This is a genomic window from Ignavibacteriales bacterium, from assembly GCA_016700155.1.
GTDB lineage: Bacteria > Bacteroidota > Ignavibacteria > Ignavibacteriales > Ignavibacteriaceae.
In genome coordinates, this window is record CP065001.1 from 1,557,128 (window position 1) to 2,479,873 (window position 922,746).

Below are 922,746 nucleotides of genomic sequence, written 5' to 3' on the forward strand. Positions count from 1 at the left end.
ACTTTTGAAAAAAGCATCCGAGACATATATGAAAGGTATTCTCGGCTATTGCAACGAAGAAGTTGTTTCAACAGATTTTATACACGATGAGCGTTCATCAATTTATGACTCATTAGCAACTATGCAGAATAATTTTAAAGATGAAAAAAGATTCTTTAAGATTGTTTCCTGGTATGATAACGAATGGGGTTATAGCTGCCGTTGTGTTGATCTGTTAATGAAGATTGCAAAATAATTTTTGTGTTTGATTCATCTGTCAGTCTGAGCTTGTCGAAGACTGACAGAATTCATTTCAAATTCTATCATCCCTGAGAAGCAAATAATTAAATTCAAACAGATGATGGGTGTAAATGAATCAACATCAAATAAACAACCAACCTGCGAAAAATTCTTTCTCACTTCGAAATACTAATGCAAAGAATTACAGGTAAATGAATAGAAAATCTTAAGGGTGAAAAAATGAATAAACTGTCTATCGACAAAGTTGAACTGAAAAATAAAAGAGTTCTTGTTCGTGTTGATTTTAATGTTCCGTTAGATGAAAACCTGAATATTACAGATGATATTAGAATAACTTCATCACTGCCTACAATAAGAAAGATAATTTCGGAAGGCGGCAAAACTATTTTGATGAGCCACCTTGGACGCCCAAAAGGAAAAGTCAATCCGAAATACAGTCTTAATCCCGCAGCTGTTAGGCTGGGAGAACTGCTCGGGCAGAGTGTTATTTTAGCACCTGATTGTATAGGTGATGAAGTTTCTAAAATTGTTGACGCTATGAAACCGGGTGATGTTGTTCTTCTGGAAAATCTTCGTTACCACGAAGAAGAAGAAAAGAACGATACCGAGTTTGCAAAAAAACTTGCGTCACTTGGTGATGTTTATATAAACGATGCTTTCGGAAGTGCACACAGAGCACACGCATCTACAGAAGGTGTAACAAAGTATATTAAAGTTTGTGCCGCAGGTTATTTAATGCAGAAAGAACTTGAATATCTCGGAAGCGCAGTTACAGAACCTGCCAGACCATATTGCGCAATTCTCGGCGGCGCAAAAATTTCCGGCAAGATCGATGTGATAATGAATCTTCTAAATAAAGTTGACACACTTATCATCGGCGGGGGAATGGCATTTACATTCTTCAAAGCACAGGGAAAAGAAATCGGCAAATCACTTCTTGAAGAAGAAAAGCTTGATCTTGCAAAAGAACTTCTTGAAAAAGTTAAAGGAACAAAATTAAAATTTTTACTTCCTGTTGATGTTGTTGTTGCAGAAGAATTTAAAAATGATTCACCATCAATGACCGTTAAAACAGAAAATATTCCTTCTGCTAAAATGGGATTGGATATAGGACCCGAATCAGTTAAATTGTTCCGCGAAGAGTTGATGAAGGCAAAGACAGTTGTTTGGAACGGACCTATGGGTGTTTTTGAAATGGATAACTTTGCAAAAGGCACATTTGAAATTGCCAACACGCTTGCTGAAGCAACAACAAAAGGTGTGGTAACAATAATAGGCGGCGGAGATTCTGCTGCCGCAATAAGTAAAGCAGGATTAGATGATAAAGTATCTCACGTATCAACCGGCGGCGGAGCTTCTCTTGAATTTCTCGAGGGAAAAGTTCTTCCCGGTGTTGATGCTTTGAGTGAAGCATAATTAATATTTAGTAAAGGAATTTTTGTGAGCAATTATTACAGACCGGGTTTCGGAGGATTCAGTTTTTTCCCGCCCGTGATCAAGAACCTACTTATTATAAACGGCGTTGTTTTTTTTCTTCAGCTTCTGATGGATAACCTGACAATTGGCGGTGTGCCTGCCTGGTACACATTAAATAAATGGTTTGCCCTCAATCCTATTTCTGGAGTTGACAATAATGGCTTACCCTTCAACTTTCAGGTATGGCAACTAATAACATATCAATTTATGCATGGAGGTTTCAGTCATATCTTTTTTAATATGTTCGGACTTTGGATGTTCGGAATGGAAATTGAAAATATTTTCGGTTCACGAAAGTTCCTTTACTTTTATTTGCTGTGCGGAGTTGTAGCTGGTTTATTCCAACTTTTCCTGACACCACTATTAGGTGGAGGCTCAGCTTATACTATTGGCGCTTCAGGCGCAGTTTACGGGGTTCTTCTTGCATTCGCTATGTTATTCCCTGACAGATATATCTTCCTTTATTTCTTCATTCCGATCAAAGCAAAATATCTTATCGGGTTTTTAATAATAATGGAATTTATGCTTGTGGATAGTGCTAACAGCAGTGTTGCACATCTTGCACATCTCGGAGGTGCATTTGCTGCGTTTGTTTATTTAATGCTTGATAAAAATCTTAATCTTGAATTCAAAAATTTATTTAAACGATCTTCATACCGGACAAACAAATCATTTAACCCGTTTGGAAACTCTTCTTCAACTTTCAGAAATAAAAAGCAGGATGTTCAGGAAGCGAACTATTACGACATAAAGGATGAAGAAGATAAAATTGATCAGCAGGAAATTGATGCTATTCTTGATAAGATAAGTCAATCCGGATATCAAAAACTTACTGAAAGGGAAAAACGGATTCTCTTCCAGGCAAGTAAAAAGATGAAATGAAAATCATTAAAAATCTTTCCGCTGTATTTTTTTTAATAATCATTTCTACGCTAATCGGCTGTGATAAAAAACAGCCGATTCCTGAAGAAAAATTCCTTGAAGTTTATTCTGATCTCACTATTGCTCAGGATACGTCTGCAACAAAAAACAAACATCAGCGTGATTCAGTACAGCAAATGGTTTTTAGCAGGTACAACATTACTGTTGATGACTATGAAAAAACAACAGAATACTATTCAGCAAATCCTGAAAAGTGGGAGACATTTTTTAACAGGGTTATCGATTCGCTTGAGGCAAGGAAAAAACGGGCGGCAAAGTAGTCCTGTGTTTTGCGAGTGCAATTCTTAAAAGAGGGTAATCAACCTTATCTCCAAGAACTTTTTTCAGAGATTTTAATTCAGTCACGCCGTTTTTAATTTCACTTAGTATTTCATCATAAAGATTTGCCGGGTACAGATGACGAATATCTGTTTCAGGTTTGTATTCAAGAATAGTTTCAATCTGCATCGATATGACCGGCTCTGCGAGCTTTCTCAATGAAGCTATAGCATTGAGATCATATCCCTTCAACAAAAGCTGGTAGGTTTCATTTATACTTTCAGGTATCTGCTTCTTATTCTCTGAAACACTTACTTCAATCTTTCCTTCAAGAAAATCATTAACAGTTTCAAGAATATCATTGCCAAGTTTGTTGAACATCCTGTTATTAAAACCCGGGATATTCAAAAGCTGATCTTCATTTACGGGTTTGGTTTCTGCTATTGTTCTCAGTATTTGGTCAGAGCAAATCAGGTATGGTGTCTGCACAAATTTTTTAGCCGCGGCGTTTCTTACCTCACGTAACCTGTTGAATAACACAAGATCTTTTTCATAGTCAGTTGTTTTTAAGTTTGAAGTGGATGTCTGTTCACCTTCAAAATTTAATTTGAAATCCTTAAGTACCAGTTCAAATTTTTTATATAGTGAGTGCTCAAGTTTATGTGACGCAAGAAGTGTGCTTATTACGTTTTCGATATCTGATTTTGAATAGAATGCACATACTCCGAATGTTGTAAAACCGCGATACTTTTCTCTTTTCCCTGAACCTGTAAGAATACGGATCAATGAATGCCTGTTTATCGATCCGTTACTTTCGGATAATGTTCTTAAAATTATTTCTGAAAGATATTCTTCTGTTGAAGATGAAACTTTTTCTGTGGTTAAACAGCGGTCGCACTTTCCGCATTTGTAGTCAGTTACATCTTCACCAAAATATTTTAAGATCACTTTGAACCTGCATTCATTTGTAAAAACAAGTTCAAGCATCTTGTCTAATTTTGATTGAAGCCGTAAATAGTTTTCGTTGATCCTCCGGTAATCCAGTTTAAGTCGTTCCGCTTCGACTCTTGGTGATGTAAGAATAATATTGTCGCCTGTTATACTTCGTTTGTATTCGATCATTCCAAGATTATCGAGAATTGTAAATTGTTCATCAAGCGAACGTGCATCAATATCATAAGCTGCTGACATTTTGGACAGTGAAAAACCGATACTTCCTGAAAAAAGATTTGCGCCGTATTCTCGGACAAGTTTTATCAAAAGATCTTTTACAGAATCACTCGCCGGAGAATTTTTTATAAACTCTCTCAACACGGTTTTATCAACAAGAACCCTGATAGATTCTTTCGATTCAAGTTCAGAAAGTTTTTTGAGATAACCACCGCCTTCAAGTATCTTTAACGCCGAATGTAAAAGTCCGCGATTGATTTCCCGTTTTGCCGTTGCAGAAATGAAATCAACATTCAGAGGAATTGGTGAATCAGAAATATTACCGACTGCAATTCTGCCGTAATCACACACAGCATCATAAACAGAGTGCAGCAATTTCTTGTCCGGGTTGGATGCAGAGATAAAGTAGTTTTGAATTTTAATATCATCATCATTATGAAGAAGGAAAGCATAAGACTCTTCACCATCTCTTCCAGCTCTTCCGATTTCCTGGTAATAATTTTCAATCGAACCGGGAGTGTTTAAATGAATTATCAACCTGATATCGCTTTTGTCAATACCCATTCCAAACGCATTGGTGGCTGCTATAACAGGATACTTGCCATTAATAAAATCTTCCTGAACCCGTCTACGTTCTTCTGCCGGAAGACCGGCGTGATAATACACACAAGGGATTTTATGTAGTACAAGATATTCGGTTATCTCCTCGGTTTTTTTACGCGATGAAGTATAGATAATTGCGGGAGTACCAAAACGTTTTAGCAGTTCAACGCATTTTTGTTTTTTACGGTTTGACAGAAGCACGTTGACGGAGATATTTTTTCTCTCAAATCCTTTAACAATTATTTCAGGTTCTTTAAGACCGAGCTGCAATTTTATATCCTCAACAACTTCCGGTGTTGCTGTTGCGGTAAAAGCCGAGACTTTTTTTATTTCAAGGTATTCGATAAAGTTCTTTATGTTGGAATAACTTGGACGGAAGTTATGTCCCCATTCACTTATACAATGAGCTTCATCAACAAATAGAAAAGTCGGGTTAAGTTTTTTTAGTCTTTCAGCAAACGAACTTGTTTCAAGTTTTTCCGGTGCAAGGTAGAGTAATTTAATTTCTCCATACTGAATTGCCTGCAGTACATCTTCAACTTCACTGAATGACATAGTACTGTTAATGAACGCGGCGATTCTCTGGTTTTTATTTAACGAATCAACCTGGTCTTTCATCAATGCAATCAGAGGTGAAATGACAATTGAAAAATTATCCGATATAAGAGACGGTACCTGGTAACAAATAGATTTGCCTGCACCTGTCGGTAACACCGCAACAATATTTTTGCGGGAAAGAATGGACGTAATTATTTCTTCCTGTCCTGGGCGAAAAGATTTGTATCCGAAATATTTTTCTAAAGCTTCGTATTTAGTCATTAAAAAAAATGAATTTATATCTGATGAAAGATATGAATAAGTGCTGTAAAGTGCTTTTGGATTGCAATCATGTAATTTTTATTGTCACTGAATTCCGATTGAGGTAACTTCTATATTAGAAACGACGGATAAATATTTGTCCTTATCTAAATTAACGTAGTTCACTATGGTATGATAATTGTCAATTGTGTTAATTATTCAATAATAAAATGTTAACTAAAACAGGTAGACCAATGAAAAAACTTTTCCTTTTTGTTTCCATACTTTTGATTACAGCTCAGAGTAATTCGCAGGTCAGATATACAGACCAGCTGCTGGATAATACAATTTACAGTAATGCGCCGGATGAGGTTCGTAACAGGAAACCGTTTATACGTGAGTGGATGTTTTTTGAGGAACGTGCTTATCCAAATGGTTTCATTCCCGCTGATGCTTACAAAAATTCTCTGGATCAAAAAAGATTAATGGAGAATGATAACAGTAATTCGACGATGGCTGTGACCTGGGTTAGTCTTGGTCCAACGCCCGGTTCATATCCCGGTTATGGAAGTATTTCCTCACGCATTGTTACCGGTGCTTATCATCCAACCGATCCGAATATAATATATATCGGTCCGGCAAACGGCGGTGTTTGGAAAACAACTGATGGCGGAACAAACTGGCAGCCGTTAGGCGACAATGAAGTTTCAATGTCGATGGGTGCAATTGCAATTGATCCGGTTAATCCGAATATAGTTTATGCTGGAACAGGCGAGGCAACTTACAGCGGCGCCTCTTATTACGGAAGAGGTTTATTAAAATCGACTAATGCGGGCACTTCCTGGATAAATATAACATCGGGACTACCTTCATCATCATATTTTTCAAGATTAGTTCTAAGACCAGGCAATCCATCAGAATTGCTTGCTGCGCTTGGTTCAAGCGGACTTTACAGAAGCACAAATGCGGGAGTTACATGGACACAATTATCAGGCGGACGATGCGACGATGTTGTGTTCACTCCAAATGGAGATACTGCTTTTGCTGTCGGATCCGGAACAGGGATTGTGAGATCTATAAATGGTGGAGCATCGTTTTCAGCTTTTGGAAGTTCAGGATTACCATCAGGTACAAGGACACATTTTGATTTGTGTGCCTCATCTTCATCAGTAATGTATGCTGCGGTTTATACTTCAAGCACATTCACAGCACATAAATCCACTAACTCAGGATTGAACTGGACTCAAGTTTCAGCGAGTTACAATTTTGACGGCGGACAGGCGTGGTATGATATGTATCTTCGTGTAAATCCTGTTAACCCAAACCAGGTTTTTATAGGAACGATTGATATTCATCGTTCGACTGACGGAGGATCGTCATTCACAAATATTACTAACGGTTATTCAGGTGGTAATGTTCATGTTGATCAGCACTTCATGTTTTTTCATCCATCAAATTCAAACACTATCATAGCAACGAATGACGGTGGTATTTACAGAAGTACAAATTCGGGAACTTCATTTGTTAATCTGAATCAGAACCTTACGCTTACACAGTTTTATCGGATAACGGCAAGTCCGTTCACACCATCAAGAATACTTGGCGGAACCCAGGACAACGGAACACAGCAGACATTCTCCACAATTAACTGGGCTGCTGCGTTTGGCGGTGATGGCGGTGAAGTTGCTTTCAATCCGTTTGACGCAAACTTTATCATTGGCGAAACACAAAACGGCGGTTTACGCAGAACTACGAACGGTGGTACAAGCTGGGTTTCCGGAACCAGCGGAATAACAACATCCGAGAGTGTTGCGTGGGTTGCACCTATTGTAGCTCATCCAACAACATCAGGAACATTCTATACGGCGCGTCAAAGAGTTTACCGCTCAACAAATAACGGCGGAAGCTGGACTGCTGTTTCCGGTAATGTGAACGGATCAAGCGCGGTAAGAGAAATGCACATTTCAAATTCAGATCCGAATATACTCTGCGCTTCTTCTTCATCACAGGTTTTCAGATCGACTGACGGCGGTGCAACATTTGTGAACGTATCAACCGGTCTGCCAAGCAAAACAGTTAGCTCGGTTTATATTCATCCCGACAGCGCAAATGTTATGCTTGTAACATTCCTTGGATTCGGCGGTGCTAAAGTTTATAAGACAACTAACGGCGGAACAAGTTGGTTCAGTGTTGCGGGTAATTTACCTGATACACCAATCAGCGATGTTTTTATTTATACTGAAGATGCCGGAAACCCTTCAACATATTTTGTGGCAACCGACATCGGTGTTTTTGTAACAAGGAATGAAGGACAAACCTGGGTTGATCTTGATGACCAGTTACCCAATACAGTTATCAAACATCTTGATTATTCACCTTCAACACATACTTTGAGAGCCGGTACACACGGTCGCGGTGTGTATGAAGCTTACATAGACTTTTATCTTCCGGTTGAACTTGCTTCATTCACAGTAATTGCCGGCGAAGATAAAGTCGTGTTAAACTGGTCAACATCAACAGAAAAAAATAATAAAGGTTTTGAAATCCAGAGAAAATTTAAAAACCAGGATTGGAAAACTATCGGTAATGTTGATGGAAACGGAACAACAACTTCGCCTGTCAGTTATTCATTCACTGATAATTTTCTTTTCACTAATTATGAAGGAAAAGTTTTATATCGTTTAAAGCAAATTGATTTTGACGGCAGCTATGAATTCTCATCAACGGTATTTGCAGATGTTAATTTTGGTGAAAAGGGATTTGTGCTGTATCAGAATTATCCGAACCCGTTCAACCCTGTAACCAACATACGTTATTCAATCCCGAATGAGAGTAAGGTAAGTCTGAAAATATTTAATGCAATTGGTCAGGTTGTGGATGAACTTGTTAACGGTATACAGGATAAAGGTTACAAACAAATTACCTGGAACGCGGAGAACTTTTCGTCCGGAATTTATTTTATTTCACTCGAGGTAGTTGACGGAACTACCCAGCAGCAGTACCACGAGATGAGGAAGGTTACGTTGATGAAGTGAGAAGGAGTAAGAAGTAAGAAGACAGAAGCAAGAATTGAGGCGATCAGAAATGGTCGCCTTTTTTATTGAAGATGCGTGATTGTTTGATTGACTGAATGGATGAATGTGGATGATTTCGTCCCTTAAAATTCATAAATCTTAAATCGTTAATCTTCAATCAACATTCAAAGTCAATTTCCAATCAGCCATTCAGTCATTCATTCAACTCTTCGCTTCTCCCATTCCCAGTTCCGCCGATTCTTTCCTCACCTCATTCAACATTAAACATTTAGCATTTGAAATTAGCTTCGCGTTGCTTTAAGTTGCTATTGTTTTTATGCGCCCATTCTCAAATTCCCGGGGCAGTGCTTTTTGGCAGGTGTACAGGTTTGGCTTGTATGTGGAAAGTGGATCGGGAGGAAAATTATATCTCATTAGGTATTCTAACTATTTTTTAAGAAATATGGTTACTAAAATTGTTAGTTAAATCTTTCAATTAAATGTCTCTATTGTTCGAGAAAACATTAATTCAAAGTTAAATAAATGATAGTCCCGAACTCATTTGAAAAAATATTAGACATTTCAATTTATTTGTCAAAACTGACAAGAAAAGTGAGTTGCTCAAGAAAAGCAAGTGAATGTTCCATTTTTTTTCAAAAAAATATACTTAGTGCATATACCGTTTTTACAATTTATAATCCAAAACCTGTTATTAGTCTTCCTGCACTCTCTGTGGGCGCTGTATTTCAAGATTTTCCATCAGCATTTGTGATAGTTCGTTCTATGTTCGAATCGTATATAAATATGTGCTATCTGTTATTTGATTCTGTCTCAGAAGAAGAAATTGAACATCGTTTGGATTTGTGGGAAAAACATGGATTAGTAGAACAGAATATTTTATTAAAATATCGTAATGTTCATAAAGAGAAAATAAATGAGAATCTTAGTGACATTGAGGAAATAAGAAGTAAAATTTTGAAGAGTAAACATTTTATAAATTTATCTGATTCTGATAAACAGTCAATAAGTTATTCTGACAAATGGACAAGATTAAATAAAATGCAGCTAGCAGAAAAAGCTGAGATTAGTTTATCATTGTCACAATTCATTTATAAGTTTCTCTCAAATTATACACACTCAGAAGCTTTTTCATTGATGCAAATAAAAAGTGTCTCATCATTTGATGAATCTGTTCAGCTTTCAACGCTGCCAAAATTATTTGCTGAAATGATACTGGCCTTGACGCTATGTAAGTTTACGAAGCTAAATTTATTCGACAAGAAAATTCTAACTAAAGACAAAGAGATTATTAGGATAATTAGGTACTGGAGTATAACAAGTAAGAAGGAATTTGAAGATTTCGTTTCTGTAAAATAATAATTATAAAATCATTAAATCAAAAAAATAGGAGTTAATATGAATAGCCCTTTTTTAGTACAATTTAAGAAACAGAGGTCAAATGAAATTCTATTAAACTCAATAGAACTGAAATACGATTCTCAATTGAATTATAATATCTTAGAATCAAAAAATGATATCGAATTGCTGACAATGACCAAGACTTCAGTTGTCAAGAGTGAACAACCTGACGAGGATTCTGAAACATTAAGCAAAGATAAGTTGAATAGATTATACTCTCAAACAAAAATAATAACTGAGGTTAAAACTGAAAAGTCCGAAAATCTTGTAGAAGATTTAAGCTCTTCTCAATTAAACAAATTATATCTTCAGACAAAGACTATAACAAGAGTCAAATCAGAACAACCAGACGAAATAGAGGATAGTTTATTTCAGTTATTATTATCAACACAAACATTCACTAAAGCTATTGGCGAAGGTTCTGACGAAGATTAGTATGGATACTAAATTCATATTAATAGTATCCAATAAAAGAGATGTTACTACTGACCTTGTGGTTAAACGTCTTAGTCAATTAAATATTCCATTCAGAAGATTTAATACAGAAGAATTTCCTCAAAAAGTTAATTGTACATTAAACCTAACTAATTCTGAAACTGACATTCTAATATCTAATAACGACTGGGAAATGACTTACAATGATATAGCTAGTATTTGGTACAGAAGGCCAAAAATTTCCGATTTTACCAATACTAATTTGACACAAGATGAATTCAATTTTGCATTAAGAGAATCAAATTCCTTTCTTTTAAATTTATGGGCAATATTAAGGGACAAGACTTGGATTAACAATCCATTTGATTTATATATAGTTGAAAGAAAAGCATATCAATTAAAAGTAGCTGTTGCCGCTGGATTCACAATCCCAAACACTATAGTAACAAATGATTATACTGTCCTATTGAAGTTCATTGAAAATCATGCTGGAAGCATTGTTGCAAAACCAATTAGTCACGGCGGATTTGGTGACAACAACGAGTTTGCAATCTATACCAATGATTTGGGAAGTACTGAATATTCCCTCAATGAAGAATCTGTGAATTGTAGTCCTTTTATTGTCCAAGAAAAAATTACAGATAAAATTGATGTCAGAGTAACGATTTTTGGTTCTAAAGTATTTGCCCATAAAATACTTGTGAAGAATCAATCACTCGTAATTGATTGGCGTGTCTTACAACCTGACCAGCTATCTTACGAATTGATAGAAGTTCCTTGTGCATTGCAAAAATCTATAACACAATTTATGCAATTAACTAATTTAAAATATGGAGCTATGGATTTTGTAATAGATAAAAATAATAATTGGTTTTTTATTGAAATAAATCCAAATGGTCAATTTGCTTGGTTGGAAATAGCTAATGGTGATAAATTAATAGATTCATTAATAGATTTACTATGGACAAACAAAAATGAATTACGAAATCTTTGAAAAATGGTGGGAGTATTTTCTAGTAATATTCTGGGCTTTTTCACGCCCTTCAAATAAAAAATTGATGAAGTACGAACAGGTAACAAAGGAAGATTTGAAGATTAAATATGGTCCCAGAATTTCTGATGTATTAAACACAGATGATTTGGAAAAGATTAAAACTTTAACCGAATTTATTGACAATAAATATTTAGAAGAAGATGAAAGGAAAAAGACTATTGAAAACAAAGCTCATTCTTTAATTGGACAAACAAGTTTGGCAGTGTCATTCCTCTTAGCTGCTATTTCATTTGGTAGTACTCAAAATGATAATTTACCATTGTACTTTAAAATAATAGTTTGGTTATTATTTTTTCTAATCATTCTTAATTTCGTAACCGCTGGACTACACGCAAGGAATGTAGTCACTGCTTTGGAAGGTTTCGCGCATCATTCAATAGAAAATTTTTTCTACCCAGACAATAGTAAATATAATCTTCTCTTTGAAAAATTTTTTATGAGTGAGTATAACTTTTATCTTAATAATGTTAAAACAACATATTTACGGTTTTCACATTGGTATTTCAAATTTAGTTTTATAATTACGGTTATAGTTGCGCTTATATTGCCTCCATCAATAATGTTTGTCTATAATCAAGATTTAGAATTTGAATCACCAACTAAAACAAGTAATATAAAAGTGGAAAATTATTATTGGAATAAAAGTAAAACTAATGATTCTATTAGCATCAAAGAAGATTCAATAAAGCAAAAGTTAAGTGATGATACGTTATTAAATAAAAAAGCAGCTATTTGTGAATAAGGCAGAATTAAAAACAAAAATAGTGGAATCATTAAAAGGCGAAAAGGAGATAAATAGAATTATCATTTTCGGTTCTTTTAATAAAAGCGATTCACCTAATGATATTGATATTGCTGTCGTTCAGAACAGTAAGGAAAATTATCTTACTCTTGCTTTGAAGTACAGGAAATTGATAAGAAGTGTTTCCAGAGAAATTGCTGTTGACATATTCCCGGTAGTAGAAAAAAACGATAATAGTTTTTTTGCTTCTGAAGTTGCCTCAGGCGAAGTTATTTATGTTAGAGGAAATTGCTAACAACTATGAACAGTGATGAACTCCGCGAAAAAGTTTACCAGGGCGTTAAGCTTGCAATTGACAAGCTGATTGAAGAACGCGCCAAAGAAGACGGTTACCTGGTCATATCAAGAGACGATAAGATTATAAGAGTCCCGGCTAAAGAATTATTGAATGAGAGAGAAAAAGAAAATTCTAATCCTAAATAAGTCTTCTTAATCTTTAACCATTCTTTCATTCACCCATTCATCCAATCAACCACCCATTCAGCATTTCAACATAATCTTTTCAATTTCGTATTCACTTTATTCGTAAATTTGTACAACAATTACGGGATGTTATGGCAATTATAGAAACCAACAGTCTCTCAAAAACTTTTACCTCTACTTTTGGTAAAAAAACTGTTAACGCTTTAAATGAGTTCACACTCGCAATAGAACCGGGAACAATATTCGGTCTGCTTGGACCTAACGGCGCAGGTAAAACCACTCTTGTTAAAATTCTGCTCGGTATAACTTTCCCTACTTCAGGAACGGCGGCAATGTTCGGAAGTCCCTTAAATAATTACCAGATTAAAAAGAAAATCGGTTACCTGCCGGAGAATCATAAGTATCCTCCATACTTAACCGGCGGTGAAGTGCTGAACTTCTTCGGTAAGTTAAGCGGACTTGATGGAATTCATCTTTCAAAAAAAATAGATGAACTGCTTGAAATTATGCAGCTCGGCAAATGGAAAAAGATAAAAGTAAAAACGTATTCAAAAGGAATGATGCAGAGACTCGGTCTTGCTCAGGCAATGTTGAATGATCCCGATTTGATTTTCCTTGATGAACCGACAGACGGTGTTGATCCGATTGGAAGGAAAGAGATACGAGATATTCTCATCGACTTGAAGAATAAAAACAAAACGATATTTCTTAACAGTCACTTGTTATCAGAAGTTGAGTTGATCACTGACAGGGTCGGTATTCTTAACAAAGGAAAACTGCTTAAAGAAGGAACAGTAAAAGAACTAACTGAAAAGAAAGAAGAGTATAAACTTGAACTGGCTTCATCTATTGCGGATGAAAACCCGTTTGCAAGATTTAGTCTCGCAAAAATCACAGATGTAAGTTATACAGTTAGAGTTAACAGTGATGAAGAGTTGAATCATTTAATCGACCAGTTAAGAAATTCAAACCTGATGATAAAAGAAATCGTAAAACAAAAAACCACACTTGAAGATATGTTCATCTCGCTCATTAAGGAAGCTGACAAAGGAGTAAAATCATGAAAAACACCTGGCTTATTACATGGTTTACACTCCGCGAGGCAATGGCAAGAAAAGTTTTTATTTTCTTTGCTATAATTTCATTGCTGGTCATACTCGGATCAATTTTAATTTTCAGTGTTATCGATACCGAATCTCTCATAGGCGGGTTTGCAGTTGAAGGACAGGAACTTCAGCTTGCACAGATTGTAACCGCGCTTGAGTTAATTATAATATCTCCGTTAGCAGGACTTTGTCTGCTCCTCGCAATATTTTCAAGCGCCAGTTTCATTCCTAATATGCTGGAGAAGGGTAATATTGATCTGCTGCTTTCAAAACCTGTTTCGCGCACACAGTTGTTATGGGGCAAGTATTTCGGAGGAATTATTGTCGTCTTACTTAATATCGCGTTTCTGATTTTGGGAGTCTGGTTAACTATTTCTTTTAAATTAGGTTACTGGGACATTTCATTTCTCTCTGTAATATTTGTGGTTACATTCACATTTGCGGTACTTTATTCGATAATAGTATTATTTGGTGTTCTTACAAAAAGTTCAATATTCGGTATGATGGCGGCTTATTTCATATTCATCATTTTAAGTCCGTTGATGAATTTTGCGAACACACAATTAAAAGTTTTTGTTGAAAGTGAAACGATTCGCGGAATAATCAAAGTGATTTATTACATAGTTCCTAAAACTTCTGAGTTGATGGGACAGATAACGCTGAATCTCGCATCCGGAAAAGGAATAACTGACTTTCAACCTGTTTTAACATCGTTTTTATTTTTAATTTTAGTTATGGGAATTTCAAATTTTATTTTTGTGAAGAAAGATTTTTAATGTGATTAAGAAGATCGGTTTATTTTCGGCAGTTGCTCTGGTTCTGGTTTGGGGCTGCGGGGGAGAGGAAAAGAGAGATGCACTTACAGCAAAGCAGTGGCAGATAATATCTTACCTTCCGGTTGACACCGAGTTTCTTCTCTATATGAATCTTGATGAACTTCGCAGAACTGAATTTTGGGAACAATACTTTAAAACGTCAATCCAGAAAGCGCCAGGTAATAACTGGCTTAGTGAATTTGAAGTTCAAACAGGCATCGGAATAAAAAAGGGTATTGCCGGTATTTATGTAGCAACAACGTGGGATGATAACAACGTTTTTGTTGTTCAGTTCAGCGGGAATATTCAACCCGTTAAAGAGTATTTTAATAACGCCGGATATTTCAAGCCGGGTCAGGTTAATGATAAAAAATTCTATGAACTTAAATCGGGTTCCCAGTCAAAGTTTTATTTCGTGGATGATTCAACTCTTGTTGTCATGAATAGTTCTGCATACCTGATGTCACTGCTGGAACAGAAACGTCAGTCACTAAGAGAGAATACCAAATTTGTACGGCTGATACAGAACATTCAGAACAAACGTCACTATTTTCTTGTAACTGATAAGGGATCGTTTGCCGCAGCTTTGTTCGGACCGATTCTCGGACACAACAAAGATCTTCCGGTAAAGGAAATAATCGGTTCTATTACTTCAATCCATTTATCCGCTGAGTTTGATGACGGCGTATCAATTGAGTCTGTATGGGAATTCAATAACTCAAAGAACGCTTACCTTCTTGCAACAGCAATTAAAAGTGCAATCGCGGTCGGTATATTTGCGCAGAAAGATGTAACACTCGGAAAAATTGTTGAGGATATGACTATAAGCAGGTACGATACAAAAATAAAATTTACACTTGAACTTGAAAAAGATAAGCTGAATGAGATCAGGCATTCAACATTGAATAATAAATTGGATCTAAATTAATAAGGATAAAATATGCAGGGAGAAAATCTGAAACTTGAAGACCTGTTGGAAAAAACTAAATCTACCGATGGACAGGAAAGAATAAATAATATAGCTATTATCGGTGCGGGAGTTATGGGTCAGGGAATAGCCCAGACAATAGCCGCCGCCGGAATTGAAGTACTTCTCATTGAAAGAGATGTCAATCATCTTGAAAAAGCTAAGAGTTCACTAATTGAATATATCGACCGTGAAATAAAACGATGGGCTCTCACAACTTCGGAAAAGAAAGCGATACTGAGCAGGATTAACTGGTCTACCAACTATGATAAACTTGGCGAATGCGATCTTATAATTGAAGCTGTTGATGAAGACTTTGAACTGAAAAAAAATATTTTTCAGCATCTCGATAAACTTGTAAAAGACGATGTGATATTTGTATCGAACACATCAACATTAAGTCTTACAAAAATTGCTGAAGCTACCGGAAGACCGTCAAAGGTGATCGGGATGCACTTCTTAAACCCGGTACCAAAAATTCCGATGGTTGAACTTGTAAAGTGTCTTCACACTTCCAATGACACTGTTGAAGCTGTTAAAGTTTTTGCAGCGAGAATCGGTAAAACTCCTGTTGAAGTTTATGAATACCCGGGATTTGTTACTACAAGAGCAATTGTTCCATTGCTTAATGAAGCAATGCATATTCTGCTTGAAGGTGTGGCAACTGCAAAGGACATTGATACCGCGATGAAACTTGGTTACAATTTCCAGTATGGTCCGCTTGAAATGGCTGATATGATGGGACTCGATGAAGTTCTCGCCTGGATGGAAACTTTGTGGAAGACTTTAGGTGAGCCTCGTTACCGCGCCTGCCCGATTCTGCGTAAACTTGTAAGGGAAAGAAAACTCGGTAAAAAAACCGGCGAAGGTTTTTACAAATACAGTGAGAGCGGATTTATAATAGACACTAAGTGATGATAGAGTAAAATAAATTAAAGTTTATGATGCCTTGTCACACTGAGCCTGTCGAAGTGTGACGACATCTAGTACGTCAGTCTTCGATGCCCGGATGATACGGGAGAATGGCAAAAAGTGTTTGAGAAAAGTAGAAATCAATTAAGAAAAATATAGTTAGTATTCATTTATAGAAAAGAAAGATCATGAAAGTTTTAGTTCTAAATTGCGGAAGCTCTTCAATTAAGTACCAGTTCTTTGATACTGATAAAAAGGTTGCACTTGCCAAAGGTCTTGTTGAACGTATCGGAATGACCGGTGCTGTTCTAAGTCATACCAGATATGATGGCGACCAGATAAAAGTAGTTGGTGAAATCCTTGATCATGCAATCGCTATCGAATATGTTCTTGCGGTTATGTTAAGTAAAAATCACGGTGTGATTGATAACAAAGAAGATATTGAAGCGGTTGGTCACAGGGTTGTTCATGGCGGAGAAACATTCTCCGGTTCGGTTTATATAACTGACGAAGTTATTCAAGTGCTGCAGGATAATATTGAACTTGCACCTTTGCACAATCCGCCAAATATAAAAGGTATCCAGGCTGTTAAAAGAATAATGCCGGATACACCACAGTGCGGAGTATTTGATACAGCTTTCCACACAAAGATGCCTCCTAAAGCTTACCTTTATGGAATTCCTTATGAGCTTTACAAAAAATATAAAATCAGAAGATATGGATTTCACGGAACCTCCCATCTTTATGTAAGTAAACGCGCCGCTGAAATGATGGGGAAAGATTTAAGTGAATTAAAAATTATTACCGCACATCTCGGGAATGGCTGCAGTATGGCTGCTGTGGACAGGGGTGTTTCCGTTGATACAACAATGGGATTCACACCGCTCGAAGGTTTGTTAATGGGAACAAGAAGTGGTGACATTGATCCGTCAGTAATACTTTACATTATGGGTAAAGAAGGTTTGTCAATGAGTGAAGCAAACACACTTCTCAATAAACACAGCGGACTGATAGGCATAAGCGGTGAAAGCAGTGACATGCGCGAAATTCAGGCGGCGATAAAGGATGATCACAAACGCGCCAAATACGCTTTTGATATTTTCGTTTACAAAATCAAAAAATATGTCGGGGCTTATGCTGCTGCAATGGGCGGACTTGATGCGCTGGTATTCACAGGCGGCATCGGTGAAAATTCAGCAGAAGTAAGAAGTGAAGTTTGTAAGGATATGAAATTCATCGGGATTGAAATTGATGAAAATAAAAATGCCGCGAAGGAAGAACTTCTTTCAACAGCATCCTCCCCGACAAAAGTTTTCAGAATACCGACTAATGAAGAATTAGTTATTGCACTGGATACAAGTGCAATTGTAGCTGAGATGAAGGAGACAGCAAAATAAATTTTGATTTCTTCTTCATTTAATTAATAATCCGGATGAGCCTGGATAATTTTATTCAGGCTGATTTCTTTCTCATTCACATAAATTTTTTGAGGTGAGTTTATGGAACTGGGGTTGAAAGATAAAGTTGCCCTTGTTACAGCATCCAGTAAAGGCATAGGCAGAGCAGTAGCAGAAGGATTAATTGAAGAGGGTTGTAAAGTAGCCATCTGTTCACGAAGCAAGGATGATCTTGAAAGTGCTTCGTCAGAAATCAAACGCAAAACTAACTATGAACCGTTCTGGTGTGTTTGTGATCTCAGCAAACCAAAAGATATTGAATCCACTTTCACCACTGTCCACCAGCATTACGGGAAGATAGATATACTAGTTAACAATTGCGGCGGACCCGTCACCGGTTTCCTTAAAGAGCTTGATGAACAAAACTGGCTCGAAGCGTTTGACCAGGTTCTGATGAGTACAATAAGATTTTCAAAATTAGTTCTTCCTGAAATGATCTCACACGAATGGGGGAGAATAATCAACATCACTTCAATATCAGTTAAGCAGCCGATAGAAAACCTGATGCTTTCAAACACATACAGAAGCGGAATAATCGGTTTTACAAAATCACTCAGCAATGAATCAGCGAAGTATGGGATAACTGTCAACAGTGTGGCGCCGGGACATACATTAACGAGAAGAGCTTATGAGCTTGCTGTGAGTAAAGCAAAACTGACAGGAATGTCACACGAAGAAGTGCTTGCAGATATGGCAAAACAAATTCCCATGAACCGCCTGGCGGCACCTGAAGAGATTGCATCACTAGTAACTTTTCTTGCATCAACTAAAGCAGGATACATAACCGGCACCACGATTCATGTTGACGGCGGATTTGTTAAATCAGTGATGTAAAATTATCAGGGCTTTTGAATATCGAGTATCGAACAAGGAATTTCGAATGATGAAGTTTTAAAAGATAAATTTGTCAATGACACTTTTTCCTCATAGAAAGAGGACAGCAAAATGAAACAGCAAATTGAAATAGTAGTACCACCAGATAAGATTGGTAATCGTGATTACCAAAAATTGACAGCATCTCAAAAATTAAAAATCCCGCCTGAAGAAATAACTGCGGTTGTTCCAATTAAACGATCAATTGACGCACGCAGAAAAGAGCCTGTTTATCGTATACTCGTTGATGTCTATGTAAATGAAGAATCCGCAAAGTCCGAACTGAAATTCGATTATAAGAATGTTGAAAAAAGTAAAAGCGTAATTATTGTTGGCAGCGGTCCAGCAGGATTGTTTGCCGCATTAAAATTAATTGAGCTTGGAATTAAACCTGTTATTATCGAACGCGGCAAAGATGTTCAAAGCAGAAGGCGTGATCTTCGAGCGATACAACAGGAAAGTTTAGTCAATCCTGATTCTAACTATTGTTTTGGTGAAGGCGGTGCGGGCACTTACAGCGACGGCAAACTTTATACTCGTTCAAACAAACGCGGTGATGTAAACAGGATACTGGATATTTTTATTAATCATGGTGCCGATACTGATATTCGCGTTGACGCTCATCCTCATATCGGTTCAAACAAACTCCCAAAGATCGTTCAGAGTATTCGTGAGACAATTATTAATCATGGAGGAGAAATTGATTTTAATGAACGAGTAACCGACTTTATCGTAAATGATTCAGAAATGAAGGGTGTTGTTACAAACACGGGAAAAGAATTTGTTGGTGAAGCGGTTATACTTGCAACGGGACATTCGGCTAAAGACATTTTTTATCTGCTCCACAAACACAATATTTTTATCGAACCCAAACCATTCGCAATGGGAGTCCGCATTGAACATCCTCAAAAACTTATTGATGAAATTCAGTTTCACTCACCAGTGAGGAACGAAAACCTTCCAGCCGCTTCATATACATTAAAATGTGAAGTTGGGGAAAGGGGAGTGTTTTCATTTTGTATGTGTCCCGGCGGAATAATCGTTCCATCAGCAACAGCGAATGATGAAGTTGTTGTTAACGGAATGTCGTTATCAAGAAGAGATTCTCCATTTGCCAATTCAGGTTTTGTAGTTGAAGTAACAGAAAATGAATGGAAGAATTATGAATCAGAGTTTCCATTTTCAGGATTAAAACTTCAGATGGAACTTGAACAGAAAGCGTTCTTACTTGCTGAAAAATCCCAGCGGGCACCGGCACAGAGGGTTACTGATTTTGTAAAAGGAAAAATATCTTCAACACTACCTGACTCATCATACATCCCCGGTTTAACTACGGCATCACTTCACAAAGAGCTTCCGGATTTTATTTCATCAAGATTAAAAACTGCACTAAATATTTTTAATAAGAAGATGAAAGGATATTATACCGAAGAAGCAATCCTTGTTGGTGTTGAATCAAGGACAAGTTCACCAATCAGAATTCCAAGAGACAGAGAAACACTGATGCACACAAATGTAAGCGGACTTTTTCCTTGCGGAGAAGGTGCCGGCTACGCAGGCGGAATCGTATCAGCAGCTATTGATGGTGAGAATAGTGCAGAAGCAGTGAGAAAATTATTAACCAAAAAATTATGAACTTATTCCTTGGACGCTTTTCATTACTTTACTATCACAAACTTCTTAATATCACTGAATACAGGGATGTTGTTATCACTCTTTACCATCAACTGATATATATACACCCCGCTTGATAAATCACTGATCCCGGATACCTGATTCCGGATACCGGATGAATTGAACTCTACTTCATAATAACCTCCTGCCTGGTATTGATTTACTAAAACTGCTATTTGTTCTCCCTTTATGTCATATACATAGAGTTTTACATAACCCGATTCTTTTAACCTGTAACCAATGGTTGTTGATGGGTTAAACGGATTCGGATAGTTCTGATAAAGACGGTAGTCACTAATTGTAATTGGGTCATCATTCACTGATGTGATCTTTACTGCAATCTCTTCACTCACTTTTGATTCGTTTCCTTGATTATCAACTGCTATTAGTTTGTAATAATAAGTTTCAACATCAGGTGGTGTTAGATGTGAATATGCCGTATCTGTTAAACTTAAAACAAGTGTTGTGCTGTCTGCTGTAAATTCTGCAACTGTATCCCTGAAAAGTTTATACTCACTGAAATCTGCTTCTGTGTTCCTGTTCCATTTTACTGTTATCATTGCTGAATCATAAACTGCAATTAAATTCCTTGGTGGTCTTGGGGCTAAATCCTGGTAGTTATAAACTTCTCCATACAATCCTCCATATAGACCGATGTCTATCCTGCTGCTGTCTTTGTCTTTCATATTTGGGTCACCCGCGTCTATCAATGGAGAATATTTCTGCAAATGGAAATCCAGCTCGCCTTGTGTTGTGTCATCATTCACTATCATCGGGTCAACTGATAGGTTTGTACTGTCAGGTGTAAAGTTAGAATAATTTATTGTGTTGGTGTTCCATACATTATTGTATTGAATTAACGGATTGGGTTCTGTTGAATATTTTGCAATACCTGTGTTTGTTCCTGTTACAACATTGTGCTTTGCTACATTGGGTGCAGGTCCTATTACTATTCCTGTCCCGAGGTTTCCGGTTACATAATTATTCTGAAGATCAATGTATGGCACTCCGTTAATACGTATTCCTTCTACTCCACTTTCTGCATATATAAGATTATTGTAAACCTTTGCTGAGTCAGATACGTATAAACTTATTCCCCATTGACCGTGTCTCATTACAATTGTATTGTTTGCAATTATAGGTCTTGCACCTCCCAGTTGATCAATCCCTCGAATCCCAATTTCGTTTGTTTCTATATAGTTTGAATCAATGAGGGGAGTATAGGAATAATTAGAAGCACTTATTGATATACCAATTCCTTCGGGATAATTATGATAAATGTTATTGCAACGTACGATAGCATTTGAACTTGTAACATATATCCCAATTCTGTTACCTGTTGAAATATTTTTATAAACGATCCCATTTGTCCCAGCGGTTATTCCACTTATTCCATTTATTACTCTATTTTGAATGATCGAACAATTTCCCAATCCATAAATCGAACGTCCCATATCAGAATTTTGATAAACGATTACATAGAATCCTTGAAATAAACAACTATCGGCAACTTGAACTGCACGAAAAGATGAAGTAGTAACTAATTCTCTCGTATCAATTACACAACTATCCATCCCGGCACCAATAAGAGATAAGCCGGGAATCATAATTACCTGCTCTTTATAAACGCCGTTTGCCACATAAATAGTATCACCAACTTCAGCAATGTTAATTGCATTCTGTATGCTGTCAGCGGCAGTTTCCCAGCTTGTGTAGGGCGGTGTGCTGCTGCCGGTTTTGCTTACGTAGCGTGTAGTAGCGTGGCTAATGTATAATGTACAATTTACAATGTACAATGATAGAAGAAGAAGAAACATTTTTGGTTTCATAAAGTTACCCGTCAGTTTATAACCACTGGTTGTAACTTAATCTTTTATAAATTGATTTGCGAGAGTAGAATAAAAAAGGCGATTCAAATCGAACCGCCTTCATTCTTAACTCATAATTCTTAATTCTAAACTACTTCAAGTACATCATCTTAATTATCTGGGTGAATGTTCTTTCGGATGCTACCGATTCAGCCTGAAGTTTAGCGTAATATACTCCCGATGAAAATTGATCAGCATTCCATACAACTTCCGAACGTCCTGAGGTTTTTACCCCGTCAAATAATTCAGTAACAACTTCACCAAGTACATTAAGTATCTGAAGTTTTATCCTGCTTTCTTCAGGAAGATTAAATCTTATTGAAGTCGAAGGATTGAACGGATTCGGATAATTCTGCTCAAGAGTGTAATCCATCTTTTTCAGATCAAGATTTACAAACAGTTCTGAAGAGTAAGAGAAAGTTCCGTCAAAATCTATCTGCTTAAGTCTGTAACCGACTGATCCTTTAAAATCATTATCACCGAAATCATCTACATATTCATACGAAGAGCCGTCAGTTGTGGTTCCGTTTCCTTCAACATAACCTATCTTAGCCCAGTTGTTATTAAGGAACCGTTCTATTTCAAATCCACGGTTGTTTGTTTCACTTGCCGTTCTCCACTTTAATACAACTGAACTTTGCACAGCATTAGCGGTAAAAGAAGTCAGTTCAACAGGTACTGATGTTATTATTTCTGATGCCTGGTTGCTATAGCCGGAGTTGTCAGTTGAGTTGTATGCAAATACTCTATAAGTATATTGAACCGTATCATTCACACCCGCATTTGTGTAAGTAGTAACATTTGCACCGACTGAATCAATCAACACAAAACTTGTGGAAGATGTTTTCCTTTCAATCTTGAATCCAAGTTCGTTATTTGAATTATCATTCCATGTCAACTGAATACTGTTTGGAGGAACGGGAGTGGTCTGTAAGTTTGAAGGTGCAACTATTGCTGCAGTCGGCATGAATTTATATATACGGTCGTTACTTCCTGAAAAGGCACAAACGTAGAGTTCATTATTTTGATCCACACCAAATGAAACAGGGGATGCGGAGGCAGTCAACAGCAAAGTATTAACTGCGGGATTTATTCCATCATACTCAATTGACCATACTTTTCTTGAACCATAATCTGCGTAAATATATTTACCGTAAAGTCCGGGCACATTTGGACCACGATAAACAAATCCGCCTGTTACTGAATAACCTTCACTTCTTGGATAAACCCAAATGGGTGAAGTATAAATTTCATTACATCCGGCTGTGTTGTACGGAGCGTTGCCTTCATAACAGCGCCAGCCATAATTTTTACCGAGTTCGATCACATCTATTTCTTCATAAGCATTCTGACCTACATCACCGGTCCATAACCACCCGGTTTCCGAATCAAAACTGAATCGCCATGGGTTACGCATTCCTACTGCATAGATCTCTTCTTTAAATCCCTGAGTATTACCAGCGAAAGGATTGGTAGGTGGTATTGCATAGTTCAAAACACCCTGAGTTGAATTAACATCTATTCTTAAAATCTTTCCAAGCCATGCAGCTTTGTTCTGACCATAATTATCAGGATCACCGCCGCTTCCGCCGTCACCCATCGCGATGTATAAGTATCCATCAGGTCCGAATGAGGTTTGTCCGCCGTTGTGATTTGAATACGGCTGCGAAATTGTCATAAGATTTAATTCTGTGTTCTTATCTGCAGAATCAGGATTTGATGTTACCTGGAATCTTGAAACTTTTGTGTTTCGGGGACTTGAAGTCGTATAGTTTACATAGAAGTAACCGTTATTTTCATAGTCAGGATGAAACGCAAGACCAAGTAATCCCATTTCGCCGCCTGATGAAACACGGTCTGTTATATCAAGAAACACTTTTGTAGTTGTCGCATTAGGGTTGTTCTGAAAAACCCGGATAACACCCGCTTGTTCAACAATAAAAATGCGGTCTGTACCATCACCTGCGTTTTGAAAATCAACAGCATTGGTGAAAGTAAGATTTGGGAATGCGTCCTGTAACTGGTACTGGGCAGGTGTTTGAATATAAAAAGAAAAAAGAATTACGAATGATAGGAGTAGTTTACTTTTTATCCTTTCCAAGCTTACCTCTGGTTTGTTTTTGTTTATGTTTTTTTGTTTCAATCTTTTTGTAATCTTTTAATAGCTCAAGAAATTTATCCACGTCATACCCGGCATTTATGGAAATTGGTTTCAAAACTGTGAAGTCTGCTTTAGGCGGCTTCGTTGTTTTGCTGGTCCCTGATAAAGTGGATTTAGATTTTTTCTTGCTTGCTGTGGTAGCCGGTTTTACGATTTTTTTGTCAGATTTTTTCTGAACTGAAAAAATACCGGTGAGAATTGTCAGCCATTGTACGAACGATTCAAATCTTTCTTTATTAAAGTACCTGATACCGTCGTATTCATTAACTAACAGCAAGTTAAAGATTACATCATTTGAAAACAAATCAGAAATAAATGTAACAAGAGGTTGTTGGTTAGTTGATTTTTTAGTTGAAATGGGTTTTAATTTTTTGCTCTTAACAATATTTGATTGATCCCCATTTAGTTTTTCTAACGAACTTATAAAACGAGGATCAAGAAAAACTTTTATTAACTGAATTCGTGAACTTACGGCTTCATTATCATCTCCGGTTGAATTGAATAACGATTCCAAAAATTTATTCAGCAATATTTTTTCAAAAAGGACTCTGCCGTACGCAGAGTCAGATATAGTTTTTATCATTAATTGTTTCAGCAGGCAATAAAGTATCATGAACAATTGATTGTTTTTGCTGCCTGTTAAAAATTCTTTTTCATCGGAATCTTTTTTCGTAATTGCTTTGAGATAGGTAGAAACCTTGCCAGTCTCATTTTTAAAATTATTATATAATTTCCCTGGTTCTTCAAGAGTAGTTTCTTTGGAAAACTCACTTACTAATTTTTCAAACTCGACAGGGATTGCAGAAACATCTTCCGACTTACTCTTTTTTATTTTTTTTGTTGGAGAAGGCGAAAAAGTTTTGTCTGATAATTCTTTGAACGAATCGCTGTTTATATAATTATTCAGCGCGTTGTGGATTGGTTCGTTCTCAAGTTCCTTAATAAGTCTGTCTATTGATTCAACGCCTTTATTACTAATTCTTCTGTATAACTCTTCAAATTTTCCATCCGCATCATAAACTTCGCTGAAGTCAAGGAAGATTTTATATTGGTAACCTCGAAGATTTGTGTGGAAACCGTGATCTGAAATTTCTCTTCCAGAAAAAAGATATTGAAGATTAGTCTTGTGTTCGCGGCAGATATAATAAAACTTAGAGGAAGACTTAAATCCAAGTGCTGACGCAACCCGCACAAAACCATTCTGGTATTCAGTTGATTCACTATAAGCTTTCGCTACAGAAAAATTAATTGTTCCCTTACATTCATTATATGAATTGTTGTAGAGAACAAGTGCAACTTCACTTCCAGCTCTGTTTGTATATGCGTATACATTTTCGTTTATGTTGCCGTGACTATCTATGAAATCATAGAGCTGGAAAAATCCTGCCTGGCTGAACAAATATCTTTTCTTTAACAGAGGAAATATTTCCTGCTGATGCTGCCATATCAAATGCTGGTCTGGAATTTCATTGTAGTAAGCCCGCTTATATTCCATTCCATATTTTTCAGAGAAACCTTCAACTTGTCCGTGACCGAACATCGGAAGTCCGGGAAGAGTGATCATCATCAAAGAAACACCGAAATATTTATCGCCTTTACCGAACTGGTTAACCGCTGTTTCTTCATCGGGGTTGCTCATAAAGTTGACGTATCTTTTAAGAATTTCAGGATTGAAATCCAATGTGTTTTTTACAAGCAGCCGGTACTTTTCATTTTCCTCCTTCATCATCATGTGCATGAACGCGCTGTTGTAAACGCGGTGCATACCAAGTGTTCTTACAAAATAACTTTCCATTAACCAGAATGCTTCGGCAAGCAGAAGAGTGTTAGGCATTTCAGCATTTATCCGGTCAACAACCTCACGCCAGAATTCAACCGGAAAAAAATCATCGAATGATCCTCTTGTCATTGAAAAATCCGAACGCGAAGGAATAGCTCCGCCTGAGCCGGGTTGCGGATACCACAAACGCTGATAATGTTTTTTTGCGAGAGTCATAGCTGCGTCAAATCTTATGATGGGAGTTTTCCTCGCGACATGCATTATCGTCTGTATGAGTGATTCTCTTACTTCAGGATTCAATAAGTTAAGCTGAGCTGTGTCATTCCACGGCATGTTTGTTCCGTCGTTACCGTGATAAATATATTTTGCGCTGCCTGTATATGAATCAACTCTCTGGAAGACTACAGCAGCATCTGCTCTTGAATAATATTTATCTTCAATCCTTACCTGCACACGCTCATCTTCTGAAAGATTCGGACCAGTGAATGAGTACGATGGATAGGGCTTATCATCACGTTGTATAAAATAGTCTGGTTTTTCGACAACCCATTTTGAATAAATGCCAGTGTGATTCGGAACCATATCGCTTGCCATTCTGATTCCGCGTAACATTGCGCGGTGTTTCAGATTATTAAACGCATCTTCTCCGCCAAGTTCAGAAGCTATCACATAATCAAATAAGGAATATGCTGATGATGTTGCATCTGTATTACCGGTAAGCTGTTTAATTTTTTTTGAAGCTGAACTTCTTTCCCAAATTCCGATTAACCAGAGGCATGTGAAATTCCATTTTGCAAGATCATCGAGTTCTTCATCAGGAACCTGATCTAATGTTGAAATATTTCTGTGGTATTTTTTTGAAAGCTGGTCAAGCCAGACGAACGTGTTCTTTGCCAGCATTACTACCTGCGGCATCCATTGGGTGTCTTCCGTAAACTTTTCGATCTCGCTGTAATAAAAAAGATGTTCGTCAGATGTAAGTGTTTGCCCTGATTCCAATTTCGTTTTCAGTTCTTCAAAATATTTTGAATCGAATTCATAAACCGGCACTGGCGGCGTTGCTTTTTCCCCGCCTCCGTGCTGCACAAAGATCTTGTAGTCTTCTTTTATTAAATCACTGCTTTTTAAAATTATGTCGATGAGATTTTCCGGAATGTACAACCCCCATTTTTCTTTAATGAATATCAATTGCTGTTCAATATCAAACGGGTTTGTAATAATTGGTCTTTTCAGAAAGTTAAATAAGGATAAATTATCCGAACCAACTGGCTTTTCGCTGTCAAAAAAAACTTCGGTCTGCTCGATGACTTTTTTATAGCTTGTTGAGTCCGCTAATATTTTATCAGAATAAAATTCACTTAACCTGTTTGTCGCAGGATTAATATTTTCAAGATGCAGGAGAATTATTTCTTCAATAATTATTTCTCTGTTCGGTTTGCCGGATGTTTGTCCTTCAAGATATTCTTCGGCTGTAACATCATTCTTAAATACAGTGACAGGTGGGAACTCTTCGATAAATTTTAAAAGTGTGCTATTAACTTCATCTTCAGATAAACCGTCACTTAGAAAATTTAATGCTTTTGAAAATACTCCCGGGTTTTGATCTTCTTCATATTTCCTGATAACAAGATGAAATAGTTCATGCAGCAATCCAAGCGCGTTTATATTTCCCGGTGTTACAAGATAATCAACATCGCCTTCCGATCTTCTTACAGCATTTATTTTTTCAGAAACTTCTCTTGCAAGAGGGAAGTTTGAAATAATAAGATTACCTATTAATGAGAATAAGGAATCTTCAAACTGGTATTTAACTCTGGAATTTTTGCTGACGTGAAAATCGTATGTAGTCATTTTAATGGAGTTATTTGGTTAACAAAATTTTGTGCAAAAACTATCAACACAACTCTGATTAAAATAATGATTAATGGTTTTAAATGAAGCGTTTGCTGATTAACTATATTAATTATTCAACCGGATGAAATGCAACGCTTGAACCCACCCAGGTTTTATTTTTGTTGAAGTCGACTCCCATCATTTTGCCTTTGCTCATCCGGATGAGATTGTTGACGAGCAAAGGCTCATCTTTCCAGAGGAACATCATTCTTATTTCAACTTTGGAATATCCGTCGGGAGTTTTTATAAGCGGTGCGTATTCAATTTTTTTCTGAAGAATATAGTTAGATCTGTCCGTGATTGAATCAAGAAGTTCTTTTGTAACATCAACTTCAACTCCTGAACCCGCGAATGAAAAGAGAGGTTTAAGAACATAATTTTTCAGATCAGCAGGATATTCATTCAATTCATTCAGGAAAAAACACGAAGGTGAATATTTATTTTTTAAGAGTGGAAGAGAAAATTTACTTATCCTGAAAAACCAGTTAGGATGTCCAGCCCAGCTAATATCAAGGTCATTCTTAAAGTCAAAGTTGTATTTAATCTCTTTGCGGATCAGTTCATCAAAAATAACGCGGTTGTAAATTCTCTTTATCTGAATTTCGTGTCCATCGTTATTGTAAAAAAGTTTATTGCCCTTTTTTGTGATCTTAGTTATACAAACAGGTTTTATACCGACATACTTTTCAGTCGCGGCAAAATCAATTCTTGTTTTTTGCTTTTCAGGTTCTATTTCAAGAAGAATAACATTCTCAGGATTGTTGCCGTCGAGTATAACTTCTTCAAGAAAGTTCACATAAGAATTAAAATCGTACCCGCTGAAATAGCTTGTGAAGTCTTCGGGAATATTAAAATGATTTCTAATTATATCTGCAAAGTAAGCCTGGAAACAATACAGTGATGGAAATCCCTGCAATTCAATTAATTGTGGAATGAAACCGCCTTTTCCATCTTCACAAATTGCAAAGTCAATCTGAAGGAAGAGCGGATGTTCATCTTCATTCGGAACAAACAGGGAAGCAGGTACTGCGTCATTTGATCTTTTAATGAATTCAGGAGTTTTAATCTGATTGATTATTTCAGCACAGGCATTTTGTAATTCCGCAGAAAATTCTTTTGAAAGGAATAAAGGTGTTTCAGAAACCCTGAAATCAGTCGGATATTGTAAACCGGAATCAAGAGCCTTTAAAAAATTATTGTAAGCCGTTTCATTAAAGTTTGAATTGAATTCTTCCCTGAGCTTAGGAATCATGAAATCTCTTTCAGATAAGTTGTGGTATTAAATGTTTACTGAAGTAAGTTCTTCAATTGCGTTCCTCAGAAAATTTGGAAGAACAGTTTTGCGAGTCAATTTTATTTTGTCAGGCTGTTCGAGTAAGTCGATCATTTCAAAATACTTTGCTTCACCATATAATTTTACAACATGATCTTTTCGTTCCTGCTGTTTTAAATGATAGATCATACTATCAGGATCAGCTTCAGGGTGAAACTGAGTTCCGGCAATTTCATTTGATATTCTTACACTCATAATCGCGCGTTCATGTTTTTCTTCTTCGGGAGCTATTTCGGTGGCGATGATTTTTGCACCAAGTTCATCAAATACTTTTTTATCTGGTTGAACAACCTGGAACTGCCTGAAATCAGCGCTGTAAAACGGGTTTGACAGATCTTTTAAAAGAATATCATTTGAACCGTCATCTGTTCTGTTAACCGGAAGAACACCGAATGATTTTATTTTGCGTTCAGTGACTTCAGCAAATTTGAAATGTCTCGCCATCATCTGGAATGAATGGCAAATAAAGAAAATATATTTTTTTTGATCGTTGTTTTGATTGTGATTCCAGATTTCATCCAGCAGATTAAAATATTTTCTTTCCCAATCAGTTCCTTCACCTTCAAAGGGACTTCCGGGTCCTCCCGAAGAAATATAAATGTCATAATCTAACGAGGGAATTTCCGACTTATATCTTGTTTCATAAATATCATAACTCACTGACGGACCATCATTTCTCTTATCCTGATCTGAAACAATTTCCTTAATACAACGCATACCTTCATTTACTTCATTGTTATAAAGATCAATGATCGAAACTTTTATTTTATTCTGATTCATCACTTCCTATTTTTCTTATTTGTTAATCAAGACCGATATGAGTTTCTTCTATTATATAGTCCACGACATTTTTAGCATCATAAGATTGTTCCCACACATCAAGCTGCCTGTCGGCTCCGGTACCCATTTCAAATATTTTATAGATTTTTTTGACTTCCTCTCTTGAATTGAGTTCATCAAGAACATCATCAACGAATTCGAGTAATTCATCTGTCAGCAACCTGAAATCAACTTCCTGCTTTTTACCGAAGTCAATCAATTTACTCTGAATACCATAACGCGCAGCACGCCATTTATTTTCGGCAATAAGAGCACGGCGATAAAGTCTGAATCCTAAATTCTGTTTTATCAGTTTATGAAGTTTCGCAACAACAGCCTGAATCAAAGCTGTGATAGCAATGGTTTCATCAACACGCATTGGTATGTCGCAAATCCTGAATTCGAGTGTTTCAAAAACGGGATGCGCGCGTATATCCCACCATATTTTTTTAGCGTTATCTATGCAATTCGTTTTGATTAATAAATTTACGTAGTTGTCGTACTCAGCAAGGCTGCCGAAGTAATCAGGAATTCCTGTTCTGGGGAATCTATCAAATACTTTACTTCTGTAAGATTTAAATCCTGTGTTCCTTCCTAACCAGAATGGTGAGTTAGTTGACAACGCAAAAATATGAGGAAGAAAATATCTCGCAGCGTTCATAATGTGAATTGCAGTTTCTCTGTCATCAACACCAACATGTACATGAAGACCGAAAATTAAATTAGCACGTGCAACCTGCTGCATATCACTAACGATTGCTTTGTATCTCGGATTGGAAGTTATCTTCTGATCTTTCCAGTGTGAAAAAGGATGAGTCCCGGCAGCGGCTATTCGCAATCCGTTTCGTTTGGCAAGTCCAGCAAGATCTTTTCTGAGTTTGGTAACCTGTCTTCTTGCATCATGAATATCTGAACAAACATCTGTTCCCATCTCAACAACTGACTGATGCATTTCAGGTTTTACATTTTCAGCAAGAATTAATTTACCATCATCAAGTATTTGCTGGATATGTGATTTTAGCTCCCGAGTTACGGGGTCAATTATCTGGAATTCTTCTTCCACACCGAGAGTGAACAAGCCAGGCTCTGTCATATTTTAATTATTAGTTTTAGTTATCACAACGGTTTATTATTTGCGAACGATGTAATGAAATCTCCCCACGTTAAATTGTTCTGACCGGCTTTATGAGATTTCGCTCGGCGGATAGCCATATTAGCTGCGGCTTCAACTATCCATTCAAAATTTTCTTCACCGACTGAATGAACATCAGCATCGGGTGCCGGGTTGCAGAAATCTATTGCATAAGGGATACCGTCCCGCATTGCAAATTCCACAGTGTTAAAATCATAACCAAGCGCGTTATTCAATGCAAGAACACCTTCTTTAACTTTTTCAAGAATTTTGTTTTCGACAGGTTTACCACCACGCACATAACGGAGATGATGCGGTTGTTTCGGATCATACTGCATTATGTGAACATCGCGTCTGTCGAGACAATAACATCTGAAATATTCTTTAAAGATCACTTCTTCCTGAAGCATCATTACAAGCTGACCTGTTTCATTGTATGCTTTAAAAAATTCTTCGGCGTTGTTCAGCTTATAAACATTTTTCCATCCGCCGCCTGCAAATGGTTTGAAGTAGGCAGGAAAGCCGACGTAATTGAAGATTGATTCCCAATCCAAAGGATAAGCCAAATTTCTGAATGAGTTGGAATTAGTATCGGGTGGATGAACATTCGACGGAAGTAATACAGTTTTAGGAACAGCTACTCCAATTTTTGTTGCAAGTGCATTATTAAAAAACTTTTCATCCGCGCTCCACCAGAATGGATTATTGATAACTGCAGTTCCGCTTATTGCTGCGTTCTTTAAGAAGCCTCTGTAAAACGGAACGTCTTGTGAGATTCGGTCAATAATAACATCATAACCTGATGGTTCGCCCTGCACAACTTTGTCAAGTTTAACGAATTCAGCAGTTATACCTGATTCTTTTTTTGAATTTACTCTTTCAACAAATGCCGGAGGAAAAGTGTTTTCCTGTCCGAACAGTATCCCGATTTTTTTCATCTGACTCCCGAATGAATAATATATTTTAAAATTTTTAGTTAGAAGATGACCGGTTCAGTTAATCATTTATCTGGCTGAGATAATATGGGAACATTTCGCGCCACCAGTTCCAGTCGTGACCTGTTCCTGATCGTACATCAAGCCAGTGTTTAATATTCTTTTCATTTAAAATTTTTGAAAGAATAATATTTTCATCAAGGCACATATCCCATTCACCGGTACCAAGTACAATTCCCATTTCCCTGTACCTGCTTAAATACCAGAGGTCGTTAAGTCCTGAAAGATAGTCCGGCGGATTATTAAAGTAACAGTTGTCATCATAATAACCCATAACAAATTGTTTTATGTTATAGGCGCCACCCATACATAACAGGTAACCGACTTTGTCAGGGTATCTGAACGCCATATTAGCAGCATGGTAAGCACCGAAACTGCATCCCGCTAAAGTCACTTTTCTCATACCTGAATCATACTTTGCAAATTCGATGACATCGTTGAGTATAAGCTGCTGGTAACCAATATGAGTTTTAACTCTGTCAGCAGGATGTATGGAATAGTTATACCAGCTTTCGGAATCTATTCCATCAGGACAATAAATTTTTATTCTTCCTGAATTAATTAATTCAGATGCGGATTCAACAAGTTTAAAATCTTTACACTGATAATATCTTCCTCTTGAAGTAGGAAAGAGTATAACAGGGAATCCTGAATGACCAAAAACCAACATTTCAAACTCCCTGCTCAAGTAATGGGAGTGCCACTTATGGTATTCTTCTTTCAAAACAAATCCGGAATTATCATTGAATAAAAGGAATCTTGACGAATGATCTGATTTTGTTATTCATCAATTTGAGGAGCAAATATATAAAATTATAATCTCTTTTCAAGTTTGGTAAATTGATATTATACACTTATTAGAGTATTTTGGAATCCGATTTTTGATACGGATATGCAACAAACTCCTTTAATGTCTCAGTACTATAAGATCAAACAATCTTACCCGGATACTATTTTATTATTCAGGGTCGGGGATTTTTTCGAAACTTTTGAAGAAGATGCTAAAACTGCATCCAAAGTACTTGGGATAACACTAACCAAACGAGCAAACGGCGCCGCTGAACATGTTGCACTTGCCGGATTTCCACACCACGCTATTGATACTTATTTACCAAAACTTGTAAGAGCCGGTTACCGTGTTGCAGTCTGCGAGCAGATGGAAAACCCAAAGTTTGCTAAAGGAATTGTTAAAAGAGACGTTGTAGAAGTTGTAACTCCCGGTGTAACTTTATCAGATAAGCTACTCGATCATAAAAAGAATAATTATCTCTTTGCGGTTTGTATAAAAGAAGAAATTGCTGGAATATCATTTTGTGATATTTCCACCGGAGAATTTTTTTGTTATGAAATTCATTCATCACGATTAAATCAACAGATCGAATCAATACTTCCCGCCGAAATTTTAGTTCAGAAAAAAGAACAGGAAAATATTTTAAAGATTCTGAATTCAATAAACCTTAATGCAAGAATTTCAAAACTTGATGACTGGATTTTCAATTTTGAATACGCTAACGAATTGTTCAGAATGCAATTTAAAACGCAGACGCTTAAAGGATTTGGAATTGAAAATCTTCAAACAGGAATTATTGCCGGCGGAGCTATTCTAAATTACCTGCAGGAAACACAGAAAGTAAACCTGTCACATCTGAACAAAGTTGCGTTGTATAATCCTTCCGATTATATGATACTTGATCAGTCAACAAAACGTAACCTGGAAATAACTTACTCGATGCAAGAAGGCAGCAGGGAAGGATCGCTAGTCTCAATCCTTGATAAAACAAAAACTGCAATGGGGGGAAGACAATTTAAGAAATGGATTTCATCACCATTAAAAAAACTTGAAGCAGTTTTAGTGCGGCAGAAAAAAGTTGAAGCATTCGTTGGTGACCGGAAGACGCGCAAATCATTAGTTGAACAGTTGAGTGAAATCGGTGACCTTGAAAGACTGATTTCAAAAGTGTGTACAGGCAGAGCAAACCCGAGAGATATTTCGGCATTAAAAAGTTCGCTTCAAAAAATTCCTGTCATTTCAGGAATATTAATAAGCAGTGAAAAGGATGAATTCGGATTAGTTTCAGAAAAATTAATCCTTCTTGATAAACTTGTTCAAAAAATTCAAACAGCACTTGTTGATACTCCTCCTGCAAGTTTAACTGAAGGCGGTATTATTCGAAATGGTTTCAGTCCTGAACTAGATGATCTGAGAAATATTTCAGTCCATGGTAAAGACTGGATCGCTAATCTTCAAAAATCAGAAAGAGAAAAATCAGGGATCTCTTCTCTCAAAGTAAATTTTAATAAAGTGTTTGGTTATTACATCGAGATAAGCAACGCGAATAAAGATAAAATACCTGCTGACTATATCCGCAAACAGACGCTTGTAAATTCGGAAAGATATATCACTCCCGAACTAAAAGATTATGAAGATAAAATACTTAACGCTGAAGAAAAGATTTATGAACTCGAATCTCAGTTGTTCAATGAATTAAGATTATTTATTGCTGACGAAGCAGAATCAATTCAAACCAATGCGAGAATAATTGCTGAACTTGACTGTTTCATTTCTCTTGCTGAATGTGCCGAAGAATACAATTACTGCAAACCGGAAATGAGCAATGATGATCAGCTTGAAATTGTTGAAGGAAGACACCCTGTTATTGAACGGCTGCTGTCGCTGGGAGAAAAGTTTACTCCAAATAGTTGCAAGCTTGATAATTCACAAAACCAGATAATCATTCTTACAGGACCAAATATGGCTGGCAAATCTGTTTATCTTCGCCAGATAGGACTGATTGTTCTGCTCGCTCAAATTGGTTCATACGTTCCGGCTAAGTCTGCAAAGATTGGAATGATCGATAGAATATTCACGCGTGTTGGTGCAAGTGATAATATCACTGCGGGTGAAAGTACGTTTCTTGTTGAGATGCAGGAAGCGGCAAACATACTCAACAATGCAACGTCAAAAAGTTTAATACTTCTTGATGAAATCGGAAGAGGTACAAGTACATTTGACGGGATTTCGATTGCGTGGGCTATTACGGAATTTATTCATGAAAACCCTGATGTGTCGGCAAAAACTTTATTTGCTACTCACTATCATGAATTAAATGAAATGGCTGAGTTATTTCCGCGGATAAAAAATTATAAAGTTGAAGTCCGTGAATATGATGATAAAGTTATCTTTCTTCATAAAGTCAATCCCGGTAGTGCCGATCACAGCTATGGAATACAGGTTGCACAAATGGCTGGTCTTCCACTTTTTGTTACAAACCGTGCGAAGGAAGTACTTGAGAATCTTGAGAGCAAAGAACTCACTCCCTATGAAGTGAAAAAGGAAAAATTAAAAAAGATGCAAAGCGCAAGCGATAACCAGATAAGTTTGTTTGAAATTAAAGATGATAAACTAAGAACTGAAATTGGTGATCTTGAAATTGATAGTCTTACCCCGATTCAGGCGCTTAACAAACTGAATGAACTGAAGAAGAAAGTAAAAGAAGATGTTGAGTCGAGATAAAATATTTATCATTTCTGCATTGGTAGTTTTTATCATAGCCGGATGTGCGAAAGAATATTCACCTGAAATTCAGAAGTATATTAATGAAGTAGAAAAATCGCGTGTTGAAAAGAATGAGTATATGAAAAACGATCCTTCATCGCCTTTCAATTTTAAAGGAAAGATTGAATTTCATCCTCTCAAATACTTTGATATAAATCCGGAGTTTGTATTTGAAAGTAAATTAACTGAATATGATCCAAGGGATACAGTAATTATTCTCGGGACAAAAGGCGAAGAAAGAAAACTTTTGCGTTATGGCTATTTCACTTTTAAATATTCCGGAAAAGAATTTAAGCTGAATGTATATGAAGGCACTTCTAAAACAGGTGAAACATATCATATGATCCAGTTCACGGATAAAACAACAGGAGAGGACACATACGGTGTAGGACGTTATATTGATTTTGAATTATCATCTGATAAAAATATTGTTTATACAATTGATTTTAATCTTGCTTACAATCCTTATTGTGCGTACAGCAAAGATTACTCTTGTGCTATCCCAACTAAAGAAGACCATTTAGATCTGGCAATAGAAGCCGGCGAAAAAAACTATCACTAAAATTTAGGCGGAGAATATTGTGGTTATCGTTCTTGAAAAAAATGTGACTGATGTTCAAATAGAAAATATAATTAAACGATTGGAAGACTTTGGATTCGCTGTTCATCGTTCAACCGGGCATGAACAGATTGTGCTTGGCGCAATCGGTGTGCAGCCGAATTTTGATATCCGCAAAGTAAAAATACTTGAAGGTGTTGACACAGTTTTCAGAATAAGTGAACCTTTCAAGCTCGCAAGCAGAAGTTATCAGAAAGAAAATACACAGATAAAAATTAAAGATGTTCTGATCGGCGGTGAAGAAATTGTTGTAATGGCGGGACCCTGTTCTGTTGAAAATGAAAAACAGATTTTTACAATTGCTGAAATGGTTGCAAAGTCAGGCGCAAAGATTTTGAGAGGCGGAGCATTTAAACCAAGAACTTCGCCGTATTCATTCCAGGGATTGGGAGAAGAAGGATTAAAGTATTTAAGAAAAGCCGGGGATACTTTTAATCTGCTTGTAATAACCGAAGTGATGGAAACGACGCAAATACCGCTGGTTGAACAATACACTGATATTTTCCAGGTCGGCTCAAGAAATATGCAGAACTTTTCTTTACTTCGTGAACTTGGTAAAACGTCAAAACCGATTATGCTGAAAAGGGGAATGTCAGCAACCATTGATGATTGGCTTGGTTCAGCAGAATATATTTTATCAATGGGTAATAAAGAAGTGATGTTGTGCGAAAGAGGCATAAGAACGTTTGAAACATACACACGGAATACTTTTGATATTTCAGCAATTCCTGTTGTGCATAAAAAAAGTCATTTGCCGGTGATCGCTGACCCATCACACGCAACGGGAATACGTGATAAAGTAATACCAATGGCTCGCGCCGCAGTTGCTGCAGGCACTGACGGGATTATGGTTGAAGTGCATCACGATCCGGATAAAGCTCTGAGTGATGGTCCGCAGGCACTGTTACCTGACCAGTTTGATTCAATGATGAAGCAGATAAAATTAATTGCTGAAGTGATTGGAAGAAAGGTTTGATCACGTCAAACGTCAGATGTGAAATGTCAGACGATCGTTATTTAATCAATAACATTTTCTTACTCGATGTGAAATTTCCGGCGGTAAGTTTGTAGATGTAAAACCCGCTTGCAAGGGATGATGCATCAAATACCACTTCATAACTGCCTGCATCTTTAAATTCATCAACTAATTTTGAAACCTCATTACCGAGTATATCATAAACTTTCAACGTTACCCGATGTAGAGACAAGACTTGCCTCGTCTCTACGGATGGAATTGAGTATTTAATTTTTGTTGCAGGGTTAAATGGATTAGGATAATTCTGTTCAAGTGAAAATGTATTTGGAATACTTTGCACTTCAGCATCAAGCACCTCGCTGTAGGAATATGAACCATCTATATCTATCTGCTTTAACCTGTATGAATATTTCCCGGGGTTAACATTTGTATCCACAAATCTATAATTCTTTTGTGAATTGGAATTACCATAACCACTAACAAATCCAACTTTAACAAAATTGTGGACTGCGGACTGCGAGCTAAAGACTTGCCTCTCTATATCAAACCCATAATTATTTGTTTCCGTTTCAGTTGTCCAGTTAAGAATGATATCGTTGTCTTCAACTGTGGCTGTGAATAATGACAGTTCAACAGGAAGAGGTGATGAAGAAGGCGACTCAAAATTTCCTTGTGAGGTTCTTTCGGTTGTAAACCAGGGCGAATTACTATCAAGAGAATATATAACGCATTGATTAGGAGATTGTTCTTTCCATATCAATCCTGCTTCACCTGAAAAATTATTTATACCGCTAATAGTTATTTCAGCGACCTTTGTCCCGGGTTCAGTATAACTGATCTGTGCTGACATTAATTCAAAATCTTCTTCGTTTAGAAAAAACGGGGGCAAAACATTTAAAACAATTACATTTGAATTTACTATTGATATCTCCGAAGTATAGTATTGAAATACTTCGCTGTTGTTAACGGATATGAGAGGATTTAAAAAATCATTATGGTTAAACGAAAGTGAGAAATCACTTGCCCCAAGATAAAAATCAGATTGAACATCAATCTTAATAAAGATGTCGAAAATGAAATCGCTCCCGTTGGAATGCTGATTTTTAACTGAGACAGTATATGATTGAGAGTAGGAAGTGCTTCCCATCAGTACAATCATAAAAATAATTGCAAAACTTTTTTTCAAATTTCTCCCCTGGTTCTTTATTTATTTCAATTCACACCTGAAAACTTATTTTTATTTTTCCACGCAAGTATTTTATCAGCGTTATCAACTATGCCGTCCATATTTAAATCAGCATTATGATAGCCGGATGTGTTATAAAAATTCCAGATGTTGTTAACGTCGTGTGCGTTTACCTGTTCATCGGCATTTATATCACCTGCTGCAGAGCCCCATATTCCTGGACTTAATTCGATCAAAGCATTATTGTTAAGAGTATTATTACTCGTTGAAGTAAAATCAAAAATCTCATTTCCCTGTGACGTCAGATGTATTGCAGATGAGCTTATTAACTTTAAATGAGTTCTGTGTTTTATTTGAATGAAATAATTTCCCTCATTCACATAATAAAATCTTAATTGGGTGTTTCCGAAAATATCTGTTACCATTCCGTCAGAATTAATCAAACAGACTTTTGAATAGGATGTTGTATCAGCTCCGGTAATGCTTATTAAAGTGCAAAGCAGCCAGTCAACCGTGCTTTCGGGAATGCTGTCAACATACTCTTCGCCGGCATAGAAGTAGGGCAGAACATTATAGGGTTGTGTCAGCGGAAGTAGTTCATTCATTGCAAGTGTGTTTGATAATCCGTTACCGTTGTAAGCGCCTTCAAGAAATAGTTTGATGTTAACACTCACACTATACGAACTTAGAAGTGATGAATCATTCACTGCTGAATTGATATTAAGTTTTCCATAACCATAAATACTTCCCGAAGTACTTCCTGTGAACTCATCTTTTAAAGCATTGTTCCTGATTGCAGAGTACATCTCGGCAATAGAAAGATTGGGATAGACATTTAATATCAATGCAGCACAACCAGCTGCAACAGGCGCCGACATACTTGTTCCTTCCATCACATAATAATTTATATCGCCACCCGGAGTACCATCATTATCTATCCAATATGGATTAACGGCTGTCAATACATCCCTGTCACGAATTGAAATCAACGCACTGCCAGGAGCAACAATATCAGGTTTTTGTAATCCATCAATCCTTGGACCCCTGCTTGAGAAATCAGTTACTTCATTTAATGTTTGATTGAATGAATAAATATTTGAGTTTGATGCAGTCCAATTTTCACGTGAGACATAAGCCCCGACACAAAATGCATAGTCCGCTGTTGACGGAGATACGATTGTATAATTTGGATCAGGGTTATGAAAAGTTACTGTCCCGTTTTTATAATGTTCGTAGATATGAAATTTCTGGACAGAAGATGAATGATTTACAACTCGTAAATAATATGTCCCGTTTCCTTCAGGCAAAGTTGAAAGTGTTTGTGAAATAGATGATTCAGTTCCTCTTATGCTTTCGGTTGTCGGGAATGAATATGAATTTGTCAATTCATTAAAGTTTGAGTCATAATACTTTAATGCAAGATTATTTCTTACGCCATATCCGTCAAACCAAACAAGATTAAAATTTAAATAAGTTGAGTTTGCGGTAACACCACTTACATTAACTCGAATAAAATCTGATGAATCATTTGCACTTACAGTTCCTGAAAAATGTCTTGCAGAATTTCCAAAATTACCTGAAGCAAGAAATACAGCAGTTCCATTTGAATAACACCAGTCAACTTTCTGATCCTGTGTTGATGAACCATCATGAAATGTATCCCAGTTTCCATAGCTCATCGAAATAATTTTTGCGTTGTAGGTGTTAACGGCTGCATCCATCGCCATTACAATCGATGTTGTACTTGCTGCACCGGAAAAGTCATTGCCGATTTTTAGAAATATAAGATCAGCACCAGGAGCAGTTCCGGAATATTTCCCTCCGCCATTTCCGGTATTATTTTGTGAAAGTGAACCGTTTCCGATTAGCAATCCTGTGACATGTGTTCCGTGACCGGTAATTCTGTTTTCAACATCATCATCAAGAGTCGGATATGATGAGTAATCTTTCTTAGTAATGTTTGACGGCAGGTCTTCATTCAAAGGTTCGGTGTCGAGTCCCGAATCAAGTACAGCAACTTTGACACCTTTGCCTTTATATCCGTTCTGAAACAAGATATCAGCGCCGGTTTTTCTTGTAACTTCATTTCCAGCCGGGTATGATTGAGAATCAGCGAAATCAATTTTCTCCAGAAAAGGTAAGGACAGTATATCATTAATTTTTTCAGGTGAAAGTTGTGCAATAAAAAATCCGAATGGATGATTTGTGAATGGGGGAGTCCAGGTTTCAATCATTGGAATCAAACCTGCTGAGTTGTATTCACTTATCTCCGAAGAATTGGGGAAAGATCTCTGATATACGATTACATTTATTTTCTCTGCCTGCAATAATTTGTTTAGTGATGCCGATTTAATTTTTTCACTTACTGCTTTTACCAGATCGCCGCTTAGTAATTTATGGGAGTGGGGAGGTTGGATTTCAACTATATCTTTACGCTTTATAGAGAAACCATTCTGCGAATAAAGATTAATTGAAAGTAAAGAGATTAATAATAAAACAAATATAAATTTCACTCGTACAGCTCCCCTGCTAAACTATGCTGATAAGGAATAATTTATAAAATAGATATAATACAATATTCCGACTCATTGCAAATCATGACATTCTTATGATACATTCCGGGCACCGACACAACTACTGACAATACATTCATAACATAAAAAACGATGCACGCCGATTAATTATCGTAAGATTAAGGGCAAAGTTGAGAGAATATTTTAGTCAACTTTGAAAACAGCAAAAAATACCTTTATCATGTCTCCAAATAATTTTAATTTAGAATACATCATTAATAATTTAATAGCCTGAAATTGATCAACAAGATTTACACGTCCGGATTACTCATGTTAGTAATCACTGCTTACAGCCTCGCTCAGCAAACTTCAGAAGCAGAAACAAAAAAAACTTTCTATCCAAATGGTATCACCAAAACTGAAGGCACATACATAAACGGTAAATTGAATGGTACTTATTTTGAATATTACCCAAACGGCAAACTGTGGAAAGAATGGCAATTTGTCGATGGAGTTGAAGAAGGTATTTCCAACTGGTTTTTTCAGGATGGTGTGTTAAGTATTACCTGGAACTACAGGAACGGCGTTAAGCAGGGCGTTTCCAAATGGTATTATGAATCCGGTGAATTGTGGTCGGAACAAAATTATCTCGATGGGAAACTTGAAGGTATAACAACTACCTATTATAAAACCGGCGAACTGCAGGGCGAATGGAATTATATTAACGGGTTTCTTAATGATATTTCTCGTACTTACTATAAGTCAGGCAAAGTTGAAGTTGAAAGACGATACCGCGACAACATTCAGCAGGGGATTACGCGGATATTTCATGACAGTAATCTGAACAATGTTGCGCTTGAGGCGATGTTCATCAATGATAAACTTGAGGGCGAAGTAAAAATATTTGATATGGCGGGAAGTGTCCGCGTAAAGGATGATTATAAAAATGGCGAGCTTCTTAACAGGATTCGCTATGATTACCAGGGCAAGTTTGAATCCGAAGAAAAAAATGTTCTGGAATATTTTGAAAACGGATCACTGAAAAAGGAAATGTTCCTTGAAAATGGTATACGTGAGAACTCCACGAAAGTATATTATGAAAGCGGCTATCTGAAAGAAGAATGGAATTTTAAAGCGGACACACTGGATGGCAAGTCATATTTATTTTATGAAAACGGTATTGTTCAATCAGAATTAGAATACATAAAAGGTGAACAAAAAGGTATTACCAAAAACTATTATGAAAATGGAATTCTGAAATCTGAAATTATGTACAGTGAAAATACCAGGAACGGAATTGCGATCACATATTATGATAATGGAAAACTTCAGTCATCCGGGTATTACAATAATGATGTATTGACAAATGAGTTTAAAGAGTATCACGAAAACGGACTTCTCAAGACTCTAGGGACTTATATCAATGGTAAGCTAAATGGTAAAAAACTAACTTATTATAAGAACAGTTTCCTTAAACAGGAAGAGGAGTACATTAACGGTGAACTGAACGGCTGGCTCAGAAGCTATTATGAAAACAGGAAAACTGAACGCGAAGAACTTTATCAGAACGGGAACCTGGTTATTAAAAGAGAATACGGAATTGATGGAATTCTTGTAAGGTCAAATGGAAATTAAGGAGTCAAAATGAAAAACATAAAAATGGTAATTACACTTTTAATTTTAACTGCATCAGTAAACATGGCGCAGGACGGACTCATCCGTTCCTACTACACAAACAAAATGTTAAAGCAGATTGAGAATTTTAAGAATGGAAAACTTGAAGGTACGAACAAGTACTACACAAATGCCGGAACATTGAAGGAAGTAATTAACTACAAGCAGGGGATTAAAGATGGAACTGCACTTTATTATTCAAATGATGGTGTGATTAAAGAAATCATCACCTTCCGTGATAATAAATACAATGGCGAGTTTAGAACCTTTTATGAAAACGGAATCCTGAAAGAAACCGGCACATATAGTAATGGTGTAATTGATGGTGAATACAAATCCTTTTATGAATCAGGTGAGTTATTTGCTTCTGCGGATTTCAGTACCGGTAAACGTGTCGGGGTTTCAAAAGAATATTATAAGAACGGAATTCTGAAAACAGAAGCCGAATTCAAAAATGGAATTCAGACAGGAACAACCAAATGGTATTATGAAAGCGGCAAGATCAAAAGCGTTAACGAATATGACGATGGGCAGCTGCACGGAATGACGACAGAATATTATGAAAGTGGTTCAGTAGAAGCAGAAAGGAATTACGCTTTTGGGAAACAGAATGGAACAGCTAAGGTTTATTTTGAAGATGGCAAGATAAAGTTTGAAGAGAATTATAAATCAGGTGCTAAAGAAGGCATTACAAAATCTTATTATAAAAGCGGCTCAGTGTGGACTGAACAAAACTTTAAAAAAGATAAACTCGAAGGTGAAACAAAAATTTATCGCGAAGATAAAACTCTCTGGTACATCGAAAAATATTCAGACGGTGTTCTGAAAGCATCAACTGAATACGCTAAAGATGGATCAGTAGCGGGTGAAACAAAATATTAATCCGATAAAAAAAATAGAATGAATAAATTCTTATGAGTTCAAAAAAGAATAACCGAAAACAAAATTCAATTCCCGTAGCGCTGATCCAGATTGCATTATCAAAAAATCCTGACTCAAATCTGAAAAAAGCAATTGACTGGATTATTAAATCAGCCAAGACAGGCGCAAAAGTTATCTGCCTTCCCGAATTATACCGTTCACAATATTTTTGTCAGAAAGAAGACATCAAATATTTTGACCTGGCTGAGACGATTCCCGGACCCTCAACTGTGGAGATTGGAAAGATTGCCAAAAAATTAAAAGTCGTCGTCATCGTCCCGATATTTGAAAAAAGAGCAGCAGGACTTTATCACAACAGTTTGGTCATCATTAATTCTGATGGAAATGTTACGGGGCTTTACAGAAAAATGCATATCCCGGATGATCCTGCTTTTTATGAAAAATTTTATTTCACACCCGGCGATCTTGGGTATAAAAGTTTCAAAACTGAATATGGTAATGTTGGGACATTGATCTGCTGGGATCAGTGGTATCCTGAAGGCGCGAGATTGACAGCACTGCAGGGTTCAGATATTATTTTTTATCCAACAGCAATTGGCTGGCATCCTCACGAAAAAGCTGAACATGGAAAAGCCCAGTTCGAATCGTGGCAAACCATCCAGCGTTCACATGCTATCGCTAACGGAGTATTTGTAGCCGCAGTTAACAGGGTCGGGCTTGAAAAAGAAAATCCATCATCACCGGGACTAGAATTCTGGGGCTCATCATTTATCGCCGATCCACAAGGCATTATCATTGCACAGGCATCCGCTGACAAAGAAGAAATTGTTTTTGCCGATATTGATTTAAACAGGATTGAATACATCCGAAGGAACTGGCCTTTTTTACGTGACAGAAGGATAGAAACTTACGGACAAATTAAGGAAAGATTTATAGATCAAAAAAAATCCTGATTCCATAAGATGAAATCAGGATTTAGTATTAATTACAAAATAAATTTATTCAGGCTTTACCTTTGCTTCTTCAAGAAGCACAGCGTAAGAATAACCTGAACCAAAATCTTTATTCACAGTAACTTTTCCTTCAGCAACAACAACCTGACCTACTTCTACCTCATCATTACTCGTTACCATCAGATCAAAATTACCCTGAGCACCGGTTCCATCCTGAAGGTGAATCCAGTTGCGGTTCATTATCTGTGAATTTACTTTTACAACAACACCTTTAACTTTAACAATTTTTCCAGAGAGTGATTCTTTTTCCGAAAATATTTTTTCAATTGTGTAACCGTCAGCAAGCGGCTCAACTTTTATATTTTCTTTCGTCGCAGATCCCACAACTGAATGCACATTTGATAATTGTTCTTTGTTTACCTGAGGTATACGGGATATATCTTCGACAAACAAAACTGATTCAAAAGTTTTATTGAGTGTTTCGCTTTTAAAATCTTTCATCTCCATACTTTTTGTAAAGTAAAGTGTTTCTCCTTCTTTCACTTCCATCTGAGGTACGGCTATCCAGAATTTCTGTCCATTCTCTTCAACATTCAGATAAGTATAGTTGGAAGCATCTAATTTTTCCGTGACAGTAACTGCTCTTGTTCCTGGTTTAGTGTTCTGGTTTATGTTTTCCGTCTGTTCTTTATTCTCGCATCCTGTTATCAGAAATAGTACTATTGCAAAATAAAATAGCTTTTTCATCCTTTTCCTTAATTGTTATTTATTCCCGGTAAATATACAGAATAGAAATAATATTCTTCATCCTGAAATTCAGATTCATTCAAGATATATTTTTTATGCACTAGCGTAGAATCATTTCTAACTGTTTTTTTTGTTCCATTGAATGAAGAAGATTCTTAATTTGAATATCAAAATTATCAGACAATTATAGAATTATACCGGCAGTAATATGAAATCTTTATACATCTTCTTTTTAGTAATGCTTCTTACGAACATGATATTCCCGCAGGATCTTCCTCATAAAATGAGTGAAACTGAAGAATACCTGATGCGGACTTATCAGCATCCTATTCCTGAAACGGACTGGATAACACCTCCTGTCAAACCTGTAAGAACTATGGCTGAATGGGAAGAGTTAAGCGGAGTTATTGTTACATGGACTTCTTACCAGAGTATATTAAGACAAATAGTAGATTATGCACAGGAAGAATGCATCGTCTATATAGTTTGCACTGATTCAAATTCTGTCCGCAGTTATTTGACAAGCGGAGGAGTTCCGCTAAGTAATCTGAAATTTATTTTAGCTTCATATAATTCAATATGGGTAAGGGACTATGGTCCGTGGTGTGTTTACTCGGATGATGCAGACAGCATGTACATTGTAGACTGGATTTACAATCGTCCCCGTCCCCAGGATGACTTGATTCCATCAGTGTTTGCTGCGAATAAAAATTATCCTTTGTACCAGATGACTGTCGCGCCAAATGATGTGGTTGCTACTGGCGGAAATTTTATGACAGACGGACTTGGTACAGCGTTTTCTTCAAATTTAATTTTGAACGAGAACCCAACAAAATCCGAAGCACAGATTGATACGATTTTCAAAAAGTATATGGGAATTGATGAGTATATAAAAATGCCGACTCTTCCTTATGACGGGATTCATCACATAGACATGCATATGAAACTACTTGATGAAGAAACATTGCTTGTAGGACAATATCCTAACGGTGTATCAGACGGACCGCAGATAGAAGCCAACCTGCAGTACATCATGAATAATTTTCAGACGAAATACGGGCGACCATTTAAGGTTATTAGAATTCCCATGCCTCCGGATGCATCTGGATCGTATCCGAGTTCGGGTGGCGATTACAGAACTTATACAAATTCGGTTATCCTGAATAAGACTGTTATTGTTCCGACATACGCACCGCAATATGACACAACTGCACTTAGAATTTACAGAGAGGCTATGCCAGGCTACAATATCGTTGGGATAAACTGCAACCAGATTATAACCGCATTGGGAGCTATTCATTGTATAACCAAGGAGATTGGTGTTGAAGAGCCAATATTTATTTCACATCCTAAAATTCTGACAACCCAAAATTCAGTAAATGGTTATGAAGTAAAAGCAATAATTAAAACAAGGACAGGAGTTTCGACAGCAACATTATTCTGGTCGGTCGATACATTAGCAGGATTTAATTCAGTACCGATGACGAATACAATCGGTGATACATTCACTGCTGATATTCCATTTCAAAATCTCAGCACAAAAGTTTTTTATTACATTTCTGCGACGTCTAATTCGGGAAGAGTAATTAGTAAACCGATGACATCGCCATCAGGTGCTTACCGGTTTATTGTTGATTCTGTTGTTCCTGTTGAACTGATCAGTTTAAATGCAACTGTGGAAATGAAACAGGTGATTTTAAAGTGGAGCACTTCCACCGAAACAAATAATTATGGATTTGAAATACAAAGATCATCTGCTGATCAGCCAGAATGGAAACAAATTGGTTTTGTAGAAGGAAATGGTACATCTGTTCAGCCGCATTCTTATACTTTCACTGACAAAAATTTAGTCCGCGGAAAATATTCTTATCGTTTGAAACAGATTGATACTGATGGAAGTTTTGAATTTTCTGATGTAGTCACTGCTGATGTAACTACCGTAGGTAATTATTCTATTGAACAAAACTATCCTAATCCATTTAACCCGGAAACAACAATAAGATTTACAGTACCCGCCGATGGTATTGTTATGATAAAAGTCTTTGATATATTCGGTCAGGAAATTAAAACACTTATCAATGATCAACGTTCTGCCGGCGAATACTACTGCACGTGGAATGGTACTGATGAAAACGGAAATTCTGTTGCAAGCGGATGTTATGTTTATCGTATTGAAGCAGGGGATTTTAGTCATTCGCTGAAAATGCTGTTGATGAAATAAAATCAAAAACATTTATAAATAACATTTGTTTATTAGGAGGATTAATGCCTGTAAAACCATCTGAAAAAGAAGATGAATATTTTTATCGTCTTGAGTTTGAGGAAAGAAGAAAAAAAGAAGAAGAAAAAATTGCCCGTCAAAAAGAAGAGGAAAAAATAAAGTTAAAGGAACTGCATTATATGCATTGTCCAAAATGCGGTCAGCAGCTCATTGAAATTAATTATAAAAACATCGCAGTTGATAAGTGTTCCGGATGTGAAGGTATCTGGCTTGATGCCGGGGAGCTTGAATTAATTTCCAGGATGGAAAAAGGCACACTGGATAAATGGTTCAGCGTATTTAAAAAATAATATTTCCGCTTATTGTTCGGTTTGCAAAAATTCCATTGTCAGTGGGATTTTTGATTTTAAAATAATCCGGACAATAATAAATTGATCTTTTTTCCGGCAACACCTAAAGCAAATCAGATTTTATACGATTATATGAGTGTCGCAATTGATTTAATGGCAGCGATATATGTGCTAATGGTACTATGGTAAGTGACGGGAATTAAGATAGATTTATTTGATAGAGAAAGCGGATTACAAGCGGACTTTGAACGGTAATTCAGTCTTTCAACTGTAATGATTATCACACAGACAAAAGCGGCTTGATATCAAAACAGGGCTAATCAGGGTATACTTTTCTTCCCGTTAAACTATAATCAAGTTTTTATGGCTCTTAAACTGATTCGCATATAAAGGAATTAAATACGGGAAAAATTATGAAAACCTCTTCTTTCAGTACTTCGATATCTCGAAAAATTTCAATGACTGTGGCTATTGGAATTTTCTCCTTACTCAGCATCGCTCTTGTTATATTCTTAATCTATTCTGAAAACTCAAAACAAAATTCAGCTAATGAAACAATTCACGAATTGAACAAGTCAATGAAAGAATCGATTGTCTTCTCAATGTCGCAGGGTGTAACAGAAGTTGAACCGTTTATTGAACGGATGAAAACAATAGAAAATATTAAGGATCTGAGAATAATTCCGAGCGGCTTAATAAATGAAGATGATGCAAAAAAGATGGATAGTGAAGAACAAAAAGTTCTTTCATCTAAAGAGGAGATAAACATTGAGGAAGACTTTAATAACGTCCCTGTTTTCAGATCTGTAAGCCCAATTCTTGCTGAAGAAACGTGTCTTGATTGTCACGACGGAAAAGCCGGCGATGTTTATGCTGTAATGAGCATACGGTATTCAATGGAAGAAACTCACGCGGCAATATCAAATGAAAGACTGAGCGGAATTATATTTATTCTTTTCCTTGTATTTTTTGTATGGGCTTTTATTGTCTTCCTGGTTAAGAAAAATATTCTTAATGATCTGTTCAAGTTTATAAAAGCGACAAAGGAATTCTCAAAAGGAAATCTTAATGTTGAAATCGACTGCGTAAGAAAAGATGAATTCGGGGAAATGGCAGACTCATTAAAACATCTGCAGCAAAATCTTACATCACAGGCTGATACACTCCAGGAATTTGCTAAAGGTAATTTTGATGCGGATGTAACCGTGCTTTCATCAGAAGATAAACTTGGTCACTCAGTTGAACAAATCAAACATTCACTGAATAATTTATCTAAAGATGCAAAGTCTCTTTCAGTTGCCGCAGAAGAAGGTAACCTGTCTGAACGCGCAAATGAATCGGTACACGCAGGTATATTCCGCAAGATCATTCACGGCTTCAATAAAACCTTTGACTATTTAACTGAGCCTATCAAAGAAGGTTCTGCCGTTCTTGCTCATTATTCACAAGGGGATTTAAGTCTGAGAATGAATGGTGAATATAAAGGTGAACATCAACATCTGAAAAATGATATTAACAGGCTTGGCGAATCTTTATCAGAACTTATTAACCAGGTCGCCCAGGCAGTGCAGGCAACTGCGAGCGCGGCAAACCAGATCAGCTCAAGTTCCGAGGAGATGGCGGCAGGAGCGCAGCAGCAATCATCTCAAGCCGCTGAAGTAGCAAGTGCGATAGAAGAGATGACAAAAACAATTTATGAAACTACAAAAAATACAGTCAGTGCTTCCGATGCAAGTAAACATGCCGGACAGGTTGCTGATGAAGGCGGTGAAATTGTAAAACTTACAATCGACGGTATGAATAAAATAGCGGATGTGGTTAGAAAGAGCGCGGTAACAGTACAGGCATTAGGAAAAAACAGTGACCAGATCGGTGAGATAATCCAGGTGATTGATGATATAGCTGATCAGACAAATCTCCTGGCATTAAATGCAGCGATAGAAGCTGCCCGCGCCGGTGAACAGGGCAGAGGTTTTGCAGTTGTCGCTGATGAGGTCCGCAAACTTGCAGAGAGAACAACCAAAGCGACGAAAGAAATTGCTTCAATGATTAAAAATATTCAGCAGGATACTTTCGATGCTGTCGATTCAATGCAAAAGGGTACGGATGAAGTGGAATCAGGCAAAGCCCTTGCAGAAAAAGCCGGCTCATCACTCGAACAGATTATTAACGGCGCCGGAAAGGTTGTCGACATCGTTACACAGGTTGCAGCAGCAAGTGAGGAACAATCAAGTGCCGCTGAACAAATCAGTAAAAACATTGAATCGATTAATCACGTTACTCAGGAAAGCGCACAGGGGATACAACAAATAGCAAGTGCGGAAGAAGATTTGAACAGACTTACAAATACACTTGAAGATTTAATCTCACGATTTAAATTAAGTGAAGCAGGCGGTCATGCAGTCAGGTAAAATGGGAGGCTTGTTACAATCTGATAAACTATATAGTAGTTTGATACAGTTGATTGCAATAAATAATACGGGTCAATATTTTACACGAGGCAAATGTTCTAAGTGGAATAATAACTATAACTAAACAATTCTGAATTATCTCCGATAATCACAGCAGATAAACTTGAAATAAGTTCAAAAAAAACATACATGGCACGAAAGTTTATTTGAACTTTATACTATAATAAATGCGGAGCTCTTTTTAATGAAATACTTTTCCTTCCTTATAATTTTTTTAGCGCTTACCATAATTGGATGTAATGATAATTCAGATTCTTTAACCGGTTCCGATCAAAATCAGCCCGGCTCACTCTTAAAATTACCCGGCTCACATGAATTTTCAATTAGCCGGTTAATTAATGGTGACCTCGGGGGAGAACTATTAATTGACACCAGTTATGCAGGCGGACCTTTTGATACAGTCAAAATTCATTCACATATCGTTTTCCCTCCAAATTCATTTGATGGTGAAGTTAATATTTCTATGACGATTGAGGGCACTCAGGCAGTCCTGGTCTTTGAACCTTCAATGATGTTTGATAGTTCAGCTACTCTTAACGTTAGATTTGACGGACTGGATTTGACGGGAGTCAATCCATCGACGATAAATTTTGTTTATCTTAATGATGACGGAACAACAAATCGTGTTAACAGGAAAGATCTGAAAGTCGTTTATGGTCTTGGCAGGATACAATTGGTTGATGGAAACATTCCTCATTTTACACGATTAGGTTTTACGAGGTAAAAATATTTTTAAACACGGAAGAAAGTATTAAATAAAAATTTTCTGAATTAAACACGAATAAAAAATATTGTTAGCAGTCAAGTAATTCGTATGATTTACATGTAACAATTGCATTTATCTCTCTGACTTTGAAAAGTAATATGCGAATTGGATAAGTATTACTTTCCATCCCTCATGGCATTTCCTTTGTGCAAAATTGTGTCTAAACCATAATATTTTAAATGAGGGAGAGACTCATCATGAAAAATTTCTTATTCATTGCACTTTTTTTATCGTTGATTATCGGGGGGTGCGAAGATAAACCCGAATTATCAACTAAACCCGACGGCTCAAATAAAGCTGAATGGATCAAATTACCTGCAAAAGTTAACAGCACACTCGAAAAAGTTTTTTATGTGGAAAAATCTATTAATGGGCAGACAGGTGGAGAAATACTTTTGGACGCAAGCTATGCTGGCGGACCTTTAGGAACTGTGTATGTCTACTCAAAAATAATTTTCCCTCCAAATTCTTTTAATGGTACTGTAAACTTTACAATGACAGTAAGCGATGATGAAGCAGTATTAATTTTTGAACCTTCAATGGTTTTTAATCTGCCTGCAATTCTCGATGTAAGGTTTGAAGGTCTTGATTTAACCGGGATTGATCCTGCTGCCGTTAGTTTTTATTATAAAAATGATGACGGAAGTGTTGAGTATGTTGACCGTAACACACTTACAGTCGATGTTCGCAAAGGGAAACTGCACCTTGATGATGCTATAATTCCTCACTTTACAAGACTGGGATTTACAAGGTAAATCAAACACAAAACCATTCTATAAACCCGCTTTTATAAGCGGGTATTTTAATAAAAATCAAACTTGCTTGCCTCAAATTCACAGACTAAATTTGATTTGTAAATAATAAGTTAAACTGAAAAATATTCTGAAGTTTAACAGTTAATGTTCACTTTACATTTAGTCTTATGAAAAAATACAATTACCTGCTATCGTTCTTATTAATAATTTTTGGCTGTTCACCTAAAAGTGATCTGTTGAAAAATGAAATTGAATTTTCACCCGGCGGAAAAATAGTATCTGTTTATACTACCGCCGACAGCACTGAACTGAGATTGACCAAAACAAATACTCTCTCTTTCAGTCACGCTCTTCAGCCAATCGAATCTGAAATATCTGTTTTTGTTAATCCCTCAAAGCAATACCAGGAGTTTATCGGAATAGGCGGCGCGATTACCGATGCATCAGCAGAGGTATTCTTTAAACTTTCAAGTGAAAAGCAGAAGGAATTACTAAATGCGTATTACAACAGGGAAGAAGGAATCGGTTACACACTAGCGCGTACAAATATTCACTCATGTGATTTTAGTTCAGGCAGTTATACTTACGTATCCGATGAAAGTAAAGAACTAAATACTTTCAGTGTTGATCACGATAAACAGTTTAGAATCCCGTTGATAAAACAGGCATTGAAAACTTCAGGCGGATTACTTTTATATGCAAGTCCATGGAGCCCGCCCGCTTTTATGAAGGACTCAAAAAATATGCTTAAGGGAGGAAAACTTCTTCCTGAATATTATCAGTCGTGGGCAGATTATTTTACGAAGTTTATCAAAGCTTATGAGCAGGAAGGAATTTCTGTTTGGGGTATTACAATTCAAAACGAACCAATGGCTACGCAAACATGGGAGTCATGCATTTTCACAGCTGAAGAGGAAAGAGATTTTCTCAAAAATTATCTCGGTCCAACGATGGAGAAGGAAGGTCTAGCAGACAAAAAAATAATTGTCTGGGATCACAACCGTGACCTTGTTACTCACAGAGCAGATGTGATTTTTTCAGATCCGGAAGCTTCAAAGTATGCATGGGGTTTGGGCTTCCATTGGTATGAGACATGGGCTGGCGGACAGCCGATGTATGATAACATCACAAATGTACACGAATCATATCCGGATAAACATTTGATATTCACTGAAGGTTGCGCTGACAGCTATCAGCCTGATCAATATCAGAGGTGGAGAAATGGAGAACGATATGGTCAGCAAATGATCAATGATTTTAACTGCGGGACTGTTGGCTGGACTGACTGGAATATTCTGCTTGATGAAAAAGGCGGACCAAACCATGTTGGTAATTTTTGTTTTGCCCCTATTCACGCTGATACACAAACGGGAGAATTAATTTACACTCCATCATATTTCTATATCGGACATTTTTCAAAATTCATTAAACCCGGTGCAAGAAGAATCAGCACCGCCAGCAGCAGAAGTCACTTGTTAAGTACCTCATTCATTAATACAGATGGCAGTGTTGCTACCGTCGTAATGAATCAAAGTGATTTGAAAATAAAATACAAATTGTATGTTGGGTCAAAAGCGGTTGAAATAGAGATACTGCCTCACGCAATTCAGACATTGCTTTACTAGAGTTTATAAGACTCATATCCGAATTAAAGGCTCAACTCGTTTGAGCCTTTTTCATTTACTCAAACCATTTCATTTTAACACTGAAGAAAATTGGTTTCAGCCAAAGGGCTAGATGCTATTATTTTCTTTCAACCAGTGATAACCGGAAATGGATTTGAAGAACTTTTCTCTTTTCATTGCTTCTGAGCGAGTTGAGAATTCTTCGAAGTAGATTAACTCCCAGGGCTTAAATTTTTTAGTATAGGTTGAAAGTCCGGAGTTATGATCACTTAATCTTTTTTCAAGGTTCGAAGTGTGACCAAAGTAATGTTTATTATTGACTTTTGATTTGAGAATATAGACTAAAAAATTATTCATAAAATGGAAAAGCCTCCGTTAGTGGAAGCTTTTGCGGAGAGGGAGGGATTCGAACCCTCGGTAAAGGTATACCCCCTACGACGGTTTAGCAAACCGTTGGTTTCAGCCACTCACCCACCTCTCCGGGTTTTTATGCTGAAATTTTTGCAGTGCAAAGATAGTACAATTCTCCAAAACTTAAAAAAGTTTTTGAGAATGTCAGAAGAACAACTTATAAGTCAGCCGAAAATTTCTTGAAGCTTCCGGTAATATCACTTTTACGCGTGATAAATGGTTCCTGTATTCCTTGTTGAAAATATTTTCTGCAACGAATGAAAAATTATTAATAACAGGACCAGCGACAAGAGAATATTGTGCAAACCCACCGACAATTCCATAACCTGATGTTGGCTCTTCATAGATATCTGTTCTGTTCTGCTTTGCTGTCAGTTCACAATTAATTCCTATCCCAAAATTTTCAGAAGTATACCTTAATTCCAGGTTGGTTTTAAATGGAGGTATCTGGGGAAGGGGAGATGAACTGCTTTTTATTTCACCATATGTATATGACGACGAAATATGAAATGAAATATTTTCTACAATTTTTATGTCACTTGAGAATTCAATTCCCCTGAAACCAGCCGATACTCCTTCTGTTTGATAAATAGGTAGTAATGTTTGAAAATTAATTTTACCTGAATTTCTTGGAATGATATAATAGTCCAGTTCATTCGCAAAAAAAGTTAGTGATGATGAAATCCATTCATCGCGGTAAGAAAAATATAACTCGGTGCCGATTCCCCGTTCATCCCTAAGATCGGGGTTTCCGGTCTCGTAAGAATAAGCTGCGAGATGAGGACCTGCAGAGTACAACTCTTCAATTGTAGGAACGCGGGACGATCTGCTTAAATTCAATCCTGTCAAAAAATTTTCAGCGATCTTATGTGATACCGATGCAGAGAGTGAATATGTAAAGAAATCTCTTTGCTTAACTTGTCTTCCGTTAATTGATATGCCGGTGGCTGAAGGTTTCAACTGATCGTACGAAAACCTTATTGCAGTTTCAAAATTAAAATTCATTACTGAAAATTGTTGAAAGCTAAATAAGGATGTTTTAAGTGAGGTTGTAGCAGGAGTAAAAACGAAACCACCGACTTTAAAATCTCTGAATTCGAATGACAATCCCGTTAAACCTTTCTCTGCGAACAAAAGTTTTTTGTTATGAAGTTCAAGCTGACTTCTATAATTAAAAATTGTAAATTCTGCACCAATCAGATCAGCTCTTTCATATTCTGTTTGTTTAAAATAATCTCTGGCAAAATCAAATCTTAAATTTGAAAAGTGTTCCGTATCGATTTTTATTTTTGATTTAAAGTTGATCTGTCTCTTAAAAATTTCAATGTCTACACCATTTGGGTGAGCACCGACAAATCCTCCGGGAATTCCGTATTCAGAGGAATATTCCCTGATTGAAATTCCATTATTCCCCCAATCATTTATAAAACCCAAGCCAACACTATAATTTTGTGTAAAGATGTTTGAGTTTTTAAGTTTGGCTATCGGTGTAGTTATATCATCTGTTTTTCTTTTAGTGAACTCACCACGTAAAACGAAATTATTAATTGGAATTGAGACTACTCCTGAACCAAGAAAACCTTTATTTACAGTTTCTCCATAAATTCCCAGCAGTCCTGTGATAGATGCTGGAATATTGTCTGGTATTTCTCCCCGTATAATATTTACAACTCCGCCAATTGTTGTTGAGTTTTGCGTAAGAACTTTTGGACCTCTTACAACTTCAATTCTTTCAATCGTGAATGGCTCTATTGCAACAGCATGATCAGGCGAGGTGGATGATAAATCCGTTGATTGAATTCCATCTTCTGTAATTTGAATTCTGTCATTACCCAGTCCTCTTATTACAGGACGTGCCGGCGCTGGTCCCATACTTCTTATTGCCAGACCCGTTTCATTTTTTAAAGTGGAAGCAAGAGTAAGGCTTATTTCCCTTTCAAGCTCTTTTCCTTTTAAAACATTTATGAACTCATTCATATCATCAAATTGATAATCTTCGTGTGTGCCTGTGATGACCACCGTTGAGGTTTCAAGAGCAATCGGACTTAAGTGAACTATTATACCTTTAATAATTTCTTTGTCAACCAGAACTTTTAAATATGAAGTTTTATATCCTATGTAACTTATCTCTAAAGTATAGTTGCCATACGGAAGATTTGGAATGGTGAAAAGACCATTTTTGTCTGTTATATCTGCGTGAGTGGTTGAAGCAACATTCACCAAAGCTTTATCAAGCGGCTGATCATTTGATATATCAAGTACTATTCCCTGAATCTCTCCCACAGTCATCTGCTGAGGCAAGATTATGAACTGTACCGATAAAATTATTGCTGCAATCACAAAATGATTGCAGCGTATTCTCTTTATTACTTTCATTTATGGAATCACTGTTATAGTGATAGGGAAAGAATCAAACTCAGAACTACCACCAACAATCAGACTAAATGTGATTGTGCATGTGCCTGCAGCTTTTCCTTTTATCTGAATTACCCAAGGTTCATCAGTTTGAGTGATTACTTCAGCAATACTACTATCACTTAAAACAGATTGCAAATGATGCAGCGGGTACTCAGGCTGAAAATAATGTCCCAGTGCATCAAAATATTCAATTAAAATGTGATCAGTTGTTGAATCTTTTTGGACTTCAATTGCACCAGTTGAATTTGTATCTGACGCCGTTGCAATGAGGGTTCCATTTTCCTCATAAGTTAGACGTAAACCAATGGGTTCGCCGTGGGCAGTTGTATCAACATCGATAAGCACAGGAATGTATGGAGTTCTAACGTCAACATGTCCAGCATGCAGAACCTGTAATTCAATTGAAGTGGATCCGGTTTGCTTTCCTTTAAGATGAAAAGCCCAGTCACCAGGACTATCCTGAACAATCGCCAATTTACTTGTATCGGAAATTGTCCATCCAAATTGATGATCAGCATCTGAGGGGGGATTAAAAATATTTCGTTGTGCATCTAAGAATTTTACTGTCAAGTGATCAGAAAGCGCATTTAAAGGTGCTTTAAAAGTTGTATCAACCGTTTGACTATTCCATGAACTTTGAATAACACCTTGCCAAACCACTAAGATTGGTTTTTGAGTGGCATCTCGTATTAGCCAACCCTCTGGTTCAAAGTGTTCTGTAGGCGGAATTACCGGGTCACTTTCGTTGCAGCCATTAAATAGAACAATTGAAAGCAGTACCAGTGATATAAACTGAATAAAATATTTGGTTTTATTAAACATAATTATCTCCATTTAAAATGTTAAGACAGGAATTTTCCTGACAATTCTAATTATAAGAAGAGGATATAATTATGAAAGTGGTGGAGCTCTAAGCGAATGCTGATCTGATAGTACAGAAAAAATCTGACCCGGTTGTTTCCTGAAATGCGAAAGTCCTATAGAAGGAAAAGGCTTAATTATTTCAGAAGAAGTTTCAAATTTTAATAAAGTTAGAGAAGCATAATTGGCGTATATAGAACAGGATTGATTCTGAGTATAAAGAAATATATGAGAAGAGGCTGTGGGAACTTTAGTTTCTGAATATTTATTTTCAGCCAGTAAATCAATGTGATGATGATGTACTGTGTTCAATCCAATCAGAAATGTATAGCATAGCAGGATTAGGAATGAAACTCTTCGTTTAATATGATTTTTGAAATCTAACTTCATGTCGAATGCAAAATTAAGCAATTGAAATTTTAATACAAGTATAAGATTTAATGACCATTGATTAAATCAGATACTTACAAGATGATAAATACCCTAAATATTTTTTTTGTAAAGTAATATGGTTGAAGCCTAGTTTGGTAATAAATACTCCATTTAATAACTTTGATTTCAAATTTTGAAAACATAGGAGATTAAATGCCCCGGTTTGAATCTGTAGATTATTTTAATACTGAATCACTTTTGGTCGATGAAGAAAAGATGATTAGGGATGCAGTTCGTGATTTTGTTTCATCCGAAGTATTACCAATAATAGAATCATATAATCGGGAATCTAAATTTCCTCAGCACCTCGTTCCTTTAATGGGTGAATTAGGCTTGTTTGGAATTACACTGCCTCAGGAATATGGTTGTGCCGGATTGAACAATGTGTGTTACGGACTTGTGATGCAGGAATTAGAGCGTGGTGATAGTGGGCTCAGGAGTTTTGCGTCAGTTCAAAATTCACTGGTTATGTATCCCATACATGCATTTGGAAGTGATGAACATAAGAAAAAATGGCTGCCATTACTAGCAACCGGTAACAAAATAGGTTGTTTTGGATTAACTGAACCGGATTTCGGATCAAATCCTGGAGGGATGAAAACTAAAGCTGAGAAAACTGCAGATGGGTTTGTTATTAATGGTGCCAAGATGTGGATCACAAATGGAACTATTGCAGATGTTGCAGTAGTTTGGGCAAAACTGGATGGAACAGTAAGAGGTTTCCTTGTAGAGAAGGGAACCAAAGGTTTTACCGCCCCTGAAATGAAGGGGAAACATTCTTTAAGGGCATCAGTAACCTCAGAATTAGTTTTTGATAATGTTGAAGTGCCGTTTGAAAATCTTCTTCCAAATACCAGCGGATTAAAAAACGCGTTGATGTGTCTTAACCAGGCACGATATGGGATTGCCTGGGGTGTGGTTGGTGCAATGATTGCCTGTTATTCAACAGCATTAGATTATGCCAAATCAAGAATTCAATTCTCAAAGCCGATTGCAGGTTATCAGATAACGCAGCAGAAACTTGTTTATATCTTAACAGAAATTACTAAAGCCCAATTGTTGAATTTGCAGCTTGGCAGATTGAAAGATTCAGGAGCACTTAAGCATACACAGGTCTCAATGGCAAAATTAAACAATTGTGAAAAAGCTCTTGAGATTGCAAGAATTGCCAGAGAAATTCTTGGAGCAAACGGTATCCTTGATGAATATCCGGTTATGCGGCATTCCGCAAATCTTGAATCAGTCAAAACATATGAAGGCACTCATGAAATGCACACACTAATTATTGGTGAAGATATAACTGGCTATCCTGCTTTTGAATAAAGATTTACAGCGTTTAATAAATTGAATTAATATGAATAAAGATAAAAAATATTTTGAAGGTCTTACATTTGACGACATTCTTTTAGTACCAGGAAAATCCTCCGTATTGCCAAGAGAAGTTGATACGACCACTTTCCTAACAAATGAAATCAAGCTTAATATTCCTTTGGTTTCTGCAGCAATGGATACAGTCACCGAGTCTGAGTTAGCGGTAGCAATTGCGAGAGAAGGTGGAATGGGCATTCTTCACAAGAACATGAGCATACAGGAGCAGTGTGAGGAAGTGGATAAAGTTAAGAGATCAGAAAGTGGAATGATCAGAAATCCTGTAACCCTGAAACCTGGTCAAACGATTGGTGATGCATTAGATGTGATGAAAAAATATCGGGTGTCTGGAATACCGGTGATAAATGATAGTGGAAAGCTGGTTGGTATTCTGACCAATAGAGATCTTAGATTCGAACCTAATAAAAGTCTCTTGGTGAAAGACCTGATGACTAAGGAAAATTTAATAACTGCACCACTTGGGACCAACCTTGAAAAAGCAGAAACTATTCTTCAAAAGTATAAAATAGAAAAACTGCCCGTAGTTGATAAACAAGGAATGCTCAAAGGATTGATTACTTTCAAAGATATTCTGAAGAAAAAGAAACACCCATTAGCGTGTAAAGATCATCATGGCAGACTTCGAGTTGGAGCAGCAGTGGGAGTTACATATGACACGATTGATAGAATAGCTGCGCTTGTAAAAGCAGGTGTTGATGCGGTTGTAATTGACACTGCTCACGGACATTCCGTGGGTGTTATGCGAATGATTAAAGAAATCAGGAAAAAATTTAAATATGAGCAACTAATTGCTGGTAATATTGCTACTTATGAAGCGGCAGTTGACTTGATAAATTGCAAACTTGATGCACTTAAAGTTGGAATTGGACCAGGTTCTATATGTACAACTCGCGTTATTGCCGGGGTTGGTGTTCCTCAAATTACTGCCATTTCGGATGTATTCAGAGCTGCGAATAAAACCGGAATCCCGGTTATTGCAGACGGAGGGATCAAACAGACCGGAGATGTAGCAAAAGCTATTGCTGCCGGAGCAGATTCTGTAATGATCGGCGGATTATTCGCCGGAGTGGAAGAGAGTCCCGGAGAAAAAATACTTTTCGAAGGAAGAAGTTTTAAATTGTACCGCGGTATGGGGTCATTATCTGCAATGAAAAAAGGAAGTAAAGACAGATATTTTCAGGATGCTGAAGATGATATCGCTAAACTTGTACCGGAGGGTGTTGAGGGAAGAGTACCATTTAAAGGACCTTTAGCGGATACAACTTATCAATTGATCGGTGGATTAAGAGCCGCGATGGGATACTGCGGTGTTAAAAATATTAATCAGCTTAAAACAAAATCCAAGTTTATTAAAATCACTCTAGCTGGTTTAAAAGAAAGTCATCCGCATGATGTGATCATAACAAAGGAAGCCCCAAATTATCATTCTTAAAATTGTGTCTTCTGATTTATTACGTAATTCATTTTTCGGGAATCCCTGATGTTCAAAGTTCTGGTCATAGCTTATTACTTTCCACCAATGGGGCTAAGCGGAGTTCAACGCACACTTAAATTTACCAAGTACCTGAAAAAATATAACTGGGAACCTACTGTAATTACGGCTTCAGATACGGGTTACTTTGCCCATGATAATTCACTACTTAAGGAAGCTGATGAAGCTGGTATCCGTATATTGCGTACAAAAGGAAATGATCCGAACTCGCGATTGGCTAAATTCGGAACTATAAAACCACCGCATGAAATCATCCGAAAGTTATTTAGTAGAATCAGTCAGACTATCTACATCCCTGATAATAAAATTTCATGGTCACGACAGGCATTTAAGTTATGCTCCGAATTATTAGAAAAAGAAAAATTTGATTTGATATTTGTCACCGGTCCGCCATTCTCCGCTTTCACAATGGCTGCTAAATTGAAGAAAAAATTTAACATCCCTCTATTTGTTGATTATCGTGACTTATGGTTTGACAGCTATCATGCTTTTTATCCAACCCCGTATCATAAATATCTAAATAAGAAATACGAATACCAGGCGCTTAAAGCTGCTGACAGAATAAGTGTGACAAACAGAAAGATAAAAGAAAAATTAATTAACACTTATAAATTTTTAACCTTCGAAGATATTGTCATAATCTCACATGGTTTTGATCCTGAAGATTTTGAAAAAATAAAAGCCGATCCTAAACCGAATAGAAAAATGATCCTTACCTATTCAGGAATATTCTATTCTCACATAACGCCAAAATATTTTTTACTAGCATTCAAGCAGCTTACAAAAGAACTGCCACATATAGCATCAGAAATAGAATTACACTTTGTTGGGCATCTTAACAAAACTAATCAGGCGCTTATAAAAAAATTAAATCTTGAAGAGTTTGTTAAAGACTTTGGGTACTTAAATCACAATGAAGCAGTAAAAAAGATACTTTCAAGTGATGTTTTATGGATGATGCTGGGGCGATGGAAAAACAGCGATCATATTCTTCCCGGGAAACTTTTCGAATATATAGGCGCACGTAAACCATTTATTGTTTCAGTTCCTGATGGAGCTGCAAGAAGCGCCTCTGAGAGTTATGGCGCTGCGTTTATTACTGAACCTGATGATGTTGAAAAAATAAAAAACACCATTGCTGAAGTTTACCATCTTTACACAATCGACAAACTTCCCTTGCCGGATGATGAATACATCTCTAAACATCGGCGGGATTACCTCACCGAGCAACTTGCTAAACAATTCCAGGGAATTGTAAAAACCGGGATAGTATGAACGTATTACTTATTGGGTCCGGCGGTCGTGAACATGCATTAGCAATAAAAATCTGTGAGAGCAAATCACTTACAAAATTAATTTGCTCACCCGGGAATCCTGGGATTTCCAAACTTGCAGAAATCCCTTTATTAAATATCTCCAACTCATCAGAAGTAATAAATTTTTGTAATGCAAACAAAATAGATCTGGTTGTAATAGGATCTGAAAAGCCGTTAGCAGATGGATTGGCAAACGTCTTAAGGCAAAATAAAATTAATGTATTTGGTCCTGATGCTGAAGCTGCAGCAATCGAATCTGAAAAATCTTTTGCCAAAAATCTGATGATCAAGTATAAAATTCCTACAGCATCTTTCGCTGAGTTTGACAATAGTCAGATTAATGAAGCAAAATCTCATTTAAAGAAATTGAGTTATCCATTAGTTATCAAGGCGGATGGGCTTGCAGCAGGCAAGGGAGTAATAATTTGTCACAATCAACGTCAGGCGATTGAAGCGGTTAATGAAATGCTTGTCAATAAATCATTTGGAGAAGCAGGCAATAAAATTATCATTGAAGAATTTATGGATGGCGAGGAAGCTTCAATCTTTGCTATAACTGATGGGAAAGATTTTGTATGTCTGCCGGCAGCACAGGATCATAAAAGAATTGGTGATAATGATACCGGAAAAAACACCGGCGGGATGGGTGCATATGCACCTGCGCCGTTGATCACAGATGAATTACAAACATCGATTGAAAAATTAATTATCGAACCGACCATAAATGCTTTAATGGATGAAGGCAAACCGTTTGTCGGTTGTTTGTACGCCGGATTGATGATTACTCCGGATGGACCGAAGGTAGTTGAATTCAACTGCAGGTTTGGTGATCCTGAAACACAGGCTGTACTACCGCTTTTACAGGGAGACTTTTTAGAACTACTTTACACTGCAGGTTGCGGTAGAATTAATACGCAGAGTATCAGTTATAATGGTGGTTCATCTGTTTGTGTTGTACTTGCTTCAGGGGGTTATCCGGATGAATATAAATCAGGTTTTGAAATATCAGGATTAGGTGCACTTCCTGAAAATATTATTGCTTATCACGCAGGTACAAAATTAAGCGAAGGAAAAATTGTCACTGCCGGGGGCAGAGTATTAGGAATAACTTCGGTGATTTCAAATAATGATTTAATGTCTGCGAAACAACTTGCTTATAATGCCATCTCACAGATTAACTTCGAAGGAATGTACTTTAGAAAAGATATTTCGGATAAAGCAATCAATCGGTAGGGAACTTTTATTTAAAAACTAACTTTCAATTTCTAAGTGATAAAAACTCAGAGTCATACTTTGTAAGATGACCTGAAATCGCAAGGAGTATCAGGTTCTCAACAATTTTTATAATTCCAACCCTTGAACCCCCGGCAGTTCCGAAACACCCGCAGTCAATATTTAATCCACGCAGCAAACTAATGGCTATCATAATAATAAAAAGCACAAGCAGTGTACTTATTATCATTGAGTTTTCTTTTACCGATACTCCGAAAATCAGCAGCAATCCTGCGGCTAGTTCAATCCATGGTAAAGTGATAGCAATAAAATTTATAGTAAAGTCCGGAAGCAATTTATAGTTGACTATTGAATTTGCGAACCCTGAAGGTTCCAATGCTTTTTCCAAACCGGCATAGATAAAAACGAAACCTGTTATCAATCGTAGGACAAGTAACAAATATTTATTTGAAAAAAGTTTCTGCATGACTACATCTCTTCATAAGGAATAGATGAAGGATACTTTGCCGCTTCCCACTCTTCCCATCCGCCGACAAATAAATAGATCTTTTTATAACCCATTTCAAAAAGTACATCTCCAAGCATATCACTCATATCACAATCTTTACCATTGCAGTAAATCACAAAAGGTTTTGTTTCAATAATATTTTTTAACTCACCTTTATATCCTTCAAACTGGTAGAATGGAATATTTATAGAATTGGGAATATGATTTCTCAAAAAATCTTCCCGGTTCCTGGCATCTATAAATGGCATTCCTTGATTAAAGAATTTATATGCCTGTTTGATGCTTATGGCTAAAGGCTTATCAAATCCTTTATCCTCAATTGGAAATTGTTTTTTGACCGTGCGCTTATCATTTGTGGAATCAATCTTTAAACCTTCAGTCTTCACAACAATAGTGTCGATGTGTGCTTTTAGTGAATCTATACTCTTATAAGAATCAGGTTCACCAATTTCTAGTGAATCAGCCCAGGTTCGTTCGGTCTCACTTCGGATTAATCCAATACCATCCGGATTAAAGTAGTTAAATACAAATCCGGTGAGACTGCTGAAAATGATTATTTGTAAAATTATTTTTTTCTGCATACGGTTAAAAAAGTTGCCGCTAAAATGATAAAACGAAAATGCAATTGCAATGATAATCTGTATTGAGTTTTATTGCACTCGAAGTATTGTAAGAAATATAACCCGACCAATAGATTTTATTAAATCCATTGTCTATGTTTGCATAGCCGACAATCCACAGGGAAACCAAATGTCTTTAAATGGTGTTTTGAAAATATTCCTGCTAACAGTATTAACGCTTACATTTTCATTTCTGCCAGCATCACCTAAAAATTATTCTGATGAAAATAAATTTATCAGTATTGACAAATCATTATTAAAATCCGGCGATATTATTTTCAGGAGAGGATTAAGTTTTGTCAGTAATATGATCCTGATGGCTGACAGCAAATCACCATACTCACACACCGGACTAATTGTTTGTGAGGGAGAAAAAATATTTGTTATTCACACCACACCGGATGAATCTGATGATGGAATCGACATCGTAAAATATGACTTACTGGAAGATTTTTTAAGGCTGGACAGAGCTTCGTCGACTTCTGTTTACAGGTTGTCCGATTCAATGCAATCTGTTTATTCAGTGAAATCTGTTGAGGCAGCAAAAAAATTCTTTAATGAAAAAATATTATTCGATGCGGCGCTGGATTTATCAACGTCAGATAAATTATACTGCACTGAACTGGTATGGAAAGCATATCTTGCTTCGGGGCTTGATCTGATCGATTCTAAATTTGAATATCTTAAAATACCACTGAGCAAAGGTTCATACATTTTACCGGGAACGTTAATCAATAGTCCATATTTAAAACAAATAATATCAAACACCCAATACAAGGAGTAACAATGAAACATCTTCACAAGTTCAGTTTTATAGCGGCACTTATTATTTTTTTATTTGCAGGATGTGGCGGATCATCAGGACCGGATGATGTGGTAAATGATTTTTTCAGATCAATTGAATCGGGTGACACAGACAAAGCAGCTGGAATGATGTCATCTCAATTAGTATCTATGATGGGAAAAGAAAAATTGGCAACTGCACTTGAAGAGCAAACCAAGGAAATGAAGGAGAAGGGCGGAATAAGTGATATAAAAATTACCGATAAGGAAGAGAAGGAAGAGTCGGTTACGATGAACGTAACCATAACTTACGGAGATGGTTCAACCAAAAGTGAAAAAACGAAATTAGTGCTTGAAGACGGTGAATGGAAGATAGGTATAGCAAAATAGTTTTGAGCTTAAATCAACACTAAATAAAAAGTCCAGCTATGCTGGACTTTTTATGTACCGAAGGCCGGACTCGAACCGGCACCTGGTGTAAGCCAGACTGGATTTTGAGTCCAGCGCGTCTACCAATTCCGCCACTTCGGCATTTTTAGAATTAAAAAATCTAATCCTAATCTTATCAACTTAATACTAGATAGCCTCCAGGTTCCACCACTCAGTATACAAAATAACCCAAGAGTTTTAGTTATTTTTTGCGATGCAAAGTTATACTTAATTCATTTTATTATCAAGAAACTTTCCTTTAGTTATCAAATAAAAATTACAATTACATCTTAACTTTGATTAGCAACTGTCATTTCTATATTTTTGTAGTCAAAATTGAATAACAAAAAAGAGAACACAAATTGAACGACAAATCAGAAACTCTAAATGAAAGATCAAAAAATTTTATTTACGAAATTATTGATGAAGATATAAAAACCGATAAATGGGGAGGAAGAATTCATACAAGGTTTCCCCCCGAACCTAACGGCTATCTTCATATTGGTCACGCAAAATCTATATGCCTGAACTACGGCATTGCAAGAGATTATAGAGGCAAATTTAACCTGCGCTTCGATGATACTAACCCAACCAAGGAAGAACAGGAATATGTTGATTCGATTATTGAAGATGTTAAATGGCTCGGCGGAGATTTTGAAGACCGAATATTTTTTGCATCCGATTATTTTGATAAAATGTATGACCTTGCAGTTGAACTTATTAAGAAGGGTAAAGCTTATGTAGATGATTCAGACTCTGAAACAATGAGAGGACTAAGAGGAACCGTTACTGAAGCAGGAAAAGAGAGTCCGAACAGAAACAGATCTGTTGAGGATAACCTTAACCTGTTTGAAAAAATGAAAAACGGAGAATTTAAAAACGGTGAAAAAGTTCTTCGTGCAAAGATTGATATGACCTCTCCGAATATGCTTCTTCGTGATCCTGTTATGTATAGAATTATTCACTCAAGCCATCATCGTACCGGTGATAAGTGGTGCATCTATCCAACTTATGACTGGGCGCACGGACTTGAAGATTCATTCGAGGGCATTACACATTCAATCTGTACACTTGAATTTGAAGTTCATCGTCCGCTTTATGATTGGTTCCTTAACGAACTTGGAGTTTATCATCCGCAGCAGATGGAATTTGCCAGGCTAAATCTTAGTTATACTGTAATGAGTAAAAGAAAATTACTTGAACTTGTTCAGCAGGGATTAGTTGATGGATGGGATGATCCGAGAATGCCGACAATCTCTGCATACAGAAGAAGAGGTTATACACCGGAAGCAATTCAAAACTTTGCAGAAATAATCGGTGTTGCCAAACGTGATGCACTAACTGATATTGCATTGCTGGAATATTCTATCAGAGAAGACCTGAATAAAAAAGCTCAGCGATTAATGGCGGTATTGAAACCGTTAAAAGTTGTGATCACAAATTACGCTGATAATATGATTGAGGAACTCGATGCTGTAAATAATCCTGAAGATGAAAGTATGGGGCAAAGAAAAATTCCTTTTGCAAAAGAATTGTATATCGAACAAAGTGATTTTATGGAAAATCCTCCTAAAGGTTATCACCGATTAATTCCTGGAGGAGAAGTACGATTACGCTATGCTTATATAATCAAATGTGAAGAAGTAATTAAGAATGAATCAGGTGAAGTTATTGAACTCAGGTGCACATATGATCCTGAAACCAAAAGCGGTAATTCGACCAGCACAAAAAAAGTGAAGGGCACTATCCATTGGGTCTCTGTCAATCACGCTGTAAGTTCTGAAGTAAGACTTTACGACAGGCTTCTTACGGTTGAAGATCCTTCCGCTGAAAAAGAAAAAGACTATAAGGAATTAATTAATCCTGATTCACTTGAAATTATAAGCGACGCAAAGATTGAACCATTTGTCCGCAATGCCGAACCCGGCGCAAGATTTCAGTTCGAGAGACAGGGATATTTCTGTGTTGATTCAAAGTATACAACGAGTGACAAACTGGTATTTAACAGGACAGTAACTCTTAAGGATACGTGGACAAAAGTTTCGGGAAGAAAATAATTTTCTTATTAACTGATAATTTTTATGGCAAAGTTGAAAACAAAAAAATACTACTCTGTTATCACCGGTGATATAGTCAAATCCTCAAAACTTCCGGTTGATAAACACAAGATGCTGATAAAGGTTCTGCGCAATTGTTCAGCAGAACTACCCGTTGTTTTTCCAGGTGTTCTTAAATATGAGCCTGAATTATTCAGGGGTGATAGCTGGCAGCTATTAATCCAGAAACCTGAAACAGCTTTGTCAGTTGCATTATTTTACAGAGCTTACCTTAAAGCAAAAATGCAGATCGACAGTATAGATGCAAGAATGGCAATCTCATTTGGTACTGTAGATATAGCAGCTTCCGTGTCAGGTACCGGTGAGGCATACAAAATTTCTGGTAAAGCCCTCGACAAAAAAGGCAGGCGCAAAATGAAATTTGTATCGGGCGCAATTTCAAATCCGGAACAGATTGATTTGATAGTTCAGAACACTGATTTCATTTCTTCCCGCTGGACAAGCCGGCAAAGCAAGATTATTCTTCTGGCTATTCAGAATAAAAATCAAAAAGATATAGCCAGGAAACTGAGGATTACACAGCAGGCAGTCTCTCAGCATTTAGATTCGGCAGGGTGGACGGTAGTTTTAGAAAATATTTTATACTATGTAAAGTCTATTGCTGCATATAACAGGCTTCTGAAAACAAAATAAAGCTATACAAGTGTTAAAGCTTGTATTATACTTATACAAGCTTAAAAGCTTGTATTTATAATTTACAAGAAATCAGGCATTTAATTATGAATAGTATTTTGTTACAGGTATTACTGCCTTTAACTTCAGCGCATTTGCTCGGGGATTTTATATTCCAGAGCGATAATGATGTAAAGAATAAAAAGAGATACAGTATATTCATAAAACATATCCTGATACTTACACTGCTTAGTTATCTGCTAACGGGTATGTGGAATGATTATATAATACCGCTGTCAATTCTGGTCTCTCACACAATCATTGATTTGCTGAAAAAACAAATTAAAAAAGATACGTTTATCCTTTTCGCAGCAGACCAGTTTGCACACCTGCTGGTAATAATGATATTAGTGTTTTATATGCAACCGGCTTTTGAAAGCGGTGATGCACAAAGTTATTGGTATAATATTTTTGGTAACGGATACTTAGTCACATTGACTATTGCTTCAGCGCTGATAATGACTACGAAGGTCAGCAGTATTATTGTCACTTATACTATCAAGCCGGTTCAGTTTAAATTATTTCAGAGTGATTCGTCAGAAATCCAGATAAATACGGGACGTTTAGTCGGTCAGCTTGAACGAACGATTATACTGTTGTTGTTTATTGCAGATATGCCTGCAGTGATTGGATTTTTAATTACCGCAAAATCTATTTTGAGATATGGCGAGATTAAAAACGAAAAAGATAAATCTATGGTTGAATATATTTTAATCGGAACGCTGATAAGTTTTGCCCTTGGAATTGCAATCGGCTACTCCACAACTGAATTTATAAAACTTATAAACTGAATCAATTCCTCAATGCTGTAATAATCGCATCTATTCTTTTCAAAACTTCATCCTTACCAAGAATAAAAAGCAGATCAAACATTCCCGGACCCGTACTTTGTCCTGAGACTGCCAATCTTAGCGGGTGAATTAACTTGCCTTTACCTACATTCAATTCATTTGCAACAGATGTTAAGGCATTTTCATAATCCTCTTTTGAAGGATTTGTAAGCAGACTAAATGCATCTTTTATTTTTAAAAGATGTGAGGGGGTGTCTTCTTTCCAGTTTTTTTCAATAGACTTTTGTTCATAAGTATCGGGAGAGTTATAGAAGTACGCACAACTTGTAATAAATTCTTTGACAAAACTCACTCTTTCTTTCATCGACTGAATAACAAGCAGTAAATACTCATCTGTAAATTTATACGAATCAAATTCAGGCTTTAAAAATTCTGCTTTGAGTAATTCAAGAATATCCTTGTCATCCATCTTACGCAGATGTTCAGCGTTCAGCCAGTTTAGTTTCTGGATATCAAAAACAGCTCCAGACTTATTAACTCTTTCAAGAGAGAATGAATTGATGAGTTCATCCATTATATAAAATTCTTTGTCATCGCCTGCATTCCATCCAAGCAGTGCAACAAAGTTGATTAGCGCATCTTTCAGATATCCTTTATCCCTGTAATCCTCAACAGCAACATCGCCCTGGCGTTTGCTTAATTTTGATTTATCCGGATTGAGAAGCAAAGGAAGATGAGCAAACACAGGTCGTTCCCATCTGAATGCATCGTACAACAAAACATGTTTTGGTGTTGATGATAACCATTCTTCGCCGCGAATCACGTGAGTTATTTTCATTAAGTGATCATCGACAACATTTGCAAGATGATAAGTAGGGAAGCCGTCACTTTTAATCAATACCTGATCATCTACATTATTACTTTCAAATTCAACGTGCTCTCTTATCACATCATCAAATTTTATTGTTATTCCAGATTCTACATTTAATCTTATCACATATGGAATATTTTCTGATAACTTTTTCTCCACTTCACTTTGAGAAAGATGAAGACAATGTTTATCATATTTTGCCTGCGGAAGTTTTTGTTTTTCCTGTTCTTCCCTTAAAGATTGAAGTCTTTCCGGAGTACAAAAACAGTAATACGCCTTTCTGGTTTTGATGAGCTCATCAGCATGAGATTTATAGATTTCCAATCTTTGTGATTGCTGGTAAGGACCGAATTTCCCATCTAATTCAGGACCTTCATCATAATCAAGCCCTGCCCATTTCAATGCAGAAATAAGATTTTCAACGGCACCTTCTACAAACCTGTTCCTGTCAGTATCTTCGATACGAAGTACAAAAGTCCCATTATTTTTTTTTGCAAATAAAAAATTATATAGCGCTGTTCTTAGTCCGCCAACATGAAGATATCCTGTCGGACTTGGAGCAAATCGAACACGCGGTGAATTGTTGATCATGTGTTTTCTTTAGATGTGATGTTAAACAAGAAAATTCTGAAATGATTTCATTTAGCTTAAGCGGAAGAACTTCAATCACACTTTAACTTTTGATTCAGTATAGAATTTTACTTTCTCAATAAATTCCTGGCTGTCAATTGGTTTGGGAATATAATCCGTTGCGCCTGCATCAAGACATTTTTCACGGTCACCTTTCATTGCAAATGCTGTTAAAGCTATGATCGGAGTGTCTTTGTATCCCGGTAAAAGCCTGATTTTTTCAGTAGCTTCAAATCCATTCATCACAGGCATCTGCATATCCATTAAGATGAGATTATACTTATGAACCTTAGCTTCTTCCAGTGCTTCAAGTCCATTCTCAACAACTACTATTGAATCAAAATTATTTTTCTTTAATAACCGGGTTACAATTATCTGTGAATGTTTATAATCTTCAACCAGTAAAATCTTTACCGCATCTTTTTTAGCAACTACTTCTTCAGGGGTTGAAGGTTCGTCGTACCTGTTTATCATTGCATTGATGGTCTCGGCGAGGTCTTCGATATTTGAACTGCTTTTTTCGAGAAGCTCTTCAAACATTCCATCAATTTTCTTCAGGTCTTCTTTATAATTTTCTTTCCCGGTATAGATGATAACAGGAAGTTTTTTGAACTCAGGTTTTGTTTTGATGAGCTTAATAAGTTCAAATCCATTTAGCTCAGGCATATCAAGATCGATGATTGCAAGATCCAGGTTTTTTCCTTCAATCAGCGACTCAACTTTTGATGAATGAGATTCAGCAACCGCATTGAACCCGGCTTGTTCAACAGCTTCACGTATCAGGTTTAGTGTTGGTATATCATCATCAACTATCAGGATATTTGAATCCTTTTTCAACTTGTAACTTGTGAGTACTTCAACCAGATATTGATATTGAATCGGTTTTACAAAGTATTCAACAGCACCCATTAAAAATGCTTTTTGCTGTTCAGCTTCAACAGAACAGATTATTACGGGTGTGTGTTTTGCATTTTTCTTTTCGCGGATTTCCTTTAATAGTTCAAGACCATTAGCATCCGGGAGTACTACATCTAAAAGTATAGCAAGGAAACTTTCACGCTCAATAATTTTTAACGCCTGCTCAGCAGAGTTTACAATGGTGGGTTCATAACCCCACTTGTTGAGATAGTTACTTAATAATTTGGAAGTTGCGTAATCATCCTCAACAACAAGAACACTATTTTTCTTTCCTGGTTTTGGCAGCGCGCTGATCTGGCTTTCAATTGCTGTCATTGATTCAGTCGAGATACTGAAATTATATGTAGAACCTTTTCCGACTGAACTGCTTATATCAATAGTACCGTTAAGGTATTCTATATACTTTTTGGTAAGAGCAAGTCCGAGACCTGTGGTTCCTGCAATTTTATTAGTGCCAAGTTCAAATGGAACAAATGGTTTGAAAATATCTTTCAATTTGGCAGAAGGAATTCCGGCACTTGTATCTGAAATTCTGAAATTAAGTCTGTCAGCAGAAGGCATTGAAACGGAAATTGTAATTTTTCCGCTGTCCATTTGACGCAACGAAACCGCAATGACATTATTAATTACATATCTAAGTTTCTGAGTGTCAAATTTTACCTGCTTATTTACATTCTCTTCCACATCAACCATAAAGTCGATTTTGGATTTATCTATCTTTTCAGAAATTAGTTTTAGTATTTCTTCAACAAAATTTTTAGGATTTACAGAAGCTGCAGTATCCTTTGTACTTCCGCTTTCCAGTTTTGCTAGATCAACAAGGTCATTGATCAGCGACAATAAGTTGTAGGCATTTTCCTTCAAAGTTATTACATACTCGGATTGCGAGGGAGTAAGACTTTCCTCATTCAGAAGTGAGGCAAATCCCATTATGCTGTTTGTGGGGGTACGTAATTCATGCGCAATGTTCGTAACGATTTCTGACATTTGGGTGGAAGTGTTTAGCTTATCTCCCATCCAAAGGCTTAGAAGATGGCTGACTGATTCTCCAATAACCAAAAAGTTTTCATGATCAGCTTTTGAAAAGGGTGATTTCTGAGCGATCTTCAGTAAAATTTTTTGTCCGTTGGGTAAAGTGATAAACAAACAACTTTCATAAAGCACAAAATCCGACGTCTGAAGTTCACAATCAGGTTGGGAATTTAAAGTGATTGCAGATGGCTGGGTCTTTAATGAGGTGCATACTTTACATTTGTGTACGGAATTTTTTGTATATGCTTTTTTAGCAGAAGCTGATTTTCCCAGTACCACAAGATTGTCATCATTAACTTTAAATAAGACAACGGCGCTTAACTCATATTCGGACACCAGGAAATCACTTAAAATTTCCGGGAAATCGTAAGATGCTTTTAGAGCTGTTTTAATCAGCTTATTGTATGAACTTAAATTTTCGATTTTTGAACTTTGCATGTATTCCCATTCATTGCTGTAAAATCAGGTACAATCGCAAAATAACCCGCACCAAATATAAATATTTAGCTTTCAAAAGAAAAATAAACGCATTGCAGATAAAATCACTTGAGGTTATTATATAATTAAATTGTGCTTCTACGCTGCAGCAAAATCAAACTAATAAAACATAATTAATTAAATCGAAAGGCGATGATGACTGATAATAACCAAAACCAGGTGTCGTTTATTTCCAGGAGTCTTGGGATAATTGAAAAAGTTGGTAATGCACTGCCTCATCCCGGAACTCTGTTTGCTTTATTTGCGGTTGGTGTAATTATTATATCCGGTATTACAAGTATGTTCAATCTGGAAGTGACTCACCCCGGAACCGGGGAGATAATCCGTCCGGTTAGTTTGTTGTCTGTTGACGGGCTTCACAGAATTGTTACTTCAATGGTAAATAATTTTACGAGCTTTGCACCATTAGGGACTGTACTTGTTGCTATGCTGGGTATCGGTATTGCGGAGGGGAGTGGTTTAATAGGAACAGTATTAAGACTTCTTGTAATAAAAGCCCCTAAAAAACTTTTGACATTTGTGATTGTATTTGCCGGTGTTCTATCTAACACCGCCAGCGAGGTAGGTTATGTTCTTTTAGTTCCCTTAGCGGCTACAATTTTTCTGGCAGTTGGAAGACATCCTATTGCCGGTTTAGCGGCAGCATTCGCAGGAGTATCCGGCGGATATAGTGCAAACTTACTGCTTGGTACTGTTGATCCTTTATTAGCTGGTCTTTCAGAAGAAGCAGCAAGAATTATTGATCCCTCCTATGTAGTAAATCCTGCAGCGAATTTTTATTTCATGTTTGTCTCAACATTTTTTATTGCGATTGCAGGGACCTGGGTAACAGAAAAGTTAGTTATTCCGAGACTTGGAGATTATAAAGGAAAGTCATCTCACGAAGAAATAAAAGCAGTAACATCCGACGAGAAGCGAGGATTAAAATATGCACTTTTCTCAGTTGTCATTTTTATAATCATTCTTGCCATCGGGTTGATTCCGGAAAATGGATTTCTAAGAGAAACGGGAACAGGAAGTATACTACATTCACCTTTCCTTGAAGGAATAGTTGCATTTATTTTTTTGGGTGCGGCGTTATTCGGTATTATGTATGGAATTGGTGCCCGGACTTTGAAGAGTGATTCTGATGTGATGAAAGGCATGGGAAAATCAATCGAGACTTTAGGTGTTTATATAGTTCTTGTTTTTTTTGCAGCCCAGTTTGTTGCGTTCTTCAATTGGACGAACCTTGGTATTATCATTGCAGTTGAAGGCGCATCAATATTAAAGGCAATCGGACTTGGTGAAATTCCTTTAATGGTTGGATTTATTTTGCTTACTGCTTTTATAAATCTCTTTATGGGTAGTGCTTCTGCAAAGTGGGCGATAATGGCTCCAGTCTTTATCCCGATGTTCATGCTGCTTGGATATACTCCTGAGTTCACACAAACTGCTTATCGTATCGGTGATTCAGTCTCCAATATTGTATCTCCGATGATGACTTACTTTGCATTGATAGTCGCATTCGTTCAGAAGTATGATGATAAAGCAGGAATAGGAACGGTGATTGCCACAATGCTGCCATACACGGTTATCTTTTTTATACTCTGGTCAGTTCTGTTTTCGCTCTGGATATTCTTTGGGCTGCCTGTTGGTCCGGGTGCTGAATTGTATCTTGTTGAATGAACTAATTATATTGGACTTTGAAAATCAGTTCAACTTAAAACTCAGCAATGAAAAAACGTAAAGTTATAATTATTGGCGGAGGATTTGGCGGGATAAGTGCGGCTAAACTTTTTAATGATGAAAGATTTGACGTACTAATTATCGATAAGACGAATCACCACCTATTTCAACCGTTGTTATACCAGGTTGCAAGTGCGGCATTGTCTCCTGGTGATATCGCATTCCCGATCCGTGAGATCTTCCGTAATTACAAAAATATCCAGGTAATCATGGATGAAGTAATTTCAATCGATAAAGAAAGTAAACTGGTTATTTCTGCTGCGGGCAGATATGAGTATGACTATCTCATCATAGCGACCGGGTCAAGACACTCCTATTTTGGAAAAAACGAATGGGAACAATTTGCCCCCGGATTAAAAACTCTTAAAGACGGACTGCTGCTGAGAGAAAATATTCTTAACTCTTTTGAAGAAGCTGAAAAACTTGGTAACTCAAATGAAGCAAAGAAGTATCTAACTTTCGTAATTGTCGGCGGGGGACCAACAGGAGTTGAAATGGCTGGCGCAATTGCAGAGATAGCCAAAAAAACTTTGCTTAAAGATTTCAGGCGAATTGACCCTTCCGCAACAAGAATAATTTTACTCGAAGGTTTACCTAAAATACTTTCTGCTTATCCTGATAGTCTTTCAAAACATGCTGTTGATGTATTGAACTCACTTGGCGTTGAAGTGCGATTAAATACATTTATGACCGATGTTAATCCGGATGGTGTAAGGGTTGGCGAAGAAACTATTGAAACCGTCAATATAATTTGGGCTGCAGGAAATGAGATCTCACCATTAATAAAATCATTGAATATCGACACTGATAAAGCAGGCAGAGCAAAAGTGAATGCTGACCTATCAATACCCGGTAACCCTGAAGTTTTTGTAATTGGAGATGCGGCATTAGTAATGCAGGATGAAAAACAACTGCCGGGAACAGCACCAGTAGCAATGCAGGAAGGAAGATATGTTGCTCACACAATTATTTCCGGGAAGGATTTTGAAGATCGTGTACATTTCAGGTATTTGGATAAAGGTGATATGGCAACTATAGGTAGAGCACAGGCAGTTGCAAATATCAGGGGGCTAAAACTCACGGGATTTTTTGCGTGGCTTGCGTGGTGCTTCATACATATTTTTTATTTGATAGGATTCAGAAACCGATTCCGTGTTATGGCTGAATGGATATGGTCATATATCACTTTTAAGAGAGGAATACGATTGATAGTTGGTAAAAGGGGTGACGGTTAAAAATTCAGATCAAGCTGCAGACTAAACCTGTTATCAACATTTCCATCTATTTCTGAATTTCCCGAACTTAATTTTTTTTCATTCGGTTTGTATGTTTCTGAATATTTAAATGAAATCGTAAAAATTTTAAATGGTTTGATTCTTCCAACTAAATACCAGCGCAGACCCTCACCAAATAATGCGGGGTTGTACATAACTCCTGTCAGATCATTTTCATATTCATAAAGTGCAGAGTTGAATGAATCAGTCTTAAAAAATATTATCCGGGCTGAAATATCAGCAAGACCGGTGAATGAATATTTTAAATCTTCGAAGAAAAGAAAACCTGATTCACCCTGACTTCCTTTTATTAAAAAAGTATTATACTCGAAACGTGTTCTCAGTCTGAATTTTTTTGTTGCTGTATAGATTACTTCCATCCTGTAATTTTGCTTCAACTGTTCGCCTACATTTCTGTTTTGTCCATCATTGATTGAAATATCTTTCTTCTCATACTTGTACCTGGCTTTACCTTCAACAGATCTGGATAGTGAAGATGTTAAATCAGCAAGTATTTCATTCCCTCCGGAAGGTAAGGGTGTATTGAACAGAGAGTAGGGGAATTTGAACTGGTCATAATAAAAATTCAATATTCCTATTGGTGACTTCCACCTGAAACCATTATAAATGGCAAATTCATTTTGGATTGTACCACTGCGTTCAGCAAGAGCAAAGCCGTGAAGAGAAAAATAATTACGCGGATAATTTCTTATCGAAGTTATAAAAATAAAATCCCTTGTAAACGCAAATTGAAAATTGTTTATCGTGGCAACAGAGATGGAATTATATGCTGCTTCGCCTGAAACATTGAGGTTGCCAAAATACAGATCATAACTAACTGAATAGTAATCGAATTTATTACCTGATATATCGTACACATTGTCCGGTAAAAAAACTGAACTGTATGATGATCGATAATAGAGAGCTGAAATATTATTCCTTGAATCCAAGTTATACCTGAGAATTGAACCGTAACTTGTTTCCGTCAAAGTTTTTCTTCTGTTGATTTCGCCTTCCGTTCTGTGTAGACCATCAACTGGAGTTGATGTTATAAATCCATCTTCAATATTTGCGTCAAGTTTATTCTTAGAGAAAAACGGAACAAAAGTAAAATCATTCCAATTAATTTTAGCAGCAGTCCCCCGGAAAAAATTATTTTCAGTCGCACTGGTATATGCTTTTATGATTTTCGGAATTTTTTTTATAGGATAAACAGCATCGCTTCCTTTAGAAAGACCATACGGACTCCATAGAACTAATCCCTGACCATTCTCAAGAAGAAAATCACCGGCAATAAAATTTTCTATTGGTCCAATTTCATTAATTGTCAAATGATATGAATCAAATTCATCAATAGGTTTTTCGCCGGCATCTTTTTCAGTCAGCACTCCGATTTGATATTTACCTTTCCCGTTTAAAAGGATTCGGTTATAAATTTTATACTTTGATCCTTCAAAACCTCCATCGGAAAATCCTTTTCTGTTCTGGAGATCTGTAGTCACTCTGTTCCGCATTTTTATACCTGGAACAATAGCAAAACTATCCCACGCACCATCTTCATCAAATGACAACTCAGATGTATTGATGGTTAATGTTACAAATGGCAGAATCTTTCCGACAATTTCGTTCGAAAGATTTTCTACAGAAAAAAGTTCCTGCACTGAATAAAACACACCGTACTTTTTCCGATGATTCACAATTAATTCTGCACGGACATAGTCAATGTATGGTATTCGCTGAAGTTGAGAAATATCCGCTTTATTGATATCAACAGGATTTAAAATCAGATCTTCTAACACATCGTAAATTCCTGACTCTTCATCCGTATCCTGGGTTTCCTGAAGCAGATCATCTAAAACATCTTCTGTATTATATTCAGCTGTATCTGATTGTGAATTAAGAAATGGCGACACGATCGTAAAGCAAATGACGATTAAGAATAATGACATTGATATTCTTAGTTTGGATGGAATCATTTTTAATTCAATAACAATCTTGTAAGTGTTTAATCAATCCCAAGATTTTTTCTTACCATTTGAGTTCGTGTACCTTCTCTACCAAAACTGATAATAATTCCTGCCTGATGAGTGAACCCTAAATCCTGGTGTGTAAAGAATGCATAGTCAAGACTGAACATTGAATAATTTATTCCTACTCCGGCACTGTATCTAGATGGTTCATTTGAAAATCCCGATCTTAATATCAGATACTCAATTATTTCATACTCAAGTCCGAATTGCAACGATGGATTATACTTCAGGTCTTTTTCCACTGAGATATTTGCAGTAACGAAATTTGTTATATCATAGCTTAAGCCGGAGCGCAGTATAACAGGTATCTGATCTTTCTCATTCCCAATGCTTGCACGGTTAATATTATCAAAGGAAAATCCAAGCCTTATTTGCTCGTTCAGATAAACCAATCCACCGGCATTAATAAATATTGCTGCATCATTCCCATAATTCTGAATCGAAGTTGTTTGATAGTTCAGAGAAAGCCCTGCAAAAAATTTATTTTCAAAATTATAAGCATACCCTAATATTATTTTAGTTTCGCGATATAGATCGAATCCATATGTCATTCCTCCCAACGCGAATGATCCAATATCAGATGGTTCGTGATACGCAACATATCCATTTGCTAATTCACTTAATCCAAATGGCGCAGGTGAGTAGTAAACTCCTGCTTCACGCCAGTTCATTTGTGCAAGACCTGCAGGATTATTGAACAACGCAAAAACATCATTGCTGTTTGCAACATCAGAATTAGCCAGAGAAATTTGTCTTGCACCTGGCAGAAATTGTGCAAAAGTTGTATCCGCTGTTGAAAGCAGTAATACTATGAAAATGAATTTATACATTGAACTGAGTTGACTAACTTTTATTGTGGGATAATATCTAAATTCATATATTAAATCAACAAATATTCTGAAAGAATAAAATAAAATGAAACTTGTAATCACCCTTTTTCTGCTAGCTTCTTCTTTAATTTATTCACAGGAATTGAACTGTAAAGTCCTGATCAATTTTGAAAGCCTGCCGACTGCCAATAAGGAATTACTCGTCAATTTTGGAAACCAGCTTGAAGACTATATAAACAAAACAAGATTCACAACCGATGCGTGGGAAGGTGATAAAATTGAATGTACATTTAACATTTTTATTACGTCTGCCTCGAGTGATGTAAGTTATTCAGCACAAATTGTTGTAGTGAGTCAGCGCCCGGTTTATAATTCAACTAAAAACTCTGCAATGCTTATAATAAATGATAACAGCTGGTCATTTACTTATGAAAAAAATCAGCAGATTTATCCTGACCAGGCTTCATTTGATCCGCTTAGAAGTCTGCTCGATTTTTATGCATACATCATCATTGGTTACGATCTTGATTCTTATGGTAAACTTGGCGGATCCCAATTGTTTTCAAAAGCATTTGATATAGTAAATTTAGCTGCCACAAATCGTTCCGCTACAGGATGGGAAAAAAGCAGCAGTTCATACAGCAGGTGGGGATTGGTTGAAGATATGATGAATGAAAAATATCGCCCGTTCCGTGAAGCATTCTTTGAGTATCATTACAATGGAATAGATTTATTCACTCAAAACAAAAAAGCGGCACAGGATAAAATAGTTCATCTAATAAATGTACTCGAATCAATGCGAAATAAAGTTGATTTGAATAGCGTTCTTATAAGGACTTTCTTCGATGCTAAGAACGGTGAGATAATTGACTATTTAAAGGATTACCCGGATCAAAATATTTTTAAAGTATTAAAGAAAATTGATCCGCCTCACATGTCAAAGTACGATGAAGCAATAAAATAAAATTGTTCCGATTGTACTAAGAAACGGAGATTTCATAAATCCTGTACTTTTTATAAATCTCGCCCTGCATAGTTTCAGCACCGCGGTTCATCATATCATTGTCTTCAAGTATCCAGCTTGCTTCACCAAGATCAATCCCAACATCGTGTGCGCGGTTTACAATTTCCCAATAGAATGGAGCATCCAATCCCTTCTTTTGAAATTCAGGTATTACCCCGAGAATAATAATTCTGCACCATTTTAATTTTCTTTTTTGAGTGAACAGTTTTATAAAATTAAACGGAAATAATCTTCCGTTCATCTGCTTAAATATCTGGTTATAATCCGGCAAAACTAAAGCAAATCCTACAACCTGTTCTTTTATTTCACCGAACAGAACAAGTGAAGGTTCAACTAATGATTTCAGATCTTTGGCAGCAGCATCAAGTTCAGCATCAGTCATTGGAACAAATCCCCAGTTGGGCTGCCAGGCTTTGTTATATACGTATTTCACTTTGTTCAATTCATTATTAAAATCTTTCATGTTTATCTGGGAGATTTTTAAGCCTGATCGTTGTTTTGCTATTTCTGCAACTCTTCTGAGTTTATCCACTGAAAGAACTTTTTTATTCTCAAGCTTATATGCATAAAGATCTTTTCCCTTCTTAAAACCGTAATTATCACAAAGTTCCAGATAATATTTTGGATTGTATGTCATAAGAATTCTGGGTGAATCCTCAAAACCTTCAATCAACATTCCATACTCATCATTGCTTGATGGATTTGCAGGTCCTCGCATCACATCACAACCATTTTTGATGAGCCAGTTTTTAGCAGCATCGAATAAAACGTTGGCAACTTCCTGATCATTCACGCATTCAAAGAATCCGAAGAATCCTACTTTATCATTATGATGTTGATTATGAAGATCATTTTTGATTGCGGCAATCCTTCCTACTAGTTCACCATTTTTTTCAGCCAGAAAATATTCTGCATCAGCGTGCTGAAAGAACGCATTTTCTTCTTTACTTAAAATTTTTTTTCTGTCCATTATCAACGGTGGAACCCAGTAAGGATCATTTTTATAAAACTTCCACTGGATTTTAATGAACTGCATTAATTCATTCTTGGTAGAAACTGTTTTAATTGATATTGAACTCATGTCAACCTCTATAAATAAAAAAAGCATACCATCATTCGAGGTATGCTTAAATATACTTTAAAAAATTTCAACTCAGATTAATCCTATTTTCTTTCCTGTTTCTGTAAAGATATCTATGATCTTATCAAGATGTTCGTCTTCGTGAGTGGCCATATAGCTCGTTCTCATCATTTGTCTTCCCTGAGGTACGCCCGGTGAAATGAATACATTCACGAATACACCAGCGTCGTAAAGCATTCTCCACATCTTGAAAGCTAGTAGATCATCGCCAACGATTACGGGAACAATTGCAGTACGACCTTCAATCACGTTAAAGCCTGCGGCTTTTAAACCTGTGCGCATTTTATTTGCATTTCTAATCAGCTTATCTACACGTTCTGGTTCTTTTTCAAGAATATCAAGAGCTGCAAGTGCAGCGGCAACTGAAGCAGGTGTAGGTGATGCGCTGAATATCAGTGCGAGCGAATTATGTTTTATAAAGTTTATAACTCTTTCAGGACCAGCAACAAATCCGCCAAGTGATGCAAAAGTTTTGCTGAATGTTCCCATGGTCATATCGATTTCATTTTCAAGATTAAACTCACTTGCGGTTCCTCTTCCGCCTTTTCCAATAACTCCGACAGAGTGTGCATCATCAATGAGAATTCTGCACCCATATTTTTTCGCAATTTCATTTAACCGGGTAAGATCAACAATTTCTCCGCCTGTACTGAAGACACCATCGCTCACAATTAATTTCCCGGCTTCTTCAGGAAGCTTTTTAACCACGCGCTCAAGATCATCCATATCATTATGTTTGTAACGGACAAAATCAGCAGTGGCGCCTTTTGCCATTAAATTTCCGGCAACAAGGCATGCATGGTTATCTTTATCAGAAACAATATATTCACCGCGCTGAACGAGTGTAGGTATGATTCCCTGACCCGTCTGATAACCGGTACTAAAAAGTAATACTGATTCCGTATTAAAAAATTTGGCAAGTCTTGCTTCAAGTTCATTGTGTAAATCAAGCGTTCCGGTTAAGTAACGTGATCCTGAACATCCGGTTCCATATTTTTCTACTGCTTTTACTGCTGCTTCTTTTACTAAAGGGTGAGCTGTTAGTCCCAAATAATTGTTAGAACCAGCCATAATTATTTTTCTACCTTCGATCTGTACTACCGGTCCTTCATTTTCCTGAATAGCTCTGAAATATGGATAAAAGCCCGCTGCTTTGACTTCATCTGCACGTGTGAAGTCCTGACACTTCTTAAAAAGATCCAAAAATCCTCCGGGATGTAAAAATGAGTCTACAATTTAGTAAAGTAAATTTCTTAAATTTCGCGCCAAAATCTATCATTAAATAGTTTCAAAATCAATTAAAGTGAAGCATAAATGAGTTCAAAGAAAATTGCTGTAGTAACAGGGGGAACAGGGTTTGTTGGCAGCCATCTGGTTGATAAACTTTTAAAAGAAAATTTTCATGTGAGATGCCTGGTTCGCAAGACAAGCAGTCTGAAATGGATTGAAGGCAAGGGGGTTGAAATTATAGAATGTGCACTAACTGACAAAGCCGGGCTTAAAAGTTCTTTCCAGGATGCAGAATATATTTACCACATTGCTGGTGTGGTTAAGTCAAAAACACCACAAGGTTATTTTGATGGTAATGTTGAAACAACAAAAGCTATGCTCGAAGTAGCTCTTGAATACAAAGATAGCATAAAACGATTTTTAATAGTTAGCAGTCAAACTGCAACGGGACCTTCACTTGATGGTAAACCTGTTACTGAAGAAACAATTTGTGCACCGATCACGACTTATGGTAAAAGCAAGCTCGCGGAGGAAGAGTTAGCAAAATCATTTTTTGATAAACTACCGATTACAATTACACGCGCACCCGCAGTTTACGGCGAACGAGACACAGAGATATTTATTTTCTTCAATACTTTTTCGAAAGGATTGATGACAACAATCGGCTTCGATAAGAAAGTGATTAGCCTGATTCACGTAATTGATCTTGTTGATGGAATATATTTGGCATCAGTATCAGAGAAAGCAAAAAAACAAATCTACTTTATAAGTTCGGAAAAATATTATACGTGGGACGATGTAGGTGAAGTATGCAACAAAGTATTTAATAAGAGACCAATTAAAGTGAAAGTTCCTCACTTTATAGTTTATTTCATTGCGGCGATTGCGCAGTTTTTTGCAATGTTCAGTTCAAAGCCCGCGACATTAAATCTTGAAAAAGCAAGAGACATTACGAGGAAAGCCTGGATTTGCGATACATCAAAAGCAAAACGCGACTTTGGATTTAAACAAAACCTATCGCTGAAAGATGGAATTTACAGAACTGTGAATTGGTATAAAGAAATGAAGTGGCTTTGATCAGTTGTTCTGTGCGCCTTCTTCAATCCATTTTTTCAAACCATTGACCTGGTTTTGTGTGAATGGTTTATAAGGTGAATTTAGTGGCGGCATAGGCGTAATACCAGCTCGACCTTCAACTGTCCAAACGATAACACTGTTATCAGGAGTGAAAGGAACAACAACTCTTCCATCAGCAGTGGTTCCTGCCCAGGTTGTTAAACTTAATCCGCCTGCTTTGGTATTATCATCATGACAGCTAACACACTTAATCTCGAACACGGGCTGTAAATGCTGACTGAAACTAACAAGTGAGTCGGGGATGATACGATTATCTATATCATTATCTGTGATCGAATCCTCACAACCGCCTGACAGCAGTGAAACTATAAAAGTAATTACGATGAATAAAAATTTTTTCATAAGCTGACTTAAAAATAGAATTTTGATATTATTCTCACAATCCAAAATTCAGGTAGAAATTGATTTAGAATAATTTGTTCTCTAACTTTGCAACGGAGATGAAAAATAATGGGGCTATAGCTCAGCTGGGAGAGCGCTTGAATGGCATTCAAGAGGTCAGCGGTTCGATCCCGCTTAGCTCCACATTTAATTTATTCGTAACAATCCTTTCAGATTAAATCTTTTCTATACTTCCCAACATTTTTTATTTTAATACTAATGAATTTATTTCCAGTAAACAGTTATTATAAAAAAATACTGCGGGTTGCATTGCCGGCAATTGCTGGATTATCCACCCAGATGGTAGTCTCTCTTGTTGATACTGCAATGGTTGGAAGGCTTGATGAAGCTACATACGCTTTAGCTGCGATGGGTTTGGGTGTTTTAGCGACCTGGGCTTTGATAAGTTTCTTCTCTAGTCTTGCGACAGGCACTCACGTTATCGTAGCAAGAAAATTCGGCGCTTCAGATTTTACAGGTTGTGGAGTAACACTCAACGCATCGGTGTATATCAGTCTTATTATCGGTGTGGTTGTTGCAATAATAGGATTATTTGCAGATACACCCATTGCTCATTTTTTTGCAGCTGATGATGTAGTTGGATTCTACGCAAGTGAATATATTTTTTACAGATTTTTGGGTATTCCTTTCTTTCTCATTTCAGTGTCATTCAGGGGATTTTTCTTCGGGATAAGCAAAACAAAAATATTCATGTTTTCAGGCGTTATCACAAACCTTTTGAATATCATTTTCAACGTGATGTTTATATACGGAAATTTTGGTATGCCAAGAATGGGACTTGCCGGTGCGGGTCTTGGCTCAACCCTTGCAACTTTGTTTGATGTATTATTTTACCTTGTTATAATTTTACTTCCATCATACCGGCTAAAGTTTAAGAATTTTAAAAATCTGAAACCGGATTTTCAGATTATAAAAAGGATATATGAAATATCACTACCTGTTGCCTTTCAAAATGTATTTATATTGGTTGGATTTTTAATTTTCGTAGCAATCACTGGTCTTATTGGTACTGAACAACAAGCGGCTACACAAGCAGTTATAAGTACTTTATTTATGTCCTTCCTTCCATGTTTCGGTTTTGGTATTGCGGTACAAACTCTTGTCGGAAATAATCTCGGTTCAGGTAAATTCCAATTAGCAAAAATCTATGGATTTGAAACAGCAAAAGTCGCCACGTACTACACAATAATTCTTGGTTTAATTTTTATTTTAATACCGCACCTGGTTTTATTGATCATTACAACCGATCCTATAATTATTGAGACTGCCAAACCGGCTTTACGGATTGCAGGATTTGCACAGATTTTTTATGCTGTTGGAGTTGTACTCGCTAACGGTTTGCAAGCTGCTGGTAAAACAATGTTTGTAATGAAAGCAGAAGTTATAGCAAATCTCCTGATCTTTGTTCCGCTTGCATATTTATTTGGTGTGGTACTAAAGTTGGGTTTAATATGGGCATGGGCAGCATTACCGATTTATATTATTATTTATTCGACTGCTATTCTATTAAAATTTAGAAGCAGCAAATGGTATAGTTAATTTATTTTTTTAGTGAAAAGAATCCTGAGACTGCAACGGTAAGAAACAAAACAAATGTGATAATGAAAGAAAATCGTAGTCCGGCAAACCCCGCAATAATACCAGCAGCAATGGGTCCAATAATATTCCCGAGAATCTGAAAACTTGTAGCGACTCCGAGTATTCCTCCTTTTCGTTCCTTTGAAGTGTATGAATCAATGGCTGTAAAAAGTAATGGCTGAATTGCCCCGAACCCGAATCCTAATAATATGTATATGGGAATTAACTGGTATGCACTAGAGACCACAGTATGCAACAAATACATTGCCGCAGTAAGGGAAGATGCTATCAAAAGATTTTTTTTAATTCCGCCTCTTTCGACTTTTCTTCCCCAGTAAGCAGCTGATACAGTTGAAAAGATTCCAATGATGCTATAAAGCATTCCAGTAATCGTAGGGAGCAGTGCAATGTCTTTTTCAATTGTTTCAATGAATAAAACAAACAGTGGGCGAACAAAAGCAAATCCCATTGTAGCTAACATAATTAATAGTGAGGGAACCAATATTTCTTTCTTTGTGATTACATATTTCCAGTTCTGAAAAAGTGTATAAGATTCGGTTACTTTCTCTTCACGATTTTCTTTAATAAAAATTACTATTGCAATTCCGGTGACTAAGAACAATCCTGATACAACGAAGAATACATTTCTGAATCCTAAAAAATCAGATATTACTCCACCGATTATTGGTCCTACAACAGAACCAGCTGCAGAGGCTGATTGTAATATCCCGAGTGAATATCCCATTTTATCACCAGGCGTACTTGCGGCGATCAATGCCATGGCAGCAGGGAGAAATCCGCTTAACAATCCCTGGATCATTCTCGCGATAAATAATTGTGTGACATCCTGTGAAAAACCGATAAGAAATTGTGCTATTGCAAGTCCGATAATCGCCCGGAGAATCATTATTTTTCTACCATATTTGTCGCCTAATACGCCCCATACAGGGACTAAAAAAAAGGAAACAAGAAATGGACCTGAGAAAACTAGCCCGCTCCAGAAGGTGGTCTCGTTTAGTTTTGTTATTCCCAATTCACGGACAAAAAGGGGCAGAAAAGGGACAATTGAACTCATGCCAACCATAGTTATAAATTGACATACCCATACCGTATATAGTGTTTTTTTCCACAGTTCCATAAAGCAGGTACAAAAATAATAATTTCAATTAATTATAATCTTCTTCTGTATTTTGGAGTAAATTAAGGATATGAAAAAAATCTTGACATTTCTGTCGAAGTAGTCTATATTAAAGCCATGAAATTGACGCTACTTAAGACTTTTGTTCTATTTGCATTCATTTCCACTGCTTTTGCAGGTGCATTTCTAGACTTTTTCCATGCAAGGAGTGAAAGTGAAGATGTAAAACTTGAATGGAAAACCGGCGAAGAAGTTAATCTTCAGAATTTTATAGTAGAAAGACGGACACCGCAAAGTTCATTCATTCAGTTGGCAACAATCCAGCCGCAGGGTAGTAATAAACTTTATTCTTATATAGACGAAAACGCATACAAAACCACTGACCTTATTTTTATTTACAGATTAAAGATTGTTGACAATAATAACCAGTCCACATATTCATCAGAAGTTTCAGTTTCCCATAATATTTCCGGAGTGAAGCGTACCTGGGGCAGTATAAAAGCAATGTTCCGATAGTTCCGTTTTCCGGCTATCCTAAATTTTTTCCTCTTTGTTGTAATTCAATTATTATTTTTGTCTTATCTTCGTATCATAAAAAATATTCACTACTAATTTAAGTCTGAGTCTGATGACCATTAAGGTATCTTTCATCTTCCTGATAACTTTTATTATTCTTGCTGGTTGTTCGGGTACAGAACGGTTCACAAGTAAAGACAAAGATGTGAACGAAAAGAACGGTGACATTTCTAAAAGCGATCCTTACCATTCCACAATCCTTAATGCTGTAAGGGTACTTCTTTATGACTCTCAATCCGAACTGACTTACATTGTTCAAACTACTGTCACTCTATCCGATTCAAAAAATAAAATTGCGGTTGTAAAAAAAGGCAATGTTATACTTTTCACAAAAGATGATGATCAAATAAAGCTAAAAATAAATGGGCAATCATTTGAAAATGATTACTTCGAAATACAACCAGAAGATTCGACCGAATTAATTAATTTCAATTCAAAAAATTACCGCGGCAAATTGAGATTCTTAAATAGTGATGACGGGATTAAAATAATAAATGTTATCAATATTGAAGATTATTTGAAAGGAGTCCTGCCATCTGAAATGCCATTGGGAAAAGGTGATATTAACCTTGAAGCTTTAAAAGCATTTTCCATTTGTGCTCGTTCTTATACATTGTTAAAACTCGAGAAAGCTTCAAATGTTTTTGATCTATATGTTGATGTGCGTGATCAGGTTTATGGCGGTGCTGATACTGAAAAACAACTTTCAAACAGAGCGGTTGAGGAGACAAGAGGGACAGTTCTTTTTTATGACAATAAACTTGCTACAACATTTTATCATTCAACCTGTGGGGGAAAGACAGAAAACTCAGTAAATGTATTCACGAAAGGTGAACTTCCTTATCTATCAGGAGTAGGTGATGGGGAACCATCCTACTGCAGCATTTCACCAAGATTTAAATGGAAGGAAGTTATAAGTCGTAGTGAACTGATAAAAAGATTTAAAAATGCCAGCGTGATTTCTGGAGAGAATTTTGAACTCGAAAATATAGAAATCAAATCAAGATTTGAATCAGGCAGGGTAAGTGAATTATCAATCACCCTGGTTGAGAATGAGGAAGATCAAAAAACAATTTCACTATACGGCAATAATATCAGGTCTGTGATAAGAACGGCCGACAACAAAAGCATTTTATTCAGCAATTGGTTTGATGTATCTATAGATGGAAATGATGTTGTATTCAGTGGCAGAGGATATGGTCACGGCGTAGGCATGTGTCAATACGGTGCTATAAATATGTCACATCAGGGTAAAGACTTCAGAGAAATTATTAATCATTATTTCCCCGGAACAGTTATAGAGAAGTATGAAGAATAAAATTGACTTGCCAATATATCTTGCGTCAAAATCTCCCAGAAGAAGAAAACTTCTTAAGCAAATAAATATTCCTTACAGGATTATTGATGTTCAGACCGATGAGAAATTTTCAGATAAAGAAACTCCATTGCAAAATGCAAAACGGATTGCTAATGAGAAATCAATCGCAGCCATTTCAAAAAATGTAAAAGGGATTGTAATAACTGCCGACACCATTGTCGTATTAGACAACAAAAAAATTGCAAAACCAACATCAAAAAAAAACGCAGTGCAAATGCTTAAAATGCTAAGCGGACTTACTCATATTGTTTATACAGGTTACTGCATAGCAAATACAATAACCGGGAAAAGAATACTGGGCGCTGAGAAAACTTATGTAACATTCAGAGAGCTTAGTGATAAAGAAATCAAAACGTATGTCGATTCAGGAAGTCCAATGGATAAAGCCGGTGCTTACGGAATTCAGGATGACTACGGTGCGGTATTTGTAAGCCGGATAAAAGGATGCTACTACAATGTTGTCGGGTTACCGCTATCAAAAATATTTCAGGGGATTGAAAAGGTGAAATAGGTGCTGAAAAAAATAAAACAAAAAATTTTAATTTCGATTGCCGTTGCAGGATTAATATATCTTGCGTTTACAATTTATGCAGATTATCAGCAGGTGGCAGAGGCGTTCAAACTTTTTAACTGGTTATTATTTCCGGTACTTCTTCTGTTATCACTTGCAAATTATTTTTGTAGATTCTTTAAGTGGGATTACTACCTTAGTGTTCTATCAATTAAAATGAAAAAAATAGATTCACTTTCTATTTTTATGTCTGGTTTAATAATGAGTGTTACACCGGGTAAGATGGGGGAGCTATTAAAAGCATATCTGGTTAAAGAAGTCAATGGCACGCCAATTAGCAAAACTGCACCAATAGTTTTTGTAGAAAGGATAACAGATTTTGTCTCCTTACTATTTATTGCACTGGCTGGAGCATACATCTATGACTATGGTCGTGAAATAGTTCTAGCCGTAACAGTATTTTTTATTGTAGTGTTAGTTGTACTAAGTAATAAAGGAATTGCTCTTCCCCTTATTGGAATTGCTGAGAAAATAAAATTCATCAGGAAGCGTATTGAGAATATTCATACCGCATATGAAAGCTCTTATCTTATGTTAAAACCACTTCCTCTTGTTTATATGACACTACTTAGTTTGTGTTCGTGGGCATTTGAATGTTTAGGATATTTTGTAGTTCTGAAAAATTTTAACATAAATACAGATATGATGTGGGCATCATTTAGTTATTGTTTCGGAACTATAGTTGGTGCAATTTCTCTATTGCCAGGTGGTCTTGGTGTAACTGAAGGTTCACTCACATTTATGCTTGTTCAACACGGCGCTTCAACAGATGTAGCAGTAGCATCTACATTTATTATCCGGGTTGTTACACTTTGGTTTGCTGTGTTTGTAGGCGTTATCAGCGTTTCTTTCTATCAAAAAAGATTCGGAAAAATAAAATTAGAAATAGATTCTTTGCGGAGTACAGAGTAACAAGAGAAATTTTAGTTGTGATAAGCAAATAAATGGCGAAAAAAGCCCTAAAATCAGCTATTTTCTTGATTTTCGTAAGGGCTCTGCGTATATTCGCTTAGTAAAATTTTACTATCTAAAAGGAGTTGTTATGGCACAGGATAATAATTTAAAGAAAGGGTTGTTGATAGGATTTTTAGCCGGCGGAGCGATTGGAGCTATTTTAGCTTTATTGTATGCACCTAAGAGTGGAAAAGAACTCCGTAATGATATCAGGGCAAAAACTGATGATTATCTTGATGACGCAGAAAGATTTATTGCCGAAGCAAAAGTCAAAGCAAGCGAACTCATCAACGAAGGTAAAAGAAAATCTGAAAAATTAATTGTCGATGCTAAAACTAAATCCGGTGAATTACTAAAAGATGCCGAAAAAATTTTTAGTGATGCAAAGACTAAAGCCAGTTCAACAATTCATCATGGCAAAGAAATAATTGAAGATGAAGGAACTCGTCTGAAATCAGCGGTTAAAGCAGGTTTGGATGCATATAAAGAATCTAAAAATTCCTGATAATAAAACTGGAATAAATTAATGACAGTGGAAACATTCTTTTTAATTGTACTTCTTGTTTCAGCATCAGCTTTATGTCTGTCATTAATTTATTATATCAGTAAGATCACAAAGTCTGTACAAAAGATACAGTCCGATGTATCAGGACTGTCAGATCAAATTACTCCATTAATCATATCCACAACTGAGTTGAGTAAAAAATTAAGTGAGTTATCAGATCAGACTAAAGAACAACTAAAATCCGCAAAAGATATTATAGGTCATCTTAAAGAGCGTGTTGATACAATCCTATCATTTGAAGAAAAGATTCGTTCAGGTATTGAGGAACCTGTGATGGGGTTCCTCAAAAATATTTCTGCGATCGCTAAAGGCTTCAACACTTTCTGGAATACCTACAGGAGACAATAACAATCAATCATTTCTATCTCACCTTTGTATATTAGGAGGAACTCAATTGAAGGAATATGGAGCAGACTCAGTAAGGAATATTGCACTTATCGGTCATGGAGGGAGCGGTAAGACATCACTTTCCGAAATTTTACTCTACACAGCAGGCGAAATCAACAGAATAGGCAGCATAGCAGAAGGCAACACAGTTTCTGATTACAGCCCTAACGAAATTGAAAAACAAATATCAATCTCTACCGCGTTAATGCACCTTGAGTGGAATAATACCAAGATAAACATACTCGATACTCCTGGTTACACTGATTTTATCGGTGATGTGAAATCTGCAATGAGAGTTTGTGATACTGCAGTTATGGTACTTAAATCGGCAGAAGGTGTTGAAGTAGGATCTGAGAATACCGGTAAATTTGTAAATGAATATGGTTTACCTTCCGCGATAATAATAAACAAAGTTGATAATGAACATTCGAGATTCAAAGAGACTGAGCAACAGGCTAAAGAACGATTATCATCCGGCGCGATTATCGTAACATTTCCGGCAAATGAAGGTATTAACTTCAATACAATAATTGATGTTGTTAGGATGAAAGCTTTTCAATTTGATACTGTTGGATCTAAAAAAGTTACTGAATTAGAAATACCTGCAGATGTAAAATCTGATGCTGAAGCCTACAGGACGGAACTGGTAGAAAAAGTTGCAGAAACTACTGAAGAATTAATGAATAAATATTTCGAAGAAGGTACGCTAAGTAATGAGGATCTTGAAACCGGACTCAAACTAGCTCTGATGAAAAGAAATCTCACCCCGGTCTTTGCGGTTTCTGCAACTAAAGGTATCGGGATGAATAACTTTCTTGATTTCGTTTCCAAATATTTTCCGTCACCTTTAGATCGAGGCGGAGAAGAGTCTTCGATTCGTGATTCCGATAAAAAAGTTCTTGTTAAACCTGAAATAAACGGAGAACCCGTTCTGTTTGTGTTTAAAACTATTTCTGAGCAGCACGTCGGTGAACTATCACTCTTTAAAGTTTTTTCCGGCAAAGTTGCTACAGGTTTGGATATGGTAAATCAAACGAACGGTAAAACAGAGAGATTGAGCCAGTTGTCCATTCTAAATGGACACAACAGGAAAGAGGCTCCGCAACTGGTTGCCGGTGATCTTGGTGCTGTTGTAAAGTTAAAGGATACGCATACAAACAACACTTTGAGTTCAAAAAATTTATCTGTTGTGATAAAGCCTATAGATTTTCCGGATCCGGTTATAAGAGGAGCAATTCAGCCTAAAGCAAAAGGTGATGAAGATAAGATTGCGTCCGGACTTCATACTCTACATGAAGAAGATCCATCTTTCAATGTAGCGTTCGATCCTGAACTATCACAAACAATTATTTCAGGTCAGGGAGAACTTCAGCTTGGTTTAGCAATCAAAAGACTGAAAGAAAGATATGGTGTTGAGGTCGACCTCGTTGAACCAAGAGTACCTTATAGAGAGACAATAAAAGGTCGTGCTGAAGACATCGAATATAAGCATAAAAAACAATCAGGCGGTCGAGGTCAGTATGGTCATGTTCATTTTAAGATGGAACCACTGCCGAGGGGTAAAGGATTTGAATTTGTTGATGCGATAGTCGGAGGTGTTGTTCCGGGAAGATTTATTCCCGCAGTTGAAAAGGGTATTATCGACACAATGCAGAAAGGTGTGCTATCAGGCAACCAGGTTGTTGATGTTAAAGTAACTCTGTTCGATGGAACTTATCACAACGTTGACTCTGATGAAATGTCGTTTAAGCTTGCTGCATCTCAGGGTTTCAAAAAAGGTTTTCTTGAATGTAAACCATGTCTGCTGGAACCGATTTATGAAATTGAAGTTACAGTGCCTGAAGAATATATGGGCGATGTAATGGGAGATATTTCAAGTCGCCGCGGAAAAATATTAGGGATGGATAGTGACGGTCATTTTCAGATTATCAAAGCCAATGTTCCGCTGGCTGAACTTTATAAGTATTCTTCTCAGCTTCGCAGCTTGACTCAGGGACGCGGTGCTCATAAAAGAAAATTCGCTTATTATGAAGAAGTACCGAAAGAAGTTGAACAAAAGATCACTGAGGAATACAAAAAATCAAGAGAAGAAGGACATTGATTATCAGGCGGGTTATACCCGCCTTTTTTATGAGGCAAAATGGAAAAACTCTGGTCACCCTGGCGCTCTCAATATATTGATTCATTTAGTTCGGCAGAAAAAACAGAAGGCTGTATCTTTTGTGAAATGAAGGATAAGGAAGTCGCATCTGTTGAAAATCTTCTGGTACGGAAAAATAAACTTACTTTTACAGTTCTCAATCTTTATCCTTACAACAACGGGCATCTAATGGTTGTACCCATTCGTCATTTAGATTCAATGATAGAACTAAACGATGATGAGAACTTAGAAATTATGAATGAACTTCAACTTGCACAAAAAGCTTTGAAGGAAATATATAGTCCGGACGGCTTTAATTTAGGCGCGAACCTAGGACGTGTAAGCGGTGCGGGAATAGCGGATCATATTCACTTTCATATTGTTCCAAGATGGAGTGGAGATACTAATTTTATGCCCGTGCTTGGTGAGGTCAAAGTCATCTCACAGGACCTTCTGGTAACCAAAAATAAATTGCTTGAAGCTTACAAAAAGCTAACAACGAGATAACTCTAAATCATCAAACCAAAACATTACCTTGATGTTCAATTCTTTTAGTATTAGAATTGTTACAACTATTTATTATAAGCTTATGAATGTAGTACAAAAATTTATTGCTATTGCCATTGTGTTATATTTTTGGGGATGTTCTGCTTCTGTTAATGAAACGGTGAAGGAAAAAGAAGTAGTAAAATCCAGCGAAGTGAAATCTGAAATTGAGTTTCGCAATCCGGAAACCGAAGAGAGATTACATATCAAAGAGAATCAAATAAAAAGTATTGATAAGCTTGAATTTCAGTTTGATGCAGATGGCAATACTGGGTCGCCGTTAAAACTTGCTACATTAACGTATGATGAGAATGGTTTTTTATCAGAGACAATAAATTATAATTCTGATGGCAGTGAAGAAAATCTTTTTGCCTATGAATATGATAGTTCAGGTACAAGACTTTCTTCAAAAAGATATGATCTTCAAAACCGTTTGCAAAAAATATTTTTATATGAATATGATAAGAGGGGATTGAAAGTAAGAGTCAACAGAACAAATGTTTCAGGGCAGATAGAAAAATATTACAAGTATGAGTATGATAAGACAGGAAAGTTATTAAAGGAATCCTGGTTTAATTCAGATGGCAGCAAAGAGTTCGAAATAGAGTATAGTTATAATTCATCCGGACAGAAGATTGAGGCGAATAGTTTTTCGTTTATTGGCGGTGATGATTATAGATATCAATTAAGGTATGATGTAAAAGGTAATCTTGTTGAAGAAATCAAGCAGGATGATAATGGTGAAAAAATTTCTGTTATACAGTATATCTATAAATATTATGACTGATTAAACTGCGGCAAATTTAATTGCATCCTCGTCCCATTTAACTGCGCGATTTATTGCGTCTATAATCTCATCAGGTCCCGAAATAAAGTCCCACATATCTAAATGTTTTTTATCCATAAACTTTTCTTTTACGGTTCCTTCTAACAGACTCTTAAGCGGGTCATAGAACTTTTTTTCATTGAGGATGATAATCGGTTTTAAATACATACCCAGTCGCTTCAAACTAATTGTTTCAAATAATTCCTCCAAAGTACCTGAGCCGCCGGGTAAAACCAGAACTGCGTCCGAGAGTTGAAGCATCCGGGATTTTCGCTCAGCCATTGTCTCAACAATTATAAGTTCTTTCAATCCTTTGTGTGCCCATTCCAGGTCAATCATAAACTGAGGAATAATTCCTGTTACGTGCCCGCCTTTTGAGATTGCGCCATTTGCAACGTAACCCATCGATCCTTTTGCACCGCCGCCGTAAATGAGTTTTAACCCGGCTGATGCAATCACTTCTCCGCACCGATATGCAGTATTAAGGAACTGGATATCTATCCTGCTGCTTGAGGCACAAAATACACAAACAGATTTTGTCATTATCAATCTCTCTGGTTTAAATCAACTTGAAAGTATTTTTAAAATTGAAATTGAGCGGGTTATTTCATGAACTTTTTTATCAATGCTTCATTTACAATGGGAGGTACAAATTCACTCACATCACTTTGCAGCCCAGCCAGGTTTCTGACTATCGATGAATTTAGATAAGTATATTTTTCATGTGGCATTAAAAAAATAGTAGCAATGTCGCTCGCGAGTTTCCTGTTCATTAAAGCCATCTGAAATTCATATTCGAAGTCGCTCACAGCTCTTAAACCACGAATTATTCCTGTGGCTCCAACCTGGTGTGCATGATCGACAACAAGGCCATCGAATGAATCGACAGAAATATTGTTGTATTCTTTAAGGCTTTCTTTAAGCATACTTACTCGCTCTTCGACGCTGAAAAGGGGAGTCTTAGTGGGGTTTATAGCGACAGTCACTACAACGGAATCGAACAAATCACGGGCACGTTGTATAATGTCAATGTGACCGAATGTGACCGGGTCAAATGTTCCTGGATAAATTACCTTTTTCATAGAACAAAACTATAAAAAAAACGGGCAAAAAAAATCATTTGCCCGATAATTAGTTTGTCAACGTGCGGCTATACCTGTTGCATAACTACCTGTATCCAGTACCCTGACTATCTCATGTGTTTGTGTATCATAAATACAAAGCAGTGCGGCGCGAGTTTGTCCAGAATTTTGGTACCTTGATTTGAAATCATCAGTACTGTTTGAACAGGTGACGTATAAATATCTGTCATCGCCCGAAAGGTCTGCACCATAAAGATGGTGGAACAAAGGACTTTCAAATTCATTTGTAATTGTCCAGGAGGTTCCCGATTTCGTAATTTCTGTTATGTAAGGATCATGATGAGAAACAACAAAAATTTTATTACCATCAGATGAGATTGCAGCCTGCATCGGATGTTCCTTTATATCGAATTCCTTTACCACAGTATTGGTCTGAGTTTCGATAATCAACATCTTACTGGATTTGCGGCAATTAACGTACAAGTACTGATTATCAGGCGAGAGGTAAATGTGCATGGGTTCGTGAACCAATGCTGAGCCGGATGAAAGTACAATGTCACTGATAGGATCACCGGTTACAGTATTCATAATTGAAATTCTGTCTTTGGTCATATTCGCTACATAAAGGGTTGATCCATCATTGCTAAGTGCAATCGCGTGAGGTAATCCAAACACTGGCAAAACAATATCAGCTTCCCTTGTCATAGTTTGTGTGTCAACTACATAAATAATGTTATAGTCGCCCGGTGCCGTTGATGATTTTGAAACATAAGCTTTTTTTCCGTCAGGGCTTATATTTATCATTCCCGGAGCTTCAAGTCCTTCAACAAATCCTGACATCTCATGAGTATTTAAATCGTATTTAATAAATCTTCCGGTTGTGATCAAAGTTACATATACATAACCGTTCTTTATCTGAATATTGTGAGGCTGATCATTTACACTTTTCAAAAAATCGACATCAATAATTCCTGAAACTGCTTTATGGTCAGGATCAACTATGTACACCTCATCACTGCCCTGTGCACATAAATAAATTTTCTTATCACTGTGAGTGTATGGAATTTCTCCTGAGTTACTTTTCGCGCCTCTGTTAATCCAATCTTTAATAACATCTATTTGTGATTGAGGTATTTTAGATTTTCCATAAGGCATAGAAAGAGAATGATCTTGAACATCTCCAATTATAAGTCGGTATAACAAACTCTTATCAGCATTGAAAGGAATTACCGGTCCACCACCATAAGGGGTTTCGCCATGATAAGTTTTTGAAAATTTATGGTGATGAGAGCTGTCGCTTGTAGGTCTTCCGAAAGAACCATGAACCAATCCATTCCAGTTTTCAAGTGATAGAGCATGTTGCGGTTCACTACCTCCGTGACATTCTGATTCGGTACAGTTAACTGCAAATATTTCAGCTACTGCATAAGATTCAAAACCGTTATTCGATTCATTAACAGGGTGTGAGGGTTGGACCGAATCTTGAGTACAAGAGGTTAAAAATACTCCGGTCAATAAGACAATTACAGCATTAGTAAATCTCATTTGTATAAGTCCTATTTGAGTAAATTCATTTTAATCGATTTAAGATCTGAACCGGATTTTAAATTTGCGATGTAAAGTCCGCTTGGAAGATCAACAGCATCAAAATTAAATTCATAACTGCCGGCAGATAATTGCTCATTGACAATTTCTTTTACCTTTTCGCCAAGTACGTTGTAAATAGATAGATTTGTAAAGTCATCGTTAAGCAGTGTAAACGCGATCTTTGTCGAAGGATTGAACGGGTTCGGGTAATTCTGCTTTAGTGAAAAATTATTGACTGAATAAAAAACTACTTCAATACTTTGTGAAAAATGTTTTGTCCCATCGTAATCAATTTGAGTTAGTCTGTAAAATGATTTTGCTTCAATCGGCGATCTATCTGAAAAAGTATAAGTATTTTTTTCTGAACTTGTTCCGGCTCCTTCAACAAAACCTATTTTAACCCAATTAACATTGTCATTACTTCGTTCAATGTTGAATCCCTGATTATTTAATTCAGAAGCTGTTGCCCATGTTAGATTTATCTCGTTAAGTGCAACAGATGCTGAAAAAGATTCAAGTTCAACCGGAGTAGTACCATCCAATAAAAAGTCAAAGACCCACAAACCGGTCTGCATATCAGATATTAAAATATTTCCCGATGGCAGATATGGATAACAACCCCACGCACCGGCATAAACTCCATTCGAACCCGGATACGTATCATAATTTCCTGCCAACTGCGGAGATAAAGGATTTGAAATATCAAGAACTACATATCCATGTTTGTAATAAGAAATATGTGCAAAGTTTCCTTTGACAAATAGATTATGAACAGGGTCATCAATCTGCGGAGTTGGATTTGTCATCTGCCACTGATTTACAACAAGATCCCATGAAGTTCTGTCGGAAACATCCCAGACAGTCACATCCCTTGTATCAAACTCCTCACAGCCGATAAAATAATTTTTATCTTCGGTCATCCAGCCGCTATGTGAATAAATTCCCGGAAGCATCGAACTTTGTGATATCATTACAGGATTACTTTTATTACTTACATTAATGAAAGCATATCTTTGCGAACTTCCTGCACAAACTACAACTGTATCCTCCCAGGCATAAACATCATGAACATAACCACTTCCGCCGTAATACCCGACCTGAACAGGTGCGGTGGGATTGGATAGATCAATAATATGCATACCACCTGAATTGGTACCGATTACATAAGCATAGCCATCGTCAATAAAAATGTTGTGCGCACTTGTGAAAGTTGTGCTGAAAGTATGAACGAGTGTTGCTGTTACGGGTAACTGTGAAAGGTCTATTACCTGCATTCCGGTTCCTGAACTGGTTCCTTCGGTTACAACGTAAGCATAGTGCGAGTGAGTTTTTATATCACGCCAGAGTGAATTAGGTCCGGGAATAAATGCAACTTCAACCGGGTTTTGAGGATTTACCAGACTGATTATTGATGTACCGCTTTGTACACCCAATAATGCGTATTCATTTCCTGAAGGATCAACATAACCCCAGATGTCATTGTAACCTACTGATGGATACTGGTTACGCTGACCAACTAAATCCACATTCATTTGTGCGAAATTAATTGTTGTTGAAACGCAAATAATGAACAGAATAAACCTATACATAATACCTCACTATAAATTTAAATTATTTTATTTGAGTCTTTTTAACGGTCTGTAGAAAGGAACAAGATTCATTAAGCACAATATATAAACCTGGTAACAAGTTGTCACCAGAAAAATCTATCCTCAGAACTATGAACAATATTCTCATGCTTGAACCAACATAAATTAAATGATATGTAGTGATGTTCCTAATAAATTTTTATTAACATAGGATACTATTTGAGCAGCAGCAATTTATGTGATCGTATTTTTCCACTATTGCTGACAACCACTATATATCCACCTGATGCCAGTTCCTTACCTAACCAATCCCTGCCTGACCATTTATAGCTTTGCTTTCCTTTGCTTAAGTAAGATTGATTCAAAGTTAAAATTTTTTCGCCTAACAGATTGTATACATTGATAATAGTGTATCCAGCTTTCGGAATAATGACATCTATATTGGTTTGATCATTAAACGGATTTGGGAATGAAGAAATTGTTATTTCAAAATCAACAGGATTTTGCGGGTCGTCATTTATATCTGATACTAATGAATTTCTGTAAAAATATAAACCACCTTTTACATTTCCAACAAATAAATCGGGGTCAGTGTCATTGTCGATGTCACATAAAACAGGTGCTGTCTCTGAGCCAAAGTTCTGAACAATAAATTCGTTTGTGACCAATGACCAGTTTGGTGCCGAATTGCTGCCATCATTTCTGTAATGAATAATCTGACCGGATCGATCGCCTGTAAATAAATCAAAATCATTATCGTTATCATAATCTGCAATAAAAGGTGTGCTATTGTCGCCTACATCTATCCCACCAAAAAAATCACTAACGAGTTCAAATGAATAGTTTGATTGACTTCCGACATTCCGATAATAATTTATTTGTCCGTTAAACCTGCCAAGAACAAGGTCAAGGTCTCCGTCAAGATCAAAATCGATCAATACTGGTCGGGCATAAACGCCTGCATCTATGTTTATACCGGAGTTATTCTGGATTAACGATTCAAACACAAACTGAGCTGATGCTGCTGAACCTGTATTTCTGAAAAGCGATAAGGTGCCATCAAAATTTCCGACAACCAGATCAGCGTCACCGTCATCATCTATGTCCCCAAAAGTTGGCGCTAATGATAGTTCACCTGTTATACCGAAGTATGCTGAATCAACCAGCAAATACTCAGGCGCAGATACGGAACCGTTATTAACAAAATAATAGATTGAACCATCAGGGTTATTTGCTGTTCCAATAAACAGGTCTTTATCTCCGTCATCATCAATATCATAAAAAACAGGAACACTCTGGTTCCCGGTGTCGAGTGTTTTTAAAAAGTTATTTGTCAAACGTATGAACAGAGGATTTGTAACAGTCCCGGCATTCTCATAAAAAATTAATGACTGGGGGACTGTAGGATCATAAAGTACTGATACGAACATATCAAGATCATCGTCTGCGTCAATATCTACAAATCTTGGCATGTTAAAACCACTTGTAAAAACACTATCTGCATTTGGTGGATATCTATAAAGTTCTACCTGAAGATTCGGAGTTTCCGGTGTACCTGTATTATGCAGGAAATAAACACTCGGACTGAAGAAATCGCCCCAGAATAAATCGAGATCACCATCATCGTCTATGTCAGCAAAATCTAATGAGCTTGCACCGTGTAAATTATCATTTCCGTCAGTTGAAATAATTAAGATGTTCTGCCAAAAGTCAGTGATGAACTCAAATATGAAATTTGTCGGAGAACCAACATTTTCATAATAAGTAAGCTTACCAGCAGAAGTGCCTGTTATAAAATCATAGTCATTGTCGTTATCAACATCGGCAAACAAAGGGTTGCAGCCGAATTCACTAAACATAAATTCATCATCATTATCTTTTAGAGTATCGATTTCAAGTTCATAAAAAGGAGAAGATACATTCCCTGTGTTCCTGTAAAAGTCAATATAGTTGGTCGCTCCACCCGTAAACAGATCGGCATCACCGTCATTGTCTATGTCAACTAAATAAAACCATCCATTAAAATGCGCACCTGGTATTATGTCAGTCGTAAACTCAAAGAGCGGATTAAATTTACTACCATTATTTTTATACCAGCCTGAAGTTCCGTCGCTATCCATAAAAATTATGTCATAGTCATCATCATTATCAATATCAATAAAGAAAAATTCAGGATTATTAATTCCGCCTGAGAATGTATTAGATATTATTCCGTTTGAATCTGAAAATGGGATTGATGTAATCTCCCTGTTAAACGGCTGCGGGAAAATCTGTAAGAAGGGAAAAACCACAAACAGAATAAAAAATTTTATTTTGTACTTTTTATCTGGTACAGACAAGCGTCACCAATGATTTTAAATGGTTCAATATTAAAATGTAAAAAATCTTCTTCTTGAGTCTGGATAGAACGTTCTATTATAAGCAGTCCCTCATCAGTAAGGTAGTTATTATTTAATATTGCTTCAACAACTTTATAAATATCATCTTTGAAAAACGGGGGATCAGCAAGAATCAAATCATATTTCACTGTAACCAGTTTATTTACAAAACTTAAAACTTCCATGTTATAAACAGAACATCTGTCTTTAATCGAAAGCGACGAAATGTTTTCTTCAAGATTTGAATAGATGAACCTGTCTCTTTCAACAAAATGCACTTCACTTGCGCCTCGGCTGATACATTCAATACCAAGTGAACCTGAACCGGCATATAAATCAAGCGCCCTGATATTCGTAAAATCAAGCCTGTTAGAAAGTAGGTTGAATAGAGTCTCACGTACCCTGTCGGTTGTCGGTCTGATTTTATCAGATTGCGGGACTTTTATAAATCTCCCCTTGAATTCACCGGAGATAATTCGCATTCGCATAGGTAAAGAATTTAAGTATTGTGATCAGGCTGTTCTGTAAGCTATTCCAGCCGCAGAAGCAAAAGAGTTATATCTCTCACGCTGATAAATTAACCCCGGGGAATTATTTTCAATGTGAAAGTTTGTAAACGGGTTTATCTTGTTAAGAATTAATTTTGTTGATTCCGAAAGAGAGTTAACAAACCCATCTGTTATATCATCACCAAAGATGTACACAGAACTGATGTCCGATGGTTTTAGTCTAAGCAGATTATTATTACTGATTTCTTCATTTATCAGTCTTGCTGCATCACTTATAGATTCAAAAGGTAAATAACGGAAAGCGATGATATTGCCTTTGTGCGTAAACAACATTGACAGGTTAGAGTTTGATATATATATACTCAAAACAAGTTCGTTGTTCTCATCTTTCGTGATTGAAGATAACGTTCGCTCGCTTGCGAAATGTATGTTATCTACATACTTCAGATTTAATTTATTGAGTGAACAAAATGAATTTATAATCCCGATATATTTTCTATCTATTGCTGCAACGAGCGCTGTGTTCAGATCACAAAATGTATTTGATGGTATTTCAATAAAATTAACCGACAGTTCATCAATGTTTAAAAAGGGATAAGCGACTGAAAGCTGCCACTTTAAATCATCAGACAATTCTGAATGAAGCAATGAATTATCCACCGGCACTTGTAAAAGATAAAATAAATCAAGCGGCAGGCTGAAAGAAACTGTTTTGCTTTTTAAGGGTTTTCTGATCAGGATTTCGTTGAAAGCGCCCTGTAGTAGGGCGCTCAACTTTGTAGTTTTTTCTTTTGAAAAGTTTAATGGTTCAGAATAGTACGCTTCATCAAAATTTGAAACGTAGTAACGGTTATCAGAAAAACTTAATTCAACAAGTTGAAGTCTGACTGAAGAAACTGATATACCGATACGGTTTTCAAATCCATTCATCCTGTTATTCTAATCCCAGGAAGCAGTATTTTTTAAAGCTGGATTTTTTGTATCCCCAACTGTTCCATAACCATCAGGATCTTCAATATAATATGTTGAACCAATTACGATTGAGGAATCAACCCTTAATAATTTTCCGCGCTGGTTTACTACCGTATCAACATTAGTGGTTGTATCTAACTGAACGATATACATTCTTCCTGATTTTGGAGTATGGGTTATACTGTCGATATTAAAATCAACCTTACCGAAATTTAAATTGATTAATGTTTTGAACGGATCGGATGACCTTACAAAAAATGAATCCGCACCAACACGCACTGTATCAACAGCTTTTCTAACACTATCAACCATCGGGTCGTATTTAACAAAAGCAACAAGGCTGTCAAGTTTATCTGTAAATGTGCCGTATTTTTTCTGCCACAGGATCTGTGCTTCAATAAGATTTTTCATTCTTAATCTTGATTCAGTCCTGTTATATTTTTCTGATTGTACGATTTCTTTTGGATCAAGGATTGCAATTTTAACTAATAAAAAAATCAGTATAACTATTACTGCATACAAACCCGCATGAATATACCACGGTTCGGACTTAGTAGTCATCTTTCCTCCGGAACTATGAAAAGTGTTTTAGTGATCAATGAAAATGAACTTTTTAATTTTATTAAACTTAGAATTACCGATTCCTTTTACATCAAGGAGTTCATTTATGTTCCTGAACTTTCCTCGTTTTTCCCTTAATTCAATGATATTAGCAGCTGTTTTTTCACCAATGCCGGGAAGTGTTTTTAACTCTTCAATACCAGCTTTATTAATATCTATACTTCTCTCTGCGGGAAGTAATTTTGGCTCAGTTTTTTCAAAATTTCTTGTGTTAAAATCCAAAACTTCTTGCTTATAGTCAACATCATTATTAGCAATTTCTTGTCCTGTTTGTGATGTATCTACATTTGTGTAATGTTTAAATAAACTGTCCTGAAGACTGTAATCAAACTTCCTGTCCGATTTAACATCCTTTGCATTAATCACATACTTGATAAAAACTCCGGTTGTTAAAACAACAATGATAAACACAATTACCCGAAGTTCAGTTAAAGTTACATTCAGCTTTACAGAAAGCTTTTTTAACATAGTTAGTTATTATTGTGACTGACAGGGAAGTATTAGCTGAAGCAGTCTGATGAGACTGCTTCACATTTTTAAATTATCCTAAAACCCGAACCGTTTGAAGAAACTTTTATCATCCCCCTCGGAAGCAAGTTTGAAGTTGGGTGATGATGCAAGTTGTTTGAGTAATTCTTTTTCTTTTGAATTAATTTTTTTCGGTACACTTATATTAATTCTAACTATTTCATCACCCATACCTGACTGGTTTAGATGTTTAATCCCTTTATCCCTCATCTTAAGCAATTTACCAGGTTGCGTTCCTGAATCGATCTTCAGCCGGGCTTTACCGGTGAGTGTTGGGACATCGACTTCGGCACCTAAAACAGCATCAGGATAGGTAATGAACAAATCATAAATAATATCATCACCTTCACGGACGAAATATTCATGCGGGATTTCCTGGAACACTACAATGATATCCCCCGGATTGCCTCCGCGTTTTCCAACATTGCCTTCGCCGCGCATCGTCATATAACTGCCTTCGTGTACACCACCGGGAACATCTATCTTAATTGTTACTTCATCTTGTATTCGTCCGTCACCCATACATTTTTTGCAAGGTGTATCAACCACTGTTCCTTCACCACCGCAGTTATTGCAAGTAGTGATGTTAACAAACTGACCAAAGACTGATCTTGAAACCTGTTTAACTTCACCTGATCCCTGGCAGGTCGGACATGTTTTTGTTGAAGTTCCAGCTTCTGCACCGCTGCCGCGACACTGTTCGCAGCGGATCATTTTTTTGATCTTTATTTTCTTTGATACACCTGAAGCAATTTCTTCCATGGTTAGTTTAAGTGTAACTCTTAAATCTGAACCGGGAGTGCCTGTGCTTCTTCTTCTGCCTCTTGATCTGCTTTGACCACCGGTAAAGAAGTCATCAAATATTGATGAACCGCCGAATATATCAGAGAAGTGAGAGAAAATATCGTTGACATTAGAAAATCCCTGTGATCCGAATCCACCTTTAACACCATCGTGTCCGAATCTGTCATAGTTTGCTTTCTTCTCATCATCGTTCAATACTTCGTAAGCTTCAGCAGCTTCTTTAAATTTTTCTTCGGCTGTTTTGTCATCGGGATTCCTGTCCGGATGATACTGCATAGCAAGCTTGCGATATGCTTTTTTTAATTCCTCCTTGGAAGCATTCTTGTCAACACCTAACACTTCGTAGTAATCTCTTTTAGCCATGTTGCTTATTCACCTTCAGTCTTATTTTCTGTGTTGCCGGGAGTTTCCGCTGCTTCTGTTTCATTAACATCTTCGCTGACAATTACCTTACTATGCCTGATAACCTTATCCTTATACATATATCCTTTTTCTATTTCATCCAGTACTGTGTGAGGTTCAGCACCTTCTTCTCGTCTTTGAAGTATGGCTTCATGAAGATGTACGTCAAATGGTTTACCAACAGCATCAATTTTTTGAACACCCTGCTCATTGAGAATTTTTATTAGTTTATCATAAACTAATTTAATTCCTGCCTTAAGAGGTTCAATTTCTTTTGTGGTATCGAAATGCTGAATAGATCTTTCAAAATCATCGACAACTGTAAGCATGTTTGTTATAAAAGATTCACCGTCATACTTAATTAAATTGAGCTGATTCGTTTCCGTTCGTCGTTTAAAATTTTCAAACTCAGCGGCTTTTCTTAAAAGCCGGTCTTTATAATCATTTATTTCAGCTTCAAGTTTTTTTACTACTTCATTAGCTATTGAATTATTTTCTTCTCCGGCACTATCTGTTTCTATTTTTTTTTGAGTGTCATTCATTGCTGTATTTTCATCGTTAATCTGTTCATTTTTATTATTGTCATTCTTCATTAATTATTGTCTCCTTTATTTTGAATTTGTGTTAGTCAATAATTCTGATAACATTTTTGCAACGTAGTCGACTATTGCAACAACTTTTGGGTACTCCATTCTTTTGGGACCTATAATGCCTAATGTTCCGGATGTACCTCCAAGCGAGTACTCTTTACTGACGAAGCTGTACTCGTTTAATTTTCTATCCTCGTTTTCACTACCGATTGATATGAATACCTGATCCTGAATCATCTCACCGGATTTTTCTAATATGTGGATGATGATATCTTTGTCTTCAATAAGTTCTATTATGCTTTGAAACTTTCCGGGATCTTCAAACTCCGGCTGCTTAATTACATTTTTTGCACCTGTTAATACAAGCCTGTCGTTCTGTTTAAAATCACGGAAAATTTTATCAACAGAATCAACGAACAATCTTATAATCGATTTATGATCATCAATAACGTCCCTGAAGCGATCGCCAAATGTATTTCGGATTTCTGCAAATGTTAATCCGGATAGTCTTTCATTCAAGAGATTTTGAACTTCATTTATTTGTGATGGTTTAATTTCCGACAAAAGTTCAAGCGTTATTGTTTTAACCAAACCGGATTTGATACTGATAACAACCAATACCTTGATTGAGGATAAACTTACCAATTGGATTTTTTCAAGAACTCCTGTATCAAGCCGTGGATATGTAACACAGGCAATCTGGTTTGTAATCTTGCTCAATATATTCGAGGTCAGATTTAAGATTTCGTCAGTGTCTTTTTGTGAAATCTCCAATTCTCTATTGATCAGTTCTACCTCTGCAGTGTCTGGCATTCTTATGTCCATCAGGGTGTCAACATAAAACCTGTAACCTTTATCAGTCGGAATTCTTCCTGCAGATGTATGAGGATGATTTATATATCCGGATTCTTCAAGATCAGACATAATATTCCTTACCGTAGCAGGGGAGAAGCCCAGATCATATTTTTTAACAATATTTCGCGAGCCAACGGGTGCTGCAGTCAATATAAACTGGTGCACAATTGATCGTAAAATACTTTTTTCCCTATCGTTCAATTCATTCATCATTGTTCGGTATAATCAATAAAATTCGGTGCAAATATATCAAATATTCCTGAAAATTTAACCGTACATATTAACACAGAACTGCATTCAGTTGATTCAGGAAAATTAGATGAGATTTATTAAGATGAGTTTCGTTTACATTAAAATAAAAAAGGCGGTCAAACAGACCGCCTTAAATCACATAATAAAGAGTTGAATTACTTCAACAGAACCATTTTCCTTGTTTCTCTGAATGATTTTTGATTACCGTTTCCGGAAGCTTCAATTGAGTAGAAATAAACACCTGAAGCAAGATTCTTACCATTGGTATTGAATTCTACATTATAAGTACCGGCAGCTTTTGAACCTTTGAACAACTCACTGATAACTTCACCGTTAATATTGTAAACGGTTATTTTAACTTTGCTGTCGAATGGAACGCTGTAATTAATCCTTGTTGAAGGATTGAATGGGTTTGGATAATTCTGTTCAAGTACATACTCAGTTGGAGTATTGAAGTTAAGGTCATCAATATCAACTGTTCCGCCAAGTTTACCTATAGATAAGTAGAGGAGTGAAACAGTGAATTGTGGGTTGTGGATACCAAAACTTCTGTCTTCTTCAACACATAGATAATTAAACAAAGCGGCTGCTTCATCTAAAGTCCAGGTCGAATCTATTGGGTCAGGAGTTGTGGAACCATAAGGTGGAAGCAACATAGCTACTTGTTCTAACAATCCGTGAATTTCATGTTGTAAACCTTCAGCAACACCATTTCTGTCAAGATCTGCGTTTCCGTTGATGTAGAATTTCTTTTCACCAAATTCTTCACCGAAACTTCCGTGACAGGGTTCGCAAGCTGAAACGTTATCATGTCCATCAGGTGTAGTCATACTAAATGAGTGTCCGCCGCTTAATGGAACGTTTCCACCAGGTGAATGTTCACCTTCAGCCATATGACAAGATACACACGCATTTTCAACACCACTCATGTGCGGTGAAGTTGGGAGAGTTTCGCCCCAGGTATAAGCATTTGTACCAGCTATAATATCTGCTTGTCCACTATGATGAGGACCAAATCTGGTCAGATTTGATAAAAATCCTTCAACGTAAGGAATTGAATTAACTCTGCTTTTATGGCAATTAGCACATAGAGAACCAGCGCCACCATCAAACTCAAACCCATTGTTCAATGTTGCAGTAACTTTTCTTAACTGACTTGGGTTTGTTGCATCATGTGGATCATGACAGGTTGCACATGTAATAGGAATATTAACCTGAACACTCTGTGGTTTTCCTTTTACATAATCAACAAATCCCTGACCATTATGGCAAGGTGTACATGAATATCTGCTTGAACCAGAATATAAGTGTGTTCCTGCTGCGTGTACTGAAACATCCCACTGTATTGGTGCAATGTGATGATTTCCATCTTCGTGGCAATATGAACAAACTGCTGATGCAATTGTAACATCTATCTTTGCATCATCCATCTGGCTGTAGTGATTTCCGCCTGGTCCGTGGCAGCTTTCACACTGAACGTTTGCTCTCTTCATTGCTTCAGGATACTGAGCAATAAGCATTTCATAATTTCCTGTCTGAAGTGTACTTGGGAATACAAACGGGAAATCATCAAAGCCATCATTAACTGCGTTAGCATCATATCCTGTTGCATGACATTTTAAGCAGGAAGCACCAAAATGGCTGCTTGATATACCATCAACACCTTTTTGTGTTGAAATAGCATGCTGAGTTCCAACCCATTTGTCATACACATAATCGAAGTTAAGATTGTTGTGACAGGTTTTGCAGGAAGCGAGTCCGCCTTCAACTCCAAGATAGAGAGCTGAGTTTAAAACAATAGTATCACCCTTTGTTCCCGAGAAGAATGTCACTTTATAAGTTCCTAACAGATCAACAATAAAAGATACAATCTGGTTTGATGTATCAATGTCCTTAACAACAAATGCTGCAGTTGAGCCGGCAGGTTTTTCAAGAAATGACCAAACCGGTGTTTGAAAAGCTGCAGTAGATTTTGCTTTTAAGTAAACCTTTGTTTCTTTTCCAACATTTACAAGACCATTGTAAGCACGATCATAGTAATGCTCAATCGAATCCACGGTGACATCGTAAGGAGAGACTCCGTACGTTGATACAGTTACAGTTTGAGCAAATGCAAAACTGCTGATCATCGTCATCATGATTATACTTAGTACTACTTTTTTCATAGGTATTATCCCTAAAAAAAATGATAAATAAATTAGTTTCGGTTTTATTTTTCAAAAAGCGTTCCGCATTCTGAACAAGTTGAGATACGCTTTTTTAAGTTAAATCGGCTCAAATATTGGGATTTATAAATATAGTTTCTTTGCTGTGAGAATAAACATTTTTAATGTTCCCAGAAGTGAGAGACTTTATTTTAGCCAATTGTTGAAAAAATGAACGATAAAAAACTGGTAAATCTTAATTAATTGTACTAAAAAAAATTGTCAATGGAAAGTATCCTTTCAAAATTCTATCTCTCACAAGAATGATAAATTTTTTAATACTCACAATAATTCAATATTTTAAAAAGTAATTTTTATTGAGGAGTTGTTTTGGAGAATACTTATAAATCATCAGGCGTTGATATAGAAGCCGGTGATGAAACTGTAAAGCGAATTAAATCACATGCTAAATCTACGTTTAATAAAAATGTAATCTCAGATATAGGTTTGTTCGGGGCATTCTATCAACCTGATTTTCAGAACTTTAAGGAACCGGTGCTTGTATCAAGTGTTGACGGTGTTGGTACAAAATTAAAAATTGCTTTTGGAATGAATATTCACAATACTGTCGGGCAGGATCTTGTTAACCATTGTGTGAATGATATTGCCGTGTGTGGTGCCAGGCCTTTATTCTTTCTCGATTATCTGGCGTTCGGAAAACTGAATCCTGATAAAGCGGAAAAAATAATTGAGGGATTTTCCAAAGCGTGTAAAGCAAATAACTGTGCGCTCATCGGCGGTGAAACTGCTGAGATGCCCGGATTGTATGATGAAAATGAATATGATATGTCAGGCACAATAGTAGGGATTGTTGACAAGCATGAAATTATTGACGGAAAAAAAATCAGGAAAGGAGATATACTGATTGGTTTTCAATCAACAGGTCTTCATACAAATGGATATTCATTTGCAAGAAAAGTTCTTCTTAAAAAATATTCTCTCAAAGATATGGTTGATGGACTTAATAAATCATTAGGGGAAGAACTTTTATCTGTGCATAAATCATATTTGAAATTAATTTCAGTATTGAAAACTAAAACTGAAGTAAAAGGATTTTCACACATCACAGGTGGTGGAATTGTTGGTAATACAACGAGGATAATTCCAGATGGACTTGGTTTAAAGATTAATTGGAATAGTTGGGAACAGCCTGCAATTTTCAAACTTATTCAAAAGACTGGTAATGTCTCTGATGAAGAAATGCAGAAAGCATTTAATCTTGGAATCGGTTTGATTGCGATTATATCTGAAAGCGAAAAAAATATTGTAACAAAACTAGCGGAAGAATTGAACGAACAGTGTCACATATTAGGTGAAGTAATTTAATGAGATGCTTTTCGGCGAAAATATTTTTTCTTGCAGCAATCGTTTTTGCGTTGGCTCAAAATGGTTGCGGTGATGGAATAACTCCTGAACCGGATAGTGTCGCAGGATTCAGCGGGAAGGTTTCATTCATAGGAACCTGGCCAGACAGTATTACAAGGACTCATATTGTGATGTTCAAAGATCCGTTGTTAGCCGCCTCAGATTTTAGTGCAATTAATCTTCGATATATAAGTCTTGAAATTCCTTACGGCATCACGGAGTATAATTTTAGTTCGCTTGATTCGGCTTATGTTCCGGCTGCCGGGGAACTATTAGCCGGTGAATATTCTTATCTTGCAGTTGCTATGTCAAAATCAACTTCATTATCTTTAAACCGGATTGATTGGTTTGTAGCAGGAGTTTATTATGCCAACAGCGATACAACAACTCCTGGTCTGTTAGTAGTTCCGGAAAATACACTGGTTAGAAATATTAATATTAAGTGCGATTTTAATAATCCTCCTCCGCAGCCGCCGGGTGGTATGTAATTAATCAGTTGTCATCAGATGAATATCAAAATATTTTTTTTAGCAGCAGTTTTTTGCCCGTTACTGTTTGCACAAACATACAGCATTCGAGGTAAGGTTACTGATTCACTTCAGGTTCCTGTACCTGGTGTGAATGTTATTCTTACCGGATCAACGATTGGTGCTGCAACAGGTACTGATGGTAATTTTGAAATATCAAATCTTCAGCCGGGAGTTTACTCACTTACATTTTCAGCAATTGGTTATGAAAAAACTACGATTGATAATATTACGATTACAACAAACAGTCCTGTAGTTAATGTGCAACTCACATCAAAAATATTTGAGACAGATCAGGTTGTAGTTTCAGCTAACAAACATGAACAAAATCTATCTGATCTTTCTGTTAGTGCCGAGATATTTTCCGCTGAGAACCTTTCGCGGAAAAATATATACAATCTGGAAAATGCTATGCGATACATTCCCGGTGTAAGTATGGTACAGGATCAGATCAGCATAAGAGGATCAAGCGGTTACAGCCGCGGTGCAGGCTCACGTGTTTTACTCGCGATAGATGGAATTCCTTTTTATACAGGTGATACAGGAGAAACAATCTGGGAGGTGATTCCAACCACAGCCATTAAAAGAATTGAAGTTATAAAAGGTGCATCAAGTTCTTTGTATGGATCGGGTGCAATTGGCGGTGTAGTTAATATTATTACTAACGAGCCAACCGAAATATCTTCAACATATATTAAGACTTTCATTGGCGCTTATGATAAACCACACTATGATGAGTGGGATTGGTCTGGTGAGTACCGGACATTTAACGGCATTACATTATCTCACTCCAACACTTATAACAACTTTGGCTTTAATTTATCTTTAACGCGGCTTGAAGATCTCAGTTATAAACAGAGCGGGTATTCAAAAAAATATACAGGATTTTTGAAAACTAATTATTCGCTTTCAGAAAATTCATCTTTAGATCTTCTTATAAATTTATTCAGAAAAAAAAGCGGCAATTTTGTTTACTGGAAAAATGCAATGAACGCTTTGGTTCCTCCTGATGCTGATCAGGGGCAGGTTGTTCAGACAGAAAGGGATTTATTCGCTCTGACATATACCAACCTGATTGAAGAAGATTTATCTTTAACACTGAGATCAAGTTACTACAGAACATATTGGGAAGATGGAGCAATTCCATTAAATCAATCACGAACAAATTTGTTCAGAGGTGAAGTACAGGTTAATTATAGCTTTTCTGATGATCTGATTCTTGTGTCCGGCATTGAAGCATCAGGCAGTAGAGTAACATCAACATTATTTGGTAATCCAACATCATTCAGTGCCGGCGGTTATTACCAGGCAGAATACAAATTCGGATTCCCGTTATCGATGACAGCCGGTATCAGGTATGATTATTCAAAACTGGATACGATAGATGGTTCATCTGCTTTCTCACCTAAAATTGGATTTAACTATAAAGTATCTCCGGAGTTTGTTATTCGTGCAAACATAGGTACGGGATTCAGAGCACCGACACTTGCTGAATCATTCACATCTACCACAGCGAGTGGAATAACTGTCAGACCAAATCCGAATTTAAAATCTGAATCGAACCTTTCCTTTGAAGGAGGCGTAAGTTTCAAACCTTTGGAAATTGTATCGATGGATGTTTCTCTGTTCTCAACTGAATATTATGATTTTATCGAAGCCAGTTTAAAAGCAGATAATCTTGGAAACAGCTTTATTATTTTTGACAACGTTACAAGAGCACGCATACAAGGATTTGAAGTTGGAACAGATATCGGAATCATTCCGGGTTTATTGACAGGAAATATAAATTATTGTTATCTGTGGGCGAGAGACATTGAAAAAAATAAAGCGCTGAAATACAGACCGCGCCATATCCTATCATCAGGGATTGAAGCTAGCTACAAAAAAATTCTGTTGGGATTTGATTTCAGATATTGGAGTCGGGTAGAAGAAATTGACAACGAACTTATTGATCTTGGTCTGGTTCCGGATGGCAGGAAAAGAGTGGAAGTAATTCTTCTTGATGCACGAGCCGGATATATGCTGGATATATTTAATCAGCAGATCAGACTTTTTTTAAATGCTAATAATATTTTAAATTATAACTACGTCGAACTGATTGGTAATCTCCAGCCGATCAGGCATTTATCACTAAGTGCTGAATTAACATTTTGACAAGTAGTTGTATGTCAGAAAATCTAATAATCAAAAATAAACAGTAGCAAGAGGGGCCAAATGTTTATAGATACACACGCACACCTGTTCTATTCCAATTTCGATGGTGAAGTAGATTCTGTCATTCGGAGAGCGAAAGAAAATCTGATTGACTATATACTTGTTCCGGCAACAGATTTAGCAACATCAAAGTCTACTATCGAGTTAACAAAAAATTATGATATGGTTTATGGCGCCGTTGGTGTTCATCCGCACGATACAAAGGACTGGGATGACAGTATCTTAAACGAAATTGAAGCGCTTGCTGCGAATAATAAAATCGTAGCCATCGGTGAAATAGGACTTGATTATTACTATGATTATTCACCAAGAGAAAAACAGATACATGCCTTCAGATCTCAGATAGAACTTGCTTTGAAAATGAATCTTCCGGTGATCATTCATAACAGGGACTCTGATGAAGATATGATGAAGATTGTGACCGAATATTGTAAAGATGGTTTAAAAGCTCAGTTCCATTGTTTCAATGGAACGATGGAACATGTTCACGATTTATTAAGGATGAAATATTTTATTTCATTCACAGGAAATATTACTTTTGCCAAAGCAGAGGAGCTAAAGAAAATTGCTTCAACTGTTTCACTGAATAATCTGTTGCTTGAAACTGATTCACCATTTATGACACCGGTTCCGCATCGGGGTAAACGTAACGAACCTGCATACGTCAATCTTGTTGCAGAAGCGTTGGCGGAAGCACACAACACTACTGTAGATGATATTGCAAGGATAACTTCTTTAAATGCGTTCAGACTTTTCGGTATTGGTGCATTGCCGCAAACCAGTTTTACATATCAATTAGGTGACTCACTTTACATTAATGTTACCAACAGATGTGATTCAGATTGTAAATTCTGTCACAGGAAATCCGATCCGTTCATCGACGGTTATAATTTGAAAATGACAAAAGCAGAAGAACCGCCGGCACAGCATTATATCGAAGAGATAGGCGATCCAACACGATATAAAGAAATTGTTTTTTGTGGTTATGGCGAGCCGACAATCCGTTGGGATGTTGTTAAAGATGTTGCGAAGTGTGTCAAAGCAAACGGTGGTAACACCAGGCTTAACACAAATGGTCACGGCAGCTACATCAACAAAAGAGACATTACACCTGAATTTTCCGGAGTGATTGATGTTGTTTCTATTTCATTAAATTCGTTCGAACCAAGACAGTACGCAGATCTTATGCGGGTCGAAACCCGGATGTTCAATGAAATGGTTACATTCGCGAAGAATGTTAAACGCTATGCAGGAAAGGTTGTTATGTCCGTCGTATCTCTTGATGAAGTTGAAATTGAAAAAGCACGAAAAATTGTAGAAGAAAAAATTGGTGCTGAGTTCAGAGTGAGAGAGTATTTTTAAAAATATATTTATCACTGACAGAAAAAGCGAACAAGAAAAGTTAAAGAAGTTGAATTATGCTGAAAATAAAATCTCAATTAATTCTTTTGCTGCTTGTTTTCATTTCTTGTGAACTATTTCCGCAAAAACTTTCCATCAAATCGTCTCTGGACTCATTATTCAAAGATGAACTTTTTGAGTCGACTATTGCTGCAGTGGATATTTATAATCTTACCGAGAAGAAAGTAATTTACCAGCGGAACAATAAACTACTGCTAAATCCTGCTTCGAACATGAAACTGCTTACATCGGTCGCGGGAATTTTATTCCTTGGGCATGATTATGAGTTTCAAACCTCTTTGTATTATACAGGCAAAATTGAGAATGATACTTTGTTCGGTGATCTGTATGTAGTCGGTGGATGTGATCCTGATTTTAAACTGATCGATCTTCAGCAATTTGTTAAAGCTGTAAAATCCTCAGCAATAAAATTCATTACCGGTAAACTATATGGTGATGTTTCATTTAAAGATGATGTTTATTGGGGAAACGGCTGGATGTGGGATGATGCCCCATTTTCCGATGCGCCTTATCTCTCCGCCTTAAATATTAACGATAATATTGTATCTGTTTCTGTGCAGCCGTCAGAGCCGGGACAGGTTGCCTATGCAACAGTTTACCCTTCAACAGCTTATGTTAGCGTTATCAATGAATGCAAAACTTCATCATCAGCCGGCTTAAATAATTTTTATGTAACACGGGATTATAAAAATCTTTCCAATGTAATTTATATCGGTGGAAATATCACCGACAGAAGCGACCATGACAGCAGTTCAACGCATTTTAATCTGACAGTCGTTAATCCGGAGAAATATTTTTTAACCTTGTTCAGAGAAGAGCTTGCAAGAAACGGGATAGTAATAGAAGATGAACCTGAATTATTTTTTCTGCCGTATGATGCAGTTCACCTTGCAACTGTAAGCCGACCATTTGAAGAGGTTCTTGTAAACCTTAATAAAAGCAGTGACAATCTTAGCGCTGAAATGGTTTTATATGCAATGGGCAATAAATATCATGGTAAACCGGGGCATGCATCAAACGGTTTAAAGATGCTGAACAGTTTAATATTGATGTCCGGCATGAAACCTCTTCAATATTCGATAGCCGATGGTTCAGGGGTTTCAAGATATAATCTCGTTTCATCTGAACTGCTCCTGGCAATATTGAAATACCTTTACCAGGAAAACGCCTCCGCGTTTAATTATCTTTATAACTCGTTGCCTATCGGCGGAGTGGATGGCACTCTGTCAAAAAGAATGATTGGTACAACCGCGGAAAAAAATATACGAGCAAAAACGGGAACATTAAAAGGTGTAAGTTCATTATCCGGTTATGCGTGGGCTAAGAACGGGACCCTGCTTGCGTTTTCAATCATCATACATAACTTCACACGACCGGTTGATGACATCAGGAAACTGCAGGATGAAATTTGCAGAATGATGACAAGTTACGATCTAAATTAATTTTGAAGAGGATAAACAATTGAAATCATACAAGGAATTTATTATCACAGCCGAGCCTTTTATCCCTGAAATAATTTCGGGTATTTTATGGGAACTTGATATTGACGGAGTCAGCGAAGAAGTAAATTGTTTGCGTGTATTTTCGAATGACCAAGGACCCAGCCAGGAAGAGCTTTCATCAAAACTTAAAACTCTTGTTGATCAGAAAATGCTTTTCAGTTTTCTTGTCGAAGAAAATATTCTTGAGAATAAAAACTGGAATGCTGAATGGGAAAAAACTATAAACGTGATTAAGGTGACTGACCGGATTGTTATCAAGCCAACTTTCAGGCAATATGAAAAGAGCAAAGACGAAATTGTAATTGCAATCGATCCGAAAATGTCATTTGGAACAGGTGAGCATCAAACTACAAAACTTATGCTGATGCTCATTGAGAAATACACTTCAAAAAATAATTCTGTGCTTGATGTCGGGTCTGGTACTGCCGTTTTATCAATAGCCGCTTTGAAACTCGGTGCTGCTTCTGCAGTTGCTGTTGATATTGATGAATGGTGTCTCGGGAACGCAAAAGAAAATGCTGTTCTGAATGAAGTGGAAAATGAAATTGAGATATTGCTTGGTGACATTGATGTCGTTGGTGAACGTGAATTCGATCTCGTACTTGCCAATATTCAAAAAAATATATTGATGAATATCTCGGGCGAACTCAAAAGCAAAACAAAAAGTGATGGGGTTCTGATTCTTTCAGGATTACTTTCAATCGATGAACCAGATATTATTAATCATTACAAGCAGACCGGCTTTGAATCAATAGAAATCTTAAAAATGGATGAGTGGATTGCTATTGTTCTGAAGCCGGTAGATTAATTTTTTTCGGTCTAACGCATCTTTATTTTTATTGTGCCTGATGTGATATACTCATCATATTCATCATACACGTAAACATTATATTTACCGGAGCGATAAAAAATAATTTCCTTCCAGAACCATGTCCAATCCGGTTCAACATCCTGGTATATAGTATTGTCATAAGACTCATCGCTGTTTGAATCGACTTCAAAGATTTTAAAATATACTCCGTACACATCGACATCCTCACCCATGCGTACAAGCATTTTTAAAGATCCGCCATCTTCTGTGATTGTAAATGTACTGCTTGAATTGATTGCATATCCGTCTTCATCAACATCTTCACAGAAGTAAAGTGATTGTGCGTTGACAGATGACAATGTAAACAGAGTTAAAATCAAAACAAGTGAAAACTTTGATTTCATAAAATGATCCTTTTGTTAGTTATAGATAAGTGATTATCCAAACAGATGCCAAAGCAAGCTTTTGTAAATTGTTATGATAATTAACCGGTGTCGCAAATGAGCGACTTGTTGAACTATCAATAATTAGCAGGGGAGAGACAAATTACTTTTTATAAATAATCTTTCCGTTAAAGATTGTCATCACAACCGATACATCTTTTATTTTTTGCGGAGGTATAGAAAATATATCTTCATCCAGAATTATGAGATCGGCAAGTTTACCCTCTTCAATTGAACCGATATACTTTTCCTGGAAACCCGCGTAAGCACTGTTGATCGTATAGCATCTTATTGCCTCCTCAACAGAGATTTTTTCTTCCGGTATCCATCCTTCCGGATTCAGGTTATCAGATGTACTTCTTGTTACCGCGGCATAAATACCGAGAAGGGGATTAAGAGGTGCCACAGGCCAGTCTGTACCGAAACTAACGCACGCAGAATCGTCCAGTAAACTTTTTATTTTATAAGATGAAGTGATCCTATCGCCTAATCTTTTATGAGCCCAGTTTCCATCATCAAGCAAATGAACAGGCTGCATTGATGCAAGTACACCTATATTTTGAAAACGTCCGAGATCTTCTGTTCTTAGATGTTGTGCATGTTCAATACGGAATCTTCGGTCCCAATATGGATTTTCGTTTTTTATTTTTTCATACATATCAAGCAAAAATGAATTTGCCTTATCTCCGATTGCATGGACACAGACCTGGAGATGATTTATATCAGCATCGGTAGCCCATTTTTCAAGCCTGCCATCCAGTACAATATCATTCGCTAAACCAAAATTGTTGTCTGAATTTTCATATTCATCAAACAACCAAGCTGTGCTTGAACCGAGAGAACCATCAGAATATGCTTTTAGTGAACCCAAAGAAAAAATATTATCCTGTTTGATTGATGTCTTAAGTTTTATCAAATCTCTGTAATTAGTAATTGGAAGTCTGCAGTACATCCTGCATGTAAGTAAACCATTATCGTGTGCGTTTACCAGTGTAGAGAGATCGTTAAACTCCGTAATATCCTGCACTGTCGTAACACCTAAGCGTTTAGCTTCATTCAATGCTGCTGTGAGGGCTTCCTGTTTTTCTTTCTCAGAATGCTCGGGAATAATAGAAAAGATCAAATCCATTGCATTGTCTTTTAATATACCTGTAGGTTCGCCTGTAACCGGGTCGCGTTCAATTAATCCGCCAATCGGATCTTTTGTTTCCTTAGTTATACCAGCTTGCTTCAACGCATACGAATTTGCCAATCCCATATGACCATCTAATCTGCTTACGAATACGGGTGTTGATTCTGAAATGTCATCTATCAATTCTTTTGTCGGTAAGATTTTTTCATCCCATGTTTCGTGATCCCATCTTCCTCCGGTTATCCATCTATCGGGATGTAATTCGATATAACTTCTAAGAATTTCTTTAAACTGCTGTTTAGATTTTGCAGGACGAAGATCAATTCCGCTTATATAAAATCCACCGCTAAGGAAATGCGTGTGATTATCAATAAAACCAGGCAGCATCAGCTTACCACCAAGGTCAATTACTTCAGGAATAATTCCCGTGCGGGTAAGAACTTCTTCAGTTGTACCAACTAAAATTATTTTATCGTTCTCGATGAGCACAGCTTCAGCGAGAGGTTGTTTTTCATTTACTGTATATATTTTGCCGTTGATGAATGCTTTAAATGTCTGAGCGGTGCTGAAAGTTTGCATAATTGTCCAGCTTAATATGAAGAGTGTAACAATATAATTTTTCATTTTGTTTTTTGATTGCAAAATAAATAAGTAAAAGAAATGCTTCCACTTTAAAAATAAAAACCCGGTAATAAAATAACCGGGCTTAATTAATGGTCAGTTGTGCCTACCTTAGCAACAGCATTTTCCGAACTTGTTTAACTGATACGGAATTGTTGTTTGAAGTTGCTTCGAATGAATAAAAATAAACTCCACTTGTAAGTTCATTTCCGGCATCAAAAATTATTTTATGATGACCGCTCTCAACAAATCCATCAACGAGTACAGCAACCTGTTCGCCTATTGAGTTAAATACTTTCAATACCACTCTGCTGTCATTCGACAGGTTGTAACTGATAGTTGTTGAAGGATTAAAAGGATTTGGAAAATTCTGCATAAGTGTAAAATCGGGAACAATTATATCAACATTAATTATTTCCGAAAATTTGAACGTACCGTCAAAGTCCACCTGCTTTAGTTTATAGGAATAATTTCCCGCAGCTAAGTTTTCATCATTAAAAGAATATGAGTTTTGTTCTGATGTTGTTCCATTACCGGTTATAAAGCTAATTGATTCCCAATCAGAGTTTAGGTGTGAATCATTCTTTAACCGTAAAATTTCAAATCCACGATTGTTTACTTCAGAGCTGGTTTGCCATTTTAGTAGTACCCCATTATTTGCTGGTTGTGCTGTAAATGAACTTAACTCAACCGGAACCGGAGGTATAATTCTTACTGGAAACTTTGGACCAAAATTCCATCTATCAAGGGTAGAAGGAATACTGTCGTTGTTCACACTTTGTCCGACCGAATAAATGGTATCCCAGGAAACCGAATTTGAAGCTGTAAAATTAAAGCTCCAGCTTACTGTGTCATTCGAAAAATGTCTCGGATCAGTATGAGTGATTTCACTGTCAATTTCCTGTGTGCCCGCATCAGTCACAGAAATGTTACTGAACCTGGCTGCAACATTAAATCCGCCTGTTATTGCAGGTCCGCCTGTCATCTTAATCCTGTATAGTGCTGTTTGATTCTGTTCGAGTGTGTCAGGACCTTCCACCCAGACATTCACGGTTGGGTCTGAACTCAGGTTATGGCATAAACAACCTTCACCATTTAATTGTGTCAATCCAACGATTCCTGTTAAGAGATCAGTCCCTGCATAAATAATTACAGTTGCGAAAGCAACGATAAGAAGTAAAGTGTATTTCATTTTTATTCCCACAGTTTGTTAATAATTCAGCCGGCACAATACCGGCTGATCTGATGAAAAAGATTGAAATGATTATTTAAGGATTGTCATTTTTTTAGTTTGTGTATAAAATTTGCCTGATGCATCTACAGCTTCAATACTGTAAAGATAGTTACCGCTAGCAAGACCATCAGCATTGAAAGTTAAATTGTGTTTCCCGGCTGAGTAATTACCTTGGGCTAAAACATTTAATTTTTCACCTAGCAGATTGAAAATCTTTAACTGCACCTGTGCTTCAACAGGCAGTGAAAATTCAATTGTGGTTGATGGATTGAAAGGATTCGGATGATTCTGTGCAAGTTCAAAGAGTGTTGGAAGAAGAATTTCAACTTCAGCTGTTTGTGAATATTCATACGAACCATCATAGTCTATTTGTTTTAATCTGTAATAGTATTTCCCGGTTGTAGTTTCTTCGTTACGGAATTCATAAATGTGAACTTCAGATGATGTTCCAAAGCCTGGTACGAATCCAACATTGCTGAAAGTAATATTATCTGTACTTCTTTCAATCTCGAAGCCTCTGTTATTTATTTCTGAAGCAGTAGTCCAGTTAAGTATTACATCTTTATCCGAAACAGATGCAGAAAATGAAACCAGTTCGACAGGTGTAAATGTAGGTGATGTCAATTTGTAAAAACCATTTCCTTGTGCCGAAAATACGGTCATAGAATCAACTATGTAAACCTGGTAATTTGAAGATGAAATTGGAACCTGCTGCCAATTTGAACCGCCATTTTTAGTTCTCCATGTATTCCCGCAAGAGTAGCACCCGGCATAAACTTCTTCACCATCAATAGGATTAACGTGTACTCCCCACATATTAATTCCGTTGAACGTTGATTGAAGTGTCCACGTAGCACCATAATCGGTTGATTTTAATAAACCGCCGCCGCCGCTCCATCTGGTAGCCCAGGCAGTTCCGGGACTTCTGTAGTCAACCGCGATGGTTGGAATTTCTCCGCTTGTATTGTGAACCTGGCCCCAGGTTTGACCGTAGTCTGTGCTTCTGAAAATTCCTGTACCATTGTCACCAACAAGGATGATGCTCGTATCTTGAAAAACTTCGATATCACATGGTGTTGCACATCCAACCGCAGATGTAAGGGTAGTCCACGTGCTGCCAAAATCGGTTGACCGCATAAAGCTGCTGTTGCTCATTGTGTAAATTGTATCCGGATGTGAGGGATCGGGTGTCATCGGAATTCCAAAGAAGGAGAATGTCAAACCGTCTGCCGTTATGACCCAACTGGCTCCTGCGTCTGTTGATTTAAGAATTTTGTCCCCGCTTCCTTCAATTGCGACTAACAGTGTACCCAAATTATCATCATCAAGTATTATTGATTTTACGTCTGAAGCACCCGGAATATTGATTCCATATTGTGTAAAACTTTCTCCTCGGTTGGTGCTTTTATAAATTTTATTGTCGAATCCGTAATAGACATTATTTGAATTGTCTCTTTCAACATCGATTGGTCCTCCAAGACTTCCACCAGATTGCTTCAATACCCAGTTGTATTGCGCAAGTGATACAAATGAAAACGCAAGAACAAATAGAACAGTGGCACACAGATTCTTCATCGGTTAACCTCTTTTTATTTGGATTTAGTTTAGTTAAGAATTGTATTGCATACAAAATAAGTATTAATCTTTTTAATCCAAAGATTTTCAAGCTAAATAGTTGGTATGATAAAATGTTTCTGCAACAGAAATCAGGAACTGCAATCCGGATAAAATCCGGATTGCATAAAAAATTATTTTAACAACACCATCTTCTTAATTGAAGAGTACGCAGTTCCATTATTGCCAAGAGCATTCATTTGATAGTAATATACCCCTGAAGCCATATTGCCTGCTTCAAAGTTTAAGGTATGATTGCCTGCAGTAAAATCGTTCTCGGTAATTTCTGAAATTTTTTCTCCAAGTGAATTAAAAAGAATTATTTTAACTTTTGCATCAACAGGAAGTGAAAAATTAATTGCAGTTGAAGGATTGAAGGGGTTAGGAAAATTTTGTGTTAACTCATATGAAGCAGGTATGGGAGCTTCAATTTCAATTGTGTTATAAATCTTATAAGTGCCGTCAAGGTCTATCTGCTTTAATCTGAAATAAGTTTTACTTGTTATCATCTTATTGATGACATAGGAATAATTTTTACTCTCCGTGGTTGTACCATTTCCAGATACAAATCCTGATCTGAAAAAATTGATGTTATCATTACTCTGCTCTACTTCAAATCCATGATTATTTGTTTCACTTGATGTAGACCACTCAAGGACAATTTTATTATCTCTTATACTTCCACTAAATGAAGTTAATTCAACAGGAACAAAAGTTGGTGACCAAAGTTTATAAAAACCACCTGATTGAGCGGCAAAAATTGTCATCGTATCAATAATGGCAACCGAATAATTACTTGCAGGTAAAGTAGTTTGCTGCCATGTATTTCCCCAGTCACGTGTTATATATACATTACTGCCGGACCAGGTGCCTGTTATAACAAAGTCAGAGTTTTCAGGATGAATATGAACACCCCAGGTACTTGTACCGCTATACGCAACAGTAACCCACGTTTCACCATAATCTGTTGATCTGATTATTCCGCCACCACCGGAAAATTTTGTTGCCCAGGCAGTTCCGGGATTTCTAAAATCAACTGCAATAGTAGGTATTTCACCGGATGTCGAATATTTTAATCCCCAGGTCTGACCATAATCAGTACTCTTAAAAATTCCATGTCCAAGATCACCAACCAGAATAATACTTGTGTCAGGAAAAACAATTACATCACAAGGCGCCTGGCTGGTTCCGACACTGCTTGTTATTGTCGACCAAGTGCTTCCAAAATCTGTAGATCTGTCGAAGTTATTTCCGTTCATCAGGTATAGAGTATCGGGATGAGTAGGATCCTGATCAGAAGGAATTCCATAAAATGAAAAAGATAAATTATCAGCAGTTGTTACCCAGGTAGCTCCGTTATCTGTTGATTTAACCATTTTATAATTGCTACCCTTATAAACTGCTACAACCATTTCATTCGGTCTTTCAGGATGAAGGTGTAAACATTTGATTGCAGAAGCTTGAGAAATACTTGAGCCATATTGTGTGAAAGTTTCGCCCCTGTCGGTGCTTCTGAAGATAGCACTTGATGAGCCATAATACACAATGTTTTTATTCAAAGGATCAATTAGTATCGGATTGCCTCTACCACCGCCGGACATCTTTAATTGCCAGGTATATTGTGCAGATACCTGAAATGAAACAAGTAAAACCAGGCATAACACCGCTGAAATTTTCCTCATCAGTCAACCTCTATTTATTTGGATTTAGTTTAGTTATGAATTGAAGTGCAATCAAAATAAGTATTAATATTAATAATACAAAGATTTTTTTTGCGGGATGAATTTAGGTATTTGATTATTAACGCTTCATCTGGTTTAAGGAATAAAACAAATACAATTTATTTTTTCCCCAGCTAAAGTATTTCTTGGAATTCAGCACTATAAATAGTTAAGTTTGACATTAAATTTTCTATATCAAAAAATCTGAAGTGTATGAATCTTGATATACTTGTTTTCGCTGCTCATCCTGATGATGCAGAATTATCTATGGGGGGAACAATCGCAAAATTTACCAAACACGGTTTTAAAGTCGGCATAATTGATATTACGCGCGGGGAAATGGGCACAAGAGGCACACCGGAAATACGTCAGAAGGAAGCGTTTCAGTCAGCTATTGTACTTAAGACTTCTGTCAGAGAAAATCTTTCAATTCCTGATGGACATATTGAACAGAATAAAGAAAACCTGAGTAAGATTGTGATGGAGCTGCGAAGGTATAAACCAAAAATAATTTTCGCTCCTTATTTCGATGACCGTCATCCTGATCATATTGATGCGAGCAAACTGGTCAAGCAGGCTATGTTCACATCCGGTCTTATGAAGTTTAAAACTTTTGACAAAGAAGTACCGCAGGAAGCTTACCGACCTAAAAAACTTTTTTACTATATGCAGACATACACTTTTGAGCCTTCTTTTATCATTGACGTAAGTGAAACCTTTAGTGATAAAATGAAAGCGATTGGATGTTATTCAACTCAGTTTCATAATCCGAGAAGTACAGAACCGGAAACATTTATTAGCAGACCGGAATTTCTGCATTATATCGAAGCACGAGCCGGGTTTTATGGTTTTCAGATTGGAAAAAGTTTTGGTGAACCATTTTTCTCAGAAGAAAAAATTGAATTGGAATTGAGTTCAATCCTTAACTGATACAGGGTTATTAGATTGATTTGCTTTTTAATCTTAGTGAATTTGTAACAACGCTAACTGAGCTTAAAGCCATTGCGGCGGCTGCAAACATCGGATTCAAAAATCCCAAAGCGGCGACAGGTATTCCTATCACATTATAAACAAAAGCCCAGAATAAATTCTGCTTTATCGTACTGATAGTCTTTTTAGAAAGATTAATTGATTTTAACAGTGCGTTAAGATTTCCGCTCATTAAAATCACATCTGCAGAGTCAATCGCTATTTCTGTACCTGTCCCAATAGCTATACCAACATTGGCTTGTGCAAGTGCAGGAGAGTCATTGATCCCATCTCCGACCATTGCAACAATTTTATTCTCCTTCTGTAATTCTGAGACTACATTTGCTTTTTGATCAGGGAGAACTTCCGCATAGACTTTTTTTATTCCGGTTTCATTCGCAATTAATTGTGCAGTTGCCTCTTTATCCCCTGAGAGCAGAAAGGTTTCAATCCCATAACCGGAAATTTTTTGAATGACTTCTTTACTTTCCTTTTTGATTGTATCTGATACAACAAAGTATCCATTTAATTCTGCGTCGATTGAAATATAAACTGCTGTTCCGGATTCGTTGTCTGTTTTACCATTCAATGCAGTTCCATTTTCATTTAAGAATTTTTTTGTTCCGATGAGTACTTCTTTATTATCGATGCGAGCTTTTATTCCTGATCCGGTTATTGATCTGAATTCATCAACAATAAATTCATTCACTTTTTTATTTTCAGCATATTCAACTATTGCTTTTGCAATTGGGTGCTCAGAGCGTCTTTCCGCAGATGAAGCAAGTGCAAGTAATTTATCTTTATCGAACTGATTGAGCGTTACAAACTCTGTCACCTCCGGTTTTCCATAAGTCAGAGTCCCGGTTTTATCAAAAACTATCGTGTTTATTTTTCCAAGTGTTTCGAGTGATTGTGCTTTCTTAAATAAAATACCGTTTGATGCTCCTAACCCTGAACCTACTATAATTGCGGTTGGTGTAGCAAGTCCAAGAGCGCAGGGGCATGCAATTACCAGCACAGCAATAAAATTTAACATTGAATTCGTAAAGGAATTTCCTGCGACAAAAAACCAATAAGAAAAAGTTAAGATAGAAATTGTAATGACGATGGGTACAAATATCGATGCGATTTTGTCAGCAAGACTTTGAATTTCAGCTTTTGACCCCTGGGCCTCCTGAACAAGTTTTATTATTCCCGCTATCAAAGTTCTTTCACCGACTGCTGAAGCTTTTAATTCAAAACTTCCATTTAAATTTATAGTTCCACCTATAACTTTATCATTTGTTGATTTATCAACAGGAATGCTTTCACCTGTAAACATCGATTCGTCAACTGAAGATCGCCCGGAGATAATCAGACCATCCACAGGAATTTTTTGCCCCGGTTTAACAAGTACGATATCATCAACTTTAACCTGATCAAGAGCAACTTCTATAAATTTGTCATTCCTTTTTATTATTGCTGTACCCGGATTTAATTTCATCAATTTCTTTATCGCCGAAGAAGTTTTATCCTTCGCCCTGGCTTCCAGGTATCTCCCTAATAAAATAAGGGTAACTATTGTTACAGCAGTATCAAAGTAGAGGTGAGTAGATGCATCTTTTATTCCGAATAATTCAGGGACAAAAATTGCGACTGAACTATATAAGTACGCAGTCCCTGTACCAATTGCTACAAGGGTGTTCATATCGGACGAGAAATGTTTAATAATTTTGAAAGCAAGTACAAAAAATCTTTTACCCGGACCGAACATAATTATCGTCGAAAGAAAAAACAGTATATAACTGGTTTGCATTTCGGTGAGGGGATTAAAATGGCGGAACCATGAAAACATACTTAGCATACTGATTATCATTACCGGAATTGCTAATGATACACTAACGATTAAGTCGCGTTTAAGGTTTTTTAAATAAATATTTTGAGGTTGTTCATCCGGCTCAATATTGTCAACCTCAGCAATGATAAGTTTATAGCCTGCATCCTCAACGGCTGATCTGATCTTTTCAATACTGCCGGGAATATCGGCTATTGTAAACGTTGCTTTTTCAGTTGCCAGATTTACGTTTACGTTTTCAATCCCTTCAATTTTCTTTATAGATTTTTCAACCCTTGACACGCAACTCGCGCAAGTCATTCCTTCAACAGGAAAACTAAACGTTTTGCTAACTTCATTTTTCATTTTTGAATCGAACCAGAAACTTTATATCCAGAATCTTCAATTGCGTCAATAACTATTTGCAGATCGTTCTCGGTCTCTATTTGCACAAGAGCTTTCCCAGGTTGTACATCTTCAACTGTTACCTTGTCTAAGTTATTCAGTGATTTTTTCACTGCCATAACACAGTGTCCGCAGGACATTCCCTCAATATTTATTTCGTAGTTCATTATAAACTTCCCTTTTTGTTTGATGATAACTTATGTAATCCTTTGGCAAATACTTTATAGAATTTCAGAATTCATTTATAACAAATGAAGATTTGAAGAAATTTAAGGTAAGATTAAGAAGTACTAAATTTTATCGAGTGGTTTTCTTGAATTTTCAGTCAATGACTTAAACTGACTGGCAGTTAACCCGGTAACTTTTTTAAACTGTCCTGAAAGATGTGCAACACTGCTGTAGTCAAGCTTGTATGCGATTTCACTGAGAGTAAGTTCTCCATACTTTAATAATTCTTTTGCCCGTTCAATTTTTTGATTGATGAGGTATTGTTCAATCGTGATGTTTTCAATTGAAGAAAAAAGATTACTCAAATAGTGATAATCATAATTGAGTGTTTCTGAAATGTAATCCGAAAAACGTTTGTACTTTTTTATTGCTTCATCATCTCTGTGTATAAATTTGATTGCTTCAATTTTTATTTTTTCGATCATTGTCGCTCTTCTGTCTTCAATTAACTCAAAGCCGTTTTCTTCAAGCATCTTTTTTATAGCCGATAGACCTTCCAGATCAATTTCTTTATCAATAACTACTTCGCCAAGTGATATATCCTTCACCGGGATGTTCATTTTGTAAAGTTCATCGGCTATCACTTTTATGCACCGGTTGCATACCATGTTTTTAACAATGAGTTTAGTTGACATTAGTTTTGTCCAATCATTAAATCTTCTGGTTAAACATAATCTGAATTATTAAAATCCGCAAAGCATTACTGTTTCAACTTTTCTTGTATAGATTTAATAGTTTCCTTGATTCTAATTTCAGCTTGCTTTAATTTCTGCAAGCATTTTAATGAATAAATGTTTTCTGTCCCTTCAAAAATTTACTAAATAACGCGGAGTTTCAGGATGTCAGATAAATCATTATCCGGTGAAGTTTTTTACCCATCAAATCATGTGATAAAGTATGCAAACGCAAAATGTGAAAAACTTTTCGAACAGGCTGCTGAGAATTATGTAGACTTCTGGGAAAAAGAAGCGAAGAATCTTCACTGGCATAAGAAGTGGACTCAGGTACTTGATGATTCAAAGAAACCTTTTTATAAATGGTTTGTCGGCGCAAAAACAAATATCGCTTACAACTGTCTTGATGTTCACGTTAAAACCGCAAGGCGAAATAAACTTGCTCTGATATGGGAAGGGGAGAATGGGGATTTCAAAGCATTCTCTTACTTCGCATTGCATCGGGATACATGCAAATTTGCAAACATACTTAAGAGTCTTGGTGTTAAGAGAGGTGATCGTGTTACTTTATACATGGGAAGAATTCCCGAATTAATGATAGGTATGTTAGCCTGTGCAAGAATTGGAGCGATTCACTCAGTTGTGTATGGCGGATTCTCCGTCGAAGCATTACATGAGAGGTTGGAAGATAGTCAGTCAAAAGTATTAATTGTAAGTGATGGTGCATGGCAGCGAGGTAAAATAGTAGAGCTTAAGAAAATTGCTGATGAAGCTTTGCAAAGAGCCGCGACTGTTGAAAGTGTTCTTGTTGTAAAACGAACAGGACATCAGATAAATATGGAATCAGGAAGAGATCTCTGGTATCATGAACTAATGAATCTTCCAATCGCAAATAATGCTGATTGTCTTGAAATAGTTGATGCGGAAGACCCGTTATTCCTTTTATACACATCGGGAACAACCGGTAAACCGAAAGCTATACTGCATACGCACGGCGGATATATGGTTGGAACTTATACGACACTAAAATATGTTTTTGATATTCATGAAGAAGACAGGTACTGGTGTGCCGCCGATCCGGGATGGATCACCGGACATAGTTATATCGTATATGGACCACTATTAAATGGCGCAACTTCATTTATGTATGAAGGTGCCCCGACATATCCATATCCGCATCGATGGTGGCAAATGATTGAGCGATACGGAATCAACATACTTTACACGGCACCTACAGCAATAAGAGGTTTAATGCGTTTTGGGGATGCATGGCCTAACAGGTACAATCTTTCTTCATTAAGATTATTAGGAAGTGTTGGTGAACCGATAAATCCGGAAGCATGGAAGTGGTATCACAAAGTAATCGGAAAAGAGAAGTGCCCGATAATGGATACGTGGTGGCAAACAGAAACCGGAGCGTTTATGATTACACCAATGCCATGCACTCCGTTAAAACCGGGATCGGGAACTAAACCATTTCCCGGAATTGTTGCCGATGTTGTTGATGAAAATGGAATTTCAGTTAAACCGAATGAAGAAGGATATTTAGTAATTAAAACTCCCTGGCCGTCAATGTTAAGAACAATATGGAATGATCCTGATAGATATGTAAATCAATACTGGAGTAAGTATCCCGGTATGTATATGACAGGTGATTCTGCCAGGAGAGATGAGGACGGATATTTCTGGATTATTGGCAGAGTTGATGATGTAATTAAAGTTTCAGGTTACAGGTTGGGAACTGCCGAAATAGAAAGTGCGTTAGTTAGTCATCAGGCTGTTGCAGAAGCTGCTGCAATAGGTTTACCTCACGAAGTTAAAGGTAATGCAATTTACGCTTTCGTAATTCTCCGGTCGGGTTATGAAAAAAGTGATAAACTGCTTGAGGAATTGCGCCTGCATGTAGGTCACGAAGTTGGACCAATTGCTAAACCCGAACATGTAGAGGTTGTTGATCAACTTCCAAAGACACGAAGCGGAAAGATTATGAGAAGAGTTCTAAAAGCCAGAGCATTAGGACAGGATCCAGGTAATCTAAGTACTCTTGAAGAATGATTTATCAGAAAGTTACTTCGGATTAAATTCATTTTCTCCCGTTAGTACTTCTCAAATTCCGTTAATCATTTTTTAATATGGTTAACTTTGTTTGGTTTTATATAACCCGATATATTTCATAAGTAAAATTTTTAATCATCAGGAATTTTTTCTACAAATCATGGAAACCAAAAACGCTGACCTTTCCGCACTTAAAATTGACAGATCAAATAATGATAAACCATCATCCGGCAAAAAGAATATACTTTTTGTTTTAGGATTTGTAATACTTCTTGTAGTTGTCTACTTCATATTGTCTTCTACCATATTCAGTAGTTCTGTTGATGTGAAAACAACAACTGCTGTATTACAAAAACCGGGACAGGTTACTGCTTCGCTTACTGCAAGCGGATATGTTGTTGCCCAGAGAGAAGCAGCAATTGCTTCGAAAGGAACAGGCAGACTAATTTACCTCGGAGTTGTTGAAGGTGACAAAGTAAAAAAAGATCAGGTAATAGGACGGCTTGAAAGTACAGACATTGCCGCACAGCTTGATGAGGCAAAAGCAAACCTTCTTCTTTACCAGGCCGATCTTACCAACAGTGAAAATACTTTTAAACGGGAAAAAGAATTATTTGAGAAGGGCTTGAGTTCTCAGCAGGTTTTCGATCAGGCAGAATCAAATTTAAACAGGTTGTTGGCATCAATTGAAATTGCTAAAGCAAGAATCAAACAATATGAAGTCGCTCTTGAAAACACATTAATCAGAGCACCGTTTGATGGTACTGTGCTTACAAAAAATGCTGAAGTAGGTGAGATAGTTGCACCGTTCGGCGGAAGTACAACATCTAAAACTGCGGTTGTAACTATAGCGGATATGCATTCACTTCTTGTTGAAGCAGATGTTTCCGAATCAAACATAGAGAGAATAAAAGTTGACCAGGATTGCGAAATAATTCTCGATGCTTATCCTGAAAAAAGTTATGCAGCGTATGTTTATAAAATTGTTCCAACTGCAGATCGTTCCAAAGCTACAGTTCTTGTTAAGGTTGGATTTAAAAAATATGATGACAGGGTTCTGCCGGAAATGAGTGCAAAGGTGTCCTTCTTCACACAGCAGATAGACTCAACATACATTAATCAAAAGCCGATTCTTGTTGTGCCTGCATCTGCGGTTAGAAAAACCGGGACAAAAATTTTTGTATATAAAATTGTTGAAGGAAAAGCGAAAGAACTGGAAGTGACACTCGGTCAGGAACTTGGTTCATATCATGAAATATTAAGCGGATTAGGTCAGGGTGATAAAATCATTATTGACCTGACTGAATCAATACAAAACGGTGTAGAAGTAAAAGTTGAATAACAGATTTTAATTTTCTTAAAGGAGAATAAATGGCTTCAATTATCAGTGTTCAGAATGTATCCAAATCTTACTGGAGAGATAGTCTTGAAATTCCGGTATTAAATAATATTTCAATTGAAGTGGAAGAAGGGGAGTTTATGGCATTGATGGGACCATCCGGTTCCGGCAAAACAACTTTATTGAACCTGATTGCAGGTATAGACAGACCGAGCAGCGGAAATGTTGTAATAGCATCAACTGATATTTCAAAGCTCGGTGAATCAGCACTTGCAAAATGGAGAGCAAACAATGTCGGTTTCATATTTCAGTTTTATAATCTGATCCCGGTTTTAAGTGCATTTGAAAATGTTGAACTTCCATTGCTGCTTACTAAACTTGATAAAAGCCAGAGGAGAAAACAGGTTGAGACAGCACTAACTCTTGTCGGACTTGGAGATAGAATGCATCATTCACCTAAGCAGCTTTCGGGTGGACAGGAACAGAGAGTCGCTATAGCAAGAGCGATTGTGACTGACCCGGTTATTTTGGTTGCAGATGAGCCTACAGGAGATCTTGACAGAAATTCTGCTGAAGAAATTTTAACATTGCTTGAAAGATTAAATAAAGAGTTCAAAAAAACTATTCTTATGGTTACTCACGATCCTCACGCGGCGGAACGTGCAAGAATAGTTCGTAACCTTGAAAAAGGCGACCTGGTAGGAGCATAAAATGAAAATATTAAAACTCATTTTTAAAAATGCTTTAAGGCATAAACTAAGAACCACTCTTACAATTGTCGGTATCATGATCGCTGTAATTGCTTTCGGCGTTTTACGGACAGTTGTAACTGTGTGGGATTCAAGTGTTGACGCAGCGGCAGCCAACCGCTTGATAACAAGGCAGGCTGTTTCATTTATCTTTCCATTACCGTATGCATACAAAGAAAAAATAAAATCAGTTGACGGTGTTAAGACAGTCAGCTTTGCTAACTGGTTTCAGGGTGTTTACAAAGACAGGAATAATTTCTTTGCAAGACTCGCTGTTGATGCGGAAACAATTTTTGATGTGATGCAGGAATTTGTAATCACTGATGAGGAACTTGCAAACTTTAAAAAGGAAAGAAACGCTTGCGTGATTGGTCAGGATATAGCCACACAATACAATATTAAAGTTGGCGATCAAATGGTTTTGGATGGTGATATTTATCCCGGCAGATGGGAATTTGTTGTCAGAGGTATCTACAAACCAAAAAATAAAAATACCGACGACACACAAATGCTATTTCACTGGGACTATGTTGATGAACGAATCAGACAAGATGCACCTTCACGCGCGGGTAATGTAGGCTGGTATATTGTTTTGATCGAAGATCAGAACAGAGCTGCTGAAATTTCTGAAAACATTGATGTGCTTTTCAAAAACTCAACTGCGGAAACCAAAACTGAAACTGAAAAAGCATTCACACAAGGATTTGTCTCGGCTTCCGGTGCTATTATCACAGCGATGAATTTTATTTCATTTGTAATTATCGGAATAATAATGCTTGTACTTGCAAACACAATGATAATGTCAGCGAGGGAACGCACGAGAGAGTATGCTGTATTTAAAACATTAGGATTCTCGGGAGTTCATCTTACCGGATTAATTCTTGGTGAATCAATGGTAATTTCTTTGCTGGGAGGTGGAATTGGAATTCTATTTACATATCCAATAGTAAAGCTAATAGAAATGGCGATACCAAAAGGATTTTTCCCGTTCTTCTATATTGAACCAATAACTACAATACTGGCTCTTACTGCCGCGATAATCATTGGAATACTTGCATCTGTTTTCCCGATCCAAAGAGCTTTAAGTACAAAAATTGTAGATGGATTCAGATTTGTAGGTTGACATTATAATTTCTAAATGAAGCAACGATTATAAAAAGGTTTTAAAATGAAAATTCCATTTAAATATACTTTCCGAAGTTTTAAAGCAAGAAAACTTACTGCTGTTATTACCGTTTCGGGTGTTGCTCTTGTTGTGTTTGTATTCGCCGCAGTACTGATGATGGCTTACGGTGTCAAAAAAACTTTGGCTTCTACAGGTTCACCTGATAACCTGAAAATACTAAGACAATCATCACAAGGTGAAATAAGCAGCATCATTGACGGCGACACACAAAATATTATTCGCGCGCTTCCGCATATAGCAAAAGGAAGTGATGGCAACCAATTAGTTTCTGCGGAACCTGTTGTCATAATTAACCTTGAAATAAAAGGCGGAGGAATGAGCAATGTTACTGTTCGCGGAGTATCGCAACAGGTTTATCAGTTAAGACCACAAGTAAAAATCCTTGAAGGAAGATTATTCAATCCTTCACTGAGAGAATTAATTGTCGGCAAAGCTATCGACAAAAAATTTGAAGGCGCACAGATTGGAAGCAAAGTAAAATTTGCGGGCGATGAATGGGAAGTAGTCGGTTTATTTGAAGCAGAAGACAGCGGCTTTGAATCCGAAATGTGGGGAGATGCCCAGCAATTGTTAAGCGCATTTAACAGGGAGTCAAGTGTATCAACACTAACTTTAAAACTTGATGATATGTCAAACTTTGAATCATTCAAACGTGCGTTTGAAACTGACAAACGATTAAAAGAATTTGAGATAAAAACCGAGCAGAGATACTTTGAGGAGCAATCAGAATTTCTTGCAGGATTTATACAAGTACTCGGAATATTTATCACTGTAATATTCAGTTTTGGTGCAACGATTGGCGCTGCAATTACTATGTACTCTGCTGTTGCAAACAGAACAATAGAGATTGGTACTTTACGTTCATTAGGCTTCAGCAGGAGAAGTATTCTTACAGCTTTCCTATTTGAAGCACTGGTAATTTCAATTATCGGTGGACTTGTCGGATTAGGACTTGCTTCATTCCTCCAATTCTTTTCAATCTCAACATTGAACTGGAATTCATTTGCTGAACTTGCGTTTTCATTTTCACTTTCACCATGGATAATTTTTTACTCAATGATATTTGCAATTGTGATGGGAATACTCGGCGGATTCTTTCCATCAGTAAGAGCAGCAAGATTAAACATTGTAAAAGCCCTAAGAGCAGGTTAAAGTACTCCGTGTTTCTCCTTGCCCTCTCAGTGGTTCTCCGTGAAATGTTTTCCGGTTATTACTGAGAGGGCACATGCTTAATACATTTCCCTATATCCTCAATTGATATTCTCATCTTTTTTAATCAGTTTATTACTGAAAAAATAAAGATGAATATGACGGGGATAATTTTTGATATAAAACGTTTTGCCATTCACGATGGTCCGGGAATAAGAACAACTGTTTTTTTCAAAGGCTGCCCGCTACGATGCTGGTGGTGCCAAAACCCTGAAAGCCTCAATAACTCGCCTGCTATTTCTTATTCAAATAACACCGGGTTAACTTCATCCGATTTTTGTCTGGAGGAATCAGAAAAAGTGATTCGTAAAATTTCAGTTGATGATTTATTGATTGAGATTACGAAGGACAGAATTTTTTATGATGAATCCGGTGGAGGGGTTTCCTTCAGCGGTGGAGAACCATTGATGCAGGTTGAATTCTTAAAATCAATTCTTGACAAATGCAGATATCAGGGCATTCATACTACAGTTGATACATCGGGTTACGCACCAACTGAATCTTTTGAGGAGATACTTCCGCTTGTTGATTTATTCCTTTTTGATTTGAAAATAATTGATGATCATTTACATCAAAAATATACTGATGCATCAAATTTTTTAATATTAAAAAATCTGAAATTTCTTCTTGAAAGAGGGAGTAAGGTTATAATAAGAATACCGCTGATACCCGGGATAACAGACACCAAAAAAAATATTGAAGACATATTCTCATTGCTTAAAACTTTTGATTCTATTAGCAGGATAGATCTTCTTCCTTACAATGAAATTGCAGAGATAAAATATAAAAGACTTGGAAGAACAAGGAAACTTGATTCATTAAAATCTCAGTCAGATGAAAAACTGGAAGAAATAAAATCACAATTGGAAATGTTAAACCTTGAAGTAACTATAAGGGGATAGTATGAACGAACGCATAAAAAAATTAAGAGAAGAAACATTAAGTATCCATCCATCAATATCACTTGAGCGCGCAACACTCTTAACTGAATTTTATCAAAGCGGAATTGCTGATAGAGTTTCCATCCCTGTTGCTCGTGCGTTGGCTTTCAAACATATCCTTGAAAACAAAAAATTGTACTTGAATGATGGTGAATTAATTGTCGGTGAAAGAGGACCGTCGCCTCATCAAACACCGACTTACCCGGAGATTTGCACTCACCAGGTTAAAGATTTTGAAATTCTGAATTCGAGAGAAAAAATATCTTTTAGTGTTGATGAAGAGACAAAACAATTTCAGAACGATGAAATAATTCCATTCTGGTCGGGACGAAGTCTTCGCGATAGAATATTTTCTGAAATGGATAAAGAGTGGATCGATGCTTATGAAGCAGGAATCTTTACAGAGTTTATGGAACAACGCGCTCCTGGTCACACTGTTCTCGATGACAAGATTTATAGAAAAGGTATGAACGATTTCATTGACGATATAGAAAAAGGCATTTCTTCAATTGATTTTATGAATGATAAAGAATCATTGAGTAAAAGAGAAGAACTGAAGGCAATGAAAATCGCTTCACTTGCTCTCATTAATTATGCAAAAAGATATTCTGAACTTTTAACTGAAACAGCACTCAAGGAAAAAGATAAATCAAGGAAGGATGAATTAGAAACACTTGCAGGTATCTGCAGCCGTGTGCCGCAGACTGCTCCGAAAACATTTTGGGAAGCGTTGCAGTATTATTGGTTCGTTCACATAGGAGTTATTACTGAACTGAATACATGGGATTCATTCAATCCCGGAAGACTTGACCAGCATCTTTATCCTTTTTACAAAAGGGATATTGAATCAGGACTTTTGACAAAAGAAAAAGCAAAGGAACTTCTGCAAAGTTTCTGGATAAAATTTCACAATCAGCCTGCGCCGCCAAAAGTAGGTGTGACAGCAGAAGAGAGTAACACATATACTGATTTTTGTCTTATCAATCTCGGCGGCGTGAATGATAAAGGTGAAGATGCGGTTAATGAACTAACGTATTTAATTCTTGATGTGATTGAAGAAATGAGATTACTTCAACCGAGTTCAATGGTGCAGGTAAGCAAGAAGAATCCTGATCAGTACATAAAAAGATTTTTGAAGATAGTAAAAACCGGATTTGGGCAGCCGTCCATTTTTAACACTGATGCAATCGTACAGGAAATGCTCAGGCAGGGAAAGTCAATCATTGATGCAAGGAACGGCGGAGCCAGCGGCTGTGTTGAAACAGGCGCGTTCGGGAAAGAGAGTTATATACTTACAGGATATTTTAACATTCCTAAAGTCCTTGAAATTACTCTTAACAATGGAGTTGATCCGCGCACAAATAAAAAAATAGGATTGAATACAGGTGATGTCACATCATTTAAAACTTATGAAGAACTGTTCGATGCATTCTCTGAACAGATGAAATATTTTATTGATATAAAAATCAAAGGTAATCTGATAATCGAAAAATTATGGGCGGATTATTTACCTGCACCTTTTCTTTCAATACTTGTTGATGATTGTATTTCCAATGGTAAAGACTATAACAACGGCGGCGCACGTTACAATAGTTCATACATCCAGGGCGTTGGAATGGGAACCATTACTGATTGTCTTTCATCAATAAAGAAAAATGTTTTTGACGATAAAAAGTTTTCAATGACTGAAATGCTGAATGCATTAAAAAATAAATTTAATGGTAATGAACAAATCAGAAAAGTCGTTTGGGATGAAACTCCTAAGTATGGCAACGATGAAGATTATGCAGATGATATTCTGAAAGAAGTTTTTGAATTATATTTTTCTTCAATTGATGGAAGACCGAACTACAAGGGCGGACATTTCAGAATAAATCTGCTTCCAACAACCTGTCATGTTTATTTCGGTAGTGTAATCGGCGCAACACCTGATGGTAGGCTTGCAAAGAAACCTTTGTCGGAAGGAATATCACCTGTACAAGGCGCGGACAGGAAAGGACCAACGGCAGTATTAAAATCAGCCGCTAAGATTGACCATCTAAGAACCGGGGGAACATTGCTCAATCAAAAATTTACTCCTCAATTAATGGAAGATGAAAGAGGAATTGAAAATATCCTTCACCTTATTCGTGCTTATTTTAAAATGGACGGTCATCACATTCAGTTTAATGTAGTTGATGCAGATACATTGCGTAAGGCGCAGAAGGAACCGGAAAATTATCGTGACCTTATTGTACGTGTCGCGGGTTACAGTGATTATTTCGTTAATCTTGGAGTTGAACTGCAGGAAGAAATAATCAGAAGAACTGAACATCACGAGTTTTAAGTATTTTATTTTTCTTTTAAATTAAAACACACAAATCAAATCTTTAATCATCGAAGGTCTTGAATGAAACTGGGACGAAATGTTCTGTTGTGGTGTTCACAAAACGAATGGATGAAAAAGAATATTCCGCAGTATGCATTTGTCAAACGCGCATTGAAAAGATTTATGCCGGGCGAAAGACTGGAAGACGCACTAAATGAATCTTTAAGATTTAAGGATCTGCAAATCGGGACTGTACTAACACATCTCGGTGAAAATATTAATTCGTTAACCGAAGCGGCTTCCGTCACAAATCATTATCTGAGCGTTCTTAAAAAAATTGATGAATGGAATACCCCGGCAGAGATTAGCTTGAAATTAACACAGATAGGTTTTGATTTATCTCCTGACGAAACGAAAAAGAATTTTAAACTGCTGGCAGAAAAGTCGATCGGAAAAAATAATTTTCTCTGGATTGATATGGAACAGAGCAGTTATGTCGAACGGACTTTAGACTTTTATCAAAGTGTAAAAACTGTGTATGCAAACACGGGAGTTTGTCTTCAGGCATATCTGTTAAGAACAAAAAATGATATTGAAAAGTTAGCTGATATTTCCCCAAATATTCGCCTTGTAAAAGGAGCATATAAAGAACCTTTTGATGTTGCATTCAAAGAAAAACAAAAAACCGATGAAAACTATTTTGAACTTTCAAAGACATTACTTGAATTAGTTAAGAAAAAAAACTGTCGTGTTGCATTCGGTACACACGATATGAACATCATTTCTAAAATAGAAGCATTTGGCAGATCAATAGGAATTGACAGAAAGCAGATTGAATTTCAAATGCTTTACGGGATAAGAACCACTGATCAGGTAAGACTTGCAACTAAAGGTTATAACGTAAAAGTGTTAATAAGTTATGGCTCAGCCTGGTATCCGTGGTATGTGCGGCGGCTCGCTGAACGTCCAGCAAATGTGATGTTCGTTTTAAAAAATATTTTCAAATGATAAGGGATTTATGATAAAAGGAATTTATCCACCTCTCGCGACTCCGTTTATTAACGGTGAAGTTGCTTATGATAAACTTCAGTTCAATATCTCAAAATATAATTCTACAGGTTTGAGCGGTTACGTCGTATTTGGTTCGAACGGCGAAAGTGTTTTCCTTTCTGATGAAGAGAAAATAAAAATTGTTTCAACAGTAAAAGCATCAGCTTCAAATGATAAAAAAATAATTGCAGGTACAGGTTCTGAATCGATAAGAGAAACAATTAGACTAACAAATGCCGCTGCCGATGAAGGTGCAGACTATGCGTTGGTGCTTACTCCATCATACTACAAAAGCAGTATGGATCATCAGGCAATGATCGATTATTTCAATTCAGTTGCCGATTCAATAAAAATCCCGCTGATAATTTATAATGTGCCGAAGTTTACAGGAATCTGCATTGAGCCAAGAACCGTTTCGCAGCTTGCACTTCATTCAAATATAGCAGGACTTAAAAATAGTTATGAAGACATTGCTCATACTGCCGAGATAATAAAAAATACTCCCGAAGATTTTACAACACTGATTGGGACGGCATCTGTACTTTATCCCGGACTGGCGCTCGGATGTAAAGGAGGAATACTCGCACTCGCAAACATTGCCGTTGATGAATGTATTTCAATTTATAAAAATTATATAAATGGAAATTATAATGAAGCAAAAAATATTCAACTCAGAATTTTGGAATTGAACAAAGCTGTAACAGCACGATTCGGAGTGGCGGGATTAAAAGCTGCTCTGGATATGCTGGGTTACTTTGGAGGTGAGCCAATGAAACCACTACGCAGATTGAATGAAGTTCAATTCAAAGAATTAAAAGAAATTTTGATTAGAGCAGAACTATTGTTGTAAGTGTGTCGCCAATTTTAAAATGGATCGGTCATTGACCGATCACTAAAAAATTCAAAACGGTGTTAATCTGTCAGATCAGTGTTATCAGTGTTCTATTTCACCACCTGGAAAACCGAGTCTAACACAGTCCCATCAACCCATTTTATTATTGCAACAACTTTATCTTTATTAACTTGAGGCTTTGCCGGAGCGCCGCCGCAGATTTCATCAACTTCTTTTTTGATTTGCTTTATATCTTTTATCGGAAGTGATGAAGCTTTAACAGCTTTCAATAAATCTTTTCTCAAAGGATTAATTGCAATGCCGCGTTCGGTGATAATAACATCAATTAATTCTCCCGGACCGCAAAGTGTCGTGACTTCATCAACAATGACAGGAATACGATCTCTGAAAGAAGGTATCGCAAGTATTGTACATTTTGAATAAAGACAATTCTGCCAACCGCCGATACCGTGGAGTAAATAACCATCAGAGTGCGTAACAACATTTGCATTAAACTTTACATCGACTTCTGTCGCACCAAGCACCGCAGTATCCACTATCGATGCAAAATTTCCTTTGCCATGAAAATTATAACTTGTAAAAGGTGAAGTGTTAACGTGATTCGTATTCTCCCGCATACTTCTTACGCCTTCAAGGTCGAAAGTTTGTCCGTCAAGAATGTAATCGGTCAATCCTTCTTCAAGCATTTCAACAAGGTACTTTGTACTACCGCCGCGCATAAATCGTGCTTTTACACCTTTAGCTTTCATTTTTTCTTTTAAGAAAAGTACGAATGCAAGATTGGTTCCGCCAGCGCCGGCTTGTAGGGAAAATCCTTCTTTCATAATTCCTGCTGCTTCGATAAAGTCGGCGACATATTCAGCGATAAGTAAACGATCAGGTGATTTGGTTACTTCTGTTGTACCGGAGACAATTTTTGACGGATCACCGAGTGATTCAACTTCAACAACAAAGTCAACGTTGTTGCCCTGTATCTGCCATGGAACACAAGGGAAGGGCACAAGATTATCTGTCACGATAATTGTTCTGTGAGCATATTCTGAATCGCCTAATCCGAATCCTATAAGTCCGCATGCAGATTTACCGCGGTCACCAGTTGCGTTACCGAATGGATCGGCTGTTGGCGCAAGTAAAACCGCTATATCAACATGAACCTCACCATCCTGTAGCGACTGGTATCTTCCGCCGTGTGAACGAAGAACACCAACACCATTCATCTTTCCTTCGGATGTGAATTTACCGAGCGGTCCGTTCATACTTCCTTCGATGTGATGAATAGTTCCGTCTTCAAGATATTTTATTAAGTGTGAATGAACAGGAAAACTTGCGGAAGGGAACCAGCGAATATTTTTTATTCCCATTTCTTTAACCGCATCAAATAACATATTTGTAACTGCATCACCATTACGTAAGTGATGATGAGTTGAAATCGTCATTCCGTCTTTCAGCCCGGCTTTTTTTAAGGCTGTCTTTAAATCCTTAACAACTTTATTTCCATCGGAAGGATAATCCATACACGAACGGATTTGTCCGCCGTGGCGGATCGCCTTCACTCCTGTTGGTTTGTATTTGTTTACACCTTTAAATGGAATTTGTTGTTGTCCGTTTACTTCGTCGGGGACTAATCTTCCTGCTGCGTTTTTTATTAGTTTCATTTTAGTTCCTTTAATCTTAAAAATTGTACACTGATTATTATGATAGTTATGATTTATTATGATCTTAAAAAATCAGAATAAATCAGTCAGATCAGCGTACTATTTTTCTTTTCTCCAATTTTTATCTAACAAACTATTTGTGATTGCTAATTCAATAATTCTAATCGCACGCTTAACCACGGGCGGGTCAATCATCTTGCTTCCAAGTGCAACAACACCCAAACCTTTTTTTTCAGCTTCTTCAAATGCCAGAACAATCTTTTTTGCTTTTTCAATTTCATCTTTGGTAGGAGCGAATGCTTCGTGAACAACTTTTATTTGTCTTGGATGAATACAGCCTTTGCCTTCAAAGCCAAGTGACTTTGCTTCAATAACACTTTGACGAAGTGCATCCATATCGGAAACATCAGAGAAGACTGTATCGATAGCTTGTATGCCGGCGGCTTTAGCGGCGTTCACAAGCATCTGCCTTGCAAAAAGACTTTCACGTCCTTCGTTAGTTCTTTGTGTTCCGATGTCGGCTGTGTAATCTTCAAGTCCTATTGCAAGCGCGCAATTATTTTTTGATGCAGAAGCAATCTCAAAAGCTTTAATAACACCAAGCGCACTTTCAATAATCGGCATGAAGTAAATATCATTTGTCACTTTGTATTGCTTCTTCAGTTTCTCAACTTCTTTTTCAAGTTGATGAATTTGTTCAGCAGATTCACACTTTGGAACAAGTATAACATTAACATTGTTAGGAATGATGTACTTTAAGTCATCCAATCCTTTTGGCAGCTGATTAATACGAACCATTCTTTCGGCGCCATAAAAATCTACAGAACGTAAAGCATTACGCACTAATAGTTGTGCGGCATCTTTTTCAATCGGGGCAACGCTGTCTTCAAGGTCTAAGATTATTCCATCGGGTGAATGAAGTCCTGCATTTACAAAAAACTTAGGTTCATCTCCCGGAAGGTAAAGTCTGCTTCTTCTTAGCTGATCTTTTTTTGTTGAATATTTATTTTGTTCAAGCAATGGAAACAGGTATTCCTTTTTATTATCAGGGAATAATCTTTTAACAGCGAGTTCAAACCGGGCAGCGAGTACGAATGGTAGTGCGCCGTTATCTTCAAGCAGAATCTTTGCATCTTTTATTCCAAAGAATTTTGACATATCAAGAATCATTTGACGAGTTGATTCTCCATACATAGACTCTACTTTACTTTTCAGGTCGATTTTTATCCCGCCTGAATTTTTCAGTTCAATTTCGAAATAGCAATCGGAGCGGACTGAATCGCCTCGTTTGCCTGCGGAGGATTTTTTATTTGCATTCATAATTCGTTGTAATGTCCTATAATTGAAATAATTTCAATCTGATTATTTTTAATTCTATACACAAGGCGATCTTTTTTATTTATTCGGCGAGACCAGCAAGGAGGTATTTTATGTTTTAAATGTTCAGGTTTTCCCAAACCCTTGAATGGAGTGGCTTTTATATCTTCGATTAATAAAATGACTTTATCAAAATACTGATTTGTGAGTAAGCCCGATTTAACCTTTTTAAGTTTTGTAATTTGCTTAAGTGATTCCGGTGACCAGATAACTTCTAAACTTTTTGTCAAAACTATCTACCCATTACATCTTTAATACTTAGTTTTTTCCCTTTACCTTCATCGAGTTCCCTTAGACCTTTTTTTATACTCTTTACCCACTTAGGATTGCTAAGTATATATAAGTTCTCAATTATGTTGTCATAGTCTTCTTTCGAAATAAGGACAGTATCTTTTCTACCTTTAGTACCGACAATCAGATAAGGTTCGCTGTTTTCATGAACCTTATCGATAATCTTATTCAGTTTATTTCGAGCTTCTGTATAAATAATTGCTTGCATTGTACTACCTATAAAATGTCATTATACTGTCACAAAAATAATCTTAACGGATTTCTAAAACAAGTGGTCATAAGCCATTTTAACAATTCAGCTATTAAGCAGTTACACAATCATCTTCTTCATAAATTCTTTTGCTGTCATCAGCTCAGCACTGAAAATTGCTTCCTTAATTTCTTTTCTTCTGCCAGTTACTAAGAGCTGAGAGGATAATGCTTCAAATTTATTATCAAGATCTTCCATTGTCATTGGTTCTCTTGGGTCGCCTTTTGGATATTCAAGGTATTCTGAAAATTCTCTTCCGTCCTTTGTTTTTACAACAACTTTACTCGGCTGTTTGGCTGGGAACATTTTTTCAAATTCAATTGATGGTTCACCCTTTATTCTGTCAATCACTTCCCAGATTCTCGGGTCTTTTAATTTTTCATCCGAGAATGATTGCGTCGTAACTTTATGATCTACCAATGCAGCGGCAATACAGTAGGGAAGTGAATGGTCCGCCGTTTCTCTTGACTCCGGTCTGTACTTGTGTGGATCAAAAAGTATATCATAAGCCTGGGCTAAAGTAGTTAGTGTTACGGACTCAATCTGATCATAACTGATATTATTTTTTGTTACAACTTTTAATGTTGCAGAAAGATGTGTGTGTGTTAATGCTTCAGTAGGAAAAGCTTTCATACTGCATTCTAAAATTTTGTATGAATCGCCAAGTCCGCCGATGAGTTTATCAAGATTCCACTTCCATTCTGAAACTCCATCACGACCTTTCATACTGAGTGGATCGACTTTTTGTTCTTTAACGTTGTAACCAAGGAAGCAATCCATAAAACCTTCTTTGCCTTCAAACACTGCTTCAGTTCCTGAATATCCTTTCTGAGCCATCAGCGCGGCAAATACTCCGGCTTGAGTTGCCATCGGGTCAACTGTATTTTTCATCATTGTAAGTTTACCAGCAGTAGGGCAGCCGATCGTATGATTGTGACTTCCGCTAATACCAATTGCGTTTACCATCTGATCAACAGTTAGTCCGAGAATTTTTCCTGCGACAACAGGTGAAACAAACTGGGTTAATGTTGCGTGATGCCATTTACGTTCACGTATTCCCGGAACTGCAAACTCACAAAGTCTCTGTTCAAATTCATACGCAAGCACTACTGCAGTTATAACTTCTTCCATAGATGCACCAACCATTTCAGCAGTTGATAATGCTGCAGGAATTATATCAGATGGATGTGATGGATCTTCTTTCCAGTAAATGTCATTGAAGTCTAATGCGCGTATCATTAACGCATTAACTAACGCTGAGTTAACTGCAGGGATTTTATCGCCAAACCCTATAACAGTTGACTCAGGTTTGCCGCCCATTTCTTTGTAAAGGTCTCTCAGAATTTTTACATCTTTAGTGTGATATCCACCAAACGCACATCCGAATGAGTCGTAAAGGTATCTTTTAACTTCGTGTATAACTTCTTTTGGCAGATCTTTGTACTGAAGGTTAACTGCAAATTCTGATATTGTTCTTGAGATTGATTTGTTCATATTGTTTTCCTTTTATTTTTAAGGCGTCATTGCGAATGCAGTGAAGCAATCTGATTAAAATATAGTTTGCGTCGTTCGAAGACTCACTCGCAAAGACAACTTTTATAAATTTTTCCTCACCCATTCTTCAAGTCCACCGGTGACAATTAATTCCTGCGCTGCTTCACCAACTGGATCAATTGAATAAGTTTTATTATCAAATGTTAAAGTAGAATTTTCAAAATCTATTTTAACATTCTTACCTGATTTAACAGTCAGTTTATCTTTTCCGTAAATAGATTTTAAATCATTTACAAGCTGCGGACATTCAATTAAAAGATAACCGTTGTTAAGTGCGTTGCGCTTGTAAGTTTCATTAAACGTTCCTGCAACTACTAATTGAATACCTTTATACTTCAATGCTGTTGCTGCCTGTTCTCGTGATGAACCTGTGCCGAAGTTAAACCCTCCGACAAGAACATCACCGGCTTTTGCAATCTTTACAAATTCCGGATCATAATTTTCCATTACAACTTCTGCCTGCTGCTGAGCTGTCATATCGTCATTGTAAGTGTATTTGCCGGGATAAATTCCATCTGTGTTAAGATTATCCTGATGACAGAAAATTAATTCACCTTCAATGACTGGTTTAAATCCTTCAATAATTTTTACCGAAGACTTAGCTCCTGATTTTTTTTCATTAATTTTTATTGAACCGGAAAGCTGCAGTGTTTGTGAATCATCCCAATCAAAACTAATTTTTCCTGAAACTGCTGATGAAGCTACAACTGCTGGTGATGCAAGATATGCCTGTGCATTTGGTGATCCCATTCTTCCTTTGAAGTTTCTATTCGTTGCTGAAATTCCCACTTCACCATCTTCCAATAATCCGGTGCCAAGACCGATGCAAGGTCCACATCCTGGTGGTAAGGCAATTGCTCCTGCTTCAAGTAATGAATTCCAGTAACCAAGTTTTTCAGCTTCTTTCTGTACTTCGCTTGAAGCTGCAGCAATATAGAATTTTACTCCTTCAGCAACTTTCTTCCCTTTAATGACTGATGCTGCTTCTTTAATATCATCGAGTCTGCTGTTCACACATGAAACTAAATATGCTTTTTGAATTTTTACATCTTTGGATTTCAATTGTGATACTGCGTTCATAGTTTTAACAGTATTTGGACCCGATACATAAGGCTCAACAGTTGATAAATCAATTTCTAATTCCTTTGCATAGAATGCGTTGTTATCGGCTTTGAGAATATTTTTTTTGAGTTCATTAATTCTTTCCTGATTCATCCTTGGTTGTTTACCGTTCCCATCTGAATCAGAAAAAACTCCTTCAAGTCCTCGCTTTGAAATATAGTCAGCACGTTTTTCAAGCCAGTTAATTGTTGTTTCATCAATAGGGAAGACACCTGCAAGCGCACCCCATTCTGTAGTCATGTTGGCGATTGCAAGTCTTTCATCAACAGATAAGTGAGCGACACCATCACCAACAAATTCAATTGCATGGTTTAAAACTTCATCATGATTGAAGAAGCCGCATAAGGCTATGATAACATCTTTGCCTGTAACACCTGTTCTTAGTTTTCCTTTCAACTCAACTTTAGCGATTGGCGGAACCTGCCACCACGTTCTTCCAGTTGCCCATATAGCTGCTGCATCTGTACGAACAATCGGAGTTCCTAAACAACCAAGTCCGCCGTACATATTTGAATGCGAATCAGACGCAACAACCATTGTTCCGGGCCACGCGTAACCTTCTTCGCACATAATCTGATGACCGATGCCACGACCTGCGGGATAAAAATCAACTCCCATTGATTTCGCAAACTTTTCAATCTTTTGATACTTCTCTAAATTTTTTTCAGTTTTATCCTGAACGTTGTGGTCAAGAGTGTTAACCACTTGCCGCGGATTAAATAGTTTTGTCGCACCAATCGATTTAAATTTCGGAATAACGGCGCCGGTGTTATCGTGCGTCATCACGTAAGCAGGTTTAATTGAAAGGTAATCGCCTGCATGAACAATGTTGTCAGGGTTTAATCCTACTGCAAATTTTTGCGCTATTTTTTCGATGAGTGTTTGATTCATTTGATTTCCTTTTGAATATTGTCATTGCGAACCCGACTCACGTTGATTAGCAAAAGGTCGGGAGAAGCAATCTATTTAAAGATTAAATCCCAACTGTATAAATCTTTCCATTCTGGATTGAAATTATTTATTAATTCTATTTTCTTTTTTCTCGAACCTGCTTTCAATTGTTTTTCTCTTTTAATCGCATCTGATGGATTATTAAATATTTCATAATAAACAAGTTTGTCAACATTATATCTTTTGGTAAATCCATCAATCAATTTTGATTTATGTTCCCAAATTCTTCTGTTAAGACTATTAGTCATACCAGCATAGAGGACAGTATTATTTTTATTGGTCAATATGTACAAGTAATAACTTTTCATTATGTAATATTGATTGCTTCGCTCGAAGACTCGCTCGCAATGACAATAAGAATTTCACGCTTTAAACGGATCAAAGCTTACAAAGTCTGCATGATGTACAATTATAGCTTCAACGTTTCGTTTTGCTAAGTCTCCTTCTTTTGCATGATATGCAATGATGTGCTGCACTTCATATGGTAATCCAAATCTGTCTGCAATGCTAACGCCACTGAACGGGTGACGAAGCAGATGTCCGGCTTTACTTGTTACAAGTTTACCGTCAACTTTATCGTACTCAATCAACTTACCGATGTCGATAAGGATTGCGCCGGCAATTAATAAATCCATATCTATTTTTATTTCTTCACCAAAATTTGATTTCATTCTTTTTGCAATATCAACTGAAAGCTGCACTGCTGTACGTTTATGATTCATAAAAGTAATTTTACAATCCTTGATGAGCAGTGAGAATGGAATTACTTCTAGATCCTCTGGTGAAAGAACAGAATTTTCAATTGCGTAAACCCAGCAGTTTAAAACTTTATCTCTGAGTTCTTTATTTTCAATCCAGTTTATTTCAGGCCAGATCTTTAAAACTTTATCTTTCATTTATTTCTCTTCCTATAGTTTAAGTTGATTGTTTAATTGCTCTATTGTTTGATTGTTAAAATCTGTATAACAGCTAAACAATTAATTCTTTTCGATTTTTCAGAATAGTATATGCTTTTAACCCTAATAAAATTGCAAGTGTGAAAAGCAAAATGGAAATAATTGATAACGTATAATTTGAGACTATAAAATTTGTATAGATCAGCATACCAAGTGCTGTTAAAGTAACAGCGAACATAAATATCATCGGTATAAGTACGAATGAAAATCCCTTCTTAAGATTTGCAACCCAAACAGTCAGAGCAAGCAAAGCCAATGCAGCAAGTAATTGATTTGCACTTCCGAACACAGGCCAGATTGACATTGTTTGTCCACTAAATGTTAATACCGCGCCAAATACAACAGTTATTCCGGTTGAGATATATCTGTTAGTAATCAATGAAGTATTCTTATCCTGCGTTTCAAAAAATTCCTGGAACATAAATCGCGCTAACCTAGTTGCAGTATCAAGCGATGTTAATGCAAATACTGATACTGCAAGTGCAGTAAAAGTTTGAGCAGTTGATAGTGAAATATTCAAGACAGGAATTGAATTAATAAATCTTCCTACTCCTAATGAAAATGCGGCAACAGGTCCTTTTGATGTAAGAATATCTATGAACTCTTTATTGACCATCGAAGCAACGGCAACAAGTGATAATACTGCAAGCAATCCTTCAATCAACATTCCGCCGTAGCCTACGATTCTTCCATCTGTTTCTTTGTTAAGTTGTTTTGCCGTTGTTCCACTTCCTACAATCGAGTGAAAGCCACTTATGGCACCACACGCAACAGTAACAAACAGTGCGGGGAAGAGATACCCGACTTTATCTAATGAAAAAGTATTAAATGCAGGAATTGAAATTTGTGGTGAAGCGAAAAAAACTCCGACCAATCCGCCTAACATTAATGCATAAAGGAAAAAAGAATTCAGATAATCCCTTGGCTGAAGCAATATCCAAACAGGTACAGTCGATGCAACGAAAATGTAAGCGAATAAAATTAATTGCCAGGTTAAACCGGAAAGCTGTAAAGGAAATAAATCTCCTGCGGGTATTGATAAGAACAATAGAATTACACCAACAACCGTCGCAATCCATAGCGGGACTTTTAACCTGTAAATTGTAATACCGAATAAAACTGCGAGGAACATAAAAAGTATTGATGATGTTCCTGCACTTGGAATGTGTGTGAATGTATCAGCAACGATGATGGTAAAAACAGCAATAACAAGAATCAAAGTTGCCCAGGCAAATATGAGGAAAAGTTTTTTTCCGCTGATGCCGATATAAGACTGAATAATAAATCCGATTGATTTGCTTTGATGACGAATTGAAGCAACGATACTTGCATAATCATGTACACCGCCAATAAAAATTGAACCAAGCACAACCCACAAGTAAACAGGTATCCATCCAAAACCCGCAGCGATGACCGGACCGACAATTGGACCGGCACCTGCAATAGAAGCAAAGTGATGACCAAGAAGAACAGGAGCTTTTGCAGGGCAGTAATCAACTCCATCATACATCGTGTGTGACGGAGTTTCTTTATTATTGTTTACCTCAAGCCGTTTGGTTAAAAATCCACCGTACAACTTGTAAGCAACAACAAACAATACTAACGCTATTAGAACGAGTTCAATTCCGTTCATGATTGGCTTTCTTAGTGAAACTTCGTGAACTTAGTGCCTTAGTGGCGAATCTTAACCACTAAGACGCTAAGAACACTAAGAAACACTTAGAGGTTTTTGATTATTTCATCTGTCATTTGCTGTGTTGTGCAAGCGCCTTTACTGAAAACATCCGGACCACCGCGAAGTTTCATCATATCATATGTTTTAACTTTTCCTTCTTCAACAACCGTAGCAATAGCTTTTCTAATTTTATCTGCTTTAGCAGTTTCGCCGATATGATCCAGCATCATGCATGCACTCATTATCATAGCGATCGGATTGACAATTGAAGGATCCAGTTCCTGGTATTTCGGTGCGCTTCCGTGTGTTGGTTCAAACACAGCTACTTCATCACCTATGTTTGCGCTGCATGCAAACCCTAAACCACCGATCAACCCTGCGAATCCGTCCGAGATAATATCACCAAACATATTCTCAGCAACTACAACTCCGTAGTCTTCCGGATTTTTTGTAAGCCACATCATTTGTGCGTCGATATTTGTATCCCAGAGAGAAATGCCCGGAAATTCTTTTGCTATTTCCTTTCCAATCTTCAGCATCATTCCTGATGTTTCTCTAAGTACATTTGGCTTTTCACAAACGGTTACATTTTTATAACCATATTTTTTTGCATAGTCGAATGCTGCTCTGATTATCCTTGTGGCTGCGTGTTTGGTAATGATTCTTGTTGATATTGCAAGCTCTTCATTTGGAACATCTTTAAACGCTTTCCATTTGGAATGCGATTCAAAAGCCGCACGAACATTTGCCGGCGGATTTGTCCATTCAATACCTGCATAAAGTCCTTCCGTATTCTGTCTGAAAATCACTGAATTAACCAATGGTTCATCATAACCGCCTTTTCCATCTTTACGAATAAAATTAAGCGGATTACCTTTGAACGAAATACACGGACGAATACATATATCAAGATTGAATATCTGTCTCATTGAAACAATTGGTGAAAAGTAAGTGAAACCCTTTCCTTTAAGTGATGGATCAAGTTCCTTTTCGGCGGCGTCTTTGGGTTTTGATGTGATCGCACCGAACAAACCAAGCTTGTGCTCTTTTAATAAATCGATTGTTCTTTGAGGTAAAGCATTACCTTCGCTGCACCAGAAATCCCAGCCAATATCGCCGTGGATATAATCGGCTTCAAATCCTGCTGCTTCTAAAACTCTTATTGATTCGGGGAGTACTGTTTTACCAATGCCGTCGCCCGGCATTGAAACGATGGTTCTTTTCATGATATGCCTTAAAAATGAGTAAAAATTTTCGATAGAAAATTATAGAATATAAATTATGCAAGCAAGATTAAGGCTTATTTGCGGTAATATTTCGAATGTTCAGGTTTACAAAAAAAATTGTAAATTGAAATCAAAATAAAAACTTAAAAAAATCTGTAACGGACAATATTAAGTGAAAAAAAGGGAGAACATCTCATCCGAAACCGGGCTTATAGGATACCAAAAATCCCTGTCAGATTTATTACACAAAACAACTTTACCGGAAGAGGTCAGAACCAAACTCAATAAACTAATTACTGAAGTTGAAGAATTACAGATTCTGCTTGACGCATCGCTTGATATTATCTTCAGGCTTTCGCAAACAGGAAAATTGATTTACATAAGCCCATCAGTTAAGGATACTCTCGGGTATACAGAAAGCGAAGTACTGGGAAAATCATTCACTGAATTTGTTCCCAAAGAAAAAATTGAAGAATGTTTTAACGCGCTGAAAAAACTTTTTACTGAAAAAGATAAAATTATTTTTTCACTGCCGGTATTAAGTAAATCAGGGGTTGAGATACCGGTTGAAATAACGGGAAGAATAGTAAACATTAACGGTGTTGAAGTGGGTCAGGGTACAATCCGTGATATTACAACAAGGCTAAAGTCCGCAAATGAATTAGCGACTACCGAAAATACTTTCAAAGCCATCTGGGAACAATCACACGACGGAATGCTGCTAACTGATGAACTTGGTATTGTAAAGATGTGCAATAAAGCTTACTCGGAAATGTTTGGTAAAACTCCGGATGAAATAATCAGCAAACCGTTTTATGTTCTTTATGAAAAGACATTCAGTGATTACATAAAAGAAAAGTATATCGAAGAATTCAAAACTGATTCCATACGAAAAAAATATGAACGCAATGTAAAAGCCTGGAATGGAATGGGCCTTCAATACGAAGTGTCAAATTCCTTTATCATTGATTCAGAAGGAAGAAAAAATCTTTTAAGCCTTTTCAGAGATGTAACTGAGCGAAATTCAAATGCAGCATTGCTGATCAAGAAAGACCTTTTGCTTCAGGGTATTGCAGAAGCAACAAAAAGCCTGATAACAAATCCCAGCGAGGAAGAAGGATTTAAAACCGCGCTGCGAATTCTTGGACTCGCCGCTGAAGCCGACAGAGTATACATATACAAACATCAACTGGATGAAGAAACGGAGGAAATGTTCGTAAGTATACTTTATGAATGGACATCTGAATATTCCGAAGCGCAGATACTTAACCCGGCAATGAAGAAACTTTCCTATTCGAGATTTGCTTCATTAAAATTTTATGAAAATTTTTCTGCGGGAAGAACATTAAAGTTCCAGATAAAAAATCTGCCGAGGCAGGAACAGATGGTGTTTATTGATAACAATATCAAATCTCTGATTCTTGTTCCGATAATGATCGACGAAACTTACTGGGGGTTTATAGGCTTTGATGATTGCCAGGTGGACAGGCTGTGGAGCGTTAGCGAGGAATCGCTGCTGGTTACAATGGCGGCAACTATGGGCGCAGTCATTAAACGAAATACCATGCAGTCTGAACTGGTTGACAAAAATAAGGAACTCGACAGTGCTGTTATCGAAGCGGAAACTGCAGTCCGTTTGAAAAGTGAGTTCCTTGCATTAATGAGTCATGAGATCCGCACTCCTATGAACGGTGTTATTGGTATGACGGGATTACTGCTTGATACAAAACTGACCGAAGAACAAAAAGAATATGTTGAAACAATTCAGCTTAGCGGCGATCAGCTTCTTGTGATCATAAACGATATTCTTGATTTCTCAAAAATTGAATCAGGCAAACTTGAACTTGAAAATCAGCCGTTTGATTTGCGTGATTGTATTGAGGATTCACTCGATCTGCTTTCATCAAAAGCTGCGGAGAAGGGACTTGATCTCTCATACCTGATTGAAGATGAAACTCCTTCAACAATTAAAGGTGATGTTACACGATTGCGCCAGGTGTTTACCAATCTTATCAGCAATGCAATTAAGTTTACGGAGAAGGGTGGCGTTTTTATTTCGGCATCTGCCACACGCTTGCAGGATTCCGGATATGAATTAATCTTTTCTGTGAAAGATACCGGGATTGGCATTCCAAAAGATAAAATTGACAGGTTGTTTAAATCATTCAGCCAGGTTGATTCATCAACGACAAGACAGTTCGGAGGAACAGGATTAGGACTTGCAATCAGTAAACGACTTGCAGAAATGATGGACGGAACAATGTGGGTTGAAAGCATAGAAGGCGAAGGTTCGACTTTCATATTTACGATAGTTGCTGAATCGGTTTCTTCACAATCAAAAATTTATTTGAGAGGAAGTACAAACCAGTTAAAGGGTAAAAAAATTCTTGTTGTTGATGACAATGAAACAAACAGGAAAATACTTACAGCTCAGACTGAACAATGGGGAATGAAATGTACAACTGTTCAATCACCGTCAAAAGCAATTGAAGTACTTAAAGGTGATTCTTTGTATGATGCCGCTATACTTGATTTTCAACTGCCGGAAATGGATGGAATAGAATTAACAGCAGAGATAAGAAAAATAAAAAACAGGAAGAATCTCCCGATTATTATTTTAACATCCATCGGCAAAAGAAATGTTGTTTCCGACTATGAGTATCTTAATCTCACAGCATTTCTTAGCAAACCTATAAAACACGCCCAGCTTTTTGATACTCTTCTGGATGCGGTGTCAAAAAAGGAAACAGCCTTTTTTTCAAAAACCGATCTCAAAAAAGTTGTTGACGTATCTGATCTGACAAAACTCAAAATTCTTCTTGCTGATGATAATGTGGTTAACCAGAAAGTCGGACTAAGGATTCTTGAAAAACTGGGATTTGATGCTGATGTTGTGGTTAACGGAAAAGAAGCGGTTGATGCCGCGTGTAGAAACAAGTACGATATTGTTTTTATGGACATTCAGATGCCTGAAATGAACGGCTTTGAAGCAACGAAAATGATCAGAACAAAACTCGGTGAAAACCAGCCGCCGGTTATTATCGCCATGACGGCAAACACATTGGATGACGAAAAAAATATTTTGCATAATTCAGGTATGAACGACTTTATTGGCAAACCTATCAGGACAGATGAACTTCAGAAATGCCTGATTAGGTGGGGAGATGAAATTGCCGCAGAGAAGATAAAAAATAAAGTTTCCGTTAGTAACAGGATAATTGATGAACAAAAACTTATTTACCTGCTTGATATTCAGACAAAGGATGATATGAAGTTCTTTGTCGAGCTTCTTACAAGTTATCTGCACGATCTTCCAGTACTTGTTCATGAAATAAAAATGGCAATAGCCGGCAGTGATTCAAAAAAACTTCAGTTCTTTTCTCATAAGCTTAAAGGAAGCAGTATGACTCTTGGTATAGAAATATTTGCTTCACTCGGTGAAAAAATTGAAAAGCTTGCGAAGGAAAATATTTTTAATGACGATACTCACAAATCATCGGAAGAATTATTTTCACTTCATCAGCAGATTTTTGCGGAACTATCTGAATTAAAACTGAAGTACCAGGAAAAAATAAATCAATAAGAAAGTATGCCTTTAACGAAGAAGCGGGGTATATATAACCGGAGTTTAACAGTCACAACAAAAGAATTTGCTCTGTTTAAAAAAAAGCTGATAACCCTCAGCCAGCCTGCTGCACTTAAAAAAATAAATTCTAAAATAATTTGTCAGAACCTGTTTGATGTAATTCCATTTCTTCCTGACTCTTTCGTCGATCTGCTTTTCATTGATCCGCCATATAATCTTTCAAAAACTTTTAACGGTAATACATTTAAAGAAATTTCCGCCACGCAATATGAAGAATGGATTGAAAGCTGGCTTTCACCATTGATAAGAATATTGAAGCCGGATGCCTCGGTCTATATTTGCTGCGACTGGAAATCATCGCCGTCAGTTTTTAAAGTAGCTTCAAAGTATCTGAAAGTGAGGAACAGGATTACATGGGAAAGAGAAAAAGGAAGAGGCGCAAAAGCAAACTGGAAAAACTGTTCCGAAGATATATGGTACTTTACAGCATCGGATAAATTCACATTTAATACTGATGCCGTAAAAGTAAAACGAAAAGTTCTTGCTCCATACAAAACGGAATCAGGTAAACCTAAAGACTGGGTAAAAGAAACCGATGGTGAGTTCAGAATTACACATCCGTCAAATCTGTGGACAGATATAACAGTGCCTTTCTGGTCAATGCCTGAAAACACAGTCCATCCGACACAAAAACCGGAGAAGTTATTAGCCAAGATTATTCTTGCAAGTTCAAACAAGGGTGATTTTATTTTTGATCCTTTTCTGGGTTCAGGAACAGCGGCTGTTACCGCAAAAAAACTTGGCAGAAAGTTTTCAGGGATAGAACTTGATGAAACTTTTGCATGCATATCACAAAAGAGAATTGAACTGGCTGAAAAGGATAAATCCATACAGGGTTATGAAGAGGGAGTTTTCTGGGAACGAAATAGTGTGAAGAAGAAATAATAGATTTTCAAAGTAGTATCTTAAATCTGAGATTTTTAACCGCAGAGAGCACAAAGCAGAATTCAATCCACCTTATTTTTTGCAAAGAGCGCAGAGAAAAAATGAATCAATCTTAAAATTATTTGTTCAATAAAAAAAAATTCTTCATTTTAGCAGCCCGAAAAAAAAGTTTGCCGGTTAACAGGTCGAATCTGAACCCCGTCAGGTCCGGAAGGAAGCAGCGGTAAGAGGAAAGCTTGTGTAGCCGGCTTTTTATTTTAAAAACTCTCTGCAGGAATTAAAAACTTTAAAACACCTTTCCCTGCAATCACACTGTTCGGGAATGATATTTTAGCTATTGTACCCTTTTCAAACGCGATAGATGCATTCGCATTTGAGATTAATCTTGATGTGTGCTGTGAAAGATCGGGCTGATGACCAATCATTGCAACGTTTATAAGGTTTAATGAGTTGGCAAGTATGACAACTTCTGACGTGCTGCCTCCGCTGATCAGATTATTATCAAGCATAATATCTTTTTTATAATTAAATACATCCGAGATGATACGTGCTGTCTCAACAGCTCTTACCAGTGGTGATGCAACTATCACATCAAACTGATCAATTAAACTTTGCCAGCCCTGCGCGGCGAGTTTCATTTGTTCAATACCGGCGTGAGTAAGTTTGCGGTCAAAATCTTTTCCGCTTTCAGAAATTGCCTCGGCATCGCCGTGCCTTATCAGATATAAATTCATGTCAGTTATTGTAGTTTATGGTTATGATATCAATATGTTTATGAAAATCGAAAAGATCTTTGTTTAATTCTCTGCCTGCTTCGCTGTTCATCATTTTATCCATCTCCTGCTTGTCTTTAAAAGTTACTTCACAGCAGGCATCATACTTCTGCTCAAGTAGTAGGTTGCTTTCAACTTTTCCCGATTTTATTTCATTGCCTGTAATTCGGGAAAGGTGTTTCAATATAAATTCATCGAAGTGTTTACGTACCTGTTCATCACCGCTTTTTTTAAGAAGGAAAAGTTGTTTGTACATCAGCAATCTATTGTAAATGAATTAATGACTTTTTCATACATGGTTTTATGCCTGTCGTATCCCTGCTTGGCAGCTTCAAAAATTATCAGGAATTTTTTGTTGCAGAATGAATATTCAAAATACTGCAGAAAGGTTGCCCCGTTATCTTTTCTATCAGAGTATCTCAAATTATACTCGCCTGCCTGTGTATTCTTCAAAGGCAGTAAAGAATAATTTTCGCTTGAGTCTTTTATTGCTAAAGGCGCTATGCAAAGTAGTGAAGAGGTCTGTTTATTTTTAAAAGAAGAACCAAACAATGCAGTCTTAACATTTTTTACGATTGTATATGAAGAATCTTCTACCCAGCCGGGAGTAAAAGTGATGTTGTAGTTTTTTATATCCGCATCAATAATCTTAAAGGCAGTATCATCACCCTCCAAAGTTGATTTTACAGCGGACTCATAATCACTAAAAATTTTATTGTCATAAGGGTAAGAAAGTAATTTGACTTCATTCCTTACAAAGCCGGAAAAAATATCCGAACCGCTTATATATTTTCTAAAATCTGTATCGAAAAGAAATACATCGCCTTTACCATCAAAGGATGAATATTTACTGCTTGATATAGAGGTTTTAATGCGATCATCATTTAGTTCTGTAACGGTCTGAGTGTATTCATTTTCTGGAGTTCTTAACCGTGTGTATGTCCTGAAAATTAAATTCACATTTGCTGAATCGACTTCATAAAGCGTCAGCCTGTTCAATTCAAAAATATCTTTTGATAAAAATGATTCAACAATTTTTATAAATGTTTTTTCATCAGATTTAAAAGTTGAAAGCTCAAGATAACCGTTCAGTGAACGATCGATTATCATCGCGTTCAACTGAGTATCAAATACGCCGAATACATTGTAAACTGGATTAGGGTACTCAAGAAGAATGGAATAGTTAAAACTGCCGTACCTGGATTCGGTACTATCCAAAATAAGTTTATTGAATTTTTTGTTTACGGGAAGATTAAGATTTATGAATCCTGAAAGCAGGTTATTAGCAACTGAATCACCCGAAATTGCTTTCATAACCATACTTCGTAATGATGATGAATTGACTATGATTTCATCTGTATCATTCAACTGATTACAACTGACTGCGAAAAGAAGAACTATGATTGAAACAGTTAACTTGTTCATCAATAATTTTTGTTAAGAAGTTGAACAAAATATAATAATTATTTTTGTTTTATTTCAGCAGCGTTTATATTTCACCGGAACAAAACTTAACCATTATATAAACTGATAACCTTTAACAATAAGTTTGTGAACAAAAAATTAGTATTGCTGTTTTTTATTATTGTACTTGCCTCAAACTTATTCTCCCAAACTATCCAGGTTCAGCCGGTCGCACTATCCGGAATAAATTTTCCTGTAAAAATTGTTGATCTGCCGGACACTTTATCGACTGTAAATCTTTTAATTGCAAATTCCGGAAATCAATTACAGTACAATTTGTCTGTATCACAAAATCGAATTGATACTCTAATTGCACTGCAGGAAAGTGGAAGTTACAGCCTATCTGTTAAGGAGTATCAAAAAATACATACTGACATTCAGGTTATACCTGGTATTCTAAGTATACTTCCACCAATTATCTCAATTCTCCTTGCGCTGATTTTCCGTCAGGTTGTAATATCACTTATCATAGGTATTTTTTCGGGTTCACTGCTTGTAAACAGTTATGATCCGTTCACAGGATTTTTAAGACTTGTGGATCATTACATAATAAATTCTTTAAGTGAAGTATCACATATTCAAATAGTTGTTTTCACTCTTCTCTTCGGAGGTGTGATAGGTCTTATTTCACGAAGCGGGGGAACGAGGGGAATAGCAAATGTTGTCACTCGTCTTGCAAAAACCCGAAGAAGCGGAATGCTGGCTACATGGTTAAGCGGTATATTAATTTTCTTTGATGACTACGCTAATACTCTGGTGGTTGGAAATTTAATGCGTCCTGTTACCGACAAGCTAAAAATATCACGTGAAAAATTATCATTTATTGTTGACGCAACTGCCGCTCCTGTAGCAAGTATTTTTATCGTTAGTTCGTGGATAGGATATGAAATAGGATTAATTCAGGATGGATTAACTTCGATAGGTTCGGCGGAAAATGCTTATACAGTTTTTATTCAGACATTGCCTTACAGATTCTATCCCATAGTGATGCTGTTGTTTGTATTTATTTCGGCATATATGCAGAGAGATTTCGGTCCAATGCTGAAAGCTGAAAGGAGATCTTTGATGGATGAAAACTTAAAGAATGAGGATTCAAAACAATCAAAAGATCTGACTGAGAGTTCAGTGATGTTCGGTAATGAAGATAAAGCAAAATGGTATAACGGAATTGTTCCGATTCTTGTGATCATTGTTGGAACAATATTAGGGCTTTATTTTACCGGTATAGCTTCCCTGGAAGAGCAGGGAATACGTGATTATGGTTTAAGGGAAATAATAGGCAGTTCGGATTCATACAAGTCATTGTTGTGGTCCGGATTTGGTGCCTGTGTCATCGTGGCTTTAATGATTCTGGCTCAAAGGATAATGAGTCTTACTGAAGTTGTTGATGCTTGGTTCCTGGGAATACGATCGATGCTTCTTGCAGTAATAATTCTAACACTTGCATGGTCAATTGGTGCTATAACCCAGGAGATAAAAACTGCGGATTATATTATCAGCATTATAAGTGATTCAGTAAATCCGAGAATGCTGCCCGTACTTGTTTTTCTTGTTTGTGCGTTAACGAGTTTTGCGACAGGAACAAGCTGGGGTACTATGGCTATAATGATGCCCATCGTGATCCCGCTTGCTGACACTTCATCTTCGTTAAATAACTATGGGTTGGAAGATCAGACAATTATCCTTCATGGGGTAATAAGTTCTGTTCTGGCAGGCACTGTATTTGGCGATCACTGCTCACCTATTTCAGATACGACAATTCTCAGTTCAATGGCATCTTCATGTGACCACATTGAGCATGTAAGAACGCAGCTTCCTTATGCAATTTTAATCGGAATATTAGGAATGTTAATTGGAGATATTCCAACAGCTTATGGAGTATCACCTTATGTATCTCTTGCCGTTATGGTTGTTGCAGTGGTTGGGATTTTATTTGTATTTGGTAAAACTGTAAATCCGGAAAAAAGAACTCATTGATCCGGTTCTTGATTCTTCTCAGTATTAAAATAATCTGTCAGCAGTCCCATTTTCTTAGCACCGAGAACTTCTACTAATTTTTCTCGGGGAGCATTTTTGACTCCTTCAACACTTCCAAACTCTTTCAATAATAAATTGACAGTTGATGCTCCAAATCCTTTAATATCCATCAACTCGGATTTGATTGTTCGTTCGCTTCTTTTTTTTCTATGAAAAGTAATTGCAAATCTGTGTGCTTCATCCCTAACCTGCTGAAGCAGTTTTAATCCTGATGAAGTTTTAGGAATTGATTCCGGTTCGGATTTCCCTGGAAAGAAAACTTCTTCGAGTCGCTTTGCGAGCCCGATTATCTGGTATTCAGAAATAGCCAATGAATTTAGAATATCAACTGCACTTGACAACTGACCTTTTCCTCCATCAACCATGATAAGATCAGGCAATGGTTCATTTTCTGACAAGAGTCTTGTATATCTTCGCATTATAACTTCGCGCATACTTGAAAAATCATCCGGACCTTCAACTGATTTAATAATAAATTTCCGATACAGATTCTTTTTTGGTTTTCCATCAACAAAAACCACCATACTTGCAACTGTATCTGTACCCTGCAAATTTGAAATATCAAAACATTCTATTTTCCTTGGGAGATTTTTTAATCTTAAATCACGTTGTAAAGCTGAAAGGCTGTAAGGTACGTTGCCCTGGTTTTTCATTTTCTGTAATTGTACTTCTCTTAACTGATATAATGCATTCTCCTTACACATTTTTAATAATGATTTTAACTGCCCGCGCTGAGGATAATGTAATTTTATTTTTTTACCGGATATTTTTGAAAGCCACAATGTTAATTCGTCTGCATCCGGCGGTTCAATCTCCAGAACAATTTCTCTCGGAACTTCAGTATGATCGTTGTAATAATATTTCAAAGCAGCGGAATAAATCTCGGCAGGTTCTTCGCTTTCAGTAATGCTCATACGCAGTTGTTTTTTCCCGACTAATTTTCCATTGCGAATGTTAAACACAGAGCAGGAGGAATCTTTACCTTCGTACGCTGCTGCAATAATATCACGATCTTCGAAATCATCACTTACGATTTTTTGTTTTGATGAAATAACCTGCAGCTGACTAATTCTATCCCTCAGTTCCGCTGCTTTTTCAAATTCAAGTTCAACGGAAGCCTGCTGCATTTTTTCATCTAAGGATTTGATCAAATCGTCTGTTCTTCCTCTCAATACTTTTGTTACTTCTGATACCATCTCACCATACTCAGATTCGGATACAAATCCCTCACACGGACCATCACATTTTTTTATATGATAGTCTAAGCAGACTTTAAACTTCTTCTTATCAATTGATTCCTGAGTAATATTCAGTTTACAACTACGAACTTTAAATATCTGGTTGATAGTCCTTAATGATGTCTTCATGCTTTTTACATCGGTATATGGACCAAAAAATTTTGATCCGTCTCTTACAACACGCCGTGTAGGAAAAATTCTCGGATATGGTTCGTTGGTTATTCTTATGTAAGGGAATGATTTATCATCCTTCAGGTTTACGTTGTATCGAGGTTTATATTCCTTAATAAGATTATTTTCAAGAACTAATGCCTCAACTTCATCATCAGTTACGATCAACTCTACATCACTAATTTTTTCTACCAGTGCAGCGGTTTTAGGCGAGTCTGTTTGTTTGTTAAAATAACTTTTGACTCTCTTCTTAAGATTTTTTGCTTTGCCCACATAAATCACTTTGCCTCGTTCATTCAGGAACTGGTAAACACCGGGATTATCCGGCAGGTTTGCAAGTTTTGATTCTAATTCAGAGTTCATAAAAAGTGTGATTCATTTGTGAGTTTATCTTTGTCAGAAAAATAAATACAAATCAATCTAAATGAAATGGGAACACTTCGAAATGAAATAAACAATTAAAACAACAACCCGATGGAATCTAGTGATAAAATCTTTTTTAAAAAATTCAGAACTCCTCGCTAAGTTGGCAGCACCTGGTTCTTTGCTATAACTACAATTCCGCTTTCCGTCACTGTGAATTTTTTCTTATCACCTTCCAGGTCAAAACCGATTTCATATCCTTCCGGTACCACCACATTTTTATCAATGATCGCACGGCGTATTCTTGCATGTCTTCCAACTCTAACGTTATTCATAATAATTGAATCAGTTACATAACTGAAAGAATTAACGCGGACATTTGGTCCGAGTAAAGATCTTTCTACCAAACCACCTGATACAATTGAACCATCACATATCAGCGAATTAAGAGTACGTCCGACGCGCTCGCCTTCGTGTGATACTGTTTTTGCAGGAGGGAATTGATACTGGTAAGTCCGCATTGGCCAGCTTAGATCATAAAAGTTAAACTCAGGTATAACACTTATTAAGTCCATACTTGCGTCAAAATAACTTTCAATCGTTCCAATATCTTTCCAGTAGGGTTTTGATTTTTTGTTCTCATCATCAAACTTGTAAGCAAAGATGTTCATATTTTCTTTAACCATATATGGAATCACATCCTGACCAAAATCATTGCTCTTAACTTTTTTAGAATCCATATCAAACAAAACATCTTTAAGCAATGCGGCGTTGAATACATAAATTCCCATATTCACAAAAGAGTAACCGGGTTTATCAGGAATTTCAGGCGGGTCGGATGGTTTCTCAATGAATGACTTGACAGAATAATTATCATCAACACCGACAATTCCAAATCTGCTTGCTTCATCTTTAGGAACTTCGATACAAGCTATGGACAGATCAGCACGCTTATCAACGTGTGATTGAAGCAATTTAAGATAGTCCATTTTATAAATGTGGTCGCCGCCTAAAATCAAAACCCACTTTGCTTTTTTGTCGGAAGAAAAAAGATTTATGTTCTGATAAATAGCGTTTGCAGTTCCCATATACCAGTCATTATTAAGCTTCCTTTGCGGCGGAACTGAATAAATAAATTCACCCAGTTCAGGATTGAAAATACTCCACGCTTCGAATAAATGTTGATTAAGTGAATCGGATTTATATTGTGTAAGGACATATACGCGTCTTAAGCCTGAGTTGAGGCAGTTGGAAAGTGCAAAATCGATTATCCTGTATTTACCGCCGAATGGTACGCTTGGTTTGCTTCTGTATGCTGTAAGCGGAAAGAGTCTTTCACCTTGTCCCCCTGCGAGTAACATAGTAACAGTATCTCTTAGTATGGATGATCCGGGAAATGTCATGTGTTCCTCCAAAATTCTAATCGAATATATCTAAATATGATTTGATTGGCAATTGAAGAAATGGTTAAATTGTGTTCGGTATTGATCTTATTATTCAATATAGTTTATACATCTAAACAATTGCTTGGAATGAAAATAAATTCTGTAATAACGTTTATTATTGTCGCAGCTTTTTTCTTTATTGGATTAGAAATAAGCATTTCACCTATACGAACCAGTATTACAACTGTCAGTCATCAGGCTGAAGTGTTAAAAGAAACTATTTCTCATGCTCCTGCAATCAGGCTAAACTATTCTTACATCACTGATAACCAGTATAAAGTTGATATACTTCACTATGATTTAAATATTGATCTGTATCCCGAAGAAAAAATATTGAAAGCTGATGTTGTATTAACCGGAAGATATCTTGACAGGCATCTTGACCAGATTGACTTGAATTTTTATGACAACATGAAAATTACTTCAGTTCTATTTAATGATGTTGAACGCGAGTATAAACAAAAAGGTACAACACTTAGCATTTCTCCCGGAGTTTCGTTAAGTGATACCTTTAAAATTAAAATTGTATATGAAGGCACTCCGAAAAGAAAAGGTCTGTCCGCTTTTGTATTTGGAGAGATAAATGATAGATCAGTTGTTTATAATTTGAATGAACCTGATTATGCATCAACCTGGTTCCCGTGTAATGATTATCCTTCTGACAAAGCGCTGCTTGATATAAAGATTACGAACAATTCTGATAAGACTTCGATTTCAAATGGTAAACTCATGGGCATTAAACAAAAAGGGAATAGAAAATCATATCATTGGGCGACTGCTTATCCGATTTCAACATACCTGATTTCCATTTACTCTGCGGAGTATGAAACATTTTCACAAAAATATATTTCGCTTGATCTTAAAGACACAATGAGCATAGATTATTTTGTCTTTCCGGGACATCTTGAAAATGCAAAGAAAGATTTTGACGAACATCCTGATATGATGAAATTTTTTGCTTCAACTTTTGGTGAATATCCGTTTATAAAAGAAAAATATGGCGTGGCAGAATTTTTATGGCAATACGGCGCAATGGAACATCAGACAATAACTGGTGTTGGTTCTAATTTTGTAAGCGGTAATAAATATTTCACTGACCTGTATGTTCACGAACTAGCGCATCACTGGTGGGGAAATGCGGTAGGTCCCGCAACGTGGAAAGATATCTGGCTTAATGAAGGATTTGCAACCTACTGCGAAGCACTGTACGCTGAATATAGGCAGGGTAAAGAAGCACTTCAATCGGTTATGGTGAGTAAATTCGATGAAAATTTTGAAGGCAGGTTGTATGATCCGGGCGAGGATCTTTTCTCAAACACAGTTTATGAAAAAGGTGCGTGGGTCCTTCATATGCTGAGAGGGGAAATCGGGGATACCATATTTTTTAATTTGTTAAGAACATATTTTGATAGGTATAAATATTCCAATGCATCAACTGAAGATTTTGTAAAACTTTGTGAGGAATTATCCGGAAAAGACCTGACGAAATTTTTTGATCAATGGGTTTATACGGGTGAGGATATTATCAACCTTAGTTATACCTGGCATACTGAAAAATCAAATGGTGGGTATAAAACAATCATTGAATTTGAACAGACTCAAAAACAATACGAGACTTATTATTTTTCAATCGACATTTTGTTAATCAAAGCTGATAAGAATTTATTAAAGACATTTTACATTGATACCAAATCAGGTTCGATTGAATTTATTAGTGATTTTAATCCTGATGAAGTTGTTCCTGATCCATACAACAAACTGCTTGCAAATACGTACGATAAAAACTTAAATGAAATTTCCGATTAAAATTGAAATACTGAGTGAATAAATCATATTTTTTTATTTCTGATATTCATCTTGGACTTGAAGACAGGGAAAAAGAAAAATCAAAAGAAAAAATCCTTGTTGATTTCCTGCATTACGCCGCACAAAATTGTGATGAACTTTTTATTGTCGGCGATTTATTTGATTACTGGTTCGAATATAAAAGAGTGTACCAAAAAGGATATTTCAGAACACTAACTGCGCTACAGGATTTTACTCTTGCCGGTAAAAAGCTTCACTACTTTATCGGTAATCATGATTTTATGCACAGGAATTTTTTTCAGGATGAGATCGGTGCGATAATGTATCACAACGCAGAGAAATTCATTCTCAACGATAAAAAATTTTTTATCGGTCACGGAGATGGACTAGTTGATAATGATACAGGATACAACATCCTTAAAAAAATATTCAGGAATAAAACACTGCAGAAGCTTTACTCATTCATACATCCTGATTTAGGAGTTGGTCTCGCCAGCAGAACCAGTAAAACCAGCCGTGAATACACCACCAAGAAGGACTACGGCGAAGCAGATGGATTATTCAATTCAGCGAAGAAAAAAATAGATGAGGGATTTGACTTTGTTTTATTTGGTCACCTTCATCAGCGGTGTTATATCGATTATAAAAAAGGTTTATACGTTAATCTTGGTTCATGGCTTACCCAGCCATGTTATGGTAAATTTGACGGTAAAGAATTCGAAATTCCGGAACTAAAATAAAATGGCTAAATACAATTACTCAGATGAGGAAATGAAAAAATATTTCAACGATTCCGCTCACAGAAATAAAAAGAAAAAATCCCGCGGCTGGAAAAAAAGCTATACTATTTTTCTTCTGATCATCGTCGTATTATTTGCCGCTTTCGGATTCTATATTGTCAGCGGGCTTCCTTCACTTGAACAACTTGAGAATCCTAAACCTCAACTTGCAAGCAAAGTATTTACTTCTGATGGTGAATTGTTAGGACAGTTTTTTATTGAGAACAGGATTGAAACTGATCTTGATAGTATTCCTCAACATCTTATCGATGCTCTTATAGCTACAGAGGATCGTGATTTCTATGATCACTGGGGTGTTGATATGAGCCGGTTCATTAAAGCAATGATAAAAAATGTTTTTACTTTTTCACGTGAAGGCGCTAGTACAATCACTCAACAGCTTGCAAAAAATTTATACCAGTTGAAAGCCTCAAGAGAAAATTCATTTGAAACGGGTGTAAGAAAAATAAGAGAGTGGCTTACTGCAATTCAGATTGAAAAAACTTATACCAAGGATGAAATACTTGAATTGTATCTCAATGTTTCTTACTTCGGGAGAAGCGCTTACGGAGTTGAATCCGCAGCAAGAGTATATTTTAATAAGAATGGATCGGAACTGACCCTGCCTGAATCAGCTTTATTTATAGCTCTGCTAAAATCTCCGGAAAATTATGACCCTGTAAGAAAAACTCAGAATGCACTGAACAGGCGCAACCTTGTTATGAGGAATATGGTTGATGTGGATAAACTAAAAGATTCTGAATACCAGGCACTTCGAAGTCAGCCGATAAAACTTGCATCCGAAAGAGTGATAGGAATGAAATCCGAAGCACCGCATTTTTTGGAATATGTGCGACAGCAAATGACATCAATGTCCGACAGGTATAAGTATGATCTTTACAGGGATGGATTAAATATATACACAACCATTGATATGCGAATGCAGAAAATCGCAAATCGTGTAGCTGCAGAGCATTTAAAAGAGTACCAGGAAATCTTTGATAAAAACTGGAAATGGGAACGCAACAAGGCAACCTTATCAAGTCTTCTTGATAAAGCAATAAAAAATTCTCCTGAATACCTGAACGCGGACGGCAAAGAGGAAAAGGCAAGTGTTTATAATAAACTGAAGTATGATCCTGATTTTATTAATGAAGTGAAAAAAACTGAAAGCACTATACAGGTGGGCTTTGTTGTTATTGATCCTGCAACCGGTCAGATTAAAGCTATGGTTGGAGGTGAAAACCAGGACTTTGGAAGGGGATTAAATCATGTTACCGGAATCAGAAGACAGCCGGGTTCATCATTTAAACCGTTTGTATATACAACCGCAATAGACAATGGATATTCGCCCGCGCTATCACTGCTAAATGAAAAGTTCGAATATAATGAATGGTCACCGAATAATGCTGATAATGAGTACGGCGGTTATATGACGCTTCGTAACGCGCTTGCCCGTTCAGTAAATGTTATTGCAGGCAGAATGACAATAAGTGAAATTGCTCCTCCATCACAAGTTGTAAAATTTGCAAAACTAATGGGAATAAATTCTCCGCTGCAAAGTTATCCATCAATAGCGCTTGGTACTTCCGAGGTTACACCGCTTGAACTTACTTCTGCATTCGGTACTTTTGCTAACGGCGGAGTACATGTTGAACCGATCTCCATCACAAGAATTGAAGACAGGAACGGAATTTCTATTGCACAATTCACACCACAATCAACAGAAGCAATATCACCGCAAACCGCATCTATCATAGTTGATATGATGCAGGATGTTGTAAATTATGGGACCGGCGGCGGTGTTCGTCGTTATTTCCAATTTCCAGCAGCAGGTAAAACAGGAACAACACAAAATTTTTCAGATGCATGGTTTGTTGGGTACACTCCGGATCTTGTTGGTGGCGTTTGGGTTGGATTTGATGATCACCGTGTGAAGTTCACAAACTGGTACGGACAGGGTGCAAAAGCTTCGCTTCCTATCTGGGCAAAATTTATGGAAGCCGCTTATAAGGAACTTAAACTTCCTCTGACTTATTTTGAACTCGCAGACGGAGTTTCTTCAGTTGAATTTTGCAGTGAGAGTATTGAGCTCGGTGAAACAAGACTTGCTGGACCTAACTGTCCCTCAAAGATTACTGATCTGGTGATCGATTCGAAAATGCCGCTTGAGTGTGAATTACATTCAGGTGGAAGCAGAATCAGAAGGGAAGACCAGCGCGGCGATACCGGCTGGTAAAATTATTCACGACTTTTTTGTTGAAACATTATTTCGTCATTAGTAAGTAAGAAGTTTAAGTATTAACTTTCAATCGTAAATTTTGTTCTGAAATTTTCTGTGAAAAATTCTTATAAGAATTTAAACTCTATTTGTTTTGCCCGGATGGTGGAATTGGTAGACACGCTAGGTTCAGGGTCTAGTGAGGGTTCCCTCATGCAGGTTCGAGTCCTGTTCCGGGCACAAAACAAAATATCTCCTCATCGTTTTTATCACATCTCCTGCTGCCAAAATTTCATATTGATTAATAATTTATAATCAACACCTAAAATTTGTTGAAATATATTTTATTGTTATACTTGTAATGCATTTTTCAGATCGATAATAGGGGAAATTCCTGATCTTACAATTCAAACAAACACATCGCAATGCAGTCAATTCATTTGAGTATAAATTGAACTTTTGTATTGGAGTTCAAATACAAACTATATCACAATCATTAAACTTAAGGGAGATAAAATGTCATATTCCAGGTTCTTATTGTCCAACATTTTATTAATTACTTTTTCAATGCTTGCACTCACAGGATGTGGTTCTGAAAGTGTGAACAGTTCAGGCATACTCGGTAAATTGCCTTCACTTGCAAACAATGGCGTTTCAAAAATGACTGAACTGAATGAAGATCTTAAAAGCTCACAGGAAAGTATGAATGCAAGTGGTTATGCTGATACAAAAAAAGAAATGGATGAACTTGAAAATTCTTGTGAAGCTGATATGAAAGCTTTTATTACTGAAAAAGGAAATTTTGAAGTTCCCTGTTTTGAAGAAGGCGACAATGGTAAATTTACTTTAAAAAATGTGGTTGTAACCGGCGCAACCTTGAACAAAAAAAGTGCACGATTAGGTATGCTTCTTAAATATGAATCAAAAGCTGATTACCCGCGTGAGACCTATTTTGCTCACGGTTATTTTATCGATAGTAAAGATCAGGTAATTGGGGAAAAGGTTGTTTTTGCTTCAAACAGAGGTGAAGTTAAAACCGGTCAGATAGTTGAGATGAACGGATACTATGATGGACTGGAAAATCTTGGTGATGCTGTAATGTTGAAATTAATTTTTGGAAACCCGTACGAAAAAAAATAATGATTTAATTCATGTTACTTATAAAGCCGGAAATTATCCGGCTTTATTATTTCAGTCTGACCTGATAATCTTTAAGTACTGTATTGCCTGAACCTTTAATGATTTCATTTCCGAATTCAATGCTGCTTAAATACTGATCTGTGCTTATGTAGCTATTCATAACAAGATAATCCATGAAAGACTTAATGTTTGTGGAATCAAGATCGGATTGATTTACTTTTAAAAAAGCATGATAATCCCACGTACCATTGTTGCCTGAATAAAAATCATAATCCTGATTTCCTATATTTAATCTTTCAACGAACGAACCCGCCGGCTGTTGACCAATATATTTTAACCAGATCATTATTTCACTCTTAATATTATTTTGAGTTGGTGATTCAGAATCGGTAATCCATATATCATAAGCCAGGTTTCCTTCACCAAAAATGTCAGTTGAACATTGAGAAGCAGAGACAACACATTCTGTAATTTCCTGAATTTTTTTTGGAAGACTTTCTGTGGTAGAACTTCCTCCAAACGGTTTCAGTCCGAAAATGATTTCCGGATAGGCTTTTACATTGTTAGTTACATCCGGCCAGGACCATTGCCACTGAAAGATTGTGGAGGTGTCATTTTTTATAACTCTGATACATTGCTGGTAATTTGTAATACTGCCTTTTCCCCAGACGTTATTCTGTAACATCATTTTATTTATCGTGATTTCAGCGTTGTCTGAACAACTTACACTATCAATTGATAATTGCGGAGGAACTATTGGCTGGCTGGGACTATCCTTACTGCATCCGGCATAAAGCGCGGATAAAAAAATGAACAGTAATAAATTTTTTATTGAAATGAATTTCATACTAATATCATCTTATTCGATTTATATTTACCTATAATTTTAATTTCTATCTGCAAACTAAGAAAAAAATGAAAGGGTAGTACATGGCGTCAAAAATTTTTGATAAAGCAAAAGAGCAGGCTGAAGCACTGAAAAATAAAATATCAGATATCGGAAGTGAGTTTTGGGACAGTGAAAAAATTTCCATCATCCAGGAATTTAAAGAAAGTGGAACTGACAAAATTAAAGATGTGGTAAAAGATTTAAATCAGTCTTCTGAAATTTTCAAGAGAGGTGGATTTAAACTTACTGAAGTTGAAGTGACACTGGGATTGCCTCCGGAAATTGTAGTGCTTTTCGATGCGCTGGAAAAAGTAAGTGACGAGGAAAAAGAAATCCTCGTAAAAGAATTGGAAGGACGAAGGATGATACTCCTTGTGCTAAGCAGTTTGTTTAAAGCCAGAAGTTTTTTTGAAGTAATCAAGTTTGGTGAATACAAACTTCAGCAGGTGAAAATATCTCTGGGACTTACGCCCGGGATATCTATTATTTTTTCATAGTCAGGCGACTGATGAAACTTTAAATGGTACATCGTTTAATTCAATGGAAGGATTTTTCTCCTTAAAATAATTTAATGACCATTCACTCGTAAATAATATCACTGTTCTTTCATCCGAATCCGATGCAAATGCAGCACCTGCAGGCAGCAATATATTTTTTTGTGCTTCGTCATTTATTTCAGGGGAGAGCCATCTCAACACCTTCCAGTTAGTCTGTTCAAGCCTTGATTCAGCCCCGTATTCACCCTCTAATCTGTATTGAACAACCTCAAACTGAAGCGGTCCTACTGCACCGAGCAATGGAACTTTCTGGTAAGAATTTTTTAAATAGAATGCTTGGATAACTCCTTCCTGCAGTAACTGTTCCAGTCCATCTCTGAATTTTTTATAGTTAGATGGATTTGGATTCTGCATAAACACAAAATACTCAGGTGCAAATTTTGGTATCTCATCATAAACAATTGCCGGATCTTCTGTTATTGTATCACCGATTCCAAAATTTGAATTGCCAACAAATCCAACTATATCACCGGCGTATGCTTCATCTACGGTTTCCCGTTCCTGTCCGAAAAGTTTTTGTGAATTTGATAGTCTTATTTTTTTACCGCTTGCCGTATGTGTTGCCTGCATGTCCCGTGAAAACTTCCCTGAACAAATCCTTAAAAACGCAATCCTGTCCCTGTGCTTGGGATCCATATTTGCCTGTATCTTAAAAATAAATCCTGAAAATGTTTCGTGATCAGGTTGAATTATGCCGCTGGAACTGGTTCTTGGTACAGGTGGTTGTGCATATTCGAGAAAACTATCCAGCAGCAACTGAACACCAAAATTATTTTTTGCACTACCGAAAAACACAGGAGTCAGTTTTCCCTGCAACACTTCTTCGGGATGGAATTCTTCTCCTGCTGAATCAAGTATATCAATCTCCTCAACAAATTTTTTATAATCATCATCACTCATTCTATCCCTGATCAGTGTATCATTAACCGTATGAATTGAAACCGGTGCTTTATATGCACCGCCGGTTGTTCTCTCAAAAAGGTGTACATCTTTTTTTAACCTGTCGAACACTCCCATAAAATTAATTCCGGTACCAATTGGAAAGTTCATTACAAAAGCGCCTATCTTAAGTACACTCTCAAGCTCATCGATAAGTTCAAGCGGATCGCGGCTTGGTCGGTCAAGTTTGTTCATAAATGTGAAAATGGGTATCTGTCTTTTACTGCATACTTCAAACAACTTTCTTGTCTGGGATTCAATTCCTTTTGCAGCATCAATCACCATCACAACAGCATCAACTGCGGTTAGTACACGGTAAGTATCTTCAGAAAAATCTTCGTGTCCCGGTGTATCGAGTAGATTAATTTTAAATCCTCTATAGTCAAACTGAAGTACAGTTGAACTGATTGATATTCCTCTTTTCTTTTCAAGTTCCATCCAGTCAGATGTCGCTGATCTTTGGTTTTTTCTTGCCGTAACTGATCCGGCTAACTGCAGTGCGCCTCCGTACAGCAAAAATTTTTCAGTAAGTGTGGTCTTACCTGCATCGGGATGAGAAATAATCGCAAATGTTCTTCGTTTATTAATTTCTTTAATATTACTCATTAATTTCTTTCAGTTGAAAAATGTCTATTATCAGGTAAAGATTGAAGGGATGATCTAATGGAAGAAAGTTCTTACCGAAGCAAATCTGAACTGCGCTAATCCGATTTTATTTTGTATTACAATTTTCAAGTGTTTTTATAACTAAACCAGTATGAATTTTTTGTCGCTGCAAAAATAGTTAATTTAACAACCCAAACAAAGCTTGTATCATTGAGTAAAATGGTTTTATCCACCACAAAAGAATTTAGCATTGAAGCTGCCTATGACTCAGCCTTGAAATTTGCCGGGGATCACTATGAAAACTTTCCCGTAATCTCATTTTTTGTTCCGAAGAAACTAAGAAAACATGTCGCAATAATTTATTGGTTCGCCCGCACAGCAGATGACATTTCAGACGAAGGGATTCTTAGTGATGAGGAAAGAATTTCCGGACTGGATAAATTCAAGGAAGAATTTTCTAAGTCATTAAGCGGTGATTTTGAAACTGAATATCATGCAGCACTTGCAAATACAGTTGACACAATGAAATTGAATCCCGACAATTTCTATAACCTAATATCTGCTTTCCGGCAGGATGTAACAAAGAAGCGATATAATTCATTTGATGAAATATTGGATTACTGCAGGCGCTCAGCGAATCCTGTTGGCAGACTGATTCTCGAATTATATAATATCCGGAATGAAGAAGCATTTTTGTATTCCGATAAGATTTGTGCAGCTCTCCAGCTTGCTAATTTTTATCAAGATATTAGCATCGACCGGCAAAAAGGAAGACTATATCTTTCCCTGGATGAACTAAGTGAATATTCAGTCAATGAAAATATGTTTGAGTTCAAAGAAAATAGTCTTAACTTAAAGCAACTTTTAAAGCACAATGTTGATCGTACTGAAAACATGCTTTATGAAGGGAAAGAATTATTAAAGTTTCTTAAAGGCAGACTTAAGTATGAAATTAGCTGGACAATTTTAGGCGGTCTTGAAACTTTAAATAAAATAAAAAAGATCGATTATAATGTGCTTAACATCAGACCGGTTTTATCAAAAGCAGATTTTCTGAAATTATTAATTAAGTCATTTTATTTTTAATGATGGATTCAGCAAAAAATATTGCAAAGGAAAGTAAAAGCAGTTTCTATTATGCTTTCAACCTGTTGCCCGAAGAAAAAAGAGATGCAATGAATACCGTCTATGCTTTTTGCCGGAAGACCGATGATATAATTGATGAAGGTTTTGAATCAACCGATTTTAAATTTGAAAAGTTAAGACGATGGCGAATAGAATTTGAAAAAGCGTTTAACGGTAATTCCGAATATCCGCTGCTGAATAAACTCGGCAGAACAATTTCAAGATTCAACATACCGCTTGATCCGTTCTTTGAATTAATAAAAGGAATGGAAATGGATCTTCAGAACAACAGGTATAAAAGTTTTGATGACCTTCAGCTTTATTGCTACCGTGTTGCTTCAACAGTAGGATTAATGTGTATTGAAATTTTTGGTTATAAACATCCAAGCACAAAAGATTTTGCAGTAAACCTTGGCATTGCACTTCAGCTTACAAATATTTTAAGAGATGTAAAAAAAGACGCTGAGAAAGGCAGAATATATTTGCCGCAAGAAGATCTTCATAAATTCGGATACACAGAAAATGACTTGATGAATCTCACATACAATCCTGAGTTTACAAACCTGATGAAGTACGAAGCAGAAAGGGCTAAGCAGTATTTTGAACTCGCTACATCTAATCTGAATCTTGATGATAAAAAAACGATGTTCGCCGCAAGGGCAATGCAGCATATTTATTTTAAGATGCTTGAAAAAATTGTTGCAGCTGAATATGATGTGTTCAACAAAAACATAAAAGTTTCCAAGTTTGAAAAGGTCGGTATAGCAGTTGGTGTTTGGGCGAAATACCGACTTGTATACTAATGAAAAAATGTATTGTTATCGGCGGTGGATTCGCCGGACTTTCCGCAGCTTCCTTCCTGTGTTCCAAAGGATTTAAAGTAAAACTGATTGAAGCATCCCCTAAACTCGGAGGACGTGCTTATTCGTTTAACGATAAAGCTACCGGAGATGTAGTCGATAACGGGCAGCATATAATGATGGGCTGTTATTCTGAAACTCTATCTTTCCTGAATTTAATTAATGCTGAAAAGAACTTTGAATTTCAAAAAAATCTGAAAATTAATTTTGTTACTGAAAATGCTGATATAATCGAATTAAAAGTACCGGCAATCCCTTATCCAATTAATTTAATGATTGGACTTCTGCGCTATAGAGCAATTCCCTTAAAAGACCGATTAGGAATAATTAACTTTTTTATCTCACTGTTTTTCACAAACACAAATTCCTTAAATAATAAATCGGTACTGCAGTGGTTAAGGGGAAAAAAACAGACTGAAAAAACGATACAATCATTGTGGGCTATCATTGCTATCGGTGCACTTAATACAAATCTGGAAAAAGCTTCTGCCAGTATGTTCGCGAATATTTTAAAACAGATTTTCTTAAAAGGAAATTTTAATTCTACAATAATTCTTCCTGCAACGGGATTAAGTGAATCATACGTAAAATCTGCTTCCGATTATATCTTGTCGAATGGGGGAGAGATTAAAACATCTGAGCAGGTTGATACAATTGAAGTAGTAAATGAAAAGGCACATGTTATAAAAACTTCATCCGGAATTGAAAAAGATTTTGATTTTGTCTTATTTGCGGTACCTCACTTTGCACTAAATAAAATTACCGGCGCAGATGAACTGACAATGATTGAATTTGAATACTCACCAATACTGACTTTCCATGTATGGTTAGAAAATAATAATCTTGAAAAAACGTTCTATGGTCTGATAGGATCGGAATTACATTGGGTATTTAACAAAGTTACTCATCTTACAATCGTGATCAGCGATGCCGGTCATCTTATAAAAAAAGAAGATGACGCGTTAATTCAAATTGTGAAAAGAGAACTGAAAAAATATTTGAACATTCATGAAAGTGATGTTAAAAATATCCGGATCATTAAAGAAAAAAGAGCAACATTTGTTCCTTCAAATAAAATTGAAAATGGGAGACCTTCAGCAAAAACAAAATTAAAGAATGTTTTCCTTGCCGGTGATTGGACAAACACAAATCTTCCATCAACAATTGAAAGCGCCGTACTCAGCGCAAGGCTTGCCGTCGATGAGATATTATTGCAGTAAAAATAATAAACTTCAAAAATCTTCTTCACTAATCAGGTAACAAAGGATTGCCATAGCCGAGACGCCAAGTTCAAATTCGCGAGGATGCACTTCTTCAAATACATCACTTGGTGAGTGATGAATATCCATATATCTCTGGTCATCCGGTATATATCCGATCAATGCTTTTGTTTTTTTGAGTCTGGAAATATCAGCACCACTGCCGCCTTTTCGTATCCAGTCTATTGATGATAACTCGAGAAGGGGAAGCCACTTTTGCATATTGGAAATCGCTTCTTCATTATTTTCTATTGTGAAACCAACCGGTGTGTATGCGCCGCGGTCTGATTCGATTGCCGCTATATGATTTATGTTTAATGAATCAGTATAACGCGCATATTCAATTGATCCTCTTGATCCATTCTCTTCATTTATGAACAAGACACATCGCAATGTTTTGCTTAGATTTATCTTATTCCGTTTTAAAAGATCAATAACCTCTATCGATTGTATACATCCGGCTGCATCATCGTGTGCGCCGTCCCCAACATCCCAGCTATCAACGTGACCGCTTACAAGAATAAACTCATCAGGATTCTTAGTGCCTCTCACATCACCAATGACGTTATACGATAATTTGTCAGGTAATATTCTGCAATCAAGTTTTAACTGAACTTTAAGATTTACTTCGGCTTTAATTAACGAACTCAAAAAATCCGCATCAACCTGACCAATTGCGGCTGCGGGTATTTTAGTGATTGTATCTCTGTATGCAACTACACCTGTGTGTGGTACATTATCATATTTAGTTGTAACTGATCTGATCAGAACTGCGATTGCACCGTATTGGGCTGCTTCAATAGCACCATAAACTCTTTGATTGATCGCTCCTCCGTAACCGGCGAATGTATTCAACTGACCCTGATCTAACTCCCTGTTGAAAAAAACAATTTTCCCATAAACATCTGCGGCACTTTTCTCAAGTTCCTCGAAGTTTCTTAGTTCTATCACTTCGGCTGTAATACCTTCAGGAGGTGTCGCAACACTTCCCCCGAGGGTAAGTATGTTCAATGAAAAACCGTTATTGATTTTTGAATTAACAATGATAGCTTCCTCAGTTGTTCCTCTTTCCCAGTGTGGCACCATTACAGGCTGAAGCCACACTGTATCGAATCCGATTTCTTTCATTTTCATCTCTGCCCATTGAATAGCTTGCAATGATTGTGTCGAACCACTCAGGCGGGGACCGATCTTACAGAATTCCTCAAGCCATTTGTAACCGCGTCTTTCAATTAATGCTGAACGAACTAATTGTTCACAAATTGATTTATGTTTTTGAATTAATACAGAATCCGTCTGGGCGATATTCATATAAGATTCATGAACATCTTTCACTCTGAAACCTGATGTCAGAAGTGTGATCATTAAAATTGTAAATATGTGGAGTGATTTCATTTAATGGGCTCTCATTTTTTTTGATTCCAAATTAATTCCAAATCCAATCAAGTAAAAATGTTGAATAAACCTACACAAAAAAATATTTGTTGTTGAATTAGTCAATATATGTAGGTAGATTCATATGCAGATAATTGAGAAAAGTATTTTTCTATTGCGATGTACATTATAGCTCATCATAGAACCTTCGATAAAGAATTGACCTGCAAATTACAGTTCAGTAAAATAATCATAAATAAATATGTTAAACTTATAACTAAGGGGTTAGTGTATGGATAATGCAAAACTTTCACTCGATGGAAAAGAGTACAATCTGCCGGTTGTTGTTGGTTCGGAAGGAGAAGTCGGTGTTGATATTTCTCAGTTGAGAAATCAGTCAGGTGCGATTACATTGGACAGCGGCTATGCTAATACAGGCTCATGCCAGAGTTCAATCACTTTTATAGATGGTGAAAAAGGAATACTTCAGTACCGTGGTTACCCGATTGAAGAACTTGCTGCAAAATCAAAATTTGTAGAAGTGTCATATCTCCTCATCTATGGTCACCTGCCAACGCAAGCGGAACTTTCCAAATTTCAATATGATCTTACTCATCATAGTCTTATTCACGAAGACATGAAAAAATTCTTTGAAGGATTTCCGCCTACAGCCCATCCAATGGGAATCCTATCTTCAATGGTAAGTACACTATCAGCATTTTACCCTGATAGTGATTTCAAGACTGATGTGGAAATTAATATCGTAAGACTTTTGGCAAAGCTGAAAACGATTGCGGCATTTTCTTATAAAAAATCTGTTGGTCAGCCTTATGTTTATCCAAGAAACGATTTAAGCTACGCAGCGGATTTTCTTCATATGATGTATGCTGTTCCTTCTGAGTCATACCAGGTTCCAAAAGTTCTTGAAGAGGCACTTGACCTGCTATTAATTTTACATGCAGATCATGAACAGAATTGCAGTACATCAACTGTTAGAATGGTAGGAAGTTCGGAAGCTAATTTGTTTGCCTCAATCTCTGCAGGTATTTGCGCTTTATGGGGACCATTACATGGCGGCGCAAACCAGGAAGTATTAAACATGCTTCAACTCATTCAAAATGACGGCGGCGATTATAAAAAGTATGTGAACAAAGCTAAGGACAAAGCTTCCGGTTTCAAATTAATGGGTTTCGGTCACCGTGTTTATAAAAACTTCGATCCGCGTGCAAAAATACTTAAAGCCTCTGCTGACAGGGTTCTAAGTGAGCTTGGTGTAAAAGATCCGCTTCTAGATATCGCAAAAAATCTTGAAGAGATTGCTCTCAAAGATGAATTCTTCATTGAACGGAAACTCTATCCCAATGTTGATTTCTATAGCGGAATAATCTACAGAGCTATGGGTATTCCTACGAATATGTTCACTGTGATGTTTGCGTTGGGTCGTTTGCCCGGATGGATTGCTCAGTGGAAAGAAATGAGAGAAACACCCGGCGTAAGAATAAACAGACCAAGACAAATATTTACCGGTTCTGTTAAAAGAGAATATACAACGATAAATAAAAGATAAAATTTGATAAATAAATTATAATTTAAGCGTGCGTTTATGCACGCTTTTTTTTTAATATGAATGCAAAAGAAATAATCAAAATATTAGAACTTGAAAAACATCCCGAAGGCGGATACTTCAGGGAAGTTTACCGTTCACGGGATGAAATTGATTTCAATAAACCCGGACAATCATTTGAGGGTAAAAGAAACATTTCTACTTCAATTTATTTTTTGCTTGAAGGGAATGATATTTCAAAGCTGCACAGAATTAAATCAGATGAGTTGTGGCATCACTATTCAGGAAGTTCAGTACGATTATTTTTAATTGATCTTAACGGAAATATCTCACAAAAAATTTTAGGGAAAAACATTCAAGAAGGAGAATTGTTTCAGTTGACGATAGATGCGGGGTTATGGTTCTGTGCAGAGCCTATAAATAAGGATTCTTATACGTTGGTCGGTTGTACAGTAGCTCCCGGTTTTGACTTCAAGGATTTTGAACTTGGAAGCAGAGAACATCTCTTAAAAATTTATCCAATGCACAGGGAATTGATTGAAAGATTCACCTGAAAATTGTCCATCAAAAAATAGTTGATAAAAATTTACCTTAACTCATGTCAAACTTTCATTTAAGTTGCACCTGTAAATATTGTTTAATACAAGATTTCAGGTTGAATATCATACTTAAATTATCTAATTTTTTCACCCGAAAAACAAATTATAGGAGAGCTATCGGATATTTTCTACAATATTTAATTAATGTAAAATAGCTTTCAGGAACTCTTATTATCTACAACCGAAAAAATCTTGTTCGCGAGAGTATCCGCATCACTATACTTTGTGCGGTGGTGTTTTTTGCTGCCATAAATGTCGGCTTCAAATCATACAGCTCATCACAAGTTAACAAATCTCTCTGGATAGATGCCTGGTTCAATTACACAAGGCAGCTCAATAGTCTCAGTCTGTCGCAGTCCGGATTAGATTTAGCTCAAACTCAATCCAACGAAGGATTTCAATCCCCAAAATCGAATTCAGTTTTCTTTTCACCCCCCGATTCAATCATAAATGAAAAAGATGGACTGAAAGAAGTCCTGACGGATTCTATGAAAATTGTGGATTCCATTCTGTCAGCAGCGGATACCGTAAAAGTTGACTCAATGGCTCTTGATTCAACCGCGAGGTTAGAGCAGTTCCGGTATCAAAGAAATGATGACCCTGTTGTTGGATTAAAAAAGAAAAGAGGTAATTCATTTTTTGCTGAACCTTCTGACAATATGAAGGTAAGGTCAATAAAGATAGATTCAACCGGACAATTTGTAGAGATAACAGAAAAAATAGGCGGACAGCAAACTAAAGTATTATTAAGAATGCCGATTGAAGAATATATTGAACTCAGGCTTGCGCTAAAGGAACGTGAAAGCTGGGAGACTCTTGGTTACGCTTATGAACTTAAATCAAATGTAAAAGGTCTTGGTGACCTAATAAAAGATATAACCGATTTTGAAATTCCGCTTCCAAGTGTTGGATTGCTGAGCATTTTCGGTACACCAAAAATAAGTTTGAAAATCGGCGGTGCGGTTGATATTCACGGTGCCTGGCGAAGCGAGACAACAGAAGGTGTTACAGCTTCAAGACTCGGTAATACACGAAATGAACCTGACTTTAAACAGCAGGTTCAGATAAATGTAAACGGAACGATAGGTGATAAACTTAATATTACCGCTGACTGGAATACCGAACGTACGTTCGAATACGAAAACCAGTTAAAGCTAAAATACACCGGTTATGAAGATGAAATCATTCAAAGTATTGAAGCAGGAAACGTATCATTACAAACATCTCCGTTAGTCGGCGGAAGTGAGGCTTTGTTTGGTATTAAAGCTAATTTTAAAATGGGTCCGTTAAGTCTTACCACAATTGCATCTCAGAAAAAAGGTGAAGTAAAAGAAGTTTCAGTTTCGGGTGGTTCTACTTCAGCGGAGTTTAACATCAAGGTAACAGAATATTCCAAGAACAATTATTTTGTTGATGGTATTTATGCCGATACATCCAACGGCAGAAATTATTTTAACAGGTATTACGGTAATGCAACACCGGATATTGATCCATCTGTTAGAATAGTTGATATAGAAGTTTGGAAGTCAATTACCACGAGTGTTATTGATAAAACAAAAGAACGTAATGGTAATGCTTACATAACATTAGCTCCGATGTCTGCTCAGAGTACTACGCAGTATCCTGACACACTTCGCGATGATTTTGTTAATCCGATACCGGGCCTTGAAGAATCTGCCAGATTTCTTCTGTTGACAAGAGACATCGATTACAAGCTGCATGAAGAAACAGGCTATATAACTTTTCTAACCCAGATACAGGAACAGGATGTAATAGCAGTTGCTTACCGTACTCCGACTGAACGTTATGGTGAGTTTATTGCAACCGCCACAACCGATTCACAACGCTTAGTACTAAAACTAGTCAAACCTAAAAGTCTGCTTCCGCAATACACACAGGCATGGCAGTTACAATTAAAAAACATTTATCCTTTGAATGCAAGAAACCTAAAGAGGGACGGTTTTAAGTTTGATATTAAATATGAACAGGAAGGCTCCGAGCCGGTTAACAGTATAAATTCCGTTCCTTTATTAACGGCTTTTGGATTAGATTTAATTAATTCTAGTGGTCAAGCCAACAGGGATGATGAGTTTGACTGGAGACCCGATATAACAATTATTCCTGTTACAGGCGAGATTATATTCCCCGTACTTCAACCCTTTGGATTGAACATGCCTGGATCCTTGGATACTTCATACAGGTTTCAGGATATTTATGAAGTACAACCAAGTATTGCCAGACAAAATAAAACTAAAGATAAATGGGTCTTAGTAGGTAAAAGTTCTGGTGATGCAACATCAGTATATCAGCTTGGTTTTAATATTGTTGAAAACTCGGTTCGTGTCAGACTAAATGGAAGAGAACTTTCTCCCGGCATTGATTACTCAGTTGATTATAACACAGGACAGTTAACTTTAAGAAACAGTGAAGCCACTTTACCAAATGCTGATCTGAAAATCACATACGAACAAAATGATTTGTTCCAGCTCGCTTCAAAAACACTGCTTGGTGCGCGCGGCATTTTTGATTTTTCTAAAAAAACAAAACTTGGTTTTTCTGTTCTTAACTTGAATCAACAAACATTAAGTGATAAAGTAAGGATTGGCGAAGAACCGCTGAGTAATACAATTTACGGTGTCGATTTTGAAACTGCTGCCGACTTACCATTTGTTACAAAAGGTCTTGATAATATTATTTCTACGAGGGAAATGTCGGCATTCACCATTAAAGGTGAATATGCTTATATGAACCCTGATCCAAATACAAAGAAGAGCACAATTGCATCCGATCAGGGGAAAAGCATTGCATACATAGACGACTTTGAAGGAGCTAAAAGAATCATTCCGGTTGGCGTTGCTTATACTTCATGGAGAGATATAAGTCCTCCATTGGGGATAAACATGTTTAATGGTTTTAGCCCGCTGGAAATGATGGACTACAAAGCAAAAAGTTTCTGGTTTACCGAGACTCCATCAAATGTAGTTGTATCCGATCTTTACGGAGATAGAAAAAAAGTTGCAACAACAGATCAGCAGATAACTGTAATGGACTATGTGTTTGTTCCCGATACACCCGGTACTTACAATTATTCCAACACAATATCACAGAAAACTGATTCTACCTGGGGTGGAATAATGAAACCCCTTTCATCAACCGCAACAAATTTGATTGAAGAAAATATTGAGTTCATAGAGTTCTGGCTTCAGATAAATGCGGCACCGCAAAACACACAAATGTATATCGATCTTGGAAGAATAAGTGAAGACGTTATCCCAAATAATAAACTGAACTATGAGGATCTTGACCAGAACGGTGCTATTACAACTGAAGCCGAAGATACCGGTTTAGATACGTTATTGGATGACAGGGAAAGGGCGCTTTACGGAAGTACAAAAGGTGATCCAAGCGGTGATAATTTTGAATTCAGAGGAAGCAGCCAGGTAACGGATATCTTTGATTACTTTAACATAAACGGTACACAGGGCAATGCTGTTCTGACTGACCTTGGAAGAATCCCAGATACAGAAGATCTTAACCGTAACTCAACACTTGATGTAGTGAACAGTTATTTCAGGTATGCAATTCCACTTGATACCGTTGCAGCTAACAATCCATATATCGTCGGCGGCGGTGAAAAACTGAATGGACAGCCAAGCTGGTATCTTTACAGAATCCCTCTTAAAGATACATCGTCCCTATTTGGTAATCCTGATCTTTCAACTGTTGAAACTATAAGATTATTTTTCAATGGAATTAATACTCCGGTACACATCAGGATGACAGAATTTAATCTTGTTGGTAGTCAATGGCAGAAACTTATTAAAGAGGATAGTGTTCTTGCTGTCTCAGTCATCAACAGAGAAGATAATCCGCAGTATACAAGTCCTCCCGGAGTTTTTCCTGAACGCGACAGAAGTAAACCGGATGAAGAAGTTTATGGAAACGAGCAGTCATTAAATCTTATCATTACAGATCTTGAACAAAATGATAAACGTGAAGCAGTAAAATATTTATTCCGTCCGCTTGATCTGTTCAACTATACTGAAATGAAACTCTTCATTCACGGCGATGTTAATGGTAATTCAATAGCTGATACCACAATGGCAGGGAATTACCGTGCAGAAGTTTATTTCAGGTTTGGCGGAGATACTAATAACTATTATGAATACAGGCAGCCTGTAAAACCTGACTGGAACGAGATTAGTATTCTATTCAGTGAATTGACTACAATTAAACAAGCCCGTGATTCTGCAAATGTGGTCACAAGTATTCCTGTTGAAGGGCAACCGGGACATTTTTACAGAATACTTGGAAATCCCACATTGACTTCTATTAAATACCTTACAGTAGGAATTAAAAATGTAAGTGATTCAACTGATCCTACTCCTATTTCCGGTGAAGTCTGGGTAAATGAATTAAGAGTGATAGGAGCCGATGATACGCCTGGATATGCCTATAGTGTTTCCACGTCGTTTAAACTTGCTGATCTGATGACTGTGAGTTTGAATATGAGTCACACCGATCCCTATTTTCATAAACTAGCGGACAGGTTTGGTTCGAGGGTTGAATCGAGGAATTGGAGTGTCAATACTGATCTGAACGTTTTAAAATTACTTCCGGTTAACCTGCCTGAAAGTAATTTGAGAATAAATTATTCGCATACTGAATCTGTAGGTAAACCGCTTTATATCCCTGGAACCGATATTAAAGTTGACGCTGCGGCAGATCAGCTTAGAAAAAATCAATCAGATACTTCAAGATCAAGTACAAAAACTCCTGAGAATCTTGTTTCAGAAACACAAACGATTAATATTCAGGATACATGGTCGGCCTCAAATATTAAATTGAAAATACCTTCGACGCACTGGCTGGTACGTGATACGTGGAATGCTATCACACTTGGTTTCAATTACAATAAATCATTCAGCAGAAATCCTACAACTGAATCAAGTAAAAACTGGGTATGGAATGCGACAGTCAATTATGGTTTAAATTTAAGCCCGACATACAATTTTCTACCGGTTGATATTCCAGTACTCGGAACTCCTTTTGCGTTATTAACTGACTACAGTGGACTTAAAATTTATTACTTGCCCCAAAGTTTTAATTTATCAGTCACCGCAAAACGAAACAGGAACACTAACACTACAAGAGCGACGAATATCGGCGGATCACAGACAACTGTTTCAAGAGACTTCACTACATCAAGGACTTTCAACTTTGTATGGAAGATGACAGAAGGCGGATTTTTAAACCTCACGACTAATTATAACCTTACAGTCAATTCTACTTTGGCTTACCTTGAAACAGATGCGCAGGGACAGCAGCGGGGTGAAGGTGATATATGGAAAGATATTTTCACAAGAGTATTCTTCGGTCAGGATAATCAATATCAGCAGAGCATTGAATTCCGAACGGCACCAAAGCTTCCAACGCTGTGGGACCTAAATAAATATTTCTCAGTCACAGCGGGATACTCAGCCGGTTATCAATGGAGTTTTGATACAAGGCAGCAGGATCTCGGAAGAAGTGCAGGCTTTACCAACCGCTCAAATGTTGGGTTAACATTACGTCTTAAATCATTAAGTGCACCGCTGTTTGCTGAACCTAAAGAAGATTTAAATAAAGTTCCACCGCCAAAAAATCAGACGCAAACTCAAACACAAACTCCGAACAGAAGAGGACGTGACCGGGATATTGGGCAGAACCAGTTGCAGACGGAATTAAAAAATCCTGACTCATTAATTGTTAAAGATAGTTTGCTTATACCTTCTGATTCATTAGCTGTTCAGGATTCACTTGAAATTGATAGGACTCCTAAAGTTTCTCCTATTACTAATGCTTTGAATTTTCTTAAAACTTTTGCGAGAGTTGTTCTGTTTGATTACGAAACTATTTCAATCAACTTTACAAATGATAATAGTTTGTCAAAGTCAGGCATTTATGGAAAAGGTACAGGATTCTCAAACTTCTGGGGAATTACTTACAATGAAGATAATGGTCCGACACGCGGCTTTATGATTGGCTTGAGTAACGATGTGGGAAGACGTGCCGCAAACGCAAATCTCAACGATGCATTCCAGCAAAAAAATAATCTTGACTTCAGGACCTCCAGACCACTTTGGGAAGGAGCAAAAATAGATCTTACCTGGAAAGTCGGATGGTCAATGAATAAGTCAACTACATTAACTTCAGATGAAAACGGGGATGTAAGAGTTAATTTCATTACAGCTTCTGGAACTCTAAACAGATCATTCCTTTCGTTGCCGCCATCATTGTTTTTAAGTGTGTTCAATAGCGGTATTAAACGAGTGCAGGAACTTTATGATCCTACAGCACCAAATACTACTGAAAATTTGTCAAACGCTTTCATACAAGGTTTCGAGAGTCTTCCTCTGCTTTCTAAACTCGGATTTTTAAGCGATGTAACAAAGTATATTCCACGACCCAACTGGAGAATTACCTGGGATGGACTTGAAAAAGTTTTCATCTTTAAATCCATTGCAAAACGTGTTTCACTTGATCACGCTTATCAATCAAGTTATACTGAAGGCTGGAAGATAAATCCCGAGGGAGTTCAGGAAGTTCAGTCACAAAAAATTGAATATGGATTTACTCCGCTTGTTGGACTGAATATTACATTCGGTGAATTGTGGGGCGGTAACCTGACAAGCAATATTAAATACTCAGCCCGTACAAATTATGATCTTGGTATAACCACAAAGAATATTACAGAAACATTTTCACGCGATATTGGTATTACAGCCGGATATTCAAAACAGGGATTTGAACTTCCATTGTTCGGAGTGGCGCTTAAGAATGATATTGAATTCAGCTTATCATATACGAGCACAAAAAATTCAACCGTAAGGTATGAAATGGGTCAGAATTTTAGTGAAGAGGGAACTCCGACTGATGGTACTATCAGGACGACCATTGAACCAAGAATCAAGTATACTATCAGTTCAAAAGTAACAATTTCAATTTTCTATAAACGATCCTCTGTTGAGCCTGAAGGTGCGGCAAGAATTCCGCCCACAACAACAAATGAAGCGGGACTCGATGTTCATATTGCGATAAATAATTAATAAGTAAAATTGTATTATTTGAAGGATTAAAGAAAAGTACTGACGATGATAAAACAAAAAAAAATATTATGGGTCGATGATGAAATTGAATTGCTTCGTTCGCATATCATCTTCCTTGCTGAAAAAGGATTTGGTGTAGATACAGTAACGAATGGCGAGGATGCAGTATCGCATGTCAAAGAAAATAATTACGACCTGATCTTCCTTGATGAGATGATGGCTGGTATGGGTGGTCTTGAGACGCTTGGGAAAATTAAAGATCTTAACCCTAATATTCCGGTCGTTATGATAACCAAAAGTGAAGAAGAATCCCTGATGGATGAAGCTATCGGTGGAAAGATAAATGACTATCTTACAAAACCTGTTAACCCGAGCCAGGTACTACTTGTATGCAAAAAAATTCTTGAAGGCAAAAAAATCTCCGGTCAGTATGCGGCTAAAGATTATCTGCAGGACTTTAATGAAATATCCCGCGCGTTACTCGACAATCTTTCTTATGAAGAATGGATAGACATCTACATAAAAATGGTCAACTGGGATGTTGAACTTGATACACATTCCGAAATTGATTTACGTCAAACGCTTAATGATCAAAAACGTGAAGCAAATAAAGAATTCTCACGCTTCGTTGAAAAAAATTATATGCAGTGGCTTACATCAAAAGATCGGGATGTTTCACCTATGCTGACAAATGAAATAACAGAAAAATATGTGATGAAGCATCTGAAAAATTCAGATAGTCCTGTATTTTATTTTGTGATTGATTGTCTGCGTCTTGACCAGTGGTTAATAATGGAAAAACACCTGGTCGAACAATTCAGAATAGAAAAAGATTTTTATTTTTCAATACTTCCTACTGCAACACCATACGCACGGAATACTTTATTCAGCGGTCTTTATCCTTCAGAGATTGAAAAAATGTATCCGCAATACTGGCATAACGGCGACGAAGATGAAAAAAGTATGAACAGATATGAAAAGGAATTACTGCAGTTACTGCTCGACAGGAAAAGAGTAAAGCTTAAAAATGAATTGAAGTATATTAAGATCATTGATCCTGAAGTAGGAAGGAATTTTGAACAGAATATTCTATCTTATCAGAATACTCATCTCACAGCGGTGGTAGTTAATTTTCTTGATATGATCGCGCATGGTCGTTCTGATTCAGACTTGCTAAAAGAAATTGCACCTGATGAACCGGCATACCGTTCATTAACTAACAGCTGGTTTACACATTCATCACTTCTTTCAACTTTTAAAACACTGGCAAAACTAAATAATGTTAAAATAGTAATCACAACAGATCACGGCAGTATTCGTTCACTCAGAGGCGCAAAGGTACTGGGTGACAGGGAAGCCTCGCCAAATCTGCGTTTCAAATACGGTAGAAATCTTAAAGTTGATGAGAAGCATGCTGTATTTGTAAAGAATGCATCTGACTATATGCTTCCCAAAAGAGGTGTGACAATAAATTATATTATCGCTAAAGAAGATTACTACTTCGTGTACCCGACAGACTATCATAAATATCTTACTTATTACAAAGATACATTTCAGCATGGCGGAATATCTCTTGAAGAAATGATACTACCGGTTATCACTATGGAACCGAAATAGTGAATCTGCCTTTAAAAAAAATAATCACTGCTGAATCTGAAACAATTCAACTTGCAAAAGAATTTGCAGGAATAATTCAGCAAGGTGATGTAATTGTACTTAACGGAAATCTTGGAACCGGAAAAACTTTTTTCATAAAACATGTTCTGATGACTTTTGGAATTAATAATGTAAACAGTCCGACTTTTGCTATAGTGAATGAATACCGTAACTCAAAAACATTTTTTCACTTTGATTTCTATCGTATCGAGAAGAGAGAAGAACTTCTGGATATCGGTTATTACGATTACCTGAATGACAGTGAATCACTTACTTTTATTGAGTGGGGTAATCTGTTCAATGAATTACTTCCAGCAAAGAAGTATGAGATAAATATCGAAATGAGTGAAAACGGACAGAGAGAATTTACGATTGTGAAATATGAATAACGCTAAACCAATATTGGCAATTGAAACCTCTGGCAAAATTTGCGGTGCATGTTTGTACTTCAATGAAGAAAAATATTTTGAACAGAAAATTACCCTTAAACATTCGCACAGTGACAAAATATTTGAAGTCGTTGAATCAGTTTTAAGAACAGGGAATACAGAGTTAAATGAAATTGATGCAATTGCAGTTTCAGCGGGACCAGGCTCATTCACAGGTTTGCGTATAGGGATGTCTGCAGCAAAAGGAATAGCATTAGGTTCTGGTCTGCCTTTAATTCCGGTTCCGACATTTGAATCACTTGCATTCCAGATTGCAGCTATTCTTCCTGAAAACACAGAATTTGCTGTTGCAAACAAAGTTAATTCTGAGGAATTATATTTTGCCCGTTTTCAAGTTAGTTTGAATAGTTATATATTTGTACACGATTTGAGTGTAATAAAAAAAGAAGAACTTCCAGAACTGACAAACAACATTTTGATTTTTGGTGATGCCGGGAAAAAAGATATTTCTGTGCCGTCGCCTGAAGCAACAGCAAAATGGTCAGTAAAATTCGGAAAAGATCTTCTTACATACGATTACGATTTTTTAGAACCTAATTACATTAAAAATTTTATTGTTAAAGGAAAGTAATATGATAAGGAAAATGTTTTTATCGATTTTACTATTCACTTCTTTTGTATTTCCGCAGATTGTCGGACCAAGAGTTTCAGTTCAACTAATAGAACATAATTTTGGTGATATCGTACAGGGACAGATCGGTTCACACAGTTTTAAAATTTCAAATGTAGGCGGAGATATACTAAAAATTTTAGAAGTTAGACCAACCTGCGGATGTACCGCCGCTCAACCCGATAAAAAAGAATTAACTCCTGGTGAAAGCACTTCAATAAAAGTTGAATTTAATTCAGCCGGAAGATTAGGTGTGCAGGAAAAGTATGTTCTTGTTAAAACAAATGACGAACAAAATCAGGAGATAAGACTTAAGCTAAAAGCTAATGTTATTAAAGATGGGCAGGTCGAGAAAAGTCTCACAATGCTGCCAGCAATTAAATTTTATGATACTCAGTTTGATTTTGGAAAAGTTGAAGAAGGAAAAAAAGTTCAGCATACATTTTCATTTTCTAATCTTGGACAGGGAAAATTGGAAATTAAAGATATTGTAACATCCTGTGGTTGTACCGCTGCATTGGTAAGTGATAAAGTTCTTGAACCCGGACAGAACGGTACTTTAAAAGTTGAACTTGATACCAGCAAACGCTCAGGTAAAATGAGCAGAACGGTCACTGTAAAAACTAACGACCCTAAAGAACCGAATAAAGTTTTAACAATTTTTGCTGAAGTACAGAAAGTGAATCAATAATGCCCTGGTTTAAACGTTCCAAATCCAATATTTCTCCTGATACTCAGAAAAAAGAATTGCCTGACGGACTGTGGGAGAAATGTCCGAGCTGTAATGAAATCATTCATAAAAAACAGCTTGAAATAAACTTGTGGACTTGTATCAAATGCGGCTATCATTTTCGGATTGGAAGTGCTGAGTATATCCAGATAATGATAGACCAGGGAACCTTTAAAGAGATGGATAAAAAGATGAGATCCGCTGATCCCCTTGAATTTGAGGATACAAAAAAATATTCTACAAGAATTCCTGAGACCATAAAAAAAACCGGATTATTTGATGCAGCAAGAACCGGTATTGGAAAACTAAATGGAACCGAAGTAGCGTTTGGATGCATGGACTTTCAATTCATCGGCGGAAGTATGGGTTCTGTAGTTGGTGAAAAAATTGCTAGGCTGACGGACAAGGCGATTAAAAACAAATGTCCGCTTATTATCATTTCTGCCAGCGGTGGTGCGCGTATGATGGAAGGTGCTTTTTCATTAATGCAAATGGCAAAAACAAGTTCACGTTTAGCAAAACTTGCTGATGAAAAAATCCCGTATATATCAGTTATGACTGATCCTACTACCGGCGGTACGACCGCAAGTTATGCAATGCTTGGTGATGTTCACATTGCTGAACCTCAGGCTTTGATCGGGTTTGCAGGTCCCAGAGTTATTAAGCAGACAATCGGAAAAGATTTACCAAAAGGTTTTCAGCGGTCGGAATTTTTACTTGAGCAGGGATTTGTAGATATCGTTGTTCCGCGAAAGGAATTAAAGAGTACGGTATTTAATGTTCTTACTATGATGAGTTGAGGTAGTCATTAAGATCGTTTCAAGTGTTGAAGAGATTCAAAGCATCTGTTCAAAGAAAAAAAAGGATGGGGTAAGAATCGGTTTTGTTCCAACCATGGGCTTTCTTCACAAAGGTCACCTGTCATTAGTAAAAAGAGCAAAAGAACTAACTGATTTTACCGTTGTTTCTATTTTCGTTAACCCGACTCAGTTCTCGCCAAACGAAGACCTCAACAAATATCCGCGTGATATTGATAATGACAAACGACTATTAGAAAATGAAAATGTGGACCTGGTTTTCATTCCGGAAGCGAGTGAAATTTATCCGGAAAATTTTCAGACTTATACCGAAGTATCAAAAATCACCAGACAACTTGAAGGTGAATTCCGTCCGACTCATTTTAAGGGAGTAACGACAATAGTCAATATTCTATTTAACATCATTCAACCCGATGTTGCTTTCTTTGGACAAAAAGATGCGCAGCAATCTGCAGTGATTAAAAGAATGGTGACAGATTTAAAACTTCCGATTCAAATTGAAGTTTGTCCTATCGTTCGTGAATCGGATGGTCTGGCGATGAGTTCAAGGAATGTATATTTATCAGAATCTGAACGGCTGGACGCATTAGTACTCTCGCGTTCATTGACATTTGGAACTAATCTCATAAATAGCGGAGAGAGAGATAGTCAAAAAATAATTGACGGAATGACTACACTTGTAAATTTAGTTTCAACGTCAAAACTTGAATACATAAAAATCGTCAACGAAAAATCATTTGAGTTAGCAGAAGTGTTAATCAAAGGTCAGAGTTATTTTTTACTAATCGCGTGCTGGATTGGAAAAACAAGGTTGATAGATAATACTATTATTTCGGTTAGTTGATATTTGGTTCTCTGTTTAACTGGTAAATTCTGTTGGCACCGTGAAGCACAAGATACGGTTCAAATGTATATGGGTGTTTGATATGATTAAGCAGTGCTTCGGCGTTTCCGCCGGTAACATATAAATTTATTTCGCCGGCTTTTAAATCTTCCCTAATGTACCTGATTATTTTTTCAAGTAACCCAATCGTTGAATTTATAACACCGCTTATAATTGCTGTGTCAGTGGATTTCCCGATTAATTCACTTAATGCACCGGCAGTTCGAAGTGGTAATGCAGCAGTCTTTGTATGTAAAGATTCAAACATCAGAGAAATTCCGGGAGAAATTGTTCCTCCTATAAATGCATCAGGTCCTTTTAGAATATTTATAGTCGTTGCTGTGCCGCAATCCATTGTTATTATAAAATCCGAAAGTGAAATCGGTACTTTGTCGGACTGAATTGACAAAGCCCCTTTTACAGAACATAACCTGTCATTTCCAAGTGTTAATGGAGTATCGTAGTCGATTTTCAGACCTGTAGGTTTATCAGCTGAGATGATGAATGGTGCTATTCCTTTTTCATTACATAATTCTGCTATCAATTTAGTTTTGATATTTGAAACACTGCTTATGCAAACGGCTTCAACATTTTCTTGAAGAGAGATATTTTTAATTTCAGTTTCACCTGAAAAAATATCTGTACTCATTAATTTGGTATCCTCAAAAAGACCGGATTTAATTCTGGTATTGCCGATATCAAAAACTAAAATCATCCCAGGCTCACATCACCGAAATGAATTTTTTCAATTTTGTTTTTTACTTTCAAAAGAAGAAATCCGTTTTCATCAATATCCTCAAATATTCCATACCTTGTTGCGTCGCCCTCTGTTATTGAAATTTTTTCACCGATCATATCACATCTTGATTTCCAGTCCTTCAAAATGATTTCGGATTTTTCAGGAATCAGATCAATAAACTCTTCAAAATTATTCAGGATTTCCGCAAGGAATTTTTCTCTTTCAATATTTTGCCCGGTTTCAGTTTTTATTGATGTGGGTTCAATATTAAAACTGCCCTGGAACAAAGTCTGGTTTACATTTACTCCAATTCCGACAACTAATCTTTCAATTTTATTTCCCTGTGAAGTAGATTCAAGTAAAATACCTGCGACTTTTTTCTTATTAATTAGAACATCATTCGGCCATTTTAATTCAGTTTTAAGCTGGTATAAATTTTCTATTGAAACAGCTACAGCAAGTGCAGCAGAAAAATTTATCAGATTAATATTATGGCTAATCAGATCTTCATTAGAAAATAAAACTGAAAAGGTAAGATTTAATCCTTTTGCGCTGTACCAGACCCGGTCTTTACGCCCTTTTCCTTTTACCTGTTTTTCCGCCAGTGCAACTGTGCCATCAATATTTTGTTTTTTATTCTTTACGAGCAAAAGAGAATTTGTTGAATCTAATTCTTCAGCGTAAATAAAATTTCTGCCAATGATTTCGGTGTTGAGTTTTATATCAAAGGATTCAAGTTCAAACAATTTTTCACCTTTTTATTTTAAAAATAGGATAAATAATTCAAAGTGTCAGTTTGTTTGTCAGAAATTTAATTCGTCTGACAATAAGTCTGAATAAATGTCAATCAATTATCATTGGCATTTACCGGGTTTTCACTTATCTCATTATAATATAATAAGTTACGACTCTGATTAATCTGATGGCACAATGGTTGAAATATTTCGGATGAATTGATGTAAAACAAAAAATAAAAAAATAGGAGTTGATAAAATGACACTGATAAAATTTGAACCGTTAAGGGAACTTGAAAACTTTAACAACAGGATCCAAAGATTTTTTGGTGAATTTCCAATGAGCAGTGAGTTCAGTCATTCATTCAATCCAAGGGTTGATATCTCCGAAGATGAAAATAATATTTTTATTAATGCTGAGGTACCCGGAGTTAAAAAGGATGACATTAAGATTTCACTTCAGGATAATATTCTTACTATCAGCGGAGAGAAAAAGAGTGAGACCAAAGAATCAAAGGACAAAAATTATTATAGGAATGAAAGAATATTCGGATCGTTCACAAGAAGCTTTACTTTACCCGAAGAAATAAATCCTGATAAAGTGGATGCAAAATTTTCTGATGGTATTCTCAATGTAACAATTGAAAAAGCTGCGCCAAAAGAAATAAGCCAGCGTTTTATAGATATTAAGTAAGTCGTTTTGTTCAGATGGAGCGGCAGTAAACCTGCCGCTATAATTTTTTAGAAATCAAAAGGAGAAAATTAGAATGGGAAAGATAATAGGCATAGACCTTGGAACTACTAACTCTTGCGTTTCGGTGATGGAAGGAAACGATCCGGTTGTTATACCTAATTCAGAAGGCGGCAGAACTACACCTTCTGTTGTAGCATTTACAAAATCAGGAGAACGTTTAGTAGGTCAGCCCGCAAAACGACAGGCGATAACAAATCCAAAGAACACGCTCTTTTCAATAAAAAGATTTATGGGACGACTTGTAAATGAAGTTCAGGATGAAAAAACAAAAGTCCCCTATGAAATAATACCCGGAGACGGAAGCTCTGCTCGCGTTAAAGTAAGTGACCGTGTTTACTCTCCACCTGAAATAAGTGCAATGATACTTCAGAAGATGAAAAAAACCGCGGAAGAATATCTCGGTCAGGAAGTAACAGAAGCAGTGATTACTGTCCCGGCATATTTCAACGATTCACAGCGACAGGCAACAAAAGATGCAGGTGAGATCGCGGGATTAAAAGTAAGAAGAATAATTAATGAACCTACTGCAGCAGCTCTTGCTTACGGACTGGATAAAAAAAATCATGATCACGTTGTAGCTGTATACGATCTTGGTGGTGGAACATTTGATATATCAGTTCTGTCGCTTGGAGATGGAGTATTTGAAGTTAAGTCAACTAATGGAGATACTCATCTCGGTGGAGATGATTTTGATCAGCGACTGATTGATTATCTCGCAGATGAATTTAAGAAACAGGAAGGAATTGATTTAAGAAATGATCCAATGGCTCTGCAGAGATTAAAAGAAGCCGCAGAAAAAGCTAAGATAGAATTATCTTCATCATCTACTACAGATGTTAATCTTCCTTTTATTACTGCAACACAGGATGGACCTAAACATCTCAATCTTAATATCTCGCGCTCAAAATTTGAACAGCTAATTGATGATCTTGTTCAGAGGACTAAGATTCCTTGTGAGCAGGCAATTAAGGATGCAGGTATTTCCGCTTCACAGATCGATGAAGTTATTCTTGTCGGTGGTTCAACCAGGATCCCGATGGTACAGGAACTTGTAAAAAAACTTTTTGGAAAAGAACCTCATAAAGGCGTTAATCCTGATGAAGTTGTATCTATAGGCGCTGCAATTCAAGGCGGTGTTCTAACCGGTGAAGTTAAAGATGTATTATTGCTTGATGTTACTCCTTTATCACTCGGTATAGAAACGCTTGGCGGTGTTATGACAAGATTGATCGAATCAAACACTACTATACCTACAAAGAAAAGTGAAACCTTTTCAACAGCTTCAGATAGTCAGCCTTCAGTTGAAATACATGTACTGCAGGGTGAAAGACCAATGGCACATGACAACAGAAGCCTTGGAAAATTTCATCTTGATGGTATTCCGCCTGCACCTAGAGGCATACCTCAGATTGAAGTTACATTCGATATAGATGCGAACGGTATTATGCATGTGTCAGCTAAAGATAAAGCTACGAATAAGGAACAAAGTATAAGGATAACTTCTTCAAGCGGCTTATCTCAGAATGAAATAGAAAAAATGAAACGCGATGCGACTGAACATGCTGCTGAAGATAAAAAGAAAAAAGAGTCTGTTGATACAAAGAATAATGCCGACAGCCTTGTATTTCAGATTAAAAAACAGATGGAAGAACTCAAGGATAAAATACCGGCAGACGTGAAATCAAGACTTGAATCTGAAGTTAAAAAAGTTGAAGATGCTATAAGCACAAACAATACAGATCAGATTAAAACGGCTACTGACTCACTGAATAAAGTCTGGAGTGAAGTAGCTTCGCAGCTTTATCAGCAAGCCGGGGCAGGTCAGCCTGGTGCCGGTCAGCAAACTTCTGGACAGGCATCTGACCCACAGCAGAAAGCTGACGATAAAAATGAGGTACAGGACGCTTCCTACGAAGTTGTAGACGACGATAAAAAAGATAAATAGATTATCCGAGGATCTCACTTATGTGATGATCCTCAATTAAAAATTTTATTAAATAAATTACAGGAGTAAAAGATGACTGCAAACAAAGAACTAATTGCTGTTAATGAAACGGGATCAATGAACTGGGAAAATATATTGGAGAATGAAAGAAGTATTGCACCACTGGTGGATATCTATGAAACAAATGATGATTTTATACTTGTAGCAAATATGCCCGGTGTAAACAGGGAAAATGTTAAAGTGAAACTTGAAGAAGAATCACTTGTTATATTCGGTAAGATGAATAACTATGATGATGCTGCAAAACGGAAATATCTTTTAAATGAAAATGAAATAGCAAATTACTACCGCAGGTTCAGGATTAGCAATAGTATTGATGAAACAAGGATCAGTGCAAAGTTTGAAAACGGACAGCTATCACTAGTAATGCCCAAGCACGAAAGAATAAAACCACGCGCAATTTCAATTTCATAATTTGAACATCTCTTCCAAGCCCGTCTATGACGGGCTTTTTTGATATACCCTCCGATGCATCTTTGTTCAACTTCATGATAATTTATTCCAACAGATAAAAGTTTTTTGAATAAGTGAATTTTCTTAAATTGCCGCGTGTAAAGCTATAATTAACGGCAAACTAAATTGATTTTTATTCGCAGGTTTGATGACCATTAAATCCAAGAAAAACCGCATAATCTTTATTGACCTTATGCGGGCATTTGCGGTATTAATGATGGTTCAGGGTCACACCGTTGATGTTCTGCTTTCAAATGATTTCAGAAATATGGACTCTCCTTTTTTTCTCTCCTGGTTTTTTATGCGTGGAATGACGGCACCTATTTTTTTATTCACATCAGGTACTGTATTCACTTATTTATTCCGGCTCGTTAATGAACCATTTCTTAATAATCCAAGAACAAAAAAAGGATTTAAAAGAGTTTTACTTTTAATCGTGCTCGGGTACTTGCTGAGATATCCAACGCCGACACTTGTAGTATTTAACAATGTAACACCACTGCAATGGCAGATATTTTTTGCGGTTGATGTTCTCCAATTGATTGGATTTGGATTGTTCTTCATACTTATCCTCATGTTCCTTTCAGAAAAACTAAAACTTAATGACTATATAACATTTGCACTTGGGGCACTTTTCTTTTTTGTGCTCTATCCGATCTTTGATAAAATGAACTGGAGTGAAATTCTTCCCGCACCATTAGCAGGATATTTTTATAAAGGAACAGGGTCAAACTTTCCATTATTTCCATGGGCGGGTTACGTGATCTGCGGTGCGATATTGGGTTCATTCCTTGCAAAAAATCCTGATGTATTCCGTTCGACTAATTTTAGTTTCGGTTTGATCATTGCCGGGATAATTATTTTGTCGGTTGCTCTAATCGGGGATAGGATTGAAACAGCTTCCTTAGGTAAAAGTTATTTATGGACGACAAGCCCAAACCTTGTTATTTTACGACTGGCGATTGTACTTTTTCTGAATGGTATCGTATCATTAATTGCTTCCAGAGTTGATAAGATCCCAAGGATAATTATTCTGCTGGGAAGAAATACATTGCTGATTTATATAGTTCATCTTATGATACTTTATGGAAGTGCGTGGAACCCGGGAATCATTCTATTGTTCAATAAGAGTTTCGGAGTGTTAAACACTATTGGCTCTGCGCTGCTTATGCTTAGCACGATGACTTTGATGGTAATTATTCTTCACAGATTAAAAATTAAAAACAAACAATTGGTAACCTGATAAAAAAGAAATTGAGTTATGAGAAAACCAGGGACTGTTGATCCTTCAGTTAATGATGAAGAAAAAAAGTTTGAACAATCTTTACGTCCGATAAAGATTTCAGATTTTATGGGGCAGGCAAAAATAACTGACAATCTAAAAGTCTTTATCAGTGCCGCATCAAAAAGGGGAGAAGCACTTGACCACGTGCTGCTTACAGGTCCGCCGGGACTTGGTAAAACAACACTTGCTCACATCATTGCAAATGAAATGGGAGTAAAATTAAAAATTACTTCAGGTCCGGTGCTTGAAAAGCCCGGTGATCTTGCCGGCTTACTTACTACTCTGGAAGAAAAAGCTGTTCTGTTTATAGATGAAATTCACAGGCTTAGTCCTGTTGTTGAAGAATATCTTTATTCAGCAATGGAAGACTACAAACTTGATATTATGATCGACAGCGGTCCGAATGCAAGATCAGTTCAAATAAGTCTACCGAAATACACATTGATTGGTGCGACAACCAGAGCCGGTATGTTGACTTCTCCGTTACGAGATCGCTTTGGAATAAGATTCAGGCTCGATTATTACGACTCTTCAATACTTGATAAAATTATTGCGCGCTCTGCTTCAATACTCAATATCAAAATATTGGATGATGCCTGCCTGGAAATAGGAAAAAGATCCCGAGGCACACCGAGGATAGCCAACAGGTTATTGAGAAGGACAAGAGATTTCGCTGACTTTGAGAATAAAAATAAAATCGACATTGAAGTTGCCAGAAAAGCATTAAGTGCATTAGAGGTTGATGAATACGGTCTTGATGAAATGGATAAAGAAATAATCCTGGCTATTATCGAAAAATATAAAGGCGGTCCGGTTGGACTTGGGACACTTGCTGTCGCAGTTAATGAAGACCCCGGCACAATTGAAGAAGTTTATGAACCGTTCCTTATTCAACAAGGATTTATTCAGCGAACTCCGCGCGGACGTGAAGCAACCGAACTTGCTTATAAGAGATTTGGAAAATTAAAACAAGGAAACAAAACTGATTCGTTATTTGATCAGTAAAAAAAATCAAACGGTAAAATGAATAAAAGTATATACTGCAATCTTTTTTTTGTGTTATTTATTTTCCTCGCTGTTGAAGCGAGCGCGCAACAAAATCTTTTTGTTCCAAGAAATGTAGAGAAAGCATTTGTTAATGGAACAAGATCATATGACGGTAACCCGGGAAAAAATTATTGGCAGAATTCATCTGTCTATAATATTAAAGCTGATGTAGATCCATTCAAAAAATTATTGACCGGTACTCAAACAATAATGTACAGGAATGATAGTCCCGATACATTAAAGTCACTCGTCATTCGTCTGTACCAGAACATCAATAAAAAATCTTCCGCAAGGGATTTTAATTTATGGCGGGATTTTACCAATGATGGAATGACAGTAACAAGGTTAGTCATTAATCATAACCAATATACTCTTGAAGATAGAAAAGCTGTTTCTGTCAGCGGTACTAATATGATTATTAAACTTGATCAGCCAATCAGCCCGTCTTCCGAAAATGTGATTGAAGTTGATTGGAATTTTGAACTGCCTTCCGGTCCTTCCATAAGATTTGGAAATTATGATTCTACATCATACTTCATTGCATACTGGTATCCGCAGATTGCCGTTTATGATGATCTTGATGGCTGGGACATGAATGAGTATACAGGGACTACCGAGTTTTACAATGACTTTGCTGACTTTACAATTGAATTTACCCTTCCAAATAATTTCTTTTTATGGTCAACAGGAATTCTTCAGAATCCTGAAAAAATATATTCACAAAAAATTCTTGATAGATACAGGCAATCGTTTTACACAGATGAAATTATAAATGTTGTAACTAAGGAAGAAGCCGGAAAGTATAATCTGTTAAAAAATGATGAAGCAAAAAATAAGTGGATAATCAAGGCTGAGAGCGTTCCGGATTTCGCATTTGGTTTTAGTGATCACTATCTGTGGGATGCTTCAAGTGTTGTGGTGGATTCGCTTTCAGGTAAACGTGTTCAGGTTAATTCTGTTTATAAAGAAACATCAAAAGATTTCTATGATGTATGCGGCATAATGAAAAAAGTATTAATACATTTTTCTTTTTCTTTGCCTGGTGTCGCGTATCCTTATCCTGCTTCTACAATATTTAATGGTGCGGGTGGGATGGAATTTCCCATGATAGTTAATAATGGTTCAGAGGATTCGTACAACAGGGCAGCGAGTCTTGCCGCGCATGAAATTGCTCATACATATTTCCCTTTTTATATGGGAATTAATGAAAGAAAATATGCATGGATGGATGAAGGTTATGCTGTCCTTTTTACAAATGACTTTCAGGAAAATGTATTGGTAGGATATACCGAGAGACCGGGCGTTGTAAAAAGTTATGAACGCGCCGCAGGTAATGAATCAGAACTTCCGCTTATAACACCTTCGACGCAAATGCGGAATAGTACTTATCGGATCGCTGCATACAACAAACCTGCAACTGCTTATAATTTACTTAGTCACTTGTTGGGCAAAGAACTTTATTTAAAGACACTAAAAGAATTTATAAGGCGCTGGAACGGAAAACATCCCTCGCCTTATGATTTTTTCAATACGTTTAATAATGTGACCGGCAGTGATCTGTCATGGTTTTGGAAGCCATGGTTTTTTGAACACGGTTATCCTGATTTATCAATCAAAGATTTTAAAGTTCTGGGAAATGAAGTTTTCGTCAATGTGAAGAAAACCGGAAATTACCCCGTGCCTGTTGTGTTAACCTGCTACAATTCAATCGGCGAAAAATATACAAACCGGGTCGAAGCTTCAGTATGGAAAGATGGTAATGTTGAGTTTGAAATAAAAGTAATGATTTCAGGTTATCCTCAACGGATTGAGATCGGTGACGATACAATCCCTGATGTAAACCGTACTGACAATATTCTGTTTCCCGGTAAGGAATAAATGTCTAAGTTCATTTTGTAAATTTAATTCACTTAAAAGTTTTATATGAGAATCTTAAAATATCTGTTGTACCTTGCACCTGTTTTAATCTTTATGGCAATTGCTTCGGTAAGGGAAATTAATGAAGGCAGGTTAGGCAGCAGAACAAATCCAATTAAAATATACTTCACCCCATCTGTCGATTCAAAACGGATAACAACTAACGCAAAAGAACTCGTAGACTTCCTTGAAAAAGAAACGGGTTACTATTTTACCACGGCTGTTCCCGCAAGTTTCATTGCTGTTGTCGAAGCATTCGGAACTAAAAAGGCTGACATAGCAGGTATAAATACTTTTTCATATTTAATGGCTAACTATAAATACCAGGCTGAAGCACGTTTAAGAATCGTACGCGACAACAATGAAACAACATATAAAGGGCAGTTCATCACAAGGGTAGATTCAGGGATAGATAGTCTTGCTGATCTCGATAATAAATCTTTTGCATATGTTGATCCTTCTTCAACATCAGGATTCATACTTCCAAAAGCACTTCTGGATAAAAAAAATATAAAGCCCAGTGAAACAGTATTCGCGATGCGGCATGATAATGTTGTGACTATGGTCTATCAAAAGCAGGTGAGTGCGGGTGCGACATATTATGCGCCGCCGGATCCTGAAACAGGTGAAATACTTGATGCCCGGATGCGTGTTCTGAAACAATTTCCCGATGTTGAGCAGAAAATAAAAATAATCGGATTTACTGAAGATATTCCAAACGATCCGTGGGTTTTTCGCAAGGATATGGATGAAGAAATGAAACAGAAAATTGTTGATGCACTTTTAAAATATGTTTCTACGCCTGAAGGTGAAGCTTCTCTGTATGAAATTTATGATGTGCGTGGATTGATACCCACAAAAGATTCAGATTATGATCCGCTAAGAAAAATGTTGAAGGATCAAAACATAACTTTTGAAAAACTGGTTAAGAAATGATATTAAGAATTCAGAATCTTCATAAAATTTACAAGAACGGAACGCACGCTTTAAAAGGAATTTCTTTTGACGTTCAGGAAGGTGAGTTCCTTGTAATTATTGGTCTCAGTGGTTCCGGCAAATCAACATTGCTTCGGTGCATTAATCATCTGATTGAACCTACCTCGGGAAAGATTGAATTTCTTGGTAAAGATATTACTCACATTAAAGGCGAAGAACTTAGACGAGTCAAGTCGCAGATCGGTATGGTATTTCAGCAGTTCAATCTGATTAAAAGAAGATCTGTCCTGACAAACGTTATAACCGGTAAACTTGGTTCATTAAAAACTTTTGATACTTTACTTGAAAAATATCCTGACTCTGTTTACGAGGAAGCACAAAAATGTTTGGAGACGGTTGGCATTCCCGAAAAAGCAGGTATTCGGGCTGACAGTCTTAGCGGAGGTCAGCAGCAGCGTGTGGCAATTGCGCGTAGTCTTATGCAGAATCCAAAATTGCTGCTCGCAGATGAACCGGTCGCATCGCTTGATCCGGCAACATCCAACTCTGTAATGCAGTACTTCGAGAAGATCAATAAGGAACTTGGGACTACGGTACTCTGCAATCTTCATTTCCTAAGTCTGGTGAGAAGATACGCCACAAGAGTGATAGCGTTAAAGGGAGGTGAAATAATTTATCAAGGATTACCTGGTGAAATAGATGAAGCCTGGTTCAAAACTATTTATGGCGATGAAGCTGAAGAGGTGGAGATAAGATGAAACAGCCGATACCGGATATTTATCCGCATAAAATAATTGAGAGAAATAAACAGAAAGAACAGAACATCGGTTTTATTAAGGCAATTCTTCTGGACATCTTTTTCGTTTTCTATTCTATCATCGTACTTCAGAGAGCGGTTTATTATAAATTTATTCTTGAACTCAGAGAACTGCCATTTTCATGGATGGAAGTACTTTCAATATTCGGAATAAGTATTATAATCGGAGTTATGTGGGCTTATACAAAGACTTCACTTTCCTGTAAAATATTTGGTGTAGCGAAGGACAATAAGGCAACAAAATGGACGGTAGAATTATTCGGCTGGTTTCTTTTCAACCTGACATTTGTAGCAGGCTGGATTGTAACAAAATTATCTATAGTTGATTTGTTTTCGAGTGAGGGTGTACAGGGAGCAGAACGAATATTTGGTGCGTTATTTCAACCGGAGATGGGAATTTTTGATGATGCATTATTCGCTACAATAGAAACCATTTACATTGCATTATTAGCAACTCTTATTTCAATACCACCGACTCTATTATTAAGCTTCTTTACTGCGCGTAATTTAATGAAAGACAGTCGTGTAAGCTTTTTTATTTACTACATTTTAAGGATTCTTCTAAACTTTATAAGATCAATTGAACCACTCATCTGGGCAATCATTTTTTCCGTGTGGGTAGGTATCGGACCTTATGCAGGAATGATAGCATTATTGGTACATACAATTGCTTCTAATGCTAAACTCTATTCAGAAGCAATTGAAAATATTGAAGAGGGTCCGGTTGAAGCAATATCTGCAACGGGAGCAAACAAGGTGCAGGTAGTCTGGTACGCTGTTGTTCCTCAGATTGTTTTACCATTTCTGTCCTTTACAATTTACAGGTGGGATATAAATGTCAGGATGGCAACTATAATCGGACTAGTTGGCGGCGGCGGAATTGGAACGATGTTAATGCAATACCAGGGGCTTGGAAAATGGCATGAGGTAGGTTTAATTGTACTTATGATTGCTTTTGTTGTTTGGGTGATGGATTATATAAGTGCAAGAATCAGAGAAGCTATTTATTAAATTTTATTGTTTCTGTTTTGTCCTTTTCATTAAGTTATCTTTAGAGATATTCTTAACAATTTCTTAATATTGACCACTCTTTGCTGTTTATCCTTATAGATATATTTATCCTATAAATTTTTTTATTTTCAATAAATAAACGAGGGTAAAATGAAATTCCAGCTAACCAAAACTTTTCTGATGAGTTTGTTCTTTATTCTTCTTCTCACCGTAGTAGGTTGCGGCGATAAAAAAGAAAATACTCCGCCAGAAGATTCAACAAATATGACGAATAACTCACAGGCAACAGATAATATGACTTCTACCGAGACAGCCGACGCTACTGTTGTTAAAGTTGATGACAGAATTAAACATTATGAAAAAACATCAGGAGTTTCCGGGAATCTGAGCAGTATTGGTTCTGATACAATGAACAATCTTCTCACACTCTGGCTTGAAGGATTTAAAAAATATTATCCAAATGTAAACATTCAGGTTGAAGGTAAGGGTTCAAGCACAGCGCCACCAGCACTCATCAGTGGTACAGCTCAGCTGGGTCCAATGTCACGCGATATGAAACAGGAGGAGATTGATGCATTCGAAAAGAAATTCGGGTATAAACCAACAGAGTTTCGTGTATCAATAGATGCACTTGCTGTCTATGTAAATAAAGATAATCCACTTTCAGGTTTATCACTTACACAAGTTGACGCAATATTCTCTAAAACCAGGAGAGGTGGAAGTAAATCCGAGATTACAAAATGGGGTGAAGTTGGATTAACCGGAGACTGGACAAACAGAGGAATGAGTCTTTACGGAAGAAACTCAGCATCAGGTACTTATGGGTACTTTAAAGAACATGCGCTCTTTAAAGGTGACTTTAAGGACGTTGTGAAAGAGCAGCCGGGTTCTGCGTCAGTTGTTCAGGGTATTACGGAAGACAGATACGGCATTGGGTACAGTGGAATCGGTTACCGCACATCAGGTGTTAATCCTTTGCCGCTCTCCAAGAAGGATGGCGAAAAATTATACGAACCTGTTTATGAAAACTGCTTAAATGGAAATTACCCGTTAAGCAGATTCTTGAATATTTATATTAACAGCGCACCGAATAAACAACTTGATCCGCTGTTAAGAGAATTCATAAAATTTATTTACAGTTATGAAGGTCAGGAAGTCGTAGTTAAAGACGGATATTTGCCTTTAACTTACGAACTAGTCGAACAGGAACAAAAAAAATTACAGTAAAAGCACTGACCCATAATTATTAAAGAGGGAAACTCTGGAAGAAAAAAATAAAAAGGACTATAAACGGGACAGTAACGTTCATAAACGTGCCCTGTTTTATGACAAATTTTCCAGGACAATAATTTATACAGGAGGAATTGCAACTATACTTGCTGTAGTTGTAATTCTTCTTTTTGTTTTTATTGAAGCCTATCCACTATGGCTAGGGACGGATTCAGAAAAATCAACTGAACTAAAAGTTGATGTCAGTAAACATCCGTTACTGGTTGGTGTCGATGAATACAAAGAAATTTTATATACTGTTACAGATTCGGGTAGTGTGGATTTCATTTCATTGCAAAACAAGGAATTACTCAGAACTGAATCTCTTTCATTAGAAAATGGCGAAAAGATTTTAAGTGTCTCCAAAACATTAGCAAAGAATTATCTGGCTGCCGGAACATCCAAAGGCAATGCAATAATCTTCAGAGTAATTTTCAATATATCATTCGACGATAATCAAAATCGAAAGATCATTCCTGAAGTAAAAATAATTTCAAAATTAAATATTGATAGCACGGGACTCCCGGTTAATAAAATTATTTACAGGGTAAGCGGTGAAAATGAATTTTCAATTGCGGCGCTCATAAACAACAGTAAACTGTTCCAGTTTAGCTCCGAAAGCAGTGCTTCATTAATAAGCACTGAAGAAGAAAAAATTTATAGAAACGATTTAAGTAGTCAGGTAAAAGGGAAAATATCCGCAATAGAAATGGATGACTATTGTGAGAAGTTAATGGTTGGTACAGAGTCCGGTCAACTTTATTATATTTCTTTAAGAGACAAATTCTCACCGCAATTAGTACAAACATTAAACGTTACTCCGTCAGGTAAAAGTTCTGTAACATCACTCAATTTTATTATCGGTGATCAGTCCCTGATTGTTGGCGATGCTGATGGCAATCTTACATCGTGGATGCGTATTAATGATGCTTCGACAGAGTACGGCTGGAAGCTTGTAAATCCTCATAAGTTTAAATCTCACGAAGGTACTATAACTGATATTAAATCCTCAGCAAGGAATAAAAATTTTATAACTGGTTCATCGGATGGAAAGGTGTATCTGCAGCATCTTACAAGTGAACAAACACTTGTTGAACTGCAGGGTAATGAAAAGCCGGTAAGTGATTTAGCATTCGCACCCAAAGGTGATGGGGTAGCAGTCTTATACGAAGACGGAAGTATCGCAGTTTTTGAAATCGAAAGTCCTCACCCGGAAATAACATTACAAACATTGTTCGGCAAGGTGTGGTATGAAGGATATACTGAGCCAGAGTATGTCTGGCAATCCACAGGCGGTACGGATGATTTTGAACCAAAGTTCAGTTTGATACCATTAATTCTCGGAACACTTAAGGGAACTGTTTATGCACTTCTTATTGCAGTTCCGCTTGCATTGTTTGGTGCTTTATATACATCACAGTTTACACATCCGGTAATAAAAAATATTGTTAAACCGACAGTGGAAATTATGGCAGCACTTCCTTCTGTTGTTATAGGCTTTTTAGCAGGTTTATGGCTTGCGCCATTGCTTGAACGAATTTTACCAGGTGTTATGTTAATGTTTATCATCATACCTTTAACAATTGCGTTTGGTGTATTCATCTGGAATAGAGTTCCTAAGCTTTTCAAATTTATTCCAAAGACCGGTTATGAAATTTTATTAATTCTGCCTTTGATTGTAATCGGAGCTAAGATTGCAATTGAATTGGGTCCGACATTCGAATCAATATTTTTTGGGGGAGACTATCGTACCTGGCTTTCTGAATATCTTAATGAACAATACGATCAGCGAAACAGTATTGTTGTCGGCTTCGCAATGGGATTTGCAGTAATACCCATAATCTTTACTATTTGTGAAGATGCATTATCTACGGTGCCGCAAAGTCTAACCTCTGCTTCATTGGCGCTTGGCGCTACCAGGTGGCAGACAGCTTTAAGAATTGTATTGCCTTCTGCAAGTCCGGGAATTTTTTCCGCAGTCATGATCGGATTCGGAAGAGCGATAGGTGAAACTATGATTGTGCTTATGGCAACCGGCAATACTCCGATTCTTGACTTCAGTCCTTTTAATGGTATGCGAACACTTTCAGCCAATATTGCAGTTGAGATACCAGAGGCGCCTTATCAGGGAACATTGTACCGGGTATTGTTCTTAGCAGCAACTTTGCTTTTTGTAATGACGTTTATAATTAATACGATTGCTGAAATAGTCAGACAGCGTTTACGAAAAAAATATTCTGAATTATAATTATCTGAATCATAAATGAAAAAATACTTTCAATCCGGAGATATCTTTATTTGGTTAGCAGGAATGGGACTGGGAATAAGCCTGATTATGATTTCGGGACTTCTGGTTTTAATTCTGTCTAACGGTAAAGATTTTTTCTGGCCTTCTGAAATTATTCAGATTAAACGAACGGATGGAAGAATTCAAGCCGGCGAAATTATAACAAGAGAGCCGGTTCCTATTCTTAATCTTCCTGATTCTTTAAAGAATAAAAACCTTCAACGAATTCAATTGAAAGTAGGGAACAGGGATTTATATGGCTTTGATTTTACATGGATTGATGAAAGAGAAATAAACCAACAGTCATCACCGGAATACATCTCCACTATCGAAAGATTAGAGTTTGGTAATTTTTATGGCTACATAAAACAGATACTTGTTGAAGGTGAAATTAAAGTCAGCGGCGAACAAAACGTTCATCAAAATATTGAGCGTTATCTTGAATACGTTTCAGATGTAAGATCTGAAATAGCTGATATTGAAAAATCCGATATAGGCGGGATTAATTCAAAAATTGAAAACCTTCGTCTTGATATAAAGAAAATTCTGTACTATGAAAAAGATCCTACTAAATCAAAAGCGCAGATTGAAAATATTAATTCGGAAATTGAATATCTTAACCGTGAATATCTTCATCAAAGAGATATAGTCGACTCCCTCAACCTGGTCGCCACCCGTTATTCCGTTTACATTGAAGATGCATCAGGCTCGAGTAAAACTATTCCGATGAAAGATATTGTAAGAGTATATTATCCGAATGAGATGGCATTTACATCTAAAATCGGGTTTGCCTTTTCGAAGATTTCAGAATTTCTTTTCGATGAACCAAGAGAATCGAATACAGAAGGTGGAGTTTTCCCCGCTATATTTGGTACTGTGATGATGGTAATCCTGATGAGTTTAGCGGTCGTACCGTTTGGTGTACTTGCTGCATTGTATCTCAGGGAATATGCAAAACAAGGTGCTATGGTAAGACTTGTAAGGATCGCGGTAAATAATCTTGCCGGAGTTCCCTCGATTGTATTCGGTGTATTCGGGCTCGGTTTTTTCATCTACTTTGTAGGCGGTACAATTGATCAATTATTTTTTCCCGAAAGATTGCCTTCACCTACGTGGGGAACCGGCGGTATTCTTTGGGCTTCGCTTACACTTGCTCTGCTCACAATGCCAGTCGTAATTGTTGCTACAGAGGAAGCACTTGCATCAATTCCTCGCGGAGTAAGAGAAGCAGCTCTTGCACTAGGCGCAACTAAATGGCAGGTTGTACGGCGTGTGATTCTGCCTGCAGCAACACCGGGAATACTGACAGGTTTGATTTTATCAATGGCAAGGGCAGCAGGTGAAGTTGCACCGCTAATGATAACAGGTGTAGTTAAGCTGGCTCCTTCTCTGCCGTTTGATTCTTATTTTCCCTTCTTTCATTTAGATAGAAAATTTATGCATCTTGGTTTCCACATTTATGATGTCGGGTTTCAATCGCCTAATGTTGAAGCGGCAATGCCAATGGTTTATACAACCACATTATTATTAATACTGATTGTTATCCTGCTGAATATATCGGCGATGATCATCAGAGCTAATCTGAGGAAGAAATATAAAACCTCAACTTTTTAATTTTGAATTCCGGATATGAAGAAAGACAGCACTTTAATGACAGCACTACCAACTGACAAAAAGCATGACCATCATGATAAAATAAAGATAAGGGTTAGGGATCTCGATTTTTATTACGGTGAATCATTGGCGCTTAAGAAAATATCCATGGATATTCCATCAAACCAGGTTACTGCACTTATTGGTCCATCTGGATGCGGCAAATCAACTTTTTTAAGATCACTAAACCGGATGAATGATCTTGTTGATGGTGTTAGAATTCACGGTGAAATTTCGTTAGACGGAAAAGATATTTACAAGTCTGCAGTGGATGTTGTTGATCTGAGAAAAAAAGTCGGAATGATATTTCAAAAATCAAATCCTTTTCCAAAATCTGTTTATGAAAATGTTGCATTCGGATTGAGGATTGGCGGCATAAGTGACAAATCAAAAAAACAAATGGATGAAATTGTTGAGAGAAGTCTTAAACAGGCTGCAATATGGGATGAAGTGAAAGACAGACTAAATGAATCTGCGCTTGGACTCTCCGGCGGTCAACAGCAAAGACTTTGTATTGCCCGGGCGCTGGCAATTGAACCCGAGATTATTCTTATGGATGAGCCGGCAAGTGCGCTTGACCCGATATCAACAGCAAAAATAGAAGAGCTTATTCACGACCTGAAAAAAGAATATACCATTGTTATCGTTACTCATAATCTTCAACAGGCAGCACGTGTAAGTAATTACACAGCGTTTTTTTATTTAGGGGAATTAATCGAATTCGATAAAACGACTAAAATATTTACCAATCCTTCAAAACGTCAGACGGAGGATTATGTTACAGGAAGATTTGGTTAATCTTTTTAAATAATTATATTTTTGAAGATAAAATTTCAACCGGGAAAATAATGGAAAGACAATTTGAACATCAGATAGAAAAATTAAGAACACGTGTTATTAAAATGTGCAGTCTTGTTGATGAGCAGGTCGAATTTGCTATCAGATCAATTGAAGAGGAGAATACTGAGCTTTCGACACTTGTAATTCAGCGTGACAATAAAGTAGATAAATTTGATTTGAAAATTGACAAAATATGTCAAAAGATAATTGCTCTTAATCAGCCCGTTGCAATGGATCTCAGGATGATTATGTCGTCACTTACAATAAACACAAATCTTGAAAGAATAGGTGACATTGCAGTTAACATCTCCGAAAGTTTTTTAATACTTAAAAAGAAACCTTCCTTCCTTGCTGAAAGTCGTTTTTATGAGATGGCAAAAGTTGTTAAGACAATGATACGTAATGCGATTGATTCATTTATTGACAGTGATGCGAAGCTTGCTCAAAAGGTAATTGAGACTGATAACATTCTTGATAATTATAACATCGAGAACCATAAAATACTTATTGATATAATGAAGAGGAGCCCTGATAATATTGAACAGGCAGTTGCGTTATTAGTGATATGCAGGCAGATGGAACGCCTTGGTGATCATGCAACTAATATTGCTGAAGATGTTTTCTTTATTGTTGAAGCTCAGATGATAAAACATAAATATGAAAAGTATATTTTCAGCGAAGAGCACGATGATGAGGACGATGAAGAGTCGGTTTCGAAATCACCGAATGAATAACTAATCGTACAGAAGTCTTTCAATTCCTTTTTTTATTAATGCAGCACTCGAGTCCCCGGTTGCTTTCTCAGTAAGCTGGTTAAGTTTGCCGGTAAACAGCATTCCCCAACTCGCGTTAACAATCAGTCCGGGGAGCTTTGGATTTACAGGAAGAATTTTACCCTTCAGTCCGCTCTGAAAAGAATCCCTTACTACCTCTTCTTCTTTTTTAAGTAATGATTTGAAAAGTGCGGTTTCATTTTCAAACTCCGAATCCTTTACAAGGAACAGTAAGGTTTCATAAATCATAGGGAATTTCAGCGGTACGTTTTCTTTACTGAGAAGATAACTTGAAAGTGAATCCTCAATCCTGGAATCAACAGAAGAAAAAATATTTTTTACATCCTCAATCAAAAGACTTACTTCATATTCGAGTGATGCGTAGTAAAGTTCATCCTTAGATTCAAAGTAGTGATAGATTGAAGCTTTACCGATTCTTAGATCACGGGCAATTTCATTAAGAGTGGTTTTATGTAAGCCATGCCGGGCGAATCTTTTTTCCGCCGCTTTTATTATCTGGATTTTTTTTTCTTTCGCCAATTCAGTTCAACAGGTTAAAAGAAATTTTTATTTGATGAAAAATAACAATTTAGATTTAATTATTTGTTGACCTATCAGTAAAAGGATTTATCATCAGAGACAGAATCAACACAAGTGAACATCCGATAACATTGTACCATAGAAAAGATATATCAGTAAAATAATAACAGCATATAACCGCGACTTCTGCAATGATTGCAGAAATAAAAGCAGACGTGCCTGATACTTTTTTAAAATAGAATGCAAGCAAAAAAATTCCGAGTATGGTACCATAAAATAACGAACCAAGGATATTAACCGCCTCTATCAGTGAGCCGAGATGATTCGCAAACTCAGCAAACAGAATTGCGAGCAGTCCCCACATCACCGTGAATGTTTTGGTGGCAATAAGGTAGTGGCGTTCGGAGGCTTCTTTCCGGACCATCCTTTTGTACACATCAATAACTGATGTAGATGCCAGAGCATTAATTTCAGAAGAAGTCGAAGACATTGAGGCAGATAAAATCGCTGCAAGCACAAGACCGACAAGACCCACAGGCAGAAATTGTAAAACAAAAGTAAGAAAGATGTAGTTCGTATCATTTGGGTTTGAATCAGGATCATTAAGTGCAACTAATGAACTTACTCGTTGTCGTATTTTTATAGTCTCATCTGTACTTAATTTTAAATCGTGTTCTGCTGATTCAATTTTACTTTCGTCACCGGAATTGAGCGCACTTATAAGTGTATGTAATTTTTCTTTTTTTTCTGCGCTTATATCTTCAAACTGCTTTTCAAGTTCAGAGTATTCGAAGGCATATTTTCCGCTTTTTAGTTTTTCAGTTTCAACAGGATTAAAAAATAAAGGGGGAGTGTTGAATTGATAAAACATAAATAACATTGCACCGATAAACAGTATAATAAACTGCATTGGAATTTTTACAATTCCGTTCACAAGTAAACCAAGTCTGCTTTGTTTAACAGATTCACCGGTTAAATATCTTTGCACCTGTGATTGATCGGTTCCGAAATATGATAACTGAAGGAACAAACCGCCAAGTAAACCAGACCAGAAACTGTAGCGATTGTCAAGGTCAAATGAGAAATCTATACTTTCAAGTTTTCCCATTTTACCCGCAGCCCTTATTGAATCCATAACTGAAACATCCGTCGGCAAAAGCAGAAGAATAACTGCAAACGCTGTGAACATACCGACAGTTATCACTATCATCTGGTGAAACTGAGTCCAGCCGACAGCCTTAGCCCCGCCGGTGGTAGTGTAAATGATCACCAATAATCCGACAATTAAATTTGTTAAATATAAATCCCACCCAAGCAGTACAGACAGAATAAGTGAAGGAGCATAGATTGTAAGACCTGCTGCAAGTCCTCGCTGAATAAGAAACAGAAAGGCTGCGAGTGCTCTTGTTTTTATATCAAACTTTGTTTCAAGATATTCATACGCAGTAAATACTTTTAGTTTATGATAGATCGGGACTGCTGTAACCGAAAGTATAATCATAGCTATCGGAAGCCCGAGATAGAATTGAACGAACCGCATCCCATCTACATACGCTTGTCCGGGAGTTGATAGAAATGTAATCGCGCTTGCCTGTGTTGCCATGATTGAAATAGTAATCGTGTACCATTTCATATCATTATTTGAAAGGAGATAACTTTTTATGTTTTTACTTCCGCGCCCTTTGTAGACTCCATAAATAACAATAAGGATAATTGTCCCGCAGAGTATAATCCAGTCAAGAGTTCTCATTCAAAAACTTTTGTGAATATATAAAACAAAACAATAAGGAATACCAGGTTGCCGCCTACGAGCAGATACCAGCCATTCCAGGAATCGAATAAAGGAGGTTTGTCGTTTTCTTTTTCCGCCATCGTTTGTTTTAATTATTTAATGAATGTCTTTCAACCCCTGCTGACAATAGATTCACAAAGAACTTGTAAGCACCGGTAACTCCGGCTGGCAGCTGCCGCCACCATGAAATACCTGTGTAGATAAATACCCCCGTACCATACTTTGTATAAAGAAGTCCGCCGCTAGCTGGCTCTTCAAGACCGTCTGTAAAAGAAACTACACTTTCAAAATGTTTATCCCAATCCTTTGCAAAATAAAGTCCACGCTCCTGTACCCATCCATCAAAATCTTCTTCAGTAATTCTGTTGGGATAATTTAATAGTCTGTGTTCGGGGTCCGGAAAAGAAAATTTACTGTTTTCATCTGTCACACGAATACGTGATAAACTTAAAGGATATGGTGAAAAATTATCTGTTACCAGTCCTCTGTCTATGGTGTACTGAACAATTAATGTTCCGCCTGCTTTTACATAATCAAGTAATTTATCTTTTTGCTTTCCTAACCTTTGTCTTGTGTTATAAGCACGGATTCCCGTTATTATAACATCATAATCAGTTAATCCGCCGTTATCAAGTTGTTCATCAGTCAGAATATCAACAACATACCCAAGCTGGCTGAGATATGCCGGTACATCATCTCCTGAACCCATAATGTATCCTATTCGATCGACTACTCTCGGCATATCAAGTTTTATAAGTTTTGTTTCCGCTTTAGATAAAACAATTGCAGGCTTTATATGCTGATAAGATATTTCCGTCAATGAATAATCTGAATTACCTTTATCAGATTCTACAAATGCTTTTAGCATTTCCGTCGAATTATTTTTTGAAGGAGTAACCTGGATATTAAAAAATACTTCATCATATTTTTTATTAATGCTGAAGTTAAATTCAGAAGGGGATATAGTCCATCCATCCGGAATTGTAAATTTTAATTTGCCATTGATCGAATCAACGTTGCTGCGGAGTGATAAATTAATTTTCCTGTTTTGATTATCACCAAATACATATACATCCTCATCAAATTTTATTGTTGCTGAAGGAAGAATTTCAACAGGTCTGTACTTTTCACCCTCAACAGGATCGGTTTTCCTGTAAAGAACAGGAACATCCAGCTTTATTTCCGAGCCATTATAGATGAGCGCAAATTCGCAACTCAACGCCGGAGGATTTTCCGGTTCGGCTAATAATAGCTGATCGTCAATCCTGAATAAACCTTTCTCAGGGCTTTTCACGAGCCAGTATGGTTGAGAATATTTCATCTGTGAGGGTAATACAAAATCTGTTTCGAAAGTGATGAATTTGTTATTTTCCAATTTTGAATTCACTTCAACAATTTTATTAACAGGTTTGATAATGATACTTTTTAATTCAAGAGGAATTTCTGAACGGTTAACGATTCCCGCACTCACTTCAATTTTTGATCCGGGAGAATATGAATAGTCTTTTGCGATTGCTTCGATCCATAATCCTGCACAATAGCTTATCAGATTTTGAACATCACGTAGTTTGCTTTCTGTAAGATTATTTTTTTCAAGTTTATTCAGTTCATCATAAATCTTAAAAAGAACAGGAAGACTTTTTGATGGATTGGTGGGCTGGTATTCGTTGATGGCTTGATTTATTAATTCACTGACTTTACTGCTATTCTTAATCCTGTTCCATGAAAGATCAATTCCTTCAAACATATCTGAATCAGCAGATTCACCTCCAAGACTCAAAAAGTGATTCAGGTTTTCACCTCGTCTTCCTGTAGCACCGAATCCCTGACTTTTGTGCATGCTTCTGCTGAGTGCCGCAATTTCTGTGTATGACATTCCGAGCAGATTGTTGTATGTACCAAGGTCAAGTTTTATAAGTTTAGTTAAATCAGTTTTATTTGCTTCCAGTAAAGGAAGCCATCCATTCCAGAAAATTCTTTTTGCCTGCCATACATCAACATATTTTAATTGTTCGGGAAATTCATTTTTATCACCGGCTTTCGTAAATGCTTCAAGTGCGAGTATTGCTGACGCTGTATGCTGCCCGTGTCCACCTTCACCAGTGGTTGGAAATCTGGTTATGATTACATCAGGCTGGAATTTTCTGATTATAAAAACTACATCCGAGAGAAGCAGATTTTTATCCCAGATACTAAAAGTTTCTTCGGCTGATTTTGAATAACCAAAATCAATCGCTCTTGTAAAAAACTGTTCGGCACCGTCAATCTTCCGTGCTTCCATTAGTTCCTGTGTACGAATCACTCCCAGGTATTCAGCCTGTTCACTTCCAATAAGGTTCTGTCCGCCGTCACCACGTGTAAGTGCAAGGTATCCTGTTCTTAACATCATTTCTGAATTCATATATGAAAGCACCGCAGTATTTTCATCATCGGGATGTGCGGCAACATAAAGAACACTTCCTAGAACTTTTAGTCGTTTAAGTTCCTGAAAAATTTCGGATGAGTTTTTATTTAGTGATGGTTGAGCTGCGGCAAAGGCAGTAATGAGCGTAGCCATAATTATTGAAGCGGTTTTATTTTTTAGCATAAGTATTTTTGATTGATTAGGAATGATGGATATCTATTTCTATCCACTTACACTATCAATTTAATATCAGAATTAGAATGATTACAAGATAAAAATAAATTCATTAAATAGAGCGATTTATTTATATTTGCTCATCAAAAATTTACCTTCAAAATGAATTTAGATATTAATGGAATCATCATCGGCGATAAAAAACCTTTTGTTCTTATTGCTGGTCCGTGTGTCGTTGAATCAGAAGAACTGACAATCGGGATAGCAAAAACAGTAAAAGAAATCACCGCACGGTTAAACATACCTTACATTTTCAAAGCAAGTTACAGGAAAGCAAACAGGACAAGCGCAGCATCATTCACTGGTATTGGTGATGATAATGCTCTAAACATCTTATCGCGTATAAAAAGAGAATTGAATTTACCTGTATTGACAGATGTTCATTCACCTGAAGAAGCGAAAACCGCAGCAGACTTTGTTGATATTCTTCAGATACCTGCTTTCTTGTGCAGACAGACGGAGTTGCTGGTTGCCGCAGGATCGACCGGAAAAGTTGTTAACATAAAAAAAGGACAGTTTCTCGCTCCCGAAGATATGAGTCACGCAGCAGCTAAAGTAGAATCAACAGGAAATAAAAAAATGTTATTAACTGAACGAGGAACTACTTTTGGTTATCATAATTTGGTTGTTGATATGCGTTCTTTAGTAATAATGAAAGAGCTTGGTTATCCTGTTGTGATGGACGCTACACATTCAGTTCAATTGCCTTCAAAAGATAATACCAGCGGCGGACAACCGAAATTCATTAAGCCTTTAGCAAGAGCCGCTGCAGCAGTCGGTATTGACGCATTATTTCTTGAGGTTCATCCTGATCCATCAAAAGCGTTAAGTGATGCTTCGAGCCAGTTAAAACTAAGTGAACTTGAAGACTTGTTGAAGGAGATATCTTTAATAGACCGTGCGGTAAAAAATTATTAGTGGAATAATGAATGGAGATACAGGCGATTTAATTTTCCCAAGATCACTGAAGCGTGAAGAAACTGATTTAATAAATTTTGTTTTACCGGAATACAAACCCGGTTATTCTAAATACAGGGAATTAATTAATAATTATTCAGTTCTTGGAAAATCTTCAGTTAAAAGAAATGGATTAGTTCTTGGTCTGGCAGATAAAAAACCTGATGAAGATTTTTTTAGAATGCCTTTGTTCGCCTGTGGAAATGTTTCAGTATCAAATGTATCGAAGGATATTTTCATTTACCAGATGATGGATGAGTTCATTGAATTTGAAATTAATGATTCAGTAGTCAATCAAGCAGTTGAAGTCCGCTGGACATATTCAGAATGGGTACCCGGAAAAAATTCACCTGAAGACGGAACAAATGTGAGGGAAATAAAAATCCAGGATGCGGATTACATACTTGCTTTAGCAAGAGAGACGAAGAGAATCTGGCTATACGAAAAAGATACAGGTGTTAACTATTTGATTCCTGTGACAAATTATTTCAATGAGTTGATGAGGTATAAAAATATCCGCGATCCTAAAATTGCATTACAGCCAAACACATTGTTTAAGGAGATGGGGACTTATTCCGACGAAGATCTAATTTCCGCATTAATTATATACAACAAATATTTACACCGGTTCCCGTTGAAAGAAAGAATTCATTTAGTTCAGAATACAGAAATTAAAAAACAAAAATTCGGGTTCTTCAGGAGAAACAAAAATTGACACACGATGAAATAATAAATAAAGGTAAAGAAGTAATCAGGATAGAGGCTACGGCAGTTCAGGAACTTGCTTCCAGTATTAACGGAAATTTTGTTCAGGCTGTTGAAGTTATGTTCAATTGTAAAGGCAGAATTGTTTTAACAGGTATGGGTAAGTCAGGATTGATTGCACGGAAGATCGTTGCAACACTAAACTCGACAGGCACTGCCGCAATTTATCTTCACCCTACAGATGCGCTTCACGGCGATCTCGGAATGGTTCGTAAAGAGGATGTCGTAATATTAATTTCCAGCAGCGGAACTACTGAAGAGATTCTGAATTTATTGCCTATGCTGAAAAGGTTAAAAGTTAAACTTATTGCTATGACCGGCAAAGAAGATGCTAAGCTTGCGAACGAGTGTGATATATTCTTAAATATCGGAGTAAAGGAAGAAGCCTGTCCGCACGATCTTGCACCAACTGCCTCGACTACTGCAACACTCGCAATGGGAGATGCACTATCGGTAGCACTTCTTGAAATGAGGAATTTCACTGCGGAAGATTTTGCATACTTACACCCGGGCGGCAGCCTCGGTAAACGATTATCATTACAGATCAGGGAGATAATGATAACCGGCGATAAAATACCAAAGGTTAATGAGCAAACTTCAATCAAAGATGTTATCCTTGAAATAACTTCAAAACGGCTTGGAACAACATGCGTAATAAATAATGCAGGTAAATTAATTGGAGTGATAACTGACGGAGATCTTCGCAGACTTCTTGAAAGAACACTTGATATTAAACAGTTAAAAGCAAAAGATATTATGACTAAAAATCCTAAAGTCATGAAGTCAGAATATCTTGCATCATTCGCCCTTCAGCAGATGGAGAATTTCAAGATCACATCACTGATTATAATCGATGATGACAATTCTCCTGAAGGTATTGTCCATTTGCATGATTTGATTAATCTCGGACTTCGAAACAGATGAGAATGGTGTCGGTGATTATTCTGTCGCTATTTATTTCTGCCTGTTCAGGTGAAAGAGTAAAGCCTGTAATCGATCCCAATCTTGTTGTGGAAGAACTTCCAACACAGGAAAGCTGGAATTCAAAAGTTGTTTTTACAGACTCCGGGCAAACAAAAGCAATTCTTCACACAGGACATTTAAGAGTTTTCAGTAAATCAATGGAGACTTTGCTTGATGATGGGGTGAAGGTAGATTTTTATAACCAGATGGAAAAAATTTCAACTGTGCTTACATCAAAGCGCGGCAGAGTAGATGATGCAACCAGAGATCTATATGCTATTGATAGTGTTGTTGCAGTGAGTGACAGCGGTGTCACAGTTTCAACTGAAGAACTAATGTGGCGGAATAAAGATCGTAAAATAGTTTCAGATAAATTTGTAACAATAATTTCTCCAAAAGAAAAAATTCAGGGATATGGTTTTGAATCAGATCAAAGCCTGCAGAACTACGTTATTTATAACATAACTTACGTTACAAGTATTGATTCTACTTCACAAAAAAGCGGACAGAAATAATTGAGAAAGATCTACATAAATATTTACGCTTTCATTTTTATATTCTTCACCACGGTGTCGATGAATATTTTTGCACAGGAAGATCTTATAACTGTAGTTGGTGACAGCCTGGTTGGAAAAATTGTTAATGGTGAATCAGTTCGTGAAGTCTATGGCAATGTTATACTAAAACAGGGAAAGGTCACCGTTACTTGTAACCAGGCAATTCAGTTCATAGCAAGGAATGATGCTGAACTCATCGGTAATGTTATTGCTGTACAGGAAAATACAACGATCAAAACTGAACGGGGATTTTATTACGGTAATGAAAAAAGTACAATAAGTGAAACAGGTGTATCACTTGATGACGGAAAAGTTATTCTTAAAGCTGTAGTAGGTGAGTACTTTTTTAATGAAGACCGTGCATTCTTTCACAAAGATGTTGTTCTGTACGATACTGCAACCACTCTTACTGCTGACTCATTGACCTATTTTAAAAGTGAAGACAGGACAGTTGCAACCGGTAACGTTAGAATCATTGACGCAAGTAATATTATTGATTCAGACACTCTTGAGCATTTCAGGAATACAAGAATTACTTTTGCAAGCCACAGGGTAAAGATCAGCAATAATGAAAATAATATCGTCATTTACGGCGATCATTTGGAAGATTATGCGGAGAAAAATTTTACACTGATCGATAAGAATCCATTGCTGATACAGGTTGATACAACATATAATCCGACAGACTCAGTAAATAGTTTTACTCTTGATACCCTGGTTATTCAATCGCTCGTTATGGAAGCTTACCGCGATATTACAAATCTTTTTTACGCAAAAGATAGCGTTAAGATCGTAAGAGGAGATTTTGCTTCAACAAACGATCTTACAATTTACTACAGGGATATTGATAAGATTATAACAAGTAAACACCCGCGGAGTTTAAAACAACCCGTACTGTGGCAGGCAAATTCTCAACTAACCGGGGATTCAGTGACTATTTATTTAAGAGAAAAGCAGATAAGCCTGATGGATGTTGACCGGAATGCATTCATACTTTCACAGCATGATATTTATCGTGACAGGTTTGACCAGACATCAGGCGACAGGGTATCAATTCACTTTAAAGAAAAGACAATCGACTATACTGAAATATTCGGGAGTGTGTACAGCATTTATTATCTTTATGAAAACAATGAACCAAACGGATTAACCAAATCAACATCAAGAAACGCAATAATAAAGTTTGAGGATAAAACTGTTAGTGAAGTTCGATTATACGGCTCACCATCAAGTGAGTATTACCCTGAAGGTCAGGTTGCAGGAAAAGAATTATCATTTACACTTCCTAAATATGTTTTTTATCCGGACAGACCAGTTAAGGAAAAATTAATTCCTGAATGGATTTATGAAAATCAGGGAAAGATAAAACTTCTAAACCAAATCGGTATTCAATAAATGAATTCAACAAAATTAAGAAGCGAAGATTTAGTAAAGATTTATAAAAAAAGAACAGTGGTTAATAAAGCTTCTGTCGAAGTTTCAAAAGGTGAGATTGTCGGACTGCTTGGACCAAACGGTGCGGGCAAAACAACTACATTTTATATGATAACCGGAATGATACGTCCCGAAAAAGGAAAAGTATTTTTAGATGAAACGGAGATCACTTCAGTTCCAATGTATAAGAGAGCAAGAATGGGAATTGGTTATCTTCCGCAGGAGGCCTCAATCTTCAGAAGATTAACGGTTGAGGAAAACCTTTATGCTGTTTTGGAAATGACAAAACTAAATGCAAAGGAAAGAAAAGAAAAATGTGAAAAATTACTGGAAGAGCTTTCGATTGCACACATACGCAAGAGTAAAGGCTTCCAGTTAAGCGGCGGCGAAAGAAGACGAACAGAAATTGCGCGTTCATTGGCGACCGATCCGAGTTTTATTTTACTTGACGAACCATTCGCAGGTGTTGATCCTATCGCTGTAGAAGATATCATGACTATCGTGGCAAACCTTAAGAACAGGGGAATAGGAGTATTAATAACTGATCACAATGTTCATGAAACTCTGAGTATTGTTGATAAAGGTTATATACTGATAAACGGAGTAATATTTAAACAGGGCAAAGCAATTGAACTTGCTGAAGATGAGGAAGTCCGAAAATTATATCTTGGCGAAAAATTCAAATTGGATAGATACTCCTGAAATAATTTACTTCAGTTTTAAAGTCACTATAAAAGGCAGATGGTCTGATGCAGAAGTAAAGTGTTCGTAAGTTCTGGCACGAATCCCGCCTGATGATTTACAAATATCTTTAATTGAAAATGAAATTAGTATGTGATCGATCTGCTGTCTTATTCCTTCGAACTCATATGTCCATCTTGTATTTAATAATGACTGATCAAAAAAATCTTTATGACCGGTTTGAATCAGATCATCATAAATATCATCAATTCCTCTCAGCCGTAATAATGTTGGTTGTCCCCTGTAATCATTCAAATCACCTGTGACGATGATATTTTTTCCGTCACGCAGATCATCAAGATAATGTCTTCTTACAATTGACGCTTGTGAAATTCTTTGCTGATCTTCAGCATATCCACCTCGTTCAGAAGCAAGATGAAGCACATATAAAATGAAGTCTTTATTAAATGCTGTGAATGTCACTCGCATACCCTTACTTACACCGGTGTGTGTTTCTGTTTCAGGGTCATCGGTTTCTGGAAGATAATATTCTCTGCCGGGTATTTGCTGCAGTACTTCTGAAAGAGGAAAACGTGAGATAACTGCTACATGCTGATTCGTTGTGTTATCTGAAGAAATGCAGACTGCTTTGTGCGGATAGTTCATCCCAAGTGAATTTAGTTCCGTTCTTAATAATTCAACGTCCGCTTCCTCGCCGACTTCAGTAAGTGCAAGTACATCGGCTCTCAACTGTACAAGTACCTGGGCAACTAATTCAGTTGATTCCAAAAATTTTTGATCACGAAAGCCCGGTTGTGACCATTGCTGTTTTTGTGCATCACTTGCCTGGTTGATGTTTAACGGCAATCCGTACCTTACATGTATTTTATCTTTGTTCAGGAATTCACAATTAAATGTCGCGATCACTATACTGTCGTTTTGAGCTAAGACAAAAGATCGATCGCTAATAATCGTAATGAACAAAACCATAAATAAAAGTGTGCGCCTTTGCATAAAGCCTCCTTAAAGAAATGAGATTTGACTGACAGCAGAAGATACAATTTTGAAAAGTTATTTACTTCAACATAATAGTTGAACAAAAAAATATTAAAGTCCTGAACATTTATTGCAAAAAGAAAGATTAAGTATTATTTTTACGACGCAAAAATATGGGCTCATAGCTCAGTTGGTTAGAGCATCTGACTCATAATCAGAGGGTCGGTGGTTCAAGTCCATCTGGGCCCACTTAAAAGGCTTCAAAACAAATTGTTTTGGAGCTTTTTTGTTTTAAATACTTTACCGAATAATGAATTAAATCTGGACTATTCAAAATAAAACCCTTAATTATGTATAGTAAAAGTGCAGGAATTTGCTTGCGAAATTAATAATAAAGTCTGAGGGGTTATGACTAACAAATTAAAAATTTATCCGATCCTGAAATCCGCTATCATCTTTCAAATAATTTTTTCATCATTTCTCTTTGCTCAGATCGAGAGTGTAATTCAGAGGTATAGAGATGATCAAAAAGGCAGTATTAATAACAGGCGTCAGGGCACTCTTGATGGTAACCTTGTAAGAACTTTATTTTATACTAATGGTGAAGTTGGTAAATGGTCATTTCATCCATCAGGTGAATGGCCTATTGGGTCTGGACATTCATACCTTTCCGGAGTAGCAGTATTAATCGCTGCAGAAGTTATGGCTCCCGGGAATAGTCAAACTATCCATCCGTTAGAAACATCTTATAGAGAGTGGATGGATCCAAATCCACCGATAGGTATTGAAAAATGGGGGTTGGAACCAGTAGAAGGTTATGCAAAAATAGGTTCTACATTTCCTGCTTTAACCCTCGTACCTTCAAGTTGGCCTGATGAATGGCCAGATGCTTTAGGTTTGTCTGATGATTGGGATGGACATTGGTATGGATATTTTGGCAAAGATGTTTTTAATGCTGATCTTGAATCATTCTTTGTGGTGGATGATTCAAAGGACAAGGAATGGTCACGATCACCTTATAATTACTACCCAATAGCTTCAGATACAGATAGAGCAGGGTTAGGATTACGAGTAGAAGTAAGATCATTCCAGTGGAATGCTGAACTTCTTGAAGATATTATTTTCTGGAACTATGATGTCATAAATATTTCTGATTACGATTATGAAAAAACATGTTTTGGAATTTTTACGGATAGCAATATAGGTGGTTTCGAGGATACAGGCGACGACTGCGCATCAGTCGATAGTACGCTTGCTCTTGCATACTACTTTGACTATGACGGGTTAGGCAGTCCCGGAAACTGGGTAACCGGATATATGGGGTACGCTTATCTTCAGAGTCCGGGTAATGTCTTAAACGGAATTGATGATGATGGAGACGGGATGATTGATGAGAGAATTGATGATGGTATTGATAACGATGCTGATTGGCGACCTTTTGATGATTTGAATCTTAATGGTGTTTGGGATCCACAGGAAAATGAACCACTCAATGATGATTTGGGAGTCGATGGTATTGGACCTGAAAATCAAAACTATAACGGTCCTGATTTGGGAGAAGGTGATGGTCTTCCGACCAATGGTGAACCTAACTTTGATCTTAAAGACAATCACGAATCGGATCAGATTGGGTTAACAGCCGCATCAATTTACAGGCTTGGTGAAGGGGGGACGGGAGGCGGTTGGCCAAAGGATGATGAACCAATGTGGTTGAAGATGAGCAGTGGAACATTCGATTCAACACTTCAAAATGGAAATATGGCTATTGTCTTATCTTCTGGAACATTTCCATTTAAGAAATGGACGAGACAAAGATACTCTATGGCATTAATGTTTGGAAATGATCCGGATGATTTAATTTTTAATAAAAAAGTTGCGCAGGCATTCTATAACAATAATTATGTTATGCCGGATTCAATTACTTCGGTAGATGATGAGAAGTTATCTTTGCCAACAAATAATTTTATTCTTTATCAAAACTATCCAAACCCGTTTAATCCTATAACCGAAATCAGTTTCTATTTACCTGTCGATGGAATGATTAAACTTACTATCTATGATGTTCTTGGCAGAGAAGTAAAAATATATTCTAATGAATTCTACCGACAAGGTGAACATAAAATTCAATTTGACGGAAGTGAGTTAAGCAGTGGTATATATTTTTATAAACTAAGCTCTGATGATTTTAGTCAGACAAAAAAATTCATCCTTCTGAAATAAGAGACATGACTTTGGCAGCCAATATCAAAGTAATAATTTAAAATTATCAATAAAATAATTTTGAATTCTGCAAAGCTTAATCTGAAGTGACTTTACCATAATTGAAGATGGTATAATTATAGTACCCTATCTTTACTTTTAAGAATCAGGATTTACTAATGCACAAATTCATAGTTAAAATTTTATTTGTTTTCATATCAGTGTTTATCAGTGGCTGCAGCAAAGAGGATGCTCCAACAAATACGCCTCCACCAAACACGGTAACAAAAAGTCCAAAGAGGGGGCTTGCTTATAACCTGACACATCCGCTGGATCTCGATACGTTGAAGAACGGAATTTCCTGGTGGTATAATTGGTATCATTCATCCACAGCTCCGGCTAACTATTATGCAGATTACAAGATGGAATTCATTCCAATGTTATGGGGCGGAAACACAAGCAGTGGTGATATGATTCAGGTTAAAAATTATATTATGAACCACCCGGAAATACAATACCTGCTTGTAATGAATGAACCAAACCTCACTGATCAGGCAAACAGAACACCCCAACAGGCGGCTGCAGACTGGTTAAAGTATGAACAGGTTATCAGTGAACTTGCGGCTCAGCAACGAACAGTTTATCTCGTCGGACCTGCAATGACATGGGGAACAATGTCCGGATTTTCCGATCCTGTAGTTTGGCTTGATGCTTTTTATGAAGCTTATAAATCAGCTAACGGCGGAAGACTTCCTAAAATAGATTACCTTGCTTTTCACTGGTATGATTACGGACTTGAAGCACAACTGAACAGGTTACAGAAGTATGGAAAGAAAATCTGGATTACCGAAATGGCTAATTGGAATGCACAAATAAACTCATATCAAAAGCAAGCTGAGCAGATGCAGCAGATGGTTGCATTATGTGAAAGCAGGGAAGATGTGTTTCGTTATGCCTGGTTTATCGGAAGAGGAAATTTTCCTGACAATAAATTTACTTACTTGTTTAATGCAGCTCCTGGGGATTTGAATGAACTCGGAAAGCTTTATTTGAGTTTGCCTTATTCGCAGTGAAAGAAGTTTTTTTATAAGAATATCAACTAACAGATTATTTCTTTCTGAACACGATAAACGTCATATCATCTTGTTGTCTGTTACCTGCCGTCCACTCAACTGCGGTTGATGAAAAATAAGTTATGATTTCTTCCGGAGTGCTTTTCCCTGAAGTTTCCAAAAGCTTATTTAGATTTTCATATCCAAACATTTCATTTTTATCATTGAATAATTCCGGCAGACCATCGCTCATAAGCATAACTGTATCCCCAGATTCAAGTTTTATTTTGGTTTTACTGTAAGTGTAATCAGTGACACCAAGCGGCAATCCTTTCAGCGAAATAGTTTCAACAGTTCCCGATGATGAACGATATATAAGTGCAGGAGGCATTCCGGCACCGGCGAGTTCAATTTCATCTTTACGGAATTTAACGAGTGCCATTGCCATAAACATGTTAGGGAGATTCATCTTCTTAAGTGCAAAACTTAATTTGTTGAGTATACCGGCAATATCATCTTCGCGTGACAAAAGATTGAAAAGACTTTTTGTAGCAGTTACCATAGTTCCAGCCTGGGCGCCGTGTCCGGTTGCGTCGCCAATTGCTATTGTAATTTCACCATGTGTGTTTTCACAAAAGTCATAATAGTCTCCTCCCACTTCCGTAGCGGTAATCATTGCTGCCGCAATTTCAATTTGAGGATGCGCAGGCAGTTTTGCAGGAAGCATCGATAATTGTAAACGTCTCGCATCTTCGAGTTCTTTTTTCTTCTGTTCAAATTCAATTTGAAGAAGCTTTGCTTTTGCATCGGCGGATTCCATTTCAGTTTCGTGCAGCTGCTTTAGTGTTTTGTGTGCTTTGTGTTTAAGCCTGTACCTGTTAAATAATAATAATGATATAACAACAACTGCGAGGAATCCGGCAAATAAGGCTGAGTTGTAAAGTGTCTGGAGTTCTTTATCACGCTGAAGAATTTCTATTTGTCTTTTCTGATTTTCACTTTCATATTTTGTCTCAAGCTCAGCGATGGTTTCCTGGCTTTCGGTGTTGAACATTGAATCATGTGCGGCTTTGTATAATTTATGTTCAGCTAATGCTTCTTTGAACATGCCGTTGTTTTCATAAATCGAAGCAAGAATGCTGTGTGCTTCACGAATAGTTGACCAGCTGTTACTTTCAAGTGCAAGTTCAAGTCCGCGTTTACCGTCATTTAAAGCGGATACATAGTTATTTAGTTTGTTATAAATCTCCGCGCGTACAAGCAAAGAACTTGCAAGACCGTTTTTATCACCAACTTTTTCACGGCTGTCAATTGCCCTGGTAATATAAGCAAGACCTTGTGAATAATTTCCAAGCTGTTCATATATAGATGCAATGTTATTCAAGGCGATTGATGTTGAAGATTCATTATCAATTTTTTCCCATATCTCAAGTGCCTGCTGATAATAATTTAAAGCGGAATTCAGATCTTTCTGAAGTTCTTTTACAGCACCAATACTATTTAGTGTCGATGCTAAACCTCCTTTGTTACCAAGTTCATTCCAGTATTTTAATGCCTGCTCATAATATTCAAGTGATTTATCAAATTGCTCAAGCTTCTGATAGATGATTCCAATGTTGTGAATCGACCCTGCAATACCGCGGGTATCATTTCGCATCTGGTTATGCTTAAGCGCAAGGTGATAAAATTTCAGAGCCTCATCGTAATTGCCAATTATGGCATGCAGGATGCCAAGATAAGTGTAAGTGCTTACAAGTTCATTTTCATTATTATTCAGTTTAAGGATTTCGAGTGCACGGTTATGGTATTTTAATGCTTCATCATTGTTGCTAAGTCTTCTGTGAATTGAACCCAGCTCATTCATAACCTTTGCATTAAATACAGGTTCATCATCCAATAGATCGGTCACCAGAAGTTTAGATAGAACATTTATTCCTTCATTATAATTTTCTTCATTCCTCAGAATCCTTGCTTCAAGAAGAGATTTGTAGATCTGACCTTTTTCAACATTAAATATTCTTAGCTGATTTGAAATAAAATTAATATAACTCTTAACTGAGTCAGGATTATTCAAAAGAGCATGTGCCCAGCCTTTATAAAATAAAAACTTCAGTTCAGATTCTTTGTCATTTAATTCTTTTGCCAGTTGAATACCCTGGTCAGAATACTCAAAAGAATTTTTTACCTGACGTGAAAGAGCAGCATCGGTAATTTCATCAAGCAGTTTCAGCTTTATTTCACCGTCAGCGTTATCAAGAAGTTGTATAAGGCTATCAACCTTTTGAGCAGGAACCAACCCAGCATGTAGTATTACAAGTAGAAAAAATAAAAAATGTTTCATCGTTCAATCTAAAATTTGATTAACACACTATTTCTTAAAGAGAGATAATAATCTCCATTACTTTCCAAAAATTTTCCGTGAGTTATGACTTATGAGCGATGCAAAATTAGCCCGATGCACAATAAGTAACAAACTATCTTTAGCCTTAATTGATGAATAACAACTATGCAATGATGGGCGGCTAATATGCTTGAACCTATCTAAAAAATAAATTGAAACTGACAATGCATTTATCTAAGTTTGAATCAGAAAAATCAATTTAAAAAGGGCTGTTATGAAACAATTTCTTTTTCTCTCATTCGTAATCTTTTTTACTTCAATTCTTTATGCACAATCCAATCGTGCCGGCAAATTTGGAATTGGCTATTCAGGTAATCTCAGTTCTTCAACTAATGCGATTACAACAACTATCTGGGCTGATAACAGTATTGCGATTGAACCACAGTTTGGTTTAAACAGAGTTGAACTTAAAAACAGTAGTGCCACAATGTACCGGTTGGGACTGGGTATGCTTTATAACCTGAGCGAATCCGAAATATTACCTTACTTAGGATTTCGAATAACTGCCGCTGTTGCTTCAGGCGAGAATGCTTCCTACACCGATATGATTTATTCATTGGTATTTGGTGGAGAATATTTTATTAGTGATCATTTCAGCGCAGGTGCTGAAGTAAGATTAAACTATGCAAATACTGACGAAGGATTCTCTCCATTATTTAATATTGAACAAGCAAGCATTATTACTACAGAACAAGTCCTAAACTTAAAATTATATTTTTAGGTGAATTGATGAAGAAGATATTTTTTCTAATTCCATTCCTGCTAGTGGTTTCTTGCTCAGATAGCTCATTTGATCCGACATTACTTTCAGATGGGTTTAAAGGAATTACACATACAGGACCTGAAAGCCCTCAGCCACTCGGAGGTATGTATGATCCAAGTGACTGGTGCACTGGCAAATCGAATGGTTTTAATAAAGAAAAGACCGATATCGTTGTTCCTAATTCATTTGCATTTTATCCATGTTATCCCAACCCCATTTCAATAAATGGAAAGACAACGTTACAGTTTAGTCTTCCTCAGGATTCATTTGTTAATCTATACATAATTGATAAATACAATCACATATTATATACCCTACTTTATACAAATATTTCCGCTGGAGTGCATAGCGTAATGTTTGATTCTCAGGGATATCAAAAAGGTATTTATCGCTTTATTATTGAAACCGAACAGAACACCTGCAAAGGTGATTTGTGGATTAAGTAAATCTTTAAGTAAGCATTGAAAAATTTTCTGTGCTCACGTAATTGATCAATTTAGAGAAGTCAGGCTGTCACGAACCAATTCTTGACAGTTTGCAATGCTTCGCACTTAACCATTCATCATTACAATCGTTCGTTCATTCAACTTTATACTGAAATCAAAATAAAATATTGTAGCAAAAATCATTTCCATTTATTTTAGTCCCCGAAAATAATTTTTATTTAAAAATCAGATTGATTATGAAACTTCTATTTACTCTTTTCATTTCTCTTCTATGCTCTGTTTCAATTCTAAGTCAGACAAAAATCTCCGGCACAATTAAAGATAAAAGTAACCAGCCTTTACCCGGGGCAAACATTTTTATAAAAGATTCATACGATGGCGTATCTTCATCTGTTGACGGAACATTTACGTTCACAAGTGAAGAAGAAGGTGAAGCTATACTTGTAGCAAGTTTTGTCGGTTATAAAACATTTGAACAAAAACTTTTACTTGACGGTAAACCTCAAACAGTGGATATAGTTTTAGAAGAAGAAACAACTGAGTTAGGCGCAGTAACAGTTTCTGCCGGTTCATTTGAAGCTAGTGATGAAAAGAAAGCGGTGATACTTCGTCCGCTCGATATTGTTACAACCGGTGCTGATGCGGATATTTATTCAACTCTTGAAACATTGCCAGGCGCACAGCAGATTGGTGAATCGGAAGGTTTGTTTGTACGCGGCGGCTCAGCAGCAGAATCAAAAACAATTGTTGATGAGATGATTGTTCAGAAACCATTTTATACAGGCGTGCCTGATGTACCTTCACGCGGTAGATTTTCACCGTTCTTGTTTAAAGGAACAATTTTCAGTACAGGCGGATATTCCGCACAGTACGGACAGGCTCTTTCATCAGTTCTTATTTTAAAGACGCAGGATATGCCCACGCAGACAGTAAGTTCGATTAACCTGATGGCATTAGGATTTGGTGGTTCACACACTCAGGTCTGGGATAATTCTTCATTATCTGCAGAAGCTGGCTATTATAATCTCGATCCTTATTTTCAGATTCAGAAGCAAAGAGTCGATTGGGTAAAAGCCCCTGAAAGTTTTGAAGGCTCAATGAACTTCCGTTATAAAACTTCAGAGACTGGAATGTTGAAAGCATTCACATCCTATTCTTATGGTGATCTGTCACTTAATGTTGAAAATCTAGATCAACCTGACTTAAGAGATTTTTTCAGAATGAAAGGCGGAAATTATTTTCTGAATACAAACTATCGCGAAATATTTGATCAGGACTGGGTGTTCTTCAGCGGTTATTCATTCAGTTATGATTTTGATGATATGGACATTGCTCCAAACAGAATCAAATTAAGAGAAACTTTAAATACCGGTAAAGTAACCATAACGAGAAATGTTTCTTCAAATTTATTTTTAACAGGCGGTGGTGAAGTTCAGAATATAATTTATCAAGATGTGTTCAATGAACTTGAAGGAAAACTTAATGAAGTTTACCTGGCGGGATTTCTTGAATCAGACATCATCATCACAAATGATATAGCCTTAAGGCTTGGTGTAAGGGGTGAAAGAAGTAAACTGCTTGATAAGATTAATGTTGCACCAAGAATTTCTCTTGCGTACAGGCTCGGAACATTCGATCAACTCAATTTTGCTTACGGACAATTTTATCAGACTCCTGCAAAAGATTTTTTAATGTGGACAAGAGATTTTGATTTTGAAAAAGCAACGCATTATATAGTGAACTATCAGTACATCGGCACTGGAAGAACATTCCGTATAGAAGCTTATTATAAAGATTACTCACAACTTGCTAAAGGGAATGTATTCACTCATCCGTATTTTAATCTTCCTGATGTTGAATTCAATAATGGTGGAAAAGGTTATGCTAAAGGAATAGATATATTCTGGAAGGATAATGAAACATTCAGATATGGATACTATTGGTTATCGTATACGTACCTTGATACTAAACGTGAATACCTTAACTATCCGACACTTGCCGCGCCGCCATTTTCTACACCTCACACGTTCTCAGCAGTGTTTAAATACTGGCTGAATGATATAACAACAAATGTCGGTATCACATATTCATTCGCCACAGGAAGACCATACTTCAATCCGAATAATCCTGTATTCCTTGGTGACAAAGCAAAAAATTATCACAACCTGAGTTTAAATTTTAGTTATATCACGAGTATCTTTAATAACTTTACAGTAGTGTTTTTTTCAATTGATAATGTTATTGGTTATAACAATGTTTACGGGTACAGGTATTCAAGTGACGGAACAAAGAAGAGTCCCGTGCTTGCGCCTGCACTTAGAACAGCATTTATAGGAATGTTTATTTCGCTCGGACAAACAAATCCATTTTAAATTAAGGAGATTCAAATGAAATTATTTTTATGTGTTCTGTTTTCGTTCTTAGTTATAAGCAACACACTGGCAGATGACAAATATGAAAAAGCGATGAAAAAAAATCTGTCAAAGATGGACACAACAAATTCTGCGGAAGGATTTGTAGAGATCGCAAACGGGTTTGAACGTATAGCACTTGCCGAAAAAGATAAATGGCTTCCGTACTACTATGTTTCTTTCTGTTATACACTTGCCAGCTATTCCGAGAAAGTAAATGCTGCTAAAGATGTTTTTCTTGATAAAGCATTTTCATTTTTAAAAATATCAGATTCACTTCAGGCGGATAACTCAGAAGTTTACACATTGTTCGGTATGATTGCGCAGGCAAGAATGCAGGTCGATCCGATGAACAGGTGGATGAAGTACGGTGCTGAAGCTGATAAAAATTTTACGAAAGCAGTTAAGCTTGATACACTTAATCCACGTCCGGAATATTTGATCGGCACAGGATTGTTTTATACACCTGAACAATTCGGCGGAGGACCTGTAACAGCAAAACCTGTTCTGGAAAAATCATTGGATAAGTTTAACAAGTTTGTACCTGCAAGTGACATCGCTCCTAACTGGGGAAGGAAAAATCTCGAGGGTATGCTTGAGCAGATTAACAAAAAAGGTTGATTGATATTTATTCTCAGTCAGTCACGGTTTGGACCGTGACTGGCAATAATATAATCCGCAGAATATATCTGTTTTTAGTCCTAATCATTAATAGACTTGATTAAAAAATACAGGAATTACCATTAAGCAAGGTGCGGGTTTATCAAATAGTATTGCTGGAGTAAATTTAGTTTCACTTATTAATCGAACTGCTTCTTCATCACATCCAAAACCAATACCTTTTACCACATTGACATCGATTACATTACCTAAAGAATCAATTTTTGCTTGAACTAAAACTTTTCCCCGTATATTGTTCTTAACTGCTAATATAGGATACACCAAGCGAGATTGTATAGAATCTATTCCACCGATAGGATAAGGCATTACATCGTAAACAGGCAGCAAACATGTTGGTCCTTCATCGTAGTATGAATCTGTTTGACTAAATATTGTTATTGAAAAAAGCAGAATGAAGAATGAAGTTTTCATATAATTAAAATTCTTTAATCTTAAATTTTATTTGAATTAACATTTCTACTTTTGAAGGTTTCCCTTTCTTTAATGCAGGCATAAAAACTGCAGTTTTAATAAGATGTATTGCTTCTTCATCACAGCCATAGCCAATGCCTTTTATTATTCTTGCATCGTTCACTATACCCTGTGAATCTATTTTTGCCAGCACATAAACATTACCTTCAATCTTATTTTGAATTGCCATTGAGGGATAAACAAGACGAGAATAAATCGAGTCTAAACCTCCAACAGGATAAGCGAGTGTGTCATATTCACCGCCGCATCTGATCGCTTCATCATAAAGTGAATCTGTTTGACAGAAGGAATAAGCAGACAGAAGTATTATAAAAAGAAATATTTTCATCATTGTAAATTTATGTCTTATACAAATGAGATGGAATGATGTTCCCCAGGCACTTATTATTTTTTACCTGTTCATCATCCAGGAACACAAAAATTTTTAATCATCGGTTAGTTCCTTATTCCCAATCTTCCTGTTCAACTTTAATTATAATTTTTTATAATTAAAGAAAACGCGTTATCTTTAATTAAGATTTTTTATAATTAAAGAAAAAATGTGAAAACAGATGAAAATCGAAGAATTCAAATCCGGCAAGTTTTTATCACAGAAGCATTATAAAAGTTTCTCTCCATCAAGAATAAATCAGGTATGGACGTGGAATGACGCAAAGATCAATACTCTTCTGGCTGAAGCAAACCGCAAACTCGGTTCACTTGATGCGTTCTCAAAACATGTTCCTGATATAGATATATTCATCGAAATGCACATTGCAAAGGAAGCTACCAAATCCAGCAGGATAGAAGGAACACAAACAGAGATTGAAGAAGCGATAAAAAGCAGTTCAGATATTTCGCCTGAAAGAAAAAACGATTGGCAGGAAGTTCATAACTATATTGAAGCGAGTAACAAATCAATCGCGAAGTTAAAGAAACTCCCGGTATCAACACGACTTTTAAAAGATGCGCATAAAATCCTGATGAAAGGTGTGAGAGTGGAACATAAAAATCCGGGAGAGTTCAGGGAGAGTCAGAACTGGATTGGCGGCGCTACTATAAACGATGCGGTATTTGTTCCGCCGGTTCATACAGAAATAAATGAATTGATGAGCGACCTGGAAAAGTTTCTTCACAATGATTCTATTGACGTACCGGTATTGATACGCGCAGGAATAACACATTACCAGTTTGAAACTATTCACCCGTTCCTTGATGGAAACGGAAGAATAGGACGATTGCTGATCACACTGTACTTAGTCAGTTCTGGATTGATGAGTAAACCTTCATTGTACCTATCCGACTATTTTGAAAAACACAGGATGTTGTACTATGATAATCTTAACAAAGCAAGGCGGGCAAATGATCTTGCTCAGTGGTTAAAGTTTTTTCTTGCAGGAATAATTGAGACAAGTGAAAAGGGGATAAGCACTTTCCAAAAAATACTAAAGCTTAAAGAAACTATAGAAGATAAAAAACTTGTTAAGCTCGGAAAGAAAATTGAAACAGGTAAAAGCCTGATGAGATATCTTTATAAAAAACCTATTGTCAATGCGACCATAGTTCAGGAAGAGATGGAGATATCATTACCAACTGCTAATTCCATCATCGCTGATTTTATTAAACTTGGAATATTAGCTGAACGAACCGGTTGGAAACGGAACAGAGAGTTTGAGTTTAGCGAGTATCTCAATTTATTTAAGTGATAAGAGTTCTGTCACTGAATGGGAATCTGTCTGATACTGTCATTCCGAACTTGTTTCGGAATCTTGGATAATGATTTAGCGTAAAAAGAAGATGCTGAAATAAATTCAGCATGACAATTTCATAGTTCTGGGACAGACTCATCGGCAATGACAGCCTCGTCATTACACATTCTCAACGGGATTGATCCCGTTGAGATTAAAAAGAATGAAATATTACTTTGTTAAAAGCATCTTCTTTGTTGAAGTAAAATTTCCTGCCTTCAAACTATAAAAATAAACTCCGCTTGTAAGTGAATATTTTGACATATCAAGTTCAACTTCATACACGCCTGCTTCAAGATCTTTTTCTATGAGAGTAGCAATTTCTTTTCCGAGTATGTCGTAAATCTTAAGTGTTACAAAACCGTTTTGCGGAATTGAATAACTGAATCGTGTTGAAGGATTAAACGGATTAGGATAGTTCTGTGTCAGGTCAAACTTATCAGGTTTAACTCCGCCGTTCACATAAACTTCATTTGAATATTCATAACTTCCATCAAAATCAACCTGCTTTAAACGATAGATGTATGAATTGTAACCGGTAACATAATCTGTATAAGTGTAACTGTTGCTGCCTGCTGTTGTTCCTTTTCCATCTATAAAAGAAATTGATTCCCAATTGTTGATTTCATTTGTTCTTCTTTCAATATAAAACCCTCTGTTGTTTAATTCACTCGCTGTTGTCCAGTTGAGTACAATAAAATTACCATAAGATTGCGCAGTGAATGAACTAAGCTCAACCGGAAGCGGTGGAATTGAAGTAAGCGTTGCACTTTTTATTACGATGTTATTATTCGGGTCAAATGACACTGATGAAGGCTGTCTGTTAAAGTTCCACCAGAAAATCTGGTTGTTGGAATCATTCATAACTTTTATGATTGTATCTGAACCTGTAGTGAATGTGATTTTTATTTCAATCGGCATTTTGAAAAACACTGTGTTAGTCTGAGTTTGTTTTGCAACAAATCCAACCTGCCAGTTACCTGAACCCTGATCACTTATCCAGTAATTGTTTGCATAAACAGGATGATTAGGATTGTAAATCCATTGATCCATAAACCATGTAAGGTCTTCACCATAAGCTGTACTCATATGCGCGTAGAACTCCGGTATTACTGCGCTCTTATATTTTAATGACGGATCATTAGCATAAGCCATCAATCCCTGGAAATATTTTGTATCACCCATTACATATCTTAAAAGATGATGAATGCATGCGCCCTTCATATATGTTATTGCATAGTTGAACAAATTATTTGTTGACGGAGTGTTTATCGCCCAGTCAGGATTTGAGATAGCCCAGCCGGGATTACTATTCATATAAGTTGAAGCATCACTTAGTATTTCGCTTTTGTAAGAAGAATATCCTGATGTATGTTCCAGCCATAGAGCTTCTGTGTAAGTAGCAAACCCTTCATTCAGCCAGATGTCCGCCCACGTTGCACAGGTTATCATATCACCAAACCATTGATGAGCAAACTCGTGAGCGATCAAACTCTCACTCCAGCAGTTTGGACATAAACTCGTTAGTGTCTGGTTTTCCATTCCGCCCCATGAGAACTGATTATTCAAAGTTGCAAAACCGTTTTTCTCAAAAGGATGTTCACCGAAAATTGTTGAATAAAAACTAGTCATCGGAATGATCATCGATTTCATACTATTAAGATTTGTAGTGTTCTCACCCTGGTTCCAGTAAAACCTGATAGGTATACTATCGGATGGATTAGACAATTTATGCCAGTAAACTATATCAAGATTATAATTTACTTTTCCGCTCATCACAACAAGATAAGTAGGAACAGGATCAGCGCTTATCCAATTATAATAAATTGTATCGGCAGTTTTGATTGAGTCAGCGAGTCTTCCGTTTGAACCGAGCTTTACTGTAGCCGGAACTTTTGCTGTGAGATCAAGAGTTGCTTTATCAGAAGGTTTATCCCAGCAGGGAAACCATTTGCGTGCGCCTTCGGGTTCACAGTCTGTGAATACCATTCCGTTGCTTACATTAAATGCGTTATCGGCTACATTATTGTGACGGTAATAAACTTTAACATCAGCAGTTTCACCAACATTGTAAACACGGTTTAAGTTAACTGTCAGTATGTTTGATGTATGAGTGAATGAAACTCCGGCAAGACTAACGGAATCAACTGCTAATGAAGTATTTGTCGCATTAAGCTTTATTTGATTTAATGTCGAATCAACTCTGAATGTAACAACGACACTTGCAGTAAAGTTCTTCGGGTAAGGTGAAATAAAATTGTTATATAAATTCAAATCTAATTTGTAGTTAAGAACATCAAATGAGTGAGGCAGATCTGCGAAAAGAGCTTCAGCGTTTTCAAGATTAGCTGTGTTCATCTTTTTGTGTGAACAATATTCAGAACCATTTTCAGTTTGTGAGAGAATCAAAGAGGGAAATAAGAGAGAGAAAATCAAAATCATTAAAGCGTATTTCATAACTCACCTTTTATAAATAAAAATTTTGCTGGCATAATTTAGTGTGATTATTTGCCAATTGGAAATGAATTTTTTAAAGATTAAAAGATGGAAGGATTAAAACATTGAATGTCTGAATGGTTGAATGACGTTTGGTTGGAGACGGAGACTTGATGCTGGTTTCTGCGTACCTGATACCGGATACGAGATACCTGATGCCTGCTACCAGATTTTTAGAATGTCATATCAAATCCCCTTCATTGCTTTTTTGGTTGCGGGGTTGAGATATCTCTTAAACTGCAGCTTGAGATTTATCCTTACTAGACGAAAACTGTGGTTTGTTCGAAATGATAAACATGCTTTTTTCATTCAGTCATTCAACCAATCATCCTACCTACATTCATTCATTCAACCAATCATCCCTTCCCTCCGCCTTAAAATACTTGGCATTTAAAATTTAATAATTGAAATTAGTTTGGTATTGCACTAAGTTGCTATTAACTATTTAAGGGTTAGTTGTGACGGGTACAGGGTTATTAAATAGTTCACTGATGAGAGACTTGCTAAGTCGATCTGACCTGACAATGCAATCATATACCAATATTTCCAACTCCGTAAAAATTAAATCATGCGCGAAAATCAATTTCAAGACTGAGAATATATTTTTAATGACAACTAAACCGTTACAAAAATGGTAAACACGCGTTTTGAATTGTTTGAAACGGAATCGAAATAAATGGAACATAGATCCACCAAAGGCGAACAAGTATGCAACAGCATACATATCTGTTTTCTTTAATCAACTAATTCACTCGGGCTAATTGAAGTTAGCAAGCAAAATGAAAATATTAATTTTATTATTAGTATCGATTACATTGACATCTTGTTGTATGAATTGTGTCCTTTATAATGATAATACTGTAACTACAGAAGTTGAGAATAATATTTTCTTATTCGAATTTTCTCATAATTATTTTTGTCCCGATGAGAAATTGCAACCATTAGCATTAAATGAAATTTATGTGTTTATGAAACAACACGGTTATAAAACTTTTGAAGTTATCGATAGTTATGATAACGAATATGTTGGAGGGATCTATTATTATAAAGTTAAGTTCAATCGATAATTCTTCAATATTTTACTTTTTTTAAAACTTGCTAACCCGTGTCTCAACCTGAATGCCAGGTCAGGTTAGCGTTTTTAGATTTTTATAGTTTTAGTTTTTGTTTGGCATTTTGTTTTAAGTGTTCTTAATTAATTAAAGTTTTTACAGACTGTGCTTGATGAAAAAGAAAACTAAGCACAGTTTGTTAATCATTTGGCTTTTGTGTTTTAGATCGGCTTCCTTGTTACTGGCGGCGGGTTAGGCACAACGCCGTTATACCTAATTAAAAATATAATAGGTTAAATATGAAAATATTATTAAAAATTTGTGTTATTACTTTTAGTCTAGTAATGCTAATACTTTTTTCATCATGTATGAATTTGAATCAAAATAAAGAGGTTGCTGAAAAAGCCATTCAAAAATTTCATGAAAATTTTAATAATCAAAGTTTTAATGAAATATATAATAATTCGGACAAAGAATTTAAGTCAAAGACCTCAATAGAAGAATTTAATAAATTCATTAGTGTTGTTTATTCTAAACTTGGTCCACATATAAGTTCTGAGTCTAAGATGGTAAGTGTTACAACGGGTAATATGGATACTTATATTAGGGTTAATCAAATTACTAAATTCAAAAAAGGTAGTGGTGAAGAATTGTTCATCTTTAGCATGCATGATAAAAAACTATTACTTTTTAATTATAATATAAATTCAAAAGACTTAATTATTAATTAGGTATAACCCGCAACTGCTAATGATCTCATTGTTGTAGTTGAGGAGAAGGGGTAAGTCCAAAACGTTTAGCTTGTTCCCACCATTGTCGGGCAAGTGTGCAGGTACTTTAGTTGTCTTTCTTTTCATGGAGTGATGGCTCTGCCAGATTTTTTGTTCGTATTGTTTAAGACCTTCCTCAACAAACTCAATACCCTTAGTCATAACATTGTAGAAGATAACAGCAATCTTTTCCAGCGAGTGATATTCCTCTCGCAGCAGATTTAATAGCGTCTGGAGAACCGCTGCGGAATTCAGACTGAGTATTTAGTAAAATGGTAATAACTATTCTGGCATTACTCTTATATCATGCTTAAATTAAAACAGAAATCAGATTCATTTATTGAAAAAGGAAATTATAATGTATATAGGATTGTGGGCATTTTTAAGTATATGTGTGGTTGCCGGAATTCTTATGGTGATAGTGGTACTCTTCCTGAATCATAAAAAATCAATGAAACAAATGGAATTGGAAGAATTAAGACTAAGAACATCAACCAAGAAATCTGAGTGAGATGATTCATAACGGCTTTACCCTTAGCCGACGACCATAACTATATTATCTTCTAGAACGATAGCCTGGTTAATCAAAAGCAAAACATGCTTAGCTTTTTACACAAACATTTTATGCTGCAAACTTCTTCAGCAAGATGGGGCAGAATAATATTAAGGCTTCTTTCAACTCAGCACATATCTTTAGTTTTACATTAGTCATATGGATCACTATCCCACAAGGATAAAAGCTTAATTAGTTGCAGTACCTTTCTTCTCCTTGTCAATTTCATTGTTAACAGATGAAAGAAATTTGGCGAAAGCAAATTGTCGCTCGTTGCTATCAGCCTCAGGCCACTCACTGTTTACTGCAATTACCAGCTGCCTTGAAGGATCCACATGGATTCTCTGTCCATAGATCCCCAATGCATCAAAACTATAGCCGTTAAAAATCCACCATCCGTATCCATAACCTCCGCCAGGCCATATCGGCACTTGTATTTTGGTTGCGGTTTCTAACCAGTCATTTGGTAGAATTGATGTTTCGTCAATGCGTCCGCCTTCAAGAACAAACTGTCCGAACCTGGCGAAATCACGGAGCGTCATTTGGAGGCAGCATCCTGCCAATTCCTGACCGGTTCGATCGAGCCTCCAGGTTGCATTCTTCTCCATACCGTAAGGAATCCAGATCTTGGAAGAAAGGTAGTTGGATAATGTTTGATGAGTAGCCGAGCTTACAACTACACCCAGCAGATGAGTTTCACCTGTACTGTACAAAAATTTCTTGCCGGGTTCTGCATCGGCAGGCAGACGTCGCATGTAATTAACTGTTGCATTTAAACCCGGCTCAATCGGATCTGTAGAAAATCTTGCAATGTCACCATTCGGATCAGTATAGTCCTCACTCCATCGAATACCTGTAGTCATCGTGAGGAGATGGCGGATCTTCACACTATCATAAGCACTCCCTTTTAAATCAGGGATGTATTCAGTAACGTAGTCATTAACACTTTTAATGTCGCCATCCCTGATGGCAGCTCCCACAAGTGTGCTTGTCACAGACTTTGCAACAGAAAGTGAAGACCATAGGTTCGATTCACTGTGTCCACGAGCGTAGCGTTCCAACCGGATTTTTCCATCCTGTAGAATAAGTAAGCCGGCTACATTCTGTTCTCTCATAAAATTTTTAAGCTCATTTTCTTTTTCTCCGCCTGGGTTAAATACGGCAAATGGTAATCCCTGCGAAAGTTTGTGTACTTTGTTTCCATTCGGCACTTCACGCTCTTCATGTTTCCAATTGGATGAGTTATTCGACAGTGTATCCGGTTTAGTGTTCTCCTGTGCAAGAGAAAATGAAGTCGAGATAAGTATAATTACTGGTACAAAAATTCTTAGGAAGAACGAGGGAACTTGTTTATGCATGATTTGACAACTCCTTTTTAGTTATATAAACTAACATTAAACTATACTCAAGCCATATTTGTGTGAAATGACTTCCTACATTTTATTTTTTTTGAAACTACAATTTTTTTAGCATAATCTAAAATATTTATATAGCTTATAACTGATAAAGAATGAATATGTGAGAGTTAAATAATTTACCAGTAAAAAAACATTCATGATATAATTGTATCACGTGTGTATTATTTCCATGGTATAATTGCAGAAAAAATTTTTAACAAAAAGAGTTTTGCACTTAATGCTCAAATCTCCTTTCGTAATAGCACAACTTACTGCGAATGCAATTTCAATTATTGGACTTCTTTTCTTTGGTTGGAATATTGGAGACATACTCCTCATATTTTGGGTTGAAGCTGTAATCATTTGCTTTTTTACTCTGCTGATGATGGGTGTAGTTGAACGATGGAAGTTTATTTTTAAGGGTCCTTTCGTTGTATTTATATTTGCATACGTTTTGCTTGTTCTGTTAGCATTCGTTGAAGGAGTATCAACTGAAATTACTAAAGAATTGACAGGTACTTATCCTAAACGTGACTATCTTGAAATGACAATCGGACTGTTGCCTGCGATAGCCTCATTCCTTATAAGTCACGGTATAGCTTTCGTATTGGATTTTATGGGTAAGCAACATTATAAGTCTATTGATTCCTCTGACATAGCGGCAAGGTTTTTAAGGGAATTAATTCCGCTCGGTTCAGCAGCAATCACTTCGGTATTTATAATCGCGGTTTTTGGAAACTATGTGTACCTGTTTGTTATTGCACTTCTAGTAAAGATTGCTTTCGATATGCTGGTGCAGTTAGAGGACAAATTAAGGCGTGGTCGGGGTTAAAAATAGTTGGTAAATTAAAAACAAGTATCATAGTTCTTTGTCCCGAATCTGAAAGACCTGAATACGCTGGCAATTTGTGTTTGTTAAGTTGATAGATGAGTCAGTAAAAGGAAAATCAATACAACAAATAGTTTTTTAAATTAGCGAAGAAGGAAAAAAGTATGAGTCACCTAAAAATCATTATCAGCATACTCTTAATAACATTTATTAATCCTGGTTTTGCACAGAATGAAGTTCCTGTACCACAAAAACTTGAATGGGAAGGATTCCGGAACGTGATTGCACAAACAGGAAATCTATTTATCAGCGGTCAACCGGATGAAAACGCATTCCGAAAACTTAAGGATGAGGGAGTAACAACAATAATTAATCTGCGTACCGAACAGGAAATGGCTAACAGGGATTATGTTCCTTTTGATGAAAAACAATTGCTGGATGAGTTAGGATTAAAGTATGTACATATTCCTTTGGGCGGGAATGACACACCTTATAACCGCGAGGCACTAACAAAGTTCACAGAAGAATATGAAAAAGCAGATGGAAAAGTTTTATTGCATTGTACAGTCGCATGGAGAGCCAGTCATATGTGGGCTGCATACCTGATAGAGTATAAAAAATACTCACCGGCAAAAGCAATTGAGTATGCGAAGATGATCAACTTTGGTGAGTTACCGCTTGAAGGATTACTTGGCAGGAAATTAATTTTAGAATAATGACCATGCTTTTGCTGTCTGTATGAATCCAACCTTGTTTGAAAATAAAGTCAGGCTGCACCTTTAAAGTAATCGAAATTAGTTGTTATTTGTAGTGTGGTTTTGGATTGTTTACCAGCCAGTTAAAACAGGTTTCGCCAGAAGATAAAAATTTGTCTTCATAGTAAAAAATCGGAGGGAGAAAAAAATGATTACTGTTAAATCTGTTAAAGAATGTGTCCAAAAGATTAATAGCAGGGATACGTTCATATTTCTGATGATGGTTTTTGCGGGCGATCTTTTCTACTTTATAATTCATACATATAATGTTTTGGGCCCAAGAAATCCGTTGTTCCATATCGGCACGGATGGTGGTTATCCTGAATTCTATCAGTACGTGAAATTTTTCTGGATATCAATTCTGCTCATTTATATTGCTAAGAAAAAAAAATCATACGGATATTTTTCCTGGGCACTTCTGTTCCTGTATTTTATGCTGGATGACTCACTGCAATTTCATGAAAGCGGCGGAAGATTTTTCGAAATGAATTTTCAGTTTACCCCGCCTTTGGGAATGGAATTAAGAAATTTTGGTGAACTTGTTGAAACCGCCATTGCAGGACTAATAATTTTTGTCCCGCTATTCATTGCTTATAAAAAGGGAAAAGACAATTTCAGAAAAGTTTCACATGACATTATAGTACTGATCGGGCTTTTATTATTTTGCGGAATGGTGATCGATGAATTAAACGAGATGCTCGTCTCTTCAATTCGCGCATTTAATTATGTGCTTGTTATGCTTGAAGACGGCGGTGAGATGTTATCTACTTCACTGATAACCTGGTATGTTTTCTGGGTTGCAACAAGGGATCCAAAAGATGAGATATTTTTGTTTGAATGCATTCGTAATTCATCAAAGAAAAAAAATAGCGCTTAATAGATGCATAATACAAAAGAATCTTCACTGAAAGATAAATTGCAGTTTATCTTCGATCGGAATTCTGTCATTTTTCTAGTGATGCTTCTTTTGGCGGATGTATTTTATTTCGGGATACATGTAGCTGCCGGCTACGGTCAGCAAAAATCAATTTATCACCTAGCTTCTGATGGTGGATTGGCAGAATTTTATAAATATCTCAAGTATATCTGGATTAGTCTCTTAATCATTTACATTTCTGTAAAAAAAAGATCATTCAGTTACGTTACTCTGTCATTTATTTTTCTTTACATGTTCCTGGATGATGCACTGATGCTGCATGAACATGGAGGAAACCTTTTAAACTCTACTTTTACGTTTATTCCTCCGTATGAAATCGGGCACAGGGATTTCGGGGAATTAATTTTTCTTGCACTGATGTTATTAATGATTCTCATCCCGGTCTATCTCACTTACAGAAAAGGCTCCCCGTATTTTAGAAAATTTTGTGCTGATATATTTATTCTGCTTGCGTTAATGCTGGCGGGAGTATTTTGTATGGATTCACTCAGTAAGTTTTTCGAAAAGGGTGATGGTATTTTAACTTTGATCTTCACTTCTGCAAGAGATGGCGGTGATATGGTTTTTTCAAGTGTGATCAACGCTTATCTTTATGCAAGAGCAACTTCAAAGGATCAAAATTATTTTTTAGTTGACTTCATACCATTAATATTCAGGAGAAGAATCTTTAAAGACGAGGGTTAAAATAATTTCTGTAGAATAATCATGAATTAAAATTGTTAATTGTAGTTAGGGGGTAGAAAAATGAAAAAATATTTAGCAGCATATCTGTTCTTTTCACTGTCTTGCATAAGTTTTGCGCAGCATTTCGATCTTCAGTTTTTGCCTGATAATAACACTCAGCTAGGAATTAAATTTCAGAGACCCTTCTATAAAGTGGACTATGGTAACTTCTCATTCATGATGAATAATTTTAATCTATATGCTAACATACCGGTTAGCAACAGACTAAACCTTTATGTAAACATTCCAGTCACTCAATTAAAAAGTGAATTCAATATTCCTGTACCCGGATATAATACTGATTCGGAAAGAATTGGAACAGGTAATATTTATTTTGGCATTCAAGCAAATTTTAGATTTGAGAATGAAAGAAAACTGATCATGACATTCGGAACTTACCTGTCCTCAAGCGATGAATTAATGTTTGGGGCATTACCCCCTAATTTTTATGAAATTGCATTCTTCGTACCCTATTCACTAAATCTCAATTATAATTTTGCCTATCATCAAATCAGTGAATCAGGATTTGGCTATGCTGTGGAATACGGAAATAATATTTTCATTCCCTATGAGGGATGGAAATCTGAGTTAGATGTTTATATGAACTACGGAATTAATCTGCACTATACTTTAGACAAATTAACAACAGCGGTTGAATTGATAGGTACAGGATTTTTGGCAACCGAAGAACGATGGTATCGTAATAAATTTTTTAATATGCTGAATTTCGGTTTTCAATGGAGGGAAGGTTTGTGGACGCCAGAAGTATTTTATAAAATACATTTAAAAAAAAGTATTAGAGAGTTAATAGATGGAGTACTCAGCATAGGAATTAGAATACAATTTGATACTCCTGAATACAATAGTAACTAAATAAAGGGTAGAGGTATGAATAAATTATTTTTCTTAAGTCTTTTAGTCGGTTTAAGTTCGGGATTTTTAAATTCTCAGACTTACAACCTTCAAACAATTCCTACTAACAAAACACTGGCAGGTCTGGTTTTTGAAAAACCTTTTTACGGAATGGAGTTGGAGCCATCCATTTTATCAGGCAGTTATAAATTGAACTTCAGCGTACCTGTTAGTGATAAGATTAATGTTATTGCCATTCTTCCATTCAGTGCAATTAGTTATGAATTCGGCTCCGGGATTTATGCAGCAGAATATAGCGAAAGCGGACTTGGGAATGTATTTCTTGGAATTCAAACAAAACCGGTTATGCCTGACGTGGCAAACTCTTTTATTACAGCAGGAATTTATCTCCCTACAGCTGAAAAGAAAATTGCATTCACCGGACTGATGAGCAATTATTATGATTTGCAGGCTTACATTCCTGATGCAATCGGAATTTACGGCAACTATGCTTATCACAGGATTGAGGAACACGGACCTTCATATGGAATTGAGTTCGGTCCGAACCTCATATTAGGTGTAGGTGATTACAACTCCGAGACAGATTTTTTTGTTCATTATGGTGGCGTTGCGGGTTATAGCTTTAACAGAGTAGGAATTAATTTTGAATTGTTGGGAGTACTGCTTCTCACCAGTGATCCTGAAAATTTTGGAGACAGGTTTGTTCATATGGTTAACCTTGGTGCTCATTGGAAAGGGGAAGTCTTCATACCAAAAATCTTTTATAAAATTTACCTTAGAGAGGAACTGAAGAAAAGCGTTGACGGGATACTTGGTATTGGTATTTCAGTCTTATTTGATTAAATATTAAAGTAAAACTGCCGGAGGAATTATTATGTCCGCATATATGATTGTTGAAGTTGATGTTAAAGATCATGTTCGTTACGAGGATTATAAAAAATTGACACCCGCATCGTTGTTAGCTTATGGAGGCAAATTTATCGCCAGGGGCGGTAATGCAGAATTGATTGAAGGGAATGATAAGCCAAAGAGAATCGTTATCCTTCAATTCGAAAATTCTGAAAGAGCTAAAGCATGGTGGAATTCGCCTGAGTATGCTGATGCAAAAAAACTTCGTCATGCTACTGCAGAAACAAGAATGATATTAGTTGAAGGTGTTTAAGACTATTAAATTTCTGCGTCTTGACATTTCTATCCATTATGTGTTAAATATCCATTAACTAAAATTAGAAATTTGGATAAACAAGATTTTTATATTGCTTTACTAAAGCCGGTTGCAATATTCTGTTTAGCTGTAATACTTTTTACGATAAAATTATCTGCACAGCAGCAGGGATTGCCGGTAATTAAAAACTATCTCCCAAAAGATTATAAAGCCCATAATCAGAATTGGGCGATTGTAAAAGATAACAGGGGAGTAATGTACTTCGGCAATTCTGTCGGTGTTTTAGAATTTGATGGTCAGCGCTGGAATCTGATAAAGGTTCCGAACGGTATTGTAAGATCACTTGCGGTAACAGAAAATGGAATTGTTGCTGCGGGTTCAGCAGATGATTTTGGATATCTTGAAAGAAAAAATAACGGCAGTTATCAATACAAATCTTTACTCAAATATTCCGGGCAATCAGATCCAATTGGTCACGTATGGCATACAATTTATCTTGATAAGGATCTTTATTTCATAACAAGAACTCATCTCTATAAGTTTAAGGAATTTGAAAAGAACATTGACAAACCTGTGGTTGAAGTTATTGAAGGTGATTACAGGTTCCGTTCAGCATTCAAGTATAATGGAAAAATTTATCTCCTTGATATCAAAGACGGTTTATTGATTTATGACGGTAAACAGTTCCAGAAAATTCAAGGCAGCGAAATATTTACTAATAATACGATTTATTCAATGCTGCCTTATGATGATTCAGGCAATGAGATTTTTATAGCAACGAAAAGCGGCGCACTGTTTATTTATGATGGTCATAGTTTCAAAGAGTTTAAAACTGAAGTTGACGGACTTCTGCAGACAAAAAATGTTTATTTGCCGGGAGCTAAACTTCCGGATGGAAATTTTGTAATCAATACGTCGCAGGGCGGATTAGTTATCATAGACAGAAACGGCAAGCTGGTAAGCCTAATTGATATGAAAACAGGAATTGCGGATGACGGCGTTCTGAGTGTTCTCTATTCAGACAACAAGTTGTGGCTTGCATTACAGAATGGTATTTCGGTTATCGATTTGCCCTCACCGGTTAGTTACTTTAACCAGGATATTGGATTGAAAGGGTCGGTAAGTGATGTAAAGATTTTTAATAACAATGTTTATGCAGCAACAACAGCCGGCATTTATAAGTTTAATCTAAATGCAGGTGGCGGCGAACCCGATGAGTTCAGCAGAGTATCAAATTTAAAACAGGAAGGCTGGGCTATCATAACTTATAAAAATAATGTTATGACGGCAGTTACTGATGGAGTTTTCCTGGATGCAAATGGAACCGTGAAAAAGTTAAATAGCAAATGGACGGGATGTTATTATATCTATAATTCAAAAATATTTCCAAACAGAATTTACGCGGGACTTGAAAGCGGGTTAGCTGTTCTTGAAGAAATGCCTGATGGCAACTGGATTGACAGGGGAAAGATAAACGGTATTGAAACAGCAATCCGGTACATCATAGAAGATCAATCCGGGAACTTATGGCTTGGAACTCCTTATAATGGTGTTTATAAAATATCGGAACTTGAAAAAGAATTTTCACCTGACCCTGTTATCAAACATTTTATCGGCGGAAACATTCCGCCTAATGAAGAGATAAAAATATTTCCCAATAAAAAAGGATTACTCTTTACCACTAAAAAAGAGGTGCTGAACTTTAATAACTCCACTCAACAATTTGAGAAGGAAAAGGATTACGGGTTCAATGAACACTTCGGAAATATTGAAATACTTTTCATACTGCAGGATAAAGATGAAAACTTCTGGATATCTGCGGTTAGAAATTCATCTGAACTTTTGATAACAAAAGCGACATTAAACAAAGATGGCAGTTACCAATGGAATGATCTATCATTCCTTAAAAGTGTAATTGATTTTTCAAACAGCAATGCGGTGTTCAGTATTTTTAAAGATGAAGATAAAGGCACGGTATGGTTCTGCGGCGCAGATGGCATTGTTTGTTTCAACAGCCGCTTTAGTAATTTCATTTCTGACGATGATAAATTATTCCCGCCGATGATAAGAAGAGTTACAATTGATAATGATTCTCTTCTCTTTGCCGGTGATGATATTACAAGAACACAACTTGGAATTACAGAACTTACTGAATTACGTTACGGATACAGTTCACTAAGGTTTGAATTTTCATCAATGAAATATGATGACAAACTCGGTGCTTACCAGTACATGCTCGAAGGGTTTGATGCTGATTGGTCGGGTTGGATAAGTGAAACCAGAAAGGATTATACAAACCTGCCTGCAGGAAAATATGTTTTCAAAGTTCGTTCCAAGGATATTAATAACAACATAAGTGAAGCTTCTTTATTCAGCTTTACAGTACTAGCACCGTGGTATTTATCCTGGTACGCATATGTCTTTTATGTTTTTATTATCGGCATAATGATTTATTCCTTTGTTAGGATCAGACTTCAATATCTTACTCAAAGAAATATTAAACTGGAAACAATAATATCTGACAGGACGAAACAAATTCAGGAACAGGCAGAAAAACTTAAGGAACTTGATGAAGTTAAATCCAGGTTCTTTACAAATATTTCTCACGAGTTCAGAACGCCGCTCACATTAATATTAGGACAAATAGAAAGTTCTTTAAAAACATTAAGCGACAATAAGATCATCAACAAGCTTCAAATGAGTTTCAGAAATGCAAAACGTCTTGAAAGACTAATCAACCAGCTTCTTGAAATATCGAAGCTTGAATCCGGGAAGAACCATTTAAGAGCTGCAAAAAGAGATTTTGTGAAATTTGTCCACAGTACATTCTTTTCATTTGAATCCTATGCTGAACAAAAAAATATTTCACTTCGTTACTCGTCCGGTATTGATAAACTTGATATGTACTTCGATCTTGAAAAGATGGAAAAGGTATTCAACAATCTTTTTAATAATGCGATAAAATTCACTGATGAAGGCGGTGTAATTGATCTGAATATTTTATTAAGCGAAAGAACTGATTCAGAAAATCAGCTTTTGAAAATTTCAATCAAGGATACCGGGCTAGGGATTCCAAAAGAAAAACTACTGCACATATTTGACAGGTTTTACCAAGTTGAAGGTATAACAAGAAGTGATGCTGAAGGCAGCGGAATTGGATTAACCCTTAGCAAAGAATTAATTGAACTGCACTCCGGTACAGTTTCAGTTTCAAGTGAAGAAGGAAACGGAACTGAATTTATTGTGCATCTTCCAACAGGTATTTCACATCTCAACCAGAATGAAATTGTTGAGATTAAAGATGAACCTGATTATGAACCCGAAACAAAAATTAATGAAGAGCCGGTACGTGAAAAATCTGATACTGAAATCGATTCGATTGCCGGACGAAAGGATATTATCCTGATAGTCGAGGATAATTCAGATATTCGTTCATACATTAAAGATCATCTTGAAGAAAACTATACCATTGTTGAAGCAGAAAACGGAAAAGCAGGTTTTGAAACAGCAAGGAAAATTATTCCTGATCTCATCATCACCGATGTGATAATGCCTTTAATGAACGGTTATGAACTTTCATCCCAGCTAAGGAATGATGCATTGACTTATCACATACCAATAATTATTCTGACCGCAAAAGCAAAACAGGAAGAAAAAATTTATGGTCTAGAAACAGGTGTTGATGATTATTTAACAAAACCATTTAGCTCACAGGAATTGTTAGTGAGAGTTAAAAATCTGATTCAGATCCGGAAGAGATTGAGAGAAAAATTTTCACAATCTGCTTATAAGATAACTGAAATTGATCCTTCGAAATCACTTGATCACCAGTTCATTGAAAAAGTTAAATCCTGTATTCTTCAAAATATTTCTGATCCCGAATATTCGATTGAGAGATTAGCCGGGGATTCTGCTATCAGTGTTTCTCAGTTAAACAGAAAATTAAACGCGCTTATTGGTCAGCCAGCAGGGCAGTATATGAGAAACATCAGGCTTGAAAAAGCTGCCGTAATGTTAAAGAATAAAGAGGCGGCGGTTAAGGAAATAGCATATCAGGTTGGATTTACAGAACAGTCTAATTTTGCCAAAAGCTTCAAAAAACATTTCGGCTATTCGCCTTCCGATTTTATTAATCAATAAAAACCACCATTTATTTTAATTTTGCGCATTTTTTACAACTCCCTGCGCAAAATGGATAACAACTTTCTTTGAATATGAATTTATTTTTGTAGCGAGAAAATTATTTGTTCTCCAAATAAAGGTTAAGATCGAACGATGAATCTTTTTACAACAAGCTATTTCCTCTTCAGAAAAATTCCGGCAAATCAATTAATTCCCAAAATAAATAAACACAAGGAGTAACTACGATGAAGTTAAGCTTAACGATTCTTTTTGCAATGATTGTGAGTGCTAATCTTCTTTTTGCACAGGTTCCCGATCCAGAATACCAATGGCTTCACCCAAAACCGATCGGCACATCTATGGGTGTATTAAAGGTATGGGATCAAAATAATTTTTATGCATTCGGATCCGGAGGTACTTTTGTAAAAACAACAAATGGCGGACAGACTTTTCAATTAGATCCATTTGCAGGAGCGCCAAATCCAAGTCCATACAGCACTACAAATGATATTTATGGCGGACATTTTGTAGATATGGATAATTTTTATCTTTGCGGTGTTTGGGGAATAAGAAGGACTGCTGATGGCGGACAAACATTCAGTGATGTCGGAACCGGATATTTTACATCTTCAACACTTCGTGCCGTACAATTTGTGGATGCGAGCAATGGTTTTGTAGTAGGAACTTCAAGCACTAAACTTGCTAAAACAACAGATGGCGGAAATACATGGACAGTTGACCCGCTTTTACCGGCTACAACATATTATGCTTTACATGCATTTAGCACAACCAATATTGTTGTCGGTAGTAATACGAGTTCCAGTGCTAACATCAGAGTGACAACAGATGGCGGTACTTCCTGGAACGCAGCTGCAGCAGGTACTTCAACAATTTTTTCATTAGCATTTTTGGACAATCAGATTGGATTTGCAGGAAGCTCATCAGGTCGTGGTTACAAAACAACAGATGGCGGGCTTAGCTGGACACAAATGACTTCGATGAATGCACCGACGACTTCAACTTTCTATGATATTTTTATAAAAGGAACTGATGTTTACTTTGTTGAAGATGACTCACTTTTATTTGTAACATCTGATAGCGGTGCTACGTTTAGTACAGTTCGTTTCCTTCCATTAGGTAAGACAAATCAAATAATGAGAGCAGGTGATTATAACGGTTCAACAATCGCAGTTGTTGGAGATAACGGCTATTCATTTATTTCAACAGACAATGGTACTACCTGGAATACACAAAGTGAAGTTACTGTAAGTGGATTTGTTCAGGGACTGTATTCTCATCCATCAGGAAAAATTATTGGTATCGGTTCAAGCAGTCCTAATCAGGTTGTTGTCTCTGATAATTATGGTGCAACCTGGACTCCTGTAGCACTTTCAGTTTCTGCAGCAGATTTACGATCAATAAAGATGTTTGACGTAAACAATGGATATGCTGTCGGAAGCGGCGGAAGAATATGGAAGACCACTAACGGCGGATATAATTGGGATCTTTACGCAACAACAACTGTTCAGGCATTCAATGATGTCGATTTTTATAATCAGCAATATGGAATGGTAGCTGGTAATGGCGGTCAATGCTGGAAGACAACCGATGGAGGTACATCGTGGGTAAGTATCGGCGCTTTCGGTACATTAGGTCAGCAAACCATAGCAATGATTGATAGTGTAACTGCAATGATAGGCGGTAGTACAACAATTAATAAAACAACCGATGGTGGTGCATCATGGACACCAATTGTACCAGGAGTACCGATTGGCCCTCTATCAAGGATCAGAATGATGAATGCAACAGACGGATTTTTAATTGGAGCATCAGGCACAAGCCAAACCGGTTACGTTTTTAAAACAACTGATGCAGGCGCTACCTGGATTAATAAAAACTTTCCGTTTACAGGCACCATGCTCTACAATATAGTTTTCAGAAGTGATTCAGATTACGTCGTTACAGGATATTCAGGCGGGGTTTTTCATACAAGGAATGACGGACAAAGCTGGACTCAATTAAATATAGGTCTTTTGAATGTTGTACAAAGTCAGGTGATTGGAATATCACTTGCAAGTCAGGATACAATAATCGTTGGCGGAGCCGGTGCATCGATTGTAAAAATTCACCTTGAACCAATATTACCCGTTGAACTTTCATCATTCACTTCAACAGTTTCAGGTAATGATGTTACGTTGAGCTGGTCAACAGCAAGTGAATTAAACAACAGCGGATTTGAAGTTGAAAGAAAACAGGAATCATCTTATAGCTGGGAATCATTAGGATTTATACAGGGAAGAGGAACAACTACTGAACAATCCACATATAGTTTCACTGATAAGAATCTTGCAAGTGGTATTTATAACTACAGGATAAAGCAGATAGACTATGATGGAACTGTAAGTTACTTTTCATTAAGTGAAACTATTGAAATAGGAATGCCAGCGGTATTTGAACTTGCTCAGAATTATCCCAACCCGTTTAATCCAAGTACATTCATCTCTTATTCTATTCCTGTTAAATCAAATGTAACCTTAAAAATATTTGATGTTCTTGGAAATGAAATCAAGACGCTGGTTAATGAATCCAAAGATGCCGGAAACTATACAATTAATTTTAATGCATCTGATTTATCAAGCGGAGTTTATTTCTATACTATCAATGCAGCGAACTATACTCAAACAAAAAAGATGACATTGATTAAATAAGAGTTGTTCAAATTTGTCGCAAACGATTAGGCAACCCCTGCCTAAAAACATACCCCGGTTACCCAAAGCCGGGGTATACTTAAATAAGTTTATTTGTAAAATGATTAGTCACGGAGTGAGTTATGTTTAAAAGATTCCTAAATACAGTTTACCTTTTTTCACTTATTTTTTTACAGGGAATAAATCTTACCGCGCAGGATTATCAGGACTGGAAATTTGTACATCCGACACCTCAGGCAAACAATTTAAGAGCAGTTCAAATGATTGATGCTGATAACTGGGTATCCGCAGGTGCTAACGGAACATTTATGCGTACTTCCGATGCGGGTAATCACTGGTATTTCCACCATCAGGCAGGAAGATACTCAAATGCCGCACTAGCTATCGGTCAGAATTATGATCTTTGGTTCTTTAATTCTTTAAATGGTTTTGTTGTTGGTGACAGAGGCTATATTGGTAAAACTATCGACGGCGGAGCAACCTTTGATTCAGTTGGATTAGGAATAATCCCTACAACTCAACGATGTAACGGGATCTGGTTTGCTAATCAGGATACAGGTTACATCGCAGCAGGTGCTGCAAGCGGTTCAGCCGGAACTATTGCAAGAACTACAGACGGCGGTATTACGTGGACAAGTTCATATACAGCGTCAACATCTTTCCTTGCAATTTCGGGAACAAGTACATCCGTTGTTTATGCAGTGGGTGCTTCAGGAACAATTTATAAAAGTACAGACGCAGGACAAACCTGGAATCCACTTCCTTCAACAGTTTCATCATTCATGTATGCTATAGAATTTTTAGATGATAACAACGGTCTGATTGCAGGTTCAGCCGGAGGTATATTCAGAACAACAGATGCCGGAACGACATGGAATCCGCTCGTATCGCCTCAGGTTGACTGGGCATATTTCCAGATAGAGATAGTATCAGCAACAGAAATTTATCTTGCTGGTGATCCGACTTATTTATACAAGTCAACAGATTTTGGAACTACCTGGACTCAGGTAACTGTAACACCTGTAAGCGGACCAGCAATCACGTTTGTATGGTATTCGATGGATAAAATCGGAAACCGAATTGTACTTAGCGGTGATTATGGTGTAGTTGCAAAATCCGATGATAATGGTGCTAACTGGTCAGCAAATCATTTTTCACATACAACTCAGTTGTTATATGATCTTGAAAAAATTCCCGGCACAAATACACTTGCGGCGGTCGGCAGACAGTTTTCAACAGGCACAAAACAATTATTTATTTCTAATGATGGCGGTGTTAACTGGTCAGCTCATGATCTTGGAGTTAATTTTAATGCAAGCTCGATATCAATGGTTAATTCACAGATTGGTTACATATCAGGTACCAACACAACTGTATTAAAAACTACTGATGGATGTGTCACCTGGAATCAAGTCACTGCACCAACTGCAGGAACGTATGATCTTTATTCGATGGAGTTTGTAAATCCGGATACCGGGTGGGTCTTTGTTAATTTTTCAAATGTGACCGGCGGAAATATTTTTAAGACAACCGATGGCGGAATGACCTGGAATCAGCAGACAAACGGATTGACCAATTCAATTTATTTTTCTGATATGGTGAATGAGAATATCGGTTTTCATTGCATCAACTCCACAAACAGACCTATATTCAAAACAACAAACGGCGGTACAACCTGGGATCCAATCACTACTCCGCTTACCGGAAGTATCAGGTCAGTAAAAGCACTCGATGAAAATAATGTTTATATAGTTGCAAATTCAGGTACGACCAGAATGGCTCGAACAACTGATGGCGGTACTACCTGGATACCAATTACACTTCCTATAACAGTAGATATAACCAGCATGGATTTTGTTGATACAGATACAGGTTATGTATGCGGCAACACAACAACTGTCATCGGCAGAACAACCGATAAAGGTGTTTCATGGTCATTCGAGAATGTTCATCTGCCTACACTTCTAAAAGTATTTGTACTGCCCGGTGATACTGCATTCGCATTTGGAACTTACGGTTCAATTTTAAAATATGATCCGTATGGAATTCTACCTGTTGAACTTGCTTCATTCACAGCAAGTGTTGCTGACGGTGGTGTTAAGTTAAACTGGTCAATATCATCAGAAGTTAATAATAGCGGATTTGTAATCGAGCGAAAAAGAACTGATACAGATAACTGGCTTAACATAGCTTTTGTTGAAGGGCGCGGTACATCGACAGAATTTAAAGTGTATGAATTCTATGATCAGAAAATTACATCAGGACAATATAACTACCGCATCAAGCAGGTTGATTATGATGGTTCATTTAGTTACTACAATTTAAGCGAGACTGTAACATTCGGTATTCCGGAAAAATTTGAGCTGTCACAGAACTATCCAAATCCGTTTAATCCTGCTACAACAATAAGCTATTCAATTCCTGTTAAAGCAGACGTGACAATAAAAGTCTTTGATATACTTGGCAATGAAGTGCATACGCTGGTGAATGAATCAAAAGATGCAGGTAATTATTCAATTAACTTTAATGCGTCTGATTTATCGAGCGGTGTTTATTTTTATAATATCAAAGCAGGGAAGTTCAACGAAACAAAAAAGATGGCACTTATTAAATAAACTAAACTAACTTACCTTCGGGGCAGTACTAAACTACTGCTCCATTCTAAATCTATATAAATAAAAAGGCTTTCCGGATAAGGAAAGCCTTTTGTTTTCAAATATGATCAAAAAATTATTTTAGATTATTCCTGATCTCAGAGGGAAATCGCTTTATCAGTTTTTTATCAATATTTTTTTGACCGACAATTCTTATGACAGAGAATTTTCCATTACTAATCGTTACCGTTTGTTGATTTTGGAAATTTAGTAATGTACCTCCGAACGTACCTTCGATCAATCCTCCCACACCGCTATAAGTAGTGATGTTCAGGTTAACTGAAGTTCCGGGGAAAGATGAACCAGCGATATAATAATTACTGTTGTGCTGGAAGTACATGATAATATCAGTTGGCGTACCGGTTCCTGTTCCGGTAAATGTTGCCCAGAACGCAACTGTATCTGTACCAAAAACATTTACCATCCAGATATAAGTAAGATTTTCACTGGGCAAATGGTATCCATAGACCTGGAATGTATCAGCAGCAAATACGAAAGTTCTGTTGTTTAAACCACCGCCATTAACTGTGAATTCATTATCACCAACCTGAACAGTATCACACACCTGAATTGTTCCAAGATCGGAACTGTCTCCCGACGCAGCCGGAGTGTTTACATTTACAGTTGTATACCTGCCATCAAAAGTATAAACAGAAAGCACTCCACTTTTACCTGGCGCTGTTGCCAACCTGAATTTTCCGTTCGCATCAGTGAATTGTGAGTTGTAGCCGTTATCCCAGCTCAAAACTACTTGTCCAAATAAAGGAGTGCCTGCGCATGCAATCATTCCAAAAACATAAGTAGGGCACGGAACTGTTAATGTCCCAACATTATGTGTGGTTCCTTCTGCCAATGGTGGAACTGCAACAGGATTACTTGATAATCCAAAATTATTTCCCGGCAGTACTTGTACATCGAACGCTGTGTTTGCAGGAACTCTTCTTTCAAAAACTCCATCAGCACCCGTAGTTGCACTTGCCTGACCAATCTTAACTCTAATTCCGGGAACGGGTCTGTTATTGCAGTCAAGCACTAAACCCCGTACTGTAGCAGTACCTTCGGGTACATCGCAATTCCAATCTGAAAAATGTCCAACCATACCAACATACTTATCACCTTGTTTGGTTGCTGTTCCTTCTTCTTTCCAGAGTCCGGTTGATTTATCATAATGCCACAATGGTATAGTAGCTGGAGCAGTTCCTTCCATTGACGGAGGAATATCAACTGTAATCTCAGACTGCATACCTGATTTGATCTGGAGATCAGCGCCTGCATCACTTTTCATTTCTACTTTTATTATTCCGTATGAATATAAAGTAGCGCTTTGATTGTTAGCAGTAGTAGCCTGCATATCACCGCCTGGAATTAGATTCGAAAAACTTTCTGAAGTCGGGTCGAGATACGCAACACTTACATTTACATTCCCCGTGTAATCGGATCCGTTAGCATTAGCAATCGTTCCGCCTGTAAGTTTAACTCCGCTGCCATTGGAAAGCATTGCATCACCACCGGATGTAGCGTCAACAGTTTGTGTTACACCAGCGGTAACAAGATAGACTCTTACATCGCTTCTGCCGTTTTCTTTTACTGCATCTGCAACTGAGCCATCAAAGAATCCATCCTTTGAAACATTTACAACGAAACGGTCGAGTGTTGTAGTAATATTTGCAAAAAGAAACGCGCCGCTTGCATCTGTTGTCTTGTCGGTTTGTCCCGGCATAGATACAACCGCACCTGCCACCGGCTGATTAGTTTCATTTAATACAACACCTGCAATAGTTGTTGACTTTGATGTTCCTCCCGGAGGTGGTTCTGTTCCTCCGTCATCACTGCAACTGACAAATGAAAGAGCAACACAGAATAAAAAGAGACTTAGAAACAGGTATAATTTATTACGCATTACTAACTCCGTTAATGTTGATAATATTTATTTAAACTTTTGGAGTTTAAGAGTTAAAGTCATGGAAATATTCTTTCACTCCTCTCAGGAATTTAGAAATAAGATTTAAGCAAACACTGAAAACTGAGGATTCAATTTAATACAGAAATGAAAAGTAAACTTATTACTAGTGTTTTAGAAATTTAATAAAGCTACTGTTTATATTAATTTAGAAGTTGATGATTGTCAATAGGTTAGTAAATCTATTTCAAGAATACTGTTAAAAAAAGCAGCCTGTATTTTCTTCTTGATTCAAGAAAAAAAATACCAGGCTGCTTTTAAACTTTACCCAATGAACTTAGTTAACTCAGTACTGTACTGTATATGTTTGTGAACCATCAGCAGTTGAGGTGTAAATGGTGATTTTAACTGTGTGTGTTCCGGGTGATGAAGTCCTGTACTGAACTAGATAACTGTTTGTCAGTGTACCTGATACAGGGAGATCTCTCAGATTTAAACCTGCGGCACTTGTAGGAATATATTTAATAGTTCCGCTTGTGCAGGTTGAAAGATCCCATGGTCTTTCGTTGTACTGATTCCAGTATGTGTAATTGTAAATGTTGGTATCACCGCTGAAAACAGTATGAACAGTAGCTCTTCCGCCGAGTTTTGAACAACCTACATTGTTTGTCCATTCTATTCCATCAGATTGTGTTGGTTCATCCGTAAACAGAATCATGACACGCTGAGAACCGCTTCTCCAAGTATATGCACTATCTGCAAAAAGTGCAGCCATTACACCATTCTCGTCACCGGCATAGCCGAATCCTAATGCACGGGTGGTAAGTGCTGCGCTATCAGGTCCTGAGAATCCTTCTGTTCTGTAAGTTCCTGTATAGCGGTTGAGATAATTACTGAGAGTTTGTGCGGATGTAAAATTAATTCCGCCATTAATTGTTCCTGAAACAGAAAATCCTACAACAGAAAATTTAACATCAAGACCACTGGTCTGAAGGTAATTGGCAAATTCGATAATGCTCGCTGCAACGGAGTCGGCTTCCTGATCCATACTTCCTGAATTATCTACCAGGAAAACTACATCTGCGGCAAGTACGTTACCGCTTCCTACTTTTGTAACTGATAATCCCTTTACAACGCCATCTTCCTGTACGAAAATATTAGAACCCTGCGGGTTACTTGCATTGTAGCTGAATTGAATAGGTTGATTTGTGGTTGGATCAAGTAATCCCTGAAGATTAATTTTCATTACGCTACCGCTTGGTGAAAAGGTTGCGGTGGGCATTGCATTATTTTGCGTAGGAGTTGGAACTGTAACACCGGATGGATCAGCAGGTATATTTGTTGTATCTCCCGGAGGTGTCTCTGTTGAATCACAGGCTATGAAAACGGACATGATGAACAGAATGAGGATGTAGAGTTTGCGATTATTCATGTAAGTCTCCCTTATGGTTGTTAAGATTTGCTGTACAAATTTAATTAATAGATTTATAAGAGTACACGGATTGAGAGACATGAATAAAAAAATATTTTCAATAGTTAACCATCAGCAATAATCAGTATTCGTTAATGAAATAATTTTAAACGACCTTCAAAATACATTTCGAAAAGAGTCAAGCTGATTGATTCATCAGTAGAGCTTGCTCTGCTGGTTATCGTAAGTCTTCGTTAGTTTGCCTCATTGACAATTGCTTATCTTAACAAACATGAATTTTATTGGATGTGCTGAATAATTTTTATAAATTATTTTCAACTCTAAGAAATATCCTAACATCTCTAAATCACTTAACAATAAAAATGGAGCAACCATGATAAAATTGCGTTCTCTTCTTTTTGTGTTCGTTTTTACGGTACTCTCTTGTTCTTCATTCCTGTTTGCGCAGCCCTCTTCACTGCCATATTATATTCAAGGTTATCAGCATGAATCAGGATTATTTAACGGCAGTAATGATGGTACCGATATCGCACAGCTTGCGTTTTCCACAATAGTGGATCTTAATAACGTTCCATGGATATCACTTCATTTCGCAGAAGCAAACCTCGGCGCAAAAAGTTATATGATAATCACTTCTCAATTCGATGGTAAATGGCAAAGGCTTGACGCAGTATCATTAAGGCAGTGGAACTACTACAGTGCATACTTTAATCGCGGCGCTGTTGAGATAAAACTCTTTGTACATCCATCAGATGAAAAAATTTATTTTAATATTGATGAAGTATCGGTTGGTGAATGGGCAAATGATACCGACAGTCAATGCGGTCCGACAGATGATCGTGTAGCTTCAAATCAACTTGCCACCGGAAGATTGTTAAGTATCGGCTGTACAGCGTGGATTATTCCGAACGGACATTTTATTTCCGCAGGACATTGCCTTGATGGAAGCGGCGCAACTGTTGTGCAATTCCAGGTTCCGCTTTCATTACCCGGCGGTACATTACAGCATCCCGGTCCCGAAGATCAATACTCTGTTGATGTATCTACAAAAGTATTTACCAATGGCGGTATAGGAAATGACTGGGGTACATTTGAAGTATTTCCTAATTCGGTTACCGGTTTAATGCCCAAGCAGGCACAGAATGCTTTCTGGCCGTTAGTGCAGGATCTTACTCCTCCGAATATAAGAATCACCGGTTATGGTGTTGATGACGGTACCGCAAACCAGACACAACAAACTCATGTTGGACCTAATGCAAGTTCGAGCGGAAATACAATGCGTTATGTTACCGATACTGAAGGAGGCAACTCCGGAAGTCCCGTGATTGATGATGCAACCGGTAATGCAGTTGGTGTTCATACGCATGGCGGCTGTACAACCTCAGGGACAGGTAACAATAATGGTACAAGTTTATTTCATGCTGCTTTCTGGACGGCAGTTGAACAGGGTGCCGGTGGTTGTCCGGTTGAACCTCCTACGACTCCTTCACCCGCGAATAATGCTACAGATGTTTCAATCAATATTCCTCAACTAACCTGGACAAATGGAGCAGGTGCAGTTACAAACCAATTATACTTCGGAACAAATCCTGCGGCACTTACACTTGTTCAAAGCGGAACACTTGCTACAAGCTGGAATGTTACAGGACTTCCGCTTGATTACATGACTACTTACTATTGGAGAGTTGTTGAAGTAGGTGATAGCTGTAATACGAACGGACCAACCTGGTCATTCTCAACAGTTCAGGATCCAAATCTTGTAACACTTTTCTTTGATAATTTTGAAGCAAGCACTGACACTGTACCGGTAAACTTCACCGTTACAAATGATGGAGGTACATTGGTATGGAGAGTGTTCGGAAGTCCTTATCCAAATGCTTATACAATGCCTGCAAGTTCTTCAGGAAAAGTTTTCTCTGCAGATTCTGATGAAGGCGGAAGCGGAACAGGTCCAACAACACTCTTATCAACAGCTACTTTGACGAATCCAATAAACTGCGGGATCTATCAGACAGTAACTCTGGAATTTGATTCAGACTGGAACGCTATTGATGCCGCTGATTCGTGTTATGTACAGGTTTCCAATAACGGTACTACATGGGTAAATTATCTTACCTATGGTGGTGTTGATGTAAGGAATACACATGTCATGCTTGATATTTCTGCTACAGCAGCTTTACAATCAACCGTGTGGGTTAGATTCAAATCAGTACAGCCTGGCTGGGATTGGTGGTGGACTATTGATAATGTGAGTATCATCGGAACTAATGCTGTACCGGTTGAGCTTGCTTCATTTACAGCTTCTGCAAATGATACCAGGGTTGTACTCGATTGGCTTACCGCAACTGAAACTAATAACCTGGGATTTGAAGTTCAGAGAAAATCCGGCGATGAATTTGTTGCTTTAGGTTTTGTTGATGGAAACGGCACAACCACGGAAGCAAAAAACTATTCATTCACAGATTCAAAAGTACCTGCCGGAAAACAAGTCTATCGATTGAAACAGATAGACTTTGACGGAGCGTATGAATATTCAAATGAAGTTGAAGTTGATGTAGCCGTACCAAAAGCATATTCACTTGAACAGAATTATCCAAATCCATTCAACCCTTCAACTATAATAAAATATAGTCTTCCGGTTGATGCAAAAATCACACTGAAAGTATTTGATGTAATAGGACAGGAAGTAATGACATTGCTGAACAGTTCAATTGCATCAGGCACACACGAAGTAACCTTCGATGCAAGTAATCTGAACAGCGGAGTTTATTTCTACACGATAGATGCAAAAGGAGTTGATGGAAATAACTTCACGTCAACAAAGAAGATGTTGATTGTTAAATGACAAAATCATTTGACAAGAAGACCCTTTGTGGATGCCGATAGAGTAGGGAATATCTCCTAAATCTAATTAAGCCGATCAGAAATGGTCGGCTTTTTTTATAATGAACAAAAAATTATTTAGTCATCTTTAACGGCTTATCAGTTAGTGTTATTCAATTTTCATTATTATAGATTTATTAAAGAATAATACTTGATTATATCTCAATCAACTTGAACTTGTACTGAGAAAAATTATATTAAATTAATGACCGCGAAATAAAACTATCACAAACCGGTTTATATCATGAAAAAAATAAATCTTAAAGACCTTGAAAAGAAAATCAAGATCAGACAATTGACAATAGATGATTTCAAATCTCTTGTTGAACTTCAAAAAGTTTGCTTCCCGGGTATGCACACCTGGAAGAAAGAGCAGATTGAAAGTCAGCTTGAAATATTCCCTGAAGGTCAAATATGTATCGAGATTAATAAAAAACTAGTTGCTTCATCCAGCAGTCTTATTATTGATTTTGACTTATACAGTGAAAGTGATAACTGGCAGACTTTAAGTGATTTTGGTTATATATCCAATCACGATCCGGATGCAGAAACTTTATACGGTATCGAAATAATGGTACATCCTGATTTTCGTTCTATGAAACTCGCTAGACGGTTGTATGAAGCAAGAAAAGAGATAACGAAAAAATATAACCTGAAGAATATTGTCATTGGCGGAAGAATACCAAACTACAGTAAGCATAAAAATAAAATGTCGGCAAGACAGTATGTTGAGAAGGTTATCAATAAAGATATCTTTGATCCGGTACTGACTTCACAACTTGCTAACGGTTTCGTTCTTAAAAGAATTGTTCCGGCGTATCTGACAGGCGACCAGGAATCAGACGGCTTCGCAACACTGCTTGAGTGGTCGAACATTGATTACGTTCCGCCAATAGGTAAAAAAATTGTGACGTCAAAGAAAGTAAGAATCTGCGCTGTTCAATACATGATGAGAGAGATAGATAAATTCGCTGACTTTGCCAAACAGTGTGAATATTTCACTGATGTCGCTTCCGGATATAAAAGTGATTTTGTACTGTTTCCAGAAATCTTCACGTTGCAGTTACTTTCATTTCTGCCTAATGAAAGACCTGGCATTGCAGTCAGGAGTCTTGCCGAGTTTACACCACAATACTTAGAGTTGTTCAACAACCTTTCAATAAAATATAATGTGAATATTATCGGCGGTTCACACTTCACAAAAGAAGATGATGATCTTTTTAACATAGCTTATCTGTTCAGAAGAGACGGAACAATCGAAAAGCAATATAAAATACACATTACACCAAACGAAAGAAGATGGTGGGGAATAAAACCCGGAAATAAAATTGAAGTATTTGAAACTGACCGGGGCAAGATAAACATACAAATCTGTTATGATGTTGAATTTCCAGAGTTGAGCCGCATTGCCGTGTCTAAAGGTGCTGAAATAATTTTTGTTCCATTCTGTACAGATGAACGTTACGGATACCTGAGAGTAAGACAGTGTGTTCAGGCACGCTGTATTGAGAACGGAGTTTACTCAGTTATGGCGGGGAATGTCGGTAACCTTCCGTTCGTGGAAAATATGGATATTCAATACGCACAGTCTGGTATTTACACACCGTCAGATTTTATGTTTTCACGAGATGCTATTGCAGCAGAGTGTACACCCAATGTTGAAACTGTTGTTATACATGATGTTGATCTTGAATTACTTAAGCGTCATCGCTCAGAAGGCAGTACGTTAAACTGGTTTGACAGACGACAGGATTTGTACGAAGTGATTCTTAAAAAATAATGTGCTACATTATCTTCAGTCAATTTTTCAGATTAAAATATTTTCATGAGGGACTAACTGAAAGATATTCTTAACATTGATCCCGCTGTACAATCAAAATTACTTGAATCACTGTTTGTGATTGTAATAATAATTTTGATTCAACAGGTAATTAAGCGGTTTATTATTTCAAAGCTTGGTGATATCAGGGTCCGTTACCAGTGGCAGAAGATCACATTATACTTTTCAGTATTTCTTATAATCGTTTTTTTAATAAACACCTGGTTAAACGTATTCGGTTCATTCGCTACATTCTTAGGTCTTATATCCGCCGGAATAGCAATAGCTCTTAAGGATCCATTAGTTAATATTGTTGCCTGGCTTTTTATATTGATAAGGCAGCCATTTAAAGTGGGAGACAGAATTCAAATTGCTGAGACAGCCGGGGATGTAATTGATATCAGGATTTTCCAGTTTTCAATAAATGAAATCGGTAATTGGGTTGATGCTGACCAGCACACCGGAAGAATAATTCATATACCGAACGGAATAGTTTTTACACAACCACAGGCGAATTACACTGCGGGGTTTCAATATATCTGGAATGAGATACCAGTCTTACTAACATTTGAAAGTGATTGGAAAAAAGCAAAAGAGATTCTTACTAAAATATTACATGAGCACAGTATCTTATTAAGTGCCGAAGCAGAAAAACAGGTTAAAGAAGCAGCTAAAAAGTTTATGATATTTTACACGAAACTTTCTCCGGTGGTTTACACTTCCGTAAAAGACAGCGGAGTATTGCTAACACTAAGATTCATGTGTGATCCAAGGGAACGAAGAACTATTGAAGAAAAAATGTGGGAAGATATTCTTAAAGAGTTTGCAAAGCATTCTGATATTGATTTTGCTTATCCAACTCAACGATTTTATAACAATGTTACTGAAGGTAAATCACACACAAAACCCGAACAAAAATAGACTGAATATTAATGCACGAAAATTTTACAGCTACTGAAAAACTATTCAGAGATCTTGTTGAACTTCACATAGTTGAACCTCACAAGACTACATTGGAGCAACTCAAAAAATATATAGCCGGTTTCTCGGTTGAGATGGGATCGTTATTAAAAAAGTACAGTGAAGTCACTACTCCCGAAGCATCCGTTGATTTAAATAAAATAGTCACAGCTCATGAGAAAATCGGAAATCTGATTTCATCCATTCCGCAGGATGAAAAAGCAATATCAATAGAACAATGGTATCCTGTTTTTTTCAGAGAAGTATCTGAAATAATTTCTGCTTCACAGTTGATTGTGTCGGATTATCAGGATGAGGATCGTTTTAAGTTGTTGGATGGTGAAGGCTTCTTACTGAAGATACGTAAAAGATTAAAAAATGTTTTGTATAAGATTTCAAACCTTGACAGGAAGATATTTAATCTGCTTCTTAAACTTTTTAGAAAGCCATTAAAACCTGACAGACCCTGGCAGCATATCATATTATTCAGGAATCTTCGAAAATATTTTTTGTATTGTGAATATTCTTTTAGTCTTATAGAGTTAAAACGAAATTATTTTAAGCTGAGAAGCAGCCTCGTTAAACAAATGTGGCAGGTATATGAAGGGAATGAAAAAGTATTTTTCAATGAAACTTCCACTCACCTTAATGAGAATGTTGAACAGCAAAAGAAAAATTTATTTGTTCTCAACGATAGCTTACAAACTCAGATTAAAGAATATGAATCAAGCTTATCCGAATTCATAGATAGTTCAATCAAAAAACTTTTTGAAGAATATAAACTAAGGTACTTGCAGTCCGGTACAATTGAATTTCCTTCAAGAAGAATCAGCGATAAATCCATAAGTAAAAAAACAAAACAATTATCCCGGTCATTTGCCCGTGTAAATGATGGGTGGGCGAATAATTTCACAGCATTACTTGATGATTGGCAGCTCAATAATGAAATCTATGTTATTAGGTATAAGATAGTTTTACAACAGCAAAAATTAAAAGCGGCAATAACATCGAGATTTGAATCTACAATCTTACCGGTATTTGAGACTCTAATTACTAACATCCTGGATCTGAAAAAAAGTGCAGAAAGTTTTAATACAGTTAATGATTTTCAGAAAAACTTCCCGGAGCTTAAAAACAAAATCAAATCTGAGTTTGCCGGCAAAAATGTTGTGCATACAATTGAAAAACTTTATGAATCTGATCTGACCGGTATAGTTTCCGGCTTTGATGGTTTTATCGCCGACAGTGTTGATTCAATTGGAGATACCAGGATTCTCGTTAGGACAGACGACTACACTGATGAGATTAAAGATTCTGAGATGAATAAGTTTTCCCCGAAAGAAATTCTGGAATACACAGCGGAGCCTCAGTACTTTACTTCTTCTGCTAAACTAAAAACTGAGATAAGCACTTCAATTGAAAAAGTTCAGTTAGAATTATCTGAGATTGATCATATTCCTGACTTTGCATTGGATTCTGCATTAATAAAACTACAATCGGAAAATGATATTGAACAGGCTTTATCAACGGCATCCGAAGGATTTTCCAGGACTATAAAAAAAATCCAGGAAATAAAAGAACGATTAAAAACTCAGAATATTTCTGTACTTGGTAACCTGGATAAATCAGTAAATTCGTTTTTAGCTGAGTTGCTAAATCTTACTGTAACTGAAAAAATATTTAATATCAGGATAACTCTCGCAAAAGCTAAGGCTATTCAGAAATCAACTGCTTTAAAAGAGAAGGTTGTTCACAGTGTAAATGAGGCGTTTCCTAAAGTACTAAACGCAGTCAAAAATTCATTTAATTTTCTGTCCACTCATTATAAAAGAATAATTAATGTTTTTGGACTTGCCCCTTCCGCAAAAGTAATAGCAACCGAAGTATCTGACTATCTTGCAGAAACCCAGTTAGCGATCAACAGGCTGCCATTTGTTTATCAGAAATTATTTGAGAACCGCGCGCTCGAGGATGAGAGATTTTTTATCGGACGCGAACATGAAATATCCCGATTAAATAAAGCATATAAATATTGGGCTGAAGGCAAGTTTGCACCTAGCATAATCATTGGTGAAAAAGGCTGTGGTGCAACATCACTCATAAATATCTTTATGAAGGATATTTCTCCGGAAGTAAATATCTACAGATTCTCAATTACCGAACCTGTCAGAGATTTAAAGGATATGCTGCGGTATTTTTCAAAAGTTCTGGATAATGCTTCATTTGAATCAGCAGATGATTTAATTACATACCTTAACTCAACTTCTAAAAAAAATATTCTGATCGTTGAAAATCTTCAAAAGCTTTTTTTGAGAAAAGTAAACGGATTCAGGGTATTAAAAATATTTTTTGAGATAATTTCCAAAACAAATAAAAACACATTCTGGATATCGACTTGTACACTGTACGGGTGGATATATATAGATAAGACTATCCATGCTCCTGATTACTTTGGTCATGTTATACACCTTGATAAACTCAATGAAGAACAGATAATTAACCTGGTTACAAAACGACATCGTGTAAGCGGATACGACATAGAATACGAAGCCGATGAAAACATTTTAAAATCAAAGAGTTTCAGAAAGCTTACTGATAATGAAAAACAACCTTACCTGCTGAATAAATATTTTTCAGGACTGAATAAATTTGCGCAGAGTAATACAAGTCTTGCCCTTATATACTGGCTTCGCTCAGCCAGGAATGCAGACAGCGATCTGATTAAAATCGGACCTCCGCCGGAGCTTGATTACTCTTTCCTGAATACTCTTTCAACAGATAAAGTATTTGCTCTTTATGCTATGTTAATCCATGACGGTTTGAAAATTGAAGATCACTCCGTCATATTCGACATGCCGGTTGCTTCATCAAATTTATTATTTATCCTTATGCATGATGATGGCATTATTGTAAAGCACAATGAGTTATATACTATCAACCCATTACTTTATCGTCATGTTGTCGGACTTTTGAAATCTAAAAATATTATACATTGATTTATGCAAAGATTTTACCTTACAATCCATCTCTTGTTATTAGTAATGCTCACATCTTTAAGTGATGTAAACGCACAGCCCGATTCGACCAAACAACAACAAACATCAGATACAGTACGGGTCGTTGATACGGTTTTTATACATTCAACGCAAGATACTTCCGGAAAGAATATCGTTGGAGATCTTGATTTGTCCCCGCCGTCAATTGATGAGATTGTGTCTTTCGAGAAAATATTATGGGCTGTAATATTTTTCTTTGCCGGACTTTACCTTATCAAATTAATAACAAAGCTGCTTGATATTTTTGCAGAACGCAGTACAGGGCACAGAATAACTATAAAAGGATTTATCCCTGTTATTCGAATTCTTTCATGGGCATTTGTACTTTATTTAATCATACATGGAATATTCAAACCGCCTGCAGAAACCATACTTGCTATCTTGGCATCGCTTGGTATTGCTGTGGGTTTTGCATCGCAGGATATTTTCAAAAATATTTTCGGCGGTATAATGATCATCTTTGACCGACCTTTCCAGGTTGGAGATAAAATTGAAATCGATGGTCACTATGGTGAAGTTATAAAGATCGGTTTACGTTCAACACGTATTGTTACGTCTGATGATTCCGTTGTTACAATTCCAAACGGAGACCTGATGAATAAATCAGTTTCAAATTCAAACTCCGGTGAACCAAACTGCCAGGTAGTCGCTGAAATATTTTTGCCGATTAGCATCGATACTACCGTGGTGAGGCAAATTGCTTTAGAGGCAGCGCAGGTTTCAAAATATATTTACCTGAACAAACCTATAACCGTCCTGTTCTTCAATGAAATGAACGAACAAAAACCATATTATAAGATGAGAGTTAAAGCTTATGTTATGGATATCAGGTATGAATTTAGTTTTAAAAGCGATATGACTGAGATTGTTCTTCGTGAACTTATCCGCAACAAAATTATTGCACCTGAATAGACAATTAGTTTTTACGCTGAGTTCCTGCTCGCATTAATATTTCCATATAACGATCTGCGTACTACTGTTTTATAGTGCCCATCAGCACCCTCATTGGAAGAATTTTTTTCAAGAGCGTATTGTTGTATTACCAGCAACGGGATGACAATTTTTTCTCTCATCTCAATTGATTTCTTACTTGCCGGTTCTTCTTCCATCAGATTTTCAGAATTACTTATCAGAAGTATCATCTTCTTTGTGAGCTCATACTCGTCATAGAGTATTTTCCAGAACCCGCCGAATTCCTTATCGTGTTTGTAATAAGCAGTCAATGAAAAATTTGTTTTTGTCAATGACATCATACTGTTAAGGATTAATGCTTTAAAGAATTTAACATCCTTAAATAATTTTTTTAACTGAGCGGTTTTACCTTCTTTAACCAATGATTCCAAAGCCGTTCCGATTCCAAAAAAGCCCGGGACGTTTTGTTTTAACTGGCTCCACGCACCGACAAAAGGAATAGCACGGAGGTCTGATAAGTTTAATTTACTGTTCTTACTTCTTTTAACAGGTCTGCTGCCAATTCTTGTTTCACCGTAATAGGGAAGCGTACTTTTTCTTTCCAGGTAAGGAATAAACTTTTCATGATTAATTAATGAAAAATATTTTTTGTAGGATATATCAGAAAGCCTGTCGAGAAGTGATCTCATCTCATCCGGGATTTTTCTATTCTCCTGTTCGTAACTGTTCCTGATACCTGCCGCAATTAATTGTTCACACTGATGTTTAAAATGTTTTTTTGTTCCAAACTTGCTTGAAATTGTTTGTCCCTGGATAGTAAGATGAATTCCTGTATCTGAAATCCTGTCGCTGCTTGAAGCATAGAACCTGTGTGTTTTTCCACCGCCGCGTGAAGGCGGACCGCCTCTTCCATCAAAAAAAATAACTTTGATTCCATGCTCATTACATACTTCACTTATCTCTTCTTTTGTTTTGAAGATCATCCAGTTTGCTTTTAGATAGCCTCCGTCTTTTGTTCCATCAGAATACCCAAGCATGACAGTCTGAACATTACCGCGTTCTTTTATATGCCTGCGATATTCAGGAATGCTAAACAAACTGCGCATGATGCTGCCGGAATTTTCCATTCCTTCCATGGTTTCAAAAAGAGGAACTATATCCATCTTAACTTTATTGCCGTTGTTGTTCCACCTTAACAAGGCAAAAACAAAAAGCACAGAATACATGTCTTCCGAATTACTAATAATGTACCTGTGGCAACCATATTCACCATTTCTCGTTTGAATAAGATTTATCCGTTGTATGGATTTAATCATCTCACTATGAATACTGTCTTCAAATTGAACTGCATTAAGTTTTACACTCTGAGCAGAAAGTAGCCATTTCTGTAATTGTCTGTCATCAACTTCATCAATGCTTTTTTTAATCAGCTTTTTACTGCGAAGAATATTTTCGATGATCTGTTTTTGCACAAGATGATTCTGCCTAATATCAATCGATGCGAAATGAGTTTTGAATACTTTTACTTTGTCAATAAGTCTATCAATGTCATCAAGATAAAGCGAGTTATAATCCTTTAAGACGATGTCCTTAATCTGCAACAATGGTTGAATGATTTCCCCGTAAGTTAAAATTCTGTTATCGTTAAACATCGATTCATATAAAGCGAGTTTTAAATCAGCTATTAGCACAGATGTTTTTTTGAAAGTAATTTTCTTTTCAAGTTTTTTTATGTCATTGTAATAACACTTCATCAACGCAACGCGTAAATGATCAGCGACTTGTATTGTTGTTTGAGAAGTGACAAACGGATTTCCATCACGGTCTCCGCCAGCCCATAACCCAAGCTCAATCAGCTTTGTGTTTTCAGAATCACTTGGAAATATTTTCTTGAGACTATTCACAAGTTCACCCACACCGTCATAATAAATATTCCGAAGAAAATAAATCAGGCTCATCGCTTCTTCTTCAGGAGTGGGTTTCTTTCTGTTTATGAGAGAAGTTAAACTTAACTGTTTCAGTAGTGTATCAACTTTGTTGACAGATTGTTTTATGATACTTTTTCTCAACCGGTTGATGATATCCAGAACCGGATCAGAATAAAACTGAGTAGGATGCGCAGTGAATACTAATCTTATGTTATAACTTTTTAACTTCTCTTCGATTTTATTTTGTTCCGGTTTGCCCTTTGACATTTGAAGATAATCTTCAACTGACGGTTCACCTTCAACAAGCTTGATTTGACCGAAAGCAGCATCTTCAATACTGTCAAAAAGAACAATCTGCCTTTCGATATACTGAATGACTTTCAGAAGATAGCCAATCTTTTTTTCTTCAGTATCCGCAATTGTGTAAGTTTTGAAAAATTTATCAATGATCTCTTCAGGACGTTTGCCTGCTTTCAAGCCCTTCGTACAGGTCTCCTGCAGTACCGGAATTAAAGTTCCGATGGATGTTATTTCAGGCAAAGAAAGATTCAGGAAAAGACTATTATAAAGTATAAACTGCTTTTGTACTTCTTTTTCAAAAACTTCGACTTGTGAATTGCTGTTCATTGACTCCTTGATTTATGAAATAAATTCTTTAAAAATTAAGTGACAAGATTGATTTCAAATATTTAAAGAAATCTATTTATGTAATTAGAGTTCCTTGAGTCCCTTCGCATCTACAAACAAAACATCCCCGATAGAACTATAGCCATCAAAAAAATCCGCTCCTTCATGTTTTATCAATGCCTCTTCAAATCCGAGTATTGTTAATCCCGCATCAGCGGAATGAGTGTTAACCAAAGTTTTAAAATCCGTATCACCGTTTAACTCAATGACCTTAATATTTTTTTCGAATATAGGTAATCGTCCTTTTAATACAAGCTCGTCGAGTCTTCTTTTTTCCTCTTCAAGTTCTCCTTTAGCGCACACACTGAAAACTTTTATGAAAGCTTTTTCCCAATCAGGGTGACCCAGCAGAATGTAACTCAGCAGTATCATCAGGTTAGCGTTTTCAATATCCTGGTCTCTTAGCCAGATGTGAATACCGCTGCTGTAATTAATAGTTCGCTGAGAAGTCCCCATTATACAAACATCAAAATCACCAGCCTGAATCAGTGCTAAGTTATCGATTATCTTTTCAAGAGTTTCAACTGAATGCTTATCATACTCAAATATTATCATATTGTTTTCCATCCCGGAAGGACTTGGCAACTGCACAATCTGTGCGATAGCGGATGTGAAGGATGGTGAGATAATAGTATCGATATAAATATTTCCTTTAACACTTCTCGTTCTATTAATTAATTCTGATAAAACTTTTTTTGATTCTGTGTTATTTGATTTTGAATAGTAACCTTCGATAAGATGAATATAAGTTCCGAATCCAAACCTGTAAGAAATCCAGCTTAATAAAATCAGTGCTTTATCCCTCTCGAATGAATCCCTTGATACACACACAGCCGATGGTCTCCAGTTTTTATTTTGATCAGCCTTTTTTGTTTTTTGAAGGTACACAAAAACGTTCCTGCTCAACTGGAATATTGCATTCTGGAATATTGTTACAAGACCGCCGCGATCTTTGTGATAGCTATTAACATACAAATAAAGAATGACCATACTTAATATTGAAAATAGGGCATAAGGCGTGCTTATCTCAAACATAAGTATTACACATATCAAAAATCCGAGCAGAGACAAATACCAACGTGACCGGAATTTTGGTCTGTATGAAGGATCAGCACCAAAATGATAAAGAAATGAAATAAGACAGAGAGAACCATACGTAACCATGAAGAACATTGTTATGATTGTAGCTACTACATCCACATCACCGAGCATAACAAATATCAATGCAATTACCGACACAACGATGGAAGCATTCCTTGGTTCGTTTACACTTCCAACGCCTTTGGCAAGAAACCCGTTTGCGAATGGCAGCGGAAAACTTTTATCAATACCAAGTGCCTGTAATGTTCGCGGTGCGACAAGGAATGAGCCAATCGCAGATGAGATTGTTGATGCCGCCAATCCTAATGGAACAAGAACAGCACCGAACAAAGTGATTTTGGACATAACAAGTTGATCACCGAGTAATTCTTCCGGACTTGCTGATATTGCAAGCTTATGAATGATGAAGATATAAATAACAAAACCGGAAATTGTCGCCGCAACCGTTCCTAACGGAATCGACTTGCCGGGATTTTTAAGATCTCCGCTTAGTCCAACGCCGGCAGTCATTCCGGTGAATGCCGGAAATATTATTGCAAACACAACAAAGAATTTATCAGGATCGCCGAATGCGTTTTTGAAAACGCCGACGGAATCAGATCCACCAATAGGACTTCCCATAAAAAAACTGACAAGGGAAATGAAGAGGATTCCCACTACAATATATAAAGCCTTTACACCTATATTCGCGCCTTTGAAGATTATAACAAGTGACAGTGCTATCATTACAGGAATACTGATTGCCTGTCGCGGTAATTCAAAACTGTAAGAATACTTCACCCACTCAAAAAGAAATGTAAATGCTTCCGTAAATGCTATGATATAAAAAGCTACGCTGATAGCCTGTGAAAGAAATAATGCTATTCCAATAGTAGCGCCGATGTTAAGACCGAATGAACGGGAGATTATAAAATATTCTCCGCCGCCTTCAACTTTCTGATTTGTAGCAATCTCTGAAATTGCAAGAGCGGTTGGAATTGTTACCAGGTGCCCGATAATAATTATGAGAAGAACACCAAAAAATCCGAGTGTTCCAACTGCATACCCGAACCGGAGAAAAAGTATTGCGCCAAGTATAGTTGAGATTGCTGTAAAGAAGACAGGCGCAGTACCAAAACGGCTTGCATCAGTCCCGGTTTTTGCAGGCATAGATCACTCCATTAGTTAATAACTGATAGCAGATTTTCACATGCAATATTAAATAATTCTTTCAGGATTTAATAGGGGAATGGATTTGAAAAGAAAAAAAGATTTTATCCTAAATATAGCGGGTGTAATCCTTTAGGCTACTAAGCTTTCTTAAAAGCAAGTTAGCTGAAATAAAGTAATTTAGAATTAAGAGAAAGATCAACGAGACGAAATAAAAATCAGGAAATATTCCGTCCCTTAAAATATTTTACATCTGTTAATTTAATCCGGTATCGAGTATTGAAATATTCCCCAGGTTACCTACGTTTCGGATTTTATATTCGCTCATCTTGTTTATTTTCATCAGACGATTGACAGTTGTCTTATAGTTACTGTCGAATAGTTTAAAATTCACGTTTGGAGCTGAACACTCAACTTCGCATTCAGTTCGGAACAGCAACAATCCCTGCATAAAATTAAAAACTATATCATTCACTGAACGAAGGGTAGTATTAATAATATCCAGTTGAGTACTGTTAATCAGGTTCTGCCGTATTTCAGTAATGTCCCTGACTATCAATAGATAATAGTTATCGCCTTTCCCGGAACCCGGGATATAAGCAACAGATATTCTGCAAAAACAAACCTGATGATTTTTCTTATTAATAAATAGATCAACCATACAATTTATTTTTTGCTCTAAAGCATTCAGGATTTTTTTTACAGACTCTACTTTATTTTCTTTAGAGAGAAATGTTTTGAATCCATGCCCTATAATTTCTGTATTATTTAAGCCGGTAATTTTTTTAATTCCTTTATTGATATAAAGTACAGAATGCCGTTTGCTCTCAGCATCAAGTATCAAAATTCCTTCACTTATATACTTCTGTGCTTTCAATAAAATCCGCGAATAAGCAGTATTTGAGCGCATAAAAATTTGCCTTAAAAATATTTTTAAATGAATTTAACCAAACCACAATGATAATTAACGAAAAGAGATAAATAGTGCAAGTGGGCATCGATACTAAACAAAGCTAGTAAAATTCTTGCTAACCACTGGTGAGTTGAACAAAATTTGTTAGAAATTAAATCAATACGGTCAAATTACAATAGGTTGAAAAATTCTTTGTGATCTATTTCCCAAAAGGGAAGTGAATATACTTCCCTTTTTAGGGAGCTGTTTTTTACTAACCGACAAATGTAGTAGCAAAATGTACAACTGAATTTTCAGAATTAAGAGAAACAATTGTACAAAATGCTTTTACAGTCTGATACTGGCTGAACAACTGTGCCTGCTGACTGCTCAGGTAAGCAGTAAAGTTAACCGGAGTATCAAACACAGTAGCAACATCCGGTGAACTTAACGGAATGAAATCATAAGGAAACATTCCGCTGTTCAGTGGAGATGTAAGTACCAGAACTGCAGCTAATCGCAGGTTAGGTTCAGTCGCCGGATTTATACCTGAATCGGCAGTGATTGCATCCAATGTAACACGCAGGCGTGTCGAATTGACATCAATGACCGGTGAAACCAAACTGAATCCAAATCCCGGAACTAATGACGCGCTATTATTTACATCAGTTGAACTGATATGAGTATAGTTTGTCCGGAAGATAAAATTTGCGGCAGACATATATTGTGGTTTCGCAGACAGCCATAATGATTTTATCATTGGATTGAATGCAATAGCCTGTGCAAATTTAATACATAACCTGAATTTAGCTCTGGCAGCAAGTGCAATTTGACTGTTAGAAACCTTAACATTTGCTGGCTTTGAGGAAACATAATTCTTTCCATTCTTTGAACGGAAAACGATATCACCAACAGCTCCGGTGACACGCCCGAGAACAGTTTTATTTAAAGTACCCATTTTAATAATTCCTTATAATCTAATTTGAAAATAGTTTTAAGTATAGAAAGCCGATTGATTGACAATAGCGGAGGACTTTTATTACGGTTATTGGAAAAAAGAAAATCAAAACGCAGCACTTTCAATGCGCGAAATATATTTTGGATCAAAACCTGAACGTTGTAGTACCTGAGTAGTAGGATAGTAGTACCTGTATAATACCTGTAAACACTGACATCAGGGAAAAAATTTCTTTTCCATCTGAAAAATTTTCTGACAATATTTTCTATTCTTGAATTCATCATTGTTTTTTTACAAATTTCATTCAGTGATTAATTCACCACGGGCTGAAAATTCTGCGAAAAAAAAATCTGATCAGCTTTTCGTAAAAAACCTCAACTGGAGTGAATTAATATTTATACGAATCTTTTTTTTAGGAGATGACAGGTATGAATATTCCCCCGGACGAATGTAACCCGAAGATCATGGATGTTCTTCGGGGTAGTCAAGGAAAAATGAAAGAGTGGTTAAGTCATGCTAATAGGTTTATACAGGTCTATTATGCAAATATAAAGATTAAGCCAAGCGCTGAAGATATCGTAGGGGATTTAATTGTAAAGATCTATCAAAAAAACAGGAGGTGGAATTATGAAAAAATAGATATAAACAGCTTTATGTATAATGCTATCAGGAGTCATGTATGCGCTGAAGCAAAAAAAGTTAAAAAACTTGTGACGACTGATGAGTATGACAGCGAAGAATTTATTTTCAAAAACAAATATGAAAATGAATATCACATATCTCTTCGGGAAATAGAATTTTTGCAGGACATCAAAGAAAAAATGGAGATAGTCCTTGGTCAGATAAAAGGCGATGAAGACTGCGAAATTATATTTTATTGCCTTTTAGAAGGGCTGAAACCCAGGCATATCGCAGATGACCTTGGGATAAGCGTGAGGGAAGTCAGTAACATAATGAGGAGAATAAAATACAAAGTGCAAAGAGCACTGGAACAGAAAACGGATTAACGGAGGATATATGAGCAATGAAGAGCTCATTACATTGCTCAGCATCTATCTTAACCCGGAATTCGAAGATGAAGAAAGCATCAATGAAAATTTGAAGAGTGCCGGAATAGATGCTGAACAATTTCAAAAGGATATGATGGAAAAACTTGAAAAATTGGAAGCAGGAAATAAATTAAAAGATGGGAAACAATTTAAGGAGGATTTCTATAGACAATTAAACGAAAGTGAACTATCAAATGCAGAATTAGAAGAAATCGCATTTGGATTCAGGGATAAAAAGGGGAATTTGACGGGTGGTGAAGAGAAAGAATTGGAAGAAGATAAAAAGAAATTGGCACTGCTGAAAAAAATCAATCGCAGTGGTGAAAACAACAACAAGTAACCTTATCAAAGATGACATCTTTTCCTGAAGATGTCATCTTTTTTAATAAAGACAAAAATGAATGCAATAGCAAAAGCAAACGCAAAACTCCTTTTAAATAAATACTGTATAACAAAACCCGATGAACTAGACCTTGAAGGTATCGCAAACGCGGAACACCTGATCGTTGAAGAAACAGACCTGCAAACTCACCTTGGCAGGATATTATATGGCGAGAATTACGGCATAATAAAAATTAAAAGTACTCTTAAAGAAAAAGGACAAAAACGATTTATACTTGCCCATGAAATGGGACATTACTTTAATGAAGGAATTGATCCTGTCACCGGAAAGCAACGGAAAAGAAATGAAGGATTAAAAAATTGTTCGGACAGAGACATTTACACACCTCAATTGAATAAAGACGCTGAAACAAACGCGAACATATTTGCATCCGAGTTGCTAATGCCGCATCAATGGTTTATAAGCTTCACGCAAAAAAGAAAATTCGGCGCAGAACTGCTTAACGATATTGCGGAGTACTTTGGGACATCATTATCTGCCGGTGCTCTGAAATATGCGGAGCTTGGTTCTGTACCGACAGCAATAATAATGAGTACATCAGGAGTAGTAAAGTGGAGCCGTGTAAATGAAGACTTTCCATTACGCTTTATACCAAACGGATATAAAGTGAATGACAGTTCTGCGGCTTATGACTATTACAAAACAAAGATTATAACAAATGAAACAGATAATGTATCAGCTATGGCATGGTTTGCGGAAGACTTTAATATTAATTATCACCGCGACTTGTTATTGAATGAGTACAATATAATAATGAGCAGTTATGATTCAGTTCTGACAATGTTGTGGGTTTAAATATAAAATTATCGCTATGAAATATATGCTCTTGGAAATTAACCGACTTTATTTAGAATTTACTACAGAAATCGTAAAAGATAGAAAAAAATTTTATGGGACTCGGTTAATCCGCTTGTCAATCGGCAAAAAAGAAAACCAAAATTAAATGTCGGTTAAGTAAGGCAGAAGGAAGTGAGTATTAACAATCTATATTCAATTATTCATACAAAACTGGAAGATTTGAAAGATTAATAGTAATAATTGAATTTGATACAGATCAAAGCAGTCAGTGAATGTCTGTTAATGTAAATGCAATGAAGCATCAGGAGTGAATTTATTATTCACTCCCGGATTTAAAAATTCATTTACGTTCGTAATTGAATAAGATACAGATAAGTGTATTACTCAAATCGATCACCTTATTTCTAATAAAACAGTAAAAAATATATTATAGCGACAGGCAATAAAAGCCATATCAAACCTACAGCAAAATCTTTCCAAAATGATTTTTTATCCTCTTCCTGTTGTGTGGACATATAACTCCTCATGATTATCGGGTGAACATCACCTGAATTTGATTAATAAATAATGTATAGAATCACCAGGAAAAGCTAAATGGCGGACTTCTGGAAAGATTATTTTCTTTTTTGTAGGCGAGAAGATCCGCCCCAACATCAGAGAAGAAAATTACTTTAAGTGTAATGTTGTTTAGTTCACTAACCTCTATGACAATATAACTGAAAAACTCAATGAACTTGAGTTTAAGTTTTTCATTTACAATTAGTGTAAGATTAGGAACTGATGAAAAATCACAGTATGTAGAATTGTTTACATCAATGTTATAATTAAACCAATTGAATTGCCATCCTGAAACAGGTCCAGGGTTTTGGAAGATCAAACAGACCTGTAAAAAGAGGAACAAAGAAACAAAATATTTTTGACGACCGATCAAACGCCAATCAATGTAGCTGTAAGATTGAACTGGTTCAGCCTTTGACATTTATACACCTTAAACTTTTTGACAACATTAGAATCTATCCCAAAATGCTCTTTAATTTGGTTCAATTTTTTTTCTTTCCTTGATGTATAGAAAAGACCCAATAACTCATTTTCATTTATGCAGTTTTCTTAATACACTATGTTTTCTGCCATAGAAAAAATAAATGATTATTCCGATTGCTAACCAGACAACCAATCTTAGCCAGTTTTCTGCCGGAAGTGAAAACATTAATACCAGACAAGTAATAATTCCAAGAATGGGTATAACAGGGAACCATGGAGCTTTAAAAGGTCGCTCAGCGTTTGGATGAGTCTTTCTCATAATTAATACTGCTGAACAAACCACAACAAAAGCGAAGAGAGTACCGATATTCACTAACTCAGCAAGTATTCTTAAAGGAAGAAGTCCCGCTAATGTGGCAACAAAAATACCTGTAAGTATTGTTGACTTCCATGGTGTTCTGAATTTGTCATGTATTGCACCAAAAATATTTGAAGGAAGCAAACCATCACGGGACATCGCCAGAAAAATTCTGGGTTGACTAAGCATCATAACAAGTAAGACAGATGTGATACCTGCAATTGCCCCCAAAGAAATTATAAATTGTGCCCATTCAAGTCCTACCTGATAGAAGGCGTTGGAAACAGGAGCATCAATATTTATTTTATCATATGGTACCATTCCCGTTATTACTGTTGCCACAAGTATGTAAAGGATTGTACACAACACTAAAGAAGTGATGATTCCAATCGGAACATCTCGTTGAGGATTTTTTGCTTCTTCGGCGTGTGTCGATATTGAATCAAACCCTATATAAGCAAAGAAAATCATGGCTGCACCTGCCAGTACACCGACAGGAGCTCCTCCGGCACCAGTTTCACCCCATATTGTGTGACCAAAAAAACTTAATCCGGTATAACCATAAGGTGCAAATGGTTCCCAGTTTGCTGAATTTATATACATGGCACCAACCGCAATTACTAGTATTACAACTGCTAATTTGATTATTACCATAGTTGAATTGAAACCCGCACTCTCTTTAATTCCCTTTACAAGAATTATCGTAATAATAAAAGTGATTACTATAGCCGGAAAATCAACCACTGAACCCGTAGAAAAAAAAGTACCCGTCGATGTGTTAAAATCAAAAGGTGATTTTGCAAGATTAGGCGGGACCTTCAATCCAAATATTCCGATAAAATCCTGAAAGTAATGTGACCACCCATGTGCGACAGTGGCAGATGCAACAGCATACTCGAGTATTAAATCCCATCCGATGATCCATGCTAAAAATTCGCCCAGTGTAGCATAAGCATAAGTGTATGCAGAACCTGCGACAGGCACCATTGAGGCAAATTCAGCGTAGCAAAGTGCAGCAAAAATACATGCCAACCCGGCAACTGAAAATGAAAGTATTACCGCTGAGCCTGCCTTGTCATGTGCTGCAACACCTGTTAGGACAAAAATCCCGGTTCCAATTATTGCACCTACTCCCAAGCTGGTTAACGCCACAGGTCCCAGAATCCGTCTTAACCGGTTTTCACCATGAACTTCTGCTAGTAGCATATGAAGCGGTTTTTTAAGAAAGAGTTTTTTCATAGACAACCTTCATTGATTAATAAATATATTTTGCTGGAAACGTTTTTTTCATAAATACTATTTTGAAAACATTTTCTTATTTAAATAAATGAGGAATTAAAGTGATATATATACCGGTAATGATGGCTGTTGTAATAACACCTGAGATATTAGCACCGATTGCCTGTGCAAGAATTACCGCATCCGGGTTTTCTTCACACACAATTTTTTGTGCAACCTTTGCAGTGGTTGGCACACAACTTACTCCGGCAATACCGATAACAGGATTATATTTCTTTCCAGTAAAGAAGTATAAAACGTAACCGCCTAATATTCCTCCTATTCCTGAAAGCAGCAGAGCAATAATTCCAAGAATCAATAGCAATAAAATTTGCGGGTTGAGAATTAAGTGCGCTTCACATAACACACCAAGCATAAGTCCAAGAAAAAAAGTTGAACCATAAAGCAGTGGTCCGCCTATAAAATCTATCAAATGTTTTAATCCCGATTCTCTGACAGCAACTCCTATGAATAAAGAAAAGAACAATGGTGCTGCAACAGGAAAGAGTAAACAAAGTATGACACATGCCGCAACTGCAAAAGTTATCTTCTGTTGTGGTTTTATATTTTTAGCCAAATCTTTTTTTGCAGGTTTTATTCCGCGTAATTTTTTAGGCACTAAAAATTTAACAAGGTATGGATAACCGCCGTAAGTAAGCCCCAGGTATAAGTATGCCACAACAGTTATAGGCACAAACAGATTTTTGGATAATGCCAGAGATGTGAACAGTACCATCGGACCATCAGCGCCGCCTACCATAGCGATTGAAGCTGAATCATTAATGCTAAAGCCGAATGTAGTTGCAATCGGAATTGTCAGGAATGTACCTAACTCACCAAACAATGCAAGCAGCATGCTTGTGTAAGGTCGTGCAATCAGGAACCCAACATCAAGTAGTACACCAATACCCATAAAAACAAGGCACGCAATCAAACCATTACTGAAAGTAAAGGTGTAAATGGGTTGTAGAAAGTTTATCTGCAAAATATCCATTAATGCGGATGGATCAGTTACCATAGGATCCAGAAACAAATTACCTTCTGTGTTGTTTGGAAGGATAAGGGTAGCAGCATTAACGGCTGACATTCCAAGTCCCATTGGTATCATTAGTAAGGGTTCAAGCACACCTTTTTTACCCAAATAAATGAGAAGTACTCCAAGTAAAATTAAACCACACCGGCCAATAATTATTACGGGGTTTGAGTTAATTAAAGTTGAGACGCCCTGAAAAAGATTAATAAATTCTTTTAAGTCCATATTATTTTCTATAGATGAGTTTTTATCTCGGGTGTTGTCTTATTCCGTAAATTTTGGAACTCCAAGGTGAGTAAGTTTTTACGGTTTTCTTAATAGTAAGCTGAAGTTTTTCAAGTTCTTTTATTTCCTCCATATATAAATACAACGCCAGACCAATAGCTGCATAAATTTCATCTTCAATTGCCGGGTTTCCGGCTTCTTTTTGAAGGGAATTTATTTCATGTGTACTCGTTCTTTTTATATCATCAGAATTGAATGTAAAAAGACTTTTAAATGATTTGATATTTACAAGATGAAAAATCATTCTGACAAGGAATGCAACAAAAAATGAAATTGCTGCCGTGGCTATGAACATCAGTAATAATTTTGTTACCATAATTTTTGATTGTTATTTATTGAAGAATAATCCGGTCATCAGGATTGCAAATTTTGCAGTCAAATAGAGTCCAAGAAAAAACAAAAAAAGTTTTAAAAGAACACGGACATATAACTTTATTCTCATCGCGTATAAGCCGCTTTTGAAAGTAGATTTTATTATCTCCTTCATATTACCTCCTGACCAACCGATCTCAGCGTTATTATTAATTAACAACTATATCTCTTTTGCATTATTTGAGATGTTTTAATACGTCTGCTGCCTGTTTATTTTCAGGTTCAACACTTAGAACTTTTTCCCAATATTGTTTTGAAAGACCATTATCGTTTTGAAGATAGTAGAAGTAACCCATATAGGAATATGCTTCAGAGAGTTCTTTCTTAAATTTTATTGAATCAGGTTCTGCCATAGAAATAAACTTTTCATAGTCCGGTTTTGCCAAACCATTTGTTGTTTCAGGATCAAGATTTGTTTTTACCCTGGCTTTCCAGAAAAATCCTATCGCCAGTTCAGGTGCTTTCTCATTAAGATTGCTTAAAGCGTTTTCAGATGAGATATAATTACTATAAACAGGTGCGCTTTTCGCCTCTTGCAGCCATTCATCTTTAATTGAATTGAAATTATTTTTTTGTTGCTGGCTGAATGAGCCTTGGATACTTTTTATAAATTCGTTTGTCGAAGCATCATCACCAGGTGATTGCTGGTATTTTATTATGGATGATCTGAGTGAAGCTTTTAATTCCGGTGTTAACGGAATTCTTTCTGAGATTTTTTGAACTAACCCTGCGAGGAGGTTTTCAGAAACAAAGTAATATGCTTTACCCAGATCAAAATATTCCTGCGCCGTAAGGTTCTTTTTGTTTTTTAATGCTAATGTAACTCCTTCCCAATTTTTATTCTTAAACTGAAGCACAGAAATTTTTCCATAAACATCATTTCTTGAAGAGTCAGTTTTTATGATCTTATATAAATATTCAATTGCGAGGGAATCATTACCGGCTTTTGAAAGTAACTCTGAATAATTTTCATAATCAGATGTAAGGTATTCTACCGAATCTGCATCGAATAATTTTTCAAAGTAGATTTTACTTGATTGTAAATCATCCATTTTAAAATATGAATAGGCGAGTATTCTTGTCGTTGATGTTAATTCGCTGCCTTCAAATTCTAATGGCTTCAATAATTCTACTGTTCTTGTGTAGTCTTTATTCAGGTACAACAGAGCAGCATATCTTTTAATCTTTTCAGGTGTCCAGGTGGAGACTTCAAGATACTTTAGATAATATTCGGCAGCCTTAGAGTAAAATTTTAATTCTGCATAAAGCTCAGCAAGCACACGATATTCTACGGCATATGTACTGTCATTTTGAATAGCCTGATTCAAAAGTAATATGGCTTCTTCAAAATTTTTTATCAGAATATAAACCTGAGCTTTTAGTGTCAATACTTCGGAATTATTCCGGTCAACATCTAAAGCATTCTCATATTTTTTTATTGCTTCAGTACCGTTGTTTGCCGCGAAATACAATTTACCCAATGCAATAAGTGCATCGATGTTTTTAACATCGGCTTTTATTGCCTGGTCCAGATATTCTTTGGCTTTTTCAAAATTGTAGCTGTTACTTTTGCCCGAATACGCTTCAGCAAGCGTTACAAAAACTGTTGACTTTAATTTGCCTTCTGAATCAATGGCTTTTTCAAAGTCTGAAACAGTTTCCGATAAATTATTTTTTACAACATTAACTTTATACCTGCCTGCATAGTTCAAGGGAAAGTCTTTATTCGCTTCTACTCCTTTATTGAAACAGATAAGAGCAGAATCGATATTATTTTGAACAAAATAAATCTGCCCTAAATAAAAAAATGATTCAGTTGACTGTCTATCATTTTTTAACGATGACAATAGAATTTTAGCTTCTTCATATCGTTCATTTTTAATCATCCTGATACCCGTAGATATATCCTGCGGATAAAGATGAGCAATGAATATTCCAACGAAGATAAAAATTGCGGCAAGTCTAATATAATTTTTCATAATTATTCCCTTTTTCTCTATAGTTCTTCATCTTCAACTAATTCAACTAAACGCACGGGCATTGTAGCGGGAACAAGTCCTTGTTTAAGTATAATCCTTTGACCGCGTTCACTTGCTACAAATGCGGTAAACCCGGTAGCGAGTCCTGTATATGCTTCACGGCTAAGCAGATAAACTTCCCTTATAAGCGGATATATTTTTTGAGCTATGTATGCCTGGTACGGCTTAAATGTTTCAGATGAATCAGTTTCCGATACTTCAACCACTTTTATCTCCTTTAGAAAATTCAAGTGTGAAGAATCGTCTTTATCACTAATCCAGTTTACACCAATTAATCCGATACAATTCTTGTTATTAGCGACATAGTTTATAACCGAAGAATTTGAATTAAGTGCAAAACAGTTTTTTGATAAATTATGAATCCCGAGTTTATTATTGAGGTAGGATATTATTCCAGAACCGTTATTATCAAAAACAACTCTGAAGTTTTCAAATCCATCAGCTTGTTGCCCGGTCAACAAACTTTTTAGTTGGATTAGAGAGATCGTACTATCATTTTGATTTTTGTTAGAAATAACTGCCACAGCATCGTATGCTATTTTAGTAATCTTTGGTACAATTTCCCATTTCCTGAATTCTTCAAGTTCTTCGTTACTAAATGAACGCGATGTTACGATTAGCCTTACACTATCATTCATAAGTTCATTAAAAGCTCCGGCTTCAGTATCATAGATCACTTTTACTTTCGCGTATGTATAAATGCTGTTAAAAGTTGCAACCTGTGTATCAAGCAGGGGATGGAATGCTTCATCGGAAACAATAGTAAGTTCGCCGGTTGTAGGTGTATCTGACGGAGAATCAGAGTTGTTACATCCGGCAACATTCATAAGTATTGATAAAAACAAAAGAAAGGAACTATTCCTGATCTTCATCATTACTTTCCTCTTTTCTTTTAATAAAGAACCTGTACAATCTGAAAACACCATAAAGAAATAGTAATGCAGCGAGCCCATATTTTTGATATCCGGCTAAGAAACTGATATTAGTATTTAGAATAAGCACAGTTCCGATACAGATATAAACAAGAGCCATCGCAAAACCGGGCATACCTGAATAATAACTCATTTGTGCATTTCCCATTTTACTTCAGTAATTACACATCACATTTTTTATTGAAGTTTAAATATGATGGGTATTGATACCTGAACTTTCACTGGTTTACCTCTCTGCCTGCCTGGTTTAAATTTTGTTTGCCGAACTGCATCAAGTGCAGCTTCGTCACAGCCCGCACCAATACCTTTTATAATTTGCGCCCCGGTTACATCACCTGATTCATTTACAAACGCAAGGACGTAAACCTTACCTTCTACGCCCGCTCTTTTTGCTATTTCAGGATATTGAATTAATGATTGAATGGCTGCAATACCCCCAATCGGTTCCGGCATTTCTTCAACCGCAACAAAATAAACAGGGGCTTCCTCCTTCTTTTCTTCAACGACTTTTTCTTCAACCTCGATAAGGCTGTAATCAACACCTTGCGGGTTACCTTCTTCAGTACGCAATCCGGGATCTACCTGTTTAAGTTCATCAACAGTCGGGACGTACTCATCAGTAACCTGCTCATCGGGTTTTACTACGGGTGGAGTAAATTTAATTGTAGATTTTAATGGAGGCGGTGCTTCAATATTTTGTATTTCCTTTTGTTCACCTATAGAGGGGGGTTGTTCCAGTGTTGTTATCTGAACAATTTTTCTTTTTGTGGTCGATGTATCTTCCGGATTCACAATCCTGTAAATCGTAGGTCCGGTTGTCACAAGCAGTACTATAAAAATAGCAATCCACATTGCAACAGTAACGTAATATTTATATGCTTTCCGAAGACTGTATGAGCCATAATCTTTGTTTTTATTGGCAAAGATCAGGTCGTTGATGTCAATTTTTACTGTGGTTTCTCTGTTCATGTTTATCACCATCACTTGTAATTTTTAATCAGTTCAAGATCTTCCGGGGTAATGTCGACAAGCGCATATCTTTTTATATCACTTATATTCATCTCATCCAGAATATCGACGACATTCTTATAATTAGCGTCATCTGTTGGTTTAATAAGAACTACCATATCTTTTATCAAAGAATTTTCCTGCAGTAAAACTTTTCGTATTCCGTCTGCCGAGAAATCCGTTTCAGTTATTGGATCAAGTGGTTCGTTTGGCAAACCACGATACCAGTAAACTTTATTTTCTGCACCAATCAGAATATTCACGGCTTTGGAAGCCTTTAATGAATTTTCATCTTCCTCAGCTACTTGTTCTTTGGGTTTTACAGGAAGATTAATCTCCATTGTTTGCGGCTTGCTGAAAGTTGTTGTAAGCATGAAAAATGTCACAAGTAAAAAACCAAGATCAACCATAGGAGTAAGGTCAATCCTTGTGGACATTTTTTTCCTTCCCTTTTTCTTTCCTTTTTTACCGCTTTGTTTTTGTTCTAATTCAGCCATAATCAAATCCCTTTCAATTTATTTGGATCTGCTTCCAGGTCGGTTATAAGATTAAACTTGTTTACATTTTTGTCCTGAAGAGTATTCATAACCTTTTTAACAACGAGCCATGGTGCGTCTTGATCTCCCTTGATTGTTATCCTCACATTCGGGTTTGATAATCTTCCCTGCATTACCCATGTACCTAATTCATTATTAGAAGAATCGATTGGTATTCCGGGCTGGGAATATGCTTTTCGTTCAACTTCTTCGAGTGCCAGATAACTTTTTAATTGCGATAGCGGAACACCAATACTACCCGTAAGGACAAATGCTTTTGCTTCTTCTTCAGTAAATTGAAGTTCGGGGTACCGGTCACTTATCTTAGCCAGCAATCTTTCACGCGCAAAATTCTTGTTATCAATATTAAAGAACACTTTTCCATCCTTAGTAACTGTCACATTAAGAATGTCTGTATCAGGGAGTTTAATCTCAGATATTGATGACGGTGTATCAACAATGACAGATTCATCAGATTTAAACTGTGTTGTAAGCATAAAAAATGTTAACAACAGGAAAGCAACATCGCACATTGCCGTCATGTCAATGAGCGTGCTTTTCCTTGGTATTTTTACTTTAGGCATAGTCATTCACCTTAATTAAAATGTTGTTTTGTTATTTATGCTTCGATGTAAAGTTCTGAACAATGGCAACTCCTGCTTCGTCGATACTATAAGTCATCTTGTCTATTTTGGTTGTAAAGTAATTATAAAAGATGATTGCGAGTGCTGATGAACCAATTCCAAATGCTGTATTTATTAGTGCTTCGGAAATTCCTGTAGCAAGTGCAACGGCATCCGGTGCGCCTGCTGTTGCAAGGGCTGCAAATGCACGGATCATACCGAGCACCGTCCCTAATAATCCCATGAGTGTTGCTAATGGTGCAATAGTAGCAAGTATAACCAGGTTCTGTTCGAGTATAGGAAGCTCAAGTGAAGTTGCTTCTTCAATCTCCTGCTTAATTGCAACTATCTTTTGATCTTTATTAGTGGATGAGTCGCCACTGACGGATTGATATTTTAGCAATCCTGTTTTAATCACATTTGCAACAGAGCCTTTTTGTTTATCACATTCATCGATTGCTGAATTAAGATCTCCTGACCCAAGTTTTTGATACACACGGATTATAAATGATGATATTGTTCCCTTACCTTTTGCTCTGCCTATAGTTATCCATCTTTCTATAGAAAAAGTAATAACCATCATCAGGATTGACATCAACACAGGTACAATAATACCGCCTTTATAAATTATACCGAGATAGTTACCAGGCTTTGGAAGATTGTTGATGTTATTGCCCTGAAAATTTTCAGGGTTACCCATTACAAAAAAGTACAGCACAAAAGCAACAGCGATAAGCACGGGAATTACAATACCGGCAAAACCGGCAAATACATCTTTGAATTCTTTAGTTTTCATTTTCATCTCCTTTAATAAATTGATTTTAGTTATGTGCTATACCGTAATAACCGGCGACTAAACATTAAATAGCATGAGCATCCATTAACAGTGGATGAAAGACTATGTTTTAATAGCACTAAAATTATTTTGTGTTCAATGCTTTTATTACTTCAGCGGTTGAACTAAACTTTTTACGACTTAATTGTTAAATAGTTCCTGTCAGGATACAGAAGGGGGGCTTCTTAGACCTGTGTGACTTGAAATGAATTGAAGGAATCTTGATTTCTCAAAATCTTTTGTGACCTGTTGCTCGAATGAAATATTAGAAAGATTAGCAGTATTGTTTAAGATAAATTCTGTCTGAAAGAAGAATACGTTCCTGCAAATTTTAGCTGCTGCGTGACCGTCATACTCACGTAGGTTATTCTCTACATTTGCAGGGGAAAGGATTTCGCAAGAGATCGTTGTAATTTCAGTAACGGAATCAAACAACGATTCTTCATCCTGTACTTTATGGAATGAAAGGGAAAAGAAAACCTGGAGGGATATTATATAAATGTAAAAGAGTAGTCTGAATCTTAAAACATTATTTCTGAGACTCATTAACATCAGTGGTCAAACCCGGTACATACAATTATTATCATTTACTTTTCAATCTCCACAACAAAAATATGACAGGTTTATCATATTTCAAAATTAGAGTGCACCTAAAATTTTTGCCGGAATATTTTTTATAACAATACACGTCCAGGTTCAGGTTATTTATTCAGTTTATTTTTTGTTCTCCCGGGAAAAGTGTATGCCGGATTTTCACAATGTGATCGATTAACAAAATATTCATATAAAAGAATTCTCTTTCTTTCCTTCCATAGTTATCGTCAGACAATATATTATACGATATTTAATTTAAGTTTTGCACTCAATAAATCATTTCCGTAATTTTTAACCGCTATGATGAACATATTCGGGCTACGCATATTCACGGTTATAGGAACTATTTTCTAATCATTAAATTCGTTCAGGTGTCAGTCAGTATTATATAACGCAATTGTTTTTTTTATGTTAATCAACTTCATTTAGTCAGGTGAAATTTAAAAGAGGAAAAAACTCTTCCCGGTAATTATAGAAAACACAAAATGATAGAACTGAATCTTATCCAGCTTAAAAAGTCAATCAACAAATCTTATCTTAAGATAAAACCTGTAAGAGATGACTTTAACAAATTTAAAAATGAACTTCAAAAACTACTTTCACTTATAAACGACAGAGAATCGGAAGAGCACAACAAAAACTTTGTCCGTGATTTTCTTCTAAATACGTTTTATGCCCGGAAGTATGTAAACACAAAAGGCAGAACAGACCTTACAATACACATCGATAAAACAGGTTCAAGTTTTGCCGGTGTTTTAATCGAAGTGAAAAGCCCTGTTAATAAAACGGATATGATTTCCGAAAGTAACCTTAATTGCAAAGCTATGCACGAGGTAATTCTTTATTACCTTAGAGAACGAATTGAACACAAGAACGATGAAATAAAATCTGTCATAATCACAAACGTTAATAAGTGGTTTATATTCAAAGCAGACCAGTTTGAAAAATATTTTTACAAGAGCAGTCTTAAAGATGAATATCTGAAATGGCGTGACGATAAAAAAGTAACAAAGCTCAATGACCATTTTTACAATGAAATTGTGAGTGACTATTTAGTAAAAACCGATGTGCAAATAGAATGTGTGTATTTCGATCTAAGAAATTATAAATCACGTCTTATAAAAGCAGGCAAAGAGAATGAAAAAGAACTTATCCCGCTTTTCAAAAAATTCTCTCCGCAGGAAATTCTAAAAGAATCATTTGCCAATGACAGCAATACTTTAAACAAACAATTCTACATTGAGTTACTTCACATAATCGGGCTTGAAGAATTTAAAGAGGGAAGCAAAAAGAAAATAGGCAGGAAGAAAGAAAAAGAAAGAGACAACGGCTCCTTAATTGAAAATACAATAAGGATGCTTGAGTCAAAAAATATTGATGATCTTAGTTTATACGGTGATTCAAAAGAAATACAGCTTTTTAATATCGCGCTCGAATTAAATATCATCTGGATAAACCGCATATTGTTCTTAAAGCTGCTTGAAGCTCAGCTTGTAAACTACCACAACGGCAATACAGCGTACAAATTTTTAGACCCGAAAATTATCAATCAGTATGATGACCTGTATGAACTTTTTCACGAAGTTCTTGCCATAAAACCCGGCGACAGGAATAAAGATTTAATCCCTGCTTTCAACAACCTGCCATACTTAAACAGTTCTTTGTTTGATCAGGGTGATCTTGAAAAGAAAACAATTGACATATCTAATCTTAAAGACAGGTATAAACTTCGTTATCATCCAAATACAGTGTTTAATAAAGAAGTAATTGCAGGCGGAGAACTTCACACACTTCAATACCTGCTTCGTTTCCTTGATGCTTATGATTTTGCTTCAGAAGGCGGTGAGGAAATCCGCGAGGAACGAAAGACGATTATAAACGCTTCGGTACTCGGACTGATTTTTGAAAAGATAAATGGTTATAAAGAAGGTTCATTCTATACACCCGGTTTTATAACAATGTATATGGCTCGCGAAACTTTAAGGCGTGCTGTTACTCAAAAGTTTAACGAGACAAAAAACACTGCCTATAAAGATTATGATGAACTGAAAAGAAATATGGATGTTTCCTTTGAAGGAAGGAAAGAAGCAAACAAAATTATAAACAGCATAAAAATTTGTGATCCCGCAGTTGGTTCAGGACATTTTCTTGTTTCCTGTTTAAATGAAATTATTGCAATTAAAGCCGATCTTAAAATCCTGAGTTACATTGACGGCAGGCAGGTGCAGAATTATAACATCGAAATTGAAAACGATGAGTTGATAATCACCAATGAAGAAACCGATGAACTTTTTGATTATCACTTGAACCCTTCAGGTAAGGAAATAACATCATTGCAGGACTTACAGGAAACTCTTTTTCACGAAAAAGAAACTATTATTGAAAACTGCCTGTTTGGTGTTGATATAAATCCCAACTCGGTGAATATATGCAGACTACGCTTGTGGATTGAACTGCTTAAAAACTCGTATTACAAAAATGACAATAGTTCATCAACATTAAATGGAAAAGGAAAGAGGTTAAGTTTAATTACTCTACCTAACATTGATATAAACATAAAACAAGGTAACTCGCTTATAAGCAGGTTTAAGATTGATGAGGATATATTCACTCCCGCTGATAAAAGCGTACTTGAAGTTTACAAACTTAGCGTAGCGTTATACAAAAACACGCAGGATAAGAGCGAAAGACGCGAACTTAAGGACACAATTGAAAAGACAAAAGAAAGATTCAGAGGAATTGCTGTTGACCCATTAATTAAAGAACGCGAACAAATGGACAAACTTACTGCCCAATTGCATAAGCTGAATGTTGATAACCCGCTTTTCAAACACGAAGATTCAAAAGAAAAAGAAGTTGAGCTTGAAAAGAAAAAAAATAATTTGAACGAAAAAATAACAAGACTCTCAAAAGAAATAGAAACAAAAGCAGAAGAATTCAGGAAAATATATTCTGATGCGTTTGAATGGAGATTTGAATTTCCCGAAGTGCTTGACGGTGAGGGGAATTATAAAGGGTTTGATGTTGTGATTGGAAACCCGCCGTATATTTTTGGTGGTAATGAGGGAATATCTACTACTGAGAAAAAATATTTTAAGGAAATTTATTATAGTGGTCAGGGAAAAGTAAATTTATTTACCTTATTTGTTGAAAGATCGGCAAGCATTCTTTTCACAAAAGGTAAGGTATGTCTAATAATTCCAAACACATTTTTAAGAGTGACATCATACCATCATACCCGAAAGTTTTTGTTGGATAACTATAAGTTTCAACAAGTAACTGACTTTGGGGTTAATGTTTTTGATGATGCAATCACTACTGCAATAGTAATATTGTTTAGTAATGAAAAACCAGAAGGAAATGAAAGAACAGAAATACGATTTGAGATGATTAAGACGAATGATATCAGTCAAGATGAATTTATTAGTAGGAATTATGTAATTGCTTTAAGTATGGATGATAAGAATGAGGAGATTTTTAAGAAATTAAGTATTCATTCTATACAACTTGGGAGCATTGCTAAAGAATTAATCTTTGGCGTGGTTATAACAAAAAATCAAAGAGAAATAGTGAGTGACAAGAAAATAAAAGGTTGGAAACCATTTCTTGAAGGGCGTGACATCGGCAGCTATTATATAAAACCTATAAATAAATATTTGAACTATAATCAGGAACTATTACACAGAGCCAGAACAAAGGAAATATTTGAAGCATCAGAGAAGTTATTGATTCAACGAATTACAGGTGGGCACAAACCGTTGAAAGCAGCATACGATAGTAAAAAAACTTATAACAAAGAATCAATTAATAATTTAATATTAAAACAGGATTGCGAGTATAATATTAAATACATATTAGCTTTACTTAATTCAAAACTGATAAACTGGTTTTATGTAAATAGGTTTACTAACGAATCAAAGTTGACAGTTAATCTATCCAAAGAATATCTCTCTCAAATTCCAATTAAAGAAGCAAGCAAAAAGTTACAGGGAGTATTCGTTGAACTTGTTGACACTATCCTAACTGCTAAGACCAAAAATTATACTTCAGACACCACTGCATTAGAAAAAGAAATAGATGAAATGGTTTACCAGCTATACGGCATAACAGAAGAAGAAATAAGGATAATAGAGGGTACATTTAATCACTAATCATTTGGGACTAAGTGTTATAAGATTTAGGAATGAATTGTATCCATAAAGTTTGAAAGTTTACCTTGTAGCCTGAAAAATCACTTCGCTAATAATTCAGAACTTACATTACCGCCCTTTAACTTGTTGTCACCGTTTATTAAACAAAAATTATAAGCCAATAATTTAATTGACAAACAAATCTCATTATTTTATTTTCAACTACAATTAGTCAGCAAATAGTCCCGGAAGTACTTTATAAGAGCATAAGCTGGTACATCATAACCTGAATAGTTAATTATATAAACAGGAGTTGATATGAGTTCAGATCTCCAAAATAAATTTCTTGAGCAATTCTCAAAACATACCAGGGAAGAGTTACAAAAAACTATCAACAGGGAAAAGTTAAGAAACGAAGTTGAAAATGATTTGCTTACCAATCCTAAGTACAGGGAATTACATGAGACCTACAACGCGTTAAGCATAAAAAATTTTATAAGCAGTTACAAATACTCCCGGGCATACTGGCTGGAGTTTTCAGATCACTTTGCGTATGCGGAAGAAAGAAAAATATTGAAGTACTCCGAACTTGCTTACGAAAAGCTCTGGGAGATACAGCAGAAAAAACTATTTGATATGCAGTGCCTGTGGCGTGCTGAATCAATTCAGATACCCGGAGTAGAATCGACCCACGATTTTATGTACTGGGAAAAAGCAATAACGCGGTGTTCTTTTGTCCCGGCTATAAATGAGAATGAGTTCGATTTATATCGTGAATATTTATTATCCGATAGTTACCAGGATGATGTTTCTTTAAGTGATGACTGGCAGGATTATGACATTTTCAAAAAGCAATACCTGGATTCACAGGAAGGTATATCAAAACCTGAATGGTATTTTTATTATGACTCAAGGATGGGAACAGGTTCACTTCTTAGTCTGCCTGATGTGCGCGGAGATAAAGAAGATTTTTACAGGAACTTATTTTTTGAAAATGATAAAATTGAAAATCCTGAAAAGTATGTAATAAGGGAGCCGGAGGATAAAAGACCGCCATTTAAATATTATGAAAAAGAAATACTGGAAGAATTCATTAACCAGTATGAAACGGCAAAAGTAAAAGAGAGTTACCGGCTTGCTAAGGAAATGAAACATTTAGAGGTTGATTTGGATGATGATATTTTAAATGCACTGGAGATACTTTCAGAAACGAAGGATGTAAGTTTTGTTTCAGTTCCAAACTGGAGGGATTCAATAATCCTGACTGCAAAAGAAGTTGAAAAAGAAAATACTTATAATGCCTTGAGCGGTGCATATAAAAATTATCTTAAACGATTAGAATCCGGTATACCATTTCCAGAATCTTCCGGTAACAGTATTGAATTTACAGTGCAGTTAATAAAAATATTTAAAGACCAGATAATCAAAGGAAGAATACTAAACGGCGAACCTGGCGATTTTGATTTTTAGTTTATGCGATTTTTCTTGCTGTTTATCAGGACTCCAATGCCTTATTGATTACCTCACGCAGTTCATTTATTGTATAAGGTTTGCTTAGATAATGTGTAAATCCTTTAGATAAGAATTCAAGCCTGTCTGATTCAGTGGCGTATGCAGTAATGGCAATAATAGGAACGTTTTTTAGTCCAAGTTCGTTTCTGATTTTATTCGCTAATTCTACTCCATCCATATCTATTCCAAGATTGATATCAATCAATAATAAGTCATAGTTATAACTACTTAATTTTTCCAGCGCTAATTTTCCAGTACTTACAATTTCGAGATTGTGTTTGTCTCTGGTTAAAACCAATCTTACAAACTCCTGTGAGATGTGATCATCCTCCACATATAAGATTCTTACGCTTGATTTATCCCGGGTTCCTTTGATAATTAAGTTCCCTGACTGACCAGAACTTGTCTCTTTAATGTTATCCATAATTTTGAGTATTGGTAATTTTATACTGAATGTGGAGCCTTTACCTGGTTCACTTTGCAGGTTTATCTCTCCACCGATTAATTCGGTGTATTTTTTTGTAATTGTCAATCCAAGCCCGGTGCCTTCAAACGATCTGTTAATACCTTCGCTAACCTGTCTGAATTCTTCCCAGATAAGATTCTGTTTTTCTTTTGGAATCCCGACACCTGTATCACTTATTTTTATCCATATCGATTCATCGGGGCTTTTCTCATCAGGTTCAACCAGTATTTTTATTCGTCCATTCTCTGTATACTTTATAGCGTTACTTAACAGGTTAATCAGAATTTCTCTTAATAGTTTTTCATCGCTTAAAAATTTTCTGTTATCAAGGTTAAATACAATGTCTATTGAATTACCTTTCTGGTCGGCTGTCGACTGAAAAAGTGTTTTCAGTTGAACTATCAGTTCATACAAATTAAAATTAGTCGCTTCGGTTTTTATTTTATCAAATTCCAGTTTAGTTACGTCGAGAATTTTATTTAAAGTTTCAGTCAATCTTTTTGATGAAGATAAAATCAGGTTAGCCATTTCTTTTTGTTCGCGGTCTGTCAGTATTTCAGAAAGCATTTCAGAATAACCAAGTATACCGACAAATGGTGTACGTAACTCGTGGCTCATATTCGCATAGAAGTATGATTTAATCCTGTTCATTTCTTCCGCTTTTTCTTTTGCGAGTATCAGTTCTTCCGTCAGTTGTTTTCTCTCTGTGATATCCTCTTTGACTGCAATAAAGTTTGTAATCACTCCATTCTTATTAATCAGTGGTGATATCGTTGCTGATTCCCAGAAAAGTTCACCGTTTTTCTTTTTGTTCAGGAACTCTCCCTGCCACACTTTGCCTGAAAGTATCGTATCCCATAATTCTTTGTAGTTAGTCCCGCTTTGTTCTCCTGAGTTAAGTATTCTTGGATTCTTACCAAGAACCTCTTCCGACGTGTAGCCTGTACTTTTTGTAAAGTTGGGGTTTATATAATCTATATCTCCTTTTAGGTCCGTCATCACAATTGTAACAGGACTTTGCTCAACCGCACTTGATAGTTTTTTTAACTCCATCTCAGAAAATTTTTTCTCAGTCACGTCTTCTGAAATTGATAGTATTCCTTTTCTTCCATCAGGCAGTATTATTGTAGTTTCATTCAGATGAACAATGATTATTGTTCCGTCCTTCCTGGTGGTCTCAACATCATGATCAAGTATAGATCCACTAAGAAGTTGTTGAATGTTTTGTTCGATCAATCCATACTTATCCGGTGTTGAAAGAAGTCTGATATTGTTTCCGATTAATTCACTTTTTTCATACCCGGTTATTTTGCAAAACGCATCATTCACACTTATAATAATACCTTTTTCATCCTCAAGTAATACACCAACCGGTGATGAATCGAATAAGCTCTTGTATCTTTCTTCACTTTGCTGCAATGCTATTTCTGCATTTTTTCTGTCGTTGATATCACGTCCAACTCCGATAATTGATTTTACTTTACCGTATTTATCCAGTATCCCATTATCATTCCATGCAATCCATCTCCATCCTTTTGTAGTCATTGCTCTTTGTTCAACATAACAGGTATAAGGCGGCAGGTATAATTTTTTCATTGCATTTTGGGTAACTTCTCTGTCATCCTCATGCACTAATGGAATAAATGATTTACCGATTAATTCTTCGGGTCTCTTACCGAAAAGGACACAGTAGCTTGGACTGACAAATTCAAATAATCCCTGATTGTCTACTTCAACTACCAGATCACTTTGATTCTCAATAAGTGTTCTGTATTTTTCTTCACTTTCTGCAAGCCTTGTTTCCCTTATCCTCTCATCGGTTTTATCACTAAAAACTACTACTACTCCCGCAATACTTCCGTCATCATTTATTATTGTTGAACCACTTTCAGATATAGGTTTTTTCGTTCCGTCTTTACAATGTAATATCGTTCTGTCTGCAAATCCTGCAACCTGACCAATCTGCAAAATTCGTTCACCAGGATTTTCTATTATTTCTCCTGTGTCCTCATTAAAAATTCTAAAAACGTCTTTTAATATTTTATCTCTGGCATCTTCCTCTTTCCAGCCTGTAAGATCTTCCGCCACACGGTTCATATTCAGAATTTTCCGGTCAATGTCTGTAATTATAACACCGTCACCAATGCTGTAGAGTGTTGTTCTGAATAATCTTTCATTATCTTTAATCTGTTTTATGAATTTCTGATTTTCTTCATGATCCAATAATATTTTCCCGATTACTACAGTGACGATAGGGTATACTCCAATGACTGAGACTGTGATTAACTGATATGCGTTCAGTATGCTTTTTGAAGGTAAGAGTAGTATGAATAAAAGCATAAATGCGTGAACAATTAATCCAAAAATATATATCCTCAAAATTGGATATTTTTTTGCTGCAAGTGATTTCTTCCTGTTGTAAAAGAAAATTCCAATAAGAAATGAGCTTAGTATTACAAATGATCCCATCATCATTCCGCCGCCGCCAAGTGATAATCTGTAAACTAATGCAATTATTGAGGCGAGAATTCCTGGTAGTGGTCCAAAGAATAGCGCACACAAACTTATTATTATTGATCTGCCGTCAAAAATAATTCCTTCAGAAAATACATAAGGATTCATCATTCCAATAATAGCAGTTATTCCGAATAACAATCCCTGTAATACTTTTCCCTTTAGTTCTTCTCTGTTGAATCTGAGGTTAATAAATCCGGAAAGTGCGCTTAGTGCAATTAAAGTAGATAGGTTGTATAATAAATCAATTACAATCATCAGTCAGAAAATATCTCTCCAATTTTTACGTGTGATTGTTCCCCAATCGATTAAAAGGTAATAATACCTGTATTAAAATCCAAAATACTTCAAAATTTATTTTGTAATCAGAATTGAGACAGTAAAGTTATTTTATGTTTATCCCTCGCTGACTAAAATAATCCTCCTGGTACTAAAAAACCCGGCTCTCTACAAACCGGGTCTTTAATTTTCCCCATTCTCCCAATATCTTCGACTAAGTGAGTATGATTAGTGTTAGTGAATCTTTAATCGTAAGCTATTATCGAAAAATTATAGATTTTATTGAGTGTAGGAAAACCCGGACACGGGAATGATCCGGGTTTAGTAGATAACTCTAACTAATTAATAATAGTCAGGACTAAACTATCGAAAAAAAATAAAAATTATTGAGCGTCTTTCCTTCAATTGCATTAATCAAAAATGCTGAAAAGAAATGGAGCAAAAAGAGATATGCTTTAAAAAATGGATGCCCCGAATGCCGGGCAGAAGCATCCAGGGCGGGGGTTTTCCAGGTAACTTTTTTTGATCGCTGCAGTCAATCAGTTACCGGGCGTAACTTAAATCAATTAATTATTTAAATCAATTCAGTATTAAATTTTCATTTTATAAATAACATCTTTATTAAATATGAATAACCGGCGGTGCCGTCAGGGAGGCTGTCTGCATTCATTTTACATATATAGATTCCGCTTGTTAATTCAGATGCGTTAAAAATTACAGTATGTTCACCTCCAGATTTTATTCCATTCACTGGTGTAACAACTTCATTTCAGAGCACATCATAAATTTTAACTGAACCAGACGGAAGAGTACTTATACTTGTATGAAAATACTATAGAGAGAAAAATAAATGGAAGTGTAATTTAGATACTCAATAATCACCCTCGATTGGTTCCAGCATCATAACTGCCGGTGGAAATGTACGGTAAACTTCAGCGTTATGAGCGAACAGCTTTTCTGCGTCAAAAGGAAAATTTTCAGGTGTTCTTAGAAAGTAAAACTGGTAGTGATTCAGCCTGTGGTTATCTTTAAACAACGAAAGTCCATCAGGTTTTTTAAGCTGATCACAAAGTACTTTGAATTCCTGAATAAAACTGCGGTCTTTTCCGTGCCTGACCTGGTTATGAGTAAATCTTATCGAATACCAATTCATATCATCCCCTTAATAATTGATAATCGAAATTTATTTCAAAAACTTTAATTTTTTACAGGATGGAAAACAATCTGACAAGTCCGTACAGGATTAAAACTATCAGCGTGATTTTAAGTATAAAGTAGAATAATATTTTTTCGGATTTCATATTTCTGATTTTTAACAGGAAGATAAAAGAAAGTTTGAGAAAAGTATAACCAATAAAATTGTGTTTTTATTTGAATCGTATCACTTACTTGTCTAAAACATCTCTTATTTTTTGAATCGTTAAGGGTGCACTGCCCTCGAAATGATTGTTCACATTGGCATAAATATCAATTTCAAGACTAAGTAGTAACTGTATCATTTTTACTATCTTCAAAATCTCATCATCACGCGGCTCAACAATTTTGCTCCAGTCACCTCCGGTTTTCTCTTCTATCCCGGAACGGTCAGGACCATGCAGCCTGAATATAACTGTGTTTTTTAAATGAGTCTGAAATGCCTGGAAAGTTTCCCAAACAGGCGGCATATAATAGCCGTGCAGAAAAACCATAGAGATATTATTCCTGTTAAGAAATTCAAAAAAGTTTTTATTGAGATAATTAGGATTACGTATTTCAATCGCATACATATAATTTCTATCTGTATCCTCCAGAAACTTTTCAAACCTGTCCATAAACTCGTGCTGACTGTTCATCTTTTCCTTATTGAGATATTCAAACTGGAACATTAACGGACCAAGTTTATTTTTCATCGGAGATAGTGTATTCAAGAATTGACTGAATAAATCCGGATTGAGGAAATGCGGATTTGATTTTAGCGGTTCAGTTTTATTCTTCTTGTAAAAATGTGTTAATGTTATGCTGTTCGGCACTTTAATCGAAAATTTAAAATCATCCGGCACGGAGGCGGCATAACTTTCAACATCTTTTTCTTTTGGTAAAGAAATCTTATCAGCACTATTTAAAGACCAGAACCACTGGTCTATTTCAACACTGTTAAAATGTTTTGCGTACTCTTCAAGAAAATTAAATTTATCCTGTTCAGGATATACAAGACCTTTCCATGAATCATACTTCCAACTGCAGGTACCGATATATAATTTTGAGGAAAGTTTTTTGCTCATATTCTGTGTACTCACATAAGTTTACGCAAACTGTTTTAACCATCTTATTTTTGATTGCATTCCAGCCAGCCCCTGTAATCCGCCAGAATGAATAGCTATAATAGTTGAACCCTTCTGAAAATAATTTTTGGATATAAGGTCATAAATACCAAATAAAAGTTTCCCTGTATAGATGGGGTCTAATTGAATATTATGCTGTTCATAGAAGCGTTCAATAAAATTTATGAGAGATGAATTAAATTTTGCATAACCGCCAAAATGATAGTCGAGATTTATTTCCCAGTTATTTAACAATTTATTCTTCAGAAAGGATTTTACATTGCGATTAAGAAACTCTGCACCTTTAAGAACTGAGATGCCGAGAATTCTTGTATCCGGCACACTCCCTGAAATAATACCAGAAATAGTACCCGCTGTACCGCAGGCACAACAAACATAGTTATAAGGTATTTCTACATCCGACATTATTTCTTCACAGCCTTTTACAGCAAGTTCATTTGAACCGCCTTCGGGGATAAGATAAAACTCACCATACAATTTTTGAAGTTCACTAATAATATTTTCTGAATATTTATTCCTGTATGATGAACGATCCAGGTAATGAAACAACATTCCGCATTCTTTAGCGAATGATAATGTGGGATTCAGTGGCAGATGTTCTTCACCGCGAATAACTCCGATTGTCTTAAAGCCTAATTCTTTTCCGGCAGCGGCAAGCGCGTGTATATGATTTGAGTAAGCTCCTCCAAATGAGAGCAACGTTCCGATATTTTTATTAAGTGCTTCGATGAGATTATATTTTAATTTAAACCACTTGTTGCCCGATATATATGGATGGATTAAGTCAATTCTTTTAATGAAAAGATTTACACCAAACCTGTCAGGAATATCATCTTCAATTCTTTGTAGAGGAGTCTGGTTTAGTTTTATGTTATTGAGAAAGTCATTCATCATTCATTGAAGTTCATTTTCTGTTTTGAAAATAATATTCTGATTTGACAAAAAAAATCCGCGACAACTGCCGCGGATTTATATCATTAATATTTTTTTAACTGTGGATTAGTTTTTCAATCTTATCCATTTAAATACTTCAGACCATTTGGGTTTTTTACCTGTGAGCAGAATACCAACACGATATATTTTACCGGCAAATGGAAAGATGAGGATAAGTGTTGCAATATTAACTACAAATGAAATGATTATTTGAACCATTGGAACATCAATAAGGATCATTCTTGTCGGCATAACCATCAATGATGCAAAAGGAAACATCGAAGCAATTTCCCCAACCGAATTTTGCGGGTTGGATTGTAAACCTATCGCAATGAAGAATGGAATCATTATCAGCATAAGCAATGGCCACATACCGGATTGTGCATCCTGTGGATTATCAAATATTGCACCCACAGTAGCAAACAAAGCTACGAATGTAACTAACGCAATCGCATAATTAAGCAGGAAGTAAAGCAGAAAAACAACATCCATTTGAGGCATGAACTCGGTAGGAATTAAAAACCAGCTTGTTGATATCAATAGCAAAATGGGCGTTAACCAAATTGCCATCTGAATAACTTCAACTATTACAGTTCCGAGAATTTTTCCAGCCATAAGTTCTGTGCTGCTTGCTGATGATAAAATAACTTCAACAATTTTATTGCTTTTTTCTTCAACCACTGAACTCATTGTCATCGTTCCCGAAAAGATGAGAGCCATATAAAGAAGAAAAGAAAAAAGGAATGAAGCTATCCTGTTTCCAAATCCTTCTGCTTCGACCTTTTCATCTTTTGTAACACGAAATCCTTTTATGTCAACATCCTTTCTTGCAAAAGAGATCTGATCCTGGGTAAGTTTCTGATCAGAAAAATAAATTTCAACCAGCGCTTTATTAATCGCCGGTCTTAGTTTATTGAACAGGGTATTGTTGTTGGGATTAGTTGAATAATACTCAGCTTCTTTTGAGTTAAGAGCTTTCTCCGAAATAAAAATTATCCCTGTAAGTTTCTCATTCAGGAGGTCCTGTTTTGAATTATCCAATTCTGATTTGAAGGTTTTGTTATCAGTTAATTTATAACTCACGGAGATCATTCCGGAATTCACATCTTCAAGTAAGTTTATCTCATCCTGCAATTTCTGATTTAGTATTTCCGAATCAGAATAGATTGCAAGAGTTGATTTACTTTCACTGTCAAATGATTGAATAAAATACTGGATTGAAAAAATACCAATCATAAATAATGGAACCAGAAGTGTCATAAGAATGAAAGACTTGTTGAAAAGTTTCATCTTTAGTTCACGTTTTATAATGGCAGCAGTTCTGTTATTCAACATTTGAAACCTCCTTTCCCGCAAGTGAAATAAATATTTCGTGAAGTGAAATTTCATCAACGTTGAATTTTTTCACTGTAATATTATTTGATACAAGAAGTTTTAAAAGTTCCTGATCGGTATTTTCATTTTTCAGTCTTATACCTGTGGTATTACCAAAGTCTTCAATGTGTTCAATTAAAGGATGACTTTTGAGAAATGAAATATCGCCGCTGTAGTCCAGGCTGATATTTCTGCTGGCAAATTTTTGTTTAATATCAGTCAGCTTTCCGTTCAGAATTATTTTCCCTTTGTCTATCATTGCCACTGAGTCGCACATCTTTTCGGCAAATTCCATAAGATGGGTTGAAAAGATTATTACTTTTCCTTTTTGTTTCATCTCAAGTATTATCTGCTTCAACAGATTTGTATTGATAGGATCGAGCCCGGAAAACGGTTCATCGAAGATTAAAAATTCCGGATCGTGAAGTATAGTACCAATGAACTGTACTTTCTGCTGATTACCTTTTGAGAGGTCCTCAACTTTTGAAAGTTTTCTGTTCGCGAGATCGAATCTTTCCAAGTAATCAATTGCCGATTTTGTAACAGCTTTTCCTTTTTTGCCTTTTAGTTCTGCAAGAAAGAGCAGCATATCGATCACTTTCATCTTTTTGTAAAGACCGCGTTCTTCCGGCAGATAACCAACCGAGTCTTTAAAACTTTGTTCAATTTTATTTCCTTTGAAAAGAACATCTCCTGAATCAGGCATATAAATTTTCATCATCATCCTGATTGTAGTGGTTTTACCGGCACCATTCCGTCCGATCAGACCAAACACCGAACCTTCGGGAACGTTGAAAGAAACATCATCAACGGCAGTTATGCCGTCAAATGTTTTAACAAGATTTCGTACTTCTAAAGCATGCATTGATTTAATTATTAGTTTGTGATAAGCAAAAATAAAAAGGTGAAGTGAATTCTGCCCGACCGTTTATCATTTCTTTATGCAGTATATAAAAAAAAGGGCTGTCTAAACAGCCCTAATATAAATTAAATAGCCTGATTTTTATAAGGTTCAACTTTATTTATTACTTCATCATTATAAAAAGTTAGTTCGCGTAATAAGTCTCCGTTCGATTTGAAGAACTTCCAGATACCCTGTCTTTTTCCGCTGCCGAAGAATCCGGTTTCCTTTATGTTTCCGTTTGGATAATACCATGTCCATTCGCCTTCAACAACATCATTCATAAAATTACCCTGGCATTCAATTGAACCATCAGGATAAAAATATTTCCACAAGCCCTCGTTCTTGTTGTTCTTAATCTTGCCGTATAATTCGACATTCTTATTGGGAAAGTGAACAACAAATTCGCCCTCTTTTATTCCTTTAATGACATCGTACTCAATCAGCTTTTGATTAAGAGTATCTATTAATCTTCCGGTGTAAGGCTCCTTTGCACCTGTCTGAAAAATTAATCCGTTTTTTATTTCGATGTTAATCTCACCAACAGAACTTTTGGAAGTCGAAGCTAAAAGAATAGGAAGAAGTGAAAAGAAAATGATATGGTACAGCAAACTGCCGGGACTCTTGATAGATAGTCGGCTCATAAATTACCCTCAATTTTAGTTTTAGCATAGCTTCCCCCGAAACGGGGGAGGACTATTAATGCAGCAATCGAAATGCCGTCATAAATAATCCTTTATTCACACTTTCAGGAAAACTTCGTCTCTCTTTATGAGAATACAGCATCAACTATGATTTTTTTGATACACAGAAATTTTCCTGTTTGAAGATGGGATTTAAAAATGAATTCATCAAGAGCATTGATTATTACTCTTGATGAATTATTAAGTTGAACGGTTTTAGAAAACTAACCCATAAAGAAGCTTAAAAGAATACCTGCAGCTACCGCGCTGCCAATTACGCCTGCAACATTTGGAGCCATTGCATGCATAAGCAGATGATTGGTTTTATCATATTCTAGTCCTATTACTTGCGAAACTCTTGCGCTGTCGGGAACTGCCGAAACTCCGGCATTTCCAATAAGGGGATTAATCTTGTTTCCTTCTTTTAAAAAGAGGTTCATAACTTTGGCGAACACGATACCACCGGTTGTTGCAATCATAAATGAAACCGCACCAAGTATAAAAATTCCTATCGAATTCGCTGTCAGAAATGTAGTCGCCTGTGTTGATGCGCCTACAGTCAATCCAATCAGGATTGTAACGATATCTATCAACGCACCCTTTGCAGTGTCAGCCAGTCTTTTTGTTACACCGCTTTCTTTAAGAATATTTCCGAAGAATAACATCCCTAAGAGAGGCATTGCACTTGGAACAATTAAAGTTGTGAGTAATAATCCAAGTATAGGGAAAAGGATTTTTTCAGTTTTAGAAACTGAACGGGGAGGTTTCATTCTTATTCTTCGTTCTTTATCATTTGTTAACAACCGCATTATAGGAGGTTGAATAACAGGAACCAAAGCCATGTAAGAGTAAGCTGAAATTGCAATTGCTCCAACAAGTTCCGGCGCTAACTTTGATGAAAGAAAAATTGCGGTAGGACCATCGGCGCCGCCAATAATACCAATTGCAGCAGCTTGTTCTGGAAGAAATCCGAGATACAATGCTATCATATACGCGCCAAAAATACCAAGTTGTGCGGCAGCGCCTAACAACAACAACTTAGGATTTGAGAGCAACGCAGAAAAATCTGTCATTGCACCTATACCCAGAAAAATTAATGGCGGGTAAATTCCCTTTAAAACCCCGAAGTATAAATAACTCATTACACTGCCGGGTTCATATATTCCTATCTGCAAATTAGCGCCTTGAAGGAACGGAATATTTCCAACCAATATTCCAAAACCAATTGGTACAAGTAGTAATGGTTCATATTCTTTTGCTATTGCCAGATAGATGAATGACAATCCAACAGCTAACATCACAATATGCCCAATAGTAAAATGCGGAAAGGCGGTGTACTTAAAAAATTGATCGAAACCGTGAGCCATAAAATCGAATAGTTGTCCCATGATCAAGCTCCGATTTCAATTAGAATATCGCCTTCAAGAACTGAATCACCTTGTCTGACTTTTATTGATTTTATAACACCATCTTTATCAGCGTTGATATTGTTTTCCATCTTCATCGCTTCAAGCGTGATAAGTTTTGTGCCGACTTTTATTGCGTCACCTTCACGTACATGAACACCGAGTATAACCCCAGGTAGTGGTGATTTTACAAATCCCGCGCCTTTAGGAGCCGCAGGAGAACTCGTCTTTTGTTGTGAAGGTACGGATTCACTTGATGGAACCGCAACTGATCTGACAAGCTTAGGAGTTTTAGTTTGAGCGATAACTTTATCGACTTCAACTTTGTAAGTAGCTCCGTTAACTTCAATTTCGGCAATGTTATCTTCAACATTGATAATGTTAACGTCATATTTATTGCCCTGTATCGTAAATTTAAAATTTTTCATTTCTTTTATCCTCGTTTATCTGGGATGCTGTCTTAGTCCGTAAATTTTTGAACTCCACGGAGAATATGTTCTTGACACTTTATTAATTGTTAGTACCGTGTCTTCTTTGTCATGAATCTCAGCATAGTAAAGATGAATAGCCATTGCTATTGCAGCATTCACTTCGCCTGAAATTTCCTGTTCATCTTTTATTTCTTCTGATTTTCCTTCCCGGCGTAACAGTCTTTTCAGGTTTAACTGCATTACTTTTGACAGGTTAAAGAACACCGCATAAAGTAATAACAGTGCCATAAAGACAACTACATATCCGATCACTGTCATTCCAATTCCTAAAGGATCAATCTCCCTGAACAAATCAGAATTTTTATGGACAGTCGCTGCAGAAGAGTCAGTAACAATTTGAAGTAATAATCCTAGCAACATTTCTATACCTTTCTATAATGGAAGATTGGAATGTTTTTTAGGAGGATTAATATCTTTTTTGGTAGCCAATGATTGCAATGCACGAATCACTCTGAACCTTGTATTTCTTGGCTCAATCACATCATCAATGTAACCGTATTTGGCAGCAACATAAGGAGTCGCGAATTTTTTACGGTAATCTTCTTCTCTGTCTTTTACGAATTTGATTCTTTCTTCAGGATCAGGGATTAACTGTAATTCTTTTTGATGAAGAACTTCAATTGCACCTTTAGGTCCCATTACTGCAATCTCAGCACCGGGCCAGGCATAGTTAATATCGCCACGAAGATGTTTCGAACTCATAACATCATAAGCGCCGCCGTAGGCTTTACGAAGTATTACTGTTACTTTCGGAACTGTTGCTTCACCATAAGCGAATAATAATTTTGCACCGTGAATTATTATACCGTTGTATTCTTGCGCAGTACCTGGTAAGAATCCCGGTACATCAACAAAAGTTACAATCGGAATATTGAATGCATCACAGAACCTTACAAAGCGTGCAGCTTTTCTTGATGAATTAATATCAAGCACACCAGCAAGATAGTTAGGTTGATTAGCAACAATACCAACTGACATTCCATTAAACCGCGCAAAACCAGTAATGATATTAGGTGCATAGTGTCTTTGTATTTCTAAAAATTCATTGTAGTCAACAACAGCGTGAATTACATCTTTAACATCATAAGGTTTGTTTGTTGCTTCCGGAATCACTGTGTTTAATGAATCATCGAGTCTGTCAATAGGATCATCGCAGGGAATCAATGGCGGGTCTTCCAGATTATTCTGAGGAAGATAACTCAGGAGTTTTCTTATTAAAGAAATTCCTTCTTCTTCACTATCTGCAACAAAGTGTGTTACGCCTGATTTTGCGCCGTGAACCATTGCACCGCCAAGTTCTTCTTCATTAACAGTTTCACCTGTTACAGTCTTAACAACCTTTGGTCCGGTGACAAACATATAACTTGATTTGTTTGACATGATTATAAAATCAGTCAGGGCAGGGGAGTAAACCGCACCGCCTGCACAAGGTCCGAACACCGCTGATATTTGCGGAACAACTCCTGATGCAAGAATATTTCTTTGAAATATATCAGCGTAACCGCCAAGACTTTTTACACCTTCCTGGATACGAGCACCGCCGCTGTCATTGATACCAATAACCGGTGCGCCGACTTTCATTGCCTTATCCATTACCTTACAAATTTTTTGCGCATACATTTCTGATAATGAACCGCCGAAAACAGTAAAGTCCTGTGAGAAAACATAAACTAATCTGCCGTCTATTGTTCCGTAACCGGTAACAACTCCATCTGAGAGATAGGTTTCTTTGTCCAATCCGAAATCTATACTGCGGTGACAAACAAACATATCGAACTCTTCAAAACTTCCTTCATCAAGAAGAAGTTCTAATCGTTCTCTTGCAGTTAGTTTTCCTTTTTTATGTTGAGACTCGATGCGCTTTTCACCGCCGCCAAGTTTAGCCTGCTGACGAAGCGCCATCAACTCTTTTATTTTTTCTTCCATTGCCATTTTATTTACCTGTATTTTTTAATTAGCTCAAAATTTTATTCTGGTTTTTCGCAGAGTTCAGTTAAAACTCCGTATGTTGATTTCGGATGCAGAAAAGCGATGTTCAAACCTTCGGCACCCTTTCTTCCTTTTTCATCTATCAGAAGAATATTTTTTGTTTTCACTTCATCGAGTGAATTTTGTAAACCTTTAACTGCAAATGCAAGATGATGAATGCCTTCGCCTTTTTTTTCTATGAACTTTCCAATTGGTCCATCGGGTGATGTTGATTCCAGGAGTTCAATTTTAGTTTGACCAACCATGAAAAATGCTGTCTTAACTTTTTGATCAGCTACCTCTTCAACAGCATAACATTTAAGACCGAGAACTTCTTCGTAATATTTTTTTGCTTCATCAATATTTTTAACAGCGATACCGATATGTTCTATGTGTGATATATTCATTGATAATCCATTTCACTTAAATTATACATTGTAAATTGTCCGCCGCGGCGGATTATAAATTATACAACAACGTGTTCCTTGTATTCGCCGAATACACTTCGCATTGTATTGCAGATTTCACCTACACTTGCATATACTTTAACTGCTTCAAGAATGTAAGGCATTAAATTAGCGTCACCTTGAGCAGCATTTTTCAGTTCCGCTAATTTTGATTTTACATCTTCATTGTTGCGTTGTGCTTTTATCGAATTAAGGAATTTTATTTGTTCTTCCTGAACCTTCATATCAATTCTTAACAAGTCTTTATGATTTTCTTCTTTAACCTGGAACTTGTTTACACCGACCACTATTTTTTCGTTTGCCTCAAGCTGTTTTTCAAATTTGTATGCAGCGTTTTGAATTTCTGATTGAACATAACCTGCTTCTATAGCTTCGATTACTCCGCCCATCGCGTCGATTTTGTTTATGTAGTTCTCGGCTTCCTGTTCAATCCTGTCGGTCATTTCTTCGACATAATATGAACCGGCAAGCGGATCGATTGTATTCGCGACACCACTTTCATAACCAACTATCTGTTGAGTTCTCAATGCTATCATTACAGCTTGTTCAGTTGGTAATGCAAGTGCTTCATCTCTTGAATTTGTATGAAGACTTTGTGTCCCCCCAAGTACTGCAGCAAGTGTCTGAATCGTAACACGTACAATATTATTATCAACCTGCTGTGCTGTTAATGTTGAACCTGCAGTTTGAGTGTGGAATCTTAACATCATTGATCGAGGATCTTTTGCACCGAACCTGTTCTTCATAATTTTTGCCCAGAGTCGTCTTGCCGCCCTGTACTTTGCTACTTCTTCCAGAAGGTCATTATGTGCATTAAAGAAAAATGAAAGACGTTTTGCAAACTCATCTATATTTAATCCGGCTTTGATAGCTGTTTCAACGTAAGCTATACCATCAGCTAAAGTAAATCCGACTTCCTGAGCCGCAGTAGAACCTGCTTCACGAATATGATAACCTGAAATTGAAATTGTATTCCACTTTGGAGCTTCTTTTGAACAGTACTCAAAAATATTTGTGATCAATCTCATTGATGGCTTTGGGGGATAGATATATGTTCCTCTTGCGACATATTCTTTCAGAATATCGTTCTGTATCGTTCCGCTTATTTTATCTTTTGAAACTCCCTGTTTCTCCGCAACAGCTATATATAAAGATAGAAGGACGGATGCAGGTGCATTGATAGTCATTGAGGTTGATACTTTATCCAATGGAATTTTATCAAATAAAATTTCCATATCGGCAAGAGTATCAATTGCGACTCCAACTTTTCCTACTTCACCATAAGCGATTGGATCATCACTGTCATAACCTATTTGAGTGGGCAGATCAAATGCTACTGATAGTCCAGATTGTCCTTGTTCCAATAAATAACGGTAACGTTCATTTGATTCACGGGCAGTACCAAAGCCTGCATATTGTCTCATTGTCCAGAGTTTACCGCGATACATTGTTGGTTGAATACCGCGTGTAAATGGGTATTCGCCGGGGAAACCAATTTTATCAATGAACTGTTCTGTGGTAGATTCCTGTAGAATGTAAAGAGGTTCAACTTTTGAAAATGAAACTGTAGTAAATTCTTTTTGTCTCTCAGGTGCTTTTTGAATTGATCTTAGATAGACCTGTTCATTCCAGTTCCTGAATCTGTCATTAATTGATTTATTATTTTCTGATGAGTTCAATTTTTTCTCCTTGGAAGTGACGTCTGTTAGTACTTGCGAATAAATTTAGTAAAATATTATTCAAATAAATTATTGTTAAATGAAAATAAATAACGATTGGTTTCTGAAATGTTTTACGAAAAAAATCTTTTTTAATTATTCTGCTGACTAAGGGAAGGTTTATTCTGTGTGTTCTGAATTCCGGGTAACAAACATTTGATATCATTTATCGACTATCTTCATTTTGCACTAAAAAAATGACTCTGTTAGTTACTTTAATTAGTTGAATGAATCATTAGTCATTTTTTGGCAAATAAAAATTAAAGCAATTCATTTAGTCAAAGTGAATGCCAGAAACAACTATTTATGATGTTTGGTTTATAACATTTAGACAAATAAAAATTAATAACGAATAATAAACTCAACGCAATATTGGGAACTACGTTAAAATCTTTTCTCAGAGTTGAGAAGGAACGAACGAGGAACAGCATTTAGGAAATCATTAAGTTCGACAGGATTTACTTAAAGTAATTATTGAAAACAACGCATCAAATCTAAAAGAATTACAATGCTTTTTCTTGCAAAAAGAAAATCGATTATCTATATTTACACGCTAAAATTGAAAGATTCCTGCCGGGGTGGCGGAATTGGTAGACGCACAGGACTTAAAATCCTGTGGGAATTTATTCCCGTGCCGGTTCGAGTCCGGCCCTCGGTACAGGTCTTTAACCAATGTACAATTGAAGTTTTTAATTGTACATTTTTAATTGAAATGGGCTCTTAGCTCAGTTGGTTAGAGCGTCTGCTTGACGTGCAGAAGGTCAAAGGTTCGAATCCTTTAGAGCCCACACTTGTCGTAGACGTCTCCGACTTTTTAATAGAGAAACATGGATAAAATAATAATTACATTTCCAGACGGAAAAAGTTCTGAGTTTAATAAGGGAACAACCGGTTATCAGATAGCACAATCTATCTCACAGCGCCTTGCTGATGAGGCTTTGGCTGTTGAGGTAAATGGATTTGTTAAAGATTTGAATTGTTCAATTAATCAGAATTCAGTTGTTAAGTTTCTTACTTTCGATGATGAAAAAGGTAAGGAAGTTTACTGGCATTCCACTTCTCATTTAATGGCTCATGCAGTTCAATCGATTTACCCGGAAGCAAAATTCGGAGTAGGCCCTGCGATTGATTCCGGATTCTATTATGATATTGATATCAACTCAGCGTTAACAGAAGATGATCTACGTAAGATCGAAGACAGAATGAATGAAATTTCAAAACAGGATCATTCATTTGACCGTAAAGAATTATCCAAATCTGATGCGATTAATTTCTTTCAGAAAAAAGGTGATAACTATAAATTAGAAATTTTATCTGAACTCGATGAAAATTCTGAAGTGATCAGTATCTATAATGAAGGTGACTTCACTGATCTTTGTACCGGTCCTCATCTTCCTTCAGCAGGAAAAATAAAGTATGTAAAACTGCTGAACATATCCGGCTCATATTGGCGTGGAGATGAACACAATAAACAGTTACAAAGGATTTACGGAATTTCTTTCCCCAAAAAGAAAATGCTTGATGATCATCTTTTATTTTTAGAAGAAGCTAAAAAAAGAGATCATAGAAAACTTGGTAAGCAACTTGATCTTTTCAGTATTCATGAAGAAGCTGGCGCAGGTTTAATCTACTGGCATCCCAAAGGTGCAAGAATAAGATTAGAGATTGAAAACTTCTGGCGCGAAGCACATCTTCAAAATGGCTATGAACTACTTTATTCCCCGCATATGGGTAAAAGCTGGTTGTGGGAAACAAGCGGTCATCTTGGATTTTATAAAGACAGTATGTACTCAGGTATGAAGGTAGATGAACAGGACTATTTCATCAAACCTATGAATTGTCCTTTTCATATTATGATTTATAAATCCCAGCTAAGATCCTATCGCGATCTTCCATTACGCTGGGCTGAACTTGGTACGGTTTACAGGTATGAAAAAAGCGGAGTTCTTCATGGACTCTTGCGGGTTAGAGGTTTTACCCAGGATGATGCACACATTTTCTGTACTCATGAACAGATTGAATCAGAGATTGTTGAAGTTGTACGATTCGCGATGATGGTTTGGAAAACATTCGGTTTTAGTCAATTAAAGTTTTATGTATCAACAAAACCTGAAAAAGCTGTAGGTGATGATTCACTTTGGCAGAAAGCAACCGCATCACTAAAAAGTGCTCTGGATAAAGAAGGGTTGCCTTACGAAGTTGATGAAGGCGGCGGCGCATTCTATGGACCAAAGATAGATATTAAAATTAAAGATGCGTTGGGTCGTGAATGGCAGATGAGTACAGTTCAGTTTGATTTTAATATGTCAGAAAGATTCGGCATCACTTACATTGGTGAAGATGGAAAAGAACACAGACCGTTTATGGTTCATCGTGCTTTGTTAGGTTCAATTGAAAGATTTTTTGGAGTTTTGATTGAACATTTCGGCGGGGCGTTCCCTGCATGGTTAGCACCGGTTCAGGCAGCAGTTATTCCGGTTTCACAAAATTTTATTAATTTTGCCGAGCAGGTTCGCCAAGAATTGCACAGAAATAATATCAGGGTCGAACTTGACAGGCGAAACGAAAAGATTGGATACAAGATCAGGGATTGGGAAACAAATAAAGTCCCTTACATGTTAGTTGTCGGTGAGAAGGAACAAAATTCAAATTCAGTTTCGGTTCGTCAGCATAAGAAGGGAGACATCGGTTCTCTTTCAATTGCTGATTTTGTAAAACAACTTACAGAAGAAATTAAAAATAAAATTTAAATAACATCAGAGAGGTTTTTTATCGCTCAAAAAGATAGTATAAGAGTTAATGAGGAAATCAAGGCGTCTAAAGTACGCTTGATAGATATTGATGGAACTCAACTGGGCATTTTTACTGTAAGAGATGCTTTAAGATTAGCTGGAGAAAGGGGACAGGATCTTGTTGAGATAGCACCGCAGGCGGAGCCTCCGGTTTGTAAAATAATTGATCATGGAAAATTCAAATACGAACAGCAGAAGCGAGAAAAAATACAACGTAAGAATCAGATAGTTTCGGTTCTAAAAGAAATCCGGTTACACCCAAACACTGATGTTCATGATTTTGATTTCAAAGCCAAACACGCAATTAATTTTCTTGAAGAAGGAAATAAGGTTAAAGTTGTTGTTATGTTTAAAGGCAGAGAGATGGCTTATACGGAACAAGGCACAGATTTATTAAACAGGTTTATTGAACGTACGGAAGAATATGCAAGAGTTGAATCACCTGCAAAGCTTGAAGGAAGAAATATGAGTGTTATACTTGTTCCTGCAGCAAAACAAAAAAGTAAAAAAAATAATTAGTAGGATAGAACAATGCCAAAAATGAAAAGCAACAGAGGTGCCGCCAAAACTTTCAGGAAAACCAAATCCGGTAAGTTGAAGAGACAGAATGCTTACAAAAGCCATATTCTTACTTCAAAAAGCACCAAGAGAAAAAGAAATCTTCGTAAAGCTTCCCTTGTTTCCAAGTCGGAAGAAAAAAGAGTTAATATAATGCTTCAATAATGTCAGAGGATAAGTAAAATGCCAAGATCTAAAAATAAAGTAGCTTCGCACAGAAGACGAAAAAAAATATTAAAACTTGCTAAAGGTTACTGGGGAGCGCGTAGTAAAGTTTATACGGTTGCAAAAAATCATGTTGAAAAAGGTTTGGTGCATGCCTACAGGGATAGAAAACTTAAAAAGAGAGTTTTCCGTCAATTGTGGATTACCAGGATCAATGCTGCAGCAAGATTGAATGGAACCACATATTCACGTTTGATACACGCTCTTGATGTTAAAGGTATCTCACTAAACAGAAAGATACTTGCAAGTCTTGCGGTTGAAAACCCTGCTGCATTCACTGAAGTAGTTAAGTTTTCAGCTAACTAATTTTCTTACCCTCAGACATTTCTTAAATAAAAATATCTGAGGGTATTATTTTAAACTTTCGGAACTGATATGATTGATGAACAGATTAGAACAGTTCAATCCTCCTTCAATAAAGACATCGAGGAAGTCAAAGACACAGCTCAACTCGAGCAGCTTCGAATAAAATATCTCGGTAGAAACGGTGCGTTAACTGAGCTCTTCGAGAAATTAAAAGAAGTACCCGCCGATAAAAAACCTTTAATTGGAAAAACATTAAATGTTCTCAGGAATGAAGCTACTGCCAGGTTCAACGAACTAAAAGAAAAACTTGAATCGCAGGTAACATCCGCAGAAAAAAAACCTGATCTGACACTTCCATATTCTGGACAGATTATTGGAAGCAAACATATTCTAACTCAAACTCTCGATGAGATGAAAGAAATATTCAAAGGGTTGGGTTTCTCTGTTCACATCGGTCCTGAGATAGAATCTGATTGGAATAATTTCGGTGCATTAAATTTTCCTGAAGATCATCCGGCGAGAGATATGCAGGATACTTTTTTCGTATCGGAAGATTTTCTGCTAAGAACGCATACATCACCAGTACAAATAAGAGTGATGCAGACGCACAAACCGCCTGTAAGAGCCATAATGCCCGGACGTGTTTATCGCAATGAAGCAGTTAGTGCAAGAAGTTACTGTATGTTCCATCAGCTGGAAGGACTTTACGTAGACACTGATGTCACATTCGCTGAACTAAAGGGAACGCTCGTTTCATTTGCAAAACAGTTTTATGGGAACGATTTAAAATACAGGTTCCGTCCAAGCTTTTTTCCTTTTACAGAACCAAGTGCTGAAATGGATATTACTTGTTTTATGTGTAATGGAAGCGGATGCAGAATATGCAAATACTCAGGCTGGTTAGAAATTCTTGGTTGCGGAATGGTTGATCCGAATGTTTTTGAAAATGTTGGATATGATCCTGAAAATTATACCGGATATGCTTTCGGTATGGGTATTGAGAGGACTGCGATTTTAAAATATGGAATTCCTGATATCAGAATCTTTTTCGAAAACGATATCAGGTTTCTGAAACAGTTTTGATGCGGAGAATATAAATTGAAAATATCACTTAACTGGTTAAAGGAATACGTTGATCTCAGCGGACTATCAACTATTGAAATAGTCCACACACTTACAATGATAGGGCTGGAAGTAGAAGACTTTGTTGATCAGAATGAATTATATAAAGGGTTTATTGTAGGTCAGGTAAAAGAAAAACAAAAACATCCAAACGCAGATAAGTTATCCCTGTGTATTGTCAATGACGGCAATAATGATTTTCAGGTAGTATGCGGCGCACCCAACGTTGCGACCGGACAAAAAATAATCTTTGCACCTATCGGCACAGAAATTCCAAACGGCAAATTTAAAATCACTAAAGCCAAGATTAGAGGAACAGAATCATTCGGAATGATTTGCTCTGATGCTGAATTGAATCTGAGTGACGATCATTCAGGCATTCGCGTTCTTGACGAAAATATTATTCCAGGAACTTCACTGATTGATGCTTTAATGCTTAACGATGTTCTGATGGAGATTGGAATAACTCCTAACAGACCGGATGCGTTGTCACACATCGGCATAGCAAGGGACCTGTCAGCATTCTTCAATAAAGAACTTAAGTATCCTGACGTCAACATCTCCAAAAATATTACTGATAAATTCGGTGATACTTCAATACAAATCTTAGACTCACTCAATTGTCCGAGATATTCAGCAAAAATAGTCACTGATATTACTGTTGGTGATTCACCTCAATGGCTTAAGGACAGGATAACCAAAATAGGTTTGCGACCAATTAATAATATCGTCGATGCAACAAATTACGTGATGTATGAATACGGTCAGCCATTACATGCATTTGACCTCGATTTATTAAAGGGCAAAAGCATTGTGGTTAAACAGGCAGAGGGTAGTTCTTTCACAACATTAGACGGTAAGAAAAGAGAACTTAATTCATCTATGTTAATGATCTGTGATAGCGAAAGAGAAGTTGCTATTGCCGGTGTAATGGGTGGTGAGAATTCAGAAATTAATTCATCGACAAAAAATATTCTGATTGAAAGTGCATATTTTAATCCATCAAGTGTTCGTAAAACCGGCAAGTCATTAGGCTTAAGTACAGATGCATCTTTCAGGTTTGAAAGAGGAACAGATCCTGAGAAAACAGTTATCGTTGCTGAAAGAGCCGCGCAAATAATTTCAAATATAGCTGGCGGAAAAATTGCTGACTGTGTTATAGATATTCATCCTAAACCATATCAAGCAAAACAAATAAAATTGCGTTTTGAAAGAATCAAACGCTTACTCGGTTTTGATATACCTAAAGAAAAAGTTTTGAAAATTATTTCCGGACTTGAGTTTCCTATCATTGAACCACAAAACGATTATGTAAAAATCAGTGTTCCCGGATTTCGTCCCGATGTTGAGAGAGAAGTGGATGTTATTGAAGAGATTGCAAGGATAAATGGTTACGATAATATTCCTCCAGTGCATAAGATATCAATCAGTCTGGGTGACAGAGAAAATGAAGCGCAATTAACAGATGAATTAAGAAACATTTGTACATCACTTGGGTTATTCGAGATAATTAATAATCCTATGCAAATAGAAAGTAGTTCTTCTATAACCGGCTCAGGCATAAAAATTATGAATCCCTTGAGTCTTGACATGGAATATTTAAGGACAAGCTTAATTCCCGGTGCTTTAAGTACAATAGCACTAAATATTAATCGTGGCGAAAAGAATTTAAACTTTTTTGAAATCGGAAACGTGTTTAACAGGTCTAATGAAAATGAACTTGCCGCATTTTCTGATTTTTCTGAAGATACGCGACTCCTGTTAGCAATCACAGGATTAGAAAGATTGAAGACCTGGCATTCAACAGAAAAGTATTACGATCTCTATTCACTTAAAGGATTAGTCGAGAGTATAACTGCCAAAATTTCGCTTGACAATGTTTTAATAGATTCATATTATGTTAACGGTAATACAATTTTCGATTATTACTTTGAAAAAAAACTGATAGATAAGTCAGTTGGAATGGGCGGGAAAATATCCCGGCAAGTTCTTAAAAAGTTTGATATTCAACAGGATGTTTTTTGTTTCGAGTTTAGTCTTGATGAACTGAGTAATATAAAACCAGCGTTAAGGACTTACTCTGAACCTGTAAAATATCCTAAAGTAATGCGAGACTTTGCATTCATTTTTGATACTACAATAGAGTATTCAGAAATAAAAAGTTTTATCAAAAAGAACAGTACTGAAATACTTAAACAAGTTGAGTTATTTGATGTATTTGAAAGTGAAAGTTTAGGTAATGCTAAAAAAAGTTTGGCATTTACTCTTGAATATCAATCAGATTCAAAAACACTGACTGAAGAAGAAGTGGAGAAAGATTTCAGTTCGTTAATAAACCTGATTACAAAAAAATTCAATGCAAAACTAAGAGGGAGATAATTGGCAGATCTTTCCAAATATGAAGTTCTTCTTAATGATCTGAACACTATTCAGACTCAGGTCTCTGTTCTTAAAAATAAATTTAAGGACACCTCATTAAGAAATACGGAACTTGAAAATTTGATCATTGAATTAAAGCGCGACAAAACTGATCTTACTGAAAAAATTCAGTATCTGGAAGAAGAAATAAAAAACTTCCAGAAAGAAACCAAAGAAAGCCCGGCACTTACATCAAATTTAGAGGAGAGAGAGGCCCTAAAACAAAAAATACAAAACTTGATTTCAAGGATAGATTATCACCTTTCTGCCGAACGGCAGATTTAAGTTCTTAAAATTATTGATTGTTTGATGGAAAAGACATAATGAGTGATAAAAAGAAGCTGAAAATAAAAATATTTGACAAAGAATATTCCCTGCTTGTTGAAAATGAAGAGATCGCAAAAGAGTTAGCCATATATGTTAACCGGGTGATGGAAGAGACCAAAGAGGAACTTCCTGATCAGCCCGCACAAACTATAGCCATTATTGCCTGTTTAAATATTGCATACGATCTGTTTATTGAAAAAAATAAAAACCGTGAATTTATGATTCAAGCTACTGATAAAATGAAAAAGATTAAGCTTCTTCTCAGTGAACCCAGTATGTCAGACCCATCTTAATTTAATTACCGCACTGTCAGTCCTTTATAATTGAAAAACTAACTTTCAAACTATGGGAGTTTGACTTATGACGTGTATTGCAGGCCCCATCTGACGGCTTGCCGGCAGAATGCGAAAGCATCAGCGGAAGCAAAAAACGTTCTAGCAGGTTCCCACACTGATATAATAGGGTTTTTCTCTATTAAATCGGCGACTGACAGATGCGGATAATATCTAATTCCACACGGAGGAAATATGGATCCATTACTACTAATACCTATGGTTCTTGTACTCGTGGTATTATTCTTCTATCTCGGATGGATGTTCAATTCAAGAGTTGGAAAAAAAAGTATTGTTTCTGCTGAAGAACGTGCAAAACATATTTTAGATGATGCACAGAAAGAAGCCACAAACCTTAAAAGAGAAAAGTTACTTGAAGTAAAAGATGAGTGGTATAAGAGAAAAGTTGAATTTGATAGTGAAATAAATCAGAAGAAACAGAAGTTCTCACATCTTGAAAAACAACTTACAACACGTGAAGAAAATATCGAAAAAAAATTCGACCTGGTTATCAAAAAGGAAAAAGAAAACAGGCAGTTTGAAAAAGAATTATTAGAACAAAAAAAGACTATTGAAATAAAATCTGGCGAGATTCAAAAGATTGAATCAGAACAGAATCTTAAACTTGAAAAAATTTCCGGTTTAACTTCTGATGAAGCTAAAAAAATGCTGCTTGAAAATATGGTTAACCAGGCAAAGACTGATGCTTCACAAACCATAAAAGAAATTCATGATCAGGCAAAAGCTGAAGCAAAACGTGATGCTCAAAAAATAATCGTTCAGGCTATTCAGCGAACTGCTGCCGACCATTCAATTGAAACAACCGTTTCAGTCGTTCAAATCCAAAATGACGATATGAAGGGCAGGATAATAGGCAAAGAGGGAAGGAACATTCGTGCCTTTGAGGCTGCCACCGGTGTTGATGTTATCGTAGATGACACACCTGAAGCAGTTATCCTTTCTTCATTCGATCAGTTCAGAAGAGAAGTTGCAAGAGTCTCACTTGAACGGTTAATAACAGATGGCAGAATCCATCCAGCCAGAATTGAAGAAGTTGTCGAGAAAGTCAGGCAGGAACTAGAAGAAGAAATGATTCGGGAAGGTGAAAACACTATTCTTCAACTTGGATTGCACAATATGCATCCTGAATTAATAAAACACATAGGGCGAATGAAATACAGATCAAGTTATGGTCAAAACCTTTTACAACATAGTGTTGAGGTTGCTTACCTGACAGGAATTATGGCAGCAGAGGTTGGACTTGATACCAACCTAGCTAAGCGTTCCGGTTTACTACATGATGTTGGTAAAACAGTTGACAAAAGTGTTGAAGGTCCGCATGCACTTCTTGGTTATGAATTAACCAAAAAATTTAAAGAACATCCTATAGTTGTAAATGCAGTTGGTTCACATCACGAAGATATTGAAATGGAACATCCAATCGCACCACTGGTTCAGGCAGCGGATGCAATTAGTGGTGCAAGACCCGGAGCAAGGCGGGAACCACTTGAAGGATATGTTAAGCGACTCGAAAACCTTGAAACATTAGCAAAGTCCTTTGAGGGTGTTGCAAAGACTTATGCTATACAGGCTGGAAGAGAAATTCGTGTTGTGGTGGAACAGGATAAAATCGACGATACAGTTGCCGATAAATTATCACGGGACATTGCTGGAAAAATTGAAGAGGAAATGGAATATCCCGGTCAGATAAAAGTTACAGTTATCAGGGAAGTGAGAAAAATCAGTTACGCAAAATAGGTCTGAATATTTTTTTATAAATGAGTAAAAAAAAATTATCGATCGGAATTACAGGAAATATCGGATCCGGTAAATCTACATTTGCCGGATTTGTTAAAGAACGGAATTTTCCTGTTATAAATGCAGATGACCTTGCCAAGAAAATTTTAAATGAAGACAAACAGATTCAACAAAAGGTTACGCGGACTTTTGGTGAAAAATGTTTTACAAAAGGATCTTTAAATAAGTCCTATCTTGCAGAAATAGTTTTTTCAAATGAGTCTAATGTTCAGAAACTTAACTCTATCATACATCCCGAAGTTATAAAACAATCCAAAGTATTAGTCACTGAATCCTTTAAAGAGCATTCCTTAGTTTTCACCGAAGCGGCACTCATTTATGAAGCTGATATGGAAGAACAGTTCGATTACATTGTATTGATAACAGCACCCATAGAAGTCAGGATGCAACGGGCGACAACTTCCGGGAAATTATCAGGTGAGAGTTTTCTTTTAAGAGATGCAAACCAGATACCTGAAGATGAAAAAAAGAAACGGGCTGATTTTGTTTTTGAAAACAGTGGTTCAAAAAAAGATTTGGAGAAAAAAACTGATTTATTAGTGATGATTCTTTCTTCTCTCTGAATTCCAGCCGGTGATATTCAACTCTTTGATTGATTTAGTAGTACCGTTCACATAAATTTGGAACGACATTTACAGGAGTTTTTGTGACGTTCATTAACAATCTTATCGTTTCTGTTGTTCAGTTGCTGCCCAAATCTGTAGTGGGGTTCTTTTCTAAAAAATATATTGCCGGTGTCACACTTGAAAAAGCTGTTGAGACTGTAGTATCCTTCAATAAAAAAAATATATATGCAACCCTCGATGTACTTGGCGAATCAATTAAAAATAAAGATGAAGCAATCCAATCTAAAAAAGAAGCATTAGAAGTACTTGATGCTATTGTTAAAAATAATCTGATGGCAAATCTGTCCATTAAACCAACACAAATGGGATTAAGTATAGATGAACAGTTTGCATATGAACAGATTGAAGAATTAGTTGAGAAAGCAAAACAGATTAATAACTTTGTGCGCATCGATATGGAAGATTCACCGTATACTGACGCTACCTTTCGTGTATTTAAAAAGTTACGTGAAAAGTATGATAATGTTGGGGTGGTTGTACAGTCATATTTAAAGCGGACTTATGATGATGTTGTGGACCTGAATAAGATCAAAACTAATTATCGTCTGTGTAAAGGAATTTATATTGAGCCCGAATCAATTGCATTTAAAGACAGACAAAAGGTCCGGGATAATTATCTGAAAGTTCTTGAACAAATGTTCAGAGACGGAAACTATGTCGGCATTGCAACTCACGATGATTACCTGATTCAAGGCGCTTACAGATTGATAAAAGAATTAAATATCCCAAAAGATAAATTTGAATTTCAAATGCTTCTTGGTGTTAAAGAAGATTTACGCGATAAAATAAATGCAGACGGCTACAAGATAAGAATCTATGTTCCTTTCGGTGAAAAGTGGTATGCATATTCCGTTAGAAGACTAAAAGAAAATCCGCAGATTGCCGGATATATATTCAAAAATATTTTTTCATTTAGAAGATGATTGTACTTGGAATAGAAAGTTCCTGCGATGAAACTTCAGTTGCAATTATTAAGGATGATCAGCTTAAGGCGAATTTAATTTCATCTCAGGATTTTCATTCATTGTACGGAGGCGTGGTTCCCGAACTGTCAAGCAGGGCTCATCTCCAGATGATTATTCCTTTAGTTAAACAGGCATTGCAGAAATCGGAAATAAAATTAAATGATGTCGATCTCTTTTCAGCAACAGCGGGACCCGGACTTGTCGGTGCTTTATTAGTTGGATTAACATTCGCTAAAGGTCTTGCCTTTTCGCTCAGAAAAGAATTTGTACCGGTAAACCATATCGAAGGACATATCTATTCCGGATTCTTAATGGAAAGCAAACCCGAGTTTCCAATATTAACACTGGTTGTTTCCGGCGGTCACACACTTCTTTTACTTGTTGAATCACACACAAAAATCTATAAACTTGGCAGCACCGTTGATGACGCTGTTGGTGAAGCATTCGATAAAGTTTCGAAGATGTTAGGATTCGGTTATCCCGGCGGCCCAAAAATTCAATCCGCCGCTAAAAATGGTGTGAACGATGAGATAAATTATCCAATTGCCGAATTAAAAAATGAATTCGATTTTTCATTCAGTGGTTTAAAAACTTCCGTACTCAGGTACATTGAAAAACATTATAAGAAAGATGAAATTATACCTGAACAAGAACTTGCAATGATTTCATACTCTTTCCAGGAAGCTGCAGTTGGAGCCTTAATTGCTAAAACGCAAAGAGCGTTAAAAAAGTTTAACGTGAATACACTTTCAGTTGTTGGCGGAGTTGCCGCAAATCAGTTATTAAGAAAAAAGTTTGCTGGGTTGGCAGAGTCTTATTCTAAAAAACTTGTTATTCCGGATTTAATTTATTGCGGCGATAATGCAGCGATGATCGCTTACAGGGCGCAAAAGGTTTTTGAAAATGGACAAAGATTTAACCTGAATGTAAGCCCTTATCCATCGTTACCAGTAAATGCGTTTTCTGTTTTTACAGGTTGATTTTATTTATGAATCAAATCGATAAAAAGAATGAATCTGAAAATTTGAATGAAGAAGAAATTCAACAACTGGAAAAACTCAGAAACGAGACTGATAAACTTGATAGAAAAATAGTTAAACTGATCGGCAAAAGATTTTACTATTCAATGCTGATAGGCAGGATTAAAAAGCGAAAAAGTTTGCCGGCATACTCACCTGATCGTGAAAAAAAAATACTACTGAATATTACTGAAGCAAATGAAGGTCCGCTTGACAATGAAACAGTTGCCCGAATTTATGAACGCCTGATTGATGAATCACGGGCATTCCAGCAAAAAATAATAAATCATAAAAGAGAATTGAAAGAACAACAACCAATATCAAAAATTTCCTGGAGCAAAATCCTTGGAAGAAAAGAACTGATAATCATTGCTTCAGTTTTTATCGTTCTGTTGATGATCTTTTATTATATACTATTCACAAAAAATTCATTTGACAAACAGGCGCCGTACAGATTTGAGATATCAATAGGAGAGTCATTCACATCAGTTTCTGAAAGATTGTATAAGGAAGAAATTATTCCAAGCAGGTTTAATTTCAGAATGGCGGCATTTATTTATGGTGCCGAGACAAAGATAAGATCAGGGAGGTATTCAATCCCGAACGATCTCAGCTATCTGGATCTGATTGATCTTTTCACAAAGGGTGATGCAGATTTTATAAAAACTGTAAAAATCTTTAATGGGGTTTCAGCAAAGTGGATCGCCGGAACTTTAATGCGTGAAGTGAAAGTTGATTCAGCCGCTTTTCTTTCTTTGGTGAATGACAGAAGTTTGATAGACTCGATGGGATATAAAACGAATTCACTTGACGGCTACCTGATGCCGGGAAGGTATTTACTTTTTGAAAATAGTTCTGCAGACGAGATCCTCGATACACTGTTACTAAATATGAATCTTTTTTTTAATGATTCGGTAAATCAGCAGATTCAAAAACAGGGCAGAACAAAACACGAAATTATCACCTTAGCATCTATCGTTGAAGGCGAGACGAATAAGATAGAGGAGATGCCATTGATCGCTGGTGTTTATTCAAATCGGCTCAGGATAGGAATGAAACTTCAGGCAGATCCAACCGTTCAATATCTTCAGCCAAACGGATGGAAAAGACTTTTGTACAAAGATCTGAGAATTAATTCTCCGTACAATACTTACATGTATGGAGGGCTGCCGCCGGGACCGATTAACAATCCCGGAAAAGAGGCATTGCTGGCTGCTGTTTATCCGGCAGAACATAATTATCTTTACTTTGTAGCTGATGGTACCGGAGGTCATAAATTTGCAAAATCATTTTCAGAACATTTAAAGAATGTAAACGCCTACAGGACATGGTTAAAAAATCAAAAGTGATTACTAAAAATATCTTCTTACTATTGACGGGAATAATTTTTTCATCCTGTGCGAATCAGTTGCCACCCGGCGGCGGTGAAGTAGATAAGATTCCACCTGAAATAATTCAACTATATCCGGAAGATGGTACAACTAATTATTCTGAAAATTATTTTGAGCTTGAATTTTCCGAGTATGTTGATAAAAGAACGGTTAAGGAAGCAATATTTATTTCTCCTGCAATTGATGGAGAATTAGAACTTAGCTGGACCGGAAAGAGTGTTGAGATCACATTTCCCTCTGAGCTTAGAAAGAATACAACTTACGTAGTCACAATAGGAACTGATGTTGTTGATCATAACAACAGGAACAGGATGGCTCAATCTTTTAGTTTTACTTTTTCAACGGGTGATAAGATTGACAGACGAATGATTACAGGTCGCGTTTATGATGAGAAGCCTGATGGAGTAATGATGTTTGCATATAAACTTGATACTGCCATTATTGATCCAACTGTGCTTAAACCGGATTATCTTTCACAATGCGGCAATGATGGAAGTTACAGACTATTAGGATTAAGTGCAGGAACCTATCGTGTGTTTGCAGTCAAAGATGAATTTCGCGATCTGATTTATAATATTGAGCAGGATAAAATTGGGGTGCCGTCACGGGATGTTGTTTTAAATGAAGATGATTCACTTTTCACCGGACTTAATTTTTTCCTGACTGTTAAGGATACAACGCCCCCGAGATTATTGACCGCTGCTATGACTGATAAGCATCATATACTTTTATCTGTCAGTGAGGAATTTGATTCATCAACAATCCTTTTGAATAACTTTACAATTTTAGATTCGTCCGCTGATAAAATTATTAAACCAAAATTTATTTACAGACAAACTAAAAAATTGACTGAATTAGTGCTGGTTTTAGGTGATAGTATTCCGGTTGAGAATGAATGTTTTGTTAATGCCGCAATGTTAAAAGATATTTCGGGAAATTATTTTAAGAATGATGTAATTCAAGTTACAGTAAATGATAAACCGGATACTTCAAAACCGGGAATCGTAAAGACAAATCCTGTGAATAGTTCAGCATCAGTAGATTATGCCGGTTCTGATTTTTCATTTTTCTTTTCAGACGCTTTTGATTCAAACCAGGTAAAACAGGGAATTAATTTTAGTGATACACTCGGACGAAAAGTGGATTACCGGATAAAATTCCCGGATGATGCATCATTGATGTTGATACCTTTAAATGATCTTGAAGTTCAGAAAGACTATCAGATAAAAATTGATTTGAGCAAAGTTGTTGACATTGCCGGCAACAAATTCGACACTACTTATGTATTTAAATTTAAAACAATAAGCGGGTTGGAATTTACTGGTGCTTCAGGCACGGTGATTAAAGAAAGTGAAAGCGATCAAATGCTCCTGATCCTTGAAAATCTTGGTGATAAAAAATTTACTTATAAGCAGCAGTTATCTGACGGGAATAAATTTAATTTTGAAAGAGTTGAGGCGGGAAAATATTTATTATGGGCTCACAGTTTAAGTGATTCAACTAATTTTAATTATGGACAGCCCTATCCATTCATACCATCAGATAATTTTTATTTCTATCCGGATACCTTGACATTACGACCACGCTGGTCACTGCTGGATATTATTTTCAACTCAACAAAAAAGCAGTGAGGTTATCACTGCTTTCCATTCTTTATTTCTTTTTTAGTTTGTAATTAATCTCATTTAGTATTACAACTGATTCAGCCCTGATATCATTGTAAATCAAATCAGTTTTATTTTGCAGATCAGAAGCTGCTGACTGATCTTTTAATGCTGAACAATTAATAACTACATTAAGCATTGCACCCTGCGCAGCGCTTTTTAGCAGCGATACCGCCACTCCCGCATCTGAAAGTGAATTCTGATTTCCCTTTTGCGCAACAACCTGGACTGACGGAATAACATTTTTGCAAACCTTAATAACTTCAGCGGGCACATTTGCGGCACCCATTGTAGCTTCTTCAATTTTTGCATCACGTTCTGATTTTTGTGCATCTGTTTCTTTAGGCATTTTGAATGCTGCCATCACTTTATTGAAAGCTGCATTATCCTCTTCAGCCAATTGAAGAAATTTTTCTTTGAAGTTTTCAAGCTGAAATTTTACATCCTTCAGTTCTTCTTCAACTTCAATGTATTTCTTTTTCCCGATTGAAAGATTGCAAACCATGATTCCCAGACTGCATGCAAGCGCACCACTGAAGGCAGCAACATTTCCACCGCCAGGAGTGGGGGAGTCGGATGCAACTTCATCAAGATAGTTTTGTAAAGATTTATTCAAATCCATTCTTCACCTTTTTTGTTTTCATTCCTGAATTAAATAGTCAATTATTTTTTTGTTTTTATCGAAAGAGTTAAGAGAACTGAGTCCAAGTTTTTCAATAGCAGTGTCAACAAGAATATTTTCGTTGTTTTCTTTCTCACCGCAATAAAATTTTCCGGCTTGAATTATTGCTTCCAGAGGAACAAGACCGACAATTTCACTGCCGTCAACTTCTGCACCAAGCCTTTTAGCCTCTTTTTTAACTTCTTCAAAAGCTGTATGGATTGCAGTGATGTTGTAGTTCGTCAAGTTCATTGATACCTGTGTTATATTATATTTATCGAGCGATACACCCATACCTTTAACCTGTTTAAGTCTGCCGGGAATTTTTATTGTTTTGCCATCCACTTTAATCACGTTTCCTTGCTCATCCTTTTTTGTTGTTCCGGATTCACGCAATGTTTCCGCAATTTCTTTAGCAATACTAATATCGGTTGATTTAATATTCACGTTATAAGCAACAAGAAAGAATCTTGCGCCTGTAACTATCGCTCCAAGTTTAGGATTGAAAACAGATTCACCAAAATCGGGTTTCCATTCAACTTCTTTTAATTTCAATTCAAGTCCTTCGTATTCACCTTTGCGGATATTGGAGAGATTGGTACGTTCCGGTTTTCTTGCCGAGGATTCATAAAGGTATACAGGTACATTCAAATCTTTTGCGATTTGTTCACCAAAAGCTTCGGATATTTTTTTGCATTCATCCATTCTGACATTTTTTACCGGGACAAAAGGAACAACATCAATTGCTCCTAATCGCGGATGTTCACCTGAATGATTTCTCATGTCAATACTTGATGCAGCAGCTTTGCAGGATTCAACCGCAGCATTAAGAATTCCGGTTTCATCGCCTGCCATAGTTACGACCACGCGGTTATAATCGGCATCCGGCTCAAGATTTAAAAGTTTAACATTTTTTACAGAATTAATTGCATTCGAAATTTTATTAAAAGTTTCCTGGTTTCTTCCTTCACTGAAATTTGGAACACACTCTATTATCTTCATGAATTTCCTCCGGTTGAGTCAAAAATTATTCGTCCGTTTTTTATAGTCATGATATTAAGATTTTTTCCGACATTGTAAACAATATCTGAATATTCATCTGTATCAAAAATTGAAAGGTCAGCTTTTTTATTTATCTCAATACTCCCGCGATCATCACTTAGGTTCAAGGCACGGGCAGCATTAATAGTTACGGCTGAAATTGTTTCTTCAATAGTCATCTTCATATTTAATGCAGCAAGGCTCATAATAAGTGACAAATCATTTATATGCGATGACCCTGGATTATAATCTGTCGCTAAAGCAACGATTGCATTGTTGTCAATTAATTTTCGTGCCGGCGCGTATTGATATTTCAGAAAAAGTGAAACTCCGGGAAGCAGAACGGCAGTTGTGTCAGTCGATGCGAGATAAGGGATATCTTCATCCCTAATTGCTTCAAGATGATCAACACTGATTGCGCCGGCATCAACGGCTGTTTTCAATCCTCCGATAGTATTGAATTGTTCCGTGTGAAGTTTTAATGACAGCCCAAATGATCTTGCCGCGTCAAAAATTATTTTTATTTCATTAGAAGAAAATGCTGTTGATTCACAAAACCCGTCGCAGAATTTTGCGAGTTTATTTTTGGAAATGTGAGGCAGCATTTGATCTATAATTAAATTTATATAGCCCAAGTGATCATTTTTATATTCAAGAGGGAATGTATGCGCACCTAAAAATGTTGGAACAATATCAATTGGAAAAACTTCATCAAGATATTTTATTAAATGAAGCAGCTTGATTTCATTTTCAAAATCTAATCCATATCCGCTCTTAATTTCCAGAGTCGTAATTCCGCGGGAAATGTAGTACGATATTCTTGGCGAAACTATTTTTACAAGTTGTTCAAACGAAGAATTACGGACTGCATTAACTGTCGTAATTATTCCACCGCCAGCTTTTGAAATCTCTTCGTAAGTCGCTCCATTTAATTTCATACGGAATTCATTGGCTCTGCTGCCTGCAAATGCTGTGTGAGTGTGACAATCAACTAAACCGGGCAGGATCACTTTGTCTTTCACATCAATAATTTTATCGAACTTTGTTGATTTCAGATTGGAGGAAGAAATCAAATCCTTGATAACATCATCCTCTACAATGATTGAATGATCTGTCAATAGAGAAATATCATTCAGTTCCTTACCTCTTTTTACATTTCTTCCGCTTGTATTTACAGTGACAATCTGGGCAGGATTTTGAAGAAGGGTGATCATAATAATTATTGAAAGATGTTTACTTCGTCGCTGATTACTCTTGATTCAGAATATCCCATCTGGTTAAGCTTAAACTGAAGATTATTAGCATCGGAGATTTTTATGTAATCTCCTACTTTTACTTTATAGAATGGAGGTTCAAACGAAACATATACTTGTTTCTGGTTAGTAATAAAATATATCTCAGATTTTATCTGGTTTGCTTCCTCCAGGTCATCCGTAGCTAGCACTTCAACTCTATAGCCTCTTGTTTTTGTGACCGATACTGAATCTGTTTCAATCTTTTCATCCTGTTCATAACTGTACCAAATATCCTGATGCTTGCCTTCAGGCGTTGAAGTAGAAACAAATCCTGAATCAATTTTAATTACTGCTCTATATTTTGAAATATCAAATGTCGCATCAATATAGCCTGAGAGTTCAGATTTATTCATTTCCACAGTCAATGCGTTTGAAGTATCCTTACTTTCCGATTCCATTGAATCTCTTTTCTCTGTATATCTGGATCCAGTCGCTGAACTGCACCCGGCGAGCGGAAGTATCAAGTATGAGAAAAGTAAAAATATTATTAGTCGGTTTATCATCAGAAAAAATTGTAATTCTATCCGCAATATAAAACTATTTGCTCTTTACTGAAAGAATTCGAACTCATTGAACCTGAGAACTAAAGATAAAGTAACATATAAAGTTTTTTTTAGAAAAGACTGAATTTTTTCGTAAATTAACACACTCAATAATTATTTGTTGTAAAATGGCCGCAAAAAAATTTAAAATCCTTTTCGTTACCTCAGAAGTCGTTCCTTTTGTCAAAACAGGTGGTTTAGCAGATGTCTCAGCAGCTTTACCTCAAATGCTTGCAGAGTTAGGACACGAGGTTCGCATCGTTGTTCCAAAATACGGTGCAGTTGATGATCGTAAATTCAAAATTCATGAAGTTGTCAGGTTAAAAGACCTTCAGATAAAAATTGGTGACAAAGATGTTGTATTCTCTTTGAAGTCCTGTTTCCTGCCGGGTCAAAAAGTTAGAGTGCAAATTTATTTTCTTGACAACCAGGAATATTTTGGCAGCAGAAACAGTCTCTACATTGATCCAATGAAGGGAACTGATTATCCTGATAATGATGAAAGATTCATACTTCTGAGCAGGGCTGTCTTTGAATTAATTTCAAAACTTGGCTGGATACCGGATATCATTCATTGCAATGACTGGCAGTGCGGATTAATTCCTGCATATCTTAAAAATCTGTACAATGAAGAGCCTCAGTTTGAATCTTTCAAAACTGTATTCACAGTGCATAATCTTGAATACCAGGGAGAATTTCCAAAATCATCATTCAAGAAAACCGGACTGCCTGAATCACTCAATTCTGAAAAGGGAATTGAACTGAATGGAAAAATAAATTTCATGAAAAGCGGGTTGCTTTACGCTGATGTGATTAATACGGTAAGCGAAACTTATGCGAATGAAATCCGTACGGATGACGAACTCGGTGGAAAATTAAAAGGTGTACTTGCAAAAAGAAAAAATGATCTTTACGGAATAATCAATGGAATTGATACACACGTTTGGAATCCAGAAAAAGATAAACACCTTGTAAAAAAATACACTTCAAAAAATCTTGAAAACAAGATTGAGAATAAAAAACATCTGGCAGAGAAGTTTGGATTTAATTACGATGAGAATACTCCTATAATCGGGTTAATATCAAGATTGTTTGACATCAAAGGATTTGACCTGGTTAGCAAGGCATTTCCTGAACTAATGAAAATGGATGTTCAGATTGTTCTGCTGGGAACAGGTGATAAGAAGTACCATACTTTTTTTGAAAAGATGGCGCAAAAGTTTTCTAAAAAATTCGCTTGTTATCTTGGGTTTGATGATGAACTTGCTCACCTTATTGAAGGCGGCGCGGATTTATTCCTTATGCCTTCCAAGCACGAACCGTGCGGTTTGAACCAGATGTACTCGCTTGTTTACGGAACTGTACCTCTTGTACGTCATACTGGCGGTTTGGCAGACACAGTAATTAAGTTTAACGAAAAATCAGGCGATGGAAATGGTTTCGTATTTTCTGCCTACGATGTTACTTCTCTTATGAAAGAAATTAAGAGAGCTGTAAAAACATTTGGTGATAAAAAGTCATGGCAGAAGATTATGAAAAATGGAATGAAGTCTGACTTTAGCTGGAGTTCATCAGCCAAGAAATATCTTGAATTGTATAAGACAACTTTGAATAATAATTAATGTCCGGATTAGCAGTATTTCTTGACAGGGACGGAACTCTGAATGAAGATCCGGGCTATCTTGGAGACCCATCTTCGGTAGTATTATATCCGGGGACCGGAGAGGCACTTTCACTTCTTAAAGAGAAAACAAATGCAAAGTTGATTGTTATATCGAACCAGTCAGGAATTGCGCGTGGTTTAATCACACACGATGATGTTAAAAAAGTCAATGAAAAGATTAACGAACTGCTAAGCAAAGACAATGTGAAGATTGATACATTTTATTACTGTCCGTACCATCCCGATTTTAATTCTGAAGACGAATGCAGATGCAGAAAACCTTCACCTCAATTAGTAATGAAAGCTGCCGAAGAAAATGATGTAGATATGCAAAAATCATATTTTGTTGGTGATGCAGTAAGTGATATTGAATGTGGGTGGAATTCTGGAATCAAGACAATTTTGGTAAAAACAGGGTACGGATTGGACAGCCTTTCTATATTGCAAAAACAAAATAAATTTCCCAGTTTTGTTGCCGAAAATATTTCGGATGCGTGTAAAATAATAATTAATGATTTTTCCGGAGATTGAGTGAACCGACAAATTGTAGCAGTACTTCTATCCATACTTTCAGTCATTTCTTTTACTTCATGCAGTGATTCTCCGTCTTCAATCGGTAGTGACTTGTTATCAGGTGATGGAATAATTGTAAGTAACTTAAATTCATTCACTGATTCTTTACAGCAATCTTCTTCATTTTACCGTGATAAAATTTCTCTTGGTAATTCTTCAAGATTATTCCTTGGTAAGAAAAATAATTTTGAAGCTTCAATTCTTCTGAAATTCTTTTATGTACTTCCTGACTCATTGATTGCAACAATAAACAATGATAGTCTTTCAGTGATTCAGGCAAAACTTAGATTGTCAAAAGGTTATGTTTACAGCAAGGATGATGAATCTCTCCCTATAGATTTTACCGTACATAAAGTGAATAGTTCGTGGACTGCAAACTTCACCGAAGACAGTCTTCAACTGCTAAACTATGATATGACGGATTTGAGTAGTGACAGATCATTTTCAGACACGCTGTACTCCTTTATACTGAACAGTTCGGAAGCGATGAGCTGGCTGGAGGAATCCGCCGATACAAGTCTTCCGATAAGCAATGGTATTTATATTCTACCTTCACAATCTTCCCAAAAGATTGTTGGATTTGAAGCTTTCTCAGAAGGACTTACAAATTTTGCAACGCTTGAGACAGTTTTTCAAAGACTGGATGGATTAACAGACACTCTATATGCAACGTTAATAGCCGACGTATCTATACTAAAAGAGACTACTCCAATCCCTGCAAGCACTAATATTATTTTACAGGCGGGACTTGGTTATATGTCTGAACTGTCATTTGATTTAAGTTCGATTCCTAAAAATGCTGTAATAAATTATGCGGAACTTCAGGTGACAAAAGATACACTATCATCGGTGCTTGGGGATGAATTTACAAATAGCCTGCTTGCGTTTTTTGTAGTTGATAGTGCGACCAATGAATTGGATAGCACTACATCTGCTGCTTTATTTTCAGACGATACATCGTTCAGTGGAAATATAACTACCTATGCGCAAAGGTGGCAGTCAGGTGAATCGAACCAGGGACTTTTACTAATTCCTTCCGGGTTAGTTGAAGGTCTGGAATTATTTGTTCTGCGTGGAAGTACTGATGCTGATATTTCAAAACGACCAAGATTAAAAATCACTTATACTACTATTAAACAATAATGATAAAAAAAATATTTAGCTGCTCGATAGTCTTCTTTACTCTGATGTCAACTTTGACAATTGCTCAAAGCAGTTCACCTTATTCAAGATTTGGTATTGGTGATATAATGCATTCATATTCATCGAGAAGTCTCGGTATGGGTGAGCTTGGAACAGCGTCAACCGATGGTGAATTTATATCATCAATTAATCCTGCAGGCTGGTACAAAATGGGTAGGACAAGGATTGAACTTAGCTTAAAATACTTCGGTACAATCGTTTCTGATGACAACAATAAAAACTATTATGGTTCGATGGAATTTAACGGTTTAACTTTTGCATTTCCTGTGAGCAGTGAATATGGAATGAGTGTTGCCGGGGGGATGATTCCATACAGTAATGTTGGATATAAAACGCAGCAAACAGTCAGCAGCAATTTAACTACCGGCGACTATAATCTTGAATTTGAAGGAAGCGGCGGGCTTACTAAAATCTTTTTGGGTTCATCATATAAGCTGCCTTTTGATGCTGTACTTGGTGCATCACTGGATTATTATTTTGGTAATCTAAATTATAGATCAAGAATTGATTTCTTAAACTCAAGTAATTATGACACTGAGTTCAACAGGAAATATAATCCATCAGGATACGGTTCAACTATTGGAATTATTTCACCGGACTTCTCAGGCTTTCTAAAAAGCGAAGAGATTAGTGATTTCAGATTAGGTTTATCACTGGGACTTTTTAGTGAAATGGATGTAGATACAAGTCTGTTTTCATCTTCACCTCTTCAAAATGATACTTTATCTATAAATAAAGTAAAAATGAAAATTCCATTACAAACTGCTATTGGATTAAGTTTTGTGATGTCTAAAAATTATCACGTGTATGTAGACTATCTTATGCAGTCGTGGAGTAATTTTGAATTCGACAGTAAAAAATCTGAACAACTTCAAAACTCCTTTATATTAAGTGCCGGTATGGAATACAAGCCATTGAAAGAGCTTGGCGCAACCTTTTGGGAACAAATAATCTGGCGATGCGGTTTAAGTTATGAGAAGACTCCTTACTTTGTTAATTCAACTTCAATTAATCAGTATGCGGTCTCAGCAGGACTTTCATTTCCAATGAGTTCTGCTAATACGATAGATCTGGGATTTCAGTATGCAATGCGAGGAACTACAGACTCGAACCTGCTTAAAGAAAATTTATTCAGATTTAATTTAGGCATAAGTTTTGGAGAACTCTGGTTTGTAAGACCAGAAAATAAGTAAAACAACTTTGAGGATACTAAATTGAAAACGTTACAAAAAATCGGTTTAAGTTTATTCATAACTTTTATGATAACTCAAACCGCTTACAGCAAAGGTTTGGTAACAGCACCTGAACCATGTGATTCATTAAAGATGATTGAGCTTTACAGCTTATTCTCAGAGTATCACAAAAACAAAGATTATAAAAGTGCACTGCCTTATGGATGGCAGGTTTTGGCTTGTGATCAGAAAAAATTTGCTAAATGGATTTATTATAAAATGGAAGACTGTTTATGGTGGATGCATGATTCTTCTGATTTGACCGATGTTGAAAAAACCGCACTTGCTGATTCAATGCCTGGATTCTATGATATGGCATATAATAATTACCCCGAATCAAAACCATTTTTCCAACCTCACAAAGCTTATGTTTTTGAGACATGGTTGAATAAGCCAGCAGAAGAAGCTATCAAAGAATATGAACTAGCTGCACAGTTGGATCCTGAGATGGCTGAGTATTATTATAACCGGTTAGTGCTTCTGTATGTGGCTAATATCGCAGAAACAAATGACTATGAACTCAAAGCTGCTGAACTGTATATGTCAATGAACGAAATGTTTCCGAACAGGGGATATGATGATAAGGCTGCCGAACTGCTAGGTGATTTAGGTAAGATAGCCGATATCTATAAAAAATCATGGGAAGCTGATCCTGAAAATGCTGAAAAGGCCTGGAAGTATGCATCAGTTTTAATCAAAGGTAATATGTGGACTGATGCAATTGTTCCTCTTGAATTTCTTGTAGGAAAATCGCCGGAAGTTGTGAACTACTGGGCTCAGCTTGCTACAGCTTATCAGAAAACGGATGATCTTAATAAAGCCGAAGCTACTTTCAAAAAACTTATTCAACTTGAGCCTGATAAAAAGGAACATTACCTGAATCTCGGTATAGTTTATAAAGATAAAGGACAGCTTTCTGCTGCCAGAACTCAGTACCAAAAAGCAAGTGATGTCGGAAATGGCTGGGCACTTCCTATTTATTATGAAGGAAATCTATATGAGCAATCTGCGAGAAGCTGCGAATTTGATTTCGATGCTAAACTGGTTTTCCTGTTAGCTGTTGAGACATATAGAAAAGCAAAGAATATGGATGCATCAATGACACAGGCACAAGAAAGAATAAATGCTTTGTCAGTTGCGGTTCCAACTCAGGAAGATTATTTCTTCAGAGGATTTAAGAAAGGTGATGTGATCCCAATCAATGGAAAGTGTTCAACCTGGGTCGGCAGAAGTGTAACCGTTCCATAAGACGACAATCGAATATTATTATTGAAAAGGTTTCATGCTTCTCATGAAACCTTTTCTTTTTGAAATCAATATTCTTAACTTTCAAATCATTTTTAACATTTTACTGAATTTTTATGAACACCTTTCTAAAAGAAGATAAAGAAATCTACCAGGTTGTCACATCTGAGTTCAAACGTCAAACAGAAAAATTAGAATTAATTGCATCAGAAAATTTTGTAAGCCCTGCGGTACTTGAAGCTGCTGGTTCCGTTCTTACAAATAAGTATGCTGAAGGTTACCCCGGAAAAAGGTATTACGGTGGTTGTGAATTTGTAGATATGGCTGAAGATATTGCCCGCGATAGACTAAAAAAATTATTTAATGCGGAGTATGTAAATGTTCAGCCACACAGTGGTTCACAGGCGAATATGGCTGTCCTGATGACCTTGCTCAAGCCGGGAGATAGTTTTTTAGGATTAAGTCTTGCACACGGTGGTCATTTGACACATGGGTCTCCCGTTAATTTTTCAGGACAACTTTACAAAGCAATCGGTTATACTTTAAATCCTGATTCTCATCTGCTTGACTATAATGTGATTGAAGATATTGCGAAAAAAGAAAAACCAAAGTTGATTATCACCGGTGCGAGTGCCTATTCGCGTGATTGGGATTATGCAAAGTTTCGCCAAATAGCTGATTCGATAGGAGCCTATCTGATGTGTGATATGGCTCATCCGGCGGGATTAATTGCTAAAAGATTTTTATCAAACCCGCTTCCTTACTGTGATGTTGTTACTTCAACTACTCATAAGACTCTCCGTGGACCAAGAGGCGGTGTTATTCTTATTGGCAAGGATCAGGAAAACAGGATGGGAATAAAAACTCCGAAAGGTGACAGGTTAAAATTAATGTCAGAATTAATTGACAGTATGGTAATGCCTGGAATTCAAGGTGGACCTTTAATGCATGTTATAATGGCAAAGGCTGTTGCTTTTGGTGAAGCACTTCAGGATAGTTTTAAAACCTATGGTCAGCAGGTAATAAACAATGCAAGAACATTAGCTGATTCACTCGTCGGGTTTGGATTCAAAGTAATTTCAGGTGGAACGGACAATCATTTGATGTTAATTGATCTTAATAATAAAAATGTAACAGGCAAACAAGCCGAGATTGCATTAGAGAAAGCAGGCATCACAGTTAATAAAAATATGATACCGTTTGACCAACGAAGCCCATTTGTAACAAGTGGTATACGTATCGGAACGCCTGCTGCAACATCACGAGGGATGAAGGAAAGCGAAATGAAAAAAATTGCGGAGCTTATTAATTCTGCCGTTTCAGCATTTGAAGATGAGGATGCATTGAGTAAAATAAAATCGGATGTTAAAGTTTTGTGTTCGGGCTTTCCACTTTATTCTCAACTTAATCAGAAGAATTAAAATTGTCTGACCAGGATTTTACAGAAGAATTTATAGGCGAAGAGGAAGAGCGGGAAGCTGAAATGACCTTCCTCGATCATCTTGAAGAATTAAGATGGCGACTTATTTATGCCTTAATCGGACTGGTTGCAGCAACTGCTTTTTGCTGGATCTTTATCGATTATCTTATTGAATTTATCCTGCTTAAACCCGCCAAAGATGCCGGTGCAACGCTGCAAAACCTTAGACCTTTCGGGCAGCTTTTCATGTATTTTCAGGTGTCAATTGTAGCGGGAATAATCCTCAGTTTGCCTAATATCTTTTACCAGGTATGGAAATTTATTGCACCTGCATTAAAGAAAAGAGAACGAAAATATATTTTTCTCATCGTACTTTACTCGACTGTCTGCTTTCTGGCAGGGATTGTATTTGCATATTACATTATGCTTCCGCTTACTTTGAAGTTTGCTTCGCAGTTTGGATCTTCCGAAATAAGCAATGCGTTCGCAATAGATGAATACCTTTCAATTATTATAAGCGTTATGCTTGCAGCAGGACTGATATTCGAACTCCCAATGGTTTCATTTTTTCTTTCGAAACTTGGAATACTTACACCGGCATTCATGAAAAAATACAGACGTCATTCAATTGTCATCATAATGATCTTAGCGGCATTCTTAACACCGGGCGCGGATCCGGTTTCACAATTAATTCTCGCAGCACCTCTACTTGTTCTGTATGAAATAAGCATTTTCATTTCAAAATTATCTGTACGAAAAACTTGATAAAAAAAGATCTCACTGAAATCAGTAAGCCGATAAAAACTGAACTTGAAAATTTTAACGAGCTTTTCAAGAAGTCGATGAAGTCAAAGGTTGGTCTGGTTGACCTGGTAGCAAATTATATTATGCGCCAGAAAGGGAAAAAGATTCGTCCCTTACTCGTTATGCTTTCAGCAAAAGCAACCGGCGAAGTTAATGACAGATCTTACCGCGGCGCTGTACTGGTTGAATTGCTTCATACTGCTACTCTTGTACATGATGATGTAGTTGATAACGCAGATAAACGAAGGGGATTCTGGTCAATCAATGCGATATTTAAAAATAAAGTTGCAGTGTTGATGGGGGATTATCTGCTCTCACGAGGATTGCTGATCGCCGTTGATGGTAAGGATTATGATTTTCTCGGTGTTATTACTAACACAGTTAAGCGAATGTCTGAAGGGGAACTCCTGCAAATACAAAAGACACGTAAATTGGATATTGATGAAGAAACTTATTTTAAAGTTATTTCAGACAAAACTGCCTCTCTGTTAGAAACGTGCTGTCAGATAGGTGCTATGAGTTGTACAACAAATCCTGAACTGCAGGAAGCGATGAGAATTTATGGTGAATCACTTGGAATTGCATTCCAGATTCGGGATGATATACTTGACTATGAAGGTACTGCCAGTTTAATTGGCAAACCTGTTGGCGGTGACATAAAAGAAAAAAAAATTACTCTGCCCCTGATTTATTCACTTAAACAAGTGGATAAGGGTACGGCAAACGGTATCAAACGTTTGTTGAAGAACGGAAATAAAAAGGGAAACGTTACCGAAGTAATTAATTTCGTAAAGCAGAACAACGGGATTGACTATGCCCTTAAATCGGCAATACAGTATTCACAAAGAGCTAAAGATGCTTTAAAAATATTTCCTGACTCAGCAAGTAAATACGCGCTTGAATCTCTCATTGATTTTGTAATAGAAAGAAAAAACTAAAACTTATTCCTTGCTTCTCGATTTATTCAATTCATCTTTAAAGTTAAAACCTTTAATCGGTTCACGCAGTGTCAGAACCGGACAGGGAGCTTTTCTGACAACCTTTTCCGCTGTGCTGCCAAATAGTATGTGTTCAACACCAGTATGACCATGAGTTGAAATAATTATAAGGTCAACGTCTTCTTCCTTTGCAGTATCTATTATTTCATAAAAAGGTTTACCTGTTTTAACCAATGTTTTTTTCACAAGGTCTTTTGGAATTTCTGTCTCTGCTAATTTTTCAAGTTCCTCCACAGCCCTTTTATCCATTTCAAGACCTGTTGTAGGGATTGCAATTTGTCCCATACTGAAGTCAGGTGGATAAATTATTGGCTCAACAACGTAAACAAGAATGATACCTGCGTTAAACTGCTTTGCAAAGTTTACAGCATAGCGTAATGAACTTTTTGAGTAATCAGAAAAATCGATCGGGACCAGAATTTTTTTATAATTAAGTGCCATGATCCTTCTCCATATTAATTAACAATTTACTATGAAGCGCAATATGATCTTCATTTAGTTTTCTTAATCGCATTGTAAGCAGGTGATTGATACCCTTTAGAATTTTTATTCCTTTTTTAGGATGAGTGTCAATGAATTCATCTAGATCAGGTTTGAATATTACAGCAACACTTAAATCCGTTTTTGCAATAGCAGATGCGGAACGTTTTTCGCCGTCGATAAGCGCGAGCTCGCCAAAGAAATCATTCTTGGAAAATGTGGCAAGTGAAATAAGTTTGCTTTCAACATTTCTCTGAATTATAACCTCACCTTCAATAACAATATACAAACCAATACCCGGGTCACCCTGATAAAATACATATTCACCAGCCAAGTAGGTTCTTTCATGAACAAAACCTGCTAATGATGCTAATTCTTTTTTTGTAAATTCAGAAAAGACTGGTATGGATTTTAAAGCTTCGAGCAAATCATTTTTTTTAGATGGACTATTAAAAAAGTTTGACCAGAAACTGCTATGAATTATTTCGCCTTTTTCTTCCATAGTTTACCTTAATTAAAAATTCCAAGTTCGGCAACGCGCCATAGTTTTTGACAGGGAAACCGGTTTTCATACAGCGCCCGACCGATTATTACTGAATCCACACCGGATGAAATCAATGTTTGTACATCTGAAAGCTCGTCTTTATTTCTGATTCCGCCCGAGTGTGTAATTCTAACGCCTGTGATATCTGCGACCTTTTTTGTAAGTGCTAAATTGGGACCTTCCATCATTCCGTTCTTAACAACATCAGTAACTATAAATCTTTCTACACCAATTGATTTCATCTCAGTAGCAAAACTATAGCAGTTGATTCCAGTCTTTGTTTTTCTTCCTCTTGTCACCAGTTCACCATCAATCACATCTAACGCTACAACTATTTTTGATGGTCCGTAAAATTCAAAGAGGTTAACAAATTCATTTCTGTTTTCAATTGCCATAGTGCTCACTACGAGCCGGGCAATTCCTTTATCGATTATCATTTTTGCATCATCAAATGTTCTTATTCCGCCTGCAAATTCTACAGGAATAATTACAGAAGAACAGATTTCGCCGACGACATCAAAATTTTGTTTGGAATTATCAATGGCTGCATCAAAATCAACAACATGAAGCATCTTAGCGTTTTCAGCCCGCCATATTCTTGCCATCTCGACCGGATCATTGCCATATTCCGTGCAATTTAGTTCGGGTATTCCCTGAACAACTCTTACTGTTTTTCCGCCTCGAATATCAATTGATGGTATGACAAGAAGAAATTTATTCTTCATTCGGTGCCTTATGAATTGAATGATTGAATTTTTCTGTATTAAAATAAATAATAGCTGTTCAAAAGAAAACACTTTTAATGTAGTTCCTGTACGCCGGCATTCAAGTGAATTTCTTGACTTTTCTGACTATAATACTGATATTTGAAACCGATGCGCAAAGATTTTGTATTACTGAAAGACGATACAGAAAGAATAAGTGTATCCACTTTTGGTAATTCTAATCAAAGCGGTAGTCCCTGTATAATACTTGTTCACGGATTTAAGGGATTTAAGGACTGGGGATTCTTCCCTTATACTGCTGAATATTTTTCTAAGCAGGGATTTTTTGTTCTTACATTTAATTTCAGTCATAATGGAATTGGTTCTAATGAAACTGAATTTACCGAACTGGATTTGTTCGCTAAGAATACTTTTTCCAGGGAAGTATCGGAACTTGAATTCATCATTCAATCTTTACTTTCAGGTAAATCAGGACTTCCCCAAAAAACTAATATCATTTTGATAGGACATAGCAGAGGCGGAGCAATTGCTGCTCTTACTGCCGGTAAGTTTAATGAAGTCTCTTGTTTAGTTCTCTGGGCTTCAGTGTGTAAGTTAGACAGGTACACAAACCGTCAGAAAACCGAGTGGAAAAAAGATGGAAAGATTGACGTTCTGAATACCCGAACTAAACAAATTTTGTCATTGAATGTTTCACTCCTTGAAGATATTGAAAAGAATTCATCAGGATCTTTGAATATTCAAAATTCAGTCGCTTCCTTTCACAAGCCATTACTTATAGTTCATGGCGATCAGGATGTGACAGTTCCGGTTAAAGAAGCTTATCAGTTATTTGACTGGGCTGATAAATCCAGCACTAGCATATGCATTATTGAAGGAACGGGACATACGTTTCATGTTCAACATCCTTTTGAAGGACTGAACGATAAATTTGAACGAGTACTTGAAAAGACTAACAATTTTATAAAGAAAAATCTTAATTGAGGTAAATATGATTATCAGTGAAAATCTTAAAAGTTTAAAATCTATAAACACAGTAAGCAGAATTTTCTCATCTTCACTTTTTGGAGTGTTGTCGTTTGCGTTACTTACCGCAGTAGCAGCACAGATCGCCATACCTGTAAAACCTGTTCCATTTACTTTACAAACAATGATTGTTTTATTATCCGGAGCTGTTCTCGGTGCCAAAAAAGGATTCTACAGCCAGGTAATATATTTAACATTGGGAGCAATCGGTCTTCCGGTTTTTGCCCAAACACCTGACGCAACATTTGGTATAGCAAGATTAATAGGTCCAACCGGTGGTTATCTTTTAGCGTTTCCATTAGCTGCTTTTCTGATTGGTTACTTAATTCAAAAAAATAAATCTTATACCACAGTTGTGGCATCAATGTTCTTTGGTGAACTGTTGATCATAACTATCGGTGTTTTTCATCTCAACTTATTTTACGTTCACAACTTTAAGGTAGCTGTACAAACCGGTGCTGCAATATTCTCTGTGTGGATGGTTATAAAAGTTTTTGTTGCCGCAGCAATCTTTTCAAGATTTAACAGAAAATAAAATTATAGCTACTGCTTCTTTTTAAGTTCAACTTCTCTCAAACAATTTGCGGGATTTATGGGTCTGAAGAACGGCATTTTTATTATCATTTTTATTTCTGCATCAGTATTCTTTATAAAGAATAGTTTAAACCTCATAAAATATCTAAAGGTTGGTAAAAAGCAGGATAACCGGTTTGATAATATTCCGGCACGACTTAAAAAAGTCTGGACTATTGCTTTTGCACAGTCAAAACTTCTGAGAGATCCTGTTGCAGGTACTCTGCATCTATTAATCTTCTGGGGTTTCGTACTTTTTTTATTCGCAGTTATTGAAGCAATTATTCAGGGTTTTTACTCATCTTTCAGTTTATCCTTTTTAGGGCCTTTTTATTCAGTGATAACTATTATCCAGGATTTCTTTGGTGTACTTGTAATTATTGCCGTGTTAGCCTCTCTCTATAGACGCTTCATAAAAAAAGTACCAAGGTTGATGGTTGACAAATCAGGACAGATTGATGCGGCTTTTATCCTTCTGATGATAATGTTTGTCTGCATTACGATGTTTGGACAGAATATTTCACTCGTCGCCAATAACAATTTTGTACTTCATGACTTTGAAATAAGACCCATATCAGCATTGCTAAGCCCTGTATTTTTCTCTGGGGCAAACAGCTCATCTAATATTTGGTATGAGATATTTTGGTGGGCTCATATTCTGATCGTGTTTGGATTTTTAAATTTTCTACCTTTTTCAAAACACCTGCATGTACTCACATCAATTCCGAACACTTTTTTCTCAAATAAAGATGAAATACGCAATACACTAAAACCTCTGAACCTTGAGGATGAGAATGTAGAAGTTTACGGAGCCTCAGATATTGAACATTTTTCATGGAAACAATTATTAGATGGGTACTCATGCACTGAATGTGGAAGATGTACTGCTTCTTGTCCTGCGGCAACGGTAGGCAAATCCTTATCGCCGAGAAAAATCATTGTTGATATACGTCACAGAACAATGGACAAAGCACCATTAATCGTCAACAATATTACTGAGAGTGAAGTGTTTGAAAAGCCACTTGTACACAATTATATCAGTGACACCGAACTTTGGCAGTGCACTACTTGTATGGCTTGTGTTCAGGAGTGCCCGGTAATGATTGAGCATGTTGATTCAATTGTTGATATGAGAAGAAATCTGGTGTTAACCGAATCGGAATTTCCGGCAAATCTGAATTCAGTTTTTAAAAGTATTGAAACAAATTATACTCCATGGGCTTTTAATCAGAGTGATCGTGCTAATTGGTCGGAAGGAATGAATATTAAAACTCTGGCAGATGATTCAGGCGGCGAAGTATTATTCTGGGTCGGTTGCGCTGGATCATTTGATGCACGTTACAAAAAAGTGACTGTTGCATTCGCTAGTCTTATGCAGAAAGCAGGTATAGATTTTAGAATACTCGGCAATGAAGAAAAATGCAATGGCGATACTGCAAGACGTCTTGGTAATGAATATCTTGCCCAGACAATGATGCAGGAAAATATCACAACACTGAACGGATATGGAGTAAAAAATATAGTGACTGCATGTCCACACTGTTTTCATTCTCTGAAAAACGAATACAAGCAATTTGGCGGTGATTTCAATGTAACTCATCACTCCGAATTTATAACATCACTGATCAGTGAAGGTAAATTAGAACTGAAAACAGAAAATGAAAAACAGAAAATAACTTATCACGATTCATGCTATTTAGGAAGATATAATAACGTTTATGAGCAGCCGCGAAAAGCTTTATCATCAATAAAGCACAATGATGTGGTTGAGATGAACCGGAATAAAAGCAAAGGCTTTTGCTGTGGTGCCGGCGGCGGTAGAATGTTTCTTGAGGATGAAGATGGCGGAAGAATCAATATTGAAAGAACACAGGAAGCTTTATCGACAAATGCCGATACAATAGCTTCTGCATGCCCGTTCTGTATGACTATGTTGACTGACGGGGTTAAACATTTTGAAAAAAATGAGGAGGTTAGTGTAAAAGATATTGCGGAGATAGTCCTTGAAAATTGCAAATAAATTTAAAATTCATTTGATTTTTAGAGATTTTTAGCGCTATTTTCTGTCAGTATTATTAAAACCAAATCCGAAAGTTCCATTTTTAGTATTATTAAACAATTTCATTAATCAAATTAGGAGGCTTAAATGACCAGATTAGAAGACTTAATGCAGGCAGTTAGAAATCTTGAAGGGGATTTTGAGAAGTTTTACATAAAAGGACAAGCTGCGGCTGGTACAAGGTTACGTAAAGGATTGAGTGAATTAAGAAAACTTGCACAGGATGTTAGAAAAGAAGTCCAGGATTTAAAAGCTCAGAGAAAAGCTGAAAAAACCAAATAATTAAAATCTTAATTATTTTATAAGGAGGGCTGGGTTATTTATTAATCCAGCCATTTTTTTTATGAGCCGTTACCTAATAATTCTCTCAATAGCATTTTTCTTTGCTCAACAGGGTGAAGTAAAAGTTAATCTTTCTTCTGCTAATGAAGTCAATCGATATCAAGAGGATGACAGTACAAGATCTGTTAGTCTTTCATTTGTAGGTGATTTGATGTGTCACTCGGTTCAATATAATTATGCCAGAGTAAATAAAGACAGTTTTGATTTCAGTCCTTCTTACAGATATATAAAACAGTATCTCTCCCAAAGTGATGTGACAATAGGCAATTTAGAAACAGTCACTGCCGGAAAAAAAGCTGGCTACTCGGGTTATCCTTTTTTTAATTCCCCTGATGAATACATCTCAGCCTTAAAGGATGCAGGATTTGATTATTTAGTTACTGCAAACAATCACTCATTGGATAAAGGTGAAGCCGGTATCTTAAAAACTATTGAAAATATAAATCGAAATGGATTAGATTATAACGGTACTTTCATATCAGAGCAGGATAGAGATTCATCCCGCATTATAAGCCGGAATGGAATTAATCTTGGTTACCTTTCTTATACTTATGGAACAAATGGAGTCAAAATTCCCAAAGGGAAAAAATATCTTATCAATCTTATCGATACGATTTTGATAAAGGAAGATATAGAGAAATTAAAATCAGAAAATGTTGATGCTGTAATTGTTCATTTTCATTTTGGTGAAGAATACAAAAGAGAACCAAATAAGTTTCAAAAAGATATTGTTGCAAAAACAATTGAATACGGTGCTGATTTTATTATTGGCGGACATCCGCACGTGCTTCAACCGGTGGATTTTGTTAAAAGTAATTCGTCAGGTATTGATACAGTATTCGTTGCCTATTCATTGGGTAATTTTATTTCCAATCAACGTTGGCGTTACTCTGACGCAGGTGCGATTCTAAATCTTGAATTGTCAAAAAATGAAAATGGGAATATCAGGATTGAGAAAATTAATTATCTCCCGACCTGGGTATTCAAAGGAAACACGGGATCAAAGAATGAGTATATCATACTTCCATCTGAAAGTTACAATGATACTTCATTGACATTCCTTAAAAATTCTGATCGTAAATTAATGGAAGAAGCATTTTTTGATTCGCAGGAGATACTTACAAAATATTCACATATTGATTTAAAGCATATAAATTCAAAAACAAATTTAATGGGCAAAAACAATGGCTATTAAAAGGTTTATCCTTCGTTTCATACAGGTATTCGCATTAACGTTTTTTGTGAATGCAGTTATAGTTTATGTTTACTCGATTATTGTGCACGGAGAAGGAAGTTTTGCTTTCGATACGACAATTCTATTCTCCCTTACATTCGGATTAGTATTTGCAATTATGGAATTGCTAAACCGAAAATAGAAATGCTGACAGAACCCAGTCCTAATCAAAATAAAAAAGATCTGTCAGTTTCAATGCTGGCGGCAAATTTGTACAGCATCCCGATTGTTCTTCTTGTTTCTGCATTCACTGTAACTCCATTTTTACTTATCTGGGGGATGAAACCATTCAGAACCGGTTTTAATGAGTTTTCAAATCTGTTTGTTTTTATTCCCGCTGTATTGATTGGTGTTGTGCTTCATGAGATCATTCATGCAGTTTCGTGGAAATATCTTGGAAGAAAATCATGGGACACCATTAAAATAGGCTTCCAGTGGGAGACAATTACTCCTTATGCACATTGTTCAGAACCAGTAAATGTGAAGGTCTATCGTGCAGGAACAATTGCACCAGTAATCATTCTGGGATTCATTCCAGTTTTAATTGCTACTATTTCCGGGAATGGATGGTTAATGACATTCGGATTTCTTTTTACAGTTGCTGCAGGCGGTGACTTTTTAATTTTATGGTTAATAAGAAAGGTAAATAGTGATTACTTAATTGAAGATCATCCCGAACGAGCGGGATGTTATGTGCTGGAAAAAATATCTGGTGATAATTCTGAAATTATAGATAAAATAAATCAATAATAGTTTTTGATAATACTTCTTATGCTCTCCTCTGAGCTAATAAATTTTGGTAAAGCACAATTACGTATTCTGCACCAGTCAAAAATGGTATCAATTTGTTTTTGTGTCGGTACTGCGTCTTCAGGAAGCCAGCGCCATTTGTAGCCTGGGAATTTTTTATGATCAACATCCCAGGTTAACAATTTTATCCATCCCTGTTTCTTTAAGAATTTCATCGGATCAAAATGTAATCCCTTCTTTTGAACTTCTTTAATATTAATGTGGTAGTAATATTCTGAAAGTTTTTTCGAAAGTTCTAAATGTTCTGCCACTTTGCAGGGGATAAGTTTCCCATCGGGAGATAGCCAACCGTTATTTGTGTTTAATGTGTGATCAGGAATAGAAGAACTAACCATGGACTCCTTTTAAATGTTGAATAATGACACCAATATATATACACTGAGCTGTTACATTAACAGGAGTTTTAATTCATCAAAGCCCTCCTTTGAAATAATTCCATTAAAACTTTTATTCTTATATTTAATATATAAAATTCTGATTTATAATTGAACAGGAGATTAGTTCATTGAGTCATCAACTAACATTAATTCCGGGCGATGGTATCGGACCTGAGATTACAAAAGCAACAACAAAGGTAATAGAACACTCAGGAGTAAAAATAGATTGGGAAGTGATGGAAGCAGGTATGAGTGCATTGGAAAAATACCGCGACCCCTTACCAGCAGAAGTAATAGAATCAATAAGCAGAAACAAAGTTGCACTAAAAGGACCCTTAACGACACCAGTCGGTAAAGGATTCAGAAGTGTTAATGTTGCTTTGAGAAAAGAGTTTGAACTTTATGTTAATCAGCGTCCTGCAAAAACTTATAAAGGAATCAAAACTTTATACTTCGATCACATCGATTTAATGATTTTCAGAGAGAACCTTGAAGAATTTTATTCCGGTATTGAGCATTATATAGACAGTAGCCGTTCGGCAGCGGAGACAATTGGTATTATTACTCGTCGTGGTTCTGAAAGGATTTTACGATATGCCTTTAACTACGCAAAGCAGCATGGCAGAAAGAAAATTACAGTCGTTCATAAAGCAAATATTTTAAAATATACTGGAGGACTATTCCTTGATGTAGCCGAACAGATGGCACCTGAATATCCTGAAGTAATTTTCGACACAAAAATTGTTGACAATATGGCTATGCAAATGGTGATGAATCCATATCAATTTGATGTAATCGTTACAACTAATTTATTTGGTGATATTCTATCCGACCTCGCCTCAGGACTTGTAGGCGGACTGGGATTGGCACCCGGCGCAAACATAGGTGATGGCATTGCACTATTCGAAGCGGTGCACGGTTCGGCACCTGATATTGCAGGTCAAAATATTGCAAACCCCGCCGCACTAATGCTGGCAAGTGTAATGATGCTTGAATATATCGGTGAAATAAAACCCGCAAAGAGGATTGAAAAAGCAATCGCTTCGGTTATTGAAAAAGGAATGGAAGTAACAAAAGATATTAATCCTAAAAATTTTGTTGGAACTGATAAATTTGCTGATGCGGTGATTTCGGAACTGGATAAGTTAAGTGAATAAAAAAACACCTCTTGTTCTTATCTTCTTAACAGTTTTTATTGACCTGCTTGGATTCGGAATTTTAATTCCAATCTTACCGACCTTCGCGACAAAAGAATTAAAAGTTGATGAAACGGCAATAGGAATAGTCATCGCGATTTATTCGCTGACCCAGTTTTTCTTTAATCCTGTTTTCGGAAAACTTTCCGATAAATACGGAAGGCGACCAATCATTGTAATTTCATTATTACTTAACGCAGTTGGTTATATAGTCTTTTCATTTACTCATACTTATCTGATGTTAATAATATCGCGTATCATAGCCGGGGTTGGAGGAAGCAGTATAGGTGTTGCCCAGGCATATATTGCAGATGTTACAACCAGAGAAGAACGATCAAAAGGAATGGGCTTGATTGGAGCTGCGTTTGGATTGGGCTTCGTTTTTGGACCGCTCATTGGCGGAATGCTTTCAGAATATGGATATTCCGTTACTGGTTTTGTTTCTGCCGGATTTTCTTTCCTGGCATTTTTGCTTACACTCTTTTATTTACCTGAATCAAATCTGAACAGAAATAATGTAGCACCGTCTAAAAGAACATTATTCAATGTCGAAGCTGCAAAAAAAATATTTTCAAAACCGGATTTATCAATCATCATTATTTTGTTTTTTATTCTGACTTTTTCTGTAGCAAACATTTATGGTACATTCGCATTATTAGGATTCAAAGTATACCATTTTACAGATTTACAAAACGGATATATGTACGGAATAGTCGGATTATCGTCAGCAATTGTACAGGGAGGTTTGCTAAATTTTGTTTCGAAATATATTAATCAGAAAAGAATGATTACTATTGGTTCATTTTTAATGATGGCGGGACTTGCACTTCTTCCTTATGGCGGGTCGTTAGCCGGGCTTGCTGTTGTTGTGGTAATACTTTCTCTTGGAACAGGTTCATTACAACCGACATTACTAAGTTTGATATCTGAAGTAACCTCTGAGAGTGAACAGGGAATTACCCTTGGATTGAATCAGTCATTCTCTGCTCTTGCCCGTGTTCTTGGTCCCCTATGGGGCGGCTTCGCATTTGAATTTATTGGATATCCTTTTCCGTTTTTAACAGGTGCAGCTTTTACCTTTTTAATTTTTCTGATTAGTATATTTTATTTACCGAAAATACTTCGATCAAATGATAATCAAAATAATGAGACTTGATGTTTAAAGTTGGAAATATAGAATTAAAGGATGCACTGCTTTTAGCCCCAATGGAAGATGTTACAGATGTTTCCTTCAGACTAATTTGTAAACGACTCGGTGCCGATGTTGTCTACACTGAATTTGTAAATTCAGAAGGTCTCGTTCGAGAATCTGAAAAGACACACAAGAAACTTGAAATAGTAGAAGAGGAAAGTCCAGTTGGAATTCAGATATACGGTTCATCGATTTCCTCAATGGTTGGAGCTGCAAAAATTGCTGAAGAAAAAAATCCGGATATAATTGATATCAACGCCGGATGCTGGGTTAAAAATGTTGTGGGATGTGGAGCGGGTGCTGGTTTACTAAAAGATCCGGAGTATCTCCAGCGTTTAGTCAAAGAAGTTGTGAACTCTGTTTCTAAACCGGTTACAGTTAAAACGAGAATTGGATGGGATGCGAATACTATTCAGGTTATTGACATTGCCAAGCGATTGGAAGATGTTGGTGTAAAAGCATTAACAATTCATTGCAGAACAAGAGCACAAGGACATAATGGTGATGCTGATTGGAGTTGGATTCCAAAAATCAAACAGGTTGTAAACATACCTGTCGCGCTAAATGGCGGAGTGCTGTCCGCCGAGGATGTAAAAAAAGCTTTTAATGAAACCGGCGCTGATGCAGTGATGATTGCTCGTGGTGCAATCGGTAATCCCTGGATTTTTGCCGAAGCTAAATCGACAATTCAACATGGAAAAAGTGATCTTGTTATCGATCATAATAAAAAGATTGAAACTGCTATTGAACATTTAAAATTAGCCATAAATATAAAAGGCGAGCGAAGAGCAGTGCTGGAGCACAGAAAGTTTTATACCGGGTATCTTAAGAGTTTATACAATGCATCCAAAGTACGTATGCAATTGATGTCAGTTAATGAATTTAATCCGGTTGTTGATATTTTAAATTTATACAAAAATGAACTGGACCAACATTATTCAAATGAGCCGATTAAGCTTAGTCTGACTCAATGATATTCAACCTATCCAAAATCCAGAATTGAAAAAAACCTCCAGAATTATTTCAACAATTTTTGTCCCTCCGTCATTTACAATATTATGGTTTACATGGTATGGTTTGTTCAATGAAATGAATCCGGAAAAACAATCCGCCACGATTGTGGTCGCAATTATTTTCGGGTTTATACTGCACATCCTTTCTTTTATTTACTTCAGAAAAAAAGGAATGATTGCCGACATCGATGCAAGTGTAAAAGAAGAAAGAACGCAGCCCTATCTTGTTTCTATCCTTTTTTATTTAGCGGGATTTTTAGTGCTGAGTTATTATGACGTGGATATTATTTCCCGTGCATTCTGGTTTTGTTATATTACAAATACAATTTTAATAACCATAATTAATAAACACTGGAAGATAAGTGCGCACGCAATGGGCTCTGCCGGACCTTTGGCTGCCCTATTTTTTGTAATAGGCTTTAATGCGCTATACTTTATTCCTGTAATTATTTTTATTGGATATTCAAGAATATTGCTCAAGTGTCACAACTTTCCGCAGGTTGCTGCAGGTGTGTTGACTGGTTTTATTTCAACATATATACAGATGTGGATTTTTATTTTACTATCCTGAAAGGTCTTAAATGATAAAGTTTGCACAGCAGGGCAGTGTCGGGATAGTTTCTCTTAATCGCCCGGAGAAACGCAACGCTCTGCATCCCACAATGGTTAAACAATTAATGACAAGATTGTCTGAGCTTGAGAACGAAGTTTCTGTAAAAGTTGTTGTGATCACCGGTGAAGGATCAAGTTTCTGTGCAGGGGCAGACCTTGAATATCTTGGTAATCTCAGAAAATATTCTTTGATAGAAAATGAAAATGACTCTTCGCTACTTGCTGATTTTTTTCAACAGATTTATTTTTTCCCAAAACCCACGATTGCTTGTGTAAATGGTCCTGCAATCGCTGGCGGATGCGGATTGGCAACAGTCTGCGATTTTATTTTTGCTCATCCAGTTAATTCAAAATTTGGTTTCAGTGAAGTTAAGATTGGATTCATCCCGGCAATAGTTTCGATATTTCTCATTAAAAAAATTGGAGAGGGTAAAGCTACTGAAATGCTTTTAAGCGGAGATGTATATGATGGGACAAAAGCTTTTAATATCGGATTAGTCAGTTATCTATCTGAAGAAACTTTAAATGATTCAATAGAATTTGGTTTGAAATTATCCGCTAATTCATCACAAAGTATGTATGAGACTAAAAAGATGATTAAGTCAATCTCGAATATGAATGTTAGGGAGGCTGTTGACTATTGTAAGAGATTAAATGTTATCAGCCGGAACACAAATGAATTTAAAAAAGGAATCGAAAAATATTTTGAAAAAAATCAGAGGGAGAAATGAAGGAAGAATTAAAAAAATATATCCGAAGTATAAAGGATTTCCCCAAACAGGGAATAATGTTCAGGGATATCACAACATTACTCAAAGATCCGGCTGCATTGAAACTTACTACCGGTTTACTGTTCGAGATGACAAAAAATCTTGGTATAACTAAAGTAGCGGCTATTGAATCAAGGGGATTTATTTTTGGTGCACTGCTGGCAGAGAAATTAAATGCGGGTTTTGTACCGCTGAGAAAACCAGGAAAACTTCCTTCCCAAAAAATTAGTGAATCATATCAATTGGAATATGGTAACGATTCTATTGAAATGCATGTTGACGCAATTAATGAAAATGATAAAGTTCTCATTCATGATGATTTGTTAGCTACTGGTGGAACTGCCGCGGCAGCCTGCAGCTTAGTTGAAAAAGCTGGTGGTAAAATTATGCAGGTGTCGTTTGTTATTGAGCTTTCATTTCTGAACGGAAGGAAAAAACTGGGAAAGTATGATGTTGTCTCTTTGATCGATTATGCAGATGAGAATTAATTCTCTGATTTCCAATTTAAGGGTGATATAACAACTACAAATTCACCCTTAATCACTTTAGTATTCAGAGTGTTCAAAATTTCTTTGGGATTACCGCGCCAGGTTTCCTCAAACTTTTTTGTAAGTTCACGGCAAACAACTATAAATCTTTCCGGCATATACTCATTTAGTTCATTTAACAATTTTTCAATTCTATAGGTAGATTCATACAGCACGATAGTTCTATCTTCTTCTGCCAGTTTGGACAATAATTTTTGTCTGCCTTTTTTCTGTGGAAGGAAGCCTTCAAATATAAATGAATCTGTTGGCAAGCCGCTGATACTCAATGCTGATATCAATGCTGAAGGTCCTGGAACGGATACTACTTTTACTCCAATTCTAATGAGTGCTGAAATAAGTCTTACTCCCGGATCTGAAATTCCTGGTGTTCCCGCGTCGGATACTAACGCTACAGATGTAACAGTGGTAATCCTTTCAATGAGTTTTGGAATTTTATGTTGTTCGTTAAATGCATTTAGTGAGATAAGTTCTTTTGCAATCCCGAAATGGTTTAGCAGATTCCTTGTAACACGAGTGTCTTCACAGATAATAAAGTCAGACGATTTAAGAGTCTCAATAGCTCTCAATGTTATATCGCCAAGATTACCAATAGGTGTACTGACTATAAAAAGTGTTGATTCCAAATTCATTTAAAATGATTACGGCTCCTTTATGGAGCCGAATCATGCAAGTAGTTTAACAAATTAATTTTTAGTTCGATAAAAAATTAAAACTTTTCTAACCAAATTCAAACCTTCGTCCAACTCATCAGTCGTAATATTTAATGGTGGTCTGAATCTGATAGATTTTTCTCCACATCCCAAAATAATCAGATTGTTCTTGATGCACTCATTCCTAAACTCATCTCTTACCTTTGAAGTTGGCAAATCAAAAGAACACATCAAACCAAGTCCTCGGACATTGGTGATTAATTCAGGGAATTCAGTCTGAAGTTTGAACAGTCCATTTAACAAATGCTCACCGCTTCTTGCTGCATTATCAATCAGGTTATCTTCCTCAATAATTCTGAGTATATGCTTTGAGCGAACCATATCTGTAAGATCTGAACCCCATGTGGAGTTTATTCTGCTTGATTTACGGAAACAGTGTCCCTTTACATCGTTGATTCTATCGGATACCAGTATTCCGCAAACCTGAGCTTTCTTACCAAAGGCAACAATGTCAGGTTTAACATAGTATTCGTGAGCCCAGAATTTACCGGTCAGACCAAAGCCACATTGTACCTCATCAAAGATCAGGAGTATTTCATTTTCATCTGAAATTTCTCTGAGTTTAACAAAGAACTCTTTTCTGAAAAAATTATCTCCGCCTTCACCCTGAATTGGTTCGATGATTATTGCGGCAACGTCATCGGGGTATTTGTCAATTGCTTTCTGGATTTCTTCAATCGCCTGATTTTCTATACTGATAATCTCCGGGAGATTTTCTTCAACGGGGAATTTAATCTTTGGATTAATAATCCTGGGCCAATCAAACTTAGGAAAGTATTTTATCTTGACCGGATCTGTATTGGTTAAAGAAAGGGTATAGCCGCTTCTTCCATGAAATGCCTGTCTGAAGTGAATGATCTTATGACCTTTTTCTTCAGTATGACCCTTAGCAAAATTTTTCTGTACTTTCCAATCGAATGCTACTTTTAGTGCATTCTCAACAGCAAGAGCACCACCGGATATAAAAAACAAGTACTTCATATAATCTGGTTTTGCCACTCTTGCAAAAGTCTCTACAAATTCAGCCATCGCAACAGTATATATATCAGAGTTTGACGGTTTATTAATTGTGCTTTCAAGAAGTTCCTTTTTTACAGAATCTGAATGCAGCTTTGGATGATTTAAACCCAAAGGAGACGAAGCAAAAAAAGTAAAAAAATCAAAATATGTTTTACCGGTTTTTTCATCAACAAGATGAACTCCCTTACTGTTTTTCATATCGAGTACAAAATCAAAACCATCAGCAAGCATATGCTTTCGAATTGTCTCATGTACGTTTTCTGGTTTTATGTGCGAAGGATTTTCCAAAACGTCTTCTCCGGATTTTGAGAACATGGTATTCATATCTATACCTCAAATATTTAATTAGAAAAAAAGATAAATAAGAAAAGAGAAGAGGATTGAACTTAAAAGACGTTTTCGAAGCGGGAGACAAAGTAGCTTCTTAGTGAAAAAGAATAGTTCTGGTGCGATATGTTGGTTTTATTTAAAATCATAAAATCTTACGTGCCAATTTACTTTATAATCGAAATTAATTCAACTGAATTAAACTCTTTTATTACTAAAAGGTTGATTCTTTAGTTTTAATATGTTACACTTACTATAACAATTAAAATATTTATGTCTGCATCAACTAAACTTTCAACAGCGGTTAAAGCAATATGTTTCCTTGCTGAATCAGCTCCTGAACCAAAAACAAGTTTTGAAATCTCGGATTACACAGGAATAAATGCTTCAAAACTTCGAAAAATCCTTTCTATGCTGGTTAAAAGCGAAATTGTTGAAAGCACTTATGGTTTAAAGGGAGGTTTTATTCTCAAAAAATCTCCGGATAAAATTCACCTTCAGGAAATTTATTGCGCCATTGAAGATAGAAAAGCATTTCATCTAAACGTTGCGGAAAACAATCCAAACCATTTTACGGATTTGCTTAACGGCTTTTTCCTAAATCTGTTCTCAGATATTCAAATTGATATTGAAAACAAAATGAAAACAATAAACATAAATCAGATTATCCAGTCACTCAAATAGTATTAGAAGGAGAAATATGGAGTTCTTAAAACAATTAGGTATTCAGGAGAAAAACTTTGGCTCCTGTACAGGTACAGAATGGGGAAAATCAACTGATCAGGGAGAATTAAAAATTTATTCCCCAGCTACTGGTGAGTTTATCGCATCTGTTTACCAGGCATCAGATAATGATTATGAAAATATTATAAAAAAGGCTCAGGAAGCATTTCTCGTCTGGAGAAAAATGCCCGCACCTAAAAGAGGTGAACTCGTCAGGCAAATTGGTTTGAAACTTCGGGAATATAAACCTTTACTCGGTCAATTAGTTTCCTTTGAAATGGGGAAATCACTTCAGGAAGGTTTAGGTGAAGTTCAAGAAATGATTGATATCTGTGATTTTGCAGTTGGTCAATCCAGACAATTATATGGCTTTACTATGCACTCAGAAAGACCAAATCACAGAATGTATGATCAATATCACCCGTTAGGAATTGTGGTTACAATTTCCGCTTTTAACTTCCCGGTTGCAGTCTGGTCCTGGAACGGAATGATAGCTGCTGTATGCGGCGACGTTAATGTTTGGAAGCCCTCATCTAAAGTTCCTCTTTCTGCAATTGCATGTCAGAATATTATCAAAGATGTATTGATTGAAAATAAAATTCCTGAAGGTGTGTTTTCTTTGGTGATTGGTAAAGGTTCCACCATTGGTGAAACAATGCTGAATGATAAAAGAGTTCCACTTATTTCGGTCACCGGGTCAACAAAAGTCGGGCGACATGCCGGTGAATTAATTGCCAGAAGATTTGGTAGAGCAATATTGGAACTTGGCGGAAATAATGGAATAATCATTACACCCGATGCCGATTTAAAAATGGCTATGCCTGCGATAGTGTTCGGAGCAGTTGGTACATGCGGACAAAGATGTACTTCAACAAGGAGGTTGATTATTCATGAATCTATCTTTGATAAAGTAAAAGAAATTTTACTCAGTGCATATAAAGGCCTGAGAATAGGGAATCCACTCGATGAAAAAAATCATGTAGGTCCGCTTATCGATAAAAACGCGGTAAAAGATTTTACAAATGCCTTGGACAGAGTAAAGAAAGAAGGCGGCAAAATTTTGTACGGCGGGGATGTACTTTCAGGTAAAGGATATGAATCAGGCTGTTATGTTGTACCGGCATTGGTTGAAGCAGAAAATCATTACGAGATAGTTCAGGAAGAAACATTTGCTCCAATCCTTTATCTAATCAAATACAAGAATAATGTTGATCATGCAATTGAACTTCACAATGGTGTTGTTCAGGGATTGTCATCTTCAATTTTTACGACGAATATGAGAGAAGCCGAAAAATTTCTTTCTGCATGGGGATCGGATTGCGGAATTGCAAATGTAAATATCGGCACGTCAGGTGCGGAAATTGGCGGTGCATTCGGCGGCGAAAAGGAAACAGGCGGCGGAAGAGAATCAGGTTCTGACGTATGGAAAGTTTATATGAGAAGACAAACTAATACAATTAATTATGGTACTGATCTTCCGTTAGCTCAGGGGATTAAATTCGAGATCTAGATATCTGAATTCACTTAGTAATGTAAAATGGATGAAGTAATTCATCCATTTTTTTTACCCGCTAGGGATGCTGTAATTATTCTTTTGTATGGCTTTGACTAAAATTTCCTCTTTAGTACTTGTACGCTCCTGTATTTTCTTTTGAATCTGTTCAATTTAGTCAGGCAGACCTCTGGTATGAATATTGTTTTTCCAGTTCAATAGAGAGGTAATTATGGAACGATTAAGACTTGAAACATTTTTTAGTTCAGATCAGGATGCGGAATTAAATCAGTACAAAATACTTGGCGGGATAAAAATTATTCAACAGGAATTTAACAGTAAGAAATTATATCCTGCATTATCAGAATTAATAAAACTTAACAGTCAGCTTACCGAAATAATAAACGGCAGTTCAAATCTGAAAATCTCATTCCCCAAAAGAATCAAAGACTTTGACTTTAGGAATAAAAAAATAGTCTATGAAAAATCTGGAATGTATGAAAGCGTGGATTATTTATTTGACCTGATAGGATGGGCTTTACCTCTTATTCAGAATGTGATTGAAGAGGGTGTTGTGTTATACGAATTTGTTGAGAAAAATCTTGAACTCGGCGAAATAGGAATTGTCCCTATTTACAAAGAGGAAGGATATTTTGTTATCAGGGACAACATAAACAAATGTTTAAAAGTTTTTAAGTTCGAGTGTTCATTGTTTACTTCAGATAAAGTACCGTATCGCGCACTTAAAACCGAACACGTACGTGATTTCAGTTTTGGTGAAATACTTTTTGCTCCTGCCTCTCTTAAACTTGAATTAGTCAGGTATTATCCTGAGATGCCGAACCCGGCAATTTATTTATGTGACACTGAACTTGATTTTCCTTTTTCGGAAACTATTTTTCCGATTGCTAAAAGAAAACTGATGACCACTCTGGCTTCGTGATTATTAACCAATTGTGAGCAAGATCAAATCGGTTAGGATTGTCGCTCCTTCTTTAAGCAGAAAATCATTTTGATCACTTACGTTTTCCAAAACCTCACCCTTCTGAAGAAGCTTCAAACCTAATCTGCTTCTTCGTTCATTTTCTCTCTCAAATCTTTTTTGTTCCTCAGCTTCTTTTTCTTTTTTTCTTACTGATTCATTTAAAGAAACTTCTTGTCTGTTCCTCGATTCACTGTACTCTTCAATTTCTTCATATAAGGCATCAAAGGAATTACTTTTTTTGATACGGGATTCATGTTTTTCCAGTAACTCGGGTATTATAGAACTAAGATCATTGTACCGATCATACTGAGCGGGTGATATTTGATCCCACGGCAATGCGCTTGGCTCAGAGCTTTCACCATATTCATTAGGGTCAAATGCTGATGGAAATTTGATATCCGGAATGACACCAAGATGTTGTGTGCTGCCGCCATTAATTCTATAGTACTTTGCAATAGTAATTTTTAGTTGTCCTGAAGGAGTCTGAGATTTAGGCATGACTTTATTCAGATCAATCAGATTCTGAACAGTACCTTTACCAAAAGTTTGTTCGCCTATAATAATTCCGCGACCATAATCCTGGATTGCACCTGCAAATATTTCTGAAGCAGATGCACTGAACCTGTTAACCATAACCGCTAAAGGACCATCATAGTAAAGTGATTTATCTTCGTCGGGCATAACTTCAATTTCACCAAAAGATTTTTTTACCTGGACTACCGGACCATCTTTAATAAACAGTCCGGTAAGATTTATAGCTTCTTCCAGTGATCCGCCTCCATCATTTCTTAAGTCTATAACAATACCGTCGACCTTTTCATTCTTGAGTGAATCAATAAGTAATTTTACATCTCGGGTTGTGCTTTTATAATCCTTTTCTCCTCTCGCCATAGCCTCGAAATCACTATAGAATGCCGGCACGTTTATCACACCTATCTTAAATGGTTTACCATCATTTGTAACATCAATAATTTCTTTCTTTGCAGCTTGCTCTTCCAGTTTAACTTTATCTCTTACAAGTTTTATTTCTTTTATCGCTGCATTAGTCCCGCCATCGGCAGGGATGATCTGTAATCTTACCACGGTTTCTTTCGGGCCTCGAATGAGTTTTACGACGTCTGTTATTTTCCATCCGACAACATCAACCATTTCACCGTCATCACCCTGGGCTACTCCGATTATTTTATCATCACGATGCAGAAGATTACTCTTATATGCAGGACCGCCAGGGATTATTTCGTGGACTTTGGTATAATCATCTTCAGTTTGAAGCTGTGCTCCAATACCTTCGAGGGACAAACTCATACTTATTTTAAAATTATCCGATGTTGACGGAGAAAGATAATTTGTATGCGGATCCATTACTTCAGTGTAGGAGTTCATAAACAACTGGAATACATCTTCAGCATCATATTGGTAAATTGCTTTACGGTAATTATCATAACGCTTTGTCAGTCTGTCTTTGATTTTATCCCACTCAGTCCCTTCAAGTTTTAATGTAAGCGCATCATTCTTAATTCTTCTTCTCCAGATTTCATTTGCTTCATCCGATGTTGAGGGCCATTCAGCATTTTCTCTCTTCAATTGATAAGTTTCATCAACTGTGAAATCAAATTCTTTTTCAAGGATAGTGTTTATAAAAGTGATTCGTTCATCAACTCTTTCACGGTAAACGTTAAAAATTTCATATGCTGGTTCGATAAATCCTTCTTTTAGAAAATCATCATAGTTTAATCTGTCTTTTTCAAATTTTGCGACGTCAGATTTAATGAAGTATGATCTGCTGAAGTCAAGCGCTTTTAAATACCTGTCAAATATTACAGATGATATAGAGTCATTCAACCTTGTCTTTTTGTTAAAGTGATATCTTGACAGCAGCATATTTATTTGTAAACTCTGACTGCTTAAATGCTCATTTGGCGCAACAACTGTGAGGGAATCCGGCAATTCATTTTTTATCTGTTCAGATTCGGTGTTCTTAGCGAGATATATATTTGCAGCAGCTATCAATACGATTATCAAAATTATTTTTTTCATATGTCCTTTAATAAATGATTTCATAAATGAACTTGCCTCTGTTCTTTATACTAAGAAGGCAGTTATTAAAAACTGCCTTCAAAATAACAATACAACAGGGAATAATTAAATACTATTCTATATACCTTATTTAAATGTATCCTGTGAATTAATAATTTTTACGTCCTTTACATTCATCCGGAATTTAGCAACGATCTCATCTTCTTCCAGAAGTTCCTTTGGCAAACCTGATTTTACAATATTTGAATAACTCATCAGTGAATCAGAATTATTCAGCAGACTGTTTGAAAGGGCTTCTGCTTCACTTTTATCCGTGACGATAGTTATATACATATTTTCAGTCTGCCAGTATTTTTTTATAACGTTGTTCACATCATCAAGAGTAAGTTCACTTAACAATGTTTGTAACTCATTTATATAATCTTCTCTGCCGTAGAATTTGGAATCCATTAAATACCCAAGCTGCTGAGATGGTGTCTGGACATAAAGCTTAATGTAACTCATCAGGAATTTTCTTGTCGATTCAAAATCTTCCTGTGACATTCCGTTTTTTACAAGTTTATCCAGCTCCCACATCGCCATTCTGATTGCATAATGAGCGTGTCCCAGTTTCAGGTCCTTTAGCTCATCATACTGAACCTGTAATTGCTTTGCTATCTGTACAGGTCTTATCCAGATTGAAAAATAATTTGATGACCTTGGTACACCAGCAGGAGGAAGCATATTTGAACCGCCGTTTTCATACCATTCAATGTAACTGTAATCACCATAATTCATAGACCGCTGCTCACGTAACTGCTGGTACAATCTTCCGTAGGACTTACGGTGTTCACCCAGATATGAATTTGCAACCATCAGTGCTGCAAAATCATCAGATGATCTGTTTATAGTCAGAGGAAATCCTCCATATATGGCTGATCCAAAAGCATTATCTTTCGAAATAATTTCTACACGAACACCATCTGGCATTGGTACTGTAGCAACTTCACTTACTGACGGCTTGGTATCAGGCAAAGCCTTCATATCACTCATTAATTTATTAACGAATTCAGAAGAATAATTTCCGGCAATACCTATAGTAAGATTATTGCTTGTGAAATATGTTTTGTAATGAGTCTTTACGTCATTGAGTGTTATGGATTTTACTGATTCAGATTTACCTTGTACCATATGCTGGTATTTTGTTCCGCGGAAAAGAAAATCCTCAAGAGCTTTTTTGCTGTACTCTTCATCCGATGATGCCCGAATTACCTGGTCAACATAATTCTGCTGGTTAGTTTTAACCCTATTGAAATCGGATTCCTGAAATGAAGGAGCCGTAACCAATCCAATCATAACAGGATAAAATTTCTCTAACCAATCATTATGAATTTCAAATGTGAAAATGGAAACCTCTTTATCAACACTGGCACCGTACCGGGAAGCCATAGGATAATTCATTTCCTGTATTGAACTGTAACTTAGTTCACCTGTACCGCCCTGTAAAATTGTATTTACCACAGTTGATGTCAAACCTTCTTTACCCGAAGGATCTGATACAGATCCGTTTAAGAACATAAATTTAATAACAACTTTATTTGATGAAGGTTGTTTTAATTCTACTAATTTCTGAGCTGTCATTGTAGCAATCATAAGCAGACTTATTAATAATGTTTTTATCATTTTACACCGCCTTCAGCATCTGCTGATATTGTTGCAATAGTTAGTCCTGAATTTTGAAAATATTTTTTTGCAACATCAATTATGTCTTCAACTTTAACTTTATCATACATGGCGTAAAGTTTATTTATTGACTCCGGATTATTTGTAAGTGCAGCATAACTTGCTAACGAACGGGCAATAGCGTCAGGACTGTCAATACCCATTGCAAACCTGTATTTGAGGTTTGATTTTGTATCCGCTAAAATCCCAGCTTCAACACCCGAGTTCTTTACTTGTTCAAGAGCTTTAACAATCTCATCCTTTACATACTGCAGATCTTCTTTTTTAATTAATGAAGCCTGGATGGTAATTAATCCTGGATCTCTTGTATCAGAAGCTCCGCCACCAATGAAGCGTACCTTCTGTTCCTGAAGCACTAATTTTTTATAAAGGTCAGAAGTTTGTGAAAATAAAATGCTTGTTAGAATATCAAGAGCAGGCATGTCTATTTCAACATCACTGAAAGCAGGACCTTTATAATTCAACGTAAGCAACGGAGGGATTCCTCCATTTTGTAGATGTGTAAATCTCGTCCCTGTTTGCGGTGGTTCCGGTTTAACTGATGAAACGAAATTTCCTTTTTCCCAGTCACCAAAATATTTATTCGCAAGTGAATTCACTCTTTCAGGAGTCACATCGCCGACAACAATAATTGTTGAATATTCAGGTCTGTAAAATCTTTTGAAGAATTCCCTTGAATACTCATATTGATTTGGCATATCAATAATATCTTTTAGAAAACCCATCGTAGTATGCTTGTATGTGTGCTGATCGAAGGCAGTGTTATAAATATTCTCATTGAGTTGAACATAGGGACTAGCGTTGTTCTTTGTGTATTCGCCTTTTACTGCGCCAGCCTCAGTTTTGAAATCGTGTATAGGATAGTTCAGGTTTTTAAATCTATCCGATTCCAATTCAAACATTAATTCAAGTTGTCCTGCATCACCGGTCATATGATAAACTGTCCTGTCAAATGAAGTGTTGGCATTGGCTCCGGCTCCAATTGATTTAAGTACATCGTTGTATTCATCTTTAGAGTACTTATCTGTCCCCCTGAACATCATATGTTCAAAGAAATGTGCGAACCCTGTTACACCTTCTTCAACTTCATCCCTGGAACCTACGCGTACTACAATATAAAAGGCAGCTAAACCCGGACTGTCAAATTTTACAGTTACAACATTTAACCCGTTAGGGAGTGTGTGTTGTTCGATAGGGTAGGGAAGTATTTTATCACCTGACGGCACAGCGTATACCGTAATACCGGTGAGAAATAATACTACTAATAATATGATTTTCCTCAATGTGCATCTCCTCCGATTTAATAGTTAGTTCATTAAAATATTTCAACAAATGAAATTCAATTATTTTATAAGTGGTGAGAAAATTATTTTTTTAACAAATAGTTCCAATCACAATATGATAAACGGCTTGATTTAGTCAGTGTCAATTTAAAGTCATTTCAACTGGCTGGCGAGTTCCAGAATTTCTTCGGCATGTGTGGTTACATCAACTTCCCTGAGTATCTTACTTATTTTTCCTTCTTTATCGATGATGAATGTAATCCTGCTGGCTAAGCCAATATTATTCAAAACGCCGTATGCTTCTGCTACTTTTTTATCTTCATCAGAAAGTAAAGGAAAGTTTAAATCATGATCATCAATAAATTCTATAATTGAATTTTGTGAGTCGACTGATATCCCGAAAACTTTAATGTTATTTGCTTCATACTTTGAGTAATTATCACGAATTCCGCAAGCCTGCTTTGTACAGCCCGCAGTATTGGCTTTCGGATAAAAGTAAATCACAACAGGAGCCTTTCCTTTCCAATCGGCAAGGCTATGATTATTCCCGTATGCATCCGGTAAAATAAAATCAGGGGCTTCCATTCCTTCCGTCAGGTTTTCTGCAGTTCCTCCGCATCCATTTGCGAGAACAATTATAAAAACAAATATCGTTGAGTATAATAACTTCATATTTCTTCCTGGTAAAATTCTACTTATCATTTAAAACAGTCCGATTAAAAATATAGTTCACGTTTGCAAGCATCTTTTTGTTATTAAAGATTGATTCAACTTCATCTTTTTGTAAGTACTTCATTGCTTCTGACGAATTTAGAATTTCCTCTTTCAAATTTTTATTCTGATTATTCCATACATCCATAGCACAAGTTTGAACAATCCTGTAAGCATCCTCCCTTGTAAGGCCTTTGTTGACAAGTTTCAACAAAATAGTTTGGGAGAAAACAAGACCTCTCGTAAGATTAAGATTCTTGATCATATTTTCCGGATAGATAATAAGGTTCTTAATAAGTTTGTTTGCTAGGTCAAGCATATAATCAAGCGCGATGCAGGAGTCGGGGACAATAATTCTTTCAACTGATGAATGAGAAATATCCCTTTCATGCCAAAGTGCGACATTCTCAAAAGCCGCCTGAGCATTGCTGCGTAAGACTCTAGCCAATCCGGTTATACGTTCACTTACAATCGGATTTCTTTTGTGAGGCATTGCCGACGATCCTTTTTGACCTTTGCTAAAATATTCTTCTGCTTCAAGTACTTCTGTTCTTTGCAGATGTCTTATTTCTATCGAGATTTTTTCTAAAGTGGCTCCAATCAATGCTAAGACGGATAAAAATTCAGCATGCCTGTCACGCTGAATAACCTGTGTTGAAACAGGAGCAGGAGATAGTCCCATTTTTTCACAGACATATTTTTCCACTTCCGGTGATAAATGTTCGAAAGTTCCAACCGCACCTGAGATTTGTCCCACGCTGATTGATTTAACGGCTGCTTCAAGCCGAGTTATATTTCTTTTTGTTTCTTCAAACCATAACGCAAATTTTAATCCCATTGATGTTGGTTCTGCATGTATGCCGTGTGATCTTCCAACACAAACAGAATCTTTGTGTTCAATCGCACGGTTTTTCAGGATTTCCTTCAATTCAAATAATCTTTTCAACAGCAGTTCACCAGCAGTTTTCATCTGGTAGGATAAAGTCGTATCAAGAATATCGGATGAGGTCATTCCATAATGAATATGTCGTGATTCAGGTCCAACATATTCAGCCACATTTGTAAGAAAAGCGATGACATCATGTTTAGTAGTTTCTTCAATTTCCAGTATTCGTTTAACATCAAAGCTGGCTTTGCTTTTAATGATTTCAAGATCTTCAACAGGGACATCACCAGCCACAGAACGTGCTTCTGTAGCCAGTATTTCGATTTGAAGCCACGTATTAAATTTAAATTCGTCCAACCAGATTTTTCCCATTTCAGGGAGCGTATAGCGATCTATCATTAGTTTTTCTCCAGGCGCATTTTTTTAGTTAGTTCATCATCATCTCTTAAAACCTTAAGAGAAATTGTTTGTCCCGTTCGGAATTCCTGAAAGACTCCGATGAGAGTCTGTTCATTATTAATTTTATACTCTTCAACCTGTGTAATTATGTCGCCGACTTTTATTCCAGCTTCACCAGCAGGAGAATTTTTAGCAACCTGAGTTACAATTACACCTCGTGTGGTTTTAAGATTATAATAGTTTGCAATACCTTCATCAATTGATTGGATACGTAACCCTATATCAAAGTCACGATCAATTTTTCCTTTTTCCTTTAACTCGGTAATGATCCTCTTTACTTTGTTTATTGGGATAGCGAACCCAAGTCCAATGCTTCCCTGGCTGCCGGCAGTATAAATTAAAGTATTCATCCCGATAACTTCACCGATACTATTCACAAGCGGACCGCCGCTGTTACCGCCATTAATTGAAGCATCAGTCTGTAGCATATTCAGGTAATACCTATTGTTTAAAGGTTCAAGGTTCATACCCGTAGCACTGATTACGCCGACGGTTACAGTTGGTTTATCATTTAATTCAAACAGTCCAAATGGATTCCCGAGTGCTATAACCCATTCACCGATAATTATATCTTCAGAATTACCGAGAACAACGTAAGGCAGATTTTCTTCTTCAATTTTTAAAAGACAAACATCTGATACAGGATCAGTTCCGACAATTTTTGCGGTGTAATGATTTCCATTTGTCATTGTAACAGTAACCTCACTTGCATTACCAGCCACATGATCATTTGTCAATATATAGCCATCAGGTGAAATGATATATCCTGAACCGAGTCCTTTGACTTTCTGATTACTATTACCTCTATTGCCAAAAAACTGTCTGAAAAATGGATCATCGAAGAATGAACCGAAAGGATCTCTATACTGACGAATCTCAATAACATTTATACCAACCACAGCCGGACTTACTTTTTGAACTGTTTCCGTGATAATGTTTTTTCTGGAATTCGTGATGTCATTATTTGCCAGATTCTTATAAGCAGTTAGCGAATAGCCGTCTGAATTATTTTCATAGAAGTGAGGCTTACTATTTTTATTTGCGAGAAAGTATATGCCGCCTGATATTAAAATCGTGATTAGAATAGCTGCTGATAGTTTAATTCTCCTGGACATTATCATTCCTTTTCTGAAATATTTTTTTTTCTTTGAGAAGCTCTTTTAACGGATCAATATGCTTTATAAAAATCACCAATAGAATTCCGGTTGCGAAAAGCATAAGCTCAGATTCCGAGCCTGGCTTAGGGAAAGCATATTTAACTGCAATATTAGCAGATGAATATGTTATCATCAATGATAATATTGTTGCAGCAATGTTTGAAAGAAGAATATCCCTCTTATAAATAAAAGTGATCACCCACAAAAGCAGCCAGGCTGCCAGAACAAATGGAAACATTATTGCGGCTCCTCCTGCTGCAGTGGCAAGTCCGCGTCCGCCCTTAAAATTTATCCAGGGATTATAACAATGACTGAATACCGCGAATACTAAAGCCAGAGCAGCAAATCCGAATGCATCAGGATATAGCAGCTTAATAAAAAATACACTTGCAATTCCTTTAACTGCATCAATGATAAGCACCATTATTCCTGTAACTTTTGAGTTTGTTACTTCATAGGAATTCATAGCCCCAACGTTGCCGGATCCGGTATTAGTTATATCAATACCTTTTGTTCTTTTTAATAAAAGGTATGCTGTTGGAAAAGAACCAAAAAGATAACCTGAAACAGCCGAAATAAGATATTCCATCAGATCTTTTGAAATTTGATTTTGTGATGATCAAAAATACAAAAAATATTTTTTTTTATTTCCGGATATGAAATTTATTGCAAGAGTATTAACAGTCTGTTATATTTGACACGTAAAAATTGTTAAATGCGGGAATAGCTCAGTTGGTAGAGCGCAACCTTGCCAAGGTTGATGTCGCGGGTTCGAGTCCCGTTTCCCGCTCACTCAAATCCACGAAAGTGGATTAATTTTTTTCATATCAGTATTTAAGGCGCTGTAGCCAAGTGGTTAAGGCGAAGGTCTGCAAAACCTTTATTCGTCGGTTCGACTCCGACCGGCGCCTCAAAATCCTTCCAAAAAATTTCCAGTCATAAAATGTATACAGTATATGTATTAAAAAGTTTAAAGGATCAAAAGCGATATATCGGTATGACATCTGAATTAACCAGAAGAATAGATGAGCATAATTTTGGAAAAGTTAAGTCAACAAGAAATAGAAGACAATTCATTCTATTTTATACTGAAGAGTTTAATACGAAAGAAGAAGCTACTGCGAGAGAAAAATTTTTCAAGACAGGAAAAGGGAGGGAATTTCTAAATTCGATAAAGAATTAATTTCTTGTGGTTAAGACGAAGTCTGCAACCCGCCTCAGGCGGGTGACTCCGACCGGTGCCTCAAGTCTTTCTTATTAACTGGAAAAATCGGATCCATAACAATTCTTTGGAAGAGATTATTCTCAGGACAAACTGAAAGAGAATTTACTTCCTATAATGTAGATGAAATAAAACTCTCCACAGCTTCATCTTTGGACTTAAACATATCCATAAGTTTCACTGTGCCGGTCTTAGTAAGAAGGTCTAATGCAAGTCCGGCTGGTTCAACCAATTTGATTTTTCCTCCGAGAGAAATCATTTTTTTACCTGTGACTACAAGCGTTCCCAGAAAAGTGGAATCAATAAATTCACATTGACTTAGATCAACTACCATCTTCCTGCACTTTTTTATCATATCCTCTTCAAGAATGTTTTGAAATTCTTTTGCCTCTTTAATCGTAGCTCTTGTCAGATTAACTACTTCTATAATTATGTCACTTCGGTATTCTTTTGAAAAATCGTCGTACATTTTCGTCCCTTTTTGTGAGGTGAAGGATATATAATTTTTGGTAGAGTAAATTTCTTATTTTTTTCGGGAAATCAAAAATATTTTAGCCGATAAAAAAATAAATATTAGGTGTTTTTGTATAATACTTTTACTTTTACAACACAGAAATATTTTTTTTACCAATCTCCATAGTACGATCAATGCAAAAACAAAAAATTATTTCAATTTTCTTTGCTTTATCATTACTTATACATCCTTCGTGCGGGGATGAACCATTGGAAAAAAGGTACGACCCCAAAACCAGGCAGGCAGATCTGAAACAAATGAAACTTGACGGGGAAATAACAAACGAACAGTTTGTTGAATTAGGAATCTTTTTTGCCCATGCCTCCTTCAACAAAATAAATCTTACCGGAAAAACATATAAAGACCTTATCAAAGAAGCACACGATTTTAAAATGACACAAAAAGAAGAAAGGGTAGAATTAACCGGTCCTGAAAAAGAAAAGTATGATCAATTAAAAAGGCTGCAAAATGTAGTAAGCCTTGAGCTACTTGGAAAAGAAAACACCCGTGATGCCTTGGGCAAAGCGGTTGATTTAAAATTGAAATGGAAAAATCACAGTGAATGTGATATCATCCGGATTTCCGGTACAATAGGCTTCATTGATATTTATGGAAAAGTATTTTCTGAATTAAAGGTTGATTTCAAAGACTCATTATTTGTTGGTTCGGAAAAAGAATGGGTTGTTCAAAAAAGTCTCTTTAAAGAATCCGACTACTTATACTCAAAAACAATTGAGTACATTAAAATTAATTGGACGCCTGAAAAATTCATCTTTTCAGATAAGACTGTATTTTCACTTAATCCTGAACCAGTCAAAAAGAAATAATTATTTTCTTGCCCCGTGAATAAAACCGCGGTAAGGAAGTGAATGTTGAATTGTTATGAACGCATCTTTATCAACAGCTTCTATCTCACTGATTAATTTCTTTTGATACTTCCTGGCTGCAATAACCATTATGATCGAAACACCACCTGAGCCGCCTTCAGCGGGTAGTATTGTAACACCTTGCTTCAATTGACGAAGTTTATCTGCAATAAGATCTGTTGCGTGGCGGGAAATGACGTTCATCTGAATAAACCCTAAACCAATTTTTTGTTCAATACTTATCCCGATGATATTTCCCAAACCGAATCCGGCAGCATAACCAAACAGATTATAAACGTTGTCTAAGTGCTGCATAATAAATCTTATAGCAAAAACCCAGATCAGTACTTCAAAGAATCCGGCAAAACCGGCATAATATTTTCGTCCCTGTACAACAAGTATTGTTCTGAAAGTTCCAATAGATACATCACAAACACGCATTGCCATAATCAGCAATGCGCCAAGATAAATTTCCAACATACATTCCTATAAAATTTTTATCGTTACATCAAATTTATAAATAAAAATTATTTGTTATATCTTTGTCTATCATATTAACAGAAAGAAAATGTACGAAGCAGAAAGATTTGAACTTGTAAATAAATTAGAACAAAGAGGAATCACCGATAAGTTAGTTTTGAAAGCGATTAACCAAACAGAACGCCACAAGTTTGTTCCTGCAGGAATAATTTATAGTTCATATAAAGATGTTGCATTGCCAATTGGATTCGGGCAAACCATATCACAGCCATATACAGTCGCATACATGACCCAGGCTTTGAATTTAAAATCCGGTTCGAAAGTTTTGGAGATCGGAACCGGTTCAGGTTACCAGGCAGCTATTTTAGAAAATATGGGAATGCAGGTTTTCAGTATTGAAAGGAACACAGACCTGTATCTTAGGACAAGGAAATTTTTTGATAAGATGGGAATAAGGGTTCACACAAAACTCGGAGACGGAACAATCGGCTGGGATGAGTTTGCACCTTATGAGGGAATAATTGTTACAGCCGGTTCACCTTCAATTCCTTCATCCTTAAAAAAACAATTAGCGATTGGCGGAAGATTAGTGATACCAGTCGGGGATAAAGCATCACAGCATCTTACAATAGTTACAAAACTTACGGATGATGAATTTGATATTGATGAAATTCCTGAATTCAAATTTGTACCTTTAATCGGACGTGAAGGATGGGCAAATTCGTATTAGTAATTGTCGGACCAACAGGTTCAGGCAAAACAAGTCTTAGTCTTACACTTTCAAAGAAGATAAATTCCGAAATTATTTCGGCTGACAGCAGGCAGTTCTACAAATATCTTGATATTGGAACTGCCAAACCTTCCAAAGCTGAGATGGAAACTGTAAAACATCATTTAATCGATTTCCTAAACCCTGATGAAGATTATAATGTCAGCAAGTTTGAGAATGATGCGAATGAAATAATCCAATCAATTCATCAACAGAATAAAGTCCCGGTTGTTGTTGGTGGTTCAGGCTTGTATATAAAAGCATTAGTCGATGGAATTTTTGATACGGCAGATAGAGATGATGAATTGAGAATTAACCTGAAAAGACTTAAAGATGAAAATGGAAATGTATTCATTTATGAGATGCTTAAGAAAAAAGATCCCGAAGCAGCGGCAACAATGTTACCTCAAAACTGGAAGAGGGTAATAAGAGCTTTGGAAGTTATTGAGTTAACTGGTAAATCTATTCTGCATCATCATTCTGAACAATCAAAAAAAAGTGAGCTTAACTTTATTCAAATCGGGTTGAATTGGGAACGGGAAACACTTTATAAAAATATCGAATCAAGAGTTGACAGAATGATATCAAGCGGACTCATTAAAGAAACTGAAAACATTCTTTCAATGGGTTATTCCGGGAATCTCAATTCACTGAACACTGTCGGGTATAAAGAAATAATTTCTTTTCTTAAAAATGAAATTACATTGGACAAAGCAATCGAACTGATAAAACGTAACACACGTCGTTATGCAAAACGGCAAATGACCTGGTTCAAAGCAGATAAACGTATTAACTGGTACGACATAACATCGGTCGATGAAATTTATTCCTTATCTGAAAAAATCTTATCTTTGCACCGTTCAGAATTGGAAAACATTAGTTAAAACTGACCAATCATTTTTGTTAAACAGGGAATTTTAATGAAAGAAAAAATCCGAATTGCTTCCGGACAGGGATTCTGGGGTGATCTTATTGACGCACCTTATCAGCAGGTTACAAGGGGAGAAATAGATTACCTTGTGATGGATTATCTTGCCGAAGTAACAATGTCGATACTTCAAAAACAAAAAAACAAAAATCCTGAACTTGGATATGCAAGAGATATTCCTGAATTGATGAAACGAATTCTTCCGATATGTGTTTCTAAAAAAATAAAAGTGATTACAAATGGCGGCGGCGTAAATCCAAGAGCTTGTGCTGATGCAATACTTTCAGTTGCTAAAGAACTTCAGATAAAAAATCTGAAAGTTGGAATTGTGCTCGGTGATAACATTAAAGATGATCTTGATAAAATAATTTCAACCGGTGCTGAACTAAATAATATGGAAAACGGTGAGTCAATAAAGACGATCAAAGATAAAATACTAAGCGCTAATGTTTACTTTGGCGCATTGCCAATTGTTGAAGCACTGAAACAAGGCGCTGATATTGTTATTACGGGAAGAACAACAGACACAGGTTTAACATTAGCACCAATGATTTATGAATTCGGCTGGGATGAAAATAATTTCAATCTGATGTCTGCCGGAACAGTAGCCGGACATATACTAGAATGTGGTGCTCAATCATCCGGCGGCAATTTTTTAGGTGATTGGGAATCAATTGACAATTTGTGGGATGTCGGATTTCCTATCGCAGAAGCATTTGCAAATGGTGATGTTATAATTACAAAACACGAAGGTACCGGCGGACTTGTTTCCTTTGAAACGGTTGCTGAACAATTATTATATGAAATAGGTGACCCGACAAAATATATTACTCCCGATTGCGTTGCTGATTTTACATCTATTAAACTTGAAGACCTCGGGAAAAACAGGGTTCGTGTTTATGATGTAAGTGGTTTTCCTGCAACTGAGTTTTATAAAGTATCGTGTTCTTATTCAAGTGGGTACTCGGCAACAGGATCGTTAACATATTCCTGGCCTAAAGCGATTACAAAAGCAAAAGCCGCGGATAAAATTTTACGTGAAAGACTTGAACATCTTAAAATAAAATTTGAAGAAGTAAGAACTGAATTCATTGGTTATGATGCTTGTCACGGACCTTTATCCGAAAAGATTGATGAAGATAAACTGAATGAAGTGATGATGAGAATAGCAGTTCGCTCAGATGATTATTATTCAGTGGAAAGATTCGGGAAAGAGATTGCTCCATTAATTCTTACCGGTCCACCGAGTGTAACTGGATTTGCAGGGGGAAGACCAAAACCAAGTGAAGTAGTTGCGTACTGGCCAGCTTTGATTCCCAAAAAACTTGTCAAACCTGAAGTAAAAATTGTGGAGTTATAATTATGAAAATTAAATTATCTCAAATATCTCACGGAAGAAGCGGTGACAAAGGCGATGCAGCAAATGTTGGAATAATCGCTTACGATGATAAAGGATATGAAATCATTAAAAAACATCTAACAGAAGAAAAAGTTAAAAAACATTTTGAAGGAATATGCCTCGGTAAAGTTGAGCGATTTGAACTTCCAAATCTCAGAGCATTAAATTTTCTTCTTCATAATACTCTGGGTGGAGGTGGAACAGTCTCACTAAAATTTGACGCACAGGGAAAAACACTTGCTGCGGCTTTGTTGAGAATGGAGATAGAGGTTGAATGACTGAATGAATTTATAATAACAATATTTTGACATAAATCTACAGGATATAAATGTACACAGATGAAATAAAACTACTAAACACATATAAACAACGCATCGAGAATCTACGAGGTTATCTTTGACGTCGTTAATAAAGACTTAAAGATAAAAGACCTTCACAACCAGACCGAAAGCCCGAACTTCTGGAATGACCAGATGGCGGCTCAAAAAGTTTTGCAGGAAATAAAAAACCTTCAGCAGTGGGTAACTCTTTGGGAAGATTTAAACAAAAAGGCACGTGATGTTGAAGACCTTATTCAACTTGCTGAATCAGAAGAAGACGGATCATTCTCTGCCGACATTGCAGTGGAATTAGAATCACTTAAGAATGACATTGAACGCGCAGAGCTAAAAAATATGCTCAGCGGCAAGGATGATGATAAGAATTGTATACTTACAATTCATTCCGGTGCCGGCGGAACTGAAGCACAGGATTGGGCAGAAATGCTGATGCGCATGTATCTCCGTTATGGTGAACAAAACGGATTCAATATGAAGTTAGTTGATGTGCTTGATGGTGATGGTGCAGGAATTAAAAGCGCCACAATAGAAGTTGAAGGTGAATTCGCTTACGGGTATTTGAAAGCTGAAAACGGGGTTCATCGTTTAGTCCGCATCTCACCGTTCGATTCAAATAAAAGAAGACATACATCTTTCGCTTCGGTGTTTGTAATCCCTGAAATTGATGACACAATTGAGATCGATATAAATCCCGCTGATCTAAGAGTTGATACTTACCGTTCCGGTGGTAAAGGTGGACAGAATGTTAACAAAGTTGAAACGGCAGTTAGAATAACTCACATTCCATCAGGAGTTGTTGCTGCGTGTCAAAGTGAAAGATCACAAGGACAGAACAGGGTTAATGCAATGAAGATGCTTCGATCAAAACTTTACCAGATTGAACTTGAAAAGCAGGAAGCCGAACTTGATGAAGTTGAAAAAAGCAAAATGAAAATCGAGTGGGGAAGCCAGATTCGTTCGTATGTTTTTCATCCTTACAATATGGTTAAAGATCACAGAACTGATGAAGAGACATCTGATGTTCAAAGAGTTATGGATGGCGACATTGACAGATTTATCAAAGCATTTCTTTTAAAGTTCAGCAAAAATTAATGATCGCGAAGAAAAAGAACTATTCAAAAAAGAAAAAAGATTTTTTTGATAAAGTGTATGATGTGGTTGCAAAAATCCCTTTCGGAAAAGTAACTACATACGGAGCCATCGCAGAAGCCTGCGGCATAAGGTCATCAGCAAGAACTGTCGGCTGGGCTTTGAATGGGGCTAAGGAATCAGGATTGCCCTGTCACCGCGTAGTAAACAGGGTAGGAGCATTAACAGGTAAGTTTCATTTTGGTGACATACACATTATGGAAGACTTACTAAAATCCGAAGGTGTTGAGTTTGATGAGAACGATCGTGTTGTTCTGACTAAACACCTTTGGATTCCAAAATCAATCAAGTCAAAATCAAAAAACAAAAAGTGAACTTATATTTTCTGTGCCGGGGCTTCTATTCTTCTTACTTTAATTGATGAAACACCTGCTTCAAGATCTATATAAATTTTATTCTTTGCTTCTTCAAATCCGTTTGTTCTGTAGATATCAGAATTTGTTTTATAGAAACCCTCAAAATTCTTTGAGGATAAAACAGCGTCAGATGTAATTTCACAACCCGAACTATCAGGAATTTCAATTTCAATACTTGAAGCACCTGCATCAATCCTTAGTCTCGTTTCCTCCGTTTTGTCACCAAGTCTTACAAGCAAAGAAGCCGCACCCATATCAATAGTTATGTTTTCTGTTTTGTATGGGGTCAGATCAAGATCCATTTTTGCAGCGCCAATGTCGAAATGAACATCCCAGACAGGATTTGTATTTAAGGATATGTCAACCTTGTTTTTATGTTTTCCTTTACCAAGCGAAAACTTTGTGAATTTCATATCAAGGTCAAGTACAGCATTGTGTGCATCAACACTGTTGGAGAAAGAATAGTTGTTCTTTATTCCTTCAGTAACAACTGCGATAAGGCTGTCGGTAGTATTCTTCATTATGAAACTTCCGGCACCTGCGTCAAAGTTCAACGTAGAATATTGAATGGTTGAATCAAAAGGCTGGTAATACGTTGTTACATCATACTCAATGTCATCACCGTCAATTACAAATTCAATGTCATCGTTTACAAGATTAGTGGCAGCCCGGACTGAAGTAAATAAAACAACAGCTAAAAAAATTGCTGAGCAGCCTACAATAATATTTTTTACAAATTGGTGTTTGGTCATAAATGAAATTCCCCAAAGAACTATTACCAGCGGCCAGAATTTCCATACATTTGACCAGTACAAGTTCATCACACCAAAATTATTTAACAGGACAAGGACGCCTATCGAGATGAAAAGCAGTCCCCAAAAAATGTGTTTTGTTTTCATTTTACACCTGTACGTTTAATTCTTTTTTGAGTTTAACAACAAAGCCGTTCCTATACCTATTAGCAGGATGGGCCAAAAATCACCGAAACTTATTCTTGGTAAAAAATTATCTGCAAGAAATATTACGCCGAATACAATTAGAATAATGCCAAGCGTCATTGATCGTTTATTCTTTTTTTCTTCCTGCTCAGCAAAGTAATTATCTATTAAATTACTTTTAGGAATATTGCTGTTCTGTGAATTTGAATCCGCACTAACCATATTAGGTATAAAAATCTGTTGAGGCACAAGTACCCACAAAATCAGGTAAGCAATAATTCCTGTTCCGCCCATAAAGAGTGTAACAAGAAAAATTATCCTGATGATTGTCGAATCAATCTCGAAGTATTCACCAATACCACCGGCAACACCTCCAAGCATTTTATCTTTGTACGATCTATATAATTTTTTTTCCATATCAGACTCCCGCTTTAAACTTTTTAGAATCCGTGCGAATTATAGTTAAAAAGAAAACCAATGTTCATTTAATTTTACTAATGGTAATTTTTTGCGAAATACGGATGAATGCTATTTTCGACGGTTGCGGAAAAATGCCTCTTTCGGCAATATTATTTAGTTTTATCGTATGTGGTTTTGTTTTTATTTTAGTGTGTGAAAAAAAATGTGACTAATTCTTTCGATCATATTTAAATGAAAATAGCTGTCTGCCAGATAAATACTGTTATTGGTGATATTGAGCTTAACAAAAAGAAGATTCTGAATTATTATAAAAAAGCACAATCGGACGGCGCCGATCTAGCAATCTTTCCTGAACTATCACTCATTGGTTATCCACCATTAGATCTTGTTGAAAAAAAAGAATTCCGTTATGCGGCAAATGAAGCTGCAGAAGAAATTGCATCAGTAACTGATTCAGTAGGGCTTCTGTTCGGATCAATAACTGAGGATGATGATATGATAGGAACGGATATTCACAACTCAGCAATACTTTGTTATGATGGAAAGATCCGGTTTGTTCAGCATAAAACCTTAATACCTAATTATGATGTATTTGATGAAATGAGATATTTCGATCCGGCTAAAGAAGTTTTTGTCCATGAATTTAAAGGAGAGAGGTTAGGGATTTCTATCTGCGAAGATATCTGGAACGATGCTGACTACTGGCACAAACGAAGATACAACACAGATCCTGTTAAAAAGCTTATTCAAAGTGGCGCAACAATTTTGATAAATATTTCTGCAAGCCCTTATGCATATGGAAAACGGGAAAGCCGTAAAAAGATGCTATCAACCCTAACCGGCAATGACAAACTTCCATTGGTATATACTTGTTGTGTGGGCGCTCAGACTGATTTAGTTTTTGACGGCGCGAGTATGTGCTTTAATGATAAAGGTGAACTTACTTCATTAGGCAATAGTTATGATGAGGATTATTTCATATTCGATACAAAGAATAAATATGAAGTTATCGGCAAATCAGAAAAAAGTTTTGAAGAAGAAACATTGTCTGCACTCATTTATGGATTGAAAGATTACTGCTCAAAATTAAATTTTAAGAAAGTCCTTGTTGGAATAAGCGGCGGAATTGACTCAGCACTTGTTACATACATTGCTGTTGAAGCATTAGGACCGGAAAATGTTTTTGTGATGATGATGCCTTCAAAATATTCAAGTGAAGGAAGTGTGAAAGATTCAGAGAAACTTATTGCCAATCTTGGAATCTCATCATCCAATGTTTCTATTCAACCAGTTGTTGACAGAGTGTTTGAATCAATAAAAGAAGTAACAGGTGAAATTGATAATACAGTTGCAGGTGAAAATGTTCAGGCAAGAGTCCGCGGTCTTTACCTTATGACTGTTTCAAACAAAATGAACTCGTTGTTACTCACTACAGGAAATAAATCTGAAATGGCGGTAGGTTATTGTACTTTGTATGGTGATATGTGCGGTGGGCTCGCCGTTATTGCTGACGTTTACAAAACCGATGTTTACAGGATAAGTGAATACATAAATCGTGACAAAGAAATTATCCCAAAAGAAATATTAATTAAAGCTCCGTCTGCTGAATTGAAGTTTAATCAAACAGACCAGGATACTTTGCCGCCTTATCCCTTGCTTGATAAAATTTTAAAAATGTATCTTGAAGAGAACAAAGAGCAGGCAGAGATAATCGGAATTATTAAGGATGAAGCATTAGTTAAGAAAGTTTTGAGAATGGTAGATATAAACGAGTTCAAAAGAAAGCAGGCAGCTCCTGCATTAAGAGTTTCAACCAAAGCTTTCGGGTATGGAAGACGCTACCCGATTGTCCAGGGATGGAGAAAATAACTTTAAACACTTAGTGTCTCTAAGGAACACTTAGAAAAAATTCATTTAATAAATAGAAAAGTACTATGAAAAGATTTCTCATTACATCGATTGTATTTTTATTAACAATCACTTCTTATGCACAATTCGGCAGTAACCAGGAATTGGTTACGATAAAAACTTTTTCATCATTCGATAAAGTTTATGCCGGTAGCGAATTTAAGATCGCAGTTAGAGTACATGTCGATTCAACATGGCATATCAACTCAAACAAACCTTATGAAGAATATCTTATCCCAACCGAATTGATTATTGATTCCACAATAAACTCTTTTACAGTGAGTAAGATAGTTTATCCAAAAGCACATGATTTCAAACTTAGTTTTTCTGAAACTCCGCTCTCTGTCTGGGAAGGCGAAGTTTACATTGGAGCATTGCTTCAGACACCAAAAGATATTCAACCAGGTAAATACAATTTAATTGTGTCGCTTGATTACCAGGCTTGTAATGATATAACCTGTCTTGCGCCGACATCTGTTTTAGATACTTTAGAAATAGAAGTTGCGGATAAACAGGCAGTAGTTAATGAAATCCATCAGGATGTATTTAAAAATGTTGATCTTAGCTATAGCGGCTCAGGTACCTCTGAAATTAAGAAAGATGATCCGATAACTAAGGCGCTAGAAGAGAGCGGATTGATCATTGGGCTGCTGTTAGTATTTATAGGCGGACTTGCACTTAATCTCACACCTTGTGTATATCCGCTTATACCAATTACAATAGGTTACTTTGGCGGACAAAGTGAAGGAAGCACCGGTCGTTTAGCAATGATGGGTGTTTTATTTGTACTCGGAATGGCGGTGACTTATTCTGTTATTGGTGTTGTTACATCACTAACTGGTGCGGTGTTCGGTGCGCTGCTGCAAAATACATTTGTAATTCTTTTTATCGTCGCAATATTTCTCGTGTTATCACTAAGCATGTTCGGAGTATATGAATTTAAATTACCAAACTCTTTAGTCGCAAAAGCAGGCGGTGCAAAGGGTGGAATGTACGGCGCTTTCTTTATGGGATTAACAATGGGTATTGTTGCCGCACCTTGTATTGGTCCTTTTGTACTTGGACTCGTCACTTATGTTGCCGCAAAAGCAGATCCATACTTTGGATTTTTAATGTTCTTCGTTCTCGCACTTGGATTAGGTTTTCCGTATCTCATACTTGCAATCTTTTCAGGAAAGATTAAAAAACTTCCTCGCGCGGGTGAATGGATGGATGCAGTAAAACATGTGTTTGGTTTTATCCTGATCGGAATGGCGTTATACTTTTTACTTCCGCTGTTGCCAAAAAGTATTTCGGGTTATGTTCTGCCGGTATTTGGAATTATTACGGCGATATATCTTTTATTCTTTGACAAACTTGCAAACAGGGTTTTAGGATTCAGAATATTTAAGATCGTGTTTTCAATTATCATCATTGCACTTTCTGTCTATTCATTAATTCCTTCTGATACAAAATCCGTTGAATGGGTGCATTATACCGAAGGCGCTATACCTCAGAATATTGAAAACAGGGGAGTGATAATTGATTTTTATGCTGACTGGTGTATCCCCTGCAAAGAATTAGATGCCTTAACTTTTTCAGATCAAAGAGTTATTGATGAATCAAAAAACTTCCACACATTCAAGGCTGATATGACTAAATCACTTTCGCCGGAAGTGGAAGCATTAAGGGAGAAATATAAAATTCTTGGTGTGCCCACTGTTCTTATCATCGATTCAAAAGGAAATGAAATTCACAGGATAACAGGCTTCGTTAATGCTGATGAATTTTATAACATGATTTCAAAAGTGAATTGATACGGATTCACTGACCTCAGAAACATTTCATATTTTAATCAGGAATAGGATGAAAATCCTATTCTTGATTATAAAAATCATTTTTCACAATTGAGAATAAATAGCCACCTGTTTAAAAGTTGCTATTTATAAATGTCAAATTCTTACTAAAATCTTCGTTAATCACACACACATCTATTCAATAAAAGTATTCCTCGTGGCACGGTTTATGGAATTGCAGGCAAAACAATCATTTAAAGGTTTTTAAATTTAATTATGGTGAACGAAAAGAAAATCCAGATTAAACAGGTGACTGATGTTACCGTTAAGTTTGCCGGAGACTCCGGCGACGGAATGCAATTAACTGGTTCACAATTTACAGATACTACCGCATCATTAGGAAATGACCTTAGTACATTACCGGATTTCCCCGCAGAAATACGCGCGCCCGCCGGTTCATTAGCAGGTGTGAGCGGTTTTCAATTACACTTCAGCAGCAGTGATATTTCAACTCCCGGTGATTCACCGGATGTTCTTATTGCTATGAATCCCGCTGCGTTAAAAGTAAACATTAAAGAATTAAAACCGAACGCACTTATCATTGTTAATACAAGTGCATTCGACGCAAAAAATTTAAAGCTCGCTAAATACGATTCCAATCCATTAGAAGATGATTCACTACAGGGCTACAATGTAATACCTGTTGAGTTAACCAAGTTGACAATGGAAGCATTAAAGGGAACTGATCTTTCAATAAAAGAAAAAGAAAGATGTAAAAACTTTTTTGCTCTTGGATTGATGTACTGGTTATACAACCGACCTGTTGCAAATACAATAACCTGGCTTGAAACAAAATTCAAAAACAAACCAAAGTTTCTCGAAGCTAATAAAAATGTTTTGATGGCTGGTTACTATTATGGAGAAATGACGGAACTCTTCACAACAAAGTATGAAGTACTTCCGGCAAAACTGCCTAAAGGAAAATACAGAAACGTCTCCGGCAATGAAGCAGTAGCAATTGGTTTGATAACTGCATCACTTAGATCAGGACTTCCTTTATTTCTTGGTTCATATCCCATTACCCCTGCATCAGAAATATTACAGGAACTAAGCAAGTACAGAAATTTTGGAGTAAGAACTTTTCAGGCAGAAGATGAGATAAGCGGAGTTGCTTCAGCAATAGGAGCTTCATTCGCGGGTAACCTTGCTGCAACAAACACAAGTGGTCCCGGACTCTCGCTTAAAACTGAAGCACTTGGTCTTGCAGTGATAGCTGAGCTTCCGCTTGTTGTTGTTAATGTGCAAAGAGGCGGACCCAGTACAGGACTGCCAACAAAAACCGAACAGGCTGATCTACTTCAAGCGTTTTTTGGAAGACATGGTGAAGCTCCATTATGTATTCTTGCAGCTTCAAGTCCGGCTGATTGTTACTGGTCTGCAATTGAAGCATCACGAATTGCATTAAAATATATGACACCTGTTATACTTCTAACAGACGGTTACCTTGCTTTCGGATCAGAGCCATTAAGAATAAAACCATTTGATGAACTGCCGGAAATTCCTGTTCGGTTCAAAGTTAATCCGGATGATTTCCATCCGTATTCAAGAGATGAAAATCTTGTTCGCCCATGGGCTATACCGGGAACTCCAGGATTAGAACACCGAATTGGCGGATTAGAAAAGAAACACATTTACGGTAACATAAGTTATGAACCTGATAACCACGAGCTAATGATAAACCTTCGTCAGCAAAAAATTGAAAAGATAGCTGATGATATTCCGGATCTTGTAGTTGAAGGTGATCAATCAGGTGAATTACTTATACTCGGATGGGGAAGTACCTATGGTGCTATTCGCGAAGCAGTAACAAGAGTTAAAGAAAATGGTTACAATGTTTCGCAGGCACATCTTAAATACCTAAACCCGATGCCGAAAAATCTTGGTTCGGTTCTAAAGAATTTCAAAAAAGTTCTTATACCTGAATTGAACCTTGGTCAGTTAGCATTACTTATCAGGAACAAATTCCTGCTTGATGTACTTCAGTTTAATAAAGTACAGGGACAGCCATTTAAAGTTTCTGAAATAGAAAACAAACTCGTTGAAATCCTCGGAGGAAAGAATGGAAAATAATAACGTTAATACGATAAATGTACCGGAAGTAAAATACACTCCAAAAGATTTCGCGTCTGATGTTGATGTTAAATGGTGCCCGGGCTGCGGTGACTATTCCATACTTGCTCAGGTTCAAAGAACTTCTCCTGATTTTGGAGTTAAAAAAGAAAATATGGTTTGGATATCCGGTATCGGATGCTCAAGCCGGTTTCCATATTACATGAACACTTATGGTTTCCATACAATTCACGGAAGAGCTGCTGCAATTGCAACCGGAGTTAAACTCGCAAATCCTGAATTACAGGTTTGGGTTGCAACCGGTGACGGTGATATGCTTAGTATCGGCGGTAATCATTTTATCCACGCTTGCAGAAAAAATATTAATCTTAAGATCGTGATGTTCAACAACAAGATTTACGGATTGACAAAAGGACAGTACTCACCAACATCCGAAAAAGGAAAAGTTACAAAGTCATCACCTTACGGAACAGTTGACTATCCTTTTAATGCAATTAAACTTGCTACAGGTTCAGGTGCTACCTTCGTTGCCCGCACAATGGACAGAGATCCCAAACATTTGCAGGAGATGTTATCAAGAGCGGCTAAACATAACGGTCTTGCATTCATCGAGATTTACCAGAACTGCCCGATATTTAATGACGGCGCGTACCTGCCACTAACTGAAAAAGAAACTAAACCGGATAATGTTGTTGTACTTGAACACGGCAAACCGTTGGTCTTTGGTGCGAATAAAAATAAAGGAATTAAACTCGACGGATTAAATCCTGTTATCATTGATCTTGAAGACGGAAAAAATTCTATCAATGATTGTTTTGTTCACGATGAGCTTGATGATAATCCGACAAGAGTATTTTTGTTAGCGCGATTTACAGACATTCCCGGTTTCCCGACGCCAATAGGAGTATTCAGACAATTCCACAAAACTCCTTATGATATTGACCTGATGAATCAGATTGATTTCCTTACCGAGAAAAAAGGAAAGGGAAGTTACGAAAAACTGATGTTCACAGAGAACACCTGGGAAGTTGCATAAGAATTAATTTGATTTGGAGAGAGGATTACAGGCTTGAGAGATCAAGCCTGTTTTATTTTAAATAAATTAGTTCCCCAATTCATATTTCAATCCCATTCTTAAGTACAAAGATGAAACAGAATTCCCGCCTCCCGGCTCGATTGAACCAGCAAGTTGTAATCTGCTTTCGAGATTCAAACGAAGTCGTTCTAAAATCCTTATCCAGTAGCCAATACCAATATTTAAGGAAATCAATTTATCAGAGTGGTCATGTTGAACAATAACACCAGGACCGAATAATAGGTCAACACCAGTCTTTTCATAATTAACATTCAGCATCAGGAGTATTGGAAAATCAGTCACAGAATATTTACTTTCAACAGGATAGTTAATAAGATCAGTCTTCCAGAAATTCAATTCAGGTTGAAGACTGACAAATTCTGATAATGGAAGTTGAATAGAAAATCCAAACAGGAAGTTAGAACTCAAGTCCGGGTCAACAGAAATATTAAACCGATAGCCGGTATTAAAGCCAATAAAAAATTTATTATTAGTGTTTACATTTGATAAAGATTTAGTACTAGCGTTACTCTGGCTTAAAACTAATGGTTGATCGATACAAATGACCAGGAGAAACAGTATCGCTATTGATATTTTACACTTCATTTCTGCTGAACACTTTGTTTTATTCTTCTTCCATAGTTACACTTATCTCAACATCACTAACATCCAGATTTGCTTCAGGTATAAAATTATTATCACGCTCTATGTGAATTACGTGATGTAAATCTGAATTAGAGATTTCATTGGCGATTGTATATACTAGCGAGCCCAAAAAGCCGCCAAACTGACCAGCAGCACTTTGCGCACCCCCATTATAGTATGAGCATGGAACAAGAATAATATTTTCATCATCCTTTGTTCTGTAATCAGCATAAATATTTCCAAGGTAATTAACTATACCGGGTTTGATTGTGATAATGATCTTTCCAAAATCATATCCTTTGTCTGCTATATCGCGATCTTCGTAAAAATCCAGCAATGTAACTTCATATACTCCGGGATTAATGCAGTAAGCAAATGGTTCATTAGGTTGTAATCTTAATTCATAGTACAATTCTGTCCGTATATCAGTCAGTCCGATCCATAGTTTGTGATTAATCAGATCCTCATTTAAATCCTTTTTCCAGAATTCAGGAATTTCTCCTTGTAGTACATTTCCGAATTTATCAACTAATCCATAAATAGTATCTACGGGCACAACAGAAGTATCACTATCTCCCATTTGCATGTTCACGGGAACAAAAACAGCATTAGTCGAATCAAACGAAATCAGCGAACCCAATACTTTCTTAGGATGTTTTTCCATCTTAAGATATAGTTGAGAATATTTTTGAATCGCGACTTTATAATAATTTCCTTCAATTGTCGTTTTACACGAACTGTCTTCAGAAAATTTGGTTAGTTCAGATGAAGAACACCCAACGAGCGTTAGAGAAACTGCTAAGATCATGATCAGGTAAAAGAGTTTTGTATACATTGTTCACCCCAAATATTAAAACCAAATGTTTGTATTTATCCTGAATCCAAAATCATTCGGCAGCATTTTGGATCCGGCAAGTGCTATAAAAAACGGACCTCCGTCAATTGATAAATTATTTTTGAACTTGAACCCCACAAATGGTTCAATTGCGGGACCAATAAAAAATGTATTCGTTTCTTTGTATCCGTAAGTGATGCTTTCATTACCCAGCATAAGCAGAAATGATACACCAATAAATGCACCTTCAGAATTATTTGAATAAAAATGCTGAAGGATTAATGGAAACCATCCGCCAATAGCAAAACCTTCATATCCATCATCCAGGTTTTCAATGCTAAAATAATTGAGACCGGCGCCGTACTTTAAAATAAATCGGTCTTCAGGTAAACATCTGGCTTTTGCATAGTACAAATGTACACCGCCCCGAATTTTATCGCCTTTAATAAAAGTGAATCCAAATGATGAAAGTGTAATCTTTTGCGGTATGTTTTTGATTACAACAACTTCACTTGTCATTTCACTCTCCGGTACTTTAATAATTTCAGGTTTTGGCTCAGTCGTATTATCTTCATTTAATTCTATTTGTTCGACAGGCATGTCTTTCTGTGTTACGAGCGTGTCTGACGATCCTGCTTCTTCATTAATAACTTTTGGTTCTTGCGGTGTTTTTTTCTTTTCAGGATCGACAGCAATAATCCTTGTAGTGGAATTTTCACTATTAAAATATTTAGCAAGGCAATCAGTGAGCGTCAAATCGATAAGTTCTTCAGTTTTTTTTCGATAAGTTGAATCAACATACTTTGACGCTACTCTTATAACACCTGCTGTATCAGTAGAATATTTTTCGATAAACCTTATCGAGTATTTTACTATATGCCGCTTTTCGAACTTGAACTGGTCAACATATACTTTGATATTCCTGCCTGGAACAACTGAGGAATCATATTCCATCGAAAGATTGAAGTAGTCTTCGATATATAAACTGAGACTCTGATCTAAACTATAATCTGAATTCCATTCATCACTCGAAATAATAAATGAAGATGTCTTTCTGTTGTCCTCCACAGAAAATGTAACCGCTTCTTCTGTTGAAAAAACTTCGATTGGTTCGCCGGACTGATGAACAATTTTTTGTGATGAGGTACATCCGGTTAAAAATAGGATGATAGAAATGAAGCCGAAGAACAAATATCCCTTATACATATACTACCCACCCCTAATGTTATTTTATTGCTGAACAAAAATAATTTCTTGTATCAAAAAATCATAACGTATTTACCAACATTTTAGATTTGACAATAGTTAACCCCTTATGTAATTTGTTCGCCGGAATGAAAATCAAAAACAATTTTTCAAACAACTTCCAGCAAACTCCAAAATAAAAGAGAGAATATGGGAAAGACTATTTTAGATCTGACTGATGTAACAGTCCGTTTTGCGGGTGATTCCGGCGATGGAATGCAATTGACCGGTTCACAATTCACAAACACTACAGCACTTGTTGGTAATGATTTAAGCACTCTGCCTGATTATCCCGCAGAGATACGCGCTCCTGCCGGTACAACTTATGGTGTAAGCGGATTCCAGTTGAAGTTCAGCAGCAGCGATGTTCACACTCCCGGCGATTCTCCTGATGTTCTTGTTGCGATGAATCCGGCTGCGCTGAAAATTAATCTGAGTGACTTAAAACCTAATGCGATGATAATCGTAAACATCAACGCATTCGATACAAGGAATCTTAAACTCGCTAACTACGACAGTAATCCACTTGAAGATGGATCATTACAGGGTTTTACAGTTGTTCAGGTTCCTTTGAGTCAGCAGACATCAAAAGCATTAGAAGGAATAGGATTAACAAATAAAGAAATTTCACGCTCAAAAAATTTCTTTGCACTTGGAATGATGTACTGGTTATACAGCCGCCCTATTGAACCGACTATTGAATGGATAAAATCAAAGTTTAAAGATTCTGCTTTATTAGCAGAAGCAAATGAAAAAGCTTTAATGGCTGGCTATTACTTTGGAGAAAACACTGAACTGTTCACAACTCGTTACCAGGTTTATCCTGCAAAACTTCCTAAAGGAACTTACAGAAATGTTTCAGGTAACGAAGCGATAGCATTAGGTTTTATAACCGCATCTGTTAAATCAGGATTACCATTATTTCTCGGTTCATATCCAATCACACCGGCGTCTGATATTCTTCATGAACTAAGCCGACATAAAAATTTTGGAGTAAGAACATTCCAGGCTGAAGATGAAATTTCAGCAATTACAGCTTGTCTCGGTGCAGCATTTTCCGGAGCGCTTGCTATTACTACAACAAGCGGTCCCGGTGTTGCACTCAAATCCGAAGCAATGGGATTAGGTGTAATGACTGAATTGCCAATTGTAATTATCGATATTCAAAGAGGCGGACCGAGTACCGGACTTCCAACAAAAACAGAACAGTCTGATCTGCTTCAGGCAATGTACGGAAGAAATGGCGAAGCTCCGGTTGTTGTGCTTGCTGCATCCACACCCGCAGATTGTTTTTATATGGCTTATGAAGCATCACGCATTGCAACCAAGTATATGGTTCCTGTAATGCTTTTGTCAGATGGATACATCGCAAATGGTTCTGAACCATGGAAAATTCCTGAACCAGATTCCATTCCTGAAATTGAAGTTAAGTTCCAAACAACCAAGGAAGGATTTCAACCTTATAACAGGAATGAAAATCTTGTAAGACCATGGGCTATTCCGGGAACGCCCGGATTGGAACATCGTATCGGCGGATTGGAAAAATCCAACATAACAGGTAACGTAAATTATGATCCATTGAATCATGAATTTATGGTTCAGCTTCGCGCACAAAAAGTTGATAATATAAAGCATGATATTCCGCTTCTGGAAGTTTTAGGTGATGAAGATGCAGACATAGCAATTGTTGGTTGGGGTGGAACCTGCGGAGCAATTACAGAAGCTGTAAGACGTTTACGAGTGAAGGGAAATAAAGTTGCGCAGATTCATTTTAAATATCTGAATCCTTTTCCTTCAAACACAAAAGAAGTTTTAGGCAGATTTAAGAAAATACTTTGTCCGGAATTAAATATGGGACAGCTATCAAAAATACTGAGGAGTCAGTTTGATGTTGATTTAGTTGAGTACAATAAAATACAGGGACTTCCTTTTAAATCATCAGAGATAGAATTAAAATTTGAATCAATGACAGGAGGTAACGGTAATGGCAGATGAAACAATAAACACCGAAGTAAAATATTCAGCAAAAGATTTTTCATCATCACAGGATGTAAGATGGTGTCCCGGATGCGGTGATTATTCCATACTTGCGCAAATGCAAAGAGTATCACCCGACCTCGGAATTAAAAAGGAAAACTTTGTATGGATTTCCGGAATAGGCTGCTCATCAAGATTTCCTTATTACATGGACACATACGGATTTCATGGAATTCATGGACGCGCTCCCGCAATTGCAACAGGCGTAAAAGTTAACAGACCTGATCTGTCAGTTTGGGTTGCTACCGGTGATGGTGACTTACTAAGTATCGGCGGAAATCATTTTATTCATGCCTGCAGGAGAAATGTTGGAATAAAGATCATGTTATTCAACAACAGGATTTACGGATTAACAAAAGGTCAATACTCACCAACATCAGAAAAAGGAAAGAAGACAAAGAGCACACCATTCGGCAGTGTTGATTTTCCGTTCAATCCTGTTTCATTAGCAATTGGAGCTGGTGCAACACTTATCGCAAGAACTTTTGACCGCGATCCGAAACACATGCAGGCAATGATGAAGCGTGCTGCAGATCATAACGGAACTGCTTTCATAGAAATATTTCAGAACTGTAATATCTTCAACGATGGTGCATTTGAACTTTATACTGAAAAAGAAAGCCGCCCTGAAAATGTAGTTGTGCTTGAACATGATAAACCACTTCTGTTTGGAAAGAATAATGAATTCGGAATAAAGCTTGAAGGATTTACTCCAACGGTCATCAACATAACTGAGAACGGTAATTCAGTTAATGATGTATGGGTGCACAATGAATTTGAGAAAACAAATTCACGCGCAAACATTCTTTCACAGTTTACAGAAATGGAAGGATTGCCTGTTCCGATTGGAGTTTTCAGACAGGAAACTAAAACTACTTATGAAGAAGATTTCCAAAACCAGATAAATGGTGTTAAGAAGAGCAGAGGAGAAGGTGATTTGAGGAAACTGCTTTTCACCGGCAATGTCTGGGAAGTTAATGGCAATGGTTCATAGACCCGTTCAACTCATTGCAGTGACAACTAAATTTCATATTTTGCAATTCAAATTAGTGATTGTGCAGAAAATTGATTCTCGTCATATTGTATAGAAATGCAATCAAAGTGTGACGGAAATTAAAAACATCTGAAAGACGATCTGCATAATTCAATTCGATTAATTCTGAAATCTCAATGCCAAACTTTAACAAGTTAAAAGAAATATTAGAGAGTCATAATTCGTTTCTGCTTACGACTCACGTTAATCCCGATGCCGATGCAATAGGTTCCGAGATTGCTTTGTATGAAATTCTGAAAAAGTTAGGGAAAGAAGTTTTTATTGTTAATCACAGTGAAACACCGTACAACCTTAAGTTTCTTGACAAAGAAAATGTAATAGAAAAGTACGATGATGAAAAGCATGAACATCTTTTCCATGAAGTTGAAGTACTGATTGGGCTGGATTTTAACCGGGCGGAAAGAATGGTAAGTGTAGCAAATCATTTTCGTGCATCGATAAAAATTAAAGTCTGCATTGATCATCACCAGGATCCCGAAGATTTTGTTGATCATCTTTTTGTTAACTCTGATTATTCAGCCACCGGACAGATTATTTATGATCTTATAAAAAAGACCAGCATTGTTAAAATGAATTATGACATTGCATACCCAATTTATGCGGCCATAATGACAGACACCGGTTCATTTCGTTTTGAAAGAACAACACCGGAAATTCATCTTATTGCTTCCGAACTTTTAACTCTCGGTGTTAATCCGGGTGAAGTGTTTGATAATATATATGATCAAAGTCACTTCGGAAAAATAAAACTTCTTGGTAAAGCTTTGAATTCATTAACACTTTTCGGGAAAGAGAATAAAATTGGTTATATGGCTTTGACACGCGAGATGATTAATGAGACAGGTGCACTTGAGTCAGACACGGACGGGTTTGTTAATTTTTCGTTATCAGTTGATAGTGTTGTACTTGGAATGTTATTCATCGAACTTAAAGAGGGATTTAAAGTCAGTTTCAGATCAAAGGGCACAATTCCGGTAAACAAGTTAGCAGGTGAATTCGGTGGCGGCGGTCATATTAATGCGGCGGGCGCAAGATTTTTTAATAAAAACCTTTCTGATCTTCAACCAATTATTTTAGCGAAGGCTGAAGAATATCTTAATAAATAATCCGAGGGAGTAATGTTCAAACTCAAACTTTTAGCAGGGGACAAAAAAGTTATTTACAAACCACTTTCACTTAGCATCAGATTTCTAATCGATGAAAAAAAATTAAAAGAAAGTTTTGCCCAGGTAGAAAAAATATTAATCCTCAGAATATCTGAAATTCAAAAAAAGAATTTTCTGAGAGAAGGTACCAGCGAAATAAGGGCTTACAAAAAAGACGGCAGACCTGATGAAGTCCTTCTTCATAAAATTAAAGTTGATGATAAGTTTAGTGCCGATTATTTCCGTAATTATTTTGCAGGACTTATTCCGTCACTTGAAAAGGAAGAGTTAAAATTTCTTCACATCTTCATTCCAAAGTATGATGTATTTAAAAATTATTTTGAAACAGAAGAATATTTTTATCAGTCTGTTATTGAAGGAATATTCTTTGGTAATTATACTTTTGACAAATATTTATCCGATAAAAAATCGCTTAAAGATCTTACTGTTCATATCTACGCTGATGATGCAAAAAAACTTAAATCAGCATTAAGTACTTCTGCAAATTTAATGAAAGCGGTTTCAATTACACGTGATCTTCAGAACGAACCGGCAAATGTTATAACACCACAGAGCCTTGCTGCTCAAGTACAAAAACTTTTCTCAGGCAGCAGTGTGAAAGTAAATGTGTTTGATGAAAAAGAAATCGCCAAAAGAAAAATGGGAGGATTACTTGCAGTTGGTTCAGGCAGTGCTAATCCGCCGAGATTTATTGTTATGCGCTACAACGGAATAACTGCCGGCGGAAAAAATAAAACCCGGAACATAGCTGTTGTTGGTAAAGGCGTTACATTCGATTCAGGTGGCATATCAATTAAACCCGCTAATAATATGGGTGAAATGAAGGCTGATATGTCCGGCGCTGCTGTAACGATCGGAATACTTTTAGCCGCTTCAAAAGCAAAGTTACCTGTTAATTTAACAGGAATAATTCCCGCAGCGGAAAATATGTTGTCGGGAAATTCAATGCGACCGGGTGATATTGTTAAAACATCTTCCGGTAAAACAATAGAAGTTGATAACACTGATGCTGAAGGAAGAATGATTTTATCTGATGCACTTCATTTTGCATCAAAGGAAAAACCCGATGTAATAATTGATCTTGCAACATTAACAGGGGCTTGTGTAGTTGCGCTTGGAGAATTTGTTGCCGGTGTGTTTACAAAAAATGATAAACTCGCTGATGATCTTTATAAAGCAGGTATGAAAACTTATGACCGTGTATGGCGATTACCTCTCTGGGATGATTACAACTCATTAAACAAAAGTGATGTTGCAGATGTAAAAAATGATGGCGGAAGGTGGGGAGGCGCTATAAGTGCAGCAAAGTTCTTAGAGAATTTTGTCGATAAGAAATTAGTCTGGGCGCATCTTGACATTGCAGGACCTGCATTTCCAAACAGCATAAATAATTATTCAAAAAAACTTATGACGGGTTTTGGTGTCCGGTTATTGTTTGAGTATTTAAGTTCTGTAAGTTCGAAAAAGTAAAAAAACTTTATTCAGTTTTTTTCATTTTCTGTGCGGGATTTATCCCGCACAATATCATATAAGACAAAATGCGAACCGATTCATCGGTTTTATTTATTGGCAAGCTTTCCATCTTTCATTTCAAAAACTTTATCAGCCAGATTTACTAATGATGAATTGTGAGTAACTATCACAAATGTCTTTGAAAACATATCTCGTAAGTCCAAAAATATTTGATGTACAGCTTCGCTGTTTGCAGAATCTAAATTTCCTGTTGGTTCATCAGCGAAAATTATTGATGGATCGTTTGCAAGTGCTCTGGCAACTGCAATTCTCTGTTGTTCACCGCCGGATAATTCAGCGGGTTTATGGTTGAATCGTTCTGATAATCCGACTGAGTTTAATAATTCTTTAGCATGTTCGGAAGCTTTGTTTAAGGATTTGCCATTTATCATTTGCGGAATTGCAACATTTTCGATTGCAGTAAACTCCGGTAGTAAGTGATGAAATTGAAAAACAAAACCAACATGTGAGTTCCTGAATTTAGCGAGTTTATCATCGGAAAGTTCAAAAATATTCTTATCATCATAAACTACAGAGCCGCTGTCAGGTCTGTCCAATCCGCCTAAAAGGTGAAGCAATGTACTTTTCCCTGCACCGGACGCACCAACTATCACTGAGATTTTTTTCCTTTCAACTTCAAGTGAAATTGATTTTAAAACTTCAAGTGAAAGTTTTTTATTTGTCTTGTAACTCTTAACTAATTTTTCAGCTTTTAATAAAATATCATTCATATAGATTTAATTTTATTCCCACTTGATTGATTCGATCATATTTAATTTTGCTGCACGTTTTGCCGGATAAAGTGAAGCAAAAAAAGATAATAACATTGCTGCGCCGGTAACAAAAAAGAAATCCGCAAATCTTAATTCAACAGGTAGTGAATCGATCTTGTATTGTGTCGGATCGAGAGGGTAGATGTTATAATTTATTTGAAGGAACAGAACGAAGTATCCAATAACAACTCCAGCAAGTGTACCGAGAATGCCAACGAGAATTCCTTCATACATAAATATTTTTATGATAGATTTTTCATTTACTCCCATTGATCGAAGAATTCCGATGTCTCGTTTCTTTTCGATTACCGACATTGAAAGTGAACCGAGTATATTAAAAGTCGCCACAGCTATTATCAGTGAAAGAATTATGTAAGCAGCCCATCGTTCAATCTGCATAACTGAATACAGATCTTTATGAAGATCGTACCAGGTGCTGATCAAATACTTATCCGGAGTGAATTGATTTTGCAACTCTTTTTTTACTTCAGATGATTTTTCAAGATTACTTAGTCTCAACTCATAACCCTGAATATTATTTTTATAGCCTAACAATCTTTGTCCTGATTTTAATGAACAATAAACATTCGTCAGATCATAATCATTATTGTTTGAATTAAATATTCCACGGATCACAAACCTGTGCATCTGCGGCATAGAGAATTGTATAATTGACTTTTCAATTCCGACCGGTGAAACAAAAGTTAGAGTATCACCGACAAGTGCCTGCAGTTTATCAGCAAGCCGGATTCCGATAACAATTCCATCTGTGCCTTCATCAGTTTCCAGAACATAATCTCCGAAGATTATACTTTTTTCAATTCCATAAATTGATTTGCTCGCGGATTCTTCAATTCCTTTAAGCGTGACAATCTGAGTTAGTCCAGCCCTGTAAACAAGCACTTTCCCGTTTACGAATGGAGTGAAACCAGTGATATCAGAATTGTCTTCAAATAAATTTTCAGTACTGTTTTTTATGGATGAATCAGACGTTAGTGTTTCAATTCTTATATGCGGATCGAAATTAATGAGGAATGATTGAACGAGACTTCCAAAGCCATTGAATACACTAAGAACAACAATGAGCGCTGCAACACCAATTGTTATTCCTGCAACAGAAAGCATAGAGATTATTGTAATAAAATTAATTTTATGTTTTGAAACTAAGTACCGCTTTGCTATGAATGATTCAAGGTTCATCAACTAAACCTAATTGAGTTTACAGGTTGGATTTTAGTTGCAACATAACTTGGAAGAATGCAAGCCGCTAAAGATAGGGCAAGTGTAATTCCTGAAACGAGAAGAAAAATATCAGGAGATAAATAAATCGGTACCGAAGACATAAAATAAACTGATGATGGAATTGTAATGATATTGTATTTCAACTGAAGGGAAAGAAAAACGTAGGAAAGAATATTTCCAGCTATGATTCCAATTGATGCAAGAAATAAACCCTGCAGTAAAAAGACTGAAATAATTTGTTTCTTAGTCGAGCCCATTGATTTCAGAACTCCGACAGCACTGGTTTTTTCAAGGACTATCATTAGCAGTGTTCCGATTATATTAAATACAGCGACAAGCGTTATCAACCCGAGTATAATTGGTATTGGTTCTTTCTGAAGATCAATCCAAGTAAAAATGTTTCTATGTATCTGAAAAATCGATCTGACTGAATGCGGGTATCTTAAATCATTAGCGAGATAAGAAGTCAGGCTGTCTATTTTAGTAACATCATTAACTTTGATATCATAGCCATTTACATTGTCTCCAAGATTAAATAAATCCTGCGCAGAAGACAGGTTTACATAAGCGTACAAATCATCGTATTCAGCCATTCCGCTTTCAAATATTGATGCAACCTTATAACGTTTTATGTTTGGAAGATTTTCTGCTGAAGGAAGTTCATCATTTTTTAAAGCAAAAATATTTACATAATCACCGGGGGAAATTAAAAGTTTAGTTGCCAGTCTTTTTCCGATGATGATTGATGAATCATTAAGTGAATTCAGGTCTTTTTCGCCTTCAACAACATTTAACTTTGATGAACTTGTATTTTGAAACTCGATTCCTTTAATATTAACACCGTCTTTAGTATGCTTACTTCCGACTATTGCAAGCTTTAATACATAAGGAATGACTTCTTCGGAATAAGGTTCTATCTTTTCCTTTAAAACATTTCTCATTTTTTTATAGTCAGGGAGGATATTACTATACGAAGAGATTTTTATGTGTGATTCAAAATCAGTTATTTTTTTTGTTATGGTTTGTTCAAATCCATTTAGAATACTTAACGCGATTATTAAAGCGGCAACACCTAAGGTAATTCCAAAGACTGAAATAGTAGAAATGAGTGAAATGAAACGTGATTCACGACCTGACGAAATATATTTTTTTGCTACAAATAAGGGTAATGACATTTTATGTAAAACCTTTGCAACCTATCATCTCTAATCAAAAGTAAGATAAAATTCATGAACAACTTATTAAAAATAAACGATAAATAATTGTTTTTTAGAACAACAACCTATATATTTACGGCTCGATTTACAGCAATTATGACTGTAAGCAGAAGTTTTTTTAAGATTTCGGGGCGTAGCGTAGCCCGGTTCATCGCGCCTGCTTTGGGAGCAGGAGGTCGCAGGTTCGAATCCTGCCGCCCCGACTACAAGTTCTTTTTTTACTGAAACAAAAGCCCAATTTGCACTAACCGCGCCCGTAGCTCAATCGGATAGAGCAACAGCCTTCTAAGCTGTAGGTTAGTGGTTCGATTCCACTCGGGCGTACTTTAAATTTCAAATTTCAAGTGACAAATAACAATTTTTAAAATGCTGATCGGAATTTGAATCCTGGAATTTGAGATATATGGTGAGCATAGCTCAGTTGGTTAGAGCACCAGGTTGTGGCCCTGGGGGTCGTGGGTTCAAGTCCCATTGCTCACCCCATTAAAATCACAAAGAATAAATACCAATTCACAACCTATGGAATTTGTTTTTTGAAAATTGTTTTTTCTTATACTGGCCCCATCGTCTAATGGTTAGGACCTCGCCCTTTCACGGCGGTAATAGGGGTTCGAATCCCCTTGGGGTCACCAGTTCAATCCCGCTTCGTGCGGGATTTTTTATTGCTATTTGTTAATTGACTTAATTAAATGTCTTAGCTAAGTTGCAAAAAAAAAAGGAAGGGCAATGAAATATAAATGGTTAGTTTTATTTCTTTTTTTTCTTTCATCTGAATATTTATTTCCACAATCGAATTTTAATATTCAAGCCTACCAGCAATTCGTAAACAGTCATCAAAACCTGGAAACACAGCAGCTGCTTCAGATGCATCCTGCAGGTATGTTCAACGATAATATCGGAGTAAACTTTAGCAGTGCACTTTATTTCGATACGATTGACATTAAATATAGCCTGACCGATTATGAAAAAAGTCTTATACAGAATCATGGTTTTATGGTAAGTGAAAGACTATCTCAAAATTCTTTCGGTCAGATACTCTTAGATATTCATCACAATGATCTTCCTGTATTTGTTTCAACTGATGCGATGCTTTATGCATTTCATGTTTCTTACGATAGAATACTCAGAGATGTAGAACTCGGTTTATTGATTGAAAAAGTAACCGCACTGATAAATACATTAAGATCGTCAATGCCCCAACTTGCTGCCCAGTACAATACTCAGCCTGAGCTGAATCAGATGCTGAGAGATGTAGATATTTATCTTACTGTAGCAGCAAAATTAATTGGACAAGCAACCTCACCTTTTTATGCAGACAATTCGGCAAGGATAAATGAACTTTTTAATAAGGTAATGGCTGCTGAAGGTTTTAGCGTAGATACGATTTTTACATCAACGTGCAGGTCACATGATTGGAGTCAATTTAAACCTAGAGGTCATTATGATTCTGATATGCATCCTCAGTTGAGAAAATATTTTAGAACAATGATGTGGCTAGGCAGAATGGAAATCTATCTGATCGCTCCGCCATTAGGCGATCCATTTTGTCAGCCTCAAACTTTTGAAGATATTCAGAGGCAAATTATAGATGCAGTTTTAATAAGCGAGTTATTTGATGTTGCAAATGCGATTCCTGCATATACTGAAATCGAAAATGTGATAAGATTCTTTGTTGGTGATCAGGATAACGTTACACTCGACAATCTTTTTTACTTAAAAAGTGCTGTAAATATTTCATCATGTTCTCAATTGCTTGATTCCGTAACACTTGGTTTATTTCAGGATTCTTTATCACAGCAGAGTTTTGCATACCAAAAGATTGTAAGCCAGATATTAGCAGGTACATGGTCAGCAAATGATAGCATTGTTCCGGCATCGGCATTTTTGTTATTCGGGCAAAGATATGTAGATGATTCTTATGTTACCGGAAGTGTAGTTTATGATCGAATAAAATATAACGGACAAAATGTTTGCAGACTTTTTCCATCAACACTCGATCCCATGTTTGCCCTTGGTAATAACGCTGCTGCGCAACTCCTGACACCTGAATTAAATGCATACCATTACTCAACGAACCTTGCCACACTTCGTTATCTTTTTGATTTATATTTACCCGAGTATTGGAACGCCACATTTTACCGTCAGTGGTTAAATGCTATCAGAACGTTAAATCCCCCTGACGATAGAAATAACCTGCCATCATTTATGCAGACAGCAGCTTTCTGGCAGCAGAAACTGAACACTCAGCTTGCATCGTGGACTGAACTGCGACATGATAATTTATTATATGCAAAGCAGTCTTATACCGGTGTACCCGTTTGTTCATATCCTTATAGTTACGTTGAGCCATTCCCGGAACTTTATAATGTTCTGATTGATATTGGAACATCTGGTCACACCTATTTTCAAACACTCAACATTGATCCGCAGATACAGACTGGAATAATTCAATACTTTTCAGATCTAATATCAATAAGCGACACTCTAAAACAGATAAGTATTAAGGAACTAAACGATACACCTTTAACAAATGAGGAAATTATTTTTCTAAAGGACATGCTTTTTGAATCGCAAACCTACACAGGTGTTGAGTATGACGGCTGGTATCCGAAACTTTTATATCAGGATCAGGCTTATCAGTATGAAGGGCTGCTCGGAAGAGATAATATTGTTGCGGACATTCATACAACACCATCTGATTGCGAAATGAATATGATCGGATGGGTAAAACACGTTGGTACGGGTCCGGTTGATATGGGAGTATTCATAGCACAATTACCGGGCGGTGAGGACTGCGCCTTCGTTGGTCCGATGCTTAGCTATCGTGATTATACTACTACAAATTTTTTACGATTAACAGACGAAGAATGGAAAAACCAATACTTGTTCTCTTCACTAAGGCCTGACTGGGTTAACATCTATCTTGCTGACTCGACAGGCAATTCCAGGGGACCAGGTCAAGTACTAATAACTGATGTTGATGAAAATGATCAGCCAATCATACCAAATGATCATATTTTAATTTCAAACTATCCTAACCCATTCAATCCAAGTACGATTATTGCGTTTACAATTCCAGCATCACTAACAAATTCAAATGTTAAACTTGATTTGTTCGACGTTCAGGGACAATTAGTGAAAACATTAATCTCCGGCAGATTAGCTTCAGGAAATTATATTGTGCGATGGGAAGGGGAGAATGCATCAGGTTCTCAGGTCAGTACGGGTGTTTATATTTATAATCTGACTGTTGGAGAAAGAATAGTATCCGGGAAAATGATGTTATTAAAATAATTGTTATTGCTCTTTTATATTTAAGGCGGTTCAGATTGAACCGCCTTTTTTATTTCATGCATGAGTTTTGAATAATTTTTATTTTGCAGAAAAAAATTGTGAGATATGGCAAATCATAAAAATAACTTCAACATACAACTGAATTTAAATGTCAGAGGATTATATCAATCAGCTACATTGGCGATCAATGAAAAATCCACGAGACTTAAGGAACAGGGTAAGCAGGTTTACAAATTAGGATTAGGGCAATCACCTTTTCCCGTACCTCGTCCAGTTATTGATGAGTTAAAGGTCAATGCATTTCAAAAAGATTATCTGCCTGTAAAAGGACTTTTCGCGTTAAGAGAGGCAGTGGCGAACTATCATAGCAAAAGACATGGAGTTGGTTATTCAGCGGATGATGTTTTAATCGGACCCGGATCAAAGGAATTAATGTTCATGCTTCAATATGTTTATTATGGTGATTTGCTTATTCCAACTCCAAGCTGGGTTTCTTATGCACCTCAGGCAAAGATAATCGGGAGAAATGTTGACTGGCTTGAGACTAAAAAGGAAAATGAATGGAGGTTAACCCCTGAGGAACTTGATGCTCATTGTAAAGATGATCCTACAAAACCAAGAATTGTAATTCTGAACTATCCTTCTAATCCTGTCGGAGGAACTTATACAACAGATGAACTAAAAAAAATTGCTCAAGTAGCACGTAAGTATAAACTTGTTCTGTTATCAGATGAAATTTATGGCGAACTTCATTATAAAGGTAAACATATTTCAATCGGCAGGTTTTATCCCGAAGGAACTATCATCAGCGGTGGACTAAGTAAATGGTGCGGTGCAGGCGGATGGAGGCTGGGTACATTTGTATTTCCTTCTTCTCTTAGATGGCTGCTTGATTCGATGGCTGTTATGGCAAGTGAAACATTCACAGCTACAAGTGCGCCAATTCAATATGCCGCAGTAAGAGCATTCCAGGGCGGAGACACTATTGAAAAATATTTGTGGAATGCAAGATCACTTCTTGAAAAACTTGGTAATCATTGTGCAAAAAAACTAAGATCAAAAAATATTTTTGTTCCAAAACCATCGGGTGGATTTTATCTGTTTCCTGATTTTTCCGATCACTCAGAAAAATTTAAAAGGAGCGGAATAACATCAAGTATAAATTTATGTGACAAACTACTTGATGAAACCGGTGTTGCTATACTGCCAGGTGCAAGTTTTGGCAGACCAAAAGAAGAACTTACGGCAAGACTTTCATTTGTTGATTTTGATGGAGCGAGAGCGCTTGGTGCTGTTGAGCATCTTAAAAACGGGGAAGAGATTGATGAAGAATTCCTTGAAACATATTGTGCCCCAACTCTAAAAGCAATTGAACTGATCTGTGATTGGATTCCCAATTAACATTTTATTGAATTGAATAAAGGTTCATACTTGGAAAAATATATTATAGTATCTATAGGTGCTGCAGCAGGAGGAACATTCAGGTATTGGATGACTTCATTTATCCACAAGTTATTTCCATCAACATTTCCATATGGAACACTAACTGTAAACATTTTGGGAAGCTTTCTGTTAGGTGTTATTATTTTTTATTTTGATGATAAGAATTTAATCTCGCCATCACTTAAGCTGCTCTTGACCGTCGGATTTTGCGGTGGGTTCACAACGTTTTCAACTTTTTCAATTGAAACAATTAATCTGCTGCGCGATTCCGAAATATCACTCGCGCTCTTAAATATTTCTGCAAATATTTTGTTTTGTTTACTAGGTGTGTACCTGGCATATATTATTTCAAAAATATTCTGAGGTGAATATGCAAATTTCAGGAGACGCTAAACTCTTACGGATTTTTATTGGTGAAAGTGATAAACTGGACAACATTCCACTTTACGAAAAAATAGTTTTGGAAGCCCGTAATAACGGATTAGCCGGCGCAACAGTATTAAAAGGAATAATGAGCTTTGGCGGGAATAGCAGAATTCATACAACCAAAATTCTGCGGCTCAGCGAAGATCTGCCGATGGTAGTAGAAATTGTTGACGAACAGAAGAAGATAGAAAATTTTCTTCCCCTCGTTGATTCACTGTTTGAAAAGGCAAACTGCGGCGGAATGGTAACAATTGAAAAGGCTGAGATAATTATCTACAAGGCAGGAAATATTTTAGAAAAGTAGTAAGTTTGCAGTCAGAGAAATAACATTATAGACTATACAATTATTCTGGGGCAAAAATGAAAATTATCGCTGTAATTATAATATCAGTTTTAACCAACCAGTTTTTACCTGCTCAATCCAAATTCGATATTTTCAAATTGGATATTCCTTATAACATTCTAAATAATAAGAACCAGTATGATCAAATGGGTGTTTCTTTTGATTATTATTCTGATATAGACCCCTCCTTAATTGCGTACTACTTGAATTACTTGAACAGACGATATTTGAATTCAATAACAAATCCTGATTCTAACGGATATAATTTGTTGCAGTCAAAAACAAGGCAACTTATTATTCGACGGAACGACTGGGTTCAGCAGGAATTGAATGATGCATGGGAAAATATTCCAACAGTAATACTCGCATTTAAAGTACGATCTTTTCTTGACTACAGTGCTGTTGATGAAACACAACCTTTAGCATTGGAAAACAAAAAGGATTTCATCGGTAAGAACTATATAGATTTCTGCATACTCAAGTATTTTTCTTCAGATCCGTCGTTGAAATACAGCGAAGACATTGTATATGGTGTTTTGATTCCGGAGGCTGTTAAAAAAATACAGGACAATTTCTATCTCAAGTTTAAGGATATAAGTAATTTGTCCAGGTCTGAAAGGTTTGCGATTGCTGATTCTGTACATTCTTATTTTTTATTTTTTGATAAAGGTTATGGCAATGATCTATATCCCAAAATGAATATAAGAGCATATGAATTTCTTAATAGTTTGTTTGAAGAAGAATTTAACCAATCATTTTCAGTTGGTTTTGTATACGGGCAATCGGAATTTGCTCAAACAACTACTCATTCATTTAATTTCACAGAGCAATTGTCGGATTTGGTTTCAGTTAATTTCAGTGGAGATTTTGAAAACAAATTTATGTATTCAAAATATATTGGTCTTTTACTGAAACTTAAAATCAGAGAGAAAATAAGACCTTATTCATACGTTAGTATTGGTTTTAGTAAGTATTTAGATAATAAGGTTCTAAGTGCAACGTCTTCGGTTCCTGAAAGTGCTGCTCAGTATTATGTGATTCGACCAGATACCGGGATTTATGGGTATAGAATTGATTCATATTATGAATTTAGAAAATTATCTGATCCATCAATCACAACATATTCGTTTCAGTTAAACATACCCGTGTTTTATGCTTTCCGGAAATTATTTCTTGAAGCAGGGCTGGATTACACTTACTTCAATAGTAAGTTTAAATATTCACTCTCAAGGAAGGATGAATTTTTTATTCCCAATGTACTCGATCCATCTTACCTGGTAAATTACACGCATACTTATGAGTATGAGACGACACGTCATATTTTTTATCCAACCATCAGCATTAATTATGAACCATGGGATTATATAACGATCAGATCTAAATTCCGGACAAAGATTGATAAATTGAACTTTGAAATATTCTTACATCTTTAGTCAACAACCCGGAGTTACATCATGGGCGGTAAGGTTGCTTTGATTTTGAAGTGAAGATTGCATCATCTTATCCTTAACACACTCATAACATTCTCTTAACATTCCGTTAACATTGCTCCATTAAGTTGCATCCGTCGAAGTAAATAACCTTTTATTAATGTCGGAGAGAGAGATGAATAAATTCATCAACTATTTAATGAAGTTTCAGAAGGGCATCACTCGTTTGAATGGTCTTTTAAACATATCGCCAATTCTGCTTTTACTAACACTCCTGATAACTCATTCAGTTTATGCACAGGAAACAGGTACAATCTCAGGAACTATTGTCGATAAACAAAATGGTGAACCGCTTATCGGGGCAAATATTCTTTTGGAAGGCACATCAATTGGTGCCGCAACTGATATAAACGGAATTTACAGGATAACCAATGTACCCGTTGGTTCATACAATCTAATTGCTTCAATGATCGGATATACTAAAATGACTGTTACAAATGTTGATGTGACAGGAAAGGAAAATCTTAAGCTCGATCTTATTCTTGTATCCGAGGCAATAGAAACGGAAGCTGTTATTGTCACCGCCAAGATGATATTAAATAATGAGGCTAGCCTGTTAAAAGACAGACAAAAATCAACGAGTATCAGTGACGCTATAAGTTCCGAGCAACTCTCAATGACTGGCGCAAGCGATGCAGGTGATGCAATGAAAAAAGTCGTTGGGTCAACTGTCGTAGACGGAAAATATGTTTATGTACGTGGTCTGGGTGACAGGTACAGTAATACCCAGCTAAATGGAACCGAATTACCAAGCACTGATCCAAATAAAAAAGCGTTTCAGCTTGATTTAATTCCCACAAATTTACTTGAGAATATCATAACTATAAAAACTTTTACGCCGGATAAACCGGGAAATTTCAGCGGAGGAATAGTAGATATTGGGACAAAATCATTTCCGGAGAATTTTACATTAAAAGTTTCAGCTTCTTCATCCTATAATAATCAGACATCGCTTAGCTCAAACTTTTTAACTTATGAAACAGGCGGTAGTGACTGGCTTGGTTATGATGATGGAACGAGATCTATTCCATCTCTCCTGACTAATGAAAATGTTGTTATTCCCGTCAGACAGCAGGCAAGATTTAATACCGATCAGGCAATACTTCTGGATTCATATTCAAAATCGTTTAATTCAAATATGAATGTAAAATCAAGTACGGCTCCAGTTAATCAAAGCTATTCTTTCTCAATGGGTGATCAGATAAAAATTAATGAAGAATCATCCTTCGGATATTTAGGCAGTCTCACATATGGAAGAAGCTATTCGTTTTATGAAAATGGAGTTGTAGGCAGATATTCGGTTTCATCACTTGATGCAGATATTTTAAATCCGCAGTTATTAGTCAATGATACTAAAGGTACTTCGGAAGCAAACTTAGGAGGCTTAGCGAGTTTTAGTTATAATTTCAACCCGACACAACAAATTGGCGGAAACGTTTTTTATTCAAGAAGCGGTATCTCTGTTGCTCGTTCTCAGGCAGGTGAATGGCCCCAGGAATTCGGCACCGGACCTAACTCACCGGTTTTTAATAATAAAGTTTTAAACTGGACTGAAAGGGATATTATCTCGTATCAAGTTCGTGGTCAACACTTTTTAAGTCCTCTGCTTGGTTCAACTGTTGATTGGAGTTTATCTTTTTCGGAAACTAATCAGGATGAACCTGACTTCAGGTTACTGTCATACAGTGTCGGACAAACAGCTAATGGACCAAACTACATTATATCCGGTTCAGGCTTTGATAATCCTTCAAGATACTTCAGAGCACTGGAAGATAACACACAAAACTATGTCGTAAATATTTCAATTCCATTCAGTCAGTGGGATGGATTGAACGGTAAGTTTAAAGTCGGAGGATTTTATCAGAACAGTGAGAGAACATTTACCGAAAGAATTTTTTCCTACTCAGTAGATAACCAAATATTTAACCAGGTGGGCGGTAATCTGGATATTTTCTTCAGCGATCAATACACAGGAATTACTAGCGTTGATACAATTGGTACAACTCTTCGGTACAATTTCGGAAATGTTATTACTGATAATTCAAAAACAAAAAATAACTATAACGGAACGCTTGAGGTAAATGCTTTTTATGGAATGGTTGAACTTCCGTTATCGCAGAGCCTGAGATTCGTAGGCGGTATACGGTATGAGAGTACTGACTTATCGTTAATAAGTAAGGATACAACTCAGACTAAAGGTGAAGTTGTTGAAGATGATTTATTGCCTTCAATAAATTTTATATACTCATTGACGGATAATATGAATGTACGCGCATCTGCTACCCAGACATTGGCCCGCCCCAACTTCAGAGAAATTGCACCCTACTCAAGTAAAGAATTTATTAATGACGTTGAACTTGCAGGTAATCCAACTCTTAAAAGAACGCTTATTACAAATTATGACCTTCGCTGGGAATGGTTTACTAACCCGGGTGAAGTAGTTGCGGTAAGTGGATTTTACAAACACCTTGAAAATCCAATTGAGTTAAGCTATCAACAATATTCAGCAGTCTCAAACCCTGTTGTTCAATACCAGAATGTTGAAAAAGCAACCGTAGCCGGCGTAGAGTTAGAATTCAGATTGGGACTGGGTCAGCTATCTGATTTTCTGTCTAACTTTTATATAGGTACCAACCTCTCTCTTATCTATTCTAACATTGATATTGCACAGAGTGAAATGGATCAGCGGCTTGCAATTGATTCATCCTCAAGTTCAACAAGAGAACTGCAGGGTCAGTCACCTTATGTCTTCAATGTAGATTTAAGTTATTCAAACAACACAACAGGTACTAATGCAGGATTATACCTTAACACTTTTGGAGAAAGGTTAGCTAAGGTTTCTGCAAATGTAAATCCAGATGTTTATGAGCAGCCAGCACCACAGCTCAATTTTACACTAAGTCAAATTGTATATCAAAACCTGACATTAAAGTTTGGTGTAATGAACTTGTTAAATGCTTCATATAAAGAAGTAGCCAGATTCAAAGATCAGGATTATACGTTCCAGGAATACAAAAGAGGAATTACATATTCGCTTGGAGTCAGCTATTCACTTTAAGAATATCAGGCGGATATGAGAACATTAATATCAATAAATCTAATAAGGAGAAAATAGTACGATGAAAAAACTACTGCTCACGATTATGTTTCTTATACTGCCATGGATCATTTCAGCACAAGTAAACATCACAGCGGACATCACGAGCAACACAACGTGGAGTTCAGAGAACATATATATGTTAGATGGGCTTATCTTTGTAGATTCATCAGCAACACTGACCATAGAAGCAGGTACAGTAATAAAAGCAAAGCTTCAGTCAAACATCACCACGGGCGATGGAGCCAGTGCACTGGTAGTAAGACGCGGCGGAAAAATAATAGCCAACGGAAATCTGAATCAGCCGATAATATTCACAAGCGAATTAGATGATGTAAACAATCCAAATGATCTTACAGCAGATGATAATCAGTTGTGGGGCGGTGTAATCCTTTTAGGCAGAGCAACAACAAACCAGCCTACAACAGAAAACCAGATAGAAGGTATACCTACAACCGAGAATGCAAGGTTCGGAGGAAATGATGATAGCGATAACTCAGGCGTACTTAGATTTGTATCAATACGTCACGGAGGATTTTCAATAAGCGGCGTACCCGGAGATGAAATCAACGGACTAACAATGGGTGCAGTAGGTTCAGGCACAACAATAGAATTTGTAGAAGTATTTGCAAACTTTGATGACGGATATGAATGGTTCGGAGGCACAGTAAACACAAGATACCTTGTAAGCGCATTCTGCGGAGACGATGCATTTGACTGGGATATGGGATTCAGAGGTAAAGGACAATACTGGTTTGCAATACAGAAAAGCACAGAAGCCGGAAGAGGCGGAGAACTTGACGGCGGAGATGATTGTGAAACCTGTCAGCCATACGGAATACCAATGCTTTCAAACATTACCTGGATAGGTTCAGGTGCAGGTTCATCGGGAGTAGGCGGTGATGGTAATGACAGAGCATTATACTTCAGAGACAATTCAGGCGGAAAGTTATGGAACTCAATCATAACAGACTTTGTAGCAAGTTCAGGAGCTTTGGATATTGAAGACCTTGCATCAGGAGAAGACAGCCGTGCAAGACTTGATGCAGGTGAATTAGTTATACAGAACAATTACTGGTGGGGCTTCAGCAATGGTAATACACTTGCAAGCGTAGCACCGCAGAGTTATGTACAGACACATCTTACAGCAAACACAAATACTATTGCTGATCCGCAGTTAAGAGGAATCAGCAGAACTAACAATGCAGGATTGGATCCAAGACCACAGAATGGTGCACCTACCACAACTGGTGCTATTAATCCTCCTGACCCCTGGTTCCAGGTAGTACCTTTTTATGGCGCATTTGATCCTGCAAATGGAATTTGGACTGAAGGCTGGACATCTGTTTCTCAATTAGGATTTACACCTACAACAAATTTTGTTTCCGGTGTTGAAGAAGACCAACTTTCATCAGTTCCATCAGATTATAGCTTGTCACAAAACTTTCCGAATCCATTTAATCCTTCGACCAAAATCCAATTTTCTATCCCGAATTCATCTGAGATAAAATTATCGGTGTACAATATTCTCGGACAGGAAGTTGCAGTATTGGTGAATGGTTTTAGAAATGCAGGAACCTATGAAGTAAATTGGGAAGCTTCTGATATGCCAAGTGGAGTTTACATTTATGCAATTCAAAGTGGTAATATTTTTATTACAAAAAAAATGACATTACTAAAATAAAATTTGTTCTCTCTCTCAATCCTTCGACTAAGGGCGATCTGCATAGACGCCCTTTTTTATTAACGATAAATTAATATCTCAATAACACTCTGTTAATCTTTAAGAAGCAGTTCAGTTATATATTTCGTCACAAAAGTAAATAACACAATCGATGGAGGCTAATATGAACAACAAGTATGAGGAAATCATTGACCCTGAAGAGTTTCTCTATTGGGTTAGATTAAGCGGTGAAAAGAAATCGAGTGCTGATAATGATGAGAATCAAAACCTTTTAAAAATAATTAGAAATGATTCAAACTTAGAGTGGCGCCAAGAGTATGAATTGATTTATAAATCTCACAAACTTGAAATCTATTGAGGTCAAATTGAAAACTGGTGATATGATCAAATATGCGTTTCCAAATCCTACAATTGCTGGAAAGGAATTCATAATTGGTAAAATAATTTCTATTTCATTGGAAAAGGTTTCAGTCTTATGCTTAGACAAAAGTAAAATGGATATATCATTTAAAAATTTTCATCAAATTGAATCCATAGAATCGGATGAAATTGGAAATGTCTAAAACTTAATTCCCATAATTATTGTTTTAATTGGGCAGCGATTATAAGTTCCGCCAATTCTCTAAACGCTCCATTGCCACCTTTATTTATGCAAACATAGTCGACTAATTTTTTAATCTCCTCCATTGCATCTGCTGGAGAAGCAGAAAAACCAACACTTTTAATTATTTCGATATCATTTACATCGTCACCTATAAAAGCGATTTCTTCACCTGTTAGCTGATGGGTAAACAAAATTTCATTCAGTATTTTCTTTTTATCCTTCACTCCTAAATGAAGTTCCGTTATTTTTAATTTTGCTGCTCTTGTTTCAACAGATCCGGATAATTCTCCAGTTATAATTCCGGTTTCTATGCTCAGGAGATTCCTTAATCGTTCTACACCCATTCCATCCCTGATAGAAAACCTTTTTAACTCTTCACCCTTAGCCGAATAATAAACCCCGGTGTCGGTTAAAACACCGTCATTGTCAGTCAAAACAAATTTAATTTTTTTTAATTTTCTATTTAGAATGTCAATATCCAATTGTCTCTCCTCAAATTCGGTTGTGTCAATAAAGCAATTTTATGATTAAATAGTTATTGTTAGATATACAATGAATGCTTAAATTCACGGCACTTTCAACAATCAATTTACAACGAAAATGAAAATCATCAAACCAAAACGATTGCGAAAAGGGGATACCATTGGAATAATTGCACCTGCTTCCAGCCCGGACGACCTTAGCAAACTTGAACAAAGTATCAGGTATTTTGAGAGCCTTGGTTATAAGATTGAAACAGGTGAAAACGTAGCCAGTTCAAGAGGTTATCTGGCTGGAAAAGATGAAGAAAGATTATCTGATTTTCATGCCATGTTCAAATCAAAAAAGATTAGTGCAATCTTTTGTGCAAGGGGTGGTTATGGTTCCGGAAGATTGTTGGATAAAATTGATTACAGATTAGTTAGAAATAATCCTAAAATATTTGTTGGGTACAGTGATATAACTCAACTTCAGTCAGCCCTGCTTACAAAATGCGGATTACTTACTTTTGCCGGACCGATGCCGGTAATAGATTTTGGTGGTCAAATAAGTACGTTCACTGAAGAACGTTTCTGGGAAATGCTTACTACCAATAAAAAAATCGGAAAGCTGCTTCAACCGGAAAACGAAAAACTATTTCCAATAATTAAAGGAGATGTAAAAGCTCGTTTGTATGGTGGTAATTTATCAAACATAGTTAGCCTGATCGGGACTGATTATCTTCCTTTTATTAAGGATAAAATCTTGTTCCTCGAAGAAACTGGCGAACTGCCATATCGTGTTGACAGAATGTTTAATCATCTGCGTCTTGCAAAAATGCTTTCAACATCAAGAGCAGTACTACTGGGAGCATTTGTGGATTGCCACGAACACGATTATTCAAAGCGCTCACTTACATTAGGAGAAGTTATACAGGATTATTTCAGCAATTCGAAAAATACCGTGATGTATAACTTGAAGCATGGACATTTGAAGGACAATCTAACTTTACCCATCGGCGGACTGATTAAAATTCATTCAGCAAGGGGATATATAGAGATAACTGAAGGTTTATTACGTTAACTTAATAAATAATTTAAGTTATTGTGATTTACTTAGTTTTACATCTCGTCGGAATGTAAGTATGCAAAATAGTTCTCAGGGTAATTCTTAATAGCTTCTTTAGCTATACTAATCTCGGGGAAAATACCAAAAACAGTTGAACCGCTGCCACTCATTGATGAATACAATGCACCTCTTTCAAGTAAGGAACTTTTTATTTTTGCGATCTGAGGGTATTGTTGAAAGACAATTTCTTCAAAATCGTTTTGAAGTTTAGAAATGTTTAATTGATGCTCCACTTCAAATATTTTAGTAAAAGCCTGCGTTGGCTTTGGACTAATATTCTGGTATGCCCATTTGGTGGATATATGAATTCCTGGGTTAATGACTACAATGGGGTATAGAATTTTTAAATTGACCGGACTTAACACTTCGCCACGTGATGTTCCATAGCTGGGAACTGGATTGAGAAAGTAAGGCACATCAGACCCAAGATTTAATGCAATTATTTTTAACTCTTCTTTTGATAATCTTAAATCAAATAATTCATTGAGCATTAATAACGTCGTTGCTGCATTAGAACTTCCACCACCTAATCCAGCGCCTATAGGAATATTTTTCTCCAAACTTATATGACAATTCAATGGTAGATTTACATACGATGCAAGTTCATTTTTTGCTTTGACAATCAAATTGTCCTTGGTCTCAAGTATGTTCAGGTTGCATCTAAAAAGAGTAGTATTGTTAAGTTCTATTATTAATTTATCCGATAAACTAATTGGATAAAAAATCGTTTCAATATTATGATAACCATCTGATCTTTTCTTGGTTACATAGAGTCCTAAATTTATCTTTGCCGGGCAATGTCTTTCAAGTGTTTGCATCAATCATCTTTCTTAGGTATTTGGTGAAAAGCGGGCTTGAACCACAACAGCTGCCAACCAAGCAAGGATTTTTGGGTAAATATCTTTTTGTTATTTCAGAATATTCAATTGCTGATGGTGTAATTCTTGAGTTATTCTTTTTTTTCGAATCAAAAACAATTAAGTATGCTCCCCATAAAGTTGATTTACAGATTATTGGATAGACTAGACTAAATGTCTTGGAATCAATGCAATTGTAAGATATAGCTAGTGGAGAATAGTCATTTAATACCTCGAGTGCCTTGAAAAAATTTTCTCCTGAAAGTAAGGTTAGATCCGGAAGAACATATAAGCTCACAACGAAAGGTATTTGATTAACACTGCAGTACTTTGCAATAATTTCGATTTCATCAAGATGACTTTGTGTTTCGTTTAATATAAAGTGAACACCACAATTCCATAAATTTGTAATATGATAATGGTGATTTAGTTCAAGTTTTTTTTTGCTAAGAGTTCTATTTCGTTGATAACAATCTTCTGCCGGAGGATTAGAACCAGCAATGAGTACATTTCTATTTTCTGAAGCCTCTTTGGCTAAATCGACTGCCGTTCTAATATAATTCTCTTTTTTACTTATACCTGATTTCTCCAAGGTCGATGGATTAGTTCTGAAAGTATTAGTTGTGATGATATCAGCCCCGGCTTTAATATATGCTTTGTGAATTTTTAATACTTCCGGAGAGGATATAATATTTGCTCTTGTGCTCCATAGTAAATCTTTTTTTGCAAATTTTCGAGATTCAAGCAGACTACCCATAGCACCATCTAGAAGAAGTGGTCTTCTCTTTTTTTTTGCATCCCGAAAGATATTTTCTAATTGCATTGTATTTTCTTTAACTATGCATAGAATAATATTTATCAATCTCAGCTTCTATTCTAACCAGATCTATCATTTTAATACATTCGAGATCATAAGGACATTGTTTTTTCCAGCAGGGTGAACAAGATAATTCTTCTTGAAATAGTTTTATCCCCCGGTCATACAAGTCAATTTCTGTCCAGCAGCTTAACCCAAACCATGCTATGACAAATTTCTTTAACGCAATTGCCAGGTGCATTCCAAATGAATCTCCAGTTATCACAATGTCGGGAATAGCTTCGTAACAAGCTCCTTTTCTGACTCCACCTGTAGTTGGAGTGTTGATTATTCTGCCTTCAAAGTGCGAATAAATTTCATTGTTTCGGATTGTGTCTTCTGGTCCGCCAAGCAAAACAATTTTGTAAATATTTTTCTTCAATAATTTATGAATAAGATTTACATGCTGTTCAACAGTCATTTTTTTATTTGGAAATAATTCTGAACAACCTGTATTAAATCCGATAACTTTATCAGGAGATGTTATTCCAACTGAAGATTTATAGTCTTCAATAAACTTAATCTCATCATCCGAAAATTTAAACACATAGTCATTTCTTGAATATTCAACTTCAAAAGTTTCTGCCAGGTATTCCTGCCCAGTTTTTTGATTCACTTTAAACTTCAGATGATTATTCATTCCAAGTTCAAAATTATAGGCTGCTCCATCATTTACAGGAATTATTTTTCCATCTTCATTTAGTCCAAATCCCAGCTTGTGAACTGCATTAACAGTATTTAAAAGCGCACAGGAACGCTGCGATTTATCAACGTTCATCACATAATCGTATTTGATGTGAGACAGGATTGAAATGGATTCGGCATCATAAACAAAAACCTGGTCAATGAATTCGTTGTACTTCAGGAGCGGTGCAGCATTCTTAAGGGTTACCCAATGGATTGTTGAAACCGGAAATTTCCTTTTCAGGGAAACAAGTTGTGCCGTTGTCATCAGAACATCACCCATTGCATCCAGATTAATAATCAGAATTTTGGTCCCAACAGGTAGATTATCTTTGCATCCATCTTTCCAGCAATCGTGATCGGGATAACATGGTTTATAACCGTTAAATCTTTTACAGGATGGAATCTCGTTTAGCATATAATTATTTTTGATTGAATTAAGTTTAATTTTATGTTAGAAATATAACAAACAATTTTTTAAGGTTAACCTGTAATTATCAATGACGATTTTTCAATTTAGTTTTGGCGATGGTTATGCAGGAAGTTCTAAAGTAGCATTGGTTAGTTCAAGATTATTGATGAATACCGGTCACATTGTGCATCTGTTCGTCTCTGAAAATTCTCTAACCGAAAAAAGAGCTACAGAAGACAACCTCATTGTCCATTCAATTAATTCCAATCAAAAATTAAATGAAATCTTAAAAAAGATATTACCGGTTTTTTCGGCTGAACATCCCGCTGTTGTAATCTCTCATCATTCATTAGACAGAAAAATTGGTATTGAATTAAAACGTCAGTTCAAAAAATCATTTATAAATATCGGGTACAGGCATAACATTAGTAAGACTGTTCCTATCATAGGTCCATTTATTTATAACAGGTATTATGACTATCTCATAGCCTGCAGTCAGGGTGTTGCCGATAGTCTTACTTCATCAGGAATTAAAGAAAATAAAGTGAAAGTCATTAGAAATTCCATCACTTTACCTGAGAACCTTTCTGCAATTTCAGGAGAGAAAATTCGTGAAAGTCTTAGTCTGAAAGATAAAATCGTTCTTGGAATGTCAACATGGTTTCATAAAGAACGGAAGGGATTTGATATTTTATTCGAAGCTATAAAAGAACTTGATGATAAATTTATCTTGTTATTAATCGGGATACCTGAAAGTGATAAAAGTAAAGTTATTGATTTCGCTTCCTCATTTAATATTCCAAAAGAAAAATTAATAATGCCGGGCTATGTTGAAAATGTGTGGGAGTATTATAACGCCATGGATATTTTTCTTTTAACTTCGCGTTCGGAAGGATTTTCGTTAGCACTGCTTGAAGCAGGTGCAGCAAGGCTTCCGATAATTGCTTCAAATATTCCCGGTAATAATGAGTTTATAGTTGATAAACGGAACGGGGTTTTATTCGATATCAACAAACCCGATCAGTTAAAGGATGCAATATTAAAACTTTCCGAGGATAAATTTTTAGCAGGAGAGTTTGCTGCAAAAGCTTACAATGACGTGATGGAAAATTATTTACTAAAAAATTATTCCGACGCTTTACTGAATTTTCTCGCTGCGGTAACTCATAAATAGACTATCGTACTTTTAATTTACCATTACTGATTAATTCTACCTTTTCAAGAACTTTACTTACATCCAGTTCCTTCATACACTCGTGATTATACGGACATTCAAGTTTGTTACAAATAATACAAAACAGATCTTCTTTAATCACAAAAGTAGAATTATCGGAATATGGTCCGTGGTTTTTAGGATTTGTCGGACCGAAAATTCCCAATGTTGGTTTACCCAGTGCAGCGGATATATGCATTGGTCCTGAATCATTTGCCAAAATGATGTCACATTCATTTATCAATGATGCCATTTTATTAAGGTCGGTTTCAGGTGCTCTAACAGCCTGCGAGCCCAATGAGTTAATTATCTTCTCAGTATCAACTTCATCACCCGGACCCCAGAGGATAAGAAATTTGCATTTATATTTTTTATCTAAAGTTTTACAGATTTCTATCCACTTTTCTGCATCACATCTTTTGGATGCCCAGCCTCCGGCAGGAATAATTCCAATTACATTTTCTACATCCGAGAATGTTTCCTGAAAAAATGTTTTACCAAATTCTTTATCAGAAGGGGAAAGATAAAATGAAACTTTTTTAGAAATTACGGGAATATCAAGCGGTTTCAGGACTTCAAGATTATGTTCAGCCGAATGATAATCACCTCTGCCGGAAGTTGCAAGAATATTGTAAGCATATTTGCGTCCACGGTAAGCAAAACCAACTCTGTATTTAGCGCCGGATAGAAAAGTAATTTGCGCACTGCGTGGGTTAGACCATAGATCAATAACCATATCATATTTTTTTTTGCGAAGACGAAGAGCGACTTTTAGCGGGAATTCAGTTTTACCCATTGTCAGAACTTCATTAACAAGAGGATGATTTATCAATGAATCTTTTGCGAAAGTTTCTGTGAGGTAATCTATCTTCACATATTTAAAATGATTATGAAGATTTTCAAGAGTAATAGTTGATAAGATTATATCGCCAATACCACGCGGTTTAATACAAAGGATTTTTTTTATGTTCGACTTATCAATCTTCATTTCAATTTAACTCCCCCAATTATTTATCTTGTCTGTTTCCACAAACTGTAGCAATATCCTTGTCCTGAGCTTGTTTCGGAATCTTGAAATGAGTTTTTGCTAACAAGTAGAACCTGAAACAAGTTCAGGTTGACAAAAAAAGACTTATGCAAAATCATCCACCAGCAGCGGATTGTAAATTCTAAATTGTACATTACTTAGTGTGCATCGAGCCAGTTGTCACCAACTCCCGTCTCAACAAGAATAGGAACATTCATTGGAAGTGCTTTCTCCATCAGTTCTTTTATTAAAGGCTGAACATCATCTATCTCATCTTTCGGTGCATCGAACAACAATTCATCATGCACCTGCAATACCATTTTTGTTTTGAACTTTTTCTTCTCCAAAGCAGCGTGAATTTTTATCATCGCGAGTTTTATCATATCAGCAGCAGTGCCCTGTATAGGCATATTGATAGCGACACGCTCTTCAAACTGACGAAGAACTCTATTGTTGCTGTTAATGTTTTTCAGGAATCTTCTTCGTCCGATGATCGTTTCAGCATAACCTTTATCTCGTGCGTTCCGTACCGAATCATCCATAAAATTTTTAACACGTTTGAAAGTGCCAAAGTAAGTATCGATGATTTCTTTTGCGTGAGTTTGAGAAACACCAAGGCGTGTCTTCAAACCGAATGAACCGATGCCGTATAAAATTCCGAAGTTAACTTCCTTCGCTTTGCGTCTCATATCCGCAGTTACATCTTTCGGATCAACCTGGAAAACAAGTGCCGCGGTGCTTCGGTGAATGTCTTCGCCTTTCTTAAATGCTTTTGTCAATCCTTCATCACCGCAGATGCTCGCCATTATACGCAACTCAATCTGACTATAATCTGCGCTGATGATCAAATGATCTTTATCTCTTGGGACAAAGGCTTTTCTTATTTCTTTACCACGTTCGGTTCTTATCGGAATATTCTGAAGATTAGGATTAACACTTGACAATCTTCCCGTTGAAGCAACTGTCTGGTTAAAGTTTGTATGTATTCTTCCTGTTGATGGATGAATAAGTCCGGCAAGTGCATCAGTATAAGTTGATTTTAATTTCTGTACCTGTCTGAACTCAAGTATGTGTTCAACTATATCGTGTTCACCTCTTAAGTTTTCAAGTGAACGGGCATCAGTTGAAAATCCTGTTTTTGTTTTTTTACCTTTTGCTAATCCCAATTTACCGAAAAGAATTTTCTGTAATTGCTGTGGTGAATTTATATTAAACTCCTCACCGGCGGATTTAAATATTTGTTTTGAAAAACTGTCGAGTAGTTTTTCAAGGTCCTTACTTAGAGTTGTTAAAGTTTTTTTGTCAACTTTAATTCCTTCGCGCTCCATATCTTCAAGAACAGGAGCGAGAGGGAACTCAACTTCATAAGCGACTTTCTGTAAATTTTCTTTTTCAATTTCTTTACTAAGTACTTCATAAAGCTGATATGTAACATCCGCATCCTCACTCGCGTAAGTAGATAATTGATTAACATCAACTTCAAATATTTTTGAAGGATCTTTCTTTGCACCGATAAGATCGCTTAGCGGGATTGGTTTATAGTTAAGATACTTCTGTGAGAGATCATCCATACCATGTTTCTGATCAGGGTCAATAAGATAACTTGCGAGCATAGTATCGAAATAAAAATTCTCAACCATTATACCTGCACTACGCATTACTGATATATCAAACTTACCGTTCTGACAAACTTTTTTGATTTTCTTATTTTCAAAAACAGGTTTGAAGATTTTTACAAAGTCTGTAAGAGGCAGTCTGTCCTGAACTTCTTTGGAAAACAAGTCACCCTTTTTCGAAACAGGATTGACCGCAACAAAATACCCTTCACCAGCTTTCGTTGAAAAAGATGCACCGGCAAGATTAAGCGTAAGCGGGTCGAGTCCATCGGTTTCAGTATCAAAGACAAACAGATCAGTTTTATTAAGATCAGCCGCTAAATTCTTTGCGTCTTTTACTGTAGTTATAAGCTTATAGTTTGAACTTTTACTGTCGTGAACAACAACGGGTTTTTCCTCAACGATTTTTTCCTGGATAATTGAAACTGGCTTTTCTTCCGGTGCAGATGAATCAACACTGTAAAACTTCATTAACCGTGTATATAGAGTTTTGAATTCCAGATCAAGAAGCACCTGTTTTAATTTATCAATGTCCGGCTGTTTGAATTTTGCTTTATCAAAATCGATATCCATCGGAACAGAACAATGTATTCTCGCAAGTTGTTTGGATAGAAAAGCATTTTCTTTGTTCGCGATTAATTTAGTACGTGTTCCTTCCTTAGTAACTTTATCGATATTCGCATAAAGATTTTCAATCGAACCAAATTCCTGTATAAGCGGCACTGCAGTTTTTTCACCAATACCTTTCACACCAGGAATATCATCTGATGTATCACCAATGAGAGCAAGGTAATCGATCATCTGCTCAGGCTCAAAGCCAAGATCAGTTTTTATTTTTTCACGATCATACAACACAGGTTCATCTGAAGACCTGCCAGGACGAATTACTTTTACTTTATCGGTTACAAGTTGGAAGTAATCTTTATCAGGTGTTATTGCAAAAGATTCAAGTCCGAGTTTCTCAGCTTTCTTTACGGCAGTACCAACAATGTCATCAGCTTCATAACCGGGTTGAATGAGAACCGGGATGTTCAACACTTCGACAAATTCCCTGATCTTCCCGATTTGTGGAATCATATCTTCCGGCATAGCCTGTCGTGATGATTTATAATGTTCGTATTGTTCGTGCCGAAAAGTTTTTTCCTTTGAATCGAATGCAACTGCTATGTAATCAGGTTTATGATCTTCAAGAATTTTCAAAAGCGCATTCATAAATCCGAATATTGCGGAAACCGGTTCACCTTTAGAGTTAGTCAGCGGACGGTTAATAAATGCGAAGTATGATTTGTAGGCTATTGCAAGCGCATCAACTATGACAAATGTTTTAGACATATATTTTTATTTAATACTTAGTGAACCTAAGTGTTCTAAGTGTCTAAGTGGTAAAAAAAACACCACTAAGACACTAAGTTCACTAAGAAACACTAAGAGAAGTTGTTGGAATTAAATTCATTTATTGATTTCAATTTAATTAAGATTTACTTGAACTAAAAACATTATTGCATATTGAATCATATAACTTTAGTTTCGGTTCAACTAAACGAAAAACTATGGAACATAACTGGCTTTCAATTCTTCCGCCTGTACTGGCGATTGCACTTGCAATAAAAACGCGCCAGGTATTTTTATCATTGTTCGTGGGAATTCTAACAGGCTGGATAATATTATCTGAAGGAAATGTTTTTAACGGAACTGCTCTTGCTATTCAATCACTCATCGATGTATTCAAAGATGAAAGCAACACGAAAGTTGTTATCTTTTGTGCACTGGTTGGTTCATTGATAACTATCACTCATTCCAATGGCGGAGTTCAGGGCTTTATCGATTTCATTCACAGGAAAAACTTGATCAGGTCAAGAAGAAGCGCTTCGTTGTTAGCATTTACTGTCGGATGTTTTGTATTTATTGAATCAAGCATATCGTGTTTAGTTACAGGCGCTGTATCTCACCCAATATTTGAAAAGTACAAAATCTCACGTGAAAAGCTTGCTTACTTTTGTGATGTAACTTCATCACCCATTTGTATTTTAATTCCGCTCAATGCCTGGGGTGCATATGTGGTAAGTCTTCTTGAAAAAGAAAATGTCGGTGATTCAGTAACTGTTTTCCTGAATACAATTCCACTTAACTTTTATGCAATTGTAAGTGTATTGTTCGCCGCATTTATCGCTTTCACTTATCGTGATTTCGGACCTATGAAAAAAGCTGAACATAGATCACAGCACGAAGGAAAGACTATTGCTGACGGAGCTGTTCCGCTTGTATCAGAAGATGTTGTATCAGTTAAAGCAAAAAAAGGAATTCGGCATAAAGCATTTAATATGGTAGCTCCCATTGTTGTAATGATAATTATGATGCCAGTAAGCCTTCTTATTACAGGTGATGGTGATATTACTGCGGGTTCAGGATCAACTTCTGTGTTATGGTCGGTGATGGCTGCAATATTTGTCGCTGGTATTCTATCAATGGTTCAGAAAATATTTTCATTGCAGGAAATTATGGACTTAACTCTAAAAGGAATGGCAGGTTTGATCCCGCTCGCAATACTTATGACACTTGCATTTTCGATTGGCAGCACTTGCAGAACTTTAGGAACAGGGGAGTATGTTGCATCAGTTGTGAATATGTTCCTGCATAAATCAATGCTTGCGCCATTGTTGTTCGCGGCATCTGCATTTATTTCTTTTTCAACCGGCACGAGCTGGGGAACTTTTGCAATAATGATTCCCATTGCGGTGCCATCAGCGCAGTATATGGGATTTGACGTTTCACTCGCGGTCGCTGCAGTATTAAGTGGTAGTGTTTTTGGCGATCATTCATCACCAATATCTGATACAACAATTGTATCATCAATGGCAAGTGCATGTGACCATATTGATCATGTAAAAACTCAATTGCCGTATGCGATTTTTGCTGCATCCATTGCATTAATGTTATTTTTTCTTGCGGGAATTATACTCTGAATATAATACCGGATTTTAATCTTGCAATTGTTTCGGTATCAGGTGACATTTATGTAACTAAAGGGTATTCATATGAAGAGAATAATATTTATTTCAGCGGTGTTATTCGCGTTATCAATCAATTGTTCAGATACTGAAGACAGCAAACAGACAAGCGAAGCAGTAATAACAGCAGTTGATACGCGGGAGTGTTCCTGCTGCGGAGGATTTTTTATAGTTATTGATAATTCTACTTACAGGTTCTATTCAGCACCAGCCGGAAGCAATGTTGATCTGTCAAATCCGGTTTTCCCTATCAATGTACTTGTTGAATGGAGAAAATCTGCAAACCAATGTCTTGGCGATGAGATTGAAGTCTTTAAATTATCAATGCGATAATGTTCTTAAATAATAAATAAATAAAAAAAATAATTTATATAAATACTATAACTACTTTGTAATTAATCATGAAAATATCTATTCAAAGAATATACGATAAGAATAGTACGCCAGACGGAAAAAGAATACTTGTTGACCGATTATGGCCTCGGGGTATAAAAAAGGAAAATGCCAAGATTGATTTGTGGGCAAAAGAACTTGCACCGTCAAATGAATTGCGAAAGTGGTACAAACATGATGCTGAGAACTGGCTGGAGTTCAAAGAAAAATACTTTTCAGAACTTAGAAGTAAGCGGGAAAGTATAAATGAGCTGATAAAATTTATTGGAAGTGCAAACACCGTATTCCTGTATTCATCTAAGGAATTAGTTCATAACAACGCGGCTGCAATAAAAGAATACCTCGAATCAAAAAAATAAAAATTGAATTACTTTGATGCCTGCTAAGCAATAGTTTACTGCTAACAAATAATAATATCGTTGTAGTTTATCCTTCCAAAACTTAAGTTGACCAATAAATATTTTGGGGCTATATGGGCGACGAAAAAGAATTAATTGTTCGTGTTTCAGGTAATGTTTCTTCCTGCCTGTATATTTCCTCCATGATAATAAACTCATAAAATATGGGGCATTCTATGAAATTAATCTCAATAATTTTCGCAATCCTTTTCTTTACAATCACATCATTTTCCCAGGAAGAAATACAAAAAGGAACTTATAATGTAGCAGGTTCTTTATCATTCTCATCCTCATCCCAGGATTACTCTGATGGCAAGCAGACCGAACTTAGCATAACTCCTCAAATCGGATATTTCTTTATAAATAATTTTGCGCTTGGAATTAACCTTCAGTATCAGAAGAATGACACGGATGCATACAGCATTACGACCTGGGGAATAGGACCAATGACAAGATTTTATATTGGAAAAAATATTATTCACCCTTTCATAGAACTTTCCTTTTTATACGGGGAGACAATGCCAGACGAAACTGATGCGATGATAATTTCACGGAAAATCGGTGTAGTGTTTGGTCTGGATTACTTTATAACCAATAGTGTGGCGTTGGAGTCTGCTTTAAGTTATACATTTGACAGTATGCTATTAACGGGCGTCTACCGATCATATTACTCGGATGATGAGATAATGAAACGTACTATAAAGTTCGCAATTGGACTGAACATTTTTTTATAAGATTAATTCAGTTAACTATAAAGTGATAGAAAGATCATAGGAATATTGAAATGAAAAAATCTGTCTTCAAACAATTTATATACATAATAATTTTGTTGATCATTATTAGTTCGACAGCACAGAGTCAAGAGGAAATGGAAGTTGAATTCGGCGAATTTACTTTAAGTGATTTCTCAAAAACTACTTTTGAAGCTGATCCAAATATCCCTGCCGTTGTACTATTTGAAAAAGGTCATATCTATTTCAATGAAAAGCTGGAACTAATTATCTCTGAACACCGGAGAATTAAAATATTATCAACCGAAGGCTATAAGTATGCGACGGTACGAATACCCTTTAGAGAAGGCAGAAGAAAAGAGACACTAATAGAAGTTGAAGGTGTAACTGCCTACATAGATCAAAATGGAAAAGTTGTAACTGTAGAATTAGATTCCGATGATATTTTTCCTGTGGAGTATTCCAAAGATTTTTCATATAGCGGATTTACTTTTCCGGCTATACAGCCCGGTTGTATTATCGAGTACTTCTACAAAAAAAGAACGCCTTCCATCTATAATTTTCCAACTAGATGGATCTTTCAGAAAGAAATTCCAGTGTTATGGAGTGAGTACCAGACGGATGTTCCCAGCATATACAGGTTTGCTGTATTCGAACAGCAGATTCATCCTTTCTTTATTAATGAAACAAATGATTTTAATAAATCATATACAATAACGGAATCGAATGATATAGCTCTAACGCTAAACGGTTTTACAAAAAGATATGTTATGAAAGATCTTCCGGCAGTCAATCAAGAGTTTTACATGAAGTCACCCGGAGATGCATATTCAAAAGTTATATACCAATTAGCCGCATATGATCCTCCTTTTTCCTCAATACAAAAAGTAACACAAAGTTGGAAAGAACTTGGCAAAGAACTGATGGAACTAGAAAGTTTTGGCGAACGGCTTGAATGTCCTGATGAGCTAGCTGAAATCGTAAAAAAGATCAGGTCAGAATCCAGTGGAGAGCAGGAAATAATGCTTAAAATTTATGACTATGTTAACGAAAATTTTACCTGGAACAATCACTACAGCATTTACGCCAGTGACCTGCAAAAAATATTTGAAACTAAGAAAGGCGATACAGGCGATCTTAATTTTGTACTTGCTGCTATGCTGAAGAAAGCCGGTATTGAATTTTATCCTGTAATATTAGCGACACGCGATAAAGGCACAATATATACAGATTATCCTATAATTGATCAGTTCAATACTGTTGTTGTTTATGTTAAAACTGTCGCTGGTGAATATCTTCTTGATGCTACTGATCAATTAAGACCTCATTATCTCTTACCTGAAAATGAACTAACTGATCTGGCTTTATTGATTCTCCCCAATGACGTGGAATGGATACGAATAGTTCCGACCGGTCAGGCTATCACCATTAAACTGGCAAGCTTCGAGATTAATGTTAACGGAAGCATTAATGGAATTTTCAGAATTACAAATGAGGAATACTCGGCTCTTGATTCAAGAAAAAAAATATTAGAGTTAAATTCTACTGAAGAATATTTAAAGAGCCTGGTTCAATCATCTGCTTCAGGTGTTGAATTAATAGATGTTAAAGTTACCAATAAAGATACAATCGACAAAGCTATTGTATTTGACGGAAGATTTTATTCGACTACGTATTCACAGGTATCCGACAAAGTGATTTATTTTAGTCCATACACTCTGGGAAAAGTGAAACAAAATCCCTTTACAGAAGATATCAGAAAATTTGACATTGATTTTATGTATCGAAGACAGAATCACTTTAAAGTTAATATTTCCATTCCACAGGGGTTCAAATTTTCTGACTATCCTCAAAACATCACTATAAATACAGCAGATAACGGAGCGGTTTATACAAGGGAAACAATAGTGCAGGATAATCAGATGACTTTCTCATCGAGTTTTATTATTAACAAAACATCTTTCCCGGTTGAAGAATATTCCGAACTAAAAAAATTTTATAGTGAAGTAAATGCACTTGAAGCTGAACTGATTACGGTAATGAAAGCAGAATAGATTTTTTAATAATGGTTGAGATCAAATTTCTGTTCCATATTACTGAATATGTCCCGAGAATAATTTGATATTGACATTAAGTGGTTTCATTTATAAGTTACTTAAAGTAATGATTGGGTATAACTTTGTACAAAATCAGGGTAATATTTTACGGTTTATTTCTGATTGTCCACATTGCTTGTAATGAGCAAATCCTTCAGGAAAAAATTGAAACACCATCCAATAATCCTAGGTGTAATCTAAAAACGGTATTTGTAGATAGTTTGAATATCATCCCGTATGATGATTCGACAATAGTAACATTTTGTAAAGAAGGGCAGAAATTTCCCGTCGGATTCTATATCGAACAATTAAATCAATATGAAAATATTTATTATATCAATACAATCAGTACAGGACTTCTCCCGGGTCAATGGAGAGAACTATGTACTGAAGACAGCATCGAAGCAAAACAATGGATTGATCTTTCAACAGAACTGACCTTATACAATTTTAACGAAACTGAAAAGTATTTTGAAGAATGGGGAGTTAACAATAAAAGCGAATATGTACTTTACTTCCGTGTTCATAAATGCTCATACATTGACCTGAGTTTAAATGATAAGTTTAATAAAACCGATACACTCGGGTATTTTAATCGACGTCCCCTTGATGAATATTCATTTAAGGAGCTTATTGAATATTTATGGTTTAATTATAATCATCAATTAGGGAACGATAAAATATTGTACACTGAATTTCAGAATTCGGGAGAAAAGTTTATATACAGATTGTACGTAACCCAATACATTGAAGGTGATTTTGGTATGTGTCCCGTTATTCAAATTTACTGTGAAGAATTTAAAATCGATAAAATTTCCGGTTTAATTTTACAAAAATCTAATTTGATCAGAAAATTATTAAGTGTTATTGCCGACTGAAGAAGTATAATCATGAAAACTATAATACCATATTTTGTTTGCTTCTTTTTAGTTTCCTGCAGTGAAAATAAGAATCCCGTTGAACCTGAAAATTATTTTTATTACGGGTGTTCACCGTCAGGAATTTATATCGATTTTGTTGATACCTGCAGTTATGGATTTGTAGTTCCATTCCTTCAGCAATTTGATTCGGTACAAATCAGTTACACGCAGCTAGGAAGTGATTTTGTTATATATGCTGATTCAGGTAGTTACAAATCCTGGTCGGATTATTTCAAGAACGATCAAACAATCCAGTATCTTTTTAACCACTTAACAAATAGTGATTCATTGATAATGCAATTTGTTTTGTCAGGTGAAAAATCTATTGAAGAAGAGAGGCAAAGATTTGAATCAATTGAACACTTTGAAATTCTGAGTATCAAGGAACATGATAAGTATGTCAGTTTAGATGTTCCGGAGAAATCATACGCAGCCTGGGCTGAATTCTTCAATACATTTGATTTTATTGAAACATCGCAGGTTGTAATGATCTGTCTGGACTAACAATATTATTATTTCACCTCTCTTCAGTTAAACACTTTCAAGTATTTTGTCCGGGTAAGTTCTTTCTTACCGGATGAAAAGTGCATGCACATTTTACTTGATTTAAACAGTCTTCCATCGGGTAATTCAATTATTTCATTTTTTATCAGGAAACCTTACGGCACGCAATTTATAATTAATGTTTGATATATTATTTCATATACTTAATTTTGAACAGCACAAAAGCATTTATAAATAGATGCTTATTCATATATAAAAATTAGTGGGAAATATGAACTTATCATTCTGCAAATCAATCTTATCAAACCCCGACTAAAGAACCGCTGTAAATATTGCCCTTGCAGGTTCCCTTGGCATTTCACTTACTAACGAAATCAATTTTTTGTTCTGTATTGTAATTAACAGGAGATGATATGAACAAAACCAGGATCTATCTATTTATTGTTTCGATTTTCTTACTCAATACTTTTTCTCAGGCTCAATGGATCTCAATCGATAATAAAACATCCGTATTTACAAATCCAGCCGTAACTTTATTAAGCGATGATGCATCCGGAACAGTTATTAAGATTGACATTCCGGGCTATTTACTTCAGCAATTTAATGCTAACGGAAAAACATACTCTTCAATCAGTATAGATGATGATGAAGGTATTACTTCAGAAAAAGGTTTGCCTGAAATTCCACATATAGCTAAAGTACTTGCAATACCTGACAGAGGAATAGTAAGTGTCGAAGTTCTGGAACTTGGTGAGAAGCATATTTATAAAAACGTTGACATCGCCCCTTCAAGAGAAAGCTGGAAAGAAGGAGATCCCGAAACCGATTACATCGAGAATAGTAAATTTTATTCATCGGGTGAGTTGTACCCGGAAGTTCTGGCAAGTGTTGAAGAACCATCCGTATTCAGAGATTTCCGTATAGCAAGGGTTTCAGTTTTTCCTATAAGATATTCACCTGCAAAAAAAGAAATTGAATCTTACTCTTCAATAACAGTAAGAGTAAAATACAGCGCCGGTTTAGGTGTAAATGAGAAGACAACTCCTAAGAGAAAGATTGCTCCAACATTTGATAAAGTTTACAGGAGTTTCATTTTTAATTATGATGAAGTGTTAAATGCACGCTACGGCGGGCGTCTTGAAGGACACAACATTATGATGTGCATCATGCCTGATATTTTTGTTAACACATTTCAAACTTATGCCGACTGGAAACAAAAAACCGGAACTGAAATTGTAATAACAAAATTCAGTGATATTGGCGCGACAGGAAATACACCGGAAGTAGTTAAAAACTACATACTAAATGTCTATACGACCTGGGTAGATGCGCCGACCCATATTCTACTTGTTGGTGATGCTGGCAGTCCGCAGAATATTGCGCCGTACCAGACATGGCATTCACCTTATGATGGTTATACGTTTCCGAATGAAGATTATTTTGTTGAACTGGAAGGAAATGATTTCTTCCCTGAAATGATGATCGGAAGATTTACTAACCAGGAAGATTACAGGCTGCAGGTAATAATTAGTAAACTGCTTAGGTATGAAAGTGAACCTGAAAGAGTTGACAATGCCTGGTACAAAAAAGGGATAGTCTGTTCAAATGATGCTTATCAATCTCAGGCAGATGTTAAAAGATTTACGGCTCAACTTATGCGCGAAAACGGGGGATTCACATCTGTTGATACAATGATGAGTAAAAATCCATGTCTATATGATCTTGATGATGTTATAGCAGCAATAAACCAGGGGAGAGGTTTCCTAAATTATCGCGGTGAGGGATGGTACAGCGGATGGTGGGCTTCCTGTACACCTTTCCAAACGGAAAATGTGAACAGCCTTAACAATGGAAGAAAACTAACGTTCGTAACAAGCATTGGCTGTGGTGTTGCGGGATTTCATTCTAGTAATAATTCATTTGGTGAAGCCTGGCTTGAACAGGGAACACCAACAGCACCAAGAGGCGGTGTGACTTTCATCGGACCTACCTCAAACACACATACTACTTACAACAATAAAATTGATAAAGGTATTTACACCGGAATGTTCGTGGAAGGTATGGATAGTCCCGGTGAAGCACTACTGCGTGGTAAACTTTATATGTTCAATGTTTACGGAAACAACGTTGCAGTAGAACATCATTATAAAATATACTGCATACTTGGTGATCCGAGTCTTCACGTATGGAAAGACATCCCTAAGCCAGTAACAGTTTCCAAACCAGATTCAGTTTTTATCGGATTTAATCAGGTACAAATATCCGTTGTAGATTCAGTGAGCGGATTGCCTGTTGATAGTGCCAGGATATGTATTTCCGGTAATGGTGTTTATGTAATAGGATTGACTGATATAAATGGTGTTGCACTTCTTGATGTTACTCCGGCCACAATTGATACATTAAACGTCACTGTTTGCGGCGGAAATGTTATACCGGTTGTGAGTACAATTATTGTTACAATTGGTTCAGAAAATATCACTCCCAACGGTGCACCTGTTTTAACAGATCTTAATGGCAACCAGGATGGATTAATTAATCCTAATGAAACGGGTGTGTTGAATTATACGCTGAAAAATTTCGGAACAATAATTTCAAATAATGTTCAGGCAACTCTTACAATTCCTGATACAATAACAACAGTGCAAATTCTAACAAGCGATCCTGTTCTATTCGGGAATATTCAGCCCAGCGACTCAAGTGCCGGCAGTCCATTTCAATTTTTTGTTCAGCCTGATTGCCCGATTGGAACAACAATACCTTTTCATTTACATGTAGAAAGCATGACATCCACATGGGATTATTTCTACAATGTTAAAGTTCATGGCTGTAAACTCGATTTCACCGAACTTTTGATCGATGATGAAGGAAACATTTTGCGAAACTTCAGAATTGATCCGGGCGAAACAGTCAAACTGAAATTAAACATATCAAACACAGGAGACGACATTGCACCGGATGTGATTGCTAAAATCTCAACATCTGATCAGTATATAACTATCACAGATTCAACAGGAACATTTGGTACGATCCTGAAAGACAGTACTGTGGTCAACGAATCAGATTATTTTGTAATCTCGGCTTCTGAGCAATGCCCGGTTCAGTATAACGCTGAATTGTTTGTAACCATTGAAACACAAAATGGATTTTATCCATACACTGTAGAAAGATCATTTATGCTACCTGTGGCAATGCCATCAGCATTCGATGTTACCGGACCTGACGCCTACGGTTATTATGCTTATTCGAGTTCTGATGCGCTCTGGACTCAGGCTCCGCAATACAACTGGTTTGAGATTGATGGAACAGGAACTCAAATACCTAAACCCAGCGGAGTTAATGATTTTACACAGACAGTCACTTTGCCGTTTACGTTCAGATATTATGGCAATGATTATACACAGGTAAGAATAAGCAGTGATGGATGGATTGCATTCGGCAGCGGTACACAGACTGCATTCGCAAATACAGTTCTTCCGAACAACGATGCTATAAATAACATGGTTGCAGGGTTCTGGGATGATCTTTTCAGGAACGAAACAATCGCAACAGCAAAACTTCTTTACTATTACGATGCAGCAAACAACAGGTTTATTGCCGAATGGAGTAAGGTACCTCACTTCAACGCTGAAGATGAACTTGAAACATTCCAGATTATTCTTCTTGACCCGGCTTATTATCCTACACCAACCGGCGATGGTGAAATAATCGTTCAGTATAAAGATGTTGAAGAACCGAGCAGCATAACGGTTGGTATTGAGAACAATACTCAGGATGTGGGACTTCTTTACCTGTTCGATGAAACTTATGATGTAACTGCTAACGAGCTTGTAAGTGAATTTGCAATCAAGTTCACTACCAGGACTCCTGTTGTTACAGATGTTAAAGATGAAGAAGATATTGCGTCAGTAATTCCTGATGATTATTCACTTGAACAGAATTATCCTAACCCGTTCAACCCTGAGACGAAGATAAGATATGCAATTCCGGAACCCGGATTTGTAACTGTAAAAATATATCGTGTAGACGGTGAACTTGTAAAAACTCTGTCTGAGAATTATAAATCCGCAGGCAGATATGAGATCACCTGGGATGGAACAAATAACTTCAGTCAGAAAGTAAGTTCGGGAGTTTATTTCTACAGACTTCAGGCAAATGATTTTTCGCAAGTAAAGAAAATGATTTTGTTGAAGTGATATAATCTTGCTTTATAATGAAAAGTACTTGTCAACCTGAACTTGTTTCAGGTTCCAACAAAAGCATTTTTAGGAATAGATTCCGAAACAAGTTCGGAATGACAAAATGAAATCGATCCCTTTATACATTTTGTCAATTGGAGAATTTATGATAGCCGGAAAATTAAAATATACAGCCCTTGTCCTCATATTGCTGTCCTCTGCTGTTTATGCTAATGGTCCGGCTTTTAATTTTTATTCGCTGTTTGATGATTCCTCAGCAATAGATACAATTGAAAACTTTGATGATGGTTCAGTTCAACTAACATCTTATGCTGATCAGGATATTCAACCATCTCAATGGTCATTAAGTACTTCCAATACTTATAATAATTCACCTTACTCATTACGACTTTACGGCAACACCTGGAAGTTTGAATCAATAGAACCAAGACAAATTGATTCCGGTGATGTTTGGAAAGTTCATGCTTACATAGAATCCACCGCAGAAATACAGGGCTTCGGTATTACTGATTCAGTTAACACATTACTTTATTCTTTTTCGGGCACGGAAGAAGTTGATCCTGATGAATGGATAACAGTTTACCAGGGTGCATTTTCAAACTATGCCTGGAATACATATCCGCTTCCAGTTGGTGATGATTGGTTAGCAAAGTTCGGTTACGTCCCTGAGATAAAAGGAATTGTCTTCATCAACGATAAAGACCAGACAAGCTTAGGCACAGTTTACTTTGATGAGATCATAGATATTACTAATTCACTTCCGACCGCTCCTTCAGTCAGCATTTCGTTTACACTGGGCAAACTATTTAAGAACACTGAAGGATTGTTAAGTGTGACAGTACAGTTCACAAGTGAAGTCACTGATCCTGACAGCGGAGAATTTTCTTTCTTATGGAATTTTGGAGATGATTCTTTAAGCACGGAACAAAATCCCGTTCACACATTTATTGTTGAAGATGATCACGAATACACAGTTCATCTTGAAGTAACTGATGACACTGACCTGAGAGGATATGATTCCTGTAAAGTTAGTGTTGATGCTGGTGAAACATCATTCCCGATAACAATGAATTTTGTCGGCGATATTATGCTTGCGAGAGGTATTGATTCATATATAAGTACGTACGGTGTTGAGGCTGTATTCAATCCTATCAAACCATTTCTTGGTGATTCATCCGATATCACTGTTGCAAATCTTGAATGTCCGCTTACAAATACCGGAACACCTCATCCAACCAAACCGATTGTCTTTAGTGGGTCGCCGCAGAACGCTGTCGGACTTTCTTATGCAGGTATTGATGTAGTTACTCTTGCAAATAATCATATCATCGATTATGGATTAGCAGGGCTTCAGCAAACACAAACTGTTTTACGAAACAACAATCTTTTATTTTCCGGAGCCGGCGCAAATTCACACGAAGCAATGCTTCCGGTATTCATTTCAAAGTCTGGCGTTAATATTGCGTTCATTGCATCGAGTGACAGGCATGGTCAGTACAACAACTATCAACCATATCTGAACGCTGCGTATAACAAACCGGGTTTTGCTGATCTTAACAGGCTGACAATTGTACAACAAATTAATTCTGTAAGGAATACATCTGACCTTGTTGTATTCCAGATGCACTCAGGGAGCGAGTATTCAATTTCACCGATGGATAATCTTGAAGAAGATTTCTCATCGTCACTTCGTTCACCAACAGAAAGCGATATTGATATAAGAAGATTCGCCATCGACAGCGGCGCTGATGTTGTTATCTGTCATCATCCTCACATTCTTCATGGTTTTGAAGTTTATAAGAAGAAATTGATCGCTCACTCACTCGGCAATTTTGTTTTTGATCTTGATTACACTGAGACATATCCGACTGCCATCGTTAATTCAAAAATTGATGAAACCGGTTTTTACAATTTTACAGTCACTCCCGTTTATATAGATGATTACATTCCCAAAAGAGCAGAAGGAGAGTTTGGTCTTTATCTTCTTGATGATATAGCCAACAGGTCAAGAGATCTGAATGGATTGTTAAGGATTGACAGGCAGAATACTATCGCTGAGATTATCCTTGATTCAGCACTTATCACTCCGAAGCAAAAAATAATGCAGGAAGAAATTTCTCTTCACCAAAATGGAAGTGAAAATATTTCTGATCCGCTTCCCATAAACAGACCGGGAAGTATTTCATCTGTTAAATCAATATCACCATCAGGCACCTGGAAATACAGGCTTGGACGCGAACTGGTTTGGTTTGGTAATGCCGAAGATGAAGGCTGCACAATGTGGTATTTCGATCATAACGATGAATGGTTTGATACGACACAATTTTATTCTGGTAAAAGGTCAATCGTTCAAAAAAGAAACAGCGGACTGCAATCGCTTAATACAAATTTTGAAAAGAGACTAAGATTTTATTCGCAAGGTTCTAAGTATTCATTGCATGCAAATATTAAGACGGATAATTCATCAAATGCCGGAGTTGTTGTTCAGTTATTTGATGTTCGATCCGGTTCAACTTCGCTTGCTGAATATAATCTTGGTGATGAAGTTGATTCAACAACAGACTGGAATTTTTATCACAATGAATTTTCACTTCCGGCGAATGCATCATTTATAAATCTTCGTTTAAGAAGTGAATCACCATCTACCGGAACAGGTTATTCATGGTTTGATAATATCGGTGTGATCGAGTGGACTGATTGGATCGACTACGGTACAATAGCTTCAATTCCTCATCCGAATGACTATTACTGGATTCAAATTAAAACTACAGAAGATTATACATCAGCAGAATTAGAATACAGCCAGACAGTTTATGAGGATTTTGTTACAGAAGTTAAAGATGAAATAATTTCTTTACCGACTCGATTTGTACTTCACCAGAATTATCCAAATCCCTTTAATCCAACTACAACAATTCAGTATGAAGTTCCTGTGAACGCAAACATTACATTAAAGATATACAACATTCTTGGTGAAGAAGTAAAAATACTTGTGAATGAATTACAATCATCCGGAAGTAAAACAATTTTGTGGAATGGTAAAGATAACTTTAACAGGGAATGCAGTTCAGGTGTTTATTTCTTCAGACTTCAGTCAGATACTTTTTCATCGACAAAAAAAATGATTTTGATTCGTTAAAAAAAGTGTTGAAAAGATTATTAATCATATTGATTCTATGTGTTGGTGTTCCGCAAGCACAATTCAAATTAAATGTCCAGTCTGTAACTTATGAGACTGATTTTACAAGCAGATATAATTCTTCAGTGACAAGTTCTATTGACAATGTTAGACAATCCCACTCCGCACACAATATCGGGTTACAGGTGATTGTCGGATCTTTATCATCTGCACTTTTCTTTTTTCCTCCGGCACTCCTCACATTCCATACCGCATGGAACAACAATGGTAGTTTAAGTGCAGCATTTGGTGTGCTATCATTTGCATCGTTTATATTTGGCAACGGAGTCGGGGTGTACCTCATTTCAAATGTTGAGAACAAAAAAATCCGTTTCTGGAAAGTTGTTGAGTATTCTTTTATTGGTGCTGCTGCCGGAGCCATAATAATTACTATTGCATCTACAGAGTATCAAACCATTCCTGATGAATATGGAATTGCCGCTGCACTCTGTCCGCTATTCAGTTCAATCGTTTACACGACATTCATTGCAGACTGGCCAAAGGCATCCGTTAATTATCCCATAAACAATGCAGTACACTCGCACAAAGATTTAGTTAATCATTCAAAAGTTTTTGATTTAGAATTGATGAGATACGAGTTTTAATTTATGCATGTTTTTTACCTGCTTTTATCATTGGTCATTGTAGCTATAATCCTTGCGGTCATTGAGTTCTCCCGTCATCAAAAAAGAATTTACTCCATACCTATACGCATTCATGTAAACGGCACCCGCGGAAAATCATCTGTGACAAGGTTAATCGGCTCAGCGATGAATGAAGCGGGAATAAAAACACTTACAAAAGTTACAGGTACATATCCAAGATTAATTCTTGAAAACGGAACAGAGACTTCCATTTACCGCAAAGCAAGCGCAAACATTATTGAGCAGCTTGCAATAGTAAAGTTTGCTGCTGAACGGAAAGTAGATGCGCTGCTTATTGAATGTATGGCACTCGAACCTCAATACCAGACAATAACTGAAACTAAGATGATCCACGCTACGATTGGTGTTATCACAAATGTGCGTCTTGACCATGTTGATGTTATGGGTTATACACTTGCAGAAATTGCGTCCGTACTTGGAAGAACAATTCCAAAGAATCAGCATTTTTTTACTGCTGAAAATCATATCAAAGATATAATGCAAAAACTTGCTGATGATAAAAAAGCTGTAATGCATTTATCTGACCCGGCAATGGTAACTGATGAAGAGATGAACGGATTCAGTTATATAGAACATAAAGAAAATGTGGCGCTTGTTCTTGAAGTGTGTTCGCATCTTGGAATTGACAGACAAACCGCATTTAAAGGTATGTACAAAGCAATACCGGATGAAGGCGCTTTGAACAGGTTCAGAGTAAATGTGTTTGAAAAGAATATGACGCTCTTTAATGCTTTTGCTGCTAATGATCCGCAGTCATCGTTAATGATCTGGGATAAATTAAAAAATGAAAATCATCTTCAGGGCACAAAAATTATTTTATTAAACACACGTCACGACAGGATGGACCGCGCAAAACAATTAGCTGAAATGGTAGGAACAGAAATAAAAGATGAATCCGATTATCTGATGCTTATCGGACAGTCAACAGATGTTGTTGAAAGTATGGCATCCGGCTACGGATATGAAAAAAAGAAAATTGTAAACGTAGGATGGACAGAACCATCTTCAGTATTTGAAAAAATATTATCGCTTACAAAAAATAATTCGACAATAGTTTCAATTGGCAATATCGGTGGTATGGGCGGAAAAGTTGTAGAGTATTTTGAAAACAGGAGTAACGGTAATGGTTGAACTTGCAATTACGTTAGGATTAATTTTCAGTTTACTTTCTTATGAAGTGTTTGGTTTAGCGGCAGGAGGAATTGTTGTCCCCGGTTACCTCGCACTTCAACTGTCAGAACCGGAACGGCTTGCGGGAATATTGATAGTAAGCCTTGTAACATATCTCATTATAAAAGTACTCGGCAATTATACTTTCCTTTATGGAAGAAGACAAATGGTGATGTGTTTACTTATCGGATGTCTTCTTGCAAATTTTTCAAGACATTTTTTGCTGATTGATGTAACCTCAAGCACAATACAATTGCAGGCTGTGGGATGGGTTATTCCCGGGCTTATTGCCCACTGGTTCGGCAAGCAGGGAATATACAGGACACTTTGTGTGTTGTTCATTACTTCTGTGTTGGTGAGACTCATTGTAATAATTTTATTTAACGGGGAGTTATTTCCGGCGTGATTAAGGAATAAATATTTTATGTACCAGTTCAGTGCTAAATCAAAAAGAGTATTAGGAGTTATAACATTACTTTCTCTTGTAGGCTTTCTTGCAGTTGAAAATGGAAAAGTTGATGCTAAACGAAAATGGTATGATCAGAAACTCGAAGCATCAAAACTTGCAAAGAGATGTTCGGATCATCTTAAAGAAGTAAGACTGCAAAAAGGAGTATTCATTGATCCGATTAATGATCCTAACGAAACTGCTTTGATAGGTCAGGATATTACCCAGATAACAACTGACAGGGGATATATCGAATCAAAGCTGACATCACTAAATCCGAATTTTGCTGCTGTAATAGTTGAGATGTTTAAAGAAGCTGAGCTAAAACAAAATGATGCTGTTGCAATTGCGTTTACAGGCTCAATTCCCGGGTTGAACATAGCCGTGCTTTCAGCAGTTCAAACATTAAAACTAAAACCAATAATTATTACATCTGTTGGCTCATCAAACTGGGGAGCTAACGATCCATACTTTACCTGGCTTGATATGGAAAAAAGTTTATATGATGCCGGCATAATTAATTTCAGATCAGTTGCGGCATCTATCGGTGGAGGTTTAGATAGGGGAAGAGGGTTAAGTCCTGACGGAAGAAAATTTATTGAAGAAGCAATAACCCGGAGCAATGTAACTTTTATCAACGAAGAGTTTCTTGATAAAAGTATAAACAAGAGAATGGAAATTTATAATGATCAGAAAAAAAATAATCCTGTAAAAGCATTTATAAACGTCGGCGGAGGTATTGCAAGTCTTGGTTCAACTGAAAATGCTCAGTTCATTTCAACTGGATTGAACGAGTCGCTATCAATAAAAAACTTTCCGTCAAAAGGTGTGATTATAAAAATGGCTGAGCAGAACGTTCCCATAATTCATTTGATGAATGTCACATCACTTGCTGAAAGATACGGGCTTCCGGTAAGTCCTAAACCTTTACCAGAACCGGGACAGGGCGAAGTTTTTGTTAAACGTCAATATGATCTTACGCTGACATACGCTGTGACTGCGGTTATGTCCGTTATTATAATTGTTGTATTTGTAATGGAAAGAAAACGTCACAAACTCGGTACCGAAGAAGTTGTTAAACAGATTCATCCACGACAGGATGATAATCCAAACTTATAATTTTAAATAAGAGGTTCTGATGAAAATATTTAAACTGAATAAAATCCTGGTACTCTTTCTGGTATTCAGTTTTATTTCTGTTCATGCAGAAAGTAAAGTCTTAAAACCTGTTAACGCAAAATCGAAAACAGTGATTTTAATTTCGGGTAAAGCAAGAGATTATTATTCTGTTGGGATAAGGAATGCAAGTCTTATCGAAGTAAAAGGTCCGGGAAAATTAAAAATCATTTCACGCCCTCAATTCAAACAGAATTATAGTTCAACTATTTCTTATAAAATATTTTATAGAATTGATGGCGGTGATAGAAAATCAGTTCAGTTTGATGATGTTCAGAAATCAACTAAAGCTAAATATAAAGTTGATACTTTAAGCACACCTGGTGACGAAGGAGAGATAACAATAAACCTCGGAAGCGGTGAACATAACATAAAAGTGTGGATTGAAAATGATAATCCAAAAGTCGATGCTCGTTATATCTTCACGCCTAAAGAAGAAAAAGAACTTACCTGGATTTCAATAAATCCCCTTGAACCAAACGAACCGGTTAATCTTCTTGCCGATGAAGAAGAAGTTAAATACTACAGGTTCAGTGAAGCGAATCCTTTGAAAATAAAAATCACAGGACCAACAAAGTTAAGATTACTAAGCAGGATTGAAAATCATTACACAATGAAGGGGCGGATCAATTATCGCATAGAAGTTAAAGAGGACAAAAAAGTCAAACACACTTACCAGTTGAACAGCATAAGATCTGAAACAACCTGTTACAAAAAAGACGGATCAAAAATTCCAGGCAAAGCGAAAGAGATCGTATTTAACGTTCCTAAAGGAACACACTATTATCAAATAACTCCTCTGGACAAAGATAAAAGCACAGTGCTTGGAAGAGTGTTGTTCCCTAAAAAAGATATTAAGCTTGGAGAGAAGTAAGACAGCATGAATCATTTGAATCTTCATCAGTTAATTAATTTGCTAAAATCAGACAACCTGTCATTTCGAAGGAGCCTGCCTTTCCGTTTGGTTGGTCATCGAATAAGAAATCTTAGTGGTTGTCTTTTGAGATTTCTACCTTCGGTCGAAATGACAATTTTGGTTTATATGATGTTTATCGTTGGCTTAATTCCTGAGTCTCTATATGCTCAAAATAAATCCTCATCAAACTACGGCGATTGGTCAATTGATTTGACTGTAACATCAGCTTATGATAACAACATCTTAAAATATTCTGACAAGTACATCGAACGTTTTAAGAACAGGGAAGATGCAGGAAGGTTTCATATCAACAGGTATGATGATCTGTTAATGAACTATGATGTAAGGGTAGCATGTTCGAACTGGTTCATAAAAAATCTTAGGACAATTTTTTCTGCGTCCGCGGATCACAAGGCGTATTCATATAACTCATCAAAGTCGTGGTCGTCTTTTGATTTTGGAATTCAACAGTACGTTACGAGCAGTACAAGTTTGATGTTTTCATACTCTTACCTTCCTGAATTTTATGTTGCTCATTTCCGCGATGATGACTGGATAAATCTATATGGTTATACTCCTGAAACATTTCAGCCGTATACTTTTTCCAAAGATGAATATGCGCTATGGCTCCAGCAAAACATCGTTACATCAACAAGAGTGAGATTGTATTTCAGTTATATGAAATACTTTTACAACGAGCACTTTACCGAATACGATAGCCAAAATATGATGTATGGAATAAGGTTGTTTCAGGATATTTCAAAAATAGTTACTGCAGATGCTGGTTATCGATATATAACTTCTGATGCAAAAGGATATGACGAAGACTTTGAAACAAAAACTAATTCTGATGATGTTGATGCAACTTATCATGAACATATCTTTTTTGCAGGGATTGATGTAAATCTTCCAAAACTAATGAATAAGAATAATTCAGTTAGTCTTTCGGGACAGTTTTCCAAAAGATTATACAAAACAGAAAATATTGGAGAACTTGATCCGCTGCACGCGGGGAGATTTGACGTTAACTACAGGATAAATTTTAATTATGATATTAAGCTGTTAAATAATTTTTCCGCAGGATTATTTTATGCATGGATGTACCGTGACACTGATACATCATTCCAGCCAAATGAAGAATATGTTTCTGATGAAAAAGATTATGATCAATCGCAGTTTGGTTTAATTCTTAAATATGGATTTCAATTTTGAAAAAGAAATTTAAAGGACATCAAATGAAAAAAATATATGCTATTACTCTTATCCTCTTAACTATGTTTATAATCAGTTGTGGCGAACCAAATGCACCTGAATCTCTGACAGGTGATGATGGCGGGTATAAAATCATCAGCAAGTATATGACGGCAGGTTACGCACAGGATGTTGTAATGAAAGACACATTGCTTTTCATCGCACAGGGTGAAGGCGGCTTACTGATAGTCAGTATCGCTGATCCGAATAATCCAAAACTTATTTCGTCAAAGATAACTGATATACGAGGCTATTCAGCAAAGATAGATATCAAAGATTCAGTGATCTACCTTGCTGCAGGAAATTTTGGAGTTTCAGTTGTAGATGTTGGCGATGCTTACAATCCTGAAGTAACAAATTATAATCTGCCGATGAAGCCGGCAAAAAGTTTTTATATAATGGGTGATTTTCTTTTTACTTGCGTAAGCGAGCTTGGCTATAATATATCTGATATAAGTTTTCCGACTCAACCGGATGTTAGAGCAACCAATATTACTCCCGGTTACTGCCAGGCTGTTGTAACCTCCAAAGACACAAGTTATTTACTTGCAGCTTGCGGTGAAATGGGTTTTGCGATGGTTGACATTTCGGACTTTCAATTGGGCTTTGGTACCTACCAGGTTTGCGGATGGAAAGATACACCGGGATATGCTGTAGATATAGTTCGACATCCTGATTTACCCATTGCATATATTGCCTGCGGTACAGGAGGACTATCCATAGTTGATTTTTCTGACACTGCAGATGTAAAATTATTAAGTAACTTTTCATCGGGCGGATATGCAAAGGAAGTTATGTATGAAAACAATAAGATTTATCTGACTACAGAAACAAGAGGTATGCAAATCTTTGACGTAACGAACCCTTCATCACCAGTTCGAATCGGCACGATTCCAACAAAATACTCTATGGGTGTTTGTGCTGATAACAACTATATCTACATCGCTGATGAAATTGAAGGTCTGCTGGTTATTAAAAAGCCTTAGAGTTGTTTCAACTTCTTGTGAATTATTATTATTCTGGTGTAATGGATGTTCTTATCCTAAAATAAAAGAGATTCTAATTTATCAACAATTAAATCATACAGTCGGTTATGAAATTATTCTGACCATCACTGATAAAAGTGATGGAATGAATAACAGTCATGGATTTCAGATCAAATTAGATGAACTTATGCTTGGTGCTATGTTATATTTTTAAAAATCATCCTTATTGATATTGATGTTTACAACCAATAAGTTTAATTCAAATTCTAAATCACAGTTAAATTTCCAAATAAGGTAATATGTCCTGAAGAACAGTTAACAGGAGAATTCACAGACATTCTATTGAAATAATTCCAGTTAAATATCGATTAACTTTTAATGTTATTAGAGAGGTACTTATGACATCTGCTTTAAAACAATTTTCGTTATTCATGTTCTTTTCAATTTTCCTCTTATTTCAAAACACCACTTTATCCCAACAAATCGAATTCGCAAAAACCGAACTTATCAGGCAGGGGAATAAATCACTTTTTGTTACGCATCCTGAAAAATATAATTCGTTAACTGAAATTCCTGTTGTCAATTCAAAGAATAATACCAGATCGGGTGCTGATAGATTTGTACTTGGCGGAAATGTAATTTGGACAGCACAGGATGCTTTAGCTATCGCTAACGCAGCGGAGCTGAATGCTGATGGTTCAATGCCGTTTAATGCGTGGGGATTGAACAACATGCGTTTATCACGATATAACAGCAGCAATAATATTCCTGTTTGGGAAGTTCCCACAGTTCCAAATGATCCCGGCATCGATGTTTCAGATGATGGTGAAGTTATAGCGGTTACCAAAGGAACCGAGTTTTTAATTTTAGACAGTTTAAATGGAAATGTAAAATACCAGATGATAATGCCCGACACTCTTTGGGCAAGTCATGTTAGTGTTTCAAGAAGCGGCGAACATTTAGTTTTCCTGGCGGATGCAAGCGGTAACGGAACCACTGCAATAGCCTATGCAATTTCATTAGCCGGAAGTTCGCCGGCTATTATTTGGTCGAAAGAAATTTCCCGTTCAGTTATCAGTAACTGGGCTGGTGCTAATTTTTCTGCCGATGGAAATACTGTGGTAATTAATGGCAGGAATCATCAGTATGTTTATAATGTTTCTGACGGTTCATTAATATGGGATCATTTTATTGATAACACCGAATCACCTGCTGTTATAAGCGGAGACGGCAGCATTATTGTCACTGCTGATAACAGCGGCTTCATTCAAACATGGATTAAAAACCAGTCCGGCACTGAGTATAATTTATTATGGCAGTACAAGATTCCTCTTGTTTCAAGTTTTACCAATTGGGCTTCATCGGTTGATATTTCGGCTGACGGGAGTACGATTGTAGCTGGCACATTAATTTTCCTCTCTTCGGGTTATGATGGTTCTGTAATTGCTTTTGATACCTACGGAGGCGGAATTCCGAAATGGACATACCTGGGCGCGGCGGATCTTGTTGATGATATCGCGTTATCTGATGATGGAAAAGTAGCTGCAGCTGTAACATGGGGAGATTTAAGTCATATCAAACCTGATCTTCTTGTATTTGACGTTGAGACAGGTGATCTGACATTCGAGATAGTATCTCCCGGATCATTTTTCACAGTTGATATCTCGCATGACGGCAAAAAGATTATTGCAGGAGGCAAGGGAGTTCATGCGCGTGAATTTGGCAACGGCGGACGCCTTTATTATTCAGAGATCAATCTCGGCGGAGGTAATGTAAGCGGAACAGTTGATCTTGCCGGTACCAGTGATGATAGTGGTGTTCTCCTCAAAGTTTCGGGTAACCCGAGAGCTGCAGTCAGTGATCAGAACGGAAATTTTTTGATCACAAATATTCCTGCAGGAACTTATACCATAACCGCGGAAAAACCAGGGTACAACTATGGAAGTGCTGCGTCAGTCAACATCGTCAATGACTCAACAACAACCGGGGTTAATTTTTCTTTGGCTCAGTTCAATGTTAATCCTCCGACTTTAAGCGCATCAACAAATTTACAAGGTGCGGTAGTGCTTAGCTGGACTACACTTACCCAGAGCCTTGAGAAACAAATTGAAATTGCCAAAGCAGTTGGTGATCCATTCCCGGTTGAATCGGTAAATAAAATTACTAATGCAAAAAATAGTTCAGGTAATTTTTCTAATAAGGATTTTCCCATCAGTCATGAAACGCTTCTTGCGGACAGCATAACTATTTACCGGAGTTTGGTTCAGGGAGGACCTTATTCCAAAATTTCTTCCGTAAGTACTTCAAATAATAATTACAGCGATTCATCCGTTTTTCCGCTTCGGGATTATTACTATGTAATAAATGTGACCAACGAAACCGGTCAAAGTATTTATTCCAACGAAGTGTTAGGAAGATTAAGTGATTCATTACTCACATTTGATTTTGATGCACCTTTAGGATCTGTTCCTGTTATCGATGGAGTTATTTCTCCCGGTGAGTGGACAGATGCATTCAAGATTGATGTGTCGGATGTGCTTGGTTATTCAGGTGGATCACCAAAACCACAAGGTTCAGTCTTTATGTACTTTAAGTATAATGATCAGAATGATATGCTTTACATCGCCGGGGAAGACTTCTTAAATAATGAACTTGATGACAGTGAGGGCTTTGGGCTGTACTTTGATGACAATAACAATGATGCATTCGAACCAAACGGTGCACTACCACTTTTGCAGGAAGGAAATTTCTGGGCTTACTGGCACGCAGGAGGTTCGGATTTAAGATTCAGAAAGATTTTTACCGGCGGCGGAGTTGGTGATATAATAACCCTTACCGAAGGTGATGTTGAATTCACAATAACAAATGGACACCTTCAAGGTGAAGTTGCAATTCCAATGGGATTTTTTGAAGGCTATCAGTTGCAAATTTTTGCGCCTGATAAAACCCCGGGACTTGGAGCATTCCTTATCGAACGAAATGCAGGTGCGGCAATCTTTAATGGATGGTGGCCTCAAACAATGAACAGTGTTTTTAATCCTTTATACTTTGGAAATGTTGGTGTCGATGTTTCATTGCTTGCACCGCCACAAGCTCCTGATAGTATTACAGTTACAATTCAAGGTGAAAATTTATTGGTTACGTGGGCGGATCCTGTACTCGGACTAAATAATGATCCGTTAACTGGGGTTCCGACAATAGACATTTATCGAAACGGAAAATTCTTTAAAACTATTGCAGGTGGAACTGAAATGCTGCTCGATGACAGTGTCGATTGTCAATTATGGTACGAGTATAAAATGATCGCATATATAATTTTAGGTGATGATACTTTATTCAGTCCTGTAAGCAGGACTGTTGGTGGATTTGCCTGTGAGGAACCGGCACTCACTCCTGTAAAGTACGACGATGGATCCTGGGAAGCTTTTTATGTTGTCGATTTCACTTACGATGAAAATAAATTTGCTTTAAAAGTAACTCCGACTTTTTATCCTGCTAAAATTATCAGACTGGAAACCCTGGTAAATAATGCGGGGGCATTTGATTTTACATTGAACAAAGACGAATCAGGTTTACCCGGGGATATAATTGCGGGTCCGTATCGTGTTTCATCAGGTATTGCCGGTGCGGCTAATTCGATTTTGCTTACACTTCCGGGAATTGATCCACCAACTATTGAAGCCGGTGAAATTTGGGTTCTTATCAACTATCTTGAAACAAATCCCGGTGACCCCGGTATCGGGACTGATGCATCTTCTCCAAATTCCGGAAGAGGTATGTACTATCTTTCATCAAGCGGATGGCAAAGCTTCACAGGTGGTAATCTGATGGTCACTACATATATTGCACAACCTCCAACCGGGATCAACGAAAATGCAAATAAACTTTTAACATTCGGACTATCACAAAATTATCCGAATCCGTTTAACCCATCATCTTTAATAAAATTCCAGATGCCTGAAACAGAGTTTGTTAACCTGGAAATTTTTAATGTGCTTGGAGAAAAGATTAACACTCTGGTAAATGATAGCAGGGAAGCAGGAGAATATTCAGTGATCTGGGATGGAACAAATTACGGCGGCATTCCTGTTTCAAGTGGTGTATACTTTTATAAAATCACTGCAGGCAAATTCACTGCTGTTAGAAAAATGATTTTGATAAAATAAAGATTTGGTGTGAGCTAAAATCAAGGCGATTCATCTGAATCGCCTTTTTATTTTTTGAATCAACTCAACTTAAACACAATGGGCAGTACAACTTTTGCTTTAACAATTTTTCCTTTGACTTTTGCAGGAGTGAATTTGGTTAGCTCAACTGCTTTAATAGCAGCTTCATCTAAACCATTCCCGGCACCTTTAAGCACTTCTGATTTAACCACAGTCCCTGTTTCATCTATAAAAACCTGAAGGATGACTTTTCCTTCAAAGCCTTCCTGTTTTGCTTTTTCAGGGTACACAATTTTCTTAGACAATTCTCCCATACCTCCGACCGGAAATGGTGTCTCATCAAATTGTGTCTGGTAGTCTTCCTTATTTATCTGTGCCGCTGCAAAATTATTTTGATTACTGAATTTCCATCTTAGTTGAGATTTTACTTTTTTGCCGTCAACTTTTGCCGGATCAAATTTCCACGTTGATGCCACCTGCAAAACGATATCATCAAATTGTTTACCCGGACTTTCAACGATCTCTAATTTTTTCAGAGCACCCTGCTCATCAATCATTAGTTTATAATCAAGTTTAACCTGTTCTTTTTCAAGATTAGTCTTATTGATTTCTTCATTGATTCGAGCTATCAGTTTTTCCTCATCACTCTCAGTTATTTGAGGATGAGTGTCCACATTATCCGGTGTAAGATAGACCTTATCGTAGTTTGGTATAACTTCAACCTGAGGTTCAGCTTTACATCCTGCCAATAGAAATAGTATACACAACAATCCAATTAATTTTTTCATTTTGTCCTCACGAATTTGGTTTTACAATAATTTCATTTGAGTAAGTCGCTCTCACTTCAGCAGATGGAAGTGCATTATAAAGCGCTTTAATGATCTCCTGTTGTTCCCGACTTGAATTGACAACAGTTTTCAATTCTGTCTTGTATAAATTCATCGTATTAAAAAGATAGATACTTAAAATTATCAGTACTGTTGAGATGCCAACTGTCATATATCTACCAATAGTTGACGCGCGCTGATTCCTTGTAAGTACAGAATCTTTCATTATCGTTGAGACGAGAATTTTTTCTTCAAGTCTTTGCGGAAATTCTTCTTCCTGATTAAACTGATTTTGTTTCAACAGTGATAATTGTCTAAGATAGACCCGTGCTTCAGAGTTCAAAGCAAGCTCAGCAAAGAGTGATTCCTCCTCTTCACGTTTTAATTCGCCGTCAAGAAATTCTTCAATCTTAAACTGTATTAAATCTTTTTCCATGACATAACCTAGTTGATTAGTTTTGAAATTCGCTTTATTAGCTTCTGCCTTGCTTTGTGCAGTCGGCTTTTTACAAGTTCTTCATCAATACCAAGTATAGACGATATTTCATTATATGAAAATCCGCCGTACTCCTTTAGAAGATATACTTCTTTCTGTTCAGCAGGCATGCTATCAAGTTGAATATTAATTATTTGCCTGAGATCTTTCTTTTCAAGTGAGTCATGTAATGATTCACCTGAATCCAGGTTTAACTCATCAATATCATCTACGCCGTACTGGTCAACGTGAATTTTCTTTGTTCGGTATACCTGGTAAACTTCATTCCTTGCTGTTTTGAACAACCAGAATTCAGCACTTTGCAGATCATTTATATATTCGAGAGATTCAAAGAACTTTAAGAAGGTATTCTGCGTAATATCCTCCGCAAGCATCCTGTCAGATGTCATCTTAAGTACAAAATTGAAAATCTTTCGTTTTGTATGGTTGAATATTTCTGTAAACGTATCTCTTTTATTTTTCAATTTATTTCCGCATCTCAAAAGTATAGATGATCGTAACCTGAAAATGTTCCCGGTTCAAAAAAATATTTTAATGAAAATGACTAATAGCTTTCTGTTAAACAGATTTTTTATAAATTTGCGCTGAATTTTTCTATATCAAAAATAATTTATTCAATTCAAATATTTTCTAAACAGATTGAAAGTTATAGTTCAAAAATACGGCGGAAGTTCGGTAGCTGATACCCAAAAAATTATTAAGATAGCTGAAAAAATTTCTTCCAGGATAAAAACGGGGTATAAATTAGTTGTCGTTGTCTCTGCAATGGGAAAAACAACAGATAATCTTATTAAACTGGCAAAAGAAATAACAGAAAACCTTGTGCCCCGTGAACTGGATATGTTACTGACTACTGGTGAACAGGTCTCTGCTGCTTTGCTTGCTATCGCATTGCACGATAAAGGAATTCCGGCTAAATCGCTGAACGCATTCCAAATCGGGATAATGACAACGAATAATTTTAATGAAGCAAGAATAAAGAATTTAAGAGTTGAAAAACTTCAATCAGTACTCGAGGAAAATGATGCAGTGATCGTAACCGGTTTCCAGGGTATTACTGATGAGGGAGAAATAACAACATTAGGACGAGGTGGATCCGACACTTCTGCAGTCGCACTTGCTGCAGCTTTAAACGCTACCTGCGAAATTTATAGTGATGTACCGGGAATATTTACGACTGATCCAAGACTCCATCCCGCAGCTAAGAAATTAAAAAAAGTTACTTATGATGAAATGCTTGAGATGGCAAGCCTTGGTGCAAAAGTGCTGCACAGCAGGTCAGTGGAAATAGCAAAAAAATTCGGAATAACTTTGTACTGTGCTTCAACATTTTCAGATGAGGAGGGAAGTTACGTGACTGAGACGAACATTGAACAACCATTGGTTAGCGGATTAAGTGTGATGGACAATCAAACACAGGTGGTTATAAGTAATTTGCCGGAAGATTACACCCTTGTTCAAAAAATCTTTGAGCATGTTGCTAATGAAGAATTAAATGTGGATATGATATCCATTATCGGTAACCCGGCATTAAATATTTCTTTTACAATCATTGAAGATAAAAGAAGTCACATTGAGGAAGCATTAAATCATTTGCTTAAAGATTTTGGCGACCTCAACATTTATTATCAAAGCGGCTATACGAAAATTTCAATTGTTGGTATTGGAATGCGCTCAAGCAGCGGAGTTGCCGCAAGTTTCTTTAAAGCATTAAGCAATATTCCCGTAAAACTTGTTACAACTTCAGAGATAAAAATATCCTGTCTCATCGATGAATCGTTTAAACAGGATGCAGTTAAATCGTTGACATCACATTTTAATTTATAAAAGATGATATCTCCAATTGAATTAAGACATAAACTTCATAAGAATCCTGAGATTGCTTACCAGGAGTTTAAAACAACAGAGTTGATCTCTGAATCAATAAAAAATTCTGATCCCAAAAACCAATTAAAGATTCATCGACCATTCCCAACCGGTCTTTTAGTTGAGTATACAGTAAACACGGATCCATACATACTTTTCCGTGCTGATATTGATGCACTTCCAATTAAAGAAGAAACCGAATATCCATTTAAATCCGGCAATGACTTTATGCACGCGTGCGGACACGATGTGCACACATCAATTTTATATTCTTTAATTCAGGAAGTTCTCAAAAATCCGACAAAGCAGAATCTTCTTTTTCTTTTTCAGCCCGCCGAAGAGAGCGGTGGGGGAGCGATGAAGTTTTATGAAACGGGGATATTCGGACAATTCGAAATAAAAAATGCGTTCGCACTTCACATTACGGATGAATATGCTGAAGGAACTATTGCATCAACATCCGGGGTTTTGTTTGCTTCAGCATTAGAGATCGATATTGATTTTAGAGGTATCAGTGCTCATGTTGCTTTTCCCGGCGAAGGGAAAAATGCATTTACCGCTTTAAGATATTTTATGGATGAAGCAGATAAACTTTATTCAAAAATAAATGACCCATTCATTTTCGGTGTCGGGAAAATTTATTCCGGTTTTGTAAGAAATATCGCTCCGGGTAATGCAAGGATTGAAGGTTCCATCAGATCACTTAGTGAAGAAAAAGCTTTAGAGTTTTGTGATGAATTAATAAATCTACTTGAACTGATGAAGAATAAAACCGGCGTTAACTATAAACTCAGTAAAGGCGCACACTACCCTGAAGTAATTGTTGACGACAAATTATTTAAATCACTTTCAAATAAACTGGCAGCAAATTATCAGTTCATCGACTGTGGATATAAAATGACCGGAGAAGATTTTGGATTCTTTTCCAAAAAATTCCCTTCATTTATGTTCTGGCTTGGTACTTCAAAAGGTGAGAGATACGGTTTACACAATCCAAAATTTTTACCTGCTGACGATACAATAGAAACAGGGAAAAATATCTTCGCGGAAATCCTGCAGCTTTCAATGTGATCTGCGCTTCTCACTGTGAGTTAAAGTCTCATTTTTAGATGTGTTTAACCCCATTTTTTAGCTCAAATACAAAAAAAGTAAAGCTTTACAAAGGCACAATAGTTGGACAAACCTATACGTGACTCCAATACTACCGTTGCCGAGGTGTGAAGCAGAATCTTTTCCAGTTTGGAATTTGCTTCCGCCTCCAACGGTTTTTTAATTACTACTCCTGATTGGAATCGATGAACTCACATCCTTTAGGAATTTCAGGCTTAACATTTACAACTTGCTCTCTTAACAGTGCAACTTTACCCGCTTCCATTCCTTTTTTCTTAACGACGTATTTTTTCTGAGTGAACGAAACCTGAACTATCCCTGATGTTTTTGCCTTACTGTGAAATGCCGCAATCGATGCCGCTCTTTTTATCACATCCTTCGGCATATTCTCTTTAGAAGTATCTGATTTTAAAACTACATGTGAGCCGGGTACACTGCGGGCGTGAAACCAGTAATCATTTTGTTTGGCGAATTTTAATGTAAGCAAATCGTTGTTTTTACTGTCGCGTCCGACATATACAAAATACTTTTGATCAATAACATATCTCTTGAATTTTGTTCTTATATCATCTTTGTCGTCAGTCTGTGTGTTTGATTTTATTTTTAGTTCACTCATAATTTCATTAATCCTTTCAGAGCTTATACCAGATTCAATTTCACTTGAGAGTTTATTAATTCTGAAAAACTCCTTTTGTGTTTTTTCAAATAGTTCTAAAGATTTTTCTCTATTGAGTTTTTCACTTCTGGCTTTTTCAAAATATGAATCAATATTTTTCTTAGGACTTTTTGACTGATCCAGTTTGATGGTCACGGTCTTGTTTTCGCTGTAAAAATCATTCAATGTGATTTCAGTCATTCCCTCTTTGATTTGATTAATATTAACTAATAACAAATCTGCCAGTTGTTTATACTCTTCTTCATTACTTTTTCTGTCCAGCACAGATTTTAGTTTGTTTAATTTTTGCGAATACCGGATAGCAAGAGCATCAATATGCTTTTTAACTATCCTTTCATGAGATAACAATTTTTCGAGTTTATATTTTTCTGGAAGATAAAACTTAAATGCCTCGTTAACTGAATTGTAAAAAGTCTTCTCATCTGAATCAAATTGTTTAAAACTTTCAAATGTTAATTTGATATTTCCTGAATTCGAATCACTCACAACAACTATCCTGTCATTCTCCATTCCTCGAATAGTATTTTGAATAGCATTCAAATCAAATTCTTTTCCGGAAGTAAGTTTGCTCTCCAATAATATTTCCTTACTGATGAATGGAAACTGCTTGCGGAAATTCTCCTGCGAAATATTTTTTTCAACTTCACTGAAATCAGGCTGATTAAATCCTCTGATAAAATTATAAGTTGATAATTCATCCTGAAATTCAGGAAAGAACTCGCTTTCTGTTTTCTTAAAGGAATCATTTTCTGTTTTAGAAATGAATATCAGGTTTGTAAGTTTGCCTCTGACAATAAAGTACATAGCAGCCGAATCAAACTCAAACCTGATTATTCTGTCAGTCGAGCACATCATAACCGAATTCAGTTTTGTATCAATTAATTGTGGAAACAGGTCTATAGTATTTTTTTTTGCTCTTCTGAAATCATTCTTAAGTAAAATAAAAGGAAGTGTTGGGTTGACACAGAACTCGACAAATGCAGTCTGATTCTGGTTTCTGAATTCTATAACTACTCTATCTTTTTCCTGAGTAAATATTGAAACAGGTTTGGCACCCGATAACAGTTCATCGAGTTCAATAGCAAGTCTGTTAAGAACGAAATAATTTTTAATCATGATATTTTGCCGGGAAAATCTATTTCCATCCAGGACAAACATAAGGAAAAATTTTAACTGTAAAATTACAATAAACTAACAGCTAACTTTTAATTGTGTCTCTATTTAACCTTTGATATATTTGGCGAGCATTAACAAAATTACAGGAGATAAATTGAGCATCTCGACCGGCACTTCAAAACTAAAAGACGGATTCAAGCCTTCATTCTGGGTTGCAAACGGAATGGAGTTATTTGAGCGGTTAGCGTATTATGGACAGGCTGCAATCCTAAGTGTTTTTCTACGTGACCATCTAAAATTCGATATTGAAGATGCTGGCTTACTGCAGTCAATCTTCGGTGGACTGATCTATTTTTTACCGATTTTTGCCGGTGCGCTTGCTGACAAATTTGGTTTTAAGAAGGCTTTCACATTTGCATTTTTTATTCTTGCAATTGGATACTTTCTAATCGGTTCAACGGGGATGGAGGCATTTTCAGGATGGTATTCTGAAGATCATTTATTTTTAATACTTTCACTAATATTTATTTTCACTGCTATTGGAGGTTCTTTTATTAAACCTAGTGTATTGGGAACGATTGCTGTAGCCTCTTCATCTGAGAATAAATCTTTTGGGTATGCTATCTATTACTGGATAGTCAATATCGGTGCTGCAATAGGACCTATTTTAGCTTTGATAGTTAGAGATTCTGTGGGGATTCAATTTGTCTATTTAGTTTCTTCATTTAGCTGTGCCTTGATGCTTCTGGTAACACTATTTTTTTTCAAAGAACCGGAACAGAAAAAAGTTGAAGATCAGTTAGCATTAAAAACGGTTGCAAAAAATATGTGGACAGTTCTAAATAACTTCAAATTTATAGTTTTTCTGCTGATCTTTTCATTGTATTGGGTCGTATTTTGGGAGTATTTTATTGTTGTACCGTATTATGTAAGAGATTATATCGCACAGGATGCACCATTTGAGATTATTACTGCAACTGGTGCATTTACAATTGTTGTTTTTCAAATACCTATTAATCTGTTGACCAAACGAATACCAACTTTCACTTCCATAATAATATCTTTTATTCTTGCTGCTACCAGCTGGCTAATGCTATTCTTTGTTGCACCATTAGTACAAAACATGTTTGTGAATATTACATCTGAAGGTTCGACTCTGTTTCAAATTGGTTTAGGTATTCCATTAGCTATGTCGGCGATTTTTATTTTTTCAGTTGGTGAACAAACACAAGCTCCGAAGTTTTATGAATACCTTGCTGATCTGGCTCCCAAAGGACAGGCAGCACTTTTTCAGGGTTTTGCATTTTTGCCAATCGCAATTGCATTTTTTATAGTTGGTCCATTTGGTGGATGGATATATAAGGTTTTCGCCGTAGAGCAGACTAAACCTGAAATGGTATTTTTAGTAATTGGTTTAGTCGGTATTCTAGCAACAATATTAATGATTATTTATAATGGTATAAATAATAAAAAATAAGACCTTATTTTATTACATCATTTTTACAATTGACCTGCTATTTTTCTTAATCAGTGTTAAATTGTAACTACAAAATTCAGATTATATTGGCTCCCGGAACAAACGGATGAAAAAACTTTTAGCAAGACCTTTCATTAGAAAATCCTTATACATCTTAGGCTCATTAATAATTTTATTTCTCATCGCTGATAACCTGCTTATTCCTTGGTACGTTAATAAAGCTGAAACAAAAGTTCCAAATGTTGTGGGAATGGAAGAATCTCAGGCAATGCAAATGCTCGAGGATTATCAACTGGAACCTGTAGTAAGCGAGTCGATCTTTGATGAAAGATTTCCAAAAGGCTCAATCATTTTACAAAAGCCAGAAGGCGGAAAAATTGTAAAAGAGGGAAGACGTGTTTATTTATTTGTCAGCGGTGGTGAGCCCACAGTTTATGTGCCCAGGCTGCGCGGCAAATCAATCCGTGATGCGCGGTTGTCACTTGAGAGAGTGGGACTGAAACTCGGCAGCATAGAGGAATTGCCTTCAACGAATCCAAAGAACATGATATTTGATCAGCAGTATGCTGAGGGTACACCTTTAAAGAAAGGTGAATCAGTTAATGTAACTATTAGTTCGGGTGAATCGGATGAAGGAATAACTGTTCCCGACCTTATTGGTAAATCACTTGCTGAAGCACAAAGAATTCTTGCCGATAGTACTTTACGTGTCGGTAAGATTAATTATCAGCGATCATTTTCTCTTCTGCCGAATACAATATTAGATCAGTACCCGAGCAAAGGAAACAAAGTAAAGTCAGGCGATGCAATCGATCTGTTTGTTACCAAAGCAGCGGAGGCTCCAATAGATAATGAAATAAGGGAGGAATAAAAATGGGAATTCTCGCTCCTTCAATTTTATCCGCGGATTTTTCAAACCTTGCACAGCAAATCCGTTTAGTTGAATTAGGCGGCGCTGACTGGATTCACTGCGATGTAATGGATGGTCATTTTGTTCCTAATCTTACTTTTGGACCGATTGTGGTTGAAGCTGTAAAAAGAATAACAAAACTACCCGTCGACGTTCATCTGATGATAAAAAATCCTGATAACCTAATTCCAGATTTTATAAACGCGGGAGCGGATAATATTCTCGTGCACACTGAAGAAGTAGTTCATTTAAACAGAACTATAGCAAGGATAAAAGAACTTGGTGCAAAAGCGGGAGTAGTTATAAATCCATCTACTCCTGTAAGTGAATTAAATGATATAGCAGAGTATGTTGATCTGGTTTTATTGATGTCGGTCAATCCGGGTTTTGGGGGACAGTCTTTTATCAGCAATTCAATCAGAAGAATAAAAGAGATAGCGTCCCTGAGAGAAAAGTTTAATTCTAAGTTTTTAATCGAGATAGATGGCGGGATAAGTAAATCAAATATTAAAAAAGTTTATGAAGCAGGCTGCGACGTATTCGTTGTTGGTTCAGCTATATTCCACGCAGATAATATAACTGCGGAAACAACTGAATTAAAAAATCTGCTCAGATAAAAAAAGTTTACATTGGAAACTTAAAGGTGACGAAGGTCACCTTTTTATTTCAGTTAATAATAATTTAACAAGATATTTTCGTTGATAGCACAAGTAATAAATCTTAGTAGAAGAAATACTTATGAATCACTAAAAAAAAGATTCGTTGAACTGCAGAACCTTCCGTCTGCACCATTATATGGGTTAGAAGTATTCAGCGGCAATTATGATTCAGAAAAGTTAATCGTAGAATTGAAGAAAATTTCTTTTAATTTTTTAACTGATGCCAAAACCGGAAACAAATTAATTGTTGTTAACTCATTAACTGAACTGACAGTGCTGCAAAAGGAGTCCGGCAATGTAGCACTGAAAAGTATTTCCGAATCCATAAGCAATTTTCTAAACTTTGAAAACAATCATTATACAATCGGTACAAGGGAAACAACATATTCAGAACCACTGATTATGGGCATAGTGAATGTTACTCCGGATTCGTTCTCTGATGGCGGAAAATATTATAATCAAGATTCAGCATTACATCATGCACTAAAACTGATTGATGACGGGGCAGATATTATCGACATTGGTGGTGAATCAACCAGACCTGGTTCAGAGCAGGTATCTGAAGAAGAAGAAAAGAGACGTATCATTCCGGTTATAAAAAGTATCTTAAATGAAAGACCCGGCACCCTTATTTCAGTTGATACAACTAAAAGCAAGGTGGCAAAATCTGCTTTGGATGAAGGCGCTGTTTTAATTAATGATATTAGCGGACTGACATTTGATTATAAAATTGCCGAACTTGCAGCAGAATACAATGCTGCACTTGTGATAATGCATATTCAGGGAGAACCCAAAACGATGCAGGTGAATCCTGAATATCAGGACGTTGTTGGAGATATATATCAGCATATTTTTATTCAAGCCGCAAAAGCAGCAGTGGCAGGTGTTAAAAATATTATTGTTGATACCGGAATTGGTTTTGGGAAAACAGTTCAGCAAAATTTTGAATTATTGGATAGGCTTGAAGATTTTAAAAGCTTAGGTTACCCTTTGATGATTGGTGTATCAAGGAAATCTTTTATCGGCAAAACTCTTAACCTTGATGTAGATGAACGCGACACAGCAACTATTATCACTGAAGCCTATGCATTAAACAGGGGTGCATCTATCATTCGGACTCATAATGTGAAGAATGCAAAACAATTATTAACTTTGCACAAAAACTTTAACTGATGTTCGACGTAATAAAAATAGGGTTTCTTACTGTAACGTTTGTCGACCTGATCGATATTCTGATTGTTTCATTTATCGTTTATAAACTTTACACGATACTGAAAGGAACAATTGCTGCACAGATATTCATCGGGTTGATGATAGTTCTGATTCTGTCATTTGTGTCGCAAGCTTCAAACCTGCGTGCATTAAGCTGGTTATTAAAACTCGTCACTGATATTTGGGTAATCGCCTTTGTAATTTTATTTCAGCCGGAAATAAGAAGACTGCTGGTTATAGTTGCAAGGAATCCTTTCTTTAAAATGTTTGTAAAATCTGATTCCACAGAAGCCGCAGTAACAATAGCTGATGCCGCTTTTGAACTGTCACAGCAGCAGCACGGCGCATTAATGATTCTGATTAAATCAAGCGGTATAAGAGGTTATGCAGAAACCGGAGAACTACTTGAAGCTAAACTTACAAAATCCATGCTTACTTCAATCTTTTTTCCGCGTTCTCCATTGCACGATGGTGCGGTTATAATTAAAGGAAATATTATTGAAGCTGCACGCTGCACGTTGCCGCTCTCAAGCACCACTATGGTAAACGGTGAATCACTCGGGATGAGGCACAGGGCGGGATTGGGAATTTCGGAACAAGCAGATGTGATAAGTGTGATTGTCTCGGAAGAAACAGGAAGTATTTCCGTTGCAGAGAACGGACATCTTACTAAAGGATTATCGAAGGACGGTCTTATCAGGCATATTAACAGGGCATTCAGAGCGCCGGTAGTGAAAGGTTGGAAAGGAATAATTGAACAGTACTTCAAAGAAAAATAAAATCTGTGCTGTAATTCCTTTCTATAATGAAGCCGAAACAATCCACAGCATCTCAGTTGAAACACTAAATTATGTTGATCAATTGATACTTGTAAATGATGGTTCAACAGATCAATCACTAAAAAATATTCCGGATGATGACAGGATAATAATTATTAATTCAACTTCGAATAATGGAAAGGGGTCTGCTTTAAAGATAGGTTTTCTTAAAAGTTTAGAACTTGGTTTTGAATATACTGTTTCACTTGATGCTGATTTTCAGCACGAACCTAAATGGATTCCATCACTTACAGACGCATTAAAAAATTATGACATTGTGATTGGAAACAGGTTAAACGATATTTCAAGTATGCCGATTCAGCGGATAGCAAGTAATAAACTAACCTCAATGCTATTAAGTTTAAAAACCGGTACACGAATTATTGACAGCCAATGTGGTTTCAGAGCTTTCAGAACTAAGGTACTTCAAAATATTCTGCCTTCATACAACGGTTATGAGGCTGAGAGCGAAATGTTGATACTAGCCGCAAGACAAAAGTTAAAAGTTGGTTCCGTGAACATTTCAACCATTTATGGAAATGAAAAAAGTAAGATCAAGCCTGTAAAAACAATCTTAGGATTTGTAAGAGTTTTATTTATCTGATGCAAAAGAAAAAGAACCATAAAACCGCCGGGTTAACAAAAAAAACTGTTTTATCTGAAGCAGCAAAACTTGTTATGGAAGTAAAAATATTTAATCTGCTTTCAGCCATCAATAAATTCTTTGAACAGGAAACTGTTGAAAACCTTCATTCAATCCGGATTGCGTTAAGGAGAGTTCGTTACTCACTTGAGACTTTTGCTATTTGTTTTAACAAAAAGAAATATCATTCATTTTATAAAAAACTTGCTAAACTGCAGGACCTTTCCGGCCTTGCCAGAGACCTTGATGTGCTCACGGACAATATGAATAAGCTGCACACTGAATTAAACATTAAAATATCCAACAGGATTTTCGGAAAGATTGAGGACAACAAAACAGCACTTAAAGAAAAACTTAAACTTGAACTGCTTCAGTTTATTCATGGAAAATCACTAAAAGATTTTCAATCTTTGCTAAGCAGAAAAAATTGATTTGATGAATTAATAAATCGGAGGAGAAGATGAAGTTAAAATATTTTTCACACTCGGCATTTCAGATTACAAGTGACAGCGGAAAAGTAATCTTGATTGATCCATTCCTTGATGGTAATCCAACTTCGCCGGTAAAGTCCAAAGACGTTAATGCTGATTATATAATTGTTACACACGGACACGGAGATCACATTGGTGACGGATTTAAAATTGCTGAGCGTTGCAATTCACTATTTATATGTGTAAATGAACTTGCTAACTATTGCAGTTCAAAAGGATTTAAAGCACATAATATGCACATCGGCGGAGCCTATAATTTTGAATTCGGAAGGGTGAAATTCACTATTGCTCACCACGGCTCCATGACGCCCGATAATACTTATGCGGGCGAAGCTTCCGGAGTTTTGATTACAGTTGATGGCAAAACTATTTATCATACCGGCGATACAGGATTATTTTATGATATGAAACTTATAGGTGAGATGAATAAAGTAGACTATATGCTTCTGCCGATCGGTGATAATTATACAATGGGTGTAACTGATGCAGTTAAAGCAGTTGAATTTGTAAACCCCGGAATTGCTATACCCATGCATTATAATACATTTCCTGTTATTGAATCTGACCCGCTTGAGTTTAAAGATAAACTTACGGCAAAGGGTTTTAAATGTAAAGTTATGTCTTTTGGTGAAGAGATCGTTCTATAAAAATATTTATCCCTTTTCCATTTATGAAAAGAACATTTTAATGCCTATTTTATCGGCACTAAATTGAGATTATAAAAAAATTATTTACAGTATTTAATGGCAAAAATAATTTCTATAGCTAATCAGAAGGGTGGCGTTGGTAAGACGACTACCGCAATTAATCTATCTTCACTATTAGCTGCTGCGGAGAAAAAAACTTTACTGATTGACATTGATCCGCAGGCGAATTCATCCTCAGGATTAAGTGTTACAAATCAGTCACCATCCGTTTATGAAGTATTGATTGGTGATAATGTTATAAATGAAGTGATACTCAACACATATATGCCTTTTCTCGACCTGCTTCCATCAAACATAAATCTTGTCGGTGCCGAAATTGAAATGGTTGACATGGATGATCGGGAGCGGTTGATGAAAAAAAGAATCGGTGATATAAGTGAGAATTATGATTTTATACTTATTGATTGTCCGCCTTCACTCGGATTATTAACGCTTAACGCATTAACTGCATCTGATTCAGTTTTAATTCCTGTTCAGTGTGAATATTTTGCTCTTGAGGGTCTTGGTCAATTGTTAAACACCATCAATATTGTTAAGCAGCATTTCAACAAAGACCTGGAAATTGAAGGGGTACTGCTGACAATGTTTGATACAAGGCTGCGTTTATCTCACCAGGTTGCTGAAGAAGTAAAAAAATATTTTGGTGATAAAGTTTACGAAACAATTATACACAGGAATGTCAGAATCTCCGAGGCACCGAGTTTTGGCAAACCAATTATTTTATACGATGCGATATCCTCCGGTGCAAAAAACTATATGGCACTCGCATCAGAACTTTTGGAAAAAAACAATAAAAATTAGAAAAGTATGAGTAAGATTAAAACAGGACTCGGAAGGGGATTGGACGCTTTGATTCGTCCACAAGTAAAAGAAGAAATTGGTCACCCGCCTTCAGAGAGTTCATTTGTGCATGATGATGGCGAACAATTTAACATTCTCTCAAAGATTCCTGTTGAACTGATTTCCGCAAATCCGTTTCAACCCAGACTTGTTTTTGAACCTGAAGCATTCAACGAACTAAAAAAATCCATCCTTGCAAATGGATTGATCCAGCCTATAACTGTCAGGCGATCAGGTCCGAATCACTTTCAGCTAATTTCAGGTGAAAGAAGATTAAAAGCATGTAAAGAAATTGGTTACAGGGAAATTCCGGCATACATAATAAAAGTTGATACTGATGAAGCTATGCTGGCAATGGCTTTAATAGAGAACATTCAGCGTGAAAAATTAAATCCGATAGAAGTAGGCGCAGCATTTAAACGATTGATGGATGAGTGCGGCTTAACCCAGGAAGAGATTGCAGATAAAGTCGGAAAAGACAGATCAACAATTGCGAACTCAATCAGGCTTCTCAAACTGCCAAAGGAGATTCAGGACAGTTTGATAATTGAAGAAATAACTGCGGGTCACGCACGTGCATTAATAAATCTGCCTTCAGAACAGTTACAGCTTGACGCGTTAAAAAAAATAATAGAAAATAATCTCTCTGTGCGAAAGGTTGAACAACTGGTTAAAAAGCTTCTGACCGAAGTTCCGCAGAAAAAATCCTTCAGAATTTCAGACAAAAGTTTTACGACAGGTACCTCTCTGAACAGTATTGAAGACAGACTGAGAAAAATATTTGGTACTAAAGTAACCTGCCATCAGAAGAATGATGGTTCCGGTGAAATTACAATTGAGTTTTATTCTAATGATGAACTTGAAAGATTGTTTGAACTTTTTGATATCATTGACAAATCGTATAACTAATATTGCACTCCTGGTTTTTCTGTTTGTCAGCGTTGAAATGAATGCACAGATCGATTCATTATCAGTGTCGGAAGAAACACAGACTGATTCAGTTTTCGAAATGACAAAATCCCCGTGGGGGGCAGTGCTGCGCAGTGCTATTATTCCCGGTCTTGGTCAGATTTATAATGAGTCATATTGGAAAGTTCCTGTAATTCTGGGTGTTACAGGCTGGTTTGTTTACCTGTGGCTTGAGTATGATAAAGACTATCGTTACTATAGGAATTTATATATAATCAGTTCCAATGAACGACATAAAGAGTTACGTACCGGGTACAGGGATCTTAGAGATGAAGTTACAATTTACATGGGACTAGTTTATTTACTGAACCTTGTTGATGCTTATGTAGACGCCCATCTTTTTGATTTTACCGTTGAAGAAAATTTTCATACCCGCTCGCCAATGCTCAACATAAGGATTGGATTCTGATATGACTGAACTAAAGAATGTTCAGGTATGTAAGAATTGCAGTCACGAAAATTCCTTTCATGAATTGATATGCAGGAAATGTAAATCATTTTTACGTGAGCGAATTGTTAATCTTGATCTCTGGAATATCGTTGCACTTATTATTGAAAATCCTGCTTCAGCCTTTCGAAAAATAATTTTTGCCGAACACAAAAACTTTATTTTTTTTATTCTCTTTTTTGTAGTACTGAAAATATTGATAAACATTCTGTTCACATCATTAGTAACAATAAAAAATTACGATGCCTACCAAAACTTCTTTCTCAACTATCTGATAATTTTTGTATTAGTTCTTGTGACAATACTTCTATACTCATTTGTCACAGTTAAACTGAATAAGAAATTTAAACTGGACACACGCTTTAAGGATACCTTTGCCATTCTTGTTTTCTCATTATTACCCTATGCACTGGCTGCCGTATCGGTGTTTATAATTGAGTTAATTGTATTTGGCGGTTATACATTTTCAATAAATCCATCACCATTCCAGCTTAAACCGGCATTTGCTTACTTGTTAACAGTTATAGAGGTCGGAATTGTGCTTTGGTCAGTTCTATTGACGATGAATGGTTTTACAGTTCAATCCGGTAACCGTCAGTACGGGTTGATTTTGGGCTTGGCATTTCATTTCATAATTTTGATTGAAATTTATGTATCGTCTATAATCCTTTTTAACTTCTGATTACTACCTATGAAAAATATTATTGCAGTTAAAGACAGTGAACTGTTTCTTAATACATATAACAGACTCCCTATAGATATATCGCATGGTAAGGGAGTATATCTGTACGATAAGTCAGGGAAAAAATATTTAGATTTTTTTTCCGGGTTGGCTGTTAATGCACTTGGTTATGCCCATCCTGAAATAGTTGAAGCTGTGACGAATCAAATTCAAAGATTTGCACACCTGTCAAATAATTTTCTCACTGATATACAAATTGAATTCACGGAATTGCTTTTGAAACATTCCCGAATGTCAAAAGCATTTTTAACAAATAGCGGTACAGAATCAGTTGAGGCAGCAATAAAACTTGTGCGTAAAATAAAGGGTCCTGATAAAATCATTTATTCTCTCTCCAACGGATTTCACGGAAGAACCTATGGAGCTGTTTCGCTTACTGCTAAAGAAAAATACCGAAAGGGTTTTGAACCGCTTCTGCCAAACACGGCTATTATAACTTTTAATGATGTCAATGAACTGAAACAAAATGTTAACGAGAATACCGCTGCTGTTTTTACTGAGTTCATACAAGGAGAGGGAGGTATCAACTGTTTAACTAAAGAATATGTCGATGTGCTGAATGATCTTAGAAATAAATTTGGTTTTATCATAGTCTCTGACTCAATTCAATGTGGTATTGGAAGAACCGGCGATCCTTTTTCACACGATCATTATAATTTTACTCCGGATTTAATAGTAACCGCAAAAGCAATAGGCGGAGGCTTACCATTAGGAGCTTTGCTGGTGTCGGACAAATTATCAAGCGCTTTTGAGACTGGTACACATGGAACAACCTTCGGCGGCAACCCTGTATGCTGTGCTGCGGGCAAAGTAGTTCTTAAAAAAGTTTTTGAAGAAGGGCTTATTGATTCGGTTAGACAAAATGGAAAATTGTTCATTGAAAGACTTAACGTACTGAAAAGTAAGTATAGTGTTATTAAAGAAATTCGCGGCAGAGGTTATATGATCGGGGTGGAAATGAAAAATGAATGTTCAGAGATTGTAACTGCGTTGCGGGAAAGATTTATCCTGGTGAATTGCACGAATAATAATGTAATTAGAATTTTACCTCCGTTGATCGCAGAAATTGATCACATCAATTTATTCTTATATGAATTCGAGAAAGTGATTCAGGAAATCGAAGCATGAATCTCAAAACAGATGTTCTGATAATTGGAAGCGGAATTGCCGGACTGTTCACAGCTCTAAAAGTATCTGAGTATGCTGATGTAATAATCGTTACGAAAAAGGATAAAGCTGAATCGAATACGAATTATGCCCAGGGAGGAATCGCGTCTGTTATAGATCCAAATGATTCATATGAAAAACACATCAGTGATACTCTAGTTGCAGGTGCAAATCTCTGCAATGAAAAAATTGTTGAAATCACAATCAAAGAGGGCCCTGATAGGATAAATGATCTGATTGAGCTTGGTACAAAATTCACTCATAAAAACGGAAAACTTGATCTCGCAAAAGAGGGTGGACATTCAAATCCGAGAATAGTTCATGCTAAAGATCTGACTGGAAAAATAATTGAAAAAGCACTCATCGAAAAAGTCATGACAAAAAAGAATATTCACGTTCTCGAAAATTCATTTGCTATTGAACTAATAACCGAACATAATATTCAGCAGTTGAAGACTGCAAAACTGAATAACAGAAATTGTTGGGGTGCTTATATCCTTGATGTCAAACAAAATTCTGTTTTTAAGATTTCATCCAAAGTAACCATTCTTTCAACCGGAGGAATCGGACAGGTTTATCTTCATACAACAAATCCATCAATCGCAACGGGGGATGGATTTGCAATGGCGTACCGCGCCGGTGCAGAGATGGGCAATATGGAATTCATTCAGTTTCATCCTACATCATTTTATAATCCTGTTCAAAAACAGCAATTACATAATTCTTCATTTCTTATTTCAGAAGCTGTAAGAGGATTTGGCGGAATTCTAAGGACTATTGATGGAAATGAATTCATGAAAAATTATGATGATAGAAAGGAACTTGCCCCGAGAGATATTGTTGCAAGGGCTATTGATAATGAATTAAAAAAACGCGGCGACGATTATGTTTACCTTGATATCACTCACAAAAAAGCCAGTGAAACTGTTGAACATTTTCCTAATATCTATGAGACTTGTTTGAAAAGCGGAATCGATATTACCAAAGAATTTATTCCTGTCGTTCCTGCTGCACATTATGCATGTGGCGGTGTTGTAGTTGATGAATTTGCCAGATCATCTTTAAATGGATTATATGCATGCGGAGAAGTTTCTATGACGGGACTTCACGGAGCCAACCGTCTTGCGAGTAACTCGCTTTTGGAAGCTGTTGTATTTGGTTATAGAGCGTCGTTAGATATAAAAAAATTTCTTAACCAGAATAAAAGTGAAATTCCCGAAATACCTGAGTGGGATGATTCAGGAACTTTATCTTCTGATGAACGTGTTTTGATCACACACAGTTTTAAAGAAGTGAAACAGGTGATGTGGGATTATGTTGGTATAGTCAGGTCAAACTTAAGATTGGATAAAGCTTACAAAAGACTACATACTCTTTTTGAAGAAACAGAAATTCTTTATAAAAAAACAAAAGTATTTGAAGATATATTGGAACTCCGGAATATTATAGCCTGCGCACATATGATTATAAAATCAGCGCGTCAAAGAAAAGAAAGCAGGGGATTACACTTTACACTCGACTATCCCAATACCGACGATTCAAATCATAGGTTCAACACAATTCTCCAGAATAAGAACTCTTAAACTTTATTAAGAAATTCTTCTATTACTCCATATCTGATCCCACGGGTACTTACAGTTAGGTTTTTTAATTTTAATAATTCCATTATATGCTTTAGTATTAGCGCTCCAGCTAAAATTACGTCCTCACGTCCTTCAATTATATTCCCAAAATTTGACCTCATCTCAACCTGGGATAAATGTGAAAGCTGGATTATAGCTTTATCGATATCTTTAACGGAGAGTTGTGATCCATCGATTACTTCAGCATCAAAATTTTTCAACCCGGATTTAATACACGCAAGTGTAGTCGGAGTACCAGCAACTGCTACTGCATTATTTGGCGAGAGAATAGCGAGATCTTTTTCAGAAAATACATCTATAATACTTTCTTTTGCAGATTCAATTTCGGTAGCTGCCGGTGGCTGTTCCAATAAAAATCTTTCACTTAAAGTAACAACACCAATTGGAAAACTTTTTCGATAATGTATAGAATTTTTGCTGCCTGAAATGATTTCTGTACTTCCACCGCCAATATCAATAACTACCTTCGTCCCGCTTTTTTCAGAATCTGCTTTTGCCCCCTTGAAAGAATAATACGCTTCTGTTTCACCGGTTATTATGTCCACTTTTATTCCAAATACTTTCTGGATTTCCTCGACGATCTCACTACCGTTAGCAGCTATTCTAAATGCGTTCGTCGCAACAGCAAATACCTGTTCGCAGTTATACTCTTTTATGAACTTACTATAATCATCCAGAATCGTATAAAGTCTCAGGAGGTTTTCGTCAGGGAATTTATTTCCTTTAATAAGCCCTTTACCGATTCTTGGAATACTTGATTTTTCAATTATTGGTTTTAATAGTCTTTGTTCAAGATTTAACTCAGCAATAAGCAGCAATACAGTATTTGTCCCTATGTCAATTGAAGCAACAGTCATAATTTTTCTTTATTTTTATTTCAATCTTTCTGAAATAATATATGAGAAAAAGTAGTAAAGTATCAAACATATTTTTATTTATTGCATCATTAAGTGGAGCGTTATGGACTGGTTCATATTTACTTAGAACATTTATTTCTTACTGGTTCTTCGAGCCTGAAGATTTCGTTTTAAAAGCATTTATTACAACAGAAAATATGGCTGGCATCACTTATAGCCTGACACCTGTGGTGAGTACAACACTTATCTTATACTTGGTTTTTATAACTACTTTCATTCTGTACATTATCACCACTGACCTTAAACTAAAATTGAATGGCTGGTTATTTATTTCGCTACTTATTGTCTTAGTTACACTTCCGTTTGAAGCATACCTGATGACAATTGATTACAAGATGATAAGTTTTCTAACATCAGCCACCTATGATCCGGAAATGATAATTGATCTGATACGCAAAAGATTTAATGTACTTGGAAATTTCCCCATCGTAATTCTGTTTTGTTATTTTTCACTGTTCTATTTTATTATTTTCAGACCATTCACAAAGAAAATAAATGAAGATTAAAGAAAAAGAATTTGATATGGTGATTCAGGATCTTAAGGGACTCGCGGCTCAATTAGGTGCTGATGTACGCTTTGAGAAAGGTGATTTTAAGGGCGGTTACTGTTTATTGAGGGATAGCAAGGTTATCGTAATCAATAAAATGACTAATCAACAAAGAAAGGTTATGATATTATCCAAAGCCTTAAAGGATTTGGGAATAGAGGATATTTATCTGACACCTCGCCTTCGTGAAATTATTGATGAAATGGCAGAATGAAAATACGTATCTTAGTTCTGAATGGACCGAATCTGAATATGCTTGGCAAACGGAGCAAGTCGCATTACGGCATCAAGACTCTCTCTTTAATTAATGAACAGTTAGTCAAAAATTTTCCTGAGATCGAATTAGAATTCTTTCAAAGTAATATTGAGGGTGAATTAATTTCTAAAGTTCAGGAAGCGCATAACAAATTTAAAGGGTTAATTATTAATCCAGGAGGATTCGCCCATACTTCTGTCGCGTTAAGAGATGCACTTGAATTACTAGACATTCCCAAAATTGAAGTACATCTTTCAAATGTGGCAGCAAGGGAATCATTTAGGTCAATAATGTTAACTGCTTCTGTATGCAATGGTTATATAAGTGGTTTTAAAGAATATAGTTACATTGCAGGTATTCAGTTGCTCAAATCATTAATAAAAAAGAAAGGTTAAGATGATAAAAGCAGTAATTTTCGATCTGGACAATACTCTTGTTGATTTTATGAAAATGAAAAGAAGAGCAATTGAAGAAGCAATTCCTGCTATGATAGACTCAGGATTAAATATTGCCCCTGAAACTGCCAGTACTATGATTGACGAGATTTATAAGGAGCAGGGAATAGAATATCAGCAGGTTTTCGATATGTTCCTGAATAAAGTACTTAATAAAGTAGATTATAAAATTTTATCGGCAGGAATCGTTGCCTACAGAAGAGCAAGAGAAGCATCATTAATACCATATCCTCACGTGTATTCTACTTTGAACCGGCTTCTAAAAATGGGCATCCGGATGGGAATTCTTTCAGATGCGCCTGTGAAAGAAGCCTGGCTGCGATTGGCATCTTTAAATTTTCATCATATTATGGATGCTGTTGTTACGTTTGACGATACTGGTCATAGAAAACCTAACCCGGCACCGTTCCTGAAAGTTTTGGAAAGACTCGAAGTAAAACCTGAAAATGCTTTGATGGTAGGCGATTGGGCAGAAAGAGATATTGTCGGAGCTGCAAACGTTGGAATGAAAACTGCATTTGCTAAATACGGTGACACATTTAATACAGAATCTCATACAGCGGACTTTGAACTGAATGATATAAGTGAACTAATCAAGATTATAGAGAACGAAAATAAATAAAGTTTCCCCTTAAAGTTATCTTTGACTCAGTGACAGTAATATTGCTTATATAAACAGTATTACTTATTTTACTTCCAAAATTTTAGAGATGCGATGAAAGACCTTTCTATTAAAAAGTTATATTACTCAATAAGTGAAGTGAGCAAGATAACTGAAATGGAGCAGTACGTATTACGTTACTGGGAAACTGAATTTGAGCAGTTAAAGCCTCAGAAAAACAGAGCCGGGAATAGAATTTATACTAACAAAGATATCCAGTTGATCTTGCATATAAAAACTCTGTTGAGGGAAAAAAAGTATACAATAGAAGGCGCAAAAAAAATTCTTGAAAATTATTCACCCGATGGATCATCGAATGGTAATGATACAAGTCTGCATATTGTTGAACCAACTGCAATTGAACCCAAGAAAGAAAAACCTACCCTTAAGAAAGATCTGGAAGAAATAAGATCTTTGCTCGAAGATCTTTTGGTGAAATTTGAATAACGGAACGTGGCGCAGCCCGGTAGCGTACTTGAATGGGGTTCAAGGGGTCGCGGGTTCAAATCCCGCCGTTCCGACAAGGCTCAGTTAACTGAGCCTTTTTTATTTTAATCAAATCATCACAAAATTAATGACTTCTTAATTATCTACCTTTTTTCATTTCAACACCTGCCATATTTTAGAAACCAAATTTTATTGTGTAATTTTATTCATAAAATATTTTTAACAAAAAGAATGATTTAATGAATAAAATAATTGAAAACGATAAGCCGAAATGTTTTTGCGGAATATTTGGAATTTACGGAACGCCATCTGCTGCCTTACAAACTTATTATGGATTACACGCTTTGCAGCATAGGGGGCAAGAGGCAAGCGGGATTGTCACAAGGTCATTTAATAACAAAGATAAACCGGTCTTTAATTTACAAAAGGGTGAAGGGTTGGTTTCAGAAGTTTTTGAGGATTCAAATTTATTTAACACAACGTTGACAGGCAGCGCCGCTATCGGGCATAACCGCTATTCAACTACTGGTTCAACAAAATCGAGAAAGAACATTCAGCCTTTTGTTGTGAATTACAGGCTGGGAAACCTTGCTGTTTCCCATAACGGAAACCTTACAAATGCTAAAGAATTAAGAGAAGAACTAGTAAGAGAAGGCGCCATATTTCAAACCACAAGTGACACAGAAGTAATTCTCCATCTTATTGCCAGAAGTAAATTGGAAGACCAGGTTGAACAAATACGTGAAGCACTAAATAGAATTGAAGGAGCTTATTGCCTTACAATCCTTACTGATGATAAGTTAATTGCTGCACGGGATCCACGTGGATTTCGCCCGCTCTCAATCGGTAAACTTAATAATGCATTTGTTGTTGCTTCCGAGACTTGTGCATTTGACATTATCTCAGCTAAATTTTTGCGAGAAGTAAATCCCGGCGAATTAGTAGTTATTGATGAAGAAGCATATCAGAATGGTCAGATAAAAAGTTCTAATATTACGGACGCTGTTGTATCAGAAAAGCATTGCATTTTTGAATACATATACTTTTCACGTCCAGATAGTTTTATATTCGGTCATAATGTTGATAAGATGAGAAGACGCCTTGGTAAAATGCTTGCGAAAAAATACCCTGTTACCGATAAGGATGGCGAGAAGGTAATTGTCATAAGCGTACCGGATAGTTCAAATACAACTGCGCTTGGCTATCATCACGAACTAAAAAAGACAGGTGTTGATTCCAGGCTTGAGATCGGACTTATCAGAAGTCACTACATCGGAAGAACCTTTATTCAACCGGGACAGGAAAAAAGAGAGATCGGTGTCAGGATAAAGTTCAATATTGTTAAAGGAGTGCTTGAAGGCAGAACAGTTGTCGTTGTTGATGATTCAATCGTAAGAGGAACAACCTCCAAACAATTAATAAACCTAATCAGGGAAGCTAAACCAAAAGCTATTCATTTAAGAATTTCTTCATCACCTATAATGCATCCCTGTTATTATGGAATGGATTTCCCAAGCAGGGAAGAGTTGATTGCCTGCAGACATAATGGAAACATAAAAGATATTGCTAAGTACCTGGAAGTTGATAGTCTTGAATATCTGACAATTGATGAGATGCTTGAATCAGTTTCAGAAGCAGATTCAACAAAATTTTGTACTGCATGCTTTTCAGGTGAATATCCAACCGAAGTTGACCTAAATTTCAAAAAGGAAATATATGAGACTTAATGCCGTTGTTATTTTTATCATTGCATTATTCTTAAATGAGTCCGTTCAATCACAAACAACCTATTTCATAAAATACAAAGCCAATATCTCCTTCAGTGAAGTTGATAGGAGGATAACAGAAAAAACTATTAGCGATGCGGTCAACCTCAGGATGGTATCACTTCCGGAATTCAGCCTGAGCTACCTTGCAAAAGGATTGGGAATGGGAGATGAAATTCTCGGCAGAATAATAAAAATAAATTTTGCTGATGATGTCGATGAATCTAACCTGGTTTCAGTCCTCTCTGTTGATCCCGATATTGAATACATACAAAAATCCACAACTTATAAAATGGATTTAATTCCCAATGATAGTTTGGTATCGCAGCAATGGGCACTTGAAAAAATAAATGCATTCGATGCATGGAATATTATAACAGGTGTGGATACAGTATTACTTGCAATCATCGATACAGGAATAGAATATTTTCATCCGGACTTACAAAACAAAATTTATTATAACCAAGGTGAAATGGGTTTAGATCAATTTGGTAATGATAAAAAATCAAACAGCATTGATGATGACTTAAACGGATTTGTTGATGACTATATGGGATGGGATTTTGTTGACAGAGTTGGAGTACCGACTGATACAAATGCAGGTGACTTTCATAACTGGGACAATATACCTTATGACGCTCGCAAAGGTTCAAATGGAAATCATGGAACTTTTGTGGGAGGAATTGCAGGAGCTGAATTTAATAATACTCACGGTATTGCCGGAGTAGCACCATCAATTAAACTACTTAACATTCGGTCATTTGATAACGGCGGTTCTGGTGAGGAGGATGACGCTGCAGCAGCGATATTATATGCTGTTAGAATGGGTGCAAAAGTAATTAATATGAGTTGGGGCGATTATACATTTTCTTATGTATTGAGAGACGTCGTAAGATATGCCTACTCACAAAATGTAGTACTCATTGCCAGTTCAGGAAATTCCGGAAGGAATGAACTACATTATCCCTCCGGATATAGCGAAGTAATAAGTGTGGGCAATTCAACGGAAGAAGATTTTGTTGCCGGAAATTCTACATGGGGATCAACTATTGATTTAGTTGCACCGGGAACAAATATCTGGTCTACAGATATGGAAGGTAAGTACGTAAAGGCGGGAGGAACCTCTGCCTCCGCTCCATTTGTTTCCGGAACTGCTGCACTGATACTTTCCAAAAATAATTTTACTAATGAGGAAGTAAGACAAATTCTTAAATCTACTACTGATGACATTATGAGCACTGGCTGGGATTTAAGAAGCGGTGCGGGAAGGTTGAATCTTGAAAGAGCATTAAGAGTCTTAGCACCTTCAAATATAGGTTTCACTTTTCCTTTAATGGATTATGCGACAAACCTTGATACAATTTTAATTCGCGCCACTGTTTTATCTCCGTACTTTGTGAATTATTCTCTTGAAGTCGGAAGTGACATAACTCCCACCAGTTGGAATACACTTATTAGTAATGGACTAAATCAGTTTGGTGAATCAGAAATTTTCCGGCTTGATATCAGAAATTTTGTGGAAGGTATCTACACGCTCAGGTTATTAGTAACATTAAACAACGGAAGAACTTTGGAGGAAAGAGTTCATTTCCATGTAATGAGAACTCCACCGCAGGTTATTGAGGTTGGATTAGGTCCGATTTATTTTGGAGAGAGATCAACTATAAATGGCGAGTTTGTAACAAACCAATCCGCTATTATGCGAATGTACTACCGCAAGTATGGTGAGCCGGTTTACAATTTTGTTACTCTTGATGGATTTAATACAAACAATCAATTTGTAAAAGACCTTCACTATGGGTTTATCCCAACTGAAATTGTTCAGCCGAATACTCTTTACCAGGTTTATTTTGAAGCTGAAAATCTTGCCGGACTAAAAACAACAGTTGTTGATTCAACAAATAATAATCTTCCGTTTCTTATCCCGACCGAAGATTTACCAAAACCAACAACTTCTGTTCAAATGAATTTCAGTCTTGGCGAAGGGACTGTAATTTTTCCGGAGCCGGTAAGTTTTCTTTCAAATAATAATAATGAACTATTATCTCAGCCATTCAGGGAGGGAACTGATTTTGTCTTCTTCAATTATTATTTGAATGGCGATCAGTTCAGCCAGTACTCAACAGATTCATTATTAAGAAGGTATCCGTTGCGTTATGGTGATTTTAATAACAACGGTTTAAAAGATCTTTTGACAATTAACCAATCCAACATTCTGATGCTTGAACAGACTCAAGCAGGTTCATTTTCATTTGTTAAAAAAGATTCATCTGCAAAATTGTTTTATCCGATTTTAGTAAACGAACTCCTGAATGATGGAGTGAACTATATCATCACCCAAAATGAATCGCCGGACAGATACTTAATTTGGAAAGTGAATAGTGATCTTAGTACGAGTCTGGTAGATTCGACTTTCTATATAACCAGGTCAGATTCATTTGGATCAAACTATACAACAAGAAGTATGATAGTTGATGATATAGACAATGACGGAACAAAAGAAATCTGGTTTGTTGATGAGGATGGTGATCTGAAAAGTTATAAGGTGAATCCGGGACTTGTACTGACCAAATCCGATAGTTTAAATGTATTTGGTTTATCACCTGCTTTTCAACAGGATGTATTAAGCAGCGGAGATTATAACGGTGACGGGATAAAAGATATTGCGATCCTGTATAGCACAAACTCAATAGCACCCGCATTTCTGTTGTTGGTTGTAACATTTAGCAATCATTCACCAGTTATCCTGACGCAAAAAGTATTTCTTGATCAATCGGAAGGTTATGGTGGCGGCTTGGGGGTTGGCGCTGATGTGTATCAATCTCTGAAGTTTGTGGATGTAGATTCTGACGGAAAAGATGAACTGGTAGTTAACATTTTTCCATCATCTTACATATTTAAAAATATAAATAATGAAGATGAAATTATTTTTTATTCTGAAGGTTCAAATACAAAAAATGTTTTTGCAGGAGATTTGAATCAGAACGGAGTACCAGAAATATCATTTAAAATTAATGATGTATTCAGGTTTTTTGAGTTTGCAAATTCAAACAGGGCAGCAGTACCTGTCAATTTTTCAGGATATAGTGTTAGTCCTTCATCAATCAGATTAACCTGGCAGGGAAGCGGATCAAAATTTTATATTTATCGGGGAGAAGTTCCTAATAATCTTGCTTTAATTGATTCGTCTCAAAGCACTGAATATTCTGATTCAGCTGTTCAGGACAGTGTATTTTATTATTACTCGGTTCAGGCTTATGATCTTTCCAAGCCAGAGCCTTATTCATCATTAAGCAGAACAATCGAAGTGTATTCTCATGCACCAGGTAAACCCGTAAACGCAGTAAGTAATAGTAACAGAAGCATCATCGTTACTTTTTCTGAAAAGATGAAAAATGTGATAGAGAATTTGCAATCGTTTTTAGTTCCGAATTTTGGTTATCCGAATTCTGTTTCACCCAACACCCAGTATTCATATTTGCTGACGTTTAATTCAGACCTGCCAACAGGCACTCAGCAGATAATTATAAGTGATATAAAAGATCTTTATAATTCGCCTATTCAAACGGATACTCTGTCTTTCAATGTTAATATTATTCCTGACGTTGAATCATTTTATATTTCATCATTTGAAATAATTAATTCAAACAGGATTAAAATTATATTTAACTTTAATGTTGATGCTTCCTCTGCCATGAATCCGGACAATTATGAGTTCAGTCCGGAAAATTCTGTAACATCTGTTGAAATCGATCAATCAAATCCTAAGGTTATTTATCTGAATATCAATAAACAAAAACCAATTGGATCTATCGGGAAAGAGTACAGACTCAGACTTTCAAATATTATGTCATCATCTATGATACCAATAAATGAAGGTGCCGGAAGTTATCTTGTACTTACAAGTTTTGCAAAAGATTTAAGCGATGTATATGTATATCCAAATCCTGCAAAGGTTGGCGATGGTTTGGGAACTGTAACATTCGCGAACCTGCCGCAAAAAGCCAGGATAAATATCTGGACGGTCAGCGGAAAATTTGTCACAGAACTCGAAGAGAATGATGGAGACGGTGGATTCATTTATGATTTAAAAAACAATTCCGGTGAAGACCTGGATTCAGGAGTTTATATCTACCGGGTAATAAGACTCGATAATACCAACAATGAAGTTGAGGAAAAACTTGGTAAGTTTGCAGTGCTAAAATGATATTCAAGACAAAAGAGATATATACAAAGTCAAACCTGCTCAGTATTTTCAGACTTCTCCTTGCTGTGCCGTTCTGGTTTCTGCTTGACAACTTTAATGATGATAACATACGAATGATTACATTCGGACTTTGTTTATTCGCGTCGTTAACGGACATTCTTGACGGATACCTTGCAAGAAAGTTTAATGAAGTAACCGAGTTTGGAAAAATAATAGATCCTTTGGCAGATAAGGTTGCCGTAGGTGTAATAGTATTGAAGCTTTACCTGATCGGAGAAATTTCTGATTTTTATTTCTGGATAATCATTCTCCGGGACGTCCTGATATTTGCAGGAGGAATTTTTATAACAAAAAAAATCGGCAGGGTTCTGCCGTCTAATGCACTTGGTAAACTAACAGTTATCACAATTGGTATAGTAATATTGATGGTACTTTTAGCAGTCGATAGGAATAACTGGGTGTATCTTTTATTCTATTATTCCAGTACTGTTTTGATTTTTATTTCATTTTTTGGTTATGTACTACGAGCTTCAGAATTTATTAACTCAGGGAAACGATGAGCATTTTTAATTCAGCATTTAGCAAGCTAAAGTCAGGACTCGATAAGACCAGGAAGAAAATTGTCGTCGCAATAAATGAAGCTGTAACAGGAAAGGCTGTTGTTGATGAAGATACATTGGATAGAATCGAAGAAATTCTAATAACTTCGGATATAGGATTTGATACGGCGACAGGTATAATTGATAAGGCTCGGGAGCGATTAAAAAAAGAAAAGGACAGATCAATTCATGATTTTATAGAATCAGTTAAGAGTGAACTTGCTGGAATTCTAATACCAGAAAATGTTAACCAAAATAATCAAACTCTAAAGTATCAGCCTCGTCCTTATGTCATACTTATTGTGGGTGTTAACGGAGCAGGGAAGACAACTACGGTTGGTAAATTAGCATACAACTTTAAGAATGAGGGATTAAAAGTAATAATAGGAGCTGCAGATACATTTAGAGCCGCAGCCAATGAACAGTTACTGATATGGGCTGAGCGGGCTGGAGTGGAAATTGTTAACAAAGAACAAGGCGCTGACCCTTCTTCAGTAACTTTCGAAACCATACAAAGAGCTATTAAGGAATCTTATGATATCGTTTTGATTGACACTGCCGGCAGGCTCCATACCAAGTCAAACCTTATGGAAGAATTAAATAAAATAAATAGAGTACTCACTAGAGCATTACCTACTGCTCCCAATGAAACCTTGCTTGTTATCGATGGTAATACTGGACAAAACGCTATTACACAATCTGAAGAATTTGCTAAAGCTACTGGTATAACTGGACTAATAATCACAAAACTTGATGGCACAGCTAAAGGCGGTGTCATTTTTCAAATTTCAAAAAATAAAAAAGTGCCGGTTAAGTATGTTGGTGTTGGCGAAGGCATCGATGATCTTCAAAAGTTTGACGGAAAACTTTTTGTTGATGCGTTGTTCAATGGAGCTAAGGAATAAGATTATGTTTATGAAGAAACCGCGGCATAGAGTATTTGATTATCCTACAAGATTTTATAATCCTGCAGAAGATCCAAAAGAAAAACAAAAAAAGAAATTAGGCTTTTCAAGAACCCTGAAGCATAAACGAAGAAAGAGAAGTCCGGTTATCTGGATTTTGTTTATTGTGATAGTAATCTATTTGTACTTCAAATTTGGAGGCAATTGATTAGTTTACATAATATACATTATAAGACTAACTAATATTTATAAAAGCCTTCACCGGATTTTCTACCGAGTTTTCCAGCAGCAACCATTTTTTTCAACAATGGACATGGTCTATACTTTGAATCATTATAACCATTGTAAAGTACTTCCATAATTGCTAGACATACATCAAGTCCAATAAAATCTGCCAGTGTAAGTGGTCCCATTGGATGGTTCATTCCAAGTTTCATTACCGTGTCAATGTCATCCCTGGAAGCAACACCTTCCATTAAAGAAAATATAGCTTCATTAATCATGGGCATTAAAATTCTGTTCGAGATGAATCCCGGATAATCATAGACTTCAACCGGTGTTTTATCTAGCTTTATTGACAGATCTTTAATCGTATCAAATGTTGATTGACTAGTTGAATAGCCTCTGATAATTTCTACAAGCTTCATCACCGGAACCGGATTCATGAAATGCATTCCAATAAATTGTTCAGGACGATTATTACGTGATAACTCGGTTATCGATATCGAAGAAGTGTTGGAGGTAAAAATTGAATCTGGTTTAATTATTTGATTTAATTTATTGAAAATATTTAGTTTAGCATCTTTATTTTCAAATATCGCTTCTATGATTAAATCTGATGAAGATGGTACCAATTCAATACCGATTATCAATTGGATATTTGCCAGAATATTTTTTTTCTCTTCTTCACCTAAAATTTGCTTCTTAATCTGCCGATCTAAATTATTTGATATTGTACTGATTGCTTTTTTACCAAGATCATCAGACATCTCAACCAGATTTACTTTATAAGATTTTTGAGCGAATACGTGAGCAATCCCATTGCCCATTGTACCGCCACCGATTACTGCTACTTCTTTTATTTCCATTTTAATTCCAGTTATTATTTATAATTCTTAACAATAACAGCTGATGCCTCACCGCCTCCGATGCATAATGAAGCAAGCCCATAATTACTATTTCGTCTTTTCATCTCGTAAATTAATGTAGATAGAATACGTGCTCCACTTGCACCTATTGGATGACCAAGTGCTATGGCTCCGCCATTTACATTAACTTTTGAATTGTCAATATCTAATAATTTATTAACAGCCAGCGATACCACAGCAAATGCTTCATTGATTTCAAACAGATCAATATCCTTTATACTAAGATTTGCTTTCTGACAGACTTTATTAATTGCATCCGCAGGTGCGGTTGTAAACTGAACTGGAGCTTTAGCCGCAGAGCTCTGTGCGATAATTTCAACCAATGGTTTAAGACCAAGAGCTTTTGCTTTTTCCTCACTCATTAGAACTACCGCAGCAGCTCCATCATTAATACTTGACGCATTGGCAGCAGTGACCACTCCATCTTTCTGAAATACAGGTTTCAATCCAGGAATTTTTTCGAAATTAACTTTGGTGGGCTCTTCATCTATTTCTACTATCGATTCCCCTGCTTTAGTCTTTATTGTTATACCTGATATTTCATCTTTGAAATATCCTTCTTTTTGTGCCTTTAAAGATTTTTCATAAGACGAAATAGCAAAATCATCTAATTCCTTTCTTGAGAAATTAAAATCCTTAGCACATTGTTCCGCACAGCTACCCATATGGATATTGTTATATACATCCCACAGTCCGTCAACTATCATGGAGTCTTTAATCTCACCGTGTCCCAACCTGTAACCATTACGCGCCTTATCTAATAAGTATGGTGCGTTACTCATACTTTCCATGCCGCCAGCGACTACTATTTCGGCATCATCACATTGTATCGCCTGATGTGCTAACATAACAGCTTTAAGTCCACTACCGCACATTTTATTAATTGTCAGACATTCAGTTTTCTCAGGTAAGCCTGCGAATAAAGCAGCTTGTCTTGCCGGGGCTTGTCCCAAGCCAGCAGAAAGAACATTACCCATGATCACTTCATCTACTAATTCAGTTTTTAATGAACACTGTTCAATAACAGATTTAATTACCGCGCTGCCCAATCGAGGCGCAGATATCGATGATAATGATCCTCCGAAAGAACCTATTGCTGTTCGTTTAGCCGCAACAATTACTATTTTTTTCATTTAGTTCTCCATTGTTAATCGGTTTACTTTCTTCCTTAAATTAGAAAAAATAATTCTTATTACCACATTAAAACCTGAACGTAATACCTTTAAACTTTGGCTCCACGTTTAATAAAAAATGCAAGTTCATAAACCAGTTTTAAAAGTATAAGATTCTGATTAATATTCCGATCAACCTCCATCGATAGACGATCCAGATTGAACATAATATCAGCAAGGACCAATTCAGAAAATTTACTATTGAATTTTTCTATCGTATCGAGGTATTCAAAATAAAAAACCGGATCCTTCCCTGCTCTCCATCTTACTACATCAGCAAACCATGCTATAATTAATGAGATGAGAATTTTAATCATATCCTGCTTATCAGAATTTAGAAACTCTGAGCCTGTTGTGAGAGCTTCTTCAAATCTATTTCCAAGTGCAAAACGTAAAAATATTATTGTGCGTTCGAGCAGCTTATCAAGTTCAGTGTCGACCAATGCAATTGCGGTGTCGACAGAGCCACTACTGAATCGCGCTGCCCTTTCAGCCATCTTTTTTTCGATGTTGAAATAAGTGGTAAGCACATTAATAATGTCTTCTACCTCAAGCGGCTGGAATTTTATTTGCCAGCATCTTGAACGGATAGTCTCCCTTAATTGTTCCGGATAAGGAGTCAGAAGAAAAAAGATAACGCCTTCAGGTGGCTCCTCAAGATTTTTTAATAAAGCATTTTGAGCAGCCTCATTCATTAAATGTGAATCTATCAATATGACTGAGCGGAATTTAATATCGCCGTAACTGAACGATAAAAACTTGCTTATATCCCTGATTGAATTTATTCTTATATCATTGGCTTTAGGAATATTGATCTTGTGGTATGGATTCTTCGTTTTAGTTTCAATTTCACCGGAGATTAATTCTATCTCATCGCTGCTTAATTTTTCAAAGGGACCTGAATTTTCACTTTCATTTCTTCCACGTGGAAGCGGAAAAATCAATTTGACAATTGGCTCAGAACAATTCTGTATTGTCCTGTGATTTTTTATTTCTGATTCTTTATCAGAAGAATATTTTTTGTTTAGTGCCTGGAGGAATTTGATTGATAAGAAGAATTTTCCAATGCCTTCTTTACCAGTTAATAAAAAAGCATGCGGGATATTCGAAGAGTCTAAAATAGAATTAAGTAGTTTCTTTGCCTGAAGTTGTCCCGGTACTTCATTTAAAAAATTATTCATAGGAGAAAAGGCGCGATATTACGCTTTTCTTAAAAATCATCTTCGTTATAAAAGAAATCCTCGTCAGTAGGATAATCAGGCCAGATATCTTCAATTGATTCGTAAGGTTCTTCCGAGTCTTCAAGTTCTTGAAGATTTTCAATAACTTCATAAGGTGCGCCAATTCTATCGGCGTATTCAAGTAATTCGTCCTTTGTTGCAGGCCACGGCGCATCATCTAAATATGCTGCGAGTTCAACGGTCCAGATCATTTTATCTAACTCCAGTATTAGAAATTTGAGATTTAAACTCAGCTAAGTTTAAATCATCAAAGAAAAAGTTTCTTGGGTTTTGTTTAATTCCATTGTGAATAACTTCGTAATGGAGATGAGGGCCGGATGATAGCCCGGAATTACCGCTTCTTGCAATCAGATCACCGCGTTTAATAGTCTGTCCCTGTTGAACATTTGATGAACTAAGATGCGCGTACACAGTCCTGTAACCAAATCCATGATCAATCTCGATGCACAATCCATAACCACCTCGATAGCCAACAGATTCTATTTTACCACCGCCAGGTGCGTAAACGTTAGTGCCTCTGTCTGTGATTATATCAACACCTTCGTGCATCCTTACAATATTAAGAATCGGATGTCTTCTCAATCCAAAGCCATGATCAGATAATGTTCCTTCACAAGGTTTTAGTGCAGGCAACGATTCATATAACTTTTCATTGCTTTTAAGCTTTTCGGAAATCAGTGTGAACTGATTCTTTTCAAAATCAACTTTTTTATTAACTGCATCAACAAATTCAAGAGCACGGGTTACATCTATGTCACCACTAGAAATGAAATTAAACGGCTGAACAAATTCACCACCACCTGTGCCTAAGAGTTGTTCATCATCGGATAATGGAGGCAGGTTTGCTGCAATTCTCAACTCATTATTAACTTTTAAAAGACTGTCTAAGTCTTTATTAAGCAAAGCATAATTTCGTGTGAATTCTTCTAATTTATGACGTAAAAGGCTGTTTTCTGACCTTAAGGTATCATAATTATTAATGGGATTTAATACTAGTAGCTGATATAAATACAGTACCAGTGCCGTTAAAGCCCCTGTTGCTATAAAAAATGTCATCAAAAACTTAAATTTGAAGTTCTTGATTTCGACAAACTGCAGTTTTGACCGCGAAAAAAAGTATAATTTCTTCATATTTGAGGGCGGAATCTATAAAAATTGAATGCTTTTGTCAAGAGTGCAAAATTGTTATTCAAAATCATGTTCAAAGTAGTCAACTCCTCTTGTTTCATCATTTAATTTCGATGTTAATCGCTCATTCAGCTTACTCTGAAATACAGTTGCTGCGTCATAACCGTAATGTTTGAGCAGGTAGTTCAAACTGATAACTTCAGAAATAACTGTAATATTTTTACCTGGTAAAATCGGGAGTTTTACATAAGGCATTTCCACATTAGAAATTTGAACTGTGCTTTCATCAAGGCCTGTTCTTGTATAATCTGATTCATCATTCCAAACTTCAAGTTCAACAATTATTTCAAGCCTTTTCTGATAACGTATCGCACGTATACCAAACATCCTTTCAACGTCAATTATTCCTAAACCTCTTATCTCCATAAAATGTTTTCCGATTGTAGTACCTGCCCCCATAAGTATTCCCTCCCCTTTTTTCGTCAGGACTATGACATCATCGGCAACAAGTCTGTGTCCCCTTTCAATCAGATCAAGAGCAACTTCACTTTTACCTATACCTGACTTTCCAACGAATAGAATTCCAACCCCGTAAACATCAACAAAAGAACCATGCATTGAAATTCTCGGTGCGAACTGATCATCAAGAAAATCACTTACAAGATAAACTAATTTAGTTGTAGAGAAGGGTGAACTAAATAAAGGAACTCTATACTTGTCTGCTAATTCAAGCAATATCTGGAATGGTGAATTATTATCAGTTAGTATTACGCAGGGAATTTGAAATTGAAAGATGCGTTCAAGTGTCTCTCGTTTTTTGTCATCTGAAATCTGATTCAAATATCTCATTTCCGTATTACCAAAAACCTGAACACGGGCAAATGAGAATAGATCGACAAACCCGGCCAAAGCCAGACCGGGTCTGTGAAGATTCTGTTCAAAGATCTTTCTCTCGAAATCGTGTTTTGTAGAATGAAGTTTAAGTTTAAACATATCACGTGAATTCTGGTAAAGAAATCCAACTGTGATAAATTCTTTTCGAGATACCGATTTTTGATCTATGGAAATCATTTAACGCGAACCAATCGTTTTTTAGTTTTTATTTTTTTCAACTGCCGTGCAATTTTTTCAACTGCAGCGTTAACTGATTTTTGAAAATCATCAGTTTCTTCCGTCGCGCTTAATACCTGTTTTGGAACCTTTGCTATTATTTCAGCCGATTTAATGCTGTCCTTACTGTTCTGGAAACTTAAAATTACATCAACGGATATTATTTCATCTGAGAATTTTTCGAGTGAACTGACTTCAGCTTCAATAAATTCTTTCAGAGTATCCCTTGCTTTAAACTTACGAGCTGTGATATTTATTTTCATTGTTCCCTCCTTTAAGATTTTGGATGAGACTTTTTATATGTTGATTTTAACCTTTCAACGCTGACATGAGTATAAATCTGCGTTGTAGAAAGATTTTCATGACCAAGAATTTCTTTAACTGCTCTTAAGTCAGCACCTCTGTCAAGCATATGCGTGGCGGCACTGTGCCTTAATGCGTGCGGACTTCTCTTTTCAATATCTGTAACCAGTGATAAATATTTATTTACGATCCTGTAAACGAATTTAGGATAAATCCTCTTCCCTGCTTCATTAACTAACAAAGCGCTATGCGGTGATGAGCGGTCACTACTTGACAAATAATTTCTAATCGTTTCAATCGATTTATCACCAACAGGAACAATTCGCATTTTATTTCCCTTACCTTTAATACGAATAGTTTGCGATTTAAAATCCACATCACTTAGATTAATAGAACATAATTCAGAAACCCGAAGCGCACAACCATATAGCAATTCAAAAATAGTTTTGACTAAAAGTGAATTGTTTTCCAGTTCGTCAGCTTTTTCTAAAACTGAAACTATTTCATCATAAGAAACTACCGAAGGCAGTTTTCTTTGTGATTTAGGATTGATGATCATTGATGCAGGGTTAGATGATATGTATCCGTTTCGAAATGCAAATTTGAACATACCTCTTATCGCGGAAAGTTTTCTTCCAATTGTGATCTTGTTTAATCCGGATTCTGAGAGGGTCATCATATATTGTTTGATGATCTTATCTGTAACACTATTAATTTCCGTTCTGGATCTATCATTGCAAAATTGAGCGAAGTCACCCAGATCTTTTTTATACGCAGTCACACTATTACTGGAATATCTTTTAACGCTTTCAATGTCACGAATATATTTTTGAATTGCTTCACTAATATACATCAGTATGTACCTTGCTATGACTCTTCCTGTTGAACTTCTTCTCCGCAAACCGGGCATTTTATAAAGTTGCCCTTCTTTACTGTGTACCTTTGTTCCATATATTGTGAATCTTTGTTCGGGCATTCTACAGGCACAGGTTTATACCAGCTGACAAATTTACATTCGGGGTATCTTGAGCATCCGTAAAATAACCTGTTACGTTTTGATTTTCTTTCAATAACATTTCCTTCTTTACAAGTCGGACAACTTACTCCGAGTGAAATATTTTTTACGAAGTCACACTCCGGATATTTTTCACATCCAATAAATCTGCCAAACTTGCCTTCCCTGTAAACAGTCCTGTTTCCGCATTTCTCACAAGTCTCACCGGTAAATTCCGGTTCCTGTGACTGAAGTTTCATGTCTTTAAAGGACTTGATATTCGAGCATGCCGGATAATTACTACAAGCTAAATATTTACCGTAGCGCCCGACTTTAATAAGCATTTCATTTCCACACACATCACAGATAATTTTTTCAACATTCTTTTCGACATGACTTAATGCTTTTGCAAACGGCTGATAAAAATCATTTAGAACTTTTACGTATTCATTATCCCCCTGTGCAATCTGATCAAGTTCATTTTCCATCAGTGAAGTGAAATCTTCGTTAATGATATCAGGAAAATTTTTCACCAGTATCTCACTCACTCTAATTCCAAGCGGTGTAGGAAAAAGTTTTCGTTCTTTTTGAACCACATATTTTCTGTCCTGAATTGTACTAACAATAAGTGAATATGTACTTGGACGTCCAATACCTTTGCTTTCCAGTTCTTTTATAAGCGAACTTTCTGTAAATCTTGGAGCTGCTTTTGTAAAGTGCTGAGTTTTTTGGAGTTCGTTTAAGCCAAGTTTATTTCCTGTTTCAAGACCTATTGGAATTTTTTCATTCCGGTATTCCTCTTTTTCTTCAGCATTTTCTTTTGGCTCAGTGATCTCTTCATACATCTGCAGGAAGCCGTTGAATTGAATTGCAGTACCGAAGGCTTTAAACAAGAATTCATCTGCAGAAATTTCAATCACCGTTGTCTCCATTAAAGCCTGGCTCATCTGTGAAGCTAAAAATCTTTTCCAGATTAACTCATAAACTTTAAAGGACTTTGGATCCAGAAATTGTTTTACAAACTCTGGTGAGTATTCAAGTGAAGTAGGACGAATTGCTTCATGTGCATCCTGTACATTTGCCTGTGATTTTTTAACAAATGAGTTAGGTGTTTCCGGAATGTATTCTTTGCCAAAAGTTTTCTTAATGTATTCTCTTGCTGCGGTAACCTGTTCATCACTTATTCTTGTTGAGTCTGTTCGCATATATGTTATCAGACCAACAGTGCCTTCTTTTCCAAGGTCAATACCTTCATACAATTTCTGTGCGATCATCATCGTTTGCTTTGGACGCATTTTTAATCTGCGCGAAGCTTCCTGCTGTAATGAACTGGTGATGAAAGGCGGAGGTGCATTCCGTTTTGTATGACGCTTAACAATATTGCTTATCGCAAATTGTTTTTTAGTTTTTATTTTTTCGAAATGTTCAGTCGCGGTTTTCTCATTAGTTATCGCAATAAAATCCTCATGAAACATTTTCCAATCATCTTCCGTCATTATAGGTTTCGAAGGAATTTTAATATCACGTCCATCGATACTAAAAAGTTTTGCCTTAAACTCATCACCTTTCTGAGTTTTGAATATTGCCCAGATGGACCAGTATTCAGTCGCGATAAATTTATCGATTTCCACTTCCCGGTCGCAGATTAGCTTAAGCGCTACAGATTGAACTCTGCCTGCAGAAAGAGAATTACTCCCGGACATCTCAATAACTGCTTTCCAAAGGAATGGGCTAATCTTGTATCCGATAATTCTGTCCATTACTCTTCTTGCACGCTGCGAAGTAACTAAATGTATATCAATCGCGCGCGGATCTTCCATAGCTTTTTTTACGCCGGTTTTTGTTATTTCATTAAACAATACACGGTATATTTTTTTGCCGCTGCTACCGTTCAGAATATCGGCGATATCCTGTGCAATAGCTTCGCCTTCACGATCAGGGTCAGTTGCTATGTATATGTTATCGCTCTTTGAAGCAAGACTTTTTATCCGTTTAATAACATCACCTTTGCCGCGGATTGTTACAAACTGTGTTTGAAAATTATTATCTACATCTACACCAAGTTTTGTTTTAGGGAGATTCCTTACGTGACCTATTGTGGCTTCAACAATAAAATTCTTGCCTAAGTATTTATTAATTGTTTTTGCTTTCGCAGGTGACTCTACAAGTACTAAATTTTTGCTCATTTAAATTTCTAATTAATTGTATCTGATGAATAAAGTAACATTCTGCTTCCAGGCAGTGTATCAAGATCTGCATCTAACAAAAGATAAAGGATCAATAAAATCAATTCATCCTTACTTCGCTTTTCTTCGGGCAGCAACTTAATTTGTGACATAATAATATCCAAATCGGTCTCAGTTAACAGTGAAGAATTGTATAATTTTTGTACTAATCCCAAATTTTCAATACCCAGGATTGAATTTTCCTCAACCGAAAATATTCTTTTGTTCTTGGGATGTGGTTTATCATTTTCATTTTCCTGAATCCTGTTCCTCACAATTTTTTCATAAACCCAGCTATATGCGGCTATATATAAAGTCTGGTCATTCATTTCCTTTTCTTTAAATTCATTAGCAACAGGTTTTATTTCACCGTTCATCTTTTGTATTGTTTCAACCAGCATATTTGCAAAATCTGATATTAACATTTCCCTCATCTCTTAAATAAATTTTTTGTTTTTACCACAAGTCTATCCTCTTCTTTTTTCATTACAACTTTATCTGATTTCACTTTATCATCAAAACCCAGGTTATGAAGTAATCCGTGTATAACCAGTCTGCTGATTTCTTCCATATTCGTTACCTTGAATGCTTTAGCGTTTTCATAAGCTATCGCTGGGCAGATAAATAATTCTGCGTCTATGACATTCCTTTTGCGTGAATAATTGAAAGTGATTATATCGGTTGCGTAATTGTGCTTAAGGTATTTTGAGTTGATTACCCTGATTTCAGTTTCCTGAATAAAATTTACCTGAAGTGAGCTTATCTCAAATTCTAATAATGATCGTATTTCTCTAACGAGTTTATGAATTTTTACCTTATCAATCCTGTGATTTGTCGTATTTATCACATATAAATTTTTAACCACAGAAAACCGCTTTCCAGTTTCAAAATTTTTCAAAAAGAATCAGAACTATAACCATCTGCCGTTTTGCAAAGACTCTATTGTTATCTCAGTATACTTTTTATATCTGAAGGCAGATTTTTCCAGATCATCAATTTCTTCGGTAGTCAAGTCTCTAAGTATCTTTCCGGGAACACCTCCAACCAATTTTCCTGTTGGAACTATAAATCCCGGTTTTACTACCGTACCTGCTGCAACCATGGATCTTTGCTGAACAACGGCACCATCCAGTACAACAGCTCCCATACCTATCAAACAAATATCTTCTAATGTACAGCCGTGAAGTGTAACTGAATGACCGATTGTTACTTTGTTTCCAATGTTCAGCGGGAATTTTCCGTTTGTAACATGAAGCATTGAACAATCCTGAACATTAGTATAATCACCGATTTTAATATAGTGGACATCACCACGAACGACACAGTTGTACCAAACGCTGGAATGCTCACCAATTTCAACATCGCCTATTACTTTGACACCGGACGCTAAAAAAACACTTTCGTGAATTTTAGGAAAAGTATCCAGGTAAGGAAATAATTTTATTTCTTCAGTCAGTTGTTGAATTTTGGAGGCATCCATCCTTGTCTTTTCCATTCAATTAATTCTAATGTAATACTGCCAATGATTACATGCATCTTTGCCACAATTGGAATTGCAGCTTCATCATTTGAGAACCATCCTTCAAAATATCCGGTTAATCCGAAAATACTAATGAAGTCCATTTCACCATCTAATCTAACACAGTTAATATCATAGTCAACTGCGTCAATTGAAACATCTTCAACTTCATTGTAAAAATTGATGTTCGTAAAAACTTTTTCTTCTTTCACATAACAAGGGACTTTTTGGCTTTTTGTACTTCCGCTCTTATACCTTGCGTAGAAAAATATTGATAGTCCATCCTGGTACGGTCTGTCTAATGAAGTTGTTGAATCAGTCCAAACCTGTGGCGGTTTTACTTTACCCTTTTTTACGTGGATCAAAGACTTTTTTTTATCAAAAAAATATTCAGTGTATGAACTGTATTTTTCATCCTTTACAGTTCCGCGAAAGAACTGTGGGGTAAAATCAGAGAAGATGGAACTTTCATACACCTGGTGGAGATCAACAAAAGGTACGCCTGAATAAGAGTCTATGTAACCTATCGTTTTGTAAATATCTACTCCGCCAATATTTTTTTTATCGAGTACTTTTATTCTGACGGTACCAAGTTTAATAAATGAATAACTGACTTCGTACAAAAGCTCTTCACCTACAACAAGGCACTTATCATTTTTTCTTTCACCGACAGTCTTTTTTACAACCTTCTGTTTGGTACCGGTGAATGAAAAAGAAATAAAACTGAATAATATAAAAACTAAAAGTACCTTTGACATCATTTCAGATTAGCCAGGTCTTTCGCTTCGCTGAATAATGTGTAAGCCTTATTTAGCTGGTTATCCTGTGTAAGTATAACGGTAAACCAGCCTTCATTTTTCCAGTAGTTCCTTGCAATCTGCGCTTTAAGTCTAGCAAGAATATAGTCTTTATCTTTGTTGAAATTCTCTTCGTCAAACTTTACTTCTTTTTCTTCAGCAAATTTTTTGAATTCGTTTAGTTCCGTGTCTGAAATGTTAAAACCAGTCCTGAACTTGCTGAGATCATTTCCAAATTGCGTTTCAATCTTTTTACCATTCTGATCAAGATACTTCAGAACAAATTCATAGAACACATTGTTCTTTAATAACTCGGTGGTATACTTTGTAACTGTTTCGGATTTAATGATATAATCAGGAGTAATTCCGCCGCCGCCGTAAACGGTTCGTCCACCGTTGGTTTTGTAAACAGGTCTTGTAGTATCTTTTTCAACTAAGTGATTCAGATTGTCACCCTCTACTTCCTCCCTGTCTCCCAATTCCGAATAGTATTCATCCTTATCTTTCTTATTCTTGTAATCACGTTGAATCAATCTTCCGGATGGAGTAAAGTATTCGGAGATTGTAAGTCGAAGTGCTGAATTATCTGGCAGTTCAAACTGTCGCTGAACAAGACCTTTACCAAAAGAAGTTTCGCCAACAATGAGTCCACGGTCCCAATCCTGAACCGCACCTGCAACTATTTCACTTGCTGAAGCGCTTCCTTTGTTCACTAAAATTATTAACGGCATTTTTTCGTAATCGGATTTTGCAGAAGCAAAATATTCTTCATTAAATTCTGAGCGTCGTCCTTTTGTGTAAACCAATTTCTTTTTGCCATCAATAAAAAGATCAGCCATTTTTGTTGCCTGGGATAAATAGCCGCCGGGATTTCCACGCAGATCGAGAATAAGTTGTTTCATTCCTTTCTTTTTTAAATCTACCAGTGCCGACTCAAGTTCTTCGGTTGTAGTTTCCGAAAATCTTGAAACACTTATATAGCCCGTATTCTGGTCATACATAAAATGCGTATCAACAGAATAGATAGGGATTTTGTCCCGTACAATTGTATAAGTAAGCGGCTCTTTTACTGAAGGTCTTGCAATCGTTACTTTTACTTTTGTTCCGGCTTTGCCTCTAAGTTTTTCTCTAACCTGTTCGTTGGTAAATCCAATTGAACTTTCACCATCGATTTTTACAATTCTATCACCGGAAAGAATGCCAAGCTCCTCACTCGGACCACCTGAAATCGGGCTTACAACTGTGATTGTATCATTGACCACCTGGAACTCAATTCCGATTCCTTCAAAATCCCCACGGAAAGATTCTTCAACCGACTCCATCTGTTTTGCAGGAATATAAACCGAATGAGGATCAAGTTTTGTTATCATTCCGTTTATTGCAGCTTCAACAAGCATTTGTGTGTCTACATCTTCGACATAATATTTTTCTGTATAGGTAAGCACATCATTGAATTTAACAATGCTTGAGCGAAGATTATCATCCGAAAAAACCTTTTCAATCTGAGTTCCGAGAACTATTCCCACTATTAAAAGTATCACGTACCCGGTTATTTTAAAATTCTTAAATAACATAATTCATCCTTTACTTGTTAAAACTTTGCTATAACAGAAAAGTAACTTTCAAATTGCCGATTGCTCACACTTCCTTGAAGTGAATGATTTTTATAAACCGATCTTAAAAGAAAAAACATCTGGTTAAAAGGCTCATAAGAAATTGACAATGAATAACTCCTCAACACTTCACGTGCACCATCAAGGAAATTAACTTCTGCTGCATCCTGGAGCCTGTGACCTACATTTATATTACCGCCGACATTTTTAACTAACACTCCATTTTCATCAACAGGATTTGCACCGTGATTAGTCAATGATATAGATGTGCTAAAATTCAGTCGGTGGTTTAACCTATAATTTATTTGACAAAAAAACAATTCACTGTTTGGCGCGATATCAGGACCGAGACTATAACCCATATTTGTAAAATTGTTTTTCATAAGACGATGCGTGAAGGTATAAGGTTCAATACGCAAGTATTGCAAACTAAAATCCAACGGAATGACCGGGTAAAGATTATACGAATTCAAACCTGCAGTTATCATAGTCTGATTTCCCCACCAGCCTGTTCCAATTTTTCCAGCATTCAAATCATCGATTAATAATGTGGCATACAATTTTAATCCTTCAACAGAATTGTTGCTTACATCAGCAAACAGCAGCGCGTTATCTCTGTCCTGGTTTGAATGCTCCACAGTCTTGTAAAAATTAAAAGGATTGACGTAAGAAAAATCCATAGGTCTTTCACCATATATTATCATTTCACCGATGCCAAATTTGAAATGACGTGAAATATCAAAACCAATCCTGTGATAACCGAAATATTTTTCAGCAACATTTGCAACACTTCCCTGTACGGTATCATCAACAACTGTTGATGCACCTCCTATCTTCGAGTGATAATAAGAGAAATTAAAGAATGAATATCCAATTCTAAATGATAAGTAATCAAATGCAGGTGAATTGGCGCCTGAAATCATTTTGAACGGTCCATAACCAATGTCGAATTTTTGTCTTCCGAATTTCAGTTTTACAAGGTCAAAGTCAGCAGATACGTAACCTTCAGTCTCATCAAAGAATTTCTCATCTTCAGCGAGATTTAGTTTAAAATTAGATTTTAATTCTCTTTTAAGTAAAGCAGCTTCCAGATTACCTGCAACAATACCGTTCGTACCTCTTATATAAAATCCCAGTTTGTCAAGTACAGTTCCTCTTATCTCACCGCCATATAACCATGTTGATGTTGATAGATTCTTTTCCGGTTCTTTGCTGTTAAGGAATATTCCTCCGGCTTCACCAATAAGATTTACAAAAAGATTGAATTTATTTTTTTCTGAATGTGAAAAAAGATAATGTTCATTCTGATTGAGAGGATTGTAACCTTCACCGCCAATAATTGACTGAGTATTATTTAAAGTTTCGAATAGTTCAAACTCAAACTCAATTTTAAGATCTTCAAGTATCTGTTTATCAACAAGGTCAAGCTTTGAATCGTTTTCGATTACCTGCTTTATATATGAAGCAATCTCTTTCCTGTCTTTTGGAATCTCGAATGAGTTGTACGCCTTGATGAAATGTAAACTTTCCATTCTTTCAAGGAATTCATAAACACGGTTGGTTACAGGTACATATTCGGACTGAGCAGCCAATATTATGTTAACGAAGATTATCAGAGCAAGTATTATTCTTTTCACTTATCTAACTTGTTCCCATTCTTTTGAGATGGATCTGTTTTTAAAAATGATTGATAAAGAGTTTTTAATCCACGAAAAAGATACACCTGAATAGCCAAACTTCCTGTAACGTCTTGGAGATTCATAGATGCATAATTCATTTGAGAAAAATATTTTTCCGTGTTTTCGTATTCGCTTGAATAAATCAAAATCTTCGCCAGCAGCGAGTGATTCATTATTCCCGTTCACCTGATAAAATATTTCTTTTCGTATAACCTGGCATTCGCCTCTTCCCATACCAACACCGAAAACATTAAGCAGGTAGAAGTATAAATTATAAATTGAGTGGAAAAGTTTATCCGAAATAATTTCTTCGGACGGAAAAACCTTTACTTTACATGTCATTGCAACGAAATCACTTTTATAAAATTTATCATCAAGGTACCGGAAAAAATTTTCAGCATTCATTGTCAGTACATCGCCGTTAAGAAATATCAGGACATCTCCATCGGCCAGATACGCTCCGACATTCCGTCCCATAGCTATGTTTTGCTTTTCCATATCACGATGGACTTTGATAATATCAGCTTTATCAAGTGCAAGTTCTATCGTCCTGTCGGTGCTTCCTCCATCGGAAAGAATTATTTCGTATTCATATTTTTTTCTTAATTCCGGGCTATGAATTTCGCCAAGCAACCCTGGCAAAAGTTTTTCCTCATTCAATGTCGGTATAATTATACTGTATTTCAAAATATCCCCTAAAAAGTAAAAACGAAAAATGCTGCGTCAGGAGTAACTCTTATTCCCGGCATCGGAAAGTGAATATAGTTTAGAGTATTCTTTACAAACTGCCATCCGCTTCCGTAAAGTGGAATCTCCTCGGCATCAAGATCAAAAGCTATATAAAATTCTTTTTGTCCGCCGCCGATTCCATCAAGATTGCGCACACCCATTCCGCCTGCTAAACATAGCCACGCAGGCCAGTACTCTGATACTGATTTGGGAAGAAGATTTTTCATTCTTAAACTCAGCCAATAGATCTGACCTTCATAGTCATCAATTCCATTACCTTTATGTGTACCGTCTTTCATTTTTTGTGATGGCCAGTAACTGAATTTAAACTGAAAGTTTTTGAGGTATGGAAAATAATATTGTCCTAATGCATAACCTGAACCTAAAACATCGGCAATTGCATCGCCGGGACTGAATCCCCAATTCGGACCAAATCCATCTTCAATTTCAACATATAATTGGAATGCGAGTGCCGCTACACTTCCATAGATTGCCGCCTGTTCTGATTGAATATTGCCTGCTTCCAATCCCGCAGAAAAAAGATGAGCTAAAAGATTAGCTCCATAAAAATGTCCGACCTTATCAATGTAAAGAGCATAGTCCCAATCATTTGTAAAATGAAATGAAGAACGCTGATCTTTCCACCAGGCATTTCTTTGATAGATGTGAACCGCGATTCCTGTTCCAAGTGTTATCGCCCCAACTCCGGCAAGAGCTGTATAGTTTATTTCAGAGTCGAATGGATCAATCTTATTTGATACCGCGAAATTCATCAGCAATAAGGAATCATAGTGGGATTGATGATACGTACCTCTGATACTCATTTTTAATTCGCTGTTGTCTGATATCTTATCGACTGGACGAACTACAAATTCACTATCACTCTGTGAATGGATAAAAACAGTTGACACGACTAAGAGAACTAAAGCTATTCGTATTTGAATTTTCATTATACTTCAATCTCTACGATGTAAAGTACAAATTTCGATTCCTTCATTCTATGCAACGAAAAATCCTGTTATCCCTTTACTTCCGGTTTCATCTGCGGGAAAAAAATTACATCACGTATTGATGATTGATTAGTTAAAAGCATAACAAGCCTGTCAATTCCTACACCGAGACCTGCGGTCGGGGGCATTCCATATTCAAGTGCGCGAATAAAATCTTCATCAATCTGGTGAGCTTCCTCGTCTCCCTCTTCCCGCATTTTCACCTGTCCCATAAATCTATCTTTCTGATCAATAGGATCGTTCAGTTCAGAGAATGCATTACATATTTCACGACCGGCAATATAACCTTCGAATCTTTCGGTGACACCGGGTTTGCTTCGATGTTTTTTTGCTAAAGGAGAAAGTTCAACGGGATAATCAATAATATAGGTCGGCTGAATTAAATCAGGCTGAACAACAACACTGAAAATTTCGTCCATCAGTTTTGCCCTGCCTTCAATATGTTTAAGATCAATGCCAAGTTTTTTTGCTGTGGCTTTTAATTCATCAACAGAAGCAGTCAGAATATCTACACCTGCTTTTTCTTTTATCGCATCAACCATTGAAATTCGTTTCCAGGATGATGTGAAATTTATTTTCTGCCCTTCGAAATCAAATTCTCGTGTAGCGAAAACATCATCACAAACTTTTAATAACATTTGTTCAACATAGTTCATCATCCATTCGTAGTCTTTATAAGGAACGTATAATTCCATCATTGTGAATTCGGGGTTGTGGGTTTTATCCATTCCTTCATTTCTGAAATCTTTGGAGATTTCATACACGCCGTTAAATCCGCCGACGATTAATCTTTTCAGGTAAAGTTCATCAGCAATTCTTAGATATAGATCAACATCAAGGGTGTTGTGATGTGTTACGAAAGGTCTTGCAGCTGCCCCGCCGTATAACGGTTGAAGTACGGGTGTTTCAACTTCAAGGTAACCGCTTGCATCAAGAAAACTTCTAATGGAGGAAATGATCTTACTTCTTTTTATAAATACATCTTTTATTTCGTGATTTACAACCAGGTCGACATAACGCTGACGGTAACGTAGTTCTTTATCAACAAACTGATCGTGAATTGTTTTATTACCTGCTTCATCTGTTGTTTCTTTAGGAACCGGAAGCGGTCGGAGTGATTTTGAAAGCAGTGAAAGTTTTCTTGTGTGGACAGAAATCTCACCGGTTTTTGTTTTGAATACAAATCCTTCAACACCTATTATATCACCGATATCAAGCAGTCTGAACGCGTCATACATTTCACCGATTTCATCTTTCTTGAGATAAATCTGTATCGTTCCTTTGTGATCGCGTATATGAGCGAATGATGCTTTGCCCATTCTTCTTATAGCCATAATTCTTCCGGCTATGCTTACGTCTTTTGATTCTCCATCGACAAATGATTTTTTTATTTCTTCCGAATTTGAGTTAACATCAAATGAATACGCGAATGGTTCAATACCTTTAGCTTTTAATTCTTCTAATTCTTCAAATCGTCTTTTGATAAGTACATTAATATCCTGCTGGATTTCGTTCTCCACTTTTCCTCCTGTTATTTCCTCTTTAAGCTTGCCAGTCTTAAGCACACCAGATCCTGTAAATTTTCTGCCAGCTTAACGGGCACATTAAAATTGTTTACGATTATTGAAAATGCAATCGGTTCATCATCCGCAGTAAAAGCATAGCCGGATAAACTTCTTACCGTCGATAAGTATCCTGTTTTTGCTCTTACCTTACCTTTGGCAAGGCTTGATGTCATTCTTTTTCCAAGTGTGCCGTCAATGCCTGCAATAGGTAATGAATTAAAAAAGTCAACGAAGTATTTACTTTTATACATATAGGTTAAAAGGTTTACCATCTGACGCGGACTTATATAATTTTGCGGTGACAATCCGCTGCCATCTTTTATCATTATATTTTCCGGATTGATACCCATCTCTGAAAGTATGCTTAACAATGCTTTGATACCGTTTACAGATGTACCCTGATTATCTTCAACCAGTCCAAGAGTTTTTAATAACTGCTCAGCGTAAAAATTATTGCTGTTCTTGTTTATCACTTTAAGTATTTCTCTTAGAGGCTGCGAATAATGTGTCGTGAGCTTTTTCATTGAATCATAATTTAATGTCGTGTTTATATCATCAATGTCAATCGGGTAGCCGTCAACAGCAATTCCTTTTGATTGAAGCACATCCTTCACTGTGACCATTGCGTACTGAGTCGGGTTGTTCACAGTTACAAAAGTTTTAACCGAATCACTCATGCGTATTGTACCGAGAACATTTACTACGTTGGTTCCTCTTTCCCTGTATACATCAATTGATGTTAATGAATCATCAGGCACCGCTGTAACATCATTAATGATGATGACATATTTTGTCACAGGCGATATATCAATTCTCGGTATTGAAGACTCTTTATCAACCGTTACATAAATATCCACGCAGTTATCATTAAAAGATATAGCACCCGATGGTGCAGCATACCAGTAACTTTCATAATTCCACGCCCAGCCGTCACCAAGACCAATATCATCAAAGTGATTATCATCACCAATTATATTACCTGTTATCTCATCAATGCCCTGTTCAATTAATGAATCTGCCCAGGATTTATAAACTCTCAGCATATCATTATTATGGAACCTTCCGGAAATAGTCGGATCACCTTTTCCTTCGACTATCAGATCGCCCATAAGAATCGAACCATCTATCTTTCCATTCAAGTAAACATTTGTTTCGAATGTATAATCTCCGCCAAGTAAAATTAATGCAGCCGCTGAAGTAAAAAGTTTAAGATTAGAGGCAGGCATAAAAAATTTATTTTCATTCCTCTTGTAAAGAAATTCACCTGTCTCTAATGACTGAATAACAACACCCCAGTTTGCATTGCTGAAATTCGGATCATTAAATAAGTCATCCATCTGCGACCAGAACTCCTGAACAGTTGTGTATTTTTCCTGCTGCACTACAGTATCAATCCTGATAACAGTGTCCTCCTGTGCATACAAGGATGTGAACAGGAATAAAACTAATAATGAACTATATGCCCGTTTAACTGCCATATCTTTTTAACACTCCGTTGATTTCTGTTTGTGTCATATTTCTGTATGAGCCGACAGGTATATCCGCAACAATTCCCGCAAAACTTTTCCTATTAAGTGAAGTGACAGTATAGTTTAAAGTTGAAAACATATTTTTCACAAAATGATTTCTACCTTCAACCGAAACTACATTCACATAATATTTATCTTTCTTGTATGGAAAACTCACCGATGTGAATTTCCCTTTCTTGCCTTCAATGTAAACACCTTTGAGCAACGATTGTTTGTCATCATCCGAAAGTGGTTTGTCTAATTTAACTTCATACTCTCTTGGAACATTATTACTCGGATGTGTAAGCAAGTAGGAAAAATCCCCGTCATTAGTAAGCAGTAAAACTCCAGTTGTATTATAATCTAGTCTTCCAACCGGAAAAACTTTTTCTTTTGATTTGATTACATCAAGAACTGTCTTCCTGTTTTTTTCATCAGATGTTGTTGTAACGACGCCCCGGGGTTTGTTGAGAAGAATGTAAACGTGACGTTTCTGAGAAATCTTTTCTCCGTCAATTGTTACAATATCTTTTTCGGGATCTACCTTTGAAGACAATTCAAGAATAATATTCTCATTTATAGCAACGCGACCCTGAATTATCAGTTCTTCCGCTTTACGTCTTGATGCTACACCACAATCAGCGATGTATTTATTCAGTCTGATCTGTGTCACCGTTCTCTTCCTGCATTTCATTTTGAACAGAATCTTCTATCAGGTTCATCATAATTTTTTGCTTCTGTTCGATAAAGTCTTCATCATTCATTATCTCTTCAATTTCTCTTGGCTTCGGCAAGTCACTCAGCTTATTCAATCCGAAGTACTTCAGGAATTCCGGAGTTGTTCCATAAAGTAAAGGACGACCTATTGTTTCTGTTCTGCCTGTTATCGCGACAAGATTTTTCTCCAGAAGAGTGTTAAGAATATAATCCGAGTTAACACCGCGTATCTGCTCAAGGTCAGGTTTTGTCACAGGCTGTTTGTAAGCAATAATAGCAAGGGTTTCAAGGGCTGCCTGGCTTAGTCTTCTTTTTGATTTTTCAGAAGAAAGAAAACCAAGATACTTTGAATACTCCGGCAGTGTTGCAAACAAATAACCGCCGGCAACCTTTAAAATCTTATATGAAAGGCTGAACTCTTCATATTTTTTATTCAGTTCTTCTACGCAAGTCTCAATCTCTTCAGCAGTAACCGAAACATCTTCACCATCAATACCTTTTATTGCTTTAATAATTTCATCATCCGGTAGCGGATCATCTGATGCAAAGATAAGAGCTTCAATTACTGAGTTATATATTTTTTCCATCTTCCAACTTATAAATTACAAAATCATTAAAGTTTGTCGATTCACGAATTCCTATACGCTCAACTTTTACAAGTTCAAGCAAAGCTATGAAGGTTATAACAATGCGGATTTTTTCTTTCATCTCATTTACAAGTGAAAGAAAATGAATTTCATTTCCCGATCCGATGCTGTTCATTATAAAATCAATCTGTTCATCAATGGTTACATTTATCTTTTTGATTTCGTGAACGACTACCTGTTTAACGCCATCAATCGCTTTCTTAAAAGCTTTGGCAAGATCATATACTGTGACGTTCTTTAATAGTATTTCATATTCCGACGGCGCAACTTTTTCATCTTCAGAAAAATTTCCCCGGTAACTTAGCTTGCGTTGATTAGATTCAAAGAAAGAAAGTTCTTCAGACATTTCTTTATACTTTTTATATTCAAGTAGAGCCTGTATAAGCTCTGCACGTGGATCAATCTCTTCACCCTTCTCATCAACCTCTCTTGGCAGAAGCATTCTTACTTTTATGTGCATCAGTGTCGAAGCCATAAGAATAAAATCGCCTGCAACTTCCAGGTCAAGAAGTTTTATCAGGTTCACATACTCCAGAAATTCTTTTGTGATCTTTGCGATAGGAATGTCATAAATATTCAGTTCATCTCTTTTGATGAAGAATAAAAGTAAATCAAGCGGACCTTCAAAGTGATCTAACTTAATCTTGTACATTTAACCTAACTTCATTCTTTCTCTGACTTCTTTCATAGTTGCCTGAGCAACTGCTCTTCCTTTGTATTCCCCGTCGTGCAGAATATTTTCTACTTCAGAAATCCTTGATTCATAATAATGCCGTTTCTCAATTATCGGCTGAAGTCTCTCAGAAATTTTTGAAGCGCATTTCATCTTACAATCAAAACAGCCAAGTGAACCTGAACGGCATCCCGAATTTATTTCAGGAACTTCTTCTTCATTAAATTTTTTGTGATATGAAAACACGAGACAGATTTCAGGATTTCCCGGATCACCCTTTCTTACTTTGTTGGGATCGGTCACAGCTTTTTTCATTTTTGCTTTAACGGTTTCTATATCATCTGAAAGCAAAATTGTATTGCCGAGTGATTTACTCATCTTGGCGTTTCCATCAAGACCCGGAAGTCTTGAAAATTTTGTCAGCAATGGTTCAGGTTCGGGAAAAACTTCGCCGTACTGGTTGTTAAATCTTCTCGCAATCTCTCGTGATATTTCGATATGCGGAACCTGATCTTCACCAACAGGAACAGCGGCACCTTTGTACAATAGAATGTCAGCCGTTTGAAGTACAGGATATCCAAGATGTCCAAAAATTATATTATCGATATTAAGGTCACGTACCTGGTCCTTTAATGTTGGATTTCGTTCAAGACGGTTGACTGAGATCAGCATTCCAAAAATCAAACTAAGCTCGGTATGTTCTTTTATTTGTGATTGACGGAACATCGGGCAATGCACAGGATCAAGTCCTGCGGCAAGCCAGTCAATCAGCATCTGAATTGAGTTTTCATAAAGTTCATCAGTGTTAAGACTGGTTGTTAATGCGTGATAATCCGCAATCAGGTAGTAATTATCATATTCCTGCTGAAGTTTTATCCAGTTTTCCAGTGCGCCGACATAATGACCGATATGAAGTTTACCGGTCGGGCGCATTCCGCTAAGTATTCGTTTTTTGTGCATACAGAAGTTTCAAAAATTTGAGTAGTAAAATAATAATATTGACGCTAATAAACTGTTTTTATACCTGAGTAATAATTAGAAAATTGTTACCCCGACTTTCAGATCAGTCCGATTTATTCTGCTTATGTTAATTCTCTGATTACTGAATTTGTAACATTATCAACTGATATTTGTCACACTGAACTTGATTCAGGGTCTAATGCAACATTAGTTCTGTAACCAAGATTCCGAATCAAGTTCGGAATGACAAATTACTCTGTTACACTATTAATTAATTCTAAGAAAGGTAAAGGTACGGTTTCCAGTTCTCATCAAGTTTACCTACAACGTGTTTGATAAACATAATATGACTTGGCTTAAACGGCTGGTACAGCATATTCATATTAGCTTCCTTCGGAGTTCTGTCGCCTTTTTTGTTATTACAATAAGTGCAGGCACTGACGAGATTTTCCCAGGAGTCGACACCTCCCTGCGCTTTAGGAAGAACGTGATCAATAGTTAACGGCAAATCACTTCTGCCGCAGTAGGCACACTTATATTGATCCCTGCGAAGAATATTTTTTCTTGTAAGTACAACTTTTTTATAAGGGACAGAAATGAAACGGCTGAGTCTTATTATACTCGGCCAGGGGTAGCCGCTGCTGACTGATCTGACTTCTTTTCTATCATCGCGGACAACGATTTCTGCTTTGCCCAGGTAAATCAGTACTATAGCTTTTTTGATATTGCAAACAGTTAATGGTTCGTAACTTTGATTTAGTATAAGCACTTTTGCATTCAGTTTACCATTAACACGTTTTGAAGGTTCGAAGATTACACCTCACTCTTTTTTTTCTGCTGAATAGAAAAAGAAATTCTTAAGATAATGCGAATAACAAAAAGTAAAATGCTTACGGATAAAAGATAAATGTTCCATTCCGCTGGCACTAACTCTAATACCATAAGTAGCAATAAAATCGCGACTAGTATCAAAGCACCGTAACTGTATATATTAAAATTCTTGATTGTCATTCCGTTTACTTACCAAATATTAAATGCACAAAAGTGAAGTTTTGATTAGTAAATATAGGGATTTGATGAATACTATTGCAATTGTTAAATGAGTTGGAGACACGCCTGATTATTATCGATTAGCTTCCAAAACCTACTTTGATCTTTTTATAATTACTACTTTCATCATTTATTATTGGTGATTTCAAATGAATCAATTATTTCAAAATTGCTATTCAATATATACCGCCATTTATTACCATATGGTTCACTATTCCATTTTTTAACCTGGTAGCGTTCAAAAAGAAAATTGAATAATGAAAAAAAATTAAATGACCTTTTATAAGGTTGCACATCTATGAGAATTTTATCTCCTTCTAACTTTACTGATTCCAAACCACAACTATCTCGTATTGGTATATATTTTCCTTCTTTTAGCATATCTTGATCGATTAAAAGTAACCCGATCTGACCACGTTTATCAACTTCCAAATTAAATGTAGTTAAAATAAAAAGCTGATTGTTAATTGTGTTAATTTGCCATATAAAATCCACATCAAAGAAAAAATTCCTGTTGGTGACTTTAAATATTTTTTTATCCGATACTCTTAATGAATAGAGCTCAAAACAATAGTCTTTGCGAACTTCATTCTCAGATGGCTTCCAGAAAAACCAGTAGCAATTATTAAATAAATAAGTATCGACCGAATCTTCAAATTCCAAAAAAGATTTTGATAAGAGATTATCATTATCAAGAATCAAAAGCTCTGTACGACTGAATTTCTGTATTTGTTCATGATTTTGCAGTGGATAATAATATGTTATATCCTGTGAAAATAATGCTCTAGAATACAGGAATACCAAAAGGACCAATTGGGGAATCAGATGAATGATTTTAGACAAGATGATCTGCCCTCCAAAGTTTTATTAGTGTTAATTTCAATTGCGAACGTTTGTACAATTGTGGAGAATCCGGACGAAATAATTAACATTAATAAACGTTTACATTTTGAATTCAATGTTATATTTCATCCTCCATTCTCCTTATAAATAATCGCCTAGCAAACCACTGATTCGATTCAATCGATGATGTTTCCTAAAAATGATTGTAAATCAAGATTCCAATAAATAATAGAAAAATTAAGTATGAATAAAATTTTAGGTAAATGGAAAATGTGATCATCTTAGCGTGGTTATTTTGTATGGTTTCAATTTTCCTTGCTCTATACAAAAAAATGAAACCATTAATACCGAAACGTAAATAATTATTTTTATTCCAAAAATCGATATAACTACTTTTTAAAATCCGAATCAACATTGAATAAATGATTGTAGAGAGAATCATCGGCAAAATTATTAAAGCATAAAAAAAATAGTTCACTTTTCTTTTTCTAATTTTTGTTTATTTATTACAGTAAGTACTAATCGAATTATTGTTAATAATGTAACCAAGATGATTGCAGTTATTATGACCCATTCATTTATTTCAAAAATAAGCTGAATAGGGATTAATATAAAAATGCTAATAAATATTGGTAACATACTTTTAAGTATTAAAGTATTTGCATCACTTTTTTCTATTGAACTCATTTATGATAATTCCTTTTTAGCTGCATTCTTTTTCTAATTATTTTCACTCTTTTTTTCTTCTTCCAGTTACACTAATTGATCATACTGTCAGTCAGTGGAATAGTTCTAATTGATTTAGGATTTTTTGTAAATTGAGAAAGGCTGATTTAATACGACCTTCTAGTCATTTTTTCCTAATAAGCTCAATTGTAAGTTGTGTATTGTAAATTATAAATTAATTTTTCCCATTCTCCTTATAAATAATAGCCATGCAAACAACATAATCACGTGAGTGACTCATTGTTATCTTCAGGCTTTTATCTTCAGAAAGAAAAGTCTTTAATTTACCCGTAAGTTCAACGACAGGCATTCCGTTGGGTTCATTTGTTATTTCAATATTCTGCCAGCGGAATTCTTTATTCCATCCTGTTGCCAATGCTTTTGCGACCGCTTCTTTTGCGGCAAACCTCGCTGCAAGATGCTGATACTTATTGCTTTTGCTCAGGCAATAGTCAAGTTCGTGCTTCGTATAAATTTTATTCAGGAAACGTTCACCAAACCTGTCAACAGAATCTTTTATCCTGTCTATCTCAATTATGTCAACACCAATTCCTATTACCATTATATTCCCATTTGATTAAGTCACATTATGTAATGTCAATTCATATGTCATTCTGAACTCGGTTCAGAATCTGTACTTATTAAGATCTTTAGATGCTGAAATAATCCGCCGCGGCGGACAGCATGACAATTTCGCAAGTTGAGTGTTTAATAACCGATTGCTTTTCCATATCCGCGTGAATCACTCCAGCCATATATTGTTCCGGTTGATTGATCGATAAGAATCCCATCAACACGACCGAGTGATCTCTCATCCCCGATTATTTGTCCGCGTTCAATCAAACTGTTTAGAGTTTCGGGAGTGAGACTTAGAATCTCGTAATCAATCTTATCCGGCAGCCATTGATGATGAATTCTTGCTGCATCAATTGCGTCTTTAATATTCATATTGAAGTTCACACAATTTAAAATCACCTGTAACACAACCGTTGGTATTGTTGAACCACCGGGAGAGCCGACTATCAAATATGGTTTTTCGTCTTTCAAAATTATTGTTGGTGTCATTGAGCTTACCATTCGTTTAGCTGGTTGAATTGCATTTGCAACATTACCAACTAAACCAAACTGATTTGGTTCGCCAGGCTTTGAACTGAAGTCATCCATTTCATTGTTAAGTAAAAATCCCGCGCCTTCAACAACTATTTTAGAACCGTAAGATGAATTGATAGTAGTGGTTGTGCTCACAGCGTTTCCATAAACATCGATTACTGAGTAATGTGTTGTTTCATCTGATTCACCCCAATATTCAGGTGTTCCCGGTTTAATTGAATCTGAAGTAATCGCAAACTCACCTATTCGTTCTGCAATTTGTTTTCCGTAAGCATCAGAGATAAGCCATTGTTTTGGAACGGGAAAAAAATCTTCATCAGCCGCATGCAATGACCTGTCTGCGAATGAATATTTCATCGCTTCAACTAATGTGTGGATGTACTTACTGCTTCCCCGTTCTTCTTTAGTGAAATTAAAATTTTCAATTGTGTTTAACATTTGAATTAAACTTATACCACCGCTGCTCGGTGGACCCATACTTACAACTTTCAATCCTTTGTAATACCCAACAACAGGTTCGCGCTCAACAGGTTTGTACTGAAGCAGATCTTCGTGAGTTACATTTCCGCCAAATGAATTTATTTGCTTGATAAAAAGATCAGCTACTTCACCTTTATAAAAACCATCAGCACCATTTTCTTTTATCAACCTTAGAGTTTTTGCCAGGTCAGTCTGCCTGAAATTATCACCCGGGAAAAAATATTCTCCTTTCACTGAAAATATTTTTAAAGAAGATTCATAGCGTCTGAATTCTTCACGCATATATTGAAACGAACATGCAAGAGAGGAATCAAGTAAAAATCCATATTCAGCAAGATCAATTGCGGGTTGAATAACTTCATCGAGAGAAAGAGTTCCATACTTTTTTAGAGCATAAAGAAGTCCTGCAACACTCCCGGGAATTGCAACTGACTTCGGACCTTCACTGCTGTAAGTAACATCATAATTCCCAAGTGAATCTAAAAACATTTTTTCATAAGAGGACAAAGGAGCTTTTTCGCGGTAATCAATCGTGGTTTGTTTACCATCGGCAAAATGAATAACCATAAATCCGCCACCGCCAATATTCCCTGCTGAAGGATATGTTACTGCAAGCGCGAATCCAACAGCCACAGCCGCATCGATTGCGTTGCCTCCTTTTTTTAAAATATTTACACCAACCTGTGATGCAAGTTCGCTTGCAGATGAAACCATTCCGTTTTCAGAAATGGTTTGAGCATTTGATATGGAGAAATTCAGAGAAAGATTAAGAAAAAGATAAAGAGAAAGAAATAGTTTAGAATATATATGCGTCAACTTTAATTCCGTCTTCTTTCAGTTGCTGAACAAGTATTGCAGTAAGTTCTTTTAATTGTGCAATTGATGCGGTAAGATTTTCATAAATCTTTGGATCGGTTAGAAGTTTGTTAAGATTGTTCTCTTTGCTGTTTAGTTCGTTAGATAGTGAATTTAAATTCGTTAAAAGCGTATCAGCCTTAACAAGAAGGTTTTTGATATTTTCAACAGAAATATTTATTGCTTCTTTATTTGTCTTTATAAATTCATTTGCTTCTTTGGTTAACTCAACACTGTTGGCAGTTAATTCCTTAATCCCCTGCCTGTTATCATCAAGAATCTGGTTCAGCTTTACCATAGAACTGTTTAATCCGCTTATGGAAGATTTGATATCAGCATTAAGTTCTTTGTCAGTCAGATATTCATTCATTGATGTTAGTGATATTCTTAATTCTTTTAAGATTGTAGTCAGATTATCCTGCGATTTTCCTAGCATATACATTACTGAAGGAATGTCGGCAGCAAAGTATCCCTCGTGAGTTTTCGAATAGTCTAATTCATTTGAAGATAAACCGGGATGAATATCAATTTTTTTCCCTCCCATCAAATCAAGCATAGCAACAGAAAATTTCGCGTCTTCTTTAAGCGTAATATTTTTGCTCAGATTAATATTAACTAGAACAGCTTCCGACTCGATCGTGAAATCTTCAACAAACCCCTGCCGCACACCGTTGATAGTTACATCATCACCTATTTCGAGCCCATCAACATTGGGGAATTTGACGGTGAGCAAATTATGATCGGAAACAATTGAAATATTTTTTGCCCACCCGAGTATCCACAGGAAAATTATTATCCCGATGATTACTGTAATTCCAACTCTGATTTCAGTTTTGCGTTGATCTTTCATTTTGTAATTCTGCTTTAATTTTTTCTGCAATAAAATTTAATTCGGATGTTTCAACAATGCTGTCCTTAACAATTTCAGAAACATAAGCCATAACAGATTTAAGACTTTCATCAGTAACGAGATCTTCTTTCTTTACCGATGAAAGAATTCCGGTTACCATATTTTTAAGACTGTCTTTTTCCGGAGAATTTTTTACAAAATCTATTTTTTCCGTCCACTCATCTACAAGCGCTCCAGCAAGCAGTTGTTTACCGGGCTTAAGAATAAAATCATCGAACTTATATTTAATAATGTATACAACAGCCGCCGTTAAGATGGTTAAAATTATTATGGATTTTATGAAACATCCTTTTTTCATTTACTCAGAAGAAATTTTTTCAATTAATACTTTGTTGATACGTTTTTTAAAAACTTCCTTCACAGTAAACTTATGATTTTCCATTGTGAAATGGTATCCTTCTTTTGGTATCGTACCTGCCTGGTTAAGTACAAGTCCCCCAAGAGTCTCGAAATCTTCATTATCAGTTTCTATTTCTGTTCCAAGCAGTTCGTTCAATTCATCAACAGAAAGTTTTCCAAGCACAAGAAAAGAATCATTTTCATTTTTTATTACAGGACTTTCTTCCTTATCGTATTCATCTCTTATTTCGCCGATTATTTCCTCGATGATATCCTCAAGAGTTATCAATCCTGCTGTTCCGCCGTATTCATCCACTACAATAGCTATGTGCATTTTCTTTTCCTGGAACTCATGCATCAAAGTGTTTATCATTTTTGTCTTTGGAACAAACAAAACTTTTCTGGCGATTTTCTCAAACGATAGTTCCTTCCGCAGATTCTGATTGTAAACGTAGGGCAGAATATCTTTGGCGTAAAGTATTCCCATGATCTGGTCAAGATCATCTTTATACAAAGGTATACGGCTGTGCCCGGATTTTGTTATTGTGTCAATCAGTTCCTCAAACTTTGTATCGATGGAAACACTTATCATATCGACACGTGGAGTCATAATTTCCTGTACACTTACCGATCTGAAACTTACTATTCCATGAATCAATCCTTTTTCATCCTGCTCAATAGTGCCCTTTTCATGACTGAGTTTGACAAGTTCAGGAATTTCTTCTGCGGAGATTGCAGCCTTTTTTGTACTGAAATTTATTTTTGAAACGGAAAGCCTGATCAATTCAGTGAGTGTTTCTGCTATGGGAAACAGCACGACACTTATCCAGTATAGCGGGACAATAATTGTTTTGGAAAATGCTAAAGGTTTTCGGGATGCAAGCACTTTTGGTATAAGTTCGCCAAACAGGATGATAAGTACGGTGAGTAAAATAATCTGAATACTCAGAAGCAGATCCTGAGACTGATTTGTCATCTCAGCAATCTCTATTGTGATGAGCACTGCAATTATTGAAGCAGCAACATTCACAATCGTATTACCAATCAGAATAGTTACGAGAAGTCTTCTCGGATAATCCAGCAGGTTCGTAAAATAACGTAAGAGTACGGGGTTTCCGCTCAGGTTAAGCTTTAGTTTATTTTTATCAAGTGAAAATAAAGCCACCTCTGAGCCGGAAAAAAAAGCTGAAAATAAAAACAGGACAAACAGAATCAGCAGTTTTACCTGCCAGCCAACATCCAAAGTTTATTTAAATCCTATATTGTTAATAAATCAGAACGGAAGATCGTCGTTATCCTGAACATCCTTTACATTATCAGCCGGTGCAAAATCAGTCTGATCACCGGATGAATCAGAAAGTCCGCCATCAAGCAGAATTATTTTTTCGGCAATGACTTCAACAGCAAATCGTTTGATATTTTCTTTGTCCGTGTAATCACGCTTACTTAGCCTGCCTTCAACATATAACTTTTTCCCCTTCTTCAAATTCTCTTTAAAGTAATCCGACAAACTGAACGAAACAATATTGTGCCAGGTTGTTTCATTCTGCCAGTTTCCTTCCTTGTTTTTGAAACTGTGGGTAGTAGCCATTGAGAAACTTGTAACCGAAACATTTGTGGTTGTGAACCTGGTTTCTGCATCACGACCGAGATTACCGATAAGCATGATCCTGTTCAATGAAAAAGCCATTATACCCTCCTTGAAATTATTAATGTTTGAATCTGATTAAATCAAAAATCTTAGTAGACAGTTACAACCCAGGCATCTTTAAAATCATCGAAGATCTTTATGCTGTTTCTCTTTTTTACTGCTTCATTTTTATCAGCGAATTTTTCCGTAAGCTGTACGACAAACAGATTAACTTCGTGTCTGTAAGTAACAAGGATTTCATCTGAAATGATGTTCTTACTTTTATCGGCAAATAATTCTGCTTTCTGCCTTGTCGTAAACGCGCCAATTTGAACTAAATAATGTGATGCCTTTTTGACAATCGGCTTGGGTGATTCCGGTATTTTGATCTCAACTGTGGAATCAACCGGGACTTCATCGAAAACGTAAACCTCACCGTTGCTTTCATTGTTTGTTTCTTCATCATCGGTCATTTGATCGGAAGAAGAACACCCCGAAATGATAAATACTACTATAAGACCAACTATGTATTTTTTTAGCATAACATTCTCTCCGCGTTGCACAACATAAAAATACATAAGTAAAATAGAAATAGAAAACCCTTTCATACTTTAGAAAGGGTTTACTTTAATTCTTAAATAGTAATATTGAGTGAAGCTAATGCCCTTCTTCTCAACAAAGAACCTCCAAGGATTTCATAATGTTCTTTGTCTAACAGGTTTGTTACGTTCAAATTAAAACTCAGGTGGCTATTAATTATATAAGTCCCGCCAAGATTTATCATGGTGTATTCGACAACCTCACCATCCCGGAAGATACCTGCTGCCCACGGAAATGTTGGAACATATTTAACTTTTACTGAAAGACTATGCCCTTCAGGGTGATAGTATGTAATGCCTCCATTGATTTTATATTTTGGAGAGTTCGGGAGCAGGTAATCATTTTCGTCTTTTTCAATTACATCAAATCCAAAATATGAGTAGTTAGCATCAACTACAAAGTTATCACTGAGATAATAATTTGCGGAAACTTCAAATCCATATTCATCAACTTTACCGGCGTTACCATAACTCCAGACTGAATACCGGATTCCATTTTCAAAAATACTTTCACCGGTCGGACCCAAGTCAGTTATAAAATCTTTCAACTGGTTGAAGTAGACATCAAGAGTCAGGAACAGGTTATCAAAATAAATTCCTTTATAACCAATTTCATAACCTGTTATTTTTTCAGTTATTAAATCAGGTTTACCTGTGTAAACAGTTGAAGTAGTAAACGGCGGTATTGTCGGCGGTGATTTTACATATAAGTATTGTTCTGAATAGTTGGGTGCCTGGAACGCCTGATTGTAAGTTAACCTTAGAGAATGTGATGGATTAAAATTATATACTAATGCAACCTTAGGAGAAAATTCACTGTCGTGAAGCGAACTTCTATCCCACCTAAGTGCTCCTATAGTTTTAAAGTTATTGTTGAATTTATACTCCACTTGTGTAAAGAGACTTGAAGTGTTATCATTTCTAGGCTCTAACATTAGAGTACCTTTAGTATCTATATTGACAAGCCTGTGTGATCCTCCAACAACGACAAAAAGTTTATCGTCAAGTCCGGTGAAATTATATTGTACTTCTGCATTATGTATCCAGGCATCCTGAATCAGGTTAAGCCCGGTTGCAAGTGACTTTTCGGGTTTAATATTATTTCTTCCGTTTGCCCAGTACATTACATTAAATCCATATCCGTTATAGTTAAAACGTAACCACGGACGCGAGGCTTTCTGAACCTGTACGCGACCAATACCTGTAACAATAGTTTCATTCTCTACCTGTGTATATCCACCTTCCCCCGTAATAAACGATTTATCATCTATCTCATAATCTATTCTCATGCTGCCGTAAATAGAACGTATCGGATCTCTGTTTACATCTATCTGTTCGTTGTTAAGCGCGGTTAAACCTGCATACTCAAAATTGTAATTCTTTCTTGAAGTAACGAACGATCTACCCTGGTAGCCTCCCAGCATGGTTCTGTAACTTAATTTGCCGACCGAATTTGAAAATCTAATATCAGACCTATATGAATCAGATTCTCCTGCAGTCAGATTGATCCTTGTTCCTGTTACATCTTTAGGTTTGTTAGAAGATATGTTCATCACACCGTTGAATGCGTTTGCACCATAAAGCGCAGAACCAGGTCCACGAACTAATTCTATTCTTCCTAATTCCTCAACCGGTGTTGATAGACCATTCCATTCTGTAGCACCCAGAAAAGCTGTACCAAGATCCCGCCCATCAAGCAGTACAAGTACTCTTCGGTTTAATGAACTGTTAAAACCTCTTGTGTTAATGTTGAAATCAAACAAGCCGCTTTGTGCCACATCAATTCCCGGTTCCATTTCTAATAGTTTTGCAATTTGTCCATGACTTCCAAACCGCTGAATGTCCCTCGCTTCAATCACTGTGATTGCGTTCGGCGCTTCAGTAATTCTTTCCTGCCGTAAGGATGCGCCATAAACAACTACTTCACCCACATCAATAGAAGTAGAATGAATTTTAAAATTGATAATTGTCTCTTTCCCCTCTTCAATCTCAATCTCTTGCTCAATACGTAAATAACCAACCGCTGAGACAATGATATTATGCTTTCCGGCAGGAATTCCGTTGAGTTTATAATTCCCTGATATGTCCGTTGCGGCACCTAAACCTGTATTCTGAATAATAACATTCACATAGGAAAGCGGCTCATTATTTTTTTCATCAATTATTTTTCCGGAGAGACTACCGGTTTTTTGTGCTAATAGAAGAGTTGCAGGTAATATTACATTGATTAAGAATAATAAAATTCTCAGTCTATTCATTTGTTCCTCATATTTAATAAATATGAATAGCTAATAAGCAATAAACCCCGATCTGTTAAACCGGGGTTTATATTTCTTAAAATTCAATTAGAAATTTTTTGCTGTCAGTGTCTGGACTTTACCATTTGATTCAGCATCACCACGTAATTCTATCTTAACAGGGCCTACATTTTCAGCCATCCATAGCTTTGCTGTAGGGCTTGTTGAAATTGATGTTGTTGAACTTCCAAGGTAAACTCTGCGAGTTGCAACCAGTCTGTAGGTTACGTAATCGGTTCCACCGGCAGTCAGATTTTCTTTAGCTTCAAATTCGCCTTTTATTTCAAGGCGTACCTGGCCAACTACATTACTTGTAAATGTTTCATTAAAGGCGACCCAATCTACGCCAACATCAGCACTTGGTTTTGCTAACAATATCCATCTTAATGAATCAGCTCTGATTCCGGAAGTCGAATCACCGGGAGTTGTATATATTTTCTGGCTACGGAAAAAGTAACCAAGATTGGTAAGGAAATGAAATTCATTTGCAACTGTGTCATGGTGAGCGAGAAATGTTCTTGGAACAGTCTGTCCAAAAACTTTTGTAGTATCCAAAATAACAGTCGGCTGAGTAAATGGTGAAGGTCCCGGGGCAACTTTGCCTGCTATGATCCATTTGGATTCATATCCAACATCACTGCCGGCAATAGGAACATCAGTATCAAGACTAAGTAGTGAACCCGAGTTATATATTAAAACATGTCCGGCTGTCAACGGAAATATATTATCCGGAACGGGATCCGGAGTATTGCCGTTAACGGGATCATCATCCTTTGAACATCCAGTAAATAGAAAAGCATTCAGAACTCCAAAGGCAATCAGATATAGGATTATACTTTTAATACTTTTCATAATTGATTTCTCCGGTTAGTTTTTTCTACCCCGTTTTCAGATAGAGCGTTAATAATCAAATTCAATTTTCCTCCGACTTTTTGTATGAATATTTGAGTTTGTTAACCCCTTTCTTAATACGTGTGCAATGTTAACTAATGACAAATATATTGTCAACAAAATATTTTTGTCTTGGCAAGTAATGTGGTTTGTGAATTTAGGCGAGAATTTATTCTATGACAAAAAGCACTGTTCCTTTTTCAACAGCACTTCCTTCTTTAACATTGATAGATTTTATTTTACCAGGAGCTACTGATCGCAATTCATTTTCCATCTTCATAGCTTCCAGTATCATAATAGAATCGCCGGATGCAACAGTATCGCCGACCTGTTTTTTGATTTTCAAAATCATTCCAGGCATTGGAGCCTTTACTTCAGTTTCATGGTTCAACGAATTTTTTATACTCAATAACTCGAGAGCCTTTTCCTGTAATGATGTTCTGGCTGTTACCTCAAATGTTTTGCTGCCCTGAGTGATTATGGACGAATCATCGCTTATTTTTTTTGAATGAAGTTCAAAGATGTTGTTCTCCAAACGAAGTAAATAGCCGTTACCGTTTATATTTTCTATTTCATATTCAACTTCATTTCCATCAACAGTGATCCGGTTTTCTCCAATGTACTTTACAAGAATTTTTTTATTGTTGATGGTAACAACAAATTCATTCATAATTCTGATCTCTCCATTTATTTGATGAAGGAGAAATTGAAGTCTTGTGATTTTTTTTCATCTTCAGCAGCGAGGCAAGCACGGCAGCAGCAGTTTCTGCTGGATCATTCGATTTGAGCACTCCATTATTCTTCAGAAAGCTGTCTTCGATATAGTTTATGCTTATATCATTTCTTTGATACGCATCATCCTCAAGCAGTGATTTTAAGAATTCAATATTGTTTATCACTCCGGCGATTTGAAATTCACTCAATGCACGATGACAAACCTTAATTGTGTTCTTACGCTCTTTTGTCCAGCAAATTAATTTTGCAATCATAGGATCGAAGTATATAGAAACAGATGAACCGGATTCAAAACCACTATCCACACGCACTCCCGGACCAGCAGGCTGACGATAATGCTCAAGTGTCCCGGTTGACGGCAGAAAATTATTTGACGGGTCTTCTGCGTAAACACGGCATTCAATTGCGTGACCGGAAATTTTTAAATCTTCCTGCATGAATGATAATTTATTTCCATTTGCGATACTGATCTGCTCTTTAACAAGATCAATTCCTGTAATAAATTCGGTCACAGGATGTTCAACCTGGAGACGGGTATTCATCTCAAGGAAATAAAAATTCTTTTGAGAGTCGACAAGAAATTCTATCGTACCTGCATTGTAATAGCGACAAGCCTTTGCTGCGTTGATTGCCGCCTGTGTAAGTTTAGTCCTTGTCTCGCTATCAATAAAAGCTGATGGCGCTTCCTCAATAATTTTCTGATGCCTGCGCTGTATTGAACATTCACGTTCAAACAGGTGAACATAATTACCCTGTTTATCCGCAATGACCTGAACTTCAATATGGCGTGGATTAAGAATAAACTTTTCTATGTAAACTGAATCATCAGCAAATGATTTGAGGGCTTCGCGTTTTGTTGCATCGTATGCTGATATAAATTCATCCTTGCTAAAGACTGTACGCATTCCTTTACCGCCTCCGCCTGCCGCAGCTTTAAGAAGTACTGGATAACCTATCCTCTCACTTTCCTGTAATCCTTCTTCAAGTGAACTGAGTGGAGTTAATGTACCGGGAACGACGGGAACTTTATGATCAGTCATTAATCTTCTTGCGGATGTTTTACTTCCCATCATCAGAACAGAATCGGCTGATGGTCCGATAAATATAATATTTCGATTTTCAGCTTCTCTGATAAAATCAGCATTCTCTGAAAAGAAACCATAACCCGGGTGAATTGCGTCAGCTCCGGATTGTTCAATGGTTGAAAAAATTTTTTCTTTGTTCAGATAGGTTTCAGAAGCAGTTGAACCTTTTAATGGATATGACTCATCCGCCAGTTTTGTATGAAGAGATAATTTATCTTCATTTGAATAGACAGCAACAGAAGTTATCCCAAGTTCTTTGCAAGCTCTGATAATTCGTACAGCAATTTCTCCCCTGTTGGCGATCAGGATTTTTTTTATCAATTGATTTCCTACTTTAGTTCAGCAATGGTAATTCCGTCTCCCCCGAATTCAATAGGAGCAAAATAAAAATTTTTTACTTTATCATGATTCTGCAGAATATCTTTAACAGTTTTTTTCAATGCTCCTGTTCCTTTTCCATGAAGTATTTCAATTCTGTTTATACTTGAACTGTACGCATCATCAACGAATCTTATTACTTCAAATTCTGCTTCTTCCGGACGTTCACCGCGGATATCCAATCTGATCTTTGGTGAATTGATGATTACATGCCCTGAAATTTCAGCTTTCTCCGCTTTCTTATCACGCTTGACAATGTTCAGTTCTTTCAAAGGAACCTGCATTTTTATTTTACCGGCAAGTATGAACGCTTTTTTCTTGCCGGGAATTATTTCAGTTACTTTACCTTCTGTGGCAGTATTTTTTAGGCGGACATAATCGCCGACAGAAATATTTTCACTCTCTTCTAATACATCATTGACTTCGGGAACTTCAATAGATGACGTTTCCTGTTTTAACTGTTTAAGAATCTCTTTTACACTCTTAATATTTTCTTTTTGTGCGTTTGATTCTTTCAACTCCTTAACAACAGATTCAATCTTTTTATTAATTCCTTTAAGCAGATCTTCAGCATCCTGTTTAGATTTTTTTATTATATCTCTTTTCTCTGTATTAAGCTTGTTCAGATTCTGTTCGTACGATTTAGTTATTTCTTTTAACCTGCGATTTTCATTATCAAGATGTTTTATTTTTTCATCAAGCATATTTGACTTGGTTTCTATCTCAACAAGAAAAGATTCAAGTTTATGTTTGTCAGAATCAAGATATTGCTTTGCCGTTTCAAGAGTCTGTTCCTGCATACCTATGCGCCCTGCAATTTCAAACGCATAACTTGATCCGGGTATTCCCTGCTTAAACACATACGTCGGACGAAGGTCTTTATGATTGAATTCCATTGCAGCGTTTTCAAATCCCTTTGTCTCATTGGCAATTAATTTTAAACTACCGTGATGTGTAGACGCAAATACAATCGCGCCTTTATTATACAACTCAATTAATACTGAAGCTGCTATTGCAGAACCTTCCGCGGGATCAGTTCCTGCGCCTACCTCATCTATCAATACAAGTGATTGTTCCCCCGCTTTTTCAAGTATATTTTTTATGTTGAAAAGATGAGAACTGAACGTTGACAAGTCATCTTCAATTGACTGCTGATCACCAATATCCACAAAGATGTGATCAAATAAATGCAGGTTCGAATCCGGGCTTGCAGGAATATGGATACCCGATTGAACCATCAGTGAGAAAAGACCAATGGTTTTTAACACAACTGTTTTGCCGCCTGCATTCGGTCCTGTTATAATAATCACTCTATCTTGATCAATAGTAATATTTAACGGAACGGTATTATCCCGTCCAAGTTTTCTGAGAAGTATAGGATGTCTTGCATCGCTTAAAATAATTTTTTCTTTTTTATTCAGTTGCGGAAATGATCCGATAATTTCCATTGAGTGTTTTGCTCTTGCAAATATTGAATCATATTTCGTTACCACCGAAAGTGAATCTTTAAGTTGCGCTGCATAAGTACCAATCAGTTTAGTAAGCTCTTTTAATAGTCTTTCAATTTCACGACGCTCAGCAAATGAAAGAGATACAAGTTCATTATTCAGTTCCAACGTTTCTTCAGGTTCAATGTAAACAGTTTGTCCGGACGAAGATTCTGAATGAATGAAACCGCGTATATGTCTTTTGTGTTCAACCTTAACCGGGATTACAATTCTGCCGTCACGAAGTGTTAGATAATCTTCACGCACAAAATCTGATTCACGTAATGATTTAATAATCTTATTTACAGCTCGAATCAGATCGTGATTTTTTTCTCTTATCTCTTTCCTGATCTCCTGAAGTTTATGGCTTGCATTCTCAAGGATCTCACCATTCTCTCCGATAATTTTTCTTATGTGATGTTCAAACACTTTGTCAACAAATAAAGTTGATGCCAACGTGAAAAGTTTCGGCGATAACTCAGAATTGTTTTTCAGAAATTGAAAAAGTGTTCGCGAAACAACAGCAAGCCGATAAATTTCCCAGATCTTTTTAATATCCAGAACTGATCCTTCAATCCTGCTTTGCGAGAGCGATTCATCAAGGTTGGAAAGATGTTCTATCGGAGGCTGTTCTATGCGTATAAGAATATTCTTTGCTTCACTTACAAGTTCACCTTCGTTTATAACATGGTTCAAATCGCTTTCAGGAAGTAGGTTCAGAACTTCGTCTTTCCCTTTCTCGGTAAGACAATATTTTGAAATGTAAGAAAGGACTTTTCTGAATTCTAATTTTTCAATTACATCAGGTGAAGTCATTTAGTTGAATCTTTATCGTTAATATAATCTTTGATGAGTTTTTTTGTTTGAGGTGTGTATCCGCCTAGAAAATCAATTGTAACAGGAATAAGTGAATAGACTGATGAATAAAACATAGAATCTTTATTTGTTTTGGGATCAGGAAAATTAAATACATTCAGCAAAAGAAAAACCGCACTCGCAAAAAACAAAACCTGTATCACACCGATAGAGCCGCCAATCAACTGGTTTAACAGGTTGTTGACTTTATCAAACGGATGCACAATTCTTTTAACAACTGAGAAGATGAGAATTGTTGCAAGGAAAATAGCTGCGCCCGCAATGATCTCCGCGAGGTACAATTCAATGTTAAATGCCGATTCAATGATCTTTCCAAGTGAGCCTGAAAAATTCAAAGCAAATACAACGGCAATGGCAAAACCAACAAGTCCTATTAATTTCCGGATGAATCCATCTTTAAATCCGAGTATGAATCCAATAAGACAAGCCAATGCAATCAGAATATCTATGAAGTTCAACTAACACCAAGAAATTTTTCAACTAATGTTTTTACTATCTTACCATCAGCTTTGCCTTTTAACTCTTTCATAACCAGTGGCATTAATTTTGAAAAATCATCCTTAGTTTTTGCACCGATAGGTTCAGCAAGACCATTGATGATCTGAGAAATTTCATTTTCATCCAACTGCTTTGGAAGATAATCCATCAGCACTTTCAATTCACTTTCTTCCTGATCAGCTAACTCAGTTCTTCCTGCATTCCTGAATTGTTCAATTGAATCCTTGCGCTTTTTTGCTGCAGTACTAAGCATTTTAATTTCTTCATCGGGACTCATTTCTTTTGCAGCGCCGCTTTTTTCAAATTCAAGTATCAACGCACGGATTGAACGTATTACTGTCAGCCTGGTTTTATCACCGGACTTCATTGCGGCTTTCAGATCTTCATTTATTTTTTCTTTTAAATTCATTTGTTTCCTCTAAAACTGAAAAAGGCAGATATGTATAAACACACCTGCCTTTTAATTCAATTGTTAATACTATTATAGTTTTATGGTTGAAGAGTAGTTAATCCTCAAACAATAAGCGTCTCTTAACTCCTGCTGAATGTCAGTTACAAGACCCATATCAGCAGCTTTATCAATCCTCAATGAAACGATCACATTCGGAAGTTCCTGTCTCTTCTTATACATAATCGATTCAACTTCTTCAAGCAGAACGATACTGTCATTGATCTGCATACGTTTATCTTTACCAACCCATAGATATGATACGAGTCTTTTGTTCTCAATCTTTTCAATTGCCTGAGCTTCCGGCAATGAATAAGCTACAAGAACATCAACTTCTCTTAGTGTTGTAGTAACCATAAAAAATAGTAAGAGCATGAAAACTATATCAGGCATTGATGCGGTAGGAATTTCCTGCTTAGTACTGGCTCTTCTTTTTTCAAATTTCATTATTGTCCTCGGACCTTAATTATTGAACCTTTTCCGGTTCAGCAAGTGAAATAATAATCGGGATTTTATCTTTAACAATTTCCTGGCTTTCAGGATCAAGATCATTATACTTCCTTCCAAAATTCGCATTTGAATACTCATCACGAACTTCGAAATATGAAAGTTTGATCTGGTCAAGTGCCTGCACATAAATGTTATATACAGTTTTCCGGTCTGTTTTTAACGAAACAATTAATTTTTTATTTGAAGGTAATTCAATTTTGGAAACAATCCTCGATTTAAGATTGTTTTTAATCATGTGTACAGGAATTACTGCACCATCGAGTAGAACATCCCCGTTTTCATTAATTAATATAGCTGCCATTCTTTCCTTTGATACGGGTGTTACTTCTGTCTCCGGGTCAAGTGGCTCGGGAAGTGTAATACCAATACCGGTATCAACATCTATAACCGTTGCAACAAGGAAGAAAAGCAAAAGAAGGAAAGCTATATCTGCCATTGAACTGGTTGGTATAGCTGCTTCAGCAATTTTTTTCTTTTTAATCATTTTAAATACTCGTTTTGAAAAATAAAATTTTTGGTTTAGTTATTTTTTACGAGTCTTTAATTCATACAAAGCGTCAATAAGTTCTATTGAACTTTCTTCCATATCCCCAACCAACTTATCAATCCTGGAAACGAAGTAATTATAGAATACCTGGAGGATCATAGCAACAACGAGACCGAACAATGTAGTTAGAAGAGCAACGGAAATACCTTCAGCAACAATTGCAGGAGAAATCTGTGCAGCTTCTTTAATAGCATCAAAAGCCTCGATCATACCTTGAACTGTTCCTGTAAATCCAAGCATAGGTGCAATAGTAATAAACGTAGAAATCCAGATAAGTCCTTTTTCAAGGAATCCCATTTCAATTCCACCGTAAGCGATGATTGCTTTTTCAGCAGCGTCAAGTCCTTCATCAGCTCTTAAAAGACCTGCATGAAATACAGAAGCAATTGGTCCGCGGGTATTTGAGCAAACATCTTTCGCCGCTTCAACTCCGCCTTCTTCAAGTGCTTTTCGTACTTTTACAATAAACTGTTTTGTGTTAACTCTAGCCCTTGAGAGGGTCCAGAATCTTTCGATACAAAAAGCAAGACCTATGACTAAACTTGCAAGAATTGGATGCATAAAGAAGCCACCTGCTTCATATTTTTCAGCTAGCCAATTCAATGCGCCTGTATCATTAGTTGCTTGTGCGATTATATTAAGAGTCGATGAGAGAACACCTGTAAATTCCATATATACTTGACCTCCAAAATATTAAATAAGTTAAGCTAACAAGTAGGAAAACCCTGCTAACTATTTCAAAAATATGGTGCTACATTAAGCATTATAGAAAACAAAGTCAACAAATTATTTGTTGCGATTTCTTTAAGAAAAACTTAAAAACACAGAATTTATTTGCTTTTAAATTGCAAACCTGTTTGTCAATTTTATAACATTTCCTGTAACAAAATTGAACCGGGTAAACAAATCATGAACGAGTTCTCCGACCTCTTCTGGTTTGATCCAGGAACTATAATCTGCTTCTTTCATCCAGTCTCTGTTGGCTGGAGTATCGATTATGTAAGGAGCCAAAGCATTAACACTCAGATTTATTTCTTTACCTTCAAGTGCAAGAGTTTTAACAAGGTGAATCAGAGCAGCTTTGGAAACTCCATAGACACCTTTACCCACTTCTTCTTTAAGACCTGTTAATGCCGCAGTAAAACAAATTGAACCTGCGAGAGAATCTTTTACAAGTTTTGAAAAATGTTTTGCGATTAAAAAACTGGTTTGAAGATTGATCGTCATCATTTTCTGATAATCAGCGATTTCAGCATCCCAGATTTTCCTTCCGCCAGAAAATCCGCCGATTGTGGAGTAAAGAAATAAAATTTTATCCTTGCCGGGACTGACTTTACTGAGAACATTCATAACATTGTCCTCTTCTGATAAGTCAGAAGTATCAATCAATACAACATTCTCTTTTTCTGTTTTTATTTTTGAAATGTCAAAATCGAAAAGATAAATTTTATCATAATTTTTTGATAAAAGAGATGATGTAATTCCTTTTCCCAGATAACCGCCTGCACCAAAAATTAAAAGCTCTCTTGTCATTACATTTCTCCTTTCAAAATAAACTTTGCCGTTACAGGGAAATGATCACTGTATCCTCCAAGGTATCTTGAACCGCCGTAAGTCGGGAACGGTGTTCCGGCAAATTTTCCAGTGCGTGTAATCATCACTGAAGGTTTGAATACTTCAAATGAGTTGCACAGGTATTGTACTTTATTACTATTAAAAAAGTTTCCCGTAATTATTATCTGGTCAAGCATATTCCAGTTATCCTGGTATTTATAACTTCCTGAACCGGATTTATATGGTATATATGCAAGGTTATATAACTGAGTGTCACTGATAACAACTGAAACGGAATCACCGCAGTTATCCGGTACAGCCCTCAAGTGATCAGTTATTGATTTATTATCAGGCATATCATTAAAATCACCGATAATAATAATCTGTCGTTGTGAATTTAAATTAAGTAGTGAATCAACATTTTTACGCAGCACCTTTGCAGCATTTATTCTGTTTGGTTCCGATTCAGTTTCTCCGCCTCTTCTGGATGGCCAGTGATTTACAAAGACACATATAGTATCACCATATTTACTAAGCAAAGTACAACCAAGAATTAATCTTGTCGGGTATCCGTCATCAAGATGTACTGTATCTCCTTTAACGGATAGTAATGTAAACTTATCGGAATTATAAATTAATCCGTTATCAATACCTCTTTCATCGGGTGCTTCTAATGCTGCTGTTTTATAATTAATATCATTAAGAAATTTAGAAGTTAGTGAATCTATCAGTGCCTGGTGTTCTATTTCGCAAACTCCCAGTATATCAGGACCGTAGCTATCGCCCATCATTCGAATCACTCTTGCAAGATTATATAGTTTTTTTTCTAATCTATCAGCAGTCCACTCTTTGTTTCCCGCAGGGAGGAACTCCTCATCGTTTTTAACAGGATCATCAACAACATCAAATAAGTTTTCGAGGTTCCAGAACCCAACTGTAATTGTGTCCGCCGTAGATTGCTGAGCACAGGAACACATTATTCCCGCAGTTGAGATGAACAGGATCATAAAAATTTTATACACTGATTTCTCCATCTATACTTTTCTAAATTTCTAATCGAGTTACCACACCATGTAATTTGTTGTACGGCAATTTATAAAATCTGACAAATGGCGGTGTTATCATTTTAATGAATGCAAATATCTTTAGGAAGAATTTCTTTGTTTCGATATCTTCAACACCATAGAAAATTGCTTTCTCATCAATATTGTTTTCTTTTAGTACGCCTGCAAGATCAAGTATTTCAAGATATCCCTGGAAGATTTCAAACCCTGATAATCCGGTTTCAATATTTTCTGTTTTCTTAACGCTAATTCCATACGGATGATCCGTTACATGAATTGAAACAAGTACATTGTTTTCGTAAATGATATTCCCTCTGATAATACAATGAACTACGTATGGAGGAATTTCATTCAGGTTCTTACTAAAGAATAGCGCTGTTCCTTTTATGTTGTTACCAAGTTCATAAATCTGCTTGTAACTAATAAGAAACACATCCATTGGCAATGCACGGAATGATTTGTACATAGAATTGTTGCCTGTTATCCATAGTTTGATCAACAGGAAGGGTATCAAAGCAATGATTATAGACCAGTAACCACCGTGCGGTACTTTGTCGAATACAGCAATCAGGAATATTACGTTCACCACAAAAACAAAGATGGCTGCAATGAATTTTAATTTCCGTTTCTGAATTTTAAAAATCCATATCATGAACGTAGCACTGATAGTCATAGTCGCTGTAACAGCAAACCCGTAGGCAGCAGCAAGGTTAATTGATTTTTGAAAAATGAATATCATTAATAAAACAGCAATTAATAAACTCCAGTTAACAGCCCCGATATATATCTGGGATTTAATTTTTGTTGAAGTGAATTTTACTTTCATCAATGGAAAGATGCGCGTTGTAATACCCTGGTACAACAGCGACATAACAGCACTTATCATTGCCTGTGATGCAATGATAGTAGCAAGCAGTGTTATTATAAGAAAAGGTATATAAAAATAAGGCGAAATAGATTTCACCATTTCAAACAATATGAATCCTGATTTTTTATGTGTCAGTAAAAATGCACCCTGACCGAAGTAGTTCGCTATTAACGCAAAGAATACAAAATACCACGCACGTCTTACTGGTTTACTTCCAAGATGTCCCATATCCGCATACAGAGCCTCACCACCGGTTGCACACAATATTACTTCGCTTAGTATCAGAAATCCTGTTAACCCGTTATCGAGCATAAAGTTTATTGCATAGTAAGGACTAACAGCCTCAATTACATGCATTGATTGTGACATAGAAATAATTCCGGAAACGAAAAGTGAACCAAACCATATTATCATTATTGGTCCGAAGGAAGATGCAACCTTATCTGTTCCCTTGGATTGAAATGAAAACAGAATTATTGTAATCACACAGGTGATGATCATTACTGCTTCAGTTTCGATGTGACCAAACCCGGGTATGAGTTCAAGTCCTTCAACAGCGGATAAAATACTTATTGCCGGAGTGATAACACCATCACCCATGAGTAGTGAAACACCAACAAGACCAAGAAAACCTGCAAATGCAATTTTCTTTGCTGATTTAATTGAGCCGGTTAATATTTCTTTTAAGACAATGATACCTCCCTCACCTTTAATACTTAAACTCATTGCGAGCCATGCATATTCAATGGATACTATCACTATCAGCGTCCAAAAGATTAAGGATAATATTCCAAGGATATTTTCAACTGTGGGTGCAGTTAATGCAAATATGATTGTGAGTGTATATATCGGACTTGTTCCTATATCCCCAAATACAAGTCCCAGTGCTTTAATTATTTCTTTAACAGAGGAGTTAAGCTTTAAGAGATTCATACAATATTTTTCATTTTACACAGAAGCGGACATAAGTTTAAATCGTTTTATACTTTCTTAAGTTCTGCTTCATTTAATCCATTGCCTTTTTCTGAGGATGAAATAACTACAGCAGTCAAAGCATCACCAGTTACGTTGGTAACTGTTCTGCTCATATCTAAAATTCTGTCAATACCCAGGATGAGTGCAATTCCTTCTTCGGGAATGCCTACTGATTTAAGAATAATTACCAGCATGATAATTCCGACTCCTGGCACGGGTGCTGTACCGATTGATGCAAGTACGGCTGTAAATACAATTATTAGCTGTTGCGTGAAAGTCAGATCAATTCCAAATACCTGTGCAATAAAAACTGCAGCGACTCCCTGATAGAGAGCTGTTCCATCCATATTTATTGTCGCACCTAAAGGTAAAATGAAACTTGTTATCGATTTTGGAACTCCGAGATTTTCCTGGCAGCATTCCATATTAACAGGAAGTGTTGCGGCGCTGGAACTAGTGCTGAATGCAATTGCCTGCGCTCTTCTTATTCCTTTAAAGAAGAAAAATATTTTCATCTTTGTAAAAATTTTCAGTAACAATGAATAAGTAAGAACAGTGTGAATTAACAGTCCGGCAATAACGGCAACAGCATACCAGATAAGTGTTTCAAGAATTTCAAACCCAAACTCACTCACTGTTGCTGATATCAATGCGAACACACCGATCGGTGCGATTAACATAATGATATCAACAAGCTTGATCATTGCCTCACTCAATCCGTCAAAGAAGGAAAGAACGGGAGAAGATTTGTCTTTTGCGATCAGTGATAATGTAAGACCAACCAGCAAAGCAAAGAAAACAATCTGAAGCATTTCGCTTCCTGCAATTGCTGCGAATGGATTCCGGGGAACAAGATTGACAATCTCTTTAGTAAAATCATAGTCACTGACCTTCTCTATATTCCCGGCAACATCCTCACTATAAACAGCAAGTAATTTCGATTTACTATCCTCTGCCATTCTATGTCCCGGCTGAAGAAGATTGGCAATCAGCAAACCGGTAGTTATTGCAAACGCGGTAGTGCCAATATAAAAGGCAATCGTCTTTCCCCCAATCCGCATAAACTTTCGTATATCACCGAGACTTGCAGCGCCGACAATTAATGAAGCAAGTACTAAAGGAATAGCGATCATATTCAGTAAGCGAATAAATATATCTCCAACCCATTTTATGTATGACGGTATTGTCCTTTCTCTATCGACACTGATGACTTTGTTGATCGCAACAATTTCGGGCGGTGCATCCTTGTCCGTAAGAAGACGTACACCCCTGATGCGTACATCAAAAGGATAATTATTCTGTTTAGCTTTTTTAACGTAGGATAGTATTTCAAGCTGCTGATCGGTGAAGAAAACAACTGTGTCACGGTCAATTACATTTATCTGGAATTGTTTCCAATCAGAAAAAACTATTTTGTCTGTTCTGTCCTTATTTTGAAACGAAACTACGAGGCTATTCTTTTTAACACTAAAGATTGAACCGAATATTGCACCGAGAATAAGTGCTATAAGAATCTGGTTATGCAGTTTAGGAATTTTGATTTTCATTAGACAGCCGGGATTATTAATAAACTAGTTCCGTAACTCCCGAAATATACTATACTTTAATTAATCATATAAAAAGAATATAATAACCTGGGGCAGCATAGCTTGTACCCCAGGCTGTATTTTGTAACTGATCAGCTGAAAAAGGAATAGAGCAGAAAACCAACCATACTAAGAAAACCGAGAGCAACTGTACTTATAAAAAAATAAAAAGCAAAACCAGATGACTTTTCATCTTTGACGTTCTTTTCCATTGTAATTCCTGTTTATTAATTATTAAATAATTGTGAACTAATAAATCAGGAGTTACTTATCCTTTGAAAAATGAGCTTGAATGAATGGTGAGAATTTTTGAACGAAGTAATCGGAAGTATTTATTTTTTGATTGAAGTATTTAAAGGTAAGATTTTTATTGTAGTCACTGACTTCGTCTCTGAACAGAATACTCTTAAAAATCTTTGTCGATTTTTTTTCAAACTTATTAATTGAAGCCTGAAGGGCTATCGCTGAAGACGCTTCGAATAATCCGGAAGTTGAATTGTTTTGAAACCTGTTAAGGTCATATTGATTGCCAGAACCAGGATTTACAAATCCGGAAACAGTCACCCAAAAAAGAATAACAGAAATTATTTTAATTACTAAAGTTTTCAACTCTATTCTGCTATACTTTATCTACTCTGATACTGAAATAAAATTAAATTCATTGCGTTTGGTTTTACCATTAAGCACACCTTCAATAGCCGCAGTTAATTTTCCATCACCGTGAAAATAATAAATAACTTTTTGAGGAAAATCATGTTCCTCATTAACAAATATAAATTTATTATCTGTAATATCTGTCAACACAAATAACGTCGGGGTTTGACCCGCAGGAACTGCAATGTACAGCCAGTAATCTCCAATTTTTTTCAGGCAGAGTCGCTCAATGATTTCTTTTGTTCCGTTTACTTCGACATAGCTTTCGCCGGAAAGTTCATTATCATTTACTATCACCCAATGCTCAAACATTTCGGTTTTGTCGGAATCGATTTTCCATTTACCTGTGAAATGACTTTTAACATCACCGGTTTGTGCTAATACAAAGAACGGCACCAATAAAAGCAAAATGATTTTTGTCATGATTAATCTCTCATAATATTTTTCTTAACTTATTCATGATTCCAGCCAATGTTTATGAAGAACTATGATAGTGTTTTCTAATTCCTCTTTCCTGACAAGAATGGATAACCGGAATGAAGTTGTTGCCAACCCACTGAATTTTATTCCTGCATCAATCAAAACTTTTAACGATTCTGCAACAACACGGTTGTCGCGGTTGAATCCTTCGCCGATTATTGAAACTGCTGCGAATGAGTCATCAACAGTAAGTGAATCACCGAATAATTTTTTAAGTCCGGTTTGAACGCCATTCCAGTTATGAATATTGTTCTTTGATATGATGAAAGAAACTTTTTGATGTTTATCATCTTCAACAAAACTTAACTCTTTCATCTGGATATTTTTTTCTTCAAGAAAAATTTGAAGGCGCTGGAATCTTGATGAAAGATCTTTGTCACTTAAGATAAATCTAACTATATCAGTCTCATGAACCACTGCAATCACAGAGGGTCTGTCGGCAGGTGCAGTTTCTCTAATTACGGTTTCTTTACCGGGAGTAAATGTACTCCTTGCATACAAAGCAATCTTCGCTTCTTTGGCAAATTGAACAGCCTGTGCATTCAATACTTTTGCTCCGGCTTCGGACATTTCCTGCAATTGCTGATAAGAAATTTCAGGCAGATGTTTTGCTTCTTTTATAATGTTCGGATCAGTTGTATAAACTCCATCAACATCAGAATAAATTTCACATCGCTCAGCTTTTAATGCTGCAGCAAGCGCAACCGCTGATGTATCAGATCCTCCCCTGCCGAGTGTTGTAATATCTCTTTTATAACTAACGCCCTGGAATCCGCCGATCACAACTATTTTTCCTTTTGCAAGTTCATCCTGGACTCTGAATGGTCGTACTTCCATCACCCTTGCATCATTGTTTCTGTCATTTGTAACAATTCCTGATTGCGATCCGGTTAATGAAATTGCTTCAAACCCGAGATCATTAATCGCAATACATAACAACGCCATAGTAATACGCTCGCCGGTACTCAAAAGCATATCAAGTTCGCGCTTGTCGGGGTTTTCGGAAAGTGACTTAGCCATTTCGATCAACTGATTTGTTGTTTTGCCCATTGCTGATACAACAGCAACAACATCAAAGTTCTGCTGCTTAAGCCCTACTATCATCCTGGCAATCTTTTTTAATTTTTCAGGATCAGCGACACTGCTGCCGCCGTACTTTTGAACAATTATACTCATATCACTATAGTTTCCGGAGTTCTTCCATTAGCTGAGTTTTACTTTTTGTTTTATCGTCAACCTTCTTTAAAACTTTTGCCGGCACACCTGCAACAACCGTCATTGGTTCTACATCTTTAACAACGATCGATCCGGCTGCAACTACCGCGCCTTTACCTACTTTCACACCTTCAAGTACAACAGCATTCGCGCCGATTAATACATCATCTTCAATTATGACCGGATCAGCACTTGGCGGTTCTATAACTCCTGCCAATACTGTCCCTGCACCTATATGACAATTCTTTCCCACGATAGCTCTTCCGCCGACTACAACATTCATGTCTATCATAGTTTTTTCGCCGATTACCGCACCGATGTTAAGTACAGCTCCCATCATTATAACACAGTGATCACCGATTTCGACAAGATCGCGGACAATAGCCCCGGGCTCAATACGTGCATTATACTTTGTCAGATCAGCCATAGGGATAGCTGAGTTTCTTCTGTCATTTTCAATTTTGTGTTTTATGATGAATGTCCCATTCTCTTTTAAGAATTTTTCAACCTGGTCATATTCACAAAAAAGAATTCCTGATTCTTCATTACCATAAAAATCAAAATTACTAAAATCAATTTTTTTGAGATCTCCTTGAAGATAGACTTTCAACGGAGTTTTTTTCTTTGATTCAGATATGTACCTGATTATTTCATAGGAGTCCATTTAATTTTCCTTTTCTAAAATCATATTACTTTGAATGGTCTGAGCAATGATTCTGAATCATAACTTTGCATCATTTAGTCTCACCAAAAACCACATCGGTAAAAGTAAATAATCCCCTTTGTTTTTTCATAACAAATTCAGCAGACAACAAAATTCCTTCAGCGAATGTTCTTCTGGAAATAGCACTGTGAGTAATCGATAAGGTTTCACCCAATCCGCCGAAGTAAACTGTATGATCTCCGGATATGTTGCCCAGCCTTAACGATGATATGTTTGGAGTTCTCCCTTTCAAACTTTCGGCAATCATTTTTGCTGTACCGCTTGGTTTATCTTTTTTAAAACGGTGGTGAGTTTCAGATATTTCAACATCCCAGCCATCAAGTATATCATTCGCCATTGAAGCAAGTTTAAGTAAAACCTGTACACCGACTGAAAAATTAAAACTCTGCACTACAGGAATTTTATCTGAAGCTGTTTTAAGTTTTATTAATTGATCAGGCGATAATCCGGTAACGGCAATAATAAAAGGAACGGATAACTCTATAGCATGATTTAAACTCTTGTCAAAGACTTCAGGCAGTGAGCAGTCAATTATAATCTCAGCATTTCCAATTTCATTTGTTCCGTCAAGATCGTATCCATAAACGAGTTTATGATTTTTTTCACTAAAGCAAGCGGCAACTTCTTTACCAAGTCTTCCGCTGCTTCCATATAGTCCAAAATCCATTTTCGAATTCCTCAGGAAAATAATTTCATTTCATTTTCTAACACTGCTTCATTTTTCTTTGTTAGCGGTATTAGAGGAAGTCTTAATACATTCTCACAATAACCGAGTTTGTTCATAACGAATTTAACCGGGGAAGGACTGGTTTCAACAAACAGTGCATTCATCATTGAAAGATATTTATTATTGTACTTCTGAGCAGTTGATAAATCTCCCTTCAACATTGCATCCGTAATTTGTTTCATCTGTGCAGGATATGGATTTGAAAAAACAGATATCACTCCTTCTGCACCGAGCGCCATAATTGAAAGTGTCTGATCGTCATTGCCTGAAAAAACTTTTAGAGTATCAGGTTTTATGGAAATAAGATGAGCGATCTGCGAGATGTTTCCGCTTGCTTCTTTAACTCCTATAACATTCTTACATTCATTATGAATTTTGACCGCTGTTTCCGGAAGGATATTCATAGCTGTTCTTGACGGAACATTGTAAAGAATAATAGGTAGAGAAGTATTCTGAGCAATCTCTTTGAAGTGATAGAATAAACTTTCCTGTGTTCCTTTGTTATAATAAGGATTCACAATCAACAATCCATTGGCTTTAGATTCCTCAGCGGATTTGTTAAGCGAGATAACTTTTTTTGTATCATTGGTTCCGGTTCCCACAATCACGGGAATTTTTCCGTTGACCTCCGCTACAACTGTTTCAACAACTTTTTTTCTTTCTTCATTTGTAATAACTGGTGATTCACCTGTTGTGCCTAATACTATCAATGCATCAATACCATTATCAATCTGAAATCTCGTAACCTTCTTTAACGATGCATAATCAATTTGTTGATCATTCGTGAACGGCGTAATTATAGCAGTTCCGGTTCCTTTAAACATTTTTACCCTCTGAGAATTTTTATAATATGAAAAATATAAAAATTTGTTCAGATAGCTAATAACTTAAAGAGAGATAAATTTATTATTAATCAGATAGTCAATCGGAAAGATTACCTAAAGAAAGGATTCAGTTCAGCACTAACCTTACTATGGAACTGTAACTGAAACAGATGCAAAGGCTGAACCCGGACCATCATTCTCCTGGCTTGCAGCAAGACTGTTGTCAACATAAATCTCAACACGGACACGTATATTAAGAACGCTGGAGGTTGTGCCTGACGCACTAAGATTTACAACAGTACCCGGAGCAAAAGAAATTGTTCGGTTAAAAACACCAACAAACTCCTGAGTATCTGATCCGTTTGCATTTGTGAAGGTGATTGTTTTTATAACACTCGCATCGTTTGATGATAAAATTATAGCATAGTACCTGACTGTTTTATTTAAACTAACAGGATCATCTGAGGAGCAGCTTAAAAATACTACGCTGAATATTATTTGTACTACCAGAAAAATTTTTTTCATAAACTCACCTGTTGTACCCCGTAATTTTGACTCAAATATAAAAAAAGTAATCGAATGATTATAAGAAAATTATTTTTTTTCTATATATCTGCTGCCATTTATTCAATTTTCAGACCGAAAATGAACTTTGCAATATTGGCTTACATAAATCCACGAAACTGATATAATTATTTTGTAAATCTGATTTGAATAATTAGTAATTCGACAACTGGTATAATAATTGAACTTTTAAGAACTCGACCAGATGTGAAATAAGCCTGAGAGTTTATTTGCTTTAGATACAAGCATTAGAATTTTCGCAGGCTGAATAATGATATTTTTTACCGTCATATTTACTGATTGGATGTAAAAATGTTAACCGTCACACAAAAATTCTCCCGAAGTTTTCCCCTGATATTTACAAACTTAAATTAAGCCAGGTTTAATTCTGTTCATTACATGAACAAGGAGCTAATATGGTTGTTATCAATCAAAAATTATTTTGGTTATACAAGTTTACAGCAGTTGTTATGATTCTTTTCATAATTGTATTCGGTTACATTTTCTTTGAGCCGTATCTTACTGAAAGAGAAATCGTTATTACAGTCGTGAATTTTGAAAAATTCCCTAAAGAAAATGGTAAGTACTACATATTTACAACCGATGAAGTATTTGAGAACACAAACTATTACTATCACAAAAAAAATAATGCAGATCGGCTGATAACAAAATTTATCAAAGGAGACACATACCGAGTTAAAGTGGTGGGATTTTATCTGCCTGCAATTAATCGGTTCAGAAATATTATAGATATTGTCGAATACAATATCAGAACCCGCTCTAATGTTTAGCTGTTCAGCTTTTTTGTTTTAACCCCAATCGTTCTATTAACAGCACATCTTTTTTATAAACATCATCACGGAAATTCAGTATTCCCTGCTCATCAACCCATGCTGTATAGTAATCAACGAACAGAGGTATTTTCTTTTCAAGTTTTAATTCAGTTGTTTCACCAAAACTTGAGTTCTTTCTCAGAGCAGCCCTTTTCTTATAAAATTCTGAAATAATTTTTTTATCAGTGATCTTTTGACCGGTTTCTATTTTCAGGTAATCGTTATTCCACTTTGAATGTCCTTTCAAAAGATATTCAGAAAGCAGAAATGGTTTCTCAACTCTTACGCATCCGTGACTAACTGCCCTGTTAGAATAACTGAATGGTACCCTGGTCGGAGTATCATGCAAGTAAATCCCGAAAGGATTTTCAAACATGAATTTTATCCTTCCAAGAGCATTTCCTGCACCCGGGTCCTGAACAATTCTGTAAGGTATTTTATCCGTGTATAAATGGTTGATGCTTACATTAGTCAGGTCAATCTCAACCCCATCCTGATAAACTTTAAAATTCTTCTTTGACAGGTAGGATGAATCTTTTTTAACTCCAGCAAATATTTCTTCACGTATGATGCTCGGCGGTACCGTCCAGGTAGGGTTAAGTATCAGGTAAGAAATTTGTGAATACATCATTGGAGTTTCCCAGTCATCCGGTTTCATTTTCCAGTTTTTCGATTTGACGTATTGTTTGTATCGCTCATCATAATTTGCCGGACGTTTTTTCCCTGTACACACTTTTATTGCAAACTTTTCTTTTTTGTTTTCAATAACATAAAGTTTGAAATCAGGAATGTTAACTACTATGTACTGTGCGGTATCAGTGTAATTCAGCCACCTGAATCGTTCCAGATTAATTTTTATCGTTGCGATATTTTCTTCAGGCGATACGTTTAACCGGTCGATAGTTGCTTTTCCAATTACCCCGTCGTCAGCTAATCCGTTTTGTCTTTGAAATTCCTTTATAGCATCTACTATCACCGAATCAAATAATGTAAAATCCTGCACCTTTGATTTTGATGTATCAAGAATTCCAACAGTGATTAGCCGTGAAGCGATTTCAGCAATGATCTGATCCTTATAGCCAGGTTCTATTTTTTTAGTCGGGACTGGAATTAATTTCCACTCAATGTCTTTATACTTCTGTGAATATTCCTCTAATGCTTGTTGAAGTTTTTTATAGCGTTCATCCGCGGGCTGTATTTTTTCGAGATAATCAATTACATCTTCCTGAACCAGAGGTTCAAATAAATTACGCTTAGATGAATCAGGCACAGGAAGAAAATAACTATCGGGATATAGTTCTTTTGGATTTACGACCCCGTACCTGAGATGATACGCGTATTTTAAAACCGCATCGGCAGTTAGAATTTCTGCATTAGAAAGATGAGAGTACCTGATCTTATTATCTATACTGTCTTTTAACGCGGCAAGCAACTCGTTTTGTATTTTAAGATAGTGATACATTGACGAATCTAATCCGTGTTCATCAGACTTAGATAAAATATTCAGTACAGCATAAACTTTATCCTGATCATCAAAGCTTGAAATGAAAATCGGTTTAAACTGACGGGTTGAATAAAATTGTTTCAACGTATCAAAATATTCGATGGTTGAATCTGAAAGGAAGGCAGAAAAAGTTCCGTTTAGGAAATCATCTTTGATACTGAGTGTGTATGACTGTAAGTCGAAATTATACTTTTTATCAAGTGTAGCTACTTCTTCATCCGATCCATCTTTACAAGCGGAAAAAAAAACTATTGCCAGAAAAAAAAGCTGAAGACAAATTCGTTTTAACATACTTCCTTAACTACCCTCGGGTTAATTTTATTTATGGTATAAATCAGTTGAAGTTTTTTCGATGAACACAAAAATAATTTTAATTGCCGGCGATTAAATTAGTAAAATCCTGACATACTTTTCAAAATCTTTTAAGAATCATTCAGTTGTACCTGCATTTTTAATTGTTAAAGCAGCGGAATTATATTACATTTGCAGTGCAAAATTTGGAAATTATATTCTTCCAAATATCACAACAGTATTAATCTTAGTTATAAATGCACCCGTAGCTCAATTGGATAGAGCATCTGACTACGGATCAGAAGGTTTGGGGTTCGAATCCCTACGGGTGTACTGGTTTAATGTACAATGTAAAATTTATAATGCATAATGATACATTATTCTAATTGTAAATTTTACATTGTACATTATAAATTTTCATGCACCCGTAGCTCAACTGGATAGAGCATTTGACTTCGGATCAAAGGGTTGAGGGTTCGAATCCTTCCGGGTGTACAGAGCCTTGATCAGCCTCGTTTCTTTCTTCATAATACATTTTTATTTTACCAGCAAGAATTTATAAATCATTTGAGATGAAACTTACACCTGTTAAATACTGGATTTTGTTTTCGATAGGCTGGCTGGTGCTCGGCGTATATTTTATACTCTCCTCTTATGTTTACTATGCTAATAGCAGTACAGCATTCAACTGGGAATCTCATCTTGTTAACCGGATGCCTCCATACTTTATCTGGGCATTGATTACCCCGTTCATTTATAAAATTGTTACTGACTACCAATCAAAAAAGAAAAAGTTGTCGCAACAAATTTTTTACTATACTGTTCTTGGTCTCCTGGTGTCGGTCTTTCACAGACTGATTTCCGTAAGCATTTCATATACACTAATAAAAGTTATTGAGTCAACCACTGACGATTATTTTACTGTTATGATGCAAAGTAAGTTTGTGATTTTTTCATACTTGTTCGACAGTTTCTTTACTTATGGCTTCCTGCTCACATTATTTTTCAGCATCAATTACTATAAGAGACATAACGAGAATAAAATTAAAACTGCTGAACTTGAAAACCGTCTTTCCCAGGTTGAACTTAAAGCATTAAGAATGCAACTGCAGCCGCATTTTCTGTTTAATACTTTAAACTCGATCAGTACATTAATACATAAAAATCCGGATGCAGCCGATTTGATGATTACAAAGTTGAGTGAACTCCTTCGGTTTACTCTCGATAGTTCAGGCAAGCAAACAATTTTGTTGAGTGAAGAGATTGAATTCCTGAAGACATATCTTGATATTCAAAAAATAAGATATGGAGAAAGAATAATTACTGAATTCAACATTCCCGAGAAAGTACTGCACATTGAAGTACCTGCTTTGATACTGCAACCAACAATTGAAAATACGATCATCCATTCCGTTGAAAAAAGAAATCAGCCTACCTGCCTGAATATTTCTGCAGAACTTCAGAACGGTTCTCTTAATCTGGTGGTCAAGGATAATGGTCCCGGTCTAAGAGAGAATCACACTGAAGGTATCGGCATTGAAAATACACGTGTACGACTTGAGCAGTTGTATAAATATAAATCATCTTTCAGACTCGAGAGTTCATCGGAAGGGCTTAAAACAATCATCACTATACCGGTGAACAATAATGATTAAAGCTATGATTGTTGATGATGAGGAACTTGCCAGACAGCGAGTCCGTGACTTGCTTTCTGATCATTCCGATATAAAAATAATTGCCGAAGCATCAACAAGTGCCGATGCAATTGTAAAGATAAAAAGTGAACATCCAGACCTGGTTTTCCTCGATATACAAATGCCCGAGTCAAACGGCTTTGATGTGATAGAGAGTATCAGAAAAGAATATTTACCGCTGATTATTTTCACAACCGCATTTGATGAATATGCAATAAAAGCATTTGAACTTCATGCTATTGACTACCTGCTAAAGCCTTTTGACAAACGAAGATTTGCTTCTGCACTGGATCATGCAAGAATGATTATCAATTCAAAAAATCCGGAAATTATATCCGAGCAAATAAGTTCTTTGATGGCTTCCCTGGATGAATTCAGAAAGAAGAAAAATTCATACTTGAAAAAGTTTGTTATAAAAGAAACTGGCAAAATCAGCCTGGTTAATGTGGACGAAATAATTTTCATTGAAGCTGACGGCAATTACATAAAATTGATTACCTCTAACCAAAATTTTTTAGTCCGTGATACCATGAACAAAGTTGAAGCGAAACTTAATCCTGAAATTTTTATGCGTGTTCATCGGTCATACATCATTAAAATCGAACTCGTAAAAGAAATAAAAACTCATTTTGACGGCGAGTACCATATCACTTTAAAGAATAATCAAATTGTTAAAACAGGTAAAGCATATCGTAGCAACATTCTAAAATTAATTGAGTTGCCTTAAATCATGTAACTTCAAATTGATATTTAGTCACATCATTTCTATAGTTCATCACTTCTAAGTTTGTGAGTCTGGTTTCCAGCATTATATTGCCATCAACAAATCCCAGGAGTAAAACGTGAAAATTTTTTGTACACTTGCAATTGTTATATCCTTGTCCTTTTCAATAAAACCACAGCAGTTTGAAAAGATCACAACAGGAAGCCCTGCGACCGATGGCGGTGATTCAAGAGCCGTGAACTGGATTGATTATGACAACGATTCTGATCTCGATCTCTTTGTCACAAATGGTCCCCAGGCTGGACAAAATAATTTTCTTTACCGGAATGATGGAAACGGAACATTTACAAAAATCACGAATGTTGTCATAGCTCAGGATGGAAAAGCTTCTGACGGAAGTACATGGGGTGACTATGATAATGATGGTGACGTTGATCTTTTCGTGGCTAACTGGTGGGGTCAGCCAAATCTGTTATACAGCAATAATGGAGATGGATCTTTTACTTTTGAAAATTCACTCAGTCCCTCTACCGGAAACACATACTCGGAAACCGGCAGCTGGGGTGATTATGACGCTGACGGATGGATTGATCTTTACGTATGCAATAGTTTCAGTAACCTGAGAAACATTTTATATCACAACAATGGTGACGGAACATTCACTGCGATTACTACCGGTCCGCAGGTAACCGATCAACAGCCTTCGAGAAATGCCGATTGGGTTGATTATGATAATAACGGGACACTTGATCTTTTTGTCACAAATGAAGAGAATCAGCATAATGCACTCTACAAAAATAACGGAGCTGGTGCATTTGAAAAAGTCAATGGAATAAACATCGTGAGCAATAACGGCAATTCAACCAGCAGCAACTGGGAAGATATTGATAATGACGGAGACTTTGATTTGTTTGTCGCAAATTACGGCAACCAGGCAAACTTTTTATATATGAATAACGGAGATGGTTCATTTACAAGGATCACTCAAGGTTCTGTAGTGACTGACGGCGGAAGTTCATTCGGAAGTAATTTGGGAGATATAGATAACGATGGAGACCTTGATCTTATTGTGACGAATGCTTTCACAGGCTCGGCTCAAACAAATAATTTTTTGTATTTAAATAATGGCGATGGCACATTTACAAAAGACAGCAGCAATGTAACGACGGATGGCGGCTGGTCCTACGGCTGTGCGTTCGGGGATTATGATGACGATGGCTATCTCGATCTATTTGTCGCGAAATGTTATCAGGCAAACGAAAACAATGCACTATTTCATAACACCGGCGGAAGTAACAATTGGCTGAAAATGAATCTCACGGGAACAACATCAAATACTTCAGCGATTGGAACAATTGTCAAAATCAAATCAACTATAAATGGTTCACCTGTATGGCAAATGAGAAAAGTTGCCGGACAACATGGTTATTGCGGTCAGACTCTCCAACTTCATTTTGGTTTAGGAAACTCAACTGTTGTTGATTCAATCTCGATAGAATGGCCGACAGGTGTTATTGAAACATTTGAAGCTCAGCAGGTTAACCAGGTAATTACAATCACAGAAGATTCAACATTAAGTGATAATTCAGAATTAGATACAAAGCAATATAATTTTCATCTTCACCAAAACTATCCGAATCCATTTAACCCGGAGACGAAGATAACTTTTACTTTGGAAGAATCAGGGAGTATTGATTTATCAGTTTATAATTCTCTCGGCGAGAAGATAACTTCCTTAGCGAGAGGTTATCATACTTCGGGATTGCACTCAGTAAATTTTAAATCAGTCAACTCCCCTTCAGGAATATATTTTTATGTTTTATCTAATGGCACAAAATCGCTGACAGGTAAAATGATTCTTCTCAAATAATCATACATTTTTCTTCTATCATTTACCGCAATTGTTTAAATTGCGCCCAATCAAATTTTAATCTTTTGAATGCGGAACGGGAGTTCATCAACTCTCGTTTTTCATTTTTGAGTTTCACTAATAAAAAATCATAAGCACATTTTGTTTTCAGAAGAATCAAAGAAATATATGCTGGCAGCAATACGAGAGTCGCAACGAGCTTTTGATCATAATGAGGTTCCTGTCGGCGCAGTAATTGTTTATAAAGATAGAATTATTGCAAAAGGTCATAACCAGGTTGAAATGCTGAAAGACCCAACAGCACATGCTGAAATGATCGCGATAACTTCTGCAGCAACTTACCTTGACAACTGGCGCCTTAGTGAATGCGATATCTATGTAACGCTTGAACCTTGCATTATGTGTACCGGAGCATTGTTGGCTGCAAGAGTAAGAAGTATTTTTTTTTCTGTCTTCGATCCGAAATTCGGGGCGTGCGGTTCAGTACAAAATCTGGCAGAGAATAGTAAGACCAATCACAGAATCAGTGTTTATTCAGGGTTGATGATGGAGGAATCAAAATCATTACTTGCACATTTTTTTCATTCACTTAGACTGAGAGAAAATCAATCTGGCAGTGAAGACTCGATCAGGTTAAATTGATTACGGAGTTCAACTTGATTAAGAATTTTAATAGTAATAATTTAAATCAAAAATTATGGTAGTCTAATGCAATTCATCTTATTCGGTTCACCGGGCGTTGGAAAAGGCACTCAGGCAAAAATTCTATCGGCAAAATTTAGTATTCCGCACATCTCTACAGGTGATATTCTCCGTCAGGCTGTAAAAGAAAAAACCGCGCTTGGTATAAAAGCTAAAGAGATAATGGATAAAGGTGAATTGGTCTCTGACGATATAATGATAGGAATAATAAAAGAAACACTCTCAAAACCTGAGTGTGAAAAAGGTTTTATTCTTGACGGCTTTCCAAGAACTCTTGAACAAGCTTCCGCTTTTGATTTAATGCTGGGTGAATTACATATCAACGACATTTATTTAATGTATTTAACCGCTAACGAAGATGAAATTGTTAAGCGCCTGACTAACCGCCGTGCCTGTAAAGTATGTTCAAGTATTTTTATTTACAGTGAAGTAAAGGATGCTGAGAAATGCCCTAATTGCGGTGCTGTGAATAGTTTTTATCTCAGGAATGACGATAAAGAAGATGTTATCCGGCACAGACTGCAGATATTTGAAAGCACTACAAAACCTGTACTAAGCCACTATGAAAAACAGGATAAAGTGATTTACGTTAATGGACTTGATCCGATAGATGCTGTGACTAAAAATATTTTAAAATTCCTCCAAGGGAAACCAGGAATCAAGCATTCTCTTTCTGTTTAAGAACAGCTTTCAGAACTTTACCATTTTCTATCTTTAGAATTTTTGCATTACCCTTCTTTACAAGTTCATAATTGTGCGTTGCAAAAAGCACCGCAGTTCCCCTGCCGTTTATCTTGGTAAGAATATTCATTATTTCCATCGAAGTTTCCGGATCAAGATTTCCAGTCGGTTCATCCGCAAGTATCAGCATCGGTTCATTTACAATTGCACGCGCAATTGCAACACGCTGTTTTTCACCGCCGGACAACTCATCCGGCATACTGTATCGCCGATGTATTAATCCAACATCACTTAATGCGTCATTAACTTTTTTCTTTATTTCTCCTGAAGGCGTACTTACTGATTGCAGAACGAATGAAAGATTATCATAAATATTTCTGTCTGTCAGAAGTCTGAAGTCCTGAAAAATTATTCCAAGCTTTCGCCTTAGTTTAGGCAACTGCTTCGGTTTAATCGTCTTTGAATTATATTCGCCAACCTGAACCGATCCTGAATCCGGCATAATATTCATGTATATCAATTGAAGCAGTGTACTTTTGCCTGATCCGCTCTTCCCTATCAAAAAACTTAATTCACCGTTCTCCAACGAAAAATTTATATCGCTGAATACTTCCTGGTTTGCATAGTTAAAAGAAACATTATCAAATGTCAGCATTTTGCCTGTTCTTTCTTAGTATGAATTGAACTCTTTCATTTACAGCTTTAGCTTCTTCAAATGTAAATGCTTTAAAACACTCGCTTACATATAGACCTGACTTTTCAGCCGCAGTAAAATAAAAATCAAAATCGTAAATTTTTTGGTTATGTGTTTCTTTAATAATTCTATTATCACCGTCTTGAATAATGAATTCATTTTTATGAATCCTTGTCTTCGTATTGAATGAACTCGATTGGCTATATTCAATACCATTCACTCTGTTTTTAAGTGTAACAGACTTGTTTGACTTTAAGCTATTGTTAAGTAGGCTTGCATCAAATGTGAATATTGAATTCTGGTTCATTAACATTTTAACTGATTTAAAGAACTGCTGTATTTTTATTCTGCTTGTAAGATAATTAATGCTGTCGAAGGCGCAAATTATCAAATCAAATTTTTGTTTGAATGGCAGTGATGTCATATTCAAACAGACTTTATAACCTTCAAACCCTTTTATTCTTTTTACCATTTCAAAACTGAGGTCGGAAACAATTATGTCCGGGTAATACACTCGAAGAAAATTTGCAAGTTTACCTTCACCGGAGGCAAGCTCAAGAACTTTCGGGTTCCTGCTTAAATGATTTTTTGAAATTGCGAAAATATATTTTGCCCATGCCTTGTAGTTTACTGTTCTCATTAGGTGAGAATAAACAGTACTTAATGCTTCATAGTTTTTATTTTTTAGCGGATGCATTTTTCATCCGGTTGGATAAAATTTTGTCTGCAAACCTGAAGGCCTGGAATAAACTTGTCTCATCTGCCTTATTTTGCCAGGCAATATCGTACGCAACACCGTGGTCAGGGGACGTACGAACAATTGGTAATCCTGCTGTGTAATTAACACCACCTGCAAAGTTCAGCATCTTAAATGGAATAAGCGCCTGGTCATGGTACAGACCTAAAAACAAATCGAATTGTTTATACAAACCAGCCGCAAAAAATGCATCGGGTGAAAATGGACCGTAAACTTTGACTTTGGATCTTAAGGAATTCATTGCGGGTAATAAGATTTTATTCTCTTCATCACCAATTAAACCGTCTTCTCCTGCATGCGGATTTAGTCCCAACACTGCGATTGATGGTAATTTAATACCAAGATCTTTTTTCAACATCTCGTTTAAGAGGAGAATCTGTCCTGTTATTAAATCCTTGGTAAGAATTTTCGGAACTTTTTTTAATGGTATGTGGATTGTACTAAGTGCAGCTTTCATTTTATCGGAAAGAAAAGTCATCATATAATTTTTTGATTTACACCAATCAGCAATCATATCAGTGTGACCCTTATATTTTATTCCTGCCAGATTGAAAGCTGTTTTAGAAATCGGTGAGGTAATCAAAGCTGATGATTTATCGTTTCTAACAAAGTTGAAAGCAGTAATTATTGAATCATAAGCACCTGTCCCCGATTCTTTAGTCGCCTTACCTATTTTTATTGAGACTTTTTTTATCGGGTAAATATTTACAAGACCAGCTTCAAAGTGTAAAGGATTTTTATTGAACCGGTATTCGAATTGAGGAGAGATGAGACTTGCAGATTGTTCAAAAATATTTTGAGGACAGACGAAAATAATTTTCTGTTTTGAGATAAATTTTATTCTGTTAAAAAGCTTTAATGTTATCTCAGGACCAATTCCGTTAACATCACCACATGTAAAATAAAAAGATTTCATTTACTGTTTAAGATAACAAATTCACCCGTTCCTGTTTTATCAACAAAACTAAAAATTTTTGAAGTGGTTGTATAGCTCCACGATTCAACCACTTTGCCCTGATCATCATAAGACCGTGAAATATTATCGGGCTCGCCAAATTTTATATATACTTCGCCCCTATCGGTCTCCCATCCCATTTTACCTGTGATGGTGGAAAAGTTCCTTATGCTATAATCAACCCGGCGATAGTACTGCTCCAGTAACTCATTAAATTTTGTGTCGGGTGTAGGATCATAATTTTTCCACACATTTAAAAGTTCACTAAAATATTTCTCATCGTCAGATTTCAGAACTTTACTCACGAGTTCTTCATCATCCAGATATTTCAAAGTACGGGCGGAGATTTCCTGGTTAAAAAGTATAAAGGGACGATCAAACCACCTGACATCTCCCTGGAACATATTTTCTTTTTTGAATTTGTCTGTTGCTGAAACAAAAACCGTGATCGATCCTTCTTCGAGTGATGAATTAAAATTTTCGATTCGGAATAATTGAAAAGAATTGTTACTTGATTTATCACTAATGACTATTGAACCATTACACTCTTCCAATTCTAAACCGCGTACACCTGACGATGTGATTGATTTATTCAGAACAGTATCCTTGTTATTTATAATTACAACTTTTACTGAAGTTAAAGAAGTATCAAATGACGGAATTAAAAGATCATATGTTTTTTTTGAGAATGGAACCACTCCACCGAAGTTAGCTAACCTTGAAACTTCATTTCCATTACAAGTACTTTTTTTATTCTCTACAACAAATGGTGAAAGAAAATCACTTTGTTCAACTATTGCTGTTGTAATTACTGGAGGCATTCGCTGTTCTTGATTTGTAATATTATCTGTAAAGACCGGGACTATCTTTACACGAGTTGTAGGAACCTCAAGATTTATTAATCCTTCGGCAAAAAGATTTTTTGAGATGGTTGCTTCGTAGCTCAGTACATTTATTTTTTTACTGCTCATCCCTCTTGAAATAAACTTCCCGGATGAATCAGTCACTTCAATATTTATTCGGAATGAAGCATTATAACCGGCATGATTCTTTTCAAAAACAATCCGTTCAAAAGGGATGCGGTATGAAAAAAATAATTCATATCCATTACCTTGAGGAATAAAATTGGTTTCCGTCAGGATGGAATTCTGCCTCGGTTGTGCAAATACAAAAGCAGAAATGCAGAGAGAAATGAATAACAGTTTTTGCATCATATTTTTAAATGCAAACTGAACTACAATCCTTTATAATTCAATGGAAATTAATTGGGATGATTCAATTTAAACTATTGCCTTAACAATAAATTCTTTATGAATTCATGTTGTTAAGAAAATCTTTATTGTTCTTTGTTCCGCGCATTTTATCAAGTATAAAGTCCATTGCTTCAACAGGTGTAAACTCGCTAAGGATTTTTCTAAGTATCCATATCTTGGAAAGATCTTCTTCTTTCATGAGTAAGTCTTCCCTTCTGGTTCCGGAACGGTTAACATCTATTGCAGGGAATATTCTTCTGTCACTAAGGTCACGGTTAAGTACAATTTCCATGTTTCCTGTACCTTTGAATTCTTCAAAGATAACATCATCCATTCTGCTTCCGGTATCGATCAGTGCGGTTGCAATAATGGTTAAACTTCCGCCGTCCTCAGTATTTCTTGCGGCACCAAAAAATCTTTTTGGTTTATGAAGTGCGTTGGAATCCACACCACCCGAAAGAATCCTTCCGCTATGAGGAACGACAATATTGTGCGCACGGGCAAGTCTTGTTATACTATCAAGAAGAATTACAACATCTTCCTTTGCCTCGACAAGACGTTTTGCTTTTTCAATAACCATATCCGCGACCTGTACGTGTCTTTCAGCCGGTTCATCAAAAGTTGAACTGATTACTTCTCCTTTAACTGAGCGTTCCATATCGGTTACTTCTTCAGGTCGTTCGTCAATAAGTAAAATTATCAGTTTTATTTCTGGATGATTTCTGGTAATTGAATTAGCGATCTTCTGTAACAAAATTGTTTTACCGCTTTTAGGTGGTGAAACTATCAAACCCCTCTGACCTTTTCCAATGGGAGAAAGCAGGTCCATAATTCTCATTGAATATTCACCCGGAGCGGATTCAAGATTAATTCTTCTTGTCGGATAAACAGGAACAAGGTTATCGAATAAAGTTCTTTCGCGTATACCTTCCGGTTCAAGTCCGTTTACAGCTTCAACCCTAAGCAAAGCAAAAAATCTTTCACCTTCTTTCGGAGGTCTTACCTGTCCGCTTACAAAATCCCCTGTACGGAGACTGAATTTTTTTATCTGCGAAGGCGAGACATAAATATCGTCCGGAGATGGCAGATAATTATAATCTGAAGAACGCAGAAAACCGTAACCATCCGGCAGCACTTCAAGCACACCTTTTGAAAAAGTGAGACCGTCCTTTGCGGTTTGTTCTTCGAGAATTCTAAAAATCAACTCTTGCTTTCTCAAATCACTGTAACCCGCGATGTTCAGTTCTTTAGCTATCGCATTGAGTTCAACAATTTTTTTTGATTTGAGATCGGATATATCCATTGGCATACTGAAACCCTAACTAATATTTTTAAATGAATGAAACTATGAATTTATTTTATCAAAGATTTTTTAATCCCGATATGGTTAATGCGGTTTTGATATTTACTTAACAGTTTTTTTGAAAGGAACTAGAGGTTTGATTGAAACATAATGTTAAATAGAAATAATGTCAAGAATTTATATTTAACAACCCTGTTTTAACCTCACCCAGTAAATACATACTTCCGAGTACAACCAGGCAATTATCCTTATGTTCCTTTATAAATGATTTAATGTAGCCAAGCGGATTTGTAACCACACCGGCATTTATCGAAAGTTCATTACAGATACTTAATAATTTGTCTGTACTGCATGCTCTTTCATTATTTATTGATGTCACTAAAATTTCATCAAAACTTTTTGAGAGAAGTGATAACATTTCCTTTACTGCTTTGTCTTCCAGTACACCGAAAATCAGTTTAGTCCTGCTATATTTTTTTCGACCGGAATCAAACTCATTCAAAAAATTAATAACTCCTTCAGGGTTATGTGCTGAATCAAAAATCACATCAGGTTTTGTACTGAAAAATTCATACCTGCCCTGCAGACCTGTATTCAATATCACATTTTTAATCCCGCGCTGCACAGCACTGTAGTCATCAGAGTCAAGAGTTTTTGTTACCGCCAATGCGGCTAATGCTGCGTTATATTTTTGGTAACAACCTTTAAGCGGCATTGTCCACTCGTCAAGTTCAATTTCTTCCGTATAAAGTTCAAGCGAACTTTCTTTTTCATTTGTATAATCATCAATGGAAAAAATCTCACTGTTAGTATTATTGCAAATTTTAGCAATTACTTTAGAAGCAGCTTCCGGAAGTTTTCCTAAAAACACTTTTGAATGCTGTTTAATAATACCGCCTTTTTCTGCAGCAATTTGTTCCACTGTATTGCCGAGTATTGCTGTGTGTTCCAGGCTAATTGAAGTAATTATACATGCAAGCGGTGAAAGAACGTTTGTCGCGTCAAGTCGACCGCCAAGTCCGGTCTCAATTACTGCATAGTCAACTTTATTATCAGCAAAATATTGAAACGCCATTGCCGTTGTCACTTCAAAAAAGGTCAGTTCAAAATCAGAAATTGGTTTATCAAATTCATTTACAAATCCTGCTATATACTCATCGGGAATTTCTATACCATTTATCCTGATACGTTCATTGAATTTTACAAAATGCGGTGAAGTATAAAGACCGGTTTTAAATCCGGATTCCTGAAGTATACTTGCAATGAACGATGATGTACTCCCCTTTCCATTTGAACCTGCAATATGAAACGTCTTTATTTTTTTTTGCGGATCACCAATGAACTTAAGAAACCTGGAAATATTCTCAAGTCCAAGTTTAATTCCGAAAGTGTGAAGCGAATATAATCTGTTAAGAGTAGATTGGAGATCCATTTTATTAAATGATATATGAGCCTGTTACATCGGATAGTTTGGTTATACCAAAGTTATTGCAATAGTTTTCTAATTCAGTAAGTATCTGTCCTGCAGCGGACGGGTTTATAAAGTTCAAAGTGCCTAACTGGATTGCAGACGCACCAACAATCATAAATTCAATTACATCTTTCCAGTCCATAATTCCGCCAATACCAATGATAGGAATATCAACTTCTTTTCTTATCTCAAGTACCTTTGCAAGCGCAACAGGTTTTATTGCCGGACCTGAAAGTCCGCCGTTAACGTTGTGTATCTTTGGTTTTTTTGTAAAGATGTTGAACGAGGTTCCGACAAGTGTATTGATGGCTGATACCGCATCGCCACCGGATTCTTTGACTGCTTTTGCAAAACCTGATATGTAAGATACATTTGGTGATAATTTAATTATTATTGGTTTTGTGGAAACCGATTTTACTTTTTCAGTAATTTTTGCAACGGCTGCAACATCATTTCCAAATTGCAATCCGCCTTCTTTAACATTGGGACAGGAAACATTTATCTCGAATGCTGTTATCGAGTCTTCCTGTGTAAGAATTCTGGTACATTCAACATACTCTTCCACAGTACTTGCAGCTATGTTGCAGATAAGCGGTACATCATATTTTTTAAGGAATGGAATTTTTTCTTTCAGGAACTGTTCTACTCCAACATTAGCAAGACCTATTGCATTTAACATTCCCGAAGGTGTTTCTACTATTCTTTGGGGAGGGTTGCCTTTTCTCGGTTTTAAGCTAAGTGATTTTGTAACTATCCCACCTATCTTATTCAGGTCAGTGAATTCAGCAATTTCATTTCCATATCCGACAGTACCTGATGCAAGCATTATCGGGTTTCTGAATTTTAATGGTCCGACCTGTACTGATAAATCAACTTTGCTCATAACAGCACATCCTTCACATTGAAAACAGGACCATCCTTGCAGACGAGATGATATTTATCAGGGTGTTCGGTGGATTCGATTGGACAACCCTGGCATATACCAAACCCGCAAGCCATTGCACATTCGGTTGATACTTCACAATCAAAATTATTTTTTATTGTAAAATCTTTTAAAGCTCTCAACATTCCTGTTGGACCGCAGGAGAAAATTTTTATTCGATTAGATTTTAATTGCTCAAGATTCTGCTGAAGGAGATGAATTACATTTCCCTTTAAACCTAATGAACCATCTTCAGTAGCTATTGAAATATTCTGCATTCCGTAAGTAATTATATCCTTGTGAGAACGTCCGCCAATGAATGTCAGAATCTTCTTATGGTCTTTAATCATCCTGGTAAAGAATGGAAAAGGTGCAGCACCAAGTCCGCCAGCAACTATAACTGCGGTATCAAACTCACCTTCTAAATTAAATCCGTTACCTAGAGGACCGATTATATCTATAGTTTCATCTTTGTGTTTTCTTGCAAGAATTTTTGTTCCTTCACCAAGTATATTGAACATAAGATAAAGATGCTCATCATCAACATCGCAAACACTAAAAGGTCTTCGAAGCAGCGGATACATTGATTCGGAAACACGCACGTTAAGAAATTGACCCGGTCTTACATCGGATGTGATTTCAGGACAGCGAACCTGTAAGAGGTAAATTTTATTTTCTAACTCAATGGATTTTTCTACTGGAGCGTTTAAGATGAACACGTAATAACCTTAACTTTATATGCGATATTAAGACTCCCTCATTATGCTCGGTGCGACGCAAAATATGGCAGGGAAAAAATGTTTAAGATAAATTTCTAAATTCTGTAATTAAATGTGAGATATCACCCAACTATCCGAACCAAAACTTAATAAACTCGGGATAGAAAATAATTTATATTTAATTGAAAGCCAAATAAGAAATTGACTAAGCTCACTGTTTAATTGTTAAGAGTCTTGTTCAATCTCAGAAATTTTATCCAGTCTTTTTTGATGTCTGCCTCCGGCAAAGTCTGTTCGTATAAATGTTTCTAAAATTGATTTGATAGAATCTTCTCCTAGAGTCCTGGCTCCCATCACGAGGATGTTTGCATTATTATGTTCGCGGGCACTCTTTGCGCTGAATTCGTTATAACACGTCGCAGCTCTAATTCCTTTTAACTTATTCGCGGTTATAGCTGAAGGTATTCCGGTGGCATCAACAAGAATCCCAAATGAATTCTGATTTGTTCTAACCGCTTTGGCAACCGCTATTGCATAATCAGGATAATCACATGAATTTTCATCATAACTACCCAGGTTTTCCACCTCAAAACCTTTTGACGTCAAAATATTAATCAGATAATTTCTGATCCTGAATCCTGTGTGATCGCCGCCGATAAACACTTTTTGCCAATTAGATTTTTGAACATCTGCATTACTGTCAATTTTTGCATGAGGACTACCAGTACTGATTTCCAGTTTAATTCCTAATTCTTTCGATCTGTCTTTCGCTAAAGGTGTTACTATATCTCCCTTAATCAGATGAATGAGTTTCTCTCCCTTTTTAAAAGCGCTTTCAACATCATATTCAGTAATTACCTTTTTCATCTGAGCTTCAATCAAATATGATCTGTCAACTTATTAATCTTAAGATGATCAACCACCTTCTTAACTTCCTGACTCTGATCTCTGCGGCAAATCAACAGTGCATCATCTGTATTTATTATAATAAGATTATCAACTCCTAATACCGCGGTAAACTTGTTAGGTGAATAGATGTAAGTATCATTAGTCATTTCTGAATACACATTTCCGATGACTGCATTTCCATCAGGATTTTTTTCTGATAGCTGATATACTTCCTCCCAGCTGCCAACATCACTCCATGAGAATTTACCTTTCGTAAGGAAAACTCTGTGGGATTTTTCCATGATTCCATAATCGATTGAAATGCTTCTTAGTTTTCCATATTCATTCGACAGAGTTTTTTCAAAATTCCCCGTGCCTAAATCACCTTTTATTTGTTCAAGGGCGTCATTAAGTTCAGGCATCAGTATACGAATTTCTTCAAGGATAACATCTGCTCGCCAGATGAACATTCCGCTGTTCCAGAAAAAATCACCGCTTTCTAAAAACCTTACCGCCGTAGCGTAGTTTGGTTTTTCAGCAAAGGTAAAAACCTTATGTATATTACCGGTGACTTCTCTTTCATCTATCTGAATATATCCATAACCTGTTTCAGGTCGTGTTGGCTGAATACCAATTGTTACAAGTCCCTTTTGTTCATAAGCAAACTTACAGGCATTTAGTATTGTTGAATGGAATATTTCTCTCTCTTTGATTATATGATCTGCCGGAACAGTTATCATTACAGCATCTTCATCTTTACTACCGATTACTAATGACGCTAACCCGATGCAAGCTGCTGTGTTCCTTCCAAATGGTTCTTCAATGATGTTTGATTCTAAAATTTCCGGAAGCTGCTCAACTATTTCCGGCTTTTGAATTTTATTTGTGATGATATAAATATTTTCTGTCTCAACTATTCCTTTTAATCTGTCAACTGTATCCTGAATCATGGTGCGTTCACCAAATATTTTCAACAACTGCTTAGGCATTTTTTCTTTGCTTCTCGGCCAGAATCTTGATCCTACTCCGCCAGCCATTATTACAGCGTAAACTTTCATTAACTATTTTCCTTTACTATTAACTTATTTAGTGAATTTCCGAATGACTCAGCCTTATTCAGATAGGCGGTAATATCAACTTCTTTTCCTCTTACTACTGCAACAATAACGATCAAACATGCTCTTATTGATTCAATGATTTCTTTGTCGGGAATTAACTCTTCCCTGGCAATCAAACCAAGTGATCGTGATATTGTATTGTGCATACCTGCAATTATTTCAAAACCAATTCTTGAAGAAAGTTTTCCATTCTTTTCCATTACTGATGAAAGGTTTAATAAATTATCCTTATCAAAACCTGTTTCTGGAAGTGACTTAAGTAAAAGATCAATCTGTTTAATTGGTTTTAAAACGGATGATTCATAATTCTGAAAAAAGGCGGCTTCTTTATCCTTGCTGTCAATCACCTCAACGGCAGGTCTGTCATCTTCAATCAATGGATTCTCAAGTTCCGATGCGGAAGTATTTCTGTTTGCAGGATCAATCAGCATACTATTTCCATTATCAGTCTTCTCAGTCGATGTGATTACCGCTTTAACTTTTTCAAGTGATGCTTTCAAAGTTGACGGATTGACCATCTCCAGCATATGACTCAAATCTTTTATCAGGAATTGGCTGTGATCTCTGAATTTTTCGGATACTTTAAACAGGTCAATCTGACCATGTGTCAGGTAGTTCATTATTTCACTTAGCCTGATCGCAAGCGTAGAAAGTTCAGTTACCTTTTTCATGCTTCGGATCTGTTCTTCAATACTATCAGCTTTTATCAATGACTCGCGCAGCAAAGCTATAACTTCAATCTGCTGGTTGTTGAGCCGCAGGTTATTAGCAGCCGCAGAGATACTTTGCGCAATATATATTTTTGCAAAATCCATTATGATTTAAAAATCCTCGGCACTCTTTTACTTATGCCGCATAAAATTTCATAAGGTATTGTTCTGAGAATTTCTGCCCAATCATATGCGGTTATTTCCAGACCTGCTTCTTTTCCCAGCAGTGTTACTTTATCACCAACTCTGATATCATCATCAAAAACATCAACCATTATTCTATCCATTGTAACATTACCTATCTGCGGATATAGTTTTCCATTAATAATCACTTTTGCTTTATTTGATAATCCTCTGCTGAACCCATCCGCATAACCGATTGGAATAGAAATTATTTTTGTCTGCTTTGAAGCCGTAAAGGTTCTTCCATAACTAACGGTTTCACCTTTTTGAATAATTTTTACAGAAGATACTTCGGAATATAAAGAAAGTACAGGATTGAGTTTAATAGATTCGGAAGTTTCTTTGGAAGGATAGTAACCGTACATTACGATACCTGTTCTTATCATATCGAAATATGATTCTTTAATATCCAGTAAAGCTCCGCTGTTCGCGGCGTGAATATTATCAATATGTATCTTTTCTTTTTTTAGCTTGGTGATTAACTCGTTAAACCGTTTAAGCTGAAGTAAAGTAAATTCTTTGTCAGGTTCATCCGAACCCGCAAAGTGCGTATAGATCCCATCTATCTTAAAAGTTTTATCGAAGAATAAATTTTTAATAAAGTCGAATGCTTCAGTGTAAGGAATTCCGAGCCGGTTCATTCCTGTATCGACTTTTACATGAACTTTTATTCTGAAATCAGGATTTTCCCGTCGATGTTTATTAGTGCCTTCTAAAAGAATACCTTGTTGTTTGTCGGTAAAAACAGTTGCGATAAGGTCATGTTCAACAAGTTTATTTACCTGCATTACATCAAACGGTTCAAGTATAAGAATTGGCTGTTTTACTTTCAGTTTTCTGAATTCAACACCTTCATCCGGGATTGCAACGGCATAATATTCTGGTCGTTTATCTTTTAAAGAATTGAGAGTGCTTACTGTTTCTTCGACACCGTGCCCATAAGCATCAGCTTTTATTACAGCCATTATTTTGGTTTTGCCGGCTTTTTCCCTGATTCCTAAAAAGTTCTTCTTTAATCTGTTTAAATCAATTACGGCATAAGTGGGGCGCATTAAAACTTTTCTGAATTTTTGTTGCAAAATATAGCTGTAAAAGGAGTTATAATCAATTTCACCGTTTGTAGGGACAGCTTATTATACTGTCCCTACAACTATTGTAAAATCTTTCAACTCAATTTCTCTTAAATAAGAATTTTTAATCTGTTTTCTTCTCAAATGCGAAAAATTTTAATGATAAAATTCACTTTATCCTTAATTATTATTTTTCAAATTGCCTTTGAGGATTTGGCTTAAGTATTGTATAAGTATACAATTCAAATATTGATTGAATGACAAAGTTTGATTTCAAAGTGTTTAATTTCTTGACATTACATAAGTCTAATAGTAATTTTACAAAAATTTTTTAGGTGCTAATGCTTACAGAATTCGGCAAGATATTCGTCTTCCTGCTAATCGCAGTTGTCTTTGTTGTAATAGCCGTTTTCGTTGCCCGTTTGATAAGACCCGCCCGTCCGACTCACGAAAAACTTCTTACATATGAATGCGGTGAAAATGTTGAAGGATCTCCCTGGATAAAATTTAACATCCGGTTTTATGTTGTCGCACTCATCTTTTTAATTTTTGATGTTGAAGTTGTTCTTCTTATTCCCTGGGCTTTGGTCTATCAGGAATTTGGAATAGCCGGATTCCTTGTCGGTGCAATTTTTTTAGTTTTACTTGGACTTGGAATGGCATACGAATGGAGAAAAGGTGATCTTGAATGGGCTCGACCTAAAGTTGTCCCGCCTTCATTAAAAAAGATTAATCATGAATCTGCAGAGGTTGTAACGAATGGTTAGTTTACTTGATAAACAATTCGCTGATGATAACATTGTAATAACAAACGTTGACAGCCTTTTAAACTGGGCAAGACTATCATCGGTATGGCAGGTTGGTTTTGGGCTTGCCTGCTGTGCAATTGAAATGATGGCAACCTCAGCTTCACATTATGATTTTGATAGATTCGGCGTGATACCCCGTCCTTCACCAAGACAATCAGATGTTATTATTGTATCAGGAACCGTTACACTAAAAATGGCTTTGAGAGTTAAAAGATTATATGAACAAATGCCCGACCCTAAATATGTGATTTCGATGGGAAGTTGTTCCAACTGCGGCGGACCTTACTGGGAGCATGGTTATCACGTATTAAAAGGAGTTGACAGAATCATACCTGTTGATGTTTATGTGCCCGGATGTCCACCCCGCCCAGAAGCCCTATTAGAAGGACTGCTAAAGTTACAGGAAAAAATCAGAAATCATTCATCGGTTAAAAAATCTGCATGAAAACCCACGAAGAAATTTATTCAGAATTAAAAGAAAAATTTGGTGATGCAATAATCACCGAGATTACAGATCAGCCGGTAGAAAAAATTATTGTTGTTGATCCGCTCTCAATTGATAAAGTCTCTCACTTTTTACGCGAAGAAATTGATCTTGCATTTGATAGTCTCATGAATCTTTCAGGTAATGATGATGCAAATGGTAACAAATCAAAAGATGAAGACGGGACTGAAATAATTTCCGGCGGAACAATTAGTGTTTTCTATCATCTTGAATCATTAAATCATAAACATAAAGTAGTTTTAAAAGTATCCGCCCCAAGAGAAAACCCGGAAGTAAAATCAGTAAGTGAAGTTTGGAATCACGCCAACTGGCACGAACGCGAAGCATTTGATTTGTTTGGAATTAATTTTTTGAATCACCCGGACTTGAGACGGATACTTATGCCTTATGATTGGGAAGCTGGTCATCCATTAAGAAAAGATTATAAGAATCCTGAATTTTACCAGGGAATGAAAGTACCTTATTGAGATAATCTATGTCTGTTAAAACTGAAGAAATGATCTTGAATATGGGTCCTCAACACCCGTCAACACACGGTGTTTTGAGACTTGAACTTCAACTCGATGGTGAGATAATATCACGATGCACTCCGCATATTGGTTATCTCCATAGATGTTTTGAAAAACACTGTGAAGCAATGACATACCCGCAAGTAGTTCCATATACAGATCGTATGGATTATCTCGCATCAATGTATAACGAATTTGGTTATGCACTTGCAGTTGAACGATTATCAGGAATTGAAGTACCACAGAGAGTTGAATTTATCAGAGTGATTATGGGTGAACTTCAACGAATTGCATCACACCTTGTTGCACTTGGAACTTATGGTGCAGACATCGGGGCAATCACTCCTTTCCTTTTCTGTTTCAGAGACCGTGAAAAAATATTGAGCCTTTTTGAAATGACATGCGGTGCAAGACTTCTATACAATTATATATGGATCGGCGGACTTTCGCATGATCTTCATCCCGACTTTGTAAGATTAACAAGAGAGTTTATTCAATACTTCAAACCGAATTTAAAAGAGTTGAATAATCTTCTTTCCTTTAATAAAATTTTTATAGAGCGAACAGCTAACGTCGGCGTTCTTCCTCTTGATGTAGCGATTAACTATGGAATCACCGGACCAAACTTAAGAGCAAGCGGACTTAAATGGGATTTAAGAAGAGATGATCCTTATTCAGTCTATGATAAATTTGATTTTGATATTCCTGTTGGTGACGGAAGAATGGGAACCCTTGGTGATTGCTGGGACAGGTACTACATTCGAGTAGTTGAAATGGAAGAGAGCTTAAAAATAATCGAGCAAGCTCTTGACCAGTTACCTGAAGGTGATATCGCTTCCGCAATACCTAAAAGAGTTAAGCCGCCCGTTGGACAAATTTATACCAGAGTGGAAAATCCAAGAGGTGACCTGGGTTATTTTATTGTGAGCAATGGAACTATCAACCCTTACCGGATAAAAGTCAGACCACCATCATTCGTTCATCTCGGTTTAATGGATGAACTTTGCAGAGGTCACATGGTTGCAGATGTAATAGCAATTTTAGGAAGCATTGACATAGTACTCGGGGAGGTTGACAGATGATATACGATATACTTTTTGACCTTACCGGAAGTGAAATTGCTGCAGCGTTTATTCAAAGTTTATTACCGCTTTTTGCTTTCATACTTCCTTTTGCACTTATTGCCGTATTGCTTGAACGAAAAGTTTCTGCGCATATGCAGGACAGGCTCGGACCAATGAGAGTCGGTTTTCACGGAATACTTCAAACTGTTGCTGATATTTTAAAGTTGATACAGAAAGAAGACATTATTGCGAAGGATAATGACAAACCACTTTTCAACCTGGCACCCGTTTTAGTTTTTATGGGTAGTTATGCTGCTTTTGCCGCAATACCATTTTCAAGTTCATTTATTGGAGGGAACATTGATCTCGGTCTTTTCTATATAATAGCCGTATCAGGATTAGTAGTTGCAGGAATCTTAATGGCTGGCTGGGCTTCAAACAATAAATATTCATTACTCGGTGCAATGAGATCGGCTGCGCAAATCGTAAGCTACGAAATTCCCACAATGCTTGTTGTTCTTGCAATAGTTATGATAACCGGAACTCTTAATCTTTACACATTAAGTGAAATGCAAACCGGCTACTTCTGGAATTGGATGATACTCGGAGGACCAACTACAGGATTGGAAAAAATACTTTTCATTCCTTTAATGTTTGTTGGTTTCCTTGTGATATATATAAGTACTCTTGCGGAAGTTAACAGAACTCCTTTTGATATTCCTGAAGCTGAATCAGAATTAGTTTCCGGTTACCATACCGAATATTCAGGAATGAAGTTCGCAATGTTCTTCCTTGCTGAGTACGCGAATATGTTTGCTGTATCTGCAATTGTTGCCGCCATCTTTTTCGGTGGTTATCAATCACCATTCGGGTATCTCGGTAATACTCTGGATATCGGCTGGTTAATTCCTGTTGAACAATTTTTCTGGTTCACATTTAAAGGTCTGTTCTTTGTGTTTGTTCAAATGTGGTTAAGATGGACTTTACCAAGGTTGCGTGTTGATCAGCTTATGACAGTATGCTGGAAGTATCTGATACCGATTGCGTTCGTTAATCTTTTAATTATTGGTTTAATAACAGTTTTGTGATTTATGAGAGAGTATCTTAATAATATCTGGACAGGACTTAACACAATCTTCATTGGTATGAAGATAACATTCAAACATATGTTTGTACCGGCTGTTACAATTCAGTATCCGGAAGTAAAACCCCGTCTGCCTGAAAGAGAAAGAAACCGCCTGTACGTTAATATGGATGACTGCATTGGCTGTGATCAATGTTCACGTGCTTGTCCTGTAAGCTGTATCGAAATTGAAACTGTTAAATCATTACCGGCTGAAGATCTTGGCAAAACTTCAAACGGAAAAAAGAAAGCTCTGTGGGTAACTAAGTTTGATATTGATATAGCAAAATGTTGTTACTGCCAGTTATGTGTATTCCCCTGCCCGACTGAATGTATTTATATGACAGATGTATATGAGTTTTCAGAATACGAAAGAAAAAATCTCGTTTATGATTTTGTAACTCTCACTCCGCAGGAAGTTGAAGAGAAAAAAGCAAACTTTGCAAAAATGGAAGCTGAAAAAGCTGCTCAGAAAGCTGCACCTAAACCACCTGTAGAAAAACCTGCAGTTCCTCCAAAAACTGATGAGCAGAAGGGTTAAACAATGAATGTATATGATATAATATTTTATTTGTTTGCTGCCATTACAGTTTTGTCAGCGTTCTTTGTTGTCACAGTAAGAAATATTGTTCACTCAGCTTTTTATTTACTTTTTACGTTTTTCGGTGTAACAGGAATTTATGTTTTGCTTGGTGCCGACTTTGTCGCTATTGTTCAGCTTGTTGTTTATGTCGGAGGAATTTTAATCCTGCTTTTATTTGGTGTGATGCTTACGAATAAGATCACACACGTTCAGATAAAAACAGGAACACTTCAGATTGTACCCGCAGCAGTTGGAGTTGGATTATTAGCCGGGATTCTTGCAGCAGCATTATTCAACACACAATGGAAAACAGTTGATTCTGTAATTCCGAATTCAACTGCACAAAGTCTTGGTTACTTGTTGATTTCAGACTACGCCTTGGTTTTTGAACTGCTCGGTATTTTATTATTGATCGCACTGATTGGTGCGGCTTCTATGGCAAGGAGATAAGTGATGAGTCAGATTGGATTACATCATTTTTTAGTTATCAGCACAATACTTTTTTCATTAGGGATATTCGGCATCATTACAAGAAGAAATGCAGTAATGGTATTGATGGGAATTGAACTTATCCTTAACGCGGCTAACATAAACTTCATTGCTTTTTCACGCTTCGGAAATTTCGGATACGGCGGACAGCTTATGGCGTTATTCGTAATAGTACTTGCTGCTGCGGAAGCTGCTATAGCACTTGCTATCGTACTTAACATTTATAAAACATTCTCAACTGTTAACGTTGATGAAATAGATAAATTAAAAGATTAAGCTCTTATGACTGAATCACTATTAGTAAAATTATTACTCGTCGTTTTATTTCTTCCCTTAATAGGATTTACTGCGGTTTTATTCTTTGGCAAGAAAATAAAATATGCTTACATAATTGAGAATGTTATAATCATACTTTCATTCCTTCTTTCAGTTTTTGTGATGTACGCTAAGTTAAGTTACTTCACAGATCAGAAAATAGTCTCTGAAGTTGAGTGGATTAATATTGGCGGTGTTTCAATTGAACTCGGGATAATGATTGATAATCTCACAGTTATTATGATGTTCGTTGTAATGCTGATAAGTATGCTTGTGCATATTTTCTCAATCACTTATATGCACGGAGACAAACGTTATAACAGGTATTTTGCCTACCTCGGAATTTTTACTTTCTCAATGTCAGGTATAGTTCTTACACATAACATCCTGATGATGTACATTTTCTGGGAACTCGTCGGTTTATCATCTTACCTGCTTATTGGTTTCTGGTATGAAAAAAAATCAGCGTCAGATGCTTCTAAGAAAGCGTTCCTTGTAAACAGGATCGGCGACATTGGAATGTTTGCTGGAATTTTAATTCTCTTTCTTACATACAATACATTTTCTTTTGATAAAATTTTTGAAGCAATTGCCGGTGGACAATTACCATTCGGCAGTGAGTTCTGGTTAACGATAACAGGAATATTAATCTTCTGCGGCGCTATCGGAAAATCTGCACAATTCCCTCTTCACGTCTGGCTTCCTGATGCAATGGAAGGTCCGACCCCCGTCAGCGCATTGATCCATGCCGCGACAATGGTTGCAGCAGGTGTGTTCCTTGTAACAAGAGTATTCACAATGCTAACCGGTGACGCATTACTTTTTATCGCGACTATCGGCGCATTGTCCGCATTCATTCCGGCTACGATCGCATTAACACAGAATGATATTAAAAAAGTTTTAGCTTACTCAACTGTAAGTCAGCTTGGTTATATGATTATGGCGCTTGGTGTAGGCGCATACACTTTTGCATTCTTCCATTTGATAACACACGCATTCTTCAAAGCTTGTTTGTTCCTCGGTTCAGGATCAGTGATTCACGGAATGCACCACGAACAGGATATAACAAAGATGGGTGGACTAAGAAAGAAAATGCCAATCACTTATGCTACCTTCCTGTTAGCATCACTTGCCATTTCTGGTATTCCGCTTACATCAGGATTTTTAAGTAAGGATGGAATTCTTGCAGGTACTTACGCATTCGGTTCTTTGACCGGCAACTGGATATTTCCGGTTGTAGGTTTTCTTGTAGCTTTCCTTACTGCGTTTTATATGTTCAGGTTAATCATACTTACATTCCACGGTGAACCGAAGAATAAAGAAAAGTTCGATCACGTACATGAATCAAAATTTGCAATGGCGATGCCTCTTGTTGTGCTTGCTGCTTTATCGGTATTTATCTGGTACACACCAAATCCAATTAATGCTGATGCCGGATGGTTCCTTACAAAATGGGTTAAAGCTCCGGAGATTTCCGCTCCACAAAATACCCGTTACGATTTTATGAAGAGTGATGTTATTCATTCATTTGAAAGTGAATCACATCAAGAGACAAATCATGAAGTAGTTTATTCTGAAAGTTATACAGAAGCACTGCATCACGCACACATACCTGCTGTGATACTTTCACTTCTTGTTGCCGTCGGAGGTATTCTACTTGCATTTGTTATGTATGAATGGAAAAAAATAAATGCAGATAAACTTGCAGAAAAAGTTAAACCTCTTTACAACATGTCATATAACAAATGGTACTTTGATGAATTTTACCAGGCAACATTTGTAGCTGGCACAATTGGTTTAAGCAGGTTACTTGCTTGGTTTGATAATAAAGTAGTAGATGGTCTGGTAAATGCTTCTGCAAGTGTTACGCGCGGTATATCAAGATTCAGCGGAACATTTGATAATGTAGTTGTTGATGGCTTCGTAAACTTTATGGCTTACTTCAGCGGAATGATCGGATTGATCTTCAGAAGATTCCAGACAGGTAAGGTTCAGACGTACATCGTGTTCGTGATATTCTCATTAATAATTTTGTTGTTTTTATTTAAATCATTTTAGTTTGAAATTTTCAGGTACATAAATGGAAAACTTTCCAATCTTATCGTTAATAACTTTCCTCCCGGTACTGGGAATGTTGTTCATCCTCTTCATTCCCAAATCACAGGAAAAAATTATTAAAAGTTTAACTCTGCTTATAACCGGAATTCAGGTTATACTTGCCGGAATCATTTTAATGAATTACAATTATGGTTTAAGCGGAATAAATGATCCAAACTCATTCCAGTTTGTAGAAAAATTCAGTTGGATTGAGATCAGCGGATTCTCCTGGATTGGAACAATCAAAATAGATTACTTCCTCGGCATCGATGGAATGAGTGTTACAATGGTTCTACTTACGGCACTCATTACATTTATCGCAACACTTTCTTCGTGGAGTATAAGTAAGTCAGTTAAAGGTTATATGGCTCTCTTCCTTTTGCTTGATACAGGAATGATGGGAGTGTTCGTTGCTCTCGACTTTTTCTTATTCTACATTTTCTGGGAACTGATGCTTCTTCCAATGTACTTCTTAATTGGTATCTGGGGCGGACCGAGAAGAGAATATGCAGCAATTAAATTTTTCCTCTACACTTTGTTCGGAAGTATTTTCATTCTTCTTGTAATGATCGGACTATATTTCAGTTCGATGGAAACACTTGCAGATGGAACAAAAGTTTTCACATTCAACATGCTTACAATGATGGATGCGAATAGTTATAATCAAACAGGAATTTTGTCGCCGCTTAATCCGGCTAACCTAAGGTTTATAGCTTACATAGCTTTGTTTGCAGGCTTTGCGATTAAGATACCTATGTTCCCCTTCCATACGTGGTTACCTGACGCACACGTCGAAGCACCAACAGCAATAAGTGTTATACTTGCAGGTGTTTTGCTGAAGATGGGAACATATGGAATACTAAGAATTTGTTATCCGATATTCCCTGAAATCACTCATCAGCTTGTATGGTACATTGCGCTGTTTGGAATGATAAATATTATTTACGGTGCGTTATGCGCAATGGCACAAAAAGATTTTAAGAAGTTGATCGCATATTCCTCCGTGTCCCACATGGGGTTTGTAATGCTTGGTATGGCATCATTAAACACGATAGGAATTTCAGGCGCAATACTTCAGATGTTTAATCACGGAACAATTACAGCAATGCTCTTCCTTATTGTGGGTGTTGTTTATGACAGAGCACATACAAGAGATATTGACGCATTCGGCGGTCTCGCAAACCAGATGCCTGTTTATACCGGATTCGTTACACTTGCATTTTTTGCCGCGATAGGATTACCAGGTTTGAGTGGCTTTGTTTCTGAAGCATTTGTTTTCCTCGGTGCATTCGGACTTGAATCAATAAGAGTCGTTACGGTTATTTCTACACTCGGTATTCTGTTAGGTGCGGGATATATGTTGTGGACATTGCAAAGAGTTTTTCTTGGAACATTAAAAGAAAAATGGTCAACATTAACTGACATGAATATGCGCGAATATTTTATGCTGGTACCACTAAGCATAATAGTCATATTCCTTGGTGTTTACCCTGCATCAATGTTAAACCTGATGAATACATCGGTGAATGCAATGGTTAAGTTTATGGCTGAATCAAAAGCGATATTCAGCTCATTAGCAGGATTTTAATTTTTAATTATTTGAAGTAAAGAACTGTGGATACATCACTCGCATCATTAACTGAAAGTCTGAAACTTATTCAGCCTGAATTGTGTATTTCAATATTCTTAGTAATACTTGTTACAGTTGATCTGATAATGCACAAGAATAAATCTTTGCTTCCTTATATATCACTTCTTGGTTTGCTAACAACCGGGTACTTTCTATTTGCACAAACAGGAATAAATACTTTTGCATTTGTTAGTGCTTCCGGTAAAGGTATGCTGGCCATTGATTCGTTTGGTGTATTCTTTAAAGTACTTGTTATATTTTCTTCAATTGTTATAGTTCTTCTTTCAATGGGTTCAAAGGAAATAAAATCCGTAACAGAACGCCACGGAGAATATTATTCTTTGATCTTTGGTATGATACTCGGAATGATGGTGATGATCTCAGCTACAGATCTTATTGTCGTTTATCTTGGATTAGAACTTGTTTCCCTCTCTTCCTATGTTCTTGCAGGCTTTGTAAAAGATTCTGTAAGAAACAGCGAAGCTTCATTAAAATATATTATTTACGGCGGCACTTCTTCAGGAATAATGTTGTTTGGAATTTCTATCCTCTATGGACTTACTGGAACTACAAATCTTTCTGAAATTAATTCACTTATCCAGAATCCCGGTTTCACTAATCTAACTTTTCTGTTAGCAGGGCTGTTTGTTTTTGTTGGAATAGGATTTAAGATATCAGCAGCACCATTTCATTTCTGGACTCCCGATGTTTATGAAGGTTCACCAATCCCTTTCACAGCATATCTTTCAATAGCAAGTAAAGCCGCTGGATTCGCATTACTAATCCGGTTCATAAAAATCACTTTCATCGAATCAATTGATACATCAGGATTCTGGAGTCTGCTTTCATTAATAGATTGGCAGACAATTATAATTGTTCTTTCAATACTCACAATGACGCTTGGAAACTTTGCTGCATTGTGGCAGGACAATATGAAACGTATGCTTGCTTACTCAAGTATCGCTCACGCTGGTTATATGCTGCTTGGTCTAGCTGTTTTGTCTAACCAGGGAATTGTTGCTATACTAATTTACTTTGCGGTATATGCATTTATGAATCTGGGTGCTTTCTTTGTTGTGATGTTAATCGCCAACAGAATCGGAAGTGAAGAACTTGATGATTATAAAGGACTTGGATATGCTACTCCCCTGCTCGGTGTTTCGCTTGCAATATTTTTAGTTTCACTAACAGGACTTCCTCCAACTGCTGGCTTTATCGGAAAGCTTTATCTTTTTGTTGCATTGGTTGATGCAAACATGATTTTCGTTGCTATTATAGCTTTACTCAACAGTGTAGTTTCACTTTATTACTACGTAAGGGTTTTGAAAAACATGTTCCTTGTACATCCAACCGGTGACCCAATTAAATTTGAAATCTCACCCGCAAATACTTTATTGCTGGCTGCCTTAGTCGTTCCGGTAATAGTCTTTGGAATCTACTTTACACCTTTAGTTGATTTTGCAAAAAATTCAATTTCAATGTTAGGTATCTGATTTTTACCCTTTAACAATTTGAATTCCTGAATAAATGTTTGTAAGTTAAGTACGACTTTTTTAGTCCTATTTATGCTTAAGTTATCAAAAAAGACAGAATACGCATTTATGGCAGTTAAATACATTGCACTCAATCAAAACGGGTGCTGTATAACGGCTAAGGAAATATCAGATAAGTATGATATCTCCTATGAACTGCTTTCAAAGGTTTTGCAAAGATTAAACAAACATCAGATTGTAAGTTCATTCCAGGGTGCTAAAGGAGGATATGTTCTGAATAAATCTCCTTTTGAACTTACTTTGATTGATATTATCAGAGCCATAGAAGACGATTATAAAATAACTGATTGCATGAATGGCAAAGGAACAACAGACGACTGCAGACACGTTGAATGTTGCACGATACGCGATCCTCTTTTAAAAGTTCAAAAGGAAATAGAAAGAGTTTTCAGTCAAACAACTTTAAATCAGATTTTGTAGTATGATAAAATTTCCAATATATCTCGATAACCAGGCAACAACACCGGTTGATCCAGAAGTCTTTGAAACGATGAAGCCTTATTACATGGATAAATTCGGTAATGCTTCCAGTAAGTCACATAGCTTTGGCTGGGAAGCCGACAGCGCAGTCGAAAATTCACGGAAAAAAATTGCTTCACTATTTAATGCCGATCCCAAGCAGGTTGTTTTCACTTCAGGGGCTACGGAATCGATCAATCTTGTTCATCAGGGTGTTGCATCAACTTACAGGAATAAAGGGAAACATATTATTACGTGTGCTACAGAGCATACGGCTGTTTTACAATCTCTTGAGTATCTTGAAAAACACGGATTTGAAATTCAGGTTTTACGTTCAGAAGGAAATGGGAAAGTTAATCCTGAACTGATTAAAAAAAATATCCGGGAAGATACAATTCTTGTCTCGGTTATGACGGTCAACAATGAAATTGGTACCATAAACGATATAGAAAAAATAAGTGAAATCTGTACAGAGCGAAATGTGATTTTTCACACCGACGCGACACAGGCAATTGGTAAATTAAAATTTAGTGAGATGAAAAATCTTCCTGATCTTATCTCTTTCACTGCACATAAAATTTACGGACCTAAAGGAATTGGCGCACTTGTGTTTGGCAATGCTCACAAACGAATCAGATTAAAACCTTTGGTTTACGGCGGTGGTCAGGAAATGAATATACGTCCCGGCACTTTGAATGTACCTGCAATAGCAGGCTTTGGTAAAGCAGTTGAATTGGCAATAAATAATTTTGATGAAGAAAATAAACGAATAAAGAACTTACAGCAAAAGTTATTTAACGGACTTAAAAAAAATATCAGTAACATTGAACTCAATGGTGATATCAATGATAGAATTCCGAACAACCTGAACATAATTTTTAATGATGTTAAGGCAAATGATATTCTACTTTCAATCAGAGAAATTGCCGTATCTACCGGGTCAGCATGCGCATCCGGTGAAGCTAAAAAAAGTCATGTGCTGTCTGCATTAGGTTTGTCCTCTGACAAGATCAGTTCTTCAGTCAGATTCGGAATTGGCAGATTTAATACTGAAGAAGAAATAGATTTTGTGATTGAAAAACTAACTGAAACTATTAACAGGCTAAAATCAAAAAATAATTTTATCTCAACAGAAGAGAGAACACTAACCAAATAGGAAAATATATGAGTCACAGGCTTAATGAAAATATTACGAACATAAAAAATGATTCAGAATCATTTCTGAAATTCCTTAAAGCTAAGTTCCCGTTGTTTCACAATTCAATTCTTTTTTACAGGGATTTTCATTACGGACTAATGAAATATCTTGAGATGAAAGAAGTGAAAATAAAATATACAGAAGGTGAAACGGCTGCGAATGATTTAAGCTCACATTTTGAAAACAAAGGAATATTAGTCAAAACAGGATTTCAAAGCTGGAAAGTAAACTACCCGGAATTTGTGACAACCACACCGGGCGACCCGTTATAATTTTTAGTAAATAAAGGAAGTTAAAAATGTCAAACGTACAAACTGAATCTGAAATAAAAGTAACAGATAAAGCAGCAAAAGAAATAAAAAGAATTATGGAAGAAAATAAAATCCCTTCCGACTATGGTTTGCGTGTAGGTGTTAAAGGCGGAGGATGTTCCGGTTTAACGTATACACTTGGGTTTGACGGAGATACACGTGAAGGTGATATGATAGTTGAATCCAAAGAAGTTAAACTTCTGGTCGATGGTAAAAGTTTATTTTATCTTACAGGAACTGAACTCGATTTTAGTGACGGATTAAATGGTAAAGGATTTATTTTCAATAATCCAAATGCACAAAAAACCTGCGGCTGCGGCGAATCATTCGGAGTATAAAACAAATTCCAGGCTGAAATGAAAAGAAGAAATTTTCTGTTTACACTTGGAGCATTTCCGGCAGTATCAATTGCTGAACCGCTTACAAAGACTTTAAACACTTTCACAAATAAAAACAAAAGGAGTTATACAATGGCAAAATTCGAATTACCTGCACTGCCTTATAATTATGATGCACTTGAACCATTCATCGATAAAATGACGATGGAAATACATCACACGAAACACCACAATGCTTATGTGACTAATCTTAACAACGCGGTTGCTAACACCGAGATGGAAGGCAAATCACTTGAAGAACTGATGGCTGGAATTTCAAAACTTCCTGCTGCAGTGAGAAATAACGGCGGCGGACATTACAATCATTCTCTATTCTGGCAGATAATGAAAAAAGGTTCGGCAGCACCTTCAGGTAAACTTGGGGATGCAATTAATTCAGCATTCGGCAGCTTTGATGAATTCAAAAAACAATTCAGCACTGCCGCTGCAACAAGATTTGGTTCTGGCTGGGCATGGCTCATAGTGAAAGACAATAAACTTGTTGTCTCATCAACACCAAACCAGGATAATCCTTTAATGGATGTTGCTGATGTTAAAGGTTCTCCTATTATGGGTATCGATGTTTGGGAACATGCTTACTATTTGAAATATCAGAACAGAAGACCTGAATACATTGAGAACTGGTTCAACGTCATCAATTGGGAAGAAGTCGCAGCCCGATTTAGTGCACTTGTAAAATAAATTCTTAACGGGCTGTGTTTAAAAACACAGCCCATATTACAATTCATCATGGCAAATCTAATTCCCTTATTTCCTTTAAAGCTTGTTGTTTTTCCGGGATCAAAATATCCACTACATATTTTTGAACCGCGATATAAAAAAATGATTAACTGGTGTTTGGAAAATAATTCAGGCTTCGGAGTTTGTTCCTTTCTTAATGATGAGATATCACGAATAGGCACTTACGTAAGAATTGATACTATTCTGCGGAAACATGAAAATGGTGAAATGGATATCATTGTTAAAGGAATGAGTAGAATCAGTATAATCGACATTTCAATTCACGATGATGGTTACCATTTAGGGAACACATTAGACTATAGCGATATAACATCTGCAATAAATGAAAAATCGCTTTCTGTGTTGAAGAATTCTTTTGAAAGTTTGATTTCGCAAGTTGATTTTAAACTCGATGAAAGTTTCTGGAAAAGTTTTGAAAGGACAAACCTTAAGTCATTTAAGCTTGCGGAGAAATCAGGATTAAGTCTTGATCAGCAGCAGGAGCTAATTACAATTACAAATGAAAACTCAAGAATTGACTTTCTGATTAACCACCTTGAAAAACTGAACAAAGAGATCCAGGAAAAAAGTGTTTTAAAGAAAATTATTGCTGCGGATGGTTATTTGAATTGAAAAGCAGGAATGAAAGTATCATTCCCGCTTAAATATTTATTTTACTGCTGAATATTTTTCTGAAAGTTTGATACGGTTAATTGCCCGGGCTAAAGACGCCTCTGCTCTTGCTACATCAATATTTTCAACCGATTTATTTGCTAATCTGTTTTCAGCTCTCTCCTTGGAATTCAAAGCACGTTGAATATCAATGTTGTCCACAAGTTCAAGAGAGTCAGCAAGTACAAGTACTTTATTATTGCTGATCTCAACAGTACCGCCGGCAGTTGAGTATGACAGTTTCCTGGATTGGACATCCTCAATTTTTATCTCACCTATTTCAAATGTGCTGATCAAAGGTGCATGATTCGCCAGAACCTGGAAACTTCCACTTGTTCCGGGGATGGTTATTGATTTTATCTCGCCTGTAAAAACAGATTTTGATGGTGTAATTATTTCAAGATTTAAAGACGCCATGTTATTTCATACTCTTTGCTTTTTCTACAGCTTCTTCAATTGTACCGACGTACATAAATGCTGACTCTGGAAGATCATCGTAATGTCCGTCAATTATTCCTTTGAATCCACGGATAGTGTCTTCAAGTTTAACATACTTTCCTTTAAATCCGGTAAACTGTTCAGCAACATGGAAAGGCTGGCTGAAAAATCTCTGAATTCTTCTTGCTCTTCGCACAACTATTTTATCATCATCAGAAAGCTCATCCATACCGAGAATGTTTATAATATCCTGGAGATCTTTGTACTGCTGAAGAATCTCTTTACATCTTCTTGCAACATCATAATGCTCCTGACCAAGTATACCAGGTTCAAGAATCCTGGATGTTGAATCAAGCGGATCAACAGCAGGATAAATACCTAATTCCGAAATCTGACGGCTTAATACTGTTGTCGCATCAAGGTGAGCAAATGCCGCAGCAGGTGCCGGATCTGTTAAATCATCTGCCGGGACATAAATTGCTTGTACAGAAGTAATTGAACCCTTATCAGTTGAAGTGATTCTTTCCTGTAACGCACCCATTTCCGTTGCTAAGTTTGGCTGGTAGCCAACTGCTGAAGGCATACGTCCGAGTAATGCAGATACTTCTGAACCGGCCTGTGTAAAACGGAATATGTTATCAATAAAGAGAAGAACATCTCTTCCTTCTTCTTCACGAAAATATTCAGCGATAGTCAAACCGGTTAGTGCAACTCTCAAACGTGCTCCAGGTGGTTCATTCATCTGACCAAATACAAGTGCAGTTTTGCTTAATACTCCCGACTCCTTCATTTCTAACCAAAGGTCGTTACCTTCACGGGTTCTTTCCCCAACTCCTGCAAATACAGAATACCCGCCGTGTTCTTGTGCAATGTTGTGAATCAATTCCTGTATAATAACTGTCTTACCTACACCAGCGCCACCGAACAAACCGGTTTTACCACCTTTTGAGTAAGGCTCAATAAGATCAATTACTTTTATACCGGTTTCAAAAATTTCAGTTTTGGTAGACAAACTTTTAAATAATGGAGCGGGTCTGTGTATCGGGTAGGAAGATTTTGTTTTTATTTCTCCAAGACCATCGATTCCGTTTCCTGTAACATTGATCAAACGACCAAGAGTTTCGGGTCCTACAGGTACTGAAATTGGTTTACCTTCATCAAAGGCATCCATACCTCTCACGAGACCGTCTGTACTGTCCATCGCAACAGCCCGTACTCTGTCTTCACCAAGATGCTGCTGAACTTCGGCGGTCAGATCGCCTGTAACACCTTCAGTTGTTGTGTGTGGTATTCTGATTGCGTTATAAATTTTTGGAAGCTGTCCTGCTTCAAATTCGATATCTATAACAGGACCGATAACCTGGAGTATTTTACCCTTAAATTCGCTCATTATCCTACCTAATTAGTTAAAAAAGAAGTGGAAAATTAAAGATTTTGATTCTCTTATACAAATAATTGTGCATCTAGAAATCTATAAATTTTATTCGCTCAAACTGTGACATGCTATTTTAATAATAACAATTTCTTGACCTCTGAAAACTGTTCTGCATTCAACCTATAAAAATATACTCCGCTCGAAAGATTGGAGGCATCGAATTCTACGGTAAGTATTCCAGCATTGGCTAAACCGTTATATAAAGTACGAACTTTCTCTCCCAGAACATTAAATACATCAAGTTGAATTTCCTGTGTAACTGGTATTGCTACCTTGATTGTAGTTGTTGGATTAAACGGGTTTGGATAATTCTGAGATAAAGAAAAATGTTTCGGGATTTCTAATTCATCCACGACACTTGTAATAATATAAATCGAATCGGTACCACCTGCTTCATAATACCTTGCAGCAAACTCCTGCAAATAAAAATTAGCAGTCTGTGCGTCCTGTATTATCAAAGTGTTTTCATCATTACTGTTTTCAGCAGATGATGACCAGTTATGCGAACCGGTAATTACATAAGGCGTGAATCCAAATGGTTCAGCATCAACTATGGCGTATTTATGATGGAGTAATCCTGATGAAAATCCTTTTAGTCTAATATCCACACCATTGGATTGCAAATACGCGAATTGTGTTCCCGTATCTGTATTGTTACTAAGAATAACCCTCGCTTTATTTCCACGGTTCTTAACTGCAATAACAGTATCCGCAAGTTCTCTTCGTGTAAAAGTCAGGATAGATGAGTTGATTGATTTTTCAGATTTGGACAGCGTTTTTCCAATTTGCAATGTTGTTTGATCGCTTGGGCTGAAATAACATTGTATTTTTCTGCCGGCAACAATAAAGTTGTGAGGAGTGTTATTCAATTTTCTTGAACCGAATCTTGAATTGACTGAATTTGGAGTATCCGTATTACTTCCCCACTGTTCATTAAATTCAAGAGTGAATGCCCCTGCTAATGCGACATCCTGAATCTCCAAAAAGTTTTGCGCATCTTCATTTGTTCCCGGATCGGTTGGATTCCATGAACCTGTTAATACCCATACACTGTCAGCCGCACCGCCTCTGTAATCTATCACAAAAAATTTATTATGATGCAGACCACTTCCATCATTATTACCAAACCTGTCATTGATATAAGGAATTCCTGCAGAAGTAATTGTTGTCCAAGGTGCTGTTGTTCTTGTATCATATTCACCGATTACGCGGACTTTTACACCACGATTTTTGGCATTTACTAAAGCAGTTGCAATAGAAGCACCAACTCCCCCACTTAAGCTGTATAATGCAACGTCAACTGATCTCTTTGCATTATTTATCCTGTTAATTAATATAGATGTAAAATCAGCATTTTCATTTGCATTGATACCGGAAGAAACACTTGTGTTCACATTTTTATTAAAATAAATATTCATCTCGCCGGTAGTCGGGGATGCCGAAGTAGTACTTGAAACAAGATTCCCTGAAAAACTTGTGTCGGTTCCTGCTACCGAAAACGCCTGAACATTATAGATAGTTGCAGTGTTAAGCCCGCTTATAGTAACATTATGTATTGTCCTCAGGTCATCATCAGGACTTATAATACCAAGTTCGTAGTCAGTTGTTAAGCCATATCTGATTCGTGAAGTGCCGGGATTAATCGTATGCCATTCAAGCGTAATTGAACTTGAAGTCAAATCAACCTCTTCCGGAAATTTTTCAATTATTGGTCCGTCGGAAATTATTTCAGATGGAATTCTCGGCATCAACTGATATCCTCCTATAAAAGGCAAAGCCGTTTTAAACTGGCTTAATACACCCACTACATCGAACCTGCCTGCAGGCGCAACCATACCGATTATTTGTGTGTTGTTATCAATTCTTATCTGAACAGTATCTGATGTACTTGAACCTGTTAACATATAATTTTTATATGCCCAGTTCGCAACGGGAGTTCCGTTCAGTTCACTTACTAAAACTCCGTTAACACGAACTAAGCGTCCTTCATAATTTTCAATTCCATTTATCCCGTCGTTGCTTAATTGTGTCGGTGTTGCGAGTAACGGTTCAACAGAATTGCCGCTGCTGATCACCGAATGAAGTAAAGGAAATTCAAGTTGATTTAATCCGTTAAACTGAGTGATTGTTCCCGATACAAGTACTTCATCACCAATCTGAACTGCGTTTGAAAAATCAGATCCAAAAATCGAAATACCACCGCTGTTATCCTGTATATAACCCGGACTTCCAAACTGATTCGCAACAGTTACTACTCCACGAATTGTAACCAGATCGCCAAGATAAATGCCTATTCCATTTTCATCGTTGATTTTAGCCTGTGCAATTGGTATTGATGCACCGTAAACTGTCAGTAATGGTGATGGACTCACTTCAGCTATTAAAGTATCGATGCCTGACTGAAAACTAAATCTGTAATTTCCTGTGAATACGGGGGTTGTTACATCTGCGATTGAAATAAAAACTGAGTCAGCAGAAAATGAAACATTAGTGAATTCAATTGTATCACCATTGACGTTGATTGACGATGTAAAATTTGTAGTTCCAACTTGCGCAGAACTTTGCGACCAGCTAAATACAGAAGGGAAAATAATTTTCAATCGATTAATATTGTAATTAACATCACGGTTATATTTAAAGTTTAAAGTTAAAAGTGAATCGCCGGATACAACTGCAGGATTTAGATTGACAGTACCGGAACCATGTGGTTGTGCTCTTAATGAAAGAATCCAGTTAATGTTTGTAGGAGTGTTTCCTGTACCTCTTGAAGCAGTTGCGTTCATCGTCCAATTGGTTGTCGATGTTAATTCAGGAACACTATCTTCATTAAAAATTATTGAAGTATTACTTGTTGAAGAACCACTGAAATGTACCTTAGGCGCTGTAAGGCTGTTTGCATTTGCCGATCCCCATGAAACTCCAAATACATGCTGCTGTGAACTGTTCCTGATTTGTACTGCCTCTGAACTGCCTGCTATTGAAAATACAGTTCCTGAAAAATATAAAGCATTATTACCTTTAATTGTTACTACATAATCGCTTGCATCAAAATCTTCAGCAAAGGAATTTTCAGCTTTTGCGACAACGACAATTGTTCCTTTTCTAAGGTTACTCCATAGTGTATGATTTGAAAATACAAGCGGCTGCTGGGCAACGCCACTGCTGTTGAAATCCCGAAGCTCAAAATTTCTCAGGTCAACATTTTCTTCAACAACCAATAGTTCAATCCACTCATCATTTCCGCTTGAGTTGTATATCTCATTGATGAATACTGATTGGGAGAAAGTTGAAGAAGAGAGAATCAGACAAAACAGGATGATGTAAATGTATTTCATAAAAATTCCAATTGAAAAATATTCAGGAAAGAACAGCGATCTGTATTATTAAACTATTTTATTAATACCATCTTCTTTGTATCAATGAAATCGCCGGATTGTAACCGGTAAAAATAAATTCCACTTGATAAATTTTCCCCATAAAAATCAACTTCATAAACTCCGGGCAATTTGTGTTCATTAACAAGCGTGATGATTTCATTACCAAGTACATCAAATACTTTTAGGGATGTTTGATGACTGAATTCACGATTTGGATTTATGTAAGGCACCGTAAATTTAATTTTTGTTTCCGGGTTAAATGGATTAGGATAATTTTGTTCAAGAATAAATTCCCGTAAGGTTAAAAGATTTTCATCCACAGAAGTTGGTGTTGACTGGAATTCAAAGTCAGCAAATACCGGAAGATGATCGGATGCATAATATAAAGCATCGGCAGTTTGCTGAGATACTAAAGTGAACGGCTCTACGTTTACTGATTTATTAAAATGAAGTCCGTCATTTCCATACGCTCTGAAAGTACCTGGGAGATAATAAACCCCTCCGCTATCCTTAACTGACTGAGAAATCAAAATGAAGTCAAACCTGTCATCAAGCCCGCCGGTTGAGCCGTTGTTTATAACCTGACTCAGGCGTGTTGATTGAGTATGAATATCTGCAAACGAACTGTTGTTATTCCAGTTGCCTGGTCTATTCAAAGGATCAAGAAGATATCCCGGCGATGTCTGATCAAGTAATTTTTGATATGCCGCTTCGCCTGAAGTGTACAGATTAAAATCCCCGACAAAAATAAAATTACTTCCTGACGGCAGTGCATCAGTCCGGTTCCGTAAAGCAGTCACTTCTGAAAGCCTCTGCTGTTCTTCAGCAGTACCCTGCCCTGCTTTAAGATGTGCAGCAAAAACTCTTAATGTATCACCCGTAAAATTATGTTGAAGGATGTAATGATCAATCTGTCTGAGTGAAGTATTGATAACCAGAAAACCAAGCAGTGTAAAAAGCGAATCCTTATAGTAAAGCTGATTATCAGAATCATATCCGTCGGTGTAAGGCGCTGCAGTAAAATCAGAACCAAGCACATCATCTAAAAATTTTTGCTGACCGAAGCTGCTCGTCACTTCATTAATAACAACTATATCCGGTTCAAGATTATTTATTATCAATGAGTAATAAGGATTCCTTGTTTCATAGCTTTCAGGATATGCAAGTAAATTATAGGCAAGTACACGCGCACGCTGGACTGTTTGCGCGTTCATTCCGGGTAAGTACAGCAAGACAATAAGGAATAGAATTTTTTTCATCAGTTTAAATCAGTCGATAAGATGAATCGTAATATCCTGTTATTCCCTGTATCTGCTACATAAAGAATTCTGTCAAAGTGAGCAACACCATATGGCTGTTTAAAAATTGTAGAGTCTCCAAAACCAATGGTTAAATCTCCGTTTGAATTGAACCTGTAGATTCTGCTGCTGTCGGTTTCAATCACATAAATATTTCCTGAATTATCAATAGTAGCTCCCTGCGGACTCGCAAATAAACCGGGCGTCATCAAAAAACTCTCATTGGCACCAAGTTTCATTTGATAGCCTGTAAAATCTGTTGAGCGTACATATTCAAGCCATTGTGTTTTAAAACTATTATCACCTGTCATAGTAAGAACAAAATCGTAGTTTGACCTGTTAAAACTTGTTAACGAACTCACTTTATTTACAGATAATATGCCTGTACTTGTCGGCTGTAATAAGGGAACCCTTCCGATCAATGAATCTCTTCCAGTATTGCCGATAGGTCTGAAGTTCAATATTGAATTATCAGGATCAACAAGGTTTGAGTTATTTGGTCCTGTTCGTGCTACCAGGAATGAATTGTCATAAAACACTGCGACTCCGGTATACATTCTATCTGGTTTATTCAGATCAGAAGCCTGTGGAAGAAGCATTTTGATTGGCGCAGTTTCAATATTATGACCGGCAGAGAATAAATCAATTTTATATAACGCGCTAAAGTTTTGTGTAACACCGTTAACAGTAGTATCGAACTGTGCACATACCAGGAGATTGAGTTTGTAATCCTGAGCCAGGGCTATTGGTCTCTTAATACTTCTGGTACCAAGAATTCCACCGTCAAGATTCATCATTACTATCCTGTCATTCTCCGTATCCGCAACATAAATAAACGGTTCCCTTCCAACCATTACATCCTGAGGCTGGTCAAAACCTTCCCAGGCTGGATTCAACTGAACATATAATGTATCACCGCCAAGATTAGGGTTAGCTCCGGTTGTAACCGGAGGAGTCAGTTTATCATTACAGCTTACAAGAATCATTACTGAAGCAATCAGAATATATATAACTCTTAAATTCATTCTATAGTCCAAGTATTATAGAAAATCTGTGTGCTGAACCAAGCCGCGAAAAATTTGAGTACGCATAATCAAGTGTCAGTTCTGCGATTGATACCGGGGCATTAAGTCCCGCACCGAATGTGTAGTTCTGTTCTTCGACATTAAATTTATAACCACCCCGTATGAAGAGAATATTTTTCCAATTGTATTCAGCACCGGTCGAAAGATTTTCACTGTTATCATTCGGATGGTTTAACTGAATTGAGGTTGTAACTTTATGTTCTTCGTTCTCGTATGGTTCAAACGCAAAACCGATTCTGAAAATTGTAGGAGGAGCAAAGGATTGCCATTCTGATATATTTCTTTTACCAACGAGAACAACATCACCATCAGGCGCAAGATTATTCCCGAAGTTTGAAACTGTAACCGCAAATCTTGTTGAACCAAGTCCCGTCCAGTAATAAGTTCCAAGATCAACCATAAATCCGCGCATTTTCAGTTTGTCCAATGTCTCTTCGATATATCTTACAGTACCTCCAAAACTGAATTGTTCGGTCATCTTTCGGGAATAAGTGACAGCTATAGCAAGATCCTTGTAACTGAAGTATTCACCTGTTCCAAATGGTGCGAACTCTGTGGTCACCGGCATTTCATCCATACCAAGTGTTGTTAATGAAAGACCGAAAGAATTGGTACCGTCAAGATGATAAACTGCACCGACAAAATCATGATTGATATCAACAACCCAGCTATTGTGCGAAAAAATAACCTGGTTCTTTTCAAACTGCACCAACCCGGCAGGATTCCAATACAACGCTGATGCATCATTAGCGATTGCAACAAATGCATCACCCAATGCGGTTGCTCTTCCACCGACTCCGATTTTTAAGAACTGTGCAGTTGAAATTCCCGCACGCTGACCGCCAAGCACAGGAAACAATTGTGCAAATGAATTCGATGAACAAACTGTTAAGAATATTAAAATTATCTGTAGATATTTTTTCATACTAAAATCTTACACTCACGCCAAATTTTATATTTCTTCTCGTAAGATATCTCGCCGGATTATATGGATAAGCCGATATCGGAGCCTGCAAATCCGGGAACCGAGGATCATTCCAGCTGCTTGGAACATCATCGCCAAATTCATACGCTTCACCTGTAACAGGATTTATTATCGCTGAATTTTTTGTATCGAGAAGATTGTTCACTTCCATGAAAACTGAAAATTTAATTCCGCTTAACGCAAAATATTTTTCGAAATTCAGGTCTATCCAGAACCAGTTTTCGCCGATCCCGGTATTCCTTTCTGTTCTTATAAATTCGTATTCAGGTCTTCCTTTTGAATCGTAACTACCTGTGAATACCGCTGGTGTATACCGCTTGCCGGACTGATAAAAAAATCTTACGTAAATATTGTAGTCATCAAGAATACCGGTGCCAAACCCGAATAACGGGTTATCTTTCTCAACATAAAAACTGGTTGAGAGCGAACCCGTAAACGGACGATCCCAGGACATATATTCTTCTTTTATCGATTCATTTAAATCACCCTGAAGAACTAATACACCTTCATCAGCAGATGAGCTTTTACCTGTGATTATTGCATAAGATAAACTCAACGTACCTGAGAACCATTTCCCCATTCTCTTTTTATATTCGAGTTCAACTCCGCGCGACCTTGCATAGTCTGAATTTACATAAGTGATAAATCTCTGTGTTGCAAACCTTGCGGAGGTTATTCTTGCAGTGCGTGTGCTTACATAATCAAATATATCTTTGTAATAAGTTGTAACAGTCAATACATCATCGTTGCTGAATTGCGTGCGCAATCCAAGTTCATACGCAACCGTTGTTTCAGGGTTAAGATTTGGATTACCGAATCTTTGAAAAGATGACTGAGCATTTAACGGATTCAGTTTTGCATAGATGAACTGAGGCTTGGGCCATTTACTAAAATGTCCGTAAGAAAAAAACAATGTCTGGTTATCAGATACAGGGTGAGATATTCCGAGTCTCGGACTTAATCTTGCTTTCCATCTTCTATCGCCGAACCAGCCGAAAGTATCGTTCTTATAATTCTCACGTGTTTCATCCGGAATTGTTACGACATCAGGATTGTTGACCGCATCATCGACATATTTTCCCGGGAACCAGTAATCAAATCTCAATCCGAAGTTGAGAATCATTCCGCTAAAATTAATATTATCCTGTGCATAGAAAGAACCGATAGCGGGATGCACTTTATAAATATCATTGTTCAAGCCAAGTTCACCAATCCACGGTTTATAAATGTCGATCACCTGCATTTCCTGGAACTGAAAATTGAAACCGGCTTTGAATTTATTTTTTTCATCAAAGAAACTCGTCAGATCCCCGCGTATTGAAATTTCTTCAAGATAGTGATCGCGCCACGTGAATGGATTACCTGTATCCCAGAAACCGTCGCCGGGAATAACACCGATGGTATCCCTGTTAATGTTGTAATATTCAATCGGGAAGTTGGTGATATCTTTTGGTTCTGTGTACTGATTAAAGTTAAGTCCGTTTGCATCAGCACGAAGATTAGTATAAAAATGATTTACTTTAAACTCATAAAATGTTTTCGGATTAAGTGTATGCGTTACTCCGACTGAATGATATTTATTGTTGTGTGTAAAAGTATTTGCCTGGTCAAGAATATTCTGATACTCATACTGATAACCGGGACTTGGTTCAACATATTCAAGATTTGACTGAAGTGATTGAGAATTCTGATTTATGTTCAGCGATTGGTTGAATGAATAAGTGAACTTAAGTGTGGGTGAATATTTATAAGTCAACTTACCAAGCCAGAACCAGCTATTCTCTGCTCGCGGCGCAAACCTGCTTCCATAAAAACTGGATGATACTAATTGATTCGCAGTCGGTTTGAAATATCCTTGTGTTATTCCATCACTAATACCCAGATAAAAACTTCCGAAGAAAGTAAGTTCACCGGGAATATTTAAACCTAATGCCGGAAGTAAAGCCGATGTAATTGGTTCGGGACCGCTGAGGTTCGCCTCAACAATGTCAAGATTAAATACGTTAAATGATTCAGTGTTACCGAAATTATCCTTTTTGTAGGAAACACTTCCGCTATACTTAGTACTTCCTTCTCTTGTCTTAACATTCACAACTCCGGAAGTTGCCTGTCCGAATTCAGCATTATAACCACCGGTTATCACTTCAACTTCTTCAATTGAATTTGCACTTAACTGCAAACCAAAGCCAGTACCGGCAAGCGGATCCTGCACAGAAACACCATCGAGCAGAAACGCGTTTTCATAGGATCTTCCGCCGCGAATGTGAATTGAGTTATCGGATTTTATTACTCCAGCCTGTTGAGTTACAACATCAGCTATGTTTTCAACTATTGCTATTTCCAGATCTTCACGAGTTACGGTTCGTTTGCTTTGTGTTTCTTCAACATCCATCAAAGGTTTTTCACCGATAACCACAACATCCTGACCGAGCGTAAGAACCGTCTCCTGCAACTTCACATCAAGTTGAACAGTTTTATTTGCTTCAATCTGAAGTCCAGTGTATTGAACTCCTTTATATCCGATCAGTGAAATCTCAAGATTATAAATACCCGGATTTATATTTTCTATTTTAAAATTACCACTGATATCCGTCGCCGCGCCGTAATATGTACCTTTGATGATAACGTTAACACCGGGTAAGGTTTCGTTGTTTGAAGAGTCTTTTACAGTACCGGTTATTCTGCCGCTTTGCTGTGCAAATGAAAATCCTGCGAGAATAAATAGGAGAACCATCATTAAGTTCTTCATGGTGTTACTCCAAAATCATCAAAGAAGATTTGTTCAAGCAGTTCATCAACATTTTGTGAGCCGCCGTTAAAAAGGTGCAAAGGCGCCCCGATGAAGAATAAATTTTTAGTTTGAGTTCTGAATCCGATTATTCCGAGATATACACCTTCTCTGTTATATAATTCATAAATATTTTCAGAAATAATCTGGTTAGGTTGATACACTCTTATTCTTTGAACATTATCCGTATTTACAAGAGTAGGAAATTCACTCAAACCAGCCAATGGACGCACACTTGCATTTGCAAATAAATTTGCGTTCGCGACACGCATAGAGTCGATTGGTATAAATCCTTGTATTGAAGAAATATCGTATGGATATGAAGATGTAGAATCCTGGAAAGTCATGGAAAATGCAATCTTACCGCCTGAGGCAAGAAACTTACTTGTAAGTACATTAAGTAAATCAAGACTTGGATCAGCGGCAGAATACCAGAATACATATTTAAAAAGTTTCATCGTCTCAGCCATAGTCACTGAAAGGAATGGCAGAGTCTGTTCAGCTAAATTAAATACATCAAACTTATCCGCTAAAACACCACCACCAATTGAACTAAAAGTGGTATTGTAAAAATTTTTCGTAGCAGGCTCAGAAGTACTTGTTCCAACAAAATCATCAAATATCAGAACCTCTCCTTTTGGTTTTTTGATATACCACTCAGATGATGTATCAGGCAAAGATATTACATCAGAAACGGCTCCGGAAAAATCGGCGGCTGATAAAAATATTTTATTGTTCTGATTCAGCAAGAGTCCTGAAAGATTCTGTGAATGTATATTCTGATCCGATCCATTAATTAATATCTGCATTTCGGGTGATGGTGAATCAAGATTAATTCCTCTTACAGTGATCAATCGGGTATTACCAGGAAGTACAACATAATTAGAAGTATCATTTAATGATAAACGGATTTCAGTTATTGATTCATCTCCATCAAGATCAGAGGCATTCCAGTTAAAAGTCATAACAGGAAATGATGTATCAGGCACAAATGATAGTTCATTCCATGCAACTACAGGAGGACTATTTTTAATTGGAAATAATGTTGAAGCAGGTGTAGGGTCTATTAAACCGATATCAAAAAAAAGTTCTCCGGCATCGTAAACATTGTTTCCGTTCCTGTCAACAAACGGTTCGGGACCATAATCTATTCCGTTTTGAACGATGCTTGCATCATATCTTCCATTGCCTTCATTGTCAACAGCGGAAACGAGGAAATTAAATGTAGTATCGGAAGTACCAATAGGCAGTGAAAAAATACTGTCGTTGGAAGTAGTGAATGACCATTTAGTATCAATACCTTCCCACAGAATATAAAAGCCCTGAATTAATCCATCGGGATCATCGCCCCACCAGCTTACATAAATTCTGCTTGGCTGCTGTGCGATTGTTGAATCAGGATACAAAAATAATCCTGTTTCCGGCGCTCTGTTACCCTGCGGCTGATCAGTAAAATCTTCAGTACAGGAAAAAAATCCGAACATTATAACTGCAGCGAACAGGATATTTATGATATTATATTTTTTCAATCTAAAGTTCATTCTAAAATGAAATAAATTTCTTTACAGGGTTAAATATTTCGCGGCGGGTTCTGATAAATCAAAACCCGACGCACAAACCTTACTGATCAAATTCTATTTTACTAGCATCATCTTTTTAACCTGAGCAAATTCACCTGCCTGAATTTTATACAGGTAAATTCCTGAAGCTAATTTTGATGCATCAAAGTTTATTGTGTATGAACCGGCATTCTGGAAATTGTTAACGAGTGTTGCAACTTCCTGTCCGAGTATGTTATAAATTTTCAGAGATACAAAACTTCCGTTTGCAACTGAGTACTTTATCTGTGTGCTTGGATTAAACGGGTTCGGATAGTTCTGAGATAATTCATAACTGTTAATCGGTGATTCTTCATTTACATCAACAGTAAATCCGATAAAGTCATCATCTTTTCTAGGTATAAGTTTGTATTGATTGAATGAATAGTAAAGAACACCAATCAATTCATCGAACATATTGCCTGTACGGACTCTTATCGGTTGTGTTTCTAAAGCTGCATCCCAGAAATTATGATACTGGTGATTACCATCCTGCAATTCAACTCTTGTATTAGATGTGCTTGCATCCGCAACAAACATTTCACCGAAGTTGCTGTTGCCGCCGCCGTTTGGACCTTCATTTCCATCAGCGTTTTCATCCGTCACTGTAATATCAGAATATTTGATCAACACACTTTCCCACTGCTCAGCCTGAATTTGTCCGTTGCTTATCTGATCAATCACAGAAGTAGCAAGTGCTTCAGGTGCCGGAAGTGAATTGCTAGTCGAGTTAATTACAATATCCGATGGAGAATCAATTCCGGTCATCATTGTAACACTGAAATTTTCACCGATTGTACCGGTCACAGTAATATCGTCACCTCTTCTTCTCTGGAGAACTTCTGTTCCGGAAATTCTTAACCCGCTCCACGGACCCGTTCCATTCTGAATGTAAACTATCGGGTTAATGTCCGAAGTATCTGCGGTAACGATACCCCGAACGGTCACTTCATAATTGTTGTATGCGCTAAAGCCGCTGCCGAACGGGCTGTATTGGACATCCTGAATTGTAAGATCCCTGTTCAACACTAAATAAAAATATTTATTCCTTGTTGTATCGGCAGGATTGGTAGTCACATTACCAACATTATCCACCGCTCTTAGATAATAATCAACAAGACTTGAATCTGTTTGTCCCGGAATTACTGCCTGCCAGTTATCACCTCCGGTATTAGTCATACTAAGTATCTGTGTTGCACCTGAATTAACTTTATAATAAAGCTGAGCGTTTGCCACACTGCCGTCAGGATCAACTATTGTAGCGTTAACTGTTACGCTCTGACCTCCGTTTACAAGTACAGGATTTCTTGAGATACTGGAAATTGCGGGCGGAAATTGTGCAACAAGAACATCTTCGGGATAAACCGGCATGATTATCATAAGATTCTGCTGTCCACCAGCATTTGTTCTGTTCTGGATATAACCTCTGACATGTTCAAGAACAGTTCCTGCAAGCGGAGGAGTTCCATTCAAATAATATCTTGACTGGTTTCCAACTACAACCTGAGTATTGTTATTATTAAAAACGACAAAAGAACCATTGCCAATAGCACCCGGTTCTGTAACAGTAACATCTCTTATTTCAACCAGCATTCCTTCCCATTTTTCAGCAAGGATATTTCCTTCACGCGAACCAAGCAATGACAGATCTTCAAGTGTTATTACAACCGGTTCAGGACGAGGCTTTTGATCTATAATTGTTGAGCCGTCAAATTCAATTAAGTCAAATTGAGTTGTCACAAAAAATTCAGTCACAATGCCAGTAAATTTTGCAACAATACCTGAATCAATGGCATCAAATTGCGGCGATGAGCCATTGGGAAACCTTACCAGTATGCCTCCAAAAGCATTTGAGCCGGATGTATCCTGAATATAAACAGCAGGTGCACCTGAATTCAAAGTTGTAACTGTTCCGGTGTAAGCCGGATTCATTACTAAACCGGTAACAACAAGGGTATCACCAAGTAAAGGCGATGGCTGGTCACCATTAGTTACAAGCGATAAAGAATCCTGGTATTGTATATCATACAATGTAACTTCAGGGTATTGAGCAAATATGTTTGATGAGATAAGAAGCACTAAACTTAAAATCGGGAGTACTTTCTTAATCATGATTGACCTCCATTATTTAATAATTAAAAATTTTCCTTTTTTAATTTCGCCGTTCGAATTATTCTTAACCGTAAAAAGATATAAACCTGTAGCAATCGCCTGATCATTATCTGTCAACAGGTCCCAGGCATGTTCACCACCGGCAAATTTCTGCTTACCGTCATTAGCATAGTTTTCAAACCAGCTTAAATCCGAACCATTACTTTCTTTGTTATGCTGAATTCTTTTAATCACATCACCGGCTAAAGTATAAATTGTTATTTCACACTCCGCAGGAAGATTAAAGAAATAAATTTTTCTCAACCTTTCCGATGAACCATCCCATATTGCGTTTGCATAATACGGATTGGGATAAACACCAACTTCTAAATTTGCATCCTCCGATGATGGAGTACCGGGAAGTATTCTTTCAAAATTTGCAAGAGGACTTGATTCGAGTACATCAAGTTCATTTGCCGGATCGCCTTCATCAAATGCTGCAACAGAAAAAATATACTGCCAGCCGTTTAGTAAGTTCGGAACTTCATAACGATACCGGTACTCAACAGGATCATTTGGAAATGTTACCGGCTGTTCCAGTCTTACGTAAGAAAATCCCGTATTGTATCCGACATCATTGTCAGTGCTGTCAAACTGAGCCTGCAGAACCATTGCACCGCGAATATCCTGAGTTTCAGTAAGATCAAATCCTGCCTGAGTTCTATAAATTTTATATCCCTCAAAATCTCTCAGTCCCGAAATTGGATCAACAGAATTTTCCGCGCGATCATCCCAATAAATAATTGCTTTCTGATTTTCCGGAACCACTTTAACAATAGGCGGTGTTGGCGGAGATGGAAGAATGTATCTCGTAATTTTCCCATTGCCGTCAAGATCTTCACCGCTATCCAGAATACCGTTGCGGTTTCTGTCTTCACCAAAATAAGCGCGCAAAGCCCAGTCAGCATTTGAATAAAGATTTATCTTTTGTTCTTCCGTATCTAAAGCAGCAGGATCATCGCCAAATTTTTTAGCGCACACTATTGCAAACACAACATTGATCGAATCACCGGGAGCGAGTGTTGTAAAAGGTCCGTTGGAAATAAGCATTGATCTGTTTGACGGAACTTTTAGCGTGTTGGGGTCTATTCCCTTCTTCCAACGGTTTTGTCCACCAAAATATCCTGACAGTTTTCTATACCTTCCTAAATCATCCTGAGGCGCAAAGAAATTCGGGTCATCAGTATTTCTGAATTGCCAGCTAACAAAGTTTACTGTCGATGCTGTATCCTGTCCAAGTATTACTTTCGCCGGCAATACAGGATCTGAACCGAGTGATTGAACTCCTACATAGCTATCTGTAAAACCAGGATCTCCTGTTGCATCGAATTCATACGCAATTTTTATTGAATCGTTATAACCATTTCCACCCTTGTTAAAGAAAGCACTGCCAGATGGTCTGCCGGTAACCCTGGTATTTCTTACAACAGCATCAGTCCATAAACCTACATATACACTATCGATCGGTGAATTCGACGCATTTTTAATTGTGTAATTCATAATCACAAAAAAATCTGAGAACGGAAAATTCCAGTTATAAACTTCCTGATGAACAACTACACCAAGAGGTTCATGTCCTTCTATTATTTCCCCATTCGCAAGGGTTCTGTTTGAATCGGTAAAATCCATAACAAAATCCTGGTGTGAAATTGCTAGTGGACTATAAAAAGATGATTCAAACAAAGAAGATCTTTCCTGGATCATCGAACCATCCTCATTAGTATACTCAAAACCGCCTCCTCTTGCAGAAACCGAAGAAGCGTCAACTGATGCAGTCGTAACGAATTGGATACTATTTTTTACACCACCAATCCATAGCCCTCCATCAAATATATGTTCAATGCCGCTGCCTAACGGGTACTCACAATTCGGTTGATCCGGCCATAAAGAAAAACCATGACCATACATTCCAAAATTTGTAAGTGTTAATCCAAGGTTACCGATATTTGTAAACTTAGAATTATCATCATCTAATGTTTTGAATATTTTATTTTCGTTTCCGCCGGAGGTTTGAGCGTAAAGAAGAAATGAGGAGCACAGTAGTACAGTTAGTAAATGTTTAATCATTAAAAACCGGTGAATAGAAATAGTTTGATTTTTTGCGGAGTAAAAATAAGCAGATTATACTTATTAAAAAATTAAATAATTGTTACTAATTAAAAATAATTGCTAAAAAATTGCACGCGCATGTTTATCAGCCTGGTATGAACTCCGAACAAGTGGCGAAGATTCAACGATTCTGAAGCCGAGTTTTAATCCCTCTTCTTTGTAAATTTTGAATTCATCCGGTGTAACAAACCTGTCAACCGGTAAATGCAATTTTGTCGGCTGAAGATATTGACCGATCGTTAATATGTCACAACCGTGTTCTACTAAATCTTTCATCAATGCCAAAACTTCATCAGTAGTTTCGCCAATGCCGACCATGATTCCGCTTTTTGTTTTTAATCCTTTGTTCTTAAACCATCTGACCAGTTCAAGACTTCTTTCATACTTTGCCTGCGGACGAACAGCATGATACAATCTTGGAACTGTTTCAAGGTTATGATTTAGAATATCAGGCGGGTTTTGCATAATGATACTAAATGCATGTTCTTCGCCTTTAAAATCAGGGATGAGAATTTCTATTGTACAATCCGGTTTTTCATTTCGTATCAATCTTACAGTTTCCGAGAAGATTGACGCGCCGCCATCTTTCAATTCATCACGATTTACTGATGTAATAACAACGTGCCGTAAGTCCAGTTCAATAACTGAATCAGCAACTCTTCTTGGTTCATTCAGATCAAGTTCATTTGGGATACCGACTTTTATATTACAGAAACCGCAGCTTCTTGTACACGTATCACCGAGTATCATAAATGTAGCTGTCCTGTGATTCCAGCATTCAGCTATGTTCGGACATCTTGCTTCTTCACAAACTGTGTTGAGTTTGTTCCGTCTCATCATGTTGAGAACATCGGAATAATTTTCTCCGACTGGAAGTTTTACTTTAAGCCATTCCGGTCTTTTTCCAAGAGGCGTTTTATTTTTTTCTGCTTCTTCTTTAAATGCGCGTTGATGCTGATTTATCATAAAGTCTTTCCACTATACATTAGTGCTGTCAAAATTCTCAAGAGATTCTTTTAAATGTTTTAAGAATAAACCGCCTAACATTCCATCCACCAACCTGTGGTCGTGTGAAAGTGTTAAAGCCATTACCGGTTTTATTGCAATTGTGTCGTTGCCGTCAACTTCAACAACAACAGGTTTCTTAACAACTGTTCCAACACCAAGTATAGCTACTTCCGGCTGGTTTATAATCGGTGTTCCGAATATCGTTCCGAACACACCATAATTTGTAATTGTAAATGTTCCGTTTGAGATATCATCCGGAGTAAGCTTTTTATTTCTTGCTCTGAACGCTAAATCATTAATTGATTTTGCCAGACCGATAATATTTTTTTCGCCTGCACCTTTTATGTTTGGAACAATTAGTCCTGTCGGTTCAATTGCAACAGCTATACCTAGATTGATGTATTTCTTTTTAAGTATTGTTGAACCATCAATCGTTGAATTGATAAGCGAATATTCTTTCAAAGCCCTCACAACAGCATGAGCAATGAAAGGCATATATGTCAATTTAACTCCTTCATTCTTTTGATATTCATCTTTCTTTGCTTGAATGAATTTATAAATTCGGCTCATATCAACTTCAAGCATTGCTGAAACGTGAACCGATGTATCACGGCTTGCAACCATGTGTTGCATAATTTTCTGCCTGATGTTATCCATCGGAATTTTTTCAACATCTGCGGATGAATAAACAGTCTGGCTTTGCGGCATTGTAAATGAAGGCGCCGGCGCTGCTGTAACAGGTTCTTTCTTCTTTACTGTTTCTACTTTTTGTGTGCCTCTGTTAGAAACGTAACCAAGTATATCTTTTTTTGTTACACGACCTTCAAGTCCGCTGCCGGGAATTCTTTCAAGTTCCTGCAAAGAAACTTTTTCCTTGTTTGCAATACTTAGTACCAAAGGTGAATAGAATCTGTCTGACTGAATTTTTCCTTCTTCACTTATAGAAACATTTGAAAAGTTATCGTGCATAGAAACGGGTTCTGCTTTTGTTTCAACTTTTTTCTCTTCAGTTTTAACAGAAACAGGCTTCTGAGGAATAGCTCCGGTAGTAGATAACTTTGCAACGATAGTGCCCACTTCAACTGTTTCCTGCTCACCGACTAATATTTCTGCAAGCAGTCCATCTTCCGGTGAAGGAACTTCTGTATCAACTTTATCTGTGCTGATCTCAAATACAGTTTCGTCTTTCTTAATCTTGTCACCTACTTTTTTATGCCACTTGATTATTGTTCCTTCCATCACTGATTCACCCATCTTAGGCATTGCAATTTCGATTAGTCCTGATGAAGCGCTTGGTTGTGTTTGCTGTGTTTCCACCATTTTATTCTCAACAGGTGTTTCAACAACTGGAGTAGCTTCTTCTTTAATCTCCGGTTTTTCTGTTTTAACAGGAGTTGCAGATGCAGCTTCCCCGCTTGCATTTAATACTGCAACAGCGGTTCCAACTTCAACAGTATCACCTTCATTAACGAATATGTCTGTTAATACTCCGTCAGCGGGTGAAGGAATTTCCGTATCAACTTTGTCTGTACTTATTTCAAAAATTATTTCATCGCGTTTAACCGCATCACCTTTTTTCTTATGCCATTTGATGATGGTTCCTTCATTTACACTCTCACCCATTTTGGGCATTATGATTTCCATGGTGTCTCCTGGTTTGGAATCAGGCTAAGGCAAAGGCTTAGGCTGAGTTTATTAATTTTCAATTGTTTGTATCAATGCGTTTAGTTCTTGAGTAATCAACCTTTGATGATTATTGTTTTTCTTTCACTATGATCTATATCGCCCCTACGGGGCTTTAGGAAACTTATTATTTTATATTTTATAAATATTCGACTCCTACGGAGTCGTCATTGACTAAGAAATATTTATCATTAAGCCAACACATTTTTGCCAAACCGGCATTGAAGTAAAATCAGGATATTTCATTCAATCCTCTAAGCCTTCGCCTCATCCTTAGCCTTAATCTCAATATTCCAAAAGTGACTTTATTCCTCTATAAATCTCATCTCTATTCGGAAGTATAACACTTTCAAGTACTGGTGAATAAGGGATATGAGAATCTTTCGCCGCGATTCTTCTTACTGGTCCGTCTAAATATTTAAAACAATTATCTGAAACTCTTGCTGCAATCTCAGCGCCGAATCCGCCTGTAAAAGTATCTTCATGAATTACAACTGCTTTATTCGTTTTCTTTACTGAGTTATAAATTGTTTCTTCATCAATTGGAATTATTGTTCGAAGGTCAATCACTTCAACAGAGTGTCCTTCATCTTCAAGTTTTTTTGCAGCAAGTACCGCATCCCACAAACAAACACCGTATGAGATAACTGTTAAGTCACTTCCTTCCTTAACTACTTTTGCTTTACCAAACGGAAGTAAATAATTTTCATCTGGTTCATGAGTAATTGCATAACTTTGTCTGTATAATCCTTTATGTTCACAGAATAAAACAGGATCGTTAATTCTGCATGCGGTTTTTAGTAATCCTTTTGCATCTGCGGCGTTAGAAGGATAAGCGATAAAAATTCCCGGAACGTGTGCGAATATTGATTCAATATTCTGACTATGATATAATCCGCCGTGGATATAACCGCCAACAGCAACACGTGTAACAACCGGTGATGTCCAGACATTGTTTGAGCGATAACGGATCGTTGCAAGTTCATCCTTCATCTGCATGAATGCAGGCCAGATGTAATCACCGAATTGAATCTCAACAACAGGTTTTAAACCTGCAGTTGCCATTCCAACAGCGACACCCATTATACTTGCTTCAGCTAAAGGTGAATTGAAAACTCTGTCATCACCAAAAGCAGTTGATAAACCTTTTGTTGCGGTGAAAACTCCGCCTTTACCATCCGCAATGTCTTCACCAAAGATGAACATTTTATCATTTGCTTTCATCTCTTCGTGAAGTGCATGATTGATAGCATCAACCATAACAATTTTTTGTCCTGACGGTTCTGTTGTTTCATAAGGAAGTGATTCTTTAAATCCGCTTTCATCATAAACAAATCTTGCCGCATCTTTTATATCAGGATCAGCGGCTTTCATTGCATCATCAGAAGCATCGCTTACAATTGATGATGCTTCATTTTTCATCGATTCGTATTTACCTGAAGTTATAATGCCCTTATTGATCATATATTCTGCAAGCTGTTCAATAGGACAACGTTTTGCTTCTTCTTCAAGTTCATCATGATCTCTGTATTTTTTCTGATCATCAGATGAAGAATGTGATTGCAGTCTTATAACTTCAGCTTCAATCAGTGCCGGACCTTTTCCGCTTTTGATATATTCAATTGCTTTTTGTACTGCTTCATAAGATTCAAAAAAATTCGTTCCGTCTATTTTCACAGATAGCAGGTTGTGAAAACCTTTCATCATCTCAGCGACTGAATTATCCTTACCTCCGCTTTGCCTGTGAACAGGTACTGATATCGCGTACTTGTTATTCTGTATAACAAAAAGCACCGGAAGTTTTTCCCTGCTCGCCCAGTTAACAGCTTCGTGAAATTCACCCTGGCTTGTAGTGCCTTCACCGCTGCTTACATAAGAAATATTATTTTCACCTTTTCGTACTGATGCTAAAGCTGTTCCGACAGCTTGTAAAAATTGTGTACCGGTCGGTGATGATTGAGATGGAAGATTAAATCTTTTTGAACCCCAATGTGTAGGCAACTGTCTTCCGCCGCTTGCAGGATCATCAGCTTTTGCAAAACATTGCAAGAAAAATTCTTCAGGAGTTACTCCGGCAGTAAGCACTAATCCCATATCACGATAGTAAGGAAATAACCAGTCCTTATTTGGTTCAAGCTGAAGTCCTGTTGCGACTTGAATTGCTTCGTGTCCGGCACCTGCAATGTGGAAGAATGTTTTTCCCTGTCGCAGTAAATTCATTGCACGGTTGTCAATGGCTCTTGACGTAAGCATTAGCTGAAGTACATTCAACAAAAATTCATTACTGAAATTTTCAGTTGATGTACTTTGCGTTTTTACTTTTTCAGCTTCTTTACCGTTTGAATTATCTTTGTTCATATTTTTCATTTTATCATTCTTCTTTTTAAGGCTGGCTATTTCAGTGTTGTTTTTTTTCGCCATCATAAACCTTTCTATTACTTGTTCTGATGTATTAGTTGGGACAAGTTGTTAATCTCATTACTCTCAACATTTGAGTAATCGAAAAACTCAGTAAAATGATTTAAAATTTTTTGTTTCACTTCGTGCAGTTCAATCGGATTTCCGGTTTCCTTTGAGAGTGAAGTTACTCCCTTCTCTTTTATTCCGCAAGGAATTATTCCGTTGAACAATTCGAGATCTGTATTAACATTGAATGCGAATCCGTGCATCGTTATCCATCTCGAAACTTTGATACCTATCGCGGCAATTTTTCTGTCTTCAATCCAGACGCCTGTGTATGCGCTGTTTCTTGTTCCTGTCAATCCGTATTCAGCGCAGGTTTGAATTAATATTTCTTCAAGTCCGCGTAAATATTTATGAGTGTCTTTTCGCCAATCATTTAAATTGATGATCGGGTATCCAACGATCTGACCGGGACCGTGATATGTAATATCTCCGCCGCGGTCAATGTCATATACTTTAATGTTTTTTTTAGAAAGATATTCTGAATCACCAACAAGATTTTCCTTATCCGCAACTTTACCCAAAGTGTAAGTATGCGGATGTTCAAGAAGAATTAATGTATCAGGAATTTTTTCTTCATACCGAAGTTGAAAAATTTCTTTCTGAAGATCCCATGCTTCCTGGTAATCAACAATTCCAAGGTCTAAGTAATTCAGTTTTTTAATTTTGTCAGACAAATCTTTTCTTACTCTTAATCTTATTCTTGTTCTTCATTCTTAAAATCGGGTAGCCGCAGGCTTCAGCCTGCGTAGCGTTCCACTCAACCTGAACCTGTCCGACGCAGGCAGGGGTTGAGGCTACCAACTTTGTTCAAATATGAATTGCTTCACCATAGGCATTAGCTGCAGCTTCCATAATCGATTCAGATAATGTAGGATGTGCGTGAACTGTTTTGATTATTGAATGTCCTGTTGCTTCCAATGCTTTTGCTAATCCCATCTCAGCGATCAACTCGGTTGCTTCACTACCGATTATGTGCGCGCCGAGAATCTCACCATACTTTGCATCAAAAATTAATTTTACAAAACCATCACGCTCACCAACAGCGAATGCTTTTCCGCTTGCCATAAAAGGAAACTTACCAACTTTAATTTCATATCCGGCTTCTTTGGCTTTTTCTTCTGTCAGACCAACACTCGCAACCTGAGGCTGGCAATATGTACAGCCCGGAATATTTTCATAATTGATTGCAGGATTATTTATTCCTTTAATCTTCTCCACACAATGTATTCCTTCAGATGACGCAACGTGTGCAAGCCACGGCGGACCTATAACATCACCAATGGCGTAAATACCTTTTATGTTCGTCTCGTAAGTTTCTTTGTTTACTTTGATGTGATTTTTATAAAGCTCAACCCCAAGCTGCTCAAGTCCAAAGCCTTCAACATTGCCTGTAACGCCGATCGCGTTAAGAACTTTATCAGCAGAGATTTCTTTCTTCTCTCCTTTTAAATTTACAACAACCCTGACTTTATTTCCTTTCACTTCAGCTTTTTCTACAGTTGCGCCGGTAAGGATTTCAATTCCTCTTTTACGAAAACTTTTTGCGAGAGTATCAGAAACTTCTTTGTCTTCAATCGGAAGAATTCTATCTAACATTTCTATAACTGTTACTTTTGTGCCAAGTACAGAATAGAAATATGCGAACTCGATTCCGATAGCACCTGCACCAACGACAATTAATTCCTTTGGCTGTTCGGGAAGGTTCATTGCTTCGGTGCTTGTGATGATCATTTTGTTATCAACAGGAATGGATGGAACTGTTCTTGGTCTTGCGCCGGTTGAGATGATAATTTTATCTGCGGTTATTGTATCGGTTTTCTTTCCGTCTTTATCGAAGATTTCAATCTTATTTTTTGAAACGAGTTTACCGTAACCATGAAATCTTTCAGCTTTATATTTTTTAACGAGCATCTCTACATTTTTAGTGATGCGGTCTGAAATATCGCGGCTTCTTTTGATGATCTTGCTGAAATCAAAATCAAGACCTTTTACAGAAATTCCAAAATCATCGGAATGGTTTTTTATTGTGTCGTAAATCTCTGCATTTTTCAAAAGTGATTTTGTAGGGATACAACCCCAGTTAAGACAGATTCCACCGAGACGGTCTTTGTCAATCACAGCGGTTTTGAATCCAAGTTGAGAGGCGCGTATTGCAGCAACATAACCGCCCGGACCACCGCCTAAAACAGCAATTTCGAAGTGTTTTTCCATTAAATTGAATTCCTGTAGATGATTTTTGAGGTTGGAAATATAGGTAAAGAGGATGTGAGATGAAAATTATCGACGATGAATATTAAGATTTGGGAAATTGTTGTGACCGGGAAGTCATACTTAAGTTTTCAATCAGAAATAAATCACTCGGGAAAAATTTTCTTTAATTCCTTTTTAGTTTAAGCACAAATGAATTTACATCAAGTAAACCTACAACAATAGTTGAGTTGTCAATTGAGTGAATTCCGTTAGTCAGGAAATGGTTAGCAACAGTATTGATAACGTTAAAATTGTAACCATTGAAATGAATGATTCTTCCTTCATTACCCTCATTTCCTGCAAAGTAGATATCATTTGTTTTGCTTGAATAAGTTTTTTTTATATCAATAACCCGCGGAAAACAATTATATAATTCTTTAATTTCTTTTGTTGTTTCATCAAAGCTCCAAACTTGTGACACACCGGCAAGATAAATCTTCCCTTTAAGTTCACTCGCACTGAAGTACTGAATTATCGGCTGATTAAGGAATCCATCAAAAATTATTTCCGCAGAATTGTTTTGGATTTTTATTATTGGAGAATTTCCTGATTGGCTAGATGCAACTGCATAAGCTATCCCGGTTTCAGGGTTGCCGGTTATGTCAATAATATCCCATTGCTGGTCGAATTCTATTTTCCGCCATTCTGTTCCATTGTAGTGAACAATTGTCCCCTTGGGTCCAACTCCATATACATTGTTTTCGGATGAACCCCAGATCTTTTCTACACTTTGACCATTTGGTAAAGAAATATTTGAGAAATCTTCCCAGGTAAATATTCCATTTTTGTATTTCAATACTATCCCACTTGCGAAATAAATTATATTGGTATCTATTGCACAAATTGAATATATACCGCTGCTATTGAAAACTCTTCCTTTACCTTTCCAGTTTATTCCATCCCATTGCATAATATTGTATTCTGTTCCGCTACTGTCATAAATATCCCCTACCACCCAAATGTTATTCTCTGAAAATATCCAAACATCATCTGCGTGACTTGGCCAGTTTAATTCAATAAGCTCCATTGAAAAATTACTGTTGGTTATATCTAAGGTAGTTACCTGTAGTTCATTACTCATTATTCCATCAATAGCAGAAAGACTGATAATTTGAAATGTATTTGCCTGGTTTGGTAAGAGTGAATCTATATATATAGTTGTATCGGCAGAATAAATTAAATCTATCAATCGTATTGTTGAATTATTTTTATTCAACTTAACATCTATAGGTAATGATATGTTTTCGAGCTTTAAGTTAAGCCACACTTCTGTACAGGAAATATCTTCAACTGATAATGTTAATTTTGTTTGTGGTGATGGTGGTATTATAGGCTCTTCTTTGCAGGAGAAACAGACCACTGTAACAAGTAAGGAAAAAACTAAGAACCATTTTAAATTCATTTTCATTTTTAGCCCGAATGAAATTATTTCTTCGTCTAACTAAGTAAACATCCGGATGAATTGCAAAACTTTTATTACAATAATTATTGGCTTAAGTTCGCTGCAATTAAATTCAAATTTATGATGGAAATAGCAGGATATATCGCTTCAGTATTCATTGGTGTTTCACTCGGACTGTTTGGCGCAGGCGGCACCATATTAACATTGCCGATATTAGTTTATCTGTTTGGTGTCAATCCTTACCTGGCAACGAGTTATTCATTATTGATCGTCGGCATTACAAGCTTAACAGGTTCGCTGAATTATATCAGAAATGAAACTGCTGAAATTAAAACAGCATTTATCTTTTCACTGCCATCCATAATTTCTGTGGTGATAGTAAGAAGATTACTTCTTCCAATAATTCCTGAAATAGTTTTTGATTCAGGCAGCATCCTCGTAACAAGAGATTTGCTTGTTCTTTTATTTTTTTCAGTACTGATGTTTGCCGCATCTGTTTCCATGATCAGAAAAAATTCAGTCCAACCTGAATTAACAGCAGAACGAAATAATTTAAAAATAATTTTTAGCGGATTCTTTGTCGGAATAATAACAGGTACAGTCGGTGCAGGCGGCGGTTTTCTTATGATTCCTTCTCTTGTAATATTTTTGAAACTTCCGGTTAAAACAGCAATCGGTACTTCGCTGATCATAATTGCTATTAACTCTTTCTCGGGCTTCTTTGTTGATTTATTATCGGGAGTTAGTTTTGATTACAGTCTGATTATATTGATAGGTGTATTTGCAATGTCAGGAACATTTTTAGGAAAGTTGATTGCTTCAAAAATAAAATCACGAAACCTGAAACCAGTATTCGGTTATTTCATCTTAACAGTTGCTGTTTATATTATTCTGAAAGAAACAGTTTGGAAGCTGATATAAAAACTCCGAAGCCTTCAGAAATAGCAGGGCTGTCATTCCGCCCGTCTTAGAAGGGTCGGAATCTTTGCTTTATTGTTTTATATACGAGACCCTAAACCGAGTTCAGGGTGACAATAAAAAATTTGTGCAAAGACCTGCAAAAATAAAACAGCTTAAAAAATAGAATATTTTACAAAAGGATTTTAAAATTTATGACAGATAACTCTTACATTGATCTCGATTCAAAATCATTTTCAGATTTATTAAAAAATAAAAAAGATGCTGTACTTGTGGATGTTCGCACACAAATGGAATATAACATGGGTCATATTCCAGGCTCATTGCTGATAGATATTTCCCGCCCGACTTTTTTTGATGAAATAGCAAAACTCGATAAGGATAAAGAGTATTTACTTTACTGCAGATCAGGCAGCCGTAGTTATCACGCCGGGCAGCAGATGGTGATGCTTGGATTCAAAAAAGTTTATAACCTGGAATCCGGTCTGATTGACTGGGATGAACCTCTTGAAAAATAGTTTATCAATATTAATTTTTTTCAGTTAACTTTACTGCCAGATAAATATTCAATAATGTTTATTGGAGATAACATGTCAACGCCTCCAAAATTTTTCCAGAAGTTCTCAGAAGAATTCCCTGAAATCTTCAAAGCATACGAGGAATTAGGAAACTCTGTGCATTCGTGTGGTCCTCTCGATAAAAAAACAAGAACACTTATAAAACTTGCTGTCTCTGCCGGTGCAAGGCTTGAAGGAGCCGTTCACTCTCAGACAAAAAAAGCCATTGAAGCAGGCGCTTCAAAAGAGGAAATAAGACAGACAATTCTCCTTGCATTACCGACAGTCGGTCTGCCGCAAACTATGGCAGCTTTAAGCTGGGTTGAAGATATTCTGGTCGACAAAACAAAATAGTACCCGCTATGCTGCAGCAGGAAAAATCTTCGACTGTTCTTTTAACATCAGGCACTGAAAAAATCTTATGGAAATTAACCGCGCTGTGGGGATTTAGTGAAGCTGCTTTGGGAGGACTTCTCCACGGTTTAAAGCTTCCTTTCCGCGGAATGTTTGTCGCAAGCGCCGCAATAATTTTTATAACTCTTATCGCACACTACTCAGATAAAAAAGGAACTATCCTAAAATCAACATTGATAGTAATTATAATTAAAGGAGTGGTAAGTCCTCATACACCTGTAACTGCGTACTTAGCAGTATTCTTGCAGGGACTTTTCGGTGAGTTGTTTTTTTATTCCAGGTCGATGTTCCGCACTTCATCTATACTACTTGGAATTTTTGTGATGCTTTCCGCAGTAGTTCAGAAAATCCTTATCCTTACAATTCTCTTCGGTGAAACACTCTGGAAATCAATTGATGAGTTTACAATTTTTGTGCTGAACCAGTTTTTAATTTCTGATTCAAATGACATAAACTTTTCGGTGAGCATAATTCTGATTTCTGTTTATGCAGTAATTCATTTAAGTGCAGGAATCATTATCGGCATAATTGCCGGAAGGATGCCATCAAAACTTAACAGTGCTGAATCAGCGAACAGAATTTTAATTGATATAATGAATAACGATACCGAAGCGTATGAGCGATCAAAGAAATCGGGGCGCAGGAAAAAGTGGTGGAGAAAAAAATCCGGTATGGCTTTATTGATATTCAGTATTCTGTTTGTAGTTACTTCTTACATTTTTCCTGAATTCGGAGAAGACCGTGTATGGGAAATTGTAATTATGCTGGTTCGTTCAATCGTAATAATATCATTATGGTATTTTGTTGTCTCACCTATGCTGCTGAAATTGATAAACAAATTCCTGAAGAAAAAGGAATCGGAATACTCAAAAGAAATTCTGAAAATGATTGAATCGTTTCCTTATTTCAGAAAAGCTGTAAAAGCTTCGTGGAAGTTTTCTTCCTCTGAAAAAGGACTTAAACGATTAACAACTTTTGTATCAGAACTTCTGGCATTAATACTTCATAACGATATTGCATTGAGGGAGTAAAATGTTCTACAACAATATAACAGGAATCGTTCTTGCGGGCGGCAAAAGCTCACGGATGGGGGTTGATAAATCTTTACTGACAATTAATAATAAAACTCTTGTAGAAATAACGTTTGATAGTCTTTCAAAGATATTCCACCGGGTAATTATAATATCGGATAAGGAAAATAAATTTGATTTAAATGGCGCTGAACAGTTTGAGGATATTTTTACAAACTTAGGTCCGCTGGGTGGAATTCATTCGGGCTTAAAACATTCAAATGATAATTTAAACTTTGTTATTTCGTGTGACTTGCCGATGGTTAGTAACGAGTTAATCACCTACTTATGCGAACATCACGGCAATCATGATGTAACCATACCTCAGTTCTCAGGACAAATTCATTTTTTATGCGGAGTGTATTCCCGAATATGTATACAATTAATTGAAGCAATATTTCACTCAGGAAGAAATGATGCAGAACCCGGTTTAAAAAATTTCAATTTCAGTATTAAAAAATTAGTTGCTTCACTGCAAGCAAATATTGTCATATCAGACAAACTTCACTTCATAAGTCCTCTTCATTTTTTTAATGTTAACACACCGGAAGACCTCCGGTTTATAAGGTCAAAAATGAAATCAGAATTGTAAACTGATTCTCATAGTAAAGAGATTTTCATTTTTAATTTCTTAAAAATGAAAAGTTGATTTCCCTCCTCAGTCCAAATAACATTCAAATCTAAACCGCGCCTGTGGCAGAATAATTGATATTTATAAATCTAACTTTAGAATTTATGGTATAAAAGTTTGGACTCTACAAAAAATCTGGATCTTCCGCTTTATCCGATACGAACTGCTGCTAAAATGCTAAACATATCTGTTCACACACTTCGAATGTATGAAAAAGAAGGATTGATTCTCCCATTCAAAAAAGAAACAAGCCACAGGCTTTATTCGGAATCTGATATTGACAGGCTTGCGTGTATTCGCAGGGCGATTAATGAATATAAAATCAGTATCGCAGGTATTAAAACAATTTACTCACTTATACCATGCTGGAATATCACCAACTGCAGTGATAAGGATAAAGCTAATTGCGATGCATTTAAAAACCATAGCGAACCCTGCTGGACTTTTGAACACACATCAAACATCTGCAGTGAAATGATATGCCGTAACTGCCAGGTTTATCAGCAATACTCCGAATGCGGGCAAATTAAAGAAAGCATAAAACAAATCACGTGTGAAAAATGAATTCAATCTCAAGAAGAAAATTTTTAAAGATAAGTGCTGCTACAGTCGGAACTGTTGCCGCCGTTACCGGACCTCTGAATTCTTTTGTTAACGGCGCAGTAAAAATTAATTCTGAAAAAGAAAAAGGAATCCGCACCGTCAACACTTTTTGTGATATGTGTTTTTGGAAGTGCGGTGCTGTTGGATATTTACGGGACGGAAATCTGTGGAAGGTTGAAGGCAATCCGCTCGACCCATTAAGCAACGGCAGATTATGTCCAAGAGGTACTGGCGGTGTTGGTGCCCATACTGATCCTGACAGGTTAAAGTCTCCACTGCTAAGAAAAAGTGTTCGTGGCAAAGAAGAATGGGTTCAGGTAACGTGGGATGATGCACTCGATTACATCGCTGAAAAAATGCAAAAGATAAAATCACAGTATGGTCCGGAAGCGATAGCCTTATTCAGTCATGGAATAGGCGGAACATTTTTTAAACATACAATTAAAGCTTATGGTTCTCCTAACATAAGCGCGCCTTCATTCGCACAATGCCGCGGACCGCGTGATGTGGGATTCCGTTTAACTTTTGGTGAAGATGTAAGTTCACCCGAAAGAACTGATATTAAAAATGCAAAATGTCTTGTGCTAATAGGTTCACATCTTGGTGAGAATATGCACAACACCCAGGTTCAGGAATTTGCTGAAGCTGTTGAAAATGATGCAACCATAATTGTTGTTGATCCAAGATTTTCAGTTGCCGCAGGTAAAGCGAAATATTTTCTTCCAATAAAACCCGGAACTGATCTTGCCCTCCTGCTTGCATGGATGAATGTTATAGTACAGGAAAAACTTTATGATATTGATTACGTAAACAATTACGGGTTCGGCTTTGAACAATTCTCTGCTGAAATATCTTCCTACACACCTGAATGGGCTTACCCCGAAACCGGAATTGACCCCGATGTGATAACAAATACTGCAAGAGAAATGGCTCGTTATAAACCAGCTACCTTAGTTCATCCGGGAAGACATGCAACATGGTACGGTGACGATGCACAGCGAAGCAGAGCTATAGCTCTGTTAAATGCTTTACTCGGCAGCTGGGGTCGCAAAGGTGGATTCTATACTCCTGTAAGTATGGATGTCCCTCAATATCCTTACCCGTCATACCCGACTTCTGAAAAAGGTAAAGTTGATAACCCTGATCACAAATATCCTTTTGCTCATGAAACAATCACAACCGGAATTAGAGAAGCAACACTAACAGGCAAACCATACCCTGTAAAAGGCTGGTTCGTTTACGCTACCAACCTGCTGCATGCATTACCAAATGAAAATGAAACTATCGAAGCAATAAAGAAATTAGATCTCATGGTTGTTATCGATGTAATCCCGAGTGAAATAGCCGGATGGGCTGATGTTGTACTACCTGAGTCAGTTTACCTTGAACGACATGATGATCTTAATGTTGAATGGTTTAGGGAGCCGTTTATTTCGATAAGACAACCGGTAATTGATTCACCAAATGATCAGAAGCCTAATTGGTGGATGGCAAAAAAACTTGCTGAAAAATTAGGACTCGGCAATTATTATCCGTGGAAAGATATAGAAGAATATTTCGACTACAGGCTGACAGCCGCCGGGTATAGTTTAAAAGAACTAAAACAAAAAGGAATAATCAAAGGTGAAAGGCAACCGATTTATTTTGATGAAGGTGTACCTGTTGAATTCCCTACCCCATCAGGTAAAATAGAATTTTATTCTCTTCAATTAGCTGAAGCCGGGTTTGATCCTGTTCCGAAATATAAAAAACCGGCAGAACCTCCTCCGGGTTACTTCAGATTATTGTTTGGAAGAACACCTGTTCACTCTTTCAGCAGGTCGCAATCAAACAGGATACTCATGGATATGGTCAACGAAAATGAAGTTTGGATAAATATTGATATTGCTTCCAGGTACGGGATAAAATCGGGTGATTATATAAAACTGAAAAATACAGATGGTATAGTAAGCAACAGAATCAAAGTGAAAGCAACTGAAAGAATAAGAACAGATTGTGTTTACATGGTTCATGGTTTTGGTCATAATTCAAAAATGTTAAAAGGCGCTTATATGAAAGGCGCAAGTGATGCACAGCTTATAACAAAATATGAGATCGATCCATTAATGGGCGGCACTGCAATGAATGTCAACTTTGTAACCTTTGAGATGGAGGCATAGCATGGCAAGACTCGTAATGGTTATTGATACCCGTAAATGCGTTGGATGTATGGATTGTGTTGTTGCGTGCAAAACTGAGAACAATGTTCCGGAAGGATTTAACAGGGACTGGATTACAACTGAAGTTTTAGGAAAGAGTCCCAATCTTCAAATGGAAATAAGATCAGAACGATGTAATCACTGTGATAACCCGCCTTGCGTTTACTGCTGTCCAACAGGTGCAAGCCATATTCACGATTACGGCGGAGTTATTCTTGTTGAACACGAGTTGTGTATAGGCTGTAAAGCCTGCCTCGCATCCTGCCCTTATGATGCACGTTTTATTCATCCTGATGGATATGCGGATAAATGTACATTCTGTATTCACAGGGTGGAAAAAGGTATGAACCCTGCTTGTGTCGATGTATGTCCAACACACTGTATGTACTTCGGCGACATAGATGATCCTGAAAGCAGGGTGAGCAAGCTGATCAGTACAAGAAAATATCATACAAATATTCCGGAAGCCGGAACAAAACCACAGATTTATTATTTGACATAAACTATATGAACGAACTTAGTCACACACGGACAAACCATCTTATAGATCCATCCATGCATGTATGGGGATGGGAAATTCCTGTATACCTGTTTCTCGGCGGACTTGTTGCGGGAATGATGATCATTGCAGGTTATTTTCTTTTTATGGGAAGACATAAAGAACCGAAGTGTTCATGCTTTTATCTTCCTATTATAAGTACAATTGTTTTGAGTATCGGTATGTTCGCATTATTCCTTGATCTTGAACATAAACTTTATTTCTGGAGATTGTACACAACCTTCCAGTTGAAGTCACCAATGTCATGGGGTGCGTGGATATTGGTTCTTGTCTACCCTGCATTATTCGCAAACATATTAATTCGTCCGCCTGAAATAATATCGAACAAGTTTAGGCTGATCGCATCTTTATCTGAAAAAATTAACCGGATGAAAAACTCTACAAGATTGATCGGCATTTTAAACATTTCACTTGGAGTATTGCTCGGTGTTTATACAGGAATTTTACTTAGTGCGCTTGGTGCAAGACCTTTATGGAATACATCGATACTCTGGATGTTATTTCTTATATCAGGATTATCGGCAGCAGCGGCATTTGTTCATTTGATTGCAAAGGATGTGCAGGAACGGGAGATGCTCGCAAAAGCTGACAATACTTTTTTAACAGTCGAATTAATAGTTATCATATTACTGATCGTTGGAGCTTTAAGTTCAACGCAGGCACATATTGATGCCATCAATATTATTTTGACAGGACCATTCGCGGCATCATTCTGGGTATTTGTGGTTGGATTGGGAATCATCATACCTCTGATCTTCCAGGTACTGGCGGTTCAACACAAAATAATTCATACACCGGTTTTCCCCATCATGGTTATAGTTGGCGGACTTATACTGCGCTTCATTATTGTTTACGCGGGTCAGTACAGTCACTGGTCACATACAGTTTTAGGAAAATAGAGAGTTTAATTTTCGGAGAATAAAATGACAACAATATCTGGAACTCTTTCAGATGAAAAAGAAAAAGTGAAGTCAAGAGAACATACTCCTAAACCATACATGAATCCATATCTCGCCGGGTTCGGATTGGGTTTAGTTCTTCTTGCATCATTTGTAATTATGGGGCGCGGTCTCGGAGCTTCAGGTGCTTTTTCATCATTTATTGCTACAACAGTAAATACGGTAGCGCCTGAACATGCAGCAGGCAATCATTTCTATGCTGAATACCTTGGTGATGGAACCACAAATCCTCTAAAAGACTGGTTGGTATTTGAGGTTATCGGTGTTTTGATTGGAGGATTCATATCCGGCACTCTTGCAGGCAGAATCAAAAAGACTGTAGAAAGAGGACCCGCGTTTTCATCAAAGATGCGACTGCTCTTTGCATTTGGCGGAGGTACACTGATGGGAATCGGAGCCAAACTGGCACGAGGCTGTACAAGCGGTCAGGCATTAACCGGCGGTGCTTTACTTAATCTTGGAAGCTGGGCTTTTATGATGATGGTTTTTGCCGGTGCTTATATGATGGCTTACTTTGTAAGGAGGCAATGGTTATGAACGCACCACTCTTTAAATTCGATTCATTCGGAAACGAATTCAGTCTGATTGTTGCTGTTATTATCGGAATAGGTTTCGGCTTTTTCCTTGAACGTGCCGGATTTGGAAGTGCAAAAAAATTAGCGGCACAATTTTATTTCAGAGATCTCGCTGTATTTAAGGTGATGTTCACCGCTATAGTTACAGCAATGATCGGAATATTTTATTTATCGTGGATAGGATTCGTGGACTTATCACTTGTATATCTTACTCCTACAAATTTATTACCGCAGGTCGTCGGCGGATTATTGCTGGGAATTGGATTTGTGATTGGAGGTTACTGTCCCGGCACTTCAGTCGTTGCCAGTTCAACAGGAAAGATTGACGGAGTGATTTACTTAGTGGGCGTCATTTTTGGAATTTTTGTTTTCGGTGAATTTTTTCCTCTCATCGAAAATTTTTACAACTCATCTGATATGGGAAAAGTTACTCTGCCGCAGTATTTCAATTTACCTTATGGCTTAGTTGTTTTTGCTGTTGTGCTGATGGCACTCGGCGGATTTATTGGTGCAGAAAAAGTTGAGAAGATTTTTGCAAAAAAATCTTTGGAGAAATAAAATGTTAAAAAAGTTTTTGGAACTTAGCTCATCAAAAAAACTTGGCGCTGTTGCTTTAATTCTCGGACTATTTGCAATAGTTGCCGGAAGCCCTTATGACACCAACGTCGCCAAAGTAGATACAAAAGAATTATCTCTGCTTGTCGAGAAAGAATTAGATCACATCAATGTTGAAACACTTGCTGACTGGATCATTAAAGGAAAAGCCGATTACAGACTTATTGATATCCGGAGTGAAAAAGAGTTCGGCGAATATAATATTCCATCTTCGGAGAATTATCCGTTATCACAGTTAAACAACTCCGGATTAATGCGTAATGAAAAAATTATCCTCTACTCAGAAGGCGGTATACATTCGGCTCAGGCATGGTTTCTTCTGAAAGCAAAAGATTTTAAAAATGTCTACATGCTAAGGGGAGGTTTGGATGAATGGAAAGACAGAATACTCTTCCCCGCAATATCAACTGCCGATGATTCATTGCATCCAGAAGCGACGGCAAAGTTAAGAGAAGTGAGCAAATTTTTTGGAGGGGTTCCACAATCAGAATCTGGTGACGGAAATACTATTAAGACAAAAATACCTTTGCCGACACTTAGCGCGCCTGTTCAACAGCCTGTGACTTCAACAAAAAAGAAAAAGAAGGAAGGCTGTTAATAACAGGTTTAGATTTCACATTAGTTCATTGAAAACTTTTTAGAGCGTCTTTAACTGTGGGATAAAAAGAAAATACTTTTGAAGTTCCTGTCAGTTCCATCAACGACATGCTTTCTGAATGTACATTTGCGAGGAATAGTTTACCATTAACCTTACTTACATTTTTAAGTGAGTTAATCAAAGCACTAATGAAGGTTGAATCCATAAACTCGCATTGGGAAAAATCAATGATGAATTTTGATGAGCCGTTACTCAGCGATTCTGCAACGGTATTTTTCAGTTCCCCGGCTTCTTTCATCGTAGCTTTACTGAGATTTACTTTTATAACTGTAATATCTTTTTCAGTTTCCTTCGGAAAGTTCATATGGAATTCCTGATTTATTTTACAAACAGCGGCAAATATAAAAATTATAATGACGAACTAAAATTTTAAGAATTAATTATTTATTTAATCGGATTTGAATTAATTTAATTGCCAGAAATTGATACTTAATTAACAATATCACTAACTAATAATTCGGGGGAATTATGAAACATAAAATAACCCTGTTCATTTTTTCTGCTCTCTTTTTATTTAACACATCTCTTCTTGCTAACGGATTGAGTCTTAACAGTGTCGGTCCCAGAGCGTTTGGTATGGGCGGCGCTTTTGTCGGTTTGGCAAATGACTACTCTGCAATTTACTGGAACCCCGCAGGTTTGTCTCTTCTGAATGGAAACTACATTTCGATTTTTGGAACTGACATCATTCCAACATCTACTTACAAATACGCACCTGCAGGTGTTGATGCTGAATCAAAAGTAAATCATTATCTATCACCTAATCTGATGGGTTACCTGAGTTTTAAACCAAGCATAGATCTTACTATTGGTCTTGGAGTTTATGTACCTGCTGGTATAGGTTCTGAATGGGAAGGTGCTGACCTTAAAAATTTAGCAGGCGGAAATACGGTCGAATGGATGAGTAAAATTGGAGTAATAAATATTTCTCCCGTTGTTGCATATAAGATAAATGAAAACTTCCAGGTAGGTGCTGCATTTAATATTTACTATGCAATGTTTGATCTTAAAAGACATGGTGGTGGTCCGGCACAGTATTCAGAAGAATCAACCGGTCTGGGTTTTGGTGTTACAATAGGAGCACTTGTAAAAGTAAATGATATGATTTCTGTTGGTGCATCATTTAGAACCAAATCAAATGTTACAATGAATGGTACAGCAACAAATCCCGCAATGTTAGCAATACCCGGTAATACAGCAGCCGAAAGTGATTTTGATCGTGATGTTGCCTGGCCAATGTGGATTGCCGGTGGTATTTCAGTAAGACCAATTGATAAACTAACCCTGGCATTAGATGCTCAGTACAGCCAATGGTCAAAAAGCGAAAATGAATTAGTAACAGAATTTAAAAATCAATACTGGTCAGGATATCTTACTCCTTCCGGTGCAAACAAATTCATCTTACAATGGAAAGATGCTACACAAATCAGGTTTGGTGCTGAATATGAAGCAACCGAATGCCTGAAATTAAGAACCGGATATTATTATGATCCTGCACCAGCCCCAGATAACACTTATAATGTTTTATTCCCAAGTATGACTTACAATGGCTTTACCTTAGGCGCTAGCTATAAAATATCTGATTTTACGATTGAAGGTGGTGCTGAATACCTTATTGGCGGAGAGAGAGAAATTCCTGCACCAACAAGTGCTACAGATACACCCAGATTCCCGGGAACACATCAGACAAACATTACTGCGTTCACAATTGGTGTTGGTTACGAGTTCTAATTTTTCTTGGAGATGCGATTATAAGGCTGTCTGAAAATGACAGCCTTTTTTATTTTAAAGCGGGAATATTATAAAACTGTTCGAGTGCTTCGGGGTTAGCAAGCGCTTCTTTGTTATCAATCTCCTCTCCGTTTAGGATTTTTGTAACGGCAAGTTCAACTTTTTTTCCATTGATTGTATGAGGTACCTGTTTTATCTGAATAATTTTGGAAGGAACATGTCTTGGTGTTGTAGCGTTCCTGATTTTTAGTTTTACTTTATCTATAAAATCTGTCGAAAAAATAAATCCTTCTTTCATAACAATGAAAAGAATTACACGAACATCATTCTGCCATTTTTGCCCGACAACTATGCTGTCTGAAATTTCATCCATCGACTCAACAACACGATAAATTTCCGCTGTACCGATTCTTACACCACCGGGATTTAATGTTGCGTCCGATCTACCGTAAATAATAATTCCACCGTTTTCAGTTATCTTAACAAGGTCACCATGCCTCCAGATACCGGGATAGGAATTGAAGTAAGCGGAAATATATTTTTCATTATCAGCATCATTCCAGAAATAAACAGGCATCGAAGGGAAAGGATTAACACAAACAAGTTCACCTTTCTGTTCAATAACTGATTCACCTTTTTCATCAAATGCTTTTACAGCCATACCTAATCCTCTGCACTGAAGTTCACCTGAATAAACAGGGAGATTCGGATTGCCGAGCATAAAACAACTTATGATATCTGTACCGCCTGAGATTGAAGAAAGCTGCAGATCGCCTTTAACATTTTCATAAACCCATTTAAAATTTTCATCTGAAAGTGGTGAGCCTGTAGAAAGAATTGTATGAAGCGATTTTAAATTATAAAGATGACTTACTCGTGTCTCCGCTTTTTGACACAGAGTTAAAAACTTAGGACTTGTACCAAATATTGAGATGTTGTGTTCATCAATCTTTTCCCACAAAACATTTTCATCCGGAAAGACGGGACTGCCGTCATATAAAAAAATTGTTGCTCCCACATATAATGAGCTAACTAACCAATTCCACATCATCCAGCCGCAGGTTGTATAATAGGTTATTACATCTTCACGTTTTAAGTTTGTATGTAAAGGCAGTTCTTTATAATGCTGAAGTAATGTTCCGCCGGCACCGTGGACAATACACTTGGGAATTCCTGTTGTGCCCGACGAATACATAATATAAACCGGATGGTCAAACGGAAGTTGAACAAACTCAATTTTATCAGAAGTACTTTTAAGTAAGTCACTTAATTTCAATACTTTATCATCAGGTAGTTTCTGTGATTCATTGCCACCTATTTTCAGTTCATCGAACTCAGAAATAAGAACGGTTGTTTTTATACTTCCAATTGTTCGGGTTATCGCTTCGATCTTATCATTACATTTGATGTGTTTACCGTTGTAATAATAAGATTCAATTGCGAATAAAATTTTCGGTTCGATCTGCCCGAACCTGTCAATAATTCCCTGTGTACCGAAATCCGGGGAGCATGATGACCATAAAGCTCCCAGACTTGTCGTTGCTAACATTGCAATAATCGCTTCAGGTATGTTTGTAACCAGACCCGCAACTCTATCACCTTCTTTAACTCCAAGTTGTTTAAGATAATTTGCGACTGAATTAACTCGTTCATACAGATCCGAATAAGTCAGTTTAACTTCAGGGAAATGTTCACGTGAACTTATAATTGCGATTTTATCATCACGAAATCGAAGCAGGTTTTCAGCAAAGTTTAGTTTTGATCCTTCAAACCATTTAGCACCGGGCATTGAATGATCAGATAAAACTTTCTTGTATTGCAAGGAAAATTTAATTCCGCTGTACTTTAATAAGTACTCCCAGAACTTTTCAATTTCAGTTACTGACCATTCATAAAAATCATTGTATGAACCGAAATATTTTTTTTCGTTCTGACTGACATACTTTATAAATGCGGTAAGGTTGGAATTATTTATACGTTCTTCCGAGGGTGACCAGATCGGTTGTTTGTCTTCTTCAATCATAGTTTTTCAGATGAGATTAAAATGACTAACCAGCAGTGCTGTATTCCATGCAAATTCTAAATCATTCTTTTTGAGGGATGTCTTTGCCGTTAATTCAATTTTGGATTTTAATCCTGTCAGTCCGGAATCCTTTAAATAGACCAGACATCTCAACATATTTTTATAGTCATCTCTTCGTTGGTACCTGTCAAATGATTCTACTGTGAACTCAACCTGTTCATCACCAACAGATAAAACTTCGTGAAGAAATTTTTCCGGTTGATATGTTGAAGGTAGTTTTTCGGTGTTTGCCAATTTTCCAAGATCGTTAGCTGAATATATTTCCGAAGTTTTAATAAAATCAGGAATGTTATCAAAGCCGATACCTTTTTTTGAAATGGGTTTTTCAATCTCAAATATAGCATCACCATTTGCCCTGCAATAAAAGTCGCCTGACATTCTCGCTACAAGATCAATTCTTTCAGGATGTATTATTCCATTCACAAATAGATCTTCTGCTACATGAAATTTTAGGACTTCACATATCACAATATTTGCGGAAGAAGGAAGTTCATTAAAACTAATTATCTGAAGCACCTTACATTCCATCTGAAAAGGAGATTCTTTAACTCGTTGTGGTTTTACAATGTCGGAATTGATAGGCGTCAATCCGCTTTTAATGAACTCATCAACATCCGGTGGGTATTCAGTTGAAGCAAGACTAACTTGTTCAACCATTGAATGAGTAACACACTGAACAACACACTCTTTTGTTTTAGTAAGATTATGGTAAGTGTCCTTTAATGTTCCGTCTCTTCCCCTCCGCGAAGGTGAGAAAGCAATGATAGGAGGGTTAGCCCCAAACGCATTGAAGAAAGAAAATGGTGTAAGATTATTTATTCCATCTTCTGAAATAGTCGAGACCAATGCGATAGGACGCGGCGCAACACCACCAAGCAATAATTTATGAACCTGCTGAAACGGTATGTCTTTAGTTTCGTAGTGAAGCATATTATTTATTCTTTGCCATCAAAGAAAATGTATTTGCTGATTTATAGAATTTATTTTTAAGCGAACCCAAACCTGTTATCTCCAAAACCATTTCATCACCTTCTTTAATCCATACAGGAGAAAACTCTTTATTGGAAGCTTTTGCTTCTAACGCCCAGGTTCCGTTAAGTTCAAGATAACAGCCTGTACCAACTGTTCCGGAACCAATTATATCTCCCGGATATAATTCAACACCGTAAGAAGCTCGTTCAATCAACTCGGCAAATGTCCAGTTCATATCTTTCATATTGCCATCTGATACCTGCTTGCCATTGTGGAATGCGGTCATTCTAAGATCATATTTATTTCCAAAAGCAGTTTCAATTTTATATTGTTCGAGTTCATCAACTGTAACAAGATAAGGTCCTACTGCTGTACCAAAATCCTTTCCTTTAGCCGGACCAAGATTCAGTTTCATTTCTTCCATCTGCAAAACTCTTGCAGATAGATCATTCATTATCATAAATCCCGCAATGTGTTTATCAGCATCTTTGGATAAAATATTTTTTCCACCTTTACCAATTACAATAGCAACCTCAAGTTCAAAGTCTAATTTTTGAAAATGATCTTCTTCAAGATAAACATCGCCTTCGCCGAGAATTGAATTGTGATTGGTAAAATAAAATACCGGATATTGATCGAACTCCGGGATCATTTCAACTCCCCTGTTTCTGCGGGCAGTAGCAACGTGCTGCCTGAAAGCATATCCATCCCTGCAAGAAGGAGGATCAGGAACCGGAGCTAATAATTTTACTTCACCTGAATTTAAAGACGCACTTATCTTATTCTGTTGAACTGAGCTTAATACCAGTTTTGAAATCTGGTAATTCTCATCAAACTTCTTCAAAAATTTTTTCATTGTTGAAGGAAGTTTTAAACCGATTTCTTTTGCTGATTTTTTCAGATCATAAATTTTATCGTTATAAAAAAGTCCTAAACGTTCTTCATCATCTTTTAGAAAGGAAACGAATTTCATTAATTACTCCGTGTTGTAAGAATAGGAATACTAGTTATTAACTGTATTCACTTTTAAAATTTTATTTGAAACACTCTCAATTACTTCAAGAGCAAAAGTTGTTTCTTCCTCAGTGCCGCTGTTTATCCTTATACCATTCGGAATACCGAAAGTATTAACAGGCCGCAAAATTAATCCAGAGTTCAAACATTCTTCATTAAATCTGATACTTGTTGCCTGATCATTCAATAACATCAAATAAAAATTGGCGCTTGTTGGAACGTATTCAATTCCAAGGTCATCAAATTTTTTCTTCATTCTTTCTAAAGAGACTTTGTTTGCCTGCTTTGTTTTAGAAAGAAACTCTTCATCATCAAGCGCAGCTATTGCAGCTTCCTGCGCAAGCATATTTGGTTCAAATGGCAGTTTGACTTTGTATAATTCTCTAATCAACTCAGCTTCAGCGACTGCAAAACCAATTCGTATTCCGGCAAGACCATAAGCCTTGGACAACGTTCTTATTACAATTAGATTTTTGTAATCATACTCAAATCCGTTTGGATATTCAGGGTTATCTTCTGCATAAACTGTATAAGCTTCATCAAGAACAACAAGAACAGAATCCGGAACTTTCTTCATGAAGTTTTCGAATTCAGATTTTGTAAACATTGTTCCGGTTGGATTATTCGGGTTTGCCAAATATATCAGTTTAGTTTTTGATGAAATCAATTTTGATATTGCATCAAGATCAAATGCATAATTTTTTAACGGAGCTAAAAAAGATTTTCTGCCATATTTATTCGCGTTAACATACCAGCCGATGAATGAACCTTCCGATGTAACTATCTCATCTTCATCATCACTAAAAGCTGTTATTATGTATTGAAGAATCGAATCCGAGCCGCTGCCCGTAACAATTTTGTTCGCGGGAATATTATATTTTTTTGATATTGCATTTACCAGTTTATAAGCGGAAGGATCAGTGTACCGATGTATTTCTGTCAATGTTTTTTTAATCGCTTCAATTGCTTTTGGTGAAGGTCCCAGAGGATTTTCATTTGATGCAAGCTTAACAATTTTTTTAATCCCCTTTTCCCTTGCCAGTTCTTCAATCGGTTTTCCTGCTTTATATGGAATAAGTTTCTGAATGTGTTCAGGAATTTTGATCATGATTTACTTCCCTATTTCTCCAACCAGGATTGTGCATACTCTTCCATCATTGTTCCTTTAACATTTTTTGTCACGTGAAGCGGCGCGAAAGTATCAATCATAATCGCGTACTCATCCGTATCTTTTTTGCCGATTGATGCTTCAGTTTTTCCTGGCTGCGGACCGTGCGGAATTCCCATCGGATGTAATGTTATTGATCCTTCCTGCACACCTGTGCGCGACATAAAATCTCCATGCACATAATAAAGCACTTCATCGCTATCAACGTTTGAATGATAATAAGGAGCTGGAATCGCGTCAGGATGGAAATCAAAAAGTCTTGGAACAAAATTACAAACAACAAAATGCTGTGTTGTAAACATTAAATGAATCGGCGGAGGCAAATGTATCTTACCGACTTTGGGGGCATACTCTTTAAGATTAAATGTGTATGGATAAAGAAAACCATCCCATCCAACAACATCAAACGGATGATGTGGAAGAAGATATTCAAATGTTCTGTTGGCAACTTTTAATAAAAGGTTGAACTTTCCTTTTTTATCAACCGGTTCTGTGAACTGAGGTGTTTTAAAATCTCTTTCATAATACGGTGCGTCTTCTGCTAATTGTCCATACTCATTTCTGAAATGTTTCGGAATATCAAACGGTGTGCTTGATTCAATTATCATCAGCTTAACATTTTTATAATTATCAAACTTCATTTGATATGTTGTACCTTTTGGAACAACGATATAATCCCAGTCTTCAAAAGGAAGTTTACCATACTCTGATAAAAATTCTCCTTTGCCGTGATGAACAAATACTATTTCATGTGCATAACTGTTTCGGTAGAACACGTCAGTATCTTCAGTAACATTCGCGGTTGATATTACACAATGTTCATTCTTCAGAAACTCATTTCTTGATGAAAGAAAATTCCCGTTAGTTTTTTTCTTATCTGTAAAGAAATGATAGTATTGAAGCGGCGCATCGTTCCAGTCATTCGAATTATCTTTTTTCATTTCGCCGATTCTTTCAACCTGCGGCGGTGTATAGAGATGATATTTATTTGAATATATCCCTGAAAAACCTTTTGTGCTGAAAAGTTCTTCACGATATAGTGATTTGCCGTCAGGTTTATAAAATGTTGTATGTCTTTTTGGTGGAACACTTCCGACTCTTACATAAAAAGGCATTCTAACCTCCTAAGGGTTTTTCATTAAAATTTAATGAGGAAAATTTTTTCAAATTAATCTTTATCAAAATTTCCGCGAAGCATCTGGTCACGTTCAATTGATTCGAACAGTGCCTGGAAGTTACCCTGACCAAATCCTTCAGCGCCTTCTCTTCTTTGTATTATTTCATAAAAGAAAGTTGGTCTATCGCCAATCGGCTTAGTAAATAACTGAAGAAGATAGCCTTTACCTTCAAGGTCGCAGAGAATTCCATATTTTTTAAGTTCATCAATGTTCTCTGTAATTTTCAAACCTTTTTCTTTTAACATCTGATAATAAGTATCAGGTGGTGTGGTTAAAAATTCTACTCCATTCTTTCTCATCGAATCAATTGTCTTCATGATATTGTTCGTGGTGATAGCAATATGCTGAATGCCTGAACCAACATACTCATCAATGTATTCTTCGATCTGTGATTTTTTCATTCCTTCAAAAGGTTCATTGATAGGATTTTTAACAGGCGCGCCTTCTTTTGATCTTACAACCTTTGAAAGAAGTGCGGAATACTTAGTGGAGATATCTCCTTCACCAAACTCAATAAATGTCTCGAAGTTCAGCGTTTGATTAAGATAGTTCGCCCATAAATTCATTTCATTAACACGAACATTGCCGACAATGTGATCAACTTCGAGTAATCCTGTATCTTCATAATCAAGATTAATATTCTGAATCGGCTTTCCAAATCCAGGTTTGAAAATTCCTTTATAGTTATCCCTGTTAATAAAAATTATTTCAGCGTCATCATATAATTTTAAAGCAGCTTCTTCAATGTATCCGTTTTCATCTTCATACTTTTTAGGTGAACGTGAAGGTATGCCGCCGTTCTTTACAGCATTGTCATAAGCGGTTCTTACATCTTTTACTTTTAATGACCAGCGTTTAACACCATCGCCGTGTTTATTTACGAAGTGTGAAATTTCATAATTGGTAGGTTTAACTGCTGAGGTAACAACAAACTGAATTTTATTATTTGTAAGATAGTATGAAACTCTGTCCTTAACTCCTGTTTCAGGTCCTGAATATCCGGTAATTTTTAACCCCATTGCTTTAGCATGCCAGTAAGCCCACATCTTGGCTGAACCGACATAAAATTCAACAAAATCGTACCCAATTATTCCTAATGGATTAGACATTAAAACACTCCTGATTTATTTTGATGAGATTTGTGTGCGCAAAGTTAAGGCAAATTATATATAGAGTAAAGTAAGATTAAAGAACACTTTATTTGATATGGATAATTATCAACAATACAAACTTCAGTAGTGAGTCAGGAAACATTATCAAGTAACATAAAATCTTTTTTAATAGTTGAAGCACTTCCTGAATAATTTTTGTCAGTGTAAGTACAGATAATATTAAGCGGACATATTGAACAATTTGGTTTTCCGGCTTTACACACTTCCCTTCCAAGTCTTATAAGATTTGTGTGAAATGAATGTGCAATTCCTTTTGGAAAGTCTTTGTGAAGTTCTGTAAAAGTTTTATCTGGAGTTGAAGTCTTAACCAGTCCAATCCGATTTAAAGTTCTATGTACATGAGTATCAACAGGACAAATATCACGCTTCATAGAAAATAATAATACACATGCTGAGGTTTTAGTTCCGACTCCTTTAAATGAAGTAAGTTCTGTTAAAACTTCTTCACTTGATAGCTCAAATAAATAGTCGAGTGATATTTTTTTATTCCTGTTCGATAATTCAGAAATAAGATTTTTTAATCGCTGCTGATTTTTGTTTGCCTAACCCTGCAACTCTAATTATTGACTCGATTTTCGTTCTTGGTGTGTTTATCAATTCACTCCAATCAGGATATTTTTGTTTAAGCTGTTTATACGCCTTATATGAATTTGTGTCGTTGGTATTCTGTGATAAGATTGTAGCGATTATCATATCAAGAGGATCAGGATCGATGGAATTTTTTTTCGGTACACCAAAAAACGAAATAAGAAGTTTATTGATCTGTATTATTTTAGTTTTCATTAATAATAAAATTTTATTTCATACTGAATATAATAATACCGGACAGTTACATACTCATAAACTTTTTTTAATTTGCGCAGAACAATTTTTCTTATTTGGAGGATTTAATGCCCACATTGATGGTTAGTATTTCAGGTATTCGTGGTGTTGTTGGTGACGGACTTGACCCGCAGACTTTAGTTAAATACACTTCCGCCTATGCTGATTTTATTGGCTCAGGTAAGGTTGTTGTTGGAAGAGATGCTAGAATTACCGGTGAAATGGTTTCATCAATTGTCACAGGAACATTGAATGCAAAAGGTATTGATGTCATTGATATAGGTATTTGTCCGACACCAACAGTTCAGTACACAGTAAAAACCTTAAATGCTGATGGCGGAATTGCAATCTCCGCAAGTCACAATCCCAATCAGTGGAATGCCTTAAAATTATTGAACAGTACCGGGCAATTCATGACTCCTGATGAAAATAAAACTATGTTGAGTCTTCTTGATGATTCACAGGTTAATTATAAATCCTGGGATAAAATTGGAAAGACAACAAAATATTATGAAGGACTACAAAAGCATATTGATGATGTCATCAATCTAAAATACATCAATGCTGAAGCTATAAGAAAAAGAAAATTCAGAGTGCTGCTGGATTGTGTAAATGGTGCGGGTGTTTATTCAATTCCACCGCTTCTCGAAAAATTTGGCTGCGAAGTAATAAAAATTAATTGTGAAGAAACAGGAATCTTTCCCCGCTTTCCTGAACCACTGCCCGAAAATCTTGTTGAAACAATGAAAGCAGTTAAACAAAATAATGCTGAACTGGGAATTGTAGTTGATCCCGACGTTGACAGACTTGTCCTGATTACTAGTGATGGTGAACCATTCAGTGAAGAGAATACAATTACACAGGCTGTAAAATTTATACTGTCAAGAAATCCGGGTGCAGTAGTTGTTAATCTATCTACAACAAGAGCTGTTGATGATATTGCAAAAAGTTTTGGTCAAAAAGTTTTTCGTTCACCGGTTGGTGAAGCTAACGTTGTAAAGAAAATGAAAGAAGTTGATGCTGTTATCGGTGGTGAAGGCAGCGGTGGAGTTATTTATCCTGCGTTACACTATGGTAGAGATGCATTAGTCGGGATTGCAATAACGCTACAACATATGCTTGAATTTGGAAAAACAATTTCGGAATTAAAAAATTCTCTTCCCCAATACTTCATTACTAAAAAGAAGATTGATCTTGTAAATATTAATCCTGATGATGTTATCAATTCTATGATTCAAAAAAATAAATCAGGTGAAATTAATACTGATGATGGATTGAGAATTGATTTTAATGATCACTGGGTTCATTTCAGAAAATCCAACACTGAACCGATTATAAGAATAATTGTTGAATGTGGTGACAAAGAAAAATCGGAGTCGCTAGCAGAAAAATATGTTAGTGAAATAAATTCACTTATGAAATGAGATTTGTTAGTACAAGCGGGAGCGCTTCTGAATATAACTGAACAAAGCTTTGTCAAAAGACATTGAAGTGTCAATAAGGTTATACTCAATGTTTGCATTAAGGCATTCAGTTTTGATTTTGTTAATGAACACTTCCATTGATTCCTTATAAGCTTTTTGTACCTGGTACGGTTGAGTCGTTAACTCTTCTCCTGTTTCCATATCAGTGAAAATTGCATCCTGCCCAAACGCGAACGTCCTCTCCACAGGATCAAGAACCTGGAACACAATCACTTCATTTTTCTGATGCCGGAAATGTTTTAAAGCTGTTATTATCATATCAGGATCATCGAACAGATCAGAGATAATAACCACAAGTCCTTTCCTTTTAATCTTTTCGGCGATTGAGTTTAATGATATTGCAGTATTTGTTTTAAAGGAAGGTTCTATTTTACTTAGTGCTTTTAGAATTTCCTGTAGATACGATCTTGAAGCCTTTGGCGGTAAATAAGAATTAACTTTATCGGAATACAAAGTAAGTCCGGCAGCATCCTGCTGCTTAATCATTATGTAACTCAGACTTGCCGCGAGTACAGAAGAATACTCAATCTTTGTAATGTTTTTCCCTGAAAAAAAATTCATTGACTTACTTATATCAAGAAGAATATACGCTTTTAGATTTGTCTCTTCTTCATATTGTTTGATGAAATATTTTTCAGTCTTACTAAAAACTTTCCAGTCAAGATCCCGTAAACTATCACCCTGCTGATATGGACGATGTTCTGTGAATTCAACACTAAAGCCATGATAAGGACTGCGATGAAGTCCTACCATAAAACCTTCAACTACAAATCTTGCTTTTAACTCAAGCGAATTAAGTTTAGAAATGATCGACGGTTCAAGAAATTTCCTGAAGTCCTGACTGGCTTGCTGCATTTATTTCCGCGTTAGAGTTGTGTCAGTAATTATCTGGTCTGCCGGAATTCCCATAAATTTTAATTCAGCTTTGGCTGAGGAAACCATTTCGTGATTAGGAAATTTTTCAATGAATAAATTGTACAACTCAGTGGCGTCTTTATATTCTGAGATGGGCTCATTGGCTTTAATAAACCCAGCCATAAATAACGAATATGCAGCTTCCTTACTTGAAGGATAATCATCATAAACCTTCTTAAATAATTCTGATGCCTTAACTAACGCTTGCTTTTCAGTAAGATCAGTCAGATTACGTTTTTGATATAAGTTGGCAAGATCATACAGAGCTGTCGGAGCCAGTTCATTTTCAGGAAACTCCGCTACGAGTTTTTCAAGGAGAGGCGCAGCTTCAATATATTTTTGCTGATCAATATTCTGTCTGGCAGCTTTCATTAAATCTTCAGCAGATTCACCGGAACAACCTGAAATTAAAAGTGCAGATAGAATAAAAAACGGGATAATAAATTTCATTTATGAATTCTTTCAAATGTTTGTTTTAAAGCGGCAGAAAGTTATCAAATTGAATTTGAAGTATCAATGTAATTGAACGTGGAAGCAATAATAAAAAAGCCGGTTTAGTGTTAAACCGGCTTAATCAGAAAGGAATGTAATTACTTGGTAAGAGTCATTTTCTTAACTGCTGAGAAAGTGCTTCCATCAACAGCACTGGCTTCCAGCCGGTAAATATATACTCCGCTATTCAGATTTGAAGCATCGAAATTAATTTCGTGGCTTCCTGTGCCGAAGCTATTATTTACTATTGTTGCAACTTCCTGTCCTACTACATCAAACACTTTTACTGTTACTCTTGAATCTTTTGCAAGACTGAATGATATAGTTGTACTTGGGTTGAATGGGTTTGGATAATTCTGATCAAGTGCAAAAACTGATGGCGGCAGAATCTTGATTTCGATTTCATTTGAATATTCGAAAGTACCATCAAAATCTATTTGTTTTAATCTATAAAGATAAGTGCCGTATGGAACTTTGGAATCAATAAATGAATAGTGTTGTATCTCACTGGTTGATCCGTAACCGCTGACGAATCCTACCTCAACATATCCATCTCCGGAATTTCTTTGAACCTCAAAGCCATAGTTGTTTGTTTCAGTTGCAGTTGACCAAGACAGGTTAACAATATGGTCAGTCGAAGAGCCGTAGAAAGAAATTAATTCAACCGGAATTACCAGATCACCACATTGAGCGACATTAAATAAATTTGTACCTGCCCCAGGCGTGGCACCGGTTAATGAACCATAGCCACCGGGGATAAACAATCTGATGGTATCATTTACCATCTTTGGTGCAACAGCATTAAAAATATTTGACATCTTAAAAGGAATATTGTTTATGATGTCAATCCATGTATTTGTACTTATTTGATATACATGTGTTGTATCATAATATCCGCCGGCACCGGCTCTTTCACCATTAACTACAAAGAAATAATCACCCATCGCTGTTCCGCCGGGGCGACTTAATCCAGCCCAGGTTGTGGGTACATCCGGTGCGGCTGTCCAGGTCAACTGGCTTGCATCAGAACCAATTGTACCAACCCATGTAGTTTTAAGGAATGCAGTGTTGTATCCCGAGGACATGATTATTTTATTCCCGCTTATTCCTAAAGCAAATGTCCTTCTGCCTTGTCCTGATGGTAATGAATTACTAATCGTAGCCCATGTATCCGTTGCCAGCCGGTAATAGTGAATATTAAGATTGGTTCCGGAACCTGTGTACGGACCACCAACGACGAATATAACACTATCGCCCCATGCAACCGCCCCATGTCCGGCCAACACTGCAGGCAAAACAGCTTTTGAAGTCCAGGAGCCAGTTGAAGGAGTATATTCGAAAAGGGTATTGGTAGCAGTTCCATTGATTGCAACAGTGCTGCCGGCGACATAATAAAGTTTTCCATTGCAGGCTACCAACACACCACCAACCATTGAAGCGGGCAAGGGTGTTGCGTTTGTCCAGGAGCCATCTAACGTGTACTTAATAATAGTTGAAGAAATTCCTCCTGTGGTAGAAGGTGTATGAACATATAGTGTATCCCCCAACCATACCGATGACTGAAAATATGTGACTGCAGGAAGATTAGGATATGTTCCTGATGGATACCATGTACCGGCATTAAAAACCGAACCGTATCCACCTTGATCTCTCTGTTCAATGATTGAAGCAGTTTGCAGATTATCGTCGGTAAAGGAAATATTATCCTGCGCTGATAGAAATGTAAATGAAATTAAAAGGAAGGAAACTAAAAACAATTTAGTAAATGATTTCATTGGCTCACCCTGAAAATTTATTATTGAAATTTGAAGAATGATAGTTGAACAATGAAACATTAATTAAAGATATTAATGCTGACATGAAAACAATTAAGTCTTCAGATTACCAAATCATTTTTTCAAGGAACAAAAAAGCCGGTTCAGTGAACCGGCTTTTGAAGAAACTCTTATTTTGTTAGAGTCATTTTCTTAACTGCTGAGAATGTGCTTCCATCAACAGCACTGGCTTCCAGTCTGTAAATATAAACTCCGCTATTCAGATTTGAAGCATCGAAATTAATCTCGTGGCTTCCTGTGCCGAAGCTGTTATTTACTATGGTTGCAACTTCCTGTCCAACAACGTCAAACACTTTTACTGTTACTCTTGAATCTTTTGCAAGACTGAATGATATAGTTGTGCTTGGGTTGAATGGGTTTGGATAATTCTGATCAAGTGCAAAAACTGAAGGAGTAATAACCTCAACTTCAACTTCCTGAGAATATTCTGATGCACCGTCAAAATCGATTTGTTTCAATCTGTAAACCTGTGTACCTGAAGCAACTTTTGAATCAGTAAAAGTATAATCTTTCGTTTCGGTTGTGGTTCCAAATCCTTCAACAAAACCGATTGTGGTAAATCTCTCACCGATTTTTCTCTGAACTTCAAAACCATGGTTATTTGTTTCTGTAGCTGTCTGCCAGTTTAGAGTTACATCACTTCCATTAGAAGATGCAGTGAAAGAAGTTAATTCAACTGGTATAATATCAGCCAAAACATAACCAGTTACAGCCCAGTTCTGATGGTTTAATATCAGAACTATCTTATCACCGATCTGGCATACTTCAGCGCCGCCGGCAATACCGCTGTGTGATGTACTTCCAACCGGCACAGGATATGGTCCAAACAAATAAGTGGCCAATACAGCTCCTGTTTGCGGATTTATTTTGGTTAATGTATTAAATGGATTTGCTGTTGTTCCTTGTCCCCAAACCCATACAGCAGGAACATCACCTGCAACATTAGAATATGCCATACCGTATTTGGAAGAGATTGTTGATGTGCCGGTTAAAGTTCTAACCAGTGCACCGCTAACAGCATTTATAACACCAATATTATTTGAGAAGTCGCAAACAAAGAAAACATTTTCATCGGCTGAATATGCGATTGCTCTTGCAACCCCACCGGCACTTGTGATAGTTCCTTGAGAAATACCATTGGCATTCATTATATGAATTGTAGTTGAAGCTGCGCTTCCAAACAGGAAGTTTCCATCAGTTGTTAAATCTCTTATTGAACCCTGATAAACTGCGCTATCCGAAAGCGTTGTTGGACCTGATTGTCCTCCATTGTAACGATACAACATGGTTGAATTCCACCTGTTTAAATAAAACAGATTGTTAAAATACATGGCACCTACTGTCCCACCATTAATAGCAGGTGTACCGATTGTTGAATAATGGAAATTGAACAGAGTCGGGAAAGGAAAACCAACCGGAGGAATTGTATCCGCCTGAACGGCTACTACATCCGGATCAAAATCCATGACTGAATAATCCTGAGCAAATGAAGATGAACTTAGAACAAGAACGAAGAGAAAAGCGAAAAGTAACAGTGTTTGTTTCATTAGGAACTCCTCTAGAATTTGTTGTTTGTTAATTAAAAATGGAACTAAAAACAAATGCTCAAAGTGAACCGTTTTTCTCCTTTATTGTTTTAGTGATTTGTGAATTAGCATAGTTGAATTTTGTTGAACAACGTTAAAAAAATAAAAATATTCATGCAAGCATTTTTTATTAATTATTCTAAGGACTTTCCAATCAATTTAAAATAAAAAAGCCGGCTCATTTCTAAGCCGGCTTGTTTAATAGTGCCTAGGAATATTACTTGGTTAGGATCATTTTCTTTGTTGAAGTGAAATTCGAACCATCAACACCCTGTGCATCGATTGTATAGAAATATACACCGCTGTTCAGGTTAGATGCGTTAAAGTTTACTTCATGCAATCCTGAAGTAATTGAGGAATTAATGAGAGTCATTACTTCCTGACCAAGTACATCAAATATTTTCAGAGTTACTCTTGAATCAATTGCTAAACTATAACTGATCTTTGTTGACGGGTTGAACGGATTAGGATAGTTTTGCTCTAAAGCAAATACTGAAGGAGAAATTATCTCAGCTTCAACTTCCTGGGTGTATTCGAATGTGCCATCAAGATCAATTTGTTTTAGTCTGTATGTATGAGTACCTGTTCCAACTTCCCTGTCAGTATAAGTGTAATTCTGGGTTTCGGTAGTTGTACCGGCTCCCTCAACATAACCAACAGCAACGAATTCGCTGCCAACTTTTCTCTGAACTTCGAAACCGTGATTATTTGTCTCAGTTGCGGTTGACCAGTTAAGTACAACATTGTTTCCGTTTGCAAGTGCAGTGAAAGCACTAAGCTCAACCGGGATAACGCCTTCAACTAAAACGTTATCAATTGTCCACCACCAATCCCATCCTGGCTGAACAGATTTAAATCTGATCCATACTGTAGATTGACCATCTGCTGTAGCTGATATATCGAGAGTTACAGTTGTATTTCTTACGTCAACACCGCCGTACGAGAGATAGTTAACCCAAGTTGTTCCGTTATTACTAACGTCAACGTAACATGAATCTGCGGCATCAATTGCATTCCAATCTGAATCAAATTGAAGTGAAATATTTGAATAGTTCGAACAGTTCAAAGGAGTAGTTAACACTGCGGTTGAGAGTAATGTTGTTGGACCTGTTCCGCTTCCGCCTTCATCGGCATCAGCAGAAAATACTTTACCTGATGAGGTTGCCGGCATTGTATAAGCATTTGGATAAGGTGAACCAAAAACTCTCCAAACAAGAGTTCCTCCATCATTTATTACCGTAAAATTAACAGGTACAGTATCTGTACTTGCTTCAAAATCATCAAAGAATATTGCTTGAATATTCGGATCTGATTCAATAGTAAATGACCAGGTCGGACCTGTCGTTGTGCCACTACCGTCTATTTCATCTATTCTCCAGTAATATGTAGTAGAATAGTTTAAAGTACCCATTGGAATATTATAAGATGTAGCTAGAGTACCACTTTGAACCATATTTAAACTTCCAGGACTTGTACCAAAGAAAGTTTGATTTCCAGTAGCACCAGCTGGATTTTGCCATGTCAACTGAGGTAATGAAGCTGAAACACCTGTTGCACCGGAGCCAGGACTTGGATTTGTTGCCGGTCCAGGACCAACTGGAGGACCACATGTGTTGTTAACATCAAATGGTGCGATCTGGTTTAAACCATAATCGAAAACAAGTGTAGTAGCACCTGTTGTCAGATTCATAGTTCTTAACTGCATTGTAAATGCTGTATTATCAAATGCCATTAAATAAAGTGTGCCGTCCTGTTTATCAAAAGCCATGCCTTGACCAAAGTTTGCATTAAATCCAAGAGGTCCTAATAAAGTAGCAGCACCAGTAGCAAGATTAATTCTGTATCCATTATCATCTGCCAGGTTGTATGAATATGCCTCGCCTGCGCAGTTGATAGCGATATCAATAAATAAACTTCCTGTAATTCCCATCGAACCAACCAGAGTGACAGTTCCTGTAGCTACATTCACTGTGTAAAGGTTTGTAGCATCCACAGCATAGTAATTTCCACTCACAGGATCATAAGAAATACCATTTAGATTTGAAACCGACAGTGGAGCCACTAAAGTACCAACACCTGTTGTAAGATTAACTGTAAATAATCCTGAAGTAACAGTTGTAAGGTAAAATACTCCGCCAGCACCGAATGTACCTGAAGATGCGAAACTTCCGTAGGTCATTGCGCCGATTGTTGTCAAAGGTGTACCGCCAGGCACAGGCAAACTAACAAAAGTATTTGTGTTTGTTGAGTGTGCGTAAGCAGTTCCAGCAAGCAAATCAATACCATTGTTTGTTGCATAATCAACTTTTGAATTAACAAACGGGACAGGACCGGCAGAAGGAGCTTCTTGTGCTAAGAGATTTATACTTAGTGTCATTAATAACACTAAAGCGAGGAGAAAGAAGCGAGAAGAAGAGGTTTTTTTCATGAGAGATCTCCTAATTAGTTTAAGAATGAATTAAAAATTAGGGAATTATAGTTTGATGACTACCAATAACGTACTTAAAGTACCTCCTTTTTATATAGAAATATTCTTTTGAATTGATTTAGCGCCCACTATAATTCTGATGGGAACAACATTAACTAATTTTGTTTAATTATGCAAGCATTCAACTCAGTGCAAATAAAAAATTTTTATCTTTTAATGCTTTCAGCAAAATTGGTTTAAACTGCATCAACTATTTTTTTATTCTTATTTATCGATTCTTCACTCAGTTTCTTTTTGTATTGAAGCATAGCATTTAATAACTGTGAATCGGATACTGCAAGGATTTGCGCGGCAAGTATTCCTGCATTCTTAGCCATATTAATACCGACCGTTGCAACCGGTACACCAGACGGCATTTGTACAATTGATAATAATGAATCCAAACCATCAAGCGATTTTGCTTTTACCGGAACACCTATAACAGGCAACGGTGTAAATGCTGCGGTAACTCCAGGTAAATGAGCAGCACCGCCTGCCCCAGCAATAATTATTTTAACTCCTCTTTCAACAGCAGATGAAGCAAACTTTTCAAGTTCGTATGGTGATCTATGTGCAGATAAGATTCTTAGCTCTACAGGTATATTAAATTCTTTTAGTATAGACGCAGCTTCATTCATTATCTGGAGATCTGTATCACTACCCATAATAATACTAACCAGCGGTTTCTTTGTATCCATTTTTTTTCCTGAAATTAATTTTAACTAATGAGTTATTTGACACAAGCCGTCGTAAAAATATTAATATGGTACTTCAATTCAAAAATTTTTTTGCATAAAAAAAGCCGCTCAATGAGCGGCTTGGTTCGAATTAAAAAGATTATAAGAGTTATTGCAGATATTTAATATTGGCAATACCATTAATGTGTTTTGTTTGATCAATAATGTTTCCGTCACCATCAATAACTTCTGAATGACAATTCCAGCAATTATCAATTGTGTGCGGGAAATGTCCGGTAGGCGGAAGATTATGACAGGAACCGCAAGTAGCTTGCATTCCATCAACTTGATTCCAAACAACTATTTTATTATTGCCAACCATAATTGAATCAGTATAAATATATCTAAGACTATCTGCTGTGCTTACACTTCGAAATGTAAAGTTACCGTGACAATAAGTATTTGAACATTTATTGTCTGCAAAATTATAGATTGGTGTTACTCCTTGTGTAATTGATACCCTTCCGAAAATTATTTCAGCTTTTATATCATCACCAAGATGACCATCTGCATTCAGAGATTGAGGATAAGTGTGGCAGCTTGAGCAGCGAATATTGTTTGCCAGATCGTTTTCATAAAGGTGTTTTGAATGTGCACCAACACCCGGGTAAGTTGTTTCAATGCTGCCGTTAAGTGCGCGAGGCGGTGCAGATCGTGTCGGATCAGCAAAATCTCCGTGACAAGTATTGCAAGTTTCCGGTCCATTATTACCAGTATGGCAGCTTGTGCAGGAAGAAATGTTACTTCCTCCGATACTGGCACCAGAATAATTATTGCCATGACACTGCTGGCATTGCTTCAGACTGTATTTATTCGCGGCAATCAATTCACCGTGAAATGCGGTTGAGTTTGGATTGCTGATCCCTTCTGCATGAATACCCAATGCAGGCGGCTGATTGATATCTTCATTTATGTCACTGCATCCAACATAAATGAAACCTGCAATCAAAGCGACTATGTAAATAATTGAATAGTGTTTCATTTTTATTCCATTAAATTTCATTTTCAATTTGAACCGTGACAATATCCACAGAAGCCAACACCGGCAACACTTGTCGGCGAAGCGCTTGTATGGCAATTATAACAAACCGAACCCTGGGAATCGTGCCAATCACCCTTGTTATCACTCATAAAATTTCTCTCGTGAGTTCTTGGATTCGTTCCCTTAATACCATCACTGTCAAGATGACATGTAATGCAAGTTGGATCGGCACCCTGAACATCGTGACAGGAAACACATCGTTCGATATCTCTGCGTGCGAGTATCGCATGATCTCCACCGCCGCTCCCAACTCCAATTGTGAAAAAGTTAGGTTTAAGGTGCGAAGCCGGCAGTACTCCGCTCATTGCAAAATCACCACCTTCGGACTGATGGCAATTCGCGCAGAATGAATCTACCTGGTGACAGGTCTGGCATTCAGCAGTCCTTCCTTTTGCGTCAATACCATGAACAAATCTGTAATTGAGTTCATGTACTCTTGTAATCTGCTGCTGTTTAACGCCATCAACAAAATTTGTTGATGAGTATGGTTGATAGAAATCATCTGTTGTATTCATTTCAGTTATCATTGAAGTACCTACGTGACAACTTTCACAGGAGTTGTTATCGTGACACATAACACAGTTTGCATCAAACTCGTTTGCGGCAAATTTGTGCGACTTTGCAAAATTCACATTCTTGTGTTCCTGAGGAATTAAACCAACTGTAGAAACGTGACATGATTCACAAGCATTTGATGCAACAGATTTATCATTGTGACATGTGTAACAGTTTTCCATAATCGGGTTTGTTTGTGCCGCCTGGAACCCATAAGCAACAGTAGCGAATCCGGAATGGCATGCTTCACAATTCATTTTCTGCTGTTCAACGTGGAAGTTGTGATCGAAAAATAAAGCGGAGGCTTTCTGGATCAACGGTTCATAAACATCATCATAGTGGCAGTTGGAACATTGTGTATCATCCGAAACGTCATGACATTCCACACAACTATCATGATCAGGCATTAACCTATCGGATAATGATTTGCTAGTTTTAACTTTTGTGTGGCATCCTTCACAAGTTGCGATGTCAGCGTGTACAGCGTGTGAAAATTTTATTATCGCCTCATTGCTCTTTGGATTCTGATTTACGTTTTCAGCACTAAAGGCTGAGAACAACAGAAATCCGGTTGCCGCACATAGTAATATCAGGTAAATGTATGCTAGTTTCATATTACATAAAATTTAAGTTAGTGTTAAACCAGTAATTAACTTTAAAGAATAACCTCAGATCATTTTTATAAATCTTGTTATCCATATACTGTCCCTGCAGATCAAATGAAAGCATTCTGTAAGGACGAACATTTATTCCCGCGAGTAATGAAGTAAGGTTATTTTTTTCTGAATCTTTAGAAAGTTTATAACTTGTATAGCTTAATCCCAATGAAGGAGTCAGCAAGCCTTCCATCAGGGTATAAGCTGAATATAAAGAGACTGCATCTAACTCACCTGCGTAACCAAGATTCTTTCTGTAGTTGATGCTTCCATACCTCGTGACCACACCTGCGGTCAGTCTTTGTGAATTTTCATCTTTAAAAGTGACGTTCGCAAATTTTGCTAACACGGTCATATATTCACTAATCTTGTAATCAAGTCCTCCTTCTATCTCCTGAGTGTTGCCGTAATCAAAAACCGAAAAGATTGAGTTATATCTGATCAACGGCTCCCTGTAATTGTAGTAAACACTAACTCCGAGATTTTCAACCTGGACATACCGCGCATCAACTTCAAATTTTGATACTTCCTTAAAATTCAAATCATAATCTGCACGGGTATTTATATCAATAATATCTTTTTTATGATAAGCTATGTCAGCACTGGCAAATTCATATTCATTCGAGTTATTGCTGATCAATACCTGTATTGGATTAAGATCAGCATCAAATCTTGTTGCCATATATTCATACGGCTTGAAATTTTTATTGATATATCCAAGTCCGAATTGAAAATCTGTAAGAACTGTTGTTACAAACTTTCCTCCAAACAGGTAATCATTTGAAAAATCGTCCGTGAGTTCAAGCTTTTGATATGCAGGAACATTACCGCCGAAATAAGCTGTGAATTTGTAAGCTTCTTTTTTAAGATCAAGTGTAGCGCCGTCAAATAATCCGCCGCCGACTGAATTAAAGAGGGGTTGTCTTCCCAATTTAATAGTTGCGATGTCCATTATATTTCTTGCTTCTAGGTAAAGATTGTAGAACCGCAGCCTTGGATCATTCTTTTGTGCTTCCGAAAAATCATTCTCAAGATTAAGGTTGGTCCTTAATGAAAAATCTCCTTCGTTGATATTCAGATTGAGCAGTTGAAATGCCCTGATGTGACTTGTAGATACATCAACAGTATCAAATCTTTCAAATGCATATATAGAAGTAGAAAACCTCCCATTAATATTCTGGGAGGTTCCAATTCCTGTAAAGCATAAGAAACAACTAATAATTATTAATAGTTTTTTCATTTTACAATAAACTTAGTGTTAAGTGAGTGCATTCGTTATTGATTATTTAGTTTTCGGGACTTCGTGTTTAATTTTTTCCCATGCCTCTGTTACATTTATCTCTTTGAAGGTTGGGCTTTCAGAATTATGACATGTCACACAAAAACTTTCCAGTTTTTCATGAACAACTAATCCTTTTTTAACTGATTCCTCCCTGCTTTTCATTACCTTTATATCTTTGTATGCAGAACCGGGCCCGTGGCATGTTTCGCACTGAACACCATCTTCCATTTTAAATTTAGCGCCGAGTAAAGATTTATCAACATCTGAACCGCTTGTGTGACATTTCAAACAAGCCTGAGTTTCAGCAGCAGGAGTTAAATGCCCTAACCCTTTTGCAATTTCATTTGCTTTATCAGTTTGCAGCGTTTTAAAAGCCTGAGCGTGAGCACTTTGTTTCCAGATATCAAGTTGCTTCCCCTGTTTTTCTGTTTTATGACACATTCCACATGCATCTGCACCTATGAAGGAATATTTTTCCTGTGCGAATGCGAAATAGCCAATCGATAAACTGAATAATACAGGTAAGAACATTTTTTTTAACATAACTCCTCCTGAATGAACTTTTGAATATTTATTTTTTTCCTGATTTCTATTTTAACAATTAACGGTTAATCATGAATTTTAACCGGACTTTAATTTGTAAATACTTATAAGAACTTCATTCATTAACTTTGATAAATGAATGGACTATTCCAAAACCGGGCAACAATCGCGGTTTTGGAACAAAAACCAAACCACATTTATGTACAATATTTCAGCATATAAATCACTGACATATTTCATTAGTGAGAAAAATTCTTTTTCACTTCTCACTTGAGAGAATAAACAATAATTACCGCTACTAAATAATTGCATCCCGCGCCATAAACTATATTCTGAGTTAAGTAATAACGGATACATATTCAGCTCGCTGTATACAGGAATTTTTTGGAAGGATGAATTGGATGATCAACAGTTCTGACATTCATAGTTTTTTCAGTAATTTTGTTTGAAAAATTCTTGTCCTCGCTGCATCGTAATAACAAAAATTGCCTGAGGAAATTTATAATTTTTTAATTGAATGTAAATAGTTTCAACACATTTTAATGTTAAGCATAAAAGAATACTTAAAACTATCTATAACAAAATTTTCTGCGCGTGAAAAGAGATTGACCGCTCAGAGTAAAAATCTGGCAGTAATCAGAGTAGTTTTGTTTCTCATTTCGCTGGTTTTGTTTATCTACTTTGTTATTACGGATAATGTCATTTTATACTGGTCAGTTTTGTCACTGTTCATAGTATCATTTGGGATATTGACTGGTATACACAATAAAATTGAAAAAGGAATTCTCCGTAACAAACTGTGGCAGAGGTTGAAGGAATTAAACCTTGCCAGACTTGAAATAGATTGGGAAAAAATTCCTCTGCATAGTCAGGATCAAATTCAGGAACTTCATCCCTTTCAAAAGGACCTTGATATTTCCGGTCAACACTCATTAATTCATTTAATCGATACAACTATATCTGAGCAGGGACACGCCCTGTTGACAACCTGGCTTACATCATATAAAAATAATTTAACTGATATTCATTCCCGGCAGCGGCTTGTTAAAGAACTCATTAGTGAGACGAGGTACAGGGATAAACTTCAACTGGCTTTTTTGTCTGTCGCTAAAAAGAAGTTGAACGGAGATGTTCTGATTGAAAAACTAAATCAGAATAACTCGCTTCCTTCAATCCGGAAGATATTAAAGATATTGTTGGTAATAGCTCCAATCAATATCATACTCTTCCTTTCATTTCTTCTTTTTAGTGTACCCGCTTTTTTTTCAATAACAGTTTTGATCTATCTGGCAATCCATTGGTTTAATTTAAAATATATAAGCAGTCTGTTTGAAAAGGCTGATTCATTAATGAGCGAATTAGGAAGATTCAGTACAGTGCTTGAGTTTGTAGAAGTGAATCCACTAAACAGGTGCCCCGAAGCAAAGGAATTATGTTCTGTGTTCTACAGCAAGCATAGTCCGGCAAAATTGTTTAAAAGGATAAACAGAATTATTTACGCTTTGAGTTTTCAAAAGAACCCGCTCTTTGAACTACTATTGAATGCATTGTTTCCGTGGGATTTTTATTTCTCATACAGATTTGAAATCATTAAAGATGAAGTAAAAGAATCGCTTCCAAAGTGGCTGGATGTATGGTATAAATTAGAAGCACTAAACTCACTGTCAAACTTTGGCTGGCTGAATCCCGGATATACTTTTCCAAAAATTATTAGTGAAGAAGAAAACCCACTAGAAATTTTTAGTGTAAAATCAATCGGGCATCCATTAATTCCTGTAAGTCAAAAAGTGACGAATGATTTCACTGTCAATTCAATGGGAGAAGTTTCCATAATTACCGGTTCAAATATGTCTGGAAAAAGTACATTTCTGAAAACTGCCGGAGTGAATCTTGCACTTGCTTATGCAGGTGCGCCTGTCAATGCGACCGGGATGAGTACAAAGCTTTTCCGGATATTCAGCAGTCTTAAAGTGAATGATTCTGTAACCGATGGAGTTTCCTTTTTTTATGCCGAAGTTAAACGATTAAAATATCTACTTGATGAATTGAATATTGAAACAGATGAACCTCTTTTCTTTTTAATTGATGAAATTTTTCGCGGAACAAATAATGTGGAAAGGTTAATTGGCAGCCGATCTTATGTTAAAGCAATTTCCGGGAAGAATGGAGTTGGTTTGATTTCCACTCACGATCTTGAACTGATCAAATTAGAAAATAAAAATAAACTTGTCAGGAATTTTCACTTTAAGGAGGATGCCATTGATGGTAAAATGGTGTTTGACTATAAGTTAAGACAAGGTCCGTGTCCCACAACGAACGCTCTTAAGATCATGAAACTTGAAGGTCTTCCAATTGAATAATTTTTGATTTCAGCTATTCACTCTACCCTATTTAAGAAGCATCATCTTTTTTGTCTTAATATTTTCGGCTGTTGTAAGCTGATAAAAATAAATTCCTGTCGGAAGTGAGTTCTTTAAATTTTCATCCGGGAAATTTATTTCATATACACCGGGAGATTTTGACTCGTTAACAAGTGTTGTAATTTCTTTTCCAAGCACATCAAATATTTTAAGTGTTACAAAAACCTGTGAGTTCGATCTATTGGAGTTGATCGAAAACCTGATCTTTGTTTCCGGGTTAAACGGGTTCGGATAATTTTGTTCAAGTTCGAATTCCGAAGAGAAATAAATGGGTTCATTAATACCGACACTATTATCTTTCCCTGTTCCGGTTAAGTTTATTTCGAATGTCTGAATTCCGGCATAAACTTTCAAAATACCTGAGTATGAAGTTAAACTATCAGGTTTGAACAACACTGGCACTTTTACTGATGAGTAAGGATTGATTTCATCGAAGTTGTAGCTTATGGAAAAATGGTCATCACTCAGAACAATACTATCAAGATTCAGGATTCCATTTCCTTTATTGGCGATATAAATGAATTGCGACGTTGAATCTCCAACGAGAGTGGAATCAAAATTTACTTCTAACGGCAATACCTTCAGTTCTGTAAATAAAGGGCGGGGCGTGTTCGTAACAAAACTGTAAATCCTGTTGGCAAATTCAGGATGATCTATAAACGGATTTCTTTTCATCTGAAAAGAAGCTATAGCAGTATTCCTTGCGGATTCAATGGTTCCAACAGAATCAAGTTCATTCCATCCGCGAAAAACATTTTCCTGAACCTGTGTAAAAAAACTACCGTAGTTCTGAGGATAACGGATTAAAAAGTAAAACATCGAACGGCTTACATCTCCTTTATGAATGTCACGCGGTTCAAATACAATCTGGTTCAAACTATTTCGTCCAAGCCTGCTTCCTGCTGAATCCCAGGTTACATTACTTACAACATTTCCAAAGGGATAGTTAGCTCTTACATTATTGGCGTTTGCATCAGTCGGGTAAAGATGAAAAAGATCTGAACGCATCGGTTCATCTTCATTAAAGTTTGATTGAGGCCAGGTGTGCTCAGTATTAAAGTTATAATTATTCTGGGCATTGGTCCTGTCAGTATAACCGACGGCTTCCCTTCCCGTGTAAACACATTCTAGTGTATTAACAGGAGCACCCTGTCCGTTGACTTTTTTATTGTCGATCTCCATAAACATTTTATCACGGGCAAGATTATAGCCCAGCGATGTATGACCGAACACAAGAGTAGTTAAAGCGTTCTTCAATTGTGCATCATACTTATTAAATGTACCTGCATCATAGCTGTCTCCATATAATGCGCTTCCAGACAGATTCAAATAGAGTCCGTTAGAATTTTCACGACCCTTCATTTCCAGGATATCATTATAAACTACATTCTGAACAGGATGATAAGTTACAGTTATTTCAGTACTGTCATTTGGGTCAAGAAAAACCAATGTATCTGACATTGTGAAGACATTGTTGATGTTTGATATAGCGAATGTGTCTGGCAGTCCTGACATATTTTTTATTTTCAGATTCATACTGTTTGAGGTATTTGTAAGAACCTGTCCCCAGCTAAGTGAATCAACACTTACACTAACCTGAGGGAAGCTTACTGAACAATAAAAGAATATCACTATGAATACGGGGAATAATTTTTTCTTCATGAAGTCCGTTATTAATTTAATGTTAAACTTACTCACGCATTTTTATATTTACAATTATTTTGATTAGCTTTGCCCTCACAATTTTCAAAACAAATTTACTGCAAGTTATATTTATCCGGAGTCATCGCGTGTCAATCCACAGTACTTTAGAAACGAATATTTACGTTAAAGAATCGTCCATTCATGGAACAGGTTTATTTACATCTGTTTTTATACCCGAAGGTTCTAAGATCATGTTCATTACAGGAGAAGTAATTTCTGAAGATGAATGTGTCAGACGGGAAGAAGAAGGTAACGTTTATATCTTCTGGAATGAAATTAATTATATTGATACTTCCGGCACTGATAAAATAAAATTCATCAATCACGATTGTGACCACAATTGTGATGTTACGGATGGCAGTGAAGATCATCTTGTACTTATCGCATCAAAAAATATTTCAGCCGGCGAAGAACTTACTATAGACTATGGTTATGAAGAAATTTATGACTATTGCAACTGTAATCTTTGTTCCGCTCAGGTAGCCTAATAATAATCCGAATCATTACGTCAACTCGGGAGTGCCGCTTCTTTTTGTTTTGCAGCAAGTCGCGCATTCTTCTTGTCCATCTCGGTAAGGTACTTTTTCCTGATCCTTATATTCTCCGGGGTTACTTCAACATATTCATCATCGGTTATCCATTCAATTGCCTGTTCCAGTGGTAATATCGTTGGTGGTTCAAGTCTTATGGCTTCATCAGCACCGGACGCACGCATATTTGTTAGCTGTTTTGTTTTAGTTACGTTAACCAGCATATCATTTGCCCTGGAATTTTCACCAACAACCATTCCCTCATATACTTTAGTCTGCGGTTCAATAAAAAAGATTGACCGCTCCTGCAATTTGAACATCGCGTAAGCAGAAGCAATTCCACTCTCCATTGCGACAAGCGCACCTCTCTGACGACTGACTATTTCACCTTTAAATGGTTCAAAGCAATGAAAGTTATGATGAAGAATTCCGGTACCTTTTGTATCAGTCATAAATTCATTCCTGTAGCCGATCAATCCGCGTGAAGGAATCATAAATTCAATACGGGTATTGTCATTAAAGGTGATCATATTTTTCATTTCACCTTTTCGTTTGCCAAGTTTTTCAATTACAATTCCGACAAACTCCTCAGGTACATCTATTATAACATGTTCTACCGGTTCAGAAAGAACATCGTGAATTCTTTTCATTATCACCTGCGGCTTACTCAGTTGAAGTTCATAGCCTTCACGCCGCATATTTTCAATCAGTATTGCTAAATGCAGTTCACCTCTTCCACTGACTTTAAAAACGTCGGGACTTTCTGTCATTTCAACTGTAAGACTTACGTTTGATTTTAATTCTCTCGAAAGCCTCTCACTTATATTCCTTGTAGTTACATATTTACCTTCCTGCCCTGCAAACGGTGAATTGTTAACCATGAAGTTCATAGTTATTGTCGGTTCATCAATGGTAACAAAAGGCAGTCCTTCAGGCTTTCTGGGGCTGGCAACTGTATCACCGATATCAACATCCTCCAGTCCGGCTATTGCTCCAATGTCACCGGCTGTGAGTGATTCTGCTTCAATACGTTTAATATTTTCGAAGGTATAAATTTTTGTAACCTTAGCATTTATCTTTTCACCTTCTCTCGTGATAAGTACAATATTCTCTCCGAGGTTGATCTTGCCTGAATGAATTCTTCCGATTCCTATCCTGCCGAGGTAATCATTGTAGTCAATTGCTGAAATCAACATTTGAAATTCCTCTTCAAGATTTGCCTCCGGAGCCGGTACATTTTTAATAATGGTTTCAAAAAGCGGAGTTAGATTTACGCCGTTATCATCGAGATTAATTTTAGCAATACCCTGTTTTGCAATTGCATAAACGAAAGGAAAATCAAGTTGTTCCTCAGTCGCGCCTAATGAAACAAAAAGATCAAAAACTTCATCAAGAACTTCATTAGGGCGTGCATCTTTTCTGTCAATCTTGTTAATAACTACGATTGGTTTAAGATTTAATTCCAAAGATTTTTTTAACACAAATTTCGTTTGCGGTAACGGACCTTCGGCCGCGTCTACAAGAAGCAAAACACCATCAACCATTCTTAGTGTTCTTTCAACTTCGCCGCCAAAATCCGCATGACCGGGAGTATCAATAATATTAATTTTAACATCGTTATAACTTATGCTGAGATTTTTTGCCAGGATAGTTATACCTCTCTCCTTTTCAAGTGCGTTTGAATCCATAATTCTTTTTTCAACCTGCTGGTTTGCTCTGAACGCGCCAGTCTGGTTAAGCATATGATCAACAAGAGTTGTTTTACCGTGGTCAACGTGTGCTATGATCGCAATATTCCTTATATCTTCTCTAACTTTTTTCACAAAGTCCTTTCAAATTTTTATTGGTGAATTACTTGCTTTAAAGGAAAGTCCCTGACCCCAAGGGGGTTCAGGTAATTATCTGAGTATTCAGTGCTATTTCCTCAAGAACTGTAGAAACTCTGAGGCAGTCTTTAAGCGAGCCGTTAAAAACAATCGATTTGCCTTTAACGTGCACTTCAAATGCATGACTTCTTGCAGTTTCAAATGTACAGCTTATTGCTTTAATTAGCTGAATAATTACTTCATCAAAAGTATGCCAGTCATCATTGTATAATACTACACGGCTTAATACATCAATCGTAGTTTCTTCATCAACGAGAATATCAATTTCAGGTTTTTCATCAATTCTTTTTTGCATAGTGCAAAAATAAACAATTGAGGCTGAACTTAAAAGACACAAACGTGTTCTCAATAAAGAAACCTGATGCTGATGAAATTCTTTATTGTCAAATCCAAATCGGCTTAGTTTGTTTTTATAGCAGTGTATGTTTATATTTTTTTATCAAAAATCAGAGTATTAAACGGAGGCTGAATGAAAATAGCAGTATGTGTGAGCCATGTACCCGACACTGCTACTAAGATAAAAATTGGTTCTGCCGAGAAAATAATCGACCCGGCAGGAGTTACTTATATAATTAATCCCTACGATGAGTTTGCGGTTGAAGAAGCATTAAAACTGAAAGAAAAGTTTGGCGGAGATTCCGAAGTCACTGCTGTCAGTGTTGGAAATGATGCTAATAAAGAAACAATTCGTAAAGCTCTGGCGATGGGAGTTGATAAAGGTATACTTCTTAAAACAGATGTGGAAACTGATTCATATTTCGTGGCAAGTGCATTATCCGGTGAATTAAAATCCGGTGGCTATGATTTAATTTTATTCGGCAAACAGTCTGTTGATTTTGATAATTCAATCACCGGTCAGCTTACTGCAGAAATGCTTGGTTATAATTGTATATCGGTTGTCGTTCTATTAAATATTGATGGAAATAAAATTACTGCAGAAAGAGAAATAGAAGGCGGCAGAGAAGTAATCTCCACTGAATTACCGGCTGTGATTACAGCACAGAAAGGGTTGAATGAACCGCGTTATGCTTCTTTGAAAGGTATAATGGCGGCAAAAAAGAAAGTCATAGAGGAAAAAGTTCTCACAGACATTCAAAACAAAACTGAAATACTGAAACTAAGATTGCCTTCACCTAAAAATCCGGGAAGAATAATAGGAACTGATAAATCAGCTGTTCCGGAATTAGTAAGATTGTTAAGGGAAGAAGCAAAAGTCATTTAAAGGAAATTAAAATAATGCCGAAAAAAATCCTGATCTTTATTGAACAAAGAGAGAACAAGCTTAAAAAAACTTCGTATGAAACTGCAACAGTTGCTCATTCAATTGCTTCAGCTTTAGGTTATGAAACAGAAGCTGTTGTGATAGGCGGAGAGATTGAAAATATCAATACAATTCAATCCTATGGTCTGAACAAAATAGTTCATTTCAAGAATTCAGATCTTATTAATTACTCATCAAGTGCGTATAAAAACATTGTATCAGGTTATGCGAAAGAAACCGGTGCTGAGTATGTCATATTTCCTAATAGCTCACTCGGTAAAGATCTTGCTCCATTAGTAAGTGTAAATCTAAATGCGGGCATAATCATGGATATAATTGACTTCACAATAAATGATAACACCATTACTTTAACTCGACCAGTTTACGCCGGCAAAGCATTGATGGATGTCAAATTCAACAGCGATGTAAAAGTCTTTACTCTGCGGCCAAACGTTTTCAAGCCGGTTAGTTCAGATTCATCAACAGAAATTGAAATTAGAAATGTTGACAATCCGAACCTTACCAACAGAGTAACAGAATCAAAAAAATCTGAAGGCAAACTTGATGTTGCGGAAGCTGACATTATTGTTTCCGGCGGCAGAGGAATGAAAGGTCCCGAAAATTTTCATTTGATTGAAGAACTCGCTGATGCATTAGGAGCTGCAGTGGGAGCTTCAAGAGCAGTTGTTGATGCAGGCTGGCGTCCTCATCGCGAACAGGTCGGTCAGACAGGAAAAACTGTATCACCATCACTTTATGTTGCCTGCGGAATTTCAGGTGCGATTCAGCACCTTGCCGGTATGTCATCAGCAAAATATATTGTAGCAATTAACAAGGATAAAGATTCACCGATTTTTAATATTGCCGACTATGGAATTGCCGGAGATATTTTTGAAATACTTCCTGCATTTACTGAAGAAGTAAGAAAGCTGAAAGCATAAAAAGGAAAACTATTGCATAAGATCCAGTGTGAAATATTAGGGTTGTCAACAAGTCCATCAACAGGCGGTGCATACGCTATTCTGCTTAAGGAGAGTGACGGCTCAAGAAGACTGCCCATTATTATCGGCGCGTTTGAAGCTCAGGCAATAGCCCTTGAACTGGAGGGAATCCGTCCGCCGAGACCATTAACACATGACCTCATACGAAATATTATTGATAATCTTGGTGCTAACGTTTTGGAAGTTGTCGTTGACGAATTGAGAGAGAATACTTTCTTCGCCAAAATCATTCTTGATGTTTCTTCAATGACAAATGAAATTGATGCAAGACCCAGCGATGCTATTGCAATTGCTGTCCGGACTCATGCACCCATTTATGTAGCTGAATCAGTTATGGATACTGCGGCATTCATTCCTGCTGAAGACAGTGAAAAAGAATTCCTTGACAAGGAAGTAAATAATGTTGAAAAAGAACCTGTCCCTAAAACCAAGGAAGCTAAACTTGCTGCATTACAGAATAAATTGAGGGAAGCTATAAATGCCGAAGAATATGAAAGAGCGGCAAAAATTAGAGATGATATTCAAAAACTAACAAGCAACAACTGACAATTTCAGTTAAAGATCTTTTCTCCTATCCTGCACTCAAGACATTTTTCCCGCGAACAGTAACTCCTGAAAAGTTCAATCAAACCCTGGTATAAGACACTTCTTTTCCAGGCATCATTCAGATGCAGTGTAGATGATACTTCATTTACAAGATTATTTTCACTGTTCTGATAATAGTTAAGATATAACTTCATCACACGGTGAGATAATTCTTTTTTTCCGAACATATCAAAATACATGGCAATGACAGGCAAAATCACATTGATGATAATTTCATCGGCACGGGAAACCCCTACAAAATATTTAATATCATAGTCTATTTTTTTATTAAAGATATAATGCTGTTTCCAGTAGCCGTCTGCATTTACTACCATCAGGTTTCTTAGTTCGCGGGTTAGTTTATTTGGATTATTGATATTCTTAAACTGGTTTAAAATCTTTATGACCAGGTTTTCTTTGAGCAGCCTGTGAAGAAGTCTGACTCCCCCGGCTAATCTTATGGTAGGAAAGTTTTGAGGTCTTAACTTAAAGAAATGCCATTGTTCTTCAGAGAACCTCACACCATCATATTTTTCCTTCAAATTATTCCACGCCTCCTGAACTGACCTCAGGTAATCGATTGTATCATCATCTGCGTCATTAAGTTTTGCAGGAAGTAAACCCCCAGCGTGCAGAAGTAAAGATTCAACTTCAATATTAAAATCCTTTACAGGAATATTCTTAAGTATAAATTCTATTTCCACAGCTTTGGCAAGCTTGTGCATTATCTCTTTATTTTTTGAATAACCCAGTGCTTCAAATATGGATTCATAGATCAGCTGATGCCAGACTGCCTGATCACCAAAATCTTTTTGAGTAAAATTCCGGTTATAAAAATCTTCCCCAAGACTGTACCTGACTACGGGTTCTTTCAGTTTAAGTTCATTGAGATAAATTATTTCTTTCAGCCGCTGAAGCATTCTTTCCTTTTTAATTTTGAACCTTTCAATACCGAGATTAAAGAGGAAATCTATTTTATCTTTTTCAGTAACCAGGTTATTTAACTCGACGCACGGCATCTTATTAATCCTGTTCTTTCTTTCAGCCGTAATTGCATTGTGCAGGTGGCTCTTCAAATCATTTTTCAGTAAAGACTCAAACGCGACTGATTCTACTTTTCGTCCATCCTGGGTGTAAACAAAATTATGGTTTGAATCATTAAGGAGTGCCGCGTGAAGAATAACTTTATTATACCGCTTGTTCAGAAAATGCCCATGTTTTTTCCAATCGGAATGAAAGCTGTCAATTTCAACATCGCCGGTATAAGTGATGTTCCCTATCTGAATTCTTGCATTCCTGAAATCAGGTCCGCCCAGTTCGATGTTCTCTGTACCGGCATCGAGTATTTTAATCTGCTCACCGTCATGCGAAACCAGGCTGGAATGGAAATTCTGCTCTTTCCATATTTCGTGAAGAAATTTCTCAAGAACTTTTATTTTCTTTTCCACTGCTTCCCCGCTGTTAAACTATTTACTAACAAAAATAACGGGCATTGATTGTGTGATTGGAAGATGCCCGGTGTTTGTCGACTTGAAAAAAAATGCTACTGAATTCTGTGAAAGGATATTCCACTCCGGGTAATTATTTTTTTTTGCTGCCTGTCCGGAAATGATTTTTGAAATTGTACTCACATTCCTTCCTCATAAGAAATGTTAATTTATCCTGACCAAAATTAACAAATATAATCTTAAGAGTAAATTTAAATTAACTTCTCATAATCCTGTCAATCGTTCTGTTCAACTGTATTATTTCTTCAGTAACAGCACCAGCAAAATTTTCAGAACTATCTTTATAAATGAGTGACCGGCTGATATTCAATAAGTAATTCGGATATTCAGTAAACCTTAATATCTTCACGATGTCTTCGAGGCTGCCGCCTTGTGTGCCGATACCTGGAATCAACAGCGGAAGTTGTTTGAGAATACCGATATTATCCTTTAACTCTTTGGAATTTGTAGCTCCGAAAACAACACCGTAGCTATCAGTATTTCCCCATTTATGTATCCGTTGAATAACCTTTTGGAACAGCATTGTTCCGTCATAAAGTTTTTGTTTTTCAAATTCTGCTGAAGAGGGATTTGATGTTAGCGAAAGTACGAACACAAGTTTATCCGGGAATGAAGCAAATGGCGCAACAGAATCCTCTCCCATATATGGATTTACTGTACATGCATCGCACCCGAAATATTCAAATGACGACTTTGCATACATTTGTGATGTATTGCCGATGTCACCTCTTTTTGCATCGCCAATAATCAGAATGTCTTCCGGAATATGTTTTATTGTCTGATAAAGATTTTCAAATCCTTTGGCGCCATCTCTTTCATAGAAGGCAAAATTTAATTTATACGCTGCGGCGTGTTCACGGGTTGAGTCTATTATACTCTTATTAAATTCAAGTAAGGGATTATCAAGTTGTTTCAGATGTTCAGGTATTTTTTCAATATCAGAATCAAGTCCGACACAGATGAATTTTCCTTCGGCATTTTTCGATTGAAGTTTTTCTTTTGCAGTCATGATATTTTTGATTTAATAAAAGTTTATAACTCACTTAATACACATTATTAAGTGCACCGCTTATTTGTGAAAGAAACCTGATTATAAAGTTTTGTCTCCTCTGAAATGGATTAAGTTGATGACCTGTTTAGTAATTATAACTTAATTCGGTGCTAATATATCTTTTTAAAAAGCGAATTCAAACTACCGGGATAATGAAAGGTAAGTTCGGAAAGATGAAAATATCATGTATAGTTTTTTCGTGTCCGGTAAACGTTCGCAACTATACCAAGCATAAACAAATTTATTATGAGCGATGTTCCGCCGTAACTAACGAAAGGCAGCGGGATTCCTATCACCGGCATAATACCGACTGCCATACCTATATTTATTAAAAAGTGAATTGTGTACACCGACAGAATACCGACTATTACGAGACTTAAAAATTCATCTTTTGTGTAAGAAGATATTTTAAGAATTTTTAGAAATAGATACAGAAAGAGAATCAGTGTTAATGCCGCACCTATAAAACCAAACTCCTCGCCAATCACACAATAAATAAAATCCGTCCACTGTTCAGGAATAAACTGAAGCTGCGTTTGGTTACCGGATAAAAATCCTTTACCCCAGAACCCGCCGGAGCCGATAGCTACTTTTGCCTGGATCGAATTGTATCCCGAGCCGAGAGGATCAGCCATTGGATCGATGAACGATTGAATTCTTTTCTGCTGATGAGGACTTAAAAGTCGGTATACATAATCGGCAAAAAATCCAGCGCCGATATTTAATGCTAGTATTGATCCGCTGAAAAAAATATCTTTTTTAAATATCAGTAGTGTAACTGTGACGAGAAATATTGCGCCGAGAAAATAATATAATCCAAACAACGCTGATAGAGCGACAAATGCCGGAGAGAGAACAACAAATAATCCGAACAGACTTATTCCCTTCCAGAATATCATTGTAAGTATCACCCCGAAGAAAACAAATGAACTTCCCATATCAGGTTCAAGAAGTATCAACCCAACAGGAATAAACCCAATCATCAGTGCAATAAGAATATCTTTAAATGATTCGATATCCGTATTCCGCCGGCTTAAAAATGAAGCTAGCGCCAGTATAGTTGCAATCTTTGCAAACTCTGATGGTTGAAAACCAAACGGACCAAGATCCAGCCAGCTTTTTGCTCCTGAAACTTTTCTTCCGGCAACCAATACAACTGCCAGTAGAAATAATGAAAATGCATAAGTAGGTATTGAAATAACTTTGAATGAGTTTGTAGGAATAGAATAAACAATGAAAAAAATTATCAGACCGACTCCGCCAAGTACAAGCTGCTTACTAAAATTTCCGCCGGCAGTAGGATGATTTATTGTAGCACTGTAAATCGCAACCAACCCGATAGACACTAATGCAAGTGCCGAAAATAATAGTCCAAGATCAAGCCTGTCATTCAGTTTATAATCAATTCTCAATCCGGGCACCTATTATCTTAGTCTCTGGATTAATTATCTTCGTTTTATTTTTTTTGTTCAGAAAAGCCTCTATCATTTTTTTTGCGATGGGAGCCGCGTGAGTCCCGCCGAATCCGACATTCTCAACTACAATAGCAAGAGCGATCTTTGGATTTTCATAAGGCGCAAAGCCGATAAATAAAGCGTGATCCTTTCCGTGAGGATTTTGAGCCGTTCCCGTTTTACCAGCGACATGTACGTCAGGCATTTTTATATGTGTAGCTGTTCCGGCGCCATTTACAACAAGAAACATTCCTTCTTTAACGATGTCGAATACTCTCTGGTTTATTTTTGTATCCACCTCTTTAAATTTTAAAGGAACAACTTCTTTTGTGTTGTCATCGAGATAACCTTTTACCAGATGTGGAACATGACCTTTTCCATTGTTTGCTATCAGTGCGACGTAGTGCGCAAGTTGAAGCGGAGTTACACTAACTTCTCCCTGACCGATCCCCAAACTCGCCATTATACTTCTCGGCCAGTTCTCACCATAAATTTTTTCATAATATTTTGTATCGGGAATCATGCCAGCAGATTCCTCGCCAATGTCAATACCTGTTTTCGAGTTAAAGCCGAAACGTTCACTGTACTCTTTAAATTTATCTAAACCGATTTTATAAATGAGACTGTAGAAAAAAGTATTACAAGATTTTTCTATAGCGTGAATTACATTAACAGATCCGTGAGAACCATGACATTTGAAAAACCTGCCGAAAGTAAATCCTCCGCCGCAAAAATATGTTGTCGATGGTGTGATTACACCCATATCAAGAGCTGCTATTGCGGCAAGTATCTTATAAGTCGAGCCGGGCGGTTTTAAAGACATTGTTGCACGGTTGAATGAAGGTTTGTTCGGATCTTTATAAAGCTGATCCAAAAACTCTTTTGAGGTTACGTAAGAAAACTGATTGAGATCATAATCGGGAGCGCTAAGTAACGCAAGAATTTCACCTGTTGTTGGTTCAATTGCAACGACAGCACCGCGCTTACCTTTGAATTCCTCCTCAGCTACACGCTGTACATCTGCATCGATTGATAAAACAAGATCGTGACCTTTAATAGATGTTTTGTCCTCAATACCTTCCTTAAATTTTCCTATTTCCTTTCGCTTGGAATCAACAAGAATATAGTTGAAACCTTTTTCTCCCCTCAAAACTTTTTCATAAGTTTTTTCAATGCCGTTATAACCGACATAGTCGCCGGGTATGTAGTAGTCTTTCTCTTTTTCAAGTTGTGAAGAAGAAATTTCTTTTGAGTATCCGAACATATGTGAACCAACTATTCCTGAAGGATATCCTCTTTGCATTTCAACTATATAATCCACACCAGGAAGATGTTCAGAATTTTCTTCGAGCCAGGAAACTACTTTAAAATCAATTCCTCTTTTAATTCTTATGGGTATATATTTTGAATAAATCCTGTTGTTGATCAGTATCCTGCTGATATACCCGGAATCGACCTCAAGAACAGTTTCAAGTATCCTGTTTAATCTGGCATCATAGTTTGCGGGAGTTATACGGAGTGTATACGCAGGTACATTACTGACAATCACTTCAAGGTTTCTGTCATAGAAAACTCCGCGCAACGGAGTTTGTTCGATGGCTTTGATACTATTGTCAGCGGATTTAGTATCATATTCCTGTTGCTGAAGAATTTGCATCTGGAATAATCTGAATAACATGACCAGAAAAATTCCAACCAGGATAAAATAAATTATCGTTCTCCTTTCAGATGAACCTACACCTGTACTCAACCAAATCTCCTTTTGGGGGCAAAGATCATAACTAATAAACTTACGACGGCTGTAAACAACCCGGGAAGCATTCCCTGTTCAAAGAAAAGCAGTAAAACATTTCTGTTAAAATCTGTGTCAGAAAAAAATGCATAAACTATTGAATCAATTATTGAGCATAATAATACAATAAGTATAAACGGATAGGAATGCAGATATATTTCTCTCTTATTCTCATTCGAAAAATATCCTGCGATAAAACCTACAAAAGTTTTTGACAGCATTGCGCTTCCTAACAAACTTCCTGTAATCAAATCGAAAAAAAGTCCGAATACAAATCCCGCAACAGCACCGTAAATCTGACCATTACGAATCGAGTAATAAACGAGAACAATAAGAATGAGATCAGGTACCACACCTGATAATGAAATAAGGGGAACGATAGTAGTTTGAATTACGAGTACAGGGAAAAAAATCAGCAGTGATATAAAATAATCTGAACGCATTTATTTTTCCGTATTAAAAAAATTCAGTTCAAGATCATTTTTCTGTTTGCTTTGTACAATACCAAGTACAAATACGTTTTCAACTTTAACAAAGTCGACAAACGGTTTTATTTTTACCTCGTTAAAGATTCCAGTTTCAACTTTACTCAAACCCGTTACAAATCCAACCGGCAGAGGAACAGGGACAATTGAACTGATCTCGGAAGTAATTATTCTGTCACCCGTTTCGATATCATACGTTTTAGGAACATCGATAATCACAAGGTCCTCACCGTTCCATTTCATCACTCCGTCAACACGGCTTCGTTCATCTTTAACCGTTATCTTTAAATCAATATTTTTTAGAGTTCGGGCAATCGCAAAATCTTCAGAGGTAGAATAAATTATTCCCACAAGTCCCTGATCATTGATCACCGGCATTCCTGGCTTTACACCCGCAGACGAACCTGCATTTATTGTGACAGTACTCTGCGCTTTATTAAGTGATTTTGAAACTATCGTGGCAGGTATCAGCGGATAATCTGAAGTATCTTTTAATCCAACCAATCCTTTTAGTTCAGCATTTTGAATTCCATAATTTCGAAGTCTGTTTACCTGCAGCATTAATTCTGCGTTCACTTTCAGAAGACGATCATTTTCACTTTGAAGTTTAGCAGGATTAATAAGATTTGAAACTACGGAAGTCACCGAAGCAAATGTACCGAAAGCAATTGCTCTTACTTTTTTTATTTCAGGTTTTTGATTAAGGGACAGAGTAATGAGGCTGGTAATTAAAAGCAGTACAAGTATGATATATTCTTTAAAGTTTCTCCAAACAACAAGTATAAATCTTATCATTAATATCTTCTGTTACGTATTAAAACCTTTGAATAATGATTGAGGTTATCTATTACTTTACCCGCACCGCGCACAACCGCAGTTAAAGGATCTTCTGCAACATGAACGGGCAGATTTGTTTCCATTCTTATTCTTTCGTCAAGACCTTTTAACAGCGCACCGCCGCCGGTTATCATAACTCCGCGATCAAGAATATCAGCAGAAAGTTCGGGAGGTGTGCGTTCAAGTGATTGACGAACTGCATCAACTATCTGTACAACAGATTCATTAAGCGCCTCACGAATTTCAACAGAACTTACTTCTGTTGTTTTAGGAATACCGCCGACTAAATCACGACCTTTAACCTGGATTGTTATTTCCTCCTTCAACGGAATTGCAGAACCGACTTCACACTTGATTGCCTCTGCGGTTCTTTCACCAATTAAAATGTTGTGGTTCTTTTTGAAGTACTGCATAATAGCATAATTCATTTCATCACCGGCAATACGGATTGATTCTTCATTCACAATTCCGGAAAGCGCGATCACAGCAATTTCAGTCGTACCGCCGCCGATATCTATTATCATATTACCAATTGCCGCTTCAACATCAATCCCGATACCGATTGCAGCAGCCATAGGTTCCGCAATAAGATGAACTTCTTTTGCGCCGGCATGTTCTGCACTGTCACGTACTGCTCTTTTTTCAACTTCTGTAACACCGCTTGGCACAGCTACAACAACTCTTCTGCTTGAGAAGGCACCGCCTCTTACTCTTTTTATAAACGCGCGAATCATTCCTTCAGCAATTTCAAAATCCGCAATCACACCGTCACGCATTGGTCGGGTAACCCTTATCTCTTTATGTTCCCTTCCCTGCATCTCCTTAGCTTTATTACCGAGTGCTATAATTCGTTTTGTGTTTTTATCAAATGCCACTATCGAAGGTTCATTCAGAACAATGCCCTTGCTCTTCACATAGATGAGTGTGTTTGCCGTTCCAAGGTCAATTGCAATATCGGCAGAAAAGAAATCAAAAAGTCCCATAAAACCTCTTAGTGTTTAAAGTGTCTAACACCTGTAAAAACCATTGATATATTATTTTTATTTGCAGCTTCAATTACTTCATTGTCACGTACTGAACCACCCGGCTGAATTACCGAAGTAGCACCGCACCTGATGATTTCCAAAAGTCCATCTGCAAACGGAAAGAAAGCATCAGATGCGGCAACTGATCCTTTTAAATCAAGTCCGTGTTCTTCTGCTTTCATAAATGCAATTTTAGCTGAATCGATTCTGGACATTTGTCCGGCACCAACTCCCAGTGTAGTTTTATCTTTAACAAAAACTATAGCATTAGATTTTGTATGCTTGGCAACCTTCCATGCAAAAACAAGATCGTCAAGTTCTTTTTCAGTCGGTTGTTTATCAGTTGAAATTTTTAAAGATGATAAATCGATTTTGATTTTATCGGCATCCTGTGCAATTACTCCGCCGGGAATATTCCTGAAAGAAATTTCTTTATCATCAAGTTGTCTTAATTGCTTTAATAATCTTCTGTCTTTTTTCTTTTTCAGAACAGTTAATGCTTCATCGGTGAATGAAGGAGCGCACACAATTTCAAGAAAAATTTCGTTGAGTTTCTCGGCAAGTTTAACATCCACTTCATCCTGAAAAACTACAATGCCGCCGAACGCAGAAACCGGATCACATTTGAGTGCCTTAGAATAAGCGTCAAACGGATCACTGCCGATTGCAGCTCCTGCAGGATTATTATGTTTAATTATTGCGCAGGAATTTTTGCCAAGATCTTCAACAAGTTCAACAGCGCTTACAAGATCAAGAATATTGTTATATGATATTTCTTTACCATGAAAAACTTCAAAATATTTTTCAAACTCACCGTAAACAAATGCTGTTTGATGCGGGTTTTCACCATACCTTAATTTTCTTTCAACTAGTTTGTTTACTCTTAAATGTGTTGGCTGAATTTCAAATCGTTTTTCAAGATAATTGGCAATATGAGTATCATAAAATGAAGTGTAGGAAAATGCGGCGACCGCCAGTTTTTGCCTTGTTTCCAAACTCACGCTTCCGCTTTTCAATTCATTTAAAAACTCTTCATACTGTGAAGGATCAGTAAGTACGCAAACATCTTTATAATTTTTTGCGGACGCACGGATCAGGCTTGGTCCGCCGATGTCAATATTCTCAATAATTTCATCTAAAGTTGAATCAGTGTTCTGAATAGTTTTTACGAACGGGTACAGGTTCACTATGACAATATCAACGGAAGGGATTTCAAGTTTTTCAACATCTGTCCTGTCTGAAGTGTTATCTCTTCTATAAAGTATTCCGCCAAAAATTTTTGGATGAAGGGTTTTAACCCTGCCGTCAAACACTTCAGGAAATCCTGTAACAGAACTAACCTCAGTAACATTTATTCCTGATGAAGCAATAAGTTTGGCAGTGTTGCCTGTTGCGGCTATATCATAATTAAGTCTGGTAAGTTCCCTGGCGAGATTTTCAATTCCGGTTTTATCCGATACACTTATAAGAGCAATTTTTTTCAATTCAATATCCAGTTTAAGAAATTATACTAACGAACAATTACCCGGCTGCCTGTAATATCAACTTTACCGAGCGCGAATTTTTCAATTACCTTTGGAAGCAGTTTATGTTCAATCTCCAATACTTTGTCTGCAATCTCTTCCGGTGATTCAGCCATACTTATATCAACACAACTTTGAGCAATGATCATTCCATTATCGAACTTCTCATCAACGAAATGAACAGTAGCGCCTGATACTTTAACCGATGATTCAAATACTGCTTTATGAACATTTATTCCATACATTCCTTCGCCACCAAAGGATGGGAGAAGCGCCGGATGAATATTGATGATCTTGTTTCTGAAATCATTGATAAATTCAACCGGTAATAGTTTCAGGAAACCTGCAAGAACTATCAGATCGGTTTTCATATCCATTAACCTTGCAGCGAGTTTAGTGAAACTGATTTTTTTTTCAGAATCACCCACACTGAAAACCGGGATAGAATATTTACCTGCAATTTCAAAAGCCGCGCAATCAAGTTTATTACTGATAACCGCTTTTACTTCAACTATATTTTGTAAATCCTGGGAATTTAAAATAGCCTGAAGATTAGAACCACGACCTGAAACAAACACAGCAATATTCAAAACAAATCTACCTTAAAGGTGATTCAAATTAGTTAAATAGCAAAATATTGTCAATTAAACGTATCTTTTTATAAATTTTTACTTTCACGCCTGAGAACGTAAACCAGGTTCTTTAACACACTCTGATAATCAAAATCATTATTATCTTCGGCAAGTCCAAGATGATCATCACGTTTAACCGGCTGATTCATGTGATGATAAGCCCGCGCTGCATTGTAATGTGAAAATGGATTCAGCCATCTTTCTTCAGAATGATTTGAACTGATTGAACTTTCGGCGTACAAAGCAGATTCAGAATATTTACCTGCAAGATATGCAGCTTCGCTCATATAGAAATAAATCTCGGATTTAAGTTTTTCAGTCTTTACTGATTTTAATAATTGTGAAAGTGAATCAAGCGCTGCTTTATGTTTGTTGTTATCGATCATATTTGCAAACCTGATCAGGGAAGATTCTGATTCCGCAATAGTTCTCTTCTGATAAACACTTCCTTTTCTTTTTGCATAAACATCATCTTCAAGATCCATATTTCCGTTTCCGCAGTTGGAAAAATTTTCAACGGCTTTTTCTCTCTCATTTGAAAATTCATAACATACCCCGAGTCTGAATGAAGCTATTGCCGTATAGTCTTTATCCGGAGTCAATTTTAAAAAATTTTCATAGTAACTGATTGCTTTATCAAACTGATTCTTTTTATAACTGACATCGCCCAATAGAAAATTAGAAAAGGCTATTACTTTCCTGAATTTATTTTCATTTGATTTTACAATCGGGATTAAAATTTTTTCCGCCGCATCCAGCTTCCTGTTTTTAATATCAATAACAGCAAGCGAATAATTGAAAACTAAATTTTCAGGATACCGTTTTGACAATTTCGTTAAGTTGACAGAAGCTTCTTCAAAATCAAAAACAACACCGGATAATATCTGTGACAAATAATATTGTGCTTCAACTTTCGAAAATTCTCCATGCTCAGCAGCTTTGCGTATGTTATCTAATCCTTCCTCAATACTTCCTTTTATTCCGGCAAGGTCCAAAGCCCAGCTAAATGCTGAGGGAACCTGCGATACAGAGAAACTATATAAACCAAGTCCAAGGTATGCGTCAGCATTTTCAGGATCTTTGCTTAGTACTTCTCTAAGGTACGATTCAGATTTTTTACTCGCCCAGATCGCATCCAGGTAATTCTCCGCGCGCGCAAATGCAATTGCTCTGTAGTTATAGTTAGCACCGAGAATGTAAATCAGATTTATGTCTTCCGGATTTTCGTCAAGTAATTCTTTTCCTTTTTCAATTGCCAGGTCAGAGTAATCAGTAAAACTATCCAGATCAGTTTCGTCATTACTACTGAGGAAATACCATAAAAATATTCCCGAATAGTAGTGGTATGGTTCGGGTCTTTCAGGATACTTTGAAATTAATCCTTTAAAAACTTTTTCTGCATCATCCCAATTAAACTGGTAAGCAAGCTCTAATCCCCTTTTAACAGTGCTGTTAATATCCCGTTGTGCCGCTGTTTCATTATTTGTAAATGCGATAAGTAAAACAAGAATGAGAAGTGTTAGTGAATGTAATTTCATATACCTGGATAAAAATTGAAATTTCCTGGAAACAACCGAGCTAAAAGACAAATGAAAAATATTTGTCATCAACTATTTTTCTCTTCGGCAGAATACTTTAGTGAAGCTTTTACAAATTCTCTGAATAGCGGATGAGCTTTTGTCGCTCTGGACTTTAATTCAGGGTGGAACTGGCAGCCGAGAAACCATGGATGTTCCGGCAGTTCAACAATTTCAATAAGCTGCCTGTCGGGTGAAAGTCCGCTGAACATCATTCCATGATCCATAAGTGTTGCACGGTATTTATTGTTTACTTCGTAACGATGCCTGTGCCGCTCGGAAATAAGTCCGACTTTATAAGCTTTCATTGCGTGTGTATTCTCAACAACGATACAGGGATAAGCACCAAGCCGCATGGTTGCGCCCATGTTCTTGATATTTTTCTGGTCGGGCATTAGATCAATTACACTGTATTTATTGGTTTTGAACTCGTGACTGTTTGCCTGCGATATTTTACAAACGTTACGGGCAAACTCAATCACGGCTAACTGAAGTCCGAGACAAATACCGAAGAAAGGAATTTTATTTTCTCTCGCATAGCGGATTGCTTTTATCTTTCCTTCAATACCACGTTCACCGAATCCGCCGGGCACAAGTATGCCGCTTACGCCTTTCAACAGTGTTTCAATATCTTCATTCTCAAGCCGTTCAGCATTTATGGGTCTGATCACGACTTTTGCATTATTCTCCGCGCCTGCGTGAACAAATGATTCCATAATACTTTTATAGGCATCCATGTGTTCAATGTATTTTCCGCAGACTGCAATCTCAACAGATGTCTCGGGTTTTTTTATTCCTTCAACAAGATTTTCCCAATCGTCAAGTTTTATTTTTTTGTCAGAAAGATGGAGTTTTTTCATAACGAATTGATCAAGCTTTTCTTTATAAAGCATCAAAGGAACTTCATAAATTGAAGAACAGTCGTAAGCAGAAATAACCGCGCTTGTATCAACATTACAAAACAATCCTATCTTATCACGAATATCTTTAGACAATTTCTTTTCTGATCTGCAAATAAGAACATCCGGTTGAATACCGAGTTCCAATAAATTTTTTACACTGTGCTGGGTAGGTTTTGTTTTCACTTCACCCGCAGAACTTATGTAAGGCACAAGTGTGACATGAATATTCATCGTATTCACTCTTCCAAGCTGAAGCATTAATTGTCTCATTGCTTCAAGGAAAGGAAGACTTTCAATATCACCAACAGTTCCGCCTATTTCAGTGATTATTATATCGTATTCACCGAGTTCACAAAGCTTGGTCATCCTTTGTTTTATTTCATCAGTGATGTGTGGAATTACCTGGACAGTTGCGCCGAGGTAATCACCTCTCCGCTCTTTTGTAATTACTTCATTATAAACCTGACCTGTGGTTGTGTTGTTAGCACGGGTCATGTTCACATCAAGGAAACGTTCATAATGACCGAGGTCAAGATCGGTTTCCGCGCCGTCATCGGTTACGTAAACCTCACCATGCTGGAACGGACTCATTGTTCCGGGATCAACATTTATGTAAGGATCAAATTTTTGGATGGTAACTTTGAAACCGCGCTGTTTTAAGAGGAGACCTAATGAAGAGGCTGTTATTCCCTTGCCAAGTGATGAAACAACTCCGCCGGTAACGAATATGAGTTTAACTTTTTTTCTTGAGGACATCTTGTTTTTTTTGCCTTCAAATATAGAATAAGTCAAGGCGATTTACAATTTAATTGAAGGAAAAAGTGAGAGGAAATGAAAAAAAATTATAGCAACGAGTGGAAATTGTTTTCATAATGAAGGTGGGACTACTGTACTTGAAAATTTATTTTATGCTTTTACTTAAAATGATATTAAAGAATCCAACCAGGTTTAGACTGGAACTGAATGAATCCAAGGATAGAATTCAATCAGTTTATCTATTCGAGTGGGCTAAGATCGCTTTCTTTAATAATTAAATCACTCCCATCAGTTCCAAGTTCCACCAGATATTCAGGTTCAGGGGAAAGTTGAACTAGTGATATTACGGCTGCATACTCACCTCTATGTTCACCAGAATTTATAAGAGCTGAATCATTTAATTTATAAACTGCGCCCGGAACATTTTGGGAATCATACCACAGTAGATCGATCTCTTTTTGAGTAATCATATCATCTCAATTATCTTTGTCTATGAATTCACCAAATTCCTAACATACTCGGTAGTAACAGACTTTGGACGAATAAGCGGATTCATTAAAGCGCGGTTTACAACTGCCTGCGCTGTTAAACCAAGACTCCTTGAAACTGCAAATACCACGGTATAGTATGAATATTCTTTCAATCCATAATAACTGAGCAGTGAACCGGAAGCCGCGTCAACATTAGGCCACGGATTTTTGATCTTCGATATTTTTTTCAATTCAACCGGAACAACTTCATAAAGTCTTGCGACTGTTTTGAATATGGGGTCTTCAGGAATGTGCTTCTTCCCGAATTTCAAAAAACCTTCAAATCTTGGATCAGTAACTCTTAATACTGCATGACCATAACCGGGGATTACTTTGCCAGCATCGAGTGTTTCCCACACAAGGTCTTTTAATTGTTCGTGTGTAGGAACTCCACCGAAGCGGTTCATTATTTCTTCAATCCATTTTAATGCTTCCTGGTTTGCGAGTCCGTGCAACGGTCCTGCAAGCCCGTTAAATCCGCCTGACAGAGAATAGTAAACATCCGACAATGCTGAATTAATTGTCTGCGTTGTAAGCGCGCTTACATTGCCGCCTTCGTGATCGCTGTGTGCAACAAGATAATAACGCATCAGATCATAAAACTCATTTCCCTTTTTATCCAATCCAAGCATATGAACATAATCACCTGTAAGATCGAGTGATGGATCGGCTTTTATCAATTCACCTTTGTTAAAACGGATGCGGTAAACAGCAGCGGCAATTGCAGGAATTTTCGCTACAAGGTTAAGCGAGTCTTCAAGAGTTGGTTTCCAGTAATCTTCCTTTCGCAAACCTTTGTCGTACTCTTTTGCAAAAACGGATTCTTTCTGTAGTACAAGTATCGCCGTATCAAGCATTGTCATCGGATGAGAATCAGCAGGCATTGCTTTTAAAATATTCCACACATAATCAGGGACAGATTTTCTTTTCTTTATTTCACTGCTGAAATCTTCAAGTTCTTTTTGTCCGGGAAGTTCACCTGTCATTAATAAATAGTAAACTTCTTCAGGTGTTTTTTCTTCAAGTTCTGAAAGAGGAATTCCTCTTATTATTAAACCGACTTCTTTTGGAACACGCGAAGTATCGCATATCAAAGCACGCACATCACGCATACCTCCGTAAGCCTGGCTGATTGTTACATCTGAAAGTTTTGTTTCGCCGTTATTCTTTACCAATGAGCTGACTTCTTTTCGCCATTCATCAATTTTAACCGAAAGTTTTTCTGCAATGAGGGACATCCTGATCCTTATTTAATTGCCGTGAGTAGAATTATTGCCTGCTAAATTATATCATTTTTATTTTTGTTCCAATAAAAACAGAATCCCAGTTTAGTTTTTCAGGAACTGAATCAAATCCTATTGCGAATCATATAATCATCAAACTGAATAATTCTATTTGTGATTTACTCAGATCATCCCTCATTAACCTTTACTATCACAATAGTCATATCATCGTGCTGCGGGGCTTTGCCTATGAATGAACTTACTTCTTTGTGGATTTTCTGAATTGATTCTTCGGCGGAGAATCCGCTTAACTTATGTACTGAATCAAGTAATCTTTCTTCTGTAAACTCTTCCTGTTTTTTGTTCATCGCTTCTGTAAAACCATCAGTATAAAGAACAAAAATATCATTCGGACTGTAATTTATTTCAACTTCACTTATTGCCTTGCTGAATAATGTTCCTTTTTCAAGTCCGAGTGCTAACCCTGTCGGATTAAGTGTTTCAACATTTCCTTTTGACGAATTCCTGACAATGACAGGATTATGTCCCGCACGTGCAAGTCTGAAGTTTTTCTTTTCATTATCAAATACCCCGTAGATCATGCTGATAAAAGTTCCGCGTTCGACATTATCATAAAAAAGTTCGTTCATTAGCTTTAAAACTTCTGAAGGTGAATCCGATGTTTTTGATATAGCTTTAAGAAATCCTTTTGTAAGTGTCATATAAAATGCTGCCTGTGTCCCCTTCCCTGAAACATCCCCTATTATTACACCGAGTTTGTTTTCGGAGATGCGGACAAAATCATAATAGTCGCCGCCTACTTCCAAAGCAGGATAACATTTTGCCGCAACATCAAGTCCCTTAAAGTCAGGATTTGATTTGGGAAGAAAACTCATCTGAACATCGCGGGCAATTTCAAGTTCTCGCTGCATTCTCTGGCGTTCATTTATGTTCTTTACAAAAACAGGTGTTATCGAATCAAGATCCGATAACTTATCTTTCGTCAGGTAGCCTGTTATAGCGAGTAGGACTATTCCGGCATAGATTAATATCAGCACCAAAGCCGGCTGTGAGTACGCACCACCTTCGACATTAAGAAAAACAAATCCTCCCAAGAGCGGAAACACAGTGAATACAGTAATTGCGGCAGTAACAAGATCGAATTTATAAAACACGTACGTTAGTAAAATCCCGATGATGCTGTTTAGTATTACTCCCAGGTAAATTGGTTTAATGTCTGATTCATTTACTGCACCCCAGATTATACCGCACACTATTAATAGCACAATGTCATTTGATATTCTTCTTCTTAAACCTGAAACAGTAAAAATGAAAAATACCGGAATCATGAACATGTGCTCAAAAAAGTGATTGTTGAGCAATGTAAAAGCGGGGATCAGCGAATGAATTGCAGTCAGATCTTTTGCTTCATTCTGAATGTTAGAATAATTCATTACACTGCCGGAAATAAAAAGTAAAATGAGCCAGAAGGCTGCTAGTGCAGTACCGAATTGAATCCCTCTTAATATTGATTCCGACAATCTTGAATTTAAAAGGTGACCGTTAAAAAACAGATCAGAACCGATAAACTTTTCTTTCCAGACATCACGTCCAAGACTTTCACTTATTGCCCAGGTTAATATCGCGGCACCGCCAAGAAAAAGTCCTCCAAAAACAAGTGGTATTAAACTTTGCCAGCCTTTTGCCAGGTTAACTTCGGAATAGAGTGTGAATCCAAAACTTACGGCATACAGTAAACCAACCCATAGCGCGGCTTTAAATCCAAGTTCGGATGCTTTGATCCTCCTGTAAGCAGTAATGATTAATAGTATGGTTATGACAATAATAAAAAGTATTATAGAAATGGTGGTAAAGTAATTTGTTGAATCAGGTATTTTATCCGTTTCGTATGTGATTGAAAAACGGGATAAACGGGTTCCGGCAATTATGGCAATTAGATTTATTTTTTTATTTGTGACAGATGAAAAGGCTGTCCATTTAAATTCATAGTCATTTCGGAAAACTTTAGGAATGACTGTCTGACCCTGAAAAATAAATATCTGGTCATCCTGAAGAGTTGATTTATCCATCATCTTATAGTACGCTGAATCAGGAATTAATTTTAATGAAGGATTAATCCTGCTTATAAATAATTCAGCTTCTCTTCTTGCATCTTCAATTTCAAGTTGTTCGAGGGCTGATGAATCATCCTGTTCATTTTCAAATTCCAGCAGACTTCCATCCAATGCATATTTAATGAAAATGTCCCGTTCGCTACCCTGCTTTAATTCCTTTTGACTGTTGTTAGAAATTACGACCTCATCGCTTTCATTTAGAAGCCTTGCGTTCCAATAATAAACAGGGAAACCTGCTCTTGATAGTTCATTGGATTTTTCAACACCATATTTTTGCTGAATGAATTCCTGGAGTTCGTTGTTGCGTTTCAGTTTTACTTCTGCTATCCGGTCCTTTATTTCAATACCCTGTTCCTTTAAAAACTGAATAGCTTTTTCTTTCACCTGCAGGTTGTCAAATTGCAGTGACAAACCACCGAGAGGGCTTACATCATTATAAAGGATTTTAAAAAGTGTAAATGAAATGATGATTGTGAGTAAAACGCCGGTTATCAGAATAATTTTTTTTTGCATGACAGGTTATGTTAGTGAAAAATTTTTACCAGGCACAATGATGACGGAATTATATCGTCAAATATACTGTATCTAAACTTATTAGAAATTATAGTAATATTAAATAAGAAATTTATTTCATCTTGAAGTTCAGATGTAATATGATTATTTAGAGCACGAATTTGAAATATTTAAAAGATTTTTATTGATATACTCCGTTATTAAAAAAATTCTCCCTGTTCTGCTGATAGTTCAAGCCTGCAGCACAAATATCTTTTCACAGGATACAACAAAAAGTCTGGCTTTCAAAAACAATAAACCTGAAAGACGCACAACATTTTTTTATCAGCCGGACCTTGCGTACCAGATCTGGCAGCAATTCAATCTTATGCGTGAAGCAAATGCAGGTGATGCCCTTGCTCAACACGAACTTGGTATTAGATATTTACTCGGTGAAGGTTTTGATGCCGATACTGTACAGGGCGCCTACTGGGTAAAAAAAGCAGCGGATCAAAATCTTATGGCGGCAAAATTCAACTATGGTATTTTGCTCATCAATGGCTGGGGTGTTGAATGGAACCCGTTTGAGGCATACAAATGTTTTCTCGAAGCGGCAAACTCCGGAATGAACCAGGCACAGTATATATTAGGATTATTTTATGCGGATAATCTTGTTGTAAAGCGAAACTGGAACAAAGCATATTACTGGGTAAAGAAGGCAGCCGATGGCGGATTTGAAGAGGCTAAAAAAATAATTCCTGAGTTTGAAGAAAAGGTTCCATTAAAGATGACTGATACCAGCAGTATTTTTACTGAATCAGATACTCTGGAATTGAACGACTCACAGAAAAATAAATCACTGACTTCTTCAATCGGTCTTGTTTACATTGATTTTGACCTTCTTGCAGATTCAGTAAGAACCGTTATTGAAAAAGATCTTTTAACTGATCTGTTAAATACCGGTAATGACAGTCTTGCTGATACTCTTGGAATCAAAGACAAGGATGACTCAACCGCTGTTTATGATTCTTACCGCTTAGATGAATTAAATAGTTTTGCCAATACCGGAAGTCCTGAAGCTCTTACCCTGCTCGGCAGGTTTTATGAAACAGGTTTTATTTTCGAAAAGAATCTTATAACAGCTTCAATGTATTATTTGCGTGCAGTTAGAATGGATTCACCAAGAGCACCTTTCCTTTTATTTGAAATATTAAAAGACGAAAACTTCCATACAAATTTACAGCAAAGAGTTAAAGATGATGATGCAGATGCAATGTTCGTGTGGTATAGTTTAAGCATTCTTGGTTTTGACAACAGGATAGCTATAAAAGACGCAATGGACTTACTGATAAAAGCAGCATCTAAAAATCATCTTCCGTCAATAGTAGAACTTGGATTGAATTATTACATAGGAAAAAATCTTATTCAAAATCACAGTGAAGCTGTGAAGCTATGGCTGCAGGCTGCAAAACTTGGAAGCAAAGAAGCGGAAGTCAGAATTGAAACCGCAAAAATATTCGGATACATAGATTCGGAGAATATTTTATACTCGGTTAATCGTTTAAAAGAATTCTCTGAACAAGGCTCAGTGCTTGCACAGGTTACAATTGCGTATTGCTATGAACAGGGTATCGGTTTGAAAAAATCTGTTGCTGATGCAGTTAAGTATTACAGGTTTGCTGCTCAACGCGGAAGCAGGTATGCGTATAACGAATTAAAGCGATTGTATGATTCAATAAGACCTGCCGGGAGTGAGTATTCTATTAACTGATCTGGCAGGATTCAACCAAAATATTTCTTTCCAACCGGATTTTGCACTTACCTCCATTCCTCCATATTTTAAACACAAGTAATAATCTTTTAAAGGGAAATATGAACGACAAATTAATTTCAAAATTACCGTCAGCGGGTACAAGCATTTTTGCTGTTATGTCAAAAATGGCTGTCGATCATAAAGCAATTAATCTTTCGCAGGGTTTCCCTGATTTCAACTGTGCGGATAAACTCCTGGACCTTGTGAATCACTATCAGAGAAAAGGTTTCAACCAGTACGCACCAATGCCCGGCATCACCACACTAAGAGAAAATATTTCAGTAAAAACTCAAAAGTGCAACAAAGCATTTTATAATCCTGAAACTGAAATCACAATTACATCAGGTGCAACGGAAGCTTTATATGCGAGCATCACAGCTTTAATTCATCCCGGAGATGAGGTTATTATTTTCGAACCAGCATATGATTCATACCTTCCCGCTATACAATTGTCCGGTGGTGTACTTGTTCCGGTTCCGATGACTTTACCCGATTTCAAAATTGACTGGAGCGCGGTTGAGAATAAAATCAACAAGAAAACAAAAATGATAATCATCAACTCACCTCATAACCCAAGCGGAAGTGTAATTGATGAAGCCGATATAAAAAAACTTGAATCACTTAGTGAACACTTCAGTTTTTATATCCTGAGTGATGAGGTGTATGAGCATATAATATTTGACCGGACACCACATCTTTCTATAAGCACATCACCCCTTTTAAAAGAGCGCTCAATAATTGTTTCATCATTCGGAAAAACTTTTCACGTAACAGGATGGAAAGTAGGATATTTTGTCGCTCCGGAAATCATAACGAAGGAGATCAGAAAAATTCACCAGTTTGTTGTGTTCGCTGTTAACACGCCTATTCAGTATGCTTACGCTGACTATTTAAAAGATGAGAACACTTATTTTCATTTGAATGATTTTTATCAGAAGAAAAGAGATTTTTCAGTTGAACTTTTTCGTAAAACAAAATTTAAATTGACTCCGGCAAAAGGAACATATTTTCAATTACTTGATTATTCTGAACTATCCGATAAACCCGATATGGAATTTGCTGAGTATCTTGCAAAAGAAGTTGGAGTCGCCGTAATTCCTCTTTCACCTTTTTATTCGGGTAAATATGAAGGAAAACTAATCCGGATATGTTTTGCTAAAAGTGATGAAGTGATGACGGAAGCCGCGCACAGGTTAATGAACGCATAGAGATGGATAAAAATATAAATATAAAGAAACGAGCCGCGATACTTTCTCTAATTATTGGCTGCGGAATGTTTGCTGCAAAATTTATAGCGTATTTTGTCACAGGATCAGATGCGATTTTTTCAGATGCCGCTGAATCAGTAGTACATGTGCTTGCAACCGCTATGGCTTTGTACAGCATTATTCTAAGTTCCAAACCGGCTGATTCAACACATCTATATGGGCACGGAAACGTGGAATTCTTTTCTGCGGGCATTGAAGGCATGTTAATTTTCATTGCAGCTTTGTTCATCATTTACGAATCAACAATGAGTATTATAGAGGGACAGGAGCTTCAAAAACTCGATCTCGGAATTTTAATTGTGGGAAGTGCGGGTGTTATTAATTTAGCCCTCGGAAGTTATCTGGTTAGTACGGGTAAAAAAACAAATTCACTTACGCTCATTGCAGATGGCAAGCATGTATTAACAGATTCTTACACGAGCCTCGGTGTACTCGTGGGTATTTCGCTGGTGTTGTTCACCGGTTATAAAATTCTTGATCCCTTGTTTGCAATTGCTGTTGCAGTGAATATAATGTTTACTGGATATAAACTTGTCAGGACTTCAATCGGCGGTTTAATGAATGAGACTGATGAAGCGATGCTCAACAAGTTGATTAATGTTCTGCTTCAGCGGAAAAAAGATTATTGGATAGACATTCATGAATTTCGCTACTGGCGGTCAGGTGATAGTATGTTTGTTGATTTCCACCTGATACTTCCCTATTACTTTACTATTCAACAAACTCATGGTGAAGAAAAAGAATTAACAACTTTATTTGAAAATGAAATTCAGAACGTTCAGCTAAAAATTCATTTCGATTATTGTGTGCCTGAATTGTGTAAGTACTGCAGGTACTCTGAATGTAATGTCAGACAGCATGAATTTAGTGTGAACTTTGAATGGGATAGGCTTAAGCTTACGGGTAAACCTGTCTATAGTGTATATCAGTCAACCTGAATTTTAGAACTCGTTCCGGGATCTTCGACTTTCATGAGAATTAAAAATCCAACAATAAAAAAGAAAGCAATTGAAATTATTGCATATCGCTGACTACCCGATAAATAACTTACCAGCCCGAAAACCAAAGGACCAATTACCGCCGAACTTTTTCCAAAGAAAGAATAGAAACCGAAGAACTCCGTTTTTTTATCTGGTGGTGTCAGCCCTGACATAAGACTTCTGCTTGTTGATTGACTTGAACCCATCGCCGCACCCGCAATCAAACCGACAACGTAAAATCCTGATTTATCTGTAACAAAAAAAGCAAGTACAACAGTTACAAGCCACATAAATAAAGTGATCATAATTGTTTTTTTCTGCCCGATAGAATCTGCCAGAATTCCCAAAAGTATTGAGCCGACTATAGCTGTAGTTTGTACTGTAAGGAAAAAGATGAGAAGATCGGTATCTGTGAATCCTAAAGTTGTACTGGCGTAGTTCCCCGAAAAAAATATGATCGTGTTCACACCTTCTATGTAAAAAAAGTAAGCTAATAAAAACGTTGCGAGGTTTTTATATTTTTTTAGATGAGTCAGGGTTACCCACACTCTGCTGGTGCCGATTGAAATATATGATTCTCTGCGTTCGACTTGTTTTCTGCTGTCCTTTATATAAATGAATAACGGAAGTGCAAACAATAAAAAGAATGCAGCAGAAATAGGAAAAGTTTCTTTGATCATTTCACTTTGTATGAACGGATAAATGATCCCCAGTGTTGCAAGTGAACCCAGATATCCCATTCCGTAACCATACCCGCTTACACGTCCGTAATTTTTTGGTGAAGTGATTTCCGGAAGATAAGCATCGTAAAATACAAGCCCGGCTTCAAACCCTATATTTGCAAGTACAAATATTAATATACCTTCAAAAATATCTCCTGACCTGACAAAATATAACAGTGAAGTCGATACAATACACAACACTGTGAAGAATAGCAGGAATCTTTTTTTACCTGCTGAATAGTCCGCGATAGCTCCCAGAACCGGTGAAATTATTGCGGTAATTATCATCGCAATACTTGTTGCTATACTCCAGTAAAGATCGCCAACAGCCTCACCGCTGACAACAGTTTTTTTAAAATAAACCGCGTAAAGAAATGTAACGACAACAATAGAAAAAGATGTATTGGCAAAATCGAAAAGTGTCCAGATGAAAATCTTACTGCGGTTCTTCATCAGTTTATTTTTTCTGATGTGATTTTGAGATTGATTCCTCAAGCAATCCTCTGCCGGTTTTACTCAACTGATCTTTCTCTTTCAGATTTGACAGTATTGCATCAAGAATTCCGTTGACGAATTTGCCGCTGCCTGCGGTGCTAAATTCTTTTGCAATTTCAATAGCTTCGTTTATAGAAACTTTGGGAGGAATTTCAGGAAAATATAAAATTTCACAAATACCCATTCTCAGCAAAAGTTTATCTATCAATGCTATACGACTCATTTCCCAGTTATCAACTCTTTCACTTATTTTTTTATCGAGTTCTTTCCTGTGGACTACTACTTTATTGATAAGATCGTTTGCGAAGTCTCTGTCTGCCTGCGTTGTCAGATCAATCAGAATAGCATTACTTAACATTGAAAGAGAATCCTGGTTCATTTCAAAGGCATATAATACCTGTAAAACTCTTTCGCGTACCAACCGTCTTTTAAAAACCTGTGTCATAGAACTAACTACCTGAATCAATTAAAACAATATTTTTTTTAGAAACTTAATTACCTTTTAATAATTTCACCAAGTCTTCCGGAAAAAGTAGAGCGTCCGGTATAAATGTTACTTATCCTGCCCATGTTCTTTAGTCTTTCTTCAGCAATTTTATTTGATGCTTCATAAGTAGGAATTTTTTCAAGAGAAGATATCTCAAGTATCTTGGTGATAGTTTCATAAATTCTTTCAGCCTGCTTTAGTGCATGCTCCTGGTTATATCCCTCAAGTTCATTGGAAACATTTATAAGTCCGCCGGCATTAATAACATAATCGGGTGCGTACAAAATTCCTTTTTGTATAAGCTGCGGACCGTGTACATCTTCTTTTTCAAGCTGGTTGTTTGCACCACCTGCAATTATTTCAGCCTTAATTCTCTTTAAGGTATTATCATTAATTATTGCACCTAACGCATTGGGAGAAAATATATCAACATCAAGATCGTAGATATCATCCGGTTTAACTACTTCGGCTTTAACTGACTTAAGCACTTTTTTTATTTTTGAGTCATTAATATCGGTAAGATAAATAACTGCCCCTTCTTTAAACAAATGATCGCATAAAAACTGAGCAACTTGCCCGGCTCCCTGAACAGCAATTTTTTTACCTGTAAGAGAATCACTTCCCCATTTATGTTTTGCACAAGCTTTCATTCCCATGTACACACCAAAAGCTGTCACAGGTGAAGGATCTCCAGATCCTCCTAACGCGAGCGGAATACCGGTTACATACTTTGTTTCCATTCGCACGTATTCCATATCTTTAACAGAAGTGCCAACATCCTCGGCTGTGATGTATCTTCCGGCGAGTCCTTCTACAAACTTTCCAAATGTTCTGAACAGTACTTCATTTTTTTGTGTTGCCGAATCCCCGATGATAACGGCTTTACCGCCTCCTAGATTCAGTCCGCTGACGGAAGCCTTATAAGTCATACCTCTTGATAATCTCAGAACATCTTTCAAAGCTTCTTCATCATTTTTATAGTTCCACATTCTGGTACCGCCGAGTGCGGGACCAAGAGTTGTGTTATGAATAGCTATAATAGCTTTTAATCCCGCCGCTGTATTTGAGCAAAATACTACCTGTTCGTGATTATTTTCACTTATTACATCAAAGCTGAACATACATTCTCCTTAAGTTTTTATAGTGCGAAGAACCAAAAAACCAAAATAGCAATTGTTTCTTTTAATTTATGATAGAAAAGATCTTCAAATCCAATTTCTAAATCTGATGATGCAACTTCAACATTTAAATGATAAAAATTACAAATCTCTTTTACACGTTTTAAATGGTACGCATCCGAGACAATAATTATTATTCCGATATTTTCTTTCACCATCAAACTATTTTTGATATAAAAAATCTGTTCATTTGTTGATGTGGTTCTATCTTCAATCCAGACATCAGGATCACTTATATTTTTTGTGAGCAGATATTTATAAGCAACCTGCGCTTCGCTCATTTCACCCGGAGCATTGCTTCCTGTTAACTGAATTATATTTACAACACCTTCGTTATACAATTTGACAGCCTTATCCACGCGGGCTGCAAGGCTTGGGCTTGGTCTGTCTGTCCAAACTGCCGCACCGAGTACTACTGCAACATCTGAGCGGGTATTATTTTTCTTACCAAAATCATTACTCATTTTAGATGATTGCAGATAAAAAAAAGAAAATATAAAAAGTACTCCCACAATAATAATTGTATTAACAAATGCACGGATATAAATCAGGTCGTACCTGCCAAAAATACCAAGCCATAGTACCATTCCAAAATAAATCAGCACAACCTGGTATAAAGTGAATATAGCTCCTGTAAATAATTGTGCTGCTGGTCTTCGGAATGATGAAAGATTGTTACTGAAAAAGTTTACCTGAGTGCTTATTACCGCCAGTATAAGCAATAATGATAGAAGAATAATGAAAACTATTAAAACTCTATTTGTTAACCTGTTCGTCCTTTGGAAGTAACCGATAATGATTGCAGAAATAATCAGTACCGTAAAGAAGAGATTGAGAATATTACCTGTACTGGAAAGACTAAACTCACCAAGGTGCATATTCTGGTTTTTGTATTTGATGTAATAAAGAAAGATCAGTTGTAAGAGGAAAGCAAGTATAGTGACGGCAGAGAAAATTAATTTTTTATTCTTCATCATAAATTGAAGCTTCGTGAACTCTAATCATCACTGGTTGAAAGAACATAATTTACCAAGTTTATCTTTAACTGCTTTTTCGCGGCAGAAGTATCAACAACGTTTTTTACAAAAGAAACTTACTTAAAATCGGAACTCTGAGCAAATAACAATTTCCGGGTTTGCAAAAAAAAAGCGCCCTTAAGGCGCTTGAAACTTTTATTGAAGTTTAAATATTATAGGTATTGATACCTGAACTTTCACAGGTTTGCCGCGTTGTTTACCTGGTTTAAATTTGGTAAGCTTTACAGCGTTAAGAGCTTCTTCATCAAGTCCTGCACCTAAACCTTTAATGATCTCAGCTTTTGTTACGTCACCGTTTTCATCTACGAAAGCAAGCACATAAACTTTACCTTCAACACCGGCTCTCTTAGCAATTTCAGGATACTTTATTTTACTTTGGATTGCGGATATTCCGCCGATAGGTTCGGGCATTTCCTCAACCGCAACAAAGTATGTCGGCTCTTCTTCAACAATTTTCTTATCCTCTTTTGGAGGAGGTGGAGCCTGCATCTGTTCAGTGAGATCTATTTCAGTATCGCCAATTTCGATATCTTCCAATACATCATCACTCGGAGCTTCAATTGGTATTGGCGGCTTTGGTGGTGGTGGAGGTCTGTTCTCCTGTTTAGTATGTTGAATATCTTCCACGTTAAAAAGTTCCTGCGGTCCCTCGGAAACAACTTCCTTTTTTTCAAGATCCGGGAAGAACTTAAAGGCTACAATCAGAATTGCAAGTGATGCAATTAAACTGACTTCAAAAAACCTTTGATATTTAGATCTTAAATCCGCTTTGGGATTTTTTCTCAGTGCCATTTAAACTCGCCTCCTTACTAACATTTTGCGTTGTTAACTTAATAAAAGGAGTTACCTTTGTCAATTTAGTTTTCAAGTGTTTTTACTATTGGATTAAAAAAATGTTCCAAACGCCTGCTAAGCTTTTTCCAGTCTGTCCGGCAAAAAAATTCTGGTAAAAATAATTACCAGGATCAGACCAACCACAATTCCAAGAGTATCAGCCAGTATATCGATAAAATCACATTTTCTACCCGGGATCAGCAATTGATGAAGTTCATCTATTCCGGCATATATCATTCCTATCAAAAATGTGAAAATAGCCGGAGAAGTTTTTAACATTTCAACTTTATTTTGAAACATCAGCGTTAAGTAAAGCAGGATTCCCAATCCTGTATATGCAACAGTATGCATCAGTTTATCGCTCAAGCCAACCGATGGAACACTTTCAAGAGGCAATGAAGTTGAGATAAACAGGATGATCCAATAAACAATGAGAGGAAAATAAATTAATAACTTTTTGTTTTTGTCGAGGTATTTACGCAAAGGTATCTCTGATGAACCGGAAAGCGCCCGGTATATTATTTAATATGTCGGCAGCAGTGAATGAATAAACTGTGAAATCCTTCATCAAAAGATCAGCAGCCAGACTGTGAAGATATACACCGCTGATTACAGCGCTCTCGATTGATTTGGATTGAGCCAGCAATCCCCCTATAACTCCGCTCAGTACATCGCCGGTTCCGAATTTTGCCATCCCGGGATTTCCTGCTGTATTTATTAGCGCATCACCTGATGAATTAAAAATTATTGTAGGTGCACCTTTTAATACGAGACAAGTCTTGTTTTCTACAGCGAATTTCTTTCCATAACTAAAAATATCTTTTTTTATTTCAGTAATATCTTTACCAATCATCTGGGCAAATTCAGCGATGTGCGGAGTAAGAATGGAATTCTTCAGGTTAACTGATGAATACTTTTTATCACTCAAAGCAAAAACAGCATCCGCATCAATAACAACTTTAGCAGTCTTATTCGCTTTGAGAATTTCGATTATTGCTTCCTGCGTTTTCATTTGTCTGCCAAGTCCGGGACCAATTACAATTACATCTGCCCAGCTTAATTTTTCGTCAAAATCTTTTATCGAACTTTGGGTAAGGTATGAGGTTTCTTTCTTCCCGTAAGATCTAACAACAAGTTCAGTATTATTTTTATATATATAGTTTTTTGCATCAAACGGCACAGCTACAACTGATGCTCCTGCACCGGATTTCAACACAGCCATTGCGGTTAACGCTGCAGCGCCGGGCAGTTCTGTTGATCCGGCAATTGTCAGTACCTTACCTGCAGTATACTTATGAATGTTTTTCTCTTTAACGGGTAAATGTTTGAAAACATCTTCCGGTTCGATAAGATATTCTTCCGATTCAAATTTATCGAAATATGAAAATCCCAACCCTATGTAACCTTTAACTATATCACCACAATTGGCATAACCGTCATGAATAAATAAACCTTTTTTGAACTCACCAAGTGTGACAGTTAAATCAGCTTTAAATATTATTTCACCTGAACCAGTGTCACCATTCAATCCTGTGGGTATATCCACAGCCACTTTATATGCATCAATTTCATTAATATTTTTTATTATGGCATCGTAAGGTTCTTTAAGTGATCCTGAAACACCCGTACCGAGAACTGCATCTACTATTATGCTGCAGTCTTTCAAATGCTTTAATGAATTTATTTTTTGATAACTGATAATCCTGATTCTTTGATCTTTTACTGCCAATTGTTTTAGTATTCTAAAATTACTCAAACAATCCTTTGTCATTTCTGATTCATCACCAATTGATATGACTGTCACATCAAAACCAAAATTGTAGAAGTGCCTTGCCGCAGCGTAACCATCACCACCGTTATTTCCTTTTCCACATACAAACCCGATCTTTTGTGCAAGACCCAGATACAGAATTTTATCCCTGACAATTTCAAATATCTGGTAAGAGGCATTCTCCATTAATACCTGCCCATGTATGCCTAATTGCTCAATGGCATATCTGTCAGCCTCTCTAACCTGAAATGTGGAGAAAAGTGGAATCATAATGTAAACAGCAGATTACTCTGCCGGATTAATTACTCAAAATAAATCAGAAAAAATTTGAAATGAGATCTATAACTGAACCTGGCAAAATTCCAAGAGCGATTACTAACAGTGCTGAAATTACTACTGCGAGATGTCCGCTGAAACTTTTTTCTATTGATAAATTCGAACCGGTTGATTTGAAGTACATCAAAACAACAATGCGCAGATAAAAATAAACACTGATAGCGCTTGATATAACCCCAATAATAGCAAGCCATGTAAGATCAGCTTTTATTGCTGCAATGAAAACATAGTACTTTCCAAAAAAACCTGCGAACGGCGGAAGACCAGCCAGCGCAAACATAAACACTGCAAGCAGACCTGCCAGTATGGGATTCCTGGATCCTAATCCTGAGTATGTATCAATTGTTAGATTGGATTCATCCTTACCTTCTATCATAGATACTATACCAAGCGCACCGAGATTCATAAAAGTATATGCGGTAAGATAAAAAATTATTCCTGCTGCACCTTCCGGATTTCCAGCTGCTAAACCGATTGCCATATAACCTGCGTGAGAGATTGATGAATAGGCAATCATTCGTTTAAAATCAGTCTGTGCAATTGCAACTATACTTCCGAATAACATTGAGAGTACGGCAATTACAGCTAAGTAAGGTTCAAAAATATTTTTAACTGCATCAGAATAAATAGCACCAAAGGTCGCTATGATTGCACTGAATGCAGCAGCTTTTCCGGCTGTTGAAAATAGCGCTGTAACATTTGTCGGTGAACCCTGGTAAACATCCGGAACCCACATATGGAACGGGAATGCGGCTATCTTAAAAGAAAACCCGATGAGGAATAATAACATTCCCACAACAAATATTACATTGCCTGTTAACAGGTTAAACTGTGATGTGATAGCATCAATCGAAGTTGTATGAACAGAGCCGTAAATAAGTGTAATACCGTAAACAATAAAACCTGTGGCAAAAGATCCTAACAGAAAATATTTGAGAGATGCTTCGTTTGCATTTTGCTTTTTTCTGTTTAAACCTGCAAGCACATAAAAACATATCGACATCAATTCGAGACCCATAAAAATCATAAACAGATCTTTAGCTCCTACCATGAGCATCATACCAAGTACTGAACTTTGCATCAGGATATAAAATTCGCCGTAGTATGTGCCGTATTTTTTCAGGTAATCGATTGAAAGCAGTGAAACAATTGCAGCACCAAAATTAAATACAAAGTAAAACAGGTTTACATTCCCACCGGTTGCAAGCATACCGTTAAACAGGACTGACACAGATTCAATTGTCAGCAGAGAATAAACTCCTGCAGCCAGAAAATTAATTATTGAAATCCACGGCAGAACCTCTTCGCTCCTTTTGTAGTACATTTCGATAAGTAGTGAAATAACAATTCCTGCACCGATTAGGATGACCGGGAATACATTGGATAATTCTTGTAAAGAGTTGATCATAATTATTCTATAAATAAAATATCATCGTCGATTTCTTCGATTTCGACTAAATGTTTTTCTTTTAAATGTAAACTTATTTTTCTGTGATTAGCAAAATCAAAAACATCCTTCCCTTTTTCCACAACCACAAGTTTTATTGATTCGTACTCTGTTATTGATTCTGAAAGTTCAGGATAGTCAAGAAAATATATGTCTGTAAAATCCTGCGATTCATTTATCGAAGCACCGGTCGATGCAGGACCGAAATCAGTTATTATTTCTTTATCAACAACTGCTTTTAATATGTAGGCAGAGAAAGGCAGTATAATTCTGTTTCCGTAATGAAGCGCGTTGATCTTGTTCTTTAATACTTCATCAAGTGATTTCATTCTTACACCTTACCATTTATGAAGATGTACCATACAATTGCAAAAACTGGTAATAATATGGGTACAGAATATTTAATAATATATCCGAAGAAACTCGGCATCTTAATTCCGGCTCTTTCGCAAATGGATTTTACCATAAAGTTCGGACCATTACCGATGTATGACATAGCACCAAAAAATACTGCCGCAACCGATATTGCTACCAGGTAAATTGCATGATCAACTTCAAACTGAAGCACCTGCATTTTATCGTTCACATCAAGATTAAATTTACCCATGGCTGCACTTAAAAAGTTTAAATATGTCGGAGCGTTATCAAGCAGTCCTGATAAAACACCGGTTGCCCAATAAAAAATTCCGGGAGTTAGCTGTGTACCATAAACATTAGCTTCGTGCGCAATAAGCTGCAGTGCGGGGATCATCGTTGCAAAAATTCCTATAAAAAGGTATGCTACTTCTTTTATCGGTTCGAAATCAAATTCGTTCGCTTTTAGTACTTCCTTGTCAGCAGTTTTAAATGAGATAAAAACTATACTGAACATTATTATTTCTCTTATCCCAAATGGTAATGGAGCGAGAGAAGGAACCCACGAAATAATTCCCGGATCAATAAAAACTGATATGATTATTAATAACAGGTAAGCAATATTTTTTAATCCTTTAAATTCAATCTTCCCGGTATAAGTTGATGATTCTTCAGTTGATTGTTTGTTCATCATATCAATCACATAAAAAATCATAAGGATAAGAATTACAGTCGGCAGCCAAATAAACCAGATATGTTCAACTACCCAGAAGAAACCAACGCCGCGTAAAAATCCAAGAAATAAAGGCGGATCACCGATTGGCGTAAGAGCGCCGCCAATGTTTGATACAATAAAAATAAAAAAGATAATGTGATATGGTTTTATTCTATCCTTATTCAGTTTGATAAATGGTCGTATCAATAACATCGATGCACCGGTTGTTCCGATAAAGTTTGAAAGGACAGCACCGAACAAAAGAATTATAACATTAACTAAAGGTGTTCCTTTTCTGTCAACTTTTATAAGTATTCCGCCGGAAGCTACGAACAGCGAACTTAGTAAAGCAATGAATGATAAATACTCAGCGAGTGTGTGAACAAGGCTGTGTGTGTCTTTCAAAAAAAACAGGTAGTAAACAACAGTTATAAGTCCCAAAAAGATTGCGACTTTGGGATAATGATGCTCCCAAAAGTGTTTATAAAAAAGCGGACCGGTTGCAATCATCAACAGTAGAATTACAAATGGCAAAACCATTATTGTATCAGGAAGCTGATGAACAACTTCATTTGTTTCAGAAGTTGTTTTGGCAAATCCACTCCCGAAAAATAAAAACAGGAATGCAAATATTCTGAATAAAAATGTTAGCTTGTTATTTAGCATTATCAATAACCTGTTTTAAATTCAGCTTTGCAGGAGTATTAACCTGTTTAATGATGTTGGCTGTTGTTTTATCTGAAATATTAAGGAAGGTTGATGGATAAATTCCTATCCATACTATAAAAATAAATATCGGAACAAGAACAAATATTTCCCTGCTGTTCATATCCTTTAATGAATTGAGTTTTTCATGTCTTACTTCACCGAATACAACACGTTGATACATCCACAATAAATAAACAGCGGCGAAGATAACACCAGAAGCAGCAAATACTGTGAACCACCAGCTATTCAATACGGGCGATTTAAATGAACCTAACAAAATTAAAAACTCACCGACAAATCCATTCAATCCCGGCAAACCAACTGATGATAACGATGCAAACAAAAGTGCGAATGAATAAACGGGAACTATTTTCGCAATACCGCCGTAGTCAGAAATTTCTCTTGAGTGTGTTCGTTCATAAATAACTCCGACCAAAAGGAAGAGCGCGCCTGTTGATAATCCATGATTGATCATTTGAATTATCGCGCCTTGAATCGATTCCTGTGTAACTGCAAAAATTCCTAACACAACAAATCCAAGGTGAGCCACAGAAGAATATGCGACTAATTTTTTCATATCCTTTTGTACCATTGCGACTAATGCGCCATAAATAATTCCAATCACTGCAAGAACTGAAATTACAGGAGCGTAATGAACTGCTGCTTGCGGAAATAATGGAAGACAAAATCTTAGTAAACCATAAGTTCCCATTTTAAGTAACACCCCTGCAAGAATAACGCTGCCTGCTGTTGGTGCTTGAACGTGTGCATCCGGTAACCAGGTGTGTAATGGAAACAGCGGAACTTTAATCGCAAAGCTGAATGCAAATGCAAGGAACATGTAATTTTGAATTTCTCTCTGTACAGTTGGTCCTACGCTATATAACTCAAGCAAGTTTGTTGAAAAATGTCCGAGCGGAGTCGATGCATAAACTGCCAGCCATATAATAGCGACAAGCATCAGCAAGCTGCCGAACATTGTATAAATAAAAAACTTAATTGAAGCATAGATACGTTGTTCCCCGCCCCATATTCCTATAATGAAATACATCGGGATAAGCATTGCTTCCCAGAAAATGTAAAAGAGAAATAAGTCGAGTGAAAGAAAAACTCCAAGCATACCTACTTCAAGCATTAGCATAAAGAATGTAAATTCTTTTACTTTTTTATTTATACTTGACCAGCTTGAAATAAGTGTAAGCGGTGTAATGAAAGTTGTCAGTAAAACTAAGAGGAGTGACATTCCATCAATACCAACATGGTAACTGATGTTAAGATTTTTTATCCAGTCAAATTTTTCAATGAATTGAAACTCGGATAAGTTTTGATCGAATCCTGCAAAAACAATCAGCGAAACAACAAATACAAGTAGTGAAACAATAAGTCCAAAATATTTAATGGCTTTGTCGTTTCCTTGTTTAAAGAATAAAAGAAATACTCCGCCAATAAGCGGAATAAGAATAAGTAAACTCAGCAGGTAATTATTTTCCATTTTATAAACTTGTAATAATCCAGAATAATGATAACACAATGCCAAGTATCATAATCAGGGCATAAAATTGTGCAACACCGGTTTGTAATTTTCTAATCTGACCTGAAATTTTATCAATAAGTTTTGCTGAACCGTTTATGGTTCCATCAATTATTTTTGCGTCATTAATTTTCCATAAGAATTTATCCGACACTTTAACAATCGGGTTTACAATTACATTGTCATAAGTTCCATCGACAAAATATTTGTTCCATAGAAGGTTGTATGCTTTCTTAAATCTTGTAGATACTGACACAGCAATTGATGGTTTCTTTAAATAGATATAACGCGCACCTAAAATTCCTGTTGCAGCAACCGCTACAGAAATAACCATTAATAATATTTCCTGGAAATGTGTGTGTGATCCGTAAAAAGATAATTTCAATTCAGCAGGTGCGAATACGGGAGCTAACCAGCTATGAAATAAATTTCCATGTTCACCGGAAAAAACTTCAGGAATGCCGATGAATCCACCAATAACTGACAACACTGCAAGTATAATTAATGGAACAGTCATAACTGCAGGTGATTCGTGCGGATGTTTGTTATGTCCGAATCTTTCTTTTCCTTCAAATGTAAGGAAGTATAATCTGAACATATAAAATGCTGTTAACAATGCTGTCACCGCTCCGATCAACCAGACTAAAAATCCGCCGTTTGCAAATGAGAACCAGAGTATTTCATCTTTACTAAAAAATCCTGACAGCGGAGGAATACCTGATATTGCTAATGCCGCAATGAAAAATGTGAGATATGTTCTCGGCATATATTTTTTTAATCCGCCGTAGTTTTGAATATCCTGTTCTTCGTGCATTGCGTGTATAACTGAGCCTGCGCCAAGAAATAAAAGTGCTTTGAAGAAAGCGTGAGTCATAACGTGAAAAATTCCTGCATCAAATGCACCTACACCAAGTGCAAGGAACATATACCCCAACTGACTTACAGTTGAATACGCTAAAACTTTTTTAATGTCATTTTGAACAAGTCCGATAGTTGCGGCAAAGATTGCGGTTAGTGCACCGATAACAGCAATGACAGTTAATATCGCCGGAGCAGAAGCAAAGATGATCGAACATCTCGCTACCATATACACTCCTGCAGTAACCATTGTTGCAGCATGTATCAATGCCGAAACAGGAGTCGGACCAGCCATTGCATCCGGTAACCAAACAAATAATGGTATTTGAGCGGACTTACCTGTTGCACCTATGAAAAGGAACAATGCGATGAATCCGAATACTGATTCTTTAACTGAGAATGTTGCAGCCCTTGAAAAGACTTCATCAAAATTTAAACTGCCAAATGTCATATAGATCAAAAACATTCCGAGTAAAAATCCGAAGTCCCCTATCCTGTTTACGACAAAAGCTTTTTTAGCCGCATCACCGGTTGTACCTTTTTCAAATTTCCTGTCGTACCAAAAACCGATTAACAGGTATGAACAAAGTCCAACACCTTCCCAGCCGAGAAATAGTAAAACAAAGTTATCGCCGAGAATAAGGTTCATCATTGCAAAGATGAACAGGTTCAGGTAAGCAAAAAATCTCCAGAAACTTTTATCACCATGCATATATCCTATTGAATAAACATGAATGATAAATCCAACACCAGTAACGATCAAAGCCATTACAAGAGAAAGTTGATCAACCTGGTATGAGAATCCAACATTCAATCCACCGACATTCATCCATTCAAAAAGAGTGACGATATTTTTTCTTTGATCAACGGGTAATGCAAGTGTTTCAAAAAATGCAAAAACGGTTACAAGGAAAGATAACCCTATTACGCCGCTGCCGATAGCACCGATTAACTTCTCGTTTTTAATTTTTCTTCCGAAGATTCCATTAATCAAAAAACCGATTAATGGTAGAAGAACTGTGAGATAAATTAGTTGAATCATAAAAATTTATTTTCTTAAAGAAATCTTTTTACCATTTAAGAATATTTACTTCATCGATATTCACCGTAAGCTTGTTACGGAATATGGCGATGATGATTGCCAGACCTACAGCAGCTTCAGCGGCAGCTACAGTCATTACGAAGAATACGAATACCTGTCCTATCGAATTTCCCAGATATGAAGAGAACGTTATCAATGTAAGGTTTGCAGAATTAAGCATAAGTTCGATACTCATAAAAACTATGATAGCATTTCGTCTTGTTAGTACGCCTGCAACTCCGCAGACAAACATAAATGCACTTAATATTAGGTAGTATTCTATTGGTACAGACATATTGTTATTCAAATTTCTTTTTAGCTAAAACGAGTGCGCCGATTGCAGCGGCGAGTAATAAAAATCCTGCAGCCTCAAACGGAAGAACATAATTAGTAAACATTTCCAGACCAATCTGTTCAACAGTTCCTGCATTAATACTCATTTGTTCATTTGGTGATAAACCTGTTGATGGTTTTGAAAAGAAAATCATGTAAGCAAGCTGAACGAACACAACTCCGGCAATTATATATGAAAAAATTTTTATCGCAGGATTTGAAGCCATAAAGTTTTTTTCGTGTTCCGGTCTCAGCAGCATCAGAACAAATAAAAATAAAACCATAATTGCGCCGGCATAAACAATCACCTGCACAACCGCCATAAATTGTGCGTTTAGCAAAAGATACAAACCTGCAAGAGATGCAAAGTTCAAAATCAAAAACAATGCTGCGATTACAGGATTATTTCGTGTTATCATCAATACCGCGGTTACTGCTGCGATGCTTGAAAAAAGTATAAAAAGTATAAATTCTAAATTCATTTAAATGTCATTCTTAATTGTACTTTATACATTGTACATTTTACATTATTAAGGAGTGTTACGATAAATCAATCTTGGAAAAGGGATCGCTTCACGCAGATGATCAAGTCCGCAAATCCAGCTTACAGTTCTTTCAAGTCCAAGTCCAAACCCTGCATGAGGGACAGAGCCGAACCTTCTCAGATCAAGATACCATTCAAATGCCTGTTGTGGAAGATTGTGTTCTTTTATTCTTTCAAGGAGTAAATCAAGATTATCTTCACGCTGACTTCCGCCAATTATTTCACCGTAACCTTCAGATGCGAGCACATCAACGGCAAGGGCAAACTGTGGTTTTTCAGGATCACGTTTCATGTAGAATGCTTTTACTGCTGCCGGATAACGATGAACCATTACAGGTCTATCATACTGATTTGAAATAACTGTTTCATCTGTTGCGCCAAGATCATTTCCATATTCAAAAGGAATATCATTCTTCTTCAATATCTCAACTGCTTCATCATAAGATATTCTGGGGAATGGTCTTTTAACATTCTGCAGTTTTGTGATGTCTCTTTCTAAAACTTTTAACTCTTCCGATTTCTCCGTCAGAATTGTCTGAACTATATACTCAAGAAATTCTTCTGCGAGATCCATATTATCATTGAGATCATTGAAAGCTACTTCAGGTTCAACCATCCAGAACTCGGTTAAGTGTCTTCGTGTTTTTGATTTTTCTGCTCTGAATGTTGGACCAAATGTGTATACTTTACCAAGCGCCATTGCACCTGCCTCAGCATATAACTGACCTGATTGTGTTAAATATGCTTTACCTAAATCAAAATAAGGAGTCTCAAATAGAGTAGATGTTCCTTCGACCGCGTTTGGAGTAAGGATCGGAGGATCCATTAATGTGAATCCACGGTTATCAAAAAAATCTCTTATCGCTTTTATAATTCTGTGTCGAATGTGGAGTATTGCAACCTGTTTACTTGAGCGAAGCCATAAGTGGCGGTTATCCATCAAAAACTCTATTCCATGATCTTTAGGTGTAATCGGATATTCGTGTGCTTCACCTATTACTGTTAATCCAGTTGCATCCATTTCGTAACCACCTGGAGCGCGGGGTTCTTCTTTTATTTTTCCGGTAACTTCGATTGAAGTTTCCTGACCGATACGACCCGCGGTTGTAAAAACTTCTTCACTTACATTTCCTTTAAAGTAAATGCACTGAAGATAACCTGTTCCATCCCGTAAGATTAAAAAATGAAGTTTACCGCTTGATCTTTTGTTGTATAACCAGCCTTTGAGGGTTATTTCCTGTCCGACATACTTTGATAAATCTTTTATTGAAATGTTCTGCATTACTCGCTATTTTTTTTGAATTTTGATTGGCAAATATAAAGAGAGGAGTGTATAAATACAAAAGAAACTGACTTACTTAATGATTACCGATCTTCATATTAAATCAACAATATTAATAGCGCGACTTTAATCTCTTTTCTCTATTGATGATTAATTCAACTGTTTATTCCTGACATTATTTTTGTAATTCTGATCCTTGCACAGAATATCAACCTGTACGATTTTTTTAATGTCAAAAATTATTTAAAGATTTGCACTACCTGGTTCGATATGCACCATCACATTAGAAATGGATAGATTTGATGTGCAGAGCTTATCTTTTAACCTATGCCCTATTTCATGACCTTCATATACAGATAAATTACCGTTAACAATTACGTGAATATCAACAATATAGTTAAGTCCGCTTTTTCTGATAAAACACTTTTCAATGTCAAGCACTCCTTCAGTGGATTTAGAAATATTTCTTATCCTGTTTTCAAATTCTGTTGAAGCAGCAGTGTCCATAATATCGTGCATTGCAGTTTTAAATAGTCTTACACCGTTAAAACCTATAATGCATGATGCGAGAAGTGCAGCAAAATCATCCGCACTCTCGTAACCTTCTCCGCCCAGTAAAGCAATCAGAATGCCTACAAACGCAGCAGCAGATGTTATTGCGTCAGACCTATGATGCCAGGCATCAACCTTCATTGATGTGCTGTTTATTTCTTTACTTACATCAAGTACAAATCTGAATAACAATTCTTTGGTAACAATAACACCAACTAGAATAAATAATGTAAAAGAAGCCGGTGCGTGATGTGGTGTTATAATTTCCCTGACGCTCTGGATACAAATAATCAACGCTGCCATTAATAAAGCCATTGAAACAACAATAGCTGAGAGTGATTCAGCTTTACCATGTCCATAAGGATGATTATCATCGGCGGGTTTAGATGCAATTTTTAATCCGCCCCACACGACTAATGAACTGAATATATCCGTCGTGGATTCAATACCATCCGCAATAAGTGCATACGAGTTCCCGATTATCCCCGAAATAATTTTTATTGCTGCGAGCAGCATATTAATTATTATACCGACGAGGACTGTTCTTAATCCTTTAAGAAACCTTTGCATTTAAATATCCTGAATGAATTTCAGTTCGTGGAATAATTCGGAATCAGGTATAAGTTCTGAAGGGCTCATTTAACGCGGAAATTATTTTTTTGAAACAGGTAAATTGAAAGTAAAGGTAGTACCGTGATGCAGTCTGCTATTAATCCTGATTCTCCCTCCATTCTGTTCGACAAATTCTTTTACAAGAAGCAGTCCTAATCCGGTTCCATATTCTCTCTCAGTTCCGGGAGTAGAATACATCTGGCTTGCAAATATTTTTTCCAATCCTGATTTACTAATTCCAATCCCTGTATCTTCAATAGTCACTTCTATTTCAGCAGCACGGTCAAAAAACGGGATCATCTTTGCATATATTTTTATGTCGCCGCCTTTGTTGGTAAACTTAATCGCGTTTGAGAGCAGGTTCTGAATAATTGAATTCAGCATATCAGCGTCAGCTAGCACTTCTGTTTCAACTTCAATATTCTGAATAATGTTTAGTTGTTTTTTAATAATGCTGCCTTTTAAAAGTTTCAAAGCGTCGGCAATAATTTTTTTGAGATTAAGATTAACCGGGTTAAACTCAATTCTCCCAATCTGGAATCTTGAATACTGAAGCAAGTTATTGGTCATACCATAAAGATTTTTTGATGACTCAAAAATCACATTCAGATACTCTTTTATTTCTTCGTTCGTTAATGTATCGTATTCAGTAGTTAATATTTCCGAAAACCCAAGAAGTGAATTAAACGGACTTCTGAGATCATGAGAGATCAATGAAAAGAGTTTATCCTTTGACGCGTTTAGTTCTTTAAGTTCATCAATTAGTTCGGCTTTTTCCTGTTCAACTCTTTTTCGTTCCAGAGCTCTTGATATCGGGTAAGAAATCACTTCAAGTATTTCTTTTTCACGAACTCCATAAGTATTCGGATTTTCATAATCCTGAACAACAAGAACTCCGATGGTGGCGGTCTGAGTTTTTAAAGGGATACCAAGCCATATCGGTGATTGTGTTCCAACCAGTTCTATTTCGCCCTTAGCGCAAAGTTCGTCATCTGTTTTTTTATCAATGAGTGCCGACTTGCCTGTTTTAAGAACGTACTCTGTTAGTCCTTTACCAAATGGCGCCGGAGGATTGTCCTTATCATATTTGTCAATGAAATAAGGAAACGAAATCATATTCTTTTCTTTATCAAACAGAGCGATGTAAAAGTTTTCGGCAGTCATTAATTCTTTAACAGAATTATGAATGAACTTAAGGAAATCCTCAAGTTGTCCTTCCTGGTTTGATGCTTCTAGAATCTGGGATATTACCTTCTGTATTAATGATTCACGTTTCTGTAAAGTAACATCAAGTCCCGAGCTTACATTAAAAAGAATTTTACCTTTCTCATCACGCAAAACGGTGTTATGCCATTTAATAATTTTTTCATCACCATTTTTTTTGATGACCGGTATTTCAATTTTATCTATAGGTTCAATTTCTTCTGAGAATACGTCGGTGAGAAGTTTTGATAAGTCTTCATAAAATCTTTTAGGTATAAACTCTCTCCATCTTTTGCCAAGAATTTCTTCTTTTTTATAACCAAGAAGTTCGCTGCCTTTTCTGTTAATAAAATGAATGATCTCATTTTCATCGATCACAACGAATATCATTTCAGCTACTTCTAATATTGAATCAAGCCGGTTTTTTTCTTCGTGAAGCTGATTAATAAATTTATGAAGTGCAGTAACATCACGAAGAACGCCTATACTATTGATTCTCTTACCCTGTTTGTCAATCCTTGTGAACGAATTATCCTCAACCCATTTAAGTTCACCGGATTTTGTTGTGATAAGGTATTTAGCAAAATAATCTTCAACTGCTTCTGATTCGGATGTTGGATCAATTACTTCCTGCCTGTCAAGATTATCAACAATTATTTCCTTAATAATTTTTTTTATGCCGAGTGTGTTTATCTCTTCTTTGCTATAACCGGTTAAAGAGAGTATATCCTGACTCATGTAGTCATACTTTTTTGTGGAATGACTGAAGCTATATACTACTTTATCAGCATTGGTAAATGCAAAACTTCTTGTCTGAAGTGTTCTGAGGAATGATTCCTGTGTACTTTTCCCTGAATCCTTTTTTTTCATTTTGTCAGATGGAGGCTTTTAGGTCAAAATTGAAAATGAATTTTAGTTAATAAAACTTACTATTAAACATATTTATAACAAAACATCTTTTATTTTTTTTCGATAATAGATTAAGTCCCTGCTGAATTTAAATTGCTTTACAGCAGGCAAATAATAAAACAAAAAATATCTTGACTATCTGAGATGCTAAGTCTATTTTTATGTAGACTAAATCTAAATAATATGGTATTCAGACTATAGGTAGTATATGAGAACAGCAGCAGATTTAAATTTTGGGGAAAGAGTAGTAATACAGGATATTGACAGTAATCACCCGTCATGTATCCGTATACTTGAGATTGGATTTACTCCCGGTCAGGAAATTGAGCTCATAAACAAATCATTCTTTAACGATCCACTCGCCTTTTCAGTGCGCGGGACTTTGATAGCAATTAGAAAAGAAGAAGCTTCCTGTATCCAAATCTCATGAGCGTAAATGCTTCCTTAAAAACTCCTCTTATTGCACTCGTTGGTCCACCAAATTCAGGCAAAACAACTCTGTTCAATGCCCTAAGCGGACAGAATTATAAAACTGTCAACTATCCCGGCGCTACTGTGGAGTATTCATTTGGTAAAATTTTATCAAGATTTAATCTGGAAGCTCAAATAATTGATTCTCCCGGAATAATAAGTCTTGTTCCAAATTCACCTGATGAAAAAGTTGCAGTCGATGCACTCTATTCAATTCCAAATTATGGAACACCCGATATCGTAATTGCAACCGTCGATGCCAGTCAGTTATCGCGTCATCTTTTCCTGGTTAAACAATTACTTCTTTCAAACTTCAGAGTAGTGATTGCCCTGACAATGACAGATATACTGCAAAAAAAAGGATTGCACATTTCACCTGAATCTTTAAGTAAAAAACTTGGCTGCGAGGTTGTTATTGTTGACGGCAGAAAAAAAGATTCGCTTGACCCACTTATCAACATAATAGAAACGATTTTTAAAAAATCAGAAAATAAATCTATACCATCTGTTTACAACAGACTATCTGATAAAAATGATCTTCTTGAATTTTATAGTTCGATTGAAAGAATTGAGTCAGAAGTGTTATCCCCTTTAGCCAAGGGAGAACTTCCTTTTAATATTGAAAATGCGAACAGGCAGCTAAATCTTATAGCTGATATGAAGGTAAAAGAAAATTGTTACAAAATAGATGAAACAACAGTTAAGATAGATAAAGTTTTACTGCATAAAATTTGGGGACTCATATTTTTCTTTTTAATAATGTCGGTTACTTTCACATCGATATTTTGGTTTGCACAACCACTTATGACCCTGGTTGATGAACTTTTCGGAATGATTGCTTCAGAGGCTGTTGTACTATTTGGAACAGGATGGCTCGGTGACCTTATTGCAAACGGGATTATCAATGGAACAGGTTCCGTTCTTGTTTTTGTGCCTCAGATAATAATTCTGTTTTTGATATTGGGAGTACTGGAAGACTCAGGTTACCTGGCTCGAGGTGCAATGCTGATCGATAAACCGCTTTCAAAAATAGGTTTAAATGGGAAATCATTTGTACCTATGTTATCCGGCTTCGCTTGTGCAATTCCAGCAATGTTAGCCGCCAGAACAATTCCTAACAGAAGAGAAAGACTGTTAACGATATTTATTATCCCATTAATGAGCTGCAGCGCACGACTCCCTGTGTACGCATTACTTATTGCTTTTTTAATTCCACCGGAGAGTGCATGGATTGGTGGTGTGTTGCTTTCAACTATTTATGTCGGCAGTATTGCGGGTTCAGTTATAGTTGCGGCAGTTATAAACAAGTTTAAAAAAAGGATTATCAGAGAAGAAGACAGTTCATCATTTATTCTTGAATTGCCTGCATACAGAAAACCAAAACCATCGGTTGTTATTAGTAATACTGTAAACAGCGCAATGATTTATGTTAAAAAAGCGGGTCCCATCATCCTGGGATTCTCTCTTGTACTTTGGTTTCTTACTTATTTTCCTGATGTGAATCCGGAAATAGAAACAGAAGGACATACTGAAGAAGAAATAGTTCAACTTCAAAGCGCGGAAAGATTATCAAACTCTTATGCATCTGAACTTGGTAAAATAATTCAACCTTTTATGACTCCGGTGGGATTAGACTGGAGGGTTGGTGTTTCGTTAATTGCAGCATTCGCAGCGCGTGAAGTATTTGTAAGTTCACTTGCCTTAATCTTTAAAGTTACAGGCGATGATGATTCCATTCAGGAATCAATGCTCAGATCCATGCGAACAGCAAAGATAGACGGAACAGATCAAAAACTATTTACGACTGCAACCATATCAGGATTAATCGTCTTCTTCATATTTGCGATGCAATGTTTATCAACCGTTGCCGTGTCAAAAAAAGAAACCGGCGGATGGCGAATTCCTTTGCTGCAGGTTGTGATTTTTACATTTACGGCTTATGTACTGATGTTTATGACTGTTAATGGATTGCGTGCTATCGGCATCAATTAACACAACTCAAGCATGTTAGATTTAGTTGTGTTGCTATTAAATTCAGGCTGTGATATTTTTGTTCATCACCTAACGAACCAGAAATAAAAATTGAAAAATTTACACGCTGCAGAAATATTCAGATCATTTTTGAAGAGCGAAAAAAATCGTATAACACCGGAACGCTTTGAAGTAATGGATGCTGCACTTGAGTATGAGGGTCACTTCGGCGCTGATGATCTTTATATTTTGATGAAGAATCACAAATCAAGAGTATCACGTGCAACAGTATATAAAACACTCGAACTTTTATCTCAATGCGATCTGCTGAGTAAAAGAAATTTCGGTGATAATATGACCAGGTATGAAAGCAGTTACAAACGACAAAATCATGATCACCTGATCTGTATGGATTGCGGACGAATCGTGGAATTTTCGGACCCAAAGATTAAAAAAATACCTGAAGAGATAAGTAATAATCTTGGCTTTGTGTTCTCAAGTTATTCATTCAATATTTTTGCGCGATGTAAGAATGCAAAAAGCTGTAAACATTATAAGGAAAGATAATCTCTCAACAACCCACAGATGTTCTTAGGTTAATATTATGCTTCATCAAAAATATCCTCTTACCTGGCAGAAAAATAATTTCAGTATTAAAATATTCTGTTCTATCCCTAACATCGCCACAGGTATTCTGTTAAGAACGCCGGATAATCATTTCATAGTTGACCCGGGAGATGGTATACTGCGTGATCTGAATAAGGAAATTGGGACTAAAGGTATTCTTAACATTTCAGATATTTTCGTTACTCACGGTCATCATGATCATGTTGGAGGGGTTTGGTCACTCTTAACTTATTTGAGAGTGATGAAAAAGAAATCATCCGTTTCAATTCACTATCCAAAAGGATGTGTGGAAATAGAAAGTATCTTCAATGCGTTTATGAGGGTTTATTCCAGAAGCATCAGCTATAAAATTTTTCTAAAACGAATTGATAATCCTAAAAAATTTTCAACTAAAAAAGTTAATGTTGAACCTTTCCCTGTTATTCACAAAGAAATTTTGCCGAACGGAGTTGATACAAGACAGGTTCCTGCTCTTGGATATAAATTTAACTCGCAGGGTGTTAAGATCTGTTATGGCGGTGATACAGCGTATTGCGACGAACTGGTTCAGCATGCAAAAAATTCAGACCTTGCTATAATTGAAGCAGGTCACGATGATGATACTCCCAATGATATGCACATGACTTTGAAGGAAGCTACAAAGGTTGGTTCACTCGCAAAAGAATTCTTCCTTGTACATGTACCTGAATAAAAATAATTTCATTAATAAACTAAGAGAATCATGAAGTTTAACATAAAACTAATTTCGTACCTGGCTTTTTTGATAATCTATCAAACAGCATTTGCTCAGCAATCAGATAACACAATAGATACTTATCGAATGCCCGGGGAAAGTAAACTGTCCAACATCAGAATGCTGACTGAGGATGGAGAAAATGCAGAAGCCTATCTTTCCTTTGATGAAAAAAAGTTAACATTCCAATCGACTCATGGTCAATGGAAATGCGATCAGATATTCACAATGAACATTGACGGAACAGAAAAGAAATTAGTCTCAACCGGTAAAGGCAGAACAACCTGTGCCTACTTTTTACCGGGTGATGATAAAATATTATACGCATCAACACATCTTGAAAGTGATGATTGTCCTCCCCCGCCGGACAGATCAAAAGGTTATGTCTGGAAACTCTATGAATCGTTTGACATTTTTAGTGCAAATGCAGACGGCAGTGATGTAAAACAACTTACCAACACACCTGGCTACGATGCAGAAGCTACAGTATCTCCCAAAGGTGACAAAATAATATTTACTTCAACAAGAGACGGCGACCCCGAACTGTATGTAATGGATATCGATGGCTCAAATCAGAAGCGTTTAACATTTGAAAAGGGTTATGATGGCGGTGCTTTCTTTTCACAGGACGGAAGCAAAATTGTTTTCAGAGCAAGCAGACCTAAAAGTGAAAAGGATCTTGAAGATTATAATGATCTTGTTAAAAACGGTTACGTCCGACCAACAGCACTTGAAATTTTTGTAATGAATGCGGACGGCAGTGAAATGAAACAGATAACCAATCTTGGCAAAGCCAGCTTCGCTCCTTTCCTTCATCCCGATGGAAAGCGGATAATTTTTTCATCCAATGCAAACAGTAAATCAGGAAGAGATTTCGATTTATATACAATAAACATTGACGGAACAAATCTCCAACAGATCACATATTTTGAATCCTTCGATGGCTTTCCAATGTTCACAAGAGATGGTAAAAAACTTATCTTTGCTTCAAACAGGTTCAGTAAGAACGAAGGAGATACAAATATTTTTATTGCTGACTGGACAGACTAAGTAAAGGATTAATATATCAGGAGGAAAACAAATGAAGAAAAATTATTTAATCGTGTTATTATTTACCGTTGTTGCCTGTGGTTTCTACCCCGGTGATGAGGATAAAAATCCGGCTATAACAGCACAAGAAATTATTGATCACATTACATATCTGGCTTCAGATGAACTGGCAGGACGATTCACAGGAACAGATGAGTGTTATAAAGTCGCAGAGTACATAAGGGATGATTTAAAAACCAGCGGACTATCACCTCTATTCGATTCTGATTATTTCCAGGAATTTAGTTTCATAGCGGGGATTGAACCCGGTTCCGAAAATTCGATTAGTTTTAGCAGCAGTGGATCAGTAAAAGAATTAGAAATGAAAACTGATTTCATAACTGCTCCTTTTTCAGGAAAAGTTTCTGTTAAAGGAGAATTGGTATTTGTCGGTTATGGAATTTCAGCACCAAAACTTAAATACGACGATTACGATGGAATTGATGTTACAGGAAAAATTGTTGTGGCAATGAGGTATTCACCTGAATACGATAATCCTCATTCTGAATTTGATGAGTTTGCATCTTTCCGTCACAAAGCTACAATTGCAAGAGATAAAGGTGCGCTCGGTATTATTTTCGTCAACGGGCATGCACCTAAAGACGAAGAAGATGTGCTGATGAAATTTTCTTATGACCGTGGCGGATCAATCCCGGAATTTGCTGCAGTGCATGTTAAAAGAAATTTTATTGATGAATTATTCATTGCTGATGGATTGGTTTTTTCAGATTATCAAAAAAAGGTTACCGAATCAAAAAAACCTGCCCCATTCATTTATAAAAATTCATCAGTTGAACTTAGCACTGAAGTAAATGAAATTAAAAAAATAAGCTGGAACGTTGCCGGCGTAATTGAAGGAAGCGATCCTGTCCTAAAGAACGAATATGTAGTAGTCGGCGCGCACTTTGATCATCTTGGCATGGGTGAAACCGGTTCTCTTTACAGAGGCGATGAACCAATGATTCATAATGGAGCTGATGATAACGCATCAGGTACATCAGGCATGATGGAACTCGCTGAAAAATTTGCTTCGATTAAAAACCAGCTTAAAAGAAGTATGATCTTCGTCGGGTTTTCTGGTGAGGAACTTGGACTTCTTGGTTCGGCATTTTTTGTAAACCATTTGCCAATTGAATCTAAAAAAATTGTAACTATGGTAAACCTCGATATGATCGGCAGGTTAAATGCTGAAAACCAGTTGATTGTTTATGGAACCGGAACTTCAAAAACTTTTAAAGATATACTCAACAGCAGTAATAAAGAAAATCTAAATTTAGCTTTTAATGATGAAGGATACGGACCAAGTGATCATTCATCTTTCTACGGAAAAGAAATTCCGGTTTTGTTTTTCTTTACCGGAACACATACTGATTATCACAGACCTTCCGATGATGCTGATAAAATTAATTCGACAGGTACAAAATCAGTCGTTGATTATGTTTTTGATGTAACTGATAAAGTAGTTAACGCAGATGCCCGACCAGATTATGTTCTTGTCCCGAGAAAAGATGGCGGCACAATGGGCGGCTGGAAAGTATATGTCGGAACCATTCCTGATTACGCAAGTAATGAACAGGGATTCAGGATTTCGGGTGTGAACGAAGGCAGCCCCGCTCAGAAAGGCGGTTTAATGGCTGGTGATATTATGACAAGTTTCGGCGGTAATAAAATCACAAACATTTACGACTATGTTTACGCATTACAGAATTTTGTTCCCGGCGATGTAGTAGATGTTGTTGTAATCCGGAACAATGAAAAAATTGAACTGAAAGTAGAACTCGGCGCCAGGTAATTATTATCGCAGCCCAACCATTAGTGCTGGGCTGCAATTTATAACCCTTCCTGTTTTTTTTATGTTTGAAATTTTTCAGAAAGAAATTCAACTAAAGCCTTACTCAAAAGGTTTCCACTTAATTACAAGTGAAATCACTTCAGCTTTACCTGAACTATCCAGGTATAAAACCGGTCTTATAAATATTTTTCTTCAACATACTTCTGCTTCATTGACGATTAATGAAAATGCTGATCCCACTGTAAGAAGTGATATGAAAAAATATTTTGAAAGATCCGTACCGGATAATGCTGCGTATTATCAGCATAACTATGAAGGTTCAGATGACATGTCTGCGCATATCAAATCAACCATTACCGGATGTGAACTAACAGTTCCGGTAACAAATGGAAGATTAAATCTTGGTACCTGGCAAGGTATTTATCTTTGTGAACATCGTGATCATGGAGGTTCAAGAAGATTGGTAATTACTATTTACGGTGATGCAAAATAAAAAGCCCGACTGTGAACCGGGCTGTAAATTGTTTTAGTAGTAGAATCTAAACCCGAGTCTTGCCATCAATGCGCTCATATCATATTCCCTTTCAAAAGTTCGTTGAGTTCCGAATGAATCAGTTACATCATACTCCCAGCTTGGTGCTGATGAATGATAACCTAATTCAACAAACACTTCCGAGCGTTTTCCGACAATGTAAAGTAAACCCATTCCAAGTCGCCAGTTAAAATCAAAAGCCGCTTTAAATTCACTTTCATCCGGATCCTGGAAATCACGGTAGTTGATTAATAACACTTCTGCACCAATTCCACCTGTACCAAAAATGTCTACTAAAGGTCCAACCGGGAATTTCACTGTAAGGTTAATCATTAAAGGGAAATCATGCAGATTAGTTTTTGCTCTGAGTTCACTCAGGTTTCCGCCGACACCTATTTCATTAAACTGTGATACAAGTTTTTTGTCGACATAATTTTTATGAAACCAGTCTATACTCCACCCGAATAGAAGTCTGCTATCGACAAAGTGTGAACCTTCATAACCAATAATAAAACCCCCATCAGCAGCAGAAGGATTAAAATGACCAAGTTTTATTGCAGCAGCTCCGTGCTGTGCAAAACTATTAGCCGAAAGTATTATTAAAAGTGCTCCAAATATTTTTTTCATATTATCCTCAGTTTTTTCGCAATGATTTAAACAAACTTAATGCCACTTATGTTTTGAATTAATAACCATTCCCGGTATTGCAATTTTACCAGTGGCTACAATGTTAAACATTACGATTCTTTTATTAGACAATTTACAATTAAAAATGTTGTATATAATTAACTATGTGATAAACGCTATAATTTTATTTTAAGTGAAGAATAAACATATTTGATATGATTTTTTTTCTAATTACCGGAGATTTATGAATAAACTAAAAGTCTTGTTCGTATGTATGGGAAATATCTGCAGATCACCTTCAGCTGAAATTGTTTTTCAAAACATTGTTGATAAAAACGGACTGACAGGTAAATTTGAAATTGATTCTGCGGGCACGATCGGATATCATGAAGGCGAAAAAGCGGATGCAAGGATGCGGATGCACGCTTCGACCCGCGGTTACAATATTACACATCTTGCCAGAAAGTTTAATGCAAAGATCGACTTTGAAAAATTTGACTACATACTTGTTATGGATGACGATAATTTCAGGGATATAACTAACCAGGACAAACAAAATAAATACATCGGCAAAATCAAAAAGATCACGGACTATTCAACGGATAAGATGGTGACCGAAGTCCCTGATCCTTACTATGGTGGACCTTCCGGTTTCGAAAAAGTATTGGATATTCTTGAAGATTCTTGTGAAAACTTTTTTAGTTCGATAAAGAATGAAATCTGAAAGTAAGATATTCGGAGAGATTGAAGAGCAAACCGGAATAAAATTCCAGAATGCAGTAAGTATAGGCGGCGGCTGCATAAGTAATGCATACAAAATTGAAACCGGTGATGGTTCTTTATTATTTCTAAAGCTGAATGATGATGTACCGGAAAGTTTCTTCACTAAAGAAGCAAATGGATTAAGTGAATTAAAAAAATCAGGCACTATTAAAGTACCGGAAGTAATAAATAGCGGAAGAAATTTCATTATTACAGAGTTCGTTACTGAAGGAAATAAAAAGAAAAATTTCTTTGCTGAATTTGGAATGAGATTCGCAGGTCTTCATAAATATACTTCAGATTCATTCGGATTTTATGAAGACAATTTTATTGGCTCTAATGTGCAAATTAATATCGCTGATGAAAATCAAAAATCGGACTGGACAAATTTTTATTTCGACAAAAGACTTCTATTCCAATTTAAACTAGCTGAGAAATACGGATATGTTGATTCAGAACTGAGAAGTGCTTTTAATCAGCTTGAAAAAAGAATAAGTAAAATTATCGGTGATGTGAATGAGCCGCCGAGTCTTTTGCATGGCGACCTGTGGAGTGGAAATTTTATTAGTACCGATCAAGGAGAACCTTGCCTGATTGATCCCGCGGTGTATTACGGAAATCGTGAAGCTGATCTTGCAATGACAAAATTATTCGGCGGTTTTTCCGGTGAGTTTTATAAATCCTACAACGAAACTTTTCCTTTAATTGAAGACAGTGACTACCGCGAGAATGTTTATAAACTATATCATGTTCTTAATCATCTGAATCTTTTTGGGGGCAGTTACTATTACCAGGCTTTAAGTCTGATGAAGTATTATCTAAATAATTAAGGGAAGATTTCTCCTCCCTTTGTGAAATATTATTTTATATCTAATAACTCGATATCGAATACGAGAGTTGAATTTGGTGGTATCATCATATATTGTTCATCACCATAAGCAAGAGACGGCGGGACTATTAACTTAATCTTACTTCCCTTATTCATTAATGTGATTCCTTCTTCCCATCCATTGATCACTTTTCTTTGTCCAAGCTGAAAATTAATTGGCTCTTCACTATCAATTGAACTGTCGAATTTTCTCCCGTCAGTAAAAAATCCTGAATAGTGAACCGTGACAAAATTTCCCGGTTTAGCATTTTCACCTTCGCCTTCTTTTATGACAATATATTTTAAACCACTTGATTGAGTTTGAATTTTAGAAGTATCTGCTTCCCACATTTTTACGGGTACATATTCTTTGAAGTCTAAAAGTTCAACAACAAGTTTAAACCCGGGCTTATTTGCCATAGGGTTTTGAGGATCATTAACAGGAGGTAAAATGACTGTTCTAATACCGCCCTTTTTCATTCCAGCCATCGCGTCATCTATACCTGGAGCAAAACTTACTGAGTCCAGAACAAACACCGCCGGATTGCCGCTTCTTCTGGAATCGGCAACGATGTGCATCATCTTTGTGGAATCAGTCGACCAGTCACTGAACAAATCAGTTGAATCATTTATTATCCAGCCGGTAAAATGAATACTGACCTTATTGCCTTTTTTAACCTCTTCACCGGTTCCTGTTTTTACATCCAAGAACCTGATTCCCTTTTGAGTTGTTGTTATATCAGGCTCGTTTGAACAACCTGTGATAAACAGAAGAGCCGCAATAATAGCAAAATAAAATTTCATACTTCCCTTTCAATTTGAGGCGGTAAATATATTTATTTTGAGCTTACAATCATATAACTTGCAGCAGTTGATTAATTACAAACACGACTCGGCAAATGTTTTTTATAACTTTTCTTTTTATTTATTTTTTTCCCGGACCTGTTATGCAAATTAATGATGATCAACCGGTTATAGATTGCTCATTTACTCTGGAGCAGGCACTGCAAGGTAGTGATGCGCCTGATGAGATAATAAATCAACTTGATATTGTTGATGTTGAATACTTTTCATTCGATGGAAAACTGCATAAAGGTCAGCTTGTGGTTCATAAAAAATTAGTGAACGATATCCGCAAGATATTTCAGCTGATTAAAAATGAAAAGTTTCCTGTCAGCAAAGTTATTCCGATAGTAAAGTATAAATGGTCAGACAATGAATCTATGCTTGACAATAATACATCTGCATTCAACTACAGACTTGTTGCGGGGACAAATAGAATGTCAAATCATTCTTACGGCAAAGCTATTGACATAAATCCGTTTTTGAATCCTCACATAAAGAACGATATATATTCACCTAAGGGATCTGAATATAATACCGAGAAGCCGGGAACAATCGGTTCAAATCATTTTCTTGTAACAGAATTCAAAAAACTTGGATGGGAATGGGGCGGTGACTGGACATCATTAAAAGATTACCAGCATTTTGAAAAAAAGTTTACGGATAAAAAATGAATTTTGTATCTGAAGTTTGGACTCATAATAAATAATTTTCTTTACTCCGCAAACAATCAACTTCATAAATGATTTACGATTATGGTGGTAATCATTTCTATTTGTTAAATAAAAAACTAAATTTTGTAAGAAGTTTTCAGTAAGTCAGTCTTTTTCGGCTATTAAATATGGAACGCGAATCGAAATATTCACTAATAAAGTTTTCGATAAAATAGTTCTTTAATCTAAATACGAATAAATGCCAATATTCCGACAACATCATCCTATTAAAGGGGTAATAGGTTTAAGAACCAAACTAAATGCATTGAGCATTTTCCTAATTGCACTCATCTCTGCTTTTATATCAGTTTTTTTCACATTAAAATTTGAAGACCAGATCAAACGCGCCGTTCAGAATAAATCTGATAGTATATCAAGAATAACAGCATGGAGTTTTGGTCAGGCACTTTATTTTAAGGACGAAAACGGATTGGATGACGTTATCGAGAGCACCAAACTTGTAAATGAGATAGAGTATATAGTTCTTGTTAATGATTCGGGTAACGTTGTGAGAGCCTCTAATATTGAAGTTGCTGAACAGCAGCTTTATATTACCACGAAAGCTGCGACTGAAATTAATTATCAGGACTCCTTATATAAAATCCTGGTTCCAATTCCTTTCAGAGATCAGAACATAGGGAAACTTTATATCGGTTACAGCTTGCGTGATTATCATGAAGAAATATTCAAAGCCCGCATAACAACAACAATTATTGGCTTTATCGTTTTTCTTGCCGGAGTACTTATAGTAATTTTTATAAGTAACAGGATAACAAAACCTTTTATGAACGTGCTTGATACTACTCAATTAATAACAGAAGGAGATCTGAAAGCACGTATAAATATTAAAACAAAGGATGAAGTTTCTTCTCTCGCAGACTATATCAATTCTTTAGCTGAAAAACTTGAAAAGGCTTACCACAGAATTGAAAAAGTTAATATCGAGGAACAGGCAAAATCACGCGGCAGAATACGCGAACTTGCACTAGAAATTAATCAACGAAAAATAACCGAGGTAGCTTTACGTAAAAGTGAAGAAAGATTCCGGCTAATGTTTGAACTCGCTCCGGTGGGAATGGTCATTCTGTCTCCAAAGAATCTTATTCTTGATGTTAATAAAGCGTTCTGTAACACAGTAGGGTATGAACACGAAGAACTTATCAATAAATCTTATGAATCAATTAGTCATGCTGATGACTGGGGCTTAGAATCTTCCCGTTACAATCAGATGATAAATCAGCCTATAAGTGATGCGAATTTTGAAAAACGATTTATAAGAAAAGATACAAAAATCATCAACGCAATTGTTGAAGCAGTTGTTATTAAAGATGATAAGGGCAACCCGCTTAATTTTATTATCCAGGCAATAGATATCACATTGTTGAAGAAAGCACAGAAGGAATTAATTGCGGCGAAAGAGAGAGCGGAAGAATCAGACAGATTGAAGACCGCATTTCTTGCCCAGATGTCACACGAAATCAGAACACCGCTAAATGTAATACTCACTTCTACTTCAATAATAGAAGAAGAACTTAGCAACTCTTCATCTGATGGTGATGATAGTTTGATGCTGTCAGTAAACAGTGCAGGCAAAAGGCTGTTACGGACTATCGATCTTATTCTGAATATGTCTTCAATTCAAAGCGGAAGTTATAAGGCGGAATATGAACCGGTTGAGTTAAATAAAGAACTATTCCGTTTAACCACCGAATTCAAATCCATTTCCGGTGAAAAGAATATTGATCTGATGTTCAGCAGCCAGGTAAAAGATGCTTCTGTACTGGCAGACAAATACACCGTCACACAGATTTTTCAAAACCTGATCGACAATGCTCTTAAATACACTCACAAAGGAAAAGTTGAAGTAAGTATTCACAGGAATTCAGAAAAGAAAATCTGTGTTGAAATTAAGGACACCGGGATAGGAATTTCCAAAGAGTATCAGAAAAATCTTTTCCAGACATTCTCCCAGGAAGATCAGGGTCACATCAGAAAGTTTGAAGGGAACGGTCTTGGTTTAGCCCTGGTTAAAAAATATGTTGAATTGAACAACGCCGAAATTTCTTTCACAAGTGAAAAAGGTGTCGGTTCAACATTTATAGTAATATTTGATCCCGGTTACTAGTGTTCTTTCCTGCCGTAAAATAATTTGAGTGGGATATAAAACCTTTTTGCCCACGCCTGCTCATTGTGATATGCATTTTCAAATTTTTTCCAGAACAGGTTTTTCTCCTTTACAAATCCTTTAGTTTCAAGTGCGAGTATCATTTCGTCAACTCCGGGTTGAAGAAGCGATTCAAGTTCGACACCGCCATTATCGATATAAATTAATACATCTTCAGAATTAATATTTGAGTTAACTACGGTTGATACATAATCTATCCTGCCGATTTTAAAAGCCGGAGATAAACAGGCTGCCTTTGAAAAAACATTCGGGTATTCCCACAGCAGCATAAAACTTATCAGCGCGCCGGCGGATGAACCCGCAACAGAAGTATTATTTCTGTCAGGCATTGTTCTGTAATTTTTATCTATGAAAGGTTTTAATTCATCCACAATGAATTTCATATAAGCTTTGCTTGTATCATTCGGTGTGTATTCAGATGATCTGTCAGGAGTATTATAAATTCCCACAACAATTATTGGATCGATTATTCTTTGTTTGATAAGACTATCTGCTGTTTCGTCTACCTGCCAATCGTAACCAAAAGATGATGTTGCCGGATCAAAAATGTTCTGTCCATCCTGCATATATAAAACCGGGTATCGCAGTTCGGAATTAAAATAATTTTCAGGCAGCCAGACGATTATATCTCTTGATCTAATGTGGTTGCTTTTAAATTCCCGATAATATTCAACTATTCCTGTAATCTGACCTGTTCTTTTACTTGAACCAGCCTTTCCCCAATTGTTGATAGTAAAATTTAATGTCGTGTCTCTATTCACGATGACTTTGTAGTTACCGGGTATACTTCCGTCATCATTTAATGCTTCCCTTTCCCAGGTCCCTAAAGTGAATTTAAATTCCAGCAAAGTGCCCTCAGGAAATTCTTTTGTTAACGACCAACTTGAATCATTCAACTTTGTTAACAAAACTTTATCCGGCTGCCAGTTGCCAAGCTGTTCACCGTTGCCGGACATATATACTGCATCTGTGTCATTTAAACCTGAAGCATTCACATTAAAAGTTATTGTAAATTTTTGCTGTCCAAATAGAATATTCGACAGTGCAAATAATCCAATTAGAAATACTTTTATAAACTTCATTGTATCAAATTATTTTAGAAGTGAATCAATCATTGACTTAAGTTCTTTTAGTTCATCTTCCAGATTTTGTACCCTTGTTTCGAGCATTTCAATTCTTGATGAATTATCACCAATATCCTTTGCTTCAGCATCACTATTGTTTTCATTTGTATCTGTATTTAAGGAGAACAGATGAATGTATCTCGATTCTTTCATCCCGGTTTGTCTTGGCTGCTTCTGAATGAATGGTTCTTCCCTGCTCATCAATTGATTCAGTACCAGATCAAGAGCTTCAAGATTTTCAAATGAGTGAATTCTGCTGCAATGAGTTTTTATTTCACCTAGAGTTTGTGCACCGCGTAAAAACAAAACACACATTACAGCGATTTCGGGTTCAGTAAGATTATAAAATTCCGTAAATGACTGTCTGTATTTAGGTACGCGAATATCATCGCCTGTTCTTTTCACAACAAATTTTTTCTCTCTTAGAGATTCAATTGTTTTCATTACAAGTTCTTCATTATAGCTGACTACAGGAAAACGGTTTGATTTCTGATTACAAGCATTCATCAATGCATTGACAGACATTGGATAATATTCCGGTGTAGTTTTTTCTTTTTCAATCAGGCTTCCGATTACTCTTACTTCTTCCAACGTTAATGAATTCTGCACCATAGTTTTGATTTATTAGTTATTAAATTTGTTATTTTCATGACCAATATAACCAATGTCAAAAATATTTTTAATCATAAACAGATAAACAAAAATGAAAAAAATTACGAGATACTTTTTTGAAGGACTTCTGCTGATAATTCCAGCAGGAGTTACAATTTATTTTTTCTACTACCTGCTGATCAGTGTCGATTCTGTATTCAACCTGAAATACCCCGGGCTCGGTTTTGTTATTTCAGTGGGAATAATAATCCTCGTTGGATTTATTGCTTCAAACATTTTTACAAAGGGCATAGTGAAAGTGATTGATTCAATATTCAGTAAACTGCCATTCATTAAGATTATTTATACGTCACTGAGAGACCTTACAGAAGCATTTGTCGGCGATAAGAAAAAATTCAATCAGCCCGTGCTGGTAAACATTAAAGAGGACGGCAGTATTCAAATACCGGGATTTATTACGGAAACAGATTTATCCGCCATTGGTTCTTCCGGCAAAGTTGCTGTATATATTCCGCAGTCATACAATTTTGCAGGAAATCTTTTGCTCGTCAAAAAAGAAGACCTGGTAATTTTAAAAGTGGAATCAACCGAACTTATGACATTCATAGTTTCCGGCGGACTTAGTTACAGAATTAAATAACAAAAATTTTATATAAACGGATTTGATTCAGAATTTTCTGAAACTATATTTCAGTTAACAGTTCATTTGAACTTAACTCAAATCATCTTCACAATAAATATCTATTAACAAACTAAGGAGTCCTGTAATGAATTTTGTAAAGAAAACTTTACCTGTCTTCGCATTTTTCTTTTTGATTAACTGTTCAAATCTTTTTGCTCAGGAAGGAATGGAAATGAGCGCTGAAGAAAAAGCCTGGATGGAGTATATGACACCGGGGAAAGCTCACCAGATGCTCGCTGAAAGTGTAGGTTCATGGAAGGTTCACACAAAAATGTGGATGGATCCTTCTGCTCCCCCGATGGAATCAGACGGCACAAGTAATGCGGAAATGATTCTTGGAGGCAGATACCTTCAATCTACTTTCACCGGTACAATGATGGGAATGCCTTTTGAAGGTATTAGTATGACCGGATTTGATAATGCCAAGAAAGAATTTTTTAATACCTGGATTGATAATATGGGAACTGGCTTAGCTTATGCAACCGGTAAATACAATGAGAAAAATAACTCAACCGAATTCAAAGGTATGATGGTTGACCCAATGACTGGTAAAGACACACCATTTCGTGAAGTATTTAAAATGATCGACAAAAATAAAATGGTGATGGAGATGTACTGGGAAGAAGGCGGTAAAGAATTTTTAGGATTGGAACTTACTTATACCAGGTAATTGATTTAACAGAGCCGGTTTATTAACCGGCTCTGATTTTTTGAATCTATTTTTTCTTTTGAGCTTCCACTACTGCAATAGATGTCATATTAATGATATCATCAACAGTCGCGCCTCTCTGTAAAACGTGAATTGATTTTTTCATACCCATCAAAACTGGACCAATAACTGTTGCTTCACCTATTCTTGCCATAAGTTTATAAGCGATGTTTCCTGAATTCAGATCAGGGAATATCAGAACATTTGCACCGCCTTTAATTGTACTGAAAGAAAATTCAGTATCAAGAATTTGCGGAACAACTGCTGTATCAGCCTGCATTTCGCCGTCGCACAAAATTTCAGGGCGAAGCTTCTTAACTAATTTTACTGCTTCTTTTACTTTGTTTGATTCGGGGTAAGGTGCACTTCCAAAATTGCTGAATGATAACATTGCAATTCGGGGAATGACATCAAATTCTTTTACCGTATCGGACGCTGATATAGCAATCTCAGCGAGCACTTCTGCACTTGGATTTACATTAACCGTACAATCAGCGAAGAAGTAAACCTGCTTCTTTGTTACAACTATGTATAGACCCGCAACAACTTTAAAACCATCTTTTATACCAACACACTGAAGTGCTGGTTTGATTGTAGTAGGATAATGTGTTGTTAAACCACTGATCAATGAATCGGTATCACCGGCATCAAGCATCATTGAACCGTAGTAGATTGGCTTCTTCATCAGTTGACGAGCTTCCCTTAAAGTTGCTCCTTTACGCTGACGTTTTTTATAAAACAGTTGAGCGTATTCCTCAGCCTTTGTATTGTTTTCAGGATCTATGATTTCAAATTCATTCTGGTCATAACCTAATTCTTTGATCTGTTCCTTAATGATCTTTTCATTACCGAGCAAAATTGGTTTTGCAATATTATCCTGGTAAACAACATGTGCAGCGCGGATTATTTTTTCTTCTTCACCTTCGGGATAAACAACTTTCTTAGGATTCTTTTGTGCTTTATGGATCATCACACGAATAATTTCTTTAGATAATCCCAGACGTTCTTTTAACTCCTCCTCGTAAGCAGTCCAGTCTGTGATCTGATATTTAGCAACACCTGTTTCCATTGCCGCCTTAGCCACTGCAGGAGCAACGTGCCATAGTACACGAGGATCAAATGGTTTTGGAATTATATATTCTCTGCCAAAAGAAAAATCTTCGCCGCCATAAGCACTGATAACCATTTCAGGAACTTTTTTCTTTGCAAGTTCCGCCAGTGCCAGAGTAGCCGCCATTTTCATTTCTTCATTAATTGCGGATGCTCTTACATCAAGCGCACCTCTGAATATGAACGGAAATCCGAGTACATTATTTACCTGGTTTGGAAAATCACTTCTTCCTGTCGCCATAATAAGATCTGTGCGAACAGATATCGCTTCATCATACATGATTTCCGGATCAGGATTTGCCATCGCAAAGATAATTGGATTTGGTGCCATTACCTTTACCATCTCTTTTGATACAACGCCACCGACGGATAATCCAACGAAAACATCAGCGCCTTTAAATGCATCCAGGAGTGATGGGAAACCTTTCTTTTGTGCGAATTCTTTTTTGTATTTGTTGAGATCATTTCTATCCTGTGTCAAACATCCTTTTGAATCGAACATATAAATGTTTTCACGCTTTGCACCAGCTCTTACGTAGAGTTTGCAGCAGGATATAGCTGATGCGCCTGCACCATTAACAACTATTCTTACCTGGTCAATTTTTTTACCGGCAACTTCCACAGCATTTATTAAAGCAGCGCAGGAAATTATTGCAGTGCCATGCTGATCATCATGAAATACCGGAATTCCCATTGTTTCTTTAAGTGTTTCTTCAATTTCAAAACACTCAGGTGCTTTTATATCTTCAAGATTAATTCCGCCAAAAGTAGGTTCAAGCATTTGAACTGCTTTGATTATTTCCTTTGTATCGTGACTTCTCAGTTCAATATCAAAAACGTCTATATCAGCAAATCTTTTAAATAGAATTCCTTTGCCTTCCATTACGGGTTTGCCAGCTTCGGCACCAATATCGCCTAAGCCTAATACTGCAGTTCCATTTGATACTACGGCAACAAGATTTCCCTTGGCTGTGTATTTGTAAACATCTTCAAGATTTTTTTCAATTGCTCTGCACGGTTCAGCTACTCCAGGTGTATATGCGAGTGATAAATCCCTTGAGGTTAAACAAGGTTTTGTCGGGATTACTTCAATCTTCCCTTTTCGTCCCTGGCTGTGATATTCAAGGGCTTCTTCTTTACTGATTTTCATTTCTATTCTCCTTTGGAAAAGTCTCGTTAATGTTTGAAGGGAATCGTCTCCGGTCTTTATCAAGTTCTGTCAAGTTATAGAATTCAAAATAGGTAGAGTTAAACAGATTTGTATTTGAGGGATGTACTAACTGATAAATTACATTATGTTCAAAAAAAACAGGGCTCACACAACAGATTCCCACTTCAAAAAGTAATTATATTGATCATTTTATTTCAAAATTACCTGATCAAAAATACAAATATTCCTTACCAAAAGTTAATAATTTGTCATAGGAAAAATAAATAGCATTCAAAATTAATAAAGTAAATCAGGATAGAGTTGCCTCATCCATCAGTTTTTCTGAAACTTCTTTGCCAAGGTATATATCAATTACATAATGAATAACGTAGAGTATTGGCGTTAAAATTACAGCAATCAAAAACTTGTAGATATAGTTGACAATTCCTATCGCCAGAACCAGTGATAATTCCCATCCGGCACCGATATAAAACGCAATGAACAAAACAACAAAACTGTCAATAAGCTGCGAGACCAGTGTTGAGCCTGTCGCTCTTAGCCATATTTTTTTTGAACCAGTTATTTTTTTTACATAGTGAAATACCGTTACATCAACAAGTTGACCAATAAGAAAAGCGGTTAATGATCCAATGATTATCCAGAGTCCCTGACCAAAAATTGAATTGAATGCCAGATCCATATTAATTGTACCGGAACCAGTCTGACGTTCAATCCAAAAATCTGCTGGAGTTAGTCCCATTGAAAAATAAACCAGTATGAACGCATATAAAATCAGTGTTGCTGCGGTAAATGAAAGAAATCTCACTCCCCTTCTGCCAAAGTATTCATTTATTATATCTGTCATAATAAATACAACGGGCCACAATAGAACGCCCGCAGTCAGGTTGAATGAAAGATCCGATATTCCAAGCAACGTAAGCTTTATCGGCTCAATACCAATAGTTTTTTCGAGGGAAAAAATTTTAACGCCGATAAATTCAGCAAGAATAGCATTAGCGACAAAGAATGCTCCGAGAATATAGAATAGTTTTGTGCTTTTATCTTTCATCTTTATTCCGAATTGTTTTTACAAACATATTTGATGTTGATTTAAAAACAAAAGCGGTATCAGTTGAAGACTGATACCGCTGTCTTTAAGGAGATGAGGTTTGAGAGGGAATTATTTATCTGCGTTTTCTTTCTTCATTTGTCCTGTTGTTACCGGAACTATTGTTCCTTCCTGTTTGAGTATTTTCACGTCGAACCTGTGTTTCAGTACGTTTCTGCTGTTCCTTTATTTCAGTACGTCTCTGTTCGTTTGAGGTATTGTTAGAACGATTTGTATTAGTTTCTCTTTTTACTTCTGTATTGCGGTTCGTTTGTGTTCTAACATTATCATTACGATTCTGATTTGATTCTCTTTTGATTTCCGTCTTCCGTTCAGTTACAGGAAGTTCTCTTTTTGTATTTGTTTCTTTTCTTTCAGTCTTAACATTTGTTCTGTCACGAGTTTCAACTTTCCTGGTATCATCACGTTTTATGATTTCTCTGTCATTCGATTTATTTCTCTCGATTATTTCAGGACGTTTTTCCTGAACCTTTATATCTCTTTTGTTATTATTTCGATCATCAGTAACAACTCTCTGTGTCTCACGGGTCTTTGTTTCATCCTTACGGACATCTTTTCTTCTGTCGCCGAGTTCAACATCGTTTGTTCTCAGAGTACTTTTTCTGTCAGAGCGTTTGATTTCTCTTGTATCAAAATCACCTCTTGAAAGTTCATCCCGTGAAGCCACAAATGTTCTTATTTCATTTTTATCTTTTCTATTCCGTACTTCCCTGACATCTGATACACGATTCAGTTCGCGTTCTCTTATATCACGTCCGGATCTTCTTCGAACGTCATCTATGTCCATTCCGCGGTTCTGTACTCTTCCATCAAAGTACCTGTAATCATGACGGTATTTAGTATTTGCATGGATTCTGTATTTGTACTTATGTCCAACAAAATGATTGTAAACATAAGGATCACACATATATCTGTATTTTACAAAGTGCCAGTGATTGTAAGGAGTATAATAGTCGTATGTAAAGTGTATTCCGACACCAATGCTGAATACTGCGTAAGGAGAAAGCGGAGCCCATCCAACATAAATGTCATCATATCTCCATTCGACCCAGGCAGGAGCCCAATCATAATCAGGAACCCATAACCAGCCGTAGTAATCATCATAGTACCATCTTCCGTAATGATATGTTATGTATCCGAAGTCTTCGTATGAATCCCAGTACCATCCATCGGAAGTCCATATCCATTGACCGGTTCTGTAAGGAGCCCAGTCACGCCTCATTACTGTCGGGCGCCACACAACAACACCGTAATCAAGTTCCATCCACGTTCCATAAGGAGTTAGTGAGGAATAGAATATTCCGAATCCTGCACGGTGAACAGGTGTGTTTGCTTCTGCTGCTGTTATTGTCAGGATTATAAATGCGATTGTTAATAATGTCTTTTTCATCTTATCACCTCATTTGGTTTTGATAAGAATAAGCCAATCATTATGCCAGTAAAAAACTCTGCTAAATGAGAATATTCAAATGATAATTATGGTTTATGTTTAATTTTATAAACAGGTATGCAGATTGTGTTTAGTATGATGGACAGCGAACTCAGCGTTTAACTTTTCTGTCTTTCCAGGTAAAATTCCCAAAAGCACCTGCTATTCCGGCAATAACTATATAAGGGATGTGAAATATCTCAGCAGCAATAAATGGTTGAAGTATTTTTTTGTTAAATAAAATAACTGCTCCTTTTTTAAGGATCAGGAACTCAAGAATAAGTTTCAAAAATATTGATATTGAAAAACTTATAAAGTAAACAGGATTAAAAAGTCCAAGCACAAACTGAACAATCATCCCAATGAAGTATAAATAAAAACCAATTAGTTTCAGCACAAGAAATTTATCAGCATAGAACAACCCTTTACTACTCCAGCGTTTTCTTTGGTTATAAAATTTTCTCAGTGATGAGTTCGGATCTGTCTTAACGATTGCATTTTTATTCAGACAAAATTTTACTTCATACTTTGTTTCTTTGCTGATCTTCTGCATCAATAATTCATCATCACCGGAGGATAAATTCATTTGATCTGCAAAACCATTCACTTCATCATAAGCTTTTTTTCTGTATGCAAGATTTGCCGCATTACAAATGGTCGGTCGTTTAATACCTATCAAACCTGCACCGACGAGTACAAGTCCAGCAAATTCCAGTTTCTGCATTTTCCCGAAAAGAGTTTCTGAATCATAAAACTCAACCGGTCCGCTTATAAAACCAGTTTGAGCATCAAAAGATGAAACAAGTGACTTTAGCCAATCAGGATTATGAAAACAATCAGCATCAGTTGTTACAATTATTTCACCTTTGGAATTCTGGATACCAAACCGTATTGCTCTTTTTTTGTGTGCGTGTTTTGAAAAATCCTCAGGCACTGAAATGACTTTAATGTTCGATTGTTTGATAGCTTCTAAAAGAATTTTGGCAGATTCATCAGTTGAAAAATCATCAACGTATATAACTTCAAATTTTTCTAAAGGATAATTCTGTGTTTCAATACTTTTTAAGTTTGCTACAATATTTTCTGCTTCATTACGAAAAGGAATTATTATTGAAATAAAATCATCAGGAATTTTAGTTTCTGTTGCGGGTTTTAATTTCTTTAATCCGCGAAGTACTCCCGCCAAAAAATACAGGTAATGTAAAAGTAAAAAACTAAAAATCAGTACGGGAAAAGTATCAATCATCATTTCGTAAGAAGAAAAATATCAACCCGGTTATTGAAGGAACAAGAACATTCATCAGGAATAAAAATATTGATGCGTTAAATGCCGCATAGTCCGGTTCGCCGATGAATGTTAAAAAGAACACTGACGCACCTTCACGTATTCCAAGCTCACCAATTGATACTGGCGGAATTACTGTCTTAGCAAATACCATCAAACTGCCGGACCATAAATATCCTACGTAATTATTGTTATGCGAAAATGCTGCAACAAGTAGTGCGAATTGAATAATATAACATAGGTAGAACATGAATGAATAAAGGAACATCTTAACAACAAATTTTCTTTCAAGATGTTTTATGACTATAAACTTTCGTAAAAAACTCCCAACTTTTTCAGATGATTTTATTTTGTTGAATAAATAATTGTCCCAGAAATCAGGACTTATCAATAACATCACCAGCAGATAAAATAATGTAAAGAGTAAAATGAAAAGTGAAAGCACCACATAAAGTGTCACGTGATAGTAATAGTAAATAAAAACTATACTTCCGATTGCGCCAAAGAATGTTACGTTAAGTAATGGGAATAATTTATCTACAACAGTAGCAACGGTAACCTGAAGAAGGTTTCTTTCCTTTATAGCCATCGATCTGCCGAAGTACTCACCGATCCTTGCAGGTGTAAAAGCGCCTGCAGAGTAGCCGTAAAATAATGAAAGAAATATTTGTCTGCGGCTTTTTATTTCAAGAATTGTATTACAGCATTCTTTCCATTTTGCATATTGAAGAAATACATTTAAAACCAGAAGCATCATCGCAATTGCTATGAAAGATATTTCAGCTTGTTTAAATGCTTCAACAATTTTATCCGGCTCGATGTAGTTGATTATATAAACCAATAGCCCTGAAGTGATTATCAACTTAACTAATATCAAAATGAAGTTTTTATTCTTTGCCCAGAAACCGTCAGCAGTAAAAATATTTTTTATTACTCCGGATTTCACTACTGCTCTAGCTCCAGTATATTTACTTTTAAACCTTCAGTGCAATTTGTGCACATTGATAAACCTTTTCTGTCAGATAAAACTCCCTGTCTGAATTTTTGATACTCATCAGATTTCCAGATTTCTTTAAAATTCTTTCCATTCAGTTTCCCTAACTGAAATTCGGCATCTTTGTCAAAACAGCACGGAACAACTTTACCATCCCATGTAATAACACTTGTTCGCCACAAAGCAAAACAATGATTTTTTAGTCCGGCATTGATTCTAAAACCTTTATCATCGACAATGTATCTTCTGTACTTAGGATTTTCAGGAAGGAAATATTTTGCATTCTCGAGTGAACTTATCTGCATTGTTTTAAATACAACTTTATCAACTCCTCGATCCTTACCATATCTCAACACTTCATCAAGCTGATGTTCATTTTGTTTCATCACAATGAATTGAAATTCAACAAATGGTTTTTTCATCCCAAGTTCATTTCTTCTATTTATCAAAGCTTTCAATCCATCATCAGCTTGTTTGAACGTTCCGCCGACTCTATAGTTCTGATAACTTTTTTCATCAAGACCGTCCATAGAAAATATTAATTTGTCCGGCGCATTCTTTAAAACTGAGTCAACATTTTTTTCATTAATAAAATGTCCGTTTGTACTGATTGAGATATACACTTTATTCTTTTGTGCATACTCTATCATTTGAGGCAGGTTTTTGTTGATGTAAGGTTCACCTTGAAAAAAAAGCTGAACATAAAATCCGGTTCCCTTAATCTCATCAATCAGTTTTTTAAAGTCATCTGTTTTCAGCAATCCGAGCGGACGGGTTAACGCGCCTAATCCGGACGGGCATTCAGGACATTTAAGATTACAATGATTCGTCGGTTCAATTGAATATGAAATCGGCATTCCCCAAATAACCGGTTTGCGCAATATTCTTGAGATAAAAAATGAAGAAACAATTTTCACGATGTTAATTGTTCTTCTTACTGTAAGAAATTTGAAAAGATTAATTTCCAATTGAATGCATTAATTTTGAGTTCAAAATAACTAAATATTTTTACTCATAAAACTATTGGTCAATGTCACTGTCTCATCGTTACAATACAACAGAATCGTTCTCGTCAGGGGTTTATGTCCCGTTTGATAAGCATTTCACTTTTTATTACTTTTCTCACGTCAATTCCAAATTCTCGGAGAATTAATGTTTATAAATTTCAGCGATATTCCAGGGCATCATAACTTATTTTTAGATTACCTTTATGAATTTGACAACGTAAAACATTTTTATAAAAATGATTTCAGAAATAAAGAAGCATACCTGAGTGTATTTAGAAAAGTATCAGAAAAATTTGATGAATTTCGTCCTGAGTTGGTAAACATTATTCAGGAACAATACAGCGCTTTCAAACCTTCACACAAAACAGAAAAAAATATTTCCCTGCTCAAGTCCAAAAAAACTCTTGCCGTTGTGACAGGTCAGCAGCTTGGGTTATTTGGCGGACCGCTTTACACCTTATATAAAATAATCACGACCATAAAACTAAGTCAGTATCTCTCAGAGCGATATGATGAATACCAGTTTGTTCCTATATTCTGGCTTGAAGGTGATGACCATGATTTTAACGAAGTACGCTACTTCAATCTTATCTCAGACAACAATGAGCTTGCCAAGTATACTTATGAAGAACAAATGGAAGATGAAGACAATAAGGGAAGTGTTGGAAGATTAAAATTCAATGAAAAATTAAATTCTGTTTTTGATGAACTGACAACTAAGACAAGAAAAACGGAATTCACTGAAGCATTGATGGAAAAATTAAAATCATCATATACAGAAAAGGAGACTTTTAAATCAGCATTTACAAAATTACTCTACTCACTTTTTGATGAGTATGGTTTGGTGATTTTTGATCCTCAGCATAAAAAAATAAAAGAAAGACTAATCCCGATCTTTAAAAAAGAGATTACAGATTTCCGCACACATACTGAAAAGTTAGTTAATGTTTCTGCCCACCTCGAAGAAACATATCATGCTCAGGTCAAAGTTCGTCCTGTTAATCTGTTTTACGCCAATGAGGAAGGACGTTATCTGATTGAACCTGTTGAAAACGAGTTTCGCTTAAAAAGAAAACGGAAAAGATTCACTTACGAAGAACTGATAAACACAATTGAAACTGAACCGGAAGCATTTAGTCCGAATGTATTGCTCAGACCTATTTGCCAGGATTATGTTTTACCGACAGCATTCTACGTTGGTGGACCAAGTGAAATCGCCTACTTTGCTCAGGTAATGCCGTTGTATGATTTTTATTCAATTGAAGCGCCGATTATTTATCCTCGCTCTTCTGCTACCTTACTTGAAAAAAATATTAATTCAATCCTGGAAAAGTTTAGTCTCACAGTCAAAGATGTATTCAACGATCCTGATAAACTAAAAAACCAGGTGGTTGGAACACTTTCCGATTCAACCATAGATGAGATATTTAATTCAACTTTTCAGCAGTTCGAACTCGCATTTGATCAGTTAAAAGAAAAATTATTTGAATTGGATAAAACGATTAGTGACTCAAGTACCCGTTACAAACAGAAAGTAATTAATTATATAGAAGAGCTGAAAGCGAAATCACTGGAAGCACAGAAGAAAAAGTTTGAAGTTACTTTAAGACAAATTGATAAAATTTCTGTGAATGTTTTTCCCGGCGGGAACTTACAGGAGAGAGAAATTAATTTTATTCATTTCGCAAACCGTTATGGAGATAATTTTTTAAAGCTCGTTTTTGATGAACTTGCAATCAACAAGTTTGAACATCAGCTCATTAATCTTTAGACTAAAGCCGCTTCAGTTTCAAAATCAAAAAAGTGGAGTTTGGAAGTATCAATAACCAATTCTTTTTTATTACCTGACTGAAGCATTTCTCGTGCAGGTACTCTTACGACAAATTGTGTTTCATCAACTTGGAAGTAAAGAAATATTTCATTTCCCATTGGCTCAACCACTTCAAGGTTAACATTTATCTGAGATTTATCATTCATAGTATTTGTCAATCCAGCATCATAAATATCTTCCGGTCTTATACCCATCCATATTTTTTTGTTGAGATGATTTTTTAATTTTGCTCCATAAGAATTATTCAGCGCAATCTTCATTCCGCTTTTGCTGCTTTCAAAATTAAGCGAACCATTTTGTGAAATCTTTCCTTCAAGAAAATTCATTGAAGGACTTCCTATAAATCCGGCGACAAATTTATTTGCGGGCTTGTTGTAAAGATTTAATGGCGAATCAATCTGATGGATTACACCGTCTTTCATGATTACGATTTTATCACCCATTGTCATTGCTTCTGTTTGATCGTGAGTGACGTATATCATAGTCGCGCCAAGCCTTTGATGCAGTTTCGAAATCTCTGTACGCATCTGTACTCTCAGCTTTGCGTCAAGATTGCTCAGCGGTTCATCAAACAAAAAAACTTTCGGCTTTCTTACAATCGCTCTTCCAACAGCGACACGCTGTCGCTGCCCACCAGAGAGAGCTTTTGGTTTACGCTCAAGATATTGTTCGAGTCCAAGGATCTTGGCAGCGTCGTTCACACGGTTTTTTATTTCATCCTTATCAAACTTTCTAAGCTTTAATCCAAATGCCATATTTTCGTAAACGGACATATGCGGATAAAGCGCATAGTTCTGAAATACCATTGCGATGTCTCTGTCTTTTGGCGATACATCATTTACCCGCTTGCCATCAATGTATAAATCGCCTGAAGATATTTCTTCAAGTCCGGCTACCATTCGCAATGTGGTTGACTTACCGCAGCCGGAAGGTCCAACAAGAACAACAAACTCTTTATCTTTAATTTCTATGTTTACATCACTGACAGCCTTGTTTCCGCCTTCATAGACTTTGGAAACATTTTTTAGAATTACTTCTGCCATACCTCACCTTTGTAATTGAGAAAGTTGAGCAATGAAATCAGGGTTTGAAATATTTACACATTCAAAGTTATTAACATTTGGTTCACTATTCAATAAGAGTGACAATATTGAAAACGCCATTGCGATTCTGTGATCGCCAAAACTATTAAAGATTCCATTCGTTTTTTTTATAGTGCCGGAAACTGAAAACCCGTCTTCATATTCTTCAATGTCCAATCCTAATAAACTTAAATTGTGAACAATTGATTTTATTCTATCGGATTCTTTCAACCTTAATTCACCGGCACCGCGGATATTGAAATCACCTTTTGCAAACACTGCTGCAACTGAGAGAATTGGTACTTCATCAATAATATTGGGAATAATATTTTCAGGGACCTCAACATTTTTTAATTCACTGCTTTTAACAATTATGTCGCCAAAAGGTTCACCGGAAAAAATATTTTCATTTTCAAATTTGATATCTGCACCCATTAATAACAGAATATTCAATAAGCCAGTACGAGTAGGATTTAATGTCACATTCTTAATTCGTAATTCTGAATTTTCATTTAACAACGTCAACACTATAAAGAATGAAGCAGTTGAAAAATCAGATGGACAATAAAATTCTTTATGAACCGGATAATCTTTCCTGCTGAAGAATATTTCTTTTCCGATGTTAGAATTTTTACAGGTTAAACCAAGCATTCTTTCAGTGTGGTCACGAGTTTCTACCGGTTCAATAATTTTACTTTCATCGTCTGAATGGAGTCCAGATAATATAACAGAGGTTTTAACCTGTGCACTGGCAACAGGCATTTTATAATCAATAGAATTTATATTGTCTGCTGGGGATATTTTTATTGGCAGTGCATTTCCGCTTAAAGATAATTTCGCATTCATTTCTTTTAGTGGATGGATGACCCGATCCATCGGTCTCTTTAATAGCGATTCATCACCGGTTATTTCTGAATAAAAATTTTGAACAGACAATAAACCTACTAAAAGCCTTGCAGTCGTTCCTGAATTACCAGCGTATAAGGTCACAAAAGGTTTTTTGAATCCCTTATATCCACATCCATCGACTATGACTTCATTACCTTTTACTGAGAATTCTGTCCCGATTTTATTTAAACATTCAATTGTTGAATTAACATCTTCACCATTTGAAATATTTTTTATAACAGATTTTCCCTTTGCCATCGCAGAAAATATTGCAGCACGATGTGAGATTGATTTATCGCCGGGTAGTTCAAGTTCGCGACTAAATGGCTTTATTTGATTGAATTGCTGAATCATAAAATTATTTATTCAACCATTCTTCGATTTTAATTTTCAGGATTTCTTCAGCAAGGCTAGACTCATCATACATATTCTTTTCAGAACGCTGACGTAACGCCTCATAAAGTATAACTGCAGTTGCTACCGATACATTAAGACTTTGAACCATACCCATCATAGGTATTAAAAATAGTTCATCAGCTTTTGATGCAGATTCTTCAGATACTCCTCTATGCTCGTTTCCTAGAACAATTGCTACTTTATCTGTAAGATCAAGTTCATATAAATTTTTTGCAGAAGGAGCAATTGCAGAAGCAAATATTTTGAACCCTTCTTTGCGGAGATTCGAATAACATTCATCAACAGTTGTAAACTTTTCTTTTTCAACCCACTTAAAAGCAGAAGCTGAGGACTTCTTCCCTATTCTTGGAAACGGTTCATTGTTATATATAAGTGAAACTTTTTCAACACCAACAGCGTCACAAGTCCTGAATATGGCGCTAACGTTATGGGGATCGTGAATATTTTCCAAAACTACTTTTAGGGTTTGCTGGCGGGCTTTAACAACGGTTACAATTTTGTTAGTCCGTTTTTCTGTTTTGAATGACTTCACAGTATGTTCTTGTCGAAAACTATTTTGTAAACTGATTTGTTCTTATTAGTTCTGGCTTTATCGATCTTTAATTCCGATACAGATTTCAGTTTAAGGTAGAAAACAGCAAGTTCAAGAATCTTATCAATCACTTCATCTTCTTTATGAGCCCAGCTTTCGCAGCCGTGTAGTGATGGTATTTCCGCAGTGTAACCATCATTTGTTTTTGTAATTATCAAATCAAGTATCATCTGGTCTCAGTATGTTGCATCACTTTTTTCACCAAGTACAATCTTCACACTTGCGCTTGCACCAATTCTGTCGGCACCGCTTGCAATCATTGCTTCAGCATCTTCACGTGATCGTATTCCACCTGATGCTTTTACGCCGATATTTACTCCAACAACATATTTCATTAAAGCAATGTCGCCAACGGTTGCGCCGCCTTTACTGAATCCTGTTGATGTTTTTACAAAATCGGCACCTGCTTTTTTACAGATTACACATGCTTTTATTTTTTCTTCATCATTCAATAAAGCAGTTTCTAAAATTACTTTACAAATCGCATTCCCCGATTTGGCTGCAGTTACAACTGTATGAACATCATTATAAACATATTCATAGTTACCATGTTTTAACTGCCCGACATTTATTACCATATCAAGTTCCTGGGCACCGTTCTTCAATGCCTGTTCTGCTTCAAACTTTTTTGTTTCAGTTGTAGTCGAACCGAGAGGAAATCCAATTACAGTACAAACTTTAACCGAAGATCCTTTTAACAATGAATGACATAAAGCAACATAACAAGGATTCACACACACTGATGCAAAGTTGAATTTTTTTGCTTCTTCACAAAGTGATTTTATTTCTGCCTCTGTTGCTTCCGGTTTTAATAAAGTGTGATCGATCTTCGATGCTACTTCCGAATCGGTTACTTTGTGACCAATTCCAGGTCCGGCGCTGATTCTGGATGCACCTATATCAACAATATTTCTTACAGCTTTGGGTTGAGTAATAACATTCGTTTCCCAGCCTTTGCAGGACTCTTCCTTACAATAAAAATCTCTTAAAGTCCGTTCAAGAAATTCCTGGGAAACGTCAGTATCTTTTAAAAAATTTTCCATTTTATTCACCATACATTAAATAGGCTTTGTAAGTGTTGCTTAACAGCATTGCAATTGTCATTGGTCCAACTCCACCGGGTACAGGCGTAATCAATAATGCTTTTTGCGATACGTTCTGATAGTCAACGTCTCCGACTACTCTATAACCTTTTTTAGAGTTAGGATCATCAACACGATTAATACCTACATCGATTACAACAACATTATCTTTTACCATATCTGCTTTTACAAATTCTGGACTGCCGATTGCAGCTATTAAAATATCAGCTTGTTTTGTAAATGATGCAATATCTTTTGCCGCTGAATGACAAATTGTTACAACAGAGTTTGCACCATCTTTTTTCTGAAGCATCATATTTGCAATTGGTTTGCCAACAATATTACTTCGACCAAGAACAACCACATGTTTACCTTTTGTTTCTACGTTATAACGTTTCAATAATTCCTGAATTCCCGCAGGTGTACAAGGAGCGAATGCATCCTTGCCTATTACAAGATTACCAACACTTATAGGGTGAAATCCATCAACATCCTTTTTAGGAGAAATTGCTTCAATGATATTTTCTTCTTTTATATGCTTTGGAAGCGGAAGTTGAACAAGTATTCCATGAAAATCATTGTCATTGTTGTAATTGTCAATTATTGAAAGAAGTTCTTCCTCAGAAATATATTTGCTTAACTTTTCTGTTTTATGTCTCATCCCTATTTCTTCGCAGGCTTTTGCTTTGCTGGAAACATAAATACTTGATGCCGGATCATCGCCAACAAGTATCGCTACAAGTCCGGGAATATTTTTACCGGAGTTATTAAGCTCACTAATTTTTTGCTTTAGCTCTTCTCTAATAGATGCCGCTGTTTTTTTTCCGTCTATGATTGTCATGATAGATATTTCATATCGTCCCTACGGGACTTTATTATTTTAATGATTAATTAGCTAACAATATTTTGTCCCTACGGGACTTTAATTTCGCATCCAACAAATTTCTGGTATTTACGTAGGTTCTTTTAGCATATACTTTTCATCATATTCAACTTTAAAAGATTTCAAGAAAGCCAGGTATTCTTCTGTGAAAGATTGTTTTAAATGATGTTGTTCCTGATTTTTAATATAGTTAATAACTTTAGATAAATGTGAATAGCTGTAGGAGAAAGCTCCATATCCTTGCTGCCACGCAAATTTTGCATTCGTAAGTTTATTCTCATTAATCCACTTAGATGAACTGCCTTTTATATCCTGCAATAAATCAGATAAAGACTGATGTGGTTTTAAACCGAGGAGTAAATGAATATGATCAGCAACCCCGTTTATAATAATCAGTTTATGCTTCTGTGCCTGAACTATGCCCGCAATATATTTGTATAAATCTTCTTTCCAGGATTTACCTATCAATGCACTGCGATACTGCACCGCAAATATCAATTGAATGTGAATTTGTGTGTATGTGTTAGCCACAGAAAAATATTTTGTTTATTGAATTATTATTTTTTTTATCCTTATCCCGTAGGGATAAAATATTGTTATCAAAGCAAATCGCTCTAAGTAGAGTCCCGTAGGGACGAAACATTAGCCAAAATTTTCCGATATACATTGATTCTACTTGCCAATTGAATTTAAATACTTCTTTAATTTATTGTCTTTACTTATTTCCAGTTCAAATGGATTACCATTCTGCCAGCCGGTTTTTCCTGTTTTTCTGAAATGCTCTAATCTTCTTATTACAATCTCACAAAAAACCGGATCAGCATCAATCGTATAACATTTTCTTCCGGTTTGTTCACATGCTAATAATGTAGTTCCGGAATGAGCAAATAAATCTACAACTATATCATTTTCTTTACTGCTCGCTTCAATTATTCTTGCTATGGACTTGAGAGGTTTTTGCGCATAACATCCGTTTACATTTTCTTCCATCCTGTAAAACACCTGTTGCACATCAACCCAAACATTCCCAGCGCGAATATTTTCCGACTTACTTCTCTCAAAATTTTCAGTACTCTTTCCGTTGATTGTTTTATAATAACCCCGTAAAACTTTTGGGATATCGGTGTACTCTGCATTAACATTGAAAACCGGATTTCCTTTGGTATAATAAAGTAATTCCTGTCTTATCGCCATCCAGTTTTTTTGTGTTCCATAGCCGCGCTGGTTCCTCATCGTAATGAAACTTTTTGATTTGAAGGATGATTTACTCATCATCATCATAAATTCGGGGAGAGGCTGAAAATGATTATTCTGATCAGCGCCAAGCCAGATGTATAAAGAACAATTTTCATCAAGGATTTTTTCTGTGTTTTCAATCCACAACTTACTCCACTTAATGAATTCATCAACATTCCTTTCCTGGAACGCAACAAAATTATATGGCGGATCCTGTATTGCTAATGTTGCTTTCTTTGATTTCAGAAATGATCTGATTGCCGGAGTATCTTCAGCATTAAAACATCCGACTTTGTGTTTCTTTGAAGTGTCGATCCATGTATCACCTTTTAAAAGACGGCAATACGGTAGTAATAATTTGTGCAGTTCTGAATGTAAGTCAATCCTTGGAAGAGGAAAGTTCTGCATGATTGCTAATCAATTTTTTTATTGAATTCAGGAAATAAAATTCTTTCTATCTCAATTGTTTTTCCTGAGTCTGAATCAATCTTCAAAAATAATCCGCACAGGTGAACATCATTCTCGGCGGTTTCATACTTCTGTGGTGTTTGATAAATGAATCGATTAATTGCAGCTTGAGTTTTCATACCAATCACTGATTCATAAGGACCGGACATTCCTACATCAGTTATATAACCAGTACCGTTTTGTAAAATTCTTTCATCAGCAGTTTGAACATGCGTATGAGTACCTATTACTGCACTTACTTTTCCATCAAGATAATTTGCCATTGCAATTTTCTCGGCTGTTGCTTCTGCATGAAAATCAAGTACAACTACATTTGTTTCCTGTTTTATTTTTTGAAGTACCCAATCTGCTGTACGGAAAGGACAATCAATCGTTGCCATAAAAGTTCTTCCCTGTAAATTAAGTACAGCAACTTTTCCTTTTTTTGATTCAACGATTGTATAACCATTACCATAGGTACCTTTGGGATAATTCAGCGGTCGAAGTACTCTTGATTCAGTTTTTAAATAATCCTGTGATTGATGTTTGTCCCAGGTGTGATTACCACCGGTGATAACATGTACACCAAGATCGAAGAGTATTTGCCCTTCTTTGCTGGTACATCCCTTTCCATCGGAAGCGTTTTCACCGTTTGCGATTACAAAATCAGCTTTGTATTTCTGAATGAGTCCTGGAAGCCATGTCTGGACTAAATTTAATCCGGGTTTTCCAATTATATCCCCGACAAATAGTAGATTGATTGAAGCCATATTCTCCCTAATTTCAGGGGGCAATATATCTAATTAAGCAGTAAAATGAAAAGTAAGTGTTTAATAATCAAATTGGTTTTGAAACTGTACTGTAAGAATTATAATTTTAGATATGAATCGAAAAAAAATAACTGATCTTCCTGTTGAAGAAGCTGAGTTTGCTGTTGTTGACGTTGAAACAACAGGGCTCAATGCACGTTACAATAACATAATTGAAATAGGAATTGTAAAAGTTTCGAATCAGAAGATCACCGGAAAATATCAGTCACTAATTAATCCTGCTAAAAACATTCCTTACTTCATCACACAGATGACAGGTATTTCAGATGATGATGTTTATAACGCACCGATGTTTGATGAAGTTGCTGAAGAGATAAAAGAATTTATCGGTGCTTCAATTTTAACAGCGCATAATTTTTCTTTCGACTATTCATTTCTTAAAAGAGAATTTGAAAATGCTGGCGTTGAACCACTATCAAACCCGCAACTATGTACATTAAAGATTGCCCGGCGAATGTACCCGATGTTAAGAAGTAAATCACTCGGTTCAGTTTGCAGTCATCTGAATGTTAAAAATAAAAATGCTCACCGCGCACTTGATGACGCTGAAGTGACAGCAAAGATACTGATCAAGATGATTAAAGAGCTTAAGAAGAGCGAAGAAGTACTAAATGTTCCTGAATTAATTAATTATCAATATGTAATCTCGGCGTCAGCGCCAAAATTAAAAATCAAAAAAGAATTAGGTGATGACATTGTATCACTGCCTGATGCGCCAGGTATCTATTCCTTTCTGAATAATAAAAACGAAATTATATATATCGGGAAAGCAAAATCACTCAGAGCGAGATTAAAATCCTACTTCTCACCTACCGCTCCGAGAAAAACAAAAAAAATTCTTAAACAGGCAACAAGATTAAAAATTGAAATTACCAACTCCGAGTTAACCGCTCTTTTAACAGAAGCAGAAGCAATAAAGATCGTTAATCCGAAGCACAACACAATGTTGAAGAAATACGGCAACAAGTATTTTATAAGGATCAACACATCTCATCCTTTCCCTTCAGTTGAATTGATAAATAGTTTTGACTTTGACGGCAATGACTACTTCGGATTATTCACAACCAGAAAACAAGCTGTACAGGTAATGGAAATGCTTGATAAAACTTTTTCATTACGTGAGTGTGATGAAAAAGAATTTAACCGAGGCAAAGCATGTTTTCTTTCTGAAATAGAAAGATGTACAGCGCCATGCATCAATAAAAATAAAAACATATATGAAGATGAACTTGAAAAAGTTTATGAGTTCCTTTATGGTAAAAACCAGTTTGCTTTGAACAGGCTATTAAACAGAATGAAAGAATATTCCGACTCGCAGAAGTATGATAAAGCGGCTGTTATAAAATCACTTATTGATCTGATCCTAGCGCAGACTCACAAATCCTCCCTGCTTGCAGAGCCTGTTAACAGCGCTAACGTATTATTTGAAATTACCGAGAACAGGAATAAAGATTATCTCCTTTTGTTGTCAGGCAAAATTTTTATAAAAAAGTATCTGCTTGATAGCCGGCATAACTTCGACACAGCCATCGATGATTACTTTGAAGGGACAATACAGCAGAACATTATGCCCTCGGAAGAAGATCTCGAAAAGATGAAAATCACACTTAACTGGCTGGTTAAAAACAGGAATAAAGTCCGTGCTTTTTATTTAAAAGAATATACATCGAAGGAAGAACTTTATTCAGTAATGAGCAGAAATAATTTCAGGCAGGATTTTGTTTCTGAGTCTGTCTTTGATATAAAGAATTTTTTGCGTGAAGAAATCCCTGACTCAATTCTGCACGAAGATTAAAATCATCTCTCTATCAGTTTTGCACATTAAATTCATTCTTAATAAAAAATTAATATTTTGATGTTACTCCTGAATATTCACCTGGATTATATGTTTACTTTTAATTTGAAATCTTAAAGTTAACATTAACGCTGATGCAGAAAGACCGATCAATAAACCAACCCAGATTCCTATTACACCAAACTCCATTGTAAAACCTAACAGATATCCGACAGGCAAAGCAACGATCCAATAAGCTATAAATGTAATTACGGTTGGACCTTTTACATCAGTCAATCCGCGCAGTATTCCAATTCCAACCGCCTGAACGCCATCTGACAGTTGGAACAGCGCCGCGATTAATAGAATAGATGATGCAAGTGAAATAACCACCGGATCATTTATATAAAGTTTTGGGAGTTCATCTTTGAGGATGATAAAAATTAATCCGCATAAAAACATGAATGATGCAGAAAGTAGAATTGCTGAAAAACCTGCTCGTCTTGTTTCATGAATATCCTCTCTGCCGACTTCATTACCAACTCTTATACTCCCTGCTGCGGATATCCCGAGCGCTCCCATAAATGAAATTGATGCAAGGTTGATGGCTATTTGATGTGCAGCCAGTTCTTTAGCGCCCAGCCATCCAACCATAATAACTGCAAATGAAAATGCACCTACTTCAAAGAAATACTGGAATCCGCTTGGCAATCCTAATGATAATATCTTTTTTATAACTGAAATGTTAGCTGGTTTGAATTTTAATGAAAGATCGTAGTTAGAAAACTTTGATAATTTTCTAACGTACATGATGAGCATCGCTGCCATAAAAAGCCGTGATATAAAAGTAGCCCATCCCGCACCATCCAATCCCAATTTAGGGAAACCTAAATTCCCATAGATGAGCAGCCAATTTGAAATGATATTACTTACATTCGCCGCGATTGTAATAACCATCGCAGGGCGCATCATTGAAAAGCCTTCGATGAACTGTTTATATGTTTGAAATAACATTGCCGGTATAAAGGATAAGCCAATTATCTTCGCATAAGATGATGCATAATCGATTACATTAACAGGTTGATTAAGGAATTTCAGAAAATCAGAACTGATAAAAACTATGAGGCATAGTATTAAGGAAAGCATCATATTAATTATTAGTGACTGACGAAATAAAGTGCCGCACTCCTCTTCCCGTTTAGCACCTACAGAAATTGCGACTAATGGTGTAACTGCTATCGATACTCCGAGCCCAATGATGAAAATCAGGATTGCAAGACTGTTTGCAACTGACGAACCTGCGAGAGGTACGGCTCCAAGCCCGCCAACCATCATACTGTCAACAACCTGCATCATAATAAATCCTAATTGCCCAATGACAACAGGATATGCAAGTTCGAATGTATGGAATAAATGAGATTTAATTGTTTGCATTATGCTGACAAATATAAAGAACTATATTAAACATTTGAGATAGGTAAAATGGACTAATTTAATTTCTGCCCAAAGTTGTGAGGAATTGCCGGAGCGCTAATCTATTTCTGTTTAACTCCGGCAATTTGAAAATCTGTTATTCATTTAATTCACCTGACAACTGAATGGAATTATTTTGAAGCTACCACTATCGATCCTGCGGATTCTTTTTGAAGATGCGCGTTATAAAATTTAAAACAAAGTTTGCTTACTCTTTGACTGTCGTCAAACCGAACAGCTTGTTTTACGGCATAGAGTCCGCGTTCGTCGCCGATTTTATAAAGAGCCAGCGCTGCTACTATACGTGCATCCTCATTTGCATCTGTATGAAGAATTTTCATCAGAGGTAAAACAGCTTTTTCAGATGCAAGTTCACCAAGCATGAATGCTGAACTTGTTTTTAATCCGAAATTATCGGATTCCAACCCGGCAAGCAGATTGTCCACAGCCAATTCCTGAACAGCTTTACTCAAAGGAAGTACCGGTTCTTTGGCAAGAATTTCTGAGCTGACTATAACTGTCAGAACAAAAACAACGAAAAAGAAAAATAACTTTTTCATAGAATCTTCTCCTTTATAGTTTGGATTTACGATGCAAAGTTATTCCGAACAATACCAGTAAGAAACTGATTTTGGATAAAAGGGTTAGCTTTGTGACTGGTTAAGTTTAATGAACGTCAAGTGGCTTTAGTGAAATATGAAATTAATTCATACTTGAAAAAGTCTTTAATTGAGCGTAATTATTGATGAATTATTGCCAACGCAAGTTTGCGATTTGAAAATGCTGTTACGCTATCGATATCTTTTATTGATAACCTTTGCTGCCCATTCACATAACTTAAATTCCATTCATCAACATTAGATGGGGATGGATTTATCTCCACGGGAGTTTTATCCAAAGCCGAACCAAAAACTCCTGCAAATAATAAAATGATCGATAATAAAACTAAGATTTTTCTCATATTAGATTTTATTTGCGGAAAGAGAGGGATTCGAACCCTCGGTACGCTTTCACGCACACACGCTTTCCAGGCGTGCCAGTTCAGCCACTCCTGCACCTTTCCGTTATTTGGCGTGCAAATATAATCACATAAAAATACTTAACCAATTTTTATAAGCGGGGGTGCTTATACTTGCATTAAAAATTGAACCCGTTCTTTAACATAGGAATCTTACAACGATCGTACGAAATTTTTTTCTCTTAATATTATTTGATAGATTTTGCCACAAATTTTGAGAGTGTATGTTAGCGGATGTAATAATTAAAACTTCCATCGCCTTAGTTTCAGCAATTGCCGGTGGAGCTTTGACTTTTCTTATAAAACTGGATCATAAAAAACTTTGTGTTCTAATTTCATTATCTGCCGGGGCTTTACTTGGCGCTGCCGCTTTCACTTTAATTCCTGAGTCATCTATAAATCTTTCAATTATTGAAGTGGCAGTAAGTGGTATTTCCGGATTTATGTTGTTCTGGATAATAAGTAAATATTATGCACATATATGTCCGGCATGCAGTGCGTCCCATTTTGATGAACAGACCACAAAAAAGTTTTCTGAGATAATACTTACTTTGTTCACAGCTTTATCCTTCCACTCACTGCTTGATGGAATTGCAATTTCAACCGGACATATGCACGGACACGAAGAACACAATTCAATTTTCCTTGCAATTACTACACACAAATTCCCGGAAGGTTTAGCTTTAGCTTCATTAATGTTTGGTGCAAATTATTCCCGCGCAAAGATTATCACTTATGTTGTGTTGATCGAAATGACAACAGTGGTTGGCGGAGTTATCGGATATTTTCTCGTCGGCGCTGATTTTCCTCATTACTGGATGGGGATATTAATGGCGCACATTGCAGGCGGTTTTGTTTTTCTTGCAATGCATGCTGTGCTTGGTGAGATGCTCAGAAATCATAAACTGTTAGTATCGGTTTCTTTTTTCTCAGGTTTAGCGATTATCTTTCTTGTACGACTTTTAGTTCATTAATATATTTTTTCAGGAGAGGTGCCAGAGTGGTTGAACGGGGCGGTCTCGAAAACCGTTATACTGGGTAACCGGTATCGAGGGTTCGAATCCCTCCCTCTCCGCAGATTCAGTTCAGTTTTTAACCAGCAAAAGATTTACCTAAATAATATAACAGGATTTTTATGGAATGGATTACAGATCCACAGGCTTTAATAGCTTTACTTACATTGACAGTTCTGGAGATAGTACTCGGAATTGATAATATAATTTTTATTTCTATTCTATCAGGAAAACTGCCTCAGGAACAACAGAAAAAAGCAAGAGTTCTTGGACTTGCCTTAGCTATGATTACCAGAATCCTGCTGCTCTTTTCAATTTCATTAATTATAAAATTAACTGAACCTCTTTTCACAGTGTATTCCTTAGGTATATCCGGCAGGGATCTGATTCTGATTCTTGGAGGATTATTTCTACTTGCGAAAAGCACTCACGAAATTCACGATAAACTTGAAGGTGCCGGGACAGAAACAAAATCTGCAAAAGTCTCCTCATTCACCAGTGTGATTGTTCAGATACTATTGCTTGATATTGTCTTCTCACTTGATTCAGTGATAACTGCTGTAGGTATGGCAAATCACCTGGGAGTTATGATTACAGCGGTGATAATAGCTGTTATCTTCATGATGTTCTTTGCGAATCCAATCAGCAACTTTGTTGAAAAACATCCGACAATAAAAATCCTTGCCCTCAGTTTTCTTTTATTGATTGGATTTTCACTGATCATAGAAGGAATGCATCAGCATATCCCAAAAGGTTATATATACTTTGCAATGGCGTTCTCAGTATTTGTTGAAATGTTGAATCTGAAGATGCGGAAAAAATCAACTCCTGTTAAACTGCATAGTACAATGAAGCAGGACAAGTGATTCCGTATGTTTCAGATTTCTGCTACATCACCCTTTTTTGGGAAATGTACATTACGGAAGCCTTTGTCTTTTATTTTTTGTAGAAGAGGTAATGCCTGTTCCTCTTCACCGTGAACAAGAAAAATATTTTTAAGCTTTTCCGGTGAAGAGAGTTTTAAATAATCGAGTAATCCTTTTTGATCTGCATGAGCACTGAAGTAATCCATTGATTTAATCTTACATCTGACTTTGTAAAGGTTTCCAAGAATGTTTACTTCTTCCGCACCATCCATAATTTTACGGGCAAGAGTTTCCTGTGCTGCATAACCAGCAAATAAAATCATGTTCCTGGGATTTTCAATGTTGTTTGCGAGATGATGAACGATTCTGCCTCCTTCAGCCATTCCGGAAGCTGAGATAATCATACAGGGTTCTTTACTTGAATTAAGCTTCTTGGATTCTTCCGCATTACGGATATATGTCAGCCTGTTAAATCCAAACGGGTCTTCATAGTTGTCAATAAAAACTCTGTATGTTTCCCTGTCGTAACATTCAGGGTGTGCGCGGTAAACTTCTGTCGCGTTAACCGCTAACGGACTGTCAACATAAATCGGAAACACTGGAATCCTGTTTTGATCAAATAGTTTATGAAGTACATAAACAAGAAGCTGTGTTCTTCCAACAGCAAAAGCAGGAATAATTATTTTACCGCCATTGTGTATAACTTCATTCACTGTTTCAGCAACTTCTGTTTCCACTTCTTCAACTACCGAATGAAGTTTGTTACCATAGGTACTTTCCATTATTAGTGCATCAAGGTCCGTAAGAATATTCGGGTCTCTTAATATTGGTGTATCAGTTCTTCCGATATCGCCGCTAAAACCGATACGATAGTTCTTGCCGTTTTCATTTATTTCAAGTAGTACCCCTGCTGAACCAAGTATATGACCAGCATCACGGAAAGTGACTTTTACTCCCGGGATAACTTCAAACATTTTGTCGTACTGAATGCCGATAAAGTTAGATATTGATTTTTCAACATCCTCAATTGTGTAAAGCGGTTCAAACAATTTTTTATTTTGTTTAGACCTTTTTTTATTAACGAATTTTACATCCTTTTCCTGTAAGAACGCAGAGTCTCTCAGCATGATATTACATAGATCAACTGTTGCCGATGTTGCGAAAATTGGACCATCAAAACCCTGACGAACAAGATTTGGAATATTACCGGTATGATCAATATGCGCATGTGAGACAATTAACGAATCGATCTGAGCCGGAATAAAATTAAAATTCCTGTTTATTTCGAACGCTTCTTTTCTTTTACCCTGGTATAGACCGCAGTCGAGAAGAATCTTTTTTCCGTTAATTGTGAGAAGATGCTGAGAACCCGTTACTGTATGTGCAGCCCCGATAAATTGTATTTTCAACTTTCAATCCCAAAAAATGAATGAAATTATTGTTAGCAATTTAGGATAAATGAGATTCAAATACCGACTAAAAATATTTTTCTCTCATTCAATAAAATATTTTAAATTGTGGGCAGAAAATAATTTTTTAAAATAATCAAAAACTGAGGATGAACATGAAACAGATAAAAGCAATAATTTTGGTGCTAATAATTTCTTCAACACTTATTTACGCAGGTGATGGAAAGAAGTATGGAAAGGATATTTCTTTAACAGAGAAAACAAAAATTTCTGAAATACTTTCAAACCCCAAAGAATATGTTGGCAAGAAAGTGCTTGTGGAAGGAACAATTGTAGATGTGTGCAATAAACGCGGCTGCTGGATGGAATTGGCAAGTGACAAAGAATTTGAAAAAGTCAGAATAAAAGTAAAAGATGGTGAGATAGTTTTTCCTGTTGAAGCAAAAGGTAGCACGGCATTAGTTGAAGGCGAAGTTTACGAAATAAATCTTACCAAAGAAGAAGCTTTAGAACACGCAGAGCATATAGCTGAAGAGCAAGGAAAGAAATTTGATCCGTCAACAGTTACCGGTCCTGTTACTTTATATCAGATCAAAGGATTAGGTGCCGAAATCAAATAAGGAAAAGAATTGAAATTCAGAATTACACATTGGATAAGGATACTTCACCGGGACATAGGATACATTGCTGCCGGGTTAACTGTTATTTATGCAATTTCAGGAATCGCTGTAAATCATGTTGATGAATGGAATCCAAACTACACAACAGAGACGGTTAAACTGAAAATGGATCCAATACCTACAGAAGATCTGAAATCACAAGAGATTGTTAACAAAATTCTCTTTTCCATAGGCGAAACTGGAAAAATAAAAAACACTTTCAGACCGGATCCAAAAACACTTCAAATATTTGTTGAAGGAAACACTATAACAGTAAATTCAGAATCCGGTGAGATTATTCAAGAAAAGATTTCCAGCAGAACGATTCTAAGGGAAACTAATTTTCTTCACCTTAATGCACCAAAAAAAGTTTGGACTTATGTTGCAGATCTTTTTGCTGTTGCCTTGTTATTCCTGGCTATTTCCGGATTATTTATGATTAAAGGAAGTAAAGGAATTAAAGGCAGAGGTGCGTGGTTAAGTTCACTGGGGTTATTAATTCCTATCATTTTTCTGCTCATATATTATTACTAATCAACAGGGCTGAATGGTAACATTCAGTCCTTAGTTAAATTCAATCCATTGCGTTCAGAGAACCTGTGTTTTAATCTTACATTAACCAACCTTAAATAGTTGTTAGACACAATATTCAACAACAAACGAAGTAAAAAGTTAAGTGCTTGATTTTTAAGAAGAAAGATTGTTATATTTCAAGTGAAATCTTAAATTCCTTAGAGGGATAATTCATTAACAGCACAATAAGGCTATGCTGCTTTTTAGAACAGGAATTTAGATTCGTAAAGTTGTCATTTAATTAATCAGTTCAAACATCAGAAAAAAATTTGTTTTGATTTGAGTCAAAGTAATTAGCCTGTTTTTTTTTGGCACAACTCATAAAATTTTTATATCAAATTTTGGATTAATCTTAATACTTCAGATGGCACCATTGTTGACTTTTTGCAAAAACTTTTAACGAGAAGGTATTACTTGAAGTCACATTTAAAAATATTTTTTATTCTCCTGATTATTCCAACCCAACTATTCTCTCAACAAATATGGGAGCCCAGCGGCGGTCCTGCCGGCGGTACTGTGGAAAATATTATTCGTTCAGGAGCTGGATTAATCTTTGCAACATTAGCTGAACAGGGTATTATTTTAAGCGATGACAGTGGTTTGTCCTGGGTGGCAAAAAATAACGGACTTCCTACACGTGATGTCTTATCTGTACATTCACATAACAATGGTTCACTCTTTTCAGGAATGGTTATCGATGGAATTTATAGGTCCGAGGATAACGGAAACTCCTGGATAAATGTAAAAAGAATTGATGATCTTCCCTTCTCTGACAATGTAAGATGTTTTACATCTGACAATCTTGGTAATGTTTATGCCGGTGCCCAATTCAGTGGTGTTTTTCGTTCGACTAATAATGGTAATAGCTGGACTAAAGTAAATTATGGTCTTAGCACAAGAAACATTGAAGTCATGGCAAGTACACCAAATGGTTATATATTCGCCGGTACGATGAATGGTTTGTACCGCTCAACCAATCAAGGTGGAACCTGGTCAAAATTAAATTTAGGTATTTACTCTGCTGATATTACTGATCTACACGTAACGGTTAAAGGCGTATTATATGCCGCAACTTACGGACAAGGAATTGTCAGGTCATATGATAATGGTGGAACCTGGGAGAAAATCAATTTCGGACTTTCATCAATTACAGGTGACCCTTACCCGGCTATTTATTCAATAGCCTCAGATGATAAAAACCAGGTTTATGCGTCAGCCTATCTTGATGGTGTATTCTATCTTGAAAAATCTGAGCAGAGATGGTATAAATCCAATTTGAATCTTCCGGACGGAACAGTTTATTCATTATTGGCATTACCTGACAATCAACTTATTGCCGGAACAAGCAGAGCAGGCATATTCATCTCTAATACAAATACCATTGAATGGAAAGAATCTAATCAGGGTATTTATGCGACAGACGTTTACTCAATGAGTTCTGGAATAAACGGATATATTTTTGCATCAGTTTTTGGCAGGGGCATTTATTCTTCAAAGGATGAAGGTGCAACCTGGGAACTTGAAAACACTGGATTGACTACTCCGTATATTTTTTCTTTAGTTACAAATAATCACGGAACATTATTCGCCGGTACTTACGATGGCCAGATCGGTGGAATTTCTTATGGACACGGTGTTTTTCGTTCAACAAATGACGGAGAAACATGGGTAGCTTCAAATAATGGACTTAATTCAAGCTGGGTTAATAAACTTGCTGTAAACAAGGTTAATAATGATCTATATGCCGCTACAATAAACAGCAACGCTGTTTACAGATCCTCTGATCAGGGAATGAACTGGATACCTGTTATTTCAAACGAAACTGCCAACGCGTTTGTTTTTAATAACAATGGGGATGTATTCGCGGCGATATACAATTCAGGAATTTACCGTTCATCGAATAATGGAATGGATTGGACTGCAATAAATTCAGGACTTCAATCAGGACCAGCATTGAAGCAGCTAAAACAAAGTGATATAAATCGAAAATTCAGAAGATTCAGCCGGGAAGAATCCGGGTTAGAATATACAAGAAGCTCAGAACAACAGTTAGATAACATTACATTAAATATCACTTCATTGTGTATCGATGGTCATGGAACAATTTACGCAGGCGGATATGGCGAATTATACAGATCCGTAGACAATGGTGATAGTTGGGATTTAATCGAAGAAGAACTTGGTGATGGCTGGATAACCTCCCTCGTTTTTGATGAGAGAAATAACTTTTATGCAGCCGTTGACGGTAATGTATTACAATCCCAGGACTATGGTTTTACCTGGAATGAATACCAGGCAGGCTTAACTAATTTTACAGAAAGTTTGTTCATCAGCCCTGAAAATGGATTATTTGCAGCTACGCGCGGCGGATCAGTATTTAAATCGGTTTCTTCTTCCACATCGTTTATTATTCCATTTAATGCTTTACTTGAGGGAAGCATTGTGGAATTTAACTGGGAAGTTGAAACCGAATTATTAAGCAAACCAATTCAGATTGAACTAAGTAAAGACGGGAAAACCTGGAACAAATTTGCAACAATAGAATCAGGCATAGACAAATATGAAGCCGAAATATCAAACGAGATTCTTGCAGGAAGTTATTTCAGATTAAGTTCAGAAGTGAATGGACAAAATATTTCAATAAGTAAATCAGTGCAGTTAAAAGAGAACTCCACGGTTAGTGAATTTCAGTTGGAGCAAAATTTTCCAAACCCATTTAACCCATCGACTAAAATAGAATTTACCGTACCGGTTGTTAAAAATGAAAACACAGTAGCTGTGATACTAAAAATTTATGACGCCTTAGGACGTGAAGTTAAAACCCTTGTTAATGATAAAAAATCTGCAGGCGTTTATACAGTAGAGTTTATTGCTACAGAATTTCCCAGCGGTGTGTATTTTTACAATCTTAATGCCGGTGATGTGAGTATCACAAAGAAAATGGTTCTTGCTAAATAAAACAATTGTTAATACCCCTGTTAACAATTAAAAGAGAAGGTTTATGCCTTCTCTTTTTTTTAGTAGTTGACAATTCCGCCAAGAGATTTAAACGCCTCAAGAGTATTTTTTAAAGCTCGTTTATCATCAGCATCGATTGTATTGTCTTTATATCCGGTTCTTCCTTCAATTCTGAATTTGGCAGAACCTGAATTAATTATATGATCAATTACTGTGTAGTTTTCCTGGTTCAACGGCATCTCACACCACTCCCAGTATTGCCCGCTGCTGCTATCAATGTATACTTTTTGAGGGGAAATTTTATAAATCCTGTCATCTACCTTAAAGTTGTAAGTATGAATATTCAAAAGCTTGGTAGAAATATTCTGAATCCTCAATAACAAATCACTTGCACGCGGCTTGTCTTTATATTTTCTGAAGTATAAGAAAAATCCATTTTCATTTGCATACCTTGGAACTGTTCTGTCCCTGTAGTATGTAACCTTTTCGTTAACATCATAACTGGAATGCATCGCTTCAATGCTATATTTTGTTTCAGTTTTTTCGGGCTTGGTTTCCGGCTCTACAGGTTTGGTCACCTCAACGTTTTCCTTTATGCTCTCGATCATATTCTCAACCCGCTGCATTAGATACTTCCCTTCCCCTGCTTCTCTCGAATTCGGATGTTTGTGGATTAAAACACCCAGGTTTTCTTTTGCTTTAAAATATTCGCCACTATTGAAGTAAGATTTCGCTTGTTTGAGAAGTAATGTAGGGCTGTACCGGAATTCATCCAGATCACGGGTAAGTTCAGCGATTTCGGATTTCAGTCTTTTATTTTCATCCCTTAGGGATTGGTTTTCGTTTTGGTTCCACCAGATAATAAAAAATATAACAACTGCAGCTAAAATAACCGTGCTTGCATATTTCATTTGATTGTGACTCCGAAATATTCAACAAAACAGTTTTAAATTGTTTAAATAAATCCCTGAAACAACATAATAAATTTGAAAGTCAATGGGAATCCGTTAAAAATTCTTCCACTCGATGAGAGAGAATTCCCTTCCATCTGAACTTAAAATAATCGCACCGGATTTATCTGTCCTGAGTATACGTGAATAATCATCAAGCGATTGTAAAACAATATCAGATGGATGATTAAATTTATTCTGAACTCCTGCACTTATCAAACTAATTTCTGGTTTTACATAAGAGATAAATGATGGTGTCGAACTCGTCTCACTTCCGTGATGTGCAACTTTCAGAACATCCGACTGCAGAAAAGTTTTATACTTATTTGCGTAATAGGTTTCGGCAGCTAATTCAATATCGCCTGTAAAAAGTATTTCTGAATCTCCATAGACAAGTTTGAAAACCCCGCTTTTATTATTATGACTGAAACCTGCGTTGTTTACATACTGACTAGTAAGGAAATAAATTTTAGCAGAACCAAACTCACGCACTCCGGTCGAATAGTCTTCAAACGGGATTTGCATTTTTTTAAGATATGCTTCAAATCTCAAATCCTTATTACTGGAACTATCAGTTTGTGGTTTAAAAACTTTTTTTATCCTGTTGTTGTAAATCAATGAAACGAATCCCGCATAGTGATCGGAATCAAGATGTGAAATAAATGCATAGTCAATTTTATTTATACCAAGATAATCGAGCAGAGGAATTATTATTCGTTCTCCTGCATCAAAAAAATAATTTGCATCACCTGCATCGACTAACGCTGTTTCACCATTTGGAAATTTTATCAGAATAGCGTCACCTTGTCCAACATCAATCACCATAACATTCAAATTGCCTGGAACCAGCACTTCTTCATTATCGAACGAAGTAAAAATAAAAATATTCGCAGCGACCAGAATAACAAAAACAATTTTTGAAATATTATTTGTAAATCTTTTTATAAAGCAGATAATGAATATGCAATGAACGTAAAACACCAGCACATCTATCATTGAAAAATTTTTAACCGGAGTAAAAGCAAAACTAAGATTGCTGCTGAACCTAACCAGTTCAAGCATCATCGAAGTCAGAAGCATATTTGTTTCAGCCGAGAGAGAAGCAATCAAAAACGACAGGGGTGAAATACACAAAGTTAAAATTCCAATGGCGATTATAACCCCTGCCAGCGGTATTACAATAAGGTTTGCCATAAGACCGATCAACGATATTTTTCCAAAATACATTAACGTAAGCGAAAGAGTACCAATCTGTGCAGCAAATGAAACAATAGATAATATGAGTATGTTTTTCAGAATCCCGCTTTTAATAAAACCTGAGTTAACTACCCTTGTAAGCAGCGGAACAAATACGGCAATTGCAAGTACTGCTGAAAAGGAAAGTTGAAATCCGGGATTGAAAAGTTCTTTATAATCAAACAGCAGAATTATTGCTGCCGCAATTGCCAGTGAATTATAAATATTACTGCTCCTGCCGGTTAGCTTTGCTAAAATGAAAACGATTGCCATTACACAAGCCCTGAAAACCGATGGAGGTGAATTAGTAATTAGAAGAAAAGAAAGAATACCGGCAATTGTCATTAGCATTCTAATTTTGATGTTAAATCTTCCTGTCAGTAAAATAAAGATCATTAGTATGTATCCGACATGGAGTCCGGATACTGCTAATATGTGCACGACTCCTGAATCTATAAAATCATTTTTTACTTCAGCATTGATTTCTGTTCTATCGGCTAATAGCAAACCTCTGAGCAATCCGGAAGTCTTTCTGTCGTGCAGTTCGCTGATTCTTGAATCAATAGATGTTCTTATATCATGTATTGTCGATTTGAAGAAGTCGTACTCATCGCCCAGGATTTTGAGATCGTCTGTAGTAGTTAAAGTTATAACGCCGCTAATATCTTTCGATTCAAGATATTTCCTGAAATCAAATTCCCCGGGATTCCGCCGCTCTCTGCCGCTGGAGAATGTGCCGCTAAGTTCGATGATGTTTCCCGGGTAAATCTTGTTGTAAATCGAATCCAATTTTTTTAGTTCGGTATCGTAAATTCTGCAGATTAAATTTAATCCCGTAAAGAAAGTATTGTCGTTAACTTGTAAAGAATCACATTCGACCATAAACTGAATCGATCGTTCCCTCTTCAGTTCGACCGAGGTTATTTTTCCGGTTACTTTAACATTTTTTTCACGATGAATATTAAGTGTTTTGACTGAATCTTTTTCTAAAGCCAAAATGCTGCCCGCAATAAAACCGATCAATACAATTGACAGAACTTTTAGTTTCTGAGAGTTTAGCGTTGATTTTAATTTTAGAATCAGGAACAGAATTGCCACAACAATAATCACTATTGCTGCAGGTAAGAATGCGTCAATAAAAGGATTGACAAAAACTGTGAAGATGATTCCGATAATTAATGACGCTGTAAATAGTATTACAGGGTAACCTCTCATTTAAGTATTGAGATAATTGCCGGTTTGATATCGTATAGATGTTTTATTTGTTTTTTCAGAACTTCTGAATACCTGCCTGCTGTAATTGCCAGCGCGGGATTTAGTGTATGAGTCTTAACAGAAATATCTTCAAGGTTCCCGTGGTCGGAACAGATTACAAGTGTGAAATTATTTTTTTTTGATTCTTCTATTAAAGTTTTCAGGAAAATATCTATTTCATTAAATGTGCTATCAAAGTTTTCTTCAAGCCTGCCGTGTCCGAGATGATCAGTTAAAAAATATTCAAAGAGAGTGAAATGATTTTTTAATGATATTCTTACTAACCTTTTGGCAGCAACAACCGGAGAAATGATTTTTAATTTATACCCCAGTTTTTTATTCCATCTTTCATTTGTTATTTCTGCCGTAAGCGCTTTGCCGCTTCGAACTTCTGCAGATTTGTTGAGTTTCATATTTGAAAGAATACAACTTAATGATGTAACGCTCAGCCGTTTTTTTCCCGAGTCGATATAATCAAAGAACACTTTTGGATAAGCATTTGCAAAAAATACTTTTTTCTTTAATCGCTTTAGTTCAATGAAAATATTTTTTTCTTTTATCAAAGGTACTAATGTTGAATAAGGATAGGGTCCAAAATGTTTCCCAATAAACTGAGAAGCATTAAATCCGCAAAAGATAGATGTTTGTCCCGTACCGCTTTGCGGCAATCCATCAACACCCATTAACGCATCAACAGGAAAGAGCTGAATGTCATTACTGGTTAGTTCAGGGTTTTTAAGTGTGGGGACTGTGCCAAAATTTTCTAAAAAAGTTTTAAAACCATATTTAACAAACGGGTTCCTTTCAGGATCATCCGCACCAATCCCGACTCCGTCGATAAATACCATTAAAACTGGAAAACTTTTTGTTGTGCTAATTTTAATTCGCTCCATCGTTTTTGGATTCAACTATTAAAGTTACCGGACCATCATTAATAATTTTTACTTTCATCATAGCACCGAATAAACCGGTCTTAACCTTTTCTTCACCAAGATTAGAGATAACTCTTTTAATAAATTTTTCATATAAAGGAATAGCAGTTTCAGGTTTTGCTGAAGAAGTAAACCCGGGTCTGTTCCCTTTCCGGGTATCACCGTAAAGTGTAAACTGCGAAATAATTAATACTTCACCATTTACATCCTTCACTGAAAGATTCATTTTTTCATTTTCATCCTCAAAGACTCTGAGATTGCAGCATTTATCCGCAGTGAAATTAATGTCAGATTCCGTATCATCATCTTTTACGGCTACCAGCAGTACCAAACCTTTTTTTATTTCTGCAGAGTATCCATTTGCCTGAATAAACACTCCGCCTTCACTTACTCGCTGAAGTACTACTTTCAATTTTTGATTCCTCTTATTACCCGATTAATATTCTGATAATCTTTTCTAAAAATTATTTCACTGAAACTGTTTGAAGTCATGATTTCTTTTACTGCTAAATCCTGGTTCTGTCCGATTTCAAAATACAAATAGCCGCCTGACTTAAGCAAGTTTCGGGCTTTTTCACAAATCACTACATAAAAAGAAAGGCCATCAGCCTCATCCGTCAGCGCAATAGAAGGTTCATATTTAAGCTCCTTCTGAAGTTCCGGAAATTCTTGTACAGAAATGTATGGTGGATTTGAAACTATTATATCGTACTTAAGATTGTCATCTGAATAATTTTTAATGTCTGATAATAAAAAATCTATACGGTCATTTACTTTGTTTTGAATAGCATTTTGTTTTGCTACTTCCAACGCGCCTTTACTTATATCGATTGCTTTAACTTCAAACCGGGTCGATGAAACCGCAAGTGATACAGCTATATTTCCACTGCCTGTTCCGATATCAAGAATTTTTAATCCACTCTTATTTTTGTTTTCTTCAAGAATCAATTCAACCATTAACTCGGTTTCAGGACGTGGAATGAGTACTGATTTATTTACATTAAAATTTAATCCGTAGAATTCCACGCTTCCAATTATGTATTGAAGTGGTTCAAAGATACTTCTCCTCCTGAGGAACTCCCTGTACATTGAAGTTTCTTCTGCTGAGAGAGGTCGATCAAATGAAAGATATAATTCTAATCTTTTACATTTAAGAACACTTGCTAACAACAGTTCCGCATTGATTCTTGCTGATTCAATTCCTTTTGAATCGAGATATTGTGCAGAGAGTTTAATAGCTTCTAAGACAGTCAGCATAACAGAAGATTGCAGGTCATAATAATAAAATTACTCGATGAGTATGTGGTAGATAAGAAATCCAAAATTGATCTGAAGTGCGCCAAATAGTAACCCGCTTATTAAATCGTATTTTCTTGTTTCTTTCAGAGAATCACCATTTCCGGTTATCTCATAATCTTCAAATTTTTCATCAGCTTTTATTTTAAAATATGCGGAAGTTCCTCCCAGCACAACTATTCCTCCTAACATAATTTTAAATAAATCTGTTTGAAAAAAATTTTTTTCATCTTTCATTCCAATATAATCTAATTCATAAACAGTTCCCGGCAGAACATCGGAGATTCCAATTGTTTGTGACTCATAACCTTCTTTACGCAACAAAATATTTCTGTAACCTTCTTTCAAGCGCAAGGGTGTGTATCCGATTAATGTGTCGTTTAGAAGAACCTCTGCATTTGATGGATTACTTTGTATTAAAAAGTCAGATCTTAATTTGTATGAGAGATTGAGTGTCTGACACCTTGCAACATTTATTGTGTCCATAATCGACTTTGCATCCCACCTGTCACTGTTTTCCATAATCAATAGTACATGAACACCCGGTTCAATTTGTATCTCAATTTTATTTCCTGTTCCAATCAAAGTATCATTGAGATAGAAATGTGTGTCCTGATAATCTGAATTAACAATCAGCTTAGTTTCACAATCTTGTGCTAATAAATTCACGCAAGAGAATGAAATAACAATTACGAGAAAATAATTAATTAGTGATTTCATAAGCCTTAAGTATTCCGCTGTCATAGCCGACTAACAATTTACCATCAACAATTACAGGTGTATGTTTTACTCTTCCGTCTATTTCAAAAGTTCTTTCAAGACTGCCGCTGAATTTATTGACATAAAATATCCTGCGATTCAGATCAGGTACTACTAATTTATTTTCAGTGACAAGCGGTGATGCGTTCAGCACACCATCTGTTTTTAATTTCCAGTTAAGAGAAAGATCACCTGTGCTTAAGGAAAATAATTCACCCCTCAAATTGCCGATGTAGAGATTATCATTTTGTATTGACGGACTCATTAGTATTCGGGCACCGGAATCAAATCGATTTAATATTTTTCCAGAGCTAATATCAAATTTGTAAACAACACCTGAGTTATCCGACAAATAAAAATTTTTTCCGGAAATAGCTGATCCGGAAAAAACAGGTTCACCAATAATTATTTTATACTTGATAGTCCCTTTTGTGTGATCGATACAAATCAATTCGCCTTCATCATTAGCGAATAACAGGTAGGTTTCATCTGCTGAGGGAATACTCCTGGTTGAAGTTTTTGTATCAAGTTCCCAAACCTTTTGACCGATAAAATTGAATTTGTAAACCTTACCGTTTTCTGTTGTGAATAGCACACCGTCTTCCACTTTTATTAATTCAGTTATCATTAAACCATCGACTATGGTTTCATCCTTAATCTGACCATTGATGTAATCATAAAATACAACGTTGCTCTCATCTTCTCCGGTAATGGCTGAAACATAAATTAGTGAGTTCCTGTTTATTACCGGTGCGGAGTAAACACATCCTTTATTTTTTATCTGTCCTAATCTTTTTCCGGTGTATATATGAATGCAGTATATCCTTCCGCTTAAATCGTTAACGAAAGCGAAAGAATCATAAACTGTAACTGCGTTTGAAGGAAAACTTCCGTTTGTGCTGTATTCCCAAAGTTCAACTAATGAATCTCCCGGCGATTCATTTGAAATAAATTCCCGCCCTGGAGTAGAACCATACATCGACCTGGAATCATCACCCTTGCGCGGCGCGATTTTTATTTGCGAAGGAATACATCCCGCAATAAATAACAGTGTCAATGCTATTAAGAATTTCTTTTTCAAAAATCCCATCCAAAAAAGAATTGATAGAACAATCCCGGTTGAAATGTTTTAAAATTATTTTCTATTTTTTTACCCATATCATAACGGAGAACAAGCAAACCAAAAAGATTGAATCTTATTCCGGCTCCGACACTGCCGAGTGTTTCCTTATACTCCGTATCCCAAGCACCGCCGGCATCAAAAAATGTTGCCGCTCTGATTGAAAAGAAACTCAATCCGAAAATCGGGAATTGGATCCGGAGATGATCGATTAATGGATACCTTAATTCAAGTGAAGATATCCATAACTTTTCACCTCTTATTGACCAGCGCGGCCAGCCTCTCAAATCCCAGCTTCCACCCATAAAATATCTCCTTGCTTCTTTACCTTCATTATAAAATAGTGCGGAGCGGAAAGCGATAGCAGACCTGAGTCCAAGCCTGAAATAATGCCTGTAATCTGCAATGACAGTGAAATAATTTACGTTGCTGTACTTAACATCACTTGTGTAACCAAGCAGCAGCCGTGCTCTAATTCCATCAAGCGGACCGGAAGGACCCCAGATTGAGTTATCCATCACATAAGAAAGAGAATTACTAACGAGTGTCGCCTTTCTTTCCAGTACTCCGGTTATTATCTGCTTATCGGAATTAGCAATTGTCATTGAAGTTTCCAATCGTTGAAATTTCGACAGCGGGAAATTCAATAAGAAAAACCCGCCGAAACTTCTTTCAAAATAATACTCTTCCGATTCGCGGATATCATACCTTCTTCCGCTGAAATGAAAAATTCCGTAACCATAATTAGCTCTTTTGCTCAGATCAATTCTTTCAATGGCAACGTTAAAACTTTTAAGGAAATCACTTTGCACTTCAGCAGTGTTGTAAAGCAGGAAGAAATAATTATCATCACCTAACAGATCACTTAACGAAAGAATAGCACCGCCGCGTGTGCCGTAAATCGGATCAGTTGTTACCTGGCTTTGAGCATAATCAAGTGTGTATTCTTTTTCGTATCTGAGTTTTTCTCTTTCTGATCCGGCAATATATTTTTCCGGCTGCCATGTACCCGTTACTGATGTTTTGTCGAATACTAACTTTTCATTGTTCGCTGTAGTATCAGTTTTAATTTCACTTACATAAAGATTAAATGAAAATTTTTCAAACCCGCAGAAGGACAACCTGTTACCCGGCATTACTGAAGGATTAAACGCACTTGTAAGAAATGATGTTACTTTGGTTACTTCAGTTGAGTAAATGCCGTTCAGTATATCCATCTGCCATATATTTCTCACTCCATCGTAGTCGGAGCTAAAATAAAGAGATCCGCCATCTTCGGAAATTATGGGAGTATAATTGTTACAATTAAGATTTGTAAGATATTTTATCTCACCTGTTGAAATATCAATTGAAAAAATATTGTACTTCTTTTCATTCTCCCCGGATGTCCTGTCCGATGAAAAAATTATTTCGTTGTTTCGAATGCCCCCTGAAGGATCACGATCATCGTAAATATCATTTGTCAACTGGATTAAATAGCTGGTCTCAATATCATAAATGTAAATATCGCTGAATCCTTTTTTATCGGTTGCCTGAAAAACTACTCGCTTATCATCATTTATAAATTTTGGGGATGTTATGTTAATTAGTTCTGTCTGTTGAAAAGTTTTTATTATTTCATCTTCCTGAATAGAATAGAAATGTATTACATCAGTTGGACCTGATTTGGTCACGAATGCCAAAACTCCGTTTTCAGAAATATCTATGCCTGATTGGAAAAGATGAAATGCTTCAAGTTCATCAGTCTTTTCACCGCGCAGAACCAGTTCGGGATCAGTATCTAACTGGAATTCATCCGTCAGTTCAACCCTGTATAATGAAGAATATCCATCACGGTTTGCCGGAAAGTATAGATAGTCTTTATCCTCATTCCTGTAATAAACAGGAGAAAAATTAAATCCTTCATCTGTTATTTTTTTTGCAGAATATTCTACCGGAACTCTGTCCACGAACAGCGGATAATATTTTTGTTTAAGAAAATACAGCCACTCTGAATCTATATCTTCGATCCTTTTTCCCAAAGTATGTTCTATAACTTTTTCAAAATCTGTATACATCCAGAAATTCTCGATGAATAACATTACTTTTTCTTCACCGTATTTTTCTTCAACAAACTCAAGGAAACTCTGTCCTTCTTTATACATTAGAAATGAACCGAAGATTACATAAATATCGTCAAGCCCGACAAAATAATTATTTATCACCGCGTCTCGCATTACCATTTCTGCCTGTGCATCAACTTCGGTTGAATAGTATTCGGCAAGACCTTCAACAAACCACAATGGAGGCAGAACATCTGTCCGCATTCTTCGGTCAAGCAAAATCCTGTAAATTTTCGTCACCATAAAAACGTGAACAAGCTCGTGACGTATAACATGCCTGAAATCATGAAGCGAACCGGTTGAAGGTATTACAACCCTTCCTTTCAAGAATTCAAAAAAACCGCCGACACCATCGGGAATGAAACCCGGGGTTGTATTCGTCTGTTGAAAGTGTAATGATGTGTTATAAAAAATGAGAGGAATTTTCTGCGTTACAACATGATTGAATTTGACTTTCAGCTCATCGTAAATCTCTTCAGCATAATGCCCGCCAATCTGAGCCATTCCTTCCATATCATCATAATAATAAATATCAAAGTGTTCGGTGCGGAGTATCTTCCAGTCAAATTTTTCATACTGCACTTTATTTCTGCCAAAGAAATAAAATTGTGCCGGTACGCATTCACTCAGCAAAACAAAAAGTATTGCAGCAAAGAGGAGATTTTTTTTCAACAATAGTTTACCTGGTTATTCGGGAATCCGGTGAGCCATGTTAACTAAGATAAATTATTCCAATCTTTTTTTAAGTGTATTGATGTTGTCAATTTCAGATGGATCATAACCTCTTAACAAGGCTGTGTAATAAGTTATCCAATCACCTAAAAAAATCAAATCCAATATTCTTACCTTTAAATCTTTCTGATCACTTTTCAATTCCAGGATTTCAGCACCCATTGAACTGATGAGTTCTGAGCAGATGGAAAACCTTTTTAATACCTGGGGATGGTAAGATTCATCAACCACAAAAATAACTTTTGAATTAAGATTTTTAGGAAGATAAGATTCCCACCCGATGATTTCATTGTGGTTCATTTCGGGTAGTACATTATGAAATGCATGCAGTTTGGAGTTTTCATTGAACTGACATTTCAACCTGTAGCCGGCAGCTTCGGTGATTCCTGAACAGGTATATATAACAGGAATAAATCCAAGCATTTGGCAAGCAAACTCGAAAGCGGTATTCCCTTCCTTTGAAAATTCAAGCCCGCGTTTTTTCCAAAGAGATACAACATTTTTAACTATTGAGTTTTGTTTATCAATCAGTGAAAGATTCTGAAGGATTTTTAACAAGGAAAAGAAACTTAGACCAAGAGAATATCTCGGTTGAAAACCCGGCTGTAATTTCACCAGAGGAAGTTTATTTGCTTTTGCAATTTCTTCAACTTTTCCTCCTGTAGATACGCAAACTATTTTACATTTTTTCTTCAGACCTTCTTTCAGAACAGAAACGGTTTCTTCTGTATTTCCCGAATAAGATGAAACTATTAACAATGTATTTTTATTTGCGAATGATGGAAGTGAATAATTCCTGTTTACAACCACAGGTACTTTTAATTCATTGTTCAGGAAATTTACAAGTAAGTCAGCGCTTATAGCTGAACCGCCTAAACCGGAAATTACAATATTCCTTACCTTCTTATCTTTTAATGAAGCAAGAGGATATTTATTACTCCACGCAAACTCAACCTGTTTATACGTATTGATGAGAACCTCAAACTGGTTTTGAGGATCATATTTTTTTACATATTCTTTAATTGTCATTTAAATCCTATAAAATATTTCTTGTTCTGAATATTGAATTATCTTTAAAAAATCTTTCAACTCTGTCTACAATTTCAACTTCGTGAGTATATGAAAGGCATTCTTCGGCAAGATCCTTAGCTTTTTTAAATTCAATCGAACTGATGATTCTTTTAGCATACAGAATTGTAGCTGGAGACATACTCAACGAATCAAGTCCAAGACCTAACAGAAGAGGTAATGCTAATGTATCCGCAGCCATCTCACCGCACAGACTTACCGGTTTATGTTCCTTTTTTGCTTCGGCAACAATATGACTTATAGTTCTTACAACCACCGGACTAAATTCCTGGTATAAATCCGAAACAAGGTCATTACCGCGATCAACCGCCATCATATATTGAATCAGATCATTTGAGCCAATACTTAGAAAGTCAACTTCACGTGCAAATTCACGCGCCATAACTGCGGCAGATGGTACTTCAACCATTATCCCGAGTTTTAAATTTTTATCGTACTCCATTTTTTCAGAGCGTAATTCTTTTTTGCATTGCTCAATTATTCCCTTGGACTGATGAATTTCATTTATTGTCGACACCATAGGAAGCATGAACATTATATTTTTGTTCTGGCTGGCGCGAAGTACTGCACGAATCTGAGTTTTAAACAAAACCGGATTATTCAGCAGCAGTCTTATACCGCGCATACCTAAGAAGGGATTTGGTTCCTGAAAATCCAGAAACCTGAATTTATCTCCGCCAATATCGTACGCTCTTATTGTAAGAGGTTCAGGATAAATTCTTGAAGACAGATTTGAATAAATACGAACCTGTTCATCTTCACTTGGATATTCGCCAACTTCGTCAAGGATCTGTTCAGTACGGTAAAGCCCGATTCCCTTAGCGCCGCAGGTGATCACCATATCAATCTCACCGGAAACATCTACGTTTGCAAGAAGTTTTATTTCCTTTCCATCTTTAGTTAAGGCTTTTTTCTCTTTGTATTCCTCAAGTCCTTTTTGAAGATCAACATGTCTCTGTTTTTTTTCTTTAAAGAAAATAATTTGTTCTTCTGATGGATTAAGAAGTATGTAACCGTGGAATCCATCAACAATAATTGTATCACCTTCTTTAATTTTTGTTGTTGCGTTGTGTGCACCAACAACCGCAGGAATATTAAGCGAACGAGAAATAATAGCGGCATGGGATGTCAATCCGCCGTGATCTGTAACAAAACCCTGTACATTACTTCTCGATAACAAAATTGTATCAGCAGGTGTAAGCGTATCGCTTACAACGATCATTCCCTCAGAGATTTTTGACTGCCATCGTTTCTTCTGAAGATTCCTGATGATTCTGTTTTTTATATCCTCAATATCATTCGCACGGTCTTTCATGTAAGACTCGTTTGATTTTTTCATCAGCTCCTGGTATTTACTTATCTCATCATTAACAATGTACTCGGGCTGTTTACATTCTTTTTCAATTCTCGATTCTATATTTTTTAGAAGAACGGGGTCATCCAATATCATTACCTGCGCTTCGAAAATAGCTGCCCTTGTTTCCTCCATTTTTTCTTTTGCTATGGCAAATACTTTATCAAGTTCCTTCTTTGATTTTTTCAGTGCTTCTTCAAAATTTCTTTTAGCTTCATCAATATCTGTAATCGGGCTGTCATTAATCTCAAGTTTTTCTTTTGTGAACAGATAAGTTTTCCCAATAACAATACCGGGTGCGGCGGCAATTCCGGCGATTTTATTTTCAGCTTCCTTATAAATTTTTTTAAAGCTTCTCATAATTCGTCAAACCCCCGGTTGAAATAATCAATAATTTCCTGTGATGCAGCTTTTTCATCCGGACCATCAAATGACAATGTCAGCTCTGAACCCATCGCAGCAGCCATAGTCATCACCCCGATTATACTTTTCCCGTTGATGTTTAGTCCATCGCGTGAGATAAAAAAATCGCACTGATATTTAGATGCTAACTTAACTATTGTCGCAGCCGGACGTGTGTGAAGCCCTGCCTGATTTATTATTTTTACAGTTACTTCGATCATCAACTGATCCTGTTAATTAAAGAATGAGCCAGCCATTCAAAAAATTCCTGGTCTGATTTGCTTCTAAGAAATTTTAGTTTGCTTAAAGCTTTAGTAGTATATTTTTTTATATCCTTTTTTGCATCCACGGTGATACCAAGTTTTTCATAAAGGTTTTTATATTCCAGAACTTCAAGCCCGGAAATACCTTTATTCCTAATAACATTTTGCAGTTTAGTTCTGTCTTTCCCTTTTGATTTCTCGAGCGCTTTGAGGAACAGATATGTTTTTTTTCCTTCAATTAAATCTCCGCCAATTTTTTTCCCTAAAGCTTTTTCATCTCCAAGGATATCAAGCAAATCGTCCTGTATCTGAAACGCGATTCCAATATTTTTTCCGTATGATGCAAGTGCTGCTACTTCTTTATCAGAACCACCGCCGAGTAATCCACCTATTGTACAGCACATCTCAGCCATTGCCGCTGTTTTTTTTGTGATCATAACAAGATAATCATTAAGTGAAACTGATTGAAGTGTTTCAAAATCTTTATCCATACTCTGACCTTCGCAGATCTCTATCAGCCCCGTTGTAAATGCAGACATCACTTCCTTTGTTTTACCGTTACAATCCTTTAATAAAAGTTCGTATGCGATAGAAAGAAGACTGTCACCGACAAGTATTGCTGTATTTGTATCATACTTTTTATGCAACGTCAATCTCCCCCTTCTCTTATCAGCATTATCCATAATATCATCATGAACTAAAGTAAAATTATGGAGCAGTTCAACTGCAAGAGAAGCATTGTACACTTTTGACGATCTGCCGCCGACAGCTTTAGCGGAAAACAAAACCAGAATAGGTCTTAGTCTTTTCCCGCCACCGTCAAGAATGTAACTTCCGGGAGAATAAAGTGAATCAGGCTTTTTCCCCGCTAAACATTTTTTAAGAAGTGAATTTATTTTGTTCCGTTCTTTTTCGTATGATTCCTTGAATCTGGAATTTTGTTCCCGCATTAATAAAGTACTTCCCTTCTAATTAATTTGTTCTTCTGAAAATCTTTGATGCTCTTTGAACCTGTAAGGAACATAATTTTTTTTAGATCCTCAAACCAGGATTTTATTAAACTTGTTACGCCATCCACTCCGGTTTTATCAAGTGCCTGAAGAATCGGACGTGCAGATGCCGTCATATCTGCACCAAGTGCTATAGCTTTTGCGCATTCTTCGGCTGTGCTTATTCCGCCTGAACCAACCAGGTAGAACGAATATTTCTTCTTAAGTTTTTGGACTTCATTTATACAATAAGAGGTTGGTAAACCCCAATCCCAAAAATGATTTTTTTCTGACTGAGTTTTCTGTCGCAGGATTTCCACTCCTGCCCAGCTTGTTCCGCCGGCTCCACTAACATCAATACCTTTTACACCGCATTCAAGCATTTTTTTTGCGGATGAATATGAAATCCCGCTGCCAACTTCTTTGATAATAACCGGAACTGAAAGTGCCTTAACTAATTTTGTAATTTTTTTTCGCAACCCTTTAAAGAAAATTTCACCTTCGGGCTGAAGCAATTCCTGTAAAGGATTTAAGTGAACTACAAATGCATCTGCTTCGACTAAATCAACCAGCACCTGGAATTCATACAATGATTTTGATAAAACAACCTGAGCCGCCCCGATATTTCCAAGTAATGGAATTCCTGGCGCTCTTTCCCTGATTACTTTGTAACTGTGATGATACTGTTGATTCTCCAACGCCTGTCTTTGACTGCCGACACCTAATACAATGTTAAGTTGATTCGCTGCTTCTGCTAATTGAGAGTTTATGTTTTCAGCTTCACCTGTTCCGCCGGTCATACAGGAAATGATAAATGGATAATCGATTTTCTTCGAAAAAAATTTTGTGCTAAGATTTATCTTTTCTATTTCGACTTCAGTAACAGCATCATGTATGAATTCATACTTTTCAAATCCATTGGTTTTATTTATGAATGCGACTTTGTCAGTCAAACATAATTCGATATGCTCCTGTTTTCGTTTTGATGTTAAATCGGGATTCTCCGTCATGCGAGTCCGTGTTAAAGCCTTCATTTAGTTAAAAACACGTTTGCAAGATATTAAATTTTAATTGAAATTTCTGCTACCAGCTTCTCCAACTCCACTATCATGATTGAAATTTTTTAACAAAGCCATCCGGAAATTCAAGTTCATCCACTTTCATCAATCCTCTTAGAGCGTTTGTAAGATACAAAGCCACAGCGTTTTTCAAATCCTCAACCGTAAGTGATTTAATCTGAGTCCTTGTTGCCACGATTTGATAATCTCTGTAAATGCCATTCAACAAGCCGTCTGAAACCGGTGGTGTATACCATATATTATTTTTAATTATTAAGAGGTTTGATATTGAGCCTTCAGTAACATTATTATTTTGATTGAGAAATATCACATCAAAAAAACCTTTTGATGAATACTTAGAATGTTCATCAATATAAATTTTTCTGTTGGTGGTTTTAAAATGAAGGAATGGATTTTCAGAATCAGTTCTTATTTCAGATAAGGCGATTCTGATTGACCCGCAATTCTCTTTCAATTTTTCAGTATCATAATACACTTCGCCCCATTTAGTTATTCTCAACCTGAATCTTGTTTTACCTTTTTTTTCAGCCTGGGCAACCTGCTCACAAACACTTTTTATTTTTTTATTTGAATAGACAAAAAGGAAAAAGTCACAAGCGGATTTTAAACGACCAAGGTGCTCTTTAAGAAAAGAAATTCTTCCATCTTCAATTAACATGGTCTCAATTATTTCAAAGTATGGATCAGGTTTCAACAGGAAATTGCATTTCAAAAGAGTCTCATTATATTCGAATTCAGGTTCACTATCCCACACAATACCGCTTCCAAGACCTATTTCTCCTTCGCCCGTATCTTTTTGTATTTCGATTGTTCGAATTGCAACATTAAACACTGATTTATTTTTATCCAACAAGCCGATTGAGCCTGTATATAAGCCTCTGGATTCACTTTCCAACTCATCTATGATTTCCATTGTCCTGATCTTTGGCGCACCTGTGATTGATCCGCATGGAAAAGTATTTCTGATCAAATTGCTTAAGCTAATATTTGTTTTGAGTTCCGCAGTAATCGTCGAAGTCATTTGAAAAAGAGATTCATACTTTTCAACATCAAATAATGATTGGACTTCGACTGTTCCGAATTTACTAATCCTGCCGAGATCATTTCTCAACAAGTCAACAATCATCACATTCTCAGCTTTGTTTTTTGAACTCTGCATCAGAGAATTTTTAGCTGCGAGATCGGTTTCAGTATTATATCCTCGCTTTATAGTACCTTTCATCGGACGTGTTGTTACCTGCCCATTTTCAATTTTTAAAAAAAGTTCAGGTGAAATTGACAGAATAAATTTATTACCCTGATTAATAAATGATGCATAACCGGCGGACTGGTTAAATATCAGTGTCTGAAAAAAATCCGATAATGAACCGCTAAATTCAAACTTTCCCTTCACAGTATAATTAACCTGGTAAGTATCACCAGCAGCTATATAAGACTTTATCTTTCTTATATCTTTAATATATTTTTGCTTCTCTGTATTAAGTTTAAAATTATTAATTGAGTAGGAGTCTTCCCCTCGAATGTCAAAGAGTATTTCATCACTTTTGAAAGTCTGTTTATTTCTCTCATCGTAGATGTAAACAGTAAAAAGAACTTCGCTGTTCTTTTTTGAATATTTATTTAATTTCTTTTCAAACCAGAATCCGCATTCATAATTCAGTAGAACAACTGCTGTTTTGTTTTTTATTACTTCGCCTTCGAGTTCGTCAATATAGTCTTCTATCTCTTCCGGGTTTGTTACTGTAACTATCCGAGAGGGTGATTGCAATAAATAACTTTCTGCATCAGGGTAAACAGGTGGTGTTACGAAAAAAGCTGAGTGTTTGTTTTCTTCTACCGACTTCAGTATTTGACTTAACTTAATCAAAAAGCTCCTTAATGATTTAAAACAAAATAAAGAATTTTAATCCCTTTTAATTATTTTTGTTCAAACAGATTCAAAATTTATTGGTGATGTATGATAAAACCCCGACTTTCCTTCTGGCAAATCTGGAATATGAGTTTCGGATTTCTTGGCATTCAATTCGGATTCGCTCTTCAAAATGCAAATGTAAGCAGAATTTTTGAAACACTTGGCGCAAGTATAGATGCTATTCCGCTACTATGGATGGCGGCTCCAGTTACAGGCTTGGTCATTCAGCCGATCATCGGTCATATGAGTGATAAAACCTGGAACAGGTTGGGAAGACGACGTCCATATTTTCTAGCTGGAGCATTATTAGCCTCAACTGCAATTATCTTTATGCCTAACTCGCCAACATTATGGGTTGCGGCAGGAATGCTATGGATAATGGATGCATCGATAAATATTTCGATGGAACCTTTCCGCGCTTTTGTCGGCGATATGCTTCCTTCCGAACAGCGGACAATCGGGTTTTCAATGCAGAGTTTCTTTATTGGTATTGGTGCTATTATCGCTTCAGCACTTCCTTATATGATGACGAACTGGTTTGGAATTTCTAATACTGCGAATCCGGGGCAAATTCCTGATTCAGTCAAATTTTCATTTTACATTGGCGGTGCTGTATTTCTTTTAGCTGTGCTCTATACTGTCTTCTCAACTAAAGAATATTCACCTGAAGAATTGAAAAAGTATTCGGAAGCAGAAAACAAATCCTCAAACACACATTCCGATTCTAAAAATATACCTGGTTCATCTTTTATTAGTAAAGGAATTATCTGGTTGTTGGCAGGACTTATTGTCTCAGCAATCTTATACTTCGTTTTAAATGAAAGTGATTACGGTCTTTATGTATTATTTGTTGGAGCAGTTATTTTCGGACTGCTTCAAATAGCAGCAGGTGTTTTCACAAATCAAAATAAAACTTCCGGTGGATTTGTTTCTGTTCTTAATGATCTTTATAACATGCCAAAGACTATGAAGCAGCTTGCTGTTGTTCAGTTCTTTTCATGGTTTGCTTTGTTTGCGATGTGGATATATACGACTCCTGCAGTAACACATCATATTTATGGTGCAACTGATCCATCGTCTGAACTTTATAACAAAGGTGCGGATTGGGTTGGAGTGCTTATGTCTGTTTATAATGGTTTTGCTGCTATTATGGCATTCGTTCTTGTATGGCTTGCAAAGAAAACCAACAGAAAAACTGTACACATGATATCTTTGATTGTTGGTGGAATTGCATTTGCTTCTTTCTATGTCATCAAAGATCCAAATCTTCTTTTAGTATCAGAACTAGGAATAGGTTTGGCGTGGGCTTCAATACTTGCTATGCCTTATGCTATACTAGCTGGTTCATTGCCTGCTGAAAAGATGGGAGTCTATATGGGAATTTTTAATTTCTTCATTGTTATTCCCCAGATAACAGCAGCGGCAATCCTCGGATTTTTTGTTAAAGAAATTTTTGCAGGCGAAGCAATTTATGCATTACTGCTCGGTGGTGCTTCAATGGTAGTTGCCGGTTTAATGGTAATGATTGTTGAGGATAAGGATTAGGAAAGATTAAATCCAATTTTCGCAAATTAACTCAGGAATTCTTGTAAACTCCTTTGTATTATTTGTGACAAGAATAAGATTATTTCTTTTAGCAATTGATGCAATTAATAAATCCATTGCACCAACCAGTTTTCCTTTTTCTTCGAGTTGGGTTCTGATCTTACCATACTCTAAAGCATCTTCTAAACAGAAATCCAATACTTCAAGAGGCTGTAAAAATTCCTGCAATGCTATCATATTCTCATTTTGTCTGGAACTCTTGTAAACCCCATAGTAAAGTTCAGAAACAGTTATTGAAGATATGGCAACGCTACCTGGCTTCAACCTCCGGAATTTTTCAATGACTTTTGATGGATTTTTTTTGATAATGTAAATACAAATATTTGTGTCTAATAAGTACTTCATCAAAACAAGTCTTCCCTTTCGTCCAAAAGTGGTTGTTCGCGTTCACTCATAAAATCATCAGAAAATTTGCTAAGACTTTCAAAAAGCGAAGACCATTTTTCTTTTTTGGGAAGAATAACTATCGCGTCACCAACTTTGGTAATGTATGCTTCTTTACCTTTCAGTTTAAATTTTTTTGGAATTCTGACCGCCTGACTATTGCCGCTATCGAATAACTTTGCTGTTTCCATATTAACTCCTATTTGTATATACTTAAAATATATACACAAAAATTGCAAAACAAATTCAATTTATTTGTGAGATTTCTACCCCTTCACACTTCCAAGTGTTAATCCCGATACAAGCCATTTACTAAGAATGATAAACAATGCAACAACGGGGATGCTTACCACAAGCGCTGCGGCAGCATATAATCCCCATTCCGTTGTTAGGTTTGATTGAAATGATTTTAATCCAAGCGGAAGAGTATATAATTCAGTGTCCTGTAGAACCTGCGCAGCCACAATATATTCAGACCAGGCTGTCATAAATGAAAACAAAGCGGTGATTACCAAAGCCGGTGCAGCAAGCGGGAAAATTATTTTATAAAATGCCTGCCATTTATTGCATCCATCGATCCTTGCCGATTCTTCAAGACTGAATGGAATGGTATCGTAATATCCTTTCATCTGCCAGATACAAAACGGTAGTGCGGTCGCAGAATAAACTATGATGATTCCAAGATAGCTGTTCAAAAGTTCAAGTTTAATAAGCATAATATACATTGGAAGAAGAAGCATAGTAGCCGGGAACATTTGTGTTGTCAGAATACCAACCATACTAACCTGCTTACCAATAAATTTAAATCTTGATAAAGCATAACCGGCAGTTGAAGCAAGTGCGACTCCAGTTAATGTTACAATACCTGACACAATTGTGGAATTCCAAACCCATAACAGGAATGGTCGATTAGTAAAGAGTTCAATGTATTGTCTGAAAGTTGCGTTGTCGGGAATAATATCAAGATTGGTTGAGAGTAATTTATCATCCGGACGTATTGAAATCGTAAACACATTTATAATCGGATACAGTGCAATCAAAGTAAAAACGATAAGGAACAAGTATGTGAGTATATCAACTAAAAGATTTTTTTTCTTCATCCTACTCTTATTCTTTAACTTATTCTTATTCATACTTCTTCCGGTTTAGAATTAATAAACTGATTCTGTTGCTTTAGTCTTTTTCAGGAATGTTAGACCGAAGACAAGCAAAATCAAAAATATAATAACGCTGAACGCAGCGGCATATCCATATCGGTATAAATTAAATGCCGCCTTGTAAACAAACGAAACTAAAATATGAGTCTTATCAGAAGGTTCACCAGCATTACTGACAAGCCATACGACATTTAGATTGTTGAACGTCCATATAACACCAAGTGTAATTGCCGGGATCATTACAGGTTTAATTAATGGAATTGTAATTGTCTTCAGTTTATGATACCACCTTGCACCATCAAGATCAGCGGCTTCATATAATTCCTGTGGAATACTTTGTAAAGCGCCAAGCGCAATTATCATCATAAAAGGAAATCCAAGCCAGATGTTCGTTATGATGACTGCTGAAAATGCTTCGACTGGAGATTTAAGCCATTCTACCGGAGACATTGACAGGTACTTAACAAGAATTAAATTGATAGCGCCGTATTCATAGTTAAACATTCCCCGCCAGGTTAAAGCCACAATATATTGCGGGACAGCCCACGGTAAGATCAGCAACGTTCTGAAAATCGGAGTACCGGGTAAATTCCTATTTAGTAGTAACGCCAATGTTACTCCTAACATTACATGGAAAATCATATTTGCCGATGTCCAGATTATCGTCTTCAAAAAGATCGAATAAAACTCCGGCTCAGAGAAAACTTTTATGTACTGATCAAATCCTATTAAGCTCCAGTCATTGATATGAGCAAGACTCATATTTGAAAATGATAAAACTATGTTGTAAAAGAACGGATAAAAAATAACTGCAAGCATTATTAAAATTGCCGGCAGAGCCAGGTAGTATGCGAATGAATCCCGCTTTAAATTCTTGAAGAAATCAACAATCGATCTTCTCATAAGAAATAATACGACGACAATAATTACCACTGCTATCAACTGAAGTATTAATCCAAAGGTTGGATTTACAACATCCTCTCTCAACTCTTTAATTTTTGTAATAGCAGATTTTTGCATATCTGCTGCAGCTTTTTCCGGTGATACTGCACCTCCTAACACTGCCTGATATGAAGGACGCATCGCATCCCAGATAGCACGCATCTCAGTTACTATCGGCAGCGGAATTCCAAGTTCTATCTGCTTCATTGAGTTAAGCAGTATATCATCATTAGTAAGTCTCGGATCATCATAAAGAATTTTTTGACTTGGAAATGTTTTTACCTCAAGTGCCGTCTCAAGCTGCTTTTCAGGACTCATCAAATAGAAAAGAAGTGATTTAACTTTTTCAAGTTTTACTTCATCAACATTTTTATTGATTGAATAACCTTTGGGCGCAACCATAGGTGTGGCGTACTTCCCTGTTTCTGTCATTAAGGGAAGTATGGAAATTCCATAATCAATTCCTGCGTTGCCGTAACTTGACCATGACCAATCACCATTGATCATCATTCCGGCTTTGCCTTCTTTGAAAAGAACATCTGCTATATCATAGTCAGCTTCGTTGGGAATTATTTTGTACTTATCCCTTAACGCTGAAATGAAATTCAATCCTTTAATCATTGCAGGCGTATTGAGTGTAGGCTGATTTAAGCTATCAAGTACCCAACCGCCATATCCTGTCAGAAATGGAATGAAGAAATATGGTTCAGTATAATTCCACACTAATCCATATTGATCTGTTCTTCCGTCACCGTCAAAATCTTTTGTAACACGTTGACCAATTTCAATTAATTCCTTATCGGTTTTGGGAGGAACGGGAACAAGTTTTTTATTATAGACGAGAGTCAGATGATTACCAAGTTTGTCTGCAAGCTGCCACAGTTTTCCGTTGGAGTATATTAATGCATTTGGATTGAATGATTCGATATACTCCTGTGTAAAAATCGTATCAAGAGGTTTAATGATTTCCATTTCAGCAAAAGGACCAACCTGGTCAGATGGACCGTAAATGAGATCCGGTCCTTGCCCGCCGATGGCAGCAACAATATAGCCTGAACGCATCTCTTCTGTTTCTTTATAAAGCTGGATTACTCTTATGCCGGGATTAAGTTTGGTATACTCATCAATCTGCCTTTGAAGAATATTCTTTTCCTCGGGGCGCATATTGTGCCAGATAACTATTTCATTTTCTTTTACCTGGTTTGTGCAAGAAGGTAAGACTATTAGGAAGATGGTAATTGAGAACAGAAATATTTTATTCTTCATTTCATTCTGTACAGCAGGCTGTTGCTAAAATAATTGCTGTTTAAAAATATCGAATGAATACTATAAATGGAAATATTTTCACTTAAGTTCCTTAAAATTATGTTTATATTGCAACTGTGATTTCTTGATTTTCTTAATCAATAAAAATATTTTTAACCGTGTTATTTGAGAATTATGACTGAATCCGTTGAAGAAAAGAATATTGCGGTAAACAGGAAAGCCAGACACGAATATCTTATACTGCAGACTCTTGAAGCCGGAATTGCGCTTACCGGTACAGAGGTTAAATCTTTACGTGCCGGCAAAGCAAACCTTGTTGATGGTTACGCAACGGTTCAAAATGGTGAAGTTTTTTTGGTAAGTGTGCACATAAGTGAGTATACTCAGGGGAATATTAATAACCACGATCCGGTAAGAACCCGCAAACTGCTTCTCAATAAAAGTGAGATCAGAAAACTGATCGGGAAAGTTAAAGAAAAAGGATTGACGTTAATTCCACTCAGACTTTATTTCAAGAACGGTAAAGTTAAGGTTGAAATTGCTGTTGCTAAAGGAAAAAAGACTTACGATAAACGTCACGCAATCGCTAAAAAGGATTTTGAACGTGATCAAGAAAGAAAAATTAAATACTAAAGGTGAATGATTATCAGATGAATAAAATTTCTTTCCCGCCTGTTAAAGAGCAGCTTGATATAATAAGAAGGGGTGCGTTCGAAATAATTCCCGAAGAAGAATTAGAACAAAAACTTACTAAGTCTTACAAAGAAGGAACCCCGTTAAATATAAAATTAGGCTGTGACCCAAGCCGACCTGACCTTCATATTGGTCATGCAGTTGTTTTAAGAAAACTCGCACAGTTTCAGGAACTCGGTCATCAGGCAATACTAATTATTGGTGACTTTACCGGAATGATCGGAGATCCTTCCGGAAGAAATGTTACTCGCCCCGCACTTTCTCTTGACGAAACAAGAAAGAACGGCGAATCATATTTTGAGCAGGCGTCAAAAATACTTCACAAGGAAAAAACAAAAATTGTCTATAACTCAGAATGGCTCGGCAAAATGAGTTTTGAAGATGTAATAAAACTCTCTTCAAAATATACAGTAGCCAGAATGTTAGAGCGCGATGATTTTACAAAAAGATTTAAGAGTGGTGAACCAATAAGTGTTCATGAATTTTTATATCCGCTTGCACAGGCAATGGACTCAGTGGCAATTAAAAGCGATGTTGAACTTGGCGGAACAGATCAGAAATTTAACTTGCTTGTTGGACGTGCTGTACAAAGAGAATATGGAATTGAGCCACAGGTTATTCTTACAATGCCTTTGTTGGTTGGAACTGATGGTGTTGAGAAGATGAGCAAATCATACAATAATTATGTTGGAATATCAGAATCACCACAGGAAATTTTTGGTAAGACACTTTCAATTCCTGATAATTTAATTTATAATTACTTTGAACTTGCAACGGATATTTCAAACCAGGAATTAATTGAAATAAAAACTAAACTTGATGATGCTTCAAATAATCCAAGAGATCTCAAGCGTTATCTTGCAAAAACATTGGTAAGAATTTATCACAACTCAGAAGCTGCAATTGAAGCTGAAGCTGAGTTTGACAGGATATTTATCAAAAAAGAAATTCCTGATGATATTCCTGAGATACAAATAGATGAAAAAGAACTCAACATACTTGACCTGATAATCAAAGTCGGATTTGCACCGTCTAAAGGTGAAGCAAGACGGTTGGTTACTCAGGGTGGTGTTATGATTGATAACAATAAAACAGAAGATATTAATTCAACAATCAAATTAGATAAAGAAATAATCCTTAAAGTAGGAAAAAGAAAATTTATCAGAATAAAAAGCAAGTAATAGAAAGGAGATGATAAGTTGTATGTACCAACAAAAATATTTTTCACAAAGGGTGTCGGAAGGCACAAAGAATATCTAACATCATTCGAGCTGGCGCTTCGCAGTGCTAATATCGAGATATGTAATCTTGTTACAGTAAGCAGTATTTTTCCGACAAACTGTAAAAGAATTACCAAAGAAGAAGGATTAAAACTTCTTCAGCCGGGACAGATTACATTTTCTGTCATGGCAAGAAATTCCACCAATGAACCGAACCGCCTTGTAGCCGCTTCAATTGGGGTTGCACTACCCGCTGACAATAATGCGTATGGTTATTTGTCGGAGCATCACCCGTTCGGTCAAACTGAAAAAGTTGCTGGCGATTATGCTGAAGACCTTGCCGCAACAATGCTCGCCACTACATTGGGTGTAGAATTTAATCCTGATATAGACTGGAGCGAAAGGGAAAATATTTATAAAATGTCCGGAAAAATTGTTCGTTCATTTAACGTAACCCAAAGCGCTGAAGGTGATAAAACCGGAATGTGGACAACTGTTCTTGCCGCGGGGATACTACTCCCTTAGTTATGCTTGACTTTTTATTGAACGAATTCGCATTCTGGATAATATTTGGCGTCATCGTTTCAATACTCTTTTTTGTTGACCTGTACGTTACAGATCACCGAAGAGGTACTATAACATTAAAAGCCAGTCTTATGTGGAGCGGTGTATGGATACTTACCGCTCTGCTTTTTAATCTTTTCATTTATCTTCATCTCGAAGATGGTCACACTAAAGGCATTGAATTCCTTACAGGTTACCTAATTGAAAAATCCCTGTCAGTAGATAATCTGTTCGTCTTCCTGATGATCTTTAATGTTATGGGTGTTCCACCGGAAAGCCAGCCGCATGTACTTAAATGGGGAATTATCGGTGCAATTGTCTTCCGAGTGATCTTTGTTTTTGCCGGTGTTGGTCTGTTGAATTTGTTTCATCCTATCATTTATATATTCGGTATTGTACTTCTGTATGCCGCATATAAAATGGCTTTTGGCGGTGAACACAAAATTGATCCGGACAAAAGTATGCTCGTAAAATTTATTACCCGTTATTTTAATTTTACTCCCACATATCACGGCAGGAAATTTTTTATTCGTAAAGAAGGAAAGCGATTTGCAACTTCCCTTTTTCTGACCCTGATTCTGATAGAATCATCAGACATAGTTTTTGCAGTCGATTCAATTCCCGCTGTGATTGCGATAACAACTGATACATTCATAATAATCTCATCAAACATTTTTGCGATACTTGGATTAAGAGCTTTGTATTTTGCACTAGCAGGAATTGTTGATTTGTTTATTTATCTGAAGTATGGGGTCGCATTAATTCTGTTTTACGTCGGGATAAAAATGTTAATATCCGAAGTTTATAAGATCCCGACAGAGATATCGCTTACCATAATAATTGGAGTGTTAACACTATCAGTTATACTCTCACTTCTTATTAAGAAAAAACCTGCTCGTTAAACCAATAGTGTGAATAACAATTGCTGCCAGAAGCCCTATCAGCATTGGCTCAACCAGTGATAATGTTGATTCTTCAGGAAATTTATCCTGAAGTATCAGCCATAATATGCTTGATGAAACCGCTGCTATCATTTCAATAACCATCATACTGCTGCTTATTTTAAGCTTTGGATAGTAAGAACTAATTACACCAATTAATATTCCGGGTATACAAAGAGAACCCAACGTGTACCAGATTTGTATTACCGAAGAAATCACATTTGAAAGAATGAATGCGATTATTGATGAAATAATTAATCCGATTATTGTAAAGTATCTGAGTTCAAGCTCGGACTTTTCATGTGTGAATTGAAAAATAAAATCCCTGCCGATTGTTGTTCCGCTTAAAAATAAAAAACTATTCAGCGTTGAAATTATCGTTGCAAAGAGAGCAGCATAAAATAATCCTTTCAACCCCGGAGAAAGAATTTTTTCTGCCAGCATTGGATAAGCAAGCATCGGTTGATCAAGATCAAGGATTATTGCTTTCGCATACAAACCCGAAGTTGTAGTCAGTAAATCGAAGAGAGCAAAGAAAATGATTGATATTAAAATTCCTTTTGAAGCAATCTTTCCTGTTTTAGCTGCATAACATCTTTGGTGAAAACCTGGATCAGCAAACGTCCACAAAGCAATTAAGAACCACACGATCATAACAAACGGAGGCAAGTCGCCCGAAGCTGTTAAATGCCCTTCAGGAACATTTGATTTGATGAATGATAATCCGCCGTAATCTGTGAGTGCGACAAAAAATAATACGCCGAACCCGATAAACATTACGAAGAATTGCATTACATCAGTGTAAACAGTCGATTTAAAGCCTCCGAATATTATATATGATAACGACAGGATTAGACTTATCAGCAGGCAAAATTCTAAACTGATCCCTGTAACTAATGACAATAAACTTGAAACCATTAACAGGTAAGGTGCCGGTGAAACAAGAATGAAAACAATCACCGCTGAGATCAATCCAACGGCATTTCCATACTCAGCACGCAGTTTATCGGGAATAGTAAAGAGTGAAGCTTCCCGGATTTTTTTTGCAAACAGCAGAGCAAACAGAAATGCGAAAATATAATATGGCAATCCCTGGGTTACCCAGCTTACAATTCCATACCTGTAAGTAAACTCTCCTACTCCAAGTATACCGCCATACCACGTTGACACATTAACTAATACAAATAAAAATAATCCCAGGTTACGGTTTGAAAGGAGATATGTTTCAGCGTTTGATGATACGCTTCTTGACGCAGCAAACCCAATGATGAGCAGAGATATAAAGAATACCGCAATTAATATTAAATCAATGCTGCTGAAAGAGACCATATCTTTTCATCACATTAAAATCTCTGATCATAAAAATAATACCTTTTTTAACATTTAAGGTAATCTCATTCCCCAATGCTAGATTACTAGTACCATCCCTGATTCCAAATGGTAAGTTCTCATTATTCAATGAATACTTCAATCCTTTTGTTGTAATTTTTGTTTTGGGGTCGATACCGTACAATGAAATGATCTCTTTACTTTTTGTGATGAATGTTGCCGATCCGGTGACAGGCTGAAGAACAGAATTTTCAGCGATGATCGTAATTTTTATTTTATTGTAGAATTTTAAAACAATTCCAAGATTGCAGAATGTATGATCAAGTCTGTCCCCCGTCACACCAAGCAGGATTACTTCATTTATCTTTTTACTTATCAGGTGCTTCAGACACTTTTCAACATCGGTGTCATTCTGCCTTTTAAGTCTGATAATCCTGGATTTACCCTTGAAATACCTCAGTGTTTTACTGCTGATAGAATCAAGGTCACCTATTATAATATCCGGTTTTAGTTTAAGTGATAATGCTTTATTTGCTCCACCGTCTGCACAGATCAATTTATTATACCCGATGTTATTCAAATAACTGATAACAGATTTTGCAGGAGGATTTCCATTAGCGAGTACTAAATATTTATTCATCTTGAAATATCCCTCTGAATTCTAAAGACTTATCTGTATACCGCCGATAAAGTTTCTCTCTGCAGCGGGAAAAAATTCCTTACCAATTGCATTTGATGAATACAATACATCCATAACATTATTTACCTGAAGAAATATTTTTGATGAACTGAGTGAGTTAAAAAATCTGAAGCTATGCGAAACAAAAACGTTTACTACAAAGTAAGAATCGTTTACATTGTCCTTATAGTCAACAAGATCAGGGTAGACCACAAGATATTCAGTCAGGTTTTCATCATAATTATCCGAATAAAAATCGCCGACGTATTTAGCGTCTATTCTTAAAAGGTAATCATCGTATTCCAGAAGCAATCCGAGGTTAGCAAGATAATCAGGAAAGCCGCTTATACGGTTATTATTTAAATCAATGAAATCAGTTGAACTAAAAAAATCTTTTCCGTCTTTTATCCTGTTCAGGCTATAGGTTGTATTACCAAACAGGGTGACATTTTTATTTGCTTTATAAAGCAGAGATACCTCAATCCCCCGGTGTTCTGATTGTTCAACGTTACCTGTAACTGGTTGACCGAACCTATCCAACTGTCCGTTCTTGATTATTTCATTTTCAAAAAGCATAAGAAAAATGTTAACGGACAAATTATATTTTGAAGTAGATATGCTTCCTCCGATTTCAAAATCGTTCATTGTTTCAGGTTTGACTAAAGGTGAGTTGTAATCAAATGAAATAATATTTCCGGCTGTATCTACAGTTGATTCGAACTGGGGCAGCGCGCCTCCGCTTGATTCAGCCGCATCATAATAATTTTTCAATCTTGGTTCACGGGTTACACGCGCAAAAGAAAAATATAACTGTCTTGTATCATCCACCCTGTAATTGATTCCGAACCGTGGATTGATAAATACGTCACTAATGGAAAATTTATTACCAACATATCTCTCATTTTCTATTCTGTATTTATGATATGCAACCTGAACTTCACCTAACAGATTTAATTTTTCGTTTATAACATAGTTCTCATTAATAAACCCGTTAATTATATCTTTGCCTCCGTTATAAAAATAATACCGATAATCCTTAGTCAATCCGGCTGGAAGGTTCTCTCCATAATTTATAGAACCCCAATGATCTGATTTATGCAGTCTTACTTCGCCTCCGAAAATTAGTTCACCATTTCTGTGTTTATAGTTTACGCGGGGAATAAATCCGTACTGCACATTTTCCACCTGTGCTCGGATAAGCGCATTTCCAGGATTACCGGCGGGATTAAATCCATATTGTCTTGTCAATCTGAAATATGTTGTATCCGCCCAGGATGCATCATAATCAAAGAAGCCCTGACCTATTACAAGAAACAAGGCTGTATTTAGAGTTATATCATTTGTGATATTAATTTCATTCAGCAATTCAAAGTGAGGCTGTGAAAAGTTTTCTATTTCATCCGGTCTTCTTACAAGTGAATATGTGTAGCTATTATTATCTGCTTCCCAGTAAGAATAATTAGCTCTCCGCAATTGTTTTTTATTGATTGCAAATTTTGGTAACCCGGTGTATGCCAAACCATCTTCAATGGGTCCTCCGTAAAAGTTTAATTGAGTAATCACATCATCATCAAATCTTGAAACGGAGAAATAATATGAACTGAATTTGACAAATGCTTTTTCACGGTATCCGGAACTTAGAATCCGCGAAAGTTTTCCCATAAAAGAATATTTCTGATTTATTAAACCGCTTGAGAATGATGCACTGTATTTCCTCGTATTGAAACTTCCTACAGACATACTTACGTCCGCAGTTGGATTTGCCGTGTAGGAGGATGTAAGTATGTTTATTGCACCGCCGATAGCTGGATATCCGAATAACCCTGAGCCTGAACCTCTTTGAACCTGTATCAAATCAGAGTTCGCGAGCAAATCAGGAAAATCCACCCAATAAACATTATGATCTTCCGGATCGTTCTGGGGAATTCCGTTTATCGCTACGGTGATTCTTCTCTGGTCAAAACCTCTGATTGATAGATAGTTGTATCCGATTCCGTTTCCGGATTCCGAATAAAATATAGATGAAGGTAACTTGCTAAGATATTCCGGAATATCCTGTACCTGGTAATTTTTTTTGATCTCCGATTTAGTAACCTTGTCATAAGCAAATGGAGATTCACCTTTTCGTCCGATACTTCCCCTAACCAATACACTCTGTGAAGACAATACTTTGGGCTGAAGCCTGATTTCAATTATCTCGTCAGTCAATAATGTAACAGGAATTATTGATATATTATATCCCAGATAACTGACAATGATTGAGTCTTCATCCAAACCTTTAACAGATAAAGCGAATGATCCATCAACATTAGTCGCAGTGCCGGTGTTCTTATCTGAAGCGAGTCTTATGTTTGCAAAATTAAGAGGCAGGCTGGTTTCATCGTCAAGCACTTTACCTTTGATGATAAAATTTTGCGGGAATAATTCAGAACAGAGAAATAGAAAAAGAATAACTAAAATTCGCATAACACCTCCAAATAAAAATAGCCGTTTACAGAAACGGCTAAAATTTTAATTATTCTTTCAGCCCGTTTCCCTACGCTGGTATTATCCAGATCAGGTTTAAGGGTATGTTCTCAGTCCGGCTCAGCAGGACACCCCTAACGGCTCAATCAATAAATAAAAAAACTAAGTTTTGTTACCTCTAAAATATTTCAAATTAACTTTTTATTCAACTTTTAATTTCTGACCGGCTTTTATTTTATTGCTGCTCAGGTTGTTGATATATTTTAATCTCGAAACACTCATACCATGCTGTGTAGCAATATCATAAAGAGTATCACCTTTTTTTACAGTATGAACGGATGATCCTTTTGAATTAGTATTGTTATTATTAACAACAGGAATGTCATTTACATTCGCGTCAGAATAAATTTTAAGAGTCTTCCCCGCAATAATTTTATTGTTATATAAACCATTCCAGTTCATAACATCTGCAGTTGATACTTTATATAACTCAGCAATTTTACCGAGTGAATCGCCCGGTTTTATTTTATAGTAATTAACATTCGCATTTGATTTTACAGTGTTGTCACCGTAAGAAGTGTTAACGGATGATGAACCATAAACCTTCAGTGTTTTGCCGGCAATGAGTTTATTACTTCTTAAGCCATTCCATTTTTTAAGCTGCGCAACTGAAACACCGAATTTTTCTGCGATTTCACTTACTGTATCTCCCCTTTTTATTTTATATCTGAAGAGAGAGTTTTTCGTGACTGTATTTTCACTTGAAGTGTAGCTGGATTTATCCGAATAAATTTTTAGCCTTTTACCGGCGAGTATCGTGTTGCCTGTTAAATCGTTCCATTCCCTGAGATCACTAATACCAACTCCATATCTCCTTGCTATCGAATGAAGATTTTCACCTCTTCTGATCGTGTGATATGAGAATGATGTGCTATTTTTTGTAACATTAGTTTTGGTGATTGATTTCTCGATAGGTGTCTGGTTATCTAAACTTGCATAGAAATCTTTTTGTTTTTCAGGAACATAGATTGTAAGGTTTTGTCCTATTGATATGGTCGATGTGTAAGGAATGTTATTCCAGTTTCTCAAATCACTAACTCGTGAGTTGAACAGGTCGGCAATTCCGAGAAGACTATCATTTTTCTTAACCCTGTAATTTACAGGAACCATACCGTCGGGTATTATAGGGGTAATATCTTCTTTCTTGTCTAACGATTCACTTTCGTTCTCATCCGATACAAACGCATAATCTTCCGTGGGTTCCTGGGTCTCAGTCGAATTATCTTTATTCAAGCTTTCATAAGGAGAAACATAATCGCCATTGTTATTATCACCTGCAGTTTCAGTATTTGTGTTGAATGCAAAATTATTCTCACTAATATTGCTGACAGGAATTTTTAGCTGAACACCTCTGTACAATCTCGATTTGGTCGAGATATTATTTGCATCGGCAAGATCATTTTTTGTAACACCGTACTTTGATGCAATCTTACTTAAAGTTTCTCCGCTTTTTACAGTATGAACAAGATAATTTCTTTTTGCTGTCTCCGGAATATTAACAACATTTGCCGCAAACAGTTCATAACTTGTTTTTGGTATTCGTAATGGATAGCCACCTTGGAATGAAGATGGTGTGCTCATTTGAGTCAATTCAGGATTCATATCAACTAATGTTTCAAGATTAATTCCTGCACAAGTTGAAAGAAATCCTAAATCGATAGCTCCATTAATGTTGTAAGTTTCAAAGTCATATGGTTTTTCGTAGGTGATTTCTGTAAACCCATATTTAACAGGATCCATCGCAATCATACAAACTGCAATATATTGAGGAACATAATTTCGGGTTTCTTTCGGCAAATATTTTCTTGCATCCCAGAAATCTCTTGAACCAGCTCTGCGTATAGCTCTTGTTACTCTACCTTCACCGGAATTATAAGCAGCAAGTGCAAGGTACCAATCGCCGAGTGAATTATATAAATCTCTTAAGTGTTGTGCTGCAGCGCGTGTCGATTTGTAAGGATCCCTTCTTTCATCAAAATAAAAATCTGTTTCAAGTCCATATAATCTTCCCGTGGATTTGATAAACTGCCAAAGACCTACAGCGCTTGCCCATGATCTTGCAACCGGATTTAATCCGCTTTCCACCATACTAAGATAAACAAGCTGTTGAGGAACCTGTTCCTCGGAGAAGATTTTTGTCATCATCGGAAAGTATTTGCCTGATCTGGCAAGCCACAGGTTCATATGCTTCCTGCCGCGTCCTGTGAAATATTCAACCCATTGTTCAACGTGTGCGTTCACTTCAAGTGGTACATCTGCAGGGATTATTATTGGTTTTTCAGTTTCCTCAGTTTTTTCCTTTATCTGAAGTTCAGGAAGCGTCTTTCCCATCCATTCTTCAAATGCGGCAAATGACACCTCCAATGGAAGCTCAGGTAATCCATCGACATATTTTTTGTAATCTTCAATTATTGATTGTTCAAGTTCAAGATATGCCTCATTAGCATCAATACCGGGATAATAGCTCAGATTATTTATTATCCGCATTGAAGCTTCATAATTATTTATAGCTTCAGCAGTGCTATTAAGTTCTTGTTTGGTAAGTGCGGTTATATAGTATTGGCGTGCCTGTTCCAACATTTCCGAGACAATTCCCCCTTTAGGAACCTCAGTTTTATTCTCTGTTGAACTTTCCTCCTTTACTATTTCTTTATTAGCTCCACATGATGTGAGCAATAAAGCAAATAAAGAAATAGCAACATACCGTAATAGTTGTTCTCTCATGCGAACTCCAGTTTATTTGCAGTTTAATATAAGTTTAGTCATAGGTATTATCAAGTAAAAAATCAAATCTTGTCTTTAATACTAAGTAATTTAATAAGTTAGAACCTTTTCAGCTTACAAAGGGATATTTCCGTGTTTCTTTTTCGGATTAGAATCCACTTTATTCTTTAACAACTGAAAAGCATTATAAAGTTTTATCCTTGTTTCAGAAGGTTGAATAACATCATCCAGATACCCGCGCTCAGCAGCTATGTAAGGATTTGCAAACTTGTCGATATATTCATTCAGTTTTTTTTCCAGTTCACTTTGATGATCTTCCGCCTTCGCAATTTCTTTTTTGAAAATTATTTCAACTGCGCCTTTAGGTCCCATAACTGCAATCTCTGCCGAAGGCCAGGCAAAGTTGAAATCACCGCGTATATGCTTTGAGTTCATTACATCATAGGCACCGCCATAAGCTTTTCGGGTGATTACAGTCACCTTTGGCACTGTAGCTTCACAAAATGCGTATAAGAGTTTAGATCCGTGCCGAATAATTCCATTCCATTCCTGTTCAGTACCGGGTAAAAATCCGGGAACATCAACAAGAACTAAAAGTGGGATACTGAAAGCATCACAAAATCTTACAAACCTTGCACCTTTTACCGATGCATTTATATCGAGTACTCCAGCTAAAACCTGCGGCTGATTAGCGACTATACCAATTGTTGATCCGCCAATCCTTGCAAAGCCTACTATAATATTTTCAGCATAACCTGAATGAACTTCAAAAAAATCCTCATCATCAACAAGCAGGTTAATTATTTGCTTCATGTCATATGGTTTATTTGGATTATCAGGAATCAAAGTATTAAGTCTTTCCTCTACTGCTAACGATGAAGGTTCAAAATGTTTTTCAACCGGTTTGTCCATAAAATTTAACGGAAGAAAACTCATCAATTTCCGGACATTTAGCAGAGTTTCAATTTCGTTATCGTAAACAAAATGTGCTACCCCGCTTTTGGATGCGTGAGTATCTGCACCTCCCAGGTCTTCGAAACTTACATCCTCGTGAGTTACAGTTTTAACAACATTTGGTCCCGTTACAAACATATAACTTGTGTTTCTTACCATAAAAATAAAATCAGTTATCGCAGGAGAATAAACAGCGCCGCCGGCACATGGTCCAAGTACCACGGAAATCTGCGGTACAACTCCTGATGCAAGCGTATTAAGCAGGAAAATATCAGCATATCCACCGAGACTGACTACACCTTCCTGAATACGTGCGCCACCTGAATCATTTAATCCAATCACGGGAATACCTGCTTTCATTGCCATATTCATGATCTTGACAATTTTTTCTGCATGGGCTTCGGATAGTGAGCCGCCGAATACTGTGAAGTCCTGACTGAATATTGCAATCGGACGATTGTCCATTTTCGCAAAACCTGTCACAACTCCATCACCAGGATATTTTTGTTTTTCCAACCCGAAATCTGTAGCACGATGTTTTACAAAAGCATCGACCTCTTCAAAACTGCCTTCATCTACAAGCAAATCTATACGCTCGCGGGCTGTAAGTTTTCCTTTGTCGTGCTGACTTTTTATTTTATCAACACCGCCGCCAAGCATCGCTTCATTTTTTTTATTCTGAAGTTCTTCGATTTTATTTTTCAATTCGGCAACCTTTCAGGGATAAATTTTTGTTGAAATTGTTTGGAGTCTCAATTGAATCATAAAGAGATTGTGGTGAAATCATCTGAATTTTGTTTTCTCAATTTTAATTCAACTCTGTTCAGCAAGTCAATGAACGATTTATCATTTAAGGGAGAGATATAAGCGGAATTCCCCAATTCGATTTCAATTTTATCAAATATTGTTCCCTTAAACTTGCTCATGAGAAAGACTGTTTTTGACAGAATTAAAGCTTCTATTGGATCGGAAGTGGTTAGAATAAATACTGTATGGTAATTCTTACAGATAATTTTCAGAAGTGAATAGATTTCTGTTTTAGTTTCGTATTTCATCGAATTAAAAGTATCATCCAGTAAAATAATCTTAGGATTAGTCGTTAATGCACGTGCTAAAGCGATTCTGAATCTGAATCCGAAACTTTTTTCATCAGGAAAGTGATTGTTATAACCTGCCAGTCCAACATCATTAATAATTTTGCTGATATGATTTTCATTAACTGATTTATTCTTTTCCAAAACAGGAAAACAAATATTGTCTTTAACATTTAACCATGGGAATGATAAAGAATTCTGTGAGATGTAAATAATGGAACCGTCAGCAGAGGTGTATTCCTTCCCGTCAAACTTTTTAATGCCTGAAGTTTGATTTTCCACACCTGAAATAATTTTTAGTAATGTAGTTTTACCCGAACATCGTGGTGCGATGATTGAATATATTGCTCCATCATTATCCTGTTTTTCGATATTCAATGGTATGTTTTCTAAAAGATGAATTAAAACACCTCTCTCGTCGGTAAGCGATTTGGAAATATTTTGAAGTTCTAAAAGATATTCACTCATTACTATCCCAGAAAATTAATTTGTTAAGTAAATATCTTGATAGTCCTGTCAGGATAAGAATCAGAGAAAGTGCAATTATGATTACTGCAGTTATGCCGGATAGATCATTAACTTCAAGTAACATTTTCAGAATCGCTCCGACACCATAACCACCCTTTATAAATTCAAATGTTAAGATGATTGTCCAAAGCAAAGAATGAGTTTCAATTGTCTGTTCTCTCAACTTTGGCAGAATGGATTTCCAGATTATATCATTTCGAATAACTTTTTTAGACAGTCCAAATGACAAAGATGAAACAAGTAATTCCTCATTTACACTTTTGATTGATTTTCCAATGGTTAGTACATGAGAAAAAAATATTATGAGCAGAGCAAATACAAACTCAATTAATTCTGAGCCTGGAAACCAGTAAACAAAAAAGATGGCTATAAAAATTAAAGGAATAAAAGCGGGTAAATTTCCAAGTGGAAAAATAATTTTGAATATCCGACTATCTTCATTCAACAAATTATTCCTGAAAATAAAGGTTAGAAAAAATCCAATCGCTATGGATAGATACACAACCCCGACCGTGGACAGCAGATGAATCAATAAATTGTATTCAATGAAAAGATGGATTGAAGTATCAATTACAGTAGTTGGAGCCGGCAAGATTTCATTCACTGGAAGAATAAATTCAAATAATAATATCCATACAAAAAGTAAAGTAATTAGTATTCTTATCCAGTATAAATTTCCAATGAGACCGGAATTCATCTCGGGTACTTTCAGAATTATTTTAATGACACAATGAAAAAACAGAAATTCAGTCTTCTGTGTAATTACCGGATTCTTCCTGACACTAAACTATTTCCCTTAAAAACGGGTTGTACTTTTTCTCTTCCTCAATGGTTGATTCAGGACCATGTCCGGGATAGATTATTGTTTCTGCGGGAAGTGACAGAAGCCTGGATTTAATAGAATTTAGTAATGCCGATAAATTTCCTCCCATTAAGTCTGTTCTGCCAATGCTTCCTTGAAAAAGAACATCGCCGGAAATACAGATTTTAGAAAGAGGAAAATAAAAACATACTTCTCCGGGTGTATGCCCTGGAGTAAACAAAACCTGAATATCATAACTGCCGATTTTTATTTTCGTTTCTTCATCAAGAAAATTATCAGGTTTTTTTATTGGCTGAATATTCAAACCAAACATAGAAGCCTGGTATTCAGCGTTTTCCAATAAAGGCAAATCAAGTTCCGGCGCATAATACACCGGCGAATATTCTTTTAAAATGAAATTACATCCGAGTATATGATCAATATGACAATGAGTGTTCAGAAGATATTCAATTTTTAAATTCTGATTTTTAATAAATCCCTTCAGCTCATTTTCTTCTTTCGAATTTGAACAACCCGGATCTATTACTGCTGCCAGCAGAGTTTCATCATCCCAGACAACAAAAGTGTTTTCAAAGAAAGGATTAAATACAAACTTTTTTATTTTGATCATTTTTATTTAAAGTTGGTCGAAATTCTTCTAAACAATTTCCGGTTATAATTTTTATAATTATCCTGCGTTTCTTCAAGTGAATCACCACCGAATTTAAGCAAGAAAAACTTTGCAATACTCCATGCAAGCATCGATTCAGCAACTACAGCGCAGGCGGGCACAGCTACAAAATCACTTCGTTCACGCCTTGCCTCAACCGTTTTCATAGATTTCAGGTCAACACTTTCGATCGGTGTCATAAGGGTCGAGATTGGTTTCATCGCTGCCCTTACAATTACAGGCAAACCCGTTGATATACCTCCTTCGATTCCGCCTGATCTGTTTGTCCTTCTTTCAAAACGCGTTCCCTTTTTTATTATTTCATCGTGTGATTCAGAACCAAACTTTTCAGCCGATTCAAAACCGGAACCAATTGAAATACCTTTAACTGCGTTTATAGATATGATTGAGTGTGCGATATCCGAATCAAGTTTGAGATCATAATGCATGAAACTGCCAAGTCCGGTCGGAACTCCTGTAGCAACGACATAAAAAGTTCCGCCAAGAGTATCTCCCATTTTTTTCGCAAGCTTAATCCTGTTAATGATTTTTGCCTGGTGTTCCTGGCTAAGTACTCTTACATCGCTTTTATCAGATAAAGCGGATAAATTTTTCGCACTGAATTTTTTCGGCAGATTATTATTCAGCAGTTCTTCAGCAAAATTATTTTCAGGGAAAACTCCGCCGATACTTTCAACAAAACTTCCTACTTCAATTCCGAATATCTCAAGAAATTTTCTAGCTACAGTTCCTGCAGCTACTCTTGCAGCCGTTTCCCTTGCACTTGATCTTTCAATTGAGTTACGAATATCATTAAAATTGTACTTGGAGATTCCGACAAGATCAGCGTGACCCGGACGAGGGACACTTACCTTTTCAAATGAGTTTTGTTTTTTAGTTGGGTCCATAATATTCTGCCAGTTGACCCAATCTTTATTTTGTATCATTAATGAAATGGGCGAACCAATTGTTTTCTGATGACGTATCCCTGAAATAATTTCTGCCTTGTCGGATTCGATTTTCATCCGCAAACCACGACCATACCCGCTCTGTCTGCGTTTGAGGTGATAATTCAGGTATTCATTTTCAATTTTAATGTTTGATGGAAAGCCTTCTACAATAGTTAATAAAGCTTTGCCATGTGATTCCCCGGCAGTTAAAAACCTTATCATCATTATTCCTGTTTGTTAAGGTAAATATAAAAAAAACGTCCCGAAAAATTCGGGACGCAAAAAATAAATTATATGGATTTTATCATCCCGGGATTTCGAGACCTACAAACCGGGTGTTGCCTTCGGCATCCTGTACTTTCAGCAGCATTGCCGATCCCTTTTTCTTGTTAACGAGTGATTTGAACTCATCGACTGAACTTATCGATTTTTTATCAACTTCAACAATTACAATATTCCTGACAAGACTTTGATCCTGTGCTTTACTGAAAGCTTTTACATCAGTAATCAGAATACCGCCGTCAACTTTGTAAGTGGATTTATCCTTGTCAGATAAATTTCTAACTGTCAACCCTATGTCCTCAAAACTTGCTGAAGTTGAATTAGTTTCAGATTTACTGCTCTCATCTTTATTACTTAGTACAGGCTGATTTTTTTCATCCTCTTCACGCGGCTTTAATGTTACACTTCTTTCTAATTCTTTTCCGTCCCTTAACAGAATCAGTTTAACTGTTGAGCCTGCTGTTTTAGATGCAATGTAACCCTGAAGTTCGTTTGGCTGATTGACTTCCCTGCCGTCAATCTTCAGAATAACATCACCGGCTTTAATATCAGTCTTTGATGCTGCGCCGCCTTCAACAATTCCGTTTACAATTACACCTCTCGGTTTATCAAGTCCTAATGATTTAGCAATAGCGTTATCGATCGTTCCGATCTGAACACCAATATACCCTCTGCTTACTTTACCATTGGCAATTAGATCTTTTGCTACTGACTTAACCAGGTTAACAGGAATTGCAAACCCATAACCTATGTATGTCCCAGTGCGTGAAGCAGCAATTGCAGAATTAACTCCGATAACAGCACCAGACAGATCAACCAATGCACCGCCGCTGTTTCCGGGATTGATAGCGGCATCTGTCTGAATAAAATTTTCTACTGCATAACCATTATCACGGGACATTAAACCGAGATTGCCTCTTCCTAATGCACTAACAATACCGGCAGTAACTGTTGAAGAAAGAGAAAGCGGATTTCCTATAGCCATTACCCATTGACCGACTTTGATGTCATCTGAATCGCCAAGGTAAGCCGTTGGTAAATCTTTTGCTTCTATTTTAATAACTGCGAGATCAGTCAGCGGGTCTGTTCCGATAACCTGGGCATCGTATGTTCGGTTATCATGCAAACCAACTGTGACTTTTGTTGCATTCTCTACAACGTGGTTGTTCGTGACAATATAACCATCCGCTGAAATGATAATTCCACTGCCGGAACCGCGTTGTTCTTGTGGAAGATCTCTGAATGGAAAGGGAAAAATATCCTGGTGAGGATCATCTTTAAGACTTGAGACAACGGAAATTTGAACAATGGTCGGTGTAACTTTCTCGGCAACTTCAATAAAAGCTTTACTGAATGATGTTGCGTCGGCATCCAGATTTACCGGCGGATTGTTCGCGCCCAGATTAATATCAGCATAACCCGGTCTCACCAATCCAAATCCGGAAACCAAAAGTGCTCCGAACAAAATTCCAACGATAATTAATGCAAATGCGCCGAAAATTCTCTTCGATTTCATACTTACTTTTACTCCTAATTTAATTTACTTACTTCTGTTTGTGCATTTGTATCAATCAGCGATACATACCTCTTAATTATAAATTTTTAGTGACTGAATTCCTTTAAAATCCTGATGATGATATCTTAAAAATTTTTCCATCAACCGGATTGCAGATTCACCCGTTTCCGGGTCAGATAAACTTACCTTTTTTTTATACTTTAGACAAATCAAATAACGAAAAAGTTCCTTTTTAACATAGAATGAATCGGGGTAATTTTCAGCACACTCACTACAAATAAGACCCTGATTAAAGTTGTAAACAACATCCGAAGTACCGGTAATATCCTTTGCGCAAATGCTGCAGGAATCCAACTGCAGTTCGTAACCTATTTCAGTTAAAAAGAACATAAAAAATCTGCTGAAAAGTATTAAGGGCAGTTCATCATATGAATCAAGCAATGAAAAGATTCTGGTTAATCCATTAAACATCCTGTTGTTCTGCTCATACTCGGGCACAAGTTTCTGTATTAATTCCAATATTGCAAGAGAATATTTCATTCCATCAAGACTATTCCGGATGTTGGGATAGTATGAAATAAGATCAACGCTTGAGAGGAACTGTAGTTCCCTTGTTTCCTTCTTGTAGAAAACAACGTTAATAAAATTTACCGGGTCAACTATATTACTTATTTTTGATTTCGGACTCCTCGCACCTTTCAAAATGAGCGAGAGCTTTCCAAAATCCTTTGTGTACAAAGAGACTATGACACTTGAATCACGGTAATTCATTTTACCAAGAACTATTGCTTCTGACTTTACGATCTGACTCATTGTATAAAATTGTAAGGGAAATTAAATACTCCCTCCTCGGTGATGATACCGGAAATAAGATGAGAAGGTGTGACATCAAATGCGGGCGAGTATACTTCAAATGATTCAGGCGCAATTTGAAGGGAACCTGAATAAAGTAATTCATTTTTATTTCTGAATTCGATTTTAATTTCTGATCCTGATGGAATGTTTCTGTCAATGGTAGTTGATGGTGCCGCAACATAAAAGGGGATGTTATGGAAATTACAAAGCACAGCAAGATTAAATGTTCCTATTTTATTCGCAGTATCACCATTCAATGCAATTCTATCAGCACCTACTACGGCAAAATCAATTAAACCTGTCTGCATTAAAGAACCGGAAGAAGAATCAGAAAGAATCTTAAACGGAATTCCATTTTTTGATAATTCAAATGAAGTGAGTCGTAAGCCCTGCAGTAAAGGTCGTGTTTCATCTGCAAATACTTGTTCAACAAGACCGTGTTCAAATCCATATTTAATTACATTGAATGCGGTTCCATCTCCGCCGGTCGCGAATTTCCCGGTGTTGCAGTGTGTTATTATTCCGGATTTTTTTTTGAAAACTGATAGCCCATTCTTTCCAATTCTGTCGCAGTACTCTTCGTCCTTTTTATGAAGTTCTATGGCACGAGCCAGCAAAAGCTCGTATGAATCTTTCATGGGCAAATCAGCTTCATAAATTTTTTTTATTTCTTCAAGGGCGTAAAATAAATTTACTGCGGTTGGTCTTGTACGAAACAACCTGTTATAAGCTTCGAGAAATTTTTCCCCGGAAGAATCTTTTTTTACGGAGAGAGCCAAAGCATAAGCAGCAGCTATACCAATTAATGGTGCGCCTCTTATTTCAAGCCGCTCAATTGCTTCAGCTATACGATTATAACTATCGGTTTCAATATATTCTTCAACCAGCGGAAGTTTGGTTTGATCAATAAAGACTAGTTTATCATTCTCAAATTTTAAGGAGAAGTAGTCACTCTTTTTCATCAAATCTTGATAAGTCTAAAAATTCTCTATACCTGTCTTTGACGCGGAGTAAAGAAAGTGATTCAAGTCCTTTAGTACTAAATTGCTCTACACAGAATGAAGCCATTGCACTGCCGTAAATAATAGCCCGCTTCATATTGGACGAGCTTAAATCACGTGTCTTATGAAGATAACCGGTAAATCCACCTGCAAAGGAATCTCCTGCGCCGGTCGGATCAAAAATCATTTCCATCGGATATGCCGGAGCAGAAAAAATTGTGTCCTCGGTAAACAACAACGCACCGTGTTCACCTTTTTTAATGATAAGGATTTCGGGACCCATTGCTCTTATTACCCTTGACGCCTTTATGAGATTCGGCTCATGCGCTAACAGTCTTGCTTCAGAATCATTAATGATCAGAACATTTACTCTTTTCAGAAGTTTGAGCAACTCATCTTTTTTTCCTTCGATCCAATAGTTCATCGTATCACAGACAACAAACTGCGGATCATCCATCTGGTCAAGCACTTTGATCTGTAATTCAGGATCAATGTTTCCCAGACAAATGTATTTTGACTTTCTGAATTTTTCAGGAATAATGGGATCAAATTTTTCAAAGACATTTAGCTCCGTGAGTAATGTATCACGCACATTAAGATCATAATGGTATTTACCTGACCACCGGAATGTTTTTCCATTCTCAATTACCTGAAGACCATCAAGATCAACATTGTGTTCTTCTAAAGTATTGAGATACTTTTTGGGGAAATCCCCGCCAACCACACCAACTAAATAAACCGGACCGCTGAAATAACTCGCAGCCAGAGAAATATAAACTGCTGATCCGCCTAAAGCATCTGTAACTTTATCAAAAGGGGTTTCAACTGAATCAAGACCAAGAGAACCAACAACTAAAAGTCCCAAATTTTACTCCTGTATTTAGATTTTAACTGCCGCAAAAATAAGTAAATCAGCTTTGAATACATAACATTTCATCACACTTTGATTTCAATAAACTTAAGTAAACTGTTAGGGCTAGAAAAATATTCTTTAATGATGTCAACTGATTTTCTTTGTCCAGACCAGGCAAGCAGTTTTTTTGCTCTTTCAGCCGTTACCCATTTGTAAGAGGAATGCTCTCTGGAAATTTTAATAACAGATTCCGGATCCACTTCAACTACAAACACCGGAAGAAATGAGATGTAATTTCCTTCAGGAAAATAAAATGAATTAATATTCGGTACGACCCAAATTTTCTTCTGAACAATTCCGGTCTCTTCTTTTATTTCACGTAAAGCCGTCTCATAAGCTTTTTCGTGCTTTTTCATTTTACCTGAAACCATTTGCCACAAACCGGGATAAATTTCAGTATCGGATCGTTTAAGTAAAAGAAATTCCATTTTATTCTTACGCCTCCTGATGACATGAGCTTCGATCATATTTGAAATAAGTTTCATAAAAATTCTCTCTTAAAAATATGCGCGCACTTCTGCACGTGCTGTATGAATAGCTTTACCGCCTCCCTGAATCCTGCCATCATAACTAACTGTCGATTGAAGATTTGCAGACAACCTGTAATCAAAATTTAGTCTCCAGAAATAATTTTTCCCTAACAGATTTCCGCCGGTCAATTCAAACGGCAGAAAGTTTTCATCCGTATTAGCAATCAGTTCATTTCTCTCAACCTCAACACGAAGTCTTCCGGAGCCGGCAAACGAAAGATTAAATCTTATTGATTGTGAATTAAGATCAATAATTGTTGGCTTTAACGGATAGCTGTCCTCGCTTTTTCCTACTTTAATTTTAAATCCAACTTCAATCATTTTGGCGGGACGGTAAGAAAAATCCGTGACAAAGTTGTTTGAATTTATCCGCCTTTTCCTGTTAGAATTTATCGGAGCGGAAACATTATCATTTGTGTTGATAATTTCCGTCTGATTACTCACTTCCTGGATCATTCTGAATTTTATCCTCAAACTCCTTTCCCGGTTATAAGCGCGTTCAACACCGCCGCTGAACTGGTTCAAACTTTTTCGCTGATTAAACCTGATACGGAATGAAAGGTCCTGGTCATTTTCGTAAATTAAAATATCCTGTTGAATATAGTTAGAACCTCTTATAGTATTCTGTTCATTTTGAAATGCTGAAAAATCAAGTAAGTATATTTTTTTGTAATCTTCTTCCCTGCTGTTTTCTTCTATCCGCCAGAATGTTTCTGTTGATAGAGCATTAAGTACACTACCTAAAATTCCTTTACCATCTGTTAATGCTGAAAAGTTTATTTTCCATCGCGTACTTGTTTTTAAATCTATAACCGGAAATAACTCTTCAGTAGGAACAGTAAGTTGAACATAATCACCATCAAATAATGTCGGCTCAAAATCACTTTCATCTGCAATGCCGTTGTTGTTAAGATCACCGAGATATTTATAATTGCCCTGCCCTTGTTCAACACGGATAAACACCTTTTCCAGTTTCGCACTTCTTTGCGTTGATACTTCATAATACAAATCGCCATTCATAAGTTGATCAAAAAATCTGAACCTGGATTGTGATCTGACAAGTATCGTTTCATTATCAAGAAGTCCATTCGCTTTAAATTCATCTGTGTATTTCTTTTTTCTCAGTGTCAGGCTTAATGTCGAATTAACTTCTTTTATAGATGAATATTCCATTTCATAATATTGTGCCCGTGACATTGATTCTTTTACCAACAGTCCTGCAAGTGGAAAGTAATCATCTCTCAATGAATATTTGCCTGAGATTCTGAATCCTTCCAGTTCAATTATTTCGAGGTAAGGATTAACTTCATAAAATTTAAGACTGCCTGAAATAAGAGAATCAATATTTTTTCTTTTATCAAGTTTATCTTCAGCTAAAAATTCAAGCCCCGGTTTAAGTTTCCAGTAAGTATAAAATGCATTCCCTTTTTGTCGTAACCATTTACTGGTGAGTGAAATATTTTTTGAATTTACATAATCGACGTTATACTCAATGTTGAATATACTTCTGTCAGTGAATCTGACGGTATTATTATACCTATCAGAAGCAAAATCACTTCCGGTTCTTAAAAGTCCAAGGGTGGAGTTGATGGTTAGCAATTCATTCGGCAACAGAGTAACACTGAATTCTCTTAGTTGTTCATTCTGACGACTTGATGTTAATCCTGAATTATAATTCCTGTTGAACTCTACATCGTTGAATCTGTCGGGAGAAGTGAACCTGTCCTGTATAAACCTGTCTTTGTAGGAAAACCCGATTCGACCGAGACTCAGTTTCCCGATTTCAACTTCGCGAGGATCGGCTTTAAGAAAAATATTTCTCGCGTGACCATAATTATCACCATCATCTCCGGATGAAAATAAATTCCTGTCCCAAAGACTTCCGGCGTACTCCAGACTTAGAGATACACCCTCCCAGGGCTTAATATCGAGAACGATATTTGCGAATTGTTTTGATTCAGGCATTGGTAGAAATATCACCGGCATATAATTTCCCTGCCCGATACCAATGAACCTGTAGTTGCCCAAACTTTCACGGATGTAATCGCCCTGCTGTTCACCTACATAACTGAACGATGCATTGTAAAGTGAAAGTGAATCACCGGGACTGTATTTGTAATAGGTATAATTCAAACCATTAATAAGTGTGTCAATTCTTTGGTAAAGACCTCTCACAACTCCCAAAGAATCAGGCGTTGCAAGCGACACACCGGATTTAACTGCCTTATTCCTGTCATCACCTGCGTTACCAAGAAATACTTTATCCGAATCTAATAAAATTATATCAAGTGGTGAATCTTTATCATCACCTTCACGCAGGTACTGAACTTTAATTCCGAGTTTGTTTTCAAAGAACTGGCTTTGAACTCCTGTTCCGAAAATATTTCGTGCATACTGCCTGTCGGTATATTCAAAGTCTACAGAAATTCTGCTGGCAGCGGTAATAAGTCTGGTTGGAGTAAAAGTTATTCTTGCAGTTGAATAGTCAATTGTAAAATCATTCGCTTCACCGCGCCGCATTTCAATTCCGTCTAGGAATACTTTTTCACTGCCGGCTATGATTATAATATCACGTTCATTATTAAGTCCCGTCAACCTGTAAGGTCCCTGAACTCCATCAGTTCCATTAAATGTATTTGAATTAAATTTCCCTTTTGAACTTGCGATTGAAACGTAAGCGTTATGACCTTCATAATTAAATTCACCCATTAGTCCTTGCAGCTTTCTGTCAATCAAACCAAACTCGCCGTATCTTTTTTGAAGCTGATAGTCTCCAAAAGTACCAACAGCGTTTTTATGCTTCAGTTGAATAAAAACTTTGTCAAGTTCTTCCAGGCGCTCCGTATTTCCTTCCGGTTGAATCGGAGTATTTTCGTCGGTGACTGCGGCAACTACTTCTATTTCATCAGAAAGTTTACCTGAGAGTTGAAGTCTTAAACCGCTGTTAAGTGAAAAATCTTTTGTGGTTCCGACTGTAAATCCGCGAACAAGTGTTCCGCTCTTTTCAATGTTTGAACCAAATATTGCATCTGATGAAAGGAATGACGATTCGGTAGTTGCCACTCGGATAGTATCGCCTGAAGTTTCATCGTCTCGAATTACAAGTATTCGCTTTTTATATTCCTTTTGCAGTGAAAGTCTTAATGTCTGGTATGTTACGATGATAGTATCGAATACAGAATATGCAAGTGTATCTGAAAGTGAAAAAGTTGAAGTAGAATATGAAATCGAATATGATGATCGGGGCAGCACTGCACCTCTAAGCAATATTGATTCCGAAAACGGAATTACAGTAATACTGTTAAGGTGATATTTATTTTCAAAGTTGATTGACAGGGTATCAGTAACATACTTTGTGGAGTATTCCGACTGAGCGAAAGTCACACAACAAGAAACTGAAAATAAAAAAATGATAAGGAAATGCTTTGGATACCGCTTCAATACATAATTCAGATTTGTTTATACGAAATCTAAATTTCATTCATTCGTTAAGCAAGTCTATATTGGTGATAGTCACTTCAACAGTATGACTATAAATGGCATTCAAGATAGTTTTCACAAATTCTTTTCATCGCTGTGTTGGATGAATTAAACGCCCAGATGATCGATCCGCCTTTTTTTCCGGCACTTAAATCGCCGGTTAAAAACATTCCGGGAACTGATGTTTCATAGCCTTCTTTTAATACCGGATTAGGTCCATCAAAATCAATCCCAATTAATTTTAAAAAATTCTCCGGTGTCGAACCGCCCAGTGCATAAACGATACTGTCAAACGTCATATTAGTAGAGTCAGTGAAGATAACTTTCGGCTTCCCGGCATCATCTTCAACTGATGAAATGTTAGTCCCTAGCAAGAGTTTGAGTTTACTACTTGTCTGTAATTGAAGTAAACTCTCTTTGTTAATTGAATTCATTCTTGTGAATTCATTTTGGCGATAACTTAGTGTGACTTCATTATTACACTGAACAAGATACTGACAATACTCAGAAGCCGAATCGCCGCCTCCCACTACCAATACTTTTGAAGATCTGATCTCCTTTGATGTCAGATCATAAAGAATTTTTTCGTTAAGTGCTATGGGAATTTTGTAGTCCGGCTTGTTAGGTTTACCAAGAATTCCAACAGACACAACGATAACTTTTGATTCATACTGAAGTTTATCTGTCACTAACGTAAATAACTGACTTTGCTCATCCCTGGAAATTTTATAGACAGTTTCATTGTAGTTGACGGTTAGATTATTCTCAGCGATTACTTTATCAAGGAATGATACGGTTTGTTCTTTAGTTGAATCCGTCAGGCACATTACACCTGTACAGGCAGCTGCGAATCCCTTGTAGTTAGCTGTAACAAGTTTATTTTCCGGATAAAATTTTTTGATTGTGAATGAATGTTCAGCAGCTTTTTCAATGATAAGAATTTTTTCTACAGCAATGCCTGAATGTATTGCCTCGGCTGCCATGCTGATGCCCGCCGGACCGGCTCCAATAATTATTATGTCATACATTATCTCTCCCTTAAAATTATAATTGTTTAACTATATAGTCTTCACAAACAGATAAGAAGGGACAGTGTTTACAAAAAATTTATATCATTCATACCTCAGAGCTTCGATCGGATCAAGATTAGCTGCTTTGTATGCAGGATAAGTCCCGAATAAAACTCCGACAAATATGCAAAGTGACAATCCGATCATTACCCAGTCATAAGGGATTGCGGTTTGTGCACTTAAAAAACTACCCGCTAAATTTCCAACAGATATACCGATTATTATTCCGACGATGCCGCCAAGCAGACATAAAAAAACTGCTTCAAACAAAAATTGTAGAAGTATATTTTTTTTATTTGCGCCAACTGCTTTCCTGATTCCAATCTCGCGAGTCCGTTCAGTTACGGTGACAAGCATGATATTCATTATACCAACACCTGCGGCGATTAACGCAATTAAGGAGACAACCAATGCGCCAATTTTTATTCCGCCGGTTATATCGTTAACCTGACCAATCACTGATTCATTACTGAAAATATCAAAATCATTATCCTGGTTCGGCATAACTTTTCTGATCTTTCTCATATATCCTATAGCTGATTCGATTGTACTTTCATAAAGCTCACTGTTGTAGGCCATCACCGTTATATCAACGCTTGAAGAGCGTCTTCCGTAGAATGATTGAAATGTAGTTATAGGAATTACTATATAGTTATCCTGGGATTGACCAAAAAATTCAGGACGTTTTTTTATCGTACCGATAACTCTCATTGGCTTGCCATCCATTCTAATGGTTTGTCCAATGGGATCAGCGTTATAAAAAAGTTTTTCAACAATTGCATGTCCTAACACGCATACGTCCGATGAGTAATCAATTTCATTATTTCTGAATTCCCTGCCTTCATCAATTTCAAGATTTAGAGTACTGTACACACCCTGTGTTACACCAACACAATAAATATTCGGGTTTGTTTGCTCACTTCCAAATTTGACAACTTTGCCGCCCTGCCCCTGCATAGCACCGACAATCTTTGCCTCGTTCATCAATTCTTCAAACCTGTAAAAATCATCAAGTGTAATGTCTTTACGGTTGCGGTACTTTTCCCAGTCTCCGCCGTGTATGGCGGGAAATTTTCTTATCTCAAAAGTATTTTTACTTAAAAACTGAAAGCCGTTTTCAATCGTATTCTGAAGCATTGTTATAACTGTCATAACAACGATGATTGAAAAAATACCTACAACAATTCCAAGTACTGTTAAGAGGGTTCTAAGCCGGTTTGTTTTTAAGGAATCTAAGGCAAGCAGAAAGAGTTGTCTAATCTTCATTTTATCCCCCTGGATAATAATCTGAATATCATTGAGTATTCAACTAAAATATCATCAAAAAAATTCTTACAGTGAAATTAAAGAATTTTTTTGGAGCAGTAAACTACCGAAAAAAATTATTCGTACCTGAGAGCTTCTATCGGATCAAGATTTGCAGCTTTATATGCAGGATAAGTTCCGAATAAAACACCTACAAATACACAAAGTGATAAACCAATCATAACCCAGTCATAAGGAATTGCAGTTTGTGCATTCAGCAATCCACCGGCAAGATTACCTATACTCACACCGATAATTATTCCGATCAATCCGCCGAGTATACATAGTGTTATGGCTTCAATTAAAAATTGGGCAAGTATATTTATTTTTTTTGCACCGATAGCTTTTCTTATACCAATTTCTCTCGTTCTTTCAGTAACTGATACAAGCATAATATTCATTATACCAACGCCGGCGGCTAATAAGGCTATAATCGATACAACGAGCGCACCTATTTTAACTCCACCTGTAATTTCATTTATTTGTCCGATTATGGATTCATTGCTGAAAATATCAAAATCATTTTCTTCACCTGCTCCGACTTTTCTTATTGTTCTCATATAACCAATTGCAGCTTCGATCGTTGCATCATAGTCCTGTTTGCTGTAAGACATAACAGTTATGTTAACGCTCCGGCTTCGTTTTCCGTAAATGGATTGAAATGTTGTGATAGGCATTACAATATAATTGTCACGGCTTTCACCGAATAGCTGCGGCTGTTTTTCAAGCACACCGATAACCTGCATAGGTTTTCCATCAACTCTTATAACCTGGTTAACAGGACTGACAGAAGTAAAAAGTTTTTCAACTATATCTTGTCCTATTAGGCAAACATCATTTGAATATTCGATGTCAGTTTCTCTAAAGTCCCTTCCGAATTCAACTATCCAGTTGTTTGTTTGAACTGCACCTGTGGTAACACCGGCTATCTGGATATTCGGATTTGTTTCTTTGTTTCCAAACTTGATTACTTTACCAAACTGCCATTGTTCTGCACCAATGTGTTTAGCTTGCGTTAGCAGACCAGTCAGTCTTTGATAATCTTCGAGTGTGATATCTTTTCTGTTTCTGAATCGATCCCTTGAACCGGGACCACCGCCCTGCATGACAGGCCATTTCTGAATTTGAAATGTATTTTTGTTTAGCTGCGAAACACCATTTTCAATACTCGATTGAAGCATGGTTATGATCGTCATAATAACAATGATTGAAAATATACCGACAACTACACCAAGTACAGTTAACATAGTCCTGAGACGGTTGGTCTTAAGCGACTCCAACGACATTGTGATCACTTGTTGAAATTTCATATTCACCTCATCCTGGTTACATTGTCAAAAGATTATTTTACTCATATCGCAACGCATCTACCGGATCCATTTTAGCTGCTGTGTATGCGGGCGCAAACCCTGCTACTACACCGGTAATTATAGAAATTATAATTGCAATAAATACCGAATCATATTGAACAGAGGTAGGAATAAACTGGTTTACCATCATGCTTAATAATACTGCGAACAGAAGTCCAACAAGTCCACCCATCAAACATATTGTTGAAGATTCAAAGATAAACTGACCGAGTATAGTTCGTCGCTTAGCCCCGATCGCTTTCCTTAGTCCAATCTCTTTGGTTCTTTCTTTTACTGAAACGAACATTATGTTCATGATTCCAATTGCGCCGACGAAAAGTGAAAGTCCTGTGATGAACAAACCTGCTATCTGTATAACACCTACAACAGAATTGTAATTATCCATCAATCCTTCCTGCTGGTTAATTGAAAAATCATTTTCCTCATGGTATGCAAGACCTCTTATCTGCCGCATAATTCCTTCCGCTTCAGCTTTCGTCTCTTCAACCATCGCAGGGTTTTGTGCACGGACATTTATCGTAATGGATCGCCATGATTGACCAAGAAAATTCTTAAAGATTGTGCCTATCGGAACGAAGACCTGATTATCCGGATTGAAACTTCCGAGTATAAAGCTACCTTGTTCTGCAAGGACACCGACTACTTTAAAGTTTACGCCACCGATTTTAATAGTTTTATCAAGGGCATCGCCACGGGGAAAAAGATTTTTTGATATTTCACTTCCGATTACTGCAACGTATCGTGAGCCCTTACTTTCAATCTCTGAATAGAATCTTCCCAAATCAAAAGTAAAATTTGTGGTCTTTACATAATCGGCGGTTGAACCGTTTAGAAAGACACTCTCCACTCTTCTGTCACCGAACTTAATCGTCTGCCTGCTGTTTATAACAGGTGCGGTTGCCAGCGGAAGCCTTGCCATTTCTTTAAATCTTTCAAAGTCTTCCATTTTTATATTTCTTCTATTACGCAGTTTCCACCATTCTTCATTTGAAAACCACGCCCACTTATCAATATACAGGACATCGGAGCCTAAAGCACTGATTCCGTTCTGAAATGAGTTATCAATTCCCTTAATAGCTGTAGTCATCACAACAACTGAAGTTACACCAATAACAATTCCAAGCATGGTCAGAGCAGATCTTATTTTGTTAGCCCGGATTGCTCTCAAAGCTATCATAATACTTTCACGAATCTCAAATCCAATGTGTCTCATGGTGTCCTCTTACTAACAATTGTTAATTCGTTGATTAATACCGGATCAAAAATATTATTCAACTGCTGCTTTCATTTTAGGTATATAACGATTTGAAACTATTTCATCTTTCTCTATCAGACCGTCTTTTATTCTGATAATTCTTGCAGCGTGTTCAGCAATATATTCTTCGTGTGTTACAAGGATTATAGTGTTGCCTCTTTCATATATCTCATTGAAAAGAAGCATGATCTCCTCACCTGTTTTGGAATCCAAGTTTCCTGTCGGTTCATCCGCAAGTATTATTGAGGGACTGGTTACTAATGCACGCGCAATTGCAACTCTCTGTCTTTGTCCGCCTGAGAGTTCGTTTGGTTTGTGGTGCATCCTATCTCCAAGACCTACATCCTGAAGTGCCTGCTCGGCTCTTGCACGCCGTTCTGAATGAGGAATTCCCGCATATATCAAGGGCAATTCAACATTATGAATAGCATCTGAACGTGAGAGAAGATTAAACGTCTGGAATACAAAACCGATTTCTTTATTTCTTATCCTCGCAAGATCATTATCAGTCATTTCACTTACGCTGATCCCTCTGAAATCATATTTGCCTGAAGTAGGTGTGTCCAGACATCCGAGCATATTCATTAATGTAGACTTTCCGGAACCCGAAGGTCCCATGATCGCCACATACTCATTTTTATTTATTTGTAATGAAACATCGCGAAGCGCAAAAACCTCTTCCGAGCCTACCTGGTAAACCTTTGCGATATGTTCAATATTAATTATGTTCATTTCTCATCCCATTAATTTGTTTTAGCGAAAGATTTTCTTTTCTCTTCCACTCTCAGGTTGGAACCATCACTCAGTTCACGTGATATTGCTTTATAGCTTCCGGTAACAACTGTTTGTTCTTCGCTCAATCCTTCTTTTATCTCAATAAAATTATCATCGCTGAGACCAGTCTTAACTTCAACCATTTTAGCTTTATTATTCTCCGCAAGGAATACTACTTCTTTAGGTTTTGAATTTCCATTTTGCTGCTGACCCGGAGCCTGTTCGTCACCGCCTTCTGTCGGTGGTGCAGCATCATTTCCACGTGCTGTTACACTCTGAATCGGAATGCTTAAAACATTTGCAACGGTTTCTGTTTCAATATCCGCGTTGCAAGACATTCCCGGTCGTAGTTTTGATTCCGCATCGAGCAGTTTAATTCTTACTTCAAAATTTACAACCTGTTCCTGTGTGCCAATCCCTGAAGTCTGAGCACTGTTGCCGATTTGTGTTACAAGTCCGATAAATTCCTTATCACCAAATGCATCGACTTTTATTCTTGCCGTATCACCTCTCGTAATAAGTACAACGTCATTTTCATCAACTTCAACTACTGCTTCAATATTTCTAAGATCAGAAATAGTCATAATATCTGTACCCATGCTGAATCCAGCACCGAATACTCTTTCACCGACTTCAACATTAAGCTTTGTAACAACACCATCCATCGGAGAAACGATCGTTGTTTTATAAAGTGTCTCGAGTGTTTCTCTTAATGAAGCTTTACTTTGAAGTACGTTAGCAGCAGCGGCATCATATGAAGCTTTTGTTGACAGGAAATTTGATTTTGCAGTTTCAAGTTCTGAATCACTTGCCAGACCTTTAAGGTGTAATTCTTTTACCCTGTTGTAATCAAGCTCAACTTTGTTCAATTCAGCTTCACGCATTTTCAATTGCGCTTCCGCAGACTGAAGATTAGCTTCAAGTCTCTGCTTCTGTGCCTGGTATTGATCACCTTTTATTCTTATAAGAAGCTGACCTCTCTTTACAGCGTCTCCTTCTTTCACAGGAAGCTCAACGATTTCACCTGTAACTTCCGGAGTTATCACAACTTTAAATTCGGGATTAATAGTACCTGTTGCTGCAACAGTTTGTGTGATGTTGCGCTTTTGAACTTTTTCAACCTGGACCTGGATTATATCTTCCTTACTTCCGCCAAACAGAGTCATTACAATCAGTATAACAACAATTAATCCCAGTCCTCCAAAGATGAATAATTTCTTCTTTGATTTCTTTTGTTTTCCATTAGCCATTTGAATAATCTCCTGTTATGATTTATTCGTATTTCTTAAAATCTAAAACTCCCAGATAATATTTAAGCTGTTCACTTAAAACTATATAAGCAAACTGGGCGTTAATGTAATTGGTTTGTGCATTTGAATATTCTGAATTCGCGATAAGAACATTAAGCAATGTTCCGGCACCCAAAGAATATTTTTCCTGTTCAATCTTTTGATTCTCTTCTGCAGCAATAACATTTTTCTGGCTTACAAGTAATCCTTTTTCAGCAGCCTGCAGATCAAGATATGCTTTCTGAATATCCTTTTTAATAGTTCGTTCAAGATCGATTACATCTATTTCGCTGTTTTCAGCAAGTACTTCCGCAGTCTGCACTCTTTCAGAAACAGACCAGCCGGAGAAAATTGGAATGCTCAATGTCAATCCAACACTTAAAGATTTATTGTCAGAAATATCAGAAAACCTGTTTGCACGTATTCCATAATTTGCATCGCCAGTCAATCTTGGAAAATGTCCGGATCGTGCTATAGTAATACCATCATACGCACTTTCACGGTTCAAAAGAGAACTTTGAAAATCAGGGCGGCTCTCTAGTGCCTGCTCAACTAATGAAGAAATATTTTTATAGTCTTCGGTTATTCTGGTTTCAAGCATCTGCTTTTCACTCGCCGTAAATTCCTCTTCGAACCTGTAGTTTTCAAGCACATCTAATCCAAGGTAATACAGCAGATTACTTTTTGAAGTTTCAAGCAGATTTTTTGTACGTATCACTTCAAGTTCAGCATTTCCTGTTCTTACCTGCTGCGCGTACACATCTGCTAAAGTTACTGCACCAAGCTTATTTCTTTCTGTAATTGTCTCAAGGTTTTTTTGATTCCACTTAACGTCATCTTCTTTAAACTTTAAAAGCTGTTGTGTGTTCACCACATCGTAATATAGATTAACCACCTGGAAAACTACATCCTGTTTTAGTCTTTCAATGGAAAGCTTTGCAGATTCCAGATTGTTTTTGCTCTGTGAAAGTCCGCCGTAATTTGCGAGTCCATCAAACAAAACCCAATCAGCACCAACACCTGCGCTGTAGCTTCTTGTTTCTGTGGTTATTGAAGAGAGTCCTTCGGCAGAAATGAAATCACTTTCAACTTCATTCCTTGTCCAGGACCATCTTCCCGAAGCACCTAATGTCGGCAGAAAATTTCCATAAGCTGCTAACAGACCTGCTTCATAGTTTTTAAGGTTGTTAAGATTTTTCTGAAGAGTTGTATTTTTTTGTAATGCAATGTTTATAGCATCTTCCAGTTTCAGATCTTTTTGAGCTGAAGCGGAAACTGTAAGCAACATTATTGTCAGACACACTAGGAAGGTACGCATTATCTTCTCCGGATTATTATTTCTTATTAGAGACTTCTGTTTTGACAAAAGATATTATTTATGGTTACAAAATATTTCAATGTATTAGACGCTTTGTTCATCTCTCATCTTTCAAAAGAATCCAGCACAAAAATATCTTTTATGATCTCCGTTTTTTCACTTAATTTATAAACGGTTGAATAATTACATATACGGCAGTTTACGGGTTGCGGGTCTTTTAATAAATGAGTGAAATTTTCTTACGTGACTTAAAATTAATAAATTACTCATTATTATTTAAGTCACAATTCGGATGACACATTCAGAATATTAAATATGTTGACTATGACAATGTGATTAAATTATCTTCGCACAAACAAAAACTGAATTGAGGTGCTGCTATGCTGAAACAAATTAAATCTCCTTTTTTATATGCCATCCTTACTGTTTTACTTTCTTTAGCGATAACGATAGAACCAACAAATGCTCAACAGGTTTATAAATCATTAGATGAAATTGGCGGAGGCGGCTCAGGCAGTCAGCGAAACGAAGAGTCCGGCAGCAGTAACACAATGTACATTGTCGGCGGAGTTTTAATACTGGGAATAATTCTTTATTCAGTACTTAAAGAAAAAAAGCCAACTGATAAAACCGACTCGACCGAAGTCTCCATTAATAAGCTGAGCTATCCTCAGGAATTAAATTATAAAGAACAGCTAAGTAAACTTCAATCAGAATTGCCGGTTAATGTTTATGTAGGTTCGCATTCAAATGAATTTATTAGAGATGATCGCAGGTATTTTATAGGAGTGTCAGTCGGATTCTGAAAGTTTATTCTGAAAGATATACTGATTTTATCTCCATTAAGTACTTGAATGCATCTTCATAGGTGTTTTCAATTTTACCTTCAAGTATTGCCTCTTCTATTGCCCTTTTAATTTCTCCCACTTTTCGGGAAGGACCGATCTTACAAATCTCCATTATGGTTTCGCCTCTAACCGGAGATTGGAATGCTCTTAAATTATCCTTCTCCTTAACAGTAAGCACTTTCTGCATCACACGTTCATAGTTATCAAGATACCTGCTGACTTTATTAGGATTTTTACTTGTAATATCCGCACGGCAAAGAGTGATTAAATCATTTAAATCATCTCCTGCAGAAACAATCAATCTTCTTATTGCCGAGTCAGTTACTTCTTCTTTTGCAAGAGCAATTGGTCTTAAGTGAAGTCTCACCAATTTTTCGATGTAGTCAAGTTTGTTTAAAGGTAGTTTAAGTTTTGTAAAGATGGACTTCATCATTCTTGCGCCCAGTTCTTCATGCCCGTGGAATGTCCATCCTATTCCTTCAATAAATTTTTTGGTTGCAGGTTTGGCAATGTCGTGAACCAAAGCAGCAAATCTTAACCAGAGATTTTCAGTAGTGCGCGAAATATTATCAACAACCATGCACGTGTGCAGGAAGACATCTTTGTGATGATAATCTTTTCGCTGATCAACTCCGGCTAAAGCAGATATTTCCGGGAACACAATCTCAAGTACTTTTGTGTTGTAGAGATGCTTCAATCCAATTGAAGGCTTGGGTGATGACAGAATTTTCAGAAACTCATCAGTGATCCTTTCCTGTGCGACAATTTTTAGTCGTTCCCTCAATTCAGAAGCAACTAACAAAAGTTTTTCATCAATTTGGAAATCTAACTGTGAAGCAAATCTGAATGCCCTCATAATTCTTAGTGGGTCATCATCAAAAGTCTGATAAGGATCAAGCGGAGTTTTGATGAGTTTATTTTCAATATCTGTCAGTCCGTTAAAAGTATCAATCAGTTTTCCAAAGTCATTTTCATTAACAGAAACTGCGATCGTATTTATTGTAAAGTCTCTTCGGTTGATATCATCATTGAATGTTCCCGGTTCCACTTTCGGATTCCGGCTGCTGCGCTTATAAGATTCTTTTCTTGCACCAACAAATTCAAGTTCATAACCTCCAAAAGAAAAATGAGCTGTACCAAAATTCCTGAAAGTTATAACCTCACCTGCATTGAGTTTTTTCGAAAGCTGATTTGCAAATTCAGGACCGTCACCCAAAACAAGAAAATCTATTTCATTTTTTTTTCTGCCGAGAATGTAATCACGTATAAATCCGCCGACAATATAAACTCCGGCTCCAAATTCATCAGCAAATTTTGAAATATCACGAAGGAAAGAAATGGTTCCTAAATATTTATCTAAACCTGGTAGATTCATTCTGCCCGGTTCCCCATAAGCACTGCGAGCGGTTTGAGTGAGTTTATATTATTCGCAAAAATTTTCATTAGTGCTGCAATCGGAACAGCGAGAAACATTCCGGCGATTCCCCATATCCATCCCCAAAAAATTAATGAGAACAAGACGAACACTGGACTAAGATCCATTTTTCTTCCCAGAAAATTCGGTTCGACAAAATTGCCAAGTATATTTTGAGTGATGATAAGTAAAGCAGACATTGTGATAGTCTGAAATCCAAACCCAAATTGAATAATTGAAATGAGTATTGGAAAAATTGTTGCAACCAGTGATCCTATATTCGGGATATAATTAAGAACGAAGGCAAGCACTCCCCACATAACTGCGAAGTCTACACCAAAACTCATAAGAATAATTGTAAAAATAATTCCCGTAGATAAACTAATTATTGTTTTTATAATGATGTATGATTGCAACTGAGTGTTAATCGACACAAGAGTTTTTTCCACTACTTCTTTGTTTTCTGTAAAGGCAAACTTAAGTCTTTCCTCAAATTTGTCTTTACCCATTATCATAAACACCCAGAACACAAGTGAAATAAAAAAATCACCGAGCAATGATGAAAACGAATTAAAAATGGTTTGAATCATACCGGCATCAAACATTTTCCGGACAATTGTATTTACATCGAAATCCTGTGACGGTATATCAAGCCATAAAGCAACCTCGCGTACGGTAAGATTAAAAGGACTGAGTATTGATTGAAAAAGAGTCGATAAATTTTCAGCATAAAATTCTATTTTATCCGAAAAAGTTTGATAGGTAGAGAAAAGCATTAATCCAAGCAGGTAATACAATCCGGAAATAATAATTAATATAAAAATGAGGGAAAGCCAGTAAGGAATTTTAAACTTCTTTAAATACTTCATTAAAGGATGAAAAAGGTACGTAAGAAAAATTGCGATAATAACCGGGATGAGAATATCCTGGAGTGCCATTAGTATATAAACGAAAATCACAAAACAAATAAATCCCAGCAGATAAGTAATTAATTTGTAATAATTTTTTTTTGATGAAATTTCTGTTTCCATACTATTCAAATTTAAAATTGTTTATATATGATTTTGAATTGATATTTAACCAATTAATTAACTTGAAATTTTCTTCAAGAATATGATTAAAGTTTTCATCAGATGTATACCGCAAAGCGAGTCCTGCCATTTTTTTTGCTTTGAAAAAATCCCCTTGTCTTATAAGATATTCAGAAAGTTTAAAGACAGCATAGCTGCTGATTAAATCCGTAACCTGTATTGTCTTATTAATTTCGGAAGTAAAGAGATCAACGTGCTCTTCCAGTTTTTCGGACAGGTCAATCATGACCGACCATGATTCATAAAAATATCCCTGGGAGTTCAGACGTTTAAGGAGTGATAATTTATCATAATCACTACCTTCAAGATATTGTATCAATAAATTTTCATCCATCAGTCTAAGTCTGATAGCACAAAGGTTAGTCAGCGATTTGTTAGCTTTTGATGAATAAATATTCTGATAAACCGACTTTGCTTCATCAAAGTTTTGTGTAACAGCTAACACATCTGCCAGCCTGAACTGCAGGTTGTAATAGTATGTTGTGCCTTTAAATTTTTCCTGGTATTCTTTTAAAATTCTGACGGCATCCGGAAGCCTGTTAAGTTCATCGAATACATAACTTAACCCGATAATGGCTGAATAGTTTTCGCCGTAAGTTAGAATTTCATTAAAGATATTTCCTGCGTCCGCAAATTTTTTATTCTGATAAAGTGACCAAGCATCATCGAGCTTAACTCCAATATACCTTGGACATACTTTGTAAATAATAGACTTCCTTCCAAAATAGTAGTCTGCACTTTTTTTATTATCAGCTGAAATTAAACTAAGGTATTCATAAAATTCTTTTTGAAGTTCATTAAGATTCTTCTGATAAATTTTTTCAAAGTCTAAATCGGCATATAATTCTTTAAACTTTTGTATGCCGTATTTTTCAATTAAGAAATATGAGAATGCCCCGCTGTAGATATATGAAAGACTTGCTGTCTGACCAAAAAAATTCAGACTTGAATATAACTTTGTTAAATCAATGCGGTATTCATTATGATTGGCTAACGCAGCCATGTAAGTAATAAAATTATCATCATAATATGGCTCAGAAGCTGATGCGATTCCCTCAATCAATGAAGGGTTAAGCCAATCAGCCAATTTAAATATTCCGGTTCCAAACTCTGCTGTGAAGCAATGGGCAAGCTCATGTTTCAGTGTATTAGTGTAACTGTCAAAACTCAAATATGCCTGGTACAACCATGGTTTAGCCACATCCGCGTTAGCAGAACCAAAGAGTTCTTTCTTTTGAGCAGCATTATCAAAAAGAAATGTTGTTATTCTATTTGACGGAGTACATTGTAAAAATTCCGCTAGCTCCTTGTAGTAGTATTCATGGAGTATTGCAGCGAGTTCAACTTTTTCCTTTTCAATTTGATCAGAATAATGAATCACAAAATGATCGGTTGTTACTGTCTTATTCAAATGATCTTTTATTCTGATCAGATCTGTGGAAAAACCCTGTGCAGGTGATATTAAAAAAAATGTAAGCGCAGGAAAAAAGATCACAGCAACTATGGATGCTTTACTTCCGGCTGCCTGATTCAAAAGTATTTTTAAGATCCAACAACCAATGAAGATAAAATAAATCAGATTTATCAGACGGTATACAATAAGTTTAAGCGAAACACTAACAGCTTCATCGAATATTGTACCCGGGAAGAATCCTATTATCGGATTAAAAAAGTAAACCTGCGGATAATAATAGATTTCAATTAATGGGATGGAAAGAATGACTAATGTGATTAGAATAAAAAATAGATATTGAAAACGATTCAGAAGAAAATTTGAGATCAACCCGACAACTATACCAATAAACAGCGATGGTAAGGTGATGACAAAATAAAAACTTAAACCTGATGTAAATGAACAGCCAGAGCCCAGAAGTGTTTTGGTATTAATTATAATAAAAGGAATAAGGAATGTAATTAAGACAAATAAGCCAATCGGTTTTAATAATTTTTTAACCTCTTTTTGTTCTTTGTTACGCCGTATTAAAAAAATTGTATATGTACCCGAAACAAGATAGAGTAATAAACCATTTACAACGCTGAATTCGTATCCTAATACACCAACTAATGGTAGTGAGTAAAGGAATAAATTAATGATCAGTACAATCGAGCCATAGACCGGCAGGTAGTATTCATAGGCGATTAATTGCTTAAGTTTTTGCAAAATTAATATTCGGCTCCTTCAACTCGTTCTATTTGTGCACCAAGCAATCTTAATTTTTCTTCTATCTTTTGATAACCCCTGTCAAGGTGATAAACTCTCAAAACTTCTGTTGTACCTTCAGCCGCTAAACCGGCAAGAACGAGACTTGCGCTTGCACGTAAATCTGTCGACATTACTTTTGCTCCGGTCAGTTTCTTTACTCCCTTAATTACTGCCGTATTCTCCGTCAAAGTTATATCTGCTCCAAGCCTTACAAGTTCAGGTATATGTTTGAACCTGTCGAGATATATTGTGTCGGTGACTTTTGCTACACCATCAGCTAATGTCATATATGCTGCCCACTGCGCCTGCATATCAGTTGGAAACCCTGGGAAAACAGTTGTAAGGACATCAGTAGCTTTTGCCTGAGTATTTACGGTATGTAATTCTATTTTATTATTACCTGCAAATAACTTACAGCCGGAATCTTCGAACTTTGATAAGACTGAACTCAGAAACGTTCCATCGATATTAGTCAGCTTAATATTTCCCCCTGTAATTGCTGCAGCAGCTAAAAGAGTCCCTGCTTCAATTCGATCAGGAATTGTTTGGATATCTGTGGAGTTTACTTCATCTCTTCCTTCTATTTTTAATGTCGATGTTCCGATCCCATCAATTGATGCTCCCATCTTTACCAGGAATTCTGCAAGATTTGTTATCTCAGGTTCAATAGCAGCATTATTAATAATTGTTTCGCCTTTTGCCAGAACGGCAGCCATCAATGTATTACCGGTGGCACCAACTGACGAAATATCAAAATTTATTTTTGCACCATTTAATCTTTTTGACTTTGCAATAATGTATCCCTCAGCAAGTTCAATCTCAGCACCCATTTTTTTCAATGCTTCAAGATGGAGATTAATCGGTCGCGGACCCCATGCACATCCTCCGGGTAAAGATACTTTAGCCTCTCCATATTTTGTTAAAAGTGGACCAAGTACATAAACCGATGCACGCATTTTCTTTACGTGTTCGTACGGCGCTACAAAATTATTTATTACGGTTGTATCAATAACCATTTTATGATTTTCAAATGAACTTTCCACCCCAAGTTGGGTAAGCAGTTTTTTCATTGTGTAAATATCATTCAACTCCGGTGTGTTGTATAGAGTAGATATTCCGCCTGATAAAATACATGCCGGCATCAGGGCTAAAGAAGCATTTTTAGCTCCGCTGATTTCAACTTCGCCGCTAAGTTTTTTGCCCCCTGTTATTACAAATTTATCCAAAGTACCCTCAGGGAATTGGTGAATAACTGAATTTAAACCGTGAGCAAATTAAAGATTAGGTTGAGTAAAATCAATTAATGGAATTTGGGATTTAAGAAGTGTGCCTGCATTTCCTGCAATAATCATCGAACCATCTGGCAGTATGATACCATCATTCAATGGTACAAACGAATTCGAACTGGATTTCATCCATGTCCTGCCAAAATCCTGAGAATAGAGTATCTCACCCGTACTGCTGAGAACAATACTATGCTCAGGAGTAAACAATGGAACAGAGGTAAGCCCTGTAATAATACCAGAAGAAACGGAATTCCAATCATCTCCCCCGTTTGTCGTTATGAAAATTTCTCCCCCACCACAGACTAATATCCCGTTCTGTTTATCATGAAAATTAATATCTCTGATATACTTATCCGTTATTTTATCAACATCAATCCAACTCTCTCCACCGTTAGAAGTACGGAGAATTAATCCATCCCAGCCTACGGCTATTCCATCCAGTTCTGTAATCATAAAAAGAGAATATAAAACCCGTCCGCTCCGTTTATGAACCTGATTCCAGGATTCACCAAGATTTTTAGTTCTAAATATTCTTCCTTCACTTGTAGTGATGAAGCCGATTTTACTGCCATCAAAAAATTTTATACAACTAATTTGCTCATCGATACCAATTTGTTTCTGGTTCCAGTTATAGCCTCCATCATTTGAATAAAGAAAGAGTCCATTATCACCAACTACAAATCCGGTTTTCTCATTTACAAATTCTATATCAGTAAGAAATATCCCTGAAGAATCTGTAACTGAAGTCCAGTCGTGTCCAAAGTTTTCTGACCTTAACAATGATCCGTTATCGCCACACAAAAAAATCAGGCTATCATTTAACGCACATAGAGCTGAAAAATTTATTCTAGAATTTATATCAATTTTTTCCCACACCATCGAATTGATTACGGAACTATTACCATTAAGAATTTGCGATGGTTCTCTTTGCGGTTTACCTGACCGCCATAAAAAAGAAGTTTCATTTAAAACGTATGCAAATAAAATTCCGAGTAGAATGATTATGATTATTGGAAGAACAACATATTTTATTTTTAAAGGTTTTCTTAATTTTCTGGAGATTTTGCTGCGGGGTTTTAAATGCTCTACTCTTGTAATTAGTTGATTAATATCGTGCATAAACTCATCACACGAATGATATCTTTTTTGTTCATTTTTACTCAAGGCTTTATTTATAATTGCATCCAAAGCTGTGGGAATATTATCAAGAAGTTCTGATGGTGGCACAGGTTCTCTTTTCAAATGAGCTTCCATTATTTCAAACTCCGAAGCTAAATCGAATGGAGGATTACCGAGTACCATTTCATAAAGCGTACAACCTATTGAATAAATATCACTCTGCCGTGTCGGTTCCTGTCCTTTAAATTGTTCAGGACTCATATAAAGAATTGTTCCAAGCTTTGCGCCGGTTTTTGTGATACCTTTTCCTTCAGTCAGAGATTTAGATATACCGAAGTCCATTATCTTCGCAATACCATCATTACCGATTATAACATTTGAAGGTTTAATATCACGATGTATGAATCCTTTATTGTGTGAATAGGAACAACCAGCCAGAACCTGTTTTATAATTTTAAGAGATGTTAACAAATCTATCTTGCCCAATCGTTCAACCAGGTCATCAAGTGTTTCACCAGGGATATATTCCATTGCAATACCGAAAGTGTTATTCACTTCTGTAAATCCATAGACAGTGACGATATTAGGGTGTGAAAGTTTTGCCTGGTTTTTTGCTTCACGTTTGAATCGTTCAATGAAGCGTGGATTTGTTATTGCCTGAGCACCAAGAATTTTAAGAGCTACATATCTTTCAAGTTTTAAATCGAAAGCCTTGTAGACAATCCCCATTCCCCCTTCACCAAGGGTTTCCATGATTTTATAATGTTCAACCGTAGAGCCAATCATCAATGGTTCTTCTCAACTAAGACGAATGAAAAATTATCAGGCGCTCCACGTTCCTCTACAAGTGAAATTATATTTTCGCTGATCGTTTCAATGTCGCGATTATTCAATATCACTTCCAATTCCGTGTCCCTTATAACTCCTGAAACCCCATCTGTGCAGATTAAGAATAAATTATGTTCTTCATATGATAATTTTAACTTACTCAGATCCATATCAATTGTTGATTGCTCACCTAATGCTCTGGTTATAATATTTCTGTTAGGATGATTTTCAGCTTCTTTAATTGAAAGATACCCTTCATCAATTAACCGTTGAACTAATGAATGGTCCTTTGTTAATTGCTTCAGTTTATTTTTCTTAAAGTTATAAATCCTAGAATCACCAACGTGTCCCCAGTAAGCAGTTGAATCAGTTAAATAAAAAGCTTCAACAGTTGTTGCCATTCCTTTCAAAGAATTTTCAGAAACTGATTTTTCAAGCAGCACCTGGTTTGCGTCAAGTATACTCAGTTTAATCTTTTCAAGAAAATCTGTGTGTTCAGCAAGCATGAAACTTTTGTGTATAGTCTCAACAGACAATCTTGCTGCAACTTCACCGGCATTATTTCCGCCTAATCCATCACAGACAACACATAGGATTCCCTTCTCAACAGGAAAAACTCCTATAAAATCTTCGTTTTCTGCCCTTTTAAAGCCAGCTTTTGAAACGGATTTGTATTTGTATTTAACGAACCCCATCAGAGAACCATTAACCTGTTCTTTCTCCTAAGAATTTCAATCAATTCTGTTTTCTAGAGTACGAATATATTTATTTTTAACTTAAAATATTAATTAAGAATTGACCTGCTGATCTCCGATTATTATAGCACCACAGATTATTTGCTATACATTCAACATGGGCGTATATTTGTCGTTTAATTTTAGACAATTCTTTGCGAGAATGGCGGAATTGGCAGACGCGCTAGACTTAGGATCTAGTACCGAGAGGTGTCGGGGTTCGAGTCCCCGTTCTCGCACATCAGATAAAAAAATGACATGAGAGGATATTTTGGAATTTAAGATTAATGAAATCAGTGCATCATCAAAAGAAATAGAAGTGACATTAACTTATGAAGAGATTAAACCTGATTTAGAACAGGAAGTAAAAAAACAAACAAAAGCTATTAGTTTGCCAGGTTTCAGAAAAGGAAAAGTACCTGTAGCAATGCTGAAAAAAATGTACGGTGATTCACTTGAATACGAAGCCTCAGAAAAAGTTGCAAACACACACTTCTGGAAAATTGCTGAAGAAAAACATTTACACCCCATAGGTCAGCCTCAGTTATCAGACATAAAACTTAATCCCGGAAGTGATCTTTTCTTTAAAGTTAAATATGAAGTAATGCCTAAAATTGAGGTTAAAGATTATACAGGCAATACAATTGAAATTCCTGATCTTCAGGTTCGTGAAGAAGAAGTTGAACAGGAAATTAAATACATACTCAAATCGAACAGCACAACAGAAGCCGGTGATATTGTTGGTGATGACAGGAACAATATCATCAAACTTGAACTATCAAGGATAGATGAAGAAGGAAATCCGTTTAAAGGTTCAAATCCCGAGATATTTGACGTGGATCTTACAAATGAAAGTGTTCAGCCTGAAATAGTTGAAAAATCAAAAGGAAAAAAAGTTGATGAATCATTCATATTTTCTTTTTCTAATAACAGGCAGCTAAAAAATTCAAAAGGCGAAGAAGAAACAGTTGAAGAAAAATTTCATTACAATGCTCTCATCCGTGAAATTAAAAAAATTGTCCTGCCTGAACTCAATGAAGATCTGATAAAAAAAGTTACTAAGGAGAAAGTCAACAACGAAGAAGAATTAAGAGCCGGAATCAGAAAAGATATTCAGCATTACTACGAACACCAGGTTGAAGATATTCTTCGCGCAAAATTAGTTTCTATAGTTGTTGAGAAAAATGACTTCGTCCCGCCTTCTGCGCTTGTTGCAAATGTACTCGATGATATGCTGAAACGTGAAGAAGAACATGCAAAAAAACACAAGCATGCATTTGATAAAAAAGAAGCTGCTAATCGACTTGTTAAGTTTGCCGAGTACGAAGTTAAATGGTTCATACTCAAAGCTGAAATCGAGAAGAAAGAAAATATTAGTGTGACAGATGAAGACTTGCAGGAACTTGTTAAAAAGGACATGGAAAAAACAGGTTTGCCGGAGGATAAACTTCTTAATTACTACAAAACATCTAACATTGCAGAAAAAATGATTGATAAAAAATTATTTACTTTCCTCAATGAGAACAATACAATAAATAAAGTTGATCCGGCTACTTATTCGCAAAACGAACAGAAGGATAGAAAATGAAAAATCATATTGAAATTTATAATCAGCTTGTACCTTATGTTATTGAACAGACTGGTCGCGGTGAAAGAGGCATGGACATTTATTCGCGATTACTTCGTGAAAGGATCATTTTTATTGGCACTGCCATAGATGATCACATTGCCAGCCTTACTATAGCCCAATTAATTTTTCTTGAAGCGGAAGATTCTGAAAAGGATATCAATCTTTATATAAATTCACCTGGTGGAAGTGTTACTGCCGGACTTGCCATTTATGATACAATGAAATATATACGTCCTGATGTTGCTACTATCTGCGTTGGTATGGCAGCAAGTATGGGCGCAATACTTCTTGCAGGAGGAGCCGACGGAAAAAGAACATCATTACCTAATTCAAAGATAATGATACACCAGCCATGGGTCGGAGGATTGCAGGGACAAACCACCGATATAGAAATTCATGCTAAAGAAATGTTAAAGACGAGAGATACTTTATACAAAATACTCTCCTCTCATACCGGAAAAACGATGGAACAAATAACAGCAGACTGTGATCGTGATTATTTTATGACTGCGCAGGAAGCTAAGGATTATCGCATCATTGATAACATACTTGAAAAACGCCCATCATTAGATAAAAAATAATTTTATGGAGGAAGCAATACTTCCTCCTTTTCTTTTCTTTCTACTCCCAAATGTTTTTATAATTTTGTATATCAAAATTACATTTGTCTTAAATGAAATTAAATCTCATAAAAATATTTAAAGTATTTGCTGTTGTAAGTCTGATTACGTTCTCACTTCTGCCGCAGGATAAAGGATTATCTCATCTCACAAGGGAATTCGAAAACTATATTTCACTATACCAGAAAAATCTGAGCATCCCTTCTATTTCAGCGGGAATTGCCGCTAATGATAAAATCATTTGGACAGGAGCTAAAGGATATACCGATATTGAAAATTTTGTTCCGGCGACTACAAAATCAGTTTACAGAATTGCGTCAATCTCAAAATCACTTACGGCAATTGCAATACTACAGCTTGCTGAGCAAAAGAAAATTTCACTTGATGAGAACGCTCTGAAATATATTCCATACTACCCTACCAAAAAATGGAAGTTTACAATCAGGCAGCTTCTTAACCATACAGCGGGGATAAGAAATTATAAGTTGGGTGAATTTGATAGCAAAGATAATTATCCATCGGTTCGTGATGCGATTTCTCTGATTATCAGAGATTCACTTGAGTATGAACCGGGAACAAAGTATCTCTATACAACACTTGGTTATAACTTATTAGCAGCAATTATTGAAACTGTAAGTGGAATGACCTACACCGATTATATGGTAAAAAATATTTTTATTCCATCAGGAATGAGTTCAACATTTTTTGAATTTCAAAAAGATATTATTTACTACCGCGCAAAAGGCTATACAAAAAATTCTTACCGTAAATTTCAAAATGCTGCTCTTGCTGATCTTAGTCTGAAGTTCGCCGGCGGTGGAGTAATTTCAACTGCTACAGATCTATTAAAATTTTCAATTGCACTATTGAATGGGAAATTGATTTCACAGCAGTGGATCGATTCTATTAGAGTCCCTGCAAAACTTAAAAACGGAATTTCAGTCGGATACGGACTTGGCTTTTCTATCAGTTCGGATAATAAAGGTCGGGAATACATTTACCATACGGGGAGCGGGACAGGATTTGCATCACAACTACTTATTTATCCAAAAGAAAAAATTGCCGCAGTTCAGCTTATAAACTGTATAGATAGAAATCCGGGAAGACCGGCAATGGATTTAGTACGTTTATATCTACAGGAAGTGATTACTCCGCCTCTCACGCCCGCTTCTGATTACCTGTTGACGGTGACTATGAATTCGGGGATTGATTCAGCTATTACCGCGTTAAAAGCTTTGCAGTTGGATTCATTAAGTAATATCAGAATTAATGAAGACGAACTGATTCTCTTCGGAAACGATCTGTTGAATATCAAAAAAAATGGTGAAGCTATAATCTTATTTAAGTTTGTCACTTCCGCTTTCCCCGAATACTTTAAAGGATACATCGGACTTGGTGAAGCATACCTTAAAGATGGAAACAAAGGACTTGCATTGAGAAATTTCAGGCAGGCACTAAGACTAAATCCTAAAAACAATTATGTTTCCGATATGATAAAAAAACTTGAAGGCGGATAGTCTTAATTCCACTTCGAATTATCACTTTCATTTTAGAAATTAATTCTTATCTTGCAATCACTCCTCGGATAAAAATTTTCTCTAGTTTAATTGAACTTTTAATGATCAAAAATGTTTAGAACATCAGATAGATTACTATGATAGGAATAAGATTTACAGATTACAGACCGGGAAGTTCGGGAGGGAATAAATTTGAAGACCTGCTTAATATTTTTCTTCAGCTTCTGACAATTGCCTCGGGAAATGTCTCCGAAGCGTTAAACTGGCTTAATGAGCTGGATAGGAAATACAATATTACAGACAATGAATATGGTATCGGTAATTTTATTGATGACTTGAAAGAAAAGAATTATATAAAGGAAGACGGTAACACTAACTCATACATACTAACATCAAAAACAGAACAATCAATAAGAAAACAGGCGCTGGAAGAAATTTTTTCCAAATTAAAAAAATCTGCACGCGGCAATCATAAAACCCCATTCAACGGTACCGGTGATGAATCTACTTCAGACAGGCGTGAGTTTAACTTTGGTGATGCGATTGAGCAAATAGATGTAACTGATTCAATTAAGAACGCACAAATAAATCATGGGATAGATGATTTCAAACTGACAGAAAATGATCTTGAAGTTGAAGAGCGGGATTTTGACGCACTTACATCAACAGTACTTATGATAGATATATCCCATTCAATGATTCTTTATGGTGAAGATAGAATAACTCCGGCTAAAAAAGTTGCGATGGCGCTATCCGAATTAATAACTACAAAATATCCAAAAGATACTCTCGACTTGCTCGCATTCGGTAATGACGCCTGGCCGATCAAAATAAAAGATATACCCTATCTGAATGTCGGACCATATCATACAAATACAGTTGCGGGTCTTGAGCTTGCGCTCGATATTCTCAAGAGAAGAAAGACAACTAACAAACAAATCTTCATGATAACAGATGGAAAACCTACCTGCCTTAAGGAAGGCGCACGATATTATAAAAACAGTTTCGGACTGGACAGAAAAATTGTAAACAGAACACTTGATCAGGCTGCACGATGCAGGAAATACGGAATAAGTATTACAACTTTTATGATTGCACGTGATCCATACCTGCAGCAGTTCGTGCGCGAATTCACTAAAACAAATAATGGTCGTGCCTATTACAGCAGCTTGTCTGGTTTAGGTGATTTTATTTTTGAAGATTATATCAGGAACAGAAGAAAAAAATTAAAATAAAACAGGAATCAAATGCAGTTTAGTAAAGAGAAAATAAGTTCTATTAAGACTTTGAGTGAACTGAAGAAAAGCGGATATCAATCAAGGCATATCAAGGAAGAATTAAGAGAAAATTTAATTTCAGCATTACGCAATGATCTTAATCCCTTTGAGGGAATCAAGGGTTATGATGAAACTGTTATTCCGGACTTACAGACGGCAATACTCTCAAGACACAATATCATCCTGCTGGGACTACGTGGTCAGGCAAAAACTAAAATTGCACGGCTGTTAGTCAATCTTCTCGATGAATATATACCTGTAGTTGCAGGTTCAGAATTAAATGACGACCCGTTACTTCCGTTATCACGTCAGGCAAAAGATATTCTTTCAGAGTACGGAGACCAGACGAAAATAGCCTGGCTGCATCGGAGTGAAAGATATACTGAAAAGCTTGCAACACCCGATGTATCTGTTGCCGACCTTATTGGTGATGTTGACCCGATAAAAGCGGCGGCGTTAAAACTACCGTATTCTGATGAACGTGTTATTCATTTCGGATTAATTCCAAGATCACATCGTTGCCTGTTTGTAATCAATGAACTGCCTGATCTTCAGGCAAGAATCCAGGTAGCCCTGTTTAATATTCTCCAGGAAAGTGATATTCAAATTCGTGGATTTAAAGTGCGTATGCCTTTGGATATTCAATTTGTGTTTACCGCAAACCCTGAAGACTATACTAACCGTGGATCTATTGTGACTCCGTTAAAGGATAGAATTGACAGCCAGATACTCACTCACTATCCAAAGAATATTGAAATCTCTGGAGAGATCACTCAGCAGGAAGCACATATTTCTAAAGATCAGATGACAAAGATTGAAGTAAATAATCTTCTGAAAGATATGATAGAACAAATAGCATTTGAAGCCAGGAACAGTGAATATATTGATCCGAAGAGCGGTGTTTCTGCCAGGCTGACGATCTCAGCGTTTGAAAACCTGATCAGTACCGCCGAGCGAAGAATGATTTTGAACAACGAGACGCAAACTTATGCGAGAGTTTCAGATCTTTATGGAGTTATCCCTGCTATCACAGGAAAAATTGAATTAGTGTATGAAGGTGAACAGGAAGGTCCATCGAAGGTCGCGCATATTCTTATCGGCAAAGCAATAAAATCTTTTTTTCAAAAACACTTTCCAACGCCTGAAAGTTTCAAGAAGAATAAAGAATCGAATCCATATAACAGTTTAATTTCATGGTTTGGTAAGGGCAACGTTGTGGATATATTCAATAATGTATCACGGAATGATTATGAAAAATCTCTGAAACAAGTCCCCGGTCTAAAAGAAATTGTTAAAAAGTATGTCAAAGGTGTTGATGAGAATTCAGCTTTTCTTTGGATGGAATTTTTATTACACGGGATGTCAGAGTATTCTCTGCTAAGCAAATACAGGATTGAAACAGGGATTCAATTCAAGGATATGCTAAGCACTATGTTCACAATAAACCAGGATGAACCGGAAGAAGATGATGATGAATTTTTTAGAAAATAAAAAAGCCCCGCATAACGGGGCTTAGTGAATCTTTAATTAGCGTTACTTCAGTAAAACCATTTTTCTTATCTGCTGGAATTCTGATCCATCATTTGAATTAGCACGAAGTTCATAGAAATAAACTCCACTGCTTAACTGTTTTCCTTCCCTGTCACTTGAATTCCAGACGGTTCTATGTACACCTGCATTCAATTGTCTGTTAATAAGTTCAGTAACAACTTCTCCTAGCAGGTTATAAATCACGATTTTTACATCCGCGGATTTCGGCAATGAGAATTCGATTGTTGTTGCCGGATTAAACGGATTTGGATAATTCTGTTCAAGGCTGAATTCTGACGGAAGGATTCCGTTAGGTTCGTCATCAATTCCAGTGACACCATTTGGTGTGAATGCGAGACCTGTAACATTTTTAAAACCAGTAGCTCCTATTGTTGTTCCCACACCTGTGACAGCATCAATACTAATAAAATTATTTACAACTGTTGCTCCACCCGTCGCTCCAAACAGGTTTGCATTCTCATCAAAGAATAGCGCGTTCGTTGCCACATTGAAACCTGTTCTACCAACAAGAGTTGTGTCTCCGGTATTAACATCAACTTTGAATATTCTATCTTTTTGAGCGCCAATGGCAAGATAAATGGCAGCATACAATTCATTTGTCTGAGGATGAAACGCCATCGCATTAATAAAAATCATAGAAGTGCTTACAAGTGTATAATTTCCATTGCTGAGATCAAGATCATAAATTTCTCCTGTTCTTGCTGCTGCATAGAAATTTCCTGTAGTATCAAATGCTATTGCATATAGATCTGGAACCGGGACTTCATAAAGTGTATAAGCATCACCAAGTGTTGCGTTTATCCTGAGAATGCGCGATGATGCAGAATTCGAGCTTAATCCATACATGATATTATCAGATGGATGAATAGCTATACTTTTAATATCCAGAAATAGTGATGAACCTAATAGTGTTCCAATGCCAGATTGTTTATCTAAGGTAAACATTTCACCATTATTTTGTGACCCGGTTGAAGCATAAATTGTCAACCCCAAAGTTTCATTAATTTCAAAGCCTTTTCCTTTTAGCAACACTCCGGAAAATCCGGGAGTATTTGTCGTAAATGGGTACACCTCTGAATATAGTCCAGGAACACTTGGCTGGAAAGTAAATTCAAAATACACACTATCATAGGTACTAATAGTAATTGGTAATGTATGACTGGAAATAAGTTTGAATGGACCAACAGAATCCGGCAATGCTGTGATTACAAAATCATCTTCGCCATAATTTGAAAGTACAAGGGATAATGTATCACTCGTGAATGTTTTTTCTATACTTCCAAAATCAATTGAATCAGCAGATGAATGAGCATAAATCCCTGTGAAAGGGACCATTCGGATTTTACCGACCCAGGTTCCCCAGTTATTTGGTGATGCAACATATTCCGTAAATAACCAGATATTATTTTGATCAACCGGATCGAGCCAGATTCCATTGTAATCACCCCACCGGTTTCGACCACTTCCAAAATCTTTTACATAATTTCCGTTTCCGGGTTTTAAAGTAAATGTTCTTTCAAATCCCGGAGGATCATTTGCCAACCTGGTTGCAAAAAAAGCACCGCAATACTCAGTTTCTCCCGATCTTGAAAATGTTATCGCGACATTGTGATCCTCATCAACAGCAAGGTGATCATAAATGTGCCAGAAGCCAACCTGTCCATAAACATAATCTTCCACAGCCATTGAGTTGGTTACATTGACTTTCAAATACTGTATACTTGAATGCCCCGCCGAAAGTGGATTTCGGACAGAATGCACCAGCCATAAAAATCCATCTCTATAAATTGGTTCATGCCTTAATGCACTTCCACCACCTTCAAGTGGAATTGTACTACCACCTAACTGACTTGCATTCGGTGCCACGTTATAAGTTGAAATACCAACATTAACCCCAGTCAAAACCGGACTTGTTAGTGGGTTTGTTAAAGTATAAACACTAACGGTGTTACTTTGACCATTTGCAAGGTAGACCAGGTTATAACCTGTTGGTTCGCCATAAGTGATTGATGGTCGTATTGTGAAAGTTCCTCCACCACCCGGTCTTGAAATATTCCATATATCCTGCCAGGTTACACTACCTGCTGTGTTAAGATACAATTGAGCCTTTGGAATTACTCTTAACTTAACATATTGAAATTGGTTAGGGTTCGTAAATGTCCACTGATTGGATGATATATATATAGCATCTTTATCAAGACCAACTCCCTGGTAATCTCCCCAGGTATTTGAAACAAAAGTTCCGTTCAAATTTGATGATAACGCCCAATTGTACCACGTGCCTATAGGATCTTCATCATCTGAAACTGAAATGAGATAATAAGCTGATTGTGTCGCTTCGGTCTGTGATAACCATACCATTATCCATCTTTGGTTATGATGATCATACAATACTTTTGGATCAAAAGCTCCTGGTGAAGGAAGAACACTTGAATACCAACCATCGGCTTCAATAGTTTTTAATAAATTTCCTTCCTTATCCCAAATTGAAAAAGAAGTGTTGACTGTGGCAATGATATGATTTGGTCCAACAGCGATATAAGGATCAGGAGGAATTGAATTGGTTTGAGGGATTCCCTGGAAATCATCTAATATTATTGTTTGTTCCCCTGCCCCTCTGCTTTCGGTTCCGGCAAGATCTCCAACAATATTGGAACCATACTCAGGTAATTCATAATCATAATTCACCAGGAACGGTTCTTCCACAACTGGCAATTTATTTTTGGTTGCTCTTTCTATCGGTTGGATGATAGTTGCAACTCTACTAAAGTTATCCGTTGATACTGTTACCCCTGAAGGTACACTTCCAGCCAGTGGTCCTGAATATGAAACCTGGGCTAAAATATTTTGTGTGAGAACAAGTAAAAAGAAAATTAAACCAAACTGATAATACTTTTTCATCCTTCTCCTTAAAACTTATATAATTTGAAAATAAATGATTATAAATGAATTACGCTTTACTACTTTAATAAAAGCATTTTTATAGATTGAGAATAACTATTGTTCTGGTCTTCAGATTTTGCGTTTAATTTACAGAAATATACACCAGACGGTAGTGTGCTTGCATCAAAATTAAATGAGTAGTATCCGGCTGATTGTAATGATAAATTATAATCTCTAACCTTTTCTCCAATCACATTATAAATACTAATTTCAACGGTGCTTGTCATTGGCAGGGCATAACTGATCTTTGTTGTTGGATTAAATGGGTTAGGATAATTTTGTTCTAATATGTAGTCTTGCGGTACACCATTATTATCTGAAAGACTGGAAATAACAACCATTACTGCCTCTGATGTGTCCGATTGTAAAGTTGCATTCTTACAAAGAACTGCATAATAATAAGTACTCCCCGAAACAGACGTTGTATCAGTATAAAATGTTTGATTAGACCCTGCAGAATCAATAATGGAAAGATTAGAAATTGATTCACCTCTGAGAATAAAATATTTAGTTTCTAACCCGGATCTGTCAATCCAGTTTAATAAGACATCTGCGTTAAGGTCGACAGAATAAGATAAACTATCCGGACTGAATAATTTAGTTGTAAAATTCCTGGATGATGAAAAACTGCTTGTCCCAACAGAATTTTTTGCACTTACCCGCCAATAAAGTTTTTTACCCTCAGCAAGTTGACTAGCTGAATAAGAATTTTGAGTGAGAGTTGAATCATTAATAACCAGGCTGGTAAAGATAGCATTATTCGATATTTGAATTCGGTAATTAGTCGCTGATGATGATATTTCCCAGGAGAATTCCTGATTATGTGATTGGTTAAGAGCACCATCTTCAGGTGAAATCAATACAGGGGCATTTGGAATTGCTAAAGTTGTAGTGAAGTATCTAACTTCTGACCAGCTACCAAAACCTCCACTGTTGCCAGATCTTACTCGCCAGAATAATGTGCTTAACGGTGGAAGATTTTCAACAAGTTTGTAAACACCTGCAACCTCATCGTCAAATTCAATCGAATTAAATAGCGAATCAGACGCTACCTGCAATTGATAATACATGCTCTTTGATGATCGTTGCCATTTAAAAAGAACATCAGGGAAAAGATCCATAGTTGCGTTTAGTGGTTCAACAAGATTAACCTGATCAGGAACCGTGACAACATTACCCGAAAGAACTAATGAAAAATTCTGTGAACCATTCGTTAAGGTACCTTTATGAATTACTCTAATTGTATATAAGCCAGAAGTAGGATTAGGAATTACAATTTGCTCGACATTATCCCTGATATTGTCTCCATTAGTTGCAGCTAATGAAGGATCAGCCGGATTTAAAATCCATGGTTGAATTGTTACTGAATTCGGATTAATTACTCTAAGATCCAGATCATTAACCAGCATAATGTTTGTTGGGTTTAACGAAACTGGTGGTGATGTACCTGCAGGATCAATCCAGCAGATTGTAACCTTTAATGGTTCACTACCATTTGACTGAACCTGAAATTCATAGCTGCCTCCCTGTATCAAATTTACTTCGCGTATTTGAGAAGTTGCGCCTAATTCATTATCAAGTTTCATTAACAGAGCAGCTTTATATGTATTCATCAAACCCCAACCAAATGCATAATCCGGACCAGGATTGGCACCTGCTTCATCCGCTGTGTGAATAATTAATGCTTTCATTGTAGAAGATCTGAATGGATTACCACTTCCATATAATTCCGTTTGCTGTTGTAATAATAGCGCAACAGATCCTGAAACGTTAGGTGTGGACATTGAAGTCCCGCTCAAAACATCATAGGCGGTGGTTGAAGTATTTGTAGCAGAAGTTAATCCGATACCATTTGCCACAATATCGGGTTTAATTCTACCATCATCAGTAGGTCCCCATCCACTAAACGAACTCATCGTCACATCTGTGGGTGCACTATAACCGTTAACAATATCACCAACAGCTCCAACTGTCAATGTATTTTTTGCAAGACCTTTCGGATCATTCACGCAATCAAAACCATCAGTGCCGCCATCTCTTTCTCTTGTTACATTTGAAAGCACCCAGCCACCACTGAATACCCAATGTTCAGTGTTCGGACCGGGTCCGTCTCCTCTATCATTTCCTGCACTTTTACAAACTAATAAATTTGGTGCATTCATGAGAAAATTATCCCACGCGCTAGAAGTTGAACTGTAATACCCGAATGAATAATCTTCAGTCTGACTAACAGCAGGATCGCCAAACCAAGCCCATCTTCCATCACCAAAATAATCCAGTCGCCACCCTTCTATAAGACCATAAGAGTGATTTGAAACTTTTAATCCATTTGAAGCGGCAGTTGAAATCTCACCCAAATCGTTATTCGAAGTGTATGAGTTTATGATACTTAAACTTGCCATTCCTTTTGCCATTGAGTTAATGCCTGTCGCAATCATTGTTCCCGCAACATGCGAGGCATGATCCGATGTGCTACCACCTCCGTCTAATTGTGTCACCCTTCCGTTGTATTCCTGATGACTAAACAATGGTGTACCGCCAGCTTCCCATAACCCTAACGTTTGTCCACTACCTGTAAGGCTGAATCCACCAAAGCCATCAGGCCAAACATACCTTGTGGAGATAGTCGCTGCTGCATTAATATTATCTGTCATGTCGTAAACCGGCAGGCCATTTTCAAATCTCTGTAATTCTATTATTGAACCATCTGCTAATTTACTCCTGATTGGAATGTTATAAATAACTGCTAATGATTCAGCCTCAGCTCGCTTTAGATTATACTCATTAGTCATTTGACTGGAAAAATCCGATAACCATCTTTTTTGAACATCGGTTTGAGGAAAAGTATTTGCAGAAACAATTAGCGAAAAGAATAATAAAAAGAATTTAGGTGCTCTATTCATTTAGAACCTCTGGTATTAATCGGTTGAAAAGTGAAATGAAATTAAAAAAATCTTTTTAATTAAGAAACATAAAATGTATCAGCGGGAAATCCTGCCATCATGGTGAAATATTTCGGTATGGCAACTATTCCTAAACTTAACGGGACAGTATGTTAAAATTATCTTAAATTAAAACTACATTTTTTATTTACTTGGTAATCAAATAATCCTTTGGAGTTGAAATGGGAAAATTTAATCTTGAAAAAATTCAATCTATATTAACTAAAGCAAATCTTGACGCATGGCTGTTTTTCGATTTCCGGGGCAGTAATGATCTCGCCCACAATATACTTGATATTCCCAAAGAACGGCACCTTACCAGGAGGTTTTATTATTTTGTTCCCAGGGAAGGAATACCTGTCAAAATTGTAATGGGAATTGAAGCCGGAAACCTTGATCATCTGCCCGGTGAAAAGCTGAAGTACTCAAGTCATGAATCACTTTCAAATCATATCAAGAATACTTTAAAGAATGTTAAATCAATCGCGATGGAATACTCCCCTTTTAACGCTATACCCTATGTTTCCAAAGTGGATGCCGGTACTATAGAGTTCATAAAATCATTCGGTGTGGAAATAAAAAGCAGTGCCGATCTCATTTCAATGTTTGCTGCACTTTGGACAGATGAACAGTTTAAAGACAACAAGCCGGTTAGTTTTGCGTTGACTGATATTGCACATCTTGCATTTAAATTTATCGGAGAGCAATTAAAAGGCGGAAAGAGCATCACTGAATATGATGTTCAGAATTTTATTATGTATGAATTTGAAAAGCGAAATTATTATACGGATCATCCGCCGATTGTTGGGGTAAACGAGAACAGTGCAAATCCGCACTACGCGCCAACTTCTGAAATAAATAAGCCGATAAATAAAAATGATTTTGTTTTGATTGATCTGTGGGCAAAAACATTCAATCCTGATTCAGTGTGGTCTGATATAACATGGACAGGATTTGCAGGCAGCTCAATCCCTGAAAAGTATATCAAGATTTTTAATATTGTTAAGGATGCACGTGATGCTGCATTTTCACTGGTCGAAAAAAGATTTGGTGAAGGAATAGAAGTTCGGGGTTTTGAAGTTGATGGCGCAGCGAGAAATGTTATTGTAAAAGCCGGTTATGGTGAATATTTTATTCATAGAACCGGTCACTCAATCACGGTCGATCTTCACGGCAGCGGTGCGCATATGGATAACTTCGAAACAAAAGATGAAAGATTACTTCTCCCCTTCACATCATTTTCAATTGAACCAGGAATTTATCTGCCGGGAGATTTTGGAGTAAGAAGTGAGATAGATGTTTTTATCTCAGGCGAAGGAAAAGTTATAGCTACCGGCGGTGAAAGACAAAAGGAGCTGATCGCCATTTTAAAAGATTAGTGAAGTTACTCTGCTAATAAAAAAAGCCTGATCAGATGATCAGGCTTTTTTTATTTAATCTATTTCTTCTTCATTTCTTCCAGCAGGTATTCAGCTACAGCCTGCGCTTCCTGCGGTTTTAAACCCGGATTAGGCATGGGCGGAAATGCCGGATCGACCTTTACAGGGTTCCTGATGAATGCAACAAGCTGATTTAGTTTACCTTCATATTTAGGAAGCACATCTTTATGTGCAGGTCCGACAAGTTTAACATCAAAACGATGGCATGCGGCGCATCTGACATCATAAATTTCCTTGCCATTTAATTTTTCAACTCCCGCATCAGTCCCCTTCAATTCAGCAAGATGCACTTCATATTCACTGCTCAGTTTTTTAGATTGAAGTTCAGTCGCGTTTCCCATTGCAAGTTGATCCTGAACTATGATTGCGATTATCGAAAACAAAAGAGCAAAAAATAAATGACCAGAAAATCTTAATTCGCCGTTTCTTATCATTGCATATAAATAGTGGTATGCAAGGAACAACAGCAGCATTCCTATAACTGCGAGTAAGAAAATAAATCCGGAAACTGCTGTAACGGGCAGGAAAATCAGGTTGATAAAAATGAAAAGTGGAATAAGTATGGAAAATGAAAATGTCACTTTGATGGATTGAGTCTTAACATAATCCGAATATTCAGGATTTAAATTTTGTTTTCCGCCATCCCAGTAAAAGAATACAAATAAAATAGTACCGCCGGTTAACGCAAGTGCTGCTGAAGCAAAACTTAAAAGTCGAATTAACGCAGCTGCTGAAAATATCACAGAAAAAATATTCTGATTTTCCCACGAACCGGGATAGAGTGCCAGTGTAAAACCACTCACAAACAACCATATAGCCGCCAGCAGGAATAAGAAACCATATCTTCCAGCCTTCACACTTAAATTAAAAGTACCCCGACTTAATTTTTTTATATCTTCATCAACTGAAGGGTCTGATATATTTACATTTTTTAGCGAATCAAAAATATTGTTGAACGATAATGAATACTTGTACGAATAAATCAGTATCAATCCTACTATTTCAAAAAGTAATGACATTGAAAGAATACTTACAGTCATTACACCGGATTTATGAAGCAGCTGTGCAAAGATTATGATGATGGTTAGCAGAGGCATGATACCAAGAATAACACCTACACTTTTATTGATAGTAACCGTATCAATAATATCTTTTGCAAATTTCAGATACAGTTCATTTCCGTATTTGACGGCTTTTCTTTTGTATAACAATGAAAGAAAGGTACCGCCGAACTCTATGCTGATAAAGGGGATAAATAAAAACAGAATCAACATTAGCATATAATGAAGAAGCTCAATGTGTTCTGCTGATTGCGGCAAAACCAGACTGTCAAGAAAATTCATTTTGTATAACCTGCTGTTACAATTAAAATATTATAAAAAGTTTATCTACTGATAGCAGTACAACCACTGTCAGAGCAAAGATGTTAATCTCCTTAAAAGCAAACCTGAATGACAAAGTTTCCCTCTTCGACATTAAAAACTTAAAGGAATTCCATGACAACCAGCTTCCGGCAATGAACAATCCAAAATTTATTATTTCATTTTGAACCAATCCGAACAATGGAATAAGTACAGATGTTACTGCGGTTGCAATTATCCAGATGAATGTTATCCTCGTCAGTTGATCTTCGGAAAATTTTTGTGTTAAAGTCGGAAATCCTGCGCGTTCATAATCTTTGTCAAGAACCAGTACAAGTAGCCAGAAGTGCGGGATCTGCCAGATGAAAAAGAAGAACGAAAGTATAAAAAGCTGAGGATCAGTAATTAAGCCGCCGCCGGCAACCCATCCCACAGCAGGCGGAATCGCACCCACTAATGAACCCGGAATAATAGCCATTGCGGTCACCTTTTTCAGAGGTGTATAAATAATATTATACCATATAAGATTGAGCAGTCCGAGGATGAGCGCGATCATCCCCGCACTTAAATAAATTAGTAATGAACCTGTTAAAACCAATAATGAAGCAGTCCATAAAGCTTGTCGTTCGCTAATTCTTTTTGATGGAATCGGACGATTTTTGGTTCTATCCATCAATGCATCAGTGAATCTTTCCTGGTAATGATTCACTGCTGCCGAGCCACAAGCAAGCAGAAGCAGACCAAGCGCTGGAAGAATTACGCGGGAATTAATTTCTCCGGCTGCGCTGATAAATCCAAAGACCATGGTAACGGTAACAAAAATTGTTATCCTGATCTTGGTTAACTCTGCTAATATTTTTAATCGACTCTTCAAGCGATAATTAAATTTGATTACTTCGAAACAGTTAATGAATCAATTGCGGATGATTTACCGGCTGTGTCAGCCCAGACTTTGTATTCAGACTCAGCAAGTACCACAACTTTGCTGTACATATAGCTATGATTTAATCCGCAGTATTCTGCACAGGCAATATCATAGGAACCGGTTTCACCTGATTCAAACCAAACGAAACGATCCTGTCCCGGCAGAACATCTTTCTTAACTCTGAAAGCCGGAATAAACAATGCGTGGTTTACATCAAGTGAATTTAAATTAAGTTTTACCGGACGATTAACGGGAACATATAACGTATCAGTAGTTGTACCGTTTTCATATTTGAAAGACCATTTCCACATCTGTGCAGTCACATCAACTTTCAATGAATTCTCAGGAGCCTCCGCCATATCCATATATCCAACCCATCCATACCAGAACATAATTAATACCAATATTGTAGGAATGACTGTCCAGGTTATTTCCAATGCAAGATTACTGTGAACATTTACTGCTTTAGGGTTTCTTTTCCTGTTGTACTTCACAACAAAGAAAATCATTAACGCTGTTATAAGAACCAGGAAAAAAACTGATACAATCAGGACAAAGAGAAATGTGCTGTCAACTGATTCTATAAAATTTGATGGTCCGGCATACATAATTTTTTACCTTAAAAAGAATAATCTGCAAATAGAAGAATAAATGATATTGCAAGAAAAAATATTGCAACCCCGACAAAAATTCTGAAAGCTTTTTGTTCAGATCGAAGATGCATAAAAATTGTCAGCACTAAGTAGGTTTTAACTGATGCTATAACCAGCGCGGTGGCGACCGTCAGTGCGCCGAAATTAATCCCCGCAACAGCAACTGTAATTGAAGTCAGTGCCATTAACGCAAGCCAGACGAGGATATAAATTCCGTATCCATGTCCGTGCTCAGCATGTTGTTCATGATTTTCCATCTGCTAAAACATCCTTAAGTTATTAAGTAGAATAATGGGAATAAGAATATCCAGATAATGTCGACAAGGTGCCAGTAAAGTCCTGCTGCTTCAAGTTTTACATAACTATCCTGGCGGATGACACCGTTCTTTGTCAGTCGTGTCATAAAACCTATTAATACCACACCGATTATTACGTGTAGTCCGTGCAAGCCTGTCATCACATAATACAAACCGAAGAATAAAATTTCTCCCTGACTTTTAGCAAGAAGCTCCTCGCCACCCGGAAAGATACCGTGATGAATTTTTGCCGACCATTCAAAATATTTATTAACCATAAAACCGAGTGCAAGTACAATGGTAAGCAATTGAAAGAAGATTGAAAGATTCCTGTTATTCTTTTGAATCGCCGCTATTGATATCGCCATTGTTAAACTGCTTGTGAGTAATATGGCGGTATTGAACATACCGATAATAGTATTCAACTCTTTTGCAGCAAGATGAAACGCATCCTGGTTAACGAAGCGGTAAACAGAATATAAAAAGAACATACCTCCGAAAAGAAGTAACTCTGTGAACAGGAACAACCACATTCCCATCTTTGCGCCGATATCGTCCCTGTGAACGTGAGCAGCGGCGTGTTCTTGTGTACTCACTTTGCCTCCTTTTCAAGTTCTGCAAGATCATTTTCCCTGTACTCATACGGACGCTCAGTAACTACAGGTATATCATCAAAATTTTCTAAAGTCGGAGGAGTTTCAACTTTCCATTCAAGTGTTTCTCCACCCCAGATGTTCCATTTAGTAATTGTTTGTCCTTTACGCATCGACACTATCAGATTGGTGAACATTATTATTAACCCAAGAACGAGTATCCATGAACCAACTGTTGACGTAAGATGATAAGGTTGAAATTCAGGAAGATAGTCATAATATCTTCTCGGCATACCAAGCCAGCCCATAACAAACATCGGGAAGTAGAGTACATTGAATCCAACAAACACAAGCCAGAAGGCAACTTTAGCTACTTTCTGATTATACATCCTCGCGAACATTTTCGGCAGCCAGTAATGCAACGCGGCAAATATTCCAAAACCTGTTCCGCCAAACATCACATAATGGAAGTGCGCAACTATGAATGAAGTATCATGCACCTGGATATCAATCGATAAAACGCCTTGCATAATTCCTGTTAATCCGCCGATTGAGAACAGAAATATAAAAGCGAGTACATATAACATCGGTGGAGCCAGTTCGATTGAACCTTTATATAAAGTAGCCGTCCAGTTAAATACTTTGATCGCACTTGGTATTGCGACAATCATAGTTAGTAATGAAAAGATGAACTGACCTGTATTGCTCATTCCAGCAGTAAACATATGATGCGCCCATACAAGTGAACCAAACAATGCAATGGCGATACTTGAGAAAGCAATAAATTTATAACCAAAAATTGTTCGTCTTGCAAAAACAGGAATGATCTCAGAAACAATTCCCATCGCAGGGAGAATCATTATATATACCGCCGGATGTGAATATATCCAGAACAAATGCTGAAACAATACAGGATCGCCGCCGAGTGATGGATCAAATAATCCTACGCCCAGCCATCTTTCAATAACTACAAGAAGTAAAGTAATACCGATGATTGGTGTAGCTAACACCTGAACCCACGCTGTTGCATAGAGCGACCATGTAAACAAAGGCATTTTAAACCATGTCATTCCGGGAGCGCGTAACCTGTGTATTGTGGTTACAAAGTTTAATCCTGTAAGTATTGATGAGAACCCAAGTATGAATGCTGCGAACATGGTGAACATTACATTAGTTCCGGTTCTTACGCTGTAAGGAATATAGAATGTCCAACCTGTATCAGCAGGTCCGCCGGGTAATAAGATTGAAAGAATAGCTAACAAACCTCCCGCGACATATAAATACCATGAAAGCAAATTCAGTCTTGGGAAAGCAACATCTTTTGCGCCGATCATTATCGGTAAAAAGAAGTTACCGAATACTGCAGGTAAACCCGGTATTACAAAAAGGAAAATCATTATAACTCCATGCAGTGTGAATATGGAGTTATAAGTTTGCGGATCCATTATTGTGCGACCGGGAGCTATCAGTTCAAGTCTCATTAAAAATCCGAATGTTACACCTACTGCAAAGAATACCATCAATGCGATAAGGTATAATATCCCTATTCTTTTATGATCAGTTGAAAGAACCCAGCCGAGAAATCCCGTATGCTTTCCTTTATAATCAAGGTAGCTGACGTATCCGTTTTTATTTGTGGAAATAGCTTCACTCGACATAAAAAATCGACCTCGTTAACTTTTTCTTTTCTTTGGTTTAATTACTACAAAAATTAAAAATGCACCTACAAGTATCAGTATTCCGGCTCCGAATATTCTTGTAAGATTCAAAACGTATGTTTGTCCTTCAGGGTTGTAGCTGAAACAGAACTGAAGAACTTTTGCAATTGTCGGGGTTGTCTTACCTTCTGAGGCTTCTATTACAGCCATCTTAAAATCAAAAGGAAGAATCCCATAACCTTTGCTTTTTGAATAAGCCGGAAACAGGTAGCGTGATATTTTTCCTTCCGGTGATAAAAATATCAGTGCGCCTGTGTGAACAAAATCTTTTCCTTCACGTTTGAAATAAAATCCGCAAGCATCTGCAAGCTGTTTTATATTCAGGCTGTCACCTGTAAGAAACAACCATGATGAATCAGGAAAATTTTTATCAATCAAAGCTGTGAAAGTATTTTTTTTCTCTGATGCAATTTGCGGAGTTTCAAACTCATCTATACTTAAAGTTATTATCCTGTAGTCTTTTCCCGGAACCAGTTCAGAATTATTAACAACATCAGATATTTCCGCCATCAAAGGATGACAAATTCCCGGGCAATTGTAATACACAAATGCAAAAACAACCGGTGAATTTATTAGCTCACCAAGCTCAACACTATTTCCATTTTCATCACTAAAAACAAGCTCTTTAGGTACTATTTTGCCTAACTGTTCATCAATCCCTATTTCTATTTTTTCAGGGGAAGAAGCAGCTACTTCAGTAATACAAAACAATATCAGTACAAATACTATCCTCATTGAACGAACTATTACAACGTCCTGCTTAAAAAGTTAAACAATGTATTCCATTCACTCTTATTCAAACCAGCCACTGAAGTTTTAAAACCATTTTGATTTACGTTTGCGATTACAGTCTTAATAAAATTTTCTTCACTGTTTTTCCAGTTTAAAGAATTATTTAGTGATGATAATGCTTTGACCGGATCAGAAGTAACATCAAGGAACAACTTGCTGCCGGTATCAGTGCTGTTTGATTTTATCTGTTCAATTGATTTCTCAATTCTGTTCTGAACTTCTGACTCCTTTTTAGTTATCAGTTCAACAGCAGATTTGACGGGAATCTGTGCAGCTATCTCAGTGCCTTTTGAAAGACTATATAACTGATCCATTGCAAGCAGTTCATCATTTGTGTTTGCTTTTGCATCTGAAACAAAAGTTGACCTGATATAGTGAGCAAGAGCAATTCTTTCCTCAGGAAGCATGAAGTTATAAGAAATCATTCCGCTTCCCGCGATACCTTCTTCAAGGGACTGATATATTCCGGTTAATGTGGAACCGTTTTTCCAGTTTTCACTTACAGTAAAATTTCTTGGTGCGGGATTAAGCCCAACAGAACCGGGTCCGGTGCCTGTTCCTTCTTCTCCGTGACAGGTTGAACAACTTGCGGAAAATAAAGTTTTCCCTTTAGCTATTAACTCAGGAGTTGGTACACTTAATTTTATTATATCAATCGGCGGAACTGATTTTGCCTCAACGATACTCAGGTCATTCACAACAGTTGTATCCGGAAGCAAAGGAGGAACAACCTGTCGCGCTACATTGTTAATCTGACCGAGATAGTAAATCCCTATTCCCGTACCTAGAACCAGAATGTACGGATACAAAAGTCCGAAAAGTCTTCCAGGATTTTCAGAAATCATCTCTATAATTATTTTAATATTTATATCAGGTTTATTCATAAGAAAAAAATACTCCTTGAATCAAAGATGGAAATTCAATCCTCTTTCAAGTTTTGGATCTCCTACAGGAATTAAGTTGGTCTTTTTAACTCTTTCATTGAATACTATCATAATCAGTCCGGCAAATGCAACCGGGAAAGCAATATCCATCCAGCTAAATACGCTAACTGTGTTTTCAGATTTCATATTTGGAATTATAAGCCAATAGTAGTCAACGAACTTTGCAATTAGCAGCCATACCGCAACAAATTTTAATTTCTTAGGATCCATCTTTGCAGGTTGTGATAACAAAACTATATATGGTACTACAAAATTCATAATGATCAACAGTATGGAAACATAAGCCCAGATACCATCCCATCTATGAAGGAACCAGAAAGTTTCTTCGGGAAGATCTGCATACCAGATTAGCATGTACTGAGAGAAAGCTATGTAAGCCCAGAAGTTGATAAACGCAAATAACAATGCACCGAGACTGAACAAATGATCGTTCGTCAAACGCGAAGAGAGGTATCCTTTTTCTTTTAAATTTACAACGAGTATTGTAACCGCTGATAATGCAGCTACAACGCTACCTGCAAAATAATAAACACCGAATATTGTTGAGAACCAATGCGGTTCAAGACTCATCATCCAGTCAACCGCGGCGATAGTAATAGTTATCGCAAAAAGCGGGATGAATATTGCAGATAGTTTAATGTTTCGTTTTGTCAGAAGCTGCTCACCTGTAGTATCCTGCTTCCTGGAATTCCTTGTAAGCACAACATAAAAAAGACCCCACAATGCAAGACATACAAACACACGGAAAATGAAAAATGTAACGTTAAGATATGGTGCTTTGTGTATAAGTAATTTGTCATCACCAGGGTGAGTCCAGTGAAACAGATTACTAAGATTAAGAAGCAGCGGAATTGAAAGAATTATCAGCACAGGAATTAATGATGCAAGATGTTCAGGTATTCTTCTGATCGGAGTACTCCAGTCAGCACCTGCTACATATTCCAGTGCAACCAGGAATAAAGACCCAACTCCAATGCTCATCAATAACATAAAAGCTACAAGATAACTGAATGAAGCACGCGAACTATCAACATAAAATCCTATTCCGCCAATTACTGCGCCTGCTATTAATAAAATCCATCCTGTTCTTGAAAAACTTTCAGGAAGATTTTTTTTCTGGTATCCGGTATTAGTTTGCGACATTTGTAGCAGACTCCTTTTTAACTACTTGTAAATCAGATTCATCGGCATTTTTTGCTTTTTGTAAAGCACGGACATAATTCACAATTGCCCATCGTTCATCCCTTGTTACCTGCGATGTATATGAAGGCATTGTATTCTGTCCGTTTGTTATGATATGATAAATCATACCATCTGAAAAATCTCTCGCACGTTGTGAGTGAAGTGTCGGTGGATTAGGGAACTGTCCTCTTAGCCTGCTGTCGCCATCTGCAAAATTTCCGTGACAGGGACTGCAGTATGTTAGAAATTTTCTTTTACCAAGTTCAAGATTTTCCTTAGTCGGAAGAAATGGATTACTTAAAACTTCAACCGGGTTTGTTTCACCAGTATAAGGATATGGAATGTAGCCTCTAGCAACTGTACCTTTAACAGGTGTCCTCATTCCCCTGCCGTCAGAAAAGAACTCACTTTTTTCCTGAGGGATTAATTTATCCTGTTCCATCATCCAGTCGAATGGATCTAAATATAAAGCTTTGTTCAATGTAACATAAGTTCCGCCGCTAACTACAACAGCTACTGCAACAAGAAACATAATGAACCGCGGTTCAAATAATGCGTATGATTCTTTTTCTTTTTCATAAACATCATTTATTTCTTTGCTTCCCAATTCAGTGAACAATGAACGGACGGATGATTCACTAAATTTAGGATCATCAGAAAAGATAACAACACCGTAAGCATCCATTGATACTCTCTTCATATAGTCGGTATCGTGCAGAGGATTGTTATTATCCGGGAATTTAAAAAAGAATGTCAGCATTCCGATAACAGTAGAAAGAGTTGCCAATAAAACTGTAACCTCAAATGTTACAGGAATAAAAGCAGGGAGCGAGAAAAATGGTTTACCGCCGATAACCATCGGGTATTCAACTGACATTGTCCACCACATAAGCAATAACGCTAATGCTGTTCCGGACAAACCAAATGTAAGAGTAATGAATCCCAGTTTTGAAGGTTTCAATTTCATTGCAGCATCCATACCGTGGACAGGATAAGGAGTATGGACATCATAATTAGTGTAACCTTCATCCGACACACGTTTGGCTGCTTTAATTATCGCGTCGGGAGAATTATACAGACTCGAAATTCCGAATAGTTTTTTATTATCCATCAGTGATGCCCTCCATTACGGCTTGGCTGAGCACCTTCAGCTACAGCTTTTATTTCTGCTATTGATACAACAGGTAAAGCTTTTGTGAATAATATCACGAGTGTAAAAAATAATCCGAAACTTCCGATAAGAATTCCGACATCATAAAGTGTAGGGATAAAATATCCCCAGCTTGATGGCAAAAAGTCGCGGTGTAATGAAGTAACAGTTATCACAAATCTTTCGAACCACATACCAACGTTTACAAGTATTACGATAAAAAACATTGCAGGGACTGATCTTCTTATCTTCTTAAACCAGAATAACTGAGGTGAGATTACGTTACAACTAACCATTATCCAGTAAGCCCACGCATAAGGACCCATCGCGCGGTTGATAAAAACAAATAACTCTGCCTGTACTCCGCTGTACCAGGCAATGAAAAACTCCATCGCGTATGCATATCCAACCATCATACCTGTGGCAAGAATAACTTTGTTCATCTTTTCAAGATGATCCATAGTTATGAGTCTTTGGAGATCAAATATCTTTCTTACAACTAAAAGAACAGTTACAACCATTGCAAAACCGGAGAAGATAGCACCAGCGACAAAGTACGGCGGGAAAATTGTTGTATGCCAGCCTGGTATTATCGATACAGCAAAGTCGAAACTCACAATTGTATGTACTGAAAGAACAAGTGGAGTTGCAAACCCTGCAAGAAGTACATAAGCTTTTTCATAATGCTGCCAGTTGCGGTGTGAGTGTCTCCATCCTAAGCTGAATATAGAATAAATTGTTTTTCTGAAAGTAGCGGTTGTCCTGTCGCGCATAGTTGCAAAATCCGGAATCAAACCTATGTACCAGAAAACAAGTGAAACAGTAAAGTATGTTGATACTGCAAAAACATCCCATACTAATGGTGAAGTAAAGTTAACCCATAATCCATGTTGATTCGGATATGGAAACAAGTATCCACCCAACCACGGTCTTCCGGTGTGGAGTACCGGGAACATAGCCGCGCAGATAACGGCAAAGATTGTCATCGCTTCTGCGAAGCGAGCTATGCCTGTTCTCCATTTTTGCCTGAGTAAAAACAAGATTGCAGAGATGAGTGTTCCTGCGTGACCGATACCAACCCAGAACACAAAATTAGTAATTGCGAATCCCCATCCCACAGGTTGATTGTTACCCCAAAGTCCAACACCATAAAGCAATGTCAATGTCACACAAATAACTCCGAACAGCAGTGCACTACCGGAGATAGTCAGTGCCATAAAGAATTTTTTATCCGGTTTGGAATCCATCGGCTTCGCGATGAGATTTTCAATCTCCGCTAACGATAGCCTGCCTTCAATAACCGGAAGTTCTTTCGAATAATCCACGTTCACTATACTTCCTCCGAATGAGTGTTTCTTAATTTAGCTATATAGGTGACATTCGGTTTCACATTCAATTCCTCTAATACATAATAACCCAATTCATGATTTCTATACTTATAAAATTCACTGTCAGCATCATTTATATTTCCAAATTTGATTGCGTTAGTACCACAAGCTTCCTGGCAGGCGGTCTTAACATCCGAACCTTTAAGTACGCGGTTTTCTTTCACCGCATCTGATTTAGCTTCTGAAATTCTTTGTATACAGAACGTACATTTCTCCATAACACCGCGTGACCGTACAGTTACTTCCGGATTGTAAACCAGGTTGAATATATCCTGTTCCTGGAAGTTATTGTTAAAATGATCACGAAAGTTAAAGTAGTTGAATCTTCTAACTTTGTAAGGGCAGTTGTTTGAACAATACCTTGTTCCGACACACCTGTTATAAACCATTTGGTTCAATCCATCGGGGCTATGATTTGTTGCCACTACAGGACATACGTTTTCGCACGGCGCCTGATCACAGTGCTGACATAACATCGGTTGAACAGATACTTTTGGATCTTCGACACTTCCTGAAAAGTACCGGTCAATCCTCAGCCATTGCATCTCCCTACCTTTGTCAACCTGTTCTTTTCCAACAACAGGAATATTATTCTCTGCAACGCATGAAACTATACATTCAGCGCATCCTGTGCATTTATTTAAATCGATTGACATTCCCCATTTCATTCCGGTATAAGGATGCGGATCATAAACACTTTCGAGTTCATGCTCTTTTTCATGAAGAAAGTGAGGATCCTTTTTGTATTTATTTACTGTTCCTTCCTGAATGATTGCGCGCTTCAGATGAAGATCTTTGAGTTGTTCGTTGTCGAAGGAATGATGTTCCTGAGTTGTAACAATTTTATAAACATCACCTGTTTTAGATACCGAGTCTGTGTTATAAATCCAGGGAGAAATCCCACCATCTTTAGCTAACAAAGCAAGTGAATTAAATCCTGTACCGGTACCGATTGTTCCTGCAGCAGATCTTCCATAACCAGATTCAACTGTTATAACATTGTCTGCAGCTCCCGGTTGAATATAAACCGGAACAGTTAGCTTACGACCATTAATATTGATCTCTATTTTATCATTCATCTTCGCCCCAAGTTTATCAGCGGTTGACTGAGAAACCGAAGCATAATTGTCCCATGTTACTTTTGAAACCGGGTGAGGAATCTCCTGAAGCCATCCATTATTCGCCATTGAACCATCGCCTAAAGTCATGCTTTCTTTTATGACAATAGTAAAACCTGATGAACTGTCACTTCCGAGTCCTGAGAATGCTGAAAGATTAAAACTGCCAACGCTGGAATTAATCTTTTGAGTGGTAACAACTCCATCATGTAAAACTGCAGGCCAGAATTGTTTGAAACTTAATCTTGAATCGACTGGCGGGTATAAATCTTTTTCCCAATTAGCCAGCAGGTAAGAATGGAATAGTTCTTCAGAATATGATGAAGATTTTCCATCTATCCATGTTAACAGAACCGCTTCTTTCTGTCGTGTTTTATAAATCGGAGAAATTACCGGCTGCTGAAGTGAATAGAAACCTGTCCTGGTTTGCGCATCACCCCATGCTTCAAAGTTATGATTGATAGGCAGTACATACTGAGATACAACCGTCGATTCATTCTCGCTTGTGCTCAGACTAATTACTGTCCCTGCTTTTTGAATTGATTCAGCATAATTCAAATCAGATGGCAGGTGAAAAACAGGATTTGAATCAAAATGAATAACAGCAGCAACACTTCCTGAATTCAAGGAATTGATCAGCATCTGCCAATCGGTATTTGATGATAGCGGCATCAGATCAACTTCCGACGAATCATCTTTGTACAGAGTTTTATTTCCGAGCAGATCATTTAAAAGATTTACTGCAATGTGAGTTTTCTCAGGAAGCATTCTTCCGGCATAAACAATTGATTTACCCCGGTTTGATAAAAGATCACTAACAAGATGATTGACTGCGTCAGCGGGAAGTGTATTTTTTTCTATAAATGTTTTCAGTGAATAGTTTGATAAGAATGAAGGGACACCTGCAACACCCTTTCTTCCGATTTCATTAAGAAGTGAAAGTACAAATTCATATTGAACCGCCGGAGATAACCTTAATCTGTAATCAGCATTAATTCCTGTAAGACTTAAATTTGATTCGACAACATATAGCCTGTTGAACTTATCAAGATTATTTACGTCTCTTCCTTCAGAATATAATCTAGCTGTTTCAACCCTATGTCCGTCCGATCCAAGGAAATCAGAATCAAGTGCCACGATGACTTTGGCTTCATTCCATTTTAACAAAGGAAATTTACTAGTGCCGTAGCATTTCTGCCATGCTGAGTTCCTTATTCCTTCATTGAACACTTCATAAGAATAAATTTTTGTGGTAGGGTATTTTCTTGCAAACTCATCAAGAACTTTTTTTGTTGTCGGCGAGAATATCTTTTTAGCAACAACAGCAATTTCTTTGCTGCCGGCTTGAGCAAGAACAGCGGTAATTTCAGAATCTATTTTCTGCCAATCCGCTTCATTAAAACCCATCATCCCGTTTTTAACAAGCGGCTTCTGAAATCTTTCCGGATCGTACAGACCAAGAATTGATGCCTGACCTTTTGAACAAATCTTTCCGGCACTTACAGGATGATCGGGATTACCATCTACTTTTATTGGTCTCCCTTCCCTTGTCTTGATTAAAATACCGCAAGCTTCTGAACACGCAGTACATGTCGAGGCGTAGTAATTTGCTTTACCGGGAGTAATTTCTTCGGGCTTATTGTTGTAAGGTACGATTTCTCCTTTATCACGATAATCAGCGCAGCCAGCACCTGCAAGTGCGGCTGACGCACCAATCAATGCAAGAAATTTTCTTCGTGATAACCCGGAAAGTTTGGAAGGATTAAATTCGTCAGTGACACCTTCTTTAAATTCATGCTGTTTGGCTTCAAGTGATTTCGGTTCTTTATAAAGTTCCTCTAAACTTCGCCAGTAATTAACATCAGGTGACTGATCTTTTCCCGTAATTTCCGGTTGATTATGATTATCAGTCATTTTTTACCCCTGATTTATTTCGTACAACAGCTGATGGGTTAATATTTATTTTAATATCGTTTTTACTGACAGGAATTTGCGACTTTAAAAAATTCAATGGTAAATTTTTAAGTGCAAAAAAAGAAATAACACCTGCACCTAATGATGTAAAGAATTTTGTTCTCTTCATACCGGTTCTGATTTTAGATTTTGTTGAATGTTCAATTTTCATTTTTGTTTTATCTGTGACATGCAAAGCAATTATCGGGACCGAGATTTACTTTTTCAAGATAAGGCAGTTGATCGTGTGCGTTCCTGTGGCAATTCAGACAACTTGCCATTGTAAAAGAATTCATCTGACCAACTTTTTCCATCTGCATAATTTCACCGTGACAGCTTGTGCAGTCAATCCCTTTATTAATGTGAACGCTATGATTAAAATAGGCGTAGTCCGGAACTTTGTGAATTCTCTTCCACTCAATTGGTTTGCCTTCGTTATAGTATTCTGTAAGCTTAATAATATCAGGTCTGTCTTTACGAGCGATAGTGTGACAATTCATACAAGTCGCAACAGCCGGAACCATTGCGTGGCGGGATTTTTCCACACCCACATGACAATACTGGCAATCAATCTTCATATCGCCCGCATGGAGTTTATGCGAATAGTTTATCGGCTGAGTGGGCATATACCCTACACCGTCGCGTTCGGCTCTTGATAGAAAGTATGTTAAAGCAAAAGATGAAAGGGCTACGAAAATTGTGATCGGCAAACGAATTCTCAGCAGATGATCCAGTACAGAATTTTTCATTTCAACCTTATAATTAAGATCTGTTACCTTCTAATTTATGAATCAAAACGTGGAAAAGCTGACAGCAAAATTCATAATTGATTTTTTACTATCGGTATTGTTTTGATTTTTTTCTGATGCGTAAGTAAGCGAAACTGCTTAACACAATTGAGGACTCTTAAGTGAACACCCTCAAATTTCGAGGTCAAAATTATAAAGAAAAGATTTTAAAACAAACTAAGTCGAAAAAAATTATAGTGTTTATTGACAGGATAAATTGTTGATAAGGAAGAAGTTAGAAGCAACCGATGCAGTTTAGATTTTTTGAGAATCAAATACTTTAATTTAGAATTCTCTTTTTTAGTGATCAGGTACAATGCTTAATGCAAATTTACCATTAACAGTGCTGTTAAGTTTAGTTTTATTCACAAAAGAAATTTCTATGACATTTTCTATTTCAGAGTCCATCTTCGGATTATGAAGTATCATTTCAAGTATAGAAAATATTTTTTTAATCTTTCGAAAATTTTAGGACTCAATAGAATTCAAACATTCCATTCGTAATTCGTACATAATAGAATGGGTTCCAGTCATTTCACGAAGCTTCCGTTTTAGTACGGAAAATTCTTTAATGCCAGTATTATAGAAGTCTAGTTCACCGAAATAATCCGACTGTTCTAACTGAATTCCTTTTCCCTTTTGAGAAGGATCGATAGCCGATAGTGTATATGTTTTTTTTAATACTAGTTATGCAAAATCCCGTTATAAATTTTTTCATTAGTAGCTATCTTTAATGCCGCCTGGAATTGTTTGTCACCTTCTAATGAAGCTGTTATCTTTCCTTCAGTACCAGTGTATCTTGCAGCCAGTTCTATTTTTATTTCCCTGAGTATCTCATCTTCATAAATTTTGTACTCACTGTTATCAAGTGTTTCAAACTGCTTCCTGATTTTTTTCAGATCATCGGAAAGCGAAGTATCCATTTTCTTTTTATGAACATCTTCAATCAGTTTATCGATCTGTTTTTCCGCGTCGCTCTGATACAGGTATTTCTGTTTTTCAAGGAAAGAAATAAATGAAGCAAACAACTTTTCATTTTTAATTTCACTCAGTTTTGATGAAGCATTTCCTTCATAATATGAATTTGCAAATTTGAAGAACATCCCTTTTGCAAGAAGATCTTTTGTTACATCGCCTTCAATTTTAAATTCGACTGTTGAATCGGGAGTTATCCCGCCGCCGCCGTAAACTATTCTTTTGTTCGGAGTGTAATAAGTCCCGTTGTCAATTGAGTCGGTCACTGCCATCACTTTATTCTTCTGAGTGTAATCAATTTTCTGAATACATCTGCCGCTTGGTGTGTAATATTTTGCGGTGGTTATCTTTAATGAAGTATTGTAACTAAGCGGACTAATTGTCTGCACTAAACCTTTACCGAAAGATTTTACACCAAGTATTACTCCGCGGTCCTGATCCTGAATAGCACCAGCAACAATCTCTGATGCTGAGGCTGATCCTTCATTTATTAAGAGAACTATTCTTGAATCACCCGACATTGGTTCCTGAACAGAAAAATATTTTTTCTCAGAGGCAAGGTCTCTTCCTTTTGTTGATACTATCAGCTTATCTTTTTCAAGAAACTTATCGCAAATGTCTACAGCAACATCAAGTAAACCGCCGGGGTTACCGCGCAAATCCAGGATAATTGATTTTATATCCTTCTGACTTTTCAAATCCTTCAACGCTTTTTTAACTTCATCTCCTGCGGAACGGCTGAAGTTGGAAAGTTTTATATACGCGTTATTACTTTCGGGGGGATAGAAACCATAGTAAGTAATGTTCTTAATTAAAACTTCCTCCCTGATAAGATTAAACAACAGTGTATCCTTTGACTCATTCCTTATTATTTTAATCTCTACCTGAGTTCCCGGTTCACCTTTTACATAGGTCGAAATCTCATCCACATTTTCTGAAGAAATTTTTTGACCATCAGCTTCAATCAGAACATCGCCAATACGTACTCCCTGTTTTTGAGCAGAGTATCCGTCAAGAACCTCGACAACAGTCACTTCATCACCGCGTACACCTATTGATATTCCTACTCCTCCATATTTTCCATTGGTGATTAAATCAATTTCATCTTTTTTATTTTCATCTATAAAAATTGTGTAAGGGTCCAGTGAGTTCAACATTCCCCTAATTCCGGCACGCATAAATTCTTCAGGATTAATTTCATCGACGTAGTTCAAGGAAATTTCTTTATATACTTTTCCGAACACATCTATATTTTTCGAAATTTCAAAATAGATATCTCCCTGTCCGGGGAAAAACCCGGAAAAGATTATCAGTATTGCAGAAGTGAATAAAATCTTTTTAAATAGATTATTCATCGTAATTCTCCTTCATTTCAAAAAGTGAAATCTCTTCAATAATTGTTTTGTGTACGGATTCAATTTGCCTGGTTCCGTCTATAATTTTGAATCGCGGATCCTCTGCGGCAAGTGATATATATCCCGCACGGACTTTTTCATAAAATGATGAACCGGCAACTTCAATCCTGTCAAGCTCGGAAGTTTCTTTCAAAGATTTTCTTCTCTGCGCTTCTTTCACAGTTATATCAATAATGAAAGTCAGATCAGGTACCGTACTTCCAATTGCAAGTTTATGTACATGCATAACTGATTCCAGCGAAACACCTCTTCCGAATCCCTGGTAAGCGGTTGCGGAATCATGAAACCGGTCTGAAATTACATAATATCCCTGTTCAAGGTAAGGGCGGATTTTTTCCCGCACCAACTGAGCCCGGGAAGCTGAAAAAAGTAAAAACTCTGTCTCCATAAACATATTACTGTTTTTTTTGTCCAAGAGAATGGTTCTGATTTTCTCAGAAATTTCAGTTCCGCCGGGTTCACGTATGAACTCGACTTTCTTTCCTTTTTTGATCAGATAATCTTTTAATAATTCCGCCTGAGTTGATTTTCCGCAGAAGTCTATGCCTTCAAATGTTATGAACATGTTTTTTCTGATTTATTAAACGAATGAGTTAATTGAATTTTTTTATCACGTAACGAAGTCTTTCAGGACGAATCGCCTGCAATGAAAGATTTTCCGGAAGTTCAATTACCGGAACTATACTGCCCGTTGTGTCCGCTACAATATCCCTGTACATAATTGTTGCTTTAATTTTTTCTTTAGGTAATTTGCCGATAACTTCTATTCCTCCGCGCACACCAACTGTTATCCTGTTAGGTAAAAGCACTACATCACGGTCCCGCGGAACATCTGTAACTGTTACAGGTACTTCATCGAAGTTGTTATCTATAATTTTCTGCACGTCGAGTTTAACTAATGTCCGGTTATTTCTGTATTCAATTCCGAAAATATTTTTCAGCTTTTTCTGTTCACTGAAAATTTTATCTAAGTTTTTTAATTGAATCTGTTCAGTCTCAGCAAATACAATGTTTCTTAGTAAGCTTTCGGGTCCGTACAATGTAACTGAATCAGGAACAAGTTTTGTTTTGGAAGCAATGCCGTATCCGGATTTAAATGTTAGATCATAATCAGGAATTATCATTACTTTTTTTTCTGAAATTTTTTCTACAAAAAACGATAGTGTATCAGGTGAGATGTCTATCACTTCCATTTCAGAAGATAACCACTGATTCTCAACCAGATAATTCAAGACATTTATAAATTTTCTTCCGCTATCACTGCCCGCAGAAACAAGATATTCAGATTCACTGCCAAGATTAACTGATGCAAGCTTCCATCCGTTTCCTTTAAGTTTTACAGAAAGTTTTTCAGGAATTGCTGATCCCGTAGTATATCCGTTTGGAAAGTCAACTATCTTTAATGGAATCTCAAATGTAGCGTAGTAGTCTTTGGATAATGAAATTGATACCCAAAGGATAATCGAAAAGATAAATGATATTAAAATGATCGGTATCTTCTTCTTCATATTGCAAATATATGAATAAAAAACTCCACATTGAGTGGAGTAATTAATTCATTAAAATTTTTGGCGATTACTTTTTTAGCTGCCGAAAATGTTTTATCAGTTCAGGTCTGTTCGCACGTGATATTTCTCTTCCCTGAATCGGAAAACCAGCTACACTCCTCGCAAAATGCCTGAGTTGATGAACATTCATACTTTCAACTTCATCAAGTGATACATTATCTAACGACATCATTTCGGACGAATCAGATTCTGACTTTGATGATTGTTTTTCTCCCAATGCTTCCTTTCGTAATCTTGCAATTGTATCCTTTGCAGACTCATCAGAAGTTTTAGTTTCAACTACTTGCACATCTTCCGGCTGTTTTGATTTTTCAACTACAACTTTTTTTGGTTTTTCTTCAACAGTCTCTACCGGAGTTTTCTTGATTAGTTTTTCATCATCAAGTTCAGGGAACAGGTTGGTCAGCTGTTGATCAGGTTGAGGAATAATATGTGTCGCAACTATTTCACCGACTTTTCTGGCAGCCTCAGCACCAGCTTCAACTGCAGATTTAACTGCGGCAACGTCACCGACAATTTTTATAGTGATCATTGCCGGATCGGTTCTTTCTTTCCCTATCAATTTGATATTGGAAGTTTTGACCATAGCATCAGCAGCTTCAATTGCAGCTACCAATCCCCTTGTTTCAACTAACCCGAAAGCTTTAGGCATATTTTATTTTTTCTTTGGAAGAATTGATTCAACTTCAGAATGCGGGCGTGGAATCACATGTACTGAAACAAGTTCTCCTACACGCTGAGCTGCCGCTGCACCAGCATCAGTCGCAGCTTTAACTGCTCCCACATCACCGCGAACCATAACGGTTACATAACCGCCGCCGATAGTTTCTTTGCCGATAAGTTCAACTTTTGCAGCTTTAACCATTGCGTCGGCTGCTTCAATTGCACCGACCAGCCCCTTTGTTTCGATCATACCAAGTGCGTCAAGCGTCATAGAATTGCTCCCAGTTAAGTGAATTTTGTTACTCGAAAATAGTTTAGAACGTATTCAATGTCAATTTTTGTTTTTATAAGTCACTAGCTATCCAGAAACTCCTGCAGAATTATTGCTGCTGCGTTTGAGTCTATTAATCCTTTATCACGCCTTCTTGATTTTTTATTCACGGATGCGACTACACGATCCTTCGCAATACTTGATGTAAATGTTTCATCCCAGAAAATTATTTCCAAACCCGTTTTATTTTCCAGATCTGTTTTAAAGGATTGAAGTTCTTTTACTATTGATGTGCTTGTCCCTTTGTCGTGTTCAGGAAAGCCAAGTATTATTTTTTCGACAGACTGTTCTTCAATAATTTCTTTCAGTTCTGAAATAAGCCCGGGGTTATTTGGAATCGACTTATATGGTGAAGCGATTAACTGCAGCGGATCACTTAATGCAAGCCCTATCCTTTTAATGCCGTAATCAATTGCCAATACTCTTTTATAATCACCGGAAGAATTGTCAGGCATATTCAAACCGTTCAACGGAATAAACCCCTTTTAATTTTTTTAGCCGTTCAATTATCCTGTTGAGATGTTCAAGGTCATGAACATAAACTGTTACGTTGCCGTCAAATGTTGAATCACTTGTGTTTATGTTAATCGATTTGATGTTAGTATTCTGGTATGAAACGATAGCGTGAGAAATTTCATTCAATATTCCGGGGCTGTCTTCGCCCATTACTGTTAAGCCTGCAACAAATAATGATGTTTCAGTTTTGGGCCAATGAACAGGAACAAGTTTGCTTTCATCTGTCTGAGTTATTTTTATCAGGTTGTTACATGTTTTCCTGTGGATTTTTATTCCTTCTCCAACCGTTATATAACCGATTATAGGATCACCGGGAATGGGGCTGCAGCATTTTGCGTAAGAATACATTATGCCGGAATCTTTTCCGTCAATTACAACGCCGCCGACATCAGCGCGGGAAATATTCGCAAAGTTATCAAACTCGAGTACAGGCGCCCTGTCTTTTCTTTCCTTTTCCCTTGTTGCGGTAAGCACTTCATCAATGTTTAGTTTACCCTGTGCAATCGCTTTGAAGAACTGGCGGGGATTATCATACTTAAGATTTGTAACCAGCTTTGTAATGTCACTCTGGGTAAATACAAGTTTGAGTTTTTTGATTTTCTTTTCCCAGACTTCCTTACCTGAGTTTATTATCTCTTCCTCTTCTTTGTTGATCCATTTCCGGATTGCGGATTTGGCTTTGTGAGTCGTGACAAACTTTAACCAGTTTTTATTCGGATGCTGGTTCTTTGATGAAATGATTTCTACCTGGTCACCGCTATGTAATACAGTATCAAGAGGAACTATTTTTCCGTTTATCTTTGCGCCAATACAGTGATAACCAACCTTACTGTGAATCTCAAACGCAAAATCAACCGGAGTGGAATTAACAGGCAGTCTTCTTAATTCACCCTTTGGTGTGAACACATAAATTTCATCCTGGTAAAGATTGAGTTTAAAACTTTCCAGCAGTTCTTTTCTTGCATCTTCTTTGGAAGCGTTTTCAAAAATATCTCTTATCCAGTTTACCCAGTTCTCCAGATCCTTGTCCGAAGCACTTTTATTTTCTTTATATCGCCAGTGTGCTGCAACACCTTTCTCAGCAACTTCGTGCATTTTGTTTGTTCTGATCTGAACTTCTACAAGTCTGCCTTCGGGACCCACAACTGTTGTGTGTATTGACTGGTAATTATTTGTTTTGGGAATTGAAATGTAATCCTTAAACCTGTCAGGCACCGGAAGATACATCTGGTTAACAATTCCGAGTGTTGTATAACAATCGTATGAGTTTTCCGTATCAAGAATTATTCTAACAGCAAACAGATCATAGATTTCTTCAAACGGTTTGTTACGCCTTACCATCTTCCTGTAAATGCTGTACAGATGTTTGGGTCTGCCGCTTATTTCATAAAGTAGTTTGTTTTCAGTCAGTTTATCTTTTATGGGATCACTGAATTTTTTTATATATGATTCCCGTTCTTTCCTTTTGCCGATCACTTTCTTTACAAGGTCCTCATAAGCTTCCCTGTTTAAGTATTTAAAGGAAAGATCTTCAAGTTCCCATTTTACTTTACCGAGACCGAACCTGTTTGCAAAGGGTGCGTATATCTCAAGTGTTTCCTGTGCAATCCTTCTTTGCTTATCAGGATTAACAAATTCAAGAGTCCGCATATTATGAAGACGGTCAGCAAACTTTACAAGTATAACCCGAACATCTTTCACCATTGAAAGAAGAAGCTTTCTGTAATTTTCTGCTTTCGTAAAATCCTGACCTTTAAAGATGCCGCTTATCTTTGTTACACCGTCAACAATTTCCGCAACTTCTTTCCCGAATTCTTTAGCAAGCATTTCAAGATTAAAATCTGTATCCTCAACCACATCGTGAAGCAAGCTTGAAATTACTGTAACGTCATCAAGGGGAAATTCTTCCGCAACGATCATTGAGACTTCGAACGGATGAGTAAAGTACGGATCACCGGAAGCACGAAGGTCGTTCTTGTGCGCTTCCATTGCATACTCAAACGCTTTGGCTACTTTTACTTCGTCAACTGATGGCAGGTGATTCCTGCAGGCTGCCAGTAATTGATCAAGACTCTTTTTATTTATTATTGCAGGTGTACTCAATCCGCACTTGTTTTATGAATTGGGATAATTTAATCTATTTTAATCAATTGGGAAAGTCAGGCAATATCCCGTTAACGACTTAACTCTTTTCTCAGGATTTCCACCCTTTCCAATCTGTCTTCGAGTTGCTCACGTACATAAGGCGTTAAATCTTTTATTGAAAGAATTTCATCACAGAGCTTTAGTGCTTTTTTCTTCTCACCTAATTTTACAAGCTGCTGTGCAATTTTATGTTTAAGCACTATTTCATTAAAGTGATTTGAAAGTCCCTGCATTGGGAATGACTGCAGGATATCACCATAAACCTCTATTGATTTTTTAATATCAATATTTTCATAAGCTCGTGCTAAACCCCATTTGAAAACCCGGCATTGAGGATAATCTTTCAGTATTGATTCTGCAAGCCTGACTGCTTCAACCGGGCGCTGCTGATCAATATAAATCCAGATCAACGAGTTTATTGCAAGATGCGTATTATAAGTTGAACGTCTTAAGGCATTCTCAAGAAGGGCTACACCTTCATCACGATCATCGCTGACAAATGGAAGCCAATGCAGAAATTCAGTTTTCCTGCTTTTCCAATACCTGTAAGTGCCGATTGCAATGTATGCTTCATGAAATTCCGGATTGAGTTCAATACAGTTTTCAAAGTAATCAACTGAGCTTAACCCTGATGACATAGCAGAAAAATAATTTTCCCTGATTGCATGAAAGTATGCGGAGTAACCTTCAGCTAAAGCGACAAAATAGTTGTACCATAAATTTCGGGAATCTTTATCAAGCAGAGATTTAGCTTGTATATATGCATCATCTAAAAGTCCTTCAATACTCTTCTCATCGATCTGTTCACCGTAATCATAAGACCTGGCAATATGAGTGGCGGCGATATATATTTTCCCTAATGGTAATTGCGGATAGTCTCTATCCATTTTACTAAAAAGCGATAATGCATTATCATAATCCTGCTGAACAATTTTTTTTATTCCGTCTTTTAATAACAAATGAATTGATTCATCAGGATAGTTTTGACCCAACACCGTAAAATTATTAACGAGAAAGAATAAGAGAAAGAAAATGTTGAATGAAATTTTAGAGTGTACCAAATGTTCTGTCTCCTGCATCGCCTAAACCGGGCAGTATATATCCTTTATCATTTAATTCCCTGTCTAATGCTGCGCCAAATATTTTAACGTCAGGATGGTCGTTTGAAATCCGATCAACGCCTTTTGGTGCTGCAACCAGGCATGCAAATACAATATCAATTGCGCCGCGTTTCTTCAAATACTTAATCGCTTCCGACGCGCTGCCGCCGGTAGCAAGCATAGGATCAAGCAAAATTACTTTTGATCTGCTAATGTCCTTCGGTGTTTTATAATAGTATTCAACCGGAGTTAGAGTTTCTTCATCCCTTTGCAAACCTATGTGACCGACTTTTGCTTCGGGAATTAATTCTATAAACCCGCTTACCATTCCAAGTCCGGCACGAAGCACTGGTACAAGAACAACGTCCTGGTTTAATCTATGTCCTGTTGTTGATTCAAGAGGAGTATTTAGATTGAACTCACTTAGTTTTAATCCCTTGCCGATTTCCACAGCAAGAACATTTGCCAACCGCTTTACTGCACCTCGGAATGATTCCTGTTGTGTGTTTACATCACGAAGTATTGATACATCTCTTTTAACTAATGGATGTTCAATCAGAATAAAATTATTTTTTTTCATAAATATTTTTTAAACGTTTAAAGATTTTCTGCCTAATACTGATAATAAATTTTTAAATGATGACAGCGGAGGTGTATAGTTAAAATTGATTTTTGAAAGAACTGATATTTCCTGTCCTGCTGAAATCAATCCTGAAATTAGATCACTGTAGCCTGACACTTCCCTTCCTCCAAAGAAAGATGCGCCGAGAATTTTTTTGTTATCAGTTGAGAATAATATTTTTCCATATACATTTTCAGCGCCGGGCATTACGGTTACGAGATTCGGAACAGAGGCATCGACATATTTAAAACTTATTCGCTGTGATTTTGCTTCTTCAGTTGTTATTCCGCAGGAAGCAAAATATTTATCGAATATTTTTACTGAAATATTTTTAACAACCGGATTTGTCCTGATATTTTCACCGGCGGCATTTGCGCCTGCAATGTGCCCGTAATCTCTTGAGAAAGTTGCAAGCGGGATAACCTCATATCGTCTCGTTACAAAATTCATTACTTCAATACAATCACCTGCGGCATAAATATTTGAATCACTTGTGTTTAGTTTATTATCAACTCTTATTCCGCCTGATCTGCCGATTTCGATTTTAGATTTTTCAAATAATGATGTATCGGGCTTTACTCCCGCTGTAACAAAGTAAACATCATATTCTAAAACTCTTCCGTCAAGTTTAATACTTCTGATTTTGTTCTGCTCAATAAATGGTTTTATATCAGCAGCATTTGAATAAAAGTTCACATCTTTTTTATTCAACAATTCATTTATTAGTAATTGAATTTCTTTCTCAGCGGATGGAAAAGGATGTGAGTTCTTTTCAAACAGAGATGTTTCAATACCTGTTGAACGAAGTGCATCGACCATTTCAAGTCCGAGTAAACCCGCGCCAACAACAGCGGCTGATTTAACCTGGTTGTTTTTTTTGTATTCTAAATATTTTTTAAGGTCAGGGATGGATTTAATATAAAATACATTTTTAAGGAACGGATCAAACTTCGGCAGCTCAATACTTTTTGAACCCGTTGTGATAATTAATTTGTCATAAGAATTATTTTTTGTTTCACCAGTTATCAGATCACGAACAGAAATATTTTTTTTCTGTCTGTCGATTGATTCCACCAAATGGTTAACAAAAACTCGTACACTTTTTTCAGATGAGAATTTTTCAGGATCATAAAAAATAAGTTTTCTATAGTCTTCAATATCGCCAGAAATCACATACGGAATTTCACAAACGCCGGTTGATATGTAAGGAGATTTTTCGAAGAGAATAACATCAGTAACAGGACTAACCCGTTTTGCTTTGGCAGCCGCAGCCGCTCCCGCAGCGCTTCCGCCAATGATTATTATTCTAGCGGGGTGAATCATTTTTCTTTAAAGCTTAGAGTGATCGCAACACCGTTAAAACCGAATTTCTTTCTTATGAGTTTCTCTAAAAATCTTCTGTAATGTTCCTGGATTTCCTTCGGGTAATTTGTGAAGAAAAGAAAAACCGGGTAATGATCCCCCACCTGTGTAATGTATTTTATCTTTACTTCTTTCCCTGTGTGAGTAGATGCTGGTGGATTTCTTTCTATTTCAGGAAGCAATGTTTCATTCAATTCACTCGTCGGGATTTTTTTCTTTCTCTCATCACTGATTGAAATGCAAAGATCGATCAGTTTGTAAATACGCTGTTTGGTTAATGCCGAAATAAATATGATAGGAAAATAATCTATCGACCCTGCTTTATCCCTGATATTTTTCTCGAACTCTTTTGCAGTGTTGGTTTCTTTTTCGATAAGGTCCCACTTGTTTACAGCGAGTATAATTCCCTTGCGCCAGCGTACCGCTTCATCAATTATTTTCTGGTCCTGTTTTTCTATTCCCATCATAGCATCAAGAACAATTACAACGACATCACTTTCACCTATTGCTTTAAGGCTTCTGAGAGTAGAAAAGAATTCGATACTCTCCTCGACACGCTTTTTCTTTCTTAATCCGGCAGTGTCAACAAGAATAATTTCTCTTCCGTAATATTTCAGAATCGAATCAAGACTGTCTCTTGTCGTTCCGGGAATATCGGTTACAATACTTCTGTCGTGACCAAGCAATGCGTTAGTCAAAGATGACTTCCCAACATTCGGTCTGCCGACTATCGCAATCTTTAATCGTGGATCTTCATCACCTTCTTTTTTAACGGCGAACTCGGAAGTAAGTTCATCCAGAAAATCGCCGATCATTCTTCCTACTAATGCTGAGACCTGGTAAACTTTATCAATGCCGAGCGAATAAAATTCAGCGGCGAGGTTATCCTGTTTTTCCGAGTCAACTTTATTTACTAGAAGAAAAAATTTTTTGTTTGAGACACGCAGCATTCTTGCTATCTCAACATCCATAGGATTGAGTCCGGCTTTTGCATCAACGAGAAAAATTATTGCGTCGGATTCAGCGACTGCGATCTCTACCTGCTCACGTATTGCGGTTTCAAAAAGATCGGGTGAGTTTGGAACATACCCGCCTGTATCAATCAGGCGGAATTCTTTTCCAGCCCATTCCACTTCGCCGTAATTGCGGTCGCGGGTTACTCCGCTTACGTCATCTACAATTGCGTCGCGTTTGCCGACAAGCCTGTTGAATAAAGTTGATTTGCCGACGTTCGGTCGTCCTACTATAACTACTAATGGTGTATTCATAAAGTAAAAATAAGGATAATGAGGCAGGAATAAAATTTTAGATTTTTAGCGGATTGTCTTTGTGCCCTTTGCGTTTTCTTTGCGTTCTTTGTGGTATAAAAAAGAGCACTAACCACAAAGCGCAGAAAGCGAAACTCAATCATCTTTGCTTTTCACAAAGTTTGCAAAGAGATAAAGTTCTTCTCTTTTATTATATTCGCAGCAAGGTTCGGGACATCTTTCCAACAACAAAATTTATAATATGAAAATTTATCAGCTTCTCACTTTTGCTTCATTGATACTTATCCTTTTTGTATTTCAAAAGAACTTATTCGCGCAGATGGAATTTTCCGGTTCTGGTTCTACCGGTTATAAATTCTGGAACAGGAATCCGCTTATAAAAAATAACCAGGAAGTTTTTTATGAAGGAAAATTTCAGGCGGATTATAAAGTCAACAAAGATATTGAAGCACAGCTTGAACTGCGCGGAAGTTCAGAAGATAATATGGTAAGGCTCAGAGAGTTTTCAGTTAAGTTTGAATATATGAGAAGAATGAAATTCAAAGTCGGCAACATTAAAACTCCTTTTGGTTACGAGCAGTTAATTAACAGGGAAGAATCTGTGTTCATCGAAAGAAGTTTAATTCACGATAACTTTTCTGAATTCGGTTATACACAACGAAGTGTAAGTTTACAGGTTTACAGTAAATACTCTGACAAAGATCCCGACTTCCCTATCTCATACTATTCATCATTATTCAAGAATAACTCTCTTGCATTCGGCTGGGCAAACAGGTTCAGTTATCATTGCGGAAATTTTATTTATTCAGCCAATTACATGTACCTGCACAAAGGCGGTGAGGAGCCTGTAAGTGTAAACGGATTTGCAGCAGATGCCGCTTATGAATCAACCTCACTCAACGCGAATATTGAATTAAGTTATGTCGGTAATCCTGAAGAGCAGGTAAGATATTTACTGATGAACGACGAAAAGAAAGTCAACGCGACCGCTGTTCGTGTTGCCGGTTCTTACATGTTTCATATAGGTGGTGATGTTATAAAATTTATCGAGCCTGTGCTACTGCTCGGTTATTTTGCGCCTGATATAAATGACTCAGATGTTCATACTCTACAGACTATCATCGGCGTGAATCTCTTCTTTCACAAAGATGTGAGATTAAAGATTAATGGGAACGGATTATTTGCTAAAAATAAATTCCAGTCAAAGTACAGCAGTGATGATTCAAGATTGTTTTTAGAATTACAGGTAAACTTTTAATGAAAAAATATCTGTATATATTTTTTGTTGCGTTTATCTTTTCATCCTGCGAGACTGTGAACGAAGTTAACCCGGTTAAAGAGCAAAGTACTCTGCCCGTTGTTGATGCACAGATAAACACAGAAGATTACCAGATGCTTCTTGAAAACAGGTTCGGCAATACAAATGTTGCGGTGAAACTTTTATATAATGACGAGTTGATAAACGGAAACATTGAAGCTTCAGGAGCTGGTTCAAGATTTTTTCCCAAATGGTCTTACTCCGTTACGACTCTTGACGGAATTATTGAAAACGAAAGTACATTTAATTTAAGCGCGCAGGTTTATGACAGGTCTTTTACGAAAACGACATTAGCATCTTACATATTTCTTCAATTAGGTTTTCCGGTTTTTAATTCTTCAGAAATATTTCTGATTCTTAACAACAAAAACAAAGGCGTTTATAAGCTCATTGAAAGAATCGATGAAAACTTTTTTCTTAAAAGAAATCTTCCTGTTCACGAATTAATTAAAGTACGGTTTGAAGCAAAGTTCAGTATGATCGGTCAGAATAATATTCACACAAATTTTGATAAAGAAATTCCAGACGATGATAACTTAAATAATCTTGCAGAATTCTTTAATGCAATCGATACAACAAGTTCAGAAAATCTTTTAACACAATTAGGAAAATATCTCGATATAAAAAACTACCTGAGGTATCACGCCGCGTCAACAATAATTGCAAGCGTTGACGGCTTTACCAACAATATGTATTTATATAAAAGTTCATCTGCTTCAGCTTATCAGATCATTCCCTGGGATTTTGACCGTTCGTTTGATCCGCAGTTTCAGCCTATCATTTATGGTGATAATGAAATTATGCGTAAGCTGAAAACTAATCCTGAAATTGATTCGATGTACAGAAATGAATTAAGATATATCTGCAATGAAATATTCACCGAAGAAAATCTGTTCCCTATCATCGATACCATTTATAACAAAATAAAAACTGCATATTATCTTGATCCGCATCTTGGACTCGCGGGTTTCAATCTTGACAATGATATTGCAGCCATAAAAGATTTTGTAGTAAACAGAAGACGTATTGTTCTCGATAATCTATAGGATGGATTTTGCCATTGAAAGAAAAGTGAGTGTTATCCTAATTTTATACCGCGTCATCCCGAACTAGTTTCGGGATCTATTAACTGAGCAGATTCTGAAATAAATTCAGAATGACAGTTTAGTAATTTGAAAGTACAAGTGAAATTTGTTCACTATTGAAAAGTGGTTCAGATTCAAATTAAATACAAAAAGAAAATCAATTGATAAAAACATCAATTCATAATACCGGGGAAAAATGATTAACAAATTATTAATCATTCTTGTCATATCAGGCTCAGTTGTATTTCCGCAAACAAAATCACTGACTGAGAGTCTTGATAAAATCCAGAGTTCAGCCATAAAAGGTGTAACTGAAGGTCTTAGCTGGCATGATCTACTGCTTACAGGATATATGCTGTCGAGGAATAACATTCATATTGAAGATGATGATAAACTTTCCGTAAGACCCTCTTCATTTGAATCAAACATTCAGGATAATATCGGAAGAAACGGAAGAGTTTCAGTTGGTAGTCTTGATCCGAACTACTTTCCAAATATTATTTTTTATTCACGATTAGCTTTTACAGTGGGTAAAAATATTTTTGATCCATCATCAACAGATAAAGATGACTACAAACATATTTTCCTTTTCGGAAAATCTATTCTTTACACATTTGCGATTACGGATATTACCAAAGAGACTATCGGAAGGAAACGCCCCGATGGTTCTGACACCAAAAGTTTTTTTAGCGGACATACTTCCACAGCATTTGCGACTTCATCTTTTCTTTACAGGGAAATAGATGACTATCTTGATTCATCTCCGATGACAGCTAATAATGATGTATTAAGAAAAAGCCTTAAAGCAATTTCTTTTCTTTCTCTTTACGGATGGGCTGGATATGTCGGCTATTCACGAATGCAGGACAACAAACATTATCTCAGTGATGTGATTGTTGGTGCGGCAGTAGGCACAATCATTTCAAATGTTATATATGATTTTTACCTTAATGAAGACGCGAAGATTTTAAAGAATGTTAATGTAGGTATCGTTGATAGAACCCCCGTTATTTCTTTCCGAATGGACTTTTAAACTTTGAGCTCTTTGTGCAGATTTCTTTGTGATCTTTGTGGTTAACTGCCTTTAAACACAAAGAACACCAAGAAAATCTAAAAACTATAACTCACGTGCATTGTAGGAATAAAATCAATTTCTCTTACAAGGTTATTCTGTTCCAATCTGAATTTCACACTCAAATCTTTATTGTAATTTGCAGTTGTCCAAACGGCATCAAGTATGCTCAGGAAATGATTGACGTAAATTCCTATCACTGCTTTTGATGCTACATTATAAAAATCATTTGCTTTCCCTCTTTCTCCGGAGTAATAAAGATAGTAAGGAGAAAGTATGTGGTAATCCGTGTCTGCCTGGTTTGCATCACTCCAACCATGACTGAATTGAGGATACTTCCCAATCATCTCGTAATACTGCTGATCACCATAAGGCGCCAGTGAATGTGAGTAACCGGAACCAATGTCGCGTTCAAGGCGATTCAGCTCCACCCAGTTAACTGTGCCGTTTTGATTTAACACATTGTAATCGGAAGCATTTAAACTTCCATTCAGGTTAGAAAGATTATTGAGAGTCCATTCAGCGTACCTTCTCACACTCCAGTTTTCATTAGCAAATTTTTCAAAGCTTGCAGTTTGATCATCGCCCTTATTGTCATATATAATCGCTGTTGTTATGACTGCAGCTTCAATTGCGAGGAAGATGCCTGCTTTCAGGTAACTCTCTGCATAAAATTCACCGGCACCGGGAACTGCGAATGAAAGAAGTCCGGCAAGAAATGGAGATTTTTTATTTGCCTGAACTAATTGGATTGACGAATTATTCATATCATCAGTGCTTAACAGTAATTTAGAATCAGAGAACAGGTTGCCGCTCAGTAAAATTTTTTCGTCTCTATCCTGTGCAAAAGAAAATTGAGTAGTACTCAACAGGATAATTGCTATTGTTAATATTGCTGTTAACTTTTTCATAAAAGATCCTTCTGAGAAAAATACTTTTTGAACAAAAGATTAAAAATCGAACCCGAAAAGAATACCGCCGTAAAATCGCCATTCTTTGCCGTAGGTTATAGTTTCATTTCGTACGGTTCGTTCAACTTTATCAAAACCGTAAGAGGCATTAACAAATAAGTTGGTCGGGAATAAATAATATGAGTTCATAGCAACTCTAAGTTCGGCTCCGGCACCTTTTTTAAATGTATCGAGCTCAGGAATTTTTCCGTTCCAGGCATTACCTATATCACCATAAACCGAAAGAAAAACTTTATCGATATAAATATGTCCGACCCTGCTGTCAATATTTCTGAACAGAGGCATACGGTAGGTAAGGTTTAACCAGCCAAGTTCATTTCCGCTGACTGCATAAAACGGGTATGCTTTCATTCCTATTAAGCCGCCGAGATAAAAATCAAAAAAGTCAGGCATAACAGGACCAAGAATTGATGCGGCTCTTATCTGTGCTGTTAAAGTGTGACTCGCCCACAATGGAAAATGAAGTTTAGAATTCAATTCGAGTTTATGAAAGTTGAAGTTGTTGTACTGCGGCACTAAAGCACCTGCATCGTTAACCTCGTATTCCCCGTTATCATTAAACTTGTTGAATTCATAATTATAAGTCAGATCAACAGAAGCACCGACAGGATTAATATCACTGTCACGGTCAGGAGCTATTGCATCAAAAGTATATTTAACCTGAAGATTTCTCCCCACCAGATATGTATCATCTGTGGTTGGGTACAATCCTACATTCGGTATAAAAAAGCTGCCTAATGCTGCTGAGTAACGTGAAAAAATAAATCTGAATTCAAGATTCATTGCTCTATTGAATATACGATGACGAGCAACAAGATCTACTTCAAAAAGATTGTAAGTTACATTAGTCGGTATTTCAAGATCGTAAGTCGGGGGGTTAGTGGTTGAGTCAGCTCCGAACAATATATCTACATTAGCCTTCCTGCTGATATTATACAACTCAAGTGACAACTCGGGTTTCAGACCAATATCAAAAAACAAGGGCAGTTTATTTTTGTAATCAAAAATAAGGAACAGGTCTCTTTCAAGACGAGAGTTTATTGAGGCGCCTGCAAACAGCGCGTACCTGTTTAACATATCACTTGATGATACATAAAGTCCGGGTTTCAGCTTTTCGAAAAACTTATTTGATGTATTGTAATTGTCATAACGCAGGAATGGATAGAACGTCAGTTTAGAAAAAGCTCCGGAATATTTTGATTCTTCATAATCAGGAGTTTCATAATCATTAAATTCTTTGAGTCTTTCAATATTGAAGGAAGTGATGTCACCATAAGGCTGATCCTCATTTAACGGAGGATTAGATGATCGGACATAACTCATTCCACTTTTTACTTCATCCTGTTTTTCAACCGGCAGATGAAAAATTTTATATCCGCCTGAAGTATAACCGGAATAAACTATATCTCCATTTGCATTAACGCACGGCATAAAAGCGCCGCCTGTTACATTTGTAAATTGTCTTCTTTCACCGGTCATAAGATTGAGTGAGTATATATTATAAATTCCCGTTTCATCTGATGCGTAAACCAGGTTGCCGTTAATATGAAAGACAGGATTGCGTTCATCATTTTCGGTTGCGATTATGTTGCGGTAATTTGATCCATCGATATTTACTGCGACTATATCTCTTGTGTGGTGATATGAGTAATCGAATACTATATATGAATCATCGGGGGAAAATTTTGGGTTGTAAACCTGTTCACCATTATTGAAGAAAGTAAGCTGCTTAAAGTTTTTTCCTTCGGAATCTACTGTGCCGATATTAGTTGTCCCGTCTTTTTGAAACAGGAATACGATATTCTTTCCATCATTCGAAATGGACGGCTGGTTTGCCCTTAAATTATTGGTCAGTCTTATCTCATCATCTTCTTCAATATCATAAATATATAAATCGTGAATATTATACCAGTTCGGGTTATCATCTGTAATTTTAGCAAAAAGAATTTTTTTCTCACCCGGCATAAAACTAATAGTTGATCTTACGCCGCTGACAATTTCTTTTTCTGTTTTACTCTCAATATCATAAAGATAAACTGATGCGGGAGAAAAGTAGTCTGAGTTCTTGTTAGATATATAAATTATTTTTTTGCCGTCTGATGAAAAAACCGGATAAAAATTTCCAAAACCTGTTTCAGCAATTAAATCTCCGGTAACTAAATTATCGCGAACATTTTTTATTCGTTCATTATAATCTTTTGTTAGATATTCTTTCCACTCTTCATAAAGTTCGCTACCTGATTTTCCTATAACATCTTCGAATGCAGCATCAAAAGTAAAATTAAATGTACTGCCCAGAGCATTGCTTACGCGTCTTAATTTATCCTCACCATATTTTTGTGCAATGTACCGGGTAAGTGCAAAACCGGAATTATAAACCGATTCATTACCAAGACTTGTTTTTTCAAACACACCCATCTGGTTCCATGTCAGCATATTGTTATCTAGTACGTATGATCTCAGGATCATATCACGATGAGAATCCCAGTTATCGTAATTAAATTCTTTTCGCATATACTGCGCAGTTCCTTCAGCAAACCAGGCAGGCATATTTATGGTCGCAAGCGGATATGAAACAATAAAATTAGGAAAGCCATAAAGTATATCGGGTCTTCTCTCATCCTCATAATTCAGCATCTGAAGAAATACAGCGGGTAAAGTTCTTGTAGCCTTCATCGAAGCCTGTATCTGCACCAGGTGAGTAAACTCGTGTGATATAACATTCCGCAGCCAGTTATGAGTACCTCTCAGATCGAAGTCTAATGCGCTTGTCCATATTTCAATTTTGTTATCAAAAAAATATGTCGCGCCGTTTGAGTAATCATCAATATCTTTTATAATGTAATGTGTTCTCTCCGGTTCATACTGATAAAGCGATGTAATTGGTTCCCACACTTCATCGGCTATTTTACATACGACTCTTGCAGTTCTTTCAGCTCCCTCGTGATAATGAACATCAACGTATTCGCCTTTTATGGTAAACCAGTTCAGTTCAGGATGAAAATCTGTGAACTGCGGATAGATTTTTGAACAGGAAATAAAAAAGATCGAGAGAATAAATATTCGTTTAAGCATTATGATATTTTCGTTTAAGAATATTTTTATGAGAGTCTAACACTTCCCCTGAAAAATGATTGCGGTTATTTAACAACCGCAATCTTAATAATATTTGATTCAGATTTACCGCTCACCGGACTTGCCTCAATTCTTGCAAGGTACACACCACTCTGAATTCCTGAAACATTCCAGGTTGTTTCATTATCGAATCCTCCTCTGGCATCATCATTTAATTCAGCGACAAAGTCACCGGCAAGATCAAAAATCTTGATATTTATTTTTGAATCCTCAGAGACGTAGTATCTTATCTGAGTTTCATTTTCATAAACCGGGTTGGGATAATTATATGCTTTCTCTTTCGGGAAAAATGTATTAACAAAATTCTGTGATTCAGCCGCATCAACAAAAGCTGAGTTATAACTGTTGCCGTTCTTTTCACTCCAGTATAGAGTTCCTGCCGCAGGGCTGATGTTCCATGCTGTAAAATTATTTCTTGCGTCTAATGCAGCGATGGAAATTTTATCACCATCCCGGTAAAGAACCGGTGTTGAAATTAATTCAGCTCCGGTTGAGAGTGGAAATCCGTTTATAACATTGCCTGTTCCGCCGTCAAATGCAAAAATTCTGCCGTCTTTTGTAAACGCAATTATTTCAGCATTGTTATCGTTATCAAAGTCTGCAGAAAGAGGTGTTCCTTCAAATCCTATATTAAGCGGATCTTCAAAGGGAAAATTATCCGCAAGTGAGCCTGATAAATTTCTTGCTTCAATTTTATTTCCGTTAGCGAAGACAATATAGTTCTCGCCGTTTCTTTTTAAGTCGGTAAGAATGAATGAATTAATATTTTCAACCGCACTCACCCTGAAAGAATGAATGATCGAAGAACCTTTTATAACATAAAAAGTATTTTGGTTTGTTAATACAACAGAAATATAATCTCCCTGTTTATCCTTTGTCATAGCAAGATCAATTGGCTTTTCATTACTAAACTGAATCCTGTTTCCACTATTATCCTGAAATATATAAACAGGACCATCAATAAAAATCACATCGGGATCAGGCAAAGAAATGAAAGAAAATATGGTATCATTAGCAGCTATCTTATGGATATAATAGTTTTCTTCTCCTTCGATTGTATAATATTTCTCTGGGGGGAAACCTAAATCACCAAAGAAATAAACCTGCACTTCCCCATTCTCTGAACCAAATACGATAAAAGGGAAATTGCTAGAACTTGCATCATAATTTGGAATAATCGGGTCACAGGTAATTTTCCCGCTACTCAATATTTTAAACCTGTCAATATCTACACCATTTACTAACATTCTTAGTATAGAGTCAACTGGCTGAAAGGTTATACCAGCATAAGTAATAGAAGCAGGTTTTAATTCTGAAATAAATGAAAATTGTTCAGAGGAAATATTTCCTTGTTCATCTATTATCAATAAGGTTGAGTCTGTCTTAAGTAAAAATCCTTTTGTGCTCCCTGACTGGTAACTACTTAAGTTATTTTTTTTAGATGTAGTCGGAACTTCAATACTGAAAACGGGCTTTATAATTGAATCCCCGTACGCAACTTTAAAACTCATCCTGTTGCCGATGTTTGAGAATCCTGAAATACTAATAAGACTGTTAGCTCCTGAATTTGATTTTGTATTCGGATTAGAACTTTTATCAAACCTGTTCTTAAAGAGAAATGAACTATTGGAAGCATACCAAAGATCTTCCGGCTCGCCTTCGCCAATTACTTCATCACCAAAAATTGTAAAAAATCTTTCGCCGATATCCTGAACCCCGTCTGCTTCTTCAACATCAACACCGCGTTTATTCTTATCTGTATTTACTTTGTTCTCAGCAATTTTTTCTTCAATCACATTTTCATCAATATGCCAGATGATTATACCGTTTCCGGGTACAGCCCAATCAAATTCATCCACATCAACAACCACGCCTTCAAGAGAATCAATATCAAAACTGTAAAAGCCTGTTGTGTCTTTTAAAAATGTTCTTGTTATGGTGTTACCCTGGCTGACATAAGTAACCGTTGAGCCATCACTTCTTGCATCGCGATTCCTGTTCTCAAGCAGATAATATTCCGATGAGTTCAGAGGCACTTTAAGAATTGTGGTATCGTTTAATCCGGCAGCTATTTTTGTAACAAGGATGATATCATAATTACCCGGAGTTAACTCCGCAACAGGAATATTCCAGTTCAGCTTTTCAGATAGAAATATTTTTTCCCATGCTGAAGGTTCAGGCGGGAACAAACCATTGTAAGCAAAGATTGACTGACCATCCATCAAACCAAATCTGCCGATAGCACTGAGACCTGTGTTTGTATCAAACAAATCCGGTAACCCAAGGTGACTCGCTACACTTGCAGCTATGAGTCCGTTAATTGAAATCTCAAATAAAAATTTTCCGGTTATGGTTTCGATTTCCCTGCTTTCAGTTTCGGGGATTATCATCGAATTTGTTATGTGGTAAGCGCCGCCGCTAACAGGGAATCCCACAAAACTTTCACCGTAGATATCTTTCAAAGCGTTGGAACTTAGATAAAGTGATGGCAGATCTCGTTCATTACCTATGCTGCCGGGAAGAGAAATATCTCTTCCAACTCCCGCGTGGAAAATTAAAAATATGTCGTAAGCACTGAAATCAAATCCTGGATTAAGTGAATCCGCCAGGTGCCATACTTCTTTTGAAAATTCTCCTATGGGTGCAAAGTTATCTGAATTTGGATCAGGTGAATAATTCCTCATCGTTTTTGAAACAGAAAAAGTATCACCAAGTACAGTGTAATCTATAACTGTCTGTCCACCGGAAATTTTGGAATAATAATTTTTAACAAACAGTAAGTGATTTAGGAAATAGTTTTTGTCATGCGGAAGCGGATCAATTATGGTACTACCATAATCCTGAGAATAAATACTGCCAAACTTTCCGGTCCCGAATGTTGCTGCATCACGATCATCAAGAAAACTTACCATCACAGCAAGAATTTTTATTGTATCATCTGCAGCTACTGATGATTGTGTTTCCGGGAAAGGATTTAGTTTGCCGATAAAAGTTTGGGCAGATGAACTGCCCAAACATAAAAGCAATGTGAGGAATAGAAAAATATTTTTAAGCATCTGGGATTAAATTCCTCTGGGCAGTCCTCTCGTACTTTCAGGAACAGCGCCCCATCCGATTAAAACTGTAAAACGAAGTGTATCTGACAGCGGATGATTTTCTCCGCCTGCAAATACAGATGTAGTTATATAACTGAAATCAAATCCATAAATATCATAGCGTATACCCGCACCGAAGGTCATAAACTTTCTGTTTCCGTATGAAGGATCTTCATAGAAAAATCCTGTTCTTAATGCGAATAAAAATTCACCGGGACTACCGTACCAGTATTCAAGTCCCATTGAGGTAACTATATCTCTCAACTCTTCGCTGATAGGTTTATCTCCCCACGCAGTGAAAAGTGCTTCATAAAATTCTTTTGATGAACCTTTAACTACAGTAAAACTCGTATCTCCGGGTACAGATGAATAAATAGTATCTGTCGGAGTTTTGCTTACAAGGAGTTTACTGAAATCAAGAGTGTAAATGAGTGAGTTATATTCATCATCAAGAATTTTATATGCAAAACCTAACCTGAAATTTGTTGGAATCGGATCAGCCTGTGCCCTATCTATATAATAGATCTTTGGACCAAGGTTACTGAGATTCATACCTAGACTGAATTTACCGCCAATGTCTTCATCAACTAATGGAAGTACCAATTCCTCCGGTCTCCACATAGCACCAACATCAAAACTTACAGATGTTGCAACGCCTTTTCCCTGCTCGTTCTCAGTCGGTTGATCTGATAAACGGCTATGGATTAATCTAAAGTTAAAACCAATGCCCCAATCGGGATGTAACTTTGTTGCATAACCCAATGTAAGTGCCGCATCAAATGATCTGAAAGTTCCTATTGGTGTAGGACCATCAGCACTTGTACGAACAAATTCACCGAAGTTCATATAGGTAATACTTGCTGTAACACTTCCATCTAATTCCTCAAAATACTGGCGGTATGAGAGGTAATCATAAAACAAATCGAGTTGGAACTGAGGCAACCAGTTACTGTGAGTAATGCTGACCTCGGTACCACTTAGAAAGGCTATACCAGCCGGATTCCAGAATATTGCAGCGGAATTATCAGCCAAACCGGCGCCTGATTCACCGATACCACCGGCACGTGAGTCCGGTGCAAGAAGCAGAAACGGAACAGCAGCTTCGCCTTGCGCATAGTTTGTACTGTACATTCCAAAAAACATCAGGCTGATAAATAAAAGCCTTATGACTATTTTCATTTTTACATACCTCCGATAATTAAATATCTGTCTTGTTATTCTTATTCTTGATTAAAATTATTTCCGAAAACTGGAAGTGGAAAACTAAAGAAAATTTACCGAAATACAACAACATTTGTGCCTACCTTATTACTGCCAGTTTTCCTAATACATCACGCTTATACTGGCCATCTGATGTAGTTATTACGATTTTATATAAATAAGTTCCATTAGCGATCAGGTCGCCATCCATATCCCTTCCGTCCCAGTCTATAGCAACGAACCTGTCGGCAATGTTTTGGCTTTCTATCTGATGAATCAGCCTCCCCGCAATAGAATATATCTTGATCTTTACATCTATCGCTGAATTTAAATTATGCTGAAATGTAAAAGTTGTGTTACCAGCAAATGGGTTGGGATAATTGTAAATATCTCTGACTACAAGATCATCCGAAGTTACTACGCTGAAGTATGCATTCTCAGAAGCAAAATTATTAAACACATCCCAGGCTTTTACGAGTAATTTGTATTCACCGTTCTCAAGTCCGCTGAACCTATAATTAATTTCACCTGATCTGCCTCCGGCATCGAGATCGCCGGTAAAATAATTTGTAAAGTCAATCGGATTACTTTCGTCATCATTCAAAATGCCTTCAAGCTTGTGACCAATGCCGGTTCCTGTGGTGTTTAATCCGGTTTCATCATTCAACTTCACGATCAACGATGAATTAGGTGTTATCAGATTTGCGTTGCTGTTAGATTCGTCATCAAAATGAATCGTGATTTGAGGACCTTCTCCATCATTGTTCACGGTAGAATCAGTTCCACCAATTATTACATTGTCAGTGAATATAATCCCGTCCGTATCTTCATTATAAAAATAGACTACAACTTTTCCGTTCTTATTTTCATATGAAATATCTTTTGGCACAATGAAATCACTATTAAACTTTCCGTTCTGTATTGAAATTCTTCCTCTGAATATTACACCGCCGGGAATGTTTACATCAAAAGAAATTGAAGCCAAACGAATTCTTCTTTCGGAATCGTAGATTGTCATCACGCCCTCACCATTAAAATCAGACCAAAGGCTTGAATCCGGTTTAATAACTTCACCTTCGATAGTACCTCGGCTCAGGGCTTTAATCTGTATATCAGTAGTTGGAGCAATTCCGTTTATAGAATCAATGTTTCCCGAATACTGAGGTACTCTTAATCTGAGTGTCGGGTCTCCAAAAAGATGATACTTGCGGTCATTAGTTGCTACCCTTACCTGTTTTGTTAAAAAGAATGATTTTCCAACCGGAATTATTCTATGCAACGAATCTCTATCAGAATTAAGTAGATCCTGGAATAGCCTGTACATCAATTCATTATTTTCACCGGCAAACACAAGCCTGGAGGACGTGACAGCACCAATACAACCCGCTTTGGGTTTTAACACAAGCATTTCAGTCGCACTTTGAAAGTTTGGAATATCGTAATAACCAAAATCACAGGTTGCGGCAGTGAGAAAAAAGAAATTTTTATTTTGAAGTTGTGGTACTGTTACATTTTTATCAAATACTACTTCGTGAGCCCACAAATCAGGACTGCCATGCCCTATATAATTAAGGATCAATGTTCCCTGATTAATTGTCTCAATAATTTTTTTGTTTACTGCTGGTTTTCTTCTCCCGGAACTAGTTAGTTCATCCGGATAAGATGCCATATAAATTTTATTCAGATCAAAATACTTTGGTATTACAAAACTAGAAAGATATTCCGATGGGGCTGTATGTAATGTCCCTTCATAAGTTGTGGAAGTATAACCATCATCTGAAATTAATGAGATGAGATTGTTCCAATTTGTGCGATCTTCGCTACTCTCATATTCAATTATTTTATCAATAACATTATTTGCATCTGTTAAAGTTTGAGCATTTATCCTGCCTGTTGCCAAATCAACCTGTGGATCATTTCCATTTATCAGAGCGTAAAAGTCATCGCTGGCATATGAATATATATGATGAAGGTTCCTATACCAGTTGGTTTCATAGAAAATTTGGTATGTGGGAACAAAGTTATTATTTGCCCCTTCAATGTTTCTATAATCATAGTCTCCATCTCCGAGGAGCAAAACATATTCTGGACGTATCTGCCAATTCTGAAACGCATATTTTAAGAAATTCCTGATCCCTGCAATATCCAGCATCCCCCCGGAAAATTCATTATAGATATCATCTAATTCAACTACTAATGTTGAAAATTTATTTGGAGAATTATTTTCCCTATAGTCCTTTAAACGATTGGCTGCATTTAAAAATACAGTTGGTGTAATAATGATAAATTGTGCCCCCGCGGAAATCCCATGCAAATTTGAATTTGAAATTTCTGTTCCGCTGGTTGGTGTAAGAAAATAGTCCGAGAGTAGTGCTAAGTATTTTCTTCCTTCACCCGAATTCTCCTGGTTGATGAACTCAAAGTCACCTCCACTCCAAACTAATGGATTGGTAATTAATTTTATTTCAGAATAATTTGTAATATCAAAAACATGAATGTTGCTGTTTGAGAATCCAGATAATTTATAATGCACGCTTCCGGTTGTGTCTTTCGCAAAGAAAATGATTGGTGCTGAATGAGATGCCAGGTCACGTTCAAAGTTTATCTCAAAAAAGTCTAAATATCCACGGGATAGCAGGCTATTAGCATTGAATGTGAATTTAAGAACACTTCTGTTATCTACGAGACTATTATTATAGACAATTTGGTTTTCGTGTGGCACACCAGTCAGGTAAGTATTCCAATCATTTATACTTGATGTGCCTTGAATACTCGAATTGAAAATTGAAGTCCCGCTTTCATCAATCGTAAGTAGCTGGGATGTGGTATGATTATTTATAAACCTGAAACGGTAGTTAATCGGTGTACCGTCGACACGACCAGTGAGAGTATTCATATAAGTGCGGCTCTTCGTGGTCTGATTAAATTCATCACCAAAATAAAACCTGCCGCTCTGCACAAAATTTACTTTATCCTCTTCAAGAAACGCATATGCCTGTGTTGTGGTCTGTATTACATCGGCTGTGCCGGTAAGGCTGGGCTGATTTTGAATTCTCTTTCCTTGATTCCCGCCTGATGTGATCCAGTAATAATTTTCTTTTGAATAAACATTATGTCGTCTTACCGTTTTGTCAAGCAGAGTATCATACTCCCAAAATGAAGTTCCTCTACCGTAAAATAATATGTAATCATTTTGATTAAAGACTCCATCTTCTTCACCAATAACTGTGATTGCATTTTCAACCAGGTCAGTTGAAACATCAAGCATCACACTTTCAGGCAGCATTTTGCCGCCGTTGTTATAAATTTTAATAGTACGCGGATCAACAGATGATGCTTCAATACCATATGACGCCAGCATTGCATATGTTATCCTATACATACCTTCAACCGGTGCTTCGAATCTAAACCATCTCCCGTTTGCCAGAACACTATTGACTGTTATTTTTTCTGTGCGTAATGGTTTTGCACTCCAGTTCCTTGCAACTGAAAAATTTAATACGGCATCTTTGGAAAGTTCATCAACTATAGGTTCGGTAATTTCCTGCGATGCAGAAAAGTTAATCCTGAAAGTAATCTGATCATAGAGACGGATTTTATTTTTTAACGCATCGAAATGGACTGGCTTGATACGCAGACTTTGATTTTTAATGTCCCTGATCAAACCATATTCACCAAACATGACAAGTTCATCATCCGAACTATGGAGAGCATAATCCGGATTGACTTCAAAATAAATCTGATTCTGCCCCCCCTCCCTTTTCATTGAAGGAATAGGAAGCAGCTTACCATTAATTTCATAATAAGAAGAAGACAAAACCTGAATAGTGTTTCCAAACTCACCAGGAACACCAACATTAATCAATCGTTCAGGAGTGGATGGTAAACCTGGTTGTTCAGGATTCGGTACTGATCCAAACAAAACTTCAATTTTCTTAAACAATTCATTATTTATGGTTACGGATGAGGTATCACTGTAAACAGGGTTATATTGAATTACGATCGAGTTGAAATCTGAGGAGAGCACCCGTATATCTTTCTGAGGATATGTGAGGAAAGCACACAGTATTATGAACAGTATGGAGAATCTGCTTTTCATTTTAATTAATACTTTCCAATTTGTTGTGAATGGAAAATAATGCTTCTATAACTCAACCTTGTATTAATAAAAGTAGCAAATTTCGCTTGCAGAATCTCCTAAAAGTTGTTGCCAATTTAGTGATGTTATTTCTAAATAGTCAAGTCATTAAAAAACATTGAATTCCTTAGTAGCACTTTGAGGTAAAGATTAAAACCCAAGTGCTTCCCTGTTATCTTTTAAAGCATTTATACAGAAGTTAATATGTTCATCAAGCGAAACACCCAATTGTGATGCACCATTGATTATATCATCACGGTTAACTGCTCTGGCAAATGCTTTATCTTTCATTTTTTTAAGAACAGATTTTGTTTCTACCTCGTCAATTGATTTCGAAGGTCGGACATAAGTAACTGCCGTTATAAAACCAGCTAATTCGTCGCATGCAAATAAAACTTTTGACAATAAAGTATCCCTCGGTACACCTGAGTAATCTGCATGAGATAAAATTGCGTTCCTGAAGTCTTCGCTAAAACCTTTTTCCTTTAAAATCTCTGAACCTTTAAATGGATGTTCATCCGCAGTTGGAAAAAGTTCATAATCAAAATCATGCAGCAATGCTGCATTACCCCAGTATTCAATATTTTCGTTATATAACTTAGCGTAGGCTCTTACACAGCTCTCTACTGCATACGCATGCTTCAGCAGACTTTCTGACTTTGTGTACTCAGTTAAAATCTTGTGGCATTCATCTCTATTAATTTCCATTGAACTCATAGAAATCCTTTTAGTCATCTATCTTACTTGAAGGACAATAATCGGACACCTTACATTCGGAACATTTTGGTCTTCTTGCAATGCATATTTTTCGTCCATGCGTTGCCAGCCAGTGAGAAGAATTAACCCAGTCATCAACTGGCAAAATCTCCTTCAAACGCGATTCTATTATCTCGGGATTATCACTTTCAACAAACCCTAATAAATTTGACAATCTTTTAACATGGGTATCAACTGCAATCGCAGGGATTCCAAAAGCGTTTCCAGCAACGACGGATGCAGTTTTTCTACCTACTCCGCTAAGTCGGGTTAATGCATCAAAGTCTGCGGGTACTTTTCCATCATAAAGTTCAATTAATTGTGCACAACATGATTTGATACTTTTTGCTTTCTGCTTATAGAATCCGGTTGAAAAAATATCTTTCTCAAGATTTGTTGAAGATGCCTCCACAAAATCCCTGGGGGATCTATACTTCTTAAATAATGTTGAAGTTACAATGTTCACTCTCTCATCTGTACATTGTGCAGATAGTATTGTAGCGATGAGTAATTGAAAAGGACTGTTGTAATCAAGCGCGGGTTTAACTTTCGGGTATTCTTTTTTTAGAATCGAAAATATCTTATCAACTCTTTTTTGTTCAATGTTACTTTTCATCTTTATTGAATTTCGGATCTGAAATTTTCAATCTTTCAACAGGAATATTGTTGACTATGTGACTTTGAATTATTTCTTCAATATCATTTTCAGTTACACCACCATACCATATTTGTTCCGGGTATACCAGTACCGTTATCCCATATTCACAGGCATCAAGACAGCCGGCTGTATTTGCACGAACCCCTGAGTTTAATCCAAGTTCTTTCAACCTGTTTTTAAATTTCTCCTTTACTGCCGAACTTCCTTTATCAAGACAACAGCCCCGGGGATGTCCATCGGGTCTTTTATTCTCGCAAATAAAAATATGTTTATCAAATCTTTTCAAATTTATACTCAACTTTCAATTTTATTAATAGATGCTGACCCTAAAGAGCACTTCAACCAATGCAGTAAAACAAAAAAAGGAAATCCTCATTTCCTTCTTGTAGCGCATACGGGATTCGAACCCGTGATCTCCGCCTTGAGAGGGCGGCGTCCTAAGCCACTAGACGAATGCGCCAATGTATTTGTTGCCTCACTAGGGCTCGAACCTAGACTCTTCAGAGCCAGAATCTGACGTGTTGCCAATTACACCATGAGGCAGTGACCAAAATTAATTAAGGTATTTCACATATCAAAATTTTGATGCATTATTTTTCATAAGTTCAGTTTATATTTAGGAAAGAAACTAAATGATTCATTTCAATAATGTATAAAATGAAAACCTTTTTCCTGTTGTTTAACATAGTATTGCTTCCGGCTACAATTCTGTCACAGCAATTTAAGTTTGCAGGTGAAATCGGAAGTTTTAAAGATGCCTCATCATTCTACATAAATTCTTCCGGACATATCTATGTGACTGATTCTGGAAAAGATGAGATTTATAAACTCGATACAACCGGTACTGTACTGAAATTTGCCGGCGGGTTTGGATGGGATAACGGATCATTCGATGATCCGGTTGATATCTTTGCAACTTCACTGACTGTATATGTATGTGATAGGAACAATCACAGGATACAGAGATTTGATAAAGATCTTAACTTCATCTCGTCATTATCAACTCGTGAAAATGAAAATTCTAATGAACAGTTTGGTTATCCTATCTCTTGTGTAACTTCAGCACAAGGTGACATGTTTATACTTGATTCCGAAAACAACCGCATAATAAAATTTGATATGTTCGGCAACTTCATCCAGAATTTTGGCGGTTTTGATTACGGCGATTTTGCCTTAAGCAAGCCGGTTTCTATGGCTGTATCTCCATCCAATACTCTGTTTTTTGTTGATGGAAATTCTATTGTATTATATGATCAGTTTGGAAATGGGATATCGAGAGTCGGGACAGAACTGCAATTCAAAAATATAAGAATCAATTTTTTCGGGGTTACTATGAATACCGGGGAACAAATTTATTATAGTACATTGAGCAGCAAAGAACTAAAGTTGATGGAAATACAATTATCAGAAACAAAATCAGGATTTAAGATAATATCATCAATCATTTTCAACGACAAACTTTATGTGCTCACACCCACACGGATTTTGATATACGAAAAATGAGTTCAGCAAAATATAATGCCGGACAAAAATTCTCCAAAAATTTATTATTCAACCTAACATTTTCAGTTGCCTGTCTTTTGTGGTTAACCGGAATAGTATCACCTGTTCTGATCACCAACTCACAACTTTCAAATTACATTATCCCGGTTATTAATTATCCTTACAGCCTTGTATGTCACCAGAATGCGGATAAGACTTTGCACATACATAATGCTTCCCTGCTTGTATGCAGCCGCTGTACGGGTATTTACATGGGAGCATTTATTTCTTCAATCTTTTTATTGATGATCAGCAGGTTTACATTCAACAAAAAATATTTTTTATGGATAGCTCCATTACCGGTTCTGTTAGACATTATTTTTATCAACTCCGGATTATACACGTACAACAAACCGGTAGCTTTCGGTACGGGAATGTTTTCCGGTTCAATCCTATTTATCTATATTTCGAATGAAATTAAAAATTTTCTGATTAACCGTTAATGTCATCAAAAAAATATTTACCGGCACTTGTTTGTGGATTTGGAGCTGCTGTTTTAATGGTCGTCCCGGGTATAAAAAACTTCGGATGCTGTCTTGTACTTCCATTAGCTGCCGGATTCTCACTTGTACTTCACAAAAAAGTCAACAGACTTGATGAAGCGACTAAAACTCAAGACGCTTTTTATTTTGGAATTTTTACCGGAATATTTTCCGCAGTGTTCTACACCATTTTTGATTTGTTGATTACTTTCATTTCCAGGAACAATGACCTGGTGGAAGCATTGCCTCAAACAAAACTTATGATGCAAAACCTGAATCTTGGACCTGTTATGACAGACGCTCTGAATATGATTCAGGGAATGGCAGACGATATTAAGACGAATGGATTTTCGGTATTGTATACGGTAATTGCATCAATCAGTAACTTGATTACCAATACAATTTTTGGAATGATCGGCGGATTGCTCGGGATGATGTATTTGAATAAAAACATGAAAACTAAGGTATGATATGATTACCGCTTTCATTTTTTTCGCTCATCTGATTTTTGCCGCTGTGATCTACACAAAAAAATGGCAGGACGAAGGTGTAAAAAGCGGTTTACTCAATGTGGTGTTGATCGGTATATTATTTTCTGTCGGCTGGTCAATAACAGGTATGATCGCAAAACTAATTATGGAACAAAACGGATTCGGGCTTCAGTTTGACAGAGATACTTTTTCACTTACACTTCTTACAATCGCGGAATATTTTTTCTATAAAATTTATTATGCTGAACCTGTTATTGCAGACGATAAGGAAAAACAATAACTGCAGCTTGTTCAACTTGTTTCTGTGTCGGGGATAAAGCTTCAAACCTCCATTGCCTCAGTGAATTGATTGCAACATTTTCCAGCTTGGTATCAGCTTTAATTAATGGTAAAATATTCCCGACTGTTCCATCGGGAAGAATTGTAAATCTAAGCCTGATATCTATCTCTTTATAAACACCTTCTGGATAAGAAGGAAGTGAATAACTATAGATCTTCCTTGTTCCTTTACCGCCCCAGTCAATATCAAATCCAAAACTCCCATCGCCTTCAGCAAGATTGCCCTGACCGCTTGTAGTAACATTGCTGTTAGTATTATCCTTATTCTCCTTCGTATTGTTATTCGATTTTTCTTTACTCTTTTCTGAAGGAGCTACAGTATTATCATCAAAAGTATTTTTCGCTACGGGCAGTTGAACTTCTTTTACCTCTTTATTGGATTCTTTTGTCTGAGTTTTTTCTTCTGGTTTCGCAAGTTCTTCTACCTGTTCAATCTGTTGACCGATTGCTCCTGATGAACCAACTTCACCGGAAACCCCGAAAGATAATTCAACATATTCCCGTGGCGGATAATCAATAGTAAACTTTAACAGCCAGAGTATCAGCAGCAGAATTATATGTATGCTTAAAGAAACCGAGTAAGACATATTTTTTATAGAAGTATACGTCATAGTATCATCTCATTTGAAAATTAATTCTTCCTATCAAAGTTTTTCTTTTTCAGTTTCGATTGTAAATTTTTCAATTCCGGTTGCTTTTGCCGCATCGATAACTTTTATGACGAGTTCAACTGGAACAGTTTTATCGGCACGTATGATCAGGTTATCTTCTGTTGTTGATGAACGCATCTGCGTAAGTAAAGCCGGCAGTCCATCAATTCCGGTCTGATCGCTTCCAGCATAAATAGCCCCTTCGGATGTAAGAGTAACAATCAGTTTACTTGCTACTGTTTGTTCGTTAGTTTTTGAACCCGGCAGTTTCACCTTCACTCCGGTCTGAATAACAAACTGAGAAGTAAGCAGGAAAAAAATTACAAGCAGCATCACAATATCTGTCAGTGATGAGTAGCTAAAAACACTTAATGGTTGATGAGATAATTTAAGTTTCATTGCATTGCCTAAATATCAATTTCAATTTCTTCTTCGGGTGTTGATTGATTCACCGAGGTATCCTGGATTATATCAACAACATCATTCGCAACTGTTTCCATATCACCGACTAATTTTTTAACGGCACTAAGAAAGTAGTTGTAAAAAGCTAAAGCAGGAATTCCGACGATCAGTCCAAATGCTGTTGTCAAAAGAGCCTCCCAGATTCCACCGGCAAGGTCACTTGGATTTGCGGCACCGGCAAGATCTTCAATAGTCATAAACGCACTTATCATACCTGTAACAGTTCCAAGGAAACCAAGCAGTGGAGCAACACCAGCGACGGTTGCAAGAACCGTCAAACCCTTTTCAAGTTTACTTACTTCCTGGCTTCCGGCATTCTCGATGGCTTCTCTGACTCTTTCATGACCAAGCCCGAATTTTTTTAAACCTTTCCTTATGATATTTGCCGCTGGAGATTTTTCCTCCATACAATAACTAACCGCACCTGAAATATCTTTTTTCTTAATTAGTCCGCGTATCTTAACCATAAATGCGGGAACATTTATTCTTGCTTTTCTTAACACGATGTAGCGGTCTATGATAACAGCAAGTCCAATGAATGAACAAAGAAGGATGGGCCACATAATGAAGCCGCCTTTTAAAAATATTGAGAACAGATTCATACTAATTCCTTAATTATTATTTTTATTTCGATTTACTCATAAAAGTTTCGGCCTCACCAAGTGAAGCAAAGTTGCCGATGCGTAAACGGAACCATGTACCTCTTCCGGGAATCTCCACTTCTTCAATATAACTTTGTCTTCCCTGCCGGTTATATTTAAGTGCTTCACCCTCTGCAATAATTTTTGATTTGAATGAAGCGACCTGAACAACAAAATTAATATCATATTTATAAATATTATTTTTAATCCTTACGACAGGTGATTTCGTTAAACTTCTTTCCGGAATTTTTATACTATCTTCTGATGAAACAATCATTGAGTCACTGCGATTGTTCCCCAAAATCATTGAACTTTTAATTATGCTGCTATCCAAACCGTCAAAGAATGCCAGACTATTTCTTCTTGACTCAGGGTACGGATATGTTACGGGTAATTCATAATTTCTTTCGATGACTTCTACCAAGGATATTTTTGCAATGTTCCCGCCGCCGTTAGCACCGTGCAATGTGCGCTCAGGTGATTTGATATATTTCAAATAAATAAAAATTGATGCTGTGATTAGTAACAGAACGATAATGATGATCAGTAATGATAGTGTTGAATTCCGCTTTTCTTTTTTCAGTCCGATATTCCTTCTTTCACTCACAAAGTTTTTTGCTTCCTTTAACGCATCACGATGATATTTGTCAGGATCAATATCTTCTGCTTCTTTTTCATTTTCTTCCTCAGGCTCATCAGGAAATTCTTCATCGTCATTTTCAACAACATTAATAATATTTGAATCATACAAAGATGATTTGGGAACTACTTCCACAAATTCACTTTCAGCTTTTGAAAGTTGATTGTCATCGTTTATTACTTCGGAAACATTTTCATCTGTTTCAATTTCTCTGTTCACACGATCGATTGCCGCCTGGAATGGGTCTACTTCTGAATCAAGATTTTTATCTTCGATTGTTAATTCGCCTCTATAAGATTTTACCTGTTCGAATTCAGATTTTATTTCTGCCTGTATCGAACCTTCCATTATATCATCGGGAAGCTCCTCCTCATTAGTTTCGTCGATTTCTGTAGGAAGTGATTCTTCACCTGGTTCTTCAGATGATTCCGGTATATCATTTTCAATTTCCGGAACTGTTTCAGGTTGTTCAGGTGTTGGCTCAATCTCTAAAATTTCTTTTTCGTGTTCTTTGGCAACATCATCCGCAGTCATTCCATCAAGTGATTCATCATCAAGATCCCAGGAAATTTTTTCAAGTTCTTTTAATAGCTCTTCATCTTTAATATCCGACAACAAGAGGGAATCGAGTTCATCATCCAGAGTTGTATCCAGTGCTTCAACTTTATTTTTTACTTCGATAGTTCCTGACAGAGGAAAAGTCAACGCCGGATCAACAACATTTTTAATGACTTCGTAACCCGTAATAAGTTTCTCAGCTTTTGAATTCAAAAGTGATTCAATTTCCTCACCAGCAGGCACAGAAATATTATTTTCACCGGGTACAGAACCATTTATAACAGGTTTGGAAATACTGAGGCTGAAAAATTTATCGAGTGCATTCTGTTTGGGTTCATCAGTCGATGGCACGGTGAAGAAGACAGAATTCTCCGAACTTGTTAAAATCTCATTAGCTTCATCTGTAAAGACAATTATATCAGTTGTGTCCGGATCATTTTCATTTTGTATGGGCTGGAATTTGTAACGAGCATAATATGCCGTTCCTAATCCAGCTAATTTTATTCCGTCTCCGGGCTGGATAAGATCATAAACTTTCCGGATAAATATTTCGGCAAATCTTCTTGATTCGGATAAAGACACGCCCGAAAGATTTGCAAGTTTATTTATAAAAGTAAATCTATCCATAGCAAACTGATTTTAACTATTTTTTTTTAAAACTGTCAATGACACAATTTACCATCTGAAGTTTACGCCTAAAGTAGCATCAAGAGGTAATTCTTTATAACCATTCCATAGATAATTTTTTCTACTTAATAAATTAGCAAGTTCAAATGTAAGATTAAACCCGGTCGAGATCGGATACGCAAATTTAGCACCGAGATCGAAATACGCATCAAGATCATTTGTATTCAAAATATCAGTAAAGACTTTTGATTGATAAAGGAGTGTTGCAGTTGCATTCAATCCAAAATTAAATGTGTAACCATAATTCAGGGAACTTTTTATCTGCGGATAATAAGGAATGAATTTATCCGCACCATTCTTTGTATCATTACCTTCAATTGATCCGTAAAAAACTCCTGAAGGTCCAAGATGAAATAACAGGTTGATAAATCCGGAATAACTGACTGCATCTGATTTTTGAAGTCTGAATATCCCGGTATTATTTGCATCTGTAAAATAAGGGATGTTATCTGTTGCCATATATTCAAACCCGGCATCAATTTCAAAATACTTGTCGAACTCATACTTCAATGTTGCATTAAGCAGATGCTTTTTCTCAAACAAAATATTGAAGTACGATTCAGGATCATAATAACGATTTTGTCGAAGTAAAGTTGTGTTCGTTACAAACTCTGCGCCCGGAGCGTATTCAGAGTAAATCGAAATATTTTTGTCAATCCTTAGTGCCACAGAAACAAAAGGAAAACTATATGCTTCTTTTGCTGATTTAGTGTAAGTAAATCCGAATTGTGATTTGATTGTATTCGAAAGGTTCAGTCCTACAAACGGTCTTACAAAAACGAAATCAAGTTCGTTATTACCGACTCTCTGAATTGATATACTTTGAAGTTCATAATTGAAAATAAAACCGAGATTGAAATTCGAAATATTAAATCTTGAATATGCTTCTGCATTAAAGATATTTTCTTTGTAAGGTTCATTCCTGAACGAAGTAAAATCTCCCCCGATGTTCAAACCAAACAAAGCATCATCCAAATAATGGTTATTAATTTTCAGTTTTACTTTTCCATCCGATAACTTTTTTTTCTCCGGCACCTGGGCACCATAAAGTTTATAATCGAATGATGAATAATCACCTACCAAACTAAATTGTGTGCCGGGCAATACTTCTGAGTTTGTACTTGTAATAAAAGCTACTCCTGCTCCAGCGTTGATGCCCAGGAACTCACTGTTATCTGTATGCGCAACACGGTTCAGTGCACCAAATTTTCCGAAAACTTTTCCCTGATTGAACGGATGAGTGTAAATGATTTTTCCAACAGGTAATGAATGTATACCAGCACCTGCTTCAGCGTAGCCGTTATAAAAGTCGACTGAATCTATCAGAGTTTTTTCCTGCTTGATAGGATTTGGAAATTCACGAAGCTCCAGTTCATCCGGCGGAATAGATGGTTTGAAAAAATCACTTGATACCGTAGAAACAAACTTCGGCAATGGTTTCTTTACTTTCTTTATTTCAAGCGCGTCTTTGCCGGTTATTACGAAATCCGGCAGTTCAACTGATGGCAGATTTTTCTTTTCATCCTGAGCGAGAAGAATATTTGAAATAAAGAGTAGTATTAATATTAAAACTGATTTGTTCATTGTATCGCTCTCAATTTATTTTGTGCTTCCTGTCCAAACACATCACCTCTGTGTTTTGATAGTACTGTCCGAAACATTTCCCGTGCTTTATCAAGATCTTTCATTTCATAATAACAATCACCAAGAAGCAGGTATGATTTGGTTAACCATTCTTCATAAGAAGAAAAAATTGTTCTAACTCTGACAAGTGATGTAATTGCTTCGGTATAATTTTTTTGTTCGAAATATGTTAGTCCCAATAGGTATTGTGCGTTCGCTCCAAGATCGTCACTCCGGGATTCAGCCAGGCTTCTGAAATATGTTACGGCATTTTCAAAACGTTTTGCGGAGAGTTCAATCATACCAGCTTCAATTTTAGCTTTATCCGAAAAGATGGTACCGGGATAGTACTGAACTACTTCGTCAAATACTTCGTATGCCTCGTTAATATCACCTTTATTTACAAGAGTCAAACCTTTCATAAACAAAAGCTCTGCGTACCTTGGAGAATTTGCAAGCTTATCCAATGCGCGATTATAAGTGCCCAATGCCGCATCATAATTCTTCGTGCTGTTATGAATGTTTCCAATTTCTATCACTGAAGCTGCGGCGGCTTCATTTGACGGATATGATTCGAATACTTTTGTAAAATTTAAAACAGCTTCGTCATTCTGAGCAAGATTCTGTGCGCTTTTTCCAATCCAATAATAGGCATCGGGAATCAGTTTACTATTCGGATAAGCAGAAGTAAATTCTTTGTAACTCAACTTTGCGTTTTCATACTCTCTCTGGCTATAGTAAATCTCACCCTTTTTAAAAAGTATCTGATCCGAAAAACTTAAGCGCGGGTTTTTATTGACAAATTCTGAAATGAGAGTGATTGCTCTCTCGTGTTTGCCTTGCGCGACAAAACTATATTGAAGCCCGTTAACAGCATCAAATACATAATCCGATGAAGGATATAATTCCAGAACTTTTTCATAATTAACATTGGCTGAATCATACTTACCCATATTGAAATATGCATCACCAATAGAATAATAGAGTACAGGTGACAATGATGAGTTTGGATAAACTTCAAATACATTCCTGTAGCCGGCAATTGCGTCTGTAAATCTTCCCTGCTGAAATCTTATCCATCCGATTGTAAACAATGAGCCGATTGCATATTCAGATTCATGAAAATTTCTCTGCAGGTTTCCAAACTGGGTAATTGCTTCTTCAGTATTTCCTGCCTTGTAAAGCGATTGGGCATATTGATACAGTGCGTATGGATCATTAGAAAAATCTTTTCCTGCACTAAAGACTTCTTTATAAATTCTGCTGGCAGCGGAATAATTTTTACTTCCATAGTAACTATCTGCTAATCTTAACTTCGCATCCGTTAGCAAATCACTATGTGAAAACTTTTTAACGAAATCTCCAAAATGAAAAGACGCATTTTCATATTGACGGAGATTGAAGTAGGAGTATGCTTTTCCGTACAATAACTGCTCAGCTAATTCTTCTTGCTGTGGATCAACAAAACTGTACCTTGTTAGTGCATCTGAATATTTATCAAGAGCATAATGGCTTTCAGCGAGATAAAAATTCAGTTTATCTTTTTCGAGTTGAGGATCTGATTGTTCAACCTCAAGAAGCAAATTTATCGCACCGGTAAAATTCTTATTATAAAAGTTTACTACACCTTTCCCGAATTTTGCCCTGTTCTGAATATCCGGTGTTACTCCCTCAATACCAATTGCATAATCAAAATTTTTTGCCGCAGCATCAAATTGTTTTTTATTCAGTTCTATTTCACCAAGAAGTGTGTAGGCTCTTGCGCGGATTATATTATCAGGTGACGAAATAGCTGAACGCAGATATTCTAGGGATACGTCTAATTTTTTTTCTGTAAAGGATAATCCACCCATCTGGTATTCGGCTCCGGAAACAAGTTCGTTGTCAGGATACTTTAAAGTGAATTCTTTAAAAAGGCTTGTTGCTTCTTTATCATATCCCGCATACCGCTTTGATTCTGCTTTCCAGTAAAATGAATTAATTGAAATTTTATCATTGCCCATCGAGAGCGCATCAAAAGTGGTATACGACTCATTATACAACCTTTGTTGAAAGAAGGACCATGCTAATCCATATTCAGCATCACGTCTTAAATCCGACTCAGGGAAAAGAGTGATAAGTTCATTAAACTTTTCTGCGGCTTGCGGGTATTCCTCAACGCGGTAGTGAGCGTTTGCGAGCAGGTAGATACATTCAATATATAATTCCTCCGGGAGATTTGAGAGTGCCGGACTTTGCAGTTCAAGAATTGCTGACTGATAATCTTCAAGTTTAAAATAACATATACCTATTCTTATTTGTGCATTTACAGCAAGCGGACTGTTCTTATGGAAAGAAAGAAGCTGGTCATAATACTTTACTGCATTGTGATAGTCGCCGGTTTTTTCATATGTAGTAGCTAAAGTAAAAATTGAGTAATCGATATATTTATTGTTCTTGCGGCTGTTTACGGCTTCTTCAAGAAAATTAATTGCGTCGGTTAACCTGTTCTCTTCTGAATATGATTCTCCAATCCAGTATAGTGATGAACCGATGTATTCACTTGAGGGATATTCATCCAGAATTGCAGTAAAGTTTTTCCTGCTTGCCGAATATTTTTTGGAATCAAAATTTATTAGACCGAGTTTGTACAATGACTTTTCTCTGAAACTGCTCCACTTAAAATTATTAATAAGAAATTTATACCCTACCGCGGCAGCATCTTTATTTCCGGTATTAAGATATGATTCCGCAAGATAGAACCTGGCAGTTGCAAATAACTCATCTGAAATTGAGTATGAATTAGAGAATTCCTGGAATAAAATAACCGCCTCAGAAAATCGCGAAGAATTATATGCTTCCATGGCTTCAGCATATTTATCAGGAATGGATTGAGCAAGTGTGAACTTCAAACAAGCTGTTAACAGCAGCAAATGAAATATTTTTATTTTCATAAGATGACTACATAAATCCTAAAATAAGTGTACAGAACAGTCCTCCGCTTACAGATGCAAAAAAATTAACGAGATCATTTGTAAGCCATTCGTGTCCCCGTTTAAGCTGTGTCTCATTATTGCAATGAACGATTCTTTCAGTTCTGATCTGGCAAATGACACATTCATACTTTGCCTGTAATGTTGCACCTAAGAAACTATCAACAATACTTCCAAATACACCTGCGGATGCCATAATCAAAAAATAATCTGCCTGAAATGCATTTATCCAGTAAAGTGAAGATGCTGAAATAATAACTGCACCCAGTACCGAACCAAAGATTCCTATAACTGAAATTCCACCTGATTCTCCCTGCGGTACTTCTTTACTTGTAAGTAAATCAACAGTCTTAACGTCAAACATAGTTCCTATTTCTGTCGCCCAGGTATCTGCACAAACCGCAGCAACAGATGAGACGAATACACAATAGATAAGTTCCGATTGAAAGAAGTAATAGAAAATGACAAGAACTCCGGATAAACCTCCATTCGCCAGAACCTGCGCATAATCTCGTTTACCGGTTTTGACAAAAAATTCCTCAACACTTTTGTTTCGACTTTTCCTGATGACAGATAGTAAACTCGACAATAAGAAGAACAGAAATATAGGAACTGTCCATTTCCAACCTCCAAAACCAAAAATCAAAGCCGCCAAAAAGAACATCGCAAAGGAACCGCTCTTTGTAAGGAATTTAACCTTAAACGAAAGAATTGAGACAACAGCAGAGAGCAGGATTCCATAGATTAGATTTATTATGAGCTTATCCTGCAGAAAGTTCGTGATATCCAATACTTCGTTTTCCTCTTTAGGAAATTGGGAAAGGAACAAATTTGAGATTAAATATAGCTTTTTCAGTCCTTTAATGTCAAGACAAATAAGCAAATGTGGGTGGTTACTTAAAGAAAGTTGTTAAATAAAACTCCGGGCAGGTTTTTGATTGAAATACATTTACACTGTTTTATTTGCAGAAATAACTTTATGAAATACTAATAATCCAAAATTCGACGAATCAATTTGATCAATCAGCTTCAGGTTTTTAATCACTGAGTTTATTGATTGAAGATTATTTCCAAGCCTAAATCCTCCTCGGATATGAGAATAAAGCTGATCCGAAAATTTCAGAGATGAAAGAATTGAGATGATCAAGAGTTCTCTTTTCTTTAATGACAAAGCCTTCCGGCTTAATACTTTTCCATAGCCTTCTAAAATTAGCCAGTCAGACAATTCCGGGGAATAAATTTTTACGTTGGAAACTAGTTTGTGAAATGAATCCCCATAGATTTTTTTGCAAGAAATTATTCCTTCTTGTTGAATTTGTTTTGGGGTTCTTTTGTCAGAATATTTTTTCGTCACCCGAATTAATTCAGAAAGAATTTTTAATGAACTCAACGCGATCGGAAATCCGGCAAATAGATAAAGCTGAAGTAATGATTCGTAAAGCCATGTTTTATTGAACTCTTTATCGATGTATAGCTTTAGTAGTAGTTGTAAAATCTTTTCATTTCTGGCAGCAGCCGCTGATGAAATTAAGGCAAGTAATTCAACTACTTCCAACTTAGTTATTTTGCTCAACTCAAATTTTTTCATGTTAACCTGCAAACAAAAAACCCTCGCAAAGCGAGGGTTGAATTTTGATTAATCTGATTATACTAATTCAAAATAGATAATTCATACTCAGCAGTTTTCTTGTATGTAGCGTCGGATTTGGCAAGAGTAAACATCTCTTTAGCTTTTGTGATATCACCTTTACCTTTGTACGAAATTCCCATATAAAAATATGGTCCGCCTTTAGGAATACCAGATTTATATTTCAATGCGTTCTCAGCCGCTGAAATTGATTTATCCCAGTCGCCTGTTTCTGAATATAGTTTCGCTAATGAAAGATAAGCAGCATCATAGTTATTCATTGTAACTGCTTTTTGTAAATACTCCACAGCCTTATTTACATTCCCATCGGACATTGCCGTGGTTCCCATTTTAGAATAAGCTAGTGAGAGATTAGTCTTAACTTTATTTTTTGTTTTATTGTCCTTTGAAATTTCCATAACCTTTTCAAAATTCTTTATGGCTGCTTCAAAGTTGCCTAACGAAAAATAAACACCACCAAGAGCGTTGTATCCTGCTTCAAAATCAGATTTAAGTTTAATACTTTCTTCAAATGAAGATTTTGCGGCATCAAGGCTGCCGGCTTTCTTTTGAGCCTGACCTTTCTGATAGTAAATTCTGTAATCCTTTTCAATCTGGAGAGCTTTATCATAACTATCGATTGCGCCATTATAGTTGCCCGCTTTCAACATATCATTGCCCGCATTATATAACTTTCCTGCTTCCGGTTTCATTTCCTGGGCTAACGAAACAGAAGAAAATACCAGAAAGGTTAGCAGACAAACAGATAATATTGATGTTATTTTCATGCGTCTCATCCTTTATTATTTTATTGATGGAAAATCTGGTGCGGAAGACGGGACTTGAACCCGTACGCCAATTAAGGCACTACCCCCTCAAGATAGCGTGTATGCCAATTTCACCACTTCCGCAAAAATTCGAGGGGAAAAATATACTTGCCGGATAACAAAATCAACATATAAAAATTTTAGTTCTGCTTGTATTTTAGGAAAAAATTTTTACCGCTCCCTGTTTTTCTTCATTCGCATCCGGTCTCTTAACAGAACATCTCTTATTTCCTCTCTGAATCTTTTTTCAAACACAATCAGTTTGCAAAGCTGTTCAGGTTTTAGAATTGTACTAAGAGATTTCAGATAAGTTTCACGGTCGGTAAGAATTTTTTTCTCCCCTTCAATAAAATTATTAATCATATTTTCATATTCTTTATCCGTAATCATTTTAGCTGAAGTGAAATTTGTTTCCATTTCTTCCAGTTTTTGATCCTGTTCATTCATGGCTTTTCTCATTTGAGTTTTGTACTCTGAATGGCGCGAAAAGAATCTGATGAATGCTTCTTCATCAAGATCAAGAATTTCCATCAACTTTAATTTTTCAAGTTGATCGATTTTTTTGTGACCATCCATCCTCTGGTATCGTCGCTCTTGCGGATAAAGTAAGGAAGAGATAATCACAATAAACAATAGTGCATAAATTTTATGTTTCATTTTTACTCCTCAAAAAACTTCTTATTCAGAATTGCTGTGAATAATTCTTCTGCTTCAGCATCACTTATCTCCAATTCATCAGGATTGAAATCAATACGCGGCAAAGCTTGTTTTTCCATTTCATTTGAAAAAATTATATCAGCGGTGATATAACTGCTTATCAATGAATCAATAGTTAGCTTATCGTCATCATTAAAATTATAATTAACCAGAGAAAGATTTTTTTCTTCATACAACTTATTTATTTCCTCTTTACTCATTTCACTGGCTAATTCGTCAATTTGGTTTCCGGCAAAGTTGTTTCCATTTTTAAATAGAAGTATTGTCGCAAAAGCAAAAATGAGCATCATAGCCGCTGCAAATGCCGGTGTAAATTTTCTCTCCTGCTTTAAATTCTTTTCTCTGAAAGAAGGGATCAGTCTGTCAAAATAATATTCTGATATCTTAGCATCTTTATACACTGAAGATTGTTTCATCAAAGATTTTAAGTCCAAATATTCCTTCATCAGCTCAGGGTTATTTCCAATTTCCTGATTGAAGGCTTTACTTTCTTCAGGAGAAAGTGCCCCATCTAAATATTCAATAAGTTTTCTATTCATTTTCATTTTTCATCATCTCAGCCATTTTAGTTACAGCATGAAAATAATTTGATTTTAATCCTCCAATGCTTTTCCCAGTTACTTTTGATATTTCTTCATAAGAAAGTTCATCGAAGTTTCGCAGTATAAAAACTTCTCTTTGTTTTACAGGAAGTTTCTGAAGACAAAAGTTAATTTTTTCAATTTGTTCATTTGCTTCGATCTCATTTATAAGGCTGCCATCCGCTGCTTTAGTTCTTATTTCATTATCATTTTCACTGAAATTAAAAATCTTCCTTATACTCCTCTTCTTTAGAAAGTTAAGACTTCTTGTCGACGTTATCCTGAATATCCAGGTATATAATGAAGACTTAAACTCAAACGTGTGCAGTTTATTATAAAGTGTAACCAGAACTTCCTGCACAATCTCATCAGCATCAAGATGATTGCCGGACATACGACGTGCATGCCAATAAATTTTTTGCTGATACTTTTTTATTAGTTTATTAAAAGCACTTTCATCACCAGCAATAAATTCTTTAACTAAGTCAAAATCATTTGTTTCCGGCATAACATGTTATTCCATTGGTTGGACAACGTTCTGTCTGCTTAGGTTTAAATCTAATTATTTAAACCCTCCACGTATTATTTCTGTCCAATGTTCAAACATAACATAAAGGAGAAAAAAATGAAAAGAACATTCTTTGCGATAATAGTAATAACTCTTATTGCAGTAGTATTGCTGCCGGATGCTTTCGCTCAAAACAGAAAATTTCGTAAGAAGGAACACCGGATGGAAAGAATGCACAGATTGGAAAGACTAAATCTCACTGATGAGCAGCAAAAGAAAGTTGATGAATTCAGAGTTTCCCATCAGCGTGAAATGATCGATCTGAGAAGCGAACTCGACAAAGCTAAACTTGATATTCGTGAACTGAAAAACAAGTCTGATTATAAAAGAAGTGATTTGATATCAGCAGTTGAAAAGCTTAGTGCTATAAAAAATAAAATCGCTATAGCACAGACGAATCATCATATGGATATTTATGAATTGCTTGATAAAAACCAGAAAGAAGTCTGGAATAATTTCAGACCTAAACGATTTGATAAACCAGTCAAGCGCATTGATAAGCGTATGGAAGATACAGAATAAATTAAAGCCGGCTTTAAGCCGGTTTTTTTATGGGTTTGTCGGTCGAATATCTATCTCACTGAACATCGCTCTCTGCGGAGAATTAATTATCAACATTACCGCTTCTGCGACATCTTCAGGCAAAAGAATATTTTTTTTATGCGGGACTAATCGTCCGGAAGATGAGAATTCAGTATCAACAGATCCGGGACAGATAGAAGCAACCTTTATATTGAATTCTCTCAACTCAAGCATCAGTGAGCGTGTAAAGCCAAGCAGTGCGTGTTTGGTTGAACTGTACATCGTACCGCCAATGAAGGAATTTTTTCCAGCTAAGGAAGCAATATTAATAATCGTACCTTTTTTGTTCTTGATCATTTCACCCGCAACTGCTTTTGTAAAATTATAAACCCCAAATAAATTAACATCAACCTGATTTTTAAATTCCTCCAGTGAGGAGTCAATAAATTTTTTGAAGATTCCTATACCGGCGTTATTTATCAAGTGATCGACTCTTTCATATTTTAAAAGAATTTTTTCAAAAGATGAAAAGACGAATTGCTGATCAGCTACATCACCGGAAAAATAAATTGAATCGGAACCGAGTTGTTTAAGTTCAGAACAAACTTCCTCAAGAGCATTAACATCTCTGCCAAATACAATCACGTTGTGATTCTGCTTTGCAAGTGATACTGCAATAGCCCTGCCTATTCCACGGCTGGCACCCGTTACAATTGATACTTCCTTTTCACTTCTCATGCCAGATCACCTTGTATCGGCTTTATTACTATTTCTTCCAATACAACATTTTCTGGATGCAGGTAAGCAGAGACCATAAGTTGTGCGATGTTTTCCGGGGTCATCATTCTGTCTCCATATTTTTCACGAACATCTGAACTCCAGATCGGAGTGACAGTAGCGCCGGGAATTATATTAATAACTCTGATATTGTATTTTCTTACTTCTTCCCTCAAAGCCTGACTGTAACCCAACAATCCCATTTTAGATGCGGCATAGGCACTGCTCTTTGTAAATACTTTTTGAGTAACAACTGAAAGTACGTTAATAATTGTCCCTCGTCCTTGTTTAATAAATACAGGCAGCAATGCTTTGATAGCATAAATTGATCCGAGTAAATTTGTATTTATAATATCTGTAATCTCCTGCACAGAATTTGTTTCCGCAGTTTTAAAGGATGTTATCCCGGCATTGTTAATAAGACAATGAATATCATTCTCCGCGGTTATCTTCTTAACTGTCTGTTCAACATTAGCAGAAGAAGCAACATTGCAAGGAAATGTATTAAGTAAAAGTTTTTCTTCTTCAAGTTCCTTCTTTAATCGTTCCAGTTCTGTTTGCCTTCTTGCAGATACAAAAACATTGCAGCCCACTCTTGCAAACTCTTTTGCCGCAGCTTTCCCTATTCCGGAACTTGCCCCTGTGACCCATATACCTGATTTGTTTTTATCCATATTTATAAATTTCGATTCGAAATGAGGTTTAAGAATTCCGTTCTGGTTCTTGCATCTTCTTTGAAAACGCCGTGCATAGCGCTTGAGGTAGCAGATGAGTTTTGTTTTTCAACTCCTCTCATCATCATGCACATATGGTATGCTTCCGACACAACGGCGACTCCGTTTGGCTGAAGATATTTATCAATTGTATCAGCAATTTGCTGAGTCATCCTTTCCTGTACCTGAAGCCGCCGCGCAAATACTTCAACGATTCTTGGAATCTTACTCAGCCCAACAATTTTTCCGTTTGGGATATATGCAACATGCACTTTGCCATAAAACGGAAGCATATGATGCTCACACAAACTAAAAAAATCAATATTCTTTACAATCACCATTTCATCATACTTTTCATTAAACACTGCATCATTCAAAACTTCGTCAATATTTTTATTGTAACCGGAAGTTAAATATTCATAAGCTTTGCTTACACGAAGCGGTGTATCAACCAATCCTTCACGTTCAGGATTTTCACCAACCTCTTTAAGTAAATTTTTTATTAGTTCTTTCATTGCGGAGTGATTCATTCATTCTCCTTTATATTCGAAATAATTATTTTCTGTCTCGTACAACTTCACCGATGCCAACTCACCTGCCGGTAACTTATCTTTCAACTGATTCCAGATTGCCACCGTTATATTTTCTGAGGTCGGGATAATTCCTTTCATAAAATCAGTTTCGGTGTTAAGGTTTTTGTGATCAACTTTTTTTATGATGTGCTCGTGGATCAGTTCTTTAAGAATTTTAATGTCGATAACAAACCCTGTTTCCGGATTCGGAATTCCTTTTACAACTACTTCAAGTGTATAGTTGTGACCATGCCAATTAGGATTACTGCATTTGCCAAATATCTTCTCGTTCTCTGAATCCGATTTTGCTGGTATATACAACCGGTGGGCTGCTGAAAAAGTTTCTCTTCTGGTAACGTAAACCATTTACGATAATCTTCCTTTACGAATTTATTGTGTCTAAGACTTCTTTGTTGTGTTTAGGAACCCGAACATTACTAAATATTTTTTTTATAAATCCTTTTTTATCAATCACGAATGTTGTTCTGACAATACCCATATACTTTTTACCGAACATACTTTTCTCTTTCCAGACATCATACTTTTTTATGACTGATTTTTCTTCATCACTTAAAAGAGTAAATGGAAGTTTATATTTAGCTCTGAATTTTTTATGTGAAGAAACAGAATCGGCACTGACTCCCAGCACAACAGCGTCGATTTTTTTAAATGCCGAAAATTCATCTCTTAGCTTACAAGCCTGCGTTGTACAAGTCGGGGTGTCATCTTTAGGGTAAAAATAAAGTACGACGTTCTTCCCTTTGAAATCTGACAATGAAATTATTCTATCATCCTGATCTTTCAATTTAAAATCAGGTGCTTTTTTTCCTTCGTGCAACAATTAAAACTCTCCGTTAATGAGTAATAGTCTTAAACAAATAAAAAAAATAATTGGTTCAAATCCCTTTCTAATTGAGAAGACCAATTTTTTTAGTCCAGTGTTTAAATCCGTTTTCAAGCTGTTCGAATGAATCTATAGCGAACAAAACCGGCTGCAGATGCCAGACATCATAATCCTGGTTAATTATTTTATCAACATCAAAATCAATTACTTTTACTTTATCAGATAAAGCGTGTTGAACCTCACCAAGAGAAGAAATAATCCCGGCACCGTAAATTCTCATACCCTCTGGTTTGCGAATTAATCCGAATTCTACTGTGAACCAATGAAATGTTTCAAGATACTTTCTGTTCATACCTTCGGCATTCAAAGCTGCCTCACCAAACATCTGATAGAAAGCAGCAAAATTAGGATCAGTGAGTAACGGCATATGACCAAACATGTCATGGAACAAATCCGGCGCAGGTGTATAATCAAGTTCATCTTTGCCGCGTATATAGTCAGTCGATGGAAAAACTTTTCTCCTTAACAGTTCAAAAAAGTTTTGTTCATGGATCAGACCGGGAACACGTGCGACTTTCCATCCGGTAGTTTTTTTAAATACTGAACTGATTTCTTTAAGTGAAGGGATCTTGTCCGGAGTAAAATTTAGTTTGGATACACCGTTAATATATTCCTCGCAGATTCTCCCCGGAAGGAATTTAGTCTGCCTTTCATATAAAAATCTCCAGGTTTCATGATCAGACTCAGGATAATCAGGATATTTAATTTCTTCATCTTCAGGTGCAGGTTCAGTTAATCTTTGAGGAATGCATCTTGGATCAATTCCCTCTTCCGCAGCTTTTTCATACGCTGATAAAATTTGTTTGTCATCCTGATTATTTTTCATGATACTTCCCTTAGTTAGTTTTTCAGAAGTTAATTAAACTGAAATAGGATACTTTAATTTAGCATCCGGCAGGAAAAAATTTTTGATTACACTAAATATTAGATAATATTTACTTCCGCTTCAAGCCAGATATCGAACTTATTATAAACTTCTGTTCTGATCCTATCCGCAAATGAAACAAGCTCTTTACCTGATGCATTTCCATAATTCACAATTACTAATGCCTGACTTGAATGCGTACCCGCATCACCGACGCGAAATCCTTTCAAGCCGGCTTTCTCAATCAACCAGCCAGCGGGTATTTTTATTTTTGTTCCTGATTGATATGCAGGCATTTCAGGGAACGTACTTCTCAGTAATTCAAATTGATGTAGAGTGATTTCAGGGTTCTTAAAAAAGCTTCCCGCGTTTCCAAGCTGCTGCGGATCAGGAAGTTTATTCCGCCTTATCTGACTGATCACATTTCCTACATCTTTAATAGTAATCTTACGAAGGTTTAATTTTTCTACTTCTGATCTTACATTACCATAGTCCAGACTAAGCATTGGATCCTTTTTTAATTTCAGGCTTACAGATGTAATAACAAGTTTATTCTTTAATTCGTTTTTGAATACGCTGTTCCTGTAGCCAAACTTGCAATCATCATTAAGAAACACTACTTCGTTATAAGTATCCATCATTACAGCTTTCAGACTGAAGAAGACTTCCTTCAGTTCCTGACCATATGCACCGATATTTTGGATTGGAGCTGCACCAACTGTACCCGGAATGAGTGAGAGATTTTCAATTCCGCCATAATTTTTTTCTATACAGAATGAAACTAAGTCCTGCCATATAACACCTGCACCGGCTGTGACTATTATTTCACTGTCAGAGATTTCTTCAGTATTAATTCCGGGTATTTGATTGTGGATGATCAGCCCATCATAATTTTCGGTAAACAGGACATTGCTGCCGCCGCCAAGAATAAATTTCTTTTCATTTTTTGTTTCTTCTGAAGCGAGCGCTTGAATAAGTTCCTCAGCGGAGGATATGCTTGTAAAGTATTTTGCCTTAACATCAATACCAAATGTGTTGAGATGTTTGAGAGAGTAATCTTTCAGAGATTGCATAAGGAATAATTGTATAATCTTTTCCAAAAATAAAAATAATCCGTCAATAATCTTCCATCACGCAAAACATTTGTGTTAGAGAGACATTAACTTTTTTTCATAGTAAAGAATTATTATTATTTTCCGATAATTAAAACAGCACTTAACGGAAAATATTTTTTGAAATTAGAATTTAATTTTAACCAATCGGGTGTAATTCCTTACAGAAAAAAAGATAAAAGTATCGAGATACTATTAATCACATCAATGCGGAAAAAAAAATGGATTGTTCCAAAAGGTTACGTTGAATTTAACCTTACTCCATTTGAGTCCGCAAAGAAAGAAGCTTATGAGGAAGCGGGCGTCGTTGGAAGTGATGATACTGTTGAACTTGGTTCATTTAATCTTAATAAACCAATCGGCATTTGTAATATCAGGATCTATTCAATGGAAGTAATAAAAGTGCTTGAGGATTACCCAGATAAAAATAATCGCAAAAGAAAATGGTTCAGTATCGAGGACGCAAAGGAAGCAGTTAAGATTCTTGAACTCTCGAATATGATTGCCGCTTTGCCAGCGGCGATTAAATCATAGATCCGTGTCGTCAGATTTAGTTATCTCACTTACAACCTGCTTTACAAGTTCATATCCAAACCCGCGCCCGATCAAATAATTCATAACCTTCATTGAGATTTTTCGTGGATCACTTTCACGAGTTTGCAGTGACTTTAATTTTTTCTCTGCCAGCACCTTTGCATTTGCAAAATTTTCTTCATCCGAATCTCCGGCTGATAAAACTTCATTTATAATTTCAATTTTAACGCCTCGCTTCAACAATTCGGCTTTTATTTTGTTGTCGCCCCATCTTTTTAATTTTCTTTTTTCGTCCGAGAATATTTCTGCAAATTTTTTATCATCAAGATAACCGTGTTCAACTAACTCAAATATGACGCTCTGAATGTGAACAGTTTCATAATTGAATTTTCGCAGTTTTAATTTTAATTCGGAAACAGAATGAAGTCGGCGGGATAAAAACCTGGAAGCTCTTTGTTTAACAAAAAATTTTCTGTTATCGTCGATTAATAAATTATAAAGGTCTTCATCTATTTCAGTACCACGACGAAGACCTTTTTTAAGAACAATTTCATAAGAAAGAAAAAGCTGTTCACCGGTATCAAATATTATACTTACATCATTATCATTTTTTTTTGAGAGCTCTATAATTTTCATTTACTGCATAAATTATTTACCGGATTTCTTTTCTTTGCCCGCTGGTTTTTCTTCCTGAACCGGAGCTTCTGCCGGTGCTATTCCAAGTTTAACTTTCACATCTTTCAATAGTTTATTATACAGGTCAGGCAGTTCAATTAATTTTTGACGGAATTGATCCCTACCCTGAAAGCGGTCTTCTTCATAAGTAAACCATGCGCCACCCTTTTTTACAATCCCGAAGTTTACTGCCAGATCAAGCAAGTCTCCGGTTTTGCTTATCCCTTCATTATAAAGTATATCGAATTCAACTTCTTTAAAAGGAGGAGCGACTTTGCTTTTAACAATTTTTACTTTCGTTCTGTTACCCACAACGTCATTCCCATCTTTTATCGCTGCAATCCTTCTGATATCCATTCTGAGTGAAGCATAGAACTTCAAAGCATTACCACCGGTTGTGGTTTCAGGATTACCAAACATAACTCCAATTTTACTTCTTAACTGATTAATAAATATAACCGCAGTTTTTGATTTGGATATAGCACCGGTAAGCTTTCTTAACGCCTGCGACATCAGTCTTGCCTGAACAGCCATTGTTGCATCACCCATTTCGCCTTCAATTTCAGAGCGCGGAACTAATGCTGCAACAGAGTCGATAACTATGATATCAAGCGCGTTGCTTCTGACTAGTGTGTCAGTAATTTCAAGTGCCTGTTCTCCAAAATCAGGCTGCGACAGAAGCAAATTTGCTGTATCAACACCAAGCTTTTTTGCATACTGCACATCGAGTGCATGTTCTGCATCAATAAAAGCGGCAAGTCCTCCTGTCTTTTGTGCTTCAGCAATTATGTGGAGACACAATGTAGTTTTACCACTTGATTCAGGTCCATAAATTTCAGTTACTCTTCCTCTTGGAACACCACCTATTCCCAATGCATAGTCAAGAGATAAAGCTCCGGTAGGAATTGATTCAACCTGGTTGATGACGCCGTCACCAAGTTTCATTATTGAACCTTTGCCATAAGTTTTTTCTATACTTGAAATTGCTTCTTCGATTATTTTCAATTTCTGTTCTTTGTCCGTACTCATATTCCCTCCTCTCATTTTAATTTATACTTTTTAATTTCTTTATAAACTGATCCTGTCGGCTGAAGTATACTTTGATAAAGCACCGCAGAGTTAATTGTAAATTGATCCTGGGGTAATTCGCTAAACTCCCTTGGTACTTTATTATATTTTTCCGGAATGCTTTTTATTCTAAGTAACGTCAGATGGGGTTTAAATTTTTTCCAATCTGCCGGAATAGAAAATTTTTTTAACAGTTCATTATTTATTTCATTCAGCAGTGTGAATATTGCATTATCGGTCTTAAGTCCCGCCCATAAAACACGGGGTTCGGTAACATCAGGGAAAAAACCGAATGTTGATAAACTGCACTTTAATGAATTGTAATTTTCGATGAACTGCAGAGAGGAACTTATTCCGTTAACCATTTTTTTAGGTACATCTCCAATAAACTTTAGAGTAAGATGAATTTTATTTTCATCTTCCCATTTAAGCTCTGAAAATTCCGGAAATTCCCGCTTTGCTTCGTTCAAAGTTAAAGTTCTGATATTCTGCGGTATTTCAAGCGCAAGAAATAATCTAATCATCGAGTGGTATTCCTAATAAATATCTTCTAATCATTTCCAATGCTGCCTGTGTTGTTCTTTGTTTGTTAAGTACCCTGTCATCCCCAAAAATAAATTCTTTTGCTGTACATACTTTATCATCGCACAACCCGATATACGCCAGTCCGACAGGTTTACCGGTTGTGGCTCCTGTTGGACCCATAATTCCGGTTATAGCAATACCAAGGTCAGTACCGCTGATTGATTTAATCCCTTCAGCCATTTGTCTGGCAACTTCCAGGCTAACAGCACCGTACTGGGCGATTGTATCTTCATTAACTTTTAATAATTCTACCTTTGATCCATTGCTGTATGATATAACACCTCTTTCAAAATAATTACTGCTGCCGCTAATATTTGTTAAAAGGTTTGAGAGATTTCCTCCGGTGCAAGATTCAGCAACTGATATTTTCATACCGCGTTCTTTTAACATACGTGCAACAACTTCTTCGAGGCTTTCTTCTCCTGAAGCATAAATATACCTTCCTGCCTTACCACGAATTTTTTGTTCAACTTCACTTACTTTATTTGCCGCAAGTTCGGAAGATTTTTCTTTGGCTGTTATACGAAGTTTTACACCATACTGACTTGGAAGGAATGCAAGTTTGGCACCGTTGAGTAATTCGTCAAGGTCACCAAGCTTTTCAAATAAAACAGATTCACCAATACCTGTTGTCTGGAGTGTTTTTCTTTTGAAGTAGACCTTCGGATCCTTATTTATTTCCTTTAGTCTTGGTAACACAAAAGAACTCATCATCTCTTTCATTTCAAAAGGAACACCGGGCATTACGACAAAGATTTTTTTATCCTGCTCAATCCACAATCCCGGCGCAGTGCCGTATTTATTTCTTATTACGTCAGCAATCACTGGAACAAGTGCCTGATCTTCATTAACCTTTGTCACTTTTCTTCCGCGTTTTGAAAGGAAGTTTTTAATGTCTTCCATTACATCATCATTTTTCTGCAGTTCCGTTTTAAAGAATTTGACAACACAGGACCTTGTAACATCGTCGTGAGTAGGACCCAATCCACCGGTCGCAATCACTAAATCATTTTTGCTGAGTGTACTGGCAAATTCATTTACGATTTCAGTTTCTTCATCCGCAACTACTGAAGAACTTCCGACATATATATTCAACTCGGAAAGTGTTTTCCCGATATATGCGGCGTTAGTGTTCAGGGTTTGTCCGATTAATATTTCATCTCCGATTGTAATAATATGTGCATTCATCGGTTTGGCTACAGAAGTTGGTTAATTTGTTTTTCAAATATAAATAATAAAAGATGAACGATAATTAAGGAATAAAACCCTCCAACTATATCATCGATCATTATCCCTAATCCACCAGGAAGACTTTCCAGTTTCCGGGCAGGATATGGTTTTACAATATCTAATACCCGCCAGATAAAAAAAACTGCGATAGCAAGAATAATTTTTTTTGGTACAAGAATTAATGATATCCACATACCAACTACTTCATCAACTGTACATTCCGAAGGATCCTTGCCGTAAAGTTTTTCAAATTTATTTCCCACAAAAATTCCATACAATGAAAATACAACTATTGCGGGTATAAGAATGATTGGATTTTCGAAACCGGGAATAAAATAAATAATTAATGCGGCTAAGCTTCCGAATGTACCGGAAGCAACCGGAATGTAACCTGTATAGAAGCCTGAGCCAATAAATTTTTCGAGGAAGTTAATTTTCACTGCTAAACAGCTTTCGGATTAATTTTCGATGCTTAATAAAATATGAGGCGCCTGAATGAAATGTAATAATAGTTATACCAAGCATCAAAAAATAAATGAGTTTTTCATTTAACAAGTATTTAAAAATATTTTCATTGCCTGAATATATTGCCGGGATTTTTGCCGCAGTATAAACAATTAACAGGTAATATAGAAACGTCATTTGAATAAAGGTCTTCCACTTTGCGTAGAAACTTGTAGGAAAAGGTACATTTCTATAGTCAGCATAAGCTCTAACGCCGGTGATGATGAAGTCTCTTGCTATTATTATCACTACCATCCAGAGCTCAAGTACACCATTCACAATGAATCCGGCAAACGCAGCAGAGGTTAGAATTTTATCAGCTAACGGATCCCAGAATTTTCCCCAGGATGTGATATAGTTAAATTTTCTTGCGAGCCATCCGTCATACCAATCAGTGGCGGCTGCAACCATAAATATAAGCAGTGAGATTTGGTTCATCACAGCATCATCATACAGAAAGAAGAATAAAAAAACCGGAGTCAGAATAATTCTTAATACTGTAAGTTGATTTGGTAAGACCATTAATTTTCCCCGTCAACTGAAGAAATTCTTCTCAGAAAAGGAAACTCATATATGCCTGTGCTATGCCCATCCTTCCAGTTTATTGTTATAGCGTATGTTCCCACTTGTTTTATTTTCAATGGCGTAATTTGATCAGTCGAAAAAATAGGTATAAAAGTTTTACTCTGGTTATCTCTCTCAGCATCACATGTTGCACACGGACATAACTTCCTCAATTCAACCAGACTTATCAGCGATTCCTGATTATCAGACCAGACTATTTTTAGTTTTTTTTTATCTACAAGTTTAATCAGCGCGGGAAACATTTAGTCAATGCTTTTACCGGTTAATCTTTGTAACACTTCCAGGTATTTTTCCCGGGTTTTTGAAATCACATCAGCAGGGAGATCAGGTGGAGGCGGTTGTTTATTAAATTTAATACTAACCAGATAATCTCTCACAAACTGTTTGTCATAGCTTTCCTGTCCTCTTCCCTTTTCGTATTTATCAAGCGGCCAGAATCTGGAAGAATCCGGCGTCAATAACTCATCAACAAGAATAATTTTTCCATTGCTCACACCGAATTCCATCTTTGTATCTGCAATGATTATCCCTTTGGTCAATGCGAAATCGGATGCTTTTTTATAAATCTCAAGTGCAGCGTTTTTTATTGTATCAAAAGTTTCTTTTCCGGCAATCTTTTCGGCTTGCTTTGACGTAATGTTTTCGTCGTGTTCTCCAATTTCTGCTTTTGTTGACGGAGTGAATAATGGTTCAGCGAATTTTTCAGATTCACTTAATCCTGAAGGAATTTTTATACCTGATATCATTCCGGTTTTATTATAGTCGTTCCATCCCGAACCTGAAATATATCCGCGAACAATACATTCAATAGGAATCACTTCTGCTTTTTTAACCAGCATTGATCGACCTTTAAGCTGGGTTTTATATTGTTGGCATTCTTCAGGATAAGAATTTACATCTGTAGTAACCAAATGGTTTTCAATTATGTCTTTAGAAAAGTCGAACCAGAATTCTGAAATTTTTGTAAGTACAGAGCCTTTATCAGGAATTCCCTGGTTCATAATTACATCAAATGCAGATAAACGATCCGTAGAAACAATCAGGTAATTGTCGCCGAGATCATAGACATCGCGCACTTTTCCTTTTTTGAATAGTTTCAGATTGTTAAAATCAGTTTGTAAAAGAGTGTTTGTGTTCATGGATTAGTCCTATTTTGCAGGTAAATATAAAAACAGTGTTGAGAAATTACAAAGCAGAGTTTAGATAAATAATTAAGGGACGAGCTATCGTCCCTTAGTTGATTCTGTGGGCAGAGAGGGAATTGAACCCCCGACACAAGGATTTTCAGTCCTTTGCTCTACCGACTGAGCTATCTGCCCAGAATTCGTGCGCCAAAAATAAATATTTTTATTATAATCTCAAACGAAAGAGAGCTTCATTAAAAGATATTTTTTTATTCTACTGTTACACTCTTTGCAAGATTCCTCGGCTGGTCAACATTCAATCCTTTTTTGACCGCAACATGATAAGCCAGTAATTGAAGTGGTATCACTGTCAGCAAAGGCATCAGCATGCGTATTGTGTCCGGAACTTTTATTGTGTAATCAACTAACTTATCTATTCTTTCATCAGTGTCAGTAGCAATTGCAATTATTTTTCCGTGACGTGCTTTCACTTCTTCAATATTACTTAAAATCTTATCGTACGTTGAATCTTTAGGAGCAATAAACACAGCGGGCATGTTTTCATCAATAAGTGCTATTGGTCCGTGTTTCATTTCCGCTGCCGGGTACCCCTCAGCATGTATGTAAGAAATTTCTTTTAATTTAAGAGCACCTTCAAGTGCAACAGGAAAGTTGTATCCTCTACCCAGGTAAAGAAAATTTTTAGCATCGGCAAATTCACTCGCGATCCGTTCTATCTGATCATTTAATTTTAATATCTGGGAAATTTTTCCTGGAATTTTCTGCAGCTCTTCAGCAATACTTTTACCGTCAACAAGACTCATATTTTTTTTACGTGCAATCAACAGTGTTATCAACGCAAGCACAACAAGTTGAGATGTGAATGCCTTTGTAGATGCCACACCAATTTCGGGTCCTGCGTGTGTGTATACTCCTGCCATACTTTCGCGTGCTATTGAACTTCCAACAACATTACAAATACCCAAAACCAGAGCGCCTCTGAGCTTTGCTTCCCGCAATGCGGCTAAGGTATCCGCTGTTTCACCACTTTGAGAGATAAAGAATATTGCATCATCTTTTGTGATAATGGGATTTCTATATCTGAATTCACTGGCATATTCGACTTCGGTCGGAATTCTTGCAAACTGTTCCAACATATATTCACCGACTAATCCGGCATGCCAGGAAGTACCACAAGCTGAAATAATTATTCTCTTTGAATTTGCAAGCTGATCAGCAACAGATTCTAATCCACCTAATTTTGCAGTACCCTCATCAAACAACAGCCTGCCTCTCATTGAGTTGGTCACTGAATCGGGCTGTTCCATTATTTCCTTTAACATAAAATGCTGGTAACCACCTTTATCAATCTCATCAAGAGTCATTAGTATTTCATGAATTTCTTTCTCAATAGCTTCATCGGAGATATTCTTTGCCAGAATTTTATCTTTGTAGATCTCAATGATATCCCCATCTTCCATATAAATGACCTGTTTGGTGTAGGCAAGAATTGCTGAAACATCCGATGCTACAAAATTTTCGTTCTCGCCTAAACCTATAACAAGTGGTGAGCCTTTACGCGCTGCAATAATTTTATCAGGTTCATTTTTATAAATTATTGCCAAGCCGTATGTTCCTTCAACTTCACTTAGAGTTAGCTGAACTGATTGTGTAAGATTATAACCTTTTTGAAGAAAGCTATCGATAAGATGCGGCAACACTTCAGAATCTGTATCACTTGTGAATTTATAACCCATCTTAATAAGCCCGGCTTTGATAGTCTGATAATTTTCAATAATACCATTGTGGATTAGAAAAACAGATTTATCGGTATTGGTGTGCGGATGAGCATTCACTTCATTTGGAATTCCATGTGTTGCCCATCGGGTATGCCCAATCCCAAGACTTGAGTTTAATTCAAGTTCATCAATCTTTTCTTCAAGAAGAGAGACCTTTCCTTTATTTTTGACAACTAAAGCAGAAGCCGGAGACATAATTCCGATACCGGCAGAATCATATCCACGATATTCAAGTCTTTTTAATCCCTGAATTAATACAGGCACACAATTTCTATCACCAATATATCCGACAATTCCACACATAACTTTCCTTTAAAACTTTTTATAAAAAAGAAACTTATCAGGTTGATAAGTTTCCGGGGATTAATTTAATACAATATTTTTATAAGCCCACTATTTGAGCTTAGCAAGTTTTTGAGTTACAGTTTTTGTCTCCCCCTTCAATCTTGCAATGACTTTATAGAGATACAAGCCGTTTGCTATTAAATCACCATCCTGATCTTTACCATCCCAGTAAACGCGGTTGAAACCCGGTTGAAGCTGAGAAGGTGGAACAGAAAAATCTCTGATAAGTCTTCCCGCAACTGTATAAACTTTTATTTGAACATCCTCCGCAGAAGATGCTTCAAATCCCCTTAACTCGAATGTAAAGTATGTATCATCCTTGAATGGATTAGGATAATTATAAACTTCCCTCAGGTCAGCTTCGTTGTAAACAAAAAATGTTCGGCTGTAAGAAGTGGTGTCCGAATAATTTCCAGAAGAATCTTTTGCAAGAATTTCAAGTCTATGTCTTCCATCCGTCAACTGAGGATTCCATGAAATTGTACATTCATTATCAGGGTATGGTGAATAATTAAATTGTAAATTATCAATTGAAGGCAAAAGTTGTCTTGGCAGACTATCGTTGACTTTGTAAATCAGTGTAAAGTTTTCAGGCGTAACCTGGAGCGGACTGTTGTCTTTTAAATTGACAACAATTTCGGGCCGCGCTGAAATGATGTCATTATCAACTATCTCCTGTCCGTCGAATGTGACTGTAAGTCTCGGTCTAATTGAGTCGCGGCTAATATAAAATTTATTTTCCGCAATATTGTTGAAAGTATAAAACTCTGGTTGTTTATTTGTTGCAACAACTTTAAATGACAATTCAGAAACAGGACTGGCATATAAAAGTTTGTCAGTAATTATTGATTGATCTAATGTATACACGGAATCAGGTTTTATTGAAACAGTTCTTGTGAAATATGTAGTATCTGCATTGTTAAGGTATACCGCAATTTTTAGACTATCTGTAGTAGCATAACCAACATTTCGCACTTTCATTTCCATGTCAACTGGAAAACCATGCAATAAAGTATCAGCGGAGAATGTGTACTCATCGGGGGAAATTACAATTTCGGGCAAAGATGTATAATTGACTTTAAGGGATTTAAATTTTAAAGGTTCGCTTGCACCGAAAGATGAATCAACAAGATCAATCCTGAATCTTAAATGATCATATAATTCGGCGTCGACTGTATCGATCGGAAGCTGAGATGGGATATTAGTTGCTAATGTATCCCATTCCTGACTATTAACATTTTTTCCAAACAGTGTGGCAGAATAAGTTCCTTCTGAACCGATATCGTCGATGTCATATGAAATTTTATCCCACTTATTTGCAGGTCCAATTTCAGGGCTTAGAATGGAGCCAAATGCATCTTTGTATGTACCGCTATATCTAAAAAATCCTGGTTCATAAGAGCCGGCTATCGGAACAAAACGACAAAAATAAACAAGGTCATTTTGGTAATCATAAGTAAACGTATAATATTTCTTGGTTGGAATTCGATAAGGCCATTCTTCTTCAAATGTTCCATTTGATAATTTGTATCTTCTTAAATAAAGGTTTATATAGTTTTCAAAAACTATCATATAATCATCCCAGATGGCAAAACTCATTACCATAGGAATTGTTTCGCCATTAAAGATAATATCTTCACCTACCTTTGACCATCCAGAAGCAGGATCAAATTTTCTTAGAACAAATTTATTCGGATGAAGTTCGGTTCCAACTCCAAGATTGTATAAAAAGTTTCCATCAAAATAAAAATAACAACCTCCCCACTGAGTTTGCTTACTTTCAGTCCATAGTAAACTATCTGGTATAATTATTCGTAATGTATCACCACTCACAGGATCGATTCTAAGAATGTTATCCCTTTCACCAGTATTTGTATAAAGATATCCTTCCCTATAAAACAAACTGCTATAAACAGGTACTGAAATATTTGGAACTGAATCAATACTACCAGCAATTGTACCATTCAAACCAGTTCCAACTTTATAAATTCTGCTGGTTGAATCCCAGCCGGGAAATGGAATCTGACTATAATAGAAATATGAACCATCGGTCGTAAATGTAACTGGTTCGGTAGAATCAGGTGGCAGCGAGAAGAATATAGAGTCCTGCAAAAAAGTTTCATCAGGATGCGGAGGTTTTAATTCTGTATTTAAAACAAGGCTCTTTAGTGGCGGAAAATAGAAAGCATTGTTGTTGACAAATTGAATCAAATGTTTTTCTGATGCAAAATATCCAGGTCCAGTTGTATCCTTATTAATGGAAAACATTCTTGTACTACTTTGATTAGTATCAAGATCATCAAATACAATTGCTCTCCAATAGTATTGATCAGAACCTAAAGGCGGGCTAACCCAACTGATAACCTGGTTTTGCTGAGACAAATTCTGCGAAGTTATTTTTGAAGGAGAGTTGAATAGTTGTGTTGTGTCAATTTCAATTTTATAATTAAAGTTACGGCTAAAAAGACTTCCGATATCTACCAATTTGAAATCAGCTTGGTTGGTTGAAAAATTGTAACCATCCATTGGTCTTACAATATTCGGTTCACTAAAACTATATACTGCAAATGTGCCACTGGCAACATTGTCCGAATGGTCAAATTCCCAGGTTGTGTCAACATCATTAACAACATATATGAGATTGTAGAGATTTGCTGATTCTGGAATCCATTTTATTATAGCTGAATCAACTTCACCAAAAGATCCAAGTTTGACTTCACCAATTAAATTATCTCGTAAAGTACTTGAATTATATAGTTGAACTGTTACTGAGTCACCGATAAATGATGTCCCCAGATTTTTAATTTTCAGTTTTACTTCAACACTATCATTTACTAAAGGATTTGTTGGTGAAATAGTTATATCCGAAGAGTTAATCACAAAATCAGGATATTTAGGAAGGCATAACTCAATTGCCGGATCCCCAAGATATGATAGTTGTGCAACCATTTCATCAAAAAATCCACCACCCTGTGATGCTTTTGCATTTAATATTGCCTTACCAATCACATGATTTTTCAAATTGAATAATTGATTGAATAAATATCTATTAAGAGACTGTCCCGTACTCCACCAGGTCAATCCAACACTGCCCCAAAAACCAATGGCTCCTTTTCCGGGAAGTCTGATAAAAACTTCACCGAAGGCTTCGGCATTATCAAAATGAGCTGTATAACATGTGATACTCAAGGCTAAAGGTTGACGACCGTTGTTATTAAGTTCATATAAATCGTCTTTCGTAAAGATTAAATCCCATTGCGCACCACCACCGTGACCATAATAATTTACGATTGCAGCCCCTTTGTTTATCTCTTCCCGCATTCGCGGTCCCGAACCATAAAATCCAATATCAGGTGGTTCAGGAAAATTGAATACTTTTATAACATTAAAACCATTAGGTCTCAGATAAAGGTTTTCAAGTTGTTTACTTGCGTTATTAAAACCGAACGAAATTTGATCCTGATAACTGAGTCCTGAGGCTAGTAAAAGAATATTTTGTTTCCATTCCTTCGAATTATCACTTGGGTAAGCAATAATTTTATCAATAAGGTGATTTGCTTGCTCGAGTGTTTCACAAGATAAGCGGCCGAGTGCTAAATCAGGGGATATATCGCTGCCCGAAACAGCAACTATTAGATTGTCACTAGGCAACAAACCATATTCCTGTGCATGATAAGGAATGGAAGGAACGTAATTCTGCCTCGAACTCGGGAGAATTTTTCTTAAGTCGTGACTGGCATCACCCAAGATTGTGACATATGCTGGTGCAGGTGATTGCCAATTTTCAAACGCATGTTTAACAAACCATTGTAGTGCAAATGGATTAGCAAGACCATTCGAGAATTCATCGTATATTTCACTTACATATACAATTTTAACTCTAGGATTAACATACCCAGGCAAATTATTTGACCTATATTCTGCCAGTCTTTCTGCTGCGGGCGTAAATTCCTGATGTGTAATTATAATGTAGTCAGCACCATTGGAGTTATTTCGCAAGTCGGAGGCTAAATCCTTTGATATAGAATCGGGTTCTAAAAAGTAATCTTTATCAACGCAAAAGTATTCAGTTTGACTTGAGATAGTGTCAACAAAATAGACATTACGATATTGGTCATTAGTGATATCAGGATTCGAGATCAATTCACCACGTTCCGGGATATAAATTTTCATGTTATCGCTGGTCCATTCCCACAACTGATAAATATTCTCTTGATAGTCATTCGGTGGACTTTTGAAATAGTAATGATTTGAATTGATTTTATTCCAGCGCCAGTAGTCAAACTCAAAATAATTTATAAGAAAAATATCACTCTGTGAAGTATCACATGAGTTCCCTGTTGAATAGGCAATTAGATTCTGGAAACCATTAAAATTAAGCCAAGCGGTATCACCCCCAAAAGAAAAAGTGGATAAATAAAATGATTTTTCAAAGTTTTCGGATTCTTGACCATTCCAACTCTTTGTTCCGATGGGATGACCATTAAAAAGAAACTTAACATTATGTGCGAATCCGACTACGCAAGTAGGAGTTGTTAAACCGTGAAGACTGAATTTAATTTTAGCTTGAGGTTTATCAGAATTCCAATTTAGACCAATATTTTCCTGAATAGCGTGTTCAAAATAGTTAATTGTTGTTCCTGCTCTCGTCTCAGCGCTTCCTCCATACCAATAATCCCTGTGATCATTATCCGCATGACCCAGATTGTTAAATACTCTATCTTCTTCCCATCTGATAGTTTCAATTGTGCTATTGATCACGGGGAAAGGTATTTCTTTGTATCCATTTATATCTCTATAAAAATTCAAACTATCAGCTTGATATGAAAACCAATAAACATTTGTTTTATTATAAACATTAATGGTTGTGTATTGATTAGCAGGTTTTACTTTTTCACCTACAAATTGAAAATAGTCGCCACTATTGAACAACTGATCCTGATTAACATCTACCACATCTATTGGAATCGACTCACCATTACAAAACAATTCAAGGTTCATATTCTGAAGCCCTGTATTTGCAGGGACTCCCGAGTTTACAAGCCAATCATATGTTATACGGTAAACTCCTTTTTCATTTAAATATATTTTATAGTAATCTTTCACCGGATTATACCAATAGCTGTCTGCATTCATCGGTGAACTTGTTAATGATATTCTTTTGCCTGCAAAAGTTTTTGCTTGTTCATAGTTCACGACTGAAGATCTAATAATCTCATCTGTCATCTGATCATTGATATTGGATATCTCATAGTCAATCGAAGGCAAATCATTGTAATCAATTTGAATTAATATTTTTTTTGTTACGGTTAGTTCCCTAGTTATTGGATTAAACTGGAATGGAGCTATACTTAATGCAACTATTCGTGCATAACGCATTACAAAGTCACCATCAATTAATGCGGTTTTTAAAGGGAAAAAATTATTACTGTTATAAATTGATTGATCGTAATTTACAAGATTGAATGGTTGATCAAGTGAATCAGGTGTTGGGACAATAAATATTCCATTTTGTTTTTCTTGTGTGACGTTCAAGATTTTCAGCACTGGTTCACACGAATGCGGAATTCCTATACTTAGCCTATAATCAGGCAGCCATGGCTGTCCTGGTTTTCTTAAGTTTAATTCTTTGCCTTCAACTGTATTGAATTTTATTCCATCAACGACTTTACTTTGCACCTTGTATGCATTTGAAAAGTCAAATTCAATTGTAATAGATCTTGTTGTGGATTCAATAATACGATGGGTTTGTGCACTGCTATAGTCAAACAGGCTTAATGTTAAAATGATGAAGATCGATATTTTCAGCATGTACCATCCGGTTATGTTAAAGTTACTGTATCAACTTATTCTTTTTAATGAGACTGTGCAAGGTCAAAAAATCGGTTAGAAAAGAAGTTGAATTCAGGAAAATGTATCAACAAACGGTTTAGATGTTGCCCTTATTATTTATAACTATTCCCACAGTCTTAAGTACAATAACGAAGTCACTCCAGAAAGAAGCATTTTTATAATACTCAATTTCCATTCTTACCCGCTGATCAGGTGTCAGTTGTTGCCTTCCGTTTATCTGACTTATTCCTGTTACACCCGGGAAAAAATTTAGGACTTCCTTTTGTTCAGAGGTATACGTATTGGTAATAGAAAATACATCTGGTCTGGGACCAACAACGCACATCTCACCTTTAAGTACATTAATAAAGTTAGGTATCTCATCAATACTTGTACGACGTAAGAACTTTCCTGACTTTGTCAAACGGGGATCATTCACCTGGGTTATTTCAGGACCGACTGCCAGGGCATTATCAACCATTCCGCGGAGTTTGTATAGTCTGAATTTTTTCCCTCTATACCCCGCACGTTCATGAAGGAAGAAGGCTGGACCTTTAGATTCTATTTTGATGGTTATAATTGCAAGCAGCAGAATTGGAGAAGTAAGAATTAATATTAGAAGGCTGAAGATAATATCCGTGAATCTTTTGATGAGACTTCCCTGCTTTCCCATTTATAAAGTAAGTTAGAGTTAGATGCTGAATTTTTTCAATAGGTCTGTAAGGATCGAAATTACCTTATCAACATGTTCATCTTTCATCCCCGGGTAAATGGGAAGCGAAACAAGTCGAGGAAATGTTTTGGATGCCACCGGGAAATTTTTATCATCATAGTCAAAAGTTTGACTATAATACAAATGCTGATGCACCGGCATAAAGTGAACCCCGGCACCAATACCTTGACTCTTTAGCTCATCAATAAATTGTGCCCGGTTAATTTTAAGTCTTTCTAGATTTAATCTAATCGGGTATAAATGCCAGGAAGTTTCCCTGTCACTCTTTATAGTATGAATCTCTAAAAACTGATTATCCTTTAATGCTTCAGTATATTTGGCGGCGATTCTTTTTCTTGATTCCCACATCACATCAACTTTTTTGAGTTGTGGAATTCCAAGTGAAGCTTGTAAGTCCGTAAAATTATACTTAAATCCAGGGGCAACAACTTCATAATACCAGGAGCCAGCCTCGCTATACCTTTTCCAGGCATCTCTATTAATTCCATGAAGCCGCATAATTGCACAGCGTTCAGCAATGCCCTCATCATTAGTGCAAATCATCCCACCCTCGCCGGTTGATAAAGTTTTAGTAGCATAAAAACTAAAACAAGTTACGTCGGAGATTGTTCCGATTTTTCTTCCCTTATAAGTAGCAGGTAAAGAATGTGCTGCATCTTCAATGACTTTTAAATTATATCTTTTTGCCAATTCAAGTATTTCATCCATATCACAAGGTTGACCTGAATAATGAACAGGGATGATTGCTCTAGTTTTGGGCGTAATGGCTTTTTCAATTTCTTCGAGAGAAATGTTAAGTGTGTCTTTATCAACATCAACAATAACCGGTTTTGCGTTGAAGTAACAAACAATTTCTGCAGTCGCGGGAAAAGTCATTGTCGGGACTATCACCTCATCACCAGCCTTAAGCCCAAATGCTTCTAAAGTAAGATGACCAGCAGCAGTCCAGGAACTAACAGCAATAGATCTTTTGCTACCGATGTAATTGCTGAATGCCTCCTCAAATTTTATAGTTTTCGGACCCATGCTAAGCCACCCGGAGCGCACAGTATCTACAATCTCATTGACTTCTTCGTCAGAGATAAAAGGCTTATGGAAGAGAAGGTAATCTTTATTCATAAAAATTTTTGTTGGGTAAAATAATAATTTAGCCTTATAAGTTCAAAATTATATTTCACAAAAATATGCGTAACAATAATAACAATAATTTTTTTAAATGCCTCAAAATTTTTTCCTTTTGAATTTGAATAGCCCCAGAAAAAAACCCCAAGCGTAAGAGAAGTGAAGGACAATTACTGCCAAAGGAAAATTTAGCGCAACTTTAATTCCATTTTTAATTAAGACAGGTATTGAAGTAATTACTAAAACCGTGGTATACAGAACAATTAAGAAACTTGAAATGATTAGATTATTAATTATTAACCCAGTGACAAGTAATGCTACTACGAGCGAAAAAAAAGTAAAAGGAACCAGTTGCCTGAATGAAATAGGAATTTTATGTTTCTTTAAGAATGCAATCTGCCAGAATCCGTAATTAAAGTACTGAATAAAAAGAGATTTTGGATTCTTGCGAACAAAATAATAACATTTTGCCCGATTCGAGATAAAAACTTTACCTCCTGCTTTTCTTAAACGGTAGCAATATTCATCGTCATGATTTATAATAAATTGTTCATCATAATAGCCGACCGTATTCAGGACACTTCTCGGAAACATACCGAACATTACCATTTCACCATAACCCTCATAGTCAGGATATCTATGTTTTGCGTTGCCAATTCCTATTGGAGAATTCATTGCGATTGCAAGTGCTTTTCCAAAAAGTGTTTCTCCAACATTAGTAAATGGCCCTCCCACACACCAGGCGTCATTGTGATCCCGAATTAGTTCCAAACATGTTGATAAATAATTTTCATCATAAATTGCATGAGCATCACAGATTAATAGATATTCACCTTTTGATTCTTTGAATCCCAGATTTATTGCCTGAGGTTTGACTTTAGCCGGATTATCAAAAAACTTTATGACCTGAAATTTTTTCTGCATAGTTAAAATAATATCACGCGTGCCATCTGTGCTCATACCGTCAATAACAAGGATTTCAAGATTATTGTCCATTTTTTTTTGCTGGAGTAATGAGTTCAGACAATTCTCAATATACTCTTTCTCATTTCGGCAACATACAATTATTGATATCAGAGGTTGTGTCAGAATCATTATTTCAACAACTTTTTAAAAGATATGGTTTTGTAATCACGCCCAATTTCGACAAAATTGTTTTTCAAATAAAAATCTATAGCCTTTTGATTATCTGATCTAACAGCAAGAGTATAACTGAGAACACTATTCTCCAATAATCTCATTTCAAAGTGTTTTAATAATTCCCGACCAACACCTCGATTTTGAGTTTGAATACTAACAGCAATAAGGTAAATACTGACTGTATTAGCATGAACATTTAAGCCTTTATTAAAAAGTAGAGAAAAAAAATCTTGAATTTTCTCAACTAAAAATCTGAGGTTTCTTAACAGGATAAGAGCTATGTAAAAGAAATGTCCTCGAAGAAATTGATTTACAGGAACGTCTGGATTAACACCTCCCATCAGGTAACCAATTACTTGAGAGTCCTCAACTGCGACAAACTTAAATGTATGATGACTAAATAATTTATTGAAATACTCTAAAAGCAACTTTGACGGGAAAATAGTTGAAAAATGAGTGTTGCTGAATACTGATTTGTGCAGTTTAGCAATCTCGGATATGTCATCTCTTTCCATGGCACGTATAATCATTATAGTAGCTCAAACCCTGTGAATGTTTCTGTCATTTTTTTTAAACACTAACACCTGCTCCACGGATGGAGATGTAAATTTTAAATGTTTAAACCAGAATAGATTGAATTTGAGAATTGTATTTCTGAATAACTTGCTGGTAAATTTTGTATAGAATTGGCTAAATTGTCCAGGAATTTTTTTAACCAAATCGAATCCATTAACACTCATAAAATCAACTAATATTTTAATATTTGTTTTTCTGACTATTATCTTGCCAGCAGGGGTTTCTGACCAATAATCAATTCCAAATTTACTCTTTAAACCCCGCTCTGATCTTTTAAAAATATTTTTTAACACCTTTATGACCAAAGAATCAAAAGCAGTTAAACTTACTTCACAAATAATAACATATCCACCTTTTTTGGTAACCCTGCAAAGTTCACCTAAAGCTCGTTCAATCTCATAGATATGCATCAAAACTCCCCAACACACTACAACGTCAAATTCATTATCTCTGAAAGAGAGGGATAGTAGATCCTCCCTAAATAATTGACAATTATTCTCTTTCAAATGTTTTTCTAAAAAAACTTTGCAATGAGCTAGTGCCGATTCTGAAAAATCACAAGCAGTGACATTAAAATCCCTATTTAACAATCTCAGTGAATTTACACCATTTCCACACCCTGCATCTAAAGCCTTATTCGATTCTTGTTCCCATACAATCTTTTTAAGATCATCAAACACTAAATCATAAAGGACTTTACTATCATCTATATAGGTGTCGATCCATTTATCGTGTAAGTATGAACTAGAAAGTGTTTTTTTAAGTGTTTCAGTTTCACTTGGCATATTCGATTTGATACTTTTAAAATTCTTCTATACTATTTCTGTAAACAAAAATAGAACTGGTTAATTAGCAATACCGAAAGGTCCTGTTTTAACAGGTATTTTTTTTATAGCTGAGTCATAAATTTCAATTATATAATCAAGAATTTTCTCATAGTCATATTTTTCCTCAACAAATTTCCGCCCGTTCTTTCCCATTTTATGTCTTAGTTCTTTATCCATAACCAACGTTTCAATTTTATCTGCTAAAACCTTTGGATTATTAGGTGGAACGACAAATCCAGTTTCATTGTCTATTACTACCTCTGACAAACCTCCGACATTTGAAACTATCACTGGTTTGGCACAAGCAGAAGCTTCCAAAATTCCGACTCCGAAAGATTCACTGTCATTGGTTGATGGCGCTAGGTAAATATCCAATAAATTATGATACTTTGGAATTTGAGCGAAAGGAATTAGACCTGTTATTCTGACATGTTCTTCTATACCGTATTCAATCGATTTAGATTTTAATGTGTCGATTAATGAACCCCTACCGACTAGCAAAAGCTTTAAAGGGATATCCGGATATTTTTTGACTAGAATATTGAATGCATCTAGGATATCTTCTACTCCGTATTTACTTTCCATCATTTTGATGGTGCCTACAACAATGTCATTAGCTTTGTAGTTGTCAGTTTCTCTTTGCAAAGGCATAAACTTATTTAGCATTATTCCCCCTGGTGTAACCAATATTTCCTTATCAGTAAATTGTCTGGAATATTTAGCCATAGTTTTGCTTGATGAAGTGATTATATCAGCTTTAGACAGGCTGTACATCAAAAGCTTTTTAAAGAGTATGTGCTTATGAGGAAAGATATACACATCATTGCCCCAAACAGAGAGAATATTTGGATGAAATCCTGATAAGGCGCCTATCAGACCATAGCTAGAAGCAGATTGTCCATGTAATATCTCACACTTGAATTTTTTAATTGTTTTTTTCAGATGGGGTAAACAAAGAAGGTAAACTGATTTTAATAGATTACCATCATTCTTCCATTTGATCGAATCAGGTATTTTGAATACCTCTATTTCAATACCATCATCATATTGAGCTTTGTCTACAGGGGTTAAACCATATACAAGAACATCTACCCCTCTTGATTTAATTCCGTTTGCCCATTTCATCATATGGGCTGAAGCAGGATCACCTAAAAGAACTACTTTCATGCTATTTTTCTATTACCATACAATACCCAAGAGGGTATTTTAAAGCTGTTAATTGAAATATCTTTTTACCTAAGAAAGAATTTATTATTAGATTAGCAAATATATAATGAATTTTCGAAAATATTTTAATTCTTGAGAAATGTTTTGCTGTAATATCTAATAGAATTTCCAGAGAACCACCATATGGGTATAATTCTAATATCTTTAAATTATTTTCACTGCAATAGAGTCTTAACCTGTATTCAGTATATCGGAAGTAATCATATGGCTCTTCATGGATAATATGGAAGAAGGGCACACCAACTATTATTTTGCCGTTAGGTCTCAGAACGCGAGCCATTTCTTTCCAAAGGTTCGTAGGATTCGCGACATGCTCCATTACATCTGTTAAAATAATAGTGTCAAATGTCTCATTCTTTATAGGAAAAGTATTATTCAGATTAAGCTGAAAATCCTGAAAAGGTGTGTCGTGAAATGAGTTTGGCCAGTCGGCACAGTAAATAGAATCAACTTTTTCTCGATACATTTCATATAGAGAAACATTCCCGCAACCAAGGTCTAATAAATTTCCACCGGCATACTTTTGGATTAACTCACTATAGTGCTTTGCTTGTATATTGCCTATAAATCTATAACCTAATCCAACTTTCGTTTCATCATTTGTGACTCCGAATACACCATTTACTTTCACATATTTTGAAGGTTGCCATTTATTTTGATTTAACATTTATATCAGAAGTTTGATTTATAAAAGTTCCTTGACATTAAATTTTTCTTTTGGTCTTATATTCAGATCAATTAAATATTTCTTTAAGCTAGTTTCAACTTCATTAAGACTCAGACTTTCCATACATTCATAAGAAGGACAAAAATATCCAACAAGTGTGAAGCATAATTTTTGATTTTTCTGTGGTGAACAAGGTAAATTTTTAAGAATGTATTTATTTACACCATAAAGTGGTTTATGATAATCGGGGTTTGTTGGGCCATAGATCGTAAAAGTTGGCTTACCAAAAAAGTTGGCGATATGAACCGGCCCAGAATCATTCCCGATAAGTATTGTGCATTTCTTTATTACTTCAATTAAATCTGAAATATTCTCTGTCACTTTGAAATTAAGTCCTGCCTTTTCTAATTCGACTTTCACATCAGGAGCAAGTTGTTCTGGTGAACTCACTATCAAACAGTCATAATCACGTTTCAATCCGATTGCTAAATGAATAAATTTTTTTAAGCCCCACTCTTTTGATTTTATGCTTGCAAAGGGATGAATGAGAATATATTCCCCGGTACTACTCGAATTAATAATTATTTTTTTTGCGTTAGAAACCGGCGAAAATAGTCTGACAACATCCAGATAATTGTCAGTTAAATGAGGTTTTTCACGAATTGAAATATACTCTGTGTAGATTGTTTTATAGTAGTCTTCATTTAATCCTACAATCTTTTTGGCAGGGTAATTCGCAATTAACGTCGCTGATCTTACAGTCCCGGTCAAATCGTAAATCGTTTTTAGCTTTAAGTATTTTATTTTTTTTCTTGTTTTTGGTTTTGCAACTCTATCTGAAAACCAAAAATCTGAATGGTCAAATTGTACACACTCCAATTCAGGGAATGCACTTTGGTAAATCGGAATTGTTTCTGGAAACGAGATGAGTATTAGGCTTTCTTTTGAATTTTTTGAGATTGCATCAACTGCAGGGATTGTAAAGATAGCGTCACCAAGTCTATGTAATAATACAATCCCGCATTTGTTTTCATATGAATTAATTTTTGGCCTGAATATTTTAATGCCACTAAAAAATAAATTTGCAAGAATCACAAGTATGTTATGAAAAGATTTACTCTTACTTACATATTTATGTAATATCATTGTCATATTATAATGAACTCTGAGGTAAAACTTTAAAAATTTTTGAACTCGTATTATCAACTCCCGTATAGCCGTCCTGCAAAACAATTCTTTTGTATGTAGTCATGATTTTAGACTACGCGAGATACTTATTTGCGCTTCAGGCATATGCTAATCTCTCCACCGGAAACATTATCTAATCTTTGAAATTTAACCCAATTTTGTTTTAAATAATCTTCAGATAAATAATTATTAATACAACTTTCCCAATCGATATTAATCTCGGTGTCACTTTTATTTATATACTCATATAGATTATTTTTTTTATATGTACCATTGCCACTATATTAACCTTGCCATCCAGATTGATTACATTTTCATTTAATTATCCAATTACTCCGCTTTGATATGCTCCAACTTTAATAGTGGAACAATTTTGATTAATAAATCCAGCCGAAATTAAATGAAAATCTGCAACCCTCCCAAATAAAATGTAAAAATATTTGGTGCAACAAATATAGAATCCGCACCTGATGTAAGGATTAAAGATTTATATCATTTGGTTTATTTGTTCTAATAATTTGGTAACCAACAAAATATCTGGAAATATGAGACTAAGGTATCTTATGTAAAAAAGATTTTATAAAAAATTAGAAAGAAGAAGAAAATGAGTATATCAACCTTGCTAAGAGATCTCAATTCTTCCTTAAAGAGATTGTGTAAATAAACCTCACTTTTCTTTTGTACAAACATATAATCGGATTATAATGAAATCAACGCATAATACTTGTGCTTATCCTTTTTGATAGAATCTATCACACAAATATGTCAGAGCGGAATTGCATGTCCAGAAACTCTTTGGAGATAATCACTGTCGGAATTAAATGTTGATGCTCTCCCCAAGGTCATATCTTATAGGAGCCAGTCATAACGTGTTCGTAAAAAAACCACGTGATTCTATTAGCAATACAAACCAAACATAAAATAAAAATTCTAGTAGATTCTACATTAAATAGTTGAAGCATAAAATGTCAAAATACAAAATTGCTAACATCATACTAACAATTGTGTTTCAATGAAAGAGTGAGAAAGATTTTTTACACCAGCAATTTCGTAATTCTAAATACTTTTTTATTAGAATGATGACTTCATTAAATTTATTATCGAGAAATAATCTTATAATTGAAGCAAAGAAATATTTTACGATTGAATTAAATTTTACTTATGAACAAAACTTACTCACGTGTAATTAGGAATACTAAAAATCTTAGGTGATTTCTGATTAATATTTAATTTTATCAAAAAGATAAATAAAAGCCAAAATGTTATATCTCTCGATAGAAAACCATAACCTAAGATTCCGTCAACTTCAAAAAATGATCTAATCATGATTAAAATCCCAATTAGAGTTATGAACAATGAAAAAATATAAATATCCTTATTATAAACTTTATAAAATTTCATCGCTTTTATTCCATGATAAAAATATAAGTAGTAAAGGAAGAGGATAGAACAAAAACCTAAAAGTCCATTTTCGGAAAACATTAGTAGTAAATAATTATGAGGTGATTCTCTACCAATTTCTTCCGCCGTCTTCCCTTCCCATTTCGATGTATATTCAGCAGAATAGTAACTATAGACTTTTGTAGGATAAAGTTCAGGCCCAACTCCCAAAAATAAATGATCCACAGTCATTGCCATTCCTTGAGACCAAATGTCATCTCTCTCAGTTATAGATTCGATTCTGATATATGCCTGTAAATAGTCATTTAATACCGGAACTACCAAGAATAAAAGTAACACTAAAATAGATGACAAGATAAGCGCGTAAAAATATTTTCTTTTCAACATAAAAATGATTATTACTATGCCAATAAAAGTCCCAAAAAATGCTAATCGAGAATTAAGAATCATTAGAATTATTAGGTTGTTCAGAACATAGAAACCAACTAACAATTTGGATCCATTTCTATTCAGCATAAAGAAAAATGCAATGAGTGTTGAAACCATCATAAGATATCCGATGAAATTATACCCTTGATAAGCCCCTGAATATCTAGCAAGGATCCCACTAATTAAGAAAAAATTAAAACCTTCCTGAATTACCTCATAATAGATTGTTAGACTTATGACAAATGTGGAAACCATAAAAGCTAAAAGCAACCGGTAAAGTTGGTTCTGATTATTTATCAAAGAATAGAAAAGGTAAATAATTACAAAAAATGTTATTGTTCTTACTATAGCAACGATACTTTGAAGCTGAAAACCCGAAACACTACTGCTAATCAACATCGCTAGGAGAAACCATATCACAAAACTTAAAACTTTATTTGGTACCCGGGGATAGTCAGACAATCTTAAGCCATACTTATTAACAAAAAGATAGATAAGAACAATTGTACAACTAAGATTGATAATATTTCTAATAAATTCGAACGTTTCTCCTGATGCCGTAATCATTACAAAGCATATCAGTGGAAGCAATAGTTCTTTAGAAATTATTTCTTTAATAAAAATAAATGCGCTTAAAAGTATCATTACAATTAAATAATGTGGGATAATGACAACTGCGATTGATATCATGATTGCAGGTAAAAGAAGTTTTAAATTCATTAACGTTGACTTATTTTTTCTACTGATAAATCATTTTATATACTTTTACGTATGAACCTGTAATTCTTTGATTTCCAGATCTGTTTATTAATTTAAGAAAATCAATTGCTGTAACGATTTTATTGAACGGGTTTTCTTCTTTATTTGCAAATTTCAATTCAAAAACTTCCTCAAAGTTATGATGAATTATTTTTGCATCAGTTCTCCAATCAAAAAGATAGTTGATGTCGTACTTTTTCAATTCTTCATAAATTCTATCAATTTCTTGATCAGCGTTTATTTCTCCATAAAATTGCGATTTAGTTCGATAAGCGAGAAAAATCGTATTGCTCCAATCAAAATCAAGTGGTTTATTTGAAATTCCCGCATAGCGACCCGAGATTTTTTTTAATTCAAGGTATTGAGCCAAAATATTTAAGTCTGAACCTTCATCGAAGTATTTAATCGTGGAATAAATAGGTCTTACTACGAGTGAAATAATAAAAACTGATAGAAGAATTATTTTTATTAACCTGGATTTTTTTAATGAATCAATAAGGTTAATCATTAGCCAGAATGAAATTACTACTACCAAAAGGTAAATCAGTATTATAAATCTTTCATAAATGAAGAGCATTATATAACCTAATGAATAAGTAATAATTGAAACTAAACTTATAACTAAAATCGGACTTAATTTTCGATTATATTTGAAAATAACAAGGAGCAATAAAAATGGTGAAAATAAAAAAATATAATATAGCATTAAAACAATGTTATTGAGGATATGCTCGACAAAGTACACTAGATTTGAAATTGGAACAAAAGGATTCCATCTTTCTACTGGCAAAAAAGTCGGATCTTCCCAATAGCTAACAGCGGTAGCATTTGCAGGTGGATAAAGTGAATTTATTCTAAAAGTATTTACGGACTCGTATTTGGGTCCAATAATATTGAAGTTATATCCGCCCGCAGTGCTGTAAGTAAAATAACCATATTTTAAACTGATCAAAACTATCCAAATACTGCATAAAAGAATAAACAACCCAAATCCTTGTAAGTAATTCTTTCTGATGTTACTTCTGTGGCTGGGGAAGCGATAAAAATAAAATGCGTTAATAAGAGCGAAATGAAAAACAAAAAAAGGGAGTGAGAAAGCTTTTGAATAGAAAGCAATCGCACCAACTAATCCACAAACCCAGCCTGCGGCTTTAGAGGTTAAGTATTCTTTTTTACTTGAATAGTAAAGGTAGTATAAAAGAAATGCTGCAACAAGAAGATCCGGACTTCCCAAAAAAAAAGCAAAATAGTAAATGATTATACTTGTTGTGGCTAAGAGTAGGTAATGACTGGATTCATTTTTGCTTCCGAATAGTTTATAATACTTAGAAACAGTAAATAAGATAAAAAGACCAATTATTAGTTGTAAAATTTTGAAGCCAAGTAGAATTTCAACATTCACCCAAAAAACGGGAATCAAGAGCCATGATAGTAGTGGGCTCCAAACGCCGTTGATCGCATCAGATAAATTTCCATTGATATACTTCTCACTAATTGAAAGGTAAGAAACTATATCCCCTCTCTGAGAATATCTATAAAACGGAACTAGTAAACATCCAAAAGTAAAATAAATGAATAAAGCTAAGGTGATTCTTTTGTTTTCAGAATTATAAAATCTATTCAATATGTTTATTCTCAATTAAAAACTCACCATTAAATTCTTGTCCAACTTTAACTTTTGGCTGAAGGTTCAGTATTTAATCTACAATTATCATCAAAAAGAATATTAATTTTCAATTAAATAATTTATTCTAAATATATTTCCACAACTCCAAAATAACATAGTGCATAATGCTTGAGTGAATACCTTCGGAAGTACACATATCATCAAGGGGAACATGTACTGAATGAGTATTTATTTTTCTTAACTTACCGCCGTTAAATCCTGTTATACCAATTGTAGTCATTCCGTTTTTATTTGCCCACTCAACTGCTTTAATGATATTCGGGCTGTTGCCGGAACCACTTATTGCAATTAATATATCGCCTGCTTTTGCGAAGGTTCTTAGTTGCTGCTCAAATATTGTTTCATAACCATCGTCATTACCTAATGCTGTTATGAACGGTAGATTATCTGTAAGACTTAATGCTTTTATTCGTTTTCCTTGTTCCAGATTTTTTCTTGTACCTTTTGCTAAATCCTGTGCAAAGTGTGATGCGTTTGCTGCTGATCCACCATTCCCGATTACAAAAATCATTTTTTCTTTTTCATATGCATCAATAATTAGCTCGATGAATTTATCGATCTCCTGCTGGCTCACCTTTTCAAGCGCTGTATTCATATATTTAGTGTATTCACTAAAAGTCATTTAGTTTCTCCTTTTAAAATATTATTCCATTCCTTTTCGGCTTTTATCATGTCAGATGGAGTTCCGATATCAATTAAGTAGTCTTCAGTCTGCCATCCATACATCTCACTTTTCAGTAGCGGTAGCAGATCGAAACCAATATCAGCAATTTCTTTTACCGGAATTTTTTCCAGAATAACTGGTGATGATATATACATTCCTGCATTTGCAATATTCGACTTTGGACGAGCTGGTTTTTCTTCAAATTCTATAATTCTATTTTGTTCATCCAAAACCGCTATACCTTTTGATGTAGGATTATCACTATTAAATAAAGCCATACTGAAGTGAGCTGGTATTTCTTTATGAAAACTTAAAAAATTTTTGAGATTATAATTAGTCAAATTATCAGCATAACAAATAAAAAAACATTCTTCCCCGGCAACAAAGTTTTTATTTTCTCTCAATGTACCAGCGCTGCCCAAAAGTTTCTCTTCATAGAAAAAATGAAAGTTCACTTTTGTCTTTTGTGTTTTTATGTACTCAACAACTTTTTCAGGTAAATGATGAAGATTAATAAGAACGTCATCGATATTGTGATGTTCAAATAGTTTTATCCACCATCCCAGTAACGGTGTCCCGCAAATATTTACAAGACATTTTGGAATTTCATCAGTGATTGGTTTTAGCCTGGTTCCTAATCCGGCAGCAAGTAGAAAAGCTTTCATTTCAGTTTTTAGTAACCTTTCTTACTACATTCAACTGTTTCATTGTCTTTTCTGCGTATTCTAAAATATCGTCAATATCAGTTTGTTCCTTTAAATAGGCATAGTATTCAACAACAGAATCTTCAATGGTTCTATGTGGATTCCATCCTAACTTTTTTAATTTTGAATTATCCGAACATGTGTTTCTTGTGTCGCCTACCCGGAACTCACCAGGAATTTTCGCAACGATATGTTCCTTATTATGTACCTTTGCAACAACTTCAGCAAATTCTTTCACCGTATAATCTTTTCCACTGCCTACACAAAATACCTCATAATCTGCGCTATCATTTTGCAGCGCGAGTATGTTTGCATCAACAACATCATGTATGTTTATAAAATCTCTTTTCTGCAAACCATCTTCATATAATGTTGGAGCTTTGTCAAAGAAATAATGAAGATTAAATATTCTACAGGCTCCTGAATAAGCATTGTAAAATGATTGACGGGGTCCCTGAACAATCGAATATCTCATTGCAACAGAAGGTATTGAGTATCGTTTACCAAATGAAATTGTTGTAAGCTCTTGCGAATACTTTGAAATTGCATAAGCGTTTGGCGGATTTGCGTGAGATTCAGGAGTCCACTGCCATTCCATTAACTCTCCATTTTCATCTTTCCAATCCCACTCCCCTTTTTCAAGCTGTTCAATTGGTCTTTGAGATGGCGAAATTAATTTACCATCCTTTTTTTTATAAAGACCTTCTCCCTGAACGAATTGAGATGAAGCAGTAACGATTTTTTTTACTTGTAGTTTTTTTTCAACTATAATTTCATATATCAACGCAGTACTTACTGCATTTACATGAAAGAATGTTGAGAAGTCAGGAAGGTAATCCTGGTAAGCAGCAAGGTGATAAATATATTCAACATCTTTTAATGCTTTTTCCAGAACGGATTTTTCTCTTATATCACCGAGAATAAACTCAGCTTTGGGATTAAGATATGCAGGCATTCCTTTTAAATGAACCGGCTTTTGCAGGTTATCGAGTATTCTAACATCATAACCAAGACTTATTAACTTATCGACTGTATGTGAGCCGATGAAACCAGCACCACCTGTTACTAAAACTAAACTCATATAAGAATGCACTCCATTGCTGCTAAAGATGTTTTGATGCTACTTAAGATCATAACGCTTATAGTTAAAAATTATTTTACTTCCTTGCGGTTCAAGCATAAACGGCATTTCGCGATAATCCTGCATTGCTTCGCGCAACTTATCATGATCCTCACGTTTACAGTATACTAACAAAAATCCCCCACCGCCTGCACCAGCAATTTTACCTCCAACTGCTCCTGCATTAATTGCGGTTGAATACATTTTATCTATTTCCGCATTTGAAATATTTGAGGATAAATTTTTCTTTAAGTCCCAGTTTTCAGAAAGTAATCGGCCTACATCATCAACATTTCCGTTCAACAAACTTCCTTCTGTATCATAAGCTAATTTTTTTATTGAATCGTGATAATCAAGCTTATCACTTATAGATTTTTTCTGTTCAGTTAGTACTGTTGAGGAGCTCCTTGTAATGTTAGTGTAGAACAGTAGAAGGTTAGCTCCAAGTTTTCTTTTTAAATTTGTTGGAAGTTCAATGGCTTCCGTTTCGACAGTTTCATCCTTATTAAACTTAATTGCTTTCAACCCGCCGTATGCGGCAATGTACTGATCTTGTTTGCCTATAGGTTTTTTTAGAGTATCAATTTCGATTTCGCATGCTTCTTTTGCCAGTTGTTCATGTGTTACCTGGAATCCTCTATAATGGTAAGCAGCATTTAATAACCCGACTGTTAAGCTGCTTGATGAACCTAAACCCGATCCTTCTGAAGGGACATCGGCAAGCATTGTAATTTCTATGCCTTTATCAAGCTTTGACTTTCGCAGGACTTCACGCACGAGTTCGTGCTGAATTTCATCAACAGAACTGACGATTTCTTTTTTTGTATAGTTAACATAAATGAGATCATCAAATCTTTCTTTGATAATGACAAAAATATATTTATCAATCGCGGATGAGACAACAAATCCTTCCTTTAACTGATAATATTCTTTAAAATCTGTTCCGCCTCCGCAAAGGCTTATCCGTAATGGGGTTTGTGAGATGATCATTTGTTATCGGGCTTTCTTTTTCGTGCTGTACAAGTAAAATCCTGTGTTAATATTTTTTCTGACCCACCTGTTTCAATAATTCTAACCGCCATAAAAATAACCCTGATGATTTTCCACAAAATTAGTCTTATAGTACTTAGAAATCCTTTTGTTGTAGGACCAGTTTCAAAACTATTTATCTCATCGAATCCGACTAATCGCAATATTTGGCTTAAAGAATTGGGATTAAATATCGTTAGATGAGTAAGATCTCCATAAATGATATGATTAGGGGAAATTCCATCACCGTTCGGAGTTTGAATTATTAATAAACCATTTTCGTTGAGTATTGAATGAATCCCCCTGAAAAAATCAAACAATTCCTTTTTGTATAAATGTTCAATAACATCCATTGCAAAAACTATATCATATTTTTTTTTGTGTTCTGTTAAAAATGAAAACACATCATAACTATCAGCATTTAATCCTCTAGATCTTGCAATATTGATTTGTTCATCAGAAATATCAATCCCGTATAAATTGTTAAATCCTTCCTTATAAAGAAACTGAAGCAATAATCCATTACCACAACCGATATCTATTACAGAGGCATTCTTCGAAAATCCAGAGAGATATTTCAGATATCTTTTTTTATATCCTGCAAACAGTGATTCATTTGAATAATTGTTTTCATTACTTATATAATTTTTAAATGTCGTTACATAAGCATCATAAAGCTGTTTACGGAAATCATATTTTTTTTCAGTCATGATTTGTAAGACATAGAAAAATTATTAATGATCGAAGAAAATATGTTCAACAAATTGCTTTTAACTATAAATAAATTCGTTGAATAGACAGTTATAAATATTATTATTTCGTAAAACGTACCTATATGAAAAGCTTGCATAAACTGAACAAATATTTTTGTAAAAATAAAAGCAGCTAAGGCATTCACCGAGTAATAAACAAGGTTTGGAATAAAAACTTTTCTTTTACTATTCAAGATGTTTTTATTAACAATAAAAAACGATGTGACAAAAAAGAATAAATAGCTTAATGTGGTACTCACAGCCAATCCATTTTGTTCATATTGTTCCACAAGGATAATATTTAATATTATTTTGAGTACTATCCCTATAATTGTAATCAGCAATAATTTTTTTATCATTCCTATGCTATATAATAATTTATTAATAACACCATAGATAGAATAGAAGATTATGCCGAATGCATAATATGACAGAACATCAGAAGTTTTTACAGTATCGATAAAGGAAAACTTCCCCCTCTCAAAAAATATCTTAGTAATTGTATCCCCATAGAAAATGAAAAGAATCATTATAGGCACGAAAATCCCAACACTGATAAGGATACCTGTACTGAATATTCTCTCTAATTCTTCCTTTTTTTTTTCTTGGTATAAAATTGAAAACTTAGGGAAAATTGCTGTGGAAAGTGATATTGTGAGAATAGAGATAGGTAAGAAAAAAATAGTTTGCGCATAACTCAACGCAGAAATTCCACCTTCAGTTATTGATTCATAAAATAACCTATCCGAAATCAAATAAAGCTGACCAATACTTTCTATGAGGACTACTATTAAAATACTGCTCAAACTGCTTTTTAACAGCAATGTCAATTGTGAAATCGAAGCATTAACTTTTGTAAAAAGTTCTTTTGAACTAAACATCAAGTAACTAATCTGTATTAAGTTACCAACAATAAAACCGATTGGAATTGCAACTATCATATCACTTCCCCAAAAATAAACAAAAAATAAAACTGTTATGTTTGGAATAATGTTTGAGATAATTGAATACCTGAACTCATGATTACTTTGTTGATAGCCAATTAAAATAGATATTCCGGCAGTGATTGGAATTGAGAGTAAGAACAAAATAAAAACATGGTTAGTAGTTTGAATAATATTTTGTTCTGAACCGCCTAAGAAAAGATCGAGAATATTTTCTCTATTCATATATAGTATTAATGCTAAAACCAAACCGGCGACAATGAATAAGTAAAAATTAGTTCTGACAAAAACATTTAGATTTATTGTATTGTCACTCTTCGCCTTATTGTAAGTTGGTATAAAGTAGTTTTGACCTATACACAAGATTATTGTATTTATAGTCAGCGGAATGACAGCACCGATAAGATAAATATCAAATTCTGTCGATAATCCGTAAATCCCCGCAAACAGAATTTCCCGTAAAAAACCTAGACCCTTTGATAGTATTGAAACTACAGCTATAAAAATAGCGGCGCCGGAAACTGTTGAAGTGAATTTACTTGTTTTCATTTTGATTGGTCAAAAAGCAACTATAGAATTTCTATAAAATGTTTGATCGTTTTTTCCAGTCCTTTTTGCCGATCAACTTTAGGTTCCCATCCCAATACTTTTTTTGCTTTTTCAATATTTGGCTGACGTGTTTGAGGGTCATCAACAGGAAGTTCTTTAAAAATAATTTTGCTTTTGGAACCCGTTTGTTTAATTACTTCCTCAGCAAATTGTAAGATGGTTATTTCATCCGGATTTCCAATGTTAACAGGTTCTACTTCATTAGACATAAGCAGTTTGTAAATGCCATCAACCTGATCTGAAACATAACAAAAACTTCTCGTCTGAGAACCATTACCAAACACTGTAATATCCTCACCCTTTAATGCCTGACCGACAAATGCTGGTAATGCACGACCATCATTCAAACGCATTCTTGGTCCATACGTATTGAATATTCTTACAATTCTTGTATCAACTCCATGATACCTGTGATATGCCATCGTTAGTGCTTCAGCAAATCTTTTTGCTTCATCATAAACTCCACGGGGACCAATGGGATTTACGTTTCCCCAATACTCCTCACTTTGAGGATGTACAACAGGATCGCCGTAAACTTCAGATGTTGAGGCAAGTAAGAATCTTGCTTTCTTTTCTTTTGCCAGCCCAAGAGCTTTGTGCGTACCTAATGAACCTACCTTTAAAGTCTGAATCGGAAGTTTAAGATAATCAATGGGACTTGCAGGAGATGCAAAATGTAAAATGTAATCAATCCTACCAGGTAAGTAAGTGTAGTTTGTTATATCGTGTTTTACAAATTCAAAATTTTCATTTCCAATCAGATGTGAGATATTGTCAATATTCCCTGTAATGAGATTGTCGATGCAAATTACTTTTAGCCCTTCTGCTAATAGGCGGTCACATAAATGTGAGCCAAGAAAACCGGCACCACCAGCGACAACAGCAGTATACTTATACAATATCTTTGCCTCCGGTCAGTTTTTTCAGTTCGTAATTTTTCTTTTCTTTAAAGATGAAAATCATACTCATAAAAACGAATGTAAAAATTGCTCCGGCTATGGATGAGAACACAACTTTTGGGCTGGATTTCCGCAATGGAGGGATTGCTTCATCAAGAACTTCAACAGTCGGCAGATCACGGTTCTCCTGAATTTTCTCTTTGTAATATTGCTGCTGCAGTATAAGATAAACTTCATTCTGAATTTTGACATCGCGCACAAGTTTGGCAAGAGTTCTCGCTAATTCCGGGACTTCTTTAAATGCGAGTAAGTAATCCTCATTTCCTACTTCCATTTTTTTATACTGTTCACGCAGTTCTTCTATCTTCTTTCTTAAAGCTATAACTGTTTTATCATCTTCTCTGAAATTTGTCTGGGCTAATCCAAGTTCAATTTCACTCTTAATCATTTCCGTTTTTAATTCTGCTGCAGCTTCGATGGCAGCTTTCAATTGCTCGGGAAGAGAAATAGTTTTATGTTCTTTTTGAAAAACCATTAATGCAGTTTCAACTGAATCAAGGTTTGCTTTTGTTAGTGTCAATTGTGATTCAATATAAACTCTTGCACGTTTTGCTTTTGAACTGAGTTTCTCGCGATTAATCTTATCCAGTGCTTCGACAAACGCGTTTGAGATCTTTGCTGATAGATTTTTCTTTTCCTCATTTTCGCCAAAAATCATTGGAATGTATTTCGTTTTCACTTCTACATTAAGTTTTATCAAACCTTCCTTGTTTATTTCTATTTCCAGATCTCCGCTAAGCTGTTGAGCTGCCTTATATAAATTTTCTTCATCATACAAATTCTGTATTCCGAGTTTATTAATTACATAAATGGAAGCTGAACGGCTTCTTAAAATTTCGGCGTAAAGCTGTGATGTTGCACTGTTCAGTCCGCCGGTTAACAAATCAGTAAATCCGGAACCAGAAAGCAGACTGCTCAAACCTCCCATTGAAGAATTTTTTTCAGGCGGAAGAACAGTAACAGGCGCACGATAGGACACGGGATAAATGAAATATAAAATCAGAAATAAAAATATTGTAGTTAAAACCGTAATTTTTAGAATCTGGTTTTTATATTGAATTATTGTGTGAAGCATGTCGTGATATGTCATGATTTACCTCGATGCAACAATGACTGCTATAGTTGCAGCTACGACCGCAGCAACCTGTCCAAGAATTTGTAGTGAAGTTGTAAAGACATCCCAAAATTTAGGTCCTGGTGGATCCTCAGGTATCCAGATAGTATCACCAGGTTCCAGAATTTCAATATCATCTGCATCAATCCATTCGCCCGTTCTTGCTTTAATAATACGCACATCATTTTCAAGTGCGCGCCAGCCGAAACCTCCTGCAAGCTGAATGTAATCTTCTATAGTAAGATTTTCGTGATAGATTAATTTTCCAGGATTTATCACTTGTCCCAACATAATGATATAGTTTTTTGATTCTGGAATGTTGATAACATCTTCCTTTTTTAGAACAACATCTTCAGAAAGATCAGCATTTTCAAATAATGCAACGAAGTCCACAACAACTCTTCCGGTTTTTTGACGAGATTTGGATTTTAAATAATCATATTCATCTTCAGTCATATCAGCACGCGGAATTAATTTTAGTCTTTCAAATTCGGGATCTTCATCAGCAATGCCTTGAGTTCTTGTTAATGTAGCTTCCGTTAATGAAGCTTCTTTCTTGAAACCGCCTGCTTCCTTAATTATATCCGTAAGCGTAGTGCTATCTTTTATTATTTTATAAAACCCGGGATATTTTACAAATCCGTCTATTCTAACATATCTATCTACAAGGTAGTCAGGGATTTCTCTAACAGTTATTAAATCCTGCCTGTTTAATTTCAGGTGATTATTTTTTAGTTCTTCAAAAGAATAGTAATAACTTATTTGTCGTTTCCCATCATCGCTGAATCTCATTACTTCAATTGAATCAATTCTTGCTTTGCTTAACAATCCTCCTGCAAGTTCTAATAAGTTGTAGATTGATTCGCCTTCAACAAATTCATACTTGCCTGGATATTTTATCCTTCCGTATATGGAAACAACTTCATCTATCCTGTCAACAAGAACTATGTCTCCCTCTTTCAGATATGGATTATTCTCTTTATTACCATAACGGAGAAAAGATAGGAGGTCATAATACTTTTCATTTTTATCCCGCGATGTAATTTTGATGTTTCTGTAATTTGCGGTAGGTGTTAATCCTTTTGAAATTACAACAAGATCAATCAATCTTGAGTTGGCACTTAGTGTATATGTGGATGGTTTTTCAACATCACCTAACAATGATACTTTTATTTTCCTGAAGTCCGCTAAGGAAATATATACTTCAACATTTCTATAATTTTTATTTATTCCATTCTTTATTTTATTTCTTGCCATAGAAAGTGTGCAATGATTTAAATCAATTCCACCTGCTTTAGGAATATAAAGGAATCCTTCCTGATCAATAACAAGGTTAAATATTGCTTCTTCTAATCCGCGTATAGAGATAAACATTTTGTCTCCGGGACCAACAAAAAATTCATCCGGGTTTATACTCCCTTCAGTAGCTTCTAACTTATATGTGGAAAGCAATAAGGAATCAGTTTTTGCGGAAAATGATCTTTCTTTGTAATCAGGAAATAACTGACTATAAATCGGGATGTTGCAAATCAAAAGGAATAATATGACGGAAAGGATTAATTTATTTTTCACAGTAGTTTATTTTATGAAAGATATTGTTCAATATTTAAATGCTAATGACAACTGTCTGATAAATTGTATTCAGCTAAATTTTAGCGGGCGAAAAATTACAAAATAATGCTCTTACTTCAAATTTTAAGGGAGATTTTCCTTAAAGCGATTACACTAACAAGCAGATTAAGAAGCGGACCGCTTCCTATTGCTACTGCTAAATAAAATACATTATTCATATCAAAATACTTTTCAAGACTTATCAGTCCGCCTGCATACCTGGTAACTAGAAAATAAAATGCTGCTGACAGTATCCCGGCAATAAGCCCTACAATCAGTCCATTAAAAATTATCGGGAGTTTTATTGTTGATAGTTTAGCCCCAACAAGTTTCATTGTTTCGAGTTCACTGTACTTCGAACTGATAATTAATTTTATCGTACTATAAACTACATACAATGAAATAAGGATTAATACCGCCGTAGCTAGCAGTAAATATTTTTTAAAAGAATCCAGATACTTTATTAATTCAGAAATGAACTCCTGCTGATAAACAACCTCATCTACCGAATCGATTTTTTTTAAGCGGGTCAACAACGTATTTAAGGAGTCATTTGATAGTGCTTCTTCTCCGATCGAAATTGAGAATGACGCCGGCAAAGGGTTATAGTCAAGTATTTTTCTAAAATCATCTCCCGTCTGTTGAATGAATATCTCAGCAGCTTTTTCTTTACTTATATACTTAACTTTTTTTACTGATGATATTTGTTGTAATGAATCCTGAAGTGATGCAACCTGCTCTGAAGCAATATTGTCTTTAAGGAACATATTAATCGTAAGGTTCCTTGTTAATCTGGACTTAAGCGCATCTGATAATTGAAAAGAGGTTATGGAAGCAATAATCAAGATAACTGAAATAGTTGTTGAGATCAGAGACAGAATAAATGAAAGCTTTGCTCTGCCGATTATTTTTATTGATTCGCGTATCCAGAAAAAGAAAATCAATACAGTCTAAAATTAATTGATAAAAAATTATGAACTAAGTTAAACAAAGTTTCAGAAATTAGATTCATCAACCCAACGCACAATAGCCCACTTTTCTGTTGAACTATTCTTTACGAGCAGCAGGTTAACTCTGCCATCCAGCCGTATCACATCGGTTGGGTTAAATGTCACTGTAAGATTAAAACTTCTTACGATATTAGCTGTGGCTGAATCCTGTGAAGAAATAACAACATTATTCCATATAAGGTTTAACCGCTGAGCATTATTGAACAAGCCGTAGGTGGTTTTCATCTCTTCATCTCTTCCCCACGATACATCGAATCCTGCGTCATAGTCACGATATGTAAAAATGAAATCCGGACTTATTAACTCACCATATATTGCTGTATCCTTAAAAGTATAAGCATACTGAAAATTCTGGAAAACACCTTCAACTGTTTTTAAATCTGTTAGAATGGAATTATTGTCAGAAGAATTCTCATCAAATTTGGGGGCAAAGGGATTTGTACATCCGTAAGAATAAACCACAAAAATAAGAATCAATAAACCTGATATTTTTTTTGCAGATGACATTAATTTGCCAGCCAGCCTTTTAATTCACTCCATCCAGGTAATTCAGTTGACGTTTTTATATCCTGCCAATAATAAATTACCCAAACAGATCTTGAGTCTCTTATCATGTTGAAAATTAAATCGCCTTGATAATTCACTGGTAAGCCGGAGTTGTTTGGCAGATTCAATATATAGTTAGCAGTGAACTGCAGACTATCACCTAAAGGATTTTCAACCTGGTTTGAAAAAGAAAGTGTTACAGGAATATTTTGTTCTGTCCTTACCTTTAAATTATTAAAGTACGCTTCTTCCTCTCTCTTTGTCCAATCTTCAGAAAGAACCGGAAATTGCGATATAGCAGAACTTGTCGGAAGAAACAGAAACTCTTTATCTGTAAATGCTGAATCAACAAAACAAGCAAGATAGTTTTCAGCGTTCTTATCATTGAAAGCATTTATCAGATTTGAAATTACTATCCCCGGTTCAAAAGCTTGTTCGAATGTTGATCGTCCCTGGTCGGGCTGTTCTGCATCACGGGTATCAAACAAATCACAAGAAGTAAACAATAACATTGAAAATATGAGGAGATATTTTTTCATCTGATATAATTATACAAATTGAAGGACAATGTTTCCGGTCAAATTTGTTGACATAACCATATACTTGTTCTAAATCTTACAAACTAATTCTACCTGAAACTGCTCTTCCGATTGTAGCTTCATCTGAAAATTCGAGGTCTCCACCGATAGGTATACCTCTAGCTATTCTTGAGACTTTTATCCCGAGCGGTTTGATTAATTTAGCAAGATATAACGATGTTGTTTCACCTTCGGTATCGGGATTAACTGCAAGTATAACTTCTTTAATTTCTTCAACTTCAAAACGCTTAAGCAGTTCTTTTATTTTTAGTGACTCCGGTGTTATTCCTGATAACGGTGAAAGTACTCCGCCTAACACGTGATATAATCCGGAATATTCGTGTGTTTTTTCAATTGCAATAACATCACTGGCTTCCTCAACAACACAAAGTAAAGAATTGTCTCTTTTAGGATTATTGCAAATATCACAAAGTTCAAATTCTGATAGATTAAAACATCTTGAACAAAACTGAATTTTATCTTTAAGATTTTTAATTGCAATCAAAAGATTTTGTACTTCAGATTCTTCACCTTTTAATAAATGAAGCGCAAGCCTTTGTGCAGTTTTTTTACCGATTCCCGGCAACTTGCTAAGTTCATCAATCGCAATTAATAATGGCTGAGCTATCTGCACATTAAAATCCGGGAATATTTAATCCGGGAGGAATCATACCTTTTGTCACTTTAGCCATTTCCTCTTCAGCTAACTTACTTGCTGATGATAATGCTTTATTTACAGCCGCAACAACCAGATCTTCAAGTATTTCCTTTTCGTCCGCTTTAATAACCTGCGGGTCAATTTCTATTGAAATAAGCTCTTTATTTCCGTTAGCTGTTGCCTTAATAATTCCTCCTCCAGCTTCTTCAGAAACGGTGAGATTTCCCAGCTCATCCTGTACTCTTTTCATCTCAGCCTGCATTTTTTGCACCTGTTTCAGCATTCCCTGCATTCCACCTTTCATCCGGTAATCCTCCTGTTGGTCAAGTTTATTGCTTGTTTTTACTTAATTTTGGCTCAAATATAACATATTGATTTGACTTTATACACTTTAATTTCATAATTTCACGGCAAAATTTTAACAAGGAACATTTGGAGTTTAAACAAAACATCGCACAGAATGCGGGCGAAAATCCTTTAAAGTCCTTTCCATTCGACGGAGAAAATTTTACTGCCGTTGAATACACCGACTCAATCCAGTTAAATGGTGATAAAAAAGTTAAGGTAAAAGGAATAGCAGAGAAATTTGCCGCCATAAACTCTTATTTTTTTGAATATTTAAGAGAGTATCATATTCCAATTGCTTTTCATAAAGTACAGGGAAAAACTACACTTAAACTATTAAAATACACTCAACTACCGTTTGTTATTAAAATCCTTAATGTAACGGATAAAAGAACTTCTAAAATATTTTCGTTAAAAGAAGGAACGCAGTTATCACTCCCGATATTTGAATATCATTTAAATGGCGGAAAGGATTCAATAATTACAGAAAGCCATCTTATAGCTTTTGACTTATGTACGTATGATGATATTAAACTGATAGGACGCATTTGTTCTAAAGTTAATGCGGTTTTAAAAGCCTTTTTTGAACGTCGTGGCGAAACACTTGCTGAATTTATTTGTGTGTTTGGTAAAGTTGATAACAAACTTTTTCTGGTTAATGATTTTACCCCTTTAAGTGTCAAACTTCTGCCGAATGAAAAAGATTCAAAAGCAGTTAATCCCTTTAAAATTTCAACACCTTCTGAAGTTAAAAAATATACTGACCACCTGTTCCAATTAACGAGTTCCTGAAAGAATGTTTACTAAATACGGATATTCAACTATTGGAATTATTGCAATAATAGTTTTTGCACTTATTGCAGTAAGTTTTTTTATTCAGAACCCATATTTAAAAGCAATTCTGATAATCATTCCTTTAGCATTTTTAATTTTCACATTAAATTTTTTCAGAGATCCGGAAAGGATAACACCGGATAAAAATAATATTGTTGTATCACCTGCTGATGGAACTGTTCTTTTCGTTAAGGAAGTAGTTGATAATAATTTTATTAAAGGAAAAGCTAAACAGATTTCCATCTTTATGTCTCCGTTGAATGTTCACGTTAACAGAATTCCGATTTCAGGAATAGTTGAACACGTTAAATATCATAAAGGTGAATATGTCGCGGCATTCGAAGACAAAGCCTCAGAAGTAAATGAGAGATCTGAATTTGTTATATCAAATGAAAAAGGAAAAGTATTCTTTACGCAGGTTGCAGGATTTGTTGCGAGAAGAATCATATATGAACTAACTGAGAATGATTCAGTTAAAATGGGTGAAAGATTTGGTATGATAAAATTCGGTAGCAGGGTTGATGTTGTTGTACCCTTTGACTGGAAAGAAAAAGTTAAGAAAGATGACAAAGTATCTGCTGGTGAAACTATTCTTTTTGAAATCCCGTAACGGTAATGAACCGATTCAGGATTAACGCTTCATTCATCCCGAACTTATTCACATCAATGAATATGTTTTGCGGATTCTTATCCATTATAAATGCAAGTACAGGTAATTTTAATTATGCAGCATGGTTAATAATCATTGCCTCAATCTTTGATGCATTGGATGGAGCCGTTGCGAGATTAACACACTCAAGCAGTAAACTTGGAGTTGAACTCGATTCTCTATCAGATGTAGTCAGTTTTGGTGCAGCACCTTCCTTCCTTGTTTATAGCACTTCACTTCATTCAATAGGTACTATCGGGATAATAATCAGCTCACTTCTAATGCTCGCAGGTGGATTCAGGCTTGCAAGATTTAATGTTCAACTTGTAGGGTTTTCAAAAAATTATTTTACAGGATTACCGATACCATCATCAGCAATTACAGTTGCTGCATTTGTGCTAGCTTATTACAAACAACAGGGATTTGACAAACCTTATTCAGATTTCGTAATACCGTTAGTGCTTCTTCTATCCTTCCTGATGGTTAGTAAAATAAAGTATGATACACTCCCAAAAATTTCATTAAAGGGTTTACTTGAAAAACCAGTTCATTCAGTAATAATTGTTGCCGCTATCGTTCTTCTCATCTTCACTTCGTATGAAGGACTCTTCTATATCTTTGTTTTCAACATCATATTTGGTATTTTTCGCTCAGTTTATCACTGGTTTTCAAAGACGAAATAAATACTGAATCCGTAAAAAATTCTTAACAGGTAGTAAAATTGTACAAAGCACAGGTAATAATTAAACGCCGTCCATCTATACTCGACCCCCAAGGCAAAGCAGTTGAAAAGGGAGCTGCTCATCTGGGACTTACAAACATAAGCGGCACAAGAATTGGTAAATTCATTGAGTTCACAGTTGATGTTAATGATAAATCTTCCGCAGAAAAAGAAGTTTCAGAGTACTGTCATAAACTTCTCTCCAATCCCATTATGGAAGATTATGAATTCACTCTTGAGGAAGTTAAATGAAACCAAAATTTGGTGTAGTTGTATTTCCCGGCTCTAACTGTGATCACGATGCATATTTCTCATTACACAAAGTTCTTAATTATGATGTTGAATTCCTCTGGCATAAAGATACTGATCTGAAACAAAGTGATGTTATAGTTTTGCCGGGAGGATTTTCTTACGGCGATTATCTCCGTACTGGTTCGATAGCGCGATTCTCCCCTATCATGAATTCTGTTATAGAATTTGCTGAGAAAGGTGGAAAAGTAATCGGCATCTGTAACGGCTTTCAAATATTACTTGAAGCTGGTTTACTGCCGGGAGTAATGTTGAAAAATAAATCTCTTCAATTTGTTTGCAAGGATATTACACTAAGTGTTGAAAACTACGATACCATCTTTACAAAAGGAATTGAAAAAGAAAGAACATTAAAAATTCCTGTTGCGCATGGTGAAGGAAACTATTTTGCCGATGAAGCAACAATTTCAAAACTGATAAAAAATAACCAGATAGTTTTTAAGTATTCATCAGCAGATTCAACCGATGATGAGTACAACCCGAATGGCTCTGTATTAGATATTGCCGGCATCATAAATGAAAAAGGAAATATTCTTGGAATGATGCCGCACCCTGAAAGATGCTGTGATCCGGTACTTGGTAAAACTGATGGTGCGTTTATTTTTAATTCAATTGCAAAATATATTTATAACTAAAAGGTAAAATTATGTTTGGTAACTTAGGCGCCGGTGAAATAATTCTGATTCTGCTGGTCATACTTTTATTGTTTGGTGCTAAGAAGATTCCTGAACTTGCTCAGGGTCTTGGCAAAGGTATGAAGGAATTCAAAAAATCTTTGAAAGATGTTGAAGAAGAAATCAAGGTAACTGATTCAGATAAAAAATCTGATAAAAGTTAGGTCAACCGTTAGTTTCATTTTTTAGTTCTCTTTCACTTCTTCAAGGAAATTTCATTTAGGAAATTGATTGCTTCCGTATTCAAACTATTCCGAAAAAATTAGTCTAATAAAATCAGGAACATTATCCTTAGTTGATAATGCTTCCTTTTTTTTAAATCGTATCAAATCACAATCACACCTGAACGCTTTCAATGAAGTCTATCCCGATTCACTTGAACAGGCAAAAGTAATTCAGGAAAAAATTCTTTCAGGCAATGCAGGCAGAATTGCTGGTTGCGTAATTGCAGTGAAAGATGTTCTGTCAATAAAAGGAAAAAGAACTACCTGTTCATCGAACATTCTAAAAAATTTTGAATCAGTCTATACAGCAACTGCAGTTCAAAAATTAATTGATGAAGATGCGATTATCATAGGCAAAACAAACTGTGATGAATTTGCAATGGGTTCATCGAATGAAAATTCAGCATTTGGCAACGTATTAAATCCGGTTGATGAATCACGGGTTCCCGGCGGTTCAAGCGGCGGTTCAGCCGCTGCTGTAGCTGCTTATCTTTGCGATGCATCACTTGGTACTGACACAGGCGGATCAATCAGGCAGCCCGCAGCTTTCTGTGGAATCTACGGTTTGAAGCCAACTTATGGCAGAGTATCAAGATATGGATTGACAGCATTTGCTTCGTCATTTGATTCGATAGGTCCATTCACAAGAAATATTTATGATGCTGCTCTTCTGCTAAGCATCATTTCCGGCAAAGATGAAAATGATTCAACATCAGTTCCAAAAGATGTTCCTGATTATCTTTTGTCAATGAACAACATACAAAGTTTTTCAGTTGGAATTCCAAAAGAATATTTTGCCGAAGGATTAGATCAAGAAATAAAATCCGCAATAGAAAAGATCATCGAACAATTAAAACAAAAAGGTGTGGCAGTAAAAGAAGTTTCACTGCCTATGACAGATTACACAATCTCAGCTTACTATATTCTTACAACTGCAGAAGCATCATCCAACTTAGCTAGATATGACGGTGCGAGATATGGTTATCGATCACAGAATTTTTCTGACCTGAATGAGATGTATGTCAACTCAAGGACAGAAGGATTCGGCTCCGAAGTAAAAAGAAGAATTATGCTCGGCACTTATGTTTTATCCGCAGGTTATTATGATGCATACTATCGCAAGGCTCAGAAGATAAGAAGATTAATCAAAGAAGATTTTGACCACGCATTTAGTGAAGTTGATTTACTCATTACACCAACGACTCCAACCACAGCATTTAAGTTTGGTGAAAAATCTTCTGATCCACTTGAAATGTATCTCAGTGATATTTATACAACGTCAGCGAACCTGGCAGGTATTCCCGGGCTAAGTATTCCAATAGCAAAAAACTCCGATGGACTTCCGATCGGCATGCAAATTCTCGGGAATCAATTTGAGGAAGAAAAAATATTCAGGATGGCAAAAATTATTATGGAATAGTATTATGAAAACCGGGCATCTCCTTTTCTTGTTTTGTTTGTTAACTAATAATTTAATTCTTCAGGCACAGCAGCATATCGTGGGAAAAGATTCTCTTCAACTAACATTCTTTCCGATAAGTGGAATAGAAAATTATCATTCTAAGTCAGACTGTGAAATCAAAGGTTCAATCTGGGTCGATTCACTTTCTGTAAAAATTAAACTTTTTATTAGAGATGATGATTTGATTCTTAATAAACCCTATGAAAAAGGTGATCACGTTGAAGTAATCTTTGCCATTCCCGAACTGAGGGATAGTGAAAATGTTTATATCAATCTTGGCAAAGGTTTATATCAATTCAAAAACACCAATGATTTAAAACGATTCAAGAAAGAATGGAGAAATCCATACGTTAAAATTGATGAAGAATTTGGATGCAGGTATAATGAATTAGAAAAGGAGGATAAGTACCTTAAAGAATTCATTGACAGGGATTTTGATAGAGAAGTTTATAACAAATTCAAATTAAAAAGTATTCCTTATGGAATTACTAATTTCCTCTTTTTTCCAGGCTCACAAAAAGTCAAGAACGGTAATAGAGAAAGATTTATTGAAAGTGAATACGATTCTTCCAATTACGGTTTTAGAATGATAAGACCTGAATCGAAGGTCAAATATTCTAAGAACATAGATTCACTAGGATATACAATGGATTTGACGATACCGATCGAAGCATTTGCATATATAAGCGCAAAACTTGCTAATGAAATCAGAGTCAGGGTTAATGTTGTGGATGTGGATTCATTGCGAAAAAGAAAAACAGTTTTTTCTTCTTAAAAAAAACTGACAATGAAGTTTTTTCGGATTACAATAGATTATTTCCACAGAATCTATTTATGGATAGTTTACTCTATTCTAAAATATTACCAGCAAAATTTGACTCATCTGTTTCACCCATTTTTATTAATACTACAAACGGGTGGTTAAACTTTGAAAAAGAAGTAGAAACCATTAAAAATGTAACAAGTTTGATGAGATACGAGTTTCCATACCTGAATGGTGTCGACTTTCGAAGTGGGACTGTTGAGCACAGAGTTGAAATTATTGATAAAGATTTATTCAATATTTATACGACACATGATTTTGCAAATCCAATGATGACGAAAGATTTTGTAATACATAATGATAGTCTCGTTATTAAAGCAGAAAGATTTGAAAAAGTTGTAAAATTAAATAGTGGAGTATTTGGTTATATAATTTCAGATGTGGAATGGTATTTTGGTGAGTATAGATCTGGTTACTGCGGTGGTTGTATGTATTCAAATGACTATTTAGTGACATATCAGGATTTAAAATTGAAAAAAAGTAATAAACTACTATTACTACATCTTGATGAATTCAGAGCAAGAGGAGTAATAACTTTTTATAAAGATATGGAAATATATTTAATAGAAGAGGGAGAGGATTATCCTGTTAATTACAATAATTTTAAGAATAATATTTTTACGATGAAGTTTTCTGAAAACAAGGTAGTAAAAATAAAAATCGATGAGGAAAAATGGCGGTTAATATTTATTAAGAACTGGTGACAATTTCTTTTTAGTTCAGATCGTGATGAATAAATACCATAATACAACTAATTTTCCTGATGATATTTCCTTCAAAATCCTTAACTTTGTCACCATAATTTCAACACAATTTTAATAATTCAAGGGTAATTCAAATGGCAATCCTTGTGGATAAAAAAACACGTTTGGTTGTTCAGGGAATAACCGGCGGCGAAGGTTCATTTCATACTCAGCAAATGATTGATTACGGAACTAAAGTTGTCGCAGGAGTTACACCCGGCAAAGGTGGTTCCATACATAACAAGATTCCGGTTTATAACACAGTTTCAGAAGCAGTTAAAGAACAGAAAGCAAATACATCAGTTATTTTTGTTCCTCCTGCATTTGCGGCTGATGCAATACTTGAAGCTGCAAACGCCGGAATAAAAGTTATCATCTGCATTACCGAAGGTATACCTGCAAATGATATGATCTCAGTTTACAATTCAATAAAAGAAAAAGATGTTGTGTTAGTCGGACCAAACTGTCCTGGTGTTATCTCCCCCGGAATGGCAAAGGTCGGAATTATGCCCGGCTTCATTCATAAACAAGGACGAATTGGTGTTGTATCACGCAGCGGCACTTTGACTTATGAAGCAGTTAAACAATTAACAGATGTAAATCTCGGGCAATCAACATGTGTTGGTATTGGCGGTGACCCTGTAATCGGTTCAAGGTTTATTGATGTTATAAAATTGTTCAATGAAGATAAAGATACTGACGGCATTGTCATGATCGGAGAAATCGGCGGAAGCGCTGAAGAAGAAGCCGCAGATTTCATTAAGAAAAATGTAAGCAAACCTGTTGTCGGTTTTATTGCAGGAAGAACCGCGCCTCCCGGAAGAAGAATGGGTCACGCCGGTGCAATAATTTCAGGCGGTAAAGGGACAGCCACAGAAAAAATGGCTGCGATGAAAAAAGCAGGGATAAAAGTTGTTGAAAGTCCTGCAGAGCTTGGTTCAACAATGTTAAAAGCTATTGAATCTTTGAAAGCCAAGAAGAAAGTTAAGAGCGATTCGAAAAAAGAAAAGCACAAAGACAAAAAACATTCAAAGAAAATATTGAAGTCAAAATTAACCGGTAAAAAGATGAAAGCTAAATCAGTTAAATCTAAATCAACCGGAAAGAAGAAATAACCATTACGATATATTCAGATTAAGGAGAAACAATTGGGTAATAAAACGTTAGCGATAATTAAACCGGATGCAGTCAGAAAAAATTATGTGGGACAAATCATCGCGAAGATTACAGAAGCAGGATTTAAAATTAAAGCAATGAAAATGATCCATCTTTCAAAAGCATCTGCTGAAGGATTTTATGAAGTACACAAAGCACGCCCTTTTTATGGTGAACTTGTCGATTATATGACGTCCGGTCCGTGCATACCGATAGCACTTGAAAGAGAAAACGCGGTTGAAAGTTACAGAAAATTAATCGGCGCAACCGACCCTGCACAAGCTGAAGAAGGTACAATTAGAAAATTATACGCAGCTAATAAAGCTGAGAATGCTGTTCATGGTTCAGACTCGGATGAAAATGCCGAGAAGGAAATAGCTCACTTCTTTTCAAGAAATGAACTGTTAGATAATTATACAAGCTGATGTCATTAAAAACCTGGAAACAGTTATCGAGTAAAGTTCTGCTCTCAAATAAATACTGGGATTATCTGCTTGATGAATTTCAGATCGAAGACGGTAAAAAAGGTGAATATCATTTTGTAAGAACCGGTGGTTCAACAATGATAATCCCCGTAACCGATTCAGGAAAACTTTTATTCGTTAACCAATACAGGTATCTGAATCAACGTGAAAGTCTTGAATTCCCCTGCGGAAGTATTTCAAAAAATCTTTCTCCAAAAGAAAATGCTGTCAAAGAGTTAAGAGAAGAAACCGGATATTCAACAAAAGAATTAATTCCTGCCGGCTTCTTCTCCCCTTTTAACGGTGTTACAGATGAGATGTGTCACGTGTTTGTTGCAAATGATTTAGTCCGGGATTTTTTAAAAGCGGACGATACTGAAGAGTTTGAACTTCATGAATTATCTGTTGATAAAGTTGATGAGCTAATTTCAGATAATACAATCTGGGATGGGATGACATTAGCTGCATGGATATTGGCAAAGAAGTTTGTCTGATAAATTGATAATGATAAAAACACTTCTCACATTTTTTTTATTCCTTTCTTTTTTTTCAGTTAACTGTTCACAAGATCAACCAGCAAATAAAAAAATCATGCTTGGTTCCGATATACTTCTATCTGAAAAGTTTGATCTGATACTCAACAAACGGCTGACATTATTGGTTAATCACACTTCCCTGCTTTCAGATGGGACTCACCTGCTTGATACACTTTTAAAAATAAATCAGGTAAAAGTATTAAATGTTCTGTCACCCGAGCACGGCTTTGAAGGTAATTTCTCAGCCGGAACAAAAGTCACTGATACTACCAACAAAGATTCGTCATTACATTTTTTTTCGTTGTATGGTAAAACTTTAAAACCGACAGATGAAATGCTTAACGGGTCAGATTTAATTTTGATCGATCTTCAGGATGTGGGGTCGAGATTCTATACATACATTTCAACTATGTTTTATGTACTGCAAGCTGCGGCTGGGATGAATATTCCTCTTATTGTTCTTGACAGACCAAACCCATACAGCGGAAATATTGTGGATGGACCTGTTCTGAAAAATTCTTTTCAATCCTTTATTGGAATTGCACCACTCCCGATTATCCACGGAATGACAATTGGTGAAATCGCTGATTACTTTTGTGGAGAAGTTTTACCTGGAAAAAACCTTCGCCCGGATATTCAGATAATTAAAATGCAGAATTGGTCCCGTGATCTATTTTATGATGACCTGGATTTAAAGTGGATAAAACCTTCACCGAACATTTCGGATTTTGAGACGATACTTGTTTACCCTTCAACCTGTTTACTTGAAGGAACGAATATATCAGAAGGACGCGGGACACAAAAACCATTTCTGCAGATTGGGGCTCCGTTTATTAATCCAGAAGATTTGATTAACGAATTAAAAAAATTCGATTTAAGTGGGATCGAAATCCTTTCCACTCAATTCATTCCGCAGGATCTTCACGGTGTAGCAGAATCACCAAAGTATGAGGGCAAGACTTGCAACGGAATAACAATTTCAATTACAGATAAACTGAAATTTAAAGCTGTAAAATTTGGCATCCAGTTGATTTCATCTTTGATTAAATTGTATGGTGATAAAATTAATTTCCGCGAAGAGCATTTTGACAGACTGATCGGTAACAGTACTGTACGAGAATCTTTGATGAAACAAATTCCAGCAGATGACATTTATAATTCATTTACTGATGAGCTGGAAAATTTCAAACAAATAAGAAAAAAATATTTACTTTATTAATTAAGGAACCTTGAATGAAAAAAATACTTTTAACATTCTTTTCAGCTTTGATATTAATAAGCTGTGGTGAGAAAAAAGAGGAAACTGTTCTGGATGAAAAGACTAAATACAATTTCGATTCAACTGATGTTAAGACAACAACAGTGGAAAATCCGGATGAATCATTTTTACTTGCGTATAATTTTGAACCCGGCAAAACTTATTCATACCGATTGACTTCAATTTCTGACAACCAGCAAACAGTAGTTGCTGATACAACAATTAATCAGGGTATGAAACGCACAATCAGTTATCTCCTTAACTTAAAGCTTATCAACAAAGATGAAGATGGTTTAATGGATCTTAGCTGCACGTTCACTTCAATTAAACTGGAAGCCGATGCGGCTAATGAGCGTATTCAATTCGAATCGTCAACAGTGACAGACTCTCTGGAAAAAGTTAAGTACTCCGACTATCTCTCACTGACAAACAACCCATTTGAACTAAGGATAAATAAATCAGGTGAGATAATTGACATTAGTAAGACTGATAGGATCATCAATACATTTCTTAAACTTCGCGGACTGTCTGATTCGGTTAAAACAAATGAGAAGGCAATGATGAAGAATGATCTGAATGAAACTATGCTCAAGCCTGTCATTATGCAGATAGTACGGACAATGCCTGCAAAAAATATGGCAAAAGATTCAACCTGGACGAATGTACAGCCAGCATCAAGATTCCAGATATTTCAAATTGTAAACAAAACTCTTTACAAAGTTTTAAATCTTGAAATGTTTGATGATAACAAACTGGCTGTGATTGATGCGGGGTTGGAAACTCAAGTAACAGGTGACTCAAAGTACGAAGAGCCGGGAGTTAAATATAATTTTAGAAAACCGGTCACAACTGCAAGCGGGAAAATTTATTTTAATATTGATAAGGGTTGTTTACAAAAATCAAGAACTCAAACACAGCTTGACACATATTATTCAGTGGAAGCAAACACACCTAAAGGATTGCTAAAAGGTTATACCCAGGAAAAAATTAAGAATACGAATATTGTAGAGCTTCTTAAATAAATTTTTAATTGTGGTGGAAGAAGTTTAAATCAGATTAAATTTCTTTCACCACAACTTTAACACCTTCAACTTTAATCACTTTTATCTTCGCACCTTTTTCAACGTACTGACCATCTGTTACCACATCAACACGTTTGTCACTAATTTCTGCTGTACCTGCGGGTCGTAATGTAGTTAATGCTACACCATCTTTTCCAAGCAGCTCATCAAGGTTAGGGTAAGTCACAAATCCTCGAGTTGAAGATTCTTCTTCATCAAGAACAAGCCTGTGAAAAGTTTTTGATTTGGGAAGATACTTTGCAAGGATAAATATCAACAGCAGTGCGGCCAACAAAGCGACTGTAAGCTGTATAATGGCTACTGAAATAAAACTGAAATCAAAATAAGGCATACCACCTATCAGTGAAAGGAATAATGATAATACAACTAAAACAATCCCGGAAATACCTGCAAACCCGAAACCGGGTATAACAAAAATTTCAACTGCAATTAATATTAATCCGATAACGAATAACAATATTTCAACAATCGACGCGAGCTCAAGAATGTATGAAGAGCCGAAGAACAATGCTAAAGCAATTAAGCCGGCGGTACCGGGAACTCCCCAGCCGGGAGTTTTAACTTCTGCAAACAAACCGAAGAACCCGATCATTATAAGTATGGATGAAATTATAGGATTGTTTAAAAAGCGAACTACATCTTCAGCCCAGTTTGAAGTGATATCAATAGTCTGGGTTTTCCTGAAATTATAAACTGAATAAAGCTCATCAATATTTTCTACGACATGATCCGCTATTTTATATTTTAGTGCTTCAGTTGAAGTGAGTGTTATAAGTTTTGTGCTGTCAACAAGACCTTCAACAACTATTCGTTCATCAACCATACCTTCTGCAATAAGAGTGTTCCTTCCGTTTTTCTCAGCAGTGGATCGCATTTCTGATCGCATATATGATTGATACTTTTCACTAACTTTCTCACCGCTTTGATCTACAACGGTTGCAGCGCCTATGGAACTCCCCGGCACCATGACAATCTGGTTACAGGATAATGCAATTAAAGCACCTGCAGATATTGCCCTGTTATTAATGAATGCAATTGTCTTCACCTTGCTGTTTAAGATAGCATCCTTTATCTGGGTTGCCGCGTCAACTCTTCCGCCGAAAGTATTAATCTTAAAGATAATAGCATCCGCACCATTCTTTTCCGCTTCAGAAATTACCCTGGCTACATATGGCGAAAGCCCGAGATCTATTTCATCTTCTATGCGGGCAAGATAAATTTTATCCTGTGCATTTGCATAGTTCACTATGAAAAATAAAAACAGCAGAACAAGTTTTGAGGATTTCATTTTATGTTTCCGCAGATATTTAGTTATAGTTTTTTTGAAGAATAATATGACCCAATTTATCTCTTTTGGTTTTTAGATAGATTTCATTGTTCGCATTAGGTGTAATCTCAATGGGCACACGTTCAACTATTTCAAGACCATAACCTTCAAGACCAACAACTTTTTTAGGATTGTTAGTGAGAAGCCTTATTTTCCTTATTCCAAGATCAAGCAATATCTGCGCACCTATACCATAATCACGGAGATCCGGTTTAAAGCCCAGCAGTTCATTCGCTTCGACTGTATCTTTTCCTTCTTCCTGAAGTTTGTAAGCTTTGATCTTGTTTGTTAAACCTATTCCTCTTCCTTCCTGCCTCATATACACAAGCACACCATTTCCTGTCTGTTCAATCAGGTCAAGAGCTGTGTTAAGCTGATCATGACAGTCACATCTCAGTGAATGAAAAACATCTCCTGTTAAACATTCAGAATGCATCCTTACCAGAACCGGTTCATCAGCCCTGATAGAGCCTTTTACAAGCGCAACCTGTTTTTTATTATCAAGAAGGTTGCGATATAAATTTAACCGGAATACACCATGCTTGGTCGGGAAATTTACATCAGTGATTTTCTCTATTAATTTTTCCGTTTTTACTCTATGCCGGATGATTTCCTTGACTGTAATGATCTTTAAATTGAATCTCTCTGCTATCTTAGTGAGATCAGGAACGCGCGCCATTTCACCATCTTCCCTGAGAATTTCACAAAGCACACCTGCAGGTTTTATTCCTGCCAGTTTACACAGATCAACAGAAGCTTCGGTATGTCCGGCTCTTCTAAGTACTCCTTCATCAAAGGCGCGTAACGGGAAAATATGACCGGGTCTGGCAAAGTCTGCTGCAACTGATTTACTATCAATTAATTTTTTTATTGTGACAGCCCTGTCAGAAGCTGAGATGCCTGTGGTTGTGCCTTCCACTGCATCAACCGTAACGGTGAACTGTGTTCCGTGCAATGCAGAATTAGTATCAACCATTAATGGAAGTCCGAGTTCATCAAGTCTTTTACCGTTTACAGCAACACACAGCATTCCGCGTCCGTGTGTGACCATAAAATTTACTATGTCGGGAGTAACATATTCTGCGGCACAAACAAAGTCTCCTTCATTCTCCCTGTCTTCATCATCTACAACTATGATGATCTTACCATTTTTTATTTCGTCGATTGCCTGTTCAACTGTGCAAAACATAATCTTACCTCTGAGCATCAGGAATAAAAATATTCCGTATTTGATTAACTGTTTTCTTTTTGTGTGATCACTGAAGTTATTGCTGATCTGTCAAATTTTAATTTTACATTATCAGAAACCTGGAGTAAAACTGTTTTCTCTTCGAGTCCGGCTACAATTCCATGAAGCCCGCCGCTTGTGACTACTTTATCTCCTTTTTCGATATTTGACAGCATCTTTTCACGTTCCTTAGCTCTCTTCTGCTGCGGTCTTATTATCATAAAGAAAAATATTAAAAAGATAGCACCGAACATTATCATTGTGCTTATAAGATTTCCGCCGCCATCGCCGCCTTGAGGCGCCATTGCAATTAATAAATCCAATTATTCCTCCATCAGATTTTTATTGTTCATTGATATTTTTTTTACCATTTCTGTTTTCCATAAACTGAAACTTCCGTCTAAAATTTTTTGTCTTGCCTCACCAACAAGCCATAAATAGAAATGAAGGTTATGGATTGAAGCAAGCTCCAGAGCAAGTATTTCACTCGCTATGAATAAATGCCGTAAGTATGCACGTGTAAAATTCATACACGTGTAACAGTCGCAATTATGATCGACCGGATTAAAATCATCTTTATATTTTGCGTTCCGCATTGCCAGTACACCTTCCGAAGTGAACAGGTATGAATTTCTTGCATTCCTTGTCGGCATTACACAATCAAACATATCTATACCGCGATCTATTGCTTCAAGAATATTTTCCGGTCTTCCAACACCCATAAGATATCTTGGCGTATCGTAAGGCATAAAATCAGTTGTGAAATCAACCATATCATACATTGTTTCTGTTGGTTCTCCAACTGCTAATCCGCCGATTGCGTAACCATCAAAATCATTTTTAATAATTTCGTGTGCGGATTGTTCGCGTAAATCTTTGTAAACACTTCCCTGAATAATACCAAAGAGAAACTGTTTATGACCATACAAAGATTCAGATTCATCGAATGCAATTTTGTTTTTTAAAGCCCAGTCACTCGTAAGGTCTTTTGATTTCTTTGCATAGTCATATTCACAAGGATACGGAGTGCACTCATCGAGTACCATCATAATGTCAGAGCCAATACTTCGCTGAATTGCTATCACTTTTTCAGGCGTAAAAAAATGTTTACTACCGTCGAGGTGCGATCTGAATTCCACACCATCCGGTTTTAGTTTTCTTAATTCGGCTAAACTAAAAACCTGATAACCGCCGCTGTCGGTCAGAATCGGTTTATTCCAATTCATAAACCTGTGCAAGCCTCCGGCTTTTTCAAGTATTTCAGTTCCGGGCCGTAAATAAAGATGATAAGTATTTGAAAGAACTATCTGTGCCTTGATATCTTTTTCAAGCTGATCCGGGTTAACTGCTTTTACAGTTCCCTGAGTCCCCACCGGCATAAATATGGGCGTTTGGACAATGCCATGATCAGTAGTAAAAAATCCGGCACGAGCTTTAGAATTTTTTGCTGTGCCTTCAGTATTAAACGTTAACAATCAGTTACTTACAACACTAAATTAATTTTATGGTTTAAATTTACGTCAAAATACAGTTGCAACCAAGATGAGTTATATCAGCGGCAATTGATCAGATCAGGAATTTATCTCTTTCTTCAGGGGTTGGAATACGGCATGCATCTTCCTTACCGAATAATTTATACCGGTTCCGAGCGATAAGATTATACACAGGATCACGAATAAATTTGGGAACGAAAATAAATATGTAAAGGAGATTCCATAATCCTCCCAATTCCCTGGCTACAAGCAAGCCTGCAGTTGATCTTTCAAAACAGCCTTTATCAGTAATTAGAAGAAAGGTGTCAATTTCATCCGGGTTCCTGTTGTACCTGGCAAGAAATGATTTTCCGGCATTCGACTGATAAGCAGCAAATAGGAATGTATTTTTTTTGTCGCGGCTGATTATAAAGTTCACCCAAAAGTTGCAGAAGTTGCAGACCCCATCAAAAATAATAACCTTTTTCATCGGGCAACTTCTTCCGGGAAAAGATCAGGATTGACTGTCAGTTTTACTAATTCAATTTTTACATAAGTCGCACGAACAATAAGGAAAGTATAATTCTCAATTGTAATTGTTTCACCTGAAGGCGGAATTCTTCCCACTTCGCTTGCGATAAATCCGCCAATCGTTTCATAATCACCCTGCGGAAAATTTAAATTATATTTTTCGTTGATAAGATCTATCTCAACTTTTCCGCTGATTAAATAAGTACCGGGAGCTGTTCTTCGGCAGATATCTTCTTCAACATCATATTCATCTTTTATTTCCCCAAATAATTCTTCAATAATATCTTCCATTGTTACAAGTCCTGCTGTACCGCCGAATTCATCAATGACAACCGCAATAGAAACACGTTTGGATAAAAATTCATTAAGTAATTCAAAACTTTTTTTCGTTTCAGGTACGAATAATATCTCACGTGTAATTTCTTTCAGACTTTTGGGTGAATTGAATAAATCATACGCAAGTATAACACCTTTTATGTTATCGAGGTTCTCCTCATACACAGGTAGTTTGGAATAACCTGAGTCAATAAAAACGCTTACAACTTCTTCTATACTTTGATCTATCTCCACTCCAACTATTTCGGTTCTTGGTCGCATCGCTTCATATACTCTTTGATCTCCCAGCGCGATTACTTTACTAATGATTTCACTTTCTTTTTTATCAACCGCTCCGGCAGTGTGGCTTTCTTTAACTAATGTTTCAAAATCTTCTTTACTGAATAACTGATTAATGTTTTCCGCTTTTACGTTTGATGATTGTGTCAGCTTTGCTGAAAGTGAAGAAGCAAGTCTTATTAGCGGATAAATAATGAACGAGAAAAGTCTGAGCGGAAGTGAGAAAAATAAAATCGTACTATCAGCCAGTTCTCTTGCCAGGTACTTTGGAACCAACTCACCGAAAATAAGCAGAATAAAAGTCGATACTAAGAGTATCTGGTATTCGTCCCAGCCAAATAGTGATGAAAGGATAATAGTACTTAATGAAGCAAGGGCAATATTAACAGCGTTATTGCCAATCAATATTGTTGAGAAAAATATATCAGGATTAGAAATGAAATACTGTGCGCTTCTAGCTGGCAGATTTTTTTTGCGCGCCCTGATTTCAATTTTAATTTTGTTGGATGTTATGTATGCCATCTCAGAGCTTGAGAAAAACGCGCTCAGAAAGATTAAAATGAATATGAGAACAAATTCACCCAGCATCAGTATGCCTTCTCGACTTTTATACCTCGTTCAATAACATCCGGCAATTCAGTGTCATCTCTAAATTGAATCGCAACATCAATAGAATCATCAGTATACAATTTTGAATTTATTTTCAACCCATCACCGGTTGTGAATTCAAAATTACAGACATAAACATCATTCCCTTTTAAGTCCTTTGAAATAATAATGATGGCGGGTTTAAATCTATCGATAATTTTTTCGTTCTGAAGGACAGCCACATATTCAATCATTGATGTGACTTCATCGAATGACAGCATTCCAATATATGCAGCATTGCCGTTCAAATAAAATTTCGGTTCTGAACCAGGCATTAAATTTAACCAGGCACTAACGTTTGTAATTTTCACAGATACAGGATAGTACGGCGGGCAGCACGTAAACCCAACAAACATCAAGGTTAAATAAACGTAGAAATATTTTATTGAAAAGTTTATCATTCTATTGAATAAGTGATGCGCGATAAATTATAAACGCAGTCACAAAAACATATATCAGAACCGTTGAGATCATAGCTTTATCAGTTAACATTATCTTTGTGGTGTTCTCACCCTTGTTATTCATATAAACAAGGAACATATACCTGAAAATTCCGAAGACAACAATCGGGGTTGTGTATATCAGATTTTCCGTATGAAAAACAGATACGGTTCTCTCAGCAACAGTGTAAAGCGCATAACATATAATAACCGCTGATGCAGATACAGTTGCCATCTGTGTAGTAAAATCAGTTGAATAGAATGCGAGTACTTTTCTTGTTTCAGGATTTTCTGAATTTTTAAACCTGATAAGTTCAGAGTGTCGTTTCATTACACCAAGAAAAAGTGAAATGAAAAGTGTAGTGAGAATCAGCCAGCTTGATATTTCAACGTCAATAATAAATGCCCCGCCGATAACTCTGAGCATAAATCCGGCAGCTATACTGAATATGTCAAGCAGTACAACGTGTTTAAGAAAAAAAGAATAACAGATATTAAGAAGAAGGTATGATCCCACACTTATAATGAAATAGAGATTGTAAAAAGTAAGGCTTGTGATAACAATTGCTGTTAAAACAACCGCAGCGGAAACAGCTCCTATCTTTGAAATTTTTCCTGATGCAATTGGACGGTTCTTTTTTTTAGGGTGAAGTTTATCTGCTTCAGCATCAACTGTGTCGTTAATTGTGTATACGATACTTGATGTTAGTGAGAAGATAAGAAAGCCTTCAAGAGCAGTTAAAAAATATCCGCTGTCAAAAAGTTTTTGTGCGAACATTATAGGAACAAATACAAACAGATTTTTTATCCATTGAGGAATACGGAATAAGGACAAATAATCTTTTATCATCAGAACACCGCCGTTTCTTCGTAAATACCGAACACTTCTTTTAGTTCACCAATCATTTCACCAAGTGTTACATAATTGCTTGATGCATTGATGAATTCAGGCATAAGATTTTTTCCATCTCTACCTGCTGATTTAATTGAAGCAAGGCTATCCTTAACAGCTTGCTGGTTTCTGCTCTGCCGTAATGCAGCAAGTCTTTTTTTCTGCATAATTTCTACTTCCGGCGAAATTGTGAGAATGGGGATATCTATCTTTTCATCTTTTTCGATAAACTCATTAACACCAACTATAAATTTTTCTTTTCTTTCAACTTCCTTCTGATACCTGTAAGCGGCATCAGCAATTTCTTTCTGGAAATAACCTGCTTCAATTGCGGGTATAACTCCGCCAAGTGAATCTATCTGATCAAAAATTTCATTTGCTTCTTTCTCCATTTTATCTGTTAACGCCTCTACATAATAACTTCCGCCAAGTGGATCAACAGTGTTTATCACTCCCGTTTCATAAGCAATTAATTGTTGTGTACGCAATGCTATCTTAACAGCTTTTTCACTTGGTAAAGCGAGTGTTTCATCCATTGAATTTGTGTGAAGCGATTGTGTGCCTCCAAGTACTCCGGCTAATGCCTGGAATGCTGTTCTGATAATATTGTTCTCAGGTTGCTGAGCGGTTAATGTGCAACCCGCAGTTTGAGTATGAAATCTTAACCACCAGCTTCTTGGATTTTTTGCACCGTATTTTTCTTTCATTCGTTTTGCAAAAATTTTCCTTGCTGCCCGGAACTTTGCTATCTCTTCAAAAAAGTCGAGATGTGAATTAAAGAAAAATGAAATCCTGGGTGCAAAATCATCTACATCCATTCCTCTTTCAATACAGGCTTCGATATAAGCAAATCCATCTGCAAGTGTGTAAGCTAATTCCTGTACTGAAGTTGAACCTGCTTCACGTATATGATAACCGCTAACTGAAACAGGATTCCATTGCGGAACTTCTTTTGTACAGTACTCGATCATATCTACAATAATTCTCATTGAAGGATGAGGTGGATAGATATATTCTTTTTGCGCAATGTACTCTTTAAGGATATCATTTTGTAAAGTTCCTCTAAGGTCTTTAAATGCTACTCCCTGTTTTTGTGCAACTGCAAGATAGAACGCAAAGATTATTGCCGCAGGAGAATTGATCGTCATTGATGTTGAAACTTTATCAAGAGGAATTTTATTGAAAAGTATTTCCATATCCTCAAGTGAAGAAATTGAAACACCGCATATCCCAACTTCACCTTCACTTAAAGGTGCATCAGCATCCCAACCCATTAATGTTGGAAGATCGAATGCAACTGATAATCCCGTTTGACCATGATTCAACAAGTAATGAAATCTTTGATTGGTATCTTCAGGGGAACCAAACCCCGCAAACTGACGCATCGTCCAGATCTTACCGCGGTAACCATTTGCATGTATTCCGCGTGTATAAGGATATTCACCCGGAAATCCGATCTCACTCAGATAATTAATATTTTCTATATCATCGGGACCATAAAGTACGTTAACATCTTTTCCGCTTACTGTTGTGAATTTCATCCCGGTATTTTTGGATGAAGCAGCTTTTACATCATATTCTTTTCTTCTTTTAGAATATTCGTTTTCGATCATATCAATCCTTTATTTTGTTGGTGTTGATGATGAAGTACTTTAACATCCCCTGAAGTTTTAATTTTTATTTCCATAACCATTTATGTTCTGCCGAAGCGTCTGTCAAATTCATCCATTGATATTTTCACTACTATAGGACGACCGTGCGGACACACGTACGGCATAGATGTAGCAAATAGTTGGTCTATCAATGTGCGCATTTCACGATCCGATAAAACATCGCCTGCTTTAATCGCGGTTTTACATGAGTATGATTTTGCAATGTTGTCGGTCTCTTCCATTTTTTTCTCTCTTTGATTTGTAAGATACTCATCAAGAATTTCTTTAAGAATTAATTCTTCAGAACCTTTTTTAACATCATCGGGAACACCTTCAATTACAACAGTGTTCATGCTGAAGAATTTTAATTCAAATCCCAATCTCGTTAAGAATGAGTTTAGCTCTTTTATCAAAGCCATAGTTGCGGGGTCAACCTGCATTGTAATTGGAAAAATTAATTGCTGGGAGAACGGAAGATTTGTTTCGATTCGTCGTAAAGCTTTTTCATAAAGTATTCTTTCATGTGCAACGTGCTGATCGATTATCATCAACCCGGTTTTTATTTGAGATAAAATATACTTGTTGTGAAGTTGAACAATAAAAACCGGTGATACAGCATCAGTTCTAAGGGACTCTGTCCGGGTAGGAGTATGCTGTAAGACTCTGCTTTCCGGTAAATCAAAAGGTCCCGGAATTGATTCAGTATCTTTGTTTCTTTCAATTGTATCAGGTATTGAGTTGAAGATTAAATCAATATCCTTATCAGAAAAACTTGTACGGGAATAATTTTTTTGTGTATTAAAATTTGGTCTGTCAGAAAAGTCTCTTGATTCAACTTTATTAAACGGATTAAAACCTAGTTTTTCCACTTCATTTTCTGTATGAGAAAATTCCAGTGAAGGCACAAGATCATGTGAACCAAGACTTTTTCTTATCACTGCAAGAACAAAATTGTAAATATCTTTTTCATTCTCGAAACGTATTTCAAGTTTTGAAGGATGGACATTCACATCAACTTTTGAAGGATCAAGCTGAAGAAAAATTATGAAGAAAGGGTAATCACCTTTTTCAAGAATGTTCTCGTAAGCCGTAAATACGGCATGATTAATTTGTTTACTTACAATATACCTGTTGTTCAGAAAAAGATATTGTTCTCCTTTACTTTTTCTTAACATAGATGGTTTGCCTATGTAACCGTAAACAGAGAGGAATTCGGTTCGCTCTTCAACAGGGATTAGTGCATCCATCATATTATCAGCAAATACTGTGGCTATTCTGTCTTCAAGACTGCCTGCAGTATGATTGAATATTACTTCATCATCATTATAAAATTTAAAAGAAATTTCCGGATGGCTAAGCGCAATTTTGTTGAATGTATCAATGATATGTTTTAATTCTGTCGCATCTGTTTTTAAAAAATTTCTACGTGCCGGGGTGTTATAAAATAAATTTTTAATCGTTACAGTTGTGCCTTTTGGGAATGACCCTTTTTCTTTTACTATCGTTCCCTGTTCGTCAATCTTTACAAGCGTACCTAATTCCTGCTCACGTGTTTCTGATCTTATTTCAAACTGGCTTACAGCGGCAATTGAACTTAACGCTTCACCACGAAAGCCTAATGTTTTTATTGCTTCAAGATCATTGTATGATTTTATTTTGCTCGTTGCATGTTTCTGAATGCACAATACGCAATCTTCTTCAGTCATTCCTGTCCCATCATCACTAACCTGAATAAGAACTTTGCCTGCACGCTTGATCATAACTTCAATCAGTTTTGCATCAGCATCAATTGCATTTTCAATCAACTCTTTGACAACTGATTCAGGACGTTGAACTACTTCTCCGGCAGCAATTTTGTTTGCAAGGTTTTCGGGTAATATCTGAATTTTAGAATTCATGCAATCTTTCGTACATACTTATAAATATCAAACTGTTCTGCATTTCCTATCAATTCTTTGGTCCATTCTTTTTCATTTATTTCCGGGAAGTGTACTTCACCTTCTGCTGAAAATTTCATATATGATAAAATCATTTCATCGGCAAATGTAATAGCCTGTCTGTATATTTCTCCGCCTCCTATTATAAATATCTTTTCAAATTTCGAATTACTGAGAAAATCAATTGCATCTTCAAGAGTTCTGAAAAATTTCAATTCATCAGTCTGTTGAAGAAAATCATTTTGTCTTGTTACTACTATGTTCAATCTTCCTTTGAGAGGTTTACCCAAAGTGTTAAAAGTTTTTCGTCCCATTACGACAGGGTGACCATATGTAGTATCCTTAAAATGTTTGAACTCTTCTTTGACATTCCATGGCATTTCACCGCTCGCTTTACCTATTACACCATTCTGAGCAATTGCAGATATGATTATAACTTTCAAACAGCAACCTCGAATTTAATTTTTTCAAGGTGATTATAGTTTATCAATTCAAAATCTTCAAACTTTAATTCATCAATCGGTTTCTTAGCTATCTTTAATTGAGGAAGCTGCATCGGAGTTCTTTTTAGTTGTTCTTTTAATCCTTCAAGATGATCAAATTTTTCCTGCGGGGTTCCTTTGTCAGCAACATAAATATGAGCATCAATAATAGTGTGAGCAAAAAATCCAGGTTCAAGTCCAACTTCCTGAGCAATGATCTGTGTTAATAAAGAATATGCAGCAAGATTAAAAGGAATTCCAAGAGCAATATCACCTGAACGTTGGGTTAGATGACAATTTAATTTTCCCTTTGAAACATTAAAAGCAAAAGTATAATGACAAGGTGGAAGTTTACTTATTACTGCATTTGCCGGATTCCATGCGGAGATAACTAATCTTCTTGAGTCCGGATTTTTTTTTATTTCATTAATTACCCAGCCTACCTGGTCAAATGTCAGTGAACCATTTCCCTCTTTTTTCACGAAAGGATGAGAATCATTTACATAAACTTCTCCATCAAGAACTGATTTACTTTCCGGAACAGGAAATCTTCTCCAGAATCTGCCATAAGCTGTTTGTAATCTTCCTTCATCATCAGCCCAGGCATCCCAGATTTTTGTATGCTGTCTTAAATTCCTGATATGATGATCGCCGGATAAGTACCACAACACTTCATTCAGCAAAGATTTCCATTCCATTTTTTTTGTCGTTAGAAGCGGAAATCCAAGTGAAAGATCTACTCTGTAAAAAGCAGAAAAATATGAAATGGTATCAATCCCGGTCCTGGAACTTTTTCTTACTCCATTATTAATAACAAGTTTTACAAGATCAAGGTACTGCTGCATTTACTTCCTGTATATGGGATTTTATTGATGAATTTGCGATTTAATTTAACAAAAAATGACCTAGCATAAAATCTATGAATCCATATCTTTTAAGATGATTTCACAAGCTTTCTGTATTCCGGATTCAAAATTTAGAATTGACTCAGACTCGTTTGTAAAAAAATCAAGCAACTGCATGGTTTTCACATTTGAAGGTAACATTGCTTTCATATCAGGGTCGACAATACCGGAGCATAAAAAAATACTATTGGTTTTATCGTGGAAAGTTTTAATCACTGAATATGCTCCTTTCCCAAGCAAAGATTGATCATCGAATTTCCCTTCTCCGGTAATAACATAGTCGTACTGGTTATTCACACAACCATTGAGGATTCTATTTATAATAAACTCATTTGATTGTTGGCAATCAGCATTTAAAAAAATCTGAAATCCAGCAGCTAAACCTCCTCCGGCACCAAATAGCACATCAGGTATACCTGATATATTATTACTTTGTAATAAGTTAATGATTTTACTAAAGCCCATTTCCATAACTGAAATCTCACCCGGACTTGCACCTTTTTGTTTGGCGAATTTATGTGTTGCACCGGATTTTCCCTGTAGTTGGTTTTCGACATCAAGAATACAAGTAATTTTACAAACTGATGAAATCTCTGAAATATCTATCCGGGCAACTCTATAAAATTCCTCCGGAACAATTTTAAGCCTTTGACCAAAATGATCGAATAGCTGGAGACCAAATTGGGAGCACATCCCCAAGCCAAGATCATTTATCCCGGTTCCCCCGATTCCTACGATAATCTGTTCCACTTCTAATTTATTTTCATCAATATCCATAAATATTTGATGAAGTAATTCCCCCATTCCTTTCGAAGAAAGTTTTATCACCTTTCTAAATTCAAGAGGAATTATGGAGAGTCCAAGAACTTTTGCGGATTCAATGTAAATAGTCTTTAATTCTTTTTGATATCCGACCTGAACATCAAATGTTGATTCATCATAAGGGGTTGTAATACGATAAGTCAACATTTCTAAATCATACTTTTGTGCACAAACTTTCAGGAAACCATCGCCCCCGTCCGAGATTGGACACGAGTCAATTTTTAAATTCTGATTTAGACTTAAATACTTTTCAAGTAATTTTGCTACTTCTATAGATGATGCACATCCTTTAAAACTATTTGGGGCAATGAGAACTTTTTTCATAGAAAGCTTTATACTTTTAGAGCAGATAACATTTCAGGTAAGGCTTTGAGAATAAGAGTGTGATCTATACCTCCTTCACCTTCAAACTTACATTTTTTAGGATCTCCCGGACATTTAATCTGGCAATAATCTTTTTCAGGAAAAATTATTTTTGAATTGTTACCTAGCGGACCCCAGAGTTCAGGTGAACAAGCAGGAAGAGGACAAAATACTGGAAGTGTGGGGATCTTAAGTGCTGCTGCAACATGCATTGGTCCAGTGCTTGCTGAAATAAGCACATCAAGGGAAGCTATTGTAATAATTAATTTTCTCAATGAGGTATTCCTGACAGGATACAAAACCCCAGGTAATTCATCAATCTCCTGAGGTACGTTATAATCCGTAACGACTGCCTGGACATTTTCATCCTTACTAAGTTTTATGATCAGCTTTTGATATTCATTCACAGAAAGGTTTGCTGTTGAGCCGCCGCTGGTTGAATTAACACCTATAATTCTTTTTCCTTTGTGCAGAGAGTTTCGAAAGTCAGATGCTTGTTGTATTTCTTCGGGTGATAAAAATATTTCAGGATTATTAGACTTTGTCTCAATTCCTATTTTCCGCAGCATATCAGAACAATAGTCAGCTTCGTGTCGGTTTTCGGTATACTTCATTCTGTCAACATATTTACTGAATGACAGGAACTGATAGAGTTTATGACCCACGCCTATCCTGATTGGAATCAAACTGAAAAATAAAATCCAGTTAATTCTTTCATCCGGCAAAAGCATAAATGCGCGAGTAAACTTATAACCGATTATTTCTTTTGCTAATTTCCAAAATCTTTTCGGGGAACCATTTTCATTTAATGTTATTATAGCATCTACATTGGGATTGTTCAGGAATATATCTTTTGTTTCCTCTCTAACTAACATTGCAACAAAACTATCAGGTCTTTCTGCTTTGATTTCTCTCGGTAGATGCGTCGATAAAACAACGTCGCCAATCCTGTCAGGTCTGCATATTAAAATTCTTAATTGAGGCATAAGTATTTTTTAGTAGTTTTCATTATGCAAAAGAATATAATAATAATTTCTTCAGGTCATCCTTCAATGGATGAAAGGATATTCTGGAAATTTGGATTAAGTTTATCAGGGAATGGATATAAGGTTCAGATAACAACATCGGTTGAAGAATTACATATTGTAAAAGAAAATATCACGATTAATTCATTTGACGGGCTAAATATAACCAAAAGAGAAAAGATTAACAGGTTCTTTAGTATTATTAAAGAGTTTGATGCTGACCTCGTAATATGCTGTGAACCGCTGCCGATATTAGCAGCGCATAAGTTCAGAAAAATTAAACGTTCCTGTAAAATTATTTCTGATATAACAGAGTGGTACCCATTTAGGAGTCATTACCAGGATTACTCAGGCTTAAAAAAAATTATTATGTATTTGGGACATTATCTGTTTAACATTTATGTATCAAATCTTACCGATCACATGATAATTTCAGAAAGATTAAAAGCAAAACCTTATGGAATTTTTGCGCCTTTAAAAAAACAGGCTATTATTGGTCACTTTCCACCAAAATCTTTTTTTAATTATTACCCGGTAACTTTTAAAAAAGATAAAATCACACTTTGTTTTGCAGGAACATTTTTAGAAGAGAGGGGTTTTTACAGGGTGGTTCGGCTCACTAACCTTTTAGCTGATAAATTTTGTGATTTCAAAATTATTCTTCTCCTCATTGGTAATTTTGAAAATGATTATGACAAAAATCGTTTTCATCAAATACACCTGCAAAAAAATATTGTAATAAAAATTAAAGAAAGAGTTGATTATAAACTTTATAGCGAACAGTTATCCGAAGCAGACATTTGTATTGACCTCCGTTCAAAAACTAAAATGCGTGATAAATCTATCCCAATAAAGATTTTTGATTATATGGCTTGTGGTAAACCGGTCATCTTTTCTAACGTAAAAGCATTTGATGATTTCCCGGAAATACTTGAATTCGGACACCTGGTTGAACCTGATGATTATGAGTCAATTATAACAATAATTGAAAAGTATTTTAGCGATCCTCGTTTACTTTCAGAACATTCTTATAATGCCCGTCAACTATTTGAAAATAAATTTAACTGGGAAATTAGTGAGAAGGTGTTACTAAAAATTATCGGAGATTTAATCCCTGCCTGAATAACTCAAACGTAACTAACCAATTCAAATCATAAACAAGTGCTTTGTTTCCTGAATAATAATCCTTTATAAGATTGTTGATGAAATTATGATCGTATAGCTCATAATTTTTTATTTCCTGAAAAGAGAACTGATCCCGTATAAATGCTTCAAGTTGATCGTAAAACTTGATAAGCCTGATTTTATTGTCATCCTTCTCTTTTCTTATCTTATTCAACAAATAAATTTTTATTGTTGATGATCCAAACGGATAAGGAGAGTTACCTTTTATTAATGGAATCTTACCCAACGATTTATTGTTGTCTAAAATTGTTCTGTACATCAATCTGCTGTTTGTCCTGAATTTATCTGGAAGAGAAAGACTTGCGGAAACCATTTCCGGTTGAGCGAATGGCATAAAACTCTGAATGAAATTATCAAGCCTGGTTTGTTCAGGCATAAAGTAGTTTGACAAACGGTAGTTTGCGATCAAAATATCCGGGAGGTATTTTTTTTTATAATCTCCTATGACAACATTATCAAACAAGTGTTTTAATTGTTCCGAAACGCCTGTTAACATTTTACCGGAAAATTCTTCTTTAAAAATATTTGGTTTGTTGACCTTTATCAGATCAATCAACTTATCCCACTTTTTTTGTTTTATTAAATCAAATCCCCAAACACGAAATTTTTTAAGGAACTGTTTACGTGCAAATTCCGCCATAGTGCCATCGATTAATACTTTATCGCTGAAATAATTATTTTCAAAACATCGCAGCTTAGTATAAGTTGATATCGGTTCGATCAACTCAGTCGAAGCAGCATATTCTTTATATTCATTTAATATTGTTTCAGTCAATGAAGAATCATCTGCCTCGATATGATTTATCTTGATACTAATTACATCCGCAATCTTCTTAGCTGTTTTTACATCAGGATCATCACTGCTTCCAACGGTGTGTACTAAAAAATCAATTTTATTTTGAAGCAAAACAGATAACATAAATCTGGAATCCAAACCACCCGATAAGCCCAATGTTAATTTCGAATTTCCATTCAACCTGATATTCAGAAACTCATTTAAATTTGATAAAAATTTTTCGGGCTGTGTTTCTGTAATTTGCTGCTTCCACAGTTCAGCTTTTATCTCCAACCCACCTTCGTTCAGAAAAGCTTTACTGTTAGGAGGTAATCTTTTTATATTTTTTATAAATGAATTATGTGACCACTGGTTGTAAGTAAACCATCTTGAACCAAATTCATTCAGATCCAGTTCAGAAGATTTTATTATGGAAGTAAGTAATGAAAGCTTCGTTGAAAAGAATGTTGCTTTGTTTTCCTGATAAAAGTAAACAGTTCTCAATCCAAATGCATCGTTACAAAACCTTAGTCCTCTTTCATCCCAATTGACGGATATAAAATGCCCTTGAAGTGAAGCAGGATTATCAAAATTAAATGTTTCAAAAAGTTTTTCATCTGTTAGTTGAATTTTTGAACTATCAGAGTTTCCGATAATAAATCCACAAATAATTATATTTTGATTTTTTGAGATATGACATGTTGAAATAGTGCCGCCAGTATAAAGGACTAATTTTTCTGTGCTGACTTTATGAAGATAGCCTGAACATAATTTTGCAAGAAGTTCTTTTTTATCTTCCTGCAAGTATCCAAAATAACCGGTTATCCAACTCATACAGTTAACAGTGGTGGTCTATTCTTTAAATGATTTGATTTGTTCGATACAACTCTTTCAATCTCTTGTCCACTGATTCATAGCTATGATATTTCTTAACCCAGTTTTTCCCGGCTTCACCTTTTTCTTTTCTTAGTGTTGCATTCTGTATTAATTCCAAAAGTACATTGTATAATTCATTTGCATTGTTAGCTACTACAAACGGATTTTCAGGAAGCCAATCAGCATAATTTTTTGTCATATTTGTTATCGTTGGTATTCCAATTCCAAGCGTCTCTAATCCAGCTTTGCCGTAACCGGTTCCACCCATGGTACCGCCAACCTGATCGATTGAGATATCACAAGTACTTTTTATTCCTAATACTTCACTTCTCGGTTTACCTTCAAGTAAAATAAATTCAATCTTGTGTTCTTTCTTAATCTTTTCAATTACTGAAATTATGACTGAAGTTCCTTTGTACTGGCGGTTTGTAGGTGAATGAACAATCTTGATAACACCATCGTCATTATACTTTCTTTCAGGCAGTTCTGAAATATCGTACGGATAAAAAATGTATTGAAGGTCTTTTTTTAATTCGAGATGATCGTATTCAGAAGTAATGTTAAGATCAGAAATTGCATCCATCTCTTTTATCAGCCCTCGGATTCTCAGATCACTGCCGTAATAACAGCAGACTATTTTTTTTCCTTCCCGCTTCCATTTTTTTGCCTGAGTTGAGTTGCGATAGAAATCCAATCCGGAATCATAATGAATGATATCAAACTCGTCGAGCTTGTACTTGTTAATTGCTTCATCAATTATTTTTTTTCGTTTAGCGTCACTGTATTTGAAATAAATTCTTTCAAATAAATTCTTTGGTCTAAATACTGGAGCTAATGTGATTTGCCTATCTTCAACATCATTAATTTTTTTCTTTCGCCATTTTTTTGCCAATGATGAAGATGGTAAAGGCAGATCAAGACAAATGTCTTCGGGAAACTCAAGCGGATTTTTGTGAAGTGTAACGATACGTGAATAATCCCCCATTGCGTTATGCATCTGATAAAAACTATGAGGAACGCCAGCATAGTTTTGAGGAGCCACGTGTAATATTTTAAGCATTAGAGATCTTTATAAAGTGTATCTCTGAAAATTCCTCTTGCGCCAAAATTTTCTTTGAACCTACCTAATCCCCAGTTAGGTTCCATATTCACTGTAAAAATTCCGAAGTCAAGAAATTTGTATCCTTCTTCTTTATACCGTTTCATGATTTCATAAAACAATAAATTGACCGCACGGTATTCCTGGTAATCTTCATCATGACTTATGTAGAATGCGAGCACTACTTTTGGATTAGCACTGAAGTTGCAAACACCAGCGATCAACTTACCTTTAACAAATGCGCCCCAAAGTCTAACCTTGGATGGAAACATTTTTTTTACTTTTAGAAGTTCGTCAAGAGTATGAGCAGGGTTAACACCATGACGCATCTTTAAATTCTTTTTCAGGATTTCATAGTAATCTTCAAACTTATCACACTCGACGATTTCAACATTTTGTTTGATTGCTTTTTTCAGTGCGGTTCTTGCTTCGGCACGGTAACTCATTAGCAATTCATCTTTGTCGAGGTCAAGTTGAACTATACTTGAAACGTCACGTTTAAGGTATGTAAACCCGCTTCGTACCAAAGCAAAGTCAATGTAGTTGGAATATTTCGATTGATAAATAATCGGCGGCGGTGTCAGTTGGATGCGATCAACTTTTAATCCTTTTGCATAAACTAATAACACATCTATAAGTTCATGCGCTTCTTTGAAATTCAGGTTAGATTTATAAACAAAACTGCCGTAAGAAGCACCTGGATGTGATGCTAAAACTTTTTTACCATCACGTTCAACAACAGCAGCAGTTAGTAATGCAAGTGGTTTATTTTCTTTAATCACAACCAGCGAGGCATCTTTAAATTTGTCTTTAGGATGATAGTTTAAAAATTGTCTTAAATGAAAAATTGTTCCGTTATCTGAAGTATTTACAAATGAATCCCATTCGTCATGGGAAAATTTTGATGAATGCAGAGGATAGAATTCTAACATGATTTTTATTCCGGATAATTACTTGAAAAAAATAGAAAGAGGCTGGTAAAATTCCAAACTTGTAATGCAAGATAGACTTTGTTATACACCTTAAATTAGAATTTAAAACTCAATGAAATAGAATGCCCTGTTCCAAACTCGAGAGCAAATGGTGAGAGCGCATAATCAAAACTCAGGCTTCCCCAATTTAACCCTACTCCGCCGCCAAAACTTTTTGATTCATAACCTGATAAATAACCGCCGCGTAGTGATATTGTTTTATCATACACTATTTCAACTCCGGCATTTAAATGAATATCATCGGTCGCAGTATATTTTTGAAATTCAACTGCTGTTACAAAATCCAATTTATTTTGTTCCATAGAAAAGGTGTAAGCTGGTCCTAATCTGATTTCTACAGGGAGTTTTGTTGCTTCACTTCTTAAGTCATTC

The 922,746-nt window shown here is 36.4% G+C and carries 801 protein-coding genes, 23 tRNA genes, 1 other RNA gene, 3 pseudogenes and 1 riboswitch (2 of these 829 only partly in view); of the genes and pseudogenes, 365 read left to right on the forward strand and 463 right to left on the reverse strand.

All coding sequences use genetic code 11. From position 1 onward, the window contains the following. From gap to IPM56_06420, 4 genes are all read left to right on the forward strand, one after another. Window positions 1–235, forward strand: partial view of a type I glyceraldehyde-3-phosphate dehydrogenase gene (gap, locus tag IPM56_06405; GenBank protein ID QQS37582.1) — the 3' portion only. The gene continues 824 nt to the left of window position 1, outside the view; the window shows 235 of its 1,059 coding nt (coding positions 825–1,059); the start codon falls outside the window, past its left edge; the stop codon is at window positions 233–235. Window positions 236–459: 224 nt separating this feature from the next. Next, complete coding sequence (locus IPM56_06410) at window positions 460–1,656, forward strand: phosphoglycerate kinase (GenBank protein QQS37583.1); 1,197 nt, start codon at window positions 460–462, stop codon at window positions 1,654–1,656. An 18-nt stretch (window positions 1,657–1,674) separates the two neighbouring features. Next, window positions 1,675–2,598, forward strand: a complete 924-nt coding sequence (locus IPM56_06415) for a rhomboid family intramembrane serine protease (protein QQS38239.1) — start codon at window positions 1,675–1,677, stop codon at window positions 2,596–2,598. Further along, on the forward strand, window positions 2,595–2,918 hold the full coding sequence (locus tag IPM56_06420; GenBank protein QQS37584.1) for a DUF4296 domain-containing protein: 324 nt from the start codon (window positions 2,595–2,597) through the stop codon (window positions 2,916–2,918). Before IPM56_06415 ends, IPM56_06420 begins: the two co-directional genes overlap by 4 nt. Here the strand turns inward: IPM56_06420 and IPM56_06425 are convergent. After that, complete coding sequence (locus IPM56_06425; GenBank protein QQS37585.1) at window positions 2,875–5,508, reverse strand: RecQ family ATP-dependent DNA helicase; 2,634 nt, start codon at window positions 5,506–5,508, stop codon at window positions 2,875–2,877. The genes IPM56_06420 and IPM56_06425 overlap by 44 nt on opposite strands. Before the next feature lie 233 nt (window positions 5,509–5,741). Between IPM56_06425 and IPM56_06430 the strand changes: the two genes are divergently transcribed. The 14 genes from IPM56_06430 (at window position 5,742) to IPM56_06495 (ending at window position 20,399) form a co-directional block, all read left to right on the forward strand. Beyond that, a complete protein-coding gene (locus IPM56_06430; GenBank protein ID QQS37586.1) occupies window positions 5,742–8,522 on the forward strand; it encodes a T9SS type A sorting domain-containing protein in 2,781 nt (926 codons plus the stop codon). 522 nt (window positions 8,523–9,044) lie between these two features. Then, entirely contained in the window at window positions 9,045–9,878 is an 834-nt protein-coding gene (locus IPM56_06435) for a hypothetical protein (protein ID QQS37587.1), read from the forward strand. Between the two features lie 39 nt (window positions 9,879–9,917). Beyond that, window positions 9,918–10,355, forward strand: a complete 438-nt coding sequence (locus IPM56_06440) for a hypothetical protein (GenBank protein ID QQS37588.1) — start codon at window positions 9,918–9,920, stop codon at window positions 10,353–10,355. A gap of 1 nt (window position 10,356) precedes the next feature. Then, window positions 10,357–11,349: a hypothetical protein gene (locus IPM56_06445; GenBank protein ID QQS37589.1), complete on the forward strand. Its 993-nt coding sequence runs from the start codon at window positions 10,357–10,359 to the stop codon at window positions 11,347–11,349. Beyond that, window positions 11,330–12,151 carry a hypothetical protein gene (locus IPM56_06450; GenBank protein ID QQS37590.1) on the forward strand — a complete coding sequence of 274 codons (822 nt, stop codon included), beginning with the start codon at window positions 11,330–11,332 and terminating at the stop codon, window positions 12,149–12,151. Before IPM56_06445 ends, IPM56_06450 begins: the two co-directional genes overlap by 20 nt. Then, window positions 12,144–12,446, forward strand: a complete 303-nt coding sequence (locus IPM56_06455) for a nucleotidyltransferase domain-containing protein (GenBank protein QQS37591.1) — start codon at window positions 12,144–12,146, stop codon at window positions 12,444–12,446. The genes IPM56_06450 and IPM56_06455 overlap by 8 nt, the downstream gene beginning before the upstream one ends. Window positions 12,447–12,451: 5 nt before the next feature. Continuing rightward, window positions 12,452–12,634: a hypothetical protein gene (locus IPM56_06460; GenBank protein ID QQS37592.1), complete on the forward strand. Its 183-nt coding sequence runs from the start codon at window positions 12,452–12,454 to the stop codon at window positions 12,632–12,634. A gap of 131 nt (window positions 12,635–12,765) precedes the next feature. Next, window positions 12,766–13,698, forward strand: a complete 933-nt coding sequence (locus IPM56_06465; protein QQS37593.1) for an ABC transporter ATP-binding protein — start codon at window positions 12,766–12,768, stop codon at window positions 13,696–13,698. After that, the gene (locus tag IPM56_06470; GenBank protein QQS37594.1) at window positions 13,695–14,516 is read left to right on the forward strand and encodes an ABC transporter permease subunit; all 822 of its coding nucleotides are present in this window, start codon (window positions 13,695–13,697) and stop codon (window positions 14,514–14,516) included. Before IPM56_06465 ends, IPM56_06470 begins: the two co-directional genes overlap by 4 nt. 1 nt (window position 14,517) lies before the next feature. Continuing rightward, a complete protein-coding gene (locus IPM56_06475) occupies window positions 14,518–15,483 on the forward strand; it encodes a hypothetical protein (GenBank protein ID QQS37595.1) in 966 nt (321 codons plus the stop codon). Window positions 15,484–15,495: 12 nt separating this feature from the next. Continuing rightward, window positions 15,496–16,437: an NAD(P)-binding domain-containing protein gene (locus IPM56_06480; protein ID QQS37596.1), complete on the forward strand. Its 942-nt coding sequence runs from the start codon at window positions 15,496–15,498 to the stop codon at window positions 16,435–16,437. A 185-nt stretch (window positions 16,438–16,622) separates the two neighbouring features. Then, window positions 16,623–17,831 (forward strand): acetate kinase, encoded by a 1,209-nt coding sequence (locus tag IPM56_06485; protein ID QQS37597.1) that lies wholly within the window; start codon window positions 16,623–16,625, stop codon window positions 17,829–17,831. A 102-nt stretch (window positions 17,832–17,933) separates the two neighbouring features. Continuing rightward, on the forward strand, window positions 17,934–18,725 hold the full coding sequence (locus IPM56_06490; GenBank protein QQS37598.1) for an SDR family oxidoreductase: 792 nt from the start codon (window positions 17,934–17,936) through the stop codon (window positions 18,723–18,725). A gap of 111 nt (window positions 18,726–18,836) precedes the next feature. Beyond that, a complete protein-coding gene (locus IPM56_06495) occupies window positions 18,837–20,399 on the forward strand; it encodes an FAD-dependent monooxygenase (protein QQS37599.1) in 1,563 nt (520 codons plus the stop codon). Between the two features lie 23 nt (window positions 20,400–20,422). On the opposite strand, the gene IPM56_06500 is transcribed toward IPM56_06495, so the two are convergent. From IPM56_06500 to IPM56_06535, 8 genes are all read right to left on the reverse strand, one after another. Next, entirely contained in the window at window positions 20,423–22,267 is a 1,845-nt protein-coding gene (locus IPM56_06500) for a right-handed parallel beta-helix repeat-containing protein (protein ID QQS37600.1), read from the reverse strand. Window positions 22,268–22,397: 130 nt separating this feature from the next. Continuing rightward, on the reverse strand, window positions 22,398–24,449 hold the full coding sequence (locus IPM56_06505) for a PQQ-dependent sugar dehydrogenase (GenBank protein QQS37601.1): 2,052 nt from the start codon (window positions 24,447–24,449) through the stop codon (window positions 22,398–22,400). Continuing rightward, complete coding sequence (locus IPM56_06510; GenBank protein ID QQS37602.1) at window positions 24,388–28,098, reverse strand: alpha-amylase; 3,711 nt, start codon at window positions 28,096–28,098, stop codon at window positions 24,388–24,390. Before IPM56_06510 ends, IPM56_06505 begins: the two co-directional genes overlap by 62 nt. Window positions 28,099–28,210: 112 nt before the next feature. Continuing rightward, window positions 28,211–29,392: a hypothetical protein gene (locus IPM56_06515; protein QQS37603.1), complete on the reverse strand. Its 1,182-nt coding sequence runs from the start codon at window positions 29,390–29,392 to the stop codon at window positions 28,211–28,213. Between the two features lie 27 nt (window positions 29,393–29,419). After that, on the reverse strand, window positions 29,420–30,253 hold the full coding sequence (locus tag IPM56_06520) for a GMP synthase (protein QQS37604.1): 834 nt from the start codon (window positions 30,251–30,253) through the stop codon (window positions 29,420–29,422). Window positions 30,254–30,275: 22 nt separating this feature from the next. Further along, the gene (locus tag IPM56_06525) at window positions 30,276–31,385 is read right to left on the reverse strand and encodes a carboxylate-amine ligase (protein QQS37605.1); all 1,110 of its coding nucleotides are present in this window, start codon (window positions 31,383–31,385) and stop codon (window positions 30,276–30,278) included. A 23-nt stretch (window positions 31,386–31,408) separates the two neighbouring features. Next, window positions 31,409–32,362, reverse strand: a complete 954-nt coding sequence (locus IPM56_06530; GenBank protein QQS37606.1) for a hypothetical protein — start codon at window positions 32,360–32,362, stop codon at window positions 31,409–31,411. Window positions 32,363–32,420: 58 nt separating this feature from the next. After that, the gene (locus tag IPM56_06535) at window positions 32,421–33,143 is read right to left on the reverse strand and encodes an esterase family protein (GenBank protein QQS37607.1); all 723 of its coding nucleotides are present in this window, start codon (window positions 33,141–33,143) and stop codon (window positions 32,421–32,423) included. A gap of 186 nt (window positions 33,144–33,329) precedes the next feature. Here IPM56_06535 and mutS point away from each other — a divergent pair, with 186 nt between their 5' ends. From mutS to aroF, 3 genes are read left to right on the forward strand one after another with little or no spacing between them, the layout of a single operon-like run. Next, a complete protein-coding gene (mutS, locus tag IPM56_06540) occupies window positions 33,330–35,933 on the forward strand; it encodes a DNA mismatch repair protein MutS (protein QQS38240.1) in 2,604 nt (867 codons plus the stop codon). Next, window positions 35,917–36,537 carry a DUF1684 domain-containing protein gene (locus tag IPM56_06545; GenBank protein ID QQS37608.1) on the forward strand — a complete coding sequence of 207 codons (621 nt, stop codon included), beginning with the start codon at window positions 35,917–35,919 and terminating at the stop codon, window positions 36,535–36,537. Before mutS ends, IPM56_06545 begins: the two co-directional genes overlap by 17 nt. Window positions 36,538–36,556: 19 nt before the next feature. Further along, window positions 36,557–37,570, forward strand: coding sequence for a 3-deoxy-7-phosphoheptulonate synthase (gene aroF / locus IPM56_06550; GenBank protein QQS37609.1), 1,014 nt, complete (start codon window positions 36,557–36,559; stop codon window positions 37,568–37,570). Between the two features lie 37 nt (window positions 37,571–37,607). On the opposite strand, the gene IPM56_06555 is transcribed toward aroF, so the two are convergent. Then, window positions 37,608–38,420, reverse strand: a complete 813-nt coding sequence (locus IPM56_06555) for a T9SS type A sorting domain-containing protein (protein QQS38241.1) — start codon at window positions 38,418–38,420, stop codon at window positions 37,608–37,610. Window positions 38,421–38,782: 362 nt separating this feature from the next. Then, entirely contained in the window at window positions 38,783–41,269 is a 2,487-nt protein-coding gene (locus IPM56_06560; protein QQS37610.1) for a S8 family serine peptidase, read from the reverse strand. Window positions 41,270–41,599: 330 nt separating this feature from the next. On the opposite strand from IPM56_06560, the gene IPM56_06565 reads away from it, so the two are divergent. The 3 genes from IPM56_06565 to IPM56_06575 are packed head-to-tail and all read left to right on the forward strand — an operon-like array spanning window position 41,600 to window position 44,778. Continuing rightward, window positions 41,600–42,904 carry a toxin-antitoxin system YwqK family antitoxin gene (locus IPM56_06565; protein ID QQS37611.1) on the forward strand — a complete coding sequence of 435 codons (1,305 nt, stop codon included), beginning with the start codon at window positions 41,600–41,602 and terminating at the stop codon, window positions 42,902–42,904. Between the two features lie 9 nt (window positions 42,905–42,913). Then, entirely contained in the window at window positions 42,914–43,825 is a 912-nt protein-coding gene (locus tag IPM56_06570) for a toxin-antitoxin system YwqK family antitoxin (protein QQS37612.1), read from the forward strand. Window positions 43,826–43,857: 32 nt separating this feature from the next. Further along, the gene (locus IPM56_06575; protein QQS37613.1) at window positions 43,858–44,778 is read left to right on the forward strand and encodes a carbon-nitrogen hydrolase; all 921 of its coding nucleotides are present in this window, start codon (window positions 43,858–43,860) and stop codon (window positions 44,776–44,778) included. A 45-nt stretch (window positions 44,779–44,823) separates the two neighbouring features. On the opposite strand, the gene IPM56_06580 is transcribed toward IPM56_06575, so the two are convergent. Further along, window positions 44,824–45,525 (reverse strand): SH3-like domain-containing protein, encoded by a 702-nt coding sequence (locus IPM56_06580; GenBank protein ID QQS37614.1) that lies wholly within the window; start codon window positions 45,523–45,525, stop codon window positions 44,824–44,826. A gap of 208 nt (window positions 45,526–45,733) precedes the next feature. On the opposite strand from IPM56_06580, the gene IPM56_06585 reads away from it, so the two are divergent. From IPM56_06585 to IPM56_06610, 6 genes are all read left to right on the forward strand, one after another. Continuing rightward, window positions 45,734–47,746, forward strand: a complete 2,013-nt coding sequence (locus IPM56_06585) for an agmatine deiminase family protein (GenBank protein ID QQS37615.1) — start codon at window positions 45,734–45,736, stop codon at window positions 47,744–47,746. Between the two features lie 44 nt (window positions 47,747–47,790). Continuing rightward, entirely contained in the window at window positions 47,791–48,096 is a 306-nt protein-coding gene (locus tag IPM56_06590; GenBank protein ID QQS37616.1) for a zf-TFIIB domain-containing protein, read from the forward strand. Window positions 48,097–48,509: 413 nt separating this feature from the next. Then, a complete protein-coding gene (locus IPM56_06595) occupies window positions 48,510–50,507 on the forward strand; it encodes a HAMP domain-containing protein (GenBank protein ID QQS37617.1) in 1,998 nt (665 codons plus the stop codon). Between the two features lie 244 nt (window positions 50,508–50,751). Continuing rightward, window positions 50,752–51,291 carry a hypothetical protein gene (locus IPM56_06600; protein QQS37618.1) on the forward strand — a complete coding sequence of 180 codons (540 nt, stop codon included), beginning with the start codon at window positions 50,752–50,754 and terminating at the stop codon, window positions 51,289–51,291. A 239-nt stretch (window positions 51,292–51,530) separates the two neighbouring features. Beyond that, complete coding sequence (locus IPM56_06605) at window positions 51,531–52,088, forward strand: hypothetical protein (GenBank protein ID QQS37619.1); 558 nt, start codon at window positions 51,531–51,533, stop codon at window positions 52,086–52,088. Between the two features lie 167 nt (window positions 52,089–52,255). Then, the gene (locus IPM56_06610) at window positions 52,256–53,713 is read left to right on the forward strand and encodes a glycoside hydrolase family 30 protein (protein ID QQS37620.1); all 1,458 of its coding nucleotides are present in this window, start codon (window positions 52,256–52,258) and stop codon (window positions 53,711–53,713) included. A 108-nt stretch (window positions 53,714–53,821) separates the two neighbouring features. Here IPM56_06610 and IPM56_06615 read toward each other — a convergent pair whose 3' ends face one another. The 4 genes from IPM56_06615 to IPM56_06630 all read right to left on the reverse strand — a co-directional run bounded on the left by IPM56_06615 (window position 53,822) and on the right by IPM56_06630 (window position 57,364). Further along, the gene (locus IPM56_06615) at window positions 53,822–54,070 is read right to left on the reverse strand and encodes a GIY-YIG nuclease family protein (protein QQS37621.1); all 249 of its coding nucleotides are present in this window, start codon (window positions 54,068–54,070) and stop codon (window positions 53,822–53,824) included. Window positions 54,071–54,104: 34 nt separating this feature from the next. Next, window positions 54,105–54,194 (reverse strand) — tRNA-Ser (locus IPM56_06620). Between the two features lie 74 nt (window positions 54,195–54,268). After that, window positions 54,269–56,500, reverse strand: coding sequence for a TonB-dependent receptor (locus IPM56_06625; GenBank protein QQS37622.1), 2,232 nt, complete (start codon window positions 56,498–56,500; stop codon window positions 54,269–54,271). Then, window positions 56,501–57,364 carry a hypothetical protein gene (locus IPM56_06630; GenBank protein QQS37623.1) on the reverse strand — a complete coding sequence of 288 codons (864 nt, stop codon included), beginning with the start codon at window positions 57,362–57,364 and terminating at the stop codon, window positions 56,501–56,503. Between the two features lie 624 nt (window positions 57,365–57,988). On the opposite strand from IPM56_06630, the gene IPM56_06635 reads away from it, so the two are divergent. Genes IPM56_06635 through purD form a run of 4 tightly spaced genes read left to right on the forward strand, consistent with a single transcriptional unit; the run spans window position 57,989 to window position 63,265 of the window. After that, window positions 57,989–59,158: an acyl-CoA dehydrogenase family protein gene (locus IPM56_06635; protein QQS37624.1), complete on the forward strand. Its 1,170-nt coding sequence runs from the start codon at window positions 57,989–57,991 to the stop codon at window positions 59,156–59,158. A 31-nt stretch (window positions 59,159–59,189) separates the two neighbouring features. After that, window positions 59,190–60,656, forward strand: a complete 1,467-nt coding sequence (guaB, locus tag IPM56_06640; protein ID QQS37625.1) for an IMP dehydrogenase — start codon at window positions 59,190–59,192, stop codon at window positions 60,654–60,656. A 48-nt stretch (window positions 60,657–60,704) separates the two neighbouring features. Then, complete coding sequence (locus IPM56_06645) at window positions 60,705–61,991, forward strand: glycosyltransferase (protein QQS37626.1); 1,287 nt, start codon at window positions 60,705–60,707, stop codon at window positions 61,989–61,991. Continuing rightward, complete coding sequence (purD, locus tag IPM56_06650) at window positions 61,988–63,265, forward strand: phosphoribosylamine--glycine ligase (GenBank protein QQS37627.1); 1,278 nt, start codon at window positions 61,988–61,990, stop codon at window positions 63,263–63,265. The genes IPM56_06645 and purD overlap by 4 nt, the downstream gene beginning before the upstream one ends. 25 nt (window positions 63,266–63,290) lie before the next feature. On the opposite strand, the gene IPM56_06655 is transcribed toward purD, so the two are convergent. Both IPM56_06655 and IPM56_06660 read right to left on the reverse strand, forming a co-directional pair. Continuing rightward, window positions 63,291–63,731 carry a DoxX family membrane protein gene (locus IPM56_06655; protein QQS37628.1) on the reverse strand — a complete coding sequence of 147 codons (441 nt, stop codon included), beginning with the start codon at window positions 63,729–63,731 and terminating at the stop codon, window positions 63,291–63,293. 2 nt (window positions 63,732–63,733) lie between these two features. Beyond that, the gene (locus IPM56_06660) at window positions 63,734–64,354 is read right to left on the reverse strand and encodes a rhodanese-like domain-containing protein (protein QQS37629.1); all 621 of its coding nucleotides are present in this window, start codon (window positions 64,352–64,354) and stop codon (window positions 63,734–63,736) included. Between the two features lie 169 nt (window positions 64,355–64,523). Here IPM56_06660 and IPM56_06665 point away from each other — a divergent pair, with 169 nt between their 5' ends. Next, a complete protein-coding gene (locus IPM56_06665; protein QQS37630.1) occupies window positions 64,524–65,177 on the forward strand; it encodes a hypothetical protein in 654 nt (217 codons plus the stop codon). A 2-nt stretch (window positions 65,178–65,179) separates the two neighbouring features. Continuing rightward, window positions 65,180–65,566: a DUF4878 domain-containing protein gene (locus tag IPM56_06670; GenBank protein ID QQS37631.1), complete on the forward strand. Its 387-nt coding sequence runs from the start codon at window positions 65,180–65,182 to the stop codon at window positions 65,564–65,566. Between the two features lie 55 nt (window positions 65,567–65,621). Here IPM56_06670 and IPM56_06675 read toward each other — a convergent pair. Beyond that, window positions 65,622–65,707: transfer RNA gene (locus tag IPM56_06675), tRNA-Leu, on the reverse strand. Between the two features lie 260 nt (window positions 65,708–65,967). On the opposite strand from IPM56_06675, the gene IPM56_06680 reads away from it, so the two are divergent. From IPM56_06680 to IPM56_06690, 3 genes are all read left to right on the forward strand, one after another. Continuing rightward, complete coding sequence (locus IPM56_06680) at window positions 65,968–67,662, forward strand: glutamine--tRNA ligase/YqeY domain fusion protein (protein ID QQS37632.1); 1,695 nt, start codon at window positions 65,968–65,970, stop codon at window positions 67,660–67,662. 24 nt (window positions 67,663–67,686) lie between these two features. After that, on the forward strand, window positions 67,687–68,355 hold the full coding sequence (locus IPM56_06685; GenBank protein QQS37633.1) for a hypothetical protein: 669 nt from the start codon (window positions 67,687–67,689) through the stop codon (window positions 68,353–68,355). A gap of 86 nt (window positions 68,356–68,441) precedes the next feature. Next, complete coding sequence (locus tag IPM56_06690; GenBank protein ID QQS37634.1) at window positions 68,442–69,185, forward strand: DUF3307 domain-containing protein; 744 nt, start codon at window positions 68,442–68,444, stop codon at window positions 69,183–69,185. A gap of 1 nt (window position 69,186) precedes the next feature. Here IPM56_06690 and IPM56_06695 read toward each other — a convergent pair whose 3' ends face one another. Next, a complete protein-coding gene (locus tag IPM56_06695) occupies window positions 69,187–70,647 on the reverse strand; it encodes a glutamate--tRNA ligase (GenBank protein QQS37635.1) in 1,461 nt (486 codons plus the stop codon). 75 nt (window positions 70,648–70,722) lie between these two features. Continuing rightward, complete coding sequence (locus IPM56_06700; GenBank protein ID QQS37636.1) at window positions 70,723–73,074, reverse strand: response regulator; 2,352 nt, start codon at window positions 73,072–73,074, stop codon at window positions 70,723–70,725. Window positions 73,075–73,269: 195 nt separating this feature from the next. Here IPM56_06700 and IPM56_06705 point away from each other — a divergent pair, with 195 nt between their 5' ends. Next, a complete protein-coding gene (locus tag IPM56_06705; GenBank protein QQS38242.1) occupies window positions 73,270–74,802 on the forward strand; it encodes an AbgT family transporter in 1,533 nt (510 codons plus the stop codon). A gap of 47 nt (window positions 74,803–74,849) precedes the next feature. Further along, a complete protein-coding gene (locus IPM56_06710; protein QQS37637.1) occupies window positions 74,850–76,097 on the forward strand; it encodes an NAD(P)/FAD-dependent oxidoreductase in 1,248 nt (415 codons plus the stop codon). Here IPM56_06710 and IPM56_06715 read toward each other — a convergent pair. After that, window positions 76,094–78,085: a helix-hairpin-helix domain-containing protein gene (locus tag IPM56_06715; protein QQS37638.1), complete on the reverse strand. Its 1,992-nt coding sequence runs from the start codon at window positions 78,083–78,085 to the stop codon at window positions 76,094–76,096. The two genes, IPM56_06710 and IPM56_06715, sit on opposite strands and share 4 nt — an antisense overlap. A gap of 56 nt (window positions 78,086–78,141) precedes the next feature. Next, window positions 78,142–78,996 (reverse strand): hypothetical protein, encoded by an 855-nt coding sequence (locus tag IPM56_06720; GenBank protein ID QQS37639.1) that lies wholly within the window; start codon window positions 78,994–78,996, stop codon window positions 78,142–78,144. Between the two features lie 85 nt (window positions 78,997–79,081). Here IPM56_06720 and IPM56_06725 point away from each other — a divergent pair, with 85 nt between their 5' ends. Then, entirely contained in the window at window positions 79,082–79,960 is an 879-nt protein-coding gene (locus tag IPM56_06725) for a DUF4835 family protein (protein ID QQS37640.1), read from the forward strand. Window positions 79,961–79,976: 16 nt separating this feature from the next. On the opposite strand, the gene IPM56_06730 is transcribed toward IPM56_06725, so the two are convergent. Both IPM56_06730 and IPM56_06735 read right to left on the reverse strand, forming a co-directional pair. Then, window positions 79,977–81,101, reverse strand: a complete 1,125-nt coding sequence (locus tag IPM56_06730) for a hypothetical protein (protein QQS37641.1) — start codon at window positions 81,099–81,101, stop codon at window positions 79,977–79,979. 72 nt (window positions 81,102–81,173) lie between these two features. Then, complete coding sequence (locus IPM56_06735; protein ID QQS37642.1) at window positions 81,174–82,364, reverse strand: pyridoxal phosphate-dependent aminotransferase family protein; 1,191 nt, start codon at window positions 82,362–82,364, stop codon at window positions 81,174–81,176. Window positions 82,365–82,475: 111 nt separating this feature from the next. Between IPM56_06735 and IPM56_06740 the strand changes: the two genes are divergently transcribed. Beyond that, entirely contained in the window at window positions 82,476–83,468 is a 993-nt protein-coding gene (locus tag IPM56_06740; GenBank protein ID QQS37643.1) for an NAD(P)-dependent oxidoreductase, read from the forward strand. Here IPM56_06740 and IPM56_06745 read toward each other — a convergent pair whose 3' ends face one another. Continuing rightward, window positions 83,469–83,870 (reverse strand): hypothetical protein, encoded by a 402-nt coding sequence (locus tag IPM56_06745; GenBank protein QQS37644.1) that lies wholly within the window; start codon window positions 83,868–83,870, stop codon window positions 83,469–83,471. It lies immediately after the preceding gene. Between the two features lie 110 nt (window positions 83,871–83,980). Here IPM56_06745 and IPM56_06750 point away from each other — a divergent pair. Then, window positions 83,981–84,053: transfer RNA gene (locus tag IPM56_06750), tRNA-Ala, on the forward strand. 75 nt (window positions 84,054–84,128) lie between these two features. Further along, window positions 84,129–85,469 carry an MATE family efflux transporter gene (locus tag IPM56_06755; protein ID QQS37645.1) on the forward strand — a complete coding sequence of 447 codons (1,341 nt, stop codon included), beginning with the start codon at window positions 84,129–84,131 and terminating at the stop codon, window positions 85,467–85,469. A gap of 1 nt (window position 85,470) precedes the next feature. On the opposite strand, the gene IPM56_06760 is transcribed toward IPM56_06755, so the two are convergent. Beyond that, complete coding sequence (locus IPM56_06760) at window positions 85,471–86,583, reverse strand: MFS transporter (protein QQS37646.1); 1,113 nt, start codon at window positions 86,581–86,583, stop codon at window positions 85,471–85,473. Between the two features lie 180 nt (window positions 86,584–86,763). On the opposite strand from IPM56_06760, the gene IPM56_06765 reads away from it, so the two are divergent. The 9 genes from IPM56_06765 (at window position 86,764) to IPM56_06805 (ending at window position 94,550) form a co-directional block, all read left to right on the forward strand. After that, entirely contained in the window at window positions 86,764–87,162 is a 399-nt protein-coding gene (locus tag IPM56_06765) for a hypothetical protein (protein ID QQS37647.1), read from the forward strand. Between the two features lie 112 nt (window positions 87,163–87,274). Then, a complete protein-coding gene (locus IPM56_06770; protein ID QQS37648.1) occupies window positions 87,275–88,540 on the forward strand; it encodes a SpoIID/LytB domain-containing protein in 1,266 nt (421 codons plus the stop codon). Next, window positions 88,530–89,111 (forward strand): septum formation protein Maf, encoded by a 582-nt coding sequence (gene maf, locus IPM56_06775; protein QQS37649.1) that lies wholly within the window; start codon window positions 88,530–88,532, stop codon window positions 89,109–89,111. The genes IPM56_06770 and maf overlap by 11 nt, the downstream gene beginning before the upstream one ends. Continuing rightward, window positions 89,112–90,083: a flippase-like domain-containing protein gene (locus IPM56_06780; protein ID QQS37650.1), complete on the forward strand. Its 972-nt coding sequence runs from the start codon at window positions 89,112–89,114 to the stop codon at window positions 90,081–90,083. Between the two features lie 130 nt (window positions 90,084–90,213). Then, window positions 90,214–90,630 (forward strand): YtxH domain-containing protein, encoded by a 417-nt coding sequence (locus IPM56_06785; GenBank protein QQS37651.1) that lies wholly within the window; start codon window positions 90,214–90,216, stop codon window positions 90,628–90,630. Between the two features lie 21 nt (window positions 90,631–90,651). Continuing rightward, window positions 90,652–91,038 carry a hypothetical protein gene (locus tag IPM56_06790; protein QQS37652.1) on the forward strand — a complete coding sequence of 129 codons (387 nt, stop codon included), beginning with the start codon at window positions 90,652–90,654 and terminating at the stop codon, window positions 91,036–91,038. 46 nt (window positions 91,039–91,084) lie between these two features. Then, complete coding sequence (fusA, locus tag IPM56_06795) at window positions 91,085–93,178, forward strand: elongation factor G (GenBank protein ID QQS37653.1); 2,094 nt, start codon at window positions 91,085–91,087, stop codon at window positions 93,176–93,178. Between the two features lie 39 nt (window positions 93,179–93,217). After that, window positions 93,218–93,724 (forward strand): HIT domain-containing protein, encoded by a 507-nt coding sequence (locus IPM56_06800; protein ID QQS37654.1) that lies wholly within the window; start codon window positions 93,218–93,220, stop codon window positions 93,722–93,724. A gap of 82 nt (window positions 93,725–93,806) precedes the next feature. Then, window positions 93,807–94,550: a hypothetical protein gene (locus IPM56_06805; GenBank protein QQS37655.1), complete on the forward strand. Its 744-nt coding sequence runs from the start codon at window positions 93,807–93,809 to the stop codon at window positions 94,548–94,550. Here IPM56_06805 and IPM56_06810 read toward each other — a convergent pair whose 3' ends face one another. From IPM56_06810 to IPM56_06870, 13 genes are all read right to left on the reverse strand, one after another. Then, window positions 94,551–95,132 carry a TIGR00730 family Rossman fold protein gene (locus IPM56_06810; GenBank protein QQS37656.1) on the reverse strand — a complete coding sequence of 194 codons (582 nt, stop codon included), beginning with the start codon at window positions 95,130–95,132 and terminating at the stop codon, window positions 94,551–94,553. It lies immediately after the preceding gene. 59 nt (window positions 95,133–95,191) lie between these two features. Continuing rightward, window positions 95,192–95,671 (reverse strand): pantetheine-phosphate adenylyltransferase, encoded by a 480-nt coding sequence (gene coaD / locus IPM56_06815; protein ID QQS37657.1) that lies wholly within the window; start codon window positions 95,669–95,671, stop codon window positions 95,192–95,194. A gap of 57 nt (window positions 95,672–95,728) precedes the next feature. Then, entirely contained in the window at window positions 95,729–97,216 is a 1,488-nt protein-coding gene (locus IPM56_06820; GenBank protein QQS37658.1) for a hypothetical protein, read from the reverse strand. An 11-nt stretch (window positions 97,217–97,227) separates the two neighbouring features. Further along, a complete protein-coding gene (locus IPM56_06825; GenBank protein QQS37659.1) occupies window positions 97,228–98,847 on the reverse strand; it encodes a choice-of-anchor B family protein in 1,620 nt (539 codons plus the stop codon). Window positions 98,848–99,062: 215 nt separating this feature from the next. Then, window positions 99,063–101,186, reverse strand: coding sequence for a T9SS type A sorting domain-containing protein (locus IPM56_06830; GenBank protein QQS37660.1), 2,124 nt, complete (start codon window positions 101,184–101,186; stop codon window positions 99,063–99,065). Continuing rightward, window positions 101,156–101,713: a 16S rRNA (guanine(966)-N(2))-methyltransferase RsmD gene (rsmD, locus tag IPM56_06835; protein QQS37661.1), complete on the reverse strand. Its 558-nt coding sequence runs from the start codon at window positions 101,711–101,713 to the stop codon at window positions 101,156–101,158. Before rsmD ends, IPM56_06830 begins: the two co-directional genes overlap by 31 nt. 24 nt (window positions 101,714–101,737) lie before the next feature. Beyond that, on the reverse strand, window positions 101,738–102,664 hold the full coding sequence (pilM, locus tag IPM56_06840; GenBank protein QQS37662.1) for a pilus assembly protein PilM: 927 nt from the start codon (window positions 102,662–102,664) through the stop codon (window positions 101,738–101,740). Window positions 102,665–102,673: 9 nt separating this feature from the next. Further along, a complete protein-coding gene (locus IPM56_06845) occupies window positions 102,674–103,267 on the reverse strand; it encodes a hypothetical protein (protein ID QQS37663.1) in 594 nt (197 codons plus the stop codon). A gap of 27 nt (window positions 103,268–103,294) precedes the next feature. Next, window positions 103,295–103,795, reverse strand: a complete 501-nt coding sequence (locus tag IPM56_06850) for a helix-hairpin-helix domain-containing protein (protein QQS37664.1) — start codon at window positions 103,793–103,795, stop codon at window positions 103,295–103,297. A gap of 78 nt (window positions 103,796–103,873) precedes the next feature. Continuing rightward, on the reverse strand, window positions 103,874–105,022 hold the full coding sequence (dnaJ, locus tag IPM56_06855; protein ID QQS37665.1) for a molecular chaperone DnaJ: 1,149 nt from the start codon (window positions 105,020–105,022) through the stop codon (window positions 103,874–103,876). A gap of 5 nt (window positions 105,023–105,027) precedes the next feature. Further along, window positions 105,028–105,654 (reverse strand): nucleotide exchange factor GrpE, encoded by a 627-nt coding sequence (gene grpE / locus IPM56_06860; GenBank protein QQS37666.1) that lies wholly within the window; start codon window positions 105,652–105,654, stop codon window positions 105,028–105,030. 15 nt (window positions 105,655–105,669) lie between these two features. Then, window positions 105,670–106,719, reverse strand: a complete 1,050-nt coding sequence (gene hrcA, locus IPM56_06865; protein QQS37667.1) for a heat-inducible transcription repressor HrcA — start codon at window positions 106,717–106,719, stop codon at window positions 105,670–105,672. Window positions 106,720–106,913: 194 nt separating this feature from the next. Then, window positions 106,914–108,923, reverse strand: coding sequence for a T9SS type A sorting domain-containing protein (locus IPM56_06870; protein QQS37668.1), 2,010 nt, complete (start codon window positions 108,921–108,923; stop codon window positions 106,914–106,916). Between the two features lie 369 nt (window positions 108,924–109,292). Here IPM56_06870 and IPM56_06875 point away from each other — a divergent pair, with 369 nt between their 5' ends. The 6 genes from IPM56_06875 to prmA are packed head-to-tail and all read left to right on the forward strand — an operon-like array spanning window position 109,293 to window position 116,800. After that, window positions 109,293–110,288: a phosphoribosylformylglycinamidine cyclo-ligase gene (locus IPM56_06875; GenBank protein ID QQS37669.1), complete on the forward strand. Its 996-nt coding sequence runs from the start codon at window positions 109,293–109,295 to the stop codon at window positions 110,286–110,288. Next, the gene (locus IPM56_06880; protein QQS37670.1) at window positions 110,288–110,815 is read left to right on the forward strand and encodes a hypothetical protein; all 528 of its coding nucleotides are present in this window, start codon (window positions 110,288–110,290) and stop codon (window positions 110,813–110,815) included. The genes IPM56_06875 and IPM56_06880 overlap by 1 nt, the downstream gene beginning before the upstream one ends. A gap of 18 nt (window positions 110,816–110,833) precedes the next feature. Further along, window positions 110,834–113,008, forward strand: a complete 2,175-nt coding sequence (locus IPM56_06885) for a TonB-dependent receptor (protein QQS37671.1) — start codon at window positions 110,834–110,836, stop codon at window positions 113,006–113,008. Window positions 113,009–113,068: 60 nt separating this feature from the next. Then, the gene (locus tag IPM56_06890) at window positions 113,069–114,430 is read left to right on the forward strand and encodes a YchF/TatD family DNA exonuclease (GenBank protein ID QQS37672.1); all 1,362 of its coding nucleotides are present in this window, start codon (window positions 113,069–113,071) and stop codon (window positions 114,428–114,430) included. A 56-nt stretch (window positions 114,431–114,486) separates the two neighbouring features. Continuing rightward, window positions 114,487–115,932, forward strand: a complete 1,446-nt coding sequence (dacB, locus tag IPM56_06895) for a D-alanyl-D-alanine carboxypeptidase/D-alanyl-D-alanine-endopeptidase (protein ID QQS37673.1) — start codon at window positions 114,487–114,489, stop codon at window positions 115,930–115,932. A 19-nt stretch (window positions 115,933–115,951) separates the two neighbouring features. Next, complete coding sequence (prmA, locus tag IPM56_06900; GenBank protein QQS37674.1) at window positions 115,952–116,800, forward strand: 50S ribosomal protein L11 methyltransferase; 849 nt, start codon at window positions 115,952–115,954, stop codon at window positions 116,798–116,800. Window positions 116,801–116,811: 11 nt separating this feature from the next. Here the strand turns inward: prmA and IPM56_06905 are convergent, their stop codons facing one another. The 5 genes from IPM56_06905 to IPM56_06925 all read right to left on the reverse strand — a co-directional run bounded on the left by IPM56_06905 (window position 116,812) and on the right by IPM56_06925 (window position 123,529). Further along, window positions 116,812–117,207, reverse strand: coding sequence for a hypothetical protein (locus IPM56_06905; GenBank protein ID QQS37675.1), 396 nt, complete (start codon window positions 117,205–117,207; stop codon window positions 116,812–116,814). A gap of 142 nt (window positions 117,208–117,349) precedes the next feature. Next, the gene (locus IPM56_06910) at window positions 117,350–119,002 is read right to left on the reverse strand and encodes an amidohydrolase (protein ID QQS37676.1); all 1,653 of its coding nucleotides are present in this window, start codon (window positions 119,000–119,002) and stop codon (window positions 117,350–117,352) included. A 103-nt stretch (window positions 119,003–119,105) separates the two neighbouring features. Continuing rightward, window positions 119,106–120,191: a hypothetical protein gene (locus tag IPM56_06915; GenBank protein QQS37677.1), complete on the reverse strand. Its 1,086-nt coding sequence runs from the start codon at window positions 120,189–120,191 to the stop codon at window positions 119,106–119,108. A 72-nt stretch (window positions 120,192–120,263) separates the two neighbouring features. Beyond that, window positions 120,264–121,808: a T9SS type A sorting domain-containing protein gene (locus tag IPM56_06920; GenBank protein ID QQS37678.1), complete on the reverse strand. Its 1,545-nt coding sequence runs from the start codon at window positions 121,806–121,808 to the stop codon at window positions 120,264–120,266. Window positions 121,809–121,981: 173 nt separating this feature from the next. Then, window positions 121,982–123,529 (reverse strand): hypothetical protein, encoded by a 1,548-nt coding sequence (locus tag IPM56_06925; GenBank protein ID QQS37679.1) that lies wholly within the window; start codon window positions 123,527–123,529, stop codon window positions 121,982–121,984. 252 nt (window positions 123,530–123,781) lie between these two features. Between IPM56_06925 and bshB1 the strand changes: the two genes are divergently transcribed. Continuing rightward, window positions 123,782–124,498 (forward strand): bacillithiol biosynthesis deacetylase BshB1, encoded by a 717-nt coding sequence (gene bshB1, locus IPM56_06930; protein ID QQS37680.1) that lies wholly within the window; start codon window positions 123,782–123,784, stop codon window positions 124,496–124,498. A gap of 10 nt (window positions 124,499–124,508) precedes the next feature. Here bshB1 and cadA read toward each other — a convergent pair whose 3' ends face one another. The 3 genes from cadA to IPM56_06945 form a co-directional block, all read right to left on the reverse strand. Then, on the reverse strand, window positions 124,509–126,716 hold the full coding sequence (gene cadA / locus IPM56_06935; protein QQS37681.1) for a cadmium-translocating P-type ATPase: 2,208 nt from the start codon (window positions 126,714–126,716) through the stop codon (window positions 124,509–124,511). Further along, a complete protein-coding gene (locus IPM56_06940) occupies window positions 126,713–126,922 on the reverse strand; it encodes a heavy-metal-associated domain-containing protein (GenBank protein ID QQS37682.1) in 210 nt (69 codons plus the stop codon). Before IPM56_06940 ends, cadA begins: the two co-directional genes overlap by 4 nt. 123 nt (window positions 126,923–127,045) lie before the next feature. Next, window positions 127,046–127,618, reverse strand: coding sequence for a helix-turn-helix transcriptional regulator (locus IPM56_06945; protein QQS37683.1), 573 nt, complete (start codon window positions 127,616–127,618; stop codon window positions 127,046–127,048). A gap of 204 nt (window positions 127,619–127,822) precedes the next feature. Between IPM56_06945 and acs the strand changes: the two genes are divergently transcribed. From acs to IPM56_06990, 9 genes are all read left to right on the forward strand, one after another. Continuing rightward, window positions 127,823–129,712: an acetate--CoA ligase gene (gene acs / locus IPM56_06950; protein ID QQS37684.1), complete on the forward strand. Its 1,890-nt coding sequence runs from the start codon at window positions 127,823–127,825 to the stop codon at window positions 129,710–129,712. A 160-nt stretch (window positions 129,713–129,872) separates the two neighbouring features. Further along, the gene (locus IPM56_06955) at window positions 129,873–131,054 is read left to right on the forward strand and encodes an efflux RND transporter periplasmic adaptor subunit (GenBank protein QQS37685.1); all 1,182 of its coding nucleotides are present in this window, start codon (window positions 129,873–129,875) and stop codon (window positions 131,052–131,054) included. Between the two features lie 29 nt (window positions 131,055–131,083). Beyond that, complete coding sequence (locus tag IPM56_06960) at window positions 131,084–131,761, forward strand: ABC transporter ATP-binding protein (GenBank protein QQS37686.1); 678 nt, start codon at window positions 131,084–131,086, stop codon at window positions 131,759–131,761. A gap of 1 nt (window position 131,762) precedes the next feature. Then, entirely contained in the window at window positions 131,763–132,923 is a 1,161-nt protein-coding gene (locus tag IPM56_06965; protein ID QQS37687.1) for an ABC transporter permease, read from the forward strand. Between the two features lie 45 nt (window positions 132,924–132,968). Continuing rightward, complete coding sequence (locus IPM56_06970; protein QQS37688.1) at window positions 132,969–134,138, forward strand: ABC transporter permease; 1,170 nt, start codon at window positions 132,969–132,971, stop codon at window positions 134,136–134,138. A gap of 149 nt (window positions 134,139–134,287) precedes the next feature. Next, entirely contained in the window at window positions 134,288–135,097 is an 810-nt protein-coding gene (locus IPM56_06975; GenBank protein ID QQS37689.1) for a glycyl-radical enzyme activating protein, read from the forward strand. A 1-nt stretch (window position 135,098) separates the two neighbouring features. Then, window positions 135,099–137,462, forward strand: coding sequence for a glycyl radical protein (locus IPM56_06980; GenBank protein ID QQS37690.1), 2,364 nt, complete (start codon window positions 135,099–135,101; stop codon window positions 137,460–137,462). A 63-nt stretch (window positions 137,463–137,525) separates the two neighbouring features. Further along, complete coding sequence (locus IPM56_06985; GenBank protein QQS37691.1) at window positions 137,526–138,452, forward strand: proline dehydrogenase family protein; 927 nt, start codon at window positions 137,526–137,528, stop codon at window positions 138,450–138,452. A gap of 10 nt (window positions 138,453–138,462) precedes the next feature. Beyond that, window positions 138,463–139,344 carry a dihydrodipicolinate synthase family protein gene (locus IPM56_06990; GenBank protein QQS37692.1) on the forward strand — a complete coding sequence of 294 codons (882 nt, stop codon included), beginning with the start codon at window positions 138,463–138,465 and terminating at the stop codon, window positions 139,342–139,344. A gap of 92 nt (window positions 139,345–139,436) precedes the next feature. On the opposite strand, the gene IPM56_06995 is transcribed toward IPM56_06990, so the two are convergent. The 10 genes from IPM56_06995 to IPM56_07040 form a co-directional block, all read right to left on the reverse strand. Continuing rightward, window positions 139,437–141,002, reverse strand: coding sequence for a citrate lyase subunit alpha (locus IPM56_06995; GenBank protein QQS37693.1), 1,566 nt, complete (start codon window positions 141,000–141,002; stop codon window positions 139,437–139,439). Between the two features lie 99 nt (window positions 141,003–141,101). Next, window positions 141,102–142,322, reverse strand: a complete 1,221-nt coding sequence (locus IPM56_07000) for an HpcH/HpaI aldolase/citrate lyase family protein (protein QQS37694.1) — start codon at window positions 142,320–142,322, stop codon at window positions 141,102–141,104. Beyond that, window positions 142,319–142,609, reverse strand: coding sequence for a Txe/YoeB family addiction module toxin (locus IPM56_07005; protein ID QQS37695.1), 291 nt, complete (start codon window positions 142,607–142,609; stop codon window positions 142,319–142,321). The genes IPM56_07000 and IPM56_07005 overlap by 4 nt, the downstream gene beginning before the upstream one ends. A 2-nt stretch (window positions 142,610–142,611) precedes the next feature. Continuing rightward, window positions 142,612–142,878, reverse strand: a complete 267-nt coding sequence (locus IPM56_07010) for a type II toxin-antitoxin system prevent-host-death family antitoxin (GenBank protein QQS37696.1) — start codon at window positions 142,876–142,878, stop codon at window positions 142,612–142,614. A gap of 102 nt (window positions 142,879–142,980) precedes the next feature. Next, window positions 142,981–144,414 carry an MmgE/PrpD family protein gene (locus tag IPM56_07015; GenBank protein ID QQS37697.1) on the reverse strand — a complete coding sequence of 478 codons (1,434 nt, stop codon included), beginning with the start codon at window positions 144,412–144,414 and terminating at the stop codon, window positions 142,981–142,983. A 102-nt stretch (window positions 144,415–144,516) separates the two neighbouring features. Continuing rightward, window positions 144,517–146,487 carry a homoaconitase gene (gene lysF, locus IPM56_07020; GenBank protein QQS37698.1) on the reverse strand — a complete coding sequence of 657 codons (1,971 nt, stop codon included), beginning with the start codon at window positions 146,485–146,487 and terminating at the stop codon, window positions 144,517–144,519. Between the two features lie 71 nt (window positions 146,488–146,558). Continuing rightward, window positions 146,559–146,855: a GIY-YIG nuclease family protein gene (locus IPM56_07025; GenBank protein QQS37699.1), complete on the reverse strand. Its 297-nt coding sequence runs from the start codon at window positions 146,853–146,855 to the stop codon at window positions 146,559–146,561. Window positions 146,856–146,909: 54 nt separating this feature from the next. Beyond that, the gene (locus tag IPM56_07030; protein QQS37700.1) at window positions 146,910–147,443 is read right to left on the reverse strand and encodes an HD domain-containing protein; all 534 of its coding nucleotides are present in this window, start codon (window positions 147,441–147,443) and stop codon (window positions 146,910–146,912) included. A gap of 73 nt (window positions 147,444–147,516) precedes the next feature. Beyond that, window positions 147,517–149,136 carry a carbon starvation protein A gene (locus tag IPM56_07035; GenBank protein QQS37701.1) on the reverse strand — a complete coding sequence of 540 codons (1,620 nt, stop codon included), beginning with the start codon at window positions 149,134–149,136 and terminating at the stop codon, window positions 147,517–147,519. 86 nt (window positions 149,137–149,222) lie between these two features. Further along, on the reverse strand, window positions 149,223–150,404 hold the full coding sequence (locus IPM56_07040) for an isocitrate/isopropylmalate dehydrogenase family protein (GenBank protein ID QQS37702.1): 1,182 nt from the start codon (window positions 150,402–150,404) through the stop codon (window positions 149,223–149,225). A gap of 172 nt (window positions 150,405–150,576) precedes the next feature. Between IPM56_07040 and IPM56_07045 the strand changes: the two genes are divergently transcribed. The 3 genes from IPM56_07045 (at window position 150,577) to ffs (ending at window position 155,190) form a co-directional block, all read left to right on the forward strand. Further along, window positions 150,577–153,987 (forward strand): response regulator, encoded by a 3,411-nt coding sequence (locus tag IPM56_07045; protein QQS37703.1) that lies wholly within the window; start codon window positions 150,577–150,579, stop codon window positions 153,985–153,987. A gap of 6 nt (window positions 153,988–153,993) precedes the next feature. Further along, complete coding sequence (locus IPM56_07050; protein QQS37704.1) at window positions 153,994–154,935, forward strand: site-specific DNA-methyltransferase; 942 nt, start codon at window positions 153,994–153,996, stop codon at window positions 154,933–154,935. Between the two features lie 169 nt (window positions 154,936–155,104). Further along, an RNA gene (gene ffs / locus IPM56_07055) (signal recognition particle sRNA small type) lies at window positions 155,105–155,190 on the forward strand. Between the two features lie 2 nt (window positions 155,191–155,192). On the opposite strand, the gene sixA is transcribed toward ffs, so the two are convergent. From sixA to IPM56_07070, 3 genes are read right to left on the reverse strand one after another with little or no spacing between them, the layout of a single operon-like run. Beyond that, window positions 155,193–155,669 carry a phosphohistidine phosphatase SixA gene (gene sixA / locus IPM56_07060; GenBank protein ID QQS37705.1) on the reverse strand — a complete coding sequence of 159 codons (477 nt, stop codon included), beginning with the start codon at window positions 155,667–155,669 and terminating at the stop codon, window positions 155,193–155,195. A 1-nt stretch (window position 155,670) separates the two neighbouring features. After that, the gene (locus tag IPM56_07065; GenBank protein ID QQS37706.1) at window positions 155,671–155,964 is read right to left on the reverse strand and encodes a hypothetical protein; all 294 of its coding nucleotides are present in this window, start codon (window positions 155,962–155,964) and stop codon (window positions 155,671–155,673) included. After that, window positions 155,964–157,133 (reverse strand): hypothetical protein, encoded by a 1,170-nt coding sequence (locus IPM56_07070; GenBank protein ID QQS37707.1) that lies wholly within the window; start codon window positions 157,131–157,133, stop codon window positions 155,964–155,966. The genes IPM56_07065 and IPM56_07070 overlap by 1 nt, the downstream gene beginning before the upstream one ends. A gap of 126 nt (window positions 157,134–157,259) precedes the next feature. Between IPM56_07070 and IPM56_07075 the strand changes: the two genes are divergently transcribed. Next, entirely contained in the window at window positions 157,260–159,149 is a 1,890-nt protein-coding gene (locus IPM56_07075) for a Na+/H+ antiporter NhaC family protein (protein ID QQS37708.1), read from the forward strand. Here IPM56_07075 and IPM56_07080 read toward each other — a convergent pair. Continuing rightward, window positions 159,143–160,981 carry an excinuclease ABC subunit C gene (locus IPM56_07080; protein ID QQS37709.1) on the reverse strand — a complete coding sequence of 613 codons (1,839 nt, stop codon included), beginning with the start codon at window positions 160,979–160,981 and terminating at the stop codon, window positions 159,143–159,145. The two genes, IPM56_07075 and IPM56_07080, sit on opposite strands and share 7 nt — an antisense overlap. A gap of 158 nt (window positions 160,982–161,139) precedes the next feature. Continuing rightward, on the reverse strand, window positions 161,140–162,384 hold the full coding sequence (gene glgC, locus IPM56_07085) for a glucose-1-phosphate adenylyltransferase (protein QQS37710.1): 1,245 nt from the start codon (window positions 162,382–162,384) through the stop codon (window positions 161,140–161,142). Window positions 162,385–162,513: 129 nt separating this feature from the next. Here glgC and IPM56_07090 point away from each other — a divergent pair, with 129 nt between their 5' ends. The 5 genes from IPM56_07090 (at window position 162,514) to IPM56_07110 (ending at window position 168,372) form a co-directional block, all read left to right on the forward strand. Further along, window positions 162,514–164,232: a M1 family metallopeptidase gene (locus IPM56_07090; GenBank protein QQS37711.1), complete on the forward strand. Its 1,719-nt coding sequence runs from the start codon at window positions 162,514–162,516 to the stop codon at window positions 164,230–164,232. Window positions 164,233–164,246: 14 nt separating this feature from the next. Beyond that, window positions 164,247–164,972, forward strand: coding sequence for a UDP-2,3-diacylglucosamine diphosphatase (locus tag IPM56_07095; protein QQS37712.1), 726 nt, complete (start codon window positions 164,247–164,249; stop codon window positions 164,970–164,972). Between the two features lie 31 nt (window positions 164,973–165,003). Next, window positions 165,004–167,250 (forward strand): PBP1A family penicillin-binding protein, encoded by a 2,247-nt coding sequence (locus IPM56_07100; GenBank protein ID QQS38243.1) that lies wholly within the window; start codon window positions 165,004–165,006, stop codon window positions 167,248–167,250. Between the two features lie 138 nt (window positions 167,251–167,388). Continuing rightward, a tRNA-Leu gene (locus IPM56_07105) sits at window positions 167,389–167,472 on the forward strand. Between the two features lie 276 nt (window positions 167,473–167,748). Beyond that, window positions 167,749–168,372, forward strand: a complete 624-nt coding sequence (locus tag IPM56_07110) for a hypothetical protein (GenBank protein ID QQS37713.1) — start codon at window positions 167,749–167,751, stop codon at window positions 168,370–168,372. A 46-nt stretch (window positions 168,373–168,418) separates the two neighbouring features. On the opposite strand, the gene IPM56_07115 is transcribed toward IPM56_07110, so the two are convergent. Next, window positions 168,419–169,219 carry a hypothetical protein gene (locus IPM56_07115; protein ID QQS37714.1) on the reverse strand — a complete coding sequence of 267 codons (801 nt, stop codon included), beginning with the start codon at window positions 169,217–169,219 and terminating at the stop codon, window positions 168,419–168,421. A gap of 83 nt (window positions 169,220–169,302) precedes the next feature. On the opposite strand from IPM56_07115, the gene IPM56_07120 reads away from it, so the two are divergent. Continuing rightward, complete coding sequence (locus tag IPM56_07120; GenBank protein ID QQS37715.1) at window positions 169,303–169,758, forward strand: hypothetical protein; 456 nt, start codon at window positions 169,303–169,305, stop codon at window positions 169,756–169,758. Here IPM56_07120 and IPM56_07125 read toward each other — a convergent pair whose 3' ends face one another. Continuing rightward, entirely contained in the window at window positions 169,759–171,363 is a 1,605-nt protein-coding gene (locus tag IPM56_07125; protein QQS37716.1) for a peptide chain release factor 3, read from the reverse strand. A gap of 219 nt (window positions 171,364–171,582) precedes the next feature. Here IPM56_07125 and hpnC point away from each other — a divergent pair, with 219 nt between their 5' ends. From hpnC to IPM56_07140, 3 genes are read left to right on the forward strand one after another with little or no spacing between them, the layout of a single operon-like run. Continuing rightward, window positions 171,583–172,449, forward strand: coding sequence for a squalene synthase HpnC (hpnC, locus tag IPM56_07130; GenBank protein QQS37717.1), 867 nt, complete (start codon window positions 171,583–171,585; stop codon window positions 172,447–172,449). After that, window positions 172,449–173,291 (forward strand): presqualene diphosphate synthase HpnD, encoded by an 843-nt coding sequence (hpnD, locus tag IPM56_07135; protein QQS37718.1) that lies wholly within the window; start codon window positions 172,449–172,451, stop codon window positions 173,289–173,291. Before hpnC ends, hpnD begins: the two co-directional genes overlap by 1 nt. Then, window positions 173,291–174,568: an FAD-dependent oxidoreductase gene (locus IPM56_07140; GenBank protein ID QQS37719.1), complete on the forward strand. Its 1,278-nt coding sequence runs from the start codon at window positions 173,291–173,293 to the stop codon at window positions 174,566–174,568. The genes hpnD and IPM56_07140 overlap by 1 nt, the downstream gene beginning before the upstream one ends. 12 nt (window positions 174,569–174,580) lie before the next feature. On the opposite strand, the gene IPM56_07145 is transcribed toward IPM56_07140, so the two are convergent. Further along, window positions 174,581–176,002 carry a M28 family peptidase gene (locus IPM56_07145; protein QQS37720.1) on the reverse strand — a complete coding sequence of 474 codons (1,422 nt, stop codon included), beginning with the start codon at window positions 176,000–176,002 and terminating at the stop codon, window positions 174,581–174,583. 271 nt (window positions 176,003–176,273) lie between these two features. On the opposite strand from IPM56_07145, the gene IPM56_07150 reads away from it, so the two are divergent. The 9 genes from IPM56_07150 to IPM56_07190 all read left to right on the forward strand — a co-directional run bounded on the left by IPM56_07150 (window position 176,274) and on the right by IPM56_07190 (window position 190,339). Continuing rightward, a complete protein-coding gene (locus tag IPM56_07150; protein ID QQS37721.1) occupies window positions 176,274–177,548 on the forward strand; it encodes a citrate synthase in 1,275 nt (424 codons plus the stop codon). Window positions 177,549–177,604: 56 nt separating this feature from the next. Continuing rightward, the gene (locus IPM56_07155; protein ID QQS37722.1) at window positions 177,605–178,099 is read left to right on the forward strand and encodes a cupin domain-containing protein; all 495 of its coding nucleotides are present in this window, start codon (window positions 177,605–177,607) and stop codon (window positions 178,097–178,099) included. 533 nt (window positions 178,100–178,632) lie between these two features. Further along, on the forward strand, window positions 178,633–185,232 hold the full coding sequence (gene sprA, locus IPM56_07160) for a cell surface protein SprA (GenBank protein QQS38244.1): 6,600 nt from the start codon (window positions 178,633–178,635) through the stop codon (window positions 185,230–185,232). Window positions 185,233–185,280: 48 nt separating this feature from the next. Beyond that, window positions 185,281–186,849 carry a bifunctional response regulator/alkaline phosphatase family protein gene (locus IPM56_07165; GenBank protein ID QQS38245.1) on the forward strand — a complete coding sequence of 523 codons (1,569 nt, stop codon included), beginning with the start codon at window positions 185,281–185,283 and terminating at the stop codon, window positions 186,847–186,849. Continuing rightward, on the forward strand, window positions 186,849–187,277 hold the full coding sequence (tsaE, locus tag IPM56_07170) for a tRNA (adenosine(37)-N6)-threonylcarbamoyltransferase complex ATPase subunit type 1 TsaE (GenBank protein QQS37723.1): 429 nt from the start codon (window positions 186,849–186,851) through the stop codon (window positions 187,275–187,277). The genes IPM56_07165 and tsaE overlap by 1 nt, the downstream gene beginning before the upstream one ends. Beyond that, window positions 187,270–187,908 carry a tRNA (adenosine(37)-N6)-threonylcarbamoyltransferase complex dimerization subunit type 1 TsaB gene (tsaB, locus tag IPM56_07175; protein ID QQS37724.1) on the forward strand — a complete coding sequence of 213 codons (639 nt, stop codon included), beginning with the start codon at window positions 187,270–187,272 and terminating at the stop codon, window positions 187,906–187,908. Before tsaE ends, tsaB begins: the two co-directional genes overlap by 8 nt. 1 nt (window position 187,909) lies before the next feature. Further along, the gene (locus tag IPM56_07180; protein QQS37725.1) at window positions 187,910–188,638 is read left to right on the forward strand and encodes a DUF1573 domain-containing protein; all 729 of its coding nucleotides are present in this window, start codon (window positions 187,910–187,912) and stop codon (window positions 188,636–188,638) included. Then, window positions 188,638–189,477, forward strand: a complete 840-nt coding sequence (locus IPM56_07185; GenBank protein QQS37726.1) for an acetyl-CoA carboxylase carboxyltransferase subunit beta — start codon at window positions 188,638–188,640, stop codon at window positions 189,475–189,477. The genes IPM56_07180 and IPM56_07185 overlap by 1 nt, the downstream gene beginning before the upstream one ends. A 7-nt stretch (window positions 189,478–189,484) precedes the next feature. Then, window positions 189,485–190,339, forward strand: coding sequence for a pantoate--beta-alanine ligase (locus IPM56_07190; GenBank protein ID QQS38246.1), 855 nt, complete (start codon window positions 189,485–189,487; stop codon window positions 190,337–190,339). Here IPM56_07190 and IPM56_07195 read toward each other — a convergent pair. Then, window positions 190,332–191,093, reverse strand: a complete 762-nt coding sequence (locus IPM56_07195) for a type III pantothenate kinase (protein ID QQS37727.1) — start codon at window positions 191,091–191,093, stop codon at window positions 190,332–190,334. The two genes, IPM56_07190 and IPM56_07195, sit on opposite strands and share 8 nt — an antisense overlap. Continuing rightward, window positions 191,090–191,863 carry a biotin--[acetyl-CoA-carboxylase] ligase gene (locus IPM56_07200; protein QQS37728.1) on the reverse strand — a complete coding sequence of 258 codons (774 nt, stop codon included), beginning with the start codon at window positions 191,861–191,863 and terminating at the stop codon, window positions 191,090–191,092. The genes IPM56_07195 and IPM56_07200 overlap by 4 nt, the downstream gene beginning before the upstream one ends. Window positions 191,864–192,110: 247 nt before the next feature. On the opposite strand from IPM56_07200, the gene IPM56_07205 reads away from it, so the two are divergent. The 14 genes from IPM56_07205 (at window position 192,111) to phoU (ending at window position 208,859) form a co-directional block, all read left to right on the forward strand. Next, on the forward strand, window positions 192,111–192,545 hold the full coding sequence (locus tag IPM56_07205) for an Hsp20/alpha crystallin family protein (protein ID QQS37729.1): 435 nt from the start codon (window positions 192,111–192,113) through the stop codon (window positions 192,543–192,545). 73 nt (window positions 192,546–192,618) lie between these two features. Further along, window positions 192,619–194,550 (forward strand): molecular chaperone DnaK, encoded by a 1,932-nt coding sequence (gene dnaK / locus IPM56_07210; protein ID QQS37730.1) that lies wholly within the window; start codon window positions 192,619–192,621, stop codon window positions 194,548–194,550. Between the two features lie 72 nt (window positions 194,551–194,622). Next, complete coding sequence (locus tag IPM56_07215; protein QQS37731.1) at window positions 194,623–195,024, forward strand: Hsp20/alpha crystallin family protein; 402 nt, start codon at window positions 194,623–194,625, stop codon at window positions 195,022–195,024. Between the two features lie 187 nt (window positions 195,025–195,211). Then, window positions 195,212–196,306: a DUF1624 domain-containing protein gene (locus IPM56_07220; protein ID QQS37732.1), complete on the forward strand. Its 1,095-nt coding sequence runs from the start codon at window positions 195,212–195,214 to the stop codon at window positions 196,304–196,306. A gap of 18 nt (window positions 196,307–196,324) precedes the next feature. Next, window positions 196,325–197,353 carry a Holliday junction branch migration DNA helicase RuvB gene (gene ruvB / locus IPM56_07225; protein QQS37733.1) on the forward strand — a complete coding sequence of 343 codons (1,029 nt, stop codon included), beginning with the start codon at window positions 196,325–196,327 and terminating at the stop codon, window positions 197,351–197,353. An 18-nt stretch (window positions 197,354–197,371) separates the two neighbouring features. Beyond that, on the forward strand, window positions 197,372–199,273 hold the full coding sequence (locus IPM56_07230; GenBank protein ID QQS37734.1) for a M1 family metallopeptidase: 1,902 nt from the start codon (window positions 197,372–197,374) through the stop codon (window positions 199,271–199,273). Window positions 199,274–199,318: 45 nt separating this feature from the next. Further along, on the forward strand, window positions 199,319–200,248 hold the full coding sequence (locus IPM56_07235) for a phosphate/phosphite/phosphonate ABC transporter substrate-binding protein (protein QQS37735.1): 930 nt from the start codon (window positions 199,319–199,321) through the stop codon (window positions 200,246–200,248). Beyond that, on the forward strand, window positions 200,245–201,006 hold the full coding sequence (gene phnC, locus IPM56_07240; protein ID QQS37736.1) for a phosphonate ABC transporter ATP-binding protein: 762 nt from the start codon (window positions 200,245–200,247) through the stop codon (window positions 201,004–201,006). The genes IPM56_07235 and phnC overlap by 4 nt, the downstream gene beginning before the upstream one ends. Window positions 201,007–201,191: 185 nt before the next feature. Next, the gene (gene phnE / locus IPM56_07245) at window positions 201,192–202,076 is read left to right on the forward strand and encodes a phosphonate ABC transporter, permease protein PhnE (protein ID QQS38247.1); all 885 of its coding nucleotides are present in this window, start codon (window positions 201,192–201,194) and stop codon (window positions 202,074–202,076) included. A gap of 264 nt (window positions 202,077–202,340) precedes the next feature. Next, complete coding sequence (locus IPM56_07250; GenBank protein ID QQS38248.1) at window positions 202,341–203,303, forward strand: phosphate ABC transporter substrate-binding protein; 963 nt, start codon at window positions 202,341–202,343, stop codon at window positions 203,301–203,303. A gap of 334 nt (window positions 203,304–203,637) precedes the next feature. Beyond that, window positions 203,638–205,593: an ABC transporter permease subunit gene (locus IPM56_07255; protein ID QQS37737.1), complete on the forward strand. Its 1,956-nt coding sequence runs from the start codon at window positions 203,638–203,640 to the stop codon at window positions 205,591–205,593. 15 nt (window positions 205,594–205,608) lie between these two features. Next, a complete protein-coding gene (pstA, locus tag IPM56_07260) occupies window positions 205,609–207,246 on the forward strand; it encodes a phosphate ABC transporter permease PstA (GenBank protein QQS37738.1) in 1,638 nt (545 codons plus the stop codon). A 15-nt stretch (window positions 207,247–207,261) separates the two neighbouring features. Beyond that, window positions 207,262–208,083 carry a phosphate ABC transporter ATP-binding protein gene (locus IPM56_07265; protein ID QQS37739.1) on the forward strand — a complete coding sequence of 274 codons (822 nt, stop codon included), beginning with the start codon at window positions 207,262–207,264 and terminating at the stop codon, window positions 208,081–208,083. A 50-nt stretch (window positions 208,084–208,133) separates the two neighbouring features. Further along, window positions 208,134–208,859 carry a phosphate signaling complex protein PhoU gene (gene phoU / locus IPM56_07270; GenBank protein ID QQS37740.1) on the forward strand — a complete coding sequence of 242 codons (726 nt, stop codon included), beginning with the start codon at window positions 208,134–208,136 and terminating at the stop codon, window positions 208,857–208,859. Here phoU and IPM56_07275 read toward each other — a convergent pair whose 3' ends face one another. The 3 genes from IPM56_07275 to IPM56_07285 form a co-directional block, all read right to left on the reverse strand. Continuing rightward, window positions 208,860–209,438, reverse strand: a complete 579-nt coding sequence (locus IPM56_07275) for a TetR/AcrR family transcriptional regulator (protein ID QQS37741.1) — start codon at window positions 209,436–209,438, stop codon at window positions 208,860–208,862. A 55-nt stretch (window positions 209,439–209,493) separates the two neighbouring features. After that, window positions 209,494–211,188 carry a sodium:solute symporter gene (locus tag IPM56_07280; GenBank protein QQS37742.1) on the reverse strand — a complete coding sequence of 565 codons (1,695 nt, stop codon included), beginning with the start codon at window positions 211,186–211,188 and terminating at the stop codon, window positions 209,494–209,496. A 130-nt stretch (window positions 211,189–211,318) separates the two neighbouring features. Next, on the reverse strand, window positions 211,319–213,817 hold the full coding sequence (locus tag IPM56_07285; GenBank protein ID QQS37743.1) for a PIG-L family deacetylase: 2,499 nt from the start codon (window positions 213,815–213,817) through the stop codon (window positions 211,319–211,321). A gap of 153 nt (window positions 213,818–213,970) precedes the next feature. On the opposite strand from IPM56_07285, the gene kdsA reads away from it, so the two are divergent. Genes kdsA through lptB form a run of 6 tightly spaced genes read left to right on the forward strand, consistent with a single transcriptional unit; the run spans window position 213,971 to window position 219,246 of the window. Next, the gene (gene kdsA, locus IPM56_07290; protein QQS37744.1) at window positions 213,971–214,786 is read left to right on the forward strand and encodes a 3-deoxy-8-phosphooctulonate synthase; all 816 of its coding nucleotides are present in this window, start codon (window positions 213,971–213,973) and stop codon (window positions 214,784–214,786) included. 7 nt (window positions 214,787–214,793) lie between these two features. Beyond that, window positions 214,794–215,540, forward strand: coding sequence for a hypothetical protein (locus IPM56_07295; protein ID QQS37745.1), 747 nt, complete (start codon window positions 214,794–214,796; stop codon window positions 215,538–215,540). Next, on the forward strand, window positions 215,537–216,514 hold the full coding sequence (locus IPM56_07300; protein ID QQS37746.1) for a KpsF/GutQ family sugar-phosphate isomerase: 978 nt from the start codon (window positions 215,537–215,539) through the stop codon (window positions 216,512–216,514). The genes IPM56_07295 and IPM56_07300 overlap by 4 nt, the downstream gene beginning before the upstream one ends. Before the next feature lie 2 nt (window positions 216,515–216,516). Further along, entirely contained in the window at window positions 216,517–217,068 is a 552-nt protein-coding gene (gene lptC / locus IPM56_07305; GenBank protein QQS37747.1) for an LPS export ABC transporter periplasmic protein LptC, read from the forward strand. Further along, on the forward strand, window positions 217,069–218,505 hold the full coding sequence (locus IPM56_07310; protein ID QQS37748.1) for a hypothetical protein: 1,437 nt from the start codon (window positions 217,069–217,071) through the stop codon (window positions 218,503–218,505). After that, entirely contained in the window at window positions 218,506–219,246 is a 741-nt protein-coding gene (gene lptB, locus IPM56_07315) for an LPS export ABC transporter ATP-binding protein (protein QQS37749.1), read from the forward strand. A gap of 6 nt (window positions 219,247–219,252) precedes the next feature. Here lptB and IPM56_07320 read toward each other — a convergent pair whose 3' ends face one another. Then, complete coding sequence (locus IPM56_07320; protein QQS37750.1) at window positions 219,253–220,239, reverse strand: endonuclease/exonuclease/phosphatase family protein; 987 nt, start codon at window positions 220,237–220,239, stop codon at window positions 219,253–219,255. A gap of 157 nt (window positions 220,240–220,396) precedes the next feature. Here IPM56_07320 and IPM56_07325 point away from each other — a divergent pair. The 3 genes from IPM56_07325 to IPM56_07335 all read left to right on the forward strand — a co-directional run bounded on the left by IPM56_07325 (window position 220,397) and on the right by IPM56_07335 (window position 223,493). Next, window positions 220,397–220,470, forward strand: a tRNA-Ile gene (locus IPM56_07325). 159 nt (window positions 220,471–220,629) lie between these two features. Beyond that, a complete protein-coding gene (locus IPM56_07330) occupies window positions 220,630–222,441 on the forward strand; it encodes a T9SS type A sorting domain-containing protein (GenBank protein ID QQS37751.1) in 1,812 nt (603 codons plus the stop codon). 158 nt (window positions 222,442–222,599) lie between these two features. Then, window positions 222,600–223,493 (forward strand): hypothetical protein, encoded by an 894-nt coding sequence (locus tag IPM56_07335; GenBank protein ID QQS37752.1) that lies wholly within the window; start codon window positions 222,600–222,602, stop codon window positions 223,491–223,493. 34 nt (window positions 223,494–223,527) lie between these two features. Here the strand turns inward: IPM56_07335 and IPM56_07340 are convergent, their stop codons facing one another. Then, a complete protein-coding gene (locus IPM56_07340; protein QQS37753.1) occupies window positions 223,528–225,813 on the reverse strand; it encodes a tetratricopeptide repeat protein in 2,286 nt (761 codons plus the stop codon). Between the two features lie 274 nt (window positions 225,814–226,087). On the opposite strand from IPM56_07340, the gene IPM56_07345 reads away from it, so the two are divergent. From IPM56_07345 to IPM56_07360, 4 genes are all read left to right on the forward strand, one after another. Further along, the gene (locus tag IPM56_07345; protein ID QQS37754.1) at window positions 226,088–226,594 is read left to right on the forward strand and encodes a hypothetical protein; all 507 of its coding nucleotides are present in this window, start codon (window positions 226,088–226,090) and stop codon (window positions 226,592–226,594) included. A gap of 8 nt (window positions 226,595–226,602) precedes the next feature. After that, entirely contained in the window at window positions 226,603–227,082 is a 480-nt protein-coding gene (locus IPM56_07350) for a hypothetical protein (protein QQS37755.1), read from the forward strand. A gap of 236 nt (window positions 227,083–227,318) precedes the next feature. Next, window positions 227,319–229,454 carry a TonB-dependent receptor gene (locus tag IPM56_07355; GenBank protein ID QQS37756.1) on the forward strand — a complete coding sequence of 712 codons (2,136 nt, stop codon included), beginning with the start codon at window positions 227,319–227,321 and terminating at the stop codon, window positions 229,452–229,454. A gap of 15 nt (window positions 229,455–229,469) precedes the next feature. After that, window positions 229,470–230,114 (forward strand): hypothetical protein, encoded by a 645-nt coding sequence (locus IPM56_07360; GenBank protein ID QQS37757.1) that lies wholly within the window; start codon window positions 229,470–229,472, stop codon window positions 230,112–230,114. Window positions 230,115–230,201: 87 nt separating this feature from the next. Here IPM56_07360 and IPM56_07365 read toward each other — a convergent pair whose 3' ends face one another. Next, complete coding sequence (locus IPM56_07365) at window positions 230,202–230,585, reverse strand: energy transducer TonB (GenBank protein QQS37758.1); 384 nt, start codon at window positions 230,583–230,585, stop codon at window positions 230,202–230,204. A 4-nt stretch (window positions 230,586–230,589) separates the two neighbouring features. Further along, a complete protein-coding gene (locus IPM56_07370) occupies window positions 230,590–230,976 on the reverse strand; it encodes an energy transducer TonB (protein ID QQS37759.1) in 387 nt (128 codons plus the stop codon). Between the two features lie 220 nt (window positions 230,977–231,196). Between IPM56_07370 and IPM56_07375 the strand changes: the two genes are divergently transcribed. Beyond that, the gene (locus IPM56_07375; GenBank protein ID QQS37760.1) at window positions 231,197–232,330 is read left to right on the forward strand and encodes a Fic family protein; all 1,134 of its coding nucleotides are present in this window, start codon (window positions 231,197–231,199) and stop codon (window positions 232,328–232,330) included. Window positions 232,331–232,543: 213 nt separating this feature from the next. Here the strand turns inward: IPM56_07375 and IPM56_07380 are convergent, their stop codons facing one another. Further along, window positions 232,544–234,829, reverse strand: coding sequence for a T9SS type A sorting domain-containing protein (locus IPM56_07380; GenBank protein ID QQS37761.1), 2,286 nt, complete (start codon window positions 234,827–234,829; stop codon window positions 232,544–232,546). A 1,390-nt stretch (window positions 234,830–236,219) separates the two neighbouring features. Between IPM56_07380 and IPM56_07385 the strand changes: the two genes are divergently transcribed. Both IPM56_07385 and IPM56_07390 read left to right on the forward strand, forming a co-directional pair. After that, on the forward strand, window positions 236,220–236,651 hold the full coding sequence (locus IPM56_07385) for a hypothetical protein (protein QQS37762.1): 432 nt from the start codon (window positions 236,220–236,222) through the stop codon (window positions 236,649–236,651). A 397-nt stretch (window positions 236,652–237,048) separates the two neighbouring features. Further along, window positions 237,049–237,201 carry a hypothetical protein gene (locus IPM56_07390; protein QQS37763.1) on the forward strand — a complete coding sequence of 51 codons (153 nt, stop codon included), beginning with the start codon at window positions 237,049–237,051 and terminating at the stop codon, window positions 237,199–237,201. A gap of 230 nt (window positions 237,202–237,431) precedes the next feature. On the opposite strand, the gene IPM56_07395 is transcribed toward IPM56_07390, so the two are convergent. Continuing rightward, the gene (locus IPM56_07395) at window positions 237,432–238,601 is read right to left on the reverse strand and encodes a serine hydrolase (protein ID QQS37764.1); all 1,170 of its coding nucleotides are present in this window, start codon (window positions 238,599–238,601) and stop codon (window positions 237,432–237,434) included. A 277-nt stretch (window positions 238,602–238,878) separates the two neighbouring features. Between IPM56_07395 and IPM56_07400 the strand changes: the two genes are divergently transcribed. The 10 genes from IPM56_07400 (at window position 238,879) to IPM56_07445 (ending at window position 253,367) form a co-directional block, all read left to right on the forward strand. After that, window positions 238,879–239,472: a hypothetical protein gene (locus tag IPM56_07400; protein ID QQS37765.1), complete on the forward strand. Its 594-nt coding sequence runs from the start codon at window positions 238,879–238,881 to the stop codon at window positions 239,470–239,472. 161 nt (window positions 239,473–239,633) lie between these two features. Next, the gene (locus IPM56_07405; GenBank protein ID QQS37766.1) at window positions 239,634–240,185 is read left to right on the forward strand and encodes a dual specificity protein phosphatase family protein; all 552 of its coding nucleotides are present in this window, start codon (window positions 239,634–239,636) and stop codon (window positions 240,183–240,185) included. Between the two features lie 187 nt (window positions 240,186–240,372). Then, a complete protein-coding gene (locus IPM56_07410) occupies window positions 240,373–241,101 on the forward strand; it encodes a hypothetical protein (protein QQS37767.1) in 729 nt (242 codons plus the stop codon). A gap of 90 nt (window positions 241,102–241,191) precedes the next feature. Then, window positions 241,192–241,845, forward strand: a complete 654-nt coding sequence (locus IPM56_07415; GenBank protein QQS37768.1) for a hypothetical protein — start codon at window positions 241,192–241,194, stop codon at window positions 241,843–241,845. A gap of 60 nt (window positions 241,846–241,905) precedes the next feature. Next, a complete protein-coding gene (locus IPM56_07420; GenBank protein QQS37769.1) occupies window positions 241,906–242,757 on the forward strand; it encodes a hypothetical protein in 852 nt (283 codons plus the stop codon). Between the two features lie 15 nt (window positions 242,758–242,772). After that, entirely contained in the window at window positions 242,773–243,600 is an 828-nt protein-coding gene (locus IPM56_07425) for a hypothetical protein (protein ID QQS37770.1), read from the forward strand. Window positions 243,601–243,631: 31 nt separating this feature from the next. Then, complete coding sequence (locus IPM56_07430; protein QQS37771.1) at window positions 243,632–243,919, forward strand: DUF1330 domain-containing protein; 288 nt, start codon at window positions 243,632–243,634, stop codon at window positions 243,917–243,919. Window positions 243,920–243,991: 72 nt separating this feature from the next. Next, on the forward strand, window positions 243,992–248,062 hold the full coding sequence (locus IPM56_07435; protein ID QQS37772.1) for a response regulator: 4,071 nt from the start codon (window positions 243,992–243,994) through the stop codon (window positions 248,060–248,062). A 227-nt stretch (window positions 248,063–248,289) separates the two neighbouring features. Continuing rightward, window positions 248,290–250,752: a T9SS type A sorting domain-containing protein gene (locus IPM56_07440; GenBank protein ID QQS37773.1), complete on the forward strand. Its 2,463-nt coding sequence runs from the start codon at window positions 248,290–248,292 to the stop codon at window positions 250,750–250,752. Window positions 250,753–250,874: 122 nt separating this feature from the next. Continuing rightward, window positions 250,875–253,367: a T9SS type A sorting domain-containing protein gene (locus tag IPM56_07445; GenBank protein ID QQS37774.1), complete on the forward strand. Its 2,493-nt coding sequence runs from the start codon at window positions 250,875–250,877 to the stop codon at window positions 253,365–253,367. A gap of 115 nt (window positions 253,368–253,482) precedes the next feature. Here IPM56_07445 and IPM56_07450 read toward each other — a convergent pair whose 3' ends face one another. Beyond that, complete coding sequence (locus IPM56_07450) at window positions 253,483–255,306, reverse strand: carboxypeptidase regulatory-like domain-containing protein (protein QQS37775.1); 1,824 nt, start codon at window positions 255,304–255,306, stop codon at window positions 253,483–253,485. A gap of 346 nt (window positions 255,307–255,652) precedes the next feature. Further along, window positions 255,653–256,738: a VWA domain-containing protein gene (locus IPM56_07455; GenBank protein QQS37776.1), complete on the reverse strand. Its 1,086-nt coding sequence runs from the start codon at window positions 256,736–256,738 to the stop codon at window positions 255,653–255,655. A gap of 373 nt (window positions 256,739–257,111) precedes the next feature. Here IPM56_07455 and IPM56_07460 point away from each other — a divergent pair, with 373 nt between their 5' ends. The 5 genes and pseudogenes from IPM56_07460 to IPM56_07480 all read left to right on the forward strand — a co-directional run bounded on the left by IPM56_07460 (window position 257,112) and on the right by IPM56_07480 (window position 266,368). Beyond that, window positions 257,112–259,583: a T9SS type A sorting domain-containing protein gene (locus IPM56_07460; protein QQS37777.1), complete on the forward strand. Its 2,472-nt coding sequence runs from the start codon at window positions 257,112–257,114 to the stop codon at window positions 259,581–259,583. A 282-nt stretch (window positions 259,584–259,865) separates the two neighbouring features. Further along, entirely contained in the window at window positions 259,866–261,401 is a 1,536-nt protein-coding gene (locus tag IPM56_07465; GenBank protein QQS37778.1) for a GNAT family N-acetyltransferase, read from the forward strand. Window positions 261,402–261,446: 45 nt separating this feature from the next. Next, window positions 261,447–262,361: pseudogene (locus tag IPM56_07470) on the forward strand (mechanosensitive ion channel family protein). Window positions 262,362–262,372: 11 nt separating this feature from the next. Then, complete coding sequence (locus IPM56_07475; GenBank protein ID QQS37779.1) at window positions 262,373–265,396, forward strand: hypothetical protein; 3,024 nt, start codon at window positions 262,373–262,375, stop codon at window positions 265,394–265,396. Window positions 265,397–265,441: 45 nt separating this feature from the next. Continuing rightward, entirely contained in the window at window positions 265,442–266,368 is a 927-nt protein-coding gene (locus IPM56_07480; protein QQS38249.1) for a mechanosensitive ion channel, read from the forward strand. Window positions 266,369–266,379: 11 nt separating this feature from the next. On the opposite strand, the gene IPM56_07485 is transcribed toward IPM56_07480, so the two are convergent. The 4 genes from IPM56_07485 to IPM56_07500 form a co-directional block, all read right to left on the reverse strand. Next, a complete protein-coding gene (locus IPM56_07485) occupies window positions 266,380–268,923 on the reverse strand; it encodes a phosphoenolpyruvate carboxylase (protein ID QQS37780.1) in 2,544 nt (847 codons plus the stop codon). A gap of 84 nt (window positions 268,924–269,007) precedes the next feature. Beyond that, window positions 269,008–271,233, reverse strand: coding sequence for an amino acid permease (locus IPM56_07490; GenBank protein ID QQS37781.1), 2,226 nt, complete (start codon window positions 271,231–271,233; stop codon window positions 269,008–269,010). A gap of 256 nt (window positions 271,234–271,489) precedes the next feature. After that, on the reverse strand, window positions 271,490–272,143 hold the full coding sequence (locus IPM56_07495; GenBank protein QQS37782.1) for a PAS domain-containing protein: 654 nt from the start codon (window positions 272,141–272,143) through the stop codon (window positions 271,490–271,492). A 256-nt stretch (window positions 272,144–272,399) separates the two neighbouring features. Beyond that, entirely contained in the window at window positions 272,400–273,083 is a 684-nt protein-coding gene (locus IPM56_07500) for a hypothetical protein (protein ID QQS37783.1), read from the reverse strand. A 428-nt stretch (window positions 273,084–273,511) separates the two neighbouring features. Between IPM56_07500 and IPM56_07505 the strand changes: the two genes are divergently transcribed. Genes IPM56_07505 through IPM56_07515 form a run of 3 tightly spaced genes read left to right on the forward strand, consistent with a single transcriptional unit; the run spans window position 273,512 to window position 275,330 of the window. Continuing rightward, a complete protein-coding gene (locus IPM56_07505; protein ID QQS37784.1) occupies window positions 273,512–274,090 on the forward strand; it encodes a sigma-70 family RNA polymerase sigma factor in 579 nt (192 codons plus the stop codon). A 10-nt stretch (window positions 274,091–274,100) separates the two neighbouring features. Beyond that, window positions 274,101–274,472, forward strand: coding sequence for a hypothetical protein (locus IPM56_07510; protein ID QQS37785.1), 372 nt, complete (start codon window positions 274,101–274,103; stop codon window positions 274,470–274,472). 57 nt (window positions 274,473–274,529) lie between these two features. Then, entirely contained in the window at window positions 274,530–275,330 is an 801-nt protein-coding gene (locus tag IPM56_07515) for an ImmA/IrrE family metallo-endopeptidase (protein ID QQS37786.1), read from the forward strand. Window positions 275,331–275,910: 580 nt separating this feature from the next. Here the strand turns inward: IPM56_07515 and IPM56_07520 are convergent. From IPM56_07520 to IPM56_07580, 13 genes and pseudogenes are all read right to left on the reverse strand, one after another. Further along, the gene (locus IPM56_07520; protein ID QQS37787.1) at window positions 275,911–276,312 is read right to left on the reverse strand and encodes a hypothetical protein; all 402 of its coding nucleotides are present in this window, start codon (window positions 276,310–276,312) and stop codon (window positions 275,911–275,913) included. A 111-nt stretch (window positions 276,313–276,423) separates the two neighbouring features. Then, a complete protein-coding gene (locus tag IPM56_07525; protein ID QQS37788.1) occupies window positions 276,424–277,911 on the reverse strand; it encodes an amino acid permease in 1,488 nt (495 codons plus the stop codon). A 76-nt stretch (window positions 277,912–277,987) separates the two neighbouring features. Continuing rightward, window positions 277,988–279,208 carry a sodium ion-translocating decarboxylase subunit beta gene (locus IPM56_07530; GenBank protein ID QQS37789.1) on the reverse strand — a complete coding sequence of 407 codons (1,221 nt, stop codon included), beginning with the start codon at window positions 279,206–279,208 and terminating at the stop codon, window positions 277,988–277,990. A 22-nt stretch (window positions 279,209–279,230) separates the two neighbouring features. Then, on the reverse strand, window positions 279,231–279,584 hold the full coding sequence (locus tag IPM56_07535; protein ID QQS37790.1) for a hypothetical protein: 354 nt from the start codon (window positions 279,582–279,584) through the stop codon (window positions 279,231–279,233). A 12-nt stretch (window positions 279,585–279,596) separates the two neighbouring features. Next, complete coding sequence (locus IPM56_07540) at window positions 279,597–279,755, reverse strand: hypothetical protein (GenBank protein ID QQS37791.1); 159 nt, start codon at window positions 279,753–279,755, stop codon at window positions 279,597–279,599. Between the two features lie 61 nt (window positions 279,756–279,816). Continuing rightward, window positions 279,817–281,619, reverse strand: coding sequence for a tetratricopeptide repeat protein (locus tag IPM56_07545; protein ID QQS37792.1), 1,803 nt, complete (start codon window positions 281,617–281,619; stop codon window positions 279,817–279,819). Window positions 281,620–281,636: 17 nt separating this feature from the next. Then, entirely contained in the window at window positions 281,637–282,554 is a 918-nt protein-coding gene (locus tag IPM56_07550; protein QQS37793.1) for a substrate-binding domain-containing protein, read from the reverse strand. Then, window positions 282,535–282,759: a C4-dicarboxylate ABC transporter gene (locus tag IPM56_07555; GenBank protein QQS37794.1), complete on the reverse strand. Its 225-nt coding sequence runs from the start codon at window positions 282,757–282,759 to the stop codon at window positions 282,535–282,537. Before IPM56_07555 ends, IPM56_07550 begins: the two co-directional genes overlap by 20 nt. Before the next feature lie 29 nt (window positions 282,760–282,788). Then, window positions 282,789–283,127 (reverse strand): annotated as a pseudogene (locus IPM56_07560) (energy transducer TonB). 464 nt (window positions 283,128–283,591) lie between these two features. After that, window positions 283,592–284,116, reverse strand: a complete 525-nt coding sequence (locus IPM56_07565; protein QQS37795.1) for a biopolymer transporter ExbD — start codon at window positions 284,114–284,116, stop codon at window positions 283,592–283,594. 2 nt (window positions 284,117–284,118) lie between these two features. Further along, window positions 284,119–284,739 (reverse strand): biopolymer transporter ExbD, encoded by a 621-nt coding sequence (locus tag IPM56_07570; GenBank protein ID QQS37796.1) that lies wholly within the window; start codon window positions 284,737–284,739, stop codon window positions 284,119–284,121. Window positions 284,740–284,770: 31 nt separating this feature from the next. After that, on the reverse strand, window positions 284,771–285,580 hold the full coding sequence (locus tag IPM56_07575; GenBank protein ID QQS37797.1) for a MotA/TolQ/ExbB proton channel family protein: 810 nt from the start codon (window positions 285,578–285,580) through the stop codon (window positions 284,771–284,773). A gap of 195 nt (window positions 285,581–285,775) precedes the next feature. Continuing rightward, a complete protein-coding gene (locus IPM56_07580; protein ID QQS37798.1) occupies window positions 285,776–286,159 on the reverse strand; it encodes a hypothetical protein in 384 nt (127 codons plus the stop codon). Between the two features lie 533 nt (window positions 286,160–286,692). Between IPM56_07580 and IPM56_07585 the strand changes: the two genes are divergently transcribed. Together IPM56_07585 and IPM56_07590 are read left to right on the forward strand one after the other, a co-directional pair. Beyond that, window positions 286,693–290,358: an Eco57I restriction-modification methylase domain-containing protein gene (locus tag IPM56_07585; protein ID QQS37799.1), complete on the forward strand. Its 3,666-nt coding sequence runs from the start codon at window positions 286,693–286,695 to the stop codon at window positions 290,356–290,358. Between the two features lie 297 nt (window positions 290,359–290,655). Next, on the forward strand, window positions 290,656–291,807 hold the full coding sequence (locus tag IPM56_07590) for a hypothetical protein (protein QQS37800.1): 1,152 nt from the start codon (window positions 290,656–290,658) through the stop codon (window positions 291,805–291,807). Window positions 291,808–291,832: 25 nt separating this feature from the next. Here the strand turns inward: IPM56_07590 and IPM56_07595 are convergent, their stop codons facing one another. The 13 genes from IPM56_07595 to IPM56_07655 all read right to left on the reverse strand — a co-directional run bounded on the left by IPM56_07595 (window position 291,833) and on the right by IPM56_07655 (window position 307,331). Beyond that, window positions 291,833–295,087 carry a PAS domain S-box protein gene (locus IPM56_07595; protein QQS37801.1) on the reverse strand — a complete coding sequence of 1,085 codons (3,255 nt, stop codon included), beginning with the start codon at window positions 295,085–295,087 and terminating at the stop codon, window positions 291,833–291,835. A gap of 892 nt (window positions 295,088–295,979) precedes the next feature. Next, window positions 295,980–296,261: a hypothetical protein gene (locus tag IPM56_07600; protein QQS37802.1), complete on the reverse strand. Its 282-nt coding sequence runs from the start codon at window positions 296,259–296,261 to the stop codon at window positions 295,980–295,982. 232 nt (window positions 296,262–296,493) lie between these two features. Further along, window positions 296,494–297,369 (reverse strand): DUF72 domain-containing protein, encoded by an 876-nt coding sequence (locus tag IPM56_07605; protein QQS37803.1) that lies wholly within the window; start codon window positions 297,367–297,369, stop codon window positions 296,494–296,496. A gap of 21 nt (window positions 297,370–297,390) precedes the next feature. After that, entirely contained in the window at window positions 297,391–298,320 is a 930-nt protein-coding gene (locus IPM56_07610) for a 1-aminocyclopropane-1-carboxylate deaminase/D-cysteine desulfhydrase (GenBank protein ID QQS38250.1), read from the reverse strand. A 108-nt stretch (window positions 298,321–298,428) separates the two neighbouring features. After that, window positions 298,429–299,697 (reverse strand): ABC transporter permease, encoded by a 1,269-nt coding sequence (locus IPM56_07615; GenBank protein ID QQS37804.1) that lies wholly within the window; start codon window positions 299,695–299,697, stop codon window positions 298,429–298,431. Then, window positions 299,687–300,601, reverse strand: a complete 915-nt coding sequence (locus IPM56_07620; GenBank protein ID QQS37805.1) for an ATP-binding cassette domain-containing protein — start codon at window positions 300,599–300,601, stop codon at window positions 299,687–299,689. The genes IPM56_07615 and IPM56_07620 overlap by 11 nt, the downstream gene beginning before the upstream one ends. 122 nt (window positions 300,602–300,723) lie before the next feature. Continuing rightward, the gene (locus tag IPM56_07625; protein QQS37806.1) at window positions 300,724–301,281 is read right to left on the reverse strand and encodes a hypothetical protein; all 558 of its coding nucleotides are present in this window, start codon (window positions 301,279–301,281) and stop codon (window positions 300,724–300,726) included. Window positions 301,282–301,544: 263 nt separating this feature from the next. After that, window positions 301,545–302,708 (reverse strand): sodium ion-translocating decarboxylase subunit beta, encoded by a 1,164-nt coding sequence (locus IPM56_07630; protein QQS37807.1) that lies wholly within the window; start codon window positions 302,706–302,708, stop codon window positions 301,545–301,547. Between the two features lie 2 nt (window positions 302,709–302,710). Continuing rightward, entirely contained in the window at window positions 302,711–303,154 is a 444-nt protein-coding gene (locus tag IPM56_07635) for a biotin/lipoyl-binding protein (protein QQS37808.1), read from the reverse strand. 15 nt (window positions 303,155–303,169) lie between these two features. Continuing rightward, complete coding sequence (locus tag IPM56_07640) at window positions 303,170–303,577, reverse strand: OadG family protein (GenBank protein QQS37809.1); 408 nt, start codon at window positions 303,575–303,577, stop codon at window positions 303,170–303,172. 12 nt (window positions 303,578–303,589) lie between these two features. Next, window positions 303,590–305,149 carry an acyl-CoA carboxylase subunit beta gene (locus tag IPM56_07645; GenBank protein QQS37810.1) on the reverse strand — a complete coding sequence of 520 codons (1,560 nt, stop codon included), beginning with the start codon at window positions 305,147–305,149 and terminating at the stop codon, window positions 303,590–303,592. 35 nt (window positions 305,150–305,184) lie between these two features. Next, window positions 305,185–305,592, reverse strand: a complete 408-nt coding sequence (gene mce / locus IPM56_07650; GenBank protein QQS37811.1) for a methylmalonyl-CoA epimerase — start codon at window positions 305,590–305,592, stop codon at window positions 305,185–305,187. 59 nt (window positions 305,593–305,651) lie between these two features. Next, entirely contained in the window at window positions 305,652–307,331 is a 1,680-nt protein-coding gene (locus IPM56_07655; GenBank protein QQS37812.1) for a methylmalonyl-CoA mutase family protein, read from the reverse strand. A gap of 611 nt (window positions 307,332–307,942) precedes the next feature. Here IPM56_07655 and IPM56_07660 point away from each other — a divergent pair. The 16 genes from IPM56_07660 to IPM56_07735 all read left to right on the forward strand — a co-directional run bounded on the left by IPM56_07660 (window position 307,943) and on the right by IPM56_07735 (window position 322,900). Continuing rightward, window positions 307,943–308,028, forward strand: a tRNA-Leu gene (locus IPM56_07660). A 56-nt stretch (window positions 308,029–308,084) separates the two neighbouring features. Next, window positions 308,085–308,158, forward strand: a tRNA-Val gene (locus IPM56_07665). A 39-nt stretch (window positions 308,159–308,197) separates the two neighbouring features. Next, complete coding sequence (gene thrS, locus IPM56_07670; GenBank protein QQS37813.1) at window positions 308,198–310,120, forward strand: threonine--tRNA ligase; 1,923 nt, start codon at window positions 308,198–308,200, stop codon at window positions 310,118–310,120. A 39-nt stretch (window positions 310,121–310,159) separates the two neighbouring features. After that, window positions 310,160–310,681, forward strand: a complete 522-nt coding sequence (locus IPM56_07675) for a translation initiation factor IF-3 (protein QQS38251.1) — start codon at window positions 310,160–310,162, stop codon at window positions 310,679–310,681. A 12-nt stretch (window positions 310,682–310,693) separates the two neighbouring features. After that, complete coding sequence (gene rpmI, locus IPM56_07680) at window positions 310,694–310,885, forward strand: 50S ribosomal protein L35 (protein ID QQS37814.1); 192 nt, start codon at window positions 310,694–310,696, stop codon at window positions 310,883–310,885. A gap of 18 nt (window positions 310,886–310,903) precedes the next feature. After that, window positions 310,904–311,251, forward strand: coding sequence for a 50S ribosomal protein L20 (gene rplT / locus IPM56_07685; protein QQS37815.1), 348 nt, complete (start codon window positions 310,904–310,906; stop codon window positions 311,249–311,251). 69 nt (window positions 311,252–311,320) lie between these two features. Next, the gene (pheS, locus tag IPM56_07690; GenBank protein ID QQS37816.1) at window positions 311,321–312,334 is read left to right on the forward strand and encodes a phenylalanine--tRNA ligase subunit alpha; all 1,014 of its coding nucleotides are present in this window, start codon (window positions 311,321–311,323) and stop codon (window positions 312,332–312,334) included. A gap of 15 nt (window positions 312,335–312,349) precedes the next feature. Then, complete coding sequence (locus IPM56_07695) at window positions 312,350–314,752, forward strand: phenylalanine--tRNA ligase subunit beta (GenBank protein ID QQS37817.1); 2,403 nt, start codon at window positions 312,350–312,352, stop codon at window positions 314,750–314,752. Continuing rightward, window positions 314,753–315,076 carry a hypothetical protein gene (locus tag IPM56_07700; protein ID QQS37818.1) on the forward strand — a complete coding sequence of 108 codons (324 nt, stop codon included), beginning with the start codon at window positions 314,753–314,755 and terminating at the stop codon, window positions 315,074–315,076. It begins immediately after the preceding gene. A 38-nt stretch (window positions 315,077–315,114) separates the two neighbouring features. Then, on the forward strand, window positions 315,115–315,411 hold the full coding sequence (locus tag IPM56_07705) for a cell division protein ZapA (protein QQS38252.1): 297 nt from the start codon (window positions 315,115–315,117) through the stop codon (window positions 315,409–315,411). A gap of 234 nt (window positions 315,412–315,645) precedes the next feature. Continuing rightward, complete coding sequence (gene rny, locus IPM56_07710; protein ID QQS37819.1) at window positions 315,646–317,208, forward strand: ribonuclease Y; 1,563 nt, start codon at window positions 315,646–315,648, stop codon at window positions 317,206–317,208. A 20-nt stretch (window positions 317,209–317,228) separates the two neighbouring features. Further along, window positions 317,229–317,831 carry a dephospho-CoA kinase gene (locus IPM56_07715; GenBank protein QQS37820.1) on the forward strand — a complete coding sequence of 201 codons (603 nt, stop codon included), beginning with the start codon at window positions 317,229–317,231 and terminating at the stop codon, window positions 317,829–317,831. Window positions 317,832–317,914: 83 nt separating this feature from the next. Next, window positions 317,915–318,817 (forward strand): proline dehydrogenase family protein, encoded by a 903-nt coding sequence (locus IPM56_07720; GenBank protein ID QQS37821.1) that lies wholly within the window; start codon window positions 317,915–317,917, stop codon window positions 318,815–318,817. Beyond that, window positions 318,814–319,839 carry a tRNA (adenosine(37)-N6)-threonylcarbamoyltransferase complex transferase subunit TsaD gene (gene tsaD / locus IPM56_07725; GenBank protein ID QQS37822.1) on the forward strand — a complete coding sequence of 342 codons (1,026 nt, stop codon included), beginning with the start codon at window positions 318,814–318,816 and terminating at the stop codon, window positions 319,837–319,839. Before IPM56_07720 ends, tsaD begins: the two co-directional genes overlap by 4 nt. A gap of 8 nt (window positions 319,840–319,847) precedes the next feature. Then, window positions 319,848–321,227, forward strand: a complete 1,380-nt coding sequence (mltG, locus tag IPM56_07730) for an endolytic transglycosylase MltG (protein ID QQS37823.1) — start codon at window positions 319,848–319,850, stop codon at window positions 321,225–321,227. Then, complete coding sequence (locus IPM56_07735; GenBank protein QQS37824.1) at window positions 321,206–322,900, forward strand: Ig-like domain-containing protein; 1,695 nt, start codon at window positions 321,206–321,208, stop codon at window positions 322,898–322,900. Before mltG ends, IPM56_07735 begins: the two co-directional genes overlap by 22 nt. 22 nt (window positions 322,901–322,922) lie before the next feature. Here IPM56_07735 and IPM56_07740 read toward each other — a convergent pair whose 3' ends face one another. Genes IPM56_07740 through IPM56_07755 form a run of 4 tightly spaced genes read right to left on the reverse strand, consistent with a single transcriptional unit; the run spans window position 322,923 to window position 326,328 of the window. Then, on the reverse strand, window positions 322,923–323,555 hold the full coding sequence (locus tag IPM56_07740) for a cyclodeaminase/cyclohydrolase family protein (GenBank protein QQS37825.1): 633 nt from the start codon (window positions 323,553–323,555) through the stop codon (window positions 322,923–322,925). A gap of 18 nt (window positions 323,556–323,573) precedes the next feature. Continuing rightward, window positions 323,574–324,596, reverse strand: coding sequence for a glutamate formimidoyltransferase (gene ftcD, locus IPM56_07745; GenBank protein QQS37826.1), 1,023 nt, complete (start codon window positions 324,594–324,596; stop codon window positions 323,574–323,576). Further along, window positions 324,593–325,849: an imidazolonepropionase gene (locus IPM56_07750; GenBank protein ID QQS37827.1), complete on the reverse strand. Its 1,257-nt coding sequence runs from the start codon at window positions 325,847–325,849 to the stop codon at window positions 324,593–324,595. Before IPM56_07750 ends, ftcD begins: the two co-directional genes overlap by 4 nt. 5 nt (window positions 325,850–325,854) lie before the next feature. Next, window positions 325,855–326,328, reverse strand: a complete 474-nt coding sequence (locus IPM56_07755; GenBank protein QQS37828.1) for an SPOR domain-containing protein — start codon at window positions 326,326–326,328, stop codon at window positions 325,855–325,857. 272 nt (window positions 326,329–326,600) lie between these two features. Between IPM56_07755 and glgA the strand changes: the two genes are divergently transcribed. The 8 genes from glgA (at window position 326,601) to IPM56_07795 (ending at window position 335,550) form a co-directional block, all read left to right on the forward strand. Beyond that, window positions 326,601–328,094 (forward strand): glycogen synthase GlgA, encoded by a 1,494-nt coding sequence (gene glgA, locus IPM56_07760; protein ID QQS37829.1) that lies wholly within the window; start codon window positions 326,601–326,603, stop codon window positions 328,092–328,094. After that, window positions 328,094–328,666 carry an HAD family hydrolase gene (locus tag IPM56_07765; GenBank protein ID QQS37830.1) on the forward strand — a complete coding sequence of 191 codons (573 nt, stop codon included), beginning with the start codon at window positions 328,094–328,096 and terminating at the stop codon, window positions 328,664–328,666. The genes glgA and IPM56_07765 overlap by 1 nt, the downstream gene beginning before the upstream one ends. Further along, window positions 328,667–329,851: a hypothetical protein gene (locus IPM56_07770; GenBank protein ID QQS37831.1), complete on the forward strand. Its 1,185-nt coding sequence runs from the start codon at window positions 328,667–328,669 to the stop codon at window positions 329,849–329,851. Next, a complete protein-coding gene (locus IPM56_07775; protein QQS37832.1) occupies window positions 329,851–331,104 on the forward strand; it encodes a hypothetical protein in 1,254 nt (417 codons plus the stop codon). The genes IPM56_07770 and IPM56_07775 overlap by 1 nt, the downstream gene beginning before the upstream one ends. Before the next feature lie 66 nt (window positions 331,105–331,170). Beyond that, window positions 331,171–332,391, forward strand: a complete 1,221-nt coding sequence (locus tag IPM56_07780; GenBank protein QQS38253.1) for a hypothetical protein — start codon at window positions 331,171–331,173, stop codon at window positions 332,389–332,391. Between the two features lie 113 nt (window positions 332,392–332,504). Beyond that, window positions 332,505–333,809 (forward strand): serine hydroxymethyltransferase, encoded by a 1,305-nt coding sequence (locus IPM56_07785; GenBank protein QQS37833.1) that lies wholly within the window; start codon window positions 332,505–332,507, stop codon window positions 333,807–333,809. A gap of 62 nt (window positions 333,810–333,871) precedes the next feature. Beyond that, window positions 333,872–334,573 (forward strand): twin-arginine translocase subunit TatC, encoded by a 702-nt coding sequence (gene tatC / locus IPM56_07790; GenBank protein QQS38254.1) that lies wholly within the window; start codon window positions 333,872–333,874, stop codon window positions 334,571–334,573. A gap of 77 nt (window positions 334,574–334,650) precedes the next feature. Next, a complete protein-coding gene (locus tag IPM56_07795) occupies window positions 334,651–335,550 on the forward strand; it encodes a polyprenyl synthetase family protein (GenBank protein QQS37834.1) in 900 nt (299 codons plus the stop codon). Window positions 335,551–335,553: 3 nt separating this feature from the next. On the opposite strand, the gene IPM56_07800 is transcribed toward IPM56_07795, so the two are convergent. From IPM56_07800 to IPM56_07810, 3 genes are read right to left on the reverse strand one after another with little or no spacing between them, the layout of a single operon-like run. Next, window positions 335,554–336,051: a universal stress protein gene (locus tag IPM56_07800; protein ID QQS37835.1), complete on the reverse strand. Its 498-nt coding sequence runs from the start codon at window positions 336,049–336,051 to the stop codon at window positions 335,554–335,556. Beyond that, window positions 336,041–336,592, reverse strand: a complete 552-nt coding sequence (locus tag IPM56_07805; protein ID QQS37836.1) for a cyclic nucleotide-binding domain-containing protein — start codon at window positions 336,590–336,592, stop codon at window positions 336,041–336,043. Before IPM56_07805 ends, IPM56_07800 begins: the two co-directional genes overlap by 11 nt. A gap of 8 nt (window positions 336,593–336,600) precedes the next feature. Then, window positions 336,601–337,359 (reverse strand): 1-(5-phosphoribosyl)-5-[(5-phosphoribosylamino)methylideneamino] imidazole-4-carboxamide isomerase, encoded by a 759-nt coding sequence (locus IPM56_07810; protein ID QQS37837.1) that lies wholly within the window; start codon window positions 337,357–337,359, stop codon window positions 336,601–336,603. A 150-nt stretch (window positions 337,360–337,509) separates the two neighbouring features. On the opposite strand from IPM56_07810, the gene IPM56_07815 reads away from it, so the two are divergent. From IPM56_07815 to IPM56_07845, 7 genes are all read left to right on the forward strand, one after another. Beyond that, window positions 337,510–338,343: an alpha/beta fold hydrolase gene (locus IPM56_07815; protein QQS37838.1), complete on the forward strand. Its 834-nt coding sequence runs from the start codon at window positions 337,510–337,512 to the stop codon at window positions 338,341–338,343. A gap of 7 nt (window positions 338,344–338,350) precedes the next feature. Then, entirely contained in the window at window positions 338,351–338,920 is a 570-nt protein-coding gene (locus tag IPM56_07820; protein QQS37839.1) for a biotin transporter BioY, read from the forward strand. 57 nt (window positions 338,921–338,977) lie between these two features. Next, a complete protein-coding gene (locus IPM56_07825) occupies window positions 338,978–340,978 on the forward strand; it encodes a 4Fe-4S dicluster domain-containing protein (protein ID QQS37840.1) in 2,001 nt (666 codons plus the stop codon). A 126-nt stretch (window positions 340,979–341,104) separates the two neighbouring features. After that, window positions 341,105–341,299, forward strand: a complete 195-nt coding sequence (locus IPM56_07830; protein QQS37841.1) for a histone H1 — start codon at window positions 341,105–341,107, stop codon at window positions 341,297–341,299. A 61-nt stretch (window positions 341,300–341,360) separates the two neighbouring features. Further along, complete coding sequence (locus IPM56_07835) at window positions 341,361–342,554, forward strand: CapA family protein (protein ID QQS37842.1); 1,194 nt, start codon at window positions 341,361–341,363, stop codon at window positions 342,552–342,554. Beyond that, the gene (locus tag IPM56_07840; GenBank protein QQS37843.1) at window positions 342,544–342,735 is read left to right on the forward strand and encodes a hypothetical protein; all 192 of its coding nucleotides are present in this window, start codon (window positions 342,544–342,546) and stop codon (window positions 342,733–342,735) included. Before IPM56_07835 ends, IPM56_07840 begins: the two co-directional genes overlap by 11 nt. 2 nt (window positions 342,736–342,737) lie before the next feature. Beyond that, a complete protein-coding gene (locus IPM56_07845; protein QQS37844.1) occupies window positions 342,738–343,343 on the forward strand; it encodes a DUF3267 domain-containing protein in 606 nt (201 codons plus the stop codon). Here the strand turns inward: IPM56_07845 and IPM56_07850 are convergent. Then, complete coding sequence (locus tag IPM56_07850; protein QQS37845.1) at window positions 343,337–343,738, reverse strand: hypothetical protein; 402 nt, start codon at window positions 343,736–343,738, stop codon at window positions 343,337–343,339. The genes IPM56_07845 and IPM56_07850 overlap by 7 nt on opposite strands. 170 nt (window positions 343,739–343,908) lie before the next feature. On the opposite strand from IPM56_07850, the gene IPM56_07855 reads away from it, so the two are divergent. From IPM56_07855 to IPM56_07880, 6 genes are read left to right on the forward strand one after another with little or no spacing between them, the layout of a single operon-like run. Then, complete coding sequence (locus IPM56_07855) at window positions 343,909–344,937, forward strand: NAD-dependent isocitrate dehydrogenase (GenBank protein ID QQS37846.1); 1,029 nt, start codon at window positions 343,909–343,911, stop codon at window positions 344,935–344,937. Further along, window positions 344,930–346,132: an MFS transporter gene (locus tag IPM56_07860; GenBank protein ID QQS37847.1), complete on the forward strand. Its 1,203-nt coding sequence runs from the start codon at window positions 344,930–344,932 to the stop codon at window positions 346,130–346,132. The genes IPM56_07855 and IPM56_07860 overlap by 8 nt, the downstream gene beginning before the upstream one ends. After that, window positions 346,132–347,142 carry a tRNA dihydrouridine synthase DusB gene (gene dusB / locus IPM56_07865; GenBank protein ID QQS37848.1) on the forward strand — a complete coding sequence of 337 codons (1,011 nt, stop codon included), beginning with the start codon at window positions 346,132–346,134 and terminating at the stop codon, window positions 347,140–347,142. The genes IPM56_07860 and dusB overlap by 1 nt, the downstream gene beginning before the upstream one ends. Window positions 347,143–347,167: 25 nt before the next feature. Next, window positions 347,168–347,752, forward strand: coding sequence for a hypothetical protein (locus tag IPM56_07870; protein QQS37849.1), 585 nt, complete (start codon window positions 347,168–347,170; stop codon window positions 347,750–347,752). Between the two features lie 10 nt (window positions 347,753–347,762). Next, entirely contained in the window at window positions 347,763–348,524 is a 762-nt protein-coding gene (locus IPM56_07875; GenBank protein QQS37850.1) for an enoyl-CoA hydratase/isomerase family protein, read from the forward strand. Then, window positions 348,521–349,051: an adenine phosphoribosyltransferase gene (locus IPM56_07880; protein QQS37851.1), complete on the forward strand. Its 531-nt coding sequence runs from the start codon at window positions 348,521–348,523 to the stop codon at window positions 349,049–349,051. The genes IPM56_07875 and IPM56_07880 overlap by 4 nt, the downstream gene beginning before the upstream one ends. On the opposite strand, the gene rsmI is transcribed toward IPM56_07880, so the two are convergent. Together rsmI and IPM56_07890 are read right to left on the reverse strand one after the other, a co-directional pair. Beyond that, the gene (gene rsmI, locus IPM56_07885; GenBank protein ID QQS37852.1) at window positions 349,048–349,740 is read right to left on the reverse strand and encodes a 16S rRNA (cytidine(1402)-2'-O)-methyltransferase; all 693 of its coding nucleotides are present in this window, start codon (window positions 349,738–349,740) and stop codon (window positions 349,048–349,050) included. The genes IPM56_07880 and rsmI overlap by 4 nt on opposite strands. Before the next feature lie 54 nt (window positions 349,741–349,794). After that, on the reverse strand, window positions 349,795–351,156 hold the full coding sequence (locus IPM56_07890) for an L-lysine 6-transaminase (protein QQS38255.1): 1,362 nt from the start codon (window positions 351,154–351,156) through the stop codon (window positions 349,795–349,797). 285 nt (window positions 351,157–351,441) lie between these two features. Between IPM56_07890 and IPM56_07895 the strand changes: the two genes are divergently transcribed. The 3 genes from IPM56_07895 to IPM56_07905 all read left to right on the forward strand — a co-directional run bounded on the left by IPM56_07895 (window position 351,442) and on the right by IPM56_07905 (window position 354,326). Beyond that, entirely contained in the window at window positions 351,442–351,852 is a 411-nt protein-coding gene (locus IPM56_07895; protein QQS37853.1) for an Rrf2 family transcriptional regulator, read from the forward strand. 16 nt (window positions 351,853–351,868) lie between these two features. Then, window positions 351,869–353,401, forward strand: a complete 1,533-nt coding sequence (locus IPM56_07900; GenBank protein QQS37854.1) for an aldehyde dehydrogenase family protein — start codon at window positions 351,869–351,871, stop codon at window positions 353,399–353,401. 214 nt (window positions 353,402–353,615) lie between these two features. After that, window positions 353,616–354,326 carry a hypothetical protein gene (locus IPM56_07905; protein ID QQS37855.1) on the forward strand — a complete coding sequence of 237 codons (711 nt, stop codon included), beginning with the start codon at window positions 353,616–353,618 and terminating at the stop codon, window positions 354,324–354,326. A 3-nt stretch (window positions 354,327–354,329) separates the two neighbouring features. Here the strand turns inward: IPM56_07905 and IPM56_07910 are convergent, their stop codons facing one another. The 7 genes from IPM56_07910 to IPM56_07940 all read right to left on the reverse strand — a co-directional run bounded on the left by IPM56_07910 (window position 354,330) and on the right by IPM56_07940 (window position 363,212). Continuing rightward, window positions 354,330–356,429 (reverse strand): carboxy terminal-processing peptidase, encoded by a 2,100-nt coding sequence (locus IPM56_07910; protein ID QQS37856.1) that lies wholly within the window; start codon window positions 356,427–356,429, stop codon window positions 354,330–354,332. A gap of 102 nt (window positions 356,430–356,531) precedes the next feature. Beyond that, the gene (locus tag IPM56_07915) at window positions 356,532–358,067 is read right to left on the reverse strand and encodes an insulinase family protein (protein ID QQS37857.1); all 1,536 of its coding nucleotides are present in this window, start codon (window positions 358,065–358,067) and stop codon (window positions 356,532–356,534) included. Next, window positions 358,064–359,410: an insulinase family protein gene (locus IPM56_07920; GenBank protein ID QQS37858.1), complete on the reverse strand. Its 1,347-nt coding sequence runs from the start codon at window positions 359,408–359,410 to the stop codon at window positions 358,064–358,066. The genes IPM56_07915 and IPM56_07920 overlap by 4 nt, the downstream gene beginning before the upstream one ends. A 153-nt stretch (window positions 359,411–359,563) precedes the next feature. After that, window positions 359,564–359,995 (reverse strand): peroxiredoxin, encoded by a 432-nt coding sequence (locus IPM56_07925; protein ID QQS38256.1) that lies wholly within the window; start codon window positions 359,993–359,995, stop codon window positions 359,564–359,566. Between the two features lie 106 nt (window positions 359,996–360,101). Then, window positions 360,102–361,406, reverse strand: coding sequence for an adenylosuccinate lyase (locus IPM56_07930; protein QQS37859.1), 1,305 nt, complete (start codon window positions 361,404–361,406; stop codon window positions 360,102–360,104). Continuing rightward, window positions 361,406–362,581, reverse strand: a complete 1,176-nt coding sequence (locus IPM56_07935; GenBank protein ID QQS37860.1) for a trypsin-like peptidase domain-containing protein — start codon at window positions 362,579–362,581, stop codon at window positions 361,406–361,408. The genes IPM56_07930 and IPM56_07935 overlap by 1 nt, the downstream gene beginning before the upstream one ends. Then, window positions 362,565–363,212 (reverse strand): glycerol-3-phosphate acyltransferase, encoded by a 648-nt coding sequence (locus IPM56_07940; GenBank protein QQS37861.1) that lies wholly within the window; start codon window positions 363,210–363,212, stop codon window positions 362,565–362,567. The genes IPM56_07935 and IPM56_07940 overlap by 17 nt, the downstream gene beginning before the upstream one ends. A 128-nt stretch (window positions 363,213–363,340) precedes the next feature. Here IPM56_07940 and IPM56_07945 point away from each other — a divergent pair. From IPM56_07945 to IPM56_07955, 3 genes are all read left to right on the forward strand, one after another. Further along, a tRNA-Gly gene (locus IPM56_07945) sits at window positions 363,341–363,413 on the forward strand. A gap of 48 nt (window positions 363,414–363,461) precedes the next feature. Then, a tRNA-Cys gene (locus IPM56_07950) sits at window positions 363,462–363,534 on the forward strand. A gap of 32 nt (window positions 363,535–363,566) precedes the next feature. Next, the gene (locus IPM56_07955) at window positions 363,567–363,806 is read left to right on the forward strand and encodes a GIY-YIG nuclease family protein (protein ID QQS37862.1); all 240 of its coding nucleotides are present in this window, start codon (window positions 363,567–363,569) and stop codon (window positions 363,804–363,806) included. A gap of 151 nt (window positions 363,807–363,957) precedes the next feature. Here IPM56_07955 and IPM56_07960 read toward each other — a convergent pair whose 3' ends face one another. Next, entirely contained in the window at window positions 363,958–364,314 is a 357-nt protein-coding gene (locus IPM56_07960) for an STAS domain-containing protein (GenBank protein QQS37863.1), read from the reverse strand. Window positions 364,315–364,493: 179 nt separating this feature from the next. Between IPM56_07960 and IPM56_07965 the strand changes: the two genes are divergently transcribed. Further along, window positions 364,494–365,186 (forward strand): hypothetical protein, encoded by a 693-nt coding sequence (locus tag IPM56_07965; GenBank protein ID QQS37864.1) that lies wholly within the window; start codon window positions 364,494–364,496, stop codon window positions 365,184–365,186. Here the strand turns inward: IPM56_07965 and IPM56_07970 are convergent, their stop codons facing one another. Further along, window positions 365,187–365,705: a DUF2179 domain-containing protein gene (locus tag IPM56_07970; protein QQS37865.1), complete on the reverse strand. Its 519-nt coding sequence runs from the start codon at window positions 365,703–365,705 to the stop codon at window positions 365,187–365,189. 88 nt (window positions 365,706–365,793) lie between these two features. On the opposite strand from IPM56_07970, the gene IPM56_07975 reads away from it, so the two are divergent. The 6 genes from IPM56_07975 to IPM56_08000 all read left to right on the forward strand — a co-directional run bounded on the left by IPM56_07975 (window position 365,794) and on the right by IPM56_08000 (window position 370,602). Continuing rightward, window positions 365,794–366,435, forward strand: coding sequence for a protein-L-isoaspartate(D-aspartate) O-methyltransferase (locus IPM56_07975; protein ID QQS37866.1), 642 nt, complete (start codon window positions 365,794–365,796; stop codon window positions 366,433–366,435). Further along, window positions 366,417–367,358: a tRNA (adenosine(37)-N6)-dimethylallyltransferase MiaA gene (gene miaA, locus IPM56_07980; protein ID QQS37867.1), complete on the forward strand. Its 942-nt coding sequence runs from the start codon at window positions 366,417–366,419 to the stop codon at window positions 367,356–367,358. The genes IPM56_07975 and miaA overlap by 19 nt, the downstream gene beginning before the upstream one ends. 36 nt (window positions 367,359–367,394) lie before the next feature. Further along, window positions 367,395–368,762 carry a DUF1446 domain-containing protein gene (locus tag IPM56_07985; protein ID QQS37868.1) on the forward strand — a complete coding sequence of 456 codons (1,368 nt, stop codon included), beginning with the start codon at window positions 367,395–367,397 and terminating at the stop codon, window positions 368,760–368,762. A 2-nt stretch (window positions 368,763–368,764) separates the two neighbouring features. Further along, the gene (locus tag IPM56_07990; protein QQS37869.1) at window positions 368,765–369,079 is read left to right on the forward strand and encodes a hypothetical protein; all 315 of its coding nucleotides are present in this window, start codon (window positions 368,765–368,767) and stop codon (window positions 369,077–369,079) included. A gap of 84 nt (window positions 369,080–369,163) precedes the next feature. After that, window positions 369,164–370,231 carry a peptide chain release factor 2 gene (gene prfB, locus IPM56_07995; GenBank protein ID QQS38257.1) on the forward strand — a complete coding sequence of 356 codons (1,068 nt, stop codon included), beginning with the start codon at window positions 369,164–369,166 and terminating at the stop codon, window positions 370,229–370,231. Next, on the forward strand, window positions 370,231–370,602 hold the full coding sequence (locus IPM56_08000) for an MGMT family protein (GenBank protein ID QQS37870.1): 372 nt from the start codon (window positions 370,231–370,233) through the stop codon (window positions 370,600–370,602). The genes prfB and IPM56_08000 overlap by 1 nt, the downstream gene beginning before the upstream one ends. Before the next feature lie 2 nt (window positions 370,603–370,604). Here the strand turns inward: IPM56_08000 and IPM56_08005 are convergent, their stop codons facing one another. Both IPM56_08005 and IPM56_08010 read right to left on the reverse strand, forming a co-directional pair. Then, the gene (locus IPM56_08005; protein ID QQS37871.1) at window positions 370,605–371,543 is read right to left on the reverse strand and encodes a hypothetical protein; all 939 of its coding nucleotides are present in this window, start codon (window positions 371,541–371,543) and stop codon (window positions 370,605–370,607) included. A gap of 15 nt (window positions 371,544–371,558) precedes the next feature. Beyond that, the gene (locus IPM56_08010) at window positions 371,559–371,999 is read right to left on the reverse strand and encodes a PspC domain-containing protein (protein QQS37872.1); all 441 of its coding nucleotides are present in this window, start codon (window positions 371,997–371,999) and stop codon (window positions 371,559–371,561) included. A 234-nt stretch (window positions 372,000–372,233) separates the two neighbouring features. Here IPM56_08010 and IPM56_08015 point away from each other — a divergent pair, with 234 nt between their 5' ends. From IPM56_08015 to IPM56_08030, 4 genes are all read left to right on the forward strand, one after another. Beyond that, complete coding sequence (locus IPM56_08015; GenBank protein QQS37873.1) at window positions 372,234–373,871, forward strand: NAD+ synthase; 1,638 nt, start codon at window positions 372,234–372,236, stop codon at window positions 373,869–373,871. A gap of 65 nt (window positions 373,872–373,936) precedes the next feature. Next, a complete protein-coding gene (locus IPM56_08020) occupies window positions 373,937–375,706 on the forward strand; it encodes a thioredoxin fold domain-containing protein (GenBank protein ID QQS37874.1) in 1,770 nt (589 codons plus the stop codon). Window positions 375,707–375,961: 255 nt separating this feature from the next. Then, complete coding sequence (locus IPM56_08025; GenBank protein ID QQS37875.1) at window positions 375,962–377,815, forward strand: 2-oxoacid:acceptor oxidoreductase subunit alpha; 1,854 nt, start codon at window positions 375,962–375,964, stop codon at window positions 377,813–377,815. Next, complete coding sequence (locus IPM56_08030) at window positions 377,805–378,851, forward strand: 2-oxoacid:ferredoxin oxidoreductase subunit beta (GenBank protein ID QQS37876.1); 1,047 nt, start codon at window positions 377,805–377,807, stop codon at window positions 378,849–378,851. Before IPM56_08025 ends, IPM56_08030 begins: the two co-directional genes overlap by 11 nt. Before the next feature lie 66 nt (window positions 378,852–378,917). On the opposite strand, the gene IPM56_08035 is transcribed toward IPM56_08030, so the two are convergent. The 3 genes from IPM56_08035 to IPM56_08045 are packed head-to-tail and all read right to left on the reverse strand — an operon-like array spanning window position 378,918 to window position 381,576. Beyond that, window positions 378,918–379,496, reverse strand: a complete 579-nt coding sequence (locus IPM56_08035; GenBank protein QQS37877.1) for a hypothetical protein — start codon at window positions 379,494–379,496, stop codon at window positions 378,918–378,920. Window positions 379,497–379,515: 19 nt separating this feature from the next. Continuing rightward, entirely contained in the window at window positions 379,516–380,370 is an 855-nt protein-coding gene (locus IPM56_08040) for a hypothetical protein (GenBank protein ID QQS37878.1), read from the reverse strand. A 15-nt stretch (window positions 380,371–380,385) separates the two neighbouring features. Beyond that, window positions 380,386–381,576 (reverse strand): hypothetical protein, encoded by a 1,191-nt coding sequence (locus IPM56_08045; protein QQS37879.1) that lies wholly within the window; start codon window positions 381,574–381,576, stop codon window positions 380,386–380,388. Window positions 381,577–381,765: 189 nt separating this feature from the next. Between IPM56_08045 and IPM56_08050 the strand changes: the two genes are divergently transcribed. The 4 genes from IPM56_08050 to IPM56_08065 all read left to right on the forward strand — a co-directional run bounded on the left by IPM56_08050 (window position 381,766) and on the right by IPM56_08065 (window position 387,342). Further along, complete coding sequence (locus IPM56_08050) at window positions 381,766–383,610, forward strand: 2-oxoacid:acceptor oxidoreductase subunit alpha (GenBank protein ID QQS37880.1); 1,845 nt, start codon at window positions 381,766–381,768, stop codon at window positions 383,608–383,610. Then, window positions 383,600–384,646, forward strand: coding sequence for a 2-oxoacid:ferredoxin oxidoreductase subunit beta (locus IPM56_08055; GenBank protein ID QQS37881.1), 1,047 nt, complete (start codon window positions 383,600–383,602; stop codon window positions 384,644–384,646). The genes IPM56_08050 and IPM56_08055 overlap by 11 nt, the downstream gene beginning before the upstream one ends. Window positions 384,647–384,822: 176 nt before the next feature. Next, window positions 384,823–385,812 (forward strand): bifunctional oligoribonuclease/PAP phosphatase NrnA, encoded by a 990-nt coding sequence (locus tag IPM56_08060; protein ID QQS37882.1) that lies wholly within the window; start codon window positions 384,823–384,825, stop codon window positions 385,810–385,812. A 12-nt stretch (window positions 385,813–385,824) separates the two neighbouring features. Beyond that, window positions 385,825–387,342, forward strand: a complete 1,518-nt coding sequence (locus IPM56_08065; GenBank protein ID QQS37883.1) for a leucyl aminopeptidase — start codon at window positions 385,825–385,827, stop codon at window positions 387,340–387,342. 89 nt (window positions 387,343–387,431) lie between these two features. Here the strand turns inward: IPM56_08065 and IPM56_08070 are convergent, their stop codons facing one another. The 3 genes from IPM56_08070 to IPM56_08080 are packed head-to-tail and all read right to left on the reverse strand — an operon-like array spanning window position 387,432 to window position 390,574. Continuing rightward, window positions 387,432–388,115: an ABC transporter ATP-binding protein gene (locus IPM56_08070; protein ID QQS37884.1), complete on the reverse strand. Its 684-nt coding sequence runs from the start codon at window positions 388,113–388,115 to the stop codon at window positions 387,432–387,434. Between the two features lie 12 nt (window positions 388,116–388,127). Further along, window positions 388,128–389,357 carry an ABC transporter permease gene (locus IPM56_08075; GenBank protein ID QQS37885.1) on the reverse strand — a complete coding sequence of 410 codons (1,230 nt, stop codon included), beginning with the start codon at window positions 389,355–389,357 and terminating at the stop codon, window positions 388,128–388,130. Next, window positions 389,357–390,574, reverse strand: a complete 1,218-nt coding sequence (locus IPM56_08080) for an ABC transporter permease (protein ID QQS37886.1) — start codon at window positions 390,572–390,574, stop codon at window positions 389,357–389,359. The genes IPM56_08075 and IPM56_08080 overlap by 1 nt, the downstream gene beginning before the upstream one ends. A gap of 169 nt (window positions 390,575–390,743) precedes the next feature. On the opposite strand from IPM56_08080, the gene IPM56_08085 reads away from it, so the two are divergent. From IPM56_08085 to IPM56_08145, 13 genes are all read left to right on the forward strand, one after another. Then, window positions 390,744–390,819 (forward strand) — tRNA-Pro (locus tag IPM56_08085). 47 nt (window positions 390,820–390,866) lie between these two features. Then, window positions 390,867–390,940: transfer RNA gene (locus IPM56_08090), tRNA-Arg, on the forward strand. 82 nt (window positions 390,941–391,022) lie between these two features. Further along, a tRNA-His gene (locus IPM56_08095) sits at window positions 391,023–391,099 on the forward strand. A gap of 74 nt (window positions 391,100–391,173) precedes the next feature. Continuing rightward, window positions 391,174–391,248: transfer RNA gene (locus IPM56_08100), tRNA-Glu, on the forward strand. 94 nt (window positions 391,249–391,342) lie between these two features. Further along, window positions 391,343–393,910 carry a DUF3160 domain-containing protein gene (locus IPM56_08105; protein QQS37887.1) on the forward strand — a complete coding sequence of 856 codons (2,568 nt, stop codon included), beginning with the start codon at window positions 391,343–391,345 and terminating at the stop codon, window positions 393,908–393,910. Window positions 393,911–394,015: 105 nt separating this feature from the next. Continuing rightward, entirely contained in the window at window positions 394,016–395,311 is a 1,296-nt protein-coding gene (locus IPM56_08110) for a pyridoxal phosphate-dependent aminotransferase (protein ID QQS37888.1), read from the forward strand. 30 nt (window positions 395,312–395,341) lie between these two features. Next, on the forward strand, window positions 395,342–395,716 hold the full coding sequence (crcB, locus tag IPM56_08115; GenBank protein QQS37889.1) for a fluoride efflux transporter CrcB: 375 nt from the start codon (window positions 395,342–395,344) through the stop codon (window positions 395,714–395,716). Between the two features lie 7 nt (window positions 395,717–395,723). After that, a complete protein-coding gene (locus IPM56_08120) occupies window positions 395,724–396,083 on the forward strand; it encodes a DUF190 domain-containing protein (protein QQS37890.1) in 360 nt (119 codons plus the stop codon). Between the two features lie 56 nt (window positions 396,084–396,139). Continuing rightward, complete coding sequence (locus IPM56_08125) at window positions 396,140–397,555, forward strand: hypothetical protein (protein ID QQS37891.1); 1,416 nt, start codon at window positions 396,140–396,142, stop codon at window positions 397,553–397,555. Between the two features lie 172 nt (window positions 397,556–397,727). Next, a complete protein-coding gene (locus IPM56_08130; protein QQS37892.1) occupies window positions 397,728–400,670 on the forward strand; it encodes a TonB-dependent receptor in 2,943 nt (980 codons plus the stop codon). A gap of 61 nt (window positions 400,671–400,731) precedes the next feature. Next, window positions 400,732–402,393, forward strand: a complete 1,662-nt coding sequence (locus tag IPM56_08135; GenBank protein QQS37893.1) for a T9SS type A sorting domain-containing protein — start codon at window positions 400,732–400,734, stop codon at window positions 402,391–402,393. A 163-nt stretch (window positions 402,394–402,556) separates the two neighbouring features. Then, window positions 402,557–402,751, forward strand: coding sequence for a hypothetical protein (locus IPM56_08140; GenBank protein QQS37894.1), 195 nt, complete (start codon window positions 402,557–402,559; stop codon window positions 402,749–402,751). Window positions 402,752–402,758: 7 nt separating this feature from the next. Further along, a complete protein-coding gene (locus IPM56_08145; protein ID QQS37895.1) occupies window positions 402,759–402,956 on the forward strand; it encodes a hypothetical protein in 198 nt (65 codons plus the stop codon). A gap of 16 nt (window positions 402,957–402,972) precedes the next feature. On the opposite strand, the gene IPM56_08150 is transcribed toward IPM56_08145, so the two are convergent. Further along, entirely contained in the window at window positions 402,973–403,479 is a 507-nt protein-coding gene (locus tag IPM56_08150) for an HAD-IIIA family hydrolase (GenBank protein ID QQS37896.1), read from the reverse strand. A 118-nt stretch (window positions 403,480–403,597) separates the two neighbouring features. On the opposite strand from IPM56_08150, the gene IPM56_08155 reads away from it, so the two are divergent. Then, window positions 403,598–404,539, forward strand: coding sequence for an LD-carboxypeptidase (locus IPM56_08155; GenBank protein ID QQS37897.1), 942 nt, complete (start codon window positions 403,598–403,600; stop codon window positions 404,537–404,539). A 38-nt stretch (window positions 404,540–404,577) separates the two neighbouring features. On the opposite strand, the gene ispE is transcribed toward IPM56_08155, so the two are convergent. From ispE to IPM56_08170, 3 genes are read right to left on the reverse strand one after another with little or no spacing between them, the layout of a single operon-like run. After that, entirely contained in the window at window positions 404,578–405,402 is an 825-nt protein-coding gene (gene ispE, locus IPM56_08160) for a 4-(cytidine 5'-diphospho)-2-C-methyl-D-erythritol kinase (protein ID QQS37898.1), read from the reverse strand. Next, on the reverse strand, window positions 405,389–406,264 hold the full coding sequence (locus tag IPM56_08165; protein QQS37899.1) for a homocysteine S-methyltransferase family protein: 876 nt from the start codon (window positions 406,262–406,264) through the stop codon (window positions 405,389–405,391). Before IPM56_08165 ends, ispE begins: the two co-directional genes overlap by 14 nt. Before the next feature lie 10 nt (window positions 406,265–406,274). Then, the gene (locus IPM56_08170) at window positions 406,275–407,399 is read right to left on the reverse strand and encodes a glycosyltransferase family 9 protein (protein QQS37900.1); all 1,125 of its coding nucleotides are present in this window, start codon (window positions 407,397–407,399) and stop codon (window positions 406,275–406,277) included. Between the two features lie 82 nt (window positions 407,400–407,481). On the opposite strand from IPM56_08170, the gene IPM56_08175 reads away from it, so the two are divergent. Beyond that, window positions 407,482–408,567, forward strand: coding sequence for a glycosyltransferase family 4 protein (locus IPM56_08175; protein QQS37901.1), 1,086 nt, complete (start codon window positions 407,482–407,484; stop codon window positions 408,565–408,567). 1 nt (window position 408,568) lies between these two features. On the opposite strand, the gene IPM56_08180 is transcribed toward IPM56_08175, so the two are convergent. Next, complete coding sequence (locus IPM56_08180; protein ID QQS37902.1) at window positions 408,569–409,594, reverse strand: hypothetical protein; 1,026 nt, start codon at window positions 409,592–409,594, stop codon at window positions 408,569–408,571. A gap of 197 nt (window positions 409,595–409,791) precedes the next feature. Then, window positions 409,792–412,581: a DNA polymerase I gene (polA, locus tag IPM56_08185; GenBank protein ID QQS37903.1), complete on the reverse strand. Its 2,790-nt coding sequence runs from the start codon at window positions 412,579–412,581 to the stop codon at window positions 409,792–409,794. A 218-nt stretch (window positions 412,582–412,799) separates the two neighbouring features. Between polA and IPM56_08190 the strand changes: the two genes are divergently transcribed. From IPM56_08190 to IPM56_08275, 18 genes are all read left to right on the forward strand, one after another. After that, on the forward strand, window positions 412,800–414,212 hold the full coding sequence (locus tag IPM56_08190; GenBank protein ID QQS37904.1) for a sodium:solute symporter: 1,413 nt from the start codon (window positions 412,800–412,802) through the stop codon (window positions 414,210–414,212). Between the two features lie 72 nt (window positions 414,213–414,284). Then, on the forward strand, window positions 414,285–414,590 hold the full coding sequence (locus IPM56_08195; protein QQS37905.1) for a hypothetical protein: 306 nt from the start codon (window positions 414,285–414,287) through the stop codon (window positions 414,588–414,590). Window positions 414,591–414,658: 68 nt separating this feature from the next. Beyond that, the gene (locus IPM56_08200; GenBank protein QQS37906.1) at window positions 414,659–415,009 is read left to right on the forward strand and encodes a DUF488 family protein; all 351 of its coding nucleotides are present in this window, start codon (window positions 414,659–414,661) and stop codon (window positions 415,007–415,009) included. Window positions 415,010–415,224: 215 nt separating this feature from the next. Further along, complete coding sequence (locus IPM56_08205; GenBank protein ID QQS37907.1) at window positions 415,225–415,782, forward strand: hypothetical protein; 558 nt, start codon at window positions 415,225–415,227, stop codon at window positions 415,780–415,782. 50 nt (window positions 415,783–415,832) lie between these two features. Continuing rightward, on the forward strand, window positions 415,833–417,833 hold the full coding sequence (locus tag IPM56_08210) for a DUF3857 domain-containing transglutaminase family protein (protein ID QQS37908.1): 2,001 nt from the start codon (window positions 415,833–415,835) through the stop codon (window positions 417,831–417,833). Between the two features lie 263 nt (window positions 417,834–418,096). Further along, window positions 418,097–418,753, forward strand: a complete 657-nt coding sequence (locus tag IPM56_08215; protein ID QQS37909.1) for a hypothetical protein — start codon at window positions 418,097–418,099, stop codon at window positions 418,751–418,753. A gap of 12 nt (window positions 418,754–418,765) precedes the next feature. After that, complete coding sequence (locus tag IPM56_08220) at window positions 418,766–419,299, forward strand: hypothetical protein (protein ID QQS37910.1); 534 nt, start codon at window positions 418,766–418,768, stop codon at window positions 419,297–419,299. A gap of 413 nt (window positions 419,300–419,712) precedes the next feature. Beyond that, window positions 419,713–423,492: a T9SS type A sorting domain-containing protein gene (locus IPM56_08225; protein QQS37911.1), complete on the forward strand. Its 3,780-nt coding sequence runs from the start codon at window positions 419,713–419,715 to the stop codon at window positions 423,490–423,492. A gap of 106 nt (window positions 423,493–423,598) precedes the next feature. Next, window positions 423,599–426,634: a CapA family protein gene (locus IPM56_08230; protein ID QQS37912.1), complete on the forward strand. Its 3,036-nt coding sequence runs from the start codon at window positions 423,599–423,601 to the stop codon at window positions 426,632–426,634. An 8-nt stretch (window positions 426,635–426,642) separates the two neighbouring features. Continuing rightward, window positions 426,643–427,278, forward strand: coding sequence for a hypothetical protein (locus tag IPM56_08235; protein ID QQS37913.1), 636 nt, complete (start codon window positions 426,643–426,645; stop codon window positions 427,276–427,278). 3 nt (window positions 427,279–427,281) lie between these two features. Next, entirely contained in the window at window positions 427,282–428,469 is a 1,188-nt protein-coding gene (pgsB, locus tag IPM56_08240; GenBank protein ID QQS37914.1) for a poly-gamma-glutamate synthase PgsB, read from the forward strand. Beyond that, the gene (pgsC, locus tag IPM56_08245) at window positions 428,462–428,914 is read left to right on the forward strand and encodes a poly-gamma-glutamate biosynthesis protein PgsC (protein ID QQS37915.1); all 453 of its coding nucleotides are present in this window, start codon (window positions 428,462–428,464) and stop codon (window positions 428,912–428,914) included. The genes pgsB and pgsC overlap by 8 nt, the downstream gene beginning before the upstream one ends. An 18-nt stretch (window positions 428,915–428,932) precedes the next feature. After that, window positions 428,933–430,075 carry a poly-gamma-glutamate system protein gene (gene pgsW / locus IPM56_08250; protein QQS37916.1) on the forward strand — a complete coding sequence of 381 codons (1,143 nt, stop codon included), beginning with the start codon at window positions 428,933–428,935 and terminating at the stop codon, window positions 430,073–430,075. Between the two features lie 19 nt (window positions 430,076–430,094). Next, entirely contained in the window at window positions 430,095–431,006 is a 912-nt protein-coding gene (locus IPM56_08255; protein ID QQS37917.1) for a hypothetical protein, read from the forward strand. Window positions 431,007–431,156: 150 nt separating this feature from the next. After that, on the forward strand, window positions 431,157–432,260 hold the full coding sequence (locus IPM56_08260; GenBank protein QQS37918.1) for a hypothetical protein: 1,104 nt from the start codon (window positions 431,157–431,159) through the stop codon (window positions 432,258–432,260). A gap of 23 nt (window positions 432,261–432,283) precedes the next feature. Then, entirely contained in the window at window positions 432,284–433,285 is a 1,002-nt protein-coding gene (locus IPM56_08265; GenBank protein ID QQS37919.1) for a hypothetical protein, read from the forward strand. Further along, on the forward strand, window positions 433,248–433,499 hold the full coding sequence (locus tag IPM56_08270; GenBank protein ID QQS37920.1) for a hypothetical protein: 252 nt from the start codon (window positions 433,248–433,250) through the stop codon (window positions 433,497–433,499). The genes IPM56_08265 and IPM56_08270 overlap by 38 nt, the downstream gene beginning before the upstream one ends. A gap of 184 nt (window positions 433,500–433,683) precedes the next feature. Next, window positions 433,684–437,451 carry a T9SS type A sorting domain-containing protein gene (locus tag IPM56_08275; protein QQS37921.1) on the forward strand — a complete coding sequence of 1,256 codons (3,768 nt, stop codon included), beginning with the start codon at window positions 433,684–433,686 and terminating at the stop codon, window positions 437,449–437,451. 59 nt (window positions 437,452–437,510) lie between these two features. On the opposite strand, the gene IPM56_08280 is transcribed toward IPM56_08275, so the two are convergent. From IPM56_08280 to IPM56_08290, 3 genes are read right to left on the reverse strand one after another with little or no spacing between them, the layout of a single operon-like run. Then, window positions 437,511–438,239, reverse strand: coding sequence for a TonB family protein (locus tag IPM56_08280; GenBank protein ID QQS37922.1), 729 nt, complete (start codon window positions 438,237–438,239; stop codon window positions 437,511–437,513). 7 nt (window positions 438,240–438,246) lie between these two features. Beyond that, window positions 438,247–438,714 (reverse strand): hypothetical protein, encoded by a 468-nt coding sequence (locus tag IPM56_08285; protein QQS37923.1) that lies wholly within the window; start codon window positions 438,712–438,714, stop codon window positions 438,247–438,249. An 8-nt stretch (window positions 438,715–438,722) separates the two neighbouring features. Beyond that, complete coding sequence (locus IPM56_08290; GenBank protein QQS37924.1) at window positions 438,723–439,238, reverse strand: RNA polymerase sigma factor; 516 nt, start codon at window positions 439,236–439,238, stop codon at window positions 438,723–438,725. Between the two features lie 175 nt (window positions 439,239–439,413). Here IPM56_08290 and IPM56_08295 point away from each other — a divergent pair, with 175 nt between their 5' ends. Both IPM56_08295 and IPM56_08300 read left to right on the forward strand, forming a co-directional pair. Continuing rightward, a complete protein-coding gene (locus IPM56_08295) occupies window positions 439,414–440,601 on the forward strand; it encodes an aspartate kinase (protein QQS37925.1) in 1,188 nt (395 codons plus the stop codon). Window positions 440,602–440,604: 3 nt separating this feature from the next. Next, entirely contained in the window at window positions 440,605–441,711 is a 1,107-nt protein-coding gene (locus tag IPM56_08300) for an amidohydrolase (protein QQS37926.1), read from the forward strand. Window positions 441,712–441,916: 205 nt separating this feature from the next. On the opposite strand, the gene IPM56_08305 is transcribed toward IPM56_08300, so the two are convergent. Then, window positions 441,917–443,542 carry a DUF814 domain-containing protein gene (locus IPM56_08305; protein QQS37927.1) on the reverse strand — a complete coding sequence of 542 codons (1,626 nt, stop codon included), beginning with the start codon at window positions 443,540–443,542 and terminating at the stop codon, window positions 441,917–441,919. Window positions 443,543–443,765: 223 nt separating this feature from the next. Here IPM56_08305 and IPM56_08310 point away from each other — a divergent pair, with 223 nt between their 5' ends. The 14 genes from IPM56_08310 to nadB all read left to right on the forward strand — a co-directional run bounded on the left by IPM56_08310 (window position 443,766) and on the right by nadB (window position 456,208). Further along, the gene (locus IPM56_08310) at window positions 443,766–445,019 is read left to right on the forward strand and encodes an MFS transporter (GenBank protein ID QQS38258.1); all 1,254 of its coding nucleotides are present in this window, start codon (window positions 443,766–443,768) and stop codon (window positions 445,017–445,019) included. Window positions 445,020–445,125: 106 nt separating this feature from the next. Then, entirely contained in the window at window positions 445,126–445,890 is a 765-nt protein-coding gene (locus tag IPM56_08315; GenBank protein ID QQS37928.1) for a PASTA domain-containing protein, read from the forward strand. A 2-nt stretch (window positions 445,891–445,892) separates the two neighbouring features. Continuing rightward, window positions 445,893–446,546 (forward strand): ribulose-phosphate 3-epimerase, encoded by a 654-nt coding sequence (locus IPM56_08320; GenBank protein QQS37929.1) that lies wholly within the window; start codon window positions 445,893–445,895, stop codon window positions 446,544–446,546. A gap of 444 nt (window positions 446,547–446,990) precedes the next feature. After that, window positions 446,991–447,761 carry a dihydropteroate synthase gene (folP, locus tag IPM56_08325; protein ID QQS38259.1) on the forward strand — a complete coding sequence of 257 codons (771 nt, stop codon included), beginning with the start codon at window positions 446,991–446,993 and terminating at the stop codon, window positions 447,759–447,761. Next, window positions 447,761–448,579 (forward strand): TIGR00159 family protein, encoded by an 819-nt coding sequence (locus IPM56_08330; protein ID QQS37930.1) that lies wholly within the window; start codon window positions 447,761–447,763, stop codon window positions 448,577–448,579. The genes folP and IPM56_08330 overlap by 1 nt, the downstream gene beginning before the upstream one ends. Further along, window positions 448,554–449,222 carry a glycosyltransferase family 2 protein gene (locus IPM56_08335; GenBank protein QQS37931.1) on the forward strand — a complete coding sequence of 223 codons (669 nt, stop codon included), beginning with the start codon at window positions 448,554–448,556 and terminating at the stop codon, window positions 449,220–449,222. Before IPM56_08330 ends, IPM56_08335 begins: the two co-directional genes overlap by 26 nt. Then, on the forward strand, window positions 449,222–449,692 hold the full coding sequence (locus IPM56_08340; GenBank protein ID QQS37932.1) for a CHAD domain-containing protein: 471 nt from the start codon (window positions 449,222–449,224) through the stop codon (window positions 449,690–449,692). The genes IPM56_08335 and IPM56_08340 overlap by 1 nt, the downstream gene beginning before the upstream one ends. A gap of 29 nt (window positions 449,693–449,721) precedes the next feature. Next, entirely contained in the window at window positions 449,722–450,399 is a 678-nt protein-coding gene (locus IPM56_08345) for a metal-dependent hydrolase (protein ID QQS37933.1), read from the forward strand. Window positions 450,400–450,495: 96 nt separating this feature from the next. Next, entirely contained in the window at window positions 450,496–451,260 is a 765-nt protein-coding gene (locus tag IPM56_08350) for a ParA family protein (protein ID QQS37934.1), read from the forward strand. Window positions 451,261–451,266: 6 nt separating this feature from the next. Continuing rightward, window positions 451,267–452,208 (forward strand): ParB/RepB/Spo0J family partition protein, encoded by a 942-nt coding sequence (locus IPM56_08355; protein QQS37935.1) that lies wholly within the window; start codon window positions 451,267–451,269, stop codon window positions 452,206–452,208. Between the two features lie 37 nt (window positions 452,209–452,245). Then, on the forward strand, window positions 452,246–452,677 hold the full coding sequence (locus IPM56_08360; protein ID QQS37936.1) for a hypothetical protein: 432 nt from the start codon (window positions 452,246–452,248) through the stop codon (window positions 452,675–452,677). A 1-nt stretch (window position 452,678) separates the two neighbouring features. Next, a complete protein-coding gene (locus IPM56_08365; GenBank protein ID QQS37937.1) occupies window positions 452,679–453,398 on the forward strand; it encodes a hypothetical protein in 720 nt (239 codons plus the stop codon). Window positions 453,399–453,407: 9 nt separating this feature from the next. Beyond that, complete coding sequence (locus IPM56_08370; protein ID QQS37938.1) at window positions 453,408–454,586, forward strand: acetylornithine/succinylornithine family transaminase; 1,179 nt, start codon at window positions 453,408–453,410, stop codon at window positions 454,584–454,586. Next, the gene (gene nadB / locus IPM56_08375; protein QQS37939.1) at window positions 454,583–456,208 is read left to right on the forward strand and encodes an L-aspartate oxidase; all 1,626 of its coding nucleotides are present in this window, start codon (window positions 454,583–454,585) and stop codon (window positions 456,206–456,208) included. The genes IPM56_08370 and nadB overlap by 4 nt, the downstream gene beginning before the upstream one ends. On the opposite strand, the gene IPM56_08380 is transcribed toward nadB, so the two are convergent. Next, window positions 456,205–457,125 (reverse strand): Ppx/GppA family phosphatase, encoded by a 921-nt coding sequence (locus IPM56_08380; protein ID QQS37940.1) that lies wholly within the window; start codon window positions 457,123–457,125, stop codon window positions 456,205–456,207. The two genes, nadB and IPM56_08380, sit on opposite strands and share 4 nt — an antisense overlap. 41 nt (window positions 457,126–457,166) lie before the next feature. Between IPM56_08380 and IPM56_08385 the strand changes: the two genes are divergently transcribed. From IPM56_08385 to IPM56_08435, 11 genes are all read left to right on the forward strand, one after another. Then, window positions 457,167–457,691 carry a hypothetical protein gene (locus IPM56_08385; GenBank protein ID QQS37941.1) on the forward strand — a complete coding sequence of 175 codons (525 nt, stop codon included), beginning with the start codon at window positions 457,167–457,169 and terminating at the stop codon, window positions 457,689–457,691. Beyond that, complete coding sequence (locus IPM56_08390) at window positions 457,681–457,947, forward strand: hypothetical protein (protein QQS37942.1); 267 nt, start codon at window positions 457,681–457,683, stop codon at window positions 457,945–457,947. Before IPM56_08385 ends, IPM56_08390 begins: the two co-directional genes overlap by 11 nt. A gap of 2 nt (window positions 457,948–457,949) precedes the next feature. Further along, window positions 457,950–458,384 (forward strand): 3-dehydroquinate dehydratase, encoded by a 435-nt coding sequence (locus IPM56_08395; GenBank protein QQS38260.1) that lies wholly within the window; start codon window positions 457,950–457,952, stop codon window positions 458,382–458,384. A 1-nt stretch (window position 458,385) separates the two neighbouring features. Continuing rightward, window positions 458,386–459,066 carry a TIGR02253 family HAD-type hydrolase gene (locus tag IPM56_08400; GenBank protein ID QQS37943.1) on the forward strand — a complete coding sequence of 227 codons (681 nt, stop codon included), beginning with the start codon at window positions 458,386–458,388 and terminating at the stop codon, window positions 459,064–459,066. Window positions 459,067–459,159: 93 nt separating this feature from the next. Further along, entirely contained in the window at window positions 459,160–459,552 is a 393-nt protein-coding gene (locus IPM56_08405) for a MerR family transcriptional regulator (GenBank protein QQS37944.1), read from the forward strand. Continuing rightward, window positions 459,553–459,626: transfer RNA gene (locus IPM56_08410), tRNA-Pro, on the forward strand. A 165-nt stretch (window positions 459,627–459,791) separates the two neighbouring features. Further along, window positions 459,792–461,279: an amidophosphoribosyltransferase gene (locus IPM56_08415; protein ID QQS37945.1), complete on the forward strand. Its 1,488-nt coding sequence runs from the start codon at window positions 459,792–459,794 to the stop codon at window positions 461,277–461,279. Continuing rightward, complete coding sequence (locus tag IPM56_08420; protein ID QQS37946.1) at window positions 461,269–465,525, forward strand: S8 family serine peptidase; 4,257 nt, start codon at window positions 461,269–461,271, stop codon at window positions 465,523–465,525. Before IPM56_08415 ends, IPM56_08420 begins: the two co-directional genes overlap by 11 nt. After that, a complete protein-coding gene (locus tag IPM56_08425) occupies window positions 465,522–466,085 on the forward strand; it encodes a CDP-alcohol phosphatidyltransferase family protein (protein QQS37947.1) in 564 nt (187 codons plus the stop codon). The genes IPM56_08420 and IPM56_08425 overlap by 4 nt, the downstream gene beginning before the upstream one ends. After that, window positions 466,082–467,029: a signal recognition particle-docking protein FtsY gene (gene ftsY, locus IPM56_08430; protein QQS37948.1), complete on the forward strand. Its 948-nt coding sequence runs from the start codon at window positions 466,082–466,084 to the stop codon at window positions 467,027–467,029. Before IPM56_08425 ends, ftsY begins: the two co-directional genes overlap by 4 nt. A 4-nt stretch (window positions 467,030–467,033) precedes the next feature. Next, complete coding sequence (locus tag IPM56_08435) at window positions 467,034–467,237, forward strand: hypothetical protein (GenBank protein ID QQS37949.1); 204 nt, start codon at window positions 467,034–467,036, stop codon at window positions 467,235–467,237. 31 nt (window positions 467,238–467,268) lie between these two features. Here IPM56_08435 and IPM56_08440 read toward each other — a convergent pair whose 3' ends face one another. The 54 genes from IPM56_08440 to IPM56_08705 all read right to left on the reverse strand — a co-directional run bounded on the left by IPM56_08440 (window position 467,269) and on the right by IPM56_08705 (window position 519,257). Then, entirely contained in the window at window positions 467,269–468,117 is an 849-nt protein-coding gene (locus tag IPM56_08440; protein ID QQS37950.1) for a 3-hydroxybutyryl-CoA dehydrogenase, read from the reverse strand. Window positions 468,118–468,131: 14 nt separating this feature from the next. Then, window positions 468,132–469,310, reverse strand: coding sequence for a thiolase family protein (locus IPM56_08445; protein QQS37951.1), 1,179 nt, complete (start codon window positions 469,308–469,310; stop codon window positions 468,132–468,134). Between the two features lie 89 nt (window positions 469,311–469,399). Beyond that, window positions 469,400–470,530: a hypothetical protein gene (locus IPM56_08450; protein QQS37952.1), complete on the reverse strand. Its 1,131-nt coding sequence runs from the start codon at window positions 470,528–470,530 to the stop codon at window positions 469,400–469,402. 29 nt (window positions 470,531–470,559) lie between these two features. After that, a complete protein-coding gene (locus IPM56_08455) occupies window positions 470,560–470,781 on the reverse strand; it encodes a DUF2795 domain-containing protein (GenBank protein ID QQS37953.1) in 222 nt (73 codons plus the stop codon). 1 nt (window position 470,782) lies between these two features. Beyond that, complete coding sequence (locus IPM56_08460; protein ID QQS37954.1) at window positions 470,783–471,493, reverse strand: M23 family metallopeptidase; 711 nt, start codon at window positions 471,491–471,493, stop codon at window positions 470,783–470,785. A gap of 282 nt (window positions 471,494–471,775) precedes the next feature. After that, a complete protein-coding gene (locus tag IPM56_08465; GenBank protein ID QQS37955.1) occupies window positions 471,776–472,789 on the reverse strand; it encodes an HPr kinase/phosphorylase in 1,014 nt (337 codons plus the stop codon). Beyond that, entirely contained in the window at window positions 472,786–473,091 is a 306-nt protein-coding gene (gene raiA, locus IPM56_08470) for a ribosome-associated translation inhibitor RaiA (protein ID QQS37956.1), read from the reverse strand. Before raiA ends, IPM56_08465 begins: the two co-directional genes overlap by 4 nt. 11 nt (window positions 473,092–473,102) lie before the next feature. After that, on the reverse strand, window positions 473,103–474,041 hold the full coding sequence (locus IPM56_08475) for a tyrosine-type recombinase/integrase (protein ID QQS37957.1): 939 nt from the start codon (window positions 474,039–474,041) through the stop codon (window positions 473,103–473,105). Beyond that, window positions 473,999–476,311, reverse strand: coding sequence for a type I DNA topoisomerase (gene topA, locus IPM56_08480; GenBank protein ID QQS37958.1), 2,313 nt, complete (start codon window positions 476,309–476,311; stop codon window positions 473,999–474,001). The genes IPM56_08475 and topA overlap by 43 nt, the downstream gene beginning before the upstream one ends. A gap of 8 nt (window positions 476,312–476,319) precedes the next feature. Continuing rightward, on the reverse strand, window positions 476,320–476,775 hold the full coding sequence (locus tag IPM56_08485; protein ID QQS37959.1) for a DUF494 family protein: 456 nt from the start codon (window positions 476,773–476,775) through the stop codon (window positions 476,320–476,322). 5 nt (window positions 476,776–476,780) lie between these two features. Then, a complete protein-coding gene (gene ybeY, locus IPM56_08490; protein QQS37960.1) occupies window positions 476,781–477,248 on the reverse strand; it encodes an rRNA maturation RNase YbeY in 468 nt (155 codons plus the stop codon). A 12-nt stretch (window positions 477,249–477,260) separates the two neighbouring features. Then, window positions 477,261–477,830: a gamma carbonic anhydrase family protein gene (locus tag IPM56_08495; GenBank protein ID QQS37961.1), complete on the reverse strand. Its 570-nt coding sequence runs from the start codon at window positions 477,828–477,830 to the stop codon at window positions 477,261–477,263. Beyond that, window positions 477,803–478,630 carry a DUF3108 domain-containing protein gene (locus IPM56_08500; GenBank protein ID QQS37962.1) on the reverse strand — a complete coding sequence of 276 codons (828 nt, stop codon included), beginning with the start codon at window positions 478,628–478,630 and terminating at the stop codon, window positions 477,803–477,805. Before IPM56_08500 ends, IPM56_08495 begins: the two co-directional genes overlap by 28 nt. Continuing rightward, window positions 478,627–480,240: a S41 family peptidase gene (locus tag IPM56_08505; protein ID QQS37963.1), complete on the reverse strand. Its 1,614-nt coding sequence runs from the start codon at window positions 480,238–480,240 to the stop codon at window positions 478,627–478,629. Before IPM56_08505 ends, IPM56_08500 begins: the two co-directional genes overlap by 4 nt. Before the next feature lie 17 nt (window positions 480,241–480,257). Further along, the gene (locus IPM56_08510; GenBank protein QQS37964.1) at window positions 480,258–481,916 is read right to left on the reverse strand and encodes a hypothetical protein; all 1,659 of its coding nucleotides are present in this window, start codon (window positions 481,914–481,916) and stop codon (window positions 480,258–480,260) included. Next, complete coding sequence (locus tag IPM56_08515; GenBank protein ID QQS37965.1) at window positions 481,917–482,645, reverse strand: glycosyltransferase; 729 nt, start codon at window positions 482,643–482,645, stop codon at window positions 481,917–481,919. It lies immediately after the preceding gene. An 8-nt stretch (window positions 482,646–482,653) separates the two neighbouring features. Then, entirely contained in the window at window positions 482,654–483,637 is a 984-nt protein-coding gene (locus IPM56_08520) for a DUF2279 domain-containing protein (GenBank protein ID QQS37966.1), read from the reverse strand. A gap of 68 nt (window positions 483,638–483,705) precedes the next feature. Then, window positions 483,706–485,217, reverse strand: coding sequence for a lysine--tRNA ligase (gene lysS / locus IPM56_08525; GenBank protein ID QQS37967.1), 1,512 nt, complete (start codon window positions 485,215–485,217; stop codon window positions 483,706–483,708). Window positions 485,218–485,228: 11 nt separating this feature from the next. Then, complete coding sequence (dacB, locus tag IPM56_08530; GenBank protein QQS37968.1) at window positions 485,229–486,740, reverse strand: D-alanyl-D-alanine carboxypeptidase/D-alanyl-D-alanine-endopeptidase; 1,512 nt, start codon at window positions 486,738–486,740, stop codon at window positions 485,229–485,231. After that, window positions 486,730–487,434: an rRNA pseudouridine synthase gene (locus IPM56_08535; GenBank protein QQS38261.1), complete on the reverse strand. Its 705-nt coding sequence runs from the start codon at window positions 487,432–487,434 to the stop codon at window positions 486,730–486,732. Before IPM56_08535 ends, dacB (IPM56_08530) begins: the two co-directional genes overlap by 11 nt. Further along, the gene (gene scpB / locus IPM56_08540; GenBank protein ID QQS37969.1) at window positions 487,421–488,074 is read right to left on the reverse strand and encodes an SMC-Scp complex subunit ScpB; all 654 of its coding nucleotides are present in this window, start codon (window positions 488,072–488,074) and stop codon (window positions 487,421–487,423) included. The genes IPM56_08535 and scpB overlap by 14 nt, the downstream gene beginning before the upstream one ends. After that, window positions 488,058–488,786, reverse strand: a complete 729-nt coding sequence (locus IPM56_08545) for a segregation/condensation protein A (GenBank protein ID QQS37970.1) — start codon at window positions 488,784–488,786, stop codon at window positions 488,058–488,060. Before IPM56_08545 ends, scpB begins: the two co-directional genes overlap by 17 nt. After that, window positions 488,787–489,767, reverse strand: a complete 981-nt coding sequence (gene trpS / locus IPM56_08550; GenBank protein ID QQS37971.1) for a tryptophan--tRNA ligase — start codon at window positions 489,765–489,767, stop codon at window positions 488,787–488,789. It abuts the gene before it with no gap. 277 nt (window positions 489,768–490,044) lie between these two features. Continuing rightward, window positions 490,045–490,548 (reverse strand): HNH endonuclease, encoded by a 504-nt coding sequence (locus IPM56_08555; GenBank protein QQS38262.1) that lies wholly within the window; start codon window positions 490,546–490,548, stop codon window positions 490,045–490,047. A 395-nt stretch (window positions 490,549–490,943) separates the two neighbouring features. Continuing rightward, complete coding sequence (locus IPM56_08560; protein ID QQS37972.1) at window positions 490,944–491,480, reverse strand: hypothetical protein; 537 nt, start codon at window positions 491,478–491,480, stop codon at window positions 490,944–490,946. Window positions 491,481–492,134: 654 nt separating this feature from the next. Next, the gene (locus IPM56_08565; protein ID QQS37973.1) at window positions 492,135–492,347 is read right to left on the reverse strand and encodes a hypothetical protein; all 213 of its coding nucleotides are present in this window, start codon (window positions 492,345–492,347) and stop codon (window positions 492,135–492,137) included. A 214-nt stretch (window positions 492,348–492,561) separates the two neighbouring features. Beyond that, on the reverse strand, window positions 492,562–492,948 hold the full coding sequence (gene acpS / locus IPM56_08570; GenBank protein ID QQS37974.1) for a holo-ACP synthase: 387 nt from the start codon (window positions 492,946–492,948) through the stop codon (window positions 492,562–492,564). Window positions 492,949–493,094: 146 nt separating this feature from the next. Beyond that, a complete protein-coding gene (gene ggt / locus IPM56_08575; protein QQS37975.1) occupies window positions 493,095–494,792 on the reverse strand; it encodes a gamma-glutamyltransferase in 1,698 nt (565 codons plus the stop codon). Then, on the reverse strand, window positions 494,773–495,681 hold the full coding sequence (locus IPM56_08580; GenBank protein ID QQS37976.1) for an MCE family protein: 909 nt from the start codon (window positions 495,679–495,681) through the stop codon (window positions 494,773–494,775). The genes ggt and IPM56_08580 overlap by 20 nt, the downstream gene beginning before the upstream one ends. After that, window positions 495,659–496,039, reverse strand: a complete 381-nt coding sequence (locus tag IPM56_08585; protein ID QQS37977.1) for a hypothetical protein — start codon at window positions 496,037–496,039, stop codon at window positions 495,659–495,661. The genes IPM56_08580 and IPM56_08585 overlap by 23 nt, the downstream gene beginning before the upstream one ends. Beyond that, window positions 496,040–497,323, reverse strand: a complete 1,284-nt coding sequence (locus IPM56_08590) for an HlyC/CorC family transporter (protein ID QQS37978.1) — start codon at window positions 497,321–497,323, stop codon at window positions 496,040–496,042. A 30-nt stretch (window positions 497,324–497,353) separates the two neighbouring features. Then, window positions 497,354–497,770, reverse strand: coding sequence for a single-stranded DNA-binding protein (ssb, locus tag IPM56_08595; protein QQS37979.1), 417 nt, complete (start codon window positions 497,768–497,770; stop codon window positions 497,354–497,356). A 50-nt stretch (window positions 497,771–497,820) separates the two neighbouring features. Next, window positions 497,821–498,252 (reverse strand): SPOR domain-containing protein, encoded by a 432-nt coding sequence (locus IPM56_08600; GenBank protein ID QQS37980.1) that lies wholly within the window; start codon window positions 498,250–498,252, stop codon window positions 497,821–497,823. 92 nt (window positions 498,253–498,344) lie between these two features. Then, window positions 498,345–500,567: a TonB-dependent receptor gene (locus IPM56_08605; GenBank protein QQS37981.1), complete on the reverse strand. Its 2,223-nt coding sequence runs from the start codon at window positions 500,565–500,567 to the stop codon at window positions 498,345–498,347. 87 nt (window positions 500,568–500,654) lie between these two features. Next, the gene (locus IPM56_08610) at window positions 500,655–501,458 is read right to left on the reverse strand and encodes a hypothetical protein (GenBank protein ID QQS37982.1); all 804 of its coding nucleotides are present in this window, start codon (window positions 501,456–501,458) and stop codon (window positions 500,655–500,657) included. Window positions 501,459–501,666: 208 nt separating this feature from the next. Further along, entirely contained in the window at window positions 501,667–502,167 is a 501-nt protein-coding gene (locus IPM56_08615) for an acetyl-CoA carboxylase biotin carboxyl carrier protein subunit (protein QQS37983.1), read from the reverse strand. Further along, window positions 502,160–503,638 carry an acetyl-CoA carboxylase biotin carboxylase subunit gene (locus IPM56_08620; protein ID QQS37984.1) on the reverse strand — a complete coding sequence of 493 codons (1,479 nt, stop codon included), beginning with the start codon at window positions 503,636–503,638 and terminating at the stop codon, window positions 502,160–502,162. The genes IPM56_08615 and IPM56_08620 overlap by 8 nt, the downstream gene beginning before the upstream one ends. An 8-nt stretch (window positions 503,639–503,646) precedes the next feature. Next, entirely contained in the window at window positions 503,647–505,998 is a 2,352-nt protein-coding gene (locus IPM56_08625; protein QQS37985.1) for an endonuclease MutS2, read from the reverse strand. Continuing rightward, complete coding sequence (locus IPM56_08630; GenBank protein ID QQS37986.1) at window positions 505,995–506,516, reverse strand: CvpA family protein; 522 nt, start codon at window positions 506,514–506,516, stop codon at window positions 505,995–505,997. The genes IPM56_08625 and IPM56_08630 overlap by 4 nt, the downstream gene beginning before the upstream one ends. Continuing rightward, the gene (locus IPM56_08635) at window positions 506,513–506,965 is read right to left on the reverse strand and encodes a GatB/YqeY domain-containing protein (GenBank protein ID QQS37987.1); all 453 of its coding nucleotides are present in this window, start codon (window positions 506,963–506,965) and stop codon (window positions 506,513–506,515) included. Before IPM56_08635 ends, IPM56_08630 begins: the two co-directional genes overlap by 4 nt. 72 nt (window positions 506,966–507,037) lie before the next feature. Then, window positions 507,038–507,451: a biopolymer transporter ExbD gene (locus IPM56_08640; GenBank protein QQS37988.1), complete on the reverse strand. Its 414-nt coding sequence runs from the start codon at window positions 507,449–507,451 to the stop codon at window positions 507,038–507,040. Window positions 507,452–507,470: 19 nt separating this feature from the next. Next, on the reverse strand, window positions 507,471–507,998 hold the full coding sequence (locus tag IPM56_08645) for a biopolymer transporter ExbD (protein QQS37989.1): 528 nt from the start codon (window positions 507,996–507,998) through the stop codon (window positions 507,471–507,473). A gap of 39 nt (window positions 507,999–508,037) precedes the next feature. Continuing rightward, window positions 508,038–508,733, reverse strand: coding sequence for a MotA/TolQ/ExbB proton channel family protein (locus IPM56_08650; protein ID QQS37990.1), 696 nt, complete (start codon window positions 508,731–508,733; stop codon window positions 508,038–508,040). A gap of 168 nt (window positions 508,734–508,901) precedes the next feature. Next, on the reverse strand, window positions 508,902–509,594 hold the full coding sequence (locus tag IPM56_08655; GenBank protein ID QQS37991.1) for an SDR family oxidoreductase: 693 nt from the start codon (window positions 509,592–509,594) through the stop codon (window positions 508,902–508,904). Next, the gene (locus tag IPM56_08660) at window positions 509,594–510,637 is read right to left on the reverse strand and encodes a hypothetical protein (GenBank protein ID QQS37992.1); all 1,044 of its coding nucleotides are present in this window, start codon (window positions 510,635–510,637) and stop codon (window positions 509,594–509,596) included. Before IPM56_08660 ends, IPM56_08655 begins: the two co-directional genes overlap by 1 nt. A gap of 22 nt (window positions 510,638–510,659) precedes the next feature. Beyond that, complete coding sequence (locus IPM56_08665; GenBank protein ID QQS37993.1) at window positions 510,660–512,480, reverse strand: KUP/HAK/KT family potassium transporter; 1,821 nt, start codon at window positions 512,478–512,480, stop codon at window positions 510,660–510,662. Window positions 512,481–512,527: 47 nt separating this feature from the next. Then, window positions 512,528–514,069, reverse strand: a complete 1,542-nt coding sequence (locus tag IPM56_08670) for a dicarboxylate/amino acid:cation symporter (GenBank protein QQS37994.1) — start codon at window positions 514,067–514,069, stop codon at window positions 512,528–512,530. 303 nt (window positions 514,070–514,372) lie between these two features. Then, on the reverse strand, window positions 514,373–514,717 hold the full coding sequence (locus IPM56_08675) for a hypothetical protein (GenBank protein ID QQS37995.1): 345 nt from the start codon (window positions 514,715–514,717) through the stop codon (window positions 514,373–514,375). A gap of 21 nt (window positions 514,718–514,738) precedes the next feature. Beyond that, window positions 514,739–515,185: a hypothetical protein gene (locus IPM56_08680; GenBank protein ID QQS37996.1), complete on the reverse strand. Its 447-nt coding sequence runs from the start codon at window positions 515,183–515,185 to the stop codon at window positions 514,739–514,741. 33 nt (window positions 515,186–515,218) lie between these two features. Beyond that, complete coding sequence (locus IPM56_08685) at window positions 515,219–516,418, reverse strand: aspartate kinase (GenBank protein QQS37997.1); 1,200 nt, start codon at window positions 516,416–516,418, stop codon at window positions 515,219–515,221. A 4-nt stretch (window positions 516,419–516,422) separates the two neighbouring features. Next, a complete protein-coding gene (gene dapD, locus IPM56_08690; GenBank protein ID QQS37998.1) occupies window positions 516,423–517,121 on the reverse strand; it encodes a 2,3,4,5-tetrahydropyridine-2,6-dicarboxylate N-acetyltransferase in 699 nt (232 codons plus the stop codon). Between the two features lie 70 nt (window positions 517,122–517,191). Further along, window positions 517,192–517,848 carry a 4-hydroxy-tetrahydrodipicolinate reductase gene (locus IPM56_08695; GenBank protein ID QQS37999.1) on the reverse strand — a complete coding sequence of 219 codons (657 nt, stop codon included), beginning with the start codon at window positions 517,846–517,848 and terminating at the stop codon, window positions 517,192–517,194. An 11-nt stretch (window positions 517,849–517,859) separates the two neighbouring features. Next, window positions 517,860–518,732 (reverse strand): 4-hydroxy-tetrahydrodipicolinate synthase, encoded by an 873-nt coding sequence (locus IPM56_08700; protein ID QQS38000.1) that lies wholly within the window; start codon window positions 518,730–518,732, stop codon window positions 517,860–517,862. 147 nt (window positions 518,733–518,879) lie between these two features. Further along, window positions 518,880–519,257 (reverse strand): hypothetical protein, encoded by a 378-nt coding sequence (locus tag IPM56_08705; protein ID QQS38001.1) that lies wholly within the window; start codon window positions 519,255–519,257, stop codon window positions 518,880–518,882. A 455-nt stretch (window positions 519,258–519,712) separates the two neighbouring features. On the opposite strand from IPM56_08705, the gene IPM56_08710 reads away from it, so the two are divergent. Continuing rightward, complete coding sequence (locus tag IPM56_08710) at window positions 519,713–520,087, forward strand: hypothetical protein (protein QQS38002.1); 375 nt, start codon at window positions 519,713–519,715, stop codon at window positions 520,085–520,087. Window positions 520,088–520,091: 4 nt separating this feature from the next. On the opposite strand, the gene IPM56_08715 is transcribed toward IPM56_08710, so the two are convergent. Next, entirely contained in the window at window positions 520,092–521,924 is a 1,833-nt protein-coding gene (locus tag IPM56_08715; GenBank protein QQS38003.1) for a L,D-transpeptidase family protein, read from the reverse strand. Between the two features lie 259 nt (window positions 521,925–522,183). Between IPM56_08715 and IPM56_08720 the strand changes: the two genes are divergently transcribed. The 7 genes from IPM56_08720 to IPM56_08750 all read left to right on the forward strand — a co-directional run bounded on the left by IPM56_08720 (window position 522,184) and on the right by IPM56_08750 (window position 527,595). Continuing rightward, window positions 522,184–522,257 (forward strand) — tRNA-Arg (locus IPM56_08720). Between the two features lie 88 nt (window positions 522,258–522,345). Beyond that, a tRNA-Arg gene (locus tag IPM56_08725) sits at window positions 522,346–522,419 on the forward strand. A gap of 77 nt (window positions 522,420–522,496) precedes the next feature. Next, window positions 522,497–523,579, forward strand: coding sequence for a histidine kinase (locus IPM56_08730; GenBank protein QQS38004.1), 1,083 nt, complete (start codon window positions 522,497–522,499; stop codon window positions 523,577–523,579). Further along, window positions 523,572–524,345, forward strand: a complete 774-nt coding sequence (locus IPM56_08735) for a response regulator (GenBank protein ID QQS38005.1) — start codon at window positions 523,572–523,574, stop codon at window positions 524,343–524,345. The genes IPM56_08730 and IPM56_08735 overlap by 8 nt, the downstream gene beginning before the upstream one ends. Before the next feature lie 115 nt (window positions 524,346–524,460). Continuing rightward, window positions 524,461–526,212, forward strand: coding sequence for a VCBS repeat-containing protein (locus tag IPM56_08740; GenBank protein QQS38006.1), 1,752 nt, complete (start codon window positions 524,461–524,463; stop codon window positions 526,210–526,212). Window positions 526,213–526,380: 168 nt separating this feature from the next. Further along, window positions 526,381–526,854: a nucleoside deaminase gene (locus IPM56_08745; GenBank protein ID QQS38007.1), complete on the forward strand. Its 474-nt coding sequence runs from the start codon at window positions 526,381–526,383 to the stop codon at window positions 526,852–526,854. A gap of 66 nt (window positions 526,855–526,920) precedes the next feature. Then, window positions 526,921–527,595, forward strand: a complete 675-nt coding sequence (locus tag IPM56_08750; GenBank protein ID QQS38008.1) for an adenylate kinase — start codon at window positions 526,921–526,923, stop codon at window positions 527,593–527,595. Here IPM56_08750 and IPM56_08755 read toward each other — a convergent pair. The 12 genes from IPM56_08755 to alr all read right to left on the reverse strand — a co-directional run bounded on the left by IPM56_08755 (window position 527,573) and on the right by alr (window position 539,620). Beyond that, window positions 527,573–528,250, reverse strand: coding sequence for an ATP-binding cassette domain-containing protein (locus tag IPM56_08755; GenBank protein ID QQS38009.1), 678 nt, complete (start codon window positions 528,248–528,250; stop codon window positions 527,573–527,575). The genes IPM56_08750 and IPM56_08755 overlap by 23 nt on opposite strands. Further along, a complete protein-coding gene (locus IPM56_08760) occupies window positions 528,237–528,986 on the reverse strand; it encodes a class I SAM-dependent methyltransferase (protein ID QQS38010.1) in 750 nt (249 codons plus the stop codon). The genes IPM56_08755 and IPM56_08760 overlap by 14 nt, the downstream gene beginning before the upstream one ends. Next, window positions 528,967–529,962 carry a 4-hydroxythreonine-4-phosphate dehydrogenase PdxA gene (pdxA, locus tag IPM56_08765; protein ID QQS38011.1) on the reverse strand — a complete coding sequence of 332 codons (996 nt, stop codon included), beginning with the start codon at window positions 529,960–529,962 and terminating at the stop codon, window positions 528,967–528,969. Before pdxA ends, IPM56_08760 begins: the two co-directional genes overlap by 20 nt. After that, on the reverse strand, window positions 529,959–531,215 hold the full coding sequence (locus IPM56_08770) for a GWxTD domain-containing protein (GenBank protein QQS38012.1): 1,257 nt from the start codon (window positions 531,213–531,215) through the stop codon (window positions 529,959–529,961). The genes pdxA and IPM56_08770 overlap by 4 nt, the downstream gene beginning before the upstream one ends. A gap of 94 nt (window positions 531,216–531,309) precedes the next feature. Continuing rightward, window positions 531,310–532,557 (reverse strand): transcription termination factor Rho, encoded by a 1,248-nt coding sequence (gene rho, locus IPM56_08775; protein ID QQS38263.1) that lies wholly within the window; start codon window positions 532,555–532,557, stop codon window positions 531,310–531,312. Between the two features lie 169 nt (window positions 532,558–532,726). Next, complete coding sequence (locus tag IPM56_08780; GenBank protein QQS38013.1) at window positions 532,727–533,989, reverse strand: bifunctional folylpolyglutamate synthase/dihydrofolate synthase; 1,263 nt, start codon at window positions 533,987–533,989, stop codon at window positions 532,727–532,729. Between the two features lie 4 nt (window positions 533,990–533,993). Then, window positions 533,994–534,911: a dihydroorotate dehydrogenase gene (locus IPM56_08785; protein QQS38014.1), complete on the reverse strand. Its 918-nt coding sequence runs from the start codon at window positions 534,909–534,911 to the stop codon at window positions 533,994–533,996. After that, window positions 534,908–535,669: a dihydroorotate dehydrogenase electron transfer subunit gene (locus IPM56_08790; protein QQS38015.1), complete on the reverse strand. Its 762-nt coding sequence runs from the start codon at window positions 535,667–535,669 to the stop codon at window positions 534,908–534,910. The genes IPM56_08785 and IPM56_08790 overlap by 4 nt, the downstream gene beginning before the upstream one ends. 225 nt (window positions 535,670–535,894) lie before the next feature. After that, window positions 535,895–536,536: a ribose 5-phosphate isomerase B gene (gene rpiB, locus IPM56_08795; protein QQS38016.1), complete on the reverse strand. Its 642-nt coding sequence runs from the start codon at window positions 536,534–536,536 to the stop codon at window positions 535,895–535,897. Between the two features lie 11 nt (window positions 536,537–536,547). After that, entirely contained in the window at window positions 536,548–537,615 is a 1,068-nt protein-coding gene (locus IPM56_08800; protein ID QQS38017.1) for a mannose-1-phosphate guanylyltransferase, read from the reverse strand. Continuing rightward, entirely contained in the window at window positions 537,615–538,490 is an 876-nt protein-coding gene (locus tag IPM56_08805; protein ID QQS38018.1) for a hypothetical protein, read from the reverse strand. Before IPM56_08805 ends, IPM56_08800 begins: the two co-directional genes overlap by 1 nt. After that, window positions 538,490–539,620 (reverse strand): alanine racemase, encoded by a 1,131-nt coding sequence (alr, locus tag IPM56_08810; protein QQS38019.1) that lies wholly within the window; start codon window positions 539,618–539,620, stop codon window positions 538,490–538,492. The genes IPM56_08805 and alr overlap by 1 nt, the downstream gene beginning before the upstream one ends. A 359-nt stretch (window positions 539,621–539,979) precedes the next feature. Here alr and IPM56_08815 point away from each other — a divergent pair, with 359 nt between their 5' ends. From IPM56_08815 to IPM56_08895, 17 genes are all read left to right on the forward strand, one after another. Further along, the gene (locus IPM56_08815) at window positions 539,980–540,405 is read left to right on the forward strand and encodes an NADH-quinone oxidoreductase subunit A (protein ID QQS38020.1); all 426 of its coding nucleotides are present in this window, start codon (window positions 539,980–539,982) and stop codon (window positions 540,403–540,405) included. Continuing rightward, complete coding sequence (gene nuoB / locus IPM56_08820) at window positions 540,398–540,892, forward strand: NADH-quinone oxidoreductase subunit NuoB (protein QQS38021.1); 495 nt, start codon at window positions 540,398–540,400, stop codon at window positions 540,890–540,892. Before IPM56_08815 ends, nuoB begins: the two co-directional genes overlap by 8 nt. Next, window positions 540,889–541,419 carry an NADH-quinone oxidoreductase subunit C gene (locus IPM56_08825; GenBank protein ID QQS38022.1) on the forward strand — a complete coding sequence of 177 codons (531 nt, stop codon included), beginning with the start codon at window positions 540,889–540,891 and terminating at the stop codon, window positions 541,417–541,419. The genes nuoB and IPM56_08825 overlap by 4 nt, the downstream gene beginning before the upstream one ends. Before the next feature lie 8 nt (window positions 541,420–541,427). Continuing rightward, complete coding sequence (locus IPM56_08830) at window positions 541,428–542,543, forward strand: NADH-quinone oxidoreductase subunit D (protein ID QQS38023.1); 1,116 nt, start codon at window positions 541,428–541,430, stop codon at window positions 542,541–542,543. Further along, window positions 542,540–543,613: an NADH-quinone oxidoreductase subunit NuoH gene (gene nuoH, locus IPM56_08835; protein ID QQS38024.1), complete on the forward strand. Its 1,074-nt coding sequence runs from the start codon at window positions 542,540–542,542 to the stop codon at window positions 543,611–543,613. Before IPM56_08830 ends, nuoH begins: the two co-directional genes overlap by 4 nt. 3 nt (window positions 543,614–543,616) lie before the next feature. Further along, entirely contained in the window at window positions 543,617–544,189 is a 573-nt protein-coding gene (locus IPM56_08840; protein QQS38025.1) for an NADH-quinone oxidoreductase subunit I, read from the forward strand. 3 nt (window positions 544,190–544,192) lie between these two features. Next, the gene (locus IPM56_08845; protein QQS38026.1) at window positions 544,193–544,681 is read left to right on the forward strand and encodes an NADH-quinone oxidoreductase subunit J; all 489 of its coding nucleotides are present in this window, start codon (window positions 544,193–544,195) and stop codon (window positions 544,679–544,681) included. Between the two features lie 3 nt (window positions 544,682–544,684). Continuing rightward, window positions 544,685–544,996, forward strand: coding sequence for an NADH-quinone oxidoreductase subunit NuoK (nuoK, locus tag IPM56_08850; protein QQS38027.1), 312 nt, complete (start codon window positions 544,685–544,687; stop codon window positions 544,994–544,996). A 6-nt stretch (window positions 544,997–545,002) separates the two neighbouring features. Continuing rightward, window positions 545,003–547,093 (forward strand): NADH-quinone oxidoreductase subunit L, encoded by a 2,091-nt coding sequence (gene nuoL / locus IPM56_08855; protein ID QQS38028.1) that lies wholly within the window; start codon window positions 545,003–545,005, stop codon window positions 547,091–547,093. A gap of 22 nt (window positions 547,094–547,115) precedes the next feature. Further along, the gene (locus IPM56_08860; protein QQS38029.1) at window positions 547,116–548,720 is read left to right on the forward strand and encodes an NADH-quinone oxidoreductase subunit M; all 1,605 of its coding nucleotides are present in this window, start codon (window positions 547,116–547,118) and stop codon (window positions 548,718–548,720) included. A 26-nt stretch (window positions 548,721–548,746) separates the two neighbouring features. Next, a complete protein-coding gene (locus tag IPM56_08865) occupies window positions 548,747–550,255 on the forward strand; it encodes an NADH-quinone oxidoreductase subunit N (GenBank protein QQS38030.1) in 1,509 nt (502 codons plus the stop codon). A gap of 72 nt (window positions 550,256–550,327) precedes the next feature. Further along, window positions 550,328–550,735: an Rrf2 family transcriptional regulator gene (locus IPM56_08870; protein ID QQS38031.1), complete on the forward strand. Its 408-nt coding sequence runs from the start codon at window positions 550,328–550,330 to the stop codon at window positions 550,733–550,735. A 1-nt stretch (window position 550,736) separates the two neighbouring features. Beyond that, complete coding sequence (locus IPM56_08875; protein ID QQS38032.1) at window positions 550,737–551,930, forward strand: cysteine desulfurase; 1,194 nt, start codon at window positions 550,737–550,739, stop codon at window positions 551,928–551,930. Window positions 551,931–551,938: 8 nt separating this feature from the next. Continuing rightward, entirely contained in the window at window positions 551,939–552,244 is a 306-nt protein-coding gene (locus IPM56_08880) for a hypothetical protein (protein ID QQS38033.1), read from the forward strand. A gap of 26 nt (window positions 552,245–552,270) precedes the next feature. Continuing rightward, on the forward strand, window positions 552,271–552,621 hold the full coding sequence (erpA, locus tag IPM56_08885) for an iron-sulfur cluster insertion protein ErpA (protein ID QQS38034.1): 351 nt from the start codon (window positions 552,271–552,273) through the stop codon (window positions 552,619–552,621). Between the two features lie 132 nt (window positions 552,622–552,753). Then, window positions 552,754–553,362 (forward strand): superoxide dismutase, encoded by a 609-nt coding sequence (locus IPM56_08890; protein ID QQS38035.1) that lies wholly within the window; start codon window positions 552,754–552,756, stop codon window positions 553,360–553,362. A gap of 48 nt (window positions 553,363–553,410) precedes the next feature. After that, entirely contained in the window at window positions 553,411–554,034 is a 624-nt protein-coding gene (locus IPM56_08895; GenBank protein QQS38036.1) for an LON peptidase substrate-binding domain-containing protein, read from the forward strand. Window positions 554,035–554,070: 36 nt separating this feature from the next. On the opposite strand, the gene IPM56_08900 is transcribed toward IPM56_08895, so the two are convergent. The 16 genes from IPM56_08900 to IPM56_08975 form a co-directional block, all read right to left on the reverse strand. Next, complete coding sequence (locus tag IPM56_08900) at window positions 554,071–554,490, reverse strand: F0F1 ATP synthase subunit epsilon (GenBank protein QQS38037.1); 420 nt, start codon at window positions 554,488–554,490, stop codon at window positions 554,071–554,073. 1 nt (window position 554,491) lies between these two features. Continuing rightward, window positions 554,492–555,901: a F0F1 ATP synthase subunit beta gene (gene atpD / locus IPM56_08905; protein ID QQS38038.1), complete on the reverse strand. Its 1,410-nt coding sequence runs from the start codon at window positions 555,899–555,901 to the stop codon at window positions 554,492–554,494. Window positions 555,902–556,014: 113 nt separating this feature from the next. Continuing rightward, window positions 556,015–559,281 (reverse strand): T9SS type A sorting domain-containing protein, encoded by a 3,267-nt coding sequence (locus tag IPM56_08910; protein ID QQS38039.1) that lies wholly within the window; start codon window positions 559,279–559,281, stop codon window positions 556,015–556,017. A 53-nt stretch (window positions 559,282–559,334) separates the two neighbouring features. Beyond that, window positions 559,335–560,582: a T9SS type A sorting domain-containing protein gene (locus IPM56_08915; protein ID QQS38040.1), complete on the reverse strand. Its 1,248-nt coding sequence runs from the start codon at window positions 560,580–560,582 to the stop codon at window positions 559,335–559,337. Beyond that, entirely contained in the window at window positions 560,582–561,646 is a 1,065-nt protein-coding gene (locus tag IPM56_08920; protein ID QQS38041.1) for a hypothetical protein, read from the reverse strand. The genes IPM56_08915 and IPM56_08920 overlap by 1 nt, the downstream gene beginning before the upstream one ends. Window position 561,647: 1 nt before the next feature. Then, window positions 561,648–562,631: a PorV/PorQ family protein gene (locus IPM56_08925; GenBank protein QQS38042.1), complete on the reverse strand. Its 984-nt coding sequence runs from the start codon at window positions 562,629–562,631 to the stop codon at window positions 561,648–561,650. A 1-nt stretch (window position 562,632) separates the two neighbouring features. Next, window positions 562,633–565,440: a TonB-dependent receptor gene (locus IPM56_08930; GenBank protein ID QQS38043.1), complete on the reverse strand. Its 2,808-nt coding sequence runs from the start codon at window positions 565,438–565,440 to the stop codon at window positions 562,633–562,635. Beyond that, entirely contained in the window at window positions 565,437–567,008 is a 1,572-nt protein-coding gene (locus IPM56_08935) for a hypothetical protein (protein ID QQS38044.1), read from the reverse strand. Before IPM56_08935 ends, IPM56_08930 begins: the two co-directional genes overlap by 4 nt. 105 nt (window positions 567,009–567,113) lie before the next feature. Then, window positions 567,114–569,189, reverse strand: a complete 2,076-nt coding sequence (locus IPM56_08940; protein QQS38045.1) for a T9SS type A sorting domain-containing protein — start codon at window positions 569,187–569,189, stop codon at window positions 567,114–567,116. Between the two features lie 12 nt (window positions 569,190–569,201). Next, window positions 569,202–571,295 carry a hypothetical protein gene (locus IPM56_08945; protein QQS38046.1) on the reverse strand — a complete coding sequence of 698 codons (2,094 nt, stop codon included), beginning with the start codon at window positions 571,293–571,295 and terminating at the stop codon, window positions 569,202–569,204. Window positions 571,296–571,397: 102 nt separating this feature from the next. Beyond that, complete coding sequence (lipA, locus tag IPM56_08950; protein QQS38047.1) at window positions 571,398–572,303, reverse strand: lipoyl synthase; 906 nt, start codon at window positions 572,301–572,303, stop codon at window positions 571,398–571,400. Window positions 572,304–572,315: 12 nt separating this feature from the next. Further along, entirely contained in the window at window positions 572,316–573,989 is a 1,674-nt protein-coding gene (gene sucB, locus IPM56_08955; GenBank protein ID QQS38048.1) for a 2-oxoglutarate dehydrogenase, E2 component, dihydrolipoamide succinyltransferase, read from the reverse strand. Window positions 573,990–574,313: 324 nt separating this feature from the next. Next, entirely contained in the window at window positions 574,314–576,386 is a 2,073-nt protein-coding gene (locus IPM56_08960; GenBank protein QQS38264.1) for a dehydrogenase E1 component subunit alpha/beta, read from the reverse strand. A gap of 77 nt (window positions 576,387–576,463) precedes the next feature. Beyond that, entirely contained in the window at window positions 576,464–577,156 is a 693-nt protein-coding gene (gene lipB / locus IPM56_08965; protein ID QQS38265.1) for a lipoyl(octanoyl) transferase LipB, read from the reverse strand. 145 nt (window positions 577,157–577,301) lie between these two features. Beyond that, window positions 577,302–578,705: a dihydrolipoyl dehydrogenase gene (gene lpdA / locus IPM56_08970; GenBank protein ID QQS38049.1), complete on the reverse strand. Its 1,404-nt coding sequence runs from the start codon at window positions 578,703–578,705 to the stop codon at window positions 577,302–577,304. A gap of 163 nt (window positions 578,706–578,868) precedes the next feature. Next, complete coding sequence (locus tag IPM56_08975; GenBank protein ID QQS38050.1) at window positions 578,869–580,152, reverse strand: hypothetical protein; 1,284 nt, start codon at window positions 580,150–580,152, stop codon at window positions 578,869–578,871. Between the two features lie 117 nt (window positions 580,153–580,269). Here IPM56_08975 and IPM56_08980 point away from each other — a divergent pair, with 117 nt between their 5' ends. From IPM56_08980 to IPM56_09035, 12 genes are all read left to right on the forward strand, one after another. Continuing rightward, complete coding sequence (locus tag IPM56_08980) at window positions 580,270–581,067, forward strand: sulfite exporter TauE/SafE family protein (protein ID QQS38266.1); 798 nt, start codon at window positions 580,270–580,272, stop codon at window positions 581,065–581,067. A gap of 191 nt (window positions 581,068–581,258) precedes the next feature. After that, the gene (locus tag IPM56_08985) at window positions 581,259–581,582 is read left to right on the forward strand and encodes a rhodanese-like domain-containing protein (protein QQS38051.1); all 324 of its coding nucleotides are present in this window, start codon (window positions 581,259–581,261) and stop codon (window positions 581,580–581,582) included. A gap of 72 nt (window positions 581,583–581,654) precedes the next feature. Beyond that, complete coding sequence (locus IPM56_08990; protein QQS38052.1) at window positions 581,655–581,975, forward strand: carboxymuconolactone decarboxylase family protein; 321 nt, start codon at window positions 581,655–581,657, stop codon at window positions 581,973–581,975. A gap of 8 nt (window positions 581,976–581,983) precedes the next feature. Continuing rightward, complete coding sequence (locus tag IPM56_08995) at window positions 581,984–583,066, forward strand: hypothetical protein (protein ID QQS38053.1); 1,083 nt, start codon at window positions 581,984–581,986, stop codon at window positions 583,064–583,066. Window position 583,067: 1 nt separating this feature from the next. Next, window positions 583,068–583,697: a molybdenum cofactor guanylyltransferase gene (locus IPM56_09000; GenBank protein ID QQS38054.1), complete on the forward strand. Its 630-nt coding sequence runs from the start codon at window positions 583,068–583,070 to the stop codon at window positions 583,695–583,697. Between the two features lie 174 nt (window positions 583,698–583,871). Further along, window positions 583,872–584,300 carry a MerR family transcriptional regulator gene (locus IPM56_09005; GenBank protein ID QQS38267.1) on the forward strand — a complete coding sequence of 143 codons (429 nt, stop codon included), beginning with the start codon at window positions 583,872–583,874 and terminating at the stop codon, window positions 584,298–584,300. Then, window positions 584,297–586,498, forward strand: a complete 2,202-nt coding sequence (locus tag IPM56_09010) for a molybdopterin-dependent oxidoreductase (protein ID QQS38055.1) — start codon at window positions 584,297–584,299, stop codon at window positions 586,496–586,498. Before IPM56_09005 ends, IPM56_09010 begins: the two co-directional genes overlap by 4 nt. 1 nt (window position 586,499) lies before the next feature. Further along, on the forward strand, window positions 586,500–587,039 hold the full coding sequence (locus IPM56_09015; protein QQS38056.1) for a 4Fe-4S dicluster domain-containing protein: 540 nt from the start codon (window positions 586,500–586,502) through the stop codon (window positions 587,037–587,039). A gap of 5 nt (window positions 587,040–587,044) precedes the next feature. After that, entirely contained in the window at window positions 587,045–587,995 is a 951-nt protein-coding gene (gene nrfD / locus IPM56_09020; protein ID QQS38057.1) for a polysulfide reductase NrfD, read from the forward strand. 24 nt (window positions 587,996–588,019) lie between these two features. Next, on the forward strand, window positions 588,020–588,592 hold the full coding sequence (locus IPM56_09025) for a YeeE/YedE family protein (protein ID QQS38058.1): 573 nt from the start codon (window positions 588,020–588,022) through the stop codon (window positions 588,590–588,592). After that, complete coding sequence (locus tag IPM56_09030; protein QQS38059.1) at window positions 588,589–589,188, forward strand: YeeE/YedE family protein; 600 nt, start codon at window positions 588,589–588,591, stop codon at window positions 589,186–589,188. Before IPM56_09025 ends, IPM56_09030 begins: the two co-directional genes overlap by 4 nt. A gap of 1 nt (window position 589,189) precedes the next feature. Then, window positions 589,190–589,843, forward strand: a complete 654-nt coding sequence (locus IPM56_09035; GenBank protein QQS38060.1) for a rhodanese-like domain-containing protein — start codon at window positions 589,190–589,192, stop codon at window positions 589,841–589,843. Between the two features lie 25 nt (window positions 589,844–589,868). Here the strand turns inward: IPM56_09035 and IPM56_09040 are convergent, their stop codons facing one another. Then, complete coding sequence (locus IPM56_09040; protein QQS38061.1) at window positions 589,869–590,207, reverse strand: STAS domain-containing protein; 339 nt, start codon at window positions 590,205–590,207, stop codon at window positions 589,869–589,871. 164 nt (window positions 590,208–590,371) lie between these two features. On the opposite strand from IPM56_09040, the gene IPM56_09045 reads away from it, so the two are divergent. After that, window positions 590,372–591,634, forward strand: coding sequence for an outer membrane protein transport protein (locus IPM56_09045; protein ID QQS38062.1), 1,263 nt, complete (start codon window positions 590,372–590,374; stop codon window positions 591,632–591,634). 49 nt (window positions 591,635–591,683) lie between these two features. On the opposite strand, the gene IPM56_09050 is transcribed toward IPM56_09045, so the two are convergent. From IPM56_09050 to IPM56_09080, 7 genes and pseudogenes are all read right to left on the reverse strand, one after another. Continuing rightward, window positions 591,684–593,657 (reverse strand): acetoacetate--CoA ligase, encoded by a 1,974-nt coding sequence (locus tag IPM56_09050; protein ID QQS38063.1) that lies wholly within the window; start codon window positions 593,655–593,657, stop codon window positions 591,684–591,686. A gap of 6 nt (window positions 593,658–593,663) precedes the next feature. After that, on the reverse strand, window positions 593,664–594,647 hold the full coding sequence (locus tag IPM56_09055) for a flavin reductase family protein (GenBank protein QQS38064.1): 984 nt from the start codon (window positions 594,645–594,647) through the stop codon (window positions 593,664–593,666). A gap of 1 nt (window position 594,648) precedes the next feature. Continuing rightward, on the reverse strand, window positions 594,649–595,662 hold the full coding sequence (locus tag IPM56_09060; protein ID QQS38065.1) for a fumarylacetoacetate hydrolase family protein: 1,014 nt from the start codon (window positions 595,660–595,662) through the stop codon (window positions 594,649–594,651). A gap of 30 nt (window positions 595,663–595,692) precedes the next feature. Then, a complete protein-coding gene (locus IPM56_09065) occupies window positions 595,693–596,811 on the reverse strand; it encodes a histidinol-phosphate transaminase (protein ID QQS38066.1) in 1,119 nt (372 codons plus the stop codon). Between the two features lie 11 nt (window positions 596,812–596,822). Next, a complete protein-coding gene (locus IPM56_09070) occupies window positions 596,823–597,986 on the reverse strand; it encodes a homogentisate 1,2-dioxygenase (GenBank protein QQS38067.1) in 1,164 nt (387 codons plus the stop codon). Window positions 597,987–598,039: 53 nt separating this feature from the next. Continuing rightward, window positions 598,040–599,158: a 4-hydroxyphenylpyruvate dioxygenase gene (gene hppD / locus IPM56_09075; protein QQS38068.1), complete on the reverse strand. Its 1,119-nt coding sequence runs from the start codon at window positions 599,156–599,158 to the stop codon at window positions 598,040–598,042. A 134-nt stretch (window positions 599,159–599,292) separates the two neighbouring features. Further along, window positions 599,293–600,004: pseudogene (locus tag IPM56_09080) on the reverse strand (endonuclease III). A gap of 107 nt (window positions 600,005–600,111) precedes the next feature. On the opposite strand from IPM56_09080, the gene glmM reads away from it, so the two are divergent. Continuing rightward, the gene (gene glmM, locus IPM56_09085) at window positions 600,112–601,467 is read left to right on the forward strand and encodes a phosphoglucosamine mutase (GenBank protein ID QQS38069.1); all 1,356 of its coding nucleotides are present in this window, start codon (window positions 600,112–600,114) and stop codon (window positions 601,465–601,467) included. Window positions 601,468–601,473: 6 nt separating this feature from the next. On the opposite strand, the gene IPM56_09090 is transcribed toward glmM, so the two are convergent. The 10 genes from IPM56_09090 to IPM56_09135 all read right to left on the reverse strand — a co-directional run bounded on the left by IPM56_09090 (window position 601,474) and on the right by IPM56_09135 (window position 613,625). Next, the gene (locus tag IPM56_09090; GenBank protein ID QQS38070.1) at window positions 601,474–602,382 is read right to left on the reverse strand and encodes a DUF58 domain-containing protein; all 909 of its coding nucleotides are present in this window, start codon (window positions 602,380–602,382) and stop codon (window positions 601,474–601,476) included. After that, the gene (locus IPM56_09095) at window positions 602,383–602,892 is read right to left on the reverse strand and encodes a tetratricopeptide repeat protein (protein QQS38071.1); all 510 of its coding nucleotides are present in this window, start codon (window positions 602,890–602,892) and stop codon (window positions 602,383–602,385) included. A 140-nt stretch (window positions 602,893–603,032) separates the two neighbouring features. Beyond that, window positions 603,033–604,709, reverse strand: a complete 1,677-nt coding sequence (locus tag IPM56_09100) for a T9SS type A sorting domain-containing protein (GenBank protein QQS38072.1) — start codon at window positions 604,707–604,709, stop codon at window positions 603,033–603,035. A 170-nt stretch (window positions 604,710–604,879) separates the two neighbouring features. After that, window positions 604,880–606,316 (reverse strand): T9SS type A sorting domain-containing protein, encoded by a 1,437-nt coding sequence (locus IPM56_09105; protein QQS38073.1) that lies wholly within the window; start codon window positions 606,314–606,316, stop codon window positions 604,880–604,882. 256 nt (window positions 606,317–606,572) lie between these two features. Further along, window positions 606,573–608,783 (reverse strand): T9SS type A sorting domain-containing protein, encoded by a 2,211-nt coding sequence (locus tag IPM56_09110; GenBank protein QQS38074.1) that lies wholly within the window; start codon window positions 608,781–608,783, stop codon window positions 606,573–606,575. A 236-nt stretch (window positions 608,784–609,019) separates the two neighbouring features. Beyond that, complete coding sequence (gene purE / locus IPM56_09115) at window positions 609,020–609,520, reverse strand: 5-(carboxyamino)imidazole ribonucleotide mutase (GenBank protein ID QQS38075.1); 501 nt, start codon at window positions 609,518–609,520, stop codon at window positions 609,020–609,022. 148 nt (window positions 609,521–609,668) lie between these two features. Continuing rightward, window positions 609,669–610,541: a hypothetical protein gene (locus IPM56_09120; GenBank protein QQS38076.1), complete on the reverse strand. Its 873-nt coding sequence runs from the start codon at window positions 610,539–610,541 to the stop codon at window positions 609,669–609,671. A 23-nt stretch (window positions 610,542–610,564) separates the two neighbouring features. Continuing rightward, on the reverse strand, window positions 610,565–611,770 hold the full coding sequence (locus IPM56_09125) for a cytochrome C (GenBank protein QQS38077.1): 1,206 nt from the start codon (window positions 611,768–611,770) through the stop codon (window positions 610,565–610,567). Between the two features lies 1 nt (window position 611,771). Beyond that, window positions 611,772–612,899 (reverse strand): hypothetical protein, encoded by a 1,128-nt coding sequence (locus IPM56_09130; protein ID QQS38268.1) that lies wholly within the window; start codon window positions 612,897–612,899, stop codon window positions 611,772–611,774. Window positions 612,900–613,094: 195 nt separating this feature from the next. Next, on the reverse strand, window positions 613,095–613,625 hold the full coding sequence (locus IPM56_09135) for a cytochrome C554 (GenBank protein ID QQS38269.1): 531 nt from the start codon (window positions 613,623–613,625) through the stop codon (window positions 613,095–613,097). 554 nt (window positions 613,626–614,179) lie between these two features. Between IPM56_09135 and IPM56_09140 the strand changes: the two genes are divergently transcribed. Further along, a complete protein-coding gene (locus IPM56_09140; GenBank protein ID QQS38078.1) occupies window positions 614,180–615,997 on the forward strand; it encodes a hypothetical protein in 1,818 nt (605 codons plus the stop codon). 27 nt (window positions 615,998–616,024) lie between these two features. Here IPM56_09140 and IPM56_09145 read toward each other — a convergent pair whose 3' ends face one another. Then, window positions 616,025–617,719, reverse strand: coding sequence for an endonuclease (locus IPM56_09145; protein ID QQS38079.1), 1,695 nt, complete (start codon window positions 617,717–617,719; stop codon window positions 616,025–616,027). Between the two features lie 128 nt (window positions 617,720–617,847). On the opposite strand from IPM56_09145, the gene IPM56_09150 reads away from it, so the two are divergent. Next, complete coding sequence (locus tag IPM56_09150) at window positions 617,848–618,249, forward strand: SET domain-containing protein-lysine N-methyltransferase (protein ID QQS38080.1); 402 nt, start codon at window positions 617,848–617,850, stop codon at window positions 618,247–618,249. Between the two features lie 20 nt (window positions 618,250–618,269). On the opposite strand, the gene typA is transcribed toward IPM56_09150, so the two are convergent. Next, complete coding sequence (typA, locus tag IPM56_09155; GenBank protein ID QQS38081.1) at window positions 618,270–620,114, reverse strand: translational GTPase TypA; 1,845 nt, start codon at window positions 620,112–620,114, stop codon at window positions 618,270–618,272. Between the two features lie 67 nt (window positions 620,115–620,181). Then, window positions 620,182–620,472, reverse strand: a complete 291-nt coding sequence (locus tag IPM56_09160; GenBank protein ID QQS38082.1) for an ATP-dependent Clp protease adaptor ClpS — start codon at window positions 620,470–620,472, stop codon at window positions 620,182–620,184. 174 nt (window positions 620,473–620,646) lie between these two features. On the opposite strand from IPM56_09160, the gene IPM56_09165 reads away from it, so the two are divergent. Genes IPM56_09165 through IPM56_09175 form a run of 3 tightly spaced genes read left to right on the forward strand, consistent with a single transcriptional unit; the run spans window position 620,647 to window position 622,985 of the window. Then, entirely contained in the window at window positions 620,647–621,399 is a 753-nt protein-coding gene (locus tag IPM56_09165) for an electron transfer flavoprotein subunit beta/FixA family protein (protein ID QQS38083.1), read from the forward strand. A gap of 14 nt (window positions 621,400–621,413) precedes the next feature. After that, complete coding sequence (locus IPM56_09170) at window positions 621,414–622,379, forward strand: electron transfer flavoprotein subunit alpha/FixB family protein (GenBank protein QQS38084.1); 966 nt, start codon at window positions 621,414–621,416, stop codon at window positions 622,377–622,379. Window positions 622,380–622,391: 12 nt separating this feature from the next. Beyond that, on the forward strand, window positions 622,392–622,985 hold the full coding sequence (locus IPM56_09175; GenBank protein ID QQS38085.1) for a bifunctional nuclease family protein: 594 nt from the start codon (window positions 622,392–622,394) through the stop codon (window positions 622,983–622,985). Window positions 622,986–622,990: 5 nt separating this feature from the next. On the opposite strand, the gene IPM56_09180 is transcribed toward IPM56_09175, so the two are convergent. From IPM56_09180 to IPM56_09250, 15 genes are all read right to left on the reverse strand, one after another. Continuing rightward, a complete protein-coding gene (locus IPM56_09180; GenBank protein ID QQS38086.1) occupies window positions 622,991–624,472 on the reverse strand; it encodes a DUF2851 family protein in 1,482 nt (493 codons plus the stop codon). A gap of 18 nt (window positions 624,473–624,490) precedes the next feature. Then, entirely contained in the window at window positions 624,491–624,655 is a 165-nt protein-coding gene (locus IPM56_09185) for a hypothetical protein (protein ID QQS38087.1), read from the reverse strand. Window positions 624,656–624,728: 73 nt separating this feature from the next. Further along, window positions 624,729–625,541, reverse strand: a complete 813-nt coding sequence (gene pyrF, locus IPM56_09190) for an orotidine-5'-phosphate decarboxylase (GenBank protein QQS38088.1) — start codon at window positions 625,539–625,541, stop codon at window positions 624,729–624,731. A gap of 224 nt (window positions 625,542–625,765) precedes the next feature. Continuing rightward, the gene (rodA, locus tag IPM56_09195) at window positions 625,766–626,995 is read right to left on the reverse strand and encodes a rod shape-determining protein RodA (GenBank protein QQS38089.1); all 1,230 of its coding nucleotides are present in this window, start codon (window positions 626,993–626,995) and stop codon (window positions 625,766–625,768) included. After that, on the reverse strand, window positions 626,985–628,715 hold the full coding sequence (gene mrdA, locus IPM56_09200; protein ID QQS38270.1) for a penicillin-binding protein 2: 1,731 nt from the start codon (window positions 628,713–628,715) through the stop codon (window positions 626,985–626,987). The genes rodA and mrdA overlap by 11 nt, the downstream gene beginning before the upstream one ends. 68 nt (window positions 628,716–628,783) lie before the next feature. Continuing rightward, window positions 628,784–629,272, reverse strand: a complete 489-nt coding sequence (gene mreD, locus IPM56_09205; protein QQS38090.1) for a rod shape-determining protein MreD — start codon at window positions 629,270–629,272, stop codon at window positions 628,784–628,786. Beyond that, complete coding sequence (gene mreC, locus IPM56_09210) at window positions 629,273–630,109, reverse strand: rod shape-determining protein MreC (protein QQS38091.1); 837 nt, start codon at window positions 630,107–630,109, stop codon at window positions 629,273–629,275. Next, window positions 630,109–631,134: a rod shape-determining protein gene (locus tag IPM56_09215; protein ID QQS38092.1), complete on the reverse strand. Its 1,026-nt coding sequence runs from the start codon at window positions 631,132–631,134 to the stop codon at window positions 630,109–630,111. The genes mreC and IPM56_09215 overlap by 1 nt, the downstream gene beginning before the upstream one ends. 8 nt (window positions 631,135–631,142) lie before the next feature. Further along, entirely contained in the window at window positions 631,143–632,660 is a 1,518-nt protein-coding gene (gene purH, locus IPM56_09220; protein QQS38093.1) for a bifunctional phosphoribosylaminoimidazolecarboxamide formyltransferase/IMP cyclohydrolase, read from the reverse strand. Between the two features lie 26 nt (window positions 632,661–632,686). Then, window positions 632,687–633,289: a phosphoribosylglycinamide formyltransferase gene (locus tag IPM56_09225; protein QQS38094.1), complete on the reverse strand. Its 603-nt coding sequence runs from the start codon at window positions 633,287–633,289 to the stop codon at window positions 632,687–632,689. Between the two features lie 68 nt (window positions 633,290–633,357). Then, entirely contained in the window at window positions 633,358–634,869 is a 1,512-nt protein-coding gene (locus tag IPM56_09230; protein ID QQS38095.1) for a DUF3808 domain-containing protein, read from the reverse strand. Between the two features lie 68 nt (window positions 634,870–634,937). Then, a complete protein-coding gene (locus IPM56_09235; protein QQS38096.1) occupies window positions 634,938–636,566 on the reverse strand; it encodes a CTP synthase in 1,629 nt (542 codons plus the stop codon). A gap of 239 nt (window positions 636,567–636,805) precedes the next feature. Then, the gene (locus IPM56_09240) at window positions 636,806–637,036 is read right to left on the reverse strand and encodes a hypothetical protein (GenBank protein QQS38097.1); all 231 of its coding nucleotides are present in this window, start codon (window positions 637,034–637,036) and stop codon (window positions 636,806–636,808) included. Between the two features lie 20 nt (window positions 637,037–637,056). Continuing rightward, window positions 637,057–638,334 (reverse strand): citrate (Si)-synthase, encoded by a 1,278-nt coding sequence (locus IPM56_09245; GenBank protein QQS38098.1) that lies wholly within the window; start codon window positions 638,332–638,334, stop codon window positions 637,057–637,059. Window positions 638,335–638,507: 173 nt separating this feature from the next. Then, window positions 638,508–640,967 (reverse strand): PP2C family protein-serine/threonine phosphatase, encoded by a 2,460-nt coding sequence (locus IPM56_09250; GenBank protein QQS38099.1) that lies wholly within the window; start codon window positions 640,965–640,967, stop codon window positions 638,508–638,510. Window positions 640,968–641,151: 184 nt separating this feature from the next. Here IPM56_09250 and IPM56_09255 point away from each other — a divergent pair, with 184 nt between their 5' ends. The 3 genes from IPM56_09255 (at window position 641,152) to IPM56_09265 (ending at window position 644,965) form a co-directional block, all read left to right on the forward strand. Continuing rightward, window positions 641,152–642,717: a sel1 repeat family protein gene (locus IPM56_09255; protein ID QQS38100.1), complete on the forward strand. Its 1,566-nt coding sequence runs from the start codon at window positions 641,152–641,154 to the stop codon at window positions 642,715–642,717. Between the two features lie 101 nt (window positions 642,718–642,818). Next, window positions 642,819–643,967, forward strand: coding sequence for an aminotransferase class I/II-fold pyridoxal phosphate-dependent enzyme (locus tag IPM56_09260; GenBank protein ID QQS38101.1), 1,149 nt, complete (start codon window positions 642,819–642,821; stop codon window positions 643,965–643,967). A 2-nt stretch (window positions 643,968–643,969) separates the two neighbouring features. After that, the gene (locus tag IPM56_09265) at window positions 643,970–644,965 is read left to right on the forward strand and encodes a cation transporter (GenBank protein QQS38102.1); all 996 of its coding nucleotides are present in this window, start codon (window positions 643,970–643,972) and stop codon (window positions 644,963–644,965) included. Here the strand turns inward: IPM56_09265 and IPM56_09270 are convergent. The 17 genes from IPM56_09270 to IPM56_09350 form a co-directional block, all read right to left on the reverse strand. Beyond that, a complete protein-coding gene (locus IPM56_09270; GenBank protein ID QQS38103.1) occupies window positions 644,953–646,182 on the reverse strand; it encodes an MFS transporter in 1,230 nt (409 codons plus the stop codon). The genes IPM56_09265 and IPM56_09270 overlap by 13 nt on opposite strands. Window positions 646,183–646,186: 4 nt before the next feature. Next, the gene (gene nusB, locus IPM56_09275; GenBank protein ID QQS38104.1) at window positions 646,187–646,669 is read right to left on the reverse strand and encodes a transcription antitermination factor NusB; all 483 of its coding nucleotides are present in this window, start codon (window positions 646,667–646,669) and stop codon (window positions 646,187–646,189) included. Window positions 646,670–646,719: 50 nt separating this feature from the next. Continuing rightward, window positions 646,720–647,832, reverse strand: a complete 1,113-nt coding sequence (locus tag IPM56_09280; protein ID QQS38105.1) for a Glu/Leu/Phe/Val dehydrogenase — start codon at window positions 647,830–647,832, stop codon at window positions 646,720–646,722. A 17-nt stretch (window positions 647,833–647,849) separates the two neighbouring features. Then, on the reverse strand, window positions 647,850–648,866 hold the full coding sequence (locus IPM56_09285; GenBank protein QQS38106.1) for a YdcF family protein: 1,017 nt from the start codon (window positions 648,864–648,866) through the stop codon (window positions 647,850–647,852). A gap of 195 nt (window positions 648,867–649,061) precedes the next feature. Next, window positions 649,062–649,718, reverse strand: a complete 657-nt coding sequence (locus IPM56_09290; GenBank protein ID QQS38107.1) for an energy transducer TonB — start codon at window positions 649,716–649,718, stop codon at window positions 649,062–649,064. A gap of 117 nt (window positions 649,719–649,835) precedes the next feature. Continuing rightward, window positions 649,836–650,243: a VanZ family protein gene (locus IPM56_09295; GenBank protein QQS38108.1), complete on the reverse strand. Its 408-nt coding sequence runs from the start codon at window positions 650,241–650,243 to the stop codon at window positions 649,836–649,838. Then, window positions 650,236–651,801 carry an NAD(P)H-hydrate dehydratase gene (locus tag IPM56_09300; protein ID QQS38109.1) on the reverse strand — a complete coding sequence of 522 codons (1,566 nt, stop codon included), beginning with the start codon at window positions 651,799–651,801 and terminating at the stop codon, window positions 650,236–650,238. The genes IPM56_09295 and IPM56_09300 overlap by 8 nt, the downstream gene beginning before the upstream one ends. A gap of 46 nt (window positions 651,802–651,847) precedes the next feature. Then, window positions 651,848–653,275, reverse strand: a complete 1,428-nt coding sequence (locus tag IPM56_09305; GenBank protein ID QQS38110.1) for an NADH-quinone oxidoreductase subunit N — start codon at window positions 653,273–653,275, stop codon at window positions 651,848–651,850. 2 nt (window positions 653,276–653,277) lie between these two features. Beyond that, window positions 653,278–653,643 (reverse strand): hypothetical protein, encoded by a 366-nt coding sequence (locus IPM56_09310; GenBank protein QQS38111.1) that lies wholly within the window; start codon window positions 653,641–653,643, stop codon window positions 653,278–653,280. Between the two features lie 2 nt (window positions 653,644–653,645). After that, window positions 653,646–655,049 carry a sodium:proton antiporter gene (locus IPM56_09315; GenBank protein ID QQS38112.1) on the reverse strand — a complete coding sequence of 468 codons (1,404 nt, stop codon included), beginning with the start codon at window positions 655,047–655,049 and terminating at the stop codon, window positions 653,646–653,648. Then, window positions 655,039–656,583 (reverse strand): NADH-quinone oxidoreductase subunit M, encoded by a 1,545-nt coding sequence (locus IPM56_09320; GenBank protein ID QQS38113.1) that lies wholly within the window; start codon window positions 656,581–656,583, stop codon window positions 655,039–655,041. Before IPM56_09320 ends, IPM56_09315 begins: the two co-directional genes overlap by 11 nt. Window position 656,584: 1 nt before the next feature. Beyond that, window positions 656,585–658,522: an NADH-quinone oxidoreductase subunit L gene (nuoL, locus tag IPM56_09325; protein QQS38114.1), complete on the reverse strand. Its 1,938-nt coding sequence runs from the start codon at window positions 658,520–658,522 to the stop codon at window positions 656,585–656,587. 28 nt (window positions 658,523–658,550) lie between these two features. Next, a complete protein-coding gene (nuoK, locus tag IPM56_09330) occupies window positions 658,551–658,856 on the reverse strand; it encodes an NADH-quinone oxidoreductase subunit NuoK (protein ID QQS38115.1) in 306 nt (101 codons plus the stop codon). 4 nt (window positions 658,857–658,860) lie between these two features. Continuing rightward, a complete protein-coding gene (locus IPM56_09335; GenBank protein ID QQS38116.1) occupies window positions 658,861–659,376 on the reverse strand; it encodes an NADH-quinone oxidoreductase subunit J in 516 nt (171 codons plus the stop codon). Window positions 659,377–659,424: 48 nt separating this feature from the next. Next, on the reverse strand, window positions 659,425–660,720 hold the full coding sequence (gene asnS / locus IPM56_09340; protein ID QQS38117.1) for an asparagine--tRNA ligase: 1,296 nt from the start codon (window positions 660,718–660,720) through the stop codon (window positions 659,425–659,427). A 243-nt stretch (window positions 660,721–660,963) separates the two neighbouring features. Then, window positions 660,964–661,842: a cation transporter gene (locus tag IPM56_09345; protein ID QQS38118.1), complete on the reverse strand. Its 879-nt coding sequence runs from the start codon at window positions 661,840–661,842 to the stop codon at window positions 660,964–660,966. 81 nt (window positions 661,843–661,923) lie between these two features. Next, window positions 661,924–663,957: a PAS domain S-box protein gene (locus IPM56_09350; GenBank protein QQS38119.1), complete on the reverse strand. Its 2,034-nt coding sequence runs from the start codon at window positions 663,955–663,957 to the stop codon at window positions 661,924–661,926. Window positions 663,958–664,204: 247 nt separating this feature from the next. Between IPM56_09350 and IPM56_09355 the strand changes: the two genes are divergently transcribed. The 7 genes from IPM56_09355 (at window position 664,205) to IPM56_09385 (ending at window position 671,172) form a co-directional block, all read left to right on the forward strand. Further along, window positions 664,205–664,426, forward strand: a complete 222-nt coding sequence (locus tag IPM56_09355) for a ferrous iron transport protein A (GenBank protein QQS38120.1) — start codon at window positions 664,205–664,207, stop codon at window positions 664,424–664,426. Further along, on the forward strand, window positions 664,423–666,459 hold the full coding sequence (gene feoB / locus IPM56_09360; protein QQS38121.1) for a ferrous iron transport protein B: 2,037 nt from the start codon (window positions 664,423–664,425) through the stop codon (window positions 666,457–666,459). The genes IPM56_09355 and feoB overlap by 4 nt, the downstream gene beginning before the upstream one ends. Before the next feature lie 90 nt (window positions 666,460–666,549). Beyond that, the gene (locus tag IPM56_09365; protein QQS38122.1) at window positions 666,550–667,005 is read left to right on the forward strand and encodes a transcriptional repressor; all 456 of its coding nucleotides are present in this window, start codon (window positions 666,550–666,552) and stop codon (window positions 667,003–667,005) included. Window positions 667,006–667,042: 37 nt separating this feature from the next. Next, window positions 667,043–667,756: an MBL fold metallo-hydrolase gene (locus IPM56_09370; GenBank protein QQS38123.1), complete on the forward strand. Its 714-nt coding sequence runs from the start codon at window positions 667,043–667,045 to the stop codon at window positions 667,754–667,756. 30 nt (window positions 667,757–667,786) lie between these two features. Further along, on the forward strand, window positions 667,787–668,848 hold the full coding sequence (locus IPM56_09375; protein ID QQS38124.1) for a PD40 domain-containing protein: 1,062 nt from the start codon (window positions 667,787–667,789) through the stop codon (window positions 668,846–668,848). 31 nt (window positions 668,849–668,879) lie between these two features. Continuing rightward, window positions 668,880–670,679 (forward strand): M28 family peptidase, encoded by a 1,800-nt coding sequence (locus tag IPM56_09380; protein QQS38125.1) that lies wholly within the window; start codon window positions 668,880–668,882, stop codon window positions 670,677–670,679. Window positions 670,680–670,740: 61 nt separating this feature from the next. After that, window positions 670,741–671,172 (forward strand): YjbQ family protein, encoded by a 432-nt coding sequence (locus IPM56_09385; protein QQS38126.1) that lies wholly within the window; start codon window positions 670,741–670,743, stop codon window positions 671,170–671,172. 33 nt (window positions 671,173–671,205) lie between these two features. Here IPM56_09385 and IPM56_09390 read toward each other — a convergent pair whose 3' ends face one another. Next, window positions 671,206–671,838, reverse strand: a complete 633-nt coding sequence (locus tag IPM56_09390) for a hypothetical protein (protein QQS38127.1) — start codon at window positions 671,836–671,838, stop codon at window positions 671,206–671,208. Window positions 671,839–672,082: 244 nt separating this feature from the next. Between IPM56_09390 and IPM56_09395 the strand changes: the two genes are divergently transcribed. After that, a complete protein-coding gene (locus tag IPM56_09395; GenBank protein ID QQS38128.1) occupies window positions 672,083–672,562 on the forward strand; it encodes a low molecular weight phosphotyrosine protein phosphatase in 480 nt (159 codons plus the stop codon). Continuing rightward, window positions 672,552–673,430, forward strand: a complete 879-nt coding sequence (locus IPM56_09400) for a fructosamine kinase family protein (protein QQS38129.1) — start codon at window positions 672,552–672,554, stop codon at window positions 673,428–673,430. The genes IPM56_09395 and IPM56_09400 overlap by 11 nt, the downstream gene beginning before the upstream one ends. 29 nt (window positions 673,431–673,459) lie before the next feature. On the opposite strand, the gene IPM56_09405 is transcribed toward IPM56_09400, so the two are convergent. Next, window positions 673,460–674,272, reverse strand: coding sequence for an FKBP-type peptidyl-prolyl cis-trans isomerase (locus tag IPM56_09405; protein QQS38130.1), 813 nt, complete (start codon window positions 674,270–674,272; stop codon window positions 673,460–673,462). 143 nt (window positions 674,273–674,415) lie between these two features. Here IPM56_09405 and IPM56_09410 point away from each other — a divergent pair, with 143 nt between their 5' ends. Together IPM56_09410 and IPM56_09415 are read left to right on the forward strand one after the other, a co-directional pair. Further along, window positions 674,416–674,985, forward strand: coding sequence for a M15 family metallopeptidase (locus IPM56_09410; GenBank protein ID QQS38131.1), 570 nt, complete (start codon window positions 674,416–674,418; stop codon window positions 674,983–674,985). Window positions 674,986–675,223: 238 nt separating this feature from the next. Then, the gene (locus IPM56_09415; protein ID QQS38132.1) at window positions 675,224–677,149 is read left to right on the forward strand and encodes a PAS domain S-box protein; all 1,926 of its coding nucleotides are present in this window, start codon (window positions 675,224–675,226) and stop codon (window positions 677,147–677,149) included. On the opposite strand, the gene IPM56_09420 is transcribed toward IPM56_09415, so the two are convergent. Next, window positions 677,146–678,291, reverse strand: a complete 1,146-nt coding sequence (locus IPM56_09420) for a histidine kinase (protein ID QQS38133.1) — start codon at window positions 678,289–678,291, stop codon at window positions 677,146–677,148. The two genes, IPM56_09415 and IPM56_09420, sit on opposite strands and share 4 nt — an antisense overlap. Before the next feature lie 9 nt (window positions 678,292–678,300). Further along, window positions 678,301–678,945, reverse strand: a complete 645-nt coding sequence (locus IPM56_09425; protein QQS38134.1) for a YceH family protein — start codon at window positions 678,943–678,945, stop codon at window positions 678,301–678,303. A 91-nt stretch (window positions 678,946–679,036) separates the two neighbouring features. On the opposite strand from IPM56_09425, the gene IPM56_09430 reads away from it, so the two are divergent. Next, window positions 679,037–679,585, forward strand: coding sequence for a DUF502 domain-containing protein (locus IPM56_09430; GenBank protein ID QQS38135.1), 549 nt, complete (start codon window positions 679,037–679,039; stop codon window positions 679,583–679,585). Between the two features lie 127 nt (window positions 679,586–679,712). Further along, window positions 679,713–680,297, forward strand: a complete 585-nt coding sequence (locus IPM56_09435; GenBank protein ID QQS38136.1) for a DUF1579 domain-containing protein — start codon at window positions 679,713–679,715, stop codon at window positions 680,295–680,297. Between the two features lie 46 nt (window positions 680,298–680,343). Here IPM56_09435 and IPM56_09440 read toward each other — a convergent pair whose 3' ends face one another. The 6 genes from IPM56_09440 to IPM56_09465 form a co-directional block, all read right to left on the reverse strand. Beyond that, window positions 680,344–682,596, reverse strand: a complete 2,253-nt coding sequence (locus IPM56_09440) for an NADP-dependent malic enzyme (GenBank protein QQS38137.1) — start codon at window positions 682,594–682,596, stop codon at window positions 680,344–680,346. Window positions 682,597–682,906: 310 nt separating this feature from the next. Then, window positions 682,907–683,665 (reverse strand): queuosine precursor transporter, encoded by a 759-nt coding sequence (locus IPM56_09445; GenBank protein QQS38138.1) that lies wholly within the window; start codon window positions 683,663–683,665, stop codon window positions 682,907–682,909. Window positions 683,666–683,780: 115 nt separating this feature from the next. After that, the gene (locus IPM56_09450; GenBank protein QQS38139.1) at window positions 683,781–685,115 is read right to left on the reverse strand and encodes a hypothetical protein; all 1,335 of its coding nucleotides are present in this window, start codon (window positions 685,113–685,115) and stop codon (window positions 683,781–683,783) included. A 151-nt stretch (window positions 685,116–685,266) separates the two neighbouring features. Then, entirely contained in the window at window positions 685,267–686,340 is a 1,074-nt protein-coding gene (locus IPM56_09455) for a glycosyltransferase (protein QQS38140.1), read from the reverse strand. A 52-nt stretch (window positions 686,341–686,392) separates the two neighbouring features. Continuing rightward, entirely contained in the window at window positions 686,393–687,385 is a 993-nt protein-coding gene (locus tag IPM56_09460; protein ID QQS38141.1) for a flippase-like domain-containing protein, read from the reverse strand. Further along, window positions 687,385–688,299, reverse strand: coding sequence for an SPASM domain-containing protein (locus IPM56_09465; protein QQS38271.1), 915 nt, complete (start codon window positions 688,297–688,299; stop codon window positions 687,385–687,387). Before IPM56_09465 ends, IPM56_09460 begins: the two co-directional genes overlap by 1 nt. 286 nt (window positions 688,300–688,585) lie before the next feature. Here IPM56_09465 and bshC point away from each other — a divergent pair, with 286 nt between their 5' ends. Beyond that, entirely contained in the window at window positions 688,586–690,211 is a 1,626-nt protein-coding gene (gene bshC / locus IPM56_09470; GenBank protein QQS38142.1) for a bacillithiol biosynthesis cysteine-adding enzyme BshC, read from the forward strand. Here bshC and ugpC read toward each other — a convergent pair. From ugpC to IPM56_09515, 9 genes are all read right to left on the reverse strand, one after another. Next, a complete protein-coding gene (gene ugpC / locus IPM56_09475) occupies window positions 690,208–691,314 on the reverse strand; it encodes a sn-glycerol-3-phosphate ABC transporter ATP-binding protein UgpC (protein QQS38143.1) in 1,107 nt (368 codons plus the stop codon). The genes bshC and ugpC overlap by 4 nt on opposite strands. A gap of 3 nt (window positions 691,315–691,317) precedes the next feature. Beyond that, window positions 691,318–692,595, reverse strand: a complete 1,278-nt coding sequence (gene aroA / locus IPM56_09480; protein QQS38144.1) for a 3-phosphoshikimate 1-carboxyvinyltransferase — start codon at window positions 692,593–692,595, stop codon at window positions 691,318–691,320. A 4-nt stretch (window positions 692,596–692,599) separates the two neighbouring features. Then, window positions 692,600–693,190, reverse strand: coding sequence for an RNA methyltransferase (locus IPM56_09485; protein QQS38145.1), 591 nt, complete (start codon window positions 693,188–693,190; stop codon window positions 692,600–692,602). Further along, on the reverse strand, window positions 693,187–693,420 hold the full coding sequence (locus IPM56_09490; GenBank protein ID QQS38146.1) for a hypothetical protein: 234 nt from the start codon (window positions 693,418–693,420) through the stop codon (window positions 693,187–693,189). Before IPM56_09490 ends, IPM56_09485 begins: the two co-directional genes overlap by 4 nt. A gap of 6 nt (window positions 693,421–693,426) precedes the next feature. Further along, window positions 693,427–694,293 carry a deoxyribose-phosphate aldolase gene (deoC, locus tag IPM56_09495; GenBank protein QQS38147.1) on the reverse strand — a complete coding sequence of 289 codons (867 nt, stop codon included), beginning with the start codon at window positions 694,291–694,293 and terminating at the stop codon, window positions 693,427–693,429. A gap of 1 nt (window position 694,294) precedes the next feature. Continuing rightward, on the reverse strand, window positions 694,295–695,173 hold the full coding sequence (gene folD, locus IPM56_09500) for a bifunctional methylenetetrahydrofolate dehydrogenase/methenyltetrahydrofolate cyclohydrolase FolD (protein QQS38148.1): 879 nt from the start codon (window positions 695,171–695,173) through the stop codon (window positions 694,295–694,297). Window positions 695,174–695,284: 111 nt separating this feature from the next. Beyond that, window positions 695,285–695,746 carry an IS200/IS605 family transposase gene (gene tnpA, locus IPM56_09505; protein QQS38149.1) on the reverse strand — a complete coding sequence of 154 codons (462 nt, stop codon included), beginning with the start codon at window positions 695,744–695,746 and terminating at the stop codon, window positions 695,285–695,287. Between the two features lie 141 nt (window positions 695,747–695,887). Beyond that, window positions 695,888–696,859, reverse strand: a complete 972-nt coding sequence (locus IPM56_09510; GenBank protein QQS38150.1) for a site-specific DNA-methyltransferase — start codon at window positions 696,857–696,859, stop codon at window positions 695,888–695,890. Between the two features lie 5 nt (window positions 696,860–696,864). After that, window positions 696,865–697,668: a TIGR00282 family metallophosphoesterase gene (locus IPM56_09515; GenBank protein QQS38151.1), complete on the reverse strand. Its 804-nt coding sequence runs from the start codon at window positions 697,666–697,668 to the stop codon at window positions 696,865–696,867. A gap of 112 nt (window positions 697,669–697,780) precedes the next feature. Here IPM56_09515 and IPM56_09520 point away from each other — a divergent pair, with 112 nt between their 5' ends. Continuing rightward, window positions 697,781–699,523: a 3'-5' exoribonuclease gene (locus IPM56_09520; protein QQS38152.1), complete on the forward strand. Its 1,743-nt coding sequence runs from the start codon at window positions 697,781–697,783 to the stop codon at window positions 699,521–699,523. A 63-nt stretch (window positions 699,524–699,586) separates the two neighbouring features. Here IPM56_09520 and IPM56_09525 read toward each other — a convergent pair whose 3' ends face one another. The 4 genes from IPM56_09525 to IPM56_09540 form a co-directional block, all read right to left on the reverse strand. Further along, window positions 699,587–700,936 (reverse strand): MATE family efflux transporter, encoded by a 1,350-nt coding sequence (locus tag IPM56_09525; GenBank protein ID QQS38153.1) that lies wholly within the window; start codon window positions 700,934–700,936, stop codon window positions 699,587–699,589. Window positions 700,937–701,106: 170 nt separating this feature from the next. Continuing rightward, window positions 701,107–701,535 (reverse strand): HEAT repeat domain-containing protein, encoded by a 429-nt coding sequence (locus IPM56_09530; GenBank protein ID QQS38154.1) that lies wholly within the window; start codon window positions 701,533–701,535, stop codon window positions 701,107–701,109. A gap of 179 nt (window positions 701,536–701,714) precedes the next feature. Beyond that, complete coding sequence (locus IPM56_09535; GenBank protein QQS38155.1) at window positions 701,715–701,936, reverse strand: hypothetical protein; 222 nt, start codon at window positions 701,934–701,936, stop codon at window positions 701,715–701,717. Between the two features lie 15 nt (window positions 701,937–701,951). Next, window positions 701,952–702,038, reverse strand: a tRNA-Ser gene (locus IPM56_09540). Between the two features lie 179 nt (window positions 702,039–702,217). Here IPM56_09540 and IPM56_09545 point away from each other — a divergent pair. From IPM56_09545 to IPM56_09555, 3 genes are all read left to right on the forward strand, one after another. Continuing rightward, a complete protein-coding gene (locus IPM56_09545) occupies window positions 702,218–702,967 on the forward strand; it encodes a ZIP family metal transporter (protein ID QQS38156.1) in 750 nt (249 codons plus the stop codon). A gap of 12 nt (window positions 702,968–702,979) precedes the next feature. Next, window positions 702,980–703,068, forward strand: a tRNA-Ser gene (locus IPM56_09550). 60 nt (window positions 703,069–703,128) lie between these two features. Then, on the forward strand, window positions 703,129–703,872 hold the full coding sequence (locus IPM56_09555; GenBank protein ID QQS38157.1) for a TerC family protein: 744 nt from the start codon (window positions 703,129–703,131) through the stop codon (window positions 703,870–703,872). 11 nt (window positions 703,873–703,883) lie between these two features. Here the strand turns inward: IPM56_09555 and IPM56_09560 are convergent, their stop codons facing one another. Continuing rightward, window positions 703,884–705,281 carry an MBL fold metallo-hydrolase gene (locus tag IPM56_09560; protein QQS38158.1) on the reverse strand — a complete coding sequence of 466 codons (1,398 nt, stop codon included), beginning with the start codon at window positions 705,279–705,281 and terminating at the stop codon, window positions 703,884–703,886. A gap of 155 nt (window positions 705,282–705,436) precedes the next feature. Here IPM56_09560 and IPM56_09565 point away from each other — a divergent pair, with 155 nt between their 5' ends. The 3 genes from IPM56_09565 (at window position 705,437) to IPM56_09575 (ending at window position 709,471) form a co-directional block, all read left to right on the forward strand. Next, complete coding sequence (locus tag IPM56_09565) at window positions 705,437–705,901, forward strand: DUF4920 domain-containing protein (GenBank protein QQS38159.1); 465 nt, start codon at window positions 705,437–705,439, stop codon at window positions 705,899–705,901. A gap of 9 nt (window positions 705,902–705,910) precedes the next feature. Beyond that, window positions 705,911–706,474 carry a PepSY-associated TM helix domain-containing protein gene (locus IPM56_09570; protein QQS38160.1) on the forward strand — a complete coding sequence of 188 codons (564 nt, stop codon included), beginning with the start codon at window positions 705,911–705,913 and terminating at the stop codon, window positions 706,472–706,474. A 453-nt stretch (window positions 706,475–706,927) separates the two neighbouring features. After that, window positions 706,928–709,471 carry a T9SS type A sorting domain-containing protein gene (locus IPM56_09575; GenBank protein ID QQS38161.1) on the forward strand — a complete coding sequence of 848 codons (2,544 nt, stop codon included), beginning with the start codon at window positions 706,928–706,930 and terminating at the stop codon, window positions 709,469–709,471. Window positions 709,472–709,530: 59 nt separating this feature from the next. Here the strand turns inward: IPM56_09575 and IPM56_09580 are convergent, their stop codons facing one another. The 14 genes from IPM56_09580 to pabB form a co-directional block, all read right to left on the reverse strand. Next, window positions 709,531–710,382: a hypothetical protein gene (locus tag IPM56_09580; GenBank protein ID QQS38162.1), complete on the reverse strand. Its 852-nt coding sequence runs from the start codon at window positions 710,380–710,382 to the stop codon at window positions 709,531–709,533. 96 nt (window positions 710,383–710,478) lie between these two features. Next, window positions 710,479–712,872 carry a DNA internalization-related competence protein ComEC/Rec2 gene (locus IPM56_09585; GenBank protein ID QQS38163.1) on the reverse strand — a complete coding sequence of 798 codons (2,394 nt, stop codon included), beginning with the start codon at window positions 712,870–712,872 and terminating at the stop codon, window positions 710,479–710,481. Continuing rightward, the gene (locus IPM56_09590; GenBank protein ID QQS38272.1) at window positions 712,869–713,759 is read right to left on the reverse strand and encodes a metalloenzyme; all 891 of its coding nucleotides are present in this window, start codon (window positions 713,757–713,759) and stop codon (window positions 712,869–712,871) included. Before IPM56_09590 ends, IPM56_09585 begins: the two co-directional genes overlap by 4 nt. A gap of 31 nt (window positions 713,760–713,790) precedes the next feature. Next, window positions 713,791–714,255, reverse strand: a complete 465-nt coding sequence (locus IPM56_09595; protein ID QQS38164.1) for a D-tyrosyl-tRNA(Tyr) deacylase — start codon at window positions 714,253–714,255, stop codon at window positions 713,791–713,793. Next, window positions 714,252–715,100 carry a peptide chain release factor N(5)-glutamine methyltransferase gene (prmC, locus tag IPM56_09600; GenBank protein ID QQS38165.1) on the reverse strand — a complete coding sequence of 283 codons (849 nt, stop codon included), beginning with the start codon at window positions 715,098–715,100 and terminating at the stop codon, window positions 714,252–714,254. The genes IPM56_09595 and prmC overlap by 4 nt, the downstream gene beginning before the upstream one ends. 30 nt (window positions 715,101–715,130) lie before the next feature. Continuing rightward, window positions 715,131–715,859 (reverse strand): PEGA domain-containing protein, encoded by a 729-nt coding sequence (locus tag IPM56_09605; GenBank protein ID QQS38166.1) that lies wholly within the window; start codon window positions 715,857–715,859, stop codon window positions 715,131–715,133. Continuing rightward, a complete protein-coding gene (locus IPM56_09610) occupies window positions 715,843–716,979 on the reverse strand; it encodes a PQQ-binding-like beta-propeller repeat protein (protein ID QQS38167.1) in 1,137 nt (378 codons plus the stop codon). The genes IPM56_09605 and IPM56_09610 overlap by 17 nt, the downstream gene beginning before the upstream one ends. Further along, window positions 716,976–719,795 carry a BamA/TamA family outer membrane protein gene (locus IPM56_09615; protein QQS38168.1) on the reverse strand — a complete coding sequence of 940 codons (2,820 nt, stop codon included), beginning with the start codon at window positions 719,793–719,795 and terminating at the stop codon, window positions 716,976–716,978. Before IPM56_09615 ends, IPM56_09610 begins: the two co-directional genes overlap by 4 nt. A 51-nt stretch (window positions 719,796–719,846) precedes the next feature. After that, complete coding sequence (locus IPM56_09620) at window positions 719,847–720,881, reverse strand: bifunctional phosphoglucose/phosphomannose isomerase (protein ID QQS38169.1); 1,035 nt, start codon at window positions 720,879–720,881, stop codon at window positions 719,847–719,849. Window positions 720,882–720,888: 7 nt separating this feature from the next. After that, entirely contained in the window at window positions 720,889–722,655 is a 1,767-nt protein-coding gene (gene ptsP, locus IPM56_09625) for a phosphoenolpyruvate--protein phosphotransferase (GenBank protein QQS38170.1), read from the reverse strand. Beyond that, window positions 722,652–722,918, reverse strand: coding sequence for an HPr family phosphocarrier protein (locus IPM56_09630; protein QQS38171.1), 267 nt, complete (start codon window positions 722,916–722,918; stop codon window positions 722,652–722,654). The genes ptsP and IPM56_09630 overlap by 4 nt, the downstream gene beginning before the upstream one ends. Continuing rightward, window positions 722,918–723,910: a polyprenyl synthetase family protein gene (locus IPM56_09635; GenBank protein QQS38172.1), complete on the reverse strand. Its 993-nt coding sequence runs from the start codon at window positions 723,908–723,910 to the stop codon at window positions 722,918–722,920. The genes IPM56_09630 and IPM56_09635 overlap by 1 nt, the downstream gene beginning before the upstream one ends. Next, the gene (locus IPM56_09640; protein ID QQS38173.1) at window positions 723,910–724,959 is read right to left on the reverse strand and encodes a type 2 isopentenyl-diphosphate Delta-isomerase; all 1,050 of its coding nucleotides are present in this window, start codon (window positions 724,957–724,959) and stop codon (window positions 723,910–723,912) included. The genes IPM56_09635 and IPM56_09640 overlap by 1 nt, the downstream gene beginning before the upstream one ends. 97 nt (window positions 724,960–725,056) lie before the next feature. Continuing rightward, on the reverse strand, window positions 725,057–726,895 hold the full coding sequence (gene pabB, locus IPM56_09645) for an aminodeoxychorismate synthase component I (protein ID QQS38174.1): 1,839 nt from the start codon (window positions 726,893–726,895) through the stop codon (window positions 725,057–725,059). Window positions 726,896–726,985: 90 nt separating this feature from the next. Here pabB and IPM56_09650 point away from each other — a divergent pair, with 90 nt between their 5' ends. Further along, the gene (locus IPM56_09650) at window positions 726,986–728,485 is read left to right on the forward strand and encodes an MFS transporter (GenBank protein ID QQS38175.1); all 1,500 of its coding nucleotides are present in this window, start codon (window positions 726,986–726,988) and stop codon (window positions 728,483–728,485) included. A 6-nt stretch (window positions 728,486–728,491) separates the two neighbouring features. Here IPM56_09650 and IPM56_09655 read toward each other — a convergent pair whose 3' ends face one another. From IPM56_09655 to IPM56_09670, 4 genes are all read right to left on the reverse strand, one after another. Then, window positions 728,492–728,890 carry a type II toxin-antitoxin system VapC family toxin gene (locus IPM56_09655; protein QQS38176.1) on the reverse strand — a complete coding sequence of 133 codons (399 nt, stop codon included), beginning with the start codon at window positions 728,888–728,890 and terminating at the stop codon, window positions 728,492–728,494. Continuing rightward, entirely contained in the window at window positions 728,890–729,120 is a 231-nt protein-coding gene (locus tag IPM56_09660) for an antitoxin (GenBank protein QQS38177.1), read from the reverse strand. Before IPM56_09660 ends, IPM56_09655 begins: the two co-directional genes overlap by 1 nt. Before the next feature lie 75 nt (window positions 729,121–729,195). Beyond that, on the reverse strand, window positions 729,196–730,029 hold the full coding sequence (locus IPM56_09665) for a sugar ABC transporter permease (GenBank protein ID QQS38273.1): 834 nt from the start codon (window positions 730,027–730,029) through the stop codon (window positions 729,196–729,198). A 51-nt stretch (window positions 730,030–730,080) separates the two neighbouring features. Continuing rightward, the gene (locus IPM56_09670; GenBank protein QQS38274.1) at window positions 730,081–732,192 is read right to left on the reverse strand and encodes an extracellular solute-binding protein; all 2,112 of its coding nucleotides are present in this window, start codon (window positions 732,190–732,192) and stop codon (window positions 730,081–730,083) included. Window positions 732,193–732,468: 276 nt separating this feature from the next. Here IPM56_09670 and smpB point away from each other — a divergent pair, with 276 nt between their 5' ends. Genes smpB through IPM56_09690 form a run of 4 tightly spaced genes read left to right on the forward strand, consistent with a single transcriptional unit; the run spans window position 732,469 to window position 735,673 of the window. Beyond that, the gene (smpB, locus tag IPM56_09675; GenBank protein ID QQS38178.1) at window positions 732,469–732,927 is read left to right on the forward strand and encodes an SsrA-binding protein SmpB; all 459 of its coding nucleotides are present in this window, start codon (window positions 732,469–732,471) and stop codon (window positions 732,925–732,927) included. 26 nt (window positions 732,928–732,953) lie between these two features. Further along, window positions 732,954–734,168: a tyrosine--tRNA ligase gene (locus IPM56_09680; GenBank protein QQS38275.1), complete on the forward strand. Its 1,215-nt coding sequence runs from the start codon at window positions 732,954–732,956 to the stop codon at window positions 734,166–734,168. Window positions 734,169–734,186: 18 nt separating this feature from the next. Continuing rightward, window positions 734,187–734,732 carry an arginine decarboxylase, pyruvoyl-dependent gene (locus tag IPM56_09685; GenBank protein QQS38179.1) on the forward strand — a complete coding sequence of 182 codons (546 nt, stop codon included), beginning with the start codon at window positions 734,187–734,189 and terminating at the stop codon, window positions 734,730–734,732. Between the two features lie 2 nt (window positions 734,733–734,734). Next, the gene (locus IPM56_09690; protein QQS38180.1) at window positions 734,735–735,673 is read left to right on the forward strand and encodes a TerC family protein; all 939 of its coding nucleotides are present in this window, start codon (window positions 734,735–734,737) and stop codon (window positions 735,671–735,673) included. Here the strand turns inward: IPM56_09690 and IPM56_09695 are convergent. The 22 genes from IPM56_09695 to IPM56_09800 form a co-directional block, all read right to left on the reverse strand. Further along, entirely contained in the window at window positions 735,641–737,041 is a 1,401-nt protein-coding gene (locus IPM56_09695) for a sodium:solute symporter family protein (protein QQS38181.1), read from the reverse strand. The genes IPM56_09690 and IPM56_09695 overlap by 33 nt on opposite strands. Then, window positions 737,019–737,681: a thiamine diphosphokinase gene (locus tag IPM56_09700; protein QQS38182.1), complete on the reverse strand. Its 663-nt coding sequence runs from the start codon at window positions 737,679–737,681 to the stop codon at window positions 737,019–737,021. The genes IPM56_09695 and IPM56_09700 overlap by 23 nt, the downstream gene beginning before the upstream one ends. A 21-nt stretch (window positions 737,682–737,702) precedes the next feature. Continuing rightward, window positions 737,703–740,186, reverse strand: a complete 2,484-nt coding sequence (locus tag IPM56_09705) for a TonB-dependent receptor (GenBank protein ID QQS38183.1) — start codon at window positions 740,184–740,186, stop codon at window positions 737,703–737,705. A 50-nt stretch (window positions 740,187–740,236) separates the two neighbouring features. Continuing rightward, window positions 740,237–740,332: riboswitch (TPP riboswitch) on the reverse strand. Between the two features lie 55 nt (window positions 740,333–740,387). After that, window positions 740,388–742,970 (reverse strand): LysM peptidoglycan-binding domain-containing protein, encoded by a 2,583-nt coding sequence (locus IPM56_09710; GenBank protein ID QQS38184.1) that lies wholly within the window; start codon window positions 742,968–742,970, stop codon window positions 740,388–740,390. Between the two features lie 114 nt (window positions 742,971–743,084). After that, window positions 743,085–744,584: an acyl-CoA carboxylase subunit beta gene (locus IPM56_09715; GenBank protein ID QQS38276.1), complete on the reverse strand. Its 1,500-nt coding sequence runs from the start codon at window positions 744,582–744,584 to the stop codon at window positions 743,085–743,087. A 101-nt stretch (window positions 744,585–744,685) separates the two neighbouring features. Next, the gene (locus IPM56_09720; protein ID QQS34550.1) at window positions 744,686–745,486 is read right to left on the reverse strand and encodes an ABC transporter ATP-binding protein; all 801 of its coding nucleotides are present in this window, start codon (window positions 745,484–745,486) and stop codon (window positions 744,686–744,688) included. Then, window positions 745,479–746,243: an ABC transporter permease subunit gene (locus IPM56_09725; protein ID QQS34551.1), complete on the reverse strand. Its 765-nt coding sequence runs from the start codon at window positions 746,241–746,243 to the stop codon at window positions 745,479–745,481. The genes IPM56_09720 and IPM56_09725 overlap by 8 nt, the downstream gene beginning before the upstream one ends. An 85-nt stretch (window positions 746,244–746,328) precedes the next feature. After that, window positions 746,329–746,979, reverse strand: a complete 651-nt coding sequence (locus IPM56_09730) for an MBL fold metallo-hydrolase (GenBank protein QQS34552.1) — start codon at window positions 746,977–746,979, stop codon at window positions 746,329–746,331. A gap of 2 nt (window positions 746,980–746,981) precedes the next feature. Continuing rightward, entirely contained in the window at window positions 746,982–748,190 is a 1,209-nt protein-coding gene (aroC, locus tag IPM56_09735; GenBank protein ID QQS34553.1) for a chorismate synthase, read from the reverse strand. 82 nt (window positions 748,191–748,272) lie between these two features. Further along, window positions 748,273–749,766: a Do family serine endopeptidase gene (locus tag IPM56_09740; protein ID QQS34554.1), complete on the reverse strand. Its 1,494-nt coding sequence runs from the start codon at window positions 749,764–749,766 to the stop codon at window positions 748,273–748,275. A 72-nt stretch (window positions 749,767–749,838) separates the two neighbouring features. Next, window positions 749,839–750,579: a DNA repair protein RecO gene (gene recO / locus IPM56_09745; protein ID QQS34555.1), complete on the reverse strand. Its 741-nt coding sequence runs from the start codon at window positions 750,577–750,579 to the stop codon at window positions 749,839–749,841. Continuing rightward, window positions 750,576–751,583, reverse strand: coding sequence for an S-methyl-5-thioribose-1-phosphate isomerase (mtnA, locus tag IPM56_09750; protein ID QQS34556.1), 1,008 nt, complete (start codon window positions 751,581–751,583; stop codon window positions 750,576–750,578). Before mtnA ends, recO begins: the two co-directional genes overlap by 4 nt. Then, window positions 751,570–752,487 (reverse strand): sugar kinase, encoded by a 918-nt coding sequence (locus IPM56_09755; GenBank protein ID QQS34557.1) that lies wholly within the window; start codon window positions 752,485–752,487, stop codon window positions 751,570–751,572. Before IPM56_09755 ends, mtnA begins: the two co-directional genes overlap by 14 nt. A 71-nt stretch (window positions 752,488–752,558) precedes the next feature. Continuing rightward, window positions 752,559–753,020: an NUDIX pyrophosphatase gene (locus IPM56_09760; protein ID QQS34558.1), complete on the reverse strand. Its 462-nt coding sequence runs from the start codon at window positions 753,018–753,020 to the stop codon at window positions 752,559–752,561. Between the two features lie 12 nt (window positions 753,021–753,032). Continuing rightward, the gene (locus IPM56_09765) at window positions 753,033–756,332 is read right to left on the reverse strand and encodes a hypothetical protein (GenBank protein ID QQS34559.1); all 3,300 of its coding nucleotides are present in this window, start codon (window positions 756,330–756,332) and stop codon (window positions 753,033–753,035) included. Window positions 756,333–756,595: 263 nt separating this feature from the next. Next, on the reverse strand, window positions 756,596–757,573 hold the full coding sequence (locus IPM56_09770; protein QQS34560.1) for an NAD(P)-binding domain-containing protein: 978 nt from the start codon (window positions 757,571–757,573) through the stop codon (window positions 756,596–756,598). 84 nt (window positions 757,574–757,657) lie between these two features. After that, entirely contained in the window at window positions 757,658–758,881 is a 1,224-nt protein-coding gene (locus tag IPM56_09775; protein QQS34561.1) for an ABC transporter permease, read from the reverse strand. A 116-nt stretch (window positions 758,882–758,997) separates the two neighbouring features. After that, window positions 758,998–760,230: an ABC transporter permease gene (locus tag IPM56_09780; GenBank protein ID QQS34562.1), complete on the reverse strand. Its 1,233-nt coding sequence runs from the start codon at window positions 760,228–760,230 to the stop codon at window positions 758,998–759,000. 37 nt (window positions 760,231–760,267) lie between these two features. Beyond that, window positions 760,268–761,503: an ABC transporter permease gene (locus IPM56_09785; GenBank protein QQS34563.1), complete on the reverse strand. Its 1,236-nt coding sequence runs from the start codon at window positions 761,501–761,503 to the stop codon at window positions 760,268–760,270. A gap of 54 nt (window positions 761,504–761,557) precedes the next feature. Beyond that, entirely contained in the window at window positions 761,558–762,271 is a 714-nt protein-coding gene (locus IPM56_09790; GenBank protein ID QQS38277.1) for an ABC transporter ATP-binding protein, read from the reverse strand. A gap of 17 nt (window positions 762,272–762,288) precedes the next feature. Further along, on the reverse strand, window positions 762,289–763,569 hold the full coding sequence (locus IPM56_09795) for an efflux RND transporter periplasmic adaptor subunit (GenBank protein QQS34564.1): 1,281 nt from the start codon (window positions 763,567–763,569) through the stop codon (window positions 762,289–762,291). Window positions 763,570–763,591: 22 nt separating this feature from the next. Then, window positions 763,592–764,926 (reverse strand): TolC family protein, encoded by a 1,335-nt coding sequence (locus IPM56_09800; protein QQS34565.1) that lies wholly within the window; start codon window positions 764,924–764,926, stop codon window positions 763,592–763,594. 380 nt (window positions 764,927–765,306) lie between these two features. On the opposite strand from IPM56_09800, the gene IPM56_09805 reads away from it, so the two are divergent. Beyond that, the gene (locus IPM56_09805; protein ID QQS34566.1) at window positions 765,307–765,732 is read left to right on the forward strand and encodes a hypothetical protein; all 426 of its coding nucleotides are present in this window, start codon (window positions 765,307–765,309) and stop codon (window positions 765,730–765,732) included. 4 nt (window positions 765,733–765,736) lie between these two features. On the opposite strand, the gene IPM56_09810 is transcribed toward IPM56_09805, so the two are convergent. From IPM56_09810 to IPM56_09835, 6 genes are read right to left on the reverse strand one after another with little or no spacing between them, the layout of a single operon-like run. After that, the gene (locus IPM56_09810; GenBank protein QQS34567.1) at window positions 765,737–767,149 is read right to left on the reverse strand and encodes an HD domain-containing protein; all 1,413 of its coding nucleotides are present in this window, start codon (window positions 767,147–767,149) and stop codon (window positions 765,737–765,739) included. Further along, window positions 767,146–768,219, reverse strand: coding sequence for an AI-2E family transporter (locus tag IPM56_09815; protein ID QQS34568.1), 1,074 nt, complete (start codon window positions 768,217–768,219; stop codon window positions 767,146–767,148). The genes IPM56_09810 and IPM56_09815 overlap by 4 nt, the downstream gene beginning before the upstream one ends. A 1-nt stretch (window position 768,220) precedes the next feature. Then, complete coding sequence (locus IPM56_09820) at window positions 768,221–770,440, reverse strand: hypothetical protein (GenBank protein ID QQS34569.1); 2,220 nt, start codon at window positions 770,438–770,440, stop codon at window positions 768,221–768,223. Window positions 770,441–770,442: 2 nt separating this feature from the next. Next, window positions 770,443–771,708: a UDP-N-acetylglucosamine 1-carboxyvinyltransferase gene (gene murA, locus IPM56_09825; GenBank protein ID QQS34570.1), complete on the reverse strand. Its 1,266-nt coding sequence runs from the start codon at window positions 771,706–771,708 to the stop codon at window positions 770,443–770,445. Window positions 771,709–771,756: 48 nt separating this feature from the next. Then, window positions 771,757–773,673: a protein kinase gene (locus IPM56_09830; protein ID QQS34571.1), complete on the reverse strand. Its 1,917-nt coding sequence runs from the start codon at window positions 773,671–773,673 to the stop codon at window positions 771,757–771,759. Beyond that, window positions 773,673–774,410 (reverse strand): Stp1/IreP family PP2C-type Ser/Thr phosphatase, encoded by a 738-nt coding sequence (locus IPM56_09835; GenBank protein ID QQS34572.1) that lies wholly within the window; start codon window positions 774,408–774,410, stop codon window positions 773,673–773,675. The genes IPM56_09830 and IPM56_09835 overlap by 1 nt, the downstream gene beginning before the upstream one ends. Window positions 774,411–774,606: 196 nt before the next feature. Between IPM56_09835 and IPM56_09840 the strand changes: the two genes are divergently transcribed. The 6 genes from IPM56_09840 to IPM56_09865 all read left to right on the forward strand — a co-directional run bounded on the left by IPM56_09840 (window position 774,607) and on the right by IPM56_09865 (window position 780,984). Continuing rightward, window positions 774,607–774,688: transfer RNA gene (locus IPM56_09840), tRNA-Leu, on the forward strand. A gap of 32 nt (window positions 774,689–774,720) precedes the next feature. Beyond that, a complete protein-coding gene (tig, locus tag IPM56_09845) occupies window positions 774,721–776,037 on the forward strand; it encodes a trigger factor (protein ID QQS34573.1) in 1,317 nt (438 codons plus the stop codon). Beyond that, window positions 776,034–776,660, forward strand: coding sequence for an ATP-dependent Clp endopeptidase proteolytic subunit ClpP (gene clpP / locus IPM56_09850; protein ID QQS34574.1), 627 nt, complete (start codon window positions 776,034–776,036; stop codon window positions 776,658–776,660). The genes tig and clpP overlap by 4 nt, the downstream gene beginning before the upstream one ends. A 92-nt stretch (window positions 776,661–776,752) precedes the next feature. Next, window positions 776,753–778,216 carry a serine hydrolase gene (locus IPM56_09855; GenBank protein QQS34575.1) on the forward strand — a complete coding sequence of 488 codons (1,464 nt, stop codon included), beginning with the start codon at window positions 776,753–776,755 and terminating at the stop codon, window positions 778,214–778,216. 137 nt (window positions 778,217–778,353) lie between these two features. After that, on the forward strand, window positions 778,354–779,451 hold the full coding sequence (locus tag IPM56_09860) for a hypothetical protein (GenBank protein ID QQS34576.1): 1,098 nt from the start codon (window positions 778,354–778,356) through the stop codon (window positions 779,449–779,451). 12 nt (window positions 779,452–779,463) lie between these two features. After that, on the forward strand, window positions 779,464–780,984 hold the full coding sequence (locus IPM56_09865) for a magnesium chelatase (GenBank protein ID QQS34577.1): 1,521 nt from the start codon (window positions 779,464–779,466) through the stop codon (window positions 780,982–780,984). A 42-nt stretch (window positions 780,985–781,026) separates the two neighbouring features. Here the strand turns inward: IPM56_09865 and IPM56_09870 are convergent, their stop codons facing one another. Together IPM56_09870 and IPM56_09875 are read right to left on the reverse strand one after the other, a co-directional pair. Next, entirely contained in the window at window positions 781,027–781,989 is a 963-nt protein-coding gene (locus IPM56_09870; protein QQS38278.1) for a T9SS type A sorting domain-containing protein, read from the reverse strand. 2,015 nt (window positions 781,990–784,004) lie between these two features. Further along, window positions 784,005–786,890, reverse strand: a complete 2,886-nt coding sequence (locus tag IPM56_09875) for a S8 family serine peptidase (GenBank protein QQS34578.1) — start codon at window positions 786,888–786,890, stop codon at window positions 784,005–784,007. 221 nt (window positions 786,891–787,111) lie between these two features. Here IPM56_09875 and IPM56_09880 point away from each other — a divergent pair, with 221 nt between their 5' ends. Continuing rightward, a complete protein-coding gene (locus IPM56_09880; GenBank protein ID QQS34579.1) occupies window positions 787,112–788,308 on the forward strand; it encodes a M24 family metallopeptidase in 1,197 nt (398 codons plus the stop codon). A gap of 59 nt (window positions 788,309–788,367) precedes the next feature. Here the strand turns inward: IPM56_09880 and IPM56_09885 are convergent, their stop codons facing one another. The 25 genes from IPM56_09885 to der all read right to left on the reverse strand — a co-directional run bounded on the left by IPM56_09885 (window position 788,368) and on the right by der (window position 815,194). Further along, window positions 788,368–789,711, reverse strand: a complete 1,344-nt coding sequence (locus IPM56_09885) for a c-type cytochrome (GenBank protein QQS34580.1) — start codon at window positions 789,709–789,711, stop codon at window positions 788,368–788,370. Between the two features lie 22 nt (window positions 789,712–789,733). After that, window positions 789,734–790,603 (reverse strand): protoheme IX farnesyltransferase, encoded by an 870-nt coding sequence (locus IPM56_09890; GenBank protein QQS34581.1) that lies wholly within the window; start codon window positions 790,601–790,603, stop codon window positions 789,734–789,736. A gap of 17 nt (window positions 790,604–790,620) precedes the next feature. Then, entirely contained in the window at window positions 790,621–791,262 is a 642-nt protein-coding gene (gene coxB, locus IPM56_09895) for a cytochrome c oxidase subunit II (protein QQS34582.1), read from the reverse strand. A gap of 11 nt (window positions 791,263–791,273) precedes the next feature. Next, window positions 791,274–791,564, reverse strand: a complete 291-nt coding sequence (locus IPM56_09900) for a cytochrome C oxidase subunit IV family protein (protein ID QQS34583.1) — start codon at window positions 791,562–791,564, stop codon at window positions 791,274–791,276. A gap of 14 nt (window positions 791,565–791,578) precedes the next feature. Further along, window positions 791,579–792,199, reverse strand: coding sequence for a cytochrome c oxidase subunit 3 (locus IPM56_09905; protein QQS34584.1), 621 nt, complete (start codon window positions 792,197–792,199; stop codon window positions 791,579–791,581). Then, entirely contained in the window at window positions 792,196–793,854 is a 1,659-nt protein-coding gene (gene ctaD / locus IPM56_09910; protein ID QQS34585.1) for a cytochrome c oxidase subunit I, read from the reverse strand. The genes IPM56_09905 and ctaD overlap by 4 nt, the downstream gene beginning before the upstream one ends. 15 nt (window positions 793,855–793,869) lie before the next feature. Further along, window positions 793,870–794,649, reverse strand: coding sequence for an SCO family protein (locus IPM56_09915; protein ID QQS34586.1), 780 nt, complete (start codon window positions 794,647–794,649; stop codon window positions 793,870–793,872). A gap of 11 nt (window positions 794,650–794,660) precedes the next feature. After that, window positions 794,661–795,590, reverse strand: coding sequence for a cytochrome c (locus tag IPM56_09920; protein ID QQS34587.1), 930 nt, complete (start codon window positions 795,588–795,590; stop codon window positions 794,661–794,663). A gap of 21 nt (window positions 795,591–795,611) precedes the next feature. Further along, a complete protein-coding gene (locus IPM56_09925; protein ID QQS38279.1) occupies window positions 795,612–796,640 on the reverse strand; it encodes a quinol:cytochrome C oxidoreductase in 1,029 nt (342 codons plus the stop codon). Between the two features lie 139 nt (window positions 796,641–796,779). After that, on the reverse strand, window positions 796,780–797,943 hold the full coding sequence (locus IPM56_09930) for a DUF3341 domain-containing protein (GenBank protein ID QQS34588.1): 1,164 nt from the start codon (window positions 797,941–797,943) through the stop codon (window positions 796,780–796,782). Then, window positions 797,943–799,229 (reverse strand): polysulfide reductase NrfD, encoded by a 1,287-nt coding sequence (gene nrfD / locus IPM56_09935; GenBank protein QQS38280.1) that lies wholly within the window; start codon window positions 799,227–799,229, stop codon window positions 797,943–797,945. Before nrfD (IPM56_09935) ends, IPM56_09930 begins: the two co-directional genes overlap by 1 nt. A gap of 83 nt (window positions 799,230–799,312) precedes the next feature. Then, the gene (locus IPM56_09940; protein QQS34589.1) at window positions 799,313–802,402 is read right to left on the reverse strand and encodes a TAT-variant-translocated molybdopterin oxidoreductase; all 3,090 of its coding nucleotides are present in this window, start codon (window positions 802,400–802,402) and stop codon (window positions 799,313–799,315) included. Continuing rightward, the gene (locus tag IPM56_09945) at window positions 802,395–802,613 is read right to left on the reverse strand and encodes a hypothetical protein (GenBank protein QQS34590.1); all 219 of its coding nucleotides are present in this window, start codon (window positions 802,611–802,613) and stop codon (window positions 802,395–802,397) included. Before IPM56_09945 ends, IPM56_09940 begins: the two co-directional genes overlap by 8 nt. A gap of 7 nt (window positions 802,614–802,620) precedes the next feature. Beyond that, the gene (locus IPM56_09950; GenBank protein QQS34591.1) at window positions 802,621–803,190 is read right to left on the reverse strand and encodes a cytochrome c3 family protein; all 570 of its coding nucleotides are present in this window, start codon (window positions 803,188–803,190) and stop codon (window positions 802,621–802,623) included. Between the two features lie 722 nt (window positions 803,191–803,912). Further along, window positions 803,913–805,559, reverse strand: coding sequence for a S41 family peptidase (locus IPM56_09955; protein ID QQS34592.1), 1,647 nt, complete (start codon window positions 805,557–805,559; stop codon window positions 803,913–803,915). Next, a complete protein-coding gene (gene tmk, locus IPM56_09960; protein ID QQS34593.1) occupies window positions 805,552–806,184 on the reverse strand; it encodes a dTMP kinase in 633 nt (210 codons plus the stop codon). The genes IPM56_09955 and tmk overlap by 8 nt, the downstream gene beginning before the upstream one ends. A 28-nt stretch (window positions 806,185–806,212) precedes the next feature. Continuing rightward, the gene (locus IPM56_09965; GenBank protein ID QQS34594.1) at window positions 806,213–807,127 is read right to left on the reverse strand and encodes a hypothetical protein; all 915 of its coding nucleotides are present in this window, start codon (window positions 807,125–807,127) and stop codon (window positions 806,213–806,215) included. A gap of 67 nt (window positions 807,128–807,194) precedes the next feature. Beyond that, window positions 807,195–807,839 (reverse strand): BMC domain-containing protein, encoded by a 645-nt coding sequence (locus IPM56_09970; GenBank protein ID QQS34595.1) that lies wholly within the window; start codon window positions 807,837–807,839, stop codon window positions 807,195–807,197. Between the two features lie 3 nt (window positions 807,840–807,842). Further along, window positions 807,843–808,121: an ethanolamine utilization microcompartment protein EutM gene (eutM, locus tag IPM56_09975; protein QQS34596.1), complete on the reverse strand. Its 279-nt coding sequence runs from the start codon at window positions 808,119–808,121 to the stop codon at window positions 807,843–807,845. An 83-nt stretch (window positions 808,122–808,204) separates the two neighbouring features. After that, complete coding sequence (ruvX, locus tag IPM56_09980) at window positions 808,205–808,636, reverse strand: Holliday junction resolvase RuvX (GenBank protein QQS34597.1); 432 nt, start codon at window positions 808,634–808,636, stop codon at window positions 808,205–808,207. After that, window positions 808,629–810,686, reverse strand: a complete 2,058-nt coding sequence (locus IPM56_09985) for a bifunctional (p)ppGpp synthetase/guanosine-3',5'-bis(diphosphate) 3'-pyrophosphohydrolase (protein ID QQS38281.1) — start codon at window positions 810,684–810,686, stop codon at window positions 808,629–808,631. Before IPM56_09985 ends, ruvX begins: the two co-directional genes overlap by 8 nt. A gap of 185 nt (window positions 810,687–810,871) precedes the next feature. Further along, entirely contained in the window at window positions 810,872–811,903 is a 1,032-nt protein-coding gene (locus IPM56_09990) for a hypothetical protein (protein QQS34598.1), read from the reverse strand. Beyond that, window positions 811,890–812,522, reverse strand: a complete 633-nt coding sequence (gene upp, locus IPM56_09995) for a uracil phosphoribosyltransferase (GenBank protein ID QQS34599.1) — start codon at window positions 812,520–812,522, stop codon at window positions 811,890–811,892. The genes IPM56_09990 and upp overlap by 14 nt, the downstream gene beginning before the upstream one ends. Window positions 812,523–812,531: 9 nt before the next feature. After that, window positions 812,532–813,887, reverse strand: a complete 1,356-nt coding sequence (locus tag IPM56_10000; GenBank protein ID QQS34600.1) for an FAD-dependent oxidoreductase — start codon at window positions 813,885–813,887, stop codon at window positions 812,532–812,534. After that, window positions 813,884–815,194 (reverse strand): ribosome biogenesis GTPase Der, encoded by a 1,311-nt coding sequence (gene der / locus IPM56_10005; protein QQS34601.1) that lies wholly within the window; start codon window positions 815,192–815,194, stop codon window positions 813,884–813,886. Before der ends, IPM56_10000 begins: the two co-directional genes overlap by 4 nt. Window positions 815,195–815,435: 241 nt before the next feature. Between der and IPM56_10010 the strand changes: the two genes are divergently transcribed. The 3 genes from IPM56_10010 to IPM56_10020 all read left to right on the forward strand — a co-directional run bounded on the left by IPM56_10010 (window position 815,436) and on the right by IPM56_10020 (window position 818,630). Next, window positions 815,436–816,452 (forward strand): hypothetical protein, encoded by a 1,017-nt coding sequence (locus tag IPM56_10010; GenBank protein QQS34602.1) that lies wholly within the window; start codon window positions 815,436–815,438, stop codon window positions 816,450–816,452. Beyond that, the gene (locus tag IPM56_10015) at window positions 816,452–817,558 is read left to right on the forward strand and encodes a CotH kinase family protein (protein QQS34603.1); all 1,107 of its coding nucleotides are present in this window, start codon (window positions 816,452–816,454) and stop codon (window positions 817,556–817,558) included. Before IPM56_10010 ends, IPM56_10015 begins: the two co-directional genes overlap by 1 nt. 235 nt (window positions 817,559–817,793) lie before the next feature. After that, window positions 817,794–818,630, forward strand: coding sequence for a phosphatase PAP2 family protein (locus IPM56_10020; GenBank protein QQS34604.1), 837 nt, complete (start codon window positions 817,794–817,796; stop codon window positions 818,628–818,630). Between the two features lie 77 nt (window positions 818,631–818,707). Here IPM56_10020 and IPM56_10025 read toward each other — a convergent pair whose 3' ends face one another. From IPM56_10025 to IPM56_10070, 10 genes are all read right to left on the reverse strand, one after another. Then, window positions 818,708–819,580, reverse strand: coding sequence for a hypothetical protein (locus IPM56_10025; protein ID QQS34605.1), 873 nt, complete (start codon window positions 819,578–819,580; stop codon window positions 818,708–818,710). Window positions 819,581–819,619: 39 nt separating this feature from the next. Beyond that, window positions 819,620–822,715, reverse strand: coding sequence for a PD40 domain-containing protein (locus tag IPM56_10030; protein QQS34606.1), 3,096 nt, complete (start codon window positions 822,713–822,715; stop codon window positions 819,620–819,622). A 65-nt stretch (window positions 822,716–822,780) separates the two neighbouring features. Continuing rightward, complete coding sequence (locus tag IPM56_10035) at window positions 822,781–825,831, reverse strand: T9SS type A sorting domain-containing protein (protein ID QQS34607.1); 3,051 nt, start codon at window positions 825,829–825,831, stop codon at window positions 822,781–822,783. A gap of 6 nt (window positions 825,832–825,837) precedes the next feature. Continuing rightward, complete coding sequence (gene porV / locus IPM56_10040) at window positions 825,838–827,049, reverse strand: type IX secretion system outer membrane channel protein PorV (GenBank protein ID QQS34608.1); 1,212 nt, start codon at window positions 827,047–827,049, stop codon at window positions 825,838–825,840. A 121-nt stretch (window positions 827,050–827,170) separates the two neighbouring features. After that, window positions 827,171–831,097, reverse strand: a complete 3,927-nt coding sequence (porU, locus tag IPM56_10045; GenBank protein QQS34609.1) for a type IX secretion system sortase PorU — start codon at window positions 831,095–831,097, stop codon at window positions 827,171–827,173. 261 nt (window positions 831,098–831,358) lie between these two features. Continuing rightward, window positions 831,359–831,916 (reverse strand): HDIG domain-containing protein, encoded by a 558-nt coding sequence (locus IPM56_10050; GenBank protein ID QQS34610.1) that lies wholly within the window; start codon window positions 831,914–831,916, stop codon window positions 831,359–831,361. 19 nt (window positions 831,917–831,935) lie between these two features. After that, the gene (gene nth / locus IPM56_10055) at window positions 831,936–832,580 is read right to left on the reverse strand and encodes an endonuclease III (protein ID QQS34611.1); all 645 of its coding nucleotides are present in this window, start codon (window positions 832,578–832,580) and stop codon (window positions 831,936–831,938) included. Next, a complete protein-coding gene (locus tag IPM56_10060; protein ID QQS34612.1) occupies window positions 832,570–832,908 on the reverse strand; it encodes a (2Fe-2S) ferredoxin domain-containing protein in 339 nt (112 codons plus the stop codon). Before IPM56_10060 ends, nth begins: the two co-directional genes overlap by 11 nt. 100 nt (window positions 832,909–833,008) lie before the next feature. Further along, a tRNA-Glu gene (locus IPM56_10065) sits at window positions 833,009–833,082 on the reverse strand. A gap of 10 nt (window positions 833,083–833,092) precedes the next feature. Continuing rightward, window positions 833,093–833,165: transfer RNA gene (locus IPM56_10070), tRNA-Gln, on the reverse strand. 114 nt (window positions 833,166–833,279) lie between these two features. Between IPM56_10070 and IPM56_10075 the strand changes: the two genes are divergently transcribed. The 4 genes from IPM56_10075 to IPM56_10090 are packed head-to-tail and all read left to right on the forward strand — an operon-like array spanning window position 833,280 to window position 835,417. Continuing rightward, the gene (locus tag IPM56_10075; GenBank protein QQS34613.1) at window positions 833,280–834,125 is read left to right on the forward strand and encodes an NHL repeat-containing protein; all 846 of its coding nucleotides are present in this window, start codon (window positions 833,280–833,282) and stop codon (window positions 834,123–834,125) included. Continuing rightward, window positions 834,122–834,607 (forward strand): DUF2085 domain-containing protein, encoded by a 486-nt coding sequence (locus tag IPM56_10080; protein ID QQS34614.1) that lies wholly within the window; start codon window positions 834,122–834,124, stop codon window positions 834,605–834,607. The genes IPM56_10075 and IPM56_10080 overlap by 4 nt, the downstream gene beginning before the upstream one ends. Then, window positions 834,607–835,116 (forward strand): hypothetical protein, encoded by a 510-nt coding sequence (locus tag IPM56_10085; GenBank protein ID QQS34615.1) that lies wholly within the window; start codon window positions 834,607–834,609, stop codon window positions 835,114–835,116. Before IPM56_10080 ends, IPM56_10085 begins: the two co-directional genes overlap by 1 nt. Window position 835,117: 1 nt before the next feature. Then, window positions 835,118–835,417, forward strand: coding sequence for a hypothetical protein (locus IPM56_10090; protein ID QQS34616.1), 300 nt, complete (start codon window positions 835,118–835,120; stop codon window positions 835,415–835,417). Here IPM56_10090 and IPM56_10095 read toward each other — a convergent pair. The 13 genes from IPM56_10095 to IPM56_10155 form a co-directional block, all read right to left on the reverse strand. After that, complete coding sequence (locus IPM56_10095) at window positions 835,389–836,087, reverse strand: hypothetical protein (GenBank protein QQS34617.1); 699 nt, start codon at window positions 836,085–836,087, stop codon at window positions 835,389–835,391. The genes IPM56_10090 and IPM56_10095 overlap by 29 nt on opposite strands. Window positions 836,088–836,120: 33 nt before the next feature. Beyond that, entirely contained in the window at window positions 836,121–836,525 is a 405-nt protein-coding gene (locus tag IPM56_10100; protein ID QQS34618.1) for a biopolymer transporter ExbD, read from the reverse strand. Between the two features lie 8 nt (window positions 836,526–836,533). Beyond that, window positions 836,534–837,190, reverse strand: coding sequence for a MotA/TolQ/ExbB proton channel family protein (locus IPM56_10105; GenBank protein QQS34619.1), 657 nt, complete (start codon window positions 837,188–837,190; stop codon window positions 836,534–836,536). Window positions 837,191–837,212: 22 nt separating this feature from the next. Next, entirely contained in the window at window positions 837,213–839,054 is a 1,842-nt protein-coding gene (locus IPM56_10110) for an SPOR domain-containing protein (GenBank protein QQS34620.1), read from the reverse strand. Between the two features lie 48 nt (window positions 839,055–839,102). Continuing rightward, window positions 839,103–840,698, reverse strand: a complete 1,596-nt coding sequence (locus tag IPM56_10115; protein ID QQS34621.1) for a TonB-dependent receptor — start codon at window positions 840,696–840,698, stop codon at window positions 839,103–839,105. Further along, on the reverse strand, window positions 840,695–843,670 hold the full coding sequence (locus IPM56_10120) for a tetratricopeptide repeat protein (GenBank protein QQS34622.1): 2,976 nt from the start codon (window positions 843,668–843,670) through the stop codon (window positions 840,695–840,697). Before IPM56_10120 ends, IPM56_10115 begins: the two co-directional genes overlap by 4 nt. A 7-nt stretch (window positions 843,671–843,677) precedes the next feature. After that, window positions 843,678–844,499 (reverse strand): DUF92 domain-containing protein, encoded by an 822-nt coding sequence (locus IPM56_10125; protein ID QQS34623.1) that lies wholly within the window; start codon window positions 844,497–844,499, stop codon window positions 843,678–843,680. Window positions 844,500–844,658: 159 nt separating this feature from the next. Beyond that, window positions 844,659–845,297, reverse strand: a complete 639-nt coding sequence (locus tag IPM56_10130) for a hypothetical protein (GenBank protein QQS34624.1) — start codon at window positions 845,295–845,297, stop codon at window positions 844,659–844,661. 62 nt (window positions 845,298–845,359) lie between these two features. Continuing rightward, window positions 845,360–846,124: a tetratricopeptide repeat protein gene (locus tag IPM56_10135; GenBank protein QQS34625.1), complete on the reverse strand. Its 765-nt coding sequence runs from the start codon at window positions 846,122–846,124 to the stop codon at window positions 845,360–845,362. Window positions 846,125–846,160: 36 nt separating this feature from the next. Further along, window positions 846,161–846,247: transfer RNA gene (locus tag IPM56_10140), tRNA-Leu, on the reverse strand. An 87-nt stretch (window positions 846,248–846,334) separates the two neighbouring features. Then, window positions 846,335–846,820 (reverse strand): hypothetical protein, encoded by a 486-nt coding sequence (locus IPM56_10145; protein QQS34626.1) that lies wholly within the window; start codon window positions 846,818–846,820, stop codon window positions 846,335–846,337. Window positions 846,821–846,822: 2 nt separating this feature from the next. Next, window positions 846,823–847,419 carry a hypothetical protein gene (locus tag IPM56_10150; GenBank protein QQS34627.1) on the reverse strand — a complete coding sequence of 199 codons (597 nt, stop codon included), beginning with the start codon at window positions 847,417–847,419 and terminating at the stop codon, window positions 846,823–846,825. Further along, complete coding sequence (locus IPM56_10155) at window positions 847,412–847,969, reverse strand: RNA polymerase sigma factor (GenBank protein QQS34628.1); 558 nt, start codon at window positions 847,967–847,969, stop codon at window positions 847,412–847,414. The genes IPM56_10150 and IPM56_10155 overlap by 8 nt, the downstream gene beginning before the upstream one ends. A gap of 117 nt (window positions 847,970–848,086) precedes the next feature. Between IPM56_10155 and IPM56_10160 the strand changes: the two genes are divergently transcribed. Next, window positions 848,087–848,551 carry a periplasmic heavy metal sensor gene (locus tag IPM56_10160; GenBank protein ID QQS34629.1) on the forward strand — a complete coding sequence of 155 codons (465 nt, stop codon included), beginning with the start codon at window positions 848,087–848,089 and terminating at the stop codon, window positions 848,549–848,551. 27 nt (window positions 848,552–848,578) lie between these two features. Here the strand turns inward: IPM56_10160 and IPM56_10165 are convergent, their stop codons facing one another. From IPM56_10165 to murB, 7 genes are all read right to left on the reverse strand, one after another. Next, window positions 848,579–849,289 carry an SDR family NAD(P)-dependent oxidoreductase gene (locus IPM56_10165; protein QQS34630.1) on the reverse strand — a complete coding sequence of 237 codons (711 nt, stop codon included), beginning with the start codon at window positions 849,287–849,289 and terminating at the stop codon, window positions 848,579–848,581. Next, the gene (locus IPM56_10170; protein QQS34631.1) at window positions 849,286–850,002 is read right to left on the reverse strand and encodes an SDR family oxidoreductase; all 717 of its coding nucleotides are present in this window, start codon (window positions 850,000–850,002) and stop codon (window positions 849,286–849,288) included. The genes IPM56_10165 and IPM56_10170 overlap by 4 nt, the downstream gene beginning before the upstream one ends. Window positions 850,003–850,004: 2 nt before the next feature. Next, window positions 850,005–850,571 carry a GTP cyclohydrolase I FolE gene (folE, locus tag IPM56_10175; protein QQS34632.1) on the reverse strand — a complete coding sequence of 189 codons (567 nt, stop codon included), beginning with the start codon at window positions 850,569–850,571 and terminating at the stop codon, window positions 850,005–850,007. Next, window positions 850,572–850,979, reverse strand: coding sequence for a 6-carboxytetrahydropterin synthase (locus IPM56_10180; protein ID QQS34633.1), 408 nt, complete (start codon window positions 850,977–850,979; stop codon window positions 850,572–850,574). A gap of 16 nt (window positions 850,980–850,995) precedes the next feature. Next, window positions 850,996–851,454 (reverse strand): thioredoxin-dependent thiol peroxidase, encoded by a 459-nt coding sequence (gene bcp / locus IPM56_10185; protein QQS34634.1) that lies wholly within the window; start codon window positions 851,452–851,454, stop codon window positions 850,996–850,998. Window positions 851,455–851,521: 67 nt separating this feature from the next. Beyond that, window positions 851,522–852,343, reverse strand: coding sequence for a phenylalanine 4-monooxygenase (locus tag IPM56_10190; GenBank protein QQS34635.1), 822 nt, complete (start codon window positions 852,341–852,343; stop codon window positions 851,522–851,524). Window positions 852,344–852,441: 98 nt separating this feature from the next. Further along, complete coding sequence (gene murB, locus IPM56_10195) at window positions 852,442–853,455, reverse strand: UDP-N-acetylmuramate dehydrogenase (GenBank protein ID QQS38282.1); 1,014 nt, start codon at window positions 853,453–853,455, stop codon at window positions 852,442–852,444. A gap of 159 nt (window positions 853,456–853,614) precedes the next feature. On the opposite strand from murB, the gene IPM56_10200 reads away from it, so the two are divergent. Next, window positions 853,615–854,028 (forward strand): NUDIX hydrolase, encoded by a 414-nt coding sequence (locus tag IPM56_10200; GenBank protein QQS34636.1) that lies wholly within the window; start codon window positions 853,615–853,617, stop codon window positions 854,026–854,028. Here the strand turns inward: IPM56_10200 and IPM56_10205 are convergent. From IPM56_10205 to IPM56_10375, 35 genes are all read right to left on the reverse strand, one after another. Further along, window positions 854,023–854,664, reverse strand: coding sequence for a regulatory protein RecX (locus tag IPM56_10205; GenBank protein ID QQS34637.1), 642 nt, complete (start codon window positions 854,662–854,664; stop codon window positions 854,023–854,025). The two genes, IPM56_10200 and IPM56_10205, sit on opposite strands and share 6 nt — an antisense overlap. 12 nt (window positions 854,665–854,676) lie before the next feature. Further along, window positions 854,677–855,732, reverse strand: coding sequence for a recombinase RecA (gene recA / locus IPM56_10210; GenBank protein ID QQS34638.1), 1,056 nt, complete (start codon window positions 855,730–855,732; stop codon window positions 854,677–854,679). Window positions 855,733–855,743: 11 nt separating this feature from the next. Further along, complete coding sequence (thpR, locus tag IPM56_10215; protein ID QQS34639.1) at window positions 855,744–856,295, reverse strand: RNA 2',3'-cyclic phosphodiesterase; 552 nt, start codon at window positions 856,293–856,295, stop codon at window positions 855,744–855,746. Continuing rightward, window positions 856,288–857,544 (reverse strand): competence/damage-inducible protein A, encoded by a 1,257-nt coding sequence (locus IPM56_10220; GenBank protein QQS34640.1) that lies wholly within the window; start codon window positions 857,542–857,544, stop codon window positions 856,288–856,290. The genes thpR and IPM56_10220 overlap by 8 nt, the downstream gene beginning before the upstream one ends. A gap of 8 nt (window positions 857,545–857,552) precedes the next feature. Continuing rightward, a complete protein-coding gene (locus IPM56_10225) occupies window positions 857,553–858,026 on the reverse strand; it encodes a phosphatidylglycerophosphatase A (protein ID QQS34641.1) in 474 nt (157 codons plus the stop codon). Then, a complete protein-coding gene (pgsA, locus tag IPM56_10230; GenBank protein QQS34642.1) occupies window positions 858,016–858,612 on the reverse strand; it encodes a CDP-diacylglycerol--glycerol-3-phosphate 3-phosphatidyltransferase in 597 nt (198 codons plus the stop codon). Before pgsA ends, IPM56_10225 begins: the two co-directional genes overlap by 11 nt. Continuing rightward, window positions 858,612–858,917: a DUF971 domain-containing protein gene (locus tag IPM56_10235; GenBank protein QQS34643.1), complete on the reverse strand. Its 306-nt coding sequence runs from the start codon at window positions 858,915–858,917 to the stop codon at window positions 858,612–858,614. Before IPM56_10235 ends, pgsA begins: the two co-directional genes overlap by 1 nt. Then, window positions 858,918–859,814 carry a phosphoribosylaminoimidazolesuccinocarboxamide synthase gene (locus IPM56_10240; protein ID QQS34644.1) on the reverse strand — a complete coding sequence of 299 codons (897 nt, stop codon included), beginning with the start codon at window positions 859,812–859,814 and terminating at the stop codon, window positions 858,918–858,920. Window positions 859,815–859,921: 107 nt separating this feature from the next. Next, window positions 859,922–859,994: transfer RNA gene (locus IPM56_10245), tRNA-Phe, on the reverse strand. Window positions 859,995–860,068: 74 nt separating this feature from the next. Further along, window positions 860,069–861,901 (reverse strand): glutamine--fructose-6-phosphate transaminase (isomerizing), encoded by a 1,833-nt coding sequence (gene glmS, locus IPM56_10250; GenBank protein ID QQS34645.1) that lies wholly within the window; start codon window positions 861,899–861,901, stop codon window positions 860,069–860,071. Window positions 861,902–861,991: 90 nt separating this feature from the next. Further along, window positions 861,992–867,754 carry a hypothetical protein gene (locus IPM56_10255; protein ID QQS34646.1) on the reverse strand — a complete coding sequence of 1,921 codons (5,763 nt, stop codon included), beginning with the start codon at window positions 867,752–867,754 and terminating at the stop codon, window positions 861,992–861,994. Between the two features lie 118 nt (window positions 867,755–867,872). Further along, complete coding sequence (locus tag IPM56_10260) at window positions 867,873–868,448, reverse strand: sugar transferase (protein QQS34647.1); 576 nt, start codon at window positions 868,446–868,448, stop codon at window positions 867,873–867,875. Window positions 868,449–868,466: 18 nt separating this feature from the next. After that, a complete protein-coding gene (locus IPM56_10265) occupies window positions 868,467–869,627 on the reverse strand; it encodes a DegT/DnrJ/EryC1/StrS family aminotransferase (GenBank protein ID QQS34648.1) in 1,161 nt (386 codons plus the stop codon). 102 nt (window positions 869,628–869,729) lie between these two features. Beyond that, entirely contained in the window at window positions 869,730–870,725 is a 996-nt protein-coding gene (locus IPM56_10270) for a glycosyltransferase family 2 protein (GenBank protein QQS34649.1), read from the reverse strand. Further along, window positions 870,725–871,285, reverse strand: a complete 561-nt coding sequence (locus IPM56_10275; protein ID QQS34650.1) for a GNAT family N-acetyltransferase — start codon at window positions 871,283–871,285, stop codon at window positions 870,725–870,727. Before IPM56_10275 ends, IPM56_10270 begins: the two co-directional genes overlap by 1 nt. 24 nt (window positions 871,286–871,309) lie before the next feature. Continuing rightward, window positions 871,310–872,131, reverse strand: a complete 822-nt coding sequence (locus tag IPM56_10280; GenBank protein ID QQS34651.1) for a methyltransferase domain-containing protein — start codon at window positions 872,129–872,131, stop codon at window positions 871,310–871,312. Window positions 872,132–872,191: 60 nt separating this feature from the next. Next, window positions 872,192–873,340: a glycosyltransferase family 4 protein gene (locus IPM56_10285; GenBank protein ID QQS34652.1), complete on the reverse strand. Its 1,149-nt coding sequence runs from the start codon at window positions 873,338–873,340 to the stop codon at window positions 872,192–872,194. 1 nt (window position 873,341) lies between these two features. Next, window positions 873,342–874,067, reverse strand: a complete 726-nt coding sequence (locus IPM56_10290) for a class I SAM-dependent methyltransferase (protein QQS34653.1) — start codon at window positions 874,065–874,067, stop codon at window positions 873,342–873,344. 18 nt (window positions 874,068–874,085) lie between these two features. Continuing rightward, a complete protein-coding gene (locus IPM56_10295) occupies window positions 874,086–875,219 on the reverse strand; it encodes a glycosyltransferase family 9 protein (protein ID QQS34654.1) in 1,134 nt (377 codons plus the stop codon). Window positions 875,220–876,431: 1,212 nt separating this feature from the next. Continuing rightward, a complete protein-coding gene (locus IPM56_10300; protein ID QQS34655.1) occupies window positions 876,432–877,805 on the reverse strand; it encodes an O-antigen ligase family protein in 1,374 nt (457 codons plus the stop codon). Window positions 877,806–877,824: 19 nt separating this feature from the next. Then, on the reverse strand, window positions 877,825–879,468 hold the full coding sequence (locus IPM56_10305; protein ID QQS34656.1) for a hypothetical protein: 1,644 nt from the start codon (window positions 879,466–879,468) through the stop codon (window positions 877,825–877,827). A gap of 127 nt (window positions 879,469–879,595) precedes the next feature. Beyond that, entirely contained in the window at window positions 879,596–880,126 is a 531-nt protein-coding gene (locus IPM56_10310; protein ID QQS38283.1) for an SIS domain-containing protein, read from the reverse strand. A gap of 23 nt (window positions 880,127–880,149) precedes the next feature. Beyond that, window positions 880,150–880,860, reverse strand: a complete 711-nt coding sequence (locus tag IPM56_10315) for a nucleotidyltransferase family protein (protein QQS34657.1) — start codon at window positions 880,858–880,860, stop codon at window positions 880,150–880,152. 1 nt (window position 880,861) lies between these two features. Further along, window positions 880,862–881,980: a GDP-mannose 4,6-dehydratase gene (locus IPM56_10320; GenBank protein QQS34658.1), complete on the reverse strand. Its 1,119-nt coding sequence runs from the start codon at window positions 881,978–881,980 to the stop codon at window positions 880,862–880,864. Between the two features lie 39 nt (window positions 881,981–882,019). Then, window positions 882,020–883,009 (reverse strand): GHMP kinase, encoded by a 990-nt coding sequence (locus IPM56_10325; GenBank protein ID QQS34659.1) that lies wholly within the window; start codon window positions 883,007–883,009, stop codon window positions 882,020–882,022. After that, window positions 883,006–883,758, reverse strand: a complete 753-nt coding sequence (locus IPM56_10330) for a class I SAM-dependent methyltransferase (protein QQS34660.1) — start codon at window positions 883,756–883,758, stop codon at window positions 883,006–883,008. Before IPM56_10330 ends, IPM56_10325 begins: the two co-directional genes overlap by 4 nt. Then, on the reverse strand, window positions 883,755–885,293 hold the full coding sequence (locus tag IPM56_10335; protein QQS34661.1) for a polysaccharide biosynthesis C-terminal domain-containing protein: 1,539 nt from the start codon (window positions 885,291–885,293) through the stop codon (window positions 883,755–883,757). Before IPM56_10335 ends, IPM56_10330 begins: the two co-directional genes overlap by 4 nt. A 20-nt stretch (window positions 885,294–885,313) precedes the next feature. Beyond that, window positions 885,314–886,255, reverse strand: coding sequence for an SDR family oxidoreductase (locus IPM56_10340; GenBank protein QQS38284.1), 942 nt, complete (start codon window positions 886,253–886,255; stop codon window positions 885,314–885,316). Beyond that, window positions 886,245–887,402 (reverse strand): hypothetical protein, encoded by a 1,158-nt coding sequence (locus IPM56_10345; GenBank protein ID QQS34662.1) that lies wholly within the window; start codon window positions 887,400–887,402, stop codon window positions 886,245–886,247. The genes IPM56_10340 and IPM56_10345 overlap by 11 nt, the downstream gene beginning before the upstream one ends. Before the next feature lie 3 nt (window positions 887,403–887,405). Further along, window positions 887,406–888,800, reverse strand: a complete 1,395-nt coding sequence (locus tag IPM56_10350; GenBank protein ID QQS34663.1) for an SLBB domain-containing protein — start codon at window positions 888,798–888,800, stop codon at window positions 887,406–887,408. A 314-nt stretch (window positions 888,801–889,114) separates the two neighbouring features. Then, window positions 889,115–889,804, reverse strand: a complete 690-nt coding sequence (locus tag IPM56_10355) for a hypothetical protein (protein QQS34664.1) — start codon at window positions 889,802–889,804, stop codon at window positions 889,115–889,117. A gap of 228 nt (window positions 889,805–890,032) precedes the next feature. Next, window positions 890,033–890,554, reverse strand: a complete 522-nt coding sequence (locus tag IPM56_10360) for a hypothetical protein (protein QQS34665.1) — start codon at window positions 890,552–890,554, stop codon at window positions 890,033–890,035. Beyond that, complete coding sequence (locus IPM56_10365) at window positions 890,554–891,132, reverse strand: hypothetical protein (GenBank protein QQS34666.1); 579 nt, start codon at window positions 891,130–891,132, stop codon at window positions 890,554–890,556. The genes IPM56_10360 and IPM56_10365 overlap by 1 nt, the downstream gene beginning before the upstream one ends. Before the next feature lie 76 nt (window positions 891,133–891,208). Further along, window positions 891,209–891,805: a recombination protein RecR gene (recR, locus tag IPM56_10370; GenBank protein ID QQS34667.1), complete on the reverse strand. Its 597-nt coding sequence runs from the start codon at window positions 891,803–891,805 to the stop codon at window positions 891,209–891,211. A 1-nt stretch (window position 891,806) separates the two neighbouring features. Beyond that, a complete protein-coding gene (locus tag IPM56_10375) occupies window positions 891,807–892,133 on the reverse strand; it encodes a YbaB/EbfC family nucleoid-associated protein (GenBank protein QQS34668.1) in 327 nt (108 codons plus the stop codon). A gap of 128 nt (window positions 892,134–892,261) precedes the next feature. On the opposite strand from IPM56_10375, the gene IPM56_10380 reads away from it, so the two are divergent. From IPM56_10380 to IPM56_10445, 14 genes are all read left to right on the forward strand, one after another. Then, window positions 892,262–892,966, forward strand: coding sequence for a hypothetical protein (locus IPM56_10380; protein ID QQS34669.1), 705 nt, complete (start codon window positions 892,262–892,264; stop codon window positions 892,964–892,966). A gap of 4 nt (window positions 892,967–892,970) precedes the next feature. After that, complete coding sequence (locus IPM56_10385) at window positions 892,971–893,618, forward strand: phosphatidylserine decarboxylase family protein (protein QQS34670.1); 648 nt, start codon at window positions 892,971–892,973, stop codon at window positions 893,616–893,618. Window positions 893,619–893,623: 5 nt separating this feature from the next. After that, window positions 893,624–894,340, forward strand: a complete 717-nt coding sequence (gene pssA, locus IPM56_10390) for a CDP-diacylglycerol--serine O-phosphatidyltransferase (protein ID QQS34671.1) — start codon at window positions 893,624–893,626, stop codon at window positions 894,338–894,340. Between the two features lie 38 nt (window positions 894,341–894,378). Next, the gene (gene purS / locus IPM56_10395; GenBank protein QQS34672.1) at window positions 894,379–894,630 is read left to right on the forward strand and encodes a phosphoribosylformylglycinamidine synthase subunit PurS; all 252 of its coding nucleotides are present in this window, start codon (window positions 894,379–894,381) and stop codon (window positions 894,628–894,630) included. Continuing rightward, window positions 894,627–895,322, forward strand: a complete 696-nt coding sequence (purQ, locus tag IPM56_10400) for a phosphoribosylformylglycinamidine synthase subunit PurQ (GenBank protein ID QQS34673.1) — start codon at window positions 894,627–894,629, stop codon at window positions 895,320–895,322. Before purS ends, purQ begins: the two co-directional genes overlap by 4 nt. A gap of 11 nt (window positions 895,323–895,333) precedes the next feature. Beyond that, window positions 895,334–895,525: a twin-arginine translocase TatA/TatE family subunit gene (tatA, locus tag IPM56_10405; GenBank protein QQS34674.1), complete on the forward strand. Its 192-nt coding sequence runs from the start codon at window positions 895,334–895,336 to the stop codon at window positions 895,523–895,525. Window positions 895,526–895,592: 67 nt separating this feature from the next. Then, complete coding sequence (gatA, locus tag IPM56_10410) at window positions 895,593–897,005, forward strand: Asp-tRNA(Asn)/Glu-tRNA(Gln) amidotransferase subunit GatA (GenBank protein ID QQS34675.1); 1,413 nt, start codon at window positions 895,593–895,595, stop codon at window positions 897,003–897,005. Next, on the forward strand, window positions 896,959–897,822 hold the full coding sequence (locus IPM56_10415) for a hypothetical protein (protein QQS34676.1): 864 nt from the start codon (window positions 896,959–896,961) through the stop codon (window positions 897,820–897,822). Before gatA ends, IPM56_10415 begins: the two co-directional genes overlap by 47 nt. 59 nt (window positions 897,823–897,881) lie before the next feature. Beyond that, window positions 897,882–898,574: a hypothetical protein gene (locus tag IPM56_10420; protein ID QQS34677.1), complete on the forward strand. Its 693-nt coding sequence runs from the start codon at window positions 897,882–897,884 to the stop codon at window positions 898,572–898,574. Between the two features lie 134 nt (window positions 898,575–898,708). Then, complete coding sequence (sucD, locus tag IPM56_10425) at window positions 898,709–899,728, forward strand: succinate--CoA ligase subunit alpha (GenBank protein ID QQS34678.1); 1,020 nt, start codon at window positions 898,709–898,711, stop codon at window positions 899,726–899,728. A 33-nt stretch (window positions 899,729–899,761) separates the two neighbouring features. Then, window positions 899,762–900,193: a nucleoside-diphosphate kinase gene (gene ndk / locus IPM56_10430; protein ID QQS34679.1), complete on the forward strand. Its 432-nt coding sequence runs from the start codon at window positions 899,762–899,764 to the stop codon at window positions 900,191–900,193. After that, entirely contained in the window at window positions 900,193–900,726 is a 534-nt protein-coding gene (locus IPM56_10435; GenBank protein QQS34680.1) for an NUDIX hydrolase, read from the forward strand. Before ndk ends, IPM56_10435 begins: the two co-directional genes overlap by 1 nt. A 97-nt stretch (window positions 900,727–900,823) precedes the next feature. Beyond that, complete coding sequence (locus tag IPM56_10440) at window positions 900,824–901,987, forward strand: DUF1343 domain-containing protein (GenBank protein QQS34681.1); 1,164 nt, start codon at window positions 900,824–900,826, stop codon at window positions 901,985–901,987. Window positions 901,988–902,001: 14 nt separating this feature from the next. Continuing rightward, window positions 902,002–903,048, forward strand: a complete 1,047-nt coding sequence (locus IPM56_10445; protein ID QQS34682.1) for a hypothetical protein — start codon at window positions 902,002–902,004, stop codon at window positions 903,046–903,048. Between the two features lie 34 nt (window positions 903,049–903,082). Here IPM56_10445 and IPM56_10450 read toward each other — a convergent pair whose 3' ends face one another. The 14 genes from IPM56_10450 to IPM56_10515 all read right to left on the reverse strand — a co-directional run bounded on the left by IPM56_10450 (window position 903,083) and on the right by IPM56_10515 (window position 917,408). Then, window positions 903,083–904,396 (reverse strand): nodulation protein NfeD, encoded by a 1,314-nt coding sequence (locus IPM56_10450; protein QQS34683.1) that lies wholly within the window; start codon window positions 904,394–904,396, stop codon window positions 903,083–903,085. Window positions 904,397–904,415: 19 nt separating this feature from the next. Continuing rightward, window positions 904,416–905,624, reverse strand: a complete 1,209-nt coding sequence (locus IPM56_10455; GenBank protein ID QQS34684.1) for a bifunctional 3,4-dihydroxy-2-butanone-4-phosphate synthase/GTP cyclohydrolase II — start codon at window positions 905,622–905,624, stop codon at window positions 904,416–904,418. A 44-nt stretch (window positions 905,625–905,668) separates the two neighbouring features. After that, the gene (yajC, locus tag IPM56_10460; GenBank protein ID QQS38285.1) at window positions 905,669–905,968 is read right to left on the reverse strand and encodes a preprotein translocase subunit YajC; all 300 of its coding nucleotides are present in this window, start codon (window positions 905,966–905,968) and stop codon (window positions 905,669–905,671) included. 18 nt (window positions 905,969–905,986) lie between these two features. Then, a complete protein-coding gene (gene tgt / locus IPM56_10465) occupies window positions 905,987–907,138 on the reverse strand; it encodes a tRNA guanosine(34) transglycosylase Tgt (GenBank protein QQS34685.1) in 1,152 nt (383 codons plus the stop codon). Window positions 907,139–907,229: 91 nt separating this feature from the next. Next, entirely contained in the window at window positions 907,230–907,625 is a 396-nt protein-coding gene (locus IPM56_10470) for a DUF393 domain-containing protein (protein QQS34686.1), read from the reverse strand. Beyond that, on the reverse strand, window positions 907,622–908,869 hold the full coding sequence (locus tag IPM56_10475) for an HlyC/CorC family transporter (GenBank protein QQS34687.1): 1,248 nt from the start codon (window positions 908,867–908,869) through the stop codon (window positions 907,622–907,624). The genes IPM56_10470 and IPM56_10475 overlap by 4 nt, the downstream gene beginning before the upstream one ends. After that, the gene (locus tag IPM56_10480) at window positions 908,869–909,330 is read right to left on the reverse strand and encodes a hypothetical protein (GenBank protein ID QQS34688.1); all 462 of its coding nucleotides are present in this window, start codon (window positions 909,328–909,330) and stop codon (window positions 908,869–908,871) included. The genes IPM56_10475 and IPM56_10480 overlap by 1 nt, the downstream gene beginning before the upstream one ends. A gap of 1 nt (window position 909,331) precedes the next feature. Further along, window positions 909,332–910,219: a decaprenyl-phosphate phosphoribosyltransferase gene (locus IPM56_10485; GenBank protein ID QQS34689.1), complete on the reverse strand. Its 888-nt coding sequence runs from the start codon at window positions 910,217–910,219 to the stop codon at window positions 909,332–909,334. Continuing rightward, entirely contained in the window at window positions 910,219–911,874 is a 1,656-nt protein-coding gene (locus IPM56_10490; protein QQS34690.1) for a methylmalonyl-CoA mutase family protein, read from the reverse strand. Before IPM56_10490 ends, IPM56_10485 begins: the two co-directional genes overlap by 1 nt. Before the next feature lie 80 nt (window positions 911,875–911,954). Further along, on the reverse strand, window positions 911,955–913,811 hold the full coding sequence (gene mutL / locus IPM56_10495; protein ID QQS34691.1) for a DNA mismatch repair endonuclease MutL: 1,857 nt from the start codon (window positions 913,809–913,811) through the stop codon (window positions 911,955–911,957). Next, the gene (locus tag IPM56_10500; protein QQS34692.1) at window positions 913,808–914,293 is read right to left on the reverse strand and encodes a dihydrofolate reductase; all 486 of its coding nucleotides are present in this window, start codon (window positions 914,291–914,293) and stop codon (window positions 913,808–913,810) included. The genes mutL and IPM56_10500 overlap by 4 nt, the downstream gene beginning before the upstream one ends. Beyond that, the gene (thyA, locus tag IPM56_10505) at window positions 914,290–915,177 is read right to left on the reverse strand and encodes a thymidylate synthase (protein QQS34693.1); all 888 of its coding nucleotides are present in this window, start codon (window positions 915,175–915,177) and stop codon (window positions 914,290–914,292) included. Before thyA ends, IPM56_10500 begins: the two co-directional genes overlap by 4 nt. A gap of 72 nt (window positions 915,178–915,249) precedes the next feature. Then, window positions 915,250–916,383, reverse strand: coding sequence for a glycerate kinase (locus tag IPM56_10510; GenBank protein QQS34694.1), 1,134 nt, complete (start codon window positions 916,381–916,383; stop codon window positions 915,250–915,252). Between the two features lie 8 nt (window positions 916,384–916,391). Next, window positions 916,392–917,408, reverse strand: coding sequence for a glycosyltransferase family 9 protein (locus tag IPM56_10515; GenBank protein QQS34695.1), 1,017 nt, complete (start codon window positions 917,406–917,408; stop codon window positions 916,392–916,394). 24 nt (window positions 917,409–917,432) lie between these two features. Here IPM56_10515 and IPM56_10520 point away from each other — a divergent pair, with 24 nt between their 5' ends. Further along, window positions 917,433–918,569 carry a glycosyltransferase gene (locus IPM56_10520; GenBank protein QQS34696.1) on the forward strand — a complete coding sequence of 379 codons (1,137 nt, stop codon included), beginning with the start codon at window positions 917,433–917,435 and terminating at the stop codon, window positions 918,567–918,569. Here the strand turns inward: IPM56_10520 and IPM56_10525 are convergent. The 4 genes from IPM56_10525 to IPM56_10540 form a co-directional block, all read right to left on the reverse strand. Further along, window positions 918,544–920,241, reverse strand: a complete 1,698-nt coding sequence (locus IPM56_10525) for a hypothetical protein (protein ID QQS34697.1) — start codon at window positions 920,239–920,241, stop codon at window positions 918,544–918,546. The two genes, IPM56_10520 and IPM56_10525, sit on opposite strands and share 26 nt — an antisense overlap. 25 nt (window positions 920,242–920,266) lie before the next feature. Next, on the reverse strand, window positions 920,267–921,343 hold the full coding sequence (locus IPM56_10530; GenBank protein QQS34698.1) for a glycosyltransferase family 1 protein: 1,077 nt from the start codon (window positions 921,341–921,343) through the stop codon (window positions 920,267–920,269). After that, window positions 921,343–922,314 (reverse strand): GNAT family N-acetyltransferase, encoded by a 972-nt coding sequence (locus IPM56_10535; protein QQS34699.1) that lies wholly within the window; start codon window positions 922,312–922,314, stop codon window positions 921,343–921,345. Before IPM56_10535 ends, IPM56_10530 begins: the two co-directional genes overlap by 1 nt. Before the next feature lie 95 nt (window positions 922,315–922,409). Further along, window positions 922,410–922,746, reverse strand: the 3' portion of a protein-coding gene (locus tag IPM56_10540) for a PorV/PorQ family protein (protein ID QQS34700.1). The gene runs 578 nt beyond the window's last position; the window shows 337 of its 915 coding nt (coding positions 579–915); its start codon lies off the right edge, out of view — the gene reads right to left on this strand; its stop codon occupies window positions 922,410–922,412.

Excerpts from the sequence above, each read along its gene's own strand:
- IPM56_08600 (QQS37980.1), bottom strand. The coding sequence starts at position 498,252 with ATGCTAAAAAAATACATAGTTGGTCTTATAGTAGTATTTATCATTTCG.
- IPM56_06800 (QQS37654.1), top strand. The coding sequence starts at position 93,218 with ATGGAAAAACTCTGGTCACCCTGGCGCTCTCAATATATTGATTCATTT.
- IPM56_06870 (QQS37668.1), bottom strand. The coding sequence starts at position 108,923 with ATGAAAAAAGTAGTACTAAGTATAATCATGATGACGATGATCAGCAGT.
- IPM56_08945 (QQS38046.1), bottom strand. The coding sequence starts at position 571,295 with ATGATTAAACATTTACTAACTGTACTACTGTGCTCCTCATTTCTTCTT.
- IPM56_08910 (QQS38039.1), bottom strand. The coding sequence starts at position 559,281 with ATGAAATACATTTACATCATCCTGTTTTGTCTGATTCTCTCTTCTTCA.
- IPM56_09235 (QQS38096.1), bottom strand. The coding sequence starts at position 636,566 with ATGTCCTCAAGAAAAAAAGTTAAACTCATATTCGTTACCGGCGGAGTT.
- IPM56_09420 (QQS38133.1), bottom strand. The coding sequence starts at position 678,291 with ATGAAGTTTATAAAAGTATTTCTAATTGGATTATTTGCACTGTCGAAT.
- mutS (QQS38240.1), top strand. The coding sequence starts at position 33,330 with ATGTCTCAGTACTATAAGATCAAACAATCTTACCCGGATACTATTTTA.
- IPM56_06960 (QQS37686.1), top strand. The coding sequence starts at position 131,084 with ATGGCTTCAATTATCAGTGTTCAGAATGTATCCAAATCTTACTGGAGA.
- IPM56_07895 (QQS37853.1), top strand. The coding sequence starts at position 351,442 with ATGTCTGCATCAACTAAACTTTCAACAGCGGTTAAAGCAATATGTTTC.
- IPM56_10355 (QQS34664.1), bottom strand. The coding sequence starts at position 889,804 with ATGTTCCTTAAAGACAATATTGCTTCAGAGCAGGTTGCATCACTTCAG.
- IPM56_06755 (QQS37645.1), top strand. The coding sequence starts at position 84,129 with ATGAATTTATTTCCAGTAAACAGTTATTATAAAAAAATACTGCGGGTT.
- IPM56_09700 (QQS38182.1), bottom strand. The coding sequence starts at position 737,681 with ATGAATAAATATTTAGTACTCGCTAATGGAAATCCTCCTGCAAAATCT.
- IPM56_09410 (QQS38131.1), top strand. The coding sequence starts at position 674,416 with ATGCAAATTAATGATGATCAACCGGTTATAGATTGCTCATTTACTCTG.
- IPM56_06585 (QQS37615.1), top strand. The coding sequence starts at position 45,734 with ATGAAATCTTTATACATCTTCTTTTTAGTAATGCTTCTTACGAACATG.
- IPM56_07740 (QQS37825.1), bottom strand. The coding sequence starts at position 323,555 with ATGGATTTGAATAAATCTTTACAAAACTATCTTGATGAAGTTGCATCC.
- IPM56_08695 (QQS37999.1), bottom strand. The coding sequence starts at position 517,848 with ATGGATTTTGGACTATATGGAAGCAGCGGAAGACTTGGTAAAGAAGTT.
- IPM56_06435 (QQS37587.1), top strand. The coding sequence starts at position 9,045 with ATGATAGTCCCGAACTCATTTGAAAAAATATTAGACATTTCAATTTAT.
- IPM56_07110 (QQS37713.1), top strand. The coding sequence starts at position 167,749 with ATGTCATATTCCAGGTTCTTATTGTCCAACATTTTATTAATTACTTTT.
- IPM56_10145 (QQS34626.1), bottom strand. The coding sequence starts at position 846,820 with ATGAAACATAAAATTTATGCACTATTGTTTATTGTGATTATCTCTTCC.
- nth (QQS34611.1), bottom strand. The coding sequence starts at position 832,580 with ATGAAAAGTAACATTGAACAAAAAAGAGTTGATAAGATATTTTCGATT.
- IPM56_08175 (QQS37901.1), top strand. The coding sequence starts at position 407,482 with ATGACGATTTTTCAATTTAGTTTTGGCGATGGTTATGCAGGAAGTTCT.
- IPM56_08055 (QQS37881.1), top strand. The coding sequence starts at position 383,600 with ATGGCAGATGAAACAATAAACACCGAAGTAAAATATTCAGCAAAAGAT.
- IPM56_09695 (QQS38181.1), bottom strand. The coding sequence starts at position 737,041 with ATGGTCTCTTTCAGCAGCATTGATTTAATATTAATTGCGGTATTCTTT.
- IPM56_06655 (QQS37628.1), bottom strand. The coding sequence starts at position 63,731 with ATGCAGAAACTTTTTTCAAATAAATATTTGTTACTTGTCCTACGATTG.
- ssb (QQS37979.1), bottom strand. The coding sequence starts at position 497,770 with ATGGCTTTTTCATTGAACAGGATCATGCTTATCGGTAATCTCGGTCGT.
- IPM56_09315 (QQS38112.1), bottom strand. The coding sequence starts at position 655,049 with ATGCTAAATAACAAGCTAACATTTTTATTCAGAATATTTGCATTCCTG.
- IPM56_08870 (QQS38031.1), top strand. The coding sequence starts at position 550,328 with ATGCTTAAGTTATCAAAAAAGACAGAATACGCATTTATGGCAGTTAAA.
- IPM56_06890 (QQS37672.1), top strand. The coding sequence starts at position 113,069 with ATGTTTATAGATACACACGCACACCTGTTCTATTCCAATTTCGATGGT.
- IPM56_09870 (QQS38278.1), bottom strand. The coding sequence starts at position 781,989 with ATGTTTACCTTAGATAAACAATCTGGCATTGGAACACTATTAGGTTCA.
- IPM56_07065 (QQS37706.1), bottom strand. The coding sequence starts at position 155,964 with ATGTACAAACAACTTTTCCTTCTTAAAAAAAGCGGTGATGAACAGGTA.
- IPM56_08205 (QQS37907.1), top strand. The coding sequence starts at position 415,225 with ATGAAATTAATCTCAATAATTTTCGCAATCCTTTTCTTTACAATCACA.
- IPM56_06995 (QQS37693.1), bottom strand. The coding sequence starts at position 141,002 with ATGAAACTAATAAAAAACGCAGCAGGAAGATTAGTCCCCGACGAAGTA.
- IPM56_10440 (QQS34681.1), top strand. The coding sequence starts at position 900,824 with ATGCTTGGTTCCGATATACTTCTATCTGAAAAGTTTGATCTGATACTC.
- IPM56_07755 (QQS37828.1), bottom strand. The coding sequence starts at position 326,328 with ATGGAATCGGAAAGTAAGGATACTTCAAACGCATTGACTGTGGAAATG.
- IPM56_07295 (QQS37745.1), top strand. The coding sequence starts at position 214,794 with ATGAATGGAGATACAGGCGATTTAATTTTCCCAAGATCACTGAAGCGT.
- lptB (QQS37749.1), top strand. The coding sequence starts at position 218,506 with ATGAATTCAACAAAATTAAGAAGCGAAGATTTAGTAAAGATTTATAAA.
- IPM56_07955 (QQS37862.1), top strand. The coding sequence starts at position 363,567 with ATGTATACAGTATATGTATTAAAAAGTTTAAAGGATCAAAAGCGATAT.
- bshC (QQS38142.1), top strand. The coding sequence starts at position 688,586 with ATGTTTATAAATTTCAGCGATATTCCAGGGCATCATAACTTATTTTTA.
- IPM56_09025 (QQS38058.1), top strand. The coding sequence starts at position 588,020 with ATGACAACAATATCTGGAACTCTTTCAGATGAAAAAGAAAAAGTGAAG.
- pdxA (QQS38011.1), bottom strand. The coding sequence starts at position 529,962 with ATGAAATCTTTTTATTTTACATGTGGTGATGTTAACGGAATTGGTCCT.
- IPM56_09740 (QQS34554.1), bottom strand. The coding sequence starts at position 749,766 with ATGAAATCGAAGAGAATTTTCGGCGCATTTGCATTAATTATCGTTGGA.
- IPM56_07820 (QQS37839.1), top strand. The coding sequence starts at position 338,351 with ATGATTATCAGTGAAAATCTTAAAAGTTTAAAATCTATAAACACAGTA.
- IPM56_06940 (QQS37682.1), bottom strand. The coding sequence starts at position 126,922 with ATGAACTACGAAATAAATATTGAGGGAATGTCCTGCGGACACTGTGTT.
- IPM56_08165 (QQS37899.1), bottom strand. The coding sequence starts at position 406,264 with ATGCAATTAGAAAATATCTTTCGGGATGCAAAAAAAAAGAGAAGACCA.
- IPM56_09655 (QQS38176.1), bottom strand. The coding sequence starts at position 728,890 with ATGAAGTACTTATTAGACACAAATATTTGTATTTACATTATCAAAAAA.
- IPM56_10075 (QQS34613.1), top strand. The coding sequence starts at position 833,280 with ATGAAAACCTTTTTCCTGTTGTTTAACATAGTATTGCTTCCGGCTACA.
- IPM56_10000 (QQS34600.1), bottom strand. The coding sequence starts at position 813,887 with ATGATTCACCCCGCTAGAATAATAATCATTGGCGGAAGCGCTGCGGGA.
- IPM56_06610 (QQS37620.1), top strand. The coding sequence starts at position 52,256 with ATGAAAAAATACAATTACCTGCTATCGTTCTTATTAATAATTTTTGGC.
- IPM56_08230 (QQS37912.1), top strand. The coding sequence starts at position 423,599 with ATGAAATCGATCCCTTTATACATTTTGTCAATTGGAGAATTTATGATA.
- IPM56_06710 (QQS37637.1), top strand. The coding sequence starts at position 74,850 with ATGAAAAAACGTAAAGTTATAATTATTGGCGGAGGATTTGGCGGGATA.
- IPM56_09170 (QQS38084.1), top strand. The coding sequence starts at position 621,414 with ATGCCGAAAAAAATCCTGATCTTTATTGAACAAAGAGAGAACAAGCTT.
- IPM56_09965 (QQS34594.1), bottom strand. The coding sequence starts at position 807,127 with ATGAAGAAGAAGATACCGATCATTTTAATATCATTTATCTTTTCGATT.
- IPM56_09375 (QQS38124.1), top strand. The coding sequence starts at position 667,787 with ATGAAGTTTAACATAAAACTAATTTCGTACCTGGCTTTTTTGATAATC.
- IPM56_08380 (QQS37940.1), bottom strand. The coding sequence starts at position 457,125 with ATGACTGTTGCTTCAATTGACATAGGGACAAATACTGTATTGCTGCTT.
- IPM56_08020 (QQS37874.1), top strand. The coding sequence starts at position 373,937 with ATGAAAAGATTTCTCATTACATCGATTGTATTTTTATTAACAATCACT.
- topA (QQS37958.1), bottom strand. The coding sequence starts at position 476,311 with ATGAGCAAAAATTTAGTACTTGTAGAGTCACCTGCGAAAGCAAAAACA.
- IPM56_08005 (QQS37871.1), bottom strand. The coding sequence starts at position 371,543 with ATGAAAACAAAACACATTTTTTGGGGACTGCTTTTCATCTCGATAGGC.
- IPM56_08705 (QQS38001.1), bottom strand. The coding sequence starts at position 519,257 with ATGAAAAAAATTTTTCTGGTAGTACAAATAATATTCAGCGTAGTATTT.
- IPM56_07080 (QQS37709.1), bottom strand. The coding sequence starts at position 160,981 with ATGAACTCTGAATTAGAATCAAAACTTGCAAACCTGCCGGATAATCCC.
- phnC (QQS37736.1), top strand. The coding sequence starts at position 200,245 with ATGATATTAAGAATTCAGAATCTTCATAAAATTTACAAGAACGGAACG.
- IPM56_09430 (QQS38135.1), top strand. The coding sequence starts at position 679,037 with ATGAAAAAAATTACGAGATACTTTTTTGAAGGACTTCTGCTGATAATT.
- IPM56_08700 (QQS38000.1), bottom strand. The coding sequence starts at position 518,732 with ATGTTTAAAGGAACCGGAACTGCTATAATTACGCCGTTCACGAATGAT.
- IPM56_06460 (QQS37592.1), top strand. The coding sequence starts at position 12,452 with ATGAACAGTGATGAACTCCGCGAAAAAGTTTACCAGGGCGTTAAGCTT.
- IPM56_08625 (QQS37985.1), bottom strand. The coding sequence starts at position 505,998 with ATGACTTCACCTGATGTAATTGAAAAATTAGAATTCAGAAAAGTCCTT.
- IPM56_09900 (QQS34583.1), bottom strand. The coding sequence starts at position 791,564 with ATGGAAAATCATGAACAACATGCTGAGCACGGACATGGATACGGAATT.
- IPM56_08125 (QQS37891.1), top strand. The coding sequence starts at position 396,140 with ATGAAAATTATCGCTGTAATTATAATATCAGTTTTAACCAACCAGTTT.
- IPM56_06465 (QQS37593.1), top strand. The coding sequence starts at position 12,766 with ATGGCAATTATAGAAACCAACAGTCTCTCAAAAACTTTTACCTCTACT.
- nuoL (QQS38028.1), top strand. The coding sequence starts at position 545,003 with ATGACTGAATCACTATTAGTAAAATTATTACTCGTCGTTTTATTTCTT.
- IPM56_10490 (QQS34690.1), bottom strand. The coding sequence starts at position 911,874 with ATGATCGAAAACGAATATTCTAAAAGAAGAAAAGAATATGATGTAAAA.
- IPM56_10010 (QQS34602.1), top strand. The coding sequence starts at position 815,436 with ATGAAAATTTATCAGCTTCTCACTTTTGCTTCATTGATACTTATCCTT.
- IPM56_07355 (QQS37756.1), top strand. The coding sequence starts at position 227,319 with ATGAAACTTCTATTTACTCTTTTCATTTCTCTTCTATGCTCTGTTTCA.
- IPM56_08350 (QQS37934.1), top strand. The coding sequence starts at position 450,496 with ATGGCAAAAATAATTTCTATAGCTAATCAGAAGGGTGGCGTTGGTAAG.
- IPM56_06555 (QQS38241.1), bottom strand. The coding sequence starts at position 38,420 with ATGTCAGCACAGATCAGTTATACTGAACCCGGGACAAAGGTCGCTGAA.
- IPM56_09775 (QQS34561.1), bottom strand. The coding sequence starts at position 758,881 with ATGAAGATTAGACAACTCTTTCTGCTTGCCTTAGATTCCTTAAAAACA.
- phnE (QQS38247.1), top strand. The coding sequence starts at position 201,192 with ATGGAAGTACTTTCAATATTCGGAATAAGTATTATAATCGGAGTTATG.
- IPM56_06785 (QQS37651.1), top strand. The coding sequence starts at position 90,214 with ATGGCACAGGATAATAATTTAAAGAAAGGGTTGTTGATAGGATTTTTA.
- IPM56_10080 (QQS34614.1), top strand. The coding sequence starts at position 834,122 with ATGAGTTCAGCAAAATATAATGCCGGACAAAAATTCTCCAAAAATTTA.
- nadB (QQS37939.1), top strand. The coding sequence starts at position 454,583 with ATGAATCTCAAAACAGATGTTCTGATAATTGGAAGCGGAATTGCCGGA.
- IPM56_06695 (QQS37635.1), bottom strand. The coding sequence starts at position 70,647 with ATGATCAACAATTCACCGCGTGTTCGATTTGCTCCAAGTCCGACAGGA.
- IPM56_10365 (QQS34666.1), bottom strand. The coding sequence starts at position 891,132 with ATGAAAAAATATCTCCTCATATTTTCAATGTTATTGTTTACTTCTTGT.
- IPM56_10290 (QQS34653.1), bottom strand. The coding sequence starts at position 874,067 with ATGTTAAATCAAAATAAATGGCAACCTTCAAAATATGTGAAAGTAAAT.
- IPM56_09000 (QQS38054.1), top strand. The coding sequence starts at position 583,068 with ATGTTCTACAACAATATAACAGGAATCGTTCTTGCGGGCGGCAAAAGC.
- pilM (QQS37662.1), bottom strand. The coding sequence starts at position 102,664 with ATGAATGGATTTGAAAACCGTATCGGTATATCAGTTTCTTCAGTCAGA.
- IPM56_06510 (QQS37602.1), bottom strand. The coding sequence starts at position 28,098 with ATGACTACATACGATTTTCACGTCAGCAAAAATTCCAGAGTTAAATAC.
- IPM56_10110 (QQS34620.1), bottom strand. The coding sequence starts at position 839,054 with ATGGATAGATTTACTTTTATAAATAAACTTGCAAATCTTTCGGGCGTG.
- IPM56_07840 (QQS37843.1), top strand. The coding sequence starts at position 342,544 with ATGGCTATTAAAAGGTTTATCCTTCGTTTCATACAGGTATTCGCATTA.
- erpA (QQS38034.1), top strand. The coding sequence starts at position 552,271 with ATGTCAAACGTACAAACTGAATCTGAAATAAAAGTAACAGATAAAGCA.
- IPM56_08355 (QQS37935.1), top strand. The coding sequence starts at position 451,267 with ATGAGTAAGATTAAAACAGGACTCGGAAGGGGATTGGACGCTTTGATT.
- nuoK (QQS38115.1), bottom strand. The coding sequence starts at position 658,856 with ATGTCTGTACCAATAGAATACTACCTAATATTAAGTGCATTTATGTTT.
- IPM56_07535 (QQS37790.1), bottom strand. The coding sequence starts at position 279,584 with ATGGTAACAAAATTATTACTGATGTTCATAGCCACGGCAGCAATTTCA.
- IPM56_09705 (QQS38183.1), bottom strand. The coding sequence starts at position 740,186 with ATGCGAATTTTAGTTATTCTTTTTCTATTTCTCTGTTCTGAATTATTC.
- IPM56_06685 (QQS37633.1), top strand. The coding sequence starts at position 67,687 with ATGGCAAAGTTGAAAACAAAAAAATACTACTCTGTTATCACCGGTGAT.
- IPM56_09770 (QQS34560.1), bottom strand. The coding sequence starts at position 757,573 with ATGTATGACATAATAATTATTGGAGCCGGTCCGGCGGGCATCAGCATG.
- IPM56_07805 (QQS37836.1), bottom strand. The coding sequence starts at position 336,592 with ATGGAAGAAAAAGGCGAAATAATTCATAGCAGTTTCTGGTCAAACTTT.
- IPM56_08915 (QQS38040.1), bottom strand. The coding sequence starts at position 560,582 with ATGAAAAAAATTCTATTCCTTATTGTCTTGCTGTACTTACCCGGAATG.
- IPM56_10120 (QQS34622.1), bottom strand. The coding sequence starts at position 843,670 with ATGAAAATAAAAATATTTCATTTGCTGCTGTTAACAGCTTGTTTGAAG.
- IPM56_08640 (QQS37988.1), bottom strand. The coding sequence starts at position 507,451 with ATGAAATTTGAAAAAAGAAGAGCCAGTACTAAGCAGGAAATTCCTACC.
- IPM56_07460 (QQS37777.1), top strand. The coding sequence starts at position 257,112 with ATGATAAAATTGCGTTCTCTTCTTTTTGTGTTCGTTTTTACGGTACTC.
- recO (QQS34555.1), bottom strand. The coding sequence starts at position 750,579 with ATGAGTCAGATCGTAAAGTCAGAAGCAATAGTTCTTGGTAAAATGAAT.
- clpP (QQS34574.1), top strand. The coding sequence starts at position 776,034 with ATGAAAAATCATATTGAAATTTATAATCAGCTTGTACCTTATGTTATT.
- IPM56_09640 (QQS38173.1), bottom strand. The coding sequence starts at position 724,959 with ATGACGGAGAATCCCGATTTAACATCAAAACGAAAACAGGAGCATATC.
- IPM56_09860 (QQS34576.1), top strand. The coding sequence starts at position 778,354 with ATGATAGGAATAAGATTTACAGATTACAGACCGGGAAGTTCGGGAGGG.
- IPM56_10155 (QQS34628.1), bottom strand. The coding sequence starts at position 847,969 with ATGCCGGAAACAAATGATTTTGACTTAGTTAAAGAATTTATTGCTGGT.
- IPM56_08500 (QQS37962.1), bottom strand. The coding sequence starts at position 478,630 with ATGATGTCAAAGGTACTTTTAGTTTTTATATTATTCAGTTTTATTTCT.
- IPM56_07360 (QQS37757.1), top strand. The coding sequence starts at position 229,470 with ATGAAATTATTTTTATGTGTTCTGTTTTCGTTCTTAGTTATAAGCAAC.
- IPM56_06745 (QQS37644.1), bottom strand. The coding sequence starts at position 83,870 with ATGAAAAAATTTTTATTCATCGTAATTACTTTTATAGTTTCACTGCTG.
- IPM56_06525 (QQS37605.1), bottom strand. The coding sequence starts at position 31,385 with ATGACAGAGCCTGGCTTGTTCACTCTCGGTGTGGAAGAAGAATTCCAG.
- IPM56_07615 (QQS37804.1), bottom strand. The coding sequence starts at position 299,697 with ATGTTGAATAACAGAACTGCTGCCATTATAAAACGTGAACTAAAGATG.
- rho (QQS38263.1), bottom strand. The coding sequence starts at position 532,557 with ATGGATATATCCGATCTCAAATCAAAAAAAATTGTTGAACTCAATGCG.
- IPM56_09525 (QQS38153.1), bottom strand. The coding sequence starts at position 700,936 with ATGCAAACAATTAAATCTCATTTATTCCATACATTCGAACTTGCATAT.
- pssA (QQS34671.1), top strand. The coding sequence starts at position 893,624 with ATGAACCGATTCAGGATTAACGCTTCATTCATCCCGAACTTATTCACA.
- maf (QQS37649.1), top strand. The coding sequence starts at position 88,530 with ATGAAGAATAAAATTGACTTGCCAATATATCTTGCGTCAAAATCTCCC.
- IPM56_08260 (QQS37918.1), top strand. The coding sequence starts at position 431,157 with ATGACAATTTTGGTTTATATGATGTTTATCGTTGGCTTAATTCCTGAG.
- IPM56_08680 (QQS37996.1), bottom strand. The coding sequence starts at position 515,185 with ATGACAAAAATCATTTTGCTTTTATTGGTGCCGTTCTTTGTATTAGCA.
- IPM56_09260 (QQS38101.1), top strand. The coding sequence starts at position 642,819 with ATGAACGACAAATTAATTTCAAAATTACCGTCAGCGGGTACAAGCATT.
- IPM56_07550 (QQS37793.1), bottom strand. The coding sequence starts at position 282,554 with ATGATGAAGATCAGGAATAGTTCCTTTCTTTTGTTTTTATCAATACTT.
- IPM56_09230 (QQS38095.1), bottom strand. The coding sequence starts at position 634,869 with ATGAAATTACATTCACTAACACTTCTCATTCTTGTTTTACTTATCGCA.
- IPM56_07795 (QQS37834.1), top strand. The coding sequence starts at position 334,651 with ATGAAGTCAAAGGTTGGTCTGGTTGACCTGGTAGCAAATTATATTATG.
- mreD (QQS38090.1), bottom strand. The coding sequence starts at position 629,272 with ATGCGTTCAGATTATTTTATATCACTGCTGATTTTTTTCCCTGTACTC.
- IPM56_09390 (QQS38127.1), bottom strand. The coding sequence starts at position 671,838 with ATGAAAAAAATATTTGGAGCACTTTTAATAATACTTTCGGCTAATAGT.
- IPM56_08975 (QQS38050.1), bottom strand. The coding sequence starts at position 580,152 with ATGAAAATGAATTTAAAATGGTTCTTAGTTTTTTCCTTACTTGTTACA.
- rsmD (QQS37661.1), bottom strand. The coding sequence starts at position 101,713 with ATGCGAATGCGAATTATCTCCGGTGAATTCAAGGGGAGATTTATAAAA.
- IPM56_09810 (QQS34567.1), bottom strand. The coding sequence starts at position 767,149 with ATGAATCTACCAGGTTTAGATAAATATTTAGGAACCATTTCTTTCCTT.
- IPM56_08135 (QQS37893.1), top strand. The coding sequence starts at position 400,732 with ATGAAAAAACTACTGCTCACGATTATGTTTCTTATACTGCCATGGATC.
- IPM56_07015 (QQS37697.1), bottom strand. The coding sequence starts at position 144,414 with ATGAACAAATCAATCTCAAGAACAATATCAGAATTTGCAGTTAACCTT.
- IPM56_06470 (QQS37594.1), top strand. The coding sequence starts at position 13,695 with ATGAAAAACACCTGGCTTATTACATGGTTTACACTCCGCGAGGCAATG.
- IPM56_10190 (QQS34635.1), bottom strand. The coding sequence starts at position 852,343 with ATGAAAAATAATCAGGATGACAAACAAATTTTATCAGCGTATGAAAAA.
- IPM56_10015 (QQS34603.1), top strand. The coding sequence starts at position 816,452 with ATGAAAAAATATCTGTATATATTTTTTGTTGCGTTTATCTTTTCATCC.
- IPM56_07420 (QQS37769.1), top strand. The coding sequence starts at position 241,906 with ATGAAAAAATATTTAGCAGCATATCTGTTCTTTTCACTGTCTTGCATA.
- IPM56_06770 (QQS37648.1), top strand. The coding sequence starts at position 87,275 with ATGACCATTAAGGTATCTTTCATCTTCCTGATAACTTTTATTATTCTT.
- IPM56_09370 (QQS38123.1), top strand. The coding sequence starts at position 667,043 with ATGCTTCATCAAAAATATCCTCTTACCTGGCAGAAAAATAATTTCAGT.
- IPM56_06925 (QQS37679.1), bottom strand. The coding sequence starts at position 123,529 with ATGAGGAAAATTTCAGCGGTGTTATGCCTGGTTTTACTTGTTTCATTT.
- rplT (QQS37815.1), top strand. The coding sequence starts at position 310,904 with ATGCCAAGATCTAAAAATAAAGTAGCTTCGCACAGAAGACGAAAAAAA.
- IPM56_09015 (QQS38056.1), top strand. The coding sequence starts at position 586,500 with ATGGCAAGACTCGTAATGGTTATTGATACCCGTAAATGCGTTGGATGT.
- IPM56_06810 (QQS37656.1), bottom strand. The coding sequence starts at position 95,132 with ATGACAAAATCTGTTTGTGTATTTTGTGCCTCAAGCAGCAGGATAGAT.
- ruvX (QQS34597.1), bottom strand. The coding sequence starts at position 808,636 with ATGCCTGACAATTCTTCCGGTGATTATAAAAGAGTATTGGCAATTGAT.
- alr (QQS38019.1), bottom strand. The coding sequence starts at position 539,620 with ATGCGCCCCACTTATGCCGTAATTGATTTAAACAGATTAAAGAAGAAC.
- IPM56_07850 (QQS37845.1), bottom strand. The coding sequence starts at position 343,738 with ATGGTTAGTTCTTCTATTCCTGATCACACATTAAACACAAATAACGGT.
- IPM56_06480 (QQS37596.1), top strand. The coding sequence starts at position 15,496 with ATGCAGGGAGAAAATCTGAAACTTGAAGACCTGTTGGAAAAAACTAAA.
- IPM56_09335 (QQS38116.1), bottom strand. The coding sequence starts at position 659,376 with ATGAATTTAGAATTTATACTTTTTATACTTTTTTCAAGCATCGCAGCA.
- pgsA (QQS34642.1), bottom strand. The coding sequence starts at position 858,612 with ATGGTCTTACCAAATCAACTTACAGTATTAAGAATTATTCTGACTCCG.
- IPM56_07925 (QQS38256.1), bottom strand. The coding sequence starts at position 359,995 with ATGGAAGCCCCTGATTTTATTTTACCGGATGCATACGGGAATAATCAT.
- IPM56_10435 (QQS34680.1), top strand. The coding sequence starts at position 900,193 with ATGTCATTAAAAACCTGGAAACAGTTATCGAGTAAAGTTCTGCTCTCA.
- IPM56_08580 (QQS37976.1), bottom strand. The coding sequence starts at position 495,681 with ATGAAAGATCAACGCAAAACTGAAATCAGAGTTGGAATTACAGTAATC.
- IPM56_08995 (QQS38053.1), top strand. The coding sequence starts at position 581,984 with ATGCTGCAGCAGGAAAAATCTTCGACTGTTCTTTTAACATCAGGCACT.
- IPM56_07195 (QQS37727.1), bottom strand. The coding sequence starts at position 191,093 with ATGATTTTAGTTTTTGATATCGGCAATACCAGAATTAAATCCGGTCTT.
- IPM56_06715 (QQS37638.1), bottom strand. The coding sequence starts at position 78,085 with ATGTCATTATTCTTAATCGTCATTTGCTTTACGATCGTGTCGCCATTT.
- IPM56_07985 (QQS37868.1), top strand. The coding sequence starts at position 367,395 with ATGAAAGAAAAAATCCGAATTGCTTCCGGACAGGGATTCTGGGGTGAT.
- IPM56_08645 (QQS37989.1), bottom strand. The coding sequence starts at position 507,998 with ATGATTAAAAAGAAAAAAATTGCTGAAGCAGCTATACCAACCAGTTCA.
- IPM56_09320 (QQS38113.1), bottom strand. The coding sequence starts at position 656,583 with ATGGAAAATAATTACCTGCTGAGTTTACTTATTCTTATTCCGCTTATT.
- IPM56_07815 (QQS37838.1), top strand. The coding sequence starts at position 337,510 with ATGCGCAAAGATTTTGTATTACTGAAAGACGATACAGAAAGAATAAGT.
- IPM56_06985 (QQS37691.1), top strand. The coding sequence starts at position 137,526 with ATGAAACTGGGACGAAATGTTCTGTTGTGGTGTTCACAAAACGAATGG.
- IPM56_08815 (QQS38020.1), top strand. The coding sequence starts at position 539,980 with ATGCTTACAGAATTCGGCAAGATATTCGTCTTCCTGCTAATCGCAGTT.
- IPM56_09040 (QQS38061.1), bottom strand. The coding sequence starts at position 590,207 with ATGAACTTTCCGAAGGAAACTGAAAAAGATATTACAGTTATAAAAGTA.
- IPM56_06730 (QQS37641.1), bottom strand. The coding sequence starts at position 81,101 with ATGAGTTCAATATCAATTAAAACAGTTTCTACCAAGAATGAATTAATG.
- IPM56_08030 (QQS37876.1), top strand. The coding sequence starts at position 377,805 with ATGGAAAATAATAACGTTAATACGATAAATGTACCGGAAGTAAAATAC.
- IPM56_08715 (QQS38003.1), bottom strand. The coding sequence starts at position 521,924 with ATGTTAAAACGAATTTGTCTTCAGCTTTTTTTTCTGGCAATAGTTTTT.
- bshB1 (QQS37680.1), top strand. The coding sequence starts at position 123,782 with ATGAATCTTGATATACTTGTTTTCGCTGCTCATCCTGATGATGCAGAA.
- IPM56_09300 (QQS38109.1), bottom strand. The coding sequence starts at position 651,801 with ATGATTCCACTTTTCTCCACATTTCAGGTTAGAGAGGCTGACAGATAT.
- IPM56_08485 (QQS37959.1), bottom strand. The coding sequence starts at position 476,775 with ATGTTAATATCAGATTTTGCAAATATGCTGGTTGAAACAATACAAAAG.
- IPM56_06450 (QQS37590.1), top strand. The coding sequence starts at position 11,330 with ATGAATTACGAAATCTTTGAAAAATGGTGGGAGTATTTTCTAGTAATA.
- IPM56_09955 (QQS34592.1), bottom strand. The coding sequence starts at position 805,559 with ATGAATAATCTATTTAAAAAGATTTTATTCACTTCTGCAATACTGATA.
- IPM56_09940 (QQS34589.1), bottom strand. The coding sequence starts at position 802,402 with ATGACTGATAATCATAATCAACCGGAAATTACGGGAAAAGATCAGTCA.
- raiA (QQS37956.1), bottom strand. The coding sequence starts at position 473,091 with ATGAAAATAAATATCACAGCTCGTAAGTTTAAAGCAAGGGATACTCTG.
- IPM56_08050 (QQS37880.1), top strand. The coding sequence starts at position 381,766 with ATGGGAAAGACTATTTTAGATCTGACTGATGTAACAGTCCGTTTTGCG.
- IPM56_07145 (QQS37720.1), bottom strand. The coding sequence starts at position 176,002 with ATGAAATCACTCCACATATTTACAATTTTAATGATCACACTTCTGACA.
- phoU (QQS37740.1), top strand. The coding sequence starts at position 208,134 with ATGGAAAGACAATTTGAACATCAGATAGAAAAATTAAGAACACGTGTT.
- IPM56_06970 (QQS37688.1), top strand. The coding sequence starts at position 132,969 with ATGAAAATTCCATTTAAATATACTTTCCGAAGTTTTAAAGCAAGAAAA.
- IPM56_08745 (QQS38007.1), top strand. The coding sequence starts at position 526,381 with ATGCTGGCAGCAATACGAGAGTCGCAACGAGCTTTTGATCATAATGAG.
- IPM56_07410 (QQS37767.1), top strand. The coding sequence starts at position 240,373 with ATGATTACTGTTAAATCTGTTAAAGAATGTGTCCAAAAGATTAATAGC.
- IPM56_07580 (QQS37798.1), bottom strand. The coding sequence starts at position 286,159 with ATGAGTCTCAGAAATAATGTTTTAAGATTCAGACTACTCTTTTACATT.
- IPM56_06740 (QQS37643.1), top strand. The coding sequence starts at position 82,476 with ATGAGTTCAAAGAAAATTGCTGTAGTAACAGGGGGAACAGGGTTTGTT.
- IPM56_07330 (QQS37751.1), top strand. The coding sequence starts at position 220,630 with ATGACTAACAAATTAAAAATTTATCCGATCCTGAAATCCGCTATCATC.
- IPM56_09620 (QQS38169.1), bottom strand. The coding sequence starts at position 720,881 with ATGACAATTAAAGAATATGTAAAAAAATATGATCCTCAAAACCAGTTT.
- IPM56_09305 (QQS38110.1), bottom strand. The coding sequence starts at position 653,275 with ATGATCAACTCTTTACAAGAATTATCCAATGTATTCCCGGTCATCCTA.
- IPM56_07630 (QQS37807.1), bottom strand. The coding sequence starts at position 302,708 with ATGGGACAACTATTCGATTTTATGGCTCACGGTTTCGATCAATTTTTT.
- IPM56_08045 (QQS37879.1), bottom strand. The coding sequence starts at position 381,576 with ATGTATAAGGGATATTTGTTCTTCGGCTTCATTTCTATCATCCTATTT.
- IPM56_06980 (QQS37690.1), top strand. The coding sequence starts at position 135,099 with ATGAACGAACGCATAAAAAAATTAAGAGAAGAAACATTAAGTATCCAT.
- IPM56_09795 (QQS34564.1), bottom strand. The coding sequence starts at position 763,569 with ATGGCTAATGGAAAACAAAAGAAATCAAAGAAGAAATTATTCATCTTT.
- IPM56_07975 (QQS37866.1), top strand. The coding sequence starts at position 365,794 with ATGTACGAAGCAGAAAGATTTGAACTTGTAAATAAATTAGAACAAAGA.
- mutL (QQS34691.1), bottom strand. The coding sequence starts at position 913,811 with ATGAATTCTAAAATTCAGATATTACCCGAAAACCTTGCAAACAAAATT.
- IPM56_09240 (QQS38097.1), bottom strand. The coding sequence starts at position 637,036 with ATGATTACTCAAAAAGAGATCGATCTACTGTGGTATGATTCCCAAAAT.
- IPM56_07250 (QQS38248.1), top strand. The coding sequence starts at position 202,341 with ATGACGAATAACTCACAGGCAACAGATAATATGACTTCTACCGAGACA.
- IPM56_07115 (QQS37714.1), bottom strand. The coding sequence starts at position 169,219 with ATGAAATTCATTTCAATAAAAAATTTATTACTGTTCATTTTTTTATCC.
- IPM56_06590 (QQS37616.1), top strand. The coding sequence starts at position 47,791 with ATGCCTGTAAAACCATCTGAAAAAGAAGATGAATATTTTTATCGTCTT.
- IPM56_10255 (QQS34646.1), bottom strand. The coding sequence starts at position 867,754 with ATGCTGAAAATATCGATCTTCATCATTTTAACATTAAGCCTGTTTGAC.
- IPM56_07515 (QQS37786.1), top strand. The coding sequence starts at position 274,530 with ATGAATGCAATAGCAAAAGCAAACGCAAAACTCCTTTTAAATAAATAC.
- trpS (QQS37971.1), bottom strand. The coding sequence starts at position 489,767 with ATGCACAAAAAACGAATACTTAGCGGAATGCGCCCGACCGGTAAACTT.
- IPM56_07150 (QQS37721.1), top strand. The coding sequence starts at position 176,274 with ATGGATAATGCAAAACTTTCACTCGATGGAAAAGAGTACAATCTGCCG.
- IPM56_09440 (QQS38137.1), bottom strand. The coding sequence starts at position 682,596 with ATGAAAATCAGTAAAGAAGAAGCCCTTGAATATCACAGCCAGGGACGA.
- mce (QQS37811.1), bottom strand. The coding sequence starts at position 305,592 with ATGAATATATCACACATAGAACATATCGGTATCGCTGTTAAAAATATT.
- aroA (QQS38144.1), bottom strand. The coding sequence starts at position 692,595 with ATGATTCAGCAATTCAATCAAATAAAGCCATTTAGTCGCGAACTTGAA.
- IPM56_09285 (QQS38106.1), bottom strand. The coding sequence starts at position 648,866 with ATGATGAAGAATAAAAAATTAATTTTCTCTGCCGTCACTATACTTGCT.
- IPM56_06625 (QQS37622.1), bottom strand. The coding sequence starts at position 56,500 with ATGAAAGTAATAAAGAGAATACGCTGCAATCATTTTGTGATTGCAGCA.
- IPM56_10520 (QQS34696.1), top strand. The coding sequence starts at position 917,433 with ATGCAAAAGAATATAATAATAATTTCTTCAGGTCATCCTTCAATGGAT.
- IPM56_06445 (QQS37589.1), top strand. The coding sequence starts at position 10,357 with ATGGATACTAAATTCATATTAATAGTATCCAATAAAAGAGATGTTACT.
- rpmI (QQS37814.1), top strand. The coding sequence starts at position 310,694 with ATGCCAAAAATGAAAAGCAACAGAGGTGCCGCCAAAACTTTCAGGAAA.
- acpS (QQS37974.1), bottom strand. The coding sequence starts at position 492,948 with ATGGTAATAGGAATTGGTGTTGACATAATTGAGATAGACAGGATAAAA.
- IPM56_09395 (QQS38128.1), top strand. The coding sequence starts at position 672,083 with ATGAATAAACTAAAAGTCTTGTTCGTATGTATGGGAAATATCTGCAGA.
- IPM56_07340 (QQS37753.1), bottom strand. The coding sequence starts at position 225,813 with ATGAAACATTTTTTATTTTTTCTACTTGTAATACTACATGCTGGGTTG.
- IPM56_08040 (QQS37878.1), bottom strand. The coding sequence starts at position 380,370 with ATGTATACAAAACTCTTTTACCTGATCATGATCTTAGCAGTTTCTCTA.
- IPM56_06965 (QQS37687.1), top strand. The coding sequence starts at position 131,763 with ATGAAAATATTAAAACTCATTTTTAAAAATGCTTTAAGGCATAAACTA.
- dusB (QQS37848.1), top strand. The coding sequence starts at position 346,132 with ATGTTTAAAGTTGGAAATATAGAATTAAAGGATGCACTGCTTTTAGCC.
- sucB (QQS38048.1), bottom strand. The coding sequence starts at position 573,989 with ATGGAAATCATAATGCCCAAAATGGGTGAGAGTGTAAATGAAGGAACC.
- IPM56_09855 (QQS34575.1), top strand. The coding sequence starts at position 776,753 with ATGAAATTAAATCTCATAAAAATATTTAAAGTATTTGCTGTTGTAAGT.
- IPM56_06635 (QQS37624.1), top strand. The coding sequence starts at position 57,989 with ATGCCCCGGTTTGAATCTGTAGATTATTTTAATACTGAATCACTTTTG.
- IPM56_06425 (QQS37585.1), bottom strand. The coding sequence starts at position 5,508 with ATGACTAAATACGAAGCTTTAGAAAAATATTTCGGATACAAATCTTTT.
- IPM56_10420 (QQS34677.1), top strand. The coding sequence starts at position 897,882 with ATGGATAGTTTACTCTATTCTAAAATATTACCAGCAAAATTTGACTCA.
- IPM56_09530 (QQS38154.1), bottom strand. The coding sequence starts at position 701,535 with ATGAAAAAGTTATTTTTCTTTTTCGTTGTTTTTGTTCTGACAGTTATA.
- IPM56_08840 (QQS38025.1), top strand. The coding sequence starts at position 543,617 with ATGAGAGAGTATCTTAATAATATCTGGACAGGACTTAACACAATCTTC.
- IPM56_08770 (QQS38012.1), bottom strand. The coding sequence starts at position 531,215 with ATGATGCAAAAACTGTTATTCATTTCTCTCTGCATTTCTGCTTTTGTA.
- IPM56_08360 (QQS37936.1), top strand. The coding sequence starts at position 452,246 with ATGAATGCACAGATCGATTCATTATCAGTGTCGGAAGAAACACAGACT.
- IPM56_07900 (QQS37854.1), top strand. The coding sequence starts at position 351,869 with ATGGAGTTCTTAAAACAATTAGGTATTCAGGAGAAAAACTTTGGCTCC.
- nusB (QQS38104.1), bottom strand. The coding sequence starts at position 646,669 with ATGACACAGGTTTTTAAAAGACGGTTGGTACGCGAAAGAGTTTTACAG.
- IPM56_09585 (QQS38163.1), bottom strand. The coding sequence starts at position 712,872 with ATGAGAGGTTACCCTGTAATACTATTTACAGCGTCATTAATTATCGGA.
- glgA (QQS37829.1), top strand. The coding sequence starts at position 326,601 with ATGGCCGCAAAAAAATTTAAAATCCTTTTCGTTACCTCAGAAGTCGTT.
- thrS (QQS37813.1), top strand. The coding sequence starts at position 308,198 with ATGGATAAAATAATAATTACATTTCCAGACGGAAAAAGTTCTGAGTTT.
- polA (QQS37903.1), bottom strand. The coding sequence starts at position 412,581 with ATGTCTAAAACATTTGTCATAGTTGATGCGCTTGCAATAGCCTACAAA.
- IPM56_07400 (QQS37765.1), top strand. The coding sequence starts at position 238,879 with ATGCTCAAATCTCCTTTCGTAATAGCACAACTTACTGCGAATGCAATT.
- IPM56_07140 (QQS37719.1), top strand. The coding sequence starts at position 173,291 with ATGAAAAAATGTATTGTTATCGGCGGTGGATTCGCCGGACTTTCCGCA.
- IPM56_07235 (QQS37735.1), top strand. The coding sequence starts at position 199,319 with ATGAGAATCTTAAAATATCTGTTGTACCTTGCACCTGTTTTAATCTTT.
- IPM56_06990 (QQS37692.1), top strand. The coding sequence starts at position 138,463 with ATGATAAAAGGAATTTATCCACCTCTCGCGACTCCGTTTATTAACGGT.
- IPM56_09545 (QQS38156.1), top strand. The coding sequence starts at position 702,218 with ATGTTAGCGGATGTAATAATTAAAACTTCCATCGCCTTAGTTTCAGCA.
- IPM56_09780 (QQS34562.1), bottom strand. The coding sequence starts at position 760,230 with ATGAAATTTCAACAAGTGATCACAATGTCGTTGGAGTCGCTTAAGACC.
- IPM56_09110 (QQS38074.1), bottom strand. The coding sequence starts at position 608,783 with ATGAAAAAAACCTCTTCTTCTCGCTTCTTTCTCCTCGCTTTAGTGTTA.
- IPM56_10220 (QQS34640.1), bottom strand. The coding sequence starts at position 857,544 with ATGAATGCACATATTATTACAATCGGAGATGAAATATTAATCGGACAA.
- IPM56_06705 (QQS38242.1), top strand. The coding sequence starts at position 73,270 with ATGACTGATAATAACCAAAACCAGGTGTCGTTTATTTCCAGGAGTCTT.
- grpE (QQS37666.1), bottom strand. The coding sequence starts at position 105,654 with ATGAAGAATGACAATAATAAAAATGAACAGATTAACGATGAAAATACA.
- IPM56_07765 (QQS37830.1), top strand. The coding sequence starts at position 328,094 with ATGTCCGGATTAGCAGTATTTCTTGACAGGGACGGAACTCTGAATGAA.
- IPM56_06605 (QQS37619.1), top strand. The coding sequence starts at position 51,531 with ATGAAAAATTTCTTATTCATTGCACTTTTTTTATCGTTGATTATCGGG.
- mtnA (QQS34556.1), bottom strand. The coding sequence starts at position 751,583 with ATGAAAAAGAGTGACTACTTCTCCTTAAAATTTGAGAATGATAAACTA.
- sprA (QQS38244.1), top strand. The coding sequence starts at position 178,633 with ATGAAAATTGTGGATTCCATTCTGTCAGCAGCGGATACCGTAAAAGTT.
- mltG (QQS37823.1), top strand. The coding sequence starts at position 319,848 with ATGAATCAAATCGATAAAAAGAATGAATCTGAAAATTTGAATGAAGAA.
- IPM56_08650 (QQS37990.1), bottom strand. The coding sequence starts at position 508,733 with ATGGAATTTACAGGTGTTCTCTCATCGACTCTTAATATAATCGCACAA.
- IPM56_08435 (QQS37949.1), top strand. The coding sequence starts at position 467,034 with ATGTTTATGAAGAAACCGCGGCATAGAGTATTTGATTATCCTACAAGA.
- IPM56_08340 (QQS37932.1), top strand. The coding sequence starts at position 449,222 with ATGCAAAAGAAAAAGAACCATAAAACCGCCGGGTTAACAAAAAAAACT.
- IPM56_08985 (QQS38051.1), top strand. The coding sequence starts at position 581,259 with ATGACAGATAACTCTTACATTGATCTCGATTCAAAATCATTTTCAGAT.
- rpiB (QQS38016.1), bottom strand. The coding sequence starts at position 536,536 with ATGAAAAAGGTAATTACTGAATATGATGTTGAAAGCGCTTTTAAAAAG.
- IPM56_10100 (QQS34618.1), bottom strand. The coding sequence starts at position 836,525 with ATGAAACTTAAATTATCTCATCAACCATTAAGTGTTTTTAGCTACTCA.
- mrdA (QQS38270.1), bottom strand. The coding sequence starts at position 628,715 with ATGTTATTCAGATTATTCCAGATGCAAATTCTTCAGCAACAGGAATAT.
- IPM56_06955 (QQS37685.1), top strand. The coding sequence starts at position 129,873 with ATGGAAACCAAAAACGCTGACCTTTCCGCACTTAAAATTGACAGATCA.
- IPM56_08035 (QQS37877.1), bottom strand. The coding sequence starts at position 379,496 with ATGAAGTGTAAAATATCAATAGCGATACTGTTTCTCCTGGTCATTTGT.
- IPM56_08060 (QQS37882.1), top strand. The coding sequence starts at position 384,823 with ATGCCAAACTTTAACAAGTTAAAAGAAATATTAGAGAGTCATAATTCG.
- IPM56_09535 (QQS38155.1), bottom strand. The coding sequence starts at position 701,936 with ATGAGAAAAATCTTAGTTTTATTATCGATCATTTTATTATTTGCAGGA.
- pgsB (QQS37914.1), top strand. The coding sequence starts at position 427,282 with ATGCATGTTTTTTACCTGCTTTTATCATTGGTCATTGTAGCTATAATC.
- IPM56_07070 (QQS37707.1), bottom strand. The coding sequence starts at position 157,133 with ATGAACAAGTTAACTGTTTCAATCATAGTTCTTCTTTTCGCAGTCAGT.
- IPM56_07910 (QQS37856.1), bottom strand. The coding sequence starts at position 356,429 with ATGAAATCATTTATTAAAGGACATATGAAAAAAATAATTTTGATAATC.
- IPM56_09925 (QQS38279.1), bottom strand. The coding sequence starts at position 796,640 with ATGTTATTGATGAGCATTGGAGTTGGGTCTTTATTCCTGGTTGCACTG.
- mreC (QQS38091.1), bottom strand. The coding sequence starts at position 630,109 with ATGATAAGATTTATACTTGTTGTTTGGAGAAACTTTAAAGAATATATC.
- IPM56_08265 (QQS37919.1), top strand. The coding sequence starts at position 432,284 with ATGAAAAAAATATATGCTATTACTCTTATCCTCTTAACTATGTTTATA.
- IPM56_10455 (QQS34684.1), bottom strand. The coding sequence starts at position 905,624 with ATGTTTTGCACAGTTGAACAGGCAATCGACGAAATAAAAAATGGTAAG.
- IPM56_06765 (QQS37647.1), top strand. The coding sequence starts at position 86,764 with ATGAAATTGACGCTACTTAAGACTTTTGTTCTATTTGCATTCATTTCC.
- IPM56_08220 (QQS37910.1), top strand. The coding sequence starts at position 418,766 with ATGAAAACTATAATACCATATTTTGTTTGCTTCTTTTTAGTTTCCTGC.
- IPM56_07800 (QQS37835.1), bottom strand. The coding sequence starts at position 336,051 with ATGGCACTTAATTATAAAAAAATTCTGGTCCCGATCGATTTTTCTGAT.
- IPM56_08130 (QQS37892.1), top strand. The coding sequence starts at position 397,728 with ATGAATAAATTCATCAACTATTTAATGAAGTTTCAGAAGGGCATCACT.
- IPM56_06645 (QQS37626.1), top strand. The coding sequence starts at position 60,705 with ATGTTCAAAGTTCTGGTCATAGCTTATTACTTTCCACCAATGGGGCTA.
- IPM56_08365 (QQS37937.1), top strand. The coding sequence starts at position 452,679 with ATGACTGAACTAAAGAATGTTCAGGTATGTAAGAATTGCAGTCACGAA.
- IPM56_08155 (QQS37897.1), top strand. The coding sequence starts at position 403,598 with ATGAAAATCATCAAACCAAAACGATTGCGAAAAGGGGATACCATTGGA.
- IPM56_10445 (QQS34682.1), top strand. The coding sequence starts at position 902,002 with ATGAAAAAAATACTTTTAACATTCTTTTCAGCTTTGATATTAATAAGC.
- IPM56_10260 (QQS34647.1), bottom strand. The coding sequence starts at position 868,448 with ATGGGAAAGCAGGGAAGTCTCATCAAAAGATTCACGGATATTATCTTC.
- glmS (QQS34645.1), bottom strand. The coding sequence starts at position 861,901 with ATGTGTGGAATTGTCGGATATATTGGTGATAGAAATTGTGTGCCTGTA.
- IPM56_07125 (QQS37716.1), bottom strand. The coding sequence starts at position 171,363 with ATGAGTAATATTAAAGAAATTAATAAACGAAGAACATTTGCGATTATT.
- IPM56_10515 (QQS34695.1), bottom strand. The coding sequence starts at position 917,408 with ATGCCTCAATTAAGAATTTTAATATGCAGACCTGACAGGATTGGCGAC.
- IPM56_10105 (QQS34619.1), bottom strand. The coding sequence starts at position 837,190 with ATGAATCTGTTCTCAATATTTTTAAAAGGCGGCTTCATTATGTGGCCC.
- IPM56_08605 (QQS37981.1), bottom strand. The coding sequence starts at position 500,567 with ATGAATAGACTGAGAATTTTATTATTCTTAATCAATGTAATATTACCT.
- IPM56_07570 (QQS37796.1), bottom strand. The coding sequence starts at position 284,739 with ATGCCTAAAGTAAAAATACCAAGGAAAAGCACGCTCATTGACATGACG.
- IPM56_07810 (QQS37837.1), bottom strand. The coding sequence starts at position 337,359 with ATGAAGAATAAATTTCTTCTTGTCATACCATCAATTGATATTCGAGGC.
- IPM56_07395 (QQS37764.1), bottom strand. The coding sequence starts at position 238,601 with ATGCATAAACAAGTTCCCTCGTTCTTCCTAAGAATTTTTGTACCAGTA.
- IPM56_08730 (QQS38004.1), top strand. The coding sequence starts at position 522,497 with ATGAAACTTACACCTGTTAAATACTGGATTTTGTTTTCGATAGGCTGG.
- IPM56_10180 (QQS34633.1), bottom strand. The coding sequence starts at position 850,979 with ATGGTTTACGTTACCAGAAGAGAAACTTTTTCAGCAGCCCACCGGTTG.
- IPM56_08140 (QQS37894.1), top strand. The coding sequence starts at position 402,557 with ATGAACAACAAGTATGAGGAAATCATTGACCCTGAAGAGTTTCTCTAT.
- IPM56_07090 (QQS37711.1), top strand. The coding sequence starts at position 162,514 with ATGAAAATAAATTCTGTAATAACGTTTATTATTGTCGCAGCTTTTTTC.
- IPM56_08385 (QQS37941.1), top strand. The coding sequence starts at position 457,167 with ATGAGAAAAAGTAGTAAAGTATCAAACATATTTTTATTTATTGCATCA.
- IPM56_08780 (QQS38013.1), bottom strand. The coding sequence starts at position 533,989 with ATGGATCTCCAATCTACTCTTAACAGATTATATTCGCTTCACACTTTC.
- IPM56_08280 (QQS37922.1), bottom strand. The coding sequence starts at position 438,239 with ATGAAAAAATTAATTGGATTGTTGTGTATACTATTTCTATTGGCAGGA.
- IPM56_06885 (QQS37671.1), top strand. The coding sequence starts at position 110,834 with ATGAATATCAAAATATTTTTTTTAGCAGCAGTTTTTTGCCCGTTACTG.
- IPM56_08275 (QQS37921.1), top strand. The coding sequence starts at position 433,684 with ATGACATCTGCTTTAAAACAATTTTCGTTATTCATGTTCTTTTCAATT.
- dacB (QQS37968.1), bottom strand. The coding sequence starts at position 486,740 with ATGGCAGTTAAACGGGCATATAGTTCATTATTAGTTTTATTCCTGTTC.
- IPM56_07990 (QQS37869.1), top strand. The coding sequence starts at position 368,765 with ATGAAAATTAAATTATCTCAAATATCTCACGGAAGAAGCGGTGACAAA.
- rsmI (QQS37852.1), bottom strand. The coding sequence starts at position 349,740 with ATGAATTTGGAATCAACACTTTTTATAGTCAGTACACCTATTGGTAAT.
- IPM56_07595 (QQS37801.1), bottom strand. The coding sequence starts at position 295,087 with ATGATTGTAATTGATTTATTATACAACCTATCTACTTTAATTGCACTA.
- IPM56_06580 (QQS37614.1), bottom strand. The coding sequence starts at position 45,525 with ATGAAAAAGCTATTTTATTTTGCAATAGTACTATTTCTGATAACAGGA.
- IPM56_07265 (QQS37739.1), top strand. The coding sequence starts at position 207,262 with ATGAAGAAAGACAGCACTTTAATGACAGCACTACCAACTGACAAAAAG.
- IPM56_08080 (QQS37886.1), bottom strand. The coding sequence starts at position 390,574 with ATGTCATTACCCTTATTTGTAGCAAAAAAATATATTTCGTCAGGTCGT.
- IPM56_06565 (QQS37611.1), top strand. The coding sequence starts at position 41,600 with ATGTTAGTAATCACTGCTTACAGCCTCGCTCAGCAAACTTCAGAAGCA.
- IPM56_07370 (QQS37759.1), bottom strand. The coding sequence starts at position 230,976 with ATGATGAAAATATTTCTTTTTATAATACTTCTGTCTGCTTATTCCTTC.
- IPM56_07380 (QQS37761.1), bottom strand. The coding sequence starts at position 234,829 with ATGAAATACGCTTTAATGATTTTGATTTTCTCTCTCTTATTTCCCTCT.
- IPM56_08710 (QQS38002.1), top strand. The coding sequence starts at position 519,713 with ATGGTTGTTATCAATCAAAAATTATTTTGGTTATACAAGTTTACAGCA.
- IPM56_07915 (QQS37857.1), bottom strand. The coding sequence starts at position 358,067 with ATGATAAAAACATTATTAATAAGTCTGCTTATGATTGCTACAATGACA.
- IPM56_10300 (QQS34655.1), bottom strand. The coding sequence starts at position 877,805 with ATGAATTTAAAACTTCTTTTACCTGCAATCATGATATCAATCGCAGTT.
- ptsP (QQS38170.1), bottom strand. The coding sequence starts at position 722,655 with ATGAGAAGCTTTAAAAAAATTTATAAGGAAGCTGAAAATAAAATCGCC.
- IPM56_07585 (QQS37799.1), top strand. The coding sequence starts at position 286,693 with ATGATAGAACTGAATCTTATCCAGCTTAAAAAGTCAATCAACAAATCT.
- IPM56_09050 (QQS38063.1), bottom strand. The coding sequence starts at position 593,657 with ATGATTGAAGAAGACAAACAACCGATCTGGTCACCCTCGGAAGAACGT.
- IPM56_07825 (QQS37840.1), top strand. The coding sequence starts at position 338,978 with ATGGGTCTGAAGAACGGCATTTTTATTATCATTTTTATTTCTGCATCA.
- IPM56_08895 (QQS38036.1), top strand. The coding sequence starts at position 553,411 with ATGGCAAATCTAATTCCCTTATTTCCTTTAAAGCTTGTTGTTTTTCCG.
- ctaD (QQS34585.1), bottom strand. The coding sequence starts at position 793,854 with ATGTCGAGTGAAGCTATTTCCACAAATAAAAACGGATACGTCAGCTAC.
- IPM56_09100 (QQS38072.1), bottom strand. The coding sequence starts at position 604,709 with ATGAAATCATTTACTAAATTGTTTTTAGTTTCCTTCCTTTTAATTTCA.
- IPM56_10475 (QQS34687.1), bottom strand. The coding sequence starts at position 908,869 with ATGCTGGGTGAATTTGTTCTCATATTCATTTTAATCTTTCTGAGCGCG.
- IPM56_08415 (QQS37945.1), top strand. The coding sequence starts at position 459,792 with ATGAATAAAATAATTGAAAACGATAAGCCGAAATGTTTTTGCGGAATA.
- IPM56_09885 (QQS34580.1), bottom strand. The coding sequence starts at position 789,711 with ATGAATTTTCTTGACAGTCTGGTTTTGCCGCAATCAGCAGAACACATT.
- IPM56_09725 (QQS34551.1), bottom strand. The coding sequence starts at position 746,243 with ATGAATTCCGGTCTCATTGGAAATTTATACTGGATAAGAATACTAATT.
- IPM56_07405 (QQS37766.1), top strand. The coding sequence starts at position 239,634 with ATGAGTCACCTAAAAATCATTATCAGCATACTCTTAATAACATTTATT.
- IPM56_08860 (QQS38029.1), top strand. The coding sequence starts at position 547,116 with ATGGAAAACTTTCCAATCTTATCGTTAATAACTTTCCTCCCGGTACTG.
- IPM56_07040 (QQS37702.1), bottom strand. The coding sequence starts at position 150,404 with ATGAAAAGAACCATCGTTTCAATGCCGGGCGACGGCATTGGTAAAACA.
- recA (QQS34638.1), bottom strand. The coding sequence starts at position 855,732 with ATGAGTACGGACAAAGAACAGAAATTGAAAATAATCGAAGAAGCAATT.
- IPM56_09055 (QQS38064.1), bottom strand. The coding sequence starts at position 594,647 with ATGCTTCACTACGAAACTAAAGACATACCGTTTCAGCAGGTTCATAAA.
- IPM56_08845 (QQS38026.1), top strand. The coding sequence starts at position 544,193 with ATGAATGTATATGATATAATATTTTATTTGTTTGCTGCCATTACAGTT.
- IPM56_07715 (QQS37820.1), top strand. The coding sequence starts at position 317,229 with ATGAGTAAAAAAAAATTATCGATCGGAATTACAGGAAATATCGGATCC.
- IPM56_10235 (QQS34643.1), bottom strand. The coding sequence starts at position 858,917 with ATGTTTCCCGCGCTGATTAAACTTGTAGATAAAAAAAAACTAAAAATA.
- IPM56_07375 (QQS37760.1), top strand. The coding sequence starts at position 231,197 with ATGAAAATCGAAGAATTCAAATCCGGCAAGTTTTTATCACAGAAGCAT.
- IPM56_08000 (QQS37870.1), top strand. The coding sequence starts at position 370,231 with ATGATCGCGAAGAAAAAGAACTATTCAAAAAAGAAAAAAGATTTTTTT.
- IPM56_09665 (QQS38273.1), bottom strand. The coding sequence starts at position 730,029 with ATGAAGAAAAAAAATCTTTTAGTTGATATACTCACATACTTGTTCCTT.
- IPM56_06420 (QQS37584.1), top strand. The coding sequence starts at position 2,595 with ATGAAAATCATTAAAAATCTTTCCGCTGTATTTTTTTTAATAATCATT.
- nrfD (QQS38057.1), top strand. The coding sequence starts at position 587,045 with ATGAACGAACTTAGTCACACACGGACAAACCATCTTATAGATCCATCC.
- acs (QQS37684.1), top strand. The coding sequence starts at position 127,823 with ATGTCAGATAAATCATTATCCGGTGAAGTTTTTTACCCATCAAATCAT.
- dapD (QQS37998.1), bottom strand. The coding sequence starts at position 517,121 with ATGGACTCCTATGAAATAATCAGGTACATATCTGAATCAAAGAAAAAA.
- IPM56_09630 (QQS38171.1), bottom strand. The coding sequence starts at position 722,918 with ATGATCGAAGTAACTGTAAAAATAATAAATCAGGCAGGGCTTCACACA.
- IPM56_08025 (QQS37875.1), top strand. The coding sequence starts at position 375,962 with ATGGTGAACGAAAAGAAAATCCAGATTAAACAGGTGACTGATGTTACC.
- pyrF (QQS38088.1), bottom strand. The coding sequence starts at position 625,541 with ATGACTGCAAAAGAAAAACTTCAATCGAAAAATGCCGAAGGAAAATTC.
- IPM56_09045 (QQS38062.1), top strand. The coding sequence starts at position 590,372 with ATGAAACATAAAATAACCCTGTTCATTTTTTCTGCTCTCTTTTTATTT.
- IPM56_10150 (QQS34627.1), bottom strand. The coding sequence starts at position 847,419 with ATGAATAGAAAACTTATTGAATATTTAGATGGGGCACTTTCTCCTGAA.
- asnS (QQS38117.1), bottom strand. The coding sequence starts at position 660,720 with ATGCAGAACATTTCAATAAAAGATTTATCAAAGTATGTCGGACAGGAA.
- thyA (QQS34693.1), bottom strand. The coding sequence starts at position 915,177 with ATGCAGCAGTACCTTGATCTTGTAAAACTTGTTATTAATAATGGAGTA.
- IPM56_09930 (QQS34588.1), bottom strand. The coding sequence starts at position 797,943 with ATGGATAATAAAAAACTATTCGGAATTTCGAGTCTGTATAATTCTCCC.
- IPM56_06660 (QQS37629.1), bottom strand. The coding sequence starts at position 64,354 with ATGCAGAAAAAAATAATTTTACAAATAATCATTTTCAGCAGTCTCACC.
- IPM56_07845 (QQS37844.1), top strand. The coding sequence starts at position 342,738 with ATGCTGACAGAACCCAGTCCTAATCAAAATAAAAAAGATCTGTCAGTT.
- IPM56_07935 (QQS37860.1), bottom strand. The coding sequence starts at position 362,581 with ATGTCCAGGAGAATTAAACTATCAGCAGCTATTCTAATCACGATTTTA.
- IPM56_08320 (QQS37929.1), top strand. The coding sequence starts at position 445,893 with ATGGGAATTCTCGCTCCTTCAATTTTATCCGCGGATTTTTCAAACCTT.
- IPM56_07000 (QQS37694.1), bottom strand. The coding sequence starts at position 142,322 with ATGAATGCAAATAAAAAATCCTCCGCAGGCAAACGAGGCGATTCAGTC.
- IPM56_10090 (QQS34616.1), top strand. The coding sequence starts at position 835,118 with ATGATTACCGCTTTCATTTTTTTCGCTCATCTGATTTTTGCCGCTGTG.
- IPM56_08370 (QQS37938.1), top strand. The coding sequence starts at position 453,408 with ATGAAAAATATTATTGCAGTTAAAGACAGTGAACTGTTTCTTAATACA.
- hpnC (QQS37717.1), top strand. The coding sequence starts at position 171,583 with ATGGTTTTATCCACCACAAAAGAATTTAGCATTGAAGCTGCCTATGAC.
- IPM56_08400 (QQS37943.1), top strand. The coding sequence starts at position 458,386 with ATGATAAAAGCAGTAATTTTCGATCTGGACAATACTCTTGTTGATTTT.
- IPM56_07505 (QQS37784.1), top strand. The coding sequence starts at position 273,512 with ATGAATATTCCCCCGGACGAATGTAACCCGAAGATCATGGATGTTCTT.
- IPM56_07785 (QQS37833.1), top strand. The coding sequence starts at position 332,505 with ATGAACACCTTTCTAAAAGAAGATAAAGAAATCTACCAGGTTGTCACA.
- IPM56_10450 (QQS34683.1), bottom strand. The coding sequence starts at position 904,396 with ATGAAATCCTCAAAACTTGTTCTGCTGTTTTTATTTTTCATAGTGAAC.
- IPM56_08930 (QQS38043.1), bottom strand. The coding sequence starts at position 565,440 with ATGAAGAACTTAATGATGGTTCTCCTATTTATTCTCGCAGGATTTTCA.
- IPM56_08405 (QQS37944.1), top strand. The coding sequence starts at position 459,160 with ATGAAAGACCTTTCTATTAAAAAGTTATATTACTCAATAAGTGAAGTG.
- IPM56_09450 (QQS38139.1), bottom strand. The coding sequence starts at position 685,115 with ATGAAAAAGACATTATTAACAATCGCATTTATAATCCTGACAATAACA.
- IPM56_08980 (QQS38266.1), top strand. The coding sequence starts at position 580,270 with ATGGAAATAGCAGGATATATCGCTTCAGTATTCATTGGTGTTTCACTC.
- IPM56_07050 (QQS37704.1), top strand. The coding sequence starts at position 153,994 with ATGCCTTTAACGAAGAAGCGGGGTATATATAACCGGAGTTTAACAGTC.
- purE (QQS38075.1), bottom strand. The coding sequence starts at position 609,520 with ATGGATACAAAGAAACCGCTGGTTAGTATTATTATGGGTAGTGATACA.
- IPM56_09970 (QQS34595.1), bottom strand. The coding sequence starts at position 807,839 with ATGCCTAAAGCTTTCGGGTTAGTTGAAACAAGGGGATTGGTAGCTGCA.
- IPM56_09125 (QQS38077.1), bottom strand. The coding sequence starts at position 611,770 with ATGAAACTAGCATACATTTACCTGATATTACTATGTGCGGCAACCGGA.
- IPM56_10535 (QQS34699.1), bottom strand. The coding sequence starts at position 922,314 with ATGTTAGAATTCTATCCTCTGCATTCATCAAAATTTTCCCATGACGAA.
- ftsY (QQS37948.1), top strand. The coding sequence starts at position 466,082 with ATGAGCATTTTTAATTCAGCATTTAGCAAGCTAAAGTCAGGACTCGAT.
- coaD (QQS37657.1), bottom strand. The coding sequence starts at position 95,671 with ATGAAAAAGGTAATTTATCCAGGAACATTTGACCCGGTCACATTCGGT.
- IPM56_09730 (QQS34552.1), bottom strand. The coding sequence starts at position 746,979 with ATGATCAAAATAAAAAAGTTTGTATTTAATCCTTTCTTTGAAAACACT.
- IPM56_08585 (QQS37977.1), bottom strand. The coding sequence starts at position 496,039 with ATGAAAAAAGGATGTTTCATAAAATCCATAATAATTTTAACCATCTTA.
- IPM56_06920 (QQS37678.1), bottom strand. The coding sequence starts at position 121,808 with ATGAAGAATCTGTGTGCCACTGTTCTATTTGTTCTTGCGTTTTCATTT.
- IPM56_06820 (QQS37658.1), bottom strand. The coding sequence starts at position 97,216 with ATGAGATTTACTAATGCTGTAATTGTCTTATTGACCGGAGTATTTTTA.
- IPM56_07875 (QQS37850.1), top strand. The coding sequence starts at position 347,763 with ATGATAAAGTTTGCACAGCAGGGCAGTGTCGGGATAGTTTCTCTTAAT.
- scpB (QQS37969.1), bottom strand. The coding sequence starts at position 488,074 with ATGGAAAAAATATATAACTCAGTAATTGAAGCTCTTATCTTTGCATCA.
- IPM56_07530 (QQS37789.1), bottom strand. The coding sequence starts at position 279,208 with ATGGACTTAAAAGAATTTATTAATCTTTTTCAGGGCGTCTCAACTTTA.
- IPM56_08830 (QQS38023.1), top strand. The coding sequence starts at position 541,428 with ATGTCTGTTAAAACTGAAGAAATGATCTTGAATATGGGTCCTCAACAC.
- IPM56_07625 (QQS37806.1), bottom strand. The coding sequence starts at position 301,281 with ATGAGCCGACTATCTATCAAGAGTCCCGGCAGTTTGCTGTACCATATC.
- IPM56_09605 (QQS38166.1), bottom strand. The coding sequence starts at position 715,859 with ATGAAATCACTAATTAATTATTTTCTCGTAATTGTTATTTCATTCTCT.
- IPM56_09105 (QQS38073.1), bottom strand. The coding sequence starts at position 606,316 with ATGAAACAAACACTGTTACTTTTCGCTTTTCTCTTCGTTCTTGTTCTA.
- IPM56_09565 (QQS38159.1), top strand. The coding sequence starts at position 705,437 with ATGAAACAGATAAAAGCAATAATTTTGGTGCTAATAATTTCTTCAACA.
- IPM56_07465 (QQS37778.1), top strand. The coding sequence starts at position 259,866 with ATGAAAAAAATAAATCTTAAAGACCTTGAAAAGAAAATCAAGATCAGA.
- IPM56_10095 (QQS34617.1), bottom strand. The coding sequence starts at position 836,087 with ATGACGTATACTTCTATAAAAAATATGTCTTACTCGGTTTCTTTAAGC.
- IPM56_07590 (QQS37800.1), top strand. The coding sequence starts at position 290,656 with ATGAGTTCAGATCTCCAAAATAAATTTCTTGAGCAATTCTCAAAACAT.
- IPM56_07940 (QQS37861.1), bottom strand. The coding sequence starts at position 363,212 with ATGGAATATCTTATTTCGGCTGTTTCAGGTTATCTTTTTGGTTCTTTT.
- IPM56_07545 (QQS37792.1), bottom strand. The coding sequence starts at position 281,619 with ATGAAAAATTATATTAGACTTGCCGCAATTTTTATCTTCGTTGGAATA.
- eutM (QQS34596.1), bottom strand. The coding sequence starts at position 808,121 with ATGACGCTTGACGCACTTGGTATGATCGAAACAAAGGGGCTGGTCGGT.
- hrcA (QQS37667.1), bottom strand. The coding sequence starts at position 106,719 with ATGATGAATGAATTGAACGATAGGGAAAAAAGTATTTTACGATCAATT.
- IPM56_09435 (QQS38136.1), top strand. The coding sequence starts at position 679,713 with ATGAATTTTGTAAAGAAAACTTTACCTGTCTTCGCATTTTTCTTTTTG.
- IPM56_09165 (QQS38083.1), top strand. The coding sequence starts at position 620,647 with ATGAAAATAGCAGTATGTGTGAGCCATGTACCCGACACTGCTACTAAG.
- pstA (QQS37738.1), top strand. The coding sequence starts at position 205,609 with ATGAAAAAATACTTTCAATCCGGAGATATCTTTATTTGGTTAGCAGGA.
- tatC (QQS38254.1), top strand. The coding sequence starts at position 333,872 with ATGACCTTCCTCGATCATCTTGAAGAATTAAGATGGCGACTTATTTAT.
- dnaJ (QQS37665.1), bottom strand. The coding sequence starts at position 105,022 with ATGGCTAAAAGAGATTACTACGAAGTGTTAGGTGTTGACAAGAATGCT.
- IPM56_08760 (QQS38010.1), bottom strand. The coding sequence starts at position 528,986 with ATGCATCCGCTAAAAAATAAAAACTATGAAGCATTAAGTACTGTTTAT.
- cadA (QQS37681.1), bottom strand. The coding sequence starts at position 126,716 with ATGAAAAATGAAGTTAGCAAAACGTTTAGTTTTCCTGTTGAAGGAATG.
- IPM56_10135 (QQS34625.1), bottom strand. The coding sequence starts at position 846,124 with ATGAAAATAACATCAATATTATCTGTTTGTCTGCTAACCTTTCTGGTA.
- IPM56_10315 (QQS34657.1), bottom strand. The coding sequence starts at position 880,860 with ATGAAAGCTTTTCTACTTGCTGCCGGATTAGGAACCAGGCTAAAACCA.
- IPM56_10345 (QQS34662.1), bottom strand. The coding sequence starts at position 887,402 with ATGACATATCACGACATGCTTCACACAATAATTCAATATAAAAACCAG.
- IPM56_06545 (QQS37608.1), top strand. The coding sequence starts at position 35,917 with ATGTTGAGTCGAGATAAAATATTTATCATTTCTGCATTGGTAGTTTTT.
- IPM56_07775 (QQS37832.1), top strand. The coding sequence starts at position 329,851 with ATGATAAAAAAAATATTTAGCTGCTCGATAGTCTTCTTTACTCTGATG.
- IPM56_09355 (QQS38120.1), top strand. The coding sequence starts at position 664,205 with ATGAGAACAGCAGCAGATTTAAATTTTGGGGAAAGAGTAGTAATACAG.
- IPM56_08685 (QQS37997.1), bottom strand. The coding sequence starts at position 516,418 with ATGAGTATAATTGTTCAAAAGTACGGCGGCAGCAGTGTCGCTGATCCT.
- IPM56_10530 (QQS34698.1), bottom strand. The coding sequence starts at position 921,343 with ATGCTTAAAATATTACACGTGGCTCCTCAAAACTATGCTGGCGTTCCT.
- IPM56_09590 (QQS38272.1), bottom strand. The coding sequence starts at position 713,759 with ATGGTATTTATCGACGGAGTCGGGATTGGTGCGGATGATCCTGAAAGG.
- IPM56_07645 (QQS37810.1), bottom strand. The coding sequence starts at position 305,149 with ATGGCAATGGAAGAAAAAATAAAAGAGTTGATGGCGCTTCGTCAGCAG.
- glmM (QQS38069.1), top strand. The coding sequence starts at position 600,112 with ATGCCCACATTGATGGTTAGTATTTCAGGTATTCGTGGTGTTGTTGGT.
- IPM56_06575 (QQS37613.1), top strand. The coding sequence starts at position 43,858 with ATGAGTTCAAAAAAGAATAACCGAAAACAAAATTCAATTCCCGTAGCG.
- ispE (QQS37898.1), bottom strand. The coding sequence starts at position 405,402 with ATGCAAACACTTGAAAGACATTGCCCGGCAAAGATAAATTTAGGACTC.
- IPM56_06430 (QQS37586.1), top strand. The coding sequence starts at position 5,742 with ATGAAAAAACTTTTCCTTTTTGTTTCCATACTTTTGATTACAGCTCAG.
- IPM56_07385 (QQS37762.1), top strand. The coding sequence starts at position 236,220 with ATGAAAATATTATTAAAAATTTGTGTTATTACTTTTAGTCTAGTAATG.
- IPM56_06790 (QQS37652.1), top strand. The coding sequence starts at position 90,652 with ATGACAGTGGAAACATTCTTTTTAATTGTACTTCTTGTTTCAGCATCA.
- IPM56_09920 (QQS34587.1), bottom strand. The coding sequence starts at position 795,590 with ATGAATAAACCTGATATAAATATTAAAATAATTATAGAGATGATTTCT.
- dnaK (QQS37730.1), top strand. The coding sequence starts at position 192,619 with ATGGGAAAGATAATAGGCATAGACCTTGGAACTACTAACTCTTGCGTT.
- IPM56_08285 (QQS37923.1), bottom strand. The coding sequence starts at position 438,714 with ATGGAAAAAGATTTAATACAGTTTAAGATTGAAGAATTTCTTGACGGC.
- IPM56_09345 (QQS38118.1), bottom strand. The coding sequence starts at position 661,842 with ATGCAAAGGTTTCTTAAAGGATTAAGAACAGTCCTCGTCGGTATAATA.
- IPM56_07705 (QQS38252.1), top strand. The coding sequence starts at position 315,115 with ATGAGTGATAAAAAGAAGCTGAAAATAAAAATATTTGACAAAGAATAT.
- IPM56_10020 (QQS34604.1), top strand. The coding sequence starts at position 817,794 with ATGATTAACAAATTATTAATCATTCTTGTCATATCAGGCTCAGTTGTA.
- dacB (QQS37673.1), top strand. The coding sequence starts at position 114,487 with ATGCTGAAAATAAAATCTCAATTAATTCTTTTGCTGCTTGTTTTCATT.
- IPM56_09310 (QQS38111.1), bottom strand. The coding sequence starts at position 653,643 with ATGAAATCACTTGATGAAGTATTAAAGAACAAGATCAACGCGCTTCAT.
- IPM56_07430 (QQS37771.1), top strand. The coding sequence starts at position 243,632 with ATGTCCGCATATATGATTGTTGAAGTTGATGTTAAAGATCATGTTCGT.
- IPM56_07905 (QQS37855.1), top strand. The coding sequence starts at position 353,616 with ATGGAACGATTAAGACTTGAAACATTTTTTAGTTCAGATCAGGATGCG.
- IPM56_10510 (QQS34694.1), bottom strand. The coding sequence starts at position 916,383 with ATGAAAAAAGTTCTCATTGCCCCAAATAGTTTTAAAGGATGTGCATCA.
- IPM56_08750 (QQS38008.1), top strand. The coding sequence starts at position 526,921 with ATGCAATTCATCTTATTCGGTTCACCGGGCGTTGGAAAAGGCACTCAG.
- lptC (QQS37747.1), top strand. The coding sequence starts at position 216,517 with ATGGTGTCGGTGATTATTCTGTCGCTATTTATTTCTGCCTGTTCAGGT.
- IPM56_09830 (QQS34571.1), bottom strand. The coding sequence starts at position 773,673 with ATGATTGGCTCTACGGTTGAACATTATAAAATCATGGAAACCCTTGGT.
- IPM56_08305 (QQS37927.1), bottom strand. The coding sequence starts at position 443,542 with ATGATTAAAAATTATTTCGTTCTTAACAGACTTGCTATTGAACTCGAT.
- IPM56_07450 (QQS37775.1), bottom strand. The coding sequence starts at position 255,306 with ATGCGTAATAAATTATACCTGTTTCTAAGTCTCTTTTTATTCTGTGTT.
- IPM56_07155 (QQS37722.1), top strand. The coding sequence starts at position 177,605 with ATGAATGCAAAAGAAATAATCAAAATATTAGAACTTGAAAAACATCCC.
- IPM56_10525 (QQS34697.1), bottom strand. The coding sequence starts at position 920,241 with ATGAGTTGGATAACCGGTTATTTTGGATACTTGCAGGAAGATAAAAAA.
- IPM56_08450 (QQS37952.1), bottom strand. The coding sequence starts at position 470,530 with ATGAATAATTTTTTAAATGAAGTACCGGGACAACTTCAGGCAAAGAAA.
- IPM56_09515 (QQS38151.1), bottom strand. The coding sequence starts at position 697,668 with ATGGCTTCAATCAATCTACTATTTGTCGGGGATATAATTGGAAAACCC.
- IPM56_10085 (QQS34615.1), top strand. The coding sequence starts at position 834,607 with ATGTCATCAAAAAAATATTTACCGGCACTTGTTTGTGGATTTGGAGCT.
- IPM56_08310 (QQS38258.1), top strand. The coding sequence starts at position 443,766 with ATGGAGTTATTTGAGCGGTTAGCGTATTATGGACAGGCTGCAATCCTA.
- IPM56_07525 (QQS37788.1), bottom strand. The coding sequence starts at position 277,911 with ATGAAAAAACTCTTTCTTAAAAAACCGCTTCATATGCTACTAGCAGAA.
- IPM56_08880 (QQS38033.1), top strand. The coding sequence starts at position 551,939 with ATGAGTCACAGGCTTAATGAAAATATTACGAACATAAAAAATGATTCA.
- IPM56_08455 (QQS37953.1), bottom strand. The coding sequence starts at position 470,781 with ATGATCTGGACCGTTGAACTCGCAGCATATTTAGATGATGCGCCGTGG.
- IPM56_06570 (QQS37612.1), top strand. The coding sequence starts at position 42,914 with ATGAAAAACATAAAAATGGTAATTACACTTTTAATTTTAACTGCATCA.
- IPM56_09090 (QQS38070.1), bottom strand. The coding sequence starts at position 602,382 with ATGCAGCAAGCCAGTCAGGACTTCAGGAAATTTCTTGAACCGTCGATC.
- IPM56_09580 (QQS38162.1), bottom strand. The coding sequence starts at position 710,382 with ATGAAATATGCAAGCACGGTTATTTTAGCTGCAGTTGTTATATTTTTT.
- IPM56_06825 (QQS37659.1), bottom strand. The coding sequence starts at position 98,847 with ATGTATAGGTTTATTCTGTTCATTATTTGCGTTTCAACAACAATTAAT.
- IPM56_07620 (QQS37805.1), bottom strand. The coding sequence starts at position 300,601 with ATGCATGCTTTAGAAGTACGAAATCTTGTTAAAACATTTGACGGCATA.
- IPM56_07565 (QQS37795.1), bottom strand. The coding sequence starts at position 284,116 with ATGGCTGAATTAGAACAAAAACAAAGCGGTAAAAAAGGAAAGAAAAAG.
- IPM56_08670 (QQS37994.1), bottom strand. The coding sequence starts at position 514,069 with ATGAAAATCAAAATTCCTAAACTGCATAACCAGATTCTTATAGCACTT.
- pheS (QQS37816.1), top strand. The coding sequence starts at position 311,321 with ATGATTGATGAACAGATTAGAACAGTTCAATCCTCCTTCAATAAAGAC.
- murB (QQS38282.1), bottom strand. The coding sequence starts at position 853,455 with ATGCAATCTCTGAAAGATTACTCTCTCAAACATCTCAACACATTTGGT.
- IPM56_06495 (QQS37599.1), top strand. The coding sequence starts at position 18,837 with ATGAAACAGCAAATTGAAATAGTAGTACCACCAGATAAGATTGGTAAT.
- IPM56_07440 (QQS37773.1), top strand. The coding sequence starts at position 248,290 with ATGAAGTTAAGCTTAACGATTCTTTTTGCAATGATTGTGAGTGCTAAT.
- IPM56_06530 (QQS37606.1), bottom strand. The coding sequence starts at position 32,362 with ATGAAAAAAATCGGGATACTGTTCGGACAGGAAAACACTTTTCCTCCG.
- IPM56_09270 (QQS38103.1), bottom strand. The coding sequence starts at position 646,182 with ATGAAGAACCGCAGTAAGATTTTCATCTGGACACTTTTCGATTTTGCC.
- IPM56_08655 (QQS37991.1), bottom strand. The coding sequence starts at position 509,594 with ATGACAAGAGAGCTTTTAATTTTTGGTGCAGGCGGTTATCTGGGAAAA.
- IPM56_10165 (QQS34630.1), bottom strand. The coding sequence starts at position 849,289 with ATGAGAAGTGAAAAGGAAGTATCAATTGTAACGGGTGCCAGCCGTGGA.
- IPM56_09135 (QQS38269.1), bottom strand. The coding sequence starts at position 613,625 with ATGTTCTTACCTGTATTATTCAGTTTATCGATTGGCTATTTCGCATTC.
- IPM56_08210 (QQS37908.1), top strand. The coding sequence starts at position 415,833 with ATGAAAAAATCTGTCTTCAAACAATTTATATACATAATAATTTTGTTG.
- IPM56_08565 (QQS37973.1), bottom strand. The coding sequence starts at position 492,347 with ATGAGTTCAATAGAAAAAAGTGATGCAAATACTTTAATACTTAAAAGT.
- hppD (QQS38068.1), bottom strand. The coding sequence starts at position 599,158 with ATGTCTAATCCATTAGGAATAATTGGGTACGATTTTGTTGAATTTTAT.
- IPM56_09835 (QQS34572.1), bottom strand. The coding sequence starts at position 774,410 with ATGGGGTTCGTTAAATACAAATACAAATCCGTTTCAAAAGCTGGCTTT.
- IPM56_09385 (QQS38126.1), top strand. The coding sequence starts at position 670,741 with ATGTTTGAAATTTTTCAGAAAGAAATTCAACTAAAGCCTTACTCAAAA.
- IPM56_09510 (QQS38150.1), bottom strand. The coding sequence starts at position 696,859 with ATGCAGAACTTTCCTCTTCCAAGGATTGACTTACATTCAGAACTGCAC.
- IPM56_06725 (QQS37640.1), top strand. The coding sequence starts at position 79,082 with ATGAAACTTGTAATCACCCTTTTTCTGCTAGCTTCTTCTTTAATTTAT.
- IPM56_08445 (QQS37951.1), bottom strand. The coding sequence starts at position 469,310 with ATGAAAAAAATAGTAATTGTTGCGGCTAAACGAACAGCAATAGGTTCT.
- IPM56_08330 (QQS37930.1), top strand. The coding sequence starts at position 447,761 with ATGTTCGACGTAATAAAAATAGGGTTTCTTACTGTAACGTTTGTCGAC.
- IPM56_08805 (QQS38018.1), bottom strand. The coding sequence starts at position 538,490 with ATGGATTTTGCAAAAATATATATTGCGCAAAGTATCTCTGCGGCTGCT.
- IPM56_10160 (QQS34629.1), top strand. The coding sequence starts at position 848,087 with ATGAAAAGAACATTCTTTGCGATAATAGTAATAACTCTTATTGCAGTA.
- tatA (QQS34674.1), top strand. The coding sequence starts at position 895,334 with ATGTTTGGTAACTTAGGCGCCGGTGAAATAATTCTGATTCTGCTGGTC.
- IPM56_07475 (QQS37779.1), top strand. The coding sequence starts at position 262,373 with ATGCACGAAAATTTTACAGCTACTGAAAAACTATTCAGAGATCTTGTT.
- IPM56_10025 (QQS34605.1), bottom strand. The coding sequence starts at position 819,580 with ATGAAAAAGTTAACAGCAATATTAACAATAGCAATTATCCTGTTGAGT.
- IPM56_09635 (QQS38172.1), bottom strand. The coding sequence starts at position 723,910 with ATGCGGGAACAAAATTCCAGATTCAAGGAATCATACGAAAAAGAACGG.
- atpD (QQS38038.1), bottom strand. The coding sequence starts at position 555,901 with ATGAGCGAATTTAAGGGTAAAATACTCCAGGTTATCGGTCCTGTTATA.
- IPM56_09660 (QQS38177.1), bottom strand. The coding sequence starts at position 729,120 with ATGGAAACAGCAAAGTTATTCGATAGCGGCAATAGTCAGGCGGTCAGA.
- ftcD (QQS37826.1), bottom strand. The coding sequence starts at position 324,596 with ATGAAGATAATAGAGTGTGTTCCAAATTTCAGTGAAGGAAGAAACCAG.
- folP (QQS38259.1), top strand. The coding sequence starts at position 446,991 with ATGGGCATAGTGAATGTTACTCCGGATTCGTTCTCTGATGGCGGAAAA.
- IPM56_09215 (QQS38092.1), bottom strand. The coding sequence starts at position 631,134 with ATGGGACTTTTTGATTTCTTTTCTGCCGATATTGCAATTGACCTTGGA.
- IPM56_09880 (QQS34579.1), top strand. The coding sequence starts at position 787,112 with ATGGGAAAATTTAATCTTGAAAAAATTCAATCTATATTAACTAAAGCA.
- IPM56_09250 (QQS38099.1), bottom strand. The coding sequence starts at position 640,967 with ATGCAAAAAAAAATTATTCTGATAACCGGCGTTTTACTCACAATCATC.
- IPM56_08920 (QQS38041.1), bottom strand. The coding sequence starts at position 561,646 with ATGAATTTAAGAGTTATATATATTCTGATTGCTTCAGTAATGATTCTT.
- IPM56_09265 (QQS38102.1), top strand. The coding sequence starts at position 643,970 with ATGGATAAAAATATAAATATAAAGAAACGAGCCGCGATACTTTCTCTA.
- IPM56_09060 (QQS38065.1), bottom strand. The coding sequence starts at position 595,662 with ATGAAATTCGTTTCCTTTCTAAAAGATGATGAAGAACGTTTAGGACTT.
- IPM56_09915 (QQS34586.1), bottom strand. The coding sequence starts at position 794,649 with ATGAGGATAGTATTTGTACTGATATTGTTTTGTATTACTGAAGTAGCT.
- tsaD (QQS37822.1), top strand. The coding sequence starts at position 318,814 with ATGATTGTACTTGGAATAGAAAGTTCCTGCGATGAAACTTCAGTTGCA.
- IPM56_09445 (QQS38138.1), bottom strand. The coding sequence starts at position 683,665 with ATGAAAGATAAAAGCACAAAACTATTCTATATTCTCGGAGCATTCTTT.
- nuoL (QQS38114.1), bottom strand. The coding sequence starts at position 658,522 with ATGATTCAACTAATTTATCTCACAGTTCTTCTACCATTAATCGGTTTT.
- IPM56_08075 (QQS37885.1), bottom strand. The coding sequence starts at position 389,357 with ATGAACCTTGAATCATTCATAGCAAAGCGGTACTTAGTTTCAAAACAT.
- pgsW (QQS37916.1), top strand. The coding sequence starts at position 428,933 with ATGTACCAGTTCAGTGCTAAATCAAAAAGAGTATTAGGAGTTATAACA.
- IPM56_06515 (QQS37603.1), bottom strand. The coding sequence starts at position 29,392 with ATGATTCCTAAGCTCAGGGAAGAATTCAATTCAAACTTTAATGAAACG.
- IPM56_10265 (QQS34648.1), bottom strand. The coding sequence starts at position 869,627 with ATGAATAAAGATTACCTTCTCTTCCATAAGCCTTTTATCTCTGACGAA.
- IPM56_06700 (QQS37636.1), bottom strand. The coding sequence starts at position 73,074 with ATGCAAAGTTCAAAAATCGAAAATTTAAGTTCATACAATAAGCTGATT.
- IPM56_10375 (QQS34668.1), bottom strand. The coding sequence starts at position 892,133 with ATGAAAGGTGGAATGCAGGGAATGCTGAAACAGGTGCAAAAAATGCAG.
- IPM56_07930 (QQS37859.1), bottom strand. The coding sequence starts at position 361,406 with ATGATAGATCGCTATACGCTCCCTGAAATGGGAAAAATCTGGTTGGAC.
- IPM56_08900 (QQS38037.1), bottom strand. The coding sequence starts at position 554,490 with ATGGCGTCTTTAAATCTTGAAATAATTACACCATCAAAATCTGTTTTT.
- IPM56_07030 (QQS37700.1), bottom strand. The coding sequence starts at position 147,443 with ATGAAAGATAAAGTTTTAAAGATCTGGCCTGAAATAAACTGGATTGAA.
- IPM56_08990 (QQS38052.1), top strand. The coding sequence starts at position 581,655 with ATGTCAACGCCTCCAAAATTTTTCCAGAAGTTCTCAGAAGAATTCCCT.
- IPM56_07205 (QQS37729.1), top strand. The coding sequence starts at position 192,111 with ATGACACTGATAAAATTTGAACCGTTAAGGGAACTTGAAAACTTTAAC.
- IPM56_10050 (QQS34610.1), bottom strand. The coding sequence starts at position 831,916 with ATGGAAATTAATAGAGATGAATGCCACAAGATTTTAACTGAGTACACA.
- kdsA (QQS37744.1), top strand. The coding sequence starts at position 213,971 with ATGAATTTAGATATTAATGGAATCATCATCGGCGATAAAAAACCTTTT.
- IPM56_08065 (QQS37883.1), top strand. The coding sequence starts at position 385,825 with ATGTTCAAACTCAAACTTTTAGCAGGGGACAAAAAAGTTATTTACAAA.
- IPM56_09670 (QQS38274.1), bottom strand. The coding sequence starts at position 732,192 with ATGCGCCCCGAGGAAAAGAATATTCTTCAAAGGCAGATTGATGAGTAT.
- IPM56_10275 (QQS34650.1), bottom strand. The coding sequence starts at position 871,285 with ATGGAAAGAGATGACATATCCGAGATTGCTAAACTGCACAAATCAGTA.
- IPM56_07485 (QQS37780.1), bottom strand. The coding sequence starts at position 268,923 with ATGAACAGCAATTCACAAGTCGAAGTTTTTGAAAAAGAAGTACAAAAG.
- sixA (QQS37705.1), bottom strand. The coding sequence starts at position 155,669 with ATGAATTTATATCTGATAAGGCACGGCGATGCCGAGGCAATTTCTGAA.
- IPM56_07350 (QQS37755.1), top strand. The coding sequence starts at position 226,603 with ATGAAGAAGATATTTTTTCTAATTCCATTCCTGCTAGTGGTTTCTTGC.
- IPM56_08180 (QQS37902.1), bottom strand. The coding sequence starts at position 409,594 with ATGAAGATTGATAAGTCGAACATAAAAAAAATCCTTTGTATTAAACCG.
- IPM56_09815 (QQS34568.1), bottom strand. The coding sequence starts at position 768,219 with ATGGAAACAGAAATTTCATCAAAAAAAAATTATTACAAATTAATTACT.
- IPM56_06595 (QQS37617.1), top strand. The coding sequence starts at position 48,510 with ATGAAAACCTCTTCTTTCAGTACTTCGATATCTCGAAAAATTTCAATG.
- IPM56_07445 (QQS37774.1), top strand. The coding sequence starts at position 250,875 with ATGTTTAAAAGATTCCTAAATACAGTTTACCTTTTTTCACTTATTTTT.
- IPM56_08195 (QQS37905.1), top strand. The coding sequence starts at position 414,285 with ATGAAGAGAATAATATTTATTTCAGCGGTGTTATTCGCGTTATCAATC.
- IPM56_06630 (QQS37623.1), bottom strand. The coding sequence starts at position 57,364 with ATGTTTAATAAAACCAAATATTTTATTCAGTTTATATCACTGGTACTG.
- IPM56_08070 (QQS37884.1), bottom strand. The coding sequence starts at position 388,115 with ATGAATGATATTTTATTAAAAGCTGAAAAATTAGTTAAGAGTTACAAG.
- IPM56_07965 (QQS37864.1), top strand. The coding sequence starts at position 364,494 with ATGCAAAAACAAAAAATTATTTCAATTTTCTTTGCTTTATCATTACTT.
- IPM56_09290 (QQS38107.1), bottom strand. The coding sequence starts at position 649,718 with ATGGCACTGAGAAAAAATCCCAAAGCGGATTTAAGATCTAAATATCAA.
- IPM56_07640 (QQS37809.1), bottom strand. The coding sequence starts at position 303,577 with ATGTTGCTAGGATTATTACTTCAAATTGTTACTGACTCTTCTGCAGCG.
- IPM56_06670 (QQS37631.1), top strand. The coding sequence starts at position 65,180 with ATGAAACATCTTCACAAGTTCAGTTTTATAGCGGCACTTATTATTTTT.
- IPM56_06720 (QQS37639.1), bottom strand. The coding sequence starts at position 78,996 with ATGTATAAATTCATTTTCATAGTATTACTGCTTTCAACAGCGGATACA.
- IPM56_06600 (QQS37618.1), top strand. The coding sequence starts at position 50,752 with ATGAAATACTTTTCCTTCCTTATAATTTTTTTAGCGCTTACCATAATT.
- IPM56_06500 (QQS37600.1), bottom strand. The coding sequence starts at position 22,267 with ATGAAACCAAAAATGTTTCTTCTTCTTCTATCATTGTACATTGTAAAT.
- IPM56_06850 (QQS37664.1), bottom strand. The coding sequence starts at position 103,795 with ATGTTAAAAAAGCTTTCTGTAAAGCTGAATGTAACTTTAACTGAACTT.
- IPM56_07555 (QQS37794.1), bottom strand. The coding sequence starts at position 282,759 with ATGGGAAATGCACAAATGAGTTATTATTCAGGTATGCCCGGTTTTGCG.
- IPM56_10325 (QQS34659.1), bottom strand. The coding sequence starts at position 883,009 with ATGATCATCTCACAAACCCCATTACGGATAAGCCTTTGCGGAGGCGGA.
- IPM56_09010 (QQS38055.1), top strand. The coding sequence starts at position 584,297 with ATGAATTCAATCTCAAGAAGAAAATTTTTAAAGATAAGTGCTGCTACA.
- IPM56_10285 (QQS34652.1), bottom strand. The coding sequence starts at position 873,340 with ATGAAAGTAGTTCTTTTAGGTGATCCTGCTTCAGCCCATATGATGAAA.
- IPM56_06410 (QQS37583.1), top strand. The coding sequence starts at position 460 with ATGAATAAACTGTCTATCGACAAAGTTGAACTGAAAAATAAAAGAGTT.
- IPM56_07495 (QQS37782.1), bottom strand. The coding sequence starts at position 272,143 with ATGCGCTCAAATACTGCTTATTCGCGGATTTTATTGAAAGCACAGAAG.
- IPM56_09490 (QQS38146.1), bottom strand. The coding sequence starts at position 693,420 with ATGATACTTGATTTGATAATTACAAAAACAAATGATGGTTACACTGCG.
- IPM56_07480 (QQS38249.1), top strand. The coding sequence starts at position 265,442 with ATGCTCACATCTTTAAGTGATGTAAACGCACAGCCCGATTCGACCAAA.
- IPM56_09400 (QQS38129.1), top strand. The coding sequence starts at position 672,552 with ATGAAATCTGAAAGTAAGATATTCGGAGAGATTGAAGAGCAAACCGGA.
- IPM56_09280 (QQS38105.1), bottom strand. The coding sequence starts at position 647,832 with ATGTTCAGCTTTGATGTAATAAGTGAAAATAATCACGAACAGGTAGTA.
- IPM56_08225 (QQS37911.1), top strand. The coding sequence starts at position 419,713 with ATGAACAAAACCAGGATCTATCTATTTATTGTTTCGATTTTCTTACTC.
- IPM56_08755 (QQS38009.1), bottom strand. The coding sequence starts at position 528,250 with ATGCTGACATTTGATAATGTTTCTTTTAACTATGCAAACCAGGAAGTA.
- IPM56_10270 (QQS34649.1), bottom strand. The coding sequence starts at position 870,725 with ATGATTCTGACACAACCTCTGATATCAATAATTGTATGTTGCCGAAAT.
- IPM56_07320 (QQS37750.1), bottom strand. The coding sequence starts at position 220,239 with ATGCAAAGGCGCACACTTTTATTTATGGTTTTGTTCATTACGATTATT.
- IPM56_08200 (QQS37906.1), top strand. The coding sequence starts at position 414,659 with ATGAAAATATCTATTCAAAGAATATACGATAAGAATAGTACGCCAGAC.
- IPM56_07970 (QQS37865.1), bottom strand. The coding sequence starts at position 365,705 with ATGTTGGAAATTTATCTTGGCGCATTGCTGATTATGGCAATGCGTGTT.
- IPM56_07280 (QQS37742.1), bottom strand. The coding sequence starts at position 211,188 with ATGAGAACTCTTGACTGGATTATACTCTGCGGGACAATTATCCTTATT.
- IPM56_07575 (QQS37797.1), bottom strand. The coding sequence starts at position 285,580 with ATGAAAATGAAAACTAAAGAATTCAAAGATGTATTTGCCGGTTTTGCC.
- IPM56_06915 (QQS37677.1), bottom strand. The coding sequence starts at position 120,191 with ATGAAATACACTTTACTTCTTATCGTTGCTTTCGCAACTGTAATTATT.
- IPM56_10310 (QQS38283.1), bottom strand. The coding sequence starts at position 880,126 with ATGAATACAGCGCTTGAAAAGGTGAGCCAGCAGGAGATCGATAAATTC.
- IPM56_07425 (QQS37770.1), top strand. The coding sequence starts at position 242,773 with ATGAATAAATTATTTTTCTTAAGTCTTTTAGTCGGTTTAAGTTCGGGA.
- IPM56_10320 (QQS34658.1), bottom strand. The coding sequence starts at position 881,980 with ATGAGTTTAGTTTTAGTAACAGGTGGTGCTGGTTTCATCGGCTCACAT.
- smpB (QQS38178.1), top strand. The coding sequence starts at position 732,469 with ATGACTGAATCCGTTGAAGAAAAGAATATTGCGGTAAACAGGAAAGCC.
- IPM56_08735 (QQS38005.1), top strand. The coding sequence starts at position 523,572 with ATGATTAAAGCTATGATTGTTGATGATGAGGAACTTGCCAGACAGCGA.
- IPM56_07520 (QQS37787.1), bottom strand. The coding sequence starts at position 276,312 with ATGTCAAAGGCTGAACCAGTTCAATCTTACAGCTACATTGATTGGCGT.
- IPM56_08300 (QQS37926.1), top strand. The coding sequence starts at position 440,605 with ATGATATCTCCAATTGAATTAAGACATAAACTTCATAAGAATCCTGAG.
- IPM56_09985 (QQS38281.1), bottom strand. The coding sequence starts at position 810,686 with ATGGAAGCGCACAAGAACGACCTTCGTGCTTCCGGTGATCCGTACTTT.
- IPM56_06665 (QQS37630.1), top strand. The coding sequence starts at position 64,524 with ATGTCTTTAAATGGTGTTTTGAAAATATTCCTGCTAACAGTATTAACG.
- IPM56_06845 (QQS37663.1), bottom strand. The coding sequence starts at position 103,267 with ATGACTACTAAGTCCGAACCGTGGTATATTCATGCGGGTTTGTATGCA.
- IPM56_08800 (QQS38017.1), bottom strand. The coding sequence starts at position 537,615 with ATGAAAGTTTACGCTGTAATAATGGCTGGCGGAGTAGGATCAAGATTC.
- IPM56_07830 (QQS37841.1), top strand. The coding sequence starts at position 341,105 with ATGACCAGATTAGAAGACTTAATGCAGGCAGTTAGAAATCTTGAAGGG.
- IPM56_08940 (QQS38045.1), bottom strand. The coding sequence starts at position 569,189 with ATGATTAAGAAAGTACTCCCGATTTTAAGTTTAGTGCTTCTTATCTCA.
- IPM56_07890 (QQS38255.1), bottom strand. The coding sequence starts at position 351,156 with ATGTTCTCAAAATCCGGAGAAGACGTTTTGGAAAATCCTTCGCACATA.
- IPM56_08440 (QQS37950.1), bottom strand. The coding sequence starts at position 468,117 with ATGGAAATAAAAGAAGTAGCAGTAATCGGTGGCGGTACAATGGGCAAT.
- IPM56_07510 (QQS37785.1), top strand. The coding sequence starts at position 274,101 with ATGAGCAATGAAGAGCTCATTACATTGCTCAGCATCTATCTTAACCCG.
- thpR (QQS34639.1), bottom strand. The coding sequence starts at position 856,295 with ATGATTAGATTATTTCTTGCGCTTGAAATACCGCAGAATATCAGAACT.
- IPM56_06690 (QQS37634.1), top strand. The coding sequence starts at position 68,442 with ATGAATAGTATTTTGTTACAGGTATTACTGCCTTTAACTTCAGCGCAT.
- IPM56_09865 (QQS34577.1), top strand. The coding sequence starts at position 779,464 with ATGCAGTTTAGTAAAGAGAAAATAAGTTCTATTAAGACTTTGAGTGAA.
- IPM56_09030 (QQS38059.1), top strand. The coding sequence starts at position 588,589 with ATGAACGCACCACTCTTTAAATTCGATTCATTCGGAAACGAATTCAGT.
- IPM56_08390 (QQS37942.1), top strand. The coding sequence starts at position 457,681 with ATGAAGATTAAAGAAAAAGAATTTGATATGGTGATTCAGGATCTTAAG.
- lpdA (QQS38049.1), bottom strand. The coding sequence starts at position 578,705 with ATGGAAAAACACTTCGAAATTGCTGTTTTAGGCGGTGGTCCGGGCGGT.
- IPM56_08120 (QQS37890.1), top strand. The coding sequence starts at position 395,724 with ATGCAAATTTCAGGAGACGCTAAACTCTTACGGATTTTTATTGGTGAA.
- IPM56_10035 (QQS34607.1), bottom strand. The coding sequence starts at position 825,831 with ATGCTTAAAAATATTTTTCTATTCCTCACATTGCTTTTATGTTTGGGC.
- IPM56_08425 (QQS37947.1), top strand. The coding sequence starts at position 465,522 with ATGATATTCAAGACAAAAGAGATATATACAAAGTCAAACCTGCTCAGT.
- IPM56_06975 (QQS37689.1), top strand. The coding sequence starts at position 134,288 with ATGAATATGACGGGGATAATTTTTGATATAAAACGTTTTGCCATTCAC.
- IPM56_06805 (QQS37655.1), top strand. The coding sequence starts at position 93,807 with ATGAATGTAGTACAAAAATTTATTGCTATTGCCATTGTGTTATATTTT.
- IPM56_10485 (QQS34689.1), bottom strand. The coding sequence starts at position 910,219 with ATGATAAAAGATTATTTGTCCTTATTCCGTATTCCTCAATGGATAAAA.
- IPM56_08505 (QQS37963.1), bottom strand. The coding sequence starts at position 480,240 with ATGTTATTTAAGAATTTTAAAATAACCGGGTACGTGATACTTTTAATA.
- upp (QQS34599.1), bottom strand. The coding sequence starts at position 812,522 with ATGAAAAAAAATAATTTTATTCTGATTGAACATCCATTAGTTAAAAGA.
- IPM56_08890 (QQS38035.1), top strand. The coding sequence starts at position 552,754 with ATGGCAAAATTCGAATTACCTGCACTGCCTTATAATTATGATGCACTT.
- IPM56_08170 (QQS37900.1), bottom strand. The coding sequence starts at position 407,399 with ATGCTAAACGAGATTCCATCCTGTAAAAGATTTAACGGTTATAAACCA.
- IPM56_09095 (QQS38071.1), bottom strand. The coding sequence starts at position 602,892 with ATGAAATTTATTATCCCGTTTTTTATTCTATCTGCACTTTTAATTTCA.
- porV (QQS34608.1), bottom strand. The coding sequence starts at position 827,049 with ATGAAAATAGTCATAAGGCTTTTATTTATCAGCCTGATGTTTTTTGGA.
- IPM56_09785 (QQS34563.1), bottom strand. The coding sequence starts at position 761,503 with ATGAGACACATTGGATTTGAGATTCGTGAAAGTATTATGATAGCTTTG.
- IPM56_09350 (QQS38119.1), bottom strand. The coding sequence starts at position 663,957 with ATGAAAAAAAAGGATTCAGGGAAAAGTACACAGGAATCATTCCTCAGA.
- IPM56_10470 (QQS34686.1), bottom strand. The coding sequence starts at position 907,625 with ATGAAAAAGGTTATTATTTTTGATGGGGTCTGCAACTTCTGCAACTTT.
- IPM56_07635 (QQS37808.1), bottom strand. The coding sequence starts at position 303,154 with ATGAAAAATTTTAAATTTACGATACAGGGCAATAAATATGACGTTAAC.
- IPM56_08420 (QQS37946.1), top strand. The coding sequence starts at position 461,269 with ATGAGACTTAATGCCGTTGTTATTTTTATCATTGCATTATTCTTAAAT.
- IPM56_10350 (QQS34663.1), bottom strand. The coding sequence starts at position 888,800 with ATGTTTATCTCTATACGCGGATTAGAAGAAGCAATATTTAACCTTGTT.
- IPM56_09690 (QQS38180.1), top strand. The coding sequence starts at position 734,735 with ATGCTTGACTTTTTATTGAACGAATTCGCATTCTGGATAATATTTGGC.
- IPM56_09805 (QQS34566.1), top strand. The coding sequence starts at position 765,307 with ATGCTGAAACAAATTAAATCTCCTTTTTTATATGCCATCCTTACTGTT.
- IPM56_07120 (QQS37715.1), top strand. The coding sequence starts at position 169,303 with ATGGCGTCAAAAATTTTTGATAAAGCAAAAGAGCAGGCTGAAGCACTG.
- nuoH (QQS38024.1), top strand. The coding sequence starts at position 542,540 with ATGATATACGATATACTTTTTGACCTTACCGGAAGTGAAATTGCTGCA.
- IPM56_08475 (QQS37957.1), bottom strand. The coding sequence starts at position 474,041 with ATGCCCGGTTTGCGGAGAAGAAGTTCAACAGGAAGAGTCATAGCAAGG.
- lysF (QQS37698.1), bottom strand. The coding sequence starts at position 146,487 with ATGAATCAAACACTCATCGAAAAAATAGCGCAAAAATTTGCAGTAGGA.
- ruvB (QQS37733.1), top strand. The coding sequence starts at position 196,325 with ATGAGAAAACCAGGGACTGTTGATCCTTCAGTTAATGATGAAGAAAAA.
- feoB (QQS38121.1), top strand. The coding sequence starts at position 664,423 with ATGAGCGTAAATGCTTCCTTAAAAACTCCTCTTATTGCACTCGTTGGT.
- hpnD (QQS37718.1), top strand. The coding sequence starts at position 172,449 with ATGATGGATTCAGCAAAAAATATTGCAAAGGAAAGTAAAAGCAGTTTC.
- lipA (QQS38047.1), bottom strand. The coding sequence starts at position 572,303 with ATGATAAATCAGCATCAACGCGCATTTAAAGAAGAAGCAGAAAAAAAT.
- IPM56_09650 (QQS38175.1), top strand. The coding sequence starts at position 726,986 with ATGATAAAACCCCGACTTTCCTTCTGGCAAATCTGGAATATGAGTTTC.
- IPM56_08015 (QQS37873.1), top strand. The coding sequence starts at position 372,234 with ATGAAAATAGCTGTCTGCCAGATAAATACTGTTATTGGTGATATTGAG.
- IPM56_10240 (QQS34644.1), bottom strand. The coding sequence starts at position 859,814 with ATGAACACAAACACTCTTTTACAAACTGATTTTAACAATCTGAAACTA.
- IPM56_06760 (QQS37646.1), bottom strand. The coding sequence starts at position 86,583 with ATGAGTTCAATTGTCCCTTTTCTGCCCCTTTTTGTCCGTGAATTGGGA.
- IPM56_07780 (QQS38253.1), top strand. The coding sequence starts at position 331,171 with ATGATAACTCAAACCGCTTACAGCAAAGGTTTGGTAACAGCACCTGAA.
- IPM56_08545 (QQS37970.1), bottom strand. The coding sequence starts at position 488,786 with ATGTACAAGATTAAGTTAGATCACTTTGAAGGTCCGCTTGATTTACTT.
- IPM56_06520 (QQS37604.1), bottom strand. The coding sequence starts at position 30,253 with ATGAATCAGAATAAAATAAAAGTTTCGATCATTGATCTTTATAACAAT.
- IPM56_10170 (QQS34631.1), bottom strand. The coding sequence starts at position 850,002 with ATGGATAAAAACAAATCAGGTATATGGGTCACAGGGGCAAGTTCCGGA.
- der (QQS34601.1), bottom strand. The coding sequence starts at position 815,194 with ATGAATACACCATTAGTAGTTATAGTAGGACGACCGAACGTCGGCAAA.
- IPM56_09405 (QQS38130.1), bottom strand. The coding sequence starts at position 674,272 with ATGAAATTTTATTTTGCTATTATTGCGGCTCTTCTGTTTATCACAGGT.
- IPM56_07735 (QQS37824.1), top strand. The coding sequence starts at position 321,206 with ATGGTTAAAAAATCAAAAGTGATTACTAAAAATATCTTCTTACTATTG.
- IPM56_10330 (QQS34660.1), bottom strand. The coding sequence starts at position 883,758 with ATGACTGAAAAAAAATATGATTTCCGTAAACAGCTTTATGATGCTTAT.
- sucD (QQS34678.1), top strand. The coding sequence starts at position 898,709 with ATGGCAATCCTTGTGGATAAAAAAACACGTTTGGTTGTTCAGGGAATA.
- glgC (QQS37710.1), bottom strand. The coding sequence starts at position 162,384 with ATGACATTTCCCGGATCATCCATACTAAGAGATACTGTTACTATGTTA.
- IPM56_08495 (QQS37961.1), bottom strand. The coding sequence starts at position 477,830 with ATGGATGCCTCCAAAATTCAACAACTGACTGAAGAAATAAAATTATTT.
- IPM56_10130 (QQS34624.1), bottom strand. The coding sequence starts at position 845,297 with ATGAAAAAATTTGAGTTGAGCAAAATAACTAAGTTGGAAGTAGTTGAA.
- IPM56_08105 (QQS37887.1), top strand. The coding sequence starts at position 391,343 with ATGAAATATAAATGGTTAGTTTTATTTCTTTTTTTTCTTTCATCTGAA.
- IPM56_06905 (QQS37675.1), bottom strand. The coding sequence starts at position 117,207 with ATGAAATCAAAGTTTTCACTTGTTTTGATTTTAACTCTGTTTACATTG.
- IPM56_06880 (QQS37670.1), top strand. The coding sequence starts at position 110,288 with ATGAGATGCTTTTCGGCGAAAATATTTTTTCTTGCAGCAATCGTTTTT.
- IPM56_09120 (QQS38076.1), bottom strand. The coding sequence starts at position 610,541 with ATGAAACACTATTCAATTATTTACATAGTCGCTTTGATTGCAGGTTTC.
- IPM56_08960 (QQS38264.1), bottom strand. The coding sequence starts at position 576,386 with ATGAACAAAGATAATTCAAACGGTAAAGAAGCTGAAAAAGTAAAAACG.
- IPM56_09520 (QQS38152.1), top strand. The coding sequence starts at position 697,781 with ATGAATCGAAAAAAAATAACTGATCTTCCTGTTGAAGAAGCTGAGTTT.
- folD (QQS38148.1), bottom strand. The coding sequence starts at position 695,173 with ATGACAATCATAGACGGAAAAAAAACAGCGGCATCTATTAGAGAAGAG.
- IPM56_08255 (QQS37917.1), top strand. The coding sequence starts at position 430,095 with ATGAAAATATTTAAACTGAATAAAATCCTGGTACTCTTTCTGGTATTC.
- folE (QQS34632.1), bottom strand. The coding sequence starts at position 850,571 with ATGAATCACTCCGCAATGAAAGAACTAATAAAAAATTTACTTAAAGAG.
- IPM56_07010 (QQS37696.1), bottom strand. The coding sequence starts at position 142,878 with ATGCAAGCAATTATTTATACAGAAGCTCGAAATAAACTGAATAAGATT.
- purD (QQS37627.1), top strand. The coding sequence starts at position 61,988 with ATGAACGTATTACTTATTGGGTCCGGCGGTCGTGAACATGCATTAGCA.
- IPM56_08345 (QQS37933.1), top strand. The coding sequence starts at position 449,722 with ATGAAGTTAAAATATTTTTCACACTCGGCATTTCAGATTACAAGTGAC.
- IPM56_09950 (QQS34591.1), bottom strand. The coding sequence starts at position 803,190 with ATGAAAAATTCTGTACTGGATCATCTGCTGAGAATTCGTTTGCCGATC.
- IPM56_07100 (QQS38243.1), top strand. The coding sequence starts at position 165,004 with ATGAAAAAATATTTCAACGATTCCGCTCACAGAAATAAAAAGAAAAAA.
- yajC (QQS38285.1), bottom strand. The coding sequence starts at position 905,968 with ATGGCGCCTCAAGGCGGCGATGGCGGCGGAAATCTTATAAGCACAATG.
- IPM56_07500 (QQS37783.1), bottom strand. The coding sequence starts at position 273,083 with ATGGGTACTTTAAATAAAACTGTTCTCGGGCGTGTCACCGGAGCTGTT.
- IPM56_06440 (QQS37588.1), top strand. The coding sequence starts at position 9,918 with ATGAATAGCCCTTTTTTAGTACAATTTAAGAAACAGAGGTCAAATGAA.
- IPM56_07365 (QQS37758.1), bottom strand. The coding sequence starts at position 230,585 with ATGAAAACTTCATTCTTCATTCTGCTTTTTTCAATAACAATATTTAGT.
- IPM56_07835 (QQS37842.1), top strand. The coding sequence starts at position 341,361 with ATGAGCCGTTACCTAATAATTCTCTCAATAGCATTTTTCTTTGCTCAA.
- IPM56_08520 (QQS37966.1), bottom strand. The coding sequence starts at position 483,637 with ATGAAAATTCAAATACGAATAGCTTTAGTTCTCTTAGTCGTGTCAACT.
- IPM56_07285 (QQS37743.1), bottom strand. The coding sequence starts at position 213,817 with ATGCTAAAAAATAAAACCGCTTCAATAATTATGGCTACGCTCATTACT.
- IPM56_06615 (QQS37621.1), bottom strand. The coding sequence starts at position 54,070 with ATGAATAATTTTTTAGTCTATATTCTCAAATCAAAAGTCAATAATAAA.
- IPM56_07490 (QQS37781.1), bottom strand. The coding sequence starts at position 271,233 with ATGCCTGCAAAAACCGGGACTGATGCAAGCCGTTTTGGTACTGCGCCT.
- IPM56_09070 (QQS38067.1), bottom strand. The coding sequence starts at position 597,986 with ATGCCTTTTTATGTAAGAGTCGGAAGTGTTCCACCAAAAAGACATACA.
- IPM56_07455 (QQS37776.1), bottom strand. The coding sequence starts at position 256,738 with ATGAATAATCGCAAACTCTACATCCTCATTCTGTTCATCATGTCCGTT.
- IPM56_07185 (QQS37726.1), top strand. The coding sequence starts at position 188,638 with ATGCCCTGGTTTAAACGTTCCAAATCCAATATTTCTCCTGATACTCAG.
- ugpC (QQS38143.1), bottom strand. The coding sequence starts at position 691,314 with ATGGCAGAAGTAATTCTAAAAAATGTTTCCAAAGTCTATGAAGGCGGA.
- IPM56_10360 (QQS34665.1), bottom strand. The coding sequence starts at position 890,554 with ATGTCATCTGCAAAAAAAATATCAGGTTTATTGATTCTTATTTTTGTG.
- IPM56_06490 (QQS37598.1), top strand. The coding sequence starts at position 17,934 with ATGGAACTGGGGTTGAAAGATAAAGTTGCCCTTGTTACAGCATCCAGT.
- IPM56_07540 (QQS37791.1), bottom strand. The coding sequence starts at position 279,755 with ATGAAGGAGATAATAAAATCTACTTTCAAAAGCGGCTTATACGCGATG.
- deoC (QQS38147.1), bottom strand. The coding sequence starts at position 694,293 with ATGGAAAATTTTTTAAAAGATACTGACGTTTCCCAGGAATTTCTTGAA.
- IPM56_08110 (QQS37888.1), top strand. The coding sequence starts at position 394,016 with ATGGCAAATCATAAAAATAACTTCAACATACAACTGAATTTAAATGTC.
- IPM56_08465 (QQS37955.1), bottom strand. The coding sequence starts at position 472,789 with ATGATTTCCATAGATCAAAAATCGGTATCTCGAAAAGAATTTATCACA.
- miaA (QQS37867.1), top strand. The coding sequence starts at position 366,417 with ATGGGCAAATTCGTATTAGTAATTGTCGGACCAACAGGTTCAGGCAAA.
- IPM56_08635 (QQS37987.1), bottom strand. The coding sequence starts at position 506,965 with ATGAATTTAAAAGAAAAAATAAATGAAGATCTGAAAGCCGCAATGAAG.
- IPM56_09800 (QQS34565.1), bottom strand. The coding sequence starts at position 764,926 with ATGCGTACCTTCCTAGTGTGTCTGACAATAATGTTGCTTACAGTTTCC.
- IPM56_08665 (QQS37993.1), bottom strand. The coding sequence starts at position 512,480 with ATGAATCTCTTAAAGCTTAACTCCTCTGTTAAAGAAATAATTAAAGCA.
- IPM56_09760 (QQS34558.1), bottom strand. The coding sequence starts at position 753,020 with ATGAAACTTATTTCAAATATGATCGAAGCTCATGTCATCAGGAGGCGT.
- guaB (QQS37625.1), top strand. The coding sequence starts at position 59,190 with ATGAATAAAGATAAAAAATATTTTGAAGGTCTTACATTTGACGACATT.
- IPM56_10385 (QQS34670.1), top strand. The coding sequence starts at position 892,971 with ATGTTTACTAAATACGGATATTCAACTATTGGAATTATTGCAATAATA.
- IPM56_08010 (QQS37872.1), bottom strand. The coding sequence starts at position 371,999 with ATGGAAAAAAAATTATATAGATCGTACAAAGATAAAATGCTTGGAGGT.
- IPM56_09035 (QQS38060.1), top strand. The coding sequence starts at position 589,190 with ATGTTAAAAAAGTTTTTGGAACTTAGCTCATCAAAAAAACTTGGCGCT.
- pgsC (QQS37915.1), top strand. The coding sequence starts at position 428,462 with ATGGTTGAACTTGCAATTACGTTAGGATTAATTTTCAGTTTACTTTCT.
- IPM56_08315 (QQS37928.1), top strand. The coding sequence starts at position 445,126 with ATGAAAAAACTTTTAGCAAGACCTTTCATTAGAAAATCCTTATACATC.
- IPM56_07345 (QQS37754.1), top strand. The coding sequence starts at position 226,088 with ATGAAACAATTTCTTTTTCTCTCATTCGTAATCTTTTTTACTTCAATT.
- IPM56_07180 (QQS37725.1), top strand. The coding sequence starts at position 187,910 with ATGATAAGGAAAATGTTTTTATCGATTTTACTATTCACTTCTTTTGTA.
- IPM56_07220 (QQS37732.1), top strand. The coding sequence starts at position 195,212 with ATGACCATTAAATCCAAGAAAAACCGCATAATCTTTATTGACCTTATG.
- IPM56_08190 (QQS37904.1), top strand. The coding sequence starts at position 412,800 with ATGGAACATAACTGGCTTTCAATTCTTCCGCCTGTACTGGCGATTGCA.
- coxB (QQS34582.1), bottom strand. The coding sequence starts at position 791,262 with ATGTATGCCGGACCATCAAATTTTATAGAATCAGTTGACAGCACATTT.
- IPM56_09065 (QQS38066.1), bottom strand. The coding sequence starts at position 596,811 with ATGATCAAAATTCCTGAACACATTCAGAAACTTATTCCATATAAAGCA.
- IPM56_06910 (QQS37676.1), bottom strand. The coding sequence starts at position 119,002 with ATGAAAAATTATATTGTTACACTCTTCATATTAAGCTGGACAATTATG.
- IPM56_10205 (QQS34637.1), bottom strand. The coding sequence starts at position 854,664 with ATGAAAATTATAGAGCTCTCAAAAAAAAATGATAATGATGTAAGTATA.
- nuoK (QQS38027.1), top strand. The coding sequence starts at position 544,685 with ATGAGTCAGATTGGATTACATCATTTTTTAGTTATCAGCACAATACTT.
- IPM56_07215 (QQS37731.1), top strand. The coding sequence starts at position 194,623 with ATGACTGCAAACAAAGAACTAATTGCTGTTAATGAAACGGGATCAATG.
- IPM56_09875 (QQS34578.1), bottom strand. The coding sequence starts at position 786,890 with ATGAATAGAGCACCTAAATTCTTTTTATTATTCTTTTCGCTAATTGTT.
- IPM56_09555 (QQS38157.1), top strand. The coding sequence starts at position 703,129 with ATGGAATGGATTACAGATCCACAGGCTTTAATAGCTTTACTTACATTG.
- IPM56_08785 (QQS38014.1), bottom strand. The coding sequence starts at position 534,911 with ATGAGCAAAGTTGATTTATCAGTACAGGTCGGACCATTAAAATTCAGA.
- IPM56_09425 (QQS38134.1), bottom strand. The coding sequence starts at position 678,945 with ATGGTGCAGAATTCATTAACGTTGGAAGAAGTAAGAGTAATCGGAAGC.
- IPM56_09380 (QQS38125.1), top strand. The coding sequence starts at position 668,880 with ATGAAGAAAAATTATTTAATCGTGTTATTATTTACCGTTGTTGCCTGT.
- IPM56_07230 (QQS37734.1), top strand. The coding sequence starts at position 197,372 with ATGAATAAAAGTATATACTGCAATCTTTTTTTTGTGTTATTTATTTTC.
- IPM56_07335 (QQS37752.1), top strand. The coding sequence starts at position 222,600 with ATGCACAAATTCATAGTTAAAATTTTATTTGTTTTCATATCAGTGTTT.
- IPM56_07960 (QQS37863.1), bottom strand. The coding sequence starts at position 364,314 with ATGTACGACGATTTTTCAAAAGAATACCGAAGTGACATAATTATAGAA.
- tsaB (QQS37724.1), top strand. The coding sequence starts at position 187,270 with ATGAATAACGCTAAACCAATATTGGCAATTGAAACCTCTGGCAAAATT.
- IPM56_09160 (QQS38082.1), bottom strand. The coding sequence starts at position 620,472 with ATGCAAAAAAGAATTGATGAAAAACCTGAAATTGATATTCTCGTTGAT.
- IPM56_06485 (QQS37597.1), top strand. The coding sequence starts at position 16,623 with ATGAAAGTTTTAGTTCTAAATTGCGGAAGCTCTTCAATTAAGTACCAG.
- IPM56_09710 (QQS38184.1), bottom strand. The coding sequence starts at position 742,970 with ATGAGAGAACAACTATTACGGTATGTTGCTATTTCTTTATTTGCTTTA.
- IPM56_09140 (QQS38078.1), top strand. The coding sequence starts at position 614,180 with ATGTTAAGCATAAAAGAATACTTAAAACTATCTATAACAAAATTTTCT.
- IPM56_09945 (QQS34590.1), bottom strand. The coding sequence starts at position 802,613 with ATGAAAATTGAACATTCAACAAAATCTAAAATCAGAACCGGTATGAAG.
- IPM56_09715 (QQS38276.1), bottom strand. The coding sequence starts at position 744,584 with ATGCTTGGCGGCGGTGTTGATAAAATAAAAAGTCAGCACGACAAAGGA.
- IPM56_07390 (QQS37763.1), top strand. The coding sequence starts at position 237,049 with ATGTATATAGGATTGTGGGCATTTTTAAGTATATGTGTGGTTGCCGGA.
- purQ (QQS34673.1), top strand. The coding sequence starts at position 894,627 with ATGAAACCAAAATTTGGTGTAGTTGTATTTCCCGGCTCTAACTGTGAT.
- IPM56_07600 (QQS37802.1), bottom strand. The coding sequence starts at position 296,261 with ATGAATTGGTATTCGATAAGATTTACTCATAACCAGGTCAGGCACGGA.
- IPM56_08825 (QQS38022.1), top strand. The coding sequence starts at position 540,889 with ATGAAAACCCACGAAGAAATTTATTCAGAATTAAAAGAAAAATTTGGT.
- IPM56_07605 (QQS37803.1), bottom strand. The coding sequence starts at position 297,369 with ATGAGCAAAAAACTTTCCTCAAAATTATATATCGGTACCTGCAGTTGG.
- rny (QQS37819.1), top strand. The coding sequence starts at position 315,646 with ATGGATCCATTACTACTAATACCTATGGTTCTTGTACTCGTGGTATTA.
- IPM56_07750 (QQS37827.1), bottom strand. The coding sequence starts at position 325,849 with ATGATCACCCTTCTTCAAAATCCTGCCCAGATTGTCACTGTAAATACA.
- IPM56_10335 (QQS34661.1), bottom strand. The coding sequence starts at position 885,293 with ATGAAAACAAGTAAATTCACTTCAACAGTTTCCGGCGCCGCTATTTTT.
- IPM56_09720 (QQS34550.1), bottom strand. The coding sequence starts at position 745,486 with ATGAGTGAATATCTTTTAGAACTTCAAAATATTTCCAAATCGCTTACC.
- prmC (QQS38165.1), bottom strand. The coding sequence starts at position 715,100 with ATGCTGACTGTCTTAGAAGCTATTAAACTCTCTGCACAATATCTCGAT.
- IPM56_08270 (QQS37920.1), top strand. The coding sequence starts at position 433,248 with ATGAAATTGAAGGTCTGCTGGTTATTAAAAAGCCTTAGAGTTGTTTCA.
- IPM56_08875 (QQS38032.1), top strand. The coding sequence starts at position 550,737 with ATGATAAAATTTCCAATATATCTCGATAACCAGGCAACAACACCGGTT.
- IPM56_07610 (QQS38250.1), bottom strand. The coding sequence starts at position 298,320 with ATGAATGACTTTCTCAATAACATAAAACTAAACCAGACTCCTCTACAA.
- IPM56_09245 (QQS38098.1), bottom strand. The coding sequence starts at position 638,334 with ATGTCCCTCATTGCAGAAAAACTTTCGGTTAAAATTGATGAATGGCGA.
- IPM56_10115 (QQS34621.1), bottom strand. The coding sequence starts at position 840,698 with ATGAACAAATCAGTTTTAATATTAATACTACTCTTTATTTCAAATATT.
- IPM56_08615 (QQS37983.1), bottom strand. The coding sequence starts at position 502,167 with ATGAATGAATTTGTTGTTACCATCAACAATAAAAAAATTCTTGTAAAG.
- IPM56_07025 (QQS37699.1), bottom strand. The coding sequence starts at position 146,855 with ATGAAAAGTTATTACTTGTACATATTGACCAATAAAAATAATACTGTC.
- nrfD (QQS38280.1), bottom strand. The coding sequence starts at position 799,229 with ATGGATTCCAAACCGGATAAAAAATTCTTTATGGCACTGACTATCTCC.
- tmk (QQS34593.1), bottom strand. The coding sequence starts at position 806,184 with ATGTTCATAACATTTGAAGGCATAGACTTCTGCGGAAAATCAACTCAG.
- IPM56_08925 (QQS38042.1), bottom strand. The coding sequence starts at position 562,631 with ATGAAAAAATATCTACAGATAATTTTAATATTCTTAACAGTTTGTTCA.
- IPM56_08610 (QQS37982.1), bottom strand. The coding sequence starts at position 501,458 with ATGAAAAGTATTAAAAGTATAATCCTATATCTGATTGCCTTTGGAGTT.
- aroC (QQS34553.1), bottom strand. The coding sequence starts at position 748,190 with ATGATAAGGTTTTTAACTGCCGGGGAATCACATGGCAAAGCTTTATTA.
- IPM56_10030 (QQS34606.1), bottom strand. The coding sequence starts at position 822,715 with ATGCTTAAACGAATATTTATTCTCTCGATCTTTTTTATTTCCTGTTCA.
- IPM56_09145 (QQS38079.1), bottom strand. The coding sequence starts at position 617,719 with ATGAAGAAAAAATTATTCCCCGTATTCATAGTGATATTCTTTTATTGT.
- IPM56_09415 (QQS38132.1), top strand. The coding sequence starts at position 675,224 with ATGCCAATATTCCGACAACATCATCCTATTAAAGGGGTAATAGGTTTA.
- IPM56_07880 (QQS37851.1), top strand. The coding sequence starts at position 348,521 with ATGAAGGAAGAATTAAAAAAATATATCCGAAGTATAAAGGATTTCCCC.
- IPM56_10280 (QQS34651.1), bottom strand. The coding sequence starts at position 872,131 with ATGCCAAGTGAAACTGAAACACTTAAAAAAACACTTTCTAGTTCATAC.
- IPM56_10480 (QQS34688.1), bottom strand. The coding sequence starts at position 909,330 with ATGATAAACTTTTCAATAAAATATTTCTACGTTTATTTAACCTTGATG.
- IPM56_10295 (QQS34654.1), bottom strand. The coding sequence starts at position 875,219 with ATGACAATGATATTACATAAATATGTAAGTAAGAGTAAATCTTTTCAT.
- nuoB (QQS38021.1), top strand. The coding sequence starts at position 540,398 with ATGGTTAGTTTACTTGATAAACAATTCGCTGATGATAACATTGTAATA.
- IPM56_06945 (QQS37683.1), bottom strand. The coding sequence starts at position 127,618 with ATGTCAACTAAACTCATTGTTAAAAACATGGTATGCAACCGGTGCATA.
- IPM56_07035 (QQS37701.1), bottom strand. The coding sequence starts at position 149,136 with ATGAACGGAATTGAACTCGTTCTAATAGCGTTAGTATTGTTTGTTGTT.